The 920,229-nt window shown below is 60.5% G+C and carries 820 protein-coding genes, 12 tRNA genes, 3 rRNA genes, 11 pseudogenes and 2 riboswitches (2 of these 848 cut by a window edge); of the genes and pseudogenes, 369 read left to right on the top strand and 477 right to left on the bottom strand.

The genetic code is table 11. From position 1 onward, the window contains the following. The 14 genes in view from tssM to tssA are tightly spaced (at most 58 nt apart) and all read right to left on the bottom strand, a layout consistent with a single transcriptional unit that may run on beyond the window. Nucleotides 1-449, bottom strand: partial view of a type VI secretion system membrane subunit TssM gene (tssM, locus tag JFT85_RS03985; RefSeq protein ID WP_201229259.1) — the 5' end (the start) only. 2,929 nt of this gene lie to the left of the window's left edge; 449 of the gene's 3,378 nt are visible here — the first part of the coding sequence; the start codon lies at nt 447-449; its stop codon lies off the left edge, out of view. 15 nt (nt 450-464) lie between these two features. Further along, nucleotides 465-1,331, bottom strand: a complete 867-nt coding sequence (gene icmH / locus JFT85_RS03990) for a type IVB secretion system protein IcmH/DotU (protein WP_242486517.1) — start codon at nt 1,329-1,331, stop codon at nt 465-467. A 5-nt stretch (nt 1,332-1,336) separates the two neighbouring features. Further along, on the bottom strand, nt 1,337-2,665 hold the full coding sequence (gene tssK / locus JFT85_RS03995; RefSeq protein ID WP_201229264.1) for a type VI secretion system baseplate subunit TssK: 1,329 nt from the start codon (nt 2,663-2,665) through the stop codon (nt 1,337-1,339). Nucleotide 2,666: 1 nt separating this feature from the next. Next, nucleotides 2,667-3,149: a type VI secretion system lipoprotein TssJ gene (gene tssJ, locus JFT85_RS04000; RefSeq protein WP_053256386.1), complete on the bottom strand. Its 483-nt coding sequence runs from the start codon at nt 3,147-3,149 to the stop codon at nt 2,667-2,669. Between the two features lie 5 nt (nt 3,150-3,154). After that, a complete protein-coding gene (gene tagH, locus JFT85_RS04005) occupies nt 3,155-4,330 on the bottom strand; it encodes a type VI secretion system-associated FHA domain protein TagH (RefSeq protein ID WP_201229270.1) in 1,176 nt (391 codons plus the stop codon). 14 nt (nt 4,331-4,344) lie between these two features. Beyond that, nucleotides 4,345-4,476: a hypothetical protein gene (locus JFT85_RS04010; RefSeq protein WP_053256388.1), complete on the bottom strand. Its 132-nt coding sequence runs from the start codon at nt 4,474-4,476 to the stop codon at nt 4,345-4,347. Between the two features lie 58 nt (nt 4,477-4,534). Beyond that, nucleotides 4,535-6,064 carry a sigma-54 interaction domain-containing protein gene (locus JFT85_RS04015; RefSeq protein ID WP_073638472.1) on the bottom strand — a complete coding sequence of 510 codons (1,530 nt, stop codon included), beginning with the start codon at nt 6,062-6,064 and terminating at the stop codon, nt 4,535-4,537. Further along, the gene (tssH, locus tag JFT85_RS04020) at nt 6,061-8,622 is read right to left on the bottom strand and encodes a type VI secretion system ATPase TssH (protein WP_242486518.1); all 2,562 of its coding nucleotides are present in this window, start codon (nt 8,620-8,622) and stop codon (nt 6,061-6,063) included. Before tssH ends, JFT85_RS04015 begins: the two co-directional genes overlap by 4 nt. A gap of 6 nt (nt 8,623-8,628) precedes the next feature. Then, complete coding sequence (gene tssG / locus JFT85_RS04025; protein WP_201229279.1) at nt 8,629-9,621, bottom strand: type VI secretion system baseplate subunit TssG; 993 nt, start codon at nt 9,619-9,621, stop codon at nt 8,629-8,631. Beyond that, nucleotides 9,585-11,372, bottom strand: a complete 1,788-nt coding sequence (gene tssF / locus JFT85_RS04030; RefSeq protein WP_201229288.1) for a type VI secretion system baseplate subunit TssF — start codon at nt 11,370-11,372, stop codon at nt 9,585-9,587. The genes tssG and tssF overlap by 37 nt, the downstream gene beginning before the upstream one ends. Next, entirely contained in the window at nt 11,362-11,781 is a 420-nt protein-coding gene (gene tssE / locus JFT85_RS04035; RefSeq protein WP_078828118.1) for a type VI secretion system baseplate subunit TssE, read from the bottom strand. The genes tssF and tssE overlap by 11 nt, the downstream gene beginning before the upstream one ends. Further along, complete coding sequence (gene tssC, locus JFT85_RS04040) at nt 11,778-13,253, bottom strand: type VI secretion system contractile sheath large subunit (protein ID WP_053256393.1); 1,476 nt, start codon at nt 13,251-13,253, stop codon at nt 11,778-11,780. The genes tssE and tssC overlap by 4 nt, the downstream gene beginning before the upstream one ends. Nucleotides 13,254-13,280: 27 nt before the next feature. Beyond that, complete coding sequence (gene tssB / locus JFT85_RS04045; protein ID WP_073638475.1) at nt 13,281-13,778, bottom strand: type VI secretion system contractile sheath small subunit; 498 nt, start codon at nt 13,776-13,778, stop codon at nt 13,281-13,283. A gap of 32 nt (nt 13,779-13,810) precedes the next feature. After that, on the bottom strand, nt 13,811-15,364 hold the full coding sequence (gene tssA, locus JFT85_RS04050; RefSeq protein WP_201229297.1) for a type VI secretion system protein TssA: 1,554 nt from the start codon (nt 15,362-15,364) through the stop codon (nt 13,811-13,813). Nucleotides 15,365-15,841: 477 nt separating this feature from the next. On the opposite strand from tssA, the gene JFT85_RS04055 reads away from it, so the two are divergent. Then, entirely contained in the window at nt 15,842-16,357 is a 516-nt protein-coding gene (locus JFT85_RS04055) for an Hcp family type VI secretion system effector (protein WP_053256396.1), read from the top strand. A 57-nt stretch (nt 16,358-16,414) separates the two neighbouring features. Here the strand turns inward: JFT85_RS04055 and JFT85_RS04060 are convergent, their stop codons facing one another. Further along, on the bottom strand, nt 16,415-17,236 hold the full coding sequence (locus tag JFT85_RS04060) for an aldo/keto reductase (protein WP_069551438.1): 822 nt from the start codon (nt 17,234-17,236) through the stop codon (nt 16,415-16,417). Between the two features lie 106 nt (nt 17,237-17,342). Here JFT85_RS04060 and JFT85_RS04065 point away from each other — a divergent pair, with 106 nt between their 5' ends. After that, nucleotides 17,343-17,837: a DUF1543 domain-containing protein gene (locus JFT85_RS04065; protein ID WP_073638477.1), complete on the top strand. Its 495-nt coding sequence runs from the start codon at nt 17,343-17,345 to the stop codon at nt 17,835-17,837. A gap of 4 nt (nt 17,838-17,841) precedes the next feature. Here the strand turns inward: JFT85_RS04065 and JFT85_RS04070 are convergent, their stop codons facing one another. Next, on the bottom strand, nt 17,842-18,387 hold the full coding sequence (locus JFT85_RS04070; protein WP_069551437.1) for a GNAT family N-acetyltransferase: 546 nt from the start codon (nt 18,385-18,387) through the stop codon (nt 17,842-17,844). A 122-nt stretch (nt 18,388-18,509) separates the two neighbouring features. Between JFT85_RS04070 and JFT85_RS04075 the strand changes: the two genes are divergently transcribed. Further along, the gene (locus JFT85_RS04075) at nt 18,510-19,187 is read left to right on the top strand and encodes a class I SAM-dependent methyltransferase (protein WP_078828116.1); all 678 of its coding nucleotides are present in this window, start codon (nt 18,510-18,512) and stop codon (nt 19,185-19,187) included. 5 nt (nt 19,188-19,192) lie between these two features. On the opposite strand, the gene JFT85_RS04080 is transcribed toward JFT85_RS04075, so the two are convergent. Next, nucleotides 19,193-20,413, bottom strand: coding sequence for a TPM domain-containing protein (locus JFT85_RS04080; protein WP_078828115.1), 1,221 nt, complete (start codon nt 20,411-20,413; stop codon nt 19,193-19,195). A 133-nt stretch (nt 20,414-20,546) separates the two neighbouring features. Here JFT85_RS04080 and JFT85_RS04085 point away from each other — a divergent pair, with 133 nt between their 5' ends. Then, entirely contained in the window at nt 20,547-21,362 is an 816-nt protein-coding gene (locus JFT85_RS04085; RefSeq protein WP_069551435.1) for an alpha/beta fold hydrolase, read from the top strand. Beyond that, nucleotides 21,352-22,485 (top strand): PAS domain-containing sensor histidine kinase, encoded by a 1,134-nt coding sequence (locus JFT85_RS04090; protein ID WP_053256403.1) that lies wholly within the window; start codon nt 21,352-21,354, stop codon nt 22,483-22,485. Before JFT85_RS04085 ends, JFT85_RS04090 begins: the two co-directional genes overlap by 11 nt. Here JFT85_RS04090 and dapF read toward each other — a convergent pair. After that, complete coding sequence (dapF, locus tag JFT85_RS04095; protein WP_053256404.1) at nt 22,482-23,285, bottom strand: diaminopimelate epimerase; 804 nt, start codon at nt 23,283-23,285, stop codon at nt 22,482-22,484. The genes JFT85_RS04090 and dapF overlap by 4 nt on opposite strands. 108 nt (nt 23,286-23,393) lie before the next feature. On the opposite strand from dapF, the gene JFT85_RS04100 reads away from it, so the two are divergent. Further along, complete coding sequence (locus JFT85_RS04100; protein WP_078828113.1) at nt 23,394-24,434, top strand: alginate lyase family protein; 1,041 nt, start codon at nt 23,394-23,396, stop codon at nt 24,432-24,434. Between the two features lie 42 nt (nt 24,435-24,476). After that, nucleotides 24,477-24,974 carry an AAA family ATPase gene (locus tag JFT85_RS04105; RefSeq protein ID WP_201229299.1) on the top strand — a complete coding sequence of 166 codons (498 nt, stop codon included), beginning with the start codon at nt 24,477-24,479 and terminating at the stop codon, nt 24,972-24,974. Here JFT85_RS04105 and JFT85_RS04110 read toward each other — a convergent pair. Further along, complete coding sequence (locus JFT85_RS04110; RefSeq protein ID WP_201229301.1) at nt 24,971-26,557, bottom strand: L,D-transpeptidase family protein; 1,587 nt, start codon at nt 26,555-26,557, stop codon at nt 24,971-24,973. The genes JFT85_RS04105 and JFT85_RS04110 overlap by 4 nt on opposite strands. Nucleotides 26,558-26,597: 40 nt before the next feature. Between JFT85_RS04110 and JFT85_RS04115 the strand changes: the two genes are divergently transcribed. Together JFT85_RS04115 and JFT85_RS04120 are read left to right on the top strand one after the other, a co-directional pair. Further along, nucleotides 26,598-27,311 carry a murein L,D-transpeptidase catalytic domain family protein gene (locus JFT85_RS04115; protein ID WP_053256408.1) on the top strand — a complete coding sequence of 238 codons (714 nt, stop codon included), beginning with the start codon at nt 26,598-26,600 and terminating at the stop codon, nt 27,309-27,311. A 30-nt stretch (nt 27,312-27,341) separates the two neighbouring features. Beyond that, nucleotides 27,342-28,088 carry a creatininase family protein gene (locus JFT85_RS04120; RefSeq protein ID WP_053256409.1) on the top strand — a complete coding sequence of 249 codons (747 nt, stop codon included), beginning with the start codon at nt 27,342-27,344 and terminating at the stop codon, nt 28,086-28,088. Nucleotides 28,089-28,154: 66 nt separating this feature from the next. On the opposite strand, the gene JFT85_RS04125 is transcribed toward JFT85_RS04120, so the two are convergent. Both JFT85_RS04125 and JFT85_RS04130 read right to left on the bottom strand, forming a co-directional pair. Next, nucleotides 28,155-28,496 carry a hypothetical protein gene (locus JFT85_RS04125; RefSeq protein WP_201229303.1) on the bottom strand — a complete coding sequence of 114 codons (342 nt, stop codon included), beginning with the start codon at nt 28,494-28,496 and terminating at the stop codon, nt 28,155-28,157. 45 nt (nt 28,497-28,541) lie between these two features. Next, a complete protein-coding gene (locus tag JFT85_RS04130) occupies nt 28,542-29,186 on the bottom strand; it encodes an ATPase (protein WP_069551429.1) in 645 nt (214 codons plus the stop codon). Between the two features lie 143 nt (nt 29,187-29,329). Here JFT85_RS04130 and JFT85_RS04135 point away from each other — a divergent pair, with 143 nt between their 5' ends. Further along, nucleotides 29,330-29,605, top strand: coding sequence for a hypothetical protein (locus JFT85_RS04135; RefSeq protein ID WP_053256412.1), 276 nt, complete (start codon nt 29,330-29,332; stop codon nt 29,603-29,605). Here the strand turns inward: JFT85_RS04135 and yfcF are convergent. After that, nucleotides 29,580-30,212 (bottom strand): glutathione transferase, encoded by a 633-nt coding sequence (gene yfcF, locus JFT85_RS04140; protein WP_053256413.1) that lies wholly within the window; start codon nt 30,210-30,212, stop codon nt 29,580-29,582. The genes JFT85_RS04135 and yfcF overlap by 26 nt on opposite strands. 176 nt (nt 30,213-30,388) lie before the next feature. On the opposite strand from yfcF, the gene JFT85_RS04145 reads away from it, so the two are divergent. Beyond that, entirely contained in the window at nt 30,389-31,828 is a 1,440-nt protein-coding gene (locus tag JFT85_RS04145) for a hypothetical protein (protein WP_201229306.1), read from the top strand. On the opposite strand, the gene JFT85_RS04150 is transcribed toward JFT85_RS04145, so the two are convergent. The 3 genes from JFT85_RS04150 to JFT85_RS04160 form a co-directional block, all read right to left on the bottom strand. Next, on the bottom strand, nt 31,825-32,376 hold the full coding sequence (locus JFT85_RS04150) for a DUF924 family protein (RefSeq protein ID WP_201229308.1): 552 nt from the start codon (nt 32,374-32,376) through the stop codon (nt 31,825-31,827). The genes JFT85_RS04145 and JFT85_RS04150 overlap by 4 nt on opposite strands. Before the next feature lie 117 nt (nt 32,377-32,493). Next, complete coding sequence (gene metE / locus JFT85_RS04155) at nt 32,494-34,782, bottom strand: 5-methyltetrahydropteroyltriglutamate--homocysteine S-methyltransferase (protein WP_073638485.1); 2,289 nt, start codon at nt 34,780-34,782, stop codon at nt 32,494-32,496. Between the two features lie 97 nt (nt 34,783-34,879). Next, a complete protein-coding gene (locus tag JFT85_RS04160) occupies nt 34,880-35,485 on the bottom strand; it encodes a LysE family translocator (RefSeq protein WP_069551425.1) in 606 nt (201 codons plus the stop codon). Between the two features lie 138 nt (nt 35,486-35,623). Here JFT85_RS04160 and JFT85_RS04165 point away from each other — a divergent pair, with 138 nt between their 5' ends. Both JFT85_RS04165 and JFT85_RS04170 read left to right on the top strand, forming a co-directional pair. Beyond that, a complete protein-coding gene (locus tag JFT85_RS04165; protein WP_069551424.1) occupies nt 35,624-37,267 on the top strand; it encodes a sensor domain-containing diguanylate cyclase in 1,644 nt (547 codons plus the stop codon). A 94-nt stretch (nt 37,268-37,361) separates the two neighbouring features. Continuing rightward, entirely contained in the window at nt 37,362-37,844 is a 483-nt protein-coding gene (locus tag JFT85_RS04170; RefSeq protein ID WP_053256539.1) for a GNAT family N-acetyltransferase, read from the top strand. A gap of 19 nt (nt 37,845-37,863) precedes the next feature. Here the strand turns inward: JFT85_RS04170 and JFT85_RS04175 are convergent, their stop codons facing one another. The 8 genes from JFT85_RS04175 to JFT85_RS04210 form a co-directional block, all read right to left on the bottom strand. Further along, nucleotides 37,864-39,183, bottom strand: a complete 1,320-nt coding sequence (locus JFT85_RS04175) for an OprD family porin (protein WP_201229310.1) — start codon at nt 39,181-39,183, stop codon at nt 37,864-37,866. A gap of 139 nt (nt 39,184-39,322) precedes the next feature. Beyond that, nucleotides 39,323-40,156, bottom strand: a complete 834-nt coding sequence (locus JFT85_RS04180) for a phosphodiesterase (RefSeq protein WP_073638488.1) — start codon at nt 40,154-40,156, stop codon at nt 39,323-39,325. A gap of 9 nt (nt 40,157-40,165) precedes the next feature. Beyond that, nucleotides 40,166-41,197: an ABC transporter ATP-binding protein gene (locus JFT85_RS04185; protein WP_201229312.1), complete on the bottom strand. Its 1,032-nt coding sequence runs from the start codon at nt 41,195-41,197 to the stop codon at nt 40,166-40,168. Continuing rightward, nucleotides 41,194-41,988: an ABC transporter permease gene (locus JFT85_RS04190; RefSeq protein WP_073638489.1), complete on the bottom strand. Its 795-nt coding sequence runs from the start codon at nt 41,986-41,988 to the stop codon at nt 41,194-41,196. The genes JFT85_RS04185 and JFT85_RS04190 overlap by 4 nt, the downstream gene beginning before the upstream one ends. After that, nucleotides 41,985-42,803, bottom strand: a complete 819-nt coding sequence (locus tag JFT85_RS04195; protein WP_053256423.1) for an ABC transporter permease — start codon at nt 42,801-42,803, stop codon at nt 41,985-41,987. Before JFT85_RS04195 ends, JFT85_RS04190 begins: the two co-directional genes overlap by 4 nt. After that, nucleotides 42,804-43,808: an ABC transporter substrate-binding protein gene (locus JFT85_RS04200; protein WP_053256424.1), complete on the bottom strand. Its 1,005-nt coding sequence runs from the start codon at nt 43,806-43,808 to the stop codon at nt 42,804-42,806. After that, nucleotides 43,792-44,811, bottom strand: coding sequence for a LacI family DNA-binding transcriptional regulator (locus JFT85_RS04205; protein WP_053256425.1), 1,020 nt, complete (start codon nt 44,809-44,811; stop codon nt 43,792-43,794). Before JFT85_RS04205 ends, JFT85_RS04200 begins: the two co-directional genes overlap by 17 nt. Before the next feature lie 123 nt (nt 44,812-44,934). Continuing rightward, nucleotides 44,935-45,603: a DUF2268 domain-containing putative Zn-dependent protease gene (locus JFT85_RS04210; RefSeq protein WP_069551418.1), complete on the bottom strand. Its 669-nt coding sequence runs from the start codon at nt 45,601-45,603 to the stop codon at nt 44,935-44,937. Between the two features lie 184 nt (nt 45,604-45,787). Here JFT85_RS04210 and JFT85_RS04215 point away from each other — a divergent pair, with 184 nt between their 5' ends. After that, nucleotides 45,788-46,885: a carboxynorspermidine decarboxylase gene (locus JFT85_RS04215; RefSeq protein WP_053256427.1), complete on the top strand. Its 1,098-nt coding sequence runs from the start codon at nt 45,788-45,790 to the stop codon at nt 46,883-46,885. 28 nt (nt 46,886-46,913) lie between these two features. Further along, nucleotides 46,914-48,158 carry a saccharopine dehydrogenase family protein gene (locus tag JFT85_RS04220; protein ID WP_201229314.1) on the top strand — a complete coding sequence of 415 codons (1,245 nt, stop codon included), beginning with the start codon at nt 46,914-46,916 and terminating at the stop codon, nt 48,156-48,158. Nucleotides 48,159-48,354: 196 nt separating this feature from the next. On the opposite strand, the gene JFT85_RS04225 is transcribed toward JFT85_RS04220, so the two are convergent. Both JFT85_RS04225 and JFT85_RS04230 read right to left on the bottom strand, forming a co-directional pair. Continuing rightward, nucleotides 48,355-50,631: a hypothetical protein gene (locus tag JFT85_RS04225; protein ID WP_201229316.1), complete on the bottom strand. Its 2,277-nt coding sequence runs from the start codon at nt 50,629-50,631 to the stop codon at nt 48,355-48,357. A gap of 51 nt (nt 50,632-50,682) precedes the next feature. Continuing rightward, nucleotides 50,683-50,757, bottom strand: a tRNA-Lys gene (locus tag JFT85_RS04230). 193 nt (nt 50,758-50,950) lie between these two features. Between JFT85_RS04230 and JFT85_RS04235 the strand changes: the two genes are divergently transcribed. After that, nucleotides 50,951-51,193: a hypothetical protein gene (locus JFT85_RS04235; protein ID WP_053256430.1), complete on the top strand. Its 243-nt coding sequence runs from the start codon at nt 50,951-50,953 to the stop codon at nt 51,191-51,193. Here JFT85_RS04235 and JFT85_RS04240 read toward each other — a convergent pair. Then, a complete protein-coding gene (locus tag JFT85_RS04240; RefSeq protein ID WP_053256431.1) occupies nt 51,188-51,880 on the bottom strand; it encodes a M24 family metallopeptidase in 693 nt (230 codons plus the stop codon). The two genes, JFT85_RS04235 and JFT85_RS04240, sit on opposite strands and share 6 nt — an antisense overlap. Nucleotides 51,881-52,248: 368 nt before the next feature. Here JFT85_RS04240 and JFT85_RS04245 point away from each other — a divergent pair, with 368 nt between their 5' ends. Together JFT85_RS04245 and JFT85_RS04250 are read left to right on the top strand one after the other, a co-directional pair. Then, nucleotides 52,249-52,584 carry a DUF6124 family protein gene (locus tag JFT85_RS04245; protein WP_053256432.1) on the top strand — a complete coding sequence of 112 codons (336 nt, stop codon included), beginning with the start codon at nt 52,249-52,251 and terminating at the stop codon, nt 52,582-52,584. Nucleotides 52,585-52,655: 71 nt separating this feature from the next. Continuing rightward, the gene (locus tag JFT85_RS04250; protein WP_053256433.1) at nt 52,656-53,159 is read left to right on the top strand and encodes a signal peptidase II; all 504 of its coding nucleotides are present in this window, start codon (nt 52,656-52,658) and stop codon (nt 53,157-53,159) included. Between the two features lie 44 nt (nt 53,160-53,203). Here JFT85_RS04250 and glsB read toward each other — a convergent pair whose 3' ends face one another. Beyond that, entirely contained in the window at nt 53,204-54,112 is a 909-nt protein-coding gene (gene glsB, locus JFT85_RS04255; RefSeq protein WP_169876039.1) for a glutaminase B, read from the bottom strand. 57 nt (nt 54,113-54,169) lie between these two features. Here glsB and JFT85_RS04260 point away from each other — a divergent pair, with 57 nt between their 5' ends. Continuing rightward, nucleotides 54,170-54,328, top strand: coding sequence for a hypothetical protein (locus JFT85_RS04260; RefSeq protein ID WP_155512287.1), 159 nt, complete (start codon nt 54,170-54,172; stop codon nt 54,326-54,328). 33 nt (nt 54,329-54,361) lie between these two features. On the opposite strand, the gene JFT85_RS04265 is transcribed toward JFT85_RS04260, so the two are convergent. Then, complete coding sequence (locus JFT85_RS04265) at nt 54,362-54,772, bottom strand: hypothetical protein (protein WP_053256435.1); 411 nt, start codon at nt 54,770-54,772, stop codon at nt 54,362-54,364. A 109-nt stretch (nt 54,773-54,881) separates the two neighbouring features. Here JFT85_RS04265 and JFT85_RS04270 point away from each other — a divergent pair, with 109 nt between their 5' ends. Beyond that, a complete protein-coding gene (locus tag JFT85_RS04270) occupies nt 54,882-55,733 on the top strand; it encodes an AraC family transcriptional regulator (RefSeq protein WP_073638495.1) in 852 nt (283 codons plus the stop codon). On the opposite strand, the gene JFT85_RS04275 is transcribed toward JFT85_RS04270, so the two are convergent. Both JFT85_RS04275 and JFT85_RS04280 read right to left on the bottom strand, forming a co-directional pair. Next, on the bottom strand, nt 55,734-56,375 hold the full coding sequence (locus JFT85_RS04275) for a ribonuclease T2 family protein (RefSeq protein ID WP_201229318.1): 642 nt from the start codon (nt 56,373-56,375) through the stop codon (nt 55,734-55,736). Nucleotides 56,376-56,464: 89 nt separating this feature from the next. Continuing rightward, nucleotides 56,465-57,445, bottom strand: a complete 981-nt coding sequence (locus JFT85_RS04280) for a Gfo/Idh/MocA family protein (RefSeq protein WP_187601476.1) — start codon at nt 57,443-57,445, stop codon at nt 56,465-56,467. A 131-nt stretch (nt 57,446-57,576) separates the two neighbouring features. Here JFT85_RS04280 and JFT85_RS04285 point away from each other — a divergent pair, with 131 nt between their 5' ends. Then, nucleotides 57,577-57,939 (top strand): NUDIX hydrolase, encoded by a 363-nt coding sequence (locus JFT85_RS04285; protein WP_053256439.1) that lies wholly within the window; start codon nt 57,577-57,579, stop codon nt 57,937-57,939. Between the two features lie 302 nt (nt 57,940-58,241). Here the strand turns inward: JFT85_RS04285 and JFT85_RS04290 are convergent, their stop codons facing one another. Genes JFT85_RS04290 through JFT85_RS04305 form a run of 4 tightly spaced genes read right to left on the bottom strand, consistent with a single transcriptional unit; the run spans nt 58,242 to nt 60,088 of the window. Beyond that, nucleotides 58,242-58,736, bottom strand: coding sequence for a periplasmic heavy metal sensor (locus tag JFT85_RS04290; protein WP_053256440.1), 495 nt, complete (start codon nt 58,734-58,736; stop codon nt 58,242-58,244). After that, nucleotides 58,733-59,164, bottom strand: a complete 432-nt coding sequence (locus JFT85_RS04295; RefSeq protein WP_053256441.1) for a hypothetical protein — start codon at nt 59,162-59,164, stop codon at nt 58,733-58,735. Before JFT85_RS04295 ends, JFT85_RS04290 begins: the two co-directional genes overlap by 4 nt. Beyond that, the gene (locus tag JFT85_RS04300) at nt 59,161-59,739 is read right to left on the bottom strand and encodes an RNA polymerase sigma factor (RefSeq protein WP_053256442.1); all 579 of its coding nucleotides are present in this window, start codon (nt 59,737-59,739) and stop codon (nt 59,161-59,163) included. Before JFT85_RS04300 ends, JFT85_RS04295 begins: the two co-directional genes overlap by 4 nt. Nucleotides 59,740-59,776: 37 nt before the next feature. Beyond that, on the bottom strand, nt 59,777-60,088 hold the full coding sequence (locus JFT85_RS04305; protein ID WP_053256443.1) for a YXWGXW repeat-containing protein: 312 nt from the start codon (nt 60,086-60,088) through the stop codon (nt 59,777-59,779). Nucleotides 60,089-60,313: 225 nt separating this feature from the next. On the opposite strand from JFT85_RS04305, the gene JFT85_RS04310 reads away from it, so the two are divergent. Next, nucleotides 60,314-60,454: a hypothetical protein gene (locus JFT85_RS04310; RefSeq protein ID WP_167422758.1), complete on the top strand. Its 141-nt coding sequence runs from the start codon at nt 60,314-60,316 to the stop codon at nt 60,452-60,454. Here JFT85_RS04310 and JFT85_RS04315 read toward each other — a convergent pair. Beyond that, on the bottom strand, nt 60,451-60,699 hold the full coding sequence (locus tag JFT85_RS04315) for a DUF1652 domain-containing protein (RefSeq protein ID WP_053256444.1): 249 nt from the start codon (nt 60,697-60,699) through the stop codon (nt 60,451-60,453). The two genes, JFT85_RS04310 and JFT85_RS04315, sit on opposite strands and share 4 nt — an antisense overlap. 246 nt (nt 60,700-60,945) lie before the next feature. Here JFT85_RS04315 and JFT85_RS04320 point away from each other — a divergent pair, with 246 nt between their 5' ends. Further along, entirely contained in the window at nt 60,946-61,890 is a 945-nt protein-coding gene (locus JFT85_RS04320) for a sensor domain-containing diguanylate cyclase (RefSeq protein WP_073638498.1), read from the top strand. A gap of 535 nt (nt 61,891-62,425) precedes the next feature. Here the strand turns inward: JFT85_RS04320 and JFT85_RS04325 are convergent. From JFT85_RS04325 to JFT85_RS04345, 5 genes are all read right to left on the bottom strand, one after another. Then, nucleotides 62,426-62,890 carry a GNAT family N-acetyltransferase gene (locus JFT85_RS04325; RefSeq protein WP_078828103.1) on the bottom strand — a complete coding sequence of 155 codons (465 nt, stop codon included), beginning with the start codon at nt 62,888-62,890 and terminating at the stop codon, nt 62,426-62,428. An 83-nt stretch (nt 62,891-62,973) separates the two neighbouring features. Continuing rightward, nucleotides 62,974-63,882 carry a helix-turn-helix transcriptional regulator gene (locus tag JFT85_RS04330; RefSeq protein ID WP_053256447.1) on the bottom strand — a complete coding sequence of 303 codons (909 nt, stop codon included), beginning with the start codon at nt 63,880-63,882 and terminating at the stop codon, nt 62,974-62,976. Between the two features lie 36 nt (nt 63,883-63,918). Continuing rightward, a complete protein-coding gene (locus JFT85_RS04335; protein ID WP_078828102.1) occupies nt 63,919-64,614 on the bottom strand; it encodes a fumarylacetoacetate hydrolase family protein in 696 nt (231 codons plus the stop codon). 107 nt (nt 64,615-64,721) lie between these two features. Continuing rightward, on the bottom strand, nt 64,722-65,051 hold the full coding sequence (locus JFT85_RS04340) for a hypothetical protein (protein WP_053256540.1): 330 nt from the start codon (nt 65,049-65,051) through the stop codon (nt 64,722-64,724). Nucleotides 65,052-65,388: 337 nt separating this feature from the next. Beyond that, nucleotides 65,389-65,826 (bottom strand): DUF3995 domain-containing protein, encoded by a 438-nt coding sequence (locus tag JFT85_RS04345; RefSeq protein ID WP_053256449.1) that lies wholly within the window; start codon nt 65,824-65,826, stop codon nt 65,389-65,391. A gap of 92 nt (nt 65,827-65,918) precedes the next feature. Between JFT85_RS04345 and JFT85_RS04350 the strand changes: the two genes are divergently transcribed. Next, nucleotides 65,919-66,308, top strand: a complete 390-nt coding sequence (locus JFT85_RS04350) for a DUF2946 domain-containing protein (RefSeq protein WP_078828101.1) — start codon at nt 65,919-65,921, stop codon at nt 66,306-66,308. A 95-nt stretch (nt 66,309-66,403) separates the two neighbouring features. After that, on the top strand, nt 66,404-68,530 hold the full coding sequence (locus JFT85_RS04355; protein ID WP_069551412.1) for a TonB-dependent receptor: 2,127 nt from the start codon (nt 66,404-66,406) through the stop codon (nt 68,528-68,530). Between the two features lie 80 nt (nt 68,531-68,610). Here JFT85_RS04355 and JFT85_RS04360 read toward each other — a convergent pair whose 3' ends face one another. Then, the gene (locus tag JFT85_RS04360) at nt 68,611-69,627 is read right to left on the bottom strand and encodes an ABC transporter substrate-binding protein (protein ID WP_053256452.1); all 1,017 of its coding nucleotides are present in this window, start codon (nt 69,625-69,627) and stop codon (nt 68,611-68,613) included. Between the two features lie 132 nt (nt 69,628-69,759). Next, a complete protein-coding gene (locus JFT85_RS04365) occupies nt 69,760-70,209 on the bottom strand; it encodes a hypothetical protein (protein WP_053256453.1) in 450 nt (149 codons plus the stop codon). Nucleotides 70,210-71,022: 813 nt separating this feature from the next. Between JFT85_RS04365 and JFT85_RS04370 the strand changes: the two genes are divergently transcribed. Both JFT85_RS04370 and JFT85_RS04375 read left to right on the top strand, forming a co-directional pair. Continuing rightward, the gene (locus tag JFT85_RS04370; RefSeq protein WP_053256455.1) at nt 71,023-71,253 is read left to right on the top strand and encodes a hypothetical protein; all 231 of its coding nucleotides are present in this window, start codon (nt 71,023-71,025) and stop codon (nt 71,251-71,253) included. A 60-nt stretch (nt 71,254-71,313) separates the two neighbouring features. Further along, nucleotides 71,314-71,550 (top strand): DUF2789 domain-containing protein, encoded by a 237-nt coding sequence (locus tag JFT85_RS04375; RefSeq protein ID WP_073638502.1) that lies wholly within the window; start codon nt 71,314-71,316, stop codon nt 71,548-71,550. Nucleotides 71,551-71,556: 6 nt separating this feature from the next. On the opposite strand, the gene JFT85_RS04380 is transcribed toward JFT85_RS04375, so the two are convergent. From JFT85_RS04380 to JFT85_RS04440, 14 genes are all read right to left on the bottom strand, one after another. Then, a complete protein-coding gene (locus tag JFT85_RS04380) occupies nt 71,557-71,760 on the bottom strand; it encodes a hypothetical protein (protein ID WP_053256457.1) in 204 nt (67 codons plus the stop codon). A gap of 114 nt (nt 71,761-71,874) precedes the next feature. Further along, complete coding sequence (locus tag JFT85_RS04385; RefSeq protein WP_446739705.1) at nt 71,875-73,515, bottom strand: methyl-accepting chemotaxis protein; 1,641 nt, start codon at nt 73,513-73,515, stop codon at nt 71,875-71,877. Between the two features lie 149 nt (nt 73,516-73,664). Further along, entirely contained in the window at nt 73,665-74,069 is a 405-nt protein-coding gene (locus JFT85_RS04390) for a TraR/DksA family transcriptional regulator (protein ID WP_010564800.1), read from the bottom strand. Nucleotides 74,070-74,493: 424 nt separating this feature from the next. Continuing rightward, nucleotides 74,494-75,516, bottom strand: coding sequence for an ABC transporter permease (locus JFT85_RS04395; RefSeq protein ID WP_024076018.1), 1,023 nt, complete (start codon nt 75,514-75,516; stop codon nt 74,494-74,496). Nucleotides 75,517-75,547: 31 nt separating this feature from the next. Beyond that, a complete protein-coding gene (locus JFT85_RS04400) occupies nt 75,548-77,101 on the bottom strand; it encodes a sugar ABC transporter ATP-binding protein (RefSeq protein WP_053256459.1) in 1,554 nt (517 codons plus the stop codon). A 63-nt stretch (nt 77,102-77,164) separates the two neighbouring features. Next, a complete protein-coding gene (locus tag JFT85_RS04405) occupies nt 77,165-78,100 on the bottom strand; it encodes a sugar ABC transporter substrate-binding protein (protein WP_201229320.1) in 936 nt (311 codons plus the stop codon). Between the two features lie 48 nt (nt 78,101-78,148). Beyond that, nucleotides 78,149-78,334 (bottom strand): hypothetical protein, encoded by a 186-nt coding sequence (locus JFT85_RS28405; protein WP_078828098.1) that lies wholly within the window; start codon nt 78,332-78,334, stop codon nt 78,149-78,151. A gap of 128 nt (nt 78,335-78,462) precedes the next feature. Beyond that, on the bottom strand, nt 78,463-79,491 hold the full coding sequence (locus JFT85_RS04410; protein WP_078828097.1) for a Gfo/Idh/MocA family protein: 1,029 nt from the start codon (nt 79,489-79,491) through the stop codon (nt 78,463-78,465). A 156-nt stretch (nt 79,492-79,647) separates the two neighbouring features. After that, a complete protein-coding gene (locus JFT85_RS04415; protein WP_053256462.1) occupies nt 79,648-80,658 on the bottom strand; it encodes a Gfo/Idh/MocA family protein in 1,011 nt (336 codons plus the stop codon). Between the two features lie 18 nt (nt 80,659-80,676). Then, nucleotides 80,677-82,608 carry a 3D-(3,5/4)-trihydroxycyclohexane-1,2-dione acylhydrolase (decyclizing) gene (gene iolD, locus JFT85_RS04420; RefSeq protein WP_069551410.1) on the bottom strand — a complete coding sequence of 644 codons (1,932 nt, stop codon included), beginning with the start codon at nt 82,606-82,608 and terminating at the stop codon, nt 80,677-80,679. A gap of 57 nt (nt 82,609-82,665) precedes the next feature. Next, the gene (locus tag JFT85_RS04425; RefSeq protein WP_069551409.1) at nt 82,666-83,487 is read right to left on the bottom strand and encodes a TIM barrel protein; all 822 of its coding nucleotides are present in this window, start codon (nt 83,485-83,487) and stop codon (nt 82,666-82,668) included. 25 nt (nt 83,488-83,512) lie between these two features. Then, nucleotides 83,513-84,301 (bottom strand): 5-deoxy-glucuronate isomerase, encoded by a 789-nt coding sequence (gene iolB, locus JFT85_RS04430; protein ID WP_053256465.1) that lies wholly within the window; start codon nt 84,299-84,301, stop codon nt 83,513-83,515. Beyond that, on the bottom strand, nt 84,301-85,191 hold the full coding sequence (iolE, locus tag JFT85_RS04435) for a myo-inosose-2 dehydratase (protein WP_201229321.1): 891 nt from the start codon (nt 85,189-85,191) through the stop codon (nt 84,301-84,303). The genes iolB and iolE overlap by 1 nt, the downstream gene beginning before the upstream one ends. A gap of 84 nt (nt 85,192-85,275) precedes the next feature. Next, on the bottom strand, nt 85,276-87,213 hold the full coding sequence (locus tag JFT85_RS04440; RefSeq protein ID WP_073638507.1) for a bifunctional 5-dehydro-2-deoxygluconokinase/5-dehydro-2-deoxyphosphogluconate aldolase: 1,938 nt from the start codon (nt 87,211-87,213) through the stop codon (nt 85,276-85,278). Between JFT85_RS04440 and JFT85_RS04445 the strand changes: the two genes are divergently transcribed. Together JFT85_RS04445 and JFT85_RS04450 are read left to right on the top strand one after the other, a co-directional pair. Then, nucleotides 87,212-87,415: a hypothetical protein gene (locus JFT85_RS04445; protein WP_141125166.1), complete on the top strand. Its 204-nt coding sequence runs from the start codon at nt 87,212-87,214 to the stop codon at nt 87,413-87,415. The genes JFT85_RS04440 and JFT85_RS04445 overlap by 2 nt on opposite strands. Before the next feature lie 83 nt (nt 87,416-87,498). Continuing rightward, nucleotides 87,499-88,419, top strand: coding sequence for a MurR/RpiR family transcriptional regulator (locus tag JFT85_RS04450; protein ID WP_053256468.1), 921 nt, complete (start codon nt 87,499-87,501; stop codon nt 88,417-88,419). A 114-nt stretch (nt 88,420-88,533) separates the two neighbouring features. On the opposite strand, the gene pdxR is transcribed toward JFT85_RS04450, so the two are convergent. Further along, a complete protein-coding gene (pdxR, locus tag JFT85_RS04455) occupies nt 88,534-89,955 on the bottom strand; it encodes a MocR-like pyridoxine biosynthesis transcription factor PdxR (protein WP_053256469.1) in 1,422 nt (473 codons plus the stop codon). Nucleotides 89,956-90,047: 92 nt separating this feature from the next. Between pdxR and JFT85_RS04460 the strand changes: the two genes are divergently transcribed. Continuing rightward, nucleotides 90,048-91,277: a multidrug effflux MFS transporter gene (locus tag JFT85_RS04460; protein ID WP_201229322.1), complete on the top strand. Its 1,230-nt coding sequence runs from the start codon at nt 90,048-90,050 to the stop codon at nt 91,275-91,277. 153 nt (nt 91,278-91,430) lie between these two features. Here the strand turns inward: JFT85_RS04460 and JFT85_RS04465 are convergent, their stop codons facing one another. Next, on the bottom strand, nt 91,431-92,336 hold the full coding sequence (locus JFT85_RS04465; protein WP_053256471.1) for a hypothetical protein: 906 nt from the start codon (nt 92,334-92,336) through the stop codon (nt 91,431-91,433). Nucleotides 92,337-92,746: 410 nt separating this feature from the next. Here JFT85_RS04465 and JFT85_RS04470 point away from each other — a divergent pair, with 410 nt between their 5' ends. Both JFT85_RS04470 and JFT85_RS04475 read left to right on the top strand, forming a co-directional pair. Continuing rightward, nucleotides 92,747-93,430, top strand: a complete 684-nt coding sequence (locus JFT85_RS04470) for a response regulator transcription factor (RefSeq protein ID WP_003219726.1) — start codon at nt 92,747-92,749, stop codon at nt 93,428-93,430. Beyond that, complete coding sequence (locus tag JFT85_RS04475; RefSeq protein ID WP_053256472.1) at nt 93,408-94,799, top strand: sensor histidine kinase; 1,392 nt, start codon at nt 93,408-93,410, stop codon at nt 94,797-94,799. The genes JFT85_RS04470 and JFT85_RS04475 overlap by 23 nt, the downstream gene beginning before the upstream one ends. Nucleotides 94,800-94,931: 132 nt before the next feature. Here JFT85_RS04475 and JFT85_RS04480 read toward each other — a convergent pair whose 3' ends face one another. The 3 genes and pseudogenes from JFT85_RS04480 to JFT85_RS04490 all read right to left on the bottom strand — a co-directional run. Continuing rightward, on the bottom strand, nt 94,932-95,348 hold the full coding sequence (locus tag JFT85_RS04480) for an SRPBCC family protein (RefSeq protein ID WP_053256473.1): 417 nt from the start codon (nt 95,346-95,348) through the stop codon (nt 94,932-94,934). Nucleotides 95,349-95,375: 27 nt separating this feature from the next. After that, nucleotides 95,376-96,173 (bottom strand): SDR family NAD(P)-dependent oxidoreductase, encoded by a 798-nt coding sequence (locus tag JFT85_RS04485; RefSeq protein ID WP_053256474.1) that lies wholly within the window; start codon nt 96,171-96,173, stop codon nt 95,376-95,378. A 15-nt stretch (nt 96,174-96,188) separates the two neighbouring features. Further along, nucleotides 96,189-96,446, bottom strand: a pseudogene (locus tag JFT85_RS04490) (aldo/keto reductase); the annotation flags it as partial. Between JFT85_RS04490 and JFT85_RS04495 the strand changes: the two are divergent. Then, a pseudogene (locus tag JFT85_RS04495) lies at nt 96,424-96,950 on the top strand (LysR family transcriptional regulator); the annotation flags it as partial. The pseudogenes JFT85_RS04490 and JFT85_RS04495 overlap by 23 nt on opposite strands. Nucleotides 96,951-97,063: 113 nt before the next feature. On the opposite strand, the gene JFT85_RS04500 reads toward JFT85_RS04495, so the two are convergent. From JFT85_RS04500 to JFT85_RS04510, 3 genes are read right to left on the bottom strand one after another with little or no spacing between them, the layout of a single operon-like run. Beyond that, entirely contained in the window at nt 97,064-98,359 is a 1,296-nt protein-coding gene (locus tag JFT85_RS04500) for an NAD(P)/FAD-dependent oxidoreductase (RefSeq protein ID WP_201229323.1), read from the bottom strand. Beyond that, nucleotides 98,356-99,444, bottom strand: coding sequence for a polyamine ABC transporter substrate-binding protein (locus tag JFT85_RS04505; protein WP_201229324.1), 1,089 nt, complete (start codon nt 99,442-99,444; stop codon nt 98,356-98,358). Before JFT85_RS04505 ends, JFT85_RS04500 begins: the two co-directional genes overlap by 4 nt. Nucleotides 99,445-99,466: 22 nt before the next feature. Beyond that, entirely contained in the window at nt 99,467-100,825 is a 1,359-nt protein-coding gene (locus JFT85_RS04510; RefSeq protein ID WP_053256479.1) for a glutamine synthetase family protein, read from the bottom strand. Nucleotides 100,826-100,963: 138 nt separating this feature from the next. Between JFT85_RS04510 and JFT85_RS04515 the strand changes: the two genes are divergently transcribed. Both JFT85_RS04515 and JFT85_RS04520 read left to right on the top strand, forming a co-directional pair. Further along, complete coding sequence (locus JFT85_RS04515; RefSeq protein WP_201229325.1) at nt 100,964-101,860, top strand: helix-turn-helix domain-containing protein; 897 nt, start codon at nt 100,964-100,966, stop codon at nt 101,858-101,860. Nucleotides 101,861-101,965: 105 nt separating this feature from the next. Beyond that, nucleotides 101,966-104,107 carry a TonB-dependent siderophore receptor gene (locus tag JFT85_RS04520; RefSeq protein WP_201229326.1) on the top strand — a complete coding sequence of 714 codons (2,142 nt, stop codon included), beginning with the start codon at nt 101,966-101,968 and terminating at the stop codon, nt 104,105-104,107. Here JFT85_RS04520 and JFT85_RS04525 read toward each other — a convergent pair. Beyond that, nucleotides 104,097-105,227 (bottom strand): MFS transporter, encoded by a 1,131-nt coding sequence (locus JFT85_RS04525; RefSeq protein WP_053256482.1) that lies wholly within the window; start codon nt 105,225-105,227, stop codon nt 104,097-104,099. The two genes, JFT85_RS04520 and JFT85_RS04525, sit on opposite strands and share 11 nt — an antisense overlap. Before the next feature lie 98 nt (nt 105,228-105,325). Here JFT85_RS04525 and JFT85_RS04530 point away from each other — a divergent pair, with 98 nt between their 5' ends. Next, nucleotides 105,326-106,096, top strand: a complete 771-nt coding sequence (locus JFT85_RS04530) for an AraC family transcriptional regulator (protein ID WP_053256483.1) — start codon at nt 105,326-105,328, stop codon at nt 106,094-106,096. A 78-nt stretch (nt 106,097-106,174) separates the two neighbouring features. On the opposite strand, the gene JFT85_RS04535 is transcribed toward JFT85_RS04530, so the two are convergent. Then, complete coding sequence (locus tag JFT85_RS04535; RefSeq protein WP_053256484.1) at nt 106,175-106,645, bottom strand: Lrp/AsnC family transcriptional regulator; 471 nt, start codon at nt 106,643-106,645, stop codon at nt 106,175-106,177. Between the two features lie 123 nt (nt 106,646-106,768). Between JFT85_RS04535 and JFT85_RS04540 the strand changes: the two genes are divergently transcribed. Continuing rightward, on the top strand, nt 106,769-108,013 hold the full coding sequence (locus JFT85_RS04540) for a methionine gamma-lyase (protein ID WP_201229328.1): 1,245 nt from the start codon (nt 106,769-106,771) through the stop codon (nt 108,011-108,013). A gap of 232 nt (nt 108,014-108,245) precedes the next feature. Then, nucleotides 108,246-108,923 (top strand): response regulator transcription factor, encoded by a 678-nt coding sequence (locus JFT85_RS04545; RefSeq protein ID WP_201229329.1) that lies wholly within the window; start codon nt 108,246-108,248, stop codon nt 108,921-108,923. Nucleotides 108,924-108,991: 68 nt separating this feature from the next. Here JFT85_RS04545 and JFT85_RS04550 read toward each other — a convergent pair whose 3' ends face one another. The 8 genes from JFT85_RS04550 to cobW form a co-directional block, all read right to left on the bottom strand. Next, a complete protein-coding gene (locus JFT85_RS04550) occupies nt 108,992-110,950 on the bottom strand; it encodes a MacB family efflux pump subunit (RefSeq protein ID WP_201229330.1) in 1,959 nt (652 codons plus the stop codon). A 3-nt stretch (nt 110,951-110,953) separates the two neighbouring features. Next, a complete protein-coding gene (macA, locus tag JFT85_RS04555; protein WP_211264820.1) occupies nt 110,954-112,096 on the bottom strand; it encodes a macrolide transporter subunit MacA in 1,143 nt (380 codons plus the stop codon). Further along, nucleotides 112,093-123,426 (bottom strand): non-ribosomal peptide synthetase, encoded by an 11,334-nt coding sequence (locus JFT85_RS04560; protein WP_201229331.1) that lies wholly within the window; start codon nt 123,424-123,426, stop codon nt 112,093-112,095. The genes macA and JFT85_RS04560 overlap by 4 nt, the downstream gene beginning before the upstream one ends. Beyond that, nucleotides 123,423-136,334: a non-ribosomal peptide synthetase gene (locus JFT85_RS04565; RefSeq protein WP_201229332.1), complete on the bottom strand. Its 12,912-nt coding sequence runs from the start codon at nt 136,332-136,334 to the stop codon at nt 123,423-123,425. Before JFT85_RS04565 ends, JFT85_RS04560 begins: the two co-directional genes overlap by 4 nt. Before the next feature lie 207 nt (nt 136,335-136,541). Further along, a complete protein-coding gene (locus JFT85_RS04570) occupies nt 136,542-137,153 on the bottom strand; it encodes a vWA domain-containing protein (protein ID WP_053256542.1) in 612 nt (203 codons plus the stop codon). 53 nt (nt 137,154-137,206) lie between these two features. After that, on the bottom strand, nt 137,207-138,205 hold the full coding sequence (locus JFT85_RS04575; protein WP_053256490.1) for an ATP-binding protein: 999 nt from the start codon (nt 138,203-138,205) through the stop codon (nt 137,207-137,209). Beyond that, nucleotides 138,205-141,966, bottom strand: coding sequence for a cobaltochelatase subunit CobN (gene cobN, locus JFT85_RS04580; RefSeq protein ID WP_069551393.1), 3,762 nt, complete (start codon nt 141,964-141,966; stop codon nt 138,205-138,207). Before cobN ends, JFT85_RS04575 begins: the two co-directional genes overlap by 1 nt. A 3-nt stretch (nt 141,967-141,969) precedes the next feature. Next, on the bottom strand, nt 141,970-143,031 hold the full coding sequence (cobW, locus tag JFT85_RS04585; protein ID WP_053256492.1) for a cobalamin biosynthesis protein CobW: 1,062 nt from the start codon (nt 143,029-143,031) through the stop codon (nt 141,970-141,972). A gap of 91 nt (nt 143,032-143,122) precedes the next feature. Continuing rightward, a riboswitch (cobalamin riboswitch) is annotated at nt 143,123-143,322 on the bottom strand. A 164-nt stretch (nt 143,323-143,486) separates the two neighbouring features. Here cobW and JFT85_RS04590 point away from each other — a divergent pair. The 5 genes from JFT85_RS04590 (at nt 143,487) to cobM (ending at nt 146,667) form a co-directional block, all read left to right on the top strand. Beyond that, a complete protein-coding gene (locus JFT85_RS04590; RefSeq protein ID WP_169876001.1) occupies nt 143,487-144,164 on the top strand; it encodes a hypothetical protein in 678 nt (225 codons plus the stop codon). A gap of 86 nt (nt 144,165-144,250) precedes the next feature. After that, nucleotides 144,251-144,463: riboswitch (cobalamin riboswitch) on the top strand. 96 nt (nt 144,464-144,559) lie between these two features. Next, a complete protein-coding gene (locus tag JFT85_RS04595) occupies nt 144,560-144,748 on the top strand; it encodes a CbtB domain-containing protein (protein WP_053256494.1) in 189 nt (62 codons plus the stop codon). Between the two features lie 11 nt (nt 144,749-144,759). After that, nucleotides 144,760-145,461, top strand: a complete 702-nt coding sequence (locus tag JFT85_RS04600) for a CbtA family protein (protein ID WP_053256495.1) — start codon at nt 144,760-144,762, stop codon at nt 145,459-145,461. Continuing rightward, nucleotides 145,458-145,850: a cobalamin biosynthesis protein gene (locus JFT85_RS04605; protein WP_053256496.1), complete on the top strand. Its 393-nt coding sequence runs from the start codon at nt 145,458-145,460 to the stop codon at nt 145,848-145,850. The genes JFT85_RS04600 and JFT85_RS04605 overlap by 4 nt, the downstream gene beginning before the upstream one ends. A gap of 70 nt (nt 145,851-145,920) precedes the next feature. Then, on the top strand, nt 145,921-146,667 hold the full coding sequence (gene cobM / locus JFT85_RS04610; RefSeq protein ID WP_069553825.1) for a precorrin-4 C(11)-methyltransferase: 747 nt from the start codon (nt 145,921-145,923) through the stop codon (nt 146,665-146,667). Between the two features lie 171 nt (nt 146,668-146,838). Here cobM and nfuA read toward each other — a convergent pair whose 3' ends face one another. Both nfuA and JFT85_RS04620 read right to left on the bottom strand, forming a co-directional pair. Beyond that, on the bottom strand, nt 146,839-147,423 hold the full coding sequence (nfuA, locus tag JFT85_RS04615) for a Fe-S biogenesis protein NfuA (protein ID WP_027606479.1): 585 nt from the start codon (nt 147,421-147,423) through the stop codon (nt 146,839-146,841). A gap of 886 nt (nt 147,424-148,309) precedes the next feature. Then, nucleotides 148,310-150,604, bottom strand: a complete 2,295-nt coding sequence (locus JFT85_RS04620) for a fatty acid cis/trans isomerase (RefSeq protein ID WP_201229333.1) — start codon at nt 150,602-150,604, stop codon at nt 148,310-148,312. 163 nt (nt 150,605-150,767) lie between these two features. Between JFT85_RS04620 and metH the strand changes: the two genes are divergently transcribed. The 3 genes from metH (at nt 150,768) to JFT85_RS04635 (ending at nt 159,787) form a co-directional block, all read left to right on the top strand. Continuing rightward, nucleotides 150,768-154,478 (top strand): methionine synthase, encoded by a 3,711-nt coding sequence (gene metH, locus JFT85_RS04625; protein ID WP_053255716.1) that lies wholly within the window; start codon nt 150,768-150,770, stop codon nt 154,476-154,478. A 129-nt stretch (nt 154,479-154,607) separates the two neighbouring features. Then, nucleotides 154,608-159,515, top strand: coding sequence for a hypothetical protein (locus JFT85_RS04630; RefSeq protein WP_242486519.1), 4,908 nt, complete (start codon nt 154,608-154,610; stop codon nt 159,513-159,515). 53 nt (nt 159,516-159,568) lie between these two features. Continuing rightward, nucleotides 159,569-159,787, top strand: a complete 219-nt coding sequence (locus tag JFT85_RS04635; protein WP_053255714.1) for a DUF2970 domain-containing protein — start codon at nt 159,569-159,571, stop codon at nt 159,785-159,787. On the opposite strand, the gene JFT85_RS04640 is transcribed toward JFT85_RS04635, so the two are convergent. After that, a complete protein-coding gene (locus tag JFT85_RS04640; RefSeq protein WP_201229334.1) occupies nt 159,784-160,851 on the bottom strand; it encodes an ABC transporter substrate-binding protein in 1,068 nt (355 codons plus the stop codon). The genes JFT85_RS04635 and JFT85_RS04640 overlap by 4 nt on opposite strands. A gap of 423 nt (nt 160,852-161,274) precedes the next feature. Here JFT85_RS04640 and JFT85_RS04645 point away from each other — a divergent pair, with 423 nt between their 5' ends. Then, nucleotides 161,275-162,933, top strand: coding sequence for a nitrite/sulfite reductase (locus JFT85_RS04645; protein WP_017136919.1), 1,659 nt, complete (start codon nt 161,275-161,277; stop codon nt 162,931-162,933). Beyond that, entirely contained in the window at nt 162,917-163,411 is a 495-nt protein-coding gene (locus JFT85_RS04650) for a DUF934 domain-containing protein (protein ID WP_053255711.1), read from the top strand. Before JFT85_RS04645 ends, JFT85_RS04650 begins: the two co-directional genes overlap by 17 nt. A gap of 41 nt (nt 163,412-163,452) precedes the next feature. On the opposite strand, the gene JFT85_RS04655 is transcribed toward JFT85_RS04650, so the two are convergent. Beyond that, a complete protein-coding gene (locus tag JFT85_RS04655) occupies nt 163,453-163,857 on the bottom strand; it encodes a MerR family transcriptional regulator (RefSeq protein ID WP_053255710.1) in 405 nt (134 codons plus the stop codon). A 72-nt stretch (nt 163,858-163,929) separates the two neighbouring features. On the opposite strand from JFT85_RS04655, the gene JFT85_RS04660 reads away from it, so the two are divergent. Then, the gene (locus JFT85_RS04660; RefSeq protein WP_201229335.1) at nt 163,930-165,162 is read left to right on the top strand and encodes an NADH:flavin oxidoreductase/NADH oxidase family protein; all 1,233 of its coding nucleotides are present in this window, start codon (nt 163,930-163,932) and stop codon (nt 165,160-165,162) included. A gap of 77 nt (nt 165,163-165,239) precedes the next feature. Next, nucleotides 165,240-166,964 (top strand): ubiquinone-dependent pyruvate dehydrogenase, encoded by a 1,725-nt coding sequence (gene poxB, locus JFT85_RS04665; RefSeq protein ID WP_169876626.1) that lies wholly within the window; start codon nt 165,240-165,242, stop codon nt 166,962-166,964. 3 nt (nt 166,965-166,967) lie between these two features. On the opposite strand, the gene JFT85_RS04670 is transcribed toward poxB, so the two are convergent. Beyond that, nucleotides 166,968-167,822 carry a LysR family transcriptional regulator gene (locus JFT85_RS04670; protein WP_201229336.1) on the bottom strand — a complete coding sequence of 285 codons (855 nt, stop codon included), beginning with the start codon at nt 167,820-167,822 and terminating at the stop codon, nt 166,968-166,970. 95 nt (nt 167,823-167,917) lie between these two features. On the opposite strand from JFT85_RS04670, the gene JFT85_RS04675 reads away from it, so the two are divergent. After that, the gene (locus tag JFT85_RS04675) at nt 167,918-168,547 is read left to right on the top strand and encodes an FMN-dependent NADH-azoreductase (protein WP_201229338.1); all 630 of its coding nucleotides are present in this window, start codon (nt 167,918-167,920) and stop codon (nt 168,545-168,547) included. Nucleotides 168,548-168,592: 45 nt separating this feature from the next. Here JFT85_RS04675 and JFT85_RS04680 read toward each other — a convergent pair whose 3' ends face one another. Next, nucleotides 168,593-169,150 (bottom strand): NADPH-dependent FMN reductase, encoded by a 558-nt coding sequence (locus JFT85_RS04680; protein WP_053255705.1) that lies wholly within the window; start codon nt 169,148-169,150, stop codon nt 168,593-168,595. Nucleotides 169,151-169,378: 228 nt separating this feature from the next. Here JFT85_RS04680 and JFT85_RS04685 point away from each other — a divergent pair, with 228 nt between their 5' ends. Continuing rightward, nucleotides 169,379-169,615, top strand: a complete 237-nt coding sequence (locus JFT85_RS04685; RefSeq protein ID WP_053255704.1) for a hypothetical protein — start codon at nt 169,379-169,381, stop codon at nt 169,613-169,615. Between the two features lie 60 nt (nt 169,616-169,675). Here JFT85_RS04685 and JFT85_RS04690 read toward each other — a convergent pair whose 3' ends face one another. Together JFT85_RS04690 and gspG are read right to left on the bottom strand one after the other, a co-directional pair. Next, on the bottom strand, nt 169,676-170,020 hold the full coding sequence (locus JFT85_RS04690; protein ID WP_053255703.1) for a hypothetical protein: 345 nt from the start codon (nt 170,018-170,020) through the stop codon (nt 169,676-169,678). A gap of 103 nt (nt 170,021-170,123) precedes the next feature. Further along, on the bottom strand, nt 170,124-170,570 hold the full coding sequence (gspG, locus tag JFT85_RS04695) for a type II secretion system major pseudopilin GspG (protein WP_069553179.1): 447 nt from the start codon (nt 170,568-170,570) through the stop codon (nt 170,124-170,126). Nucleotides 170,571-170,724: 154 nt separating this feature from the next. Between gspG and JFT85_RS04700 the strand changes: the two genes are divergently transcribed. Both JFT85_RS04700 and JFT85_RS04705 read left to right on the top strand, forming a co-directional pair. Further along, the gene (locus JFT85_RS04700; RefSeq protein ID WP_073638530.1) at nt 170,725-171,642 is read left to right on the top strand and encodes a LysR substrate-binding domain-containing protein; all 918 of its coding nucleotides are present in this window, start codon (nt 170,725-170,727) and stop codon (nt 171,640-171,642) included. Between the two features lie 145 nt (nt 171,643-171,787). Next, nucleotides 171,788-176,008 carry a glycosyltransferase gene (locus JFT85_RS04705; RefSeq protein WP_201229340.1) on the top strand — a complete coding sequence of 1,407 codons (4,221 nt, stop codon included), beginning with the start codon at nt 171,788-171,790 and terminating at the stop codon, nt 176,006-176,008. A gap of 49 nt (nt 176,009-176,057) precedes the next feature. On the opposite strand, the gene JFT85_RS04710 is transcribed toward JFT85_RS04705, so the two are convergent. The 3 genes from JFT85_RS04710 to dnaQ all read right to left on the bottom strand — a co-directional run bounded on the left by JFT85_RS04710 (nt 176,058) and on the right by dnaQ (nt 179,846). Then, nucleotides 176,058-176,639: a GNAT family N-acetyltransferase gene (locus JFT85_RS04710; RefSeq protein WP_073638536.1), complete on the bottom strand. Its 582-nt coding sequence runs from the start codon at nt 176,637-176,639 to the stop codon at nt 176,058-176,060. Nucleotides 176,640-176,647: 8 nt separating this feature from the next. Further along, a complete protein-coding gene (locus JFT85_RS04715) occupies nt 176,648-178,903 on the bottom strand; it encodes an Orn/Lys/Arg family decarboxylase (protein ID WP_069553176.1) in 2,256 nt (751 codons plus the stop codon). 202 nt (nt 178,904-179,105) lie between these two features. Continuing rightward, nucleotides 179,106-179,846: a DNA polymerase III subunit epsilon gene (dnaQ, locus tag JFT85_RS04720; protein ID WP_167422778.1), complete on the bottom strand. Its 741-nt coding sequence runs from the start codon at nt 179,844-179,846 to the stop codon at nt 179,106-179,108. Between the two features lie 199 nt (nt 179,847-180,045). Between dnaQ and JFT85_RS04725 the strand changes: the two genes are divergently transcribed. Further along, nucleotides 180,046-180,354 carry a DUF2388 domain-containing protein gene (locus JFT85_RS04725; RefSeq protein WP_201230876.1) on the top strand — a complete coding sequence of 103 codons (309 nt, stop codon included), beginning with the start codon at nt 180,046-180,048 and terminating at the stop codon, nt 180,352-180,354. 3 nt (nt 180,355-180,357) lie between these two features. On the opposite strand, the gene rnhA is transcribed toward JFT85_RS04725, so the two are convergent. Next, a complete protein-coding gene (rnhA, locus tag JFT85_RS04730) occupies nt 180,358-180,810 on the bottom strand; it encodes a ribonuclease HI (RefSeq protein WP_053255695.1) in 453 nt (150 codons plus the stop codon). An 86-nt stretch (nt 180,811-180,896) separates the two neighbouring features. Continuing rightward, on the bottom strand, nt 180,897-181,655 hold the full coding sequence (locus JFT85_RS04735) for a class I SAM-dependent methyltransferase (RefSeq protein WP_078828079.1): 759 nt from the start codon (nt 181,653-181,655) through the stop codon (nt 180,897-180,899). 65 nt (nt 181,656-181,720) lie between these two features. Here JFT85_RS04735 and gloB point away from each other — a divergent pair, with 65 nt between their 5' ends. From gloB to JFT85_RS04825, 18 genes are all read left to right on the top strand, one after another. Then, nucleotides 181,721-182,488, top strand: coding sequence for a hydroxyacylglutathione hydrolase (gene gloB, locus JFT85_RS04740; protein WP_053255693.1), 768 nt, complete (start codon nt 181,721-181,723; stop codon nt 182,486-182,488). Between the two features lie 98 nt (nt 182,489-182,586). Next, nucleotides 182,587-183,999 carry a transglycosylase SLT domain-containing protein gene (locus tag JFT85_RS04745; protein ID WP_053255692.1) on the top strand — a complete coding sequence of 471 codons (1,413 nt, stop codon included), beginning with the start codon at nt 182,587-182,589 and terminating at the stop codon, nt 183,997-183,999. A gap of 211 nt (nt 184,000-184,210) precedes the next feature. Beyond that, nucleotides 184,211-186,040 carry an extracellular solute-binding protein gene (locus JFT85_RS04750; RefSeq protein ID WP_053255691.1) on the top strand — a complete coding sequence of 610 codons (1,830 nt, stop codon included), beginning with the start codon at nt 184,211-184,213 and terminating at the stop codon, nt 186,038-186,040. Further along, on the top strand, nt 186,037-187,875 hold the full coding sequence (locus JFT85_RS04755) for an extracellular solute-binding protein (RefSeq protein ID WP_073638542.1): 1,839 nt from the start codon (nt 186,037-186,039) through the stop codon (nt 187,873-187,875). The genes JFT85_RS04750 and JFT85_RS04755 overlap by 4 nt, the downstream gene beginning before the upstream one ends. Continuing rightward, nucleotides 187,876-188,949, top strand: a complete 1,074-nt coding sequence (locus JFT85_RS04760; protein ID WP_053255689.1) for a microcin C ABC transporter permease YejB — start codon at nt 187,876-187,878, stop codon at nt 188,947-188,949. Nucleotide 188,950: 1 nt separating this feature from the next. Continuing rightward, entirely contained in the window at nt 188,951-189,970 is a 1,020-nt protein-coding gene (locus JFT85_RS04765) for an ABC transporter permease (RefSeq protein ID WP_053255688.1), read from the top strand. 1 nt (nt 189,971) lies between these two features. Then, on the top strand, nt 189,972-191,585 hold the full coding sequence (locus tag JFT85_RS04770; protein ID WP_053255687.1) for an ABC transporter ATP-binding protein: 1,614 nt from the start codon (nt 189,972-189,974) through the stop codon (nt 191,583-191,585). 1,562 nt (nt 191,586-193,147) lie between these two features. Beyond that, a complete protein-coding gene (locus tag JFT85_RS04775; protein ID WP_078828074.1) occupies nt 193,148-193,429 on the top strand; it encodes a peptidylprolyl isomerase in 282 nt (93 codons plus the stop codon). 130 nt (nt 193,430-193,559) lie between these two features. Next, nucleotides 193,560-195,422, top strand: a complete 1,863-nt coding sequence (locus JFT85_RS04780; RefSeq protein WP_069552348.1) for an extracellular solute-binding protein — start codon at nt 193,560-193,562, stop codon at nt 195,420-195,422. Next, a complete protein-coding gene (locus JFT85_RS04785; protein ID WP_053255684.1) occupies nt 195,422-196,480 on the top strand; it encodes a microcin C ABC transporter permease YejB in 1,059 nt (352 codons plus the stop codon). Before JFT85_RS04780 ends, JFT85_RS04785 begins: the two co-directional genes overlap by 1 nt. Continuing rightward, nucleotides 196,480-197,502 (top strand): ABC transporter permease, encoded by a 1,023-nt coding sequence (locus JFT85_RS04790; protein WP_201229342.1) that lies wholly within the window; start codon nt 196,480-196,482, stop codon nt 197,500-197,502. The genes JFT85_RS04785 and JFT85_RS04790 overlap by 1 nt, the downstream gene beginning before the upstream one ends. Nucleotides 197,503-197,512: 10 nt before the next feature. Further along, complete coding sequence (locus tag JFT85_RS04795; protein WP_053255682.1) at nt 197,513-199,084, top strand: ABC transporter ATP-binding protein; 1,572 nt, start codon at nt 197,513-197,515, stop codon at nt 199,082-199,084. A 40-nt stretch (nt 199,085-199,124) separates the two neighbouring features. Beyond that, nucleotides 199,125-200,522 (top strand): sigma-54 interaction domain-containing protein, encoded by a 1,398-nt coding sequence (locus tag JFT85_RS04800; RefSeq protein WP_053255681.1) that lies wholly within the window; start codon nt 199,125-199,127, stop codon nt 200,520-200,522. 297 nt (nt 200,523-200,819) lie between these two features. Next, nucleotides 200,820-202,211 carry a GntP family permease gene (locus tag JFT85_RS04805; protein ID WP_201229344.1) on the top strand — a complete coding sequence of 464 codons (1,392 nt, stop codon included), beginning with the start codon at nt 200,820-200,822 and terminating at the stop codon, nt 202,209-202,211. Between the two features lie 7 nt (nt 202,212-202,218). Next, complete coding sequence (locus JFT85_RS04810; protein WP_053255679.1) at nt 202,219-202,992, top strand: 3-hydroxybutyrate dehydrogenase; 774 nt, start codon at nt 202,219-202,221, stop codon at nt 202,990-202,992. A 168-nt stretch (nt 202,993-203,160) separates the two neighbouring features. Continuing rightward, nucleotides 203,161-205,113 carry an acetoacetate--CoA ligase gene (locus JFT85_RS04815; protein ID WP_201229346.1) on the top strand — a complete coding sequence of 651 codons (1,953 nt, stop codon included), beginning with the start codon at nt 203,161-203,163 and terminating at the stop codon, nt 205,111-205,113. Between the two features lie 142 nt (nt 205,114-205,255). Beyond that, on the top strand, nt 205,256-207,793 hold the full coding sequence (locus JFT85_RS04820; protein WP_169876565.1) for a PAS domain-containing protein: 2,538 nt from the start codon (nt 205,256-205,258) through the stop codon (nt 207,791-207,793). 43 nt (nt 207,794-207,836) lie between these two features. Next, on the top strand, nt 207,837-208,112 hold the full coding sequence (locus tag JFT85_RS04825) for a peptidylprolyl isomerase (protein ID WP_003174397.1): 276 nt from the start codon (nt 207,837-207,839) through the stop codon (nt 208,110-208,112). A 128-nt stretch (nt 208,113-208,240) separates the two neighbouring features. Here the strand turns inward: JFT85_RS04825 and JFT85_RS04830 are convergent, their stop codons facing one another. The 8 genes from JFT85_RS04830 to JFT85_RS04865 form a co-directional block, all read right to left on the bottom strand. Then, the gene (locus tag JFT85_RS04830) at nt 208,241-209,146 is read right to left on the bottom strand and encodes a sugar kinase (RefSeq protein WP_069552345.1); all 906 of its coding nucleotides are present in this window, start codon (nt 209,144-209,146) and stop codon (nt 208,241-208,243) included. Between the two features lie 355 nt (nt 209,147-209,501). Beyond that, complete coding sequence (locus JFT85_RS04835) at nt 209,502-210,710, bottom strand: amino acid deaminase (protein ID WP_069552344.1); 1,209 nt, start codon at nt 210,708-210,710, stop codon at nt 209,502-209,504. Between the two features lie 9 nt (nt 210,711-210,719). Further along, nucleotides 210,720-211,484 carry an IclR family transcriptional regulator gene (locus tag JFT85_RS04840; RefSeq protein ID WP_069552343.1) on the bottom strand — a complete coding sequence of 255 codons (765 nt, stop codon included), beginning with the start codon at nt 211,482-211,484 and terminating at the stop codon, nt 210,720-210,722. 167 nt (nt 211,485-211,651) lie between these two features. Then, complete coding sequence (locus JFT85_RS04845) at nt 211,652-212,041, bottom strand: RidA family protein (RefSeq protein ID WP_069552342.1); 390 nt, start codon at nt 212,039-212,041, stop codon at nt 211,652-211,654. A 14-nt stretch (nt 212,042-212,055) separates the two neighbouring features. Next, nucleotides 212,056-212,838 (bottom strand): amino acid ABC transporter ATP-binding protein, encoded by a 783-nt coding sequence (locus JFT85_RS04850; protein ID WP_053255672.1) that lies wholly within the window; start codon nt 212,836-212,838, stop codon nt 212,056-212,058. Next, complete coding sequence (locus JFT85_RS04855; protein ID WP_053255671.1) at nt 212,835-213,497, bottom strand: amino acid ABC transporter permease; 663 nt, start codon at nt 213,495-213,497, stop codon at nt 212,835-212,837. The genes JFT85_RS04850 and JFT85_RS04855 overlap by 4 nt, the downstream gene beginning before the upstream one ends. Nucleotides 213,498-213,508: 11 nt before the next feature. Next, a complete protein-coding gene (locus tag JFT85_RS04860) occupies nt 213,509-214,171 on the bottom strand; it encodes an amino acid ABC transporter permease (RefSeq protein ID WP_053255670.1) in 663 nt (220 codons plus the stop codon). Between the two features lie 52 nt (nt 214,172-214,223). Continuing rightward, entirely contained in the window at nt 214,224-215,072 is an 849-nt protein-coding gene (locus JFT85_RS04865; RefSeq protein ID WP_053255669.1) for a transporter substrate-binding domain-containing protein, read from the bottom strand. A gap of 334 nt (nt 215,073-215,406) precedes the next feature. Between JFT85_RS04865 and JFT85_RS04870 the strand changes: the two genes are divergently transcribed. Continuing rightward, on the top strand, nt 215,407-215,655 hold the full coding sequence (locus JFT85_RS04870; protein ID WP_053255668.1) for a hypothetical protein: 249 nt from the start codon (nt 215,407-215,409) through the stop codon (nt 215,653-215,655). 93 nt (nt 215,656-215,748) lie between these two features. After that, nucleotides 215,749-216,081: a thioredoxin domain-containing protein gene (locus tag JFT85_RS04875; protein WP_053255667.1), complete on the top strand. Its 333-nt coding sequence runs from the start codon at nt 215,749-215,751 to the stop codon at nt 216,079-216,081. On the opposite strand, the gene JFT85_RS04880 is transcribed toward JFT85_RS04875, so the two are convergent. The 3 genes from JFT85_RS04880 to rpiB form a co-directional block, all read right to left on the bottom strand. Next, nucleotides 216,062-217,627: a TerC family protein gene (locus JFT85_RS04880; protein ID WP_053255666.1), complete on the bottom strand. Its 1,566-nt coding sequence runs from the start codon at nt 217,625-217,627 to the stop codon at nt 216,062-216,064. The two genes, JFT85_RS04875 and JFT85_RS04880, sit on opposite strands and share 20 nt — an antisense overlap. 373 nt (nt 217,628-218,000) lie before the next feature. Further along, entirely contained in the window at nt 218,001-218,981 is a 981-nt protein-coding gene (locus JFT85_RS04885) for a sugar-binding transcriptional regulator (RefSeq protein WP_053255665.1), read from the bottom strand. Nucleotides 218,982-219,044: 63 nt separating this feature from the next. Continuing rightward, nucleotides 219,045-219,506, bottom strand: a complete 462-nt coding sequence (gene rpiB / locus JFT85_RS04890; protein WP_016969738.1) for a ribose 5-phosphate isomerase B — start codon at nt 219,504-219,506, stop codon at nt 219,045-219,047. Nucleotides 219,507-219,789: 283 nt separating this feature from the next. Between rpiB and JFT85_RS04895 the strand changes: the two genes are divergently transcribed. From JFT85_RS04895 to dhaL, 7 genes are all read left to right on the top strand, one after another. Next, entirely contained in the window at nt 219,790-221,277 is a 1,488-nt protein-coding gene (locus JFT85_RS04895; RefSeq protein ID WP_187602287.1) for a sugar ABC transporter ATP-binding protein, read from the top strand. Then, nucleotides 221,274-222,251 (top strand): ABC transporter permease, encoded by a 978-nt coding sequence (locus JFT85_RS04900; protein ID WP_053255663.1) that lies wholly within the window; start codon nt 221,274-221,276, stop codon nt 222,249-222,251. Before JFT85_RS04895 ends, JFT85_RS04900 begins: the two co-directional genes overlap by 4 nt. Before the next feature lie 58 nt (nt 222,252-222,309). After that, complete coding sequence (locus JFT85_RS04905) at nt 222,310-223,317, top strand: substrate-binding domain-containing protein (RefSeq protein ID WP_053255662.1); 1,008 nt, start codon at nt 222,310-222,312, stop codon at nt 223,315-223,317. A 155-nt stretch (nt 223,318-223,472) separates the two neighbouring features. Beyond that, nucleotides 223,473-224,228: an SDR family oxidoreductase gene (locus JFT85_RS04910; protein ID WP_053255661.1), complete on the top strand. Its 756-nt coding sequence runs from the start codon at nt 223,473-223,475 to the stop codon at nt 224,226-224,228. A 26-nt stretch (nt 224,229-224,254) separates the two neighbouring features. After that, nucleotides 224,255-225,370: an MDR/zinc-dependent alcohol dehydrogenase-like family protein gene (locus JFT85_RS04915; RefSeq protein WP_069552338.1), complete on the top strand. Its 1,116-nt coding sequence runs from the start codon at nt 224,255-224,257 to the stop codon at nt 225,368-225,370. Nucleotides 225,371-225,524: 154 nt separating this feature from the next. Continuing rightward, on the top strand, nt 225,525-226,526 hold the full coding sequence (locus tag JFT85_RS04920) for a dihydroxyacetone kinase subunit DhaK (RefSeq protein WP_201229348.1): 1,002 nt from the start codon (nt 225,525-225,527) through the stop codon (nt 226,524-226,526). 3 nt (nt 226,527-226,529) lie between these two features. Then, complete coding sequence (gene dhaL, locus JFT85_RS04925) at nt 226,530-227,177, top strand: dihydroxyacetone kinase subunit DhaL (RefSeq protein WP_053255658.1); 648 nt, start codon at nt 226,530-226,532, stop codon at nt 227,175-227,177. On the opposite strand, the gene JFT85_RS04930 is transcribed toward dhaL, so the two are convergent. After that, nucleotides 227,134-228,030 carry a LysR family transcriptional regulator gene (locus JFT85_RS04930; RefSeq protein WP_053255657.1) on the bottom strand — a complete coding sequence of 299 codons (897 nt, stop codon included), beginning with the start codon at nt 228,028-228,030 and terminating at the stop codon, nt 227,134-227,136. The two genes, dhaL and JFT85_RS04930, sit on opposite strands and share 44 nt — an antisense overlap. 150 nt (nt 228,031-228,180) lie before the next feature. Here JFT85_RS04930 and JFT85_RS04935 point away from each other — a divergent pair, with 150 nt between their 5' ends. Further along, nucleotides 228,181-229,716, top strand: coding sequence for an MFS transporter (locus JFT85_RS04935; protein ID WP_187602286.1), 1,536 nt, complete (start codon nt 228,181-228,183; stop codon nt 229,714-229,716). 114 nt (nt 229,717-229,830) lie between these two features. Here the strand turns inward: JFT85_RS04935 and sohB are convergent, their stop codons facing one another. After that, nucleotides 229,831-230,856, bottom strand: coding sequence for a protease SohB (sohB, locus tag JFT85_RS04940; protein ID WP_053255655.1), 1,026 nt, complete (start codon nt 230,854-230,856; stop codon nt 229,831-229,833). 194 nt (nt 230,857-231,050) lie between these two features. On the opposite strand from sohB, the gene JFT85_RS04945 reads away from it, so the two are divergent. The 3 genes from JFT85_RS04945 to JFT85_RS04955 all read left to right on the top strand — a co-directional run bounded on the left by JFT85_RS04945 (nt 231,051) and on the right by JFT85_RS04955 (nt 232,690). Then, a complete protein-coding gene (locus JFT85_RS04945) occupies nt 231,051-231,761 on the top strand; it encodes a histidine phosphatase family protein (RefSeq protein WP_053255654.1) in 711 nt (236 codons plus the stop codon). 56 nt (nt 231,762-231,817) lie between these two features. Further along, nucleotides 231,818-232,132, top strand: a complete 315-nt coding sequence (locus tag JFT85_RS04950) for an SCP2 sterol-binding domain-containing protein (RefSeq protein ID WP_053255653.1) — start codon at nt 231,818-231,820, stop codon at nt 232,130-232,132. A 222-nt stretch (nt 232,133-232,354) separates the two neighbouring features. After that, nucleotides 232,355-232,690, top strand: a complete 336-nt coding sequence (locus tag JFT85_RS04955) for a hypothetical protein (protein WP_053255652.1) — start codon at nt 232,355-232,357, stop codon at nt 232,688-232,690. 21 nt (nt 232,691-232,711) lie between these two features. Here JFT85_RS04955 and JFT85_RS04960 read toward each other — a convergent pair whose 3' ends face one another. After that, a complete protein-coding gene (locus JFT85_RS04960; RefSeq protein ID WP_201229350.1) occupies nt 232,712-235,354 on the bottom strand; it encodes an MGH1-like glycoside hydrolase domain-containing protein in 2,643 nt (880 codons plus the stop codon). A 144-nt stretch (nt 235,355-235,498) separates the two neighbouring features. Next, entirely contained in the window at nt 235,499-236,908 is a 1,410-nt protein-coding gene (locus tag JFT85_RS04965) for an OprD family outer membrane porin (RefSeq protein WP_053255650.1), read from the bottom strand. Between the two features lie 287 nt (nt 236,909-237,195). Between JFT85_RS04965 and hglS the strand changes: the two genes are divergently transcribed. Then, a complete protein-coding gene (gene hglS / locus JFT85_RS04970; RefSeq protein ID WP_201229352.1) occupies nt 237,196-238,572 on the top strand; it encodes a 2-oxoadipate dioxygenase/decarboxylase HglS in 1,377 nt (458 codons plus the stop codon). A gap of 135 nt (nt 238,573-238,707) precedes the next feature. Here the strand turns inward: hglS and JFT85_RS04975 are convergent, their stop codons facing one another. Continuing rightward, nucleotides 238,708-238,947, bottom strand: a complete 240-nt coding sequence (locus JFT85_RS04975; protein WP_053255648.1) for a DUF465 domain-containing protein — start codon at nt 238,945-238,947, stop codon at nt 238,708-238,710. A gap of 175 nt (nt 238,948-239,122) precedes the next feature. On the opposite strand from JFT85_RS04975, the gene tkt reads away from it, so the two are divergent. Next, nucleotides 239,123-241,183, top strand: coding sequence for a transketolase (tkt, locus tag JFT85_RS04980; RefSeq protein ID WP_069552332.1), 2,061 nt, complete (start codon nt 239,123-239,125; stop codon nt 241,181-241,183). A gap of 69 nt (nt 241,184-241,252) precedes the next feature. Here the strand turns inward: tkt and uvrA are convergent, their stop codons facing one another. From uvrA to JFT85_RS05020, 8 genes are all read right to left on the bottom strand, one after another. After that, a complete protein-coding gene (gene uvrA, locus JFT85_RS04985; protein WP_053255646.1) occupies nt 241,253-243,772 on the bottom strand; it encodes an excinuclease ABC subunit UvrA in 2,520 nt (839 codons plus the stop codon). Then, entirely contained in the window at nt 243,769-245,481 is a 1,713-nt protein-coding gene (locus tag JFT85_RS04990) for an ATP-binding protein (protein ID WP_053255645.1), read from the bottom strand. The genes uvrA and JFT85_RS04990 overlap by 4 nt, the downstream gene beginning before the upstream one ends. A 120-nt stretch (nt 245,482-245,601) precedes the next feature. Beyond that, nucleotides 245,602-248,694 (bottom strand): error-prone DNA polymerase, encoded by a 3,093-nt coding sequence (locus tag JFT85_RS04995; protein WP_201229354.1) that lies wholly within the window; start codon nt 248,692-248,694, stop codon nt 245,602-245,604. Further along, entirely contained in the window at nt 248,670-250,085 is a 1,416-nt protein-coding gene (locus tag JFT85_RS05000) for a Y-family DNA polymerase (protein WP_201229355.1), read from the bottom strand. Before JFT85_RS05000 ends, JFT85_RS04995 begins: the two co-directional genes overlap by 25 nt. 7 nt (nt 250,086-250,092) lie before the next feature. Next, nucleotides 250,093-250,707: a translesion DNA synthesis-associated protein ImuA gene (imuA, locus tag JFT85_RS05005; protein WP_201229360.1), complete on the bottom strand. Its 615-nt coding sequence runs from the start codon at nt 250,705-250,707 to the stop codon at nt 250,093-250,095. Beyond that, nucleotides 250,707-251,324, bottom strand: coding sequence for a transcriptional repressor LexA (gene lexA, locus JFT85_RS05010; RefSeq protein WP_053255641.1), 618 nt, complete (start codon nt 251,322-251,324; stop codon nt 250,707-250,709). The genes imuA and lexA overlap by 1 nt, the downstream gene beginning before the upstream one ends. A 56-nt stretch (nt 251,325-251,380) precedes the next feature. Next, nucleotides 251,381-252,544, bottom strand: a complete 1,164-nt coding sequence (locus JFT85_RS05015) for a lipase family protein (protein WP_073638572.1) — start codon at nt 252,542-252,544, stop codon at nt 251,381-251,383. Between the two features lie 6 nt (nt 252,545-252,550). Then, nucleotides 252,551-253,138 (bottom strand): NUDIX domain-containing protein, encoded by a 588-nt coding sequence (locus tag JFT85_RS05020; protein WP_053255640.1) that lies wholly within the window; start codon nt 253,136-253,138, stop codon nt 252,551-252,553. A gap of 139 nt (nt 253,139-253,277) precedes the next feature. On the opposite strand from JFT85_RS05020, the gene JFT85_RS05025 reads away from it, so the two are divergent. Next, nucleotides 253,278-254,429 carry a GGDEF domain-containing protein gene (locus tag JFT85_RS05025; protein WP_201229361.1) on the top strand — a complete coding sequence of 384 codons (1,152 nt, stop codon included), beginning with the start codon at nt 253,278-253,280 and terminating at the stop codon, nt 254,427-254,429. Between the two features lie 86 nt (nt 254,430-254,515). On the opposite strand, the pseudogene JFT85_RS28655 reads toward JFT85_RS05025, so the two are convergent. After that, nucleotides 254,516-254,681, bottom strand: a pseudogene (locus JFT85_RS28655) (SDR family NAD(P)-dependent oxidoreductase); the annotation flags it as partial. Nucleotides 254,682-254,807: 126 nt separating this feature from the next. On the opposite strand from JFT85_RS28655, the gene JFT85_RS05030 reads away from it, so the two are divergent. Further along, entirely contained in the window at nt 254,808-255,734 is a 927-nt protein-coding gene (locus tag JFT85_RS05030; protein WP_053255637.1) for an alpha/beta hydrolase, read from the top strand. Between the two features lie 192 nt (nt 255,735-255,926). Here the strand turns inward: JFT85_RS05030 and JFT85_RS05035 are convergent, their stop codons facing one another. Further along, on the bottom strand, nt 255,927-257,087 hold the full coding sequence (locus JFT85_RS05035) for an alpha-hydroxy acid oxidase (RefSeq protein ID WP_053255636.1): 1,161 nt from the start codon (nt 257,085-257,087) through the stop codon (nt 255,927-255,929). A 121-nt stretch (nt 257,088-257,208) separates the two neighbouring features. Here JFT85_RS05035 and JFT85_RS05040 point away from each other — a divergent pair, with 121 nt between their 5' ends. Next, the gene (locus JFT85_RS05040) at nt 257,209-257,994 is read left to right on the top strand and encodes a DeoR/GlpR family DNA-binding transcription regulator (RefSeq protein ID WP_169876534.1); all 786 of its coding nucleotides are present in this window, start codon (nt 257,209-257,211) and stop codon (nt 257,992-257,994) included. Here JFT85_RS05040 and JFT85_RS05045 read toward each other — a convergent pair. From JFT85_RS05045 to JFT85_RS05055, 3 genes are read right to left on the bottom strand one after another with little or no spacing between them, the layout of a single operon-like run. Next, a complete protein-coding gene (locus JFT85_RS05045; RefSeq protein ID WP_201229362.1) occupies nt 257,959-258,687 on the bottom strand; it encodes a DUF72 domain-containing protein in 729 nt (242 codons plus the stop codon). The two genes, JFT85_RS05040 and JFT85_RS05045, sit on opposite strands and share 36 nt — an antisense overlap. Continuing rightward, nucleotides 258,684-259,115 (bottom strand): hypothetical protein, encoded by a 432-nt coding sequence (locus JFT85_RS05050; protein ID WP_053255634.1) that lies wholly within the window; start codon nt 259,113-259,115, stop codon nt 258,684-258,686. The genes JFT85_RS05045 and JFT85_RS05050 overlap by 4 nt, the downstream gene beginning before the upstream one ends. Before the next feature lie 2 nt (nt 259,116-259,117). Next, nucleotides 259,118-259,342 (bottom strand): hypothetical protein, encoded by a 225-nt coding sequence (locus JFT85_RS05055; RefSeq protein ID WP_053255633.1) that lies wholly within the window; start codon nt 259,340-259,342, stop codon nt 259,118-259,120. 202 nt (nt 259,343-259,544) lie between these two features. Between JFT85_RS05055 and JFT85_RS05060 the strand changes: the two genes are divergently transcribed. Then, nucleotides 259,545-260,048 carry a DUF4142 domain-containing protein gene (locus tag JFT85_RS05060; protein WP_053255632.1) on the top strand — a complete coding sequence of 168 codons (504 nt, stop codon included), beginning with the start codon at nt 259,545-259,547 and terminating at the stop codon, nt 260,046-260,048. Between the two features lie 26 nt (nt 260,049-260,074). Then, nucleotides 260,075-260,635, top strand: a complete 561-nt coding sequence (locus JFT85_RS05065; RefSeq protein WP_053255631.1) for a type 1 glutamine amidotransferase domain-containing protein — start codon at nt 260,075-260,077, stop codon at nt 260,633-260,635. 60 nt (nt 260,636-260,695) lie between these two features. Here the strand turns inward: JFT85_RS05065 and JFT85_RS05070 are convergent, their stop codons facing one another. Then, a complete protein-coding gene (locus JFT85_RS05070) occupies nt 260,696-260,902 on the bottom strand; it encodes a hypothetical protein (protein ID WP_053255630.1) in 207 nt (68 codons plus the stop codon). 160 nt (nt 260,903-261,062) lie between these two features. Here JFT85_RS05070 and JFT85_RS05075 point away from each other — a divergent pair, with 160 nt between their 5' ends. Together JFT85_RS05075 and JFT85_RS05080 are read left to right on the top strand one after the other, a co-directional pair. Then, nucleotides 261,063-261,620: an ATP-dependent Clp protease proteolytic subunit gene (locus tag JFT85_RS05075; protein ID WP_053255629.1), complete on the top strand. Its 558-nt coding sequence runs from the start codon at nt 261,063-261,065 to the stop codon at nt 261,618-261,620. A 220-nt stretch (nt 261,621-261,840) separates the two neighbouring features. Continuing rightward, nucleotides 261,841-262,143: a hypothetical protein gene (locus JFT85_RS05080; protein WP_078828059.1), complete on the top strand. Its 303-nt coding sequence runs from the start codon at nt 261,841-261,843 to the stop codon at nt 262,141-262,143. 59 nt (nt 262,144-262,202) lie between these two features. Here JFT85_RS05080 and JFT85_RS05085 read toward each other — a convergent pair whose 3' ends face one another. Both JFT85_RS05085 and JFT85_RS05090 read right to left on the bottom strand, forming a co-directional pair. Then, complete coding sequence (locus JFT85_RS05085; RefSeq protein WP_201229364.1) at nt 262,203-263,519, bottom strand: OprD family outer membrane porin; 1,317 nt, start codon at nt 263,517-263,519, stop codon at nt 262,203-262,205. Nucleotides 263,520-263,722: 203 nt separating this feature from the next. Beyond that, nucleotides 263,723-264,118 carry a winged helix-turn-helix transcriptional regulator gene (locus JFT85_RS05090; RefSeq protein ID WP_053255626.1) on the bottom strand — a complete coding sequence of 132 codons (396 nt, stop codon included), beginning with the start codon at nt 264,116-264,118 and terminating at the stop codon, nt 263,723-263,725. Nucleotides 264,119-264,209: 91 nt separating this feature from the next. Here JFT85_RS05090 and JFT85_RS05095 point away from each other — a divergent pair, with 91 nt between their 5' ends. Continuing rightward, nucleotides 264,210-265,124, top strand: coding sequence for an aromatic alcohol reductase (locus tag JFT85_RS05095; RefSeq protein WP_053255625.1), 915 nt, complete (start codon nt 264,210-264,212; stop codon nt 265,122-265,124). Here the strand turns inward: JFT85_RS05095 and JFT85_RS05100 are convergent. Next, the gene (locus tag JFT85_RS05100) at nt 265,099-265,644 is read right to left on the bottom strand and encodes a putative natural product biosynthesis protein (protein WP_053255624.1); all 546 of its coding nucleotides are present in this window, start codon (nt 265,642-265,644) and stop codon (nt 265,099-265,101) included. The two genes, JFT85_RS05095 and JFT85_RS05100, sit on opposite strands and share 26 nt — an antisense overlap. 62 nt (nt 265,645-265,706) lie before the next feature. Continuing rightward, entirely contained in the window at nt 265,707-266,090 is a 384-nt protein-coding gene (locus JFT85_RS05105; RefSeq protein ID WP_053255623.1) for a DUF2946 domain-containing protein, read from the bottom strand. A gap of 194 nt (nt 266,091-266,284) precedes the next feature. Here JFT85_RS05105 and JFT85_RS05110 point away from each other — a divergent pair, with 194 nt between their 5' ends. Both JFT85_RS05110 and JFT85_RS05115 read left to right on the top strand, forming a co-directional pair. Continuing rightward, a complete protein-coding gene (locus tag JFT85_RS05110; protein ID WP_053255622.1) occupies nt 266,285-266,893 on the top strand; it encodes an SCO family protein in 609 nt (202 codons plus the stop codon). Next, nucleotides 266,893-267,378 carry a copper chaperone PCu(A)C gene (locus JFT85_RS05115; RefSeq protein WP_053255621.1) on the top strand — a complete coding sequence of 162 codons (486 nt, stop codon included), beginning with the start codon at nt 266,893-266,895 and terminating at the stop codon, nt 267,376-267,378. The genes JFT85_RS05110 and JFT85_RS05115 overlap by 1 nt, the downstream gene beginning before the upstream one ends. Before the next feature lie 129 nt (nt 267,379-267,507). Here JFT85_RS05115 and JFT85_RS05120 read toward each other — a convergent pair whose 3' ends face one another. Then, nucleotides 267,508-267,837: a DHCW motif cupin fold protein gene (locus JFT85_RS05120; RefSeq protein WP_053255620.1), complete on the bottom strand. Its 330-nt coding sequence runs from the start codon at nt 267,835-267,837 to the stop codon at nt 267,508-267,510. A gap of 140 nt (nt 267,838-267,977) precedes the next feature. On the opposite strand from JFT85_RS05120, the gene JFT85_RS05125 reads away from it, so the two are divergent. Further along, complete coding sequence (locus JFT85_RS05125) at nt 267,978-268,460, top strand: HIT family protein (RefSeq protein WP_201229365.1); 483 nt, start codon at nt 267,978-267,980, stop codon at nt 268,458-268,460. 135 nt (nt 268,461-268,595) lie between these two features. On the opposite strand, the gene JFT85_RS05130 is transcribed toward JFT85_RS05125, so the two are convergent. Then, nucleotides 268,596-269,069, bottom strand: a complete 474-nt coding sequence (locus JFT85_RS05130; RefSeq protein ID WP_201229366.1) for a GNAT family N-acetyltransferase — start codon at nt 269,067-269,069, stop codon at nt 268,596-268,598. Between the two features lie 12 nt (nt 269,070-269,081). Beyond that, nucleotides 269,082-269,516 carry a GNAT family N-acetyltransferase gene (locus JFT85_RS05135; RefSeq protein WP_078828058.1) on the bottom strand — a complete coding sequence of 145 codons (435 nt, stop codon included), beginning with the start codon at nt 269,514-269,516 and terminating at the stop codon, nt 269,082-269,084. Nucleotides 269,517-270,119: 603 nt separating this feature from the next. Here JFT85_RS05135 and JFT85_RS05140 point away from each other — a divergent pair. From JFT85_RS05140 to JFT85_RS05160, 5 genes and pseudogenes are all read left to right on the top strand, one after another. After that, nucleotides 270,120-272,807 (top strand): phosphoenolpyruvate carboxylase, encoded by a 2,688-nt coding sequence (locus tag JFT85_RS05140; protein WP_201229367.1) that lies wholly within the window; start codon nt 270,120-270,122, stop codon nt 272,805-272,807. A 64-nt stretch (nt 272,808-272,871) separates the two neighbouring features. After that, a complete protein-coding gene (locus JFT85_RS05145) occupies nt 272,872-273,927 on the top strand; it encodes an NAD(P)-dependent oxidoreductase (RefSeq protein ID WP_201229368.1) in 1,056 nt (351 codons plus the stop codon). 27 nt (nt 273,928-273,954) lie between these two features. After that, nucleotides 273,955-274,608 carry an RraA family protein gene (locus tag JFT85_RS05150; RefSeq protein ID WP_201229369.1) on the top strand — a complete coding sequence of 218 codons (654 nt, stop codon included), beginning with the start codon at nt 273,955-273,957 and terminating at the stop codon, nt 274,606-274,608. A 38-nt stretch (nt 274,609-274,646) separates the two neighbouring features. Further along, nucleotides 274,647-275,017 (top strand): annotated as a pseudogene (locus JFT85_RS05155) (cytosine permease); the annotation flags it as partial. Between the two features lie 566 nt (nt 275,018-275,583). After that, nucleotides 275,584-276,939, top strand: a complete 1,356-nt coding sequence (locus JFT85_RS05160; protein WP_201229370.1) for a PBS lyase — start codon at nt 275,584-275,586, stop codon at nt 276,937-276,939. Nucleotides 276,940-277,204: 265 nt separating this feature from the next. Here the strand turns inward: JFT85_RS05160 and JFT85_RS05165 are convergent, their stop codons facing one another. Next, the gene (locus tag JFT85_RS05165; protein WP_169875120.1) at nt 277,205-277,669 is read right to left on the bottom strand and encodes a GNAT family N-acetyltransferase; all 465 of its coding nucleotides are present in this window, start codon (nt 277,667-277,669) and stop codon (nt 277,205-277,207) included. Nucleotides 277,670-278,547: 878 nt separating this feature from the next. On the opposite strand from JFT85_RS05165, the gene JFT85_RS28660 reads away from it, so the two are divergent. The 5 genes from JFT85_RS28660 (at nt 278,548) to JFT85_RS05185 (ending at nt 281,898) form a co-directional block, all read left to right on the top strand. Then, nucleotides 278,548-278,865 (top strand): DUF7677 family protein, encoded by a 318-nt coding sequence (locus JFT85_RS28660; protein WP_073638595.1) that lies wholly within the window; start codon nt 278,548-278,550, stop codon nt 278,863-278,865. Between the two features lie 638 nt (nt 278,866-279,503). Next, complete coding sequence (locus JFT85_RS05170) at nt 279,504-279,761, top strand: hypothetical protein (RefSeq protein ID WP_053255609.1); 258 nt, start codon at nt 279,504-279,506, stop codon at nt 279,759-279,761. A 233-nt stretch (nt 279,762-279,994) separates the two neighbouring features. Further along, nucleotides 279,995-280,486 carry a GNAT family N-acetyltransferase gene (locus JFT85_RS05175; protein ID WP_069552312.1) on the top strand — a complete coding sequence of 164 codons (492 nt, stop codon included), beginning with the start codon at nt 279,995-279,997 and terminating at the stop codon, nt 280,484-280,486. Between the two features lie 18 nt (nt 280,487-280,504). Continuing rightward, nucleotides 280,505-280,930 carry a GNAT family N-acetyltransferase gene (locus tag JFT85_RS05180; protein ID WP_169876725.1) on the top strand — a complete coding sequence of 142 codons (426 nt, stop codon included), beginning with the start codon at nt 280,505-280,507 and terminating at the stop codon, nt 280,928-280,930. A 74-nt stretch (nt 280,931-281,004) separates the two neighbouring features. Beyond that, the gene (locus tag JFT85_RS05185) at nt 281,005-281,898 is read left to right on the top strand and encodes an AraC family transcriptional regulator (protein WP_078828050.1); all 894 of its coding nucleotides are present in this window, start codon (nt 281,005-281,007) and stop codon (nt 281,896-281,898) included. On the opposite strand, the gene JFT85_RS05190 is transcribed toward JFT85_RS05185, so the two are convergent. Together JFT85_RS05190 and JFT85_RS05195 are read right to left on the bottom strand one after the other, a co-directional pair. Further along, entirely contained in the window at nt 281,840-282,427 is a 588-nt protein-coding gene (locus JFT85_RS05190; protein WP_053255605.1) for a LysE family translocator, read from the bottom strand. The genes JFT85_RS05185 and JFT85_RS05190 overlap by 59 nt on opposite strands. 103 nt (nt 282,428-282,530) lie before the next feature. After that, nucleotides 282,531-282,962: a winged helix-turn-helix transcriptional regulator gene (locus JFT85_RS05195; RefSeq protein ID WP_053255604.1), complete on the bottom strand. Its 432-nt coding sequence runs from the start codon at nt 282,960-282,962 to the stop codon at nt 282,531-282,533. A gap of 107 nt (nt 282,963-283,069) precedes the next feature. Here JFT85_RS05195 and JFT85_RS05200 point away from each other — a divergent pair, with 107 nt between their 5' ends. Beyond that, nucleotides 283,070-283,768, top strand: coding sequence for an SDR family oxidoreductase (locus tag JFT85_RS05200; protein WP_053255603.1), 699 nt, complete (start codon nt 283,070-283,072; stop codon nt 283,766-283,768). Nucleotides 283,769-283,845: 77 nt separating this feature from the next. Here the strand turns inward: JFT85_RS05200 and JFT85_RS05205 are convergent, their stop codons facing one another. Together JFT85_RS05205 and JFT85_RS05210 are read right to left on the bottom strand one after the other, a co-directional pair. Then, nucleotides 283,846-285,291: a mechanosensitive ion channel family protein gene (locus JFT85_RS05205; RefSeq protein WP_187602528.1), complete on the bottom strand. Its 1,446-nt coding sequence runs from the start codon at nt 285,289-285,291 to the stop codon at nt 283,846-283,848. Between the two features lie 168 nt (nt 285,292-285,459). After that, nucleotides 285,460-286,326 carry a pirin family protein gene (locus JFT85_RS05210; protein ID WP_053255601.1) on the bottom strand — a complete coding sequence of 289 codons (867 nt, stop codon included), beginning with the start codon at nt 286,324-286,326 and terminating at the stop codon, nt 285,460-285,462. Between the two features lie 349 nt (nt 286,327-286,675). Here JFT85_RS05210 and JFT85_RS05215 point away from each other — a divergent pair, with 349 nt between their 5' ends. Together JFT85_RS05215 and JFT85_RS05220 are read left to right on the top strand one after the other, a co-directional pair. Next, on the top strand, nt 286,676-291,298 hold the full coding sequence (locus JFT85_RS05215) for an RHS repeat-associated core domain-containing protein (protein WP_201229378.1): 4,623 nt from the start codon (nt 286,676-286,678) through the stop codon (nt 291,296-291,298). Beyond that, nucleotides 291,295-291,711 carry a hypothetical protein gene (locus tag JFT85_RS05220; protein WP_201229380.1) on the top strand — a complete coding sequence of 139 codons (417 nt, stop codon included), beginning with the start codon at nt 291,295-291,297 and terminating at the stop codon, nt 291,709-291,711. Before JFT85_RS05215 ends, JFT85_RS05220 begins: the two co-directional genes overlap by 4 nt. A 561-nt stretch (nt 291,712-292,272) precedes the next feature. On the opposite strand, the gene JFT85_RS05225 is transcribed toward JFT85_RS05220, so the two are convergent. From JFT85_RS05225 to JFT85_RS05245, 5 genes are all read right to left on the bottom strand, one after another. Next, nucleotides 292,273-293,502 carry a M20/M25/M40 family metallo-hydrolase gene (locus JFT85_RS05225; RefSeq protein ID WP_201229382.1) on the bottom strand — a complete coding sequence of 410 codons (1,230 nt, stop codon included), beginning with the start codon at nt 293,500-293,502 and terminating at the stop codon, nt 292,273-292,275. Nucleotides 293,503-293,551: 49 nt separating this feature from the next. Beyond that, the gene (locus JFT85_RS05230) at nt 293,552-294,610 is read right to left on the bottom strand and encodes a diguanylate cyclase (protein ID WP_053255596.1); all 1,059 of its coding nucleotides are present in this window, start codon (nt 294,608-294,610) and stop codon (nt 293,552-293,554) included. Between the two features lie 89 nt (nt 294,611-294,699). Further along, a complete protein-coding gene (locus tag JFT85_RS05235; RefSeq protein ID WP_053255595.1) occupies nt 294,700-295,332 on the bottom strand; it encodes a LysE family translocator in 633 nt (210 codons plus the stop codon). 65 nt (nt 295,333-295,397) lie between these two features. Beyond that, nucleotides 295,398-296,267 (bottom strand): sugar phosphate isomerase/epimerase family protein, encoded by an 870-nt coding sequence (locus JFT85_RS05240; protein ID WP_053255594.1) that lies wholly within the window; start codon nt 296,265-296,267, stop codon nt 295,398-295,400. Nucleotides 296,268-296,294: 27 nt separating this feature from the next. Beyond that, nucleotides 296,295-296,459 carry a rubredoxin gene (locus tag JFT85_RS05245; protein ID WP_053255593.1) on the bottom strand — a complete coding sequence of 55 codons (165 nt, stop codon included), beginning with the start codon at nt 296,457-296,459 and terminating at the stop codon, nt 296,295-296,297. A 158-nt stretch (nt 296,460-296,617) separates the two neighbouring features. On the opposite strand from JFT85_RS05245, the gene JFT85_RS05250 reads away from it, so the two are divergent. Next, nucleotides 296,618-298,030: an aminotransferase-like domain-containing protein gene (locus tag JFT85_RS05250; protein ID WP_201229390.1), complete on the top strand. Its 1,413-nt coding sequence runs from the start codon at nt 296,618-296,620 to the stop codon at nt 298,028-298,030. Between the two features lie 45 nt (nt 298,031-298,075). On the opposite strand, the pseudogene JFT85_RS05255 reads toward JFT85_RS05250, so the two are convergent. After that, nucleotides 298,076-298,255: pseudogene (locus tag JFT85_RS05255) on the bottom strand (metal ABC transporter permease); the annotation flags it as partial. A gap of 1 nt (nt 298,256) precedes the next feature. Further along, nucleotides 298,257-298,534 (bottom strand): annotated as a pseudogene (locus JFT85_RS28410) (2-oxoglutarate and iron-dependent oxygenase domain-containing protein); the annotation flags it as partial. Between the two features lie 194 nt (nt 298,535-298,728). Between JFT85_RS28410 and JFT85_RS05265 the strand changes: the two are divergent. Further along, entirely contained in the window at nt 298,729-299,811 is a 1,083-nt protein-coding gene (locus JFT85_RS05265; protein ID WP_201229392.1) for an LLM class flavin-dependent oxidoreductase, read from the top strand. A 1,530-nt stretch (nt 299,812-301,341) separates the two neighbouring features. Here the strand turns inward: JFT85_RS05265 and JFT85_RS05270 are convergent. Both JFT85_RS05270 and JFT85_RS05275 read right to left on the bottom strand, forming a co-directional pair. Next, nucleotides 301,342-302,136, bottom strand: coding sequence for a class II aldolase/adducin family protein (locus tag JFT85_RS05270; RefSeq protein WP_053255589.1), 795 nt, complete (start codon nt 302,134-302,136; stop codon nt 301,342-301,344). A gap of 116 nt (nt 302,137-302,252) precedes the next feature. Further along, nucleotides 302,253-303,158: a LysR family transcriptional regulator gene (locus tag JFT85_RS05275; RefSeq protein WP_053255588.1), complete on the bottom strand. Its 906-nt coding sequence runs from the start codon at nt 303,156-303,158 to the stop codon at nt 302,253-302,255. Nucleotides 303,159-303,369: 211 nt separating this feature from the next. Between JFT85_RS05275 and JFT85_RS05280 the strand changes: the two genes are divergently transcribed. The 6 genes from JFT85_RS05280 to JFT85_RS05305 all read left to right on the top strand — a co-directional run bounded on the left by JFT85_RS05280 (nt 303,370) and on the right by JFT85_RS05305 (nt 310,248). Then, nucleotides 303,370-303,981 carry a cysteine dioxygenase family protein gene (locus JFT85_RS05280; RefSeq protein ID WP_053255587.1) on the top strand — a complete coding sequence of 204 codons (612 nt, stop codon included), beginning with the start codon at nt 303,370-303,372 and terminating at the stop codon, nt 303,979-303,981. Then, a complete protein-coding gene (locus tag JFT85_RS05285; RefSeq protein ID WP_053255586.1) occupies nt 303,978-305,561 on the top strand; it encodes a rhodanese homology domain-containing protein in 1,584 nt (527 codons plus the stop codon). Before JFT85_RS05280 ends, JFT85_RS05285 begins: the two co-directional genes overlap by 4 nt. Nucleotides 305,562-305,675: 114 nt before the next feature. Next, nucleotides 305,676-306,650, top strand: coding sequence for an ABC transporter substrate-binding protein (locus JFT85_RS05290; RefSeq protein ID WP_053255585.1), 975 nt, complete (start codon nt 305,676-305,678; stop codon nt 306,648-306,650). A gap of 12 nt (nt 306,651-306,662) precedes the next feature. Beyond that, the gene (locus JFT85_RS05295) at nt 306,663-308,018 is read left to right on the top strand and encodes an LLM class flavin-dependent oxidoreductase (protein WP_053255584.1); all 1,356 of its coding nucleotides are present in this window, start codon (nt 306,663-306,665) and stop codon (nt 308,016-308,018) included. 105 nt (nt 308,019-308,123) lie between these two features. Next, nucleotides 308,124-309,287: an acyl-CoA dehydrogenase family protein gene (locus JFT85_RS05300; protein WP_053255583.1), complete on the top strand. Its 1,164-nt coding sequence runs from the start codon at nt 308,124-308,126 to the stop codon at nt 309,285-309,287. 13 nt (nt 309,288-309,300) lie between these two features. Next, nucleotides 309,301-310,248 (top strand): D-isomer specific 2-hydroxyacid dehydrogenase family protein, encoded by a 948-nt coding sequence (locus tag JFT85_RS05305; RefSeq protein ID WP_201229394.1) that lies wholly within the window; start codon nt 309,301-309,303, stop codon nt 310,246-310,248. A 131-nt stretch (nt 310,249-310,379) separates the two neighbouring features. On the opposite strand, the gene JFT85_RS05310 is transcribed toward JFT85_RS05305, so the two are convergent. The 5 genes from JFT85_RS05310 to JFT85_RS05330 form a co-directional block, all read right to left on the bottom strand. Next, nucleotides 310,380-311,267 (bottom strand): LysR family transcriptional regulator, encoded by an 888-nt coding sequence (locus JFT85_RS05310; protein WP_169876671.1) that lies wholly within the window; start codon nt 311,265-311,267, stop codon nt 310,380-310,382. Nucleotides 311,268-311,465: 198 nt separating this feature from the next. Continuing rightward, nucleotides 311,466-312,083: an isochorismate family cysteine hydrolase YcaC gene (gene ycaC, locus JFT85_RS05315; protein WP_053255580.1), complete on the bottom strand. Its 618-nt coding sequence runs from the start codon at nt 312,081-312,083 to the stop codon at nt 311,466-311,468. 26 nt (nt 312,084-312,109) lie between these two features. Next, nucleotides 312,110-313,948: an amidohydrolase gene (locus JFT85_RS05320; protein WP_201229396.1), complete on the bottom strand. Its 1,839-nt coding sequence runs from the start codon at nt 313,946-313,948 to the stop codon at nt 312,110-312,112. Then, a complete protein-coding gene (locus JFT85_RS05325) occupies nt 313,945-314,535 on the bottom strand; it encodes an antibiotic biosynthesis monooxygenase (RefSeq protein ID WP_053255578.1) in 591 nt (196 codons plus the stop codon). Before JFT85_RS05325 ends, JFT85_RS05320 begins: the two co-directional genes overlap by 4 nt. A gap of 1,403 nt (nt 314,536-315,938) precedes the next feature. Further along, nucleotides 315,939-316,847 (bottom strand): LysR family transcriptional regulator, encoded by a 909-nt coding sequence (locus JFT85_RS05330; RefSeq protein WP_053255577.1) that lies wholly within the window; start codon nt 316,845-316,847, stop codon nt 315,939-315,941. 204 nt (nt 316,848-317,051) lie between these two features. Here JFT85_RS05330 and JFT85_RS05335 point away from each other — a divergent pair, with 204 nt between their 5' ends. Both JFT85_RS05335 and JFT85_RS05340 read left to right on the top strand, forming a co-directional pair. Continuing rightward, nucleotides 317,052-317,450: a helix-turn-helix domain-containing protein gene (locus tag JFT85_RS05335; RefSeq protein ID WP_053255576.1), complete on the top strand. Its 399-nt coding sequence runs from the start codon at nt 317,052-317,054 to the stop codon at nt 317,448-317,450. Between the two features lie 57 nt (nt 317,451-317,507). Then, nucleotides 317,508-320,270 (top strand): ATP-binding protein, encoded by a 2,763-nt coding sequence (locus tag JFT85_RS05340; protein WP_201229406.1) that lies wholly within the window; start codon nt 317,508-317,510, stop codon nt 320,268-320,270. Here JFT85_RS05340 and JFT85_RS05345 read toward each other — a convergent pair. Beyond that, entirely contained in the window at nt 320,217-321,668 is a 1,452-nt protein-coding gene (locus tag JFT85_RS05345; protein ID WP_201229414.1) for a winged helix-turn-helix domain-containing protein, read from the bottom strand. The genes JFT85_RS05340 and JFT85_RS05345 overlap by 54 nt on opposite strands. Nucleotides 321,669-321,815: 147 nt before the next feature. Then, on the bottom strand, nt 321,816-322,766 hold the full coding sequence (locus JFT85_RS05350) for a GlxA family transcriptional regulator (RefSeq protein WP_078828032.1): 951 nt from the start codon (nt 322,764-322,766) through the stop codon (nt 321,816-321,818). Nucleotides 322,767-322,947: 181 nt separating this feature from the next. On the opposite strand from JFT85_RS05350, the gene JFT85_RS05355 reads away from it, so the two are divergent. Together JFT85_RS05355 and JFT85_RS28415 are read left to right on the top strand one after the other, a co-directional pair. Then, nucleotides 322,948-323,670 carry a pirin family protein gene (locus JFT85_RS05355; protein ID WP_187602371.1) on the top strand — a complete coding sequence of 241 codons (723 nt, stop codon included), beginning with the start codon at nt 322,948-322,950 and terminating at the stop codon, nt 323,668-323,670. Between the two features lie 144 nt (nt 323,671-323,814). Further along, nucleotides 323,815-324,279 carry a hypothetical protein gene (locus JFT85_RS28415; RefSeq protein WP_242486520.1) on the top strand — a complete coding sequence of 155 codons (465 nt, stop codon included), beginning with the start codon at nt 323,815-323,817 and terminating at the stop codon, nt 324,277-324,279. A 62-nt stretch (nt 324,280-324,341) separates the two neighbouring features. Here the strand turns inward: JFT85_RS28415 and JFT85_RS05365 are convergent, their stop codons facing one another. Beyond that, nucleotides 324,342-325,340 (bottom strand): quinone oxidoreductase family protein, encoded by a 999-nt coding sequence (locus JFT85_RS05365; protein WP_053255571.1) that lies wholly within the window; start codon nt 325,338-325,340, stop codon nt 324,342-324,344. A gap of 101 nt (nt 325,341-325,441) precedes the next feature. On the opposite strand from JFT85_RS05365, the gene JFT85_RS05370 reads away from it, so the two are divergent. Further along, nucleotides 325,442-326,305 carry a LysR family transcriptional regulator gene (locus JFT85_RS05370; protein ID WP_069552202.1) on the top strand — a complete coding sequence of 288 codons (864 nt, stop codon included), beginning with the start codon at nt 325,442-325,444 and terminating at the stop codon, nt 326,303-326,305. Between the two features lies 1 nt (nt 326,306). Here the strand turns inward: JFT85_RS05370 and JFT85_RS05375 are convergent, their stop codons facing one another. Next, nucleotides 326,307-327,266: a GlxA family transcriptional regulator gene (locus tag JFT85_RS05375; RefSeq protein WP_069552243.1), complete on the bottom strand. Its 960-nt coding sequence runs from the start codon at nt 327,264-327,266 to the stop codon at nt 326,307-326,309. A 107-nt stretch (nt 327,267-327,373) separates the two neighbouring features. Between JFT85_RS05375 and JFT85_RS05380 the strand changes: the two genes are divergently transcribed. After that, nucleotides 327,374-327,916, top strand: coding sequence for an acyl-CoA thioesterase (locus JFT85_RS05380; RefSeq protein ID WP_069552203.1), 543 nt, complete (start codon nt 327,374-327,376; stop codon nt 327,914-327,916). Between the two features lie 148 nt (nt 327,917-328,064). Here the strand turns inward: JFT85_RS05380 and JFT85_RS05385 are convergent, their stop codons facing one another. Genes JFT85_RS05385 through JFT85_RS05400 form a run of 4 tightly spaced genes read right to left on the bottom strand, consistent with a single transcriptional unit; the run spans nt 328,065 to nt 332,250 of the window. Next, nucleotides 328,065-328,859 carry an ABC transporter ATP-binding protein gene (locus tag JFT85_RS05385; RefSeq protein WP_053255568.1) on the bottom strand — a complete coding sequence of 265 codons (795 nt, stop codon included), beginning with the start codon at nt 328,857-328,859 and terminating at the stop codon, nt 328,065-328,067. Further along, entirely contained in the window at nt 328,853-329,842 is a 990-nt protein-coding gene (locus JFT85_RS05390) for an ABC transporter permease (RefSeq protein WP_201229416.1), read from the bottom strand. Before JFT85_RS05390 ends, JFT85_RS05385 begins: the two co-directional genes overlap by 7 nt. Next, the gene (locus JFT85_RS05395) at nt 329,829-330,896 is read right to left on the bottom strand and encodes an ABC transporter substrate-binding protein (RefSeq protein ID WP_053255566.1); all 1,068 of its coding nucleotides are present in this window, start codon (nt 330,894-330,896) and stop codon (nt 329,829-329,831) included. Before JFT85_RS05395 ends, JFT85_RS05390 begins: the two co-directional genes overlap by 14 nt. A 22-nt stretch (nt 330,897-330,918) precedes the next feature. Then, on the bottom strand, nt 330,919-332,250 hold the full coding sequence (locus tag JFT85_RS05400; protein ID WP_201229419.1) for an LLM class flavin-dependent oxidoreductase: 1,332 nt from the start codon (nt 332,248-332,250) through the stop codon (nt 330,919-330,921). Nucleotides 332,251-332,457: 207 nt separating this feature from the next. Between JFT85_RS05400 and JFT85_RS05405 the strand changes: the two genes are divergently transcribed. The 4 genes from JFT85_RS05405 to tal (JFT85_RS05415) all read left to right on the top strand — a co-directional run bounded on the left by JFT85_RS05405 (nt 332,458) and on the right by tal (JFT85_RS05415) (nt 335,035). Next, a complete protein-coding gene (locus JFT85_RS05405) occupies nt 332,458-333,402 on the top strand; it encodes an aliphatic sulfonate ABC transporter substrate-binding protein (protein ID WP_053255564.1) in 945 nt (314 codons plus the stop codon). Between the two features lie 148 nt (nt 333,403-333,550). Next, nucleotides 333,551-333,784, top strand: a complete 234-nt coding sequence (locus tag JFT85_RS05410; protein ID WP_139372205.1) for a hypothetical protein — start codon at nt 333,551-333,553, stop codon at nt 333,782-333,784. Nucleotides 333,785-333,828: 44 nt separating this feature from the next. Next, nucleotides 333,829-333,963, top strand: coding sequence for a hypothetical protein (locus JFT85_RS28545; protein ID WP_255311514.1), 135 nt, complete (start codon nt 333,829-333,831; stop codon nt 333,961-333,963). A gap of 148 nt (nt 333,964-334,111) precedes the next feature. Further along, on the top strand, nt 334,112-335,035 hold the full coding sequence (tal, locus tag JFT85_RS05415) for a transaldolase (RefSeq protein WP_053255563.1): 924 nt from the start codon (nt 334,112-334,114) through the stop codon (nt 335,033-335,035). A gap of 63 nt (nt 335,036-335,098) precedes the next feature. On the opposite strand, the gene JFT85_RS05420 is transcribed toward tal (JFT85_RS05415), so the two are convergent. The 13 genes from JFT85_RS05420 to JFT85_RS05480 all read right to left on the bottom strand — a co-directional run bounded on the left by JFT85_RS05420 (nt 335,099) and on the right by JFT85_RS05480 (nt 351,080). Further along, nucleotides 335,099-335,455 carry a lysozyme inhibitor LprI family protein gene (locus JFT85_RS05420; RefSeq protein WP_053255562.1) on the bottom strand — a complete coding sequence of 119 codons (357 nt, stop codon included), beginning with the start codon at nt 335,453-335,455 and terminating at the stop codon, nt 335,099-335,101. A gap of 15 nt (nt 335,456-335,470) precedes the next feature. After that, a complete protein-coding gene (locus JFT85_RS05425) occupies nt 335,471-336,655 on the bottom strand; it encodes a sugar transporter (protein WP_053255762.1) in 1,185 nt (394 codons plus the stop codon). Between the two features lie 122 nt (nt 336,656-336,777). Further along, complete coding sequence (locus JFT85_RS05430) at nt 336,778-337,137, bottom strand: hypothetical protein (RefSeq protein WP_053255561.1); 360 nt, start codon at nt 337,135-337,137, stop codon at nt 336,778-336,780. 72 nt (nt 337,138-337,209) lie between these two features. After that, nucleotides 337,210-337,611: a hypothetical protein gene (locus tag JFT85_RS05435; RefSeq protein WP_053255560.1), complete on the bottom strand. Its 402-nt coding sequence runs from the start codon at nt 337,609-337,611 to the stop codon at nt 337,210-337,212. Beyond that, nucleotides 337,608-338,834 (bottom strand): EAL domain-containing response regulator, encoded by a 1,227-nt coding sequence (locus tag JFT85_RS05440; RefSeq protein WP_078828029.1) that lies wholly within the window; start codon nt 338,832-338,834, stop codon nt 337,608-337,610. Before JFT85_RS05440 ends, JFT85_RS05435 begins: the two co-directional genes overlap by 4 nt. 114 nt (nt 338,835-338,948) lie before the next feature. Beyond that, nucleotides 338,949-340,112, bottom strand: a complete 1,164-nt coding sequence (locus JFT85_RS05445) for a fimbrial protein (protein WP_078828028.1) — start codon at nt 340,110-340,112, stop codon at nt 338,949-338,951. A gap of 12 nt (nt 340,113-340,124) precedes the next feature. Continuing rightward, the gene (locus JFT85_RS05450) at nt 340,125-342,710 is read right to left on the bottom strand and encodes a fimbria/pilus outer membrane usher protein (protein ID WP_342366870.1); all 2,586 of its coding nucleotides are present in this window, start codon (nt 342,708-342,710) and stop codon (nt 340,125-340,127) included. A gap of 34 nt (nt 342,711-342,744) precedes the next feature. Continuing rightward, nucleotides 342,745-343,485 carry a fimbria/pilus periplasmic chaperone gene (locus tag JFT85_RS05455; RefSeq protein WP_053255557.1) on the bottom strand — a complete coding sequence of 247 codons (741 nt, stop codon included), beginning with the start codon at nt 343,483-343,485 and terminating at the stop codon, nt 342,745-342,747. A 60-nt stretch (nt 343,486-343,545) separates the two neighbouring features. Next, nucleotides 343,546-344,088: a fimbrial protein gene (locus tag JFT85_RS05460; protein ID WP_053255556.1), complete on the bottom strand. Its 543-nt coding sequence runs from the start codon at nt 344,086-344,088 to the stop codon at nt 343,546-343,548. Nucleotides 344,089-344,340: 252 nt separating this feature from the next. Then, nucleotides 344,341-347,982 carry a transporter substrate-binding domain-containing protein gene (locus JFT85_RS05465; RefSeq protein WP_201229421.1) on the bottom strand — a complete coding sequence of 1,214 codons (3,642 nt, stop codon included), beginning with the start codon at nt 347,980-347,982 and terminating at the stop codon, nt 344,341-344,343. Next, entirely contained in the window at nt 347,982-348,608 is a 627-nt protein-coding gene (locus JFT85_RS05470) for a response regulator transcription factor (RefSeq protein ID WP_201229423.1), read from the bottom strand. The genes JFT85_RS05465 and JFT85_RS05470 overlap by 1 nt, the downstream gene beginning before the upstream one ends. 137 nt (nt 348,609-348,745) lie before the next feature. Then, nucleotides 348,746-349,954, bottom strand: coding sequence for an EAL domain-containing response regulator (locus JFT85_RS05475; protein ID WP_069552245.1), 1,209 nt, complete (start codon nt 349,952-349,954; stop codon nt 348,746-348,748). 127 nt (nt 349,955-350,081) lie between these two features. Further along, nucleotides 350,082-351,080, bottom strand: coding sequence for a bile acid:sodium symporter family protein (locus tag JFT85_RS05480; protein ID WP_053255553.1), 999 nt, complete (start codon nt 351,078-351,080; stop codon nt 350,082-350,084). Nucleotides 351,081-351,165: 85 nt separating this feature from the next. On the opposite strand from JFT85_RS05480, the gene JFT85_RS05485 reads away from it, so the two are divergent. Further along, on the top strand, nt 351,166-351,954 hold the full coding sequence (locus JFT85_RS05485; RefSeq protein WP_053255552.1) for an AraC family transcriptional regulator: 789 nt from the start codon (nt 351,166-351,168) through the stop codon (nt 351,952-351,954). A gap of 55 nt (nt 351,955-352,009) precedes the next feature. Here the strand turns inward: JFT85_RS05485 and JFT85_RS05490 are convergent, their stop codons facing one another. Then, entirely contained in the window at nt 352,010-353,023 is a 1,014-nt protein-coding gene (locus JFT85_RS05490; RefSeq protein ID WP_053255551.1) for an ABC transporter substrate-binding protein, read from the bottom strand. A gap of 166 nt (nt 353,024-353,189) precedes the next feature. Between JFT85_RS05490 and JFT85_RS05495 the strand changes: the two genes are divergently transcribed. Both JFT85_RS05495 and JFT85_RS05500 read left to right on the top strand, forming a co-directional pair. After that, nucleotides 353,190-353,618, top strand: coding sequence for a hypothetical protein (locus tag JFT85_RS05495; protein ID WP_201229425.1), 429 nt, complete (start codon nt 353,190-353,192; stop codon nt 353,616-353,618). A 185-nt stretch (nt 353,619-353,803) separates the two neighbouring features. Continuing rightward, nucleotides 353,804-354,142 carry a hypothetical protein gene (locus JFT85_RS05500; RefSeq protein ID WP_201229427.1) on the top strand — a complete coding sequence of 113 codons (339 nt, stop codon included), beginning with the start codon at nt 353,804-353,806 and terminating at the stop codon, nt 354,140-354,142. 82 nt (nt 354,143-354,224) lie between these two features. On the opposite strand, the gene JFT85_RS05505 is transcribed toward JFT85_RS05500, so the two are convergent. Genes JFT85_RS05505 through JFT85_RS05530 form a run of 6 tightly spaced genes read right to left on the bottom strand, consistent with a single transcriptional unit; the run spans nt 354,225 to nt 360,163 of the window. Then, entirely contained in the window at nt 354,225-355,967 is a 1,743-nt protein-coding gene (locus tag JFT85_RS05505; protein WP_053255548.1) for an ABC transporter substrate-binding protein, read from the bottom strand. A 31-nt stretch (nt 355,968-355,998) separates the two neighbouring features. After that, nucleotides 355,999-356,271 carry a DUF2160 domain-containing protein gene (locus tag JFT85_RS05510; RefSeq protein ID WP_053255547.1) on the bottom strand — a complete coding sequence of 91 codons (273 nt, stop codon included), beginning with the start codon at nt 356,269-356,271 and terminating at the stop codon, nt 355,999-356,001. An 11-nt stretch (nt 356,272-356,282) separates the two neighbouring features. Further along, nucleotides 356,283-357,083: a carbohydrate ABC transporter permease gene (locus JFT85_RS05515; protein WP_053255546.1), complete on the bottom strand. Its 801-nt coding sequence runs from the start codon at nt 357,081-357,083 to the stop codon at nt 356,283-356,285. A 25-nt stretch (nt 357,084-357,108) separates the two neighbouring features. Further along, entirely contained in the window at nt 357,109-357,975 is an 867-nt protein-coding gene (locus JFT85_RS05520; protein ID WP_005789024.1) for a carbohydrate ABC transporter permease, read from the bottom strand. Next, on the bottom strand, nt 357,972-359,069 hold the full coding sequence (locus JFT85_RS05525) for an ABC transporter ATP-binding protein (RefSeq protein ID WP_053255545.1): 1,098 nt from the start codon (nt 359,067-359,069) through the stop codon (nt 357,972-357,974). The genes JFT85_RS05520 and JFT85_RS05525 overlap by 4 nt, the downstream gene beginning before the upstream one ends. Then, a complete protein-coding gene (locus JFT85_RS05530; protein ID WP_053255544.1) occupies nt 359,069-360,163 on the bottom strand; it encodes an ABC transporter ATP-binding protein in 1,095 nt (364 codons plus the stop codon). The genes JFT85_RS05525 and JFT85_RS05530 overlap by 1 nt, the downstream gene beginning before the upstream one ends. A 366-nt stretch (nt 360,164-360,529) precedes the next feature. Here JFT85_RS05530 and JFT85_RS05535 point away from each other — a divergent pair, with 366 nt between their 5' ends. After that, nucleotides 360,530-362,362 (top strand): sigma-54-dependent Fis family transcriptional regulator, encoded by a 1,833-nt coding sequence (locus tag JFT85_RS05535; RefSeq protein WP_069552215.1) that lies wholly within the window; start codon nt 360,530-360,532, stop codon nt 362,360-362,362. A 25-nt stretch (nt 362,363-362,387) separates the two neighbouring features. Here JFT85_RS05535 and JFT85_RS05540 read toward each other — a convergent pair whose 3' ends face one another. The 3 genes from JFT85_RS05540 to JFT85_RS05550 all read right to left on the bottom strand — a co-directional run bounded on the left by JFT85_RS05540 (nt 362,388) and on the right by JFT85_RS05550 (nt 365,975). After that, a complete protein-coding gene (locus tag JFT85_RS05540; protein WP_201229436.1) occupies nt 362,388-364,505 on the bottom strand; it encodes a TonB-dependent receptor family protein in 2,118 nt (705 codons plus the stop codon). A 316-nt stretch (nt 364,506-364,821) separates the two neighbouring features. Next, complete coding sequence (locus JFT85_RS05545; RefSeq protein WP_053255541.1) at nt 364,822-365,103, bottom strand: hypothetical protein; 282 nt, start codon at nt 365,101-365,103, stop codon at nt 364,822-364,824. A gap of 131 nt (nt 365,104-365,234) precedes the next feature. Then, complete coding sequence (locus JFT85_RS05550; protein ID WP_053255540.1) at nt 365,235-365,975, bottom strand: hypothetical protein; 741 nt, start codon at nt 365,973-365,975, stop codon at nt 365,235-365,237. Nucleotides 365,976-366,247: 272 nt separating this feature from the next. Between JFT85_RS05550 and JFT85_RS05555 the strand changes: the two genes are divergently transcribed. Genes JFT85_RS05555 through JFT85_RS05565 form a run of 3 tightly spaced genes read left to right on the top strand, consistent with a single transcriptional unit; the run spans nt 366,248 to nt 370,315 of the window. Next, nucleotides 366,248-366,715, top strand: coding sequence for a (2Fe-2S)-binding protein (locus JFT85_RS05555; RefSeq protein WP_053255539.1), 468 nt, complete (start codon nt 366,248-366,250; stop codon nt 366,713-366,715). Beyond that, nucleotides 366,715-368,952 carry a xanthine dehydrogenase family protein molybdopterin-binding subunit gene (locus tag JFT85_RS05560; RefSeq protein WP_069552217.1) on the top strand — a complete coding sequence of 746 codons (2,238 nt, stop codon included), beginning with the start codon at nt 366,715-366,717 and terminating at the stop codon, nt 368,950-368,952. The genes JFT85_RS05555 and JFT85_RS05560 overlap by 1 nt, the downstream gene beginning before the upstream one ends. 16 nt (nt 368,953-368,968) lie before the next feature. After that, nucleotides 368,969-370,315 (top strand): c-type cytochrome, encoded by a 1,347-nt coding sequence (locus JFT85_RS05565; RefSeq protein ID WP_069552218.1) that lies wholly within the window; start codon nt 368,969-368,971, stop codon nt 370,313-370,315. 9 nt (nt 370,316-370,324) lie between these two features. Here the strand turns inward: JFT85_RS05565 and JFT85_RS05570 are convergent, their stop codons facing one another. The 3 genes from JFT85_RS05570 to JFT85_RS05580 form a co-directional block, all read right to left on the bottom strand. Further along, the gene (locus JFT85_RS05570) at nt 370,325-371,596 is read right to left on the bottom strand and encodes a sensor histidine kinase (RefSeq protein WP_078828037.1); all 1,272 of its coding nucleotides are present in this window, start codon (nt 371,594-371,596) and stop codon (nt 370,325-370,327) included. Between the two features lie 330 nt (nt 371,597-371,926). Beyond that, on the bottom strand, nt 371,927-372,289 hold the full coding sequence (locus JFT85_RS05575; RefSeq protein WP_201229438.1) for a hypothetical protein: 363 nt from the start codon (nt 372,287-372,289) through the stop codon (nt 371,927-371,929). A gap of 2 nt (nt 372,290-372,291) precedes the next feature. Beyond that, nucleotides 372,292-373,281: a hypothetical protein gene (locus JFT85_RS05580; protein ID WP_201229440.1), complete on the bottom strand. Its 990-nt coding sequence runs from the start codon at nt 373,279-373,281 to the stop codon at nt 372,292-372,294. A 568-nt stretch (nt 373,282-373,849) separates the two neighbouring features. Here JFT85_RS05580 and JFT85_RS05585 point away from each other — a divergent pair. The 11 genes from JFT85_RS05585 (at nt 373,850) to JFT85_RS05635 (ending at nt 384,265) form a co-directional block, all read left to right on the top strand. Then, nucleotides 373,850-374,152, top strand: a complete 303-nt coding sequence (locus tag JFT85_RS05585) for a DUF6124 family protein (protein ID WP_053255531.1) — start codon at nt 373,850-373,852, stop codon at nt 374,150-374,152. A 278-nt stretch (nt 374,153-374,430) separates the two neighbouring features. Next, nucleotides 374,431-375,444, top strand: coding sequence for an iron ABC transporter substrate-binding protein (locus JFT85_RS05590; RefSeq protein WP_078828021.1), 1,014 nt, complete (start codon nt 374,431-374,433; stop codon nt 375,442-375,444). A gap of 27 nt (nt 375,445-375,471) precedes the next feature. Next, nucleotides 375,472-377,046 (top strand): ABC transporter permease, encoded by a 1,575-nt coding sequence (locus JFT85_RS05595; RefSeq protein ID WP_139372207.1) that lies wholly within the window; start codon nt 375,472-375,474, stop codon nt 377,044-377,046. After that, complete coding sequence (locus JFT85_RS05600; RefSeq protein ID WP_073636799.1) at nt 377,043-378,110, top strand: ABC transporter ATP-binding protein; 1,068 nt, start codon at nt 377,043-377,045, stop codon at nt 378,108-378,110. Before JFT85_RS05595 ends, JFT85_RS05600 begins: the two co-directional genes overlap by 4 nt. A 60-nt stretch (nt 378,111-378,170) precedes the next feature. Continuing rightward, nucleotides 378,171-378,935, top strand: coding sequence for a COG4705 family protein (locus tag JFT85_RS05605; protein ID WP_053255528.1), 765 nt, complete (start codon nt 378,171-378,173; stop codon nt 378,933-378,935). A 23-nt stretch (nt 378,936-378,958) separates the two neighbouring features. Further along, entirely contained in the window at nt 378,959-379,387 is a 429-nt protein-coding gene (locus tag JFT85_RS05610; RefSeq protein ID WP_053255527.1) for a hypothetical protein, read from the top strand. A gap of 71 nt (nt 379,388-379,458) precedes the next feature. Continuing rightward, complete coding sequence (locus tag JFT85_RS05615; protein ID WP_053255526.1) at nt 379,459-380,124, top strand: response regulator transcription factor; 666 nt, start codon at nt 379,459-379,461, stop codon at nt 380,122-380,124. Beyond that, complete coding sequence (locus tag JFT85_RS05620) at nt 380,100-381,446, top strand: ATP-binding protein (protein ID WP_201229442.1); 1,347 nt, start codon at nt 380,100-380,102, stop codon at nt 381,444-381,446. The genes JFT85_RS05615 and JFT85_RS05620 overlap by 25 nt, the downstream gene beginning before the upstream one ends. 90 nt (nt 381,447-381,536) lie before the next feature. Beyond that, nucleotides 381,537-382,484, top strand: coding sequence for an ornithine cyclodeaminase family protein (locus tag JFT85_RS05625; RefSeq protein WP_053255524.1), 948 nt, complete (start codon nt 381,537-381,539; stop codon nt 382,482-382,484). Between the two features lie 21 nt (nt 382,485-382,505). Continuing rightward, nucleotides 382,506-383,639 (top strand): NAD(P)/FAD-dependent oxidoreductase, encoded by a 1,134-nt coding sequence (locus tag JFT85_RS05630; RefSeq protein WP_053255523.1) that lies wholly within the window; start codon nt 382,506-382,508, stop codon nt 383,637-383,639. Continuing rightward, nucleotides 383,639-384,265, top strand: a complete 627-nt coding sequence (locus JFT85_RS05635) for a helix-turn-helix transcriptional regulator (protein ID WP_053255522.1) — start codon at nt 383,639-383,641, stop codon at nt 384,263-384,265. Before JFT85_RS05630 ends, JFT85_RS05635 begins: the two co-directional genes overlap by 1 nt. Before the next feature lie 93 nt (nt 384,266-384,358). On the opposite strand, the gene JFT85_RS05640 is transcribed toward JFT85_RS05635, so the two are convergent. Further along, complete coding sequence (locus JFT85_RS05640) at nt 384,359-385,135, bottom strand: ABC transporter substrate-binding protein (RefSeq protein ID WP_069552223.1); 777 nt, start codon at nt 385,133-385,135, stop codon at nt 384,359-384,361. A gap of 336 nt (nt 385,136-385,471) precedes the next feature. On the opposite strand from JFT85_RS05640, the gene flgG reads away from it, so the two are divergent. The 4 genes from flgG (at nt 385,472) to JFT85_RS05660 (ending at nt 388,691) form a co-directional block, all read left to right on the top strand. Continuing rightward, on the top strand, nt 385,472-386,257 hold the full coding sequence (gene flgG, locus JFT85_RS05645) for a flagellar basal-body rod protein FlgG (protein WP_069552224.1): 786 nt from the start codon (nt 385,472-385,474) through the stop codon (nt 386,255-386,257). 100 nt (nt 386,258-386,357) lie between these two features. Continuing rightward, nucleotides 386,358-387,107 carry a response regulator gene (locus JFT85_RS05650; RefSeq protein ID WP_078828036.1) on the top strand — a complete coding sequence of 250 codons (750 nt, stop codon included), beginning with the start codon at nt 386,358-386,360 and terminating at the stop codon, nt 387,105-387,107. Continuing rightward, nucleotides 387,104-388,165, top strand: a complete 1,062-nt coding sequence (locus JFT85_RS05655) for an ATP-binding protein (RefSeq protein WP_053255519.1) — start codon at nt 387,104-387,106, stop codon at nt 388,163-388,165. The genes JFT85_RS05650 and JFT85_RS05655 overlap by 4 nt, the downstream gene beginning before the upstream one ends. Before the next feature lie 220 nt (nt 388,166-388,385). Continuing rightward, complete coding sequence (locus tag JFT85_RS05660; protein WP_053255518.1) at nt 388,386-388,691, top strand: hypothetical protein; 306 nt, start codon at nt 388,386-388,388, stop codon at nt 388,689-388,691. A gap of 77 nt (nt 388,692-388,768) precedes the next feature. Here the strand turns inward: JFT85_RS05660 and JFT85_RS05665 are convergent, their stop codons facing one another. Then, nucleotides 388,769-389,611, bottom strand: a complete 843-nt coding sequence (locus tag JFT85_RS05665) for a DNA/RNA non-specific endonuclease (RefSeq protein WP_073636803.1) — start codon at nt 389,609-389,611, stop codon at nt 388,769-388,771. A gap of 717 nt (nt 389,612-390,328) precedes the next feature. Between JFT85_RS05665 and JFT85_RS05670 the strand changes: the two genes are divergently transcribed. Then, complete coding sequence (locus JFT85_RS05670; protein WP_069552226.1) at nt 390,329-391,369, top strand: aromatic ring-hydroxylating oxygenase subunit alpha; 1,041 nt, start codon at nt 390,329-390,331, stop codon at nt 391,367-391,369. Continuing rightward, a complete protein-coding gene (locus JFT85_RS05675) occupies nt 391,366-392,316 on the top strand; it encodes a PDR/VanB family oxidoreductase (protein WP_201229444.1) in 951 nt (316 codons plus the stop codon). Before JFT85_RS05670 ends, JFT85_RS05675 begins: the two co-directional genes overlap by 4 nt. A 6-nt stretch (nt 392,317-392,322) precedes the next feature. Here JFT85_RS05675 and JFT85_RS05680 read toward each other — a convergent pair whose 3' ends face one another. The 6 genes from JFT85_RS05680 to JFT85_RS05705 all read right to left on the bottom strand — a co-directional run bounded on the left by JFT85_RS05680 (nt 392,323) and on the right by JFT85_RS05705 (nt 400,375). Further along, the gene (locus tag JFT85_RS05680; RefSeq protein ID WP_053255514.1) at nt 392,323-393,036 is read right to left on the bottom strand and encodes a GntR family transcriptional regulator; all 714 of its coding nucleotides are present in this window, start codon (nt 393,034-393,036) and stop codon (nt 392,323-392,325) included. A gap of 55 nt (nt 393,037-393,091) precedes the next feature. Continuing rightward, entirely contained in the window at nt 393,092-394,804 is a 1,713-nt protein-coding gene (locus JFT85_RS05685; RefSeq protein ID WP_069552228.1) for an acyl-CoA dehydrogenase, read from the bottom strand. A gap of 34 nt (nt 394,805-394,838) precedes the next feature. Beyond that, nucleotides 394,839-396,086 carry an acetyl-CoA C-acyltransferase gene (locus JFT85_RS05690; protein ID WP_201229446.1) on the bottom strand — a complete coding sequence of 416 codons (1,248 nt, stop codon included), beginning with the start codon at nt 396,084-396,086 and terminating at the stop codon, nt 394,839-394,841. Beyond that, nucleotides 396,083-397,957 (bottom strand): feruloyl-CoA synthase, encoded by a 1,875-nt coding sequence (locus JFT85_RS05695; RefSeq protein ID WP_053255511.1) that lies wholly within the window; start codon nt 397,955-397,957, stop codon nt 396,083-396,085. Before JFT85_RS05695 ends, JFT85_RS05690 begins: the two co-directional genes overlap by 4 nt. Nucleotides 397,958-398,019: 62 nt before the next feature. Next, nucleotides 398,020-399,468 (bottom strand): aldehyde dehydrogenase, encoded by a 1,449-nt coding sequence (locus JFT85_RS05700; RefSeq protein WP_069552230.1) that lies wholly within the window; start codon nt 399,466-399,468, stop codon nt 398,020-398,022. 76 nt (nt 399,469-399,544) lie between these two features. Then, entirely contained in the window at nt 399,545-400,375 is an 831-nt protein-coding gene (locus JFT85_RS05705) for a p-hydroxycinnamoyl CoA hydratase/lyase (protein ID WP_010567568.1), read from the bottom strand. 213 nt (nt 400,376-400,588) lie between these two features. On the opposite strand from JFT85_RS05705, the gene JFT85_RS05710 reads away from it, so the two are divergent. Further along, nucleotides 400,589-401,077 carry a MarR family winged helix-turn-helix transcriptional regulator gene (locus tag JFT85_RS05710; RefSeq protein WP_053255509.1) on the top strand — a complete coding sequence of 163 codons (489 nt, stop codon included), beginning with the start codon at nt 400,589-400,591 and terminating at the stop codon, nt 401,075-401,077. A 5-nt stretch (nt 401,078-401,082) separates the two neighbouring features. Here the strand turns inward: JFT85_RS05710 and JFT85_RS05715 are convergent, their stop codons facing one another. After that, nucleotides 401,083-402,408, bottom strand: a complete 1,326-nt coding sequence (locus tag JFT85_RS05715; protein ID WP_169876119.1) for an OprD family porin — start codon at nt 402,406-402,408, stop codon at nt 401,083-401,085. Nucleotides 402,409-402,714: 306 nt separating this feature from the next. Between JFT85_RS05715 and mhpT the strand changes: the two genes are divergently transcribed. After that, on the top strand, nt 402,715-403,944 hold the full coding sequence (gene mhpT / locus JFT85_RS05720) for a 3-(3-hydroxy-phenyl)propionate transporter MhpT (RefSeq protein ID WP_201229448.1): 1,230 nt from the start codon (nt 402,715-402,717) through the stop codon (nt 403,942-403,944). Here mhpT and JFT85_RS05725 read toward each other — a convergent pair. The 3 genes from JFT85_RS05725 to JFT85_RS05735 form a co-directional block, all read right to left on the bottom strand. Then, the gene (locus tag JFT85_RS05725) at nt 403,941-404,888 is read right to left on the bottom strand and encodes a SphA family protein (RefSeq protein WP_053255506.1); all 948 of its coding nucleotides are present in this window, start codon (nt 404,886-404,888) and stop codon (nt 403,941-403,943) included. The two genes, mhpT and JFT85_RS05725, sit on opposite strands and share 4 nt — an antisense overlap. An 81-nt stretch (nt 404,889-404,969) precedes the next feature. Then, nucleotides 404,970-405,737 (bottom strand): coniferyl-alcohol dehydrogenase, encoded by a 768-nt coding sequence (locus tag JFT85_RS05730; protein WP_053255505.1) that lies wholly within the window; start codon nt 405,735-405,737, stop codon nt 404,970-404,972. 73 nt (nt 405,738-405,810) lie between these two features. Further along, on the bottom strand, nt 405,811-407,286 hold the full coding sequence (locus JFT85_RS05735; RefSeq protein ID WP_053255504.1) for a benzaldehyde dehydrogenase: 1,476 nt from the start codon (nt 407,284-407,286) through the stop codon (nt 405,811-405,813). A gap of 270 nt (nt 407,287-407,556) precedes the next feature. Between JFT85_RS05735 and JFT85_RS05740 the strand changes: the two genes are divergently transcribed. Beyond that, the gene (locus JFT85_RS05740; protein WP_078828010.1) at nt 407,557-409,311 is read left to right on the top strand and encodes a sigma-54-dependent Fis family transcriptional regulator; all 1,755 of its coding nucleotides are present in this window, start codon (nt 407,557-407,559) and stop codon (nt 409,309-409,311) included. A 98-nt stretch (nt 409,312-409,409) separates the two neighbouring features. Continuing rightward, nucleotides 409,410-410,021, top strand: coding sequence for a TetR/AcrR family transcriptional regulator (locus JFT85_RS05745; RefSeq protein ID WP_069552237.1), 612 nt, complete (start codon nt 409,410-409,412; stop codon nt 410,019-410,021). 19 nt (nt 410,022-410,040) lie between these two features. Here JFT85_RS05745 and JFT85_RS05750 read toward each other — a convergent pair whose 3' ends face one another. From JFT85_RS05750 to JFT85_RS05790, 9 genes are all read right to left on the bottom strand, one after another. After that, nucleotides 410,041-410,520, bottom strand: coding sequence for a DUF3237 domain-containing protein (locus JFT85_RS05750; RefSeq protein WP_201229450.1), 480 nt, complete (start codon nt 410,518-410,520; stop codon nt 410,041-410,043). Nucleotides 410,521-410,562: 42 nt separating this feature from the next. Beyond that, nucleotides 410,563-411,666 (bottom strand): polyamine ABC transporter substrate-binding protein, encoded by a 1,104-nt coding sequence (locus JFT85_RS05755; RefSeq protein ID WP_069552239.1) that lies wholly within the window; start codon nt 411,664-411,666, stop codon nt 410,563-410,565. Nucleotides 411,667-411,706: 40 nt separating this feature from the next. Next, entirely contained in the window at nt 411,707-413,044 is a 1,338-nt protein-coding gene (locus JFT85_RS05760; RefSeq protein WP_069552240.1) for an alginate export family protein, read from the bottom strand. Between the two features lie 117 nt (nt 413,045-413,161). Then, nucleotides 413,162-414,424, bottom strand: coding sequence for a serine hydrolase domain-containing protein (locus JFT85_RS05765; protein ID WP_073636809.1), 1,263 nt, complete (start codon nt 414,422-414,424; stop codon nt 413,162-413,164). Nucleotides 414,425-414,723: 299 nt separating this feature from the next. Next, a tRNA-Gly gene (locus JFT85_RS05770) sits at nt 414,724-414,799 on the bottom strand. A 63-nt stretch (nt 414,800-414,862) separates the two neighbouring features. Continuing rightward, nucleotides 414,863-415,423 carry a CDP-diacylglycerol--glycerol-3-phosphate 3-phosphatidyltransferase gene (gene pgsA / locus JFT85_RS05775; protein ID WP_053255497.1) on the bottom strand — a complete coding sequence of 187 codons (561 nt, stop codon included), beginning with the start codon at nt 415,421-415,423 and terminating at the stop codon, nt 414,863-414,865. A gap of 32 nt (nt 415,424-415,455) precedes the next feature. Further along, nucleotides 415,456-417,279 (bottom strand): excinuclease ABC subunit UvrC, encoded by a 1,824-nt coding sequence (gene uvrC / locus JFT85_RS05780; protein ID WP_078828009.1) that lies wholly within the window; start codon nt 417,277-417,279, stop codon nt 415,456-415,458. 1 nt (nt 417,280) lies between these two features. After that, nucleotides 417,281-417,922: a response regulator transcription factor GacA gene (gene gacA, locus JFT85_RS05785; protein WP_017530522.1), complete on the bottom strand. Its 642-nt coding sequence runs from the start codon at nt 417,920-417,922 to the stop codon at nt 417,281-417,283. Nucleotides 417,923-418,073: 151 nt separating this feature from the next. Next, complete coding sequence (locus tag JFT85_RS05790; protein ID WP_053255495.1) at nt 418,074-418,439, bottom strand: helix-turn-helix domain-containing protein; 366 nt, start codon at nt 418,437-418,439, stop codon at nt 418,074-418,076. A gap of 81 nt (nt 418,440-418,520) precedes the next feature. Between JFT85_RS05790 and JFT85_RS05795 the strand changes: the two genes are divergently transcribed. Beyond that, a complete protein-coding gene (locus JFT85_RS05795; protein ID WP_053255494.1) occupies nt 418,521-418,760 on the top strand; it encodes a DNA-binding protein in 240 nt (79 codons plus the stop codon). Nucleotides 418,761-418,795: 35 nt separating this feature from the next. Here JFT85_RS05795 and JFT85_RS05800 read toward each other — a convergent pair whose 3' ends face one another. Beyond that, nucleotides 418,796-419,242, bottom strand: coding sequence for a GNAT family N-acetyltransferase (locus JFT85_RS05800; RefSeq protein ID WP_053255493.1), 447 nt, complete (start codon nt 419,240-419,242; stop codon nt 418,796-418,798). Beyond that, on the bottom strand, nt 419,243-419,992 hold the full coding sequence (locus JFT85_RS05805; protein WP_169876106.1) for a carbon-nitrogen hydrolase family protein: 750 nt from the start codon (nt 419,990-419,992) through the stop codon (nt 419,243-419,245). A gap of 618 nt (nt 419,993-420,610) precedes the next feature. Here JFT85_RS05805 and JFT85_RS05810 point away from each other — a divergent pair. Further along, entirely contained in the window at nt 420,611-421,690 is a 1,080-nt protein-coding gene (locus JFT85_RS05810) for a 3-deoxy-7-phosphoheptulonate synthase (RefSeq protein WP_069552813.1), read from the top strand. Nucleotides 421,691-421,751: 61 nt separating this feature from the next. Here JFT85_RS05810 and JFT85_RS05815 read toward each other — a convergent pair whose 3' ends face one another. From JFT85_RS05815 to JFT85_RS05840, 6 genes are all read right to left on the bottom strand, one after another. After that, nucleotides 421,752-422,453: an NAD(P)H-dependent oxidoreductase gene (locus JFT85_RS05815; RefSeq protein WP_053255490.1), complete on the bottom strand. Its 702-nt coding sequence runs from the start codon at nt 422,451-422,453 to the stop codon at nt 421,752-421,754. A 119-nt stretch (nt 422,454-422,572) separates the two neighbouring features. Further along, a complete protein-coding gene (locus JFT85_RS05820) occupies nt 422,573-424,180 on the bottom strand; it encodes a 5-guanidino-2-oxopentanoate decarboxylase (RefSeq protein ID WP_201229452.1) in 1,608 nt (535 codons plus the stop codon). After that, nucleotides 424,170-426,278 carry an acetate--CoA ligase family protein gene (locus JFT85_RS05825; RefSeq protein ID WP_201229454.1) on the bottom strand — a complete coding sequence of 703 codons (2,109 nt, stop codon included), beginning with the start codon at nt 426,276-426,278 and terminating at the stop codon, nt 424,170-424,172. Before JFT85_RS05825 ends, JFT85_RS05820 begins: the two co-directional genes overlap by 11 nt. Before the next feature lie 18 nt (nt 426,279-426,296). Beyond that, entirely contained in the window at nt 426,297-427,457 is a 1,161-nt protein-coding gene (locus JFT85_RS05830) for an acyl-CoA dehydrogenase family protein (protein ID WP_201229463.1), read from the bottom strand. 27 nt (nt 427,458-427,484) lie between these two features. Further along, nucleotides 427,485-428,276: an enoyl-CoA hydratase/isomerase family protein gene (locus JFT85_RS05835; RefSeq protein WP_053255486.1), complete on the bottom strand. Its 792-nt coding sequence runs from the start codon at nt 428,274-428,276 to the stop codon at nt 427,485-427,487. A 148-nt stretch (nt 428,277-428,424) separates the two neighbouring features. Next, complete coding sequence (locus tag JFT85_RS05840) at nt 428,425-429,063, bottom strand: TetR family transcriptional regulator C-terminal domain-containing protein (protein ID WP_053255485.1); 639 nt, start codon at nt 429,061-429,063, stop codon at nt 428,425-428,427. A gap of 194 nt (nt 429,064-429,257) precedes the next feature. Between JFT85_RS05840 and dkgB the strand changes: the two genes are divergently transcribed. Next, nucleotides 429,258-430,076, top strand: coding sequence for a 2,5-didehydrogluconate reductase DkgB (gene dkgB, locus JFT85_RS05845; protein ID WP_053255484.1), 819 nt, complete (start codon nt 429,258-429,260; stop codon nt 430,074-430,076). On the opposite strand, the gene JFT85_RS05850 is transcribed toward dkgB, so the two are convergent. The 14 genes from JFT85_RS05850 to JFT85_RS05915 all read right to left on the bottom strand — a co-directional run bounded on the left by JFT85_RS05850 (nt 430,073) and on the right by JFT85_RS05915 (nt 449,012). Continuing rightward, nucleotides 430,073-430,495 carry a hypothetical protein gene (locus JFT85_RS05850; RefSeq protein ID WP_053255483.1) on the bottom strand — a complete coding sequence of 141 codons (423 nt, stop codon included), beginning with the start codon at nt 430,493-430,495 and terminating at the stop codon, nt 430,073-430,075. The genes dkgB and JFT85_RS05850 overlap by 4 nt on opposite strands. A 134-nt stretch (nt 430,496-430,629) precedes the next feature. Continuing rightward, nucleotides 430,630-434,256, bottom strand: coding sequence for a transporter substrate-binding domain-containing protein (locus tag JFT85_RS05855; RefSeq protein WP_201229465.1), 3,627 nt, complete (start codon nt 434,254-434,256; stop codon nt 430,630-430,632). A gap of 6 nt (nt 434,257-434,262) precedes the next feature. Next, complete coding sequence (locus JFT85_RS05860; protein ID WP_053255481.1) at nt 434,263-434,889, bottom strand: response regulator transcription factor; 627 nt, start codon at nt 434,887-434,889, stop codon at nt 434,263-434,265. A 304-nt stretch (nt 434,890-435,193) separates the two neighbouring features. After that, nucleotides 435,194-435,910, bottom strand: coding sequence for an MgtC/SapB family protein (locus JFT85_RS05865; protein WP_053255480.1), 717 nt, complete (start codon nt 435,908-435,910; stop codon nt 435,194-435,196). A 106-nt stretch (nt 435,911-436,016) separates the two neighbouring features. Then, nucleotides 436,017-438,722: a magnesium-translocating P-type ATPase gene (gene mgtA, locus JFT85_RS05870; RefSeq protein WP_201229467.1), complete on the bottom strand. Its 2,706-nt coding sequence runs from the start codon at nt 438,720-438,722 to the stop codon at nt 436,017-436,019. Between the two features lie 435 nt (nt 438,723-439,157). Continuing rightward, a complete protein-coding gene (locus JFT85_RS05875) occupies nt 439,158-439,787 on the bottom strand; it encodes a LysE family translocator (RefSeq protein ID WP_069552807.1) in 630 nt (209 codons plus the stop codon). 78 nt (nt 439,788-439,865) lie between these two features. Next, nucleotides 439,866-440,468, bottom strand: coding sequence for a formyltransferase family protein (locus tag JFT85_RS05880; RefSeq protein WP_053255477.1), 603 nt, complete (start codon nt 440,466-440,468; stop codon nt 439,866-439,868). 56 nt (nt 440,469-440,524) lie between these two features. Further along, complete coding sequence (locus tag JFT85_RS05885; protein WP_201229469.1) at nt 440,525-441,844, bottom strand: aspartate aminotransferase family protein; 1,320 nt, start codon at nt 441,842-441,844, stop codon at nt 440,525-440,527. A 26-nt stretch (nt 441,845-441,870) separates the two neighbouring features. Further along, nucleotides 441,871-442,014, bottom strand: coding sequence for a hypothetical protein (locus JFT85_RS05890; RefSeq protein ID WP_167422755.1), 144 nt, complete (start codon nt 442,012-442,014; stop codon nt 441,871-441,873). A gap of 31 nt (nt 442,015-442,045) precedes the next feature. Beyond that, on the bottom strand, nt 442,046-443,887 hold the full coding sequence (locus JFT85_RS05895; RefSeq protein WP_073636818.1) for a carbamoyltransferase family protein: 1,842 nt from the start codon (nt 443,885-443,887) through the stop codon (nt 442,046-442,048). An 89-nt stretch (nt 443,888-443,976) separates the two neighbouring features. Next, nucleotides 443,977-444,600, bottom strand: a complete 624-nt coding sequence (locus JFT85_RS05900) for a LysE family translocator (protein WP_201229471.1) — start codon at nt 444,598-444,600, stop codon at nt 443,977-443,979. A gap of 13 nt (nt 444,601-444,613) precedes the next feature. Continuing rightward, on the bottom strand, nt 444,614-445,657 hold the full coding sequence (locus JFT85_RS05905) for an inosamine-phosphate amidinotransferase 1 (protein ID WP_069552805.1): 1,044 nt from the start codon (nt 445,655-445,657) through the stop codon (nt 444,614-444,616). Nucleotides 445,658-445,675: 18 nt separating this feature from the next. Next, nucleotides 445,676-447,877: an iron-containing redox enzyme family protein gene (locus tag JFT85_RS05910; protein WP_053255472.1), complete on the bottom strand. Its 2,202-nt coding sequence runs from the start codon at nt 447,875-447,877 to the stop codon at nt 445,676-445,678. Between the two features lie 121 nt (nt 447,878-447,998). Continuing rightward, complete coding sequence (locus JFT85_RS05915; RefSeq protein ID WP_069552803.1) at nt 447,999-449,012, bottom strand: SGNH/GDSL hydrolase family protein; 1,014 nt, start codon at nt 449,010-449,012, stop codon at nt 447,999-448,001. Nucleotides 449,013-449,301: 289 nt separating this feature from the next. On the opposite strand from JFT85_RS05915, the gene JFT85_RS05920 reads away from it, so the two are divergent. Further along, nucleotides 449,302-450,759 carry an aminotransferase-like domain-containing protein gene (locus tag JFT85_RS05920; RefSeq protein WP_053255471.1) on the top strand — a complete coding sequence of 486 codons (1,458 nt, stop codon included), beginning with the start codon at nt 449,302-449,304 and terminating at the stop codon, nt 450,757-450,759. A 24-nt stretch (nt 450,760-450,783) separates the two neighbouring features. Here JFT85_RS05920 and JFT85_RS05925 read toward each other — a convergent pair whose 3' ends face one another. Together JFT85_RS05925 and JFT85_RS05930 are read right to left on the bottom strand one after the other, a co-directional pair. After that, on the bottom strand, nt 450,784-451,383 hold the full coding sequence (locus JFT85_RS05925; protein WP_078827997.1) for a GNAT family N-acetyltransferase: 600 nt from the start codon (nt 451,381-451,383) through the stop codon (nt 450,784-450,786). A 12-nt stretch (nt 451,384-451,395) separates the two neighbouring features. Next, on the bottom strand, nt 451,396-451,740 hold the full coding sequence (locus JFT85_RS05930) for an FKBP-type peptidyl-prolyl cis-trans isomerase (RefSeq protein ID WP_053255469.1): 345 nt from the start codon (nt 451,738-451,740) through the stop codon (nt 451,396-451,398). Nucleotides 451,741-452,137: 397 nt separating this feature from the next. Here JFT85_RS05930 and JFT85_RS05935 point away from each other — a divergent pair, with 397 nt between their 5' ends. Both JFT85_RS05935 and JFT85_RS05940 read left to right on the top strand, forming a co-directional pair. Further along, nucleotides 452,138-452,383, top strand: a complete 246-nt coding sequence (locus JFT85_RS05935; protein WP_053255468.1) for a DUF6124 family protein — start codon at nt 452,138-452,140, stop codon at nt 452,381-452,383. 165 nt (nt 452,384-452,548) lie between these two features. Continuing rightward, nucleotides 452,549-453,436 carry a nitrilase family protein gene (locus JFT85_RS05940; protein WP_053255467.1) on the top strand — a complete coding sequence of 296 codons (888 nt, stop codon included), beginning with the start codon at nt 452,549-452,551 and terminating at the stop codon, nt 453,434-453,436. 9 nt (nt 453,437-453,445) lie between these two features. On the opposite strand, the gene JFT85_RS05945 is transcribed toward JFT85_RS05940, so the two are convergent. After that, a complete protein-coding gene (locus JFT85_RS05945) occupies nt 453,446-454,066 on the bottom strand; it encodes a transglycosylase SLT domain-containing protein (RefSeq protein WP_053255466.1) in 621 nt (206 codons plus the stop codon). A gap of 78 nt (nt 454,067-454,144) precedes the next feature. Next, complete coding sequence (locus JFT85_RS05950) at nt 454,145-455,113, bottom strand: hypothetical protein (protein WP_053255465.1); 969 nt, start codon at nt 455,111-455,113, stop codon at nt 454,145-454,147. A 196-nt stretch (nt 455,114-455,309) separates the two neighbouring features. Here JFT85_RS05950 and JFT85_RS05955 point away from each other — a divergent pair, with 196 nt between their 5' ends. The 3 genes from JFT85_RS05955 to JFT85_RS05965 all read left to right on the top strand — a co-directional run bounded on the left by JFT85_RS05955 (nt 455,310) and on the right by JFT85_RS05965 (nt 457,478). Then, a complete protein-coding gene (locus JFT85_RS05955; protein WP_073636825.1) occupies nt 455,310-456,806 on the top strand; it encodes a helix-turn-helix transcriptional regulator in 1,497 nt (498 codons plus the stop codon). Between the two features lie 130 nt (nt 456,807-456,936). Next, nucleotides 456,937-457,188, top strand: a complete 252-nt coding sequence (locus JFT85_RS05960; RefSeq protein ID WP_053255463.1) for a CsbD family protein — start codon at nt 456,937-456,939, stop codon at nt 457,186-457,188. 14 nt (nt 457,189-457,202) lie between these two features. Then, nucleotides 457,203-457,478: a DUF1652 domain-containing protein gene (locus tag JFT85_RS05965; protein ID WP_053255462.1), complete on the top strand. Its 276-nt coding sequence runs from the start codon at nt 457,203-457,205 to the stop codon at nt 457,476-457,478. Here the strand turns inward: JFT85_RS05965 and JFT85_RS05970 are convergent. From JFT85_RS05970 to JFT85_RS05980, 3 genes are all read right to left on the bottom strand, one after another. Next, entirely contained in the window at nt 457,465-457,650 is a 186-nt protein-coding gene (locus JFT85_RS05970; RefSeq protein WP_053255461.1) for a hypothetical protein, read from the bottom strand. The two genes, JFT85_RS05965 and JFT85_RS05970, sit on opposite strands and share 14 nt — an antisense overlap. 6 nt (nt 457,651-457,656) lie before the next feature. Beyond that, a complete protein-coding gene (locus JFT85_RS05975; RefSeq protein ID WP_053255460.1) occupies nt 457,657-457,965 on the bottom strand; it encodes an RcnB family protein in 309 nt (102 codons plus the stop codon). 86 nt (nt 457,966-458,051) lie between these two features. Next, the gene (locus JFT85_RS05980; RefSeq protein ID WP_242486521.1) at nt 458,052-458,468 is read right to left on the bottom strand and encodes a nuclear transport factor 2 family protein; all 417 of its coding nucleotides are present in this window, start codon (nt 458,466-458,468) and stop codon (nt 458,052-458,054) included. On the opposite strand from JFT85_RS05980, the gene JFT85_RS05985 reads away from it, so the two are divergent. From JFT85_RS05985 to JFT85_RS06000, 4 genes are all read left to right on the top strand, one after another. Beyond that, nucleotides 458,467-459,024, top strand: a complete 558-nt coding sequence (locus JFT85_RS05985; protein WP_201229473.1) for a helix-turn-helix domain-containing protein — start codon at nt 458,467-458,469, stop codon at nt 459,022-459,024. The two genes, JFT85_RS05980 and JFT85_RS05985, sit on opposite strands and share 2 nt — an antisense overlap. 11 nt (nt 459,025-459,035) lie before the next feature. Continuing rightward, nucleotides 459,036-460,382, top strand: a complete 1,347-nt coding sequence (locus JFT85_RS05990) for a glutamine synthetase family protein (protein WP_053255458.1) — start codon at nt 459,036-459,038, stop codon at nt 460,380-460,382. Between the two features lie 16 nt (nt 460,383-460,398). After that, nucleotides 460,399-461,499, top strand: coding sequence for a DNA alkylation repair protein (locus JFT85_RS05995; RefSeq protein ID WP_201229475.1), 1,101 nt, complete (start codon nt 460,399-460,401; stop codon nt 461,497-461,499). A gap of 146 nt (nt 461,500-461,645) precedes the next feature. Then, nucleotides 461,646-463,505: a DUF3857 domain-containing transglutaminase family protein gene (locus tag JFT85_RS06000; protein WP_201229477.1), complete on the top strand. Its 1,860-nt coding sequence runs from the start codon at nt 461,646-461,648 to the stop codon at nt 463,503-463,505. 132 nt (nt 463,506-463,637) lie between these two features. Here JFT85_RS06000 and JFT85_RS06005 read toward each other — a convergent pair whose 3' ends face one another. Further along, complete coding sequence (locus JFT85_RS06005; RefSeq protein ID WP_053255455.1) at nt 463,638-464,531, bottom strand: LysR family transcriptional regulator; 894 nt, start codon at nt 464,529-464,531, stop codon at nt 463,638-463,640. 129 nt (nt 464,532-464,660) lie between these two features. Between JFT85_RS06005 and JFT85_RS06010 the strand changes: the two genes are divergently transcribed. From JFT85_RS06010 to JFT85_RS06035, 6 genes are all read left to right on the top strand, one after another. After that, nucleotides 464,661-466,307 carry a GMC family oxidoreductase gene (locus tag JFT85_RS06010; RefSeq protein WP_053255454.1) on the top strand — a complete coding sequence of 549 codons (1,647 nt, stop codon included), beginning with the start codon at nt 464,661-464,663 and terminating at the stop codon, nt 466,305-466,307. Nucleotides 466,308-466,372: 65 nt separating this feature from the next. Further along, nucleotides 466,373-467,995, top strand: coding sequence for an MFS transporter (locus JFT85_RS06015; RefSeq protein ID WP_053255453.1), 1,623 nt, complete (start codon nt 466,373-466,375; stop codon nt 467,993-467,995). A gap of 225 nt (nt 467,996-468,220) precedes the next feature. Continuing rightward, nucleotides 468,221-470,173: a DNA topoisomerase III gene (locus JFT85_RS06020; protein WP_053255755.1), complete on the top strand. Its 1,953-nt coding sequence runs from the start codon at nt 468,221-468,223 to the stop codon at nt 470,171-470,173. A gap of 131 nt (nt 470,174-470,304) precedes the next feature. Next, nucleotides 470,305-470,745: a CBS domain-containing protein gene (locus tag JFT85_RS06025; RefSeq protein WP_053255452.1), complete on the top strand. Its 441-nt coding sequence runs from the start codon at nt 470,305-470,307 to the stop codon at nt 470,743-470,745. Nucleotides 470,746-470,753: 8 nt separating this feature from the next. Next, nucleotides 470,754-471,602: an NAD-dependent protein deacetylase gene (locus tag JFT85_RS06030; RefSeq protein ID WP_201229479.1), complete on the top strand. Its 849-nt coding sequence runs from the start codon at nt 470,754-470,756 to the stop codon at nt 471,600-471,602. A 603-nt stretch (nt 471,603-472,205) separates the two neighbouring features. Beyond that, a complete protein-coding gene (locus tag JFT85_RS06035) occupies nt 472,206-472,535 on the top strand; it encodes a hypothetical protein (protein ID WP_053255450.1) in 330 nt (109 codons plus the stop codon). A 72-nt stretch (nt 472,536-472,607) separates the two neighbouring features. On the opposite strand, the gene JFT85_RS06040 is transcribed toward JFT85_RS06035, so the two are convergent. Further along, entirely contained in the window at nt 472,608-473,513 is a 906-nt protein-coding gene (locus JFT85_RS06040) for a LysR family transcriptional regulator (protein ID WP_201229480.1), read from the bottom strand. A 133-nt stretch (nt 473,514-473,646) separates the two neighbouring features. Between JFT85_RS06040 and JFT85_RS06045 the strand changes: the two genes are divergently transcribed. The 3 genes from JFT85_RS06045 to JFT85_RS06055 are packed head-to-tail and all read left to right on the top strand — an operon-like array spanning nt 473,647 to nt 476,229. After that, nucleotides 473,647-474,345: a CoA transferase subunit A gene (locus JFT85_RS06045; RefSeq protein WP_053255448.1), complete on the top strand. Its 699-nt coding sequence runs from the start codon at nt 473,647-473,649 to the stop codon at nt 474,343-474,345. A gap of 31 nt (nt 474,346-474,376) precedes the next feature. Continuing rightward, nucleotides 474,377-475,036: a CoA transferase subunit B gene (locus JFT85_RS06050; protein ID WP_053255447.1), complete on the top strand. Its 660-nt coding sequence runs from the start codon at nt 474,377-474,379 to the stop codon at nt 475,034-475,036. Between the two features lie 11 nt (nt 475,037-475,047). After that, nucleotides 475,048-476,229: an acetyl-CoA C-acetyltransferase gene (locus tag JFT85_RS06055; protein ID WP_053255446.1), complete on the top strand. Its 1,182-nt coding sequence runs from the start codon at nt 475,048-475,050 to the stop codon at nt 476,227-476,229. Between the two features lie 92 nt (nt 476,230-476,321). Here the strand turns inward: JFT85_RS06055 and JFT85_RS06060 are convergent, their stop codons facing one another. After that, the gene (locus JFT85_RS06060) at nt 476,322-476,738 is read right to left on the bottom strand and encodes a PaaI family thioesterase (RefSeq protein ID WP_053255754.1); all 417 of its coding nucleotides are present in this window, start codon (nt 476,736-476,738) and stop codon (nt 476,322-476,324) included. A 157-nt stretch (nt 476,739-476,895) separates the two neighbouring features. On the opposite strand from JFT85_RS06060, the gene JFT85_RS06065 reads away from it, so the two are divergent. Continuing rightward, a complete protein-coding gene (locus JFT85_RS06065; protein WP_053255445.1) occupies nt 476,896-477,681 on the top strand; it encodes a DUF4349 domain-containing protein in 786 nt (261 codons plus the stop codon). Here the strand turns inward: JFT85_RS06065 and JFT85_RS06070 are convergent, their stop codons facing one another. Continuing rightward, a complete protein-coding gene (locus JFT85_RS06070) occupies nt 477,682-478,767 on the bottom strand; it encodes a DUF1615 domain-containing protein (protein WP_201229482.1) in 1,086 nt (361 codons plus the stop codon). 145 nt (nt 478,768-478,912) lie between these two features. On the opposite strand from JFT85_RS06070, the gene JFT85_RS06075 reads away from it, so the two are divergent. The 3 genes from JFT85_RS06075 to JFT85_RS06085 all read left to right on the top strand — a co-directional run bounded on the left by JFT85_RS06075 (nt 478,913) and on the right by JFT85_RS06085 (nt 484,713). After that, entirely contained in the window at nt 478,913-479,527 is a 615-nt protein-coding gene (locus tag JFT85_RS06075; RefSeq protein WP_053255443.1) for a LysE family translocator, read from the top strand. Nucleotides 479,528-479,743: 216 nt separating this feature from the next. Then, on the top strand, nt 479,744-484,396 hold the full coding sequence (locus tag JFT85_RS06080) for an RHS repeat-associated core domain-containing protein (protein WP_242486572.1): 4,653 nt from the start codon (nt 479,744-479,746) through the stop codon (nt 484,394-484,396). Next, entirely contained in the window at nt 484,393-484,713 is a 321-nt protein-coding gene (locus tag JFT85_RS06085; protein ID WP_078827989.1) for a hypothetical protein, read from the top strand. The genes JFT85_RS06080 and JFT85_RS06085 overlap by 4 nt, the downstream gene beginning before the upstream one ends. An 87-nt stretch (nt 484,714-484,800) precedes the next feature. Here the strand turns inward: JFT85_RS06085 and hemB are convergent, their stop codons facing one another. The 3 genes from hemB to JFT85_RS06100 form a co-directional block, all read right to left on the bottom strand. Next, the gene (hemB, locus tag JFT85_RS06090) at nt 484,801-485,775 is read right to left on the bottom strand and encodes a porphobilinogen synthase (protein WP_053255439.1); all 975 of its coding nucleotides are present in this window, start codon (nt 485,773-485,775) and stop codon (nt 484,801-484,803) included. A 131-nt stretch (nt 485,776-485,906) separates the two neighbouring features. After that, nucleotides 485,907-486,749, bottom strand: coding sequence for a PhzF family phenazine biosynthesis protein (locus tag JFT85_RS06095; protein WP_053255438.1), 843 nt, complete (start codon nt 486,747-486,749; stop codon nt 485,907-485,909). Nucleotides 486,750-486,752: 3 nt separating this feature from the next. Further along, on the bottom strand, nt 486,753-487,451 hold the full coding sequence (locus JFT85_RS06100; protein ID WP_053255437.1) for a glutathione S-transferase N-terminal domain-containing protein: 699 nt from the start codon (nt 487,449-487,451) through the stop codon (nt 486,753-486,755). A gap of 251 nt (nt 487,452-487,702) precedes the next feature. On the opposite strand from JFT85_RS06100, the gene JFT85_RS06105 reads away from it, so the two are divergent. Together JFT85_RS06105 and JFT85_RS06110 are read left to right on the top strand one after the other, a co-directional pair. Next, a complete protein-coding gene (locus JFT85_RS06105; RefSeq protein WP_053255436.1) occupies nt 487,703-488,404 on the top strand; it encodes a hypothetical protein in 702 nt (233 codons plus the stop codon). Nucleotides 488,405-488,462: 58 nt separating this feature from the next. Beyond that, nucleotides 488,463-489,518 (top strand): permease, encoded by a 1,056-nt coding sequence (locus JFT85_RS06110; RefSeq protein WP_201229486.1) that lies wholly within the window; start codon nt 488,463-488,465, stop codon nt 489,516-489,518. A 128-nt stretch (nt 489,519-489,646) separates the two neighbouring features. Here JFT85_RS06110 and mnmH read toward each other — a convergent pair whose 3' ends face one another. The 4 genes from mnmH to JFT85_RS06130 all read right to left on the bottom strand — a co-directional run bounded on the left by mnmH (nt 489,647) and on the right by JFT85_RS06130 (nt 492,907). Then, nucleotides 489,647-490,750 carry a tRNA 2-selenouridine(34) synthase MnmH gene (mnmH, locus tag JFT85_RS06115; RefSeq protein WP_053255434.1) on the bottom strand — a complete coding sequence of 368 codons (1,104 nt, stop codon included), beginning with the start codon at nt 490,748-490,750 and terminating at the stop codon, nt 489,647-489,649. Next, entirely contained in the window at nt 490,750-491,784 is a 1,035-nt protein-coding gene (selD, locus tag JFT85_RS06120; RefSeq protein WP_053255433.1) for a selenide, water dikinase SelD, read from the bottom strand. Before selD ends, mnmH begins: the two co-directional genes overlap by 1 nt. Nucleotides 491,785-491,877: 93 nt before the next feature. Then, the gene (locus JFT85_RS06125) at nt 491,878-492,627 is read right to left on the bottom strand and encodes a TerC family protein (RefSeq protein ID WP_201229488.1); all 750 of its coding nucleotides are present in this window, start codon (nt 492,625-492,627) and stop codon (nt 491,878-491,880) included. A gap of 28 nt (nt 492,628-492,655) precedes the next feature. After that, nucleotides 492,656-492,907 carry a hypothetical protein gene (locus tag JFT85_RS06130; protein WP_053255431.1) on the bottom strand — a complete coding sequence of 84 codons (252 nt, stop codon included), beginning with the start codon at nt 492,905-492,907 and terminating at the stop codon, nt 492,656-492,658. A gap of 134 nt (nt 492,908-493,041) precedes the next feature. Between JFT85_RS06130 and nhaR the strand changes: the two genes are divergently transcribed. Then, nucleotides 493,042-493,944, top strand: a complete 903-nt coding sequence (nhaR, locus tag JFT85_RS06135) for a transcriptional activator NhaR (RefSeq protein ID WP_069552542.1) — start codon at nt 493,042-493,044, stop codon at nt 493,942-493,944. 4 nt (nt 493,945-493,948) lie between these two features. Here nhaR and JFT85_RS06140 read toward each other — a convergent pair whose 3' ends face one another. Beyond that, nucleotides 493,949-495,106 carry an MFS transporter gene (locus tag JFT85_RS06140; RefSeq protein ID WP_201229490.1) on the bottom strand — a complete coding sequence of 386 codons (1,158 nt, stop codon included), beginning with the start codon at nt 495,104-495,106 and terminating at the stop codon, nt 493,949-493,951. Between the two features lie 241 nt (nt 495,107-495,347). Here JFT85_RS06140 and sstT point away from each other — a divergent pair, with 241 nt between their 5' ends. Next, entirely contained in the window at nt 495,348-496,568 is a 1,221-nt protein-coding gene (gene sstT, locus JFT85_RS06145; protein WP_053255428.1) for a serine/threonine transporter SstT, read from the top strand. Between the two features lie 69 nt (nt 496,569-496,637). Here sstT and JFT85_RS06150 read toward each other — a convergent pair whose 3' ends face one another. Continuing rightward, a complete protein-coding gene (locus JFT85_RS06150) occupies nt 496,638-497,147 on the bottom strand; it encodes a DUF1993 domain-containing protein (RefSeq protein WP_053255427.1) in 510 nt (169 codons plus the stop codon). A gap of 286 nt (nt 497,148-497,433) precedes the next feature. Here JFT85_RS06150 and JFT85_RS06155 point away from each other — a divergent pair, with 286 nt between their 5' ends. Further along, a complete protein-coding gene (locus JFT85_RS06155) occupies nt 497,434-498,084 on the top strand; it encodes a YceH family protein (RefSeq protein WP_053255426.1) in 651 nt (216 codons plus the stop codon). A gap of 57 nt (nt 498,085-498,141) precedes the next feature. On the opposite strand, the gene JFT85_RS06160 is transcribed toward JFT85_RS06155, so the two are convergent. Next, nucleotides 498,142-498,960, bottom strand: coding sequence for a shikimate 5-dehydrogenase (locus JFT85_RS06160; protein WP_069552539.1), 819 nt, complete (start codon nt 498,958-498,960; stop codon nt 498,142-498,144). A gap of 156 nt (nt 498,961-499,116) precedes the next feature. On the opposite strand from JFT85_RS06160, the gene JFT85_RS06165 reads away from it, so the two are divergent. The 3 genes from JFT85_RS06165 to JFT85_RS06175 all read left to right on the top strand — a co-directional run bounded on the left by JFT85_RS06165 (nt 499,117) and on the right by JFT85_RS06175 (nt 500,171). Continuing rightward, nucleotides 499,117-499,470 (top strand): hypothetical protein, encoded by a 354-nt coding sequence (locus JFT85_RS06165; protein WP_053255424.1) that lies wholly within the window; start codon nt 499,117-499,119, stop codon nt 499,468-499,470. A gap of 232 nt (nt 499,471-499,702) precedes the next feature. Continuing rightward, nucleotides 499,703-499,897: a hypothetical protein gene (locus tag JFT85_RS06170; protein WP_053255423.1), complete on the top strand. Its 195-nt coding sequence runs from the start codon at nt 499,703-499,705 to the stop codon at nt 499,895-499,897. 91 nt (nt 499,898-499,988) lie between these two features. Next, nucleotides 499,989-500,171 carry a hypothetical protein gene (locus JFT85_RS06175; protein WP_053255422.1) on the top strand — a complete coding sequence of 61 codons (183 nt, stop codon included), beginning with the start codon at nt 499,989-499,991 and terminating at the stop codon, nt 500,169-500,171. Nucleotides 500,172-500,190: 19 nt separating this feature from the next. Here JFT85_RS06175 and JFT85_RS06180 read toward each other — a convergent pair whose 3' ends face one another. Further along, nucleotides 500,191-501,258, bottom strand: a complete 1,068-nt coding sequence (locus JFT85_RS06180) for an AI-2E family transporter (protein ID WP_053255421.1) — start codon at nt 501,256-501,258, stop codon at nt 500,191-500,193. A 358-nt stretch (nt 501,259-501,616) separates the two neighbouring features. Here JFT85_RS06180 and trhP point away from each other — a divergent pair, with 358 nt between their 5' ends. Continuing rightward, on the top strand, nt 501,617-502,930 hold the full coding sequence (gene trhP / locus JFT85_RS06185) for a prephenate-dependent tRNA uridine(34) hydroxylase TrhP (RefSeq protein ID WP_169876493.1): 1,314 nt from the start codon (nt 501,617-501,619) through the stop codon (nt 502,928-502,930). Between the two features lie 55 nt (nt 502,931-502,985). Here the strand turns inward: trhP and JFT85_RS28665 are convergent, their stop codons facing one another. The 3 genes and pseudogenes from JFT85_RS28665 to JFT85_RS06195 all read right to left on the bottom strand — a co-directional run bounded on the left by JFT85_RS28665 (nt 502,986) and on the right by JFT85_RS06195 (nt 506,048). Then, the gene (locus tag JFT85_RS28665) at nt 502,986-503,807 is read right to left on the bottom strand and encodes a methyl-accepting chemotaxis protein (RefSeq protein ID WP_371850838.1); all 822 of its coding nucleotides are present in this window, start codon (nt 503,805-503,807) and stop codon (nt 502,986-502,988) included. Between the two features lie 36 nt (nt 503,808-503,843). Next, nucleotides 503,844-504,665 (bottom strand): annotated as a pseudogene (locus tag JFT85_RS28670) (cache domain-containing protein); the annotation flags it as partial. A gap of 63 nt (nt 504,666-504,728) precedes the next feature. Then, nucleotides 504,729-506,048 carry a Na+/H+ antiporter family protein gene (locus JFT85_RS06195; RefSeq protein ID WP_169876524.1) on the bottom strand — a complete coding sequence of 440 codons (1,320 nt, stop codon included), beginning with the start codon at nt 506,046-506,048 and terminating at the stop codon, nt 504,729-504,731. Nucleotides 506,049-506,293: 245 nt separating this feature from the next. Between JFT85_RS06195 and JFT85_RS06200 the strand changes: the two genes are divergently transcribed. Further along, nucleotides 506,294-508,441, top strand: coding sequence for a methyl-accepting chemotaxis protein (locus JFT85_RS06200; protein ID WP_073636764.1), 2,148 nt, complete (start codon nt 506,294-506,296; stop codon nt 508,439-508,441). Between the two features lie 78 nt (nt 508,442-508,519). Here JFT85_RS06200 and JFT85_RS06205 read toward each other — a convergent pair whose 3' ends face one another. The 3 genes from JFT85_RS06205 to JFT85_RS06215 are packed head-to-tail and all read right to left on the bottom strand — an operon-like array spanning nt 508,520 to nt 510,827. Continuing rightward, nucleotides 508,520-509,839 (bottom strand): sensor histidine kinase, encoded by a 1,320-nt coding sequence (locus JFT85_RS06205; protein ID WP_069552534.1) that lies wholly within the window; start codon nt 509,837-509,839, stop codon nt 508,520-508,522. Continuing rightward, nucleotides 509,836-510,504: a response regulator transcription factor gene (locus tag JFT85_RS06210; protein WP_053255415.1), complete on the bottom strand. Its 669-nt coding sequence runs from the start codon at nt 510,502-510,504 to the stop codon at nt 509,836-509,838. Before JFT85_RS06210 ends, JFT85_RS06205 begins: the two co-directional genes overlap by 4 nt. Next, entirely contained in the window at nt 510,504-510,827 is a 324-nt protein-coding gene (locus JFT85_RS06215; RefSeq protein ID WP_053255414.1) for a PepSY domain-containing protein, read from the bottom strand. Before JFT85_RS06215 ends, JFT85_RS06210 begins: the two co-directional genes overlap by 1 nt. 261 nt (nt 510,828-511,088) lie before the next feature. Between JFT85_RS06215 and JFT85_RS06220 the strand changes: the two genes are divergently transcribed. After that, entirely contained in the window at nt 511,089-512,168 is a 1,080-nt protein-coding gene (locus JFT85_RS06220) for a patatin-like phospholipase family protein (RefSeq protein ID WP_053255413.1), read from the top strand. Between the two features lie 216 nt (nt 512,169-512,384). Here JFT85_RS06220 and JFT85_RS06225 read toward each other — a convergent pair whose 3' ends face one another. Both JFT85_RS06225 and JFT85_RS06230 read right to left on the bottom strand, forming a co-directional pair. Further along, a complete protein-coding gene (locus JFT85_RS06225; RefSeq protein ID WP_201229494.1) occupies nt 512,385-514,169 on the bottom strand; it encodes a hypothetical protein in 1,785 nt (594 codons plus the stop codon). A 19-nt stretch (nt 514,170-514,188) separates the two neighbouring features. Then, nucleotides 514,189-515,748 (bottom strand): SGNH/GDSL hydrolase family protein, encoded by a 1,560-nt coding sequence (locus JFT85_RS06230; RefSeq protein WP_201229496.1) that lies wholly within the window; start codon nt 515,746-515,748, stop codon nt 514,189-514,191. 86 nt (nt 515,749-515,834) lie between these two features. On the opposite strand from JFT85_RS06230, the gene JFT85_RS06235 reads away from it, so the two are divergent. The 7 genes from JFT85_RS06235 (at nt 515,835) to codA (ending at nt 520,483) form a co-directional block, all read left to right on the top strand. Next, nucleotides 515,835-515,942 carry an AlpA family phage regulatory protein gene (locus tag JFT85_RS06235; RefSeq protein WP_201229498.1) on the top strand — a complete coding sequence of 36 codons (108 nt, stop codon included), beginning with the start codon at nt 515,835-515,837 and terminating at the stop codon, nt 515,940-515,942. Between the two features lie 63 nt (nt 515,943-516,005). Beyond that, nucleotides 516,006-516,362: a 6-carboxytetrahydropterin synthase QueD gene (queD, locus tag JFT85_RS06240; RefSeq protein WP_003237990.1), complete on the top strand. Its 357-nt coding sequence runs from the start codon at nt 516,006-516,008 to the stop codon at nt 516,360-516,362. A 67-nt stretch (nt 516,363-516,429) separates the two neighbouring features. Then, nucleotides 516,430-516,603, top strand: a complete 174-nt coding sequence (locus tag JFT85_RS06245; protein ID WP_201229500.1) for a helix-turn-helix transcriptional regulator — start codon at nt 516,430-516,432, stop codon at nt 516,601-516,603. 25 nt (nt 516,604-516,628) lie between these two features. Beyond that, entirely contained in the window at nt 516,629-517,069 is a 441-nt protein-coding gene (locus JFT85_RS06250) for a GNAT family N-acetyltransferase (protein ID WP_201229502.1), read from the top strand. 9 nt (nt 517,070-517,078) lie between these two features. Further along, complete coding sequence (locus JFT85_RS06255) at nt 517,079-517,702, top strand: NUDIX hydrolase (RefSeq protein WP_053255408.1); 624 nt, start codon at nt 517,079-517,081, stop codon at nt 517,700-517,702. Nucleotides 517,703-517,859: 157 nt separating this feature from the next. Beyond that, a complete protein-coding gene (gene codB, locus JFT85_RS06260; RefSeq protein WP_187602271.1) occupies nt 517,860-519,128 on the top strand; it encodes a cytosine permease in 1,269 nt (422 codons plus the stop codon). 119 nt (nt 519,129-519,247) lie between these two features. Then, entirely contained in the window at nt 519,248-520,483 is a 1,236-nt protein-coding gene (codA, locus tag JFT85_RS06265; RefSeq protein WP_069552531.1) for a cytosine deaminase, read from the top strand. Between the two features lie 9 nt (nt 520,484-520,492). Here codA and JFT85_RS06270 read toward each other — a convergent pair whose 3' ends face one another. From JFT85_RS06270 to JFT85_RS06290, 5 genes are all read right to left on the bottom strand, one after another. Then, nucleotides 520,493-522,649: a lipase family protein gene (locus JFT85_RS06270; RefSeq protein WP_201229504.1), complete on the bottom strand. Its 2,157-nt coding sequence runs from the start codon at nt 522,647-522,649 to the stop codon at nt 520,493-520,495. Nucleotides 522,650-522,660: 11 nt separating this feature from the next. Beyond that, nucleotides 522,661-523,443, bottom strand: a complete 783-nt coding sequence (locus JFT85_RS06275; RefSeq protein WP_069552529.1) for a hypothetical protein — start codon at nt 523,441-523,443, stop codon at nt 522,661-522,663. Then, nucleotides 523,436-524,272 carry a DUF4123 domain-containing protein gene (locus JFT85_RS06280; RefSeq protein ID WP_201229506.1) on the bottom strand — a complete coding sequence of 279 codons (837 nt, stop codon included), beginning with the start codon at nt 524,270-524,272 and terminating at the stop codon, nt 523,436-523,438. The genes JFT85_RS06275 and JFT85_RS06280 overlap by 8 nt, the downstream gene beginning before the upstream one ends. Further along, complete coding sequence (tssI, locus tag JFT85_RS06285) at nt 524,272-526,287, bottom strand: type VI secretion system tip protein TssI/VgrG (RefSeq protein ID WP_201229514.1); 2,016 nt, start codon at nt 526,285-526,287, stop codon at nt 524,272-524,274. The genes JFT85_RS06280 and tssI overlap by 1 nt, the downstream gene beginning before the upstream one ends. Before the next feature lie 300 nt (nt 526,288-526,587). Further along, complete coding sequence (locus tag JFT85_RS06290; protein ID WP_053255402.1) at nt 526,588-527,574, bottom strand: DeoR family transcriptional regulator; 987 nt, start codon at nt 527,572-527,574, stop codon at nt 526,588-526,590. Nucleotides 527,575-527,932: 358 nt separating this feature from the next. On the opposite strand from JFT85_RS06290, the gene JFT85_RS06295 reads away from it, so the two are divergent. Continuing rightward, a complete protein-coding gene (locus JFT85_RS06295) occupies nt 527,933-529,084 on the top strand; it encodes an MFS transporter (RefSeq protein WP_201229516.1) in 1,152 nt (383 codons plus the stop codon). A gap of 27 nt (nt 529,085-529,111) precedes the next feature. Here JFT85_RS06295 and JFT85_RS06300 read toward each other — a convergent pair whose 3' ends face one another. From JFT85_RS06300 to bglX, 6 genes are all read right to left on the bottom strand, one after another. Then, nucleotides 529,112-529,660, bottom strand: a complete 549-nt coding sequence (locus tag JFT85_RS06300) for a type III secretion effector protein (RefSeq protein ID WP_169876505.1) — start codon at nt 529,658-529,660, stop codon at nt 529,112-529,114. 553 nt (nt 529,661-530,213) lie between these two features. Next, a complete protein-coding gene (locus JFT85_RS28350; RefSeq protein WP_053255398.1) occupies nt 530,214-530,528 on the bottom strand; it encodes a hypothetical protein in 315 nt (104 codons plus the stop codon). 181 nt (nt 530,529-530,709) lie between these two features. Then, nucleotides 530,710-533,130, bottom strand: a complete 2,421-nt coding sequence (locus JFT85_RS06310; RefSeq protein ID WP_187602269.1) for a TonB-dependent siderophore receptor — start codon at nt 533,128-533,130, stop codon at nt 530,710-530,712. A 97-nt stretch (nt 533,131-533,227) separates the two neighbouring features. Then, a complete protein-coding gene (locus JFT85_RS06315; RefSeq protein ID WP_053255396.1) occupies nt 533,228-534,178 on the bottom strand; it encodes a FecR family protein in 951 nt (316 codons plus the stop codon). Between the two features lie 26 nt (nt 534,179-534,204). Continuing rightward, a complete protein-coding gene (locus JFT85_RS06320) occupies nt 534,205-534,705 on the bottom strand; it encodes a sigma-70 family RNA polymerase sigma factor (protein ID WP_069552523.1) in 501 nt (166 codons plus the stop codon). Between the two features lie 73 nt (nt 534,706-534,778). Further along, entirely contained in the window at nt 534,779-537,067 is a 2,289-nt protein-coding gene (gene bglX / locus JFT85_RS06325; protein WP_201229518.1) for a beta-glucosidase BglX, read from the bottom strand. Between the two features lie 180 nt (nt 537,068-537,247). Between bglX and JFT85_RS06330 the strand changes: the two genes are divergently transcribed. From JFT85_RS06330 to JFT85_RS06340, 3 genes are all read left to right on the top strand, one after another. Beyond that, the gene (locus JFT85_RS06330; protein WP_201229520.1) at nt 537,248-538,048 is read left to right on the top strand and encodes an SDR family oxidoreductase; all 801 of its coding nucleotides are present in this window, start codon (nt 537,248-537,250) and stop codon (nt 538,046-538,048) included. After that, the gene (locus JFT85_RS06335; RefSeq protein ID WP_078827972.1) at nt 538,041-539,867 is read left to right on the top strand and encodes a glycoside hydrolase family 15 protein; all 1,827 of its coding nucleotides are present in this window, start codon (nt 538,041-538,043) and stop codon (nt 539,865-539,867) included. Before JFT85_RS06330 ends, JFT85_RS06335 begins: the two co-directional genes overlap by 8 nt. 158 nt (nt 539,868-540,025) lie before the next feature. After that, nucleotides 540,026-540,931 (top strand): alpha/beta fold hydrolase, encoded by a 906-nt coding sequence (locus JFT85_RS06340; RefSeq protein WP_201229522.1) that lies wholly within the window; start codon nt 540,026-540,028, stop codon nt 540,929-540,931. A 156-nt stretch (nt 540,932-541,087) separates the two neighbouring features. Here JFT85_RS06340 and JFT85_RS06345 read toward each other — a convergent pair whose 3' ends face one another. Beyond that, entirely contained in the window at nt 541,088-542,056 is a 969-nt protein-coding gene (locus tag JFT85_RS06345; RefSeq protein ID WP_201229524.1) for a GlxA family transcriptional regulator, read from the bottom strand. A gap of 94 nt (nt 542,057-542,150) precedes the next feature. On the opposite strand from JFT85_RS06345, the gene JFT85_RS06350 reads away from it, so the two are divergent. The 13 genes from JFT85_RS06350 (at nt 542,151) to JFT85_RS06410 (ending at nt 558,938) form a co-directional block, all read left to right on the top strand. Continuing rightward, nucleotides 542,151-542,831, top strand: a complete 681-nt coding sequence (locus JFT85_RS06350; protein WP_201229526.1) for a DJ-1/PfpI family protein — start codon at nt 542,151-542,153, stop codon at nt 542,829-542,831. 743 nt (nt 542,832-543,574) lie between these two features. Further along, complete coding sequence (locus JFT85_RS06355; RefSeq protein ID WP_053255388.1) at nt 543,575-545,014, top strand: undecaprenyl-phosphate glucose phosphotransferase; 1,440 nt, start codon at nt 543,575-543,577, stop codon at nt 545,012-545,014. After that, nucleotides 545,014-546,474, top strand: coding sequence for a mannose-1-phosphate guanylyltransferase/mannose-6-phosphate isomerase (locus tag JFT85_RS06360; RefSeq protein WP_201229528.1), 1,461 nt, complete (start codon nt 545,014-545,016; stop codon nt 546,472-546,474). Before JFT85_RS06355 ends, JFT85_RS06360 begins: the two co-directional genes overlap by 1 nt. A gap of 1 nt (nt 546,475) precedes the next feature. Further along, nucleotides 546,476-547,387 carry a glycosyltransferase family 2 protein gene (locus tag JFT85_RS06365; RefSeq protein ID WP_053255386.1) on the top strand — a complete coding sequence of 304 codons (912 nt, stop codon included), beginning with the start codon at nt 546,476-546,478 and terminating at the stop codon, nt 547,385-547,387. Between the two features lie 29 nt (nt 547,388-547,416). Continuing rightward, a complete protein-coding gene (locus JFT85_RS06370) occupies nt 547,417-548,196 on the top strand; it encodes a polysaccharide biosynthesis/export family protein (protein WP_053255385.1) in 780 nt (259 codons plus the stop codon). 14 nt (nt 548,197-548,210) lie between these two features. Next, nucleotides 548,211-550,202, top strand: coding sequence for a GumC family protein (locus JFT85_RS06375; protein WP_169876514.1), 1,992 nt, complete (start codon nt 548,211-548,213; stop codon nt 550,200-550,202). Beyond that, nucleotides 550,202-551,392: a glycosyltransferase gene (locus JFT85_RS06380; protein ID WP_201229530.1), complete on the top strand. Its 1,191-nt coding sequence runs from the start codon at nt 550,202-550,204 to the stop codon at nt 551,390-551,392. Before JFT85_RS06375 ends, JFT85_RS06380 begins: the two co-directional genes overlap by 1 nt. Further along, a complete protein-coding gene (locus tag JFT85_RS06385; protein WP_201229532.1) occupies nt 551,382-552,710 on the top strand; it encodes a cellulase family glycosylhydrolase in 1,329 nt (442 codons plus the stop codon). Before JFT85_RS06380 ends, JFT85_RS06385 begins: the two co-directional genes overlap by 11 nt. An 8-nt stretch (nt 552,711-552,718) precedes the next feature. Beyond that, nucleotides 552,719-553,936, top strand: a complete 1,218-nt coding sequence (locus JFT85_RS06390; RefSeq protein ID WP_069552516.1) for a glycosyltransferase family 4 protein — start codon at nt 552,719-552,721, stop codon at nt 553,934-553,936. After that, nucleotides 553,927-555,030: a glycosyltransferase family 4 protein gene (locus tag JFT85_RS06395; RefSeq protein ID WP_073636773.1), complete on the top strand. Its 1,104-nt coding sequence runs from the start codon at nt 553,927-553,929 to the stop codon at nt 555,028-555,030. The genes JFT85_RS06390 and JFT85_RS06395 overlap by 10 nt, the downstream gene beginning before the upstream one ends. Continuing rightward, nucleotides 555,027-556,460, top strand: coding sequence for an O-antigen ligase family protein (locus tag JFT85_RS06400; protein WP_053255379.1), 1,434 nt, complete (start codon nt 555,027-555,029; stop codon nt 556,458-556,460). The genes JFT85_RS06395 and JFT85_RS06400 overlap by 4 nt, the downstream gene beginning before the upstream one ends. Before the next feature lie 2 nt (nt 556,461-556,462). Further along, nucleotides 556,463-557,872, top strand: a complete 1,410-nt coding sequence (murJ, locus tag JFT85_RS06405; protein ID WP_069552514.1) for a murein biosynthesis integral membrane protein MurJ — start codon at nt 556,463-556,465, stop codon at nt 557,870-557,872. 43 nt (nt 557,873-557,915) lie between these two features. After that, a complete protein-coding gene (locus JFT85_RS06410) occupies nt 557,916-558,938 on the top strand; it encodes an acyltransferase family protein (protein ID WP_053255377.1) in 1,023 nt (340 codons plus the stop codon). 59 nt (nt 558,939-558,997) lie between these two features. Here the strand turns inward: JFT85_RS06410 and JFT85_RS06415 are convergent, their stop codons facing one another. The 4 genes from JFT85_RS06415 to JFT85_RS06430 form a co-directional block, all read right to left on the bottom strand. Then, nucleotides 558,998-559,582, bottom strand: a complete 585-nt coding sequence (locus JFT85_RS06415; protein ID WP_053255376.1) for a DUF4174 domain-containing protein — start codon at nt 559,580-559,582, stop codon at nt 558,998-559,000. Between the two features lie 164 nt (nt 559,583-559,746). Next, the gene (locus JFT85_RS06420) at nt 559,747-560,379 is read right to left on the bottom strand and encodes a glutathione S-transferase N-terminal domain-containing protein (protein WP_187602259.1); all 633 of its coding nucleotides are present in this window, start codon (nt 560,377-560,379) and stop codon (nt 559,747-559,749) included. Nucleotides 560,380-560,392: 13 nt separating this feature from the next. Beyond that, nucleotides 560,393-560,971: a GNAT family N-acetyltransferase gene (locus JFT85_RS06425; RefSeq protein ID WP_053255374.1), complete on the bottom strand. Its 579-nt coding sequence runs from the start codon at nt 560,969-560,971 to the stop codon at nt 560,393-560,395. A 71-nt stretch (nt 560,972-561,042) separates the two neighbouring features. Next, the gene (locus JFT85_RS06430) at nt 561,043-563,400 is read right to left on the bottom strand and encodes a DNA polymerase II (RefSeq protein WP_078827965.1); all 2,358 of its coding nucleotides are present in this window, start codon (nt 563,398-563,400) and stop codon (nt 561,043-561,045) included. Between the two features lie 217 nt (nt 563,401-563,617). Here JFT85_RS06430 and JFT85_RS06435 point away from each other — a divergent pair, with 217 nt between their 5' ends. Continuing rightward, nucleotides 563,618-565,846 carry a TonB-dependent receptor gene (locus tag JFT85_RS06435; protein ID WP_201229534.1) on the top strand — a complete coding sequence of 743 codons (2,229 nt, stop codon included), beginning with the start codon at nt 563,618-563,620 and terminating at the stop codon, nt 565,844-565,846. 69 nt (nt 565,847-565,915) lie between these two features. Here the strand turns inward: JFT85_RS06435 and JFT85_RS06440 are convergent, their stop codons facing one another. Then, nucleotides 565,916-566,383 (bottom strand): SRPBCC family protein, encoded by a 468-nt coding sequence (locus tag JFT85_RS06440; protein ID WP_073636777.1) that lies wholly within the window; start codon nt 566,381-566,383, stop codon nt 565,916-565,918. 99 nt (nt 566,384-566,482) lie between these two features. On the opposite strand from JFT85_RS06440, the gene JFT85_RS06445 reads away from it, so the two are divergent. Continuing rightward, on the top strand, nt 566,483-566,884 hold the full coding sequence (locus JFT85_RS06445; RefSeq protein ID WP_069552510.1) for a GFA family protein: 402 nt from the start codon (nt 566,483-566,485) through the stop codon (nt 566,882-566,884). A gap of 1 nt (nt 566,885) precedes the next feature. Here the strand turns inward: JFT85_RS06445 and mrdA are convergent, their stop codons facing one another. From mrdA to JFT85_RS06475, 6 genes are all read right to left on the bottom strand, one after another. Continuing rightward, on the bottom strand, nt 566,886-568,778 hold the full coding sequence (gene mrdA, locus JFT85_RS06450) for a penicillin-binding protein 2 (protein WP_053255369.1): 1,893 nt from the start codon (nt 568,776-568,778) through the stop codon (nt 566,886-566,888). A gap of 324 nt (nt 568,779-569,102) precedes the next feature. Continuing rightward, nucleotides 569,103-569,218: ribosomal RNA gene (rrf, locus tag JFT85_RS06455) — 5S ribosomal RNA — on the bottom strand. Between the two features lie 171 nt (nt 569,219-569,389). Then, nucleotides 569,390-572,281: ribosomal RNA gene (locus JFT85_RS06460) — 23S ribosomal RNA — on the bottom strand. Nucleotides 572,282-572,531: 250 nt separating this feature from the next. After that, a tRNA-Ala gene (locus tag JFT85_RS06465) sits at nt 572,532-572,607 on the bottom strand. A 30-nt stretch (nt 572,608-572,637) separates the two neighbouring features. Beyond that, nucleotides 572,638-572,714 (bottom strand) — tRNA-Ile (locus tag JFT85_RS06470). 82 nt (nt 572,715-572,796) lie between these two features. Next, nucleotides 572,797-574,333: ribosomal RNA gene (locus JFT85_RS06475) — 16S ribosomal RNA — on the bottom strand. Together the 16S, 23S and 5S rRNA genes with 2 tRNA genes alongside form the textbook arrangement of a ribosomal RNA operon. Before the next feature lie 697 nt (nt 574,334-575,030). Here JFT85_RS06475 and rhtA point away from each other — a divergent pair. From rhtA to JFT85_RS06495, 4 genes are all read left to right on the top strand, one after another. Beyond that, nucleotides 575,031-575,918, top strand: coding sequence for a threonine/homoserine exporter RhtA (rhtA, locus tag JFT85_RS06480; RefSeq protein ID WP_053255333.1), 888 nt, complete (start codon nt 575,031-575,033; stop codon nt 575,916-575,918). A 165-nt stretch (nt 575,919-576,083) separates the two neighbouring features. After that, nucleotides 576,084-576,365 carry a hypothetical protein gene (locus JFT85_RS06485; RefSeq protein ID WP_053255332.1) on the top strand — a complete coding sequence of 94 codons (282 nt, stop codon included), beginning with the start codon at nt 576,084-576,086 and terminating at the stop codon, nt 576,363-576,365. A 112-nt stretch (nt 576,366-576,477) separates the two neighbouring features. Further along, nucleotides 576,478-577,209, top strand: coding sequence for an SDR family oxidoreductase (locus tag JFT85_RS06490; protein ID WP_078827962.1), 732 nt, complete (start codon nt 576,478-576,480; stop codon nt 577,207-577,209). 36 nt (nt 577,210-577,245) lie between these two features. Then, nucleotides 577,246-577,836 (top strand): 2-hydroxychromene-2-carboxylate isomerase, encoded by a 591-nt coding sequence (locus tag JFT85_RS06495; protein WP_069551661.1) that lies wholly within the window; start codon nt 577,246-577,248, stop codon nt 577,834-577,836. A gap of 62 nt (nt 577,837-577,898) precedes the next feature. On the opposite strand, the gene JFT85_RS06500 is transcribed toward JFT85_RS06495, so the two are convergent. The 3 genes from JFT85_RS06500 to JFT85_RS06510 all read right to left on the bottom strand — a co-directional run bounded on the left by JFT85_RS06500 (nt 577,899) and on the right by JFT85_RS06510 (nt 581,420). After that, nucleotides 577,899-579,707, bottom strand: a complete 1,809-nt coding sequence (locus JFT85_RS06500) for an aminopeptidase P family protein (RefSeq protein WP_201229536.1) — start codon at nt 579,705-579,707, stop codon at nt 577,899-577,901. A gap of 49 nt (nt 579,708-579,756) precedes the next feature. Next, nucleotides 579,757-580,917 (bottom strand): cysteine desulfurase family protein, encoded by a 1,161-nt coding sequence (locus JFT85_RS06505; protein ID WP_053255328.1) that lies wholly within the window; start codon nt 580,915-580,917, stop codon nt 579,757-579,759. A gap of 233 nt (nt 580,918-581,150) precedes the next feature. After that, entirely contained in the window at nt 581,151-581,420 is a 270-nt protein-coding gene (locus tag JFT85_RS06510; protein ID WP_201229538.1) for a hypothetical protein, read from the bottom strand. A 398-nt stretch (nt 581,421-581,818) separates the two neighbouring features. Here JFT85_RS06510 and msuE point away from each other — a divergent pair, with 398 nt between their 5' ends. The 4 genes from msuE (at nt 581,819) to JFT85_RS06530 (ending at nt 585,985) form a co-directional block, all read left to right on the top strand. Then, entirely contained in the window at nt 581,819-582,382 is a 564-nt protein-coding gene (gene msuE, locus JFT85_RS06515) for an FMN reductase (RefSeq protein ID WP_053255368.1), read from the top strand. A 9-nt stretch (nt 582,383-582,391) separates the two neighbouring features. Then, a complete protein-coding gene (gene ssuD / locus JFT85_RS06520; protein ID WP_069551660.1) occupies nt 582,392-583,534 on the top strand; it encodes an FMNH2-dependent alkanesulfonate monooxygenase in 1,143 nt (380 codons plus the stop codon). A 148-nt stretch (nt 583,535-583,682) separates the two neighbouring features. Beyond that, complete coding sequence (locus JFT85_RS06525; RefSeq protein WP_053255325.1) at nt 583,683-584,870, top strand: acyl-CoA dehydrogenase family protein; 1,188 nt, start codon at nt 583,683-583,685, stop codon at nt 584,868-584,870. An 11-nt stretch (nt 584,871-584,881) separates the two neighbouring features. Continuing rightward, entirely contained in the window at nt 584,882-585,985 is a 1,104-nt protein-coding gene (locus JFT85_RS06530) for a sigma-54 interaction domain-containing protein (protein ID WP_073636860.1), read from the top strand. Here the strand turns inward: JFT85_RS06530 and JFT85_RS06535 are convergent. Next, the gene (locus JFT85_RS06535; RefSeq protein WP_053255323.1) at nt 585,974-586,339 is read right to left on the bottom strand and encodes an antibiotic biosynthesis monooxygenase; all 366 of its coding nucleotides are present in this window, start codon (nt 586,337-586,339) and stop codon (nt 585,974-585,976) included. The two genes, JFT85_RS06530 and JFT85_RS06535, sit on opposite strands and share 12 nt — an antisense overlap. 100 nt (nt 586,340-586,439) lie before the next feature. On the opposite strand from JFT85_RS06535, the gene soxR reads away from it, so the two are divergent. The 5 genes from soxR (at nt 586,440) to JFT85_RS06560 (ending at nt 591,062) form a co-directional block, all read left to right on the top strand. Further along, a complete protein-coding gene (gene soxR, locus JFT85_RS06540; RefSeq protein ID WP_053255322.1) occupies nt 586,440-586,889 on the top strand; it encodes a redox-sensitive transcriptional activator SoxR in 450 nt (149 codons plus the stop codon). A 209-nt stretch (nt 586,890-587,098) separates the two neighbouring features. Continuing rightward, on the top strand, nt 587,099-587,557 hold the full coding sequence (locus JFT85_RS06545) for a VOC family protein (protein ID WP_053255321.1): 459 nt from the start codon (nt 587,099-587,101) through the stop codon (nt 587,555-587,557). A 236-nt stretch (nt 587,558-587,793) separates the two neighbouring features. Next, on the top strand, nt 587,794-588,669 hold the full coding sequence (locus JFT85_RS06550) for an alpha/beta fold hydrolase (protein WP_201229540.1): 876 nt from the start codon (nt 587,794-587,796) through the stop codon (nt 588,667-588,669). 97 nt (nt 588,670-588,766) lie between these two features. Next, nucleotides 588,767-590,068: a dicarboxylate/amino acid:cation symporter gene (locus JFT85_RS06555; RefSeq protein WP_053255319.1), complete on the top strand. Its 1,302-nt coding sequence runs from the start codon at nt 588,767-588,769 to the stop codon at nt 590,066-590,068. Between the two features lie 79 nt (nt 590,069-590,147). Next, nucleotides 590,148-591,062 (top strand): LysR substrate-binding domain-containing protein, encoded by a 915-nt coding sequence (locus tag JFT85_RS06560; RefSeq protein WP_053255318.1) that lies wholly within the window; start codon nt 590,148-590,150, stop codon nt 591,060-591,062. On the opposite strand, the gene JFT85_RS06565 is transcribed toward JFT85_RS06560, so the two are convergent. The 3 genes from JFT85_RS06565 to leuC form a co-directional block, all read right to left on the bottom strand. After that, nucleotides 591,043-592,284: an MFS transporter gene (locus tag JFT85_RS06565; RefSeq protein ID WP_139372201.1), complete on the bottom strand. Its 1,242-nt coding sequence runs from the start codon at nt 592,282-592,284 to the stop codon at nt 591,043-591,045. The two genes, JFT85_RS06560 and JFT85_RS06565, sit on opposite strands and share 20 nt — an antisense overlap. A 73-nt stretch (nt 592,285-592,357) precedes the next feature. Beyond that, a complete protein-coding gene (gene leuD / locus JFT85_RS06570; RefSeq protein WP_053255316.1) occupies nt 592,358-592,972 on the bottom strand; it encodes a 3-isopropylmalate dehydratase small subunit in 615 nt (204 codons plus the stop codon). Continuing rightward, on the bottom strand, nt 592,969-594,387 hold the full coding sequence (leuC, locus tag JFT85_RS06575; protein ID WP_069551654.1) for a 3-isopropylmalate dehydratase large subunit: 1,419 nt from the start codon (nt 594,385-594,387) through the stop codon (nt 592,969-592,971). Before leuC ends, leuD begins: the two co-directional genes overlap by 4 nt. A gap of 276 nt (nt 594,388-594,663) precedes the next feature. Between leuC and JFT85_RS06580 the strand changes: the two genes are divergently transcribed. Genes JFT85_RS06580 through JFT85_RS06615 form a run of 8 tightly spaced genes read left to right on the top strand, consistent with a single transcriptional unit; the run spans nt 594,664 to nt 600,838 of the window. Beyond that, a complete protein-coding gene (locus JFT85_RS06580) occupies nt 594,664-595,881 on the top strand; it encodes a PepSY-associated TM helix domain-containing protein (protein ID WP_053255314.1) in 1,218 nt (405 codons plus the stop codon). After that, nucleotides 595,878-596,417 (top strand): thiamine pyrophosphate-binding protein, encoded by a 540-nt coding sequence (locus tag JFT85_RS06585; RefSeq protein ID WP_069551652.1) that lies wholly within the window; start codon nt 595,878-595,880, stop codon nt 596,415-596,417. The genes JFT85_RS06580 and JFT85_RS06585 overlap by 4 nt, the downstream gene beginning before the upstream one ends. Then, a complete protein-coding gene (locus JFT85_RS06590; RefSeq protein ID WP_069551651.1) occupies nt 596,414-596,743 on the top strand; it encodes a hypothetical protein in 330 nt (109 codons plus the stop codon). The genes JFT85_RS06585 and JFT85_RS06590 overlap by 4 nt, the downstream gene beginning before the upstream one ends. Beyond that, nucleotides 596,740-597,300, top strand: coding sequence for a DUF6162 family protein (locus JFT85_RS06595; protein WP_201229542.1), 561 nt, complete (start codon nt 596,740-596,742; stop codon nt 597,298-597,300). The genes JFT85_RS06590 and JFT85_RS06595 overlap by 4 nt, the downstream gene beginning before the upstream one ends. 19 nt (nt 597,301-597,319) lie before the next feature. Then, a complete protein-coding gene (locus JFT85_RS06600; RefSeq protein ID WP_069551667.1) occupies nt 597,320-598,240 on the top strand; it encodes a metal ABC transporter substrate-binding protein in 921 nt (306 codons plus the stop codon). Beyond that, nucleotides 598,237-598,983 carry a metal ABC transporter ATP-binding protein gene (locus JFT85_RS06605; protein WP_053255309.1) on the top strand — a complete coding sequence of 249 codons (747 nt, stop codon included), beginning with the start codon at nt 598,237-598,239 and terminating at the stop codon, nt 598,981-598,983. The genes JFT85_RS06600 and JFT85_RS06605 overlap by 4 nt, the downstream gene beginning before the upstream one ends. Further along, entirely contained in the window at nt 598,980-599,879 is a 900-nt protein-coding gene (locus JFT85_RS06610; RefSeq protein WP_053255308.1) for a metal ABC transporter permease, read from the top strand. The genes JFT85_RS06605 and JFT85_RS06610 overlap by 4 nt, the downstream gene beginning before the upstream one ends. Continuing rightward, nucleotides 599,879-600,838, top strand: coding sequence for a metal ABC transporter solute-binding protein, Zn/Mn family (locus tag JFT85_RS06615; RefSeq protein ID WP_201229552.1), 960 nt, complete (start codon nt 599,879-599,881; stop codon nt 600,836-600,838). Before JFT85_RS06610 ends, JFT85_RS06615 begins: the two co-directional genes overlap by 1 nt. A gap of 39 nt (nt 600,839-600,877) precedes the next feature. Here JFT85_RS06615 and JFT85_RS06620 read toward each other — a convergent pair whose 3' ends face one another. Beyond that, a complete protein-coding gene (locus JFT85_RS06620) occupies nt 600,878-601,591 on the bottom strand; it encodes a UTRA domain-containing protein (RefSeq protein ID WP_053255367.1) in 714 nt (237 codons plus the stop codon). Between the two features lie 353 nt (nt 601,592-601,944). On the opposite strand from JFT85_RS06620, the gene JFT85_RS06625 reads away from it, so the two are divergent. The 6 genes from JFT85_RS06625 to JFT85_RS06650 all read left to right on the top strand — a co-directional run bounded on the left by JFT85_RS06625 (nt 601,945) and on the right by JFT85_RS06650 (nt 607,250). Further along, entirely contained in the window at nt 601,945-603,012 is a 1,068-nt protein-coding gene (locus JFT85_RS06625) for an ABC transporter substrate-binding protein (protein ID WP_053255306.1), read from the top strand. 132 nt (nt 603,013-603,144) lie between these two features. After that, on the top strand, nt 603,145-603,951 hold the full coding sequence (locus JFT85_RS06630) for an alkaline phosphatase family protein (RefSeq protein WP_053255305.1): 807 nt from the start codon (nt 603,145-603,147) through the stop codon (nt 603,949-603,951). Beyond that, complete coding sequence (locus JFT85_RS06635) at nt 603,930-604,793, top strand: ABC transporter permease (RefSeq protein WP_167422753.1); 864 nt, start codon at nt 603,930-603,932, stop codon at nt 604,791-604,793. Before JFT85_RS06630 ends, JFT85_RS06635 begins: the two co-directional genes overlap by 22 nt. Continuing rightward, the gene (locus JFT85_RS06640; protein WP_053255303.1) at nt 604,780-605,580 is read left to right on the top strand and encodes an ABC transporter permease; all 801 of its coding nucleotides are present in this window, start codon (nt 604,780-604,782) and stop codon (nt 605,578-605,580) included. The genes JFT85_RS06635 and JFT85_RS06640 overlap by 14 nt, the downstream gene beginning before the upstream one ends. Further along, nucleotides 605,577-606,566, top strand: a complete 990-nt coding sequence (locus tag JFT85_RS06645) for an ABC transporter ATP-binding protein (RefSeq protein ID WP_053255302.1) — start codon at nt 605,577-605,579, stop codon at nt 606,564-606,566. The genes JFT85_RS06640 and JFT85_RS06645 overlap by 4 nt, the downstream gene beginning before the upstream one ends. Nucleotides 606,567-606,596: 30 nt before the next feature. After that, on the top strand, nt 606,597-607,250 hold the full coding sequence (locus JFT85_RS06650; RefSeq protein WP_201229554.1) for an HAD family hydrolase: 654 nt from the start codon (nt 606,597-606,599) through the stop codon (nt 607,248-607,250). 144 nt (nt 607,251-607,394) lie between these two features. Here JFT85_RS06650 and JFT85_RS06655 read toward each other — a convergent pair whose 3' ends face one another. Next, nucleotides 607,395-608,357 carry a zinc-binding dehydrogenase gene (locus tag JFT85_RS06655; RefSeq protein ID WP_053255300.1) on the bottom strand — a complete coding sequence of 321 codons (963 nt, stop codon included), beginning with the start codon at nt 608,355-608,357 and terminating at the stop codon, nt 607,395-607,397. 138 nt (nt 608,358-608,495) lie between these two features. Between JFT85_RS06655 and JFT85_RS06660 the strand changes: the two genes are divergently transcribed. Then, nucleotides 608,496-610,577: a carboxy terminal-processing peptidase gene (locus tag JFT85_RS06660; protein WP_242486522.1), complete on the top strand. Its 2,082-nt coding sequence runs from the start codon at nt 608,496-608,498 to the stop codon at nt 610,575-610,577. Nucleotides 610,578-610,695: 118 nt separating this feature from the next. Then, nucleotides 610,696-612,465 carry a bifunctional diguanylate cyclase/phosphodiesterase gene (locus tag JFT85_RS06665; protein WP_053255366.1) on the top strand — a complete coding sequence of 590 codons (1,770 nt, stop codon included), beginning with the start codon at nt 610,696-610,698 and terminating at the stop codon, nt 612,463-612,465. Here the strand turns inward: JFT85_RS06665 and JFT85_RS06670 are convergent. The 4 genes from JFT85_RS06670 to JFT85_RS06685 all read right to left on the bottom strand — a co-directional run bounded on the left by JFT85_RS06670 (nt 612,462) and on the right by JFT85_RS06685 (nt 614,783). Beyond that, on the bottom strand, nt 612,462-612,833 hold the full coding sequence (locus JFT85_RS06670) for a hypothetical protein (RefSeq protein ID WP_005786715.1): 372 nt from the start codon (nt 612,831-612,833) through the stop codon (nt 612,462-612,464). The two genes, JFT85_RS06665 and JFT85_RS06670, sit on opposite strands and share 4 nt — an antisense overlap. Continuing rightward, nucleotides 612,830-613,168 (bottom strand): helix-turn-helix domain-containing protein, encoded by a 339-nt coding sequence (locus JFT85_RS06675; protein WP_073636873.1) that lies wholly within the window; start codon nt 613,166-613,168, stop codon nt 612,830-612,832. The genes JFT85_RS06670 and JFT85_RS06675 overlap by 4 nt, the downstream gene beginning before the upstream one ends. A 95-nt stretch (nt 613,169-613,263) precedes the next feature. Beyond that, nucleotides 613,264-613,719 carry a YkvA family protein gene (locus JFT85_RS06680; RefSeq protein WP_053255297.1) on the bottom strand — a complete coding sequence of 152 codons (456 nt, stop codon included), beginning with the start codon at nt 613,717-613,719 and terminating at the stop codon, nt 613,264-613,266. A 323-nt stretch (nt 613,720-614,042) separates the two neighbouring features. Continuing rightward, complete coding sequence (locus JFT85_RS06685) at nt 614,043-614,783, bottom strand: FKBP-type peptidyl-prolyl cis-trans isomerase (protein WP_053255296.1); 741 nt, start codon at nt 614,781-614,783, stop codon at nt 614,043-614,045. A gap of 246 nt (nt 614,784-615,029) precedes the next feature. Here JFT85_RS06685 and JFT85_RS06690 point away from each other — a divergent pair, with 246 nt between their 5' ends. The 9 genes from JFT85_RS06690 to JFT85_RS06730 all read left to right on the top strand — a co-directional run bounded on the left by JFT85_RS06690 (nt 615,030) and on the right by JFT85_RS06730 (nt 628,178). Beyond that, nucleotides 615,030-616,841 carry a di-heme-cytochrome C peroxidase gene (locus tag JFT85_RS06690; RefSeq protein WP_201229557.1) on the top strand — a complete coding sequence of 604 codons (1,812 nt, stop codon included), beginning with the start codon at nt 615,030-615,032 and terminating at the stop codon, nt 616,839-616,841. Continuing rightward, nucleotides 616,838-618,001, top strand: coding sequence for a catalase family protein (locus JFT85_RS06695; protein WP_201229559.1), 1,164 nt, complete (start codon nt 616,838-616,840; stop codon nt 617,999-618,001). The genes JFT85_RS06690 and JFT85_RS06695 overlap by 4 nt, the downstream gene beginning before the upstream one ends. Before the next feature lie 552 nt (nt 618,002-618,553). Beyond that, nucleotides 618,554-618,652: a K(+)-transporting ATPase subunit F gene (kdpF, locus tag JFT85_RS28550; protein ID WP_053255293.1), complete on the top strand. Its 99-nt coding sequence runs from the start codon at nt 618,554-618,556 to the stop codon at nt 618,650-618,652. 107 nt (nt 618,653-618,759) lie between these two features. Further along, nucleotides 618,760-620,466 (top strand): potassium-transporting ATPase subunit KdpA, encoded by a 1,707-nt coding sequence (kdpA, locus tag JFT85_RS06705; protein WP_073636875.1) that lies wholly within the window; start codon nt 618,760-618,762, stop codon nt 620,464-620,466. Nucleotides 620,467-620,476: 10 nt separating this feature from the next. After that, a complete protein-coding gene (kdpC, locus tag JFT85_RS06710; protein WP_053255365.1) occupies nt 620,477-621,124 on the top strand; it encodes a K(+)-transporting ATPase subunit C in 648 nt (215 codons plus the stop codon). A 12-nt stretch (nt 621,125-621,136) separates the two neighbouring features. Continuing rightward, a complete protein-coding gene (kdpB, locus tag JFT85_RS06715) occupies nt 621,137-623,206 on the top strand; it encodes a potassium-transporting ATPase subunit KdpB (RefSeq protein WP_139372200.1) in 2,070 nt (689 codons plus the stop codon). Between the two features lie 64 nt (nt 623,207-623,270). Beyond that, nucleotides 623,271-625,922 carry a sensor histidine kinase gene (locus JFT85_RS06720; protein WP_053255290.1) on the top strand — a complete coding sequence of 884 codons (2,652 nt, stop codon included), beginning with the start codon at nt 623,271-623,273 and terminating at the stop codon, nt 625,920-625,922. Then, nucleotides 625,919-626,611, top strand: a complete 693-nt coding sequence (locus JFT85_RS06725) for a response regulator (protein ID WP_069551642.1) — start codon at nt 625,919-625,921, stop codon at nt 626,609-626,611. Before JFT85_RS06720 ends, JFT85_RS06725 begins: the two co-directional genes overlap by 4 nt. A gap of 235 nt (nt 626,612-626,846) precedes the next feature. Next, complete coding sequence (locus tag JFT85_RS06730) at nt 626,847-628,178, top strand: M10 family metallopeptidase C-terminal domain-containing protein (protein WP_169875822.1); 1,332 nt, start codon at nt 626,847-626,849, stop codon at nt 628,176-628,178. A 160-nt stretch (nt 628,179-628,338) separates the two neighbouring features. On the opposite strand, the gene JFT85_RS06735 is transcribed toward JFT85_RS06730, so the two are convergent. The 4 genes from JFT85_RS06735 to JFT85_RS06750 all read right to left on the bottom strand — a co-directional run bounded on the left by JFT85_RS06735 (nt 628,339) and on the right by JFT85_RS06750 (nt 628,858). Then, nucleotides 628,339-628,415, bottom strand: a tRNA-Asp gene (locus tag JFT85_RS06735). A gap of 19 nt (nt 628,416-628,434) precedes the next feature. After that, nucleotides 628,435-628,510, bottom strand: a tRNA-Val gene (locus JFT85_RS06740). A 176-nt stretch (nt 628,511-628,686) separates the two neighbouring features. Continuing rightward, a tRNA-Asp gene (locus tag JFT85_RS06745) sits at nt 628,687-628,763 on the bottom strand. Nucleotides 628,764-628,782: 19 nt separating this feature from the next. Next, nucleotides 628,783-628,858, bottom strand: a tRNA-Val gene (locus JFT85_RS06750). A 159-nt stretch (nt 628,859-629,017) separates the two neighbouring features. On the opposite strand from JFT85_RS06750, the gene rdgC reads away from it, so the two are divergent. From rdgC to sugE, 3 genes are all read left to right on the top strand, one after another. After that, nucleotides 629,018-629,938 (top strand): recombination-associated protein RdgC, encoded by a 921-nt coding sequence (gene rdgC / locus JFT85_RS06755; protein ID WP_003190130.1) that lies wholly within the window; start codon nt 629,018-629,020, stop codon nt 629,936-629,938. Between the two features lie 155 nt (nt 629,939-630,093). Continuing rightward, entirely contained in the window at nt 630,094-631,059 is a 966-nt protein-coding gene (locus JFT85_RS06760) for a bile acid:sodium symporter family protein (RefSeq protein ID WP_053255285.1), read from the top strand. A 106-nt stretch (nt 631,060-631,165) separates the two neighbouring features. Next, nucleotides 631,166-631,480 carry a quaternary ammonium compound efflux SMR transporter SugE gene (gene sugE, locus JFT85_RS06765; protein WP_017136389.1) on the top strand — a complete coding sequence of 105 codons (315 nt, stop codon included), beginning with the start codon at nt 631,166-631,168 and terminating at the stop codon, nt 631,478-631,480. 117 nt (nt 631,481-631,597) lie between these two features. On the opposite strand, the gene JFT85_RS06770 is transcribed toward sugE, so the two are convergent. The 3 genes from JFT85_RS06770 to JFT85_RS06780 form a co-directional block, all read right to left on the bottom strand. Beyond that, a complete protein-coding gene (locus JFT85_RS06770; RefSeq protein ID WP_053255284.1) occupies nt 631,598-633,472 on the bottom strand; it encodes an MFS transporter in 1,875 nt (624 codons plus the stop codon). A gap of 63 nt (nt 633,473-633,535) precedes the next feature. Further along, nucleotides 633,536-634,684 carry a TDT family transporter gene (locus tag JFT85_RS06775; protein WP_073637350.1) on the bottom strand — a complete coding sequence of 383 codons (1,149 nt, stop codon included), beginning with the start codon at nt 634,682-634,684 and terminating at the stop codon, nt 633,536-633,538. Between the two features lie 113 nt (nt 634,685-634,797). After that, nucleotides 634,798-635,985, bottom strand: a complete 1,188-nt coding sequence (locus JFT85_RS06780) for an MFS transporter (protein ID WP_201229561.1) — start codon at nt 635,983-635,985, stop codon at nt 634,798-634,800. 91 nt (nt 635,986-636,076) lie between these two features. Between JFT85_RS06780 and JFT85_RS06785 the strand changes: the two genes are divergently transcribed. Then, a complete protein-coding gene (locus JFT85_RS06785; protein WP_053255282.1) occupies nt 636,077-636,622 on the top strand; it encodes a TetR/AcrR family transcriptional regulator in 546 nt (181 codons plus the stop codon). A gap of 134 nt (nt 636,623-636,756) precedes the next feature. Here the strand turns inward: JFT85_RS06785 and JFT85_RS06790 are convergent, their stop codons facing one another. The 4 genes from JFT85_RS06790 to JFT85_RS06805 form a co-directional block, all read right to left on the bottom strand. Further along, nucleotides 636,757-637,536 (bottom strand): ABC transporter permease, encoded by a 780-nt coding sequence (locus JFT85_RS06790; RefSeq protein ID WP_053255281.1) that lies wholly within the window; start codon nt 637,534-637,536, stop codon nt 636,757-636,759. After that, nucleotides 637,533-638,465, bottom strand: coding sequence for an ABC transporter ATP-binding protein (locus tag JFT85_RS06795; protein WP_053255280.1), 933 nt, complete (start codon nt 638,463-638,465; stop codon nt 637,533-637,535). The genes JFT85_RS06790 and JFT85_RS06795 overlap by 4 nt, the downstream gene beginning before the upstream one ends. A gap of 134 nt (nt 638,466-638,599) precedes the next feature. Beyond that, entirely contained in the window at nt 638,600-639,217 is a 618-nt protein-coding gene (locus tag JFT85_RS06800) for a glutathione S-transferase family protein (RefSeq protein WP_053255279.1), read from the bottom strand. Nucleotides 639,218-639,273: 56 nt separating this feature from the next. Then, nucleotides 639,274-639,933 carry a transglutaminase-like domain-containing protein gene (locus JFT85_RS06805; protein ID WP_053255278.1) on the bottom strand — a complete coding sequence of 220 codons (660 nt, stop codon included), beginning with the start codon at nt 639,931-639,933 and terminating at the stop codon, nt 639,274-639,276. 190 nt (nt 639,934-640,123) lie between these two features. On the opposite strand from JFT85_RS06805, the gene JFT85_RS06810 reads away from it, so the two are divergent. Both JFT85_RS06810 and JFT85_RS06815 read left to right on the top strand, forming a co-directional pair. After that, nucleotides 640,124-642,571 (top strand): acyl-CoA dehydrogenase, encoded by a 2,448-nt coding sequence (locus JFT85_RS06810; protein ID WP_069551636.1) that lies wholly within the window; start codon nt 640,124-640,126, stop codon nt 642,569-642,571. Between the two features lie 75 nt (nt 642,572-642,646). Further along, the gene (locus JFT85_RS06815; protein WP_053255276.1) at nt 642,647-643,054 is read left to right on the top strand and encodes a PA2817 family protein; all 408 of its coding nucleotides are present in this window, start codon (nt 642,647-642,649) and stop codon (nt 643,052-643,054) included. Between the two features lie 127 nt (nt 643,055-643,181). Here JFT85_RS06815 and JFT85_RS06820 read toward each other — a convergent pair whose 3' ends face one another. Beyond that, on the bottom strand, nt 643,182-644,114 hold the full coding sequence (locus JFT85_RS06820; RefSeq protein WP_073636881.1) for a LysR family transcriptional regulator: 933 nt from the start codon (nt 644,112-644,114) through the stop codon (nt 643,182-643,184). Nucleotides 644,115-644,203: 89 nt separating this feature from the next. Here JFT85_RS06820 and JFT85_RS06825 point away from each other — a divergent pair, with 89 nt between their 5' ends. Then, a complete protein-coding gene (locus JFT85_RS06825; RefSeq protein WP_053255274.1) occupies nt 644,204-644,830 on the top strand; it encodes a serine-tRNA(Ala) deacylase AlaX in 627 nt (208 codons plus the stop codon). Here JFT85_RS06825 and JFT85_RS06830 read toward each other — a convergent pair. From JFT85_RS06830 to JFT85_RS06840, 3 genes are all read right to left on the bottom strand, one after another. Continuing rightward, nucleotides 644,815-646,188 (bottom strand): MATE family efflux transporter, encoded by a 1,374-nt coding sequence (locus JFT85_RS06830; protein ID WP_073636885.1) that lies wholly within the window; start codon nt 646,186-646,188, stop codon nt 644,815-644,817. The two genes, JFT85_RS06825 and JFT85_RS06830, sit on opposite strands and share 16 nt — an antisense overlap. 104 nt (nt 646,189-646,292) lie before the next feature. After that, entirely contained in the window at nt 646,293-647,867 is a 1,575-nt protein-coding gene (locus tag JFT85_RS06835) for an alkaline phosphatase D family protein (protein WP_201229563.1), read from the bottom strand. Further along, entirely contained in the window at nt 647,864-648,418 is a 555-nt protein-coding gene (locus tag JFT85_RS06840; protein ID WP_053255271.1) for a GNAT family N-acetyltransferase, read from the bottom strand. Before JFT85_RS06840 ends, JFT85_RS06835 begins: the two co-directional genes overlap by 4 nt. Before the next feature lie 190 nt (nt 648,419-648,608). Between JFT85_RS06840 and JFT85_RS06845 the strand changes: the two genes are divergently transcribed. The 6 genes from JFT85_RS06845 (at nt 648,609) to JFT85_RS06870 (ending at nt 656,016) form a co-directional block, all read left to right on the top strand. Next, a complete protein-coding gene (locus JFT85_RS06845; RefSeq protein ID WP_053255270.1) occupies nt 648,609-649,016 on the top strand; it encodes an ExbD/TolR family protein in 408 nt (135 codons plus the stop codon). Nucleotides 649,017-649,018: 2 nt separating this feature from the next. Continuing rightward, a complete protein-coding gene (locus JFT85_RS06850) occupies nt 649,019-649,753 on the top strand; it encodes an energy transducer TonB family protein (protein ID WP_169875830.1) in 735 nt (244 codons plus the stop codon). Nucleotides 649,754-649,777: 24 nt separating this feature from the next. Further along, the gene (locus JFT85_RS06855; RefSeq protein WP_053255268.1) at nt 649,778-652,060 is read left to right on the top strand and encodes a TonB-dependent receptor; all 2,283 of its coding nucleotides are present in this window, start codon (nt 649,778-649,780) and stop codon (nt 652,058-652,060) included. A gap of 25 nt (nt 652,061-652,085) precedes the next feature. Continuing rightward, the gene (locus JFT85_RS06860) at nt 652,086-652,733 is read left to right on the top strand and encodes a MotA/TolQ/ExbB proton channel family protein (protein WP_053255267.1); all 648 of its coding nucleotides are present in this window, start codon (nt 652,086-652,088) and stop codon (nt 652,731-652,733) included. A 55-nt stretch (nt 652,734-652,788) separates the two neighbouring features. Continuing rightward, nucleotides 652,789-654,006 carry a phospholipase D-like domain-containing protein gene (locus JFT85_RS06865; protein WP_053255266.1) on the top strand — a complete coding sequence of 406 codons (1,218 nt, stop codon included), beginning with the start codon at nt 652,789-652,791 and terminating at the stop codon, nt 654,004-654,006. A 270-nt stretch (nt 654,007-654,276) separates the two neighbouring features. Next, complete coding sequence (locus tag JFT85_RS06870; RefSeq protein ID WP_187601618.1) at nt 654,277-656,016, top strand: dipeptidase; 1,740 nt, start codon at nt 654,277-654,279, stop codon at nt 656,014-656,016. A 257-nt stretch (nt 656,017-656,273) separates the two neighbouring features. Here the strand turns inward: JFT85_RS06870 and JFT85_RS06875 are convergent. The 4 genes from JFT85_RS06875 to JFT85_RS06890 all read right to left on the bottom strand — a co-directional run bounded on the left by JFT85_RS06875 (nt 656,274) and on the right by JFT85_RS06890 (nt 656,688). Further along, nucleotides 656,274-656,349: transfer RNA gene (locus JFT85_RS06875), tRNA-Gly, on the bottom strand. 3 nt (nt 656,350-656,352) lie between these two features. Next, nucleotides 656,353-656,428, bottom strand: a tRNA-Glu gene (locus tag JFT85_RS06880). A 105-nt stretch (nt 656,429-656,533) separates the two neighbouring features. Then, nucleotides 656,534-656,609 (bottom strand) — tRNA-Gly (locus JFT85_RS06885). Between the two features lie 3 nt (nt 656,610-656,612). Then, nucleotides 656,613-656,688, bottom strand: a tRNA-Glu gene (locus JFT85_RS06890). A gap of 357 nt (nt 656,689-657,045) precedes the next feature. Between JFT85_RS06890 and JFT85_RS06895 the strand changes: the two genes are divergently transcribed. Together JFT85_RS06895 and JFT85_RS06900 are read left to right on the top strand one after the other, a co-directional pair. Then, complete coding sequence (locus JFT85_RS06895; RefSeq protein ID WP_053255264.1) at nt 657,046-657,816, top strand: hypothetical protein; 771 nt, start codon at nt 657,046-657,048, stop codon at nt 657,814-657,816. A 116-nt stretch (nt 657,817-657,932) separates the two neighbouring features. After that, complete coding sequence (locus JFT85_RS06900) at nt 657,933-658,745, top strand: alpha/beta fold hydrolase (RefSeq protein ID WP_069551631.1); 813 nt, start codon at nt 657,933-657,935, stop codon at nt 658,743-658,745. Nucleotides 658,746-658,784: 39 nt separating this feature from the next. Here JFT85_RS06900 and JFT85_RS28675 read toward each other — a convergent pair whose 3' ends face one another. The 4 genes and pseudogenes from JFT85_RS28675 to JFT85_RS06915 all read right to left on the bottom strand — a co-directional run bounded on the left by JFT85_RS28675 (nt 658,785) and on the right by JFT85_RS06915 (nt 663,242). Next, nucleotides 658,785-659,666 (bottom strand): methyl-accepting chemotaxis protein, encoded by an 882-nt coding sequence (locus JFT85_RS28675; RefSeq protein ID WP_392397278.1) that lies wholly within the window; start codon nt 659,664-659,666, stop codon nt 658,785-658,787. Continuing rightward, nucleotides 659,643-660,752: pseudogene (locus JFT85_RS28680) on the bottom strand (HAMP domain-containing protein); the annotation flags it as partial. The gene JFT85_RS28675 and the pseudogene JFT85_RS28680, both read right to left, overlap by 24 nt. A 114-nt stretch (nt 660,753-660,866) precedes the next feature. Continuing rightward, nucleotides 660,867-662,279: an aminotransferase-like domain-containing protein gene (locus JFT85_RS06910; protein ID WP_053255261.1), complete on the bottom strand. Its 1,413-nt coding sequence runs from the start codon at nt 662,277-662,279 to the stop codon at nt 660,867-660,869. Nucleotides 662,280-662,480: 201 nt separating this feature from the next. Beyond that, nucleotides 662,481-663,242 (bottom strand): SDR family oxidoreductase, encoded by a 762-nt coding sequence (locus JFT85_RS06915; RefSeq protein WP_187601621.1) that lies wholly within the window; start codon nt 663,240-663,242, stop codon nt 662,481-662,483. A gap of 229 nt (nt 663,243-663,471) precedes the next feature. Here JFT85_RS06915 and JFT85_RS06920 point away from each other — a divergent pair, with 229 nt between their 5' ends. Continuing rightward, nucleotides 663,472-664,479, top strand: coding sequence for an NADP-dependent oxidoreductase (locus JFT85_RS06920; protein WP_201229565.1), 1,008 nt, complete (start codon nt 663,472-663,474; stop codon nt 664,477-664,479). 136 nt (nt 664,480-664,615) lie between these two features. On the opposite strand, the gene pyrF is transcribed toward JFT85_RS06920, so the two are convergent. Beyond that, nucleotides 664,616-665,314, bottom strand: a complete 699-nt coding sequence (pyrF, locus tag JFT85_RS06925) for an orotidine-5'-phosphate decarboxylase (protein WP_053255258.1) — start codon at nt 665,312-665,314, stop codon at nt 664,616-664,618. Nucleotides 665,315-665,574: 260 nt separating this feature from the next. Between pyrF and JFT85_RS06930 the strand changes: the two genes are divergently transcribed. After that, nucleotides 665,575-666,339 carry a response regulator gene (locus tag JFT85_RS06930; protein ID WP_053255257.1) on the top strand — a complete coding sequence of 255 codons (765 nt, stop codon included), beginning with the start codon at nt 665,575-665,577 and terminating at the stop codon, nt 666,337-666,339. Beyond that, complete coding sequence (locus JFT85_RS06935) at nt 666,339-667,373, top strand: sensor histidine kinase (RefSeq protein WP_053255256.1); 1,035 nt, start codon at nt 666,339-666,341, stop codon at nt 667,371-667,373. The genes JFT85_RS06930 and JFT85_RS06935 overlap by 1 nt, the downstream gene beginning before the upstream one ends. Nucleotides 667,374-667,399: 26 nt before the next feature. On the opposite strand, the gene JFT85_RS06940 is transcribed toward JFT85_RS06935, so the two are convergent. From JFT85_RS06940 to JFT85_RS06980, 9 genes are all read right to left on the bottom strand, one after another. Then, nucleotides 667,400-668,461: an AI-2E family transporter gene (locus JFT85_RS06940; RefSeq protein WP_069551629.1), complete on the bottom strand. Its 1,062-nt coding sequence runs from the start codon at nt 668,459-668,461 to the stop codon at nt 667,400-667,402. A 72-nt stretch (nt 668,462-668,533) separates the two neighbouring features. After that, nucleotides 668,534-669,352 carry a DUF4892 domain-containing protein gene (locus JFT85_RS06945; RefSeq protein ID WP_201229567.1) on the bottom strand — a complete coding sequence of 273 codons (819 nt, stop codon included), beginning with the start codon at nt 669,350-669,352 and terminating at the stop codon, nt 668,534-668,536. 114 nt (nt 669,353-669,466) lie between these two features. After that, nucleotides 669,467-670,321 (bottom strand): alpha/beta hydrolase, encoded by an 855-nt coding sequence (locus JFT85_RS06950; protein ID WP_053255253.1) that lies wholly within the window; start codon nt 670,319-670,321, stop codon nt 669,467-669,469. Continuing rightward, nucleotides 670,318-671,121 (bottom strand): alpha/beta fold hydrolase, encoded by an 804-nt coding sequence (locus JFT85_RS06955; RefSeq protein WP_053255252.1) that lies wholly within the window; start codon nt 671,119-671,121, stop codon nt 670,318-670,320. Before JFT85_RS06955 ends, JFT85_RS06950 begins: the two co-directional genes overlap by 4 nt. Before the next feature lie 97 nt (nt 671,122-671,218). After that, nucleotides 671,219-671,662, bottom strand: a complete 444-nt coding sequence (locus tag JFT85_RS06960; protein ID WP_053255251.1) for a hotdog fold thioesterase — start codon at nt 671,660-671,662, stop codon at nt 671,219-671,221. A gap of 30 nt (nt 671,663-671,692) precedes the next feature. Continuing rightward, complete coding sequence (locus JFT85_RS06965) at nt 671,693-673,342, bottom strand: AMP-binding protein (protein WP_201229569.1); 1,650 nt, start codon at nt 673,340-673,342, stop codon at nt 671,693-671,695. 86 nt (nt 673,343-673,428) lie between these two features. Continuing rightward, entirely contained in the window at nt 673,429-673,878 is a 450-nt protein-coding gene (sixA, locus tag JFT85_RS06970) for a phosphohistidine phosphatase SixA (protein WP_187601624.1), read from the bottom strand. Beyond that, nucleotides 673,875-674,222 (bottom strand): DUF4389 domain-containing protein, encoded by a 348-nt coding sequence (locus JFT85_RS06975; RefSeq protein WP_053255248.1) that lies wholly within the window; start codon nt 674,220-674,222, stop codon nt 673,875-673,877. Before JFT85_RS06975 ends, sixA begins: the two co-directional genes overlap by 4 nt. 10 nt (nt 674,223-674,232) lie before the next feature. Beyond that, nucleotides 674,233-675,258, bottom strand: coding sequence for an NAD(P)H-dependent glycerol-3-phosphate dehydrogenase (locus JFT85_RS06980; RefSeq protein ID WP_064451622.1), 1,026 nt, complete (start codon nt 675,256-675,258; stop codon nt 674,233-674,235). Between the two features lie 195 nt (nt 675,259-675,453). On the opposite strand from JFT85_RS06980, the gene JFT85_RS06985 reads away from it, so the two are divergent. The 5 genes from JFT85_RS06985 to fabB all read left to right on the top strand — a co-directional run bounded on the left by JFT85_RS06985 (nt 675,454) and on the right by fabB (nt 682,411). After that, nucleotides 675,454-677,586: a TonB-dependent receptor domain-containing protein gene (locus tag JFT85_RS06985; protein WP_201229571.1), complete on the top strand. Its 2,133-nt coding sequence runs from the start codon at nt 675,454-675,456 to the stop codon at nt 677,584-677,586. 1 nt (nt 677,587) lies between these two features. Then, nucleotides 677,588-678,517 carry an ABC transporter substrate-binding protein gene (locus JFT85_RS06990; protein WP_201229573.1) on the top strand — a complete coding sequence of 310 codons (930 nt, stop codon included), beginning with the start codon at nt 677,588-677,590 and terminating at the stop codon, nt 678,515-678,517. Further along, entirely contained in the window at nt 678,514-680,415 is a 1,902-nt protein-coding gene (locus JFT85_RS06995; protein ID WP_201229575.1) for an ATP-binding protein, read from the top strand. Before JFT85_RS06990 ends, JFT85_RS06995 begins: the two co-directional genes overlap by 4 nt. A gap of 248 nt (nt 680,416-680,663) precedes the next feature. Beyond that, nucleotides 680,664-681,179, top strand: coding sequence for a 3-hydroxyacyl-[acyl-carrier-protein] dehydratase FabA (gene fabA / locus JFT85_RS07000; RefSeq protein ID WP_003210552.1), 516 nt, complete (start codon nt 680,664-680,666; stop codon nt 681,177-681,179). An 11-nt stretch (nt 681,180-681,190) separates the two neighbouring features. Continuing rightward, nucleotides 681,191-682,411 (top strand): beta-ketoacyl-ACP synthase I, encoded by a 1,221-nt coding sequence (gene fabB, locus JFT85_RS07005; RefSeq protein ID WP_053255243.1) that lies wholly within the window; start codon nt 681,191-681,193, stop codon nt 682,409-682,411. A gap of 136 nt (nt 682,412-682,547) precedes the next feature. Here fabB and JFT85_RS07010 read toward each other — a convergent pair whose 3' ends face one another. Then, nucleotides 682,548-683,570, bottom strand: a complete 1,023-nt coding sequence (locus tag JFT85_RS07010; protein WP_053255242.1) for an amidohydrolase family protein — start codon at nt 683,568-683,570, stop codon at nt 682,548-682,550. A 139-nt stretch (nt 683,571-683,709) separates the two neighbouring features. On the opposite strand from JFT85_RS07010, the gene JFT85_RS07015 reads away from it, so the two are divergent. Both JFT85_RS07015 and JFT85_RS07020 read left to right on the top strand, forming a co-directional pair. Then, the gene (locus JFT85_RS07015) at nt 683,710-684,126 is read left to right on the top strand and encodes an OsmC family protein (RefSeq protein WP_201229576.1); all 417 of its coding nucleotides are present in this window, start codon (nt 683,710-683,712) and stop codon (nt 684,124-684,126) included. 64 nt (nt 684,127-684,190) lie between these two features. After that, nucleotides 684,191-685,057, top strand: a complete 867-nt coding sequence (locus JFT85_RS07020; RefSeq protein ID WP_187601626.1) for a pirin family protein — start codon at nt 684,191-684,193, stop codon at nt 685,055-685,057. A 98-nt stretch (nt 685,058-685,155) separates the two neighbouring features. Here JFT85_RS07020 and JFT85_RS07025 read toward each other — a convergent pair whose 3' ends face one another. The 4 genes from JFT85_RS07025 to JFT85_RS07040 all read right to left on the bottom strand — a co-directional run bounded on the left by JFT85_RS07025 (nt 685,156) and on the right by JFT85_RS07040 (nt 688,870). Next, complete coding sequence (locus JFT85_RS07025) at nt 685,156-685,884, bottom strand: dienelactone hydrolase family protein (protein WP_069551626.1); 729 nt, start codon at nt 685,882-685,884, stop codon at nt 685,156-685,158. 66 nt (nt 685,885-685,950) lie between these two features. Further along, nucleotides 685,951-687,855, bottom strand: coding sequence for a molecular chaperone HtpG (htpG, locus tag JFT85_RS07030; protein ID WP_053255363.1), 1,905 nt, complete (start codon nt 687,853-687,855; stop codon nt 685,951-685,953). A gap of 89 nt (nt 687,856-687,944) precedes the next feature. Beyond that, nucleotides 687,945-688,397, bottom strand: coding sequence for a PaaI family thioesterase (locus JFT85_RS07035; RefSeq protein ID WP_064451613.1), 453 nt, complete (start codon nt 688,395-688,397; stop codon nt 687,945-687,947). Next, the gene (locus tag JFT85_RS07040; protein WP_201229577.1) at nt 688,394-688,870 is read right to left on the bottom strand and encodes a PaaI family thioesterase; all 477 of its coding nucleotides are present in this window, start codon (nt 688,868-688,870) and stop codon (nt 688,394-688,396) included. The genes JFT85_RS07035 and JFT85_RS07040 overlap by 4 nt, the downstream gene beginning before the upstream one ends. Before the next feature lie 158 nt (nt 688,871-689,028). Between JFT85_RS07040 and JFT85_RS07045 the strand changes: the two genes are divergently transcribed. Further along, complete coding sequence (locus tag JFT85_RS07045) at nt 689,029-689,286, top strand: hypothetical protein (RefSeq protein ID WP_053255236.1); 258 nt, start codon at nt 689,029-689,031, stop codon at nt 689,284-689,286. A 105-nt stretch (nt 689,287-689,391) separates the two neighbouring features. Here JFT85_RS07045 and JFT85_RS07050 read toward each other — a convergent pair whose 3' ends face one another. The 11 genes from JFT85_RS07050 to sdhC form a co-directional block, all read right to left on the bottom strand. Next, nucleotides 689,392-690,132: a DUF599 domain-containing protein gene (locus JFT85_RS07050; protein ID WP_053255235.1), complete on the bottom strand. Its 741-nt coding sequence runs from the start codon at nt 690,130-690,132 to the stop codon at nt 689,392-689,394. 233 nt (nt 690,133-690,365) lie between these two features. After that, nucleotides 690,366-691,679 carry a branched-chain amino acid transport system II carrier protein gene (gene brnQ, locus JFT85_RS07055; RefSeq protein ID WP_053255234.1) on the bottom strand — a complete coding sequence of 438 codons (1,314 nt, stop codon included), beginning with the start codon at nt 691,677-691,679 and terminating at the stop codon, nt 690,366-690,368. Nucleotides 691,680-692,109: 430 nt separating this feature from the next. Beyond that, entirely contained in the window at nt 692,110-692,991 is an 882-nt protein-coding gene (sucD, locus tag JFT85_RS07060; protein WP_003172813.1) for a succinate--CoA ligase subunit alpha, read from the bottom strand. Next, a complete protein-coding gene (gene sucC, locus JFT85_RS07065) occupies nt 692,991-694,157 on the bottom strand; it encodes an ADP-forming succinate--CoA ligase subunit beta (protein WP_053255233.1) in 1,167 nt (388 codons plus the stop codon). The genes sucD and sucC overlap by 1 nt, the downstream gene beginning before the upstream one ends. 202 nt (nt 694,158-694,359) lie before the next feature. Then, complete coding sequence (gene lpdA / locus JFT85_RS07070) at nt 694,360-695,796, bottom strand: dihydrolipoyl dehydrogenase (protein ID WP_053255232.1); 1,437 nt, start codon at nt 695,794-695,796, stop codon at nt 694,360-694,362. A gap of 101 nt (nt 695,797-695,897) precedes the next feature. Then, entirely contained in the window at nt 695,898-697,121 is a 1,224-nt protein-coding gene (odhB, locus tag JFT85_RS07075) for a 2-oxoglutarate dehydrogenase complex dihydrolipoyllysine-residue succinyltransferase (protein WP_053255231.1), read from the bottom strand. A gap of 44 nt (nt 697,122-697,165) precedes the next feature. Beyond that, nucleotides 697,166-699,997 (bottom strand): 2-oxoglutarate dehydrogenase E1 component, encoded by a 2,832-nt coding sequence (locus JFT85_RS07080; protein ID WP_053255230.1) that lies wholly within the window; start codon nt 699,995-699,997, stop codon nt 697,166-697,168. Nucleotides 699,998-700,258: 261 nt separating this feature from the next. Continuing rightward, nucleotides 700,259-700,963, bottom strand: a complete 705-nt coding sequence (locus tag JFT85_RS07085; protein ID WP_003172807.1) for a succinate dehydrogenase iron-sulfur subunit — start codon at nt 700,961-700,963, stop codon at nt 700,259-700,261. 11 nt (nt 700,964-700,974) lie between these two features. Further along, complete coding sequence (gene sdhA, locus JFT85_RS07090; RefSeq protein WP_053255229.1) at nt 700,975-702,747, bottom strand: succinate dehydrogenase flavoprotein subunit; 1,773 nt, start codon at nt 702,745-702,747, stop codon at nt 700,975-700,977. 3 nt (nt 702,748-702,750) lie between these two features. Further along, a complete protein-coding gene (sdhD, locus tag JFT85_RS07095; RefSeq protein ID WP_003172805.1) occupies nt 702,751-703,119 on the bottom strand; it encodes a succinate dehydrogenase, hydrophobic membrane anchor protein in 369 nt (122 codons plus the stop codon). Further along, nucleotides 703,113-703,487, bottom strand: coding sequence for a succinate dehydrogenase, cytochrome b556 subunit (gene sdhC / locus JFT85_RS07100; protein ID WP_003172804.1), 375 nt, complete (start codon nt 703,485-703,487; stop codon nt 703,113-703,115). The genes sdhD and sdhC overlap by 7 nt, the downstream gene beginning before the upstream one ends. A gap of 364 nt (nt 703,488-703,851) precedes the next feature. Between sdhC and gltA the strand changes: the two genes are divergently transcribed. Next, nucleotides 703,852-705,141 carry a citrate synthase gene (gltA, locus tag JFT85_RS07105; RefSeq protein ID WP_014717728.1) on the top strand — a complete coding sequence of 430 codons (1,290 nt, stop codon included), beginning with the start codon at nt 703,852-703,854 and terminating at the stop codon, nt 705,139-705,141. Nucleotides 705,142-705,479: 338 nt separating this feature from the next. On the opposite strand, the gene JFT85_RS07110 is transcribed toward gltA, so the two are convergent. The 3 genes from JFT85_RS07110 to JFT85_RS07120 all read right to left on the bottom strand — a co-directional run bounded on the left by JFT85_RS07110 (nt 705,480) and on the right by JFT85_RS07120 (nt 708,516). Beyond that, nucleotides 705,480-707,138 (bottom strand): cation acetate symporter, encoded by a 1,659-nt coding sequence (locus tag JFT85_RS07110; RefSeq protein ID WP_053255228.1) that lies wholly within the window; start codon nt 707,136-707,138, stop codon nt 705,480-705,482. Next, nucleotides 707,135-707,446: a DUF485 domain-containing protein gene (locus JFT85_RS07115; RefSeq protein ID WP_073636912.1), complete on the bottom strand. Its 312-nt coding sequence runs from the start codon at nt 707,444-707,446 to the stop codon at nt 707,135-707,137. Before JFT85_RS07115 ends, JFT85_RS07110 begins: the two co-directional genes overlap by 4 nt. 218 nt (nt 707,447-707,664) lie before the next feature. Beyond that, nucleotides 707,665-708,516 carry a glycine betaine ABC transporter substrate-binding protein gene (locus JFT85_RS07120; protein ID WP_024074296.1) on the bottom strand — a complete coding sequence of 284 codons (852 nt, stop codon included), beginning with the start codon at nt 708,514-708,516 and terminating at the stop codon, nt 707,665-707,667. 332 nt (nt 708,517-708,848) lie between these two features. On the opposite strand from JFT85_RS07120, the gene JFT85_RS07125 reads away from it, so the two are divergent. Beyond that, nucleotides 708,849-710,402 carry a glycoside hydrolase family 17 protein gene (locus JFT85_RS07125; RefSeq protein WP_069551664.1) on the top strand — a complete coding sequence of 518 codons (1,554 nt, stop codon included), beginning with the start codon at nt 708,849-708,851 and terminating at the stop codon, nt 710,400-710,402. 112 nt (nt 710,403-710,514) lie between these two features. Here the strand turns inward: JFT85_RS07125 and JFT85_RS07130 are convergent, their stop codons facing one another. Then, nucleotides 710,515-710,883 (bottom strand): hypothetical protein, encoded by a 369-nt coding sequence (locus JFT85_RS07130; RefSeq protein WP_053255226.1) that lies wholly within the window; start codon nt 710,881-710,883, stop codon nt 710,515-710,517. Nucleotides 710,884-711,119: 236 nt separating this feature from the next. Here JFT85_RS07130 and JFT85_RS07135 point away from each other — a divergent pair, with 236 nt between their 5' ends. Continuing rightward, nucleotides 711,120-712,418, top strand: a complete 1,299-nt coding sequence (locus JFT85_RS07135; protein WP_053255225.1) for a serine/threonine protein kinase — start codon at nt 711,120-711,122, stop codon at nt 712,416-712,418. Further along, nucleotides 712,411-713,199 carry an MlaA family lipoprotein gene (locus tag JFT85_RS07140; protein ID WP_053255224.1) on the top strand — a complete coding sequence of 263 codons (789 nt, stop codon included), beginning with the start codon at nt 712,411-712,413 and terminating at the stop codon, nt 713,197-713,199. Before JFT85_RS07135 ends, JFT85_RS07140 begins: the two co-directional genes overlap by 8 nt. A 36-nt stretch (nt 713,200-713,235) precedes the next feature. On the opposite strand, the gene JFT85_RS07145 is transcribed toward JFT85_RS07140, so the two are convergent. Continuing rightward, on the bottom strand, nt 713,236-715,227 hold the full coding sequence (locus JFT85_RS07145; RefSeq protein ID WP_201229579.1) for an FUSC family protein: 1,992 nt from the start codon (nt 715,225-715,227) through the stop codon (nt 713,236-713,238). A gap of 517 nt (nt 715,228-715,744) precedes the next feature. Between JFT85_RS07145 and JFT85_RS07150 the strand changes: the two genes are divergently transcribed. Continuing rightward, nucleotides 715,745-716,623: a hypothetical protein gene (locus JFT85_RS07150; RefSeq protein ID WP_162232019.1), complete on the top strand. Its 879-nt coding sequence runs from the start codon at nt 715,745-715,747 to the stop codon at nt 716,621-716,623. A 59-nt stretch (nt 716,624-716,682) separates the two neighbouring features. On the opposite strand, the pseudogene JFT85_RS07155 reads toward JFT85_RS07150, so the two are convergent. Further along, nucleotides 716,683-716,868, bottom strand: a pseudogene (locus JFT85_RS07155) (efflux transporter outer membrane subunit); the annotation flags it as partial. Between the two features lie 136 nt (nt 716,869-717,004). Between JFT85_RS07155 and JFT85_RS07160 the strand changes: the two are divergent. Both JFT85_RS07160 and JFT85_RS07165 read left to right on the top strand, forming a co-directional pair. Next, complete coding sequence (locus JFT85_RS07160; protein WP_078827935.1) at nt 717,005-717,610, top strand: TetR/AcrR family transcriptional regulator; 606 nt, start codon at nt 717,005-717,007, stop codon at nt 717,608-717,610. A 210-nt stretch (nt 717,611-717,820) separates the two neighbouring features. After that, complete coding sequence (locus JFT85_RS07165) at nt 717,821-718,279, top strand: REP-associated tyrosine transposase (protein WP_078827934.1); 459 nt, start codon at nt 717,821-717,823, stop codon at nt 718,277-718,279. 126 nt (nt 718,280-718,405) lie between these two features. Here the strand turns inward: JFT85_RS07165 and JFT85_RS07170 are convergent, their stop codons facing one another. Next, on the bottom strand, nt 718,406-718,846 hold the full coding sequence (locus JFT85_RS07170) for a GlcG/HbpS family heme-binding protein (RefSeq protein WP_069551619.1): 441 nt from the start codon (nt 718,844-718,846) through the stop codon (nt 718,406-718,408). Between the two features lie 257 nt (nt 718,847-719,103). On the opposite strand from JFT85_RS07170, the gene gcl reads away from it, so the two are divergent. From gcl to JFT85_RS07210, 8 genes are all read left to right on the top strand, one after another. Further along, nucleotides 719,104-720,879 carry a glyoxylate carboligase gene (gene gcl, locus JFT85_RS07175; RefSeq protein ID WP_073636916.1) on the top strand — a complete coding sequence of 592 codons (1,776 nt, stop codon included), beginning with the start codon at nt 719,104-719,106 and terminating at the stop codon, nt 720,877-720,879. Nucleotides 720,880-720,889: 10 nt separating this feature from the next. Continuing rightward, a complete protein-coding gene (gene hyi / locus JFT85_RS07180; protein ID WP_073636918.1) occupies nt 720,890-721,672 on the top strand; it encodes a hydroxypyruvate isomerase in 783 nt (260 codons plus the stop codon). A 172-nt stretch (nt 721,673-721,844) separates the two neighbouring features. Further along, nucleotides 721,845-722,735 carry a 2-hydroxy-3-oxopropionate reductase gene (locus JFT85_RS07185; protein ID WP_053255216.1) on the top strand — a complete coding sequence of 297 codons (891 nt, stop codon included), beginning with the start codon at nt 721,845-721,847 and terminating at the stop codon, nt 722,733-722,735. Between the two features lie 189 nt (nt 722,736-722,924). Further along, the gene (locus tag JFT85_RS07190; RefSeq protein ID WP_053255215.1) at nt 722,925-724,205 is read left to right on the top strand and encodes a glycerate kinase type-2 family protein; all 1,281 of its coding nucleotides are present in this window, start codon (nt 722,925-722,927) and stop codon (nt 724,203-724,205) included. After that, a complete protein-coding gene (pyk, locus tag JFT85_RS07195) occupies nt 724,195-725,610 on the top strand; it encodes a pyruvate kinase (RefSeq protein WP_053255214.1) in 1,416 nt (471 codons plus the stop codon). Before JFT85_RS07190 ends, pyk begins: the two co-directional genes overlap by 11 nt. A 131-nt stretch (nt 725,611-725,741) precedes the next feature. Beyond that, nucleotides 725,742-726,614, top strand: a complete 873-nt coding sequence (locus JFT85_RS07200; protein WP_069552278.1) for an urea transporter — start codon at nt 725,742-725,744, stop codon at nt 726,612-726,614. 31 nt (nt 726,615-726,645) lie between these two features. Beyond that, nucleotides 726,646-727,470, top strand: coding sequence for an ion transporter (locus tag JFT85_RS07205; protein WP_201229581.1), 825 nt, complete (start codon nt 726,646-726,648; stop codon nt 727,468-727,470). Between the two features lie 105 nt (nt 727,471-727,575). Then, nucleotides 727,576-728,580 (top strand): sulfate ABC transporter substrate-binding protein, encoded by a 1,005-nt coding sequence (locus tag JFT85_RS07210; protein ID WP_073636924.1) that lies wholly within the window; start codon nt 727,576-727,578, stop codon nt 728,578-728,580. A gap of 134 nt (nt 728,581-728,714) precedes the next feature. Here the strand turns inward: JFT85_RS07210 and JFT85_RS07215 are convergent, their stop codons facing one another. Next, a complete protein-coding gene (locus JFT85_RS07215) occupies nt 728,715-729,329 on the bottom strand; it encodes a DUF5666 domain-containing protein (protein WP_053255210.1) in 615 nt (204 codons plus the stop codon). 178 nt (nt 729,330-729,507) lie between these two features. Here JFT85_RS07215 and JFT85_RS07220 point away from each other — a divergent pair, with 178 nt between their 5' ends. Next, nucleotides 729,508-730,704, top strand: a complete 1,197-nt coding sequence (locus JFT85_RS07220; RefSeq protein WP_069552277.1) for an MFS transporter — start codon at nt 729,508-729,510, stop codon at nt 730,702-730,704. Nucleotides 730,705-730,709: 5 nt separating this feature from the next. On the opposite strand, the gene JFT85_RS07225 is transcribed toward JFT85_RS07220, so the two are convergent. The 18 genes and pseudogenes from JFT85_RS07225 to phnC form a co-directional block, all read right to left on the bottom strand. Then, nucleotides 730,710-731,114 (bottom strand): type II toxin-antitoxin system HicB family antitoxin, encoded by a 405-nt coding sequence (locus JFT85_RS07225; protein ID WP_003210603.1) that lies wholly within the window; start codon nt 731,112-731,114, stop codon nt 730,710-730,712. A 21-nt stretch (nt 731,115-731,135) separates the two neighbouring features. After that, nucleotides 731,136-731,323: pseudogene (locus JFT85_RS07230) on the bottom strand (type II toxin-antitoxin system HicA family toxin). Between the two features lie 52 nt (nt 731,324-731,375). Beyond that, nucleotides 731,376-731,951: a hypothetical protein gene (locus tag JFT85_RS28430; RefSeq protein WP_053255208.1), complete on the bottom strand. Its 576-nt coding sequence runs from the start codon at nt 731,949-731,951 to the stop codon at nt 731,376-731,378. Nucleotides 731,952-732,172: 221 nt separating this feature from the next. Further along, entirely contained in the window at nt 732,173-732,946 is a 774-nt protein-coding gene (locus tag JFT85_RS07240; protein ID WP_073636926.1) for a M10 family metallopeptidase C-terminal domain-containing protein, read from the bottom strand. Nucleotides 732,947-733,185: 239 nt separating this feature from the next. Continuing rightward, nucleotides 733,186-735,996 (bottom strand): M10 family metallopeptidase C-terminal domain-containing protein, encoded by a 2,811-nt coding sequence (locus JFT85_RS28435; protein ID WP_242486523.1) that lies wholly within the window; start codon nt 735,994-735,996, stop codon nt 733,186-733,188. 468 nt (nt 735,997-736,464) lie between these two features. Continuing rightward, nucleotides 736,465-737,214 carry a phosphonate metabolism protein PhnP gene (gene phnP, locus JFT85_RS07255; protein ID WP_069552273.1) on the bottom strand — a complete coding sequence of 250 codons (750 nt, stop codon included), beginning with the start codon at nt 737,212-737,214 and terminating at the stop codon, nt 736,465-736,467. Next, nucleotides 737,205-737,768: a phosphonate metabolism protein/1,5-bisphosphokinase (PRPP-forming) PhnN gene (gene phnN, locus JFT85_RS07260; protein WP_053255204.1), complete on the bottom strand. Its 564-nt coding sequence runs from the start codon at nt 737,766-737,768 to the stop codon at nt 737,205-737,207. Before phnN ends, phnP begins: the two co-directional genes overlap by 10 nt. Further along, nucleotides 737,768-738,916, bottom strand: coding sequence for an alpha-D-ribose 1-methylphosphonate 5-triphosphate diphosphatase (locus JFT85_RS07265; protein WP_053255203.1), 1,149 nt, complete (start codon nt 738,914-738,916; stop codon nt 737,768-737,770). Before JFT85_RS07265 ends, phnN begins: the two co-directional genes overlap by 1 nt. Further along, nucleotides 738,906-739,625, bottom strand: coding sequence for a phosphonate C-P lyase system protein PhnL (phnL, locus tag JFT85_RS07270; RefSeq protein WP_053255202.1), 720 nt, complete (start codon nt 739,623-739,625; stop codon nt 738,906-738,908). Before phnL ends, JFT85_RS07265 begins: the two co-directional genes overlap by 11 nt. Continuing rightward, nucleotides 739,625-740,437, bottom strand: coding sequence for a phosphonate C-P lyase system protein PhnK (gene phnK / locus JFT85_RS07275; RefSeq protein ID WP_201229582.1), 813 nt, complete (start codon nt 740,435-740,437; stop codon nt 739,625-739,627). The genes phnL and phnK overlap by 1 nt, the downstream gene beginning before the upstream one ends. Further along, complete coding sequence (locus tag JFT85_RS07280) at nt 740,434-741,300, bottom strand: alpha-D-ribose 1-methylphosphonate 5-phosphate C-P-lyase PhnJ (protein WP_053255200.1); 867 nt, start codon at nt 741,298-741,300, stop codon at nt 740,434-740,436. The genes phnK and JFT85_RS07280 overlap by 4 nt, the downstream gene beginning before the upstream one ends. Further along, on the bottom strand, nt 741,293-742,369 hold the full coding sequence (locus tag JFT85_RS07285) for a carbon-phosphorus lyase complex subunit PhnI (RefSeq protein ID WP_201229583.1): 1,077 nt from the start codon (nt 742,367-742,369) through the stop codon (nt 741,293-741,295). The genes JFT85_RS07280 and JFT85_RS07285 overlap by 8 nt, the downstream gene beginning before the upstream one ends. Then, nucleotides 742,369-742,959 (bottom strand): phosphonate C-P lyase system protein PhnH, encoded by a 591-nt coding sequence (gene phnH / locus JFT85_RS07290; protein ID WP_053255198.1) that lies wholly within the window; start codon nt 742,957-742,959, stop codon nt 742,369-742,371. Before phnH ends, JFT85_RS07285 begins: the two co-directional genes overlap by 1 nt. Then, the gene (gene phnG, locus JFT85_RS07295; protein WP_053255197.1) at nt 742,959-743,396 is read right to left on the bottom strand and encodes a phosphonate C-P lyase system protein PhnG; all 438 of its coding nucleotides are present in this window, start codon (nt 743,394-743,396) and stop codon (nt 742,959-742,961) included. Before phnG ends, phnH begins: the two co-directional genes overlap by 1 nt. Before the next feature lie 11 nt (nt 743,397-743,407). Then, a complete protein-coding gene (gene phnF / locus JFT85_RS07300; protein WP_073636930.1) occupies nt 743,408-744,112 on the bottom strand; it encodes a phosphonate metabolism transcriptional regulator PhnF in 705 nt (234 codons plus the stop codon). Nucleotides 744,113-744,148: 36 nt separating this feature from the next. Then, nucleotides 744,149-744,931, bottom strand: coding sequence for a phosphonate ABC transporter, permease protein PhnE (gene phnE, locus JFT85_RS07305; RefSeq protein ID WP_003210621.1), 783 nt, complete (start codon nt 744,929-744,931; stop codon nt 744,149-744,151). 147 nt (nt 744,932-745,078) lie between these two features. Further along, entirely contained in the window at nt 745,079-746,080 is a 1,002-nt protein-coding gene (phnD, locus tag JFT85_RS07310) for a phosphonate ABC transporter substrate-binding protein (RefSeq protein ID WP_069552269.1), read from the bottom strand. A gap of 32 nt (nt 746,081-746,112) precedes the next feature. Continuing rightward, the gene (gene phnC, locus JFT85_RS07315; RefSeq protein WP_053255194.1) at nt 746,113-746,946 is read right to left on the bottom strand and encodes a phosphonate ABC transporter ATP-binding protein; all 834 of its coding nucleotides are present in this window, start codon (nt 746,944-746,946) and stop codon (nt 746,113-746,115) included. Between the two features lie 601 nt (nt 746,947-747,547). Between phnC and JFT85_RS07320 the strand changes: the two genes are divergently transcribed. After that, nucleotides 747,548-747,823: a DUF6124 family protein gene (locus JFT85_RS07320; RefSeq protein ID WP_201229584.1), complete on the top strand. Its 276-nt coding sequence runs from the start codon at nt 747,548-747,550 to the stop codon at nt 747,821-747,823. A 157-nt stretch (nt 747,824-747,980) separates the two neighbouring features. Here the strand turns inward: JFT85_RS07320 and JFT85_RS07325 are convergent, their stop codons facing one another. From JFT85_RS07325 to ccmA, 10 genes are all read right to left on the bottom strand, one after another. After that, nucleotides 747,981-748,376, bottom strand: a complete 396-nt coding sequence (locus tag JFT85_RS07325; RefSeq protein ID WP_201229585.1) for a hypothetical protein — start codon at nt 748,374-748,376, stop codon at nt 747,981-747,983. Nucleotides 748,377-748,391: 15 nt separating this feature from the next. Then, nucleotides 748,392-749,576, bottom strand: a complete 1,185-nt coding sequence (gene ccmI / locus JFT85_RS07330; RefSeq protein WP_053255192.1) for a c-type cytochrome biogenesis protein CcmI — start codon at nt 749,574-749,576, stop codon at nt 748,392-748,394. Then, nucleotides 749,569-750,042 (bottom strand): cytochrome c-type biogenesis protein, encoded by a 474-nt coding sequence (locus JFT85_RS07335; RefSeq protein WP_053255191.1) that lies wholly within the window; start codon nt 750,040-750,042, stop codon nt 749,569-749,571. Before JFT85_RS07335 ends, ccmI begins: the two co-directional genes overlap by 8 nt. Then, nucleotides 750,039-750,575, bottom strand: a complete 537-nt coding sequence (locus tag JFT85_RS07340) for a DsbE family thiol:disulfide interchange protein (protein ID WP_053255190.1) — start codon at nt 750,573-750,575, stop codon at nt 750,039-750,041. Before JFT85_RS07340 ends, JFT85_RS07335 begins: the two co-directional genes overlap by 4 nt. Further along, a complete protein-coding gene (locus JFT85_RS07345; protein ID WP_201229586.1) occupies nt 750,572-752,560 on the bottom strand; it encodes a heme lyase CcmF/NrfE family subunit in 1,989 nt (662 codons plus the stop codon). The genes JFT85_RS07340 and JFT85_RS07345 overlap by 4 nt, the downstream gene beginning before the upstream one ends. A 3-nt stretch (nt 752,561-752,563) precedes the next feature. Then, nucleotides 752,564-753,031, bottom strand: coding sequence for a cytochrome c maturation protein CcmE (ccmE, locus tag JFT85_RS07350; protein WP_069552265.1), 468 nt, complete (start codon nt 753,029-753,031; stop codon nt 752,564-752,566). Next, nucleotides 753,028-753,204, bottom strand: coding sequence for a heme exporter protein CcmD (ccmD, locus tag JFT85_RS07355; protein WP_003172771.1), 177 nt, complete (start codon nt 753,202-753,204; stop codon nt 753,028-753,030). Before ccmD ends, ccmE begins: the two co-directional genes overlap by 4 nt. Continuing rightward, on the bottom strand, nt 753,201-753,956 hold the full coding sequence (locus JFT85_RS07360; protein WP_053255187.1) for a heme ABC transporter permease: 756 nt from the start codon (nt 753,954-753,956) through the stop codon (nt 753,201-753,203). The genes ccmD and JFT85_RS07360 overlap by 4 nt, the downstream gene beginning before the upstream one ends. A gap of 81 nt (nt 753,957-754,037) precedes the next feature. Further along, on the bottom strand, nt 754,038-754,706 hold the full coding sequence (ccmB, locus tag JFT85_RS07365) for a heme exporter protein CcmB (RefSeq protein ID WP_053255186.1): 669 nt from the start codon (nt 754,704-754,706) through the stop codon (nt 754,038-754,040). Further along, nucleotides 754,703-755,338 carry a cytochrome c biogenesis heme-transporting ATPase CcmA gene (ccmA, locus tag JFT85_RS07370; RefSeq protein ID WP_053255185.1) on the bottom strand — a complete coding sequence of 212 codons (636 nt, stop codon included), beginning with the start codon at nt 755,336-755,338 and terminating at the stop codon, nt 754,703-754,705. The genes ccmB and ccmA overlap by 4 nt, the downstream gene beginning before the upstream one ends. A 200-nt stretch (nt 755,339-755,538) precedes the next feature. Between ccmA and fliK the strand changes: the two genes are divergently transcribed. Both fliK and JFT85_RS07380 read left to right on the top strand, forming a co-directional pair. Further along, entirely contained in the window at nt 755,539-757,116 is a 1,578-nt protein-coding gene (gene fliK, locus JFT85_RS07375; protein ID WP_201229587.1) for a flagellar hook-length control protein FliK, read from the top strand. After that, entirely contained in the window at nt 757,113-757,442 is a 330-nt protein-coding gene (locus JFT85_RS07380; RefSeq protein ID WP_053255183.1) for an EscU/YscU/HrcU family type III secretion system export apparatus switch protein, read from the top strand. The genes fliK and JFT85_RS07380 overlap by 4 nt, the downstream gene beginning before the upstream one ends. 131 nt (nt 757,443-757,573) lie before the next feature. Here the strand turns inward: JFT85_RS07380 and JFT85_RS07385 are convergent, their stop codons facing one another. Together JFT85_RS07385 and moaB are read right to left on the bottom strand one after the other, a co-directional pair. Continuing rightward, complete coding sequence (locus JFT85_RS07385; protein WP_169875842.1) at nt 757,574-758,791, bottom strand: molybdopterin molybdotransferase MoeA; 1,218 nt, start codon at nt 758,789-758,791, stop codon at nt 757,574-757,576. Further along, nucleotides 758,784-759,323: a molybdenum cofactor biosynthesis protein B gene (moaB, locus tag JFT85_RS07390; protein ID WP_053255181.1), complete on the bottom strand. Its 540-nt coding sequence runs from the start codon at nt 759,321-759,323 to the stop codon at nt 758,784-758,786. The genes JFT85_RS07385 and moaB overlap by 8 nt, the downstream gene beginning before the upstream one ends. 76 nt (nt 759,324-759,399) lie before the next feature. On the opposite strand from moaB, the gene mobA reads away from it, so the two are divergent. Both mobA and JFT85_RS07400 read left to right on the top strand, forming a co-directional pair. Further along, nucleotides 759,400-760,002, top strand: a complete 603-nt coding sequence (gene mobA, locus JFT85_RS07395; RefSeq protein WP_069552263.1) for a molybdenum cofactor guanylyltransferase MobA — start codon at nt 759,400-759,402, stop codon at nt 760,000-760,002. 79 nt (nt 760,003-760,081) lie between these two features. Next, the gene (locus JFT85_RS07400) at nt 760,082-760,303 is read left to right on the top strand and encodes a YgdI/YgdR family lipoprotein (RefSeq protein ID WP_017136187.1); all 222 of its coding nucleotides are present in this window, start codon (nt 760,082-760,084) and stop codon (nt 760,301-760,303) included. Nucleotides 760,304-760,358: 55 nt separating this feature from the next. Here JFT85_RS07400 and JFT85_RS07405 read toward each other — a convergent pair whose 3' ends face one another. The 3 genes from JFT85_RS07405 to JFT85_RS07415 all read right to left on the bottom strand — a co-directional run bounded on the left by JFT85_RS07405 (nt 760,359) and on the right by JFT85_RS07415 (nt 761,968). Beyond that, nucleotides 760,359-761,249: a pseudouridine synthase gene (locus tag JFT85_RS07405; RefSeq protein WP_078827945.1), complete on the bottom strand. Its 891-nt coding sequence runs from the start codon at nt 761,247-761,249 to the stop codon at nt 760,359-760,361. A 72-nt stretch (nt 761,250-761,321) separates the two neighbouring features. Continuing rightward, nucleotides 761,322-761,657 (bottom strand): hypothetical protein, encoded by a 336-nt coding sequence (locus tag JFT85_RS07410; RefSeq protein ID WP_016978478.1) that lies wholly within the window; start codon nt 761,655-761,657, stop codon nt 761,322-761,324. A 74-nt stretch (nt 761,658-761,731) separates the two neighbouring features. Further along, the gene (locus JFT85_RS07415; RefSeq protein ID WP_069552262.1) at nt 761,732-761,968 is read right to left on the bottom strand and encodes a glutaredoxin family protein; all 237 of its coding nucleotides are present in this window, start codon (nt 761,966-761,968) and stop codon (nt 761,732-761,734) included. Between the two features lie 175 nt (nt 761,969-762,143). On the opposite strand from JFT85_RS07415, the gene JFT85_RS07420 reads away from it, so the two are divergent. After that, the gene (locus tag JFT85_RS07420; RefSeq protein ID WP_139372199.1) at nt 762,144-763,868 is read left to right on the top strand and encodes a cation:proton antiporter; all 1,725 of its coding nucleotides are present in this window, start codon (nt 762,144-762,146) and stop codon (nt 763,866-763,868) included. Here JFT85_RS07420 and JFT85_RS07425 read toward each other — a convergent pair. Then, complete coding sequence (locus tag JFT85_RS07425) at nt 763,855-765,063, bottom strand: ammonium transporter (protein WP_053255360.1); 1,209 nt, start codon at nt 765,061-765,063, stop codon at nt 763,855-763,857. The genes JFT85_RS07420 and JFT85_RS07425 overlap by 14 nt on opposite strands. Before the next feature lie 346 nt (nt 765,064-765,409). Here JFT85_RS07425 and JFT85_RS07430 point away from each other — a divergent pair, with 346 nt between their 5' ends. The 8 genes from JFT85_RS07430 (at nt 765,410) to JFT85_RS07465 (ending at nt 774,192) form a co-directional block, all read left to right on the top strand. After that, nucleotides 765,410-765,724, top strand: a complete 315-nt coding sequence (locus JFT85_RS07430) for a DUF883 family protein (RefSeq protein ID WP_053255177.1) — start codon at nt 765,410-765,412, stop codon at nt 765,722-765,724. A gap of 4 nt (nt 765,725-765,728) precedes the next feature. After that, complete coding sequence (locus tag JFT85_RS07435; RefSeq protein ID WP_053255176.1) at nt 765,729-766,115, top strand: phage holin family protein; 387 nt, start codon at nt 765,729-765,731, stop codon at nt 766,113-766,115. Next, complete coding sequence (locus JFT85_RS07440; protein ID WP_053255175.1) at nt 766,112-766,453, top strand: hypothetical protein; 342 nt, start codon at nt 766,112-766,114, stop codon at nt 766,451-766,453. Before JFT85_RS07435 ends, JFT85_RS07440 begins: the two co-directional genes overlap by 4 nt. Before the next feature lie 92 nt (nt 766,454-766,545). Continuing rightward, entirely contained in the window at nt 766,546-767,709 is a 1,164-nt protein-coding gene (locus JFT85_RS07445) for an EAL domain-containing protein (RefSeq protein ID WP_053255174.1), read from the top strand. Nucleotides 767,710-767,780: 71 nt separating this feature from the next. Beyond that, on the top strand, nt 767,781-769,112 hold the full coding sequence (locus JFT85_RS07450) for a deoxyguanosinetriphosphate triphosphohydrolase (RefSeq protein WP_053255173.1): 1,332 nt from the start codon (nt 767,781-767,783) through the stop codon (nt 769,110-769,112). Nucleotides 769,113-769,268: 156 nt separating this feature from the next. After that, complete coding sequence (locus JFT85_RS07455; RefSeq protein ID WP_053255172.1) at nt 769,269-769,664, top strand: response regulator; 396 nt, start codon at nt 769,269-769,271, stop codon at nt 769,662-769,664. A 257-nt stretch (nt 769,665-769,921) separates the two neighbouring features. Then, nucleotides 769,922-770,548, top strand: a complete 627-nt coding sequence (locus JFT85_RS07460; protein WP_201229593.1) for a response regulator transcription factor — start codon at nt 769,922-769,924, stop codon at nt 770,546-770,548. Nucleotides 770,549-770,556: 8 nt separating this feature from the next. Next, nucleotides 770,557-774,192 (top strand): transporter substrate-binding domain-containing protein, encoded by a 3,636-nt coding sequence (locus tag JFT85_RS07465; protein ID WP_201229594.1) that lies wholly within the window; start codon nt 770,557-770,559, stop codon nt 774,190-774,192. 25 nt (nt 774,193-774,217) lie between these two features. Here JFT85_RS07465 and JFT85_RS07470 read toward each other — a convergent pair whose 3' ends face one another. Then, nucleotides 774,218-774,700, bottom strand: coding sequence for a GAF domain-containing protein (locus JFT85_RS07470; RefSeq protein WP_053255169.1), 483 nt, complete (start codon nt 774,698-774,700; stop codon nt 774,218-774,220). Further along, nucleotides 774,697-775,587, bottom strand: coding sequence for an ATP-binding protein (locus tag JFT85_RS07475; protein ID WP_053255168.1), 891 nt, complete (start codon nt 775,585-775,587; stop codon nt 774,697-774,699). The genes JFT85_RS07470 and JFT85_RS07475 overlap by 4 nt, the downstream gene beginning before the upstream one ends. Before the next feature lie 163 nt (nt 775,588-775,750). On the opposite strand from JFT85_RS07475, the gene JFT85_RS07480 reads away from it, so the two are divergent. Beyond that, nucleotides 775,751-778,060, top strand: a complete 2,310-nt coding sequence (locus JFT85_RS07480; protein ID WP_053255359.1) for a hybrid sensor histidine kinase/response regulator — start codon at nt 775,751-775,753, stop codon at nt 778,058-778,060. On the opposite strand, the gene JFT85_RS07485 is transcribed toward JFT85_RS07480, so the two are convergent. From JFT85_RS07485 to msrB, 3 genes are all read right to left on the bottom strand, one after another. Continuing rightward, a complete protein-coding gene (locus JFT85_RS07485) occupies nt 778,014-778,505 on the bottom strand; it encodes a MarR family winged helix-turn-helix transcriptional regulator (protein ID WP_069552261.1) in 492 nt (163 codons plus the stop codon). The two genes, JFT85_RS07480 and JFT85_RS07485, sit on opposite strands and share 47 nt — an antisense overlap. After that, the gene (locus JFT85_RS07490) at nt 778,502-778,987 is read right to left on the bottom strand and encodes a glutathione peroxidase (RefSeq protein WP_053255166.1); all 486 of its coding nucleotides are present in this window, start codon (nt 778,985-778,987) and stop codon (nt 778,502-778,504) included. The genes JFT85_RS07485 and JFT85_RS07490 overlap by 4 nt, the downstream gene beginning before the upstream one ends. A 131-nt stretch (nt 778,988-779,118) precedes the next feature. Continuing rightward, nucleotides 779,119-779,511, bottom strand: a complete 393-nt coding sequence (gene msrB / locus JFT85_RS07495; RefSeq protein ID WP_053255165.1) for a peptide-methionine (R)-S-oxide reductase MsrB — start codon at nt 779,509-779,511, stop codon at nt 779,119-779,121. Nucleotides 779,512-779,713: 202 nt separating this feature from the next. On the opposite strand from msrB, the gene JFT85_RS07500 reads away from it, so the two are divergent. Both JFT85_RS07500 and htpX read left to right on the top strand, forming a co-directional pair. Further along, nucleotides 779,714-780,925, top strand: coding sequence for a pyridoxal phosphate-dependent aminotransferase (locus JFT85_RS07500; RefSeq protein WP_053255164.1), 1,212 nt, complete (start codon nt 779,714-779,716; stop codon nt 780,923-780,925). 304 nt (nt 780,926-781,229) lie between these two features. Beyond that, a complete protein-coding gene (htpX, locus tag JFT85_RS07505; RefSeq protein WP_053255163.1) occupies nt 781,230-782,117 on the top strand; it encodes a protease HtpX in 888 nt (295 codons plus the stop codon). A gap of 54 nt (nt 782,118-782,171) precedes the next feature. On the opposite strand, the gene JFT85_RS07510 is transcribed toward htpX, so the two are convergent. Further along, complete coding sequence (locus JFT85_RS07510; protein ID WP_053255162.1) at nt 782,172-782,828, bottom strand: thiopurine S-methyltransferase; 657 nt, start codon at nt 782,826-782,828, stop codon at nt 782,172-782,174. Between the two features lie 103 nt (nt 782,829-782,931). Here JFT85_RS07510 and JFT85_RS07515 point away from each other — a divergent pair, with 103 nt between their 5' ends. Continuing rightward, nucleotides 782,932-783,699 (top strand): DODA-type extradiol aromatic ring-opening family dioxygenase, encoded by a 768-nt coding sequence (locus JFT85_RS07515; protein WP_073636946.1) that lies wholly within the window; start codon nt 782,932-782,934, stop codon nt 783,697-783,699. Between the two features lie 123 nt (nt 783,700-783,822). Here the strand turns inward: JFT85_RS07515 and JFT85_RS07520 are convergent, their stop codons facing one another. After that, nucleotides 783,823-785,496: a DEAD/DEAH box helicase gene (locus JFT85_RS07520; RefSeq protein ID WP_053255160.1), complete on the bottom strand. Its 1,674-nt coding sequence runs from the start codon at nt 785,494-785,496 to the stop codon at nt 783,823-783,825. A gap of 423 nt (nt 785,497-785,919) precedes the next feature. Between JFT85_RS07520 and JFT85_RS07525 the strand changes: the two genes are divergently transcribed. Continuing rightward, on the top strand, nt 785,920-786,711 hold the full coding sequence (locus tag JFT85_RS07525; protein ID WP_053255159.1) for a crotonase/enoyl-CoA hydratase family protein: 792 nt from the start codon (nt 785,920-785,922) through the stop codon (nt 786,709-786,711). Nucleotides 786,712-786,842: 131 nt separating this feature from the next. On the opposite strand, the gene JFT85_RS07530 is transcribed toward JFT85_RS07525, so the two are convergent. Further along, entirely contained in the window at nt 786,843-787,598 is a 756-nt protein-coding gene (locus JFT85_RS07530) for a spermidine synthase (RefSeq protein WP_053255158.1), read from the bottom strand. A gap of 124 nt (nt 787,599-787,722) precedes the next feature. On the opposite strand from JFT85_RS07530, the gene JFT85_RS07535 reads away from it, so the two are divergent. After that, entirely contained in the window at nt 787,723-789,069 is a 1,347-nt protein-coding gene (locus JFT85_RS07535; RefSeq protein ID WP_053255157.1) for a class II 3-deoxy-7-phosphoheptulonate synthase, read from the top strand. Nucleotides 789,070-789,165: 96 nt separating this feature from the next. Here JFT85_RS07535 and JFT85_RS07540 read toward each other — a convergent pair whose 3' ends face one another. Continuing rightward, nucleotides 789,166-790,398, bottom strand: a complete 1,233-nt coding sequence (locus JFT85_RS07540) for a winged helix-turn-helix domain-containing protein (protein WP_069552260.1) — start codon at nt 790,396-790,398, stop codon at nt 789,166-789,168. A 45-nt stretch (nt 790,399-790,443) separates the two neighbouring features. After that, on the bottom strand, nt 790,444-790,650 hold the full coding sequence (locus JFT85_RS07545; RefSeq protein ID WP_053255155.1) for a DUF1127 domain-containing protein: 207 nt from the start codon (nt 790,648-790,650) through the stop codon (nt 790,444-790,446). A 70-nt stretch (nt 790,651-790,720) separates the two neighbouring features. Between JFT85_RS07545 and JFT85_RS07550 the strand changes: the two genes are divergently transcribed. Further along, nucleotides 790,721-791,602: a LysR family transcriptional regulator gene (locus JFT85_RS07550; protein ID WP_053255154.1), complete on the top strand. Its 882-nt coding sequence runs from the start codon at nt 790,721-790,723 to the stop codon at nt 791,600-791,602. On the opposite strand, the gene JFT85_RS07555 is transcribed toward JFT85_RS07550, so the two are convergent. Next, complete coding sequence (locus JFT85_RS07555; protein ID WP_053255153.1) at nt 791,592-792,341, bottom strand: sulfite exporter TauE/SafE family protein; 750 nt, start codon at nt 792,339-792,341, stop codon at nt 791,592-791,594. The genes JFT85_RS07550 and JFT85_RS07555 overlap by 11 nt on opposite strands. Nucleotides 792,342-792,449: 108 nt before the next feature. Here JFT85_RS07555 and JFT85_RS07560 point away from each other — a divergent pair, with 108 nt between their 5' ends. The 3 genes from JFT85_RS07560 (at nt 792,450) to JFT85_RS07570 (ending at nt 794,554) form a co-directional block, all read left to right on the top strand. Continuing rightward, nucleotides 792,450-793,400 (top strand): LysR family transcriptional regulator, encoded by a 951-nt coding sequence (locus JFT85_RS07560; RefSeq protein WP_053255358.1) that lies wholly within the window; start codon nt 792,450-792,452, stop codon nt 793,398-793,400. Between the two features lie 80 nt (nt 793,401-793,480). Further along, nucleotides 793,481-793,933 carry a MarR family winged helix-turn-helix transcriptional regulator gene (locus tag JFT85_RS07565; protein WP_053255152.1) on the top strand — a complete coding sequence of 151 codons (453 nt, stop codon included), beginning with the start codon at nt 793,481-793,483 and terminating at the stop codon, nt 793,931-793,933. 201 nt (nt 793,934-794,134) lie between these two features. Beyond that, nucleotides 794,135-794,554: an organic hydroperoxide resistance protein gene (locus JFT85_RS07570; protein ID WP_034126737.1), complete on the top strand. Its 420-nt coding sequence runs from the start codon at nt 794,135-794,137 to the stop codon at nt 794,552-794,554. 62 nt (nt 794,555-794,616) lie between these two features. On the opposite strand, the gene JFT85_RS07575 is transcribed toward JFT85_RS07570, so the two are convergent. Together JFT85_RS07575 and earP are read right to left on the bottom strand one after the other, a co-directional pair. Next, nucleotides 794,617-795,189, bottom strand: coding sequence for an elongation factor P (locus JFT85_RS07575; RefSeq protein WP_053255151.1), 573 nt, complete (start codon nt 795,187-795,189; stop codon nt 794,617-794,619). A gap of 49 nt (nt 795,190-795,238) precedes the next feature. Beyond that, the gene (earP, locus tag JFT85_RS07580) at nt 795,239-796,372 is read right to left on the bottom strand and encodes an elongation factor P maturation arginine rhamnosyltransferase EarP (protein ID WP_069552258.1); all 1,134 of its coding nucleotides are present in this window, start codon (nt 796,370-796,372) and stop codon (nt 795,239-795,241) included. 132 nt (nt 796,373-796,504) lie between these two features. Here earP and JFT85_RS07585 point away from each other — a divergent pair, with 132 nt between their 5' ends. Both JFT85_RS07585 and JFT85_RS07590 read left to right on the top strand, forming a co-directional pair. Then, nucleotides 796,505-796,873, top strand: a complete 369-nt coding sequence (locus tag JFT85_RS07585) for a hypothetical protein (RefSeq protein ID WP_053255149.1) — start codon at nt 796,505-796,507, stop codon at nt 796,871-796,873. Between the two features lie 12 nt (nt 796,874-796,885). Further along, nucleotides 796,886-797,368, top strand: a complete 483-nt coding sequence (locus JFT85_RS07590; RefSeq protein ID WP_053255148.1) for a GreA/GreB family elongation factor — start codon at nt 796,886-796,888, stop codon at nt 797,366-797,368. A 5-nt stretch (nt 797,369-797,373) separates the two neighbouring features. Here the strand turns inward: JFT85_RS07590 and cysB are convergent, their stop codons facing one another. The 5 genes from cysB to JFT85_RS07615 form a co-directional block, all read right to left on the bottom strand. Next, the gene (cysB, locus tag JFT85_RS07595) at nt 797,374-798,348 is read right to left on the bottom strand and encodes an HTH-type transcriptional regulator CysB (RefSeq protein ID WP_003189876.1); all 975 of its coding nucleotides are present in this window, start codon (nt 798,346-798,348) and stop codon (nt 797,374-797,376) included. A gap of 103 nt (nt 798,349-798,451) precedes the next feature. Then, complete coding sequence (locus JFT85_RS07600) at nt 798,452-798,952, bottom strand: universal stress protein (protein WP_053255147.1); 501 nt, start codon at nt 798,950-798,952, stop codon at nt 798,452-798,454. Between the two features lie 70 nt (nt 798,953-799,022). Next, nucleotides 799,023-799,940 carry a 5'-nucleotidase gene (locus tag JFT85_RS07605; protein WP_053255146.1) on the bottom strand — a complete coding sequence of 306 codons (918 nt, stop codon included), beginning with the start codon at nt 799,938-799,940 and terminating at the stop codon, nt 799,023-799,025. Between the two features lie 14 nt (nt 799,941-799,954). Beyond that, the gene (locus JFT85_RS07610) at nt 799,955-800,920 is read right to left on the bottom strand and encodes a putative 2-dehydropantoate 2-reductase (protein WP_053255145.1); all 966 of its coding nucleotides are present in this window, start codon (nt 800,918-800,920) and stop codon (nt 799,955-799,957) included. After that, nucleotides 800,917-801,303, bottom strand: a complete 387-nt coding sequence (locus JFT85_RS07615; protein ID WP_201229595.1) for a thioredoxin — start codon at nt 801,301-801,303, stop codon at nt 800,917-800,919. Before JFT85_RS07615 ends, JFT85_RS07610 begins: the two co-directional genes overlap by 4 nt. On the opposite strand from JFT85_RS07615, the gene JFT85_RS07620 reads away from it, so the two are divergent. Continuing rightward, the gene (locus JFT85_RS07620) at nt 801,302-801,736 is read left to right on the top strand and encodes a PilZ domain-containing protein (protein WP_069552256.1); all 435 of its coding nucleotides are present in this window, start codon (nt 801,302-801,304) and stop codon (nt 801,734-801,736) included. The genes JFT85_RS07615 and JFT85_RS07620 overlap by 2 nt on opposite strands. A 131-nt stretch (nt 801,737-801,867) precedes the next feature. Next, on the top strand, nt 801,868-802,944 hold the full coding sequence (locus tag JFT85_RS07625) for a 3-deoxy-7-phosphoheptulonate synthase (protein ID WP_053255142.1): 1,077 nt from the start codon (nt 801,868-801,870) through the stop codon (nt 802,942-802,944). A gap of 64 nt (nt 802,945-803,008) precedes the next feature. Here JFT85_RS07625 and JFT85_RS07630 read toward each other — a convergent pair whose 3' ends face one another. After that, a complete protein-coding gene (locus tag JFT85_RS07630) occupies nt 803,009-803,290 on the bottom strand; it encodes a GNAT family N-acetyltransferase (RefSeq protein ID WP_003189869.1) in 282 nt (93 codons plus the stop codon). A 612-nt stretch (nt 803,291-803,902) separates the two neighbouring features. Here JFT85_RS07630 and oprI point away from each other — a divergent pair. Then, nucleotides 803,903-804,154 carry an outer membrane lipoprotei OprI gene (gene oprI, locus JFT85_RS07635; RefSeq protein WP_003172710.1) on the top strand — a complete coding sequence of 84 codons (252 nt, stop codon included), beginning with the start codon at nt 803,903-803,905 and terminating at the stop codon, nt 804,152-804,154. Nucleotides 804,155-804,289: 135 nt separating this feature from the next. On the opposite strand, the gene JFT85_RS07640 is transcribed toward oprI, so the two are convergent. The 3 genes from JFT85_RS07640 to JFT85_RS07650 form a co-directional block, all read right to left on the bottom strand. Further along, nucleotides 804,290-805,261, bottom strand: coding sequence for a L,D-transpeptidase family protein (locus JFT85_RS07640; RefSeq protein WP_053255141.1), 972 nt, complete (start codon nt 805,259-805,261; stop codon nt 804,290-804,292). An 84-nt stretch (nt 805,262-805,345) separates the two neighbouring features. Continuing rightward, entirely contained in the window at nt 805,346-805,636 is a 291-nt protein-coding gene (locus tag JFT85_RS07645; protein ID WP_053255140.1) for a hypothetical protein, read from the bottom strand. A gap of 58 nt (nt 805,637-805,694) precedes the next feature. After that, on the bottom strand, nt 805,695-806,300 hold the full coding sequence (locus tag JFT85_RS07650) for an arylesterase (protein ID WP_053255139.1): 606 nt from the start codon (nt 806,298-806,300) through the stop codon (nt 805,695-805,697). A gap of 10 nt (nt 806,301-806,310) precedes the next feature. On the opposite strand from JFT85_RS07650, the gene JFT85_RS07655 reads away from it, so the two are divergent. Both JFT85_RS07655 and JFT85_RS07660 read left to right on the top strand, forming a co-directional pair. Continuing rightward, on the top strand, nt 806,311-806,994 hold the full coding sequence (locus JFT85_RS07655) for an ABC transporter ATP-binding protein (RefSeq protein ID WP_053255138.1): 684 nt from the start codon (nt 806,311-806,313) through the stop codon (nt 806,992-806,994). Then, a complete protein-coding gene (locus tag JFT85_RS07660) occupies nt 806,994-809,504 on the top strand; it encodes an ABC transporter permease (RefSeq protein WP_169875848.1) in 2,511 nt (836 codons plus the stop codon). The genes JFT85_RS07655 and JFT85_RS07660 overlap by 1 nt, the downstream gene beginning before the upstream one ends. 42 nt (nt 809,505-809,546) lie before the next feature. Here the strand turns inward: JFT85_RS07660 and greB are convergent, their stop codons facing one another. Then, complete coding sequence (greB, locus tag JFT85_RS07665; RefSeq protein ID WP_053255136.1) at nt 809,547-810,020, bottom strand: transcription elongation factor GreB; 474 nt, start codon at nt 810,018-810,020, stop codon at nt 809,547-809,549. Nucleotides 810,021-810,145: 125 nt separating this feature from the next. Next, a complete protein-coding gene (locus tag JFT85_RS07670; protein WP_201229596.1) occupies nt 810,146-811,144 on the bottom strand; it encodes a hypothetical protein in 999 nt (332 codons plus the stop codon). A gap of 239 nt (nt 811,145-811,383) precedes the next feature. Here JFT85_RS07670 and JFT85_RS07675 point away from each other — a divergent pair, with 239 nt between their 5' ends. From JFT85_RS07675 to JFT85_RS07685, 3 genes are read left to right on the top strand one after another with little or no spacing between them, the layout of a single operon-like run. Continuing rightward, nucleotides 811,384-812,310, top strand: coding sequence for an ABC transporter ATP-binding protein (locus JFT85_RS07675; RefSeq protein ID WP_053255357.1), 927 nt, complete (start codon nt 811,384-811,386; stop codon nt 812,308-812,310). Next, a complete protein-coding gene (locus JFT85_RS07680; protein ID WP_053255134.1) occupies nt 812,307-813,032 on the top strand; it encodes an ABC transporter permease in 726 nt (241 codons plus the stop codon). Before JFT85_RS07675 ends, JFT85_RS07680 begins: the two co-directional genes overlap by 4 nt. Before the next feature lie 15 nt (nt 813,033-813,047). Then, nucleotides 813,048-814,790 carry a Gldg family protein gene (locus JFT85_RS07685; RefSeq protein ID WP_201229602.1) on the top strand — a complete coding sequence of 581 codons (1,743 nt, stop codon included), beginning with the start codon at nt 813,048-813,050 and terminating at the stop codon, nt 814,788-814,790. 4 nt (nt 814,791-814,794) lie between these two features. Here the strand turns inward: JFT85_RS07685 and JFT85_RS07690 are convergent, their stop codons facing one another. The 3 genes from JFT85_RS07690 to JFT85_RS07700 form a co-directional block, all read right to left on the bottom strand. Continuing rightward, nucleotides 814,795-815,103: a class I SAM-dependent methyltransferase gene (locus JFT85_RS07690; protein WP_201229604.1), complete on the bottom strand. Its 309-nt coding sequence runs from the start codon at nt 815,101-815,103 to the stop codon at nt 814,795-814,797. Nucleotides 815,104-815,362: 259 nt separating this feature from the next. Then, a complete protein-coding gene (locus JFT85_RS07695) occupies nt 815,363-815,797 on the bottom strand; it encodes a DoxX family protein (protein ID WP_053255131.1) in 435 nt (144 codons plus the stop codon). Nucleotides 815,798-815,899: 102 nt separating this feature from the next. Further along, the gene (locus tag JFT85_RS07700; protein ID WP_201229612.1) at nt 815,900-817,321 is read right to left on the bottom strand and encodes a transglycosylase SLT domain-containing protein; all 1,422 of its coding nucleotides are present in this window, start codon (nt 817,319-817,321) and stop codon (nt 815,900-815,902) included. Nucleotides 817,322-817,557: 236 nt separating this feature from the next. Here JFT85_RS07700 and JFT85_RS07705 point away from each other — a divergent pair, with 236 nt between their 5' ends. From JFT85_RS07705 to JFT85_RS07715, 3 genes and pseudogenes are all read left to right on the top strand, one after another. Next, nucleotides 817,558-818,364 carry a TatD family hydrolase gene (locus JFT85_RS07705; RefSeq protein ID WP_053255129.1) on the top strand — a complete coding sequence of 269 codons (807 nt, stop codon included), beginning with the start codon at nt 817,558-817,560 and terminating at the stop codon, nt 818,362-818,364. A 96-nt stretch (nt 818,365-818,460) separates the two neighbouring features. Next, the gene (locus tag JFT85_RS07710; RefSeq protein ID WP_073636955.1) at nt 818,461-819,942 is read left to right on the top strand and encodes a methyl-accepting chemotaxis protein; all 1,482 of its coding nucleotides are present in this window, start codon (nt 818,461-818,463) and stop codon (nt 819,940-819,942) included. Between the two features lie 108 nt (nt 819,943-820,050). Next, nucleotides 820,051-820,299 (top strand): annotated as a pseudogene (locus tag JFT85_RS07715) (terminase); the annotation flags it as partial. Between the two features lie 6 nt (nt 820,300-820,305). Here JFT85_RS07715 and JFT85_RS07720 read toward each other — a convergent pair. The 3 genes from JFT85_RS07720 to JFT85_RS07730 form a co-directional block, all read right to left on the bottom strand. Then, a complete protein-coding gene (locus JFT85_RS07720; RefSeq protein WP_201229616.1) occupies nt 820,306-821,103 on the bottom strand; it encodes an acyl-CoA thioesterase in 798 nt (265 codons plus the stop codon). A 90-nt stretch (nt 821,104-821,193) separates the two neighbouring features. Further along, nucleotides 821,194-821,955, bottom strand: coding sequence for a CHAD domain-containing protein (locus JFT85_RS07725; protein WP_201229618.1), 762 nt, complete (start codon nt 821,953-821,955; stop codon nt 821,194-821,196). A gap of 44 nt (nt 821,956-821,999) precedes the next feature. Next, the gene (locus JFT85_RS07730) at nt 822,000-822,278 is read right to left on the bottom strand and encodes a hypothetical protein (RefSeq protein ID WP_010176194.1); all 279 of its coding nucleotides are present in this window, start codon (nt 822,276-822,278) and stop codon (nt 822,000-822,002) included. A 217-nt stretch (nt 822,279-822,495) separates the two neighbouring features. Between JFT85_RS07730 and JFT85_RS07735 the strand changes: the two genes are divergently transcribed. Continuing rightward, nucleotides 822,496-823,533, top strand: coding sequence for a patatin-like phospholipase family protein (locus JFT85_RS07735; RefSeq protein WP_053255125.1), 1,038 nt, complete (start codon nt 822,496-822,498; stop codon nt 823,531-823,533). 130 nt (nt 823,534-823,663) lie between these two features. On the opposite strand, the gene JFT85_RS07740 is transcribed toward JFT85_RS07735, so the two are convergent. The 6 genes from JFT85_RS07740 to kdpF (JFT85_RS07765) form a co-directional block, all read right to left on the bottom strand. Beyond that, complete coding sequence (locus JFT85_RS07740; RefSeq protein ID WP_053255124.1) at nt 823,664-824,353, bottom strand: response regulator; 690 nt, start codon at nt 824,351-824,353, stop codon at nt 823,664-823,666. Nucleotides 824,354-824,390: 37 nt separating this feature from the next. Next, complete coding sequence (locus JFT85_RS07745; protein WP_073636962.1) at nt 824,391-827,042, bottom strand: sensor histidine kinase; 2,652 nt, start codon at nt 827,040-827,042, stop codon at nt 824,391-824,393. Between the two features lie 74 nt (nt 827,043-827,116). Then, nucleotides 827,117-827,662 (bottom strand): potassium-transporting ATPase subunit KdpC, encoded by a 546-nt coding sequence (kdpC, locus tag JFT85_RS07750; protein WP_073636964.1) that lies wholly within the window; start codon nt 827,660-827,662, stop codon nt 827,117-827,119. A 64-nt stretch (nt 827,663-827,726) separates the two neighbouring features. Further along, nucleotides 827,727-829,784, bottom strand: coding sequence for a potassium-transporting ATPase subunit KdpB (gene kdpB / locus JFT85_RS07755; RefSeq protein ID WP_371850832.1), 2,058 nt, complete (start codon nt 829,782-829,784; stop codon nt 827,727-827,729). Between the two features lie 12 nt (nt 829,785-829,796). Next, nucleotides 829,797-831,491: a potassium-transporting ATPase subunit KdpA gene (gene kdpA / locus JFT85_RS07760; RefSeq protein WP_053255120.1), complete on the bottom strand. Its 1,695-nt coding sequence runs from the start codon at nt 831,489-831,491 to the stop codon at nt 829,797-829,799. 9 nt (nt 831,492-831,500) lie between these two features. Continuing rightward, the gene (gene kdpF / locus JFT85_RS07765; RefSeq protein WP_003218754.1) at nt 831,501-831,590 is read right to left on the bottom strand and encodes a K(+)-transporting ATPase subunit F; all 90 of its coding nucleotides are present in this window, start codon (nt 831,588-831,590) and stop codon (nt 831,501-831,503) included. A gap of 393 nt (nt 831,591-831,983) precedes the next feature. Between kdpF (JFT85_RS07765) and eat the strand changes: the two genes are divergently transcribed. Further along, nucleotides 831,984-833,348, top strand: a complete 1,365-nt coding sequence (gene eat, locus JFT85_RS07770; protein WP_053255119.1) for an ethanolamine permease — start codon at nt 831,984-831,986, stop codon at nt 833,346-833,348. Nucleotides 833,349-833,459: 111 nt separating this feature from the next. Continuing rightward, a complete protein-coding gene (locus JFT85_RS07775; protein WP_064502997.1) occupies nt 833,460-833,627 on the top strand; it encodes a DUF2897 family protein in 168 nt (55 codons plus the stop codon). A gap of 8 nt (nt 833,628-833,635) precedes the next feature. Here the strand turns inward: JFT85_RS07775 and JFT85_RS07780 are convergent, their stop codons facing one another. Both JFT85_RS07780 and JFT85_RS07785 read right to left on the bottom strand, forming a co-directional pair. Then, on the bottom strand, nt 833,636-834,484 hold the full coding sequence (locus JFT85_RS07780) for an urea carboxylase-associated family protein (RefSeq protein ID WP_053255118.1): 849 nt from the start codon (nt 834,482-834,484) through the stop codon (nt 833,636-833,638). A gap of 15 nt (nt 834,485-834,499) precedes the next feature. Further along, a complete protein-coding gene (locus tag JFT85_RS07785) occupies nt 834,500-835,144 on the bottom strand; it encodes a GntR family transcriptional regulator (RefSeq protein WP_053255117.1) in 645 nt (214 codons plus the stop codon). A gap of 133 nt (nt 835,145-835,277) precedes the next feature. Between JFT85_RS07785 and JFT85_RS07790 the strand changes: the two genes are divergently transcribed. Continuing rightward, nucleotides 835,278-835,856, top strand: coding sequence for a TetR/AcrR family transcriptional regulator (locus tag JFT85_RS07790; protein ID WP_053255116.1), 579 nt, complete (start codon nt 835,278-835,280; stop codon nt 835,854-835,856). A 25-nt stretch (nt 835,857-835,881) separates the two neighbouring features. Here JFT85_RS07790 and JFT85_RS07795 read toward each other — a convergent pair whose 3' ends face one another. From JFT85_RS07795 to mtnA, 24 genes are all read right to left on the bottom strand, one after another. Continuing rightward, nucleotides 835,882-836,214 (bottom strand): ComEA family DNA-binding protein, encoded by a 333-nt coding sequence (locus JFT85_RS07795; protein WP_053255115.1) that lies wholly within the window; start codon nt 836,212-836,214, stop codon nt 835,882-835,884. Between the two features lie 196 nt (nt 836,215-836,410). Beyond that, nucleotides 836,411-838,408, bottom strand: a complete 1,998-nt coding sequence (locus tag JFT85_RS07800) for a polysaccharide biosynthesis protein (RefSeq protein ID WP_162232018.1) — start codon at nt 838,406-838,408, stop codon at nt 836,411-836,413. A 116-nt stretch (nt 838,409-838,524) separates the two neighbouring features. After that, on the bottom strand, nt 838,525-839,085 hold the full coding sequence (locus JFT85_RS07805) for a sugar transferase (RefSeq protein ID WP_053255114.1): 561 nt from the start codon (nt 839,083-839,085) through the stop codon (nt 838,525-838,527). A gap of 25 nt (nt 839,086-839,110) precedes the next feature. Beyond that, nucleotides 839,111-840,217: an acyltransferase family protein gene (locus JFT85_RS07810; RefSeq protein ID WP_073636972.1), complete on the bottom strand. Its 1,107-nt coding sequence runs from the start codon at nt 840,215-840,217 to the stop codon at nt 839,111-839,113. Then, nucleotides 840,210-841,220 (bottom strand): UDP-glucose 4-epimerase family protein, encoded by a 1,011-nt coding sequence (locus JFT85_RS07815; protein ID WP_069553082.1) that lies wholly within the window; start codon nt 841,218-841,220, stop codon nt 840,210-840,212. Before JFT85_RS07815 ends, JFT85_RS07810 begins: the two co-directional genes overlap by 8 nt. 2 nt (nt 841,221-841,222) lie before the next feature. Beyond that, nucleotides 841,223-842,329 carry a DUF1972 domain-containing protein gene (locus JFT85_RS07820; RefSeq protein ID WP_053255111.1) on the bottom strand — a complete coding sequence of 369 codons (1,107 nt, stop codon included), beginning with the start codon at nt 842,327-842,329 and terminating at the stop codon, nt 841,223-841,225. Further along, nucleotides 842,319-843,413 carry a glycosyltransferase family 4 protein gene (locus tag JFT85_RS28590; RefSeq protein ID WP_078827908.1) on the bottom strand — a complete coding sequence of 365 codons (1,095 nt, stop codon included), beginning with the start codon at nt 843,411-843,413 and terminating at the stop codon, nt 842,319-842,321. The genes JFT85_RS07820 and JFT85_RS28590 overlap by 11 nt, the downstream gene beginning before the upstream one ends. Before the next feature lie 9 nt (nt 843,414-843,422). After that, on the bottom strand, nt 843,423-844,112 hold the full coding sequence (locus JFT85_RS07830) for an acyltransferase (protein WP_073636975.1): 690 nt from the start codon (nt 844,110-844,112) through the stop codon (nt 843,423-843,425). Next, nucleotides 844,112-844,987: a hypothetical protein gene (locus JFT85_RS07835; protein WP_139372197.1), complete on the bottom strand. Its 876-nt coding sequence runs from the start codon at nt 844,985-844,987 to the stop codon at nt 844,112-844,114. Before JFT85_RS07835 ends, JFT85_RS07830 begins: the two co-directional genes overlap by 1 nt. Further along, nucleotides 844,962-846,197: a hypothetical protein gene (locus JFT85_RS07840; protein ID WP_169875860.1), complete on the bottom strand. Its 1,236-nt coding sequence runs from the start codon at nt 846,195-846,197 to the stop codon at nt 844,962-844,964. The genes JFT85_RS07835 and JFT85_RS07840 overlap by 26 nt, the downstream gene beginning before the upstream one ends. Then, a complete protein-coding gene (locus JFT85_RS07845) occupies nt 846,194-847,642 on the bottom strand; it encodes a group 1 glycosyl transferase (RefSeq protein WP_187601646.1) in 1,449 nt (482 codons plus the stop codon). The genes JFT85_RS07840 and JFT85_RS07845 overlap by 4 nt, the downstream gene beginning before the upstream one ends. 13 nt (nt 847,643-847,655) lie before the next feature. Further along, nucleotides 847,656-848,915 carry an O-antigen translocase gene (locus JFT85_RS07850; protein WP_073636981.1) on the bottom strand — a complete coding sequence of 420 codons (1,260 nt, stop codon included), beginning with the start codon at nt 848,913-848,915 and terminating at the stop codon, nt 847,656-847,658. Between the two features lie 2 nt (nt 848,916-848,917). Next, entirely contained in the window at nt 848,918-850,048 is a 1,131-nt protein-coding gene (locus tag JFT85_RS07855) for a DegT/DnrJ/EryC1/StrS family aminotransferase (RefSeq protein WP_053255104.1), read from the bottom strand. Between the two features lie 1,083 nt (nt 850,049-851,131). Further along, on the bottom strand, nt 851,132-851,377 hold the full coding sequence (locus JFT85_RS07860) for a lipopolysaccharide assembly protein LapA domain-containing protein (RefSeq protein ID WP_053255103.1): 246 nt from the start codon (nt 851,375-851,377) through the stop codon (nt 851,132-851,134). A 24-nt stretch (nt 851,378-851,401) separates the two neighbouring features. After that, nucleotides 851,402-851,698, bottom strand: a complete 297-nt coding sequence (gene ihfB / locus JFT85_RS07865; protein WP_003218804.1) for an integration host factor subunit beta — start codon at nt 851,696-851,698, stop codon at nt 851,402-851,404. A gap of 132 nt (nt 851,699-851,830) precedes the next feature. Continuing rightward, a complete protein-coding gene (locus JFT85_RS07870; RefSeq protein WP_069553074.1) occupies nt 851,831-852,115 on the bottom strand; it encodes a hypothetical protein in 285 nt (94 codons plus the stop codon). 160 nt (nt 852,116-852,275) lie between these two features. Then, nucleotides 852,276-853,970, bottom strand: a complete 1,695-nt coding sequence (rpsA, locus tag JFT85_RS07875; protein ID WP_017136102.1) for a 30S ribosomal protein S1 — start codon at nt 853,968-853,970, stop codon at nt 852,276-852,278. Between the two features lie 119 nt (nt 853,971-854,089). Next, nucleotides 854,090-854,779 carry a (d)CMP kinase gene (gene cmk, locus JFT85_RS07880; RefSeq protein WP_016971485.1) on the bottom strand — a complete coding sequence of 230 codons (690 nt, stop codon included), beginning with the start codon at nt 854,777-854,779 and terminating at the stop codon, nt 854,090-854,092. Beyond that, complete coding sequence (locus JFT85_RS07885) at nt 854,776-856,986, bottom strand: bifunctional prephenate dehydrogenase/3-phosphoshikimate 1-carboxyvinyltransferase (protein WP_069553073.1); 2,211 nt, start codon at nt 856,984-856,986, stop codon at nt 854,776-854,778. The genes cmk and JFT85_RS07885 overlap by 4 nt, the downstream gene beginning before the upstream one ends. Before the next feature lie 28 nt (nt 856,987-857,014). Then, nucleotides 857,015-858,127: a histidinol-phosphate transaminase gene (gene hisC, locus JFT85_RS07890; RefSeq protein ID WP_069553072.1), complete on the bottom strand. Its 1,113-nt coding sequence runs from the start codon at nt 858,125-858,127 to the stop codon at nt 857,015-857,017. 9 nt (nt 858,128-858,136) lie between these two features. After that, nucleotides 858,137-859,231: a prephenate dehydratase gene (pheA, locus tag JFT85_RS07895; RefSeq protein WP_003218812.1), complete on the bottom strand. Its 1,095-nt coding sequence runs from the start codon at nt 859,229-859,231 to the stop codon at nt 858,137-858,139. Then, a complete protein-coding gene (gene serC / locus JFT85_RS07900) occupies nt 859,231-860,316 on the bottom strand; it encodes a 3-phosphoserine/phosphohydroxythreonine transaminase (protein ID WP_053255098.1) in 1,086 nt (361 codons plus the stop codon). The genes pheA and serC overlap by 1 nt, the downstream gene beginning before the upstream one ends. Before the next feature lie 143 nt (nt 860,317-860,459). Further along, nucleotides 860,460-863,123: a DNA gyrase subunit A gene (gyrA, locus tag JFT85_RS07905; protein ID WP_053255097.1), complete on the bottom strand. Its 2,664-nt coding sequence runs from the start codon at nt 863,121-863,123 to the stop codon at nt 860,460-860,462. A 423-nt stretch (nt 863,124-863,546) separates the two neighbouring features. After that, entirely contained in the window at nt 863,547-864,617 is a 1,071-nt protein-coding gene (gene mtnA, locus JFT85_RS07910; RefSeq protein WP_053255096.1) for an S-methyl-5-thioribose-1-phosphate isomerase, read from the bottom strand. A gap of 109 nt (nt 864,618-864,726) precedes the next feature. Between mtnA and JFT85_RS07915 the strand changes: the two genes are divergently transcribed. From JFT85_RS07915 to JFT85_RS07930, 4 genes are all read left to right on the top strand, one after another. Next, nucleotides 864,727-866,058 (top strand): TRZ/ATZ family hydrolase, encoded by a 1,332-nt coding sequence (locus JFT85_RS07915; RefSeq protein WP_201229620.1) that lies wholly within the window; start codon nt 864,727-864,729, stop codon nt 866,056-866,058. A 63-nt stretch (nt 866,059-866,121) separates the two neighbouring features. Then, nucleotides 866,122-866,820 carry a bifunctional 2-polyprenyl-6-hydroxyphenol methylase/3-demethylubiquinol 3-O-methyltransferase UbiG gene (gene ubiG, locus JFT85_RS07920; RefSeq protein ID WP_003172645.1) on the top strand — a complete coding sequence of 233 codons (699 nt, stop codon included), beginning with the start codon at nt 866,122-866,124 and terminating at the stop codon, nt 866,818-866,820. 4 nt (nt 866,821-866,824) lie between these two features. After that, nucleotides 866,825-867,496 carry an N-acetylmuramic acid 6-phosphate phosphatase MupP gene (gene mupP / locus JFT85_RS07925; protein WP_053255094.1) on the top strand — a complete coding sequence of 224 codons (672 nt, stop codon included), beginning with the start codon at nt 866,825-866,827 and terminating at the stop codon, nt 867,494-867,496. A 189-nt stretch (nt 867,497-867,685) separates the two neighbouring features. Next, entirely contained in the window at nt 867,686-868,426 is a 741-nt protein-coding gene (locus JFT85_RS07930; protein WP_053255093.1) for a YciK family oxidoreductase, read from the top strand. 151 nt (nt 868,427-868,577) lie between these two features. Here JFT85_RS07930 and JFT85_RS07935 read toward each other — a convergent pair whose 3' ends face one another. From JFT85_RS07935 to JFT85_RS07960, 6 genes are read right to left on the bottom strand one after another with little or no spacing between them, the layout of a single operon-like run. Next, nucleotides 868,578-870,092: an ABC transporter substrate-binding protein gene (locus JFT85_RS07935; RefSeq protein WP_053255092.1), complete on the bottom strand. Its 1,515-nt coding sequence runs from the start codon at nt 870,090-870,092 to the stop codon at nt 868,578-868,580. After that, nucleotides 870,074-871,093 carry an ABC transporter ATP-binding protein gene (locus tag JFT85_RS07940; RefSeq protein ID WP_053255091.1) on the bottom strand — a complete coding sequence of 340 codons (1,020 nt, stop codon included), beginning with the start codon at nt 871,091-871,093 and terminating at the stop codon, nt 870,074-870,076. The genes JFT85_RS07935 and JFT85_RS07940 overlap by 19 nt, the downstream gene beginning before the upstream one ends. Continuing rightward, nucleotides 871,090-872,046 carry an ABC transporter ATP-binding protein gene (locus tag JFT85_RS07945; RefSeq protein WP_053255090.1) on the bottom strand — a complete coding sequence of 319 codons (957 nt, stop codon included), beginning with the start codon at nt 872,044-872,046 and terminating at the stop codon, nt 871,090-871,092. The genes JFT85_RS07940 and JFT85_RS07945 overlap by 4 nt, the downstream gene beginning before the upstream one ends. Further along, nucleotides 872,043-872,900, bottom strand: coding sequence for an ABC transporter permease (locus JFT85_RS07950; protein WP_078827898.1), 858 nt, complete (start codon nt 872,898-872,900; stop codon nt 872,043-872,045). The genes JFT85_RS07945 and JFT85_RS07950 overlap by 4 nt, the downstream gene beginning before the upstream one ends. After that, entirely contained in the window at nt 872,897-873,844 is a 948-nt protein-coding gene (locus JFT85_RS07955; protein ID WP_053255088.1) for an ABC transporter permease, read from the bottom strand. The genes JFT85_RS07950 and JFT85_RS07955 overlap by 4 nt, the downstream gene beginning before the upstream one ends. A gap of 3 nt (nt 873,845-873,847) precedes the next feature. After that, nucleotides 873,848-874,735, bottom strand: a complete 888-nt coding sequence (locus tag JFT85_RS07960) for a proline iminopeptidase-family hydrolase (RefSeq protein WP_078827897.1) — start codon at nt 874,733-874,735, stop codon at nt 873,848-873,850. Between the two features lie 183 nt (nt 874,736-874,918). Between JFT85_RS07960 and JFT85_RS07965 the strand changes: the two genes are divergently transcribed. Both JFT85_RS07965 and JFT85_RS07970 read left to right on the top strand, forming a co-directional pair. Then, the gene (locus tag JFT85_RS07965) at nt 874,919-875,683 is read left to right on the top strand and encodes a LuxR family transcriptional regulator (RefSeq protein WP_169875863.1); all 765 of its coding nucleotides are present in this window, start codon (nt 874,919-874,921) and stop codon (nt 875,681-875,683) included. A 92-nt stretch (nt 875,684-875,775) separates the two neighbouring features. Then, complete coding sequence (locus JFT85_RS07970; RefSeq protein WP_053255085.1) at nt 875,776-876,708, top strand: proline iminopeptidase-family hydrolase; 933 nt, start codon at nt 875,776-875,778, stop codon at nt 876,706-876,708. A 2,318-nt stretch (nt 876,709-879,026) separates the two neighbouring features. Here JFT85_RS07970 and JFT85_RS07975 read toward each other — a convergent pair. After that, entirely contained in the window at nt 879,027-880,529 is a 1,503-nt protein-coding gene (locus JFT85_RS07975; RefSeq protein ID WP_169875796.1) for a nucleobase:cation symporter-2 family protein, read from the bottom strand. Between the two features lie 158 nt (nt 880,530-880,687). Here JFT85_RS07975 and JFT85_RS07980 point away from each other — a divergent pair, with 158 nt between their 5' ends. Beyond that, a complete protein-coding gene (locus JFT85_RS07980; RefSeq protein WP_053255083.1) occupies nt 880,688-881,521 on the top strand; it encodes a nucleoside-binding protein in 834 nt (277 codons plus the stop codon). Nucleotides 881,522-881,650: 129 nt separating this feature from the next. Here JFT85_RS07980 and punC read toward each other — a convergent pair whose 3' ends face one another. Next, on the bottom strand, nt 881,651-882,835 hold the full coding sequence (punC, locus tag JFT85_RS07985; protein ID WP_053255082.1) for a purine nucleoside transporter PunC: 1,185 nt from the start codon (nt 882,833-882,835) through the stop codon (nt 881,651-881,653). Nucleotides 882,836-882,957: 122 nt separating this feature from the next. Here punC and punR point away from each other — a divergent pair, with 122 nt between their 5' ends. Continuing rightward, the gene (punR, locus tag JFT85_RS07990; protein WP_187601648.1) at nt 882,958-883,872 is read left to right on the top strand and encodes a DNA-binding transcriptional activator PunR; all 915 of its coding nucleotides are present in this window, start codon (nt 882,958-882,960) and stop codon (nt 883,870-883,872) included. A 118-nt stretch (nt 883,873-883,990) separates the two neighbouring features. Here punR and JFT85_RS07995 read toward each other — a convergent pair whose 3' ends face one another. Beyond that, the gene (locus tag JFT85_RS07995; protein ID WP_201229622.1) at nt 883,991-885,160 is read right to left on the bottom strand and encodes an aspartate aminotransferase family protein; all 1,170 of its coding nucleotides are present in this window, start codon (nt 885,158-885,160) and stop codon (nt 883,991-883,993) included. 103 nt (nt 885,161-885,263) lie between these two features. Here JFT85_RS07995 and JFT85_RS08000 point away from each other — a divergent pair, with 103 nt between their 5' ends. After that, a complete protein-coding gene (locus JFT85_RS08000) occupies nt 885,264-886,169 on the top strand; it encodes a LysR family transcriptional regulator (RefSeq protein WP_053255079.1) in 906 nt (301 codons plus the stop codon). Here the strand turns inward: JFT85_RS08000 and JFT85_RS08005 are convergent. Further along, nucleotides 886,166-886,789 (bottom strand): HAD family hydrolase, encoded by a 624-nt coding sequence (locus tag JFT85_RS08005; protein ID WP_053255078.1) that lies wholly within the window; start codon nt 886,787-886,789, stop codon nt 886,166-886,168. The two genes, JFT85_RS08000 and JFT85_RS08005, sit on opposite strands and share 4 nt — an antisense overlap. A gap of 238 nt (nt 886,790-887,027) precedes the next feature. After that, nucleotides 887,028-888,221 (bottom strand): enoyl-ACP reductase FabV, encoded by a 1,194-nt coding sequence (gene fabV, locus JFT85_RS08010; protein ID WP_053255077.1) that lies wholly within the window; start codon nt 888,219-888,221, stop codon nt 887,028-887,030. A 275-nt stretch (nt 888,222-888,496) separates the two neighbouring features. Here fabV and JFT85_RS08015 point away from each other — a divergent pair, with 275 nt between their 5' ends. Together JFT85_RS08015 and ppnN are read left to right on the top strand one after the other, a co-directional pair. Beyond that, entirely contained in the window at nt 888,497-889,321 is an 825-nt protein-coding gene (locus JFT85_RS08015; RefSeq protein ID WP_053255076.1) for an aspartyl/asparaginyl beta-hydroxylase domain-containing protein, read from the top strand. Between the two features lie 149 nt (nt 889,322-889,470). Further along, nucleotides 889,471-890,844, top strand: coding sequence for a nucleotide 5'-monophosphate nucleosidase PpnN (gene ppnN / locus JFT85_RS08020; protein ID WP_053255075.1), 1,374 nt, complete (start codon nt 889,471-889,473; stop codon nt 890,842-890,844). Nucleotides 890,845-890,848: 4 nt separating this feature from the next. On the opposite strand, the gene JFT85_RS08025 is transcribed toward ppnN, so the two are convergent. Beyond that, nucleotides 890,849-891,241, bottom strand: a complete 393-nt coding sequence (locus JFT85_RS08025; protein WP_053255074.1) for a RidA family protein — start codon at nt 891,239-891,241, stop codon at nt 890,849-890,851. A 155-nt stretch (nt 891,242-891,396) separates the two neighbouring features. Between JFT85_RS08025 and JFT85_RS08030 the strand changes: the two genes are divergently transcribed. From JFT85_RS08030 to JFT85_RS08040, 3 genes are all read left to right on the top strand, one after another. Then, on the top strand, nt 891,397-891,654 hold the full coding sequence (locus tag JFT85_RS08030; RefSeq protein WP_017137462.1) for an AbrB/MazE/SpoVT family DNA-binding domain-containing protein: 258 nt from the start codon (nt 891,397-891,399) through the stop codon (nt 891,652-891,654). After that, a complete protein-coding gene (locus JFT85_RS08035) occupies nt 891,651-892,046 on the top strand; it encodes a PIN domain-containing protein (RefSeq protein WP_053255073.1) in 396 nt (131 codons plus the stop codon). The genes JFT85_RS08030 and JFT85_RS08035 overlap by 4 nt, the downstream gene beginning before the upstream one ends. A gap of 101 nt (nt 892,047-892,147) precedes the next feature. Further along, nucleotides 892,148-892,492 (top strand): hypothetical protein, encoded by a 345-nt coding sequence (locus tag JFT85_RS08040; RefSeq protein ID WP_053255355.1) that lies wholly within the window; start codon nt 892,148-892,150, stop codon nt 892,490-892,492. 7 nt (nt 892,493-892,499) lie between these two features. On the opposite strand, the gene JFT85_RS08045 is transcribed toward JFT85_RS08040, so the two are convergent. Further along, the gene (locus tag JFT85_RS08045; RefSeq protein WP_201229624.1) at nt 892,500-892,829 is read right to left on the bottom strand and encodes a YXWGXW repeat-containing protein; all 330 of its coding nucleotides are present in this window, start codon (nt 892,827-892,829) and stop codon (nt 892,500-892,502) included. A gap of 240 nt (nt 892,830-893,069) precedes the next feature. Further along, nucleotides 893,070-893,966, bottom strand: coding sequence for a LysR family transcriptional regulator (locus tag JFT85_RS08050; RefSeq protein WP_169875794.1), 897 nt, complete (start codon nt 893,964-893,966; stop codon nt 893,070-893,072). Between the two features lie 99 nt (nt 893,967-894,065). On the opposite strand from JFT85_RS08050, the gene JFT85_RS08055 reads away from it, so the two are divergent. Continuing rightward, nucleotides 894,066-894,731 carry an NADPH-dependent F420 reductase gene (locus JFT85_RS08055; RefSeq protein WP_053255070.1) on the top strand — a complete coding sequence of 222 codons (666 nt, stop codon included), beginning with the start codon at nt 894,066-894,068 and terminating at the stop codon, nt 894,729-894,731. A gap of 67 nt (nt 894,732-894,798) precedes the next feature. Here the strand turns inward: JFT85_RS08055 and mqo are convergent, their stop codons facing one another. Then, complete coding sequence (gene mqo / locus JFT85_RS08060; protein ID WP_053255069.1) at nt 894,799-896,454, bottom strand: malate dehydrogenase (quinone); 1,656 nt, start codon at nt 896,452-896,454, stop codon at nt 894,799-894,801. A gap of 492 nt (nt 896,455-896,946) precedes the next feature. Here mqo and JFT85_RS08065 point away from each other — a divergent pair, with 492 nt between their 5' ends. Beyond that, on the top strand, nt 896,947-898,134 hold the full coding sequence (locus JFT85_RS08065) for an MFS transporter (RefSeq protein ID WP_201229626.1): 1,188 nt from the start codon (nt 896,947-896,949) through the stop codon (nt 898,132-898,134). Nucleotides 898,135-898,234: 100 nt separating this feature from the next. Here the strand turns inward: JFT85_RS08065 and JFT85_RS28445 are convergent, their stop codons facing one another. Together JFT85_RS28445 and JFT85_RS08070 are read right to left on the bottom strand one after the other, a co-directional pair. Further along, a complete protein-coding gene (locus JFT85_RS28445) occupies nt 898,235-898,456 on the bottom strand; it encodes a hypothetical protein (RefSeq protein ID WP_242486524.1) in 222 nt (73 codons plus the stop codon). A 146-nt stretch (nt 898,457-898,602) separates the two neighbouring features. Continuing rightward, the gene (locus JFT85_RS08070) at nt 898,603-898,971 is read right to left on the bottom strand and encodes a DUF6124 family protein (RefSeq protein ID WP_201229628.1); all 369 of its coding nucleotides are present in this window, start codon (nt 898,969-898,971) and stop codon (nt 898,603-898,605) included. Nucleotides 898,972-900,044: 1,073 nt separating this feature from the next. On the opposite strand from JFT85_RS08070, the gene JFT85_RS08075 reads away from it, so the two are divergent. After that, nucleotides 900,045-900,212: a hypothetical protein gene (locus tag JFT85_RS08075; protein ID WP_201229630.1), complete on the top strand. Its 168-nt coding sequence runs from the start codon at nt 900,045-900,047 to the stop codon at nt 900,210-900,212. A gap of 211 nt (nt 900,213-900,423) precedes the next feature. Continuing rightward, nucleotides 900,424-901,626, top strand: a complete 1,203-nt coding sequence (locus tag JFT85_RS08080; RefSeq protein ID WP_201229632.1) for an SEC-C metal-binding domain-containing protein — start codon at nt 900,424-900,426, stop codon at nt 901,624-901,626. A gap of 740 nt (nt 901,627-902,366) precedes the next feature. Here the strand turns inward: JFT85_RS08080 and JFT85_RS08085 are convergent. Beyond that, the gene (locus JFT85_RS08085) at nt 902,367-903,380 is read right to left on the bottom strand and encodes an AraC family transcriptional regulator (RefSeq protein ID WP_201229639.1); all 1,014 of its coding nucleotides are present in this window, start codon (nt 903,378-903,380) and stop codon (nt 902,367-902,369) included. A gap of 14 nt (nt 903,381-903,394) precedes the next feature. After that, nucleotides 903,395-904,222 carry an oxidoreductase gene (locus tag JFT85_RS08090; RefSeq protein ID WP_201229641.1) on the bottom strand — a complete coding sequence of 276 codons (828 nt, stop codon included), beginning with the start codon at nt 904,220-904,222 and terminating at the stop codon, nt 903,395-903,397. A 388-nt stretch (nt 904,223-904,610) separates the two neighbouring features. On the opposite strand from JFT85_RS08090, the gene dusA reads away from it, so the two are divergent. Both dusA and tal (JFT85_RS08100) read left to right on the top strand, forming a co-directional pair. Beyond that, complete coding sequence (gene dusA, locus JFT85_RS08095; RefSeq protein WP_201229646.1) at nt 904,611-905,597, top strand: tRNA dihydrouridine(20/20a) synthase DusA; 987 nt, start codon at nt 904,611-904,613, stop codon at nt 905,595-905,597. 338 nt (nt 905,598-905,935) lie between these two features. Then, nucleotides 905,936-906,862, top strand: coding sequence for a transaldolase (tal, locus tag JFT85_RS08100; protein ID WP_053255063.1), 927 nt, complete (start codon nt 905,936-905,938; stop codon nt 906,860-906,862). A gap of 200 nt (nt 906,863-907,062) precedes the next feature. On the opposite strand, the gene rssC is transcribed toward tal (JFT85_RS08100), so the two are convergent. After that, nucleotides 907,063-907,545 carry an anti-sigma factor antagonist RssC gene (rssC, locus tag JFT85_RS08105; protein ID WP_010566476.1) on the bottom strand — a complete coding sequence of 161 codons (483 nt, stop codon included), beginning with the start codon at nt 907,543-907,545 and terminating at the stop codon, nt 907,063-907,065. Next, the gene (gene rssB / locus JFT85_RS08110; RefSeq protein ID WP_017737359.1) at nt 907,545-908,726 is read right to left on the bottom strand and encodes a two-component system response regulator RssB; all 1,182 of its coding nucleotides are present in this window, start codon (nt 908,724-908,726) and stop codon (nt 907,545-907,547) included. The genes rssC and rssB overlap by 1 nt, the downstream gene beginning before the upstream one ends. Before the next feature lie 276 nt (nt 908,727-909,002). On the opposite strand from rssB, the gene JFT85_RS08115 reads away from it, so the two are divergent. Then, nucleotides 909,003-909,299, top strand: a complete 297-nt coding sequence (locus JFT85_RS08115) for a PilZ domain-containing protein (protein WP_053255062.1) — start codon at nt 909,003-909,005, stop codon at nt 909,297-909,299. A gap of 62 nt (nt 909,300-909,361) precedes the next feature. Here the strand turns inward: JFT85_RS08115 and JFT85_RS08120 are convergent, their stop codons facing one another. Continuing rightward, the gene (locus JFT85_RS08120; RefSeq protein ID WP_053255061.1) at nt 909,362-910,051 is read right to left on the bottom strand and encodes an MlaA family lipoprotein; all 690 of its coding nucleotides are present in this window, start codon (nt 910,049-910,051) and stop codon (nt 909,362-909,364) included. Between the two features lie 196 nt (nt 910,052-910,247). Between JFT85_RS08120 and JFT85_RS08125 the strand changes: the two genes are divergently transcribed. Together JFT85_RS08125 and JFT85_RS08130 are read left to right on the top strand one after the other, a co-directional pair. Next, nucleotides 910,248-910,856 carry a hypothetical protein gene (locus JFT85_RS08125; protein WP_053255060.1) on the top strand — a complete coding sequence of 203 codons (609 nt, stop codon included), beginning with the start codon at nt 910,248-910,250 and terminating at the stop codon, nt 910,854-910,856. Nucleotides 910,857-910,966: 110 nt separating this feature from the next. Continuing rightward, nucleotides 910,967-911,233: a DUF4404 family protein gene (locus tag JFT85_RS08130; protein WP_053255059.1), complete on the top strand. Its 267-nt coding sequence runs from the start codon at nt 910,967-910,969 to the stop codon at nt 911,231-911,233. Nucleotides 911,234-911,369: 136 nt separating this feature from the next. On the opposite strand, the gene queF is transcribed toward JFT85_RS08130, so the two are convergent. Then, nucleotides 911,370-912,200: an NADPH-dependent 7-cyano-7-deazaguanine reductase QueF gene (queF, locus tag JFT85_RS08135; RefSeq protein ID WP_201229652.1), complete on the bottom strand. Its 831-nt coding sequence runs from the start codon at nt 912,198-912,200 to the stop codon at nt 911,370-911,372. 66 nt (nt 912,201-912,266) lie between these two features. Next, on the bottom strand, nt 912,267-912,788 hold the full coding sequence (gene copI / locus JFT85_RS08140) for a copper-resistant cuproprotein CopI (protein WP_053255057.1): 522 nt from the start codon (nt 912,786-912,788) through the stop codon (nt 912,267-912,269). Between the two features lie 156 nt (nt 912,789-912,944). On the opposite strand from copI, the gene JFT85_RS08145 reads away from it, so the two are divergent. Both JFT85_RS08145 and JFT85_RS08150 read left to right on the top strand, forming a co-directional pair. Then, nucleotides 912,945-913,625, top strand: a complete 681-nt coding sequence (locus JFT85_RS08145; RefSeq protein ID WP_169875786.1) for a heavy metal response regulator transcription factor — start codon at nt 912,945-912,947, stop codon at nt 913,623-913,625. Further along, nucleotides 913,622-914,977: a heavy metal sensor histidine kinase gene (locus JFT85_RS08150; RefSeq protein ID WP_201230883.1), complete on the top strand. Its 1,356-nt coding sequence runs from the start codon at nt 913,622-913,624 to the stop codon at nt 914,975-914,977. Before JFT85_RS08145 ends, JFT85_RS08150 begins: the two co-directional genes overlap by 4 nt. Nucleotides 914,978-915,083: 106 nt before the next feature. Here JFT85_RS08150 and JFT85_RS08155 read toward each other — a convergent pair whose 3' ends face one another. Genes JFT85_RS08155 through JFT85_RS08165 form a run of 3 tightly spaced genes read right to left on the bottom strand, consistent with a single transcriptional unit; the run spans nt 915,084 to nt 918,329 of the window. Next, a complete protein-coding gene (locus JFT85_RS08155) occupies nt 915,084-916,328 on the bottom strand; it encodes a lipoprotein-releasing ABC transporter permease subunit (protein WP_053255055.1) in 1,245 nt (414 codons plus the stop codon). 59 nt (nt 916,329-916,387) lie between these two features. Further along, the gene (gene lolD / locus JFT85_RS08160) at nt 916,388-917,071 is read right to left on the bottom strand and encodes a lipoprotein-releasing ABC transporter ATP-binding protein LolD (protein ID WP_017477213.1); all 684 of its coding nucleotides are present in this window, start codon (nt 917,069-917,071) and stop codon (nt 916,388-916,390) included. Nucleotides 917,072-917,078: 7 nt separating this feature from the next. Beyond that, entirely contained in the window at nt 917,079-918,329 is a 1,251-nt protein-coding gene (locus JFT85_RS08165) for a lipoprotein-releasing ABC transporter permease subunit (protein WP_053255053.1), read from the bottom strand. 94 nt (nt 918,330-918,423) lie between these two features. Between JFT85_RS08165 and JFT85_RS08170 the strand changes: the two genes are divergently transcribed. Then, a complete protein-coding gene (locus JFT85_RS08170; protein ID WP_053255052.1) occupies nt 918,424-919,008 on the top strand; it encodes a PilZ domain-containing protein in 585 nt (194 codons plus the stop codon). A gap of 44 nt (nt 919,009-919,052) precedes the next feature. After that, the gene (locus JFT85_RS08175; RefSeq protein ID WP_069552667.1) at nt 919,053-919,775 is read left to right on the top strand and encodes a glycerophosphodiester phosphodiesterase; all 723 of its coding nucleotides are present in this window, start codon (nt 919,053-919,055) and stop codon (nt 919,773-919,775) included. A gap of 42 nt (nt 919,776-919,817) precedes the next feature. Here the strand turns inward: JFT85_RS08175 and sthA are convergent, their stop codons facing one another. Next, nucleotides 919,818-920,229: the 3' end of a Si-specific NAD(P)(+) transhydrogenase gene (gene sthA / locus JFT85_RS08180; RefSeq protein ID WP_012722857.1), read on the bottom strand. Its footprint extends 983 nt past the window's final position; 412 of the gene's 1,395 nt are visible here — the last part of the coding sequence; the start codon falls outside the window, past its right edge; its stop codon occupies nt 919,818-919,820.

Raw genomic sequence — 920,229 nt, forward strand, 5'->3', positions numbered from 1 at the left:
TGCACTCCGTTCGCGGCCAACAAGCAGGTCTTGCCACTGCCCTGCTGCCCAATCAGCAAGTACCAAGGCAGCTCGTTACGCGAGCGTGCGCTACGCCCAAGGTAACGCTGAGAGGTTTTCAAGGTTTGCAGCGTTTCCTTGAATCGGCCGCGCACGTGTTTCCGTTCATTCTCTATCAGCCCCAGATGTTGCGTGCGTGTCTGGTTGTCGAGTGTTCCGGCCCGGGCAGCCTGACGAGCACCCGCGATGACCATCGCCAGGCCCCACAGCAAAAACAACCCACTGATACTCAAAAGTCGGGCGGTAGAGCTTTGCCAGAACCGGTGGTCATCCACGGCCAGCAGCGGCCCAAAAAACCACACCACGGTTGCGCCGGACAGCACCAGCAACAAACTCCATACCCAAACTCTGCGCAGCACGGCGCCCGCGCCCTTGAAGAATGCGTTCATTCAATATTCCCAGCGTTACAAGGGCGTCAGAGTCAGTTCCGGCGCCGAAGATTTAAAAAGTTGCAACACACTTGCTCGCTCTTGCCCGAGCACCCAGGCAGCGCCCGAATACATCGCCAGCAAAGCGACCACACCGAAAGCCACAAACCAGCGGGCGGGGATCATGCGCGGACGCTTACGCCGTGCCTGCACCGGCCGGGGGGCGCACATCGACAGAGAGGGGGAGTCGCCCCGGACATGCCTTATCTGTCGATACAAGGCATCTCGTACCTCTTCAAGCTGGACCTCTCCCCGCGCCATAACTCTGTATTTGCCTTCGAAACCCATCGACAGGCACAGATACATGAGCTCCAACATCGCCAGGTGCTTGACCGGATCACGGGAGAGGCGCTCCAGCAGTTGGAAAACCTTTTCGCCGCCAAAGGTTTCGTTATGAAAGCGGCTCAACAAACTTATCTTCGACCAGTCGCTGCGACTTCCCCATGCCGTAGTGACTACCGCTTCATCAATGACGCTGCACAGGACATAGCGTGCGGACACCACCTGACCGCTCTCCATGCCCTCGTGCAGGGCGCGGGCTTCGAAGCGGGTGATGCCTGCGGACAGGCGATCATTGAGTGTCTGCAGGTTTTCCCGACCAGCGCTGCGCTTCATTTGGAGCAGCTCAGACAGCGCATCCCAGGCAGCGGCTACCAGAGGGTTAAGGCCCACATTGAAAGGTTGCGCGCCTTGTACAGCGGCGGCATAGATCATGCGGTCCTCCAGTTGCTCAAAACGCGGGGGCGAGAGGAAGTCGGTTATCGGCCCCTGAGCAGGACCGTGGCCGTCACGATCAAGCAGGACGGTTTTTTCATCCTGCGGGTATTCACTTTCCATATTCATGATGTTCAATTCCTGATTGCCCAGAAGGTCAGCTCCAGCTCGGTAAATTCGCCGCCGACATGGAACGCAAAACCACCCGATTGCTCCAGCTGCACAACATCACGGGCACTGAGTTCAAGCATGAAATAGGTTTTACCGGCGTGAAACGGAATTTGGCGTGGCGCCACCGGCATCGGCTTTACCTTGATACCGGCAAGGTGCAGATTGACCAGTTCGCGAATGCGCTCCACAGGCCCAATCTTGAGATGGGCCGGCAACCGGTGGCGAAGCTCTTCAGAATCGCACTGAGCAGCGACCGCCAGGATGAATGTCGCGGTGCCCAGCAGCTTGAGATCCGCCACCGGGCAGACCATCACCCCGTACTGGCGTTGTTGCAGCACCAATTCCACAGCATGCTGCTCAAATACCATCGACAGCACGGTGCGCAGCCCCGCCATCAGCCCTCGAAAGCTTGCGCCTTGGTCGCCATGGAGGTAACGCACGTCAAGATTGGCGCGCTTGCTGTCACTGGCGAAAGTCGATAGCTCGCCCAATATCGACACCATCTCGCGATACAGCATTTGTGTCGGCACTTGCGCTTGGGTCAGGTAGTGACGCAACACCGGCTCGGTCCGGTTGATCAGTTGCAGCATCAGAAAATCTGCGACCTGCGCACCTGCGGTCACGCTGTTACCGCAAATACGCTCGGCAATGGCATCGCCACGGCTGGCCAACAGGCTGATCACTTCCTTGAGGCACGACGACACAAAGCCCGAGCCCTGTACATAAATGAACGTCGGCACAAAATCTGTATCCATTCTGACCCCCTCTTCGCAAGAGGCGTCCAATACCTGGGCAATCTTCAGCTTCACGTAGGCTTCATCACCAGGGTTGTCACCCAGCAACAATCGTAAATCAGGACGTGCACAACTGATCCGGCAAAGAGCGTCCAGCCCGCCATTCGAGTCACCGACATCGATCTCGCAGGCAATGTAGCGTGCCAACACATTGGGCTCACCCTGCGTTCGGGTTTCAACCTGGTTGTTGGTCGCCATCGGCAATGCGAGGTAAACCGATTGCTTTCCCGAGTTGGCCGGGACTTCCAGCACCAACGGCGCCATGGCGGCAGTCAGTTCGAAAAGACTGCCATCCGGTAAAACGCCGCTGGCCTGGTTGACGACCAGCTTGCCCAGGTTGAGGTACTGCAAGTCGACGTCCAGTGCCAGGAAACCCCAGGCATCACTGCCAAGCAAGCGGGTTCGGTTGAGCTGCTGGTTGTAGTAACGGTCGTTGTGCTGCAGGTGCTGGGGGCGCAGCAACATGCCTTCCTGCCAGATGACTTTATGAACCGGCATGTCAATTCTCCACCACGCCAACGATCGGTTCGGCAACGCGAACACCCGACTGGTCGAGCACCAGATGGGCTCGCGTAACGTGCTGCGGGGCCAGCGGCACCACCCATCGCCATTGCACGTGGGGCAAGTCGCGGTAAGCCGCCACCACCCCCACGTAACGACTTTGTGGTTCGCTCCTGAGCTTGAGAGCCACCTGCTCGCCGGGACGCAATTCCAGTTCCTCGCTGTTCACCCAGTCTTTGGGCAGCGCCTGCTCGGCACGCCCATAAAGACTAAAAAAATCTGCGTGTTCGAATGCGACCGGATGCTTCAGCTCCAGCAGGTGCACCACCACTGGCGAGGGACGCCCATGCAGGTCAGGGTTAACCTGTTCGGTGGCTGTCAACGTCAGGTCCAGCTTGGTTAACGTGGAAAAGGGTGACACGCTGCTACAACCAACCAGCAGGCTCGATACAATCAACAGGGGTAAGGCGACACGGGGCATGACTATCATCCTGGGTATCCGGCGAATAACGCCGAGGTCAGGCGTACCTGCTCCTCATACGCCTTGGCAAAGTCGCCGTGCAAAGGCCGTGCGCTCAGCGTTTCTTCGTCGATCAGCCGTTGGTAATGACGCTGGTAGGCCCGCCAACGCGCTCTGTCGCTGAAGAACCTCGGCGCCTTGTCATGGCGCTCAAAACTGAGCAGCAGGTCGCCAGGCGCAAACGCCGCCTGTTGAGTACGCATCGCCGTGCGACACGCAACCAGCAAAGCAACCTGATGCACTTGCAATTGCCGATGGAGCTGAGCAATGACCGCCTCGGCGCTGCATTGCTCCGGCTCGTTCATCTGTAGCAACGATGCCAAGGCTGCGCTGATGCCCGCACTGTGTTTAAAACCGTTCGGGATCTTGATTGAAGCGCCAATACCCAGGTTCCACTCATTGCTCAGCTCATCGTGAGTGTGCAGGTTCTGTTGCAGCCCACTGATAGCGTGCCTCAGCAAACTCGCCACCTTGATCGCCAACGCCTCACGACCAGAGACATCCAACGTGACACCCAACGCTTCGGCAAACTGCGTCCAGAACGCTTCATCGACCGGGGCCGAACGCACGGCAGGCAGGATGGGCGCTATCACGTCGTCGAAAGTGTCCGCCGGTGTCGGTATAACCAGATGATCCTGTTCCACTGAACCGCGATACATGCCTGCCTCGGGAGCGCCTGCGGTGTCTTTCAATGCATCCAGTTCACTCGAACACACTGCATGCATCTGCTCGCGGTCCAGCTCGTGAACAGGGTCCAAGCCCAGATAGGCATCGTCGGGTATCACCCTGCTCTCGGCGAACAGCCCTTGACGATACGATGCCGTTCGCTCATTCAGTCGCGCCCTGACAGCGAATGGCCCCAATTGGAAGACATCCCCATCAACGATCAATCGCGCCTGGCCCTTTTGCAGGGCCTCGCCGCTGCTCAACTGGCAGATACCGTTGCTGCTGATATCCGTCAGGAAATACCGACCGTCACGATAACCAACCAGGCCGTGGTGGCTGGAAAGCAATCGGCTCGGATCTGGGATAATCCAGTCGCAGCCTGCCCCACGGCCGACGACGCCGCCAATACCGTCAAACACCTTGCGTGTTGGCGGCTCAACACTCCCGGCGTCACACACTTCAAGCACTAATTGCATGGCACGCTCCCTTTTCATTGGCCGCGACGGGTCGCTTGGGGGTCACCCAAAGGACGATAGTCAGCATCATCAAACACGTAGTTGGCGTTACAGCCGGTCAACAAACACAGCACAAGCACCACGACTTGCCATGGACGGTCAGGCATCAAATTTCCCCCAGAAGATAAGGCCGGCGGCGAATCGCAGCGGCCACAGGTACGCCATTCAGCATTCCCCACGGGACGCGCTGACAGGGATGTTCAAACGCGCAAGCCGGTAGAGCAGCGTGCGACGTGCGACCCCAAGTTCACGTGCGGTCCGCGTTCGATTACCACGGTTCTTGTGCAGGCAATCGATCAGAAATACTCGCTCTACCCGCTCCAGGCGCTGGCGCAGCGTTGCTTCGACGACTGCGTGAGCAGGCGCCGACGGCAGCAACAGATGGGCAGGCAAAATCACACCGTCATCGCAGAGCAACACTGCGCGTTCCACCAGGCATTTGAGTTCACGGACATTGCCCGGGAACGCATGACTGGAGAGCTGATCAAGCGCAGCGCTGGACCAACTGACCAGCGGCTTTGCGAGCGCTGCACACACACTTTCAGCGAAGTAGCGTGCGAGCAGCAGCACATCCCCGTCCCGCTCCCGCAAGGCCGGCAACGGGATTGGGAACTGCGCCAACCGGTAATACAGGTCTTCGCGAAAAGTGCCCTGGCTGACCATTGCCTTCAGGTCGCGGTGCGTCGCGGCGATGATTCGGACATCGACTTTGTGGGCGGTATTGGCACCCAGCGGGCGCACCTCGCCCTCCTGCAAAACCCTCAGTAGCTTGGCCTGCAAGGACAGTGGCATATCGCCAATTTCATCCAGTAGCAGTGTGCCGCCGTGGGCCGCGTCAAACAGCCCCGCATAGTTACGCTCCGCACCGGTAAACGCGCCTTTGCGGTAGCCGAACAGTTCACTCTCCAGCAAGCCCTCGGGAAACGCCGCGCAGTTTTGCACCACAAACGCCCGCGCACTGCGCGGGCCTGCTGCGTGAATGGCGCGCGCTACAACCTCCTTGCCGGTCCCCGTTTCACCACTCAACAGAACGGTAAACGGTGTATGCAAGACCTTGTCGATCAAGCGGCAAGTCTCATCCATCGCCGTGCAGTTGCCGATCAAGCCGTAGGCGTCGGTAGCAGGTGTGCTGCGCTGGAGAGCAGCAGTGACTTGCCCTGATTGTTTATGCCGCCACAGGGCTAACTGGCTGAAGGTAAAGCTACCCAGTTGGCCCAACGATGCGGCGTAGCCCTGCAATTGCGCCGGATACTGGCTGGCATACAGCAGCACACCACACACTGCCTTGCGCCGATTGAACAGGGGCACGCATGACAGCGAGTGCCAAGGCAGGGCCGCCTCAGGCAGGAAACAGCGGTCATAGGCGCTGTTGCGCAGTTCATCAATGGTCAGGGAACGATGCTGGTTCAGGACATAATGCAAGAGCTGTTCATTCTGAAAGTCCACGCTTGCTGCCAGGGAATCCAGTGATGACGCCCCGGCAAAATGCTGAGCTATCAACCCAAGCTGGCCGGTCGTTTCATCTTGCCAGTACAGTTGGCAAAGTTCGCACTGGCTCAGTTGCGCAACCGCCGTGACACAAAGGTCTGCCAGCGTCGAGTCATCACTCTCGGTCCCCAGACGGGTGAACCAGCTCAGCAAGCGGTCGGCGTAGACCAGAGGATCAGGCAACTGGTTAAACAGACTCTCCATCATTGGCTGAACTCACAGACCGGTACGCCGTTGCCATCCAGCGCTACATGGGTCATTGACACACACTCGCCAATGGCCATCGCACTGAGTAGACGATCCACAATGGGCGGTAGCAGATGGGACTCGATCCAGTGGTCGATGTACCGCGCACCACTGTCATGGTGAAGGCAGCGCTCGACCATGTGTGTAACCAGCTCGGGGGTATGGCTGAACACCAGCTTGCGCCGGTGCAGCCGTTGAGCGAAACGCTCCAGCTTGAGGCTTACCACGTCGCGTAGCCGTTCGCCCGCAAGGGGGTAATACGGCACAACGCATATACGGGCGAGCAAGGCTGGCTTGAAGTGGGCGCGCAACACTGGGCGAATCGCTTCTTCCAGGACCGCTGAATCAGGACGAAAGCCATCGGGGCACAGAGCCGTGATGCAATCGCTTCCCAAGTTGGACGTCATCAGGATCAGCGTATTACGGAAGTCGATTTCACGGCCTTCACCGTCATTGGCCAAGCCCTTGTCAAAGACCTGGTAAAACAGGTTCAGCACTTCCGGATCCGCCTTCTCGATTTCGTCGAGCAGCACCACTGAATAAGGGCGTTGGCGCACCGCCTCAGTCAGCACCCCGCCCTCGCCGTAACCGATGTAACCGGGCGGCGCTCCGATCAAGCGGGACAAGGCGTGTTTCTCCTGGTATTCCGACATATTGAGTGTGGTGATGAATTGCTCGCCGCCATACAGCAACTCCGCGAGTGCCAGGGCCGTTTCGGTTTTTCCGACACCACTTGGACCGACCAGCAAAAACACGCCCACGGGTGCCCCGGGGACGTTGAGGCCCGCAGCCACAGCACGCAGATTGCGGTCAAGAGCCTGCACTGCAGGTGCTTGCCCCAGAATTCGCCTGCCCAAGGCATCGGCGAAACCCAGGACCCTTTCACTGTGCTCAAGGGCCAGCTGTTCAACGGGAATACCGGTCCAGCCACTGATCACCTGCGCCACCACCCGTGGGCATACCTCATGGTTCAGCCGCCGCCGCTCACTCAGCGCGTGGCGTCGTTCGGCCGTTGGCAACTCAACGTGCGCAAGCCCCTCCCCTGCACTGCACGCATCAACCTTTGGCTGACGCGAAGAGAGTGTCCGCTCGGCCAGGGCTCGTTGTTGAGTCCAGCGGTGTTCGGCTCGCTCCCGTTCAAGCTCAATGGCTTCCAGACGTTGGATCAGCGCCTGCAAGGCCTGCTCGTCAACAGGCAAACCTGCGTCGCTATCCCGCTCGAGCGCCACGCGTTGCCGCATGCCCTCTGCCAACTCGGCACACAAACGCTGCAACGGTTCCGGCGGCGCTGTCAGGCTTATACGCACCTGAGCGCAGGCCGTGTCCAATACGTCCACGGCCTTGTCCGGCAACTGGCGTCCTGCCAGGTATCGAGCGCTCATCTGCGCTGCCGCCACGACTGCATCGTCACGTACGTAAACACCATGGCTGGCTTCATACACTGGGACAAGCCCACGTAAAATGGAGATCGCCGCCGCCACGCTCGGCTCGGCCACCCGTACCGGCTGGAAACGCCGCGCCAATGCGGGGTCCTTTTCAATGTATTGTTTGTATTCGGACCAGGTCGTGGCCGCGATCGTGCGCAACTGTCCGCGCGCCAGGGCTGGCTTGAGCAAATTGGCAGCGTCGCCTCCGCCCACCTGAGCGCCAGCGCCCACCAAGGTATGTGCCTCGTCGATAAACAGGATAACGGCCTGCGGTGAGGCGTTGACCTCGTCGATAACGCCTTTTAGCCGCCGTTCGAACTCACCCTTGATGCTCGCGCCGGCTTGCAGCAAGCCCATGTCCAAGGTCAGTATTCGTACGCCCTTGAGTGGCTCCGGCACCTGTGAGGCAACCACCTGCAGAGCCAGCCCTTCGACGATGGCTGTTTTACCCACTCCGGCGTCTCCGACAAGAATGGGGTTGTTCTTGCGCCGACGCACGAGGATGTCGATCAACTGGCGGATTTCCGCGTCTCGACACAGAACCGGGTCGATGCGTCCTTCGCGAGCCTGACGCGTCAAATCGTGGGTAAAGCGCTCCAACAGCGACTCACCCTGTGGCGAAGGAACGGCTTCCAATCGCTGGTTCAACACGCAGTCGCGCACACGTTGCGTGTCCAAGCGACTCAATAATTGCTGATAAGCACTGCCCGCGTGCTGCAACGGATGGAGCAGGAGCGCCAGCAATAATGCCCCCTGGTCAACCTCGACTTGCCCCAATTCAAGGTGAGCAACCATTAACGCCTGTTGTAACCACTGCACGAGTGTCGCGGCAAACACCGGACTACGCGATGCGCCTTGCTCCCCGTTGAGCAGCAACAGGGCCTGCAGCTCGGCGGGGGCAATCTCCGCGTCCGCCAGCGCCCTCACCAAAGGACCATTGGGGTGCTGCAGCAGCGTCAGCAGAAGGTCCTCGACCAGCACCTCCTTGCCCCCGCGCGCCACACATCGCTCGGCTGAACGCTCCAGGTCGAGGCGAGTCGCCGCCGTCAATGTGCGGATCAATTGTTGCAGGTCTACATTCATCATAATCATCAGTCCCTAATGAGAGTTGCTGGCCAGGGTGACCACGCCGTCAGCACGCTCGTACCCCAGCCAACTGGTCCAACCGAGACGACAGACGTTGCGTTCCCCGATATGCAATGGCCTCACTTCGCCGTCGGCCAACACCAGGCGCAGGTCATAGTCCAAGGGGGTTCGCACCATCAACCGAACCAGTGAACACAACGGCCTGTAGTCGTCGCCAGCGGGCAGGAACTCGTGAAAGCGCTGCCAGCTCAAGCCCTTGATATGCACTCTGAACTTGCCACTGCGGTCTGCGACCTGAAGCCCGAGCATCAGGTCCTCGCCGAGCAGGTTGTTCGCTGCGCCAAGCCGGTTGCGTTGCTGTTGGGCAATGGTCACGGTGCGAGCGACCCATTGTTCGATGAACACACCGCGGTGTTTGAAGTAGTGACGCAATACCGCCTCAATCAGGGCCGCCGAATGTGCCCGCAGGCTCAACAATCCCAGACAGGGCAACAGCCGCTTGCAGTCCAACTGCGCAGCGTCGCGAATCTGGCGGCTGCCCAACCCGACCAGTGCGAACATCTGCTCGGAAAACGCGTCGCTGGCCCCGGTGCGAAAACACGCCCGGTAGCGATATTTGCGCCAAATCGGCAGCATCAGCCTGTGCAGGCGGTGGTGAAATACATCAAGAAAGTCACGGCTGACATTCCCACTCGCCTGCTCTTGATAAAACGCAGGCAATGGCGAGCCGGCACCAAAAAGTCCGAGCACATTCAGGCGAAGACGTGCCCGTAACTGGTTGCGTTCGACAAAAAACTCCACCCGATCAATATCGTGCCCGGGGAACCCCAAGCTGGAGTTGGCCTGGAACTCGACCTTCTCATAGAGCTCGTCATCCTCCAGCAATGGATAAGCGTCGCGTAGACGCTCGATCACCTGCAGCACCGCCTGGAAGAGCGAATACTCACGAATCGATTGCGATAGTGCAGTCATAGCAGGGCCTGCTGACCCATCCGGGGTGGCCATAGATACACGTCTCCTTGTGTGCTGGTAACCCGCAGTTCGTGGTACGAATTAAGGCTGGCGTAAAGAGCAAAAAACTCATTGAGTGCCGAGGCGAAGACAAACATGTCGCCCCGGCTGACAAACCCACTGGGGTCAATGTTCAGGTCGACTCGCAGGCCACGTATTGGCAACCCACGATGCATTCGGTCGACGGCCTCGTGGCTGACAGATCTCAGTGCATCCAGCCTTCGTTGACTAATGTTGTGCGCCTGTCGATCGTGATAGCGCGGCAAGTCGTAGGTTTGGAGAATGACCTTCAAGGCCCGTGTATCGGTCAATGACAGGTAATTGAGCGACATGTTGCTGATCAGCTTCCAAAGGAAGTCCTGGTCCAGCGGCGGAGGGAAGCTCGCCGTCGGCGCGCAGATATTGCGAAACGTAAGAAATTCCGGCGTTTGTTCACACGGTTGGTTGATCTCACCAACCTGCAACAGCCGCGGTAAGCCGTGGTTGGTGCACGTCAACTCAACTGAGAGTGTCTCCTGTTGATCTATGGGGCCAATACCGAGACTCAACCAGGTATCAAGCTCGGCGCCCTGCACCGAGGAACGTTGACGAATGCTGTAGCTAGGGGCTTGCATCGAAACGCCACTGTCGCTGTCATGTTCGAAGGATTCGAATGGCACGTACGTCTGGTAGCCCAGCCCACCGGGACGCCATCCGGTAACATGGTCAACGGAAAATACCGCAGCGTTGCCCCGTGCAATGCCACCCGGGAGCAGCAGGTAATCATCCTGCTTGCCATCCAGGCGAATCGGCACCGCATCCTGCTTGAACAGGTTAGTAATCGGCGTGCAATACAGCTTTACGTTATCCAGCGTGGGGCGATGTGGCTCATGTTCCTGAGTGTGCAATTTGAAGCGCAGCTCTACGCACCTGGCCTGCTTGAGGAGTTCGTTTGGTAACCTCTGCAGTGCATCCAAACCCAGTACATCGACAAACAGATACTTGTCCGCAAATGCAAAATACTCTTGCAGGTGGCGGTAGCCGCTGAAGGTGTTCGCCGGATAGGGAATCAGCGCCTGATCTTCGTCAAACCCCACAGGTTTTACTTGGCTGGCGGAAAGTCGCAGCGATAAAACCTGCCCGTCGCGACCATTGATCGCAAGCCCATCATGGTCAAAGAGCACCACCTCGGTGCTTTCAAGATGACGTAACAGGCTCAGGTACAACCCTTGACTCACTTGTCGATCACCCGCCAGGTGCAAGCGCAACTGAGTGAATGCCCACTCACTGAAATTGCCCTCGACGCTCATTTCCAGGCGCAGGTTGAGCGACGCCCGTGTTCCCTGTGACAGGTATTCCAGGCCACTCAGTTGCAACGGCATGACTTGAGTGGCGTAGCACGTTCGGAAGCGGCAGCGCTCACCGTTGACCAGCACGCTTTCGACCGGTGTATCCCGATCAACACTCAGCGTGGTGCACGCGTGCTTCAATGGGTCAAACTGCAAAATGCTGAAGGCCGGCAATGGCCGCATGTAATTGGGCCACAGCAAGTGCATCAATGAATGGGTCAACTCAGGAAGCTCGTCAGCAAGCTTCTGGCGCAGGCGCCCGGTGAGAAAGGCAAAGCCTTCCAATAGACGCTCGACGTCCGGGTCCTGGCCTGAATCGGCAAGAAAGGGTGCCAGGGCGGGATTGCGTTCAGAAAAACGCCGCCCAAGCGTGCGCAATGCACTGAGTTCACTCTGGTAAAAGAGCTCAAAGGACATCAGGTAACACCTCGACCCGTCCACCACCCACCAGGTGTGCGTTAAACACCACAGGTTGGATGACACCATCGATGACGACGGTTGCCTCAATCACAAACGCCAGTACCAAAGGGTTGTAGGCACCCTCCCTCCTCCTGACACGTACATTCCCCAACCGAGGCTCGTACGCCTGGATAAAGCGTTCAATCGCCAAGCGCGATTGGCTGAGTGATTCATGCAGGCTCAAGCGCATGTCATTGAGGTCGGGCAGCCCATAATCTGGTAGCGCCTGGACACTGCCGGCACGCGTACTGAGCATTCTCTCCAGATGCGCGGCAATACACGCCACGCTGTCGGTCCTGGCAGGCACCAGACCGTCGAGACGCTCAAAAAGGCTGCGATAATCGGGTATCCCCTGACCCTTCCTCATTCTTTGTCGAGTTTGCCAACGAGGGACAGCGTAAAGTCCGCCCCCATGTACTTGAAGTGCGGTCGCACACTGAGGTTGACGCGGTACCAGCCGGGTTCACCCTCGACATCACTGACCACGATACGGGCAGCCCGCAATGGACGCCGCCCGCGAACCTCGGCGCTGGGGTTCTCTTGATCTGCGACGTATTGGCGGATCCATTTGTTGAGCTCCAGTTCGAGGTCGGTCCGCTCCTTCCAAGACCCCAGTTGCTCACGCTGCAATACCTTGAGGTAATGGGCCAGGCGATTAACCACCATCATGTAAGGCAACTGGGTACCCAGGCGGTAGTTCAACTCAGCGTCCTTACCTTCGGTACTGCCCCCGAACGTTTTGGGCTTCTGTACCGAACTGGCCGAAAAGAATGCCGCGTTATCACTGCCCTTGCGCATGGTCAGTGCAATGAAGCCCTCTTGCGAAAGCTCGTACTCACGACGGTCAGAGACCAGTACTTCGGTCGGGATCTTGGTTTCGATTTCCCCCATGCTCTGGAAGTGATGCAGGGGCAGATCTTCCACCGCGCCACCGCTTTGCGGACCGATGATGTTCGGGCACCAGCGAAACCGGGCGAAGCTGTCAGTCAGTCGAGTGGCAAACGCAAAGGCAGTATTGCCCCACAAATAGTGCTCATGACTGTTGACCACGTTTTCCTGGTAGGCAAATGTCTTGACCGGGCATTCAAGGGGATCGTATGGGGTTCGCAACAGGAACCGCGGCACAGTCAGTCCGATATAACGCGCATCCTCGCTCTGACGAAAGCTTTGCCACTTGGCGAATTGAGGCCCTTCGAAATGATCCTTGAGGTCCTTCATGTCAGGCAGACCGGTAAAGCTTTCGAGTCCGAAAAAGTTCGCGCCTGCGGCAGCGATAAATGGCGCATGGGCCATGCAGGCAACGCTGGCGGCGTACTGCATCAGCTTCACGTCCGGTGCGCTTGGCGAAAGCGAATAGTTGGCGATAATGGCGCCCACCGGCTGCCCGCCAAACTGACCATACTCGGCACTGTAGATATGTTTGTAGAGCCCGGACTGAGTGATTTCCGGCGAATCTTCGAAGTCATCCAGCAGGTCCTGCCGTGAGACATTCAGTAGTTCGATCTTGATGTTCTCGCGAAAATTGGTCCGGTCGACGAGCAATTGCAAACCTCTCCAGGAGGCCTCCAGCGCCTGAAAATCCGGATGGTGAAGAATCTCGTCCATTTGCTGGCTGAGCTTCACGTCAATCTCTGCAATCATTCGATCAACCAGGCGTTTCTTGACCGGCTCGCCGCTGTTGTGCGGCTTGACCAGCTCTTCGATAAACGCCGAGACACCGCGCTTGGCAATGCCATAAGCCTCGTCATCCGCACTCAGTAGTGTCTGGGCAATGATGGTGTCTAGGATGCTGTGTTCTTCGGTGACTTGTGTGGATAGCGGATGCTGTTGGATCGTCATGGCGTCAGTGTCCTTTTACTGAAAATGTCAGGCGGTGGGATCGCTCAATCCCAATTCAGCCAATACCCGGGCTCGGGACCCGTCATCCGCCAAAGCCCGCTCTATGGCCTTGCGAAAACTCGGCGTGTTGCCCAAGGGCCCTTTGAGCGCCATAAGCGCTTCACGCAATGCCATCAGTTTTTGCAGCTCCGGAATCTGCTCGACCAAATTCGCCGGGCTGAAGTCTTTCATCGAATTAACCCGAACCTGGATAGCCAATGCGTCCACATCCGCAGACTCCTGGAGCCGGTTGGGCACACTCAGCGTCAGCTCCAACGCCTGCTTGGCCAATACGTCGTCAAAGGTGTTCTTGTCGATGCCGATGGGCTTGCGGTCTTCGAGCTTGCGTTGATCCTCGCGCTGGGTGAAATCGCCCAACACCAGCAATTTCAGCGGCAGTTCGACTTCTTCCTGGGCACCGCCAACGGCTGGCTTGAAGGTGATATTGATGCGTTCCTTGGGTGCTACCGAACCTTCTTTGGCCACGGTAAATCTCCTTTTCCGAGTGGATCGAAGGCCTATTCAAGTACCGCCTCAACATCGAAGTGGCACAGCCTTCGGTGGGTATCTTCCTTACGCTCACGTACGGTTTGGCTTTGCGGCAAAAGCTCGCAACAACGGTACAAAAGCTGGGCTACGTGGAGGGCCAGATCTGGCTCCCAACGATCCAGCCCCGCATGTTGCAGTTCGTGATCCAGGCCTTCGAGTTGCACCTTCGCCAACGCTTGCTTGCCTGCCAATACACACAACCGAGCCAGGGCCAGCCGCCAGTGAAAACGAGCACGCTCGCTGCGAGCGGCGTGCATGCCCTGCTTGAGTTCGCGCACCGCCGCCTTGAGACCGTCTTTGCGTAACGTCGGCATGACGTCCTGCAAGGCTGCCTCCCAGGGTTCGGTATTGGCATCAACGACCTCGCCGGGCGGCGCCGGTGGCTGCAAGTGGCGAGCGACCTGCAAAGTGATCCAGTCGCGGGTGGCGCTATCAGCAAACGGCACGCCGTCGTGAAACCTGAACTCAGGCAGATGTGGCAGACGCTGCAGTAACAGCGCAAAGCTCACTTCCAGTTCGGTCATTGCCAGGTTGGCCTGCAAAGCCTCAAGGCACTCCCAGACCATGCGCAGGCCGTCAAACCAGAACAATGCGCCTGCCAGACTGGTCTCAAGTTCCAACAACAGTTCGCCGTACTGCCCCTGGGCAAAACGCTCCCGATAGCGCTTGAGCTTGTCGGACGCCGGGCCGCGCAGCACCGTGAGGCGCTCGCTGTCAGCGTCCGGGTAGCCGTTGAGTGCCAGCCAGGTCAGTGTCCGGTTAAGGCGCATGGCGCGCAGGTCGGTGGCGTTCTGGCGCAGCCACCAGTGACACAAGGGCCGGGCTTGTTCCTGCAGTGTGCGCAGTAACTTATGTGCCTCTTTTTCGTTTTCTACCGAAGGCTCGGAATTCAGTAACCGGGTCGCGGCCTGCTTGACCTGAGCCATCACGCCGGTTGCAGCCACAGCATGGGCTTCCCCTTGCTCTGCATGCGCCAACCGCTGCGCCAATTGCCGGCGCACGGGCAACAGCAGTGGAGCCTCATCACTCATGTGCGCAGACCAGAGGTCATCAAGGTGTGTCAGATGCTCAAGCATGCGTCGGAACAATGGCTGCTGATCGTTGAGCGGCAAGCTTTGCGTAAACAACGGTTCAAGACGCAGCACCAACCAGCCAAAGGCTGCACCACGGGTACGCAGCTTTTCCGGGTAGGCAACCGCCCAATGATGCTCACAGAGATGACGCAACACCCCCAGCCCCGCCAACAGACCAGGGAAAGATTCACGCTGATATAAGGCCCAGGTCAACCAGGCGGCCACACGTAAATCCTTGGTGTGCTGGCGCAGCAGACATTCACTGATTTGCGTCACTTTGAGCCAGTCCGGCTGAGCGGTGACATGAATCGATTGCAGCTTGCCAAGCTCGGATTCAAGGGCTTCATATTCACTCGAAAAACGCATATCGCTGCCCGCAAAATTAATGTGCGAGCAAGGCAATAAAGCAAGTTCAAGGTAATAAGCACACAAAGCGCCTGAATAAACCATTTTGAGCCATGCACCCTATAAAAAATAACATCCGCCGAAACAAGCACACTTACCCACACAACTAGCCGCGCTCCGAATCCCACTAAGCCTTTCACGAGATTCGCAAACCTTAGCCATGCATAAAATATTCAGCAAGCATCGAATCCGCACTTAAGGAATTTCCTACACCCTGCGTAACGACTGGGCTGCGCATCATTTTGCGCAGATCAAATTTGCCAAAACCCTTAATTAATTCACGCAACCAATAACCGCCCACAACAACACGATGAGCAACTTAGTGCGCACTTCTGCGCAGCCTATTTCACTTAAAATCCAATAAACCACCCGACGACTTAGTTAAAACTCCGCCCTCATCACGCCACCTTATTGTTTTTGTTGCGCTTATTATTTTCAGGCACGCTTTTTGTTATAGGAGGTTGCCCACCCGGCACAATCGCCGCAGGGAATTACCTCAACTACCCGGCAAGGAAACCCGTCATGCCAACACCCGCGTATCTTTCAATCACCGGTGTCAAACAAGGTCTGATTACGGCAGGCACTTTTACTCAGGACTCGGTAGGCAACATTTATCAGGAAGGCCATGAAGACCAGATACTGGTCCAGGCATTTGCTCATCAGGTGATTATTCCCCGTGATCCGCAATCGGGTCAGCCAACAGGCCAGCGGGTTCATAAACCGTTGATGATCAGCAAGGTCTTCGATAAATCATCGCCCCTGCTGTTCAGTGCGCTAACCAGCGGCGAAGAAGTCAAATGCCGGTTGGAGTGGTTCCGCACCTCCTCGGCTGGAACCCAGGAGCACTACTTCACCATCGAACTCGAAGGGGCGACCATCGTGGACATCCAGTCGCGCATGCCCAACTGTCAGGCACCTGAAAACGCGCACTTCACGCATCTGGAAGACGTGCACTTCACCTATCGCAAGATCATCTGGACTCACGAGGTGGCGGGTACTTCCGGCTCTGATGACTGGCGTAGCCCGGTCGCCGGCTAACCCTGGAGGATGCAGGAACCGGCGCCATGGAGGGCGCCGGTTCTGCCAGGCGGGTTGTTACACCATCGCCAGCGGGTGCTTGCGCTTGGGGGCGCCAAACACACGGTCGATGGCATCCAGATCGTGCTCGTCCAGCACCAGTTTCGCGGCGCTGGCGTTGAGCCGCACATGCTCGGGACTCACCGCTTTGGGGATCGCAATCACGCCCTCCTGGCGCAGTACCCAGGCCAGGGCGATTTGTGCGGGTGTGGCCTCGTGTCGGTGGGCGATCTGCTTGAGCGTCGGGCTGGACAGCAGCTCACCGCCCTGGGCGATTGGGCAGTACGCCATCAACGGCAAATGGTGCTGTTGCCACCATGGCAGGAGGTCGAACTCGATACCACGCTCTTCGATGTTGTAGAGCACCTGGTTGGTGGCACAGACTGGGGAGGCAAGTTCCTGCAGGTCGGCGACGTCAAAGTTGGAAACACCCCAACGGCCGATCTTGCCCGCCTCGCGCAGACGCTCAAAGGCTTCGACGGTTTCTTCAAGCGGGTACTGACCGCGCCAATGCAACAGGTACAGGTCAATGTAGTCGGTACCCAGGCGCTGAAGGCTGGCATCGCAGGCACGGGGAACGCCCTTGTGGCTGGCATTGTGAGGGTAGACTTTACTGACCAGGAATACCTGATCGCGCTTGCCGCGAATGGCCTCGCCGACCACTTCCTCGGCGCCGCCTTCACCGTACATTTCGGCGGTGTCGATCAAGGTCATGCCCTCGTCTATACCCAATTGCAACGCGGCGACTTCAGCTCTGCGCTGGTCTGGGTTTTCGCCCATTCGCCAGGTTCCCTGGCCGATGACAGGGACGGGAACACCGGCCAGATCAATGGTACGCATAACAACCTCCTGATGAGTTCGCGGATTAACAGTGTGGCACTGACCGGACAAAAGGGTTCAATCGAAGTATGGTTAGCCTTTTCCAAGTCGCCAGGACGGACCTGCAATGCTGTTTGTCGTCATGCTCGGGGGCAAGCACCCACGGGCTAAAATCGAAATTCACGATGTGGTATTCGCAGTCGCGGATACGCTGCAACACACCTACACCCAATTGCGCGACGGCTGGTTCGGCAGCCCTAAGGGTGTGCATATCGATGCGTGGATGGCCGTCGATGGCGTCGACGGCTGGAAAGTCGAACTCAGCCAGATGGCGCCGCCTGCCGACGCGCATCACCTGTACTTCATCAACCTCGGCGGCTACGAGGCCAACGCTTTTGGCGAGGCCCATCATTACCTGCTGGTGGTCGCCCGGGACAAACAGGAAGCCAAGCGCAAGGGGCAGCGGCAAATGTTGCAACACTGGTCCCAGGCCCACACCGATGGCGTAATGGATATCGACGACTGCTTGCCGATTGATCTGGTGGACGGTCGCTATGTTCACCTGGTGCAAGGCCCGCACCAGCCGATCATCCAGCACAACGACTACATCATCCTGCCGTGAGCCCTCACGCGTCGGGCATCAGGGCTTTACCAAACAGACGATTCCCATGGGTTTCCCCCTGGAAGGTATACGTCGGCGCACCCAGCAGCGCATAACCGCGCCGAGGGTAAAAACCCAGCGCGCGCGCATTGCCCACCCACACGGTCGCCCACAATAACGAGGCGCCGCCGAGCTTGGCGCGCTGCTCTGCCGCTTGCAGCAATTGATAGCCGATCCCCAGGCCGGTAAATCGCTCCTGTATATACAGGCGTTGCAGTTCGGCAACGTCAGACGCCTCGATCATCGAATGGCTGGCGGTGAGTTTGACCTGGGCAAAACCAACGAGATGGCCATCCGACTCAGCCACCACCAGCGAGATATCGGGCTGCGCCATCAGTTCGGCGATGGTCTGCGGCGCAAAGGCCTGCAACGCTTCATTGGCAATCGAACGGCGAATGCCCTGCGTCGCGTAGGTATCAAGGAACACCTGCATACCCAGCACGCCAATGCACAAGGCGTCCTCGGCAATGGCATTACGAAGAGTGATTTCAGGGCGGTTGGCAGCAGACATTGAGCCTCCGTACTCGTGGGTCCCAAAGAGCTACGTTTTACCACGAATGCCGGTAACAGCAATTGCCACTGCCGATGTGCCACAGTAGGGTTGATCCCTCGCCCTACCCGCAGGAACCCACCATGCGCTTTTTTTCCGACCCCGATGCCGTTGCCCGCTACGCCGAGGGCCCCGTGCGCCTGGTGCCGGGCTTCGATGGCTTGCAGCGCATGACCACCCTGCTGCTGCGCGAAGCGGTACCCGCTGCGGGCAATGTGCTGGTGCTCGGCGCCGGGGGCGGCCTGGAGTTGAAATGTTTTGCCGACGCAGAACCGAACTGGCGTTTTGTCGGTGTGGACCCGTCGGCTGAGATGTTGAAGCTGGCGCAGGCGACGTTGGGCCCTTTCAATGCGCGCGTGCAGTTACATGAAGGCTATATCGATACCGCGCCGTTGGGGCCGTTTGATGGGGCGACGTGCCTGCTGACCCTGCATTTCATCCCCAAGCCAGAACGCCTGCAAACACTCAAGGCGCTGTGGCAGCGGTTACTGCCCGGCGCACCGCTGATTGTGGCGCACCATAGTTTCCCGCAGACACCGCAGGAAAAAGCCCGCTGGTTGAAGCGCTATGCAGCGTTTGCAGTGGACTCGGGCGTGCCGGCGGAAGATGCCGAACGGGCGATTACGGCGATCAGTGCGCAACTGCCAGTGCTGTCACCCGAGCAGGATGCCGCCCTGATGCAGGACGCCGGGTTCGAAGACGTGGCGTTGTTCTACGCAGGCTTCAGCTTCAAAGGATGGGTGGGCTACAAGCCACGCTAGCCGCTTTACCAACTGCCTGACGCCCCACCGCCACCACTGGAACCGCCGCCACCGGACGAGCTGCTATCGGAACTTGAGCGACTGGAACTTGAGCTGCTGGCGCTCGAACCACTGTCACCGCCAGACCTTGAACCGGAGCCCGAACCTGCAACGCTCTGCACAAACAGAATAAACGCGGCGAACGAGGCCACCGGTATCGCGACGATCCAGCCTTCGTAGCCGCGCCCCACCAGCCAACCGGCCAACACATAAATCGCCACGACCACCAGCGCACGCACGCGGAAGAAGCGCGGGCTGTTCTTCCACGACGCCCTGATGACCAAAAACAGCCCCGCGTACAGGCCCAGAATCAATGCGCCGCCTAATGGCCATAGCAGCCAATGGACCAAGTTGACGTCCATCAACCGATCCGCCATCAATACTCCGCCGATGTACACCAGCAAGCCAATCACGCCGTAAAACACTCGGCGCGCCAGCCACAGCGCACCGAAGGTCGCACCACCAATCAACAGGGTCAGCGGCAAGAGCAACAGGTAGACCGGCCAGTCCCGGCCGCCGCCGTACATCGTCAGCAGCAGCGTCACCACCAGCGTAGCAATCAACGCCAGGCGCCAATGCAGCTTGCCCGCAGCGATCAGCACACTGCCGACGGCGCCGACGATGAACGCCAGCAACACCGCGATCGCTTGAGGGTTAAGCCCCGGCGGTGCCACGTCGGGCAGGTCGCCTCCGTCCACCAGCAGCGTCAGATCGTCGACCGCCTGTTGAATACCGCCCGCGTAGTCGCCCTGGCGAAACGCCGGAGTAAGGTGTTCTTCAATGATGCGGTGCGCCAGCAGGTCGGTGACGGTGCCTTCCAGGCCGTAGCCCACTTCGATACGCACCTTGTGGTCATTCTTGGCGACCACCAGCAGGATGCCGTCATTGACGTCCTTGCGCCCCAGTTTCCAGGCACGGAACAGTGGGTTGGCGAAGTCTTCGATGCTCGCGCCGCCCGTGGTCGGCACCAGCAGCACGGCAACTTGCGCACCTTTGCGCTGCTCCAGTGCCGCGAGCTGAGATTTCAGGCGATCGGTGGTGCCGGTGTCCAGCGTATTGGTGAGGTCGATCACCCGTTGGTCGAGGGTCACCTTGATTGGCGAGGTATCGGCCAGGGCCGTATTCAACAGGGCGAAAAATACTAAGGCCAATACACTCAAGACCGATTGCCGCAAACACAGCCGCATACATTGTTACCTGAAATTTCATCCTGAAGGGCCTGACTTTACCTTATCGGCGCTATAACGCGTGACCCCGCGCCTGTGACTATTTAAACTGCCCATTACGGCAAAATAGCAAAATGCCATCCATGAGAACGCCATGAACCTGAAACATCGCAACAACGTCAGTGTGATGGGCAGCGGGTCGGCGACCCTGGTGTTCTCGCATGGTTTCGGCTGCAATCAGGCGATGTGGAATTACCTCGCGCCGCCATTCATCAACCGCTTTCGCGTGGTGCTCTATGACCTCGTCGGCGCCGGGTTGTCGGATGTCAGTGCGTTCGACAAGGCCAAATACAGCGCGCTGGATGGCTACGCCCACGACTTGAACGAAATTATCGACGCCTTCGCCAGCGGCCCGGTGATTTTGGTCAGCCATTCAGTCAGCGCGATGATTGGCACGCTCGCCGACCGCCTGGCCCCCGGCCGTATCGCCGCCCACGTGATGATCGGCCCTTCGCCGCGCTACATAGATGACGTTGATTACGTCGGCGGTTTCAAGCGCAGTGATATAGACGACCTGCTCGATACCCTGGACAGCAACTACCTCGGCTGGTCCAGCGCCATGGCCCCGGTGATCATGGGCGCCCCCGAGCAACCAGGGTTGAGCGCCGAACTCAGCGACAGTTTCTGCCGCACTGAACCCGATATCGCCAAGCAATTCGCGCGGGTGACCTTTATGTCGGATAACCGTCAGGACGTGATCGGCCTGACCACGCCCGTATTGATCCTGCAATCGAGCGACGATCTGATCGCGCCGGTAGTCGTGGGTGAGTACCTGCACAGCGTGCTCCCCAACAGCACCTTTTGCCTGGTGGACAACGTCGGCCATTGCCCGCACATGAGCGCACCGCAGGCCTGCGCAGCGGCGATGGAAAATTTCCTGGGGCCGTGGGGCATGGCCCATGTCGGCTGAGCTGTTCGACAGCGCCGCATGTGCCCTGGCCGTCACCGCCGAGGACGGCACGATCCTGCATGCCAACGCACGACTCGGGGAATGGCTGGGGTTGCGCAACGCCGAGTTGCACGGGCGGCCCTTCCAGGACCTGCTGACCATCGGCGGGCGGATTTTCCACCAGACCCACCTGGCACCGCTGTTGCGCATGCATGGCAGTGTCAGCGAGGTAAAGCTCGACATGCTGCACCGCGATGGGCACAAGGTGACCGTCTTGCTCAACGCCCGCAAGCGCGCACAGGCTGACGCCGTGGTGCATGACCTGGCGTTGTTCGGCACCACCGACCGCGACAAGTACGAACGCGAGCTGCTCAATGCGCGCAAGCTCGCCGAAGCCTTGTTGCAGCAAAAAAGCACTGCCGAAATCGCGCTGCATCAGGCCCAGGCCGAGCTGAGCGAAGCCTATGCTGTCGCCCAGCGCCGCGCTTTATTTGCCGAGCAGATGATGGCGATTGTCAGCCACGACTTGAAGAACCCCCTCACGGCCATCCGTATGGCGTCCGACTTTCTCAGCCGTAGCGAGCGCACGCCCAAGGAACGCCAGTTGCTGGGCCATATCGCCCAGTCGTCCGAGCGCGCCCAGCGGATGATCGCCGACTTGCTGGACTTCACCCAGGCCAGGGTCGGCCACGGCATCAGCGTCAAGACCACCGCTGTGGACCTGCACGGGGTGATTCAACACGCCGTCGATGAGCTGCGCGTGGCCTTCCCCACCGCCACGTTGAAGCACCACACCGAAGGCACGGGCGCTGCGTGCCTGGATGCCGACCGTGTGCAGCAGATCATCGGCAACCTGGTCGCCAACAGCGTGGCGTATGGCGACGTACTCATGCCGATCACGATCACCTCACGCCTGGCCGACACTCGCTGCGAAGTGGCGGTGCACAACTACGGCGCAGTGATTCCTGAAACCCTGCTGGCCGGGCTGTTCGAGCCTATGACCCGTGGCACCGACCAGGGCAGCGAGGTGCGCAGCGTCGGCCTGGGCCTGTATATCGTGCGCGAACTGGCCAAGGCGCACGGTGGCGATGTGGCAGTGAGTTCCTGCGAAAACACTGGTACAACCTTTACCGTAACGTTCTAAAGCACGTAGGCCGCGCCCTGCATGATCGGCTCCACGCTGCCGGTCAAGACGACGCCGCCCTGCCCGTCCCACTGCACGGTGACCGTCCCGCCGTCGCACTGCACTTGAACCGTGGCATCGAGCAAACCGCGCCGGATCCCATTGACCACCGCCCCGCAGCAGCACGAACCGGAGCCCAGCGGCACGCCACCACCACGTTCCCAGATGCGCAGGCGGATATGCTGGCGGTCCAGCACCTGCACAAAATGCACATTGGTCCTGGCCGGGAACAATGGATGCGTTTCCAGCGCCGGGCCCACGGCTGCCACATCGAGCGCGGCCAGGTCATCCACGAAATACGTGCAGTGCGGGTTGCCCATGCTGCACGCCGCCGGCGCGCCGTCGATGGGCAAGGTGCGCGTGTCGATCGCCGCGGCCAGCGGCACTGCCGCCCAGTCCAGTGAGGGGGCGCCCATGTTCACCGAGACCTGCTGCGCCGCCGCCCGCACGCAGGTCAACAAGCCCCGGTCGGTGCGCAATACCACCGACTGGCTGCCGGTTTCATGCATCAAGCGGTCGGCCACGCCGCGGGTGGCGCTGCCGCAGGTTTGCAACGGCGTGCCATCGGCATTCCAGAACTTGATACGAGCGGCGGCGTCGGTGCAGTCGAGTACCACGGCCAATTGGTTGAAGCCGATGCCGGTATGGCGGTTACCCAGCCGACGGGCGATCTGCGCGGTAATCGGGTCATCCTGACCGCGGCGGTCGATGATGATGAAGTCATCGCCATGGGCATGCATCTTCACGAAGGGCAAGGTCATGGGCTGTCCTGGGTTTCTACGGGGTTGGCGGCAAGCATACGGGAGTTTCATCAACGCCGATTCGGCTGCATGCTAGCGTGGGCACGATCGAGTCCTGCTGAGCCGACCATGAAAACCACCACCGTCGCCATCACCGCACTGCTGGCCGTGCTTTCCCACGCGGCCATGGCGGCTGCGCAAACACCGAACCTGTGCCAGCCGGCCGCTTCGAGCCCGACGTCCAAAGCGCTGCTGGCCGCCGCACAACGGCAGTTGACCGACTCGCCCGCGCCGTTGCCGCATTTGCACACCGAAGGCACGCTGCCAAACCAGGGCATCCGCACGCAAAGCATTGCCGCCGAGAAGGACTGGCCGCTGATGCGCCAGGCGGCACTGGCCTGGCGCATCAGCGGCGATCCGCGTTACCTCAAGCAAGTCGACGACTACCTCGCCGCATGGGCCGACGTGTACCAGCCGGACTTCAACCCCATCGACGAAACCAACCTCGATATGCTGATCACGGCTTACGCGTTGACAGCCGATCACTTGCGCCTGGAAACCCGCGCGGCCAGTCGCCGTTTGATCAGCGCCCTGGGCAACGGCTATATCGCGCAGATCCAGCAATTTCACGGGCAGAAAAAAGGCACCCAGACCAATAATTGGCAGAGCCATCGCGTCAAGCTGGTCAGTGTGGCTGCCGCAGCCCTCGGCGACCCGGCCATGCTCGAGCACGCCCATCAATTATTCAAACAGCAGGTCGCCGATAACATCCTGCCCGACGGTTCGGTGACCGACTTTCAAGACCGTGACGCCTTGCATTACGTGGTCTACGACCTTGAGCCTCTGGTGCAAGCCGCGCTGGCGGCCAAGCCCTACGGCGGCGATTGGCTGAACCTCAAGGCCAAGGGGGCCTCGCTGGCCGCAGCCCTGGACTGGCTGGTGCCCTACGCCACGGGGCAACGCAGCCATCAGGAGTTCGTGCACACCCACGTGCAGTTCGACAAAGACCGCGCCGCCGTAGGCGAAGCCGGTTACAGCGGTACCTGGCAGCCCAACAGCAGCGCGACGCTGTTCTGGCTGGCCGCACAACTGGACACGCGCTATCTGCCCACGGCGACGCAATTGGCTGCGCACCCGGCGGACTGGATCAGCGCCTGCTATTTAAAGTAAGCGCGGCTAGACTGGCCGGCGACTCTCATCAAAGGATTGAGCATGCTTATTGTATTCAGCGGCCTGCCGGGCACCGGTAAAACCACGATTGCCCGTGAACTGGCACGGCGCACGCGCGCGGTGTACCTGCGCATCGATGTGATCGAGCAGGCGCTGCGGGCGTCGGCGGTACTCGCCGGCGATGTCGGCGCCAGCGGCTACAGCGTGGCAAATGCGCTGGCGTTGAGCAATTTGCGCGTGGGGCAGACGGTGATTGCGGACTGCGTGAACCCGGTCAAGGAAAGCCGGGAGGCGTGGAAAGCCGTGGCGGCGGCAGCCGATGTTGAGTGGGTGAACATCCAGGTGGTGTGTTCTGATCAACACGAACACCAACGCCGAGTGGAAAGTCGCGCTGGGGATATTCCCGGGCTGCTCCCCTCGACTTGGCAAGCGGTGTCAGCGCATGAGTACGAGGCCTGGGAAGAACAGCCGTTGACGCTCGACACCGCGCGGATGACAGCGGATCAGGCTGTCACCAGGATCTTGGCGCAGATCGCCTAGAGCAAGGCGCCCATCGCCTTCATCAACACCGGGTCACGCCCATAAATATCCGGCGCGTACAGCAGCCCGCCCTGGCGGTCGACCTCCACGGTCCAGTACCCCAACAGCACCGGCACGGGCGTGGCCAGCCGGAATTCATGGGTCATGCCGGTCGCCAGCAACTCATCGGTGCGCGTGCGTTCGGCCGGGGTTACCAGCAAGTCACGCAGCAACATGGGCTGCTCAACCCGCACACACCCCGAACTGAACGCGCGCGGGCCTTTGGTGAACAAGGGCTGGCTCGGCGTGTCATGCAGGTAGACCGAATACGGGTTGGGAAAGCGCATCACGATCTTGCCCAACGGGTTGCGCGGGCCGGCTTCCTGGCGCAGGAGAATATTCCCGGGGCGCGACCAGTCCACCTGGTCGGCCGTGAGTGGGTGACCTTGGGCATCGAGCACTTGCAGGTTTTGCTGGCGCAGGTATTCGGGGTTGAGCCGGATGGCGGGGAGCTTGTCCTCACGCATGATGGTGGGCGGGATCGTCCAGGTGGGGTTGAGCGTCAACCGCGTAATCCGTGACTTGAGCAACGGCGTCTGCCGCTCCGCCCGCCCGACTTGCAAGCGGGTTTGCCACACCGGGATACCGCTCTGATAAACACTCAGTTGTGCGGCCGCGACGTTGACCACCACCCCTTCGGGCTCCAGGTCCTGGGCCAGCCAACGGAAACGTTCGAGGTTGATGCGCAGCTGGTCGCGGCGCATCGCCGGGCTGATGTTGAGCTCGGCCACGGTGCCGGCACCGATCACACCGTCTGCCTGCAACGAGTGGCTGAGCTGGAAGGCCTTGACCGCCTTGACCAGTTCGTCACGGTATTGCGTGCCGTTGCCGGTCGGCGCTTTGGCCAGGTACCCGCCGTTGTAAAGACGCCGCGCGAGTTCGGGTACGCGCGGGTCGTCCATGCCGGGGCGCAGCAACGGGCCGGAGGCGACCGGGTCCCAATGCGGCAACGGTTGCAGGCGCACGGTGGCATAGGTACTGCGCAAACTGCGATAGAGGTCGGCGCTGGGGCGCGCCTGGTCAAACGCCAGGGCCAGGTCGTGCAGGCCGGTCGCGGCAAAGGCCAGCACTGCGGTGTTGGGGTCTTGCAGCGGTGGCTGGGAATGCCACAGCGGCTCGAAGCGCGACTGCTGCAAACGCCCGTAGTGCAAGTCCTGCAGGGCTTGCAGGTATTGCTGGCTGGTGCCGATATCGCTGCATAGCACGTTGGCCGTGGCGTCTGTTGCGGGCAGGCTATAGTGGTTGGGGTCCAGGCCGTCGTCAGCCAGCAACCGCAATTGGGCTTGCAAGGTCTGGCGGCGATCAGCGGCTGACCACAGCGGACTGTCACCCTGCTGCTGGTAAAACGCTTGCAAGCGCAGTTGGGCCGCTGCGTCTATTTGTGGGGCAAGGCCCGGGCAAACGCTGGGTAACTGCGCGAGGGCCAGTTGCATCGGGCTGATCGATACAGGCGGCACGGCGTCTGCCGGCAGCTCATCGGCTGTCGCGACCAATGGTGCAACGAGCAGGCAAATGCTCAAGTAACATGCGTGTTTTTTGAACAATTGTCTTAACTCCAATCCACAGCGGGGGGATGTACTGTAGATGCTGACTTTTATATGCCGCTTCGGTTTGATCACCGTAACCCTGGCTACGCTGAGCAATGTTGCGCTCGCGGCCAGTGCCACGTCTCCTTCTTTGTATAGCAGCCTGGCGCGCTCGGCTCCAGAACTCAATCCCACCGTACTGAAAAGCGCCTTGAGCGCCGTGCAGTGCGCGGTCAATAACGGCGAGGAGCGCTCGGAGCGCCTGGCCGTTATTGACTACTCCCAGCCCTCTACCGCTCGTCGGCTGTGGATCTTCGATTTACGCAAAAAAACCCTGGTGCTGCGCGATCTGGTGGCCCACGGCGCCAAATCCGGGGAAAACTTCGCCACCCAGTTCTCGAACCTTGAAGGCAGCCACCAATCCAGCCTGGGCTTGTTTCGCACCCAGGAAAGTTACCGCGGCGCCCACGGTTACTCGTTGCGCATGGACGGGCTGGAGCCGGGCTTCAATGACCAGGCCCGCGACCGCGCCCTGGTGATCCATGCCGCCGACTACGTCAACTCGGCGTGGAGCAAGCGCGAAGGCCGGATCGGCCGCAGCCAGGGCTGCCCTGCCGTGCGCCCGCAAGTGGCGCGCCAAGTGGTAGACAAACTCAAGGATGGGCAGTTCATGTTTTCCTGGTACCCGGACCAGCGCTGGCTGAAGTCGTCGACCTACCTCAACTGCAAGCCCCAACAAGTGGCGAGTAGTCGTACAATCCGTGGTGGTTAGCCTGTCCCCACCGATAAAAGAGAGCGTCGCATGCTTCTACATAAATCCACCTGGATCGAGATCGGGCAGTTTCTGGAGCGCAGCCGCACGGTGGTGATCCCCATCGGCTCCAACGAGCAACATGGCCCTACCGGCCTGCTGGGCACCGACTGGATGTGCCCGGAGATCATCGCCCATGAGGCGCAGCAGCACGCTGACATCCTGATCGCCCCGACCTTCAATATCGGCATGGCCCAGCACCACCTGGGCTTTCCCGGCACCATTTCATTGCGCCCGTCCACCTTTATCGCCGCGATTGGCGACTGGGTGCGCTCGTTGGCCGGGCACGGTTTCGAGAAGATCCTGTTTTTGAACGGCCACGGCGGCAATATCGCCACCATCGAGGCTGCGTTTTCCGAGCTGTACGCCGAAGCCAGCTATGCGCGCCGCCCGGCCGGGTTCGCGCTGAAACTGGTGAACTGGTGGGATCTGGAAGGCGTCAACGACCTGGCCCACCGCCAATTCCCGGTCGGCCACGGCAGCCATGCCACGCCGTCGGAAATTGCGGTGACGCAGTGGGCCTACCCGGAATCGATCAAGTCCGCCGAGTATTCACCGCAGATCGCCAACACAGGGCCGATTCGCGAGGCACTGGACTTCCGCGCACGCTTCCCCGATGGACGCATGGGCTCGGACCCGGCCCTGGCGACCGTGGAAAAAGGTGGTGAGTTGGTCGCGCTGGCGGCTCAAGGGCTTGTCAACGTTGTCGACAGCTTCAGCAGCGAAGCAAAACCTTAAGCCGTAAGCAAAAAAATGTGGGAGCGGGTTTACCCGCGCCCACACTGGCAGCGGTGAGGCCTGATGTTACTTGCAGTCCTGCGCCGCCGTCTCCAGGCGCGACGGCTTGAGCGCCGAAGCCAGCGGCTTGCGCTCATACATGAAGACCTTGCTGCCCTCTTGGGACTTGTAGGCTTCCAACACATCATCGGCGGCAATCTTGCTGGTCAACACGACTTTGGCGTGGCGCGAATTCTGGGTCACGGTCGATGTGATGCCGGACTTTTCAAGCTTGGGCAATACGCACTGCAGATAACCTTCAGGGGTCTTGTCGGTTTGCAACGTCAAGGTCGGAGCATTGGGAGCGGTAATACAGCCGGTCAGCAACACGGAAGCAAAAGCCAGGGCCGGGACGAAAAAAGAGCGCATAAACATTCCTGAAAATAACCAATAGGGTTCACATCAATCCACGCGTCAACCTGCGCGAACCAGGGCCTTGAGCGATACATCAAACTGCTTCAAGGCATCAAGCTGTACATCACGCTGCTGTTCAATCTGCGCAGCAATCTCGGGCGCCGCCTTGTCCAGCACCCACACCGACGGCACCTGTTTGAGCACCGAGCCTTCGGCCTTGGCGATGTATTGCAGGTTCGCATCGTAGAACCGCGCCACAAAGCGCGCTTCAACCCGGTCGTTGCGCTGGGTCAGCAGTTGGTTATGGGTATCGAGCACCACCACCACATCCGGGTGAGCCTGCACCAGCTCATCCAGGCTGCTATAGACAGTCACGCTGCGAAAAGTGCCCTGCAGCGAGTTCATCAACCAATCAATCGCCAACTCCGGGTCGGAGCTATTGACGAACGCCTCGCGGATGCGCCCGTCGAGGGCATCCTTGGCGCCGTTCATGGCCATGGCGTGGTAGCGTTCAAGGTAGTTGAGGTTGTCGCGGGTGTTTTCGCTGTACAACACCCCCACCGACTGCGCGTGCTGCAGGGAGTCTACGCTACCGATGAGTGGCAGCAAATGGCCCGTACGCAGATCATCGGCAATCGCCGGGTTGGCCAGCATTGTGGTGCCGAGCATCAACATGATTAAACCCAACTGGATCATCGTCCTCATCGCGCATTTCCTTGAACAGCGTCTCGATGGCGTGATTGTCCGCTTTTCGCATAAAAACAGAACTTGCGATCCTTGATGGTGACTATCATTTGAACCGATAGTGTCGCCTACCCCGATCGTCATAAAACTATAAGGACCACGCTATGAAGCCCTACCAGAAAACCTTCGACCGCATCCGCGAAGCCGTACTGCCGGAGTTTCGCGAGCGGGTCGCCGATTACCTGGTCGATTATGAACACGTGTTGCAGGACGAAGCCGCGGGCGCCGACAAGCGTTACGCCAGCGCCCAGCAGCTGCGCGGTTACCTGCGCGGCTTGAACACAACGCGGGTGCTGGGCATGGCGGATTGGGAAGACCTGGACCGGCGCGTTGCCCAGGAATCGCAAGAAACCGCTAAAGCGCCGGGCGTTGCAGGTTGACCCACGCCTGTACCGAGGGCCGCTGCCACTGGTGCCGGGCGTAGGCGACCAACTCGTCAGGCACGCGGTCACCGCCGAGGATCAAGCGATTGAGCATCACGGCCAAGTCCACGTCAGCAATGGACCATGCGCCGAACAGGTTCACCGGGTTGCCCGCCAACAGCGTCTGCGCCGCCTCGATCAACTTTTGCGCCGCCACTTGCGCCACCGGCGACAACGGCGGGGCTTTTTGCCCGCAAAACACCACCAGGGTCGAGCGCTCCTGGCGAATCGGCAACAGGTCGCTGCGCAACCACGCCTGGACCTGTCGCGCCCTCGCCCGCTGCCTTGGGTCCGCCGGGTACACCGCAGTTTCAGGGTAGGCCTGATCCAGGTACTCACAGATCGCCGAAGACTCCGACAGGGCAAAGTCTCCCTCCACTAACGTCGGCACGCGCTGGGTCATGGACAGCCGCGCAAACTCCGCGGTCTGGTGGTGCGCCGCGTCGAGATCAAGGCAGACCGTGTCGAAGGCCAGGCCTTTTTCCCGCAGCGTGACGAACACCGACATCGCGTAAGGGCTGGTGAACATTGAATCAACGTAAAGGCGCAGCGGGCCATGGCTCATGAGCAGTCTCCGTGTGTGAGCCGTCACGCTACGAGATCTGCGCAGAGAAAGACAATGCAGGGATTTTATGGGGGCATTCCTGGCGGGAATAGCAGCAATGATGGCAATATCATAGCGAATAGCTACTCTGCGAAATCGGCCACGCCGTTCGTAGTTCTTCAAGGAATGATCAGCTTATGAAACAAGCAGTTGTCGTCATCCACGGCATCGGCGAACAACGCCCGATGGACACTTTACGCGGCTTCGTGGAAGCGATGATCCCGACCGACACGCCGGGCGGCACGCCGTTCTACTGGAGCAAGCCGGACCGGCTTTCGCGCAATTTCGACCTGCGCGTTCTGAAGTCGTCGGGGCGCACCAGCACGGATTTCTACGAGTATTACTGGGCCCACAAGATGCAAGGCACCAAGGTTGGCCACCTGCTGGGCTGGCTGTGGGATATTTTCAAGCGCCCGCGCCGTGACATTCCCAATGCCATCGTGCCGATCTGGCGCACCACCCGCTGGACGGTGATGATGCTCCTGCTGCTGGTCGCGACCGGCACCCTGGCCACGGCCTGGGGCGAGTTCGATCATGGCGACAACCCTTTTGCCCTGGTTCCGCTGCTGGTCGCCGCCATCGGCCTGGGGTTGCGCTATTCCGCGCTGTCCTATTTGGGTGACGCGGCACGCTACCTCAGCCCCAACCCGCAGAACGTCGTGGTGCGCGAACAGATCCGCGCCGATGGCGTTGAGTTGCTGCGCGCCCTGCACAAAAAGGGCGACTACGACCGCATCATCGTCGTCGGCCATAGTTTGGGCAGTGTGATTGCCTACGATATCGTCGGCTACCTGTGGCATGAACATCACGACCAACTGACCAAAGTCATCCCCAGCAACCGCGAACTGGCCAGACGTTATGCCGACCACGCCGCACTGCAACCGGTGGTCAAGGAAGCACTGCCCAACGCCGGCGCGGCCCTCGACGGCAGCCTGGGCAGCACGTTGAGATTTCGCGAACAGCAGGCCGAGGCGTTTATCGAGCAGCGCGGCCTGGGCAACCCATGGCGCATCACCGACCTGGTCACTGTCGGCAGCCCGATGGCCCATGCCAGCCTGCTGCTGGGCCGCAGCGTGAGTGATTTCAAAAAACGCATTGAACGCCGCGAAGCCCCGGCCTGCCCGCCCACCGAAGACACCCAGGGCTACGGCTACAACGCCCGCCAGCCGGTGATGCTCGGCCAGAAACCGTTCACCCCGCACTACCTGCACCATGCGGCAGCATTTGCCGTGACGCGCTGGACCAATCTCTACTTCCCGGCGCCCTTCGGCCTGTTTGGCGATGTCGTCGGTGGCCCGGTCAAGCCAGTGATGGGCGCCGGCGTGCTGGACCTGCCGGTCACCGTCGGCAAGTGGCAAGGCTGGCTCGCCCGCTCCTGGCTGAGCCACACCCGTTACTGGAGCGAGCGCGGCGGTGCCCAGGGTTACCTCGGCACGCTGACCGAGGATGCCAACGCAATCAGCCACGGACCACGCCCCTCGGCCACCGAAGCGTTGCGCTGGGCGGTCGACCTCAAGGGCCTGCGGCGCTTTCGTCCAGCCCCCGCCGAGGCCGCCCTGGCGCAGGCCGAGGCCTAACCTGCGAAGCCGCCAGCCTCGAGAAATTCATGCTCCTGTGGCGTGGTTGCTCTTGCCAGCACCGCGTTGCGATGGGGAAAACGCCCGAACCGTTGGATGATATTCGCGTGCTCATTGGCCCAGTGGCGGGTGCTGGCATCCAGGTGCTGGTTCAACGCCACTGAACGCTGCTGATCCGCCGGGTCTTCCGAATGCTCGAACGGCAAATAACAGAACGCACGCAGTTCGGGCTCGATCAACTGATCAAGCCCGGCCTCGACCATCCGGTGTGCGTACAAACGCGCCAGCGGGTCGGTGGCAAACATATGCGCGGTACCGCGAAACGCATTGCGTGGGTACTGATCCAGCAGGATCAACAAGGCCAGCGCGCCGTGAGCAGAACCCAGCCAGCCTTCCAACTCGCGGCGTGCCGCCTGCATGTGGGTCGCGTGAAACCCGTCGCGAAAGGCCGCGTCGAACACCTCGTCCTTGGCGAACCAGCGCTTGGGCCCGGCCTGCTTCCAGAACTGAATCACCGCCTCAATGGATTGCTCGTTGATGCCTGCCATCTTTACCTCCACTCAACCTGTGTCGTTCATTATCGACGCCGACAGACTCGATTAAGTTTCTCGACCTTAAGTCGCGCCTGCTTCGAAACGAACGCGCCACCGCACACAGGGTTTAGCTCAGGCCAGCTCAGCCCGCAGTTGACGCGCCGCAGCGACCATATGGATCAGCGCCGCTTCAGTCTCCGGCCAGGCGCGAGTCTTCAAACCGCAGTCCGGGTTGACCCACAGACGCTGCGCCGGAATCCGCTTGGCCGCCTTGCGCAGCAAATTAACCATTTGCGCCACATCCGGCACGCGTGGCGAGTGGATGTCATAGACACCCGGGCCGATGTCGTTCGGGTAAGCGAAGGCTTCGAACGCGTCCAGCAACTCCATGTCCGAACGCGATGTCTCGATGGTGATGACGTCGGCATCCATTGCCGCGATGGACTCGATCACGTCGTTGAACTCGCTGTAGCACATGTGGGTGTGGATCTGGGTTTCATCGCGCACGCCGCTGGCGCACAGACGGAACGCTTCGCTGGCCCAGTCCAGGTAGTGCTGCCACTGCGAGCGACGCAACGGCAGCCCTTCACGGAACGCGGCTTCGTCGATCTGGACGATCTTGATGCCGGCGGCTTCCAGGTCGACCACCTCGTCACGAATCGCCAGTGCCAGTTGACGCGCCTGCACTTCACGGCTCACGTCTTCCCGTGGGAACGACCACATCAGCAGGGTCACCGGGCCGGTCAGCATGCCCTTCATGACCTTGCTGGTCAGGCCTTGGGCGTAACGGATCCACTCCACCGTCATGGCCTTCGGACGGCTCAGATCGCCAAAGATCACCGCCGGTTTCACGCAGCGCGAACCGTAGCTCTGGACCCAGCCAAAGCGGGTGAACGCGTAGCCGTCCAGTTGCTCGGCGAAGTATTCAACCATGTCGTTACGCTCGGCTTCACCGTGCACGAGCACATCCAGGCCAAGGTTTTCCTGCACTTCAACGGCGTGTTTGATCTCGCTGTGCATGGCTTCGACGTATTCGGCCGCGCTCAGCTTGCCGGTTTTGTAGGACTGGCGCGCCAGGCGGATCGACGCGGTTTGTGGAAACGACCCGATGGTGGTGGTCGGGAACAGCGGCAGGTTCAGGCCGGCACGCTGTTTGTCGATCCGCTGGGCGAACTGCGACTGGCGCTGGCTGTCGTTGGCGGTAACTGCCGCCACACGGGCTTGCACCGCCGGCTTGTGAATACGCGGTGAAGCGGCGCGGGCCGCTTGTACCGCGCGGCTTTGCGCCAGGGCGGCGAGCACGCTCGGTGCGTCGGGTGCGTTGACGGCCTGGGCCAGCACCGCGACTTCCGCGCACTTCTGCAGGGCGAAGGCCAACCAGCTTTTCAGTTCACCATCCAGCGTGTCTTCACGGCTCAAGTCAACCGGGCTGTGCAGCAGCGAGCAGGACGGTGCAACCCACAGGCGATCACCCAACTTTTCATGCGCATGTTGCAAGGTCGCCAGGGCTTTTTCCAGGTCGCAACGCCAGACGTTACGGCCGTTGACCACCCCCAACGACAACACTTTATACGCCGGCAAGCGGTCGAGGATCGTCGGGTATTGATCCGGCGCGCGCACCAGGTCGATGTGCAGGCCGTCGACCGGCAGGTTGGCAGCCAGGCCGAGGTTCTCTTCGAGGCCGCCGAAGTAAGTGGCAACCAGCTTTTTCAGCGGGTCACGCTGGATCAGGTTGTAGGCACGCTCAAACGCGTTTTTCCACGCTTGTGGCAGGTCGAGCGCCAGGATCGGCTCGTCGATCTGCACCCACTCAACGCCCAGGTCAGCCAGGCGCTGGAAGATCTGGCCGTACAGCGGTAGCAGGCGCTCAAGCAGGTCGAGCTTATCGAAATCGCCGCCCTTGGCCTTGCCCAGCCACAGGTAAGTCAGCGGGCCGATGACGACCGGCTTGACGTTGTGGCCCAGATCACGGGCTTCCTGCACTTCTTCGAACAGCTCATCCCAGCCGAGGTGGAACTGCTGGTCGACGCTGAATTCCGGCACCAGGTAGTGGTAGTTGGTGTCGAACCACTTGGTCATTTCCTGGGCGTGGGCACCGCCGCAGCAGCTGTCACTGACCCCACGCGCCATGCCGAACAAGGTGTGCAAGGTGGCTTTGCCATCGGCCGGGCGGAAACGTTCAGGGATCACGCCGAACATCAGCGAATGTGTCAGTACCTGGTCGTACCAGGCGAAGTCACCGGCGGGCAGCAGCTCGATTCCGGCCTGTTTTTGCAGCGCCCAATGGGTCTTGCGCAGGTCACGGCCGACGGCACGCAGGCCGGCTTCGTCGAGTTCACCCTTCCAAAACGCTTCCTGCGCTTTTTTCAGTTCACGATCGCGTCCAATGCGCGGAAATCCAAGGGAATGAGCGACTGCCATGACATACAACTCCAACGTAAGTATTGATGGCAGCCATTGTCGACAGAGTCTGATAATGAGACAAACTCATTTTATTTCAGACCAACACAAGATTTGCTCATGTTGAAGTCAGGTGCAGGTAGAACGCGTGAAACATGAAATACGCACACACCGCCAGTGCCACTCCCATGCAGCGGTTGAACACAGTAAACGCCGACGTCCCGCCGATTCGCCGTCCCAGCAACGCGCCGAGCAACGCATAAACCCAAGGCGCGCCGAACGCACCACACGCCAGTAATGCCGACACTCCGGCGATGGACGCACCGCTGATATGCGCCGCCGGCAACATCACACTGGTGATCGGCAGCACTGCCATGATGCCTTTGGGGTTAAGCAACTGAATCACCAGGCCGTTCCAGAACGTGAGGGTTTTGCTCGGCTCGCTGGCAGCGTCCTCGACAACCGTGCGGGCAGTGAACACCTGATAGGCCAGGTACAGCGTGTAAATGCCACCCGCCAGCGAGATATACGGTAACGCCGCCTGGGAGATGAGCGCCTCGCCTGTGTACCCAAACAGCACGAACAGCAACAGCATCGCGCAGCCTACGCCGATGAAAAACCCGGTGGAGCGTCGGAATTTGCCGGTAAGCCCGGCATTCAGGCCCATGAAATTGACCGGGCCCGGGCTGTACATGACACTGAATGCGTAGAGAAAAATGTCCATGGAGAACCTGCCGTAGTAGAAGTCCGGCGAGTCTATGCAGCGGTTTGCGCTGAATCTTGTACGTTTGTGGTTCACCGCTGGCCGTGCCCCTTCCATCGCGCATACCATGCCTGAAAACAAATACTAAAATGAGCCCCCATGATCAAAGCCAGCCTGCGCACTCACCTGACCCTGTGGTTTGCCGGTTTGTCGTTACTCACACTGCTCAGCGTGGGTTCCTATGTCGGGCATATCGCCACGGAGCAGATGAAGCAGGCCAGTGGCAACACGCTGCTCAGCACGGCCCGCTCGACGGCGGCGCTGCTGGCCGTGCAATTGCGTGAGCGCCAACTGGAAGTGTCCTTGTTGAGCAAGGCACCGCTCATGCGCCGGGGCAACCTCGACGTGCCGGATATCCTGACCTTGATGGAACTGCGCACGCAATCGCGCGCCGAATATGCGTGGATGGGCGTCGCCGATGCCGACGGGCGTGTGCGGCAGGCGGTCAACGGGCTGCTGGTCAATCAATCGGTGCAACAGCGGCCGTGGTTTCAGGCGGGCATGCACGCCGAGTACACCGGTGATCCCCACGAAGCCCTGTTGCTCGCCAAGCTGTTACCCAGTGCGGCGAATGGCGAGCTGCAGCGCTTTATCGATTTCGCCGCGCCGATTCGCAATGCCGAGGGTGAGACGATCGGCGTGCTGGGGGCCCATGCTCACTGGAGTTGGGTGACCCAGATCGTCAATTCCGCGGTGATGCAAAAGGATGCGATCCCCGAGGTCGAGGCGCTGATTGTCGACTTCGACGGCCGGGTGCTTTACCCGGAATTGCTCGCCGGCGAACACCTGCCGCCCAACCAGTTGAGCCCACCCTCCGGCTGGTCCACGGGCAATGGCTATGTCACCGCCTCGGTGGCGGTGCCTAGCCCATCGAATGCCAAAATGACCTGGTACATCATGGTGCGCCAACCGTTGGACGTCGCCCTGCAACCGGCGCGCACCCTGCTCCACAAACTGTTGCTGCTCGGCTTGCTCGCGGCGATTGTCTTCGTACTTGCCGCCTACTACGTCGCGTCGTCACTCAGCCGTCCCATCGAGCGCCTGGCCAAGTCGGCCAAGCAAGTGCAGGACCAGCGGCCCGGCGCCGTCTTCCCCCAGGAACACGCGGTGCTGGAAATCGCCCAACTGGGCCGTTCCATCAGCGGCATGACCCAATCGCTGCTCACCAAAGAGCGCGAACTGCAGGACGCCAACGCGTCCCTGGAAGCCACGGTCGCCCAGCGCACCGCCGACCTCACCCGTGCCAATGCCGATCTCTTGAGCCTGGCATCACACGACGCACTCACCGGCGTCTACAACCGCCGCCGCTTCGATGAAAAACTCGCCGAGAACGGCCTGCTGTTCCAACGCACCGGCCGGACCTTTGCCCTGTTGCTGATCGACGCGGACTACTTCAAGCGGGTGAACGACACCTATGGCCACGCGGTGGGCGATGACGTGCTGTGCCATCTGGCGGCATTGATCCAAAGCACCACCCGCGCCACCGACTTTGTCGCGCGTTACGGCGGTGAAGAGTTCGCGGTGTTGCTGCCGGAAGTCGAAGAGCCCGACAGCCCCGACGTGGTCGCCGAGAAAATCCGCGCCGCCGTGGCGGCGGCAAAATTTCCGACGGTGGACCATGTCACCGTGAGTATTGGCGTGAGCATCGCCCTGCCTGCAGACCGGGATTCTTTGGCGCTGCTCAAGCGCGCGGATATGCAGCTGTATGAAGCCAAGGCGGCGGGCAGAAATCGGGTGATGTGAACGTCGATAATCCATCCACTGTGACCAGCGGCTGATTCACCACAGTTCCCTGTTGCGTTGAGTCCAAGGCCGTCTGATTGAGCGGGGAAGATGCGTGATACAGGCCAGCGAAGACCTTGCAATACACACGTTGGGCGAACTCCCCCAGCAGATCCACGTCCTGGAAGCCCAGGCCGTTGCCGAAGGGTTCAGGTTTCTGACGCGGCTTATCACTGAATGGGAAAACCACTCGAATCGATTTGAGCAACCCGGTGAGTGCCTGTTGGGGGGCTTTCATCACGGCCAGTTGATTGCCGTCGGCGGTCTGTCCTGCGACCCGTACGCCGGCCCGAGGATCGGTCGGCTGCGCCGCGTATACGTGGCACCCGCGATGCGCGGCCGTCGTATCGCAACGGCCTTGGTAGCGCAGCTACTGGAATACGCAGCGGTTCACTTTCAGGCCGTGCGCCTGTTCACCGATACACCACAGGCCGCGCACTTTTATCTGCGCTGCGGTTTTCAACCCATCGATGACGACAAGGCGACGCACGTAAAATCACTCACGCCCTTGAACGCACGCGCCTCAACACAGCCGTGAGGCGCGGTGCGTCCACCAGTTACATCAACGGAATCGAATAGCTCACGAACAGGCGATTCTGATCCTGGTCGCGCGCCACCTCACTGCGCGACATGCCGTTGCGCCAGCCGAACCCGACGTTTTTGAACGTACCGCTTTGCACCACGTAATCCAGGGAAATATCCCGCTCCCACTCGCTGGCATTGTTGCCGGCGGTGGTGAGGATATGGTCGCCCTTCAAATACATCACCGACGCCTTCAGGCCCGGCAGGCCCAGCGCGACAAAGTCGTAAGCGTATTGCGCGAAGGCGGTGCGTTCACCGGCCTGGATGAAGGTCTGCACCGTGCGGTCGGTGTAGAGGTACAGGCTGGCGCCACCCTCCCCTTTGTTCACCAGGCCACCCTGGTTGAGTTGGGCGAAGTTACTGTCGTCGGAGACTTGCTGGTAACCGGCGGTGATCGCATGAGGCCCCAGGGAATAAATGAAGGCGGCGCTCCAGGTGTTGTTGTCGATCTCGCCGTTACCGTTCTTGGTATAGCCGCCGAACTTATAACCTTCGGCGCGCCCGGCAGCGCTGCTGTTTTTACCGTCGGAGGTGGTCTTGAAGTAACGCAGGTCGGTTTTCAGTGAGCCGTAGTCGCCCAGCGGCAACACATGGATCAAACCGGCGAAGTGCTGTTGGTAATAGTCTTCAAGGTTGGCGTAGTAGTACTGGACCAGCAGGTCCTTGTTCACTTGGTAGTCGGCACCGGCGTAGTTGAATTTATTGCTTTCCCGGGTGCCGCCCGCCGCTGCCAGGCCGCTGCTGTCGCTGGAACCACGGCCGGTGGTGTGTTGCAGTTGACCGCCGATCAGGGTCAGGTTGTCGATGTCTTTACTGGTGACCTGGCCACCTTCGAAGGATTGCGGCAACAGGCGGCCATCGTTGCTCACCAGGATCGGCAGGTTCGGCCGCAAGTAGCCGTAGCGCAGTTCGGTCTTGGCGAAACGCGCCTTGGCCGTCGCGCCAGCACGTGTCCAGCTGTCCGCCGCTTTGCCGTCATCGTTGGGGATCATCGAGCTGCCCACGTGGCGGCCAGCGCCGCTGTCGAGGGTCACGCCGAGCATGCCGACGGCGTCAAGGCCAAAACCGACGGTGCCCTCGGTAAAGCCCGACTGGTAGTTGAGGAGGAACGCCTGGCCCCACTCTTCGGTCTTCGACGGGGCGGCGGCGCCGTCACGGTTGTCGTTATTGAAGTAGAAGTTGCGCAGGCTCAAGTTGGCTTTACTGTCACTCAGGAAATCGGCGCTCGCCAAGGGGCTCAGGGCAATGCCCAGGCTGCCGGTCAATACGCTTAATACATTCAATGTGGCTTTCATCAGGACGAACTCCGGCGCGGAATCCAGGTTCCGGGCGCAAAAAAAAGGCAGCAGGAAGCACGCGACCCCACTGGCGTGTGGCCGGTGCACTAACGGGCGTTTAACTACTTAGTTGAGCGAAGTGAACCTCCGTAGAACCTCAGTCAATCAATCCATGAGCGTCATAAAACGGATACGGCCCCGGGTAATCCCCGAACACGCCGTTGTGGCTGATCAAGCCTTGCTGCTCATCCCAGCGGTGCAGCAGGTAACCCGCCGGCTCCAGGTTGAAATGCGCGGGCGCGGCGTCTTGCAGGTCGAGCACGATCTGGTGGGAAGTGCCGGGGCACACACAGCTCAAGCTACCGCCGAAACGCCGTTGCATGGGCCGATGCAAATGCCCGCACAACAGGCGCTCCACTTGCGGGTGACGGGCAACCACGCGCTCCAAAGCGCTGGCGTTGATAAAGGCTTCGCGGTCCATATGGCCAATGCCGCTGACAAACGGCGGGTGATGCAGGATCAACAAGGTCGGCGCAGCGGGACGCAGCGCCAACTGTTCGTCGAGCCACTGCAACTGGCTGTCCAGCAACTGGCCGCCATGGCCACCGGGAATGGTCGAGTCGAGGCCGATCAGACGCAGCGGATGTTCGTCCACCACCCAATCCAACGGGCCCTCGGCCGAGGCGGGCAAATAAGCGTGATCGCGGAAGGCATCCAGCAACGGCGCGCGGCTGTCGTGGTTACCGGGCACCAGGTAGCACGGCATCTGCAGGCGTGCCAGCTCAGGGCGCAGCACGGCGTATTCGTCGGCGCGACCGAAGTCCACCAGGTCGCCGCTGACCACCACAATATCGGGCCTGGGGTCGCTGGCGTTCAGATGGTCGACGGCTCGGCGCAGCGCGCCCAGGGTATCGACAACGCCGTAGGTCAGGCGATTGCCGGCTTTAAGGTGCAAGTCGCTGATCTGCGCAACAAGAAACGGACGGTTCACAATAGGTTCTCACGCATTCAGGGTGAACAACATGTGCGGCGCAATGGCCAGGGCAATCGGCGCGCCGACGGTGTGCAAGTGGTTGTCGCTGCAGTCCACCAGCAGCGGTTGCGGCCCACCGATGTCCACCAACAGGCGGCTTTGCGCGCCCTGGAAGAACTGCGCCAACAGGTGGCCGTGCAAGTGCCCTTCCCCCTCCATCACGCGCAGGTGTTCGGGGCGGCAATACACGGTGCCGGGGCGCTCGGCGGCGTGCCACGGCAGCTCACCACCACAGACTTTCAGGCCGTGGGCGGTGCGGTCGAGGACCGCAAAGGCATTCAGATTGCCGACAAATCCGGCAACGAACGCGGTGGCCGGCTGCTGGTAGATCTGCCGGGGGCTGGCCAGTTGCGCGACACGCCCCTGTTCCATCACCAGGATGCGGTCGCCCAGGGCCATGGCTTCGCCCTGATCGTGGGTGACAAAGACCGAGGTGATGCCGAGCCCACGCAACAGTTGGTCCAGCTCACTGCGCAGACGCTCGCGCAATTGCGCATCGAGGGCCGCCAGGGGTTCATCCAGCAACAGCACTTTAGGTCGCGGAGCCAGCGCCCGAGCCAGGGCCACGCGCTGACGCTGCCCACCCGAAAGCTCATGGATGCTGCGCTTGCCGTGCTGCTGTAAGCCCACCAACTCCAGTAACTCTTCACAGCGCTTGTTGCGCGCCGGCGCCGACATGCCGCGAATCTTCAAGCCATAGACGATGTTGCCGGCCACATCCAGGTTAGGAAACAGCGCGTAATTCTGGAACACCATGCCCACGTCGCGACGCTCGATGGGCAGACGGGTGACGTCTTGATCGCCGAAAAACACCTGGCCCACGTCCGGGCGCTCCAGGCCGGCAATCAGGCGCAAGGTCGTGGTTTTGCCACAGCCGGACGGGCCAAGAATCGCCAGGGTTTCACCGCCTTCGACAGTCAAATTCAAGTCATGCACGGCCACGGTGCCGTCGGCAAATGCCTTGCGACAGCCCTGCAACCGAATAGTGATAGCGGTCATCGACGCTCTCCACGGGACAAACGAGCACTGATGGCCTGCAGCGCAACCAGCAGCGGCACGATCATCAGCAAAAAGATAAGGGTGTAGGCGCTGGCAATTTCCAGGCGGGCCGAGGCGTAGCTGTCGGCCAGGCCCACGGGCAGCGTTTTGGTCATCGGTGTGTGCAGCATCCAGGTCAGGTTGAATTCACCCAGGCTCAGGGTGACCACCATCAGCACGCCGGCGAGAATCCCCGCCCGGCAGTTCGGTACTACCACGCTGAAGAAGCGTTTGATCGGCCCGGCACCGAGGCTCGCCGCCGCCTCCTCCAGCACCGGCAGTTGCTGGCGCTGCATCACGGCCATCACCGGGCGCACCAGAAACGGCAAGGTGAACAGCACGTGGCCGACGAGGATGAACAACCAACTGCTGCGAAACGTGCCGAACTGGCCGTAGGTCAGCAGCAACGCCAACGCACTGGCCAACCCCGGCATTGCCACCGGCAGCACCATCAGCTCCTCGAAGGCGCGACTGAAGCGGTTGTTCATCCGCACCAGGGCATAGGCCGCAGGTACGCCGATCACGCCGACGCACACCGCGCAGGCCAGGGCCAATTGCAGTGACAGCCACACGGTCGGCGAATAGGCCTGCCACACCTGGATCAGCCAGTCGAAGGTCAACCCACTGGACAGGCCGACAAAGAAGTTGCGGGTCAACCCGGCCAACAATGACATCACCACCGGCACCAACATGAAGGCGCACACCAGCAGGGTAAACAGCAGTTGAATCACAAACAGCGAAGAGCGTTTCACAGGACTGTCCCCGCGTTTTTGACCAGCCGTCGTGTCAACAGCAACACGGCCCAGGTCACCGCACCGAGCACCACCGACAGGGCAGCGGCGACGGCAAAGTTGGCGTAGTTGGTGAACACGTTGTAGATCGCCACCGGGGTGACGTTCAGCCGCGTGCCCAACGTGAAGGCCGTGCCAAACGCCCCCATCGAGGTGGCAAAGCAGATCGCCCCGCACGAAGCGAGCGCGGGGGCCAGGCCCGGCACGATGACGTCGCACACCACGCGCCAATGGCCGGCCCCCAAAGAATGAGCCGCTTCTTCGAGGCTGCGGTCGAGGCTCTCGCACGCCGCCATCACCGTGAGAATCACCCGTGGAATCGAGAAGTACAGATAGCCCACGAACAGCCCGGCCAACGAATACGCAAAGATCCAGCGCTCACCGGCCAGTTGCAGCCCCAAGGCGGCGAACAGGCCTTGGCGCCCGGCCAGCAGGATCACCAGGAACCCCACGACCACGCCGGGAAACGCCAGCGGAAAGGTCAAGAGCGCCACCAGCGCCGAACGCCCGAAGAACTGCTGGCGCGCGAGAAATACGCCGCTGATGCCGCCGATCAGTAACGCGACCGAGGTCACCACCAGCGCAAGGATCACGGTTTGCCCCAGGCTGCCCAGGTACTGCGCACTGCTGAGCACCTGCCAATAACCGCTGCCCAGGCTGTCGCGGCTTTGCGCACCGAGCACCACCAGGTGCGCCAGCGGCAACAGCCAGAACGCGAGCAGCACCGCAAACGCCGGGGCCAACGCCCAGGCGGCGTGTTTTGCCGATGCGGCCACTTACTTGACCTCGTTCAGGTAACGGGCGGCGAAGGCTTCCTGCACAGCGGCCATTTTTTCGTAGTCGACCACGCCGGCACGCGCATAGTCGCTGTCCGGCAGGAACTGCGCGGCCACATCCGCGGGCATTTTCATCGGCCGTACCGGGCGCAGGTAGGCCTTGGCCCAGAGTGCCTGGCCGGCGTCGGACAGCACAAAGTCGAGGACCTTTTCCGCATTCGCGCGGTGCGGCGCGTTAGCCACCAGGCTCATCACGTACGGCACGCTGATGCTGCCCTCTTTGGGGATCACGAAGGCGACATTGGCGTTGTCCTTGTAACGCGCGCGGTAGGCGTTGAAGTCATAGTCCACCAGGATCGGCAGCTCGCCGGACAGCACCCGCGCATACGCGGTCTGCTTGGGCACGATGGGCGCGTTTTTCGCGAGCTTCTGAAAGTAGTCGATAGCAGGCGCGAAGTTGTCCAGGTCGCCGCCCAGCGCGCGGTTGATCGCCACGGCAGAGACGTAGCCGACAAACGCGCTGGACGGGTCGAGGTAACCGACCATGCCTTTGTACTCAGGTTTGAGCAGGTCGGCCCAGCCTTGCGGCACCGGCAAGCCGCCCAGCGCGTCGACGTTGACCATGATGCCCAAGGTGCCGGAGTGAATCGCGAACCAGTGGCCGGCCGGGTCCTTCAAGCCGGCGGGGATCTGTTCCCAGCCTTTGGGTGTGTAGGTGTCGACCACCTGGGCTTTTTGCGCCTGCAGGCCGAAGGTCACGCCGTAATACACCACGTCCGCCACCGGCGCGGCCTTCTCGGCCACCAACTGCGCCAGGGACTGGCCGGAGTTCTTGTTGTCCAGCGGCACCTGCACGCCGGTGCTGGCGGCGATGGCCTTGAGCTGGCTGCCCCAGTCCGCCCAGTCGGGCGGGCAGTTGTAGCAAATCGCGGTTTCGGCGGCCTGGGCCAGGCTGGCCGCACCGCACAGCAGCACGGCTGCCAAAGTTTTACTGAACGCGCGCATCAAGCGTCTCCTCGTGGGGTTGAGTGCTTTCGCCGGGCCGGATATGGCAAGGCAGACAATGGGAAATCGGCGATTGGCCGGCGATCTGCGCCAGCAATTGATCAATCACGGTGCTGGCGAGCAGCGCGATGGGTTGCACCACGCTGCACAGGGTCGGGTGCATCTGCGTGCCGAGCGCTATGCCGTCGAAGCCCATCACCGACAGTTGCTCGGGCACATGCCAGGCGTTGCGGCGCAACTCGGCGATCAGGCTGATGGCCAGGAAATCGTTGGAACACACCAGCGCAGTCGGGGCCTGGGGGCCGTGGAGAAAGGGCGCGATGGCCGCGAACTCGGCCTGGGTGTGGGCCGGCATCTCGATGACCGGGCGGGTGTTGAGCCCGTACGCTTTCATCGCGTCGCAATAGCCCGCGTAACGCAGGCGAGCGCGATCGGACTGCAACGCGGGGCCGGCAACCATGCTGATGCGGCGGTGCCCCGCGTCGAGCAAATACCGCGTGGCCAGGGCCATGCCCGCGCGGTTATCGACTGACACCGCGCTGTAGTTGGGGTTGCTCGGTTGGTGATACGCCAGCACGAACGGCGTTTGTTCGCTGGCGAGGCTGTTGAGCACGCTGTTGCTTTCGGCGTCGGTCACCGTCAGCACGAGGCCGTCGACGCGTTGGCGCAACAACTCTTCCACCACCACGCTTTCGCGTTCGCTGCTGTAGTCGGTGGTCGCCAGCAACAGGCTGTAGCCGCGCAACCGTGCCGCACGCTCCATGGCCTGGAACTGTTCGGCGAACACCGGGTTGAGCAGGTTGGGCACCACGACGCCAATCAGCTGGGTGGTTTGCAGGCGCAATTGGCGGCCGAGCAAATTGGGCCGAAAGCCCAGCTCACGAGCGGCGGCGAACACCTGCTCACGGGTGGCCGGGCGCACCTGGTCGGGTGAAGCAAAGGTGCGGGCGGCGGTGGCGCGGGATACGCCAGCCAGCCGTGCAACGTCTTTCAAGTCAGTCATTGTCACTCGCTTGAGATCGATCTCATTGGCGAGGACAGTAACGGGGGAATGTGGCAGGAAGGTGGTGGGCAGATGACGGTTTGATGTCAGTGAAGCCGGCAGGCGCCGGCGACCCTGCGCCTATCAGGGATTGCGGATCAACCCTTGGTCGAGCGCAACCGCGAGGATGTCTTGCGCGCGGACGTTGACCCAGGTGGACGCATCCGGCTGCCCCACCACCGCCAACCATCGCCCCACCATCTGATCGCCGAGCGCATACCCCAACCACTTGGGCTTGTCCGCCGTACCAAAAAACCACGCATTGTGATCGTAGTACGTTGCCTCCAGGGCGCTCAGGTCCACCGGCTCCGCTCGCAACGCCTCAAGGCTGAACGCCCTCTCCCACGGCTCCGGCTCGCTGCCCAGTAGCTGGCGCACAAACTGCCCGGCCAGGCCTTCACTGACCAATGCTTCGCCCAACGTCCAGCCATACCCAGGCCCGGCCATGCGCAGGCAATGATGCACCTCGTGTATCACATGCCGATGCACCGCGCCGTGTTTCAGGCTGGCGGCAAAATTCGGATTATCCGGATCAAAGGTCATTGAGAACATCGTGCTGCGGTAGGCGCGTCCCACCAGGCCCAGTTCCGCGATGGTTTCACCGGGCAGCCGCTGAATCAGCGCATCCAGGCGTGGCGCTGGCATCCACCTGGAAATGGCCTCGTAGGCGATCTCGAATTCTTCCGTCAACGGCTTGCGAAATTCGCCCAGGGCGCCCGAAGCCTCCAGCCAATGCAGTGTCCATGCGTCCATTCTCACCTCTCGTCGCTTCCACGTGGCGTCGTCACTCATGCGCCTCATCATACGGATGGGCTGTCATATTGGCAGGGCATATTAAAAGCGGCGCGCAAAATCCGCCCGCTAACCTTTCGATCTGATCCAAGTGCGGGCACAATGCGTGTCCTTTTTTGGCAGGCACCGCCGCAGGCTCTCAAAAATGATCAAAACGCCGTACTACCTCATCGACAAACAGAAGCTTCTGGTCAACATGCAGAAGATTGCCTACGTGCGCGAACAGTCCGGCGCCAAGGCTCTGCTGGCGCTCAAGTGCTTTGCCACCTGGTCGGTGTTCGACCTGATGCAGGAATACATGGACGGCACCACCTCGTCGTCGCTGTACGAGTTGAAGCTTGGCCGCCAGAAGTTCGAAGGTGAGGCGCACGCCTACAGCGTGGCCTGGGCCGACGATGAAATCGAAGAGATGCTGGATAACTGCGACAAGATCATCTTCAACTCCATCAGCCAGCTGCAGCGGTTTGCCGAACGCAGCGAAGGCAAGACCCGCGGCCTGCGTGTGAACCCGCAGGTGAGCAGTTCCGACTACCTGCTGGCCGACCCGGCGCGCCCGTTCAGCCGTCTGGGCGAATGGGACCCGGTGAAGATCGAAGGCGTGATTGAGCAGATCTCCGGCTTCATGTTCCACAACAACTGCGAGAACGCTGACTTCAACCTGTTCGACCAAATGCTCAACACCATCGAAGAACGCTTCGGCGCGCTCCTGCACAAGGTCAACTGGGTCAGCCTCGGCGGCGGCATCCACTTCACCGGTGAAGGCTATGCCATCGACGCCTTCTGCCAGCGCCTCAAGGCGTTCTCGCAGAAGTACGACGTGCAGGTGTACCTGGAACCCGGCGAAGCAGCGATCACCAACAGTGCCTCCCTGGAAGTCACCGTGCTCGACACCCTCTACAACGGCAAAAACCTTGCCGTGGTCGACAGCTCCATCGAAGCCCACCTGCTGGACCTGCTGATTTACCGCCTCAACGCCAAGCTGGCGCCGAGCGAGGGTGAACACACCGTCATGGTGTGCGGCAAATCCTGCCTGGCCGGGGACATCTTCGGCGAGTACCAATTTGATCGTCCGCTGGCCATCGGCGATCGGCTGTCGTTCATCGACACCGCAGGCTACACCATGGTCAAGAAAAACTGGTTCAACGGCCTGAAAATGCCGTCCATCGTAGTGAAACAACTCGACGGTACAGTCGAGGTGGTTCGTGAATTTGGTTACGACGACTACCTGTCCAGCCTTTCGTAAGCTGGCGGATAAAGGAGAGATAAAGCAATTGAAAAAGAACGTTCTTATCATTGGTGCAGGAGGTGTCGCCAAGGTGGTGGCCCACAAGTGCGCGCAGCACAACGACGAACTCGGTCGTATTGCTATCGCGTCGCGCAACATCTCCAAATGCCAGGCCATCATCGACAGCGTCAAGGCTAAGGGTAGCCTCAAGGTTCCCGCCCAGATCCAAGCCTTCGCGCTGAACGCCCTGGACGTGGAAGCGACCAAGGCCCTGATCCGCGAGACCGACTCGCAGATCGTCATCAACGTAGGTTCCGCGTTCCTCAACATGTCGGTGCTGCGCGCCTGCATCGATACGGGCGTTGCGTACCTCGACACCGCCATTCACGAAGAGCCGGGCAAGGTCTGCGAGACCCCGCCGTGGTACGGCAACTATGAGTGGAACCACCAGGAAGAGTGCAAACAGAAGAACATCACCGCCATCCTTGGCGTGGGCTTCGACCCAGGTGTCGTCAACGCGTATGCCGCGCTGGCGCAGCAACAGCATTTTGACCGCATTGATTCGATCGACATTCTCGACGTCAATGCCGGCTCCCATGGCAAATATTTCGCCACCAACTTCGACCCGGAAATCAACTTCCGCGAGTTCACCGGGCAGGTGTGGAGCTGGCAGAACAGCCAGTGGACCAGCAACACCATGTTCGAAGTCAAACGCACCGATGACCTGCCGGTGGTCGGCTCGCAAAACCTGTACCTGACCGGCCACGATGAAGTGCACTCGCTGTCGAAAAACCTCGACGTGCCCAACGTGCGTTTCTGGATGAGCTTCGGCGAACACTACATCAACGTGTTCACCGTACTGAAAAACCTCGGCCTGCTCTCCGAACAGCCGGTCACAACCGCCGAAGGCCTGGAAGTGGTGCCGTTGAAAGTGGTCAAGGCCGTGCTGCCCGACCCGTCTTCGCTCGCCCCTGGCTACACCGGCAAGACCTGCATCGGCGACCTGGTCAAAGGCACCAAGGACGGCCAGCCGCGTGAGATGTTCATCTACAACGTGGCGTGCCATGAAGAAGCCTTCGCTGAAACCGACAGCCAGGGCATCTCCTACACCGCCGGCGTGCCACCAGTCGCCGCAGCGCTGCTGGTCGCGCGTGGCGAGTGGGACGTTAAACACATGGCCAACGTCGAGGAGCTGCCGGCTGAGCCGTTCCTCAAGGCGCTGGACGTGATGGGCTTGCCGACTCGGATTAAAGACGAGAACGGTGACCGTGCCTGGGATGCAATTGCCTGATAGGCGATCGCTGACTGAACAAAAAAATGCGCCCCACGGGGCGCATTTTTTGTTTGGGCACATGTGAGTCGTCAGAACAATGGCGATCCAAATGTGGGAGCGGGCTTGCTCGCGAAAGCGGTGTATCAATACCGAATACGTTTACTGACACCCTGCATTCGCGAGCAAGCCCGCTCCCACATTTGGGGCTCTCGCATCACTGCTGCTCAACCGTCCGGCTTGAAATGACGTCCTGCGGCGCCAGCAACCAGTGCCGCGTAACAGTCCATCCCAAAAAGACCTTCGCGCCGTCCTCAGTTGCATCGTGCTGATGCAACACTTCGCCGGCGCAAACCTTACGCAAGCCACTCATCACCGGCAGGAATGTCTCTCGAAAAGCCACTGGCTGTGTGGCGAAACAAGCCTCGACTGACGCCATGGCATCCCTGCGCTCACCCTCATCAAGCATCGCCAGATAGAACACCATCTGACGCCAGGCATAGGCGGTATTCTTGAGCATTATCAACCGAGCATGATAGTGCTCAATCCGCACCTGCTGCCGTTTGCAGATCCACTCAAAACACACCCGCACCATGACGCCTAATCTAGATTGCAGCAAAACTTTCAACCCAAGTTCTTCAAACAATAACGCGAGATTCTGCGTGGTTAAAATCTGCTGTTGCTCAAGAATGGTGCCGTTGGTTGCCGGGTGCCACGTACCCAACTCAACCCCTGCACGCTTTGCACACAAGGTCGCAAAGGCATCGCTTGCCACTCGCGCACGTCGTCGCCCTCTGGTATGAAGGCTCGCCAGTTCATCGGTATTAATGTCGTAGTAACGTGTGTAAAGAGAGCCTGCCAGCACCCGGCCTGCTCGCCTGGCAGCATCGGCAAACTTATCGGAAAACTTACCCATGAAGATATCTGCAGCGACCTCCTCCACAAAGGGCAGGTCCAGTTCCGCAGTGTCCGCCAGTGCTGAAAACTCCTGGAGAAGTTTGTTAGGCAGGATGGCGTAGGGGAAGGCAGAAAGCGTCAACGCCGACGACTCAACCAGCGCTTGTTTGGCTGCTCCCGCCACCACAGCGCCGGACTGGCGGTCGCCTTCAATGACGGCAACCCAAGGCAACTCACTGAGGCCAACCCGACGCTGAAGGTTCAGCAGTAATAACGAACGCCGTCGACGGAACGCGCGATAATTAGAGGCGTATACCATTCTCAGCGCTTCATCGCGCAACCCCGAGCTACTCAGTTGCGCAGTCATCGCGGGCAACACCCGCGCGACGGTATCACCTGAAGTAATCAGCCCATGCTCAATCAATTCACTGATCGTGCCACTCCGGCAGCGTTGAAGGCGGCGCTGGACCGCCGGTGGAATGGCAACGCCCTCGCCTAGCCCAAACGCCAATGCTTCCTCAGCGGTGATCGGCGCTGCCAAATCAGCAAAATCCGAGAGACCACCTGCCGCGGGGTACATTGAGAGCCGATTCGCCACAATACGGGCAATGAGGTGATGCTCCGGCCCCGCCACCTGACTAAGCTGACCCGCACGCAACGCCAGGTGAGAAGCTGACCCCGGCTCGCCATGCTTGCGCACAAAATCATCAACAATTTGCCGTACGCGACCGACTTGACGTCCGCTGAGCGATTGTGCGTCGCGGGCGCATTGCCCAAGTAAAGAAAACAGTTCCTCCACGCGATCCGAAGATCGCCTGTTGATACCGAGCCGTTTAAAATCCAGCTCTAGCTCGGCCGCCCGCTCGCGCCATCCACTCGGGTAATGACGGCACGGCCAGCCTGCATCATAGGTAAGGAGGAAGTGCGAAACAGCTGAATCATAAAGCGGTAAACGCGTTTCGATCGTCTGTTTCTGCACAACGATCTGCGCCTGGGAAGGCAAGGTTGAAAGCAACTGTTTGATCTCGCCAGCGTCCACAATGTGCACCTGCGCGGCTGAAATCGGCAGTTGCGTAGAGATCGACGGGAAGAAACGCAGCCGGTCAAAGAACGGCCCAATCACGTCTATCAGCGCCCGAGCCTGCTCGGTGCGCTGCTGCATGACCAGCCAAGCTACTGTCAGTAACGCGGCCTCTTCCGGCACATCGACCGCATAATCACAGCGGGCTAAACGTGAATTCAGAGCCTCAAGGCCGTCATCCGTGAGATGCCAGGCATTGATATCGAGCCGTTCAAAGCCTGGACGAATACCTGGAATAGAGGCGGCCAGTTCACGCTCATAGGCCGTCAGTTCGCCACCTGCCAACAGATTGCCGGTAGCAAAGCCGCCCGTGACGACCTCCAGCGTAACCCAGCCTGGAATCTCAGCAATCGGTGTACGCGAACCATACTCGACGGTGCCTTGCAGCAAGTTCCCAATGACCTGCTGCCAGCGTGAGATACGTCGGCGGGCGTTAAAGCGGGCGACTGGGCCGCAATCCAAATCGTGCGCGAGTAGCGCTTTCGACAGTTGGAAGACTGCATAACCTGCGTCCATGCTAGTCACTCCCTGTGATCTGGAGGTGTGCCCAGATTGCTGTGTATGTGATGGGTCCGGAGGCTGGATTCGAACCAGCGCCCACCCGGTTAAGAGCCGAGTGTTCTACCGCTGAACTACTCCGGAACAGAGCGCGCATTGTCGAGCAACGCCTAAAAAATGTGAAGGACCACGACCGTCATAATGCTGAGGGCAAAAAAACTCTAAAGAACTGTCAATTCTCACAGGTTACTCAATCCACTAACTGCGCTAGCTTAGCCGGTCGAGAGGTCAATCATCGATTGGCTTACACATTCATCATGAGCGAAAGGACTCGTCCATGAGCCGAAAAAAAACCGCAAACCGCAACACTTCGCCGATCAAGCCACGCGCACGCAACCGCTTAGGCATCACCGCCCACCTGCCCCGCTGGGTGTTCGTGCTGCTCATCGCACTCTGCGCCCTCGGCGCACTGCAAGAGCGCATCCGCCGCGTACGGCCGGTGTACGCCGTGCTGCTGTACGTTGGCGTGTTCATGTTGTTATGGGCGGGCTGGATACGCTGGTTTGCGCCTGGCTCATAGCTCCCGGGCCTGCCCCTCGCTATCAAAGAAATAGATATTCTCGTGCTTGTAACCCCACCGCCCGCCCCGTTCGCGGACATGCGGCTCGAAGGTAAAACACGCCACCTCATCAAGACGCCGGTGATTGCCCGCTTCAATGTAAAGCCGCTGATCACGCCGCTCGCAGAGGCTGTGGCCCACATTGGCGGCAAAATCCAGGTTCTCGAAACCGGCCGTCTCGATCAAATCATTGGCAAATTCATACAGCGCATTGAAGGTGGTTTCAGGCCTCACAAACCGCCGCATGCGCTCATGCAATTCGCGCTCGGTCGCATGGCCACGGCTGAATTCAACACCGATCGGCACCGCCCGGCAAACGCCCTCTTCCATGTAAAACGACCGAGCACAATCGCCCCAAAGGCTGCCGGACCTTGGGCTCAGGTCCACCGTTATCAGGTTGTGGGTTCCCACCGGTTCCTCTGCAGGCCGATAGTCACGGCCAGACACGGAAAGCAGGCTGCGCGAACCGAGCAATACAAAGGCCGGGCAGTCGTAATACCACGTGTCCGGGTAGCCGGCTTCGGTGAGTAACTGTGCGGCATTGCGGGCGATGGAGCTTTCTGTCGAGTCGGGCGTGATGCTCGCGATGAGCCGCTGCAACACCCTCTTGGCTGCGGTTTGGACGACATCATTCGGCGGTTTGGGCATGGTCGGTATCTTCCTTGAGTGGGTGTGGTTTAACCCGATCGCAAAATCGTTCGACGCCAGATGCTCTCGGATATTTCCCACAGGGGTTTCAGGTTGTCGGTCGGAAGTGCGCTGACTAACCTCTCGTCGTCGCTGCCAACTCAGTGACCGGACTTGACCGTCCGATTAATTAGAGGACTGCTACAGCCAGAACCTATTTCAGGCGTTTTTTTTACGCCTGAGGTATCGTGTCGCGGTAGCTGTGCGCGGGATACCTTCGGGTATGCCGGATTTCCTTTGATTGCCGGTCGGTCAACCCGCGTACGGCTGCCACCCTCTTCGCTTGACCGCGAATGTTGGCAGCTTCACTCAATCTTAGGACCTTCACCATGATCAAAGACAGCCCAAATCCCCCCGACCAGCAAGACTACGATACCAGCACCCTGCACGCAGTGGCCTACCGTGCGATCAACCACTACCTCAACCCCGGCAAACCCCTCCCAGAACCGAGTGAAGGCCTCTTCACCGTGCGCGCCGACCTCGGCACCGAAACCCTGCTGGTTAACGCATCGCAGGACCTGGCGTCCATCAGCGACATCGCCAACCACCTGGCTTTCGAAATCGACGGCTCCCAACGCAATGTCGCGCTGGGCATCTGCCGGATGCTCGAAGGCGTACAACTGCTGGTCGACAAAGCACTGAACGTCGCCCACCCGACGGCCTGAGATGGACGAGATAGAGCGCCTGAGCTATCTTCGGGCGCTCTATCGACAGACCCGGAACAGGAAGTTACCGCTTGAGCACGTCGCCCCTATTGCGAGGCCGCACCTTTGCCCTCCTCGCCGGCATTGCCTTTATCGCCGTCGACCAGTTGGTCAAACTGCTGGCCCTGGTTTCACTGCAAGCCAGCAGTTTTAAAATCGGCCCTAACCCGATCAATCTGGCGCTGGAACTGAGCCTTAACCCCGGCGCATTCCTCAGCCTGGGCGCGGCGTTGCCGCCGCAGGTCAAACAACTGATTTTCATCGTCGGCGTGGCCATCGTGGTTGCGTGGGCACTGGGGTGGTCGCTGTCCAATTGGAGCCAGCCGCTGCGCAAGGTCTTGCCGCTTTACGCAATCGCCTTGGGCGGTATCGCCAATTTGATCGACCGGGTATTTCGGGACGGGCAGGTGGTGGATTACATGGTGTTGAACGTCGGGCCGACGCACACTGGCGTGTTCAATATTGCCGATATTGCGATTACTGCCGGCGCAGTGTTCCTGATGCTCGATCTGTTCGTGAAGCCGCGCAACGCTTAGGTATCAATGGGGATCTACGGCCCCTGCCGTAAATCCCCCAGCCATCAAAACACCGACCACCCAATCCGCTCACTCAACAACTCCAACGCCTTCATCCCCGCCAGCGAGTTCCCCGCCGCATTCAGCTCCGGCGACCACACGCACACAGTAAACTGCCCTGGCACCACCGCGACAATCCCACCGCCAACGCCACTCTTGCCCGGCAGGCCGACGCGGTAAGCAAAATTGCCCGCCTCGTCATACAGCCCGCTGGTGGCCATGATCGAGTTGACCTGTTTGGTCTGGCGCGCGGTCAAGATCTGCTCGCCGCTGTGGGCGCTCGCGCCCTCGTTGGCGAGGAAGCTGAATGCCTTGGCCAAATCCAGGCAGCTCATCTGCAACGCGCAGTAGTTGAAGTAGCTGTGCAGCACCGCGTCCACGTCGTTGTGGAAGTTGCCGAAGGACTTCATCAGGTAAGCCATGGCCGCATTGCGCGCGCCGTGCTGGGCTTCGGATTCGGCGACGACGCTGTTGACCAGAATCTGCGGGTTACCCGACAGGCGCCGCACAAAATCACGCATCGACAGGATCGGCACGGCAAAGCGCGACTGGTTGATATCGCAGATCACCAAGGCACCGGCGTTGATAAACGGATTGCGCGGGCGGCCGCGCTCGAATTCCAACTGCACCATGGAGTTGAACGGTTGCCCGGAAGGCTCGTGGCCCAGGCGTTCCCAGATGCTTTCGCCGCCATGGTCGATGGCCTGCACCAGGCTGAACACCTTGGAGATACTCTGCACCGAGAACAGGGTGTCGGCATCACCGGCGCAATAGGCCGAGCCGTCGTTGCCATACACGGCAATACCGAGTTGATTGGCGGGCACATCGGCCAGCGCGGGAATGTAGTCGGCGACTTTACCCTGGCCGATCAGTGGACGAACTTCGTCGAGGATCGACTCGAGCAGGGCCTGCATGTCTTGTCCGGTCATGTTTCTTTGAATCAGTGATAGCGGGGCGCGGAGGATACTTCAATGCGCCCGAAAGCCCCACTCTATCTCTACCACCCGCTCGAATATCACGAGGTAAACCACGCGCCGCCCCTGCTGCTACGCCAGGTGGATAAGCGCCACTTCGGCTGCTCGGCAATGGTCGAGAACGGCCCGTTGGGCCGGACGATTGGCATGGACTGATGCACGCCCTGTAATCCATGTGGGCGGTGCCGTTTAGAAATGCGCCACATCCGACACCTGTTCATCCAGCACATCCCGCGCCAGCGCCCATGCGCGGTCCCTGGACTCCACCACCAGCAACGGGTAGCCCCAGGCCTTGCCGAACGTAACGGCGAACGGCTTGAGCGCCAGGCGCTTGGCCGCGCTCGGCTCGACCTGGATCATGCCTTTGACATAGGTGCGCAGTGCCTGTTTGTTTTTCTTCATCCAGAGCGAGGCGTGTTTGCGCTCTTCGTGGGAGTGTTCGTGGTTGCTTTCGTCGACGGCTTTTTCGTGCAGCAGTACGAACGCTTGCTCGCGCGCCAGCAGGCGTTCAAACATCACGAACGCGTCAGCCGGGCCGCCTTCGTTGGGGGCGTCAAACACGATTTTCACCACGGGGAACGTCGAACTGTCGAGGCGCATGGCAGAGCTCCTAAATGAGAGTAGATCTCACTATAGGGTTCATGTTGCTGGACGGCATTGCATAAAATAGCCAATATATTTCGCAATTCAGCCAAGCAGTTGACCCGTCATGCACCGCCATCGCCTTGATCAGCACGACCCGTCAAGGGCCAGAGACGCCGACGTGATCCCGCGCGCGGTGGTGGCGGTGGGCGCTACGAGCACGTCCAAGCGCTGGGAGAACGCCCCCCACGCTCATCGCAAGGGCCAGTTGATCTACACGCTGCGCGGGGTCATTCATTGCCAGATCGAGGCCGGTATCTGGATCGTGCCGCCGCAGTGCGCGCTGTGGATTCCCGGTGGTCTGTCGCATGCCGCACGGGGCTCCGGCGAGGCGGAAGTGTATTGCCTGTTGATCGATCCGCAGGCCGCCAGCGCCCTGCCCGCTCAGGGCTGTACGCTGGCGGTGTCCGGCCTGTTGCATGAGCTGATCAGCAAAGCGGTCAGCTTCCCGCACTTGTACGAAGAAGACAGTGCGCAGGGGCGCCTGATCAGCACACTGCTGGACGAACTGGCGCAGGCCCCGGTCGAAGCCCTGCACCTGCCCATGCCCCGGGACCTGCGGCTGCGGCGCCTGGCCGACAGCCTGCTGGATGACCCGGCAGACAAAGCCACGCTCGGCCAGTGGGCGGTGCGCATAGGCATGAGCGAACGCAGCATGACGCGGCTGCTGTTGCAGGAGCTAGGCTTGAGTTTCGGGCGCTGGCGCCGGCAGTTGCATGTGATCCTGTCCCTGCAACGCCTGGCCAGGGGTGAAAGTGTGCAGCGGGTCGCGCTGGACCTGGGTTACGAGAACGCCAGCGGCTTTATCACGATGTTCCGCAAAACGGTGGGCCAGCCGCCGGCACGATACCTGGCGGACCGCCCCGGAGCGTCGAGCGCCACGGCGCCTGCCGCCATCGCCCTGCACCCCGGTCCGTGATCAACGCTGAACCGGAATCCGAATGTCGCCACCCTTGCATTGGGTCTTGACGCTTCTGGGGCAGCCGGCAAAACGCAGTTCCTTGCTCAGGCACACGCGCACTTCGGACAACACCTTGCCCTTGCAGATGACGGCCATGCCATGGTTGCCCATGGCCGGGTTGCTCTGGCGGAACAGGTTTTCAATCGCCTGCGCATCCAGGTCATTGGGCACGTTGAACGGCTGCAATTGCTGCGGGATCTGCACGGCCGCCAAGGCCGTGTCGGTCGCGTCCAGATAGCGCGACGCATCCAGCCCGCTGCAGGTGCCGTGCTTGGCCCACTCATGTTTGAGCAAGGCCTGCGTGGGGAAGATCAACGCGCCTTTGGCCAACTCAGCGGCCGACAACCGCGATTGCGCATCACACGACGCTGGCCAGCCGCCTTTGGCGTATTGCGGCCACAGCCCATGCAGCACAAACCCGTAGCCTTTGCCCGAGCACTGCTCGTTACTCGGGTGCGTCAGGCAGAACGTCGGCGACCATGACAACGACAGCACATAGAAATCAAAATCGTCCGCCGGCCGTTGCTCCCGTGGTGCTGCTTGCGTCGCCATACTGGCCAGCACCAACCCCAGCGCCATAAAGGCTGCCTTGTAGTTCATCGATCCATTCCTTGAAAACGTAAGCGACCAGTGTGGGCCCTGGCCCGTGCCCACCGACAGTCGCAGAAGCCACGCCCGCCCTGGGAAAATCAATCAGGACGGCGCGGATTGCGTAGCAATACTTTGTCCAGAATGCGGTCGGTCTTCAGCGCCTCGATCGCCAGTGATGGATGCTCGGCGTCCCCGCGAATGTGCGCGTTCATGGCCTGCACGTGATGCCACTGGATATGCTCATGGCAAGGCACTGCCAACACTTCGTTTACCTCACCTTCAAGACGCAACGGCTCGTCCTCGAACACCGCAAAGGTGATGCGGCCCGTGCTGCCGATCAGTTCGACGCGGTCTTCGCGACGATCGGCGACGAAGTTCCAGCAGCCCATGCCCAACGCGCCCGAGCTGAAGGTCCAGCAGGCCGTCACCGCGTCCTCCGCCGCATACTGCCCCACCTGACGAGCGGTAAAACCGGTGACTTCGACAATATCGCCCGCTAGGTACTGGAACAGGTCAAACCCGTGGCTGGCGAGGTCGGCAAAGTAGCCGCCGCCGGCGATGGCCGGGTCGGTACGCCAATTTTCGGCGCTGGCATCGGCGGGCGCCGGCGGCTTGCACAGCGACCAGGTCACATGGCGCAACTCACCGATGCGCCCATCCCGCAGCCAGTCACGCACCTGCTGAAAACGTGGCAGCGAACGGCGGTAGTAGGACACGAACAAATGCAGCCCGGCGCGCTCGAAGGTGCGCTGCATCAACGCGCTTTGCTCGGCGTTGAGGGCCATGGGTTTCTCGACGCAGCAATGCTTGCCTGCCGCAGCCACCATCAGGCTGTATTCAAGGTGACTGTCGGGCGGCGTGGCGATGTACACCGCGTCCACTTCGGGGTCGTCGATCAGTGCCTGGGCGTCGGTATAGAAACGGGCAATACCGTGGCGCGCCGCATAATCGCGCACAGCGGCTTCGCGGCGCCCCATCACGGCCACCAGCGCAGAACCTGGCAGTTTGTAGAAAGCGGGTCCACTCTTTAACTCAGTGACACTGCCACAGCCAATCATGCCCCAACGTACGGTATTCATCAGTTGTCCTCGTCCGTTTTCATCAAGGGGGAAGTATCCACATCACCACCCGACTATGCCACCGCCGATTAGCATGACAATTGCATTACACTTTTATGACAGGCAATCAGCTAACTAAGGAGGTGTAGACCTTGAAAATACGCGCAACCGTTATTTGCAAACATGAGGAGCGCATCCTCTTTGTGCGCAAGGCCAGGTCAAAATGGGCGTTGCCAGGCGGCAAGGTCGAGCGTGACGAGCGCCCGATCGGGGCAGCCGCACGCGAGCTGGAAGAAGAAACCGGGCTGAATGTGGACGGCTTGCTGTACCTGCAGGAATTGAAAGCCCGCGACACGGTGCATCATGTGTTCGAAGCCTCGGTGGTGAACATTGCCGATGCGCGCCCATGTAACGAAATCATTGATTGCCGGTGGCATGCGTACAGCGCCATGGAGGAACTGGACACCACCGACGCCACCCGGCACATCGTCAAATCTTTCGTGCGTCGCCTCTGACGCCGCGCCTCACCCCGCCCTCCGTTTTCTGCCGTTCGACAAAGGATTTGACGAACGCGGCAGCGGCTGTACGTCTTGCCTCGGCCATCCAACCGCTTTAATCCGCTGATTGTCGTGCGCACGGGCCTGCACCGGACGTCACGAATGTTGGGGATTTCGGTGTTGCATCAAGTGGGTATGGCGAGGTTGCAGGTGGACAGTGCGCTTAGGTCGCAAAGACCGAGTCGCCTGCATCGCAGGCAAGCCAGCTCCCACCGCTGACCGGGCCTGATTCAGGAGCCAGGTCGTCACCTGCATACAGATCAAGAACGCGGTCTATTCCCCGCGACCTGGGGGAGTTTCTCCTTGGTTTTACCCTGCCCGCGCTGGTACAGCGCCTCGACCAGTTTCTGCCGTTCATCCTGGGGCAAGTTGCTCGCGAACTGCGCCAAGGTGGTATCCACCAACGCCCGGAGCGCCACGTCCGCCTCGCGCGCCTTGGCCAGTTCGGCGACCAGCACCGCGCGGTCCAGTGTCGGCGCTTCGAGTTGCTTGATCACACCCAGCCGCGCTTCGCGACCGGCCATGATCAGCGGCTGGCTGTCAGCACGGTTTTGCCGCAGCAGCTGGCGCAACTCCTTGCGGCGCTCTGCCGGCAACTTGATCATCGCCTGGCGCAGGCCATGCTGGTTGACCACCGCTTCGGCGGGCCTGGCCGTCGCCATCCACTGATACAGGCCGCCACCTACACCGCCGATCAGGAACACGTTGAGCAACACCGAGACGACCAGCCAGGGTTTAAGGGACTTTACGCTCATTGCTCGGTTTCCTCGGCGTTGACAGTGAAGACGACGTCGGCATCACCCTGATCGAAGACACTCGGCAGCACTTCCGATGACAGCATTGGCAATGGCCCGCTCAACGACGCCACCAGTACCCCGGCGGCGATACCGGCAATCCCCACACCGACCAGGCCGGCGGGCGATAACCAGTTGGCATAGCGCGACCAGAAAGAGGCGCGGCGCGGCGCGGATTGGCGAATCTGCCGAGCCAGCGCCGGATCCGCGCAGGCCAGTTGATGGCTGTCCATCTGCCTGTCCAGCCAGCCCGCCGCGCACAACGCCGCGCGCGCGCTGGCGTTACCGCTGTCGAGCAACGCCTGAGCTGCGGCTTGTTCAGCGCTGGGCCAGCGATGCAGGCTGGCCCCGTAGGCATCAGCCAGGTGCGCAAATCGTTCGGGTGTCATGATGTTCCCCTTCCTGGGCGGGCAAGCCCGGGTGTGTCGGCAAGTTGGCTGCGCAACTGGCGTCGGGCCCTCGACAGCAGGCTCTCCAGTGCCTCGACGCTGATATTCATCAGAGCCGCGGCGTCGATGTTCGACAGCTCCTGATAGTACTGCAGCACAATGGCTTCGCGCTGGCGCTCGGGCAAGGTCGCCAGGGCGGCGGCCATTCGGGCGCTGCGGTCGGCGGTTTCCAACTGCTCATCCGGGGACGGTGCGCTGTCCGCCAGCGTCAACGCCTCGTCCTCATTCAGCGGGCGCTCCTTGCGTCGGCGCAGACGGTCATGGCACAGGTTGAGTGCCACCCGGTGCAGCCAGGTGTCAAACCGCGCTTCACCGGCGCGCCAGTTGGCCGCCTGGCGCCAGATCCGCAAAAAACTTTCCTGGGCGACGTCCTTGGCTTCGTCGGCATCGCCCAGGATCCGGCTGGCGAGTGCCAACAAACGCGGCAACTTGCGCGTCACCATTTCGTTGACGGCAGCAGGCTCGTTGTTGCTGATACGCGCCAGTAGCTCAACGTCAGGATCAGTGTCTTTCAATCGGGCAGCTCTCGGTCCGCAGGCTAAGGATCAAATTTCAGCGGACCCAATGGCCTTCGCGCCAGTACCAGTTCGGGCCACGGGATTCCCAATGCCCAGGCTCCCAACGGGCATTACGCATCACCGGCTGCCAATGGCCCGGCACCCATGCATAGGCACCGCGTTGCCATTTCCAGTGGCCACGGTCCCACGCGTAGCCCGGGCGTTCGGCCGGGATCACTTCCACACGCTCGGCCGGAGGCGCCTGGCGAATGATCACTTCGGTCTGGGCAAAGGTCGGGGTACTGACAAGCGCGGCAAAGGCCAACGGGATCAACAAGGCATAGCGCAATTGGGCCAGTGTTCTCATGGCAACTCCTCCATACGGCGAACGAAAATGCTCGCTGCTGATGGGTTGAACGGTGCCTGGCGGAAAATCCGTCGCACGTCGCGCAGCTTTTTTTCGAGGCCGCGGCTCAGAGGAGTATTGCGCAGGGGATGAGCAGGTTTGATGAAATGTGTGCAAGCACCGCGACGGATGTGCGCAGGTGGCGGCGTTCAACCGGTAACGCCGCACACACCATGAGGAAATACCATGTCCCGTCGACTTTATAAGCTGGCTGCCGCCCTGTTGATCGTGAGTCTCAGCGGCTGCGTGATCCTGCCGGAACACCGGCATTGCTGCTGGCGCTACTACGGCGCAGTGTCCACGCCCAGCCGCACCGTCAACGGCTAGCCCACCGCCGCAAAGCCACGGCGCCCGGCCTTGATCTCGGTGCGCAGTTCGCCAATAAGGTTGGAGATGGAACGGATACTGTCCAGGCCTTGGGGCGACACCCGGGTGAGCAGCAAATCGACACGCCCGGACGCCGGTTCGAACACGCTGATACGCAGCGAGCCGTCGCTGTTGAGGCTGCAATCACAGGCCAGCGGCAGGAAGCCCACGGCCATGATGCGGTTGAGTTCAATGATCGAAATCATGCTGAGCCCCCCGTCCCTGGGTTCTACCCTGTTGATGTGATGCAACCAGCATAGATAGGGTTGTGCCTGCTACTGAGCAATTAATTCAAAAGTGATACCTGTGCCGCATTTTGCCCTGTAAAAGCGTGTGCGCTGGCGCCAGAAACCCAGCACACGACCTCTCGTCTGCCACTTTGGCGAAGGCTTGACTCACGGCGTGGTTCAAAAGACGCTCTTGGCATTTAGCCATTACTTGAGCCGCCCGCCATGAGCATCAACCCACCGAACCAGCCGGATAGTGACGTGTACAAGACGCTGCTGGAGTCGACCAGGGCGATCCCTTGGCGCATTGATTGGCAGACCATGACCTTCAGCTATATCGGCCCGCAGATCGAAGCGCTGTTGGGCTGGACCCCGCAAAGTTGGGTCAGCGTGGATGACTGGGTAGCTCGCATGCACCCGGACGACCGCGAATACGTGGTGAATTTCTGCGTGTCGCAATCACGCGCCGGCGTGGACCATGAAGCCGACTATCGCGCACTCACGGTGAACGGTGACTATGTGTGGATTCGCGACGTGGTGCATGTGGTGCGCGAAGGCGATGAAGTCCAGGCACTGATTGGCTTTATGTTCGATATCAGCGAGCGCAAGAAGACCGAAGAACACCTGATCCGCCTGCAAAAACAACTGGAGGAGTATTCCTTCCAGGACGGCCTCACCGGCATCGCCAACCGCCGAATGTTCGACACCGTACTCGAACGGGAGTGGGCCAGCGCGCAGCGAAGCCAACTGCCGTTGTCGCTGATTATTCTCGATATAGATTTTTTCAAGCAGTACAACGACCACTACGGCCATATCAAGGGCGATGAATGCCTGCGCCAGGTGGCCCGAACCTTGTCACTGGCGGCCAACCGGCCACGGGATTTCATTGCACGTATCGGCGGCGAGGAGTTTGTGTGGTTGCTGCCGGAGACCGACGCGGCATCAGCCAGGCAGGTGGCCCAACGCTGCCTGCACCTGATCCGCCAGCAGCAGATCGAACACGAATGTTCAGCGGTGTCCCAACTACTGACACTGAGCCTGGGGGTCGGCACCCACGTGGTTACGCCGAACAGCGCGATGTTGGGGTTTGTTGAATCCGTCGACAAGTTGCTGTACCAGGCCAAACGCAATGGACGGATGCGTGCGGAGTTTGCCGATATTGAAAACTGACACCGAGGTCAAACGCCGGGCAAAAAAAATCCCAAGTAGCTGATGGAAACTTGGGATTTAAAAATGCATAAACCGTGGGAGGTGAACGCCCGGCAATAATACCCACTGTATAAACCTGTAACAAGATTATTTTAATCCTTTCGTCGGATTAAAAACGCCGTAAGTCATTCAATAACCACACAATTTTCAGGGTCCACAAGACTCGCCGTGCCACTTTTTGGTGCAATGGACGGTGATAACCCCGACTAACTAGCGGCTGTAAGTCCGCTATTAAAATAGGGTTATTGCCTATAACGGCGCGACACTTTCGGAATAACGCTTGTTCAGTTGCTTACAGACTTCGGGGGACTCAAAGCGTGCAGGTGATGCCGCACGAGCCACATTTTCCAAATGTTTGCAGAGGGCCAGGCGCTCTGCTGCCTCTAGCCGATCACGGTCTACCTGAGCGTTAAAGCGTATAAAACAGACGCCGAGCAGCACCGCGACGCACAGAACGCCGATCGAAAAATAGCGAAAGCTGTTGGCCGCAGCGGGTTCAGGTAGGTTCATTGTTTTGCGGCGCCCTGCTCTTTTCATAACGCACATCGTCGCCATCGACCTGTCCCACCTTCGACCAACCCAGTCGCTGGTAAAACCCATTGGCCCTTATTTCATCACGCCCATCCGTGACCAGAAACACGCGGTCGTGGCGCTCAAACAAGGCGGCTTCAGCCACCGCCATCAGTCGGCGGCCCAAACCACGGCCCTCGTAGGCTGGGAGTACAAACATCGCGAACACCTCGCCTTCGGCCAGGTCGACCATGGAAAAAGCGGCGAGCACGCCATTCACTTGCGCGACCCATATACACGGCGCTTCGCGGATGCTGTCTGCCAATACCTGCGGCGTGATACCCAGGTCGGCCAGCTGTTCATGACTCAAGTGGTTTTGCCGCACGGCGGTGCGGATGGCAAACACGGTGTCGATATCCGCGAGCGTCGCCAGCCGTATAAGGGTTTCCATAGGCGCCTCCTCCCCACAAGCACGCAATTGTATGCAAATAGAAACCTATAAATTGTCGTGGTTTTGTAAGAGACAGCGCGCGACTACAAGGAATCTGTCTGCTGGCGACGACGGAACTGCCCCGGCGCCACGCCGTGGGCCTTACGAAAACAGCGGGAGAAATACGCTTGATCAGTAAACCCACAGCGCTCGGCGATCACACCGATCATTTGCGCGCTGTTGAGCAATAGGGTGCGCGCCAACTGCATGCGACGGTCAAGCACCCACTGGGAAAAGGGTTTGCCGGTTTCCTTGCGCAGCAGATGGGTGAGGTAGTTGGGTGACAGGAACGCAGCCGCCGCGGCGTCGGTCAGGTTGAGGGTCGGCTCGTGCAGGTGCTCGCGGATATAGCCCTGCAGGCGTGCCAGGGCGTCTTTGCGACCGCGCTGTGTGGCGTTGTTGGCGGCCAACGCCTGCAAGGGTTCGGCGTACTGTTCGCAGACGAGGCCGATCAGTTGGAACAGATAGCCTTTTAGCCGCTCACGCGCGCCGAACGTGCGCTGGGCGTCCAGGGTGCGCATATGGGCGAGCCAGGTTTTCACGTCGTCGAAGGCCGCGTCGTCGAGAATGAAATCCAGTTGTTCCTGGAAGCGAAACGGCGACAACTCCGGCGCCTGGCCGATGGGGATGTCCTCCAGGTCCAACGGATCGCAAGTCAATTGCGGCAGGAAAAACCCCTGGCTGAAGTTGATCAGCATGAACTCGCCGTCTTGCGGGTGGGGAATCACATGCAACCGATGGGGCAGGATAAACGCCACGGCTTTGTGCGGAAACGCCCGCACCGCGCCACCAATATGTTGCACGGTGTCGCCGCCCAGGTTGATCTGGATCTGGAAGTATTCATGCCGATGCGGGCTGGTCAGCGCCGCCCGCCCGCGTTTATCGCGGATATAGAAGTCGGGGCGGTCGCTGCGTTGTTCCATGCCATAGGTGGTAACGCGGGTGCCTGGCATAACGGTCTCTCGGGTGGCCTGGGCACCACTTTAGCCTCAACCTTGGCCGAGGGTGAAACTCAACGCGCCCACGCCGTGGATGCCGGCGGTGACCCCATCCCCTGGCTGCAACACGCCGACGCCCGCTGGGGTGCCGGTAAAGATCAGGTCGCCGGCCTTGAGCGCCACGGATTTCGAGGCGTGGCTGATCACTTCACTGACCGACCAGATCTGATCGGCCAGGTCGCCGACCTGGCGCTGCTCACCATTGACCTTGAGCCAGATTTTGCCGTTTGACGGGTGGCCTACTGCACTCACCGGCTGCAACGCAGTACAGGGCGCCGACTCATCAAAAGCCTTGGCCCATTCCCACGGGCGGGAGAGTTTTTTCGCCTGGGCCTGCAGGTCACGGCGCGTCAGGTCAATACCGACGCCATAACCCCAGATATGCGAAAAAGCCTGTTCCGGGCGGATATCCACCCCGTCTTTGCCGATGGCCACCACCAGCTCGACTTCGTGGTGCAGGTCTGCGGTCAACGGCGGGTAAGCAATCACCCCTTCGGCCGGCACCACCGCGTCCGCCGGTTTCATGAAGAAAAAGGGCGGCTCGCGATCCGGGTCATGCCCCATTTCACGGGCGTGCTCGCTGTAGTTGCGGCCCACGCAGAAGACGCGACGCAACGGGAAACGCGCGTCGCTGCCTTGGATGGCCAGGGATGGGGTTGGCGCGGGGGTGAATACGTAATCAGTCATGGCCTGTGCCTCTTGGTTTACCTGGCGCCAGTATGGCGAGGCCCGCCAGGGCAAAGTTGGACAGGTCTACGCAGATTTTGCACTGGCCAGTGCAAATCGCCCGTGGGTCATTTGCGCGCCACTTTGTAACGCAGGCAATCCTGATAAAAACTCTGCCGAATCGCCTCCGGCTTAAGCCGTGAACGGCTGTCATACGTCTGTTCAGTGATGCCCATCGCCATCATGCGCATCCACGACTTGCTGAACTTGATGGTCTGGATCTTCTGCCGCGCGGCATACAGCGACACGCCCGACAGTTTGAGTTCCTGAGCCCTGGCGGCGGTGCCTGCGCCCCAACTGCACATGTACTTGTCACCCTCGCGCAGTTCCCGTGCCTGCACAGCAGCCGCACCGCCAGCCAGGGAGCAGGCGATCAGCATCATTCCAACAGTGCGCATTTGCATCCCCACCTAACCACCTGAAAATAAAAGTGATTCTGGCGAGAATTTTTTTACAAAGGGGCCATTAAATTGCCTTATCGACGACTTATCGCTGCTGATAGGTCGCACTCGCGCGGTTATCCCGGCAGGCATAGACCGCCGTGATGTCGAGGTGATCGTTCTGGCTGGCGCAATGAGCTGGGTCGCTTAATACACTAACAAAGAGTCTCTCGATCATGACTTCAACGAGTATCTGAAATTAGGAAAGGCCAAGAAAATCCCGGGTTCCATGTCCAACTTGTACTTTATTCAACCATGAGCGCTTGGCTTGATGAACGATCAGGCATTCGGCCACTCACCCCCACGCCACCACCAACAACCCCACCCCCAACACCAAACACAACGGCGAATAAAAATACGTGTCCAACCTTGCAAACCTGGACCCACCCACCTTCTTGAAAAACCCTACCAACTCCGAATCCCCAATTGCCCTGGCAAACATGACCAAGGCTATCGCGCTGATCCCCCACTGCAGTGCGCCATGGGACACCGGTGAGAAATACAGCCCGGCCCGCAGGCAGACCAGCAAAGCAATCGCCACCAACCCCATCGCGACGAGGAATGTGCCGAGTGCCGAGGGCTTGAACGCTGGCCTTGGCCCGCGGGCGAATTCGCCGGGCAGTTGGGGAATGGCCGCAACGCTGCCGAGTTTGCCACCGGCAGCCCAGTACAGGTGCACCATGCTGATGCAGGTAAAAACCCCGACGATCCACCGTGCGATGACAAAGCTCATGACTGGCTCTCCCTGAAAGGTGCGCATGAGGATAGTCGCCCTGAGATTTTTTGTAGGCATTTCGTCGGAGGCTGATGGTAAAGTGCCGCCCCATGAAAATCGCCCGTACCGACCGCTCGCTCATTGCCTGGATGCTTTATTGCTGCGTCCTGTTCAATGTGTTCGCGTGCAGTATTGGTCACGGGCAGATGCTGGGGATGCAACTCAACGGCATCGGTGGCCAGTTCTGTACAGTGGACCCGCGCACCCAGGCGCCAACGCAGACTAACTCCACGGATGAGAACCTGCCGACGCTGTCCAAGGCGTTCGGCTGCCCGCTTTGTTCGACCGGCGGCATGGGCCCGGCACTGAGTTCCAGCCTGAATGTGGCGGTGCTGCCACAACCCCACGCACCACCACCGGCCGTGGTTCTCGCCGCCGACATCCCTGCCCGCTTCACCTGGCCCACGGCCAACCCTCGCGCGCCGCCCGCGTTCGCCTGATTCCTTCGCTTTCCGATCTGCACCGGCCACCGTTCCCATTGGGGAATACGGGCGGCTGTGCGTTGTTTTCAAGCCAAGTTTTTCAGGATTCAACCATGAAACATTTACCCTTGTTGGCGGGCCTGTTCGGCTGCCTGCCTGTCGGTGGCTGGGCGCTGGAGTTAGCCCCCACCACCATTGATGGCGAACAATCCACTGAGCCGGGGCTGGCCCTGGATCAATCCAGCGGCATGGCTTCGCGGCTGGGCTTAAGCGTGCGGGAAACCCCGGCGTCGGTGGCGATCGCCACTCGCAGTGATATCGAGCGCCATGGCGCCAAGACCTTTCGCGATGCGGCCAACACGTTGCCAGGCGTCAACGCCAGTGCGCCGCCCGGGTTCGGCGGGTTTGTGTCGTATCGTGGCTTTACCAGCAGCCAGATCACCCAGATGTTCAACGGCATCAATGTCGCCACCGGCTTGGCGCGGCCGGTCGATGCGTGGGTTTACGACCGGGTGGAATTGGTCGGTGGCCCCTCCTCCTTGATCAACGGCGCCGGCTCCGTGGGCGGCTCGCTGAACTACGTGACGAAGCTGGCGACCCGTGAGGAACAGGCCGCCGAAGGCCAGCTCACGTATGGCAGCTACGACACCGCCGGCATGGCCTTTGGCCTCAATCACGCGCTGACCGAACCGGGTGCCGAGGTGCAGCATTACGCGCGCCTGGACGTCAGCCGTAACACCAACCACAGCTACATCGACCGCGACCAGCGTGATGCCTGGAGCCTGGCGTTTTCCCTGCTCAGCGACCTTACGCCCAACCTGTCCCACACCCTGGCCCTGGAATACCAGGATGAACACGAAGACAGCCCGTATTGGGGCACGCCGGTGCTCAATCCCAAGGCCGGCGAGTTGAAGATCGACAAACGCAACCGCTTCAACAACTACAACGTTGCCGATGGCCGTTACGAACAGCGCACCCTCTGGGCGCGCTCGATCATCGACTACCGGATCAACGACAGCACCACGCTGAAAAACACCCTTTATCACCTCGACAGCCAGCGCGACTACCGCAACCTGGAAACCTACCAATACAACACTGACAATAGCGCGGTGAACCGCTCGACCGCTTATCAAGTCCGGCATCAGGGCGAGCAGAACGGCAACCAGTTCGAGCTGCGCCATGACGACACATTCTTCGGCCTTGCGACAACGTGGTCGGGCGGCTTTGAGTACAAAGTCAACAGCACCACCAACAACCCGCTGAACGTGCCGGGTAACAGCACGGTGGACCCGAACAACTACAACCCTGGGCATTTCTACGCTATCCCAGGCACCAAGCCTGGCTTCGTCAAAGACAAAACCAACCAAGTCACCACCCAGGCACTGTTCGTGGAGAACCGTCTGGGCCTCACCGATAAACTCTCGCTGCTGACGGGTTTGCGTTACGACGCTATCGACCTGGACGTCACCAATCACCGCAGCATCACCGCCACCAACCCACGGCATTTCAAGCGCAGCTGGGAGCCGGTAACCGGCCGCGTGGGCCTGACCTACCAGTTCATTCCATCGGCCAATGTGTATGTGCAATACAGCACGGCGGCTGAACAGCCATCAACCACCACCCAGGTCTTCGACGTGTCGACCGGCAAGCAGTGGGAAGTGGGCAGCAAGTTCGATTACCTCGACGGTCGCGGCTCGGCCACCGTCGCGGCCTACAAGATCGAACGCAAGGATTTTGCCGTCACCAACCCGTTGGACCCGAACAACAGCATCCCGGTGGGTGCCCAGACCTCCAAGGGCATCGAGCTGGCCAGCTCATTGCGCATCACGCCAAGGCTGCTGGCCGAGGGCAACGTTGCCTGGGTGGACGCCGAGTACGATGACTTCAACGAGAAAGTCGCCAGCGGCGCGGTGGTCTCACGCAAAGGCAACACCCCCACCAACGTGCCCAAGCGCGTGGGCAACCTGTGGCTGACCTATGACGTTTCTGAGGATTGGCAAGGCGGTGTGGATGCGCGGTATGTCGCTGAGGTGTTTGCGGACAATGCCAACACTCAAACGGTGCCGGCCTACACGCTGTTTGGGACGTTCCTGCGCTACAAAGTCGACTCGCACACCTCAGTAACCGGGCGGGTGCGTAACCTGACGAATGAGGTGTACGCCGAGTTTGCGCATGTGTCGCCAGCGTATTACCTGGGCTCACCAAGGACCTTCGAGGTCGCGGTGCAAACCAGGTTCTAATGCTGCTTTGCGCTTAGAACGGTGGGAGCGGACTTGCCCGCTCCCACCTTTGGATTTCCATTCCAAACAACGACCGTCGATTACTTCAGGCTCGCCTGCACTTTCTGCGCCACGTCTTCCGTCAACCAGGCCTTCCACACCTCAGGGTGCTCTTTTAGAAATGCCTGAGCCACATCCCGTGGCGGCGTGTGGTTCTCACTCATCGATGCCAGCGATTTATTCAGTGGCTCGATCGGGAACTGAACCTTGGTAAAAAACTCGGCAATCTGCGGGTGGTCTTTTTGGAACGGCGTCGATACACCAATACTCAACTTGGACGCCAGCGACCGAGTCGGCCTCGGATTGGGGTTATCCGCGTCGGTGAGGGTCTTCCAGGCATCGGCGTCAAACGGCGGCTCTTGCAACTGGATCAATTTGTAACGCCCCATCAAGGGCGTCGGTGACCAGTAGTAGAACAATACCGGTTTGCCTCGACGGATCGACGACGCAATCTCGGCATCGAGTGCCGCACCGGAGCCGCTGCGGAAGTTCACGTAGCTGTCGTTCAGGCCGTAAGCCTTGAGTTTCTGTGCGTTCACCACTTCCGACGTCCAGCCGATCGGGCTGTTCAGAAAGCGCCCTTTGCCAGGGGCCTCGGGGTCCTTGAACACGTCCTTGTAACGCGCCAGGTCCTGCACGGTCTTGAGGTCCGGCGCCAACGGCTTCAGGCCTTTGGCGGGGTCGCCCTTGACCACGTACTCCGGCACCCACCACCCCTCGGTGGCACCCTTGACCGTATCGCCCAAGCCAACCACTTTGCCTTCGGCTTCCGCCTTGATCCAGACCGGACTGCGGCCGGCCCACTCTTCGCCAATCACCTGGATGTCATTTTTCGCCAAGGCGGTTTCCAGGGTGATGGTGGTGCCGGGCAAGGTGTCGGTGGGCAGGTCATAGCCCTTCTCGACGATAAACCGCAGCACCTCGGTGATGAGGCTGCCGCTTTCCCAGTTCAGGTCGGCGAAATGCACCGGTGCCTGTGCGGCCGATATCGGCAGTGAGGCCACCGACAACCCCAGGGTCGTCAGCGACGCCGCCAACAGCGATCTCAATCCTTTCATGCCTTTGCACCTCGCATTTTCACAGCCATCGCGGAAGGCTTTGCTGCGGATGCGCGAAGCCTCTGAATAGTTAAGTCAACTCAACTGTAGTAGAGGTTCCGGGAGAGCAAAAATACACGCGGTGTCTGGCGACTATTCGCTGGCCTTGAAGGTCACCAGTTCGCCCTTGCGCCACTTGGCGGCCTTACCGGTCACGGCCTTGAGGGTTTTGGTCAGGCCTTCCTGCAGTTGCTCATTGGCGGCAAACACCAGCATCACGCTGTGGCCTTCCTTGAATACGATGCCCTGCCCTTCAGTGGAAGACACGAAGGCGTAATCGCCCAGGCCATACACCGTCAACTTGATGTCGCGGAACTTCAACTCGAACTTGCCACCTTCACGACTCGGCAGCACGGCCGCGCGGAAATGGTCACCCACCTTGAGCTCCAGGCGCGGCTTGTCATCCACGACCAACGCCGTTTCGGTATCGATCTCGGCGATGTAGATGCCTTCCGGTGTCTGTTCAGTGATGTAAACGAAACGGGATTGAAACTGCTTGACCAACTTTGCGCGCAAATCACCCAGCACGAATAACGCGTGCATATCCAGATTACTGACTGCCAAGGAAACGCCCCCACATCAAAAAGAACGCCGACCGCCAAAGCGGGCAGCACAAAAAAACGATCCGCCGCCACAAAAAAGTGCGCGTAGCCACGATCACACATTCGTTAAAATACTGAAGAGAACCTGCTGCTACGTCATGAGACTAGTACAGGCGTGCGCGATGAACCTTATGCAAGGTCATCTGGCGCAACAGACAATCACAGATTCAACGGCCCGAGAACACGGGCCGATCAGCTTCAGAGAATAACCCAGTTAAAAACGCAATTTCCGACAACCTACACATAACAAAATACCTGGTTTGGAACCAAGCATCGGCTGCCGACGACAATACTAAAACAGCAACACGGGTTAAAACCACCCGAAACGCTGCTGGTGAGTCAACAAGATTGATCGACAGGAGCTGGCCATGCAATCACGCCCCCACGACGCTACGCCGTCCCGCACTCGTTCATCACGTCACGACGAGCGCCAATACTACTGCCTAGATTACCCCAACGGGTACCCCAATGCCGTTCTTTACCAAGTTGTACCGGCCGGGCGCAGTTTCTTTCATATTCTGGAAGTGACCAGCGGCAGGATCAGAGGTTTTCGCAGCACGCACGCTCAGGCCTGCGAGTTGGCCAAACAACTCGAAGCCAGCCTGCACGCCACTTACGGCGGGTTCGTTTCGTCGTCTGGATGACTTTACTGCGCCGTCGCCCGTCAACAACTGCCATACTGCCCCGTCCATTGAAGTTTGCCCCCAGCGGGTCAGGTTTCATCAGTGCAGTTACCTAGAAGGGAAGGCTATACGTGACGGAATTTGATATTGGCGAATTTTTCATCCATGGCGATGCGAGGGAAGTAGACGGTGAGTTTCAAGCGGTGATCATCATGCGGGCCAAACCACCGCTGACCACGGTCACCACGCATCAGGTAGAAAAAGATCGTTGGTTCAAGACTGTCGACGCCGCCGCCATTGCGGCAAAGGATGCCGCCAGGGCGCTGAAAACCGCCGTGGACTCGGGGGCACTTAATTCCTGAACTCTGCCGCGCCCAGAGCCTCACATGCACAACGACCATCACCTTGCATGGAGAATGATCATGGACGCGCCAATCCCAACCCTTGAAACCCTGTTTGAACAACTCGGCCTGGATTCAAGCCCCGAAGCCATCGACGCATTCATCGGCGCACACACGCTGGAAGAAGACGTCAAGCTGATCGATGCCCCTTTCTGGACGCCGCAACAGGCGGCGTTTCTCAAGGAAGAATTGCGCGAAGACGCCGAATGGGCCATCCCGGTGGATGAACTGAACCAGCGTCTGCATCAACCGCACTAAGCTCCGTCAATGCAGGCTGTCTGACTGTTCCAGGCGCATCAGCGCCTCCCAGGCAGCCCTGCACTCCTCGGCTTCATCACGACTGGCGAACGCGGTGCCGCGTTGCTCGCCATTGAGCAACACCACCCAACAGGCTTTCTGACCCAGCGCACGCAGGGCTTGTGGTACGCCACTGCCGATCATCACGGCGACATCAACCTTGTTTTGCATGGAGCCTCTCCGCCACATTAGTTAGCTGCCTAACAATGTTGGCCATGCTACGGTTTTATTCCAGTTGGAAAAAGCTATCTGCGGAATAGCTCCATTGCATAAACAGCAACAATCCTAACGCGCGGCTTTAGCACCCTCCGGTTTATAGCCCAGGCGCAAACCACCCCAATGCCTGCCCCTGACCATAATCGGCACTGACAAGTCGTGCATCAATTCGCCGGTATCACGGGTATAGGTCTGTAACAACACCGCTTGTTGATGGCTGCCGCAACGAATGCCAGTGCGGTCGTCGAATTTGCGTTTGGTGCGGTTCTGTAGCGCATCGACCTGATCATCACCAGTGAGAGGGTGAGAGAACGCCTTATTGTGCGTCGGCACATAGCCCTGAGGTGTGCAGGCAATGGCGAACACCAGCCCTTCATGGCGCGGCAGCAACGCCTCCTGGATCGCCGGTAAGACTTGGTCGGTGTAACCATCAAAACGCGTGTGGTATTTGCTTGGGCGGGTATTCGGGATCGGCGTGTAGCTGCGGTCAAACAAATCCTCCAGGCTGATACGGTTTTGCAGCAGATCAGCCTCGAACTGTTCGGCAATGTGCGTGGCCCCTTCACGGGCCAGGTCGTAGATGCGCTGGTGATAGTCATCCAGGCCGACCTCAGCCAGGCGTTCGCTGATGGTTTCCGCCTGCCCTTCCATTTGCACGGCGACATCAGCCAGCTGCCGGGTTTGCTCGTCGCTCACCGTCAAGTCGCTGCGCATCTGCTCCACGGCGTGGAACAGGCTGTCGAGTTGCGTACGGTTGGTGTCGGTGCCCTGCGCAATTTCATGGACTTGCCCTTCCACATCCGCCGCCAGGCTGGCGATGTTTTCCAATTGCTCGCCGGCGTGCTCCACCTGCTCGACGCCGATGTGCAGGTCCGCCGACAGTTGGCGAATCTGCTCAACCACTTGAGTCGTGCGTTGTTGGATATCCGCAACCATCACCCCGACCTCGTCGGTGGCCGTGGCGGTGCGTCCGGCGAGGCCACGCACTTCATCGGCGACCACGGCAAAGCCGCGGCCGTGCTCACCCGCACGTGCCGCTTCAATCGCCGCATTCAATGCGAGCAAGTTGGTCTGGCTGGCGATGGATTGGATCACCAGGGTCACGCGCTGGATTTCCTCACTGCGCTGGCTCAAGGCTTCGATCAGTTCACGGCTGGCATTCGCGCGCTGGCTGAGCTGGCGCATGCGGGTGATCGACTGCGCCAGCACTTCACGCCCTTGCGTGCTGCACTGATGCGCCTGGCTGGCCGCGCTGAGGGCTTGGCGGCTGAGCTGGGAAGTGACCTGTTCGGTGCCGATCATCACTTCGGCATTGCTGACAATCTGCTTGGCGGCGCTCAGCTGCGACTGCACCCGCGCCGCCAGTTGCTTGACCGAATAGGCCACGCCGGCCGCGGAAAGCGCGTTATGGCTGGTGGTATAGGAAAGATCGCGGGTCAGTTCGCCCACCGTGTCGGCGGCCTGGGAAAGCTCCACGCGGGGCGCACGGGGTTTAAGCGCAGGCAGCCAGATGACCAGCAAGGCCAGTGGCACGCAGAGGTACAGCGGCAAACCGGCAAACGCCAGGCCCAGCAATACCAGGACCAGGGCGGCGCTCTGCACAAGCTGCGTCGGCCAGCCGGGCAGCACGCGCGCCACCGTGTGCGGTGGCACTGCTGCGCCCATCAGAGATCCGTCTCCAGCCATCGTCGTTACCCCGCTGCTTGTCATTATTGTTCACGCATTAGACGCCAGTATTGGGCCATTATCCATGGGCCTTTAGTGGAGTTCCTGCAGTAGATCAATAGACAGGGGTGTCGACGGTATTTCTGGACACCGCATGCACGGTGTCCACGTTCAGCACAGCAGCCTTCAGCGTATCAGGCTTGACGCTGGTGCTTGTCGATCTGCTCGTGGCGCTCTTGCGCTTCGATGCAGTATTTGGTGGTCGGGCTGATCAGCAGGCGCTTGAGGCCGATAGGCTCGCCGCTGTCGTCGCACCAGCCAAAAGAGTCTTCCTTGATGCGTTCCAGCGCGCGCTCAAGCTGCGGCAGCATACGCTGGTCGCGGTCGATGGCATTCACCAGCCAGGTGCGCTCTTCTTCCACGGAAGCGGCGTCAGCCGGGTCAGCCGGGGTGTCCAGGCTTTCGATGGCGATGCGGTTCTGCTCAATGCGCTCGTGGTGTTCCACCTTCATGTCTTGCAGCAACTGCTCGAAAAAAGCGTGCTGTTCGGCATTCATGTAGTCATCCGCCGGCATGGCCAGCAACTTTTCCTTTGTCATTGATTTCTCTATAAAAAATACGTGCATTAAGGCGAATAAGGGAACTTCCCGGAAGGCCTGTGCAGGTCTCGGAAAGGCGCCATCCATTTCAAGCGCCACCCGGCACTCAATTTACGAGGGGCGGCAGTCTAAGGCCGACTTGAGGGCTCAGCAACTGAAAAGACAGGCATTTTTTCCCAATTAACCCCCAAAGGCACCAGGACGGGCTTGGCGAATGGTCATCGGAGTGCGTTTATAGCAAGAAATTCAGTCTTGTGGAGCTATATAGAAGACAAACGGTTAGAACTCATAGGCGCAGATCCAACTGTGGGAGCGGGCCTGCTCGCGAATACTGAGTGTCAGGCCGCGCATCGGGCACTGATACAGCGCTTTCGCGAGCAAGCCCGCTCCCACACGTTGCTGCTCTGCCAGTTGTAAATCTGCGTTAGCGCTTAAGCTTGCGCTTGTTGCGATACTGGTCGATCACCACCGCCACCACGATGATCAGGCCCTTGATGATGTCCTGGATGTACGCGTCCACCCCGACAAAGGTAAACCCGCTGGCCATCACCCCGAGGATCAACGCGCCGATCACGGTGCCGGTGATGCGCCCTACCCCGCCTGCCAGGCTGGTGCCACCGATGACCGCTGCGGCGATCGCGTCCAGTTCATAGGACATGCCCATGCCGGCCTGGCCGGTAGCGGCACGCGCCGACGCGACAACCCCGGCCAGGCCCGCCAACAGCCCGGCAATGCTGTAGACGATGATCAGATGGCGCTTGACGTTGATCCCCGAGGTGCGCGCCGCCTGCATGTTGCCGCCGATGGCGTAGGTGTACTTGCCGTACTTGGTGTAGCGCAGGGCGATATGGAAGATCACCGCCACCACCAGGAAGATGATCACCGGCATCGCACCATGACCAATCGCCGTGTAGGAATCCGAAAGCATGCTCACCGGTTGGCCTTCGGTGTAGTAACGCGCCAGGCCCCGCGCCGAGACCATCATGCCCAGGGTGGCAATAAACGGCGGGATCCCGGTTACGGCGATGATACTGCCGTTGATCGCCCCCGCCAGCAGCCCTACCCCCAGGCCCATCGCCACCGGAATCCACACCGGCAAGTCGGTCAGGCTGGGGAACACCGCGCGGGAAAAGTCCGAGGTTTGCGCCAAGCTGGCGGCGATCATCGCCGATAACGCCAACACCGAGCCGGAGGACAGGTCGATACCGGTGGTGATGATCACTTGGGTCACACCAATCGCCAGCAGCCCGATGATCGACACTTGCAGGATCATCAGCACCAGCCGCTGGGAGTTCATCAGGAAGCTCTGGTCACGCACGATCCAGCCGAACAGTTCAAACACCAGGCCGATGCCGATCAGCACCAGGAAGATGCTCAGCTCGGTGGGTAAACGCCGACGGTGCTTGACCGGTGCCGTGGCAGGCTTGTTGTCTGTTATTGCGTTCATAGCCAATCACCTTCTTATTCTGTGCTGTTCGTCAGTGGACTACGGTCATACCGGAAGCCAACTGCATGACTTTTTCCTGGGTTGCATCCGCGCGGTCGAGGGTGCCCATCAGTTCGCCTTCGTGCATCACCATCACCCGGTCGCTCATGCCCAGCACTTCCGGCAGCTCGGAGGAAATCATGATCACCGCCATGCCTTCGCTGGCGAGGAAGGAAATCAAGCGATAGATCTCGGCCTTGGCGCCCACATCGATGCCTCGGGTCGGCTCATCGAGAATCAACAACCGTGGGTTGGTCATCAGCCAACGCGCCAGCAGGGCTTTTTGCTGGTTGCCGCCGGACAACGTGTCAATGCACTGCTCAAGGGATGGGGTTTTCACCCGCAGCTTCTTGCACATGTCTTCGCACAAGGCGCGCAACGCCTTCTGCTGGATAAAGCCGTTGCCCGAGTAAAGCGGCAACACGGCCATCTCCATGTTTTCCAGGACCGACAGGCACGGGAACAGGCCGCTGAGCTTGCGGTCTTCGGTCAACAACGCAAACCCCTTCTCGATGGCCATGTGCGGGTCGCTGATGCGCACCGGCTTGCCATCGAGGGTGATCTGCCCGCCAGAACTTGGGGTGATGCCGAAGATCGTTTCCGCCACATTGGTGCGGCCCGAGCCCATCAACCCGGCGATGCCGAGGATTTCACCGGCATGCAGATCGAATGACACGTCCTTGAACACACCGTCCAGGCGCAGGTCGCGCACCGACAGCAGCAATTCGCCAATGGGCGTCTCGCGCACCGGGAACAGTTGACTCAGTTCACGGCCGACCATCATCGAGATCAGGCTGTCGCTGTTCATGCTGTCGGCGCGCTGCAAGCCGATGTAATGGCCGTCGCGAAACACCGCGACTTCATCGGCAATGGCGAACACTTCGTTCATTTTATGCGTGATATAGACGATGCCTTTGCCTTGGGACTTGAGGTCGGCAATGATCGAAAACAGGTGGGCCACTTCCTTCTCGGTAATGGCTGACGTCGGTTCATCCATGATCAGAATGTCGGAGTCGTAGGACACCGCCTTGGCGATTTCGACCATCTGCCGCTCGGCGATGCTGAGGTTACCGACGTGCTCTTCGGGGTCCAGGTTGATACGCAAGCGTGCCAGCAATTCGGCAGTGCAACGGTGCATTTCACGGTGGTTGACCATGTGCAGGCTGTTGAGCTGCTCGCGACCGATCCAGATATTTTCGGCGATGCTCATGTGCGGCATCAGGTTGAGTTCCTGGTGGATCATCGCGATCCCGGCCTTCTGCGCCGCCAGCGGCGTTTCGAACACAATCGGCTTGCCACGCAGACGAATTTCCCCTGCGTCGGGCTGGTAGATACCGGCGATGATTTTCATCAGCGTCGATTTGCCCGCACCGTTCTCGCCCATCAGCGCCAGCACGGAACCGGGGCGTACCCGCAATTGCACATCGGCCAGGGCCACGACACCGGGAAAGCCTTTGCTGATGTTGACGATTTCCAGCAGGTAGGGTTCTTCCTGCAGCACGGGCTGGATGCCGGGAGGCTGCGAGGCGGTGGCTTGAGCAAGCATATCGGGTACTCCATCAGCAGAGCGACCGTGGCCGCCCTGCTTGCTTATTGTTGTTATGAAGGGCTACTTGAAGTCTTTGACGTTATCCGGCGTGATCAGCTTGAACGGGATGATTACGTTCTGCTCGACCGGCTCCTTCTTGGCCATCTTGCGCGCCGCTTCCACCGAACCGACCGCCTGGCCCTTGGCGTCCTGGAAGGCCGACGCGGCCATGTCACCCTTGGTAATGGCGTTCAAACCGTCCGGCGTGCCATCCACCCCGGCAATCAAGACGCTGCCAGGCTTGGTACCCGCCGACTTGAGGGCCATGGACGCGCCAATGGCCATCTCGTCGTTGTTGGCCAGAACCGCATTGAATGCGCGACCCTGGGTCAGCCAGTCGTTGACCAGGGTCATGCCCTTGTCCCGCAGCCAGATGCCGGTCTGCTCTTGCTCGATGGTAATGCCGGGGTATTTGGCGAGGACTTCCTTCACGCCTTTGGTACGGTTGGTGGTGGAGTTGTTCGCCAGGTCACCCAGCAGGATGACGATCTTGCCCTTGCCGCCGAGCTTTTCGGCGATGTACTGCATTTGCAGGCGACCGGCCTCGACGTCATCGGACGTCACCGCAACGACATCCTTGGGCAAGTCTTTTTGGTCAGGGCGACGGTTGACGAAGACCAGCGGAATGCCCGCCTTGGTGGCGGCACTGATAATGTTCTTGGTCGAGGCGGTATCGACCGGGTTGACGATAATCGCGTCGACTTTCTGGCTGATAAAGTTCTCGACCTGGCTCAGTTGCTTGACCACATCGGCCCGAGCGTCTTCGAACTGCAGCTGTACACCGTCACCTTTGGGATACGACTTGGCTTGCTTGTCCATGTCTTCGCGCAGGTAGGTCAGGAACGTGTCATCGAAAGCGGACATGGTCACGCCCACCTTGATATCGGCGGCCGCGGCAAAACCGCTGGCAAGCAGCATGGACAAGGCCAGTGCGGTGAATCGGATCGGGGTCTTCATGAACGGTCTGTCTCCAATTTCTTGTTGGTTTTGTGGACGTTGCGTTTATCAGCGCGTGGCTGGCGAAGACGGCAGTTGAACCACCGGTGCGCCCGGAATGCAGCACACCAGCGCGCCGTTGTTTTCGACGCACAGCACATTAAGGAAGGAGAAATAAACTGGCCGCGCGCGGGGCAGACCGCGGGGCGCTTGAGCAGGGCGTAAAACTCGCAGTACAGCGTTGAAGATTTTCATCTGACGGTACCTGGTTGTTTTTGATCTTGTTTTTGTAGAGTCGCTCGAATCGAGTCCGAGACGTACTTTATGCAACCTGGAAAAGACTTTATTGGAAAATAATTTCCATATCAACCTGTTTTAGAATTTTATTCTATTTTTGTTGAAACCACCTGCTGGCGCTCGTTGCTAAGGCGCGCGGCGTCCAATATACGGGTGGTTTCCAATGCATCATTGGCATCGACCGGCAGCGGTCCCAGGCCTTGCACAGCACTTTGCAGCTGGCGATAGAACTGCGTCCAGCAGCCTTTCTCCGACGGCACCCGTTCACGCTCCTCACCCTGTTCAAACCAGCCCCAACGCCGATGCTCTTCAGCCCCCCAGTGCTCGCCTTCGGTTTTCGGCGACTTGCCCGCCATCAGCGCGGCTTCCTGACCGTCCAGCCCCTCCACGGTGTAACACCCCAAGGTGCCACTGACGCGAAACCGCGGGGCCTGGCTGTTTTGCAGCGCACTGCCCCACAGGTGAGAAATCACCCCATTGGCGTGCGTCAGGGAAACGAAAAAGCCGTGATCGAGGCTCGGATGTTGCGGGCTGAATTGCAGTTGCGCGAACACCCGGTCCACCGGGCCGAACAATTGCAGCGCCTGGTCCACCAGATGGCTGCCCAGGTCGCGCAACCAACCGCCGCCGCTGGCATTGCCCACCGCGTCCGGGCTGTAACGTTCGACGCGCGACTCAAAGCGCGTAACGGCGCCCAGGGCGCCGGCGTCGATCAATTTGCGCAGGGTCAGGAAATCCGAATCCCACCGCCGGTTCTGGTAGACGCTGAGCAACACGCCCTGGCGTTCGGCGGCCGTGATCAGGGCCTGAGCCTGTTCGGCATTGGCGGCGAAGGGCTTGTCGCTGACCACCGCAACCCCGTGTTCGATGGCCTCCAGCACCAGGGCCGGGCGACCTTTCAGCGTGGTGGATATCACCAGCGCATCGACACCGGCCTCAACGATCTGGCCAATGGAGTCGAAGGCCTTGAGGCCTGGATGGTCGCTCGCCAGCTGTAGGCGACGCTCGGGGGAGCGTGTCACTACGCCCACAAAGGTTACGCCGGGCAGGGTTGCGATCAACGGTGCGTGAAAATACCGGCCGCCGTGGCCGTAGCCGACAAGTCCGATTCGCATATATGCGCTCCTTCATGAAGTGGAAACCCGATCTGAATGTGGCAGCTGGCTTGCCTGCGACAGCGGTGTATCAGGCGGCATCAATGTTGAATGTGCCGCCGTCATCGCCGACAAGCCAGCTGCCACACCGACCGAGTGCGTTCAGTGGAGTGGGGCTCAGCCGTAGAAAGGTGGGCGCGGTGGCAAGCTGACCTTGATGATCTGCTCGCTGCTCTGCGCTTCGATACACGCGTCCGCCGCCACTGCCGCCGCAAACCCATCCCACGCCGACGGCCCGCCGACGTGCCCGGCGCGCACGCTGTCGATGAAGGCCTGCAACTCGACGTCGTAGGCGCCGATAAAGCGGTCTTTCCAATCCATCAGGATCGCATTCGACAGCTTCGCGCCACTGCGCAACTGCACCTGGGACGGTTCCGGCAGCTTGGCGATACCGGTCTCCCCCACCACTTCGCACTGGATGTCGTAGCCGTACTGGCAGTTCACAAACACTTCCACGTCAATGCGCGTGCCCTTGGCGGTTTCCAGCAGAACAATCTGCGGGTCGCGCAGGTGGGCCAGGGCCTTGCTGGTCTTGCGCGGGAACACCACCTGCACCGACACGTAGTCGTCGTTGAGCAACCAGCGCAACACATCCAGCTCGTGGATCAACGTGTCGGTGATGGCCATGTCGGTCTTGTAGTTCTCGCCCACCGTCGGGTTGCGGTGCGCGCAATGCAGCATCAACGGCTCGCCGATCTGGCCGCTGTCGATCACAGCCTTGAGGGCGCGATAGCCTTCGTCATACGGGCGCATAAAGCCCACTTGCACCAGGCGCTTGCCGTAGGCGACTTCCGCATCAACGATCTTGCGGCAGCCTTCGGCCGTCACGGCCAGGGGCTTTTCGCAGAACACCGGCTTGCCGGCGGCGATGGCGGCCAGCACGAATGCCTCGTGGCTCGGGCCCCAGGAGGTGACCAGAATGGCGTCGACTTGCGGCGAATTGATCAGCGCATGGCCGTCGGCGTACACCTCGGCGTCCAGCTTCAAATCGGCCACGACCTTGGCAGCTTGCTCAAGGTTGATGTCGGTCACCGCAACCACCTGGCTGTTAAGCAAGGTCTGGCTGCAACGACGAATGTGGTCACGGCCGATGGCGCCCGTACCGATTACACCTAGCTTCAAAGACATACCAAACTCCTCTTGTTATTAGTACTGCCGGGCCTTGGCCAGCTGTTCATTGAGTTTTTTCGCCGCCGCATTCGTGCGTTCGCTGGTGGACACCTGGGCCACACCCACCCGCCACCAGGACAGGTAGCCGTGGATCATGGTCTTGGGCAGTACCTTGATATCAATCAACGTCGATACCGTTTGTGTGCGCGCATCGGCCAGCGCCGACTCAAGCTGTTCCACGGTGCTGACCTTATAAGTCTTGCAGCCATACGCCGCCGCGCTCATGGCGAAATCCACCGGCACCAGGCCGCCGTCGAGCTTGCCGCTCTCGGGGTTGCGGAAGCGAAATTCAGTGCCGAAGCTGTCCATGCCGTTGCCGATCTGCAGGTTGTTGATGCAGCCGAACGCCATGTTGTCCAGCAGCACCACGTTGATCTTGCGCCGCTCCTGAATCGAGGTGGCCAGCTCCGAGTGCAGCATCATGTAAGAGCCATCGCCGACCAGCGCGTACACCTCTTTGGACGGCTCAGCCAGCTTCACGCCGAGGGCGGCGTTGATCTCGTAGCCCATGCATGAATAGCCATATTCGACGTGGTAGGTGTTGACGCCTTTACTGCGCCAGCTGCGCTGCAAATCGCCAGGCAGGCTGCCGGCGGCGGCGACGATGATGGCGTCATCGGCCAGGGTGTCATTGAGCACACCCAGTACACGGCTCTGGGTCAGGCACGAGCCGGTCAGTTCGATGAATTCGCGCAGCACCGCGCGATCCAGGTGGTCATCAACCTGCGGAACAAAATCATCACCGCTGTATTCCACGTGATGCACGCGGTCCACTTCCGCTTCCAGCTGCGCCTTGGCGTCGCAGACCTGCTCGCCCCAACCGGCGCGGTAGTCGCCCAAGGCGTCGGCCAGTGCCTCAAGGCCCACCTTCGCGTCCGCCAGCACTTGCACGCCGTCAAGCTTCACGGCATCGCAGGGGCTGATATTGAGGTTGAGAAACGTCACCTCGGGGTGCTTGAACAGCGATTTGGAGGAGGTCGTGAAGTCGGTATAACGCGTGCCGATGCCGATAATCAGATCGGCCTCGGGCGCCAGCAGGTTAGCCGCCAGGCAGCCGGTTTCACCGATGCCGCCGACGTTCAGCGGGTGGCTGGACACCACCGCACTCTTGCCCGCCTGGGTTTCAGCAAAAGGAATCGCAAAGCGTTCGGCAAAGGCTTGCAACGCAGCATTTGCCCCGGCGTACTTCACCCCACCGCCGCAGATGATCAGCGGCTTGCGCTTGCCGCGGAAGGCGGCCAGGGCGTCAGCGATCATCGCGTGGGTGGCTGGGCGACGCTCGATACGGTGCACGCGTTTTTGCAGGAAATAGTCCGGGTAGTCCCAGGCCTCGGCCTGCACATCCTGAGGCAGCGCCAAGGTCACCGCGCCGGTTTCGGCGGGGTCGGTGAGCACACGCATGGCGTGGATCGCGGCGCTCATCAACTGTTCGGGACGGTTGATGCGGTCCCAATATTTGCTCACCGAACGGAACGCATCGTTGGTGCTGATGCTCAGGTCGTGGAATTGCTCGATTTGCTGCAACACCGGGTCAGGCTGACGGCTGGCATACACATCGCCCGGCAGCAACAGCAACGGGATTCGGTTGGCCGTGGCGGTCGCCGCAGCGGTGAGCATATTGGCCGCACCCGGGCCGACCGATGCGGTGCACGCGTAGATCTTGCGGCGCAGGTGCTGCTTGGCAAAACCGATGGCGGCGTGGGCCATGCCCTGCTCGTTGCGGCCCTGATGCACCACCAGGTCGCCGCTGTCCTGCTCCAGGGCCTGGCCCAGACCGAGCACGTTGCCGTGACCGAAAATGGTGAATACACCGGCGACAAACTTGCTCTGCACGCCATCGACTTCGACGTATTGGTTATCCAGAAACTTCACCAGGGCCTGGGCCATGGTCAATCGTGTTGTGGTCATGTTCGCACCTTGTATGAATGCAAATCTGTCGATCAACAGTGATCTCAGGGGGGAGCGTCAGGGCCGGGCGTTTTGCAGATGGGCGATGCTCGCGCCCAACGCCTGCCGAATATCTGCCAGCCCATGCACGCTTTCAGCAAACGGCTCGAACGACAGATAGCCGCCGTACCCGGTACTGAGCAAGGTGTCGATCTGCGCGGCATTGCCGAGGATATCGCCCTCGCCGACCAGCACGCGGTGGCCGTCGCGAATCGAATTCAGGGGCGCGTCTGCATCCTCGACGCCGGAGATATGCACCAGCCCGGTCAGTTCCGGGAAGAACTCATGCTCGCGGGCCAAGTGATGGTGAAAGGTGTCGTGCACCAGGCGGAACACATCCAGCCCACCCATCGCCTTGATCGCCTCCACCGCCACGCGCTTGCGTCGCAGGGCACATTCCTCGAACCCCAGGGGCTCGATAAACCCCTGAATCGCGTATTCACGCAGGATCGGCGCCAGCTCGCTCAACGCCGTGCGCAAACCGGCGGCACGCTGGGCTTCGCTGCGCGCATCGCCGCGCTCATTCAGCGGGCACATCACCAGGCCTTGCGCACCGCATTCGCGGGCATAGGTGGCGAGGGCGATCGCCTGGGCGCGACGCTCATCGTTCCACACATCGAACGGGTACAGCGCGTTGATCGACAGCACCGTAATGCCCTGCTCTGCGCACAGTTCGCGCACGCGGCTCGCCGGGGTGCCGAACTCGATTGCGTGCCCCTTGAGGTCGTTGCGAATCTCGATGGCATCGCATTTGAGGGCCACGGCCAACTGGATGAAATCCGGCAGGGAAAGGTCGGGCGCAACCATACGATTAAGGGCAAAACGTAGAGACGACTGCATTGTTATTGTTCTCCGTCCTAACCGATTAGAGGTCCAGCAGCCAGCTGTGCTGTGGGTCGTTATGGAAATGCCAGGCGCGCTTGGGACCCGCCATCACGTTCAGGTAGTACGACTCGTAGCCATACGGCACGCTGACCGGGTGATACCCCTTGGGCACCACCACCAAGTCGCTGTTTTCCACGGCCATGGCCTGGTCGATACTGCGGTCGTCGGTGTACACCCGCTGGAACACGAAGCCTTGCGGCGGGTTGATCTGGTGGTAGTAGGTTTCTTCGAGAAAACTCTGGTGCGGCAGGTCATCGGTGTCGTGCTTGTGTGGCGGGTAGCTCGACGAGTGGCCGGAGGGTGTGCGCACTTCCACCACCAACAGCGAATGGGCGGGCTCGCTGTCGGGCAGGATGTCGCACACATAACGGGTGTTGGCGCCTTTGCCGCGCACGCTGCGCTTGCACTGTTCAGGACGGATCAGGCGCGGTTCAAAGCCCTGCGCACCGGGCGCGGCGCACACCGCAATCTGCACGTCGCTCAAGGCGGTAATCTGCGCCTCGGTGCCCGGTGGCAGGTAGGCGGCGAAGGGTGACTTGTCTTCAAACACCGACTGACGATCGCCGAGGTTCTGCCAGTTGAAGCCCTCGCCTTCGATATTCACCCGGCCGCTGAGCAGCACCAGGCACACCTCTTTATCGCCGGCGCTGACCGGCAAGGTTTCACCGAGGCTCAGGCGGTAGGCGGCAAAGCCCACGTACTCCAGGCGCCCCGCTTCCAACGCGACCATGGTTTGCCCGCGTTTGCTGCTTTTGACCAACAAGCTCATCACTCAGTCCTCTGGTTGAGAAGCGCGCGCAACGTGTCATAACCCTTCTTCGCATAGATATAGCTGGGCGCCACGGCCGGGTCCTGCTCAGCCTCAACCACCAGCCAGCCCGGGTACTGCGCGGCCAGCAATACATCAAGCAGCTCGGCAAAGTCGATATCGCCATCGCCGGGCACCGTGAAGGTGCCGTTGACGATGCAGTCCGGAAAGCTCCACATCTGATTGCGCGCCAGTTGCACCACCGGTTTGCGCACGTCCTTGAAATGCACGTGGCAGACGCGATCGATGTGTTTGCGCAACACCTCGATCGGCTCGCCACCGCCCATGTAGCAGTGACCCGAGTCGAACAGCAGGCCGACTTCCGGGCCGGTTCGGCTCATCAATTGGTCAATGTCCTCCGGCGACTCGACGTAGGCGCCCATATGGTGGTGGTAAGCCAGGCGCACACCCTGGGACAGGGTGAAGCGCGCCAATTCGGTGAGTTTGTCGGCATAGTCCTGCCAGGCCTGTTCGCTGTGCAAACGCGGGCGTTCGATCAGGCGCACTTTCGAGCCCTGGATAGAGTCAGCCACTTCGCCGTAGACCAACACAGTGGCGCCGTTCTGTTTCAGCAATTCGACGTGACCGGCGATGGCCTCGATTTCCTCGGCGACCGAGCGCCGCGCCAAGCGGCTGGAGTACCAGCCGGAGACCAGCGCCAGGTCATAGGGGCGCAACACATCGCCAACCCCTTTGGCGTCCTTGGGGAATTTGCCGTTGAGTTCAAAACCTTCGTAGCCGATTTCCTTGCCTTCGCTCAGCGCAGTGCTCAGGGGCGTTTCGCCGCCCAGGGCCGGGAGATCGTCGTTGCTCCAGGAGATCGGGTTAATGCCAATTCGGATTGCGGGCATGGCTGCACCTATTGTTTTTATCTGACTTAAGCCTGGTGAGGTTTGCTTGGTGTGGTTGATTGCATGCCACTTCAAGCGCTGTATTTAGCCCCGTGCACTGCGCCAGGCGTTGATGAGCTGTTCGAAGGTTTGCTGCACTCGCTCAATCAGCGTCTCATCGTTAATTTCCCCCGCCATCCACGCGCGGCTGGGTTCCTGGAAGATCGTGCGGCCCACCGCAAACCCACGGCACGTGGTGCTTTGGCTGGCTTGCTGGAAGCCATCGGCGAGGCATTCAGCCGACGCGTTGAGGCCCAGCAGCACCACGCCACGGCAGTACGGGTCGCGCTCCTGGATCAGTTCGTCGAGCTGTTTCCAGTCAGCCGCCGATTGCGCCTCGATCTTCCACCACGCCGGGTAAATACCCAGGTTGTACAAGCGTTTGAGGCTGCGATACAGCACGTCCGGATAGCTCGACGGGTGGTCTTTGGGCGGGATGACTTCCAGCAACAGCTCATGGCCGCTGACCAGCGAAGCTTCATACACCGCCTTGAGTTGCGCTTCCTGTTCCAGGCGCAGCATCGGTTCGTCGTCGGGGTGGAATTGCACCAGGCACTTGATGATCTGCTCCTGCGGCCAGGCGATCAGATTGCTGCCTACCGAACGACCGTGCTCAAACGCCAGGGGCCGCGAGTTCTGCACTTCCACCGGGCGGGCGATCCACCAGCCGCGACCACTGGCGGCATTGAGCGCGTCCTGCCCGAAGCGCTGATCGGCCAGCAGGCCCACATCCGCCTCGACACCTTGCTCACGCAGCTTGTATTCCACGCGTTCAATGGCCTGGATAAACAGCTGCTTGATGTCGCTGATACGTGTCAGGTCCTGGCCGCCTTTTTGCGCCAGGTCCACCAATTGCCAGCGGTGGTCAAACGCAAAGACGAACAGCTGCTTCCAGGCTTTACGCGGCACCGTGACCCGGTGCAGGCGCTGCAGGGTGACGTCCTGGTCTGGGCGGGTAATGGGCACCGGGCTATTGAACAGGTAATCCAGTTCGGCAGGCGTTGGCATGGCCGGTGCGCAAGCGTGGCGGGACACGACGAGACCGCCGCAAGCGTTGGCCAACTGGCTGCAGCGTTCATCACTGGCGTCGTTTATCCAACCGCTGAGGAAGCCCGACATGAACGCATCGCCGGCCCCAAGCACATTCAGCACTTCCACCCGCACGCCCGGGTAAATCGCGCCATCCTCCAGCCGCGCGGGTACCGCGCCGTGGATCACCGTGCAACCTTGCGGGCCGAGCTTGACCACCAGGGTCGCCGGGGTCAGCTCCCGTACGGTGCGCAACGCGGTGAGCAAATCTTCACTGCCGCCGGCAATCAAAAACTCTTCTTCGGTGCCGACGATCAGGTCGAAACGCGGCAGGATTTGCTGCACATGCTGGCTGACATTCTGGTCGGCAACAAACCGCGTTTCACCATCCGCCTTGCCCGCCAGGCCCCACAGCACGGGGCGGTAGTCGATATCCAACACGCGCTTGACGTTATGTTTGGCGGCATAGTCCAGGGCCTGGATGCTGGCCTTGTACACGCCATCGGTGGAGAAATGTGTGCCGGTGATCAACAAGGCTTTGCTGGAGGCAATAAAGGCTTCGCTGATGTCCTCAGCGCGCAATGCCATGTCGGCGCAGTTTTCGCGGTAGAACACCAAGGGGAACGTTTCGCGGTCCTTGAGGCCCAGCAGCACCAAAGCGGTCAGGCGCTCCGCGTCGACCTTGATGCCGCTGACATCGCAGCCCTCACGGGCCAGGGATTCCACCAGGAAGCGGCCCATATGGTCGTCCCCTACCCGGCTCAGCATCGCCGACTTGAGCCCCAGCCGCGCGGTGCCGAAAGCGATATTGGCGGACGACCCGCCGAGGTACTTGGCGAAGCTGGACACGTCCTCAAGCCGCGCACCCACTTGCTGTGCGTAGAGGTCGACGCCCAGGCGCCCGAGGCAAATCAGATCCAATTGACGCCCACTGGCAAAACGAGTCTGGCCCATGCTGGCTCCTGTTATTTTTATCAGCCTGCGTGGTGCCGCCGTGGTGACGGCACACGCTCTTGGTGCAAGCAGACTAGAACGTTCAGCGGCCTCAATCAATATTTATTCCATAATTATTTTTAGTGGAATATTTTTTCCAATAAGCCAGCATAATGGCATGCCAGCCCTCCTGCAGCGTTTCAGCGGCGCGCAGGGGCCGTGATGCCGGGGTATTTTTTTGCGCCTACCCTGTAGACTTGCGCGCACCCATCAGCGCATCAGAAGAACAAGCCAAAAGGATTACCCATGTCCCGCACCGATCAGCCGGCCACGCCCGAGACTCCTTCGCAAGACCCTCTCGCCAGCCCCCCGATCAATGCCGAGCGCCTGTTGCAGCTGATCACCGACGAATACGAAAGCCTGCCGCGCCAGCTCAAACGCATCGCCAGCTACATGAGCCAGCAAAGCGACCGGATCATGGTTGACCGCATCAGCGACATCGCCCGCGAATGTGAAGTACACCCGTCGGCCATCGTGCGGTTTTCCCAGCGTTTCGGCTTCAGTGGCTTCAGTGAGATGCAGGCGCTGTTTCGCGAGGCCTACACCCACAAGACCACGCCGGTGCAGAACTACCAGCAGCGCATTCGCAGCATGATCGCGAACAAATCGCAGAAGGCCAGCGGCGGCGACCTGGCGCGCGAATGTGTGAATGCCACCCTGTCCGGCATCGAGCGCCTGGGGTTGGAACTGGATGATGTGGCGTTTGAGAAAGCCGTCGACCTGGTGGTCAATGCCGACAATATCTACGTGGTCGGTGTGCGCCGCTCCTTTGCAGTGGCCGATTATCTGGTCTACAACCTGCAACACACCAACAAGCGCATTCACCTGATTTCAGGCCTGGGCGGCAGCTACCGCGAACAGATGCGCAGCGTGCGCGCCAATGACCTGGTGATTGCCATCAGCTTTACGCCCTACGGCAAAGAGACCCAGCACTGCCTGCGCATTGCCCAACACCACCAGGCCAAGACCCTGATCATCACCGACAGCAACCTCTCGCCCCTGGCCAAGCGGGCGAACGCGGTGCTGTTGGTGAATGAAGGGTCGTCATTTGCCTTCCGTTCGTTGAGCGCCACCTTGTGCCTGTGCCAGGCGTTGTTTATTGCCGTGGCGTACCGGTTGGAATTGAAGGTGGATGAGATTCACGAGCAGGTCGGCTTCGACGACTGACCTGATGTCACCGCAGACCTAATGCGCGAGCAGCTTGCCCGCGATACCCCTGCCGCGATGGCGGCGGGTCAGTCAATGGCGATGGCGTTGGGCGCGAGCCTGGCCAAACGCGCGTCACGTCGCGAGTAGCAATGTGCTCAGCACGCGCCCGTGAAAACGGATCTGCGCGAGGGTCAACGCGGTGTAGCCGATGATCACCGCCGGCGGCAAGTTCGCCTCGACGCAAAACGTGCCCAACGGTTGCAAGGTCAACCCCACAGCGGCGGCACGCGCGCAGAAATCCGCCTCATCGGCGCCGGCCGGCAACCACAGCACAAAGTGCAACCCGGCCTGCTGACCGCTGACCGTGCAGCCATGCGGGAGGCAGGCCAGCAACGCGTCGCGGCGGGCCTGATACGCCTGGCGCGAGGCGCGCAAGTGGCGCACAAAGGCCCCGCTGCCCAGAAACTCCACCAAGCCCAATTGATCCGTAACGCCCACTGACTGGCCACTTAGTTGCAAGGTGCGCAGCAATGCGGGTCGTAGCGTGGTGGGCACGACCATGAAACCCACGCGCAAGCCGGGGAACAGGTTCTTGTTGAAGCTGCCGCAGTAAATCACCCGATCGCCGCCATCCAGGGATTTGAGCGCCGCCAGGGGTGCACTGTTGTAGTTGTATTCGCTGTCGTAATCGTCTTCGACCACCCAGGCATCCGCGCGCGCGGCCCAGTCCAACAGCGCCAGGCGGTGCGAGACCGACAGGGTCATGCCCAGCGGCGCCTGGTGTGCAGGCGTGACATACGCCAAGCGCGCAGTGCCGGGTAGCTGGCCGGTGTCGAGGCCTTCAGCCGTGAGCGGGATCGGCACCACCTGCGCGCCTGCCAGCCTGAACAGGCGGCGCGCCGGTTTATAGCCGGGGTCTTCGACACACGCCGTGTCGCCCGGTTTAAGCAACGTGCGCGCAATCAGGTCGAGGCCATGGCGAATACCGGTGGTGACGATCACCTCATCGGCCTCGCAGTGCATGCCGCGATAGCTGCGCAAGTAATCGGCAATGTGCGCGCGCAAGGCCGGTAACCCGGCCGGGTGGGCGGCTTCCAACGCACCCGGCCCTGCCGACAGCAGCCCACGGGTGATGCAGCGTGCCCAGGCTTTCAGATCGAACAGGCCGGCATCCGGGCGCCGTGCAACGAAAGGCACGTGACTTTGCACCCCCGCCTCGGGCAGATCGGGCACGGCCATACGGCGTGGGCTTTCGGTGGGGGCCGGGGCCGCAATAAATTGCTCGGGGATCACCGCGCTCACCCGCGTGCCGGAGCCCGCCACGCGCTGCACATAGCCCTCGCTGTGCAGGCGCTCGAACGCCGCTTCGAGCGTGCCGCGCGACACCAGCCAGCGTTCGGCCAGGCTGCGCGTCGACGGCAAGCGGCTGCCGGCCGGCAATTGGCGGGTCAAGATCGCCGTGCGCAAGGCCTCGTAGGCGCCCTGCTGCTTACCGGCGTCCAACGTATCCGGGCGCGGCAGGTCCAGGGCGGATGCGGCTTTTCCTCGGCTCATAGTGGTCCAATCACTCTATGCATAAGTGGCCCTGAGGATTAAACCACAAAGCCGCTAGAGTTCGGGTTCAATGAATGGCGAAGGCGCTTCCCATGACTCAACGCGTGCTCTCCTCCTGGTTCTGGCTGGTGCTGCTGACCGTACTGATCGGCCTGCCGCGCATCACCCTGGACATGCACCTGCCGGCCTTGCCGGCCATGGCCGATTACTTCCACAGCAGCGACAGCCAACTGCAACTGACCCTCACGCTGTACACCTTGGGCTCGGCGATATCTTTGCTGGTCAGCGGCCCGCTGACGGACCGCTTCGGGCGTCGCCCGATTTTGTTGGTGGGGCTGTTTCTGTATGTGCTCGCCACCGTTGCCTGCGCGCTGGCCAACAGCCTTGAGGTGCTGATCATCGCCCGCCTGTTCCAGGCCCTGGGCGGTTGCTGCACCACGGTGATCGGTCGGGTGATCGTGCGTGATTACTTCGACCGCCATGAGCAGGCGCGCCTGCTGGGCCTGATTTCCATGGCCATGGCCATCTCGCCGATGGCCGCGCCGGTGCTGGGCAGCCTGATGCTGCCGTTTATCAACTGGCGGGGTCTGTTTGTGGTGCTCGGCGTCATCGGCGCGGGGCTGTACCTGGTGGTGTATCGCCGCTTGCCGGAAACCCGTCCGCCGCAAGTCGCTGCAGCGCCGCCAAGCAATCTGCTACGCCTGTACGGCCAGCTTCTGCGCGACCGTTACTTCCTGCGGTATTCCCTGGCCATCGGCTGCGTGTACAGCACCTATTTCCCGTTTATCAGCGAGTCGTCGGCCTTGTTGCAACGGGGCTTCCACCTGTCCACCACGGCCTACGCGCTGGTATTTGCCGCGACGATCAGCGGCTATATGCTCGGGGCGAACCTGTTCCGACGCCTGGTGCTGCGCTTTGAACCCGATGCGTTGATCAGCGCTGCAATCGGCCTGAACGTGCTGGGTAGCCTGCTGCTCGCGGCGGCTACGGCCTTGTTGCCGGCTGATTGGCTGGCCATTGTGCTGCCGATGGTGGTGATCATGGTGTCGGTGGGGATGGTGATTCCCGCCTGCCAGCTCTCGGTACTGCAGCCTTACGGCGCGATTGCCGGGACGGCATCGGGGTTGTTCTTTTTCACCCAGATGTTCCTGACGGCGGTCAGCAGTTGGGCGACCGGGCTGCTGTCGGACGGTACTTCACAACCGCTGGTGATCATGACCCTGGTCGCGAGTGCATTGCTGGTCACCGGCTGGCTGACACTGCGCCCCCCCAAACGTGAAAGCGGGCTTGCTCACGAAAGCGCTGCATCCGTCAGCTCATGAATCGCTGAAAGACCGCCTTCGCAAGCAAACCCGCTCACACTGGGGACCGAGCCAGGCTCAGGTTTAGTGCATGAAGATCGCGATCAGAATAATGACCGGGATCGGCACGCCGAGGAACCACAGAAGTAATGAGCGCATGATGTTCTCCTTGAATTAACGGACAAAGTGTTCGGTTTCGACATACACCACGGCATCCCGACGACGACCGCCGAAGGTAGCGGCGAAGCTGGCGAAGAACGCACCGATCAACAGGGCAATAAAGGTCCACAGCGAGGTGTAGGCAGCCACTTTCGCCGCGGTATCGGCCGCTTGCTTGGCCTTGAGCTTGGCGTCTTCGATGGCTTTACGGGCTTCGCCGTAGACCTTGTCGATCCGCGCTTCGGCGTCGGCCTGGCTGAGGTTGGTGCGCTGGCTGATCAACTGGGCAAGGTAGGCACGGTCTTCCGGTGCCAACTGGCCGTCGTTGCTCAGTGTGCGGGTGAGGATGCGGGCTACCACGCCGTGTACGGCGTCGTCGCTGACGGCGGCTGGGCGGTCATCGCGGAACAGGCTGTCGACGTAATAATCGAAGTCGCCGCTGTTGGCGCCTTTGGCGGCGCTGCCGGCTGCCTGGCTCATGCCGCTGGCGGCGCCCGCTGCTACGCTGGCACCGGCTTTCACGCCACCGCTGACCACGCTGCTCACCGAACCGACTACCAGCACCGCAGTGACCAGCGTCGCAACCGCCCAAGCGAGGAAACCATGGGCGGTGTCGCGAAAGTACACTTCATCGCCGTGCATATTGGCCCACTTCACGCGCAACCGGCCGGCGATATAACCGCCCAGGCCCGAGGCAACGATCTGGGTAAAGGCCAGCCAGATAATGGTGGAAATGCCAAGCCCCTTGGCACTGATACCGCTGTCGGCCCACGGCGACACCGCCGAAAAGCCCAGGCCGAAGCCCAGCAGCACCAGGATCAGGGACAATGCAGCGGCCGCTGCGGCCCCGGCAAAAATCGCCCCCCAGGATACCCCGGAGAGCGAACTCGACTCTTGCAGCGTGGATGAGGATGTGATCATTGTTGTTTTGCTCCCGGCAGGAAAAATAGTGTTACAAGTCTCAAAAGGGACAGTGCAGGCAGCGTGCCAGCCGGCGCATAAATTAAAATCCTTATATTTCAACAAGTTAACTAAATTGAACTTCGTTAAACCATGCAAGTTGCAAGAAATGCGTGTTGAGGGCGGGCGTTATGCAATCTCGCCTCAAACGCGATGCGCGTCGCCGCTGGCTTGCCTCGGCTAGCGGCGTATGAATGACAAAACGGTTGCCGGCCCACCGCCATTGCCGGCAAGCCAACCCCCGCACCGCAGTGGCTCAGCGATTAAATGTGTGGTGGTTTTGCCAACATGAAGTTTAATTTAGGAAACATTCAGCTGGTTCTTGGCAAAATAGCCCCACTTCTAGTGTGAATCGCTCACCAGGTAATCCTATGACCCGTATTTTGACCATCGAGGATGACGCCGTAACGGCCCGCGAGATCGTCGCCGAGCTGAGTAGCCATGGACTGGACGTGGATTGGGTGGACAACGGCCGTGAAGGCCTGGTCCGTGCTGTGAGTGGTGATTACGATCTGATCACCCTCGACCGAATGCTGCCGGAGCTGGATGGCCTGGCCATCGTCACGACCCTGCGCACCATCGGGGTGTCGACGCCGATCCTGATGATCAGCGCCCTCTCCGATGTCGACGAACGTGTGCGGGGTTTGCGTGCCGGCGGAGATGACTACCTGACCAAACCGTTCGCGTCCGACGAAATGGCCGCCCGCGTCGAAGTGCTGCTGCGCCGCAAAAGCACGGTCAAGGAATTCGAAACCGCCTTGCGCGTGGCCGACCTTGAACTGAACCTTATCAGCCGCGAAGCCAGCCGCGCCGAGCAACCGCTGAGCCTGCTGCCGACCGAATACAAACTGCTCGAATTTTTGATGCGCAACACCGGGCAGATTCTCTCGCGGATGATGATTTTCGAGGAAGTCTGGGGTTATCACTTCGACCCGGGCACCAACCTGATTGACGTGCACATCGGTCGCCTGCGCAAAAAAATCGATCCACCGGGCCTCACGCCGTTGATCCGCACGGTACGAGGTTCCGGTTATGTCATTGCTGAACCCCTCTAAGGGCTGGCGCTCCTCCAGCAGCCGCTTGCTGGCGCTTTACAGTTCGCTGTTTGTGGCCTGGAGTTGCATCCTCATGGGGGTGCTGTACTACGAGGTGTCAGGGTACCTCAGCGACTTGTCGCGCCATTCGCTGATGCAGCGCCAGCATTTGTTTCAGCGTTTCGACGGCGAAGAACTGGTGGAAGCCCTGACCACCAGCATGACCTTCGACATGAAGGGCGTGGACGCCTATGGCCTGTTCGATGAGCAATTTCGCCCATTGAGCGGCCCGATCCGCGCCGTGCCACCGGACCTGCCGTTGGACGGCAAGATCCACGCCCTGGCCAATTGCGTCGACTCCGACGACCCGAAACTTCCCAAGGACAGCTGCGACGCCGTGGCCACCCACACCGAAGACGGCCGTTGGCTGGTACTGGTGCGCGCCAACGGCTCGCTGTTCGGCGTCACCCGGATCATCTGGCATGCCCTGCTGTGGGCGCTGTCGCTGACGATTATCCCCGGTGCGGCCGGCTGGCATTTGTTGCGCCGCCGTCCGCTGCGCCGCATTCGCGGGATCCAGGCCAGCGCCGAGGCTATCGTCGCCGGCGACCTGACCCACCGTTTGCCGCTGTCGAACCGGCGTGACGAACTGGACATGCTCGCCGCCATCGTCAACGCCATGCTCGACCGTATCGAGAAGCTGATGAACGAGGTCAAGGGCGTGTGCGACAACATCGCCCATGACCTGCGCACCCCACTGACACGCTTGCGTGCGCAGCTTTACCGCATCAAACAAGAGGCTGAGCAAGATTCGGACTACGCGGTGAAACTTGACGATGCGATTGCCGAAACCGACACCCTGATGGCGCGCTTCCGGGGCCTGCTGCGGATCTCGGAGCTGGAAGACCACCAGCGCCGCTCAGGCTTCCTGGTCATGGACCCGTTGCCGCTGCTGCGCGAGCTGCATGACTTCTACCTGCCGCTGGCGGAAGAAGGCGAATTGCAGCTGCGGCTCGAAGTGCCCGAGTCACTGCCATGGATCACCGGCGACCGCGCGTTGCTGTTCGAAGCCCTGGCCAACCTGTTGAGCAACTCGATCAAGTTCTCGCCACCGGGCGGTGAAGTGATATTGCGCGGGGTTAACGACAGCGGCAGCACGCGCATCGAAGTACACGATACCGGCCCGGGCATTCCAGCGGCGGAACGCAATGCGGTGTTCCAGCGCTTCTATCGCGTGGATGAAGGCGACCAGCAAGGCGGGTTTGGTCTGGGCTTGTCGATTGTCGCGGCGATCATCAACTTGCACGGGTTCAAGCTGGAAGTCGGCAGCAGCCAGAGCGGCGGCGCTCGGTTGGTGTTGGAGTGTCGGCAGCAGCTGATGCCCGAATAACCCAACTGCCACAAACCCCGGTGGGAGCTGGCCTGCCTGCGATGGCAATCTGTCAGGCGACTTTTTCATTGCCTGACACTCCGCTATCGCAGGCAAGCCAGCTCCCACAGGGAACTTGCGATGCCTGTTGGATCAGGCCGGGTAGTTAGCGCGCAGCGCCTCAAGCCCGCCGCTGTAAACACCGGCAAACAAGGCCTCCACCTGCGCATCCGTGGTCCCGGCAGCCGGGGTGAACACACCGGACCAGGTCACTTTCGCCGACGCCTCGGTCAACGCCTCAACCTGCAGGGTCGCCAGGTAAGCACTGACCGGAAACGGCGACTGCTCAATGGTGTAGCTGTAGGTGCGCGCCACGTTATCAAAGCTCTGCATACGCTCGACCACCACACCGCCATCGGCGGTTTCCAGGTGGCGCAAACGCCCGCCTTCACTCGCCTCACTCTTGACGATCAAGGGCAGCCAATCCGGCAGCGCGTTAAAGCCACCCACCAATTGCCAAACCTGATCGGCCGAGACCGGAATTTCAATCACAGAAGAAGCTGTCGCCACGATAAATACTCCAGAAAAAATAACAGGTCAGATCGCCATGCTGTCGACAACACCACCGTCGACCCGCAACGCGGCACCGGTGGTCGCCGATGACAGGGGTGAAGCAATGTACGCCACCAGGTTGGCCACTTCATCCACATTTGCCGCACGCTGGATGATCGAGGTAGGCCGCGCATTGCGCACAAAGACATCCGCCTCGTCCCGCGCGCTGCGCCCGGACTTGGCCGTGGCGTCCTTGAGCATATGCTCCAGGCCGTCGGTAAAGGTCGGCCCCGGCAGCACCGCGTTGACGGTCACGCCCGTACCCGCCAGACGTTTGGCCAGGCCGTGGGAGACGGCCAAATTGGCACTTTTGGTCACGCCGTAGTTGATCATGTCCGCCGGTGTCGCCACGCCGGACTCCGACGACAGGAAGATCACCCGCCCCCAGCCCTGCTCGACCATACCCGGCACATAATGGCGCGCCAGGCGCACGCCGGCGATCACATTGACCTCGTAGAAGCGCGTCCACTCGCTGTCCGGCGCCTCAAAGAAATCCACGTCGTTGAAGATGCCCAGGTTGTTGACCAGGATGTCGGCGCGCGGTTCAGCGGCGAACAGTGTCGCGGCACCCTGCGCCGTACCCAGATCTGCCACCCACCCGCGCAGGTCAGCCGCCGGGACCGCCTGGCGAATGCTTGCCAGGGCGGCATCGACCTTGCCCGCTTCACGCCCGATCACCACCACGGTTGCGCCGGACGCTGCCAGCGCCTGGCTGATGCCCAGGCCAATGCCTGCGGTACTGCCGCTGACGATGGCTACTTTGCCGCTCACATCGATGTTCATATCAGACTCCTGAAATTAAAGTGGCAACGGCGCACGGGCCGAGATCAAGCCGGCATCGCGCAGCGCCTGCCAGAAGGCCGCCGGAATCTTCTCTGACAACGCGGCGACGTCTTCGGCAATCCGCCCCGGACGACTGGCACCCGGAATCACCGCGGCCACTGCCGGGTGGGCCAGGCAAAATTGCAGGGCGGCTGCTTTCACGCTGACGCCAAACGCCTGGGCAATCGCCTTGATCTGCTCGACGGTGTGGCAGATCGCCCAGCTCGAAGAACGCTTGGGCCTGACCCTGTTCGAACGCAGCCAGCAACACATTCGGCTGACCCGCGATGGCCAGACCTTTCTTGCCGAAACCAAGGCGCTGCTGACCCATGCCAATCGCCTGGAATCGTTGGGCAAGCGCCTGGGCCGCGGCGAAGAAGGTGGCCTGTGCATCGGCCACATCGAAAACGCCATGCACGCCGGCGTGCTGCCCAATGCCCGGCGTGTACTGAGGGACGCCCGGCCGATGATTTCGTCGCCGCCTGCATCCGCGCCGGTTTCACGCCGCAAGTCCCCATGGAAGCCAGCGAGCCGTTTACTGCACTCGGCCTGGTAGCCTCGGGATTGGGCGTGGCCCTGGTGCAAACAGGCCTGAGCCGCAATGCGCCACCCGGTGTGGTGTTGCGTGAATTGCCCCGGCGGACCTACACCACCCCGCTGTGGGCGGCATGGCATCGGATCAACCTGCGGCCCTTGGTCGAAACCTTCCGCAAGGTGCTCACCGAACCTGAAGCCTGACGATAAATGTGGGAGCGGGCTTGCTCGCGAAGGCGCTGAAGCAGTCACCGAATGCAGCGCCTGGCACCCTGCTGTCGCGAACAAGCCCGCTCCCACATTCAGACTGCCGCGCGTCAGCTGACCCACTCGCGCAGCCGGAACCACAACATCCCCAACGCCAACAGCGGCGAACGCAAAGCCTTGCCGCCCGGGAAGGTCATGTGCGGCACCTGGCTGAAAATATCCAGGCCCTGGCTGTGGCCGGCATGAATGGCTTCGGCTAAAAGCTTCGCGCACCAATGCGTTACGTTGAGCCCATGCCCGGAGTAGCCTTGGGCATAGAACACATTCGGGTATTGCTGGAGCCGCCCGACCTGAGGAAAACGGTTGGCGGTGATGCCAATTTTGCCGCCCCACTGGAACTCGATGGGCGTGTTTGCCAACTGCGGAAACACCTTGAGCAGTTTCGGTTGCATATAGGCGGCGATGTCCGCCGGGTCACGCCCCGAGTAATGGCAGGCACCGCCGAACAACAGGCGCCGATCAGCGGAAAGCCGGTAGTAATCCAGGCCGACTTTCTGGTCGCACAGCGCAAAGTTTTGCGGGATCAATTGCTTGGCCAACGCCTCGGATAACGGTGCGGTGGCGATGATGTAACTGCCCGCCGGCAGGACTTTGCCGCTCAAGCGCGGCTCCAACTCGTCCAAATGTGCATTGCACGCCAGCACCAGGCTGGCGGCGCGCACCGTGCCACCGGCGCAACGCACCTGCACCGTGTCGCCGTGGATCAGCTCCAGCACCTGGGTGTGCTCGAAAATCCGCACCCCGAGGGACTCGGCCACCTGCGCCTCGCCCAGCACCAGGTTCAGCGGATGCAAGTGCCCGGAGCCCATGTCGATCAGGCCACCGGCATAAGCCGCCGAGCCGACGACCTGTGACATCGCCTGCGGGCCGACCAGACGGGTTTGATGGGCATACCCCATCGCCGCCAGGCTGTCCTGCTCGCCTTTGAACGCAGCGAACTGCGCCGGGGTATTGGCCAATTCGCAAAAGCCCCAGCGCAGGTCGCAATTGATGGCGTGTTCGCGGATACGCTCGCCCACCAGCGCGACTGAATCAATTCCAGCTCGCTCCAGGTAACGAACGCCCTCCTCGCCGACAAATTTGGCAAACCCCGACACATCATGGCCGATACCGCGAATCAACTGCCCGCCATTGCGTCCGCTGGCGCCCCAGCCAATGCGCCGGGCCTCCAGCAGGATCACCGAGAGCCCGCGCTGGGCCAGCTCAATGGCGGTGTTGACGCCGGTGAAACCACCGCCGATCACGCAGACATCGGCGCTCAGGTCGGTGCCCAGCGACGGACGCTCAGGCATGGCATTGGCCGAAGCCAGGTAATAGGACTGGGCGTGGTCGCTGGCGTGCTTCATTTGTTGGTCTTCACTTTGCTCCAGGCGCGGGTCATCAGGCGCATGGTCGCCGGGGTCGGCGTGGTGGAAATATAGAGTTTGTCGAGCACTTCCTGAGACGGGTACACCTCAGGGTTGTTCACCAGTTCCGGCGCCATAAAGGGCTTGGCCGCCGGGTTGGCGTTGGCATAACCGACCGAGGCACTGACCTTGGCGATTACCTCAGGGTCGAGCAGGTAGTTGATAAAGGCGTGGGCTTCTTTCGGGTTGCCGGCGTCGGCGGGAATGGCCAGCAGGTCGAACCACAGGTTGGAGCCTTCCTTGGGAATCGCGTACGCGATATTCACGCCGTTCTTGGCTTCCTTGGCGCGGTTGGCGGCCTGAAAAACGTCGCCGGAATAACCGAAGGCCACACAGATATCACCGTTGGCCAAGTCCGAAATGTACTTGGAGGAGTGGAAATAGGTGATGTACGGCCGCAGCGTCAACAGCTTGGCCTCAGCCTGTTTGTAATCCTCGGGGTTCTCGCTGCGCGGGTCTTTGCCCATGTAGTTGAGGATCGCCGGGAACAGCTCGTCCGCCGAATCGAGGAAGGCCACGCCGCACTCGTGCAGCTTCTTGATGTTCTCGGGTTCGAACAGCACCGCCCACGAATCGATGTGGTCTACGCCGAGCACCTGCTTGACCTTGTCGACGTTATAGCCGATGCCGTTGGTGCCCCACAGGTAGGGCACCGAGTGGGCGTTGCCCGGATCGTTTTTCTCCAGCAGCTTGAGCAACTTGGGGTCGAGGTTCTTGAAGTTCGGCAACTGCGAGCGGTCCAGCTTGAGGAACGCGCCGGCTTTCACCTGGCGCGCCAGAAAGTGGTTGGACGGCACCACCACGTCGTAGCCGGTGCGCCCCGCGAGCAGCTTGCCTTCCAGGGTTTCGTTGGAGTCGAACACGTCATAGATGACCTTGATCCCGGTCTTGGCCTGGAAATCGGCCAGGGTGGTCTCGCCGATATAATCGGTCCAGTTGTAGACGCTGACCGTCGGCGCGGCCTGGCTTGCACTGCTGAACGCCGCCACCAGTGCCAGTGGGAGAAGCTTTTTCACAAGACGCATATCGACACCCCTTTGAGTTTTTTTAGACGCTCAACAGCAGGAACTCACGCTCCCAGGAACTGATCACCCGCTTGAAATTTTCGTGCTCGGCGCGTTTGACCGCGACGTAGCCGCGCACGAACTTATCGCCCAGGTACTGCTTGACCGTGTCGCAATCTTCCATGCGCGCCAGCGCATCTTCGAGGGTGAACGGCAGGCGCAGGTTGCGGCGTTCATAGGCGCGGCCTTCCACCGGCGCGCTCGGCTCGATCTGTTCGATCATGCCCAGGTAACCACACAGCAAGCTGGCGGCAATCGCCAGATAGGGGTTGGCATCCGCGCCCGGCAGGCGGTTTTCCACGCGCATCGCGTCGGGGCTGGAAGTCGGCACGCGCAGGCCGACGGTGCGGTTTTCTTCGCCCCACTCGACATTGACCGGCGCCGAGGTGTCCGGCAGAAAGCGGCGGAACGAGTTCACATTGGGAGCGAACATCGGCAGCAGCTTAGGGATGTACTTTTGCAGGCCGCCGATGTGGTGCAAAAACAGTTGGCTCATCTTGCCGTCGGCGTCGACAAATACCGGCTTGCCCGTGGCAATGTCCACCACGCTCTGGTGCAAGTGCATGGCGCTGCCCGGTTCGTCGGCGACGGGCTTGGCCATGAAGGTGGCCGCCACGTTGTGCTTGAGCGCAGCCTCGCGCAGGGTGCGTTTGAACACGGTGATCTGGTCGGCCAGATCCAGGGCGTCACCGTGGCGGAAGTTGATTTCCATCTGCGCCGGGCCGTCCTCGTGGATCAGCGTGTCGAGGTCCAGGCCCTGGAGCTCGCACCAGTCGTAGACGTCTTCGAACAGTGGATCGAATTCGTTGGCGGCGTCGATGGAAAACGACTGGCGTCCGGTTTCCGCGCGGCCGGAACGGCCCACCGGGGTTTTCAGCGGCAGGTCGGGGTCTTCGCAGCGCTGGGTCAGGTAGAACTCCATTTCCGGCGCGACAATCGGCTGCCAGCCTTGGTCGGTATAAAGCTGCAGGACTTTTTTCAGCACATTGCGCGGCGACAGCTCGATGGGATTGCCCTGCTTGTCGAAGGTGTCGTGGATCACGATGGCCGTAGGCTCGATGGCCCATGGCACCACGTACGTGGCGTTGGACACCGGGCGGCAGATCATGTCGATGTCGGCCGGGTCGAGCAGGTCGTAGTAGATATCGTCGTCGACAAAGTCCCCGGTCACCGTTTGCAGCAACACACTTTCCGGCAGGCGCATGCCTCGCTCATGCAGGAACTTGTTGGTGGGCGCAATCTTGCCGCGTGCGATGCCAGTCAAATCACTGATCACGCATTCGACTTCGGTAATCTTGTGTTCTTTCAGCCAGGCGGACAGCTGATCGAAGGGGGCGTTCATAAGGACCTCGTCATGGGTTGGATGCGGCGTCGGCTTGTACTCTCGGCGCATTGAGGTCTATCTTGATGCCGCCGCACGTCGGCATCTATCCACTTTGCACGAACCATAACGCACCAATAGAGTGCGCCCAGGTTACCCATGACACAGGCAACAGCTTTGCGCGTACAGGCCTTCACCACCGGTGATGTGGCCGCTCAATGCAGTGCGACACCCGGTTGGGTGCAGCAGTACCAGCAGATGTCCCCGGGGCATTTTGCCGGGCATATCCGCTACCTCGACCTGCAAGGCGTGCAGGTGTACGAAGAGTGCATGAACACGCGCGTGGAACAGCACTTCAACGCCCCGCCGGGCGCGCTGGCGTTCTGTTTCGATGGCAGCGACAACGCGCTGTACATGCTCAATGGCGAAAGCCGCAACACCTGGATCACCCCGGAAAATTACCGTGAAGTGGCCGTCGTGTTCGGCCCGCAGTTCGTCCAGCGCCATGGGCTCGACGTGGCAAAACTGGAAGGGTTGTTCATGGCACCGCTGACGTGCCAGCAAAACGCGCTGTTCACGCGCTGGCTCAGCGGCACACTGACACGGTTGTCCGCCACGCTCGACCCGATCAGCCGCGACACCCTCACCCAACAGTTACTCGACGATTGCCTGTTCATTCTCGACAACGCGTGCGTGTGCCTGGACCGTAGCTCGTTACAGCGTCGCAGTGCAGAACGCCAGTTGATGGCGCGCATCGGCGAGTGGGCGGCGGATGCACCGGACGAAACCGTCAACTTGCTCGAACTGGCGCAGATTGCCGGCGTGCCGCTGCGTCACTTGCAGCAAGGGTTCAAGACCTACACCGGCATGAGCCCGGCGCAGTGGTTGCGCTTGCGGCGTTTGAACGGCGCCCGCCGCGAACTGCTCAACGCCACCGACACCACCGTGGCCGAAGTGGCGATGAACTGGTCGTTCTGGCATTTGGGGCGGTTTTCCAACAGCTATCGGGCGTTGTTCAAGGAACTGCCCAGCGAGACCCTCAAGCGCCACGCTTGAAACACCGTCAACCGGTGGCCGAGCCGGCGCTTTGCATCTTGTAAAACCTCACACATACCCCTAGCTTATGCGCCCCCCTGCCCTGCGCTTTAAGGCCCTGCCCCCATGGTTTTGCGTTTTCGCCCCGTCGTCACGTCACGTTTTGCCCTTGGTTTGCTGCTCAGTGGCGGTATCGGTAGCAGCCCGGCGGCTGACATAGAACTGCCGGCGGTACAGGTCCAGGGCCAGGAAGAATCCGGCTACCGCACGGACACCGCTTCGGTCGGCGGCTTCAATGAGGCCCCGCTGCTGGACACGCCGGCATCGATCACGGTGATTAACGCCGCGCTGATCAAGGACCAACAAGCGCGCCTGCTCAGTGAAGTGCTGCGCAACGATGCCTCGGTGGGCGACAGCTATGCGCCCATCGGCTACTACGAAAACTTTGTAGTGCGCGGCTTCTCGCTGAATGCCGCGAGCAGCTACAAGATCAACGGGCGCACCATCACCGGCGAACAGAACGTCGCCCTGGAAAACAAGCAGCAGGTGGAAGTGCTCAAGGGCCTGGCCGGTCTGCAAAGCGGGATTTCCGAACCCAGCGGCGTGATCAACTACGTGACCAAACGCCCGGAGGATGTACGTTCGGTGACGGTGGCCACCGATGACCGTGGCAGTGGCTATATCGCCACCGATGTCGGCGGCTGGTTTGGCAGCGAGCAGCAGTTCGGCCTGCGCGCCAACGTCGCCCATGAAGACCTCAACGCCTATGTGGAACATGCCAATGGCCAGCGCGATTTTGTGTCCCTGGCCTTCGACTGGAACATCAGCCCCGACGCGCTGCTGCAACTGGATGCGGAATACCAGACCAAGCAACAGCGCTCGGTGCCGGGTTATCAACTGTTGGGCGGCACGCAGGTGCCGCATGACGCCTCGCCAAAAAAACTGTTGGGGCACCAGAGTGGTTCCCACCCGGTCGGTATCGACGCGTTGAACCTCAACGGCAAGTTTGAGTACCGCTTCAGCGACCAGTGGAAAGGCAGTGTGAGCGCGGCGCGCAGCAAGGTGGTAATTGATGACTACAGTTCGTTTGCCTGGGGTGGCGACACTCAGGGCGTCGGCAATTACTTCAGCCCCGAAGGCAACTACGACATCTACGACTACCGCAGCCCCGATGACACCCGCCGCGACGATGAAGTCCAGGCGGCCATGACCGGGCTGTTCGACACTGCAGGCCTGGGCCATGAGTTGACCTTCGGCACCAGTGCGTTTCGCCGGGTGATCGACAAACGTAAGTCAGTCAATGAGTGGATCGGCAGCGGCAATATCTATGAGGATGCGCCCACCTTCACGCCTACCGATAAACCCCTGAACGACAGCCACCGCAACCTCGACAGCCGCCAATACGGGCTGTTCGTCACCGACCGCATCCGTTTCAACGAGCAATGGCAGACCATCCTCGGCGGTCGCGAAGTGCGCCTGGATGAAAAAGCTTTCGATGAGAATGGCAACGTATCACGCCACACCCAGCAATACGTGTTCCTGCCTCAAGCCTCGTTAATCTACACACCCGTGGAAAATATCTCGCTGTACACCCGCTACAGCAAGGGGCTTTCGCTGGGCGGCACTGCGCCGTGGTTCGCCACTAACAGCGGGGTCACCCTGGCACCGACTGTCTCGCGGCAAATCGAAGCCGGTGTTAAATATGACTGGCGCCGCATCAGCTTCGCCGCCGCCGTATTCCAGACGCGCCAGGCTTATCAGTACGCCAGGCCCGCAGGCGACACCTTCACCTACGTGCAACAAGGCGAACAAAAAAACACTGGCCTGGAACTGTCCGCCAACGGCTGGGCCACCGACCGCCTGCAAATCGCAACCAGCGTGGCGGCGATTCGCGCGCGGGTGAACAACAGTGGCACGCCAGATTATGAAGGTCACCAGGCGATCAATGTGCCCACACTGCGCGCCAGTGTGTACGCCGACTACGCGTTGCCATGGATGAATGGTTTAGCGCTGCTCGGCGGCGTGCAATACAGCGCCAGGAAATACGCCAACCGCAGCGGCAATGTGGAGGTCGGCGATTACGCAGTGGTCAATGTCGGCAGCCGTTACACCACTAAAATCGACGGTTATGAAACGGTGTTTCGCCTGAGCGTCGACAACCTGTTCGACAAGCGCTATTGGCGCGATGCAGGCGAGTACATGGGCGATGACTATCTGTTCCAGGGCGCACCGTTGACGGCGCGGCTGAGTGCTTCGGTCAACTTCTGAACACCCGCGGCGTTGCCATCCACAGCGCCGCCACGCCGCAGATCAACAGACTCCAGCCAAGGTTCTGGGCCCAGGCCACCAGGGTCAGTCCCGCGCCGATGACCAGGTAATACAGCAAGCCGAATACCGCGGCGGCGCTGCCAAGGCGGTCGGCATAACGTACAAGCGCGGCCCCGAGCACATTAGGAATCGCCATGCCGAATGCCAGCACCACAAGCAACATCGGCCCTACGAACAACCAGCTGTCTTGCAGCAGCAAGACCAGCAAGCCACCCAACACCGCTAATCCGGCGGCGGTCAGTACCAACTGATCACCGTTCATGCCACGGTTGAGCAACCGCTTGTTCAGCCAGGCCCCGAGCCCAGACCCCAGCGCCAGCAGCACGCCGCTGTAACCAAACTCAGCGGCGGACAACCCCAGTTGTGAAAAGATAAACGGGCCCACGCTGTAATAGCCGAACAACGCGATATTGAACGCCGCCACCAACCCGACCGAGCGCCAAATCGCTGCGTCCCTGAGCATCAGGTTCAGAGTCTCGAGCAGCGATGCCGTCGGCAATGACACTGGACGTGTTTCAGGCAGGGCCCAGACGCACCAGCCCCATAATGCCAATGCCAGCAGCAACAAGCCCGTGAGCATGCCGCGATAACCAAAGTGCTGCACCAGGGTCGCGCCGCTGAACAAACCAAGCGCCGGGCTGGCAGCAAGGGCAACGCCCATTATGGAAAACACTTGGGCCAATTGCGCACCATGGAAACGGTCGCGCAAGATCGTCTGCGTCGCCACCGAGCCTACTGCCGCGCCAAACGCGGCCAGGGCCTGGGCCAGTAACAAAGCATTGAACGTGCTTACACCCAAGGCCAGCGCTGTGGCGCCAATATATAAGGCCAGCCCGGCCAACATCACCGGTCGACGCCCCCAGCGATCGCACAACCGGCCCCACACCACCACCCCGAACGCGAACGCCAGGAAATACACCGAAAGGGTCTGCCCTGCCCGTTCAGGCCCAACCGCAAACGCCCGACCGATATCACCCAGGGCCGGGCTGTAAAGCGTTTGGGCCAGTTGCGGAAACATCAGCAACACCACCGCCAACACCCCTATTTTTTTTAGGTTCATCAACAACTCACTCGCATAAAACAACGCAAGAAGTTTAAAGACGAGCGACTGGGCTATTATCCTGACTTCGACAACTTATCGATTAAATCGGACAACCTATGGCTTGGCTTGCCGCCGATGCATCCTTCGATCCCGACTGCCTGGCGGCGCCCGTTGTGGGCATCGCCGCGCTGCTCGGCGACCATGACTCCGGCCTGCATCGGCACCAGCGCGGGCAACTATTGTTCACTCGACAAGGGTGCACCCGTATCACCCTGGACAACCAACTGTGCCTGCTGCCGCCCTCCCGTGCGGCGTGGATACCCTGCGGCGTGCCCCATCGCGCGGTGATGCATAAAACAGTGGATTACCGTTCGTTGTACGTGAGCCCGGCATTGGCCGAGCAATTGCCAAACCAGGTACGGGTCATTGAAGTCAGCACCTTGCTGCACGCGGTGCTGGAACCGATGGCGATGGCCCCCTACGAGACCGATTGGCACAGTGGCCGATATGCCCATCTGTTGGCCTTGTGCCTGGACGAAATCCAGGCTGCCGCCGAGCAGCCGATGCTCCTGCCATTGCCGCAGGACAAACGCCTGGCCCCCTTGCTGGCCGACCTCGAAACATTGCCACCCACACTGCAAGACCTGGAAAAGCAAATTGGCGCCAGCACCAAGACCATCGGCCGGATTTTCCTGCGGGAAACCGGCCTGGGCTATCAGCAATGGCGCCAGCAGTGGCGCTTGATGCGAGTCATCGAATTGCTCGCCACGGGACGTAACGTGGGCTACTGCGCCTTCGAACTGGGCTTTGCCAGTGACAGCGCGTTGATCGCCTTCTTCAAACGCATGACCGGCACCACGCCACGCGGGTACTTGAAGACACACTGAACGGCTACTTCAGGCGGTTGGCGCGATGCAGTCTTTGTCGGCGGCGCGGGGGCTGGCAGACCGGGGATATGTACGCGGTCACCCAGGCAAAGGTATCACCCGCAACCGCCGCACCGACTTGTAGGAAAAGCTCGAATAGATCTCTTTGACGCACGGCAAGGTCTGCAACACCTCCCGCGCAAACTCGCCAAACGACTCCAGATCCTTGGCCACTACCTCAAGTAAAAAGTCATAGCGCCCCGACACGTTGTGGCACGCCACGATCTCGGGAATCTCCAGCAATCGTTGCTCAAACGCGCGAGCGATTTCCTGGGTGTGGCTCTCCATCATGATGCTGACAAAGGCCGTCACGCCATACCCCAGCGCCTTGGGCGAGAGGATCGCCTGATAGCCGCTGATCACCCCGCTCTCCTCCAGATTGCGCACCCGTCGCCAGCACGGCGACGTGGTCAAGGCAACACGCTCGGCCAACTCGGCCACGGTCAAGCGGGCATTGCCTTGCAGGGCGTTCAAGAGCGCTTTGTCGGTGCGATCCAGGCTGATGGGCATAGCTTGCCTCTATTCATTATTTTTAGGGGTATTTCATCCCTTAAACCGGGATTTGCGTGCAAATCTTGCAACGTTCATCTGTGGTTATGAGCATAGCATTGTAGGAAATAAGGAGCGTCCGACATGAACAATAAACACAACACATTCGGCTTTTCCACCCGCGCCATCCACCACGGTTATGACCCCAAGGACCATCACGGCGCACTCGTGCCGCCGATCTACCTGTCCGCCACGTTCGCTTTTCCCACGGTCGAATACGGCGCTGCCTGCTTTGCCGGTGAAGCCAGCGGGCATTTCTATACGCGGATTTCCAACCCGACCCTGGCCCTGCTGGAGTCGCGCATGGCGACCCTGGAAAACGGTGAGGCGGCCGTGGCGTTCAGTTCCGGCATGGGCGCGATTGCTGCGACGTTCTGGACCCTGCTGCGCCCAGGCGATGAAGTGATCGTCAGCCAGACCCTCTATGGCTGCACCTTCGCCCTGCTGCACCACGGCATCGGTGAATTCGGTATCAAGGTGCGCCATGTCGACCTCACCGACCTGGCCGCCCTGCGCGCGGCACTCACCCCCGCCACCCGGATGATCTACTGCGAGACCCCGGCCAACCCCAACCTGCGATTGGTGGATATTACCGCCGTGGCCGCACTGGCGCATCAGCAGCCCAACATCACCGTGGTGGTCGACAACACTTACTGCACGCCTTACCTGCAACGCCCCCTGGAACTGGGGGCCGACGTGGTGGTGCACTCGGCCACCAAATACCTCAGCGGCCACGGTGATATCACCGCCGGTATCGCCGTGAGCAATCAGGCCCTGGCGCAACGCATCCGCCTGCAAGGGCTCAAAGACCTGACCGGCGCAGTGATGTCGCCGCAGGACGCGTCACTGTTGATGCGCGGCCTCAAGACGCTGGCCCTGCGCATGGACCGCCATTGCAGCAACGCCCAGGCGGTGGCCGAAGCCTTGCAGGCGCACCCGGCCGTGCAGTGGGTGACCTATCCCGGGCTGCGCTCTTTCGCGCAATACGAATTGGCGGCACGCCAGATGAAACAGTCCGGCGGCATGATTGCCTTTGAACTCAAGGGCGGCATCGAGACCGGTCGGCGCTTCATGAATGCCCTCAGGTTATTCACCCGCGCAGTCAGCCTGGGCGACGCCGAGTCGCTGGCCCAGCACCCCGCCAGCATGACCCATTCCACCTACACCCCGGAAGAACGTGCGCAACACGATATCAGCGAGGGGCTGGTGCGGTTGTCGGTCGGGCTTGAGGACGTCGCCGACCTGCTGGCAGACATCCATCAGGCGCTGGCCAAATGCAGCCGCACTGCGCCACGTCGGGCTTTGAGCGACGAGCACGCCATGAAATAAGGCCTGGGTTTGATGTAAGCCTTTCTCACAAACGGTGGTCGGACTGGTCTGACCGCCGTTATGCGTTTTTAATCTGATTTTTTGCAGATTGGATCCCCATCCTTTTGTCAGGCTGTACTAGCATAGGTGATCGGCGGGCGCGTTATCACTGTAGGTTATTCAGCCTGGTTACCTGCTTGGACCCCGTCGTTATAAGGCTGAGTACCCGCATTCGAAACTCATGGACGAACTGATGAACTCACACCTGTTCCCCCATATAGGCAAAGTCATCGCCAGCACCGGCAGCCGCCATTTCCCACGCATGCTGCATGACCTGATCCTTACTCAACTGGCAGTGGACGCCACCCATATCACCCAATTGCGGGTGAGTGCAGAGGGGCAAACGCGACGCCGGATCAGCCCGGTCTACACCGACTCGGTCGCGGCCTTGGGCGCAGAGCAACCCGCCGCACAACTGCACCTCACACGCCGCAAGGACGATGTGCGCTACGTGCTGTCGGTGTATCGCTCGCATCAGTCCGAGAGCTTTTCGGCGCAGGAACGCAACATGCTGCAGGACTTCTCCACGCTGTTGCTGCCCATGGTCGAGAAACACATCACCGCCATCCAGCCCGGCCGCCCCTGCAACGATGCAGCGGAGCCGGAAAAACCAGGCATCGAAACCCTGCGCCGGCGCATCGAAGAACGCCTGCTGCACTCGGGCCTGAGCTTGTCCAAGCGTGAACTTGAGGTGTGCGTAGGCCTGCTGGCCGGGCGCACGGCACCGGAGTTGGCAGAGCAATTGACGTTGAAGGTCAACACCATCGAGAGCTACCTCAAACGCGCGGCGATCAAGCTGGGGATCAGCGGGCGGCACTCGTTGTTGCGGTGGATGTACGCCACCGAAGAAGGGCTGCCCCCGCCGCTCTGACGCAGTGCAAAACCCGCTGGGAGCCGGCTTGCCGGCTCCCACACTGGATAGCGGCTGCTTGAGCGCAATCAGTCCCTTGCAAGCGCCTCAATCGGGTCCAACCGCGCCGCGTTCCTGGCGGGTACAAAGCCAAACACGATCCCGATCATCGTCGAACAGGCAAAGGCGGTGACGATAGATCCCAGGGAAAACACCATCTCCCACTCCTTCACAAACAACGAAAACAGATAGCCGATCGCGAACGACAGCGAGATACCGATCATCCCGCCGATCAGGCAGACCATCACCGCCTCCACCAGAAACTGTTGGCGGATGTCCGACTGCCGTGCGCCCACGGCCATGCGTATACCAATTTCACGGGTGCGCTCGGTGACCGACACCAGCATGATGTTCATCACCCCGATACCGCCCACCAGCAACGAAATCACTGCGATCAGCGACAACAGCAGCGCCAGGGAGCGGCTGGTTTTCTGCACGGTCTGCATGATGCTGTCGAGGTTATTGGTGAAAAAATCCTTGGTGCCATGGCGTTGCAGCATGAGTTTATTGACGTTGTCTTCCACCACCTTGCTCGGCTGGCCGTCCTTGATGCGCACGGTGATGCTGTCCAGATGACGCTGCCCCAACAATCGCCCCGCCGCCGTCTCATAAGGGACCCACACGTTGAGCGCCTTGCTCGCGGCAAACATGTTTTTGTTATCAGCCGTCACACCGATCACCGTGCACGGCAAGTTGCCCACCAGGATCACCTGGCCCAGCGGGTCAACGTTTGGCCCGAACAGACGGTGCCGGGTGTTGTGGTCGATCACCACCACCTGGGCCTGGCGTCGCGCGTCGCTTTCGCTGAAGGCGATGCCGGCTTCGAGCTTCAGGCCTTTGACGTTGAAGTAACGGTCGCTGACCCCATTCACCTGCGCGTCCACGTCGATATTGCCGAAACGCAGCAGCAGGTTGCGGCCGACCACCGGCGTGGCGCTGTCGACGTAGTACAGTTGGTTCAACGCCTCCACATCCGACGGCATCAGTGTCTCGATGGCCGAGGCGCGGCTGTCACCGAAACTGGTGCCGGAAAAGATGTCGATGGTGTTGCTGCCAATGGCCTGGATGTCCTTGAGCACATAGCGCTTGGCACCTTCGCCGATGGCCGAAATCGACACCACCGAGGTGATGCCGATGACGATGCCGAGCATGGTCAGCAAGGTGCGCATGCGGTGGGAGATCAGCGCCACCCAGGCCATGTTGAACGCTTCCTTGAACAACCCCAGGCTCGCCACCAAACGTCGGGCGCCGCTGCGCGTGGACTCGATCGGGGCTTCGCTGGGCAGCGCCAGGCCGACACGGTCATTGGCCTGGTCGCTGACAATCTCACCGTCGCACACTTCGACAATGCGCTGGGCATTCGCCGCCACGTTTGGGTCATGGGTGACGATAATCACCGTGTGCCCGGCGGCGTGCAGTTCAGCCAGGATACGCATCACCTCCTTGCCGCTGTGGGTATCGAGTGCGCCGGTGGGTTCGTCGGCGAGAATCACCTCGCCGCCGTTCATCAACGCCCGCGCGATACTCACCCGTTGCTGCTGCCCGCCCGACAGCTGGCTGGGCCGGTGGGTGGTGTGCCCGGCGAGGCCCAGGCGCGTGAGCAATTCCCGCGCCCGGCTGTGGCGTTGGGTCTGCGGTGTGCCGGCGTAGATCGCCGGCATTTCAACGTTATGCAACGCACTCAGGTGCGCGAGCAAATGGTAGCGCTGGAAGATAAAACCGAAGTAGTCGCGGCGCAGCTCCGCCAACTGCTCATCGCCCAGCGAGCGCGTTTCGATACCCTTGATTTTGTAGCTGCCGGCGGTGGCGTAATCCAGGCCGCCGAGGATGTTCATCAGGGTCGACTTGCCCGAGCCCGAGGCGCCGATGATCGCCAGCATTTCCCCGGCATGAATGCTCAGGTCGATGCCTTTGAGCGCAATGAACTCACGCTCGCCGGCCATGAACGTACGGGTGATGCCCTTGAGTTCCAACAGTGGCTGGGTCATGCGTCAGTTCCCCGCCACAGCAGGTGTGGCGTCGCCGATCACGACGTTATCGCCCTCGGCCAGGCCCTCCAGAACCTGTACTTTGACGTTGTTATTGATCCCGGTCTTCACGTCGCGCGACACCGCCTTGCCCTTGGCATCCAGCACGCGCAGCGGGTAACTGCCATCGGCGTTGCGCGCCCCGAGTGCCGCCACCGGCACCATCAATGCAGCCTGGGCAGTGTCGAGCACGATGCGTACCTGCGCGGTCATCGCGATGCGCAGGCGGTGTTCGGGGTTGGGCACGTCGAACAGTGCGTTGTAGAACACCGCAGTGTTTTGCTTGGGTGTGCCCGCCGTCTGGGTTTCGAGGAAGTTCTGCGGCGCCGGCTCAGTGCCGCGCAGCTTGGCGTAGTAGCGCTTGTCGGCCTCGCCCAGGATGGTGAAATACACCTGCTGGCCGGGGCTGATATGGATCACATCCGCCTCCGACACCTGAGCCTTGACGGTCATGGTGTCCAGGTCTGCCAGCTTGAGCAGCACCGGCGCCAGCTGGCTGGCGATCACGGTCTGGCCTTCCTGGGTGACGATCCCCACCACATCGCCATCGATGGGCGCGACGATACGGGTGTAGGCCAGGTTGACCTTGGCGGTGTCGATCTGGATATGCGCACTTTTTATCTGTGCGTCCAGGGACAACAGGTTGGCCTGCTGCACCTGGAACGTCGACTCGGCGTCTTCGAAGTCCTGGCGCGAGACCGACTCGTCAACCTGCAAGCCCTTATAGCGTTCGTAAACCGCCTTGGCCTGTTTGAGTTGAGCGGCCGTGGCACGGCGTTGGGCCTGCAGGTTTTCCTCGTCTACCTGGGCTTTGCGCAGGGTATTCTGCAGAATCAGCGGGTCGATTTCGGCAAGCCATTGGCCCTTTTTCACCTTGTCGCCGACTTTGACTTTGAGGGATTTCAATTGGCCGGAAACCTGGGCGCCGACATCCACTTGCTTGATGCCTTCCAGCACGCCGGTGGCCAATACAGCGTTTTCGATGTCGCCGCGTTCGGCCGTAGCGGTCAGGTATTGCGGGGCATCAGCGGGTGCTTGCACCGCGTAGACGACCAGACCTGCCACGATGGCGACTGCCAGGAACACGCCTGTTTTGCCAAACTTCACGACACCACCTCCCCAATCACCACACCGTCCAGCCACCACCGCGCAAGCCCGTGAACATTCGGGGCCTTGAGCAATGTGAAGTGATTGCCGCCGCCATACCAAACCTCCAGGCCACTGCCCTGACGCTGCCAACCGTCGATCATTAACCCCTGCTCCCGTTGATTGCCCGCTGCATCCAGCGCCGGGTCCTGCGCCAATACCAATCGCACCACCCCGTGGTAGCGCTGGGTCGGCCGATACACCGTGCGCAAGGCTGCGGCATACGTACGTGCGGGCCCCGCCATCGCGTCCACACTGGCGCGCGCCGGCAACAAACCGACCGCGACCATCCCGGCATGCAGCCACTCACGCTGCGCCACTTCATCACGCCCGGCAAACGCCACAGGGTCGATGTCCAGGGACTGTCCGGCCGACAACTGCATGGCGTCGATCAACCGCAACAATGCCGCCGTCGACGTATACGGCCGCCCTACCACGCCATTGCCGCCCGGCGACTCACTGTCGATCACCGTCAACGACGCCACCTCTCGGCCCATCGCCTGCAACCGCACGGCCATCTCCAGCGCGACCCAGCCGCCGAACGAATGCCCGACCAGATGCACCGGCCCGCGCGGGCACTCCTGCGCCAGCGCCGTCAGATAACACGCGGCTGCCGCTTCCACCTGGCTATGGGGCACCGCCTCGCCATCCAACCCACGCGGCTGCAAGCCGAACAGCGGCCAGTCGCGCCCCAGCGCTTCACTCAAACCGACAAACCCGGTGACGCTATCCCCTGCCCCAGGTACACAAAACACCGGCGCATACCCCGCCCGCCCGCTCTGAATGCGCAACAGCGGCTGATACACGCCTTGCTGCACCGCCGAACCTGTGGCCAGCGCCTCGCTCATCGCACGGCCCAACGCCTGAATATGCGGCGCCTGCATCATGCTTTGGTGGTCACCTGGCACGTCTATCTGGCGCAATTGCCCAGGTGCCAACGCCGCCTCCCAGCCCAGCGAAACACTGCGCCGCGACAACTCGGTCGGCCGCTCCATGGCGCTAAACAAATGCACCGGAACCGGCAACGCAAACACGCTGTAATGCGCCAGCGCGTGCCCATGCCCCACTTCCCGCTCGATAAAGCTCAAGAGGTCCGCGTCCGTAGCCGCTGCCATTTGCGCGTATAGCAGACCTTCATCGCGACAGCGTTGCAGCAGAGCCGCAAAGTCCAGCTGTCCAATGCCCGCCTCCAACTGTTCAAGGCTCGCCAGCTCATCCACACCTCCCTGTGCTTTCCAATACGCAGTGCACTGCAACAACAAATGCCGCTTCAGGGCATCCGGCCCGATCCAGCGCGCCTTGCCCTGGTCGGTCATGCGCGGCACGTAGCTGTCGATCAACCCGAGGAACTCAACCGCTTCATCCAGCCCCAGCAGTTGCATCGCCACCTCATACGCCAGCACGCCGCCGAACGACCAGCCCGCCACACGGTAAGGCCCATGGGGCTGAACGCTGCGAATCAGGCCGACCAGGCGGGCCGCCAGGCCTTCCATGGTGTTCAGGTGCGCCTCACCGAGCGCCAGGCCCGCCAGGCCATAGATCGGATAATCACCGGGCAAGTGTTGGCCCAGTGCCGGGAAGTACACGTCCATGCCGCTGAATTCATGGATCAGGAACAGCGGCGGCTGCGAGCCGCTGCTGCGCACCGTTATCAATGCACTGTGACGCACCGGTGCATCCGTGCGTTGGCGCAACATGGCGGCCACACTGGCCACACTAGCGTGCTGGAACAACTCGGCCAGAGTCACCTGCAGGCCGGCTTCATCCAGCAGGTTGACCAGTCGAATGGCCAGCAATGAATGCCCGCCCAGTTCGAAGAAGCTGTCGTGTCGACCGACTTGCTCCAACTTCAAGACATCCGCCCAGCGCTGTGCGAGGGTGTCTTCCAACGCATCGGCAGGCGCTTCAAACTCGCAGCCGGTAAAGGCGTCCAGGGCCGGCAGCGGCAAGGCTTTGCGATCGACCTTGCCATTCGCCGTCAGCGGCAAATGCGCCAGTGGCACATAGGCGGACGGCAGCATGTATTCCGGCAATTGGCCGTGCAGGTGCGCGCGCACACTGTCGATGCCAACGGGCGCGGCCGCCCAGGTGAAATACGCCACCAGGCGCTTGTCACCCGGCACGTCCTCACGCGCCAGGACCACCACGTCCTGGATGGCCGCAAAGCTCGCCAGGCGGGCTTCGATTTCACCCAGTTCGATGCGAAAGCCGCGGATTTTCACCTGATGGTCGTTGCGCCCGATACATTCCAGCAGGCCATCCACCGTCCAGCGGCCAAGGTCGCCGGTGCGGTACATCAAGGCTCCCGCGTTGAACGGGTCGTCGACAAACTTTTCCGCGGTCAGCTCCGGCCGGTTCAAATACCCCTTGGCCACGCCGTCACCACCGATGCAAATCTCACCGGTCACGCCCAGCGGCACCGCCTGCAATTGCGCATCCAGCACATGGATTTGCGTGTTGGAAATCGGCCGCCCCACGGGCACGCTGTCGGCGTCATCGGCGATCGCGCGCACTTCATAAGTGCTGGCGTAAGTGGTGGTTTCCGTCGGCCCATAGCAATGCACCAGGCGCAATGCGGGCGCCTGCGCCAGCAGGCTGCGGAACGCCGCCGGGTCGCCACGTTCGCCGCCGCACAACAGCATGCGCAAGCCGGCCAGGGCCTCGGGAATCATCTGCACGTACTGGTTGAACAACGCCGTGGTGACGAAGAGCACCGTCGCCCCGCTCAACGCCCGCCCGAAAGCCACCGGGTCGAGCAATGTGGCGTGGTCGACAACCTGCACCTGGCCGCCGTTCAGCAGCGGGCCCCACACGTCCATGGTGCTCGCATCGAACGCTGGGTTGGAGGCAAACGCCACGCGGTCGGCGGCATTGAAGTCGGCGTAGCCGTTGTTAAGCACCAGGCGCGTGATGCCGCGATGCGGCACCAACACGCCCTTCGGCGTGCCGGTGGAGCCGGAGGTGTACATGATGTACGCCACGCTGTCCGAGGACTGCGACACGTCCGGGTTGTGGCTCGGTTGCGGGTCAAGCGCCAGGCTGTCCAGGTCGAGGCGCCGCGCCGGGTACTCGATGGCGGTATCGCTGCGGGTAATCACCCAGCTCGCGCCGCTGTCCTGCACCATAAAGCCCTGGCGCTCGGCGGGCGCGTTGATGTCCAGCGGCACATAGGCGGCGGCGCATTTGAGGATTGCCAGTTGGCTGACCAGCAGGTCCAACGAACGCGGGAGCAGGATCGCCACGTTATCGGCAGGACGCACGCCCAGGCTCAGTAAGTGATGAGCCAGACGGTTGGCGCGCGTATTCAGTTCGCCGTACCCAAGGAGGTGCTCGCCGTGCAACGCCGCCAAGGCATCCGGGCGGGCCTGGGCCTGGGCTTCGAACAGGCGCTGCACCGTGTGTTCGCGGGGGAACGCGCGGGTCGTGGCGTTGAAGTCCGCCAACTGCTGGCGTTCAGCGGCCGCCAGAATCGGCAGGCAGCCGATGGCGACTTCACGGTTGTGCTCCAGTGCCTCCACCACCTGTTCAAGGGCCGTGTGCAGGTAGTCACACAAACGTCGAGCCCCCGGCCCCATGGCTTCAAGGCGCAAGCCATCACCCAGGTCATCAACGCTCACCGACAGCGCGTAATTGGTGTGTTCCTCGGCCTTGAGCAGCTGAATGCCCTGCCATGCCGCCGCCACGCCACCGGCTTGCGGCGCACTGTGACGGTAGTTGAACAGCACGCTGAACAACGGTGTCGCCACCGGCACCGCGCTGCAACGTTGGGCCAGTGCCAGCGGCGCATGTTCATGGCTGAGCAGTTGGGTCAGCCGTGCATGGGTTGCACGCAGCGTGGTGTGCACTGAGTGTTGGCCCAGGTCGACCCGCAACGGCAAGGTGTTGATAAACACCCCCATGGCCCGTTCGGCGCCTTCACCTCCTTGCAGGCGACCGAGCAGCACCGTGCCGAACACCACCTGTTCGCGGCCGCTGACTTTGCCCAACACATGGGCCCAGGCCACATGCAGCAGGCTGGCGGCACTGACACCCGCTTGGCGCGCCTGGGCACGCAGGCGCTGGCTCAACTGAGGCTCAACTGCCCGCTGAGCTTTTTCAGCGGCGCCCAGGTGTTCGACCTCGGTGGGCGCGTCGATCTCACCCAGCATCTCGCGAAAGAACGCCTCGTGATCATCAACCCCCAGGCGGGTCTGCGCGACATAGTTGCGATACGGCACCGGCGTGCCCAGCTCGGCCTCTTGCCCCAACAGAAATGCCTGCATTTCATGCTGCAGGATTTCCAGCGCAAGGTGGTCCATCACTAAGTGATGGAACAGCAACGTGGCGACCACTCGCTGGGGCTCCTGCGTATACACAAGGCGCATCAACGGGGCTTGGGCGAGGTCCAGGCGTTGCGGCAACGGGCCGGTTTCGACGCGTAACGAGGCTTCACGCCAAACCACCTGCACCGGCTCTTCCAGGCCGTCCCAATGGAAGGATGAACGCAGGATGTCATGCCGCCGGATCACCGCCTGCAGCGCCCGGGTGAAGGCTTGCAGGCGCAGCAGGTTGGCAAAGGCGAACTGCGCCTGCAGCAGATAAGCGTCACCCTCCAGCACGGCGCGGTGGTGATAAAGAATGCCCGCCTGCAAGGGCGCCAGCGGGTAGATGTCCTGCACATTCGCCGCACCGCCGGGGATGCCGGCGAGAATGCGCTCGATGGCCGCCGGGTCCAACCGGATCAGCGCCAGCATGTCCGGCGTGATGTGGGTGCAATCAGCAGCAATGCGGTTGGCCGGCACCGCGACTTCGCGACCACCGCCCAGCGCTGCCGCCAGGGCGGCCAGTGTCGGCTGACCAAACAGCACTTTCACATCCGCCGACCACCCGAGGCGGCGCATCCGGCCCATCAGGCTGACCGCCAGCAATGAATGCCCGCCCAGTTCAAAGAAGTTGTCGTGACGGCCCACGCGCTCCACATTGAGCAATTCGGCCCACAGGCTGGCCAGGGCGATTTCGGTATCACCTTGAGGCGCCTCATACGCGCGCACCACCCGTGAATCCAGGCCCGGCGCCGGCAAGGCCTTGCGGTCGAGCTTGCCGTTGGGGCTCAGCGGCAGCCCATCCAGGTGCACGAATATCGCCGGCACCATGAACTCAGGCAGGTGCTGCAGCAGGTGGCTGCGCAGGCCGTCGATGTCACTGTGAGTGCCGGTGTAATAGGCGACCAGCCGTTCTTCGCGGGCGACCACCGCCGCTTCGTTGACCTGCGGATGTTCCAGCAGTCGCGCCTGGATTTCGCCCAGTTCAATACGCAAACCACGGATCTTCACCTGGTCATCATTGCGCCCCAGGTACTCGAGAGTGCCGTCGACCAGGTAGCGCCCGACGTCACCGGTGCGGTACATCCGGCCGTGGGTGAACGGGTCGTCGAGGAAACGCTCGGCGGTCAACTCCGGCCGGTTCAGATAGCCCCGCGCCACTTGCACGCCGCCGATGAACAACTCGCCCACCACGCCCAACGGCACCGGCTGCAACTGGCTATCGAGCACATACATGCGTGTATTGGCGATGGGTTTGCCGATCGGCGTATTGTCCGGCGTCACCGCGCCTGCGCAGTTCCACGCCGTCACATCGACAGCGGCTTCGGTCGGGCCATACAGGTTATGCAGCGCACTGCCTGGAAGCTGTTGTTTAAACCGGCGCACCAGGCTGCCCGGCAAGGCTTCACCGCTGCACATCACGCGTACCAGCCCGGCGGCCTGAGTCACATCGCCATGGGCGAGGAACACATCGAGCATTGAGGGGACGAAATGCACGGTGGTGACGTGTTCGGTGGCAATCACTTCGCACAGGTACACCGGGTCTTTATGCCCGCCTGGGCGCGCCATTACCAACCGTGCGCCGGTAAACAGCGGCCAGAAGAACTCCCACACCGACACGTCAAAACTGAACGGGGTTTTCTGCAGCACGGTGTCCTGCGCCGTAAGCCCATAAGCGTCTTGCATCCACAGCAGGCGATTGACCACACCGGCATGGTCGTTGATCACGCCTTTGGGCTGGCCGGTGGAGCCGGAGGTGTAGATTACATAGGCGCTCACGCTCTGGACGCCGAGGTTGTCGACGGGTTGATGCTGCCAGGTCGGCTGGTCCAGATCGACCACTGCCACCTCGCCCAACAAGCCACGTGTAGCCGCTTGGGCCAGCACCACTGCCGGCGCGCTGTCCTGCACCATGTAGGCAATGCGTTCGTGGGGATAGGCCGGATCCAGCGGCACATACGCCGCGCCAGCCTTGAGAATCGCATACAAGCCGATGACCATCTCCAGGCCCCGCTCGACGCAGATCGCCACGCGCGAATCCGCCTGTACGCCCAGCGCCTGCAGGTGACGGGCCAACTGATTAGCCTGCGCGTTCAGCTCGGCATAGGTCAGGTGCTGCTCGCCCGCCTTGACCGCCACCGCATGCGGCGTGCGCGCCACCTGCGCCTCGAACATCCCGTGCAAGGTCTGCTCAAGGTTGTAACTGACGGCGGTGGCGTTGAAATCGAACAGCAGCTGCTGACGCTCACGTTCACCCACCAGCGGTACATGCTCCAGCACCGCCTGGTCGTTATCGACCATGGCCTGCAGCACGCGGGTGAAGTAGCCGGCATAACGCTGCACGGTCGATTCATCAAAAAGTGCCACGGCATATTCCAGCGCACCGAGAATGCTGCCCTGCACTTCGCCGAGGTTCAGCGACAGGTCGAACTTGGCAAAGTGGCTGTTCTCGACGATGCCTTCCAGGGCCAGATCACCCAGCGCGAGGATCGGCGCGCTGCTGTCCTGCCAGGTCAGCAACGTCTGGAACACCGGGCTATGGGCCAGGCTGCGCAGCGGCCGGGTGATTTCCACCACCTGCTCGAACGGCAAGTCCTGGTGGGCCTGGGCGTGCAGCGTGAGCGCCTTGACCCGCGCCAGCAACGCCTCGGTGCTCAATTCGCCCGACGTGTCGATGCGCACCGCCAGGGTGTTGACGAACAGGCCGATCAACCCTTCGATTTCGCTGCGATTGCGGTTGGCCACCGGCGAGCCAATCACCACGTCGTGTTGCCCGGACAACCGCGCCAACAGCGAGGCCCAGGCACTCATCAAGGTCATGTACAGCGTGGTGCCGTGCCGTTGGCTCAAGGCCTTGAGCCCGGCGGTGAGGCGTTCATCCAGGCGCACGGCGACGCTGCTGCCGGCATAGTCCTGCTGCGCCGGGCGCGGGCGGTCGGTGGGCAGCGTGAGCAAGGCCGGCGCACCGGCCAGGGCTTGCTGCCAATAACGGCTCTGGCGCTGCAGCACTTCACCACTGAGCCACAAGCGCTGCCACACGGCAAAGTCGCCGTATTGAATTGGTAACGGCGGCAACGGGTCGGGCTGGCCGTGGCTGAAGGCTTGATACAGCGCCATCAGTTCGCGGGTCAGCACGCCCATCGACCAGCCATCGGAGACGATATGGTGCAGGGTCAGCAACAGCACATGGTGCTCGTCCGCCATCACCACCAGTCGCCCGCGCAGCAACGGGCCGCGCTCCAGGTCAAACGGCGCCGAGGCCTCGCCGTGGATCAACGCATCCAACGCCTGCTGGGGTTGCGGGTGACGGCGCAGGTCCTGCACTTGCAGGGGCAGCACGTCTTCGGCAGGCATGATCAGCACGTGGGCGTCATCGCCTTGCTGGGCAAAACGACTGCGCAGGGTTTCGTGGCGCGCAACGATACGCGCCAGCGCCCGTTGCAAGGCCTCGACATGCAACTGCCCGCGCAAACGCAAGCCGATAGGGATGTTGTAGGCCGTGTTGGCACCTTCCATCAGCGCCAGGAACCACAGGCGCTGCTGGGCGAAGGACAACGGCACAGGTTCGTCACGGTTGGCCGGGAGGATGTCCGGCAACGTGCTGCGCCCCGAGCGGGCCAGCACCTCGGCGACCGCCGCCAGTTCGGCATTGGCAAACAGGTCGCCGAGGTTCAGTTCAACCCCGAGGCGCTGGCGCACCTGCGACACCATGCGCATCGCCAGCAGCGAGTGCCCGCCCAGTTCAAAGAAGTGATCGCGGCGCCCGACACGTTCTACGTGCAGCACATCGGCCCAGATCTGGGCGAGCACGCTTTCGATTTCGCCCTCGGGTGACTCGTATTCGCGGGTAAACACGGCGGCCCTATCCGGCGCCGGCAGGGCGTTGCGGTCGAGTTTGCCGTTGGCGGTCAGGGGCAGCGCGTCAAGCTTCACATAGGCAACCGGCACCATATAGTCGGGCAGGTGCGCCACCAGATGGGCGCGGATATCACCGACGGCCAACGGGTCGAGCTGCGCATGTTCAGTGAAGTAAGCCACCAGGCGATCCTCACGGACCAGCACCACGGCCTCCTGAATCCCCGGCAACTGGTTGAGCTGGGTTTCGATCTCGCCCAACTCAATGCGCACGCCGCGGATTTTCACCTGGTCATCATTGCGCCCCAGGTACTCGAGAGTGCCGTCCGGCAACCAGCGCGCGAGGTCACCCGTGCGGTACATGCGGCCGGGGTTGAACGGGTCCTGCAGGAAACGTTCGGCGGTCAGTTCCGGGCGATTCAAATAACCGCGCGCCACGCCCTTGCCGCCCACATACAACTCACCGGCCACCCCCAATGGCACCGGCCGTTGTTGTTCATCCAGCACGTACACCGTGGCATTGGCGACAGGTTTACCGATATGCAACGGCTGCCCGGCCTCGACCTTGCCGGAAGTGGCAACCACCGTGGCCTCCGTGGGGCCGTAGTTGTTGATCAACTCGAAACGCTGGGCACGCGCGAACTGGCGCAGGCGATCGCCGCCGATCAGCAAGGTGCGCAGCGTGGGGTGTTCGATCTGTTGGCTGAACGCGTACTCGGCCAGCGGCGTGGGCAGGAAGCACACGTCCAGCGGCTGCGCGCACCACCAGGCCAGCAAGGCGTCGACGTCTTGCGCCCCTTCATCGGCGGGCGGCAGGTGCAAGGTCGCGCCGACACACAGCGCCGGCCACACTTCCCAGGCCATCGCATCAAAGCCGAAACCGGCGACGCTGGCGGTGTGGCGCCCGGCACACAGGTCAAAGGCACGGCAGTGCCAGTCCACCAGATTGGCCACCGTGTGGTGTTCGACCATCACGCCTTTGGGCAGGCCGGTGGAGCCGGAGGTGTAGATCACATAGGCGAGGTTCGACGCGGTCGCGGCGGCCTTGGGGTTACTCGCCGAATGGTGCTGCCAGGTGAAGCGATCCAGGTTGATCACCGGCACATCAAGGGCAGGCAGGCGCTCCAGCAGGGCGTGCTGGGTCAACACCGCCACCGGCGCACTGTCGGTCAGCAGATAATTCAGGCGCTCGGCCGGGTGGGACGGGTCGACCGGCACATAACAGGCTCCGGCCTTGAGGATCGCCAGCAACCCGGCCAGGGTATCCAGGCCACGACGGGCGACGATGGCCACGCGGTCATCCGGTTTGACGCCCAAGGCCAGCAGGTGATGGGCCAGCAGGTTGGCTTGCTGGTTCAACTCGGCGTAGCTCAGTTGGCGGCCCTGGTGCACCGCGGCGACGGCCTCGGGTGTGCGCGCGGCCTGGGCTTCGATGCGCCCATGCAACGTGGTGCCCTGCGGGAAATGCGCCTGAGTGGCGTTGAACTGCTCCAGCAGTTGTTGTCGCTCGGCGGCAGGCACCACCGACACATGGTGAAGGGCCGTCTGCGGCGCTTGCTCCAGCGCGGTCACCAGGTTGTCCAGGGCGGTTTCCAGGTAGGCGCAGACGCGCTGCGGGTCGACCAAGGTGCTGGCAAGCAGGCTCAAGCCAAAGCCGTCACCGAGGTCATCCACACTCAAGGTCAGCGGGTAGTTGGTGCGCTCTTCGGCGCTGAGCGCGACGATCCCTTGCCAGGCCGACGCCGCCGCGTTATCGGCCGCCGGCGCACTGTGACGGTAATTGAGCAGCGCACTGAACAGCGGCATCGGCGCTGCCACGCCGCTGCAACGCTGGGCCAGCGCCAAGGCGGCGTGCTCATGGCGCAGCAAGGTGGTCAGCCGTGCGTGGGTGGCCTTGACCCCGGTGCGCACGTCCTGGCTGCCTACGTCCACGCGAAACGGCAGCGTGTTGATGAAAATCCCCAGCGCCCGATCGGTGTCATGACTGCCTTGCATACGGCCCATCAGGACGGTGCCGAATACCACCTGTTCTTTGCCCGCCAGCACCCCCAACACCTGGGCCCAGCCCAGGTGGAACAGGCTGGCGGCACTCACACCGAGTTGCCGGGCTTGCGCGCGCAAGCGCTGCGCCAACGCCGGCGCCAATGGCAGGCTGACTTCAGCGATGCCGCGGGCATCGCCCTGCACATCCTGCAACCCAAACGGCAACGTCGGCTCGCTGATATCGCCGAGCATCTGGCGAAAGAACTGTTCATGTTCCTGCTCGCTGATGCCCAGCCGCGCCTGGGCCACATAGTTGCGAAACGGCACGGGCCGGCCCAGCGCTGCGCCCTGCCCCAGCAGGCACGCCTGCAGTTCGTGGCACACCACTTCAAGGGCACTGTGGTCGAGGGCCATATGGTGGAACAGCAGGGTCGCGACGATCCGCTGATTCAGCGGGTCGTCGGCACGTACCAGGCGCAGCAGCGGCGCCTGCGTGACGTCGAGGCGATAGTGGCGGGCGTCGAACAGCGCGTGCAATTGCGCGGCGATGTCGCCGTCCGCCGGGTCGAGCTGAAGGGCCTGCACCGGCAGGCGCGCCTGGCGCCAGACCACTTGCGAGGGTTCCTGCAAGCCGTCCCAGACCACGCCTGTGCGCAGGATGTCATGGCGGTCCATCACGGTTTGCAAGGCCTGGGCAAATGCCTCGAAGCGCGCCAGGTGGTCAAACGCGAACTGCGACTGCATCACATACGGGTCACCCTGTTCGGCGCTGACGTGGTGGAACAAAATGCCTTCCTGCAAGGGCGCCAGCGGGTAGATATCCTGGATATTCGCCACGCCGCCGTCGACGGTCGAGACGATACGGTCGATCTCGTCCTGGCTCAGCGTCGACAAGGTCAGCATGCCCGGCGTGATGCGCTCGGCACCGGCCGGTATCGCATTGGCTGGCACCTCGACTTCACCGGCCTTGCTCGCCGAATACTCCCCGGCCTGGATCAACGCGATAAGCCCGGGTTTGTGTTCGCGCAACGCGGCAAGGATCGCCGGGTCGCTCAACGCTTGTTTATTGCCTTGCACCGACAACTGCTCGCCCTTGAGCGCCAGTTGGATGTCCTTGGTTTTCAGCGTCGCCAATAGCTCAAGAATACTCACAGGACGATCTCCATTCGTTCGGTTATGGCGGCGTAGCCGGCCAGGGTCGGCTGTTCAAACAACGCCCGCACATCGGCTTCCATGCCTTCCTGGCGCAGGCGTCCGATCAAGCTCACGGCGAGCAGCGAATGCCCGCCCAGTTCAAAGAAGTTGTCATGGCGCCCTACCCGCTCCACTTTGAGCAGTTCCGCCCAGAGCTGCGCGAGAAGGATCTCGGTGTCACCTTGCGGCGCCGCGTACTCGCGCACCCTCAGCGCGTCCATACCTGGCGCAGGCAGGGCCTTGCGGTCGAGCTTGCCGTTGGGGCTCAGGGGCAGCGCGTCAAGCTGCACGAACAACGCAGGCACCATAAAGTCCGGCAGGTGCTGCAACAGGTGGGCGCGCAGGTGTTCGATGTCGGCCGGCGCACCGGTGTAATAAGCCACCAGGCGATCGTCACGGGCCACCACGGCGGCCTCGTTAACCTGCGGATGCACCAGCAGCCGCGCCTGGATTTCGCCCAGTTCGATGCGCAAACCACGGATCTTCACCTGGTCATCGTTGCGGCCCAGGTACTCGAGATTGCCATCGGGCAGGTAGCGGCCGACGTCACCGGTGCGGTACATACGGCCACCTGTGAACGGGTCCTTGAGGAAGCGTTCGGCGGTCAGCTCAGGCCGATTCAAGTAGCCGCGCGCCACTTGCACGCCGCCAATGAACAGCTCGCCGACCACACCCAACGGCACCGGCTGCAACTGCGCATCCAGCAGGTACATGCGCGTGTTGGCAATCGGCTTGCCGATCGGCGTGTTGTCCGGCACATCGGGGCGTGCACAGTTCCAGGCCGTCACATCCACGGCCGCTTCGGTCGGGCCATACAGGTTGTACAGGCCGATCTCCGGTAATTGCTGCTTGAAGCGCCGCACCAGGCTGCCCGGCAAGGCTTCGCCGCTGCACATCACGCGCACCAGCCCGGCGGCCTGGCTGACATCGCCGTGGGCCAGGAACACCTCGAGCATCGATGGCACAAAGTGCAGCGTGGTGATGTGCTCCGCTTCGATCACTTCGCACAGGTACGCCGGTTCCTTGTGGCCGCCCGGGCGCGCCATCACCAGGCGTGCGCCAGTCAACAGCGGCCAGAAGAACTCCCACACCGACACGTCAAAGCTGAACGGGGTTTTCTGCAGCACCGTGTCATGGGCTTTGAGGCCGTACGCGTCCTGCATCCACAGCAGGCGGTTGACCACGCCGGCGTGCTCGTTGATCACGCCCTTGGGCTGGCCGGTGGAACCGGAGGTATAGATCACGTAGGCCTGATGCTGGGCGGTGAGCCCCGGCACCTGAGGGTTGGCAGCAGGCTGGTGTTGCCAAGTGTCGTGGTCCAGATCGAGCACCGGCACATCGCCGAGCAACTCAACGGTGGCGCCCTGCGCCAGCACCACCACGGGCGCGCTGTCTTGCAGCATGTAGGCAATACGCTCGCGAGGGTACGCCGGGTCGAGGGGTACATAACCGCCACCGGCCTTGAGGATGGCCAACAGGCCGATGACCATGTCCAGGCCACGCTCGACGCAGATACCCACACGCGAATCCGGCTGTACGCCGCGTTCACGCAGGTGATGGGCGAGGCGATTGGCGCGTTCGTTGAGTGCCTGATAGGTCAGCTGCAGGTCGCCGGCTTTGACCGCGATGGCATCCGGCGTGCGCTCGACCTGGGCTTCGAACAGGCCGTGCAGGGTCTGGTCGAGGTTGTAGTGCACCTGCGTTGAGTTGAACTCCACCAGCAGTGTGTGCCGCTCGTCATGGCCTAGGATCGGCAAGCGATTGAGCGCCTGATGCGGTGCCTGCTCCAGGGCATCGACCAGCCCGGCCAAGGCTGTTTGCATATAGCCACACACCCGTTGCGCGTCGATTTGCGCCAGGGCGGTGACCTCGTAGCCATCGCCCAGGTCATCCACGTTCAACGTCAGCGGGTAGTTGGTGCGCCCGTCGTTGACCAGGGTTTGCATGCCTTCCCAGGCCTGTTGCGCGTCTGCCGATTGAGTCGCGGCGCCGCGATGGCGATAGTTGAGCATCGAGCTGAACAGCGGCGCCGGTGCCGTCACCCCGCTGCAGCGCTGAGCCAGCGCCAGCGACGCGTGCTCATGCCCCAGCAACGCGGTGAGCCGGGCATGGGTCGCACGCACCGCGGCGCGTGCACCTTGCGCGTCGATTTCCAGGCGCAGCGGCAAGGTATTGATAAACACCCCGAGCGCCCGGTCAGCGCCCTCGCCGCCTTGCATGCGGCCCACCAGCACCGTGCCGAACACCACGCTGTGACGCCCCGACGTCGCCGCCAGCACTTGGCCCCAGGCCAGGTGGAACAGGCTCGCGGTGCTCACGCCGAGCAACCGGGCCTGGGCGCGCAGGCGATGGTTGAGGGCGCTGTCCAGGCGCAGGCAATGTTCTTCGATGGCGCGGCCGTCGCCGCGCACATCCTGCAAGCCGAACGGCAAGGTCGGTTCGTCCACATCACCGAGCATTTCGCGAAAGAAGCGTTCGTGTTCCTGTTCGCTCACGCCCAAACGCGCCTGGGCCACATAGTTGCGGTACGGCATCGGCGCCGCCGTGGGGGCCGGGTGGCCGAGCAGATAGCCCTGCATTTCGCGCAGCACCACGTCGAAGGCGGTGTGGTCGAGGGCGATATGGTGATAGAGCAGCACCACCACGACACGCGCGTTGGCCGGGTCGTTGGCGTACATCAGGCGGATCAGGGGCGCCTGGCTGATATCCAGGCGGTAGCGCCGCGCATCGAAACGCTCGTGCAGACCGGCCAGTACATCGCCTTGCAGGTGCACGGCCTGCATGCTCAGCTCGGCTTTGCGCCACACCACTTGCAGCGGTTGCGCCAACCCCTCCCACACCACACCGGTGCGCAGGATGTCATGCCGGTTGATGACGTGTTGCAGCGCCTGGGCAAAGGCATGCAGGCGCTCCACACTGTCGAAGGCCAGGTGCGATTGCAGCAGGTACGGGTCGCCCTGCTCGGCGGTGATGTAGTGATAGAGAATGCCTTCCTGCAACGGCGCCAGCGGGTAAATGTCTTGCACGTTGGCGGCGCCGCCGGGGACGCGGGCGACCACCTGATCAATCGTCGATTGGTCGAGTGTCACCAGCGTCAGCATGTCCGGGGTGATGCGCCGGCAATCAACGCTGATGCGGTTGGCCGGCACCTGCACTTCGCGACCACTGCCCACGGCGGCGGCCAGGGCCGCGAGCGTTGGCTGGCTGAACAGCACACGCACATCGGCGCTGAGGCCGACCTGGCGCATGCGTTCGATCAGGCTGACGGCCAGCAGCGAGTGGCCACCCAGTTCGAAGAAGTGGTCGTGACGGCCGACTTGCTCGACCTGCAACACCTCGGCCCAGATACGCGCCAGGGTGGTTTCCACCTCACCTTGAGGTGCCTCATAGTCGCGGCTCAGCAACGACGCTTGATCGGGCTGCGGCAGCGCCTGGCGGTCCAGTTTGCCGTTGGCAGTCAGGGGCAGCGCGTCGAGCTTGACGTAGGCGGCCGGCACCAGCGCGTCGGGGAGCTGCTCGCGCAGTTGTGCGCGCAGGGTGTCAATCTCCAGCGGGTAGTGTTCGGTGAACCAGGCGATCAGACGGCCCTCGCGCACCAACACCACGGCTTCGCCGATACCGTCCAGCGCCGCCAGGCGGCTTTCGATTTCGCCGAGTTCGACTCGCACGCCGCGCACTTTGACCTGGTCATCATTACGGCCCAGGTACTCGAGATTGCCATCGGGCAACCAGCGCACCAGGTCGCCGGTGCGGTACATGCGCCCTTCGTTGAACGGGTCTTGCAGGAAGCGTTCGGCGCTCAAGTCCGGGCGGTGCAAATAGCCTCGCGCCACGCCGCCGCCGCCCACATACAGTTCACCGGCCACGCCCACCGGCACCAGACGCTGGTGTGCATCAAGCACGTACGCACTGGCATTGGCGACCGGCCGGCCGATATGCAGCGCCTGCCCGGCGCGCACGCGGCCAGAGGTGGCGACCACCGTGGCTTCGGTCGGCCCGTAATTGTTGATCACGGCAAAACGCCGCTCCTGAGTGAACTGGCGCAGACGGTCGCCGCCGATCAGCAGGATGCGCAGGGTCGGGTGTTGCAGGTTCTGGCTGAACGCGTACTCGGCCACCGGCGTCGGCAGGAAGCTCACGTCCAGCGGCTGCGCCAGCCACCAGGCGAGCAACTCGTCGATGTTTTCATTACCGACGTTGGCCGGCGGCACGTGCAGCGTTGCCCCCGAACACAGCGCGGGCCACACCTCCCAGGCCATGGCGTCGAAACCTGCACCGGCGACACTGCTGGTGTGGCTGCGCGCATCCAGGCCAAAAGCTTCGCAATGCCAGTGCACCAGGTTTTCCACGGTGCGGTGTTCGACCATCACGCCTTTGGGTTGGCCGGTGGAGCCCGAGGTGTAGATCACGTAGGCCAAATGGGCCGCAGTCAGGCCGGCGAGCTGAGGATTGCTCACGGCAAGGTGTTGCCGACTGTCGTCCAACAGGTCCACGGTGGCGACCGCGCCCAACAGATCACGGGTGCCGGCTTCCGCCAGCACCGCCACCGGCGCGCTGTCCTGCAACAGGTAAGCGATACGCTCGGTGGGGTACGCCGGGTCGATGGGCACATACCCGGCGCCGGCTTTAAGAATGCCCAGCAGCCCGACCAACATCTGCGGGCCACGGCGGCAGCAGATCGCCACCCGATCATCCGGCTGTACGCCCAGCGCCAGCAGGTGATGGGCCAACTGGTTGGCGCGCTGGTTGAGCTGTTGATAGGTCAGGGATTCGCCGTCCTGTTGCACGGCAATCGCGTGGGGCTGACGTTCGACCTGGGCTTCAAAAGCCCCCTGGACGGTCTGCCCCGTCGGGAAATCGGCGGCGGTTGCGTTGAACTCACGCAGCAGGGTTTCACGTTCTGCCGGCGGCAGCATCGGCAACTGATGCAGAGCGGTGTTCGGTGCCTGCTCCAGTGTCGTGACCAACTGCTCCACGGCGTTATGCATGTAACCACACAGGCGCTGGGCGCCGATCTGCGGCAAGGCCAGCACGGTCAAGCCAAAGCCTGCACCGAGATCGTCGACGCTGAGGGTCAGCGGGTAGTTACTGCGCTCTTCGCCGCCCAACAGTTGCACGCCTGCCCAAATGCCGTGGCCGTCGCGGGCCATCTCGCCGGGGCTGCTATGCCGGTAGTTGAGCAAGGCGCTGAACAGCGGCACGGCGGCCGGGACGCCGCTGCAACGCTGAGCCAGCGCCAGGGACGCATGTTCATGCGCCAACAACCCACTCAAGCGTGAATGGGTTGCCTTGAGCGCGCTCGCGGCGCCGCCAGCCACATCCACCCGCAGCGGCAAGGTGTTGATGAACATGCCCAACGCGCGGTCCGCGCCATCGCCGGCCTGCAGTCGGCCCATCAAGACGGTGCCGAACACCACGTCGTCGCGCCCCGACAGCCACCCCAGCACGTGCGCCCAGGCAAGGTGCATCAGGCTGGCCGCGCTGACGCCCGCCACACGCGCCTGCTCACGCACCCGCAACGCCAGCGCCGCGTCCAGGGGCTGCTCGGCCTCTTCGATATCCCGGCCGTCGCCCTGCACATCCTGCACGCCAAACGGCAAGGTTGGTTCATCGACATCGGCGAGCATCTCGCGGAAGAACTGCTCATGCTCGGCCACGCTGACTCCCAGGCGTGCCTGGGCTACGTAGTTGCGAAACGGTGCAGCCACCGGCAAGGCATGCGCCTGGTTGAACAGAAACGCGCGCATCTCCTGGCCGACCACTTCCATGGCGGTATGGTCGAGTGCCAAGTGGTGGAACAACAGGATGGCGGCGACCCGATCATTCGCAGGGTCCTGGGCGTAGACCATGCGCAGCAACGGCGCCTGGGTGATGTCCAGGCGGTAATGGCGGGCGTCAAAGCGCGCATGCAGTTGTTCAATGATGCCGCCGTCGGCCGGGTCCAGGGCGACGGCCTGCACCGTCAACGGTGCTTCGCGCCAGACCACTTGCACCGGGCTGGCCAGGCCTTCCCAGACCACCCCGGTGCGCAGGATGTCGTGACGCGCCACGACCTGTTGCAGCGCGCCCATAAAGGCGTGCAGGCGCTCAAGGCTGTCAAACGCCATGCGCGATTGCAGCAGGTACGGGTCGCCCTGCTCGGCGCTGATATGGTGATAGAGAATGCCTTCCTGCAATGGCGCCAGCGGGTAGATATCCTGCACATTGGCCGCGCCGCCAGGGACTGTGGCGACGATGCGCTCGATGGCGCCTTGATCAATGTCCAGCAGCGTCAACATCGCCGGGGTGATACGCGTGCAGCCCGGTGGAATGCGGTTGGCCGGCACCACAATCTCGCGCCCGCTGCCGACCGCCGCCGCCAATGCGGCAAGGCTCGGTTGGCTGAACAGCACGCGCACATCGGCACTCAAACCCACCTGGCGCATGCGTTCGATCAGGCTGACCGCAAGCAACGAATGCCCACCCAGCTCGAAGAAATGGTCATGGCGCCCGACGCGTTCCAGCTTGAGCACGTCCTGCCAGATCTGCGCCAGCAGGGTTTCCACCGCGCCTTCCGGCGCCTCATAGCCACGGCTGAGCAACGCACTCGGCCCCGGCACCGGCAAGCCCTTGCGGTCGAGTTTGCCGTTGGCGGTCAGCGGCAACAGTTCCAGCCAGACATAGGCCGACGGCACCATGTAATCCGGCAACTGGCCTTGCACGTGGGCACGCAGCGCTTCGATTTCCAACGCGGCCTGGGCGGTGTAGTAGGCCACCAGGCGTTTATCGCCAGGCTCGTCTTCGCGGGCCATGACCACCGCATCCTTGACACCGGGGAACGCGGCCAGGCAGCTCTCGATTTCACCGGGTTCAATGCGGAAACCGCGGATCTTCACTTGCAGGTCATTGCGCCCCTGGTACAGCAAATTACCGTCGGCCTGCCAACAGGCCAGGTCGCCGGTGCGGTAAAGCTGGCCTTCACCAAAGGGGTTCGGGATAAACTTTTCGGCGGTCAGTTGCGGCTGGTTCAAGTAGCCGTTGGCCACGCCCGCACCGCCGATATACAGTTCGCCGACCACGCCCAGCGGCAGCGGCTGCTGGCGCGCATCCAGCACGTAGGCCTGCGCATTCGCAATCGGCCGCCCAATCGGCACGCCGCCCGCGCACGCCGCGCTGATTTCAAACGTGGTGGAGAACGTGGTGGCTTCGGTCGGGCCGTAGCCGTTCAACAGGTGCTGGGGCTTACCGTGGTTGAGCACGCGGCCGATCACCAGCGGGTCAAGCACATCGCCGCCGACAATCAGGTAGCGCAACTGACGGAACACCGGCAGCAATGCATCTGCGTATTGATGGAACAAGCCTGCGGTCATCCACAGCACGCTGACCGCCTGCTCCTGCAACAACGAAGCAAAGGCCGCCTGGGACAGCAGCACCGCATGCTCGACCACCACCACGCAACCGCCATTGAGCAACGGCGCCCACACGTCGAGGGTGCTGGCGTCAAAGGCCGGGTTGGACGCGAAGGCCACACGGTCACGCTCATTGAAATCGGCGTAGCCGTTGTTGAGCACCAGGCGCGAGACCGCGCGGTGCGGCACTTGCACGCCTTTCGGCGCGCCGGTGGAGCCGGAGGTGTACATGATGTACGCCACGCTGTCGGACGACTGGACCAGGTCGGGATTGCGCGGTGACAGCGCATCCAGGTTCAGGTCGGCCAGGGCCGTCAACACGTGGCGCGCACCGCTGTCCTGCACCATGAAGGCCTGGCGCTCGGCCGGGGCGTTGACATCCAGCGGCACATACACCGCCGCGCACTTGAGGATCGCCAGTTGGCAGACCAGCAAATCCAGCGAACGTGGCAGCGCAATCGCAACACTTTCGCCCGGTTGCACACCTTGGTTGATCAGGTGATGGGCCAGGCGATTGGCCCGGCGGTTGAGGTCGCGATAACTCAATGACAACGCGCCATGCACCGCCGCCACGGCTTCGGGACGGGCCAGCGCCTGGGCTTCGAACAACTGGTGCACGGTGAACTGCGCCGGGTATTCGCGGGCGGTGGCATTGAAACCCACCAGCACCTGGTGGCGTTCGGTTGCGGGCAAAATCGACACCGCGTGCAGGGGCGTGGTCGGCGCTTGTTGCAGCGCGGTGACCAGGTGGGCCAACGCGGTGCGCATAGAGTCGCCCACGCGCTGCACATCCAGCGTGGCCACGCCTTGTACGGTGAGCGCAAACCCCGTGCCGAGGTCATCGACGTTCAGCACCAGCGGGTAATTGCTGCGCTCTTCGGAACTGAGAATGTCGATCCCGGAGGTGGCGAACGGGCTGGCTCCCGGCGTGTCCCCGGCTGCGCTGTGGCGGTAGTTGAGCAGCGTGCTGAACAACGGCAGCGAACCCGACACGCCACTGCACCGCTGGGCCAGTGACAGCGAGGCGTGCTCGTGCCCCAGCAACTGCGCGAGGCGCGCGTGGGTGGCGCGTACGCCGGCTTGCACACTGGTCGCGCCGAGGCTGACCCGCAGCGGCAAGGTGTTGATGAACATCCCCAGCGCCCGGTCGGCGCCCTCGCCGCCTTGCATACGGCCGAGCAGCACGGTGCCGAATACCACGTCTTGCTGGCCGGAAACTTGCGCCAACACCTGGGCCCAGGCCAGGTGCACCAAACTGGCAGTGCTGACGCCCAGTTGCCGCGCCTGTTCGCGCAGGCCTTGGCTGAGGGCCGGGTCCAGTGGCAGGTGAGCGTCGACAATACCGCTGCCGTCGCCATTGACATCCTGCAACCCGAACGCCAGCGTCGGCTCGTCGATATCGCCGAGCATGTCGCTGAAGAAGGCTTCATGTTGCGCCTGAGTCACCCCCAATCGCGCCTGGGCCACGTAGTTGCGGTACTGCACCGCGTCCGGCAGTTGCGCGCTGCGACCGGCCAGGCTTGCGCTCATTTCCTCCACCAGCACGTGCAGGGCGGTGTGATCGATCAGGATATGGTGCAGCAGCAGGATGCCGACGAAGCCGTCCTGCTGCGGGGCGTATCCAAAGTGCATCAACGAGGCGCGGGACAGGTCGAGGCGATAGTGGCGTGGGTCGAAGCGTTGTTGCAGCTGCGCCAGGGCATCACCCCCCTGCACGTCGATGCGCTCAACCGCCAGCGGCGCCTGGCGCAAGACCACTTGTACCGGTTCATCCAGGCCTTCCCAGAGCAGGCTGGTGCGCAGGATGTCGTTGCGGGCTATGACGCTGTGCAATGCACCGACAAACGCATCCAGCGCTATTTGGTCAGCAAAGCTGAACTGCACCTGCAACACATAGGGATCGCCCTCGGTGGTTGCCAGGTGGTGATAAAGAATACCGGCCTGCAACGGCGCCAGGCCGTAGATGTCCTGCACGTTGGCGATACCGCCGGGCACGGTGCGCAGGATATGGTCGATGCCGGCCTGGTCCAGCGCCACCAAGGGCAGCATGTCAGGGGTGATGTGTTCGCTGGCGGGCTCGATCAGGTTGACCGGCACCTGTACGTCCCGCTGCCCACCCACCGCAGCCGCCAGGGCAGACAGCGTGGGTTGACCGAACAGCACGCGCACATCAGCGCTCAAGTCCATCTGGCGCATGCGTTCGATCAACTTGACCGCCAGCAGGGAGTGGCCGCCGAGTTCAAAGAAGTTGTCGTCGCGGCCCACCTTGTCGAGCTTCAACAGCTGCTGCCAGATACCGGCGATGGCGGTTTCAATCGCGCCTTGCGGGGCGGCATAGTCACGCCGCGCGAGGGCATCGGCATCCGGTGCCGGCAAGGCCTTGCGGTCGAGCTTGCCGTTGGTGGTCAACGGCAACTTATCCAACAGCACGAAGGCGCTGGGCACCATGTATTCGGCCAGGCTCAGCAGCAGGTGGTCGCGCAGTGCGGCGGCGCTGACGTCGGGCTCGCCAATCACATAGGCGACCAGGCGTTTGTTACCCGGCTCGTCCTCACGGGCGATCACCACGGCGTCACGCACGCCGTTGGCGGTGGCCAGGCGTGCTTCGATTTCACCCAGTTCGATACGAAAACCGCGAATCTTCACCTGGTCATCGTTGCGACCCAGGTACTCGACGCTGCCATCGGCCAGCAGGCGGCCGAGGTCGCCGGTCTTGTACATGCGCAGGCCGGTGGCCGGGTCGGCCAGGAAGCGTTCGGCGTTGAGCGCATCACGGTTGAGGTAACCGCGCGCCACACCGGCGCCGCCGACGTACAACTCGCCAACCACGCCAAACGGCAGCGGCTCGCGCTGCTCGTCCAACACGTAGAGCTGCAGGTCGGGAATACGCACGCCAATCGGGCTCACGCCGACCAACTGCGCATCCGCCGCTTCCAGCGCGCGATAAGTGACGTGCACCGTGGTTTCGGTGATGCCGTACATATTGACCAATTGCGTTCCGGCGTTGATCGCGCGGCTGTACCACGGTTTGAGCATGCCGGGCTCCAGCGCTTCGCCGCCGAAAATCACCTGGCGAAAGGAATGCGACTGCGGGTTGCTGCCCTGTGCGGCGATCAGTTGCCGGAAGGCACTCGGCGTCTGGTTGAGTATGCTCACGCCGGCTTCGCAGAGCAGCGTGTAGCACTCATCCGGCGAGCGGCTGACCAGTTGCGGCACGATCAACAGCTGGCCACCGTGCATCAGCGCGCCCCAGATTTCCCACACGGAGAAGTCGAACGCAAAGGAATGAAACAGTGCCCACACATCGTTGGGGTTGAAGCCGAACCACTGCTCGGTGGCCGTGAACAGCCGCGCCACCTGGCGATGCTCGATCATTACGCCTTTGGGCAGGCCGGTGGAACCTGAGGTGTAGATCACATAGGCGAGGCTGGCCGGGCTGAGGTTGACCCGCGGGTTGACGATGGACTCACCGCGCACGCTGTCGAGATCAATCGCCATGCGGTCGCCGACCAGATGGCGAGTGTTGGCGTGCACCAGCACCGCCGAGGGTTCGCTGTCAGCCAGGGTGTAGGCGATGCGCTCCAGCGGGTAAGCCGGGTCGATGGGGACATAGCCGGCACCGGCCTTGAGGATGCCCAGCAGGCCGATGATCATTTCCGGGCCGCGCTCCACGCAGATCGCCACTCGATCATCCGCGCGTATGCCTTGGGCCAGCAGGCGGTGGGCGAGCTGATTGGCGCGTTCGTTGAGTTGGCGATAGGTGAGGCGCAGGTGTTCAAAGCGCACGGCAATGGCGTCGGGTTGGGCGGCGGCGTGGGCTTCGACTTGCTGGTGGATCAGGGCGGTGTCGGTGTAGTGCGCGGGGCTTTGGTTGAGGCTGTGCAGCAGGTGGTGACGCTCGGCATCGGGGAGAATATTCAGGCCGCTCAGCGGCTGATCCGGTCGCTGCTCCAGGGCATCGGCCAGGCTTTCCAAAGCGGTATGCAGGTAACCGGCAACGCGTTGCGCACCGATGGCGGCGTCGACCATTACCGTCAACGCAACGTCTTCACCCAGGTCATCCACGTTGACCGTCAGCGGGTAGTTGGTGCGCTCTTCGGCGCCCAGCACCTGAATGCCTTCGGCAACCTCAATCACGGCGGCCATATCGGTGGCGGCGCTGTGGCGGTAGTTGAGCATCGCGCTGAACAGTGGCATAGGCGCCGCCACCCCACTGCACCGCTGGGCCAGTGCCAGGGAGGCGTGTTCGTGATTGAGCAAGGCGCTAAGGCGTGCATGGGTGGCCTGGACCTCGGCGCGCACAGCCTGCGCGCCCACATCCACGCGCAGTGGCAAGGTGTTGATAAACATGCCCAAGGCGCGCTCACTGCCCTCGCCCGCGCCCATGCGGCCGAGCATTACCGTGCCGAACACCACCGACTCGCGACCGGAGACCACCCCCAATACACGCGCCATAGCCACGTGCATCATGCTCGCCACGCTCACCCCAAGCGGACGCGCCAAGGTGCGCAGGCGACGGCTTACGCTGCTGTCTACGGGAATGCGCGCTTCATCAATGCCCTGCCCATCGCCGCGCACATCCTGCAGGCCGAACGGCAAGGTCGGCGCCTCGATATCCGCCAGCATCTCGCGGAAGAACGCCTCATGCGCCTGCTCGCTGACGGCGTGCCGCACGTGGGCGATGTAGCTGCGAAACGCCACCGGTTCAGCGGCTTGGGCTTGCTGGCCGGCCAGGTACAACTGGATTTCATGGCGCACCACGTCGAGCGCAGTGTGGTCGAGAATAGTGTGGTGAAACAGCAGCATCGCCACCACGCGCTGGTTGGCCGGGTCGTCGGCAAACACCAGGCGCAGCAACGGCGCCTGATCCAGGCCCATGCGGTAAGTGCGTGCATCGTAGCGCGCCAGCAGTTGGGCCAACACGTCGCCGCCGGTCAAGGAGGCGTGTTCGCACGCCAGGGTTGCCTTGCGCCACACCACTTGCAGCGGCTCATCGAGGCGCTCCCAGGCCATCGAGGTGCGCAGGATATCGTGGCGGTCGACGACCCATTGCAGCGCTTGCGCAAACCCCTCCAGACGCGCGCGGTTGTCGAACACAAACTGCGCGTGCAGCACGTACGGATCGCCCTGTTGCGCCGACAAATGATGGTAGAGCATGCCCTCCTGGAGCGGCGCCAACGGGTAGATATCCTGCACATTCGCCGCACCACCGGGGATGGCGGCGACAATCCGGTCGATGGCCGCTTGGTCGAGGTTGACCAGCGGCAACATGTCCGGGGTGATGCGGTACGCCGGGCTCAGCCAGTCACCGCCATGCTCGGCCACCCACTCAAGCAGGCGCGGTTTGTGGGCAATCAGTTGGTCCCACAGCGCGTCATCCAGTGCCTCATCGTCGCCCAGGATGATCAGGTCGCCCTCTTCCAGTTGCAGACGGATCGCATGGGTGGAAATCGCTGCCAATAATTCGCTGAACTGCATGGGGGTAACCTGCCTGATAAGTCACGGTTGAGGAGAAAGTCCGTTTTCAGCTGCCGCTTGCATCGGGTGTGCTGGGCGCCCTGAAAAAATCGCGGGCACAGCCGGAGGCCAGGAGCGGCTTCCGGCAGGCTTGAAAAATTAAGGGATTTGGCAGGCGGGGGGTGACATGGGAAGCGGGGACAAGCGGGAATCAGGGAACGTTCACTTTTATTGCAGCGGCACGCTGTCGATATGCCGATAGTCCAACTGCAACGCAAGCGCCAGCTGTTGGGCGCGCCCGAGCTGGATCGGGCCGCGCTCGATATCCACCAGTAATCCCGGGCACTCGAGCGCCGCTAATCCGGCGATATCTTTGAGCCGCCCATCGGTAATTACCAGCAAACGCTGCTGCTCGGCCGGGTAGCGCTTGCGCCGCGCGTGCAGCCAATGCCCGGCTTCGGACAGCGCCGCCAGCAACGGCGTGCCGCCTCCGGCACCGAGTTGAGCGAGCCAATCGGTCAGGCCCTTGGCGGCTTTCAACCCCTGCACCTGCCATTTGGGCACGTGCCCGCTGGCCGTCAGTAACGCCATGCGCGCCCGTTGCCGATACGCGTCATCAAACAACTGGGCGAGCAAGCCTTTGGCGTCACTCAACGCACCATGGCGCCGGGTGGACGCCGAGGCATCGACAATCACCAGCCACAACTCATGGGCTGCACGACTGCGCAGGTGGTACACCAAATCCTCACGGGTTTGCGGGCGACCACCGAGCAAGGTGCCCGGCCAGTTGATCGAACCAAACGGTGCGCTACGCGCTTTGCCGTGCCTGCCTTTTTCCAGTCGCCCCGCCTTGGGCCGGGCATCCGCCCCCGCGTCAGGTCGGGGGCGAATGCCTAGGGCTTTTTTGGCCAGGTGGGCACATCCCGGCGCGCGCCCGTGGGCAACGGCGCTGCGGGCATAGCGCCCCATTGGCCTTGGCCGGGTGAGCTGTCCGAAGGTTGTGGCGCCTGGCCTTTATCGGGCGGGCTCGCCGGAGGCGTTTGCACCTGGCGACGATGACGCAAGGCAAATTCGGCCACGGTGTCGATATCTTCCTCGGCGATAGCGCCCGCGCCGCGCCAGGCTGCATGGGCGCGCGCGCCGCGCAACCACACAAGGTCTGCGCGCAAGCCATCGACACCGGCGGCAAAACAGCGCTCAGTGATCTGCGCCAATGCCTGATCATCCAAGGCAATGCTGTCGAGCCGCGCCCGCGCCTGGGTGCAGCGATCGCGCAAGGCGGCTTGCTGCGTAGCCCATTGGCTGCAAAACGCGGCAGGATCGCTGTCGAAATCCAGGCGGCGGCGGATAATCTGCCCGCGCTCGGTGGGCAGGGTTTGCCCGCTCAAGGCCACATTGAAGCCAAAGCGGTCGAGCAGTTGCGGGCGCAACTCGCCCTCTTCCGGGTTCATGGTGCCGATCAATACAAAGCGTGCCGAATGCCGGTGGGAAATGCCGTCGCGCTCGATCAGGTTGGTGCCGCTGGCGGCCACATCGAGCAGCAGGTCCACCAGGTGATCAGGCAGTAAGTTGACTTCATCAACGTACAGCACGCCGCCGTCAGCCTTGGCCAGGACGCCGGGGGAAAATTGCGCGCGGCCTTCGCCCAGCGCTGCGTCCAGATCCAACGTGCCCACCAGCCGCTCTTCGGTAGCGCCCAACGGCAAGGTGACAAACTGCCCGCTGGCCAACAAATCCGCCAGGCCTCGGGCCAACGTGGACTTGGCCATGCCGCGCGGGCCTTCGATCAGCACGCCGCCGATTTTCGGGTCGATGGCGGTGAGGCACAGGGCCAGTTTCAAGTCGTCGGCGCCGACCACGGCGGACAGCGGGAAATGCGCAATATCAGTCATCAGCTGTCTTCTTCTATGTCCAGCAACAGGTTTTCCAACGCCTCGCGATACGCGCCCGGCGCTTGCCACATGCCGCGCTGCTGGGCTTCGAGCATACGCTCGGTCATGTCGCGCAGGGCATCGGGGTTGTGCTGCTGCACAAACGCCCGGGTGTCAGGGTCGAGCAAATAGGCGTCGGCGAGCAAGGCGTATTGGTGATCATCAATCAGCGCAGTGGTGGCGTCGAACGCGAACAGATTGTCCACCGTCGCGGCCATTTCGAACGCGCCTTTATAGCCATGGCGCTTCACGCCTTCGATCCATTTGGGGTTGGCGGCACGGGAACGGATAACCCGGTTCAGCTCTTCCTTCAGGGTACGGATCCTGGGCAGGTCCGGCTGGCTATGGTCGCCATGATAGCTGGCGGCCTTGTCACCGCTCAGGGTTTCCACGGCGGCGAGCATGCCGCCCTGGAATTGGTAGTAGTCGTTGGAATCGAGCAGGTCGTGCTCGCGGTTGTCCTGGTTCTGCAGGACCGCCTGCACCTGGCTCAGGCGCTGGGCGAACTGTTCGCGGGCGGCAGTGCCTTCGTCGGCACCGCCATACGCATAGCCGCCCCAGTTCAGGTAGACCTCGGCCAAATCCTCGCGGCTCTGCCACAAGCGACCATCAATCGCACCCTGTACGCCCGCGCCGTAGGCGCCAGGCTTGGCGCCAAAGATGCGCCAGCCGGCCTGTTTCGCCGCTGCCTCTTCATCCAGGCCCGCGCTGAGCAGCGCCTCGCGCTCGCTGCGCACCTTGGCCGCCAGCGGGTTCATGGCATCCGGCTCATCCAGGGCGGCCACCGCTTGCACGGCTGCATCAAACAGCCGGATCAGGTTGGCAAAGGCATCGCGGAAGAACCCGGACACGCGCAGCGTCACATCGACGCGCGGGCGATCCAACAAACTGATCGGCAGAATCTCGAAGTCATCCACGCGCTGGCTGCCGGTGGCCCACACCGGGCGTACGCCCATCAGCGCCATGGCCTGGGCAATATCATCACCGCCGGTACGCATGGTGGCAGTGCCCCAGACCGACAGGCCGAGCTGGCGCAGGTGGTCGCCGTGGTCTTGCAGGTGCCGCTCAAGGATCAGGTTGGCGGATTGAAAGCCGATGCGCCAGGCGGTAGTGGTGGGCAGGTTACGCACATCCACGGTAAAGAAATTGCGCCCGGTGGGCAGCACATCCAGGCGCCCACGACTCGGTGCGCCGCTGGGGCCTGCGGGTACAAAGCGGCCACTTAACGCATCCAGCAAACCGCGCATTTCCGCCGGCCCGCACGCATCCAGGCGTGGCGCCACGACGATGCGCAGGCTTTCGATGACCGCCTTCACGTCCTCCCAGCCGGGTTCCTCCAGTTGCTCGAGCGGCCCTTCCAGCGCTTGTTCGATCAGCCGCGCGGCGTATAACTCCAGGCGCTCGCGGGTATCACCGGCAGTGCGCCAGAGCTGCGGATCAATGGCTTGCAGCACCTCGGGGCGACGCCCGGTCCACGGCTCGGCCAGCGCACAATCGAGTGGGTCGAAGCCCAGCGCAAACGCCTTGGCCAAAACACGCAGCAAGCTCGACTGCGGACCACGCCCATCGCCGCGCGGAATGCGCAGCAAGGCCAGCAAGGTGTCGATGCGCAAACGGCCGTCGGGCGACTCGCCAAAAATATGCAGGCCGTCGCGGATCTGCGACTCCTTCAAGTCGCACAGGTAAGTGTCCAGGCGCGGCAACCAGATCGCGGCGTCGGCGTCGTTGTCCAGCTCCAGCTCCTGATCGATATGGGTTTCGCGCACCAGCTTGAGAATGTCTTTTTGCAATTCAAGGGCGCGGCGCGGGTCCAGCAATTGCGCCTCGTAATATTCGTCGGCCAACAGCTCCAGGTTACGCAGCGGGCCGTAGGTCTCGGCCCGCGTCAGTGGCGGCATCAAGTGGTCGATGATCACCGCTTGAGTGCGCCGCTTGGCCTGGGCGCCCTCGCCCGGGTCGTTGACGATAAACGGGTAGATATTCGGCAACGGCCCCAGCAGCGCGTCGGGCCAGCAGTTTTCCGACAGCCCCACACCCTTGCCCGGCAGCCATTCGAGGTTGCCGTGCTTGCCCACGTGGATCACGCCATGGGCGCCGTAGGTGTGGCGCAACCAAAAGTAGAACGCCAAATAGCCGTGGGGCGGCACCAGGTCCGGGTCGTGATAGACCGCGCTGTGGTCCACCTGATAACCCCGCGCCGGCTGGATGCCGACGAAGGTCAGGCCCAGGCGCAGGCCGGCGATCATCATGCGGCCGTCGCGGCACATCGGATCGTTCTGCGGCGTGCCCCAGCGCTCCAGTACCGCCTGGCGATTGGCTTCCGGCAGGCGCTTGAACATCGCCTCGTAGTCGTCCAGGCCCAGGCTTTGGTGGCACGGGCGCAGGTCGAGGCTGTCCAGATCGTTGGTCACGCCGCCAAGCAGCTCATGAATCAAGGCCGTGCCGCTGTGCGGCAACTCACTGGGCACCGGATAACCGTCGGCTTGCAGCGCGCGCAGGATATTCAGCGCCGCCGCCGGGGTATCCAGGCCCACGCCATTGCCGATGCGGCCGTCGCGGGTCGGGTAGTTGGCGAGGATCAGCGCGATGCGCTTTTGCGCATTCGGCACCCGCGCCAGCTCAACCCAACGCCGCGCCAGCTCGGCGACGAAATCCATACGCTCGGGCGCAGCGCGGTAACACACCACGTCGGACTGGCTGCGCTCACTGCGCCAGGCCAGGTCTTTGAAGCTGATGGGACGGCTGATAATGCGCCCGTCCAGCTCCGGCAAGGCAATATGCATCGCCAGGTCGCGCGGGCCGAGGCCTTGCTCGCTGGCCTCCCAGCCGGGCTGGTTGTCCTGGGCGCAAATCGCCTGGATCACCGGAATATTGCGCCGGAACGGGCGCAAATGCGGGGCTTCCGGGCTGGACTGGGCAAAGCCGGTGGTGTTCAGAATCACCGCCGCCTGCACGTCATCCAGCCAGTCTTCGACCACCGTCAGGCAGCCGGGCTCTTTCAAACTGGCCACCGCTATCGGCAACGGGTTAAGACCCGCCGCTTGCAAGCGTTGGCAGAACACGTCGATAAACCCGGTATTGGCCGCCTGCAAATGCGAGCGGTAGAACAGCACGGCGGCTACCGGCCAGTCTGCCTGCCAATCCGACTGCCAGTCATTCAAGCGCGGGTTGGCTTTATGCGGGTGATAAATCGCGGTGCGCGGCAGGCTTTGCGGTTCGGCCCAGGCATAGTCACGGGCCAGGTAGCTGCTTGCCAGGCAGCGATAGAAATCCAGCGCGTTGCCCAAGCCGCCCTGGCGCAGGAAGTGCCACAGGCGGTCGCGCGCGTCCACGCCTACGGTGCTCAAGCCGCTGAGTTCCGGGTCCGGGCGATCATCGCCCGGCACCAGGATCAGTTGCACGCCACGCTCGGCCAACTCCACCAGGCGCTCGATGCCGTAGCGCCAATAACCGATGCCGCCGTGCAGCGAAATCAGGATGACCTTGGCGTGGCGCAGCACCTCGTCCACGTACAGGTCGACAGAGGCATGGTTTTGCACCTGCATCGGGTTGGCCAGGCGAAAGCTGGGGTAGTCGTCGGGTAACTGCTGAGCCGCTTCGGCGAGCAGTGCCAGGCTGGAGTCGCCGCTGCACAGGATCACCAGTTCAGCGGGGGTTTGGCCTAAGTCGGCAATGTTGTCTTCCGAGACGAAACCGCCGGGCTGGGTCCTGAGCAGGTGCATGGGTTAAACGCTGAGGGCGGCGCGCAGTTGCGCTTCGAGGCCCGCCGCGTCCAGCGCCTGGCCGATCAGCACCAGACGCGTGACGCGTGCTTCATCAGCCTGCCAGGCACGGTCGAAGTGCTTGTCGAAACGTGTGCCCACGCCCTGGATCAGCAGGCGCATCGGTTTGTTCGGGATCGCCGCGAAACCTTTGACGCGCAGGATGCCGTGTTGCACCACCAACTGCGTCAGGGCGTCGAGCAGCAGCGCTTCATCGGCTTGCGGCAGGTCGATGGAGATGGAATCGAACGCATCGTGGTCGTGGTCGTCTTCACCTTCGTGGTGATGATCGTGATGGCTGTGGCGGTCGTCGATGTGTGCTTCGGAACCGGCGCCCAGGCCGATCAACACGTCCAGCGGCAGGCGACCGCTGCTGGCTTCGATGATTTTTACGGCGGGTGGCAGCTCTTCGGCGACTTCGAGGCGCACGCGGGCCAGGTCTTCAGGGCTGATCAGGTCGGATTTATTCAGGATCACCAGGTCGGCGCTGGCCAGTTGGTCGGCGAACAGCTCATGCAGCGGCGATTCATGGTCCAGGTTCGGGTCGAGTTTGCGCTGGGCATCCACCTGGTCCGGGAACGCGGCGAAGGTTCCGGCGGCCACGGCCGGGCTGTCGACCACGGTGATGACCGCGTCAACCGTGCAGGCGCTGCGGATTTCCGGCCACTGGAAGGCCTGGACCAAGGGTTTTGGCAGGGCCAGGCCCGAGGTTTCGATCAGGATATGGTCGAGGTCACCGCGACGGGCGACCAACTCGCGCATCACCGGGAAGAACTCTTCCTGCACGGTGCAGCACAGGCAGCCGTTGGCCAGTTCGTACACGCGGCCGTTGGCTTCTTCCTCGGTGCAACCGATCGAACACTGCTTGAGGATTTCACCGTCAATGCCCAGCTCGCCGAACTCGTTGACGATCACGGCGATGCGACGGCCCTGGGCGTTGTCGAGCATATGGCGCAGCAAGGTGGTTTTGCCCGAGCCGAGGAAGCCGGTGACGATGGTGACGGGAAGTTTGGCCAGTGTTTTCATCGGATGCCCTTTGGGGCGGGCATACGGGACGATGGCCCTGCGCAACGCGCAGAAGCTGATTTCGTCACCGGATCACCCCGCCCGGTTGAAGTAGAAAATCGGTGACGAGGCAGGTCTCCTGGCTTGGGGCATGCGGGTCTTGCGACCGGCGCTGAGTGCGCCTTCCCGCCGTATCGGCAGTGGCGTGGCAGTCAGATGAACCCTTCACAGTTGCGGGGGCAGCCGCGGCTTGAACCGCGTTCCCTTCTTAGCTTCGACCTGGGCCGAAGAACCTCGAAGGTGCAAGGCTACGCAGTGCGGGGAAGCGGGTCAACGTTGATTGATACACGGACCGGGGCGCTCGCCGTCGGCGGCTTGAAACAATTCCAGATCTTATTAACCGAACGCTCCGGGAACGCCATAGCCGCATTCGACACATATGAGTGAACAGACCTCAACATAAAACGGAAATCACCATGACGCTCACGATTCCTCCCTATGTCAATTCACACTTGCCCGCAGCTCTCCTCCCTCAGCAAGCCGCGCCTACGACTGCACGTTGGACGGAGCCCGTTGACCAACTCCACCCCCGAGAACTGGCGCAAGCACTCCAAACCTATTTTGATGCTATGAGCGATCCGCGCTTTACCGAGACCATTACCAAAAAGTCCCTTCAGCGAGTGGCAGATGGACGACCGCTGAACGGGGTGCCGCCAACCCACACGCAGATCGAGATTGCCCAGGAAGTATTGAAGCGCAAAGACCTCTTCCAGCAACTGGACTTTACCAGCGGCAAGGACGGTCAAATCAGCCGAGACGATCTCGCGACTGAGACCGGTGACTTCCAACGCCTGAGCGACCGTGCGCTGATCACCCTGGTGGGCAAACACTTCAACGAATTTGGCGGCGGCGACAAGTACGTGAACTTCACCGAGTTGCGAGAAGCTTCCGGTGAACTGCCAAGCGCTAACACCTTCAGCCCGCAAGCGAGAGGGGTCGCTCAGGCCCTGCTCAAACGCAAAGAGTTGCTTGACCGCCTGGATATCGGCGTGGGCTTTTTGGGGTTCTCAGGAACACAAGATCAGCGCTTCGATCAGCGCAACGTTGAGTACACACGCACCCACAGCTCGCCGGAATTTCACTACCCGGACTGATCGATCGGCCCAACCAGCGGGTGGCGGCTGGCGAATTTCGAGAGCCGCCAAACCTCTATTTGACGCCTATCCCCCGCCCATGCTCTCCTACACCTCTTGTTTCGGGTGCCCTTCACAGGGTGAAACGGGAAACCGGTGACTCACGTCGACACGTGCGAAGTCCGGTGCTGCCCCCGCAACGGTAAGCGAGCGAAGCGTCACAGCCACTGTGCCCCTGGCATGGGAAGGCGATGCTTTCAGGACTCTGTTCATAGAGCCCCCTCGCAAGCCCGGAGACCGGCCCGAAAAATCAGATAACAAACCCGCGGTGGGCGGGCGCTGTTCAGAACCCTGCGTGCCTGGCTCGCGGGGTTTGCATGCGCTCGTTTCACCCTGACACCCAGAAGGGACGCGCCATGTCGATCATCAGCAGCACCTCGCACACCACCAGCAGCACCGCCACCCTGAGCCAACGCCTGAGTGCCGCCATCGGCGCGTCGATTCTGGGCGCGTGCCTGGTGTATTTCGCCGGCTTCTCGCATATCGAGGCGGTGCACAACGCGGCCCACGATACCCGCCACAGCGCCGCGTTCCCGTGCCACTGAGGCCTGCCGACATGATCAAGCGTATTGCCCAAACCGCAGGTTTCACCGGCCTGCTGGCCGCCCTGTTGCTGACCTTGCTGCAAAGTTTTTGGGTCGCCCCGCTGATTCTGCAGGCGGAAACCTTTGAAAATGCCCCGGTCGCCGAAGTGGCTCACGCACACGCCGCTGGCGCCGCAGCCCACACCCACGACGCCGAAGCCTGGGAGCCGGAAAATGGCTGGCAGCGTGTGCTGTCGACCACCGGCGGCAACCTGGTGGTAGCGGTCGGTTTCGCGCTGATGCTGGCCGGTCTCTACACCTTGCGCGCACCGACCCGCACGGCCCAAGGGTTGTTGTGGGGCTTGGCCGGTTACGCAACCTTTGTACTGGCCCCCACCCTGGGCCTGCCGCCGGAATTGCCGGGCACTGCTGCCGCCGACCTGGCGCAACGGCAGATCTGGTGGATCGGTACCGCGGCCTCTACCGCTGCGGGGATCGCGCTGCTGGTGTTTGGCCGCAACGGGCTGCTGAAAATACTGGGCGTGGCGATTCTGGCCGTGCCACATATCATCGGCGCGCCGCAGCCTGAAGTGCATTCGATGCTGGCACCCGAAGCCCTGGAAGCGCAGTTCAAGATCGCCTCGCAACTGACCAACGTCGCCTTCTGGCTGGCCTTGGGCTTGATCAGCGCGTGGCTGTTCCGCCGCAACCGCGACGGTCAATACGCGGCATGACACTGGTGGTCGGCCTGGGTTGCCAACGGGGCTGTGATGTTCACAGCCTGCTCAGCCTGTTTGACACCGCCCTCGCCGACGCCGGCATTGCGCGCCATCGCATCACGGCGTTGGCAAGCATTGATCGCAAACAGGCTGAACCGGGCTTGCTGGCCCTGGCCCGACTGCTGGAACTGCCCTTGCAGTGTTTTGGCGCAGAACACTTAACCGGTTATGAAGACCGTTTGAGCCACAAGTCAGCCGTCGCCTTTGCGCATACTGGCTGCTATGGCATCGCCGAAAGCGCCGCCCTGGCCCTGGTTGAACAGCTCTCCCAGCGCCCTGCCCGCCTGTTGATTACGCGCAAAAAATCCGCCCAGGCCACCTTTGCATTGGCATGCGCCGACTAAAATCCCGATAATTGCCCTCCTCGATCATGAGCAATCTTCATGCTCGCCCGTTTTTCAACAGGAATTCCCCATGACCGTCTACTTTATCGGCGCCGGCCCCGGCGACCCGGAATTGATCACCGTCAAAGGCCAGCGGCTGATCCGCAGTTGCCCGGTGATCATTTACGCCGGCTCGCTGGTGCCCGCCGCCGTATTGGAGGGCCATCAGGCGGAACAGGTGGTCAATAGCGCCGAATTGCACCTGGAACAAATCATCGAGTTGATCCAGGCGGCCCATGCAAAGGGCCAGGACGTGGCGCGTGTGCACTCCGGCGACCCGAGCCTGTATGGGGCGATTGGCGAACAAATCCGCCATTTGCGCGAGCGGGGCATTCCCTTCCAGATTATTCCCGGGGTCACCGCGGTGGCGGCCTGCGCGGCATTGCTGGAGGCGGAACTGACCCTGCCGGACATCGCCCAAAGCGTGATCCTGACCCGTTACGCCGACAAAACCAGCATGCCCGCCGGTGAGGCGTTCGACAGCCTGGCGCGTCATGGCACGACTATGGCGATTCACCTGGGGGTCAACCACCTGCACAAAATCGTCGCCGAACTGCTGCCGCACTACGGCGCGGACTGCCCGATTGCCGTGGTGCACCGCGCGACGTGGCCGGATCAGGATTGGGTTGTCGGCACACTGAGTGATATTGCCGAGCAGGTCGCCGCCAAGGGTTTCCGGCGTACGGCACTGATCGTGGTCGGACGGGTGCTGGCAAGCGACCGCTTCAGCGAGTCCTCACTGTACCGGGCGAGCCACGCGCACCTTTATCGCCCCTGAAGAATGCGGGGGTCAGCCCCTGCACCTCTAACTGAACGACCGCGTTCGCGAGCAAGCCGGCTCACACAGTTGATCTTATTTGTTAGAAAGACCGCGCAAGACACTGAATTTAAAGCATAAAAAAACGACGCTCACGGGGCGCCGTTTTTTTGTTCGCAGTGAACGCCTTACTCAGTAGTAGGCGTTTTCTTTCTGCGTGTGGTCAGTCACATCGCGTACGCCCTTGAGCTCTGGAATGCGCTCGAGCAGGGTGCGCTCGATGCCTTCACGCAGGGTCACGTCGGCCTGGCCACAGCCTTGGCAGCCGCCGCCGAATTTCAACACAGCGATGCCATCGTCCACCACGTCGATCAAGCTGACCTGACCGCCGTGGCTTGCGAGCCCCGGGTTGATCTCGGTTTGCAGGTAGTAGTTGATGCGCTCGTTGACCGGGCTGTCGGCGTTGACATTCGGCACCTTGGCGTTGGGCGCCTTGATGGTCAACTGGCCGCCCATGCGGTCGGTGGCGTAGTCGACCACCGCGTCGTCGAGGAAGGCTTCACTGAAGTTATCGATATACGCGGTGAAGCTTTTGAGCCCCAGGGCGGTGTCTTCAGGTTTCTCTTCCCCAGGCTTGCAGTAGGCGATGCAAGTCTCGGCGTATTGAGTGCCGGGCTGGGTGATAAAGACGCGGATGCCGATGCCTGGGGTGTTCTGCTTGGACAGCAGATCAGCCAGGTAATCGTGCGCGGCGTCGGTAATGGTTATGGCAGTCATGGAAACTCCTCACAGGCTTGCCGCCAGTTTACGCCAAATTATTACCGAGGTACAAAGTCCTAGTGTTTTTGTCGGGATAGTTTTTTATGTGGGCGCCTCGGGAGGTGTACCTAGCCGTTGCTGCGGTCACGGCCGCTTAGGGCTCCGCCCTTACGGCCGGTCACTTGTGAAAAGAGCCCAACTGCACCCAAAAGGCACTTGCCCCACCACTCGGCACCGCGCCCAGGCTCGGTGTGCCAGAACAAAGGCTTTGGACCCTGAGCCCTCGCCATCGGGCGCCTGAGATCAAAATCAACAGCACAGCACGGCGGCCTGGCAGCCAACCTCAAGGGTTAGATCAAAAGCAAAGCTGGGGCAGCCTTACAGCCGAGCTGATAACGGAAGACAAAACTCGGTCAAATTGTGAAAACGTGCTTGCTCGCGAAGGCAGCGCATCAGTGACAGATGAGCTGACTGAACCAACGCATTCGCGAGCAAGCCCGCTCCCACATTTGGATCTCATTTCATCCGGTAAAAGTGCTGTTGCTATGCTGTTGCTTCAACCACTCAGGTCGGCTGTCAGGCCGCCGTGCTCTGCTTTTGATCTGCTGTTGATCTTGATCTGACAGGCCCCGTTAACCACGCTGGCCGAACGCAGGCTTGAATCCGTGGGTAACCCGGCAGGACGCCGGGTTAGCCGCACTGGGCCAGGGATGGCCCATTGCGGCGGCCCACGGATTCAAGCCGGAGTGAGGGCATGCCGAGCCTAAGCGAGGCACCGAGTGGTGGGGCAAAGCGTTTTTTGGTTACTTTTTTAGGCGTTTGTAAAAAAGTGACCCGCTGTAAGAGCGGAACCCATAGCCGCCGTGACCGCAGCAACGGATATGTACCCCACCCAAATCAAAAATCACAAATTCTCATACCGATTCATATCCAACACCCCATCCTCAACCGGCGTAGTCTCAAAAACATACCGCGACAAATCATGAAAATACTGCCAAAACAGCGGATGACTACGCCTCACCCCCCACCGATCAACAATCCTCTCAAACCGCTGGGCATCCTTGGCATCCTCCATCGCCGAAACAAACTCCGGCACCTCCCCCGCCGGAATGTTGAACATAAAGTTCGGATAACTGCTCAGCACCCCCGGATAGATGGTCACCGTATCCAGCCCCGGCTGATAGCGATAAGCCTCACCCAGCAAAAACGCCACATTACTGTGCGCACGATTACGCAACATGCTGTAAACCACCCGCTTGCCGCTGGCGGTTTCGACCCGCAGCATCGTGGCCTCAGGCAATTGCTCAATCACCTTGAGCCCCGCCGCCGGCCTCGACGTGAGGCGACTGAGCGCCTGCTCCGCATCCTGCAACGCCGGATCAATCCCATCACGCGAGCAATAGGCACCGGTACACCGGTTGATCGGGTCCGGACTGGCATTCAGGTCACCGTAGCGGGTCAGCAACTGATGGGCAAAGTCGCGCTTCGGGTCCTTCTCATCCAGATGCAGCCCACTCGGCGTGTCATCATCAATCGCCTCGTAGTCCAGCCAGAGCTTGAGTTTGCCGCTGTTCTGGTACCAATCGTCCATAAAGTCGTCGCGGCTATCGGCCGGCATCAGGCGCAGGAAGTTCTGCTCGGCGCCATTGCGGATCAGGTCGAAGTACAGCCGGGTCTGGGCCTGGTGCGAGACATTACCGAACACGTCAAAGTTGACCACCAGTTGGTAGTAGGTGCGCTCCAGCAACGGGTAATCGAACAACCACATCGTCTGCGGGACTTCACCGATCAGGCCTTTATTGACCGAGGCACTGTCAAAGTGGCGGAAGATGCTCAACAGCGCATTGTCATTGCCGGCCCACAGGGTTGACCAGCTTGGCGCCGGCAGGTCGGCGTAACTGTCCCGGCGCAGGGCTTCGTACTGGTTGCGCTTGTCGCGGTACTTGAGCCACAGGCTGAGCACGCTGCCCACGTCATCGTTCTGGCCGGGCATCGCCAGCAACGGCGTGGCCTGGCCACGGTAGCGGGCATCGGTGATGTACAGGTCGTGATCGGGTGCCTGGAACAGCGCCCAGAAGTTGTCGCGGATCACGTCCGTGGCAATCTGCCCGCGGCACACCGGGCCACGGATAAACGTGCGTACAAAGTACTCGGCGTTGTCCAGCATGAACTGGTAACGCGCCTGCGCCGGGATCGCTTCGAAGGTCTCGAACGGGTTGGCACGCCGCCCGGGGCCGTAGCCCGGCGACGCGGTCACCTGCCAGTCGCCGCTGTAGAACAAGGATTTGACCCGTGCCAATTTCTGCGCACTGAGCGGATAAGTGATGTGGGTTTTATGCACAATCACCCCTTGTACCGGCCACAGGCGGTAATACACCCGAGTGCCGGGGTCGTCATTCGGGCGACGGGTGTTGATCAGGTCAATCGGCTGCCCGCTGGGGGTGCGTGAGCGTACCCACTGGAAGAAATGCCCGGGTTCGCCGCCTTCAAAATACAGATGCGCAATAAACAGGTGCTCAAACAGCCAGCGCGCCACCAGGCTTTGCCGGGCGCCGGGGGCGTTGAGCAGGTCTTCCCATTGCAGCACCTGGGCCGCTTCCTGGGCACTCGGCGCCACGCCTTGTTGATCAATCGGCGCACCGGAGGCCAGCCAGCGTTGCAGGGTCTGGTATTGCTGGTCGCTCAAGCCGGTGACGGCCAACGGCATGCCTTCATTGGGGTGCGCGCCGGCGTAGGCGTCGAATTCGCCTGGCGACGGGCACACGTTTTCGCGGTTCAGGCCCAGCACGATGTCATCGGGCAGTTTGCCGTTGGGCTGCAAGGGCGCACGGCGGTGGCCCAGCTCCAACATGCGCGCCATCAGCGCGGCCTGGCTGCCCTGGGCATCAAGTACCGAGCTGAAGCCTTCGCGCTGCCAGGCGGCTTTACCGAACGCGTCATAAAACAGCCGGGTCGGCTTGGTGGCCTGGCTGCGCTCACCGTCATAGACCGGCACTTTGGTCGCGCCGCGTGCCGCGCCTTCGCCGCTGCCCAGGTTCAACTGGCAGGCCGAGTCATAGCAGGCATGGCAGGCCACGCACTTCTCAGTAAAAATCGGTTGAATGTCACGGGTATAGGAAATCGCCGGGGCGGGATCTTGGGCCTGTGTGGTAGTGCCAATCAGCAAAAGTGCAAGGCTGATAATGATGCGATACGGCATGAGCCTGGTCCCAAAATGAAGCCAAAATAAAAAACCCGCGAATTCTACCGGCCTGGAACCCACAGCAACATGAACGATATTCATGCAAAACCTTGGCATGCTCCAAATAGGCACAGGTTTGCTATGATTCGCCCCCTCCGAAATGCCTGACCAGAGTAGTCCCATGTCCGATCGTAGCGCTCGTCTGCACGCCCTTCATCAAGCCCTCAAGGAACGTATCCTGATCCTCGATGGCGGTATGGGCACGATGATCCAGAGCTACAAGCTTGAGGAGCAGGATTATCGTGGCAAGCGCTTCGCCGACTGGCCGAGCGACGTCAAGGGCAACAACGACCTGCTGGTCATCACCCGTCCGGACGTGATCGGCGGCATCGAAAAAGCCTACCTGGATGCCGGCGCCGACATCCTGGAAACCAACACCTTCAACGCCACGCGCATTTCCATGGCCGATTACGGCATGGAAGCCCTGGCCTACGAATTAAACGTAGAGGGCGCGCGCCTGGCGCGCAAGATCGCCGACGCCAAGACCCTGGAGAACCCGGCCAAGCCGCGTTTCGTCGCGGGCGTGCTCGGCCCTACCAGCCGTACCTGCTCGCTGTCGCCTGACGTGAACAACCCCGGCTACCGCAACGTGACCTTTGATGAGCTGGTGGAAAACTACACCGAGGCGACCAAAGGTCTGATTGAGGGCGGCGCCGATCTGATCCTGATCGAAACCATTTTCGACACACTCAACGCCAAAGCGGCAATCTTCGCTGTGCAAGGGGTGTTCGAAGCGCTGGGCATCGAGTTGCCGATCATGATTTCCGGCACCATCACCGACGCGTCCGGCCGTACCCTGTCGGGCCAGACCACCGAAGCGTTCTGGAACTCCGTCAGCCACGCCAAGCCGATTTCCGTAGGCCTGAACTGCGCCCTTGGGGCAAGTGAACTGCGCCCGTACCTGGAAGAGCTGTCGAACAAGGCCAACACCCATGTGTCGGCGCACCCGAACGCCGGCCTGCCCAACGAATTCGGCGAATACGATGAACTGCCGTCGCAAACCGCCAAGGTCATCGAAGAATTCGCCCAGAGCGGCTTCCTCAACATCGTCGGCGGCTGCTGCGGCACCACGCCGGGCCACATCGAAGCCATCGCCAAGGCCGTGGCCGGCTATGCGCCACGCGCGATTCCGGATATTCCCAAGGCTTGCCGACTGTCGGGCCTGGAGCCGTTCACCATTGACCGCAGCTCGTTGTTCGTCAACGTCGGCGAGCGCACCAACATTACCGGTTCCGCACGCTTTGCCCGTTTGATCCGTGAAGACAACTACACCGAAGCCCTGGAAGTCGCCCTGCAGCAGGTGGAAGCCGGCGCCCAGGTGATCGACATCAACATGGACGAAGGGATGCTCGATTCGAAGAAGGCCATGGTCACCTTCCTCAATCTGATTGCCGGCGAGCCGGACATCTCCCGCGTGCCGATCATGATCGACTCCTCCAAGTGGGAAGTGATCGAAGCCGGCCTCAAGTGCATCCAGGGCAAGGGCATCGTCAATTCCATCAGCATGAAGGAAGGCGTCGAGCAGTTCATTCACCACGCCAAGCTGTGCAAGCGCTACGGCGCCGCCGTGGTGGTGATGGCCTTCGATGAAGCCGGCCAGGCCGACACCGAAGCGCGCAAGAAAGAAATCTGCAAACGCTCCTACGACATCCTGGTCAATGAAGTCGGCTTCCCGCCGGAAGACATCATCTTTGACCCGAACATCTTCGCGGTCGCCACCGGTATCGAAGAGCACAACAACTACGCCGTCGACTTTATCAACGCCTGCGCCTATATCCGTGACGAGCTGCCGTACGCGCTGACCTCGGGCGGCGTCTCCAACGTGTCGTTCTCGTTCCGCGGCAACAACCCGGTGCGTGAGGCGATCCACTCGGTGTTCCTGCTGTATGCGATCCGCAACGGCCTGAGCATGGGTATCGTCAACGCCGGCCAACTGGAGATCTACGACCAGATCCCGGCCGAGCTGCGCGATGCCGTGGAAGATGTAGTGCTCAACCGCACCCCGGAAGGCACCGACGCCCTCCTCGCCATCGCCGACAAGTACAAGGGCGACGGCAGCGTCAAGGAAGCCGAGACCGAGGAATGGCGTGGCTGGCCGGTGAACAAGCGCCTGGAACACGCGCTGGTCAAGGGCATCACCACCCACATCGTCGAAGACACCGAGGAATCCCGGCAGTCGTTTGCGCGCCCGATCGAAGTGATTGAAGGCCCGCTGATGTCCGGCATGAACATCGTCGGCGACCTGTTTGGCGCCGGCAAAATGTTCCTGCCCCAGGTGGTTAAATCCGCCCGGGTAATGAAGCAGGCCGTGGCCCACCTGATCCCGTTCATCGAGCTGGAAAAAGGCGACAAGCCGGAAGCCAAGGGCAAGATCCTCATGGCCACCGTAAAAGGTGACGTGCATGACATCGGCAAGAACATTGTCGGCGTGGTACTGGGTTGCAACGGCTACGACATTGTCGACCTGGGCGTGATGGTCCCGGCCGAGAAGATCCTGCAAGTGGCCAAGGAACAGAAGTGCGACATTATTGGCCTGTCCGGCTTGATCACGCCGTCCCTGGACGAGATGGTGCACGTGGCCCGCGAGATGCAACGCCAAGACTTCCATCTGCCGCTGATGATCGGTGGCGCCACCACCTCCAAGGCGCACACGGCGGTGAAGATCGAGCCCAAGTACAGCAATGATGCGGTGATCTATGTGACCGACGCCTCCCGTGCGGTGGGCGTGGCCACGCAGTTGCTGTCCAAGGAATTGAAACCGGCCTTTGTCGAGAAAACCCGCCTGGAATACATCGACGTGCGTGAACGCACCTCGAACCGCAGCGCACGTACCGAGCGCCTGAGTTACCCGGCGGCGATCGCCAAGAAGCCACAGTTCGACTGGAGCACCTATACCCCGGTGAAACCAAGCTTTACCGGTGCCAGGGTGCTGGACAACATCGACCTCAAGGTCCTGGCCGCGTACATCGACTGGACGCCATTCTTTATCTCCTGGGACCTGGCCGGCAAGTTCCCGCGCATCCTCGAAGACGAAGTGGTGGGTGAAGCGGCGACCGCGCTCTACGCCGATGCCCAGGAAATGCTGAACAAGCTGATCGACGAAAAACTCATCAGCGCCCGCGCAGTGTTCGGTTTCTGGCCGACCAACCAGGTGCAGGACGATGACCTGGAAGTCTACGGTGACGACGGCCAGCCGATTGCCAAACTGCATCACCTGCGCCAACAGATCATCAAGACCGACGGCAAGCCGAACTTCTCCCTGGCCGACTTCGTTGCGCCCAAAGACAGCGGCGTGACCGACTACATCGGTGGCTTCATCACCACCGCCGGTATCGGCGCCGAAGAAGTGGCCAAGGCCTATCAGGACGCGGGCGACGACTACAACTCGATCATGGTCAAGGCCCTGGCCGACCGTCTGGCCGAGGCCTGCGCCGAGTGGCTGCACCAGCAGGTGCGTAAAGAACACTGGGGTTATGCCAAGGACGAACAGCTGGATAACGAGGCGTTGATCAAAGAGCAATACAGCGGCATCCGCCCTGCCCCGGGCTACCCGGCGTGCCCGGACCACACCGAGAAAGCCCAGCTGTTCCAACTGCTGGACCCCGAGGCCCACGAAATGCACGCCGGCCGCAGCGGTGTGTTCCTCACCGAACACTACGCGATGTTCCCGGCAGCGGCAGTCAGCGGCTGGTACTTCGCCCACCCGCAGGCGCAGTACTTTGCCGTGGGCAAAGTCGACAAGGACCAAGTGCACAGCTACACCGCGCGTAAGCACCAGGACTTGAGCGTCACCGAGCGCTGGCTGGCACCCAACCTGGGTTACGACAACTAAGAAGCGCGGTATTCACCTGCCCGGACCGCTTGCAGCATCGACCGCTGCAGGCGTTCGAAGCAGGCGGGTACCGGGCCTTGACGCGTGCAAGCTCGGTGTTGAAAGCGGTATCCGGATACCTCACCTGACATGAGCAAAATCGATTTCCTGTGCGTACCGATCATTGGATCACACCGCAAAGGATTTCATCATGCCCACCCCGCACACCCCTGCCCCCTGAGCCAACTGCCAGCATCGGCGGTGCATCAACGTTTCTCGACACGCCCGGCGTTGTATTCGGTGGTATGCAATGCACTGCGCAGTCGGATACTGGCGTGTTACCCATCGCTGCCCCTGGATCTGCCGACGCTCAAGCTCGCCATCCCGCAGCCAGAAGGTCACTACATCTACCGGTCGCTGATGGAAGTCGCTCTGGCGCACGTACTCGACCCGCAGTTGCTGGACCTGCACACACGCCGCGAGCTGCCGTATTACCTCACGCAACAAATCCCTACGGTGTTGAAACCCACACCGCCTGCGCTGATCGATATGCAGGTGATCGCGCACATCATCGACCAATTGCGCGTGTCGCTACCGCTGCATTTCCAGCAGGAACTGGCGGACTACTGGAGCGCAAGCGATAGCCACGGCCGCAGTCGCTGGCAATGGCTGAGTGAGTTTCTCAATGGCCAGATGACGGCCGCAGCGGCAGGTCAGTCAAGCCTGACCGACAACCAACGGGCCATGCTGACAGCCGTCGCCGCATGGCCGGGGCGGCTTGACCGGCTCTCCCACGCCTCGCCCACCACCTATGCCTATTTCATTGAAAGCACACTCGTTAAAGGCGCAGAAGAAACACGCCTGCTGAGCCCGGACCTGCTGCTGGTACGCGATCAACAGGTGCTGCTTTACAGCATCGCAGGAAGGGTTGAGGCGTTTACCTCCATCGATGATTTCAGTCACGCCTGGGGCGCCAGGATGCAGCGTCAGTTCGAGTTCGACAGCCTCACCTGGAGGCGTAACGAACCCGACGGCAACGTGTTCGAACAACAAGCCGGCCTGCTCCTCGACCAGGCGTTGGAAGACCTCGCGGCGTTGACCTTTGAGGGCCAGGACGAAACCACGCTGCAGCGGCGCCTGGACACGCTCACCGACCCGGCGGTTTTCTTTACCCAGGTTGCGACGCCTGCCGCACCGCACCTGCAGACGATCCGCGACCAGTTGCCCGAGTGGCTCACGCAAGCCAGCGCCGATGACCGCTTTGCGTTGCACCGCCACCAGCAGGAGATGGCGCAAGTATTGCGACGCAACCAGGGTCAATCGTTCAACGACGGCATTGAGAATATCCATGACTTCAGCCGCGCGGCATTACGCAAGCAGATGCGAGCCGATCATGGTGACTACGACCCCGACGAGGTCCTGCTGGACTTTACCGTGGCCGCCGGCTACCCGGGTGGCGCAGGTATCGTCGAACACGTGCGCCTGTCATTGACGGAGCTGGCAGTGAAGAACCTGGCCGGCAAGCCTTCAGGACGGCTGACGCTTTCAGCCAAGGGAGGCCTGGCATTGCCAGGCTGGCTGGACGAAGGCTACCTGATGGGCAGCAGCGGTTTAATTCAGCGCGTCGACATAGGCAGCACGTACCCGCAAAGAATCAGGGATGTGCTGTTATCCGACACCCGTGACGCACGGCGCCGGGAACAGCTGTTTACCCGCGAACTCAAGGTCAAGCTGCCGATGCAGGCGTTGGAATACAAGATTCGCCAACAGCACGGCCTGACCGTCATGGGTTATCGCTATGTGAAGGCGCTGATGGGCTCGATGCCTTCGGACCGATACGTCGACGGCGAGGAGATCCTCCTGCGCCCATTGGCGTTCTGCCGCAAAACCGGCGCCCAGCCCGATGAGGTCAGCAACGCGTTCATTATTGAACCCAGGGATGTGCGTGTCGGCCCACACCTGCTGTATCAACCACTGTATGCCGACTGCCTGCATGAATACCCGACACGCCAGGCACTGCTCGACGCACTGGCCAAACCCGGCGAACTGCAAAACACGGTGCTGACCTGGCTGACCGACCAGGCACGCCCTATCTACGCCAACGGCGGCATCAAAGAACCTCACATCATCCGCTTCCTGGCGGGGGATGAATTCAGCCCTCCCCAACACCCCGCTCCCGCGACCCTGGCGGTCGATGAAGGTGCCGACGAGTGGCTGCAATCGCAAGTCAACGGCCAACTGCTCAACCATCTATACGGCAGCACTGCGCGGGCACTGGTCGACCTGGCAGATCGCGAGTCGGTGTCCAACAGCGAAAGCCGCTGGGCCGTTGTGATGGAAGGTGCGTGGCTGCTCTTCAATACCTTACTGTTGCCACTGGTACAGGGGCCAGCCATGTTGGCGGGTTGGTTCATAGTACTGGTCGCCAGCCTGGAGCAGGACCTGGCCGGGCTGGACAGCAGCGACCCGACTGCCCGTGAGCTGGCGTTGATTGACCTGTTGCTTAACACCGCGATGGTGCTGCTGCACGCTGCCACACCGGCCAACCGGCCTCGCCAGCCGCTGCTGGAGCCCAGCGCAGAAGACCCGGCACTGCGCCTTGCTCGCTGGCGCCGCCCTGCGGGCCTGCCCCATGCGCCCAGTGCCGCAGTGGTCCATCAGGGCGCTGTGGCGCTGCCAGGCGAACCTCCGGCGACCGGCCACACCGCATTGGACTTCACCCGTTCACTGGCCAGCCCTTGGGCAAGTGCAAGGCTGATGCAGGCGTTGCTTGACCTGCATGTGCCGTGGCCTGCGTCCCTGCCGCCGGCGCAGGCAAGCGGCCCTCTCAAAGGCTTGTACCGGATTGACGGCGCCTGGCACGCCAGCGTCGGCGCGCTGCTGTTCCAGGTCAACGTGGTCCAGGGTTTCAACGAGGTTTACCTGGTTCATCCGCAGCATCCGCAACGTCCCGGTTTCAAACTGACCAGTGACCAACAGGGGCGCTGGGGGCTGGACCGACGAGCCAGGCTGGAGGGCGGCATGCCCAGAGAAAGACTCGCGGGGTTGGCGGAGCGTAATAAACAGCGATTGCAGGCGCTAAACCCAGCGTTGGAAAACCTCACTCGGGAAGCGCAGCAACTGGCAAGCCAGGCCCAGCAATTCAACAGCGCCGTCATCACCGCCCGGGTTCGACTGACCGAGCAACAACGCGCACTGAAAGAGGATTGGGAACGGCTCAACAACCCCCAATTGCTGCCCGCCTTGCGCTCCAGAATCGTCGAGCGCCATGAGCAACGGCAACGCTCGACGTTACGCGCCCTGCATGACTGGAACATCGCGGTGGAGAACTACCGGGAAAACACCCGCACGTTTGTCGATGTGCTGCAACAGAGCGAAGCCACGGCTCGCCAATTGATGGAATTGGACAGGACCGAGGTGAAATACAAAGATGCGCGCGATAACGCCACAACCAACCTGTTCCAACACTCGCTGGTGTCCTATGCGAACCTGCATCAGAAAATCTCACACACGCTGCAAACCCGACGCGGCGAAGACCTGGCTGAACTGCTAAGACGCGTCGACAGAGAACTGCCCGATAACATCACAGATGCCTATGAAGTGTTCATCAGCGGCGCGATGCAACGACTGGAAACGCTCAAAGAGATACTCGAACTCACAGAGAACATCGAAGCCACTCTGCAGCAGGCAACCTCAGCGCTGCGCGCGAACCTGCTGGCAGAACTTCCACCTGACCGCATCATCTCCTCGGCCATTATCAAACATCACCTGCTGCTGGCCCTGTTTGAGCTGTTACCGGATCGCACGCCGGGCCCAAGAAAACCGGAGGAAAGCCCTTTCCTCGCTATTCTCATCGACCGTCAAGCCACTGTCGGCATATTTGCACACACGGAAATGCGCACGACCACCGGTTACTCACCCGCCGAACAAATGGCCGTACTCAAAGATTCCCTCAAGCGATATGAGCAACTGGAAAACGCCGTCATCTCGCTCTCCGAGATGCATTCGAGCCTGTTACGGGACGAATACCGAGGCCCGTTCCTGGAGCAACTGGGCGAAGCCCGCGCAAGCCTTGAAGCACAACTGGCAAGCTTAATCCTGGTTGAAGAAAAAATTACCCCGCGCCCCGCGCCCGACAGGGCCAAACGCCCCAAAAAACCCACTCGCCGAGTGATCAAAACCGTCGACAAGACCAGCCTGATCGGCGATTTGCGGCCAAGCAGCGCTGATGCATCGGGCAATTTCGTCGATATCAACGACACCTTCACAGGCACCCTCCTCGCCACGTATCACGAGCACCCCGATGAAGGGGTGTGGAAAGTGGTTGAACCCGCAGACACGACCACACAACTGCCCCCACGGGCCATTCGGCCGCTGAAGACGCTAAGAGCGCTGGCGCAAACCCTGACAGCCGATCGCGCGGGTATCGACGCAAGCATTCGTTTTCAACAGCGAAAACTTCAAGAGCCCGGCCGTATAGAGGCAGTCGACCCTTATGAATGGGAGGTGATGCTGACCCAGCACGCGGCGAAATTTGAAGCGCTTGCGGCAGAAATAGACCGCGACCACGCCACTGATAGCAGCGCCACCGCCTTGAGGAATCACGTCCTTGAAGAAGCCGCATCCGCCACGCAGAAGGCCCGCGAGGTGTGCAGTGAAGGCTACAAACTGCAACGCCCGAAAGCCGCCAACATTGCCTATTTATGGAAATACGGCTTCGTTGATATCAATCTGGTGCGCAGTCGCATCAAATTGAAGGCCGGCGATTACCTTACCGAATATGCAATACGCGACAAAAGCCTGATCAAAGCCGGCAAAAAGGCTGACGAGACTGTCTTGTGGTATGCCCACTTCCATTATCCCTCTGAGCATGCGCCCGCATCCCAACCCGCCTTCGGCCATTTGAAAACCCGGGCTGAGCGTCTGTTCACCCGCCGAGAGCTGATCGAACAATCGCGCGCTAACAACCGTGCGGTGGTCAATCTGGACAAAGCCGAGATCAAGCCACCACTGGATCAGACGCTGTTTCTTGGGCTGGAGGTGTTAAAACCTGAGTGACGTTTCCATTCGCTTGTCTATGCTTTGCATAACGTCCGGCCGAAGAGGGATATATGGAAGACCCAAGCGATAACAAACCGCCGACCTTCTGGCAGATGCTGCACAGCGTGTTGGCGGCAGCGTTCGGTGTGCAAAGCGGCAAAAACCGCGCTCGCGACTTTACTCACGGCAAGCCCAGCCACTTTGTGGTCCTGGGCATCCTGTTCACAGCGGTGTTTGCGCTGACCTTGTTCGGCATTGTCAAACTGGTGCTGCACCTGGCGGGCGTTTAACGCAACAGCAGTTGCAGGCTGAACGGGTAACGGTAGGACGGTGGCTTGCCCACCGCTGACAGTGCGCGAAAATCCACTGGCGGCATTGGCCCCAATAAGCGTTGTGCCTGCCTGGCGTCGATCAGCTGGAACAACGCTTGCTGGCGGTCACGCCCGCCGTAGGCGGCGATATCGACGCCCTTGGCGTCATCATTGATCAACACCATGGCCCAGCCACCCAACGTGAAGTGCCCGGCGACGAGGGTTGTGAGCCGGCCGTCGAGGCGTGCCTGCAAGATGCCCGGCGAGCTGTTGACTGCACTGAACAGCGCGTCCTTGCCCGGCACGCGCCCGCTGTCTTGCAGGGCCTGCATGGCGCCGAGCGCCATCTCATCGTTGGCAGACCATACCAACGACGTCTGGGGATAGCGCTTGAACAATTGCGTGGCTTGCTCGAATGCGCGCTGGCGGCTCCATTCGCCATACACCAACTGGCGCAGACGCACTTGCGGGTGCTCGGCCAGGGCGCGGCGCAAGCCCTGCTCACGTCGCTGTGCGGCCGGCGTATTTTTAACCCCAGAAAACGCCAGCAGGTCCAGAGACTCACCGGGTGCAACCGGGCCATGGCTGCGCAGCAGGTCGGTGAGCATCAGGTAACCGGCCTGCTCGTCATCGGCCACCAGGCTGCCGATCCACTGCGCGTCTTTGTGCACGTCGAGCATTTGCAGTTGAGCGGCCGTCAACGCATTGTTCACGATCAACAGCTTGACCCCGCGGCCCAAGGCCATGCGCAAGATCTGCGGAGCAATGTATTGTTCGTTTACGAACACCAAGTAGTCCGGGCGGTTTTCCCCTTGCAGGGCTTCGCGCGCCTGGGCGACGGTAGTGTCCGGGTTGCGCTCGGAATAACGCACACGCAAATCCAGGCCGAGGTCCTTGGCGGCGGCCTGCATGAATTGCGCGTAGGTGACCCAGAAAGTTTCGGTCGACGTGCCCGGGTTAAGAAACACCACTGACGTCGCATGGGCCATCGCCCCGTACGCCGAGCCCAATAACCACACGCACGCAATCAGAACCTTCAACATGGTCGTTTGAGCCTTGGATGTTGACCGCCATGATAATGGCAAATTGGCAGTCAATCGAGGCTCAATCCTGCTTCATTTACTGGTGGCCAACCCAGAAAACGGCGGTTCCGACCACCAGAATGATCAGAAACAGAATGGCCCAGGCATCAACGGTACTGTCAGGTTTACGGGCTTTAGTCGAATTGCTCATCGCATCGCCTCTTGTCGGTTTTATAGGTGATTGCATTAAGACTCGACGACAGTAAAGTTCATGATTGCCCGCATGACAAATGTGGGTATCGCGATAACCGTTCTCATTAGTCAATTTGGTTATTTACATATACTCAAACATCACTTTTGCGCATAAACGCAAACTGGTATCGTGCGCCGGCTCCGTTGGGAGTGCGCGGCCGTGCGCGCAGATTTGCCGAGAACAGGACCTATATGTACGTATACGACGAATACGATCAGCGCATCATCGAGGACCGCGTCAAGCAGTTCCGTGATCAGACCCGACGCTATCTGGCAGGTGAACTGAGCGAAGAAGAGTTCCGCCCTCTGCGCCTGCAAAATGGCCTTTATGTTCAGCGCTTTGCGCCGATGCTGCGGGTGGCCGTGCCCTATGGCCAACTGACCTCGCGCCAGACGCGGATGATGGCCAAGATTGCCCGCGACTTCGACAAAGGCTACGCCCACATCAGTACCCGCCAGAACGTGCAGTTCAACTGGCCGGCGCTGGAGGACGTGCCGGACATCCTCGCTGAACTGGCGACCGTGCAGATGCACGCCATTCAGACCAGCGGTAACTGCCTGCGCAACGTGACCACCGACCAGTTTGCCGGCGTAGCCGCCGACGAGCTGATCGACCCGCGCCCCTGGTGTGAAATCGTCCGTCAGTGGACCACCTTTCACCCGGAATTCGCCTACCTGCCGCGCAAGTTCAAGATCGCCATCAATGGCTCGACCTCGGACCGCGCCGCCATCGAAGTGCATGACATTGGCCTTGAGCCGGTGCACAACGCCGCTGGCGAGCTGGGTTTCCGTGTGCTGGTCGGTGGCGGCCTCGGTCGTACACCGGTGGTCGGTGCGTTCATCAATGAGTTTCTGCCATGGCAGGACCTGTTGAGCTACCTCGATGCCATTTTGCGGGTCTACAACCGCTACGGCCGTCGTGACAACAAGTACAAGGCCCGGATCAAGATCCTGGTCAAAGCGCTGACCCCTGAGGTGTTTGCGCAGAAGGTCGACGCTGAGATGGAACACCTGCGCGGCGGCCAGACCACCCTGACCGAAGCCGAAGTACACCGTGTGGCCAAGCACTTCGTCGACCCTGAGTACAAGGCCCTGAGCAATCAGGACGCCGAACTGGCCGCCCTTGACCAGCAGCACCCAGGTTTCGCCCGCTGGCGTACCCGCAATACCCTGGCGCACAAAAAACCGGGCTATGTAGCGGTGACCCTGTCGCTGAAACCTACCGGCGTTGCGCCAGGTGACATCACCGACAAACAGCTGGACGCCGTCGCCGATCTGGCCGAGCGCTACAGTTTCGGCCAACTGCGCACCTCCCACGAGCAGAACATCATTCTCGCCGACGTTGAGCAAAGCCAACTGTTCACGCTGTGGGGCGAACTGCGCGAAGGCGGTTTCGCCACGCCGAACATCGGCTTGCTGACCGACATCATCTGCTGCCCGGGCGGCGACTTCTGCTCCCTGGCCAACGCCAAATCGATCCCGATCGCCGAATCGATCCAGCGCCGTTTCGACGACCTGGACTACCTGTTCGACATCGGCGAGCTGGACCTGAACATCTCCGGTTGCATGAACGCCTGTGGTCACCACCATGTCGGCCACATCGGCATCCTGGGCGTGGACAAGAAAGGCGAAGAATTCTACCAAGTGTCCCTGGGTGGCAGCGCCAGCCGCGATGCGAGCCTGGGCAAGATCCTCGGCCCGTCCTTCGCCCAGGAAGCCATGCCCGAGGTGATCGGCAAGCTGATCGACGTGTACATCGAACAGCGCACCGAAGATGAGCGTTTCATCGACACCTACCAGCGCATCGGCATCGACTTGTTCAAGGAGCGCGTCTATGCAGCGAATCATTAAGAACAACGAAGTCCTCGACGAAACCTGGCACCTGCTGCCCAAGGACGCGAGCTTCGACGGTATTTCCAACTGCGACGACCTGATCGTACCGTTGGCCTTGTGGCGCGAACACGCCCATGCGCTCAAGGCCCGCGATGGCGGCCTGGGTGTGTGGCTGGACGCCGATGAAGAGGCCGAAGAAATCGGCGACGACGTGGAGCACTTCCAGGTTATCGCCCTGAACTTCCCGGCCTTCACCGACGGGCGCAACTACTCCAACGCCCGCCTGCTGCGTGACCGCTACGGTTTCAAAGGCGAGTTGCGCGCGATTGGTGATGTGCTGCGCGATCAGCTGTTTTATCTGCACCGCTGCGGGTTCGATGCCTTCGCCTTGCGCGCCGACAAAGACCCGTACGAAGCGCTGGAAAGCCTCAAGGATTTCTCGGTGACCTATCAAGCCGCAACGGATGAACCGCTGCCCTTGTTCCGTCGTCGCTAAGCGTTAGCACCTGAAAAAGCCCTGGCATGCCAGGGCTTTTTTTATGGCGTGAGGTTGATCGACGCCAGCACTTGCTTTTGACCCATCGAACACGGCACATCTGCCGGGTGCGCCCGCACCGCCTCGATCACGCCCAGCAACTGCGCTTTGCTGTGGGCCAACTGCGCCTGCATCCCTTCGATCTGCTGCACCTTGCGCTCCAGCGCCTCAATCAGCTCGTCGCGCTTGTGTTCGCCTGGAGCCGGCATCAATGCCTTGAGCTCCTGCAAGGTAAACCCGGCCTGCTGCGCGCTCTGAATCAGTTGCAGGGTTTGCAACGCTTGCGCTGAATAGCGTCGATAGCCATTGGCCTGGCGCCCCACCTGGCTGATCAGCCCTTCGGCCTCATAAAAGCGGATACGCGACGCCGCCAGCCCGCTCTGTTTTGCCAGTTCACCAATATTCATTGCCACGCCCTGCTTGACATTAAAGTTAACTTTAAGCTTAGCCTGAGGCCTCCCCCGCTCAGGAGTCAATCCATGTCGCCCTTTGAAGCTTTGCAACTGCCCAACGGCCAAATCCTCACCAACCGCATCGCCAAGGCAGCGATGGAGGAAAACATGGCCGACGCCCACCAAGCGCCGTCGCGCGAATTGAAACAGCTGTACAAAGCCTGGGCGGACGGTGAGCCCGGTCTGTTACTGACCGGCAACGTGATGATCGACCGCCACGCCATGACCGGGCCCGGCGGCGTGGCCCTGGAAGACGAACAGCACCTGCACAGTTTTCGTGAGTGGGCCGATGTTGCCCGCGCCAAGGGCGTGCACTTTTGGGTGCAGCTCAGCCATCCGGGTCGCCAGACCATGGCCAATCTGGGCCAGCAAGCCTTGGCACCCTCTGCCGTTGCGCTCGATCTGGGCGGTTTTTCGAAGATGTTTGCCAAGCCCAAGGCCATGACCGAACACGACATTCAAGACGTAATCAACCGCTTCGCCACCAGCGCGCGCCTGGCCGAACAAGCCGGGTTTACCGGGGTGCAGATCCACGCAGCACATGGCTATTTGCTCAGCCAGTTTCTCTCGCCGCTGAGCAATCTGCGCACCGATCGCTGGGGCGGCTCGCTGGAAAACCGTGCGCGCCTGCTGCTGGAGGTAATCAACGCAGTGCGCGCCAACGTCAGCCCCTCCTTTTGCGTGGCAGTAAAGCTCAACTCGGCGGACTTCCAGCGCGGCGGCTTCGAAGAGGCCGATGCCCTCGCCGTGGTCGAGATGCTCAACCCGCTGCCGATTGACCTGCTCGAATTATCCGGCGGCAGTTATGAGGCCCCAGCGATGCAAGGGGACGCACGGGACGGCCGCACCCTGGCGCGTGAAGCGTACTTCCTGGAATTTGCCAAGGAACTTGCAACCATCGCCACCATGCCACTGATGGTCACCGGTGGTATTCGTCGCCTGCCGATCGTGCAGCAGGTGCTCGACAGTGGCATTGCCATGGCCGGCATCGCCACCGCCCTGACGCTGGAGCCGCAGTTGATCAAACATTGGCGCGCAGGGCGCGACCTGAACCCGCAACTCAAACCGATCAACTGGCAGCGCAAGCCGCTGGCCGCCCTCGCCACCCTGGCAGTGGTGCGTTACCAGATGCGCCGCCTGAGCCGCGGCCATCAGCCCAAGCCCAAGGTTGCCCCGTGCATGGCGCTGGTCCGTGACCAGTGGTTTATCGCCCGCCGCACCCGCCAATACCGCGCCGCCATGACGCAATCTTCACATTAAGCGCGGAGCATTCGCCGTGATCGAACTGTCCCCTATTGATCAGCAATTTTTTACCTCACTGACGATTGGAGTTCTTCATGGCGAAAATCAACCTGGCCCAGCAATTGGCGACCACCCTTGAACAGGCGGGCATCAAACGCATCTGGGGCCTGACCGGCGACAGCCTCAACGGCCTGACCGACGCCCTGCGCACCATGGACAGCATCGAGTGGATGCACGTGCGCCACGAAGAAGTCGCCGCGTTCGCCGCCGGTGCCGAAGCCGCCGCCACCGGCGAACTGACGGTGTGCGCCGGCAGTTGCGGGCCGGGCAACCTGCATTTGATCAATGGCCTGTTCGACTGCCACCGCAACCATGTCCCGGTGCTGGCCATTGCCGCACAAATCCCGTCTTCGGAAATCGGCCTGAACTACTTTCAGGAAACTCATCCCCAGGAACTGTTCAAAGAGTGCAGCCACTTTATCGAGTTGGTGAGCAACCCCGCGCAAATGCCCCACGTACTGCACCGCGCCATGCGCTCGGCGATCCTCAATCGCGGTGTAGCAGTGGTCGTGATTCCTGGCGATGTGTCGCTGCTCGAGGTGGAAGACTCGCTCAAGCCGTGGCCAGCCCTGCACGCACCGCGCACCTTGCCGGCGGAACAGGACCTGCAACGCCTCACCGAGATCCTGCAGAGCAGCCAGAAAGTCACCCTGCTGTGCGGCAGCGGCTGTGCCGGCGCGCACGACCAGGTGGTGGCCCTGGCCGACGCCTTGGGCGCGCCGGTGGTGCATGCCTTGCGCGGCAAAGAGCATGTGGAGTGGGACAACCCATTTGATGTGGGCATGACCGGCCTGATCGGTTTCAGCTCCGGCTATCACGCCATGCTCGACTGCGACACGCTGATCATGCTCGGCACCGACTTCCCGTACCGTCAGTTCTACCCTACCGACGCGAAGATCATCCAGGTCGACCGCAACCCCCAGGCCCTCGGGCGTCGGGCCACGTTGGACCTGGGTATCGCTGCTGACGTCAGCGAGACCATCGACGCGCTGTTGCCGCGCCTGAGCCGCAAGACCGACCGCAGCTTCCTCGAGACTTCACTCAAGCATTACCAGAAAGCCCGCCAGGGCCTGGACGACCTGGCGCAGCCATCAAAGGCTGGCCGACCGATCCACCCGCAATATGTCGCGCGTATGCTCAGCGAGCTGGCGGACGATGATGCAATTTTCACCGCTGATGTGGGCTCGCCCACCGTGTGGGCGGCGCGTTACCTGAAGATGAACGGTAAACGCCGCCTGATCGGTTCGTTCAACCACGGCTCGATGGCCAATGCCATGCCCCAGGCCATCGGTGCCCAAGCAGCGTTCCCCGGGCGCCAGGTCATTTCGATGTCCGGCGACGGTGGGTTTGCCATGTTGATGGGCGATTTCATCTCGTTGGCGCAGTTGAATTTGCCGGTCAAAGTCATCGTGTTCGATAACTCGTCACTCGGGTTCGTCGCCATGGAAATGAAAGCCGCCGGCTACCTCGACACCGGCACCGAATTGAAAAACCCGGATTTCGCGGCCATGTCCAATGCCATGGGCATTCTGGGCATCCGCGTGGAACACTCCGAAGACCTCGAACCGGCCTTGCGCCGGGCCCTGGCACATGACGGCCCGGTGCTGGTGGATGTCGTCACCGCCACCCAAGAACTGGTGATGCCGCCCAGCATCAAGTTGGAACAGGCCAAAGGTTTCAGTCTGTATATGCTCAAGGCGGTGATGAGCGGGCGCGGCGATGAAGTCATCGAACTGGCGCGCACCAACTGGTTGCGCTGACACTCAGTAACGCCGGGAAGCGCCATAACGGACCACGACCTGGGTGATCACCTCGACCAGGCGTGAGTCCGCCTCCGGCGCGCTGAACAGGCGGAACTCGGCGTCCGGCAACGCGGGCAAACCCTGTTCGCTGCCGAGTACCGTCAAGCCCGGCTTCACTTGGCTGAGTGCCATCGGGGCAATTGCAAACCCGGACATCGCGGCAGCGTGCAACGCCGCGTAACTGCTGCACTGCAAGGCGGTGCGCTGGGCGATACCGGCCTGGGCAAGACGGGTCAACGCCGCCTCGCGGTAAGGACAGGGCGCCGGAAACAGGGCCAGCGGCAAAGGCGTCGGTAATGCCACCGTCGGTTGCGCGGACCAGGCCCACACCAGCGGCTCTCGCCACAACGCCAGGCCCGGCTCGCTTGACTCGCATAACGACCCCACGACCACATCCAGCTCACCCTGCTTCATCAAACTCAGCAACGAACCGGGAATGCCCACCTGCACGGTGATCTGGATGCCTGGGTATTCGGCGGCAACGTCTTGCAGCTCACGCAACAGGCGTGCGTCGGCGAACTCCTCCGACACACCCACGCGCAGATCTCCTGCAAACGCCGAACGGGTCAGCTCGGCCCAGGCATTCCGATTCAACGCCAGAATACCGCGCGCGTAGGCCATCAACCGTTGGCCGTCCGGTGTCAGCTGTTGGGAACGCGTGGTGCGCGTGAGCAACGGCTTGCCGACCTGTTCTTCCAGGCGCCGCAAATGCCCGCTGACGGCCGACTGCGTAAGGTGCAGACGCTCGCCTGCACGACTGAAACCGCCCTCATCCACCACCGCGACGAAGGTTTTAAGCAGCACGCCATCAAACATATTCTGATATCTAATTAATAGGCCTCCAAAACACGATTTATATTTCATCAAGCGCTATGTTGCAATGCTCGGGTCAACTTTCTTCGAGGCCCACCATGACTACGCTTCTGCACATCGAATGCTCACCCCGCAAACAGCGCTCCGCATCCCTGGAAATCGCCCGCCAATTTATCCAGCGTTATCAGCAGAACGCCCCGGACACCCACGTGGTGACCCTGGATGTGTGGGCCCTCGACCTGCCTGAATTCGATGGGCCGGTGATGGACGCCAAGTATGCGGGCCTCAGCGGCGTGGCATTGAGCGACGAGCAACGCGTCGCCTGGACGGCACTGAAAGCCCTGGCGGCCCAGTTGCATCAGGCGGACGTATTGGTGTTCTCGGTACCGCTGTGGAATTTCGCGATCCCTTACAAGCTCAAACACTTTATCGACGTGGTGTCGCAGAAGGATGTCTTATTTGAGTTCAGCCCGGAACACGGTTTGCGAGGCCTGCTGCAAAACAAGACGGCGGTGAATGTGTACGCGCGAGGGATGGATTTTTCCGCACCCGGCGCGCAGGCGATGGACTTTCAGAAACCCTATCTGGACGCCTGGCTCGGATTTATCGGTGTGACGGATGTGCACACGCTGTCGGTGGAAAAAACCCTGCTGGGGCCGGAGGTCGATCAGACCTCCCGCCAGCAATCCACCGCACACGCGCTGGCACTGGCGGATCGCCTGGCCTGACCGCAAAAACAAAACACCCGGCGCTGGCGGCCGGGTGTTGCGTATTCAGCCGTGTTGTTTCTCGACCCAGGTGCCATAGGCATTGATAAACGCCTGCAGGAATGGCTTGGTCTTTTCCGACACATTGCCCGCCTCATCGAACGCGCTGCCCGCGCCCCCCAAGTAGGCTTCCGGCTGCTGCATGCACGGCACATCAAGAAACACCAGCGACTGGCGCAGATGGTGGTTGGCGCCGAAGCCGCCAATCGCGCCCGGCGACACACTGATGATCGCCCCGGGCTTGCCGCTCCAGGCACTTTGCCCGTAAGGGCGAGAGCCCACATCAATGGCATTCTTCAGCGGGGCGGGCACGGAACGGTTGTATTCCGGGGTCACGAACAGCACCGCGTCGGATGAACGTACCTGCTGACGGAAAGTACTGTAGGCTGCGGGCGGTGATGCCCCGTCGATGTCCTCGTTGTAGAGCGGCAAGTCGCCAATTTCAACGATGTTCAATGTGAGGTTGGCTGGGGCCAGTTCGGCCAAAGCCAGGGCGACCTTGCGGTTGATCGACTCTTTTCTCAAGCTGCCAACCAGGACGGCAATCGTATAGACCTTGCTCATTGAGGTTTTCCCGACGTCTGACTAATGGAGCTTGTAGTTATAGAGTTTTCGCGACAGGTTCACCAGAAGGTTTTAATGAGGCCCAAGACGTTTGACTCACCGCTGCCAGCGTAGGAAGCGTCTGAAAACATCAACGAATAGTATTTTTTTTCCATAGGTAAACTACCCCGCTCCATGACGGTCTACAGAACCGCAAATCGAGTGTTTATCTCCAGAGGTTCTAAACAGATGGCTGCAGTACTTGTCGGACAGTTCCATGCCAGAGACGCGGAAGGACGCGTGTATTCGGTGCATGAGTTCCAGGAATCCAACCCGGTGCAAGGCGACCTGGCTGGCTCGGCGCCCACCACTACCTACAAGCTGGCCATTGGCGATCGTGTAGAGAAGCTGGAAGGCGATGAATTCAGACTGATCCAGTCGGACAAAATTATCGTCCGCGAATCCCCAACGTTCCTCGCTTCATAAGATCCCGCCTTATCGACCTGCTCAGTCCTGGCCATTGATGGCGTTGACTGGGCTGGGTGATCAGGGTCGGCGTATCTCCGTCACCTCGACGCCCTGCTCACCGTCCATTTGCCTGAGCGTCACCATCAACCGCCCCCGCTCGCCCTCGACGGCAAACAGCGATCGCTTGTAGCCCGAGGTGCCGTAACCGGGATAGGCGACCACCTGCCTGACCAATGCAATCTCCAGCACCGCGCCGACCTGCTCGCCTACCTGTTCCTGGGAACGGATAAACGCCTCCAGGGCGAGATTTTCCGGGGTGTGTTCATCGTGACTATTGAGGAGATAAGCAGCCACGCTACCAAGGGTCACCAGGACCAGTAGTTGCTTGGCCGTTACCCCGAGGAATGTCGAGGGTATAGGCATGTGAGACCGGACCTGTTTTTGTTTTAAGTGCCGAGTAACCGGCATTGGTCGTTGATGATCAGATGCGCCATTCTAATCAGGTCGATGGGTAATGCCAGATGAATCAGTTGTCGCCGTAGGTAATATCCTTGTTCTCGCCGACACCGCCCAGTGTGCGGTCCTTGCCAAACGAGAACAGGTCGAAGGGCGTTTTCGCTTGCGTGGCCGGATAGTGATACTGATAGGCAATGCCCCAAGGGTCGGCCAGCAGGTCTTCGCTCACGTAAGGCCCCTTCCATTTCACCTCGCCAGCCGGTGCCGAGGTCAGCGCTTCCAGGCCTTCTTCATCAGTGGGGTAACGGCCAATGTCTTGATGAAACTGCTCGACAGCCTTGCCCAGTTCGGCCACTTGGGCTTTCGCCGTGGCAATTTCCTTTACGGTGACCTCACCCAGTAAACGTGGCCCCACCGCAAACGCCAGCACGCCAACGATGATCAACGCCACCAGCACCGCCCAACGCGTAAAGCCACGCTGGCCGGGGATCTTTCCGATTGTGGTACGTCCTGGCATGGTAAGGCTCCCCATTGTCCCTCGGTTGATACGTTCTTATATGACCTGATCATTGCAGTTGTATACATGCTAACGCTGCCCGACACCCGACCACGCCCGTGCTGTTTTTTCCCCAGCCATTGAAACCCCACCGCACTGAACATAGACTCCGGCGATGCGTTTACGTCATATCGAAGTGATTCAGGCCATCTTGCAGACCGGACACCTCGGCACGGCCGCCGAATGGTTGCAACTCCCCGTGGGCGATGTGGACGCCACGCTCAAGGATGCCGAGCGCCAATTGGGCTTCATGCTGTTTGCCAGCGTGCGCGGGCGTTTGCAAGCGACGCGCGAGACCTTGGAGCTGCAGGCTGAAATCGCCCAGCTCTACGAAGCGCTGGAACCGGTGCAACGCCTGGCCAGCCGCTTGAAACACCATCATGCGCCCACCCTGCGTGCAGTGTGCACCCCGCCCCTGGCCAATCAACTGCTGCCGCAAAGCATCGCTGCATTGCGTCGGCGCTTCCAGGACACGCCGTGCAACCTGTCGAGCCAGCCGACCCGGGAGATAGTCAGAAACCTGCTGCTGCGCGAAGCCGATGTGGGCCTGAGCCTCTATGACCCGCAGCACCCACACATTCAAAGCACGGTATTGGCGCAGGGCAAACTGCAATTGCTCGCGCCCCACGGCTGGCTCAAGCCCAAGCAAAAGTACATTGCATTACAGGAGCTGGCCGGGCAATCGATGATCGGGCTCGAAGGGCATGACCCGTTAAGCCGTCTGCTCGACGCCAAGTTGCAGGCTCTGCGCCCATTGCCGGAGGTGCAAACGCGGGTGCAGACCTATCAGATGATGCGCAGCCTGGTGGAGGCAGGGGAAGGTTTGGCGATTGTCGACCCGTTCACCGCATCCGGTGCCCGGGAGATCGGGCTGGATGCTTGCCCGTTATCTCCGCCCATCCCGGTAATCCTTTACGGTTTGACGTTGAAAGAAACTGAATCGACGCCAGCGCTGAATGCCCTACTGGAGATCATCACGCACAAGGCCCAAGCCTTGCTGGCCGGCACACCGCCGAGCGCGCCAGTCGCGTAACGCAGACCTTTGCTCCCCTGCCCCCGACACACCTCCTGACAGTCAAGCGGGAACCCCTTCCGACGTTTTCTTCACCTATTCGCTGCACAAAGCCCCATTGGGGCGCTGTGCAGGACGATATACCACCACTACGGAAGGCTCCTCAATGAACGTGACCCATCACGCCACTACTGCGCGTCTGCCTCTGAGCAACGTCGCCAACCACTACCAACCACAGCTCGCCAGCCCCCTGATCAGCCCCCCAACGGCAGCGGATAATGATGCGCCTGAGGTAGCCGACGCGCTCGACAACCCCACCGCCCTGAAAAAAGCCTTCGGTGAACGCTGCAACTGGAGAGAGCTGGCCAACGCACTGCGCGCGCTGCTTGAGGAACTGAGCCAAACGTTCCCCGGTCACTTAACCGGCGACCAGCAAATCCGTGTTGCCGCCGAACTGGCCGTGCGCCTGAGCACGCTTTCAATACCGGTCTGTGAAGACTCCGACTACTACCAACAACACCAGCTGACCCCAAGCAATCTTTTCGTCAAGCTCCAAGCGTACCTCGCCGGCAGCGGCCTGAACGTACCGACAACCCTCGACGAGGTGCTCGCGCTGTATCAAACCGCGACCAAGCACGTGCAGACCCACCCCCTGGGTAATTTCAGCGGTGCGTTGTCTTGGCCAAGCCCTATGGCAGGCGTGGATAAACAAGCCATCCTCGACCTGCTGAATGCGCCTGACTCAACCCTGCCTGGGCTGCCATTGGCCGATAAACGCAAGGGCGTGCTGGGCTATCTGTTATCGGCAGCCAGCCTGTCGAACGATGACTTGAAAAAACCCGCCGAAGCGACGCAGATGCTGCTGGGCTCAGCCGCAGCCAAAGCACTGGGCGAGGCCATACAAACCCGGCTGGGTGGTGTCGCGACGAACACCAGCCTCAATGATTACTTGCTGGCGGCCATCCACCTCAGCCTGGACCCGGAAGCCGTGCACGCGCCGGTGCGCAACGGTGTCGCCGGCTTTGACCTTGGGCAACGCCAGCAATGGGGTAAACCGGCCGCAGCGGTTATTGAGGGTTTGAGTCACCACCTGGTGAAAGAAGGCCGTGCCTCTGCGCAATCAGCCGACCTTGCCGCCCGGGTATTGCTGGCCCGCACCGCACCTGAATGCTTGGTCAAGGACATCCCGCCCAGTGTGAAGTACGGCAGTATTCCCTGGACACAGCTGGCCATTGCCGCAGCCAAACTGGAAGCCCAAGCGCCGGGGCGCGTGCTCACGATGACCTACAGCGAGGTATTGGCTGGCGCCGAAAATATCGAGATCGACGCAAACCTTACCCAATATATCCAGCGCGAAGCGGTGATCAATTGGGGCGTGGTCAATGGCCTGTGGAACGCCGGCCAGGTGCCCTCGGATACCGAAATGCAAGGTTTGCAGCGCGCCTTCAGCACCCAACAGAGCGCTGTGCAGGCGACAGCAACGGCACTCGCAACACCGCTTCCGAACCGTGAAGACATGGGGCTGGCGTTACTCAGAGAAGCATTTCCGGGGGTCGACGACAGCGTCTTCAAGGCCAAAGACATCGTCAAAGTCTCAAAGATCCCAGGGCGGCCGGGCCGCTTCCCCGGCGAGCACTCGATGCTCGATATCGTCATGCAGGGCGACAAGACCAATGCGGACCGCAACGAACATTGGGAAACCCACAACCAACGGATCCCCATTCAGGCGTTTTGCGAGCAGTCAACCAGCGGCAAGCTGAGCGTCGCAGAGACCTTTACGCAGCACTACGCATCTGCCATTGAGGCAATGAAAAAAGGCCATTCGGGCATGGCTCACTACCTGATATCGACCTTGCCGCCGGAGGACAAACAGAATTTCGAGTATGGCGAGCTCGAATTTTTCCAGACCAACGAATACACCCTAGGCACCGACTTCTGGACCCAAACCCTGAGTAAAAGAGGCCATACGCTGGATGTAAAGATCACCCGTGACGGGCAGGTCAACATTTATCGCATTGATACTCACGCCGGCACTATTTCCAAAGAAAACTACAAGATCCATACGTATTCGCCGCCCTACGACAAACTCGAGACGAGGGTCGCCAACGCCTTGCATAAAACCGTGCGGTTTAACCCCTTCCCGACCGAACACAGCCTGCAGGCGGGGGAAAAAGACACCCTCTTGCAAACGCCACAGGTCTTCGACTCCCCGCGCACCCACTACATCTCCCGGGTGTTCACCCAATCGCTTGACCTAGACAATGACGACCTGCTCCAGCATGCCAGAGGGTCGACCTCTTACGATAAAAGCGCAGCTGCCGACGATGCCATCGGCCAGTTCCTGCTCAACCTGATTCCCTTCAGGTCAGCCGTTGTCAATTTTATGAAGGGCAACGTCGGCGATGGCTTGTTTGACCTGGGCACTGATGTTGTGGGCCTGGTGACCCTCGGCCTGGGCAAAGCCGCCCAAGCGGGCAAAGTGCTTGCCAAGGGGTTGACCAGCCTGAAGGCGGCGACGAAAACCGCACGATTCGTAGGCACCGTTGCCATTGAGGCGCTCAACCCCTTGAGTGGCGCCAGCGACCTGCTCAGGGGCGCGGGCTGGCTGATACGCCGCGGCGCACGCCTGGGCAAGGAAGCGGTGAATGTGCTCAAGGGTGCCAGTGGTAGCTACGATGTGCTCAAGGCAGCAGGCCAGCAGCATGGTTTGGCGGCCGTAGGCACCTACACAGTGGCCGAGCACAGCCTGGAAGGCGGCGCCGTGTTCCGCAACGGTCACTGGTATGCCTACGACATCGGCAAGGGGCAACCCTATGGAGCGCCGCTGAAAAAATTCCAGCCGGCAGTCGTGGCGAACGCGGGCCAAGTCAAGACCCTGAATAAATCTGCGCTGCTGGGTTACGAGGCAACAGTGTCCCCCGAACTGCTCCGGGTGAAGGGCTTGCAGGCCAACGTCTACGTGGGCCCGAACAATATTGAATATGTGAAAGTCGACGGTAAGCTTTATCGGTCCACGCTCAAGGATGGCCAGCGAGTCATCCAGCATCCCGACGCACGCCAAGCCGATATTGCCGTCAGGGACCTGGGCGTCGCCGGCTGGGAGCCTTCCGCCTCGGCCAACCGTTTATTCGGCGGTGCCCCCGACAACTCGCCTGCCTGGAAGCTCGACGAAAACACCTACGTAATGCCGATAGATGATGTACGAGTCAACACATACCCGGGTTCGTTCCCTTACTCCATCAACTATGACGGCATGAACTATCTCGCCACCTTCGATACCCGTGTCGGGGCCTGGAGCCCAGATGCCGCAAACGGTATTTATTTCTGGAGAACGGGAAAGAACAAATGGCAGCGAGGCACACTTGATGAAATGAACAAAGCCAAAAAGATCGACGCGCATAATTTCAAGTTCGTTGATGCGACCCCGCCGGCCATCCTGCAAATGCCGGAAAATATCCGCCCCCTACCCAAAGACATTCACTATTTCTGGGCCGGCGGCGAAATATCGGAGAAGTTGGTCAAGAACATCGCGGCCAATACCGAAAAGATGCCGGGGTTCAACGCCATTGTGCATGTTGACGCCGATACCCCAGCGCTGTTCACAGCCATCAAGGCCAATCTGGAAAACAACGCACCGGGCATCACCGTCATGAACTTGCACGAAGAGGCATTTTTCCAGCCCCTGAAAAATTCGGAAATGTATGCCTATTTCCGCCAGGGCCAGGGCAAGAATCTCGCCGCCGCCTCTGACGTGGCACGCTACCCGTTAATGAATAAATATGGCGGCATCTATCTCGACACCGATGACACGATCAAAGGTGCTGTCGGCTCGGCAGGCCTGCACGCCGGAGACTCGGATATCCTGATCGGCGCGCCGGTCGCGCACACACTGACCGACTACAGACTGTTCTTTAATACGAGCAACTTCGCCACCCAGGCAGACAACCCGGTCGTCACTGAAATGATTGCCGAAATGAATCGCCGCTTCAGCAATAATAAAGCCTACTTTCAGGCCAATCGCCCGACCACGGGGCGTGATGCCAATGGCGCGGTCAGCTACACGGCGGATTTCCGGACCTACGAGAGCAGGATTTTCGAGACCGTGGGCCCGAATATGTTTGACGACGTGCTGAAAGCCAGGCGACCGGACATTTACGACGCAGGCTTCGATAAAAAAAGTAAAGAAACCAACTTGGTCAATGGCAGACTGAGGCTTGGCAAGCCGTTCAACCTCGACACCGAAACGCGCCAATATTATGCCGACCGAGGTATATCGGCACCGAGCGACCTGCAATCGAGGGTAGATGAGGCCAAGAAGCACTATGGGGCCTTCCGTGATCAATTGCAGGTAGAGGTCGGCGCCGAACACTCCTGGATCGACTCCTAACCTGCCCCGAGGCCTTTGAGGTGGTGTGAAAAGCTGGCAGACGCAACGTTCAGTCCGTGCCCAACTCGGGCTTGAACAGCCGATACCAGAAAATCGCCACCTCACGGGTCTGCGGATCAATCCCGCGATAACGCAGTTGATCGATCCCACCCATCACGTATCCGCAACGCTCATACAGGCGGCAGGCGCCGAGGTTGTTGTTCTGGGTTTCGAGCATCATGCCCGGCAGGTTTTTCTTGCGCGCCCAGAACTGCGCCACGTCCAGCAATGCCTTGGCCACACCATGCCGCCGTGCAGGCAAGGCCACCGCCAGTTCATCAACGTGGGCAAAACCGTTCCAGTTGGTGCTGACCACGACATGCCCTACCGCACGGTCATCCAGGTAAGCCATAAAAATCGCACTGTCGGGTGCGTCACGAAAACTGGCGAACTCTTCCGGGTCGATGCCATAGCACTTGCGGTACGGCAGGATGCGCTCCACGCCCCATTGCTCGACACGCTTGCCCATTTCTGGCACGGCATAGGCGCTGACCTCAAAGCTGAAATCATTGCCCCACACGTAGGCATCAAAACCTTCGTCGGCGACCCGCACGCTGAGCCCTGGGTACTTCGGGTTCATTACAGCTTGCATAAACATCCTTAACCCTTGATGCAATCGACGGTGTAACAACGGCCATTGCCGTCATCTTCGTGTTGCAACCCATGAACATCGGCGACAAAACCGGGGAAGCTGCTATCGAACGTGCGGGCGAACGCCAGGTAGTCGATGATCGACCGCGTCGCCTCGGTAAAACGCTCGCCCGGCATGATCAACGGAATGCCCGGCGGATAAGGCACCAGCATCACGGCGGCGATGCGCCCTGACAAGGCATCGATGGACACAGCTTCGACTTCACCCCTGACCAACTGATCGTATGCGTCAGCCGGTTTCATCGCAATTTCCGGCAACACTGTGTACATGCGCTTGAGGTGCCTGGCCGTGGCATTGCTGCGGTAACAACTGTGCAATTGGTCGCACAGGTCGCGCAAACCCAGGCCTTGATAACGCGCCGGCCCCTGTTTGAACACCGAGGGCAAACAACTGGCCAAGCTGACGTTAGCGTCGTAGTTGCGCTTGAACTCCAGCAACTCGGTGAGCAAGGTACTCCATTTGCCTTTGGTGATCCCCATGGAAAACAGCACGAGGAAAGAATACAGGCCAGTCTTCTCCACCACCAACCCACGCTCCCAGAGGAATTTGCTGACGACCGCCGCAGGAATTCCGCACTCGCTCAACGCGCCTCCGGCATTCAGGCCGGGCATCACCAGCGTCACCTTGATCGGGTCCAGCAACACGTAGTCTTCGGCCACATCGCCAAAGCCATGCCAGTCATCCTGAGGGTGCAACAGCCAATCCGCAGTGGCCACCCGGTCGATACCGGCGACTGAAGGCGGCTGCCAGATCGAAAACCACCAGTCCTCGGCGGCGATATGCTGGCGCAGGTTAGCCAGGGCGCGCCGGAAGCTCAGCGCCTCATCGAACATCTCTTGCAACAGCGAACGCCCGGCCGGGCCTTCCATCATCGCCGACGCGACGTCCAGCGAGGCGATGATGCTGTATTGCGGCGAGGTGGAGATATGCATCATGAACGCTTCATTGAAACGGTCGCGGTCCAGTTGGCGCGCGCCGCCGTCCTGCACATGGATCATCGACGCCTGGCTGAAGGCTGCCAGCAGTTTGTGCGTCGAGTGTGTGGTAAATACCAGCGGGCTGTCCGCAGTACGCGAGGTGCCCATGCCATAACGGCCGGCGAAAAACTCGTGGAACGCCGCGTAGGCGTACCAGGCCTCGTCGAAGTGCAAGACCTCGACACTGTTGCCCAATTGCTGCTTGATCAGCTCGGCGTTGTAGCACAGGCCGTCATAGGTGGAATTGGTGACCACCGCCAGCTTCACTTTCGGCGGCCGGCCACGGGTCAACGGGCTGGCTTCGATTTTGGCCTGGATCGATTCGGGGCTGAATTCGCTCAGCGGGATCGGGCCGATAATCCCCAGTTCGTTGCGTTCCGGGCACAGGTACAACGGGATCGCGCCGGTCATGATGATCGAGTGCAATACCGACTTGTGGCAGTTGCGATCCACCAGCACCAGGTCGTCGCGACCGACCATGGAATGCCAGACGATCTTGTTGGCCGTCGAGGTTCCGTTGATCACAAAGAACGTGTGATCGGCGCCGAAGTTGCGCGCGGCACGCGCTTCGGCTTCCGCCAACGGGCCCGTGTGATCGAGCAGCGAGCCCAATTCGGGCACGGACACAGACAGGTCCGAACGCAGGGTATTTTCCCCAAAGAACTGATGAAACGCCTGCCCAACCGGGCTTTTGCGGTAGGCCACACCCCCGCCATGGCCGGGTGTGTGCCAGGAGTAGTTGGAATCGGCAGTGTGCTGCACCAGTGCCTTGAAGAACGGCGGTAACAAGCCATCCAGGTAGGTGCGTGCGGCGCGCGCGACTTGCCGGGCAAGAAACGGCACGGTGTCTTCGAACAGATAAAGAATCCCGCGCAACTGGTTGAGCTCGCTCATGGCATCAGCCGGCGCATTCTCCAGGGTAACCTGCTCGCCCAGAGCAAAGATCGGCAGGTTAGGCGCCCTTACCCGTGCCAGGCGAATCAACTCGACCATGTTTTGCAGCAAGTGGGTATTTTCACCCGCCCCTTCGGCGGCGATCAACATGCACGCCAGGCCGTGATGGGTAGAAGCCACCAGCCGGCCTTCGGCGTAGTCGACAGCGGAGAAGATGCTGAAGCCCTCTTGTTCCAGCTCGTGGGCGATGCCTCGAACCCGGTCACCGGCAACGGTGTCGGCCTTTATGTCTCGGTGTACGATAAGAACAGGGAACTTCAGGTCTTTGTACATGAGCGCTTGTAGTCCTGAGGGCTATGCATTCAGGGTAGAAGCTGGGAGCGGATGACGCGAATGAAGATTTTCCCGGCGATGATGTTCAACAGCGGGAGCGAGCTTGCTCGCAGGTGCGGTGCATCAGCCAGCACCTTGATCCATTGACCCAGCGCTATCGCAGCCCACCCGCGCCGACATTTTTCAACCGTGTTGAATCAGGCTATTGCTGGGTCAGTTGCGACCACAGAGCCGGCGCACCGGCCGACTTGGCAATCGCCTCCAGCCGCGTTGCATGCTCAGCCAAGTCCTGCTCGCTGGCACGGATGATGGTGGTCGGCTTGCGATCCGCCGGCAAACGGCGAATTTCCGAAGGGCGGTTGCCCGAGCCCTCCGCCGAACCCGTGCCATCGGAGGCGTTACCGGCCAGGGACAGGCTGGTTTGGCCGCCGGTCATGGTCAGGTAAACGTCGGCGAGAATCTCGGAGTCGAGCAAGGCGCCGTGCAGTTCACGGCCGGAGTTGTCGACGCCATAACGTTTGCACAAGGCATCCAGGCTGTTGCGCTGGCCTGGGTGACGCTCACGGGCCATCATCAAGGTGTCGAGGATCGAGCAGTGCTGGGAGATATCCGCACGATCGCTCTGCCCCATCAGGGCAAATTCGTTATTGATGAAACCGACGTCGAACGCCGCGTTATGGATGATCAGTTGGGCGCCGTTGATGAATTCGAAAAACTCGTCGGCCACTTCGGCGAAGCGCGGCTTGCCTTTGAGGAATTCGTCGGTGATGCCGTGAACGCCGATCGCACCCTCGTCACTGTCCCGATCCGGTTGCAGGTAGACGTGAAAGTGACGGCCGGTAAGGCGGCGCCCCATCAGTTCGACACAGCCGATTTCGATGATCCGGTGGCCATCGGTCACCGGCATGCCGGTGGTTTCGGTATCGAGTACAACAGATCGGATGGCCATCAGGGTTCAGCTCTCAACGGTGGTGTATTTCAAGGGGCGCAATATTAGCACGTCACACCTTACGCAGCCCAAGACCGGCCCAAGGCGCTTGATGCGCGACAGTTTTTAACACGCTTTAGCAAAGCTGCAGCAGTTCGCCCTGGACGCGCATGCCAGCCTGCGCACCCCACTCGAACGCGGACCGTACCGCCCGATAAACCGGTCAAAAACCCTGTATGCCCTGGTGCTGATGGGCAGCGCCTGCACGGCGCACGCCACCCGCTTCGTGATGACGACCGACGTTCTGGTCAGCCTGTCCATGAGTGACACCCAGGGCACGAGTTCTTCCTTCAAGCACGACAAGAGTGTGCAGGCCGCCAGGCAGGACGCCGAATCGTTTGTGGCCAGTGATGGCCAGATCCGTGGCGTGCGCCTGACGTTGGCGCTGATGCCTATCCGCGCGCGTTTGCCGGCGCAAACCTTCAGCGACATGCAGCTGGCCCAGGCCATCGCCGCCCTTTAAACCTTAGCTCTGCTTGTAACCGCGCACGTCATCCACGCCACGGTTGGCCAGTTGGTCGGCGCGTTCGTTGCCCGGATGGCCGATGTGCCCGCGCACCCATTTCCAGGTGATGTTGTGACGGTTGCACTGCTCATCGAGCAGTTGCCACAGGTCGGCATTCTTCACCGGTTCCTTGGCCGCGGTTTTCCAGCCGCGCTTCTTCCAGTTGACCATCCACTCGTTGATGCCTTTCATCACGTATTGCGAGTCGGTCACCAGCAGCACGTCACACCGGCGCTTGAGTTCTTCCAGGCCGCGAATGGCGCCCATCAGCTCCATGCGGTTGTTGGTGGTATTGGCTTCGCCGCCCCACAGTTCCTTCTCCACGCCCTTGCACACCAGCAACGCGCCCCAGCCGCCGGGGCCGGGGTTGCCCTTGCAGGCGCCATCGGTGAAGAGTTCTACGGTATCGGTCATCGGTTGCATCCATCAAAACGGGCTGGCGGTAATCGACCGACAGTATCCCGAGGCCGAACGATTCGGCCGGTCATCAAAAAGGGGGGTTACGGTTCACTCTGCTTGCGATTGACCTTGGCCATCGGCATCGGCACCAGCTTGCCCATGGGTTGGCGTTGCACCTGACGCACCGGCCGCAGCCCGACCACGATCTTGCGCGCCACCAGTAAATAGAAGCCGCCACCCGCCAGTTGCCACGCACCCGCTCGGCGCTCCCAGCCGGCCAGACGGCCTTGCCACTTGGCTGACGCAAGCGGCGGACGATAGCACCCGAAGCGGCGTTTCTCCAGCGCAAAACCCAGCAGGTTCAGCCAGTCGCCTACCCGTGATGGCGCAATGCAGCGCGCCTGGCGCAGGCCATCATGGGCGAACACATGGCGCAGGCCCCAACTGCTCCAGGGGTTGATGCCGATAATCAACAAATGGCCACCAGGGCGCACACTGCTCGCCGCTTCACGCAGCAAACCGTGGGGTGACAGACAGAAATCCAGGCCATGCTGCAACACCACCACATCGGCGGCATGCTCGCTCAACGGCCAGGCCTGCTCCTCGCAGACGATCTCCACCCCCGGCAGCGGCGCGCCCAGGCGCACATTGCGCTGGACCTGCGGCGCAGCGGGCGGCGTCTGCGCCGACGGGCCGTAGTGCACCAGGTAACCACCAAAGAACCGGCCCAGCTCGTCTTCGAGCATGCGCCGTTCTTCATCCAGCAAAAATTGCCCGATCGGCCCGGACAGCCATTCACGGGCCGCGCTGATCAGGGCCAGCCATTCAGGATCGGCCTGGGCGAACGCTTTATCAGTCATTGCATTCTCCAACTCGCCTAGACGTTCTAAGATGCACCAATGTGTTCAGCTTGGCGAATCGAAGAATGATACAGATCAGTGCACTCCCCGCGTTCACCGACAACTACATCTGGTTGTTACAAGACCCGCACACCCAACGCTGCGCCGTGGTCGACCCCGGCGATGCCGAGCCGGTGCTGGCCTGGCTCAGGCAGAACCCGCAGTGGGCCCTCAGCGACATCCTGATCACCCACCATCACCATGATCATGTCGGCGGCGTCGAGCAACTGAAAAGTGTGACCGGCGCCAAGGTTTACGGCCCCGCGAGCGAAAACATCCCGGCGCGCGACGTGGCGTTGATGGATAACGACCGCGTCACGGCTCTGGGCTGGGACTTCGACATTTATAGCGTGCCGGGGCATACCCTGGGCCATATCGCCTTTTACCATCAGGGCGTGCTGTTTTGTGGCGACACCCTGTTTGCCGCCGGTTGCGGCCGCCTGTTCGAAGGCACGCCGGAGCAAATGCACACCTCATTGCAACGCCTGGCCGCGCTGCCCGACGACACCCTGGTGTACTGCACCCACGAGTACACACAAAGTAATCTCAAATTTGCCCAGGCCGTGGAACCGGACAATGCCGATATCGCCGCACGCGTGGAAACCGTCAAGCAGTTACGGGCCCGTGGCGAGATGACGCTGCCGTCCAATTTGGCCCTGGAAAAACGTACTAACCCTTTTCTACGTACCGCAGAAACATCCGTTAAACAAAAAGCGGACGAACGGAACGGTCGCGACAACCGCTCTGGGGCCGAGGTGTTTGCTAGCTTGAGGGCATGGAAAGATAAGTTCTAAGAGGATGCAATCTGATACGGAATTTCTGAATGGTTGACCGGAACCAAAGCGCTTTCTAGAATCGCCCGACATTTTTGCCCGGAACTTACTTCCAGCCAATGTCGTCATCTATTCGTAAATCCATCTCTTCAGACGCATTGACCCGCCTGGCTCAAGCCGTGGCGGTGGCTGTGTCCGCGACTCTGGCGGGCTGCCAATCGACAAATTTCGCTGCACAATCCACCGTGCAACCCAAACCCAATCTTGCCGCCAAGATCAAGCAAAAACCTATTTGGCTCTCAGAGAAGCCCAGCCCCGAAGTCCCCCAGGATGTCTGGGAACGCATGCGACGGGGCTTTCAATTGCAGGACGGCCTGGGCGTCAACCCGCGCATCGAGCAACAGCGTTTGTGGTTCGCCAGTAACCCTTCCTTCCTGGAGAACGCCGGAGAACGCGGCAGCCTCTACATTCATTACATCGTCGAACGCCTTGAAGAACGCAACATGCCCCTGGAGCTGGCGCTGCTGCCAGTGATTGAAAGTGCCTACAACCCAATGGCCTATTCGCGCAGCGATGCGGTCGGCCTGTGGCAGTTCATTCCCTCCACCGGGCGCTACTTCAACCTGCGCCAGACCCGTGCCTACGACGGCCGCCGCGATATCACCGCCTCCACCACCGCCGCCCTGGACTATCTGACACGTCTGCATGACATGTTCAACGGCGATTGGTTGCTCGCCCTGGCGGCGTACAACGCCGGTGAGGGCACGGTCAGCCGGGCCATCGAGCGCAACGAAAAGCTCGGCCTGCCGACCGACTACTGGAACCTGCCCCTGCCCCAGGAAACCAAGGACTACGTGCCCAAGTTCCTGGCGCTGTCCCAGGTGGTACTGGCGCCCGAGGCTTACGGCGTCAACCTGAGCCCGATTGCCAACACGCCCTACTTCGAAGTGGTTGAAGTCAAGCAAAGCATGGACCTGTCCCGGGTCGCCGCGCTGGCTGAGATCGACGAAGACGAACTGTTCCAGCTCAACCCGGCGTTGAAACAACGCACCACCCTCGACGGCCCCCAGCATTTGCTCGTACCCAGCTCCAAGGCGCAGCTGCTGACCAGCACACTGTCGACGATGAAGCCGGAAGAATTGCTGGCGATGCGTCCGAAAAAGCAGGTGTTCGACGAAGTTGAGACCACACGGGTTGCCGGGCGCACGCGCAGCTACAAAGTGCGCACGGGCGACAACCTCACGCTGATCGCCAAGGCGAACAAGGTCGATGTGCATGACCTGCAGCGCTGGAACAAGCTCAATGGGCAGGCCCTCAAGGTCGGCCAGACCCTGGTGATGCAAGACACGCGCAAGCTGGTGGCCAAGGCTGACAGCAAGAAGCCGGTGCAATACAAGGTCAAGAAAGGCGACTCGTTGTACATCGTCGCCAAGCGCTTCAACGTTGAGATGCAACATCTCAAGCGCTGGAACCCGCGTACTGGCCAGGCGCTCAAGCCGGGGCAGATGCTGGTGGTTTCCGGGCCGCGCTAAGGCTTCAAGAATACTGGGGCGCTCATGGGGGAGCGGGCTTGCTTGCGAAAGCGGTGGCACATTCAACATCTCTGTTGACTGACACACTGCCTTCGCGAGCAAGCCCGTTCCCCCATTGCATTCCCAGTGTTTCCAGCCACCTTTTTCCAACCGGAACAAGCTGTTACTGTACCGATCATAAAGCCCAAGCCGCCTGGATCGGATCTCTGACTTGAAGCGTCCCCTCCTTCTACTAATAAGTCTGGCCTTGAGCTTTGCTGCGAACGCGACGATTACCGAGAGCCACGGTTATACGCAGTTCGGCGTGCTCAAGTACCCGGCCAAATTCACCCACTTCGATTGGGTAAACCCTGCAGCGCCTAAAGGCGGGACCTTGCGGGTCATGGCATTTGGCACGTTCGACACGCTCAACCCTTACACCTTCAAGGGCTCAAGCCCGGTTTCCACCCCCAATTTCCTGCAATACGGCGTCAATGAGCTGAACGAGCCGTTGATGGTCGGCACTGGCCAATACGCGCCGTCCGGCGACGAACCGACCTCCAGCTACGGGCTGATTGCACAGTCGGTGGAGTACAGCGAGGACCGCAGCTGGGTGGTGTTCAACCTGCGCCCGGAAGCGCGCTTCCACGATGGCAAACCCATCACCGCCTATGACGTGGCATTTTCCTATCGCACGCTGCTGACCGAAGGCCACCCGCAGTACCGCACCAACCTGCAGGAAGTGGCGCGGGTCGACATCCTCAACCGGCATCGCATCCGTTTCGTGTTCAAGCGCGCCGGCAACCCCTTGCTGATCCTGCGCCTGGGCGAGCTGCCGGTATTGCCCCAGCATTACTGGAAGAACCGCGACTTCAAGGCCACCACGTTCGAACCTCCGCTGGGCAGCGGGCCGTATCGCATCAGCAAAGTCACCCCTGGCCGGCAACTGGTGTTTGAACGGGTCAAGGATTACTGGGGCAAGGACCTGCCGGTCAACCAGGGGTTCTACAACTACGACAAGGTCGAAGTGGAGTTCTACCGCGACAGCGACGTGGCCTTCGAAGCCTTCAAGGCCGGCGAATTCGACATCTACATCGAACACCAGGCCAAGAACTGGGCCACCGGCTATAACTTCCCGGCGGTCAACCGTGGCGATGTGATCAAGGCGCAAATCGCCCACCAGATCCCGACCCAGAGCCAGGGCCTGTTCATGAACACGCGGCGTCCGACCTTCGCCCAGGCCAAGGTGCGCGAGGCGCTGGGGCTGATGTTCGACTTTGAGTGGACCAACCGCACCCTGTTCAGCAGCGCCTACAAACGCACCGTGAGCTACTACCCCAACAGCGAATTTTCCGCGACCGGCGTGCCGGTGGGACGCGAGTGGCTGATGCTTTCGCCGTACCGTGACCAGTTGCCGGCCAACCTGTTGACGCAAGCCTTCAGCCTGCCGCAGACCGACGGTCGTGGTATCCCGCGCGACACCCTGCGCCGCGCCCTCGCCCTGCTCGGCGAAGCCGGCTGGAAACTGTCCGGGCAGCGCCTGCTGGACAGCAAAGGGCAGCCGCTGCGTTTGGAGATCCTGCTGGTGAACCCGAACCTGGAGCGCATCCTGCAGCCGTATGTCGAGAACCTGAACAGCATCGGCATCGACGCGCGCTTGCGTACCGTGGACCGGGCGCAATACAAGCAGCGCCTCGATCAGTTCGACTTCGACATGATCCTGGTCACCCTCAACCAGACCCTGAGCCCCGGCCTTGAGCAGTGGCAGTACTTCCACTCCAGCCAAGCGGCGATCAAGGGCAGCAAGAACTATGCAGGCATCGCCAACCCGGTGGTCGATCACCTGCTGGAGCAACTGCTCGCGGCGCAGACCCGCGAAGAACAATTGGCCGCCGGCCGCGCCCTGGACCGGGTGCTGCTGTGGCAGCACTACAGCATCCCCAACTGGTACCTCAACTATCATCGCCTGGCGTACCGCAACCGGTTCGCCTTTGTCACCACGCCGCCCTACAGCCTGGGCCTGAGCGCATGGTGGCTGAAAGCTTCGGAGAAAGCCCAATGATGTCTTTGCGCAACGCATTGCTCACCAGTCTGTTGCTGTGCTCTGCGGCCAACGCCGCGCCGCAACATGCGTTGACCCTTTACAACGAACCGCCGAAGTACCCCGCCGACTTTAAGCATTTCGACTACGTAAACCCCGACGCGCCCAAGGGCGGCACTTTTCGCGAGTCGGCCATGGGCGGCTTCGACAGCCTTAACCCCTACATCAGCAAGGGCGTGCCGGCAGACAATCTGCCGCTGATCTACGACACCCTGGCCATGCAAAGCCTGGACGAGCCCATCACTGAATACGGGCTGGTGGCCGGCAAGATCGAAAAGGCGCCGGACAACAGTTGGGTACGCTTTTACCTGCGCCCCGAAGCGCGCTTTAACGATGGTCACCCGATCCGCGCCGAAGACGTGGTGTTCACCTTCCAGGCCCTGATCAAAGATGGCTCACCGCTCTACCGCACCTATTATGCCGACGTCGACGAAGTGGTGGCCGAAGACCCGCTGCGCGTGCTGTTCAAGTTCAAGCGCACCAATAACCGCGAATTGCCGCTGATCCTTGGGCAACTGCCGGTACTCCCCAAACATTGGTGGGCGACCCGCGACTTTGCCAAGGGCAACCTGGAAATACCGCTCGGCAGCGGGCCGTACAAGATCGCCGAGGTCAAGCCCGGGCGCATGGTGCGCTATGAGCGGGTCAAGGACTACTGGGCCAAGGACTTGCCGATGACCCAGGGCTTCTACAACTTCGACAACCGCATCACTGACTATTACCGTGACGGCACCGTCGCCCTGGAAGCCTTGAAGGCCGGGCAGTTCGACTACTGGCTGGAATTCAGCGCGAAGAACTGGGCCAACGCCTACAACATTCCGGCCGTCGCCCAGGGGCGACTGATCAAGGAAGAAATCCCCAACGGCAACCCCACCGGCATGCAGGGTTTTGTGTTCAACACGCGCAAACCGATGTTCCAGGATGTGCGGGTACGCAAGGCCATCAGCCTGTTGCTGGATTTCGAATGGAGCAACAAGCAGCTGTTCAACGGTGCCTACACCCGCACCCGCAGCTACTTCGAGAACTCGGAAATGGCCGCCACCGGCCTGCCCGGCCCGAGTGAATTGGCAATCCTCGAACCGTTTCGCGACAAGCTCCCCGCCGAAGTCTTCACCCAGGCCTTTGAGCCGGCCAAAACCGACGGCAGCGGCATGATCCGCAACCAGCAGCGCGAGGCCTACCAGTTGTTGCAAGAGGCCGGCTGGAAGATCGTCGACGACAAGATGGTCGACACCACCGGCAAACCTGTGAACATCGAGTTTCTGCTGGCCCAGACCGACTTCGAGCGGGTACTGCTGCCCTTCAAGCGCAACCTGGCCGACCTTGGCATCAACCTGGTGATTCGCCGCGTTGACGTTTCGCAGTACATCAACCGCCTGCGTTCGCGGGACTTCGACATGCTGGTGGGCAGCTTCCCGCAATCGACGTCACCGGGTAACGAACAGCGCGAATTCTGGTCCTCGTCCAGCGCCGACAAGCCTGGCAGTCGCAACTACATGGGCCTCAAGGACCCGGTCATCGACCAACTGGTGGAAGCGTTGATCGACGCCAGCTCACGCCAAAGCCTGGTCGACCACGCCAAAGCGCTGGACCGTGTGTTGCAGTTCGGCTACTACGTGATTCCCAACTGGCACATCAAGACCTACCGCGTCGCGTACTGGGACCACCTCGGCCACCCCAAGACCCCGCCACGCTACGACGTCGGCACGGCCACCTGGTGGGCCAAACCCGCAGCCAAGCCGGCCATCACCCTGGACACTTCACATAGCGCCGATCCGGCGAGCGGAGGCGATTAAATGCTGGCCTATATTGTTCGCCGCCTGTTGCTGATCATCCCCACGCTGTTCGGGATTTTGCTGATCAACTTCATCATCATCCAGGCCGCTCCCGGTGGCCCGGTTGAGCAGATGATCGCCAAGCTCGAAGGCTTTGACGGCGCCACCAGTCGCATTGCCGGTGGCGGCGCCGAGGTCTCGGTGGCCGGCTCCAGCTACCGTGGCGCGCAAGGCCTGGACCCGGCGCTGATCAAGGAAATCGAGAAGATGTACGGCTTCGACAAATCGGCACCGGAACGTCTGTGGATCATGGTCAAGAACTACGCGCGGCTGGATTTCGGCGACAGCTTCTTTCGCGATGCCAAGGTCATCGACCTGATCAAGGAAAAGATGCCGGTGTCCATCTCCCTCGGGTTATGGAGCACGCTGATCATGTACCTGGTGTCGATCCCGCTGGGGATCGCCAAGGCCACACGGCACGGCAGCCACTTCGACGTGTGGACCAGCTCGGCGATCATCGTCGGCTATGCGATCCCGGCTTTCCTGTTTGCGATCCTGCTGATCGTGGTGTTTGCCGGCGGCAGTTACCTCGACTGGTTCCCCTTGCGTGGGCTCACCTCGAATAATTTTGACGCGCTGAGCTGGGGCGGCAAGATCCTCGATTACTTCTGGCACCTGGCCTTGCCTGTCACGGCCCTGGTGATCGGCAACTTCGCGACCATGACACTGCTGACCAAAAACAGCTTCCTCGATGAAATCAACAAACAGTATGTGGTCACCGCCAAAGCCAAGGGCCTGACCAACCACCGCGTGCTGTACGGCCATGTGTTTCGCAACGCCATGCTGCTGGTCATTGCCGGGTTCCCTTCGGCGTTTATCGGGATTTTCTTCACCGGCTCGTTGTTGGTGGAAGTGATCTTCTCGCTCGACGGCCTGGGCCTGATGAGTTTTGAAGCGGCGATCAACCGTGACTACCCGGTGGTGTTCGGCACGCTGTTTATCTTCACCCTGCTGGGGCTGGTGGTGAAACTGATCGGTGACCTCACCTACACCCTGGTCGATCCGCGTATCGACTTTGCCAGCCGGGAGCATTGAGATGAACCTGTCCCCCCTCAATCGCCGCCGATTCGAGCGTTTCAAAGCCAACAAACGTGGCTGGTGGTCGCTGTGGCTGTTCCTGATTCTGTTCGTGCTGAGCCTGGGCGCGGAATTGATCGCCAACGACAAGCCGTTGGCCGTGCACTTCGACGGCGACTGGTACTTCCCGGCGCTCAAGCGCTACCCGGAAACCACCTTCGGCGGCGAGTTCCCGTTGGAGGCCAACTACAAGAGCCCGTATATCCAGGAATTGCTCAAGGCCAAGGACGCCTGGACGCTGTGGGCGCCGATTCCGTTCAGCTACCAGAGCATCAACTACGACCTGAAGGTGCCGGCGCCCGCGCCGCCCTCGTCGGTCAACCTGCTGGGCACCGACGATCAGGGCCGTGATGTGCTGGCGCGGGTGATCTATGGGTTCCGCGTGTCAGTGCTGTTTGCCCTGACACTGACGGTGCTCAGCTCGATCATCGGCGTGGTCGCCGGAGCCTTGCAGGGTTTCTATGGCGGCTGGGTCGACCTGGCCGGGCAGCGTTTCCTGGAGATCTGGTCGGGCTTGCCGGTGCTGTACCTGCTGATCATTCTCGCCAGTTTTGTGCAGCCCAATTTCTGGTGGCTGCTGGGGATCATGCTGCTGTTTTCCTGGATGAGCCTGGTCGACGTGGTGCGCGCCGAGTTCCTGCGCGGGCGCAACCTCGAATACGTACGCGCGGCCCGCGCCCTGGGCATGCAGAACGGCGCCATCATGTTCCGGCATATCCTGCCCAATGCCATGGTCTCGACCATGACCTTTATGCCGTTCATCCTCACTGGCGCCATTGGCACCCTCACCGCCCTGGACTTTCTCGGCTTCGGCCTGCCGGCTGGGTCACCGTCGTTGGGTGAACTGGTGGCCCAGGGTAAATCCAACCTGCAAGCGCCGTGGCTGGGCATGAGTGCATTTGCCGTGCTGGCGATCATGCTGAGTTTGCTGGTGTTTATCGGCGAGTCCGCGCGCGATGCCTTCGACCCGAGGAAATGAGATGAATCAGGACAATCTGATCGAAGTCCGCGACCTCTGCGTCGAGTTCGTTACCGGCGACCATCACCACCGTGTGGTCAACAATGTCAGCTTCGATATCAAGCGCGGCGAAACCCTGGCCCTGGTCGGCGAAAGCGGCTCGGGCAAATCGGTGACCGCCCACTCGATCCTGCGGCTGCTGCCTTACCCGCTGGCCCGGCACCCGGCCGGCACCATCAACTATTCCGGGCAAGACCTGCTGACGCTCAAAGAAAAAACCATCCGGCATATTCGCGGTAACCGCATTGCGATGATTTTCCAGGAACCGATGACCTCGTTGAACCCGCTGCATTCCATCGAGAAGCAGATCAACGAAGTGCTCGGCCTGCACAAGGGGCTCACGGGCAAAATCGCGACCCGTCGCACCCTGGAATTGCTCGAACTGGTGGGCATTCCCGAACCGCACAAACGCCTGAAGGCTCTGCCCCACGAACTGTCCGGCGGCCAGCGCCAACGGGTGATGATCGCCATGGCGCTGGCCAACGAGCCCGAGTTGCTGATCGCCGACGAGCCGACCACGGCCCTCGACGTGACGGTGCAGTTGAAGATTCTCGAACTGCTCAAAGCATTGCAGGCGCGGCTGGGCATGGCGTTGCTGCTGATCAGCCACGACCTGAACCTGGTGCGACGCATCGCCCACCGCGTATGCGTGATGCAACAGGGCTGCATCGTTGAACAGGCCGAGTGCGAGACGCTGTTCCAGTCGCCGCAGCATCCTTACACCCAGGAACTGTTGGCGGCGGAGCCCAGCGGCGGGCCGGCCACCAATGCGGTGGGGCCGCCGTTGCTGGAAGTCGCCGACCTGAAGGTGTGGTTTGCGATCAAGAAAGGCTTTTTGCGAAACACTGTCGATTACGTCAAGGCGGTGGACGGCATCAACTTCAGCCTGGCCCAGGGCCAGACCCTGGGCATAGTCGGCGAAAGCGGCTCGGGCAAATCGACCCTCGGCCTGGCGATTTTGCGCCTGATCGCAAGCAAAGGCGGGATCCGCTTTGAGGGCCAGCAACTGGACCGACTGACCCAACAGCAAGTGCGCCCGTTGCGGCGAGAAATGCAGGTGGTGTTTCAGGACCCCTTCGGCAGTTTGAGCCCGCGCATGAGCGTCAGCGAAATTGTTGGCGAAGGCTTGCGCATTCACAAGATGGGGACGCCGGCGGAGCAGGAAACGGCGATTATTGCAGCGCTCAAGGAGGTCGGCCTGGACCCCGACGCGCGGCACCGCTACCCGCACGAATTCTCCGGCGGCCAACGGCAGCGCATCGCCATCGCCCGCGCGCTGGTACTCAAGCCACGCCTGATTTTACTGGATGAGCCAACGTCAGCACTGGACCGCACGGTACAGCGCCAAGTGGTGGAATTGCTGCGCAACTTGCAGGCCAAGTACAACTTGACCTATCTGTTCATCAGCCATGACCTGGCAGTGGTGAAGGCCCTGAGCCACCAACTGATGGTCGTAAAGCATGGGCAAGTGGTGGAACAGGGAGAAGCGTCGGCGATCTTTACTGCCCCACAGCATGCCTACACACGGCAGTTGTTGGAGGCAGCGTTCTTGGTACCCGCGGGTGTCCGCGGTTGACCTTGGGCATATCCATTATTTGGGTGATGGCTGATAGCAGTTCCGCCCTCACGGCGCGGGCCGCCTAGAACCCAAAACACATCAAAAACCGAGCACCGCGGCCTCACAACCGCCCTGGCGATGGAAGCAGATCTCGGTCAAATTGTGGGAGCGGGCTTGCTCGCGAATGCGCTGGGTCAGTTACAAATGAGCTGACTGACCCACCGCATTCGCGAGCAAGCCCGCTCCCACATTTGGAACTGGGTACATCAGGCAGAAGGTGGGCAGTTCTTCAGACTGTATTGGGTCAATCTGGGAGCTGGTATGGGGTCTGCGGCTGGGCATGCCTGATGTATCGAAGTGTCTGCATCGCAGGCAAGCCAGCTCCCACAGAAAAGCAGAGCACTGCGGTGCTGGCAACTGAACTCGATCAACATTGTGGGAGCGGGCTTGCTCGGGAATGCGGTGGGGCAGTTACAAATAAGCCGACTGGCACACCGCTTTCGCGAGCAAGCCCGCTCCCACATTTTGAACTGGGTACATTAGGCAGAGGGTGGGCAGTTCTTTAGACTGTATTGGGTCAATCTGGGAGCTGGTATGGGGTCTGCGGCTGGGCATGCCTGATGTATCGAAGTGTCTGTATCGCAGGCAAGCCAGCTCCCACAGAAAAGCAGAGCACTACGGTGCTGGCAGCTGAACTCGGTCAACATTGTGGGAGCGGGCTTGCTCGCGAATGCGCTGGGTCAGTTACAAATGAGCTGACTGACCCACCGCATTCGCGAGCAAGCCCGCTCCCACATTTTGAACTGGGTACATCAGGCAGAGGGTGGGCAGTTCTTTAGACTGTATTGGGTCAATCTGGGAGCTGGTATGGGGCCTGCTGCCGGGTATGCCTGATGTATCGAAGTGTCTGCATCGCAGGCAAGCCAGCTCCCACAGAAAAGCAGTGCACTGCGGTGCTGGCAGCTAAACTCGGTCAACATTGTGGGAGCGGGCTTGCTCGCGAAGGCGGCGCATCAGTGACAGATGAGCTGACTGACCCACCGCTTTCGCGAGCAAGCCCGCTCCCACATTTGGATCTCATTTCATCAGGTAAACGTGGTGTTGCTGTGCGTTTGCTGTGCTTTTGCCCTGCTTTTGCTTCTACCACTCAGGCCGGCTGTCAGGCCGCCGTGCTCTGCTTTTGACTTTGATCTGCTGTTGATCTTGATCTGACAGGCCCCGTTAACCACGCTGGCCGAACGCAGGCTTGAATCCGTGGGTAACCCGGCAGGACGCCGGGTTAGCCGCACTGGGCCAAGGATGGCCCATTGCGGCGGCCCACGGATTCAAGCCGGAGAGAGGGCATGCCGAGCCTGGGCGAGGCACCGAGTGGTGGGGCAAAGACCTTTTGGTTACTTTTGGGGCGTTTGCCAAAAGTGACCCGCTGTAAGAGCGGAACCCATAGCCGCCGTTACCGCAGCAACGGATATGTACTCAACCAACCAACCAACCAACCAACCAACAAATCATTGGAACTTTGCCAGGAAATAACCGCCTGAATCCGGTACGCTCACCCTTTTTACATCAAGGAGTTACTCCCCATGGCCAAAGCCACCGCCCGTCACATCCTCGTTCCCACTGAAGAAAAGTGCAACGAACTCAAAGCCCAGATCGAAGGCGGCGCCGATTTCGCAGAAATCGCCAAAGCCAACTCCAGCTGCCCATCCAGCAGCGACGGCGGCAACCTGGGCTCGTTCGGCCCAGGCCAAATGGTTAAAGAATTCGACACCGTCGTCTTCAGCGCCCCGGTCAACACCGTGCAAGGCCCGGTAAAAACCCAGTTCGGTTACCACCTGCTGGAAGTCACCAGCCGCCAGGACTGATCCAGTCTGCGCTGACGCTCTAAACAACGGCCCGCCTTTTGGCGGGCCGTTGTGCATGTGGTGACGGGCGACGCTTAAGCCGTTAACGTACCCGTCCCTATTCTTCTTCACCTGGCGTTCAAGGCTGATAATGCGATTGGCTTTTTCCCTGAAACTCCTCGGCGCTGCCCTGGGCCTGCTAATGGCCAGCACCGCCGCGACTGCAGCCCCGCAAACTTACTTGACCGTGTACGGCGAACCCGCCAAATACCCCGCCGGTTTCACCCACTTCGACTACGCCAACCCTGACGCCCCCAAAGGCGGCAGCCTGCGACGCTCAGCCATCGAAATCGGGCGTTTCGACCATGTGTTGCCGTATATCGACAAAGGCATCGGCGTCTCCCAGGTCGACGGCTGGCTGTACGCCCCGCTGGCCCAGCGCTCCCTGGATGAGCCCTACACCGTTTACGGCCTGGTTGCAGAGAAGATGGAACGCTCGGACGACGGCCTGTCGCTGCGTTTCTACCTCAACCCCAAGGCGCGTTTTGCCGACGGCAAGCCGATCACCGCCGAAGATGTGCGCTACAGCTTCGACCTGCTGATGACCCAAGGCAGCCTGCGTTTTCGCACCCTGTTCGCCGACGTCAAGCACGTCGAAGTCGAAGGCGAGCGCCAGGTGCGTTTTGACTTTTCCAGCAATGAAAACCGCACCCTGCCCCTGGATATCGCCACCTTGCCGGTATTCCCCGAACACTGGTGGAAGACCCGCGATTTCGCCAATGGCGGCGGCTATGAAGCCCCGCTGGGCAGCGGCCCGTACAAAATCAGCAAGATCGACTCCGGCAGCACCATCACCTTTACCCGCGACCCGGACTGGTGGGGCAAGGACTTGCCCGTCAGCCGTGGCCTGTACAACTTCAATCACTTGAGCCTGGAGTATTTCGGCGATACCGAGGTGGCGCGCCAGGTACTGCGCGGCGGCGCCTACGACTTCAATCGCGAGTTCTCCGCCACCGGTTATTCCATCGGTTACAACGGCCCGGCCCTCGACGACGGCCGCCTGCAACGTGCGCACCTGGCCAAAGAAATGCCGCAACCGGCCCAAGGCTATGTGTTCAACGTACAAAAGCCGATGTTCAAGGACCGCCGGGTGCGTCAGGCGCTGGCGATGCTGTGGGACTTCGAATGGGCCAACCGTCAGATGATGCGCAACCTGTACATTCGCCAGCAAAGCTATTTCTCCAATAGCGAGCTGGCGGCGAGCCAATTGCCGACCAAAGAAGAGCTGGCGATTCTGGAACCCCTGCGTGGGCAGATTCCCGACGAAGCCTTCACCCAGGTGTTCAAGGCGCCGGTCACCGACGGCAGTGGCATGATCCGCGACAAGCAGCTGCAAGCCCTGGCCTTGCTCGAAGCGGCCGGCTGGACACCGGATGGCGACAAGCTGGTGAATGCACAAGGCGAACCGCTGGAGTTCACCTTCCTCAATGCCCAACCCGGCCTGGAACGTCTGTTGCTGCCCTACAAACGCAACCTCGCGCAGATCGGCATTACCCTGAATATCCGCCGCATCGACTCCTCGCAATACGTCAACCGCATGATGGCGCGGGACTACGACATGATCGTGATTGGCTTCCCGGTGACCACCTCGCCCGGCATGGAGCTGTACAACTACTTCGGCTCCCAGGCGGCCTACGACCCCGGTGCCAATAACTACATGGTGTTGAAAGACCCGGCCGTCGACACCCTGATCAACGGCCTGGTCAAGGCCAACACCCACGCCCAGATGCTCACATACGCCCACGCCCTGGACCGAGTGCTGCAATGGAGCTACCTGTGGATTCCGAATTACTACCCGCCCGGCACTTCCGCCGCGTGGTGGAACCGCTTCGGGCGCCCGGCCATCGAGGCCAAAAACGACGAAGCGCTGGAAACCTGGTGGGAAATCAGCCCCACGCCACTGACGAATGAGCAAATGAACGCCGAGTTGAAAAAACGCGCAGGTGCCCGCTGATGTTTGCCTATATCGTGCGGCGCCTGCTGCTGATCATCCCGACGCTGGTGATCATCCTGCTGGTGAATTTCGTGATCGTCCAGGCCGCGCCCGGCGGGCCGGTCGAACAGGCTATTGCGCACTTGCAAGGGATCGGCGGGGGCGGCATCGGCGGCTCTTCCGGCGAAAGCATCAGCGGCTCGCGGGCCAGCCGTGGCCTCGACCCCAAGCTGATCAAGGACATCGAAAAACAATACGGCTTCGACAAGCCCGCCCCGGAACGCCTGTGGTTGATGCTCAAGAACTACGCCCGGCTGGACTTCGGCAACAGCTTCTTCCGGGGCAAGACTGTGATCGACCTGATCCTGGAAAAGATGCCGGTGACCATTTCCCTGGGTTTATGGGCCACCTTGATTACCTACCTGGTGTCGATCCCTCTGGGCATTCGCAAAGCCGTGCGCCATGGCAGCAGCTTTGACGTGTGGAGCAGCACCGCCATCGTCATCGGCTACGCGATGCCGGCGTTCCTGTTTGCGATGTTCCTGATTGTGCTGTTCGCCGGTGGCACGTCGCTGAACTGGTTCCCGGTGCGCGGGCTGGTGTCGGAGAACTTCGACGAACTGAGCACCGTCGGCAAGATCGCCGACTACTTCTGGCACCTGGTGTTGCCCGTCACCGCGCTGGTGATCGGCGGGTTTGCCACCCTGACAATCCTCACCAAGAACTCATTCTTGAATGAAATCACCCGCCAGTATGTGGTCACGGCCCGCGCCAAAGGCTTGAGCGAACGACGTGTGCTCTATGGCCATGTGTTCCGCAACGCGATGCTGCTGGTGATCTCGGGGATTCCCCAGGCGTTTATCAGCGTGTTTTTCGCCGGTTCCCTGCTCATCGAAGTGATCTTCTCCCTCGATGGCCTGGGCCGCATGAGCTACGAAGCCGCCGTGTCGCGTGACTACCCGGTGGTGTTCGGCTCGCTGTTTATCTTCACGTTGTTCGGCCTGCTGATAAAACTCATCGGGGACCTTTGCTACACCCTGGTGGACCCGCGTATCGACTTCGCGGCGAGGAACGCCTGATGCTTAATCTATCCCCGGTGGCGCGTCGGCGTTTCGAGCGATTCAAGAAAAACCGTCGCGGTTGGTGGTCGCTGTGGCTGTTTATCGGCCTGTTTATCCTGACCCTGGGCGGCGAATTGATCGCCAATGACAAACCGCTGCTGCTCAGTTTCAAGAACGAGCTGTATTTCCCGGTGTTCAAGCGCTACACCGAGCAGCAGTTCGGCGGGCAGCTGCCGTTCCAGGCCGACTACCGCAGTGACTACGTGCAAAAGCTGATCAAGCAGGACGGCGGCTGGATGCTGTTCCCGCCGATCCCGTTCAGCGACGACACCCCCAACTACGAACTGACCCGCCCTGCCCCCAGCCCGCCCTCGGCGGTGGACTGGCTGGGCACTGACGATCAGTCGCGCGATGTGCTGGCGCGGGTGATCTTTGGAGCACGGGTGTCGATCCTGTTTGCACTGGCGTTGACGGCCATCAGCGCCGCCATCGGCATTGCCGCCGGGGCCTTGCAGGGTTACTACGGCGGCTGGGTGGATCTGCTGGGCCAGCGCCTATTGGAAGTCTGGTCCGGATTGCCGGTGCTGTACCTGCTGATCATTCTGTCGGGCTTTGTCGAGCCGAACTTCTGGTGGTTGCTGGGGATCATGGCGCTGTTTTCCTGGCTGGCCCTGGTGGACGTGGTGCGCGCCGAGTTCCTGCGCGGGCGCAACCTGGAGTACGTCAAGGCCGCCCGCGCATTGGGCCTGGGTGACGGCAAGATCATTCGCCGGCATATCCTGCCGAATGCCATGACCGCCACCCTGAGTTACCTGCCGTTTATTTTGACCGGAGCGATCTCCACGTTGAGCGCCCTGGATTTCCTCGGTTTCGGCATGCCGGCGGGCAGCGCGTCGCTGGGCGAGCTGATTGCCCAGGGCAAGCAAAACCTGCAAGCGCCGTGGCTGGGCCTGACGGCATTTTTCACCCTGGCGCTGATCCTGTCGCTGCTGGTCTTTATTGGCGAGGCATTACGTGATGCCTTCGACCCACGTTCATGAGTGACTGCAGATGAACCTGATCGAAATCCGCGACCTCAGCGTCGCCTTCAGCGGCCAGACCGTCGTACGCAACCTGAGCCTGGACGTACGCCCCGGCGAGTGCCTGGCATTGGTGGGCGAGTCGGGCTCGGGCAAGTCGGTGACGGCCCATTCGATTTTGCAATTGCTGCCCGAAGCCGGCACGGCAACCACCGGCTCCGTGAAGTATCGCGGCCAGGAGTTGATCGGCGCGCCAGCCGGCACGTTGCAAAAGCTGCGCGGCAACCGCATTGCGATGATCTTCCAGGAGCCGATGACCTCCCTCAACCCGTTGCACAGCATCGAAAAGCAAATCGGCGAAACCCTGCTGTTGCACAAGGGCCTGGGCGGCAAGGCAGCGCAGGCGCGGATCCTCGAACTGCTTGAACTGGTGGGCATCCAGAAGCCCCAGGAACGGCTCAAGGCGTATCCGCACCAGCTCTCCGGCGGCCAGCGCCAGCGCGTGATGATCGCCATGGCCCTGGCCTGCGAGCCGGAACTGCTGATCGCCGACGAACCCACCACCGCGCTGGACGTGACCGTGCAGCGCAAGATCCTGCTGCTGCTCAAGTCCCTGCAACAACGGTTGGGCATGTCGCTGCTGCTGATCAGCCATGACCTCAACCTGGTGCGCAGCATTGCCCAGCGCGTGTGCGTGATGCACGCCGGTGAGATTGTCGAGCAGGCCGATTGCCAGACGCTGTTCACCGCACCGCAGCATCCTTACAGCCGCCTGCTGCTGGATGCCGAGCCTGCCGGTGATGTGCTGTGCAGCGACGAGCGCGAGACGGTGTTGCAGGTCGACAACCTGACCGTGCAGTTCCCCCTCGGCGGCGGGCTGTTCCGGCGCAAAACTTACCTGCGTGCCGTGGACGGCATCAGCCTCAGCGTGCAGCGCGGCAAGACCTTGGGGATTGTCGGCGAGTCCGGTTCAGGCAAGTCGACCCTCGGCCAGGCGATCCTGCGCTTGCTCGACTCCACCGGCAGCATCCGCTTCCAGGGCCACGCCCTCGACCCCCTGAACAACCAGCAAATGCGCCCGTGGCGCAAGCAGATGCAGGTGGTGTTCCAGGACCCGTTCGGCAGCCTCAGCCCGCGCATGTCGGTGCAACAGATCATCAGCGAAGGCCTGGAAGTGCACGCGCCGTGCAGCCTGGCCGACCGCGATGCGCAAGTGATTCAGGTGCTCAAGGACGTGGGCCTCGACCCCGCCAGCCGTCATCGTTACCCCCATGAGTTTTCCGGTGGCCAGCGCCAACGCATCGCTATCGCCCGCGCCTTGGTGCTCAAGCCGGCGCTGATGTTGCTGGACGAACCCACGTCCGCCCTCGACCGCACGGTGCAGAAGCAGGTCGTGGCGTTATTGCGTGAACTGCAGGAAAAATACGCCCTGACCTACCTGTTTATCAGCCATGACCTGGCGGTGGTACGCGCCATGGCCCACGACATGATCGTGATCAAGGATGGCAAGGTGGTGGAGCGCGGCGCGAGCCATGACGTGTTCGAGGCGCCGCAGCACGCGTACACCAAGGAGCTTCTGGCGGCAGCGCATATTCCTTTGTAGGAGCGCGACCCTCTTCATATTTTATGTTGGCGGCGGGTGCATGAATAGCAACGAAAGCCTCAAGGATTACCAACGGGTGCGCGGCCTGGCCATCCAGTCGCTGTTCGAGATCATCGAGCAGTCCAGCGAAGGCACAGTGATTGTCGACCGTGACGCGAATATCGTCTGGATGAACGAGCGCTATGCCAAGCGCTTCGGCCTCAAAAGCGCCGACGATGCCATTGGCCAGCCGTGTGAGCAGGTGATCGCCAACAGTTTGTTGCGCCAGGTCGTGCGCAACGATCAGCCGATTTTGCTGGATATCCAGGACACGCCCAAGGGCCCACTGGTGGTGATGCGCCTGCCGATTCACGACGATGCCGGCGCGGTGATTGGTGCGATTGGGTTTGCGCTGTTTGATGAGCTGCGCAACCTGTCGCCACTGATCGAGCGTTACCTGAGCATGCAGCAGGAGCTGGCCTCCACGCGGTCGTTGCTGCGTTCGCGGCAGAGCAAATACAACTTCGCGCACTTTATCGGCACCAGTGCGGCCAGCCTGGAAGTCAAACGCCGAGCGCGGCGCAGTGCGAGTGCCGAGTCACCGGTGTTGCTGCTGGGCGAAACCGGAACTGGCAAGGAGCTGCTGGCCCAGGCGATCCATGGCGCCTCGCCGCGTGCGCACAAAGCCTTCGTCAGTATCAACAGTGCCGCGATTCCCCACGACCTGCTCGAAGCCGAGTTTTTCGGCACCGCGCCGGGCGCGTTTACCGGGGCCGACCGCAAAGGCCGTCCCGGTAAGTTGCAGATCGCCCACGGCGGCACGCTGTTTCTGGATGAAATCGGTGATATGCCGCTGGCGCTGCAAAGCAAACTGCTGCGGGTGTTGCAGGAGAAGGAATACGAAGCGGTCGGCTCCAACGACATGCTGCACAGCGATGTGCGGGTGATTGCCGCGACGTCCATGGACCTCGAAGCGGCGATCAAGCGCGGTGAGTTTCGTGCAGATTTGTATTACCGGCTGAATGTGCTGCCCATCCAGGTGCCGCCCTTGCGGGAGCGACTGGATGATATTCCAGCATTGAGCGAGGCGATTCTGGAAGAGCTGCGCAGCCAGCATGAACTGGACCGCGAGGCCCTCGCGCTGTTGGCACAGCATGCGTGGCCGGGGAACATCCGTGAGTTGCGCAATGTGCTGGAACGCGCGGCGTTGTTGAGTGATGACCTGATGCTGGATGCCAGGGAGATTCGCGCGGCGATTGGGACGTTTAGCCCGGTGACGCGTGGCCCGGTGGAAACCCTCGAGGGCGAGACGTTTGCGGCGGCGCGGGAGCGCTTTGATCGGCAGCTGATTGCCGCGGCGTTGAAGGCCTGTGACGGCAATGTGGTGGACGCGGCCAAGCGGTTGGGGCTGGGCAGGTCGACGCTGTACAAGAAAATGGTTGCCCTTGGCATCGCCTAGTCTCAAAACAGAGAAACAATTCTATCTATGAAGACAATCTAATGTGGGAGCGGGCTTGCTCGCGAATGCGGTATTTCAGCCAGCTCATCTAGCACTGACACACCGCTTTCGCGAGCAAGCCCGCTCCCACATTGGGCCTTCACTTGTCTCTAGATAGAGACAAAATTCTGACCCGCCGATCTAAATTCAAATAATATTCTTATATTTCAACACGTTAACGTTTTGGCACACATCTCGCTATAGCCCCTCTCCAAAGCACCACCCCACAACAATAACAATCCGATTTGGAGACACACCATGAGTGTGATCATTGCCCTGGCAGCCCTCGCGCTGTTGATGCTGGCAGCCTACCGTGGCTACAGCGTTATCCTGTTTGCCCCCATCGCCGCCCTCGGCGCTGTGCACCTCACCGACCCGTCCGCCGTCGCCCCTGCCTTTACCGGGGTGTTCATGGAGAAAATGGTCGGCTTTATCAAATTGTATTTCCCGGTGTTCCTGCTTGGCGCGGTGTTCGGCAAGCTGATCGAGCTGTCGGGCTTTTCGCGCTCGATTGTTGCCGCCGCGATCCGTTTGCTTGGCACACGCCAGGCGATGCTGGTGATCGTGCTGGTCTGTGCCCTGCTCACCTACGGCGGCGTGTCGTTGTTTGTGGTGGTGTTTGCGGTCTACCCGTTCGCAGCGGAGATGTTCCGCCAGAGCAATATCCCCAAGCGCCTGATCCCGGCAACCATCGCCCTTGGCGCGTTCTCGTTCACCATGGACGCCCTGCCCGGCACGCCGCAGATCCAGAACATCATCCCCAGCACCTTCTTCAATACCACCGCGTGGGCTGCGCCGTGGCTGGGCTTGATCGGCACGATCTTCGTGTTCTGCACCGGCATGCTCTACCTGGCGCGCCAGCGCAACAAGGCCCAGCGTGCCGGCGAAGGCTATGGCACCGAGCTGCGTAACGAGCCGGAAACCGCCGAGAACCTCACCTTGCCCAACCCATGGATCGCGCTGTCGCCGCTGATTCTGGTGGGCGTGATGAACCTGCTGTTCACCCACTGGATTCCGCAGTGGTATGGCAAGACCCATAGCCTGAGCCTGCCGGGCATGAGCGCGCCGGTGACCACCGAAGTCGCCAAGCTCACGGCAATCTGGGCGGTGCAGGCGGCGTTGCTGGTGGGCATTGTCATGGTGCTGGTGTTCGGCTGGTCGGCGATTCGCGACAAGCTCGCCGAAGGCAGTAAAAGCGCGGTCAGCGGTGCGCTGCTGGCGGCGATGAACACCGCATCGGAATACGGCTTTGGTGCGGTCATCGCCTCACTGCCGGGCTTTCTGGTGCTGGCGGACTGGCTCAAGGGCATCCCCAATCCGCTGGTCAACGAAGCGATCACCGTGACCTTGCTGGCCGGTATCACCGGTTCGGCCTCGGGCGGCATGAGCATCGCCCTGGCGGCGATGTCCGAAAGCTTTATTTCCGCGGCTCATGCGGCCAATATCCCCCTTGAAGTGCTGCACCGGGTAGCGGCCATGGCCAGCGGCGGCATGGACACCCTGCCCCACAACGGCGCGGTGATTACGCTGCTGGCGGTGACCGGGCTGACCCACCGCGAAGCCTACAAGGATATTTTCGGCATCACGATTATCAAGACCCTCGCGGTGTTCGTGGTGATCGGTACTTTCTACGCCACCGGCATTGTGTGAGGTTGACATGACGAACTTGAACGGCAAGACCGCCCTGGTCACCGGCTCCACCAGCGGCATCGGCCTGGGCATAGCGCTCAGCCTGGCCAAGGCCGGCGCCAACCTGATCCTCAACGGCTTCGGCGACGCCAGCGCGGTGATCGCCCAGGTGCAGGCGTTCGGCGGTAAAGTCGGCCATCACCCGGCAGACGTCAGCGACCCGGCGCAGATCGCCGACATGCTGGCCTATGCCGAGCGTGAATTCGGTGGCGTGGATATATTGGTCAATAACGCCGGCATTCAGCACGTGTCGGCGGTGGAGGATTTCCCGGTGGAACGCTGGGATTCGATCATCGCGATCAACCTGTCGTCGGTATTCCACAGCACGCGCTTGAGCCTGCCGGGCATGAAGGCCAAAGGCTGGGGGCGTATCGTCAATATCGCCTCGGTGCACGGCCTGGTCGGTTCGGTGGGCAAGGCCGCGTACGTGGCGGCCAAGCATGGCGTGATCGGCCTGACCAAAGTGGTGGGCCTGGAGACGGCCACCAGTAACGTCACCTGCAACGCCATCTGCCCCGGCTGGGTGCTGACGCCGCTGGTGCAGAAGCAGATTGATGACCGTGCGGCCAACGGCGTTGATCCGCAGCAGGCGCAGCATGATTTGCTCGCGGAGAAACAGCCGTCGCTGGAGTTTGTGACACCGCCGCAGTTGGGTGAGCTGGTGTTGTTTCTGTGCAGCGAGGCCGGTGCCCAGGTGCGCGGCGCGGCGTGGAATATCGATGGCGGCTGGCTGGCGCAGTAAACCCCGGCTATTCCACACGCAGGCGTTTTAAAATGTGGCAGCGGGCTTGCTCGCGAAGGAGGCGCGTCAGCCAGTTTGTAACTGACCCACCGCATTCGCGAGCAAGCCCGCTCGCACATTTGCTCCGTGCTGTTGGGTAGATTTCATCTAAGCACAAGAGATTGCGCAATGTCCGAGATCCTCTGGCAACCTTCCCCGGAACGCATCGCCAACACGCGGATGGACCAGTTCCGCCGCTTCGCCAACGACCGCTACAGCGTGCAACTGCCCGACTACCCGGCCCTGCACCAGTGGAGCATCGACCAGCGCGCCGACTTCTGGCAGGCCATCGTCGGGTTCTTTGACGTGCAATTTCGCAGCCCGCCCTCGGTGACGCTGATCGAAGACCGTGAAATGCCCAGCGCCCAGTGGTTTCCCGACGCCACGCTGAACTTTGCCGAACACCTGCTGCGCCGCCGTGATGATCACCCGGCCGTGGTCGCCATCAGCGAGGACGGCCAGCGCGAACAGCTGACCTACGCCGAACTGGCTAGCCACGTCGCCGGCCTGCAACACAGCCTGCGCGCAGCGGGTGTAGGGGTGGGCGACCGCGTGGCCGCGTGCATGCCCAACACCTGGCAAACCCTGGTCGGCATGCTCGCCACCAGCAGCCTCGGGGCGATCTGGTCCTGTTCATCGCCGGACTTCGGCACCCAAGGCGTGATCGACCGTTTCGGCCAGATCGAACCCAAGGTGCTGATCACCTGCGCGGGTTATCGCTACGCCGGCAAGGCCATCGACCAAAGCGCCAAGCTGCATGAAATCCTCGCGCGCCTGCCGTCCCTGCAACAGCTGATCATCGTGCCGTATGCCCGGCCACAGGCGACAGCCGCGGATTATCAGACCCACGCCAAGGTCACGCGGTGGGACGACTTTTACCAACCCGGCGGCGAACCTGAATTTGTCGCAGTGCCGTTCAATCACCCGCTGTACATCCTCTATTCCAGCGGCACCACCGGCGTGCCCAAGTGCATCATCCACGGCACCGGCGGCGTGTTGCTCACGCACCTCAAGGAACACGGCCTGCATGCCGACCTGTCGCGGGATGACTGCCTCTTTTACTACACCACGTGCGGCTGGATGATGTGGAACTGGCTGGTGTCGGTGCTGGCCCTCGGCGCGACCGCCGTGCTGTACGACGGCTCGCCCTTTCACCCCGGCCCCGAACGGCTGATCGACCTGATCGATGCCGAGACAATCAGCGTATTCGGCACCAGCCCGAAATACCTCGTCACCCTGGAAAAAGCCGGCCTGCAACCGCGGCTGAGTCATGATTTGAGCAGCCTCAAAGGGCTGATTTCAACCGGCTCGCCGCTGTCGCCGCAGAGCTACGACTACGTGTACCGCGACATCAAAAGCGAGCTGTGCCTGTCGTCGATGTCGGGCGGCACCGATATCGTCTCCTGCTTTGTGATCGGCAACCCGGTGCTGCCGGTGCGGCGTGGCGAAATGCAGTGCAAGAGCCTGGCGATGGCCATCGAAGTGTGGAACGACCAGGGCCAGCCGCTGATTGGCGAAAAAGGCGAATTGGTCTGCACTCGGCATTTTCCGGCCATGCCGATCGGGCTGTGGAATGACCCGCACCAGCACACGCTGCGCGCGGCGTATTTCAGCCAGTTTCCCGGTGTATGGGCCCAGGGCGACTACGCCGAACAACGCCCCAATGGCAGCCTGCTGATTCATGGGCGCTCCGACGCGGTGCTCAACCCGGGCGGTGTGCGCATCGGCACGGCGGAGATTTATCGCCAGGTGGAAAAGGTCCCGCAGGTCCTGGAAAGCCTGGCCATCGGCCAACGCTGGCAGGACGATGTGCGGGTGGTGCTGTTTGTGCGCCTCAATGAGGGCATTGAACTCGATGACGCCCTGGAGCAACAGATTCGCCAGGTGATTCGCGCCAACACCACGCCGCGCCATGTGCCGGCGAAAATCCTCGCCGTCACCGATATCCCGCGCACCATCAGCGGCAAGATCGTCGAACTGGCGGTGCGCAACGTGGTGCACGGTGAACCGGTGAAGAACACTGACGCGTTGGCAAACCCGGAGGCGCTCGCGCAGTTTCGTGATCGACCGGAGCTGGCATAAACAAGAAAGGTTTCCGCCCTGAAGCACGCAGTTGAAGACAAACCCCCAATGCATGCTATTTTTCGAGGGGTAGTCAGCCGTTCCCGTGTCGCGGGATAATCGGCTTTGTCGTCTTTCAAAGTGTCGGGTTTAGGGTTTTTTCATGAACGTAACATCCACCGGAAGCGAAGCCGCTGCATTGATTGCACGGCTGGACTGGGCGCGGAGCCCCCTCGGTGAATCCAGTGACTGGCCGCAAAGCCTGCGCACCGCCGTCGATATCGTGGTCCACTCACCGATGCCGATGCTGCTGCTGTGGGGCAGCCAGCTCACTCAACTCTACAACGACGGCTTCGCCGCGCTCGCGGGCAACAAACACCCCGGCGCCATGGGCCAACCCGCGCATGACACCTGGCCGGAGCTGGAAAACTTTACCGCACCGATCTACGACGCCGTCCTCACCGGCCAGGTGCGCACCTTCACCGAACAGCGCTTCGTCCTGCAACGCAACCATCGCGACACCGACATCTGGCTCGACCTGACCTACAGCCCGGTCCGCGATGAAAGCGGCACCGTCGCCGGCATTCTGGTCACCGCCATCGAGACCAACGAGCGCCGCAGCAAAGCCCTCGAACTGCAACAGCGCTCCGATGACAGCCTCAAGGCCCAGCACAGCACCGAACAACGCCTGCAATTGGCCCTGGCCGCCACTGATGCGGTGGGAACCTGGGACTGGGACATCGGCGAAGACCGCTTTATCGCCGACGCCCATTTCGCCTATTTGCATGGCGTCAACCCGAGTGACGCCGGCCTGTTGCCGATCAGCGACTACCTGCAAGGCGTGCACCCCGAAGACCGCGGCATGGTGGCGCGCAGCATCAAACACTGCATCACCTTTGGCACCGAATACGCCGAGGAATACCGCTTGCTGCAAGCCGACGGCCAACTGCGCTGGGTGTTCGCCCGTGGTCGCTGCTACAAGGACCCGCAAGGCCGCCCGGCACGCTTCCTTGGCGCCGCGCTGGACCTGACCGAACGTAAACACACCGAGCACGCGCTGCGCCAAAGCCAGACCGAGCTGCAACTGATCATCAACGCCATGCCGGTGCTGATCGGCTACGTCGACCACGAACAGCGTTTTCGCCTGAACAACAGCGCCTACCTCGACTGGTATGGCATGACGCCCCAGGAGCTGTACGGCAAGACCATCCGTGAGGTCATCGGCGACGAGCTGTATGCCGGGCGCGAAGACAAGATCGCCGCCGCGCTCAAGGGCAAGGCGTGCAGTTTCATGACCGTTACGCCCCATCACGACGGCCGCCCGCGCCACGCGTTGATGAAGTACCTGCCACGCTTCAGCAATGACGGCTCGGTGAACGGCTTCTATATCTTTGTTATCGATGAGACCGAACGCAAACTCACCGAAGAGGCCTTGCGCCACCTCAACGAGAACCTCGAAGAGCGCGTCGCCCAGCGCACACAGGCGCTGGCTGAAGCCAACCAGCGCCTGCAAAACGAAATGTTCGAACGCGAGCGCGCCGAAGACGCGCTGCGTCACGCGCAGAAAATGGAAGCCGTGGGCCAGCTCACCGGCGGCATTGCCCATGATTTCAACAACATGCTGACCGGGATTATCGGCAGCCTGGACTTGATGCAGCGCTACATCAGTGCCGGGCGCAGCGACGAAATCGGCCGCTTTACTGACGCCGCCGTATCGTCCGCCCATCGCGCGGCCGCCCTCACCCATCGGCTGCTGGCGTTCTCACGCCGCCAGTCGCTGGACCGCCGCCCGCTGGACCCCAACCAGCTGGTAGCGTCCCTGGAGGATCTGTTCCAGCGAACCAAAGGCGCGCATATCACGCTCAAAGTGCAACTGGGCCGCGATATCTGGCCCGTGAATACCGATGCCAGCCAGTTGGAAAACGCCCTGCTCAACCTGGTGATCAACGCACGCGACGCCATGCCCGACGGCGGCGAATTGCTGATCGAAACCGCCAACAGCTACCTCGATGGCAGCGACATCACCACCCTGGAACCGGTGAAGGCCGGCGACTACGTGATGCTGGGCGTGTGCGACAACGGCACCGGCATGGCACCGAAAATCCTGGCCAAGGCGTTCGACCCGTTTTTCACCACCAAGCCTATCGGCCAGGGCACAGGCCTTGGGCTGTCGATGATCTATGGGTTTGCCCAGCAATCCGGTGGCCACGTGACGATCCAAAGCGAGCCCGGCCAGGGCACCTGCGTGCGCCTGTACCTGCCGCGCCTGTATGGCACCGCCCTGGAAAGCCACCTGCCGCAGCATTTGAGCGAGGCCCCGTTGGCGCTGGCCGGTGAGTCGGTGGTGGTGGTCGAGGATGACCCGGCGGTGCGCATGCTGGTGGTCAATGTGCTCGATGAGTTGGGTTACACCGCACACCAGGCAGCGGACGCACGCACGGCGCTGCCTTTGCTGGAGTCGGATTTGCGTGTGGACCTGCTGGTGACCGATGTCGGCTTGCCGGGCATGAACGGCCGGCAACTGGCGGAAATCGCCCGTCAGCACCGGCCCGGCCTGCGCGTGTTGTTCATGACCGGTTACGCCGAAAAAGCCGCCGAGCGCCAGGGCTTTCTGGAAGACGGCATGGACATGGTCGCCAAACCGTTTTCCGTTGACCTGCTGGCAACAAAAATCCGCAGCATGATCAGCGTCGACGAATGAGTTCAGGCATAATCGCGCGCCGCCGCACACCTGGTAGAAATCAATGAAAGCCCAAGCCCGTCACATTCTGGTGAAGACCAGCGAAGAAGCCGAACAGCTCAAGCAGCGCATTGCCAAGGGCGAAGCGTTTGATGTGCTGGCCAAGAAATACTCGACCTGCCCGTCCGGCAAGCGCGGCGGTGATTTGGGTGAAGTGCGGCCAGGGCAGATGGTCGGGGCCATTGATGCGGTGATCTTCAAGAAGCCGGTGAAGGTGGTGCATGGGCCGATCAAGAGCAAGTTTGGCTATCACCTGGTGCAGGTGTTTTACCGCGACTGAGGGTTGGGCTTTAGACCGCTTTCGCGAGCAAGCCCGCTCCCACAGTTGACCGAGTTCCTTCAGTTGAAATGCAATCAAATGTGGCAGCGGGCTTGCTCGCGAACCGCCGCGGGCGGCTATTCCACCGACTATCTTGGGATCAGTGCACCCGGCACTTGAATCACCCGGCTCGCCAACCGATGCCCCGCCAAGGCCGCCGCCTCTGGCGAACCACCCGTGAGCCGACTGGCCAAATACGCCGCACTGAACGAATCCCCCGCCGCCGTCGTATCCACCACGTTCTCGACCTGCAACGCCGGCACGGCAAAGCGCTCGCCTGCGCAACGGATCAGACACGCCTGCGCCCCGCGCTTGAGCACCACTTCCGCAATGGCCGGGTACGCCGCAAACACCTGCTCACTGTCGGCGTACCCAAACAGCGCACGCTCGTCATCTTCGGTCAGCAAAGCGATATCCACCTCGGCGAGCACCCGGTGATACGCCGCGCGCGCCGCCTCGACACTGGCCCACAGACGCGGCCGGTAGTTGTTGTCGAAGACCACCTTGCCGCCGCGACGGCGGGTTTCGATCAGGCTTTGCAGTAAGCGTTCACGCCCGATTTCACCCAGCACCGCCAAGGTGATACCGCTGAAATACACCACGTCGTAATCCGGCAAGGCCGCCAGGATCGGTTCGGCGGCCGGCGTGGTGAAGCAATCACGCACGGCGGCTTCATTGCGCCAGTAGAGAAATTTGCGTTCGCCGTTGGCGTCCGTCTGGATGCAATACAACCCCGGCAAACGGCCGGGCAAGCGCTGAACCCTGTCCAGGCCCAAGCCTTCGTCGCGCCACTGTTGGCACATGGCATCGCTGAAACTGTCATCGCCCAAAGCGGTGACGTAGTCGACCGTGCCGACAGCGCCCAGCTCGCGGCGCAGGTACACGGCCGTGTTCAGGGTGTCGCCGCCGAAGCTCTGCTGCAGGCTGCCGTCGGCGCGGTGCTGCAATTCGATCATGCATTCGCCGATCAGGGCGATGCGCGGTTGTGTGTTCATGCCTTTGATCTCTGGTGTGGCTGATGGCTCCTTCGCGAGCAAGCCCGCTCCCACAGTTGACTGCATGCCTTCAGATACAACGCGGTCAATGTGGGAGCTGGCTTGCCTGCGATGGCCCCTAACCTCTGGTGTGGCTGATGGCCCCTTCGCGAGCAAGCCCGCTCCCACGGTTGACTGCATGCCTTCAGATACAACGCGGTCAATGTGGGAACTGGCTTGCCTGCGATGGCCGCTAATCTCTGGTGTGGCTGATGGCCCCTTCGCGAGCAAGCCCGCTCCCACGGTTGACTGCATGCCTTCAGATACAACGCGGTCAATGTGGGAGCTGGCTTGCCTGCGATGGCCGCGACTCGGTCTAGAAGCAGGTCTGCAGCGACTCGATCACCTGCAACTGCTCATCCACCAGGCAGCCCACTTGCCACTTGTCGAAGGTCAGGCACGGGTGCGAGGTGCCGAAGGAAATGATGTCGCCGATACGCAGCTCAACCCCTGGTGCCACGCGCATGAACGCGTGCTGGTCCATCACTGCGGTGACTTTGCAGGCGCTCACGTCATCGCCTTCGGCCGGCAGGATACCGGCCTTGTAGCGCTTGAGCGGCACCGGCAACCCGGCGTCGTAGGCCACGTCGCGCTTGCCCAGGGCAATCACCGCAAAGCCGGGCTCGGGCAACGATTGCACGTGCGCCCAGACTTCCAGCGCAGGGCGCAGGCCTTCATTGAGGTCGCTGCGGCGGTCGAGCACGCAGCATTGCGCGTCTTTGTAGATACCGTGGTCGTGGGCCACGTAGCTGCCGGGGCGCAGCACGCTGAGGAAACGGCCGGCGGCGTTTTGCGTCTCGAAGGACTCGGCGATCAGGTCGTACCAGGCCGAACCCGACGCGGTAATGATGGGCTTGGGCAGGTCGAAAGCGCCATTGTTTTGCAGGTCCACGGCCAATCGCACCAGGCTGGCGGCGAACTCGCGGATGCCACTGATAGCGTGTTCGCCGTGGATGACACCTTCGTAGCCTTCGATGCCGGTAAGGGCCAGGGCCGGCTGGGCCTTGATCGCCTTGGCGAGCTCACGCACTTCCTGCTCGCTGCGGCAACCGCAGCGGCCGCCGACCACGCCGTACTCGATCATCACGTTCAGGCGCAGCCCACGGGCGGCGAAGAACAGGCCCAGGTCGGCGACGTTGTCCGGGTGGTCGACCATGCAGTGGAAGTCGAAATCAGGATCGGCCAACAGGTCGGCAATCAACGCCATGTTCGGCGCGCCGACCAGTTGGTTGGCCATCAACACGCGGCGCACGCCACCGGCATAGGCGGCACGGGTCTGCACCGCATTGGCCAGGGTAATGCCCCAGGCGCCTTGGGCGAGCTGGCGCTGGAACAGTGCGGGCATCATGCTGGTTTTGCCGTGGGGCGCGAGTTCTGCGCCGCTGTTGCTGACAAACGCTTGCATCCAGCGAATGTTGTGTTCCAGGGCGTCACGGTGCAGCACCAGGGCCGGCAGGCTGACGTCGCGGACCAAGTGGGCGCCAATCGCGGCGGCGCCTTTTTCAACGGCGTTGAAGGCAGACATGGAAAACTCCTATTCGTTGATGCGGCGGGCCAGGTGGTTGGCGCTGTCGATCAACACCCGGCGATAGTCGTTGTAATTTTTAATCGCGTCGGCCCGTGGGGCGACGATGCACAAGGTCGCAATGCTGATGCCTTGCGCGTCGCGAACCGGGGCAGCGAAGCAATGGGTAAAGGTGTCGGCCACGCTGTCGAAGGAGAAGAACCCATCGAGCGTGGCCTGGCGGATCTGCGCCAGGAAGGTGTCCAGCGCCAGGCGCTGGCCGTCCGGCAGGATGAAATCGTCGTCGTCGATCAGGTCGATGATTTGCTGGTCGCTCAAGTGCCCCAGCAACAGGCGCCCGGAGGCGGTCCACGGAATCGGCGCGTTTTCGCCGATGTCCGACGAAATACGGAAATGCCGCTCACCTTCGCGCATCAGCGCCACCGTGTATTTGCGCCCGTTGAGCAGGCACATCTGTGCGGTTTCGTGGGTTTGGCTGACGATTTCCTGCAAGGCGTGGTCGGCCTCGCGGGTCAAGTCGAAATGGCGCAGGTGCGCCTGGCCGAGGAAGTACAACTGGCGGCCGAGGTAGACGTGGCCGTCCTTGCCCACCGTTTCCAGAATGCGCCGTTCCAGCAGCGACGCGACCAACTCATAGACGGTGGATTTGGGGCTGCCGATGCCGCTGGCAATATCATTCGGGCGCAGGGGCTGGCCGATTTCCTTGAGAAAATCGAGGATATCAAAAGCACGGTCCAGGCCTTTGGCGCGGCGTTTGATGGTGTCTTCGGTCATGGCAGTAATCGGTCCCGTCAAATGTGGGTGCTGCACAGTGATCCCCTGTGGGAACGGGCTTGCCCGTGATTGCGGTGGGTCAGTGCCAGATGGGCTGGCTGACACGCCGTCATCGCGGGCAAGCCCGCTCCCACATGGGATCTCCTATGGTTTCAAGCATGGGGCATTTAGCCTTTTTTCTTGTAGGCCACGCAATCAATCTCGACCTTGCAGTCCACCATCATGTTGGCCTGCACACAGGCGCGCGCCGGGGCGTGTTCCGGGGTGAAGTATTCGCCGAAGACCTTGTTGAAGCTCCAGAAGTCCCGTGGGTCTTCCAGCCACACACCCACGCGCACCACGTCTTTGAGTTCGTAGCCAGCCTCTTCCAGAATCGCCACCACATTGCGCATGGTCTGGCGGGTCTGCTCGATGATGCCGCCGTTGATGATTTCACCGTCCACCGCTGGCACCTGGCCCGAGACGTAGAGCCAGCCGTCCGCTTCCACCGCACGGGCGAAAGGACGTGGCTGGCCACCGCCGGCGGTGCTGCCGGTGCCGTAACGAGTAATGGTCATAACGTTGCTCCTGATTAAAAACGAATGTTCTTCAAAAATTCCGCCAGGCGCGGCGATTGCGGACGCTCGAAGATGTCCTTCGAGGTGCCCTGCTCTTCAATACGGCCCTGGTTCATGAATACGATCTTGTCCGACACTTCATAGGCAAAACGCATTTCGTGGGTGACCAGCAACATGGTCATGCCCTCCTCCGCCAGGCCCTTGATCACGCTCAGCACCTCGCCAACCAGTTCCGGGTCGAGGGCCGAGGTGACTTCGTCGAACAGCATCAAGCTGGGGTTCATGGCGATTGCACGGGCAATCGCCACACGCTGTTGCTGGCCGCCGGACAATTGGCCGGGGAAGTGGTTGCGCCGCTCCAGCAGGCCGACACGGTCGAGCCATTTTTCGGCCAGGGCCACGGCTTCGTCCTTGCCCATTTTCTTCACCTTGAGCAGGCCCAGAGTGACGTTTTGCAACGCCGTCAGGTGCGGAAACAGGTTGAACTGCTGGAACGCCATGCCGGTCATCGCGCGGTGCTGGGCAATCACCCGCTCAGGGTGACGCACACGCTTGCCGGCGATTTCGCTGTAACCGATCGACTCGCCATCCAGGGTGATCTGGCCGCCCTGGAATTCTTCGAGCAAGTTGACGCAACGCAGCAGCGTGGTCTTGCCCGAGCCGCTGGAGCCGATCAAGGTCACCACGTTGCCGCGCTGCATGGACAGGTCGACGCCTTTGAGCACTTCCACCTGACCGTATTGTTTGCGCAGGCCGCGAATGTTCAGCAGCGGTGAGGGGGTATGTGGTTGGTTCATGGCAAGGCCACCCGCTTTTCAATGTAGCGCCCGAATAATTCGATGGCGTAGTTGATGACAAAGAACAGAAACCCGGCGAACAGGTAGAACTCCAGGGTCATGAACGTACGCGCGATCACTTGCTGGGTGCTCAGCAGTAACTCAGCCACGCCAATCACCGAGAGCAAGGTCGAAGCCTTGACGATTTCCGTGGAGGAATTGACCCAGGTCGGCAGGATCTGGCGCAGCGCCTGAGGCAACAGCACGTAACCCAGGGACTGGTAGAACGTCAGGCCAATCGCCTTGCCCGCTTCCAGTTGCCCACGGGGGATGGCTTGCAACGCGCCGCGCACGATTTCCGAGACGTGCGAGCCGCAGAACAACGTCAGCCCGACCGCCCCGGCCTGGAACGCGGTGATCTGCCAACCGAGCGCCGGCAGCATGTAGAAACACGCCAGCACCAACACAAACACAGGCGTGCCACGGATCAGGTCCACGTACAGACGAAACGGCGCACGCATCCAGAATTTGCCGTAGGTCAGGATCAACCCCGCGAAGATACCGATCAGCGTGCCAAAGATAATCGCCAGCACCGAGCAATAAATACTGGTCTGAAACCCCGCCCAGAGGGTATCCCGGGCGATCCACAACTCATGCAGCCAGCTGGGGGACTCGTACATGGAAACCCTCCTTAACGACGGATCGCCAGACGCTGTTCCAGGTAACGGAGCAGCATGGCGATGAAATAACAGGCGGCCACGTAGAGCGCGGTCGTGACCATCCAGGTTTCAATCACCCGGTAGCTTTCGACGTTGATCTTGCGGGCGTAATAGGTCAGCTCCGGCACCGCGATAGCGGCGGCCAACGAGGTGTCCTTGAACAGCGAAATAAAGTTGTTCGACAGCGCTGGCAACACGTTGCGCAGCATCACCGGCACGGTGATGTAGGCACGAATGCGCCACTCGCCCAGGCCAATGGCCAAACCGGCTTCACGCAAGCCCTTGGGAATATTCAACAGCCCGGCACGGAACACTTCGGTCAGGTAGGCACCGGCATACAGCGACAGGGTGATGATGAAGGACGGGATTTTGTCGAGACGAACCCCCAGCGACGGCAGGGCAAAGTAGATCAACAGGATCAGCACGAGGATCGGCGTATTGCGGATCACCGTCACGTACACCGAGGCGAAGACGCGCAACGCCCGGTGCCTGGACAGCATGGCAAATGCCATCATCAAGCCGATCACACAGCCAATCGCGATCGACAGCAATGCCAGCTCAAGGCCCAGACCGAGCCCCGCCAGCAAGCTGGGGAAATCACGCCACACGGCGGCAAAGTTCAACTGATAGTTCATGGTCGGCAGTACCTGAAGCGGGGCGCAACACGCTGCGCCCCCGGTTTACACATCACTTGAATTCAACAGGGAAACCAATCGCAGGCTCTGGCAGGTCCACACCGAACCACTGCTTGAACGACGCTTTGTAGGTCGGGAATTCCACGCCGGTCATGGCCTCATGCAACGCCGTGTTGACGAAGTTCAGCCAGTCCTGGTCGCCACGCTTGACGGCGCACGCGTAGGTTTGCGGGCTCCAGGCGTAGGTCGGGCTGCGGTAGCGGCCCGGGTTCTGCACCATCAGGTACTTGACCGAGGATTGGTCGGTGGCGGCAGCATCGGCGCGACCGGAGTTCACGGCCTGGTACATCAGGTCAACGCTGTCGTACTGATCGACCTTGGCTTTGGGCAGCGCCTGGTGCACCAGCTCTTCGGCGTAGACGTTTTGCAGCACGGCCACGGTGACGCTGTCGCCTGCGGCTTGCAGGTCTTCGATTTCTTTGTATTTGCTGTTGTTCGGCAGCAGCAGGCCCACGCCTTCGCGGTAGTACGGCAAGGTAAAGGCAACCTGCTGGGCACGGCTGGCGGTGACGGTGATGAACTGGCAACTCATGTCGACCTTGTTGGTCAGCAGGTTGGGAATGCGTGCGTCGGACGACTGCACCACAAATTCGACCTTGCTTGGATCGTTGAACAATCCTTTGGCCACGATGCGGCCGATGTCGATATCAAAACCTTGCAACTTGCCATCCGCTCCCTGGAAGTGCCACGGCGCATTGGTACTGCCTGTACCCACGATGAGATGCCCACGCTTGAGCACATCATCGAGTTTGCTGTCCGCCGCATGCACGACGCTTGCGAGGGAAGCCGATGCGGCGAAGAGAAAAACACACGCTTTAAACACGGAAGGTCGGTGATGCATGACAAGCACTCCAGGAGTTGTGTATTCCGCTATACCGGAACCTAGTATGTAACAACGGAATAGACAGCAGAAAGTGTGCCACACGCAGTAACAGAAAAATATGCCGAGGATAAATTCGTTATAAATCAGAAAGATAATTTCTGATCAGCTGTACAGCGGGATGCCATCACGCGCAATCAGATTGCTACCCAAGGCCCCACACCACCGTGACAGGCCCCAACCGGGTGCACCACCACAGTGTTACCGCGCACCCTTGCGGCGCGGGCGCACCCTGCAAAAATCTCCAGGCTGGACTAGCCTTGGCACATCCAAGCCAACACGGACGACCTCTGCGATGAAGCTCAGCCTCACTCTGGTTTTGCTGTCATGCCTGGCAGCCGGCAGTGCCTCGGCGGCTAACGACCGCCGCGAATGCACGGAACAACTGCGCAAACTCAAGGAAGCTTTCAATACCAACTACACCAGCCAGAACCACCATGACTATCGGCGGGCAAAGGCGTCCAGGGACAATGAGGAATACCAGAAATGCGCGAATCAGGCGCGCAAGGCACGGGAACGCATGGAGCGCACCGACGATGCGTGAGCGGCGTCACCTGTGAAGGTTGACAGTAGACGGTGGTGATCTCGCGATTTAGCGTACCCGCAACCATTCGGCCGGGCTCGCAAGGGGATCATCATGGGCGTTGCAAAAACGGTTATTCACGCGCACAACGAATACCAACGAATCCTGAATGAACACCCGCTGGTTATTGTGTTGTTCACGTCCCCCTACTGTCAGGCGTGCTTAGGGGCTGACCTGCGCTTTAATCGCATCGCCGACAAATACGCCGGGCGTGTAAAAAGCATGCTCCTGGACACCACCCAAACCCCGCCGATTGACGGGGTTAGCGGCACCCCAACGCTGGTGGTCTACAAAAATGCCCTTGAGGTCGAAAATCTCAAGGGCATCGGTGCCCCCCATGAACAGGAAGCGGTCCTGGAAGACGTGTTTAAAGACTACGCGCCCTAGGCGTCAGCAGCACTTGCGTCACCCGCCGCTCTTCCACCGCCGCCACGGTCAGGCGCCAGCCTTCATGCTCAAGGCTGTCACCGACCATCGGCAGGCGATCCAGCAGGCTCATCACCAAGCCTGCCAGGGTCTGATAATCCTCGGTGGCAAGCGCATTGAAACCGGTACGCTGACGAACCCGATTGAGGTTCAAGGCGCCATTAACGCGAAACCCCTCGCCCTCCTCGACACTATCCGGCCCCTCGATTTCGCTGGCGTCCGGCAACTCACCGGCGATCGACTCGAGAATGTCGGTCATGCTCAACACGCCCATGAAATCCCCGAATTCGTTGATCACGAAGGCGATGTGGGTCGACTCCTGGCGCATCTGTTCCAGGGCGTTGAGGATCGAAAAGCTCTCCAGCAGGTTGATCGCCCGTCGCGCCAGGTGCTCCAGGTTCGGCTCGTTGCCCGCCAGGTATTCCTTGAGCAATTCTTTTTTGTGCACGAAACCCAGCGGCTCATCCACCGCGCCGTTACGGATCAACGGCAGGCGCGAGTAGGACGAATGCATCAGTGTGCGGCGGATCGTCTCGGAATCGTCCGCCAGATCGATACAGTCCACCTTGGCCCGTGGCGTCATCAAGGTGCGGATCGGCCGCTCGGCCAGTTGCAGCACGCCACTGATCATCACGCGCTCGCGGCGATCAAACAGCGGACCCTGGGTTGCATCCGGTTCGCCCAGCAAGTCGGCGACGTCGTCACCCACTTCTTCCACCGCCAGGCTTCGGCCGCCGAGCAAGCGCATCACCGCATGAGCGGTACGCTCACGCACCGGCAACACGCCTTGCGCCGACTTCTTGCGACGGGCACGGGCAATCTGGTTGAACAGCTCGATCAGAATCGAGAAACCAATCGCCGCGTACAGGTAGCCCTTGGGAATATGGAAGCCCAGGCCTTCGGCGGTCAGCGCGAAACCAATCATCATCAAAAAGCCCAGGCACAACATGATGACCGTCGGGTGCGCGTTGACGAAACGGGTCAGCGGCTTACTCGCCACGATCATCAGGCCGATGGACACGATCACCGCGATCATCATCACGGCCAGCTCATCCACCATGCCCACGGCGGTAATCACCGCGTCGAGGGAGAACACCGCGTCGAGCACCACGATCTGCGCCACGATCGGCCAGAACATGGCGTAAGCCACATTGCCCGTGCGCTGCGCCACGTGGCCTTCAAGGCGCTCGTGCAACTCCATGGTGGCCTTGAACAACAGGAACACACCACCAAACAACATGATCAGGTCACGGCCAGAGAAGCTCTTGTCGAACACCTCGAACAGCGGCTGCGTGAGCGTCACCAACCAGGAAATACTCGCCAGCAGGCCCAGACGCATCAGCAACGCCAGCGACAAACCGATCAACCGCGCGCGGTCGCGCTGCTCCGGCGGTAACTTGTCCGCCAGGATCGCGATAAACACCAGGTTGTCGATGCCCAGCACCAGTTCCAGCACAATCAAGGTCAACAGGCCGAGCCAGGCCGTTGGATCCGCTAACCATTCCATTTAATAGAGTCTCTTTAAAGGTTTCAGAACGCCGGACACGGCAAAGCGCGGTCAGTGGACCGGGACAAGGTTAGCAGTCGGAATACGGGGTGCTTCAGCGGGAACAGCGACAGCGGATGTCTTGGGGAAAGACGACTGGGAGGCTCCGAGAGGGTGTTCATGCAGGTCCTGCAATAAGAAAAGGACTTGAATCGTACAGGCGAAACCCAAACTTCCTACAACGCAAAATTATTACAAAATCTGTCCCCAAGCACGCACAAAACCAATGTGGGAGCGGGCTTGCTCGCGAATGCGGAGGTTCAGTCAATCCATATGTCGACTGACACACCGCCTTTGCGAGCAAGCCCGCTCCCACATTTTGACCTGCGCAATATCAGGTTTTGCGTGTCGCATCATCCAGCGCCAGGATGGTGTGGGCATTCGTTACCGTGGTCGCCAACGTATTGATCACCCCCGAGCGCAACGCGCCAAGCGTTGCCGCCGCCTTGGTGTTCTCACTGGCAATCGCCACGACATCCGGGATGCGGAACAACTCCTGCACCGTCAGCCCGATCACCCGGCCTTGAATTGCGTTGACCGCCGGCTGGCCGTGAATATCGATAAAGTCATACCCCATCATGTCGCCCACGGTGCCGGACAACCGCGCCTGCGCGATCTCCTGCGGCGAAAACCAGCCCATGCGCACCATGTTGCTGTTCTCGCTCATGTCGCCAATGCCAATCAGCGCAATGTCCGCGCGCCGTGCGCGATCCAGGGTCGAGCGCACGGTGTCGTTGTTGATCAACACGCCGCGTAACTCGGGGTTCGCCACCAACGCCGGGGCGTACAGGCTTTCGCTCTCGCCACCAAAACGCAGGGCCAGGCGTCGGCAAATATGATCGGGGTTCATGTATTCGCCAGCCTTGAGCGAACCGCCGATGGCGCAGACAAACGTGCAATTGCGCGTCACCGGCAAAAACACGTTATCCGCCACGGCACCGACGTTACGGCCCATGCCCACGGCGACAATCATGCCGTCGCTGAGCGTCTTGTTCAGGTAATTCGCCACCAGGCTGGCGACAGCCGAGCGCTGGGTGTCGGGGTCGCTGTGGTCGACCGCAATCAAAGCGCGGTCCAGCTTGAAGCGCTCCACCAATGCCCGCTCCAGCTCGTTGTTCATCGCCGGGTGCTGCAACACGCGCACCTCGACAATCCCTTCATCGCGCGCACGTTTGAGCAAGCGGCTGACTTTCGCCCGCGACAGGTCGAAGCGTTTGGCGATGGCTTCCTGAGTGACGTTCTCAAGGTAATAGAGCATCGCCACTTCGGTCATCTGATCGATATCGCTGGCAATGCGCTGGGTACTGTCACTCATGGGGACGGGCTTCCGTTTCGGCGTCAAAGGCGCATTCTCCCGACTCTTGCCCCGTTACGTCCACTACTGATGCCCATCGCGCTCGATCGCATTGATCCGCTCGACCTTGGCCCCTGAACGCGCGGCCTCGAACTCCGACTCCAGGAACGACTTGACGATACTTTTGGCCAATTCGGCGCCGATCACCCGCGCGCCGATCGACAGAATTTGCGCATCGTTGCTCTTGCGCGCGCGCTCCGCCGAATAGGTGTCATGGGCCTGGGCCGCACGAATGCCCAGCACCTTGTTGGCCGAGATCGCCATGCCGATCCCGGTGCCGCATACCAGCACACCCAGGCGTTGCTGCCCGGCATTGATGGCGGTAGCCACCGCCAGGGCGATGTCCGGGTACAGCACCGGCGCCGTGGAATGCGTGCCGAAGTCGGTCACCGGATAACCCAACGCCTCGATATGGCGCTTCAACAGCTCTTTGAGCTCAAAACCCGCTTCATCGCATCCGATAGCCACCGGGAAAGGTGTGTTCATGGCATCTGGCTCCACTGCCGAGAAGGCACTTAAGATCGATCAAATGATCAGTCACTGAAATTTCTATCAGTCATTTCTCAGGCAATAAGCCCTTTCTGTCAAGTGAGTTTTAACTGACCCTCCAGTCAAAGCCCTATTACAGGGCACTATTAATACTCATGGTGGGATTCATAGGTTTTAAGTGAAAGAGATTGACTGATCAGAATTTCATTTGGTACACATATGATCACAGCGAAACATGACTGTGCGACCTAATAAGAATTCACAGCACGAGGACACGCCGATGGCCACGCCATTACTGCTCCAGGCTGAACACGTCGCCAAGGCTTACGCCGGGGTGCCTGCCCTGCGTGACGGGCGCCTCTCTCTACGGGCCGGCAGCGTGCATGCGTTGTGTGGCGGCAATGGCGCCGGCAAGTCGACGTTCCTGAGCATCCTGATGGGCATTACCCAACGCGACGCCGGCAGCATTGCGCTCAACGGCACCCCGGTTCAGTTCAACCGCCCCAGTGAAGCCCTGGCAGCGGGGATCGCGATGATCACCCAGGAACTGGAGCCCATCCCCTACATGACCGTCGCCGAAAACATCTGGCTGGGCCGCGAACCGCGCCACGCCGGCTGCATCGTCGACAGCAAGACCCTCAACCGCCGCACCCGCGAGCTGCTCGAAAGCCTGGAGTTCGACGTCGACGCCACCCGCCCCATGCACCGCCTGAGCGTGGCGCAGATCCAGTTGGTGGAAATCGCCAAGGCGTTCAGCCACGACTGCCAGGTGATGATCATGGACGAACCCACCTCGGCCATCGGCGAGCACGAGGCGCAAACCCTGTTCAAAGCCATCCGCCGTCTCACCGCGCGTGGCGCCGGCATCATCTATGTGTCGCATCGCCTGAGCGAACTGGCACAGATCGCCGATGACTACAGCATCTTTCGCGATGGCGCCTTTGTCGAAAGCGGACGCATGGCCGATATCGACCGCAACCACCTGGTGCGGGGTATCGTCGGCCAGGAGCTGACGCGCATTGACCACAAGGTCGGCCGCGAATGTGCGCCCACGACCTGCCTGCAAGTTGACAACCTGAGCCGCAACGGCGAATTCCACGACATCAGCCTGCAACTGCGCCAGGGTGAAATCCTCGGCATTTACGGCCTGATGGGGTCGGGGCGCAGCGAATTCCTCAACTGCATCTACGGCCTGACGGTTGCGGATTCCGGCAGCGTGACCCTGCAAGGCAAGCCCATGCCGATCGGCTTGCCCAAAGCCACGATCAACGCCGGCATGTCGCTGGTCACCGAGGACCGCAAAGACAGCGGCCTGGTGCTCACCGGCAGCATTCTTTCCAACATTGCGCTGTCGGCCTACAAACGCCTGTCGCGCTGGTCGCTGATCAATGCGCGCAAGGAAACCCAACTGGCCCAGGACATGGTCAAGCGCCTGCAGATCAAAACCACCTCCCTGGAACTGCCGGTGGCCTCCATGAGCGGTGGCAATCAGCAAAAAGTGGTGCTCGCCAAATGCCTGTCGACCGAACCGGTGTGCCTGTTATGCGATGAACCGACCCGGGGCATTGATGAAGGTGCCAAGCAGGAGATTTACCACCTGCTCGACCAATTCGTGCGCGCCGGTGGCGCCGCCATTGTGGTGTCGTCCGAAGCCCCTGAGCTGCTGCACCTGAGTGATCGCATCGCCGTATTCAAGGGCGGCCGGCTGGTGACTATCAGCACCGACACCGCCCTTTCCCAGGAAGCCTTGTTGAGTCTTGCCTCATGAACGCCAAAACCATCGCTGCCCCCATGACTGCCGCGCCGCGCAATCGACTGCGTTTATCCCTCGACCGCTTCGGCCTGCCGCTGGTGTTTATCCTGCTGTGCGTGGTGATGGCGTTTTCCAGCGAATATTTCATGACCTGGCGCAACTGGATGGACATCCTGCGCCAGACCTCGATCAACGGCATCCTCGCCGTGGGCATGACCTACGTGATCCTGACCAAGGGCATCGACTTGTCGGTGGGCTCGATCCTGGCCTTCGCCGGGCTGTGCAGCGCAATGGTCGCGACTCAAGGCTACGGCCTGCTGGCGGCCGTCAGTGCCGGGATGTTTGCCGGGGCCATGCTCGGCGTGGTCAACGGTTTTATGGTCGCCAACCTGTCGATCCCGCCGTTCGTGGCCACTCTCGGCATGCTCAGCATCGCGCGGGGCATGACCTTCATTCTCAACGATGGCAGCCCCATCACGGACCTGCCCGACGCCTACCTGGCGCTGGGCATTGGCAAGGTCGGGCCGATTGGCGTGCCCATCGTCATCTTCGCCGTGGTCGCGCTGATCTTCTGGATGGTGCTGCGCTACACCACTTACGGCCGCTATGTGTACGCCGTGGGCGGCAATGAAAAGAGCGCACGCACCTCCGGCATCGGCGTGCGCAAGGTGATGTTTTCGGTGTACGTGGTGTCCGGCCTGCTCGCCGGGTTAGCCGGCGTGGTGTTGTCGGCCCGCACCACTTCCGCCCTGCCCCAGGCCGGGGTTTCCTATGAGCTGGATGCGATTGCCGCAGTGGTTATCGGCGGCACCAGCTTGTCGGGCGGCACCGGCAGCATTGTCGGCACGCTGTTTGGTGCGTTGTTGATCGGCGTGATCAACAACGGGCTGAACCTGCTCGGCGTGTCGTCCTATTACCAGCAGGTCGCCAAGGGCCTGATCATCGTGTTCGCCGTGCTGATCGACGTGTGGCGCAAGAAAAAACGCTAATCGCTTTCCCTCCCAACAATGAACTGAACGACCTACAACAATAAGCGGAGTTCTCACCATGAAACCTGGAATGACGTTGGCCGCCGTTGCGGCTCTCTCCCTGCTCGCCAGCAGTATTGCCCTGGCCGCCGATGGCAAGACCTACAAAGTCGGCGCCGCCGTGTACGGCCTCAAGGGCCAGTTCATGCAGAACTGGGTCCGCGAGCTGAAGGAACACCCGGCGGTCAAGGACGGCACCGTGCAGTTGACCGTGTTCGACGGCAACTACGACGCCCTGACCCAAAACAACCAGATCGAAAACATGGTCACCCAGCACTACGACGCCATCCTGTTCGTGCCCATCGACACCAAGGCCGGCGTAGGCACGGTAAAACAAGCCATGAGCAACGACGTGGTCGTCATCGCCTCCAATACGAAAGTAGCCGATGCCGCCGTGCCTTATGTGGGTAACGACGATGTGGAAGGCGGGCGCCTGCAAGCCCAGGCCATGGTCGACAAACTTAACGGCCGCGGCAACGTCGTGATCATCCAGGGCCCGATTGGCCAGTCGGCGCAGATCGACCGGGAAAAAGGCGAACTGGAAGTGCTGGGCAAACACCCCGACATCAAGATCATCGAGAAAAAAACGGCCAACTGGGACCGCGCCCAGGCCCTGACCCTCACCGAAGACTGGCTGAACGCGCACCCCAAAGGCATTAACGGTGTGATCGCCCAGAACGACGACATGGCCCTCGGTGCCGTGCAGGCGCTGAAATCCCATGGATTGTCATCCAAAGACGTGCCGGTGACCTCGATCGACGGCATGCCGGATGCGATCCAGGCGGCGAAGAAAGACGAAGTCACGACCTTCCTGCAAGACGCCCAGGCCCAGTCTCAAGGCGCACTGGACGTGGCATTGCGCGCACTCGCCGGCAAGGACTACAAGCCGCAATCGGTGATCTGGGAACGCTATGCCAAGGACGTGAAATGGGCCGACGGCACCGCCAAGAACTACATCCTGCCGTGGGTGCCGGTGACCAATGCGAACGCGGATGCGCTGTACAAACAGGTCAGCGGCGGTAAGTAACGGTTTCGACCTGTGAATGCATTCCAACTGTGGGAGCGGGCTTGCTCGCGAAGGCGGTGTGTCAGTCAGCACATCCGTCAGCTGATCCACCGCTTTCGCGAGCAAGCCCGCTCCCACATTGGATCTCCACCGTTTTCAAAAATGGAGTTAATCGTATGTCTGGATTCTGGAACCAAGCCTTCGACCTCACCGGCCGTTGCGCGGTGATTACCGGTGGCGCCGCCGGCATCGGCCTGGCCTGCGCCAGCCTGCTGGCGGAACGCGGAGCACGCGTGGCGTTACTGGACCGTGACCCGGCCGTGGTGGCCGTCGCCGCACGCCTGGGCGCCGAGCATCTGGGCATTGCCGTCGATCTGGGTCAGATCGGCCAGATACAACCCACCATCGTCCACGTATTCGAACACTTTCAGCGCCTGGATTACCTGATCAACAGCGCCGGCATCGTGCTGCTCGACAAGGCCGTCGATGTCAGCGAAAGCGCCTGGGACAGCACCCTGGACATCAACCTCAAAGCCAGCTTCTTCGTGGCCCAGGCCTGCGCCCGACACATGCTCGCCAACGGCGGCGGGCGCATCGTCAACCTCGCCTCCCAGGCCGCCGTGATCGGCCTGGACCGCCACGTCGCCTACTGCGCCAGCAAGGCCGCCATCGTCGGCATGACCAAGGTGTTGGCCATGGAATGGGCGCCGCAGATCAACGTCAACGCCATCTCCCCGACCATTGTCGAGACCGCCCTGGGCAAGAAAGCCTGGGCCGGTGAAGTGGGTGAAAAGGCCAAATTGCAGATCCCGGCCGGCCGTTTTGCCCAGCCGGAAGAGATCGCCGGGCTGGCGCTGTACCTGCTCAGCGATGCCGCGCAGATGATCACCGGCGCCAACATGGTGATCGACGGCGGCTACAGCATTCAGTAGTTCATTTTTTGTCGTGAGGTTTTGTCATGTCCACCGTCACCGAACGCACAGCTGAACAGCTCTCCCCCAGCATCCCGAAAACCATGCAGGCCGTGGTCTGCCATGGCCCGGAAGACTATCGACTGGAAACCGTCGATGTGCCCACGCCCGGCCCCGATGAGATCCTCACCAAGGTCGAGCTGTGCGGCATTTGCATGGGTGACATCAAGACGTATCGCGGCGCGCCATCGTTCTGGGGCGATGCCGAACAGCCGCGCTACGTGAAACCGCCAATGATTCCCGGGCATGAGTTCGTCTGTCGCGTGGTTGCCCTGGGCCCAGGCGCCGAGAAGCGTGGGGTAAAGGTGGGCGACCGGGTGATCTCCGAGCAGATCGTGCCGTGCTGGGGCTGCCGCTTCTGCAATCACGGCCAGTACTGGATGTGCCAGAAACACGACCTTTATGGCTTCCAGAACAACGTGCAGGGCGCCATGGCCCAGTACATGATTTTCACCAAGGAAGGCATCATCCACAAAGTGCCGGAATCCATCGCCCCCGATGAAGCGATCCTGATCGAACCGCTGGCCTGCTCGCTGCATGCCGCCGAGCGCGCCAATGTCGACCATGACGACGTGGTGGTGGTAGCCGGCGCCGGCACCCTGGGCCTCGGCATCATCGGCGCCGTGCGCCTGCGCAACCCGAAAAAGCTGATCGTGCTGGACATGAAACCCGAACGCGCCGCCCTCGCCCTGCGCATGGGCGCCGACGAAGTATGGAACCCGGCCGACGTCGACGTCATGGCAAAGATCCGCGCGATCACCGACGGTTATGGCTGCGACATTTATATCGAAGCCACCGGGCATCACAAGGCGGTGAACCAGGGCCTGGCGATGCTGCGCAAGCTGGGGCGCTTCGTCGAGTTCAGCGTATTTAATGACGAGGCCACGGTAGATTGGTCGATCATCGGCGACCGCAAGGAACTGGACATCCTGGGTTCGCACCTGGGGCCGTACATGTACCCGCGCGCCATCGACTTTATTGGCAACCGCAAGATCGACATGCGCGACGTGGTGACCCACAAATTCGCCCTGGCGGATTTCAAGGAAGCGTTTGCGGTGATGGAGCGCGGGGACAAATCGCTCAAAGTTGTACTCGAGCCTTAAGAACGCCACCTATCAAACTGTGGGAGCGGGCTTGCTCGCGAAAGCGGAGTGCCAGGCAACACATGCATCAACTGAACCACCGCTTTCGCGAGCAAGCCCGCTCCCACATTGAATTGTTGTTGCCCCTAAGAACAAGAACACAGGAACCCGCGTTATGAATCGAGTCATCAACGATCCGGACCACGTGGTCGAGGACATGTTGCACGGCATTCTGGTCGCCCACCCCGAACTGCGCCAATACGAGAGCAACCCTCGGGTCATCGTCAAAGCCAGGCCATCGGGGCAAGGCCGGGTTGGCATCGTGACCGGCGGCGGCTCGGGCCATGAGCCGGCGTTTCTGGGCTACGTCGGCCCCGGCCTGGTGGACGCCGTGGCCGTCGGCGAGATTTTCTCCTCGCCCACCGCCAAAAGCTTTTTCGACGCGTTCCGCGCCGCCGACCATGGCGCTGGCGTAGCCTGCCTGTACGGCAACTATGCCGGCGACAACATGAACGTGAAGCTGGCAATGAAAATGGCCGCCAGCAAAGACATGCGCATCCGTACCGTGGTCGCCAACGACGATGTGGCCTCCGCCCCCAAGGTCGATATCGCCAAGCGGCGCGGCGTCGCCGGGGAGATCTTCATGTGGAAGATCGGCGGTGCGGCAGCGGCCCAGCATTACGACCTCGATGGCGTGATTCGCGTCGCCCAGAAAACCGTCGATCACTGCCGCTCAATTGGCATCGGCCTCACCCCGTGCACCATTGCGGCGGTGGGCAAGCCAAACTTCCAGATCCCCGACGGCCAGATGGAACTGGGCATCGGCCATCACGGCGAACCGGGCATTGAAGTTGTGCCCATCGAGCCCGCCGCCGCCATGGCCGAACGCATGCTCGCACCGATCCTGGCTGACCGTGATTTCAGCCACGATGACAGCGTGGTGGTGCTGGTCTCGGGCCTGGGCGCCACACCGGTGATGGAGCTGTACATTTTTTACGCCGAGGTCGAGCGACAGCTCAAGGCCAAGGGCTTGAAGATTCACCGTTGCTACGTGGGCAATTACTTCACCTCCCTGGAGATGATGGGCGTCACCCTCACCCTGCTCGGCCTCGACGCCGAGCTGAAAACCTTGATCGACCAACCGTGCCGCTCCATCGGCATGACCCAGGCGGAGTGAACCATGAGCCAGCATTTTTCCACCCGCGACGGCAGCGCTATCGTCGCCGACCTGGTCAGCGTGATCGTGGCCAACCGTGAATACCTCAGCGAAGTCGACGGCGCGATTGGCGACGGCGACCACGGCATCAATATGGCCAAGGGTTTCGCCCACTGCGGCCGCATGATCGAAGGCCGCCAACTGACATTGGCCCAAGCCCTGGATGAGCTGACCCTGAGCCTGATGGAAGGCATCGGCGGCTCCATGGGGCCGTTGTATGGCAGCCTGTTTATCGGCATGGCCGACGAAGTGCGCAGCAGCGAGGCTATCGACGCCGCCACCTTTGCTCGTTTGCTGCGCGGCGGTTTGACCTCGCTGCAGGACATCACCGAAGCGGGCGTGGGTGACAAGTGTTTGATGGACACGCTGATCCCGGCGGTTGAAGCCTTCGAACGTGCGCAGGCACAAGGCGCGGGTTTCAGCGCTGCGCTGGAGGCGATGAAAGCCGCCGCGTCCCAAGGCCGCGATTCAACCAAAGACCTGGTGGCCAAAATCGGCCGGGCCAGCCGTTTGGGCGAGCGCTCCCTCGGCGTACTGGATGCCGGCGCCGTGTCGTGCTGCCTGATCCTCACGCGCCTGGCGGACTCGGTGCAGCCGCGACTGAGCGTTTGACTTGTTGGATATACCGCGCCACTGCCGGCGCTTGCTCAAAGCGCCGGTAAATCAACGACAGCCAGGACGCCGCCTCGCAGCCATGGAGAGTGCGGTAGACCACGCCCGGCAAGCTCACATGCCCGACCATCGACGCCGGCACCACCGCCACGCCCTGCCCTAGCGACACCAACGCCACCACCGCGACCAAGCCGCCCGGTTGCGGCCCGAGACGCGGCGCATAACCACCCTGCGCCGCGACGTGCAACGTGCCGCTGATTTGCTCCGGCAAGATAAAGGTTTCGTTTTGCAGGTGTTCACAACCAATCGCCTTGAGCCTCAGCAGCCAGGAATCCTGCGGCAGCGCCAGCACGAAACCTTCACTGTCGAGGCGCACCGCCTCTACCCCATCGGGCAGCGTCATTGGCGAGCGGATGTAGCCGATGTCATAGCGCCCGTCTGCCACCGCCGTCGGCAATGTGGCCATCGCGCATTCGCGCACATTCACGCTCACCTCCGGAAACGCCTGGCTGAACGCCTGCATTTGCCGCTGCAGCAGCCCGGTGTATACCGCCGAGGCCACGTAGCCCAGTTCGACATGCCCGATCTCCCCACGGCCGGCGCGCTGGGCGCTGCGCTGGGCAAACTCGAACTGGCGCACCGTGGCTTGCGCCTCGGTCAGTAACGCCGCGCCCGCTTCGGTGAGGCTGACTTCGCGCTGCTGACGGATAAACAGACGCGTGCCCAACGCAGTTTCCATGTCCTGGATCTGACGGCTCAAGGTGGGCGGCGCGATACCCAATTGCTCGGCGGCGCGGGTGAAGTTGCGCTGGCGGGCGACCGCCAGGAAGTAGCGGAAATGGCGGATTTCCATCGCAGGATTAGCTCAAAGGTAATGAAGTGCTTCAGCCCAGCTAACAACGCAAGCAAGTGCCAGGGATAAGCTCACGAAACATCAACACTAGAGAGCCCTTGCGATGTACGTCAACTGTCTTTTCCGTATTGCCTGTAAGGTAATTCAGCCATGAACCGGGTCAGCCCACGCTTGACGCTGCTCACCGCTTGCGGCGTTTGTTCGCTGATCGTGCTCGACACTAATATCGTCGCCGTGACGCTACCGAGCATCGCGCGCGACCTGGGCGCCAACTTCGCCGATATCGAGTGGGTGGTCAGCGCCTATATGCTCGCGTTCGCCGCACTGCTGTTACCGGCCGGCAGCATCGCCGACCGCTTTGGGCGCAAGAAGACCCTGGTCTGGGGCTTGAGCGTTTTCATCCTGGCGTCCATCGGTTGTGGCGTCGCGCCGAATGCAGTGTTTCTGGACATTGCCCGCGCCGTCAAAGGCGTCGGCGCAGCCTTACTGCTGACTTCGGCCCTGGCCGCCATCGGCCATACCTTTCACGATGACATGGAGCGTGCCAAAGCCTGGGCGTTCTGGGGCGCGTGCATGGGCGTGGCAATGACCGCCGCGCCGACATTGGGCGGGCTGATTACCCAATACCTGGGCTGGCGTTGGATTTTCTACCTCAACCTGCCCGTCGGCCTGGGCTTGATGGCGCTGGTGCTGCGTGCGATTCCAGAGTCCCGCGATACCCAGTCAGCACGCCTTGATCCGTGGGGCAGCCTGGCATTCAGTGCCAGCCTGTTGTGCCTGATCTGGGGGCTGATCGAGGCCAACCGCATCGGTTGGGACAGCCCGTTAACCTCTGCGCGCCTGATCGGCGGGGCTGTGTTGCTGGGGGTGTTTGTGCTGGTCGAACGCGCGCAACAACGGCCCATGGTCGACCTGCAACTGTTGCGACACCCACGGTTTATCGGCGCCTTGCTCGGGATGTTCGCCTATGCCGGCTGCGCCCAGGTGATGATGACGTTGCTGCCGTTCTACCTGCAAAACGGCCTGGGCTTCTCGGCCATTGCTTCGGGCCTGGGCATGTTGCCGTTTGCCCTGACTATGCTGATTTGCCCACGCATCGGTGCACGCCTGGCGGTGCGCTTTGCGCCCGCGACGATGATGGCCGCGGGGTTGACCCTGGTCGGCGGCGGCAACCTGTTGAGCGCCTGGGCGGTCAATGTTGGCGGCTACCTGCCCTTCGCGTTGGCGATTACCGTCACGGGCGCCGGGGCCGGCCTGCTCAATGGCGATACGCAGAAAAACATCATGGCCTGCGTGCCACGCGACCGGGCGGGGATGGCGTCAGGCATCAGCACCACCATGCGCTTCAGCGCAATCATGTTGGCCATTGGTGTGTATGGGGCATTACTGAGCAGCCACAGTGAGCAGTTGCTGCGCGCGCGTATTGACACACAATGGCAGGCCCAAGCGGCGGGTATCGCTTCGCGGGTCGTGGCCGGGGATATGCCGGCGGCGATGGGCTTGTTGCCGCAGGCGGCACGGGACGTCGTGCAGCCGCTGGCGCGGCAGGCGTTTGTGGGTGGGTTCAGCACGGTGTTGTGGGTGGCGGGATTGTTGGGGCTGCTGGGGGCGTTGGTGGTGGGGATGTTGATGCGAAAACCAATTCCCTCAGTACAACAACAGTCTTCCAGACTGACTCAGAACTAAATGTGGGAGCGGGCTTGCCCGCGATGGCGGCGGGTCAGTCGGTAGATGTATCGACTGGGACATCGCTATCGCGGGCAAGCCCGCTCCCACATTGGGATCGGCTACATTCTGGACTTACCAGAAACGCTGCTGGGTCAACCGGCTCCACCACGTCAACAGCACACGGTCTACCGAGCCACTGGCCGCCAGGCCGACTCGCTCCTGCAGGCTTTTACGCTCGGCATAGTGCAGGTGGAACACCTCGGCGGTCTTGGCCTTGGTGGCCAGGTACTCGTCGCTGGTTTGCAGTTCGTCGACCAGTTGTTTGTCGAGGGCAGCAACACCCAGCCACACTTCACCGGTCGCGACGTCATCGATTGCCAGCTGTGGGCGATAGCGCGACACGAAGTTCTTGAACAACTGATGCGTGATATCCAGGTCTTCCTGGAATTTCTCGCGGCCCTTCTCGGTGTTTTCGCCAAACACGGTGAGGGTGCGTTTGTATTCACCGGCGGTCAGCACTTCGAAGTCGATGTCGTGCTTTTTCAGCAGGCGATTCACGTTAGGCAACTGCGCCACCACGCCAATGGAACCGAGGATGGCGAACGGCGCGCTGATGATCTTCTCACCGATGCACGCCATCATATAGCCGCCGCTGGCCGCAACCTTGTCGATGCACACGGTCAACGGCACGCCGGCCTGACGGATACGCGCCAGTTGCGAAGAGGCCAAGCCGTAGCTGTGTACCATGCCGCCGCCGCTTTCGAGGCGCAGCACCACTTCGTCCTTCGGCGTGGCCAGGCTCAGCAGCGCGGTGATTTCATGGCGCAGGCTCTCGGTGGCCGAAGCTTTGATGTCGCCGTCAAAATCCAGCACGAACACCCGTGGCTTGGCCTCGGGTTTCTGCTTGCCTTTCTTCTTTTCGGTTTTGCTTTCGGACTTGCGCAGGGCCTTGAGCTGGTCCTTGTCGAGCAGGCTCGACTCCAGGCGCTCACGCAGGCCTTTATAGAAGTCATTGAGCTTGCTGACCTGCAATTGGCCGGCGGATTTGCGACGCCCCTTGCTGCGCAACGCCGCGAAGCTGATCAATACCACCAGAATAGCGACCACCAAAGTGACGGTCTTCGCCAGAAAACTCGCGTATTCGGCCAGAAAATCCATGTGACTCCTTACAAGTTGCAGTGCGCCGGGCGCGGATGGTCTCAGCATACCGATGGCACTGCCTTCGGACCAGTGCTCAAACCGCCAGCAGCGGCCCTCTAACGCGCTTTTAAAACAAGCGTATGTTTTTTCATTGACAGCTCGCGGGCATCCTCATAACCTCGCCAGACTTTCAACGTACCGGGAAAACGGACGTGGGCAGCATTTATTTGATTCGACATGGCCAGGCCTCCTTCGGTGCAGACGACTATGACGTCCTGTCGCCCGTCGGCGTGGAACAAGCGCAAGTGCTCGGTCGCCACCTGGCGGACCTGGGCATTACGTTTGACCGCTGTGTCTCGGGTGACCTGCGTCGCCAGCAACACACCGCCACTGCCGCATTCGATCAATACAGCGCCCTCGGCCACCCCATTCCACCGCTGGAAATCGACACCGCCTTCAACGAATTCGACGGTGAAGCGATCATCCGCGCCCTGCTGCCTGACTTGCTCGCCAGCGAGCCCCACGCTGTGGACGTGCTGCGCAACGGCGCGCAGAACCGCAGCGAATTCCAACGCATCTTCGCACTGATCATCGAGCGCTGGCTGGCCGGCACCTATGATCCACCCGGGCTGGAGAGCTGGCTGGGGTTTGTCGAACGTGTACAAGGTGGCCTGCAACGCATTCTTGAAGCGGCCGATAACACGCACAAGATCGCCGTGTTTACCTCCGGCGGCACCATCACTGCCCTGCTCCACCTGATTACCCGGATGCCTGCCGCCCAGGCCTTCGAATTGAACTGGCAAATTGTTAACACTTCGCTCAACCACCTGAAATTCCGTGGTCGCGAGGTGGCACTGGCTTCCTTCAACAGCCATACCCACTTGCAACTGTTGAAGGCGCCGCAGCTCATCACTTTCCGATGAATTGCGGCCAACCGTGACCCCAAGGTCACTGGACTCACCCATAAAGGATCGAAACCATGACTGACGTAGCCAAAGCTGTAGAAGCAATGAAAGCCAAATTCAACCCAGCCGCTGCCGACGGCCTGGACCTGGTGTTCGGTTTCCGTATCGACGACACCCAGAACTTCTCGCTGGTGGTCAAGAACAACACCTGCGAACTGCTGGAAGGCGAAAACCCGGACGCCCAGGTGACCCTGGTGATGGACGGCGAAACCATGAAAGGCATCGTTGACGGTTCCACCGACGGCATGCAGGCCTTCATGGGCGGCAAACTGCGCACCGAAGGCGACATGATGCTGGCGATGAAGCTGAGCGACCTGTTCCCGGCTTGATTCAAGGGCAGCCTTGAATACCGATCCCGCCTTTGCCGGCGGGATTTTTTTACATTGCGAAAACTACCGAGCGTACACGGTCACTTCAGAAAGCGCTTATCCGCCCATAAAAATCAATGGATCTATCGCAAAAAATTTTGAATCACTAGTATTTCTGACAGTAGTCGTTGATCACTCATACCGGCACATTGAAACCCTCCGAAACTAAAGAGGGTAGTCAGCATGGAAAGCCAATCCGACGATTTTGGGAATGTGACGGTATCAATCAATCCTGAAGAGCAGGTCACTCTAACGACGCAAAATAACCTGACGATAACGACCAGGATCATTGCCTTGAGCGAAGACGGAACGTGCCTTGTCACCGATTCAGGAGAGAGCATTCAAATTGATCAGATCGCCGACATCTCACCGCCAGTGGCACTGCGTACAGCGAGATTTATCAGCGGAATAACCTTGGCTGCGGGCAGTCTTGCAACCACCGTCTCCGGCGGCAGCGTTAACAAGCCCCCTCCTCTGACGTTCACATACATCAATGGAATCAGAGTGCCACTCAAATAACGCTGCGTTGCTGCAGCTCTGTCAGGGGCTACTCTTGGGCTGCAGCAGCAACGCCACCAACGCACTCCAGCCAGTCTGGTGTGACGCGCCCAACCCACGCCCGGTTTCACCATGGAAATACTCATGGAACAACACCAGGTCACGGCTGGCCGGGTCCGCTTCCAGCTGCGCATAGCCTGCCATCGACGGCCGCAGCCCGTCTTCATTCCTTAGAAACAATCGGGTCAGACGCTGGCTCAGACTGTCGGCGACCTCCTCCAGAGACGCCAGATAACCACTGCCGGTCGGGTACTCCACCGAGAAGTTGTCCGCGTAGTAGCGGTGAAATTCGCGCAACGATTCGATCAGCATGTAATTCACCGGCATCCACAATGGCCCGCGCCAATTGGAGTTGCCGCCATACAAGCGTGAGTCGGACTCGCCGGGCTGGTAGCGCGCGCACAACGTGTCGCCATTCATCTTCAGCGCCAGCGGCTGCTCAGCGAAAGCCTTGGATAACGAACGCACGCCAAAGGCCGACAAAAACTCCGTGTCATCGAGCATGCGCCGCAGCAAATCCTTGGTGCGCTCGCCGCGCAACAACGCCAGCAGCAGGCGATTGCCTTGCCCCGGTTCGTTCCAGCGCGACACCAGCTTGGCCAAATCCGGCCGGTGCTTCATGAACCCCAGTAGCCGTTCACGCAACCCCGCAAGGCCTTCATGTTCGCGCTGCTCCAGCACCAGCACGGCGAACAACGGCATCAGGCCGACGATGGAGCGCAGGCGCACCGGCTCGTTCTGGCCGTCGGGGCGGTGCAGCACGTCGTAGAAGAACTGGTCGTGCTCATCCCACAAGCCCTCGGCGCTGTCGTCAACGCGGTTGATCGCCCCGGCGATATACAGGAAATGCTCGAAAAACTTCACCGCGATATCGACGTAGACCCCATTGCGTTTGGCCAGCTCCAGACCGATGCGCATCAGGTCCAGTGCATAAGCGGCGACCCACGCCGTGCCGTCGGCCTGATCCAGCTGGTAGCCCGGCGGCAAGGCAGCGGAGCGGTCGAACAAGGCAATGTTGTCCAGGCCCAGGAACCCGCCCTGGAACAGGTTGCGGCCCTCGGCGTCTTTGCGGTTGACCCACCAGGAAAAATTCAGCAGCAACTTGTGGAAAATGCGCTCAAGGAAATCCATGTCGCCGACCCCGGTCAGCGCCTTGTCCTGCTGATACACCCGCCAACTCGCCCAGGCATGCACCGGCGGGTTGGCGTCGTCGAAACGCCATTCATACGCCGGCAGTTGGCCATTGGGGTGCATAAAGCGGTCTTTCACCAACAGCAATAATTGTTGCTTGGCATACTCCGGATCAATCAGCGCCATCGCGACCGCCTGGAAGCCCTGGTCCCAGGAGGCGTACCACGGGTATTCCCAGGTGTCAGGCATGGAGAGAATGTCGAAGTTGGACAGGTGCCGCCAATGGGTATTGCGGATATGCAGGCGCTCGGGCGGCGGCGCAGGTTGGGCCGGGTCGCCGTCGAGCCACTGGTTTACGTCAAAATAATACAGCTGTTTGGACCACAGTAAGCCGGCGAGCGCCTGGCGCTGTACGTTGCGCGCATCTTCATCGGTGATCCCCTGTTGCAGGGCCGCATAGAAGTCATCAGCCTCTTGCCGGCGAAGCTCAAACAGCTTGCGCGCGTTGACCGCAGGTGCGTCCGTGGGCGCAAACCGCAGGTACAGGGTTTTGCTCTCCAGGCCCGCCAGTTCAAGGCTGAAGCGCGCGGCGACTTTGGTGCCCGCGTCCCGGCGAATCGCCGACTGAACGCCGTCCACCAGGTAATCATTGATGCCATCCTTGAACGGCCCAGGCGCCGGCTGCCCATCCAATCGGGGAATATTGCTCTCGTTTTCGCAGAACAGCCACTCGAGCCCGTCCTGCCCCCAGGCGCTGAGACAGCGATCGGGCAGTTCATGATGGAAGGCCAGCACCTGCTCGCCGTCCAGCCGCAATTGCGGCTTGGGCGCGTCAACGGTCCAGCTCCAGTCATTGCGCGCCCACAACTGGGGCAGCACGTGCAGCTGCGTCGGCTGATCCGAACGGTTATGCACGGTGACCCGCATGAAAATATCGTCGGGATGGTGCTTGGCGTATTCGACGCTGATGTCGCAATAGCGGTTGTCTTCAAACACGCCGGTGTCGAGGATTTCGTACTCGGCATCTTCAAGCCCGCGGCGGGCGTTCTCGGCGATCAGGTCCGCATAAGGAAACGCGGCATGCGGGTATTTGTAGAGCATGCGCATGTAGGCATGGCTCGGTACGCCATCGACGAAAAAGTACAGTTCCTTGACGTCTTCACCGTGGTTGCCCTCGGCGTTATTCAAACCGAACAGGCGCTCCTTGAGGATCGTGTCGCGCCCGTTCCAAAGCGCCAGGCCCAGGCACCAGCGTTGAGCCTTGTCGCTGAACCCGGCCAACCCGTCCTCACCCCAACGGTAGGCGCGGCTGCGGGCATGTTCATGGGGGAAGTAGGTCCAGGCATCGCCATCGGCGCTGTAGTCTTCGCGCACCGTGCCCCATTGGCGTTCACTCAAGTAAGGGCCCCAGTCGCGCCAACGTTCGGGCGCTTCGGTTGCCAGGCGCTGGCCTTCAATCGTTGCGAGGATGTTGGTTGCAGGCGTGGCCGTCATCGGGTCCTCCATCACTGACACAGTGAGGGGCAGTGTAGAACCGCTCCACGCCCGGATGCACATGAAGTCTTATCCACCCGCGCAAAAAAAGAGGCCGCTGATTAGGCGGCCTCTTTTTTCGACGCTGCAAAAGCGCGCGCGTTCTTAGAAGATCGCGTAGGTATAGTTGAAGATCAGACGCGTTTGGTCCTGGTCCGCCGTGCCGGTGTTATGCCCTTTGTAGGTACCGGTACGGAAGGTGGTACCAAAGCCTTTGAGCGGGCCTTCCTGCACAACGTAGTCCAGGCGGAAGTCGGTTTCGTTTTCTTTCTGGTCAGCGCCGCCGGCGACTTTGGACTTGATGCCCGTGCCGTCCAGGTAAGCCACGGACGCTTTCAGCCCAGGTACGAAGGCCTTGAAGTCATAGGAGTACTGACCAAAATTGACCTGCTCGCCCGCACGGGAGAACTGGCCCACCACGGCATCTGTAAACAGGTAGAAGTCGCTGCCGCCCGCGCCCTGTGCGTTTGGATCGGCGATGCTGCCCTGGTTGACCCAGACGAAGCCGCCGTCGTCGCTGACGCCGATGTGGCCAAGCATCAAGCTGCTGCCGCCCAACTGGTAGGTGAACGCGGCGCTGTAGGTTTTGTTATCCACTTCGCCAGCGTGTTTGGCGTAGCCACCGTTGTTGTTGAACTGGTAGCCGGCCTCACCGTTTTTGCCATCGCTGCTGCTGTCGAAGTAACGCAGGTCAGTCTTGAACGACTGGTCGTTGCCCAGCGGCAGAACGTGAACCAGGCCGAAGTAGTTCTGTTTGTAGAAGTCCTGCAGGTTGGCGTAGTAGTACTGCAACGTCAGGTTTTTCGCGATGGCGTTGTCAGACGAGCCGAACGGTTTGTAGTCCACACCGCCGAACTTGAAGCTGTCGCTGTCGCGGGTACCGCCAGCGACGCTCAACCCGGTGGAGTTGCTGGAAGCACGGCCTTCGGCCTTGTTCAGCTCACCACCGGTAAAGGTCACGTTAGGAATGTCACTGGACGTGAGGATGCCGCCGTCAAAAGTCTGCGGTGCAACACGGCTGTCGTTGGAGACCAGGATAGGCAGCACCGGGGCCAAGGCACCGCCGACGTGCAACTCTGTCTGGGAAATGCGAAATTTCACGTTACCCGCAGCACGGCCGAAACTGTCGGCAGGCTCGGTGCCGTTGTTTTTGGTCGGGAAGAAGCTGTTGCCGTTACCGGACAGGCCTGGGCCTGCGGCGTGGCCATCGCCACCGTCCAGGCGCAGGGCACCGAAAGCCATCACATCGAAACCGACGCCAAGGGTGCCTTGGGTGTAGCCGGATTTGTAGTCGAAGCGCAGCAATGTCGCGGCTTCGCGCAGATCGTTGCTGGTCCCCGAACGGTTGTCCGCACTGTAGTACATCGTCCGCGAACTGACCGCTGCGTGGCTGTCTTCAAGAAAGCCACTGTGCCCCGTGCCTGTGCCCAGTGCGCCGAGCCCGAAATCGTCCGCGCAAGCCTGTTGCGCGAGCAGTGCAGCGGTGATGGATAACGCCAGTGTAGAAATTTTCATGTGTCGCAGCCCCTAAACATTTTTTTATGTGCGTTGTGTGCAAACGGCGTTTTCATCCCTACAAACGTGACGATTGTTTCATGAGGACCGGGGCGCGCCTCGTGAAGAATTTGTTAGGAAAACCGCCGAAAAATGAAATTTTTCAGCCGTGCATTTTTGTCATATTCGCGTCATATCATTCATTTGCAGAATGAAGTCCTGAGGATTCTTCGTTTGCAAGCCAAGCGCCAGCCCAACAAAATCCTGAAAAATGCCAAGCCTCCTTTACAGTGTTCAGGAATTTTTCTATGCCAAGCGCCGCCTATGTCAGCCCTGACGAAATACGCAAAGACTTCTCCAGGGCCATGTCCGACATGTACCGAGATGAAGTTCCACTGTATGGCGCGCTGATGGCGCTGGTAGCAGAGACCAATGCGCAGGTATTGGACAGTGACTCACGCTTGGCCGGGCAGTTGCGACGCACGGGCGAAATTGCTCGCCTGGACATGGAACGTCACGGCGCCATTCGCCTGGGCACTGCCCTTGAGCTGGCAACCATCAGCCGCCTGTTTGCGGTGATGGGCATGCAACCGGTGGGCTATTACGACCTGACCCCGGCCGGCGTGCCCGTGCACTCCACCGCTTTTCGCGCGGTGCATGAACGTGCGTTGCAGGCCAGCCCGTTCCGGGTGTTTACCTCACTGTTACGCCTGGAACTGATCGAAAACCTCGAACTGCGCGCCTTCGCCGAAAGCGCCCTGGCCAAGCGCTCGATCTTCACCCCCGGGGCGCTGGCGCTGATCGAACAAGCAGAACGCGACGGCGGCCTGAGCGCCGCAGATGCCGCGGCATTTATCCAGCAGGCCCTGGAAACCTTTCGCTGGCACCACACCGCCACCGTCACGGGCGCGCAGTACCAGCAATTGAGCGACCAGCATCGCCTGGTCGCCGACGTGGTGGCGTTCAAAGGCCCACACATCAACCACCTGACACCGCGCACCCTGGACATCGACCACGTGCAGGCCGCCATGCCGGGCAAAGGCATCACCCCCAAGGCAGTGATCGAAGGCCCGCCACGCCGCGAGTGCCCGATCCTGCTGCGCCAGACCAGCTTCAAGGCCCTCGACGAGCCCATCGCCTTCACCGACGCCCAAGGCAGCCACAGCGCACGCTTCGGCGAAATTGAACAGCGCGGTGTGGCACTGACCCCCAAAGGCCGCGCCCTGTACGACCAACTGCTGAACGCGGCGCGCGACGAACTGGGCGCGTTGCCGAATGAGAGCAACGCGGCACGTTATGTGGCGTTGATGGAGCAACACTTCCAGGCCTTCCCCGATAACCACGCGCAAATGCGTGAACAGGGCCTCGCGTACTTCCGCTACTTCGCCACTGCACAAGGCTTGGCGGCACGCGGCCAGGCCGACCAACCGCAAACGCTGGAGGCGTTGATTGCTGCCGGGCACGTGGATGTCGAGCCGTTGGTGTATGAAGACTTTCTGCCGGTGAGTGCGGCGGGGATCTTCCAGTCGAACCTGGGCGATGCCGCGCAAAGTCACTATGCAGCCACATCGAATCAGGCTGAGTTCGAAACGGCACTGGGCCGCCAGACGATTGATGAATTGAAGCTGTATGGCGAGACGCAGCAACGCTCGATGGATGAATGCATGCAAGCGCTGGGGGTATGAGGCCGGTGTGAAACAGGTTGCCCACCCGGCTCAGCAGCGCAATCCTTGCGCCGCAACAGTCCCCAGAGCCGGGTGGACGGCGGGCATCATAGTCAGTGAAGCGCCGCCTGTCCCTCAGACAATTCTGAACAAATATTACCGCCCCGATGTAGGAGCGAGTTGCAGCACAATCTTGTCTTTGACCAACAGGCGTTTCTTCTTCAGTTTCTCCAGTTCGTCGTCCGCTCCGCCTGACGACTCGAAAACGAGTACCTCCTTGTCGGCGGCATCGTATTGTTCGAGCAGCGAATTCAAGCGGTCATCGCTCCTCCTGCGTTCGTGAACAACTTCCTTGCTCAAACCCAAATCCTGATACAGGTCGTGTTTCACTGGCATGGAGTACCTCCGCAAGTTGATCAATGGCCTACCCTGTTGAAGCTAGCTCATTCCAAGGGGTCTTGTCATGTCTTGGGTCAATGCGTCCCCGTTCGTCGCAACGCGACCGATGGGATCAAACCTTTGCCACCCCCTGCCCTCCACTGTAGATCGCCACCTGAGGGAGAACGGTTTCATGACTCATGCTGCCACTGCTGTCGACACCCAATGCATCAACACCATTCGCACCCTGGCCATGGACGCTGTGCAGAAGGCCAACTCCGGCCACCCCGGCACGCCCATGGGCCTGGCGCCGGTGGGGTACACGCTGTGGAGTCGGTTCCTGCGCTATCACCCGCACCATCCCGACTGGCCCAACCGCGATCGGTTTGTCTTGTCGGTGGGGCATGCGTCGATGCTCCTGTATTCGCTGCTGCACCTGGCCGGCGTGGTCGAGATTGATGCCCACGGCAAACGCTCGGGCCAACCGGCGATCAGCCTGGACGATATCAAGCAGTTCCGGCAGATGAGCTCCAAGACCCCGGGCCACCCCGAATACCGCATGACCACCGGGGTAGAAACCACCACGGGCCCGCTCGGCCAGGGTTGCGCCAACAGCGTGGGCATGGCCATGGCCGAGCGCTGGCTGGGCAAGCGTTTCAACCGCGATGACAACGTGCTGTTCGATTACAACGTCTACACCCTGTGCGGTGACGGCGACATGATGGAAGGCATCAGCAGCGAAGCCGCGTCCATTGCCGGGCATTTGAAGCTGGATAACCTCTGCTGGATCTACGACAACAACACCATCAGCATCGAGGGCCACACCGAGCTGGCGTTCAGTGAAGACGTGACCAAGCGCTTCCAGGCCTATGGCTGGCATACCCTGCATGTCACCGACGCCAATGACCTGCAGGCCTTGAGCGCCGCACTGGAGACCTTCAAGACCAACACCGGCGCGCCGACCCTGATTGTGGTCGACAGTGTGATCGGCTACGGCTCGCCCCACAAACACAACACCGCCGCCGCCCACGGCGAACCGTTGGGCGTTGAGGAAATCCGCCTGACCAAAGCCGCTTACGGCTGGCCGCAGGACTCCAGCTTCCTGGTGCCCGATGAAACCCGCACGGTGCTGCGCGATGCGCTGCTGGAGCGCAGCCAGCCGCTGTATGAAGAATGGAACCGACACTTGTCGCAGTTGGCACAGTACGAGCCTGAACTGGCGGATGAGTTGAGCCGCATGCGCGCCGGCGAAATGCCGGAGCATTGGCAGGATCAGTTGCCCACCTTCAACACCGACGCCAAAGGCGTGGCCAGCCGTGCCGCCGGTGGCGAGGTGCTCAATGCCTTTGCCGAGCAAATCCCCTGGCTGCTGGGCGGCTCGGCGGATCTGTCACCGTCGACCAAGACCAACCTCACCTTCGACGGGGCCGGGCGTTTCAGTGCTGACGACTACAGCGGGCGCAACCTGCACTTTGGCATCCGCGAGCACGCCATGGGCGCCATCGCCAATGGCATGGCGCTGTCGTACCTGCGCCCGTATACCTCGACGTTCCTGGTGTTCAGCGACTACATGAAACCGCCCATACGCCTCGCGGCGATCATGGAGTTGCCGGTGGTATTCGTGTTTACCCATGACTCGATTGGTGTGGGTGAGGATGGGCCGACGCACCAACCCATCGAGCACCTGACTCAACTGCGTGCTACGCCGGGGCTGCTGACCCTGCGCCCGGGCGATGCCAATGAAACCCTGGAACTGTGGAAAGTCGCCCTGGCGCAAACCCATCGGCCAAGTTGCATCGTGCTGTCACGCCAGGCGTTGCCGACTCTGGACCGTACCCAGTATGCGGCCGCCTCCGGTGCCGCCAAAGGCGCCTACGTGTTGGCCGGCGCTGACAAACCTGAAGTGCTGCTGTTGGCGACGGGCAGTGAAGTCAGCCTCGCAGTGGCAGCGTACGAACAGCTGACAGCCGAAGGGATTGCCGCACAGGTGGTCTCGATGCCGAGCTGGGAGCTGTTTGAGGAACAGGACGCGGCTTACCGCGACAGCGTGTTGCCACCAGCCGTCAAGGCGCGGGTGGTGGTGGAACAGGCGGGCCCCTTGGGTTGGGACCGCTATGTCGGCCAGACGGGCGCCAAAGTGGTGATGAACAGCTTTGGCGCGTCGGCGCCACTGGCCAAGTTGCAGGAGAAGTTTGGGTTTACCCCTGAAAACGTGGTGAAGCTGGCCAAGCAACAGCTGGCTGAACACGGGTAATCCGCTGGGAGCGCGCTTGCCCGCGAATGCGCCAGCAAGCGCGCGCCCACTGTTGATCGGCGTTGATGCTCAGGGCAGCTCTCGTGCCAGAAACGGCGCGGTCCGGCTGGCCTTGCTTTTCGCCACTTTTTGCGGCGTGCCACAGGCCACCACCTTGCCGCCCAAATCCCCGGCCCCTGGCCCGATATCAATCACCCAGTCACTCTGGGCGACCACGCGCATTTCGTGTTCCACCACCACTACCGTGTGCCCCGCGTCCACCAGTTGATTGAGCTGGCTGAGCAAGCGGTCCACATCCCGTGGGTGCAAGCCGGTCGTCGGCTCATCCAGCACATACAGGGTGGCGCCCCGCGCGTTGCGCTGCAATTCGGTGGCGAGCTTGATCCGCTGCGCCTCGCCGCCGGACAGTTCGGTCGCCGGCTGGCCCAGGCGCAAATACCCCAGGCCGATATCGCGCAGCACCTGCAACGAACGCAACACAGCGGGCTGTTCGGCAAACACTTCCACCGCCTGTTCCACCGTCAGCCCCAGCACCTGGGCGATGCTCAGGCCTTGCCAGGTGACCGCCAATGTCTCGGGGTTATAGCGCGCACCGTGGCAGGTCGGGCATGGTGCATACACGCTGGGCATGAACAGCAATTCAACACTGACAAACCCTTCCCCCTCGCAATTGGGGCAGCGCCCCTTGGCGACGTTGAAGGAGAACTGCCCGGCGTCATAGTGACGTTTCTTCGCCGCGGGTGTGGCAGCGAAGAGTTTGCGCACGTTGTCGAACAGCCCGGTGTAGGTCGCGAGGTTGGAGCGCGGCGTGCGGCCGATGGGTTTCTGGTCCACCTGCACCAGACGGCGGATATGCTCCAGCCCACTGCTGATCCGCCCGCCACTGCTTTGCGGGGCGGCGTCTTCCAGGCTCGGTTCTTCGTCGCTTTGCAGCACACGGCCCAGGCCGGTGCCCACCAGTTCCAGCAGCGCCTGGCTGACCAGGCTGGATTTACCCGAGCCGGAGATACCGGTCACCGAGGTAAAGCAGCCCAGCGCAAAGTCCACACGCAAGTCATTGAGATTATTGCGCGTCACGCCTTCGAGCTTCAGCCAGCCAGTGGGCTCACGTCGCGCCGGCGGCGATGGGCGCCGCTCAGCGAACAAATACTCGCGCGTCTGTGACGCCTGCACATCCGCCAAACCGGCTGGCGGCCCACTGTAGAGGATTTGCCCGCCGTGCTCACCGGCCGCCGGCCCGACGTCGATCAGCCAGTCGGCGCGGCGCATGGTTTCCAGGTCATGCTCCACCACAAATAATGAATTGCCTGCGGCTTTCAATCGATCAAGCGCGGTGAACAGGGCCTCACCATCGGCCGGGTGCAGGCCTGCGGACGGCTCATCCAGTACGTAAATCACCCCGAACAGCTGCGAGCCCAATTGCGTCGCCAGGCGCAGGCGCTGCAACTCCCCGGAGGACAACGTCGGCGTGCTGCGCTCCAGCGACAAATAGCCCAGGCCCAACTCGGTCAGCGTGCTGACGCGCTCAAGCAGATCCTGGGCAATACGCTGGGCAGCGAGGCGCTTTTCCACCGACAGTTTCATGCTGTCCTGCCCCGCCGCCACCGGACGCAACAACTCGGCCAGTTGCGCCAATGACAGCTGCGACAACTCACCGATATCCACCCCGGCAAACGTCACCGACAGCGCCGCCTGGTTCAAGCGCTTGCCCTCACACGTCGGGCAGGCGCTGCCCTGCATGAATTGCGAGACGCGCTTTTTCATCAGCGCACTTTGGGTATGGGTGAAGGTGTGCAGGATATAGCGCCGCGCGCCACTGAACGTGCCCTGGTAGCTCGGCTCCAACTTGCGTTTCAACGCATCGCGGGTCTGCTCGGGGGTGAAGCCTGCGTACACCGGTACGGTCGGGGTTTCCTCGGTGAAGAGGATCCAGTCACGCTGCTTTTTCGGCAGGTCGCGCCAGGGGATATCCACGTCATACCCGAGGGTCACGAGGATGTCGCGCAGGTTCTGCCCTTGCCATGCCAACGGCCAGGACGCCACCGCACGTTGGCGAATGGTCAAGGAAGGGTCGGGCACCATCAGCGCCTCGGTCACTTCATACACACGGCCCAAGCCATGGCATTGCGGGCAGGCCCCTTGGGGCAGGTTCGGCGAAAAGTCCTCGGCATACAGCATCGCCTGCCCCGGCGGGTAGCTGCCGGCACGCGAGTACAGCATGCGAATCAGGCTCGACAAGGTGGTGACGCTGCCCACCGAAGAACGCGCACTGGGCGTACCGCGCTGCTGTTGCAGGGCCACGGCCGGGGGCAGGCCTTCGATGGAGTCCACATCGGGCACGCCCACCTGGTCGATCAGGCGCCGTGCATAGGGTGCCACCGATTCGAAATAGCGGCGCTGGGCTTCGGCATACACCGTCGAAAATGCCAGGGACGATTTGCCGGAACCGGAGACACCGGTGAACACCACGAGGGCATCCCGGGGAATGTCCACGTCAACGTTACGCAAGTTATGTTCGCGGGCACCGCGCACGCGGACAAACCCGAGGTGGTGTGCCGCGATCGGGGGGATGTTGCGTTGTGAAGTCATGGGCAACCTTGTCTTGCGGTGAGCACGCTGTGCACCCTCTGTGTCAGCGCTTCGGGGCTGTAGGGTTTGCTCAGCAGATGAATGTCGGGGCTTAACAGGTGATTGGTGGAGAGCATGTCGCGGGTGTGGCCGGAGGTGAACAGCACCGCGACAGGTGGCTGCTGCACGCGCGCCCAGTCGGCCAGGTCGGTACTTTTGACCCGACCCGGCATCACCACGTCGGTAAAGATCAGGTCCGGCTGCACCCCGTTTTGCAAGGCTTGCATCGCGCGATCACCGTCCTCGGCCGTGAGTACGGTGTAGCCCGCTTGCTCCAGCAGCTCGACAACGGTCAAGCGTACGCCCTCATTGTCTTCAACCACCAGAATGGTTTCCTGACCACCGCTGTGGGGCGCCAGCTCGCTGTGCTCGTCGAAACATTCCGGTTCCAGGCTACGCGGAAAATACATCTGTACCACCGAACCGCTGCCCTCCTCGCTCCACACCTCCACATGCCCGCCACTTTGCCGCACAAAGCCGAACACCATGCTCAGGCCCAGGCCGGTGCCGTGGCCTTCACGCTTGGTGGTAAAAAACGGCTCGAAGGCGCGCTTGAGCACCTCCGACGTCATACCGACGCCCGTGTCGGTCACCGCCAGACGCACGTATTCACCCGGCTTGATACTTTTACCGATGCAATCGCCAGGGTTGAGAATGATGTTTTCGCCGTTGATGCGAATCACGCCCTCGCCTTTCATGGCATCCCGGGCATTGATTGCCAGGTTGAGCAGCGCGTTTTCCAGTTGATTGCGGTCGACATTGATGCACCAGGAATCCTGAGGCAGTTGCACGTCGATATGAATGGTTTCGCCCAGTGCCCGTTGCAGCAGTTCACCCAACCCAGCATAGATGCGTTGGGGGTTGTACACCGCCGGCGACAACGGTTGGCGCCGGGCAAAAGCCAGCAGCTGCGATGATAATTTGGCCCCACGCTCCACCGCGGCAATGGCCGCTGAGACACGCCGCTGCACCTGGGCATTGTCCGGCTCATGCCGGGCCAGCAAGTGCAAGTTGCCGGCGATCACTTGCAGCAGGTTATTGAAGTCATGGGCCACGCCGCCAGTCAGGCCGCCGATGGCTTCGAGCTTTTGCGACTGGCGCAGCTGGTCTTCGGCGGCGGAACGCGCCTGCACTTCGGCGGCCACGCGCTGTTCGAGGTTGTGGGTCAGCTCCTGACGCAGACGCTCGGACTTCACGTGCTCAGTGGTCTCGGTCACGATCACCAGGACCCCGGCCGGTTGCTGGTTATCATCGGCCACGGGACTGTAGGTCAGGTCCATCCAGACTTCTTCCGGCATACCGTTACGCAGCAACTCCAACGGAAAGTCGCGGTACGACAAGGTGCCACCCGCCAGGCACGTGTCGAGTACGTTGCGGTTGAAATCAGCGACTTCCGGCCAGCCCAGTTCCACAGGTGTGCCCAACAGGTACGGGTGCCGGCCACCGGCAAACACCGAATAACTGTCGTTGTAAATCATGTACCCCAACGGCCCCCAGAGCATCACCATCGGCATGGGCGATGCCAGCAGCATCTGTACGGCGCAGCTCAAGCTATGGGGCCACGCGTCAATGGGCCCCAACGCGGTGGATGACCAATCGAACGCGCGGATCCGCTGGGCCATTTCACCGCCCCAGCCTTCGCAGCCATGGGTATTGGACAAAAAATGCATCGGTTGGCTCTTGGCGAACAAAGGGGTGGGTAAGTGGCACAGTTCCACTGATAAAAGCTTGGAGCCTGGCGGCAATAAATCGTTTCATTGCATATAGCTTATCCATGGAGACATGGGCAACTAGTGAAAATCCCGACTGCGCACATTGATCCCTTCCAGCAACGCTGTCAGGTCAGTCAAACGCCCGGCGATCAGGTGCCGTACTTCGCCCACCGCCTCCCAGCGCCCGTCGACTTTCAGCAGCCGCGAACCGACCAGGGCCTGACGCTGACGCTCAGCCAGGTCGCGCCAGACGACCACATTGAGGTTGCCGAACTCATCCTCCAGAGTGACAAAGGTGACGCCACTGGCGGTGCCTGGGCGTTGCCGGCCGGTGACCAAGCCGGCAACGCTGACATTGCGCCCATGCGCCACCGCCATCAACTCCACGGAGCTGCGACAGCGCCGCTTACGCAGTTCATCGCGCAACAACGCCAACGGGTGCGGGCCAAGGGTGGTACCGAGTGTAGCGTAGTCAGCCTGCAGGTCTTCGCCGACCGTGGGGGCCGGCAGCGCCACCGTCGCCTCGTCAGGACTGGGCAGGCCGGCAAACAGCCCGAGTTGCTTGTGCACGCCGGCGACCTCCCAGCGCGCGGCGTGTCGATTACCGGCCAACGCGCGCAACGCACCGGCATCGGCCAGCAACGCTTGGGCCCGGGCATCCAGCCCGGCACGCGCGTCCAGGTCGGCGATGTCGCTGAAGGCCCGGTGTTGACGCGCCCCTTCGATACGTCGCCCGTCCTCTTCGCGAAACCCCGCGATCATGCGCAAGCCCATGCGAATCGCCGGTTGCTGGCCGTCGATGGGCTCCAGGCTGCAATCCCAGTCACTGGCCAGCACATCCACCGGGCGCACCTGCAACCGATGGCGCCGCGCGTCCTGCAGGATCTGGTCCGGGCTGTAGAAGCCCATGGGCCAGCTGTTGATCAACGCACAGGCGAAGGCCGCCGGCTCATGGCATTTGAGCCAGCAACTGGCATAGGTCAACAAGGCGAAACTGGCCGCGTGGGACTCGGGAAAACCATAGCTGCCAAAGCCTTTGATCTGCTCGAAGATCTGCGCGGCAAAGGCCTCGCTGTAGCCGTTTTTCAACATGCCGGTGCGCAGGCGTTCCTGATGCGGTTCAAGCCCGCCATGGCGTTTCCAGGCGGCCATCGAGCGCCGCAACTGGTCGGCCTCGCCGGGGCCGTAGTCGGCGGCCACCATGGCGATTTGCATCACCTGTTCCTGAAACAGCGGCACGCCCAAGGTGCGCTCCAGCACCGCCTTGAGCTGCGGGGAAGGATAGGTGGTGGGCTCTTCCTTGTTTCGCCGACGCAGATACGGATGCACCATGCCACCCTGGATCGGCCCGGGTCGTACGATGGCGACCTCAATCACCAGGTCGTAGAAGGTTTGCGGGCGCAGCCTCGGCAACATCGACATCTGCGCCCGCGACTCGATCTGGAACACGCCGATGGTGTCGGCCTTGCTGATCATCGCGTAGGTGGCGGCATCTTCCTTGGGGATGTCCGCCAGTGACAGGTTCAGGTTGCGATGGCGACGCAGCAAATCGAAGCAGCGGCGGATCGCGCTGAGCATGCCCAGCGCCAGGATATCCACCTTGAGCAGGCCGACGGCGTCGAGGTCGTCCTTGTCCCACTGGATGATGGTGCGCTCGGCCATGGCGGCGTTTTCCACCGGCACCAGAGTGTCCAGCGGGTATTCGGAAATCACAAAACCGCCGGGGTGCTGGGACAGGTGCCGAGGGAAGCCGATCAATTGCTGGGTCAGCGTAAGCACCCGGCGCAGGATCGGGCTTTGCGGGTCGAAGCCACCTTCACGCAGGCGTTCAAGGGGCGGCGCATCTTCGCTCCAGCGCCCGCAGCACTCGGCCAGGGCATTGATCTGATCCGGCGGCAAGCCAAGGGCCTTGGCCACATCGCGCACCGCACCGGCCGCGTGGTAACAACTGACCACCGCCGTCAATGCCGCGCGGGTGCGGCCGTAGCGCTGGAACACGTACTGCAGCACTTCTTCGCGGCGTTCGTGTTCAAAATCGACATCGATATCCGGCGGCTCGTTGCGCTCCCTGGACAGGAAGCGCTCGAACAGCATGTTCATCAGGCTTGGGTTGATCTCGGTGATACCCAAGGCAAAACACACCGCCGAGTTGGCCGCCGAGCCCCGGCCCTGGCACAGGATCGAGCGGCTGCGGGCGAAGCGCACAATGTCATGCACCGTGAGGAAATAGCTTTCGTAGCCCAGCTCGCTGATCAACTCCAGTTCATGGTTGATCTGCTGCAAGGTCTTCGCATCGACGCCCTGCGGCCAACGCTGCGCGATGCCTTCTTCGGTCACGGCGCGCAACCAGGATTTTGCGTTATGCCCTTCGGGCACCAGCTCGCGCGGGTAGTGGTAGCGCAACTGGCTCAAGTCGAAGGTGCAGCGACGCGCGATGGCCAAGGTCTCGTCAAGCAAGGCTTGCGGGTACAACGCGGCCAGGGCCTCCAGGCTGCGCAAATGCCGCTCGCCATTGGGGTGTAAACGCGTACCGGCTTCGGCCACCGACACGTGATGCCGGATCGCGGTCATGGTGTCTTGCAGGGCGCGGCGGCCACGCGCATGCATGTGCACATCGCCGCACGCCACCGCCGGAATCTGCAGGCTGGCAGCCAGGTGCAAGCGCTGCTCCAGATGGCGCGTATCGTCCTGGCCGCAGTGCAGGTGCACCGCCAGCCACAGGCGCTCGGCGAAGGTGCGGCGCACCCATTGGATCGAGGCCTGGGTGTCGCTGTCTTCGGCCACCCACAGCGCCAGCAGGCCCGGCAGCGGTTGATCGAAGTCCTCTTGCAGCAGGCGATAGCGGCCTTTTTCGGCGCGGCGGCGAGCCACGGTAATCAAGCGGCACAGGTGCTGGTAGCCGGTCAGGTTTTCCACCAGCAACACCAGTTTCGGGCCGTTCTCGATGCGCATCTCGCTGCCGATGATCAACGGCAAGTCCACCGCCTTCGCCGCCTGCCAGGCACGCACGATGCCCGACAAGGTGCATTCGTCGGTGATCGCCAGGGCGCTGTAGCCCTGACGCCTGGCGCGCTCGAACAACTCCAGCGCACTCGAAGCGCCGCGCTGAAAACTGAAATTGGACAGGCAATGCAGCTCGGCGTAGCTCATGCAAACCAGCCTTGCAGCCACAGCCCATCGCTTTGCCCCACCGTGCGGTAGGCCCAGCCTTGCTGACCGGCGCGGGTCTGGATCAGGTAATAGTCGCGGCGGATATCGGCGCCATCCCACCAGCCCGATTCGATGCGTTCCGGGCCCATCAAAATCTGTACGCCGTGCTCGGCCAGCAAGGTCGGTTCGGGCAACAACCAACCGGGGCGTTGCACCTTGTTCAAGGTCGGGCACGCGCGGTTATCGGCGGCCGCTTGCCAGGCGCATTCAGGGCGGTGGTCGGCGTGAAAACGCAGGCCTTGCACCGCCTCGTCCCCCAGACGCGCACGCAGGCGTTCGCGCAGTTGCGCCCAGGGCAAGGTCTGTTGCGGGCGGTCGTCGAACAGGTCCTGGCGTTGCGGCACAAATACCGGCAAGTCCTGGGCCACCAAACGAAAGCCGCGTACCGGCGCGGTGACGTGCACCTGCTCCAGGCGCCCGCGGGCCAGCTCGAACAGCATCGCCGGTTCGCGTTCGGCGCTGAGCAGGCCGACCTTGATCACGCTGTCGGGCGCCTGGGCGTGTTCCAGGTGCAGGTCAAAGCGCTGCACGCCACTGTCACGCCCACACAGGAAGGCGGATAGGTCGCCCGTTAAACGACGCAAGGGGAACAGCAGCGCCTGGTGGGATTGCACATCGAAATTCAACTCGATGCGCACATCGAAGCGATCCGGCGGCTGATAGAACGCCAGGGCCAACGGCCGCTGCCCGCTCAGCGCATCCAGGTGCTTGAGCAACTCCGCGTCAAAGCGCCGTGCCAGGGTATGCCGAGGCAACGCCTGCACCTGGGCCAACGTACGCAGGCCCATGCGCGACAAAGCCGTGGCGGCTTGCGGGTCAAGGCCCGCGCGGTCGACAGGCAATGGCGCCAACGCCTGCATCAAGGCGTGATCATCGGCCACGGCCAGACCATCGTAGATATTCGCCAGCACCCGCGCCGCCGCCGGGTTGGGCGCCGCGACGATACGGTGGCGAAACCCCAGTTCGGTCAGCTCCTGGCGCAAACGCGCCTCAAGCTGCGGCCACGGCCCGAACAAGCCAAGGCTCGATTCGATCTCGAACAGCAAGGCGCGCGGGTAATACACGCTGACCTGGGAACTGAAACGGTAGGCCCAGGCCGCGAGAAACTGCTGCCAACGCTCGATCTCTGCGGGGTCGTATTCGGCGCAGGCAAAGGTCTTGGCCAGGGCATGCGCCGCCGTCAGGGATTGGCCGGGGCGTAACCCCAAGGCGCGCGCGGCGTCATTGACGGTTTGCAACACACGACGCTGCGGCGTACCGGCCAGCAGCGCCAGCGGTTGGTCGGGGTCGGGATGCAGACGCTGCACCCCGTCCAGCGCCAATTGCGGGAAGACAATACACACCCAGCGCATGGCAACCTCAGTGCCCCGCCAGGGCAATCGGCGCCGGATGGGCCAGCCCACCACGGCACTTGAGCACGCGCACCTGGGCCGGCCTGGCTTCGACCGTCAGGCGCAAGGCGGCGGGCGAAGCGTTGACCGCCTCATTCAAGGATCGCCAGGCAAACGCCAGGGTCTGTCCGGTTTCCGCCGCCACCTGCAAGCGGCGCAAGGCCCGGTCATCGGCTTTGCGCGGCCAGCACAACACCGCGCCGCAACTGCCCGAACGCAGGCACTGCTCCACCGCCCACAAGGCATCGCGTTCGTCGGCCTGGATCACCGAGAGCTGACGCAAATCCACCCCGGCGTTCTGCCAGGCGTGAGGGTACGGAGTATAGGGCGGTGCCACCAGCACAATGCGCTCGCCTGCCGCCGACAACCGCGCCAAAGTCGGCAGTACCAATTGCAGTTCGCCAACGCCCTCCTTGGCGATCAGGATTTCACTCAAGGCCGACTCTGGCCAGCCGCCGCTGGGCAGCACCGCATCCAGCGCCGCAAGCCCTGTGGGATGCACGCTGGCCGCTGGTGCGGCAGGCCGGCCCTTCCAGACTCGGCCGCCATTGAACAGCGAGTCCAGGGCAACGACGGCGCCCATCAGCCTTGCCTCACCAGGCCGCAGAACACCCCTTCAATGGCCAGGTCCTGATCGGGGCCTACCACGATGGGTTGATACGCGGGGTTGCGTGGCAGCAGGCGTACATGCTCGCCGTGACGCTCGAAGCGTTTGATGGTGACTTCGCCGTCCAGGCGCGCCACGACGATTTGTCCGTTCAAGGCCTCGGCGCTGCGGCGTACGCCCACCAGGTCGCCATCGAGAATGCCGTCTTCGATCATTGAGTCGCCCTGCACGCGCAGCAGGTAGTCAGGGGTTTTCGCGAAGGTGCCAGGGTCGAGTTGCAGACGGCTGTGCACCTCAGCATCGGCGCCGATGGGCAAGCCTGCCGCGACGCGGCCGAGGACGGGGACGTCCAGCCATTCGGGGCGTGCCGGTTGGTTGAGCAGACGGATACCACGCGCCTGATTGGGGTTGACCTCAATGAAGCCGGCTTCGGTCAGCGCCACCACATGCTTGCGAGCCACACTGCGCGAGGCGAAGCCAAACGCCTCGGCGATCTCGGCGAGGCTGGGGGGCTGGCCTTGTTGCGCGATACGCTCGCGGATAAAGGTCAGGATGGCAGTGCGGCGGGGAGTTAGAGTCGTCATGGAGTACATTTGTACTCTTGTGGGAAAATTCTGACAATAGCCGGTAGTCGGGAGGTCGACACCTATCAGCGCCCACAATTGCCGCCAATCACCGCCCCCGCAAACGCGCGCCGAACAAACCCGCTCGAATCGCCCAAAGACCCATTAACAGTCGCGGAGTGATCCAGCTCCGGATAAAAATGCCATTCAACCCGGTCCCCAACCTTGCACGCATCCCGCACCAACGCCTTCTGCCCCGGCACAAACACATCGCGGTCCTTGCCGCCGGTCCCCAAAAACAGCGGAATGTCGGTTTTCAACGAGGGATAAGCCGACGCCCGATTGACCCGATCCAGCGCCGCCTTGGGTGACCGCTTGAAGCTGTTGTTAAAGGTCAACCCGTGCGCCACCACCCGCTGCTCGATGGCATGCAGACACTCCTCCTGACTGGCTTTGAACGCTGGCAGCGCCTGCTCGGCCAAGTAATCGGCCGGCACAAAGGCGGGGTCCAGCAAACTGGCCGTGCTCAGCCGCAAGAGGTTATAGGCAAACGTGGGCACCACCGAGCGGCGGGCATTTTCAAGCTCCGGGTTTTGGCCTTGCGCATGCGCGGTGGCATACGGCGTCCCCGTCGCCACCACGCCCACAATATCCAGCTCCGGCGCATAGCCTTTGGCCGATACCGCCGTGGCAAACGCCGCCCGGCCGCCCTGGGACTGCCCGAATACCACCACGCGCCTGGACAGGTTGAAATCCGCGGCACCGACTGCACGAATACTGTCCAGCACGCCATAGGCCAGCGGCCGAGTGAGCCCGTAAGGGTGCAGGCCCGGCGTGCCCAACCCCTGATAATCGGTGGCCACAATCGCGTAGCCCTGGTCGAGCCAATAATTGAGGTAGCGCGTATCCCGTGGGCTGCGCTCGTTAAGCGACGGTGCACAACGGTCAGCACTGCCGACCGTGCCATGGGCCCAGGCCATCAGCGGCCAGCCACCCACTGGCGGTGTGCCCTTGGGCACGAACAGCGCACCGGACACCGCAATGGGTGTGGTGCCGTCGAGCCCATCAGTGGAGGTGTACAAAATCCGCAGGTTCTGCGCGGCCGAGGCGAGGCTTTGCTGCGGTGTGAGTGCTTCGCTGCGCAACAGTGTGCCCGGTGCAGACGGCACAGGCTCGGCCCAGGTGTAGAACGTATCGCCGGCCTGGCTACTGCCCGCCACCAGTACACACCACAATGCACACCAGCGCATCAGGCATCACCACCCTTCTTTCAACATGCGCAATTCAAGGTACTGCAACAACATGATGGTTTTGCCATCCACAATCTCACCGCTCTGCACCATCGCCAGCGCCTGTTCAAAGCTGCGTTCCAGCACCTCGATGTCTTCGCCCTCCGCCTCCAGGCCACCCCCCGCGCCGACCTGATCCGCCGGCTGGTATTCGCCGATAAAGAAGTGAATCCGCTCGGTCACCGACCCCGGACTCATGAACGCCGAATAGATCTTTTCCACATGGCCCACGCGGTAGCCGGTCTCTTCTTCGGCTTCCAGGCGAATGCGCTCTTCGGGGCTGGCGTTATCCAGCAAACCGGCAGCGGTTTCGATCAAGTAACCCGGGTAATCATTGACGAAGGTGGGCATGCGAAACTGCCGAATCAGCAGCACCGTGCGCCGCTCACGGTTGTACAACAGGATGGTCGCCCCGTTGCCTCGGTCATACACTTCACGGGTCTGGGCTTGCCAAGTGCCATCCCGGCGGCGCAAGTCAAACGTGTATTTTTTCAAAAGGTACCAGTTGTCCGAGAGCGTCTCTTCGGCGGTGATGCGAACGGGGCTGCTGTGCATGGTCGGGCCTTTGCTCAAAGGAACAGGAGGATGTCGCGCCGGCCTTGTCAGCGTCAAGTTGGCGATGACCTCACTGGCTGTCGCGGATACGGCTACAATCGCGCCCCAAGAAGGATCTCTCTGCGCCGGGTTCAAGGAAATGATGCTGCACATCCCGACACTCCTGATAGTGGCCGTGTTCGTATTCTGCCTGATGGGCCTGCTCACGGCGCATGCCTGGAGCCGTGGCCGCGAGCCGACCCTGGGCTACCTGAGCATCATGCTGCTGCTCGCCTCCCTGGGCACGGGGCTGATCGTCGTGCGCGGCATGGGCATGGACTTCGTTGCGCTGATCATCGGCAACGTGGTGCTGTTGCTCAGCGCCGCGATGAACTGGACCGCCATGCGTGCCTTCGTGCAAAACACGCCCAGTCTGCCAGGCATCTTTGCCGGTGCCGGGCTGTGGCTATTGATGTGCCTGGTGCCGCCGTTCTATGCCTCGTTGTCGGCGCGGGTCACCTTGTATTCGCTGCTGGCGGCAGGGTATGGGGTGCTCTCGGCCCTGGAGCTGTGGCGCAAACGCGAGAGCCTGGAAGTGGCCTATGTACCCGCGCTGGTACTGACCCTGTGGCACACCGGCTTCTATGCCATTCGCGCCTTTACCGACCCCGGCCTGCCCATCAAGAGCGCCCAGCAATCGGGCAGCGAAGGCGTTCCGTTTTTCTCGTTCATGTTGTTTGAGTCCATGCTGTACGCCATCGGCATCGCCTACGTCACGCTGGCGATGGTCAAGGAGCGCGCCGAGCTGCGCTTCAAGGCCGCCGCCTTCAGTGACGCGCTGACCGGTGTCGGCAACCGCCGCGCGTTTATGCTCACGGGTGACAAGCTGTTGGCCGACAGCGCCCGCCGCCGCCAGTGCGTGAGCCTGTTGCTGTGCGACCTGGACCACTTCAAACGCCTGAATGACACGTTCGGCCACCCGATGGGCGACCAGGCGTTGATCGCGTTCAGCCGGGTCACCGAGGCGACCTTGCGCAGCAGCGATGTGTTCGCGCGCATTGGCGGCGAAGAGTTCGCCTGCCTGCTTGCCGACAGCGATGAAGCCGGCGCGTTTGAAGTGGCCGAACGGATTCGCCAGGCGTTTGCCCAGCTCGACCTGCTGACCCCCGGTTTCCTGAGCGTCAGCATCGGCATCGTCACCACCGATGCGGCAGGCTACGACCTTTCACACTTGCTTTCCCAGGCCGACCAGAGGCTGTACCAGGCCAAGTCACGCGGGCGCAATCGGGTTCAGGGGATGGCGACAGCCTGAGGCGATTGCTTGATACGCGGCCATGCGGCGGCGACTTCATCGGCGCTGCCCGCCGTGATTCGCGCAAGATCGCACGGGTAATCCACCCCGGCGTTATCGGCGCCACTCATCACTGATCACTAGCCGGGCGCCGCCCGCTGCCAACGCCCGTGCATAGCTGAGACCCAGCCCGCGCGCGCCACCGGTGATGATGGCCGTTTTAGCGGTGAAATTCCTGTGCGTACGCGCCTGTTCGGCCGCCGCCCCTAACAACCCGCGCCCCCGCTGTTCAATGCGGTAACACTTTGCAAGCAAACCTCTGGGTCGACTGTCGAATTAATTCCTGCGGCCTTGCACCATCTGGTAAAACGCGTGCTTCGCCTTTGTCCTGGAACCTTCATGCCATCTCGTTTGCTGTCTCGCCTGGGCCTGCGCTGGTTTCCCCTGCTGTGCATGGCCATTGTGATCATCGGTCTGCCGGTGGGCTGCGCGGTGCTGCAACACAAGGAACGCGAGCTGGTGTTTCGCATCGAGCCGGGCACCGCCGGTTGGTACACCGGCCTGCCCAAGGCCGTACAGGAATTCGATATCAAGCCCGCCAGTTTCAAACCCGGGCAGAACCTTCACGGCTGGTGGTACCCGGCGGACAACAAAGATGCGCCGGCGATCCTCTACCTGCACGGCGTGCGCTGGAACCTCACCGGGCAATTGTTTCGCATTGAGCAATTGCACGCGCTGGGCTTCTCGGTGCTGGCCATCGACTACCGTGGTTTTGGCCAAAGCCACGGTGACTTGCCTTCGGAAACCACCGTGTATGAAGACGCGCGCATTGCCTGGGAGCGCTTTCAGGTGTTGCAGCCCGACCCCGACAAACGCCTGATCTACGGGCACTCACTGGGCGGTGCGGTCGCCATCGACCTGGCCGCGCAGTTGAGTCAACACACCCCGGTGCCCGTGCGTGGGCTGGTCATCGAGTCCACTTTCACGTCACTCGGGGACGCGGCCGCCGCCGTGGCCAATACCTCGCTGCCGGTGCGCTGGTTGCTGTCGCAGAAGTTCGACTCCATCGACAAGATTGCCGACGTGCACATGCCCCTGCTGGTTGTGCATGGCCTCGCCGACCAGTACGTGCCACCGCGTTTCAGCCAACAATTGTTTGACGCCGCCCAGGGACCCAAGCGGTTATTGCTGGTGCCCGGCGCCACCCATAACAACAGCATGAGCCTGGCCGGCCGCAGTTATGGCCAGGCGCTGGACAACCTGATGCGATCAAGGGGGCCGGCGCAGGTCGTCACGCATTCCACAGGCCGTGGTGACGACTCATAAAAGTGCTTTTCGGCACTGGGTTCGCGCTTGGCTGTCAAGCGCCAACCCTGCCCATACTGGCCCGCGCCGAAAGTTGATCAAATATTAACCGAGGGTTAAATCGCCAACCCTGCCGGGCCTTCGCAAAGTTATCCACAGAGATACCCACGGTTTTCGTGGACAACTCTTTTTACTTTTTTACGATTTTTTTGCTCAATAAACGCCGGTGGGAAAAGAACCCGGCAGCAAAATCTCGCGATTCACATCGCGTATATCGTTATAGCCGCACAGCGCCATCGACACATCCAACTCACGGGCGATGATGTCAAGGGCCTTGGTCACGCCCGCCTCGCCCATCGCCCCCAACCCATACAAATGCGCGCGGCCGATCAGGGTGCCTTTTGCGCCCAATGCCATGGCTTTAAGTACGTCCTGGCCAGAGCGAATGCCGCCGTCGAGCCACACTTCAATCTGATTACCCACCGCCTCAACAATCGCCGGTAACTGGCTGATGCTCGACGGCGCCCCATCCAACTGACGGCCACCGTGGTTACTCACCACCAACGCATCCGCGCCGGAATTGGCCGCCAGGCGCGCGTCTTCCACATCAAGGATGCCCTTGATGATCAGCTTGCCGCCCCAGCATTTCTTGATCCACTCCACATCATCCCAACTCAGGCGCGGGTCAAATTGCTGGGCAGTCCACGACGACAGCGAACTCATGTCCGCCACGCCTTTTACATGCCCGACAATATTGCCGAAGCCGCGACGCTGGGTGCCGAGCATGCCCATCACCCAACGCGGTTTGGTCATCATATTGAGAATATTCGGCAGGGTCAGTTTGGGTGGCGCCGACAGACCGTTGATCAAGTCCTTGTGGCGCTGCCCGAGAATCTGCAAGTCGAGGGTCAACACCAGGGCGTCCACCCCGGCGGCCTTGGCACGCTCGATCAACTGTTCGATAAACCCGCGATCACGCATCACATACAGCTGGAACCAGAACGGCTGGCCGACGTGTTCGGCAATGTCTTCCAACGAGCAGATGCTCATGGTCGACAAGGTATAACGCAGGCCGAACGCCGCGGCGGCGCGGGCGGTCAGGATTTCGCCATCGGCATGCTGCATGCCCGCCAGGCCGGTGGGTGCGAGGGCGACAGGCATGGCCATGTCCTGGCCGATCAGGGTGGCGCGGATCGAGCGCTCATCGATATTGCGCGCCACCCGCTGGCGGAATTTGATGCGGGCAAAATCGCTTTCATTCGCCCGGTAGGTACTTTCAGTCCAGGAGCCGGAATCGGCGTAATCGTAAAACATCCGGGGGACACGTTTTTGCGCCAGTTTGCGTAAGTCTTCGATGGTTGTGATCAACGACATCTGGGTCACCTCTCCCTGAACTGAGCGCAGAGAGTAACCGCCCATCGGCTGCGCAACCAGCCATTGCGTTTACTTCGGCAGATGATTAACCTCGCACAAACCCGCAAAAAGAAGCACAAGCATGCACAACACTCACCACGCCGTCGACCTGCCTTCTTTGCGCAAACAAAAGATCCTGTTGCTGCTGGAGCGCGACGGTAAAGTCACCGCGTCAGAGCTGGTTGAACACTTTGCCGTGTCCCAGGACACCATTCGCCGCGACCTCGGCGAACTCGCCGCCGCCGGCTTGTTGCAACGCGTGCACGGCGGTGCCCTGCCCCGGCCCAAAGACACCGGCAAGGACTTCTTCACCCGCGTCGGCGAGACCAACGAGGTCAAGCGCCACCTTGCGCAGCTGGCGGCCGAGCGTGTCGAGGATGGCCAGATCGTGCTGTTCGATTCCGGCTCCACCACGCTGCAGATTGCCCAGTCGTTACCGCGCTCGATCCGCCTGACCGTGGTCACGCCGTCGCCGATGATCGCCATCGCCCTGGCGGATCATCCCGAGGTAAAAGTGATCCTCGCCGGTGGTCAGCTCAACCCCGCCACCTTGTCCACCGGCGGCCAGGATGCTGTGCGCCTGATCCAGAGCATCAAGGCCGACCTGCTGTTTACCGGCGTGTGCGCGTTGCATCCACAGGTCGGTATCACCTCGCTGCATTTCGATGAAGTGGCGGTCAAACAGGCCTTGCTCGACAGCGCATCCCATGTCGTGGCCGTGACCATGGCCGATAAGCTCGGCGCGGTGGAACCCTTTGTGGTCGGGCCGTGCAACCGAATCCATACACTCATCACGGAGTGGCATGTGCCGAGTGTCGAGGCGTATGAGCAGTTAGGCTTGGAAGTGCTGCGCGTGGAAGTCGAGTAGCCACAACCCATCGGTCACTGCGTGGCCGCTGGCGGTGTTATCGAAGATGCACCAGGTGGGAATGCCGGACGCGACCGCCTGGTTCAACTGTCGCGCGAACGCTTGCACCCGTTGCGGGCCGTAGGCGCTGTGGTAGATACGCGGCGAACCGTGCAGGCGCCAATAGCCTAAGCCCTGCCAACCCGCGCCCGCGTCGATCACCGCAGGGTCGGCGACCACGCGAGCAACCCGCCAATCCACCAACAACGCTTGCGCCTCACGCCATGTGGCATGACGCGGTTCGAGCACCACAGCACCGGCAAAGCGCTCGCGCAATGCACTGAAAAAACCCGCCGCTACAACCGGTTCATAACGCAGCGAAGGCGGTAGTTGAACCAGCAGGCAGCCAAGCTTTTCGCCCAGATGCAGGCACTGCCCGAGGAACTCATCCAGCGCCGCCTCGCAGTGCTGCAAACGCATTGCATGGGTGATGCGCTTGGGCAGCTTGACCGAGAACCGGAACCCCGGCGGCACCGATTCTGCCCAGCGCTGGTAAGTCTTGGGCAGGTGCGGACGGTAAAACGAGCTGTTGATTTCCACCGCATTGAAACGCGCGGCATAACGCTGCAAATGCGTACCCTGCTCGGCAAAATCCGGCCAGCGTTCACGGGGCAAACGCCAGCCGGCACACCCCACAGACAGCAGTGCCGTCAAAACAGCACCGTGGCCGCGTCGCGCATGAAAATCTCGATAGTCTTGGGCCCGACCCCATCGAATTCGCCCAGGCGCTTTTCAAAGGCCTGCCGGTCCTCGCTGGCACTGCGGATTTGGCTGATCTTGCCGGCGTACTCGGCGTTCAATTTGGCGCTGAGGTCGAGCAAGCGCTGCGCCGTGGTTTCGTCGTAACGCACGTAATGGGCGCGCCCGAGCATGCTCACCAATTCACGCGAGGTGCAGTGCTGCAACTTGCGCGCAGTGTCGCGGCCCTGCTCTTCCACAATCACCTTGTAAGCCTGCGCCGCAATGGGCGCCTGGATACGCTTGCCCATCAGGAAGCTGGCAATGAACCATCTGAACAGGCTGGCGTCATCCCCGGGCTTGAGCTCGATGCCCAGTTCAGACGCGGTAATCGACCGAGCCATACTCAGTGACCCAGCTTGCGCTCAGCCTTGGCGGCTTGCTCGTTGATGGCATCGGTCTGGCGCTCGATGTCCTTGATCGAGGTGGGCGTCAGCACCTTGTCCACAGTTTCGGTATGCGGGTTCGCACGCTCCAGCGTCTGCCCCTTGGCAGGTTTTTCGGTGCCTTTCTGCGCGTCTTCCGAGCTGATGGGCGATGGGGTTTTATCGACGGTGTTGTGATCGGTCACGGTGTATCTCCAGGCAGTTGAAGGCCCACCTGAATCAGCAGGCACTTATGCAGCAGAGCCCTGCGAATGGGGTTAGTTCAAGGAAATTGCCGTGCAGTGCCACCGGCGAAATAACTGCGAATTAATTTAAACCTTTTGCACCAGCACTCGCTCAACCAACAGGTACGGCATCACGCCATTATCGATTTCAAGGAGCTTCACCATGACTACGCTGTTGATGAAACAAATGGGCCTGACCGTTGTGCTGGTTGCGGGTTCGATCACCACGGCCATGGCCGCTACGTCCAACAGTTTTGTCGACGACGCCGCCCAAGGCGGTATCACCGAGGTCGAAGCCGGCAAGCTGGCGCTGGAAAAAAGCAGCGCGAGCGACGTGAAGACCTTCGCCCAACACATGGTCACCGACCACACCAAAGCCAACCAGGCACTGGCGGCACTGGCGAAGAAACTCGACATCGAAGTCCCTGATGACGCCGCGCTGACCGACCAAGCCAAGAAGGCCATCCTGGAACTGCGCGACGAATCGTTCGACAAGGCCTATGCCAACAACCAAGTGGCGGCCCACGAAAAAACCGTCGAACTGTTCAAGAAAGAAGCCGCCTCTTCGGACAACGCCGAGTTGAAGGCCTTCGCCACCAAGACCCTGCCAACCCTTGAAGCCCACCTGAAAATGGCCAAGGAACTGCAAGCCAATCACGCCCACTGATCCGTCCCTGACTAAGGAGCCCAACCATGCGTTCGCAACTCAACGGCAAGCACATCCTCATCATCACCTCTAACACCGGTATCGAGCGCGATGAGTTGCTCAAGCCGCTGCAAGCCCTGCGCGCCTACGGCGCGACCGTCACGCACGCCTCAAGCAAAGGCGGCACGACGCAGACCTTCGTCGGCGACACCGAGAAGGATCAAACCGTGGAATCCGACGTGCAACTCTCGGCGGTCGTCAGCAGCGACTTTGACGCCCTGGTCATCCCTGGCGGCACCGTCAATGCCGATACCCTGCGTCAGGATGCGGCTGCGTTGAAACTGATCAACGACTTCGTCAAGGCCGGCAAAACCATCGCAGCGATCTGTCACGGCCCCTGGACGCTGATTGACGCCGGGGTGATCAAGGGCAAGACCTTGACCTCCTACAAGAGCGTACGCATCGACCTTGAAAATGCCGGCGCTGCCGGCTGGGTCGACGCCGAAGTCAAAGCGTGCACCGCTAATGGCTGGACCTTGATTACCTCGCGCACACCGGATGACTTGCCGGCGTTCAACGAGGCGATTGCCAAGACCGTGGCAGGTTAACCCCAGCCCTGGAACGCAAACAGGCGCCCCATGGGCGCCTGTTTTCAGTCCGGTTCAGCTTCAGTTTTTACGCACTTCAGGCATCTCGCGTTTCGGCCCGAACATCGCCCAGGCGATCAGCCCGAACAGCGGCACGAAGATCAGAATGATCAACCACAACCCTTTGGTCTCCCAGCCACCGGTGCTGCGCAGAACGACGTTGATCGCCCACAATTCCAGGACCAGCAGAACCACTGCCAAAATGATCCAGATATATTCTAATTGCATGAGTCACCTCCTGAGGTCTATGCGTTAGGTCAAGCAGATGGCGTCAGGGTTCCATCTGATTTTCCGCCAACACTCACGCCCAATCATTGCGGCGCATCCTGAGCAACCTTCTAGACTCAACCTCAGTTACCGCTTTTGCGTTGGATTACGGAGGTTCAGGATGACCGAGCACGTTATTCACTTTCACTGCCAGATCGACCAGGGCACCAGCGAACGCTTTCGCGACTGTTGCCTGGATGCAATTGACGAAGGCGCCAGTTCCCTGCTGCTGAACCTTTCGACCACCGGTGGCAGCAGCAATTTCGGCTTTACCCTCTACACCTTCCTCAAGGCGCTGCCGGTGCCGTTGTGCGCGATTAACGCGGGCAATATCGAATCCATGGGCATCATCATGTTCCTGGCGGCCAACCGTCGCATCACCACACCGCACTCACGTTTTTTGATCCACCCGATGAATTGGCATTTCAGCCAAAGCTCGGTGGACCACCAGCGCCTGCGCGAGTACCTGTCGAGCCTGGATAACGATTTGGCGCGCTATGTGAAAATCTATGAGTTGGAGACCCTCCAGGCCGACACCCAGCTGGATATTTTCAAATGCCTGTCGGCCGAGGAAAAAGTCATCGCCGCCCATGAATCACTGGCTTACGGGATCGCTCATGAGGTCAAGCAGGTGGTGTTTGCCGAAGACACCCAGCATTGGAAAGTCAGCGGCGGGTAACCACCGCTCGTCGCAGGCTCGCGAACTTTTTCAAACTTTGATTGGCACGGCGCATTCCCAATTAAGCCACACCATGGAATGGATTCACTCATTGATGAGGCATTGGGAAATGGCTACCAACGGAAACACCCCGCCAGGTGCAGGCGGCAGCCAGCCTTGACTGATAGACCACCGGCGCCCGGGAGTTGCCGGGCTTCGGCCTGATCAAGGAGACAGCGTCATGCGTACTGCCCAAAGGATTTTGCTTATCGTCGGTTTGACTGCCGTGCTGGCAAGCCCAGCCTTCGCCGCCTTTGGCGATAACGTCGCCCCGGCCAACGCGCTGAACAGCGACAGTGCCGCCGGTTCCGCACTGCCTCCTGGCACTTACCCCAGCAGCCCGGCGGACAGTAGCCGTGGCGGCGACAGCGGCAAGAAAGCCACCCGCGACAGTGAAAAGCGCCCGCCCACGCCAGCCAAGGGCAACCAGCCCTCCCCGGACAAGCACAAACGCGCTCACGGCAAACAACGCTCAGGCCAATGAAGGCTCGTCCGTCACGCCCGGCGCTCGAAAAACAGCGTGCCGCTGCGCCTCTGCGCCCCTTACATCAGCGGGATGCTGTAGCTGACGATCAGCCGCGTTTCATCCTTGTCGGCCGTGTCATTACCGCGCAGCACCGCACTGCGCCACGTCAGGCCAAGCCCCTTGAAGGTGCCGGTGGGAATCACGTAGTCGACGCGCACATCGCGCTCCCACTCACGGTTGTCCCCACGCGCCGCACGGATGTTGCTGCCGTGGAGATACGTCACGCTCGACCGCAGGCCCGGTATACCAAGGCCGGTGAAGTCATAGGCGTAACTGCCCACCGTGGCCTGCTCCCCGGCATTGATGAACTTCAGTGATTGCGCATTGGTGATCAGGTACAGCGAACGGCCCTGCCCCTGGTTGATATGAGGAAAATCACTTGCGCCAGTGGTCTTCTGATACCCCAGGCTCACGGCATGCCCGGACAGCGCATAGGTAAACAACGCACTCCACAGGCGGTTGTCGACCTTGCCCGAATTGACACCCGCCCCGTAATACCCCGAGCTGACATAGCCTTCGCCTCGCCCGCTGGCACGGGCGTTCTTGCCGTCGGCGGTGCTGTAGAAATAACGCAGGTCGGTCTTCAATTGCCCTACCGGCAACTGCCAGTTGTGCACCAGGCCGACAAAATGCTGCTGGTAAAAATTTTCCAGACTGGCGTAGTAGTACTGCACTTGCAGCGGCTTGCTGACGGTGTAATCCACCCCGCCGTAGTAGAACTGATGGCTGAACGCGCCTTTGACCGGGTCGTTGGCACCGCCAATGGACATGCCCTGGCTGTTGCTGGAGTTGCGGTCCAGCACCTGCTCGATTTTACCGGCGACCAGGTTGACGTCCTTGAGGTCCTTGGAGTCCACCTGATAGCCACGAAACGTCTGCGGTAACAGGCGGCCGTCTTCGGACATCAGCACGGGCATCTTGGGCAGCAAGGTGCCGACTTTCAGTTGGGTCTGGGACAGGCGCACATTGCCGGTGGCGCCGACCTTGCTGAAGTCGTTCGCGGCCTTGCCATCGGACAGCGGGAATACGCTGCCGGGGGTAGTGTCCTCACCGGCCTTGCCGGCGCGCCCGGAGGCGTCCAGACGCAGGCCATACAGGGCTTGCAGGTCCAGGCCGAGGCCGACCGGCCCTTGGGTAAAACCCGACTGGTAGTTGAACATGAACGCCTGGCCCCATTCTTTATCCGAGGCGGCTTTGGTGTTACGCGTGTCCTGGTTGTAATAGAAGTTGCGCAGGTCGAGGTTGGCTTTGCTGTCATCGATAAAACCCGACGCAGCCGCCTGCTGCGCGACGCCGAGGGAAACGGCGAGCGCCAGGCAAGTGGTGTGATTCATGAAGGCTCCGAGAAGTCATTGAGGCAACCCCGTCACAGCCCAACCCTGTTCTGTGTAAGCCGGGTGGTGCTGCTATCGACGGGTGCGCGCACGGTATAGCGTTGGGCTGCCGGGAAACAGCCGCTAAAACCGCCAATCACTGTTTCAGTTTTCGTAACAATCCAATGCCTTGGGTAACCACGACGGGGCGAACCCTGGGTTGATCACGTGTTGTCGAAGCGCTCCCGCGCCTGGCGAAACCCTTCACCGTTTTCCACCACCCAGGTCCACAGCGGAATCATGTGCACCAGCAGTTCAGTCCCCAGGGCCGAGAGCGCGTATTCGACCCTGGGCGGCACTTCCTGAAAATCATGACGCAGCACCAGGCCGTCCCGTTCCAGCTGGCGCAACGTGCGCGTCAGCATGCGCTGGGTGACCCCCTGCAGGCGGCGGCCGATCTCGGCGTGGCGCAAGCGTCCGGATACGCCCAAGACATGCACGATACCCAATGACCAGCGGTTGCCCGCATGGGTCAACACCTCACGCTTGAGGCCATCATCGTCAGCGCTCAGGGCATCGCACGCCTCTTGCGAGCGGCGGATGATCTCGTCGTTATCCATAGGGGGCTCTCGGTATCACGGGTGTGCCTTCTTATGCGCGGCGATTAATTCTGCAAGCATGCCACGACTTTCATCACCGACGGAGAACCCTATGACTGCCTCTTCCATGCTGGTACTCGGTGCCGGCGAATTGGGCATGGCCGTGCTGCGCGAGTTGGTTGTATTGGCCGCGCCGCATAACACACGCATCGCGGTGTTACTGCGCCCCGCCAGCCTGCAATCGGCTGCGGCGCAGACCTTGCGCGAGCAGGGTGTCGAGGTGTTGGCCGGCGATCTGCAGAACGACAGCCAAAGCACCCTCGCCGCGCTCTTTTCGGGCTTCGCCACGGTTATCTGCTGCACCGGTTTCGCCGCCGGCCCCGGCACACAAACCAAACTCGCACGGGCCGCCATCGAAGGTGGTGTGCAACGTTATATACCGTGGCAGTTCGGCGTGGATTACGACGTGATCGGGCGCGGCAGCCCGCAGGATACGTTCGATGAACAGCTGGACGTACGCGACCTGTTGCGCGGGCAACAAGCCACCCAGTGGCTGATCATCTCCACGGGCATGTTCACCAGCTTTCTGTTTGAACCGTCGTTCGGCGTGGTCGACCTGACGCAACACCGCATGCACGCCCTGGGCGACTGGGACACTGCGGTCACCGTGACCACGCCGCAAGACATCGGCAGGTTGACCGCACGCATCGTGTTTGCCGAACCCGCGCTCGGTAACCAAGTGGTGTACACCGCAGGCGATACCCTGACTTATCGGCAACTGGCCGACACCGTCGATGCCGTGCTCGGTATCACGCTCAAGCGCGCGTGCTGGTCAGTGCCAACGCTGCTCGCGCAGCTGGCACGAACCCCGGACGACAACCTGCAGAAGTACCGCGCAGTATTTGCCCAGGGCAACGGCGTGGCCTGGGACCCCGCCGTGACCTTCAACGCTCAGCAGCAGATCGCCGTGACCAGCGTCGCGCAGTGGGTTCGCCTTAACCTCACGGCACCGACAACCAGCCGCTGAAGCCCTCTTTTTGCGTCAGCGGGCACCAGGCAAAATCGCCGGTCGGGGCCGGCAGTCGCTGCTGTTCGACGCCGACCACCGCCGCGCCCTTCCAATCGAAAACCGTTGAATCGCGCCAGGCAAGGACCACGCCCTGGGCCTGGCTTTGATCGGTATTGATCCAGCGTGCTGCCGCTGCCGCCATGAACGCCTCGATGGGCTCGTCGTCGATCTGCAGTCGATACGGCGACGTGAGCAGCCAGCGGCAGACATTCAGGTGATAGGTCCAATCCTGCGGTGTCTGGTTGCGGTAGGCCCAGGTCATGAAGCTGCGAAACAGGTTCAAGCCCTCCGGCGGATCAAGCTTGAGCAGTGCCGGGCAGATATCGAACAAGGTGTGCCAATGCGGCAACAGGCGTGCATCCAAATGCACGAAGCAGCGGGAATTGCTGGGGTATTCGGGCCGCAACGGCTCGGCGCGCAAGCGCCGGGACGCCTTGCTGACCAGGCGGCTGGCGCCGGCAGGCAATAGATGGTTCATGGAACGCACTCACAGTCGTGACGATAGAACGCCTCCTGATCACAGGAAGCCCAAGGCACACGTCAGAATGCGGGGGAAGCGCGCGGGTTGGCCGAGGGCCAGGCGTAGCGCGGCGGGGCTTTGTTGCGGCGCTCGTGGGCCGGGCGCGGGGTTTGCTTGAGGCTCAGCAACCAGGCCAGGCCGATGAGGAACACGATAGCCACGGTCACGGCAGCGCACACCGGGCAGGCAAAGTAGTTCGAGATGTTGCTGGAGGCCGGGATACCTGACCCTTGGTCGGAAACTGGCGCCTGGCTACCGTCCACCGAACAGAACGCCCCGCCGATGCCATTGAGCTGCTGGCCCAACATTTGCCCATGCCCCAAACCGCAGGCGAACACGTTCATCAGCACGCAAAAGTACAGGGCCCAGGCGATCAGCGAACGGTCAGGGTGGCTCAATTTCATGGCGGCGACTTTACCATCGAAGCCGCAAAGGGATGAAGCACCACGCGCCCCTGTGGCAGAACGTCGCAGATTCCGCCGACTGGCCAGGGTTGGTAGACTGGGCGCCCTCCTCGTTTCTACCTTTCAAAGCCTGGCTTTCGCAGCCTGATGTGTAGATCCAGAGCAATGCAGGCGTTTCACAGGATGCACAGTTGATGAGTACGTTATTCACCCGCCGCAAAGTGCTGACCGGTATGGGCCTGCTGGGCCTCGGCAGTTTGCTGGGCGGTTGTGACTACAGTCCCAAGCTGAACTTCAAGTACGGCAAGGACCTCAGTGACAAGATCATGGGCCGCACCTTCAAGCTCAAGAACACTGATGGCGAAACCGTCACCCTGAGCTCGTTCCGTGGCCTCATGCCCGTGGTGTTCTTCGGTTTCACCCAGTGCCCGGCCGTGTGCCCGACGACCCTGGCCCGCGCCGCCCAGGCCAAGAAGCTGATGGGCCGCGACGGCGAGATCATGCAAGTGGTGTTTATCACCCTCGACCCCGAGCGCGACACACCGGAACTGCTCGACCGCTACGTCAAGGCCTTCGACCCCAGCTTCGAAGCGCTGTACGGCACCCCGGAAGAAATCGCCGTGGCCGCCAAGGAATTCGGGATCTTTTATGAAAAGATCCCCGCCGGTGACACCTACACCCTGTCCCACACGTCCACCAGTTTCGTCTTCGACACCCGCGGCAATCTGCGCCTGGGCCTGTCGGCATCCCTTACCGCTAAAGAGTGCGCAGAAGACCTGCTCACCGTCATGGAGGTCTGCTAATGACTGCCGTTCAACACCTCAAGCGCATCACCTTCGGCCTGACCCTGCTGGGCCTCGCGGCGCACGCCAGCGCCCAGGTACACGTGAGCGACGCGTGGGTCCGCGCGACCGTGGCGGGCCAACCGTCCAGCGGCGCGTTCATGACCCTCACCGCCGACAGCGACAGCCAATTGCTCAGCGTTGCGTCACCGGTGGCCAAGGACGTGCAGATCCATGAAATGAGCATGAAAGACGACGTGATGCGCATGGGCCCGGTGAAGTCGGTCGCCCTGCCCGCCGGCAAAGCAGTCAAGCTCGACCCGGACGGTTACCACGTAATGCTGATGGGCCTGACCGGCCAGATCAAGGAAGGCGACCAGGTGCCGCTGACCCTGACCGTGGAAAACGCCAAGGGCGAGAAACAGTCGATTGAAGTGAAAGCGCCGGCCCGCGCCTTGAATGACATGGGCGACATGGGCGGCATGGACCACAGCAAGATGCATTGAGCCGCACCCGTCAGCACACGCCCGGCACCGCGCCTGGGCCCTGAATGGTTAGCTCAACAGCGAATTTGCGTACGCCGCAAATTCGCTTTTTTGTGGGCGCTGGGTGGGGTGTTTCGCCAGGGGTGAGGCTCAATCCACAATAAACAGCTTCGCCCCCGTGCGGGTGGAGGAGCGATGCCCTTCCATGTCGTTGCCCACCTGGTAACTCATCCCGGCCGTCAGCGTGAACTGGCGGCCATCCTCCAACTCGGTGTGTAACTCGCCCTCAAGGCACAGCAGGACGTGCCCGCGCCAACACCAGTGGTCGGCCAGGTAGCCGGGGGTGTACTCGACCATGCGCACACGGGTGGTGCCAAACTGGCAAGTGCGCCACACCGCATTGCCGGTAACGCCGGGATGCGTCACGGGGTCGAGGCTGGACCAGTCGGTGATGCCAAACGGGACGGCGGTCAGTTCCATGGTGGGCTCGCAGATCAGTGAACGGGGCCCAACACTATCCACCCGGCAGACGCTGGGGTAGACACAGATCGCGCGCTTTTGCGCGATACAGGCGCCCGTGCTTGTTATGCTGCCCGCCCTGCTCTCATGGACGCGTGCTTATGCAGATCGACCCCGCTTTCATCCTTGCTGAAACCGAGCACTGGTTGCTCAACCATCACCTGGCCTCAAAACTGCCGGGTTACCTGATGCTCGGCGCCAAATCCCCCATCGACAGCCTCGCCGACATGCCCGAGGCCGCACTCGCGGAGCTGGGGGGCTTACTGGCTCGCACTCAACGGGTGATGGAGGCACAGCTGCGGCCGAAATGGCTGTATATCAGCCGCTATGGGCATATGCCGGGCTTTCCACTGCATTTTCATTTCATCCCGGTGTATGACTGGGTGGAGCAGGCGTTTTGGCGGGATCAGCGGTATCGGGTGCTACAGGGTTTTGGCGCACAGGAACAGGCGTTTACCGATGGGGCGGAGTTGACGTTGTTTGTGTGGCGCGAGTTTGGCGAGAGCCTGACGCCGCCAATGATTCAGGGGGCTTCGGTCGAGCAGGTGATTGAGCGGCTGCGTGCGGCCTTCAGCGCCGCGTGAAGAGCAAGTGTGGGAGCTGCCGAGCGTTAGCGAGGCTGCGATAGCGGTGTATCAGGCGACACCTATTTTGACAGTGCCACCGCCATCGCAGCCTCGCCGGGGCTCGATAGCTCCCACAGGGTTCGGCGGTGTTCGTTACACCGCCGACAGCCGCTTTACCATCGGGATGCACGCCAAGGTTAACCCCGACGGCGAGTGATACACCGCCTGCTCATTGCCCACATACCCGCACGCTCTGTAGAAGCTCGCCGCGTTCAACGTGGCGTCCAGCACCACCTGTTCAATCGCTGATGCCCGCGCGAGCTTTTCCAGGTGCTCCAGCATGTGTTTGCCGTACCCACGGCCGGTGAACGCCGGCAGTACAAACAGCGCGCCCACTTCATTGTTGTCGAGGTCGAGCATGCCAGTGGCGACCGGTTCACCCTGTACCCAGCCCAGGTAAAACGGTTTGTCCATCAGCACGCTGTAGCCGTCCTCAGCGCTGCCTCGCGTCCACAGCGCCATTTGCTCAGCGGTGTAGGCGCCGATGCATTGGCTGCGAATGGCTTCGCGGCGGATGTGAAACGCGGCGTTGGCGTCATCAGGGGTGGCCCGTTTGATTTCGAGCATTGCGTGGTCCTTTCATGCGTTTTCATGGCCCTCGCGGGTGAATGAATAACGGTCGATATCCGTTCGTAGCGTCCAGCCCTGGCCTTGCCAATACTGAGCCGCGTGGGTGTTGGTCTTGAACACGTCGAGGTGGCATTTGTGGATGCCCTGCTGCTCCAGCGCGCTGAGGCAACGCTCGACCAGCGTTTGCGCGATGCCCTGACGGCGAAAGCCCGGCAGCACCAGCAAGTGCTGCAAATACCCGCGCCGCCCATCATGGCCGCACATCACACAGCCGATCAACCGGCCTGCGGCTTCGGCGACAAAACTCATCTGCGGGTTACGCGCCAGATAACGCTGCGTGGCCTCGCGGCCGTCGGCATCGCGCAGGGAAATGCCGGGGGTGTTTTGCATCAGTTCGAGCACAGCGTCGTAGTCGGTTGGGGTCATGACGCGGATCGTAGGCATGGCATGAAACCTTGTGGGAGCGGGCTTGCCCGCGATGGCGGTGGGTCAGGGTACAAACGGGGTCAGACCACCCTAATTTTTAGTGCCAAAGCGCGCACGCCTTGGGTAAGACGCTCAATGCGAAAAATGACTCTAAAGGGCTGGCAATAAGCCTGCTCTGCTTTTTCCATACATTCGAGTTTATGAAGAATTGTTTAGGTTGCGCTCGCAGGCCGTGGCTAGGCGAGATTCCTGCTTGGGCAAGCGTTTTTTGAACGAGTGAATTTAATGTCGAAGAATCAGGGTTTTAGAAATCAGCGCGGCACTGAAACAGCACTCAGCGTTGGTTTTTTTATTAGCCCCCTATCATTTTTTCCTAGCGTTCTATTCCAAAAAGGTCTTTGGTCGACAAATTCGGCGCATGTTTTATTTCGCGTAGATGTAACAAGTTGTTTCATTTTTTTGCCGTTTTTCGGTACCGACAAGGGGGGCTTTCTGTCGGCGAACAGGTGAGCTCCGTTCGTTACGACGCGGTGGGTTAAGCCTGGGACATTGATGATTTTGCGTGTGCCTGTTCGGCGCACTGCAAACAAGGGATTTGTACAATTATCGAGGCTCGAACCCATGAATCATGTGATCAATTCCATACTGGAAAATGCATCAACTCGCCCGTCACTGCGCCATACCAACCCCGCGTTACTGCATGACGTTCTATGGCGAGCACTGGAGCACGCACTCAAGGCCAACACAGATGACGCTTCCCAAACTCCGCACACCCGAGCCTGCCTGAGGATCTACGCCGAAATCGATACGCTGTCGTATCTGGACAAGGCTGATGCGAAATTGGCGGCGGCGTTGGGCAAGGCGTTCTTCGAGTCCCGCTCCAGCAAAGACGTCGAGGCGTTCTGGAAGTTGTTGCTGATCAAGCAGCTGCTGTTCGAATTGTCAGTCAGAAGCGTGGCGACCCAGATTGCTTCGCAAGCCAGCCTGCCCCGTCAATTGCTCACGCTCGACTCGCAGTTGATTGCGGCGCCGGCCGGGGTAAATATCAGCCTGGGGCTGCTGTGCAAAGAGACCGACCAGCTCAAGCATTCCGTCGTGCTGGCCTTGCAGAAACTGGCGCAGCACGTCGAAGACCGTGGTCTCAAAAAGCCCCAAGTCACTGCGCAGCTGTTGCTGGAGTTGTACAACGCCGTGTGGTCGGGCAGTAATGGCACCGATATCGAGTCGCAGATTTTTTACGCCGACAGTGTGTATGACGCGCTGCCCGACGTGCATCACGCCCTGGGCCTGGCGACGCAGGAAAAATGGCTGAGCTTGTTTACCTGGTTATACGGCGACAAGGATGGCCGCCCCTATGACACCAACCAGCACACCGAAACCCTGGTCGTGGCGCTGGAAACCGCGCTGCGCAACCGCTACATCGCTGATATCGACAGCCTGATCAAGGCCGGCGGCGCACAGCATCGCCTGGAAGAGATTCGGGCACGCCTGGGCAAGGATCACCCCGCGCGTTTCGAGCAGCCCGCCGAGCTGATCGAGGCACTGGGCAGCATCCGTTTTACCCAGCCGGCGGCCATCGACCGCCTGCTGCTGCGGGTGCATGCGTTTGGCTTTCACTACCTGGATATCGAGTTTCGTGAAAACGCCGAGATGTTCGCCAGCGTGGTCGATGAAATTTTGTCCAGCCAATGGCTGGAATCCATCGGCCTGGGCCAGGGCCTGCACTATCGCGAGCTGGATGAACGTGCGCGTCAAGCTGCGCTTGAGGTCGCGCTGGAAGGCGAGGCGGCCCAGACACCCGCGGCCCTGTGGCAAGGATATCTGCAACGCACCACGCCGATTTATACCAGGAAAGCCCAGCAATACGCCGGCCAGGATTACATTGCGCTGATGGAGCAGGACCCGAGCTATATCCGCATGCACGATGCGCGCAATGCGATTGAGCGGTTTGAAATGCTCGACCGTTATCGCGACAGGATGAAAATCCACGGGATCGCCGAGTACACCTCAGCCCTCAGCACGCTGGAGGTGCTGTTCTTGATGAAGGCGGCCCAAGTGCGCGACGGGATCGACATCGCCCTGCAACCCGAAGACCTCGCCGGTGCCGAGCGCACGCTTGCCACGGTGCATGAGGTGTATGAAAACCCGGTGTACCGTCAGCACCTGGCAACACGCGGCAACCGCCAATACATCACGTTTGGCCCCAGCGACACGGGCAAGCAAGGCGGCAAGGCCATGCACAAACTGAATATGGCGATTGCCAACCAGCACAAGTCGATTGCGGCCCGCTACGGCATCGAAGTGGTCGTCCACGTCATCATGGGTGGCGAACACGCGCGGTGTAACGGGGTGATCGCCGAGACCTTGCAGGAGTTCGGTGCGCTGGAGGGTCCGGAAACCCGGTTCATGCTGGCCGGGTGCGCAGAGATGCGCGCTCATCTGCTGACCCGCAACCAGTCCGTCAACTTTCTCAGCCAGTTGTACCGTATGCACGCCGAGCCCCAGCCACAACCGTCCGAGGTGGTCATTGCCGACAGGATTCAACGTTGGGGGGACGTGGTGCGCCGCTACCAGGCGACGTTCTTCGAGCACCCGGCACTGCCCGCTCTGCTGCGCGACCTGGCGCGATTTGACGTGGTCAGGGCCACCGCCAAGGGCACCCGGCCGCCTTCGCGTATCTTCAACATCAAAGTGTTCGAGTCGCGCCCCGATGCCATTCGTGCGATTCCCTGGACCCGCGCCTTGCTGGCCGGTGGGTTGCACAGCGAACTGATCGGCGTCGGGCAGTTCGCGCAAGAGCCGGCCACGCAGTTGGCGAAGGCCTTCAACGAGGATGAGAGCTTTCACACCTACGTCAAGGGCATGGCCTACGCCATTGCGCGAACCGACCTCAAATGCGCCTGGCTGACCTTAACCGGCAGCATCCCGGAAAAGGCCCACATCCTGGCGCTGGCGCAAGCCTTGAAGACCGAAGCCGTCGGCACGGCCGAGCAACTGCTGGCCAGCCTGCACCTGGAAGTCATTGAAGGTAAGCGCTTTGTCCACAAAGCCAGCACCGGCACCGAGCCGGCGGACCCGTGGAAAATCAAGGAAAGCAGCTTGCTCAATCTGTGGCCGAGCCTCAAGGCAGAGGTCTACCGCAAGGAAAAGAACCTGCGAATCTATCGGTTGTTTCTTATCTACGCCAAGCGCAATCCCGAGTTCATCCAGTGTTCATCGCTGAATGATTTCTACAGCGGGTTCCTCGCGGCCGTGAGTACCGACGCGGGCCTGGTCGATCCCGCAAGCGCGCACCATTTCACCTGGTGATTAACCCCGATACCCAGGGCAACCTGGGTATCGGCAGGCGCTACCCTTCAAGAGGATCAACTGTATGGCATTTACCACCCTGATACTCGATGCCCCCGGGCCGCCGTTACTGTTTGAGGAAGTCGATCGCTTTCTTGAACTGGGCCTGGTCGTCACCCTCAACCTGCACTACTTCGCCGACAAAGACCGCATCCGGCAGCACTACGCCACGCGCATTCACTATGCCGAGATCAACTGCCATGACGAGCCTGCCTTTATTGCCGCGGTGACTCAGGCCGGGGGGTATAGCGTGTTCAAGACGCGCCTGAACATCCCCTTCGGCGCCAGCCTGATCCGCGCCGCCACCTCGCCCGCGCTAGCCACACCCCTGCGCGCCATTGCCCAGGCCGGCACCGGGGTTAACCATATTGATCGGCTGGCGTGCGAGCAGTGTGGCGTGGCGATACTCAACACGCCAGGTTCCAACGCGGCCGCTGTTGCCGAATACGTCGTGGCCCAGGCGCTGTTTCTGTCGCGCGACCTGGATGACTACAACACCGAAACGCACAACGGCCATTGGGCAAAAGGCAGCTTGGCACCTGCCCGCGAATACGCCGAACTGACGCTTGGGCTGGTGGGCACCGGCAGCATTGCCCGGCAGGTGGCGCGCAAGGCTGCGGCGCTGGGCATCAAGGTGATCGCCACCGGGTCCGAGCGGTTTACCGAACCGGTGGCGCGCAGCCTTGAGCTTGAACGACGAGCAAGCCTGGAACAGTTACTGGCCGAGGCAGACCTCGTCTCGATCCACGTACCGCTCACCCCGCAGACCCGCGGCTTGTTCGGCACTGCCGAGTTCCGGCAGATGCGCCAGGGTTCAATCCTCATCAATACCGCTCGCGGCGGGATCGTCGACGAGCACCAGTTGGCAGCCTTCATGCGCCAGTTTCCCAGGCACATCAAAGCGGTCGCCATCGATACCTTTGCCCTGGAAAAAGACCGGTTCGACTCGCCACTGACCGGCATTCCCAACGCGCAACTGACGCCACACATCGCCGGCAATACCACCACGGCAATCAGGACGGCGTCGCGCCAGATCGTCGACAAGATCCACGCACTCCGTGCCGCCGCCAGCGCGCGTTAACCTACCGGACACAAGGAAGGCCACATCATGCAAACCTCTATTTTTACCCGTCTCAACGCCCTGAGTTGCACCGACCTCAGCGATGCGATGGACCGCCTGAAAATCGTTTGCCAGTGCACCGGCATCATGCCTCTGGACCGCTCGTTCAACCTCACAGGCAAAGCCTGGACCCTGCGCTACGGCCCTACTGGCCTGGACGGCGGCTCGGTGGGTGACTACATCGACGAGCTTGAGGCCGGCCAGGTGGTAGTGATCGACAACCAGGCGCGGCTCGACACCACCGTGTGGGGCGACTTGCTGACCTCCACCGCCGCCCGCAAGCAGTTGGCCGGAACGGTGATTGACGGTATCTGCCGCGATGTCGACCGTGCGCTGGCGCTTAACTACCCAATCTTTGCCCGGGGTAACTGGATGCGCACCGGCAAGGATCGCGTGCGTGTCGAAGCGATCCAGGCGCCCGTTACGCTGGGCGGCGTGCGGGTACAACCCGATGATTGGTTGCGCGGCGACGGTGATGGCCTGGTAGTGATTCCGGCCGGTTCACTGAGCGAAGTGCTGGCGGTGGCCGAAGAAATCCACCAGGCCGAAGCGCATATTCGTGCGGCTATCGAGGCTGGCGTTCCTTTACGCAAAGCCCGCGCCGATTACGGCTACCACGCCTTGCAGACCCCACGCCGCTGACGGGCCGACGACTGAAGCCGCAGCGGGTGCGGCTTCAGTTGATGCCGGTGCTGTTTATGCTCAGCGTAATCAGCCACAACGCCCTCAACCTGTAAGGCGCGGCACTGTCGATCATCACCCTGGTGCAGACTTTCGCGTATCGCTGGATTCCGACCGCCAAAGCCGCGCGGTGATCTCCATCCTCGTACTCGCCGCCTGCGCGATTGCAGCCGTGTTCGCCGGCAAAGACTTCATCGGCCACTTCGTCGACATGGTGCTGGCATATGCAGTGGGGATTGCGGTGCAGACTGCGTTTATGAACACGCCGCTGTGTGTGGGGCCGATTTCCGAACACCTTAACGGGGCGGATTTGTCTTGGGTGGTGACGTCGCCGTTGTATTTTTGGTTGGCGAGTCGGGGTAGTGCTTAAAAGCGACGGATGGATGGGGGAAGTTGGTGGGTGGGGTTTGAGTGAACCGACTGTAGTGTTTTGAGACGGATGGGTGGAACCATCCATATCGTGGCTTTGCGGCTGGGGTGTGGGTGGTTTTTTTGTTTTTGGTGGCTAGGCTGCGGAATTAAATGCCCTTCGGAGACATATTTGTGTTGCGTCTGACCGACCAAAATAAGGTGCTGTGACAAAAACTCACAGAGATTCGACCCTTAGGTAGCGTGGTCGGGTCAGCGGGCAGCAGTTGCAAAGCCGCGGATGAATCGGTCTGCTTTCGGCCCAGAGTGTGTAAAAACGCTTCGCCAAAATTGAAGTGTGCGCGTCTACGTTAAATCTGAAATTTATCGGCACGTCTGCAGATGTGGATTTCGCTTAGAAACGCGATTTCCAGTCCGGTTTTTAGCACTTGGCGCGCGCAAAAACGTTTTTACACAGCCTCGGCCAAAAGCGGTCACTCAGAATGCTACAGCTGCCGCCCCGCTATCCGTTACCACGGTCTACTGTATATTTCGGTTCAGATGGAAATGTTGCGAGAGGATTGAAGCGTGGTAGCAATACGAGAATGGTTAGCTCGACTGCAAAATCATCAGGCACCCGTCACGCAATGGGCGGCTCAGCGTCGTGACGAAGCTGCGCATTTGCTCGGCAATGCAGAGGAGAGTGGAGACTGGATAGCGCTGACTACACACTACAACGGCTTCATTCGCGAAGTCGCCGTCAGGGCGCTACGTGACCAACCCTCTCCCGAAGCATTAGCAGCATTGATAGAGCGGTTGAACGATTGGGTGCCACAAATTCGCGATCTGGCAACGGAAAGTCTAAATCATTACCTATCGCCCTCCCATGTTCAGGCCTTGTTGTTCGCGCTCGAACCCCTCATGGCGCTGGCTTCGCGTCACCGTGCAGACCACGGCCCCACGCTGACGGCAGTGCGCAACATCCTTCAGGCGGCCGAGGTTCACTCTGATGTCTACGCAAACTTCCTGGCGCGACAAGGCAGCGCGGCACGCTACCTGTTTAAATTGTTGCTGGAAAAAGATATCGATAAACAGACGCTTCTGCGAGACGCGCTGGCCCATCGAGAATTAACTGTACGCGTGGCAGGCGTGGCTGCTTGCCAGGCGTTGCCAGATGCCCAAGCACTGCAATTGCTACGAGAAGCCCTTCCACGTCCAGGGGCGAAGGTACGAGTCTGCGTAATGCGTGCCCTGTTACCGTTGCTGGAAAATCCACAACCGTTGTTGTGCGCGGCTTTGCTGGATGATTCGCGGTCCATCCGCTGTCTGGCGCGCTGGGTCGCACCGAAGCACGGGATCGATGCTCGGGCCATATTGGCAGGACGACTGACGGAAGGCTTCCCCAAAGCAAAGCGCGGTTGGCTAGGTATCCTCGCCCTGGCAGCAGAGCTTGATGTCGAACTCGAACAACGCTGGTTGATAGCAGCTGCACGATCCAATTATCCCACCGTGCGACGAGCCGCTATGGGTCAGCTGGGCGAGGGACTATCGGTTGAGCTGCTTGCGGCACTCGAAGATCCGTCGGATACCGTATTTCTTGCAGCTGTCGCCCAACTGAACAAACAATCGTGGGCTTTATTGCATACCGGGCTGGACGCCAAACTAGACAGGGATTGGCATGCACTATCCGATAAACGCCGATATGCCCTCATGCGACTGCGTCCGAAATGGCAACAAGTAGCTTACCTGCTGGCACGGTTGACTACAGAGCCCAGTGCACAAGTGTTTTGGGCAGAAAAGGTCAACCTGTGGTGCGAAGAGCAATATCAAATTGTCGATCCGGCCACGTCCAGATCCGAGCGAGGGAAACTGATTGAGCAGCTCCGAAGCCTGGCATCGCAAGGACTTATCAGCAGCACCAATTTCGCACGAATCTCGAAATGATGGCGTATGTGTGACATAGAGCAAGCGGCACCATCCGGCCCAGAGTGTGTAAAAACGCTTCGCCAAAATTGAAGTGTGCGCGTCTACGTTAAATCTGAAATTTATCGGCACGTCTGCAGATGTGGATTTCGCTTAGAAACGCGATTTCCAGTCCGGTTTTTAGCACTTGGCGCGCGCAAAAACGTTTTTACACAGCCTCGGCCATAAGCGGACGGTTATGTAGGGCTCAGCAGGACTCACTGGTGGCTTGGAGGTAACTACAAAACTAGGGGCGATTCACCGACCAGCGCAAGTGCCATTCCGCTTCATCCGTGTTCACGCATGCCCCCAAGCACATCGGCACGAACCCCATCTTGCGGTAGAAGGCAAGTGCGCGAGGATTCTTCGCATAGACGCTCAGTTCCAAATAGCTCCGGCGGCGCTGCGCAAATCTCACCAGTTGTTCGCCCAAGCACTGCCTCTGCCTTGATGCTGTCACAAACAGTGCCGACAGCTCGTCACCATGCAGTGCCACAAACGCCAATAGATGACCGCTCTCCTCCAGCAACCAAACTTCACACTCAGGAAAATATTCGTGGCACATGGTGTCGTACTCGGCGCGCCAATACTCGTCAGCCACGAAGCTGTGAGCTTGTAAGCTGGTCTGCAACCACAAATCACTTATCGTCGGCATATCCGCGCTTTTCGCGCGCCGGATCGTTTGGCATTTCGATTGAATAGGCTCTGTCATATACATTTTTCGCCGAAAGGGTCGCTGTAAATCGCGGCAGTCACTCTATGTAGCTTTCTCCCCGCGTTCGTTTCCTTGATGGATAGTAGATTCAAAGGGTGGGTTTGAGTCGCTATTGGTTTTGTGGACATTCGATGACCACTATTGGCCGATTGCTGCCCGTCACAAACGGCAAAAATCGGCCAGAAGCAGACAAAACCGTGGCAAATGGATGGCATGGGCCGCTATGCTGAGTCTTTGCAAAGTACTGAGCTTGCCGTCACCAATAAGAATGTCAGTAATCAGGATAGTCACATGCATCACATCATCGGTTTATACACCTCGAAGAAAACAGAGCAACTGTGGCGGCTAGAGTCTCAAGACCAAATTGTTTTCAGATCTGATTGCTTTCATTCCCTTGGTTATTTTTACCTGATAGCTCCTGCTTTTGAACAATATGCTCAAAGAGATGCAAGGGTAAGCATTACGTCAATGAACGTAAGATTTTGCCTCAGAGGTGACGATCTAAATAACGCGGTGGAAATTTTGAATAATTTCGAAATGGCGCTATATCAGCGACCCACAAGCTGGCGGGAATATCTAGGTGAAATTCAGTACCCCAGGCAACCACGGCGGCCAATTCAACCGCTGTTATTCAGGGAGCGACTATCTCGACTCGTCCACAAGCTGCGAGCGTTAGTGCTTAAAGCTCAAGCCCAGGATGCAGGCCTTGTGTATGGGAACGGGGTCTGTTACCGCTCTCTGCGCGGTATAAAATTGCCGTCCGGTACTGTTGTGTATTCTTAGATCCTGGTTAACGGTACAAGCCTTTCTTTTTGCTTGGGACGTGATAGAGCTCGCCCTTCAATCAAACCAGAATATTTACTACGAAAAATTATATGAAAAAGCTAAGTAACGATTTCAGTGGGGCACTCCGAACATTTGCATACTTCATGGCAAGTGGAACCCACTACATGCTAAAAAACGTGGAGTACCTAGACGTTTATGGCTCAGAACCAAGTGCAATTGAGATGGTGTTCGCAATATTTGCGAACGTGATAGAAATGGACAGTGAAGGGAATGTGCTCAATTTCACCCACGCCCAAAAGAGAGCGACTGACTACCTAAGGTCCTACTGCGACTCATCTTTCAAAGTGACGCCACCTCTTGAAGACTGGGAAACCGAACTTTATGGGCCGCCCCCACTCGGACGCTAAGAGCGGGCTTTAATCTGTTGCGAAAAAAACACATATTGGAAATTTCTCCCTCTTTACTGAACGACCGCTCTTGGCCGTTTGCTGCCACTCACGTTGCACGGTTCCCAGCTATCTGCGGCCCGTTACGCCAGGCTGTGATCGGCCATTGTCTACCAGTCGCGTATGCAAACTGCCTGGTAAACACGATGCAAATGACTGATTAGTTCGAATGCAAATAGATGAGCAGGCATGTGAACCCAACCAAACCCTCCTAAAAATCAGTCAGAAACATCTCACAAAGCCGAAAGACGCATCCACTTTGCCAAACCCTCCTCAAGCACGTATCGCCTTTAAACATGCGGCCTGGAATGCTTAAACGCAGATTCAACCAGGCTCCCAAAAGAGTCGCCGTTTCCGCAAACCATCCCAGCAACCGCACAGCCCACCGTTGCCTCGCCAAAATCAGCCCTCTATAGTCCGTTCCGTCGTCAGCTTGATCGACGATGGGATTCGCAGCCCTAAAAAGGAATTACACCAAAAACCGTTAAGCCCGACAGAGCCGATTACCGGTGATGTCTTGTTCTACGGCTGTTAGCTATTTTTCTTTCTTAGGGATTTCTACCTTGAAAATTCAACACCCGCCCCGCCGCTTCACTCCCATGTCCCAAACCGCAACCGAATACCCTGTCCTCCTCATCGACAGCGACGCCCCGCTCAGCGAGCTTCACGCTTGCGCCAGCGAACGTCTCAACGCCGCCCTCGCCTACCTGCACCTGATGGCGTGCTCCAATGTCTCCGACTATGCCGAGCACGACATCAATACGGTCGCCAATACCGCTCGAATCATGGTGCAGGATGTGGCGGATGTGTTTACGGTGATGGAGCGGCGCGGGTTTGATGTGGCTGCTGTGAGTTGATGTGATGTGAGCTGTGTGGAAACCCGCTTTGGCGGGTTTTCTGGTTTTTGGTGAACTTAAACAGGGCTACTGATCCGGCTTTGAGAGTGCCTGTACCGCCGCCTTCGCAGCCTCGCCGGGGCTCTACAGCTCCCACCGTTTGATCTTTGTTCGACGCTGCCGGTGCGGCGATGGCGAGTGTTTGGGCGTGCCGCTATGATGTGGCCTTTCGTTTAACGCCCCAGGAAACGCCCATGCCCGCCCTCACCTTCCGCAACGCCCGCCCCGACGATGCCGGCCGTTGCTTTGACATCGAAATCAGCGCTTACGAAGGCGATGAAGCCGCGACGCTGGAAAAGATCGCCACGCGCATTGCGCAGTACCCCGAGGGCTTTTTGATTCTGGAGGCGGATGGTGCGGTGGTGGGTTTTATCAACGGCGGCTGCGCGCATCAGGTGGTGATGTCGGATGAGGCGTTCAAGGAGTTGGTGGGGCATGCGGCCGAGGCGCCGAATGTGGTGATTATGTCGGTGGTGGTTGACCCGGCGCAGCAGGGCAAGGGTTATTCCAGGCTGCTGATGACTGAGTTTGTGCAGCGCATGCAGGCGATGGGCAAGCAGACGATTCATTTGATGTGCAAGGAGCAACATGTGCCGTTGTACACGCGCATGGGCTACACCTATGTGCAGCCTTCGCCGTCGGAACATGGCGGGATGGCGTGGCATGAGATGGTGATGGCGCTTTAACCGAGGAAGCGTTCTGTGATGACGGCAGCGCAGATTGAAATCAGCGACCAACCCCACCCCGATGCCGAGCGCCTGCTCGGCAACGGCCTGGCTGCGTTCAATGCAGCCATCACCGGTTGCAACGATCGCCGGCCGCTGACGGTGCTGCTCAAAGACCCTGACACCCGGCAGATTCTCGGCGGCATTACCGGCAAAACGTCCCTGGGCATGGCCTTTCTTGACCTGTTCCACCTGCCCGACGCCCTGCGCGGTTCGGGCCTGGGCAGCCAATTGCTGCAGGCCTTTGAACACGAGGCGCGGCGGCGCGGTTGCCGCAACGCGGTGCTGTACACCCTGAGCTTTCAGGCGCCAGGCTTTTATGAGAAACACGGCTGGCTGCGGTTTGGCGAAATACCCTGTGAACCCGAAGGCAGCAGCCGGGTGTTTTTGTCTAAAGTGCTTTGATCAACGGCCATGGCGATGCAGCACCGGGCTGTGTAATGATCCCTGCTCGTTCCTCAAGGGATGGGGCCACCGCCATGACGCTGAACACCTCCGCTCACCCCGCGCAAGCGCCGCGCTTCTGGCGTGACGAGCGCTTGCCGTTCATTGAGGCGCGCACCATCGCCGACGGGCGCAAGGTGACGTATACCCGCCACTCCCACGAGCACTTTTCCATCGGCGCGATCACCACCGGGCGCAGTTATTACCACTACGGCGCGCAGACGTTTGAGATCAGCGCCGGCACGGTGGTGTTGATGAACCCGGGCGATGTGCATGCGTGCAACCCGATCTACGACCAGCCGTGGTCGTATCACATGCTGTACCTCGACACGCCGTGGCTGACTGACCTGCAATACCAGCTGGGTTTCAGTACCGACCAGGGTTATCGGCCGTTCAACACGCCGCACACCCGCGACAGCGTGCTGTACAACGGTTTGATCGAGCTCTACGCACTGCTGTTGGATGAGCAGGCCGAGTTGCTGCAAAAGCAAAGCGCGCTGGTGAGTTATTTCACCGAGGTGCAGCAGCGTTTGAACCCTTCGCTGACGCCGGTGCGGGAGGTCAACCACAAGCTGGAGCGCGCCGCCGAGTACATCCGCGCGCACTGCACCGAGGCGTTGAAGCTGGAAGATATTTGCCTGGCGGCCGAGTTGTCGCCGTCCTACCTGATCCGCGCGTTCAAACAGTATTACGGGCTCACGCCGCATGCGTTTCTGGTCAACCGGCGCATTCAGTTTGCGCGCACCCAGTTGCGCAACGGCGCGTTGATCGCAGACGTGGCGCTGGCGGCCGGTTTTGCCGACCAGGCGCATTTCCAACGCACCTTCAAACAGCATTTCGCCGCCACGCCCGGGCAGTACCGCGACTTGCTCAAGCCATCAGCAAATAACCCACACTGGCCACCAGCAACGCGGCCATTGAGCGGTTGAACAGGCGCACGCCGTGGGGGTTGCTCAGGTAGCGCCGCAGGAAGGTGCCGGCATACGCCCAGCACGCCACCGACAGGTAGCAGATCACCAGGTACAGCGCCGCGAACAGCCAGACTTGGCGCGCATCGCCATCGGCCACAAACAAGCCCATGCCCGCCACGCACGCCAGCCACGCCTTGGGGTTGAGCCATTGCATGATGGCGCCGTAGAGCATCGACGGCGCAGTGGCGGTGCCCTCGGCGTCGAGCCGGCCATCGTCCACCGCGAGTTTCCAGGCCATGTACAGCAAGAAGGCCACCCCGCCCCACTGGATCAACTGGGTGAGGAGCGGCCAGCGCACCAGCACTTCATGCAGGCCCAGGCCGATCAGCACCAACAGCAAGGTGAAGCCGACAGCGGCGCCGACTACGTGTTTCTGGCTGGCAACAAAGCCAAAGCGCGCGCCGGCGCTGAGCGCGACCACATTGACCGGGCCCGGTGTGATGGAGGTGGCCAGGGCGAAGGCCGCCATGGAAATGATCAAGCTCATTGCAGTTCCTTTTGATGATGCCGCGTGAAGATGGCATCACGGTAAAGGGCTGAGCGCGCGGGGTATTGAAGAAAATGCCCCTGGGTTCGTGGGCACGTTCCGTTCAGGCGGGTAGCTGGGTGAAGATGTCTTCGAGGCCCAGCACGCGGCCGTCTTCGGACAGGACCTCGACTTTGCGCAGCGGCTTGAGCGCCTGCGCATCCAGCAAACGGGTGCTGCCAGCCGCCGGCTCGGTGAAGGCTTCGCCCCATTGGGCCAGCGTCACCAGTACCGGCATCAGCGCGCGGCCTTTGTCGGTGAGTTGATATTCACTGCGCGCGCCAATTTCGCTGGTGTGCAGCAGGCCTTGCTCGACCATGTCCTTGAGGCGGGTGGCGAGGATGTTTTTCGCCACGCCCAGGTGCTTCTGGAAATCCCCGAAGCGCGTCACGCCAGCGTATGCGTCGCGAATGATCAACAGGGTCCACCAGTCGCCCACCACATCCAGCGCACGAGCAACCGGGCAGCAGTCGCCTTCCAGGCATTTGCGTTTCATCGTCGGGCCTCCCGTTAGTCAGAACTATTAGGTTGCATTATAGGACCAACAGGCTCAGGATAAAAACGGTTTCATCATTAAACCTAATTCGTTGCCTGGAGTTCATCATGGATATTCGTGGAAAAGTCGTACTGGTCACCGGCGCCAACCGTGGCCTGGGCAAAGCATTCGTCACCGCGCTGCTGGCAGCCGGCGCCGCCAAGGTGTACGCCGGTGCGCGCGACCCGGCCAGTGTCGATATTCCCGGCAGCACGCCGGTCGCGCTGGACATTACCGACCCGGCCAGCGTGCAGCGCGCCGCCGAGCAGTGCACTGATGTGAGTGTGTTGATCAACAACGCGGGCTGGCTCAAATACGGCTCGTTGCTGGCCGCAGACAGTGTTGAGAACCTGCAGCAACACTTTGACGTGAACACCTTCGGCACCCTGCGCGTGAGCCGCGCCTTCGCGCCGATCCTGGCCAAGCACGGCGGCGGCGCGCTGATTAATATCCTCTCGGTCTTGAGCTGGCTGAGCCCGCCCGGCACCGGCGGCTACAGCACCTCGAAAGCCGCCCAGTGGGGCCTGACCAACGGCCTGCGCGGCGAGCTGCGCGAACAGAACACCCTGGTGATCGGCGTGCACCCGGCCTACATCGATACCGACATGGTCGCCGAGGTGCAGGCACCGAAGAGCACGCCTCAGGAAGTGGTCGCCATCACCCTCAAAGCCCTGAGCGAAGACCGCGAGGAGGCCTTGATTTCCGACATGACTCACGCGGTAAAAGCCTCACTGTCGACCGACAGCCCGGTTTACCTCGCTCAGTGATCAACGAACCGTGCGCGCCCACCGCGGCGCGCACGTCAGTGATCCGCACGACGTTCGGGTTTTCCCGCAATGACCGGCTACAGCCCGCGATTGCGCAGCCACTGCAAAAAGCCTTTCTTGACCGGCACCGCCGGCGTTTCCCGGGTCAGGGCCTGCGCCGTGTGCACACGAAAATCCAGCAGCGCCTTCATGGCTTCGCTGATGTCATGCCGCGCATCCAGGCAAGGTTTGAGGTATTCCCTTTCGATGCGGTACAGCGTGCAGAAGGTCTTGGCCGAGAAATCCGCCAGCGTCGCCTCCTCCGACAAAATCCCCGCCTCGCCAATCACCTCGCCCGGCCCCATGCGCCCGGCTTCGAACTTGTGGCCACCCTTGACCAACATCACCGAGACCACGCCGGACTCGACGATGAACAAATGGTCGCTGACCTCGCCCGCCGGCAAGATCATCTCGCCAGCGCGGTAGGTGTGCAGGGTCATGTTCTGGCTGAAGGTGTCTTTCTCTTCCTGGCGCAGGGTGGAGAAAATCGACGAGCGCTCCAGCAAGGCCCGCGCAGCGGACATCGCCGGTGGCGCGCTGCTTTCGGTGGCGGACAACAGGCCTACGCCCGCCGCTTGCAGGTGCCGGAACGCCAAATCGTAAAGCTGGTTGCGTACTTCGCGTTTGAGGCCCATGGCCGGTACAAACCCACTGATCTCATAGTCGACGCCGCCACTGGCCGAGGTTTTGAACGCCACGCTGGGCGCGGGTTTGGCCAGCAGGGGTCGGCAACCTTGCATGGCGCGCTCCAGCGCCTCGATCACGGTTTGCGGGCGCGCATGGGGGCTGACTTGCAGGCTCACCGCCAGGCCGAACATGTCCGCCGGGCGTGAGAAGTTGATGATCTTGGCTTTGGCCGCCAGCGAGTTGGGGATTACCGCCATGCTGCCCTGGGAAGTCTCCAGGCGTGTGGCGCGCCAGTCGATGTCGGTGACGCGGCCTTCGGTGCCGTCGATAGAAATCCAGTCATCGACCTGATAGGGCTTGGTGGTGTTGAGGACGATCCCGGAAAACACATCGCTCAAGGTGCTTTGCAACGCCAGGCCGACGATGATCGCCACGGCGCCGGAGGTGGCGAGCACGCCCTTGACGGGCAGGTCGAGCACATAAGCCATGGCGGCAATGATCGCGATCAGGAAAATCACTGCGCCGATCAGGTCCTGCAACAACCGCCCGCCGTGCCCGACCCGATTCATCATCACCGTGCCGAGCAACACCGTGAGGGTGCGCGCAGCGAACAGCCACCAGCCGATCTGCAACCCCGTGGCGGCCAGGTGCAAGGCGGTGTTGTCGGCATACGGCGCGAGTTGCATGGGGTTCATGCCGTCGTTGAACAACACGGCGCTGTAAACGGCAAAAATCGCCAAGCGCGCTGCGAGTTTCCAGTTGGCGAGGTTGGCGGAAATAAGGCGCCACACAGCGATATCGATAAAGATCAGCGCCACGGCGCACAACATCGGGTGATCAGCGATAAATGAGGGCATCCAGGCGACTCCAGGGCGAATGCCCAGAAGATCGCATGAAACAGGAACGCTGGAAAACAAAATGTGGGAGCTGGCTTGCCTGCGATAGCATCACCTCGGTGCAACGGATACACCGAGGTGCCTGCATCGCAGGCAAGCCCGCTGCCACAGGGGTATTGCGCCCGGCAATCAGCCCGCCATCTGCCCGAAACGCCCCGACTGGAAGTCGGCAAACGCCTGATGGATTTCCTGCTCGGTGTTCATCACGAACGGGCCGTGGCCGACGATAGGCTCGTCAATCGGCTCGCCGCTGAGCAGCAACACTTTAGCGTCATCGTTGGCCTCCAGCGTGAGCTGATCACCCTCGCGCTCGAACAACGCCAATTGTCCTTGGCGCGCCACTTCTTCGCCATTGACCAGCACCGTGCCGCGCAGAATCACCAGCGCAGTATTGCGCCCGGCGTGCAGGTCCAGCGTCACCGCTTTACCGGCATTCAGGCGCACGTCCCACACGTCAATTGGCGTAAAGGTGCGCGCAGGGCCATGAGTACCGGCGAATTCACCGGCGATCAGGCGCAGTTGCCCGGCGTCGTTGGCCAGCGGCAGCACAGGGATGTCACCGTCGACAATGGTCTGGTAACCGGCGTCGGCCATTTTGTCCTTGGCTGGCAGGTTGACCCACAGCTGCACCATTTCCAACGCCCCGCCGCTACGGGCAAAGGCTTCGGAATGGAACTCTTCATGGATGATGCCTTTCGCGGCCGTCATCCATTGCACATCGCCGGGGCCGATCTTGCCACCGGCGCCGGTGGAATCCCGGTGCTCGACTTCGCCGTCATACACGATGGTCACGGTTTCAAAGCCGCGATGCGGGTGTTGGCCGACGCCGCGACGTTGATCGGTGGGCGTGAAATCGGCGGGACCAGCGTGGTCCAGCAACAGGAATGGGCTGATGTGCTTGCCCATCGAGTCGTAGGAAAACAGCGTGCGCACCGGGAAGCCGTCGCCGACCCAATGGGCGCGAGGGCTGGTGTAGATGCCGATGAGTTTTTTCATGGTGTACCTCCAAAGTACGACCACCATAAGGCTGCTGGCGTTTGAGCACTAGCCGGCAAACGTGGCCTTATTCGTTCTATACATAGGACAGTGCTTTGTCCGCGGGCTGGCGCCGAAGCCTTGCCGTATAAGGGCGGCAAGGCCTTGACTGACAGCGTTGACCCGCTGCGCTATGCCGTCTGGTGTTTGGGCAGAAGAGGACAAAAGCCGTTGAAACTTCCCACGTAACAGCCGGACAAGCTCTACAGATCTCTCCTTAAAACCTCTGCAAAGTCCTTCGCCTGACTCAACAGTGCGAGGGATTGCGGATGGTTTTCTTTGTTAGGGCGCCGGGTGACGGTGCCTACCCATGATTCCGGTCATTGCCAGGTTTGTCCTGGCCCCCATGGATGCCAAAGCACCGGATGTTGAAAGCGTCTTCCGTGATTTTCGAGAGTGCCTGAACACTTTTGACCAATGGGCCGAGAGCTTCTGGAGTGGTTCGGCGCTGGAAGTGGAGCAGGTGTTCAAGGTTGGAGAAGACGTCGCACTGGTGGCGCCGGTCTCTTCCAAAGCGCCAAGCCCCACAGTTGCGATGTGCAAGGCCCAGGGTTCCTTGACCCTGGTGCATATGTTCGAAAGCACGCAGTTCGTGCCGATCGGCAATACGCCGGTGATGCTGCAAGCCATTGCCGTAGATGGCAGCCCGACAGGGCCGCCCATCCATCACACCATCGGCCCCAGCGGCATTCTTGAAGTCAGAGAATGCACACGTGATCAGCGATACCAAATTACGTTTTACCCCAACGTTTCCAAAGATCACGTCAAGGCGTTGTATGCGTCTTATCAGTCGGTGATTGCGGGGTTGGAAGTTCGCCCCCGCGATGAGTGGACGAAGACCTCAAGCGCCCAATGGACCGACTTTGCAAACGCCACGCCTATTGAGCGTAGCGCGATGCAAGGCGTGGCATTTGCCAGTGGAATCAGCCAAGCGTTCTACAACCTGTGGGACAACTTTACGCAACTGTATGACCTGCTGGCGGATATCAGAACCAACAGCCAAAAGTTGCTGCAATACATCTCCCAAACCGAACTTGACGATCTGCTGAAACTGGGCAAGGACGCCATTGCGCAGGGTCTGCTGGTACTCAGCGACGAACCGCTGTTGTTCATCTATCTGTCAGCCATGGTCGGCTGGATACGCATGCTTCCACCGCCAGACATGTATGAGCTGCTGGGAGAGGTCACCGGCGAAGTATTGATCAACTTGTTTCTGATCTGGGCGACCCGGGGTATGGGCGTGCAACTTCGGCTGGGTGCTCAGGTATTGGGCCCTATCAAATCAAGACGGGTGCGCAACTGGTTGCAGACGCTGGCGGGTCAGTTGGTGGGGCCGATATTGGAGCCGCATCTGGCAGCGGTTAAGCCCTTGATGCTCGGTGGCCCTGCCACACAGATCAAGACCGTGCCGGTTGCGCCGTTGAAGGCGGGGGAGCAGTTGGTTTCCAACCCGGTGCCGGCGGTTCGTAAGAAGACCCAGCAGACGACATTGGTGCGCCAGGAACCTGTCGACGATGTGCCGGCTGCGGGTAAGAACCCGAACGGCGATGCGGCCGCCCCGGCGGACAAGACGGCCACCAACGGTTGCCCGGTGTCGATGGTGACCGGCGAGGAATTGCTGACCCTCACCGACGGTGTGCTGGACGGGGTATTGCCGTTTGAGTGGACACGGTTGTATCGCACCAGTGCGGTGGATGTGGATTGCGGGCTGGGGTTTGGCTGGAGTCATGCGCTGGCCCAGCGGTTGGTGGTTACGGGCGATTCGGTGGTGTGGACGGATCATGAAAACCGCTCGACCGCCCTGCCCCTGCCTACAGTGGCTCGACCGGCGATTACCAACAGCCTGGCCGAAGCGGCGATTTATCTGGGGGCTTTGCCCGATGAACTGGTGCTGGCTCAGGCGTCACGTTTCTACCATTTCCGCGACGGTTTACTCACAGCCATCAGCGATGCGTATGACAACCGCCTGCGGGTTGTTCGAGATCGTTTGGGGCGAATCGAACGGCTGGATAACGGTGCGGGCCGCTCGCTGTTTTTGCGCTATGCGTTCGGCCGCATCGCGGCGGTGGACTACCAGGTTCATCGCGCCAAAGGGCCTGAACCCTTTGAATGGGTGACTGAACAGAACGTCGTTTCTTACGCCTACGATGACCTTGGCCGACTGGTGTCGGCGACTAATGCCGTCGGTGAAAGCGAGGTTTATCGGTACGACGATCAGCACGTCATTCTGGAGCGGCAGCTGGCCGGCGGGGCGAGCTTCTTCTGGGCGTGGGAACGGGCTGGCAAGGCGGCACGCTGCATCCGGCACTGGGCCAGTTTTTCGCAGATGGACACGCAGTATGCGTGGGATGACAACGGCCGGGTCACGGTTCACAACGCTGATGGCAGTCGCGAAGTTTACGTGCATGACCAGCGCGCGCGGCTGGTGCAGCGTATTGATCCCGACGGCGCCGAGCACTTCAAGTCCTATGACGACAAAGGCCGGCTGACGGTCGAGCAAGACCCGTTGGGCGCGGTGACGGCGTATCAGTACGACGACGCCGGACGGTTGGTGGCGTTGTTTCCTGGGGAGGATGAACCGACTTCCTACGAGCACGATAACGGGTTCGTACGGGTTGTACGGCGTGGTGAGGCGGTCTGGAAGTATGAGCGCAACGACCAGGGCGACGTCATTCGCAAGACTGATCCCGACGGGAATGTCACGGACTGCAGCTACGACAAATACGGGCAACTGAGCGGGATTTGGTATCCGGATAACAGCTGTCACCGGCTGGTCTGGAATGAACGCGGTCAGTTGCTTGAGGAGCAACTGCCGAATGGCGCTATCAAACGCTATCGCTATGACGCTCTTGGGCGGAAAGTTGCGCACGAGGATGAACAGGGTGCGCTGACGCAGTATCAGTGGGACGCCGCCGGGCGTCTGCTGAAACTGACTCGGCACGATGGAGCTACGCGGGAATACAGCTACAACCCCTACGGAAAAATCACCGCCGAACGCGATGAACGGGGCCACGTCACTCGCTACGAATACGCCGACGGCCTGCACCTGATCAGCCGCCGCATCCATGCCGATGGCACTCAGGTCAACTACCGCTACGACAACGTACGGTTGCTGCTGACCGCCATCGAAAACGAAGTCGGCGAAACCTACCAGCTCGCTTACCACCCCAATGGCCTGATCCAGCAGGAAATCGGTTTTGATGGCCAGCGCACCGCCTACGTTTACGACCTCAACGGTAACCTGGCGGAAAAGACCGAATATGGCGATGACGGCAGTCAGCTAATCACCCGCTACGAGCGAGACCACGCCGGCCGCCTCGTACGAAAAACCCTGCCCGACGGCAACCTTGTTGATTATGCCTACGACCGCCAGGGCAACCTCCTCAGCGTTGACGACGGCCACTGGGCGCTGGCCTACGAATACGACCCACAAAACCGCCTCACCGCCGAACACCAGGGCTGGGGCACCTTGCGCTATGGCTACGACGCCTGCGGCCAGCTGCAAAACCTGCGTCTGCCGGACAACAACCGCCTCACCTTCAACCACGACAAAGGCGGCCACCTTGCCAGCGTCGAACTGAATGGTGAAACACTCACTTCTCACCTGTTCAAAGCCGGTCGCGAACACCAGCGCCAACAAGGCCAGCTCCTCAGCCACTACCACTACGACGAACAAAACCGCCTGCACGCCCACGCCGTCAGCCAACAGCAACACACCCTCTACCAGCGCCAATACGACTACGACAACACCGGCAACCTCACCCGCCTGCTCGACACCCGTAAAGGCCAACACGACTACCACTACGATCCCCTCGCCCGTCTGACTCGGGCCGATCACTCGCAAGACGTGCAAGAACGCTTCGGCCACGACCCGGCGGGCAACCTGCTGATGCAGGATCGACCCGGCCCGGACATCGTGGCCGGCAACCGCCTGATGATCCAGGGCGATCATCATTACGACTATGACGCCTTTGGCAACCTGATCCGCCAAAGGCGCGGTAAGGGTCACCAACTCGTCACTGAATACCGCTACGACAGCCAGCACCGGTTGATAGGCATCACCCAGCCCAATGGGCAAACAGCCAGCTATCGCTATGACCCGTTTGGGCGACGGGTCAGCAAAACCGTAGACGACATCACCACAGAGTTTTTCTGGCAAGGCGACAAGCTGATTGCCGAGCATCACGCAGATCGTCATCGCAGTTACCTCTACGAACCGGACAGCTTCCGCCCGCTGGCACTGCTGGAAGGCTTTGGCCCTAAAGACACCCAGCCCTTCCACTACCAACTCGACCACCTCGGAACACCGCAGGAGCTTACAGACCCAGACGGTGAAATCGTCTGGTCGGCGCACTACCGCGCCTACGGCGAGATTGCCCGCCTCGACGTCAGCAAAATCGACAACCCGCTGCGCTTCCAAGGCCAATACTTCGACCCGGAAAGCGGGCTGCACTACAACCGCCACCGGTACTACAATCCGGATATTGGTCGCTACCTGACGCCTGACCCGGTGAAGCTGGCGGGTGGGATTAACGCGTACCAGTACGTGCCCAACCCAACCGGATGGGTAGACCCGCTGGGATTCGCATGCGTCGCAGGAAGTTGCCCTCGTAACCAAGAGCAACAACCACATCAAACTAGCGAGTCCACGCAATCATCCACGTATGAACAAGCATTGAATAAGGCCTTGAAATGGTTGCTAAAAAATGACTTTCGCGCAGAAAAACCAACGCAGGGAAAATTCGGCCCTCGAAAAGGAGAACCGATCGGTATGCAAACAGCCGATGGCAAAACTGGCTATCGCGTTGAACACGACGAAAGAAATGGCGCTCACATAAACGTGTGGTCAGGTAAACAAAAAGGGCCGCATTATCTTTTCGATGGCAGCCAGAAACTCGTACTCAAACTAACCAGAAGATTTGAAAAGAAATGAACTACTTTGACGAAGAGCTAATTAAAGACCTCAAAAAATTAAATATAACCTTCAGCATTCTTTCTGAGGCTGAGCATAATGCGATAGTCAACAACATCAATGAGACGATGCCATTCTCGGGAAGCCAAATTGCATGGAGCAAACTAAAAAACAGCATAAACTTTGGGTTTGAAGCGTCAAATCTAGCCATATCGTTACTAACCGAAGAAATCAACAAAAAGACCAATAGAAAGCTTTACTTTGTAGGTGACGCATGCTCCGAGGGCTATTCAATAGATCCTGAAAAATTGGGCGAGGTGCTAAAGATTCTCTCCGAATTACCTCAGCACACTTACATTATTCCGGAGCCGATGACCTGGATCGCCTGCCTTTCATTTGAGGGTCATATTGATTTCGCAGCTATTCACGCATAGAGACTGCCTTGGACATAAATCTATTTAAATTCGGCCTTTACATAGCGAGCTTTACATACTGAAATCTCCCTTTGGATACATTCCTTTCAAACCTATGATCTCGTTTAACGACGCTTTCAATATGCGGCCTTGAAGAAATCAAAGGTGAAGCGTTGTGGAACTACGACCCAAAAAAATAAAAAAGACAGAGAAAAATCGTCGTTCTTTTTGTTTTGAAAGACCCTATATACCTTTCTGATAGACATCGATTTGTACTGACGTCTGCACTCAAGGGTGCGCTCGACTCGCTCGACTTTTATTTGGCCGAAGAATTTGAAATCGATTACGACGTGTACATAACGGTGGCTTAGGATGAAGCAGAAATAGCGGATCCCCGAGGCTTCTTTGCCGCCATCTACCGATTAGCCAACATGAGTTGGAAAGACAACCTCCACAAAGCCAGCCTGGAAGACCAATCAACAGGGTGAGAACACCACCTATCTCACTGAAACACCCCATCACTGTGGCGAGCAGGCTCGCCACATGAGCAGGATCACCCTTTCAGTGAGACCTGCGAACGCTTCAGCGCCTGGAAAGCTCCATAATCATCCGGCTCAACAGATAAATACGCGGCGCCACACTCTCCACCTCGGCATATTCCTCCGGCGTATGAATATTCCCACCGACAATCCCAAACCCATCCAACGTCGGCGTCCCAACCCCGGCGGACAGGCTTGCATCCGCCGCTCCGCCGCTGCCTTCAATGGTCAGCTTGCGCCCTAACTCCCCATAAATCCCCTGGGCAATCGCCACCAATTTGTCCGACTCCGGCGTCTGCGGCATCGGCGGCAGGCCGCGCAACAGGCTGGTCTTCACTTCGGTTTCAGGGATCAACTTATTCGCTGAAACGCGCGCGAGGTCTTTCTCGATCCGATCAAATTCTTCCGGCAACGCAGCACGCACGTCGGCCTTGGCGGTGGCTTGGTCGGGGATCACATTGGTGCGGTCACCGGCTTTGATGACCGTGAAGTTGATGGTGGTTTTCTTTTCTTCATCGCCGAGTTTGCCCAGTTGCAGGATCTGGTTCGCGGCTTCCATGGCGGCGTTGCGGCCCAGTTCCGGGGCGACACCAGCATGAGCGGCTTTGCCTTTGACTTCGACCACGGCGGTGGCGCTGCCTTTGCGCCATACCACCAGGCCGTCGGCGGGGCGGCCGGGTTCGAGGTTGAGGGTGACGTCGTGGCTTTTGGCGGTGTTGCGGATCAGCTCGGAGGCGGCCTCGGAGCCGGTTTCTTCGCTGGCGTCGAGTAGGAAGGTGATGTTTGCGTAGTCCTTGAAGCCCTGGTTTTTGAGGACTTTCAGCGCGTAGATGCCGGCGACGATGCCGCCCTTGTCATCCATTACGCCCGGGCCATAAGCGCGGCCGTCTTTGATGTGGAACGGGCGTTCGGCGGCCGAGCCTTCCTTGAACACGGTGTCCATGTGGGCCATCAGCAGGATCCTGGCTTTACCGGTGCCCTTGAGGGTAGCGATCACATGGCTGTTGTTGGCGGCCTTGTCCGGCAGCAGTTCGATGCTGAAACCGAGCTGTTTCAGTTCATCGACGGCGATGTCGCGCACTTGGGTCAGGCCTGGCTCGTAGCCGGAGCCCGAATCAATATTCACCAGGCGCTCCAACAGTTTCAAGGCATCGGCCTGGTACTGTTCGGAATCCGCCTGGATCTGTTTGTGGGGTTCGGCGCTGTAGGCCGGCATTGCGCAGGACAAGGCCAGGGTCGCGGCCAGGAGGGTACGGGAGAAGGAGAAGAGCATGGACCGATCCTTGTTTTTTGTTGGGAGGGGCTGCAAACACCCTACCCCACTAAACCGACCGCAACCAACTCCCCTGCACAGCGCTGACCCGGTTACGCCCGCTGCTCTTGGCTTCATACAAGGCCTGGTCAGCGTCGTTGAGCCAACTGGTGGAATCGGCGTGGGCGGCTTGATACGGGGCCAGCCCAATGCTCAGGCTGGCGCGCAGGGTCGGGTCCTGCACATAGGCCAATGCACTGAAGCGATCGCGCAAGGCGTCCATCACTTCCGTGGCCCGAGCAAGTGGCATATCCGGCAAAATCACACAAAACTCATCTCCGCCATAACGCCCGGCCATGTCGGAAGCCCGCAGGTTCTGGCGCAGGACTTTACTCAGTTGGCGCAGCACGATATCGCCAGTGACATGCCCGTAGGTATCGTTGATGGTCTTGAAATGGTCGATGTCGATCAGCGCAATAGCCGCGCCGACCTGCTCGCGGCGGCAGCGCTGAAACTCGATTTCCAGATGGTCTTTCCAGGCGCCGTGGTTGAGCAGGCCGGACAGGCTGTCCGTGCGGCTCAACGCCAGCAACTCGCGTTTATGCCGGGCCAGGGTCACGGCCTGGCGATAGCAGATCCACCCCAGCGCCATGGGATACAGCGTGAGGATCGGCAAGCACGCATACAGCTGGGTCTCGGTGGTCACGGCGATAAACGCCGGACCCAATAGCAACATTGACGCGCCAATACCCAACGCCTGTGCGACCCAACCGGCCAACATAAAGCGAAACCCGCCGATGGCGACGTTGTTCATGGTCATCATCGACAGCGTGGTGACGCCGGGCAGCGGGTTGAAGTGCATGGCGCCGACCCAGAACCCGCCGCAAAAGGAGTCGAACAGCAGGTTGCGGCGTTCGCTGCGCAGCGAATTGCTCGCGCGGCGCGACCATTGATAGGCAAGGTGCGGCCAGACAAAGGCGTTGATCACCATCCATACCCACACCCACGCCGGTGGGTGCAGGGGATACATACCAAACACCACGCACACCAAGCCGAGCGTCAGCCCCAGTAAGCGGGATTTGTATAACCGTGAAGCGAGCGGAAGTCCATTTCCTCCGGCAGCTGACATGGTCGGGTGTAATCCTGAGAGAATGCCTGGAGTCTATCAGGGCAACAGCAAATCGCCACTACCGCTCATAAGGCTGTAGATCAGGCCATTCAGTGCGAAAACCCGCGCGCCAGCATCAACGCCACACCCAGTAGCAACACCGCCGTGACCCGCTGCAACAACACCCGGCGCTTGGGGTTTTCCAATACGTGCTTGATGCGCTGGCCGAAATAGCAGTACAGGCAACCGCTGGCAAATTGCAGCGTCAGAAAGGTTAACCCCAGGATCGCGATATCTGCCGATGAGGTGTGCTCACCTGAGCCGGCAAACTGCGGGAACACCGCGCTGAACATGATGATGGTCTTAGGGTTGGAAAACCCGGTCAGCAAGCCTTTGCCGAACAGGCTGCGCGAGCCCTCCACGGCACCGGCCTTGTTGATCGCGACGCCACTGCTGGTCCACTGCTTGTAGGCCAGGTAAAGAATGTAGGCCACGCCAACAAACTGGATGGTCTGGGTAATGGCGAGGTTGCCCTTGATCAACTCCGAAAAGCCCACGGCAAAGATCAGGATCGAAATCAGGTAGGACACCGTGGCGCCGATCTGCGCCGGGATCGAGCTACGCAGGCCGTCTTTCAAACCCAGGCTCAAGAGCAGCAGGGTCATGGGGCCGGGGCTGAAGGTCATGGTGGCGCAAAACAGCAGAAAATACAGAAACGAAGACAGTGTTAACGCAGTTGTCATGGTCCGGGACCTTGGTTTGAAAAAAACAACGGAGCGGGCCTCGCAAGCGCCCGCCCCTGGGCCCATCAGGCGACCGCGATTTCGGTCGTCAGGGATTCGCGGTACATCAGCGCCAGGTCAGCCAGGGCAGCCTTGGCGGTCTGGTTGCGGGTTTCGAACGCCACCAAGCCTTTCCAATTGGTTTCGACGATGGCCTGCACCACGTCGGCGTAGTCACAGCTGCCGTCATGAATGCCGAAGTGCTGGTCTTGCACGCCATTGTTATTGCTGAAGGAAATGCCCTTGATGAGGTGGTGATACTTGCGCACCACCTCCGCCGGCAGGCCGTTTTCGATATTGGCGTGGCCGGCATCCAGGAAGAAATACACGTTGCTGTGCGCTTGCAGGCGCTCGAATACAAAGGCGTATTCAGCTTCGTGGGTAAAGATGTAGTGGAACGGCCGGTAGTTGACGTAGTTGGACAGGTTCTCCAGGTAGATATCCGTGCCCTTGGCCGCGGCGTAACTTGCCAGTTCCTGTACCGACTTGAGGTAGTGCTCCAGGGCAACCTTCTTGGCCATCAGCACCATTTTCGGCTCGACGATGCAGCCACCGTGAATGATCAACGGCGCGCCCAGACGGCTGGCGATATCGATCTCTTTTTTCACGTACTCCACGGCCGCCACACGGAACGCCTCGACGTCACTGCCCAGTGGGGCCTTGAAGTTGCCGTGGAATATCGGCCGAACGCCGCTCGCCTCGATCTGCGCCTGCAGGCTGACGATGCGTGCCTCGGTCCAGTCGTCAACCATTTCACCGAACAGGCTGCCGTCGATGTACCAGTGGGTGCAGTCGCCTTCGACAGCGGTTTGCAGGCCCTTTTCCGCGCTGAGGTATTTCTGGTGAGCCACACCGGTACAGAACGGCACGGTGGGGTTGATCAGTTTGCTTTCCATGGAGCGATTCCTTTCGTTGATGGAGGGTTAAATTTCGATGGCCATGAAGTCGGCCTTGGTCACGCCGCAATCCGGGCATTTCCAGTCTTCAGGCACCTCTTCCCAAGGGGTGCCTGCCGGGATTCCGTCCTCCGGAATGCCCAATTCTTCTACGTACATAAAGCCGCAGGGTGCGCACATATAAGTCTTCATAAGGATGCGAAATCCATTGCTCGCCTGTAGGGAATGTCGCCAACTCCTGGCGAGATGGCGCGCAGTCTAGGGGAGCGGCATTGCACAAGGCAGGTAAAGTGATGCCTAATCCGGCCTAACTTCACCGGTAAAAGTACCGGCAAAGACAAGGAAGGTTTATGTTTGTATCCGCTATCGCCTTTGTGGAAGGCACGCCCAAGGTCCAGCAGATCGTCGCGGCGTTCAGCCAGGCGATCGAAAGCGGTGAATGGGCGCCCGGCAGTAAGTTGCCGTCGGTGCGTGAGTTGACCCAGACCCTGGGCGTGAGCAAGTTCACCCTCAATGAGGCACTGGACCGTCTGCGTGGGCGCAACCTGCTGACCTCAAGCCAGGGTCGCGGCTACTTTGTGGCGATGGAAACCGCCCACCCGACTTCGGCGACCTGGGTCGACCTGCTGCCCCAGGACCTGCTCAGCGTGTTACGGCGCCCGCTGGTCACCGTCAGCGGCGAGTTGCGGCCCGGTGGCGGCCACTTGCCGGAGGAATGGTTGAACGGCGAAGCCATCCGCCAAACCATGCGCAGCGTGGTGCGCGCGCCGTCGTTGCGCATTGCCGGGCTGGGCACGCCGGCCGGGCTGTTGCCGCTGCGCCAGGCCCTGCAACAGAAACTGCACGCCGACGGCCTGTCGGTGCCGGTGGAGCAAATCATCACCACCCCCAACACGGTGCAGGGCCTGGACATGCTGATGCGCCTGCTCGCACGCCCCGGCGACACGGTGCTGCTGGACGCGCCGTGTTACTTCAACTTCCACGCCAACCTGGCCCTGCATGGCGTCAAAGTGGTGACTATCCAGCGCCGTCCCGACGGCTTTGACTTCACCGCCCTCGAACAACTGCTGGCCGAACACCGCCCCAGCCTGTATCTCACCACCAGCGTGCTGCATAACCCTACCGGCCATTCTTTCAGCCCCAGTCAGGCGTTTCGCCTGCTGCAACTGACCCAGCACTACCACTGCCATATTGTCGAAGATGACCTCTACGGCGACTTGCACCCCAACCCGCCGCCCCGACTGGCGACCCTTGCCGGCCTGGAGCAGGTCACCTACCTGTCGGGGTTCTCCAAGATCCTCAGCGCCAACACACGCGTCAGTTATGTGGTGGCCGCGCCGCAGTTGGCCGCCAACCTGACCAACATGAAGTTGATGAGTGGCGGCGTGACCTCGGAGCTGTTCGAACAGATTGTCTATCGCATGCTCAGCGAAGGCAGCTATGCCAAACACCGCAAGCGTATGGTGCAGCGCTTGATGGAATCGGGTGGGCGTGTCGAACAGTGGCTCAAGCGCTGCGGCTGCGAATTGCCGATGGCCTTTGAAGGCGGCATGTTTATCTGGGCGCGCCTGCCACCGGGGGTGGACGGCGAGCAGCTGGCCCAGGAGGCGTTGAAACGCAGCATGGTCTTGGCGCCGGGCGCGCTATTCGGCTATGACCCGGCGCACCTTGATTCGATGCGCTTCAATGTGGCCCACAGTGACGAGCCACGCGCACAACGGGTATTCGAAGCGCTGCTGCTGAAGGCCGGGCGTAAGCCTTGAGCGGTCGCGCCATGGATGCGCAGAAGCCGATCACTCACTACCCGCTCAACGCCGATACGCCAACCACCTCACACAGCGATCCCCGAGGCTTTGCACGCCCTGCACCAGCGCCACCAACACGATGACCGTCACCACCATGATCTGGTTAGTGAAACGCTGGTAGCCATACCGTCTCGCCAAGTCGCCCAGGCCGCCGCCACCGATCACGCCGGCCATGGACGAAAAGCTCGGCGCCGACCTCGAACTGTTCAAGCAGGCCCGGCTGGCCCCGGGTGATCTGCGAAGCGGCGCGGTTGTAACCGCGAAAGTGCGCGGAGTTGAGCATGCCAACCGCGTGCTTATCGGCGACGGGCAAGGCAAACCATGCGCGGGCCTGCTGCTGCACCTGGCTCAACAGCGCCGGGTCGATCCCGTGGCCGGTGAGGTAGAAAAACCCGATATGCCGCGCGGCTGCGGGCTGCCGTCGAGCTGGGACGGGTCGAGCAACGGCACAGTGTGCGCCAAGGTCCGGTTGCGCTTTTAGTGCGGCCTTTAATGCACATTACTGATAACTTAAACGCAACATGATTCGGCAATTTAATAATTAGGTTAGAACCAACAGGCATTTTACAGACCCACCCGCTGCCCTTACTTTTGACCCGAGTAACCGACCCCACGCCCGGAGGAGGTGTTAACCCCGTCATCAGCAAGGACAGACCATGAGCATTGAATTCATCGGCTATATCGGCGGCCACCACGCCTCCGAGATCCACCCGCGCAGCGGCCCTACCCTGCAACCCGACTACGTCGAAAGCGTGGCCCGCGCCCACGAAGCCGCAGGTTTCGACCGCGCCCTGGTGGCCTTCCACTCCAACAGCCCGGACAGCACGCTGATCGCCGCACAGGCCGCCAGCGTGACCAAAAACCTGCAGTTCCTGATCGCCCATCGTCCAGGTTTTACCCAACCGACGCTGGCGGCACGCCAATTCGCCACCCTGGACGTGTTCAACGGTGGCCGCACCGCTGTGCACATCATTACCGGTGGCGACGACCGTGAACTGCGCGCCGATGGCAGCCATATCGGCAAGGACGAACGCTACGCACGCACCGACGAATACCTCAGTGTGGTACGTCAGGAATGGACCAGCGAACAGCCGTTCAATTTCGACGGCACCTACTATCAGGTGGAGGGCGCGCACTCGACGGTGAAATCGCCGCAGCTGCCGCACATTCCAGTGTATTTCGGGGGTTCGTCCAAGGCCGCCATTGAAGTCGCAGCCAAGCATGCCGACGTGTATGCGCTGTGGGGTGAAACCTATGAGCAGGTGCGCGAAACCGTGACTCAGGTGCGTGCGGAAGCGGCCAGGCACGGGCGTACGATTCGCTTCAGCTTGTCGTTGCGACCGATCCTCGCCGAAACCGAGGCGCTGGCATGGGCGCGGGCCGAGACGATCCTGCAACAAGCGACCGCGCTGGCCGAAAAGAATGGCTTTGTGCGCCGTGAACCGCCGAATGAAGGCTCGCGGCGCTTGCTGGCTGCAGCAGCGCAAGGGTCGCGACTGGATAAGCGTTTGTGGACCGGAATTGCCGGGTTGCTCGGCGCACAGGGCAACTCCACTTCGCTGGTAGGCACCGCCGAACAAGTCGCTGAAGCGTTGCTGGATTACTACGACCTGGGCATCACCACCTTCCTGATCCGTGGATTCGACCCGCTCAATGATGCGATCGACTATGGCAAGCAACTGATCCCACTGACCCGCCAGCTGGTCGCAGCGCGCGAGCAGGCCAAACAGGTCGCTTAACGATGCGCGCCAGCGCCGTGCACAACCCTGATGGCAACACAGATCAACTGTGGGAGCGGGCTTGCTCGCGAAAGCGGTGGGTCAGTCGATATCTCCGTTGACTGACACTGCGCATTCGCGAGCAAGCCCGCTCCCACATTGTGCCCTGCGTTTTACCCACGCAAGCGTGCCAGTTCTTCTGCGCAATAGTCACCCAACCATTGCCCCGCCTCGGTCAACGACGCACTGCTAGGGTGGTGGCGGTGATGTCATAGAGCTGCGCATGCCCGATTCGATGCGCGCCAGCGCCGTGCACAACCCTGATTGGCAACACAGATCTACTGTGGGAGCGGGCTTGCTCGCGAAAGCGGTGGGTCAGTCGATATCTCCGTTGACTGACACTGCGCATTCGCGAGCAAGCCCGCTCCCACATTTTGCCCTGCGTTTTACCCAGGCAAGCGTGCCAGTTCTTCTGCGCAATAGTCACCCAACCATTGCCCCGCCTTGGTCAACGACACACTGATAGGGTGAGTGGCGCTGTTGGCAGGCGGTGATGCCATATCTTTCGATGCGCGCCTGCGCCGTGCACAACCCTGATGGCAACACAGATCAACTGTGGGAGCGGGCTTGCTCGCGAAAGCGGTGGGTCAGTCGATATCTCCGTTGACTGACACTGCGCATTCGCGAGCAAGCCCGCTCCCACATTTTGCCCTGCGTTTTACCCACGCAAGCGTGCCGGTTCTTCTGCGCAATAGTCACCCAACCATTGCCCCGCCTTGGTCAACGACACACTGATAGGGTGAGTGGCGCTGTTGGCAGGCGGTGATGCCATATCTTTCGATGCGCGCCTGCGCCGTGCACAACCCTGATGGGCAACACAGATCAACTGTGGGAGCGGGCTTGCTCGCGAAAGCGGTGGGTCAGTCAATATTTCCGTTGACTGACACTGCGCATTCGCGAGCCAGCCCGCTCCCACATTTTGCCCTGCGTTTTACCCAGGCAAGCGTGCCGGTTCTTCTGCGCAATAGTCGCCCAACCATTGCCCCGCCTTGGTCAACGACACACTGATAGGGTGAGTGGCGGTGATGTCATAGAGCTGCGCATGCCCGATTCGATGCGCGCCTGCGCCGTGCACAACCCTGATTGGCAACACAGATCAACTGTGGGAGCGGGCTTGCTCGCGAAAGCGGTGGGTCAGTCAATATTTCCGTTGACTGACACTGCGCATTCGCGAGCAAGCCCGCTCCCACATTTTGCCCTGCGTTTTACCCACGCAAGCGTGCCGGTTCTTCTGCGCAATAGTCGCCCAACCATTGCCCCGCCTTGGTCAACGACGCTCTGCTAGGGTGGTGGCGGTGATGTCATAGAGCGGCGCATGCCCGATTCGATGCGCGCCTGCACCGTGCACAACCCTGATTGGCAACACAGATCAACTGTGGGAGCGGGCTTGCTCGCGAAAGCGGTGGGTCAGTCGATATCTCCGTTGACTGACACTGCGCATTCGCGAGCAAGCCCGCTCCCCCATTTTTTAGTCATTCAGTGATTTCAAACTCAGTTTTTGTAATCGGTATCGGTGCGTTCCAATTGCCGAATCAATGCATTCCAATGGCGTGCCACGCCCGGCCCTTCGCCATTGCTGAACACCTTGGCCTGCTCTTCGACCTTGGCCACCACGTCTGCCGGCGGGAAGATCAATTGAGCATTGCCGCCCGCCTGCGCCGCAATCTGGATGGTGCAGGCGCGCTCCAACCCTTGCAGCTGCTGGAACGCATGCTCCACGCTGACGCCAGCCGTCAACAGCCCATGGTTGCGCAAGATCATCACACTCTTGTCACCCAAATCGGCCACCAGCCGCTCACGCTCATCCAGGTCCAGGGCCACGCCCTCATAGCCGTGATAGGCGACTCGCCCGGAGAACGCGATGGCATGTTGGGAGATCGGCAACAGCCCGTCCTTTTGCGCCGACACCGCAATACCGTCACGGGTGTGAGTGTGCAGCACCGCTTGCAGGTCGTGGCGGGCACCGTGAATAGCGCTATGGATCACATACCCGGCGTAATTGATGCCCAGGCCGGTGGGGTCATCGACCAGGGTACCGTCGAGGTCGACCTTGACCAGGTTGGAGGCGCTGATTTCATCGAACAATAGCCCGAAGGCGTTGATCAGAAAATGCTCCTGCGGCCCCGGTACACGCGCGGAGAAGTGCGTATAGATGTGGTCGGTCCACTTGTACAACGCCGCCAGTCGATAGGCCGCGGCCAGTTTGACGCGCACCTCCCACTCTTCTGGCGTGACGCGCTGGCGAACGTTGCTGGAAACGCTGGAGATCGGGGTGACGCTGCTCATGGCAAAACTTCCTGGATGGCCTTAAGGACTTCCAGTCAGCCTATGGGATGGCAAAAAATAATAAAAATCACATTTTAATCTAAGCTAATTATTATTTTTTTTCATAACCTTAATGCTCAGGCCGCGTCCCGCAGCTTGTGCAACGACGCCGCCACCCACTGGCCAAACGCATCCACCGGGCCTTGCAGGTTGCCCAGGAAATGTGGGTAGATCAGCCACAAATCCAGCACCGGCTTGAAGTCCTTGAGCGGCATCACCGCCAGTTGCTCGCGATGGGCGCTGCGCTCCAACAGCGGCCGTGGCACCAAGCCCAGCCCCAGGCCGTCCGCTACCAGCCCCAATTGCAGCTCGGTGCCGAAGGTTTCCAGGTTGACCCGCAATGCCAAGCCTTGATCGGACAACGTGCGCTGCAAACCGGCACGGAAACCGCAGCCATCCGGGTTGAGAATCCAGCCATTCTGGTACACGTCCGCCAACTTGCAGGGCTTCTTCGGTAACTGTGCCTGGGCACACACCACCACCAGCTCCATCTTGCCGATGGACTCACCGACAATGTTGTCCGGGAATATCTTGCCGGCCGGGAACAAGGCCGCCGCCGCATCCAGCTCGCCGCGCTCGATCTTGCCCACCAACTGGCTGCCCCAGCCGGTGGCGACCTGGGCGCGCAGGTCCGGGTATTCGGTACGCAACTGCTTGAGCGCATCCAACAGCACCGCATCGCCGATGGTCTGCGGCACACCCAGGCGCAGCACACCGGTAGGCGGCGCGTCCGTGGCTACCAGCTCACGCAGGGCATCCATCTCACGCAGGATCAAACGGCATTGCTCATAGACCCGGGTGCCGATCAGCGTCGGCTTGAGGGGTTTGGTATTGCGGTCGAACAGCTCCACACCCAGCGCCTGCTCGAAGTTCTGCACACGGCGGGTGATAGCCGGCTGGGTCAGCTGCAACGACTCGGCTGCATGGCTGATGGACTGGCAACGAATCACTTCGACAAAGGCATCGATATCGTCAATTTTCATTTGGGCCGCACATAGAGAACAGTCATTAAGATGTGTGCCAAGCATAGTTGCCGCCACGCTGCCTGGATAGCCCAGGCTGGAATCAATAACGTCTAACGCTATTCAGACCGGTTCTAAATTACCTTCAGCTATAAGCTAATCATTAAAAAATAGCATATTAAATACAAACATTATGCTTATATAAAACCATCAACCGCACGATGGAACTGCCATGACCCAGGCCCCGCACCCCGAGAGACTCAGAGCCTTTATAGGCGCCCTGGCGGAATTGATCGACGGCAACCCACGCGAAGGCGACCTGTTGCACCGTGGCGGCAAGTTACTGGCGCAACTGGTCAGCCACGATGACTGGCTGCCCGACGAATACGCCCAACCCGACCCGCAGCGCTACCAGCAATTTTTGCTGCATGCTGACTCACGCCAGCGTTTCAGCATTGTCAGTTTTGTGTGGGGGCCGGGGCAAAGCACACCGATTCATGACCATCGGGTGTGGGGGCTGATTGGCATGTTGCGTGGCGCGGAGTTTTCCCAGGGGTTCGAACGCGCACCCGACGGCAGCCTGGTGGCCGAAGGCAAGCCTGTTCAGTTGCTGCCGGGCCAGGTCGAGGCGGTGTCGCCCAAGGTGGGGGATATTCATCAGGTCAGTAATGCCCACCGCGACCAGGTGTCCATCAGCATCCATGTGTACGGCGCCAATATCGGTGCCGTGCGCCGCGCGGTGTACCAGCCCGACGGCAGCGAGAAACTGTTTATCTCCGGTTATTCCAACGCCTACCTCCCGAACATCTGGGATGTGTCCAAAGAAAAGAGCCCTGCCCTATGACCACCGTATCGACCCGCAGCTTTGCCCAGATTCGCCAGGCCTTGTTGGACCGTGAGGAAGTCGCTCTGCTCGACGTGCGTGAAGAGGCGCCGTTTGCCGAGTCTCACCCGCTGTTCGCGGCGAACATCCCGCTGTCCAAGCTGGAACTGGAGGTGTATTCGCGAATTCCGCGTCGAGACACCCAGGTCACCGTCTACGACAACGGCGAGGGGCTGGCGCAGCGTGCCGCTGAGCGCCTGGTTGCGCTGGGCTACACCCAGGTCAGCCAGTTGGCAGGTGGGCTCGACGGTTGGCGGCGAGCCGGTGGCGAACTGTTTATCGACGTCAACGTGCCCAGCAAGGCCTTTGGCGAACTGGTCGAAAGCGAACGGCATACGCCGTCCCTGGCGGCTGAACAGGTGCAGGCCTTGCTCGACAGCCAGGCCGATGTGGTGGTGCTCGACGCGCGCCGTTTCGACGAATACCAGACCATGAGCATCCCCACCGGCATCAGCGTGCCCGGTGCCGAACTGGTGTTGCGCGCCCGTGAACTGGCGCCGGACCCGGCCACGCATATCATCGTCAACTGCGCCGGGCGTACCCGCAGCATCATCGGCACCCAGTCGCTGATCAATGCCGGCATCGCCAACCCGGTGTCGGCCTTGCGCAACGGCACCATCGGCTGGACCTTGGCCGGGCAGACACTCGCCCATGGCCAGTCGCGCCGCTTTGCCCCAACGTCAGAAGAACACCGCCGGATCGCCGCCCAGGACGCGCGTCGCGTTGCCGACACAGCCCGCGTCGGCCGCGCCACGCTGGCGGACCTGCAGCGCTGGCAGCAGGAACCGACGCGCACCACCTACCTGTTTGATGTGCGCACCCCGGAAGAATTCGAAGCCGGCCACTTGCCCGGCGCGCGCTCCACGCCGGGGGGCCAACTGGTCCAGGAAACCGACCACGTCGCCAGCGTACGCGGTGCGCGGCTGGTGCTGGCGGATGACGATGGCGTACGGGCCAATATGTCGGCGTCCTGGCTGGCCCAGCTTGGCTGGGAAGTGCATGTGCTGGACGCGCTGCAACCGGCGCATTTCAGTCAACACGGTGCCTGGGTTGCCCCGGTGCCCGCGCCGCCCCAAGCCGAACTCATCAGCCCACACACCCTCGCTGACTGGCTGGGACATGGCGACACGGTCGTGTTGGACTTCACCGCCAGCGCCAACTATGTGAAGCGTCATATCCCGGGGGCCTGGTGGGTGCTGCGCGCGCAGTTGCCCGAGGCCCTGGCCAAGGTGCCGACTGCCCAGCGTTACGTGCTGACCTGCGGCAGCAGCCAATTGGCGCGCCTGGCAGTGCCCGAGGTCGAAGCCATTACCGGCAAGCAGGTGTTCCTGCTGCAAGACGGCACGGCCGGCTGGATCAACGCGCAACTGCCGCTGCAAGCCGGTGAAACCCACCTGGCCTCACCACGCATCGACCGTTACCGCCGCCCCTACGAAGGCACCGACAACCCCAAGGAAGCCATGCAGGCGTACCTGGATTGGGAGTTCGGCCTGGTCGACCAACTGGCCCGCGACGCCACCCACGGCTTCCATGTGATCTGACCCCACCACTGACGCTACAGCTGCACCGCGAGCGGTGCAGCGCCCAAGGACATCCGACCCCTTCTCCAGGCGGAGGTATCCGTACCCTTTCAACAAACGCCTGGAGTTTGTCTCATGCTGTTCTCCACACCGTTCAAGCGCCTTCTGCTGGGCGCCGCCCTCGCCCTCGGCCTGGTCACCACCGCCCACGCCGCTGACCTGCAACCGCTGCGGGTGGCCAATCAGAAATCCACGATCAAGGCGCTGCTGGAAGCTTCCGGCGAAACCAAAAACGTCCCGTACGAAATCAAGTGGGCGGAGTTCCCGTCCGCCTCGCCGTTGGGCGAAGCCTTGAATGCCGGCGCCGTCGATATCGGTGCCTTGGGCGATGCACCGTATGTGTTCGCCCTGGGTGCAGGGGCATCGCTCAAGGTGGTCAGCATCATCCACGCCGAAGGGCGCAACACCACGGCCCTGCTGGTGCCCAAGGACTCACCGATCAAGACCGTGGCCGACCTCAAGGGTAAAAAAATCGTCACCGGGCGCGGCTCCATCGGCCATTACCTGGCGATCAAGGCCCTGGCCAGCGCTGGCCTGACCACCCAGGACGTGCAGTTCATTTTCCTGCTGCCCAGCGAATCGCGCCTGGTGCTGGATAACGGTACGGTCGACGCCTGGGCCACATGGGACCCCTACACCACCGTGGTCACCTCACAGAGCCAGGCCCGCGTGTTGATCAGTGGCAATCAGCTGCTGAGCAATCACCTGTATTTCGCCGCCACCCGCCAGGCCATCGCTGAAAAACGCACGCAACTGGATGACTTTGTCGCCCGCGTCGATCGCGCTTACGCATGGGCCAACACGCACCCCGATGAATACGCCGCCGCCCAGGCCAGGATCACCGGCCTGCCGTTAGCCGTGCACGTGGAGGTGGCCAAAGACACCCATCTGTCCCCCGTGCTGATCGACGACGCGGTCATCCGCGGCCTTCAAGCCACTGCCGACACCTATCAAAAAGAAGGCCTGCTGCCCAACCACATCGATGTGTCGCAGGGCTTCGACAAGCGCTTTAACGCCGAGCGTGTCCCCCATTCCCAAGCATCGCGCTAACAGGAGCAGCACATGAGCAAGCCAAGTCAATTGAAGCCACGCCATTTGAAACTGGGCGCCATGGTCCACGGTGTCGGTCACGGCTGGGGCGAATGGCGCCATCCACAGGCGCAAGCCAATGCCAGTACTCACTTTGGCTTCTACAAGCAGCAGACTGAACTGGCCGAAAGCGCCAAATTCGACTTCGTGTTTATCGCCGACAGCCTGCACATTCACGCCAAATCCAGCCCGCACTACCTCAACCGTTTCGAGCCGCTGACGATCCTCTCGGCCCTCGCCGCATTGACCACGCATATCGGCCTGGTGGCGACGGTGACGGTGAGCTACACCGAGCCTTACCAGGTGGCGCGCCAATTTGCCTCCCTGGACCATATCAGCGGCGGCCGCGCCGGGTGGAACGTGGTGACCTCCTGGCTGAGCGGCACCGCCGATAACTTCGGCAAAGCCGAGCACCCGCCACACGCCGTGCGCTACCGCATCGCCAAGGAACACCTGAACGTGGTCCAGGGCCTGTGGGATTCCTGGGAAGACGACGCCTTTACCTACGACAAACAGAGCGGCGAGTTTTTCACCCCGCACAAGCTGCATGCCCTGAATCACAAAGGCGAGTTTTTTTCGGTGAAAGGCCCGCTGAACATCGCCCGCTCGCGCCAGGGCCAGCCGGTGGTTTTCCAGGCGGGCACCTCGGAAGATGGGCGTAACTTTGCCGCCGAACATGCTGATGCGATTTTTGTGCACGTCGAGAATATCGACGAGGCCAAGGCCTACACCGCCGACTTGAAACGCCGCGCCAAGGGCTTTGGCCGTGACCCCGACAGCCTGTCGATCCTGCCCGGTATCCGCCCGATTGTCGGGCGCGATGCTGCGCAGGTGGAACGTCGCTATCAGCAGGCCGTGGACCTGGTGACCATAGAAGACGCCATTGTGGCGCTGGGCCGCCCCTTCAACGACCACGACTTCAGCCAATACCCGCTGGATGAAGCGTTCCCGGAGCTCGGCGACCTGGGCGCCAACAGTCAGAAAGGCGGCTCCGACCGCATCAAGCAATGGGCCAGGGACGAAGGCCTGACATTACGCGAAGTGGCCCTGCGTTTTTCGCGGCCCAATCGCGATTTTGTCGGCACGGCGGAGCAAGTCGCCGACGCGATCCAGACCTGGTTTGAAACCGGCGCCAGTGACGGTTTCATCATCAACTCGGTGTTGCCGGATGGCTTGCAGTTCTTCACCGAATGGGTGGTGCCGGTGCTGCAACAGCGCGGGCTGTTTCGCACTGAGTACAGCGGCCACACCTTGCGCGACAACCTCGGGCTGCAAGTCCCGGCCAATCGTTACAGCGTGGCTGAAGCGCCCCTCAAGGCCCTGGCTTGAACGAGGTGGCTGGCGCCCGATCACCGCGTGTCGGGCAGCCCATGCAGGGGCTCAACCAGCGCCCTTGCGAACCCGCCCGCCCCCCATTTGACTGAGTACAGACTCATGACGCAACCGTCGTTACGCTCCGTGGAAGTCGCCAACTTCGAAGCCCTGCTCGAACGCCTCAGCGCTGAATTGGCCAGCAACGCGCATGTCTATGATGAGAGCGGCGCCTTCCCCCATGACAACTTCAAGCGCTTGCATGCGCATGGATTGGTCGCCTTCACCGTGCCCAAAGCCCTGGGTGGAGGCGGCGCCAACCTGCCCCAGGCACGCCAAGCCATCAGCGCGATTGCCAAGGGCGAGCCCTCTACGGCACTGATCCTGGTGATGCAGTACCTGCAGCACACACGCCTGCAAGACAGTAAAACCTGGCCCCGCCACCTGCGCGTGCGCGTCGCCGAAGACGCGGTGCGCAACGGTGCGTTGATCAATGCCCTGCGCGTCGAACCCGACCTCGGCACCCCGGCCCGTGGCGGCCTGCCGGCAACCACGGCGGTGCGCACCGCCGAGGGCTGGCGCATCAGCGGGCGCAAAATCTACTCCACCGGCAGCCATGGCCTGAGCTGGTTCAGCGTGTGGGCGCGCAGTGACGACAGCGACCCGTTGGTCGGTGCCTGGCTGGTGCCCAAAAACAGCCCGGGCGTGAGCATCATCGACACCTGGGACCATCTGGGCATGCGGGCGACCTGCAGCCATGAAGTGGTGCTCGATAACGTATTAGTGCCGCTGGACCACGCCGTCAGTGTGAGCCCTTGGAGCGCGCCGCAGCCGGAACTCGATGCCGATGGGTTCCTGTGGATGTCGGTGTTGCTGTCGTCGGTGTATGACGCGGTGGCCCAGGCCGCGCGGGACTGGCTGGTGAATTGGCTGGAACACCGCAAGCCGTCCAATCTCGGCGCCGCGCTGTCGAGCTTGCCGCGTTTTCAAGAAACGGTCGGCCATATCGACACCCTGCTGTTTGCCAATCGCAGCCTGCTTGATGCGGCCGCCGAAGGTCACACGCCTGCCGCCAATGCCGCGCAGCTTAAATACCTGGTGACCGGCAATGCGATTCGCGCCGTGGAGCTGGCCATTGAAGCCTCGGGCAACCCTGGCCTGTCGCGCCACAGCCCGCTGCAACGTTACTACCGCGACGTGTTGTGCAGTCGCGTGCATACGCCACAAAACGACGCCGTGCTGCAAGGCGTCGGCAAAGCGGCCTTCGCCCAACGTGCCCCCCTCTGAAGAAGGAACGCTCATGAGTCAGGTGATTATCGCCAGCCAACTGGACGAAGATTATAACGATGTGATTCGCGAACGCCTCGCGACGATCCACCCGCAGGCCCAAGTGATCGGCGTGCCCGCCGGCGTGCCGAGTGACCTGCCGCCCCAGGCCAATATCCTGCTGCTGCGCCCGATCAATGTGCGCGGCTACACCGCACCGGACACCCCACCGCCCGGCTGGCCCTATGGCGCGCAGTGGGTGCACCTGGTGTCATCGGGCATCGATTTTTACCCGCAGTGGCTGTTCAACGGCCCACCGGTCAGCACCTCCCGGGGCAGCGCCGCCGATAACCTCGCCGAATTCGCCCTGGCGACGCTCTTCGCCCCGTCCAAGCATTTGCCGGACATCTGGGTGAAGGACGCCCAGTGGCATTTCACCGCACTGCGCCCGCTCAAGGGCACCACCCTGGGCCTGCTCGGCTTTGGTGCCATCGGCGAAGCCCTCGCGCACAAGGCCCTGGCCCTTGGGATCAACGTGGTCGCACTGCGCCAACGCGCGGCGCCCATTGAGCTGGAAGGTGTAGAAACCGCGCGGGATATCCACGACCTGTTCGCCCGCGCAGACCACCTGGTACTGGCCGCGCCACTCACCGAGGCCACTCGGCATATCGTTAACCGTGATGTGCTGGGCAGCGCCAAGCCGGGGCTGCACCTGATCAACATTGCGCGCGGTGGCCTGCTGGACCAAGAGGCGTTGCTGGAAGCGCTGGACAACGGCCGGATCGGCCTAGCCTCGCTGGACGTGACCGAGCCGGAACCGTTGCCGGACGGGCACCCGCTGTATACCCATCCGCGTGTGCGCTTGTCGCCCCATACCTCAGCCATTTCGACCAACAGCAGGCAGGAAATTGCCGAGACGTTCCTGGCGAATCTTGAGCGTTATGTAAGCGGTTCAGCGCTGGCCAACGTGGTCGATCGCTGAGCCGAACGCTGACCAGAATGTGGCAGCGGCTGGCTCGCGACAGCGGCGTATCAGCCGACCCATAGAGTCACTGACCCAGCGCTTTCGGGAGCAAGCCACCTCCCACAGGGGGGCTGTGTTGTGTCAGTTGCTCAGCAGCCGCCGGCCAGGCGTTCGCGCAGAAACTCCACCAGGGCCTGCACCGGTCTGGAGCTTTGCCGGTGCTGTGGGTAAACCGCAGACAAGGTCAGCGCCTCGGGGGCGAAGTCTTCCAAGACCGTGACCAGGCGCCCGTCCTGCAATGCATCGGCGACGATAAACGTCGGCAGGTACGTGACGCCCAGGCCGGCAATGGCCGTGTCGCGCAGCAGCTCGCCGTTATTGACGCGCATCCGCCCGCTGACGTTTACCGACTGCACTTTGCCCTTGCTCAGGAATCGCCATTGCACCTGGCGGCCATGGCCGTAGGGCAGGCAGTCGTGGTCGCCCAAATCGTCGGGTTTGAGCGGCGTGCCGCGCTGGGCCAGGTACTCGGGACTGGCGCAATACACCCGCTGGACACTGCCGATGCGCCGCGCGATCAGCGTCGAATCTTCCAGCGTGCCAATACGCAGCACCAAGTCATAGCCTTCGCCGATCAAGTCCACGGGGCGGTCGCTCAGGTCGACTTCCACCGACACGTGCGGGTGGCGCTGCAGGAACAACGGCAACAGGCAACCAAGATGAGCCATGGCAAACGACAACGGCGCGCTGAGGCGAAGAGTGCCGCGTGGTTCGCTGTTCTGGCCAGCGATGCCCTGCTCCACCTGCTCGACTTCACCGAGCAGGCGCAAGGCCGATTCGTAGTAACTCTGGCCCAGCGGCGTCACGTCCAGACGCCGCGTGGAACGGTTGAGCAACCGCACACCGAGGCGGTCTTCCAACTGGATCAGACGGCGACTGACAAACTGCTTGGACAGACCCAGTTGCTCGGCGGCGGCGGTGAAACTGCCGGACTCCATGACCTGGCAAAACAGGCGCATGTCTTCGAAGGGGTTCATTGTCGCTTCTCGGTGGACATTTTGCGGTTTTATAGCCTGTCAGCAGCCCCACCACAAACCCAATGTGGGTACACCCACCCATGTGCGAGGGGGCTTGCTCCCGATCGCGGTCTGTCAGTCACCGTTGAGGTGGCTAAAACACCGCGATCGGGAGCAAGCCCCCTCCCACAGGGTTTTACCTGAATGCCTGAGCGCAGGTTACTTGGCGGTAAACGCCGAGTAGCTGTTCATCAGGTTGCGGTAGTTGGGAATACGCGGCGACAGCAGGTTGGCCAGGCCTTCCATGTCGTTGCGCCAGTCGACTTGCAGCTCGCAGGCCACCGAGAACCAGTTCACCAGGTGTGCACCCGCCGCGCTCATGCGTGCCCACGACGCACGTTGCACGGCTTCGTTGAACGTACCGGAGGCGTCGGTCACCACGAACACTTCAAAACCTTCAGCCAGCGCGGAAAGGGTCGGGAATGTCACGCAGACGTCAGTTACCACGCCGGCAATGATCAGTTGCTTGCGGCCGGTGGCTTTGACGGCCTTGACGAAGTCTTCGTTGTCCCACGCGTTGATCTGGCCAGGACGCGGGATGTACGGGGCGTCCGGGAACAGTTCTTTCAGCTCGGGCACCAGCGGGCCGTTGGGGCCGGTTTCAAAGCTGGTGGTGAGGATGGTCGGCAGCTTGAAGAACTTGGCCACATCGGCCAGGGCCAGCACGTTGTTCTTAAATTCGTTGGGCGAGAAATCCTGCACCAGCGAGATCAGGCCGGTCTGGTGGTCCACCAACAGCACCACAGCGTCGTCTTTGTTCAAGCGTGTGTAAGTCATGGGGTAGCTCCTTTGGGGGTTGATTGTCAGAAGGCAAAACACGAGCAGCCAAACGCGCCCCAGAAACCCTGGAAGTCGCTGACCGGCACGCTGGAAAGCCGCGCTTTTTCATGGCCATGGGCATGCACGCCACACGGGCCGCTGCATTGATGGACTTGGGCTTGCAGCGGTGAGCCGGGGCGCCAGTGCCCCGGCACCTTGACCACCGGCGACCAGTCCGGCAGCACCGGCACCGACGGCGGTGCGAAATCTTCGAAGTCACCGGCGCCGTACACCACCTTGCCGCCGACCACAGTCAGCACCGACTCGATCCATTTGATGGCTTCTTCATCGACGCTGAAAAAGTCCGCCGACAGCGCGGCGACGTCGGCCAATTGGCCAACCTTGATCTGGCCTTTCTTGCCCTGCTCCGATGAGAACCAGGCACTGCCGTGGGTGAACAGCTCCAACGCGGTGAGGCGCGACAGGCCTTCGGCGTGCAATTCAAGGCCGCCGACGGTGCGGCCGCTGACCATCCAGTACAACGAGGTCCACGGGTTGTAGCTCGACACCCGCGTGGCATCGGTGCCCGCCCCGACCGGCACGCCTTCGGCCAACATGCGCTTGATCGGCGGCGTGGCTTCGGCGGCCTTGGCGCCGTAACGCTCGACGAAGTATTCGCCCTGGAACGCCATACGGTCCTGGATCGCAATACCGCCGCCCAGGGCGCGCACGCGTTCAATATTTTGCGCAGTGATGGTTTCGGCGTGATCGAAGAACCACGGCAGGCCGTTGAACGGGATGTCACGATTGACCTTCTCGAACACGTCAAGCATGCGCGAGATAGACTCGTTGTAAGTGGCGTGTAGACGGAATGGCCAGCGCTGCTCGACCAAGTGGCGCACCACCGGCTCCAGCTCTTGTTCCATGGTCAGCGGCAGGTCGGGGCGCGGCTCAAGGAAGTCTTCGAAGTCGGCCGCCGAAAACACCAGCATCTCGCCGGCGCCGTTGTGGCGCAGGTAGTCATCGCCCTGATGCAGGGTGACGCTGCCGGTCCAGTGTTTGAAATCGCTGAGTTCTTCCTTGGGTTTCTGGGTGAACAGATTGTAAGCGATACGCACCGTCAACTGCTCATCCTTGGCCAGTTGTTCGATCACCACGTAGTCATCGGGATAGTTCTGGAAACCACCACCGGCATCGATCGCACTGGTGAGCCCCAGCCGATTGAGTTCACGCATGAACTGGCGGGTGGAGTTGACCTGATACTCCAGAGGCAATTTCGGCCCCTTGGCCAGGGTTGCATACAGGATCATCGCGTTAGGCCGCGCCACCAGCATGCCGGTGGGGTTGCCGTTGCTGTCGCGCACGATCTCGCCACCGGGCGGGTTCGGCGTGTCCTTGGTGTAGCCGGCCACACGCAACGCCGCGCGGTTGAGCAAGGCGCGGTCGTACAGGTGCAGCACGAACACCGGCGTATCCGGCGCGGCCTGGTTCAGCTCTTCCAGGGTCGGCATGCGCTTTTCGGCAAACTGGAATTCGTTCCAGCCGCCGACCACACGTACCCATTGCGGCGTTGGTGTGCGATCAGCCTGGTCCTTGAGCATGCGCAGCGCATCGGCCAGGGACGGCACGCCTTCCCAGCGCAGCTCAAGGTTGTAGTTCAGGCCGCCACGGATGAGGTGCAGGTGCGAGTCGTTGAGGCCGGGAATCACGGTGCGGCCCTTGAGGTCGATCACCTGCGTACCGCTGCCACGCAAGGCCATGGCCTCACCGTCGGTGCCGACCGCCACAAAGCGGCCCTGGTGGATGGCGACGGCCGTTGCGCGTGGGTTTTCACGGTCCACGGTGTGGAACTGGCCATTGAACAGAATCAGATCGGCGTTCATAGGGTTTCCTTTACAGAGGCTTCAAGCCAGGGAGCGAACAGACGGGTAGCCGCCGGCATCAGCAGGTAAACCACCAGCAGCACGATGGTCAGGGTGACGAGGAAGGTGGCAACCACGTAGTTGGAAAGGAACGGATGCAGGCGCAACACCGGGCCCCAGATGATCGGCACCAGCAGCGTCAGCGGCAGGATGACAAACAAAGTCACCACCGCCTGCTTCCAGCGCGGTGGTTTGGCGGCGCTGTCGGCCAGCGGCGCAAACCAGAATTCGTTGACGGCACCGATTTCGGTGTTGTCGCCGTCGGCGAGCAGGGGCGTGGCTTCGTCGATCAGGGCCTTGCGTTCCGGGGAGTCGAGCCAGCGCTCAAGTGCCTCGGTGGAGCGGTAGCGCAGTACGCAGGTAAACAGCGCCAGGCGGTTTTGTTTGCTGCGTACCACGTCGACACCGAGGTGACCTGGGCGCTCACCGGCGATACGCACGATGCGGCGTAGCCAGGCTTCGTAGTCGGCTTCACGGCCGGGTTTGATCAGGTGTTTGACGACCAGGGTGACGACTTCGTCGGGGCTGGTTTTGGGTGTTGGGTCCATGGCGTTGATTCCCCCGTGGAGAGTTGAGCGATGGAGGGAGTTTGGGGGGCTTCGGGGGTTTGGAATTGGATGTATGTGCTGTTTGGCGTGGCGGCCTCTGGGCCGACCAGGCTGGTGGTTGTATGGGGTACATCTCCGTTGCTGCGGTAACGGCGGCTTAGGGTTCCGCTCTTACAGCGGGTCACTTTGGAAAAGCCCCAACGCAACCAAAGGGCTCTTGCCCCACCACTCGGCACCTCGCTTAGGCTCGGCGGGCTCTCACTCCGGCCAGCGTGGTTAACGGGGCGCCTAAGATCAAGATCAAAGTCAAAAGTAGAGCACGGCGGCCTGACAGCCGACCTCAGTGGTTAGATCAAAAGCACAAGCGAAGCGGTGTGTCAGTTGATGGAGTGGGCGAATGGCGCACCGCATTCGCGAGCAAGCCGGCTCCCACATTTGGAACTGGGTACATCAGGTAAAGGGTGGGCTGCTCTTCAGACTTTACTGCGCCAATCTGGGAGCTGGCATGGGGTCTGCTGCGGGGTATGCCTGATGTATCGAGGTGCCTGTATCGCGAGCAAGCCCGCTCCCACATTTGGAACTGGGTACATCAGGTAAAGGGTGGGCTGCTCTTCAGACTTTACTGCGCCAATCTGGGAGCTGGCATGGGGTCTGCTGCTGGGTATGCCTGATGTATCGAGGTGTCTGCATCGCGGGCAAGCCCGCTCCCACATTTGGAACTGGGTACATCAGGTAAAGGGTGGGCTGCTCTTCAGACTTTACTGCGCCAATCTGGGAGCTGGCATGGGGCCTGCTGCGGGGTATGCCTGATGTATCGAGGTGCCTGTATCGCGGGCAAGCCCGCTCCCACAGAAAAGCAGAGCACTGCGGTGCCGGCAGTTAAACTCGGTCAACATTGTGGGAGCGGGCTTGCTCGCGAATGCGCTGGGTCAGTTACAGATAAGCCGACTGACCCAGCGCTTTCGCGAGCAAGCCCGCTCCCACATTTGGAACTCATTTCATCAGGTAAACGTGGTGTTGCTGTGCTTTTGCCCTGCTTTTGCTTCAACCACTCAGGCCGGCTGTCAGGCCGCCGTGCTCTGCTGTTGACCTTGATCTGACAGGCCCCGTTAACCACGCTGGCCGAACGCAGGCTTGAATCCGTGGGTAACCCGGCAGGACGCCGGGTTAGCCGCACTGGGCCAAGGATGGCCCATTGCGGCGGCCCACGGATTCAAGCCGGAGTGAGGGCATGCCGAGCCTAAGCGAGGCACCGAGTGGTGGGGCAAAGACCTTTTGGTTACTTTTGGGGCGTTTGCCAAAAGTGACCCGCTGTAAGAGCGGAACCCTAAGCCGCCGTTACCACAGCAACGGATATGTACCCCATACAACCACCAGCCTGGTCGGCCCAGAGGCCGCCACGACTAACCACCCCCCGCCATATGCTCACTTATGCGCCCCCGCAACCACCGCTCCGCCGGATCATTATCATGCACCCCACTCCAAACCATCGATAACTCCGCCGCCTCGATCTCAAACGGCGGATCCTCAGCCCGCAACACAGTCCCCTCAGTCAACGCACACGCCGCATAATCCGGCACCGTCGCAATAATCTGCGTCCCCGCCAACAACGCCCGCAACCCACTGAACTGCGGCACCGCCAACACCACCCTTCGCGCCCGGCCAATCCGCGCCAGGTCCAGGTCGATATTGCCGCTCAAATCCCCCGAAAACGACACCATCGCATGGGGCCGTTCGCAGTACTCATCCAGCGTCAACGGCGCCCCACCCTCATCCCCACGCAATACCTTGCACGGAATATCCCGCAGCTTCTTACGCTTGGCATTCGCCGGCAGCTCAGTGGTGTAACTGACCCCCACCGAAATCTCGCCACTGGCCAACAACGCCGACATCAACAGGTAATTAGCCCGGCGCACCACCACGATAATCCCCGGCGCCTCCTCACGCAGTTGACTGAGCAACGGCGGAAACAACCCAAACTCCGCGTCATCAGACAGCCCGATACGAAACACCGCGCAACTGGTCGACGGGTCGAAATCCTTGGCACGGCTGACCGCGCCGGAAATGGTGTCCATGGCCGGTTGCAGCTCCTTGAGTATCGCCAGCGCCCGTGGCGTGGGCTCCATGCCTCGCCCGTTGCGCAACAGCAACGGGTCGTCGAACAAATCCCGCAATCGCCCCAATGCGGCACTCACCGCCGGCTGGCCCATGAAGAGTTTTTCAGCGACCCGAGTCAGGTTCTTTTCGAACATCAGCGCCTCAAAAATCACCAGCAGGTTCATGTCGACGCGGCGCAAGTCGTTGCGGTTCATGGCGTTATCCAAACGGTTTCCAGGCCGCCAGATAAGCACCTCGAACGCTTATGCGATTGCACGCCTGTGCTGTCTTTTGCGCGCCATCACCTGGCGAAATTAACAACGATTAACTCGTCAGCCAAACGGTTCGGCGCCAAAAATGACGCGGTCTACACTGGACCCATTCACCGGGAACGCTCCCATCGACTACGGATATTTGTCATGGCCCGACCTGAGTACTGTGCTCCGCGCTTTTCTGCTGCCGGTGGCCTCTGCCCTCGGCGTGAACGTATTGCCAAACAACTCATCCTCGCCAACCTCGGTGAAAGCCTGGCGATTGCTGACCTGGCGCAGGCTTGCGCGCTGTCGCGCAGTCACTTTTCGCGTGCGTTCAAATGCACCACCGGGCTGTCACCGCAGGAGTGGATTCGCCAACAGCGCATCGAACGCGCCAAGGAACTGATCACCCATTCCTCCTTGAGCCTGACGCAAATCAGCCTGGAGTGCGGGTTTTGCGACCAGGCGCACTTCTGCCACATGTTCACGCGCAGTGAAGGGGTCAACCCGATGACCTGGCGAAATCACCAATTGCGTCACAAGTCGCAAGTGATTGCGGCCTAGTGGTCGGCACACGCCTGGAATATGCTGGCCAGACCCTATCCCAGAGCTCCGGCCTCCATGAATGACCTCGGCGACCAGGCCGTGCATTTCGGCCCCTACCGCGTCCACCCGCACCAACGGCTGGTGCTCGAAGCCGGTCGGCCGTTGCGTCTGGGGCGGCGCGCGGTGGAGATTCTGCTGATCTTGCTGGAACACGCCGGCAACGTGGTGAGCAAGCAGGAGCTGATCACCCGGGTCTGGCCGAAAACTGTGGTGGAAGACACCAACCTGCGGGTGCATATGGCGGCGTTGCGCAAGGCATTGGGCGATGGCCAGGCCGGGCAGCGTTATATCGTCACGGTGGCCCAGCGCGGCTACAGTTTTGTGGCGCCACTGAGCATCGAACCGATGACGATTCCTGCAGACGGCATTCCCCATAGCCAGGGCCATAACCTGCCGCTGCGCCGCACGCGGATGATCGGCCGCCAGGCACTCATCGATGCACTGGTGCAGCAACTGCCCCAGCAGCGCTTTATCACCCTGACCGGCGCGGGTGGCATCGGCAAGACGACCGTGGCGCTGCGCGTGGCGGAGTTGCTGATTGGACATTATCGCGACGGCATTCGCCTGCTGGACCTGGCGCCGCTCAGCGCGCCGTCGATGATCTTGCCCAACCTCGCCGCCCTGCTCGACCTCACGCCTGCCGAACATGAGCCGCTGCTGACGTTCGCCCGCGACCTGCAAGCGCGTCAGTTGCTGCTGGTCATCGACAATTGCGAACACCTGCTGGACGACATCGCACTGATCAGCGAAACCCTGCTGCGCCACGCGCCGCACCTGCACATCCTCGCCACCAGCCGCGAAGCGCTGCGGGCCGAGGGCGAATCCGTGCAGCGCCTCGAACCGCTGGCCTGCCCGCCCGCCAGCGGCAATCGGGCCCAGGCCCTGGGTTACCCGGCCCTGCAGCTGCTGGTCGAACGCGCCATGTCCCATCAGGACAGTTTTGAACTCAGCGAAGCCGAGTTGCCCCTGGCGATTGATATCTGCCAGCGCCTGGACGGTATTCCCCTGGCAATCGAACTGGTGGCCGCGCAGATTGAACGCTTCGGCCTGGCAGGGTTGCTGGTGCAACTGGAAGACAACGTGCGCCTGCTCACCCGTGGCCGGCGCAGCGCCCTGCCCCGCCATCAAACCCTGCGCGCTACGCTGGATTGGAGCTTTGATTTACTCACGCCGTGCGAGCAGATTTGCTTGCGCCGCCTGGCCGTGTTTCGTGGCGGGTTCAGCCTGGCCAGCGCAGCGGCGGTAATCGCCGGCGAGCAGATCGCGCCGAACGAGGTGTTGGGTTCCATCACCCAGTTGGTGGCCAAGTCGCTGCTCAACGTGGAGGCTGGCGATGACGAAATGGTCTACCGCCTGCTGGATATCACCCGCACGTACGCCCTGGAAAAACTCAGCGTGGCGGCTGAACTCGACGCCACCCGTGAACGCCATGCAGCGCGCTGCCTGGCGCTGATGGAGCAGGCACAGGACGACTGGGAGCTGATCGCGAGCCAAGCCTGGATCGACCGTTATGCACCGCTGCGCGAAGACATTCGTGCCGCTCTCGATAGCTGCCTGAGCGATTCAGGCGCGCACCTGCTGGGTATTCGTCTGACGGTCAGTGCCATGCCGTTGTGGCAAGAATTATCGCTGCTGCGCGAACACGGGCTGTACGTGGGCAAAGCCCTGGCGCGCTTGCCTCAGTCAGGCGCACCGAGCCAACGCCTGCACATGGCGCTGCAACTGGCGCTGGGCAGTGTTTCCTACCATGCCCAGGGTGCAACGCCGCAGACCCTCGAAGCCTTTGCCTGTGCGCAACGCCTGGCGCACGCCGGCAAGGATTTGGGCGGCCAGTTACGTGCGGTATCCGGGCTGATGGCCGTCAACCTGTGCGATGGAAACTACCGTGAGGCGTTGGTGCACAGCCAACACTTTGACCGACTGGGCCTGCATTCCGAACCTTTGCTGGACCTCAGCGCCCAGCGCCTGCGGGTGCTGGCGCAGCACTTCGCCGGTAACCAGGCGCTGGCGTTGCACAACGCCGAACAAGTGATCCAGCGCATGGCGCACAGCGGCCATCTGAATCGTTTTACTCACGGTTTTGGCGTGCAATACGACCAGAGTGTGGCCGCGTTGACGATCCTCGCGCGCATCCTGTGGTTGCGCGGCTTTGCGCAGCGGGCCTGGCGTACCGCCAACCAGGCGCTGGAGTTGGCCTTGCAGCTCAACCACGGCACCTCGATCTGCTACACCCTGGCCCTCGCCGGTGTGGTCATCGCCCGCTACAACGGGGATGCCGAAGCGGCGAGTGCACGCCTGGAACTGTTGCTGCAACAGGCACAAAAGCACTCGGTGCAGTTGTTTCATACCTGGGCACGGCACTATGAAGGCACCGCAGCCCGTGAGGACCTTGCAGGGCTGGGCCTGGTTCAGGACACCCTCGTGACCTTTGATGCCGCCACGGTGGATGACGCGATGTTGGAACGCGCCAGAAGCGGCGGCGCCGGTTGGTGCACCGCCGAGATTTTGCGGGTACGGGCCGAGGCACAGACCGATACGCGCACACGCGAAACACTGCTGCTTGAAGCCCTCGGCGTGGCGCATCAACACGGCGCGCTGGCCTGGGAGCTGCGCAGCGCAACGTCACTGGCGCGACTGTGGCAACGCCAAGGGCGTACGCAGGCGGCCCGCGAGCTGTTGAGCTCGGTCTACGCGCAATTCAGCGAAGGCTTTGCGACTCGCGACCTAGTTCGCGTGCGCAGCCTGCTCGACGAGTTGCAGGACAAACGGCCGGCCTGAAAAGGGCCCCAGGTAATGCCCATAACCCTGTTGCAAATGCGCCACCTGCACCGGGTCGCGCAGCTGCGCCAGCGCATAGCTGCGCACACTGTTGAGCAGGCGGTAACGCTCCGGGCCGGGACCTGGCTCCACGGTCAGCAACGACGTCGCAGTCAGGCGCGCCAGCAGATAGGACAGGTCGGCGTGCTCCAGCTCGGTGCCGGCGACCCAACCGGTCAGGGTGGGCAAGGTCACCGCCATTTTGAACAGCGCGAATTGCAGGAACAGCCAGCGCTCCGGCAGGCTCAAGCGCTGATAGCTCCATGCCAGGGCCGCGGCCAGGGATTGGTGGCGCTCCACTGCCGTGCGGCGGCCTCGGGTCAGTACCTGCAAACCGCGTTGCAACTGGGCCTGCACGCCGTGTACGCCCAGGGCCTCGACTTGGACCGCCGCCAGTTCCAGGGCCAGGGGAATGCCATCCAGGCGTCGACAGATAGCCCGCAACGGCGCCAGGTCCTGGGGCCGCAACACAAAACCCTGCTGACTGGCGTGAACCCGTGCGACAAACAATTGCACCGCCGGGTACGCCAGCGCCTGCTCGACACTGCGCCAGGCGGACGGCGTCGGCTGTGTCAGGGTGGGCACGTGCTGCACCCATTCGCCGGGCACCTGCAAGGCTTCGCGACTGCTCAACAACAGCGTCACCTGGGGCGCGTGCTCACGCAGTGTGCGCACCAGATGGCGACAGGCGCCGAGCAGCAAATCGGCACCGTCGAGTACCAGCAACAGTTGGCGTGTCGCCAACTGGCGGCTCAGTTCAACCGCGTTTGCACAGGGTTCCAGCTGCAGCGTATTGGCCACGTGCCGCAGCATCTGCATCGGTGCCTGCACGGTTGCCAAATCCACCCACCACACGCCGTCGCGATAACGCGGCACTGCCCGTTCGGCGAGGGCCAGGGCCAGTGTACTTTTGCCCACACCGGCGCAGCCCGTGAGCATCATCAGGCGTTGGCCGGACAGGCGCCGCACCAGCGCGCCCAACACCTGATCACGGCCGACCACCGGGCTCAGGCGGATCGCCAGATTGTGCCGAGGTGGCGTCGACGGCGAAGGACTCTGCAGCGGCGCCACAAAACAGTAACCGCGCAGCGGATCGTTAAGGATGCACGGTTGCCCGACGAGCGCACGGCGCAGTGCGGCGATGTGCACACGCAGGTTGTTCTCTTCCACCACGCTGCACGGCCAGACCCGCGCAATCAGCGTGTCCTTTCCGACAAATTGCCCCGGCGCCTCCAACAGTACCGCAAGAATATCCAGCGCTCGCCCACCCAACGGCACCGGCAGGCCAGCCTTGCTGACCAGGCGTTGTTGCCGGTGAAAGGTGTAGGGGCCAAAGCTCACTGCGTGTGGGTTGTTCATGTGGCTAAGCGCTCAAACACCCGGCCTTGGGCGTTTGCGCATCCTTTTCCATGGGCATGCCGTTATCTTGCCAGCTACCCGTGACAGGACAATGCTGGCACAGGGAGCGATACGGCCAATCAGGTGCGCAAGACGGACATCCGCGCGTTAACTGAACTGCTGTCGGTATTGGGTAGGGTTTAGCCCGAGCTTTTCACTGAACAAAAAGCGCATATGCCGCACACTGCCGAAGCCCGCGCGAAAAGCGACGGTCTTGAGCGGCAGGTCGGTGGTTTCCAACAAGTGGCGGGCGCGGTCAATGCGCGCGCCTTGCAGGAAGGCCATCGGCGTCATCTGCACCTCCTTGGCGAACAGCCGTGCAAAGTGGCGCGCGCTCATGCCTGCCAACGCCGCCATGGAATCGACAGTGAACGGCTGGTCCAACTGCGCCAACACCTGGTTCTGCACCCGGGTGATTGCGGTTTCCAGCGGCGCGACGGCAGCGGTCATCGGGCTGAACTGAGCCTGGCCGCCCTGGCGTTTCATCACCACCAGCAACACCTTGGCCACGTCCACCGCCACCTGCTTGCCATGGTCCTGGGCGACGATCGACAACGCCAGGTCGATACCGGCGGTCACCCCGCCGGAGGTGATCAAGCGGCCATCCTGCAAGTAGATGCGATCAGTCTCGACGATGGCCTTGGGGAAGCCCTTGATCAAGCGCTCAGTGTAATGCCAGTGAGTTGTGACGCGATGGCCGTCGAGCAGGCCGGCATGCCCGAGTACAAAGGCGCCGGTGCAGATTGAACCGAAGCGCCGCGCGCGGGCTGCTGCGGCCTTGAGCCAGGGCAGCAGCGCGGGATGGCATTCGTTATAGGCACCGGGGCCGCCAGGGACCAACAACACGTCATAGGCCTCGTCGGCCTGCTCCAGCAGCAGGTCAGGTTGTATCAACACGCCATTGGAGGCGCGCAATGCGCCGGGTTCGGTGCCAATCGTGAGGATTCGGTAGTGAGCGGCCGCTGGAAGATAGCGATTGGCAATGGAAAACACTTCCAGCGGCCCGGCCATGTCGAGCAGCAGGAAGTCCGGAAACAACGCCATGGCCACGGTTTTCATGAAGAGAAAAGTCCATCGAGAAGGAAGTCGAGGCGGCATTATGGCATGCCTTTTACTGTCAACTTCAGAGAGACAGTTATTCAGATTCCAGCCTCTTAATGAATTGGTCCGTAACCATTAACCTTCTTCTCAACGCAAGCGCCCTGCATCACGCAGGCCGCGCTCACTTGAGGACAAGACCATGCTGACCCTTCGCAAAGCTTCGGAACGCGGCGCCGCCAATCACGGTTGGTTGAAGTCGTTTCACACCTTCTCGTTCGCCAACTACTGGAACCCCAATGAACAGGGTTTTTCCGACCTGCTGGTGATCAACGATGACCGCGTTGCGGCCGGTAAAGGCTTCGGCCAGCACCCGCACCGCGACATGGAGATTTTCTCCTATGTGCTTGAAGGCGCCCTGGAACACAAGGACACCCTGGGCACCGGCTCGGTGATTCGCCCTGGCGATGTGCAACTGATGAGCGCCGGCAGCGGCGTGGCCCACAGCGAGTTCAACCACAGCCAGAGCCTGGGCGTGCACTTTCTGCAAATCTGGATCGTGCCGAATGTGGCCGGCGCCGAACCGCGCTATCAACAGGAGCACTTCAGCGCGGCGCAGAAACGCGGGCGTTTGCAGTTGATCATCTCGCCGGATGGCGCCGAGGGCTCGCTCACTGTTCGCCAGGATGCGCGGGTGTATGCCGGGCTGTTCAAGGGCGACGAAGCCGCGACCCTGGACCTGCCGCCGGATCGTCATGTGTACGTGCATGTGGCCCGGGGCAGCGTTGAAGTCAACGGCCAGCGCCTGCAGGAAGGCGACGGCGCCCGCGTGCGGGACGAACGCCAGATCCGCCTGAGCCAGGGCGACGATGCCGAGGTGCTGGTGTTTGACCTGCGCCCTCAGGAACTGCCGCAGATGCCATGACCGTGTCCACGATGGCCCGCAAAACGGGCCATCGCTGGCGTCGATAGTCACCATCAGCGCAATGAAGTTCTCTTAAAAAATCCAACGCGTAACATCAAACCCATGCCAAACGGCACCCCACTAAAACACTCGGAGCACACCACCATGAAACGCCAAATCTTGCTTAGCCTCGCTTTCTCGGTACTCGCTGCAAATGCTTTTGCTCACCCGGTTGTCGCTGAAGGCGGCGCGGATCGCCTGCAAGGTAACCGCGTAGCAGAAGGCGGTTCTGATCGTCTGCTGGAACGTCGTGTCGCCGAGGGCGGTGCTGATCGCTTGCAGGAACGCGGTCTGGCTGAAGGCGGTGCTGATCGTCTGCAGGAACGCGGTCTGGCCGAAGGCGGTGCGGATCGTCTGCAGGAACGTGGTCTGGCTGAAAGCGGTGCTGACCGTCTGCAGGAACGCGGTCTGGCCGAAGGCGGTGCGGATCGTCTGCAGGAACGTGGTCTGGCTGAAGGCGGTGCTGACCGTCTGCAGGAACGCGGTCTGGCGGAAGGCGGTGCTGATCGTCTGCAGGAACGTGGTCTGGCGGAAGGCGGTGCGGACCGTCTGCGCGGCAACAACGCATAACCCCGCACTGTTTGCGGGGCACCCCAAACCGGCCTGATCAGCCGGTTTTTTTTCGTCCCTGATTAATCCAGGCTGGGGTCCACCCACACCACCGCCTTGCCGATCTGCTGCCGTGCCTCGATGCGTTCATGCACCTGCTGCACCGTCTCCAGGGTGTAATGCCCCGCAATCTCCACCGTCAGCGCCCCCTCCAGCATCGCCGCAAATACCGCATTGGCACGCCGTTGCACGGTCGCCCCATCGGCCATATGGTCGGCCAGCCGTGGTCGTGTCAAAAACAACGAGCCCGCCTCCCCCAGTTCAATCGGGTCAAGGTCCGTCAACGATCCCGAGACGTTGCCGTAGTTAACGATCAAACCACGCGTGCGACAGGCCCGAAAGCTTTCACGCAAGGTATTTTTGCCCAGCGAATCGAAGACCACGTCCACCCCGCGCCCGTCCGTGGCGCGCAGGACGTGGTCGGCAAAACCCTCGTACGTCCAGGCCTGATGCGCGCCGCGCTGCCGGGCAATCGCGCATTTCTCGGCGGTGCTGCCGGTGGTGAACACCGTCGCCCCGCGCCGTCTTGCCATTTGCACCAGCAATTGCCCGATGCTGCCGGATGCCGCGTGAACCAGGCAGGTGCTGCCCGCCTGCAAACGGGCCACATCGTCAATCAGGTAGTGGGCCGTGCAGCCCTGAAACATCGCCGCTGCAGCCTGATCGAAAGTAATGGCGCCGGGAATCTGCGCGACTTTGTCGGCCGGCACATGGGCGTACTCGGCATACGCGCCCCAGGCGATGCACCAGGCCACACGGTCGCCCACGGCCAGATGACTCACGCCCGGGCCGACCTCCACCACCACACCGGCGCCCTCCATACCCAACGTGCACGGCAGGCGCACCGGGTAAGTGGCAGAGTGTGCGTATTTGCCTTGGCGCGTATGAATGTCCATGAAATTGATCCCGGCGCAGGCCACTTTGACCAGCACATGCCCGGCCGTGACCTGGGGTTTTGCAACGTGGTGGCAAAGTTGGGCGACTTCGGGACCACCGTAGGCTTGCAGGGTGATGGCTTTCATGCGGGACAACTCCGTTTGCACTGGGAAGCGGCCATGGTAAAAGGACTTGATCGGCTGGAATATTCCCCACTCTCTCCCAGCCTCTGTGCGGAAATAACCCGATGTTCGACTGGCAGGATCTGTATTACTTCACCGTCTTGGCCCGTACCCAGTCACTGTCGGCGGCCGCCCGCGAGTTGCAGGTGGAACACGCCACCGTCGGGCGCCGCGTCGACGCGCTGGAAAAAGCCCTCGGCGTGAAACTGGTGGACCGCCTGCCCCGCAGCCGCCCGCTCACGGCCCAAGGCCTGGCGCTGGCAGAATTGGCGGCTGGCATGGGCGAGATGGCCACCGAAGTGCTACGCCTGTCGCGCGTCGCCTCCATCGAACTGGCCGGCACCGTGCGGGTAAGTTGCCCGCCGTCCATCGCCAACCATTGCATCGCGCCTCACGTGGCGCGGTTGCGCGCCGAGTACCCGCAGTTGAACCTGGTCCTGATGCCCTCCACCCAGCTTGCCGCGCTGGACAAGGGCGAAGCCGATATTGCCTTGCGCACGGTGCGCCCCGACGAAGACGCACTGGTGCGCCGCAAGGTCGGCGTGGTGCGTTTTGGGCTCTACAGCGCGCCTGAACTTAACCGGCTACCGGCCGCTCAATGGACCTTCATCGCCTACGACAGCAGCCGCGACCACTTGCCCCAACAAGCGTGGATGCATCAACTGCGCGGCCACCGCCCAATCGTGTTTGCCGCCAGTGACCTGATCACCCAGCAGATGGCCGCCCGCGCGCACGTTGGCGCCGTGGTGCTGCCCACCCTGGTGGGCGATCACGACCCGCTGCTGGCGCGACTGCCCACCGCCAGCGACGGCCCGGTGCGCGATATCTGGCTCACGGTGTACCCGGATATCCGTCGCTCACCGTCGGTGAAAGCGGTGATGGAGTTTCTGGTGGCATGCATTGAAAGTGAGCCGCAGCTGCGCCGTTGACTCAGCCCGACGTCACCAGGAATTTCTTGCGATACGCCGCCGGCAGCATCCCCACGCGCTGCAGGAACAGACGACGGAACGAGTTACTGTCTTCATAGCCGACCGCGTAGGTGATGCTGTCGAGGGTCATGCGCGTCGACTCCAGCATCTGTTTGGCGCGCTCCAGACGCAGGGTTTGCACATAGGCGATGGGCGTATAGCCGGTCGCCTCCTTGAAACGCCGCTTGAAATTGCGCACGCCAAAGCCAAAACGCCGGGCCACGTCGTCAATCACCAGCGCCTGGGCAAAGTGCTGTTCCAGCCAATGCTGCACCCGCAGGATTTCGCCATCGCCATGACTCTTGGGCAACGACCACATCGCATACACCGACTGCTCGGTGCGCACGTTGTCGATCAGCAGGTATTTGCCACAGGTATGCGCCAGCTCCGGTGAGCCGAAGCGGCGGATCAGGTGCAACATCAAATCCATTGCCGCGCTCGCGCCACCGCAGGTGATTACGCGGTTTTCTTCGCAGAGGATCTGCCCGTCATCCAGGACCACGCCGGCATAACGGCGCCGGAACAACTCCGCGAATGCCCAGTGGGTGGTGGCCCGCAGGCCTTGCAGCAGGCCGGTCTCGGCGAGCAAAAACGCCGCTGTGCACATCGACGCCACCACGGCCCCTTGGGCATGCTGTTCTCGCAACCAGGGGCCGTAGGCAGAAAAAGTCGGCAAAGCCTCTTTGAGGGTAAAGAGGAAACCGGGGATGAGGATCAGGTCGGTCTGACGCACCTGCGCAACGGCGCACGCCACCTGCAAACGCTGCCCGCCCCAGGCGTCCACGGCCTGGCCGTCGAGGGACGCGACCACGATCTCGAACGGCGGGTGGTCGGCAAACAGGTTGGCGGCACTGAGCATTTCCAGGGCCAGGGTCGCACTGGCGGCGGAGCATTGGTCCGCCAGCAGCAAGGTAATGTGCATAAAAGCGCCCACGTGCGTTTTTGGCATGAAATAAGTCATTTGCGCACCTACTTTAGCCGATCTCGGGCCCGTAAAGTGCGGCCCTTGATCAACTGCCTGGCGCTTTTATGAATCTCTGGTTTCGCTTGCTGTTCATGTTGTCCCGCCGCCCCTGGCGCAAGCCCGCCCATGGCCTGGCAACCACCGTGGTGCGCATGCGCGTATGGCCGCTGGACCTGGATATCAACCGGCATGTCACCAATGGCCGGTATTTCTCCCTGGCGGACGTTGCACGCATGGATTTTGTACTGCGCACCGGCGCGTTTCGCGTGGCCCTGCGCAACCAGGCGTTGCCGATCGTCGGCGATACCTGGGGCAAGTTTCGCCGCGAGTTGAAGCTGTTCGAAGTGTTCGAGGTGCACACCCGCATGCTCGGCTGGGACCACAAATGGAGCCTGATGGAACACCGTTTTGTCAGCAAGGGTCGAGTGGTGGGCGTGGTGGTGATGCGCGGGCTGTTTAAATCAGCCAAGGGCACCCTGCCCCCGGCCGAGTTCTTGCGCGAGCTGGGCTTGGCCGAGGCGTCGCCGCCTATGCCACAGTGGCTGAGCGACTGGGCGCAGAGTTGTGATGATTTGAGTGTGCAGTTGCGCGAAGAGGAGCAGGTTTGAGGTCACGGCGCGGTGGCGTAACAACTGCTCAAGGCCGCTGCGGATGGGTTTGGCCTGTGTACTACCCAAGCCGGCGACAGGCTTCGCCGGCGTGTGCGTTGCGGGTGGAAGCGCTGCGTTATCGCGGCTGAAGAAAACGCGGTCATGACTACCAGCTCTCGCCCAACCCCAGCAGGCCCAGTATCTGCCGGCGCAGGTCCACCAAATAAGGATCATCGCGGTGCCGCGGGTAAGGTCGATCAATGCTCAACTGCGCCTGAACCGTCGCCGGGCGGTCACTGAACACAATCACACGGTTGGCCAGCAACAAGGCTTCTTCCACATCGTGGGTCACCAGCAGCGCCGTGTAGCCTTGGCGCTGCCACAGGTCGATGAGTTCCTTTTGCATGGTGATGCGGGTCAATGAATCAAGTTTGCCCAACGGTTCGTCGAGGATCAGCAACCGTGGCTGATTGACCAACGCGCGCGCCAATGCCACCCGCTGCGCCATGCCGCCGGAAAGCTGCCGAGGATACGCACGGGCAAACGCGCCAAGGCCGACCTTTTCCAATGCCTCATCCACCTTGAACGCATGCGTCTTGAGTAAACCCTGAGCCTCCAAGCCAAGCGCCACGTTGTCCCACACGCGGCGCCACGGGTACAGGGTCGGGTCCTGGAACACCACCACCCGGCTCGGGTCCGGGCCGACAATGGGTTGGCCATCGGCCAACACCCTGCCGACGTCAGCCGGTTCCAACCCGGCAACCAGGCGCAGCAAGGTGGATTTACCGCACCCCGAAGGCCCGAGCAGCGCCACACATTCGCCCGGCGCTACGTCCAGCGAAACCCGCTCCAGCACCGGCAGGTGTTGCCCGTCCAAGGCGAAGCCGTGACTCAGCTGTTCTATGCGCAACGCCAGCCCCGTCGATGCCGATGTCGATGCCGCGTGTGCCAGGGCTACCATTTCATCGCTCCTTTCTGCCAGGCCAGTAACCGGTCACGCACCACGAACAACCCGGTGATCAACCCTGAACACGCCAGCGCCATGATCAACAATGCCGCGTACATGTTCGCGTACGCCGCCCACCCCTGGGCCCATTGCAGGTACCAACCGATACCGGATTTCACCCCCATCATTTCCGCCACTACCAGGGTCGAGAACGAGGCGCCCAGGCCCATGAACAGGCCGACAAACACATGGGGCAACGCGGCGGGAATCGCCACCTTGAAGATTAAAAAAGCGTGCTTGGCCCCCAGGGTACGCGCCACGTCGTAATAGGCTTTATCCACACTCGCCACGCCGGACCAGGTCAGCACCGTGACCGGAAACCAGGTGGCCAGGGCGATCAGGAAAACGCTGGCGCTCCAACTGCTGGGGAACAGGAAAAAACACAGCGGCAACAATGCCGTCGAGGGCACCGGGCCAAGGATGCGCAACACCGGGTGCAGCCAGTAGCCGATCCGCGTGGACCAGCCAATCGCCACCCCCGCGACGAAGCCGGTTGCCGCCCCCAACGCCACGCCCGAGCCCAGCAGCAACGCCGAATGCAACAGGCTGTCGGCCAGGCGCGCGTAGTCTTCGAGATACACCGCGAGCAACGCCTGGGGCGGCGCGAAAAACGGCACCGGCAGCAGCGCCAGTTTGGCCGTGAGCAGTTCCCAGATGCCCAGCAACACCGGCAACGCGATCAGCCAGGGCCCGGCATTGCGCAACCGTCGACCCAGTGTCGAAACGTGCCGACCGAGCAGGCTCAAGCCAATAAACAGCACGGCCACACCCACGCACAGGTTTGCCAGCCCCTGAGTCAGCGGCCAATGGCGCGTCGCGTTGGGCCAATAGCTGATCAACACGGCAACCGCCAACCAGGCAGCCACCACGCTTACGCCCTGCCACCAGAGTTTGAACGCCAGAGGCGGGTTCAAGGCCGTGGTATCAACTGAAGACATCAGCGGTGATCTCCTTGGCAAATTCCACCGGATCGGTGCCTTTGCTGATGACTTCCACAGTTTTCAGGTCGGTGACGTAGGTGGTGATTTCCTGGGTCAGCGCCGCGCCGACCGCATGGTGGCCATGGGTGTGATCGTGGAGGATCGCCTGCACTTCTTCGGTCGAGGTGTTCAACGCATAGGCCTGGAAGCCCTTGGCAACCGCTTCGGGGTGCTGCACGGAATAATCGTGGGCTTCCAGAATGGCCTGGGTCAGCGCCGCCACCACGCGCTTGTCTTCGCGCACCAACTTGCCGGTAACGCCCACCACGCAGCAGCTGAGGTTGGCGTATTCCTCCACCAGGTTGGTGGACAATTCGCGCGCCACGCCGGACTTTATCAAGCGGTACATGAAGGGGTCACTGCCGCTGACCGCCTGCACTTCGCCGCGCGCCAGAGCGGTGCCCAGCAGGTCGGCCGGGTACAGGCGCCATTCGACATCGCGCACCGGGTCGACGCCGTGTTTTTTCAGCAGGATCGAGAAGAAATTACGGTCCGGACTGGCCATGTCGGTGACGCCGATGGCCTTGCCCTTGAGGTCTTCCAGTTTCGTCACGCCGCCGTTCACCGCACTGAGCAACCGCAGGCAACCGCCATGGGTGCCGGCAGTGAGTTTCACATCAAAGCCCTGCTCCAGCGCCTTGAGCCAACGCAGTGCCATGCCCACGCCCGCATCGGCCTTGCCGGTGGCGATGGCTTCGAGCAGCACTTCGGTGGAGTTGCCGAAGTTGACGAGTTCAACCTCAAGGTTGTGCTTCTTGAAGAACCCCTGGCCGTGGGCAATCACCACCGGGGCCAGGCACACCGCATTGAGGTTGACCGCCAGCTTGAGTGAGCGTGGCGCATCGAGGCGGATAAACTCGCCAGTGCCGGCCGGCTCCTGTGGCGTGTTGTGGCCCGCCTGTTCATTGGCTGCCAGGCCCAGGCGTGGCAGGGACAGCAGCAAGGGGCTCGCCAGGGTGATGCCGGCCAGGCCGAGCAGACGGCGGCGGGTTAAGTGATCAAAAGCAGGCATGCGAAATATCCCTTTTATCAAATCAGTTAGTGAGATCGGCCAGCCCCAGATGCTCGCGCAGCGTCGAACCTTCGTACGCCGTGCGGAACACCCCTTTGCGCTGCAAATGCGGAATCACGCTCTCGACAAATTCGCTGAACGAGCCCGGCAAGTAGCCCGGTGAAATCACAAACCCGTCACAACCGCCTTGCTCGAACAGCTCGGCTAACTGATCGGCGATCTGCGCCCCGGTGCCCACCAATTGCGGCACGCGCACGCTGCTGGCAAAGATGCGGCCGAGGTGTTCCAGGGTTATTTCGGGCCCCTGCATCAGCAGCTTTTCGGCGGCAGCGGCGTGCACCAATGGCGACCGCGCCACTTCGGCCAAGGTGGTGTTCAACGGGAAGGGCGAGAGGTCCACATTCAGCTGCGAAGCCAGTGTCACCAGGCCCAACTCGGGCCGCGCCAGGGCGTTGTGTGTGTCGCGTTTGGCGCGTGCCTCGGCTTCGCTGCCGCCAATAAACGGCATTACCGCAGTCAGCACTTTGCAACTGTCGGCGTAGCGCCCTTGTTGCACCACCTGGGCGCGCACGTCCTCGCGGAAGGCGCGCATGGCCGCCAGGTGTGGGTGAATGGTGAAAATCGCCTCGGCCCAGCGCGCGCCAAACCGCCGACCGCGCCCGGACGAACCCGCCTGGATCAGTACCGGCCGGCCCTGGGGCGTGCGTGGGATATTCAGCGGGCCTTCGACCTTGAACCAGTCGCCCTGATGCTGCACCGACTGGATCAGCGCAGGGTCGGCGAGCACGCCGCTGTCGCGGTCCAGCTTGAGCGCGCCCTCGCCCCAGCTGTTCCAGAGTTTCAGCGCGACCTCGACAAATTCATCCGCGCGGTCGTAGCGCAGGTCGTGTTCCAGGTGCTTGTCCTTGCCGAACAGGCGCCCTTCGCTGTCGTTCATCGAGGTCACGATATTCCAGGCCGCACGGCCCTTGGACAGGTGGTCGAGCGTGGCGAATTCGCGGGCGATATGCGCCGGTTCGTAGTAGGTCGTGGAGCGGGTCGCGCCCAGGCCCAGTTTGGTGGTTTGGCCGACCAGGTAGGAAAGGATCGGCAAGGGGTCGAGGCGCGTGGCGTCCTGGGCGCCGTAGCGCAAGGCGAACTCACGCGAGCCGCCCATCTGGTCGCCCACAGCCAGGCGATCAGCGAAAAACAGGAAGTCGAACAGGCCTTCTTCTACCACCTTGGCCACGCGAGCGTAATACGCGGGGTCAAGGTAATTGCCGACGGTTTCAGGGTGGCGCCACACCGCGTGGCTGTGCACCACGGGACCGCTCAACAAGAAGGCGGATAAGTGGATTTGGCGGCTGGTTGTCATGGGAAGCCTTGGCAGCGGGGCAGAATAGATTCAGGCCTAAAACTTATATTAATAATCTCCTATTATGAAAGAACGATATAATTCTATGGTTATGCCCGATTCGCCGAAACCTCAAAAAAGCCACCTAAGCTCAGATCAAAAGAGTATTTATCGAATGCTTTTTAGAACTTTAAGCTTGAAGATATTTCGCTGAAAATCGAGCGCACCATGCCTATTCGTCGTCCCCTCGCCCTTGTTATCGGGCTGCTGGCCTGTTCCGTCGCCCTGAGCGCACAAGCCCAGGAAACCGTGCGCATCGGTTACCAGAAGTCCTCGACCCTGATCACCCTGCTGAAAACTCAGGGCACCCTGGAAAAAGCCCTCAAAGCCGACGATATCGGTGTGAGCTGGCACGAGTTCCCCAGCGGCCTGCCGCTGCTCGAAGCCCTGAATGTGGGCAACGTGGACATCAGCGCTGACGTGGCCGACACCGTGCCGATCTTCGCGCAGGCGGCCCAGGCCAAGCTCACCTACTTCGCCCAGGAAGCGCCCTCGCCGTCAGCCCAGGCCATCGTGGTGCGCAAGGACTCGCCGATCCAGCAATTGGCGGACCTGAAAGGCAAAAAAATCGCGGTGACCAAGGCGGCCGGCACCCACTACTTATTGATCGCCGCGCTGGCCAAGGCCGGCCTGGCCTTTTCGGATATCGAGCCGGCCTATCTGTCACCGGCCGATGGTCGCGCAGCGTTCGAAAACAACAAGGTCGACGCCTGGGTCACCTGGGAACCCTTCCTCACCAGCGTGCAACGCCAGCTACCGACGCGCACCCTCGCCGATGGCGCCGGGCTGGCCAGTTACAAGCGCTATTACCTGACCGGCACGTCTTACGCCAAGGCGCACCCCGAGGTGTTGAAGGTGGTGTATGAGCAGTTGGAAAAAACCGGTAAATGGCTGAAAACCAACCCGCAGGACGCCGCGAAAGTGCTCGGCCCGCTGTGGGGTAATCTGGACGTGGCCACGGTTGAAGCCGCCAATGCGCACCGCAGCTATGAGGTGCAGCCGGTGACGGTGGACCAGTTGGGTGAACAGCAGAAGATTGCCGATGCGTTCTTCAAGGCGGGGCTGTTACCCCAGGCGGTGGATGCGCAGGCGGTGCAGACGTGGACGCCGTGAGGCCAAGCGTCGCGCCTCATTCGTCAAGCGTGCCTTGCGATAAAACCTATCGCCGTTTGTTCTGAGAGCCTGTTAGTTTTCACAGTAGACGCTCCCTGCGATGCTTCTTAGTCTGACGTGGTCAACCCACCCTGCAAGGAACATGACCATGGCATTCGTCGAAGACTACAAAGGTTATCGAATTGAGGCAGGGCCATGCGGCGGTCACTACGACAGCTATGGCAACCTGGTCGGTCAGGCCAACGCCTATCGCGTTGTAAAACCAGATGGAAGCAGGACCGTGAGCCAACCGACGTTAGCTGACGCGAGGGGTTACATTGATACCCAAACCTTGTCTTGTACAGACATGCCTCGCTATCAAGTCCGTGTATCAAATGGGTAGGCCGCCGGTGGGCGTGAACGGTCAAAGAAGGGCAAAGGTTTCCTTTGGCCGTCGCGGTTGCCGGGCCGTTACTGGGCGCCGACGGCACACCGTTGGGTTCGCTGATGGGGGTGGGCAGTGATGATCAAGCCCACCTGCTGAGGTGGCTCGCGACCGCGCCGTTTACGCGCAACGGCTAGTTCCAAGAGGTAGACGTGCAGTTGTTCCAGAACCGTTGGCCGCAGAACACCAGCGTCCCTGAGGCCTGGCGGATCGGCGAGCGGGTAAACAAGCGGCTCGGGAAATGGTACAACGGGTGTCCCCTGCCGCCTCTGGAGACCGCCGCCCATGACGTCCAAGCTCGAACAACTCAAGCAATTCACCACCGTGGTCTGCGACACCGGCGACCTGGAAGCCATCAGCCGCCTGCGCCCGGTCGACGCGACCACCAACCCGTCGCTGCTGCTCAAGGCCGCCGCCATCCCGGAATACGCCGAGCTGCTGCGCAACGCGGTGAACCTGTCCAAAGGGAATGTGGGCCTGGCGTGTGACCACTTTGCGGTAGCGGTGGGCGCGGGCATTCTCAAAGTGATCCCGGGGCGCATCTCCACCGAAGTCGACGCACGTTTGTCCTTTGACGAAGACGCACTTTGGGCCAAGGCCAACCAATTGATCGCCCTGTACGACCAGGCCGGCATCGGCCGCGACCGCGTGCTGATCAAACTGGCCTCCACCTGGGAAGGCATCCGCACCGCCGAACGCCTGGAAAAAGCCGGCATCCAGACCAACCTCACGCTGCTGTTCTCGTTCGCCCAGGCCGTGGCCTGCGCCGATGCGGGCGTGTTTCTGATCTCGCCATTCGTGGGCCGCATTTACGACTGGTACCGCAAAAACACCGGCCTGGATTACACCGGTGCTGAAGACCCGGGCGTGCAGTCGGTGACGCGCATTTATAACTACTACAAGGCCAACCAGATCAACACCGTGGTCATGGGCGCCAGCTTCCGCACCCTCAGCCAGATCGAACAACTGGCCGGTTGCGATCGCCTGACCATCAGCCCGGACTTGCTGCAAAAACTCGCTGAAGATACCGGCCCGCTGGCGCGCAAATTGGTGCCGGGCGCCGAGGGCGAAGCGCGTCAGCAGTTGACCGAAGCGCAGTTCCGCTGGGCGTCGAATGAAGATGCGATGGCAACCGAAAAGCTGGCGGAAGGGATTCGGCAGTTTGCGCGGGATCAGGAAAAACTCGAGGCCGTGCTGGCTGCCTTGTGATAGTCCTGCCTATGAATCACAGGCTATTTATCAAAAGCCGGAAGTAGAATGACGAACAGGGTCTTAGAACGGCCCTTTCGTCATCACCTGCTCATCAATAAACCGGCGCAACATCCTGATCCGCTGCGTATAGGCATCAGTCAAGCAACTCACCTGCGCGCCGCACGCACGACGCTGCTTGAGCCACGCGCTTTGCCCGTCCATCAATGAGCCCCGCGCGCCCATGGCCATGAAGTGTTTGTTCAAGTCGTAGAGCAATGCCATCGTCACATCCTGGTCATTCAGGCTGACGTGCTGGCAGACAGCGATTTCGTCTGGCGCCTTGGCTTTGGCACAGTCGAAACTGGCGGCCGAAGCTACGGGGCTGAGCAGCAGCCCGCAAACACCCGTAAGAACTGCAATAGCAAGGGTTTTGATCATCAGACGTTTGTCTCCTCAGTGACGCACCACGCCCTGCCCGAACCGATGAATCGCCAGGCAATACCCAATTAACGCCAGTGCCGCCAACAACCCGCCTGCGGCGCCGATCCAGGCGAAGCCGAAGTGGCTGCCGACCCAGCTGCCCATCAGCGCACCGCCGCCGATGCCGATGTTGTAGATCCCGGAAAACATCGCCATGGCCACGTCGGTGGCGTCCGGGGCCAGCACCAGCACCTTGGACTGCATGGCCAGGCCAAACCCCATGATCGCCATGCCCCAGACCACGCTCAGGCCGACGAGGTACGCCTCGGCACCGCTCAATGGCAGCATCAGCGCCAGGCACGCGGCGAGCAGGAACACCGCGCTGACCACAAACAGGTGCGGGTTGAAGCGGTGCACCAGGCTGAACAGCAGCGAGCCGATGATGCCCGCGCCACCGAACACCAGCAGGATCAGGGTTACGGCATTGCTGCTCATGCCGGCGACACCTTCGACGAAGGGTTCGATGTAGCTGTAGGCGGTGAATTGCGCGGTGACGGTCATGGCGGTGAGCACATAGAGCGCCACCAGTGCAGGGCGTTTGAACAACAACGGCAGGCTGCGCAGCGAGCCGGAGTTCTGGCTTGGCAGCGGCGGCAAGGTGCGCGCCAACCAGAACACCAGGGCGGCGGCGAACGCGGCAATCACCAGGAACGTGGTGCGCCAACCCATCGCCTCGCCGAGCAGGCGCCCCAACGGAATGCCCAGGACCATCGCCAGCGAGGTGCCGGTGGCCAGCAAGCCGAGGGCTTGCACCTGCTTGCCGTGTGGCGCCAGGCGTACCGCCAGCGAGGCAGTGATCGACCAGAACAACGCATGGGACAAGGCGATGCCGATGCGGCTGACCATCAACAAGCCAAAACTGGTGGCGACACTGGAAAGAATGTGGCTGGCGATAAACAGGCCGAACAGCACGATCAGCAGCTTGCGCCGCTCAACGTTGCGCGTCAGCAGCATCACCGGCAGCGAGGTCAGCGACACAATCCAGGCATAGATGGTGAGCATCAGGCCGACGCTGGCGATGGGCATGTCGAAGCTGGCGCCGATGGCGCTAAGCAGGCCAACGGGCACGAATTCGGTGGTATTGAACACAAAGGCGGCCAACGCGAGGGCGATGACCGGTTGCCAGTTGGCTTGGGGCGTTGCGGCTGAAAGGCTCATTGACGGGCGAGGTACTCTGGCGATGATCAAACGGCCACGCAGAACAGCGCCGCCGCCGAGCATTCTATAGGTTTCTCGGCCCGTTGTTGACGCTCATCCTGCTCAAAACGCCCTAGGGTCGCTTAAGGCGAGGTCATGGTGATCACGTAGTTACCCGATTGAATTGGCTTTCCGAGGCTATCCACCAAGACATACCGCTGGTCGTAATAGCGCCCGTTGCCGATGTCGGCTACCAACTTTACGTTGGCTGCCGCATTGCCCAACGCTTTGACGCTGGCGACCGGACGTACATCGAAATGGTTGCCACGGCTGGCCATCGGGCACCCCTTCAACTCCATCACCGAGCTGTTCCCTGCCGAAGTCGTACATCCCGACTCGACAATGCTGCCATGAAATTGAATCACACCTTGGGATGAGGCCATGCAGGCCCCCGCCCACACCGCAAGGAAGCCTGTAGCGATTGGCAAACGCATACCGTTCATGTCGATGTTCCTTCTCGGGTTATTTAGAAGGTAGTCGACATTTTTTGCACAGACTTGAGAGATTTCGTGTTTTTAAGAAATGACTGATAGACGCGATAAGTCAGCCTTGTGCGCCAACCGCCTGATTGACGCCGCTTCCGGCAGTTGTACAGCGCTGAACACCAGGCGGTCGTCGATCTTCGCGCTCTGGATCGTCAGTTGCCGCGGCGGCAGGTCGTAGATGAAAACCTGCCCCACCGAGGAATGATCACGGCAGAAATCATCCAGGTTGAACCCCTCGTTGCCGGCGAGGCTGGCATTCATCAGCACCAGGTCAAAGCCGCGGTCGCCATACTCCACCAGGTTGAGCAGGTCGCTCAGGCTCGGAACCGGCGCAATGGCGTAATAGCCCTGGCGATTGAGATCGCGCTCCAGGCGCAGGCGTTGAGCATGCTCGGGGTCGGCAATCATGATGCGCAGCGCTTTGTTAATCATCGATGGGCACCGGCAAGGTTGCTGGACACCGGCCGCCCGGCACTGCGCTGCAACCAGCGCAGCAGGTCGACGCCATTCATGGGGCGTGCATGCCAATAGCCCTGCCCCTGGGTGCAACCCAATGCCAGCAATGCTTGATGCTGTTCGGTGGTTTCAATGCCTTCGATCACCACCGACATGCCCAGGGTCTGCCCCAGGGCCAGGGTGCTGCCGATGACGGCTCGGCAGCGCGGCTCGTGCAACAGGCCGCGGACGAATTCCGCGTCGAGTTTTATTTCGGTGAACGGCAACTGGCACAGGCGCTGCAACGAAGAGAACCCGGCGCCGAAGTCATCGATGGACAAGCGGCAGCCCATCATGCGCAAACGCACCAGGTTCTCCAGGGAGACGGCCGGCACTTCAAGCAATCCGCTTTCAGTCAGCTCGAACGTCACACTGGCGCAGGGCGTCTGATGGGTGGCGAGGAGGGTTTTGATCCGCGCCGTCAGTTCCACGTCGGCCAACTGCGCGGCGTGCAGATTGAAAGCCAAGTCCAAGGCCAGTCCCTGGCTCAGGGCCTGCCCCTGAAGGACCAGCGCTTGTTGCATCAGGCAAAACAACAAGTCGTCCATCAGGCCGCTGCGCTCCATCGCCGGCAGAAACACCGCCGGTGACAGCACTCCCTGGAAGGGGTGGTTCCAACGAGCAAGTACCTCCACGCCCAGCACGGCGCCACTGTGCAAGTCGAACTTGGGTTGGTAATAGGCTTGCAGTTGTTGCTCGAGAAGTGCCCGCCGCACCTGTTGCTCGTCGGCCAGTTCCAGGCTCGACGACGGTTGCGGCGTCCTGCGGCGGGTACTCAAGGCCCGTTCGAGCAACAGCTGCAACGTCTCCACCTGCAACGGTTTGCCGGTATCGCCGAGCATGTTGACGCCGAGCAAGGCGCCCATCTGGCTCACAGCACGGCGTACATCCCCCGGCAACCCGCTGCTGACAATAATTGCGCCGACCTGGCCGGTCGCACTGATGCGTTGAATGAACTCCAGCCCGTCCATGCCTTCCATTTGCAGGTCACAGACCACCACGTCCACGGAACCGGCGCCTTGCAGCACAGCCAGGGCTTCGGTGCCGTTACCCGCCTCCAGGACCTCGCCGCAGCCCAGTTGTTTGAGCAGGTTGACGGCCACGGAACGCTGGAAAAGGTGGTCTTCGAGTACCAACACCCGGAGCGATGTAAAGGACATGACGGCTCTCTCGCTTGCTAAAGGGAGGGGACGAGTGTGCGCAAACGATCGAAGCCATTCGCGTAGAAACGTCCGCAATTTTGTTAGGATTTTTCTGAGCCTCCCGCAGGGGGCTCAGTAGTAATTGATAGTGAATGTGGCCGTCGCATTCGCGGGGCCGGCGGTGATGCTGCTTTCGGTCTGAATGTACCGAGCCTTCAGCGGGATGACATAGCTCGCGCCCTCGTCGGTACGAGGCGTGATGCCACTGGCGCGCAACGTGGCCAACGGTAGCGGCCCCCCTGCGCTGTCAGCCACTTGCACCCCCACACCGGTAGCCGCTTTATCGCCACCCGGGGCAGCAGGGTTAAGACTCAGGATACCCAGCGAAGCATTCAGAGGCGTGCGGGTCGGGTCGATACGTACTTGCAGTACGTTGTTTTTGCGGGAGTTCAGGTTACCGACGCTGCCAGCGCCGCCGTTGCTGGTCCAAGTCGGCCCACTCGCCTGGTAGTAGCCGTTGAACGCCGGGCAATTGTTCAGCGCAATATTAAAGTCCTGCCAAGGCGTTGCTGTGTTCAGGCCCGAAAACTCAGCGAGTTGATGCTGGCCCATAGGCACTGATACATCCGGGGTAGAACAGGTGCGCGAGACGATATTAATGCTGCCGGAAAAATCCAGCCGGACCGGGGCAATGGTGTTATCCGTGATCAAATCACGCGCAGCCGACGGAATATTACTGCCGTTGATCACGCCTGCCGAGACTGGACCCGTCTTGATAAAGAGCACGGTGTAAGACGTAGTGCCAGGACCCAAGAGGATCGTGCAGGTCCCAGAAGCACCCGAGCAGTTTCTCCAGTTCCAGTCGTAGGGCACTGCATCCGCGCCATGGACGACCACGATTCCAATTCCGGCGACGCCGCTCTCATAAACCTTTCCGGCATACGGGCTGCCTGACCAACTGGCCAGTGGCAAAGGGGTGCGGGTAAAGAAATTTCGCTCGATCGCGTAAGTGGCAATGTCATTGCAGCTCACGTTGATGCTGGTGGCCGGAAAAAAAGTCTGCCGATAGACTTCGGCGCCCAGAGGCACATCCCGTCCCACCGTGAGGTTCCCGCCCGATAACGGCATGGTGACCACGACACCTCGATTACCCACCGGGTTGCTGTCGGCAAACCGACACGTCGCAGCAAGAGCACTTTCACTGGCGATCAGGCCCAGCGCGCAGACTACCCAACCGCCAAGACTGAAGACCGGTCGGCGCATAACGTTCTGAACAAAAGCCAATATAGTTTTCATGACATCTCCGAATTATTTCAACAGCGCGGCATTCAGCCGCGGAGCATTCGCTTGCGACGAACACACCACATCCACTTGACGCAGTTGTTGGCCATCACTTTTGCCCGGAGGCAGCGCCAGCATGCATTTCTGCTCCGCAGCCGGTCCCCAACTGATCAGCAGTTGCCGGGCGTTTTCCTTGACCCGCGCGTACAACTGGCCCCCCTGCCCGACGAGCCCTACCGAAACGCCGCGATCGTCATTGACCGTGGCGCCGAACGGCAGCGGGCTGCCATCGGCCAGGGTGACGCTGAGCAACAATGCCTCACCAGTACTGGTGCCATATTTGAGCGCGACAACGGCCCCGGCACGCGGCGCGACCTGCTGGCTGGTTTCTGCCATCTCGACATTCAGTGAAGAACCCAGCGGGTCAATCGCCACTTCGTTTAGCTCATAAGGGCGCAGGTAAGGCACCACCGCATTGCCACGGCCATCCAGCTTGAGACCTGGGAAGCCAACGACCTTGGCGCCCTCGGCACCTGGCGCGCTGACAACAGCCATGGTTTCACCGCGATACGGCGTGAACGTCACCCCATTCGGGTGCGCGACCACACTGCCACTGGCATTCACGGACAGGCTGTCATAACCCTCGCCACGGCTGACTGTCGCGCCGACCAAGGCTTTGGAACCGGTGTACTGACCATTGACCGAGGTACTGTTGGAACGCGTGGCACCTTCGTGGCCACCGGTCAGGCTGTAGCTGTACTGGCGATCCTCGCCGGCGGTGCCACTGAGGGTGGCTTGTTCGCTGTACTGGCTATTGGTATCGCGCATTAAGCGCGTCGACAACTGTGGCTGGTTGGTCGAGGCGCCAAACGCCAACGGCATGCTCATCGTGAACAGCAGGCTGTTATCCATCTCCCCCAAGCCGACCCGACTGCGGTTGGCACTCACGCCATAGCTGACACGCCCAACCTGCTTGTTGTAGCTGAACTGGTACTGCACATCCCGCCCCGGCTGATTCCAGTAGTCTTGCGAGAAACCACTGAACGCCACCTGGCCCCAGGGCCCAAGGCTCTGGTTGGCGGTCAGGGACATCCGGCTGCGTGGGCGGCCGTAAGCGCTGGTGTCGATCCCATTACGCTCTGCATCCAGCAGTAACGTGGCATTGCTGAAGTCCAGGTACTTTTCCGTGGAAAACCGTGTGGCGGCCAAGGCAAAGTTACTGCCGGTGCTGAGAATATTTTTGCTGTAGCTCATGCGCACACTTTGCCCGCTGTCCTGGCCGCTTTTGAACTGCGTCTGGGCCTGGGTGACGTCGATCGCCATCGCGCCGATCGGCGTACTGAATGCCAGGCCGCCCAGCAGCGAGCGGTAATCGTCGCTGCCTTGTGCGCCGGTGTAGCCAGTGAAGATATTGCTCAACCCCAACTGATAGGTGCCCTGCGCCAACCTGGCCTGGCGCGAGGTGAAGTTGTTGCGGGTCTCACCGGCCGTGACGCTGTAGCGTGAAGTGCCAGGGCGCAACAGTTGTGCCGCGGCGGCGTAAGGCACGATAAAGCGCTGCTCACTGCCATCCGCCTCATAGACGGTGACGTCGAGGTCGCCGCCGTAGCCGGTGGAATACAGGTCATCAATCACAAAGGCGCCCGGCGCCACGCTGGTTTCGTAGAGCAGATTACCGGCCTGGCGGACTGCGACTCGTGCACCGGTGCGGGCAATACCGCGAATCACCGGCGCATAACCGCGCTGGGATTCAGGCAACATGCGATCGTCGGTACCCAGCTGCACACCGCGATACGCCAGGGTGTCGAAGATTTCGCCACTGGTATTGGACTCGCCCACGGTCAGTTGGCTGCGTAAAGGGGTGATGTCACGCTGCGCGTAGGTATTGAGGGTCTGGTAGTTTTGCCCTGTTTCCTTCTGCCAGCTCATCGAACCGTTATGGCGCAAGCGCCAGTCGCCGAGGTTCAAGCCGGCGTTCAGCCCCAGGTAAGCCGAATCGTCATTACCGAAGTCGGTTCTGTTGTGGCTGCCGTTGAAGGTGTAGCTCAGGGTGCCAGCAGTGACGCCACGGTCCCACAGCTCCGGGCTGACATAGCCCCTGGCATCACGGCGCAGGGCGATTTGCGGAACACTGATGTCGAGTAACTGGGTGGACGGCGAAAAACTGGCCGTGGCGCCGTCGATCAACTGGCCGATGTCCAGGCACGGCGCGCCGCTTTCCAGGCTCGCCAAGGCTTCACGCGACAGCTTGTGCATATCCACACCGAGCAGTTCCAACATGCTCTGGTTGAAACAGACCACCGGGTTGCTCCCGTCCTCAGCCGCATTAATACGAATATCCTGACGGGTGACGAGCTTGCCGTTAATCGCCATGTCTGCCCGGTATTCGCCGGGCAGTACCGGGTTACCTTTCTCGTAGGGTGCAAGGTCCAGGCTGCGGGAGTCTTCAGGCAAAAAGGCATCGTTGAACTGCACGTCTTCGGCCCATGCCCCTTGCACGGTCATCACGCCCGGCAACAGTGCCAGGGCCTTGATCAGCATTGCAGTCACTGGATTGAGGGCAAAGCGAGGTTGCACCTGCGGGCAATTGCCCAGGCGTGGAATAGTCGTCATAAGGTACTCGTGCGCGGGAACGATCGCGTAACGATCAGGGCTTCAGCGGCTGCTTGGTCGGCACTAAAGCGCCGTAATCGTTGATGGCGTTGAACTCGACCTGTGCCGAAGCGCCTGGCTGAGACTTGAGAGTCGGCAAGGCGAACACCGTGCTTTCACCGGGGCCGACCATGCCGCCGTCACCCTCGTAACGCTGGGTGCCCGCGACCAGGGTCAATTCCGCCAAAGACACGTGGTAGACCGTTGGGTTAAACGCTTGCAAGGCATAACCCGCACCGTCGGCAATCACTTTCCATTGCACCTGTTGCGGCGCGTCGCCGGGCGAACCTGGCAGGCCGTCGGGGCGGTAAAAAATCTTGATCCGGGAGCGGAAGGCCATTTGCAGCACATTCATCTCCACCGGGCCTTCGGCCTTGGGCGGGATCTCTAATATGTTGAACCAGAACACCGACTCTTTATTGGCCGGCAAGGACGCCCCCGTGAACATCAGGCGCAGGCTCTGGCCTTTGCTCGGGTCAATTCGCGAGACCGGCGGCGAGAGCAAAAACGGCGCCTTGGAACTGGTGGGGCTGGACTGCACATCCCCGGTGTCGACCCAGGCTTGCACCAACGCAGGTTTCGAGCCGTTATTGTTGAGCTTTACGGTGATTTCTTTCTGACTGGCCGGGTACACCAGGCGAGTCCCGGTGATCACCACACCGGCCATGGCCTGGGAACAGACCAGCGAAGCCAGGATCAACCAGGCCCCAAACCGAACTTTCTTCACGCAAGACATAAGACACCTCCTCCGCCCTACATCAGTGCGCCGGTCACGGCGCACTGATGTGCAAGCGACTTACTTGTAGTCGATGTTGTAGGTCACAGAGCTGAGCACGGTGCCAGGGGTGGCGGCGCCGGTTGCGTAGTACTGCACGGCGTAATCCATACGCACACCGCCGGAAGCCAGGGTGTTACGCGAGGTGTTGGTTTTCTGGTTGGTGTTGCCCGCCTGAATGACGTTGCCGTTCACGGCGTCGATCAGCTGCAACTGCACCAGCGAGGCGGTACCGGTGGTGTTGTTCAGGTTACCGGTGGCGGGGTCGACGGTGGCGCCGGAGTTGAAGAACGCGGCGGCGGTGGTTGCCGTGCCCGTGCAACCGCTCAGGGTGACGTCAAAGCCTGTACGGCCTTCGGTCTTGCCGGCGACGTCGAGCAGGCTGTTGGAAATGGTCGGCAGCGTGACGGTGGCGACCGCTGGGCTGACCACACCACCAACAGAGATGGTGCAGGTCTGGCTGACCAACTCGCCGGCAAAATTGATGGTGCCATCGGCCGCAGTGGCGAACTGAGCGCCGGTTGCGCAAAACAGGGCAGCGAGGGTGAGTGCTTGAACTTTCATGGTACAGCTCCAAAGGGAAGGTTATGAACACCATCGCCAAGCCTTGTTGGGCTGCCAAACGCCGAAGCGGGTGAGCAACGAACACAACACATGTCTTGTGCGACAGGTACATCTTCCCGTGAGGAGCAGACCACTCACGTAGTATCCATCCCCGCACCTTGTAGGAAATTTCCTAGCGGATTTTTTCTCTTGCCACGCGCGGCCAATAAAAAAGCCGCAGCGTGGCGGCGGCTTTTTCACGGTGCAGTGCGATCAGGCCAAGAAGATCTCCAGGCGCTGCCCCAGCTGTTCCATGGCTTGCTGCAGCGCATCGACCGCGTCAGTCAGCACTGCCGAGTTCAACCCTTTGCAGCCAGCCTCCAGCGCCTCGCAACATTCGATCAAGGCATGCGCCTGGATGATCCTCGCACCGCCCTTGACGCGATGCGCCAAATCACTGAGACCGCTCAGGTCATGCTGGGTAAACAACCGGATCAGTTGCGCCATGTCCTGTGCATTGCTGGTTGCCAGGTCCTGCAGCAGGCTTTTGATAGCAGCGTCATCACCACGGCTCAGGTGGATCAGGCTGGTCAAGTCGATGCCGTCGATGCTCGGTAGCGGCGGTTCTTGCGCCAGGGGAGCGACCGCGCCAGCAGATACCAGGGACGCCAATCGGGCATTGAGGTCATTGAGGCTGATGGGCTTGAAGAGGCAGTCATCCATGCCCGCCTGCAGGCAGCGGTCCTTCTCTTCAGGTTGGGCGTTGGCGGTCAAACCGAGGATCATCCCGGGTGCAAGCCCCCTGCTGCGCTCTTCATCGCGGATGGCGCGGGCCAGTTCATAGCCATTCATGATCGGCATGCTGCAGTCGGTAATCACCACATCGAAATGCTGATTGCGCCAGGCGCGCAGGCCATGGGCACCGTCTGCGGCGTCGCTTACCCGGTGCCCGAGAAAGCTCAGTTGCTGGGTCAGCAACAAGCGATTGGCCGGGTAATCGTCGATCACCAATACATGCAATACCTGGGCGGCTTGAGTCACCACCACTGAGGATGGCTCAGGCTCGTCAACCGGCAGCAAGGTGGGCAAAGCGAGACGGACCTCCACTTGGGTGCCTTGCCCTAACACGCTGCTCAAGGTCAGGGTGCCGCCCATCATCTCGCACAGCGTACGGCTGATCATCAGCCCCAGGCCCGAGCCACTGCGAGCCGCCTGCCCGTGGTTGCTGGCCTGGCTGAACGGGTTGAACAAGCGTTGTTGGTCGTCAACGGAAATGCCACTGCCGCTGTCCTCGACCCTCAAGCAAAGCGCCAGCCGCTCATCATTGCGGCTAAGCTCGGCGCTGACGCTTAATCGAACTTGGCCCACGGCGGTGAACTTGATGGCGTTACTCAGCAAGTTGGAGACAACCTGCTTGAAGCGCAGAGGGTCGACCAGGACCTGGCAGTTGAGCGTGGCGTCCAGATCAAGGATCAGCCGCAGTTGCTTCTGCCGCGCCAAGCCCTCGAAGATGCGCGCCACTGACTCGACCAGCGCCAGCAGATTGGCCCGCTCCGGCGCCAGGGACAGGCGCCCGGACTCGATGCGTGCGATGTCGAGGATGTCACCGATCAGGTCCAGCAGCCCGTGGGCGGCATTGGAGGCCACCTCGATGGAGGCTCGGTCCATGTAACCTTGATCAGCTTTTTTCTGCGCCAGCTCCAACATGCCGATGATCGCATTCATCGGTGTGCGGATTTCGTGGCTCATGGTCGCCAGGAAGGTGGTTTTGGCGCGACTGGCATCGTCGGCATGGTCCTTGGCCTCACGCAAGGCCTCCAACAGGTGCTGGCGTTCGCTGATATCGATCCAGCCGCCGATCATGCCATTGACTTCACCGTCGCTGCCTCGGTACGGCAACATCCAGTGGTAGATCATCAGGACCTGGCCCGTGCCCATCGTCAGGCAACGGTCCTGCACACGCGGAACCCCTTCTTCCATCGCCTGTAAATAGTCCTCGTGGTAGCTGGCGGCCTCGCTGGGGTTACTGAGTACACCATCCATCACAGTCTTGCCGATGACGGCTTCGCGTTCGACGCCAAACACGCTCAGGTAGCCGCTGTTGCACACCACCAACCGCCCTTGGCGATCACGCACATAGATGGGGTGCGGCGTGCCATCGATCAGCACGCGCATGAACTCCAATTGATCATTCAGGGCAATCTCGGCCTGCCTGCGCGTGCGCATCAGCCTGCGCAGGTAAGCAATCCACAGCATTGCCACCAGCAACAGCACGCTTGCCAGGGCAAAGCCCTGAATGATCACCGTGCGGTTGCGCAGCCAGTAACTGTCATCCACGGCAATGTCGCTGCGCCAGCGGTTAGTGACTTCGTCCAGCTCTTCGGGCGGGATGCTCAGCAACGCTTTTTCCAGGATCGAATACAGCTCAAGGGAACCCCTGGAAGTGGCAAATGCCGTGCGCGCCAGTTGCGTGCCCACGGTGCTGGTGATGCGTAGCTGCTCCCGGTACTCACGCGCGATCATGTAGCGGGCGATGATCAACGAATTGACCGCCGCATCCGCCTTGCCATCGGCCACCAGCGCCATCACTTCCTGGGCGTTACGCCCCTCCACCAGCTCAATCCGTGGGTACTGCTCGATCACCAGGTCGCGTATCGGATTACCGTGTATCAATGCCAGCCGTTTGCCCGCCATCTCATCCAGGGTGCTTGGGCTGTTGGGTTGGGTGCGGCTGACCAACACATACGGGGTATTCAGGTAAGGCCGGGTAAAGTGCAGCACGCCCTCGCGGGACGTACTTGGCGTCAGCGTAATCAGCAGGTCGGCCTTGTTGGCACGCACTTTGTCGACCATATCGGCCACTGAAACCGCACGCGCCACGTCGAACTTCAAACCGGTGCGCAGTGACACCTTGGCCAGCACATCGGCACTGATGCCGCGAAACTCGCCCTCTTCATTGAAGAACGACAGCGGCAAGAAGCTGTCGTCAACCGCCACCCGCACTGACGGATGCGCATCCATCCAACGTTGCTCACTGGCGCTGAAGTGCAATGCCGTACGCCCGGGGATACTGCTGCCACCGGCACTCCAGCGCCGCTGGATATTCATGCGTTCGCTGATCGGAATCGCCGCCAGCGCGCTATTAAGCACGCGCTGCAGGCGCGCATTGTCGTGAGCCATGGCAAACGAGAAGTTGCTCGCTTCTACTTGGGAGAAGTCAGCCAACTGCACATTATTCAAGTAATTCTTGTTGATCAGAAAATTGGCGCTGAGCGCGTCGCCCAGGTACACGTCGGCGCTGCCGAAGGCCACCGCACCGATGGCACTCAAGGTCGAGGGAAACAGTTGCAAGGTGGCCTTGGGGTAAAACGCCTTGACCGCCTCGGGTGAGAGGTAGTGATACAGCATCGCGATTTTCTTGCCCGCCAGGTCCGGCGACAGTGCACGGCTGTCGCCCAACCGTGTCACCAGCGCCGGCAGGTCATCGGCGTAGGCCGTCGACAGCAACAGCCCGGCATCGGCGGCCTCATAGCCGTTGGCGACGCCCAGAAAGTCCACCTCTCCCCGCTTGAGCGCGTCGATCACCTCGCCACGCGAGGCATACCGGCGCACGTCTACCCGAACGCGCAATAACTCACTCAATAGCTGCGCGTAATCGGCCGTCATACCTTCATAGTCGCGGCCATTGTTGACCATGCCGAGCGGCGCATAATCCGGGTTGGAGTCGCCCAGGACCAATACATCCTTGCTGCGCAGCCAACTCCAGTCCGCCTCGGTAAGCACGGCCTGGTAACCATCGACATGGGAGCGCCCCAACACCTGGAACGCGCCGACCTGCGAGCCCGCCAGGGCAGCACCGTTGAGTGCCATGCCAAGTACCAGTAGCACCATCCACTTACGCAAGAGAAGGCTCATCAGATCAGGTTATTACGTTTGGCAAAGTCAGCGAGGTAGACCACAGACTTGACCTTGAGCTTTTCGATCAAGCGCGTTTTATAAGTGCTGACGGTCTTGTTACTGAGCAGCATGGCGTCACCGATCTCCTTGTTGCTCAACCCTTGGGACAACTGTTGCAAAATCGTCAGTTCACGATTGGAGAGGCTCTGGATCAACTCCAGGTCGGTGGTTTCGACATCACTGCGGCGCACCGAACTGTTGGCCAGGTTCGGAAAGAAGGTGTATCCGCCCATCACCGCCTTGATCGCTTTAATCAGTTCGTCCAGGTCATTGGTCTTGGAGATATAGCCGGCGGCACCGGCCTTCATGCAACGCATCGAGTAGAACAGTGGCGATTGAGAAGTCAGCACCAGGATCTTGCACTTGAGGTCCAGTGCACAGATTCGCGCGATGACCTCCAGGCCGTCCAACTTGGGCATGGCGATATCCAGCACGATCAGGTCGGGTTCATGCTCGCGCGCCATCTGCACCGCGTCTGCCCCGTTATCGGCTTCGGCAACGACGTCGAAATGCTCTTGCTTGAGCAGCATTTTGACCGAAGAGCGAATAAAAGGATGATCGTCCACAACTAACGCCTTAAACATAACTACCTCTGCGAGACACACCGAAACGCGCCGAGTGTGCTTAGACCCGTCGCATAAAACAGTGGAAAAAGTGATCGATCAATACCACGCTCAAAATACACGAGCGCGATTCAAGTGTAGAGAATATCTGGACGACCTCAGACGTTATCCAACCCCACGCGCTGACTCGCAAGGTGTGTTTCCAGCCACACCAGCAGCCGATGCCCCGCCATTGGCCGCGCCAGGTAAAACCCCTGGCCGATTTCACACCCCAGGGCCAACACACCTTCATGGGCGCGCTGAGTGCCGATGCCCTCGATCACCAAGCTCATGTCCAGCGAGCGCGCCAATGCCAACGTACTGGCGACCATGGCCTGACTGAGCGGTTCGCCAATATGGCGAACAAACTCGCCGTCGAGCTTGAGTTGATTGAAGGGCAGTTGGCAAAGCAGCTTGAGCGATGAAAAGCCCATGCCAAAGTCATCGATAGCCAGGCCGCAGCCGAGCATGCGCAGCCGCAGCAGGTTTTCCTGGATTCGCGGTGAGATATCCAGCAGACCGTTTTCCGCCAGCTCGAACAACAGCGTCGAACCGGGAAGGCCATGGCGCAGCAACGCCTGCTGGATATGCCCCATCAACTCGTTGTTGAGCAATTGCGAAGCGTGCAGGTTGAACGCCAGTTCGAGCTGGATCTGCTGACGACGCAACACCCCGAGCAGGCTCAGGCCTTGCTCCAAAAGTTGCATGAACATCTGGTCGATCAAATCGTAGGCCAGTACGGCAGCCAGAAACTCCGCCGGCAACAGCACGCCGCGGGTTGGATGCTCCCAGCGTACCAACACCTCTACCCCCGCCAGGCGCCCGGTGCCCAGCATGAATTTGGGCTGAAACCAGGCACGAAACTCACCCAGGGCCAGGCCTTGATGAATTTCCTGCTCAGTGGGCAAGGCCCTGGAGGCAGACGGACGCAGCGACGCCGTCGGCCGCTGGCAATAGCCGCGCAATAACTGGCGCAGGGCGCGCAGCTGCAATGGCTGGCTCAATACACCCAGCACGTGCAGACCGGACAGACAACGCATATGCACCACGGCGCGGCGCAACGCGGGATGGAGCTCACTGCAAAACACCACTGCACGCGCCAGGCCTGCCCGTCTGACGCGTTGCAGGAAGTCCAGGCAGTCAAGACTCCGGTCGGCCACGTCACAGAGCACGATGTCGACCCCGCCGCACGCCTGCATTTGCGCCATGGCGTGTTCGACGTCGCTGGCCTGCAGCACAGTGGGCAGCCCCAGCCGATCAAGCATCTTGATCAGAACACTGCGCTGAAAGCGTTGGCTTTCCAAAACGAGGATGCGGAGGTGAGCCATGCTTATCAACCACTTTGCAAAAGCGAAGTGGGTGATAATGACCAGGAACAATCCGATCCTAAGAAGGAAGCATCCTGTCGATCTGTAGGAAATTTCCTAGCAAAAAAACCTTACCGGCATACGCGGATCACGGATCCACCTGCGCCATCAGTTCTGGAATGCTTTCCGGCCGTCTGGCATAGCGCTGGGCCAGCGCCGCACACACCATCAACTGGATCTGGTGAAATAACATCAGCGGCAGAATCAACACGCCCATGGTCGCCCCGGCAAACAGCACCTGGGCCATCGGCACGCCCGTCGCCAGGCTTTTCTTCGAGCCGCAGAACAGGATGGTGATGCGGTCTTCCTGGCTAAAGCCGAAAGCCTTGCCGAGCACGGTGGACGCGACCAGCACCAACGCCAGCAACACACAGCACGCCACCACCAGGCCGCCGAGTTCCCACAGTGGGATCTGGTGCCAAATGCCTTCGTTGACCGCTTCGCTGAACGCCCCGTACACCACCAGCAGGATCGACCCTTGGTCGACAAACTTCAGCCAGGATTTATTGCGGCCGACCCACTCGCCAATCCAGCGCCGGGCGATCTGCCCGGCCACAAAGGGCAGCAACAGCTGCACGCTGATTTTCAGGATCGCGTCGACGGTGGAGCCCGCGTCGCCGTGCACGTTGAGCAACAGCGTCACCAACAACGGCGTAAGAAAAATGCCGAACAGGCTGGAGGCCGCCGCGCTGCAAATCGCCGCCGGGATATTGCCGCGCGCCAAGGAGGTGAAGGCAATCGCCGATTGCACGGTGGCCGGCAGCGCACACAGGTAAAGCATGCCCATGTACAGGTCGTTGCCGATCAGTGGCGAGAGCAGCGGCTTGAGCGCCAGGCCCAGCAACGGGAACAGCACGAAGGTCAGGCTGAACACCAGCAAATGCAGGCGCCAGTGGCCGGCACCGGCGACGATGGCCTGGCGCGACAGCTTGGCGCCGTGCAGGAAAAACAGCAGCGCGATGGCCAGGTTGGTCACCCAGCCAAAGGCCACAGCGGTTTGACCACTGGCGGGCAGCAGGGAAGCGAGGATCACCGTGCCGATCAGGGTCAGGGTGAAGTTATCGGGCAGAAAACGCGGGCGGGTCATAAGCAAATCTTCCAGGGGTTGCCAAGAGCATCGTCGCGACTCTAACGTAATGGCTTGTTACCGACTAACGCCAATGAGCCAGTAAATGCCTCCTAAAGGACATGACAAGACGGTTCGACGCAGTGTGCCGGGGCTTTCCAGCCTGCCACGCCCGGTGTATGGGCGCACTGAATCACTGCCCAACCGGGCGCTGACGCGCCGGCACAGTCACCCGTGGGTGCAATTGTCCTACGCGATTTCCGGGGTGCTGGAGATCCAGACCAGTGTCGGCCGTTTCGTCGCACCGCCCCAGCGCGCGGTGTGGATTCCGGCGGGCATGCCGCACCGGGTGTTCAGTTCGCCGCACACGGAAATGCGCAGCCTGTACCTCGATTGCAGCGTTACCACCTGGGCGGCAGAGCGTTGCCAGGTGCTGGAGGTGAGCAGTTTGTTGCGCGAGTTGATTCGCAGTTTCAGCAAACTGCCGGTGGAATATGCCGAAAATGGGCCCGACGGGCGCCTGGCCCAAGTGGTGCTGGACCAACTTGCCGCCGCGCCGCAGGTGGACTTGATGTTGCCGTTGCCCCATGACGCGCGGCTGCGGCAGATTTATCGCAGCCTGAACCTGCACCCGGAGCAGCAGACGACGTTGGGGGCTTGGAGCCAGAAGCTGGGGGTCAGCGAGAAAACCCTCAGCCGGTTGTTCCTGAGTGACACCGGCCTGACCTTTCGCGCCTGGCGCCAGCGCCTGCGACTGCTGAGCGCCCTGCCCGCCCTGGAACAAGGCGAGCGCGTGACGGATGTGGCATTGGCGTGTGGCTATGAATCGACATCGGCGTTTATCAATGCGTTTCGCCAGCAGTTTGATGCCACACCGGGTGAATTCTTTCGCTGACTCTTAGACGACGAAGCTCCCACAAGTTGTGCGTATTTCAAGTCAAGCAGGTGACTCAGCTGCCATTCCCGCCATGGGCCTCTTCAAAGAAGTAATCCTTCCAGCTCGCCGCTTTGTTTTTCAATACACCCAATTCCTGCAACTTCTCGGCGTAGATATAGGTGCGCTGCGGCACGATGGTGAAGTCGATTTCCGGGTCCTGGACGATTTTCTCCACCAGGTCCAACGGCAGCTTGGATTCTTCTACACGGATGTACGTTTTGGCGGCGGCAGGTTTGTCGGCCTTGATGATCTGCTCGGCCTCGGCCAGGGCATCGTAGAACGCCTGGTAGGTCTTGGGGTTTTCATCGTGAAACTTCTGCGTGGTGTACAGCACGTTGAACGACGCCTGCCCGCCCAGAATGTCGTAGGAACTGAGCACCTTGTGCACGTTGGGGTTTAACAATTCCTGGTACTGGAACGGCGGGCTGGAAAAGTGCGAATTGATCTCCGAACCACCGGCAATCAACGCGGCCGTGGCATCCGGATGAGCCAGACTGATGGAGATGTCGTCGAACTTCTTATAGTTGGCCGCACCAAACTGCTTGGCGGTTTCAATCTGCAACGTGCGTGACTGGAAGCCCACGCCTGCGGCCGGCACAGCAATGCGGTCTTTCTCGGTGAAATCGTTAAGGGTCTTCACATTAGGGTTGTTGGTCAGCAGGTAGTTGGGCATCGAGCCTAACGACGCGATGGCCTTGACGTTCTGCTTGCCCTTGGTGCGGTCCCACAAGGTCAGCATCGGCGGCACACCAGCCGACACCACGTCCAGCGCACCAGCCAGCAGCGATTCATTCATCGCGGTGGCGCCGGAAATGCTGTTCCACTCCACCTGGATATCCAGGCCCTGCGCCTTGCCGTGTTTTTCGATCAGGTGCTGGTCGCGCACCACATCGAGAATCAAGTAACCGATACCGAATTGTTGAGCGATGCTGATTTTGCCCTCGGCCTGGGCGCCAGGGCTGAGCAGCGTACTCGCGGCCGCCAGGGACGCGGCCAGCAGGGTCAAGGAGGAACACTTGAAAGTCATGGGGAATCTGCCGCGTTTTCGAGAAGGTGATGAAGCCTAGCGGCGATGTTTAAGACTGGAAAAGAATATCGGGATCTATTGTTATGCAAATTATCCCCAAAAAACCGCGTGGCTGTTATTGTGCCGCGCTTTGAAAGACACCTGCCGACCTGCGAGGAGATGAACGTTGAACACTGACGATAAAATGACCGGGGACCTGTTCGAGGTGGATAAGCGCCTGTCACTCAAGCCCGTGGTGGACTTCAACGCCTACCTGCGCAGCGCCTTTGGCGACGGCCCGTGCACCTGCGTACGTTGCGCCGCGGCCAACGGCGATGAGACCGGCTATGCGTTCCAGCACACCTTCCACTTCGACGGTAAACCCAGCCACCGCCGCTTCGCCTCTACGGCGGGCAGCGATGTGTTGATGGCGCTGAAAAAAGCATGGTTGTCGTACACCAAAGCCGAGCTGCCGCTCAGTGGTGTATTGCTGCTGGAGACGGTGAAGGAGTTTGTTGAACCGCAGTTGCACAAGCGCCTGACGCCGCTGTTTCTGGCCAGTGAGCTGGTCAAGGATGTGGATGGGCAGTTGCTGGTTCAGCCGCAGGCGGGTTGAACCCACTCGAGAACTCTTCAGAAATAAAAAGCACTGCTCTACTTGCCAAGCAGTATAAAAAACTGTCAATTCTCACAGTATCAAACCTATTCGTCCTGCCTTATTTTCAGTCCATTCAGGCCTTAACTTTCTAGACAGCCCGACCAGCGCCTGAATAATTGCTCACTCAATTAAGGATGATCAAAATGACTTTGAAATATGGCACTCAAGGCGACATTTCCGGTGACCTCGCCGGTGCGGACGATGTGACTGTAATTGCTCTACTGGCCACCATGATGGGACGCTTTAGGGTTCTTCCAAACGCCCGGCCTGGTGCAACGGTTTTGATCGTTACCCAAGACTGTCAGAACGGAGAACTCACGACGACGAACATTACTGGCTACGCGCCTGATACCATCCTTTATCTAAAGAGAAATCATGTGTATCAGCTGACGTCCAAGGGTTCGACCTGGGATATGACAATCCGGGATCTGCAATCGGGCGCTGGCTACGGCCCCGTCAATATCCCACCCGCCTCTCAGTAACGCCCCTTAAACGGACCAGTCATCCGTTCTAAACCTGAAAAACGGCACGCAAGCGTGCCGTTTTGTGATCACGAACCCGTGATTACTTACGCGCCGCCTCCCACTGCTTCAACAGATCACCATAAGCCACGGTTTCACCTTTAGGCTTTTCATTCGCCAGCTTAGGCTTCGGCGCACCCGGTTGGTCAAACCAGTATTGGGCATCACGCTCGGGGTTCATTTTCGGGCCACACACCGGCTGCACCTTGGAGCGTTCCAGGCGCGTCATGATCGCGTCCTGTTCCTTGGCCAGGTTGTCCAGCGCCTGTTGCGGGGTTTTCTCGCCGCTGGCGGCGGCCGCGATGTTGCTCCACCACAGTTGCGCCAGGCGTGGATAGTCCGGCACGTTGGTGCCGGTCGGGGTCCACTCCACCCGGGCCGGGCTGCGGTAGAACTCCACCAGGCCGCCGAGTTTGGGCGCCAGGTCGGTCATGGCCTGGGAGTTGATGTCGGACTCACGAATCGGCGTCAGGCCCACGATGGTTTTTTTCAGTGACACTGTTTTCGACGTCACGAACTGCGCGTAGAGCCAGGCCGCGAGTTTTTGCTTCTCGGGTGTCGATTTGAGGAAGGTCCAGGAACCCACGTCCTGATACCCCTTCTTCATGCCCTTTTCCCAATAAGGCCCGACGGGCGATGGGGCCATGCGCCATTTCGGCGTACCGTCGGCGTTCACCACTGGCAAGCCCGGTTTGGTCATGTCGGCGGTGAACGCGGTGTACCAGAAAATTTGCTGGGCGATGTTGCCTTGGGACGGCACCGGGCCGGATTCGGAGAAGGTCATGCCCGCCGCTTCCGGTGGTGCGTAGGCTTTCATCCAGTCCACGTATTTTTGCGTGGCAAACACGGCGGCCGGGCCGTTGGTATCGCCGCCACGGGTAACGCTGGAGCCCACCGGGTGGCAGTCCTCCACGCGAATGCCCCATTCGTCCACCGGCAAACCGTTGGGCAGGCCTTTGTCGCCTCCGCCGGCCATGGAGAACCAGGCATCGGTGAAGCGCCAACCCAGCGACGGGTCTTTCTTGCCGTAGTCCATGTGCCCGTAGATACGCTTGCCGTCGATCTCCTTGACGTCCTCGCTGAAGAATTTGGCGATGTCTTCATAGGCCGACCAGTTCACCGGCACGCCGAGGTCGTAGCCGTATTTTTCCTTGAACTTGGCTTTCAGCTCCGGACGCTCGAACCAGTCCGCGCGGAACCAGTAGAGGTTGGCAAATTGCTGGTCGGGCAATTGGTAGATTTTGCCGTCCGGCGCCGTGGTGAACGAGATGCCGATAAAGTCTTTGATATCCAGGGTCGGCGAGGTGAAGTCCTTGCCTTCATTGGCCATCAGGTCGGTGATGGATTCAGTTTTGCCATAGCGAAAGTGCGTACCGATCAAGTCGGAATCGTTGACCCAGCCGTCATAGATATTCTTGTCGGACTGCATCTGGGTTTGCAGCTTCTCCACCACGTCGCCTTCCTGCAGCAGGTCGTGGGTCAGCTTGATGCCGGTGATTTCGCTGAAGGCCTTGGCCAGCACCTTGGATTCGTACTCGTGGGTGGTGAGGGTTTCCGACACCACGTTGATCTTCATCCCACGGAACGGCTCCGACGCCTTGATAAACCACTTCAACTCTTCGAGCTGCTGATCGGCCGTCAGCGTGGACGGTTTGAATTCGCTGCCGATCCATTTTTTTGCGGCATCTTCATACGCATCGGCCCAGGCCGTAGCGCTCAAACCGCTGAGGGCCATGACGGCGGCCAATGAAATGCTATGTCGCAGCTTATTGTTTTTATTCAACATAGAGACCTCCTGGTTGTTTATTCACGGAGCACTAGCCCCAACGCATCACACACAACAGCCACACCAGGGACAGCGCGGTCGCCACCCAGATGCTCCAGCCGGTTACGCCGATCACCAGCAGATGCAGGTAGGCGCTGCCGAGAAGACCGATAAACAAGCGATCACCACGGGTGGTGCTGATCGGCAACAAACCACGGCGCGGGATGCTCGGCGAACGCAGTTCCCAGGTGGTCATACCCACCAGCAACAGGGCAATCGCCGCAAAGAACAACGCGGTGGGGGTGGTCCAGGCCATCCATTCCATCATCGACTCCTTTAGACCCGGCCCAGGGCAAAGCCCTTGGCCACGTGGTTGCGAACAAACCAGATCACCAGCATGCCGGGCAGAATGGTCAACACCCCCGCCGCCGCCAGTACGCCCCAATCGATACCCGATGCCGAGACCGTACGGGTCATCACCGCGGCGATGGGCTTGGCGTTGACCGAGGTCAGCGTGCGTGCCAGCAACAGTTCGACCCAGGAAAACATGAAGCAGAAAAACGCGGTAACGCCGATGCCGGAACCGATCAGCGGGATAAAAATCTTCACGAAAAACTTCGGAAAACTGTAGCCGTCGATGTAGGCGGTTTCGTCGATTTCCTTAGGCACCCCGGACATGAAACCTTCCAGAATCCACACCGCCAACGGCACGTTGAACAAGCAATGCGCCAACGCCACCGCGATATGCGTATCGAACAGGCCGATCGACGAATACAGCTGGAAGAACGGCAGCAAGAACACCGCCGGAGGCGCCATGCGGTTGGTCAGCAGCCAGAAAAACAGGTGTTTGTCGCCCAGAAAGCGATAGCGCGAAAACGCATAGGCCGCCGGCAGTGCCACGCTCAGGGAAATCACCGTGTTCAGGCTCACGTAATACAGTGAGTTGAGGTAGCCGGTGTACCAACTCGGGTCGGTGAAGATCACCTTGTAGTTGGCCAGGGTGAAGTCCTGCGGAAACAGTGTCAGCCCGCCGAGGATTTCAGTGTTGCTCTTGAACGACATGTTCAGCAGCCAGTAGATCGGCACCAGCAGGAACAGGATGTAGATCAGCAGGGGGATCACTTTCTTCATAGGCATAAGACGCTTGCTCATGTTGGCAGCCTCAGCGGTTCGCGTCGGAATGGGTCATGGCGGTGTAGAACAGCCAGGACACCAACAGGATGATCAGGAAATACACCAGGGAAAACGCCGCCGCCGGGCCCAGGTCGAATTGACCTACGGCCATCTGGGTCAGGGTCTGGCTCAGGAAGGTGGTGGCGTTCCCGGGCCCGCCGCCGGTGAGTACAAAAGGCTCGGTGTAGATCATGAAGCTGTCCATGAAACGCAACATCACCGCGATCAGCAGCACGCTTTTCATCTTCGGCAACTGAATATGTCGGAACACCGCCCAGGCGGACGCACGATCAATCCGCGCGGCCTGGTAGTACACGTCCGGAATCGCCCGGAGCCCCGAGTAACACAGGAGTGCCACCAGGGACGTCCAATGCCACACATCCATCACCAGCACAGTGACCCAAGCGTCCATGGTGTTGGCGGCATAGTTGTAGCTGATGCCCATGGCGTTGAGGGTTGAACCGAGCAAACCGATATCCGCACGGCCGAAGATCTGCCAGATGGTGCCCACCACGTTCCACGGAATCAGCAGCGGAATCGCCAGAATGATCAGCACCAGCGAGGACCAGCGGCCCTTGGTCGGCATGGTCAGGGCAATGGCGATACCCAGCGGAATTTCGATCAGCAGCACGCACGCCGAATAGATGAACTGGCGCAGCAAGGAGTCGTGCAGGCGCGGGTCGAGCAGCACCTGTTTGTACCAGTCGGCACCGACAAAGTAGCGGCTGGACTGGTCAAAAATGTCCTGCACCGAATAGTTGACCACCGTCATCATCGGGATCACCGCACTGAACGCCACCAGCAGGAACACCGGCAACACCAGCCACCAGGCCTTGTTGTTCTGCACCTTATTCATGGCAGCACCTCCAGCAGGTAATCGTCGGCATACACCATCAACCACTGCGCGGGAAAGCTGATTGAGGCGTTGCCTTCGGGCACCGGTTTGTCTTCGGCCAAGCGCACTTTCAACGGCGTACCGTCGAGGTTGAGGGTAACGATTTTGTAGGTGCCCAGGTCTTCCACATGGATGACGTCGGCCTGCAGGGCGTCGGGGTTGTACTCGTCCCACACGTGGATAAATTCCGGGCGGATGCCGACCTGCAGCTTTGTGTAGTTGGTCTCACGGAGACGTTGCTGCAAGGCCTCGGATAACGGCAGCAGCGTCCCGGCAAAACGTACCCCACCGGCCTCGGCCTGCACTTCGATCAGATTCATCCCAGGGCTGCCGATGAAATAGCCGACAAACGTGTGGCTGGGCCGCTCGAACAACTCACGCGGCGTGCCGAACTGCACGATTTGCCCGCCGTACATCACCGCGATCTTGTCGGCAAACGTCGAGGCTTCGAGCTGGTCGTGGGTCACGTAGACCATGGTGATATTGAACTGCTCGTGGATCTGCTTGAGCTTGCGCCGCAGTTTCCATTTGAGGTGTGGGTCGATCACCGTCAGCGGTTCATCGAACAGGATCGCCGACACGTCGTCGCGCACCAGGCCACGGCCCATGGAGACTTTTTGTTTTTCATCGGCGGTGAGGTTGCGCGCCTTTTTGCCCAGCAGGTTTTGCAGGTCGAGGACTTCGGCAATCTCCTGCACCTTACTGTGAACTTTCGCCTCGGCCATGCCCTGGTTACGCAAAGGGAACGCCAGGTTGTCGAACACCGTCATGGTGTCGTACACCACCGGGAACTGGAACACCTGGGCGATGTTGCGTTTTTCCGGGGTCAAGTCGTTGACCACGGCGTGATCGAACAGCACCTGGCCTTCCGAGGGGCTGAGCAGGCCCGAGATGATATTGAGCAGGGTCGACTTGCCGCAGCCCGACGGCCCGAGCAAGGCGTAGGCACCGCCCTGCTCCCAGACGTGGTTCATTTCCCGAATGGCGTAGTCCTCGGGGCCATTGGGCGCAGGGTTGTAGCTGTGCGCGAGGTTCTGCAAGTGGATCTCGGCCATCAGGCAACCCTCGACACGCGGCGCCCGGGGGCCTGGACCAAACGGCCCTGACCATCGAACACAAACAGTTTATGGGTGGGGATATACACGCGGATCGGTGCGTCAACGTCGTACTCGTGTACCCCTGGCAGGTGCAGCACCAGCAGGAAATGTTCGCTGCGCACATGCAGGAAGGTTTCCGAGCCGCTGATCTCGGCGACCTCCACAGTCACCGCCAGCTCCAGGTCGTCGTCATTGCTCGGCACCAGGCTGATGTGGCTGGGGCGCACGCCAAAGCGGAACTCGCCTTCGCCGATGGGGCGCAGGTCGACGTTCAGCGGGAAGTGCACGACATTGGCAAAGCTCACTTCATTGCCGCTGATACGCCCCGGCATCAGGTTGATCGGCGGCTCGGAAAACAGCTCGGCGGCCAGCACGGTCTGCGGCTGGTGATACACCTCGGCGGCCTTGCCGCTTTGGATCACCCGGCCTTCGTGGAGGATGGTGGTGGTGCCGCCCAAGGCCAGCGCCTCGTTGGGCTCGGTGGTGGCATAGATGGCGATGGTGTGGCGAGCCTTGAACAGTTCGCGCATTTCCTGACGCAGCTCTTCGCGCAGTTTGTAGTCCAGGTTCACCAGTGGCTCATCGAACAGGATCAACTCGGCATCTTTGACCAGTGCACGGGCCATGGCTGTGCGTTGCTGCTGGCCACCGGAGAGTTCCAGCGGGTGGCGCTGGAGGAATTTCTCGATGCGCAGCATCTTCGCGGTTTCGAGCACTTTGCTCTGGATCAGCTCGTGGGACACCCCGGCCTGGCGCAACGGCGAGGCGATGTTTTCGAACACGGTCATGGTCGGGTAATTGATGAACTGCTGGTACACCATCGACACGTTGCGCAAGCGCACCGGCTTGTGCGTGACATCCACGCCATTCATCAGGATGCGACCGCTGTCGGGCTTGTCCAGACCCGCCATCAAGCGCATCAGGCTGGTCTTGCCGGACAGCGTGCGGCCGAGCAATACGTTGAAGGAGCCGGCTTCGAAACGCAGGCTGGCGTCGTCGATCCAGGTTTGGCCTTCGACGACGCGGGAGACATGTTCCAGGGTCAATGACATGACACGCCCTTTTTATTATTGGAATGAATCTGCCCACTCGTCAGAGCGAATTCCATGCCATAAATGCCAGGTGCTTGATCCGTAACGAAATGGGCCCAATACGCTGCTCAGGCGTGAACACAACTGAACACCGAAGGCTGAACAACTGAACAGTCACGGGTTGACAATGAACAGTTCTGAACAACAATTGATGGGCGTCGCCGAGCTAAATGTGGGAGCCGGCTTGCTCGCGATAGCGGTGTGTCCGTTAACAGATTCAGTGGCTGAACCAGCGCCTTCGCGAGCAAGCCCGCTGCCACATTTTTGAACCTGCTGCTCCAGCTAGCGTTTGCAAGCCTCTATAACAATAAAAAGAAGGTCGCCCTCATGGCCGAACCCCAGGCTCACGACACCCTTATCCAGGATTCCTGGCGCCGTTGCCGCGCATTTGGCCTGGACCACCAGAGCGCACCGAGCTTCGACCAACTGCCTGCCGAAGGCATCAGCCAATTGCTGGAAAGCCAGCATTCCCTGGTGCAAACCACCCATCAGGAAGTGCTGCCCTACTACGAAAACATCCTGAGCAATTCCAACTGCCTGATCATGCTGGCCGACAACCAGGGCCAGGTCCTGACGTCGTGGGGCACCCAGCGGTTTATCGAGCCGAAACTGGCGCACGGTTTCAATGCCGGCGCCAGTTGGCGCGAGCGCTCCACCGGCACCAATGCCATCGGCACTGCGCTGGCCTGTGCCCAGGCGGTGCATATCGAGCACGACGAACACTTCCTTAAAGCCAACCGTTTCATGACCGGCTCGGCGGCGCCGATCTTCGATGCCCAGCGCGAAATCATTGCCGTGCTGGATGTGTCCAGCGACAGCTACCTGCCGCCCTCCCACACCCTGGGCATGGTCAAGATGATGAGCCAGACCGTGGAAAACCGGCTGATCCTCAACCTGTTTCGCGGCGAGCATTTTCAACTGACCTTCAACACCGGCCTGAACAACCTCGACAGCCAATGGGCCGGCCTGCTGATCTTTGATGAAAGCGGCCAAGTGCTGTCGGCCAACCGCCGTGCCGATAACTTGCTGGGCATCAGCTTGTCGCGGGTACTGATCGACAGTTTGTTCAAGGTGTCGTTGCTGGAACTGCTGAATCAGCCGGAGGGGCTGCCGTTCTCCCTGCAGGCGGCCGGACGCAATCGGTTCCAGTGTTTACTGAAGCGGCCAAGCAAAATGCCGGTGCAGGCGCGCGTCTTCAGTGCGCCCAAACCCAGCGCTCCCGCACCGGCGACGCCGGCCGCGATCAGTCTCAAGACCCTGCACTTTGGCGACATCCGCGTGGAAAAAGCCGTGCGCCAGGCCGAGCGATTACTGGAAAAGGACATTCCGCTGCTGATCCACGGCGAGACCGGCGTGGGCAAAGAGGTCTTTGTCAAAGCCCTGCACCAGGCCAGCTCACGCAGCCGGCAGGCGTTTATCGCCGTGAACTGTGCGGCGATTCCGGCTGAGCTGGTGGAATCGGAGCTGTTCGGCTACGAAAAAGGCGCCTTCACCGGCGCCAACCAGAAAGGCAGCATTGGCCTGATCCGCAAGGCCGATAAAGGCACCCTGTTTCTCGACGAAATTGGCGATATGCCACTGCCGACTCAGGCCCGTCTGCTGCGTGTATTGCAGGAGCGCTGCGTACAGCCGGTGGGCAGCAGCGAGCTGTTCCCGGTGGACTTGCGGATCATTTCCGCCACCAACCGCGCGCTGCGCGAGTGGGTGCAGGCCGGGCGCTTTCGTGAGGACTTGTTTTACCGCATCGGCGGCCTGACCCTGGAGTTGCCGCCGCTGCGCGAGCGCACCGACAAGCGGGCGCTGTTCCAGCAATTGTGGCAGCAACACCGCGAACCGACCCAGTGGGCCGGGCTGAGTACCGAGGTGCTGGCGTTATTCGAGCAACACCCGTGGCCGGGCAATTTGCGTCAGGTCAGCAGTGTGTTGCAGGTGGCGCTGGCAATGGCCGAGGAACAGCCGGTGCGCCCGGAGCATCTGCCGGATGATTTTTTTGTGGATCTGCAGCGGCCGACGCCATTGCCCACCCATGAGCGTTTGGATGACAGCACCGACCTGACGCAACGCCTGCAGGCAGCAGGCGGGAATATTTCCCACCTGGCGCGGGAGCTGGGGGTCAGCCGCACTACGTTGTACAAACGCCTGCGGCAGAACGAAGGCTGATCGGCAGCGCTCGCCTCGACGGTGCTTAACGCCAGCGCCATGACACGCCGGTGTAAATGCCCCGACCGTCGGCCGGCGTGGATCGCGCAACATCCATACCCTTGTCGTCGTAACCCGGCGTGACGGTGTTGGCATAGCGCCGGTTAGTGAGGTTGCGCAGGTCGACCCAGGCTTGCCAGTCCTGCTTCGGTGCGTCGTAGCCGAAGGTGGCGCCAAGTGTGGTGTAGGCCGCAGCAAAGTAGGAGTTGGCGTAGTCCACCGCCACGCGCGATGCATGCTCGGTGTTCAGGCTGGTGTAGAAACCGGTCGGATGGCTGTAGCGCAGTTGCGCCTGGTAGTAATGTTTGGGGATGCCCGGCAAGGTGTTGTCGCCGAAACGGTCATCGTCGCGGTAGTGGAAGTCGCTGAAGGTGTAGGCCTGGCGCAGGTCAAGCTGGCCATTACGGCCGCCGTCCCACAGCGGGCTGAGCAGGCCCAGCTCCACGCCTTGATGCACGGTGGGGCTGGCGTTGGACTCGGCGACAATCGCACTGCTGTTGGCGGTTTGGGCCTGGGTTTCGACCGTGAGCAATTCGTGGCGCACTTCGGAGCGGTACAGCGCCAGGTCCCACTGGCCGAACCACTGCTCGCCACGCCCGCCGATCTCCAGGGTGGTCGCGGTCTGATTGCGCAAACTCACGCCTTCGCGTTGCAAACCGGTGGCCGGGCCGCTGCCGGGGGCAAAGTATTTATTCGAACCCCAGATCATCGACCACGCGTGCGGCGGCTCGACTGAGCGGCTCAGGTTGCCGTACACCTGCAACTGTGGGGTGAAGTCATACCGCAGGCCAATGCGGGGTGCGTAATCCCAATCATGTTGACTGAGCGGCGCCTGGCCTTCGGGATAGGTGACCTGGGTTTCGCGGCGCGTGTAAATCGCGGCCAGGCCAGTGGTCAGCCACAGGTCCGGGACCAATTCCAGTTCGTTGCCGACATGCAGCACGCTGTCGGAGCCCAAATAGCTGTAGTCGCGAGTCTTGGTGCCGGGGGCATACGGCGCAGTGTTACCGGCTGGGGTACGCACGTATTCAGAGGCGCCGTTGTTCGGCATCGCCTGGGTGGTGCGCAGGCCAATCGTGGTGTTGCTGTCGTGGCCGAACAGACTGTCCTGGCGGAGGTACTTCAGGGTGCCGCTGACGTCGGTGTAGGCGACTTTCAGGCGGTTGGTGCCTTCGCGCAGGTCCATCGGGTAGTCGTGATAGGCCAGCCCGACTTCGACGCGCGACTGATCGTCCAACTGCAAGGTGGTCTTGTTGGCGATCCACGTCGAGCCGGGCTGCAGGCGTTTGGAGTCGCGGGCGGCATTCAGGCTGTTGGCGGCACTCGGGTCGTGACGGATCTGGTAGCGCGTCAGTTTGCCGGGTGAGTCGTTGCTGGTTTCGCGGTAACGAAAATAGAAACGCGTCTCCAGGTCCGGGTTGAAACGGTAACCGAAGTTCGCCGCGACGCCCTTGCCGCTGCCGGCGCTCTGGTGCTGGTAGCCGTCGGATTCGGCGTCGGTGAGGCTGATGTAGTAGTCAGCGTCCCCGAGCACCTGGCCGGAACTGATCTCGCGCTGGGCATAGCCGCGGCTGCCTGCTTCATAACGTACTTGCAGCGTGGGCGCGTCATAGCCGGTATGGGTGATGTAGTTGACCGAGCCGCCCAGGGCCAGCGCGCCCTGATCAAAGCCGTTGGCGCCGCGCAGCACCTCGACGCGGCTTTGCCACAGGGGGTCCTTGAGCTCGTAAGGTGTACCGCCCGGGCCGGTCAGCGGCAAACCGTCGAACATTTCATACAGCCCGGACGCATGGGCGCCGGGGCTGCGGTTCAATCCGGAACCGCGAATCGAGAGCTTCACGCCTTCATTGTTCGCCGCCTTGGCGTACACCCCAGGCTGGTACTTGAACACATCTTCGTTAGTACTCACCCGCCCCTGTTGCACGCGGCTCATGTCGATGTAGTTGGTGCCACCGGGCACGTTTTTTAGCTGCGCCTGGGCGACTTCACCCGCGCTGGCCTCGCTGCTGGTGACTTCGACGGGCGCCAGTTGCAGTGTTTCGGCGTGCGCCAGTGAACTGAGGGTCAAGGCGGCGAACAGGAGCGGAGGTTGGCGCAACAGCATGGTCAGGTCCTTGGAATTCGGGGGCGTGACAGGCTCGGGTTATGCCGGAGCCCATCAGGCGAACAGTGATGGGAAGCCAGGCACGCTCACCGGGTCACGCGTTATTAACGGACCAGACCCTTCCCACAACAACGTCGGACCGGGTTTGCTTTTTAGGCCCAACTCAGACGGCGGTGCGCGGTGTGACGTCCTACCCGCAACGCTTGGATCGAACGCAAAACGCCGCGAATAATCGGGGCGTTTCTTAGGGCGCGGGACCTGTCAGCGGATGCAGCACACCACGACACCCCCATAAACACAGGAACGAACATTCGCTTCAGGCCCCGGGGCTGGTTTCTGAAAGGTCCAGCGTCTGCATGAAGTCATCCGCCTCCGTCCCCGGCGGGAACCGGAACCCATACATCTCATCGCAGGCCAATATGCGCGCGAGGGTGTCGCGCAGCTGCACCTCGCTCGGCGCGTCACGCAGCAGTTTCTGTGCCGGCAGTAACAGCTCAGCGCGAACGCCCTGGGCGCTCGCGACGTCGATGACGGCAAAGAGGATAAATCGCAGGCGAACTTCGCGATCAGTTGACCCAAGCGTTTTTCGCTTACCCAAGGTAGGCACTCGTCGTTAAGAAAAGTCCGAGGCTATGGCCGACCCAGGGTGTGTTTCAAGCGAAGGGGACCAAGATAGGCCGTTTCCTACACGGGAAACGGAAACACCGCACTACCCGGTCCCGCAACGCGTCACTGCACCGGCAAGAAGTTCATCAGCAGCAAGCTCTGCGCGTAATTGAGCGCGACACGTCGGTAACGCTCATCGAGCATCTGGGCGAGCAGGTCCAGGCGCGCGACCACCTTGCCGAACTCAACGGCAAAACTGAGGTTGCTGCCCTCCTCCGATATTTCATTGGAAAACAGCAGCAACACACCATTGGCATCCTGACGCTGGCTGAGCAGCCAGGTGGCTTTCTCGATATTGCGCGCGGCGTTGCTGACAAATTGCGGGTTGATCGAATCGGTCATATAAAACTGCAAGCGACCGCCATGGGCCGTCACCAGCATGCTGCCGATTGCATAGATGAATGCCCCGACCCGGTCGCCGCGAAATTCCGGGCTCAATGAATAGCTTAAGGCTGCCAGGTCACGGCGATCCCCCAGCGCGGGCAGTGATTGACGGCTCTCGATGGCCTGACGGATGGCCCGCGCAGCACTGACCGCATCCGGGTAGCCGGACTGACGCCACTGGTTGGGGTTGCGCAGGTAGAGCTTGTTCATCAACAGATACAAGCTTTGCAGGTTGTCACGCATGCTCAGGGTTGCCATGCGATCGACACTGGTTTGAAAGAACTCGTCCGGTTTGCCATCGCTGAACTGCCTGGCGATGTCGCGCCCCTGTTGCTGGCTGCAACCGCTCAAACTGAATACAAACACCGCTGCCAACAGCAGCGGCCATCGCGTGATAAAAGCTATAAACGTTGGATCCATCGGCACCGGTTCTGGCTGCTGTCCACGCGCTGAATGAGCGTGGTCGTGACAGGGATAGATCAAGAGAATCAAAAAAAGTGCGACCAGCAGGCCTGGATCAGCAAAGGCCTACAGGCGCGGGGACCGTCATCAAGCGTGCAATCCTCTTGAATACTTGCCTGATCCTGCGAGTTATCGATGAGGGTATAGATAGCCCTTGCACCGTGGTCTAGAGTGCAACGATGGGCAATTTATAAGAAAAGCCACATCAACCGATGATCAGCAGGTGAACCATGCAATTACGTATCAACCAAAAAGCCTATGAGGTCGATGCCGACGCCGACACGCCATTGCTATGGGTGATCCGCGATGACCTGGGGATGACCGGCACCAAGTACGGCTGCGGCCTGGCGCAGTGCGGCGCCTGCTCGGTACTGGTGGACGGTAATGTCGTGCGCTCCTGCGTCACGCCGGTGGCCGCAGTGGTCGGCCGTGAAGTCACCACCATCGAGTCGATTGAAGCCGATGACGTGGGCAAGCGCGTGGTCGCGGCCTGGGTCGAACACCAAGTGGCGCAATGCGGTTACTGCCAGTCGGGACAGGTGATGGCCGCTACCGCGCTGCTCAAGCACACCCCCGCGCCCACGGACGCGCAGATCGAAGCCGCCATGATCAACCTGTGCCGCTGCGGCACCTACAACGCTATCCGCACGGCCGTGCACGAACTGGCCGCCCAACCTGCCAGGACGGAGAGCGCTTGATGACTACGCGCAACCCACCACTCGACGCGCCATTGGGCGAGCCGATCAATCTGTCCCGTCGGCGCTTTCTCGCCAGCACCGCCGTCGGTGCGCTGGTCATCGGCTTCGGCCTGCCGCTGGGTGCGTCCAGGGCTTATGCCGCAACGGGCGGCCCCGCAGAACGCGGGACCCAGGTGCCGGCATTTCTCGAGATTCGCCCGGACGGCAGCGTGCGCCTGCTCAGCCCCTTCATGGAAGGCGGGCAAGGCACCCACACCGCGATGGCGCAGATTGTCGGCGAAGAACTGGATGCCGACCCGGCCACCTTCGTGGTTGAAGCCGCACCGCCCGGGGAAGCCTATGTGGTGATGGAAAACGGCATGCGCATCACCGGTGGCAGCATGTCCATCCGCATGAGCTACCCAACCATGCGCCGCCTCGGCGCCCTCGCCCGCGCCATGTTGCTGCAGGCCGGCGCCGAGCAATTGGGCGTGCCCTTAGCCCAACTGACCACGCAGCCCGGCCGCGTCGTACACGCCGCTTCCGGCCGCTCGCTGGGTTACGGTGAGTTGGCCGGTCGGGCCCTGGACATGCCGGTGCCCGACCCGGCCACGATTACGCTGCGCGACCCGAGCCAGTTCCGCTGGATCGGCAAGCCGGTCAAACGCCTGGATGCCTACGACAAATCCACCGGCAAGGCCCAATACAGCATCGACCTTAAGGTCGACGGCATGCTCCACGCCGCCGTCCAGCATGCGCCACGCCTGGGCATGACCGTCGGCAGCCTGCGCAACCAGGCACAGGTCGAGGCCATGAAAGGCGTGCACTCGGTTCACCAACTGCCGGGCGCCGTGGCGGTCGTTGCCGAACGCTGGTGGCATGCCAAGCGGGCGGTGGAGGCGATCCAGGTGGAATGGCTGGAAGCGGCCGCCGGTTCGAGCGTGCGCGCGATGCCTGCGGACTTCTCCAGCGACAAGTACCGCGACTTCCTTGCCGCCCAACAGGGCCCGGCCCGTGACGACGAAAACGAGGGCGACGTGGCCGGCGCGCTGACCAACGCCAAGACCAAAATTGAAGCGACCTACCACAACCAGTACCTCAACCACGCCCAGCTGGAGCCGCCTTCGGCCCTGGCGCGCTTCAACCCCGATGGCTCGCTGGAAGTGTGGCTGCCCAACCAGGCGCCGGATATGTTCCGCGCCGACATGGCCAAGCGCACCGGGCTCTCCATCGAACAAATCACCCTGCACTCGCCGCTGCTGGGCGGCTTTTTTGGCCGGCATTTCCTGTACGACTCGGCCAACCCCTACCCGCAGGCCATCGCCTTGGCCAAGGCGGTAGGCCGCCCGATCAAACTGATCTGGAGCCGCGAAGAAGAGTTCCTGCGCGATGTGTTGCGCCCGGTCGCCGTGGTCAAGTTCCGCGCCGCGCTGGACGACAAAGGCTTGCCGGTGGCCATTGAGGCGGTGAGCGCTACCGAAGGCCCGTCCGAAGCCATCGCCGGCAAACAGGGCGAAAAACTCGACCCCACGGCGCTCGAAGGGTTGTCGGGCAAGTCCTACGCCATCCCCAACAAACGCATCGCGCAGATCTACGTCAAGGGCCCGGCCATGCTCGGCTACTGGCGTTCGGTGGGCAACTCGCTCAACGACTTTTTCTACGAAGCGTTCCTCGACGAACTGGCCGACAAAGGCGGCCACGACCCCTACGAACTGCGCCTGCACCTGCTGCGCGACAACAAGCGGCTGACCACCCTGCTGCAAGCGGCCGGCGAGTTGTCCGGTGGCTGGAAACGGGGCCCCTACACGGCCGAGGACGGCACCCGCCGGGCGCGCGGCGTGGCCATGGCCTCGCCATTCGGCTCGCACGCGGCGGTGATCGCCGAAGTGTCGATCGAAAGCGGCCAGGTCAAGGTGCACCATATCTGGGAAGCCATTGACCCGGGCAGCATCGTCAACCCGGCAATCGTCGAGGCGCAGGTCAATGGCGCCGTGGCGTTGGGCTTATCTCAAACGTTGCTGGAGGAAGCGGTGTACGTGGATGGCAAACCACGGGCGCGCAACTACGACCTTTATCCGATCCTGCCGCCCTCGCGCATGGCGCAAGTGCATGTTCGGATCGTCGAGAGTGGCGAAAAGATGGGCGGCATCGGTGAACCGCCGTTACCCGCAGTGGCGCCAGCCGTGGCCAATGCGGTGGCGCACCTGACCGGCCAGCGTATCCGCAGCTTGCCATTGAGCCGATACACCTTCAGCTAACCGACAGGGAATGCCCATGAACAACCGACGATTGGCTGCAACCGCAGGCTGGCTGGCGCTGGCCTGCGTGGTCGTGGCCGGGCTACTGGCGTGGTACGTCACCCGCCAGCCCGCCTCACCGCTGGAACAACCACACACCACCGGCTTCGACCCGGCCCTGGTCAGCCGTGGCGAGTACGTGGCGCGCCTCAGCGACTGCGTGGCCTGCCACAGCCTGCCGGGCAAGGCACCGTTCGCCGGCGGCCTGGAGATGGCCACCCCGCTGGGCGCCATTCACGCCACCAACATCACCCCGGACCGCGACACCGGCATCGGCGCCTACACCGCAGCCGACTTCGACCGCGCCGTGCGCCACGGGGTTGCGCCGGGTGGCCGACGGCTCTACCCAGCCATGCCCTACCCGTCTTATGCCAAGCTCAGCGATGACGACATGCGCGCGCTGTACGCGTTTTTCATGCAAGGCGTAGAACCGGCCAAGCAGCCCAACATCCCCAGCGACATTCCCTGGCCACTCAACCTGCGCTGGCCCATCGCCCTGTGGAACGGCGTGTTCGCCCCGAACGCCACCTACGCCGCCAAACCCGGCCAGGACGCGCTGTGGAACCGTGGCGCCTACATCGTCCAAGGCCCGGGCCACTGCGGCAGTTGCCACACGCCCCGCGGCCTGGCCTTCAACGAGAAGGCGCTGGACGAGAGCGGCGCGCCGTACCTCGCCGGCGCGTTGCTCGACGGTTGGTACGCGCCGAGCCTGCGCCAGGACCCCAACACCGGGTTGGGCCGTTGGAGCGAGCCTGAAATCGTGCAGTTCCTCAAGGTCGGGCGCAACAAGCATGCGGTGGTCTACGGCTCGATGACCGAAGCGTTCAACAACTCCACGCAGTTCATGGCCGATGAGGACCTGGCGGCGATCGCGCGTTACCTCAAGTCACTGCCTGGCGATCCGCAACGTGATGGCAGCGCCTGGCAGTACCAGGCCGTGGCCGCCGACGCGCGCCCGGACCTCCCCGGTGCGCACACCTACGCGACCCGCTGCGCGTCCTGCCATGGCCTCGACGGCAAGGGCCAACCCGAGTGGATGCCACCCTTGGCTGGCGCCACCTCGGCATTGGCTAAAGAGAGCGCCTCGGCGATCAACATCACCCTCAACGGTTCGCAACGCGTGGTAGCGGCTGGTGTACCGGACGCCTACCGCATGCCGGCCTTTCGTGAGCAACTGTCCGACCAGGAAATTGCCCAGGTGTTGAGCTACGTGCGCAGCACGTGGGGCAACCACGGTGGCGCGGTCGACGCACAAGCGGTCGGCAAGCTGCGTGGGCATACCGACCCGGCCAGCAGCAGTCCGATTATTCTGCACATGCGCTGAAAAAAGCGTTCAGCGCGCCGTCAGGTCAACCGAAAAACAACACCCATTCGGTTGCCTGGCGGTGAGCTCCACCCGCCACTGCTGGGTGCTGCAGATACGCTGCACCAACGACAGGCCAAGCCCCAACCCTTCTCCCCGGCTGTGCTCACCCCTGACAAACGGCTGGAACATCGCCTCGCGTTTGTGATCGGGAATGCCAATGCCGCTGTCCTCCACACGAAAACCGTGCTCGCTCAACGTCAGCCGAATAAAGCCGCTGTCGGTGTAGTGCCAGGCATTGCGCAGCAGGTTGCCCATGACCGACTGCAACAGCGTCAGGTTGTACTCCACGGGTGAGGTGTGTCCGCTTTCATAAATGAATTCAAGGCCTTTTTCGCGAATCATTCGCCCCCAGATCTCCACCAGGCCATCCGCCACGTCCTTCAACGTTGCCTGGGCGCCCTGGCCCTGGGCACCCGAGGCCCGTGCCAGCGTCAGGAAGGTGTCCACCAGTTGCCGCATCTCATCGGTGGCCCGCGCAATCCGGCCCACCTGGGCCACCGAACGTTGATCCAGCGAAGGGTCACCGAGCAACAATTCGCAGGAGCTGGCCAGCACCATCAGCGGTGTGCGCAGTTCGTGACTGACGTCACTGGTGAACAGCTTTTCCCGGCTCAACGCATCGCGCAGGCGCCCCAGGGTCTTGTCGAAGGACAGCGCCAACTCCCCCACTTCATCCACGGCGTAATCCGGATGCAGCGGCGGCGCTACATCCAGCAACTGGTCGCGATGACGCACTTGCCGCGCCAGGCGTACCACCGGCGCCATCACGCGGCGCGCCAACAAGCGGCCCAGCAGGACCGCCAACAGAATGCTCAGGATAAAACCCACCGCCACCGCGCCGAACAGCACCCGCTCGCGTTGCTTAAAGCTTTGCTGGTTGCGCATCAGCACGTATTGGCGCCCATCCACCACCTGCGACACCGCGTAGTAGGCCCGCCCCTGAAAGTCGACTTCCTGGAAACCCGGCGCCAGCCCGGCCAGCAACGGGTCAAGCGCCAGGTCACCCTGCTCGCCCTGGGCGAAAAACAATTCGCCTTTGCTTGGGCGATGGCTCCAGCTGGCCGTGTCATCCTGGCGCAACAGGCGGTTCAACCCGCTGCCGAGGTCGGCGCTGGTCAGTTTGTATTCGATCACATGCACGGTGGCGATAATGCCCGCGGCAAACACCCCCGCCACGAAGGCGCTCATCAGCGCAAACACAATCACGATCCGTTTCGTCAGGCTGTGCCTGAAATCCATTGCCATACGGGGTCCCACGGCTGCGTTCAACCTGAAATACCTGCTGAGTCGGGTACTGCCTTTCGACGCCGACGTTCGAACCAACCATAGACCACGGGCGTCGTGCAGAGCGTAAGCACCTGCGAAACCGCAAGCCCACCACTGTCGCCATACCCCGCCGTGGGTACAATTGAGAACCGGCGTTATACCCGAACGCCTACGGCAGCGCACTCAGCAACGCTGCCCGCGAGGTTATAAGCGTTGAAACAGCGACAGTGGCCGGGTGGAGAGGCGATTGAACAGGGTAGCCGACTCGCGATAAGGGCTGATTCGTCGAGCAATAACCCTAGGCTACCAGCCGTACAAGACGGTCCAGAGGACACAGCCAGCGATCCAGACCATCCCAAAATTAAACGGCCACAGCGCCCAACGCTTGAGAGACAGGGGGACGGACGCCAGCTCAGCCTCGGTCACATCCCCTCTTTTGATGTGCATGTTGGGCATTGCCAACATTTCAGAGATCACGAGCATGCGATAAAACCTATCGATGCGCTGATTTCTACCCCAAAATCGTTTGTTATCGCAGACCAGCTTGTTCTCGCTGAAGTAGCTTTCCAGCGCTTCGAGCTTCGTGTACTCAGCGTATAAAGTGAGCCCTGAGCCAACCAGCGCCCCTGTAGATAAAAAGATTGCGAGGACGAGTTGAAAATCCATGCTCAAGCGCCCTCTGGTTGAAAGATCAAATCACCCTCGATCTCTTCGATCTGTCCACCGAGAAACGCACCGAAAGCGCCAGCTGCATTGCCCGCGGCATAACCTCCCGCCGCGCCGCCGATCACTGCGCAGGCCAGCGCACCGTTTCCTTTAGCCGCGATGCCCAAAAACGTCATACAGCCGCGACGGGCGAATTTCGCCCCCATAGTCCCTCCCCAAGAAGCCCCCGCCACACCGCCTACCAACTTCCCCGACTCCACATACTTCGCCCGCCGACACTGCGCCTCCCGCCCCTGCACACACGCCTCCTTGATCTCCAACCCTGCAACGCCCACGTCCAGTCCCAAGCCCACATAGGTCCCCTTCCCCAACCACTTCGACATCTGCGCAATGTCCCGCGTCCGCTGCGCATACCCGGCGATCTCGCCCTTATGCAGATAGCTTTTGGTTGAAATCCCCAACACCTTCTTCAACGCCTGATTGCCCTGCAACCCGGTGCCAAATCGCGCCGCGCCTTGCAATTGGGCGTCCAGCAGGCCGAACAAAGCCTTGCGCTGGCGTAAAAACGCCTTACGATCCAAGCCACCGCTTTTAAGACGCTGATGCAGCCGCTCAATCTCCTCCAGCGTATGCGCCACTTCGTCCAGGTGCCGCGCCCACGCCGACGTCGCGCTGCCCACGCCCAACGAGCCATACCCCAGAAAGCTTTGCAGCAGGTCGTAGTTGTTGACCACTTGGGTTCCGGCGCCAGCGTCCAGCTCCCGACGAATCACCTCGGCCTGGCGCATCAACCAGGCCTCCTCCCTTGAACAGCTCACGCTGTAGGTATCGGGCACAACCACCAACTGCCCCGGTGTTACCAGCCCTGGGAGCAGGTGCCGGTTCAACACGTCGAAATGATCGGAATGCTGTTGGCTCGGGGCGCCGCCCATCAACCGGGATTTCAAGCTGCGGTAGTCCGTCGTACGGTCGTTGATATAGCCCTGCGCCATGCTCCACATCCCTGGATGCAATGAAGATGGCGTCGGAATATAAGCAAGCGAGTACGCCCTGGACACAAGCCCGGGAAGGCCGAGCAACATTTGGGAAGTTGCCTACATTGCAGGGAAGCAGTGCCTACAAAAAAGCCACTCACCACCACGGCTATAGGGCCTTGGGGTTCGGTGTAGAGCCCACGATGTGTGGATATCAATGGCAATCACAGGCAAGCCTGCTGCTCTATTTTAGGGGTGGGGTGAGTGGCATTTGGTCATGGTTTGTAAAGGGCCAGCAAGGCGTGTCTCTTTAAATTGCAGGACGTTTCCTAGACAATCCCTGCCGCCTTGTGCCTGTTGGAATCGATGACTAGTCTGCGGTCCGTCACTGCTCATCAGTGATCGGGTTTAGTCGCTCGGAGTTCAGAACAGGCGCATTGTCCCATGAAGTTTTATGGTGGCTGTGCGCAGGGCGCCTTCGGGCGCGCCGGGTTCCTGATCTGACCGGTCGACTAACCTGCGTACAGCCGCCACCCTCGTTTAGTCGCGCAGAGTGTCGGTTCCTTGATCAGACAGGTACTAAACAATGAAAAAAGTTGTCCCCGATCCACCCCGCCATTCCACCAAAGACCGCGCCGCCTTCAACCGCGCCATCGACCATTACCTGCCCACCCAAGGTGTTCAAATCGAAGACCTGAGCTTTGAAGACGCCCTGCTCTACACCGCCAGCGTGCTCGACAGCGCGTCTGTCACGGCGCTCAATTGCAGTGAACTGCTGACCAACCCCGAGCGGGCTAAGATGCTGGCGGTGTGGCATTTGCTGGAGCTTGCCAAGACCACCGTGGATCGCTCCATCGGGTGCCTGAACCGCGCGCCTCGTCCCGCCTAAACTGAGTTAAACCCTGTGGGCGCTGGCTTGCCTGCGATAGCGATCAGTGAAAAATCCGCCAACTGACCCGCCGCCATCGCAGGCAAGCCAGCGCCCACAGTTGACTTGCGTCAGTTGATAACGCTCATCACGTTTATTTACCGTTTATTTGACGTTTTTTTCTCATTTCGGGCTCTACATTCGCCGCGCCCAAACATGCAAATGATTCCTATTGGTCCAGCCTCAATCGACCTCTCACGGGCTTCCCGTGCATTCATAAAAACCGGAGCGTTCAGCGTATGGCTTCCCGTCTACCCTCTTTCTTCACTAAAGCCCTGCTGGCCACCGCACTGCTCGGCACCGGGTCGGTGTATGCCGCCGACGCCGTGGGCATTGTGGTGTACAACGCCCAGCACGAAAGCCTCACCAAGGCCTGGGTTGAAGGGTTCACCCAGGAAACCGGGATTCCGGTGACCATACGCAACGGCGACGACACCGAGATGGGCAACCAGATCGTGCAGGAAGGCGCGGCCTCCCCGGCTGACGTGTTCCTCACCGAGAACTCCCCGGCCATGGTGCTGGTGGACAACGCCGGGCTGTTCGCGCCGGTGGCGCCAGCCACCCTGGAACAAGTGGACGCCGCCTACCGCCCGGCCCACGGCAAGTGGTTGGGCATTGCCGCGCGCTCCACGGTATTTGTGTACAACCCAAGCAAATTGAAAGAAGCCGACCTGCCGAAATCCCTGCTGGACCTTGCCTCGCCAAGCTGGAAAGGCCGCTGGGCCGCTTCCCCGGCCGGTGCCGACTTCCAGGCCATCGTTGCCGCGGTGCTCGAATTGAAGGGCGAAGCCGCCACCCTCGACTGGCTCAAGGCGATGAAAACCAATGCGAGCATTTACCGGGGTAACAGCGCGGTGCTCAAGGCCGTCAACGCAGGCCAGGTCGACAGCGGCGTGATTTACCACTACTACAGTTTCGTCGACCAATCCAAGACCGGCGAAAACAGCAAGGACACCCAATTGCACTACTTCAAGCACCAGGACCCGGGCGCTTTTGTGAGCATTTCCGGTGGCGGTGTTTTGGCCTCCAGCAAACATAAAGACGAGGCCCAAGCCTTCTTGAAGTGGATTACCGGCAAAGACGGCCAGGCGATCTTGAAAGACGGCAACGCCTTCGAGTACGCCGTGGGCCAGAACGCCCAATCGAACCCCAAGCTGGTGCCGTTGGCGCAACTGGACGCACCGAAGGTTGACGCGTCCAAGCTCAACAGCAAAAAGGCTGTCGAGCTGATGACCCAGGCCGGACTGCTCTGATTGTTGCCTCAAGCCCCAGTGCCAGGTATCGCCCACGCGATACCTGCGCCACCACAACGACGCACCCAAGGTCTGTTCAGAGGCCGTGGGGGCACGTGGGTCACCAGTTTGTCAGTACTGGTTTCGCTGTTGGCGCTGTTGCCGATTGCGTTTGTGATCGGCGTGTCGTGGCAAATCGGCTGGGCGCAAATTGAGGCGCTGGTATGGCGCCCGCGCGTCGGCGAATTGTTGTTCAACACCGTGCTGTTGGTGGTGTTCACCCTGCCGTTATGCGTGGTGCTGGGCATTGCGCTGGCCTGGCTGACCGAACGCACCAACCTGCCGGGGCGACGCGTCTGGTCACTGTTGGCGGTGGCGCCGCTGGCGGTGCCGGCATTTGTGCACAGTTACGCCTGGGTCAGCCTGGTGCCTTCGATTCATGGCTTGCCGGCCGGCGTGCTGGTGTCGGTGATTGCCTACTTCCCGTTTCTGTACTTGCCGGTGGCGGCGACATTGCGCCGGCTGGACCCGGCCATCGAAGACGTGGCCGAGTCCCTGGGCCTCAAGCCCTGGGCGGTATTTATGCGGGTGGTCTTGCCGCAATTACGCCTGGCCATCTGCGGCGGTGCCCTGTTGGTGGGCCTGCACCTGCTGGCCGAATACGGCCTGTACGCGATGATTCGCTTTGACACTTTTACCACGGCGATCTTCGATCAGTTCAAATCCACCTTTAATGGCCCGGCAGCCAATATGCTGGCGGCCGTATTGGCGCTGTGTTGCCTGGCGATGCTGAGCGCGGAATCCGCTGCACGCGGCCATGCCCGATACGCGCGCGTTGGCTCCGGCAGCGCCCGGGACCAGCGCATCGTGACCCTGGGCACCCGCACCACCCTGCTCGCCCTCGGCTTGCAAGGCATGACCTGTGCGCTGGCCCTGGGTATCCCGCTGATCACCCTGGGCAAGTGGTTGATCGCCGGTGGCCGTGAGGTCTGGCAGTTCAGCGAACTGCTGCCGGCGCTGGAGCAAACCGTGCTGCTGGGGATAGCCGGTGCGGTATTGACCACCTGCGCGGCGGTGCCGATTGCCTGGCTGTCGATTCGGGCGCCGGGACGCCTGCAGCGTATCCTGGAAAGCTGCAACTACATCACCAGCTCGTTGCCCGGGATCGTAGTCGCGCTGGCACTGGTCACGGTGACCATCCACTTCGCCCGGCCGATTTACCAGACCACGATTACCGTGCTGCTCGCCTACCTGCTGATGTTCTTGCCACGCGCGCTGGTGAGTTTGCGCGCAGGTATCGCTCAGGCCCCGGTGGAGCTGGAAAACATGGCCCGCAGCCTCGGTCGCTCGCCGGGCCGCGCGTTATGGCTGATCACCCTGCGCCTGGCCGCACCGGCCGCCGCTGCGGGGGCGGCGCTGGTGTTCCTGGCGATCACCAATGAACTGACCGCCACCCTGTTGCTGGCGCCCAACGGCACCCGCACCCTGGCGACCGGCTTCTGGGCGATGACCAGCGAGATCGACTACGCCGCCGCCGCACCTTACGCGCTGATCATGATCCTGTTGTCACTGCCGTTGACCGGCCTTCTCTACCATCAATCCAAACGCACGGCAGGCCGATGAACGCCCTCGAACTCCACGCCATCTGCAAATCTTTCGGCACCCAGCGCGCCCTGGCGGACGTGACCTTGTCAGTGCCCACCGGGAGCCGCACGGTGATCGTCGGGCCTTCGGGCTCCGGCAAGACCACTTTGCTGCGCATGATTGCAGGCTTTGAATTCCCCGACACCGGCAGCCTCACGCTGAACGGCCAGACATTGGTCGACGCCACTCACGCCGTGCCCGCCCACCAGCGCCAGATCGGGTATGTGCCGCAGGACGGCGCGCTGTTCCCGCACATGACCGTGGCTGACAATATCGGCTTCGGCCTGGCCACCAAGGGCGAGGCTCGCCACACGCGTATCGCCGAACTGATGGACAGCGTAGCCCTCGACGCCACCATGGCCGGGCGTTGGCCCCATGAACTCTCCGGCGGCCAGCAGCAACGGGTGGCGCTGGCCCGGGCCTTGGCGCAACAACCACGGCTGATGTTGCTCGATGAACCGTTTTCCGCGCTGGACACCGGCTTGCGCTCGGCCATGCGCAAGATGGTCGCGCGGCTGCTGAGCGACGCGGGCATTACCACGATTCTGGTGACTCACGATCAAAGCGAGGCGCTGTCGTTCGCCGATCAGTTGGCGGTGATGCGCCAGGGTCGCCTGGTGCAGTCCGGTCACCCGATGGACCTGTACCAGTACCCCGTCGATGAGCAGACCGCATTGTTTCTCGGCGAGGCCGTGGTCATGCCCGCCCGGATCGAAGCGGGCTGGGCGCATTGCGGCCTGGGGCGCGTGCAGGTCGACAGCAAGACCCACTCCACCACGGCGCGAATCATGCTGCGACCGGAGCAATTGCAGTTGAGTACCACCGACGTTTCCGGCTGTCGAGGGGTGGTGACCGAACGCGAGTTCGGCGGCAATACGTGCACGCTGACTGTGGTGTTGCAACCCGATGACGCCGAGCCAGGCCCCGCCATTCTGGTGCGCAGTTCAGGCCTGCAAGCGCCTCCCATCGGCAGCGGGGTTCACCTCACCACGCTCGGTATGGCCCATGTGTTGAAAAAAGCTTCGCCCCTCAGTCTCAGCTAAGTTTCGGGGCCTACCTTCTCCCCTGCGCCCACCACCGCGCAGTCAAGGAGAGGTAACCCCATGAATGCCACAGCAGCCCGTTGGCTGAACAAAGTACCCGAGGTGACGCTGTCATTCTGGGTGATCAAGATATTGTCCACGACCGTGGGCGAAACCGGCGCGGATTACCTCGCCGTCAATGCCGGCTTCGGCGCCGGCTGGACCAGCCTCGGCATGGCTGCGCTGTTGGCCGTCGCGCTGTTCGGGCAGATGCGCACCAAGGCCTACACGCCCTGGATTTACTGGCTCACCGTGGTGCTGGTGAGCATCGTCGGCACACAGATCACCGATATCCTCACCGATAAACTCGACGTCAGCCTGTACCTCAGCACAGCGATTTTTGCGGGCCTGCTCGCGCTTAACTTTGTGGTTTGGTATCGCACCGAGCGCAGCCTGTCGATCCGCGACATCGTCACGCCACGGCGTGAGTGGTTTTACTGGACGACGGTGCTCTGCACGTTTGCCCTGGGCACCGCTGCCGGTGACCTGGCCACCGAAGCGCTGGGCCTGGGCTTCACGCTCGGCGCGGTGATTTTCGCCGGTTTGATCGCCGTGGCCATGGTGGCCTGGCGCGTGGGCGTCAACAGCGTGCTGACCTTCTGGGTCGCCTACATCCTCACCCGACCTTTCGGCGCCTCCCTCGGCGACCTGCTGACCCAAGCCAAGACCTATGGCGGCCTGGGCATGGGCGCCAGTTGGACCAGCGCGCTGTTCCTCTGCGTCATTGTCCTGCTGGTGGCCGTCGCGCAAATCAGTGTCAGCAACCGCAAAGCCATTACCCAATAACGACTCACCTCAAGGAAACCCTCATGCGCGTTCAAAACATGATCCGCCACGCCGCCATTGTTTCAGCGATCTTTATGCTGGGCATTGCCACCGGCTGCTCCAAACCTGCCGACAAACCCCAAGACACCGCCGGCGGCGCCACCGTCACGAGCAGCCAAGCCCATGCGTCAAAACTGGGCGACCTGTCCGAATTCCGCGCCATCGCGGCGGACGTGTCGGCGCTTGTCGCCAAGCACGACCTGGCGGGTGCCAAAGCCCGCATCAAAGACCTGGAAACCAGCTGGGATGCCGCCGAGGCCGGGATCAAACCTCGGGCCGCGAACGACTGGCACGTGCTGGACAAAGCCATCGACCGTGCACTTTCGGCCCTGCGTGATGGCAACCCGAACCAGGCCGACTGCACCGCCTCGATGGAGGACTTGCTCAAGACCTTCGATGCGATGAAAGGCTGACATCAGACAATCATGCTTCAATACAGACGCGGTGATCCTTTCACCGCGTTTGCTTTTGCTGCGGAGGCGACATGCGGATACTGCTGGTCGAAGACGACCCGATGATTGGCGATGCCATCCAACGCGCGCTCAGCGATGCGAGCTATGCCGCCGACTGGGTCAAGAACGGCCTCACCGGCCTCGCCGCACTCGACACCCAACCTTACGACCTGGTGCTGCTGGACCTGGGCCTGCCCGGCAAGGACGGCCTCGATGTGCTGGACAGCATCCGTGGGCGCAACAACCCCGTGCCGCTGCTGATCATTACCGCCCGTGACAGTCTCGATGACCGCCTGCGCGGCCTCGACAGTGGCGCCGATGACTATCTGCTCAAACCATTCGACATCTCGGAATTGCTCGCGCGTATCCGTGCGGTGTTGCGCCGCAAAGGCGGGAACGCTCTGCCGTTGCTGGACAATGGCAGCGTGTCGCTGGACCTGCTCACCAAGCAAGCCAGCACCGACGCGCATCGCAACGTCGCCCTTTCCAGTCGCGAATTTGCGCTACTGCAAGCCCTGCTGATTCGCCCAGGAGCAATCCTCTCGCGCAGTGAGTTGGAAGACCGCCTGTATGGCTGGGGCAATGAGGTCGAAAGCAACGCCATCGAGTTCCTGATTCACGCCTTGCGGCGCAAGTTGGGCAGTCATGTGATCAAGAATGTCAGGGGCATGGGATGGATGGTTTCAAAAAGCGTTTGAGTGAATCGGTCCAACTGCGGCTGTCGGTCACCCTGTCCCTGGCCATTTTGCTGGTGGCGCTGGTGGCCAGCGTGTTTGCCTTTGTCTCGGCCTTCGACGAAACCCACGAACAGCAGGACGACACCTTACGCCAGGTCGCGATGCTGTATGACCGCCAGCAGATGACCCTGCACTACCCACAAGGCCCGGCCATTGATGGCGATGACGAAGAATCCCGGGTAATCATTCAACACCTGGGCGACGGCCGGCGCGCTACGGGCATCAACGATGAAGCCTTGCCCTTGCCCTTCCCCACAGACCTCGCTGACGGGCTGTCCACCGTTGAGGTGAGCGGTGAAAACTTTCGCGTGCTGGTGCACACCACGGCACGTGGCGAACGCATTGCCGTGGCCCAGGAATCCGATGCCCGCGACAAGGACGCCCGCGAAAGCGCCTGGCGCAGTTTGTTGCCGTTCCTGATCTTGTTTCCGGTGCTGCTGTTGGTGGTTGGCGATCTGGTGCGCAAGTTGTTTCGCCCGATTGGTGTGCTCGCCGCCGAGATCGACCAGCGCGCCGAGCAGGAACTGCACCCCATTGAAGAACAACACCTGCCCAGCGAAGTGCGCCCGTTTGTGGTGGCGATCAATCGTTTGCTGGCCCGCGTTGAGCAGTCGATGGACAGCCAGCGGCGCTTTGTCGCCGATGCCGCTCACGAACTGCGCTCGCCGATGACCGCCCTGGCCCTGCAAGCCGACCGGCTGGCCGCCACTGACCTGTCGCCCATGAGCCGGGAGCGTTTTGAGCCGCTGTCACGCGGCATCCAACGCGGCCGCACATTGATCGATCAACTGCTGAGCCTGGCGGCGGCGCAGTCGGCGTCGGAGCGCGTGCGAACATCGCTGTCGGTGCATGCCGTGTATCGCCAGGTGCTAGAAGACCTATTGCCGTTGGCCGAGCGCAAACAGATCGACATCGGTGTTGAAAGCACTCAGGACGTGCAGGTGATGTTCAACGCGATGGACCTGTTCACGCTGGTGAAAAACCTGGTGGATAACGCCATTCGCTACACCCCGCCGGGTGGGCGTATCGACCTGTCGGTGGCGGTGATGGCTGACACCATTCAACTGCAAATCAAAGACTCGGGGCCCGGTATTTCAGTCGAGGAACAGGCGCGGGTGTTTGACCCGTTCTATCGCAGCCTGGGCACCGACGAGGCCGGTTCCGGCTTGGGTTTGTCGATCGTCAAGGCGATCACCGATCGCACCGGGGCGCAGGTGCAACTGTCATTTACCGACGCCGAGGAGCAGCGCGGGTTGTGTGTCAGCGTGTGGCTTGCGAAATAACCCTCAGCCGCCAGCTTTTTTTCGCCTGGATATTGCCTGCCAGAACTAAAAGTCCATAATGGACAAATTAGTTTATCTGCGGAGATAGCCATGTCCAGCACGCCTCAAGTGATCAACCAAGCCCAAGCACGCGAACTACTCGCCAAGGTTGACGTGCCCCGGGTGCTGCGCAAGCTGTTTCGCGACCTGGCCGCCGGGCTGGCGGTGCAGCCGGCGCAGCAATGCGTGGAGTTCCCGCAAGGGGCCGGCGATTTCATCAACTATTTGGGCGTGCTGACCGAAGACGCGGTGTACGGGGTCAAGACGTCGCCCTATATCGTGCGCGAACAAGGGCCGCTGGTGACGGCATGGACATTGTTGATGTCGATGCACACCGGCCAGCCGCTGTTGCTGTGTGATGCGGCCGAGCTGACCACCGAACGCACGGCCGCCACGACCGCCTTGGCGGTGGACGCCCTGGCGCCTGCAGCCGCCCGACGCCTGGCGATTATCGGCAGTGGCAAGGTTGCCCAGGCGCACCTGCGCTATGTGCAGAACCTGCGCGACTGGCAGCACATCAGCCTCTTTTCACCGCGCCTGGACCGTGCCAGCGCCGATACCCTGGCCCATCTCAACGGCCTCGACCCGCGCTTGACCCTCGCCAGCAGCTGCGAGGCTGCGCTGCAAGACGCGGACGTGATTCTGCTCTGCACCTCGTCGGCCGGCCCGGTGATGGACCCCGCGCGCCTGAGCAAACCGGCGCTGATTACCTCCATCAGCACCAACGCCCCACGCGCCCATGAAGTACCGCCGCACTGCCTCAACGACATGCATGTATTCTGCGACTATCGCCAGACCACCCCGGGCACGGCCGGCGAAATGCTGATCGCCAGCGAACAACACGGGTGGGACAAACGGGCTGTCATCGGTGACCTGCCCGAGTTGCTCAGCGACATGGCGCAGCGCCCCGACTACGACCGCTGTGTGTTTTTCCGCTCGATCGGGCTGGGCCTGGAAGACGTCGCACTGGCCAATGCCTTGTATCAAATCCGGCGCTAAGCCCTTTTTTTGGAGATGTTCATGAGCCATGCAGACTTCATCATCATCGGCGGCGGCATTGCGGGCGCTTCCACGGGTTTCTGGCTGTCGCAGCATGGCAAAGTGCTGGTGCTGGAGCGTGAAAACCACCCGGCCTACCACTCCACCGGGCGTTCGGCGGCGCTCTACACCGCCGCGTATGGCACCCCGCAAGTGCGCGCGTTGACCCTGGCCAGCCGGGCGTTTTTCGACAACCCGCCGGCGGGTTTCTGTGAGCATCCGTTGCTCACGCCGCGCGGCGAAATGACCGTGGACTTCAGCGGCGACCCGGCGGAGCTGGAAAGCCAATACCTGAGTGCCAAAGCCACGGTGGCACAGGTGGAGCGCCTGAGTGTCGACGAAGCATGCGCGCGGTTGCCGATCCTGCGGCGCGAAAAAGTCCACGGTGCAATCTTCGACCCGACGGCCAGCGACATCGACACCGACGCCCTGCACCAGGGTTATTTGCGTGGCATTCGCCGTCACAACAGCGACGTACGCACCGACAGCCACGTGCTGGGGCTGACGCGTGACGCCGACGGCCTGTGGCACGTGCGCACCCAGGATGCGACGTACACCACGCCCATCATCATTAACGCCGCCGGCGCCTGGGCCGACCATATCGGCGCATTGGCCGGCGCGGCGTCCATCGGCTTGCAGCCCAAGCGCCGCTCGGCGTTTATCTTCGCCGGGCCCGAAGGCGTCGACACCCATCAGTGGCCGATGCTGGTGGCCCTCGACGAAGCTTTCTACATGAAACCCGATGCGGGCATGTTCCTCGGCTCACCGGCCAACGCCGACCCCGTCGAGCCGCAGGATGTGCAGCCCGAAGAGCTGGACATCGCCATGGGCATTTACCAGATCGAAGAAGCCACCACCCTGACCATCCGCCGCCCGACCCGGACTTGGGCCGGGCTGCGCAGTTTTGTGCACGACGGTGATTTGCTCTCCGGCTTCGACGCACAGGTGCCGGGGCTGTTCTGGGTCGCGGCGCAAGGCGGCTATGGCATTCAGACTTCACCCGCCATGGGCCAGGCCAGTGCGGCCCTGGTGCGCGGCGCGCCGCTGCCGGAGCAACTGACGCGGTTCGGCCTGGACGCTGGTATGCTCTCGCCCGTCCGCCTGGAGCCGCATTGATGAACACCGCTGAGCAAGACAAGGTTGTCCAGAACTTCCGCACGATTGCCGATGCGATCGCCACGTTGTTCTTCCCCCACGCCGAAGTGGTGCTGCATGATTTGCGCACGCAAAAAGTCGACTACATCGCCAATAACCTGTCGAAACGGGCCATCGGTGATGACTCGGCCCTGGAGGACATGCTCAGCGATGACATCCATGAAGTGAATATCGGCCCGTACGAAAAGCTCAATTGGGACGGTCAGAAAATTCGCAGCTTGAGCAGCGTGCTCCACGACCACAAAGGTCGCCGGCTGGCGGTGTTGTGCATCAACCTGAATATCTCGCTGTTCGAAAACGCCAAGGCGGCACTGGACCTGTTCCTGTCGCCGAGCAAGCTGATCCCGCAACCGGACTCACTGTTTCGTGATGACTGGCAGGAACGGATCAACACCTTTTTGCATGCCTGGATGCGCGAACGCCAGCTGAGCCTGAACCTGCTGACCCGGGACCATAAACGTGAGCTGGTGCTGGCGTTGCATGCCGAGGGCGCCTTCAAAGGCAAGAGTGCGTCGAACTATGTGGCGAATGTGCTGGGGATGGGCCGGGCGACCGTCTACAAGCACCTCAAGGAATTGAAGGGTTGAACAGATAATCCTCGCCACACCTGCGAGCCACGGTGGGCGCTGGCTTGCCCGCGCCCACCGTCACCCAGGTTGTGTTCAGGACCGCATTCGCAGTCAGTCGCCGTAGATATCCGACTTGAAGTACTGCTGTGAAATCTTCTGGTACTCACCATTGGCACGGATACCGTCGATGGCCGTGTTCAACTCACTGACCAATGCCGTATTGCCCTTGCGCACCGCGATCCCGGCGCCCTCGCCCACGTATTTCGGGTCCTTCAGCTCCGGGCCGACAAAGGCGTAGCCCTTGCCGCGCGGCATCGCCAGGAAGTCACTCAGGGGGATGGTGTCGGCAAAGATCGCATCCAGGCGACCTGACGCCAGGTCCATGTAGATTTCTTCGTTATTGCTGTAGCGCTTGACGTTGATGCCCTTGGGCTCGAACACCTCGGTGGCATAGCGGTCGGTGGTGGTGGCGCGTTGCACGCCGACGGTCTTGCCCTTGAGGCTGGCGTACTGGTCGTCCACGGCTGCACCGTCCTTCATCACCAGGCGCGAAGACGTGAAGTAATACTTGTGGGAGAAATCCACCGACTTCTTGCGGTCTTCGTTGATGGTCATGGACGACAGGGCCATGTCGATTTTCTTCACTTTCAGGGAAGGAATCAGCCCGTCGAACTCACCCTCGACCCACACGCACTTGACCTTCATCTGAACGCACAACGCGTTGCCGATGTCGTAGTCGAACCCGACGATCTTGCCGTCCTGGGTCTTGGAGGCGAACGGTGGGTACGCCGCCTCGATACCGATGCGCAGGGTTTTCTCGGCGGCCAGCACATGGCTGGAGGCAAGCAGGCTCAGGGCCAGGCCGGTGATCAGCGTGCGTTTCTTCATGATCGTTGTCTCGCAAGTTGTTGTTGGTTTGGCAAGCGTGAAGAAAGGGAGAAGTGCAACGTGTATTTGTACTTATAATTCCATACTGGACTTTTACGTATTGATCGTCAATCCGCCGCTATCCCGGCCACCTCCGTAAAACCTGATCTGAATTGCCATAGGCCCTGCACACACCTGGAGGCACTGGGGTGCGATAAAGGGGGGATGCGCGCGGCGCGCAAAATTATTGCCCGTCTCCATCGTTTCTCCACAAAACCTCCCATGAAAGCGCACGTTGATAACGCACAATTGCGATCGCCGTGGCGCCTCGTGGCGCGGGCTTACCAGGAGAAACAGATGATTCCTGCCCTGTACGTCGCAAAAACCGGGTTGTCTGCCCAGGACACCCAACTGACGACAATTTCCAACAACCTGGCGAACGTTTCGACCACCGGCTTCAAACGTGATCGCGCTGAATTCCAGGACCTGCTGTACCAGATCAAGCGCCAGCCAGGTGCCAAGTCGACGCAGGACAGTGAGCTGCCTTCAGGGTTGCAGCTGGGCACCGGCGTGCACATCGTCGGCACGCAGAAAAACTTCACCAGCGGCAGCCTGCAAACCACCGGGCAGCCCCTGGACCTGGCACTCAACGGCCGGGGGTTCTTCCAGGTCCTGCAACCGGATGGCACCACCGGCTACTCGCGCGACGGCACGTTTCACCTGAACGCCAACGGCCAGGTCGTCACGGCAAGCGGCTTCGCGCTGGAACCGGCGATTGTCGTGCCGGACAACGCCAAGACCTTTACTGTGGGTCAGGATGGCACGGTGTCCATCACCGTGGCCGGCAACCCCGCCTCACAAGTGATCGGCAACCTGCAAACGGCCGACTTCATCAACCCTGCCGGCTTGCAGGCGATCGGCAACAATCTGTTTCTGGAAACCGCGTCCAGTGGTGCACCTCAGGTCGGTACGCCGGGGGGCAACGGTTTTGGCACCACCCTGCAAAGCACCCTGGAGACCTCAAACGTGAGCACCGTCGAAGAGATGGTCAATATGATCACCACGCAACGCGCTTATGAAATGAATTCAAAAGTGATTTCCACAGCCAACCAGATGCTGGGCACCCTCACCCAGAAGCTATGATCACTCCTTGGAAACGCGGCCATGGACCGGCAGCCACGACCAGGCAGATACGCGCGAGCACACGGACGTAAAAGCTCGCCGCGTATTCACCGAGCAGACCATGACTGATATTCCCGTTGCATCAATGCCCCGTCCGGACAGCGCCAGAGAAACCCAGGCACTCGTGCTGATTGCCGAAGATGAACCTGAAATCGCCGACATCCTGCTGGCCTATCTCAAACGCAGTGGCTTTCGCACCGCACACGCACGTGACGGCCGCCAGGCCCTGGAAATGCACCTGACGCTCAAGCCAGACCTGGTGTTGCTGGATGTGCTGATGCCCCACGTGGATGGCTGGCAGGTGCTTGCCGAAGTGCGTCATCGCGGCCATACGCCGGTGATCATGCTGACGGCGCAGGATCAGGACATGGACAAGCTGATGGGCCTGCGCATCGGGGCCGACGACTACATCGTCAAACCGTTCAACCCGGCCGAAGTGGTTGCGCGCACCCAGGCCGTACTCCGACGCGCCATCGCTTACCACTACCGCGCCAGCCCCACGGTGCTGCGGGTGGACGCGTTTGAAATTGACCTTGAAAGCTATGAAGTCACGGTGACCCTCGCCGGCCGAAAAGTGCCGCTGGCATTGACGGTGACGGAGTTCAGGTTGCTGGCCCAACTGGCCAAGGCGCCGAAAAGAGTGTTCAGCCGCGCCGAACTGCTGGCCCAGTGTTCACCGGAAAGTGACAGCCTGGAGCGTACCGTCGACAGCCACATCAGCAAACTGCGCCGCAAGCTCGAAGACCTCGGTTTACAAGGCGTACCCACCAGTATCCGGGGGGTGGGCTACCGGTTTGGGTGTGTGTCGTGAAGGGGCTCAATGGCTTGAGCCGCCAGATCATCCTGTCCATGTCCGCCGTGGTGTTGTGCGTGATCGCCCTGGCCGTGATCGGCTCTTATATTTTCTATGCGTTGCTATGGACGTACTGGCCGCTCACGGACGAAGAAGTGAATGAGTGGCTGCCAGCCAACATCGAATGGGTGTGGATGGGTTTGACCACGTGTGTGAGCCTGGCGGTGGGCTCGATTGTGGCCTTGAAGCTGTCTCGACGAATTCTGATGCCACTGAATTCCGTGGCCGAGAACCTGCGCAAACTCGCCGACGGCGACCTGGATGTACAAGCGGTTGCCGGTGACCAGTCGATTGGCGAAGCAGCCATCCTGGTGAACGATTTCAACAGCATGGCTAAACGCTTGCAGCGTATGGCGCAGGAACAGGCGTTCTGGAATGCGGCAATTGCCCATGAGCTGCGCACGCCACTGACCATCTTGCGGGGGCGCCTGCAGGGCTTGGCCGAAGGCGTATTCGAACCGGATACCGCGCAGTTCTACAGCTTGTTGGGCCAGGTAGAAGGCCTGACACGCTTGATCGAGGACTTGCGGGTGGTCGGCCTGGCCGACAGTGGCTACCTGGAACTCAACCTGCAGGAAGCCGACCTGGCCACGGGCATTGAGGACGATGTGCGGCTGTTCGAACCCAGCCTCACTGCCGCCGGCTTTGTCCTGCAACTGGACCTGCAACGCCGCACGATGCGCTGCGACCCGGCGCGAATCCGCCAGGCGCTGCTGGCGCTGTTGGACAATATCCGACGGCACGCGACACCCGGAAACGTGATCGTGCACCTGAGTACCCGCGACGGTTTCAACTACCTGCGCGTGCGCGATGACGGCCCCGGTATCGACGAACGCTTCGCGACGCATTTGTTCGACGCCTTCCAACGCGGCGAAAACTCCCGTTCACGCGCCCAAGGCGGCAGCGGCCTGGGCCTTGCGGTGGTGCGCGCCATCGCCCTCGCCCATGGCGGCGCCGTGACCTGCCGGCGCATGGAAAACGGCGGCACGCTGTTCGAACTCAGCTGGCATGTTTGATTTAACGAGGTACCGCGATGCGTAGCTTTTCCTGGGTGTTCAGGAAAACCACCGACTACAGGCACTTTGCTTTGCTGGATGCCGAGCACGTGTGTATTGCGTTCAAGAGCTGTCGCACCAAACCCGTCGGCGAGCACTGGGTGGAAGTTGAACGCGTCAACCTGTCCTGGCTCGGACGACCGCTTCCAGGCTGCCCTCGCGCAGAGGAGCGAGTGTCGACATGAGCAATGAAGTGGCCCGACTTGAGGCGTCGTTAAGACTGCACACGCGGCGCTTGAAAAAACTGCAGCGCGCCTGGGTTCCACTGCAGCAATGCGCGCCCAAGTGGGTATTGGTGTTATGGATTGTCGGCGTCTGCGTGTCGCTGGGCACCCAGTGCTACGGCCACTGGCTGGTGACCGCACCGATGATCTGCGTATTGATCGTGGCGGAAATCATCGTCGAGGAGCGGCAGATGACACTGTTATTGCGCGCGGACCACGCGCGCGATCTGCTCAGGCGGGCGCGACTTGACGGCGGGTATTGATCACAGCGTCGTTCAGCACACGCCGCAAAAACCGGGGCCGCCAACGAACGGCAGCCCCTGCTCCGGGTTTTACACGGCTATTTACAGCCGATCCGGCTCGGCAATTGGCCCTGCTTCGCCTTCAGTGCGGCCTGCACCGACGGCGGCAACTGGTTCCAGAACGTGAGCCCGGAGCGCTCTTCGATGTGCTCAACCGTCACCTGATAATCACAGAAGTTCGCACCTTTAGGCGTTTCCTGGTTCATCACAAACGAGGCATACAGGCCGTCTTCCGGTGAGCGGCCCACAAAGATGATCTTCCAGTACCCGCTGGGAATGGTATGGACCTTGTTCGTGCCCGGCAGCGTGCCGACAAAATGCTCATACAAAGGCCCGGTGGTGACATACACCTGGTCGATGCCGGGCGCTTTGCTGAGGTTGCGCTCCTGGTCTTCAAGGTGCGCCCAGGCCCCCTGGTTGAGCTCGGCCTTTTGCGGCGTGATATTGGACAGGTAATTGAGGGTCTGCCAGTCAGGGACGCCGGCCATCGACGCGAGATTGGCCTGATGGCCACGGTCGACTTTGAGCGCGACATTGGCGCCGTTGTAATCCACCGGGTCGAGCGTTTCCCCTGCGGGGATATCCGGGTCGGTCTTCCAGTCGCGCGGGCGACCGCTGGCCGGGGTGTCCTTGGTGATTTTGTACGAGACCCAGTTCGCAAACTTGGTCGAGCCATTGTTGTTCAACGTGTACGCCTGACGGTTCAAGGTCAGCGGGCTGCCGCCAGCGGGGCACCCCACCGAACAGTTATCGAACGGCAATGCCTGCTGCTGCGGCTGGGCAGGGATCGCGGATTCGCGGGTTCTATCGGGTGTCGTACAGGCCGCTACAAGCGGGATCAACAAAAACGCCAGGTGCTTGAACTTCATACTTCCATGCATGGTGTAGCTCCTTGTGGGTGACTCAATGACCACGGTAAATGGCACGTCGACTGCTGCGGTTCCTTCGCGAGACGACCTGCACACTGAACCACTCCAAACATTTCAATATGAGCAGAGGGTCTGGTTTTTTTGCGGGTTCGGGCTGGCCGACGGCTGAATGCCCAGAGAGACGCGGTGAGCGTCAGGTAGAGCGCCAGCACCTGATGCTCGCGTGGAAACTCTAACGGAGCCGGCCACACGATGGAATCGAACTGACCCGTCGTGCGTTTAATCTTGTACGGGTTCGTAGCGGATTGTCCTGGATTCCAGTGGCTTTGCGCACAAACTGCCTCGCCAACACGCGCGGTTTATCGACGGTGACCAGGTTCAGAGCCACCCCAGCCGCACACTGCAGGCGGCCAACCCGGCCACCGGCCAGGCCGCGCACTGCCTGCGGTGTTCGGCGGGAATAAAGCCTCGGGGGTGGGTCGAGCGTTCGGCGGCGCCTTTATTGAGGACTGCTTCGCGTTGAAGTCGGTGATGATCCGCTGCTGAACGCAATCCCATGATGGCCTGACAGCCGACCCGGAACCCGATTGAAGGCGATTTATGGATCCATTAAACCCTTTTGCGTCCGATAATCGCCCGGAATAACCCGATTACCGGCTTGACCGCCACCTGACTCTCCAATTTAATGGATCCATTAAATAACAATAATCCGTTGCCTGGAGAGTCACCATGTACCCGAAGAACACGTGGTATGTCGCTTGCACCCCCGATGAAATCGCGCAAAAACCGTTGGGCCGGCAGATCTGCGGTGAAAAAATGGTGTTTTATCGTGGCCTGGAAGGCGCCGTGGTGGCGGTCGAGGACTTCTGCCCCCATCGTGGCGCACCGCTGTCGTTGGGCTATGTCGAAAACGGCCACCTGGTGTGCGGCTATCACGGCCTGGTCATGGGCGGTGACGGCAAGACCGTCGATATGCCGGGCCAGCGGGTGCGCGGCTTTCCCTGCAACAAAACCTTCGCCGCCGTTGAGCGCTACGGTTTCATCTGGGTCTGGCCGGGTGATCAGGCCCAGGCCGACCCCGCGCTGATCCACCACCTGGAGTGGGCGGTGAGTGACGAGTGGGCCTACGGCGGCGGGCTGTTTGATATCCAGTGCGATTACCGCCTGATGATCGACAACCTGATGGACCTGACCCACGAAACCTACGTGCACGCCTCCAGCATCGGCCAGAAGGAAATCGACGAAGCGCCACCCGTGACCACGGTGAACGGGGACGAAGTGGTCACTGCTCGGCATATGGAAAACATCATGGCCCCGCCGTTCTGGCGCATGGCCCTGCGCGGCAACAACCTGGCCGACGATGTACCGGTGGACCGCTGGCAGATCTGCCGCTTCACGCCGCCCAGCCATGTATTGATCGAAGTCGGCGTGGCCCATGCCGGCAAGGGCGGCTACACCGCCGCCGCCGAGCACAAGGCCGCGAGCATCGTGGTGGATTTCATCACTCCGCAAACCGACACCTCGATCTGGTACTTCTGGGGCATGGCGCGCAACTTCAACCCGCAGGATGAGGCACTCACCGCCAGCATTCGCGAAGGCCAGGGCAAGATTTTCAGCGAAGACCTGGAAATGCTCGAACGCCAGCAACAGAACCTGCTGGCCCACCCGACGCGTAACCTGCTCAAGCTGAATATCGACGCCGGCGGCGTGCAGTCGCGCAAGGTCCTGGACCGCCTGATCGCCCGGGAACGCGCCGGAGCGCCAACATGATTGAAGTCGTGGTGACATCCCGCCGCACCGAAGCCCAGGACATCTGCAGCTATGAACTGGCCAGCGTCGATGGCAGCCCACTGCCGGCTTTCAGCGCCGGTGCGCACATCGACGTGCACTTGCCAGACGGGCTGATCCGCCAATACTCGCTGTGCAATCACCCGCAAGAGCGGCACCGCTATGTGATCGGCGTACTCAACGACCCCGCGTCCCGAGGGGGCTCGCGCAGCCTGCACGCCCACGTGCACACGGGCACCCGCCTGAGCATCAGCGCACCGCGCAACCTGTTCCCGCTGGCCCACGAAGCCCGGCGCAGCCTGCTGTTTGCCGGAGGCATCGGCATTACACCCATCCTGTGCATGGCCGAGCGCCTGGCACACACGGGGGCCGATTTCGAGCTGCATTACTGCGCCCGCGCCCGTGAGCGTGCGGCATTTGTGCAGCGTCTCAAGGCGTCACCGTTTGCCGAGCGGGTGTTCCTGCATTTCGACGAGCAGCCCGACACCGCCCTGCATGCCGCCGAGCTACTGGCGGCGCCGGCAGACGACGTGCACGTGTACGTCTGCGGCCCCGGCGGGTTCATGCAGCACATACTTGAGAGTGCCCGGGCCCAGGGTTGGCAAGAAGCCTGCCTGCACCGTGAATACTTTTCGGCGGCACCGGTGGACAGCAGCCTCGACGGCGGGTTTTCGGTGCAGATCGGCAGCAGCGGCGAAGTCTTCGAGATCCCGGCCGACAAGAGCGTGGTGCAGGTCCTGGAAAGTCACGGCATCGAGATTGCCGTGTCCTGCGAACAGGGGATTTGCGGCACCTGCCTGACCCGCGTGTTGCAAGGCATACCGGAGCATCGCGACCTGTTCCTCACCGAGCAGGAACAGGCGCTGAATGACCAGTTCACGCCCTGCTGCTCGCGCTCGAAAACGCCCTTGCTGGTGCTCGATATCTGAACCGCATCACGACGCGGGCAGGATCACCTTCATGCGTGCGTCGGCGGTGGCGGCGCTGAAGATTTCGGCATAGCGCAAGGTCGCGTTGGCATGCTCGCGCATGATCGCTTCGGCGCGCGCGCCCTGGCGGTTGACCAGCGCGTCGAAGACCGAGTGATGTTGCATGTGGGCATAGTTGAAGCGCCGGTACTCGCGGGCCATGTCCTCGCGGTCCACCGCCAGCGCCGTCACCGACGCAAAGGGCAGGTGGTCATTGCGCGCCAGGGCATCGGCAATCGCCGGGTTGTGGCTGCCTTCGACGATGACCTGGTGAAAGCGCATGTTCAGGTCGTGATAGACCTCAAGGTCGTCTTCGGTCACATAGCCCTTTTCGAACAGTTGATCGCCCTCGACCAGGCAGCGCTCCAGCACGGCACGCGCTTGAGCCGACAACCCCTGCTCGGCGGTCTGGCGCGCCGCCAGGCCTTCGAGCACGCCGCGCACTTCAACCGCACCGGCAATGTCGCTGGGGCTCACCGAGCGCACCTGATACCCGCGCCCGCCGAACGGCACCAGCAGCCCTTCCTGCTCCAGGGTACGGAAGGCCATGCGCACGGGCATGCGCGACACGCCGAAGCGCTGCGCCGTGGGCGTCTCCATCAGCCGCTCCCCCGCCACCAGCTCCCCGCTGGCAATCATCTTGCGCAGTGCGACCAACACCAATTGACCGGGCTTACTCATCCAGGCAACTTCCAGAAAACATGGGCCGCCATAGTACCGCAAGCGCCTGCCGGCGTCAGACGAACGCCAGCGCTGCACGGGCGCTGTCTATCGCCCCCAGGTGCTGGGCCAACCGGGCAGGCAGGTAATCAAAAAAGAACCCGGCACTTTGCAGCTTGGCGGCGCGTAACGGGTCCTCTTCGGGCAATGCCCTGGACACCCGTGCCGCCCGCGCCCAGGCAAAGGCCAACAGTGCCACACCGCACAGCTGGAGAAAATCCGGCGCTGCCCGATAGGGGTATTCGCGGTCTTCCTGCGCCTGTTCACGCAGGGCGCTCACCGTCGCGGCCAGTGAGTCGCACAGGTTGCCCAGTGCCTCGGCGAACGCCGCGCACTCGGCGTACAGCGCGCCCTGCCCGGCCTCTGCACGCAACGTGTCGAGCAGCAAGCCGAACGCCCGACCGTCATCCCCGAGCACCTTGCGCAGCAGCAGGTCGTTGGCCTGGATCTCGTTACTGCCCTCGTAGATCATTGCAATGCGACTGTCGCGCAGGGTCTGTTCGATGGCGAACTCGGCGACATAGCCGTAGCCACCGAAGACCTGCAGTGCATTACTCGCCTGGCGAAAGCCCTGCTCGGTGAAAAACGCCTTGATGATGGGCGTCAGCAGTTGCGCCAAGGCGACGGCCGATGCGTCCTGCTGATCGAGCAGGTGCGCCGCCCAATACCCGATGGCGCGCATGCCCTCGCTAGTGGTGCGCAGCTCCAGCAACACGCGGCGCATGGCCGGGTGATAATGGATCGGGTCGGCCGCCTGGGCGGCCACTGCTTCAGGCCTTGACGGTGCGCGCATCTGCACGCGCTCGGCGGCGTACTGCCGGGCGTTCTGCCAGGCGGCCTCGGCATGCCCCAGGCCTTGCAGGCCGACATGCAGGCGCGCCGAGTTCATCATCACGAACATCGCGGCCAAACCGCGATTGGCGTCGCCGATCAGCCAGCCTTGGGCCGCGTCGAACACCAGCGAACAGGTGGCACTGCCCTTGATACCCATCTTGTGTTCAATGCCGTCACAGCGCACCCCGTTGACCTGGCCAGCGTCCAGTAACTTGGGCACCAGGAACAGTGAAAGCCCGCGACTGCCCGACGGCGCATCAGGCAGCCGCGCCAGCACCAGGTGCAGGATATTGGCCGTGAGGTCATGCTCACCGCCGGAGATAAACAGCTTGCTGCCGCTCAGGCGATAGCTGCCATCCGCCTGGGGCTCGGCACGACAGCGCAGTAAACCGACATCGCTGCCGGCCTGGGGCTCGGTCAGGCACATGGTGGGCAAGGCCTGCCCGCTGATGATCGCGGGCAGGTAACGCGCCTGCAACCAGGGTTCGCCATGCGTCTTGAGGCACAGGTAGGCGCCGTGAGCGATGCCGGTGTACATGGCCCAGGCGTGGTTGCTGGCGTAGAGCATTTCTTGCAACGCGGCGTCGAGCAGTTGCGGCAGGCCCTGCCCGCCCAGCGCCTCGGCGCACGCCAACCCTGGCCAACCGCCTTGGGCATACGCGCGATACGCCTCGGCAAAACCGTCCGGGGTGCTGACCTGGCCCGCCTGCCAACGGCAGCCCTGGCGGTCGCCGCTGCTGTTCAACGGCGCCAGCACGCCTTGGGTGAAACGGGCGGCCTCCTCCAGCACGTGCATCGCCAGGGGCAGGTCCAAAGCCTCCCATGCGTCGTGGGCCTGCAGCCAATGCTCAAGCACAAATTGCATATCGCGCAGGGGCGCCTGATAGCTCCACATCGAGACACCTCATCAAATTAAACAGGCTGTGTATTCAAGCGCGCCAGGCGGGATTTTCGATCAACAGCGCCATGCCCTGCCCGCCGCCCACGCACGCCGCGGCAATCCCGTAGCGCAGGTTGTGCTGGCGTAATTGCCGCGCCAGGCTCATCACCAGGCGTAACCCGCTGGCCGCCAGTGGATGGCCCAGCGCCAGGGAACCGCCTTGGACGTTGAGCCGATCGCTGTCCAGCTCCAGCTCCAGCTCCTGGGCCACCGCCAGCACCTGGGCGGCCTGGGCTTCATTGATCTCGAAGCGGCCGATGTCGCCCAGGCTCAGCCCACTGCGCTGCAGCAACAGGCGGATCGCCGGCGCTGGGCCAATGCCCATGAACTCCGGGGCTACACCGACCACTGCGCTGGCCAGCAGGCGTGTCAGGGCCGGGCGTGTGCAATCAGACGCGCGCCCTACCAGTGCCGCCGCCGCGCCGTCGACCACCGCACAACTGTTGCCGGCGGTTTGCACCCCATCGGCATGCACCGCACGCAACCGTGCCAGGGCCGCCAGGTCGGTCGGCCGTGGGTGGCTGTCTTGGCTGACAACCCCCGCCTGGCGCGCCAGGCTGATGCGCCGCGATTGATACCCCTCAAGCTCGAACACCTGGTTATCCACCGGGACGATTTCGTCGACCCAGGCACCCTCCTGTTGCGCCTGCAACGCGCGCTGGTGGCTGGCGCAGGCATAACGGTCCACGGCCTCGCGACTCAGGCCATAACGCCGCGCCAGGTTATCGGCAGTGGCGATCATGTCCAGACCTGGGGCCGGGTCGTACAGCGCTTCCCAGAGGAAATCCTTGAATTGCACTTCGCCCCCCAGGCGGAACCCACCGCGGTGGGTGTAGGCCGCAATCGGGTTGCGTGACATCGATTCAGCCGCCACGCACAAGGCCAGTTGCACCTCGTCGCGCAGTTGTTCAGCGGCCTGGCGCAACAGCTCGAAGCCGGTAGCGCAGATGCGCTGCACCCCCAGCGCCGGGACCGCTTGCGCCACACCGCTGTACAAGCCGATATGCCGTGGCAGCAAGTAGGCATCGAAGCTGGCCTGGGCCATGGAACCGGCCAGCACACTGTCAACCGCCTGCCCCTGGAGGCCGGCGCGAGCCAGCACTTCACGGCCAACCTTGATGCCCAGGTCGATGGGCGACACCTGGGACAGCGCCCCGCCGAGGTCAACCCACGGCGTGCGCACGGCCTCGAACATCGCCGCATCGGCAAACGCCGAATACTGCCCGGCGCCGCTCACGGTTTGGGCCCGGCACGCAGGATTGTCGGGTCTTCGCCGCGATACAGCGCTTCAACCTTGGCCGCACGCCATTGCAATACCGCGCGCTGGTTGATCGAGCCTTTGTCGGTAATTTCCCCACGGTCGATGGACGCCGGCTCGTCGAGCACGGCAATCCACTCCAGGCGACTGGCATTGCCGGTGGCCTCGCGATTGAGCCGTTGCAGCCAGTCGCCGAACCATTGGCGCACCGGCGCGCTGTTGAGCACCTCGGCGTCGCTGGCCTCTGCGTTCAAGCCCGACAGCCGGCGGCATTCATAGGCCCTGGGGAACACCAGCGCTCCCAGGCATTCGCGGTCCGGCGCGGCGATCACCAGGTCCTGCACATAGGGTGAGCCTTCGAGCACCGCACGATTGCGCAACGGACCGACGCTGACAAACACCCCGGAGGACAGCTTGAAGTCTTCGGCAATACGCCCGTCGAACATCAGCCCCCAGTGTGGCTGATGGGGATCGGCGAGCTTGATCGCATCACCGGAACAGTAATACCCCTGCTCATCGAACACCTCGGCGGTTTGCTCGGGCGCGCGCCAATACCCCGGCATGATGTGCGGCCCGCGAAAACGCCCTTCAAACTTGCCGTCCACCGGCACCAGGCGCACCTCGCAGCCTGGCGCGGGCAAGCCGATATAGCCGGCCATGGACAACGGCCCGGTGGTGAACGTGCAGGACGGCGCGGCTTCGGTCATGCCCAGCCCGGCCATCATGCGGATACGCTCGCCGCAGTGCTGTTCGGCCACGCGGTCGAGGCGGTCCCAGACACTTTGCGACAGGCCGGCGGCAGCGAAGAAGAACAGTTTCATCCGCGCAAAGAACCGCTCGCGCAACGCGGCGTCCTGTTCCAGGGCGTTGACCAATTCTTCCCAGCCCTTGGGCACCGTCAGGTAGGCGGTGGGCGAAATTTCCTTGAGGTTGCGCAGGGTCTGGGCAAAACCCTGGGCTGTGGGTTTGCCGTCGTCGAGGTAAAAGGTGCCGCCGTTGTAGAGCACGATGCCGACGTTGTGGCTGCCGCCAAAGGTGTGATTCCACGGCAGCCAGTCCACCAGCACCGGCGGCTCCTCGCCGAACACCGGAAATGTCTGCAAGAGCATTTGCTGGTTGGCGCACAGCATGCGCTGAGTGGTGATCACTGCCTTGGGCAGTTTGGTCGAGCCCGAGGTAAACAGGAATTTGGCAATGCTGTCGGGGCCGGTGGCGTTGAAAGCCGCGTCGGCCTCAGTACCGGCCGACGTGTGCAACAGGCTGGCGAAGCTGATCTGAGTGCGCCCGGGCACCTGGCCGCGCACGCTGATCAGCGGCGTTTCGGGCGGCAATACGGCATCGATCGCCCGCTGGTAGGCCGGCGCATCGCTGACGAACACCAGCCCGGGTTGCAGCAGGTCACAGACATGCCGCAGCTTGGCGAAATCCTGGGACAACAACGAATACGCCGGCGATACCGGGCAGTAAGGAATACCGGCGTACATCGCGCCGAGGGCGACCTGCAAATGTTCGATGTCGTTGCCCGACAGCAATGCCAGCGGCTTGTCCGCCGACAGCCCGTAACTCAGCAGGCCCTGGGCAATCGCGCGTACGCCGTCGAGCATCTCGCGGTAGCTGACACGGCGCCAATCACCGCCGGCCTGGCGTGCCGCGATAAACGTCTGCTCGGGCCGCACCCGCGCCCAATGCACCAGGCGATCGAGCAAGCGCGCCGGCAACTCGGCCAGGGGTTCCAGGGAGCGCATGTGCAACACGCCCTGTTCTTCAGTGACCGCCACCGGTGCGTGGCCGATGGAGACCTCGCGGTATCGCGGTGCGGGCTGGGGTTGCGGTCGGAATTCGGAACTCACAAGGGTGTCCTCCAGCAAGGCGGATCACAGCCGCCTTGTTATTGTTAGGTCGCAGCAACTGCTCAGATCGGGTAATGCCGTGGCCCGTTCTGCAAGGTCACCCAGCGCAATTGCGTGAAGTGCTCAATGGACGCCTTGCCACCAAAGCTGCCGTACCCACTGGACTTGACCCCACCAAACGGCATCTGCGCCTCGTCATGCACCGTCGGGCCATTGATATGGCAAATACCCGACTCGACCCGCTGCGCCAGCGCCAGCGCGCGCCCGGTGTCGCGACTGAAGATCGCCGCCGACAGGCCGAACTCGGAATCGTTGGCCAGCCGCAACAAGGCTTCATCACCCTCACCACGCAGCAGCACGGCAACCGGGCCAAAGGACTCTTCGCGGTACACGCGCATCTGTTCGGTGACACCCTCGATCAGGGTCGGCTGCAGGATGCTGCCCGCCAGTTGGCCGCCTGCCACCAGCCGCGCGCCCTTGGCCAGGGCATCGTCGATCAGGGCCTTGATGCGTGTGCCGGCGCTGGCGTCCACCAGCGACCCCAGTACCGAATCCGCCGCCGCGGGATCACCCGCATGCAGGGTCGCGACCTTGGCCGCCAGCTTGGCGGTGAACGCATCGGCGACCTTGGCATCGACGATCAGGCGTTCGGTGGACATGCAAATCTGGCCCTGGTTGAAATAGGCGCCAAACGCCGCCGCCGCTACAGCAGCGTCAAGATCGGCATCGTCGAGCACCAGCAACGGCGCCTTGCCACCCAGTTCCAGCAACGCCGGCTTGAGGTGACGCGCCGAGAGCTCGCCGACAATCCGCCCGACATGGGTCGAACCGGTGAAGTTGACCCGCCGCACTGCCGGGTTGGCGATCAGCCGCTCGACAATCGCGGCGGCATCCGCCGGGGCATTGCTGATGACGTTGACCACGCCATCGCCCAAGCCTGCATCCTGCAATACCTGGCCAATCAGGCGGTGCACCGCCGGGCTTATTTCCGAGGCCTTAAGCACCACGGTATTCCCGCAGGCCAGCGGCATGGCGATGGCGCGAGTGGCGAGGATGACCGGCGCGTTCCACGGCGCGATGCCCAGCACCACGCCGCACGGTTGACGCAAGGCCATGGCGAAACTGCCGGGGACATCCGAGGGAATCACCTCGCCTGTGATCTGGGTGGTCATCGAGGCCGCTTCGCGCAGCATATTGGCCGCCAGGCGCACATTGAAGCCATACCAGTTGGCCATGGCGCCGGTCTCGCCGGCGGCGGCGATGAATTCACTGCTGCGCGCCTGCAATTGCTCGGCAGCGTTGAGCAAGCGGGTGCGGCGTTCGTTGGGCGCCAGCGCCGCCCAGGCAGGGAACGCGGCTTGGGCGGCGGCGACGGCGGCGTCGGCATCTTCCAGGGTCGCAGCGGCCACCCGCGAGACCACTTCACCGGTCACCGGGTTGCGACGTTCGAAGGTTCGACCGTCACGGGCGGGGCACGACTGGCCGCCGATCAACAGGGGCACGTCCAGCATGGTGATTCCTCTTTATTGTCTTTATCGGGAACACGTTCAAGCAGGGTACAACGGCGCGGCCAGGCGGCCGCGCCCTTCAGCGTTTATAGGCCTGCAGGCCAGGCTTGATGCTCTTGTCGTCGAGGAACTGTTTCATGCCCTGCTCGCGACCGCCTTCGGTGTCGAGCAGACGCGACTGATCGAGCTTGGCGTAGAGGTAATCCTCGTTCTGCTCCCAAGTCAGTTCGCGGCAGCGCTTGAAGCCATGCTTGGCGGCACGCAGCACCACCGGGTTTTTTTCGAGCAGGTTACGCGCCAGTTCGATGGTCACTTCGCGCAGTTGCGCCAGCGGCACGCTTTCGTTGACAAGGCCCATTTCGGCGGCTTTCTGCCCGCCAAAGGTCTTGCCGGTCATGATGTAGTACAGCGATTGACGATGGCCCACGGTGTCGGCCATGGCCTTGCTCACCAGGTTACCCGGCGGGATGCCCCAGTTGATTTCCGAAAGGCCGAAGGTCGCTTCGTCGGCGCAGATCGCCAGGTCGCACGCCACCAGCGGGCTGAAGCCACCGCCGAAGCACCAGCCATTGACCATGGCGATGGTCGGCTTGGCGTACATGCGCAGCAGTTTCCATTGCCATTGCGAGGCTTCGCGGCGGATTTTCTCCTGGAGGATTTCCGGGCCGGCATCCACTTCGCGAAAGTATTCCTTGAGGTCCATGCCCGCCGTCCAGGCTTCGCCCGCACCGGTGAGGACCAGCACGCCGGCGGCAGGATCCTGCTCGAGGGTTTCCAGGACGTCGATCATTTCCCGGTTCAGGGTCGGGCTCATGGCGTTGCGTTTTTCCGGACGATTGAGAATGACCCAGGCGATGCCTTCTTCGATCTCAACCTTGACTGTGGTCCAACGGCCTTCGTAATTGCTCATGGCGGTACGCTCTTGTTCTGGGTGTGAAGATGATTCGAAATTAAACCGCAAATATAGTTATGTCAATTAACTATTAATCTGAATAACCAATATTTTTCCTGCTTAAAACCCGCGTGGCGCATGCGCTGTGAAAACCCGGCATAGCCATAGCGCGTCAACACCGGCAAACTAGATACTCTTATTAACCTGCACCTTCTGAGGATTGCACTGCCAATGGCCAAGCCTTCCACCATCGCCACCGCCAGCCAGGCCCTGCCCGACAACGACGAGGTACGGCCGCCGCTGGATTCAGCCCTGGACGATCTGATCGGTTACGCCATGCGCCGCGCCCAGCTCAAGCTGTTCCAGAACCTGATCGGCCGGTTGTCGGACCACGACCTGCGCCCGGCGCAGTTTTCGGCCCTGGCAATCATCGAGCAGCACCCTGGGCTGATGCAGGCCGACCTGGCTCGCGCCCTGGCCATCGAGCCGCCCCAGGTGGTGCCGTTGCTGAACAAGCTGGAAAGCCGCGCCCTCGCCGTGCGGGTGCGCTGCAAGCCGGACAAGCGCTCCTACGGGATCTTCCTCAGCAAGACCGGCGAAACCCTGCTCAAGGAACTCAAGGACATCGCCGCACAAAGTGATCTGGACGCCACTGCCGCCCTTGACGGCCAGGAACGTGAAGAGCTGCTGCGCTTGCTGAGGAAGGTCTATCAGGACTGATCGGCTTACCAGAGCGCCACGGTGTAGAGCACCAGGAAACGGGTCTGGTTTTCATCGCGAAAGGCCGCGCCGCTCGGGAAGTCATTGCGGTAGATCGACTTGCGTGCCATGAACCCGACATTCTTCAGCGGGCCGCTCTGAATCACATACCCCAGTTCCATTTGGAACTCGCGCTCCTTGCGATCCTCGGCGTTGAAAGCGGCCAGTTCAATGTGGTCGCCACGCACATAACGCAGCCGAGTCTTCAGCCCCGGCACGCCTGCTGCCGCGAAGTCATAATCGTAGATGGCCTGCCAGGTGCGTTCCTTGGCGTTGAGAAAGTCCGAGCTCATGGTCAGCTCGCTCATGCCCATCAACTCTGTTCCCGAGATATAGGGCGTGGCCGTCTCCCCACTTGAGTGCATGTAGCCAAGGCTGACGCGATGGCCGCCCAGGCGGTAGCCAAACAACGCCGAGAGGTTGCGGTTATCCACCTTGCCCGCCTTGGCACTGCCATCCTCACGGCTGAAAAAACTGCGCAGGTCGCTGGTGAGCACGCCATCGCCCACCGGCAGGTTGTGCAGCAGCGCCAGGGTGTCCTGCTGGTAGAGGTCCGCGATCTGCGAGTGATAAACCCGCAGGCTGAGGTCTTTGTTGACCTGATAGTCACCGCCCACATAAGCCAGGTGCGAGGTGGTGGCGGTGGCGTTGAAGCGCCGGTTGGGTGAGGCGATGGTCATCGCCTGGTAGTCGGTGGAGTCGCGCTTGTTGATGCGGTCGATATAGCCCGTGTTGAGTGTCAGGCCATCGATGTCCTTGGAGCTCAACGTGGTGCCGCGAAACGTTTGCGGCAGCAGCCGCGACGGACTGGCAAAGGCAAACGGCAGGAAGATCGACACATCGCCGGCCTTGACCGTGGTTTGGGCGAACCGCAGTTTGGCGGTTGGGGCCAGCCGCGAGTACTCGTCGGCGGCGCGCTTGTCGCTGGCCGACACCGGCAACAACTCGGTACCGCTGCGGTCCGGCGAAGAGTCGAGCTTGACCCCCATCAACCCGCGTACATCCAGGCCAAAGCCCACCGGGCCAGGGGTGTAACCCGATTCCAGGTTGAGGATAAACGCCTGGGCCCATTCCCGCGCGGCGGTCTTCGCACCGTCGTCCTTGTAGTCGCGGTCCAGGTAGTAATTGCGCAAGGTCAGGGTGCCGTGGCTGTCGTCGATAAAACCTGCAGCCCATAGCGAACCGGGCAGCACGCTCAAGGCCAGCAATGCCATCAGCCGGCGTGGAGCGTTGTTCGACACACAGGAAACGGACGCCGCTGCAACGGCGCCCTCCATAGGGAGTTCTGGCATGTTCGATGTCCATTTTTGTTGTTGTTATTGGGTTGGCGCACGCGCGGCCCTGTCAGCCTCGCAAACCAAGAATGGAAACAGCCGACGGTACTCGTCAACCGTAACTGACCGATAATCGAACATTAATAAAGCTATCTATTTTTTAGACATTCACAGACAAGTATCTCAATCGATTGAATCTAATCACTTTATTCTGTTTTTTTACGGATTTTATTCCACGATTCATTTTTTAGTTATATTTGTTATCTTAATCCTCAGCAGCCACTCAAGCTCGCCACCACAACAAAAACAACAATGAGGTTTGCCATGGACAGTCCATCGCGTCGTTCGACGCTGACTATTGCGTTGTGCTTTATCGTTGCGCTGATCGAAGGGTTCGATCTGCAAGCCGCCGGCACCGCCGCCGCCGGGTTACGTCAAACCTTCGCCCTGGATCCGAAGATGCTCGGTTGGGTGTTCAGCGTCGGCATCATCGGCCTGTTGCCGGGGGCGTTCTTCGGGGGCTGGGTTGCCGACCGGATCGGGCGCAAGAAAATCCTGGTGAGCGCCGTGCTGCTGTTCGGGCTGTTTTCCCTGAGCACCGCGTTTGTCGACAGCTACTCAAGCTTGTTGCTGGTGCGCTTTCTCACCGGCCTGGGGCTGGGCGCCGCGTTGCCCAACCTGATCGCGCTGTGCGCCGAAGCGGTGAGCGAACGCAATCGTGGCACGGCCATCAGCGTGATGTACTGCGGGGTGCCCCTGGGGGGTGCATTGGCCGCAGTGGTGGCGATGTTTTCCAGTGAGCACTGGCAGACCACGTTTATTATCGGCGGCCTGGCGCCCTTGCTGGCCGTGCCGTTGATGATCCTGCTGCTGCCTGAATCCAGCGCCTTTCGCCAACAGTTCGACAACACGCACGGCGCCCGCCCCTCCACCGGCCAGGCGCTGTTCGGCGACGGTCGCGCGCGCACCACACTGGCCTTGTGGCTCAGCTACTTCTTCACCCTGACCGTGATGTACATGCTGCTTAACTGGCTGCCGTCGCTGTTGCTGGAACAGGGTTTCAGCAGACCCCAGGCGGGCATGGTGCAGATGCTCTTCAATATCGGCGGCGCCCTGGGTTCGCTGCTCGGCGGCGTGCTGCTGGACCGCTGTAATGCCCTCAAAGTGGTGGTGTCCGTGTATGCCGGGTTGCTGGCGGCCCTGGCCGGGGTCGGGCTGTCGGTGGGCATCGTGCCCATGGCTATTGCCGGCTTTGCCGCCGGCTTGTTCGTGATGGCTGCGCAGTTGGTGCTGTACGCCTCGGCACCGCCCTCGTATCCAACCTCGGTGCGTGCCACCGGCGTCGGTGCCGCTGTGGCAGTGGGCCGCCTGGGTTCGGTGGCCGGGCCGCTGGCGGCCGGGCAACTCCTCGCCGCCGGCGCCGGCACGGCCGGCGTACTGCTGGCGACCTCCCCCGGCGTGGTGATCGCCGCACTGACCATCATCAGCGTCATGGTGCGTACGGCGCCACTGAACCTGGCCACTCCGCAAGCGGCCAGGCCCACCAAAGCCTAGAACTGGTGCAGCCAATTGAGCACCAGTTTGTTGCCCTCGGTGCGGTTCTGCGCCTGCTGTTCGAAGTAGGCGTTCACCGATAGCACGTTCTCCTTGTTGAAGGCGTAGACCAGGCCTGGGCCGATGGCCCAGACCTTTTCGCGACGCCCGCTCACAGCGTGCCCGTCCACCTGGGTGTCGGTGATCTGCTTCAGCCAGTAGCCGTTAACCCCCACGCTCAGTTGCGGGTTCAAGGCATATTGCAGCGTCAGGTTGGCATGCAATGCCTGGCCGGCCTGGGTATCGGAAACATCCCCGAAGCCTGCCTGCGGATCATCATTCTTGCCATTCCACAGGTACATGAAACGCCCGCTCGCCGACCATGTCGGGCTGAACCAGTACGTCGCCGCGTAATACGGGTTGAATGACCAGAAGTTGCTGCCGGGGTTGATCGAGCGATGGCGGTCATAGGCCCCCACCGGGATCGAAACATCAGCCTCGACACGCTGGGTCAACAGCGGGCTGCCATCGGCGCGGTTCAGGCTTGGCAGTTGCAGGAAGGCACCGACCGTCAGGTCACCGAAGCCAGCACGGGAACTCAGCGCCGCATTGTGCAACCCATCGTCGACATTCACCTGGGCCAGGGAAGTGTTGATCAGGGTGAATCCGGGCATCGCGCCATTGGCCAGGGGCTGGCCGACGTAGATGATCTGCGTGGTGGGCGCGACCACTTCCAGGTCCTGCCTGGGCAGCGCCAGCTTGTTGCCGTGGGCATCATTGAAACGGCTGGCCCGCGAGTAGGTCAGGTACTCCTCCAGGTACCAACCGGGGCCGGCCGGCGCTGGCGAGCCGTCGTAGAAACTGGTGCTGCCGAGGTTGAGTCCGGGCAGGTCGTAGGCATGTGCAGTCGATGTCAGTGCGACAAATGTCGTGGCCGCAACCGTCCGCAAGATAGGCTTGAGCATCTTGTATGTCCTGTATTTTTGTTGTTGTTCAAGACTCCCGGCACGCAGGGGCCGCACCGGGATTTATCGCTGTGCCAGGCCCTACACGTAGGTGGCGGCCAACCCACCGTCCACCGGCAGGTTGACCCCGTTGACCCAGCGCGCAGCGTCCGAGCAGAGGAAGGCAATCACCGCCGCCACCTCATCGGCCAGCGCTGGACGGGTCATGCGCTGGCTGTCCTCGGCCACCCGCTGCGGCCCGAGCATGCTGACGAAATCGCCGAGAATCGGCGTAAACACCGGCCCCGGCGCCACGCAGTTGATACGCACCGAGTGATCGCGAAACCAGCCCTGGGATTGTTGGAAGCTCCACACGATCAGCGCTTCCTTGAAGTATTGATAACAGCTGGCCTGCTCCACCGGATTGGCCGCCAGCCACTGCTGCCCGGCCTCGAAGCTGTGTGTCGCGGCCAGCGCCTTGTGCAGCTCCAGCCGTTGCGGCCATTGCGCGCCAAGCACCGAGGCAACATTGACGATGCTGCCGCCCGCCGGCATGCGTGGCAGCAACGATTGAGTCAGGTGCCGCAGCCCCAGGTAATTGACCGTCGCCACCGCTTGCTCGGGCGCCGTACCCGGCACCCCAGCGATGTTGCACAGCCCGTGGACCCGCGCGGGCAGGCGCGCCACCAGCGCATCAATGCTGGCAGGGTCACCCAGGTCAGCCTGGAAGAAGCCATCCAGGGTCAGTTGCGGTTCATGGCGATCCACACCGATCACCGTGGCCCCCTGGAAACGCGCGAGCCGCGCCAGCTCGGCGCCAATGCCGGAAGCGACGCCGGTGACGATCAGGGTTTTGTTGTGCAGGTTCATGTTCAAGCCCTCTTATTTTTGTATAGGCATGGGTGTATCGAATCGATGAGCCAGGGCCCAGAACGGCCACGGCTCAGAATGGATAGGCAGGCGGAGTATTTTTCAGCGTGACCCACTGCCACTGGCTGTACTCGTCCCAGTCCGCCGGCCCGCCGACGCTGCCGCCGTTGCCGGAGGCACCGCGCCCGCCGAACGGGTTGATGCATTCGTCGGCCACGGTCTGGTCGTTGATGTGCAGCAGGCCGCAGTCCAGCCGCTCACCGATGGCCATGGCGCGCCCGACCGACGGCGAGATGATGGCGGCCGAGAGGCCGTACTCCGTGCGGTTGGCCAGTTCGATCGCTTCCTCGTCGGTGGTAAAACTGACCACCGTGGCCACCGGGCCGAACAGCTCTTCCTCAAAGGCGCGCATGCCCGGACGTACGCCACTGAGCACGGTGGGCTGGTAGAACAACCGGTCATAGTCGCCGCCTGCCTCCAGCCGTGCGCCGGCCTGCAGGCTATCGCTGACGATCTCGTGCACGCGCAGCAATTGCCGTTGGTTGATCAACGGGCCGAGCGCCGCTTCACCCCGGGCGGCATTGCCCACCGTGAGTGCCCGGGCCTTGTCCGCCAGCTTGCGGGTGAGGCTTTCAGCGATGGATTGATGCACGAGAATCAGCCCGGTCGCCATGCAGATTTGCCCCTGATGCAGCCAGGCGCCCCAGGCTGCATTGCTCGCGGCCAGGTCGAGGTCGGCGTCTTCAAGAATGATCAGCGGGTTTTTCCCGCCCAGCTCCAGCGCAACCTTTTTCAGGTGTCGCCCGGCCACTTCAGCGACTTTGCGCCCCGCCGCCGTCGACCCGGTGAACGCAATCATCCGCACATTCGGATCGCGGCACAGCGCTTCCCCCGCCGGCGCCGCGCCGGGCATCACCTGCAGCAGGCCCTTGGGCAAGCCCGCCTCTTCAAACAGCCGGGCAATGAGAAACCCCCCACTGACCGGGGTCTGCGGGTCAGGCTTGAGCACCACTGCATTGCCTGCCGCCAGCGCCGGGGCCACTGAGCGCAGTGACAGCACCAGCGGAAAGTTGAACGGTGAAATCACCCCGACCACGCCGTGGGGCTGGCGCCGTGCATAGGACAGTCGGCCGGCTGCACTGGGCAGCACCACCCCGTGAGGTTGGGACAACAGCCCCGCCGCCTGATGCAGCAGCACAATCGCTTCACGCACTTCGTGCTCGCCCTTGAACAACGCGCCCCCGGTTTCCCGGGCGACGTACAGCGCCAGCTCGGCGAAGGACCGCTGGGCCAGGTCCGCCGCCTTGCGAAACACCTCGGCGCGCTCCCGTGGGCCCAACGCAGCCCAGGCCGGCTGCGCCAGCGCCGCACTGCGGCAGGCGACGGCGATGTCGGCCGGGTTGGCCATGGCGCAGCGCATCAGGGGTTCGCCGGTGGCGGGTTCAATCACGTCAATCACAGATCCCGAAACGGGAATCCAATCGCCGTTGAACAGGCATTCGGACGCGATGGCCCGCTGTAGAAAGGGGGTGGTTTCAGACATTGGCATTGGCAACTCCGGTTCTTGTAATTGTCATCGTCTGCACAGGGTGCAAACGCCGCATCAAGCCTTGAGCAAAGGCTGTGCCGCTTGCACGCAACGGCGCGCACATAAACCGACGAGGGCTCTGGGTCGAGGCCTGCCGCGCAACGCTCACACGCCTGGGGCGATCGCCCGCAAAAAACCCGGGCTGCGCCACTTGTTCAATTGATAAGGTTATGTTTTATAACTATCTGAGCAGTTGCTCATATCGATCACTCGCTTTGCAGGGGCATAACAATGACTAATCCCCACAGCGCGCTGCCCGACGACCGGGTGGCCAGCGCGCCGTACCCTCCGCGTGGCGACAGTCGCCAACTCAGTGACAGCAGCTCGCCCACCACAGCGGAACTGGCCGACTGCCTGTTCTTTTCCCCTGAAGACGGGCGCATCTGGCTCAACGATCAACGCATGTTGTTGCTGCACAGTTCGTCGTTCGGCGCCCTGCGCGCCGAGGTCATCGAGCGCCTGGGACTGGACCAGGCCCGGGGCCTGTTCACCCGCACCGGTTATGCCTCCGGCGCACGGGATGCGCGCTTGATCCGCGAGCGCTGGCCACAGGCCGATGCCGCCGCGGTGTTTCGCGCCGGGACACACCTGCACACCCTGGAAGGCATGACCAAGGTCGAACCGCTGCACTTCAAGTTCGATGCCGACTCGGGGTTCTATGAAGGGGAATTTCTCTGGCACCACTCGTGCGAAGCCGATGAACATGTGGGGGCCTACGGCATCGGCCAGGACCCGGTGTGCTGGACCGAAACCGGCTACGCCATCGGCTTCGTCAGTGGCCTCTTCGGGCAAATGGTGATTTTCCGCGAAGTGGAATGCCGTGGCATGGGCCATCGCCGTTGCCGCGTGATTGGCAAGACGGCCGAGCAATGGGGTGATGTCGAGCAGGACCTGCGCTACCTGAATGTGTCCCAGGCCGTCACCGGGCCTGCCACCCCCACGCTTGCAGGCCCGGTGGGCAGCGCTGGCGAAACCCGCCCGCCGCAACCGTTGGTAGGCGCCAGTGCCGCGTTCAACGCGGCGATGCAAGCGCTGCAAAGGGTTGCACTGACGCCCGCGACGGTGCTGATCAGCGGGGAGTCCGGCGTGGGCAAGGAGATGTTTGCGCGCCAGCTGCACCAGCTCAGTCGGCGCCATGACAGCCCGTTTGTGGCACTCAATTGCGCCGCCATCCCGGATAACCTGGTGGAGGCCGAACTCTTCGGTGTCGAACGCGGCGCCTATACCGGCGCGACGCACTCGCGCCCCGGGCGATTCGAACGGGCCCAGGGTGGCACGCTGTTCCTGGATGAAATCACCAGCCTCAGCCTGCCCGGGCAAAGCAAGTTGCTGCGAGCCTTGCAGGAACGGGAAATCGAACGGGTCGGCGGGGTGCGCGGGATCAAGGTGGATGTGCGCGTGGTGGCCGCCACCAATATCGACCTGCGTAAAGCGGTGGCAGACGGAAGCTTTCGCGAAGACCTGTTCTACCGGCTGAACGTTTACCCCATCGCCCTGCCCCCGCTGCGTGAACGCCGGGACGACATCCCGCTGCTGATCAATGCGTTCCTGACGCGCTTCTGCCAGGACTACGCCCGGACCCCGGCAGGCCTGACCATGCGCGCCCTGAAGACGTTGCTGCGCTACGACTTCGCGGGCAATGTGCGCGAGCTGCAAAACCTCATCGAACGCGGCCTGATCGCCAGCGACGACGGCCAGGCCATTGACCTGGTGCATCTGTTTCGCAACGAACCGCTGCCCGCCGAACCCTATGGCCTGGATGATCAGGGCAGCCTGTCAAATACCGGGCAGGCGCCGCGCTCGACGCTGCTGGATACCCTCGACCCGTTGGACCAGGGGTTTTCCATCGAAGGCCTTGAGTCGCGCCTGATCACTGAAGCGTTGCAACAAAGCGCCGGCAACCTGGCTGCGGCCGCCAGGCTCGTGGGGCTCAGCCGTGCTCAATTTGCTTACCGCATGAAGAAGCACCGGCGGCAAACCCCTTGAATGGCAATTAGTGCTTTAAAAGCTTTACCCAATTAAGTATTTTGCAGGGGTATGGGGCCAACACGCGCCCCTCTTTTTATTCGTGACAAGGACCTCCTGTGAGCGGACTGCGTGAACGTCAGAAAGCCGAGCGCCGGCAAGCTATCAGTAAAGCGGCGGTCGAACTGTTTGAGCGCCAGGGTTTCCAGAACACCACAATCGAACAGATCGCCGGCCAGGCCGGGGTATCGCCGCCGACGGTGTTCAAGTACTTCGGCAACAAACAGGAAATCATCCTGGAGATCCTGCACCACGCCGATCAACGCGCGATCAGCGATACCCGCAGCCTGATCCACGAAATCGACGACCCGGTCGAAGCGCTCTGCCACCTGGAACGCCTGCTCACGGGCTATGCCCTGGAAGTCATGCACCCCAGCCTGTGGCGTGAACTGCTGCCACTGATCCTGTTCGGCGGCAGCAATGGACTGCCCGAAGGCTATCGGGCCATGAACGATGCGCTCAGGGCCGAAATCAGCGAACTGCTGCGGGAACTGCAACGGGCCGGCAAGCTACGCGCGCAACTCGATGTGGAATTGGCCGCGTTCCTGTTGAACGACTATTCGCACCTGCAATTGTTCAGGCTGGTGAACCAGGAACACCCGGATATCGACGCGCACTCAACCCAGGTCAGGCGTATCACCGAGCTGCTGTTTTACGGCATGCAGGCCTGACCGCTTCTGGTGGCGGGCCTCAGTAAAAGCGATAGCAACGAATCACCACCTGGTCGGCGCACGGATAATGCACCAGGCCGATAAAGCTTGATCGGGTGAGCCAGTCCAGCCGCCCCTTGGCCACCTGGAACACCGGCGTGCAGGTGCAGCGGTATTCCGTCTCAGGAATCGGCCATTGGCCGTCGCTGTCCAGCTGGCGGCCATACTCAGTCAGGCTCAGCACCCCCCGGTTACGGATGTTGATCACCTCGCCTTCGTCGGTCCTGACGCTGTAGCGGGCATCCAGTTGACCGATGCCATCCGGGCGCAAAAGAAAGCAATCTGCTCCGCCCGCCAGGACCTGGCCGCTGATGCCGACCCCATCGAAATCCCCGCCCAGAATCGGGTAGTTGCAGCGCAGGCCTTCAACGCTGTCGCCCAGCATCACACCCGGCCCAATCGCAACGCGAAGGGTCAGCACCCGCTGCAAGTTGGGGGCAATATTCATCCGTTCAGGCATGGCAAGCTCCGAGCCCGGCGCACACGCACCGGGCCACACAGATCAACGGTTGCTCTTGATGGCGGTCCAGGTGCGGGTACGGATGCGCTCCACGGCGGGCGGAATCGGCTCCAGGGCAAACAGGGTCTTGCGCGCTTCGTCCGGCACATACATGTTGGGGTCGTTGCGGATGCTGGCGTCCACCAGCGCAGTAGCGTCCCTGTTCGGGTTGGGGTAGCCGATCTTGTTGCTGATACGGGCAATCACGTCCGGGCGCAGGATGTAATTGATGAACGCATGGGCTTCCGCCAGATCGGGGGCCTTGGCCGGGATCATCATTACGTCCGACCACATCGGCGCGCCTTCCTTGGGCAGTGCCATCTGGACCTTGACGCCCTTGCCGGCGGCATCTGCCAGGCGCATGGCCAGTGCGACGCCGCCGGACCAGCCCACGCCCACACAGATATCACCGTTGGCCAGGTCCATGCCGTAGCGCGACGAGTTGAAGTAAGTCACGTAAGGGCGAATCTTCATCATCACCGCCTGGGCTTGCACATAGTCCTCACGCTTCTGGCTATTGGGGTCGAGGCCCTTGTAGTGCAAGGCAATCGGCAGGATCTCGTTACCGGCGTCGAGAAAACCCACGCCACAACTGGCGAGCTTGGCGAGGTTTTCTTCCTTGAAGATGATGTCCCAGCTGTTCATCTGCACGTCGGGGCCGAGGGCTTTGCGCACCTTGTCGACGTTGTAGCCGATCAATGTGGTGCCCCACAGGTAAGGCGCGGCGTAGCGGTTGCCGGTGTCACCCACGGCTTCCAGGGACTGCATGAACTGCGGGTCCAGGTGCTGCCAGTTGGGCAACTGCTTGCGGTCCAGCGGTTGCACGGCACCGGCCGTGATCAAGTGCCCCAGGTTGGCGGTGCCGGGGAACACCACGTCGTACCCGGAGTTGCCCGTCAACAGTTTGGACTCCATGGTTTCGGCACTGTCGAACACATCGTAAATAGGCCGAATGCCGGTTTCTTCCTCGAAGCTCTTCAGCACTTCGGGTGGCAGGTATTCGATCCAGTTGTAGATCCGTACGGTTCGTTCTTCAGCCAGGCAAACACCACTGATGAGCAACGAGGCGACAGTGCCCAGCACGGTATTACGCAGAAATCTGTTCATGATCAAAACACTCCAGCGCGGCCGCGATGGCTCGCAGCACTTAATAGCGGTAGGTGAAATACAGTTCCAGCGCACTGAACGTCTGGTCATCGCCAAACACCTGTTTGGCGGCGGCCAGTGGCTTGACCCAGTTGTACGACAGCGACGTATAGAACGACGGTGTGGGTGTCCAGTCGAGGAAAACCACACTTTCGTCGGCAAAGCGCCGATCGCTGACCGGTGCGCCCAGGTAGTTTTTCTCGTCCAACCAGAACTGGTAGTGAATCGCGCCGAGGGTCAGGGTTTCGTTGAGGTGGGTCTTGAGGGAGAACTGCTGGACATTTTCGTTGCTGTTGAACAGCAGGTAGTTGCCGACCACGTCCCCGACCAGCCACGTGCTCCAGTCGACAAAGCCTTTGCTCAGTGGGTCCCAGGCTTTTTGGCGGTTGTCGGTGAGGTTGTCGTCGCCGGAAAAGCTCGCGTAGCGGTAGCCAAGGACCGGCGTCAGCGGCAAGGTGTTGAAGGCATAGTCGGCCTGGGCATACCAGGCGCTGGCAGCGTAATCGACACCCTCGCCGCTGCCCCGCTCCAGCGCGTACTCAGCATTCAGCGTCAGCGCCTGTACGCCGGGCACCTTGGCGTTGAGCGCCCGCAGGTTGTACACCTGCATCCCGTCCCGGCGGCGTGGGAGCGTGCTGCCTCTGGGGCCAAGGGCATTGACCTTCATGGCCATGGCGCCGAGCGTCACCTGGTCATCGAGGTTGTAATCCACGTTGACGCCGGTCATGCGAAAATCGCCCAAGTCATCATCGGTGCGTAAGGTGAAGGCCTGAGACTTCAGCGCGCCATGATCCCAGGCGAGGATCGCCGAATCCTTGAAGGCGGTTCGCGGGCCGAGCCAATAAGCACCATCCTTGTACTGGTCGAGGTTACCGTCCATGACGATGAACCCCGTACCGATCATGTAGTTCTGGCGGCCGGCGGTGAGCTTCCACTCGCCGGCGCGAAAACCGCCATAGAGTTCTTCGGCGGCGGCCTTGCCATCGGAACTGCGGCTGAAGCCACCTGCATCACCATCGCCGAAGGTGCTCGCCGCCACCAGGGAACCGCCCGCGAGCAGGCTAAAATCCGGTTGCAACGCATACTCGAGTTTGACCCCCGGCTTTACGTAGACCTCTTGCCAGTTGATCCGGGCGCCGCCGTTTTTACCGTTGCGCGCATCGACCCGGCCGCTGCCGAAGTTGACCCCACGGGTAAACAAGGTTGCCCCGCCTGCGGTGAGATTGACTTCGCCCTTGAGATCACCGTCCTCAAAGGTGTAGCCCGCGAATGCGACGTGGGTGGTCAAGGGTAAGCCGACCGCCAACAGCGCTCGAGAGAAACGCTTGCTGAATACCATAAGAAGCTCCTGTGGAATTATTGTTGTTACAGGGCAGTCAATGGCGACGCAGGGCGCCGCCAACACCTGGGCAAGCCAGGTGAATAGAACGCAAAAAATCTTATTGTTTGGCGTGGGTCAGTGGCTCAAGTGGGCGGCGATCGCGCGCAGCATGCGTACGCTGTCGGTGTCGAACGGGCTGACCGCATCGGTGAGCGAAGACTGCTTGACGATCACGACGCCGGACGGCTTGTCGATGAACAGGTATTGGCCATGAATCCCCCCGGCCATCAGGGCCTGGCTGTGGTCGTTGAACACGTACCACTGGCTTCGATAGGAGGCACCGGGCGTCCAGTGGGAGAACTCGGCATTTTGCGCGTAGATCGCCGGATCCGCGCCAGCGGTGATACGGGCCACCGTCTCGGGCGACAGCAGCTCTACGCCATCGTGGCGACCGTTGTTGGCCAACAGGCGACCGAAACGCGCCATGTCTCTCAAGGTGGCGCTGAAGCCCGCCCCGGCCACATTCCGGCCCCAGGGATCGGCCAGAAAATAGCCGTCGCGGTCGCACCCCAGGCGCCCCCAGACCTCCTCCAGCATCTGACTGCACGCCTTGCCCGAGGCACGTTCCATGACCCACGCCAAGGCTTCGGTGGTGGCCGTCACATAATGGAAAAAGCCCCCGTGGCTGCCGCGCTTCTTGAGAGATGGCAAGTACTGGTACAACGATTCGAACTGCGCGTACTGCGCCGGTGCCGGTTGAAAGCCGCAGGCATAGCCGTACTGCGAGCTTTCTGAATTGGGGTCGTCATACACTTCGCTGTAGTCGATGCCCACCGCCATGTCGAACAATTGGCGCACCGTCGCATCGCCAAACGCGCTGCCCGCCAGTTCAGGCACGTAGTAAGCGGCCGGCCGCTCGGGCTTGAGCACGCCACGCGTCACCAGCTGTTCACCCAAGGTACCGATCAGCGACTTGGTGACCGAGAACATGATGTGCCGGTCACAGGCGCGCTGGCCGTTGAAGTAGCGCTCGAACAACACCGTGTCACCCTGCATCACCAAAAAGGCGTCCGTCTGGCTGGCGACAAGGTGCTCGATCACACGGATGCCCAACCCACTCTCACTGTCGAAACACAACTGATCCAGCGCGCGCGGGGCCTCCTGAAGCTGACCGACAGGCCCTGGCCCCGCCGACACATCAATGCTGGGGCGCAGTCGCGCCAGATGACGGAACCCCCACTGATTGAAGGGCGTGCGCATCCAGTTGTTCCACGTTACGCGGTGATCCGGCGCGGCGGGAAACCCCTGCATCAGCAGCGGCGCCACGCGAGTGGCCAATGAAGACTCATTGGCCTCGACATAAGAAGTCGCGAGGGAGAATTGGGCTTTATGACTCATCGGGATAACCCTGAAGATGACTCTGCATGAAGCAGATGCAGAGAAATAATTACCCCATACAATATTTTAGTCAATAAAACTTTTTACCAGAAAAACAAATATTGCTGCGCGCTTGGATCGGCGCTACACCGTCCTGATAAGCCTCCTGCAACCGGGTCAAATTTTGAAATGCTTGAAAACTGCGTGCACAAGAACGGGCTCGGCGTGTTTTCAGGGAGGTGCGCGGCAAAAGTCATGGAAAGACTTTTCTTTGGACGAAAAAAAATGGACCTCTTTTCAGAGGTCCATTTTTTAATATTTGGAGCGGGAAACGAGACTCGAACTCGCGACCCCGACCTTGGCAAGGTCGTGCTCTACCAACTGAGCTATTCCCGCGTCTTGGTGGTGTGCATTCTATAGAATCCAGAACCCCCGTCAACCCCTTGATTCAAAAAAGTTTTATTTCTTTTCAACGGTGGTGCGCAGGTGAGGCCAGGCAGCGCGCAAATACTGGAGCATCGACCACAACGTCAGGCCTGCGGCAACGAGCAGCAAGGCGTAGCCCATCAGAACCCAGAAGGAGAAGTCCGAGGGGTTGGCCAGCAGAATCACCAGCGCAAGCATCTGCGCAGCCGTTTTCCATTTGCCCATGTTGGAAACGGCCACGTGGGCGCGGGCGCCGATTTCGGCCATCCATTCGCGCAGGGCCGAGACGACGATCTCGCGGCCGATGATCACCGCAGCCGGCAATGTCAGCCACAGGTTGCCGTGTTCCTGCACCAGCAGGACCAGGGCGACGGCCACCATCAGTTTGTCGGCCACCGGGTCCAGGAACGCGCCGAAGGGCGTGCTCTGTTCCAGGCGGCGCGCCAGGTAGCCGTCGAGCCAGTCGGTCGCAGCCGCAAAAGCGAATACCGAACTGGACGCTGCATAGCTCCATTCGTAAGGCAAATAAAACAGCAAAATGAAAATCGGAATGAGCAGGACGCGTAGAACGGTAATCAGATTAGGGATATTCATCGGCACAACTGGCTACGAGGTGAGAAGGCATTCTATTCGCTGTGCAGATTTGCATAAATCAGCTCAGCGAGCTTTTTACTGATACCGGGTGCTTTGGCAATTTCGTCAATGCTGGCACGGGATAGCTCCTGCAAGCCACCAAAATGTTTAAGCAGGTCACGGCGACGGGTCGGACCAACGCCCGCGACCCCTTCCAGGGTTGAGGTTCGACGGGTTTTGCCACGGCGGGCACGATGGCCGGTGATGGCAAAACGGTGAGCTTCGTCGCGGATCTGTTGAATCAGGTGCAACGCGGGTGAGTCACCTTTCAAGGTGAACTCATGAGCGGCATCATTCAAGTACAACGTTTCGAAACCGGCCTTACGCGTAGCGCCCTTGGCAACACCCAGCAGAATCAGGTCGGGAACGGCCAGCTCGTTGAGCACGTCACGGGCCATGGACAACTGGCCCTTGCCACCGTCCACCAGCAGGATATCGGGAAGCTTGCCCTCCCCGTCCTTCAACTTGCTGAAGCGCCGCGTGAGGGCCTGGTGCATGGCGGCGTAGTCATCGCCGGCGGTGACACCTTCAATGTTGTAGCGCCGGTAATCGGCCTTGATCGGCCCTTCCGGCCCGAAGACCACGCAGGACGCCACGGTGGCCTCGCCGCTGGAGTGGCTGATGTCGTAGCACTCAAGACGCTGGGGCGGCTCGTCCAGGTTGAGGACTTCGGCCAAGGCGTCAAAACGCGCAGCCACGTGCTGTCGATTCGCCAGGCGCGCGCTCAAGGCCTGTTCGGCGTTGGTCACCGCCAGTTGCTGCCAGCGCGCGCGCGTGCCGCGTACGCGGTGGCTGATGTCCAGCTCGCGGCCGCGCAGCGCGTGGATCGCTTCGATCAGCGTGGGGAAGTCTTCATGCACCACGTTAACGATCAGTTCGGACGGCAAGTCGCGTTCGGGGCTGCTGACGTAGTATTGGCCAAGGAACGCAGCCATGACTTCAGCGACTTCCTCGTCGATACCGGTCTGCGGGAAGAAATTCTTGCTGCCCAGCACTCGCCCGCCACGCACACTGATCAGGTGCACACAGGCGCCGCCCGGGTTAACAAAAGCGGCGATCACATCGACGTCCCCCGTACCGCCCTCCATGCTTTGCTGGTCCTGTACACGCCGCAGCAAGGAAATCTGGTCGCGCAACTCAGCGGCGCGCTCGAAATCCAGGGTGCTGGCGGCCTGTTCCATGGCGCTGGAGAGCTCATCAGTCAGCGCATTGCTGCGCCCTTCGAGGAACATCACCGAATGGCGTACATCCTCGGCGTACTCCGCCGGGTCAACCAGCCCGACACAAGGCGCCTTGCAGCGTTTGATCTGGTATTGCAGGCAAGGTCGCGTGCGGTTTTTGTAGAAGCTGTCTTCGCACTGACGCACGAAAAAGGTCTTTTGCAGCAGGCTCAAACTTTCTCGGATGGCGCCGGCGCTCGGGTATGGGCCGAAATACTTGCCCTTCTGCTTCTTTGCGCCCCGGTGAATACTCAGGCGCGGGAAGTTGCCGTCGGATAAATACACGTAGGGGTAGGATTTATCGTCACGCAGCAGAATATTGTAGGGCGGCCGCCACTCCTTGATCAGCGTCTGTTCAAGCAGCAGCGCTTCGGTTTCATTGGCGGTGATGGTGGTTTCGACCTGAGCGATACGCGCCACCAGGGCGGCGGTTTTCGGCGCAAGACCGGTCTTGCGAAAGTAGCTCGCCAGACGGCTTTTCAGGTTTTTGGCTTTGCCCACATAAAGCAGGCGTGCCTCGCTGTCGAACATGCGGTACACGCCGGGGCGGCCACTGCAGGTTGAAAGAAAGGCACTCGGATCAAACGGTGTGGTCATGTCAGGCGCTGGCGTCCACCATGCCGTGACGCACTGCGAGCAGGGTCAATTCAACATCACTGCTGATGGCGAGCTTCTCGAAAATGCGATAGCGGTAGGTGTTCACGGTTTTAGGCGACAGGCACAGCTTGTCAGAGATCGACTGCACTTTCTGGCAACCGACGATCATCAAGGCGATCTGGATCTCGCGCTCCGACAACGCATCAAACGGCGAGTCACTGGTAGGCTGGAAGGACTTGATCGCCAACTGCTGGGCAATCTGTGGGCTGATATACCGCTGGCCAGCAAATACCAGGCGGATGGCTTGCACCATCTCCGCCAGGCCTGCGCCCTTGGTCAAGTAACCGGCCGCTCCTGCCTGCAGAAGGCGGGTAGGAAACGGGTCTTCCTCGCACACGGTAACCACCACGACTTTGATGTCCGGATGGCTGCGTAACAATTTGGTAGTTGCGCCAAGACCGCCGATCCCAGGCATCTTGACGTCCATCAAAACCACATCGGGTTTCAACTCCCGGGCCTTGATCAGGGATTCCTCCCCCGACTCGGCCTGACCGACTACTTGCAGGCCATCGATGTCAGCCAGCATTCGTGTAATGCCTGTACGAACGAGATCATGGTCATCGACTACTAGCACCCTAATCAAGCAGACACCTCGCGATATGGTCTTATAGGTTGCTGAACACCTTAGCAAAAAACCAAGGCGCAGACCTAGCCGCAAGCGTCATATATATTGAGTTTGCGCAGGATAGAGGCTTCTACCGAGCGACACGCCGCAGATTATGCTGAGCAAAAGGTCAGGTTTGCTCAAACATCGGCTTGAGTTTTCCGTTCTTTGCCGCTGAATGTTCCGCCAACGTGGTGGTCAATCGACGGATAGCATCCTGATCCTCCTTGAACATGGCTCGGTAGTTTTCAAGGATCTTTTCTTCAAGCTGACTAAGGTTTTCCAATTGGATGGGCGTCGGACTCCCCGTCAGCACATATAAAAGATCCACCCCACGCTCGGCCACGCGTGACAAATAGTCAGCCTTGGGCGCGCGGCCACCGCTCTCGTACTTGCCTTGGGCGTTAGCTTCAACGCCGCCTATTTCACCAAAAATCTTCTGTGACAGGCCAAGACGTTCTCTCTCCTGCCTTAAGCGCGAACCGATTCCACTCATTTGGATGTATGATCCTTTATGGCACACCCCTAGAGGTGACACACTCATCTCGTTTTACACAAACTTGAACGGTTTTGAACTATGCCCGGTATTCGCACTGCTGCACAAGCCAAGGCTTGGTTGGAACATCAAGGAAAGTCAGTTCAAGCGTTCGCTCGTGAGCACGGCGTCGATCCAGCCACGACGTATCAAGTGCTCGCTGGGCGTAAAAAGGGACGGCGTGGGGAAGCCCATAAGGTGGCGGTCCTGCTGGGCATGAAAGAAGGGATTATCGTGGACGAACCTGTTGCTCCACACAGCGAGACACAAGCTCTTTCCTGATAGCAGTATGCGCTTATTCGTACAGCGTACCTGTTTTAGTCAGCTTGGATTACGTGGCACTCGCGCTCCATGCACCAGAAGCAATCTTCTTCCCCGACGATACTCAACCCCTGGCGCTGATACAGCCTTCTCGCCGGGTTGGTCTTGAACACGGTCAAGCGTAAAAGACCCAACCCCTGCGCACGCGCCTTGAGCACCATTTGCTCCAACACCCAGCTGCCTGCGCCTTGCTGGCGGCAGCGCTCGAGCATGTGCAATTCGCGGATATACAGCGCCCTGTGATCGCGATTGACGCTGATAAACCCCATCACGCTGTCATCATTGCAGATCAGCCAGTTTTCACGCGCTGCCCAGGCAACGTCAAAGCCGCTGTCAGACCACAGCAACCCGTACTGCTGGTAGTAGCGGTTCATGGCGTCATGGGTCAGCGTTCGCGCAAACGGTAGGTCGTGGCGGGTGGCAGCGCGCAGGTGAAAGGCCATTTAGAGCGCTTCCACATGCCCGGCCCAGTGCTCGCCATCGCGGCGGGCAATCACCAGCGCGTCGCCCATACCCGGCGCGGCAGCAAGCAGGCTGCCGTCGGCTGACCAGATGGCGCTGCGACCCGCGCAAGCCCAGCCACCGGATGGGCCACCGTGATTGGCCATCAGCACCAGCATCCGATGCTCGGCGGCGTAACCCTGCAAAAGCGCACTGTCCGTCGCGTAGCCGCCTTCACTGATCAGCACACCGGCGGCGTACACATTGGCGCCGGCTTCAGCCACCTGACGCGGATGGCTGGCGTGGGAAAAGTCCGCACACACTGCCAGCGCAATGCGCTCATCCCCCCACTCGAGGGCTGCACCGCCCTGCCCCGCGACAAACGCCACCTCTTCGCCAGGATGCAAATGCTGTTTGGTGTAGACCGCCAGCGAACCATCCGCGCCCAACACCAGTGCGCCGATCAGCACGCCTGCCCCGGGTGCCACACGTATCGGCATCCCCACCACCGCCGTCAACCGCAACGCTTGCGCCCTCTCACGCAGCGGCTCAAGCAGCGCATCCTCGGGGGCAATCGCCAAACCGGCCGCCAGCGCCGGCTCGTAGCCGGTCAACGACAACTCTGGAAACACCAATAACTGCACGCCTCGCGCCGCCGCCGTTTGCATAAACGCCAGGTGCCGACGGATATTGGCCGGCACATCACCCGCGATGGAGGTGGTTTGCGCAGCAGCAAGGGTGAAGGCAGTCATGGTCGCGTCCCAGCAATAGATATCAAAGTGTAAGCAGCATATCGGCACTCACCCATAGCCGTAAGTCCCTCACGCGATAGAAATTACTGATTGAATCCTGCCATGCGCCTCTAGTAAGCTCGCCCCATCATTTGGAGAAACACCATGTTGCAACTCACCCACTCTCAGGTTTGCCCTGCTGCCAGCGCCCAGCGCTCGGTATCGGCTACCCGTGGGAACGGTTTGAGCGCACTGGTCAGCTTTTATTTTGGGTATTGGTTTAGCCACTGGCGCGCCTGATACCTGAAATCGGCGCCCACTACTCAAGGGGTCGCCTACCAGAGAAATCTAACCCCCGGTCGGCTCCCCGACCGGGGGTTTTGTTTTTTCAGCCCTTAATTATTTTGCGTCACACCGAACACTAAAAGGACTCACGACATGAACTACTCCACTTATTACCGCTACGACACTTCCACTGCATGGCGATTTAGCAAGCTCCGTTCGGGACAGCCTGCCGCCTCCGATCGGTCACCTATTGGTGGCAAGCCAACACACGCAGCCAATACGGCCAATTGTCGAACACCCCAGTAGGGCAGAGCGTGCGGGAACAGCCCGCCGCTTGCCCAGGAAGCCTTGAATATGAACTCCTCCATCGCCGCTCTGCCCGTCTCTGCCCTGACCAGCGCCAATGAAGCCCTGACCCAGCGCCTGCCCAGCGCGCTTGAGCTCAAGCATCAGTTGCCTCTGAGCCCGTTCCTCAATGAACAGATCCATGCCCATCGCCAAGCCGTGCGCGCCATTCTTGATGGCGAAGATTCACGCTTGCTGGTGATTGTCGGCCCGTGTTCAATCCACGACCCCGAATCGGCCATGGAATACGCGCGCAACCTGAAGAAGCTGGCACTTGAAGTCAGCGACCAGATGCTGCTGGTGATCCGTGCCTACGTCGAAAAACCGCGCACCACCATCGGTTGGAAAGGCTTGGCCTACGACCCGCACCTGGATGGCAGCGACGACATGGCCGCCGGCCTCACGCTGTCGCGCCAACTGATGCGCGAAATGCTGCGCCTGGGCTTGCCGGTCGCCACCGAACTGCTGCAACCGATGGCCGCCGGCTACTTCGATGACCTGCTGAGTTGGGTCGCCATCGGCGCACGCACCACGGAATCACAGATCCACCGCGAAATGGCCAGCGGCCTGGGCATGCCGGTCGGTTTCAAGAACGGCACCGACGGCGGGGTTGCGATTGCCTGCGATGCAATGCGCTCGGCGTCGCACCCGCATCGCCACTTCGGCGTCGACAGCCAGGGCCACCCGGCGATCATCCAGACCCCGGGCAACCCCGACACCCATCTGGTACTGCGCGGCGGTCACCGTGGACCGAACTACGATGCGCACAGCGTGGCGCAGGTGAAGCACGACTTGGCCAAGACCAAGGTCGCGGCGCGGATCATGGTCGATTGCAGCCACGCCAACAGTGGCAAAGACCCACTGCGTCAACCGGCGGTGTTCAACGACGTGCTGGAACAGCGCCTGCAGGGTGACACCTCGCTGATCGGCATGATGCTCGAAAGTCACTTGTTCGAAGGTTGCCAGCCGTTGAGTGCATCGATGAAATACGGCGTGTCGGTGACTGATGGTTGCCTGGGCTGGAACAGTACCGAGCAGTTGTTGCGCAGTGCGGTCGAACGCCTTCGCGCACACAGCAACGCCGACTGACCGATGGGCAGCAAACGGAGGGCGCTGGCGTGCCTGCTCCCTCCGTTGCACCGTGAATGGCTCAACTGAGTGGGTACAGCGCCTCATCAAACTGGGCCAATGTCGGAAACACCAAGGGCTGCTCATCCAACAGCCCTTGCAGCCGCTGCTCATACCCCAGCAGAAAATCCCGCCGCGCCTCGTCACTGATATACGGCACATGCCACGCCACAAACGGCGCCAGCACCGTGTACCCGACATACGCCAACGTACCGCGCAGGATCGGGCGTAACATAGCCTCCAGCGGCCCGTGAATCGCACCCTCACCAAACATATGCTCGCGCCCGCCCAAGGTCACCGTGACCAGCGCACGCTTGCCCGCCAACCCGCCCTGATCATAGAACCGCTTACCGCCATAACACACACCGGACACCAGCACGCGGTCGACCCAGCCCTTGAGCATTGCAGGCATAGAGAACCAGAAGATCGGAAAATTAAGGATCAGCAGATCGGCCCACAGCACCTTATCCAACTCGCTCTGGATATCCGCCGCGATCGACTGTTTTTTTACCCCCAGACGTTGCTCCAGGGCATACACCAGATACTCGGGATGCTCGCGCGTTGAAAAGTCAGCTGCCGACGCCACCGGGTTCCACTGCATGGCATACAAGTCGCTGACCTGCACCTCATGCCCCAGGCCTTGCAGCGTGCTCACGCCCTGGTCGCGCAACGCCGCGGTAAAGGACTGTGGCTCAGGATGGGCGTGAACAATCAAAACCTTCATGTGAACTCCTAAACGATGTGCGCCGCCCGTTGGGCCAGCAAATGATCACGCCAGTCCGGGGCCATGTCCGATTCCGATGAACAGGGTTATTGTCACCCAGGGTCCGCCGCCCGAGCAGGTCAACAGGCACAGGCATGTCTCAGCTCGATCAAGGTCACGCCCTTGCGTTTGAAGCCGTTGCGCAAGTCCGTTTGCAATTCATCCAGGCTCTTGGGTTGGTACACGGCACAACCGAACGCCTGGGCAAACAGTACAAAATCCGGGTTGCGCGGCAGCACGCCGATAGGTTCGATAGCCAGGCTCAGCATGTAGTCGCGGATCTGGCCGAGGGCGTCGTTATTCCACAGCAGCACCACCAACGGGCTGTCCAGTTCCTCCACGGCGGTCGCCAGTTCCTGTGCGGTGTAGAGGAAACCGCCGTCCCCCACCAGCACCAGGCCCGGGCGCTGCGGCGCGCCAAACTTGGCGCCGATGCCGGCGGGCAAGCCATAGCCCAAGGTGCCGTAGCCGGTCGGGTGCAACCAGCTGCGCGGGGCGCGGCTCGGGTAGGCGTAGTTGCCGGTGTAGGCCAGTTGGGTCATGTCACTGCTGATGAACGCGTTGGCAGGCAGTTCGGCCTCGATGCGCTCGAAAATGGCTTGATGAATGGCCTGTAGCGGCCCGTGCCCAAGCGCTACCGCGTGGCGCAAGGTCGCGACCTTTTTGATCGACGCGTCAGCATCGCGCGGTGCAGGCGGTAAACCGGCGAGCAAGGCCAGCACTGTCTGGTGGGCATCACCGTGCAACGCCAGTGCGCAGGGGTAGAAATCATTGAATTTGCGCGGGTCGATATCCACCCGTAACAGCTCACCCTTGATTGGCAAACGCTCGCGCCAATAATCGGTGTCAGCCATTTCCGTGCCGACCGCCAACACCACATCGGCCTCGCTGATCAGTTGCCAGCCCGGTTCCACACACAGGGTGGCCCCGGCATTCAGCGGGTCGTTGACCGGCAGCAGCCCCTTCCCGGCAACACTGCTGAAAAACGGCGCCGCCAGAAGCGTACTCAAGCGCTGCAACGCCTCGCCTGCGGCCAACGCACCGCCGCCGGCAATGATCATCGGCCGCTTGGCTGCCGCGAGCGTGGCCACTGCCTGCTCCAGCACGTCGGCCGATGGCACGCCACGCCCTGGACGGCGGACCACGTGATTGCTCCAGTCCCATCTGACCGGTGCCGCCAACACATCCAACGGCACCGAAATATGCACCGGCCGTGGCCGCTCGCTGTCGAACACTGCGTAGGCACGGGCGATCAACTCAGGCAGATCCTCGGCACTCAATGCCACCGCCGAAAACGCGGTGATGGGAGCGGTGATCGCTCGCTGATCCTGGGTCTCGTGCAAGCTGCCCCAGCCTTTGCCGAGGCTGGCGGTGGCGTTGACGCTGGAGATCACCAGCATCGCAATGGAATCGGCATAGGCCTGGCCGATGGCGGTGGCGGCATTGGTAACGCCGGGCCCGGTGATGACAAAACACACGCCCGGTTTGCCGCTGACGCGCGCATAGCCGTCGGCCATGAACCCGGCGCCCTGCTCGTGGCGCGTGAGCACGTGGCGAATGCCACTGCCGGGCAGGCCGCGATACAGCTCCAAGGTGTGCACACCGGGAATGCCGAACACCGTGTCGACGCCATAGTTGGCCAACAACCGCACCAGAGCCTGGCCGCCGGTCAGCGTTTTATCGTGCATAGCCATCTCCTAGGCGAATCAATGCGTCGACCGCCGTGGCGCCCCGGGCATTGACCAGCAATGGGTTCACATCGAGTTCCAGCAACTGTTCGGCGTTGGCACAGGCGTAGTCGGCCACGGCGCGAATGGCCGCGACCAACGCGCCCATATCCGCCACTTCCCGCCCGCGAAAACCGTGCAGCAACGTGGCGCTGCGCAGGCTGAGCAACGCGTGGCGAATCGCATCGTCAGTGGTGGGCAGCAACAGGCTGCGGCTGTCCTTGAGCAGTTCCACCAGGATGCCACCGGCGCCAATCACCAGGGCCAGGCCGAAGTCGTTTTCACGTTTGATGCCCACGATCAACTCAGCCAAGGGCTGGGCGGCCATGGGCTCCAGTAGCAGTCGATCGAAGGCGACGCCGGGTGCATACGCGGCGATTTGCGCGCGCATCTGCGCGATGGCAGCCTTTAAAGCGGCGGCGTCTGGCAGGTTGAGCGCCACCGCCCCGGCTTCGGTTTTATGCGGTAACTCGGCGCTGACCGCCTTGAGCACCAACGGGTAGCCCAACAGGTGTGCATCAGCCATCGCGCGTTCCGGCGTACTCAACACACCCAGTGGAGTGGGTAAGCCAAATGCGCGCAACGCCTGTTTGGACGCCCACTCATCCAGGGTCACACCACGGCCGGCCAGAGCCCGTGGGCACAGTGGTTCGAGGATCGATTCGCCCCGCTCAAGCAAGACGCGACGATGGTGTTGGTAGTCGGCAATCCGCGCCCACGCCGCGAGCGCGTCTTCCACGCCCTGCAAGGCGGGAATGCCGTGGGCATGCAGGCGTTCACGGGCATGGACCGGCAACAGTTCGGGAAAAGCCGAGGTGACGAAACCGCGCTTGCCATGGCGGCTGAGCGCCGCGCAAAACAGCTCCAACAGCAGGTCGCACTCCTGGCGCTCACCGGTCAAGGCTGCCGGGTAATCCAGCACCAGCATGGCGGCATCAGTGTCGGTGCGCAGGGCCGTATCAAGCATGCGCTGCAGCGCTTCACGGTCGCCCCAGATGGCGGTGGTGAAATCCAATGGGTTGACCAGGTTCGCGTAACTGGGCAGCACCTGCGCCAGTTCAGCGCGCTGGCCTGCGTCGAGTTTCGGCAGGGCCAGATGGTTGCGCTCGGCGTAATCGGCAATCAGCCCAGCGTCACCACCGGAACAAGCCAGCGCGATCAGGCGCTTGCCTGACGGCAGGTTGCCGCACGCTGCGGCCTTCAAGGTTTCGACAAAACTCACCGGCCCGCTCACGCGGATCACGCCCAGACGGGCAAACAAACTGTCGTACAGCGCATCGGAGCCGGACAGTGAACTGGTGTGACTTAACGCCAGCTCGGCGCCGATCTGCGAGACGCCGGTTTTCAGCGCGATGATCGGAACGCCTTGTTCCAGGGCTTTGTGCGCCGCGCGGGCAAACCCTGGCACATTCTTCAGGCCTTCCAGGTGCAGGCCGATCGCGGTAACGCGCGGTTCGTCGAGCAATACGTCCATCAATTCGGCCACGCCCAGTTGTGCCTGGTTGCCCACTGAAGCCATGTAGGCAACCGGCAACGAGCGGTCGCTCATCGACAGGTTGTAGGCGAAGTTGCCGCTCTGGGTCAGTATCGCGACGCCCTTCTCTACCGGCTTACCACCATGGGCCACCGGCCACAACGCCGAGCTGTGCAGGTAGTCCAACAGGCCGTAGCAGTTGGGGCCGAGCAAGGCCATGTCGCCTGCCGCGTTGAGCAACTGCTGTTGCAGAGCTGCACCGTCGGCGCCGGTTTCGGCAAAGCCTGAGGCGTAGCAAATCGCGCCGCCCGTGCCGATGGCGGCGAGCTCGGCGATGCAGGTCAATGTCAGCTCACGGTTGGTGGCGACAAACACCGCATCCGGGCCGCACGGCAAATCCGCCACGCGGCGCACACAAGGGATGCCGTCAAGGTGGTCATGGTGCGGGTTAACCAGCCACATTTGCCCGGTGAAACCGCCGTCGGCGCAACGCTTTAAGGCGCGAGCCATGCTGCGCCCGCCAACAAATGCCAGGTGCCGGGGCGCCAGCAGGCGCTTGAGGTTGTCGCCAATAGTCTGGGACATAAGCGTTCTCCGCGCCGATCAGCGCAACAGCGGCCGCAACAGTTCGCGCGCAATGATATGGCGCTGGATTTCCGAAGTGCCTTCCCAGATCCGTTCGATCCGTGCGTTGCGCCAGATGCGCTCCACCGGTCCTTCATCCATCAAGCCCATGCCGCCAAAAATCTGCACGGCTTCGTCGGCGACCTTGCCCAGGGTTTCGCTGGCAAACAATTTGGCCATGCCAGCCTCGCCGTCAGTCATGCTGCCCTGGTCCATCTTCCAGGCCGTGTGCAGGGTCAATAATTCCGCAGCGCGAATCTGCGTGGCCATGTCCGCCAGCTTGAAACTCACACCTTGATAGGTGCCGATGGGCTGGCCGAACTGCTTGCGATCCGCCGCCCATTGCAGCGATACGTCCAACGCCCGCTGAGCCTGGCCGACGCAATTGGCGGCAACCATCACGCGGCCGGCGGTGAGCCAGGCATTGGCGACATCCCAGCCCTTGCCCACGTCGCCGAGCACCTTGGACGCCGGTACGCGGCAGTCGTCAAAGAACATCTCATAGGTGTGATAGCCGCGGTTGCTGACGCACTTGGGACCTCGGCGGATGGTCATGCCCGGGGTGCCTCGGTCGACCAGAAACGAGGTCACCTCGTTGCGTGGGCGGCCGTGGTATTCATAGGTGTCGGTCACGGCAAACACGATGGCGAAATCGGCGTGCCCGGCATGGCTGATAAAGTGCTTGCTGCCGTTGATCACAAAGTCGTCGCCGCTGCGCACGGCGCGGGTCTTGATCGCGTTGGCGTCAGAACCGGCACCCGGTTCGGTCAGCGCGAAGCAGTCGATCTTCTGGCCCTGCACGCAGGGCAACAAGTAGTCGTCAACCTGCGCGCCGGTACAGGCCATCAGGATCTTGGACGGGCGCGCGACAAACACATGCAGCGCCCACGAGACCTTGGACAATTCTCGCTCGATCAGCGCCTGGGACAGGTAATCGAGGCCGCCGCCACCGACCGCTTCGGGCATGTTGAACGCATAGAAACCGGCAGCGATGGCCTTGTCACGAATCTGCGCGGCAAGCGCCGGCGAGACCTCATCGGCACGGTCCACCGCCACCTCATGAGGCAGCAACTCCTTGGTCACAAAACTGCGTACCGCGTCCACCAACATGTCTTGTTCTTGGCTGAGTTGGAAATTCATCGCGCTACCTGCTCGGAGGTGTTGGGGTTATTGGCCGCAGAAATGTGCCGGGCGCTTTTCCATGGCCGCGCGCAAGGCTTCGCCACCGTCGACACTGCGCCCGCACAACAGGCCGGCAGCCAGTTCGGCCTGCAGTTGCTCGGGCAGGCTGCGACCTTCGCCTTCGCGGATCAGGGTCTTGGTCTGGGCGAAGGCGAAGGTCGGGCCGTTGGCCAGGCGCGTCGCCAACTCAGTGGTGTGCGCGTGGAGTTGATCGTCGGCGACCACCTCGCCGACGAGGCCGGCAGCCAGGGCACGGTCGGCGCTCCACAGTTCATCGAGGAACAGCAGGCGCTTGGCCTGTTCGCTGCCGATCAGGCGCGGCAAGTGCCAACTGGCACCGGCATCCGGCGAGTAAGCCATGCGGGTGTAGCCGGCCTTGAAGCGCGCCGACTGCGCGGCGATGCGCAGGTCACAACACAAGGTGAGGTCCATGCCGGCGCCGACGGCGGTGCCGTTGATCGCAGCAAGGGTGGGTTTGTCGAGGGTGTGCAGGCGGGTCATCAGGGCGTGGGCGGTTTCGGTCCAGCCGTAGGTTTCCAGGGCGCCACGCGCTTGGGCTTCAGCCCATTCCGCCAGGTCGGCGCCGGCGCAGAAGCTGCGCCCGTTGCCGGTCAACACCACCGCACGCACAGCGGTGTCGGTATTGAGCGTATCGAGCAAGGCATGCAGGTGCTTGAGGGTCGGAATGTCCAGTGCATTGTGCTGGGCCACCCGGTTGAGAGTGATCCAGGCAACGCCTGCTTGCACATGGCTGAGCACGGGCGAATCGGTCGTCATGGCTTCCTCGAATTATTTTAATTGGCTTGAGGGGTGCGACATGGCGAGATACTAAACGAGTGTTCAGCAAGGAGACAATCGGCAAACTGCAAATATTTTCAAACGGGAAATACCGGCCTGGACCTTGCGTCCAGGCGGCGAGAAAAGCTCAGGCTTTGAGTGGGTAACGCAGGCGACCGCCGCCCTGCAAGCCATCGACCCAGGCTTCGCAGATCTGGATGCCCTGCTCCGGCGTAAAGGTGCCTGGGTTGAGCCCCGACTCCAACCACAACCCATCGAGCAAGGCGCTCAAGCCGATGGCGGCCAGGTCGGCGTCGAACTGCTCCCATCGCTCCTCCCTGGCCATGTCCGTCAGGGCCGAGCGCATGATGGTGCGGTACTCGCCATAGGAGTGTTCGTGGGCCAGGTTGATGGCAGGCGCGGTCTTCACCGCGCCCCAGAATACCAGCCAGGCATCCAGCAGTTGCGGGTCGAGCAGCTGCGGAGAAAACGAGCCACGAAACAACGCCGACAAGCGTTCCCGAGGTTGCGGGGGGGCCTTGGCCATGGTCTCGCGCAACAGGCTCATGACTTGGGCGGTGATCGTGCGATAGGCCTCGGCCACCAGTTCATCCTTGCCCGAATAGTGGTGGCTGATCAGCCCCACCGACACCCCGGCCTCGGCACTGATCTTGCGAATCGAGGCGCCCTGGAAACCGTCGCGCTTGAGGCACGTGAGCGTCGCCTGGACCAGATTGGCCTTGCGCAATTCCGGCTCCATTCGGGAGAAACGGGATTCCTGGGTCATAGGGCGATTTCCTGCGGTTGAGTCGGCTGCACGACTCTACATCAGTCGCGGTAACCGAGCGACACCCGATCCAGCCTGCGCAGCAACGCCACTCGTGACTTCTGGTAAAGAGTCCTTTTCGGCTTCGGCGGTTTTTCCGAAGGAACGACGCGGGGATACTCGACGCCATTGTTCACCCCCTTGAGGAGTTACTGATGTCCATCCCGACCCACAACGTCCCCGCCTTCGGCCTCGGCACTTTCCGCCTGCAAGGCCAGGTGGTCATCGATTCCGTGCGCACCGGCCTGGAGCTGGGCTACCGCGCCATCGACACCGCGCAGATCTATGAGAACGAAGCCGATGTCGGCCACGCCATCGCCGCCAGTGGTGTACCGCGTGATGAGTTGTTCATCACCAGCAAGATCTGGGTGTCCCATTTTGCCGATGGCCTGCTGATTCCCAGCCTGCGCGAAAGCCTGAGCAAACTGAAGACCGACTACCTGGACCTGACGCTGATCCACTGGCCATCACCGGAGGAGCAAATCCCCGTTGCCGAATTCATGGGCCAATTGCTTGAAGCCAAGCGCCTGGGCCTGACCCGCCAGATCGGCGTTTCCAACTTCACCATTGACCTGATGAAGCAGGCCATTGCTGCGGTGGGCGCCGAGAACATCGCCACTAACCAGATCGAACTGCACCCCTATCTGCAAAACCAGCAGGTCGTGGATTTCGCCACCGCCCAAGGCATTCAGATCACGTCGTACATGACCCTGGCCTACGGTGAGGTGCTGAAAGACCCGGTGCTCCAGCACATCGCCGAACGCCATCAGGCGACACCTGCGCAAGTGACGTTGGCCTGGGCCATGCAGTTGGGCTATGCGGTCATTCCGTCGTCAACCAAACGCGCCAACCTGGAGAGCAACCTCAAGGCCCTGCAGTTGACCTTGAGCGCTGCCGACATGGCGCAGATTGCCGGCCTGGAACGTGGCCACCGCTTGACCAGCCCCAAGGGCATTGCGCCGCGGTGGGATTAACCCCCGGCGATCGGCTTGCAGGATAACTCCCGCAGCCACGGCAACACCCGCAGGCCTGTGGCGGCCGCGGGTGGGTCGATGATGTCCATGAAATGTTCAAGGTTGATGGTGTCAGGTACTCCGGGCAGCCGTACCAGCACAGGCGGCATTGCGCCAGCGGGTTTGCCGGGGTCGAGGTGGTCGTAGAGCAACACATGGCGTACCTGCGGCTGCGGCACGCTGGCCTGCGCGGCAAGCCCCGCACTGATGATCAGGACGTCAAACGGTTCGGCCGGGACCGCGGTGAGAATCTGGACTTCTTCGTAGGTTTGCACCGGCACAATCCGGTGATACCCCAACTGATTGAGCATTTTTTCGATGTACAGCCTTTGCAGGTGCTGTTCATCGGCAATCAGGATGGTCAGTGCTTTGTTCGGCATGGCAAACCCCTGGGCTGGCAGTACGCGTCATTGCGAGCGGCTCATTTTCCAGACATATCCAGAAGACAAAATCAGCCATGTTCCCCCTTCACGTAGGAGTTCTCCCAAATCTACCGAATGACCGTAAATCGCAGTCATGGCTGCTTGCCGTAGTCACTCAGTCGTTTATGCAAATCACCCATTGCCTGGTCCAACGCTTCAATTGCAGCCCCCAGTGCGCTGCGCGCCTGTCGTTCACAGAGGCTTTCCAGGGTTTCACAACAGGTGATCAACGCTTGGGCCTTGACCATTCGCGCCCCGCCCTTGACCCGATGAGCAAGGTCGTGCAGGCCGCGAAAACTGACCTCGCGTTGCAGCAACGGGAGCATCACGCGGTCTGCTTCCAGGCTGTCGAGCAACGCATTCAAAAGCTCCTTGAGCGCTACTTGATCGTCCCCCGTGACCACCCTTAACGCAGCCAAATCAAATACCCCGTCAACGCCGGGTACGCCTGGGCTCAGCGCGAGCGAGGCCAATGCCGAGCGTAAGTCCTCAAGCCCGGCAGGTTTGAATAAGCAACCATCCATGCCCGCCTGCCGACAACGCTCGGTTTCTTCCGGCTGTGCATTGGCGGTAAACCCCAGTAGCAAACACGGCTTCAAACCTTGCTCACGCTCTTGCGCACGAATCTCACGCGCCAAGGCATAGCCATCCTTGAGGGGCATGTTGCAATCGGTAATCACCACATCGGGGTGCTGGGTTTGCCAGCGTTCAAGCCCTTGAACGCCCTCTTCGGCAGTGACGATGCGGTGCCCCAGAAAACTCAGTTGCCGGGCCAGCAGCAAGCGGTTGGCCGGGTAGTCATCCACTACCAGGATGTCCAATACACGGGTAGCCAGCACGGCTGGGGCCGGTGCTGAAACCTCAGGCGGCAATGCCGCTGCCCTGGCAAGCGTCAACGACACATCCACCCGCGTACCCTGCCCGAGCACACTGCTCAACTGCAGCTTCCCCGCCATCATTTCGCACAAATTACGGCTGATCACCAGGCCCAATCCCGACCCGCTACGCGCCGATTGTTCGGTATTGCTGCCCTGGATAAACGGGTTGAACAGCCGTTGCTGGTCCTCGGCACTGATGCCAATACCGGTGTCTTCTACCCATAACCTGAGGCTCAGTTGGTCTGCATCGGGCGCCACGACTGTATGCGCGCCCAACCGCACCTGGCCATCGGCGGTGAACTTGATGGCATTGCTCAGCAGGTTGGACACCACCTGTTTGAACCGCAACGGGTCGATCAACACCGGGCAATCAATCAGCGGGTCAAGCTCGACTTGCAGCGCCAGGCCCTTGGCGCGCGCCAGCCCTTCGAACACCCGTGCCACCGACGTCAACAGCTCATGCGGGTTGGCCGATTCCAGGGCAAGAGACAGGTGGCCAGACTCGATCCGCGCAATGTCCAGAATATCGCCAATCAACTCCAGCATGCCGTGGGACGCAACCGAGGCGACGGCCAGGGCATCACGGTCGGCACGCCCCTGTTCGGCGTTGGCAAGCGCCAGCTCGATCATGCCAATCACGGCGTTCATGGGCGTGCGGATTTCGTGGCTCATGGTCGCCAGGAACGTGGTCTTGGCACGGTTGGCGGCATCGGCCTCCTCCTTGGCCTCCTGCAATTGGCCCAGGAGCCGCTGGCGCTCGCTCACATCCACCCAACCGGCAATCATGCCCACCACGTTTTCGTCGCCATCACGGTACGGCAGCATCCAGTGATAAATGGTCAACACCTTGCCATTGGGCAACCTGAGTACCCGATCATGAATCTGCGGCTCGCCGCGCTCCATCAGCCGCAGGTAGTCCTCATGGAAAGACTGGGCCTGCGGCGGATTGCCGGTGTCGGTTTCTGTCACGGTCTTGCCGATCACCGCTTCGAGCCTGAAGCCAAAGACGTCCAGGAAAGCACTGTTGCAGGCCATCAGCCGCCCTTGGCGGTCACGCACGTAAATCGGGTGAGGCGTACCGTCGATCAGCACGCCCATAAAGCGCATCTGGTCGCTCAATGCCCGCTCGGCCTGGGCCCGTTTGCGTATCAGGCGGCGCAGGTAAATCGCCCATCCAAGGGTTACCAGCAGCAATACCGCCGCCACGCCAAACCCTTGGATAATCGCACTGCGATGGCGCAGCCAGTGGTCTTCGATGATCACATCGGACCGCCATGGGTTGCTCAACTCATCCATTTCCTGAGGGCTGATGCTCAGCAACGCCTTGTCCAATATCGAGTACAACTCCAACTCGCCACGGTTGACCCCAAACGTCATGCGTAAAGGATCAGAGCCGACCGTGCTGGTCACGCGCAAGCGGTCACGGTACTGAAAGGCAATGAGGTAACGCGCATAGATCAATGAATTGACCGCGCCATCGGCACTGCCGTTGGCCACCAGGGCCATCGCCTCCGTGGGGTTCCCGGCCTCCACAAAGTGGATACCGGGGTAGTCACGATTGATCACCTCACGCAGCGCGTTGCCGCTGGTCAACGCGAGACGTTTTCCGATCATGTCCTCCAGGGTCACCGTGCCGGGATAGTCGCTGCGGGTGACCAATACCAGTGGGTTGGTCAGGTAGGGCCGTGTAAAGCGCACCTGATCAGAGCCTTCGATGCTCGACGCCACCACCGCCATCATGTCCGCCCGGCCCTTACTGACCGCGTCAATTTGCTGGGGCATCGAACCGCCGGAGACCACGTCGAACTTCAAACCGGTGCGCAGGCTGATCCGGGATAAAACGTCGGCACTCAAGCCCTCCAATTGCCCCTGTGCGGTGAAGGATGCCAACGGCAGCATCTGGTCGGATGCGACTACGCGGACCCGCGGGTGTTTCTCCAGCCAGCGCTGTTCGCTCCGGCTCAAGTGCAGCCGTTCCGCGCCCAGAAAACCAAGGTTGCCGGCACTCCAACGGCGCAATATGTCCATCTGTTGGTTAGCCGGGATCGCCCTCAGCGCCGTATTGATGATACGCAACAAGCGAGTGTTGTCGCGGGCCATGGCGAACGCGAAAGCGTTGGATTCCAGGGTGGAAAAATCCGCCATTTGCACATTGTTGAGGTGGTTACGGTTGATCTGGTAATTGGCGGTGATGGCGTCCCCGAGATAAACATCGGCACGGCCAAATGCCACGGCGCCGATGGCCTCGAAGATAGAGGGAAACAGTTCCACATGGGCCTTGGGATAATAAGCTTCGACGACATCGGGCGGCATGTAGTGATAGAGCATCGCCACGCGTTTGCCTGCCAGGTCGACACTCAGGGATTGGGTGTCTCCGGTACGGGTAACCAGGATCGGTTGATCATTGGCGTAGGAACGCGACAGGACCAACTGTGAGTCACCTGCTTCAAATCCGTTGGCCGAGCCAAGGAAATCAATGGCGCCCTGCTTGAGTGCCTCGATCACTTCATCGCGCGTATCGTAGCGCCGGACCTCAACGGTAATATTCAGCAGCTGTGCGAGTAACTTCGCATAGTCAGCCGTGACGCCTTCAAGCTCGTCGTTGTTATTGGTCAGTTCGAACGGCCCGTAATCGGGCGCGGAAACCCCCATCAACAGTGTTCGCCGCTCGCGCAACCAGTGCCAGTCGGCTTCCCCCAACACCACGGACGGGCCAGTACCGTCAACGTTGGAGTGCCCCAACAAGCGCAGGGTATGCGGCTCATCAAGGCCAACGGCCGTCAGCGGAAGCAGGCTCATCAATAGCAAGGTGATGAACCCTCGAACCTGGGCACGGGTCATTTCAAATCAAATCAGATGATTGCGCTGGGCAAACTTGGCCATGTGCACCACGGACGACATGCGCAGCTTCTCCTTGAGCCTCGTCTTGTACGTACTGATGGTCTTGTGGCTCAGCAGCATTTGATTGGCAATTTCGTTATTGCCCAGCCCCAGCGCCAGCATCTGCAACACCGCCAGCTCGCGATCCGACAGCAACTGCACCAGCTCCAGTTCCGTAGCCTGCAAATCATCACGGCGTACCGAACTGCTCGGCAAACTGGGAAAGCAACTGTAGTTGGACATCACGGCCTTGATCGCTTTTTGCAGCTCGTCGAGTTCCCCGGTCTTGGCGACAAACCCCATCGCGCCAGCACGCATGCAACGCGAGGAAAAGAACTCCGGCAGGTACGACGTCAGCACCAGGATCTTGCACGGCAAGCCCAGCGCCTTGACTCGACTGATCACCTCCAGCCCACCCAGCTTCGGGATGGCCAGGTCAAGAATGATCAAGGCCGGGCGCCCCTCCCTGGCCTTCTGCACGGCATCGGCACCATTACCTGCCTCGTCAATCTCGCTGAAGCCTTCCAGCGTCAGCAGATGGCGGACGGTTTTGCGGATAAACGGGTGATCGTCAACGATTAACGCTTTGCTCATAACACTCCCCTGAGAGGTAAGTAGACTTACACACCACACGGGACACAGGTACCTGTGAGAAATGACAGTGCCGACCAGCGGCGCGGTCCCCACTCAAGGACGATAGCCAGGCTATGCCTGGTCCCTTTCGATTGAAAACAGGCCGAACACGTACAGCCAAACCGCTGCCGCCGGCTAGTTACAAGGGCGCAACCTTAGCAACGAAACGACGTTTCAATCGAAGGGATAGTCCCAACCATATGTAGGAGTTTTCCTCGCAAAAGCCTTCACCACCCAACGCTTTTTCAGCCTTGTTACGCCTAGGCTAATCGGTGGTACTCGGGCTCCAGAAAGCCTGCACGACCAGGGTCGACGTGGAGATGCGCGCCACCAGCGCATCCAGTTCGTCGCCATCGACTGACGTGGCGGCAAGGGTGGCCTCGATTTCCACTTCTTCGCTGCCGAATGGGCGTACGTCGACGTCGCTGGCCGGGTAGTTGCAGCGCGCCAACTCGGCTTCCAGCAATACCATCACCGCCTGTTGCTGGCTGCGCCGTGCGATGACATACAGGATGTTGGTCACCTCGGCCGACACCACGTCCAATGGCTGACGGTTAATGTTATTGACGATTGGCCGCAGCAAGGTATTGGCCGCCAGTACAAACAGCGTGCCGAGCAGTGCTTCGAGGATCAGGTCGGCCCCCGCACACGCCCCTACCGCCGCCGAGGCCCAGAGCGTGGCGGCGGTGTTGAGCCCGCGCACATTGCCTTCCTCACGCATGATCACGCCGGCCCCCAGAAAGCCGATGCCCGAGACCACATACGCGACGACCCGCACCGCGCCTTCCGCACCGCCCAGGCGGTTGGCCATGTCGACGAAAATCGCTGCGCCCACCGCTACCAGCACGTTGGTGCGCAAGCCCGCCGTGCGCTGGCGGTACTGACGCTCAAAACCGATCAAGCCACCGAGGATAAACGCCGCGGTGAGGCTGACCAAGGTGTCGACCAGGGTGGTGAGGTTGATGTTGTTGATGGCTTGCATAAAAACTCTCCTTGAATGCAGCAGCAAGCTGATTGCGCCGTTGGCCGCTGTGGGCGCTGGTTTGCCGACGTCCACAGCGGCCAACGGTGTGACGCAGTAAGGCTGTTTACTGCCAGCCGAACCTGCGGATATAGAAGCCCTTGACCGCCTGGGTCAGCGCCATGTACGCCAGCAAAATCACCGGCAGGAATACGAAGTACAACGACGGCAACACCTGCAATTTGAAGTAGTGCGCCAGCGGCCCCATCGGCAGGAAAATCCCCACGGCCATGATCACCCCGGTCATCACCATCAACGGCATCGCCGCGCGGCTTTGCAGGAACGGGATTTTCGGCGTGCGGATCATGTGCACAATCAGCGTCTGGGTCAGCAGCCCCACCACGAACCAACCGGACTGGAACAGGGTCTGGTGGTCGGGCGTGTTGGCATCAAACACATACCACATGAGTGCAAACGTGGTGATGTCAAAGATCGAACTGATCGGACCGAAAAACAGCATGAACCGCCCCACTTCGCCCGGCTGCCAGCGCTGCGGCTTGGCGAGCATTTCGTCATCGACGTTATCGAACGGAATCGCGATCTGCGAAATGTCATACAGCAGGTTTTGCACCAGCAGGTGCATCGGCAGCATCGGCAGGAACGGAATAAACGCACTGGCCACCAGCACCGAGAACACATTGCCGAAATTGGAACTGGCGGTCATCTTGATGTACTTGAGCATATTGGCGAAGGTGCGGCGACCCTCGAGCACGCCCTCCTCCAGGATCATCAGGCTCTTTTCCAACAGGATGATGTCAGCCGCTTCCTTGGCGATGTCCACGGCGCTGTCCACCGAAATACCGATATCCGCCGTGCGCAACGCCGGCGCGTCGTTGATACCGTCGCCCATAAACCCCACCACGTGCCCGTTGGCCTTGAGCAGGCGCACGATGCGCTCCTTGTGGCTCGGTGTCAGCTTGGCGAATACGTTGGTGGTTTCCACGGCCTTGGCCAGCTCGGCATCGCTCATGTCTTCAATAGCGTTACCCATCAGCAAGCCCTGCTGTTCCAGGCCCACTTCGCGGCAGATTTTGGCCGTCACCAGTTCGTTGTCACCGGTCAGCACTTTGACCGCCACACCATGGGCTTTCAGGGCCTTGAGTGCCGGCGCGGTGCTCTCCTTGGGTGGGTCGAGAAACGCGACATAGCCGATCAATGTCAGGTCTTTTTCATCCGCCAGGCTGTAGGTGTCGCGCCCCGCCGCCATCGGCTGTGCTGCCACTGCCACAACGCGCAGGCCTTCTTCGTTGAAGGCCGCCGTCACCTGGCGAATGCGCGCCAGCAACTCATCGGTCAGCGCTTCGTTGGTCTCGCCATGGCGCACGGTGTTGCACACCGACAGAATCTCTTCCACCGCACCCTTGCAGATCAACAGGTGCGGCTGGTCCTGCTCAGCCACCACCACCGACATGCGACGCCGGTTGAAGTCAAACGGAATCTCATCGACCTTCTGGAACGCCGTGCCGACTTGCAAGTCGCGGTGCACCTCGACGTGCTCGAGCACCGCCACATCCAGCAGGTTTTTCAGGCCGGTCTGGTAGTAGCTGTTGAGGTAGGCCATTTCCAGCACGTCATCAGATTCTTCGCCCCACACGTCCACATGGCGCGCCAGGAAAATCTTGTCCTGCGTCAGGGTGCCGGTCTTGTCGGTGCACAGCACGTCCATAGCGCCGAAGTTCTGGATCGCGTCCAGGCGCTTGACAATGACCTTCTTGCGCGACAGAAACACCGCGCCCTTGGCCAGCGTGGAGGTGACGATCATCGGCAGCATTTCAGGGGTCAGGCCCACGGCAATCGACAGCGCGAACAACAACGCCTCGGTCCAGTCGCCCTTGGTAAAGCCGTTGATGAACAGCACCAGCGGTGCCATCACGAACATGAAACGGATCAGCAACCAGCTGACTTTGTTGACGCCATGCTGGAACGAGGTGGTCGCACGGTCAGTGGCGGTCACGCGTTGCGCCAGCGCGCCGAAATAGGTGCTGTTGCCGGTGGCCAGCACAATCGCCGTCGCCGCACCGGACACCACGTTGGTGCCCATGAACAGGATATTTTCCAGGTCCAGCGGGTTACGCGCCTGGCTGTCGTGCTGGTGGACGAACTTCTCCACCGGCATCGATTCGCCGGTCATCGCCGCCTGGCTGACAAACAGGTCCTTGGCGCTGAGCACGCGGCAGTCGGCGGGAATCATGTCACCGGCCGACAGCACGATCAGATCACCCGGCACCAATTGTTTGATCGGCAGCTCAATGCGCTTGGCCCTGTCGCGGCGCAACACCGTCGCGGTATTGCTGACCATGGCTTTCAAGGCGTCGGCGGCCTTGTTCGACTTGGCCTCCTGCCAGAAACGCAACAGGGTCGACAGCACCACCATGGAGAAAATCACCGTGGCCGCCTTGATGTCGTCGGTCAGCAAGGAGATCAGCGCGAGCAAGGTCAGCAGCAGGTTGAACGGGTTCTTGTAGCAGTGCCACAAGTGCACCTGCCACGGCAGCGGCTGCTCATGCTCGACCTCGTTGAGGCCGTACTGCACGCGCAAGGCGTCGGAGTCCTGAGTGCTCAACCCCTCGGTGTGGCTGCCCAATTTGCCGAGCAATTGCACAGCACTGCTATTGGCCGCGACCACCAGGGTTTGCGCCAGGGTCGGCGGTACTTCGCGGCTGACGTTGGCGTCGGTCACGGTCTCGAGCATCGCCAGGCGGCGAAAATGCCGGGCAATGTGCCGGTTCCGCAGGAAACCGGCGAAGAACTCTTTGAGCAGTGTGAGGTTCATGGTGTAACTCCTGCGCGAGGAAACCTTCGTGCAGGTACGACCGACTGCACTGCGCCCTTTTCAAAGGCACAGTCAGCCTGGCCCGCCGGCCATAAAAGGCAGGCGCGTCCGTAACCTCCTGATTGATATCAGGGGCTGGTCAGCGTCGATGAGAGGGGGTCGGGCAGGTGCCAGGACTGGCCGCTGCCGCAATGCCGCTTCTCGCTTGGTTGGCGAGACAACGGCATCGGAAGAATGCGCGTTACCTTGCCAAGTATGTGCCGGTTACCGAAACCGGCCGACGACTGTCACTCGAACAAGTACCCACTTAGGGTCTCCGCTATTGATGAAAACGCGCGGAGTTTACGCCCCGACTCCGGAGGAGTAAACCGTAGGAAAGTTTACCAACAGGGAATAGGAGGATTCTTCAGGGTGGGTTCAGGAAAGCATTCGGCGTCACAGCAGTGACGTGAGAAAACCGATCGCAACGAATGAATAGAAGGCGCCGCAAATCAGGCCGAACGATTTGCGCGTCCGGGTGAAAAACGGTTCCGCCGAGTGGGAGGAAAAGGCCAGTGCGTAGGCACAGAAAATCAGAAACCCCAACAGCGCACAGCCCGCCACCAGCACAAAACTGGTCCAGGCCGGCGCATTCGCGCTGAGCCCCACAGTGGTCACGGTGAACCAGGTCAAGGCCGCTTTGGGGTTGGTCAAGTGAATGCCCAGCCCCTGCAAATAGAAGCCGAGGTTTCGGGTCTGTTTTTCCCGCACCCGTGCCACCATCGTCGCGTTGTGGGCCAGTGCGCTACGGATCGACTTCCACGCGAGGAAGAACAGGTAGCACGCCCCCAGCACCTTCAGCCACAGCAGGATCTGGGTATTGGACATCAACAACGCCGAGACACCGGCAGCCGTCATCGCCCCCCAGCACAGCGACCCGGAAATCACCCCGGCCGCCAAGGCCAGGCCTGGCGTGCGTCCATAATTGAGGGAGGTATTGGCGATCGCCAGATTGCCAGGCCCAGGGCTGGCGGTGCCGATCACGTAGACGCCCAGTGCCGCCACGAAACTCGAAAACTCGAACATAGATGCTCTCTTACCCGTCGCGCCAACGCGCAGTGAACACTTCAAGCCACGAGCGGCTTGAAGTGACTTGCCCAAAAACTACTTGAAACAACGATGATCCGGCTCTTGGGCACGAATCTTCTCCATCCAGGGCTTGAGTTCCGATTGTTTGTACAACCGCTCCCCCCAGTTCTCCGGCGAAACCGGCAACGGCCGCCCTACCAGGATGTAGTCGGTCAGCAGATGAATAAACTGCTGCAAGCAATACGCGCCGACATGCAGGCGCAGGGACGATGCTGTCTCGGCCGGCGCCACATTGAAGCGCGCGACGTTGATGATCTGGCCACTGTCGACCGATGGCGCAAGGTGGTGGCACGTCGAGCCGTAGGTTTCATCGTTGTAGTAAATCGCGTAATGCTGACTGCCCAGCCCGCGATACTTGGGCGGCGCTGGGTGCAGGTTGATCGCGCCCTTGCGCGCATTTTTATAAATGCTCTGCGGGAAGATGAAGTCGCCACGGTAGGAGATGATCCAGTCGCCTTCCCAATTATCCAGGTGATAGGGGTAAGGATCGCCCGGGTCCCAACAAAACACCTCAAGGTTGGAGAATACGGTCTTGGCGAATTCCACCCCATGATCGCACCAGTCCATGGTGCACACCGACAGCAGGACTTTGTCCTTGCACGGCTCGATTGTCTGCATCTTCACTGCTCCATCTCTACGTAATTTGGGTGAATGCGCGATACATCACCTGACGGCTAATGAGCCACGGCCCGCACCACCGCACTGAACCGTTCAACCATTTGCGCCAGCTCGTCTTCACGGGTGATAAATGGCGGTGCAAACAGCACATGATTGCCTTGTACGCCCTGCACGGTGCCACTGCCGGGGTAGATCAGCAGGCCGCGCGCCAAGGCCTCTTGCTTGAGGGCTGCGGCATACGCGCCACCGCCCTTGAACGGCGCCTTGGTGGCGCGGTCTTGCACAAATTCAACACCGACAAACAGCCCTCGTCCGCGCACATCGCCGACGGTATCCAGGTCACTCAGGCTTTCCTTGAGCCAGCTGCGCAGTTGCTCGCCGCGCTGGCGCACCTGGGCCAACAGTTCGTCTTCAACGATGACCTGCTGCACCTCCAGAGCGATGGCACAGGCCAGCGGATGGTTGACATGGGTTTGGCCGTTGCCCAATACGCCCGAGCCCTGAGCCATCACCGAATGCACCTGCTCACTGATCAGCAGCGCTGAAATCGGCATGTAGCCGGCGGCGAGGCCTTTGCCCACGGCAACCATGTCCGGCACGATGCCGTCGTCGGCATACGCGAACAGCTGCCCGGTACGGCCCATCCCAGCCATCACCTCGTCGAGAATCAACAGCACATCGTGGCGCTCGCAGACCGCCTTGATTTTGCGCAGGTAACCCGGCACCGGCGGAACAGCGCCGCTGGTCGAGCCCACCACCGTTTCAACGAAAAACGCCGCGACATTTTCGCTGCCCAAGGCGCAGATTTTCTGGTCCAGCTCTTCGGCCAGACGGGTCGCATACTGCTCTTCACTTTCGTCGTGCCGCTGATCGCGGTAGGCGTAGCACGGCGACACGAACTCGGCCGCCGGGAACAACTGGCCAAACACCGATTGACGCTGCGGGTTACCGGAAATGCTCAGGGTGCCCAGGGTGCTGCCGTGGTAGCTCTGGCGCCGGGAAATAAACACCGACTTATTCGGCAGCCCGCGTTCGCATTGGTACTGGTAGGCGATTTTCATCGCCAACTCCATCACCTCCGAGCCTCCCGACAAAAACTGCGCCCGCGCCAGGCCGCCGCTGCCCGCCACCAGGTATTCCGCCAACGCTTCAGCGGGCGCCGTGGTGAAGCTGCCGGCATGGGCCCAGGCGAGTTTTTTCGCCTCCCGCTCGAACGCTGCAACGATGCGCGGGTGGGCATGGCCCAGGCTCGACACCGCGACACCGCCACAGGTGTCGAGGTAGCGTTTACCCGTCGCGTCCTCCAACCAGCACCCGGCGCCACCCACCGCAAGAATCGGTGAGGTATTGAGGTTTTTGTAAATCACCTTTGACATGGACACAGATCCTTAGGCCGATGGCGTTACGGTTGTTTGACGGCGTGATCCCAAGCGGACGGCGCCTGGTGGAAGCGACGGCCAAACCGTGAGGAATGCAGCACCGAACGCGTCAACCCGACGGGCAGAAGGACCACCATGAACACGATAAACGCGAGAAATCTCAGCATGGAAAAAGCTCCGAAAAGTTAGAGGTCACGATCAGTCCAGCGGGATTTCGTTGCGCCAGTCGACGCTGTCAACAAAGGCAGGCTGGCCCGGCCGCTCCAGTACGTAATGGCCGAGTACCAGAACGTCCATTTCCGTGCGCATAAAGCAGGCATACGCCTCCTCTGGCTTGCACACGATGGGCTCGCCGCGCACGTTGAACGAGGTATTGACCAGTACCGAACAGCCTGTGCGTTGCTTGAAACTGCGCAACAAGTAGGTGAACGGGGCGTTGTTTTCCTCGGTCACCGTTTGCACCCGCGCCGACAGGTCGACATGGGTCACTGCCGGCAATTGCGAGCGAATATTGTTGATGCTGCCCAAGCCACGCTCCGGGCCGCCCTCTTGCAACGATTGCGGGGTTTTGATGGCGTCCGACACCGGTGCGACCATCAGCATGTAGGGGCTTTTTTCGCAGATATCGAAATAGCTCCCGGCGTCCTCGGCCAGTACTGCCGGGGCAAACGGGCGGAACGACTCGCGGTACTTGATCTTCAGGTTCATCGTGCGTTGCATCTGCGGGTTGCGTGCATCGCCGAGAATCGAGCGCGCGCCCAGGGCACGGGGGCCGAACTCCATACGGCCCTGGAACCAGCCCACCACCGCGCCATCGGCCAGTCGGCTGGCGACCTGGTCATACAGCCCGTTGTCGTCGTAGCGAATGAAGGGGTATTGGTTTTCCAGCAGGAAGGCCGCGATTTCTTCATCGTCGAAGCCCGGTCCCAACAGGCTGCCGCTCATGGCGTCCGACTTGCTGCTTGCCAGGTGCGGGCGACCGCAGCGCTTGACCGCGTAATCCATCGCGGCCCCCAAGGCGCAACCGGCATCCCCGGCTGCCGGCTGGATCCAGATCGAGTCAAACCGCCCGGAGCGACTGAGCACGCCATTGGCCACGCAGTTCAATGCGACCCCGCCGGCCAGGCACAGATTGCGCTGGCCGGTCTGCTTGACGGCGGCCGTCGCCAACCCCAGGACCACCTCTTCGGTGACTTTTTGAATCGACGCCGCGAGGTCACATTCACGCTGCGATATCGGGCTTTCGGGTTGGCGGATCGGCCCGTCGAACAGCGCTTCGAAGGCCTCCCCTACCATGCGTTCACCGCGCAGGTACTCGAAGTACTTCATGTTCAACGTGAACGAACCGTCGGGGCGGATATTGATCAGCTCATCGCGAATCTTGTCGGCATAGATGGGTTGGCCATAAGGCGCCAACCCCATCAATTTGTACTCCCCGGAATCGACCTTGAAACCGCAGTAATAGGTCATCGCCGAATACAGCAGGCCGAGGGAATGCGGGTAGGAAATCGAGTTTTTCAGCTCAAGGCTGGAGCCCTGGCCTTGCCAGATCGTGGTCGAATGCCATTCGCCAATGCCGTCGATACACAGCACCGCGGCGTTCTCGAACGGTGAGGGATAGAACGCAGCCGCTGCATGCGAGCGGTGATGCCGCGACGCCTGGGTGCGCGGCGCCTTGCCCCGCCCCAGCGCCTCAAGCTGCTCATCGACGAACTTGAGCACGTTCCACTTCCAACGAATCCATTCCGGCATTGCATTGATAAATGTGCGGGCGCCGCCGATGCCGCCACTGGCGAAAGAGGACATCACCCGGGAGAATTTCTCCTGAGGGTCTTCGTAATAGACCACAGCCTCCAGCTCATCCAGGGTAATCCCCTCGGCATCCAGGCAGTACGCAATCGCCTGGGCAGGGAATGCCGGGTCGTGACGAACACGGGTGAAGCGCTCTTCCTGAGCGGCAGCCACGGGCACGCCGTCCTTGACCAGGGCGGCAGCACTGTCGTGGTAGAAGGCAGATATTCCTAAAACATACATAGCCATTTAAGTGTGCATCCTCATCACATCCTGCCAATCCGTGGAGTTGCCTGTGCCCGTCGAGCGGTGAGCGGCACAGCAACTGTCTATGCGTTTTAAAACCATCCTTGAGCGAATGGCAGACTTTTTATGACCGGTATCAACGACACCACCAGCACCAGGCTCATGGCGATATTGAAGACCTTCAAATGCCGCGGCCGCGTTAGAAAGCGCCGCAGGTACTGCCCAAAAAACACCCACACCATCGAGCACGGTGTGCCGAACAAAAAGAACAACAGCGCAATCAGAAACACCTGCAGGGTGTAACCGCCCAGGGGCGACGTGTAAGCCAACACCGCACCCACCGCCATGACCCAGGCTTTCGGGTTGACCCACTGAAACAATGCCGCGCCCGTGAACCCCAAGGGCTGGCGGGACGGGTCACCGAGGTCGGTGGTGGGCGAGCGCGCGGTCTGATACGCGAGAAACAGCAGGTACACCGCCCCGATCACTTGCAACCCATCATGCAGGCCTGGGTACTGCCGAAAAATCGCGCCGGCGCCCAGGCCGACCGCCACCACCATCAACGGAAAACCGATGTTGATCCCGGCCACATGGCGCAGGGTGCGGCCCATGCCGAAGTTGGCGCCCGAGGACATCAACATCACGTTGTTCGGCCCCGGCGTGACACAGGTGGCGATCACGAACACTGCCACCGCGTAGTAATCCAGAGCCTGCATCACTGCCCCCTTATCAACGGTAGTCTTCCAACGTGCCGCGTCGACGGATATCAACGGACACACAATGGAAGCCGCCGCTCAAACTGCGCGCATGCCGCATCTTCAGCGGCGCCACATCGATGCCATGGCGTTCCAGCGCACGAATCAACGGGACTTGCTGGTCGTTAATCACCGCCAACGCCGGGTTGACCATGATGAAGTTCATGCCCTGCCAGATGGATGCACGTGGGTAGGACCAGCAATAACCGGTGTCGACCATGTCGGGCGCCCAGATAATGTCCCAGTGCTTGAACACCTCCGGCACCTGGTCCTTGCCGATACGCTCAGGGTTCAATACCACCAACCCGGGCCGTACCAGGGTGATCGTGGTGTCCAGGTGCGTACCGTCGTAGAACCCACTGAGGGCGTGCACGCGGTATTGATCACCGAGCACGCGCTTGAGCCATTCGTAGCCCAGCCGATTGCCACTGCGCGACTCCAGATAAAGAATGTCGCGCCCCATACGCAGCACGTTGGCCGCATCGAAAATAGGCTCCTCATTGGCAATGATCGACCCTTCACGCGGGTTCACCCGGTAAGTGTTGTCCCCCAGTTGCGGCTTGGGGGCCGAGATCCAGTTGGCGCCGCTGGCGAAATACGCTTGCAGGTGTTCACGGTAAGCGAAGGGTTCGAAGTAGCGGCTGCGCAAGGCCATCGGCGCTTCAATGATGGTCTTGCCGATCGGCAGCAAGACGTCCCGTGGGCAGTAGTTGTATTCACCGTCGGTCTTCCAGTCGGACGTCCCGAAGACCTCGGCGTGGTAGGACTTCCTGGGGCGGCGTACGGTAACGCCATGCCCGACCAGAAAGGCTGCGAACGCGTCGAGGTCTTCTTCGGCCTCTGCAACGACCTGCTCGGGATAGGGGCCCGACGGAATCTCATGCATGGCGTCGTGATGTTCACTGTAATCAAGCGCGAACAGGCCCTTGTCCGGCCGAGGCACGCGCGCGCCATGGGCGATACCCACGATCATTTCCTCGAGGGGGTCCCATTCGTTATGCACTTCTACCAAAGACATAGTTGCTCCTCGTGGGGGTTACTGATCGGTCGCGTGCGCCAACACTTCGCGCGTGATCGGCAGATGATGGAGATAGCCGTTTGAAGCGGTTGCCCGCTGCGTACGCGGTAACACCCGCCCTACCGATGACAGGCCCAGTCGACTCAATATCGAATCCCACTTGCCCGGCATCGGCGCCAGTGATTCATAGCCCACGCGCACGCGCTGCCATTGCTCGGCAACGGCTTGCGCCGTGGTCAATGCACGCATGTACGCGTCAATCGCATCGGCAGCCCAGGCCGAGTGCCCGGTGGAAACGTTGTCGATGGTGTTATGCAGGTCGACGAACGCGGTGCTGAAACCGTAGTGGCGCAGAAAACGTCGCGCAGAACGATAAGTACCGCCCACGCCGGATAACTCCATCGCCAGGTTCATGCCGAGAATTTCCGGCATAAAGGTCACCGGCAGCTTGCCCAGGCACAGCCAATACACCGGCAAGCGGAACGACGCCTCGTCCAGGCGCGGGTCCTCGGCAAATTCACGGCTGCCGGTTGGCGCCAGCTCGAAATCCATCTCGCGCAAGCCGTCGCGGTAGATCTTCGGATGATTGAGCGCAGCGACACCGTTGCCCAGCTCATCCCAATACGTCTGAAACAAGCTGTAGCCGACATGGGAAGACGCCAACCCGACATCGGTAAACCCTTGCAGCCAGGCACCGTCGATCAGCGTCAAGGGCGCCAGCTGCAGGGTTGAATCAACGATTTCTTCACGGCTCGGCATTTGCGCCGGGTCGCTGTTATCGAATTGCTGGCCGTGCTGGTCATGCTTGTCGAGCAACCAGGCGCGCAGCACATGGGTGCCCCAGTGTTCGGGCAGTTGGCGCCCGGAGGTGTTCAGTGAGCGCTGCGAACGCGCCAGCCAACGGGACACGTAGGCGTGAGCAAATTGCAGGGTGGAGGCCTCCAGCGCCCGCCCCTGCAAAACGAAATAGGCTTCGCGCAAACTCTGGGGCCAATGGCCGAGACTGGCCTCGGCGCCCACGGTTTGGCGGGCCTCAATGGCCACGTTATCGACCGGTTGGCGAGGCAGCTGCTGACTGCCGGCGAGCTGGGGTAAGGCGTCGATCCATTGGCGAATCACGCTCAAATCCGCGTCACTGAAGATGCGGAACATGCGCCCCGTCGGCGCTACAAGGCTGGTCACCAAGAGGCTTTTTTTCGCGTTACCGGGGACGATCAAGCGGCTGCGAGACAGCACATCCAGCAAGGGCGCCGGGTCGGTCTGTGCCTCCTCAAGCCAGAGCGCCAGGCTACGGCCTTCGATCAGGTAGTTCTGGTGATACACCGCGCCAACCCTGGCCAAGCGTTGCACCAGCTGCATCATGGCCTGCTGCGGGCACGTGGCGGTCAACGAAGCGTTGTACAGCCGGGCATTCCAGCGCTGCAACGCGCCGAATACCCAACTGGCGCCACGCATCAAGCGGGCCTGGCGGGCGTCACTTTGCAAAGCCACCTGGCGCGCGACCCACTGGCTGATCTGGCGCAGCGAAGCCGGCTCCATGCCAGGGAATGACTCGCTCAGGTCCAGGCGCCGTACTTCCAGCGCCATACCGTCAAGGTGCCCCATCGCCGCCCAGCCCGGACATAACCCCACCGCCCGCAATGCCCAGTCGATACCGCACAGCTCATCACCAAATTCATCACTGCGCCGGCTCAGCGCCAACAGCAATGCAGGCAACTCAAATGCGTCGTCACTGAGGTCCGGCAACGTCGACAGTTGCGCAGGTGCCAGGGCATAAGCCGTCAGTTGCAACTGGCCCAGCAGCGCCTTGAAATGGTGGGCCCGTGACGCATTCGGGTAACCGACGCCCACGTCATGGGCGAACAATTGCATGATTCGTAGCTGCGCCGGGTCTTCGAAAACCCCGGGCGCACTCATGCCTTGAAGCCAGCAGCCGAGCACCGAGGCCATCGGTGCCGAATAAGTGGCCAGCGCCTGCGCAAAGCCAAGGGTGTTGTTGCGTTCAGCGGCCAGCGCCGCAGCGCTGGCGTATGCCGTTGCCTGAGACACTTGCCACTGATCGATCCGAGGCGACAGCAGCGCCAGCGGCGTTGGCTCGCCGCTGCCCAACAGACGGTTGAGGTACGCAGCCTCCAGAAAACATTCAGGGTCGAGCGCCAGGCGATACAACTCGCGCCAGCTACCCTCTTCCATCATGCGCGTTGAAACCGAGCCATCCATAGCCGATACCTTGTCCAATCAAACGTCAGAACATTGGATAAATAGAGGAGTCGGGTTTTTTCTTCTTTTTTCCAAACAGGCGCTGAAAAAACTTTTTGATCGATTTCATGAGCAAGTCCTTTTACCGAGTGACATCAAGAATAAGTTTCGAAACCAGGTCGTTGCCGAAGTCGGTGAAGTGAATACGGTCGACAAACTGCCAATCGTCCGGGCCCAGGGCCTCAGCCAGCAAAGGCGTGATATCGACAAAACCGACGCCCATGCCCTGTGCCCCGGCCCGCAAACGCTGGGCGTAGGCTTCACGCACTGAGGTCTGCAGGATGTCGCCGTACACGTCGGTGAAGTTTCCTGCCTGGTCGAGCTCGGCGAACAATTGCTGTTCTTCCGGGCTACCGGTTTCCCGTACCCAACCGGCCAGCGGTTGCAAGATGAACGTCAACTTCGCCCCCATGTCGGCAGCCAGGGCACGCCAGATATCCAGGTGCTGCAAGGTCAGGTTGGCGGCGTAGTCAATCTGCTCCTCCATCGACTGCGGCGCCGGGGGCTCGGGCTCAGGTTCCTGCGCCTTGCCAAACAGATTCGACAGGCTCCACGACGTGGACGCCGGCTCCGCAGGGGCCAATGCCTCGAAAAACTGATGGCAATTGAAGAACGCCCCATACTCGCCGCGATAATGTTCGGGCTGCCGAGCCAGGCCGAGGTTGTTGAAACCGGAAAACAGCACGATCTCGTCCACCTTCGGCAAACGGTGCTTATTAAGGGTGAACAGGGTCAATTCTTGAGTGGAGTTGAAACTGCGACCGCCAAAGTTGAGCCAGTGCTGGCCACGGGGGTCGTTTTGGGTGAGGCGCGACGCCAATGTCTGGCTGTCAGCACTGGCGCCAATACCGAATACCGTCGAGCTGCCCGCCAACAACCTGACCGGGCCACTGCTTTGCCCACCGTCGGCCACCGAATACCGCGTGGTCAACGACTCCGAGTAGCGAAACCCCGCCGAATCGGTATTGACCACGAAGGAGCGATGGTCAGTCGGGTGGAAGTACATCAAATAAGGTAACCAACGAACCTCGCCACCATCGGTGAACTTCTGTTCATATTCGGCCATTTGCGGTGTGAGCGTCATCCTTGCCGTCATTGCGCGTGGTCCTCTCGTTATTCGCTGGGCAGATTCAGGTATCTGTATGGGTCATGCCGGGCATGTCTTGAAATTTGACTGTGCCAGGTGCTGCCTTGCCATTTCGCGACTACCCTAACCATGGTCCTGCACCGTTACGGGGCTCATCATCCCAAGACCACGATGTGTATTGCAGATACAGAAAACCCCAATCTTTTAAATACAGATTGGCCTTTTTGTAAGAAAATTCTTCAAAAAAACCCCTCTCTGTACCTTCTTAAGTGACAGATGAGCGGCTACAGTCAGAACCATGACTCTCTATCTGAACCTCGCCGAATTTATCAGCAGCCGCATCGAGCAGGGCCTTTATGGCCCCGGCGAGCGCCTGCCCTCTGTGCGCACACTCAGCCATGAGCACGGCGTCAGCCTGACGACCGTGCAACAGGCCTACCGTGTATTGGAATGTTCGGGGCTTGCGATACCACGCCCCAAGTCGGGCTACTTCGTGCCGGCCAACCGACGCATCGCGCCCTTGCCACAAATGGGCCGGCCGATCCTGCGCCCGGTGGATATTTCCCAATGGGATATGGTCCAGGAGCTGATGCGCTTCGATGAGAACGCCGATATTGTTCAATTGGGATGTGGCATGCCGGACATCACCGCGCCCACGCTCAAGCCACTGCTGACGGCAATGGCACGCATCAGCCGGCGCAGCGATAACGCCAGCCTGCAGTACAACCGGATTCAGGGTGTATTGGCGTTGCGCGAGCAGATCGCAAGGCTGTCGATTGATTCGGGCTGCCGCCTGAACCCGGCCGATATCGTCGTCACCAGCGGTTGCCAGGAAGCCCTCTCCACCGCCATCCGCGCGATTTGCTCACCCGGCGACATTGTCGCCATTGCCTCGCCGAGCTATCACGGGATGATGCAGATCCTCAAGGCGGCCGACCTCAAGGCCCTGGAGATTCCCACCGACCCCGTCACGGGCATCAACCTGGAAGCCCTGGAAATGGCCATGGAGCAATGGCCGATCAAGGTTATCCAGTTGACCGCCAACTGTAATAACCCGTTGGGCTACATCATGCCTGACGAGCGCAAACTCAAACTGATACGCATGGCCCAGCGCTTCGACGTCCCGATCATAGAAGACGATATCTACGGTGACCTGTCGCACCGCTATCCACGGCCGCGCTCACTGAAGTCCTTTGACGAGGACAATCGGGTGCTGCTGTGCAGTTCATTTTCCAAGACAGTCGCGCCTGGCTTGCGCGTTGGCTGGATCGCACCCGGGCGCTATCTGCCACAGGTGCTGCACATGAAATACATTGGCTCCGGCGCGACGGCCACCCAGCCGCAGTTGGCGGTTGCCGAATTCATCGCCAAGGGCAATTACCTCCTGCACCTGCGTCGAATGCGCAAACAATACAAGCGCAATGGCGACCTGATGAGCGAGTGGGTCAACCGCTATTTCCCGGCGGGCACCCGCGTCAGCCAACCGCAGGGGGGCTTTACGCTGTGGGTCGAACTGCCCGATGAGTTCGACATCTACACCCTCAACCAGTTGCTCGAAGCCCAGGACATCCAAGTGGCGAACGGCAATATGTTCTCGGCAGCAGGAAAATACCGAAACTGCATCCGCCTGAACTTCGCCAATGCACCGACGCGCAAAGTCGAGATGGCGGTACTCAAGGTCGGGCAAACCATCAGCCAACTGAAGCAACTGGAGGCCAACGGTGGCCAGGCCCGGCAGGATGGCCCAACCGTTTGAGGTGGCACGCTTGCCTTGCGGCGGTTACGGCGAGTCGGGGCGATCCCGACCGACTCGCTCCAGGTACTCATCCACCCGCCCACCGGTCAGCGCCTTGACCTGAATCGACACGCAATTGACCTGCCGCCCCATCCGAATGCCTTCACGGCGTCGTACCTGCACATACCCAAGCCGCGGCCAAAAGCGCTCGGCCTTTTGATTGCCGATGACCACGGTCAGCCGCAACCACTGGGCGCCTTTGCCGATAGCCCACGCCTCAAGATCCGCATGCAGCTGCCGCGCAAGCCCGGTGCCATGCAAGCGCGTATGCACCAGCAGCAGCCCGATATGCCACACACCGGCCGCCAACAGGTCGGCGGCAATGTTCACGACCGCAACCAATTGATCATCCGCATCGCGGTAACCCAACCAGTACATCCGGCTGCAGCGCCAGCCTGCGGGCAGTTGGCCCTGCAACTCTTCGTGCGCCTCAGTCGGCAAAGCGGGCTCGCCGTTGACTGCGATGAAATAATCCGGCGCCTGCTCAAACAACCGCTGCAACTCAGCCGCATCACTGACCTGCAATTCAACCACTCGAACACCCGTGACGGCGCAACCCGGCAACGGCGGTGAATCAACGTCCATGTTCAACTCCGTTCAGTCATCCCGCGTCAGCACTTCCAATAACTCAATCTCAAAGCGCAAATGGCTATTGGGTTTGATATGCGCGCCCATCGAGCGTTCGCCGTAGGCCAGGTGCGCAGGCACATACAACCTGCGCACGCCGCCGACCTGCATACCCATCAAGCCTTGATCCCAGCCCTTTATGACGCGCCCGGTGCCGATCACGCATTGGAACGGTTTGCCACGCTCCCAGGACGAATCGAACACCGTGCCGTCTTCCAAAGTGCCGGTGTATTGGGTGGTAATCAGCGCACCTTTGACCACGGCTTTGCCGTCGCCCACGCGGATATCAGTGATCTGGAGTTCGTCGTGACTCATGGGAGGCTCGTTGAAGGTGTAAAGGCTGGGGTTTTCCCAGAAACGGGTGGGTTTGGCAAGTGTAGGAACAGTCTGATCAACGACATTTCCCTTTAACTTGCAGGACGTTTCCGAGAGAATCCCAGCCGCTTGCGCCGCTCAAATTGCATGGCTAGTCTGCGTCGGTCACTGCCAATTCAGTGATTCGGGGTTTGGTAGACCACGAGTGATTAGGCGCAAAGCGCCCCCTTCTGCAAGGCTCTTTTTTTCGGCCCTGCGTTATGGTGGCCGTGCGCAGGGCACCTTCGGGTGCACCGGGTCCTAATCACCGGTCTACCAATCTGCGCACGGTCACCACCCTAAACGTCGTTTGGTAGCGATGGTGGTGACTTTCCAACTTTGATTAGGAGTTGAAATCATGGACAAACTTGTCCCCGCACCACCCGCATCAGAACCGCACTTCTTCACCACCACCCAAGCGCTCAGCTTCGAAGACGCCCTGGCCCACGCCAGCAGTGTGCTGCGCTGTGCAGCCGTTGCGGCACAGACGGCGAGTGAGCAACTGGACGGTGATTCACGCACATTGGTGATCTCGGTATTGCACCTGGTGGACATGGCCAGCGTGATGGTCGACCGGTCACTGGAGTGCATGCAGCCGCACTAAGCAAGTCGCGGCAAGAAGTCGGGTTTCTTGCCGCGAATAAACTCAGCCGATTTGCAAGCCCCTCTGACAACTCGAAGTGAAAGCGCCTGATTTATCCCCACCGATCAAATCGACTCTTATGAAAGGCCAACCACCAAGGTTGCATTCCCTAAGAGGTCATCCGCAATGCACCAAGCCACCAGCCCTGTTCATGTTTGCGTCATACAATTCGATCCTCAGGTGGGTACCGACCACCGCAGCGCGAACCTGCGCCATAGCCTGGAGCTGGCGACGGAAGCCGCGAACGGCGGCGCCACGTTGATCGTGCTGCCGGAGCTTTCAAACTGCGGTTATTACTTTGCCAATCGCCAGGATGCCTTCGATCACGCCGAACCCATTCCCAAAGGCAGAAGCGTGCAGGCATGGGTGGAGTTTGCCTGCCGCCATCAGGTGTATCTGGCCGCGGGCTTGAACGAAATCGACGGCATGCAGTTATTCAACACAGCTGTTCTGATAGGCCCGAACGGCTTTATCGGCAAGTACCGCAAGGCTCATCTCTGGAATTTGGAAAAGCTATGGTTCACCCCTGGAGATACGGGCTTTCCAGTCTTCGATACGCCCATCGGCCGAATTGGCCTGTTGATCTGCTGGGACATCTGGTTTCCCGAAGTACCGCGCATTCTCAGCCAGCAAGGGGCCGATATTATTTGCAGCCTGAACAACTGGGTATGGACGCCGCCCCCAGTGTTCGATGAATCCGGCACGTGTATGGCGTCCTATCTGACAATGACGGCCGCTCACGTCAATAACGTGTTTATCGCCGCCGCCAACCGAATCGGTGAAGAACGCGATGCACGTTACTTGGGGTGTTCGTTGATTGCCGGGACCCATGGCTGGCCTATCGGCAAAATCGCGTCAGCCAACCGACAGGAACTCGTGTTCGCCGATATCGACCTCAGCCATGCGCGCAGCGCGCCGATCTGGAATAGCCTCAACGACTTGCAAAGGGATCGGCGCATTGATCTCTACGATCAGACACTCGGTTACACCCGACACCGTGCATTACCGCGATAAGTGGCCCACTCACAACCAGTGCCAAAACCGACTCCAAAACCCGCGCCCCAAATCATTCTTGCAGCCCGCGTATTGCGCCGCATACATCTGCGAACGCGCCTGTACCTTGCTGGCCACCGGCGGCAGCCAGGCTTTGGCCGCGTAGGTACGCTGGCGGTAGCCGCCCCAGCCTTCGTGGTAGTTCAGGTATTGGCCGTAGGCGTCGTATTTGTACACGCCGTTGATGGTGTAGGTCTTGTCCATGTACCAGCCGATAAAGTCGATGGCGTCGTCGAAGTCCCGACGGTTGGCGCCGCTGCGGCCGGTGCTCTTGCGGTAGTCGCTCCACACTTCATCCTTGGCCTGGGCATAGCCGGCGGCGGTGGAGACGCGGCCCCAGGGGATGATCCACAGCAGGTATTTGCGCGGGGCCAGGGCGTCCTGACGGAAGCCGGACTCCTGATACATGATCGCCAGCGGCACCTGGATCGGCACGCCCCAGCGTTTTTGCGTGACCTTGGCGGCATCGTACCAGTCATCTTTTTCGCGAAAGATGCCGCAGATGTCGTTGGGTGTGCGTGGCGGCGACGTACCGCACGCCGCCAGCATTGAGGTGAGTAATAACAGCCCGACGATTTTGCCTGCGCTCAAAGTGCACCTTTGCGTAATCCGCGTAAAAAGCCGGCATTTTACGCGTTCAGCAAAGCGGCGTCCTTGCCGCAAACACTTTTAAGCCAAAGGCACTCGGCGAGTGGTCAGCGCCATACGCCCGACAAAGAAGCTCAGGGCTACGCCCAACAGCAACAGAGCCAGGGTGCTCCAGGCTGCGTGGGAGAGCTGTTTAGCCGCCACTTCACCGGCTTCACGGGCTTTCTGCTCGGCCTGCTGCTTCAGCTCGTCAACTTTTTGCATGGCTTGCTGATAAGCCTGGGCATAGTTGTCGACGATCTGGGTCGCTTCCTCTTTGCTCTTGCCGGTACGGGCGGCAACGATGTTGATCAGTGCATCTTTATCCGCAGCGTTCAGCGCCGGTTCACCCGAGGCTTTCACGCGTTCGAACCACTGCTTCAATGCTTCGCCAGCCTGGGCTGGATCGGTGGCCGCAGCGGTAGCCGATTGCTTGCCGTCAGCGGCAGCCTGGTCAGCCTTCTGCTCAACGTTGGCGGGGTCCAATTCAGGCTTGCCGCTTTGCTTGAGCAGTGTGTCCAGTTGGCCTTGCAGGCTGTTCCAATCCAGCTGGATGCCCTGCTCGCTCAACTGCTGCTTAACACTGTTACCAATGCCCGGTGCTGCCGCCGCAATGCCGCTACCGGCAGCCGACAGACCTTTGCCCACGACGTTGCCAGCGGTGCCGACCACACTGGCGGCCAAACCCGCCAACAGCCAGGTGGTGAGCAAGGTGGTGACGGTCCAGGTCAACACACCGTGCAGGCCACCGCGATCCGGCGCTGTGCGGCCAGCCACGAAGGCACCGACGCCGATGGCGATCAGTGTCGACACGAACAGCCAGATCCCGGCGCCCGTACCAAAGCCACTCAGCGGGTTACCTGCTTGCATCGGGTCGACGGCACTCGCCCCGATAGCCGTACCGAGCACACTCAGCACCAAATAGGTCACCAGTGCAATTGCACTACCGGCCAATACCGAGCTCCAGGACACACGAAACAGCGAACGATTGGTTTCATAGACAGTGGTCATACAAAGGTCCTTCACAAGTTATGAGAGCAAGGCACAGTGCCTTGATGGTTGTGAGTGTGGCGAAAGGACATACGTTCAGTCGTGGTCCAAATGCACCAGATGAACTGGTACATTCGCACTTCCCGCGTCGCACTTTCTCTGCACTATCATCAACCCCGGGTGTCGTACCCCCATGTGCCATCTACCGGGAGAAACCATGAGCCAGGATGTCCTCGCGAAAGAAACCAACCGCCGCCATTTGCAGCAGATCATCTCCGGCTTATCCGACGGTGTGATCCTGGCAGAGGTCGACCAAACCATTCTCTGGGCGAATGAAGCCGCGCTGACCATGCATGGGGTGAGCGAGGTCGAGCAGCTCGGTGCCAATACCAAGCAATACGCCGAGCGTTTCGCCTTGCGCTACCGCAACAACCATCCGTTGCAACTGGACACCTACCCGCTCAGCCGCGTGGCGGCCGGTGAAGAATTCAGCGATGTGGTCGTGGAAGTCACCCCAACGGCCGACGAAGAGCGCAGTTGGGTGCACCGCGTGCGCAGCCTGGTATTGAACGACGCCCACGGCGAGCCGGAGTTGTTGGTGCTGATCCTCAGCGACGCCACCGAGTGGGCCAGCGCCGAGCAGCGCTTCGAGAAAACCTTTAATGCCAACCCGGCGCCCGCAGTGATCTGCCGCCTGAGTGACTTGCGCTACATCAAGGTCAACCAGGGTTTCCTGGAGATGACCGGCTACAACCGAGACCAGGTGATCGGCCGCTCGGTGTATGAACTGGATGTGCTGGAGCATGCCGAGCGCAAGGACCTGGCCGTGCAGCGCCTGGGCGAAGGCGCGACCATCCCGCAGATGCAGGCCGAACTGCGCTTGCCCGAAGGCGGCAGCAAACTGGTGATCGTCGCCGGCCAGCCGTTGGACATGAACGAGGAAGACTGCATGCTGTTTTCCTTCACTGACCTGGAGCCGCGACGCAAGGCGGAAATAGCCCTGCGCCAGAGCGAAGAACGCTTCGCCAAATCGTTCCGCCTGACGCCCGTGCCGACGCTGGTATGCAGCGCCGCCAACCGGCAGGTGGTGGATATCAACGAAGCATTCATGAACATCACGGGCTACATCAGCGAAGAGCTGATCGGCAAAACCGTCGAAGACATCCACTTTATCGACAGCCCCCAGGCAGGCGCGCAGCTGTTCGCCACCCTGGAAAAAGCCGGCAATCTCGACGGCCAGGACCTCAAGGTGCGCAAGAAGGGTAACGAGGTGATCGACTGCGTGGTCTCCGCCGACACCGTGATTATCGAGGACGTGCCCTGCTACCTGTTGGTCATGATGAACATCACCGAACGCAAACGCTCGGAACTGGAGTTGGTGGCGGCCATCGAGGAAGTCATGCAGGACGCCTCGTGGTTCAGCCAGACCCTGATCGAGAAACTGGCCAACGCCAAGAGCGTCAACAGCCCCAACTTGCCGAGCGTGAGCTTTACCGATCTGACCGCCCGTGAGCGCGATGTGCTGGGCTTGATCTGCGAAGGCCTGGCCGACAAGGAAATTGCTTCGCGCCTGAAACTGGCACCCAACACGGTGCGTAACCATGTGGCCACGGTGTACTCCAAACTCGGTGTGCACAGCCGCAGCGCGGCGATCGTTTGGGCCCGTGAACGCGGGCTGTTCGCCGGTGAATTGCGAGTAAAAACCAAGCAATAGAGTGCAAATGCACTAGTGCAACCAGTGCAAATTCGCCTTATTGAGTCGTGATGCGCTGCATAACCTTGAAGAGTGGGCACAGGGCTTTAAGTCCCGTGCCATCAGGTTTGATCTCTTTGAGGAATGCACCATGAAAAGCGAACAAGTCAAAGGCGCCATGGAGAAAGTCGCGGGCAAGGCCCAGGGCTTTATCGGCGACCTGACCGGTGATGAGCAATTGCACGCTGAAGGTGTTGCCCGCCAGGCCGCAGGCCAATTGCAGCAAACCTATGGCGACGCGCTGGAGACGGTGAGCGAATTTGCCAAAAACAAACCGCTGGCTACCGTGGCTGTCGGTGCCGGAATCGGTCTGCTTGTGGGTCTGTTGCTGCGTCGTCGGTGAGGAGGCTGAGCCACATGTTCACGCTCTCGCAACTACGTAACTGCATTGAAGAGGCGCTGCTGCCCCTCACCTGCGAATTCACCTTGTGCCGGGACGCTTCGCTGACACTGAAAGTGTTCGATGCCGAAAGTGGCCGGGTTGACCTGGTGGTCACGGGCATCAGCGTCAGCAAGTTGCAGTCGCCACAGGCCGTGGAAAAAATGGTTGAAGAACTGCGCTATGAACTGCAGAGCAACACCATGGGCCACCTGACGCTGGACGACCTGCCCCTGTCGCCTACGGCGCAATAACCGCGCACTGCCCAAGTGGCCGCCGCTTCAACGACGCGCCACTCACGTAAAACACCCCACCACCTACGATAAACGCCGCCAGCATGCAGAACATGCCGTGGGCCGGCAGGCTGGCGTTGAAGGTAACGCGACCGGTGTGGTCGGTTACCTTCGCGCCAGCGTCAGCCAACAACAGCGGTCATTTCTTGACGGGCGTGATCTCGAGAATGGTGCCGTTGGTGGTTTTCAGCAGCACAAACCTGTCACCCACCCGAGCCCACTGGCTGTCTGCTTCAGGCTGCTTGAGGCCACGTTTTTTCCAATCGCTGACGGCCGATTCCTTGCGCATCAGCATATCGGGGGCGCGGTCGCCCTCTTTCAAATCACGCGCGTTGATGTTTGAAGGCTTTACGGTTTCTTGGGGCGTATCACCGGCCTGCACGACAAAACTGGCGGTGGACAGGCCGGTGGCGACCAGCAGGCAAGCGGCGAGGATTTTAGACTTCATGGGTGCTCCTTCAATGAATGATGCGTACCCAGGTTCCGACCGCGCACGCGCAGAATCATTCAGCCAGAACTCGACTTCAAGGGGGGTTATACAACGGCCACCGGCGTGCCCTGATGAAACACCATCCGCCACTGCCCCGCCTCTTCGCGCCAGACTGAACTGCGCAACGAATGCCCAACCCCTTCCCGATAGCCGCGATAAGTCACCAGCGCTACGCCTTCACCCAACACGTTCACCGCAAACCCCGTCATGCTCCGCGCGCAAAACCCTTCATCCAACAAGCCGGTCATTATTTCGGCCTTGCTGCCCCAAACATTCCCGCTGGCGCCAAACTCAAAAAAATCATCGGACAGCAACTGCGACAGTTGGACTGCGTCTGAACGGGTGGTGCACCCCTGCAGCGCCTGTTCCTGCTCGAATAAAAGCGCTTCCAATGCGATGTCCATTGCTCCCATGAAATAAATCCTGTAATTTTTCATGAAATTTATCGAAATAAATTTCATGAACCAACAGCAAGAACTCGACGCTCTGGCCGTCCTGATCCACGACCTGCGCAAGCACAAGAAACTCACCCTCGCCCAACTCGCGCAAAAAATCGAGCGCTCGGTGGGTTTCCTGTCTCAGGTGGAGCGCGGCCTGTCGCGCCCGACCGTGGCGGACTTGACTGCCATCAGCCACGCCCTCGATGTGCCCACCACCTATTTCTATAGCCTGCCCAAACCCAAGGCGGTGGCCTGGGTCACGCGCCCCAACGAGCGGCGCACGGTGTACTACGCCAATGGCATTACCGACATCCTGGTCTCGCCGAGCATGAACGCGGCCTTTTCGATGCTCGACAGCCTGCTGGCACCCGGCGCCAACAGCGGTGAACAGACCATGAGCGACCGCGCCGAGCAGGCCGGTTTTGTGCTGGAGGGCGAACTGACGCTGTGGGTGGACGGTGAGGCCGATCCGGTCACCCTCGGCCCTGGCGACAGCTTCCACCTCGCCAGTTTCGCCCATTGCCGCTATGCCAACCTGACTGAACTGCCCGCCCGCGTGCTGTGGGTTTACAACTAGGAGCAAGACCCGTGAAAAGCCATTCCTCCACGCTGCTGGCCGAGGTACGGACGTTCCGCCAGAACCACCCTGACGTGCGTTACGTTGACCTGATCGCCCTGGACATTCCCGGGCATTTCTATGGCAAGCGCTACCCGGTGGACATGCTGGAAAAAGTCGCTGCCGGCAGCCCGTTGAAGCTGCCGCAAAATGCTGTGCTGCTGGGGGCGCAGGGCGGGCTGTTCAAGATTGGTGACTATTGCTTTCACGATGGCGACCCGGACGCCAACCGCCGCCTCGTGCCAGGCACGCTCAAGCCGGTGAGCTGGGAGTCACAGCCGCTGGGGCAAATGCTGATTACCTCGGACGGTACCGAAGCGCCGATCGAATTCGAACCCCGCGAAGTCTTGGCCAAGGTCCTGGAGCGCCTGCACCACAAAGGCATCCATCCGGTGGTGGCGTTCGAGTTGGAGTTCTATCTGTTCGATAAAAAGCTGGACAGCGGCCTGCCGCAATTCGCCCGCGACCCGCTGAGCGATGACCCCGATGACCAGCCCAACCTGCATATCGAACGGTTGTCGCGCTTTTCTGAAGTGCTCGACGATATGGCACAAACCGCCAAGGACCAGGGCATCGACATCACCGTCATCACCGCCGAACTCGGCCCCGGCCAGTTTGAAATCAACTTCGGCCACCTTGACGACGGCCTGCGCGCAGCCGACTGGGCCGCCCTGTTCTGCCGCAGTACCCGTGGCGTGGCACTCAAACACGGTTACCGCGCCAGCTTCATGGCCAAGCCTTATCTGCAATACCCTGGCAGCGGCATGCATGTGCACGTGAGCCTGTACGACGGCGCGGGCAACAATGTGCTCGCGGCGCACCAGCAACAACCGCTGCGTCACGCCGTGGCCGGTTGCCTGGAACTGCTGCCGCACTGCATGCCGATTTTCTCGCCCAACCACAATGCCTTCCGCCGCCTGGGCGGTACGGTCAATGCGGCGACCCGCGCCAGTTGGGGCTTTGAGGACCGCGATGCGTGCGTGCGCATTCCCGAGTCCGACCCGCGCAACCTGCGTATTGAACACCGCCTGGCCAGTGCCGATGCCAACCCGTATCTGGTCTTGGCGGCGATCCTCGCAGGGTTGGAGCATGGCCTTGAAGCCAGGCAAGAACCCTTCGCCCCGTTGAACGAGGACCGAAACAGCGGTGCCGACTTCCCCCTGGAAATGCTCGACGCCGTGCGCGCCATGCAACATCAACCCGTGGTGCGCGATAAACTGGGCGGCGAATTTGTCGACGTGTATTGCGAGAACAAACGCCAGGATCATCTGGCCTTTCAACAAGAGATCAACGCGCGGGAATACCGCTGGTTTCTCTGACGCCCTGGAACCCACGATGACCGAGCAAAGCGCCCCAGCCCTCAAGGAAATCTTCAACGTCGAACGCCTGCAGCACATCGCCCGCGAAATGTCGGCGGTGTACCCGGCGTTCGACGCCAAGGGGTTTCTCAAGCATGCCAAGGCGGGGCTTGCCGAGTTGTCGGTGATGCAGCGCATGGCGCGGGTCAGCGAAAGCCTCTACGCCGTCATCCCCTTGGATTATGCGCAAACCCTCAAGCTGCTTTACGCCCTCGCCCCGCGTCTGAACAGTGGGTTTGTCAGCCTGTTCCTGCCGCACTATGTGGCCAGTTACGGCCAAGGCGACTTCAAGCGCTCCATGGCCGCGCTCAAATATTTCACTACGTTTGGCTCGGCCGAGTTCGCCATTCGCCACTTTTTGCTGCACGACTTCAAGCGCACGCTGGCCGTGCTGCAGGCATGGTCGCTGGACGACAACGAACATGTACGGCGCCTCGCCAGTGAAGGCTCACGCCCGCGCCTGCCCTGGTCCTTTCGCCTCGCCGAGGTGCAGGCCAACCCCGAGTTGTGCGCGTCGATCCTCGATAACCTCAAGGCTGACAGCAGCCTGTATGTGCGCAAATCCGTGGCCAACCACCTCAATGACATCACCAAGGATGACCCCGACTGGGTGCTCAGCCTGATCGAAGGCTGGCACCTGGATAACCCGCACACCGCGTGGATCGCCCGCCACGCGCTGCGCAGCCTGATCAAGCAAGGCAACACCCGCGCGCTGACGATCATCGGCGCCGGGGCCCGCGCCGAGGTGAAGGTTCACCACCTGACGGTCACCCCGGCGGTGATCAACCTGGGCGAGCGCATCAGCCTCTCTTTCAGCCTGGAGTCCACTGCCGCCACCGCACAAAAGCTGGTGGTGGACTACGCCATCGACTACGTAAAAAGCGCGGGGCATAGCGCGGCCAAGGTGTTCAAGCTCAAGGCCTTTACCCTGGAAGCGGGTGAGCATCAGAGCATTCGCCGCGAGCAACCTATCCGCGAGCTGACCACGCGCAAGCACTACCCAGGCAAACACTCGGTACACGTGCTGATCAATGGCGAGAAGCTTGGAACCGCCGAGTTTGAGCTGCTGAAACCCTGACTTTTCTTACACAAAAGGCTCTATTCCGGGCCTTTCAGCCAACGTCATTGTCGAACAATCCTAGATTTTTTTGTTGAGACCCATTATCATCTGCGCCTTATTGCTACCCACCGGGTAGTTGTTTCAATGTGTCACCCGAGGCGCCCATGTACCGTTTTTCGTTTCAACGCCCTTTGATTGCGCTCAGTCTGGGGCTGGTCACCCATTCCGTTAGCGCCGCCCTGCAACCCATGGCCGAAGCCCCGCTGGCCGGCGACACCGAGTTGCATTGCCATTTCAACCGCGATGCCAGTACCGACTGCACCACCACCTATCACTACACCATCCTTGCGCCTAACGGCCGCGAAATGCTCTCGCGCATCGACTTCGATTACTCCGAAGGCGACACCTTTGAAGTGATCAGCGCTCAATCCACCCAGCCTGGCGCCAGGCCGATCGCGCTGGATGCCGCGCAAATCGACACCCGCACCGCGCCCAACCCGGACCAGGGCTTTCGCCGCGACAAACAGACCTCCCTGGCCTTCCCGAACCTGCGCGTCGGCACCCAGGTTCGTTACACCGTACGCGAACATCGCGCTGCCAAGCCGCTGATGACCCAGTTTCACTACGCCCTCACGTTCGGCCCGAGCGCGGTCCGTCGCGACCACGTCAAGGCACGCTTTACCGCTGAGCGACCGATCCAGTGGCGCAGCGAACTGTTCGACGATTTCAGCGTGACCCCGTCGGCCGACGGCAAGACCCTGGACGTGGTCCAAAAAACCCCGATCTATCTCAACTACATCAATGAGTCACCCGGCGCCGCACTGATGCGTACCCCGCGCCTGGAAGTGGGCAGCGCCATGGATCGCCAAGCGTACTTCGGTGATTTCGCGCAACGCTATAACCAGATCCTCGGGGCCCAACTACCCGCGCAAAGTGCCGCAGCCGTGGCCGCCGCACGCGGTTTGCCACCGGCTGAACAAGTCGCCGCGCTGATGCAGCACATCAATGATCACTACCGCTACCTGGGCGACTGGCGCGCCACGGAGCGCGGCTATGTGCCGTTCAATCTGGCTGAAATCGAGCAGCATGGTTATGGCGACTGCAAAGACCTGGCAATCCTGCTGACCGCCATGCTCAAGGCCAGTGGCATCAAGGCCGAGACCGCGTGGGTCAGCCGTGGCGAAGTGGTGGACTCCTTGCTGATTCCCGGCACCAACGCGCCGAACCACGCCATCGTGCGTGCGGAAGTGGATGGCCAGGTCTGGTGGCTCGACCCGACCAACCCGGTGTTTGCCCCAGGCCAGACGCTGCCCGATATCCAGGACCGCTGGGTGTTGGTCAACGACGCCCAAGGCCAGGTGCGCGAAGAACATATCCCGCTGGAGCGTCCCGAAACCAGCATGCGTCTGAACAAGCAGGTGCACTACGACCAGCAAGGCAACGGTGCGACTCAAGCCACTATCGTGTTCAGCCGCCTGCCGCTGATGCAAATGAGCGTGTCCGACCGCCAACAGGGCGCCACCGCCACCGACCAGGACCTCTGCGCGCGTTTCGGCAGCGAGATCAGCGACTGCCACATCACCCGCTCACCCACCGCGTTTGTGGTGCACGACGGCTATACCGTCAGCGCAACCTTGAACGACCATCGCGGCCTGGAAAAGCTGGCAAACAACTACGTCTACACCGATGAGTCACTCAAAGGTCTTTGGGATGGTTTTATCAATTACCGCCGCAACGGCCAACAGGCGGACCTCTACATGGGCAACCCGGAGACCCACGACTATAGCTTCGTACTGACGGGCGGCAAGATGGAAAAAGCGATCCCCGGCTGCCAGGTACGCTCGCCGTGGTATGACCTGGACCTGGAAGGGCAACGCACGGATGACGGGTTGCGCTACCACTATCGCCTGAGCCAGAAAACGCGTTGGTTGACCCATGCTCAAATCACCAGTGATGCGTTTGGCAAGATGATAGAAGACGCGCGGGCCTGTGCCGAACAGGTGCATCAGGTGGTAAAACTCTGAGCCCTGGCTGACACCACACAATCAACCTGGGGGAGCGGGCTTGCTCGCGAACGCGGTGGCGCAGTTAATACATTTACTGACTGACACGCCGCTTTCGCGAGCAAGCTGCGCCCACAGGTTCATCCGGTTTCTTCAACTGGATTCGCCGAGCAGCAAACCTTGCTCGTGTGCGCACAACTCCACCACGTAATCCCACAACACGCGCAGCCGCACGGACTTGTGCAACTCCCGACGCGAACTGATCCAGTAGCTTCGCTCAATCCCCTCCCCCGGCAGCAACGGCACCAGGTCCGGGTCGCCGGCAGCCATGAAGCATGGCAACACGGCAATTCCCAATCCCGAACGCGCAGCCTGATGCTGGGCAATCACGCTGGTGCTGTGGAACACCACCTTGGGGTTGCGGCAAAAGCTGCTGAGGAGTTTGAGTTCCTGGCTGAACAGCAGGTCGTCGACGTAATCGATCCATGCGTGGGCGGCGAGGTCTTCGCGTTTCTCGATCGGCGGGTGACGGTCCAGGTAGGCACGGCTGGCGTAAAGCGCGAGGCGGTAGTCAGTGAGTTTGCGCGTGACCAACTGATCGACGCTGGGCCGTTCGAGGTGGATGCTGATTTCCGCTTCGCGGTTGAGGATGCTGACGAAACGCGGCACGGCCACCAGTTCCACTTCCAGCCCCGGATAACGCTCAAACAGCCCGCCCATGCGGCTGGCGAGGAACATCACGCCTAAACCTTCGGCCACCCCCAGACGAATCTTGCCCAGGGGCGCGGCGCGATGGGTGAGTTCGTCTTCGGCCAGCAGCGCGACGTTTTCCATGGCTTCGGCGTGTTTGAGCAGGGCTTCGCCGGAGGGCGTCAACTCGTAGCCCTGCGCGTGCTGTACAAACAGTGCGGTACCGAGGCTTTTCTCGATCGCCTCGATGTGACGGGCCACGGTGGCATGGGTGGTTTTCAGACGCTGCGCGGCGGTGAGCAAGCGGCCACTGCGTTGCAACTCAAGAAAAAACCGTAAGTCATTCCAGTCGAACATGTCGTCTCCGTTGCGAGAGCCTGAGCCGCACTGTTTAAAAACGCACAGCAGCTGGGTAAAAACTAACATTTTTAAGACGAAAACTAACAACTAGGATGGAGCCAATAAGAAAAACAAGCGAGACCTCAGATGCCCATTGCAGCTGCTGAATACGATTACGTAGTCGTCGGCGCCGGCCCCGCCGGTTGCCTGCTGGCCAACCGACTGTCCGCCAACCCCGCCCACCGCGTGCTGCTGCTTGAAGCCGGTGGCCGCGACAATTACCCCTGGATCCATATCCCCGTCGGCTACCTGTTTTGTATCGGTAACCCACGCACCGACTGGTGCTTCAAGACCGAAGCCCAGGAAGGCCTGCAAGGCCGTGCACTGAGTTACCCACGCGGCAAGGTGCTAGGCGGCTGCTCCTCCATCAACGGTATGATTTATATGCGCGGCCAGGCCCGGGATTACGACGGTTGGGCTGCGCAAGGCAACGCCGGCTGGGCCTGGAAGGACGTACTGCCGCTGTTCAAGCAGAGCGAAAACCATTTTGCCGGTGGCTCGGAATTTCACAGCGACGGCGGTGAGTGGCGCGTCGAGCAGCAGCGCCTGCATTGGCCGATCCTGGATGCCTTTCGCGATGCGGCGGCGCAAAGTGGCATCGCGCCGATCAGCGACTTCAACCAGGGCGATAACGAAGGCTGCGGCTACTTCCAGGTCAACCAGAAAGCCGGGGTACGCTGGAATGCGGCCAAGGCGTTTCTCAAGCCGATCCGCCAGCGGCCGAATCTGACGGTGCTGACCGAAGTGGACGTGGACCGTGTGGTCCTGGAAAACGGCCGCGCATCCGCGGTGGTCGGGCGTCAGCACGGCCAGCCGGTGAGCTGGAAAGCGCGCAAGGAAATCGTGCTGTGCGCCGGCTCGGTCGGCTCACCGGGCATCCTGCAGCGCTCGGGGATCGGCCCCTCGAATGTGCTCAAGCCGCTGGGCATCCATGTGCTGCATGAACTGCCTGGCGTGGGCGGCAACCTGCAGGATCACCTGCAGTTGCGGCTGATCTACACGCTGGAAAACGCACGAACCCTGAATCAGATCGCTGGCACCCTGTTGGGCAAGATGGGCATGGGCCTGCGCTATCTGTATGACCGCAGCGGTCCACTGTCGATGGCGCCCAGCCAGCTCGGTGCTTTTGCTCGCTCCGGCCCGGAACAGACCTCGGCCAACCTTCAATACCATGTACAACCGCTGTCCCTGGAGCGCTTCGGCGAGCCGTTGCATGCATTCCCGGCATTCACCGCATCAGTTTGCGACCTGCGCCCGCAGAGCCGTGGCCGTATCGATATCCGCTCGGCAAACCCGGCGGATGCGCCATTGATCCGGCCCAACTACCTCAGCCATCCGGAAGACCTGCGGGTTGCCGCCGACGCGATCCGCCTGACGCGGCGCATTGTCGCCGCACCGGCGTTGAGCGCGTACAAACCGGTGGAATACCTGCCCGGCGACGCGCTGCAAACCGAAGCACAACTGCACGAAGCCGCCGCACGGATCGGCACGACCATCTTCCACCCGGTGGGCACCTGCCGCATGGGCAGCGACACCGACGCCGTGGTCGACGCCCAACTGCGCGTGCACGGCGTGCCCGGCCTGCGCATCGCCGATGCCTCGGTCATGCCCCGCATCACCTCCGGCAACACCTGCTCACCGACACTGATGATCGCGGAGAAAGCCGCGCAATTGATCCTTTCGCCGAACACAAGGAGCCTCGCCCCGCAGAAAGACACGGTTCATGCAATCTGAATAGCGGCGCCGCACCCGGCGCCGACAGTGGAACAACAATAAATAATCACTGTGAGGGATACCCGATGTCAGAACACGCTCAACCCCTGGGCTCCGCGGTCCGCGCGAGCACCGGCAGCGAATCAAGAAAAGTCATTTTCGCCTCGTCCCTGGGGACGGTGTTCGAGTGGTATGACTTTTTCCTGTACGGCGCCCTGGCGGCGGTGATCAGCAAGCAGTTCTTTGCCGGGGTCAACGACACCACAGCGTTTATCTTTGCCCTGATGGCCTTTGCCGCCGGCTTTGTAGTCCGGCCGTTCGGCGCGTTGGTGTTTGGGCGCCTGGGCGACATGATCGGGCGTAAATACACCTTCCTCGTGACCATTATTTTGATGGGCGTGGCGACCTTCTGTGTCGGGCTGTTGCCCACCTACGCCAGCATCGGCATTGCGGCGCCGGTCATTCTGATCGTGCTGCGCATGCTGCAAGGCCTGGCATTGGGCGGCGAGTACGGCGGCGCAGCCACCTATGTGGCTGAACATGCGCCCGCCGGTAAACGCGGCCTGCACACCAGCTGGATTCAATCCACCGCGACCCTCGGCCTGCTGCTGTCGCTGCTGGTGGTGCTGGCCTGCCGTTACTTCACCGGCGACCAGTTCGAGGTGTGGGGCTGGCGTATTCCGTTCCTGTTCTCCATCGTGCTGCTGGGCATTTCCACCTGGATTCGCATGAGCCTGCATGAGTCACCCGCGTTCCTGAAAATGAAAGAGGAAGGCAAGGCCAGCAAGTCGCCGATCCGCGAGTCCTTCGGCAAGTGGGAAAACCTCAAGGTGGTGCTGATCGCGCTGTTCAGCATCAACGGCGGGCAAGCGGTGACCTTCTACGCGGCGCAATTCTACGTGCTGTTCTTCCTCACGCAATTCCTGAAGATGGACCCGGCGCTGGCCAACATGCTGTTGATCATCAGTGTGGTGATCGGCGCGCCGTTCTTTATCCTGTTTGGCTGGCTGTCGGACAAGGTCGGCCGTAAGCCGGTACTCATGCTCGGCTTGTTGCTGGCCACCGTGCTGTATTTCCCGATCTTCAAGGGGTTGGCGCACTACACCAACCCGGCGATGGACCAGGCCAGCCACCAGGCCCCGATTACCGTACTGGCCGACCCGGCCACCTGCACCTTCCAGTTCGACCCGGTGGGCAAGGCGCGTTTTGACAGCCCGTGCGACAAGGTCAAAACCTTCCTGGTCAAGCAGGGCCTGCCATACAGCAGCGCTGTAGCCCCCGCGGGCAGCCCGGTACAAGTAAGCGTCGGTGACGTGCGCATCGATGGCTTCGACGAAGCCGCCCTGCGCGGCGCGGTGACCCTGGCCGGTTACCCGACGTCGGCGGACATGGCCCAGGTCAACAAGGTGATGGTCGTGGTGCTGATCGTGGCGCTGATCCTGATCGCCGCGATGTGCTACGGCCCGCTGGCGGCGTTGATGGTAGAGCTGTTCCCGACGCGCATCCGCTACACCTCGATGTCCCTGCCCTACCACATCGGTAACGGCTGGTTTGGCGGGTTCCTGCCGACCGTATCGTTTGCCTTGGTGGTGTACACCGGCGATATTTTCTATGGCCTGTGGTACCCGGTGGTCGTGACCGGGGTCAGTTTGATTGTGGGGTTGTTCTGCCTCAAAGAAACGCGGAATGTGGACATCAATAACAACTGATCTAAAAAACGCCGAACATCCCCTGTGGGAGCGGTCTTGCCCGCGATGGCGATTGTTCAGTCACCGTTGTAATGACTGACACATCGCTATCGCGGGCAAGCCCACTCCCACATTTTGGTTTCGCGGTGCTCACACACATTGCTGTACATCCATACAGATAATGGTTGCTCAAATCCTTCTGACTCAGCATCCTGCAAGGCATCAACCCGATGTGACGTGATGACCATGCGGCTGTACCTCTGTGAAAAACCCTCCCAGGCCAAGGATATCGCGGCCGTGCTCGGCGCCAGTCGTCGTGGCGATGGCTGCTGGCTGGGCAATGGCGTCACAGTGACCTGGTGCATCGGCCACCTGCTGGAAACCGCCCCGCCCGATGCCTACGACGCCAAATACAAGCGTTGGGTGCTGGCCGACCTGCCGATCGTTCCGGAAAAATGGAAGATGCGGGTCAAGCCCAAGACCGCCAGCCAGTTCAAGGCGGTCAAGCGTTTGCTGGGGGAAGCGCAGGAACTGGTGATCGCCACCGACGCCGACCGTGAGGGCGAGATGATCGCCCGTGAACTGGTGGAGCATTGCCGTTACCGCGGGCCCATCCAGCGGCTATGGCTGTCGGCGCTCGATGACGCCTCGATTCGCAAGGCCCTGGCCGCGCTCAAGCCGGGCGCCGAGACTTTCAGCCTGTATCACTCGGCCCTCGGCCGCTCCCGCGCCGACTGGCTGATCGGTATGAACATGAGCCGTTTGTTTACCTTGCTCGGGCGCCAATCCGGTTATCAAGGCGTGTTGCCGGTGGGCCGGGTGCAAACCCCGACGTTGCGCCTGGTGGTGGACCGCGACCGCAGCATCGCAGACTTTGTGCCGGTGGCTTATTGGGCCATCGATGTCGACCTGCGCCATGAACGCATGACCTTCACCGCGCAATGGCGCGCCAGCGAGGACGCCTGTGATGATCAGGGCCGCTGCCTCAACCCGCAACGGGCTCGGGAGGCCGCCGATGCGATCACCACTGCCGGTACTGCGCGCCTGGTGAAACTGCGTACCGAACGCATGCGCGAGGTAGCCCCCCTGCCCTTCGACCTCGGCACATTGCAGGAAATCTGCTCGAAGAAGCTCGGCCTCGGCGCCCAGGAAACCCTGGATATCGCGCAATCCCTTTACGAAACGCACAAGGTCATCACCTACCCGCGCAGTGATTGCGGCTACTTGCCGTTAAGCCAGCACGGCGACGCGCCGAAGATTCTCGCAGCGCTGGGCCGTGCGGATGCGGCGGTGAACGAGCTGATGCCGCATATCGACCCGCAACGCCGTTCGCGAGCCTGGAACGACGCCAAGGTCAGCGCGCACCACGGCATCATCCCGACCGGCGCAGGCAAGGACGTCGGGCAACTCACCGGCAAACATCGCGCGGTCTATACCCTCATTCGTGCGCGTTACCTGGCGCAGTTCCTGCCCAACCATGAATACGATCGTACCCAGGCGGATTTCGACTGCGCCGGCCAGGCGTTGCGCGCAGTCGGCAAGGTCGTCATCGAGCCGGGCTGGAAGCGCGCGCTGCCCGAAGCGCTGGCGCCCGCCAAGGGCCGAGAGGCCGCCGCACCGCAAGCGTTGCCGACGCTGGTGCAGGGCCAGGATTATGCGGTGGCCAAGGTCAACCTAAAGGACCTGTGGACCCAACCGCCCAAGCCGTTCACCGAAGGCGACCTGATCAAAGCGATGAAAAACGTCGCCAAACTGGTGGAAGATCCACTCCTCAAGCAAAAACTCAAGGACACCACCGGGATTGGCACCGAAGCCACGCGCGCCGGGATCATCCAAGGCCTGCTGGACCGTGGTTACCTGGTCAAAAACGGCAAGGCACTCTCCGCGACTGCGGCGGCGTTCAGCCTGATCGACGCGGTGCCACGGGCGATTGCCGACCCCGGCACCACCGCGATCTGGGAACAGGCACTGGACATGGTGCAAAGCGGTGAAATGAGCCTGGAAGAGTTTGTCGCCAAACAGGCCGCCTGGATGAGTAAACAAGTGGCGCGCTGCAATGGCATGCGCATGACCATCAGCGGCCCGGCCAGCCCTGCAGGCCGAGGCGCTACGCCGTGGAAAAAGAAACGCAAGAGCACCCCGCGCAAAACGCCAGCCACCCCCGCCAAGCGAGCGAAAAAACCGACAAATGCTGGATAACGTCGAAAAAATCCGGCGAATGACGTTTTTCGACGGGTTTAACGCCGCTTTGGACCTTGCTCCGTCGTGGGCCGTCTAGGATTCTGTAGGTGACCCGCTGACTTCCCAACAACAACACCGGAGTGGCCGCCATGAAGACCGTTGCACAATTGCTCAAAGCCAAGGACCAGAAGAATCACGACGTCCACACGATCCAATGGGACCACACCGTGTTTGAGGCACTGGTGCGGATGTCCGAGAAAAACGTCGGGGCCTTGCCGGTCGTCAAAGAAGGCACGGTTGTGGGGATCATCAGCGAACGTGATTACGCGCGCAAACTTATACTCAAAGGCTTATCGTCGGTCACCACCAGGGTGGATGAGGTGATGAGTTCACCGGTGATCACCGTCGATACCCATAAAACTGTCGAGGCGTGCATGAACATCATGACCGACAGTCACCTGCGCCACTTGCCCGTGGTCGAAGACGGCAAACTGCTAGGCCTGCTCTCCATCGGTGACCTGGTCAAGGAAGCCATTGCCGAACAGGCTGACCTGATCAAGCAACTGGAGCAATACATCCGCGGCGAATAGGAGACCCCATGCTCGACACGCTGGACTATCAACAGGACCACCTCGATACGCTGCACCGGGCCATGGCTGAACGGCGCTTTTTGGTGTTGACCGGTGCGGGGATCAGTACGTCGTCGGGTATCCCTGACTATCGCGACAGCGAGGGCGTGCGTCGAGGCAAGGCGCCAATGATGTACCAGGAGTTCCTGGCCACTCCTCAAGCGCGGCGCCGCTACTGGGCGCGAGCGATGCTGGGTTGGCCACGGGTACGCATCGCCCAACCGAACAAGGCTCATCGGGCGCTGGCGACATTGCAACAACGCGAGCGCATCAGCGGGCTGATCACGCAAAACGTCGATGCCTTGCATGACCAGGCCGGCAGCCATGAGGTGATCGAACTGCATGGCAGCCTGCATTGGGTGCTGTGCCTGGATTGCCAACAGCGCAGCGAGCGCGATGTGATCCAGCGGGTCATGGAAGATCAGAACCCGTATCTGGCCGGCGTTGATGCCGTGCAGGCGCCCGATGGCGATACGCTGCTCGATCCAGCCTTTGAAGAGCGCTTCCAGGTCCCCCACTGCCCTTACTGCAACGGCCAACGGTTGAAACCGGATGTGGTGTTTTTTGGCGAGAATGTCGCCCAGGCAACGGCGGCCAAGGCAATAGCTGCGGTGACGCACGCCGAGGGCTTGCTGGTAGTGGGCTCATCGCTGATGGCCTACTCGGCGTTCCGCCTGTGCAAAGCAATGGTGGAACACGGCAAGCCAGTGATTGCCATCAACCTGGGCAAGACCCGTGGGGATGAGCTGTTACAGGTAAAGATCGAGGCCTCATGCGAGCGGTTGCTGCCCTTGCTGGTCGAGCGATTGGGGCAGTAGGAACACTGCAGATCAAAAAGTGTGGGAGCGGGCTTGCTCGCGAAAGCGGATTGTCAGTTAACAAATGTTTAGCTGACCCACCGCACTCGCGAGCAAGCCCGCTCCCACAGGGTTCGTGTGGTGGTTCGACGATCGTGCCCTTCGACCCACCGCACAAAAAATGACGCCCGAGTCACGTTTTCGCGCATTCTCCCGTCCCTGCTGCGATTTATGTAGTGCTCTAAAAAAATCACTACATAACCGTTGACGTAACCTTTTTGTCCTTGCATTATCGAGACGTCTCCCGGATCGGGAGCGTTGGTAACAAGCGTTTTGAACAAGCTCGTCTGACCGCCGAGCTGTTTTTTCCGGATGTGCACTGCCCACAAGGCAGATTGATGAAGCTGACCGGCTCGAAAGAATCGGTACAAGGGGCTCAAACGCTACTTGTCTTCGTTATGAAACCATTGCGTAGCAGTTCATCAGCAAGACTACATGCATCAGGTTCAAGACCCTGCCCGTATTCGGCAGACCGTCACTGACGCCCGGTTTTCGGAACCGGAGACAACTAAGCAGTATTAACGAATCAACTGATAGATCGCCAACTGGTCAAGGGGCTTACACATGAATCTGAACAACCAACCTACTATCGATGAATTGGCTGAGATGTTCGCAGCGCAGAAAGACAAACTCGACGACCATATCCTGTGGATTGGTAAATCGGGTGAAGTCAACATTGACTGCCTGGCGCCCCATACCGAAGAAGCCGAGTTCGACCGTAACCACCATGAACTGGCGGCGCGCCTGAAGATGTACCGCCGCGGCCAGGGTTATGTTGGCAAGAAAGCGGCTGCCGATCGCAACTTTATCGAGCAAGTTTTTCACACACTTAATACCGAATGGCAGCACCTCAAAGGCCAATCGCAGGTTAAAGTGATTGATAGATACTGCTGATAACAGTGCCACTTAATTTTAAGCCCGCTCGTTTATTCGAGCGGGCTTTTTAATACCTGACGTTGCTTAACTTTATAGCCGTGCAGGAAACCTGCCCCTCGCCGCTTCATCGCGAAAAATATCAAACAACACCTGCGCCGCCGCCGACAACTCATGCCCGGGTTTGGTCAGAACACCAATGGGCCGCTCGATCACCGGATCGCCCAACGTAATGCAATGGGCACCCGCCTCCTCCATCTGGCGTGCGCACAATGCCGGTACGGCACTGACGCCCAGGCCGTTAGCAACCATCTTGCCCACCGTGGCCAGTTGATGACTCTCCAGCGCCACCGGCAACTTCATCTGCAAGGCACCCAAGTGTTCCTCCAACATCACCCGCACCGTGGAGGGCCGTTGCAGAGTAATGAACGGTTGCTCCAATAAGGTTTTCCAGTCGATTTCGGCACACTGTGCCAAGGGCGAATCGCCCGGCACCACGGCGATGAACCGGTCCAGGTACAACGGCGTGAATGCCAATGACGAACCTTCGGACGGTTCGAACGCCACGCCCAGTTCCACCTGACGGTCGCGGACCATCTCCAGTACCTGCTCGTTGATCAGGTCATGCACCGTCACATTCACCTGAGGGTAACGTGCGCGGAATATCTTCAGAATCGGCGGCAGCAGGTTGCCCGCAAACGAGGGCATCGCGGCCACGGTGACGCGGCCACGCTGCAGGGTGAAGCGCTGGCGCAGTTCATCCTCGGCGTTGTCCCACTCCGCAATCAGGCGCCGCGCCAGGGGTAACAACGATTCACCTTCAGGCGTCAGCGCGACGTTGCGGGTATTGCGGCTGAACAGGCGGCCACCCAAGCCCTCCTCCAGCCCCTTGATCGTCAGGCTCAAGGCCGATTGGGAAAGGTGCAGGCGCTCGCAGGCAGCGGCGAAACTCAGGCTCTGGGCCACGGCGAGAAAGGCTCGCATCTGTTTAACGGTCATAAAGCTGCTCCGGGCCACACGTCGACTATGCTGTTTTCTAAATCAATCAACCTTAAAAAACAACTTAACAAATCAATGCGTCGGCGCAACACTCGGCTCATTGGCTGGCCCACAAACAATAAAAGAGGTGCATATGGCAGGTTTCGATAAACGCGTGGCGTCCTATGAAGAAGCACTGGCAGGCCTGGAAGACGGCATGACGGTGCTTTCCGGTGGTTTTGGCTTGTGCGGCATTCCGGAAAACCTCATCGCCGAGATCAAACGCAAAGGCACCCGCAACCTGACCGTGGTTTCCAATAATTGCGGCGTCGACGGTTTCGGCCTGGGCGTGCTGCTGGAAGAAAAGCAGATCCGCAAAGTGATCGCGTCCTACGTCGGTGAAAACGCGCTGTTCGAGAAGCAACTGCTCAGCGGCGAAATCGAAGTAGTGCTCACCCCACAAGGCACCCTCGCAGAAAAAATGCGCGCAGGCGGTGCCGGCATTCCGGCGTTCTTCACCGCTACCGGCGTCGGCACCCCGGTGGCCGAAGGCAAGGAAACCCGCGAATTCAACGGTCGCCCGTACCTGATGGAAGAGTCCATCACCGGCGACTTCGCGATTGTCAAAGGCTGGAAAGCCGACCACTTCGGCAACGTCATCTACCGTCACACCGCCCAGAACTTCAACCCGCTGGCCGCCACCGCCGGCAAGATCACCGTGGTCGAAGTTGAAGAAATCGTCGAACCGGGCGAGCTGGACCCGGCGCAGATCCACACCCCTGGCATCTACGTCGACCGGATCATCTGCGGCACCTTCGAGAAGCGCATCGAACAGCGCACCGTCCGCAAATAATCCTCCAGCCCAAATAATAAGGAGACAAGAAATGGCTCTTACCCGCGAACAAATGGCTCAACGCGTCGCCCGCGAAATGCAGGATGGTTTCTACGTCAACCTCGGCATCGGCATTCCGACCCTCGTGGCCAACTACATCCCCGAAGGCATGGAAGTGATGCTGCAATCGGAAAACGGCCTGCTGGGCATGGGTCCGTTTCCGACTGAAGAAACCATCGATGCCGACATGATCAACGCCGGCAAACAAACGGTGACGGCGCGCATTGGCGCGTCGATTTTCTCCTCCGCCGAGTCCTTCGCGATGATTCGCGGCGGCCACGTCGACCTCACCGTGCTCGGCGCGTTTGAAGTCGACGTACACGGCAATATCGCCTCATGGATGATCCCCGGCAAACTGGTCAAAGGCATGGGCGGCGCCATGGACCTGGTGGCCGGCGCGGAAAACATCATCGTCATCATGACCCACGCCTCCAAGGACGGTGAGTCCAAGTTGCTCAGCCAATGCAGCCTGCCGCTGACGGGCGCCAAGTGCATCAAGCGTGTGCTGACCGATCTTGCTTACCTGGAAATCGAAAATGGCGCTTTTGTCCTCAAGGAACGCGCACCTGGCGTCAGCGTTGAAGAGATTGTGAGCAAGACCGCCGGTAAACTGATCGTCCCGGACCACGTTCCAGAAATGCACTTCCAGTGAGGACAGATTCCATGCAAGACGTCGTGATTGTTGCTGCCACCCGCACCGCCGTGGGCAGCTTTCAAGGTTCGCTGGCCAGTATCCCGGCGCCGGAACTGGGCGCGGCCGTGATCCGTCGCCTGCTGGAGCAGACCGGCCTGGACCCGGCTCAGGTGGATGAAGTCATCCTCGGCCAGGTGCTCACCGCCGGCAGCGGCCAGAACCCTGCGCGCCAGGCGTCGATCCTCGCCGGCCTGCCGCATGCTGTGCCGGCCTTGACCCTGAACAAGGTGTGCGGTTCTGGCCTCAAAGCGCTGCACCTGGGCGCCCAGGCGATTCGTTGCGGCGACGCTGAGGTGATCATCGCCGGCGGCATGGAAAACATGAGCCTGGCGCCGTACGTTCTGCCCGCTGCGCGCACCGGCTTGCGCATGGGCCACGCCAAGATGATCGACAGCATGATCACCGACGGCCTGTGGGATGCATTCAACGACTACCACATGGGCATCACCGCCGAGAACCTGGTGGACAAATACGGCATCAGCCGCGAAGCCCAGGACGCCTTCGCCGCAGCCTCCCAGCAGAAAGCCACTGCAGCGATTGAGGCCGGTCGGTTTGTCGATGAAATCACCCCGATCCTGATTCCTCAGCGCAAAGGCGACCCGGTGGCTTTCGCGGTCGATGAACAACCGCGCGCCGGCACCACTGCCGAATCCCTGGCCAAGCTCAAGCCCGCGTTCAAAAAAGACGGCAGCGTCACCGCCGGCAACGCCTCCAGCCTCAATGACGGCGCGGCGGCGGTACTGCTGATGAGCGCGGATAAAGCCAAGGCACTCGGCCTGCCCGTTCTGGCGCGTATTGCCAGCTACGCCAACGCCGGTGTTGACCCCGCCATCATGGGCATCGGCCCGGTCTCGGCCACCCGCCGCTGCCTGGAGAAAGCCGGCTGGAGCCTGGGCGAGCTGGACCTGATCGAAGCTAACGAAGCCTTCGCCGCGCAATCCCTGGCGGTGGGCAAAGAGCTGGAGTGGGATGCGGACAAGGTCAACGTCAACGGTGGCGCTATCGCCATCGGCCACCCGATCGGTGCCTCAGGCTGCCGCGTGCTGGTGACCCTGCTGCATGAAATGATCAAGCGCGATGCCAAGAAAGGCCTCGCGACGCTGTGCATCGGTGGTGGTCAAGGCGTAGCCCTCGCCCTCGAACGCAGCTGATTCAAGAGCAACATGGAAAAGGCCCGGTTCCACGAAAACCGGGCCTTTTCTTTGCGCGGCAGGCCTGAAAAAACACCCAGATGACTTCACTGTCAGTCGGTACGAGGCACCGCAAACACCGCGCTCGCCCGCGCGACGACCTTCTCCCCCACCTGCAAACTCGCCGTGGCGAACGCCATCTGCCGACCCCGTTGATGATGCTCCAACCGCACCACCATCCACTCACCCACCTGCACCGCGCCCAGGTAGTCCAGGGTCATGCTCGCGGTCATTAACGGCAACGCTGGCTCGCTGGAAAACGCCATCGCATACCCCATGCCGATATCCGCCAGAGTCGCTAACACCCCACCGTGCACCGTGCCGCGCCCATTGGCATGGCGGTTGTCGGCGCGCAGGCCGATTTCCAGCTGCCAACCTTCACCGCGGCAATACGCCGGGCCTAACAAGTCGAGCAACGGGCTGCTGCGCGGCAGCGAGACGAACCCTTCGGGCACAGTGTGAGCGATCATGGCGCGTTCTTCCTTGGCATAAGGTTTGAGGTGTACGCCTGGCTCTGCGAGGCTGCCATCACCATCAGCCACGCAAATCCTGCGCGATGCTTTGCGTAAATACGCCAGACCCGCTTTAATCGCGATCCATTTCCCCTGCACCGCCAAAGGAACTGCCATGCGCCATCTGGAAGGCACAACAAAACCGCTGCTTCTGATCTTGCTGGCCGGCCTGGCCCTGGCGGGTTGCTCGCCCAAGGATCACTCCCGCGCCTCCGTGATCAACGGCGAACAAGGCCGGGCCGGTGCGCAGTTGGCCTATGAGCATGAGCTGACGCTGGCGCTGCCTGGCGCCCTGCTTGCACCACGTATGCACGCTACCCGTGAGGCGTGTGAGTCGGCACGTTTCGGCGCCTGCAATATTCTGGGCATCACCGAGGATGACCATGGCGGCACGCTCATCCTGCGCATCGCGCCTAGCGGCGTGGAGCCGATGGTCACACTGGCCGCTGAAGGCGGGAAACTCGGCCAGCGCATCACCAGTGCCGAAGACCTGGCCGACGCGGTGGCCGATGTGCGCCGTCGCCAGGATCGCCTGCAAGCCCAACAGCAACGCCTCGACGAACTGGCCAAGCGCAAGGACATCAGCGTCAGCGACCTGATCGCCCTGAGCAAGGAACAGGCCGCTGTCGAAAACGAACTGCAGGAACTGGCACAGGTCGCCGCGGGCCAGCAACGTCGCCTTGATACCAACCGTGTGACCCTGAACTTCCGCTCTTCCGACGGTGCGCATCAACAGTCACGCTTCAGCCGAATGTTCAGCAACCTGGGTGACAACCTGGTAAACGGCACGGCGGACGCCCTGGAACGCGCCAGTTATGTGCTGCCGTTTTTGATCCTGGCGTTCCCGGTGGTGTGGTTGTGGGTCTGGCTGTGGCGCCGGTTCGTTAAACGCCGCCCATGATCAGCGCTTCATACAGCGCTGATAGCGCTCATCCACCCGCTTGGCAAACCACGCCGTGGTCAGGTTGCGGGTGATCTTCGGGCTCTTGAGCACGATGCCCGGCAGGATCGCCCGTGGCATCGGCTTGCCTGCCGCCTTATCCGCTAGAGCAAACACACGCTGGTAGAGGGTGGTCTGCTCAAAGTCCAATTGCTCGCCCTGCTCCAGTTGGCTGCGGATGCTGGGGTTGCGCATGTCCAACTTCGAACCCAGTGAGCGCACCGCCAGCTCTGTGGTACCCGGCAGCAGCGACCCATAACGAATCAAATCCCCGTCCAACGCCAGCTCGGTGCCGCTGGCACGGCTGACGGCAGCCTGAAACGCAGCGTTACGGCTGGCATACCAGCCCGCGTTGAAATCGGCGAAGCGGTACAACGGCTGGTCGTAGTTCACCGGGTAACCGAGCAGATGGGTGATACCAAAATACATCCCACCACGACGGGTGAAGACTTCGCGTCGAATCGTGCCATCCACGGTGTAGGGATAATCACGGGCGTGTTGTTGCGCAAAGTCGATGCTGACCTGCATGGGGCCGGCGGTATGCACCGGGTTGAAACCGTCAAACAAGGTATTGCCCAAGGGCACACTGCTGATGAAATCATCAAAGATGCCGCTGAGGTCCTTCTCTGTACGTGCGCCAGTGAGACGATCGGCGTAAGTCTTGCCGCTGGGCGAGCGCAATTGCAGCGCGGCACGCACCACAAACGCCGGGACATGGACCTTGCCGGCACGGCGCAGAATTTCGTCCTGGGCGATCTTGCCCATGTTCGGTACGGGTGGGTCGACCTGGTAGGTGGACTCTTGCTCGGTCACCGCCAGCACAGCGCAGATATGCTCGGTGCTGGGGTAGATTTTCTGGGTGTCGAAAGCGGTGTAAATGTCCTGGGCCCAGCCACTGCGGTCCGGTACCGAGGCTGGCAACAGGCGCACGATCTGCGCCTTTACCTCGGCTTCGCTGCGCTCAGGCTGCTGCGGGCCACGTGGGGTGGAGCAGCCGGCCAGCACCAGCAACGTAGTGAGGCACAGGATCAGACGGCTTGAATACATGGGGCTTCCTTGAATAACGACGGGCCGGGCAATGCGGATATCGACAGGTAAGTCTAACCGGGGTTCGCCAACCTGGTGCACTCGCCAGTTATCACCGAACGTGACAGCATCCGTCATCAGCCATTCGCACACGGAGTTGGATGCCATGCTCAGTCTGAATGTCCTCGTCACCTGCCTGATCGTCTTACTGATCCCCGGCACTGGGGTGATTTTTACCGTCTCTACCGGCCTGACCTCCGGCAAACGCGCCAGCATATTTGCCGCGCTGGGCTGCACCGCCGGGATCATCCCGCACTTGCTGGCGTCGATACTGGGCCTGTCCGCCCTGCTCCACACCAGCGCCTTGGCCTTCGAAGCACTGAAATTCGCCGGCGCGGCCTACCTGCTGTACCTGGCCTATGCCACCTGGCGTGACCGCTCGGCCTTTGCAATGAACGACACGCCGACAGTTGCGACCGCGCGCAGCCTGATCCTGCGTGGCTTCTTGCTGAACATTCTTAACCCCAAGCTGACAATTTTCTTCCTGGCCTTCCTGCCTCAATTCGTAACGCCAGGCGGCACCGCGCCGGCCTTGCAGATGCTGGTACTGAGCGGCGTGTTCATGGCGATGACGCTTGCAGTGTTTGTGCTGTATGGCCTGTTGGCGAATGTGTTTCGTCGTGCAGTGGTCGAGTCGCCACGTGTGCAGAACTGGCTGCGACGCAGTTTTGCCACGGCCTTTGCCGGGCTGGGGTTGAACCTGGCGTTTGCGCAGCGCTGAGAACGCGTTGAATCATGTCAATGGATCACTGACAAGGACTACTGAAACTTCCCACGCAACAGCCGGACAAGCTCTACAGATCTCTCCTTAAAACCTCTGCAAAGTCCTTCGCCTGATCACACAGTGCGAGGGATTGCAGATGGTTTTCTTTGTTAAAGCCCAGGGTTTTGGGGCTGTCGCTTGAACACGGCCATTGGCAGGCTGGCCCTGACCCCAATGGATGCCAAGACGGTCGATGTTGAAACCGTCTTGCGCGACTTTAGAGAGTGCCTGAACACCTTTGACGACTGGGCTGCGAGCTTCTGGAGCTTTTCGGCGCTGGATGTCGAGCAGGTGTTCAAGGTCGGCGACGAGGTGGCGCTGGTCGCGCCCATCAACCGCGCCATTTTTCCCAGCAGCACTGTTGCGACGTGCCAGGCCAACGGCACGTTGACCCTGGTGCACATGTTCCAGAGCACGCGGTTTGTGCCGATCGGCAACACGCCGGTGGTGCTGCAACGTGTCGATACCAACGGCGGGCCGCTGGGCGAGCCAATCCACAAGACCATCGGCCCCAGCGGCATTCTCGAAATCACCGAGTGCGACCGCAACCAGCCGTACCGAATCAGCTTCTATCCCAACGTTTCCACAGATCACGTCAAGGCGCTGTACGCGTCTTATCAGTCGGTGACCGGGGCGTTGGAGGCGCGCCTGCGCAGCGAGTGGATCGGCACGTTCCAAGCGCAGTGGAAAGACTACACGGACGCTACTCCGCTGGATCGGCGCCGGATGCTGGAAGCGGCGTTTCTCAGTGGCATGGGCAAAGCGCTTTACGGGCTGTGGGACAACATCACGCAACTGTTTGACTTGCTGGCGGACATCCAGCCCAACAGCGAGAAATTGCTGCAATACATCTCCCAAACCGAACTTGATGAACTGCTGAAGCTCGGCAACGACGCGATTGCCAACGGCCTGCTGATACTCAGCGATGAGCCGCTGTTGTTCATTTATGTGTCGGCGATGGTCAGTTGGATGCGAATGCTGCCGCCGCAAGAAATGAACGAACTGATGGGGGAAATCACCGGCGAGGTGTTGATCAACCTGCTGCTGATCTGGGCGACTGCGGGAATGGGTGTGGCGGTACGCCTGGGTACGCAGGTGCTGGGGCACATCAAGTCTGGGCGGGCCCGGGATCTGCTGGAGTTGTTGGCGACCAAGCTGGTGATGCCCAGGTTGGAGCTGCATGCCGAGGCGGTGAAGCCACTGCTGATTGGTAGCGTGGCGACGCCGATCAAGACCGTGCCGGTTGCGTCGTTGAAGGCTGGGGAGCAGTTGGTTTCCAACCCGGTACCGGTGGTTCGTAATAAGACCCAGCAGACGACATTGGTGCGCCAGGAACCTGTCGACGATGTGCCGGCTGCGGGTAAGAACCCGAACGGCGATGCGGCGGCCCCGGCGGACAAGACGGCCACCAACGGTTGCCCGGTGTCGATGGTGACCGGCGAGGAACTGCTGACCCTCACCGACGGTGTGCTGGACGGGATATTGCCGTTTGAGTGGACACGGTTGTATCGCACCAGTGCGGTGGAAGTAGATTGCGGGTTGGGGTTTGGTTGGAGTCATGCGCTGGCCCAAAGGCTGGTGGTGGATGGCGATTCGGTGGTGTGGACGGATCATGAGAACCGCTCGACTGCCCTGCCCCTGCCTACAGTGGCTCGGCCGGCGATTACCAACAGCCTGGCCGAAGCGGCGATTTACTTGGGCGCTTTGCCCGATGAACTGGTGCTGGCTCAGGCGTCACGTTTCTACCATTTCCGCGACGGTTTACTCACAGCCATCAGCGATGCGTATGACAACCGCCTGCGGGTTGTTCGAGATCGTTTGGGGCGAATCGAACGGCTGGATAACGGTGCGGGCCGCTCGCTGTTTTTGCGCTATGCGTTTGGTCGCATCGCGGCCGTGGACTATCAGGTTCATCGCGCCAAAGGGCCTGAACCCTTTGAATGGGTGACTGAACAGAACGTCGTTTCTTACGCCTACGATGACCTTGGCCGACTGGTGTCAGCGACCAACGCCGTCGGTGAAAGCGAGGTTTATCGGTACGACGATCAGCACGTCATTCTGGAGCGGCAGCTGGCCGGCGGGGCGAGCTTCTTCTGGGCGTGGGAACGGGCTGGCAAGGCGGCACGCTGCATCCGGCACTGGGCCAGTTTTTCGCAGATGGACACGCAGTATGCGTGGGATGACAACGGCCGGGTCACGGTTCACAACGCTGATGGCAGTCGCGAAGTTTACGTGCATGACCAGCGCGCGCGGCTGGTGCAGCGTATTGATCCCGACGGCGCCGAGCACTTCAAGTCCTATGACGACAAAGGCCGGCTGACGGTCGAGCAAGACCCGTTGGGCGCGGTGACGGCGTATCAGTACGACGACGCCGGACGGTTGGTGGCGTTGTTTCCTGGGGAGGATGAACCGACTTCCTACGAGCACGATAACGGGTTCGTACGGGTTGTACGGCGTGGTGAGGCGGTCTGGAAGTATGAGCGCAACGACCAGGGCGACGTCATTCGCAAGACTGATCCCGACGGGAATGTCACGGACTGCAGCTACGACAAATACGGGCAACTGAGCGGGATTTGGTATCCGGATAACAGCTGTCACCGGCTGGTCTGGAATGAACGCGGTCAGTTGCTTGAGGAGCAACTGCCGAATGGCGCTATCAAACGCTATCGCTATGACGCTCTTGGGCGGAAAGTTGCGCACGAGGATGAACAGGGTGCGCTGACGCAGTATCAGTGGGACGCCGCCGGGCGTCTGCTGAAACTGACTCGGCACGATGGAGCTACGCGGGAATACAGCTACAACCCCTACGGAAAAATCACCGCCGAACGCGATGAACGGGGCCACGTCACTCGCTACGAATACGCCGACGGCCTGCACCTGATCAGCCGCCGCATCCATGCCGATGGCACTCAGGTCAACTACCGCTACGACAACGTACGGTTGCTGCTGACCGCCATCGAAAACGAAGTCGGCGAAACCTACCAGCTCGCTTACCACCCCAATGGCCTGATCCAGCAGGAAATCGGTTTTGATGGCCAGCGCACCGCCTACGTTTACGACCTCAACGGTAACCTGGCGGAAAAGACCGAATATGGCGATGACGGCAGTCAGCTAATCACCCGCTACGAGCGAGACCACGCCGGCCGCCTCGTACGAAAAACCCTGCCCGACGGCAACCTTGTTGATTATGCCTACGACCGCCAGGGCAACCTCCTCAGCGTTGACGACGGCCACTGGGCGCTGGCCTACGAATATGACAGCCAAAACCGACTCACCGCCGAACACCAGGGCTGGGGCACCTTGCGCTATGGCTACGACGCCTGCGGCCAGCTGCAAAACCTCCGTCTGCCGGACAACAACCGCCTCACCTTCAACCACGACAAAGGCGGCCACCTTGCCAGCGTCGAACTGAATGGTGAAACACTCACTTCTCACCTGTTCAAAGCCGGTCGCGAACACCAGCGCCAACAAGGTCAGCTCCTCAGCCACTACCACTACGACGAACAAAACCGCCTGCACGCCCACGCCGTCAGCCAACAGCAACACACTCTCTACCAGCGCCAATACGACTACGACAACACCGGCAACCTCACCCGCCTGCTCGACACCCGTAAAGGCCAACACGACTACCACTACGATCCCCTCGCCCGTCTGACTCGGGCCGATCACTCACAAGACGTGCAAGAACGCTTCGGCCACGACCCGGCGGGCAACCTGCTGATGCAGGATCGACCCGGCCCGGACATCGTTGCCGGCAACCGCCTGATGATCCAGGGCGATCATCATTACGACTATGACGCCTTTGGCAACCTGATCCGTCAGCGACGTGGCAAAGGCCATCAACTCGTTACTGAATACCGCTACGACTGCCAGCACCGGTTGATAGGCATCACCCAGCCGAACGGAAAAACAGCCAGCTATCGCTATGACCCGTTTGGGCGACGGGTCAGCAAAACCGTCGACGACATCACCACCGAGTTTTTCTGGCAAGGCGACAAGCTGATTACCGAGCATCACGCGGATCGCCATCGCAGTTACCTCTACGAACCGGACAGCTTCCGCCCGCTGGCACTGCTGGAAGGCTTTGGCCCTAAAGACACCCAGCCCTTCCACTACCAACTCGACCACCTCGGAACACCGCAGGAGCTTACAGACCCAGACGGTGAAATCGTCTGGTCGGCGCACTACCGCGCCTACGGCGAGATTGCCCGCCTCGATGTCAACAAAATCGACAATCCGCTGCGCTTCCAAGGCCAATACTTCGACCCGGAAAGCGGGCTGCACTACAACCGTCATCGCTACTACAATCCGGACAGTGGTCGTTACCTGACGCCTGACCCGGTGAAGCTGGCGGGTGGGATTAACGCGTACCAGTACGTACCGAACCCTACGGGGTGGGTAGATCCGCTAGGACTCAATAAATGTCCCGGTAAATGCGGTCCCTTTGAGGACGTCGAAGATCCGGCAAACAGTGCAAGAGTCAAAGGCGACCAGCCGACGCTGCCTGCACCTGAAGAAATCGAATGGACAGCTCATGGGTATAAGCACAGCCCCTCAAAAAAAATGCCTTGGAAAGATATTTTGGCAACAACAAAGTCCGGTCCAGCCAAGTACAAGCCAGGCATAAATATTGAAAACTTGGAAAGAGAAGCCTATAAAAACGGCAGAGCAGTTACTAATGGAAAACCATGGAAAGTGATGGAGTACCCTGAGAGCATTGGCGCCAGCGAAGGAGTATCCAGCCGTTGGATACGTATTGAATTAAGCGCGAAAACAATCCACGGCCACCCTATTTCAGAGCAAGAGTTTCGGAGGTTAACTAAATGATCTCGTTAGAATTTCTACAAGGCAAAGTAACTTACGACGAACTCTCTATGTTGCAGGATTCAGGGGTAGAGCATCAAGCCCACCATCTGAAAGAGGACATGCTTCAAGTGGAGTATCCAAACGGTTTCCTCATTGATGTAGGTTGGTATCCTTCATTCGACGCAAAAGGGCACTTCCAAATAAAAGTCGTTAAAGACTATGAATGGGAATTTCCCACTTTAACGCTTACCGCGCAGTCAATTGACTCGCTAATCGAGCAACTGCTCCTCGCTCAAGTTTCGATTCGCGCAGAACTTCAAAAAACGCCAATTCATTGATCGATTGAAAACATCTAATGAAGCGTGTTTCCCCAAGCTGGTACCTGCGACGAGCACACTCGCTCGCCACAGGATCACAGACCGGACTCAGATCCCAGCCAACGCCAAATCCATCGCAAAATACGTAAAGATCAAATCCGCCCCCGCACGCTTGATCGACCCCAACGTCTCCCGCACCACCCGCGCCTCATCAATCGCGCCGGCCTGGGCGCCAAACTTGATCATCGCGTACTCACCACTCACCTGATAGGCCGCGACCGGTAAGCGTGAGGCTTCGCGGATGTCGCGGATGATGTCGAGGTAGGCACCGGCGGGCTTGACCATCAGCGCGTCTGCGCCCTCTTGCTCGTCCAGCAGCGATTCGCGCACGGCTTCGCGGCGGTTCATCGGGTTCATCTGGTAGCTTTTGCGGTCGCCCTTGAGGGCGCTGCCACCCGCTTCACGGAACGGGCCGTAGAGGGCCGAGGCGAATTTGGTGGAGTAGGCCATGATCGGAATATGGGTGAAACCCGCGTCGTCCAGGGCGCGGCGAATCGCCTGGACCTGGCCGTCCATCGCTGCCGAAGGGGCGATCACATCGGCGCCGGCACGGGCGGCGGCCACGGCTTGCTTGCCGAGGTTGACCAGTGTCGCGTCGTTGTCGACATGAGCACCGTGCATCACGCCGCAGTGGCCGTGGTCGGTGTATTCGCAGAAGCACGTGTCGGACATGACGATCATTTCCGGCACGGCGTCCTTGATAATCGAGGACATGCGCGAAACCAGGCCGCGTTCTTTCCAGGTGTCGCTGCCGTTCGCGTCCAAGTGGTGGGACACGCCGAATGTCATCACCGACTTGATCCCGGCACGGGCAAAACGCTCGATCTCACCGGCCAGTTTCTTCTCGGGGATTCGCACCACGCCCGGCATGCTGGTGATCGGTACGAAGTCGTCGATTTCTTCTTCGACGAAAATCGGCAACACCAGATCGTTGAGGGTGAATTCGGTTTCCTGGAACAAGCCACGCAGCTCCGGGGAGCGGCGCAGGCGACGTGGGCGGGCTTGGGGGAACTGGCTGGTCATGGTTTTCCTGACTGGATGCTAAAACAGTAGAGGCAAAAGTCTTTGGGGCCAAAGCTTATGCCTCCAGGCCCCGGCAGCACAAATGCCAAGGGGCCAACAGTGTATTGCGTGGCCCGTAACAATTCATTGATCTAGAGCTGTACACGCCCTTCGATGCATACCGCTACCTCGCCGCCGATCCAGATTTCATCGCCATGATGCTCGACGCGAATACGCCCGGCGCGTCCCATGGCCGTACCTTGGCTGACCACGTAACGGCTTGGCGCCAGGCCTTCACTCAGCAACCATTGGGCAAGGCCGGCGTTCAGGCTGCCGGTGGCCGGGTCTTCCGGGGCGCCGTCGCCGGCGATAAAACCGCGGACTTCGAAGTGCGTGTCCACATCGTCGCGCGCCGGGTCACAGGGCGCGATGACGCCAACGGCCAAACCGTGGAGTTGCGAGTAATCCGGCTGCAAACCCAGCACCTGTTCGCGATCGGCCAGCATCAGCGCCAGCCAGCCCCCACCATTGTCCACCCACTGGCTGCGCACAATGGCCTCGGGCGCCAGCCCCAGCGCCAGGCGCACGCGTTCGAGCACGGGAGTTTCCACCGCGCCGGAACGCAATAACGGCGGAGCAATGAACGCCAGTTGATCGCCTTCGCGACGGACACGCACCAGGCCGATTTCGCACTCCTGGATGATCTCCTCGCCTTTGGGCACGCCGCCCGCGTGCAACCAGGCATGGCAACTGCCCAAGGTCGGGTGCCCGGCGAACGGCAGCTCGTTGAGCGTGGTAAAGATTCTCACCCGATAATCCGCCCGCGGATCACGCGGCGTCAGCAAAAACGTGGTTTCGCTGAGGTTGGTCCAGTTAGCGAAGTCGGCCATTTGCTGGTCGGTGAGGCTATCAGCGCCCAGCACCACGGCCAACGGGTTACCTTTGAGTGAAACGCTGCTGAATACATCCAGCTGTTTGAAATCGAACGTCTGCATGCTTCAGCTCGGTATGTTCAGGCCGCGGATCACCGCAGGGCGGGCAACAAAGCCGTCCAGCGCGCGCAGCACATTAGGGAAATCAGCAATGCCCACCAGGTCGCCGGCTTCGTAGAAGCCAATCAGGTTGCGAACCCATGGGAACGTGGCGATGTCGGCGATGCTGTATTCGTCGCCCATGATCCAGGTGCGACCCAGCAGGTGTTGTTCCAGCACGCCCAGCAAACGCCGAGACTCGGCGGCGTAGCGATCACGCGGGCGCTTATCTTCGTATGCCTTGCCGGCGAATTTGTTGAAGAACCCGACCTGGCCGAACATCGGGCCGATACCCGCCATTTGAAACATCAGCCACTGAAGGGTTTCATAGCGGGTGGCCGGGTCTTCGGAGAGTAACTGGCTGGTTTTTTCGGCCAGGTAAATCAGAATCGCGCCGGACTCGAACAGCGCCAGCGGCTGACCGCTCGGGCCATTGGGGTCGATGATCGCGGGGATTTTGTTGTTGGGGTTCAGGGACAGAAACTCGGGAGACAGCTGGTCCTGGGTTTCGAAACTGACCTTGTGCGCTTCATAAGGCAGGCCCAGCTCTTCGAGCATGATCGACACTTTGACCCCATTGGGCGTGGGCAACGAATACAGCTGCAAGCGTTCCGGGTATTGGGCGGGCCATTTGCTGTTGATCGGGAAAGCGGCAAGTGCGTTCATCGGAAAGTCCCCAGGCGGAAAGTCCCCATAATAGCCAGCGGCTCGCCGTCCTGCATGGGTCATCATTGCGCAACATTACTGCGCTAATCTCGCGCGCTGACGAACCAAAGAGCCGATACACACTCTTAAGTGCGCCATCAGGGTGAATGGAGACACTCGTTACAACGACACGGAAAACCGCAGGACGCCGCATGCGTCACTGGCGCCGGGCCTGTACGACTTCAACCCAAGCACGAAGACTCGACACGACAATGACAATCAAGCCTCTGTGCCTTACTAAACGCCTTAAACGCTATTCATACATCATGTTGCCGCTGCTGCTGGTTGGCGGCGCAATCGGCCTGACGCTGGAGTCGCGGATCAGTCGCGCCGAGCCGGTGGATGGCGTACAAACCCTGGTCTTCCTGCGCCACGGTGAAAAACCGGCCGGCGGCCTCGGCCAGCTCAACTGCCAGGGCCTGAATCGCGCGATGAACCTGGCGAGCGTCTTGCCGGAAAAATTCGGTAAGGCCAACTACGTATTCGCCGCCAACCCGACGCGCAATGTCGAGGAAGGTGAGCACGACAATTCCTACAGCTACATCCGGCCACTGATGACCATCAGCCCCAGCGCCATCAAGCTCGGCCTGCCGGTGAACATCAAGTTTTCAGCCAACGACACCAGCGCCCTCGCCGACGAGTTGGTCGAAGACAAGTACCACAACGCGATCATCTACACCGCCTGGTCCCACGGCTACCTGCCAGAGCTGATCAACAAGGTGGCCAGTGAAGCCTCGGGGGAAAAACACACGATCACTGAGGATTGGTCGGGCGACGACTACGACACGCTCTATGTCCTGACCTTGACCTGGCACAACGGCAAAGCCTCACTGCTGAGCCGCAATTACAAGCAAGGCCTGAATAACGGCGAGCGGACATGCCCGGACGCCACTCAAGTCAGCGCAGATATCTGAAGCTTGCGCGCCACAGGCGTATGATGCCCCGCTATTGAACCATCTGCGGATCTGCACCATGCCCAACCTCATCTCCCAGCAGCCCAACCGGGGCTGGTCCTTCTGGTGGAAACCAGCGCTGTTCGTGCTGGTGGCCTGCATAGGCCTCTACTATGTGAAGTGGTCGCCCTATTACCTCAAGGCGTTCGTGGCGGCGGATAACCACAGCATCGGCGCCTCGATTCTGAATGACCAGCAAAGCTCGCCACTGGCAGCGGCGCTGGCCTATGCCCAGGTGTATTTCCTGGCGATCTGGAAGGCCGCCGTGCTGGCGGTCATTCTGGGCTCGCTGTTGCAAGTGTTGATTCCCCGCGACTGGCTGTTGCGCCTGTTCGGCCGCGCCGGGCTGGGTTCGACCGTACGTGGCGGGCTGTTCGCCTTGCCGGGGATGATGTGCAGTTGCTGCGCGGCCCCGGTGGCAGCCGGCATGCGCCGTCAGCAGGTGTCGGTGGGTGCGGCCCTGGCGTTCTGGATCGCCAACCCGGTATTGAACCCGGCGACCCTGGTGTTCATGGGCTTTGTGCTGGGCTGGGGCTTTACCGCATTGCGGCTGGTCGCAGGGATTGTGCTGGTGGTCGGCGTGTCCCTGGTGGCGCAGCGGATTGCCCGGCCCGACCAAGTGCCGGAAGCCGCACTGGAAGCAGTGGCCGACGTCAGCCAGGTCGAGTCGCAGCCGTTCCTGAGCCGTTGGTTAAGTACCCTGTGGCAGTTGTTCTGGAGCACGATCCCGATCTATATCGTCGCCGTGCTGGTGCTGGGAGCTGCGCGGGTCTGGCTGTTCCCTCATATTGACGGGGCCATGGCCAACAGCCTGATGTGGCTGGTGCCGCTGGCGATCGTTGGTACGCTGTTCGTGATTCCTACCGCCGCCGAGATCCCAATCGTACAAACCATGATGACCCTGGGCATGGGCACCGGGCCGGCCGTGGCCTTGCTGATGACCCTGCCCAGCGTGAGCCTGCCGTCACTGCTGATGCTGCGCAAGGATTTCGACGCGCGCGTACTGGTGACGGTGGCCGGGCTGACCATGCTGATGGGCGTGGTGTGTGGGTTGATCGGGGCGGTCCTTCTTTAGATTTCTGGCGACGTTGAGGACCCTTTCGCGAGCAAGCCCGCTCCCACATCCAACCGTGCTCATCCTGTAGGATCGCGGTCGTAATGTAGGAGCGGGCTTGCTCGTGAAGAGACCCTCAAAACCAGCGACTATGCTCGCCTGGCACTCCGCTCGCGCAAATACTCCACCACCGCGCCCTGCTCCCCCGCGAACTCGATCCGTGCGCCCTTGCTTTCACGCTGGAAGGCGTACATCGGGTCGTAATACTCGCGCAGCAACCCTTCGATCCATACGCGGTGCAAGTCCACGGCAGCGCTGCGGGCCTGTTCAGCCAAAGCGTCCTGCAAAACAGCCTGCAAGCGCTGGAAGCGCTCGCCGCCCAGGCGTTTATGGATATTGGCCAGGCTCTGGGTCAGGCGCTCGGCAAACAGCGCCTGGCCATTTTCGCCAAACACCTGGATAAACTCGGCGCACAGGTCGACCACGTAATCGCGCAAGATCCTTTCGACCCGGCCTTCAACGCTGTCCTCCAGCCACACCATCGGGAATGTCTGCATGCCTTTGTGCAACGGCAAGGGCAGCGCACAACTGCCTATCATGCGGCTCTCATCCTCAACGACAAATTGTTCGATCCCCGCCGCGCGTTTTTTCAGCAGGTCCACCGCCAGGCGGTTTTCGAAGTCGATGTTGGACGGTTGTGTCGTGGCGCGTTTGCCGAAGCTGGAACCGCGATGGTTGGCGTGGCCCTCAAGGTCCAGGGCGTTATGCAACTGGCCAAGCACCTCGGTTTTACCGGTGCCGGTCATGCCGCCCAGCAATACGAAATCACACTCGGCGGTCGCCTGCTCCACGGTCTCCAACAAAAAGGTCCGCATGGCCTTGTAGCCACCGCCGACACGGGGGTACTCGATACCGGCTTCGGTTTTCAACCATTGCTGCACGATCTGCGAGCGCAGCCCGCCGCGAAAGCAGTACAAGTAACCGTCAGGATTGGCCTTGGCGAACTGCGCCCACTGTTCGATACGCTCAGCCTTGATCGCCCCCGAGACCAGCTCATGCCCCAGCACAATCGCGGCTTGCTGGCCCTGCTGCTTGTAACAGGTGCCGACCCGTTGGCGCTCGTCATCGGTCATCAACGGCAAGTTGATCACCCCGGGAAACGCGCCCTTGATGAATTCGATCGGTGCGCGGGTATCCATCATCGGCCGGTCGTTGAGGAAGATGTCGCGGTAGTCGGTGATGTCGGTTGCCATCAAAACACCTCTACCGCGTGTGTCTGTCGCTCAACCAGTGCACCGATCGGCTCCAGGCTCAGGCCCAGCTCGGCAGCCACCGCGTGGAACTCAGCGTCACCTTCCGCGGTAACGGCGATCAACAGGCCGCCACTGGTCTGCGGGTCGCACAGCACGCGTTTGTGCAGCTCCTGCAAGCGCCCGACTTTGCTCGAGTAGCTGTCGAAGTTGCGCAAGGTGCCACCGGGCATGCAGCCCTGATCCAGGTAATCCTCAATCCCGGCCAAGAGTGGGACTTTTTTGTACTCAATGCGGGCTGTGAGAGCACTGCCGTCAGCCATTTCCACCAGGTGGCCCAACAGGCCGAAACCGGTGACATCGGTCATGGCCGTGACGCCAGCCAACTTACCGAAACGGCTGCCCGGTTTGTTGAGCGTGCACATCCAGTCACGGGCCACGCCGACATCCGCCTCGCGCAATTTGCCCTTCTTCTCGGCGGTAGTGAGGATGCCGATGCCCAGCGGTTTGGTCAGGTACAGTTTGCAGCCGGCGGTAGCGGTGTCGTTGCGTTTCATATGGCGCTTTTGCACGATGCCGGTCACGGCCAGGCCGAAAATCGGCTCCGGGGCATCAATGGAGTGGCCACCTGCCAAGGGGATACCGGCGGCATCGCACACCGAACGGCCGCCACGGATCACTTCGCGGGCAACCTCCGGCGCCAGCACATTCACCGGCCAGCCCAGAATGGCAATGGCCATCAACGGGTCGCCCCCCATGGCGTAGATGTCGCTGATCGCGTTGGTGGCGGCAATGCGCCCAAAGTCAAAGGGGTCATCGACGATCGGCATGAAAAAGTCGGTGGTGGAAACCACACCGCGTTCGTCGTCGATGGCGTACACCGCCGCATCGTCGCGTGAGGCGTTGCCGACCCACAGATTGGGGTCGAGGTTCTGCGCGCCACTGCCGGCGAGGATCACTTCCAGCACCTGGGGCGAAATCTTGCAGCCGCAACCCGCGCCGTGGCTGTACTGGGTGAGGCGAATCGGCTCGTTCATGGTGGACCTCAAGGTAACAAGTGGGCGGATTCTATCAGACAGCAAAAAGCCGGCTGGACTCTTGAGCGTTCAGCCGGCTTTCGGGTTCAGCGGTTACTGCCTGGCGGCGAGCAAACGCTTGTGGCGATTGCGCCGCGCGATGTTCAGGCACTCGATCACCGCCGAGAACGCCATGGCCGCATACACGTAGCCTTTGGGCACGTGAGCGCCGAAGCCTTCAGCGATCAACGTCATGCCGATCATGATCAGGAAGCCCAGGGCCAGCATCACGACCGTCGGGTTGTCGTTGATGAACTTGGCCAGCGGTTCAGCCGCCACCAGCATCACGATGACCGAGGTCACCACAGCAATGATCATGATCGGCAAATGCTCGGTCATGCCCACGGCGGTGATGATGCTGTCGATGGAGAACACCAGGTCGAGCATCAGGATCTGACCAATCGCCGCAGCAAAGCCGATGGTCACCACGTTGCCGGTGGTTGCCTTTTCTTCCGGCTCGGGGTCCATGCTGTGATGGATCTCGGTCGTTGCCTTCCACACCAGGAACAGGCCACCAGCGATCAGGATCATGTCTTTCCACGAAAACACCTGGCCGAAGATCTCAAATACCGGGGTCGTCAACTGCACGATAAACGCGATAGTACTCAACAGGCCCAGGCGCAACACCAGCGCCATGCTGATGCCGATACGGCGCGCCTTGGCTCGGTGCTTCTCGGGCAACTTGTTGGTGAGGATCGAAATAAAGATCAGGTTATCGATGCCCAGCACGATTTCCATGACGATCAAGGTGGCCAGTGCCACCCAGGCGGTGGGGCTGGCGGCCAGTTGTAAAAGGTAATCCATAGGTCAGTCCTGACGTTGTGCTGGGGAATTAGGCTTCTTTATTGCCGGTTTCAGGTTCTTTGTCTTCCTGATCCGCCTTTTTTTGCGGACTGATCAGGCCTTGCGTCGCCTCACTCAATGCCTGCTCGGCGGCTTTGTGGGTGTCATCAATGGCTTGCTTGGCCGACTCGGTGGCCTTGCCCATGACTTGCTGGGCGCTTTTTTCGACTTGATCACAGCCGCTGATCACCACCAATGAAAGCGCAAGTAAGGCCGCCGCGCCCAGAGAATTGAGTTGCATGCTGTATTCCTCGTTAGAACCAGTGGGTCCAAATAGTGGCCCCTCGATAGCGAGGCATTCTATGCAGTCGAACAGTTCAGTAAAATTCGTATTTTTCTCGTATATACTTCGATTTTTACGAAGTGTAGTCCACGATGCTTAATTATCGACAACTGCATTATTTTTGGGTGGTGGCCAAGACCGGCAGCATCGTGCGCGCCTGTGAGCAATTGAACCTCACGCCCCAGACCATCAGCGGGCAGATCAGCCTGCTGGAGCAGACCTTTGGTATCGCGCTGTTTCAGCGCGTCGGCCGCCAGCTTGAACTCACCGAAGCCGGGCGCCAGGCCTTGCCCTACGCCGAGCAAATGTTCCAAACCGGCAACGAACTGGAGGCGATGTTGCGCGCGCAGCCCAATGAGCAGCAGATCCTGTTCAGGGTCGGCGTGGCGGATGTGGTGCCCAAATCCATCGTTTACCGGCTGATCGCCCCCACGATGGAGCTGAGCGAACAAATCCGTATCACCTGCCGCGAGGACAAACTCGAACGTTTATTGGCCGACCTGGCGATTCAGCGCCTCGACCTGGTGATCTCCGACAGCCCCATGCCCACTCACTTGGACATCAAAGGCTACAGCCAGAAACTGGGGGAGTGTGGCATCAGTTTTTTCGCCACCCAGGCGTTGGCCGACCAGTACGGTGGTGATTTCCCACAATGTCTGCAGGGCGCGCCGCTCTTGATTCCGGGGGCCGAGACGGTGGTGCGCAGCCGCTTGCAGCGCTGGTTCGCCGAGCAGCAGATTCAACCGAAGATCATCGGCGAGTTCGATGACAGTGCGTTAATGCAGGCGTTTGGCCAATCCGGCAGCGGGATCTTTATCGCCCCCAGCGTGATTGCCGACGAGGTGGTGCGCCAGTACGGGGTGGCGCTGATTGGCCAGACCGATGCGGTGACCGAGTCGTTCTACGCGATCTCGGTGGAGCGCAAGGTCAAGCACCCCGGCATTGTGGCGATTACCGAAGGCGCTCGACGCGAGTTGTTTACCGCCCTGCCCTGACGATTCAGGCGTTGGATGCGACCGGCTGCCTGGCGGTCATCAGCCACAACGCCAGCAGGATCGACACCAGGATAAACCCGGACGCCGCAAAGCCCAGGCTGCCAAGGCCGAGGGTGTCGATCACATGCCCGCCGACCATTGCCCCCAGGCCAATCCCCAGGTTGGCTCCGGCAATATTCAACGACGCCGCAAACGCCGGTGCATGGGGCGCGGCCTTCATCAGCCGCACGTGGCTGACCAGGAACAGCGCCGCCTGGGTCACGCCCCACACCGCCATCGCCGCCGCGAGGCCGACGGTGGAATGAATCGCCGGGACCAACGCCACCATGCCCGCGATCATGAACCCACAGAACACCATGGACGCGATCAACGGGTGGCGGTCCACTGCGCGCCCGCCGAGTGAGTTGCCGATCAGGCCTACCGCGCCAAACCCCATCAGGCACCAGCCGACCAATGTGCCGTCAAAGCCGGCCAGACGCTCAAGAATGTCCGCCAGGTAGGTGTAAGCGGTGAACATGCCGCTGAACACCAGCACTGACAGCAGGATATGCCCCTGCATCAACGGGTTGCGCAGGATCTTGAATTGCGAGCGCAGTGTCACTTGGTCGTTCTTCGGCTGGGTCACCGGCAGGTAGATAAACAGCAGCAATGCCTTGGCCAACGCCACCACCGCCAGAATCGCAAACGCGGTACGCCAGCCGAACATGTCGGAAATCAGCGTGCCGACCGGAATGCCGAACACCGTGGCACAGACGATGCCGAAGCCGATTTTTTCAATGGCTCGTCCGGCGTATTCGGGGCCAACAATGTCCACCGCCGTCTCGCTGGCCAAGGCCCAGAACACCGGCAACCCCAATGCCGGAATCAACCGCGCGAATGCCATCACCCAAATATTCGGCGCCAGCGCCGCCAGGGTATTGGCCACGCCGAACATGATCAGGATGCTGATAAACAAGCGCTTGCGTGGGAAGCGCGCGCAGTACGCCGTCAGGAACGGACCGAACGCCGCCACGGTAAAGGCGAACAAGGTCACCAACAAACCCGCTTGGGACACGCTGACATTCAGGTCCCGGGCAATCGATGGCAGCAGGCCCACGATGACGAATTCTGTGGTCAACACAGTAAAGCCGGCGGCCGACAGCAGCAGGATGGGAAACAACATAAAAACTCCAGAAACGACGACATCAACGACAGCCCGAAGGGCTCGCTGACGGAGAGGAAAGATGAGAGGCAAGAATGTTAACAGAGTATGTCTGGATTTTGCCAAAGCCTGCGGGTGCGGGTGACGCAATGCCGCACCGAACGGGACGCTTCCTACAGCATGTTAGACTCCGCACCTACTGCCTACAGCACTTTCCGCCTGCAATGCTGCGTTCTATTAAAAAAACTAGAGACAACTGTTTATGACTGCTGCCCCTTCCCTGTTACAACGACTTATGCGCGTCAGCCTGGTTACCCAAATTGTCTTGGGCTTGCTTGCCGGGATTCTATTGGCCCTGTGGATGCCCGAGGCTGCCCGCGCTACCGGGTTTATCGGCAAGGTGTTCGTCACGGCCCTGAAAGCCGTTGCGCCGATCCTGGTGTTCGTACTGGTCATGGCGTCGATCGCCAACCATAAACACGGCCAGGAAACCCATATCAAGCCGATCCTCTTCTTGTACCTGCTCGGTACCTTTGCGGCTGCCGTCGTGGCGGTGGTCGCCAGCACGCTGTTCCCGTCGTCCCTGGTGCTTGCCACCCATGACGTCGCGGTAAGTGCTCCCGGCGGCATCGGCGAGGTGTTGCAAAGCCTGCTGTTGAGCGTGGTGGATAACCCGGTGAGCGCGCTGATGAATGCCAACTTTATCGGCATTCTGGCGTGGGCCATCGGCATGGGCATCGCGATTCGCCATGCCGGCGAAACCACCCGCACCGTGCTCGACGACCTGTCCAACGGCGTAACGCTGATCGTGCGCGTGGTGATTCGTTTCGCGCCGCTGGGGATCTTCGGTCTCGTGGCCTCAACCCTGGCCACCTCCGGTTTTGGTGCCCTGCTCGGCTACGCTCACCTGCTGGTGGTGTTGATCGGCTGCATGCTGTTCGTGGCATTGGTGGTCAACCCGGCCATCGTGTTCTGGAAGCTGCGCCGCAACCCCTACCCGCTGGTGCTGATGTGCCTGCGTGAGAGCGGCATCACCGCTTTCTTCACCCGCAGCTCCGCGGCGAATATCCCGGTGAACCTGGCGTTGAGCAAACGCCTGGGCCTGCATGAAGACACCTATTCGGTATCGATCCCACTGGGCGCCACCATCAATATGGCCGGTGCCGCAATCACCATCACCGTACTGACCCTGGCGGCCGTGCATACCTTGGGTATCACCGTCGACCTGCCGACCGCCGTATTGCTCAGCGTGGTGGCAGCGGTGTGTGCCTGCGGGGCGTCGGGCGTGGCCGGTGGCTCGTTGCTGTTGATTCCCCTGGCGTGCAGCCTGTTCGGTATTCCCAGCGAGATCGCCATGCAGGTCGTCGCCGTAGGTTTCATCATTGGTGTGTTGCAGGATTCGGCGGAAACCGCGCTCAATTCGTCCACCGATGTGCTGTTTACCGCCGCCGCATGCCTGGGCCAGGAAGAACAGCCGGCTTAACCATCAGGCGTAAAAAAGCCCGGGGCGGTTCGTTGAAGAACCGCGCCGGGCTTTTTTGTACCTGGGTGCTTAGAACGCGCCCATGTAATCGCGCTTGCCCACTTCGACACCGTTGTGACGCAGCAAGGCGTAAGCGGTGGTGACGTGGAAGAAGAACTGCGGCAGGCCGTAGGTCAGCAGGTAGGACTGGCCGCTGAAGCGCTTCTCTTTCGGGGTGCCTGGGCGGGTGATGATCTCGATGCCTTCCTTGCCGTCGATTTGCTCGGGCTTGATCGTGTCGACAAACGCCAGCACCTTGGCGATCAGGGCTTGCAGGTCGGCAAAGGTCACTTCGCTGTCTTCGTACTTCGGCACTTCAATCTCGGCCAGGCGTGCGGAAACGCCCTTGGCGAAGTCGACGGCGATCTGCACCTGGCGCACCAGTTGGAACATGTCCGGGAACAGACGCGCCTGCAACAGAGCATTGGGCTCGATGTTCTTGGCGGTGGCATGGGCTTCGGCTTTGTTCAGCACATCGCTCAGGGCGTTGAGCATTTGCTTGAAGACCGGGATGGAGGCGGCGTACAGGGAAATAGTCATGACAGTCTCGCGGTGATGGCAGGGTGTGTAACCAGCGGCGATTATAGACATGCCAGCTGCGTGTGCAGCTTGTCTTTTATTTTTTCAGGATTAGGCTAGGTGCGGGCGCTCTCAATGAGTTTCCCCGTCGCGCCGGGTTGTGCCTTAACGCGGGCCCTGCGTTGCCGGCCTTGGAAAGGGAACAACCATTCCCAGCGGCCTGCGTCTTGCCTGGCCCGCTTTAAGGCGACAACACGACGGGAACACTCATTGAGAGCGCCCCCTCTTACTGCATAGGGAAAGCGCGATGACCGCCGAGCACGCTACCGACACCCCAGAACCACGCCTGAACAGCACGGAAATCCGCATCCTGGGCTGCCTGATCGAAAAACAGGCGACCAACCCGGAAACCTACCCCCTGACCCTGAATGCATTGGTGCTGGCCTGCAACCAGAAAACCAGCCGCGAGCCGGTGACGAACCTCAGCCAGGGCCAAGTGGGGCAAAGCCTGCGCGCGCTGGAAGGCCAAGGTTTCACGCGCCTGGTCATGGGCAGCCGGGCCGACCGCTGGGAGCATCGCGTCGACAAGGCACTGGAGTTGGTGCCGGCCCAGGTGATACTGATCGGGCTGCTGTTTCTGCGCGGGCCGCAGACGGTCAATGAACTGCTGACCCGCAGCGGGCGCATGCATGATTTTGAAGATGCCGAGCAGGTGGTGCACCAGCTGGAGCGCCTGATTGCGCGCGGGCTGGCGCTATTGGTGCCGCGTCAGGCAGGGCAACGGGAAGATCGTTACACCCATGCGCTGGGCGATCCGGCGGATATTGAGGTGATTCTGTCGGCGCGGGGTCATGCGGTGGAGCGCTCGGCCGGTGCCGTCTCTTCGGATCGTATCGAAGAACTTGAAGCCCGGATTGCCGCATTGGAAGAGCGCCTCACGCAGCTGGAACAGGCTTAACACGGTCAACCTGTGGGCGCTGGCTTGCCAGCCCCCACATGGGTTCTGCCGGGTTCGCTAGGCTCGGGCAAACGCCACGGCTTGTTCAAACTGCGCCTGCGTCGGCCGCACGCCGGTGTACAGCACAAACTGCTCCAACGCCTGAATCGCGATCACTTCCAGCCCGGTAATCACCCGCTTACCCTGGGCGCGGCCACGCACAATCAGCGGTGTTTCGGCCGGGATCGCCACCACATCAAAGACGGTGTCAGCAGCATCCACAGCGTCAGCCTCAAAGGCTAACTGGTCGGCTTCCGCCCCGCCGGTCATGCCAATCGGCGTCACGTTGACCAACATCTGCGGGCGCAAATCACCCAATTGCGCTTGCCACTCATACCCCAGACCTTGTGCCAACGCCCGGCCTGCCGCCTCATTGCGCGCGACAATCACGCCGTTGGCATAACCACCGTCGCGCAAGGCACTGGCCACGGCCTTGGCCATGCCGCCGCTGCCACGCAGGGCAAAGCTCGAGTCTTTTGGCACCGCGTGCTTTTTCAGCAGTTGTTCGATAGCAATATAGTCAGTGTTGTAGGCCTTGAGATGGCCGTTGGTGTTGACGATGGTGTTAAGGGAGGTGATGGCCTTGACCGACTCGTCCAGCTCGTCGACCAAGGCGATACTGGCCTCCTTGAAGGGCATGGACACACCGCAACCACGAATGCCCAGCGCCCGAATACCACCGATCGCACCGGGCAAATCCTGGCTACTGAACGCTTTATAATAAAAATTCAAACCCAGCTGTTCGTACAGATGGTTATGGAAACGCAAGCCAAAATTCCCAGGCCGCGCCGACAATGACATGCACAGTTGGGTGTCCTTGTTGGGGTGCATCTGCATGGGTAACTCCTTAAGTAAGCAATTCGGTACAGATCCTTACACAACCTTTACCTATCGGCCGTGCTGTTTTTCAGAAATACGTTGTCTTAAAAGTATCCCCGCGACAATCCTTGAGTCTATTGATTGCAGACCACAAGCGCAGGGGCTAACCGAGGAATGACCATGATCCGTAAAATCCCCAAAATCGCCTTGCTTATCGGCGCACTCGCTATGGCAGGCCAAGCCTCCGCCCACGGTGGTGGTTGGGGTGGCCCGGCCGTGTTGGGTGCTTTGGTCGGCGCCGCCGTAGTGGGCTCCGTGGTTGCCAGCCAATCCCAGCCGGTCTACGTGCAGCAACCGGTGTATGTCCAGCCGCAACCGGTGTACGCCGCGCCGCCCCCGGTCTACTACGCACCGCCACCGCCGGTGTATGTGCAACAACAGGTTTATTACCGCCCGGCGCCGGTCTATTACGGCCCACCGCGCGGCTATTACGGCCCTCCCCACGGCTACTATGGTCGCGGCTGGTAACACGCAATTGAGCTGACAGACACAGGCCTCGCCGACACGCGGGGCCTTTTTTTGCCTGAAAAGTCCGGATTCGTCCTGCCAAGGTCGCTATGAGGACAATGTTCCGCGAGTAATCGCACATGATTATGGCCAATGACCCCTTGCTCGAAGGCGCCTCGCGCTGTCATGTTTGTGTCACCCAACACTCTCACTATCGACACTGTCCACCCAATAACAACAAGGACGACTGACCATGCCCACGCAAAACCCCCATCGAACCGCTGGCCTGTGCACATCCAGCAAGGTCTACAGCGCACTGACCGAACTCAAGCACCTTGAGGGCCACCGCAGCGCAAAATTCCTCTCGCTGCTGGCGGAAAACCTGGTGCGTAAGGGGCTGCTCAGTGAACAGGAAGTGGTTTCCATGCTCGATCAAGTGGTGGATTGACGCCTGGCGTTAATGTCGACTATCGAGACTGGTGATTTTTCCTACGGGCAAACAGCCAGTATGGTGAACTCCATCGCCATTGGAGGTATTTATGCCTACTGTTCAGATCATGTCCGTCATCGGCAGCGCAGTCCCCGCCCCTCTTCGTGAGCACGGCTTGCTGGCCTGTTGGTATCTGGTGCGCGATGGCGAGCCCATCAGCGGCCCGCTCACCTCGTTGTCCGCCGCCGAAAAACAGCTGCAGCAAGCGTCGAACTTCAGGCTCCACGCTTGAGCGTCACTCGCTGTAACGTCTAGGGCAACGGCAGTTTGACCCGTGGTTTGCTTTCCACGAACAACGCCCAACTGGACATAAACAGCGCCGCTACCAGCGGGCCGATCACAAACCCGTTCAGGCCGAACACCGACAGGCCGCCCAAGGTCGAGATCAAAATCAGGTAATCCGGCATCTTGGTGTCCTTACCTACCAGGATCGGGCGCAGCACATTGTCCACCAAGCCAATCACGAACACGCCGAACAGTCCCAGCACCACGCCCTGCCAGATCGACCCGCTCAAGAGGAAGTAGGCAGCCACCGGCGCCCATACTATTCCTGCGCCGACCGCCGGCAACAGCGAAAGAAACGCCATCAGCACCGCCCAGAGCAACGCACTGGGAATGTCCAGAAACCAGAAGATCAACCCTCCCAGCGCACCTTGGGTCACCGCCACCAGCACGTTGCCCTTGACCGTCGCGCGTACCACCCGGTTGAACTTGAGCTGCAACCGACGCTTTTGCGGCTCGGCCAGCGGCACCGCCGTACGGACCTTGCGCACCAGTTCCGGGCCGTCGCGCAGCAGGAAAAACAGCAGATACAGCATGATGAAAAAGCTCACCAGGAAATCAAAAGTACCCTGGCCGAAGCTGAATGCCTGGGTTGCAAAGAACTGGCTGCCTTGCATTGCACTCTTGACGATTTTTTCCCGCAGGCCTTCCAGGTTGCCCATGCCGAAGCGGTCAAGCAGGTGCTGGAAGTACGGCGGCAGCACGTTTTTGAACTGCTCGATATACCCCGCCACATCCAGCTTTCCGCTCTCGATATTGTTATAGAGGGTCGCGCCCTCTTGCACCAGCAGCACGCTGGTAATGATCACCGGCAAAATGGCAATCAGCAGGCACACCGTCAGGGTGGCCAGGGATGTCAGGTTGCGGTTCCAGCCAAACCGCAGCTGCAGGCGCCGCTGCATCGGGGCAAAGATAATGCCGAGGATCACCGCCCAGAACACCGCGCCGTAGAACGGCAGCAATATCCAGATAAAGGCGATGGTCACCAGGGCCAGCAACAACAGCAGGGTTTTGAATTGCAGGTTCGTTTGGTTCATGTCCGGTCCATGTCAGAAAAGCAAAGGGCCTTCGTAAGCCCTGATGCTTAGTCCGCTGCGAAACCTGGGAGTGCCCTTGTTTATAGAACGAGCATAGACCGCATCGCTCAATGGCTTGAGGCATCCGACCGCGCCTCACTCAATAGAGCACTTATTCCGCAGGGCGCACGCCGGTGCCCATCAGGCGATCCGTTTCGGAGCACTGCGTCCAGGGCTTTACGTACGGCTCGGAGGCGCTTGAGGTATCGCGCGCGCGTCACGAACCCGCTGGCGATACAAAATCAGCAAAAGGACGATCTGGATCAATAAAAGCGGCTGCCGGCTCCTTTACCCTCGCGACCTTTTACGACTTGAGCCCATGCCCCCTGTGATCGCCCCCGAGTTGCTCGCCCCCGCCGGCACCCTGAAAAACATGCGCTATGCCTTCGCCTACGGCGCCGATGCGGTCTACGCCGGCCAGCCGCGTTACAGCCTGCGGGTGCGTAACAATGAGTTCGACCATGCCAACCTGGCGCTCGGCATCCACGAAGCCCACGCACTGGGCAAACGTTTCTACGTGGTGGTGAATATCGCGCCGCACAACGCCAAACTGAAAACCTTCCTCAAAGACCTGGCCCCCGTCATCGCGATGGGCCCGGATGCGCTGATCATGTCCGACCCGGGGCTGATCATGCTGGTGCGGCGCCACTTCCCCTCGATGCCGATTCACTTGTCGGTGCAGGCCAACACGGTGAATTGGGCCAGTGTGGAGTTCTGGCAGCAGCAAGGCATCTGCCGGGTGATTCTGTCGCGGGAGCTGTCACTGGAAGAGATCGGTGAAATTCGCCAGCACGTGCCGGCGATGGAGCTGGAAGTGTTCGTGCACGGTGCTTTATGCATGGCCTATTCCGGGCGCTGCCTGCTGTCCGGGTACATGAACAAACGCGACGCCAACCAGGGCACCTGCACCAATGCCTGCCGTTGGAAATACCAGGCCATGCCGGCGGTGGAGAACGCCACCGGCGATATCGTCCAGGAATTTCAGCCTACACTGGGAATCGGCGCGCCGACCGATCAGGTGTTTCTGCTCCAAGAAACCCAGCGCCCCGATGAACAGATGCCCGCGTTCGAGGACGAGCACGGCACCTACATCATGAACGCCAAGGACCTGCGCGCGGTGCAGCATGTGGAACGCCTGACCCACATGGGCGTGCATTCGCTGAAGATCGAAGGCCGTACCAAATCCCACTTCTACTGCGCGCGCACCACCCAGGTGTATCGCAAAGCCATTGATGATGCGGTGGCCGGCCGAGCCTTTGACCGTAACCTGATGACCGACCTGGAGTCCCTGGCGCAACGCGGCTACACCGAAGGTTTTTTGCGCCGTCATGTGCATGACGAATACCAGAACTACCAGAACGGCAGCTCGGTATCGGAACGTCAGCAGTTTGTCGGCGAATTGACCGGCGAGCGCCGGGGCGAGCTGGCCGAGGTCAAGGTGAAAAACCGCTTTGCCGTGGGTCATCACCTGGAACTGATGACCCCCGCCGGAAACTTTCACTTCGACCTGGCCACGCTGCACAACGCCCAGGGCGAAGCCATCGAGGTGGCGCCCGGGGATGGGCACACCGTTTATGTGCCGCTGCCGGCACAGATGGACCTGCAGTTTGGCTTGCTGATGCGGGATATCTGACAGGGCGCCGGCCTGGTTTTAACGCCAGACAACCCTGCCGCCAAGCCAGATGTGGTCAGATCCGGAACTGACCGACAAGCTGCCCCAACCGCTGGCCGAGGTCCGCCAGGCTACGTGAGGTCTGGGCACCCAGTTGGGTTTCATCAGCCACGCTGTCCACCGCCACGGCGATCTGATGCACGCTGCGGTTGATCTCTTCGGCCACGGCGGTCTGTTCTTCCGCCGCGCTGGCAATCTGCGCGTTCATGGAATTAATCGTGCCGATCAATTGGGCCATGGTGTCCAGCGAGGCCCCGGCTTCGTTGGCGCGGGCTGAGGTGCCGTCGCCCGCATCGCTGGAGCGGCGCATCGAATCTACAGCGGCTTCGGTGCCTTTTTGCAGGCGGTCGATCATGCCCTGGATTTCCTGGGTGCTGGTCTGGGTGCGACTGGCCAGGGCGCGGACCTCGTCGGCGACCACGGCAAAACCACGCCCGGCCTCGCCGGCCCGCGCGGCTTCGATGGCAGCGTTGAGCGCCAGCAGGTTGGTCTGCTCGGCAATCGAGCGGATTACGCCAAGCACACTGACAATCGACGACACGTCCTGTTGCAGGCTGTCGAGGGACACGCCGCTGCTGCGAATATCGTTCACCAGGGCATGGATCTGCGCGATGCTGCCGTCCACCACACGCTTGGCGGCCTGGCCTTCCACATCGGTTTGCTGTGCCGCCACCGACGCACCCTGCGCACTGCGCGCAACTTCTTGCGCAGCGGAAGACATCTGGTTGATCGCGGTAGCGACCTGATCGGTTTCATGGCGCTGGCGCTCCATGGCCTGCTCGGAACGCTGGGCCTGGTCCGACACCTGGCTCACCAGGCCGGTGAGCTGCGCAGTCATCTCGGTGATCTGGCGCACCAGGCTGTGGATCTTGTCGACAAAACGGTTGAATGCGCCGGCCAGATCGCCCAGTTCGTCCTGACTGGTAATGGCCAGGCGGCGGGTCAAGTCGCCCTCGCCCGCCGCGATATCGTCGAGGTTGGCTTTCATCAGGTTCAGCGGACGCAGGATGGTATTGGCCGTCACCATGCCCACGGCAGCAATCACCAACAGCACCACCACGGCCACGCCGAGAATACTCAGCAGCACGCCTTCCATGCGTTTCTCGACCTTGGCCTCGACCACCGCCACCTGGGCTTCAATGCCGTCGAGGTTGACCGACGTACCGATCACCATGTCCCACTTCGGCAGGTACTCGGTGTAACCCAGCTTGGGCACCAGTTCGGTCTGCCCCGGCTGGGTCGAGCTGTATTGCAGATAGTGAGTGCCGTCTTTACCGACCTTGACCAGGTCGCGGTTGACGTAGACCCCATTGGGGTCGCGGTTGTCCTTGAAGCTCTTGCCAACGCCGTCCGGGCTGTTGCCCTTGAACAGGCGAATGGTCTCGGAGTCGTAGCCGAAGAAGTAGCCGTCCTTGCCGTAGGTGGTGTTGGAGAGCAGTTTGACCACCTCCGCCCGCGCGGCGGTGTCGCCCGGCGCGGCAGCATCGTAGAGCGGCTTGACGGTGGTCATGGCCACTTCCACATAACTTTTCAGCGTGGTTTTGGCGTCGTTGAGCAGGCGCTGGCGGGTTTCATCCACCTCGTTGCGCGCCTGGCCCTGGAGCATCCACACGGTGGTCAGGCTGATGACCACCGCAAACAGCAACACCGGCACTACGGCGAGGGACAGGACTTTGGCCTTCAAACTCAGACGCATAGCTTTTCTCTCTTATTCGTGGCGACTTGAGAGGTTAACGGCCAGTTACAAATTATCTGTAGGTTAGAGCGTCATCGCAGCAATCCAGCCAAACGCCAGCAATGGAATGTTGTAGTGCAGGAAAGTCGGCACCACCGTGTCCCAGATATGGTGGTGCTGGCCGTCGATGTTCAAGCCGGAGGTCGGGCCGAGCGTTGAGTCTGACGCAGGCGAGCCGGCGTCGCCCAGCGCACCGGCCGTGCCGACAATGCACACAATGGCCAACGGGCTGAAGCCCAGTTGCACACAAAGCGGTACGAAAATCGCGGCAAGAATCGGCACCGTGGAAAACGACGAACCAATGCCCATGGTCACCAGCAGGCCTACCAGCAGCATCAGCAACGCGCCCACCCCACGGCTATGGCCGATGAATGCCGCCGATGTTTCCACCAGCGAACGCACATCACCGGTGGCTTTGAGCACTTCGGCAAACCCCGAAGAGGCGATCATGATGAAGCCGATCATCGCCATCATTTTCATGCCTTCGGTAAACAGGTCGTCGGTCTCACGCCAGCGCACGATGCCCGACACCGAGAAGATCAGGAAGCCGGCCAGGGCACCGATAATCATCGAGTCCAGCCACAGTTGAATAATGAACGCCGAAGCAATCGCCAGCCCGGCCACCAGCAAGGTCAGCGGGTTGTACTGCACCGCGACTTGCTCGACCCGCTCGATTTTTTCCAGGTCGTACACGCGCTTTTTGCGATAGCTGACAAACACCGCCACCAGCAGGCCGACCACCATGCCTAACGCGGGCAGGCCCATGGCGTGGGTGACATTGACCTGGCTGATGTCCACGCCGCTCTTGGCCACATTGGCCAGCAGGATCTGGTTAAGGAAGATATTCCCGAAGCCTACCGGCAGGAACATGTAAGGCGTGATCAGGCCGAAGGTCATCACGCAGGCGATCAGGCGGCGGTCCAGTTGCAGCTTGGTCAACACGTATAACAGCGGCGGCACCAGCAACGGGATAAACGCGATATGGATCGGCAGGATGTTCTGCGACGCAATCGCTACCACCCACAACAGGCCGATCAGCAGCCATTTGACGTGGCTGCCGCCGCTGGCTTCCTGACGATCGACTAATAGCAGCGCCTTGTCCGCCAAGGCATGAGCCAAGCCGGATTTGGCAATCGCCACCGCGAAAGCGCCGAGCAAGGCGTAGGACAGCGCCACGGTCGCACCGCCGCCCAAACCACCGTTGAACGCCTTGAGCGTGGCCTCGATGCCAAGGCCACCGGTCAAGCCACCCACCAGGGCGCCGACAATAATGGCGATGACCACATGCACGCGGGACAGGCTGAGCACCAGCATGGTGCCGACCGCGGCGATGACTGCGTTAATCATGGTTACCTCAAGACAGAAACACAAAAACCAGGCATACCCGCGCCCGGGCGGCCATTGAGGTGGCGCCAGCGTGCAGGCTTTAAGAGGTCTTATTAGAGGGCGCGCACTTTGCAGCAGCCGGGCGCGCATGTCAAAAAACGGCGTCGCTTTTCAGCTTTCAATTGAACGTTTAAACAATAAAGAAAGCCGAAAAGCGGCCGATAGCCTGACTCTCTGTGTTTTCAGGCTAAGGATGCTCCTCGATGTCCCTCAGACAGCTCTCCATACAATGGAAAATCACCCTGCTCGCCGGCCTCTGCCTGCTGGGAATCGTGACCCTGCTGGTGGGTCTGTCGCTGTACCGCATGGAGCAGAGCTCGCAACAGGTCAAGGCCTCCAGCATGCAGATGCTCGACGAGTCCGCCCAGGCCCGCATCGAGGCGCAAGGTGAAGGACAGGCGCTGGGTATTCGCCAGCAATTCATGGATGCCTTCCAGTACGGCCACGGCTTTTCACGCCAGGTGCTGTTTTTGCGCGAACAGGCTGAAAAACGCTTTCTCGACGCCTTCGACACGCGCGAAGACCTGACCCGCCAGGTCAAGGCTGCGCTGCAGGCCAACCCGGACTTGCTCGGTTTGTCGCTGGTGTTCGAAGCCAATGCGCTGGACGGCAAGGATGAGTTGTTCGCCAACCAGGCCGAACTGGGCAGCAACGACAAAGGCCGATTCGCTCTCTACTGGTCGCAGCCGACACCCGGCAAACTGACCTCCATGGCATTGCCCGAAAGCGACATGTCCGACACCAGCACAGGCCCCAGCGGCGAGAAAGCCAACGCCTGGTTCACCTGCCCGCGCACCACCCTGAAACCCTGCGTCATCGAACCGTACTTTTATATGATCGACGGGCAAAACGTGCTGATGACCAGCATCGTCTTCCCGCTGATGGTCAATGGCAAAGTCATCGCCTCGTTGTCGGCGGACATCAACCTCAACAGCCTGCAGGCCGTTAGCCAACAAGCCAGCCAGAAGCTGTATGACGGCCAGACCCAGGTCAGCATCCTCAGCCCCACCGGCTTGCTCGCCGGCTACAGCGCGGACGCCAGCAAACTCAGCCAGCGCCTGGACAAGGTCGACCCCGCCAGCGGTGCGCAATTGATCAATGCCCTGGCCAGCAGCACGCAGACCCGCAGCCTGCGCGCCGACCACCAACTCAAGGTGCTGGCGCCCTTCACACCGATTCCCGGCGGCAAACCGTGGGGTGTGTTGCTGGATGTGCCGGAAAAAGTCCTGGTCGGCCCCGCCGAAGCGCTCAAGACACAGTTGGACGCCGATAACGCCCGTGGCACCTGGCTGGAACTGAGCCTGGGCCTGCTGGCCGCGGTGATTGGCTTGATCCTGGTGTGGCTGATGGCGCGCAGCGTAACCCGACCGATCCTCGGCGTGGCCCGCATGCTGGAAGACATCGCCAGCGGCGAAGGCGACCTGACCCGCCGCCTGGCCTATGACAAAAAGGATGAGCTGGGGCAACTGGCCGGCTGGTTTAACCGCTTCCTGGACAAGCTGCAACCGATTATTGCCCAGGTGAAACGCTCGGTGCAGGACGCCCGTGGCACCGCCGACCAGTCCGCCGCGATTGCCAGCGAAACCAGCGCCGGCATGGAGCAGCAATACCGCCAGGTCGATCAGGTGGCGACCGCTTCCCACGAAATGAGCGCCACCGCCCAGGATGTGGCCCGCAGCGCCGCCCAAGCGGCACAGGCTGCGCGCGACGCCGACCAGGCCACCCGTGAAGGCTTGACCGTGATCGACCGCACCACCACCAACATCGGCCACCTGGCGGCCGATATGAGTACGGCCATGGCCCAGGTCGAAGGCCTGGCCGCCAATAGCGAGAAAATCGGTTCGGTGTTGGAAGTGATTCGCGGCATTGCCGAGCAGACCAATCTGCTGGCGCTCAACGCTGCCATCGAAGCCGCGCGCGCCGGTGAGGCCGGCCGTGGCTTTGCGGTGGTCGCCGACGAGGTCCGCAACCTGGCGCGACGCACCCAGGAGTCGGTAGAAGAAACCCGCCTGGTGATCGAGCATCTGCAAAGCGGCACCACCGAGGTGGTCAGTTCCATGGGCAACAGCTATCGCCAGGCTCAGGGCAGTGTCGAGCAGGTCGGCCAGGCGGTCACCGCCCTGCGCCAGATCGGCGAGGCCGTCACGGTCATCAGCGACATGAACCTGCAAATCGCCAGCGCCGCCGAAGAACAAAGCGCGGTGGCCGAAGAGATCAACAGCAATGTCGCGACGATTCGAGATGTGACCGAGTCGTTGTCGGAGCAAGCGAACGAATCGGCGCGGGTCAGCCAGGCGTTGAACAGCCTGGCGAATCAGCAGCAGGGGCTGATGGATCAGTTCCGCGTTTAAGCGAATGGCACACACCCTGGGCCCGATGAAGGGCCCAGGTGAGTGAAAGCCCCCGCCCACGGGTTGACCTGCGCGGTGTCAACCGTGGCGCTTGGGCAGCTCGATCAGCACTTTGAGCCCACCCTGCTCACTCTCCTGCAACTGCAGCACCCCGCCCCACACCTCGACGATATCCCGCACAATCCCTAGACCGAGGCCATGGCCGTCGACCTGTTCATCCAGGCGCGTGCCACGGCTGAACACCTGGTCGCGCTGGGCCTGCGGGATGCCCGGGCCGTCGTCCTCGATCGCCAGCAGATAGCTGTGCGCGGTTTCGCTGACATTCAAGCGCACTTCGGCGTCCGCCCATTTGCAGGCGTTGTCCAGCAGGTTGCCCAACAACTCCAGCAGATCTTCGCGGTCCCAGGGCAGTTGCAGGCCGGGCGCAACGTGGTAGCTCAAGTCCAAGTGTTCGCCGTGAATCATGTTCAACGTGGCCAGCAGGCCGGGCAGTTCCTTTTCACAATCAAACAAGGTCCCCGGCAGCGTTTCACCGGCAAGACGGGCACGGTTAAGTTCGCGGTTGAGGCGTTGTTGCACCTGCTCAAGCTGGTCACGCAGCAACTTGCTCAGCTGCGGATGGTCCTTGAGCACCTCGCTTGACGCCGCACTCAATAACACCGCCAACGGCGTTTTCAGCGCGTGGCCGAGGTTGCCCAAGGCATTGCGCGAACGCTTGAGGCTGTCTTCGGTGTGGGCCAACAGGTGGTTGATCTGCGCCACCAGCGGCTCGAGTTCCAGCGGCACTTGAGTATCAAGTTGCGAGCGCTGGCCCTGTTGCAGCTGAGCAATCTGCTCACGGGCGGTTTCCAGCGGCCGCAAGGCGCGGCGCACCGTGACCCGTTGCAGGATCAGCACCAGTAACAGCGCCGCCAGCCCCAGCACCAGACCAATCTGGCGCATCAGGCGAAAGCTTTCCCGCACAGGCGTGTAGTCCTGAGCCACGCTGATTGAAATCGACTGGCCGAAGCGCTTGTAGTCCGAACGCAACACCAGCAGTTGCTGACCTTCCGGCCCCAATTGCAGGTTACCCTTGAGCCCGGCCTCGGGCAGGCGCGGCAACTCCTGGTCCCAGAGCGAGCGTGAACGCCAGTGCTCGTCGGCAAAATCAATGCGGAAATAGTGCCCGGAAAACGGTCGCTGATACGCCGGTGACAGGCGTTGCTCATCCAGTTGCACACCGTTCGGCCCGCGCACCAGTGCCACCAGCAGGTTCTCGCTGTCGTTGCGCAACCCAGCATCCAGGTAGCGCTGCAAGCCGGCCTCGAACAGCCACAAACTGGTCTGCGCGAGCACCACGCCCACCACCACCATCACGCTGATCAGCCCCAGGCTCAGGCGCCGCTGGATCGACCTCATGCCGGGGCGGCGCCAAATCGGTAACCCTGGCCGCGCCGGGTTTCAATCACGCTGCGCCCCAGCTTGCGGCGCAGGTGGTTGACGTGCACCTCCAATACATTGGAGTCACGCTCGGTCTCACCATCATACAAATGTTCAGCCAAGTGGCTTTTCGACAGAATCTGTTCCGGGTGCAGCATGAAGTAGCGCAGCAGGCGGAATTCGGCGGCCGTCAGTTGGATCTCGTCACCGTCACGCAGCACACACTGGCGCCCTTCATCCAAATGCAAGCCGGCCGCTTGCAAAGTCGGCTGGTTGGCCTGGCCATGGGAGCGGCGCAACAGGGCCTGGATGCGCAAGTGCAGTTCTTCAGGGTGAAAAGGTTTGCTCAGGTAGTCGTCGGCGCCGGCCTTGAGCCCTTCGATACGCTCGGCCCATGAATCGCGTGCGGTCAGCACCAGCACCGGGGTGGCCAGGGCGGCTGCGCGCCACTGCGCGAGCACCTCCAGCCCGGGCAGCCCTGGCAAGCCGAGGTCGAGGATGATCAAGTCATAGGGTTCGCTGCGGCCTTGATACGCGGCGTCGCGCCCATCGGCCAGCCAGTCGACGGCGTACCCCTGGCGCTGCAGGCCCGCCAACAGTTCATCGGCCAGCGGTACGTTGTCTTCCACCAGAAGCAGGCGCATCAGTCGTCTTCCTTATCTTTGAGTAACTCACCGGTGCTGGCGTCGAGCTCGATTTCACGTACCACACCTTCGACGGTCAACAGCTCGATTTCGTAGATATAGCGCACCGGGCGCTCCTTGTGCTCTTCAAGTTCGGCATCCAGCAGCTTGGCGCCTGGGTAGCGTTCGAACGCCGGGCCCAACAAGTGCTCCAGCGGGGCGATAACGCCCGTTTGGCGCAGGCGCAAGGCTTCGTCCTGACCAAGGTCGTGGGCCGACAGGCTTGAGCTGGTGAGTATCAATACCAACACCACCTGCCGGCCTGCGCTTAGATTTACCTTCATTGCGTGTCCTGATGTTCCTTGAGGGCGGCCCGGTGATGGGCTGGGGCCAAATAGGCGATGGGACAATGATACGGGGGGCGAACCAACCCGTGAGGGTTTTCACGTAAGCGTGCGTTTCCGGGGGCATGTCCTACGCGACCCCACGTTAACCCTGGCAACTTAACTGAAACTGAATTGCCACCATGGCAATTTTAGCCAAGCGCTTTTCCCTCATCGCGCCAGATTTTCTATACTGCCCTCCTCGCGTCAAAAGAGACCGGTATGACAGCCATCCACATCAAGTTTCCCGCCCTGACCCTCAAGGCCGGCAAACGCGCCTTTACGCGCATTCGCGAACACGGCCTTGCGCCGGCAGATGTCGGCATTCTCCCCGGCGCGGCCGGTGGCCCCAAAGCCCTGGGTATTCAGGGCCTGGACCTGGCGCTGTTCGGCGAGTGGCTGCCCCGCGCGCCGCGCGAACGCGCACTGATCGGCGCGTCCATCGGCTCCTGGCGGTTTGCCAGCGCGTGCCTGCCCGACCCGGTGCAAGGCCTGCTCGACCTCGGCCGCCTGTATAACGAACAGCGCTTTGCCAAAGGCGTGACCATGGCCGACGTCAGCCATAGCTGCCAGCGCATGCTCGATGACCTGCTGGCCGGCCGCGATGCTCGGGTGCTGGACAACCCCAACTATCGCCTGAACATCATGGTGGTCAAGAGCCACGGGCTGCTTGCCGATGACCACCGTGGGCGGCTGGGCCTGGGCCTGTCGTCGGTGATTGCCGACAACCTGCGGGGCCGCGCGCGGCTGTCGCGGCATTTCGAGCGGCTGATCATCCATGACCCACGCCAGGCGCCGCCGGTACATCCGCTGAAGGATTTCCCATCGCGCTTCCTTGACCTGGAACTGGGCAACCTGCGCCAGGCACTGCTGGCCTCCGGCTCGATCCCCATGGTGATGCAAGGCGTGCGCGACCTGCCCGGCGCGGGCGCCGGCACTTACCGTGACGGCGGCCTGCTGGACTACCACCTCGACCTGCCCTACCACGGCGATGACATCGTGCTGTACCCGCACTTTACCGACCGGGTTATCCCCGGCTGGTTCGACAAGGGCCTGCCATGGCGACGCAGCAATCAACAGGGTTTGCAGGATGTATTACTGCTGGCACCGTCCAAGGACTACCTGGCCCGCCTGCCCCACGGCAAATTGCCGGACCGCAGCGATTTCAAGCGTTTCATGGGCGACGACCCGAGCCGCAACAAATACTGGCAAACCGCGATGAGCGAGAGCCAACGGTTGGGGGATGAGTTTCTGGAGTGGGCGGACAACGGCAAATTGGGCGAGCACTTGCAGGCCCTTTAACGCAACAGCGATCTTCTCAGCGTGAGCGGTGTCCTCGCCGCACGCTCAGGCCGTTACTGCAGCGCCCCGCCGTTGACATTTCGATGCAAAAACTAAGATTGCCAGCGTTCTAGCTTCACGCACTATGCGGGCGTCAGGCAGACGCGTATCACGCGCCCAAAACGGATGAGGCAGCGTACAGAATGCACGCCGCCCCACATTGCCAAGCGTCGAGCGTCAGTGAGTGGCTTGAGTCGAGGCTGGCATGCCGCCCCTTGGCTGCGACCGGATATGCTGCAGCAAAGGACTCAACGCACCGCCCCAAATAACAGCGTTCGCGAGTTTGGTGGGGTGGTTGATGGTGTTTCCGCCCACACTGCCGGGGTTGGTGCCGAAATCCCCTAATCCATAGATTTCAATGTCGTTTAAATCGGGCGCACCGTGAGCCTCAGGAACACCCAAATTCGCCACCCAATTGGAGATGGTGCCCTCTGCGCCTGACACTACCAAGCCGACTTTACCGAACCGCAGGTTGTTGAAGTCATACACGGAAATAACGTTAACGCCATTCAGATACACCTCGTGCCTGGCCCCGCGAACCGTCACTTTGATGCTGACCGACGTTCCATCCGGGATGGCTGCGTAAACGGCTGACCGACCAATCACAGTGCCGCCCCAGTAAAGCAGGACCTGGTTGGCTGTGACTTGCGCAGTGTACTGACTCAAGCCTGAGCCCATGGACCGATAGCGAATAGCGCCAATTTGTCCAGACCAACTGGGCATCGTGAAAGTAGCCGACAAACTGACATCCTGGCACGCCCTGTTGAACATCGCAGCGCCACGCCCCTTGAGGGCGTATTGCTCAGGCGAACCGGACACCGCGAATGTCGTGCCTGTTTCCGGACTCCAGCCGGAGGGGTAACTCGCAAGGTTATCGTCGCGAATAAAACTGAGCTTATCGACATCGACACCGGCGCGGTGAATATTGAACAGTCGGTTAATATCCAGGACCGTTAGATGTCGAACTTTCGCAACATCCCGCGCTGCGTCAGCCGCGACTTGAACCTGCTCTTGATGTCCAAACGCAAGCGACGGTAATGCGGCAGGCGCAATAGCAGTAGACGGAACTTTTGACCAGGTATTCTGATAATCAAGCGCCTTGAAGTAATAGTCGGCGTTTACACTACTGCTTCCCGTAAGATCGTTGGCCCCGAACATATAAATTACTAGATCAGGGGCAAAGTCCTTGACGTGGTCCGCCCAACTTTTTCCTTCGACTGAGCCGCCTGGCCATTGACGCGTTACTTCGCTTCCCGACTGCCTGTAGAAACCGCTCACCGCATTGTCGACGGGCCCCACCTCCCCCTTGTAGCCGGGGTTTGAATACATGCCCATCCCGCGTCCAGCAAGGCTGAAATTGCCAAAGGTGAACGCAATGTCGGGATTCTGCTCACGAGCTAACCGCATCAATGTGGCCACCACCGAGTTTTCATACCGCCCGTCAACATCACCTTGGGATATAGAGTCGCCGACGACTGCGATTCTAACTGCGCCTTCTTTAATGGCGGCGTCAAGCCGCTCCACATTGCCGACGTTGGACAGGGTTGAGAAATCCTCCGGCGCATCCTGGTCGCGCGCGGGGCTTGGAGCACTGACAGCAATAGCGGGCGCGGGCGTGGTTAACGTCGCCTCGTTTTGGGCAGGTGCGACTCCGCCAGCAAGATCCGCCCCAAAGACGTATTGACCGGAACCGAAGAGGTTGAGTGGGACGCTAATGAAAAAAGCTATCAAGAAAATCAGTGGTTTCGTTCTGTAGTGCGCAGGGTAAGCAGACACGTCGTGACACGCCAATTCAATAGAGAATTTTAATTCTACTGAATTCCACTTACTTTGTCGCAAAGGTGTAAATCGAACGCCGAAACGTTTACTGAAGTGATGTTGAACTAAACCGCGCGGGTTTGTTCTCCGTAATAGCCACCATGTTAATGGGCTGCCTAATACGCTGAACTCAAGGTCATTCACCCGCAGGTCATTTCTACGCTCACTGCCTCGACTGTTTTTGCACCCGGATGTGCTCCGTCAGAGCCGAAAAAGCCCCCGCCCAGCAGACCCTGTTGGCCAGCTTGGTTGGGTGGTTGATACCATTGCCTTGCGGCGTTTGTGTATGGGTTGCGTGACCACCACCGCCGTAAAGGTCGAGATCGCTCAACTGCGGCACTCCATTGGTGCAGTAGTCACCTTTATGCACGATAAATTCTGTCAGGGCTCCTGCGCCACCAATGATCGCCACCCCGTGGCTGCCACGGCGCAGGTAGTGGTAGTCATAGACCGTCAGTCGCAGCACATCGTTGACATAGACCCTGTGCAGCGCACCGCGGACGTCAACCTGCAACACAACTTTTGAGCCGGACGCGATTTCACCGATGGTCTTGTAGCCAAGGGTGGTTGCGCCCCAACACAGCGCCAGAAAGCCCGATGAGACTTGCGCGCTGTATTGGTGTGCGGGCGAGCCGTTCGAGCGATAACGCAGGGCGCAGGTCGTCAAGGCCCAGTTGCGGCAGCTGAATGTCGCCTTGATCTTGATGTCCAGCGACTGCGCGTGTTGCAGTGCCGAGCCGGTGCCGCTGATGGAACGCCCACCCGCATTGACCAGTGTGGAACCCTCCTCGATATGCCAGCCGGCTGGATATGCGGCGACGTTGTCATCGCATGTGTAGTGGAGGTGGTCGACGTCAAAGCCGGAACGCAGCAGGTTGAATGCCCGGTTGATATCGACCAGCGTCAGGTTCAGTTCCCGGGCCACGCCGCGCACGCCATCGGCGGCGATTTGAGCCTCTTCCTGGTAACCCGCCGCAACGGCCGGCAGGGCTGTGGTGGACACCCCAATGGACGGAGCCTTGGGGAAGTTGCCAATCAGCCCGACTACATACTTAAGTGCGGTGGTGTTCCCGACACTCGAGCCGGACAAATCGTTAGCACCGTGCATGACCATGACAAAGTCGGGGGCGAAATCCTTGAGGTGCCCCATCCACGACTTACCGGCGACAGATCCTCCCGGCCACTGGTCAGTCACGGGAGCGCCGTCAGGACGATAAAACCCGGTACTGAGGTTTTCCGGATAGGGTTGCCCCACGTACGTCTCGGTTGCCAGCGCTCCGATACCTCGGCCCGACAGGCTGAAGTTACCCACGACAAAATTGATCGCAGGGTTCTGCTCGCGCAAAGCCCGCATCAGCGTGGACACAACCGAGTGCTCGTAAAGGCCGTCGCGATCGCCTTCGACAATTGAATCGCCCGCAAAAGCAATGCGTACGGTGCCCTCGGAAATAGCCGCATTGAGCCGGTCCAAATTGCCCAGGTTGGAAAATATCGCCACATCGGCAGCGGTCTGTTGCGGTTCTCGATCAACCGGCACCAGTGCGAGACCAGCAGTTTCAGGCGGGTGCTCAAGGGCTGACGGTTTCTGCGCCGAGGTGCCGGCGTGCGCCGCTTTCATGCCGGCCCAACGCTTCAGGGTTTTACCCAGCCTTCCACGCCAGGTAAGGTCTGAACGATCGCTCGAACCATTCGGCTCGGTAGCATTTGTGTTGGTAAAGGCCATGGTTGCCCCCGAGGCAAAAAACGCTCAGTGGCGAGCCTTGAAACGGTGGCTATTATGCGGGTTTATGGGCGAGCAGGAAGAGCGCGTTGCCAAAACAGGTTAGAATAGGACCCAACTCGGTCGCCTGGCGCCAGTCGGCAAGCGCCGAATGGATGGCCTCAATCACGCCCAGCAACGACCTATCAGTACATTGATCAGTGCATCAAACACTGACAATCACTTCAAACCCACGCAACACAAGCCCTACAGGTCACACCGTGGAAATCTTCAAAGAGTTTACCTTCGAGTCCGCCCACCGCCTGCCCCACGTACCGGAAGGCCACAAATGCGGGCGCCTGCACGGGCATTCGTTCAAAGTGGCGATCCACCTGAGCGGCGACCTGGATCCCCATACCGGCTGGATTCGCGACTTCTCGGAGATCAAGGCGATTTTCAAGCCGCTCTATGAACGCCTCGACCACAACTACCTCAATGACATCCCAGGCCTGGAAAACCCGACCAGCGAAGTGCTGGCCAAGTGGATCTGGACTGAGCTCAAACCCTTGCTGCCGGAACTCAGTGCAATTCGTATCCATGAGACCTGCACCAGTGGCTGTATCTATCGCGGCGAATAAGCGATGACGTGCTGAAGAACCACCTGCGGGTGGTTTTTTTATGCCTGGCAAGCGTCCTCGATAAAGCATGTACCCGCCTCCACTGGGTGTGGGCAGTCATGGGCGGCACCTGGGTGTATCGCGCGCCACCTTGCATGCGATCAAAACAGGCCGGCATGATCCGAGCTTGCCTCTGGCGTTCAAGATCTCCAAGGTGTTCGAACGCCGTATCGAGGTGATCTTCGAGGCACCGAACAACTGATCGATTTTGACAGGAGCCCGCTGCAATGATGCGCCCCGCCACTGCTGCTGATGTTGCAACCATCGAGGCCATCGTCCAGGCCGCCTATTCGCCTTACATCGAACGGATCGGTCGCAAGCCCGGGCCGATGCTTGAGGACTATCGCCAGTGGGTCGCGGCAGGACACGTGCACGTGCTGGACTACGCCGGGCGGGTCCAGGGTTTTATCATCTTGCTCAATACCGATGACGACTTGCTGTTGGCAAACCTGGCCGTCACCCCCGATGCCCAGGGCCTGGGGTTCGGACGGCAGTTGATGGACTTTGCCGAACAAGAGGCACTCGCTGCGGGTTACGCGACCATCCGCCTGTATACCCACGTAGCGATGACTGAAAACATCACGCTGTACACTCGCCGCGGCTATGTGGAAACCCATCGCGTCGAGGAACACGGCCTGCACCGTGTGTACATGACCAAGCGTCTTTAGGAGAACCCCATGGAAAACATCTGGCTGGCCCAGGCCAAGCGCTTACAGGCACTGGCGTCCACAGGGCTGCACTTTTGCACCGACGATTTCGAGCGTGAGCGCCTTGAAGAAATCGCCGAAATCGCCCACAGCATGCTGGCACAGTTGGCAGATGTGCCGTTGGAGCGCATCACCGGGCTGGTGTCGGATTTTGCCAAGCGCTATTCAACGCCGATGATTGAAGTGCGCGGCGCTGTGATCGATGGCGATCGGATTCTGCTGGTGCGCGAATCGACGGATGGTTGCTGGGCGCTGCCAGGTGGTTACGCCGATATCGGTTTATCGGCGGCGGAAAACATCGTCAAGGAGATCCGCGAGGAAGCCGGGCTAAGCGTGACGGCACGCACGCTGTATAGCGTCATGCACAAGGCCAAGGGCCTCTATCGCCCCGACGTGCGGGACTTCTACAAGCTGTATTTCCTCTGCGAACGGGTGGACCAACTGGCACCGATGGCGGGTTTGGAAACCACTGAAGTGGGCTTTTTTGCCCTGCACGACCTGCCGCCGCTGTCCCGTGGGCGCACCATCGAAAGCGATCTTGAAGCAGCCTTTGCGTTTCATCGCGGCGAGCTCACCCAAACGCTGTTCGACTGATCCAATGTGTATCACCGCTGCACTGCTTTCGTGCTCGACCGGGCACAACGGACAGGCCTTGCGACGATACGTACCTGTTTGACGACCTCTACACTGCACTGCTGGTTTGGCACGCGCAGTGCAACAGTCTTGCGTCAGTCATCCAGGGAGCAAGGCCATGACGCAGCAAGAACCAGGCAACGATTACCCCCTCAGCGAAGTGCCGATGCATGCGCGCAAAGGCCTGGCGTCCACTGCCATGGTCCTGCTGGGGTTTACGTTTTTTACCGCGACCATGTTTGCCGGCGGCAAGCTGGGCGTAGCCTTCAGTTTCACCGACCTGCTCGGTGTCGTGGCGTTGGGTAACCTGTTGCTGGGTATTTACGCGGCAGGCCTGGGCTACATCGCCTTTAAAAGCGGCTTGAACTCGGTGTTGATGGGGCGTTTCTGCTTCGGCGAGGTGGGCAGCAAGCTCAGTGACTTGATCTTAGGCTTCACTCAGATTGGCTGGTACGCCTGGGGCACCGCCACTGCCGCCGTGGTGCTGGGTAAATATTTCGAACTGAGCCAAGGCACGGTGCTGGCATTGATGGTGGTGTTCGGCCTGATGTTCTGCGCCACGGCCTATGTGGGCTATCGCGGGCTGGAGATACTCTCGTACATTGCGGTGCCGGCCATGGGCATCTTGCTGTTTCTGTCGATGGCGGTCGCCACCCACAAAGTCGGCGGCCTGGACGGCCTGTTGGCGGTGGTGCCGACCGGCGAGCTGGACTTGTCCACCGCGATCACGCTGGTGTTCGGCACCTTTGTCAGCGGCGCGACACAGGCCACCAACTGGACGCGGTTTTCTCGCTCGGCCAAAGTCGCGGTGCTGGCGAGCCTGATCGGCTTCTTTATCGGCAACGGTTTGATGGTATTGATCGGGGCCTACGGCGCCATCGTCTATCAGCAGCCGGACGTGGTCGAAGTCTTGCTGCTGCAAGGTTTCGCGATGGCCGCGATGGCCATGCTGCTACTCAACATCTGGAGCACCCAGGACAACACCATCTACAATTTCGCCGTGGCAGGCTGCAATTTGCTGCGCACCCGCAGGCGCAAGACGGTGACCCTGGCCGGCGCGGTAATCGGCACCCTGCTGGCGTTGCTCGGCATGTACGACCTGCTGGTGCCTTACCTGATTCTGCTGGGCACCGTGATCCCGCCGATTGGCGGGGTGATCATGGCGGACTTCTTCTACCGGTATCGCGGCCAATATCCGCGCCTGGCCGACACCCGCTTGCCGGCCTTCAACTGGCCTGGGCTGGTGGCATATGCCGTGGGCACCGTGCTGGCGTTCCACTCACCCTGGGTGGCACCGTTGGTGGGGATTGTTGCCGCGTCCCTCACCTACATTGGCCTGAGCGCCGTGCTGCGCGTACGGGCACCGCTGGCCGACGCACAGGTATGAGTCTGGCTGGCGTCACGGGGATGGTAACCTGATGGCCGACGCGCCAGGCAGAACATCGCAACAGCCCGGATAATCTGGCGCTGTCTGCCTGATTGTCATTAGCCAAGAGGAACTTGCCCATGCATATCATCAACGCTCGCCTGCGCAACCGTGAAGGCCTGCATGATCTGCACCTGGAACACGGCCGGATCGCCAGTATCACGCCACACACCGCGGCGCCGATGTTAAGGCCTGGCGATCTGGACGCCGCCGGTAACCTGGTGATACCGCCCTTCGTCGAACCGCATATCCACCTTGATGCCACCCTTACTGCCGGCGAACCGCGCTGGAATATGAGTGGAACATTGTTCGAGGGCATTGAGTGCTGGGGCGAGCGCAAGGCCACCATCACCCAGGAAGACACCAAGACCCGCGCCAAGCAAACTATTCAGGCCCTGGCCGCTCACGGCATCCAGCATGTCCGCACCCATGTCGACGTCACCGACCCAGACCTGACCGCGCTGAAAGCCATGCTGGAAGTCCGCGAAGAAAGCACGCACCTGATCGACCTTCAAATCGTGGCGTTTCCGCAGGAGGGTATCGAGTCCTACCGCAATGGCCGCGAGCTGATGCAGGAAGCCATTCGCCTGGGCGCCGACGTGGTCGGTGGTATCCCGCACTTTGAATACACCCGCGACCAAGGCGTGAGCTCGGTGAAGTTTCTCATGGACCTGGCCGAACGTACCGGCTGCCTGGTGGACGTGCACTGCGACGAAACCGATGATCCGCACTCGCGTTTTCTCGAGGTCCTTGCCGAAGAAGCCCGCAGCCGCGACATGGGCACGCGCGTCACCGCCAGCCACACCACGGCCATGGGTTCCTACGACAACGCTTACTGCGCCAAACTGTTTCGTCTGTTGGGGCACTCAGGAATCAGCTTCGTCTCCTGCCCCACCGAAAGCATCCACCTGCAAGGTCGCTTCGACAATTTTCCAAAACGCCGTGGCGTCACGCGCGTCAACGAGCTGCTTGAGGCCGGCATGAACGTCTGCTTCGGCCAGGACTCCATCGTCGACCCGTGGTACCCGCTGGGTAATGGCAACATCCTGCGTGTGCTGGAAGCCGGTTTGCACATCTGCCACATGCTCGGTTACCGCACCCTGCAAAGCGCCCTGGACCTGGTGACCGACAACAGCGCCAAGGCCATGGCCTTGGGTGACCGGTATGGCCTGGAGCCCGGGCGCCCGGCCAATCTGTTGATCCTTTCGGCAAACAGCGACTACGAGGTGATCCGCAGCCAGGGCCTGCCGCTCTACTCGATCCGTAATGGCAAGGTGCTGATGAAGCGGCAACCGGCGCAGGTGGAGTTTTTGTAAAACCAACCACTAGACGATCGAGTCGATATCCAACGGTTGTGGGTTCAACGGGCTGCCGTGAATAGGCGCAGGAATACTGGCGACTTGCGCCAATTCACGGTTTTCACGGTGGCTGAACCAACGCTTCAGGCTGGGCTGCAACTGCAGGGAATCAGCCTGACTTCCATACACGTCTTGCGCATCCAAGCGGCGCCAACGCAAGGATTCCAGGCGGCGACGGCTGGTGTGCAAGCGGTCAATTTCCGCGTTGAGTGCCTGGTTGTGTTCGTGCCCATAGCCGCGCTGGTTCGCGGGGCGGTGACGCTCAAGTTCACGGTTCTTGTTGCGCAACTGTCGAGTCATGGTTTCCAGCGCAAGGTCGAGTAACTCAAACTCTCTCGGTGTGACCAAGGGCCCCTGGCTCTCCAGGGTTTGTTGCCAGCGGCGCAAGGTGGCCCAGGCTGCCGGTATGTAGCTGGCGGTCATAAAGTGCTGGTCCGCCTGGAACAGCTGTTTGAGCAAGTTGTCGCGGCCTGGCATATCGCCCTGCAGTTGCAACGCACGGTTACAGCCGGCCTCCAGGATGGACTCGCAGCCAGGCTTCCATAACACCGAGGAGCGCGTACCGTCCGGCAGTTTGAGCGGCATGAAGTGCTGTTGTTCGCCGTGATGCTGGTAAGCATTACCCCCCACGCGTACCAGGCCCGCCGCGAACAGCAGGCCACCCGCTGCGGGGGCACTGAAAAGCGTGACGGCGCCCGGGACCCACAGTTTGGCGGTGGTATTCATCCACGTGGCGGGCACGCTGGGCACTGGGTCGTTGTGGTTGACGATGCGGTGGTGGATCAGGGATGAGGCGCCGTCGGCGAACTCTGAATCAGCGGCGCGAGGCGCGCCATAGGTGTAGAGGAGGATGTTGTACTGCGACCCGGGAACTCGACGCAGCCCTTCCGCCAACAGCAAAGCGATGGCGCCTCCCAGGCTGTGACCGCAAATCACAATGCGCTGGCCGCAGTGGAACAGGTCGAGGTAGTGCAATACGAAATCTCGCATCGCTCGATAGGCTTGGTAAAAACCCTCATGGGCTTTGCCAACACCTTCGGAAAAGGGCACTTGGTGGGCATTTGCGTCTCGCAGTGCGTCGGCACCACTGGCGGTACCTCGTACGGCGATCAGGACTATTTCATCGTGGTGAGTGATGAAAGCTTGAGTGTCAGTACCGAATTTTTCATCATCGAAAAAATGTAAGCGCGCAGGATGCTCCTGCTCATGCTCCAATGCCGGACGATTCTGTGGGTATAGTTCCGGATCGAAGGGAAGGATTTCAAAACGCAGGGAGTAAGGAACCTCTTGATAAAGCGGATAAAAACGCTGAACTTGCTCGGGATCAACTCGCCAGGCGTCCTCAAATAGCGACAGTTTTTCAGCAAACAGATTCCCAACCGTTGGGTCCAGCGGGAAGGACACTTGATCCACAGGTTTCTTGGGCGGTTGCTGACCAAAGTCGCAGTAACTCAAAGTAGACATCAGGGCCAATTGATACAGGTTCAACGCGCAGAAGCTGTCCTCTGTAGACAGCATCGGACGCAGTGCTCGCAGCGGTCTGACTTCCAGTACAGAGTGCTGATTAGGGAATAACACCACCCCTGATAAAGTGGGTTGAGGTGGTCCAAATCCCAGGTCAGCCATCATTTTCAATGCGTGACGTTGGGGGCGATGAGTTCGAGGCGTGACCGGTGGAAGATGGGCGACATGGCGAACCAAATCCCGCACCTCAACCTGGTAAAACCTGTCTGCTTGCGGCTGTGCCGGATTACCTTCGGTACGCCGGCCATCTTGAGTAGAAAACCGGGTCTGCTCGGCGCGAATTTGAAGCTCGGTGATAGGCAGCTCGTACGCAACGCGAGTCCGCAGTTGGTAATAAGGTGCTTGCACTCCGGAATACAGACCATCAAATTTGAGTACGACCGGACCGCAGTGAAAACCTTGTAGTCTTGCGAACCCCTCACCATCCAATCTGCCGTCGTACTGACATCCTGTGCTGTCGTAAAGGGTGTATGGAAGCCCGCCATAGGCCTTCCCACTGCCAGCTTCATCTACCAAACAAAAACTTACCCAGTGCCCTTTCAATGCACAAGCGGGCATCCTCGCACTGAAAAATGGTTGCTTCCATGCGTCCAGTTTCATGAACTCGCTCCTTAGTCATTACACGTTGGATAGACATCACATGTGCGCCCATCCGGCATTTGTATGGGTTTAAAGTCTGTAGTAAAGCCGCCACAAGCCCCCGTCAGGTCTTCGAAACTCGTGCCTCTGCAACGCTTCCACCCTCTCGGAACCGCTATCCATCTGTCTTTAAAGGCAGGTAACTCTTGCTTGGTAACAGTCAGCACCAATCGGAGATTTTTACCCTTGATGTGATCACGTTGAGCGCCACCGCCCGGCTTTGTTTTTTGTGGCAGCCCCATTGCATCCAACGAATGGCATTGCAAAATTTTCCTGATCGCATGCAAAGGGCCCACTGTTCGAAAATGCCATCGACATTGCCCTTGCAACACCTGAATTCCAGACTCGGGCATGGTCGGGAAATCATCTGGTAAGCGATCTCGAATAGCGATACTTCCAAAATCCCTGCCGACGTCCGTGTCCCGCTTCCCCCACTTCCCATAAAACTCGAACTGAACGCTGTGCAGCACCGAAGGGCATCCTTCAATGGTTTCGCTTAACGGCAGCTCATAACTCACCCGATTGGCCACCGGGCTGAATTCTGTAAAAAAGACTTTCCGCTCTGGTCGCTTGCCTCTACGTGCTGGCAACGTGCACGTCTCACCTGTAGCTGGACGGTAATTAGCAGCAGTTTTAAGTTCGAAATCCGCCGGTAAATCCACCTCCAGCGTAAAGCGATCAACCGGCCCCACCGCACACCCCGATAGCCACCCGATTCCAAGTGCAAGCCAAACGCTGCGTACCCACCTACTCATGTTTATCTCCCAACCTTTGCCACTGCTCCACCACCCGTTCAAAATGATCAGCTGGCGCCTCGCCCTCCATCGGCGGCCAGCGAATCACGCTGCCTTGCGTCGCCTCTTCCAACCTGTGCACGACCAAAAATTCAAGCTGGTGTGGCTCCCGCCATTGCCAGGCACGGGCATGTTGCAGCACTTGGTTTAGCCAGACCCTGGGGTCCTGGAACTCAACCAGCGTCGCGAGGCTTTCGCTGTGCTCGGTCAGCAGGTAGCGCAGGATATTCGCGTGCAGGATGACTTCGGCCTGAGGATTGGGCGTGTTCAGCCAAGGTACAGGGACAGGGACCGGATACTCGCCGGGCATCGGGTTTTCGCTCTGACACCAATGGCCGGCGTGCCAATAACACACACTGACCAGCGGGCCGAGGAACGCCGGCCACTGCGCGTTCGGCAAATGGGCCAGGGCACGGGCCAAGGTACGGTTATCATCAAAGCGATACAGGGCCTGGCTTCCCGTCGCGCCTACCACCAGGCGATCGCGCCAGTGTCGGACCACCTCGGACAGGTCGCCGCCGGGCAGGCTGCCCAGCCAGCCCCAGTTCGCCTCTGGATGCTGCAACAGATCGACCAGCGCGGGCTCATTCACCTGTTCCAGCAGCAAAATAACCGGGCCTGCCGCTGCCAGCTCGGCCACGGCTGTTTCACCGTACAGGCTGCAATACTGCGCCAGGTTGCGGCCCGCCAACAGCGACTGGCGTGCGTCGTGATTACCGTCAAGGATCAAGCACAGTCGGCGCCCCGCCTGGTGCTGTTGGGCCATCCACTGGCCTGGCTCACTCGGCATCAAGCGGCCCTCTGCGTGACGGTGCAACGTCCTTCGCGGCATTGCTCGCACACAGGGCAGAAGTCCGCGCCCAACTGTCGGGCCATGTCCAGAATGGCACCCTGCGCCGCCGAGAGGTTCGGTACACCCGCTGCCCACAAAGGGTTAGCTGGCCGCACAGCAGGTAAGCCACCGACGGTGATTGGCCTGCTGCTGAAAATGCCACCCGCCTGGATCAGCAGGTGCTCGCCCCCGGCCTTGAAACTCAGCTGTGCACCGGCATCGATGACAAGGCTGGCGCCAGCCTTGAGGTAGATCTGCTGCCCAGCCTCGATGACCATGGACTGACCAATATGTGTCTGGCTGTGATCTTGAACGTGCAAATGATCGCTCGCTTTGAGCTCGACCTTGCGATCACCCGTGATGGATCGATACTCGCCGTTTTCCAGCTGAACCGTGCTTAATCCGCGAATGATTTCACGGCGCTCTCCGGCCACCTCCAGGCGGCTGTCATGGCCCACTCGCTGCTCCAGATCACGTTGGGCGCGCAGGTAGATGAGTTCCTCGCCGTGGCGGTCTTCAAGGTGCAACTCATTGGCACCCGCGCCACCCAGGGAACTGCGGCTGCGCAATACACTGCGCGTCTTGTGTTGCGGCAACGGATAAGCAGGCCGGTGCGACGCGTTGGGTAAGCAACCGTTGATCAACGGCTGGTCAGGGTCGCCCTCCAGGAAGGTCACCAGAACCTCCATGCCCACGCGCGGAATCAGCATTGCGCCAAAGCCATCGCCTGCCCAACCGGATGCCACCCGCACCCAGCCACTGCTTTTGTCGTCGCTGTTATCCAGACGGTCCCAATGAAAGCGCACCTTCACCCGGCCATAGGCGTCGCAATGCACCTCCTCGCCTGCCGGACCCGTCACAGTGGCAGTCTGGCTGCCTTGAATGGTCGGCTTCGCGTGTTTGAGGGCCGGCCTGTGCACTGCGCCCCAGGGTGTTGCGGTGAATCGGTTGCGATACCCCTGGACGGTGTCCGCGGCAAACACCGCTTCCTCCAGCACCTGCGGCTGATAGCCTTCATGACGCACCGAGGTGAGCAACCACAAGTCATTGCAGGCAGGATCGGGGTGTTCGCACAGCTCAAGAAAATGGCCGCTGCATAACGCCGGTTGGTCGCTCGTGCCCAGTGCGCGATGACGGTCGCTCTGATGGCGCTCCACGCCACGACGCGCCAATTGCCGGCCCCGTGCATGAGCGGTGAAACCGGCGGGATAACGATAGTCTTCAAGGGGGTGCGCCGATGCAGGACCCGCCGTGTCTTGCAGGCGCAACGACGGATGCTGGAAATCATGATCGCGCAGCACCACTTGCCGAGTGCGGGTTTCCAGGCACAGGTCGAAGCGCCGGATCGCTCTCGCTTGCGCCGCCAGCTCGCCCGTCGAGCAAAAGCGCTGCGCGGCCAAGCGACGAAACACCGTCTGGTCATCGCCGAACACCAGCAGATGATTGTTCGGGCTGTGGCGAAAGTGGTAATGAATGCCCTCCTCCTCACACAACCGCTGGATAAAGTGCAGATCGGTTTCCGCGTACTGCACGCAGAACGTGCGTGGCGGGTAGACCACCGGGCCGAGTTCGAAGGCATAGGCGTCGGCTAGTATGCCGTGGTGCTCAAGGACCGCCGCAATGATCTGCGGCACGCTGCGTTGTTGGAAAATTCGCTGGTCGCGCCGATGGGCAAGACACGCCAGGCGCGGGGCCAAAGTGAGATGGTAGCGGGTGAGTCGAACACCTGGGTCACACCGGCCGACTGCGTAGACCTGCCCGTGCAGCCCGGCGCCGGCTTCGCCGAAATCCAGGTAAGCGGGCTGGTGGAGCAGCGCCTCCAGATCCAGGGAGGGATGCTCACTGACTAACTGCAGTTTAATAAAATACGGCTGATCAACGACTTCGCGGCCTTTGAACGCGAGCACCTGAAAGTCGTTGTTTAATTCTGGAAGTATCAATTTGAAACGTGAAAGAGCAAACGCATCAACCATCCGCAAGTTACCCATCATCAAGAATTTGATTGAAAGGCTTTCTCCCTCGGAGGCTGTTTTAACGGCCGGGAAAAAGCGCCTGAACGCTCTGAAGCTTAGCGATTCCAGGCGAAAAACGACCCTTATAAAATAATAAAGAAGTTTCGTACGATGCAGACGGAAGTGTCTTTTACAGAATAAGACAAATAGTTAACCGCCCGCCTCCAACAACGAGAATACTCCCACATCAACTTTACAAAATTAACTAACAGACGAGGAAACAGCTGACACTTGTTAAAGATATCAGCTGCACTTCCAACTTCAGGTTTGCGGGCGTGCAGCCCCGAACAAACTGACGCTCAGCAGCGTTTCACCTTCACTCTGCAAGCGTACCGGCGCCGTGCCACCCGGCATGACCACCGCCACGTCCCCCGCCTCGACCCAACCTGCTCGCCACGCGGCGCATGCCACTGCACTGGCGCTGGTCCCGGAGGACGCGGTGGGCCCCTCACCTCGCTCAAACACGCGCGCGATAACCTGATTGCGTGTAGACCGGGCGGCCCATTGCAGATTAACCCCGGCCAAACACGGTTGGCCGCGCCCGACAGGTGGCGCAAAAGCAATTGCCTGCAACGGCTCAAACAGCGAGGGGTGGTGCATCGACTGATTGTCAGGTAACGCGCTGGCGTGCTCGACAAGCGTCACACAGTGGGGATTTCCGACACGGACAAACTGGCTTCGCGCCCATTGCCGGTTGATCACCGCCAACGCGGCGACGTGGCTGAATTCACGCGCCCCCATGGCAACCGGATCGACATCGCAAGCACCCACTGCTGATGGCCCAAACATCGGCTGCCCCAGGGCCAGCCAGAATCCCGCACGCTGTTCGTAAACCGCAGGTTCCACAGAGGTCGCCAGGGGTGACGCAGTACCCGCGTTGTCGTGATGCACCCGCAACTCACAGCCGTGAGTTATCAAGCCCTGATCCGTCAGCGCCTGAGAAAAAATCGTCAGCCCATTACCACTGCGCTCGGCGAGTGTGCCGTCCGTATTGACGATCAACACGTCAAACGGCGGCGCCGCCTGGAACGGCCCGACCAACAAACCATCGCAGCGGTGTGCCTTGGCATCCGCTGCACGCGGCAACGCGCCCCATCCACATTCGGACGCAATGGCCGCCGATGCCCAGTCCTTGCGCGTACGCGCGGCAAGGTCGGCACGCTCGGGCACATCGACGCCCCGGTTGCGCAAATAACCCGGGCTGACCACCCCATAGATATTACCCCGCGCGTCGTAGAACAGGGTCATATCGCTACCTGACTGAAAATCTTCATCGGCCCATCCGTCCAATTGCATACACACTTGGCGGCAGCGTATTACAGAACGCTCGTCCCGTGGGAGGTGAGCTGGAAGGTGGTAATCCAACGCAAGATAGCTGGGGTTCATCCATTCTCGCGCAGATTACGCACCTTCCAGAGCACCGCCTGAACACTCGATAGCCTGTGTGTGGTCGCGACCCTCGAATGCGTTCCGAGGGTCTAAACATAAATTCCCCACCTGAGCGCCAATCCCGATCGCCTAGGGAACCCGGCTCGCTCGACAGGGCCTGATGTGCAAGGATGTCGCGCCGGACATCGTTCGCTGAACGCAAAACCAAGGATTTTTCATGACTGCCATCCCCACTCCAGCGCCCGTGGTTCCCGGGCGGCTGGAGCAAATGTCGACCCGTATCGCGTTTTTCATCGCCGGCTTCGGCATCGCGGCCTGGGCGCCGCTGGTGCCGTATGCCAAAGCGCGCGCAAATCTGAATGAAGGCACGCTGGGCCTGTTGCTGTTGTGCCTGGGCGTCGGGTCAATCATCGCCATGCCGGTCGCGGGCGCCCTGGCCTCCCGCTATGGCTGCCGACGCGTACTGACAGCCGGCACGATCCTGATCTGCCTTGCGCTGCCAATGCTCGCCACGGTCAGTTCGATTCCATTGCTGATGGCCGGGCTGTTCCTGTTCGGGGCAGGCCTGGGCACCGTGGATTCGACGGTCAACCTGCAAGCGGTGATCGTTGAGCGCGCCAGCGGCAAAACCATGATGTCGGGCTTTCACGGTTTGTTCAGCCTCGGCGGCATTGTCGGCGCGGCGGGAGTGGCCGGGTTGCTGGGGCTGGGCCTGTCGCCGCTGCAGGCGACTCTGGTAGTGATCGTCATCATGGCGGCGGCACTGCTCAAAGCCGGACCGCACCTGTTGCCCTATGGCAGTGAAAGCTCAGGCCCGGCGTTTGCCGTACCGCACGGTGTGGTGCTGTTTATCGGCTGCCTGTGTTTCATCGTGTTTCTGGCCGAAGGTGCGGTGCTGGATTGGAGCGCCGTGTTCCTCAGTGCCGAGCGTGGCCTCGATGAGGCGTATGCCGGGCTGGGTTATGCGGCGTTCGCCTTGACCATGACTGCGGGGCGCCTGACCGGCGATGCTATTGTCCGACGCCTCGGCGCCACCCGAGTGATTGTGATTGGCGGCGCGCTGGCCACCGCCGGCATGTTGCTCGCGACATTAATCCCGTCCTGGGAAACAGCACTGCTGGGGTATGCGTTGGTAGGTGCCGGTTGTTCGAATATCGTACCGGTGCTGTACACCGCCGTTGGCAAGCAGACGGTCATGCCGGAACACATCGCAGTGCCGGCCATTACCACCCTGGGGTATGCCGGCATTCTCGCCGGCCCTGCAGTCATCGGTTTTATTGCTCACGGCAGCAGTTTGAGCACCGCCTTTGTGCTGATTGCAGTGCTGTTGGCCGGTGTGGCTATCAGCGGCAAAATTCTCAAGGTGTAAACCCGCTCAGCGCGCAACGCCAGGGCGTTACCTGGCTTTGCGTGCGGCGTACTGTTGCAGCCAGCGCTCGAGGCCTCTGTTGCAAAGCCATCCCTCGTGCCTGGGGCGCCCGAACATACGCATGTGAGTGGCGCGCTCCAATGACCGTAGTAAACCCGGGCGCTCAATGATGTTTTTTGCCGTGTACACGCAGTGTTCGCTGTACTTCTTTTTGGGCAACCCGGTGGCGGGCTCCAGAATGGGCAAGCCCCGTGAATCGGTATCGTCGGGGTCACTCATCACCCATTCAAGCAGTGCAATGTCCAAGTATTCAACGCTTTCAAAAAAAACCGTGCGGTCTTTGGACGTGTCCCTCAGTGGCTTGAAATAGCCTTGTAAAGCCTGCACGACCTCGGCGTTGCCCTGGCCATGAAAAGGGTCCTGGCTAAAGGCGCTGGAGGAACTGTTACCCCTTAAGGCGGCAGCGGCCGCGTTCAAGCTGTCGCGGGTGATATACCCCGCGCAATCGATGATCGCGTCGTTCAGCGACGGGCGATTGAGAATTTCCCGGATCACCAGGATTATGCGGTCCCGCACCTTACTCTCCCGTCAACGCTTGGGCTGCGATCTGGCGCAGCGACGCCTGCGTCAAGCGACCTGCTTTCAAGAACGCATGCAGGTCGCCAAAGTGTCTCTCCAACTCGCCCGCCAATTGGCTGTCCGTCGAGTTCGGACCGGGCGGTGTGGTGTTCGCGCGAGCAGCGGGTACATTCTGCAGCGCCTGATGGCGCAGCGAAGTCAAGCCCGCACGCCACAAGGCCGGCCGCCGTACTCGCCCTCCCTTCGTTGCGTATTGCGCGTCGCAAGGCGGATGAAAAACGGGTGGCGGCGAACCCCAACGTGCCTCTGGCCCGCCCATCGTCATTGACTGCCCGCACGGTATTGCACCCTCAATCTTCATACGTCATCTCCCACCTGTTGCAGATCTGTGCTTGCCTGAAAGTCACCCTCAAGGAGCCCCCAATCATCGAATTGACGCCTGGGCAGCAAGCAGCGGATGTGTGGTGAGTGGCGCGCAATAGTTCCGGTCAACAGCCGAATACCAATAACAGCATGTAAAAAGCCCTGAGCCGCCGCATCAAGCGGGCCTTTACCCACGCCACCAGGCGGCGAGGCCATTGGTCAGCGCCCCCCACACCCAATGGGCTTGCCTCGCCACTTGGGCATCCGGGTGGCTTGCCTGCCCCGGCGCACGCAAGCCACGGATAAAATCGTCCGCGACAGGCGCCTGGAATTTGCGCTGGCCCACAAAGGCTTTCACGCGCAGCGCTTCGCTGGCGTACACCTTGCGCAGCGCTGCTGAGGCCCCTTGCGCGTTTACCGAGGTTGAGCAAGCCAGGATATGTTGACTGTGAAATGCACCACAGCCACCGGATTGGCCGGATTGAAACGAAGTTGAAGTCATGTCTGGACCTTGGCTCAGCGTCTGAAAAGCGACCAGTACGATCAAATCCGCTGGTTACAGGCTGTGTGGCAAAACCCACAAAAACAGTTCCTGCACAGCCCATAGGCAGGTGACTGGCCGCAGGGTCAACAGGCAAAAAAAATCGCAGCCATGGGCTGCGATTTTTCATTTCCGCGGCCGGTCAGAACCCGACGCTTGCCTGCACGAAGAACGTACGCGGCTCGCCAAGGTACAAACCGGAATTGTTGTCACTGGAACGTGTGTAGTGCTGCTGGTCGAAAACGTTTTTCACGCCCACCCCCAGTTTAAGGTTCGACAGTTGCTCACCGAAGTCATACCCGCTACGCACGTTCACTGACACATAACCTGCGATATCACCGTATTGGCCATCGGCGGTGCCCTGGGTAAGGTAAGTGCTGCCGGTGCCTGGCGCGCGTTGACCGGACTGGGCGTAGACGTCCAGGTTATGGGTCCAGTGGTTGATGTCGTAACGCAGGCCCAGCGTAGCCACTTTACGAGAGTACAGCGGCAGGTCGCGGCCCTTGAACGGTACATCGCCCTCGGAGGTGGCCTTGGTGTAGGTGAGGCCGGCGCTGGCGGTCAGGCCGTCCAGGCGCGGGTCCAGGCTGGACAGGTCGTAGTGGGCCGAGGTTTCGATACCCTGGTGTTTGGTGGCGCCGAGGTTGGTCCAGCCCACGTCGTTGCTGACGTATTGCAGCTCATCCGAGAAGTCGATGTAGAACAGCGTCACTTCGCCCCCCCAGACGCTGTCGTTGTAGCGCGTGCCGATTTCGTAGGTCTTGGCTTTCTCCGGGTTCAGACCGTTGGCGGTCTGGTCGCCGTTACCGCCCTGCCCGAGTTGGAAGTACTGCAGGCTGCCGAAGGACGTTTCGTAGTTGGCGAACAGTTTCCAGGCATCGGAGACGTGGTACATCACGCTCAGGGCCGGCAGTGGTTCGTTGTTGCTGACCTCGCGATTTTTTTCCTGGGTGCGCACCCCGTTCAAGGCGACTACCGGGCGGTCGTGCCAAGTGGTCTTGATGTCTTCGAAGCGAATGCCCGGGGTAATGGTCCACTTACCGATATCGATCTTGTTATCGATGTAGAAGGCGTTGGCCTCGGTGCCGCCGGTGCGGTCCTGATACACATGACCATCGTTCTGGCCGCCCGGTGTCGGGACGTTATTGACCAGGTTCAGGCTGGTGGCCTGTTCGTGCATGCCTTCCTTGAGGTAGCGATAACCCAGGCTGACTTCCTGGGTGCTCGGCCCCACGTCGAACACATGGGATACCCGTGGCTCGATGCCGAAGGTGTAGTAAGTGCGCGGGTAGGAGCTGATGGTCTTCAGGTCGCGGTTGGCGATGTTGCTGCCGCGGAAGCTGTCGGCGTAGTAAGTCAGCACTTCGGCCTGGGTACGGTCGTCGATCTGACGGATGTACTTGAAGGACACGTCCTTGCGCCGGCCGCTGAAGCTGTCCCAGTCACGCACCGACTGGTACGGGTTGGCGCGGAACTGCTGCTGGGTCAGGCCACCGGGCATGTCGGCGCTGGCATCGTAGTAGTGGAAGTTCAGCGAAAAATCGTCTTGATCGGTCGGTGCCCAGTGGGTCTTGAAGATCACATCCTCAATGTCGTTGCCGTTGTTACTGCTGCGATAGCCATCGCCCTTGACCCCGGAATACAGCAGCGCTGCGCCGATACCGTTGTCGGCCGTGCCACCGACAAAGGCGTTTTCAATGTGTTTCCAACCGCCGTGGGCCGAAGTTTCCAGGGTGGTACCGACGTCGCCGGAGAACTTCTCCGGGATGGCGCGGGTCACGAAGTTGATCACACCACCGACGTTCTGTGGCCCATAACGCACTGAGCCGGCGCCGCGCACCACGTCGATGCTGTCAAGGTTACCGGCAGAAATCGGTGCCATCGACAGTTGCGGCTGGCCATACGGGGCGAACGCCGCCGGCACGCCGTCGATCAGTACGGTGGAGCGTGGCGACAGACGCGAGGTCAGGCCGCGAACGCCTACGTTCAGGGAAATGTCGCTGCCGCCGGTGCCGTTGGCTTCCTGCACCTGTACGCCAGGCACACGGCGCAATACGTCACCGACGTTCATCGCGCCCTGCTCCACCATGGCTTCGCGGCGGATGACCGTCCGCGCGCCAGGGTGGTTCTGCACCACTTCGGCATTGGCATCGCCCAGCCAGTCGCCGACCACCTTGATGTCGGTGACGCCCAGCTCCAGCGGCGAGCCGGCTTCGCCGGTGCCGTTGCGCAGCGGGCGCAGGGTCACTGAGCCTGCGTCCATCTGATAAGCCAGGCCGCTGCCTTGCAGCAATTGGCCCAGTGCTTGTTCGGGCGAGACATTGCCCTCTACCGCAGGGGCTTGTTTGCCCGCGACCATCTCAGGGCTGAAAAACACCTGCAGGGAGGTTTGCTGGCCCAGCTGGCTCAAGGCTGCGCCCAACGGCTGGGCCCGAATATGGATGCCATCGGCCGCGTAGGCGGCAGGCAACGCAGCACTGACAGCCAACGCCAGGGCCAGTGGAGCCCAGCAGGCGAGTTTAGTCTGGCTCACTTTATTGTTGTACACGGCGAGTTTTTTCACGTCGAACCTAATCCTGTGATCGCAAGGGTGTGCGGCTGTTAATGCAAACCATTTGCAGTTACAGGAGAAGACGAAGAACTCGAAAAAAACCTGAATCTCAGCGCGAAATAATTTCCTGACTGCCGTCCGGCAAGGCACGCACCGCGACCGGCAGGATGTGCGGCAAGGCTTTGAGCAAGGCGTCGGTGTCGCTGGAGTTGAACACGCTGGTCAGGCGCAGGTTGCTGACCGCAGCCGTGTTGACCCGCAACGGTTGCTCGCGGTAGCGCGACACTTCCCGCACCACTTCGCCGAGGGTGGCGTTGTTGAACACCAACTTGCCGCTGCGCCAGGCCGTCAGCTCATCGGCATTCACCGCATACGCCGCTGCGACTTGCCCACGGGGATCGACATGCGTGCCCCGCCCTGCCGTGAGCGTGACGATTTGAGCAGACGCGCGCCCCTGTACCTTGACCGTGCCGGCCTCGACCACCACGCGGGTCTGGTCGTCATCGCGGCGCACATCAAAACGCGTACCGGTAACCGTCACCTGCCCGGCCCCGGCAGCGACGATAAACGGCCGATGGGCGTCATGTTCGACGCTGAACATGGCTTCGCCCTGCTTCAGCTCGACGCTGCGCCGCCCCTTTTCATAGTGCACTGCGACGACGCTGCGGCTGTTGAGGTCCATCGTCGAACCGTCGGGCAAGGCCACCTGGCGATGCTCGCCCAGGCGAGTGCTGAACTGCGCGCTGTAGGGTTTCGGGTGATCAAGCGTGCTGAGTAATCCCAACCCCAAGGCAGCGGCGACCACACTCGCGGCGACGGCATAACGCCAGATTGCCCGGCGCTCAGGGCGCTCCACCGGTACGTCGCACAAGGCCTGCAAACGCGCCTTGGGCAACAGGTCGGTGGCGCTCCACATGCCTTGCAGCAGGTCAAATTCGTATTGGTGCTCCGCACACTCAGTGCGCCAGGCGTCGAAACGTTGGCGCTCTTCGACGCTCAACTCGGCCTCTTGCAGGCGTACAAACCATTGCGCGGCTTCGTCGCGAGAACGGTTATCCATGAGGGAAGATCCTGTTTCAAAGCGGGTCATGGAGCCATCGTATCCAGGCGGTCACGCAGATGCCGCAAGGTGCGGATCATATACTTTTCCACCATGTTTTTTGACAGCCCAAGGCGTACGGCGATTTCCTGCTGGGTAAGGCCCTCGATCTTCTGCCAGATGAAAACCTTGCGGCAGTTGACTGGCAACTCGGCCAAGGCCCGCTCGACAGAGCCCGCCAACTGGATCGCGTGCATGAAATGCTCCGGGTCGCCGCTATGGGGCGAACGCTGATCAAAGGCTTCCAGCGCCAGCGCCTCGCGGCGATCTTCGCGACGGTAAGCGTCAACGGCGATATTACGTGCTGTTTGATGCAGATAAGCGCGCGGTTGCTCAACCTCGGTCGAACGTGACTCGAGCACCCGTACGAAGGTGTCGTGGGCCAGATCTTCGGCCTGATGACGGTTTTTCAGGCGACGTGTCCAGGTGCCGATCAACTCTTCGTAATGCTCGAAAAAGCCTGTTCTGCGGGGCGGCTGAGGAATCATCGCGAGAGCACTGGAGAGGCGGGGCGTGAATAGTAATGCTTCCTATTAAGCGGGGCAATTGAATCCCGGCGCGTTACTGACGATCGAGGTCTGCGTCCCGAAACTCGAAGCCCTGCTCAATGACGTCGTTAGAGTCCAGGCCTATCTGTACCTTGAATTCACCCGGCTCGGCGGCGTAGCGCAATTGGGCGTCGTAAAACTTCAAATCATTTTCATCCAGAGTGAACGTGACGAGTGTGCGTTCTCCCGCCTTGAGCATCACTTTCTGAAAACCTTTCAGCTCTTTGACCGGTCGGCTGATGGAGGCCACCACATCCTGCAGATAAAGCTGGACCACCGTATCGCCTGCCCGCGTGCCGGTGTTAGTCAGCTCGACACTGACGTCAAGTCGGTCTCCTCGGCGCAAAATGGGCGTGGACAACAGCAGCTTCGACAGTTTGAACCGGGTGTAGCTCAAGCCATAGCCAAAGGGATAGAGCGGCGTCTCGTCTTCGTCGATGTACTGCGTGGTGTACTTATAGGGCGCAACGTTGTTGTAGGGCCGGCCAGTGTTTAAGTGGTTGTAGTACATCGGGATCTGGCCAACGGATCGGGGGAAGGTCATCGGCAGTTTCCCCGATGGGTTGTAGTCGCCGAACAGCACATCAGCAACGGCATTCCCCCCTTCGGTGCCGCTGTACCAGGTTTCCAACAGCGCGCTGGCCTGGGTTTGCTCCAACGTCAGGTCCAACGGACGGCCGTTCACAAGGACAATCACCAGCGGTTTACCCAATGCCCTCAAGCGCCTGAGTAACTGTTTTTGACTGGCAGGCAAGTCGATGCGCGCGCGACTGGTCGCTTCATCGTTAAACCCCCAGGGCTCGCCGACCACCGCCACAATGACATCAGCCCGGCGGGCGATCGCTACCGCTTCGTTCAAGCGTTCGTTCGACGACCGAGGGTCGATATCCAAGGGGGACTTGTATTGCTTCATACGTGCGATCAACGCCGTGTCGTCGCTGACATTGGCGCCTCTGGCATAGAGCAGCGTCGCTTTGCCCGCAACGGCGCGGGCGACTCCTTCATGGATGCTCACCACGCGCGTGTCTTCACAATCGCCACAATAACTGCCCAGCAGATCCCGCCGGCTTTTGGCCAAAGGGCCGACCAAAGCGATTGTGCCCTGCTTGCGCAACGGCAGGGTTTGGCGGTGATTTTTCAACAACACGAAGGTTTTTCGGGCAACCGTGCGGGCCACATCGCGCTGCAACCGAGACTCAATGGGCGGTAACGGCGCTGGATTGAGTTTGCGATAAGGGTCGTCGAATAACCCCATGTCATATTTGATACCCAGGACCCGGCGCACGGCCGTATCCAGAACCTCTACCGGCACTTTTCCCGATCTGACCGACCCTGGCAACGTCTCCACACGTGCACTGTCGCACAGCGCCATATCGACACCGGATCGCAATGCCAAGGCAGCCGCATGGCTTGGATCAATTGCCACACCATGGTCAACCAAATTACCTATTGCGCCGCAGTCTCCCAGGGTCACGCCGGCGAATCCCCATTCATGCCGCAACACGTCCCGGATCAACCAGGGATTGGCCATGGCCGGAACGCCGCCTATGCTATTGAGCGCGATCATCACCACACCAGCACCTGCTTCGACGGCAGCGCGATACGGCGGGAAGTAATACTGATACATATTAGCCGTGCTCATATCGACACTGTTGTAATCCCTGCCCCCCTCCACTGCGCCATACAAGGCGAAATGTTTGACAGTTGCCATCAAGCTGTCAGCGGCAGCAAGGTCCTTGCCTTGATAGGCCTCGACCACGGTCTTGGTGATGCGTGAAACCAGGAAAGGGTCCTCGCCGTAGCCTTCAGAGACTCTGCCCCAGCGAGGGTCGCGAGCGATATCGACCATAGGGCTAAAGGTCAGATTGATACCCTCGGCACTTGCCTCCTCGGCACTGATCCTGCTCGCCAGGGCTATAGCCCGCATATCCCAACTCGCAGCGAGGGCCAAACTGACCGGAAAGATTGTGTGCAACCCATGGTCCACGTCCTGAGCAAACAGCAACGGTATCTTCAACCGACTGCGCTCCACGGCAATACGCTGCAAGACATGCCCATACGGGGCAAAGGGCACGCCACCGAGCCCGCCAACCGTGCCCTTGGCAATCAGCTCCGGACCATTGGAGTCGAGATCAATAGCGTCCAGGTCGAGCATGTTCAATTGGCCAACCTTTTCGTCGAGCGTCATTTGACCTACAAGGTTTTCGATAAAAACGCCCTTCGAAGCGTTCTCCTGTGCGCCAACGCCGAAAGGACAAAGGCAAAGGCAAATAAACAGCCCAAGTAACCAATGGGGGTTCATGACGTCTTTCCTATGGGCCGCGAAATGCCGTCAGGCTCATCCTGCTGACAGCGCACGTCTACTGTCAGAACTAACAGCTCGCGGCCCATGCTGCGGCGCCACACCGCCAAAACAGAGGATGAACTTCCTCGCCGCGCCGTCAGTCAGCAGAAAGGACTCTCATAAAACGGTGGGTGGGCGATGCAGATTTCATTGCAACAACAAGTGGCCCTGGTCACCGGCGCCAGTTCCGGCATCGGCGCTGGCGCTGCCAAGGCCCTGGCTGAGGCGGGCGCGGCCGTGGTGCTCAATTACAACTCCCAGGCGGCACCGGCCGAGGCCCTCGCTGCCCAGATCAACGCCAACGGCGGTCGAGCGGTGGCCATCGGTGGTGATGTGTCAAAAGAGGCCGACGTGGAACGCCTGTTCGCGCAGACCCTCGACACCTTCGGCCACCTGGACATTCTGGTCGCCAACTCCGGCCTGCAAAAAGACGCCAACCTGGTCGACATGACCCTCGACGACTGGAACAGCGTGATCGGCGTCAACCTCACCGGCCAGTTCCTGTGCGCCCGCGCCGCCGTACGTATCTTCAATCGCCAAGGTGTGCGCGAAGGCGTGTCGCGCGCAGCCGGCAAGATCATTCATATGAGTTCGGTGCACCAAATCATCCCGTGGGCCGGGCACGTCAATTACGCAGCCTCCAAAGGTGGCGTCGAGATGCTGATGCGCACCCTGGCCCAGGAAGTCAGTGAGCAGCGCATCCGCATCAATGGCATTGCACCGGGAGCGATTCGTACGGCGATCAACCGTGCGGCCACTGAAGGCGCGGCGCTGAAGGCGTTGTTGAAGCTGATTCCCTATGGCCGGGTCGGCGACGTGGAAGACGTCGCCAATGCAGTGGTCTGGCTGGCGAGCGACGCCTCCGATTACGTGGTCGGCAGTACCCTGTTCATCGATGGCGGCATGAGCCTTTATCCGGAGTTTCGTGGCAATGGTTGATTTCAAGAACGAACCCCAAAGCGCGATTGATGCCCACGGCATCATCGGTGATATGCGCAGCGCCGCGCTGGTCAATGACACCGGCAGCATCGACTTTTTCTGCTGGCCGGAATTCGACAGCCCGTCGATCTTTTGCTCGCTGCTGGACACGCCTGAGGCCGGGGCTTTCCAGCTCACCCCCGACCTGCCAAACGCCCGCCGTGAGCAAATCTATTTGCCCGACACCAACGTCCTGCAGACCCGGTGGCTGAGCGATGAAGCGGTGGTGGAAATCACCGACCTGCTGGCGGTCACCGAAGAAATCGATGACCTGCCGCTGTTGATTCGCCGGGTGCGCGTTGTCAGCGGCAAGGCCACGATCCATCTGCGCTGCGCCGTGCGCCATGACTACGCGCGCGCGGCGACGCACGCCGTGGCCGACAACGGCGGCGTGCTGTTCACCGCCGATGGCCAGCCTGGCCTGCGCCTGGTCGGCAGCCACCCGTTAAGCCTCGACGATGATGCAGCAGTCGCCAGCTTTACCCTGACCCAGGAGCAAGGCGCGGAATTTGTCCTCGGCGGTGAGGACGATCTGCGCGTGACCAACCACTGTACCGACCTGTACCTGGCGCGCACCCTGAAGTTCTGGCGCAGCTGGATCGCGCAGTCGAATTACCGCGGGCGCTGGCGCGAAATGGTCAACCGCTCGGCCCTGGCGCTCAAGCTGCTGACCTCACGCAAACATGGCGCCATCATCGCTGCCGCGACCTTCGGCCTGCCGGAAACACCCGGTGGCGAACGCAACTGGGACTACCGCTACACGTGGATCCGCGACGCCTCGTTTACCGTCTACGCATTCATGCGCCTGGGCTTTACCGAGGAAGCCAACAGCTACATGCGCTGGCTCAAAGGCCGGGTCAGTGACTGCTGCGGCCAGCCGACCAAAATCAACATCCTCTACGGCATAGACGGTCGCCAGGAACTGCCGGAAACCGAGCTGGATCACTTCAGCGGGCATGGTGGCGCCAAGCCCGTGCGCGTCGGCAACGAGGCCTTCGACCAGGTCCAGCTGGATATCTACGGCGAGCTGATGGACGCGGTGTACCTGGTTAACAAATACGGCGAAGCGATCTCCCACGAAGGCTGGAAACACACGGTGGAAGTCGCCGACCAGGTGTGCGAAATCTGGAATCAGAAGGATGTCGGTATCTGGGAAATGCGCGGCGAGCAGCATCATTTCCTGCACTCACGCCTGATGTGCTGGGTGGCATTGGACCGCGCAATCCGCCTGGCCTCCAAACGCTCGCTGCCCGCCCCGTTCGCGCGCTGGGATCAGACGCGGCAGGCGATTTATGCGGATATCTGGAGCAACTTCTGGAACGAAGAACGCGGGCACTTTGTGCAACATATCGGCAGCACTGCCCTCGATGGCTCGATGTTGCTGATGCCGCTGGTGCGCTTCGTCGCGGCCACTGACCCACGCTGGCTGTCGACATTGGAGGCGATCCAGAAAAGCCTGGTGCGCGACGGCATGGTGTATCGCTACCGCAACGACGACAGCCAGATCGACGGCTTGCAAGGCACCGAAGGCGCGTTCGCCGCCTGCTCGTTCTGGTACGTCGAATGCCTGGCGCGGGCCGGTCAAGTCGAAACAGCCCACCTGGAGTTCGAACAACTGCTGCGCTACGCCAACCCCCTGGGGTTGTACGCCGAGGAGTTCGACAGCCAGGCCCGGCACCTGGGCAATACGCCGCAAGCGCTGAGCCACCTGGCGCTGATCAGCGCGGCGACCTTTCTGGACCGCAAACTCAGCGGCGAGAAGACCGTCTGGCAACCCTGAACGGGGCGCCGCCAGAGAACCCTGGCCGGTGGTGAAAATCGCCGGCCTGCTGGTTACCGCTTCAGACCAGCAAAGCGATTGCCCACAAGTACAGCCCCCATCGTGATTCGCTTTCGGCTAGAGTTCCAGCACCTTCGGCCACCTCGTTCGAGCGCATCATGACCCCACTCGCCCCACTGCTTTATGTGCGCACGTCCATGCTGGATGTGGCCTATGAAACCCACGGCCCCGACGACGGTGAGCCGGTTATTCTGTTGCATGGTTTCCCCTACGACCCACGCGGCTACGATGAGATTGCGCCGGCCCTGGCCGCGCGCGGGTGCCGGGTGTTAGTGCCCTACCTGCGCGGTTATGGCCCGACGCGGTTTATCGATGAACAGGTGATGCGTTCGGGCCAACAGGCGGCGCTGGCCAAGGACTTGCTGGATTTCATGGATGCGCTGCGTATCCCGCGAGCGACCCTGGCAGGCTATGACTGGGGTGGGCGCGCCGCCTGTATCGTCGCGGCACTGTGGCCGGAGCGGGTGCTCGGGTTGGTGACCGGCGATGGCTACAACATTCAGGATATCGCCCAGTCGCCGACGCCGAGCGCCCCGGAGACTGAGCATAGGCTGTGGTATCAGTTCTACTTTCACACCCAGCGCGGCGTCGACGGTCTGACCGCCAATCGTCGCGAGCTCTGTCAGTTATTGTGGCAGCTGTGGTCGCCGACCTGGGCCGAAGGACCGGCCCAGTATGACAAGAGCGCGCCGTCGTTTGATAACCCGGACTTTGTTGAGGTGGTGATTCATTCCTACCGCCACCGTTTCATGTACGTCCCCGGCGACCCGGCGCTGGAGCCCATCGAGCGAGCCCTGGCGTTGCAGCCGTGCATTTCGGTGCCGAGCATCTCGTTATGCGGCGCCGATGATGGCGTGGGCCCAGCCCCGGTTGAGGATGACGATGTGGAACATTTTACCGGCGTTTATCGACGCGAAGTCTTGCCCGGCGTCGGTCACAATATTCCCCAGGAAGCACCGCTGACGACCCTTGCAGCGATTTGCGAATTGCTGGATCGGACGTAACGTCAGCGTGCTGCCGCGCGCCTGAAACTGACGACACCAACCTGCGTGGCACGAGCGACAGGACTGGGCGAAACACATCATTTCATCTTCTGAAAGCGCCGGTTCTGAAAGCGCTGCGATAACTCATTACCTGGGTTGAACCCGGTACGGTTTGATTCAGGCCGGTTGGCAGAAGCGTTCACGATAGGCCTGGGGCGTAACGTCCAGCGCGCGCAGAAAACTGCGGCGCAGGGTCTCCTCACAACCGAAACCACACTGCACGGCGATGCGCTTGACCGAGGCGGTGCTGTCGGCCAACTGTCGGCGCGCGGCGTCGACGCGTATCAACTCGACCGCACGCGCCGGGGTTTGCCCGGTTTCAGCGCGATAGTGGCGTACGAAACTGCGTTCGCTCATGCCCGCCTGGGCAGCCAGTGCGGGAATGTTCAGATCGAGGCTGAGGTTTTCGGCGATCCAGGCGTGCAAATCGGCGAAGCGAGTGTCGCCTTTTTGCAGGGACAAGGCCGCGCTGAATTGGGATTGGCCCCCCGGGCGCTTGAGAAACACCACCAGATGCCGCGCGACTTCCAGGGCGACGGCCCGACCAAGGTCCTCCTCCACCAGGGCCAGGCACAGGTCGATGCCGGCCGTTACACCGGCAGAGGTCCACACCGCGCCTTGCTGGATGAAAATCGGGTTGGACTCCACCGTCAGCAAAGGGTACTTGCGCGCCAGTTCTTCACAGCGGGTCCAGTGGGTGGCCACCCGACAGCCATCGAGCAAGCCGCTGGCGGCCAGCAAAAAAGCGCCCGTGCATACCGAGGCCATGCGCCGGGTGTGCTGGGCTTTTTGCTTCACCCACGCCACCAACTCAGCGTCTTCGGCGGCACCGTACACACCCCAGCCGCCGGCGATTACCAGCGTATCGCACGGTGTGTCGGCCGCCGGCAAAGGCTCGGCCAACAGCGCCAAGCCAGCGGAGGTCATCACCGGCGTTGTCTGCGCGGCGATCACCGAGGCCGCGTAGGGCAATGGCAAACCGCGCTGACGCGCCAGGTCGTTGGTCGAGGCGAACACCTGCAGCGGCCCGGTTACGTCGAGCACCTGGGCGTTATCAAACGCGAGTACGTGGATTATTCGAGTCATGATTGGCGTAATTGGTGGGCTTAATGGCGTATACGCCAAAGCCTAGGCCTCTAGAGTGAAGCCGTCTACCTCTCGTGTAATCGGAGTTTCACTCATGCCCCTGCAGATCGGTTTTCTCTTGTTTCCCGGTATCCAGCAACTGGACCTCACCGGCCCCTATGACGTGTTGGGCTCACTGCCGGATGTGGCGCTGCACCTGCTGTGGAAAGACTTGGCGCCGGTCACGTCCAGCACCGGGCTGGTGTTCACCCCGACCATGACCTATGCCGATTGCCCGCGCCTGGATGTGATTTGCGTGCCCGGCGGAGCCGGTGTCGGCGCGTTGATGGAGGACCCGCACACCCTGGATTTCCTCAAGGACCAGGCACAGACCGCGCGCTACGTAACATCGGTATGCACCGGTTCGCTGGTACTCGGCGCGGCGGGTTTGCTGCGCGGCCGCAAGGCCACCACGCATTGGGCTTACCACGACCTGCTCGCCCCGCTCGGCGCGATTGCGGTGCAGGCGCGGGTGGTGCGTGACGGCAACCTGTTTACCGGGGGTGGCATCACCGCCGGGATCGACTTCGCCCTGACCCTGGCCGCCGAGTTGTACAGCGAGGACGTCGCGCAACGCGTGCAACTACAGATCGAATACGCACCGGCGCCGCCCTTCGACGCGGGCAGCCCGCAGACCGCCCCCAAGCACGTACTGGAGGACGCCAACCAGCGCACGGCGGAGTCGCGTCGGGTGCGTGCCGAGGTGGTGGCACGCGCCGCTGCACGGCTGCGCTGATTTGCCCGCCCCCTCTCATCAGCGCCCGGCCCGTTAATCGGACCTGGCGCCGCGGTAGCGCGCGAAGAAAAGGCTGAATGCGCGAAATCGATCATTTCTTCCACGTCAACCGTCCGAGCGCGCGACCGGTAAAGTAGTCAAACGGATACAAACAAAAAATTGCGCTGAGACTTTTGAATAAAAATCCCCTGGTCGGCACCAGCGCTCAGAAGTGACAGATTCAGCGCGACGCCCAGGCCGGCTGCACGGCTTTTTGGGCCACTTTACAGCCAGTTTCACGAATTTTACGCGTGCGTTTGCAACGCCGCCCATCCCGGCTATAACGCCCATTTCAGGGCACTTGGCGCGCCTTTCAAAACCCTCCCTGTCCCTCTTTCCTACCTCCATCCAAAAAAGGTTTTACTGCCCGGCAGGAAAATTCTCACATTTGTTTCTACACTCAAAATCACACCCAAATAACGAGTGAACTGACAAGGAAAGTCAACAAAATGACACATAAGAAGACTAAACAAGGTGTCTGCGGCAGCCCATCCGAAAAAAAGTCAAGTTATTGACAAGGCCAGCAAAAAGGCGTTTTCTCTGACTGACAAAGCCAATAGCCAGAAAACTCCTTTAGCCACTGCCCCCACGCATTTCCTTCGTTTCGGAAGAGAAAGGCTTGCGTTTTACCCAGCGTTGCCATCGTTCGCATGCCCTCAAAAGCAGCGAAACAGAGAGCCTGGAGTGCAATGAGGGATGTTTTTATGCGAGAAAAGTCGTCAGTCGTAAGCCTGTTTCTGACCCGTGCGGGTTTTGTTGAATTTTTTGTGGTTTTCGTCAAATTGGTACACGGCCTGACTGCTATCTTGCCACCGCTGGTCCTGGTATTTTTCCTCGACACAATGGCCCCTCAGTTGCGTGCGCACTTCCTCGGCCTGCTGCTGTTTTTTGCAGTGCTGAGCGTGATTCTTTTCCATGCACTGGGGATCTATTCAGAGGAGTTGTTCAGCAATCGTCTGCGCCTGCGGACCAGCATCGTGGCCTGGTCCTCGGCGTTCTGCATCTTGCTGTTCATGTACCAGATCCTGCAGTTTTTCCCGCAATTGACGCCGCGCAACCTGGTGGCGTGGTACTTCGCCAGCCTCGGGCTGTTCTGCCTTGAGCGCCTGGTGATGCTGCGCCTGTATCGCAACCTGATGCGCAAAGGCAAATACCTGCAACGTACGGTGATTTTGGGCTTCACCGACACCGCCGTGCACGTCGCCGACCACCTGCAACGCAACGGCGATATCCGTTCCGGCCTGATCGGTTTTATCGATGACCGCACCGAGCGCATTCCCAAGGAATTGAGTCGTCTGCCCTTACTGGGCAATACCCGTGACCTGGAAAAGCTGATCCGTGCCGAACAGGTCAACCAAGTGATGATCTGCTTGCCGTGGGCCGCCGAGCAACGCATCCACGGGCTGGTCAATCGCCTGCGCCAGATGTCGGTGAACGTGATGCTGGTGCCCGACATGGCGGCCTTGCGCTATGGCCACAGCCGCATCACCGACGTGGGCGGCATTTTGATGTTCAACACCTCGCAGTTGCCGCTGCGCGGTTGGTCGCCATTCATCAAGCGCTGTGAAGATTTGCTGCTGGCCAGCATTGCCTTGGTGGCGCTGTCGCCAGTGATGGTGCTGACGGCAATCGCCATCAAGCTCGACTCCAAAGGCCCGGTGCTGTTTCGCCAGAACCGCTTCGGCTACAACGACAACGAGATTCGCGTGTTCAAATTCCGCTCGATGTTCACCGACCAGAGCGACTTCACCGCCGAGCAACAGACCACTCGCCAAGACCCGCGCATCACCCGTGTGGGCCGCATCATTCGCAAGACCAGCATTGACGAGCTGCCGCAGTTATTCAATGTGCTGCTGGGCAATATGTCCATGGTCGGCCCGCGCCCCCACGCCACTGCGACCAAGGCCGCCGGTATTCCGTTCGAAGTCGCGGTGAGCGAGTACAGTTCGCGGCATCGGGTCAAGCCGGGCATCACCGGCTGGGCGCAGATCAACGGCTACCGGGGTGAAACCGATACCCTGATCAAGATCCAGAAACGTGTCGAGTACGACCTGGAGTACATCTCCAAGTGGTCGGTGTGGTTTGACTTGTACATCGTCTTCATGACGATCCCGGCCGTCCTCTCCACCAAGGAAGTCTATTGATGAATACCCTCAACGGATTAATTCCCTGCATTATTTCCGGTGGCTCGGGCACACGGCTGTGGCCGGTTTCCCGACAGAACATGCCCAAGCCCTTCATGCGCATGCGTGACGGCCAAAGCCTGTTGCAAAAGACTTTCCAGCGCGCGGCCAAACTGCCCGGCGTGGAAAGCGTGCTGACCGTGACCAACCGCGACCTGCTGTTTCGCACCCTGGATGACTACCGCGCAGTCAACAAGGCTCACCTGCCCCTGGACCTGTTGCTGGAACCGTTCGGCCGCAACACGGCGGCGGCCATTGCAGTGGCCGCCCTGCATGTGCAGGCGCATTTTGGCGACGACGCGCAGTTGCTGGTAATGCCCGCCGACCATTTGATTCTCAATGAAGTCGCGTTCGCCGAAGCGGTGGTCCAGGCCCGCGACCTGGCCGAAGCCGGCTACCTGGTCACCTTCGGCATCCAGCCCGACCACCCGGAAACCGGCTTCGGCTACATCGAAAAAGGCGATGCGCTGGGCACCGGCTTCCGGGTCAAACGCTTTGTCGAGAAACCCGACCTGGCCACCGCGCAAGGCTACCTCGACGGCGGCAAGCACCTGTGGAATGCCGGCATGTTCTGCTTCAAGGCCAGCACCCTGGTCGACGAACTCGCCGCCCATGCCACCGATGTGCTGACCGCGGCCAACGCGGCACTGGAACACAGCCATGACCTGCAAAACAAAACCTCGCGCCAGCGTGAACTGGACCCCGACGCATTCGGCAGCGCGCCGGATATCTCCATCGACGTCGCGTTAATGGAGAAATCCAAGCAAGTCGCCGTCGTGCCGTGCGACATCGGCTGGAGCGACATCGGTTCCTGGGAAGCCTTGCGCCAACTCACACCCAGCGACGCGCATGGCAACCAGGTCAATGGCGAAGCGATTTTGCATGACGTGCACAACTGCTACATCGACTCGCCCAAGCGCGTACTCGGCGCCGTCGGCGTGCGCGACCTGATCATCGTCGACACCCCCGATGCGCTGCTGATCGCCGACGCCCACCGCAGCCAGGACGTGCGTTTTATCGTCGCCGAACTCAAGCGTCAGAATCATCCCGCGTACAGCCTGCACCGCACCGTCACGCGGCCGTGGGGCACCTACACCGTGCTGGAGGAAAGCACCCGGTTCAAGATCAAGCGCATCGTGGTCAAGCCCCAGGCATCGCTGTCGTTGCAAATGCACCATCACCGCAGCGAGCACTGGGTGGTGGTCAGCGGCGCCGCCCAGATCACCAATGGCGACCGCGAATTTCTGATCAACGCCAACGAGTCCACCTACATCCCGGCCGGGCACAAGCACCGCTTGACCAACCCCGGCATCATCGACCTGGTGATGATTGAGGTGCAAAGCGGTGAGTACCTGGGCGAGGACGACATCGTGCGCTTTGACGACATCTACGGGCGTGCGCCCCTTGACGTGAAAAAGTGACATGCGTACTTCGTTGATCATCCCGACCCGCAACGCGTCCAGTCACCTGGCGCGCCTGCTGCCTGCGCTGAAAATGCAGACCCTGCAACCGGACGAAATGCTGGTGGTCGACAGCGCCTCCAGCGATGACACCGTGGCGCGGTTTCGCGACTTCGGCGCCCGGGTCGAGGTGATCGACGCGCGGGACTTCAACCACGGCGGCACGCGCCGCTGGGCCAGTGAACAGGTGGGTGGTGATGCGCTGATCATGATGACTCAGGACGCGATCCCCGACAGCCCCGAGACCTTCGCCAACCTGCTTGACGAATTGCAGCAAGACCCGCGCAGCGGCGTGGCGTACGGCCGGCAATTGCCACACCCCGGCGCCGGTGTGCTGGGCGCGCAGTCGCGGCATTTCAACTACCCGGCCCAGAGTCGCAGCAAGCGCCTGGCCGATGCGCCGGAGCTGGGCATCAAGACCTGCTTCAGCTCCGACTCTTTTTGCGTCTACCGACGCAGCGCATTGCAGGCCGTCGGCGGCTTTCCCGTCGATGTGATCGGCAGCGAAGACGCCTACGTCGCTGCGCGCATGCTTCTCCAGGACTACACAGTGCGCTACGCCGCCACCGCGCGGGTGTATCACTCCCACGATTACCGACTCATGGATGAGTTTCACCGCTACTTCGACATTGGCGTGTTCTACGGTCGCGAGACGTGGATTCGCCAGGCCTTTGGCGACGCAGGTGGTGAAGGTAAACGCTATGTACTGGCTGAGATCGCGGCCTTGCGCGCAGCCGGTGCATTGCACCGCGTACCCGAAGTACTGGTGCGCAGCGCGTTCAAGCTGCTCGGCTATCGGCTGGGCCAGTTGGAACGCCGGCTCCCCCTCGCCCTCAAGCGGCGCATCAGCATGTTCCCCGGTTATTGGAGGTGAGCATCATGACCCACAGGAAGTCCCCCTTGATGAAAAGAACCTTGCTCGTCCTGGCCATGATGGCGTTGGCCGCCTGCAATACGCCCGCACGCATCGTCCCACCGGACGACAAGACCATCGAAGACGGCAAGCGCGCCCTCGACCAACTCGCACAGCTGCCAGTGGCCGTGGAACGCATCCGCGTCGGCGACCAGCTGCGTATCGTGCGTGATGCCGGGGAGATGCCGACCTTGTCCGCGTTCAACGTCAGCACGATTTACGAGCTGACGCTGTACACGGTGCAAACGGACGGCAAGATCAATTACCCGTTCCTGGGCCCGATCCAGGTCGCCGGTCGCCAACCCTCGGAACTGGCCAGCGAGCTGACCAACAAGCTGGCGCCGGTGTACCGCGAGCCACGGGTGACGGTGAACATCAACCAGGCTCCGGGTAACTCGGTGATCGTCGGCGGCGCGGTGAACAACCCGACCGCAGTGCAGATCGGCACGGCCAACACCCTGGAGCAAGCCATTGTCGGCGCCGGCGGGGTGAACCCCTCGGGCGATGCGAGCATGGTTGCACTGCTGCGTGAAGATGCCCAGGGCGCCTATCACGCCTACTTCCTGGATTTCAGCCAATACCTCAAACCCGGTCCCAACGGGCGTAAATCGGTGCGCCTGCAACGCGGGGATGTGGTGTTCGTACCTAAATCCAACGTGGGCGAGCGTATCCAAGGCGTGGACACCTACTTGAACCAATTGATCCCGTTCACCAAGTCGATCGGGGTTGGCTACAACTACACGCGAACCAGCAGCAGTTCCAGTAACTAAAGGAGCGACATCCCATGATCGAGATCCGTTCTTTTCGTGATCTTCTGCGCCTGTTCTTCATCTTCCGGCAAGAGTTCAAACTGGCCGCCATCGCGGCGCTGGTGATCATTCTGCTGGGTGCATTTTTGCTGCCGGCCAAGTACGAATCCACCGCGCGCCTGTTGGTCAAGCCGGGGCGTGATTCCACCTTGCCGATCGAGATCAGCAACCGTCAGGCGCTGGTGATGCCCAGCACCCAGCGCGACCCGATTGTCGACGAGGAACGCTTGCTGACCGGGCGCCCGATTGTGCGCACCGTCGCCGAGCATTATCTGGAACTGATCGACAACGCGCCGCCGCCTGAAGGCTTCTGGAAGCGCACCAAGTACTACGTCAAGGCCGGCGTGGGTGCGGTGTTCGATGGTATTCGCGTGGTACTTGAAACCGTGGGCATTGTGGAAAAAACCACGCCGGTGGAACGCCTGGCCGCGAGCCTGGAAAAAAACTTTGAGGTCAGCCACGCCGCAGGTTCCACGGTGATGGATATCAGCTTCAGGTGGGGCGACCCGGAAATTGCCCAGGCCGTGGTCAAGGACTGGGTCGAGACCTACATCACCGAACGCACCCAGGCGCTGGGTCGCAAGAGCCTGTACGCGTTCTATGAAGGTCAGGTGAACACCAGCGCCACCGAGATCAAGAGCTATAAGGAGCAGATCCTCAAGCACTTGAATGAGATCGGCGCGGCGAGCATCACTGATCGCCTGGAAGACTTGTCCGAACGCATCAACGTGCTGCGCGGCGAGACCTTCAACACCAGCCGCCTGATCGCCTCGTCCGACAGCGCGCTGCAGAGCACACGCGATCAACTGAAAACCCAACCCAAGGAAGTCACCACCGTACGCCAGATCGCGCTGAACCCGCAGCAGCAGGATTTGCGTCGCCTGCTGAACCAGAAGCTGTTGGAAAAAGCCGACATGATGCGCACCTACACCGACAACGCGCCGCCGGTCAAAGCCCTGGATGCGTCGATTCGTGCGATGCAAGCCCAGGTCGCCAGTGAGAGCAACACGGTGCAATCTTCCGAAAACCGTGCGCCGAACACCCTGGAAATCCACTTGCAGCGCGTGCTGCTGGACGAGTCGAGCAACAACCTGGCGCTGCGCACCCAACTTGTGCAGCAGCAAAAACAACTGGTGAACCTCGAAGCCCAACGCAAAGAGGCCATGGAGATCGAACCGGAACTGGCGCGTCTGGCACGCGAGCTGAGCGCTACCGAACGCAACTACGCGCTGTACGTGGACAACCTGGAAAAATCACGCATCGACCGTGAACTGGATAAGAGCCAGATCAGCAATATTGCGGTGATCGAAGAAGCCACCCTGAACCCGGGTCGCATCTTTCCGAAAACCCTGGTGATGCTGCTACTGGCGATTCCGTTTGCCATCGTCGTCGGTTTGCTGGTGATTTACCTGTGCTACCTGTTGGACCAGCGTATTCATGACGGCGGCCTGGTGGAGCGCAGGTTCGGTCTGCCACTGTGGACCACGTTGCCGGAGCTGGACACCAGTACCGCGCAAAGTACCAACGCGTTCAATGCGAGTATTTACCGGCTGTACGGGTTGCTGCAGTTGGACCGTATTGCCGAGCGAGGCATGACCCTGGGGCTGACCTCGGCGCGTCATGGTGAAGGGGTGACCTTCGTGGTCGAGCAACTGCGCCAATTGCTGCAGGAAAACGGCATTGCCGTGCGGGTCGGCGGCGCGGAGCCTGCTGCACCGGGCGAACTGGTGCTGCTGGATGCCTCGGCGCTGCTGGATAACCGCGATGCGTTTATCAACCTGCGCCGTGCCGACTTGATCGCCCTGGTGGTAGAAGCGCAAAAAAGCACGGTGCCGGTGGTGGAACACGCCCTGTCGATCCTCAACACGGCGTTCGGCAAGGTGGATGGCATCATCATCAACCGACGCAAATTCGAAGTGCCGGCCAAGGTGCTTAAAACGATCGCCAAGTACCGGGGAGCGTTCTGATGCACATCGCCTTGCTTGCGCCTTTGCCTCCGGAAAAAAATGGTATCGCCGACTACGCGAACCATTTCAAGACGGCATTGGAACAGCTGGGCGTGACGGTGGCGACACCGTTGAGTGGCGTGGAAGGCACTAGCGAAGCGATCAAACAGGCCATCGCCGCGTTCGACTGGCACAGCGTGGACCTGGCCCACGCTGAACTGGGTGGCGGCCGGCTTGGGGAGTTTCTGGCCCTGCGCGAGTTGCGCAAGGCTTACCCCAGGCTACCGCTGACCGCCACCGTGCATGACCCGGAACGCATGGTGTGGCGGCGCGAGCACCTGCCCTTCCCGCTGAACCTGCTGCAACATTTGCCCAGCCCATTGCCGCAGGCGGCCGTGGTGCTCGCCGACCCGCTCACCTTGCGCGAAGAGCGCCATGTCGCCCAAGGCCTGACGCGGCTGATTACCCTGACCCGCCTCGGCGCTGATTGCCTGAGCCAGCGCATGCACCTGCCGACCGGCAAAGTGGCGGTTATCAACCACGCCAACCTGGCGATTGCACCGGCGCCCTTACCGCCGCTGGACACCTTACACCTGCTGTATTTCGGTTTTATCTACCGTGGCAAAGGCATTGAAGACCTGTTGCAGGCCCTCGCCGATGTGTTCAAGCAAGCCCCCGAATTGCGTGACCGTGTGCGCCTGACCCTGGCCGGTGGCACGGCCGCCGAAATGGCGTTTGGCGCAGGCGGCAACTACCTGGAACAGTTGAACAGCCAGATTGCCGAACTCGGCCTGGCGGGCGCCATCGACTGGCGGCTGAACTTGCCGGCCAGCGAGATTGCCCAAACCATCCAGGCACACCACGTGATGGTGCTGCCGTACCGCGAATCGAAGAAGCTCGGCCTGCTGGGGCGCCAACGCGGCACCAGTGGCGCGCTGTCCTGGGCCGCAGCCTGTGGGCGCGGGGCAATCACCTCGGATGCGCGGGCGTTTGCCGAAGAGGTCGCCAGTGGCAATGGCGCGATCTATCCCCAAGGCGATGTGACCGCGTTGAGTGAACAACTCTTGCGCCTGGCGCGCACTCCGACATTGGCGCGCGACTGGGCCGAACGCGCCGCGCAAATCGGCCGTGACCGCCTGTGGCCGTTGACCGCAGAGCAGTTCAAGCAACTCTTCGAGCAGGCGATTGCAGGAGCCCCTTATGGTACGTAAACGGACTTATCTCGCCACCCTTGCGGTGATTGCCGCGCTCGGCCTGACGGCCTTCATGTGGGGGCGCCAGGCCGACGCCGAGAACCATGTACTCAAGGGCAACAAAGTGGTGGTGTGGAAGGACTTCCTGGGCGTGAACGCGCAGTTCCTGTGGTTCAGCCCCACGCTGTATCAGTTGCAGATCGACCGCCTCAAGGCCTTGGGCCTGCAATGGGTACGCCTGGATTTGCATTGGGATCAATTGGAACCCGCCGCAGGCCAGTATCAGATCGCAACCCTTGATCAGTTGGTGGGCAAGCTGCAAGACAATCAGCTCAAATCGGTGTTCTACCTGGTGGGCTCGGCCCCCTTCATCACCACCGCACCGGCCGGGGCGCCGTATCAGGACCAGTATCCGCCCAAGGACCCGAACGTCTTCGCCAACCGCATGGCACTGCTCTCGCAACGCTACCCCAGCGTGGATGCCTGGCAAGTCTGGAATGAGCCCAACCTGCTCGGGTTTTGGCGCCCGGCAGCTGACCCGGCAGGCTACGCCAGCCTGTTGACCGCCACCGCTGCTGCATTGCGCACTGTGGATGCCAACAAACCCGTGGTGGCTGCCGGCATGGCGTTCTTCAGCGAAATGCCCAACGGCCAAACCATGCTCGCCGCCCTCGGCGCACTGGGTGTGACCGGCTTGAACACGGTGATGTCCTATCACCCCTACACCCAGTTGCCCGAAGGCAACGACCCGGCAAACCTGGACTTTATCGCCAAGACCACCGCGCTCAACCAGACCCTGCGCGCCAGCGGTGTAAAAACCCTGTGGAGCACCGAATGGGGCTGGTCGAACTACCCTGGGCCGAAAGAAGCCCAGGACCTCATTACCTTGCAGGGCCAGGCCGATTACGTGGTGCGCCGGGTAGCGCTGATGAGCGCGATGGATTTCGACAAGATCTTCCTGTTCACCCTGAGCGACCTGGATCAACGCGCCAGCGTGCGCGACCAGTCTTATGGCTTACTCGACATCGACGCCAACCCCAAGCCGGTCTACACCGCCTTGAAGAATTTCCTCGACGTGAGTGGGCCACAACTCACCCCCGGCGACCCGCCCACTGCCGACCAATTGCCCGACGGCCTGTTCAGCATCGGCTGGACCCGCGCCGACGGTCACAAACTATGGTTTTTCTGGTCGGCCCAAGGCGGTAACGCGCACTTGCCCAACCTCACCAGCGCCACCCTGTACGACCCGTTGCGCGGCACGCAAACGCCGGTGAGTGGCACAAATGGGCTGACCGTTGCGGTCAAGTCGAACCTGCAAATTCTGTTATGGGATTAAAGCCCGCCATGCGCATTTTATGGATCCTGCCCTACTCGCCCTGGCCCGCCACAAGCGGCGGCAAGACGCGCCAGTTCCACCTGCTGCGCAGCCTGGCTGCACGTGGGCATCGGATCACCTTGCTGCTGCATGACAAGCACCCGGTGTCGCTGACCGACCGCCACGTACTCGAAGCGTTCCTGGAGCAACTGATCGTACTGCCACGCCGCCCGCTGCGCAGCGTGAAAACCCTGATGGCCGGGCTGTTTGCGCCCTACCCGCTGCTGGCCAGCGTGAATGGTTTGTCGGGCGCGCTGCAAGACACCTTCAATCAATTGCTCAAAGAGCACTGGGACGTGGTGCAGATCGAGCACACCTACGCCTTCCAGCCCTATGAAGACGCCTTGGCACGCACATCCCAGCCTTTCGTGCTGACAGAACACAACGTTGAGTCGGCGCTGGGCGCGGCCACTTACGATCGCCTGCCGCGCTGGGCGCTGCCGTTCATTCGCTACGATCAATGGCGCTACGCGCGCTGGGAACACCGCGTGATGCGCCAGGCAGCGCAGGTGGTGGCGGTCACCGAAAGCGATGCACAGGTGCTGGCCAGGATTGCCGGCAAACCGGTGCCGGTGGTGGTCAACGGCGTGGACTGTGATCACTTTGCTGCGGCTCACCCCGACCCATCGACGCGCCGCGTGTTGTTCCTCGGCAACTATGAATACGCGCCCAATGTGGACGCCATCGAATGGGCCCTGGATGAAATCCTGCCCAAGGTCTGGGAACGCTGCCCGGATGCACGCATGAGTGTGTGCGGTTTCGGCATGCCCGACAGCTGGCGTGAACGCTGGAAGGACCCGCGCATTGAGTGGCAAGGGTTTGTGCCGAACCTGTTGAGCCTGCAGTCGAGCTGTTCGGTGTTTCTGGCGCCCTTGCGTCATGGCGGCGGTTCCAAATTGAAAGTGCTGGAAGCGCTGGCCGCCGGGTTGCCGTTGGCGAGCACCGAACAAGGCGTGTCGGGCCTGGATCTGGTGGAGGGCCTGGATTACCTCGGTGGGCAAACCGCCGACAGCCTGGCGGACGCGGTGGTGCGCCTGCTGCAATCTCCCGACGCCGCCACGCCGATGGGTGAAGCGGGCCGCGCGTATGTGCGCCGGGCCCATGACTGGAGCGTCGCCGCCAGCCAACTGGAGCAGGTGTACGCAAGCCTGTCGCCGCTCAGCCAAAAGGCACCCGCATGCGTATAGGCCTGGATTACCGCACCGTCGGCACCTCGCCGCAATCCGGGATCAGTCGCCAGGTGTACGCGCTGGAAAATGCCCTGCGCGCGCTGCCGGATGTCGAGCTGGAACGGTTTACGGTGGCCCCGCTGGGCGATGAAACCCGCCTGCAGGCCCACTGCCCGGCCTGGGGCTGCGCGAAGACAGCCATGCACCAGCCGCAGAATCGCCTGCGCTTCGAGGCTGGTTTTCTGCCACGCGCGTTGCGTGAGCAGCACATCGACCTGTACATCAGCACGTTCAATATGGGCCTGCCGCTGCCTCCCAAGCCGAAGGGTCTGCGCACCGTGGTGCTGTTGCATGACCTGTTCCAGATCACCCTGAACAACTACCACGCCAACCGTTTGAAGGCACTGATCTACAAGACCAGCGATCGACTCTCGATCGCCTATGCGGTGCGCAGCGCCGATCGGGTGTGGACGCCCTCGCAGTACAGCGCCGATGAAACCGCGCGGCTGTTCCCCAAGGCGGCGGGCAAAATTCGCGTATTGCCCAATCAAGTGGAGGGTTTTGTCGACCTGGCTGCGGACCTGTCGGCACGCCAGTTGCCGGAACATTACTGGCTGCTGGTCGGCACCCGCGAGTTGCGCAAGAACGTGCCGTTTCTGGTCGACGCCTGGCAACAGGCGCGGCGCCTGTCTCCTCGCGTACCCGAGCTGGTGCTGGTAGGCAGCCTCGATCACCTGCCCGAAGCCCAGCGCAGCCTGCCGGGTATTCGCGCGCTGAGCGGGGTGTCAGATGCGCAACTGCATGGGCTGTACCGCAAGGCGTCGCGCCTGTGGCAGCCGTCCTATGCTGAAGGTTTTGGCTTGCCGGTGATTGAAGCCCTCAGTGTCGGCACACCGGTAGCGGTCGCCAGCGGCACGTCGCTGGATGAGATCACGCCGCCTTCGGCCCCGCGCTTTTCACCCAGCGACGGCCCCGCGCTGGTGCAATTGATGGTCGAACTGGTGGGTCGTGCCACCGAAGATTCCCCCGAACAACGCAAGCTGTGGGCACAACGTTTCAACCACCAGGCTTACAGTCGACGCCTGGCCGAACTGATCGAGGAATTGAAATGAGACTCTCCCTGGCAAGCCTCGTCGCCATCCTCTTCGGCCTGCTGTTTGGCGCACTCGCGTTGATGCTGTCGCCGGCCAAAGCGTTCCTCGCCGTGATCGGCCTGGCGGCGGCGGTCACCATCCTGCGCTTCCCGTTCTGGGGTTTGTTGCTGTTCGCCGGGGTCGCGACCTTTATGCCGTATTCGACCCTCAACCTGGGCATTCGCAGTACGGTGAGCGAAGCCGTCCTCGCGCTGACCTGGGGCGCGGTGGTGTGGCACAGTTTTCTGTCGCGCGTGCCTGAGACACCCAGGCTGTCACGGCGCCCCACCGACCAGGCACTGTTGTGGCTGATGCTGTTCAGCGTGTTCCCATTTATCGTCGGCCAGGTCAGCATCCACGCCGACACCAGCGGCACGGCCAACTGGCTGCGCTGGTTGCTGAACCTCTCGGGCGTGTTCCTCTGCGCCAAGTTGCTGACCGGCTACAAGCAGCGCGAATCGCTGGTCATCGCCCTGCTGCTGGGCACGCTGGCGATGCTGGTGCTGTCGATTGCAGTGTTTGTGCGTACCCGCTCGGGAGCGGGCATTGCGCCGATCCTGGCGGTGTTCAATTACGGCAACTTCGACATGTTGAAATTCGGCCTGGAGGCGATGGCATCGCGGATGGGCTCGCCGTGGATGCACCCGAATGCCATCGGCGGGATCATGGCGCTGCTGCTGCCCCTGGCGTTCTGCTACGGCATGACCGAACAAGGCTGGAAACGCGCGCTGGGCCTGGGCGTGGCGTGCCTGGGCGCTGCGGCCTTGCTGCTGGCCAGTAGCCGTGGTGCGATGGTCAGCCTGGCGCTGGTGCTGATGTGGATGGCGACGCGCCGCGTGCCGTACACCGGGCGCCTGTTGATGATCGGCGCCGCCCTGACGGTGGCACTGGTGATCGCTTACCCACCGTTGCAGGACCGCCTGGCGACGATTTTTTCCTCAAGCAACGCCAGTACCGAAGTGCGCGTCGATGAATACCGCATGTTCCCGCAGGCGGTGGCGGCGTATCCGTTCGGCATTGGCTTCAAGGTCGACCCTCCGGTGCCGGGCACTTTGTTGCTGGGGATCTCCAACCTGTGGCTGAACCTCATCTACAAGATCGGTATTGTCGGCATGCTGCTGTTTGTCGCCGTCACCGTGCGCTGGTGGCGTGAGGCGCGCCCGGAAAAAGGCCCTATTCGCCTGACCAAGGACAACGCGTTGTGGCTGGGCAGCACGGCCGGGATTCTCTCGGCGCTGGTCAGCGGTTTGTTTGACCACTACTTCAGCTTCGCGGTGGTGATGGTGGCGCTGTTCTGGCTGATGGTGGGCCTCAACGTGCTGGAGGCACGCCGACTGTTTCCGGCACGCCTGCCACAGCTCAAGACCGTGGTGTATCGCAAACCGATCCTTGACGGCGCGCGGCCTTAGCCATGCTCGGTTCTGCCGTCTGGCTGACGCTTGCGACCTTGCTTGGCCTGTGCCTTGGGTTTGCCCGCGAGTGGTTGCTGGTGGCCGCCTGGGGCGCGGGCGAACGCAGCGACGCGTTCCTGATCGCGCTGTTTTTGCCCGAGGCGTTGCGCATGTCGCTGGCCGGTGGCGTATTGAGCGCCGCCGCGCTGCCGCTGTACCTGCAACGCAAGGACGCTGAACGCCTGGATTGGCTGGCGGTGCTGTTCCCGGCACTGGTGCTGATCGCGCTGGTCACCAGCCTGTTGCTCACACTGTTGGCGCCGTGGCTGGTGCAGTTACTGGGGCCGGGTCTGGCGGCCAGCGCAACCACGCTTGCCGCCAGCAACCTGCAGATCGTGGCCTGGTGCGTGCCGGGGTTGATGCTGCATGCGCTGTTCAGTATTCCGTTGCAGGCCAGTGAGCGATTTGTGCTGGCGGGCCTGGGTTCACTGCTGTTCAACCTGCCGCCGGTGACATACCTCGCCCTGGCGGGCACCGCGACGCAACCGCACGCCCTCGCGCTGGCGTGCCTGGCCGGCAGCCTGTTGATGCCACTGGCACTGCTGCCGTCGATCTGGCGTCAGGGCTGGCGGCCGTGGCACTGGCAGTTGGCGTTCACGCCGTTGCGCGAGCTCGGCCAACGCATCGGGCCGCTGCTGCTCAGCAATGGTGCCAGCCAGGGGTTGGCGTTGATCGAACGCCTGGTGGCGTCGTTGCTCGGCGAAGGCGCCGTCACCTGGGTCAACCTCGCCCGCAAACTGATGAACCTGCCGCTGATTGCGCTGATGAGCCTCAACCAAGTGTTGCTGGGCATGATGAGCCGACGCCAGGGCGATGAGCGCCTGGCCTTGCTCAAACGCGGCCTGGAAACCGCCAGCGTGCTCACGTTGCCGGCCGGCGTCGGCCTGGTGGCCGCAGCCCCCAGCCTGGTGGCGTTGTTGCTGCCCAAGCAATCGGCCGACTCGCCCTTGCCCCTGCTGCTGGCCTGGTTTGCCGTGCCGCTGGTATTTGGCGCGTGGAACGCGCTACTGGCGCGGTATGCCTATGCCGCCGGCGATACACGCCAGCCGTTGCGTTGCGAGTTACTCGGTAGCCTGGTCAATATGCTGTTGCTCGGGGCCCTGCCCTTCGTGTTTGGCCTGGCGGGTATTCCATTGGCCGCATTGGCAGGTGTGATTTGCACCGCATTGCTGCTGATGCAGCGCCAGTCGTTGCTCGGCGCCCTGCCCTGGGCGCGGCAATGGCTGCTCAGCGCAGGGTTGATGGGCCTGGCGGCGCTGGGGTTGTTTCGAATTCAAGGCGTGTGGCTGCAGCTGGGTCTGAGCACCCTGGCCGGCGCCGTGGTGTTGTTGAGTATGGGGCTGTGGCTAAAGCCATGGCGCAAGGCATGAATGAGCGTTTGGGGGTGGTCACGTGAAACATCGTTGGATACAGATGGATATTGCCAAAGGCATCGGCATCCTGATGATCGTGTATGGCCACAGCTGGTTTGTCGCTAACTCGCCGGACCTGCAGTATCCGATCATTGCCTCGTTCATATTGCCGTTGTTCTTTTTCTTGTCCGGGGTGTTCTTCAAGCCCGAACAACCTTTTGTGGAAATGGCGATACGCAAGGCCGACGGCCTGCTCAAGCCATTTTTCTTCACCATGCTGGTGTACGTGATCGTGCGCGCGGTGTTGCGCGGGCAACCGCTGCTGCCGGATATCGGCGGTGTGCTGTACGCCTCGGTGGACACCATTCCGTGGCAAGCCCTGTGGTTTCTGCCGCATTTCTGGGTGGCGATTCTGTTCAGTTGGTTGATGCTGCGACTGATCCAGCGTCTGAAACTGCCACTGCCGGTGAGCTGCCTGCTGATAGTGGCGCAATTGCTGATCGGTATTTGGGTATTGCCGTGGTTCTGGCAAATCCCGGTGACCGTCGGCGGGCACACCTGGACGCTGCCCGGCCTGCCCTTCAGCCTTGAGATCACCTTGATCAGCAGCACCTATTTCATCTACGGCTACCTGTTGCGCGACTGGCTGCGCAGGCATGAGGGCTCGCTGCTGACGATGGTGATTGCGGTAGCGTTGTTTGCCGCCGTGTTCCTCTACAGCCACGCCACCATGGACTTGGCACAACGGCGCTACGACCACTGGTTGTGGACCAGCCTGCTGGCGGTGATTGGCGTGTACGCGTGCTGGGCATTCGCGCGGGTACTGATGGTGTCGGCCGTGATCACGCGGGCGATGACGTATATCGGCCAATCGACCCTGATCCTGTTGATCTTCCATGGTGAAATCCAGCACAAGACCGTCGACCTGATGGAGCGCCTGGGTCTGCATCCCCTCCTGGCCGCTTGCCTGGGCCTGGTGGTGGCGGTGGTCGTGCCGTTGCTGATCGGCGAAGTGATCAAGCGGGTGGCGTTCTTGCGGTTTTTCTACTTTCCGTTCCCGGTGCGTAAAGCCCCAAAAACCTGAAAACGCCGCAAAACAACTGTGGGAGCCGGCAAGCCCGCTCCCACAGGGGTTAGGTGTGTTCAATCATCGAGTGGTTGCGCGGCAGGCTTGCTGCCGGGTTTTGCCGGCTTGGCAGCTTTGGCACCCTTGGCTGGAGCAGGGGCGGCAGGCTCCGGTTCGGCAGGCGCGGCCAAGTCTTTTTCGGCCTGGGGCATCTGGTCGATGGCGCTGAAAAACGCCTTCAGATCGAGGGTATCCGGTGGCACGGTTTTCTCGACTTTCTTCTCGCCGTCCTTACCCACCAGAATCACCTTGGTGCCGCTGCCGGCACCCAACTTGAGGGCGCGGATCAACGCGTTGGTTTCAGGCGGCGTGAGCTTTTTGTTGTCCTTCGGGTCCTTGGCGAACTTCTCCCCTTCAGCACCGATACTGCCGAACTTGACGGTGTAGAAGACCATGCTGCGCTCTTCAAAGGACTGCTTGTTGGCAGGCTCGTCCAGCTGTTTCTTGAGGGTGGCCAACGTTTCGTTGCCGGAATCCAACTCCACCACCACCAACGGACGGGACTTGCCCAAGTCCTGTTTGAGCGGGTTGATATCATCCGCGGCCAACAGCGGCCCCGTAAAAGCCATCAAGGTAGCCAGGGTCAGCGACCGGATGAGCATGCGCACCTCCTTTGAATTCCATGCAGGGTTCTTGAGTTTCATGTCTGCGACAGTCAAATTCAAGGATGATTCCTACACCACGTTAAGAAGCGTAGGTCAGGACGCCCGCGACGCAAGGGGCCGCGTGGGGGTAACGGTCATTGTTTCTTCTGATTGCAGAAACATTACGAGACGTCCCAGTCCGGCCAATGTCGCGCAAAGACGGGCGCCACGACCGGGTCGGTATCTACATTGGCCAGTGTCTGGGCAAAGCCTGGCGCCAAGTTGCCCAACACCTCGCGCGCCTCGTCCCAACGCGACACCGCGGCGGCCATGATGCCGAGCGCATTCGGCAACGCGCTCGGGGCGAACAACTGGTCGGCAAACTGCTCGGCGAACACCACCCACGCATGATGCAGATAACGGCGCGTACCGCTGATCAATTGCGCCTGCACCGCGTCATCCGCATCCCCCAGCCAGCGCTGCGGGTAGTCGATGATGCCGATTGCCGAGTAGCAATTGGCGGCGATGTACACCAGGCCACGCAGGATCTGCGCGCGGTTGCCGGCCAGCAGCTGGGAAGCGGGAAACTCCAGGCCCAGGTGGATCAGGATAGCGGCGCTTTCGGTCAGCACCTGCCCATCGGGGGTGACCAGGGTCGGTATCTGTTTGAGCGGGTTAATCCGTGCGAGGGCTTCGCTGCCCTCGCTGTGTTCCCAGGAGCTGGCGTCGATGCGGCGCCACGGCACTGCGCAACGCTGCAGGGCAATTTCGATCATGCAGGAGCCGGACTCATCAATGCCGTAGAGCGTGTACATGCGCGTTTCCTCCTTATCGCAGCAGCTTGGCCTGCAAATTGGCCTTCACCTGCGGCCATTCCGAATCGATGATGCTGAAGCGCACCGAGTTGCGCTTGCGCCCGTCGGGCATGATGCGTTCGTGACGCACGATGCCTTCTTGCACGGCCCCCAGACGCAGGATGGCGGCACGGGATTTTTCGTTGAGTTCATCGGTGGTGAACTGCACCCGCACACACTCCAGCACGTCGAAGGCGTAGGTCAGCAGCAACAATTTGGATTCGGTGTTGACCGCGGTTTTTTGCGTCGATTGCGCCAAAAAGGTATGGCCGATCTCGAGCTTGCGGTTCACCCGGTCAACCTTCCAGAAGCGTGTACTGCCGACCACCTGGCCGCCGTCGCGACGCACGATGGCAAACGGGATCATGGTGCCGGCCGCACGCCCGGCCAGGGCGAGGTCTAGGTACTTGCCGACCGTTTCGGGGCCGGGCACGTTGGTGACGTTGAGGTTCCAAAGCTCGCCGTCGGCGGCAGCTTCGACCAGCGCAGCCGCATGTTCACGTTGCAGGGGTTGGAGTTCGACCGTAGTGCCGGTCAGCGTGATCTGGGTCATGGAAAGGTGCGCCGCCCGAGGGGTGTTCAGAGGTCAAGAGTGCAGGCTCTCACCGTCTCCAGGCAAGCGATTTAGAACAGGCCCATTTGCCCGCCGACCAAGGTGCCGAAATCATCATTTACGAACGGCAGGATCGCATCGGCAACCGGCTGCAATTGCCTCGTAACGTAGTGGTCGTAGTCGATCGGCGCCTGCCGCACCTCCAGCGGTTCCGGGCCGTTGACGCTGATCACGTAACGGATCCAGCCACCCCGCTGGTATTGACGTGGGCGCCCGAGGCGGTCGTTGTATTCATCCGCCAGACGCGCAGCACGCACATGGGGCGGGACGTTACGTTCGTAGTCATCCAGCTGACGCCGCAGGCGCTTGCGGTAGATCAGCAGGTCGTCGAGTTCGCCGCTCAAGGTTCGACGCACATAGTCGCGCACGTAGTCTTGGTGAGGCTGACGATGGAAGATGCGCTGGTAGAGTTCCTGCTGGAATTGCCGGGCCAGGGGCGACCAGTCACTGCGCACGGTTTCCAGGCCTTTGTAGATCATGTCTTCGCTGCCATCGGCGCGCACGACCAAGCCGGCGTAACGCTTTTTGCTGCCCTCCTCCGCACCGCGAATGGTCGGCATGAGGAAGCGGCTGAAATGGGTTTCGTATTGCAGTTCCAGGGCGCTTTGCAGGCCGAACTCATTGAGCAAGTGCGCACGCCACCAGGCATTGACGTACTGCACTAATTCCTGGCCGATGCGGCTGGCGTCCTCTTGGGAATGAGCGCCGCCCAGCCACACGAACGTGGAGTCGGTATCGCCGTAGATCACCTCATAGCCCTTGGCCTCAACCAACTCACGTGTCTGGCGCATGATCTGGTGGCCACGCAGGGTGATTGACGACGCCAACCGGGTGTCGAAGAACCGACAGCCGCTGGACCCGAGCACACCATAGAAGGCGTTCATGATGATTTTCAGGGCTTGGGACAGTGGCGCGTTGTGTTCGCGCTTAGCCACTTCGCGCCCTTCGGAAACGCGTGCGACGATGGACGGCAAGCAGTGCCGGCTACGCGAAAAACGCGCACCGCGAAAACCTTCCACCGACTCGCTGTCGTCGGGGTGCTTGAGGCCTTCGATCAGACCGACCGGGTCGATCAGGAAGCTGCGGATAATTGACGGGTAGAGGCTTTTGTAATCCAGCACCAGCACCGACTCGTAGAGGCCGGGCCGCGAGTCCATGACAAACCCGCCAGGGCTGGCCTGCGGTGGTTTGTCGCCCAGGTTCGGCGCGACAAAGCCCTGGCGGTGCATCAACGGCATGTACAGATGGGTGAACGCGGCGACGGAGCCGCCGTTGCGGTCGGCCGGCAACCCGGTGACGCTGGCCCGTTCCAGCAGGAACTTGAGCAGCTCGGTCTTCTCGAAAATCCGCGTGACCAGCTCGCAGTCCTTGAGGTTGTAGCGTGCCAGCGCGGGCTTGTCCTCGGCGAACATGCGGTTGATCTCATCCATGCGTTGGTACGGCGTGGAGATGTCCTTGCCTTCGCCAAGCAGGGTTTGTGCGACGTTTTCCAGACTGAAGGACTCGAAACTCCAGGTGGCCGAACGCAGCGCTTCGATGCCGTCGATAATCAGGCGCCCCGCTGCTGCAGCAAAATAGTGATTGCGGCTGCCATGCTCACGCCAGGCCATGGCTTCACCTCCACGGCCGAGCAGCAATGGCACGTTGAGGCGCTGGGCATGTTCGTGGAGTACACGCAGGTCGAACTGCACCACATTCCAGCCGATGATCGCGTCGGGGTCATGGGCGGCGAGCCACACGTTGAGGCGTTCGAGCAATTGGGCGCGGGTGTCGCAGTAGTCGAGTTTGAAGTCGACGGCGTCGGTCTTGTTCGGCGGACCGAGCATGTAGACCTGGCGCTCGCCGCAGCCTTCGAGGGCAATGGAATACAGGTCGCCTTGGGCGGTGGTCTCGATGTCCAGGGACACCAGTTTCAGCGGCGGGCGGTAGTCGGGCGCAGGTTTCATCTGGGCGTCGAGCACCGTGCCATCGGCGTCCGGTGTGCCACCGAACCATACCGGTGCGGTGATGAAACGCTCCATCATGTAGCGCTCGGGCGGCCGCACGTCGCCTTCGTACACATCAACGCCCGCGGCACGCAGGCGTTTTTCCAGGTCCATCATTTGGCGGTGTTGGCGGGTGTAAAGGCCCAGGACCTGGCGATGATGGAAGTCACACAGTTGCAACGGGCGCAGTTCGATATCGCGCTCGTCCTTGAGCAGCCAATCCAGATGCTTGCGATGGGCCTCGGGGATAAACATGACCGAGGTTTGCATGGGTAGGCGGATACACCGCGGCCCGAGATCCGTGGCCAGCCAGAAACTGACCTCCGTGCCCGCCGGGGTGTCGCGCCAATGCCGGGTCAGGACAAAACCCTGCTGTAAATCCACCGTACCGCACCTCAGGAATCGCTTTCAGGGCGTGATTCTACTCGGCATCCGGCCAAACGCGGCACGTTAACGCGCACGCAGACTGCAATCCCACAAAATTGTTGCAGAACATTAATAACAATCACTATCATTCGCGTCGGAGTCGTATCCGCGCAGCGAGGAAGCGCAACGCTGTTGCCCTTTTCCTCACATTGACGGTTAGCCGTCAGGATCGACCATGCCCACCTGCAGCCGACCTTCTTTACCGTTTCGCCCGACCCTGCTCGCCCTTTGCTGCTCCCTGAGCCTCGCAGCTCATGCTGCACCCCCCCTACAGGATGCGGACAACCGTTCGGATAGCAAGCCACTGGAATTGGGCGCCACCCGCATCGATGCCGATGCGCCCGCGCCGAATGCCCTGCCCCCGGTTTACGCTGGCGGTCAGGTTGCACGCGGTGGCCAATTGGGAGTTCTGGGTAACCAGGACATCATGGATGTGCCCTTCAGCATGTCCTCCTACACCGAAAAATTGATCCGCGACCAGCAGGCGCAAACCGTCGGCGATGTGTTGCTCAACGACGCCTCCGTGCGCCAGGCATCGGGCTATGCCAACCAGGCCCAGGCCTTCGTGATTCGCGGTTTGCCACTCAATGGCGACGACATTTCGTTCAACGGTTTGTACGGCATCCTGCCGCGCCAGATCATGTCCACCGACGCCCTGGAACGGGTTGAAGTGTTCAAGGGCCCCAACGCTTTTATCAACGGTGTAACGCCCGGCGGCTCGGGCATTGGCGGCGGCGTAAACCTGCAACCCAAGCGCGCCGATGAGGCGCCGCTGCGCCGTTTCAGCACGGATATCAGCAGCGATGGGCGAGTTGGCGAGCACCTCGACATCGGACAGCGCTTTGGCGAGGACGACCGCTTTGGTGCGCGGGTGAACCTTTCCCAGCGTGAAGGCGATACTGCGGTCGACGATGAGAACCAGCGTTCGAAGCTGTTCTCCGTCGGCCTCGATTACCGCGGTGATGCACTGCGTTTGTCGGGTGACTTTGTTTATCAGAAGCAACAGGTCAACGGCGGCCGCAATACGGTGTTGCTGGGCAGTGGGCTGACCCATCTCCCCAACGCCCCATCCGCCGCTACCAACTACGCGCCGAACTGGGGCACCACCAGCCTCGAGGACACCTTCGGCATGCTGCGCGGCGAGTACGACCTCAACGACCACTGGAGCGCCTATATCGCTGGCGGCGCCAAGCACACCAACGAGATCGGGCGTTACTCGTCGGTCACCCTGAAAGACGCATTGGGTAATGCCACCGTCAGCGGCTCGAACATTGCTCACCAGGAAGACAACACCAGCCTGATGGCCGGCCTGAACGGCAAGTTCCAGACAGGATCGGTCAGCCACCAATTGAACCTGGGCCTGACTGGCATCTGGACCCAGGCACGCAACGCCTTTGACTTTGCCTCCGGCACCCAGGCGACCAACCTGTACAACCCTGTCGAGGTGGCCGCACCCGCCAAGGGCGGTTATACCGCCGGCAGCGACCTGAACAATCCAGGTATCACTGCCAAGACATTCGCCCGCAGCGCGGCGGTGTCAGACACCGTTGGTTTCATGGATGACCGCCTGCTGTTCACTGCCGGTCTGCGCCGTCAGGAACTGGTGGTTCAGGGCTATGCGTACGGTACAGGCACGCGCACCGCCAACTACGCCAAAGGCATCACAACGCCGGTGTATGGCCTGGTATTCAAACCCTGGGACCACGTGTCGTTTTACGCCAACCACATCGAAGGCCTGGCTTCAGGGCCAACCGCGCCAACCACGTTTGGCAGCGCCACCGTGACCAACGCCAACCAGACCTTTGCACCGGCTCGTTCGAAACAGACCGAGGCCGGCGTCAAGCTGGATATGGGCGCCTATGGGGCGACTTTGGGTGTCTACCGAATCGAGCAACCGACTCAGGGTTACTCCCAAGTGAACGCAGATCAAAGTGCGACCTTCGTGTTCCAGGGCGAGCAAGTCAACAAGGGCGTAGAACTGAGCGTCTTCGGTGAGCCGGTCGACGGCCTGCGCCTGCTGGGCGGCGCGACGGTTATTCACACTGAAGTCAACGACACGCAAAACGGCGCCAACGACGGCAACCGTGCTATCGGTGTGCCGACGTTCCAACTCAACGCCGGTGTGGACTGGGATGTGCCCGGCCTGCAAGGCGTGAGCGTAAACGGCCGCATGTTACGCACCGGCGGCCAGTACGCCGATGCGGCAAACAACCTGAGCCTGCCGACCTGGAACCGCTTCGATGTGGGTGCTCGTTACAACTTCAAAGTGGCTCAGCGCGATGTGACAGTGGGCGCTACCGTGGAAAACGTGGCGAATACCAAGTACTGGGAGTCAGCGTTGGGGGGCTATCTGACCCAGGGCGATCCGCGGGTGGCCAAGTTGTCGGCGACGGTGGATTTCTAGTCACCCGGCACCACGGTTCAAGAAGGCTGACAGTAACGAAGACGGGCATCCTAGAGATGCCCGTTTGGGTCAAGCGCGACGGGCCTGGCCGAGATAGGTTTCGATGTTGCTCATTTGCTCATCCCAGCCACGGGAATTCATCTTGAACGCTTTCTGGCGTCGGGCCTCGGGCACCGCATCGAAGCCTGATTCGACTACCCGTAGCAGGATGCCGGGCGCGCGATCTTCGAGGGTGAATTCGACCAGGGTCGGTGTTTCCTTGTCGTAGTCCACGTCCTTCTCCACCGCGTAGGGATGCCAGCGGAAAGAGAACAGCGTTTGTGGCAGGACGCGTTCGATCCTGGCCTTCCACACCACATGTTCGTAGCCGGGGTAGGTTATCGGCGCCTCGATGGTTTCCCCAGCCGCAAAGATTTTATCCTTGAGGGCAATGCCGAACCAGCTACCGAATTGCTCAGCATCGGTGAGTGCTTCCCAGACCTGTTTGCGTGAAGCGTTGAGCAGGACCTTTCGTTCGATGCGATCTAATACATGCATAAGTCACCTCCTCCATTGACAGTAGGCGACATCGACCAATGCGCAACCTTGGATTGTGCGCAATGATGACGACCCTATCCTTGATCCGACACTACGTTCATGACTGACCCATTGAATGGAAGTTGCTTCTGCAAAGCGGTGCGCTATCAAATTGACAGCCTGGATATGCCCATCAGCCACTGCCATTGCGACAGCTGCCGCAAGGTGCATGCCGCCGCATTTGTGAGCACAGCCGGGGTGATGCGCGAGCACTTTCGCTGGACGCAGGGTGAAGACCTGTTGTCGGCGTTTGAGTCATCGCCGGGCAAACTCAGGCATTTCTGCTCGCGCTGCGGCTCACATCTGGTGGCAGAGCGCGGGCATCAGCCCCATGTGATCGTGCGGGTGGCGACACTGGATGATGATCCGGGTGTCCGGCCCACCTCGCACATCTGGACAGCCCATGACGTGCCCTGGCTGGCTTATGAAAGCCTGGAACAATGGGGCGAGTGGAAAGCCTGACTTAAACGTGCGGGTCACCTGGCGCTTTGGCGGGCGTCGCATACTGCGGCTTCAGGTGGCCTTCCTGGTCGAGCAGCCAGGCGTCCATGATTTGCCGCACCACGGGACCTGCCACGCGGCCACCGGCCTCGCCGTTCTCAATCATCACCGAGATCACGATTTTCGGGTGTTCAGCCGGCGCGAAGCCAACGAACAGGGCGTTATCACGATGGCGCTCAAGGGTCTTGTTACGGTTGTAGCGCTCACCTTGCTTGATCGCCACCACCTGCGCGGTACCACTTTTACCAGCAATCCGGTATTGGGCGCCAAGCGCCGCCGCACGGGCGATACCCCGCGGGTCGTGCATCACCAGTTGCATGCCGTGGTTGACCTGCTCCCAATCACGCGGATCTTTCAGAACCACATTGGGCATGGGGTTTTCGTCGACCGGCGGCACGCCATTGATGGTCTTGGCCAAGTGCGGCCGGTTCCATACACCTTTGTTGGCGATCAACGCTGTGGCCTGCGCGAGCTGCAACGGCGTGACCTGCATGTAACCCTGGCCAATGCCAAGGATTACGGTTTCGCCCGGGAACCAGGGTTGACGGCGTGTCGCACGTTTCCAGGCCTGGGAAGGCATCAAGCCGGCCGACTCTTCGAACATGTCGAGGGAGACCTTCTGACCGAGGCCAAATTCGGCCAGGTAGTCGTGCAGGCGGTCGATGCCCAGTTTATGAGCCAGGTCGTAAAAGTAGGTGTCATTGGAGCGCATGATGGCCGCGTCCATGTCCACCCAGCCGTCGCCGCTGTGGTTCCAGTTGCGGTATTTATGGTCGAAATCGGGCAACTGGTAGTAACCGGGGTCGAACACCCGGGTTTGTGCGGTAACCACACCACTGTCCAGACCGGCGATGGCCACTTCCGGCTTGATCGTCGAACCCGGCGCGTAAAGCCCGCGCAGCACGCGGTTGAACAGCGGCCGATCGATGGAGTCGTGCAGCGCAGCGTATTCCTTGAAGCTGATACCGGTGACGAACAGGTTCGGGTCAAAGCTCGGCTTGCTGACCATGGCCAGCACTTCACCGGTTTGCGGGTCGAGGGCGACGACCGAACCACGGCGGTCGCCCAAGGCCTCTTCGGCGGCTTCCTGGAGTTTGACATCGAGGCTCAGGACGATGTTTTTGCCGGGGATCGGATCGGTGTGCTTGAGCACGCGTAATACGCGACCCTGGGCATTGGTCTCGACCTCTTCATAACCGACATGGCCGTGCAGTTCGGACTCGTAGAAGCGCTCGATACCGGTCTTGCCGATGGACTGGGTGCCACGGTACTCCACCGAATCAAGCGCCTTGGATTCTTTTTCATTGATTCGGCCGACGTAGCCAATCGAATGGGCGAAATGCGCGCCCAGAGGGTAATGGCGCACGAATTGCGGCTCGACGTCGACACCGGGCAGGCGGAACTCGTTAACCGCCAATAAGGCGATCTGCTCTTCGGTCAATTCGTAGAACAACGTAACGGGCACAAAAGGATGTCGGGCCTGCTTCAGCGCCTTGTCGAACACAGCGCGATCTTCGGCCGGCAAATGCAGCAAGTTGACGATGGCGTCCAGTTCGCCCTTGAGGTCGGTGGTGCGCTCGCGAGTGATAGTCAGGTTATAGCTGGGACGGTTGTCGGCCAGCACCACGCCATTACGGTCATAAATCAGCCCGCGAGTCGGCGTAATCGGCAATACGTGGACGCGGTTGTTTTCGGAAATCGTCGAGTGATAGTCGTACTGCACCACCTGCAGGAAATACATACGCCCGACCAGCGCACAGGTGATGCCAATCACCAACAGCGCGCAAGCGAGTAAACGCTTGTTGACCAGGCGGTTTTCTTTTTCGTGATCTTTGATCGGTATCGGTTCAGGCATTTCTACAGCATCTCGTTGAAGAAGGTCGACGCCGCGTCCTGCGGATGAAAGATCAATCCTTGTGAAAATGTGCTGCACCATACCAAAAATGCAGAAACACTTTGCATCGATTTCCCCAACGGCATGCTGTTTTGTCAGGAGAGGATCGATTTTGGCTCCGGAAAGGCCTCCAGATCAGTGGGCGTTCGTATGACGCGAAGTGTGTCGCTGACAGAAATTGGGACAGAAGCAGGAAGGGTTTTAGGAAAACCAGAATTTTTTACTTTTCGACCGCCCAAAACAAAACCCCTGTTCGCGTTAGCAAACAGGGGTTCTGGAATTTAATCTTGACGATGACCTACTCTCACATGGGGAAACCCCACACTACCATCGGCGATGCATCGTTTCACTACTGAGTTCGGGATGGGATCAGGTGGTTCCAATGCTCTATGGTCGTCAAGAAATTCGGGTACTGAGTCGTGGCCAGTTTGCCTCGCTTCAGCAAATTGGGTATGTGATAGCTTTCGGTGTTTTGTGAAATTCGAACTTTCGGTTCTATCGTCTTCACACACCGCAATCTGATGCTTCTGCTTGTTTCCAAGTCAGGAGTAGTCAAATTGCTTGGGTGTTATATGGTCAAGCCTCACGGGCAATTAGTATTGGTTAGCTCAACGCCTCACAGCGCTTACACACCCAACCTATCAACGTCGTAGTCTTCGACGGCCCTTCAGGGGACTCAAGGTCCCAGTGAGATCTCATCTTGAGGCTAGTTTCCCGCTTAGATGCTTTCAGCGGTTATCTATTCCGAACATAGCTACCCGGCAATGCCACTGGCGTGACAACCGGAACACCAGAGGTTCGTCCACTCCGGTCCTCTCGTACTAGGAGCAGCCCCTCTCAAATCTCAAACGTCCACGGCAGATAGGGACCGAACTGTCTCACGACGTTCTAAACCCAGCTCGCGTACCACTTTAAATGGCGAACAGCCATACCCTTGGGACCGGCTTCAGCCCCAGGATGTGATGAGCCGACATCGAGGTGCCAAACACCGCCGTCGATATGAACTCTTGGGCGGTATCAGCCTGTTATCCCCGGAGTACCTTTTATCCGTTGAGCGATGGCCCTTCCATACAGAACCACCGGATCACTAAGACCTACTTTCGTACCTGCTCGACGTGTCTGTCTCGCAGTCAAGCGCGCTTTTGCCTTTATACTCTACGACCGATTTCCGACCGGTCTGAGCGCACCTTCGTACTCCTCCGTTACTCTTTAGGAGGAGACCGCCCCAGTCAAACTACCCACCATACACTGTCCTCGATCCGGATAACGGACCTGAGTTAGAACCTCAAAGTTGCCAGGGTGGTATTTCAAGGTTGGCTCCACGCGAACTGGCGTCCACGCTTCAAAGCCTCCCACCTATCCTACACAAGCAAATTCAAAGTCCAGTGCAAAGCTATAGTAAAGGTTCACGGGGTCTTTCCGTCTAGCCGCGGATACACTGCATCTTCACAGCGATTTCAATTTCACTGAGTCTCGGGTGGAGACAGCGCCGCCATCGTTACGCCATTCGTGCAGGTCGGAACTTACCCGACAAGGAATTTCGCTACCTTAGGACCGTTATAGTTACGGCCGCCGTTTACCGGGGCTTCGATCAAGAGCTTCGCGTTAGCTAACCCCATCAATTAACCTTCCGGCACCGGGCAGGCGTCACACCCTATACGTCCACTTTCGTGTTTGCAGAGTGCTGTGTTTTTAATAAACAGTCGCAGCGGCCTGGTATCTTCGACCGGCATGAGCTTACGGAGCAAGTCCTTCACCCTCACCGGCGCACCTTCTCCCGAAGTTACGGTGCCATTTTGCCTAGTTCCTTCACCCGAGTTCTCTCAAGCGCCTTGGTATTCTCTACCCAACCACCTGTGTCGGTTTGGGGTACGGTTCCTGGTTACCTGAAGCTTAGAAGCTTTTCTTGGAAGCATGGCATCAACCACTTCGTTAACTAAAAGTTAACTCGTCATCAGCTCTCGGCCTTAGAATCCCGGATTTACCTAAGATTCCAGCCTACCACCTTAAACTTGGACAACCAACGCCAAGCTGGCCTAGCCTTCTCCGTCCCTCCATCGCAATAACCAGAAGTACAGGAATATTAACCTGTTTTCCATCGACTACGCTTTTCAGCCTCGCCTTAGGGACCGACTAACCCTGCGTCGATTAACGTTGCGCAGGAAACCTTGGTCTTTCGGCGTGGGTGTTTTTCACACCCATTGTCGTTACTCATGTCAGCATTCGCACTTCTGATACCTCCAGCAAGCTTCTCAACTCACCTTCACAGGCTTACAGAACGCTCCTCTACCGCATCACTTACGTGATACCCGTAGCTTCGGTGTATGGTTTGAGCCCCGTTACATCTTCCGCGCAGGCCGACTCGACTAGTGAGCTATTACGCTTTCTTTAAAGGGTGGCTGCTTCTAAGCCAACCTCCTAGCTGTCTAAGCCTTCCCACATCGTTTCCCACTTAACCATAACTTTGGGACCTTAGCTGACGGTCTGGGTTGTTTCCCTTTTCACGACGGACGTTAGCACCCGCCGTGTGTCTCCCATGCTCGGCACTTGTAGGTATTCGGAGTTTGCATCGGTTTGGTAAGTCGGGATGACCCCCTAGCCGAAACAGTGCTCTACCCCCTACAGTGATACATGAGGCGCTACCTAAATAGCTTTCGAGGAGAACCAGCTATCTCCGAGCTTGATTAGCCTTTCACTCCGATCCACAGGTCATCCGCTAACTTTTCAACGGTAGTCGGTTCGGTCCTCCAGTTAGTGTTACCCAACCTTCAACCTGCCCATGGATAGATCGCCCGGTTTCGGGTCTATTCCCAGCGACTAGACGCCCTATTAAGACTCGCTTTCGCTACGCCTCCCCTATTCGGTTAAGCTCGCCACTGAAAATAAGTCGCTGACCCATTATACAAAAGGTACGCAGTCACAGAACAAAGTCTGCTCCCACTGCTTGTACGCATACGGTTTCAGGATCTATTTCACTCCCCTCTCCGGGGTTCTTTTCGCCTTTCCCTCACGGTACTAGTTCACTATCGGTCAGTCAGTAGTATTTAGCCTTGGAGGATGGTCCCCCCATATTCAGACAAAGTTTCTCGTGCTCCGTCCTACTCGATTTCATGACTAAGAGATTTTCGCGTACAGGGCTATCACCCACTATGGCCGCACTTTCCAGAGCGTTCCGCTAATCTCAAAGCCACTTAAGGGCTAGTCCCCGTTCGCTCGCCACTACTAAGGGAATCTCGGTTGATTTCTTTTCCTCAGGGTACTTAGATGTTTCAGTTCCCCTGGTTCGCCTCTTACGCCTATGTATTCAGCGTAAGATAACCATCTTATGATGGCTGGGTTCCCCCATTCAGACATCTCCGGATCAAAGTCTGTTTGCCGACTCCCCGAAGCTTTTCGCAGGCTACCACGTCTTTCATCGCCTCTGACTGCCAAGGCATCCACCGTATGCGCTTCTTCACTTGACCATATAACCCCAAGCAATCTGGTTATACTGTGAAGACAACATTCGCCGAAAATTCGATAATACTCAATTACGAGTAACTCACAAATTTTACCTTAGCCTGATCCGTTACCAGTGAAAGTAACGTTCAGTCTATCTTTCTATCACATACCCAAATTTTTAAAGAACGATCTAATCAAAGACTAGAAATCAACATTCACCATCATCACAATGGAATGCTCATTTCTAAGCTTTCGAAACTTCAGAAGCAGTAGTGGTGGAGCCAAACGGGATCGAACCGTTGACCTCCTGCGTGCAAGGCAGGCGCTCTCCCAGCTGAGCTATGGCCCCGTATTTCTACAGGCGTTTCCCACACAAAATTGGTGGGTCTGGGCAGATTCGAACTGCCGACCTCACCCTTATCAGGGGTGCGCTCTAACCAACTGAGCTACAGACCCAATTTCGGGCTGCTTCTTATCGTCTTCTTCAATGAATCAAGCAATTCGTGTGGGAACTTATGGAGCAGCTGATGTCGTCGATTAAGGAGGTGATCCAGCCGCAGGTTCCCCTACGGCTACCTTGTTACGACTTCACCCCAGTCATGAATCACACCGTGGTAACCGTCCTCCCGAAGGTTAGACTAGCTACTTCTGGTGCAACCCACTCCCATGGTGTGACGGGCGGTGTGTACAAGGCCCGGGAACGTATTCACCGCGACATTCTGATTCGCGATTACTAGCGATTCCGACTTCACGCAGTCGAGTTGCAGACTGCGATCCGGACTACGATCGGTTTTGTGGGATTAGCTCCACCTCGCGGCTTGGCAACCCTCTGTACCGACCATTGTAGCACGTGTGTAGCCCAGGCCGTAAGGGCCATGATGACTTGACGTCATCCCCACCTTCCTCCGGTTTGTCACCGGCAGTCTCCTTAGAGTGCCCACCATTACGTGCTGGTAACTAAGGACAAGGGTTGCGCTCGTTACGGGACTTAACCCAACATCTCACGACACGAGCTGACGACAGCCATGCAGCACCTGTCTCAATGTTCCCGAAGGCACCAATCTATCTCTAGAAAGTTCATTGGATGTCAAGGCCTGGTAAGGTTCTTCGCGTTGCTTCGAATTAAACCACATGCTCCACCGCTTGTGCGGGCCCCCGTCAATTCATTTGAGTTTTAACCTTGCGGCCGTACTCCCCAGGCGGTCAACTTAATGCGTTAGCTGCGCCACTAAGAGCTCAAGGCTCCCAACGGCTAGTTGACATCGTTTACGGCGTGGACTACCAGGGTATCTAATCCTGTTTGCTCCCCACGCTTTCGCACCTCAGTGTCAGTATTAGTCCAGGTGGTCGCCTTCGCCACTGGTGTTCCTTCCTATATCTACGCATTTCACCGCTACACAGGAAATTCCACCACCCTCTACCATACTCTAGTCAGTCAGTTTTGAATGCAGTTCCCAGGTTGAGCCCGGGGATTTCACATCCAACTTAACAAACCACCTACGCGCGCTTTACGCCCAGTAATTCCGATTAACGCTTGCACCCTCTGTATTACCGCGGCTGCTGGCACAGAGTTAGCCGGTGCTTATTCTGTCGGTAACGTCAAAACACTAACGTATTAGGTTAATGCCCTTCCTCCCAACTTAAAGTGCTTTACAATCCGAAGACCTTCTTCACACACGCGGCATGGCTGGATCAGGCTTTCGCCCATTGTCCAATATTCCCCACTGCTGCCTCCCGTAGGAGTCTGGACCGTGTCTCAGTTCCAGTGTGACTGATCATCCTCTCAGACCAGTTACGGATCGTCGCCTTGGTGAGCCATTACCTCACCAACTAGCTAATCCGACCTAGGCTCATCTGATAGCGCAAGGCCCGAAGGTCCCCTGCTTTCTCCCGTAGGACGTATGCGGTATTAGCGTCCGTTTCCGAACGTTATCCCCCACTACCAGGCAGATTCCTAGGCTTTACTCACCCGTCCGCCGCTCTCAAGAGAAGCAAGCTTCTCTCTACCGCTCGACTTGCATGTGTTAGGCCTGCCGCCAGCGTTCAATCTGAGCCATGATCAAACTCTTCAGTTCAAACATCTTTGGGTTTTTAAGAAACCCTAAACTTGGCTCAGCAATCGTTGGTTACATCTTTGATTTCTCGCGGAGTAACTTGTGATGCTGATAATCTTGTTGACTATCAGTCTGACTCCACAAGCACCCACACGAATTGCTTGATTCAGTTGTTAAAGAGCGGTTGGTTAAGATCTTTCGTCTCAACCGAGGCGCGCATTCTACAGCAGCCTCATTTGCTGTCAAGTGATTATTTTCAGAAGTTTTCGAGGAATTCCTCAACAACTTCAACCACTTGCGCTTCCGATCTCTCGTTAGCGGGAGGCGAATTCTACAGCGTTACACGCTGCTGTCAACACCTCTTTTCCTCCGCTTTCGACCGAGAGGATCGAAACGTTAATAGAGCCAAACAACACTGCTCTACCAACTCCTTCTGGGCTTCGATGACCTGAAGCAACTCGCTGTCGAATTCTGCATAACTTCTTGTTTACCAAGGAGTTTTCCGTTTCGACTGCGCCGGAAGTGGGGCGAATTATAGACGTCCAGAATCTGCCGTCAACCGTTTATTTGGATTCTCTATCAAACAATCGAAAATCTACAAACCGCTTCTATGAAGAACGCCAAAACCCATCAGCTGAGCAATATATTGCTCAAACCCAGCCAGTTAAGCATCATATGCGTTCTGCTTCTCTACTATGACTTCGGACGAACACCCCCAATGACCACCCCACCGCGCAGCCTGGCCTCGGCATTGTTTCCTGTCGGCCTGCTGTTGATCGCCATGGCTTCCATCCAGTCCGGTGCCTCGCTGGCCAAAAGCATGTTTCCCATCGTCGGCGCACAGGGCACCACCACCCTGCGCCTGATTTTTGCCAGCGTAATCATGCTGCTTCTATTACGCCCATGGCGCGCCAGGCTGACGGCAAAGTCCCTGCGCACAGTCATCGTCTATGGAATGGCGTTGGGCGGCATGAACTTCCTCTTCTATATGTCATTGCGCACAGTCCCTTTGGGCATCGCGGTAGCGCTGGAATTCACAGGCCCCCTCGCCGTGGCTATCTACGCCTCACGCAGAGCTGTGGATTTTTTATGGATTGGCCTTGCGATTGCGGGCCTTCTGTTGCTGATCCCGACGGGCGAAGCCAGCAGCGGTATCGACTTGACCGGCGCCGCCTACGCATTGGGCGCAGGGGTGTGCTGGGCACTCTATATTTTGTTCGGCCAGAAAGCCGGCAATGACAATGGCGTGCAAACTGCGGCACTCGGGGTAATGATCGCTGCCTTGTTCGTAGCACCGATCGGCATCGTGCATGCCGGCAGCGCATTACTGACGCCTGCGCTGATTCCCGTCGCCCTGGGTGTTGCCATTCTATCCACTGCCCTGCCCTACACCCTGGAAATGGTCGCCCTCACTCGCCTTCCTGCCCGCACCTTCGGTACGTTGATGAGCATCGAGCCCGCATTCGGCGCGCTCTCCGGCCTGTTTTTCCTGCAAGAACACTTGTCCCTCGCGCAATGGATGGCGATCACTTGCATCATTCTGGCCTCCGTCGGCGCCACGCTGACCATGCGCAATGAATCCAAACCACTGGTGCCAGCCGATTGATCGTCATCGCAGGTAGCTCTGGTATTTGCCGCTCATTTAGGCCATGTTTAGGCCGTAAGCGAATGTCTTTCATGGAGAATTTCGACACGGACAGCTGAACGCTACAATCGAGAGCGCGTAAAGCCTGCATCGAGCCTTTTTGCGAAGCGGCTATTAAGGATAGTGATGAAAAGAATTTTGATACTGTTAATGGTCGTGGGCATAGCAGGCTGCGCTGCGACCACCAAGACAGAAGTGAAACGCGGCAAAAAAGGGCTACATATCAACTGTTCAGGCCTGTCCTCCTCCTGGGACCAGTGCTACACCAGTGCAACCAATTCCTGCGGTGCCAAGGGCTACCGGGTTATCGCCAAGTCCGGCGACAACTCCGAAGAGCCGGGGGACTATCCTTTCGGCATCAACCCGGCCGGCTACACCAGCCGCAGCATGATCGTCATCTGTAAATGACCGCCCGAGCAGTCCCCCCGACTGCTCCGCCCTTCTTAAATTCCCACCCCAACCGGCCATTCGCGACGCCACGGCTACACTCCAGCTCGACAATCGAGCCAATGGAGTTGCCATGACACATAACAAGAAAATCGTATTGGTAGTGGGTGCCGGTGATGCTACCGGCGGCGCCATTGCCAAGCGCTTTGCCCGCGAAGGTTACGTGGCCTGCGTCACCCGTCGCAGTGCCGACAAGTTGCAGCCCCTTGTGGACAGTATCCAATCGATGGGGGGTGAAGCTCATGGCTTTGCCTGTGATGCACGTAAAGAGGAAGACGTGATCGCACTGATTGAACAGATCGAAACCGAGCTGGGGCCCATCGAAGCGTTCGTGTTTAACATCGGCGCCAATGTGCCATGCAGCATCCTGGAAGAGACCGCCCGCAAATACTTCAAGATATGGGAGATGGCCTGCTTCTCCGGTTTCCTGAATGCTCGCGAAGTTGCCAAACGTATGGTGACCCGCAATAGAGGCACCATCCTGTTCACCGGCGCCACCGCCGGTTTGCGCGGAGCAGCCGGATTTGCCGCATTCGCCGGCGCCAAGCACGGCATCCGCGCCCTCGCGCAAAGCATGGCGCGAGAACTGGGCCCTAGGAATATCCACGTGGCCCATGTGGTGGTCGACGGTGCAATCGACACTGACTTCATTCGCGACAATTTTCCGCAGAAATACGCCCTGAAAGATCAGGACGGCATCCTCAATCCGGAACACATCGCCGACAACTATTGGTACCTGCACAGCCAACCACGTGACGCCTGGACCTTTGAGCTGGATCTGCGCCCCTGGAATGAAGCCTGGTAAGCGCTATCCCCCCAATAATAAGCAGCGAGTATCGCCATGAGTAAAACCCTGGAGTTCTTCTTTGACCTCGGCAGCCCGGCCACTTACCTGGCCTATACCCAATTGCCTGCCTTATGCGCCGAAACCGGCACGCAACTGGTCTATCAGCCGATGTTGCTGGGTGGCGTGTTCAAGGCCACAGGCAACGCCTCGCCAATCACCGTGCCGGCCAAAGGTCGTTACATGTTCAATGACTTGGCGCGGTACGCAAAACGCTACAACGTGACGCTCAAGTTCAACCCGCACTTCCCCATCAACACCTTGGTGCTGATGCGCGCCGTTACCGGTATCCAACTACGTCAGCCAGAACGCTTCCAGGCGTTTATTGACTGCCTGTTCCGCGCCATTTGGGTTGAAGGCCGCAACCTGGGCGATCCCGCGGGGGTGGCTGCGGTTCTGACCGAAGCAGGCTTCGACCCTGACGAAGTGCTGGCCCTGGCCAATGATGAACGCACAAAAACAGCGCTCAAGGACAAAACCGAAGAGGCTATTCAGCGCGGCGTTTTCGGTGCACCCAGCATGTTTGTAGGCAATGACATGTTCTTCGGTCAGGACCGTCTGGATTTTGTGCGCGAAGCGCTCAGCTAGGCGTTGAACGCCCACCGCCCTTGAACGCCGCTTGCGAGCACTTCGCAAGCGGCGCATGCCGATCAAATAGCCGCGGTACGCACCTGCAGCCACTCCAATGCAGCACCGTTGAGCAACGGGCTTAAACGCTCACGCACTTCGGCGTGGTAGGCGTTGAACCACGCGCGTTCGTCCACCGTCAGCAACGATGGCTCCAGGCAACGCGTGTCGATTGGGCACAAGGTCAGCGTTTCAAACTTGAGGAACTCACCGAACTCGGTCTTGCCGGCTTCACGGTTCAATACCAGGTTCTCAATACGCACACCCCAGCGACCTGGGCGATAAGTGCCCGGTTCAATCGAAGTAATCATTCCCGGCTGCATCGCGGTCTGTGGCGCAGTGGCGGCCTGGTAGGCGATCACCTGCGGGCCTTCATGCACATTCAGGAAATAGCCTACGCCGTGGCCCGTACCATGGCCGTAGTCCACACCTTCAGCCCAGATCGGCGCACGCGCAATCGCATCCAGCAACGGCGACAGAATGCCCTTGGGGAAGTGTGCACGAGACAGCGCAATCACGCCCTTAAGGACCCGCGTGCAGTCGCGCTTCTGCTCCTCACTCGGCGTACCGATCGGCACCATCCGCGTGATATCGGTGGTGCCGCCGAGGTACTGGCCGCCCGAGTCGATCAACAGCAAACCATCGCCCTCGATCAGTGCATGCTCTTCTTCAGTAGCGTGGTAATGCGGCATCGCGCCATTGGCATTGAATGCAGCAATGGTGTTGAAACTCAGCGATACATAATCGGGGCGACGGGTGCGTGCCGCCGTCAGGTGTTCGTCGATAGTCAGCTCGGTGATGCGCTCGCGGCCCAACGCACCGTCCAACCAAGCGAAGAATTCGCACAGCGCCGCACCATCCTGCTCCATGGCCCGGCGAATATGCTCCGCGTCAGCCAGGCTTTTGCGGGATTTGGCCAGCGTAGTCGGGTTCAGCCCCTCGACCAGCTTGACCCCCGCATCGAGATTCTCCAGCAACCCTGTGGTCACGCGAGCCGGGTCAACTTGCAAGCTGGCACCCGACGGCACGGCACGCAGCGCATCAGCCACTTCGCTGTAGTCGCGCAAGGTCACACCATCCTGCTCCAGGATTGCGCGCAGTTCCGCGTCGACCTTGCTCAGCGCGACAAACAAAGTGGCCTGCTGCTGATTGATCAGGGCAAAGGACACGAACACCGGGTTGAACGACACATCACCGCCACGCAGGTTGAACAACCAGGCGATGTCATCCAGGGTGGCGATGAAATGCCAGTCGGCGCCCTTCTCTTTCAAGCTGGCGCGCAGCGCGCTGAGTTTTTCGCCGCGGCTGACGGTGGCCTGCGGAGGCAGGTGTTGGTAAATCGGCTGGGACGGCAACGCGGGGCGGTCGTGCCAGACTTCATTCAGCACATCGATATCGGTACGCAAGCGTGCGCCGCGCTCCGTCAGCTTGCCGCCCAGGGTACGCGCCGAGGCCACGGCCATCACCGCACCATCCACCGCCACCACAGCGCCTTGCGGAGTGTTTTCAGCCAGCCACTCCAGCGGGCCGGGTTGGCCCGGTTGCAACTTCACCAACTCGATACCACTGCCCTTGAGTTCCTTGGTCGCCTGCTCCCAATAACGGCTGTCGGCCCAGACACCGGCGAAATCTGCGGTGACAATCAACGTCCCCACCGAGCCATAAAACCCGGACAACCACTGCCGCCCCTGCCAGTAACCCGGCAAATACTCGGACAAATGCGGGTCGGCCGACGGCACCAGCAGGGCGTGGATACCCTCGCGGCTCATCAGCTCGCGGGTCAGCGCCAGGCGCTGGGGAACGGATCCATGGGTCAAAGGCTGAGTACTCATTGTGTCTCCTGCTAACCACTAATAATTGTTATGTGCTGCGAATGAAAAATCAGACGGACCAGAATGCCGGTGCACTGGCGAGTGCGGCCTTGATCAATTGCACGGCTTGGTCGATGTCCTGTTCGGTGGTAAACCGACCCAGGCTCAAGCGAATGGTGCGGCCCGCGCTGCGTGCGTCATGGCCCAGGGCCAGAAGCACGTGGGACGGCGCATTGCTCGCCGAGTTGCACGCCGAGGTTGCCGAAAAGGCGATGCCTGCGCTCAATGCGGCGGAATTGAACTCACCTTCACTGAACGTGAGGCTGAGCGTATGGGGAATGCGTTGTGTAGGGCTGCCATTGAGGCGCACACCCGCCACCGACTCCAACTGATCCAACAGGCGCTGACGCAAGGCGACGATCGTGGCCTTTTCTGCAGAGAACGACGCTGCCGCCAGGGCGAACGCGGTGCCCATACCCGCAATCTGGTGGGTCGCCAGCGTCCCGGAGCGCAACCCACCCTCGTGACCACCGCCGTGAATCTGCGCCAACACTTTCTGTTGCGCACGCGGGCCGACATACAGCGCGCCAATGCCCTTGGGACCGTAAAGCTTGTGGGCGGAAAACGACATCAAATCCACTGGCCACTCAGCCAGGTCGATCGCTACCTTGCCCGCACCTTGCGCCGCATCCACGTGCAGCAGCGCGCCATGCTCACGCACCCGCGCGCCGATGGCGGGGATATCGTTCAGGGTGCCCAGCTCATTGTTCACCAGCATCAAGGACACCAGAAAGGTGTCTTCGCGCAGCGCCTCGCTGACCGCTTCGGCGCTGATCAGCCCTTCGGCATCCGGCACCAGGTAGGTCACGGCCACCCCGGCTTCCTGCAGTTGCCGCGCGGTGTCCAGCGTGGCTTTGTGCTCGATCTGGCTGGTGATGATATGCCCACCCGCCACCCCACGCGCCTGGGCCACACCCTTGATCGCGAGGTTGTTGGACTCCGTAGCGCCGGAGGTCCAGACGATCTGCTCGGGTTGGGCACCGACCAACTCGGCCACCTGACGGCGCGACTGTTCTACCGTTTGCCGGGCGGCTTGGCCGAACGCATGGGAACTGGACGCAGGGTTACCAAAGTTGGCATTGAAGCCCAGGCACTCGACCATCACCTGGATGACCCGCTCATCCACCGGCGTGGTGGCGGCGTAGTCGAAATACAACGGACGTTTATTCATGACGTTTAAGACTCGCAGAGCGTATTCCCAAGAGCAGCGTCTCAGGGGCATCGACCGGAACAGAGGTCGTCAGGTTTAACCGATCGAATGCCATTAAAGAAGGACCACTTTATTTAAATGTGCGTAGGAACGCTCCTGAAATCCAGCTTAACAGGCTGAAGTAACCCCATGGCAAACAAAAAGCCCGAGGTTCCTTAAGGGAATCCTCGGGCTTTTTACCGCTCGGCGCGAACTCAACTGGGACGACCATGCAACACCACACTGCGTTCAGCGTTCATTTCACCCTGGTGATCAAAGCCGAAGGGCTTCGGTGGCTGGCCGGTGAGTGCAGCACGCTGCTGCTGATACTCATCAAACGACAGGCCGCGGCGGCCCAAGGCTTCCAACGCCAACTGCTTGGTTTCTTCTGCGGTGTAGGGGCGCGATTCGGGCGATGGATGGGTCGCACAACCGGCGAGGACGGAGCTGACAACTATTAAGGAAACAGTCAGAAAATGCTTCATGGTGGAGGTCCTGCGAAGGAGGTTTCGAGTCAATGAACACAGGCTACTCCCGCCCTCGCACGGTGAAAAATCACCCGCCGTGATAGTCGCTATCAACCATTAAGGCATCCTCGATAGTAGGTAATACATATTCTTTTCAGATCTATAAATATGGAAATACGTTCATTTACGGAATAAAAGTAACCCTCTATAACTGCCTGCACAGCGAACGACACTGTTCGCCCTGCAACTGTTGCTCACGCAACAGTCATTCAACAAAACACCAGGTCGACAACAGCAACTTTCTCAGCAGTGAGCGCGCAGCCTATGTAAATCAAGGCTTGCAGCCGTTGGTACGGCGCTTGCTCAAGACGTTTCACTTCTCTTGCAATGAACCACTGTTGAAAAAGGAACTGTTTATGACCCGTCCCCTGAATGTTGTTGCCCTCTCCGGCGGAACCTGGCGCCCATCCCGCACATTGGTGCTGACCCAAGCCGTGCTGGCCGAACTGGCGAGCCTGCTGCCAATCCAGACCACGCTGATCGAACTGGGTGACATCGCCCGGCCTTTGGGCGGTGCCCTGTCCCGTGATGAACTGCCGGCCGAGGTCGAAGCCCAACTGTTGGCCATCGAACAGGCCGACCTGCTAGTCGTTGCCGCACCGGTCTATCGCGGTTCCTACCCGGGCTTGCTCAAGCACCTGTTCGATCTGGTCGGCCTGAACGCGCTGATCAACACACCGGTGTTGCTCGCGGCCACTGGCGGTAGCGAACGCCACGCACTGGTCCTTGATCACCAACTGCGCCCGCTGTTCAGCTTCTTCCAAGCGCTGACCCTGCCGATCGGCGTGTACGCCACTGAAGCCGATTTCACCGATTACCACATAACCAGTGAGCCCTTGAAGGGCCGTATCCGCCTTGCCGCAGAACGCGCAGCGCCACTGTTTGCTGCGCACTCTCCTTCTCTGCTGAAAATCGCTTAAGGATTTGTCATGGATGTTTTCTGGTTTCTGCCAACCCACGGCGACGGTCATTACCTGGGCACCACCCAAGGCGCACGGCCGGTCACCCTCCACTATCTGAAACAAGTCGCACAAGCAGCTGACAGCCTCGGTTACTACGGCGTGTTGATTCCTACCGGCCGCTCGTGCGAAGACTCCTGGGTTATCGCCTCGGCGCTGGTACCGCTGACTGAACGCCTGCGTTATCTGGTAGCGATCCGCCCGGGCATTATCTCGCCCACGGTCTCGGCACGCATGGCCGCTACCCTGGATCGCCTGTCCAACGGCCGCTTGCTGATCAACGTGGTGACCGGCGGCGACCCCGACGAAAACCGAGGCGACGGCAGTTTCCTCGACCACAGCGAACGCTACGAAGTCTCCGACGAGTTCCTGCAGATCTGGCGTCGTGTGTTGCAGGGCGAATCGGTGGACTTCGAAGGCAAGCACTTGCGCGTACAGAACGCCAAGGCCCTTTACCCGCCGGTGCAGAAGCCGTATCCGCCGCTGTACTTCGGCGGTTCTTCCGACGCCGCCCACGACCTTGCCGCCGAACAGGTGGACGTGTACCTGACCTGGGGCGAGCCGCCCGCCGCCGTTGCGGAAAAACTCGCGGATGTCCGCGAGCGTGCCGCGCGTAAAGGCCGCACCGTGAAGTTCGGTATCCGCCTGCACGTGATCGTGCGCGAGACCGAAGAAGACGCCTGGAAAGCCGCCGACAAACTGATCGAGCACATCAGCGACGACACCATCGCAGCGGCGCAAAAATCCTTCTCGCGCTTTGACTCCGAAGGCCAGCGCCGCATGGCCGCCTTGCACGACGGGCGCCGCGACAACCTGGAAATCGCCCCCAACCTGTGGGCCGGCGTCGGCCTGGTACGCGGCGGTGCTGGTACGGCACTGGTCGGTAACCCGCAGCAGGTCGCCGAGCGCATCAAAGAGTACGCCGACTTGGGCATCGAGAGCTTCATCTTCTCCGGCTACCCGCACCTGGAAGAAGCCTATCGCTTTGCTGAGTTGGTGTTCCCGCTGTTGCCGGAACCCTACGCCAGCCTTGCCGGGCGTGGTGTCACCAACCTCACGGGCCCGTTTGGCGAAATGATTGCCAACGATGTGTTGCCCACAACCAAGGCCTGAGCGCGCTGAGTCTGCTTGATGTGGGAGCGGGCTTGCTCGCGAATGCGTCCGTTCAGTCAATTCATTTGCGATCTGACACACCGCTTTCGCGAGCAAGCCCGCGTCCACCTTTGGCCTTCTTTGCCCAACCGATATTGAGGAACATCGTGTGACAGCCAAACCCCACAGCGTGCTGCCATCGCCATTGCAGACCGCCAAACTGCTGGCCGCCGAATTTGCCCTCACCGCCGTCGAACGTGATGAGCGTGGCGGCACCCCGAAAGCCGAACGAGACGCCCTGCGCCAAAGCGGCCTGCTGGCCCTGAGCATTCCCACCCAATACGGTGGCCTCGGCGCACGCTGGAGTGAAACCCTGGGTATCGTTCGCGAGTTCGCCAAGGTCGACAGCTCCCTCGCGCACGTTTTCGGTTTCCACCACTTGATGCTCGCCACCGTGCGCCTATTTGCGCGCCCGGATCAATGGCAACCCTGGTTCGAACAAACCGCCCGCAAAAACTGGTTCTGGGGCAATGCCCTCAACCCGCTGGACACACGCACGGTGGTCAAGGATTTTGGTGGCTGGCGTGAATTCTCCGGCAAGAAGAGCTTCTGCTCCGGCGCCAGCGATTCGGAAATGCTGATTGCCTCTGCCGTGGATGACAGCGCTGGCGGCAAACTGCTGATTGCTGCCATCCCCAGCGGTCGCAGCGGCATCACCCTGCACAATGACTGGAACAATATCGGCCAGCGCCAGACTGACAGCGGCAGCGCCAGCTTCGAACGGGTACGCGTCGAGGAGTCGGAATTGCTGCTCGACCCAGGCCCACTGAGTACGCCGTTCGCCTGCCTGCGCCCACTGATCGCACAGCTGACCTTCACGCATATGTTTCTCGGCATTGCCGAGGGCGCGTTTGAAGAAGCGCGCAACTACACCCTGACCGAAACCCGTTCATGGCATAAATCCTCGGCCGACGACGTACGCCAGGACCCTTATGTTCTGCACCATTACGGCGAGTTCTGGGTGGCCTTGGAAGGCGTGCGCCTGCTGGTGGAACGCGCTGCCGATCTGCTCGATCAGGCCTGGGCCAAAGGCCCTAACCTCAGTGAACACCAACGCGGCCAACTGGCCATTGCGATCGCCACCGCGAAAGTCGCCGCCACGCGCCAAGGCCTGGAGTTGTGCAGCCGCCTGTTTGAAGTCACCGGCGCGCGCTCCACCCACGCCTCGCTGCGCCTGGACCGCCACTGGCGCAACCTGCGCACCCAAACCTTGCACGATCCGGTGGACTACAAGCTCCACGAACTCGGGGACTGGGCGTTGAACCATTCCCTGCCAATACCGACGTTCTACTCTTAAGAGAGGTGCCCATGCAGCTTTTAACCTTACCGCCCTCGCCCGCCCTCGCGACGTCGATTCGCGCCACGGCCCAAGTCTTCGAAGACCCGAAATCCCAGGCGCTGCTCGACCACATCCAGCAAGTGGCGCCCAGCGAGGCCAGCGTGCTGATCATCGGCGAGACCGGCACCGGTAAAGAGCTGGTAGCGCGTCACATTCATAACCTCAGCGCACGGCGCAACCGACCGTTCGTGGCGGTGAACTGCGGGGCGTTTTCCGAATCGCTGGTGGAGGCCGAGCTGTTCGGCCATGAAAAAGGCGCCTTTACCGGCGCGCTCAGTGCCAAGGCCGGTTGGTTCGAAGAAGCCGACGGCGGCACGTTGTTCCTGGATGAGATCGGCGACTTGCCGATGGCGATCCAAGTCAAACTGTTGCGTGTATTACAGGAACGCGAGGTGGTGCGCCTGGGCTCGCGCAAGAGCATCCCCATCGACGTGCGCGTGCTGGCCGCGACCAACGTGCAACTGGAAAAGGCGATTAATGCCGGGCATTTTCGCGAAGACCTCTACTACCGCCTTGACGTCGTCAGCCTTGAGCTCAGCCCGCTGCGCGAGCGCCCCGGCGACATCCTGCCGCTGACCCGGCATTTCATTGAAGCTTACAGTCAGCGCCTGAGCTATGGCCCCATCACCATCAGCCGCGAGGCCGAACACAAGCTCAAAAGCTACAGCTGGCCAGGCAATATTCGCGAGCTGGAAAACGTGATTCACCACACCCTGCTGATCTGCCGCAACGGCGTGATCGAACGCGATGATCTGCGCCTGTCGAACCTGCGCATCGAGCGTCAGGACGACAGCCAGCACACCAGCGATAACAGCGCAGAAGCGTTGCTGGCGCGCGCGTTTCAAAAGCTGTTCGAGGAACAGGCCGGCGCCCTGCACGAAAAGGTCGAGGACGCGTTATTGCGCGCCGCCTACCGCTTCAGCCATTACAACCAGGTGCACACCGCCAGCCTGCTGGGCTTGAGCCGCAACGTCACGCGCACACGTCTGATCAAGATCGGCGAGCTGGCGGTGAACAAGCGCCGCCCTGGGGAAAACGTGCAAGGTGAGCGGATGCTGCACCTATCCATTTAGGCGGCAGTGCAAGGCGTTGTCATGGCTGCGCTCAAAGCTGCGCAGCACCTGGAACGAACCAAACGTCACCGCCGTGGCCTGGTGAGCGCGGATCAGCGTCCAGAAATCTTCCTCGCCGTGCTCAAAACATTCAAACGCCGCCTCACCGTCCTCACGGGAGCGCCATTGCAGGTAATTGAGCACCCGCCGCCCGTCCTCGCTGACCTGCACACTCGCATTGATAAAGCCGCCATGGCCTTGGGCGAGGCGCTCGCTTTGGATGGACAAGGCCGCCACCAGGGCAGACTGCTGCCGGGGCTCGATCTGAAACTCGATCAATTGAGTGAAGCTGCGACTCTTCTCTGATACCTGCATGAACACTCCCCTTTCTCTGTAGGCAGAATCTTGCGATTCGATGCCACGCAGGGTAAAACCTCTAGTTAAGTCAAGGTCAAGCATTGATTCGGAGTTTTTCATGCTCAACAAAGCACTCACCGTCGGCCAACTGGCCGCCCGCAGTGGCGTAGCGGTCACGGCGCTGCACTTCTATGAGTCCAAGGGGCTGATCAAGAGCAACCGCAATGCGGGCAACCAGCGCCGCTACCCACGGGATGTGTTGCGGCGGGTGGTGGTGATCAAGATTGCCCAACGCTTGGGGATTCCGCTGGCGACCATTGGCGAAGCATTGCAGACCTTGCCGAATGAGCGCACGCCTACGAAGCAGGATTGGGAACGTCTGTCGGCGCTGTGGCGAGAGGACCTGGACGATCGCATCAACAAATTGTTGCTGCTGCGCGACAAACTCAGTGGGTGCATTGGGTGTGGGTGCCTGTCGTTGGACGCGTGCCCTTTGCGTAATCAGGATGATCAACTCGGCGAGCGTGGGCCGGGGGCACAGCTGTTGGAGCCCACCCCCGAAACCTGACCGGCAGAGGCAACCCTTGTGGGAGCGGATCGTCGGGGCGCGACACAGACGGTGTGACCACCCAATCGCGATCAAACACCGTCTTTGACGCAGCCATCTGCCGGTTCACTGTTGCCGGGCCAACACCTCGTCGGCTACCCGCAAACCGCGCGATACGTGGCCTATAGTGAATAACCCGTACCTCCATAACCCCAATCAAGGAGAACGACATGAGTGCCAAACCTATCCCCGAGGGTTATCACAGCGTCACGCCTTATATGGGCATCGACAACGCCGCCGAAGCCATCGCGTTCTACAAGAAAGCCTTCGGCGCCACGCAAGTCATGCGCCTGGACATGCCCGACGGCAAGGTCGGCCACGCCGAACTGCGCATCGGTGACTCGGCGCTCATGCTGGGCTCGCCCTGCGCTGAAATGGCATTGCGCAATCCGGATGAACACACCAGTGTCGGTCTGCACCTGTATGTGCACGACGTGGATGCGCAATTCGAACGCGCCGTTGCGGCCGGCGCCAGTGTGGTGTCAGAGCCTAAGGATCAGTTCTACGGCGACCGGTCGGCGAGCGTAAAAGATCCATTCGGCCACCTGTGGTTCCTGGCCACACGCAAAGAAGACCTGACCGAAGCACAGATCCGCCAGCGCGCCGAAGCGATGTTCACGCAAGGCTGAGATCGCGCCTGCCCCCCATCTGGTTTGCCTGCGATGCAGATACCTCGGCGTATCCGGGTCTATCGCGTCGATACCATCGCCGGCAAGCCCGCGCCCACAGGGGCCTCGTTGTTTGAACAATAGAGCCTGGCCGGCAGGCTCCTACACACTTCATGAACAACCCCTACACGCTTTCCCCCTTGCCCCGAATGCTGCGTGATTCCAGGATGCAGGCAATCATCACGAGGAGTCATTCCATGTTCGCCGGATTCCAAAAAGACCAGTGCCACGTCAACGGCGTGGACATCAGCTACCGCAAAGGCGGTACAGGTCCGGGTCTGCTCCTGCTGCACGGGCACCCGCAAACCCACGTCATCTGGCACAAAGTCGCCGAACAGTTGGCCGAGCATTTCAGCGTGGTGGCAGCCGACCTGCGCGGCTATGGCGACAGCACCAAGCCGCCGGCCGACGATCACCACAGCAACTACTCGAAGCGGGAAATGGCCCGCGACGGCGTCGAACTGATGAAGGCGCTGGGCTTTGACACGTTCTCGGTACTGGCCCACGACCGTGGTGCCCGGGTCGCCCATCGCCTGGCGCTGGACCATCCCAAGGCCGTGCAACGCATGGTGCTGCTGGATATTGCGCCAACCCTGGCGATGTACGCCCAAACCGACGAGACCTTCGCCCGCGCCTACTGGCACTGGTTCTTCCTGATCCGCCCGGCGCCGCTGCCGGAGGCGTTGATCGAGAGCAACCCGCAACTCTACCTGCGCAGCGTGATGGGCAGCCGCAGTGCCGGGCTCAAGCCGTTTACCGATGCAGCCTTCGCCGAGTACCTGCGCTGCCTGCAACTGCCAGGTACGGCTCGCGGTATCTGCGAAGACTACCGTGCTGCCGCCAGTATCGACCTTGAGCACGACCAGGCGGACATCGACGCCGGCCACCACCTGAACCTGCCGTTGCTGGTGATGTGGGGCGCCGACGGCACTGTGGGCCGCTGTTTCGAACCGCTGGAGGAGTGGCAGAAAGTCGCCACCGATGTACGTGGCAAAGCACTGCCCGCCGGCCACTATCTTGCTGAAGAAGTGCCTGAAGTGTTGCTTGGCGAAGTCCTCGACTTCCTGCGCTGAGCCGTATGCCCCCGTGACCTGACGGACCCGCCTCGCCGGCTGAAAATGCCTGCGACGGGTTCGCTTTGCCCAAAAAAAGCCCCTCGAGATAATAACAATGACAATCCGAAAACTGCTGGGAACCCTCTACGTACAGGTGCTCATCGCGATCGCGCTGGGTGTATTGATCGGCCACGTATGGCCGCAAATCGGTATCGACCTCAAGCCGCTGGGCGACGGGTTTATCAAGCTGATCAAGATGATCATCGGCCCGATCATCTTCTGCACGGTGGTTTCCGGCATCACCAGCATGCACGATGTAAAACAGGTCGGCCGCGTGGGCGGCAAAGCGCTGCTGTACTTCGAGATCGTTTCGACCATCGCGCTGCTGATCGGCATTCTCGCTGCACACCTGCTGCACCCCGGCGTGGGTTTCAATATCGACGTGAAGACCCTCGACAGTTCAGCCATCGCCGGCTTTGTCGGCCAGGCGCAGCACAGTGAGGGCGTGACCGGGTTTCTGCTGAATGTCATCCCCGGGACCTTTTTCGACGCCTTCGCCAAAGGTGAAATTCTGCCGGTGCTGTTTATTTCCGTGCTGTTCGGCCTCGGCCTGGTAATGGTCGGTGAGAAAGCGCGGCCGCTGGTGAGTGTCATCAACCAGGCCAGCGAGGTGTTTTTCCGCATCGTGGCGATGATCAGCCGTGTAGCGCCTATCGGTGCCTTCGGCGCGATTGCGTTCACCATCGGCAAGTACGGCGTGGGCTCATTGCTGCCGCTGCTGAAGCTGGTCGGCACCTTCTATATCACCGCGTTGTTTTTTGTCGCGGTGGTACTGGGCAGCATCGCCCGTTACGCCGGCTTCAGCATTTTCAAGTTGATGGGTTACATCAAGTCGGAACTGCTGATCGTGCTCGGCACCAGCTCGTCGGAGTCGGCGCTGCCGCAACTGATCCAGAAACTCGAAAGCCTCGGCGCGTCCAAAGGCGTGGTGGGTATCGTGGTGCCGACCGGCTACACCTTCAACCTGGACGGCACCAACATCTATATGACCTTGGCGGTGTTGTTCCTGGCCCAGGCCACCAATATCGACCTGCCGCTGGAGCAACAATTGACGTTGCTGGCCGTGGCCATGCTCACCTCCAAAGGCGCCGGTGCCGTCGTCGGTGCCGGCTTTGTGGCATTGGCGGCGAGCCTGGCGGTGGTGCCGACCGTACCGGTGGCAGCGATGGTGCTGATCCTCGGTGTCGACCGCTTCATGGCTGAATGCCGCTCGCTGACCAATATCATCGGTAACGCCGTCGCCACGCTGGTGGTGGCCGCCTGGGAAGGTGAACTGGATCGCGACAAGATGGCGCCGATTGCCCTCAAACATGGCCGGCATGCGCGTGCCGCGCAAGCGAAGATTGCTGCCGAATAGGCATTCACGCCCAGCCGCGCCGGAAGGTGCGCGCATCCGGTGCTATGCTGGCGGCTCATGCCGCCACGCTTGTTTTCTGATGACTAACAAGAAAGATAACGTGCCCCTACCCGAAGACCTGCGGGTGTTCCTGACCGTGATTCGCAAGGCGGGTTTCGCCGCCGCTGCCGATGAGTTGGGGCTGTCGCCTGCGTATGTCAGCAAGCGCATCCAGATCCTCGAAACCACCCTGGCCACTCGCCTGCTGCACCGCACCAGCCGGCGCATCGCCCTCACCGAAGACGGTGAACGGGTGCAGCGCTGGGCCGTGCGCATCCTCGAAGACTTCCAGCAACTTTCCGATGAACTCTGCGACGCCCACGACAGCCCCCGTGGGCATCTGCATATGTGCAGCAGCTTCGGCTTTGGCCGCAACCATGTGGCGCCGGCCCTGTCGTTGCTGGCCGAACAATACCCGGACCTGGAAATTCGCCTGGACCTGTTCGACCGCGTGGTGGACATCGTCAGCGAAGGCTTCGACCTGGAAATTCGCGTGGGCGATGACATTCCCGGTCAACACATCGGCCGACGCTTGGTGAGCAACCGCCGAGTGCTGTGCGCGGCGCCGGCTTACCTGAAGCGTCGGGGCACCCCGCAACAGTTGAGTGACCTGGAGCAGCACGACTGCCTGGTGCTCAAGGAGCGTGACAACGCCTTTGGCATCTGGAACCTGGAGCGTGATGGCAGCGCGCAAAGTGTTCGCGTACGCGGGCCGCTGTCCTCCAACAATGGCGAGATCGTGTTGCAGTGGGCCCTGGACGGACGCGGGGTGTTGCTGCGCTCGATGTGGGATGTGAAGCCGCTGCTCGAACAAGGCAAGCTGGTGCAGGTGTTGCACGGCTACACCCAGAGCGCCAACGTGTGGGCGGTATACCCGACGCGGTTGGCCTACTCCGGGAAATTAAGAGCGTGTGTGGAATTTTTGCAGGAGCACTTCAAGGGGTTGTCGATCTGACGCCCCGATTGGCGCTGTAACCCAGCCATAGGCCCATGACCACCAGGGCGGTCAACGGCAGCCCGTGGAACAACACAATCACTTGGGCCGGCGCCCACGTCAGGTAGAACGGCCCGACCACGAGCATGCCTACGCCAAAGCCGGCCATCTGGATCAGGGTCAATAAACTGAAGAGCGGCAGGCGCAGGCTATCCGGTTCACTCTGCGCGCGGGAAACCAAGGCCACCTCGGAAATACCATCTCCCAACCCCGCCCACACCACCCACACCAGCGCCAGCCACAGTTCGCTTTGTTGGAAGGTCAGGATAAAGCCGCTGGACATCAGCGCCACACCGGCCATAAACAGGCGCTCCATGCCTGCGGTACCACGATTTTTCAACACGGCACTGGCCAGCCGCGCGCCCACGAACTTGCCACAGGCCCAAACCGCCAGCAGGTAGCCCATCACGGTTTTTGCCGTATCGGGCGAAATGTACTGGGACAACACCGGCCAGCCGACGTTATGCGCAGCGCTGCCAAGGGTGTCGAGCAGGCTGATCAATAACATCGCGGCCAGCACCGGCGCGCTCCGCAGGCCTTTCTTCAGTTCATGCCATTCAGCCGCGAGGCCTCGATGCACGGACATCGCACCTGAGTACAACGCCCGCAACGGCAGGATCAGGCAGGCGGCAACGATATAGGTGCCGATGTTCACGGCAAACACGGCTTCGAATCCCGCCGTGGCAATCAGCACCCCGGACAACAAGCTGCCAAACACCGCACCGGTGGCGGCCGCAGAAGTAATCCATGCATTGGTGGAAACCCGCTGCTCCAGCGCTACCCAGGTGGGCAACTGACTGTTCAGGCCAATCGCAAACAACGAATTGCACAAGCCGATGCCAAACGCGATGAAGGGCAGCACGCTGAGCTGCTGTGTCGGTATCAACACCAGCAGCGGCATCAGCAATAAGGCTCGGGCAAGGTCCAGCCCGGCCAACGTGCCTCGTCCGGCAAAGCGCCTGAAAAAAGCAATCCCGAACAGGCTCGCAATAATCCCACCGGTAACGCGGCACGCCAGGAAGACACTGACAAACATCACGCTGTGGCTGAGCCAATACACGTAAGTGGACAACGCCACCATGTTGAGGAACGCGCCGAAATCCGACACCCCGCGCGCGAAGATGATCAAGCGTGCATTGCGGGTCGAGCGCGTTGATTCAGGCTCAACGTTCAGCACGTGCATGGCAGAGACTTCCTTTTCTTATAATGAGCCGACTTCCTTGTCGGTCCCACTTAAGTCTACGGTGCCCGGTGTGTCAACCAAGCCAGGGGTTGGCCGCCAGGTGCCTGCGCTCGAACGCCTGGATCTGGTCACTGCGCTGCAAAGTGCTGCCAATCGCATCCAGGCCGAGCAGCAGCGCGGTCTTGCGCAAGGTGTCGATCTGGAAGGGGATCACCTGGCCGTCCGCGAGGCGAATCTGCTGCGCCTGCAGATCCACACTGATCTGCGCCTGTTCAGGCTGGCTTACGGTCTGCCCGAGCGCCTGCAGCAGCGCATCGTCCAGAGTGATCAACAACACGCCGTTACGCTGGCAGTTGTCATAAAAAATCCCGGCAAAGCGGCTGCCGATCAGCGCGCGAATCCCCATTTGCTTCAAGCCCCACACCGCATGCTCACGGCTGGAGCCACAGCCGAAGTTCGGCCCGACCACCATAAAGCACGCGCCCTGCCAGGCCGGCTGGTTGAGCACGAATGCCGGGTTGGGCTCGCCTGACGCGAGGAAGCGCAGGTCGAAGAACAACCCTCGGTCGAGACCGCTGCGGTCGATGCCCTTGAGAAATTGCTTGGGCATGATCACGTCGGTGTCGATATTCGCTGCAAGCATCGGCGCAGCCTTGCCGGTGACCTGGGTGAACGGTTGCAGGCTCATGCGCGGTCTCCAAAGTGACGAATATCGGTGAGGCGGCCGGTGATGGCGGCGGCGGCGACCATGGCCGGGCTCATCAGGTGAGTGCGGGCGCCGGCGCCCTGGCGCCCTTCGAAGTTGCGGTTGGTGCTGGACGCGCAGCGGTCGCCGGGGGCCAGCACATCGTCGTTCATCGCCAGGCACATCGAGCAGCCGGACTGGCGCCATTCGAAGCCGGCGTCGATAAAGATCGCCGCGAGCCCTTCGGCTTCGGCCTGGTCGCGCACGGCGGTGGAGCCGGGGACAATCATCGCCCGTACGTGGTCGGCCACGTGTTTGCCGCGCACCACACTGGCAGCGTCGCGCAGGTCCTCGATGCGGGCATTGGTGCAAGAGCCGATAAACGCATGGCTGATCACGATATCGCTCAGCGGCATGCCGGCCTCCAGGCCCATGTAATTCAGCGCGCGGCGCATGTCCTGGCGCAGGATCAGGTCGCTCACCTCTTGCGGGTCGGGCACGCGGGCGCCGATGGGGGCGGCCTGGTCGGGGCTGGTGCCCCAAGTGACCATGGGTTCCAGGGTGCTGGCATCGAGCTGCACTTCTTGATCAAACACGGCGTCGGCATCCGAATGCAGCTGGCGCCAGCCGACCAGTGCCTGTTCCCACAACGCGCCTTTCGGCGCGCGAGGCTTGCCCTTGAGGTAGGCGAAAACTTTTTCGTCCGGCGCCATGAATGCGCCGCGCGCACCGGCTTCCACGGCCATGTTGCAGATGGTCATGCGCGCTTCGACACTCAGCGCATCCACGGTGGAACCGCGAAACTCAATGGCGTAGCCGGTGGCACCGGACGCGCCGATCTTGCCGATCAGCGCCATGATCACGTCCTTGGAGGTCAGGCCGCGCGCCAGTTTGCCGTCGACGGTCACACGCATGCTTTTCAGGCGCTTGTAGACCAGGGTCTGCGAGGCCAGCAGGTGCTCGATTTCGGAGGTGCCGATGCCAAACCCGAACGCGCCCAATGCGCCGTAGGTGGTGGTGTGGCTATCACCGGCGGCGATCACCATGCCCGGCAAAATGAAGCCCTGCTCCGGCGCAATCACGTGTTCGATGCCTTGGCGCTTGTCGAGGATATCCAGCAGCTCGATGCCGAAATCCTGGCAGTTTTCCGCCAGGTACGACACCTGCCGCGCGCCGCCCGCATCGGGCATCGCCGCGATACGCGTGGGCGTGGTGGGGTTTACATGGTCAACCACCGCCAGCGCCGTGCCAGGGCGCCAAACCTTACGCCCGGCCTCGCGCAAGCCGCTGAACGCCTGGGGGCTGGTGTATTCGTTGATCACCTGGCGGTCGATGTACAGAAGGACATGGCCCTGGTCGTCCAGGGGGCACACCGTATGGGAATCGATGTGTTTGTCGTAGAGGGTTCTGGCAGTCATTTTTTCTTCGGGCTCACTCAACGGTGTGCCCCCATCCTACGCAGCCCCCCGGCCCCATCAATGGCACCTGGGTGATGGCTTGGAACATGTTTCGTGTTCGATCAAGGCGCGAAAAGCCCAGTGAATGCGAACCTGAAACATTTTCTTTCATTTGCGGCTTGGGGATTTCTCATGCTCATCCGTCTTAACTTAGATACAGCCCGTCGCGTCAGCAAAAGCTACGACCGGCCTTTTCCGGGCCTCCATCGCCCTCCTTCGTTCAAGACCCGTATTCACATGTCTAACGTTCACACGTCAAAGAAGTCACGTTCAAAACTCTGGTTTCTGGTGCACAGCTGGCTGGCGTTACCCATCTGGTTTTTTGTGCTGATCGTCTGCGTGACCGGCACCCTGGCGGTGGTCAGCCAGGAAATCGTGTGGCTGGCCAACCCGGATATCCGTGCAAGCAAGCCGTCGGAAGATGCCCGGATGCTGAGCTTTGACCAGGTGATCGCCGCGATCAAACGCGAAGAGCCCCAAGTGATTGTGCAGTCGATCATCCGCCCGGACGAAACGCACTTCGCCCTCAGTGTCGACCTCAGCTACCCGGATGGGCGCTCCGTCGAGGCCTACGTCAACCCCTACACCGGGGCGATCCAGGGCATCAGCCCAGCCTTCGATTTCAAGCAATTTACCCGCGCCCTGCACGGCTGGTGGCTGGTGCCGTTCACGAATGGCTTCAGTTGGGGCTGGTACCTGGTCTCGGCGCTCGGCCTGCCGTTGCTGGCGTCACTGGTGACCGGGCTGGTGGTCTACAAGCGTTTCTGGAAGGGTTTTCTGCGACCGACCCTGCGTATCCGTCACGGTGCGCGAATCTTCTGGGGGGACTTCCATCGCCTGAGCGGGATCTGGTCAATCTGGTTTATCGCGGTGATTTCCATCACCGGCACCTGGTTCCTGATCCAGGCGATCCTGGGGGACAACCAGATTTCCATCTCCAGCGAACCGATCGTCCCCGTGATCGCCCGTGAGAAGGTGCCGATGTCCGCGCCGGGTGTGCCGGCACCGATGATCCCACTGGACGACGCCATCGAGATTGCCAGCCAACGCATTCCCGGGCTGGATGCGACGTTTGTGTTCCTGCCGCTCAACGCCTATAGCCACCTGCAAATCGGCGGGCGCGGCTGGTACCCGCTGATGTTCCAGACGGCCCAACTCAACCCGTACAGCGGCGAGATCGCGGTGTCGCACTTGCTGTCCGACCGCTCAACGCTGGAGTTCGTCACCGAATCCATGCGCCCGCTGCACACCGGCGACTTTGGCGGGCTGTGGATCAAGCTGATCTGGGCGTTCTTCGGCCTGGTGCTGAGCATGATGGTGTTGAGTGGCCTGCTGATCTGGACCAAGCGCACCGCCCTGGCCACCCTCAATGCACTCAAGCGCAGCAATAAGGCCTCGCGCCAACCGGCCGCCCTCCCCGCCAGGCAGGCTGAAACCTCGGAGGCCAACGGATGAGCAAGGTCACTGCTGCTACACCGCCTTCGAGGCTGCGCGCTGTTTGGCTGAAATGGCGGTTCCATATCAACATCCTGCTGTTGCTGGTACCCCTGGGGTTCATGCCCAAATACTTCGCCGATTCCGCACTGTTTCGCGGTGACACCGGAATTGGCGAGCGGGTCGTCGGCGACGTGCAGGTCGGGCCCTGGAGCCTGACACTCGCCGAATTCCGCAACGAAGGCCCGAGCCCGGACCCGGCCGGCCCGATGAAATTCTTCAACGCCGCCCTGTGTGACACCTGTGCCGCGCAGGTCAAGGCCACCTACCTGCGTATCGGCAAACCACGCAGCTTGCGCGCCGCCGGGGTGATCTTCTTTGGTACGCCTTACCGCATGGGCGCCGCATTGCCGGTGCCTGAGCGCACGCCGGTCGATGCCGAACTGTGGGTCACCATGGAAGGCTGGGACGGCACGATGCACCAGGGTTCCATCCCGCTAAGCCAGGCCTCGCCTGCCACCATTGCCTGGCTGAACAAGCAAGGAGTTAAACCATGACGTTCAAGCACCTGACCCACTCCGCTGCGGCGCTATTGCTTTGCGCAGGTTTCAGTACCACCGCCCTGGCCCACAACCCGATGTGCGAATGCAAGGAAATCCCCGGCGAGCAGATCCAGTGCACCGGCGGTTTCTCCGACGGCAGCGGCGCCCCGGGCGTGACCCTGGACGTCATCGGCTACGACGAAACCATCCTGCTGCCCGGCAAACTCGGCCAGGACTCGACCCTGACCTTCAAAAAGCCCGCCGCCGAGTTCTATGTGCTGTTTGATGCGGGCCCCGGCCACGTCGTTGAAATCGACCAAGCGGATATCCAGCCTCAATGAGCACGACGCAGGTTGTACGCCCCGCCGGTGCCGGCCACGAAACCCTCTACGTGTTGCTGCTGTGCCTGATCATCCTCGCGGTGGCCGGTTCGGTGGTGGCCCTGCACAGTGAAACCCAGGAAGTCGCGGCGCTGCCCAGCCACCAGTTGGACGCCCGTCGCGACCTCAGCGCATCCGAACAAGGCATCTACGCCGACCTGCGGGTGACCCTGGATGAAATCCAGCTGCTGCAACAGGAGCACAGTGCCCTGCCGACGCCTGCGCAACTGGCCGAAGCAGGTTTTGCACCGTTTGCTCAGGACGCCAGTTCGGTCAGCCGTGGCGACCACCGCTGGACGTTGCTGGCGCCTGCTGCCTATTTGGGCCTGAGCCAGACGCCGAGCGCCAGCGGCTCGCTGCTGATGCGCGTGCACGGTGCCGAGGCGGATATCTGGCTCAACCGCCAAGCCCACCTCGCCCCCCCTTCCGACCTCACTGACCAGGCGCTGATCGCCGCCGGCTGGCAACAGGTGGTCGCGCAATTCGATGCCGGCGTTACGCGCCAGCACCGTCACTGAACGAGAAGACCGAGTGCCCATGTCTATTTCATCTCCCCTGTTGCGCCTGTTGCTGGTTAGCCTGTTCAGCCTGATGCTGGCGCCCTTGGCAAATGCCGAGGCGGCCAAACGCTTGCGTATCGGCATCACCCTGCACCCTTATTACAGTTACGTGGCTAACATTGTCGGCGACAAAGCCGACGTGGTCCCGCTGATTCCGGCAGGCTTCAACCCGCATGCCTACGAGCCTCGCGCCGAAGACATCAAGCGCATCGGCACCCTCGATGTGATCGTGCTCAACGGCGTCGGGCATGACGATTTCGCCGACCGCATGATCGCCACCAGCGAGCGCCCGCACATCCCGGTGATCGAGGCCAACGCCAACGTGCCGTTGCTCGCCGCCACGGGGAATGCCGCGCGTGGCGCGGGCAAGGTGGTCAACCCGCACACCTTCCTGTCGATCAGCGCGTCGATTGCCCAGGTCAACAACATCGCCCGCGAGTTGGGCAAGCTTGACCCGGACAATGCCAAGGCCTACACCCAGAATGCCCGCGCCTACGGCAAGCGCCTGCGCCAGATGCGCGCCGACGCCCTGGCCAAGCTGACCAGCGCGCCCAACCCCGACCTGCGCGTGGCCACCGTGCACGCCGCCTACGACTACCTGCTGCGCGAATTCGGCCTGGAAGTCACCGCCGTGGTCGAGCCCGCCCACGGTATCGAGCCAAGCCCCAGCCAGTTGAAAAAAACCATCGACGAACTGCGCGCCCTGGATGTGAAGGTGATCTTCTCGGAGATGGATTTCCCGTCCACCTACGTCGAGACCATCCAGCGTGAATCCGGGGTCAAGCTGTACCCGCTGTCGCATATTTCCTACGGCGAATACACACCTGAAAAATACGAAGTGGAAATGACCGGCAACCTCAACACCGTGGTGCGGGCGATTCAGGAGTCGGGGGCATGACAGCGGCGGAGCAACTCAAAGCGGCCAGCGTCGGCCCAACCCTGGACTTCGATAACGTGTCACTGACCCTCGGTCGCACGGTGATTCTTGACGCTGTCAGTTTCCAGGTAGAACCGGGCAGCATTCATGCGTTGGTCGGCCCGAACGGCGGCGGCAAAAGTTCGCTGATCAAGACGCTGTTGGGGCAAACGCCGCACCACGGTCAATTGCGCCTGCAATGGCCAACGACGCCCGGCACCATCGGGTACGTGCCCCAGGCGCTGGAATTCGACCGGGGCTTGCCGATGACGGTGGACGACTTCATGGCCGCCATGTGTCAACGCCGCCCGGCGTTTCTGGGCCTGTCCAAACACTACGCCGCCGCGATTGGCGAGGCGCTGGAACGGGTGGGTATGCAGGACAAGCGCAAACGCCGCATGGGCGCGTTATCCGGTGGTGAGCGTCAGCGTGTGTTACTGGCCCAGGGCCTGATCCCGTCGCCCCACCTGCTGGTGCTGGATGAACCGATGTCGGCCCTCGACGAGGCGGGTATCCAGGTGTTCGAACGGCTGCTGAATGACTGGCGGCTGGCCGGGATCACCGTGCTGTGGATCGAACACGACCTGGAAGCCGTCGGCCGTCTCGCCGACCGCGTCACCGGCCTGAACCGCCGCGTGCTGTTCGACGCCACCCCCAACGCGGCGCTGACCCCGGACCGCCTGCTGACCCTGTTCTCCACCCACCCGCGGAGCTCGGCGCCATGAGTTATGAAGCGTTTCGTTTGATGGTCCAGGGCTGGGCCTCGTCCGGGTACCTGCCGGAAGCGTTGGCCTATGGGTTTGTGGTCAATGCCTTGCTCGCCGGTTTGCTGATCGGCCCGGTACTCGGCGGCCTGGGGACGCTGGTGGTGGTCAAACGCTTTGCGTTTTTCTCCGAGGCTGTCGGGCATGCCGCGCTGACCGGCGTGGCCGTGGGCATTCTGCTCGGCGAACCCTATACCGGGCCCTATGGCGCGCTGTTCGGCTACTGCCTGCTGTTCGGCATCCTGCTCAATTACCTGCGCAACCGCACCGGCCTGGCGCCGGACACCTTGATCGGCGTGTTCCTGTCGGTGTCACTGGCATTGGGCGCCAGCCTGCTGTTGATCCTGGCAGGCAAGATCAACGTGCATATCCTGGAAAACGTGCTGTTTGGCTCAGTGTTGACGGTGAACGCCAATGACTTGCTGGTGCTGGGCGTGGTTGGCTCGCTGGTGATGGCCCTGGCGCTGCCACTGTATAACCGCATCATGCTGGCCAGCTTCAACCCGCAACTGGCAGCGGTGCGCGGTGTGGCGGTGAAGACGCTGGACTACTTGTTCGTGATCCTCGTGACACTGATCACCGTGGCGGCCGTCAAGGTGATCGGCGCCATCCTGGTGGGCGCGCTGCTGGTGATTCCGGCCGCCGCGGCGCGCCTGCTGAGCCAGTCGCTCAAAGGGTTTTTCTGGGTATCGGTGGTGATTGCCACACTCAGCACGCTGTGCGGCATCCTGCTGCCGATCATCTTCGACCTGCCCATCCCCTCCGGCGCCGCGATCATTCTGGTCGCCGGTATCGCCTTCGCCTTCGCCGCCATCGCGCGCGGCACCGTGCCCAGCCTCAAAGGGAATCTTGGATAATGCGCCCTGTCGTTCGCCCACTGGCCCTGGCCATCGCTTGTTTGCTCAGCACCTCGGCGCTGGCCGTCGACGGCCTCGACCCCAAGGCATTCAAAGTCAACCAAGGCCTCGGCCATGCCGCCCTGACCCAAACCAAAAAAACGGTCAAGGTCCTGGCTTCTTTGCCCATCACCTACGGGCTGGCCGAGGTGCTGCTCAAGGGCACCGACGTGCAGCTTGAGCGGGCTGCGCCGGCCAACCTGCCCGGCTCGCGCCAGGTGTCCTACTTCACGGGCCGTGGCGCCCCGGCGCTGAATACCCTGGCGCAGGATGCCGACGCCGCCATCGGCCTGCGCTCGCTGTGGGCAGACGACCCGCTGTACCCGGTGGCGCGGCGCAGCAATATCCGTATCGTCGAAGTCGACGCCGCGCGCCCGGTAGACGGCGGTTTGCCAGGCATCGCCGTGCAACCTGGCAGTGCTGATGGCTTGAACAGCCAGCCCTGGCAGTCGGGCAACAATATGGGACGCATGGCCGATGTGATGGCCGCCGACCTTGGCCGCCTGGCGCCCAGCGCCAAACCGAAGATCGACGCCAACCTGGCGGCCCTCAAGCAACGCCTGCTCAAGCTCAGCGCCCACAGCGAGGCGCGGCTGGCCAAGGCGGACAACCTGAGTGTGGTCAGCCTGAGCGATCACTTCGCATATCTGGTCAGCAGCTTGAACCTGGACGTGGTCGCTACCGATGCACGGCCGGATGCGGACTGGACGCCACAAGCGTTGCAGGCATTAAGTGCGCGCTTGAAGGACAACGATGTGGCAGTGGTGCTGCAGCATCGTCAGCCGAGTGAAGCGGTTAGAGCGGCGGTGACGGCAGGTGGTGCGCAACTGCTGGTGTTGAATGTCGACGGCGCGGACCCGGTGGCAGAGCTGGAAACCAATGTGGATCAGCTCATTAAAACCCTCACCCCTGATACCTGACCGCCAGAGTTTTCGTGGCGAGCGGGCTCGCCACGGGCGTTAAACCACATCAACGCCGACATGAATCGCATCATGCCGCCAGAACTCCAGGTCGCAGTCGATCAAGCGCTGGTGCTGGTCATAGTTGACCCGGGCGATGCGCAAGCCCGGGCTACCCACCGACACGCGCAACGCGCCGGCGGCCTCCACCGGCAATGACGTCGGCACAATTTCGAAGCGCACGCGGCCGTACTGCAAGTCGTACTTGCGCGCATACAGCTCGGTCATTGATTGATTCAGGTCGCATTCCAGAATCCCCGGAAAATACTGCGGGTTCAGGTAGTGCTCCACATACAGCACCAGGCGCCCATCAATCCGTCGGCCCCGGCAAATCTGGATCACCCTCGACAACGCCGGCAACTGCAGCCACGCACACACCGCTGCCGACGCCGGTTGCAGGCGTGCAGAAATCACCTCGGTGGACGCCACGCGGCCCTGGTCGCTGACCATCGCGTGAAAGTGGCTGCGTTGCATCAGGTTGTAAGCCAGCCGTGGCGGCGAGACAAACCACCCACGGCGCTCCTCGCGATAAATCTGGCCTTGGGCCTCCAGTTGTAACAAGGCTTCCCGCACCGTAATTCGAGTGGTACCAAACAACTCGCTGAGCTTGCGCTCGGCGGGCAATTTACTCGCCGGCGGCAACAGGCCGTGGTCGATCTGCTCTTGCAGCGCCAGGCCGATGGAGGTCACCGCCTTGATTGCCTCATCACGCATCAACATTACCTATCTGGACTAGACCAGCACCGTTCAAGTGCACAAACCGCGCTTTATTTGGGCTTCTGCTATTGCCTGCCAGCCTAGGCATTACAGATGACCGACAGATGACAGTCCCTGTCCAGGCCCTGCACCACACCCTGCAATACATCGGCCAAGTCCAGGGCCTGCGGGTACTTGAGCATGGTCTACGCTGAGTCTGCACTGAGCGACAAAAGCGATTTAAAAACGACACAGACATGAAACTGTCATCCATCGAGCCTAGATTGGCTCAGGTATTGCTCTGACCTAGTCCAACACCACCGCAAACGTTCTTAAAAACGCCGCGTTGAAAACGCCCAAAGGAGCTTCGGATGAAAAAGCTTTTCCTGGCATCACTGTTAGGCTCGACCATTGCCATGTGCACCGCTGCCATGGCCGCTGATACCGATCTGAAAACGCTGGAAGCCGCCGCGAAAGCGGAAGGCGCCGTCAACAGCGTCGGCATGCCCGATGACTGGGCCAACTGGAAAGGCACCTGGGAAGACCTGGCCAAGACCTATGGCCTCAAGCACATCGATACCGACATGAGCTCGGCTCAGGAAATCGCCAAGTTCGCTGCCGAAAAAGACAACGCCAGCGCCGATATCGGTGACGTCGGCGCAGCCTTCGGCCCGATCGCGGTGAAACAGGGCGTTGCGCAACCGTACAAGCCAAGCACCTGGGCACAAGTCCCGGATTGGGCGAAAGACAAAGATGGCAACTGGGCCCTGGCCTACACCGGCACCATCGCGTTTATCGTCAACAAAAAGCTGCTGCACGGCTCCGACGCCCCAAAAAGCTGGGCTGACCTGAAGACCGGCAAATACAAGGTTTCCATCGGTGACGTGAGCACTGCCGCACAAGCCGCCAACGGCGTGCTGGCAGCAGCGCTGGCCAATGGTGGCGACGAGAAGAACATTCAGCCGGCACTGCTGATGTTCGCCGAGATCGCCAAGCAAGGCCGCCTGTCACTGGCCAACCCAACCATCGCCACCATGGAAAAAGGCGAAGTGGAAGTGGGCGTGGTCTGGGACTTCAACGGCTTGAGCTACAAAGCCAAGATGGCCAACCCGGATGACTACGTCGTGCTGATCCCATCGGACGGCTCGGTGATTTCCGGCTACACCACCATCATCAACAAATACGCCAAGCACCCGAACGCCGCCAAGCTGACCCGCGAATACATCTTCAGCGACGCCGGCCAGACCAACCTGGCGCGCGGCAACGCCCGTCCGATCCGTGCCGAGCACTTGACCTTGCCTGCCGACGTCCAGGCCAAGCTGCTGCCTAACGAGCAGTACAAGAAAGTCACGCCGATCAAAGATGCCGACGCGTGGGAAAAGACCTCCAAGGCACTGCCGCAGAAGTGGCAGGAAGAAGTCATCATCAATATGCAGTAAGGCTGTAGCCCACATTGGAGATCCAATGTGGGCACGGGCTTGTGTGGGAGCGGGCTTGCCCGCGCCCACAGTTTTGACCCCGTTCCTCAAGTGAAATTGAGTCAAGCCTATCGTTGCGGAGCGTCTCCCCTTATGAAGCACAACGTCATCCTTGTGGTGCTCGACGGCCTGAACTACGAGGTTGCCCGACACGCCATGGGGCATCTCCAGGCCTATATCGGCGCAGGACGCGCAGCGCTTTACAAACTGGACTGTGAACTGCCGGCCCTGTCCCGGCCGTTGTATGAATGCATCCTCACCGGCGTGCCACCGATCGACAGCGGCATCGTCCACAACAATGTCTCGCGCCTGTCCAACCAGCGCAGCATTTTCCATTACGCCACCGACGCAGGGCTCACTACCGCGGCGGCGGCCTATCACTGGGTCAGCGAGTTGTATAACCGCACGCCCTTTATTGCCGCGCGTGATCGTCATACCGACGACAAGGCGCTGGCGATCCAGCACGGGCATTTCTACTGGAATGACCACTACCCGGATTCGCACCTGTTCGCCGATGCCGAAAGCCTGCGCCGCCAACACGCGCCGAACTTCCTGGTGGTGCACCCGATGAACATTGATGACGCCGGCCACAAGCATGGCCTCGACACGCCGCAATACCGCAACAGCGCACGCTCGGCCGACATCATCCTCGCCGACTACCTGCAAGGCTGGCTCGACGCCGGCTACCAGGTGCTGGTGACTGCGGACCACGGCATGAACAATGATCGCTCCCACAACGGCCTGCTGCCGGAAGAACGTGAAGTGCCACTGTTCGTGCTGGGCTCGGCCTTCACCTTCGACCCTTGCGCCAGCCCCAAGCAAACCGAACTGTGCGGCACTGTCTGCGAACTGCTCGGTGTGCCCCACGACAAACCTGTATGCCGGGAGCTGCTGAAGTGAGCGCCATCATCCGTGGCAAATGGCTGGCGATCCTCTGCCTGCTGCCGTTTGCGCTGTTCTTCATCGTGTTTGAAATCGCCCCGCTGGTGTGGGTGATGATCAACAGCCTGCAATCGGAAGAGTTCGGCTGGGGCCTGGCCAACTTCACCAGGATCTTCAGTTCGAAGTTCTACCTGCAAGCCATCCAGTACAGCCTGGAGATCAGCTTCTATTCCAGCGTGTTCGGCATCATCATTTCAGTGCTCGGCAGCTACTCATTGCGCCGTGTGGATGGGCCGCTGCGCAACTTCGTGACCGCCTTTGCCAACATGACCAGCAACTTTGCCGGCGTGCCCCTGGCCTTCGCGTTCATCATCCTGCTGGGTTTCAACGGCAGCATCACCATCATGCTCAAGCAGGCCGGGATCATTCAGGACTTCAACCTGTATTCCAAGACCGGGCTGATCATTCTCTATACCTACTTCCAGATTCCGCTGGGCGTGCTGCTGCTGTACCCGGCCTTCGATGCGTTGCGTGAAGACTGGCGCGAATCGGCCTCGCTGCTCGGCGCCAGCGGCTGGCAGTTCTGGCGGCACATCGGCCTGCCGGTGCTCACCCCTGCCCTGCTCGGCACCTTCGTGATCCTGCTGGCCAACGCCCTCGGCGCCTATGCCACGGTCTACGCGCTGACCACCGGCAACTTCAACGTCTTGCCGATTCGCATCGCAGCGATGGTCTCCGGCGACATCTCCCTGGACCCGAACATGGCCAGTGCCCTGGCCGTGGTGCTGGTGGCGCTGATGACGGTGGTCACCGTGGTCCATCAACTGCTGCTCAAGAGGAGCTACCATGTCTCGCGCTGAAGCCGGCTCGGCCTCCCTCTACCATCGGATAGTGGTGTGTGTGTTATTCGCGATCCTGGTGTTGCCGCTGGTGGGCACCTTTGTCTACTCCATTGCCAGCAGCTGGTCGGCGACGATCTTGCCCGCCGGCTTCACCTTCAAATGGTACGTGCAGCTCTGGAGCGACCCGCGCTTCCTGGCGGCCTTCGGCCAGTCGCTGCTGGTGTGCGTGGGCGCGCTGATCCTGTCGGTGGTGCTGATCTTGCCGCTGCTGTTCGTGGTGCATTACCACTTCCCCAAACTCGACGCGCTGATGAACATTTTGATCCTGCTGCCCTTCGCGGTGCCGCCGGTGGTGTCATCGGTGGGCTTGCTGCAGTTATATGGCTCCGGGCCATTTGCGATGGTGGGCACGCCGTGGATTCTGATCGGCTGCTACTTCACCGTGGCTCTGCCCTTCATGTACCGCGCGATCACCAACAACCTTCAAGCGATCAACCTGCGCGACCTGATGGACGCCTCGCAACTGCTGGGTGCCAGCACCTGGCAGGCAGCGATCCTGGTGGTGCTGCCAAACCTGCGCAAAGGCCTGATGGTGGCGCTGCTGCTGTCGTTCTCGTTCCTGTTCGGTGAGTTCGTGTTCGCCAATATTCTGGTCGGCACCCGCTACGAAACCCTGCAGGTCTACCTGAACAACATGCGCAACACGAGCGGCCACTTCACCAGCGCCATCGTCATTTCCTATTTCTTCTTTGTGCTGGTGCTGACCTGGGCCGCCAATATCTTGAACAAGGACAAAAGCCAATGAGCTTCGTCAGCGTCCAACACCTGCAAAAAGGCTACGCCGGCACCCCGGTGTTCAGTGACATCAACTGCGAGATCGCCAAGGGCGAGTTCGTCACCCTGCTTGGCCCTTCCGGTTGTGGCAAGTCGACCTTGCTGCGCTGCATCGCTGGGCTGACGTCGGTGGACAGTGGGAAAATTCTGCTGGATGGCCAGGACATCGTCCCCCTCAGCCCGCAGAAACGGCATATCGGCATGGTGTTCCAAAGTTATGCGCTGTTCCCCAACATGACCGTGGAACAGAACGTCGCCTTCGGCCTGCGCATGCAAAAGGTCAACGCCGACGACAGCCACAAGCGTGTGCAGGAAGTGCTGCAACTGGTGGAACTCAAGGAGCTCGCCGGTCGTTACCCGCACCAGATGTCCGGCGGCCAGTGCCAGCGGGTGGCACTCGCCCGCTCGCTGGTGACCCGCCCGCGCCTGTTGCTGCTGGATGAGCCGCTGTCGGCGCTGGACGCCCGGATTCGCAAGCACTTGCGCGAACAGATCCGCCAGATCCAGCGTGAACTGGGGCTGACCACGATCTTCGTGACCCATGACCAGGAAGAAGCCCTGACCATGTCGGACCGCATCTTCCTGATGAACCAGGGCAAGATTGTGCAGAGCGGCGATGCCGAGACCCTCTACACCGCGCCAGTGGATGTATTCGCCGCGGGGTTTATCGGCAACTACAACCTGCTCGACGCCGACAAGGCCAGCCAGTTGCTGCAACGCCCGATCAACGGGCGCATCGCAATTCGCCCGGAAGCCATCGAACTGAGCCGCAGCGGCGAGCTGGATGCGTTGGTGCGCAGCCACAGCTTGCTGGGCAATGTGATTCGCTATCGCATCGAAGCGCGCGGTGTGGAGTTGGTGGTCGACGTGCTCAACCGGTCCGCCGACGACTTGCACCCGGATGGGCAGCGCCTGGCACTTTCCATCGACCCAAGTGCGTTGTGTGAAGTAGCCTGACGCAACGAATTAATTCAGAGAGCATGACGGATGGCATTGGTAATTTTTGATCTGGACGACACCTTGATCCACGGCGACTGCGCCACGTTGTGGAGCGAGCAGATGGGCCGCCTGGGCTGGGTCGACCCTGAGTCGTTCATGCGCAAGAACAACGAACTGATGGACGCCTACAGCCAGGGCAAGCTGTTGATGGAAGACTTCATGGACTTCAGCCTGGAGCCCATGATCGGGCGCACGCAGGAGGAAATCGACCACCTGGTAGAGCCATGGGTCGAGGATGTGATTGAGCCACTGATCTACAGCGACGCCACCAAAACCATCGCCCGGCACCGTGCAAATGGCGATCGGATTCTGGTGATTTCCGCCTCGGGTACGCACTTGGTCACACCGATTGCCGCACGTATCGGTATTGATGAAGTGCTGGGGATTGATCTGGAAGTCAGCCATGGCGCTTACAGCGGCCGAACCGTGGGCGTACTGACTTACCGTGAAGGCAAGATCACCCGGTTGCTGGAATGGCTGGAGCGGGAAGGTGAATCACTGGAAGGGGCGTACTTTTACTCGGATTCGCGCAATGATTTGCCATTGCTGCTGAAGGTCGATCACCCGCAGGTGGTGAACCCCGACCCGGTGTTGCGCGAGCATGCTGAAAAAGCCGGCTGGCCGATCCACAACTGGGTCTGACCCCAACCTCTTTGAATTGAATCCAATCAAAATGTGGGAGGGGGCTTGCTCCCGATAGCGGTATGACAGTGAAGAATTCTTCATCTGACACACTGCGATCGGGAGCAAGCCCCCTCCCACACCGGGTTACATTTCAACTTGAGATCAGACCAAGCGCTCGTCAATCACCAACACCAATTTCCCGGAAATCTGGTTGCTCGCCAATTCGGCAAAGGCCGCCTCGGCATCCCTGATCGAGAAAGTCTTGGCCAGTTGCGGACTCAAACGGCCCTCAACAAAAAGCGGCCACACCTGCTGGCTCAAATCACTCAACAGGCCCGCCTTGAACTCATCACTGCGGCTGCGCAAGGTCGAGCCGAGCAACTGAATGCGCTTGCCCAGCACCTGCGCCAGGTCGAGCTGAGCATCACGCCCGCCCATCAAGCCGATCAGCACCCAACGACCATCCAGGGCCAACAGCTTCAGGTCCAGGCCAGCATAGTTGCCGCCGACCGGGTCGAGGATCACATCGAACGGCCCAAAATCGCGCAGCCCTTCAATGCCGTCGGTACGTACCACGCCGCCCTGGGCGCCAAGTGCCTCGCAGTAGGCCAGCCGTTCCGCCGAGCCGACACTGACCCAGCACGGGCTGCCAAATGCCTTGCACAACTGGATCGCCGCCGAGCCGACGCCACTGGCGCCGGCATGCAACAAGACTTTTTCGCCGGGTTTGAGGCCCGCCAACTGGAACAGATTCAGCCACGCCGTGCTGTACACCTCTGGCAGCGCCGCGGCTTCAGCCAGCGACAAACCTTCCGGCACCGGCAGCACGTGGCGCGCGTCCACCACCACTTCTTCGGCCATGCCGCCACCGGCCAGCAGCGCGCAGACGCGATCGCCGACTTGCCAGGACGAACCTGCGCCCACTTCGCTGATCACCCCGGAACACTCCAGGCCGAGCACATGGCTGGCCCCCGGAGGCGGCGGATAGAGCCCGGCGCGCTGTAACAAATCAGCGCGATTAAGGCCAGCGGCCGCCACACGAATGCGAACTTGGCCTACATCGCAGGTAGGACTGGGCTCTTCCAACCACTCCACATGACCTTCAACGCCTTGCAATGCTTTCACAGTGCCTCCATAGTGAGTCTGGACTGAGCCCGTAGCTGTAGCGCCGGGCTTTTTGCATTATGCGACCGGATCATATGGAACCGGCTCCCTCAAAGACGGCCTAATATGCGTTATCAATTGCCCCCGCGTCGAATCAGCATGAAGCATCTGTTCCCCAGCACCGCCCTCGCTTTTTTCATTGGTCTCGGCTTCGCGTCGATGTCGACCAATACGTTCGCAGCCAATAGCTGGGACAATCTTCAGCCTGATCGCGATGAGGTGATTGCCAGCCTTAACGTCGTCGAGTTGCTCAAGCGCCATCACTACAGCAAGCCGCCGCTGGACGACGCTCGCTCGGTGATCATTTACGACAGCTACCTCAAGCTGCTGGACCCGTCGCGCAGCTACTTCCTGGCCAGCGATATCGCTGAGTTCGACAAGTGGAAGACACAGTTCGACGACCTCCTCAAAAGCGGCGACCTGCAGCCTGCGTTCACCATCTACAAGCGTTACCTGGACCGCGTCAAAGCGCGTCTGGACTTCGCCTTGGGTGAGTTGAACAAGGGCGTCGACAAGCTCGACTTCACGCAGAAGGAAACCCTTCTGGTGGACCGCAAGGACGCCCCTTGGCTGACCAGCACCGCCGCGCTGGATGACCTGTGGCGCAAACGCGTCAAGGACGAAGTGCTGCGCTTGAAGATCGCCGGCAAAGAGCCGAAGGCCATTCAAGAGCTGTTGACCAAGCGCTACAAGAATCAGTTGGCGCGTCTGGACCAGACCCGTGCCGAAGATATCTTCCAGGCCTACATCAACACCTTCGCGATGTCCTACGACCCGCACACCAATTATCTGTCGCCAGATAACGCGGAAAACTTTGATATCAACATGAGTCTGTCGCTGGAAGGCATTGGTGCCGTCCTGCAAAGCGACAATGACCAGGTGAAGATCGTGCGTCTGGTGCCGGCAGGTCCTGCCGACAAGACCAAGCAGGTCGCCCCGGCGGACAAGATCATCGGCGTGGCCCAGGGCGACAAAGAGATGGTCGATGTGGTCGGCTGGCGTCTGGACGAAGTGGTCAAGCTGATCCGTGGGCCAAAAGGCAGCGTGGTGCGCCTGGAAGTGATTCCGCACACCAATGCGCCGAACGACCAGACCAGCAAGATCGTGTCCATCACCCGTGAAGCGGTGAAGCTCGAAGATCAGGCCGTGCAGAAGCAAGTCCTCAAGCTCAAGCAGGATGGCAAGGATTACAAACTGGGCGTCGTGGTGATCCCGGCGTTCTATCTGGACTTCAAGGCGTTCCGCGCCGGTGACCCGGACTACAAGAGCACCACCCGCGACGTGAAGAAAATCCTGACAGAGCTGCAGAAGGAAAAAGTCGACGGCGTGGTCATCGACCTGCGCAATAACGGCGGCGGCTCCCTGCAGGAAGCCACCGAGCTGACCAGCCTGTTTATCGACAAGGGCCCGACCGTGTTGGTCCGCAACGCTGACGGCCGTGTCGACGTGCTCGAAGACGAGAACCCGGGCGCCTTCTACAAAGGTCCGATGGCGTTGCTGGTCAACCGCCTCTCGGCCTCGGCTTCGGAGATTTTCGCTGGCGCCATGCAGGACTACCACCGCGCGTTGATCGTCGGCGGCCAGACCTTCGGTAAAGGCACCGTGCAGACCATTCAGCCGCTCAACCATGGCGAACTGAAGCTGACCATTGCCAAGTTCTACCGGGTTTCCGGGCAGAGCACCCAGCATCAGGGCGTACTGCCGGATGTTGATTTCCCGTCGATCATCGACACCAAGGAAATCGGCGAAAGCGCGCTGCCTGAAGCGATGCCGTGGGACACCATTCGCCCTGCGATCAAACCTGCTTCGGACCCGTTCAAGCCGTACCTGGCGCAGCTCAAAGCTGACCATGACACTCGCTCCGCCAAGGATGCCGAGTTCGTGTTTATCCGTGACAAACTGGCCTTGGCCAAGAAGCTGATGGAAGAAAAAACCGTCAGCCTCAATGAAGCGGATCGCCGTGCGCAGCACACCGACATCGAGAATCAGCAGCTTGTGCTGGAAAACGCCCGCCGCAAGGCCAAGGGCGAAGACCCGCTCAAAGAGCTGAAGAAAGAAGATGAAGATGCACTGCCAACCGAGCCTGAAAAAACCAAGCCGGAAGACGACGCCTACCTGTCCGAGACTGGCCGGGTCCTGCTGGACTACCTGAAAATCAGCAAGCAGGTGGCCAAGCAGTAAATGATGACAATTTAATGTGAGCGCTCCCTGGAGTGTCATCATATAGACATCATTCTGTCGTGAAATGAAGGACCGCAGGCTTAATGCCTGCGGTCCTTTTTTTTCGATCGAGATCGCCATGACCATGACCGAACAGCTGAATGCATTGGGCTCAATCCTGGCTCAAGGCAGTTTGCACAGCTTGTTCCAACCGATCATTTGCCTGTCCGAGCGGCGCATCCTCGGCTACGAAGCCCTCAGCCGTGGCCCGTCCAACAGCCCACTGCACTCCCCCGTCGCCCTGTTCTCGGTGGCCAGCCATGCCGGGCGCCTCAGTGAACTGGAAATCGCCTGCCGTGAAAGCGCATGCCGGCGCTTCAGTGAACAGAAACTGCCGGGCAAACTGTTCTTGAACATCTCGCCGGAATCCTTGATGGAGACGGCGCATCAGCCGGGTCGCACGCTGCAACTGTTGCGCGACTTCGGTATCCCACCCAGCCAGGTGGTGATCGAACTCACCGAGCAGACGCCCACCGACGATTTCGACTTGCTGCAAACTGCGCTGCATCATTACCGCGACATGGGCTTCGCCATCGCGCTGGATGACTTGGGCGCCGGCTATTCCAGCCTGCGTTTATGGTCGGAACTGCGCCCGGATTACGTGAAGATCGACCGGCATTTTATCGACGGCATCCACCAGGACGCGCTCAAGCGTGAGTTTGTCGGCTCAATCCTGCAAATCGCCCGCGCCTCGCGTGCGCAGGTGATTGCAGAGGGCATTGAGCTGCCGGAAGAACTGGCGGTGTTAACCGAGATGGGCGTTGATCTGGTCCAGGGCTACCTGCTTTGCCGTCCGCAGGAACAGCCGCCCCAGGAAGCACGCCTGATGCTGCCCAAGCAAGACAATGCCAACCTCGCCCTCAGCGAAGAAGGCAGCGACCTCAGCGCCCTGCTCAACGAGCAACCGGCGGTGGATCAGGACACCGCCACTGCGTTGGTCCTGGAATCCTTCCGTCGCCAGGCCAACCTCAACTCCCTGGCCGTGCTGGATGGCCGCGGCCACCCGGTCGGCATCGTGCACCGGCATTCCTTGTCGGACGCGCTGCTCAAGCCGTTCGCCACCGACCTGTTCGCGCGCAAACCCATCAGCCGCTTGATGAGCGATGACTTTCTGGCCGTGGAATTGAGCCAGTCCCTGCAGCAAGTCAGCCGCTTGTTGACCAGCCGCGCACGCCAGCGAATTGAAGAAGATTTCATCATCACCCTCAACGGCGATTACCTCGGCCTGGGTCGGGTCATTGATGTGCTTAAGCTGATCACCGAGCTGAAGATCCAACAAGCGCGTTACGCCAACCCACTGACGCTGCTACCCGGCAATGTGCCGATTCAGCAATGCCTGACGCGCTTGCTGCAACAACGGCGCGAGTCAGTGATCTGCTACGTCGATATCGACAGTTTCAAGCCGTTCAACGATATCTATGGCTACGGGCGCGGCGATGAAGTGTTGCTGTGCCTGGCGCAGTGCCTGAACGACCGGGTCGACCCGAGCCGCGACTTTGTCGGCCATATCGGCGGGGATGATTTTTTACTGGTGCTGGGCCCGCAGGATTGGCGCAAGCGGCTCAACCAGTTATTGGACGATTTCCACACCCAATGCCGGCGCTTCTATCGCACCGAACACATCGACGCCGGCTGCTTCGTGGCGTTGAACCGCCAGGGCGTGCGCCAGGAGTTCGCCTTGTTGTCGCTGTCGATCGGTGTGGTGCATTTGTATCCACAGGCCTGTGGACAACTGGATGCCAGCCAGTTGGCGGAGCTGGCCTCACAGGCCAAGCACCACGCCAAGGATGTGGCCGGTTACAGCATTCATGTCATCGACAGCATGGACAGCGTGCCCCAGCCGCTTTAAGCCTCGGCGGATTCCGGGTACTCGTATTCGAACACTCGCACCACTTCCGAGGCATGCCAGGATGCCGCCGCCACACCATCGGATGGCCCACTGAAACGCCCCAGGCGCTCCACACACTCAAAGAAGCCGGTACGCGGCAAGCGGCTGGCGCCCTGGCTGATGACCAGCGAGCTGCGCAATGGCTGCTCGGCCTTGGCGTCCAGTGCGGCCAGGTGTTCAAGGGCCGCGGCCAGCGTCTGCATCGCCGGCGTGGGGAACTGCAGGCGCTCCAGCAGCGCGCGGTAGGTCAGCAGATGGCGCTGGCGGCGCGCCTGGTCCAGTTCGTTGAGTAACCCATCCCAGTGTTGACGACTGATTCGTAGGCTCAAGATTCATCCCTCCAACCTGCAACGCCCAATTCCCAGGCCAGGCTGCGGCGTATGGCGGCATCCGGCTGGCGTTCACCACGTTCAATCAATCCAAGATAGGACGGGCTGATACCCACCGTGCGGGCCAGGGTTTCGATGGCCAGGCCCTTGGCTTCACGCAGGCTGCTCAGGTCTGCGAGCGGGCGCAGGTCCTGGTCAATCGCGAGGGGTGCGGCGGGGGAAGAAGCGAGCGTGGGTTGCGGCTGACCGGCAGCTTTTAGCAGCGCCTGGTACTGATCCCATGGCAACACCGCATACTCGGGCTCGCCATTGCGTGAAATTATCTGAATATCCATGACTGCCCCGTAGGATTACAACACTTACTAAGTAAGTTCTTTCCTTAGAAGTGTAATCCTAACAGCCGCAAAGGTCGCAGGGGATATAAGAGTCATCAATTTTTTTGTGGGTTTTCCTGGGTCAGCAGCGCAGCCGTCGCAGGCAGTCGCTCAACCACGGCGAGTTTTTCCGGGCGCTGGGCGTCGCGCCAGGCGCGAAAGGCGCTCAGCTCGCCGTTCAAGGTCTTCATGACCCATGCCAGCACAGCGATGTCATCGAGCATGCCGAACATAGGGATAAAGTCCGGGATCGCATCGATCGGGCTGAGGAAATACATCAACCCCGCCACCACCGAGATCAGCGCCTTGGGGCTGATCGCCCGGTACTCTCCGCGCCAGTAAGCCAGGCACAGGGCCTGGAGCAACTTGAGGTCATCCTTGAGATTACCCAGCCGGTTGCCTTGGCTTGAGCCTTTGGCGGCAACCGCGAACAGCAGGGTCGGTAAACGCCCACGGCCCAACAAGCGCGCAGCCATGGGCAGGAAGCGGGTGAAATTGAAAGGTGGTTTCATGCGTCACTCCAGTTCCAGGCGACATAAAAGGTTATCCACACAAATTGTGGATAACCTTGTGAACAGAGCCTGTTTTATCGGCTGAAAGCCACGGACTACAAGGCTTTCAGTCAGATCGGGCGTTTTTTGCGCACATAAAAAAAACCCAAGATTTCATTGACTTGGCGCTTCGGTGCGGCTACCCGTGCTCGAGTCTTATATCAGACTGTTTCAGATTGCAGGGGTTCGTTTGGATTTGCATCAGGTTTGATTGGCGCAATTTTGCCATACGCCAGATACGACAACGCCCCGTCGAAACGGGGCGTCGTGTGTTCAGGTGCCGATTACTTCTTGGCAGCCGGAGCAGCAGGCGCGTCAGGGGCTTCAGCCTTGGCTGGGTCCTTGATGCCGAGCAGTTCCAGATCGAATACCAGCACGGAGTTGGCTGGAATCGCCGGGCTCGGGCTCTGTGCGCCGTAGGCCAGATCGGACGGGATGTACAACTCGACCTTCTCGCCCACGTGCATCAGTTGCAGGCCTTCGACCCAACCCGGGATCACGCCGCTGACCGGCAGGTCAATCGGGCTACCGCGATCCACGGAGCTGTCAAAGGTAGTGCCGTTGGTGAGCTTGCCGGTGTAGTGAACAGTCACCACGTCGGTCGGCTTAGGCTGAGCGCCATCAGCCTTCTTCACGATCTTGTACTGCAGACCGGAAGCTGTGGTCACTACGCCGTCTTTCTTGGCGTTTTCTTCAAGGAATTTCTTGCCGGCGGCTGCCGACTCTTCGCTCATTTTGGTCATGCGTTCTTCAGCACGCTTTTGCAGTGCGGCAAACGCTTCAACCAGCTCGTCGTCTTTGAGCTTCTGTTCTTTCTTGCCAACGGCATCTTCGATGCCCTGAGCTACCGCTTTGGAGTCCAGGTCATCCATGCCTTCTTGAGCAAGGCTTTTGCCCATGTTCAGGCCGATGCCGTAGGAAGCTTTCTGCGCCGGGGTTTTCAGCTCTACGCTGGTCTGCGAATCACAACCCGCAAGTACCAGGCTAACCAGGGCCACCGCCGCCGCCAACCGATGCTGTTTCATGCTATTTCCTTGTTCGTGCGCCAAAAGGGCATTCGAGTAAAGTCGCGAGCTTATCAGGCGGCCACGACCAATGGCTACCGGCATCTGAGCAGGAAACTTCTGATAAGTTCACGTGTTTAAAAGCATTTTCATTCATTATGGTGTTCCGCGAAGGATCGCGGACGACCTGCAACCAGCCTACTGGCCACTTGCCGCACCTGAGGCGCAATGGCATAAGAACGCTACAACTCGACAAGGATAGTTATCTTGCGCATTTTTTCCCGTGTTTTACTCCTGATACTGGCGGTGCTGGGCATTGCCCTCACCGTGGTGCTCTATTACACCGTCAACCCCAAGCTGCCGGACTACGTGCCCGTGGAGCAGGTGCGCTACCAGGATCAATGGAGTGCGGCTGATCGCCAGACGTATTACTTCACGCCCCAGGGCACCCAGGTAAAAGGCCTGCATTACGACTGGTTTACCGCACTGGAACTGCCGTTTTCGGCGCAGCGGTTTGCCACGCCCGAATACCTCGCGCGCTTCGGTTTCCTGGTCGACCCCAAGCAAGTTCCTACCGCGCAGAACCCCGGCAACCTGCCGGTAGGTTTCGCGCGGCACCAGAACGCCGGCAGTCGTGTTGAATACCTGGATATCACCTGCGCCGCCTGCCATACCGGCGAATTGCACGTCAACAACCAGGCCCTGCGCATCGACGGTGGCTCCGCTCAGCACGTGCTGCCCTCCAGCGTGCCGACCCTGCGTGGCGGCAGTTTCGGTCAAGCCCTGGTGGCCAGTCTTGCCGCCACCTATTACCTGCCGTGGAAGTTCGACCGCTTCGCCCACAGCGTGCTCGGTCACGACTATGACGAGCACAACAAGCAACAATTGCGTCAGGACTTCAAAGCATCGCTGAACCAATTCCTGCGCGTTGCCTGGAACGACACACACCGCGGCCTCTACCCCACCGAAGAAGGACCAGGGCGCACCGATGCGTTTGGCCGCATCGCCAATGCCAGTTTCGGCGACGCCATTTCAGCGGAAAACTATCGCGTCGCCAATGCGCCGGTGGACTACCCACACTTGTGGGATATCTGGACCTTCGACTGGGTGCAGTGGAACGGCTCAGCCCAGCAACCCATGGCGCGCAATATCGGCGAAGCCCTTGGTGTGGGCGCCACCCTGGATTTCTTCGACAGCGCCGGCCAGCCTCTTCAGGGCGACGCGCGCTACCCGTCGAGCGTACGGGTGCGTGACCTCAACCGAATCGAGGAGACCCTGCAACGCCTCAAACCACCCACCTGGCCGGAGGACCTGTTCGGGGCCATCAACAAGCCCCTCGCCGCCCAAGGCCGTGCATTGTTCGCCGAGAACTGCGCCGGTTGCCATGTGCCCGCCGTCAATCAGGTCAATGGTCGCCCGGTGCAGCAACTGAAGATGCTGCCTGTGGACTACATTGGCACCGACCCCGGCGCCGCCAATAACATCGCCGATCAACGCTACGACCTCAGCGCCCTGCAATGGGACGCGGCGGAATTGGCCACACTCAACGTCGAGTTGCACCCCAAGCCAAGCGCCCCGCTGGACCTGCACAAAATGTCGGTTGCCCAGGGCCTCGCCTACGTCACCGCCTTTGTCGAGGACCACGCCTACCGCGCGGCCGGAGTGACCCCGGCCGAGCGCCCCAGCCTGGACGGGTTCGGCCTGCCCATTGGCGTGCGCGAATTGCGCGCGTACAAGGCGCGGCCATTGGCCGGCGTGTGGGCCACCCCGCCGTTCCTGCATAACGGCTCGGTGCCGACGATTTTCCAATTGCTCTCGCCTCAGGACGAGCGCAGCACCACCTTCTATAAAGGCACGTTCAACTACGACCCGCGCCACCTGGGCTTTGAGACCGGCGCGTTCAAAAATGCCTTTGTGTTCGACACCACTATCACCGGCAACCACAACAGCGGTCACGAATTCCGTGACGGCAAGCGTGGCAATGGCGTGATCGGCCGCACCTTGCTGCCGCAGGAACGCTGGGCGCTGCTGGAATACCTCAAAGTGCTGGGCGGCCCGCTGGAGCAACAACTGCCATGATGATCCGATCTGAATACAAACAACCTTCGATGCTTGCGCGTCTGTGGCTGCGCCTCGGCGCTTTTCTGGGTAAAACCCTGTTGTGGCTGGTGGGCCTGGGGCTGTTGGGCTGGCTGGTGGCAACGGCCTGGTTTGCCTGGCAACACAGTGGCCCGGTGTCACCCGACGAGCAGGTCCCGCCCGGTGAAGCAGCCATGAGCCAGGGCATCATTCAGACGGCGGTGCGTATCGTCGACCAGCACCGCGAAGGCACCCGCTACCTGCGTGACGCCCACGCCAAGGCGCATGGCTGCGTGAAGGCCGAAGTCAGTGTGCTGAAGGACCTTGATCCGGCCTTGCGCCAGGGCGTTTTCGCCGAACCGGGCAAGACCTGGCAGGCGCTCATGCGCTTGTCCAACGGCAACGCCTATCCGCAGTTCGACAGCATCCGTGATGCGCGCGGCATGGCAATCAAACTGTTGGATGTGCCGGGCAAACAGCTGATGGCGGACCAGCAAACACGCACCGAGCAAGACTTTGTGATGTTCAGCCACCCGAACTTCTTTGTCAGCGACGTAGCGGAGTATGCGCAGAACATTGGCGCCCAGGCCGATGGCAAGAAAGTCCTCGCGTTCTTCCCCCACCTCGACCCACGCAGCTGGCAGGTGCGCCACTTGTTTATAGCCCTGGCGACCCTGGCGCCCCCACCGGCCAGCCCGACGCAGACCACCTACTTTTCAGTTTCGCCCTACAAGTTTGGCGCGGCGAATGCCAAGTTCCGCGTGGCACCCGATCCGCAAAACTGCCCGGACTATGTGCTGCCAAAGCAGAATCAGGACCTGCCGAATTTCCTGCGCAGCGCCTTGAATCAGCAACTGTCCACCGACCGAGTGCCGGCGTGTTTTGTGTTGCAGATTCAGCGGCAGAACCCGCAGAAATTCATGCCAATCGAAGACACCAGTATCGAATGGAAGGAAAGCGACGCGCCTTATGAAACGGTGGCCAAGGTAAACATCCCCGCACAGGATTTCGACACGCCGGCCTTGAACCTCGCTTGCGACAACCAATCGTTCAACCCTTGGTTCGGGCTGGAGGCGCATCGACCGATTGGCGGTATCAACCGGCTGCGCAAGGCCGTGTATGAGGCTGTCAGCGACTATCGGCATAGTCGTAACTTGTAAGGTGGGCGCTGGCTTGCCGGCAATGCTGGCACCTCGGTGTGTCAGCCACGCTGAGTGGCTGCCATCCCTGGCAAGCCAGCTCCCGCTGCTGGACCTCGTTCGATATAAAAGATGCGGTGACCGATTTCGCGTAAAGAATACGTATAGATTGCCCATTCGCCATAACGATTACGTCGTCCCTATTGAGCAACTAAGGCCGCACACTTTACCGTCACTTCCTACCCCCAAAACCCGTAGGAAGTCATCGTGGAAAGTTCAACTTTAGGCATGCTCGTCCTGTCAATGATTGCACTCTTCGGCACCGCCGCGTTTTGCTTCGAACACCTTGCCACCCGCGGCGAGAAGAAAAAGAAAGCCAAATAAGCTGATCACTGAAATCAGCAGAACCCCAGACTTTCAAGGGATACCCCGGCATCGGGCTATCCCTTGTTTTCGTTCGTCCACGCAAAAACCTTCTATATACCGTCTTAATACCGCCGCCTGTAATCAGTGCCCGAGCTTGATACGCCAACGCTTAACCTCGCCGGCTTATTCAACAAGGGGAGTTACACCGTGCTCACACTGACCTTCATCTATGTCGCCAGCGGTTTATGTGCCGTCGGGCTGTTCGCTTACTTGGGCTACGCCCTCATTCGCGCTGAAAAGTTCTAGGGAGTTCGCCATGTACGACGTGATGTTCATGGGGCTTTCCCTGGTGTTTTTTGTTGCGACTGCCATGGCCATTGTTGCCATGGGCAAGATTTGAACGGAGCCACGACATGTTAAGCACTTTGCTGGAATTTGCGCTGGTCCTGGGGTTGATGACCGCGCTTGCCGTGCTGATGGGCAAGTGGCTGGCCCGGGTGTTCACCGGAGCCCGCCATGCCTTGCCGGAACGGTTGACCTATCGCCTGCTGGGCGTCGATCCACTGGAGACCATGGGCTGGGCCCGCTATGGTTCGGCCCTGCTGCTGTCGAACGCGGCGATGATGTTGCTGGGCTATATCGTCCTGCGCTGGCAGGCGGTGATGCCGCTCAACCCACTGGGGTTGGCCGCGCAAACCCCGGACCTGGCGTTCAACACTGCCGCCTCCTTTATTACCAATACCAACTGGCAGGCGTACTCGGGTGAAACCAGCCTGTCGAACTTCAGCCAGATGGCCGTCATCACCTTTCTGATGTTTGTCGGCGCCACTTCGGGCGTCGTTGCCGCCGCAGGTTTTATTCGCGGGTTGAGCCGCTCAAGCACCGCCAATATCGGTAACTTCTGGGTCGACTTCACGCGCACGCTGTACCGGGTAATGCTGCCGCTGTGCGTGGGCATGGCGCTGGTATATGTATGGCAAGGCATGCCGCAGACCTTCGCCTCCCAAGCCTTGGCCACCACGCTGGAAGGTGCGCAGCAACAGTTGATTGTGGGCGCGGTCGCCAGCTTTGAATCGATCAAGCATATCGGCACCAACGGCGGCGGTTTCTTCAGCATGAATGCTGCGCATCCGTTCGAAAACCCGACACCACTGACCAACATCCTGCACATCCTCAGCATGTTGTTGATCCCCTCGGCGCTGACCTACACCTTCGGCAGCATGTTGCTGCAACGCCGTCAGGGCTGGGTGTTTTTCGGCACGTTCCTGGTGATGTTCATCGGCTTCCTGGCGCTGGTGTATGGCGCCGAACAGACCGGCAACCCGCTGCTGACCCAGGCCGGCGCCAACCAGACACTGTCGATTGAGCAAAGCGGCGGCAATATGGAGGGCAAGGAACTGCGCTTCGGCATCGCCGACAGCAGCCTGTTCATCGCCACCACCACGGCGGCGACCACCGGCTCCGTCAACACTATGCATGACTCGCTGACCCCCATGGGCGGCTTCGTGCCCCTGGCGCAGATGATGCTCAACTGCGTATTCGGCGGTGACGGCGTGGGCTTCATCAACCTGATCCAGTACGCGCTGCTCACGGTGTTCCTGGTGGGCATGATGATCGGCCGCAGCCCGGAATTCCTCGGTAAGAAAATCGAGGCCCGTGAGATGAAACTGGTGATGCTCTCGGTGCTCGCACACCCGATCAGCATTCTGGGTTTCACCGCCCTCGCCGCCCTGTGGCCAGACACGATGGCCAGCCTGAACAACCTCGGCCCCCACGGTTTCAGTGAGGTGCTGTACGCCTACACCTCCGGCACCGCCAACAACGGTTCGGCCTTCGCCGGCCTGAACGCCAACACGCCGTTTTTCAACACCACCATTGGTCTGGCGATGCTGATCGGACGCTTCTTCACCATGCTGCCGATGCTCGCTGTGGCCGGCTCCCTGGCGATGAAAAAGACCGTGCCTGCCGGCGCCGGCACCATCCCTACTGCGACCCCGCTGTTCATGCTGCTGGTGGTGTTCGTGGTGCTGGTGGTGGGTGGCCTGACCTTCTTGCCGGCGCTCGCGCTCGGCCCGCTGGTGGAGCAACTGCAGTTGCTGTCCGGCCAGACGTACAACTGAGGACATGTTGATGACGACTCAATCGATATTCAAAGGGCTGCTGCGCCCGGTACTGGTTTCGGCGGTGTTTTTCATGCTGCTGACAGGGTTGGCGTACCCAGCTTTCACCACACTGGCGGCGCAATTGTTGTTCCCGTTTCAGGCACAGGGTTCATTGATTGAACGCGACGGGCTGGTGATCGGCTCCGCGCTGATCGGCCAGGATTTCAGCAAGCCAACGTACTTCCATGGGCGCCCGAGCATGACCCTTGGCGCCGACCCGCAAGACCCGAGCAAAAGCGTGTCGCAGCCCTATAACGCAGGCGCCAGCGGCGCCAGCAACCTGGGCCCGACCAGCCAGAAACTGGTGGACCAGGTCAGCGCACGCGCCAACGCCTATCGCCAGGATAACGGCCTGCCCGCCGGTGCACCGGTACCGGTGGACGCAGTCACCGCATCCGCATCGGGCCTGGACCCGCACATCTCGGTGGCCAACGCCCGGCTGCAACTGGCGCGGGTGGCGCGCTTGCGGCAGGTCCCCGAAACCGAACTGCTGCAACTGCTCAACGACCACACCGCCGCCCGCACCCTCGGTTTGCTCGGCGAGCCACGGGTGAATGTGCTGCAACTCAACTTGGCGCTGGATGCGCGTCAGCCCTCTATTGCGGTCAGTGAGTAAGAGATGTCCCTCATGAAGAATGCTCGTTTACCTCTGTTTGATCGGCGCATCGTGCTCACTGCCGGCGTCGATGCGCTAAAGAAATTACTGCCCCAGGCCCAGTGGAAAAACCCGGTGATGTTCGTCGTGTACCTGGGCAGCATCCTCACGACCTTGCTGTGGTTCCAGTCCCTGGGTGGCAAGGGTGAGGCGCCCAGCGGCTTTATCCTCAGCATCACCTTGTGGCTGTGGTTCACCGTGCTGTTCGCCAACTTCGCCGAAGCCCTGGCCGAAGGTCGCAGCCGTGCCCAGGCCGCGAGCCTGCGCGGCATGAAACGCCAGACCCTGGCCAAGCTGCTGCAACAACCGCGTCATGGCGCGGCCTGGTTGCCAATGGAAGCCAGCTTATTGCGCAAGGACAACGTGGTGCTGATCGAAGCCGGCGACCTGGTGCCGCTCGACGGTGTGGTGATTGAAGGCGTGGCCTCGGTGGATGAGAGCGCAATCACCGGTGAATCGGCGCCGGTGATTCGCGAGGCCGGTGGCGATTTCTCCTCGGTCACCGGCGGCACGCGAGTGCTGTCCGATTGGCTGGTGGTGCGCATCAGCGTCAACCCGGGCGAGTCGTTCCTGGACCGCATGATCTCGATGGTCGAATCGGCCAAGCGCCAGAAGACGCCCAATGAAGTCGCACTGACGATTTTACTGGTGGGCCTGACCCTGCTGTTCCTGCTGGTGATTGCCACCCTGAGCCCGTACTCGATCTTCGCCGTGGCCATGAGCGGCAGCGGCAGCGTAATCAGCGCCACGGTGTTGGTGGCGTTGCTGGTCTGCCTGATCCCCACCACCATCGGCGGCCTGCTTTCGGCGATCGGCGTGGCGGGCATGAGCCGGATGATGTCGGCCAATGTCATTGCCACCTCCGGCCGTGCCGTCGAGGCGGCAGGCGATGTGGATGTGTTGCTGCTGGACAAGACCGGCACCATCACGCTGGGCAATCGCCAGGCCAGCAGCTTTTTACCGGCGCCGGGCGTGAAGGAAGCCGAGTTGGCCGATGCCGCGCAGTTGGCGTCCCTGGCCGACGAAACCCCGGAAGGCCGCAGCATCGTGGTGCTGGCCAAGCAGAAGTTCGACATCCGCGCCCGCGACATCAACGCCCTGGGCGCCAGCTTTGTGCACTTCACCGCGCAAACACGCATGAGCGGCGTCGATCTGCCCGAAGGTCGGGCGATTCGCAAGGGCGCAGCGGATGCGATTCGCAGCCACATCGAAGCCCTGGGCGGCAGCTTCCCGGCCGCGCTGCAGGCCAAAGTCGATGAAGTGTCGCGGCGTGGCAGCACACCGCTGGTGGTGTCCGACGGAGCCAAAGCCTTGGGCGTGGTGGAGCTTAAGGACGTCGTCAAAGGCGGCATCAAGGAACGCTTCGCCGAGCTGCGGCGCATGGGCATCAAGACCGTGATGATCACTGGCGACAACCGCCTGACAGCCGCTGCGATTGCAGTGGAAGCCGGGGTGGATGACTTCCTCGCCGAGGCGCGCCCGGAAGACAAGCTGCAACTGATCCGCGACTACCAGGCCCAGGGCAAGCTCGTGGCCATGACCGGCGACGGCACCAACGACGCCCCGGCGCTGGCCCAGGCAGACGTCGCGGTGGCGATGAACAGCGGCACCCAGGCCGCCAAAGAGGCCGGCAACATGGTTGACCTCGACAGCAACCCGACCAAGTTGATCGAAGTGGTCGAGGTCGGCAAACAGATGCTGATGACCCGCGGCGCCCTCACCACGTTCAGCGTGGCGAATGACGTGGCCAAGTATTTCGCAATCATCCCCGCCGCGTTTGTCGCGACCTACCCTCAGCTCGGCGCCTTGAACGTGATGCACCTGAGCAGCCCCAACTCGGCGATTCTCAGCGCGGTGATTTTTAATGCGCTGATCATTGTCGCGTTGATCCCGTTGGCCTTGCGCGGCGTGACTTACCGGGCCATCGGCGCGGCGGCGTTGCTCAATCGCAACCTGTTGATCTATGGCCTGGGCGGTGTGTTGGTGCCGTTTGCCGGGATCAAGTTGATCGACATGCTGCTCAGCGGCTTGGGTCTGGTGTAGCACCCTAAACCTCATGTGGGAGCTGGCTTGGCGCCAGCTCCCACAGGCATTTATCAGGAAGACTATGCCCGCATTCAACAACGAACGCCCCGACCCCGACGCCCTATTGGCCCGGGTACAGCTGGAAGAACAGGCCGCCTTGCGCGGCAAATTGCGTATCTACTTCGGCTCAAACGCCGGGGTGGGCAAGACCTGTGCGATGCTCGCTGCGGCGCAACGCGAAGTCGCGTTGGGCCGTGACGTGCTCGCCGGCGTCGTGGAAACCCATGGCCGCGCGGAGACCGCCGCGCTGCTCGACGGCCTCGAACAACTGCCCCGCGCCGCCCTGCTGCACCGCGACTTCGCGCTCAGCGAATTCGACCTCGACGCCGCCTTGCACAGGCGCCCTGCCGTGGTGCTGGTGGACGAACTGGCCCACAGCAACGTGCCCGGCTCGCGTCACCCCAAACGCTGGCAAGATGTAGAGGAATTGCTCAGCGCCGGGATCGACGTGTGGACCAGCCTCAACGTCCAGCATCTGGAAAGCCTGAATGATCTGGTCAGTGAAATCATCGGCATCCGCGTGCGCGAAACCGTCCCCGATCACGTCTTCGATAACGCCCACGAAGTGGTGGTGATCGACTTGCCGCCCGATGATCTGCTGCAACGCCTCAAGGACGGCAAGGTCTACCTCGGCCCACACGCCGAACGGGCCTCAAAACATTTCTTCCGCAAGGGCAACCTGCTGGCCTTGCGTGAACTGACGCTGCGGCGCACAGCAGACCGGGTCGACACGCAAATGCGCGTCTACCGCCGCGAACAGTCGATAAAGGCCTTATGGCCGGCGCGCGAACGGCTGCTGGTCGGTGTGGCGGGCGACGCGGGCGATGAGCGCCTGGTGCGCGAAGCTGCGCGCCTGGCGCAAAAACTCGAAGCGGACTGGATCGTGGTGCATGTCGCATCAGCTCAGGGGCGCGGCGCCAAGCGCTATCTGAGCGCCATGAAAACCCTGACCCTGGCCAGCGAGTTTGGCGCCGACACGGCAACGCTGCCGGGCATGGACGTCGCCGACGCGCTGGTCGCCTGTGCCCGCGAGCACAACGCCAATCGCCTGGTGCTCGGTCACCATCCGCGCCAGGCGTGGCGGTTCTGGCATCAGTCGGTCAGTGACCGGATCAGCCGCCATCACCCGCAGATTGATCAGATCGTGATAGCCCACGGAGCAGTGCCGGGGCCTGCGCCTGTGATCGAAAAACCGACGCCTGCACCGGGCAGAGCCCTGGCCTATCTGTGGGCCACACTCGCCTGTTTCGCCGCCAGCGCCATTGCGGCATTGCTGCTGCAGGTGTTCGACCTGGCCAACGTCGTCATGTTGTTTTTGCTCACCGTGGTGCTGGTGGCCCTGCGTTACGGACGCGGCCCGGGCGTCTGGGCCGCGATGCTGGCGGTGCTGTGTTTCGACTTCTTTTTCGTGCAGCCGCGCTACTCGTTTACCGTCACTGACACCCAGTATTTCTTCACCTTTGCGCTGATGCTCGGCATCGCCCTGATCACCGGGCAACTCACCGCACGCCTGCGCCACGAAGCACGTACCGCCGCCGCACGCGAACGGCGCGCCACCTCATTGGCGCGACTGGCGCGCGACCTGTCGGCCGCGCTGACCGTGGAGCAAATCAGTGAAGTCGCGCTGCGCACCTTCAGCGGTGTATTCGAAGCACGCGTCGGCCTGGCGCTGCCGGACGCCGCCGATGGCGTGCACAGCGTCGGCGCGGGCGGGTTGCCGATTGACGAGAGCATCGCCCAATGGACCTACGACCACGGCCGGGCCGCCGGCCACGGCACCGACACCTTGTCGGCGGCCAAAGGGTGCTACTTGCCGCTCAAGGCACCGATGCGCGTGCGCGGCGTGCTGGTGCTGGAATTGGCCCAGAGCGAACGCTTGAGCGACCCACAGGAACGCCGTCTGCTGGAGGCCTGCATGAGCCAGCTGGCGATTGCGCTGGAGCGCGTGCACTTCGTCGAAGTCGCGCAAAGCACGCTGGTGCAGATGGAAGGCGAGAAGATGCGCAACACCTTGCTCGCGGCAATATCCCACGACCTGCGCACCCCGTTGACCACCCTGATCGGTGCCGCCGACACCGCCCTGCCCCACGCCCCACCCGGCCCGCTGACCGAGTTGCTGCACGGCATCCATGAACAGGCCACCTCAATGCAGCGGCTGATCGAAAACCTGCTGGACATGGCGCGCATGCAGGAGCGCGGCGTGCGCCTGAACCGGCAGTGGCATTCGCTGGAAGAAGTCGTCGGCAGCGCACTGCGCCAGCTACGTGAACCCCTGGCGCGACACAGCGTGCATACCGCGCTGGACCCGCGCTTGCCGCTGGTGGACATTGACGCGCTATTGATCGAACGGGTGCTGGTCAACCTGTTGGACAACGCCGCCAAGTACACCCCGCCAGGCAGCAGCATTACCGTCGCCGCCCGTTCCACGGCGGGCGCCATTGTGCTGGACGTCAGCGACAACGGCCCGGGTCGGGCCCCCGCCAACCTGTTCGAACCCTTCACGCGCGGCCAGCAGGAATCCTCCGTCGCCGGCATCGGCCTGGGCCTGGCACTGGCCAAACGCATCGTCGAAGCCCACGGCGGGCACATCGAAGCCAACGCCGTTGAGGCGTGCGGCATGCACTTCATCATCACTTTACCGGCGGGCACACCCCCGTCCATGGAAGCCTTATGAGCACCGCACGCATTTTGATTGTTGAAGACGAAGCCAATATCCGCCGCTTCGTCGGGATCGCCCTGCAAGATGAAGGTTTTCAGGTGTTCGAGGCCGACAGCGTCAAGCGCGCGCTGATCCATGCGGCCAGCCGTCAACCGGACCTGGTGATCGTCGATCTCGGCCTGCCGGATGGCGATGGCAAACACTTGATCAGCGAACTGCGCGGTTGGTTGGCGGTACCGATTCTGGTGTTGTCGGCGCGTGATCGCGAAGAAGAGAAAGTCGCCGCCCTCGACGCCGGCGCCGATGATTACCTGACCAAGCCGTTTGGTGTGCCCGAGCTGCTCGCACGCATCCGCGCCCAACTGCGCAGGCACGGGCAGACCGGCACCGTGGCAGCCACCAGCAAGGTCGCGTTTGGCGAGATTGAAATCGACCTGTCGACCCACGAGGTATGGCGCCAGGGCCAGCCTGTGCATCTCACGCCCATCGAGTACCGCCTGCTCTGCGCGATGATTCGCGGCCAGAGCCGGGTGCTGACCCATCGGCAATTATTGCTGGAAGTGTGGGGCCTGGATTACGTGGACCGCGCCCACTATTTGCGGGTGCACATGGCGCACTTACGGCAAAAGCTGGAAGCAGACCCGGCGCAGCCGCAGCATTTTATTACCGAATTACAGGTGGGATATCGGTTGATGGGGCTATGAGGAGGCGCAAGCCTGCGCAGGACTTTAACTTTCAATGGCTACTATGAACACGTCAAGCTGAACATAGGAATAACGCCCGACCAGCAGTCTATCGCCAAGTAATTTATTTCGAAACGACACAACTCTAATCAAGAAATACTTTATTACCTGAGCACTCTTTCATTGTGCAGCGGTTAATTTATAAACTCTGGCCACCTTGAGTTTAATTGATATAAACCAGCGTAGGATAATGACCATGATTGTTGCCACCTCAGCTTCTGTTCCTCTCGCCGTCGCCCCGCAAGCTGCTAATTCTTCGCCCACCCCTGCTGACACTAATACACCCGCAGCCGCCGACACTTACTACAACGGCGTCGATAACCTGGGCCGCAACCCCGTGCGCTGGATCGACAAGGATGGGAATGGAAAAATAGATATCGAAGTGGATTTTTCCGCAGGCCCTGGCAAATATTTCAGGAAACTGGGCTTAACAGGATACTCGCAGCTAAGTCCCGAACAAAAGCGAGAACTCCTCGATCAAATGGCGGACCTCAGCTTCGATACAAACTTGGTTTTTCATGAAAAAGGCGCCATAAAGAACCCGGACGGGAAGATAAATTTTGGTAACTATGCTCACGTGCCATCAAATGGAAAAAACCTGGTACAAGTCGATTTTCCAGACAACACGTCAGACCCACAGAATCCTGACAAGGTAGACGAGCCTGCGGAAGCCTATGTCAGGGGCGATGCCCGCCACTTAAAGGCCAACGCGCGTAATCGGGGCGGTAACGTGCTTGCTCATGCCTTGCTGCATGCGCTGGGTTTGTCTCATACGAACCCTGATGCTAAGAGCAATAGACCCGCGAGTGCCACAGACTCTCTCGGCTACAGTCTTCTCAGTACCCAGTCGGAAACTACAACGGGCCATGATTTTAAAGGCCACTATGTCACACGTGCGCAAATGCATGATCTAGGCTTACTGACTCAACGCTACGGACATAACAGTCAGTACAGTAACGAAACCACTCGCGTGGTCTACGATTTGAACGGAATGGACGAAGATGACGCGCCCGTCACAACAAGTATTTCAACTGTCCGCGCACACGAAACGCTCAATATCGAAGATGACACCCATGATCAAAATATCAACTTGAACCACGGCACGTTCTCCAGCATTGCAGGATTCAAGAATAATATTTCTATTTTGCGAGGCACGCACGTTGAGGACGTTCTAACAGGTTACGGCACCAATACTGTCATCGCGAACTTCAAGGCCAATAAAATCACCTTGGGCAGTGGTGCCAACACGGTCACGTTCAATAACTCATGGGACTCTACGCCGAAAGAAACCGACCACCTTGTTGGCTTTAAAAGCGGCATCGACAAAGTCGATATCAGCGGCTTTTCTCAGAAAACCAATGAAGGCACCTTTCTGAAGGGGAACCCTCACCTGGATACCCATACGACACCGGATGGTAAGACCTACGTGAGATATTGGACGTACTTTGATGGTAAAGGTCTTTCAGAGCCCGATTTCTTGTTACGTGCAGATGGAATAAAAATGAGTGACATCATCACACGCACGTAACGTTTTGCAGCGCAGGTGGTGAGTGTGAAGTCACCGGCTTACCCTCTGAAGGGAATGGTTAGATGCCGCACCGCGCCCTGAATGCTGGGCAAAAAAAAGCCCGCTCAATGAGCGGGCTTCTTGTGGTGACCTGGCGTTCAGTGTTCCAGGTTACCGAATATGGCGCAGCGGACGGGACTCGAACCCGCGACCCCCGGCGTGACAGGCCGGTATTCTAACCGACTGAACTACCGCTGCGCGTAACACTTAAAACGAATGGTGGGTGATGACGGGATCGAACCGCCGACATTCTGCTTGTAAGGCAGACGCTCTCCCAGCTGAGCTAATCACCCTTCGTTTCGGTGTGGGCGCATCATACAACAAAAAATCGTAATGTGTTGATTTAAATGCAATTTATTTAAAAAAACTTCATCGTGAGATTATTTGCCGTATTTCGGACAAAAAAAACCCGCTCAATGAGCGGGCTTTCTGTGGTGACCTGGCGTTCAGTATTCCAGGTTACCGAATATGGCGCAGCGGACGGGACTCGAACCCGCGACCCCCGGCGTGACAGGCCGGTATTCTAACCGACTGAACTACCGCTGCGCGTAACACTTAAAACGAATGGTGGGTGATGACGGGATCGAACCGCCGACATTCTGCTTGTAAGGCAGACGCTCTCCCAGCTGAGCTAATCACCCTTCGCTTCGGTGTGGCGCGCATTCTACGGAGCGACCCTACGTCTGGCAAGCACTTTCTTAAATCTTTTTTTTGAGGCCTTCCAATGGCTTAGGCAGGGTTGGCCTCAGCCCTGATCAAGACAATAATGCCCCCCTTTGTATAAAGGAGAGACTCACCCCATGTGGTTCAAGAACCTGCTTATCTATCGCCTGACCCAAGATCTGCCTGTTGATGCCGAGGCGTTGGAAGCGGCCATGGCCACCAAACTGGCGCGCCCTTGTGCAAGCCAGGAGTTGACCACTTACGGTTTCGTCGCACCGTTTGGTAAAGGTGAAGACGCTCCCCTGGTTCACGTCAGCGGTGATTTCCTGCTGATCGCCGCGCGCAAGGAAGAACGCATCCTGCCGGGTAGCGTGGTGCGTGACGCACTGAAAGAGAAAGTCGAAGAGATCGAGGCCGAGCAAATGCGCAAGGTCTATAAAAAGGAACGGGACCAGATCAAGGATGAAATCATCCAGGCCTTCCTGCCGCGTGCCTTTATTCGTCGCTCGTCGACCTTCGCCGCCATCGCGCCGAAACAGGGCCTGATCCTGGTCAACTCGGCCAGCCCGAAACGCGCCGAAGACTTGCTGTCGACCCTGCGCGAAGTGATCGGCACCCTGCCGGTACGCCCGCTGACGGTTAAAACCGCACCGACGGCAATCATGACCGACTGGGTCACCACCCAGAAACCGGCCGATGACTTCTTCGTCCTCGACGAATGCGAACTGCGTGACACCCACGAAGACGGCGGCATTGTGCGCTGCAAGCGCCAGGACCTGACCAGCGAAGAAATCCAGCTGCACCTGACCACCGGCAAAGTCGTGACCCAATTGTCCCTGGCCTGGCAGGACAAGTTGTCCTTCATGCTCGACGACAAAATGACCGTCAAGCGCCTGAAATTCGAAGACCTGCTGCAGGATCAGGCAGAGCAAGACGGCGGCGACGAAGCCTTGGGCCAACTGGACGCCAGCTTTACCCTGATGATGCTGACGTTCGGCGAGTTCCTGCCGGCGCTGGTTGAGGCACTGGGCGGCGAAGAGACGCCACAAGGTATCTAAAGCCATGTGAAGATTAAAATGTGGGAGCGGGCTTGCTCGCGAATGCAGTGGAGCAGTCACCCGATGTATTGACTGACACACCGCATTCGCGAGCAAGCCCGCTCGCACATTTGATTGCATTTGCACTTCCGAAATCTAATAACAAGGACATCCCCATGCGCGCACTCGCCGCCTTGAGCCGCTTCGTCGGCAATACCTTCGCCTACTGGGTGTTGATTTTCGCGGTGCTCGCCTTCCTTGAGCCGGGCTGGTTCATCGGCCTCAAAGGCGCCATCGTGCCGCTGCTGGGCCTGGTGATGTTCGGCATGGGGCTGACCCTCAAACTTGAAGACTTCGCCGAGGTCGCTCGCCATCCATGGCGAGTGGCCTTGGGCGTGGTCGCGCACTTTGTGATCATGCCGGGCGTGGCCTGGCTGCTGTGCCAGGCGTTCCACCTGCCACCGGAAATTGCCGTCGGCGTGATTCTGGTCGGCTGCTGCCCAAGCGGCACCTCGTCCAACGTGATGACCTGGCTGGCCCGGGGCGATCTGGCGCTGTCGGTGGCCATCGCCGCCGTCACCACCCTCCTCGCCCCACTGCTGACGCCGGCGTTGATCTGGCTGCTGGCGTCAGCCTGGCTGCCGGTGTCGTTCATGGAGTTGTTCTGGTCGATCCTGCAAGTGGTGCTGCTGCCAATCGTGCTCGGCGTGGTGGCGCAACGTGTGCTCGGCGAGCGGGTCCGCCATGCCGTGGAGGTGTTGCCGCTGGTGTCGGTGGTCAGCATCGTGATCATTGTCGCGGCGGTCGTCGCGGCCAGCCAGGCGAAGATCGCCGAGTCCGGCCTGCTGATCATGGCCGTGGTGATGTTGCACAACAGCTTTGGCTATCTGCTGGGCTACTTCACCGGTCGCTTGTTCAAGCTGCCATTGGCACAGCGCAAATCGCTGGCACTGGAAGTGGGCATGCAGAACTCCGGGTTGGGCGCCGCACTGGCCAGCGCGCACTTCTCGCCGCTGGCGGCGGTGCCGAGTGCGCTGTTCAGCGTCTGGCACAATATTTCCGGGGCTTTGCTGTCGACTTACTTCCGCAGAATGAGCGAAAAGGAAGACCGTCGCGCGTTGCAGGACGCGCCAAAAACTTGATCGTCTGATCAATATTCGGCACTCTACCGAACTTCGCGGGGACGACCTCGCGACGCTTTCAAGCGCTAAATCCGGGGACGACCCCAGCTATAGTTTGGAGGTCATCATGTCCTGGATCATTCTGTTTTTTGCCGGGCTGTTTGAAGTCGGCTGGGCGGTCGGCCTGAAGTACACCGACGGGTTCAGCAAACCGCTGCCGACAGCCCTGACCATTGCCGCCATGGCCATCAGCCTCGGCCTGCTGGGGCTGGCCATGAAGGAACTGCCGCTGGGCACCGCGTATGCCATCTGGACGGGTGTGGGTGCGGTGGGCACGGTGATCGCCGGGATTATCCTGTTTGGGGAATCCATGGCGTTGTTTCGATTGGCGAGTGTGGCGTTGATCATTTGCGGGTTGGTAGGCCTCAAGATCAGCGCCTGAGCCACTACCGCTTTCGCGAGCAAGCCCGTTCCCACACTAAACCGCGCTCGATTGAACAACTCGGTCAACTGTGGGAGCGGGCTTGCTCGCGAAGGGGCCCTGACAGGCAACAAAAAACTACCTGACACTCCCCCGCAACACCGCTACTCGCTCCTGCAACTGCGCAGGCGTCGCCGCCTCCACCGCAACAGGCTCACCCGCCACCAACGTGACATGCGACCAGATCCGATGAAACAACCCCTTGTTCGGATCGCGGCTGAAGAAACTCCCCCACAACCCCTGCAACGCCATCGGAATCACCGGCACCGGTGTCTCTTCGAGAATGCGCGTCACACCACCACGGAAGTCATTCATCTCACCGTCGGCCGTCAATTTGCCTTCCGGAAAGATGCACACCAACTCGCCTTCTTTCAGGTACTCGGCAATCCGTGTGAACGCTTTTTCGTAGATCTGGATATCTTCGTTACGCCCGGCAATCGGAATCGCCCCGGCCGTACGGAAGATAAAGTTCAGCACCGGCAAACGGTAGATTTTGTAGTACATCACAAAGCGAATCGGCCGACGCACCGCGCCACCGATCAACAGCGCATCGACGAACGACACGTGGTTGCACACCAGCAAGGCTGCGCCTTCATCCGGAATCAGCTGCAGATTGCGATGCTCCACCCGGTACATGGAATGGCTGAGCAGCCAGATCATGAAACGCATGGTGAACTCGGGGACGATCTTGAAGATGTAGGTGTTGACCGCAATGTTGAGCAGCGACACCACCAGGAACAGTTCGGGGATCGACAGCTTGGCCACACTCAGCAACAGGATCGACACGATGGCCGAGACCACCATGAACAACGCGTTGAGAATATTGTTCGCCGCGATCACCCGCGCGCGCTCGTTCTCGGCGGTGCGCGACTGAATCAGCGCATACAGCGGCACGATATAAAAGCCGCCGAACACGCCCAGCCCAAGGATATCGAACAGCACCCACCAGGCCTGGCCATAACCGAGCACTGCCAGCCAATCGTTCGCCTGGACGTTCTGCGGGAAGCCGCCAGAGTGCCACCACAGCAGCAGGCCGAACACGGTCAGGCCAAATGAACCGAACGGCACCAGGCCGATTTCCACCTTGCGACCTGAGAGTTTTTCACAGAGCATCGAGCCCAGCGCGATCCCCACCGAGAACACCGTGAGGATCAGTGTCACCACGGTTTCGTCGCCGTACAGCCACTCCTTGGCGTAGGCCGGGATCTGCGTCAGGTAGATCGCGCCGACAAACCAGAACCACGAGTTGCCGACAATCGAGCGCGACACTGCCGGCGTCTGCCCCAGGCCCAAACGCAGGGTGGCCCAGGACTCGCTGAAAATATTCCAGTTCAACCGCAGCTCGGGTGTAGACGCCGCCGCGCGCGGAATGCTGCGGCTGGCCAGGTAACCCAGCACCGCCACACCGACAATCGCCGCTGCCACGATCGGCGCGTAATGGGTGGACGACATCATGATGCCGGCGCCAATGGTGCCGGCCAGGATTGCCAGGAACGTGCCCATTTCCACCAGGCCGTTACCGCCCACCAGCTCATCGTCGTGCAGGGCCTGGGGCATGATCGAGTACTTGACCGGGCCGAACAGCGCTGAGTGAGTACCCATGGCGAACAGCGCCAGCAGCATCAATTCCAGATGATTGGACAGGAAGCCCGTGGCGCCTACCGCCATGATCACGATCTCACCGATCTTGATCGCACGGATCAACGCGTCCTTGTTGAATTTCTCGCCAAATTGCCCGGCCAGCGCCGAGAACAGGAAAAACGGCAGGATAAACAGCAGGGCGCACAGGTTGACCCAGATGGAGCGGTCACCGTCGATGGTGAGCTTGTAGAGAATCGCCAGGATCAGCGATTGCTTGAAAATATTGTCGTTGAAGGCGCCCAGTAACTGGGTGACGAAAAACGGCAGGAAACGCCGTGTTCGCAGCAAGGTGAATTGTGAGGGGTGGCTCATCGTCCGTGTTCCTGCGTGGCCTGAAGGCTTGGATTGTCAGGCCACGACTTTACCTAATCCGGCTTACTTATTCGCTAGCCCCGCAATACAAGGCGAAACAAAAAGCTCACCTTTGTAGGCGCCCTGCACGGTGCGCTTGGCGACGATCAGCCACATCAGCGCCAGAGCCACCACCAGCACAGTGCCAAACACGCTGAAAAAACCCAAGTGCAATTGGCTCGCAAGCTTCAGCGTAGCCAAGGCGTACACCCCCAACGGGAAGGTAAAACCCCACCAACCGAGGTTGAATGGAATGCCCGCACGCAGGTAACGCAAGGTGATCAACACGGCGATCAGCATCCACCACAAGCCGAACCCCCACAGGGTGATGCCCGCCACCAGGCCAAGGCCGCTGGCCACCTCGCCGACACCGGGCAAGCCGTTGGCCGCGAAGATTGCCGGTGCATCGCCGCCCAGCAGCAACATGCCGAGGGCACCGGTGCCAATAGGGCCAAGCGCCAACCAGCTCGACGCAGCCATATTAGCGTGGGGCAGTTTGTGCAGGGCCATGCGCAACATCAAGATGGTGAGGATGCTGAACGCCACCGGCAGGGAAAACGCCCACAACACGTAGCTGGTCACCAGCATCACCAGTTGCGAATGGGCGTCGACCAGGTGCGGCGCCAGCAGGCCACCGCTGGCGGCAGCGACTTCGGCCGCGACCACCGGTAACAGCCAGACGGCGGTCATCTGGTCGATGCTGTGTTCCTGGCGGGTGAACATCATGAACGGGATCAAGACCCCGCACGCCATGGCCATCGCCACATCCAACCACCACAGGGTTTGAGCCAACGCGATGACATCGCTGCCCCAGCGTGGCAGGCCGAACAGCAGCAGGCCATTGAGAATCGTCGCCAGCCCCATCGGGATGGTGCCGAAGAACATCGAAACCGTGGAGTGCCCGAAAATCCGTCGTGCCTCGTCGAAGAACATCACCCAACGGGCGGCATACAGAAGACTGAACAGCACAAACAAGCCAATGGTGAACAGCCACAGCCCTTCGGCAATGGCATGCAAGCCGGGCACACTCACGGGCAATTGCGCCAAGGCCAGCGCCAGCACGCCGGTGCCCATGGTCGCGGCAAACCAGTTGGGGGTGAACTGGCGAATCACTTCCCGAGGACGGGTCAAGTGACTGAAGGGTTTATAGCTGATGGTATTGGAGCAGGTCATGATGGTCATCCTCTTCCTCGCATGAGGTTGAAGCCATCATAGAACCTGAACGAATATCTATATAACGGGTAATATCTCTAACTGTTATCTGTTTTACCAATATAGAAACTAACCTACACCGCCGTTCTGGCTCGCCCTGAATCCTGCAGCAGCAAACCGACCAGCGCACTGAGGGCCAGCACAATCAGCACGGCGCCGTAGCCATCGGTGGTGGCGATGAGGCCGAACACCCGGCTAAGGTTGCCCGCCAGCAATGCCGGCACGCAGAACGCCAGGTAGCTCAAGGCATAAAACGCAGACATCAAACCGGCGCGTTCATGGGGCAGCGCCAGGCCCACGATACTGCGCACACTGCCCATGAACCCGCCGCCAAAACCCAAGCCTGCGATCACACTGGCGACAAAGAACAGCCACAGACTGGCACTCTGCACAGCGACCAGCAGCAACGCCACACCCGCCGCCAACAGGACCGCCGATAGCCGCATGATCCTGTCTGCCGCACGCGCGCGCAGGCTGTAAATCATCACCGCGCCACTCAGGGTCACGACTGCCACCAGGCCGCCGCCAATCAGATGCGAGGTCGAACCGGTCGCAGCCCGCACAAGCGACGGGGCCAGGGATGAAAAGAACCCGCCCAGCGACCACACCGCCACATTCAGCGGCATCGCCAGCCACAAGGCACGGCGCGCTTGCTGCGGCACATGCAGGGTCGGCGCCAACGACTTCAAGGCCCCGGGTATGCGGCTGACGGTTTCGGGCAAGCGCAACATGCAGACCGCCTGAAGCGCCATCAACCCCAATAGGGTGAAGTAAATCAATTGAGTCGGACGGGGTGCGAACTCCACGAGCAAGCCGCTGCCCAGGCCACCACTGGCCATGCCCAAGAGTGGCGCCAGGCTATTGAGCATGGGGCCGCGCAAACGGTCGGTGTCCAGCAGCGTGGCACTCAGCACTGCGGTTGCCATGCCTGTCGCGAAACCTTGCAACGCGCGAGCGGCAATCAAGTAGGCGGTGCTGTCAGCGTTGATAAACAGCAGCATCGCCACCATATTCAGGATCAGCGCGACGAAGATCACCGGCTTGCGCCCCAGGTAATCCGAGAGAGAACCCACGGTCAACAACGCGGCCAACAGGCTCACCGCATAAACGCCGAAAATCACCGTCAGCATGGCCGCAGAAAAATGCAGGCTGTCCTGGTAAAACTGATACAGCGGCGTCGGCGCGCTGGACGCAGCGAGGAAGGTCAACATGGTGATGACCAGGAACGCCAGGCTGGAACGTTGAGACATGACGCTAGACATAAGCACACCCCGCTAAAGCTAATATTTTGCTTTTGCAGAGTGTGCTACCGCCGAGCGCTTAAAGCAAATTCTTTGTGTTAAGGTTTTACGCATGGCGATTAAAGAAGGCCTTCGCCCGGGGGGCCGCAGTGCCCGGGTTCAAGAATCAGTGCATAACGCCGCGCGCGAACTGCTGGAAGCCCATGAGCGTTCCAGCGTTACCGTGCCGATGATTGCTGCGCGCGCAGGCGTGACGCCCTCGACGATCTACCGACGCTGGGGCGACTTGTCCGCCCTGCTCGCCGACGTGGCCTTGGAACGCCTGCGCCCGGACAGCGAGCCCGCCAACACCGGCACCCTGCGCGGTGACTTGCGGGCGTGGGGCGAGCAATACCTGGATGAAATGAGCTCCGAGCTGGGGCGCAACATGATGCGTGACGTGCAGTGCAATCGTCCCAGGGACTATTGCAGCAGCATCCTGATGGGCCAGATGCAGGTTATTCTCGACCGCTACCAGGGCAGCGTCGACGTGCTGCCGAGCCTGGACCGGTTGCTGAATCTGATTGCGGCGCCCACGGTGTACCGCAGCCTGTTCGCCAGTGCGCCGCTGCCGGTCGAAGAACTGCATGAATTGATCGAGCTGGCGCTGCAGGGATAAAGCCAAACACACAACCCAATGTGGGAGCGGGCTTGCTCGCGAATACGGAGTGTCAGTCAATACACACTTGACTGATCCACCGCTTTCGCGAGCAAGCCCGCTCCCACATTTTTTTGACTGTGTGTAATCGCTGCTTACGTACGCATCCCGCGCCCGCTCACCAGCAGCCGTGCACAGCCGACATACAGCACCACGGTGGCCACCAGCATAAAGGTGATCGCCACGCTGATCTTGATATCCGATACGCCCAGGATGCCGTAGCGGAAGGCGTTGACCATGTGCAACACCGGGTTGGCCAGCGACACGGTCTGCCAGAACGGCGGCAGCAAGGTGATGGAGTAGAACACCCCGCCCAGGTACGTCAGCGGCGTCAGCACGAATGTCGGGATGATCGAAATATCATCGAAATTGCGCGCAAATACGGCGTTGATAAACCCCAGCAGCGAGAAGATCGTCGCCGTCAGTACCACCACCAGCAGGGTGACCCCAAGGTGATGCACTTGCAGGTGGGTGAAGAACAGCGACAGCAAGGTCACGATCACGCCGACCATCAAGCCACGCAACACGCCACCCAGGGTGTAGCCGATCAGAATGGTGTGGGGTGACACCGGCGACACCATCAATTCTTCGATGGAGCGCTGAAACTTGCTGCCGAAGAAACTGGAGACCACGTTGCCGTAGGAGTTGGTGATCACCGACATCATGATCAGGCCCGGCACGATGTACTCCATGTACGTGAAGCCACCCATGTCGCCGATCTGGCGGCCGATCAGGTTACCGAAGATCACGAAGTACAGGACCATGGTGATCGCCGGCGGCAGCAGGGTCTGCGGCCAGATCCGGGTGAAGCGCTTCACTTCGCGGTAAACGATCGTCTGCAGCGCGACAATGTTGGGTTGCAGTTCGGAACTCATACCGCCACCTTCGCCAGATTTTTCTCCACCAGGGACACGAACAACTCCTCAAGGCGATTGGTTTTATTACGCAGGCTCAGCACTTCAATGTTCTGGGCCGCCAACTGGGTAAACAGCGCAGTGATGCCCATGGCCTTGTCCACCTGGACTTCCAGGGTGTGGTCGTCCACCAGGCGGCTCGGGTAGCCGAGCAAATGCGGCGCCACCGACAGGTTGTTTTTCAGATCAAGCAGGAAGGTTTCCACATGCAACTGGCCCAGCAGGTTACGCATGCTGGTGTTCTCGACGATGGTGCCGTGGTCGATGATGCCGATGTTGCGGCACAGTTGCTCCGCCTCTTCCAGGTAATGGGTGGTGAGGATGATGGTGATGCCCTTCTCGTTCAGCTCGGTGAGGAAGGCCCACATCGATCGACGCAGTTCAATGTCCACGCCTGCGGTCGGTTCATCGAGGATCAGCAGGCGCGGCTCATGCACCAGCGCGCGGGCGATCATCAAGCGGCGCTTCATGCCGCCGGACAGCGAGCGCGAAGGCACATCACGTTTGTCCCACAGGCCCAGTTGAGTGAGGTACTGCTCGGCGCGTTCCTTGGCGATTTTCGCCGGGATGCCGTAGTAGCCCGCCTGGGTCACAACGATGTCGAAGGTCTTTTCGAACTGGTTGAAGTTGAACTCCTGGGGCACCACGCCGATCGAGCGTTTCAGCGCCGCCGGGGATTTGTCCAGGTCATGCCCGAAGATATTCACCGTGCCGCTGGTCTTGTTGACCAGGGTCGAGAGGATACCAATGGTGGTGGATTTGCCGGCACCGTTGGGGCCGAGCAAGGCGAAAAAGTCACCTTCGGCCACGTCCAGATCGATACCACTCAGGGCCTGGAAACCGTTGCCGTAGGTTTTGGTTAGCTGCCGGATGGACAGAGCGGAACTCATATCGGAATACGCACCAAGGAAGGGAATAGAAACAGTAGATGAGGGCGCAGCCCAGGTAGTTCAACGGCGGCGCATGACAGGCATGGTGCTTGCCTGCGCCGCACAAGTACAGTCACCCGTATTAATAGTAGGTATTAAGTCAACGCAGTCATCACGGCTTTGCGGTAGGCCGGGCGTTCTTTGAGGCGCTGGTACCAGGCCTCTAGATGGGGCATTGCAGGCCGTTCGATAGGCATTTCAAACCAGGCGTAGATAAAGCTGCCCAACGGGATGTCGCCCATGCCGATCGTATTGCCCGACAGGTAAGGCTGCGTCGCCAGCGCTTTGTCCACGGTGCTCAAGGCCTCGATACAGGCCTGGCGCCCGGCATTGATGCTGTCCCAGTTCTGCTTTTCTGCCGGGGTGCGCAGGATGCCCCAGAACACCGCTTTGAAGGGCTCAGCGAGGGTCGAAGTGGTCCAGTCCATCCATTTTTCGGCATTGGCGCGCGCTTTCAGGTCGCTCGGGTACCAGCTCGACGCCTGCTTGGCGCAGAGGTAACGCACGATGGTGTTGGACTCCCACAGCACAAAGTCGCCGTCTTCGATCATCGGCACCCGGCCATTGGGGTTCAACGCTCGGTACTGCGGCGTGTCGACCACACCAAAAGCTCCGCCCGCATCAATTGCCTCATAGTCCAGGCCGAGTTCCTCGGCGCACCAGAGTGCTTTCCTGACATTTGATGAATTTTTACGACCCCAGATTTTCAGCATGACCGCGCCTTATCGTGAATGAACATGGCTTGATGAACGCAGCAGCATACGCCGCTTCACGCGCGGCTTAAATCAGTGTGCAGGTCACCCAATACGATCGGCTTATCCGCGGCGAACAGGTGCGGGTAACACTGCTGAATATGCGCGAAGAAAAACTCCTCGGGCACGTCTGAAAACTGCCCGTGGTCAAGCACATACTCCATCGAGCGCTGCCCCTGGCGATTGAACGCATGGAAGACGCTGTCATGGATCCCATCGAATTCCAGCGGCGGTACATCGAAAACGTCACACAGTTGCTGATTGAACGCCGGGGTCGCCTTGACCCACCGGCCGCGCAAGTAAAACTCGGTGTAGCCGTGCATGGCGAACACATCACTCTTGAGCAACGCAATCAGGCGTGGCGTCGACAGGTGATTACGCACGTCCGCCAGGCCGATGCGCGCCGGTATCCCACAATGGCGGGCACAGGCAGCAAGCAAGGTGGCCTTGGGCACACAGTAACTTTCCCCGGCCGCCAGCGCGAAGCTGGCGCGCAAGCTGCCGGGGTCGCGGCTGAAGGTGTAAGGGTTGTAGCGAATCGCCTCACGTACGGCGTAATAAAGACTGACTGCCTGGTCACTTGAGTCAGCACTGGGACCCCGGTGTTTTTCGGCGAACTCCACCACCGCAGGGTGGTCACTATCGATGAAGCGGCTGGGATTCAGGTACGTATCCATGAGCTTTATCTCCGAAGGAAGCCTGGAGTGTAACGACAGGTCTGCCAGGGAGATAACGACGAATCGGCCAAATGTCGGCGCCTGGTGATGGTGCGCCCAGTACAACTCGTTACACCCTGATCACCGCGCTTTTTCGGATGCCGACTAAGCTCCATGGTGGTTTCGCCCCTGGTTTCACGGAGGATTGAATATGCTGTTGTTGTGGATACTGGTTCTGGTGGTCGGCATTGCCTACCTGGCACACCGCCGCACCGCGCCCCTGCCCGCCCTGGGCGTGGTCGCCGTTTACCTGCTGGCGATGGGCGCCTGGAGCCATGCACCGGGTTGGCTGCTGCTGATCTTCTGGGTGATGATCGCCGTCGTTGCCTTGCCCTTGCTGCTGCCGGACCTGCGCCGGCAATACTTCACCAAGCCGCTGTTCAGTTGGTTTCAGAAAGTGCTGCCGCCGATGTCCGAAACCGAGCGCGACGCGATCGATGCCGGCACCGTGTGGTGGGACGGCGAACTGTTCAGTGGCCGCCCCGACTGGGACAAGTTGCTGGCCTACCCCAAGGCGCAATTGACTGAAGAAGAGCAGGCATTCATCGATGGCCCCACCGAAGAACTCTGCGCGATGGTCAGCGATTGGGAAATCGGCCAGGCCATGGACCTGCCGCCCGCTGCCTGGGAACACATCAAGACCCATGGCTTCTTCGCGCTGATCATTCCCAAGGAATACGGCGGCAAAGGCTTCTCGGCCTACGCCCACTCCCAGGTTGCGATGAAGCTCGCCACGCGCAGCGGCGACCTGGCCTCCACCGTCATGGTGCCCAACTCCCTCGGCCCGGCCGAACTGCTGCTGCATTACGGCACCGATGAGCAACGCAACCACTACCTGCCCCGCCTGGCCCGTGGCGATGATATCCCGTGCTTTGCGCTGACGGGCCCACTGGCCGGCTCCGACGCCGGTGCCATGCCCGACACCGGCGTTATCTGCAAAGGTGAGTGGGAAGGCAAGGAAACCCTCGGCCTGCGCCTGAACTGGGAAAAACGCTACATCACCCTCGGCCCGGTGGCGACGTTGCTCGGCCTGGCCTTCAAGGCCCATGACCCGGATCACCTGCTGGGCGACCAGGAAGACCTGGGTATCAGCCTTGCGCTGATCCCGACCGACACCCCCGGCGTCGAAATCGGCCGGCGTCACCTGCCCCTGGGCGCTGCGTTCATGAACGGCCCCAACTCCGGCAAAGACGTGTTCATCCCCCTGGAATTTCTCATCGGCGGCCAGGAGATGCTCGGCAAGGGCTGGATGATGCTGATGAATTGCCTGTCGGTAGGCCGTTCGATCTCCCTGCCCGCCGTCGGCACCGGCGCTGCCAAGTTCACCAGCCTGGTGACAGGCCAATACGCCCAGGTACGTGAACAGTTCAACGTACCGCTGTCGGCCTTCGAAGGTATTCAGGAAGCCCTCGCGCGCATCGGCGGCAACGCCTGGCTGATGGACAGTGCGCGCATGCTCACCGCCAACGCCGTGGACCTGGGGGAGAAACCCTCGGTGCTGTCGGCGATCCTCAAGTACCACCTGACCGAACGCGGCCGCGAGTGCATCAGCCACGCCATGGATGTACACGGCGGCAAGGGCATCATCATGGGCCCGAACAACTACCTGGGTCGCAGCTGGCAAGGTGCGCCGATCTTCATCACCGTGGAAGGCGCGAATATTCTCTCGCGCAACCTGATGATCTTTGGCCAGGGCGCGATTCGCTGCCATCCGTTCGTGCTCAAGGAAATGGCCCTGGCCGGTCGTGAAGACCATGACCAGGCGCTGAAGGAGTTCGACGGCCTGCTGATGCAGCATATCGGTTTTGCCGTGAGCAATGCCGCCAGCACGCTGGTGCTGAACCTGGGCGTTGGCCACTTTGAGCAAGCCCCGGGCAACCGCTTGAGCCAGGGTTACTTCCGTGCACTGAACCGTCAGGCCGCCGCGTTCGCCCTGCTCGCCGACCTGAGCATGATGCTGCTGGGCGGTGAATTGAAACGTCGCGAACGCCTCTCGGCGCGCCTGGGCGATGTGCTGAGCCATATGTACCTGGCGTCGGCGGCGCTCAAGCGCTATCACGACCTCGACTCACCCGACCATCTGGAACCGCTGTTCGCCTGGGCCATGGAAGAAAGCCTCGGCGAGTCGGAGCGCGCGCTGGATGAACTGCTCAGCAACTTCCCGAACAAGGTGCTCGGCTGCCTGCTGCGGGTCATCGTGTTCCCGTTCGGGCGTCGTCATACCGGGCCGTCCGATGCACTGGACGCCGAAGTGGCCGCGGTGATCGGTCGCGCCAAAGGCGACCCGACCCTTGAAGAGTTGCTGGCCGGCTGCTATCGCCCGCAATCGGCGGAAGATCCGGTCGGTGCCCTGCAACATGCCTACGACCTGCTCGGCGCCAGCCATCCGCTGCAGAAAAAACTGCATGCCGCGTTGAAAAGCGGCCAGGTCAAACCGACTGCCGGCGAGCATGCCATCGACGCCGCCCTGCACGCCGGGGTGCTGCAACCGGGCGAAGCGCAAACCTTGCGCGATGCCGAAGCGGCGCGGCGCAAGGTGATTGATGTGGATGATTTCAGTAAGGAAGAACTGACCCAGGCTGAGGGTAAAGTCCGCTGATACCAGCGGTCATATAAAAACGGGCGCGAGAGGCATATACTCTCGCGCCCGTTTTTGCTTTAGAGGACTTATCTCGTGTCCAACGTCGTTGCCGATCATCTCGTCTTGCTCGACCACCTGCGCAGCATCCTGGTTGCCGTCGGCGAAGCCGAACAGGTGCCCGAGGAAAGCCACACCTTGTTCCTGGAGCGTTTCGACGAGTTGCGTGCCCTGCTGCCGATCGATCCGATTGAAAGCCAATACCTGGGCCAGGACCTGATGAGCCAGGTCATCTTGCGCTACCCGCAAATTGCCCACCTGGTGCCACGCGACCTGCTGTGGTTCTTCGGCGGCGACTGCCTGCACTTCATGCCGGACGAAGAACTGGACCTGTACCAGGCCCTGGAAGAGCGCCGCTTTGAAGCCGAACAGAACGACGAACCGTTCGACTGGAACCAGGAAAAGCAGCTGCTGGCGATGCCCCAAGACCAGAGCACCCACTGATCTCGGCTAAAACGCTGTTTTTCTGTGGAAGCTGGCTTGCCTGCGATGCAGGCGACTCGGTCGGTCATTCAAACCGAGGCGATGTCATCGCAGGCAAGCCAGCTCCCACACAAGCCAGCACCCAGCACTAACGTCGGCGCAATGTCGGCTCACGCGCCATGCACGCCACCAGGTAATCAATGAACACCCGCAGCTTCGGCGGCAGATACCGCGTGGGCGAGTGCAGCAACCACGCCTCGCCATGGTAGGACGCAATAAAATCCCACTCCGGTAATACCTGCACCAAACGCCCCTCCTCCAACGCATGGCGCGCGGTGAAATACGGCAAACTGCCAATCCCCACATGCTGCAACACCGCATCCAGCCGCACCCCGGTGTGGTTCGCCGCATACCGCCCACGCACGCCGACCGTCACCGCCTTGCCCGCCTGGCGGAATTTCCAGCGAGCATCGCCCGGGGTTTCGCCGAGGTAGATGCAACTATGCTCCAGCAAGTCATGGGGATGGCCTGGCGTGCCATGCTCGGCCAGGTACTGCGGCGTCGCACACAGCAAGTGTTCAATGGGCAATAACTGGCGGCCGACCAATCCGGGCGGAGGGCTATCGGTGATGCGGATGCTCAGGTCGACATTGTCGTCGATCAGGTCCACATGCCGATCCTCAAGGATCAGTTGCACATCGACCTTGGGATAGCGCCGCAAGAACTCCGGCATATGCGGGTGCACCACGAACCGCCCGACGGCCTTGGGCACGCTGACCCGCACCAGGCCCTCGGCTTCATGGGTGAACTGGCCGCTGACTTCCATCACCGAACGCGCCGCGTTGACCATCTCCTGGCAGCGCTTGAACACCTCTTCACCCCCCTCGCTCAAGCGTAACTTGCGCGTGGTGCGTTGCAGCAACCGTGTGGCAAGGGCGTGCTCCAGGCGCGAGATACTGCGGCTTACCGCCGAGGGGGAAACGCTCAGTTGTCGCGCAGCTTCGGAAAAACTGCCGGTTTCCACCACTTTGACGAAAATCGCCATTTCACCCAGCAGCGGCAAAGGTAGATTGATGCTCATGACGCACAGGTCCATTGATAATTGAACGGATTATCACCCACTTGCGCACTATTTATACTGCCCGTAGAACCCTGATGCGGATGTAAATAATGACCGAGCGCCTGTTTTTTACCCACGACCACCTGACGGCCGAGCTGGAAGTGCTCAGTTGTACACCCCACGAAGACCAGTTTGCCGTCGTCCTGCAGTCGACGATTTTCCACCCGCAGGGCGGCGGGCAACCGTTCGACACCGGCTGGCTCGGTGACAGCCAGGTCGTGCGCGTTACCCAAGAAGTCGACCGCGTGGTGCACTACGTCGACCAACCGGCGCAGCCCGGCCCGATCACCGCACGGGTCGATGCACAACGCCGCGCCCTGTACACGCGTCTGCACTCCGCCGGGCATCTGATTGGCAATGCCGGCGAACGCCTGGGCTGGATGCCGATCAAGGCTCATCACTGGCCGGGCGAATGCAAAATCACCTTTATTCGCGGGCAAGCGGCGCAGACCATAGACGCCGAGACGCTGCAAGCGCAAATCAACCAATGGATCGCCGCCGACTACCCGCGCTATACCGCCTTGGACGACGGCACCCGCGAAGTCGGCTTCGGCGACCTGCCGGCCTACGCCTGTGGCGGCACCCATGTGCAAACATTGAGCGAGCTGGGCCAGGTGACGATCCTCGCCCTGTCGGAGAAAAAAGGCGCGCTGTCGGTGCGTTACAGTCTCGACTGAGAAGGGGAAACAGCCTTCGTCAGGAGACGAGGGCTGTTATGAAAGCGCCAACCCATCAACACCATCGCGATACCCAGCGCGGTGATCAGGCCCACCCACATCCCTTGCGGCCCCCAACCAAGCCCCAACCCCAGCCAGGCCCCCAGGGGCATGCCGATTCCCCAGTAGGAAAACACCGCGATCATCATCGGTACACGGGTATCCTGCAGCCCTCGCAACGCCCCGGACGCGAGCATTTGCAAGCCATCCGGCAATTGCAACAGCGCGGCATACAGCAACAGGCTCGAAGCCAATGCGATGACCGCAGCATCACGGGTGTACAACTGCGCGATCTCGGCATGGGCAAACAACAATACCGCTGCCGAGAACAACTGAGTGACGCAGACAATGCCGTAACCTGCCATCGTCGCGCGGCGGATACCCGTGCAGTCACCCCGCCCAAGCGCGTGCCCTACCCGCACCGTGGTCGCTTCGGCCACCGCCACCGGCACCATGAAACAGACCTGCGCCACATTGACTGCAATCTGGTGCGCAGCAAGCGGTATGGCACCCAATTGGCCGATCAACAATGAGCTGGCAATGAATAAACCGCCTTGCATCAGAATCGCGACACCTATCGGCATCCCAATACCCAGCAAGCGTTGAAGCTGCGCAAGATCTGGCCAGTCAAAACGCTGAAACAGGCGCAGATGCGCAAACCGTGGGGTGCGCCACAAGTAGAGCGCGAAGAGGATCGCTTGCAGCCACATCAGGGTGGCCGAGGCAATTCCCAGCCCCTGCGCGCCCAGCTCCGGAAGCCCCCACTGACCATGGGTCAACCCGTACCCCAAGGGTGCCAGCACGCACAACCCGCCAAAACCGAACACCATGGTCGGGCGCATCCAGCGCATGCCTTCGCTCAAATAGCGCATGCAAAAAAACACCGTCAGCGCCGGGCTACCCCAGCGCACGGCGGCCAGGAACGCTTGCGTCTGCGGAATGACTTCAGCGGCGATACCGGCGGCTTCAAGCCCAAGCGGCACCAGGCTGAGGAACAGGAACATCAACCCGCCCATTCCCACGGCAAGCCACACTGCCTGGCGAAACACGGCGCCTATTTCAGACTCGCGCCCCGCACCGGACAACGTTGCCACCTGGGCCGTCAACGCGATCAGCGTGCCGATCGGAATCAGCATCGGCAACCACATCAGCGCTGTCCCCAACGTCACGGCTGCGAGGGTGACGGTGCCGTGATGGCCGGCAATCACGTTGTCGACCAAGGCAATCAGCCCCACTGAAACATGCCCCACCAACAACGGCAGCACCAACCTGCCAGTGCTGCTCACTTCCTGAAAATACGCACGACGATAGGCTGACATAAAAGCCGGACTTCCTTGCAGAGTCTTGAGAGGCGAGCATTTATCAATACGCCCCAAGCACCCGGCAAGTCAGACGCTTCCGGTTCTACACGTTGAAATATCCGCTAGAGAGCCATCGCCCCCGGCCGACCCGGTTCCACCGCAAACGACTTGAGCGTCGACACGGTGGCCTGTGGATCACGCGGGTCGGTAATCACCCGGAAGTGGGTGAGCATCCTCGCAGCTGCAAGCTCCACCGACACATAGCCGCGCTGGCGACTGTCGAAAAACTTCACATGCGGGTTGAGCGGCAGGATCTGGCTGAACGCCTCAAAGGGCGGGCCATCGGAGGTCACTGAGCTGCCGACGAACTCGGTGGCGACAATGCGCGAGTCCGGGTTGTTGGCGTCGGCATGCAGGTCGTTAGTCCAGAACGAATGGATATCACCGCCCCAGAACACCGGGTTCTTCACCTGATGACGCTCGATGGACGCCAACATGCGTGAGCGGTTCGCCATGTAGCCGTCCCAGCCGTCTGTCCAGCGGCCCACCTTGTGGCGGGTCAAATCGCGCTGGGTCAGTGGCGCGACCAGCAAGTCCTGAGCGATCACATTCCACTGCGCCTTCGACTGCGCAAACCCCTGGTCAAGCCAGGCTTCCTGCTGCCAGCCGAGCATCGTGCGACGGGGGTCGCGCAGGTCGGCGCAGGTGTTGGCAGCAATATGCCCTTGGTGACTGCCATTGGCCTGGATACAGGGTTGTTCGGAGCGGTACTGTCGGCCATCCAACACATGGAAACGCGCCAGCCGGCCGTAGTCCAGGCGTCGGTAAACGCGCATGTCCGGACCTTTGGGCATGCTGCTGGCGCGCAGCGGCATGTGTTCGTAAAAGGCCTGGTACGCGGCGGCGCGTTGTTGGAGAAATTGGCCTACCGGAATCTTCGGGTCCTGGGACCAACGGTTGGCGTAGTCGTTCTGCACCTCGTGGTCATCCCAGGTCACCATGCTCGGCGCTGCGGCATGCAGGGCTTGCAAGTCCGGGTCGGTTTTGTACAGCGCATAACGGTTGCGGTAGTCGCGCAAGCTCACGGCATTGCCGCTGCCATGGGGGCGAATGATCTTGCCCGATTCCGCGGCATAGGAACTGTCGTAGATGTAGTCGCCAAGGAAGAACACCAGGTCGGGTTGCTCCGCCGCCAGGTGACGATAGGCACTGAAGTAACCCCGCTCCCAATGTGAGCAGGAGACAAACCCCAGCCGTGCCGACGCCATGGCCTGCGGCGGCGGCGTCGTGCGTGCCAGGCCCACCGCGCTCTGTGCGCCAAGGCCGTCAAACTGGTACCAATACGGCCGGCCCGCCTCCAGCCCCGCCACCTCGACATGCACCGAATGGGCGAAACGTTCGGTTGCCATGACCTCACCCTGTTTGACGATGCGCTGCATCGCCGCATCGCTGGCCACCCGCCAGCGCACTGGCACGGCGCGGTTCAAGCCGCCCCGCCCGTCCGCGGCGTTAAACAACGGCGCCAGGCGAGTCCAGATCACAAAGCCATCGGGCAGCGGGTCACCGGATGCGACGCCGAGGGTAAACGGATAATCAACCCCGGCACTGCGCGCAAAGGGGCTGAGAGTCGAAAACGCGGTGGCGACTGCAAGACCACTGAGGACCCGCCGCCGATCATGGTCCACTGCGCCACTCACAGGCGGCGCTCCCAGTCGTCACGCACGGTGGCGAAGCCGAGCAAGTCCTCATACACCCCATTTTTCAGAAACGCTTGGCGCATACAGCCCTCGTAACGCAGGCCGATTTTCTCCATGACCCGCGCCGATTCCTTATTGCGCCCAAAACACTGGCTGCCCACCCGCTGCAACCCCAGTTCGGTAAAGCCGAAAGCCATCACTGCGCTCGCCGCTTCAGCCGCGTAACCCTGGTTGCGACAGTGCGCCGCGACCCAGCCACCGAGATGGCCATAGTGATGACGCAGGTTAAGCCGCAGGCTGACGATGCCGATCAACGCAGCAGTTTCAGGCAGGTGCATACCCAAGTTCAACAACTCCCCCGCGCGGTATTTTTCGGCGTTTCCGGCAATAAACCCCTGCGCCGTTTCCAGGGTGTAGGGCGACGGAATATTCGCCGTGTTGTCGGCGATTTTCGGCCCGTTGGCGAGGTGGAACAGTGTTTCGGCCTGGTCCATTTCCAGCGCCCGCAAGAGTAGCCGCGCGGTGGATAGATGAGGCAATGCAGTCGACATACGCGCGGGCTCTCGAGATAAATTCCTCAAGAATGTACGCCCTACGTGTCAGTTTCATTACGTCATAAAACCGCAAACTGAAACGCCTGTAAGACGCGTCCTAGAGCCTTTAAAACGTAAATTAAAGTTAACCATTCGGTCATTTTTGACTGTTAGCGTGTCGCCCCTAATTCAATTACGGGGTAACAGAATGAGAACCTGGGATGAGCCCAAAAAACGCAAGGCGCACATTGAGTTGATCCCAATGATCGACGTGATGATGTTCCTCCTGGTGTTTTTCGTACTGGTAAGCCTGAACGTGATTCCAGCACTCGGCATGAAGACTCAATTGCCCAGCGCGAGCAGCTCACAACAACTCAAGCCACAGAACAAATTCATCCTGACCCTGGGCCTGGGAGGCCAGTTGCAGCTCGACGGCAAGGACCTCGCGGTTGACGCGCTGGTGCCAGCACTGAAGGCCGCAGAAAAGCCTGACACCAAATCGACAATCATCGTCAACAGCGACAAAGGTGTGGAGGTTTCGCGCCTGGTGGAAGTCATGGACACCCTGCGCCTGGGTGGCTTTACCTCCGTGTCCATCGCCACGCGTAAGTCCTGATCATGTATGCACTGTTTCGTACGCGTCGGCTGCTGGGCAGTGTCCCGGCCCTGATCGCCCTGGTGCTGATTGCACTGGGTATCCAGTCCCAACCCTTGAAAATCCAGCCGCAGTACGACGAGTCGGCGGTTGAACTGGCCTTGGTCGAGCCCGAGCCCGAGGTGGTTCCCGAACCGGTGGTGGAGCAAGAGCCGCCACCGCCGGTCATCGAGGATGAAGAGGCCGAACCGGCCCCACCACCGCCGCCGCCCAAGCCATTGCCAAAACCTGAACCCAAGCCCAAGCCGGTCCCCAAGCCCAAGCCCGTCGTTGCTGCCAAGCCGACACCCACGCCGACGCCGGCACCTGCGGTCGCGGCAAAACCGGTACCGGCTGCTGTGGCACCAACGCCTGCCCCGCCCGCCCCGCCGGCACCGCCCAAAGTGGATGGCCAGGCGTTGGAAGGCGGCTACCTCAAGGGGCTGCGCAACGAGCTGGATACTTACAAGCAATACCCCACCGGGCGCCAGGCGTCCCTCGAACGCCCCAGTGGCGAGGTGGTGGTCTGGTTGATGGTGGATCGACAAGGCCGCGTCCTCGACGCCGGGATTCAGACCCCGGCGCCCAGCATGCTGCTCAATCGGGCCGCTACCAATAGCCTGCGCCGCATCAAGCAGGTCAAGCCGTTCCCCGAACAAGCCTTCGGTGGACGTAACGAGCAACGCTTCACCGCCACCTTCAACTACAGCGTGCAATAAGCACCCGACACCAGGACGACAGTGATGAGGTTCACCCGCATTCATCTGGCACTCGTTGCCGCTACGAGCATGACCCACGGAGTGGTCATGGCAGAGACCAGCGACAGTGACGTCGGCACGATTGGCGTACAGGGCAAGGCAACCGCTGGGGGCGGTTACATGGTCCAGGAAGAGAGTGCCAAAGGCCGCTCGACCATTACCAAGGAAGCGTTGGATAAGCAGGCCGCCACCGGCAACGCCATCGACAAGCTCAAGTACACGCCGGGGCTGAACATCTCCAGCGAGGACAACACCGGCCTTTCGGGCTTTCGCTTCACCATGCGCGGGATGAACTCCGACCAGGTGGGTATGTCGGTCGATGGCATGCCGATCAACGACTCCGGCAACTACGCGCTGTATTCCAACCTGCTGGGCGACCCGGAAAACATCGATCAGATTTTTGTCACCCAGGGCTCATCGGAAGCCGACGGCCCGCACATCGGTTCCAGCGGCGGCAACATCGGCATTGTGACGACTCGTCCAACCAAGGAAACCGGAGCCTTCGTTAAACAGGTGGTGGGCAGCAACGCCACCCGCAAGACATTTGCCCGACTTAACACCGGTGAAGTCAACGGCTTGAGCAACTGGCTGTCGGCCTCCCATACCGAAGGCCAGATGTGGCGCGGCTCGGGTGCGGTGCGCGCCGACAAGGTGGAGTGGAACAGCTTCTTCGACGCCGGCAACGGCAATACGGCCAACCTGATCCTCAAGTACCACGAGCAAGATAACAACAGTTACAGCCAACTGACCAAGGCGCAGTTCCAGCAATTCGGCCGCAAATACGACCCGTACCCGGCAACGCCGGCAGTGGGCTCCAACGGCAAGATCAGCAGCTACTACGACCTGGCGCAGAACCCGTTCCAAACCTTTACCGCCGTGCTCAACACCCAGTACAAGCTGCGCGACAACCTGTCCCTCTCGGTGATCCCGTATTACTACTACGGTAACGGCAGCGGCGTAGGCTCCTCCGCGTATGCGCTGAACAGCGGCTCGAACAAGGGTGGGGTTTTCGACCTCGGCAACCTGCCGACGGCGGCCCAATATAACGCCGACGGCTCCGCCACCACGGGCGTCTACTACCGCCCTTCGCGCACCCAGACCTGGCGCCCGGGCATCACCACCAAACTGAACTGGGACCTGGGCGACCACAGCCTGCAATTCGGCTACTGGTACGAGCGCGCGCGCCAAAGCCAGACCCAACCGTTCATTGCCCTCAAAAACAGCGGCAAACCAAGCGACACCTGGCCGGACGGCAGTTCCGTGGTCGATGCGAACGGCAACACCGTACAGGGTCGCGACCGCTACACCGTGACGCCTGCGCAAAAAGTCTGGACCCAGGACACCTGGTACATCAACTCGGACTGGACGCTGATCGCCGGCATCGCCTACATGAACGTCGAACGTGAAGGCACCAACCACGGCAGCCTCACCGAACAACCGGGCAAAGCCAACCAGACCTACAACAAATTGCTGCCCAACGCCGGCCTGAAATACCAGCTCGACGAGCGTGACCAGTTGTTCTACAGCCTGTCGCGCAATATGCGTATTCCGCAGAACTACGTACTGTACGACAAAGGCGTGGGCTCCCTGGACTCCAAGCCGGAACTGAGCTGGAACCAGGAACTGGGCTGGCGCTACACCGGCGAAGACACGACCCTCGCCGCCACCTTGTTCTACATGCAGTTCAAAAATCGCCAGCTCACCTCCCTGGACAGCAACGGGGATTCCGCTGACATCAACGCCGGCACCGTGATCAACAAAGGCCTGGAACTGGAGTGGAGCGGCAAACTGCCCAACCATTTCAACTACTACACCTCCTACACCTACACCAGCTCCAAGCAGCAGGATGACTTGACCGTCTTCAGCGCCGGCAAACCGATCGTGCTGCCCACCAGCGGCAAGCAATTCGCCAACGTGCCGACCAACATGCTGGCGGCCAACCTCGGCTATGACGATGGGCGCTTCTACGGCACGTTCGGTGGCAAGTTCACCAGCAAGCTCTATGGCGACCTGACCAATGACGAAGCCATCTCCGCGCGCACCGTTTTCAACCTCGGCGCCGGTATCTACCTGCCGGTCGACAAGAAAGTGGTCAAGGACGCAACCCTGCGCCTGAACGTCGACAACCTGTTCGACAAGAAGTACCTGGACGGCGTGTACACCACCAAGACCAACTCGGCGAGCTACAGCGGTTTCCGCGATGGCGACCCGGCGTACATCGTTGGCCTGGACCGTACCGTCACGGTTTCGCTGGAAGCGAATTTCTGATTAACCACCTGAGAGGAAAACACTCATGGACATGGACCTGCTTCACCAAATCACCTTTTATGTGATGTATGCCGCGATGGCGATTGCGATCTTTATCACCATCGAACGTGGCATTTACTTCGCCTACGTACGCCGCCAGGCGCGGGCCTTGACCGACGTGCTGGGCGCCAACGTGCACAGCGAGCGCGACCTGCCGCAAGCGCTGACCCGCCGTGACAGCCTGCCGCTGAACATGGTGCTGCCGATCCTGGCACAGAAGGCGTCCCATGGTTCGCGCAAAGACCTGGATGACGAAATCGAAACCCAGTACCTGAAGACCCGCGCACCGCTGTCGCGCAGCCTGTGGATCATCGAAACCATCACCACCGCCGCGCCGTTGCTGGGCCTGTTGGGCACCATCCTTGGCATCATCGACACCTTCAAGGCGCTGGCCAGTGCCGGCGTGTCCGACCCAGGCCAGATTTCCGGTGGCATCGGCACGGCCTTGTTCGCCACGGGTTTGGGTATCGCCATCGCACTGTTCTGCGTGGTGTTCCACAACTTCTTCCAGGACAGCCTGGAGCGCATCAACGATCAGCTGAAAATCCTGCTGATCCGCGCCGCCACCGGGGCCCGTGTACAGGGTGAAGTGCCGCACCTGGTGCCGACCCCGTTGCACACCCGCACTGCATGACCTGCTGGGCGGGCGCAGCAGGCGCCCGCCCTTCTTTTTGCCTGTCGAGACACCTATGTCCCTATCGATGAAGTTGCGTATCGCAGGCCTCGCCGGCCTATTCCTCAGTCCGCTTGCCCAAGCGGACTTTTCGATTCCAGGGTTTGAACTGGTGCACACCGTACCGGTGGACACCGCGTTGGGCACCGCCGATTTGCGCCAGCCTGGCCCGGTGTGGATCGAGTTGTTTGACGGTGCGAAAAGCACCCTTGATATCGCCCAGTTCTACGCGGCCGACCATCCCGGCTCAGTGATGGACAAGGTCATCGAACACCTGGAAGCTGCCGGCAAACGCGGGGTGAAAATTCGCTTCTTGCTCGAAGAAAAAGGCATTCGGCTGTCGGAAGCCTCCACCCTGGAACGCTTGCGGGCGATCCCCAACCTGACCTTCCGCGTGCTGTCGTACGCGCAACTGAGCGGTGGGATCATCCACGCCAAATACATGGTGGTGGATGGCAAGCAGGCGTTTGTCGGCAGCCAGAATTTCGATTGGCGTTCGCTGGAACATATCCACGAGACCGGGCTGCGCATCAGCGATGCCAGCGTGGTCAGCCAGGTTCAGGCGATCTTCAACCAGGACTGGCAAGCCCAGGCCGCCCTTGCGGATAAACAACCGGTGCCACTGCCTGCCGCAAGCCAGGCACCGGCGCGCACCGGCAACTACCTGGTGGCCAGCCCGCAACGCTACAACCCGCCGGGCGTGGGCGACTCACAGCTGGAACTGCCGCGCCTGCTCAGCGAAGCCAAGCACGAAGTGCGTGTGCAATTGCTCGACTACGCGCCACTGTCCTACGGACCGGACAGGACCCGTCCGTACTACGCGGTGATCGACAACGCCGTGCGTGCTGCGGCAGCGCGTGGGGTGTCGATCAAGCTGATGGTGTCCAACTGGAACACCGACACGTTGGAGCTGCCCTACCTCAAAAGCCTGGCCGTGCTGCCCAACGTAGAGATCAAAATCGTCACCCTGCCCGAGGCCAGGCAAGGGTTTATCCCTTATGCGCGGGTGATCCACAGCAAGACGATGGCGATCGACGGGCAAGTCGCCTGGGTCGGCACCAGCAACTGGCTGGGCGGGTATCTGGATAACTCGCGCAACCTGGAAGTGGTGATGCACGACCCGGCGATGGCCAAGCGTGTCGCAGAGCTGCATGAACAGTTGTGGGACGGGCCCTATGCCAAGCCATTGGACGTAGCGGCGCAGTATCCCGAGCCTCATCCTGGCAAACCCTGATGTGAAACGTGCTTCAACCCCCGCCCCCCTGGGGGCGCGGGCTTGCCCGTGATAGCGATGCACCCGTCAACGCCGGCTTCGACTGACACACCGCCTTCGCGAGCACGCCCGCGCGCACATTTGGATCTGTATATAGCTGGCATTTAAGTACGACATTTCCCACGCCAAGGTCTCCCTCTCCCGTGCTTGGTGATGGTAGTGTGTGGAAATGTTTCTGACAGTTTGATCAGAAACACCTTACTTACTACCTGCAAAGGAATGCCTCCAGCAATGCACTTTCCCCTTAAAAAACTGGTTGCCGCCACGCTGTTCGCCGCCAGCCTTTCGGCCGTCGCCACACCGGCTTCCGCCAACATCAGCGCCGAACAAAGCGCGGCGATCATCAAGCACTTCAACGAAACATCTGTCAGCGATTTTCGTGGTTTCCTCGGCACCCTGGCCAAGGGCGACCTGGCGAAAACCGATGACGTCGGGCCAGCCATCAATGCCTTCCTGGCCAATAAAACCCTGACCGCCGACCAGCAAAATGAAATCAACCGCCTGCTGGGTATTTATACGCGCGTGAAGTACGGCAAAGCCGCCCTCGAAACCCTGCGCGAGCTGGTGGAAATCCCGACCTTTAATGTCGACGGCCTGCCGCAGTACAAGAACCCGGAATTCCTCAAGATCGCCGACAAGATTCAGAGCCTGGCCAAGGCCTTCAACCTGAATTTCCGTAACATCGATAACCGCGTGTACGAAATCTCCCTGGAAGGCAGCGGCGATGAAGTGGTCGGCATTCACGCCCACGCTGATGTGGTGCCGGTCACGCCGGAAAACTGGGTGCTCAAGGACGGCACCAAACTCGACCCGTTCAAGGTCACGCTGATCGGCGATCGCATGTATGGCCGTGGCACTGAGGATGACAAAAACGGCATCGTAGTGGCCATGTATGCCATGAAGGTCATCAAGGAAGAGAAGCTGCCGCTGGCGCGCAACTTCAAGCTGCTGGTGGACACCACCGAGGAAACCTCCGGCGACGCGATTCCTTACTACTTCGAACATAACCCGACGCCGCAATACAACCTGGCGCTGGACGGCGGCTACCCGGTGGTGATTGCCGAGAAAGGCTACGGTACGGTCATGGCGACGTTCCCGGTGCGCAAAGGTGAAGGCCACGGCGCGGAAATCATCGCGATGACCGGCGGCATGGCCACCAACCAGATTCCTTCGGTGTCGGTGGCCACCCTGGTAAGCGACACGCCCGCAGAACTTGCCGCCAGCCTGCAAAAAGCCGGCTCGGAATACGCCAAGCGCAATGGCGGCGACTTTGAGGTCAACGCCAAGGTCGACGGCAAGCAGGTCAAACTGACGGTCACCGGCGTGTCCGCTCACTCGTCCGAACCACAATCGGGCGTCAACCCGGTCGCGCGCATGTTGGAACTGATCCACAGCATCGACGGCAAAATTGCTCTCAAGCACAACCACATCACCGACGCCGCACGTTACGCCGCTGACAACTGGGGCCTGGATTACCTGGGTGGCAAACTGGGCGTTGGCTTCTCCGATGCGTTCATGGGGCCGCTGACCACCTCGCTGACCTTTGTCGGTCTGGATGACAAAGCCTTCAAGCTGGCGGTGAACCTGCGCGTACCAAAGGGCAAATCCCCGGCAGTGCTCAAGGCAGAAATTGCCGACAAACTCAGCGCCTGGGACAAGCAAACCAAAGTAGCCGTGAGCTTTACCTACTCGGTCGCCGAGCCGATGTACCGAAACCCTGAAGGGGAATGGGTGAAGGCCTTGTTGGCCGTGGCCAGCGAAAACCTGGGCATGGAACACACGTTCGGCACGTCGGCCGGCGCCACCTCCGTGCATGAACTGCCCAATGGCGTGCAATTCGGTCTGGCGCGGCCGGAGGTCAAATACACCGGGCATACTGACGGTGAATTCAAGACAGTCGACCAGTTCCTGCTGGACTTGCAGATTGTCACTGAAATGATGGGACGTGTCGGGCAATTGCCGAAGCTCTGACTGGCATAGCACCTGCTGTCGCCGTCATCACAACAACGCCGATCATCGCTGATCGGCGTTGTTGTTAAAGAGCCCTGCCAGTGAGCGCATTGCAGGCAGGGTTCAGCACTGCGATGCCACGATGCAGTGGTCAGCGTCGGGCGGGATCAATTCTTGATGCTCACCCAACCCTTGGGTGAAGCGAAGTAGGTGTGCGAGGATAAAATTCAGCACACACAAAAACGCCGATCATCACTGATCGGCGTTTTCGTTAAATATGGAGCGGGAAACGAGACTCGAACTCGCGACCCCGACCTTGGCAAGGTCGTGCTCTACCAACTGAGCTATTCCCGCAAATGGCGTCCCCTAGGGGACTCGAACCCCTGTTACCGCCGTGAAAGGGCGGTGTCCTAGGCCACTAGACGAAGGGGACACGCTACTGAAACACATGGTGTGTATTTCAGTGCCCAGAGGCCTCATCCGAAGACTTGGTCCTGGTTTCACTCAGTGCCGCCCGAAAGCCACACTGCTTGTAAATTGGAGCGGGAAACGAGACTCGAACTCGCGACCCCGACCTTGGCAAGGTCGTGCTCTACCAACTGAGCTATTCCCGCATATGGCGTCCCCTAGGGGACTCGAACCCCTGTTACCGCCGTGAAAGGGCGGTGTCCTAGGCCACTAGACGAAGGGGACACACGTACAACATTCACTCCCTACCGCGTTTCGCTGTGTGCTTTACGCTGTAAGTGGCGCGCATTCTATGGATGGATTGAAAGGTCGTCAACCCCCAAGGATAAATTTATTTAAATCAATGACTTCGCCCTGCTTTCCAGGGCTTTGCGGGCAATCTGCCCGTCCGGGCTTTGACGCCTATATTCTGGCGCCCGACAAGGCGCTATAGTTCGCCCCAGCAAATGATGGCAATGTGCATCTATACAGCGCGCCTTTGCCTATATAGAAGAAACTACCTGGCAACTGGTCGAACAGTCCTATCCGCCGGATGGTCCAGTCACTACACTCCACAGTAAACCCCATAAAGAGGTCACACCGGTGACACCACTCATGATCACCCTGCTGGTAGTAGCCGGGATCGCAATACTGATCGCCATTGGCTACATGAACCACGTGGTGGAAAACAACAAACTGGAAAAGAAACGCACCGAGATCGAACTCAACGACCGGCTGCGTCGTTGCGGTGAAATCACCGAGACCTTCCCCGGCCAGTTGATGACCCCGAAGCTCAAGCTGTTGCTGACCCGCCTGGAGCTCAACGTCAACCAGCGTCTGTTGAACCTCAATAAGTCCAGCGCGCCGCTTAAAGCGCGTATCACTGAGTTGAACGCGCTGATCGGCCAGGGCGAATCCATTCCGGTGACCAACCCGCCGGCGCCGATCCAGACCGAAGCCAAGGCCAAGGACGTGCGTTTCCTGTTGGAAGCCTTGCATGGTCAAGTCACTCGCGCCGCCCAGGACGGTTTCCTGCCGACCAACGAGGCGAAGTACTGGATCAAGGAAATTCGCCATATTCTTGTGCTGCTGCACATCGAGTTCTTCAACAACCTCGGCCAGCATGCCCTGCAACAAGGCCAGCCCGGCCAGGCACGCCTGGCGTTCGAGCGTGGCGTACAGTACTTGCGCAAACAGCCGGAGCCGGTGCTCTATAGCGCGCAGTTGCAATTGCTCGAGAGTCAACTGGCCCGCGCCAACTCTACGGTGCTGACCAACAGCGCGCCCGCCGAGGATGAAGTCAACGAGTTGACGGAAGGCCTGAAAGTAGTCGATGCCGACGCGGAGTGGAAAAAGAAAGCCATCTACGATTGATCGTCCTGCCTGGCATGTGGCGAGTTACTCGGCACATGCCATCACTTTGCACCTATCCCCCCGCCCCCGACTAGCGTAAAAAAGTGCCCCTCACTCCGTGAAGTTAGAGGCCTGCTATGCCTGTTGCCGTGATTGATGGACAACCGCTGCACTATGTCGACCAGGGCACCGGCCCCGTCGTCCTCCTTGGTTCGAGCTACCTGTGGGACCGCGACATGTGGGCACCGCAGATTGACGCCTTGTCGCAACAATACCGCGTCATCGTCCCCGAGTTGTGGGGCCACGGTGAGTCAGGCCCGCTACCGGCCCAGACCCACTCTCTAGATGACCTGGCGCGCCAGGCCCTGGCCCTGCTGGACCAACTGGACATTGCTCAGGTCAACCTGGTGGGCCTGTCGGTCGGTGGCATGTGGGGCGCACGCCTGGCATTGCGGGCACCTGAGCGCATCAACAGCCTGATACTGATGGACACCTACCTGGGCGCCGAGCCCGAGACCACGCGTCAGTATTATTTCTCGCTGTTCAAGATGATCGAAGACGCTGGCGCCATCCCCGAACCGTTGCTGGATGTGGTCGCACCGATCTTCTTCCGCCCGGGTATCGATCGTGAGTCGGCGCTGTATCAGGATTTCCGCAAGGCCCTGCAAGCGTTTTCCAAAGAACGCCTGCTGCAGAGCATCGTGCCCCTGGGGCGCCTGATCTTCAGCCGTGCCGACGTGCTGGATCAACTGCCACACCTGAACGCTGAGACGACCCTGGTGATGTGCGGCGAACAGGACAAGCCTCGGCCACCCGCCGAGTCCCAGGAAATGGCCGAGCTGATCGGTTGCAGCCTGATCCTGATTCCAGAGGCCGGGCATATCTGCGCTCGGGAAAACCCGGACTTCGTCAACGAAGCGCTGCTGACCTTCCTCGCCAACAACGCCTGATCGCCCTTGCGCCCTTTGATCGCGGCCAACACGGCACGATCAAAGGCGGAAGTGCCCCACCATGCCCTTGAGCTCAGCCCCCAACTGCGCGAGCTGAATGCTCGACGCGGCATTACCTTGCATGCTCAGCGCCGATTGATCGGCGCTCGCGCGAATACTGGTGACGCTGCGATTGATCTCCTCAGCCACCGAGCTTTGTTCTTCGGCCGCCGCTGCAATTTGCTGGTTCATTTGCTGAATCAATGACACCGCCACAGCGATGCTGCCCAACGCACTTTCGGTTTCCAGGGCATCACTGACCGCCAACTTGACCAATTCGCCACTCTGCTGGATCTGCTGCACCGATGACTGCGCCGCACTGCGCAAAGTGCTGACCAGCCGCTCGATCTCCTCGGTCGATTGCTGAGTACGCTTGGCCAGCGCCCTCACCTCATCAGCCACCACCGCAAAGCCGCGGCCTTGCTCGCCTGCGCGGGCGGCCTCAATGGCGGCGTTGAGCGCCAGCAGGTTGGTCTGCTCGGCCACGCTTTTGATCACGCCCAAGACGGTGCCGATGTGGTGGATTTCCGCACTCAGGCTCTCGATACTGGCGCTGGCACTGGTGCTCGACGTTGCCAGCAATTCAATGCGCTGCAGGCTCTGGCGCACCACCTGCTGACCGCTTTCAACCTTGTCATCGGCAGTCTGCGCGGCTTGCGCAGCCTCTTCGGCATTGCGCGCCACGTCATGCACCGTGGCTGTCATCTGGTTCATCGCCGTGGCGACCTGTTCGGTCTCTTCCTTCTGGCTGCTGACTTCAACATTGGTTTGTTCGGTGACGCTGGAGAGTGAATGCGCCGAGCTGGCCAATTGCTCGATCCCCGCCTGCAACCCGCTGACCATTTGGCTCAGGCCGTTACCCATCTGCTGCATCGCCTGCATCAACTGGCCGATCTCATCACGACGGCTGACTTCCATGCGCCCACTCAGGTCCCCGGCGGCAATCTGCCGGGCCACGGCGATCACACTGCGCAGGGGCGCGACGATCAACCGGGTAATCACCCATGCGGCAATCAACCCCACCAGCAAGGCCAAGGCCGAGGAACCGATGATCAGCACCGCGCTTTTTTTCAACTGTGCCTGCATCGACTGGTCTTCGGCGTCGTAGGCCTGGTTGACCCGGCTGACCACCTGATCGGCGCGGTCATGCAACTGCTTGTAGACGACTTTTTCCTGGGCCAGCAGCCCGGTGTACTCGCCGAGTTTTTCGCTGAACGCGGCAATATGCCCGGACACTTCGTTGAGCACGGTCTGGTAACCCGGATCCTTGACCGCCGTTTTCAACTGTTCGACCTGAGCCAGGGCCTCGTCGGCCTGCTCGATCTTGCCCTGCTCAGCGTTGTCGGCATCCGCCTTGCGGCTCTGATCCAGGCGCACCCGCGCTTCATTCATGGCTTGCAGCATCAACCGCGACACCTGGCTGACTTGCCCAGCCTGTGCGATAAACTCGGCGCCGTCCTTACCCTGGCTTTCCTTGAGGCCATAGGCCCCATCATCGGCCAAACCGGCCTGCAGCACGTCAAGGTTATTGGCCACACTGGACACCGACCAACTGGCCATCTCCAAGGCCAGGTCCTTGGTCTGGGTCAACTCGACAAATTCGTCGAACGCCTTGCGATAAGCGGCCAATGCCTGCTCAACATCGCTCATCGCCGGCACGTTGGCGGCGGACTGCGCCTTTAGCGTGGCCGCCATGGCCGCCAGGGCATCGACGCTTTCATGCAGGGCATCGACAGCCTTGGGGTCAGCGTGCAGCGCGTAGTCCTGCTCGATCAAGCGCACCTTGAGCAAGCCACTGTTGAGCGAAGACATCGCCTTGAGGCCTTCAAAACGTTGCCCCACGGTTTGCAGGGACCACACGCCAATGGCCGCCACCAGTGCAGTCAACAGCAGCACCAGAGCGAAGCCCAAGCCCAGTTTTTTCGCCATACCGAGGTTGGCAAAACGTCGTTGCACGGCCGAAATCATTGCACTTGAATCCTCTTGGAATGGCAAATGCCATCAAGCCTGGTTTCCATGCTGGGAGATTCGCAACGACGAGCCACCGGCACAAGACGTTGGCGCCACAATAATGGCAAAAAGCTACATGCTCGTCGTTTTCAGAATGGTCGAGGTCGATCCTGCAGGCCCCATGGCGCGGAACAACGCCAGCGCGCGCTGATCATCAGCATAGGCCACATTGATGCGCAGCCAGTCACTGGCTTCACCTTTTGGGTTAAATAGCGCGCCGGGCGACAACAACACGCCGAGTCGCCGGGCACAGGCCTGCAACCGTGAGCGATCGCCTATGCCAGGCCGCGCCCACACAAACATACCGCCGGCGGGCACAGCAAACACTTCCCACTCTTCATCCTCCAGCACCTGCAGGGTCGCGGCCATTTGCGTGTTCAAGCGCTTGCGCAGGCGCTGCACCCACTTGCGGTAGGTGCCATTGGTCAGCAGCGTGGCGACCACCGCTTCGGCAAAACGCGAGGTGCCGATGCCGGTCAGCGTCTTGAGGCTGGCCATTTGCGCAATGATCGCCGCGCCGGCACTGACGTAACCCACGCGCAACGCACTGCTGAGGGTCTTGGAAAAACTCGAGACATAGATCACCCGGCCATCGTGGGGTAACGCCGACAGGCGCGTGCAACTGGCGTGCTGCAAGTCGCCGTAGACGTCCTCTTCAATGATCAGGAAGTCTTCGCTACGCGCCAGTTGCAGCAGCCGCTCGGCTATCGCACGGCACAGGCTGGTACCGGTGGGGTTGTGGTACAGGCAATTGATGAACAGGCACCGCGGGCGATGGCGTTGCAGCAGCGTTTCGAGCACCGGAATATCCGGGCCACCCACGGTGCGCGGGACTTCCAGCAACGTAACGCCGTGGCGCTCCAACTGCCGATAGAGGTTGGCATAGCCCGGCGTCTCGACCACCACGGTGTCGCCGGCCTTGAGCAGTGTGCGTATCAACAGGTCCTGGGCGTGGCCGGCGCCGTGGGTCGTCAGGATGCAATCGAGGTGAGTGGCGACTTTTATCTGCGTCAGGCGCTTGAGCAGTTGCTCACGCAACGCCGGCAGCCCCAGTGGCGTGCTGTAGTTGAAGAGGCCGGCGGTGTCGGTACGGCTGATTTCACGTAGCGCATAACAGAGGTCGTCGCTTTCGCGCCACGCGTCCGGCAACCAGCCGCATCCCAGCTTCAACTCGCCCAACGGGCCTTCGACGAAGGCGCCCCACGTCAGCTCCGCGCCCTCGTACCACTGGCGTTCAAGGGAAACAGGCGGCTGGGCCACCACAAATCCCGAGCCATGCCTTGAGGCCAATAACCCCTGGGCCACCATTCGCTCGAATGCCTCGACCACGCTGGACTGGCTGAGCAGGTTATCGAGGGCCACTTGCCGGATGGATGGCAGGCGCGTGCCGGGGCTCGCGCCGCTCTGGCGTATCCATTGCGCCACCGCGCTGACGATTTGCTGCACCACCGGTACAAGGGCTTGTCGATCGATCCCTAAATCCATGAGCCACTCACTTCAACTGTCTGTTATTACCCCAAACAGTTAAGCACAGAAGCCCGGTAAAACCGGTCGCAAACATTTATTAAAGTATTGATTTTATTGACTTATTTACCTACTGATACACATTCTGACGAGGCCTTGTGCCAGCCATGGAAACGCCCCACAGCGTCCCTGGCCTTTTCGAAGAGTGCGTGACGTTGAGTCCTAGATAGCCGTCGCGCCGCCATCCACCGCCAACGCTTGGCCAGTGGTAAACGCGGCCCCATCGCTGCACAGGTACAGCACGGCGCTGGCGATTTCCTCGACTTTGCCAATGCGCCCGACCGGGTGCATGGCGGCGGCAAAGTCTGCCTTGCGCGGGTCGGCTTCATAGGCACGGCGGAACATGTCGGTGTCGATCACCGCAGGGCACACCGCGTTCACGCGAATTTTCTTCTTCGCGTACTCAATGGCTGCCGACTTGGTCAGGCCGATCACGGCATGCTTGGACGCGGCATAGATGCTCATCTTCGGTGCCGCCCCCAACCCCGCCACTGATGCGGTGTTGACGATCGCCCCGCCGCCCTGCGCCAGCAACAACGGCAGCTGATACTTCATGCACAACCACACGCCCTTGACGTTGACGCCCATGATTGCATCGAACTCGTCCAGTGTGCCGTCGGCCAACTTGCCCTTCTCGATCTCTATCCCGGCGTTGTTGAAGGCATAGTCAAGGCGCCCATAAGCGGCGACGGTCTGCGCCATCAATTGCTGCACGTCCGCATCAAGGGTGACGTTGCAGCGCACGAACAGCGCCTCGCCCCCTGACTGTTGGATCAACGCAACCGTGCCCTCACCGCCCGCCACGTCCAGGTCGGCGACCACAACCTTCAAGCCTTCTGCGGCGAACGCCAGCGCGGTAGCGCGGCCAATACCGGCGGCGGCGCCGGTCACCAGGGCGACCTGGCCGGAAAACGTCATGCTCATGGGGGATGTCCTATGCAAGAAATAGCCGTCAGCCGAGTCTAGCCAACGGCGCGGCGGGCGCGTCAGCACTATCAGAAGGCCGGTTGGGGCTGCATGAATCGCAGTGATAAGACCGCAGGCACCACTATCATCCACGCCTATCGGCAGGCATTCGCCCGCCTCTAACAACCTTGCCCCCAGGCCGTTCAAGGTCTATCAATCAAGATCCACTTCTTGAAGAGTTCTTGCCATGACTGCCCAGACCAACCGCCAGTTCCTGCTCGCCAAACGCCCGGTCGGCGCGGCCACGCGGGAAACCTTCACCTACCAGCAAGTGCCAGTCGGCACGCCGGGAGACGGGCAAGTGCTGGTGCAAAACGAATACCTGTCCCTGGACCCGGCCATGCGTGGCTGGATGAACGAGGGCAAATCCTACATTCCGCCGGTAGGCATTGGTGAAGTGATGCGGGCGCTGGGCGTAGGCAAGGTGATTGCTTCAAACCATCCGAACTTTTCAGTCGGCGACTATGTGAATGGCGCGCTGGGCGTACAGGATTATTTCCTGGGCGAGCCACGGGGTTTCTATAAGGTCGACCCGACACTCGCCCCTCTGCCCCGCTACCTGTCAGCCCTCGGCATGACCGGCATGACCGCCTACTTCGCCCTGCTCGATACCGGTGCCCCCAAGGCCGGCGAAACGGTGGTGATTTCCGGCGCCGCCGGTGCGGTCGGCAGCATTGCCGGGCAAATTGCCAAGATCAAAGGCTGCCGCGTGGTGGGCATCGCCGGTGGCGCCGACAAGTGCAAGTTCCTGGTGGATGAACTGGGCTTCGACGCCGCCATCGACTACAAAAACGAAGATGTGCCTGCCGCCCTCAAGCGCGAATGCCCCAAAGGCGTGGACGTGTATTTCGATAACGTCGGCGGCGACATTCTCGACGCCGTGCTCAGCCGCCTGGCATTGAAGGCGCGGGTGGTGATCTGCGGTGCGATCAGCCAGTACAACAATAAAGAAGCCGTGAAAGGCCCGGCCAACTATTTGTCGTTGCTGGTTAATCGCGCGCGCATGGAAGGCTTTGTGGTGATGGACCATGCGGCGAACTTTGCTGCGGCCGGGCAGGAAATGGCCGGCTGGATGGCGCAGGGCAAGCTCAAGAGCAAGGAAGATATTGTCCAGGGGCTGGAAACGTTCCCGGAGACGTTGATGAAGCTGTTCAACGGCGAGAACTTTGGGAAGCTGGTGTTGAAGGTCAGCTGACAGACCCCGGAACCGGGTCTGGGCAAGGTCGATGCGCACGCTGGCTTGCCAGCAATAGCATCAACTCAATAGCACTGTAGGACCGAGCTGCCTGCATCGCAGGCAAGCCCGGCGCCCACAGTTGACCGCAAACCGGTCAGGCGATTTCGGCAACCACTGCCGCCAGCGCCTTCGCCGGGTCCGCCGCCTGGCTGATCGGGCGACCGATCACCAGGTAGTCAGAACCTGCATCCAGTGCCTGGCGTGGCGTCAGAATACGACGCTGGTCATCCTGCGCACTGCCCGCCGGACGAATCCCCGGGGTTACCAGTTGCAGCGACGGGTGAGCCGTCTTCAATGCCTCGGCTTCCAGCGCCGAGCACACCAGACCATCAAGGCCGGCTTTCTGCGCCAGGGCCGCCAAGCGCAATACTTGCTCCTGAGGCTCGATATCCAGGCCGATACCGGCCAGGTCTTCGCGCTCCATGCTGGTCAGCACGGTGACACCAATCAACAGCGGTTTAGGGCCGCTGCGCTGCTCCAGCACTTCGCGGCAGGCGGTCATCATGCGCAGGCCGCCGGAGCAGTGCACATTGACCATCCACACGCCCATTTCGGCAGCGGCCTTGACCGCCATGGCCGTGGTATTGGGGATGTCATGGAATTTCAGATCGAGGAATACTTCGAAGCCTTTGTCACGCAATGTGCCGACGATTTCCGCGGCGCAACTGGTGAACAGTTCCTTGCCGACCTTGACCCGGCAAAGCTTCGGGTCCAACTGGTCAGCCAGCTTCAGTGCGGCGTCACGAGTGGGGTAATCCAGGGCGACGATGATAGGAGTCTGGCAGACGGACATTGGAATGGGCTCTCAGGCAAGTCGAAATCGGCGCGGATTGTAGCGCAAGCAGCGCCGTTGCGGGATCCGATGATCGGTAAATACTGTTCAACCACGCTACAGCCGCCATTCAGGCGAATTGTGTCAGAGCTGATACATTCACGACATGCCCCCAACACGCGCCGCCTCTAGCCTCGCGCACATGACCGCCCGTCCAGCACTTACAGCCCAGGAGCTGGGCGCCTATGCTGACAGCAACAACCCAGGCAGATAATCGCACTATGCATACCCCTACCGTCTCTGTAAATGAAGAGCAAAAAGGCGCGGTGATCGCCGAAGACAAGCGCTGGAATACCCGCGCGCTGATCGTCGACGACGATGTTCCGATTCGTGAGCTGCTGATCGATTACCTGGCGCGCTTCAATATTTTCGCCGTCGGCGTGACCGACGGTGCCGCCATGCGCCTGGCCCTGCAAGCCGAAACCTTTGATGTGGTGGTGCTCGACCTGATGCTGCCGGGTGAAGACGGCCTGTCGCTGTGCCGCTGGTTGCGCACTGAATCGGACATCCCGATCCTGATGCTCACCGCCCGTTGTGAGCCCACCGACCGCATTATCGGCCTGGAACTGGGCGCCGATGACTACATGTCCAAACCGTTCGAACCCCGTGAACTGGTAGCACGCATCCAGACCATCCTGCGCCGAGTACGCGATGACCGCACCGAGCAGCGCGCCAACATCCGCTTCGACAACTGGCGCCTGAATAGCGTATTGCGCCAACTGGTGGCCGACGACGGGTTGGTCGTGCCACTGTCCAACGCCGAGTTTCGTCTGTTGTGGGTGTTTATCGAGCGCCCACGTCGCGTGCTGAGCCGCGAACAATTGCTGGACGCTGCCCGGGGGCGCTCCATTGAAGCGTTTGACCGCAGCATCGACTTGCTGGTCTCGCGCCTGCGCCAAAAGCTGGGGGATGACCCCAAAGCTCCGCAATTGATCAAGACCGTGCGTGGCGAAGGCTACCTGTTCGACGCCCGAGACATCGGCTAATGCGCGCCACCTTCAATACGCTGTTCGGAAGGCTGTTCGGTGTATTGCTGGTGGCCATTGTGCTGGCCCATGTGCTGGCATTCTTTTGGTTTCACCACTACGGCCCGCCACCGCCACCGCCTCAGGAAACCTTCGTCGAACAGCCGGACGGCACGATGAAACCCCTGCACCGGCATCGTCGCCCCTGGTTTGGTGGCCCGGTGGTGCCGCTGACGTTCCAGTTTATCTCGCTGATCATCGCCGCCTGGTACGGTGCCAAACTGTTGAGCCGGCCGATCCAGCGCCTGAGCGCCGCCGCCGAGCGCTTGAGCCTCGACCTCGACAGCCCACCCCTGGACGAGTCCGGGCCCCGTGAGGCGCGCCAGGCCGCCTCGACCTTCAACCTGATGCAAAAACGCATCCGCGAACAGGTCAGCCAGCGCGCACGCATGCTTGGCGCCGTCTCCCATGACCTGCGCACCCCGCTGTCACGCCTCAAACTGCGCCTGGAACAGATCGAAGACACCAAGCTGCAAGGCCAGATGCGCCAGGACCTGGACGACATGATCGGCATGCTCGACGCCACCCTGAGCTACCTGCATGAACAACGCACCAGCGAAACCCGGCATTGGCTCGACGTACAGGCGTTGGTGGAATCTCTGAGTGAAAACGCCCAGGACCAGGGTTCCGACGTGCAATTTTCCGGCACCTGCGTGCCATTGCAGGTGCAGCCGATGGCCCTGCGTTCCTGCCTTAACAACCTGATCGACAACGCATTGCGCTATGCCGGTACGGCGCGCATAGAACTGAGCGACAGCCGCGAAGCTCTGGTCATTCGTGTCATTGACCACGGGCCCGGGATTGCAGCGGATAAACGTGAGGCCGTGTTCGAGCCGTTCTTTCGCCTGGAAGGCTCACGCAACCGCAACTCCGGCGGCGTCGGCCTCGGCATGACGATTGCCAAGGACGCAGTCGAGCGCCTGGGCGGCCGCCTGAACCTGGAGGAAACCCCCGGCGGCGGCTTGACCGCCGTGATGTGGCTGCCCCGCGCTTAAGAGCGGCACGGCAGCCCTCCCGTCCTCTACAGCGATTTGTCTTCGCGGCGAACTTGGGCCTGGGTTGCACTCCAATCGGTCAACAGGCTGTAGGCCACCGCCAGCAACGTCGGGCCGATAAACAGGCCAATAAAGCCAAAGGCAATCAGCCCGCCGAACACGCCCAACAGCACGATCACCAGCGGCAAGTTGCCGCCTCGGCTGATCAGGTACGGCTTGAGCACGTTGTCCACGCCGCTGATGATGAACGTGCCCCATACACCGAGGAACACCGCGTAAGTGTAATCGCCCTTCCAGGCCAGCCAGGCCGTGGCCGGTATCCACACCAGCGGGGGGCCCATGGGGATCAGGCTGAGCAGGAAGGTGACGATGCCCAGCACCAGCGCGCCCGGCACGCCGGCGATCAGGAAACCGATCAGCGCCAGCAGGGCCTGGGCGGCGGCCGTACCGATTACACCGTTGACCACGCGCTGCACGGTGCCGGCCACCAGTTCGATGTAGTAACCGGCGCGCTCGCCGATCAAACGCTCCAGCAAGCGATGCACGAACACCGCCAGCCGTGGCCCATCGCGGTAGAAAAAGAACACGAACACCAGGCTCAGCGTCAGCTCGAGGATGCCGCCACCAATCTGCGCACTGCGCGCCAGCAACCAGTTGCCGACCTGCCCCAGGTACGGCTTGATGCTGACCATCAGCGCCGCGCCTTGCTGGTCGATGCTGTCCCACGTCGCCACCAAACGCTCGCCGACAAAGGGAATCGAGCCCAGCCAGGTCGGCGCGGCAGGCAAGCCGTCGACCTGGATATCCTTGATCAGGCTCACGGCGTCACGCACATGGTCTGCCAGGTTAAACCCCAGCCACACCAGCGGCACCGCCACCAGCAATATCCAGCATAAGGTCAGGATGCCGGCCGCCAGAGACTCCCGGCCGCCCAACCAGCGAGTCAGCAAACGCATCAGCGGCCAGCTGGCAAATGCCAGCACCGCGCCCCAGAACAGCGCCGACCAGAACGGCGCCATCACCCAGAAGCTGGCACCAAACAACACCAGCAGCAGGATTTGCACCAGTAGGCGATCGTTATTGAGCATCGGGTATCTCGAGAAGAAGGCTGTAGGAAGAGAGCTTAGGCGAGCGGCGCGGGTCCGCTCGCCTGATAACGGTCAGCGTATCAGATGCAGGTGCAAACCCTTAGCGTCACCGATGCCGGTTTCCATGCGGGCGGCGCGTACACCGCTGTCGATCAGGCCTTGGCGCCAGGCTTCGGCCGTCGGCCCGGTCAAACTGACGCGCAAGGTGGCGTCGAGGTTCAAGCCGCGGGAAATCAGGGTCAACCAGGTGGCATCAGGCTCAGATCCCAGCGCAGGGAAATCCAGCTCGCCCGTGCTTTTCAACTCACGCAACAAGGTCGCAGAGGTGGGCAGCAAGTCCCCCAGCGGCGCGCTGGCATCGAGTTGCTCCACGTGCAGGTAAGCGCGACGGTTGCCGCGGGTGATGCCGTACAACGCCACCAGGGAGTTGCCCTGCGGCGCCGCGAGGCGCAACAGCAGGTATTCCTGCTGACCATCGGCGCCGACCAGCTTGGCGTTGCCGAAGACTTCATTGGCCCACAGGCTGCTTTCGCCGCAATCGCGGGCCTGGCACCAGAACAACAGCTGCGCGCCCTTGGCCTGTAACGCTTCGCGCGTTGCGGTAAACGCGGCGCTGGAAGTGTGCTCGGCGGGCAGCTCATAGGTGATGGCAGTGGTTTGACCGCGCGCCGTGGCCTGGCCTTCGTAGCGCAGTTGGCCGCTGATCTTGCGGATCGCCCCCATGGGGTAGATGCGTTCCTTTTCTTCTGCGGGGCGGTAATCGACGATTTGTGCATCGACCTGGCGGGACACGGCCGGTAAATCCTGGCTACCCGGCACGTCGGCGGCGAACACCAAGGGGCTGAAACAGCACAGCCCGAGGGCGCGGATACATCCTTTACGCAGGCTCATCGGACCAATAAGCCCTGGCCATCGGAGGTTGCTGCTGTTTTAAGAGCGGTGTTCACATCGTTCATGGTTGACTCCCTTTCAATCCGCCCAGCCTCGGCAGTTGACCCCGCCAAGTCAAGGCGTGGAGAAGAACCGATTGAAACAGTCTGCAACAAGGATCGCGCCGGGCTCATCATTAAGGTGTAAATGATGGCCTCCCGGCAGCGTGCTCACCGTAAAGGGTAGCTGAGAAAGCAATTCGGAATGTTTCGCCAGCATGCCATCAGCGGCGACCACCAACTGCGTAGGGCACGCCACACGCCGCACGAAAGCCATTGCCTGCTCATCAGTCAGGCGCATCGGCGAGGCCAGGGTCAGACGGCTGTCCGTACGCCAGGTATAACCACCCGGCACTGGCATCAAACCGCGCTGGGCCAGCAGTTCGGCGGCTTCACGGCTGACCGCCACCACGCCTTTCATCCGCGCTTCAACCGCCCGATCAAGGCTGCTGTAAACCGGCTTGCGTTTGTTCTGCAGGCTCAATTGCGCCTGCAGCGCCATGCCCAGCCGCTCCGCCGCGTTCTCACCAGCGGCGGTCGGCGGGACGACACCGTCGATCAAACCCAGGTGCGTCACACGCTCCGGCAAAGCGCCCGCCAACACCAACGAAACGATAGCGCCAAGGGAGTGGCCAAGTAATGCAAAACGTTTCCAGCCCAGTTGTTCGGCGACTTGCAGCACGTCAAACACATAGTCCCACAAGGCATAACCCGCCCCGGCAGGCCGGTGCGCCGAGTGCCCGTGGCCGGCCATGTCCAACGCGACGATGCGCAACCCCTGCAGCTTCGGCGCCAATCGCGCAAAGCTGTTGGCGTTATCCAGCCAGCCATGCAGGGCGATTACCGGCAAGCCGTCTTCGGGACCAAACAGGTGCGCTGCCAACTCGATATGCGGCAGGCTCAGGCGCACTTCCTCGACCGGCGCACTCATGCGCAACTGCGCTCGCGGGCTTGCCACCGGGCGAACAGGTTTTTGATCAAGGTCGCCGTGTCCTGAGGGCGTTCCAGGGGGAACATATGGCCACCGGGCATCGTCAGCATTTCGCCCATCGGCAGGCGGTCTACACCATTGGCATGGTGCCGCATGACCACCCGGCTCTGGCGGCCGCGCACCACCGCCAGCGGCACCTTCAACTGGCGAACCTGGCCTGGGCTGGTATGGGGCACGCCACGGTAGATGCTGATTTCGGTGGCGGGGTCGAAGCGCAGACGCAGGCGATCGCCCACTTGTTGCAGGCCATGTTGCAGGTAAGCGTCAAAGCATTCCGGGTCGAAGCCGCGAAACAGGGTCTTACCGGCGAAGTAACTGCGCGCGGCGTCCAGATCGGTGAACTCTTCACGTCGGCCCAAGGTGCGCCCGGCAGGAGTCAGGCGGTCGATAAAACCAAAGCGCTTGGCGGCGCGGATGACCCAGCGATCGGCGCGGGTCAGCACCGGCGAATCCAGCATCACCACACCGCGATACAGCTGTGGGCAGCGCATGGCCGCGTGCAAATGCAACACGCCGCCCAGGGAGTGGCCCACGCCCCACACCGGTTCCGGCTGCTGCTCCAAGTGGTGGATCAACTCGTCCACCAGGTTCTGCCAGTTGTCATCCACCGGAAACCTGGGGTCGTGGCCGTGCTGCGGCAGGTGAGCCACTGCATATTCCGGGGCCAGGGCGGCAAACAACTTGCCGTAAGTGGCCGAAGGGAAGCCATTGGCGTGGGCAAAAAACACGTGCTGCGACATACAGAATCCATCGACAAAAACAGAAGTTGATTGTCACCATGCCTGGCCGCTACAGCAATGACTGTAACCGCCAGGAATGATGACACTCACGCCACGCCTATCGCGCCGGCGGGTTTTCGCCCAACGGCACCACGGCCATGGTCAGGCGCGAGACACAGCTGGCCTTGCCATCGTCGTTGCTCAAGCGAATATCCCAGACCTGGGTGGTACGACCGATATGAATCGCTCGCGCCACTGCCGTCACCCGCCCGCTGCGCACACCCCGCAGGTGGTTGGCATTCACTTCAAGGCCCACGCAATAGAACTTGCTGGCATCAATACACAAATAAGCCGCCATGGAGCCGACGCTTTCCGCCAACACCACCGACGCACCGCCGTGCAACAGGCCATACGGTTGATGCGTACGCTGGTCGACAACCATGCTGGCGGTCAGTGACTCGTCGTCGAAAGATTCGAAACGAATATCCAGTAACTCGCCGATGGTGTTTTTCTGGATAGCGTTGAGTTGCTCGATATTGGGTTGGGTGCGCCACAAGCTCATGGGGTTGTCCTTATTGGTTTTATTACGTGCCTAATCCTGCCACAGAATGGATTCGGTGCGCTCGCTCCACGCCTGGAACTGTGCGCCGTAGGTCGACTCGATCACCGTGCGCTTGATCTTCAGGGTCGGCGTCAGAAAGCCGTTTTCCACCGCCCAACTGTCATTCACCACCACCAATTGGCGCAGACGTTCGTGTTTGTCCAGGCTCAGGTTGACGTGTTCCAGCCAGCGCTCAAGGCTACTGTGCAGCGCTTGTCGGTCCTGATCGCCTGCCGATAGCACACACAAGCCCATCGGCGCAGTGAGGCCATCCCCGACCACGCACACCTGTTCGATCCGCGCGTGCTCGGCCAGGCGGTTTTCGATCGGCGCAGGGGCGACGTATTTGCCCTTGCTGGTCTTGAAGATCTCCTTGAGGCGACCGGTCAGGCGCAAGCGGCCATCGGTGTCCTGCTCGCCCTTGTCGCCGGTGCGCAGGAAGCCATCTTCGGTCAAGGTCTCAGCGGTTTTCTGCGGGTCCTTGAAGTAGCCGAGCATGGTCGCGCCGCTGCGTACTTGCACCTCTCCTGACGCGTCGATGCGCACTTCAACACCGGGGCACGGCCGGCCGATCCAGCCGAGTGTCTGTTGGCCTGGGCGGCACACGTGCGAATAGCCGCAACTTTCGGTCATGCCATACACCTCAAGCACATCCAGCCCCAGGCGCTGATACCAACGCAGCAAGCCCTCGGGAACTGGCGCCGCACCGGACAACGCAATGCGTAGCGCATCCAGGCCCAAGCCCGCGAGGACTTTATGGCCGACGCGTTTGCCGATAAATGGCAGGCGCAGCAGCGTGTCGAGGCGCTGTTGCGGGATCTTGCTGTAGACGCCCAGCTGAAATTTGGTCCAGATGCGCGGCACACCAAACAGCGCCGTCGGCCGTGCCCGACGCAAGTCTGTAAGAAACGTATCCAGGCTCTCGGCGAAAAACACCGTTTGCCCGGTGTAGATCGAGGCCAGTTCGACAAACATCCGCTCCGCCACATGGCACAACGGCAGGTAGGACAGCAGCCGATCACCCTCCCCCAAACCGAATAACTGGGTGCCTTGCGTGGCGGCGAAACCCAAGGCGCCAAAGGTCTGCATCACGCCTTTGGGCAAGCCGGTGGTGCCGGAGGTGTAGACGATGGTCGCCAGGCTCGCGGCAGCGGGCGTGGGGTTATCCTGGATCGGAGAACAGGCTTGCAGGTCTGACCAGCTGAAATCAAAGTCGCCGGCCGGGCACAGTGGCAGGCTGATGGTCGGCAGACCGGCCGGGATACCGGCGACCATCGCCGGCCAGTCGTCCAGCTTGCCGATCAACACCAGCGCCGCCTCCGAATGCGTCAACACGTGGGCGACCGAGTCGGCAGTCAGGTTGGGGTACAACGGCACGGAGACATGCCCGGCCATCCAGATGGCCAGGTCGGCGATGATCCAGTGCGCGCAGTTTTTCGAGATCAGGGCAATGTGCGAACCCTGGGGCAACGCCCTGGCGCGCAACCACTGTGCAGCGCAACGGGCCTGGTCACCGACCTCGCCCCAGGTGAGGGTCTGCACCGCCCCGCCGCCGATGGGCTGCACGAGAAAGGGCTTGCGCGGGTGCCGCGCTTCACGTTCGTAGAAGACCTGCAACGGCAAACGAAAAGCGACAGGCATGGGACGCGCTCCTTTGTGATCCGATGATAGCCAACCAAGCACTTGCTTGGTTGACTATATAGCACACAAAACAGCGATGACTTTTCCTACGGGTTCTTCACATCAACCAGGCTCATCAGCCCCGCCAGCGGAAAATCCCCCTCCAGCTCCGCCAGGCTGGCGGTGTGCATCGGTTGCGGCTGACGCAGATGGCCATGCTGCAAAAAGCTGATCAGGCTGCCGACCAACGGCTGGTGACTGACCAGCAGCACGTTGTCATCGGTATCGAGTTTGTCCAGCACCTGCAGCGGGTTACTCTCTGGCGTCAGCCACGGCACCGTGCGGATTGGCGGCTCGAAGCCCAATGCCTCACGCACCAGATAGGCGGTCTGCTGGGCGCGTACATACGGGCTGGCGACGATGGCAGTGATCGGCTGGCCGATCAGGTGCGCGGCACTGCGCAACACTTCGCCACGGCCATGCTCGGTGAGGTTGCGCTCGGCGTCGGTGCGCGCGTGCCCTTCGGCTTCACCGTGTCGCAAAATCCACAGCTTCACAGCTTGGGCTCCTCATCACGTACCGGGTGCGGCGCCGGCGGTACGCTGTGGGCGGCCTCGCCATCCGGTGCGCGCGGGGTCGGCCAGTCGGCGAACGGCCAGGGTTTTTGCTCGGTATGGAAACTGCCGAAACGGCCGATCTGCGCCAGGAATTGGCTGAGGCTGTCACCAAAGTTCATCAGGCCCAGGTTCGGCGCGCCGTAGATCAGGCGATACACCAACTGCACCACCACCAGCGCACCGAGCAGGAACTGCGCCACTTGCCACACCAGCGCAAAGACCAGCATCCACAGGATACGCAGGAGGATGGACTCGTATTGGGGGGCTGCTTTCGGATCGTTCATGGCGCGTTCCTCAGTTGAAACCACTGGTGGAAATGAAATCGACATCGGTTTTCGGTTCAGCGCGCATCAGCAACTCGATGACTTGATTCAAGGTGCGCCCTTCAAACAGGATCGCGTGCAGCCCGGCGACCAGCGGCATGTACACGCCGACTTCCTGGGCCTTGGCCTTCAACACTTTGAGCGTGTTGACGCCTTCGGCTACTTCACCCAGGCGGGTCACCGCGTCTTCCAGGCTCAGGCCCTGGCCCAGCGCGAAACCGACCTGGTAGTTGCGGCTTTTCGGCGACGAGCAGGTGACGATCAAGTCACCCACGCCCGCCAGCCCCAGGAAGGTCATCGGGTTGGCGCCCTGATTGACCGCAAAGCGGGTCATCTCGGCCAAAGCGCGGGTGATCAGCATGCTCTTGGTGTTTTCACCCATGCCCAAGGCCACCGCCATGCCGGCAATGATCGCGTAGACGTTTTTCAGTGCGCCGCCCAACTCCACGCCGAACCGATCGCTGCTGGCATACACCCGGAACGTGCGGCCATGCAGCACTGCCTGGACGCGCTCGCACAGCGCTTCGTCTTCACTGGCGACCACGGTGGCCGTCAGTGCGTGCTCCGCGACTTCGCGCGCCAGGTTCGGCCCGGACAGCACACCAATACGCGCCTGGGGCGCGATCTCTGCAAGGATTTCGCTCATCAGCTTGAAGGTGTGCGCCTCGATGCCCTTGGTCAGGCTGACCAGCAGCTTGCCCGCCAGGCGCTCGGCATGGGGCGCCAGCACCGAGCGCAACGCGCTGGACGGCAGCGCGACGAAGCACAGGTCGCAGTCAGTGAGCGTTGCCAACAGGTCCGTGACCGGCTCGACCGCCGGATGAATCTTGATGCCTTTAAGGTAACGGGGGTTTTCCCGATGAACGCGGATGGCCTCGGCCTGCTCGGGATCACGCATCCACTGGCGCACCGCATGGCCGTTTTCGGCCAGCAGATTAGCCACGGCGGTACCAAAACTTCCGCCTCCCAGGACCGCAATTGGGCGCTGTTCAGTCATATGCAATCCGTTAATCCATACCAGTGGCGATGGCGGCATTATACGGGGCGACTTGCTTGCGGCCAGCCCCCGCGTCAATTCAAGCGCTTGTCGGAAAATGCCACACTTGTGTGAAGTAATTGCAAGTCCCACGACTGGCAAATGGCCCCACCTCAGTTAACATGGGCGGCTATTCGTAATTATCAAGGCCGTGCCGTGTATCTGGGCCCTCCTCCTCGCTCATCTCTGTTGTGGTTGCTGCCATTGACACTGTCATGCAGTGCAACGGCGCTGGCTGATGATCTGTTCCTGGACAGCCAGCCGCTGCCGCAGGTGCTGACGGCCACACGCCTGAAGCAATCGGCGGCGGCCGTGCCCGGCAGCATGACAGTGATCGACAGCGAGCTGATCAAGGCCAGCGGCGCACGGGACATCGCCGAGCTGCTGCGGCTGGTGCCGGGGATGATGGTCGGTTACACCACCGGCAATCAGGCGGCGGTGAACTACCACGGCACCAGCGCCAGCGATGCACGGCGCATGCAGGTGTTGATCGACGGGCGTTCGGTGTACCGCGCAGGCCTGGCGACGGTGGACTGGAGCGATATTCCGGTCGCCATGGAAGATATCGAGCGTATCGAAGTGTTCCGTGGCCCCAACACCGTCAGTTACGGCGCCAATGCGCTGATGGCGGTGGTCAACATTCTCACGCGCTCACCGGCCAACAGCCACGGCTCGCGGGTCAAAGTCATCCGTGGCGAACGCGGGATCAACGACTTCTACGCCAGCCAGGGCGTGGGTTGGGAGACCGGCGACTTGCGCCTTTCGATGTCGGGGCAACAGGACGATGGTTTTGACAGTGACGCGGTCGGTGCCGACCGTCGTGACGGTCGCCGTCTCAACCGTTTCAGCCTCGCCGTCAGCCAGACCCTGAACGCGCAGCAGAGCATCGACTGGCAATTTAACGCCAAGGAAGGGACCAATCAGCGCCCTTATACCTACGCCCCGGTATTCGCCGGGATTACCGAAGGCGGTACTAATTCCGATGTCGTCGCCAAAGACTATTCCGGGTCCATGCGCTGGAACATTGAGTTCAACCCCGAGCACAGTCTGTATATCCAGGGCTCGGCCCAGCAATGGGACCGGCAGCAAGTCTGGAAAGCCTGTGACGCCAAGGTTTCGTTCAGCCCGGAATTGACCCGGCTGTGGCAGTTGAACCCCAACTATGCCGAACGACTGGCCCGACACATGGGCGCTTATAGCCCCGACAATCTGCCCAACGGCAACAGCGCTGAACAGGCGCTGGCCAAACAAGTGCTGGAGCAGTGGCGCGATGGTGCCAACCAGAGCGTATGCGGCGACATCGACCAAAGCACCCGTGAAAGCCGCTACGACCTGGAGATTCAGGACACCCTGAGCCTGTCCGACAGCCTGCGCCTGGTCAGCGGTATGAATTACCGCTACGACCGCGCCGATTCCGACACGTACTTCAACGGCACCCTCGACGACACCACCTGGCGCTTGTTCGGCCACCTGGAATGGCGCGCCAGCGAACACTGGCTGCTGCAAGGCGGTGCCATGTACGAAGACACCTACCTAAGTGGCAACTCGCTGACGCCACGGGTGGCGGTCAATTATCTGATCAACCCGCGCCACGGCCTGCGGGCGGTGTACTCCGAGGCGATCCGCTCGCCGGACATGTTCGAGAACAACGTCAACTGGAGCTATCGCGTCACCAATCTGAGCTCTCCGGCCTACGGGCAGAATTCAGGGCAATATTTTGTGGTAACGCGAGGCCCGGGCAACCTCGATAAAGAGTTGATGCGCTCGCGAGAGCTGGGCTACAACGGTTTCTTTGCCGACCTCGGGCTCAATGTCGACGTGAAACTGTTCTATGACGAAATCACCGCCATGATCAGTTCACCGCTGCGCAATAATCAGTACATTGCCAGCAACGCCAACAGCGCGCGGTTTACCGGCGCCGAGTCGCAATTTGACTGGCGCATGAGCAGCGCCGACCGCCTGCGGCTGACCTATGCTTACGTCGACGCCACCTCCAGCAACCCGCTGGACAAGGCACAAACTGCCCGCAACAGCGGCTCGGCCGGTTGGTTGCGGGAATGGGGCCACGGCTGGTCCAGTGCCTTGTTCTACTATGGCGACGATGCGCTCAACCAATATCGCTTCGAACGGGTCGACCTGCGGGTGGCCAAGCGCATTGCCCTGGGCAAAGCCAATGTGGAGCTGGCCGGCATGTTGCAACAACGCCTCGATAACCAGCCCACCACCTGGGCCGACAACAATTATGACAGTCGCCACGTCCTCTACTTCAGTGCGGAGTTAGAGTTCTGACATGGGCGATCAGTCACGGATGACCCTCTCTTTTGCCTCAAGGCTTTGGCGGCGTGGTGTGCTGCTGGCGTGCCTGCTGCTGAGCGCGCCGGCGTGGAGCGCGGACATCCTGCTCACCGCCGCCGAAGACGGGGCCGGCGTACAAGTCTTCACCCAGGCGCTGGCCCAGCAGCGCCCCGAAGACCACGTAACCTTCACCTCGCTTAAAGACCTGCCCGCGCCGAGCCAATTGCCTGCCAGCACCCGCCTGATCCTGCTGGACCTGCCCGGTCTCGACTGGCGTCTGCAGGATGCTCAGGGGCCGCCGACCCTGGTATTACGGATCAGCCGGATACAGGCTCGCCAACGCCTGGGCAACACTCACCCGGCCAAAATCAGCCTGCTGTGGAGCGACCCGCCACTGGCGCGCCAACTGAACCTGATTGCCAACATCCTGCCCCAGGCCCGACGCATCGGTGTGCTTTACGGCGCCGACAGTGAATTCCTGCTGCGCGAATTGGCTCAGTACGCCGCGCCCATGGGGCTGGAGATCGTGCCGCAGCTCTGGGACAACGTCAGTGACAGCCGCCCGCTGCAAAACCTGCTGAAGAACAGTGATGTGCTGCTCGGCCTCGACGACCCACAGCTGTACAACCCAAAAACCGTGAAGAACCTGTTGCTCAGCAGCTACTCCCAGCAGTTGCCCCTGGTGGGCCCCAACGCCGGGTTCGTCAAGGCGGGCAGCCTGGCCAGCACCTACAGCGACCAGGCCGACTGGCTCGATGTGCTCGACCGACTGTTGGACCACTCGCCGGCCAGTTGGCCGCGCACCTTGTACCCGGAACACTTCAAAGTCGTGGGCAACCCGCAAGTCGCACGCTCACTGGGGATCGAACAGGTGGACGAAGCCGCCGTCGCCGCCCGATTGGCCGAAGGAGAAAAACGTCCATGACCTTGCGCCGTCGTTGGGACATCAACACCCGCACCCAGCTCATCACGCTGGGCCCGGCACTGTTGCTGACCTTGCTGTTGATCAGCTTCTTTACGTTCGTACGTATCCAGGACCTGCGCCAGGAACTCGACCATACCGGCCAATTGATCGCCAACCAGTTGGCCCCAGCCACCGAGTACGGGGTTATTTCCGGCAACAACGACGTGCTCGAAAGCCTGCTGCGCGCCACCCTGGCCACACCCCATGTGCGCTTCCTCGAGATTCAGGACAGCAGCGAGAACATTCTGGTGTATGTCGAACAGCCGTCGGAAAAGCACGACCGTTCGCTGTCGGTGAAAGTGTTCCAGGCGCCCATCCGCCTGCAACATATCCAACTGGGCAATGATTTTTTCCAGGACAACCTTAATGAGCCCAAGACGCGGCGCCCGGATTACCTGGGCCGGGTGATCGTCGGCATGTCCAATGACGCGTTCAGCCAGCGCCAACAGGAAATTCTGTTCAAGGCCGGCATCCTTGCCCTGTTCGCCCTGCTCTTCACCTTCTTGTTGGCACGGCGCCTCGCCGCCAGCCTGTCGCAGCCGATCAGCGCCATGGGCCATGCGGTGAAGGCCATCCAGCAAGGCGACTACAAGACGCCGCTGCCGATCGTCGATGACTCGGAGCTGGGCGACTTGTCGCGTCATATCAACAACCTTGCCGAAGGACTCAACCAGGCCAGCCGCGAACAGCATCAGGCCATGGCCCAACTGATCCAGACCCGCGAAGAGGCCGAGCGGGCGAACAATGCCAAGTCCGACTTCCTGGCAATGATGAGCCACGAGCTGCGCACGCCCATGAACGGCGTGCTGGGTATGTTGCAGCTGCTGGAAACCACCGAGATGACCGATGAGCAGACCGAATACGCCGCACTGGCGTCTGAGTCCACGGAGCATTTGCTCAAGGTGATTAATGACATCCTCGACTTCTCGCGCATTGAGCGCGCCGCCCTTGAGCTGGAACATATTCCGTTCAACCTCGCGGACTTGATCGGCAGTTGCGCGCAAGCCTTCCAGCACAGCGCCCAGCAGCGTGGGTTGAGACTGGAACTGCCAATTCCGCTGGGCATGGACTCACTGCGGGTGCAGGGCGACCCGACGCGTATCCGCCAGATCCTGGTGAACCTGATCGGCAACGCGCTCAAGTTCACTGAGCACGGCACCGTGACCGTCGAGCCCCATTGGCAAACCCTCGACCATGAACTGGTGTGGTTCACCTGCACCGTGCGCGACAGCGGCATCGGGATTTCCGCCGAGCGCCTGGAGTTGATGTTCGATGCCTTCCAACAGGCCGACAGCTCCATTTCAAGACGTTACGGCGGCACCGGCCTGGGCCTGCCGATTGCCCGTACGCTGGCCGAACGCATGGGCGGCACACTGCGCGCCCAAAGCGAAGAAGGCCGTGGCTCGGTGTTTACCCTGGAAATTCCGCTGGCCATCGATCAGCACAGCCTGCCTGCGATCGCTCAGGACCGCGAAGGCAAAACCGGCGCTGGCGATGGTCGCCGCGTGTTGCTGGTGGAAGACAACCCGGTCAATCGCACCGTGGTCGAAGCCATGCTGCGCAGCCTGGGGTTTGAAGTGAGCCTGGCCATCGATGGCGTCGAGGCAATCCGTAATGCCGAGAGCCTGATATTTACGGCCATCCTGATGGACTGCCGCCTGCCATTGATCGACGGCTACGAAGCCACAAGGCAGATCCGCCAACTGCCGGGCTGCGCCGACGTGCCGATTATTGCCCTGACGGCCAACGCGTTGCAGGGTGATCGCGAAGCCTGCCTGGCAGCCGGAATGAACGATTACCTGGCTAAGCCGTTCAAACGCACGGATTTGCAGCAAATCCTGCAGCGCTGGGTGCAATAGCGCTGCGCCATCAACCAACTGCGACTGGCGTGAAAGACGAAAGTGCGGCAGTCTTAGGCACCCAAACGGGCCGATAACAGGCTCGGTTTAAAATTTCAGTGAACAAGTGTACATTGAGTGCCTTGACGCTGTGACTTTCACTACAACGCAATAGTCTATGTGTAGGCTGCCGATATGAGGCATGAACGCTTCATTCGGTTCGGGAAGATTTGCCCAACCCTGCCGCATGGGATTATTGAGGAGCTCGCATGACCAAACAAAACGCCTTTACTCGGGAAGACCTGCTGCGCTGCAGTCGCGGTGAGCTGTTCGGCCCAGGTAACGCGCAATTGCCCGCCCCGAACATGCTGATGGTGGATCGCATCACCCATATCAGCGAAGAGGGTGGCAAGTACGGCAAAGGTGAATTGGTCGCCGAGCTGGATATCACCCCTGACCTGTGGTTCTTCGCTTGCCATTTCGAAGGCGACCCTGTCATGCCGGGCTGCCTGGGCCTTGACGCCATGTGGCAACTGGTTGGCTTCTACCTGGGCTGGCAAGGCCTGCCGGGCCGCGGTCGTGCCCTGGGTTCGGGCGAAGTGAAGTTCTTTGGCCAAGTCCTGCCGACCGCCAAGAAAGTCACCTATAACATTCAAATCAAGCGCGTCCTCAAGGGCAAGCTGAACCTGGCCATCGCCGACGGTTCGGTGACTGTCGACGGTCGCGAGATCTATACTGCCGAAGGCCTTCGGGTCGGCGTATTCACTTCCACTGACAACTTTTAAGGGTTATCCGCATGCGCCGCGTCGTTATCACTGGTCTGGGCATCGTTTCTTGCCTGGGCAATGACAAAGAGACCGTCACCGCTAACCTGCGTGCAAGTCGCCCTGGCATCCGTTTCAACCCGGAATATGCCGAAATGGGTCTGCGTAGCCAGGTTTCCGGCTCCATCGACCTGCCCCTCGAAGAACTGATCGATCGCAAGATCTATCGCTTCGTCGGCCACGCTGCCGCTTACGCTTACCTGGCCATGAAAGACGCCATTGCCGATTCCGGCCTGAGCGAAGACCAGGTATCGAACGTACGCACCGGCCTGATCGCCGGCTCCGGCGGCGCATCCACCCTGAACCAGATGGAAGCGCTGGACATCCTGCGCGAAAAAGGCGTGAAACGCGTTGGCCCGTACCGTGTAACGCGGACCATGGGCAGCACCGTTTCGGCCTGCCTGGCCACCCCGTTCCAGATCAAGGGTGTGAACTACTCGATCTCCTCCGCCTGCGCCACCAGTGCTCACTGCATCGGTACTGCGGTTGAGCAGATCCAACTGGGCAAACAAGACATCGTGTTCGCCGGTGGTGGTGAAGAAGAGCATTGGAGCCAGTCGTTCCTGTTCGACGCCATGGGCGCCCTGTCCACCCAGTACAACGAAACCCCGGAAAAGGCCTCCCGCGCCTACGACGCCAAGCGTGACGGTTTCGTCATCGCCGGCGGTGGCGGCATGGTAGTGGTCGAGGAGCTGGAACACGCTCTGGCCCGTGGTGCAAAGATCTACGCGGAAATCGTCGGCTACGGCGCCACTTCCGACGGCTACGACATGGTTGCGCCAAGCGGTGAAGGCGCCATCCGCTGCATGCAGATGGCCATGTCCACCGTTGACACCCCAATCGACTACCTGAACACCCACGGCACGTCGACTCCGGTCGGCGACGCCAAGGAAATGGAAGGTGTGCGTGCGGTGTTCGGCGACAAGGCTCCGGCCATCAGCTCTACCAAGAGCCTGTCCGGTCACTCCCTGGGCGCCGCCGGCGTTCACGAAGCGATCTACTGCCTGCTGATGATGGAAGGCAACTTCATGGCCGGTTCGGCCAACATTGAAGAGATCGACCCGGTCGTTGCCGATATGCCGATCCTGACCAAGACCGTTGAAAACGTCAAAATCGACACCGTGATGAGCAACAGCTTCGGCTTCGGTGGCACCAACGCCACCCTGGTACTGAAACGCTGGCAGGGTAAGTAAGCCCCGCAGGTTGATCATGTAAAAAAGCCCCGACTGGTTCGGGGCTTTTTTATGGGCAACCGGTTGGCGATCTGCAGCGCGCCTCCTGAAAAGCTATCGGTCCTTCAGCCAATGTGCGAAAGACGACAACGCGATTTCAATGGGCCTGCTCATCGCGAGCGCGTTTCGGCAGAACGGCCAGGAAGTTATCGCGCGCGACCTTGCGAGCCACGTCCTCCGGCAGCGCGTCGAGGAAAGGATCAAAGCGGCGCATTTCCTTACCGAGCTTGTTGAAGCGCCCTACAACGTCCGAACCCACCACGAAGCGCTCAGGGAAGCGTTCTACCAGCTTTAACCACTGTGCGCGGGGCTTGCCTGCCTCATCCAGCAAGTACGGCGTGAGCATGCTCCAGGAGAGGTCGATGTACAGATTGGGATAGGCTTGCAACATACGGCTCAAGGTTGGGAGCAAAAAGTCCATCTGCACCTGATGGCGATGAATCTCTTTACTGGTCCCCGCATGCGCCCAGATAAATCGGGTGTGCGGGTGGTTGCGCAGCGATGCTTCCACCTCTGGCAGGTACAGCGGGTTGCGCTCGCGTTTGGAAGTGATGTTGGAGTGCAGCATCACCGGCAAATCGTTTTCGGCCGCGAGGTGATAGATGCGCGTCATGGCTTCGTTGTTGGCGCGCGGGGTGTCACCTGCCGTCAAGGCCGTCAGGTCGTCATGCCGTGTGAACACTTCACCAATGCCCTGCCAAAGACCTGGGTTGAGGTCGAGCATGCGCTGGATATGCGCCGCCGAGTTCTTGTCGTTAGGGTTGAACCCCGACAAAAATGGATGAAAATGCCCCCGCTGCTCAGGTGTGAGTGTGTTCACCGCTGCCGCGACGATCACGTCGGTGGCGCTGTACCAATAGGCATCGGCATCGTCACCCGCGTAGTAACGTGGGCGTTTGGGTTCATCTTCGTGCCATTTCTTAGCCACGGGAATGCCGGAAATCATCACATGCTCGATGCGATTGTCCGCCATGGCCTTCAGCAGTGTGTCCATGCCTGCCGTCTCCTGAAAGAAGTCGACGTAATGCAGGTGCGCATCGCTGTAGGCATACTCGCGAGCCTGTACGGCAAGGCTGGCGGCGGCAAGCAACAGGGCGAGACTCAGGCGGGTCCAGGGCACGGTAAAACCTCAAAGCGGGTTAATGTGGGTAGACCTTGCGCGATGCAAACCGGTTCACCGCTAAAAAACCTGGAACACCTCAGTGCCAGCATGTTCTATAACTGCATGACCTTCATCCTGCCCATCTGTGAGGTTCACCATGCCTGTTACCGTCAACACCCTGAACCACGACAACTTTCGCCACAGTGTGAATATCAATAACCACGAACTGTTCACCGACCTGCCCAAAAGCCTGGGCGGCGACGACTCGGCGCCCTCCCCCCACGACTATTTCGATGCCGCCCTGGCCTCGTGCAAGGCGCTGACCGTCAAACTGTATGCCCAGAAAAAAGACATTCCCCTCACCGGCGTCACCGTGGAAGTCACCCACGACAGCACTGAAGAGCAAAAAGGCCGATACACGCTCAACGTCAATTTGACCCTCAAGGGTGTGCTCACCGATGAACAGCGCGAGGAGCTGCACCGCGTGGCCGATCGCTGCCCCGTGCACAAACTGATGACCACCGCAGAAGTCACCATCGAGACGACATTGTCCGAAGGCGCTTTCAGCCAGTAGCGCCATCCACCCGTCGAGCGGGTTATGCTCAGGGCCATCTAACCCGCTCAGACAGGGACGCACCATGACCACCCTCACCGTGATCCGCCCGCGCGCCGAAGATGTCGAAGGGCAGCCGATCCTGCGCCCGTTGCCATCGCGCGAATGCCGCAGCGTCGGGCCTTTCGTGTTCTTCGACCACATGCTGCTGACGCGTTATGCGCCGGGCACGGGCATGAACATCCGCCAGCACCCGCATATTGGGCTGTCCACCCTCACCTATCTGTTCGAAGGCGCGCTGCAGCACAAGGACAGCCTGGGCTCGGACCAAGTGGTACAGGCCGGAGACGTCAGCTGGATGACGGCCGGCAGCGCGATTGCCCACGTCGAGCGTACGCCCGAAGCCGTCCAAGCCAGTGGTTTCAGCCTGCATGGCCTGCAGGTGTGGCTGGCCTCACCCAAGGACCACGAGCACGGTCCGGGGCATTACAGCCATCACCCGGCGGCGACCCTGCCAATCAGTGACAACCTGGGCGTGCACATTCGCCTGATCGCCGGCACGGGTTTCTGCCTTAAATCGCCGGTGCCGGTGCTGTCACCCACGCTGTATGCCGAGGTGCAGATGCAAACGGCCACCACGCTGCTGATCCCGGATGAGCACGAGGAACGGGCGGTGTATGTGCTGGATGGCGCGGCGCAGTTGGACGGCGAGCCGCTAGAGGTGCATAGCCTGGTGGTATTACCTGCCGGGCAGGAAATGACGCTGTTTGCTGATGGCGATTCCCACTTGGTGGTGTTTGGCGGTGCGCCGCTGGATGGGCCACGGCGGATCAATTGGAATTTTGTCGCGAGCGACCCGGCGATGATTGACCAGGCGCGGCAGCGTTGGGCTGCAGGGGATTGGCCGACGGTGCCGGGCGAGTCTGAAAGGATTGAGTTGCCTGTCAGATAGCTATCGCAGGCAAGCCAGCTCCCACATTTAACCGTGTTCACCAATCAAAATGTGGGAGCGGGCTTGCTCGCGAAGAGGCCGGCACAGGCGCTAAAAATTTAGCCCTTGAACACTTCATCCAGCAAGTTATGCATCGACTGGAACGCTCGCGCAGCGGTCTTCGCGTCGTACATCATCTTGCCCGGCACATCGGCATGCGGGTCAGTGAAGGAATGCACCGCACCGCCGTAGCTGAGCAACTGCCAATCCACACCGGCCGCGTTCATTTCATCTTCAAACGCCGGCAACTGCTCCTTGGGCACCAAGGGGTCGGAAGCGCCGTGCAGCACCAGCACTGAGCCTTTGATGTTTTTCGCATCCGCCGGGTTCGGCGTGTCGAGGGTACCGTGGAACGACACGGCGGCCTTCAACGGTGCGCCGGTACGCGCCAGTTCCAGGGTGCAGCAACCGCCAAAGCAGAAACCGAACGACGCCAGCTTCGCGGTATCGACAGCGGCTTCAGTCTGGCCCTGCAGTTGCTCAAAGGCTGCCTGCATGCGCTTGTTCAGCAACGGCCGGTCGTTTTTCAACGGCATCATTGCCGCGCCCGCTTCATCGCCATTCGATGGCCGCACGGTTTGCCCGTACAGGTCGGCGATTAACACCACGTAGCCTTTACTGGCCACGCTTTTGGCAATTTCTTCGGCACCCGCACTCACACCCATCCAGTTCGGCGCCATCAACAGACCCGGCAGCGGGCCCTTGTGGCTGGCATCAAACGCCAGGCGGCTCTCATAAGACTGGCCATCAATCTGATAGACCACGGAACGCACAGTGACTTGGCTCATCATTTACTCCAGTTGAGGTGCACTAGAACGAAAAAACCCGCCGAAGCGGGTTTTTCTACAACGGTGTTAAACCGACAGTTCAACCAACAGCTTGTTCAGTCGGCGCACATAGGCGGCCGGGTCTTTCAAGCTGTCGCCAGCGGCCAGGGCCGCCTGGTCGAAGAGAATGTGCGACAGGTCGCCAAAACGCTCTTCGCTTTGCTCGCCATCGAGTTTCTCGATCAGCGGGTGAGCCGGGTTGAATTCGAAGATCGGCTTGGAATCCGGAACCTTCTGACCGCTCGCTTCCAGGATCTGACGCATCTGCATGCCCAGGTCCTGCTCGCCGATGGCCAGAATCGCCGGGGAGTCGGTCAGACGGTGCGAAACCCGCACTTCGCTGACAGCCTCGCCCAAGGCAGTCTTGATCCGCTCAACCAGGCCTTCTTTGGCCTTGGCGACTTCTTCGGCTTCCTTCTTCTCTTCTTCGGAGTCCAGGTTACCCAGGTCAAGGTCACCACGGGCCACGTCGACGAAGGTTTTGCCATCGAACTCGCTGAGGTAGCTCATCAGCCACTCATCGATACGGTCGGTCAACAGCAGCACTTCGATGCCTTTCTTGCGGAAGACTTCCAGGTGCGGGCTGTTCTTGACCTGAGCATAGGTTTCGCCGGTCAGGTAGTAGATCTTGTCCTGACCTTCCTTGGCGCGTGCCAGGTACTCGGCCAGCGCCACAACCTGCTCACCGTCTTCACCTTGGGTCGAGGCAAAACGCAGCAGGCCGGCGATTTTTTCCTTGTTGGCAAAATCTTCCGCCGGGCCTTCTTTCATGACCTGGCCGAAGTTTTTCCAGAAGCCCTTGTATTGCTCTGGCTCGTTCTTCGCCAGTTTTTCCAGCATGTCGAGCACGCGCTTGGTCAGCGCCGACTTCATGGAGTCGATGATCGGGTCTTTCTGCAGGATTTCCCGCGACACGTTCAGCGACAGGTCGTTGGAATCGACCACACCTTTAATGAAGCGCAGGTACAGCGGCAGGAAGGACTCTGCCTGATCCATCACGAACACGCGCTGCACGTACAGCTTCAAGCCTTTGGGCGCTTCTCGCTGGTACAGATCGAACGGCGCCCGCGCCGGTACGTAAAGCAGTGAGCTGTATTCCAGCTTGCCTTCGACCTTGTTGTGGCTCCAGCTCAGCGGGTTTTCGTAGTCGTGCGCGATGTGCTTGTAGAACTCCTGGTATTCCTCGTCTTTGACTTCAGTACGAGGACGCGTCCACAGAGCGCTGGCACGGTTGACCACTTCCCATTCCTGGGCAGGCGGCTCTTCGCCTTCGGCAGCAGCCTGCTCTTTCGGCAACTCGATCGGCAGCGCGATATGGTCGGAGTATTTCTTGATGATATTGCGCAGGCGCCAGCCGTCGGCGAATTCATCTTCAGCCGCTTTGAGGTGCAGCACGATGCGGGTGCCACGGTCAGCCTTGTCGAGGGTGGCGATTTCGAACTCGCCTTCACCTTTGGAAGACCAGTGGACGCCTTCGCTGGCGTCGAGGCCGGCGCGACGGCTGAACACTTCAACCTTGTCGGCAACGATAAAGGCCGAGTAGAAGCCCACACCGAATTGACCGATCAGGTGTGAATCTTTTTTCTGATCGCCCGACAGGTTCTTCATGAAATCTGCGGTGCCGGATTTAGCGATGGTGCCCAAATGGGTGATCGCGTCTTCACGGCTCATGCCGATACCGTTGTCTTCGAGGGTGACGGTCTTGGCGTCCTTGTCGAAGCTCACACGGATTTTCAGTTCGGCGCCACCTTCCAGCAACTCAGGCTTGGACAGGGCTTCGAAACGTAATTTGTCGACAGCGTCAGAGGCGTTCGAGATCAATTCGCGAAGGAAGATTTCCTTGTTGGAATACAGCGAATGGATCATGAGGTGCAGCAGTTGCTTCACCTCGGTCTGGAAGCCCAGGGTTTCCTTTTGAGTTTCCACACTCATGGTCATCAAACTCCAATTGGATGGCAGTGGCCGCGCCCTTCAGGGTTGGCGGCGGGTTGTCATCAAAGTTGGGGGCTAAGACCAGGATTTCAAGGGCGGGCTGTTTCCTCAATCTTGAAATGTGCGCGAGCGGTGGCAATCGGTTCGGCGGGAGTGCTTTGCCAGGCAGTGATTGCCACGTTGGCGACGCGCCGGCCCTGGCGCCATACCTGGCACTTGGCGTAAGTGTCACGAAACTGGCCGGCGCGCAGGTAATCCAGGGAAAAGTCGATGATTTTCGGCAGGCCTGGCGCGCCGGTAAACACCAGCAGGTGCAGCGCCGCCGACAGCTCCATAAACCCGGCAATCACCCCACCGTGCAGCGCCGGCAATATGGGGTTACCAATGTTGTCCTTGTTGGCCGGCAGACGAAACAGCAGTTCATCCCCCAACCTTGTGCATTCAATGCCAATCAGCTTGGCGTAAGGGACCAGGTCGAGCAGCGCCTCGTAATTACCCCGGTGATGGGCCTGTTCGAGGCGGGTCTTGAATCGATGTGTCATGCCTGCTCCCCCTTGAGGGTGCTGCTCAGCCCTTGCGTGCCCTTGAGGCGCTTGCCCATGCGCATGAACGTGCCGACCACGTGGGCAATCGCCTGCTGCGGATCATCCTGATAGGCGAAGCCGCGGGTGAAGATCACGTCGGTGGTCACCCGATAGCATTGGGCGAAGCCGTACACGGGCTTGTGCGGCTCGGCCGGATGCATGTAGTCGACCCGCAGGTCCAGCGTCGGGCACACCTCGAACTCCGGCAAGACACACAGCGTGGCCATGCCGCAGGCAGTGTCCATCAAGGAGGTCAGCGCGCCACCGTGAATCACCCCGGTTTGAGGATCGCCGACGATGCTCGCGCTGTAAGGCAGGACCAGCGTCATGCCCTCTTCGCTGGCAGCATGGACGGTGATGCCTAATACCTGGCAGTGGCGCAGCGCCGAAACGAAGCGTGTGGCACGCGCTGACAAGGGATTTTCGGTCATGTGTTCAGACTCTTATTAGTGTCGATTAGAGGTGCCTGGGGGTAGGCGCAAAAGTTCCTTGAGCGTCACGTTTTATATATCTTTGAAACAAAAGGAACTAATGCTGGCCGACTAAGCTCGAAAGGCCAGTAGATATCTTCACTAAGGAGAAACACCCCATGCGCAAGACTTTAGCTATTTCCATGATGCTGGCTGCTGCCCTTGGCCTCGCTGCCTGCGATAAGAAATCCGAAGACAAAGCCCAAGATGCTCAAGCGCATTCTGAGCAAGCTCAGAAGGACATGGCAAAAGCACAGGATAAAGTGAACGACGCTGCAAAAGAAAACGCCGATGCTGCCAAAGCTCAGGCTGATGCGAACGCTGAAAAAGCAAAAGAAGACGGTACCGCTACTCCAGTAGCACCTGCCAAGCCTTAATAGCCTGGCAATTGCTGCAAAAAGAAAGCCCGCTTACATAGCGGGCTTTACTTTGTCTGCTGTTTTTTCAGCGCCCAAAAGTTTAATTAACCTTGGCGCCACTGGTTAAGACACGGCTTCTTTAGCCGGCTCCGTCACCGGCATATCGGTTGGCGTGTAGACCATGACCTGCAGTACGTCGGAATGAAACTCGCGGCGATACAGCACCAACACCACCCCGCTGCTCATCAACATGAATAACCACGGGCTGACAAACCAGGCCAGCATGGTCATGCCAAAATAATAAGCACGCAGGCCAAAGTTGAACTGGTTGGCCGCCATCGAAATCACCCGCGCCGCCCGCAGGGCGAAGGCCTTGCGCTCCTGCTCCGACACATGCCGCTCACCAATCATCGGCGCCGACCCCACCAGCACCGCAGCGAAGTTGTATTGGCGCATGCACCAGCTGAAGGTGAAAAACGCATAGACGAACACCAGTGCCAGGCACAGCAGCTTGATTTCCGACATACCCTGGGACGCCTGTTGCACCATGGGGATGTCCGCCAGCAACGATACCGCACGCTCGGAAGCCCCCAGCACCGTCAGGATGCCGGCGAGGATGATCAAGGTACTGGAGGCGAAGAACGAGGCATTGCGTTCCAGGTTACCGATCACACTGGCATCGGCGATACGGTTATCGCGCAGCAACATGCGGCGCATCCAGTCTTCACGATACAAATGCAGCACGCTGGCCAGGCACGCGGTGTCACGGGCCTTCCACGTGGCGTAGCGGGTATAACCGCCCCAGCACAGGACGAACCAGAGGGCAGCAAGCAGGTGGATCTGATTGGTTTCGACGAACGACATGCGGGGGCCTTTTGCTCGGTGTACGGATATTAATGCGATCTAAATGTGGGAGCGGGCTTGCTCGCGAATGCGGTGTGTCAGTCTCCTGGTGCATGACTGATCCACCGCGTTCGCGAGCAAGCCCGCTCCCACACTGACCGTATTCCACACTTTAGGGGTTGTGGTCTCTCACACAAAAAAAATGCCCCGTATCGATTGATACGGGGCATTTCAGTACAGCGTGAAACCGCGGGTTAAGCGATGGCTTCGCTGCGCTTGCCGAGCATGCGGTCAACCACGACGGCTACGACCAGTGTCATCACCGCAGGTACCAGCCACGCCAGGCCTTGCTCGCTCAGCGGCAGATGTGCCAACTGCGCAGGCAGCCAATCCGCCAGGCCCGCGCCCTTGAGCGCATCAATGCAGCCAAAGATGAACGACACCAGCATGACCGGGCCGACAATGCGGCCCTGCTCGAGCCAGAAATCTTTGCAGAAGCTCAGGGCCACCAGCACGATGCACGGCGGGTAGATCGCCGTAAGTACCGGGATCGAGAAAGCAATCAGCTTGGTCAGGCCCAGGTTGGACACGAACAGCGAGAACAGCGCCAGGATCACTACCAGCGTCTTGTAGGACAGCGGCAGGACTTTGCTGAAGTACTCCGCACACGCGCAGGTCAGGCCAACCGCTGTGACCAGGCACGCCAGGGAGATCAGCACAGCGAGGAAGCCGCTGCCCAGGGAGCCGAACGTATGTTGCACGTAAGCATGCAGCACCGCCGCGCCGTTGCTTGCACCGGCGGCCACCGCATGGCTGCCCGAACCCAGACGGAACAGGCTGATGTAAACCAGCGCCAGGCCCACCCCGGCAATCAGCCCGGCGATGATCGCATAGCGGGTGATCAGCTGTGGCGATTCAACACCCCGGGAACGGATGGCGTTGACGATGACGATACCGAACACCAGCGCGCCCAGGGTATCCATGGTCAGGTAACCATTGATGAAGCCTTGGGAGAACGGTGCAGCGACGTATTCCGGCGTGGCGACGCCGACATCACCGGCCGGCAAGGCAAACGCGGCGATGCCGAGGATGGCCAGCGCGATGATTTTCAGCGGTGCCAGGAAGCGACCTACGGTATCCAGCAGTCGGCCCGGGTAGAGCGAAACAAAGAACACCACCAGGAAATACACCGAGCTGTAGAGGAACAGCGCCAACGGGCTTTCGCCGGTCAGCGGCGCCAGGCCTACTTCAAACGACACGGTCGCAGTACGCGGCGTGGCGAACAGTGGCCCTACCGCCAGATACGCCGCCGCTGCGAGCAGGCCCCCGGCGATCTTGCCGATAGGGCTGCTCAACGCGTCCATCCCCCCGCCAACCTTGGCCAGGGCGATCACGGTAACCACCGGCAGACCGACTGCGGTGATCAAGAAGCCCAGCGCTGCCATCCAGACGTGAGGCCCGGACTGCAAACCAACGATAGGCGGAAAGATGATGTTGCCGGCGCCCACGAACAGGGCAAAGGTCATAAAGCCTAACGCCAGGACATCCTGGCTTTTCAACACTTTCATTTAAGGAAATACCACACTACTGAATCGGAATTTAGAGAGGGATTCCCTGTGGATGAGGGAACTGCTGCCGGCCCTTATGGGGACCGACCGGTCTAGCGCGCCGCTTCCTTTTGGGATGCGGACGCATAAAGAGGCGGCTAGAGTACAGAATTAGGCTGACAAACGCACTGTTGCGGGGCGAACTGTCCGATAAGCGACATCACAATGTCGCGTTTTCATACTTAATTTTGACAATACAGCCCCATGTGGGAGCTGGCTTGCCTGCGATGCGAGCGACTCGGCCCATCAGGTAACCCGCGTCGATGCTTTCGCAGGCAAGCCAGCTCCCACCTGTGAACGGGGCATCCAATCTGATGAGCAATACCCAAAACGCACAAAGGCCACCCGAAGGTGGCCTTTGTGTGGATAAAGCGTCAGCTAAGCGCGAGGCTTACTTGACAGCCCAACCGGTCAGCTCAGCCAGGGCTTTGCCGATGTCTGCCAGCGAACGCACGGTTTTAACGCCTGCGTCCTGCAGCGCAGCGAATTTCTCGTCTGCAGTGCCTTTGCCGCCAGAGATGATTGCGCCAGCATGGCCCATGCGCTTGCCAGCAGGGGCAGTCACACCAGCGATATAGGAAACAACCGGCTTGGTCACGTGTGCCTTGATGTAGGCAGCCGCTTCTTCTTCAGCCGAACCGCCGATCTCACCGATCATGACGATCGCTTCGGTCTTCGGGTCTTCCTGGAACAGTTTCAGGATGTCGATGAAGTTCGAGCCTGGGATCGGGTCACCACCGATGCCGACGCAAGTCGACTGGCCGAAACCGGCGTCAGTCGTTTGCTTAACAGCTTCGTAGGTCAGGGTGCCGGAACGGGAAACGATACCGACTTTACCTGGCAAGTGAATGTGACCTGGCATGATGCCGATCTTGCATTCGCCTGGAGTGATCACGCCTGGGCAGTTAGGGCCGATCAGGACTACGCCCAGCTCGTCGCACTTAACTTTAGCGTCCAGCATGTCCAGGGTAGGAATGCCTTCGGTGATGCAAACGATCAGCTTGATGCCGCCGAATGCCGCTTCCAGGATCGAGTCTTTGCAGAAAGGAGCTGGAACGTAGATAACGCTGGCGGTGGCGCCAGTGGCAGCTACAGCGTCTTTCACGGTGTTGAACACTGGCAGACCCAGGTGCTCGGTGCCGCCTTTGCCCGGAGTTACGCCGCCAACCATCTTGGTGCCGTATTCGATGGCTTGCTGGGTGTGGAAACTACCTTGCGAACCGGTAATACCCTGGCAGATAACTTTGGTGTCTTTATTGATCAGGACGCTCATTATTTGCCCTCCGCAGCTTTGACAACTTGTTGAGCAGCGTCGGTCAGGCTGGTAGCCGCGATGATGTTCAAACCGCTTTCTGCCAGTACTTTAGCGCCCAGTTCAGCGTTGTTACCTTCAAGGCGAACAACAACCGGGATTTTAACGCCGACTTCTTTCACTGCACCGATGATGCCTTCGGCAATCATGTCGCAACGAACGATGCCGCCGAAGATGTTGACCAGTACTGCAGCGACGTTGGCGTCGGACAGAATGATCTTGAAGGCTTCGGTAACGCGTTCTTTGGTAGCACCGCCGCCCACGTCGAGGAAGTTGGCTGGTTTGCCGCCATGCAGGTTGACGATGTCCATGGTACCCATGGCCAGGCCAGCACCGTTGACCATACAACCGATGTTACCTTCCAGGGCTACGTAGTTCAGTTCGAACTTGGCAGCGTGCGCTTCGCGCGGATCGTCTTGCGACGGATCGTGGAAAGTTTTCAGCTTAGGCTGACGGTACATGGCGTTGGCGTCGATGTTGATCTTGGCATCGAGGCAATGCAGATCGCCGTCAGCCTTGATCACCAGCGGGTTCACTTCCAGCAGAGCCAGATCGTGATCCTGGAACAGTTTGGCCAGACCCACGAAGATCTTGGCGAACTGGGCAACTTGCTTGCCTTCCAGACCCAGCTGGAAAGCCAGTTCACGACCCTGGAATGGCTGAGCGCCAACCAGTGGATCGATAGTGGCTTTCAGAATTTTTTCTGGCGTGTCGTGAGCGATCTTCTCGATGTCCACGCCACCTTCGGTGGAAGCCATGAACACGATGCGACGGCTCGAACGGTCAACGACAGCGCCCAGGTACAGCTCTTTAGCGATATCAGTGCACGATTCAACCAGGATCTTGGTGACTGGTTGGCCATTGGCATCAGTCTGGTAAGTCACCAGACGCTTGCCCAGCCACTGCTGTGCGAATGCCTTGGCGTCTTCTTTGCTGCGAACCAGCTTAACGCCGCCCGCTTTACCGCGACCACCAGCGTGGACCTGGGCTTTGACAACCCACTCGGTACCACCGATTTTGTCGCAAGCTTCTGCTGCTGCTTCCGGGGTGTCTACTGCGTAGCCCTGGGATACTGGCAGGCCGTATTCAGCGAACAGCTGCTTACCCTGATACTCGTGAAGATTCATGCTTTTTACCGTCTTCGTTAGGTACTGCGCATTCGGCGCTGCGCTCATTATGAGTGCCGCGCCACCTGTGACTGCTGCTTGCACAACTTGCAGGGCTCAAGGCCCGTAAAGCTGCGCAAGACTGCGTCCGGCGGACATTCCGCGGTGAGTCTTGCGCGCAAGGCTCACGACGGGCAACCGCCGTGGTTTCTTATTATCTCGCTTAGCGCTTCTTGCGGTTGGCGATGTGGATGGCGCCGCCATTCACTGCCAACGCTGCTTCGTGCAACGCTTCGGACAGGGTTGGATGGGAGAAGACCATCATGCCCAGGTCCTCGGCACTGGTGCCGAATTCCATACCGATCGCGCCTTGCTGAACCAGTTCTGCAGCGCTCGGGCCAATCACGTGGACGCCCAATACGCGGTCAGTCTTGGCATCAGCGATGACTTTGACAAAACCACCGGTGTCGTTGGCTGCCATGGCACGGCCAGAAGCGGCAAACGGGAAGGTGCCGACGTTAACTTCAACGCCTTCAGCTTTCAACTGCTGTTCGTTCTTGCCAACCCATGCAATTTCCGGGTGGGTGTAGATAACCGATGGGATCAGATCGTAGTTCATCTGGGTTTTGTGGCCCTTGATGCGCTCGACAACCATGATGCCTTCTTCGGAAGCCTTGTGCGCCAGCATCATGCCGCGAACCACGTCACCGATGGCGTACACGCCTGGAACGGTGGTAGCGCAGTGATCGTCAACGTGGATGAAACCACGCTCGTCGATGTTCACGCCACTGTCGGAAGCCAGCAGGTCAGCGGTCACTGGACGGCGACCAACGGCAACGATCAGCTTGTCGAAAGTGATGGTCTGTTCGCCATCCTTGTCGGTGTAGGTCACGACAACTTCTTCGCCATTAACCTTCGAGCCGGTCACGCGAGCGCCCAACTTGATGTCCAGACCTTGTTTGGTCAGGGTTTTGTAGGCTTCTTTGGACACCGCCGTGTCGGCAGCCAGCAGGAACGTGTCCAGGGCTTCCAGAACGGTCACTTCGGCACCCAGACGCGACCATACCGAACCCAGTTCCAGACCGATTACGCCCGCGCCGATCACACCCAGACGCTTGGGAACCGCTTGGAATTCCAGGGCGCCGGTCGAATCAACGATCACGTTGTTGTCAACTGGAGCAGGTGGAATGTCGATTGGGCGCGAGCCTGGAGCCAGGATCACGTTTTCGGCTTCGATGACTTCTACCGAGCCGTCTGGCTTGGTGATTTCAACTTTCTTGCCGGCCAGCAGTTTGCCGTGGCCTTGCAGGGAAGTCACACCGTTGGCCTTGAACAAGGTGGCAACGCCGGAAGTCAGGCCTTTAACGATGTTGGCTTTACGGCCGACCATTGCTGGCACGTCCATGGTCACGCCAGCGTGGTTGATGCCGTGGATCGCGAAGCCGTCTTGGGCTTCGTGGAATTTCCAGGAGCTGTCCAGCAGCGCCTTGGAAGGAATGCAACCGACGTTCAGGCAAGTACCGCCCAGCGCCAGCTTGCCTTCCTTGTCGGTGTATTTTTCGATGCAAGCAGTCGAGAGGCCCAGTTGTGCGGCCTTGATGGCGGCAACGTAGCCGCCAGGACCTGCACCAATCACTACAACGTCAAATTTCTGCGACATGAAAATAGTTCCTCTATTTAGCAGCAAGCTTTCAAGCCGCAGGCCTCAAGCCCGGCTGCCTTATCCGGCAGCCTGTCACTTGAGGCCTGCAGCTGCTTCTATCAGATATCCAGCAGCAGACGAGCCGGGTCTTCCAGCAGGTTCTTGATGGTCACCAGGAAAGTCACGGCTTCTTTACCATCGATCAGGCGGTGATCGTAAGACAGTGCCAGGTACATCATTGGGCGGATCACGACTTGGCCGTTGATGGCCATCGGACGCTGGATGATGTTGTGCATGCCCAGGATCGCAGCTTGTGGCGGGTTGACGATCGGGGTCGACATCATCGAACCGAAGGTACCACCGTTGGTGATGGTGAAGGTACCACCGGTCATCTCGTCGATGGTCAGCTTGCCGTCACGGGCTTTCTTGCCGAAGCCAGCGATGCCGCCTTCGATTTCAGCCAGGCTCATCAGCTCGGCGTTACGCAGAACCGGCACCACCAGGCCACGGTCGCTGGACACGGCAACGCCGACGTCGGCATAGCCGTGGTAAACGATGTCGCCGCCGTCGATGGAAGCGTTGACTGCCGGGAAGCGTTTCAGCGCTTCGGTGGCCGCTTTCACGAAGAACGACATGAAGCCCAGGCGCACGCCATTGTGGGACTTCTCGAACAGGTCCTTGTACTTCGAACGCAGGGCCATGACTTCAGTCATGTCGACTTCGTTGAACGTGGTCAGCATCGCCATGTTCGACTGTGCTTCAACCAGACGTTTGGCCACGGTGGCACGTACACGCGTCATCGGTACGCGCTTCTCGGTGCGGTCGCCAGCAGCGAACACAGGCGCAGCGGCAGCTGGCGCAGCCGCCTTGGCAGGTGCGGCGGCCGGAGCGTTTTTCTTGGCTTCAACAGCAGCAACCACGTCTTCCTTGGTCACACGGCCATCTTTGCCAGTGCCTTTGATGGAAGCCAGGTTGATGCCATTTTCTTCAGCCAGCTGACGGGCAGCCGGGGCAGCGATTGGATCTTCGCCAGCAGCGGCCGGGGCAGCAGCTGGAGCGGAAGCAGCAGCCGGTGCAGCAGCGGCCGGAGCAGGTGCAGCGGCGCTGCCCTCTTCGATCGAGCCCAGAACCTGGTTCGACAGAACGGTAGCGCCTTCTTCGGCAACGATTGCGCCCAGTACGCCGTCAGCTTCAGCCAACACTTCCAGTACGACTTTGTCAGTCTCGATGTCGACGATCAGGTCGTCACGCTTGACGGCCTCACCTGGTTTCTTGTGCCAGGTGGCAACGGTGCCATCGGCAACCGATTCCGGGAATGACGGGGCTTTGATTTCGATAGCCATTATCTGTGGGTCCTTAAAATTCGGTTTCAGTCAGCGCGAAGGCGTTAAACAGTGAAAGCATCTTGCAGCAGTTTTTCCTGCTGCTCGGCGTGCATCGACGCATAACCACACGCAGGTGCAGCAGAAGCGTCACGACCGGCGTACTCCAGGCCCAGGGCCTTGTTGTGGTTACCGATGCTGCGACGCAAGTGATGCTGGCTGCTGTACCACGCGCCCTGGTTCATCGGTTCTTCCTGACACCACACCACATGGGTGAGGTTGGTGTAAGGCGCGATGGCCTCCATCAGGTCGTCTTCCGGGAACGGGTAAAGCTGCTCGATACGCACGATGGCGATGTCTTCGCGGCCTTCGGCACGGCGTTTTTCCAGCAAGTCGTAGTAAACCTTGCCGCTGCACAGGATCAGGCGAGTGACCTTGGCTGCGTCCAGGGTGTCGATTTCTGGAATAACGGTCTGGAACGAACCGTCGGCCAGATCTTCCAGGGTCGAGATGGCCAATTTGTGACGCAACAGCGATTTCGGAGTCAGCACTACCAGTGGCTTGCGCAGCGGGCGGATCACCTGACGACGCAGCAAGTGGTAGATCTGGGCCGGGGTAGTCGGCACGCACACCTGGATGTTGTGCTCGGCGCACAGCTGCAGGTAACGCTCCAGACGGGCCGAAGAGTGCTCCGGACCCTGACCTTCATAACCGTGTGGCAGCAGCATGGTCAGACCGCACAGACGGCCCCACTTGTGCTCACCGCTGGTGATGAACTGGTCAATAACCACCTGGGCACCGTTGGCGAAGTCGCCGAACTGGGCTTCCCAGATCACCAGCGCCTGAGGCGTGGTGGTGGAGTAACCGTATTCGAACGCCAGTACGGCTTCTTCGGACAGGAACGAATCGAACAGGTCGAAACGTGGCTGGCCTTCGTAAAGGTGTTGCAGCGGAATGTAAGTGCCCGCGTCTTTCTGGTTGTGCAATACCGCGTGACGGTGCGAGAACGTACCACGGCCGATGTCCTGGCCGGTCATGCGGATCGGGTGACCTTCGAACGCCAGGGTCGCGTACGCCATGGTTTCGGCGTAACCCCAGTTGATCGGCAGGCCGCCGGCTTGCATCTTCTGACGGTCTTCGTAGATCTTCGCAACCTGGCGCTGCACAACGAAGCCTTCTGGAATTTCCAGCAGCTTGGCAGACAGTTCCTGCAAGGTTTTCAGATCGAACGAGGTGTCGTGACGCGCAGTCCAGGCGTGGCCCAGGTACGGACGCCAGTCAACGAACAGTTCTTTGTTCGGCTCTTTAACCAGGCTTTTTACGACATGCAGACCATTGTCCAGCGCGTTGCGGTATTCATCGACTTTCGCTTGAACACGCGCATCGTCAATCACGCCCGCCTTGGTCAGGCTTTCGGCGTACAGCTCACGGGTGGTGCGCTGCTTGGCGATTTGCTGGTACATCAACGGCTGGGTGCCGCTCGGCTCATCCGCTTCGTTGTGACCGCGACGGCGGTAGCAAACCAGGTCGATCACCACGTCACGCTTGAACTGCATGCGGTAGTCGATAGCGAGCTGGGTCACGAACAACACGGCTTCCGGATCATCACCATTCACATGGAGGATCGGCGCCTGGATCATCTTGGCAACGTCGGTGGCGTACTCGGTAGAGCGCGCGTCCAGCGGGTTGCTGATGGTGAAGCCAACCTGGTTGTTGATGACGATGTGAACCGTACCGCCCGTCTTGAAGCCGCGAGTCTGCGACATCTGGAACGTTTCCAGCACCACGCCTTGACCGGCGAATGCCGCGTCACCGTGGATGGAAATCGGCAGGACCTTTTCACCGGTGGCATCGTTACGACGATCCTGGCGAGCACGGACCGAACCCTCGACCACTGGAGAAACGATTTCCAGGTGGGATGGGTTGAAGGCCATGGCCAGGTGAACTTCACCGCCGGTGGTCATCACGTTGGACGAGAACCCCTGGTGGTATTTAACGTCACCGGAACCCAGCTCGACCTTCTTCTTGCCTTCGAACTCGTCGAACAACTCGCGCGGGTTCTTGCCGAAGGTGTTGACCAACACGTTCAGGCGACCACGGTGAGCCATGCCGATCACGACTTCCTTGGTGCCATAGGAACCGGAACGCTGGATCAGCTCGTCAAGCATCGGAATCAGACTCTCGCCGCCTTCCAGGCCAAAACGCTTGGTGCCCGGGTATTTGGTACCCAGGTATTTCTCGAGACCTTCAGCTGCGGTCACGCGCTCGAGCAAGTGGCTGCGTACGTCGGCGGACAGCACCGGACGGCCACGCACACCTTCCAGACGATGCTGGAACCAGTGGCGTTGCTCGGAATCGGTGATATGCGTGAACTCAGCGCCAATGGTGCGGCAATATGTCTGCTGCAACGCTTCGTGAATTTCGCGTAGGCTCGCCTCCTCTTTGCCGATGAACAGGTCGCCGGCACGGAAGGTCGTATCAAGATCGGCATTGGTCAAGCCGTAATGATTGATCGACAGGTCAGCAGGTGCAGGACGCTGCCAGAGCCCCAGCGGGTCAAGCTGGGCCGCCTGGTGGCCACGCATCCGGTAAGCCTGGATCAGTCGCAATACTTCAACTTGCTTCTTCTCATGCTCGCTGCTCACGCTCCCGGCGGAAACCGGCTGAGCGCGGCGCTGGTTCTTTGCCAGCAGCACAAACTGATCGCGAATTGTTGCGTGCGATACATCGGTGGCAGCGTTGCCGTCTGAAGACAACGTCTGAAATTTGGTGCGCCATTCTTCTGGCACAGCGTTAGGGTCGTGCAGGTAGAGCTCATAAAGCTCTTCCACATAGGCAGCGTTACCACCTGAAAGATAGCCGCTGTTCCACATGCGCTGCATCACGCTTTCTTGCATGCTTGGTCACCCTCGATTTGGGGACACCACCGGCGGAAACACCGAGTTTGCTTGCAAAAGGCCAAGTGCAGCGACCAAAACAAGCCACTTAGGATCACGCTGATAGTTCGGGTACCAACCCGAATGCCCCTGCTTGTCTCATTTCTTCAAAATAAGAGCCGCGGCTTTGTAAGTCGCTGCTCAAGTTAAAACTACGGCGCCGGTTGAAGCCTGCGCCGTAGCATTTACGGGCACAACGGTCCTGCTTTATTACAACGTCAGTTACACGCCGCTTTGCAGCAGCATGTTACGGATGTGACCAATGGCCTTAGTCGGGTTCAGGCCTTTAGGACATACGTTGACGCAGTTCATGATCCCGCGGCAGCGGAATACGCTGAACGGGTCATCCAGCGAAGCCAGACGCTCGGACGTCTTGGTGTCACGGCTGTCTGCCAGGAAGCGGTACGCTTGCAGCAGAGCGGCTGGACCCAGGAACTTGTCCGGGTTCCACCAGAAGGACGGGCAAGAAGTCGAGCAGCAAGCGCACAGGATGCACTCGTACAGACCGTCGAGCTTTTCACGTTCTTCAGGGGACTGCAGACGTTCGATGGCCGGAGCCGGCGTGTCGTTCTGCAGGAACGGCTTAACTTTCTCGTATTGCTTGTAGAAGATGCTCATATCGACGACCAGGTCACGGATAACCGGCAAACCTGGCAGAGGACGAACGATCAGCTTGTTACCTTTGACGACGGCGGACAGCGGCGTGATGCACGCCAGGCCGTTTTTGCCGTTGATGTTCATGCCGTCGGAACCGCACACACCTTCACGGCAAGAGCGACGATAGGAGAAACCTTCGTCCTGCTCCTTGATCAGTGCCAATACATCCAGCACCATCAGGTCTTTACCACCGGTATCGACCTGGAATTCCTGCATGAACGGCGCAGCGTCCTGATCAGGGTTGTAGCGATAAACACTGACTTTCAACATGGCAGCCACCCTTAGTAAGTCCGAATCTTCGGTTCAAAGGTCGGAACTGTCTTCGGCGAGAAGTTCACGGCACGTTTGGTTACGCGCTTGTCACCCGGGAAGTACAGGGTGTGGCACAACCAGTTTTCGTCGTCGCGATCTTCAAAGTCTTCACGCGCGTGAGCACCACGGGATTCTTTACGAACCTCGGCGGCGATCGCAGTCGCTTCAGCCACTTCCAACAGGTTTTGCAGCTCAAGGGCTTCGATACGAGCGGTGTTGAACGCCTGGCTCTTATCGTTGATCTTGACGTTGGCGATACGCTTGCGCAGATCGGCCAACTGGGCGATACCCTTCTGCATGTATTCGCCAGTACGGAATACACCGAAGTAGTTCTGCATGCAGTTTTGCAGCTCGCGACGCAGGGTAGCGACGTCTTCGCCATCGGTACGCTCGTTCAGAGCGTTCAGGCGCGCCAGGGCGGCCTCGATATTGGCGTCGGTAGCGTCATCGTATTCGATGCCGTCGGTCAGGGCTTTTTCCAGGTGCAGGCCGGCCGCGCGGCCGAACACCACCAGGTCGAGCAGCGAGTTGCCGCCCAGACGGTTGGCACCGTGAACCGATACGCAAGCCACTTCGCCTACCGCGAACAGGCCATGAATGATCTCGTCCACGCCTTCAGCGTTCTGAGTGATCGCCTGGCCATGAATGTTGGTCGGAACACCGCCCATCATATAGTGGCAAGTCGGAACAACCGGAACCGGAGCAACCACCGGGTCAACATGAGCAAAAGTCTTGGACAGCTCACAGATACCTGGCAGGCGGCTGTGCAGTACTTCTTCGCCGAGGTGATCGAGCTTCAGCAGTACGTGGTCGCCATTCGGGCCACAGCCATTGCCGGCGATGATTTCTTTAACCATCGAACGAGCAACAACGTCACGACCGGCAAGGTCTTTCGCGTTCGGCGCATAACGCTCCATGAAACGCTCGCCGTGCTTGTTGATCAGGTAACCACCTTCACCACGGCAACCTTCGGTAACCAGTACGCCCGCGCCGGCGATACCGGTCGGGTGGAACTGCCACATTTCGATGTCTTGTACCGGCACGCCCGCACGCAGTGCCATGCCGACGCCGTCACCGGTGTTGATCAGGGCATTGGTGGTCGAAGCGTAGATACGACCTGCACCGCCAGTCGCCAGAACAGTAGCCTTGGCGCGGATGTAGGTGGTTTCACCGGTTTCGATGCAGATGGCGATCACGCCGACGAATGCGCCGTCAGCGTTCTTCACCAGATCCACGGCGTAGTATTCGTTCAGGAACGTGGTGCCGGCTTTCAGGTTGCCCTGATAAAGCGTGTGCAGCAGCGCGTGACCGGTACGGTCGGACGCGGCGCAGGTACGGGCAGCCTGGCCGCCTTTACCGTAATCCTTCGACTGGCCGCCGAATGGACGCTGGTAGATACGACCTTGCTCGGTACGCGAGAACGGCAGACCCATGTGGTCCAGCTCGAACACGGCAGCCGGGCCTTCCTGACACATGTATTCGATAGCGTCCTGGTCACCGATGTAGTCGGAACCCTTGACGGTATCGTACATGTGCCAGCGCCAGTCATCGTTCGGATCGGCAGAGGCGATGGCGCAGGTGATGCCACCCTGGGCCGAAACGGTGTGCGAACGCGTCGGGAACACCTTGGTGATCACGGCAGTCTTGTGACCACCCTGAGCCAGCTGGAGCGCTGCGCGCATGCCAGCACCGCCGCCACCAATGATGATGGCGTCGAAGGAAATAGTTGGAATGTTAGCCATGACTCAGATACCCCAAAGAATCTGCACACCCCAGACGAAGTAAGCGAACATCGCGACGCCGCATACTGCCTGGAAGAGGAAACGTACTGCAGTCGCGGACTTGCCCAGCGCCATCGGCGTCAGGTAGTCAGTCGCGATGGTCCACATGCCGACCCAGGCGTGAGCGCCCAGGGCTACAAGTGCCAGCAGACTGAAGATTCGCATCGCATTGTGGGAAAACAGGCCGTGCCATTGCTCATAGCCAATGCCCGGGTTTGCGACGAGGTATCCGATCAGGAAAATGAAATAAGCCGCGAGAACGACCGCAGACACACGCTGCGCCATCCAGTCATAGAGGCCTGAACGCGATAGGTTCGTAACGCTGGTTACCATATCCAAACTCCTGCCAGAACGATCAGCACCACGGAAATGGCGATGATGATTTTCGAGCCCAGGCGGCCGCCTTCCAGCGTCTCACCGATGCCCATATCCATGATCAAGTGGCGCACGCCGGCTACCAGATGATAAAGCAGAGCGGACAGGAGGCCCCATGCTACGAACTTGGCCAGCGGGCTGGTCAAGCATGCCTTCACCTCGGCGTATCCTTCCTCGGAACCCAGGGATTTGCTCAATGCATAAAGCATGATGCCCAAGCCCAGGAACAGGATGATGCCGGAAACACGGTGCAGGAACGACGTAACGCCGGTGATGGGGAGTTTGATGGTCCTTAGGTCTAGGTTTACAGGTCGTTGGCTATTCACGGCTTTTTTTCACACTGAAGAGCCCCTAACAATCAGGGCAAAGTTGTTGGGGAGTGCACTGGTCAGGTAAGCACCACCCAGGGAGTGCGACCCCCAATAAAAGCAAGCCCAAAAGCCCTTGGCGGTCGGTGGCCGAGTATAGACAGTTAGGCTACTAATGACAACGCGCACACCTCACCCTAATAGCTGATTGCGCTGGCGGGATAAAAGGCGTAAATGGCAGTCAATTTCGACGAAAAAGTACGGTTAAAGCCTTCTGGAGCAAGACTTTAGGCAAATTGACATCTGAATTTATCTCACTATAGTGGTGCGGGCCCTGCGTGGGGGGTCTGTCTGATGATTTGAAGCATAAATAGGAGGCCACATGGCTGACAAAAAAGCGCAGTTGATCATCGAGGGCGCAGCCCCCGTCGAGCTGCCCATTTTAACCGGCACCGTTGGTCCCGATGTTATCGACGTACGGGGCCTGACGGCCACGGGCCGTTTCACTTTCGACCCAGGCTTCATGTCGACCGCCTCTTGCGAGTCGAAGATCACCTATATCGACGGCGACAATGGCATTCTGCTGCACCGGGGCTACCCGATCGAGCAACTGGCTGAGAAGTCGGACTACCTGGAAACCTGCTACCTGCTGCTAAATGGCGAACTGCCAACAGCCGAGCAAAAAGCCCAGTTCGTCAGCACCGTGAAGAACCACACCATGGTTCACGAGCAGTTGAAGACCTTCTTCAACGGCTTCCGTCGCGACGCCCACCCGATGGCCGTCATGTGCGGCGTGGTCGGCGCCCTGTCGGCCTTCTATCACGACTCCCTGGACATCAATAACCCGCAGCATCGCGAAATTTCCGCGATCCGTCTGGTTGCCAAGATGCCGACCCTGGCCGCAATGGTTTACAAGTACTCCATGGGCCAGCCCATGATGTACCCGCGCAACGACCTGACGTACGCGGAAAACTTCCTGCACATGATGTTCAACACCCCGTGCGAGATCAAACCGATCAGCCCGGTGCTGGCCAAGGCAATGGACCGGATCTTCATCCTCCACGCCGACCACGAGCAGAACGCCTCCACCTCTACCGTACGTCTGGCCGGCTCTTCGGGTGCCAACCCGTTCGCCTGTATCGCCGCCGGTATCGCTGCACTGTGGGGCCCTGCCCACGGCGGTGCGAACGAAGCCGTATTGACCATGCTCGATGAAATCGGCGATGTCTCGAACATCGACACGTTCATCGCCAAGGCCAAGGACAAGAACGATCCGTTCAAGCTGATGGGCTTCGGTCACCGCGTCTACAAGAACCGCGACCCACGCGCCACCGTAATGAAGCAGACCTGCGACGAAGTGTTGAAGGAACTGGGCATCAAGAACGATCCGCAACTCGAACTGGCCATGCGCCTGGAAGAGATCGCCCTGACCGACCCGTACTTCATCGAACGCTCGCTGTACCCGAACGTCGACTTCTACTCGGGGATCATCCTCAAGGCGATCGGCATTCCAACCAGCATGTTCACCGTGATCTTCGCCCTGGCGCGGACCGTGGGCTGGATCTCCCACTGGAAAGAAATGCTCTCCAGCCCGTACAAGATTGGCCGTCCGCGCCAGCTGTACACCGGCTACGAGTCGCGTGACATCACCAAGCTGGAAGATCGCAAGTAAGCCGTCAGCCGCTTAGTTGCACCGAATAAGGCCTCCTCTGGAGGCCTTATTTGTTTGCGGCAGACGATAACCCGCTACACGCCCGCTGTGGTGGCCTGCGGGCCCGTTGTGGCGAGCAGGCTTGCCCCGTGCTCGGCTGCAGAGCAGCGCCACTGGCGGCCTCAACACAGCGTCCTGTGCCCAGACGCCAGCCTTGATCACTTGCCGACGCTCACCCAGCGAAAGCCGCTTTTATTGATGCGGAATTTAAGAAACAGTTTTGTCGTATCCAGCACCAATAAAAGCCAAAAAAAACCCCGATCTCACGACCGGGGTATTTTTTTGTAACCGTTACACCCTTAGTGGTTAACCGCCCCACTCGCCCCCAGACCCGTTTGCGAACGCACAAACTGCGGGAAGTACAGCGCACGCTCCTTCTCTGCCGCCGCCGACTTGTCGGTGATGGAGAAGAACCAGATACCGATGAACGCAATGATCATCGAGAACAGCGCCGGGTATTCGTACGGGAAGATGGCTTTTTCGTGGTGCAGGATCGAGACCCAGATGGTCGGGCCAAGGATCATCAGGCCTACGGCACTGATCAAGCCCAGCCAGCCGCCAATCATCGCGCCACGGGTGGTGAGGTTTTTCCAGTACATGGAAAGCAGCAGCACCGGGAAGTTACAGCTGGCAGCAATGGAGAACGCCAGGCCAACCATGAACGCAATGTTCTGGCTTTCGAACAGGATACCCAGGCCGATGGCCAGCACCGCCAGGGCGATGGTGGTGATCTTCGACACGCGAATCTCGTCCTTTTCGTTGGCCTTGCCTTTCTTGATCACGCTGGCATACAGGTCATGGGACACCGCCGAAGCACCCGCCAGGGTCAAGCCAGCAACCACCGCCAGGATGGTGGCAAACGCCACGGCCGAGATGAAGCCCAGGAAGATACTGCCGCCCACCGCGTTGGCCAGGTGCACCGCCGCCATGTTGTTACCGCCCAGCAAGGCGCCTGCCGCATCCTTGAACGCCGGGTTGGTGCTGACCAGCAGGATCGCGCCGAAGCCGATGATAAAGGTCAGGATGTAGAAGTAGCCGATGAAGCCGGTGGCATACAGCACGCTCTTACGCGCTTCTTTAGCATCGCTTACGGTGAAGAAGCGCATCAGGATGTGCGGCAGGCCGGCGGTGCCGAACATCAGCGCCAGGCCCAGGGAGAATGCAGAGATCGGGTCTTTCACCAGGCCGCCAGGGCTCATGATCGCTTCACCTTTAGGGTGAACCTTGATCGCCTCGGAAAACAGCATGTTGAAGTCGAAGTTGACGTGCTTCATCACCATCAGCGCCATGAACGAGGCACCGGACAGCAGCAGGACCGCCTTGATGATCTGTACCCACGTGGTCGCCAGCATGCCGCCGAACAGCACGTACATGCACATCAGGATGCCTACCAGGATCACCGCCACATGGTAATCCAGGCCGAACAGCAACTGGATCAGCTTGCCCGCGCCAACCATCTGCGCGATCAGGTAGAACGCCACCACCACCAGCGAGCCACAGGCCGACAGGCTGCGGATCTGGGTTTGCCCCAGGCGATAGGACGCTACGTCAGCAAAGGTGTACTTGCCCAGGTTACGCAGGCGCTCGGCGATCAGGAACAGAATGATCGGCCAGCCCACCAGGAAGCCGATCGAATAGATCAGGCCGTCGTAGCCAGAGGTGAATACCAGCGCGGAAATCCCCAGGAAGGACGCCGCCGACATGTAGTCGCCAGCAATCGCCAGGCCGTTCTGGAAACCGGTGATCTTGCCGCCGGCCGCGTAGTAGTCGGCCGCCGATTTGTTGCGCTTGGACGCCCAGTAGGTGATGCACAACGTCGCGCCGACGAAGGCCACGAACATCAGGATTGCTGCAACGTTCAGCGGTTGTTTGTGCACTTCACCGGTCAATGCGTCCGCCGCCCAAACGGCAGGCGCGAAGACCGAAGCACCGAGTACAGCCAATAGACGACGGATCATTGCGCAGCCTCCTTGAGAATCGCATTGTTCAGGTCGTCAAATTCGCCGTTGGCGCGTCGTACGTAAATCGCAGTCAGGACAAAAGCCGAAATTATCAGCCCGACCCCAATCGGGATTCCCCAGGTGATGGAAGAACCGGGGCTGAGCTTGGCCCCCAGTATTTGCGGCCCGTAGGCAATCAGAAGAATGAAACCGGAGTACAGCCCGAGCATGATCGCCGAGAGAATCCAGGCGAACCTTTCCCTTTTTCTCACCAGCTCCTTGAAACGCGGGCTGTTTTGAATCGAGAGGTAAATGCTGTCGTTCATTGTTTTTATCCTCGCAGCACAGCTTTTTTATTATTGGAACGTATCCACTCTATGCGGCTGCAGAACAGGTTCCAGACGACCTTAGTATTAGAACGACATGAGTGATCGCGCCAACTTTGAACTGATTAAAGTGACAGCTTTTCTCCCGAAAACGACAAAGCCCGCCTGACGAAAACGCCAGGCGGGCTTCAAAGGTGCTATTTAGACGCTTCGAGGCGTTATTTACCGATCCACTCGGCGACACGCTCTGGGTGCTTGGCAACCCAATCCTTGGCCGCCGCATCAGGTTTGGCGCCCTCTTGAATCGCGAGCATGACCTCGCCGATTTCATCCTTGGAGGCCCACTGGAATTTCTTCAGGAAGGCCGCGACTTCCGGCGCTTTCTTCTCCAGGCCCTTGCTGCCGATGCTGTTGACGGTTTCCGCAGCACCATAAATCCCTTTTGGATCGTCCAGGAAACGCAGTTTCCACTTGGCGAACATCCAGTGTGGTACCCAACCGGTCACCGCAATGGATTCCTGCTTGTCTTCGGCACGGGTCAGCTCGGCGATCATCGCAGCGCCCGAACTGGCTTGCAGTTTGTAGTCCAGGCCATAGGCCTTGATGGCTTCATCGGTCTTGAGCATGACGCCTGAACCGGCATCAATACCGACGATCTTGTTCTTGAAGGTGGTATCGGTCTTGAGGTCTTCGATGGACTTGGCCTTGACGTACTCCGGCACGATCAAGCCAATTTTTGCATCCTTGAAGTTAGGGCCGTAGTCGACCACCTTGTCCTTGTTCTTGGCCCAGTATTCACCGTGGGTCACGGGCAGCCAGGCGGAAAGCATGGCGTCGAGTTTGCCGGTGGCCACGCCCTGCCACATGATCCCGGTGGCAACCGCCTGCAGTTTCACGTCATAACCGAGCTTTTCCTTGATCACCTCTGCCGCCACGTGAGTGGTGGCAACGCTGTCGGACCAGCCGTCTACATAGCCGATGCTCAGGGTTTTGCTGTCGGCGCTGGCCAGTGTGGAGCCCATCGCAACTACCAGAGTGGCAGCTGCGCCCAAGAGTCGTCGCATCTTCATCGTACTTCCCCGAAAGTGCTGCGCCCGACGGATGCCGAGCGACGTCAACCTGTTGTTATGTGGTGCACCGCGCCCCCTTCACGCGCATCGATCCGGCGGCTCAGACATCAGTGGAGTGCTGACACTTCGATCATCAACCTGCCGGGGTCTTGAACCTGCTCTGGCTGCGACCTCAGGTAAGCAAGAAACGACATCACATCGCCAGCAGCACGATTTGTAGAATATGGCGCCAAAATCCCGCCCGAACTTTGCATGTCTAAATTATGCCGCCCCACTGGAACGGGCCAAATCCGGGTAAGATGCGCGCCTTTGCTCCCCCAGATAAGCCGACCATGCCTGCGACTGCCCGCTTCCCTGCCCTGCCCTATATTTTCGCCTTGATCCTCGGCGTGTTTGCCCTTGTCGGCTATTGGTACGGCCTCGGCCGTCCGGTGGTGTTGCCGGACGTGGCCAGCGCCAGCCACAAAATGCAATGTGCGTCCTATACACCCTTCGACAAAGACCAATCACCGTTCGACCAGCCGTTCAAGCTGCGTCCCGAGCGCATGGACGCCGACCTGGCCTTGCTGGCCACCCGTTTCGAGTGCATTCGCACCTACTCCATGACCGGTTTGGAAGCCCTGCCGGGCATGGCGCGCGAGCATGGGTTGAAGTTAATGGCCGGTGCCTGGGTCAGCAGTGACCCGGTTGCCACCGAAAAAGAAATCGACGAGTTGATCGCGGCGGCCAACGCCAACCCTGACGTGGTCACCGCGGTCATCGTCGGCAACGAAGCCCTGCTGCGCAAGGAAGTCACCGCCAAGCAACTGGTGACGCTGATCCACAAAGTCAAAAGTCAGATCAAACAGCCGGTCACCTATGCCGATGTCTGGGAGTTCTGGCTGCAACACCCGGAAATCGCCCCGGCCGTGGATTTCCTGACCATTCACCTGCTGCCGTACTGGGAGGATGACCCGTCCGGCATCGACCAGGCGCTCAAGCACGTGGGGGATGTACGCCAGACCTTCGGCAACAAGTTCGCGCCCAAAGACGTGCTGATCGGCGAGACCGGCTGGCCCAGCGAAGGTCGCCAGCGCGAAACCGCGGTGCCGAGCCGGGTCAACGAAGCCAAATTCATGCGTGGTTTTGTCGCCATGGCCGAGGCCAACGGTTGGCGCTACAACCTGATCGAAGCCTTTGACCAGCCGTGGAAGCGCGCCAGTGAAGGGGCGGTCGGCGGCTATTGGGGACTGTTTGATGCTGATCGCCAGGACAAGGGCATCCTCGCCGGGCCGGTGAGCAATGTGCCGTACTGGCCGCTGTGGCTGGGCGTGGGCGGGATTATCCTGCTGGGCACCTTGGCCCTCGGCGGCCGCGTTCGCAGCACGCGCGCAGCGCTCATGCTGCCACTGCTCGGAGCGGTCGCCGCCTGCTCAATCGGCACCTGGGCCGAACTGACCCGCGTAACCGCACGCTTCAACGATGAATGGGTGTGGGCAGGCTTGCTGGTCGTGCTGAACCTGCTGGTGCTGGCCCATGCTGCGCTGGCCCTGAGTGCGCGGGAAGGTTGGCGCGAACGGGCATTCAACTGGCTGGAGCAACGCGCGGGCTGGCTGGTGGCAATCGCCGGCTTTGCCGGCGCGGTGATGATGCTCGCGCTGGTGTTTGACCCGCGCTATCGCAGCTTCCCGAGTGCGGCACTGGTGTTGCCGGCCCTGGTGTATCTGGTTCGCCCGGTCACCGGGCCACGCCGGGAGATCGCGCTGCTGGCCTTCATTATCGGTGCCGGCATTGCGCCGCAGCTCTATCGCGAAGGGCTGCTGAACCAGCAGGCGTGGGGTTGGGCGGTGGTCAGCGTGATGATGGTTGGAGCGTTGTGGCGTTGCCTGCGGGTGCGTAGGGCTTAAGACCGCTATCGCAGCGTTGCGACGATTCGACAAGCCAGCGCCCACATTTGACCGAGTGCATCCCTGGAATGCGCTCTAATGTGGGAGCTGGCTTGCCTGCGATGAGGCCCTGTCAGGCAACGCGAGGTTTCCTGACCAACCGCAACCCGGCAATCACCACCGCAAACACCGCAAACGTGGTGTTGTACAACGCCAACGCCGGCAAGCCGAACATCATTGCCAACACTGCCAACCCCCACCCTGCTCGACCCGGCACGAAAAACGCCAGCACCGACGTGATCAACGCCGCCCAGCCCAGCACCTTGAAGTGAATCATCAACCCCAGGTTCGAACGCAACTGGCATTCCCAGCGACTGGCCTCATCAACGCAGATACCCACCCACTGGCCATCCTCCATAAAACCGTAGCGTGCGCCATAACTGGCAGCCAACCATAACGGCAGGGCAATAAGCAGCAGGATCAGTGGCAAACGACGGGACATGGGGTACTCCGATAGGCAAAAACGGCGCTCAGCTTAATGCGCCGGCAGCCGTTAGCAAGGCGCATACACACAATTAGTGTCCATCAATGCATGGCAACGTGTATCTTCTGGCTGCTATTACCCTGATTCCGACGTTTTTTTCCGACATTTCGTGCCGAAGGCTGGCACTTCGGTGGCAACGCGGTGGTCATAGCCTGCGAACTTCATTCAGCACGTTTCCTCTTAGGGATTAAGTCATGCTCCGTTCCTTGCGCTGCGCTGCCTTACTCGGCAGCCTTTTTTTGAGTGCGTCAGCACTGGCCGTCGACATCGACCAGGCCAGCTATGGCTTCCCTTTGACGAACCCGTTCGAAGCGACCATTGCCACCACCCCGCCTGACCTTCGGCCCAAATTGCCGTCCAACGACGAGATCAACCAGTCGGATTACACCCTGAACATGCGCCCCGAGCGCGAGTTCAGCCTGCCGGACAATTTCTGGGCGGTGAAGAAACTCACCTACCGCATCGCCAAACAAGACCGTGCCGCGCCGTTGATCTTCCTGATCGCGGGCACCGGTGCGCGATTTGACAGCAGCATCAACGAATACCTGAAAAAGCTGTATTACCAGGCTGGTTACCACGTAGTGCAGTTGTCGTCGCCCACCAGCTTCGACTTCATCAGTGCCGCCTCGCGCTTCGCCACTCCGGGTATCACCCAGGAAGACGCCGAAGACATGTACCGCGTGATGCAAGCCGTGCGCGCGCAGAACGCCTCGCTGCCGGTCACCGACTTCTACCTCACCGGCTACAGCCTGGGCGCCCTGGATGCTGCGTTTGTCAGCAAGCTGGACGAGACCCGCCGCAGCTTCAACTTCAAGAAAGTGCTGCTGCTCAACCCGCCGGTCAACCTCTACACCTCGATCACCAACCTCGACAAGCTGGTACAGACCGAGGTCAAGGGCATCAACAACACCACCACCTTCTATGAGCTGGTACTGGCCAAGCTGACCCGCTACTTCCAGCAAAAAGGCTACATCGACCTTAATGACGCCCTGCTCTACGACTTCCAGAACTCCAAGCAGCACCTGACCAACGAACAGATGGCGATGCTGATCGGCACCTCGTTCCGTTTCTCGGCGGCCGACATTGCGTTTACCTCGGACCTGATCAACCGCCGTGGCCTGATCATTCCGCCCAAATACCCGATCACCGAAGGCACCAGCCTCACGCCGTTCCTCAAGCGTGCGCTGCAGTGCGACTTTGACTGCTACCTCACCGAACAAGTGATCCCGATGTGGCGCGCGCGCTCCGATGGCGGCAGCCTGCTGCAACTGGTCGACCAGGTCAGCCTCTATGCGCTTAAAGACTACCTGCACAACAGCCCGAAAATCGCGGTGATGCACAATGCCGACGACGTGATTCTCGGCCCTGGCGACCTCGGTTTCCTGCGTAAAACCTTCGGCGATCGCTTGACCGTCTACCCGTTGGGCGGCCACTGCGGCAACCTCAATTACCGCGTCAACGCCGACGCCATGCTGGAGTTCTTCCGTGGCTAAATATCTTCTGCTGCTCGCCGCCCTGATGTGCGCGGGCGTCGCCAATGCCGACAACAGCAAGGCCCACGAACCGGTCAAGGTTGACGCCGACGGCTTCAAGGAGCCGCTGACCAAGCTCAAGTTCAACCCGGGCCTGGACCAGCGCGAGTTCGAGCGTTCGTCGCTCACCGCGCTCAATGTCTACGACCCGTTGGAGTCGTGGAACCGCCGCGTGTACCACTTCAACTACCGCTTCGACCAATGGGTATTCCTGCCGGTGGTCAATGGCTACACCTACGTCACCCCAAGTTTCCTGCGTACCGGCGTGAGCAATTTCTTCAACAACCTGGGCGACGTGCCCAACCTGTTGAACAGCCTGCTGCAACTCAAGGGCCACCGCTCCCTGGAAACCACCGGGCGTCTGCTGCTCAACACCACCATCGGCGTCGCCGGCCTGTGGGACCCGGCTACCGCCATGGGCCTGCCACGCCAGAGCGAAGACTTCGGCCAGACCCTGGGCTTCTACGGCGTGCCCGGCGGCGCGTACCTGGTACTGCCGATCTTCGGCCCCTCGAACCTGCGCGACACCACCGGCCTGATCGTCGACTACAGCGCAGAAACCGAGGTCAACTTCCTCAACGTGTCCAAGGTCAGCGAAAACCACCCGGAAATCTGGGCCCTGCGCGCCGTCGACAAGCGCTACCAGACCAGCTTCCGCTACGGTCAAATGAACTCGCCGTTCGAGTATGAAAAGGTGCGCTACATCTACACCGAATCGCGCAAGTTGCAGATCGCCGAGTAACACTCGTTGCAGGAGCTGGCTTGCCAGCTCCTGCAATCAGACACCCCGCTGACACCACGTCTGCCAGGTAAACCGCAACTGCAGCAGTGCCGCCCTGGCCATTTGCCGATCCTGCTCCGCCAACACCGACGACCGCTCAAGCACGTCCAACAGCGCAGTGCTTGGCGCATCCAGCAGCGCTGCCTGATCCACGCCAGGCCCACCCTGCTTGAGCACAACCGCCCACTGCCGCAGATAATCATCGCGCACACTGGCCAACGCGCCTTGGCTGCTCGATAAACTTGCGCGCAACTCCAGCAACTCATCGCCCAAGTCCAGCCCCAGCAGGCCGTTATCCCAATGGGTACGACGCTCGGCAGGCAACGTGTCGCTATAACGCGACAACCGAATCAGGCGGTCCGCCATACGCCCGCCAAACCAGCTTTCGGCCTGCTCCAAGGGGCGCGACGTCAACTGCGCCAGGTCAAACAATGAGGCCGTGAACATCCGCCGATAATGGCGCTCACCCGGGTTGAGCGGGATCAGGCGAAACACCACCACGGCAATACCGACACCCACCAGCGTGGCGATAGCTTTGTTGAGGAAGGCGGCGATGTCGTACGTCATCAGGTTGCTCGGCCCGACGTTATTGACGAAGAAGATGCAGAACGCCGAAGCGCTGGCCGCCAGGTTTGCCCGGCTCATGCACAGCGAGGCAAAAAATAGCGGTACGCCCAAGGCCATGCACAGCAACGGGAAACCATCAAACCCAGGCAGCAAAGCAAACCGTACACACCCGGCCACCGGAATCGACAGCGCGATGCCTTTGAGAAAATTCAGGCTTGAGGCGGAGGGATTTTCCCGCGCAGCAAACAGGCTCAATACCACACCGCTGATCGACACCGCGCCCAGCCCCGAAGGCCATGCGGTAAACATCCAGAATGCCGCAACGGCCAGGAAGGCTAATGCACTGCGCACTCCACCGAGTACACCCTGCTCGATATCCCGATGCCAGGACAGTGCCCCCGGTGCACCCGGTGGCACCCTGCCCGTCTCGACAGCCGCCAGGGTCAGCGCCCCCACGTTCACCAACCGCAGGACCTGGGCCAATTGCATCAGGCAAAAGTTCGCCTCGGGGCTCAGACGTGGATCGGCAAGCGCCAAAGTAAGGCGACGTGAGAGCTCAGGCAGCGCCTCGTGCCGCTCTTGTCGCAAGGTGGCGGCCACGTCTTCCACCCATGTCGTAACAAAGGACGCGTCGTCCAGCATCATCCGTTGCCGCGCCACACCCCGTGCCGCACGTAACAACCCAAGCACATCCCGACTGAGCACCCGCAACGCCTGAGAGCGCCGCCGTCCCTTGGGGCCTTCAAACCAGGCATGGTCGCGCTGGGCGTCCACCGCGACCAAGCGGCCCAACGCCTCCAGCAAGCCCTTGCGCTGATCCGTTCCCTGCAGCTCCGAGGCCGCGGCGCGCATTCCCGCCTGCCAGGCGGCGCGCCCTTGAACCGCCAGGGTCTGCTCAACCCGGCGCGGCCATAAAATCGTGCTGGCGATAGACGCGCAGAGAATCCCCAGGCTGATTTCCTGACAGCGCGCCACTGCCTCATCGAACACGCCCAGCGGCGCGGCGGTCGCCGGCAAGGCAATAATCGCCGTGGTGTAGCCCGCCAGCACAAACCCATAGGCGGCGTGATTGCGCAGCAGCGACGCCCCCGTCGTACACAACGCCAGCCATAACGCCATGCACAGCAGGAACAGCAACGGCGCCTGGCCGCAAACCCCGATCATCACGAGCGAAGCCACGGCGCCGACAAACGTGCCCAGCAACCGATAGGCGCCCTTGGCCAGGACCATGCCGCTGGTCGATTGGCCAACGATAAACACCGTGGTCAACGCCCATTGCGGCTGCTGCAGGTCGAAGCAAAAGGCCAGATACAACGCGACCCCGCCGGCGATGATGTTGCGCGACGCAAACAGCAGATCGACCCGCGAGGGCACCAGGGTGGCTTGCCAGAAATCCGGGAGTTGAAACGTGAAAGGCTTCATTCAGCGAACACATAGATAGCTAGCTAATGATTAGCATCGTATCTATATTCACGCACATTGCCAATCGCACGTTGCTGGGCGTTTGATTTTGATTTCGAACACGACCACTCGTCGTATCCTCCAGGCGTCGGCCGACGGCGCTGCCTGATCGTAAGGCTTCGACGGCAGGAAAGCTGCCATCAAAAACCCTGTAAAAGCCATCACTTAGCCATACCCCGTAATCAACGGTGATGGCCGTCAAAAAACAGCCTCTAAAGGCTGACTCCTAAACGCTATAACTGTTCGGGCCAAGCAAGCGAATTGGTTGAGTGTGTTCATTGCCAATACCCGGCATTAAACCTATAACTCCCCTACCTCTTTTTCAGGGGCAATACCTCGAATAACCGAGGCACTAAAACATTGATTTAAACAACCAAGCCGGTTTCACCCGTGGTGAACTTTTGCGACCCTGACGGACCGCCGTCCGTGATTGAATCGCGCCAACAGTTAGTGACTGCTTTCATAAGGAAATGACCAAATGAAAACACTTAGTGCAATGCCCGCCCACGTCAAAGACGTCCGCTTATTCTCCGAACAGCTGCAAGAAGCGCATAGCTTCTTTGGTGATACAGCCCTCAAGGACATTCAACTTAAGGACGCCGACAACCCCTACGCCGATACCGACGGGCTCATTGAGTTCATTATCGGCAACGAGTTGATCGAAGATCCGGAGGTCATGAAAAAGATCAGCGAGCTGAAAAAATACTTGATCGGCATGACCTCTGTCGTCACCAATTATGTTCAGCGCAAAGCCGAAGCCGAGGGGGAGCAGTACAAAACCGACGTAGCGCTCTGGAGCCTGGCGCTGTCAAAACTCCCGCTGATGGGCCCGAGCAAAATCGATGAGCAATCCTATTCGCGGCATATCCGTGGGGTCAGCATTGCCGCCGACTTCGTCAACTTCATATTGGATATCGTCGCCTCACAAGGCACCAGTGCCCTGAAGAGTTTTGAGAAGTTTATGGCCAAGCAGGGAGACGCCTTGCGTTTCGGCGTCGAAAACAACAAAGATTTCTATAAAACCATTACCGTGGGTGTTTCCGTCGAAGTGTTCAAAGTCGGCGCCAATATCGTCTATATTCCAAAAATCAAACAGTACCGTGTCAACTTTGATAGAAACAACTCGAAATTTTCATCCGCCTGCGCCAGCGCCGAGTTTGTCGACATCAACTTCTCTTACAAATACGGTGCCAACGTCTTTGACTACGAGGCCCTTGAAGACCCTGCGGTTAAAAAAGACTTCGATGAGTTTCTGCGTAAACAACGCAAATCCCAAATTGAAGAAGCATCAACGTTCTTCGATGATGATTTCCCGGTAAAAAAACCAACCTCTACACTTGCCAGTAAAGCTGGCTAGTTACGGTGCAACACCGCCACGGCCAATGAAGGCAAGACTTTCATTGGCCGTCTTATTCATTACTGCACAGCTTGCCATCCCCCGCCCAGGCTCTGGATCAACGCCACACTCCCCTGACTCAACTGCCCTTGGGTATCGCGCCAATTCTGCTCTGCCTGCAACAACACCCGCTGTTGGGTCAGCACTGTCTCCCGGCTGACCGTCCCCGCACGCAACTGCGCCTCCTGACGCCCAAACAGCGGCTGAAATACGTTCAGCATCAACACAGACAAAGTCAGCTGCAACCCCCAATGTACAAGGGTGCGGCGAGATTCTTGAGCGCTGCGCAAGGCCGGTGCTAACATGCCCGACCGCCTGTCTTGGCAAGGATATTCCTGGTTTATGAGCACCATTCGCGAGCGCAATAAAGAACTGATCCTGCGGGCGGCCAGCGAGGAGTTTGCCGACAAGGGCTTCGCCGCGACCAAAACCAGCGATATCGCCGCCAAAGCCGGGCTGCCCAAGCCCAACGTCTATTACTACTTCAAGTCCAAGGACAACCTCTACCGCGAGGTGCTCGAAAGCATTATCGAACCGATCCTGGCCGCGTCCACCCCATTCAATCCGCAGGGCGAACCTTCGGTGGTGTTGAGCAACTACATCCGCTCGAAAATCCGCATCTCCCGCGACCTGCCGTTTGCCTCCAAGGTATTCGCCAGCGAAATCATGCACGGCGCGCCGCACCTCACCGCCGACCAGGTCGAACAGCTCAACGCCCAGGCCAAGCACAATATCGACTGCATCCAAAGCTGGGTGGATCGCGGCTTGATCGCGCCCATTGACCCCAATCACTTGATGTTCAGCATCTGGGCGGCGACGCAGACGTATGCGGATTTTGATTGGCAAATTTCCGCGGTGACCGGGAAAGCCAAGCTGGATGACGCCGACTACGAGTCGGCGGCGCAGACGATTATTCGCTTGGTGCTGAAGGGGTGTGAGCCGGATTGAGACACCGAGGTGCTAGTGCCATTCGCGAGCAAGCCCGCTCCCACATTTGATCTGCGCCAGACATAATTTGTCGGAACGCCACAAATCCCCTGTGGGAGCGGGCTTGCTCGCGAAAGCGCCCTCCCAGACACATTCTGCCAAAAGCCTGACGATCAGCACCGGCCGCCGAGATCTAGCCTCTCAGAAACCTACCTGAAGAGAGGCCAAGGAATGCCTGATTTAGCTACTTCACATCGCCTGCGCATCGGGCGGTTCAGCGAACCGAACCGTATCTACCTGATCACTACCAACACCCACGAACGCATACCGATATTCAATGACTTTCATCTGGGTCGCTTGGTGGTCTGGCAATTCAGGCTCGCTCAATACCAAAGGCTGGCAAACTCCCTGGCATGGGTGGTGATGCCTGACCACTTTCACTGGTTGATTGAACTGCAGAAGGGCTCATTGGGAGACCTAATGTGCCAGGTGAAATCCAAAAGCACTCGAACCGTGAATGGCGCTACGGGCCGCAAGGGTCGGCTATGGCAAACCAGTTTTCATGACAGAGCGCTGCGCAAAGACGATGACTTGGTGAAGATGGCTCGGTATGTCGTGGCTAATCCGTTAAGAGCGGGATTGGTGGAGCGGATTGGCGACTATCCGCTGTGGGATGCGGTTTGGGTTTAGGTCCGGGACCGAGTTGCCCCTTTCGCGAGCAAGCCCGCTCCCACATTTGACTGCATTCCAAGGCTTGAACTCAGTCAAATGTGGGAGCGGGCTTGCTCGCGAAGAGGCCCGCCCAGTCACCTCACATCAAGCCGAAACCCCCGCATCCGCCAACAACCCCACCCCCTCAATTGCCGTAATCGCGCATTGCTCGTCAATATCCGAGGTGTCCCCGCTGATCCCGATCGCGCCGAGCACCACACCCTTCTGATCACGAATCAACACCCCGCCCGGCGCAGGCACCACGCTGCCCTGCCCCAGGCTGTTCAACGCCGCGATAAAGGCCGGGCGTTGCTGCGCGTCCAACGCCAGCAAACGCGAGCCCTTGCCCAGGGCGATCGCGCCCCAGGCCTTGCCAATCGCGATTTGCGGGCGCAGCAGGCTGGCGCCGTCTTCGCGCTGCAGGGTGACCAAGTGGCCGCCACTGTCGAGCACCGCAATGGTGAGCGGCGCGGCGGAAATGGTGCGGCCTGCGGTGATGGCCTGACCGGCCAGGTTGACTGCGAGTTTCAAGGTTAAAGCGCTCATAGCTGCCGTCCTTATCTTGTTATGGGTAAAGCGGTGGAGGTCTGATTGATCAGAAGCTCGATCAAACAAATAGAACACAATGACATTTGTTTTTGTATACAATATTTTCGCACAAAGGCCCCATACGTCGAAAAAAGCCGTTCCGACGAACGCAAAGATCAATGAATGAAATGGATTGACCTGCGCCGCTCGCCGTGAATACACTTTGGACAGACACCACTTGTATACAATTACAAAACGCAAGAGGCACCAAAACCATGAGCAAAATGAGAGCAATCGAAGCCGCAGTCCTCGTGATGCGCCGTGAAGGGGTCGACACCGCCTTCGGTATCCCGGGCGCCGCGATCAACCCGCTGTATTCGGCCTTGCAGAAGGTCGGTGGCATCGATCACGTCCTTGCTCGCCACGTTGAAGGCGCCTCGCACATGGCCGAGGGCTACACCCGCACCAAGGCCGGCAACATCGGCGTGTGCATCGGTACGTCGGGCCCGGCGGGCACCGACATGGTCACCGGCCTGTACAGCGCCTCGGCCGACTCGATCCCGATTCTCTGCATTACCGGCCAAGCCCCGCGTGCACGCATGCACAAGGAAGATTTCCAGGCGGTCGATATCACCAGCATCGTCAAGCCAGTGACCAAGTGGGCGACCACCGTCCTCGAACCCGGCCAGGTGCCCTACGCGTTCCAGAAAGCTTTCTATGAAATGCGCTCCGGCCGCCCCGGCCCGGTGCTGATCGACCTGCCGTTTGACGTGCAGATGGCCGAGATTGAATTCGACATCGACGCCTACCAGCCACTGCCGCTCGCCAAACCGCTGGCCACGCGCATCCAGGTCGAAAAAGCCCTGGCGCTGCTCGACCAGGCCGAGCGCCCGTTGCTGGTGAGCGGCGGCGGCGTGATCAACGCCGACGCCAGCGAACTGCTGGTGGAGTTCGCCGAGCTGACCGGCATCCCGGTGATCCCGACCTTGATGGGCTGGGGCACGATCCCGGACGACCACCCGCTGATGGTGGGCATGGTCGGCCTGCAAACCTCGCACCGTTATGGCAACGCGACGATGCTCAAATCGGACGTGGTGCTGGGCATCGGTAACCGCTGGGCCAACCGCCACACCGGTTCGGTGGAGGTGTACACCGAAGGGCGCAAATTCATTCACGTGGACATCGAGCCGACGCAAATCGGCCGCGTGTTCACGCCGGACCTGGGCATCGTCTCCGACGCCGGTTCCGCACTGACGATGTTCATTGAAGTGGCCCGCGAGTGGAAAGCCGCCGGCAAGCTCAAGGACCGCAGTGCCTGGCTGCATGACTGCCAGCAGCGCAAGGCCACCCTGCACCGCAAAACCCACTTCGACAACGTGCCGGTCAAGCCGCAACGGGTGTACGAAGAGATGAACCAGGTGTTCGGCAAAGACACCTGCTACGTCAGCACCATCGGGCTGTCGCAGATTGCCGGCGCGCAATTCCTGCACGTCTACAAGCCGCGCCACTGGATCAACTGTGGCCAGGCCGGCCCGCTCGGCTGGACCATTCCCGCAGCCCTCGGTGTGGTCAAGGCTGACCCGAGCCGCAAGGTGGTGGCGTTGTCCGGCGACTATGACTTCCAGTTCATGATCGAAGAACTGGCCGTGGGCGCGCAGTTCAAACTGCCCTACATCCACGTGGTGGTGAACAACTCCTACCTGGGTTTGATCCGTCAGGCCCAACGCGGGTTTGAAATGGATTACTGCGTGCAGTTGTCCTTCGACAACCTCAACGCCCCGGAACTCAACGGGTATGGCGTAGACCACGTCGCCGTCGCCGAAGGCCTGGGGTGCAAGGCCCTGCGGGTGTTCGAGCCGGGCCAGATCCAGCCGGCCTTGCGCAAGGCCCAGGAAATGATCGAGGAATTCCAGGTTCCGGTGATCGTTGAGATTATTCTGGAGCGCGTGACCAATATTTCCATGGGCACCGAGATCAACGCCGTCAACGAATTCGAAGATCTGGCACTGGTCGGCAACGATGCGCCGACTGCCATTTCCCTGCTCGACTAAGGAGAACCCTATGCCGCGTTTTGCCGCCAACCTGTCCATGCTGTTTACCGAACAGGATTTTCTTGCCCGTTTCAAAGCGGCTGCCGATGCTGGCTTTCAAGGTGTCGAGTACCTGTTCCCGTACGAATTCAGCTCCGCCGAGATCAAGGCGCAGCTTGACGCCAACGGCCTGACCCAAGTGCTGTTCAACCTGCCGGCCGGTGACTGGGCCAAGGGCGAACGCGGCCTGGCGTGCCACCCGGACCGCGTCGAAGAATTCCGTGCCGGGGTCAAGCTCGCCATCGCCTACGCCCAGGTGCTCGGCAACACGCAGATCAACTGCCTGGCGGGCATCCGTCCGCAAGGCGTTGACGACGAGACCCTGGAAAAAACCTTTGTCGCCAACCTCAAGTACGCGGCCGACAAGCTGCAAGCGGTGGGCATCAAGCTGGTGATGGAGGCGATCAACACCCGCGACATCCCGGGCTTCTACCTGAACAACACGGCACAGGCCCTGTCGATTCGCGAGCAGGTGGGCAGCGCCAACCTGTTCCTGCAATACGACATCTACCACATGCAAATCATGGAAGGTGATTTGGCCCGGACCATGGCTGCGCACCTGGGTGAAATCAACCACATCCAGCTGGCAGACAACCCGGGGCGCAACGAACCGGGGACCGGTGAGATCAACTACCGCTTCCTGTTCGAGCATTTGGACCGCATCGGTTACACCGGTTGGGTCGGCTGTGAATACAAGCCGTTGACCACCACCGAAGCGGGATTGGGCTGGCTCAAGACCCACAACGCCATCTAACAGACGCACCACCGAACGGTGCGGGTGCTGGCTTGCCGGCGATGCTGACACTGCGGTGCCCCCGGCATAACCCGTGGATGCCATCGCAGGCGAGCCAGCTCCCACCGCAGAGCTTCGGTGTTTGGCAGACCCGAGACAGGCCTGCCCACCTAATAACAAGAGGATTTTGATCATGGCTAAAATCGGCTTTATCGGCACCGGCATCATGGGCCAACCCATGGCCGCCAACCTGCAGAAAGCAGGTCACCAATTGTTCCTGTCCGAACACCACGGCAAGGCCCCGCAAGCGCTGATCGACGCCGGCGCCGTGGCCCTGACCAACCCGCAGCAAGTGGCGCAGGAAGCCGAATTCATCATCGTGATGGTGCCCGACACCCCACAGGTCGATGACGTGCTGTTCCGCACCGACGGTGTTGCCGCCGGGTTGTCGCCGAACAAGGTGGTAATCGACATGAGTTCGATCTCCCCCACCGCCACCAAGGCCTTCGCCGCCAAGATCAACCAGACCGGCGCGCACTACCTCGATGCACCGGTGTCCGGCGGTGAAGTCGGCGCCAAGGGCGGCACCTTGAGCATCATGGTCGGTGGCGAGCCGCAGACGTTTGAACGCGCCCTGCCGCTGTTCCAGAGCATGGGCAAGAACATCACGCTGGTCGGTGGCAATGGCGATGGCCAGACCGCCAAAGTGGCCAACCAGATCATCGTCGCACTGAACATCCAGGCCGTGGCCGAAGCACTGCTGTTCGCCTCGAAAAACGGTGCCGACCCGGCCAAGGTGCGCGAAGCGCTGATGGGCGGCTTCGCTTCCTCGAAGATCCTTGAAGTGCACGGCGAGCGGATGATCAAGGGCACCTTCGATCCGGGCTTTCGCATCAACCTGCACCAGAAGGATCTGAACCTGGCGTTGGCCGGTGCCAAAGAGCTGGGGATCAACCTGCCGAACACCGCCGGTACGCAGCAGGTGTTCAGTACGTGCACGGCGATTGGCGGCGGCAATTGGGACCACTCCGCGCTGATCAAGGGCCTGGAGCATATGGCCAACTTTTCGATTCGCGATCAATAAGCCACACCGCTCCCACCTTTGAAATGCGGTCGAATGTGGGAGCGGGCTTGCTCGCGAAAGCGGTAGGTCAGTCAGCATGGATATTGAATGAAAGACTGCATTCGCGAGCAAGCCCGCTCCCACCTTTGATTGCATTCCAAGTCTGAAATTGATCCATCTCTAATAACAAAAATCCCCGGGAGCCCGCTTATGTCGGTCGATCCGCAACACCTGCTTCGCGAGCTGTTTGCCACAGCCATCGACGCCGCCCACCCCCGGCATGTCCTTGAACCTTATCTGCCCGCTGACCGCACCGGCCGTGTGATCGTGATCGGCGCCGGCAAAGCCGCAGCCGCCATGGCACTCGTCGTCGAGAACGGCTGGCAAGGCGAAGTCACCGGCCTGGTGGTCACCCGCTACGGCCACGGCGCGCCGTGCAAAAAAATCGAAGTGGTCGAGGCCGCTCACCCGGTGCCGGATGCCGCCGGCCTGGCGGTGGCCACGCGTGTGCTGGAACTGATCAGCCACCTGGGTGAAGACGACCGGGTGATTTTCCTGCTGTCCGGCGGTGGCTCGGCCTTGCTGGCGCTGCCCGCCGAAGGCATCACCCTGGCCGACAAGCAAGCCATCAACAAAGCGCTGCTTAAATCCGGCGCGACCATTGGCGAGATGAATTGCGTGCGCAAACACCTCTCGGCCATCAAGGGCGGCCGATTGGCCAAAGCCGCATGGCCCGCGACGGTGTACACCTACGCAATTTCCGACGTGCCGGGCGACCAGGCCACCGTCATCGCCTCCGGCCCCACCGTCGGCGACCCGAGCACGTCGCAACAAGCCCTGGCAATTCTCAAGCGCTACGGGATCGACGCGCCCGCCTCAGTGCGCAGCTGGTTGCAGAGCCCAGCCTCGGAAACCGTCAAACCCGGCGACCCGGTGCTGGCCCGCAGTCACTTCCAGTTGATCGCCCGCCCGCAGCAATCCCTGGAAGCGGTGGCGGTGAAAGTACGCCAGGCCGGGTTCAGCCCGCTGATCCTCGGCGACCTCGAAGGCGAAGCGCGGGACGTGGCCAAGGTACACGCCGGCATTGCCCGGCAGATCGTGCTGCATGGCCAGCCATTGGCGGCGCCGTGCGTGATTCTGTCCGGCGGTGAAACCACCGTCACCGTGCGCGGCAACGGCCGTGGCGGGCGCAACGCCGAATTCCTGCTGAGCCTGACCGACAGCCTGAAAGGCCTGCCCGGCGTGTACGCCCTGGCCGGGGACACCGACGGCATTGACGGTTCGGAAGACAACGCCGGGGCGATCATGACCCCGACCAGCTACGCCCGCGCCGAGGCCTTGGGCTTGTCGGCCAGCGACGAGCTGGATAACAACAATGGCTACGGCTATTTCGCCGCGCTCGACGGTTTGATCGTTACCGAGCCGACCCGCACCAACGTCAATGACTTCCGCGCCATCCTGATTCTTGAGACTGCCCACCATGACGCCTGACAAGAAGGTCAAAATCCTCGCCACCCTCGGCCCCGCCACCGACGGCATCGATGACATCCGCGAACTGGTGCAAGCCGGGGTGAATATCTTCCGCCTCAACTTCAGCCACGGCGACCATGCCGATCACGCCCAGCGCTACCAGTGGATTCGCCAAGTGGAGCGCCAGCTGAATTACCCGCTGGGCATCCTGATGGACCTGCAAGGGCCGAAGCTGCGGGTCGGGCAGTTTGCCGAGGGCAAGGTGCAACTGGTGCGCGGCCAGGCCCTGCGCCTGGACCTGGACCCGACACCGGGCGATCAGTGCCGGGTCAACCTGCCGCACCCGGAAATCATCGCCGCGCTGGAGCCGGGCATGGACCTGCTGTTGGACGACGGCAAGTTGCGCCTGCGGGTCATCACCAAACACGCCGGGGCCATCGACACCACCGTGCTGAATGGCGGCGAACTGTCCGACCGCAAAGGCGTGAATGTCCCACAAGCCCTGTTGGAACTCAGCCCATTGACCGCCAAAGACCGCCGCGACCTGAGCTTCGGCCTGGAGCTGGGTGTGGACTGGGTGGCGCTGTCATTCGTACAACGCCCGGAAGATATCCGCGAGGCCCGCGAGCTGATCGGTGACAAGGCGTTTCTGATGGCCAAAATCGAAAAACCCTCAGCCGTGCAGCGCTTGCAGGCAATCGCCGAACTGAGCGATGCAATCATGGTGGCCAGAGGCGACCTGGGTGTTGAAGTGCCCGCCGAAAGCGTGCCGCAAATCCAGAAAGACATCATCAGCACCTGCCGCCAATTGGGCAAACCGGTGGTCGTGGCCACGCAGATGCTCGAATCCATGCGGTTTTCTCCAGCACCGACCCGCGCCGAAGTGACGGATGTGGCCAATGCCGTGGCCGAAGGCGCGGACGCGGTGATGCTGTCGGCGGAAACCGCCTCGGGCGAATACCCGCTGGAAGCCGTGCAGATGATGAGCAAGATCATCCGCCAGGTGGAAAACGGCCCGGATTACCAAACGCAACTGGACGTGAGCCGGCCCAAGGCCGACGCCACGGTGTCGGACGCGATCAGCTGCGCGATCCGGCGTATCAGCAGCATCCTGCCGGTGGCGGTGCTGGTGAACTACAGCGAGTCCGGCAGCTCCAGCCTGCGCGCGGCGCGGGAGCGCCCGGTGGCCCCGATCCTCAACCTTACGCCGAACCTGTCCACCGCCCGGCGTTTGAGCCTGGCGTGGGGCGTGCATTCGGTGGTCAATGATCGGCTGCGCCAGGTGGATGAGGTGTGTTCCACCGCGCTGGAGATTGCCCAGGCACAGGGTATGGCGCAGCGTGGGGACACGTTGGTGATTACCGCGGGGGTGCCGTTCGGGCAGCCGGGGTCGACCAACTCGCTACGGATAGAGACGTTGATCTAGCGCCTGTAAGGGCCCCTTCGCGAGCAAGCCCGCTCCCACATTTTGATCACTGTTCGACATGACAACTCGGTCGAATGTGGGAGCGGGCTTGCTCGCGAAGGGGGCAACTCGGTCCCTCAGACTCACTCACCATGCCCAACCAACCCTGCCCCGACTGGGCTGAAGCCCTGCTCAATGGCTTCAGCCAGATCTTCCTGCAGCGCCAGCCGCTGTGCGGCCTGCTGTGCCTGCTGGCCATCCTGATCGGCGCCCCGACCTTGCTCGGCGGGGCACTGTTGGGTGGCGTGGCCGGGTTGCTCACGGCCCAGCGCCGGGGCTATCCCAAGGCGGAACGTCAGGCCGGCCTTTATAGTTATAACGGTGTGCTGCTGGGCTTGTTGATCAGCCAGCATTTCGCTTGGTCGGCCTTATTGCCGCCGTTGATCCTGGCGTGCGGCGGCCTGAGTGCGATGCTCACGCGGCAATGGTTGAAACATGCCCGCCAGCCGGATGACTTGTCTGCGTACACCGCGCCCTTTGTCGGCCTGGGTTGGCTGCTGATCGGCAGCGCGCCTCAACCTACGTTCGCCCTGGTTGCGCCCGACGTTCTGTCTGTGGTCAGCGCGCCCTTTACCGGCCTTGCGCAAGTCATGCTGCTGGACCAACCACTGGCGGGAGTCTTGATTGCCGTCGGCCTGGTGTTGGCCAACCGTCGCGCCGCCCTGTGGGCCTTGATTGGCGCCACCGCCGGCGTGCTGGTCGCTTTACTGCTCGATGAACCCGCCAGCGCCCTCCTCGGCCTGCACAGCTACAACCCGGCCCTGGCAGCACTGGCCTTGAGCCAATCTCGCCGCCAGCCGTGGCTGCCACTGTTGGGTATCCTGCTGGCGATCATCCTCACGCCGGGGTTTGCCGCCTTGCACCTGCCTGCGCTGACTGCGCCGTTTATCCTCGCCTGCTGGCTGGTGCGCGCCACGCAGCGGATGTTCAAAGCCCGCGTGGACAGCCCGTTCGAATCCCCCTAGGCTTGCTCGATATTCGATTCAGGCGGGTTTTATGGACAGCAACAGCGACTGGCGTCAGCGCCTCTATGTCATGGTATTCCAGAGCGACACCGCAGCCGGGCGGCGCTTTGACGGCATCCTGCTACTGATCATTCTTGCCAGCATTGTGATCGTGATGCTCGACAGCATCGACGAAATCCACCAGAACTATGCCAATGTGCTGGCCTACATCGAATGGGGCTTCACCGTTATCTTCGCCATTGAGTACGGCTTGCGGCTGTACTGCTCGCCCAAACCGTTGCGCTATGCCTTCAGCTTTTATGGCTTGGTGGACTTGCTGGCCATCGTGCCGGGCATCCTCGCGCTGTATTACAGCGACGCCCAATACCTGCTGATCATCCGCATCATTCGGATGCTGCGGATTTTCCGCGTGCTCAAGCTCAGCCCCTACCTCAAGCAAGCCAACTACCTGATGGCGGCGCTGCGCGGCAGCAAACAGAAGATCGTGGTGTTCCTGGTCAGCGTGTGCACCCTGGTGACGGTATTCGGCACCCTGATGTATGTGATTGAAGGCCCGGAACACGGGTTCACCAGCATTCCCAAGGGCATCTATTGGGCGATCGTGACCCTCACCACCGTAGGCTTTGGCGACATCGTGCCGAAGACCCCGCTGGGCCAGGTGATTTCGTCGCTGGTGATGATCACCGGTTACTCGATCATCGCCGTGCCCACCGGGATTTTCACCGCCGAGCTGGCCAGTGCAATGCGCGGTGAACAACTGCAACACGCCTGCCCGGTGTGCAAGAAAGACAGCCACGAACCCAACGCGGCGTTTTGCTCGCGCTGCGGCAGTAACCTGTTTCATAAAGTGGAATAAGCAAAGTTCGTTTTAATCTTTAAACGTCTATGCAAGCCCGGCTATAGTCGCTGGCAAATTGCCCTCACTCAATCAACAACCTTCTCGAACAACAAGGAATGAGCAGTGAAAAAACTTGTTAGCGCGTCTCTCCTGGCCGCCGGCCTAGCCCTGGCGGGCGCCGTTCAGGCCGCCCCCGTCACACTGCTCAACGTCTCGTATGACGTAATGCGCGATTTCTACAAGGACTACAACGCCGCCTTCCAGAAACACTGGGAAGCCGAGCACCCCAACGACAAGCTGACCCTGCAAATGTCCTTCGGCGGCTCCAGCAAACAGGCCCGTTCCGTGATCGATGGCCTGCCGGCTGACGTCATCACCATGAACATGGCCACCGACATCAACGCCCTGGCGGACAACGGCAAACTGGTGCCGGACAACTGGGTGACCCGCCTGCCGAACAACAGCGCGCCGTTCACCTCGGCCACGGTGTTCATCGTGCGTAAAGGCAACCCGAAAGCCCTGAAAGACTGGCCGGATTTGCTCAAGGAGGGTGTGCAAGTCATCGTGCCTAACCCGAAGACCTCCGGTAATGGGCGCTACACCTACCTGTCGGCCTGGGGTTATGTGCTGAAGAACGGCGGCGACGAGGAAAAGGCCAAGAAGTTTGTCGGCGACCTGTTCAAACACGCGCCCGTGCTGGACACCGGTGGCCGTGCGGCGACCACCACGTTCATGACCAACCAGATCGGCGACGTGCTGGTGACGTTTGAAAACGAAGCCGAAATGATCGCCCGTGAATTCGGCCGTGATCAGTTCGAAGTGATCTACCCAAGCGTTTCCGCTGAAGCTGAGCCGCCGGTGTCGATCGTCGACAAAGTGGTCGAGAAGAAAGGCACCAAAGTGGCTGCCGAGGAATACCTGAAATACCTGTGGTCGCCGGAAGGCCAGGAAATTGCTGCCAACAACTACCTGCGTCCACGTGACCCGGCAGTGCTGGCCAAGTACACCGACCGTTTCCCTAAAGTCGACTTCCTGTCGGTCGAGAAGACCTTCGGGGACTGGCGCACCGTGCAGAAAACCCACTTCAATGACGGTGGGGTCTTTGACCAGATCTATTCCGGTCAGTGATAACTGAACAAACACGGTAAAAAAAGTGCGGGCGGGCTTGCTCGCGAAAGCGGGGGTTCAGTCGATTGATTCGGTGACTGACACTCCGCCTTTGCGAGCAAACCCGCTCCCACATTGGGCGCTCTGCCCGCCAGTTACATCGGCGGCGTCACGCCATCCTTGCCGGCAGAAATCGCCTGAGCGGTGATCGTTCCGTCCGCGCCTTGGGCCGCAAACAGCACCACCTTCACGCCCGGTTTGAGCAAGCTGCGATCCCCCGGTTCCAGGTTGACGATCGGCACATCATCCGGCACCACAATCTTCTGCTCGCCGCCTTTATACTTCACCGTCAGGGTGCGCCCGTGGCTGACCACCAGGTCACCGACGGTGCCGTTGGTCATGCTGCTGCCCTCTTTCAAATCAAACGCACGATGCCCGTCGCCCGTGCCGGCCATGGCCGGTGGAAACACGTGCACTTCCAACGCCGTGAGAGTGCCGTCGGCGTTGGGCATGGCAGCGGAACCGATGTAGCTGCCAGGCTTGATCTCATCGATCTTGGCCAGGGTGACGGCGCGTACCTGGGTGGCGTTGGTCAAGTGCACGGTGACGTCCTCACCGCTGCTGACCTTGACCTGCATCGCGTCGCCGTCCATCGCGGTGATGGCGCCGCGCACACCCACACGCGGGGCTTCAGCGGCATTGGCCAAGCCAATCGCCATGGCCGCGGCGAGGGTTGAAGCCATGAGCATCTTGTTCAACGTGATCTTCATGAACGTGGATTTCCTGTTTCGGCAGTTGTGGCTGAATGTATCATTGCCGTTCGACACGAAAGTTAACGTTTCAGTCATTAATTTCCAGCATGAGTGATATCACTGCGAGCGCTCTACTCCGGCCGCGGCGATGCCTTTACTCTCGCATGCCTTCTTCCTACGCTTTAACGAGAACTCCATGAACGCTACCCCACACGCTGCGAGCACCATGACCCGAGGCATGGTGATGTTGTTTGCGTTCTGTTGCGGCGCCATTGTGGCCAACATCTACTATGCCCAGCCGATCATCGAGTTGATTGCGCCGGACATCGGCCTGACCCCGGCGATGGCCAGCCTGATTGTATCGCTGACACAAATCGGCTACGCGCTTGGCCTGTTCTTCCTGGTGCCGCTGGGCGACCTGCTGGAAAACCGCAAACTGATGATTGCCACCACCGTGGTGGCCATCGCCAGCCTGTTGGGCGCAGCGTTTACCGAGCAACCGAATCTGTTCCTGCTCGTATCGCTGCTGATCGGTTTCAGTTCCGTCTCGGTGCAAATTCTGATCCCGCTGGCCGCGCACCTGGCACCTGCCGAATCCCGTGGCCGGGTGGTCGGCAGCATCATGGGCGGGCTGCTGCTCGGTATCCTGCTGGCACGGCCGGTGTCCAGCGTCGTGGCCGACCATTTCGGCTGGCGTGCGATGTTCATGGCCGCCGCCGCGTTGATGGCATTTATCAGCGTGGTGCTGTTGCTGACCATCCCCAAACGGCAACCCGACCACAGCGCCAGCTACGGCCAACTGCTGCGCTCGCTCGGCACCCTGCTGCGCCAGCAACCGGTATTGCGCCAACGGGCGTTTTACCAAGGCTGCATGTTCGCCACGTTCAGCCTGTTCTGGACGGCTGCCCCGCTGGAACTGGCGCGCAATCACGGCCTGAGCCAAAGCGAGATCGCACTGTTTGCCCTCGTTGGCGCCCTGGGCGCTATTGCCGCCCCCATCGCCGGGCGCCTCGCCGACGCCGGTCACACGCACCGCGCCTCGCTGCTGGCCATGCTGTTCGCCGCGTTGAGCTTCCTGCCGGCGTTTGTGCACCCGTTGTACAGCGTGATCGGCCTGGCGGTGACCGGCGTGGTCCTGGACTTCTGCGTGCAGATGAACATGGTCCTCGGCCAGCGCGCCATCTACGCTCTTGACGCCAACAGCCGCAGCCGCCTGAACGCGCTGTACATGACCAGCATTTTCATCGGCGGCGCCTTCGGCTCGGCGATTGCCAGCAGCGTGTATGAACACGGCGGCTGGCTGGGCGTGATGCTGGTGGGCAGTGCGTTCCCGCTGGTGGCGTTGTTGCGGTTTCTGAGTGCATCGCGGCAAGGGGCGGTGGCCACCGCCTAATCCAGCTACAACCGCACCAACTTCTCCAAAGCCGCATCCGCCAGAAATGACGAGCGGCTTTTTACTTTGTGCTCGCGCACATAGCGGTCGATACGCTGGATCACGTAGCCGGGCAAGGTCACGTTGACCTTCTCGGTCTTGCCCAGATACGGCGAAATGTCGAGTTCCAACATCCCCCAGCCCATGCCGGCGTATTCCTCATTGTCATGATGGGCGGCCACCGACGTTGGCATCGGAATCACCCGGCCTTCTGCGGCGATCTCCTGCAACAGGATGTGCGCGACTTCAACCGCCGCGTTGTAGGCCTCTTCAAAACTGTCCCCGGCGGTCACGGCACCTGGAATATCGGGGATCTGAATACCGGTGGCGACAAAGTCATCGCCCCATTCGATACAGATTGGGTATTGCATGGAAAATCTCCTTAAACCGTCCTAAAACGAAAACAGCCCGGCACGTTTCCTGATACTTCGCACGGTGCCCGGGGCAGATCCTTCCTGGGATGGGGCACCAGTATCGTGTACGGGTTATAGCGATGGGTAAAAAGCTGATGGCTGCCCGTCACCCGATCCAGCACCCAACCTGCCTCTTGCAGCTCTTTGATCAATAGCCTGCTTTGCACCACAGCCTCCTTGCTCCGGTCTAAATAAAAGCAACTCCAGAGTTATCTTTACTCAAGCACAGAATTCGTCAGGCTGACTGACGGCTGTTTTACCGGATGCTGGAAAACCCATGAATGTACCCCCTGATGAACCGCCGCCCCGGGACTTGTGGGCCGTGTTGTCCCCAGGCCGGAGGGTCAGGGCCTGGCCGCGGTGCGCAATAACTGCAACAACAGTGAGAGTGTCTTCGTGATCATCTCGCCTAACGCGGCCAGTGTGCCCGTCGTCGAATCTACAGGCGGCGACGCCGCCGTCGCCCCCTGGATTGCTCCTGATGTTGACGGTGCCATCAGCGCCACCGGCCTGTTCCTTGAAGGTGATATTGGCGACGTCCTGCCAGGACTGCACGGCCTGGCGCACGCGGTGTTGCTGCTGGGCGGTGAAACGCTTGTCTACGGTGTAGGTCAGGTCAACTTTCTGGTCATCGTTGCGGTCCCGAAACACCATGTTTTCCCGGGTGATGTGTTTGGCCGCCTGGTCCGTCGTATACGACGGTTTGTTATTGGCACCCACCCCGAACGGCCCAGGGTCAGACACCGGCAAGTTGTGGGGCGACAATTCAATGGCCCCAGGATAAGAACTTCTCATAAAACAGCACACTCCTTTTAACTAATAGCTAAACACCCCACTATCTCTGAATACCGTAAATCAGGAAACCTTATACCCATAACATCAGTTTAACTTTAAGCAATCCATCTCGCAGTAAAACTGCCTTTACCTGAAAGATAAAAACACCAAGGCGCGGACGTCTGCAGAGCGGATGCATAGTGCAATCAACCTTTAGACTGTACGCGCCTCAGCAAACAGTTTTATACCGGACGTTGCCGCTCAACAACCGGACCCACCAAATCCGAAGGCCTTACCCATCGGGCACTTTTAATAAGGAAGTTCGATTCACAACGCCCGGTGAGGTCTACCCCCACAAAGTAGCGGCCACTCTGAGGATTAAACTTCACCACCGTATCGCCAATACGCCCCGTGTAGTCGTCAACCAATTGCAAGGGCGTATTGATCTCCTTCATCATTTGCGTCAGATCAATCTTGTCTCTGCCACTGACAAAATCCATGATCAGGTCCGCGTTGTAATAGGGAGAATCACTGGCTTTTTCATAGCGGAATGTATTTGTACCGCCCACTCCCCAAAGGACGTCGCCGCCCGTACCGCCGGTCAACACATTGTCGACGTTGTTGCCAATCAACACGTCGTGGCCTGCGCCGCCTACGGCATTCTCCACTGTCACACCTTTACCTATCGAGACGTTATTACGCAGGCCGCCCACGCTGGAAGCCGCGCCATCACGCAGATCAATCGTCTGGTTTTGGCTGAACCCGGAAAAGTCCAGGGTATCGTTTCCGCGTCGGTCCTGTACGGTGAACCTTGGCGCACCACTAAGAGAGTGCAGGCTCATGGATCGGTTGCCGGTATTGGAGTTAAAACCGTAGACCGTATCCGAAACACCCGGCTCGGGTTCCGGCCGGCCAATCACGGCGCTCGCACTTTTATCGGCATAACGATTGCCCGGCGTTGCCGGCACTGCCGGGTTTGGTACATAAAAATTAAAAACGGAAGAGGCATTTATCACGTAACAACATCCTTTACAAGACCAAATAACGGGCCTTTCCATACACGGCCCACAAGCCCCGGAAATCCTATTTACCGGGACCAATAAGCTGCCATATGAAAGTACAACTCACCAACCCCGACATTATTTCCGAAGAAGTACTTAAACAATAACAGTCACACAATCAACACGGTATCCGACACTGATTGTATTAACTGCCCTTTCGGAGCCCAAGAAAGCGCCGCGTATGCTCCGGGCGGTCAAAGATACGTATCAGGCTTCAGTGCCAGGCCTATAACATCCTCCGGGCTTATTATCCGTGTACTTTTAATCAGAAACTCCGTTTTGCCTCCACCGGTCAAATCGACTGCCAGCAAGTAACGCCCGGTTACCGTATTGAACTTTATGATCGTATCGCCCGCCTTGCCGGTGTACTTGTCCACAAAGTTAAAATCGACACCCGCACTCTTGCTCATCTGCGACAAATCGATTTTGTCCTTGCCAGTGGTGAAATCCATCAACAGGTCCGCACGCTCGCGGGTCGAGTCGGAGGCTGCGTTATATTTGAAGGTGTTCCAGCCGCCGCCACCGGTCAGGTTATCGGCTCCCGCGCCGCCAATCAGGATGTTGTCTGCCTCATTGCCACTCATCCTGTCGTCGCCACCGCCACCAATGGCATTCTCGATGACGGTTTTTTCGGTGATAAACACATTATCTTTCAACCCACCCACACTGGAATGGGTTCCCCCGTTCAAGCTGATGACCTGACTCTGGGTGAAGCCGGAAAAATCAAAGGTATCGTTACCGCTCTTGTCATGGACGGTGAAGTCCGGCTTGTCGGCGGCGGACGTCAGGGTCATATGAGGCTTGCCCGTGTTGGAGTTGAAGCCGTAGATCGTATCGTCCTTCTCTTCTCGTCTTGGATCTGGCTTTGGATCCGGCTTCGGATCCGGCTTCGGATCCGGCTTCGGGTCTGGCTTCGGGTCTGGCTTCGGATCCGGCTTCGGATCCGGCTTCGGGTCTGGCTTCGGATCCGGCTTTGGATCCCCCCCGTCACTAACCAGGACATCACCGGCCTTGATCTCACCGATACTTTTCACCAACAGATCAACCTTGCCATCGCCCTTGAGATCAATGGCCAGACTGGCTGTGTCGAACTGCGAGTCGTAGTTCAAAACGGCTTGACCCGCCTTGCCCGTCAACACACTGACGAAATCCAGTTTACGGATGCCGGCAGCACTCATGAGTTTTGACACATCAATCTTGTCGGTGCCGCTGATGAAATCCATCAGCAGGTCAGGCGCCTCAGGCGTTGAATCACTGATCTGTTCATACACAAACGTGTCAGCGCCACCGCCGCCCCACAACTTGTCCGAACCGCCCCCACCTTTGAGTCGGTTACTCACGTGATTTCCGATCAACAGATCATTGCCCGCACCACCAATGGCATTTTCAATGATGCTGGAAGCGTCGATCGAGACGTTAGCTTTCGTGCCACCCACGTCAGAAGCCGATCCGGAATGAAGGTCGATGATCTGGTTCTGGTTGAACCCCGAGAAGTCGAGCGTATCGATACCCTCGGCGTCCTTTACCGTAAAACGGGGTTTATCACTGGAGGAGGTGAGGCTAGTGGCGGGATCACCGCTATTGGAGTTGAAACCGTAAGTGGTGTCCGTGTTGCGAGGTTTTGGGTCGGGCTTCGGATCCGGTTTGGGGTCAGGATTGGGATCATCCGGCTTGCCCCCTTGTTCAAGGACATCCCCACGCTTGATCTCTCCTTTGCTTTTTACATAGAGATCCGCCTTGCCATTTCCCGAAAAGTCGATGGCCAGGCTTCCCTCTCCGGTGTTGTGGTCGAAGCTCAAGACCGCATCGCCTGGCCGCCCCGTCAAGGCACCGAAGGTAAGCGCCTTGATACCGGCAGACTTAAGCGCGCCAGAGACGTCAATCTTGTCGGAACCGCTGGTAAAGTCCTTGATCAGATCAGGGCTCTCGGGCGTGGAGTCACTCGCCCGATCGTAAATGAAGGTGTCCCCGCCACCACCGCCCAGCAGCTCATCTGCCCCTCCACCGCCCTTCAGGCGATTGGCAACCTGGTTGCCCACCAAGGTGTCTTTACCCGAACCACCAATGGCGTTCTCTACCACCACGCCCTTCGCAACCGAAACGTTTCCCTTGAGCCCGCCGATGTCGGAGAACGCCTCAGCATTGAGGTTGATCGTCTGATTCTGTGCAAACCCCGAGAAATCCAGCGTATCGATGCCACCGCCATCCCACACCGAAAAAATCGGTTTCTCGGTGCCGTCTTTCAGGCTGTAAAAGTCTCGATCGGTGTTGGAATTAAAACCGTAGGTGGTGTTGGTATTCCTGGTTTTAGTATTCACGCCATAAACACGCTGAATCGCCGCGATATCATCAATCATCGGAGCGGCAGGCATCCGCGAGTTGAAATCATGCCCCGGCTGATTACGCTCAGACCAGTAACTCATGACACTGCGGGCCCTGGTATCTTCCGCGTAATCGGCGTTACTGTCATAGCTGCCCCCGCCATTGTAGCCACCGGGGTGCTCAAGACCGATGGCATGTCCCAGCTCATGCACAGTCGTCAACAGAAAGTAACTGCCCAGCGGTGGAGTACCGTCAGCATTCGCCGTACCAATATTGGCCGAAACATTGTAGAAATGTTTATTCGGAAGTAACGCCCACCCACCACCATAATCAGGAATATCTTTAATGGTTATTGAACCATCCGCACCCGCGGCACCTTCCTTGAAAGTGATATTGGCCAAGTCCGCCCATGACTGTAATGCTAATAGGGCACGCTCTTTTTGTTGCGGAGTAAACCCACCGGCAAAGTTGTAAGAGATGATTGTTTTTTTATCGTCATTTCGATCGTGAAACTTGTAACCCCCTCGGGTGATGTGCGCGGCCGCTTGATCCGTCGTGAAGGATGGTTTTTTCGCCGACGCACGGGAAACCGTATGATCTGGCTTATCAGGAAAGACGGCCAGCGATTCAATATCGGAGTTTCGTGTGTAACAGGTGAAGGAAGGAGCAACTAAAGAATTCATAAACCAAATAGGCCTCTCACTACTAAAAGTAACCAACTCACAAAATGCGAGTCATAACCTCGACGACTTAGCCGTCAAAGCCCGGTTAAGTTTCCATAGAGAAAGGCAATATTCCAACCACCACTTTATTTCAAAACAGCCACACTAAAAACCATGTATCAAGTTACCTGGCAACGCCATCAACCTTTACAAACTCGCCCCAAAGACAACTCACCACGCCCGCCCAACCAATTGTTTTATATATGGAAATTTAATGAAAATCAAAAGACGCCAGACAACTGGAACCGTTCAACAAAGCAAAAAGTTACACTCACACTAATCACCACTCACAAATCCCACCCAAACACTTAGCCACCCTCGCAAACGCTGCAAAGTACTTCATTAGAACTTAATACATTCTTACTCTTAACTAAACGCTCGTCCTACGGCTTTCATGCCGGAATCTTCAAACAGGCCAACCCGAGCCCACTACAACACCCGCCCATCCCAGCCTACGGTGACGTTGCGCGGCAACTCGCGCCGATGCTGCAACAACCACGCATCCAGCGTATGCCCCACATGAGTCAGCACGCCCCATTCGGCGCCGACCTCCTCAATGCACTGCAACGCCAGCGTCAAATCATTGTGGTTACGCGGTGCCTGCGGCTGCGGCGGCATGGAGCAGTCGAGCACCAGCACATCCAGCGGCTCGCGTTGCAGCCAGTCGCGGGTGGCGGGTGGCAGGCCAACAGTGTCGGTGAGGTAGGCGATGCGCCGCCCCTCGCCTTCCAGCAGGTAACCCAAGGTGGGTTTGGAATGCAGCAGCGGTAACGCCGTGACGCTCAGCTCGCCAAAGCGGCGGGTTTCAAACTCGGCAAACGGCTGGCTGAAATCGAGGACGCCGGGGTGCTTGTACAGGTCGGACAAACCTTCCGCGTCCACCGGACCATGCACCGGAATCACCAGCCCCTGGCCCCAGCGCAAATGCAGCAGGCCCTGGGCGTGATCGGCATGATAGTGCGTCTGGAAAATCCCGTTGAAGCTGCGCGGCGGGAAGCGTTCGGTGAGGTCGGACAACCCGCTGTCGATCAACCAGCGCTGGTCGCCGCACTCGATCAATGCGCTGCATGGGCGGCGTCGCAGGCTTTCGTCGCTGCGGGCCAGACCACAGGCGGCGCACTCGCAGCCGTACACCGGGACTTGCCGCGCGTCTCCGGTGCCCAGCAGTGTCAGGCGCATGCCGGCTGCCCGTCGAGGCAGCCCAGCAAGCGCTCGACCGTGTGTTCCAGTTGGCCGGAATTGTCGAGCAGGAACACGTCTGCTGCCGTGCTCAAGCTGTCGGCGAATCGGGCATTGCGCGCCAGCCGCAGATCAATGTCCGCCAGGGATTCACGGCCCCGCGCCAGCAAGCGCTGGCGCAACACCGCCTGGTCCACCGTCAGCAACACCACCAGCAGGTTCGGGTAACGCAGCCGGGTTTGCGCCAGATGGCTACGGGAGCCGTTGACCAGCACGTCGTGCCCCGCCGCCAGCCATTCATCGATCTCCCGGGGGATGCCATAGGACAACCCGTTGGCGTGCCAGCTGAGGGCAAACGCGCCCTCGGCCTCCATCGCGGCAAACTGCGCCGGGCTCACACCCTGCGCGGCCTCGCCCACCGCTTCCGCCGAGCGGGTGATGACCCGCCGCACAATGCGGCAGCCCCGCTCGGCCAAACGCGGTCGTGCGGCATCCAGCAGGCTGTCCTTGCCCGAACCCGATGGTCCGATGAGATAGATCAACCTGCCCGCCATCAAAACACCCTCTTCGCTTGTCGCCAGACTTGTTGGACCACTGGCAGTCCGTCGCGGCTTTTTTTCGCTTGCACCAGATCGGCCCGCAGGCCCACGGCGATTTCGCCGCGATCACTCAGGCCCGCAGCATGTGCCGGCGCCAGGCTGATCATCTTCACCGCCCGGGAAAGATCGCCGCCGTCCTGCTGATCGGCCAGCACGAACGCCGCCTGCAGCAGGCTGGCCGGGTAGTAGTCACTGGAAAGTATATCCAGCAATCCCTCGGCAGCCAGGCCGGCGGCGGCCACATTACCCGAGTGGGACCCGCCGCGCACCACGTTCGGCGCGCCCATCAGTACTTTCATGTTCAGTTCCTGGCAGCCCCGCGCCGCTTCCAGGGTGGTGGGGAATTCGGCGATGGTCATGCCGTAGCCCGCCGACTCCTCGACATGTGCCAGGGTTGCATCGTCATGGCTGGCCACCGACAGCCCGCGCGTCAGGCAATGCTCGACGATCGCGGCGCGGTAGCGGTCGCTGTATTCCTTCGAGTTGGCCATTTGCAGCTTGATGAACGCATCCATGGTCTCGTCGTTCAGGTGGTACTTGCCCATGTAGTACTCACGGTACTTGGATTCGAGCACGAACTGGCGCTGGCCCGGCGAGTGGTCCATCACCGACACCAGGCGCACCAGCGGGTTTTCCACCAGGTCGCGAAACACGCTCAACGTGTCCGGGTGGCACAGCTCGCAACGCAGGTGCAGGTGGTGTTCGGCACGGGTCAGGCCGGCGCTTTCGGCAGCGGCAATGGCGTTGAGCATCGCCGGCAGTTTCTGCATGCGGTTGCCCTTGGGGTTCACATCGCCGATGGACACCGCGTCGAACACCGTGGTGATGCCGGCCGCGATGATCTGCGCGTCATGGCTGAGCACCGCCGAGGTGGACGGCCAGTCCACGCCGGGGCGCGGGGTCATGTGTTTTTCCAGGTTGTCGGTGTGCAATTCCACGAGGCCCGGCAGCAGGCAATCACCGTCCAGGTCCTGGGCCTGGGGCAACTGGCTGCGGCCTTCGGCGATGTCGACGATCAGCCCGTCACGCAGCACCACCGAGCCAAGAAATACACGGTCAGCGGTGACGACCTGGGCATTACTGAGGATCTGTTCAGCGGGCATGGGCGTATTCCTCTTGGGCAACAGGCGCGGGGGTCATGTCGAAATGGCGGTCGGCGACCGCTTCACGGGCGGCGCGGTCGTGGAAGATGCCGATCAAGGCGGCACCGGCTGCCTTGGCTTCGTTCATCAGTTCCAGCACCACCTGGCGATTGCTGTCGTCGAGTGACGCGGTGGGTTCGTCCAGCAGCATCACTGGCCAGGCCACCATGAAGCCGCGGGCGATGTTGACCCGCTGTTGTTCGCCACCGGAAAAGGTGCCGGGCGCCAGCTGCCACAGGCGCTGGGGAATGTTCAGGCGGCTGAGCAAAAGTTCGGCACGGGAGCGCGCCAGGTCCCGGGACCAGCCGCGGGCCAGGGCCGGCTCCATCACCACGTCCAGGCAGGCCACACGCGGGATCACCCGCAGAAACTGGCTGACATAGCCAAGGGTCTGCTGGCGCACTTGCAACACCTCACGGGGCTCGGCACCCACCAGCTCCAGCCATTCGCCGAGGTGCTGCACGCGGATGCTGCCACCCGCCGGCAGATAGTTGCCGTACAAGGTGCGCAGCAAGGTGCTTTTACCGGCGCCGGACTGGCCGTGCAGCACCAGGCACTCGCCGCCTTTCACGCTGAACTCCACCCCGCGCAGCACGTTCAGCACCACGCCGTGTTGCTGGTGCAAGGTGAAGGTTTTCGAGAGGTCACGGACCTCGATCAAGGCATTCATCATGGCTGCAATACCGAAGACACCAGCAGTTGAGAGTAAGGGTGCTGTGGATCGTCGAGGATCTGGTCCGTCAGCCCGGTTTCCACCACCCGCGAACGGCGCATCACCATCAGGCGGTCGGCCAGCAAGCGTGCTACGGCGAGGTCGTGGGTCACGATCACCACGGCCAGGTCCAGCTCGCGCACCAGGCCACGCAACAGGTCGAGCAAGCGCGCTTGCACCGACACGTCCAGGCCGCCGGTGGGTTCGTCCATGAAGACAAGACGCGGGCTGGAGACGAGGTTGCGGGCGATTTGCAGGCGCTGTTGCATGCCGCCGGAGAAGGTCCGGGGCAAGTCGTCGATGCGTTGCGGGTCGATTTCCACCTGGCTCAGCCAGTCCAGACCCGCGCCGCGCAGCTGCTGATAATTACGCACGCCCTGGGCCATCAGGCGCTCGCCAATGTTGGCGCCGGCCGAGACGCCCATGCGCAAGCCGTCCCGTGGGTTCTGCTCGACAAAGCCCCATTCGGTGCGCAGCAAGGTGCGGCGCTCGGCTTCGCTGGCTCTGTACAGGTCCAGCCATTCGCCGTCCTTGCCGCGATAGCCAATGTTGCCGGCCTGGGGCGGCAGGCGACCGCTGAGCAGCGAGAGCAAGGTGGATTTGCCCGAGCCCGACTCGCCGACAATCCCCAGCACTTCGCCGGGATACAGGTCGAAGCTCACGCCCTGGCAGCCCTTTTCCGGGCCGTACAGCAGCGACAGGTCACGCACTTGCAACAACGGCTCGACGGGCACGCTCAGCGGTGGTTGTTTCATCAAGGCCTGGATCATTGGTTGCTCTCCTTCACCCGTTGGGCGCAGTACCAGGTGTCGGAACACACAAAACTCTGGGTGCCGGCGTCATCCAGAATCAGCTCATCGAGGAACGAATCGTGACTGCCGCAGATGGCGCAGTTGTGTTCCCACTTCTGCACTTCGAAGGGGTGGTCTTCAAAGTCCAGGCTGTTGACCTGGGTGTACGGCGGCACCGCGTACAGGCGCTTTTCGCGACCGGCACCGAACAGCATCAGCGCCGGGCTCATGTCGAGTTTCGGGTTGTCGAATTTCGGGATCGGCGAGGGGTCCATCACGTAGCGCTCGTCCACCATTACTGGGTAGGCGTAGCTGGTGGCGATATGGCCGAAGGTGGCGATGTCTTCGTAGAGCTTTACGTGCATCACCCCGTAGTCATTGAGGGCGTGCATGGTGCGGGTCTCGGTTTCCGACGGCTCGATAAAGCGCAGCGGCTCCGGGATAGGCACCTGGTAAACCATGATCTGGTCGGCCTGCAACGGAGTTTCCGGGATGCGGTGGCGGGTCTGGATCACCGTGGCGTCCGGGGTGCTTTCGGTGGTGGCAACCCCCGCCGTGCGCGCGAAAAAGCGGCGGATCGACACGGCGTTAGTGGTGTCGTCGGCGCCCTGGTCGATCACCTTGAGCACGTCGTCGGCCCCCAGAATTGCGGCGGTCAATTGCATGCCGCCGGTGCCCCAGCCGTAAGGCAGCGGCATCTCGCGGCCACCGAACGGCACCTGGTAACCGGGGATCGCCACGGCCTTGAGCAAGGCGCGGCGGATCATGCGTTTGGTCTGCTCATCCAGGTAGGCGAAGTTGTACGCCGGGTCACGCGCAGGCGTTTGAGTCAGGTCATTCATGGCGGGTGCCCTCGGCCGGTTGGCGCAGTTTGCGGATCAGTTCCAGCTCGGACTGGAAGTCCACGTAGTGAGGCAATTTGAGGTGGGACACAAAGCCCGCCGCCTCGACGTTGTCGCAGTGGGACAGTACGAATTCTTCCTGCTGGGCCGGCGAGACGATCTCTTCGTTGAACTCGCTGGCCCGCAGCGAGCGGTCCACCAGGGCCATGCCCATGGCCTTGCGCTCGGCATGCCCGAACGCCAGACCGTAGCCGCGGGTGAACTGCGCCAGCTCGGTGGCCGAGCCGACGAACTGGTTGACCATCTCGCACTCGGTGACTTCGATGCTGCCCAGGCAGACCGGGAAACCCAGTTCTTGCGGGTCGATCCACACCTCTACGTCGCCAATGCGAATCTCACCGGCGAATGGGTGGTTGCGGCCGTACCCGCGCTGGGTGGAGTAACCCAGCGCGAGCAGGAAACCCTCATCGCCACGGGCCAGGGCTTGCAGGCGCTGGGCACGGTTGGCCGGGTATTCCAAGGGGTCGCGGGTGATGTCGGCGACGCTGCCGGTGTCGTCGGATTCGTTCTTGATCAGGCCTTCCTTGGCCAGCAAGCCCAGCACCCGCGGGCACGCTTCCAGAGTCGCATCCGGTACGGTTTGCGGGCCAGGGTATTCACCTTCGGCCAGCAGCGCAAAATCCAGCAGGCGATGGGTGTAGTCGAAGGTCGGGCCCAGCAGTTGGCCGCCCGGCACGTCCTTGAACGTGGCCGACAAACGTCGGCTCAACGACATCTGCGCGGTGTCGATCGGCAGGCTCGGGCTGAAGCGCGGCAACGTGGTGCGGTAGGCCCGCAGCAGGAAGATCGCTTCCACCAGATCCCCCGCCGCTTGCTTGATCGCCAGTGCGGCAAGCTCCGTGTCGTACAACGAGCCTTCGCTCATCACCCGGGCGACCGCCAGCGGCAGTTGCTCGCGGATCTGCTCCACGCTCAGTTCAGGAATGGATGTATCGCCCCGGCGTTTTTTCGCCAGCAGGCGGTGGGCATTGTCGATGGCCTGTTCGCCACCCTTAACGGCTACGTACATCAGGCACGCTCCTGTGCAATTCGGGTACTGCGTGGCAGGCCGATCAGGTGATGGCCGGCGGCGAACAACACGTCCAGGCCACGTGGAAAGGTTTCGCGGCGTTGGCGCTCCAGCCAGAAGGCTTGAGGCACCGGCAGGTTGACCTGACGCTGGGTCTTGATCCCCGGGCCTTGCCAGTTCAAGGCGCGACCGGCTTCCAGGTCGGTCAACTGGACCAGCAAGGTGCAGGACTGATCGGGGTAGCGGTCGTTGCCGTGGTCGAAGCCGCCGAGGTCGAGCAAGTCCTGTTCACCGAGCAAGGCGAACGCGGCCTCTTCCCGGCGTGTGGTCAGCGGGCAGCCGCAATGGAAGGCCAGGTTGGCGCGAATCAGCGGCGTGTCGAAGCTCGGTGCCAGCCACAGCGGCGTGTCCGTATCCAGCAGTGCCAGGCACAGCGCGTAGGTGCCCGGCGCTAGGCCTTCAAGGCTTGGCGCTGCGGGCAAGGACTGGATCAAACCGGGCTCGGCGAGGGCCTTGAGGGCGCCGCGAAAACCGCGCTGGGCATCCAGCACCGGGTCTACGAACGCCGGTTGCAAGAGTTGGGCATTCATCAGTTTTCTCCTCGAACCAGGGTGAAGAACTCGACCTTGGTGGCGGCGGTGTCGGCCTCTTTTTGCGCCCGGCGTTCGGCCTGGGCGTTGGCCAGCGAGCGGATCAAATCGCTGAGCCAGATGCTCGGGTGCGCGCCCTGCAAATGCGCATCCGCCAGGGCCGCCAGCTCGGCGTGGACCTTGTCGCGCCCGGCCAGGTAGCTGTAGCCGGTGCGGCCGTCGGCCAGGCGCACCACGCAGCGGGTGACGCTCATTTCGCCGACGTTGAACGGCGCACCATTGCCGCCCATGCGGCCGCGCACCAGGGTCATGCCGATTTCCGGGGCGCGGATCAGTTGGTAATCCACGTCGCGCAGGGCGTCTTCATGGGGCAGCAATTCACTGCGAAAGGCGCGGGCGAGCACGCCGATCCAGTGTTGACGCGGGGACAGGTTCATCGGGGTCTCCATCAGGTCACCACTTGGTACTGGAAGCGATCGGAACGGCTGGTGGACTGCGCCAGCTCCACCGGGCGGCCGTCGCGATCGCGGGAAAGGGTGAATACCGTCAGCGCCGGCAAATGCCGGGGCATCATCAGCAGCGCGGCTTCGTCGCGGTTGGGCAAGCGCGCGCCGATCAGGCTGTGGGTGCGGGTCAACGGCAGGTCGCGCTCGCGCAGGTAATGGCGCAGGGAGCCGCCGTTGTAGTCCGCCAGCAACGGCGCACGGCTGGCGCAGTAGCGGTGGCGGATCAGGCTGACCGGCTGGTGATTGAGCTTGCGCAAGGTTTGCAGCTCGATCATCGGTGCCATCTCGGCGATGCCCAGTTGCTGCGCCTCTTCGCGGCTGGCGAAGCAGTAGCGGCGCTTGAGCAGCAGCGCTTCCACGCCCACGCCCTGGGCCGACAGCGATTGGCTGTAGGAGGTCTCGGCGCCCATCGGGTAAATCAGCGGGCGGTCGAGCACTTGGGTGCCCTTGCCCTGGCGGCGCAACAGGCTGCCTTCGAACACCAGCTCATCGATGGCCCGGCGCAGGGTGTGGCGGTTCACGCCAAAGCGTTCGGCCAGCTGCACCTCGCCCGGCAGGAAGTCGCCGGCCTGATAGCTGCTCAGTTCGCGGCGCAGGATATCGGCGAGTTCGCGGTACACCGGCTCATCTTGTCTAGACAACTGCATGCTTAAAAAAAAGCGCCCTGGGGCACCCCTCCGTAGTCAGATGAACTGCTTGCGCAGGCGTTGGGACAGCACGTCGATACAGCTCACCACCACGATGATCACCAGCAGCACCGCGCAGGTCTGCACGAACTGGAAGGCGCGGATGTTCTCCCACAGGATCACGCCGATCCCGCCGGCACCGACCATCCCCACCACCGTCGCCGAGCGCACGTTGGCTTCGAAACGGTAGAGCGCGTAGGACACCCACAGCGGCATCACTTGGGGGATCACGCCGTAGATCACCTCTTGCAGGGCGCTGGCGCCGGTGGCTCTGACGCCTTCAACCGGGCCCGGGTCGATGGCTTCGACGGCTTCGGCGAACAGCTTGGCGAGCACGCCGGTGGTGCTGATCCACAAGGCCAGAACACCGGCGAAAGGACCGAGGCCCACCGCGACCACGAACAACATCGCGAACACCATTTCGTTGATCGAACGGAAGGCATCCATCACCCGGCGCAGCGGCTGGTGGATCCACCATGGGGTGATGTTGTCGGCGCACAGGATGCCCAGCGGCACCGAGCAGACAATCGCCAGCACCGTGCCCCAGAGGGCGATTTGCACGGTGACGATCATCTCCTTGAGGTAGGAGCGCCATTCGTGGAAGTCCGGCGGGAAGAAGTCGGCGGCGAAGGTCGCCATGTTTCCGGAGTCGCGGTACAGCGCCAGCGGGTTCATTTCGGCGCCGTGCCAGGCCCAGGCCAGCAGGATCAGGAACAGGCCCCAGCCGAGGTACTGCGGCCAAGTCCTTTTGCCCACTGCTTCAGCATGCAAGGTAGTCATGGGTCACTCTCAATAAGTGTGTGGGCAAGGCTTATGTGGGAGCCGGGCTTGCCCGCGAATGCGGTGACTCAGTCGCCGGATGCGTTGAATGACACACCGTATTCGCGAGCAAGCCCGCTCCCACATGAACCCGATTCCTACAGGGGGTTAGCCGTTGGCTGCGGTCTTCTTGTCCAGCTCGGTGATGCGCTCTTGCAGCTTGGCCAGGTCGGCGTCGATGTCGGCGAGCTTCTTGGCCTTGTCGGCGGCTTCCAGCTTGTCGTCGGCGCTGATGGTGGTGCGCTGCTTGAACAGCTCCAGTTGGCGGATCGGCAGCAGTTGGTCGTCGCTGGACTTGAGGAACTTGCCCAGTTGCATGTTCTTCAGCACGGCCTTCTCTTCGTCGGTGTCACCGTAGTTGGCGAAGAAATCGCGGATCTTGGTTTTCTCGCTGTCGCTCAGGGCCTTGCTCCACACCATCGGGTCGGCGGGGATCAGCGGCGACTTCCAGATCACCTTGAGCAGGGCGGCCTTGTCGGGCTGGGTGACTTCCAGGCGGTCCCAGCTTTCGGTGTTGAAGGTGGCGACGTCCAACTGCCCCTTGGCCACGCTCAGTGCGTTGACTTCATGGCTGGAATTGAGGGTGCGCTTGAAGGCGGTGGCGGCATCAACGTGGTTCTTGGCGAACACGTAGTAGCCCGGTACCAGGTAGCCCGAGGTGGAGTTCGGGTCACCGTTGCCGAAGGTCAGGTTCTTGGCGTTCTTGAGCATGTCATCGACGTTGTTGATCGGGCTGTCCTTGCGCACGATCAGCACGCTCCAGTAACCGGCGGCACCGTTGGCGGCAGCGGTCTGGGCGAAGATTTCGCCGTTGGAACGGTCCACCGCTTCCATCGCGGCCTTGTTGCCCAGCCAGGCCACGTCGACCTTGTTAAAGCGCATGCCCTGGATCAGGCCGGCGTAGTCGGAGGCGAAGGTGGCGTTGATGGTGAGGCCGGTCTTCTTGTGCATGTCATCCAGAAAGGGCTGCCAGATGCTCTTGAGGTTCTGCGAAGACTCGGTGGACATGATGCCGAAATTGATCGCCTTGTCGGCGGCCTGGGCATTGCCCATGGCCACGCTGGCGAGCAGCACGGCAGACAGAAACACATGACCGATACGGTTCAACATGGAGAGGATTCCTGTGGGTCGTTATTGGGGTTTCAAGCGCGAGCCAGGGCCAACCGTGCGGGGACGACGGTGGTGCGGGTCTGGTCGGAAAACATCAGGCTGGTGTCGACATCGGCACCGTACAAATCATTGAGGAACTGGCTGCTCAGCTCGCTGGCGTGGCCATCGAAGTGAATTCGGCCGCCCTTGAGCGCCACGGCTCGCGGGCAATAACGCATGGCGTAATCGACTTGGTGCAGGGTGACCACCACGGTCTTGCCGTCGCGACCGTTGATGTCGGCGAGGATCTCCATGACCTTGCGGGCCGACTCCGGGTCCAGCGAAGCGATGGGTTCATCGGCGAGGATCACTTCGGCGCGCTGGGTCAGGGCCCGGGCAATCGCCACGCGTTGCTGCTGGCCGCCGGACAAGGTGGAAGCACGTTGCGCGGCCAGGTCCGCCAGGCCGACGCGGGCCAGGGACTCCATGGCGAACTGTTTTTCCTCGGCATTGAACAGGCCGAGGTTGCCACGCCAGCGCGGCATGCGGCCCAGGCAACCGAGCAGCACGTTGTCGAGCACACTCAGGCGGTTGACCAGGTTGAACTGCTGGAAGATGTAGCCGATGTCGGAGCGCAGGCGCCGCACCTTGCTGTTCAACCGGCCGCTGGCCTGCACTTCCCGGCCGAGCACCTTGACGCTGCCGCCATTATTCTTGTCGCAACAGGCCAGGCCCGCCAGGTGGCGCAGCAAGGTCGACTTGCCGGAGCCGGAAGCGCCAATCAGCGCGACCATCTCACCGGTGGCAACGGTAAGTTCGAGGTCGACTAATGCGGATTTCTTCGCAAAGGTCTTGTTCAAGTGATCGACATGGATAGCGTGAGTCATGGGCTTCTCTGTCTGGTTGAACAGCCGTCCGTGGCTGCGTTTGAGTACAAACGACAGTAGGCGCGGGCTGTGTCAGCCCTATGACTTGCACATGACTGGAGTAAAACCGTTTGATGAAGGTTTGATGAAAGATTGGAAGTAGCTGTAGGACTTTGATCGTTCCCACGCTCTGCGTGGGAATGCCGCCTCGGACGCTCTGCGTCCCGAATCAGGCGAAGCTTTGCGCAACGGTGACGCAGAGCGTCACGGGATGCATTCCCACGCGGAGCGTGGGAACGATCGGTAACGACGTATAGCTCCCTCTTTTTAGCTGCCCTCTTGTTAGGACCTGCCCTACACATCTTTCAGGTTGCGTCCGAGCAACCTCGCCGCTAACCTTCGCGGGTCGCTGCAAAATCAGCGAACGGGTGTGGTAGCCCGGTTCTTTCATAGATCCCCAAAACGCTTACGGGCGTTTTTTTGTGCGGGCTGCTTTGTGGCGGCTGTGCACGGGAGGCTTCGGCCTGCCGGGTTTCTATGACCGGTCTACCACCCCGTGTACAGTCGCCTCCTTACATCGTGTGGTAGCGAAATGGAGGTGCTCATTCATAGGAGCTTCACCATGAAAAAAGTCACACCCAATCCCCCGCCATCCACCTCGGATGACACCCCACAAACCCCACCCAACCTCATCTTCACCGTCCGCCCCGGCCTCAGTACCGAAGTTGCCTTGAGCAATGCCAGCGAGATGCTGGAATCGGCGACGGTGTGTGCCTACGACTGTGCTGAGCATTTGGACGGCTCAAGCCGCAAACAGGTGCCGGCGGTGGTGCAGATGGTTGAGATTGCGCAGTTGTTGGTGGATCAAGCGCTGAATCGCGAGTGCCCCGTGGCCTGATGGCTGAGGCGATCTAGTGTGGGAGCTGGCTTGCCTGCGATGGCGGTGGGTCAGTTGGCAGATGGGTAGCTGATACACCGCTATCGCAGGCAAGCCAGCTCCCACAGTTGATTGCATTTCAGGCTCATAAAAAAGGCGACCCGAAGGTCGCCTTTTGTTATTGCGCGTATTGCTTGCTCAACCCCGGTGGCACGCCGTGCACATCGGTCTCCTCCCATGGCCCGTTCGGGCTGATGGAGCGGCTCCAGCCGTTGCTCCAACGGTAGTAGGTGCGCTGGCGGTAGAAGGTGTCGGGCTGCTCGTCCAGCACATACACCTGCATCTTGCCGTCCCAGTGGCTGGCGGCGCCCGGCGGCGGGGCGAAGGTTGGCGACTTGCTCGGCAGCGGTTTCGGCGCTGGGGTTACCGGGCCGGAAGGCTTGGTGCTGGGTTGAGTCGACGGGCCCGACGGCGGGATGGTCGGGCCGGTGGGCGCGGGAGGTGGCCGGTGGACCGCACAAGCGCTCAGGCCGAGTACCAGGCTGAGCAGGGTGATGCGTGCAAGAGCGGTCATAGGCGTTTCCTCGATTTACTGGTCCGGACGGTCGATGGTCAGCTTCTGCAAGGCAGTGGTGCTGCTGGCCAAGGGTTGGCTGCGGCCGATCCATTCGCCAGTGGTCGGTTGACCGGCCCGGGATATGCGCGCAACCAGTTGGACTTCGGGGAAGTTCGACAGTTTCAACTGCGGCATCATCGCGTCAGCATCGCCCAGTTCGACCGTGACCGGCAGTTCGGCAACAGTGACGCGCTTGGCGGCCAGCGGCGCCGGCGGACCGTTTACGGCACGGGCGAAGATGAACACGCTATCGGTTGGCAAGGCGTTGGCCTTCACCTCGGCAGACAGGTCCACACGCACGGTCATCACGGTTTTTTGCGCGACGGTGCCGCCGCTTTCCTTGAGCTTCTCGGCCGCGCGGTCGATGCCACCTTGCAGGGCAACACGTGAATTATCTTCAGGTGGCAATTGCGCCAGCAGACGATTCCAATAGTCGATTGCTTCTTGGTAGCGCTGACCTTCAAAAGCGGCAATGCCAAGCAAACCAAGGCTGGTCACTTCTTTCGGGTCCAGCTTCAACGCCTCGTCGGTCAACGCCTGAACCTTGGGCGACCATTGCTTGTTGTCGGCAAAGTACTGCGCCTGAGCCCACTGACCGAGCAGCTCCGGCTGGCGACCGGCTAACGCCACGGTGCGTTCGAAGACTTTCGCCGCATCAGCCGAACGGTCCTGGGCCATGTAGGCGCGACCGAGGAAGTACAAGCCTTCCGGCGAGTCCGGCTGGGCAGCGGCGGCACGCTCCAGGCGCTGGGTCATGTCTTGCATGGACACCGGCGGCTGGGAGAATTCGCGAGTCAGTTCGACCTTGTCGCTCGCCCCGTAATGCAGGTACAGCGCAACGCCGAGCACCGGGACGAGAAACGCCGCCAACAACGGCAGCGGTTTGCCCAGGCGCGATTCGCGGGGCTTTTCCACGCCTTCGGTGTCAGCCAGCAGCTCGCGGGCCGCTTCGGCGCGGCCGGTGTCGAGTTGCGTGGCATTCAGCACGCCTTCGTCCTGCTGCACTTGCAGCTCGGCCACGCGTTCTTGATAAAGCGCCACGTTCAGCGCGGTGCGATCCTCTTCACGCTGGGCACGGCGACCGCGCAATACAGGGATCAACAGGAAACTCAGGGCAATCAGGAGCAGCAACCCTGCTGCGAGCCAAAAATCAATCATCAGTCTTGGTGTCCAGCAATTGGTCGAGGCGTTTGCGTTCGTCCGGGGAGAGCGCATCGGAACCATCAGTCGGCGCAGCGCGGCGACGGCGCACGATCACGGCCATCACCACCACACCGGCCAGCAACAGCCCGGCGGGGCCGAACCAGAGCAGCGCGGTCTTGCCGGTGAGGGCCGGTTTGTAGCGCACGAAATCACCGTAGCGGTCGACCATGAAGTCGATGATCTGCTGATTGTCCTTGCCCTCCCCCAGCATGCGGAAGATCTCTTTGCGCAAGTCGGCGGCGATCGGGGCGTTGGAGTCGGCGATGTCCTGGTTCTGGCACTTGGGGCAGCGCAGTTCCTTGGTCAGTTCGCGAAACCGCTCGCGGTCTCCGTCCTTGGCGAATTCGTAGGTGTCGATGGCGGCGTGAGCCACGCCGGCCAATCCCAACGCCAGCACCGCAGCGGCTAACAGACGCTTCATGGCTTGGCCTCATCGACCAGCGCCTGGTACTTGGCGGCCAGTTGCTCACGCCAGACCACTTCGTCGATCACGCCGACGTATTTGTCGCGGATCACGCCCTTGGCATCAATGAAGAAGGTTTCCGGGGCGCCGTACACGCCAAGGTTCAAACCGAGGTTGCCGTCTTCATCGCGGATATCCAGCTGATACGGGTTGTGGAACTCCGCGAGCCATTTCAAGGCCGCCGCATTGTCGTCCTTGTAGTTGATGCCGTAGATCAGCACGCCCTTCTCGGCCAGTTTGTTCAGCACCGGGTGTTCGACGCGGCACGAGATGCACCAGGTCGCCCACACGTTGACCAGCGCCGGTTTGCCCAGCAGGTCGGCCTGAGTCAGGGTCTTGTCGCCCTGCACGGTCTTCAGGCTGAACGCCGGGAAAGGCTTGCCGATCATCGCCGAAGGCAACTCGGCCGGGTCCAGGTACAACCCGCGATACAGGAACACCGCCATCACCAGAAAGGCCGCCAGCGGTAACACCATCAACCAACGCTTCATGCCGCCGCTCCTTGCAGGCCGAGAGCTTCGCGCACACGGCTTTTTACTTTGACGCGATAACGCCGGTCCAGCGCGGCCAGCAACCCGCCGAAACCGGTGAGCAAGCCGCCGAACCAGATCCAGCGCACAAACGGTTTGACGTGCACGCGCACAGCCCAGGCGCCGTCGCCCAGCGGCTCACCCAATGCCACATAGAGGTCGCGGGTGAAACCGGCGTCGATCCCGGCTTCGGTCATCATCGAGCTTTGCACGGTGTACAGACGTTTTTCCGGATGCAACACGGCCACTTCCTGGCCGTTGCGCACCACACGGACGGTGCCTTTGTCGGACGTAAAGTTCGGGCCTTCAAAGTGCTTGGCGCCGTCGAAGATAAAGTGGTAACCGGCCAGGTCCATCGACTCACCCGGCGCCAGGCGCAGGTCGCGCTCGGCGCTGTTCTGGCTGGAGAGCACCACGCCGAGGGCGCACACGGCGATGCCGAGGTGGGCGATTTGCATGCCCCAGTAGCTGCGGGTCAAGGTTGGCAGGCCTTTGATCAGGCCCTTGTGGCGGGTCTTGTCGACAATATCGCGCACGCCGGCCAGCAACACCCAGGCGGCGAGCAGGAAGGTGGCGAGCACCGCCCAGTTGAAGTCGCCGTAAGCGATCCCGGCGATCACCGCCAGGGCCACACTGCCCAACAGCACCGGCATCAGCATGCCGGCCAGCCATTTCACCGGGGTGTCTTTCCAGCGCACCAGCACGCCGACCGCCATCACCACCATCAACAAGCCCATCAACGGAATAAACAGCGCGTTGAAGTACGGCGGGCCAACGGACAGCTTGGCGCCGCTCAAGGCATCCAGCACCAGTGGGTAAAGGGTGCCGAGCAGGATCATCGACGCGGCGACGACCAGCACCAGGTTGTTACCGAGCAGCAGGGTTTCCCGCGACCACAGGTTGAAACCGACCTGGCTCTTGACCACCGGTGCACGCAGGGCGAACAGGGTGAGCGAGCCGCCGACCACAAACAGCAGGAAGATCAGGATGAATACGCCACGCTCAGGGTCGGACGCAAACGCATGCACCGACGTCAGCACACCCGAACGCACCAGGAAGGTGCCGAGCAGGCTGAGGGAAAATGCCGCAATGGCCAGCAACACGGTCCAGCTCTTGAACACGCCGCGCTTTTCGGTGACGGCCAGCGAGTGGATCAGTGCCGTACCGACCAGCCATGGCATGAACGAGGCGTTTTCCACCGGGTCCCAGAACCACCAGCCGCCCCAACCGAGTTCGTAGTAAGCCCACCATGAACCCAAGGTGATACCAATGCCCAGAAAGGCCCAGGCGACGATGGTCCACGGCCGCGACCAGCGCGCCCAGGCGGCATCGAGGCGCCCGCCGAACAAGGCGGCGATGGCGAAGGCGAAGGCCACCGAGAAACCGACGTAACCCATGTAGAGCATCGGCGGGTGCACGATCAGGCCGATGTCCTGCAGCAGCGGGTTGAGGTCATGCCCGTCTGCCGGGATCTGCGGCAGGATGCGGCTGAACGGGTTGGAGGTCATGATCAGGAACAGCAGAAAGCCGATGCTGATCATGCCCATCACCGCCAGCACCCGCGCCAGCATGACTTGCGGCAATTGGCGCGAGAACACCGACACGGCGAAGGTCCAGCCGCCGAGAATCAAGGCCCACAGCAGCAACGAGCCTTCGTGGGCACCCCACACGGCGCTGAACTTGTAGTACCACGGCAGCGCGCTATTGGAGTTATTAGCCACATAGGCGACGGAAAAATCATCGGTCATAAAGGCGTAGGTCAGGCAACCGAACGCGAACACCAGGAACGCAAATTGACCCCAGGCGGCCGGCTGGGCCAGGCTCATCCACAGGCGGTCGCCGCGCCAGGCACCGAGCAACGGCACCACGGCCTGGACGATGGCGAAGCACAGGGCGAGGATCATCGCCAACTGGCCCAGCTCCGGAATAAACAGTGCGGACGTCATGGCTTAGCCCTCCTTGGCAGGCTGTGAAGGGGCGCCTGGGGCGGATTGGCCGCTGTCCTTGAGGGCTTTGGTGACCTCGGGCGGCATGTATTTCTCATCGTGCTTGGCCAGCACCTCATCGGCAACCACGACGCCGTCGGCATTGAGTTTGCCCAGGGCAACGATGCCCTGGCCTTCGCGGAACAAGTCCGGAAGGATGCCGCGATAAGTGATCGTCACCGCTTTGTTGAAGTCGGTGACCACAAAGGTCACGTCGAGAGAATCGCCGGAACGCTTCAGCGAGCCCTTCTCCACCATGCCGCCGGCGCGGATGCGCGTGTCCAGCGGGGCGTCGCCATTGGCGATCTGGGTGGGGGTGTAGAACAGGTTGATGTTCTCCCGCAGGGCACTCATCGCCAGGCCCACGGCAACACTCACGCCGACCAGGATGGCCAGGATGATCAACAGACGCTTTCTACGCAGCGGATTCACTTTTCGGTCTCCCGGCGCAAACGACGCGCCTCTTGTTGCAGGTAACGCTTGCGGGCCAGGATCGGCGCGGCGACGTTGAGGGCCAGCACTGCCAGGCAGATGCCATAGGCCGTCCAGACATACAGGCCATGATGGCCCATGGCGAGAAAATCACTGAAAGAAGCAAAACTCATCCACGCGCTCCCAGGCAGCTTTGCACTTCGGCCTTGACCCAACTGGCGCGGGCTTCACGCTTGAGCACCTCGAGGCGCATGCGCATCAGCAGCACCGCGCCGAAGAAGCAGTAGAACCCGAGCACCATCAGCAGCAGCGGCGCCCACATTTCCACCGGCATTGCCGGTTTTTCGGTGAGGGTGAAGGTGGCGCCCTGGTGCAGAGTGTTCCACCACTCCACCGAGTACTTGATGATCGGGATATTGATGACGCCGACGATGGCGAGCACCGCGCAGGCCTTGGCAGCGCTGTCGCGGTTACTGATGGCGTTGCCCAAGGCAATCAGGCCGAAGTACAGGAACAGCAGGATCAGCATGGAGGTCAGGCGCGCGTCCCACACCCACCACGAACCCCAGGTCGGTTTGCCCCAGATTGCGCCGGTGACCAGCGCCACGGCAGTCATCCACGCGCCGATGGGCGCTGCGCATTGCAGCGCCACGTCGGCCAGCTTCATCTTCCACACCAGGCCGACGACGCCGCACACGGCCAGCATTACATAGCAGGATTGGGCCAGCATCGCGGCGGGCACATGGATATAGATGATGCGAAAGCTGTTGCCTTGCTGGTAATCCGGCGGCGCGAAGGCCAGGCCCCACACCAGGCCGATGCCGATCAGCAACAGGGCTGCGATGCTCAACCACGGCAGCAGCTTGCCGCTGATGCCGTAAAACCATTTGGGCGAGCCGAGCTTGTGAAACCAGGTCCAGTTCATTGCTGTTTCCGTCACGGTTGTTTCTCGTCGTTGCGAGAAACTCAGGGTCTTTACTGGTTAATAACGCTTAACCAGACCTCATTATTCGCCGACGCTGATCTTCAGGCCAGCCGCTATAGCAAAGGGTGTCAGGGTTACCGCCAGGGCGGTCAGGCTGCCAAGCCACAGGAGGTAACCGGTCGCCGGCATGCCCATGAGCGCGGCTTGCAAAGCACCGCTGCCCAGGATCAATACCGGGATATACAAAGGCAGAATCAGCAGGGCCAGCAACAGGCCACCCCGCTTCAAACCGACGGTCAACGCTGCGCCCACCGCCCCCAACAGGCTGAGCACCGGCGTACCGAGCAACAGGGAAAACAGCAGCACCGGCAGGCATTCGACGGGCAAACCCAGCATCATCGCCAGCAGCGGCGAGAGCAAGACTAGCGCCAAGCCGGAAAAAACCCAGTGTGCCAGTACTTTTGCCAGTACCAGAAGGGGCAAGGGGTGCGACGAAAGGACCCACTGTTCCAGGGAACCGTCTTCGAAATCACTGCGAAACAGCCCGTCCAGCGAGAGCAGGACGGATAAAAGTGCCGCGACCCACACCAGCCCTGGGGACAAGGTTTGCAACAGTTTAGTCTCGGGGCCGACCGCCAACGGGAACAACGCGATGACAATAGCGAAGAACACCAGCGGATTAGCCAATTCAGCCGGGCGGCGACACAGCAAGCGTGCTTCACGGGCAACCAACAGGGCAAACACACTCATACCGACCACCGGCCCAAATCCAGCTCACGGTAACCGGCAGGCATGAGCGCCAGGCTGTGGTGAGTCGTGAGGACCACCAACCCGCCCTGCTCGCAGTGTCGAGCCAGGTGTGCTTCGAGTTGCGCCACGCCCTGTTTGTCGAGGGCGGTGAACGGTTCGTCGAGAATCCACAGCGGCGGGCCGGGCAGATACAAACGGGCCAAGGCCACGCGGCGTTGCTGGCCGGCGGACAACGTATGGCACGGCACGTCTTCAAAACCCTTGAGCCCCACAGCGGCCAGGGCTTGCCAAATGGCATCGCGGCAAGCGGGATGATGCAGGGCACTGAGCCAACTGAGGTTTTCTTCGGGCGTCAGCACGTCCTTGATCCCGGCGGCGTGGCCGATCCAGATAAGGTTGCGGGCGAGTTCGGTGCGTTGTTCGTTGAGCGGCTGGCCGTTGAGGCGAACCTCACCTGCCGTCGGCTGCATCAACCCGGCCAGCAGGCGCAGCAAACTGGTCTTGCCGCTGCCGTTCGGCCCGCTGATTTGCACCATGTCGCCGCCCGCCAGACGCAGTTCGAGGTGTTCGAACAGCATCCGCAGGTCGCGTTCACAGGCAAGCGCTACGGCTTCAAGAAGAGGGCTGGTCAAGAGATCGCGGGCCTTTACGGTTCAAGTCGGCGGTGCAGCGGCCGTTATAGAGAGATGCACAATAACGGCTTTGGCGACCGATTTTAGAGAGCTGGATCAAATAGTTGTGAGGTTTTTACCGCTCTCTTTGCAGACGGGCGGCATTATACATGTGATGCCCTACTCTAAAGAGGGCAATTTCCCCAGAGACGACGCGCACGATGACCGGTGAGATCAACCTTCCTACGCTGCCTCCTGCCCCGGCCACCGGGCCAGCCCCGTTGCCCCCGACCGGTGAGTTGCTCAAACTGCTGGAACCGCAGACCGGCTTGATCGACCCTGGGAAAACCGCAAACGCCGAGGTGATTGCGCTTAAACAAGGCGGCGACGCGTTTCAACTGTTGCTCAAGTTGACCCTCGAAGGCGGCCGCCAGACCCTGGTGCAAGCCAGCAGCGCGCAGCCATTGCCGCTGGGCAGCAACGTGGCGGTGAGCCAGACGCCGACAGGCAACCTGACCATTACCTTGCAGCAAGCCTTGAGTGCCAATGTGGCCGCCCTCACCCGTATCGACACCACGCAAATGCCAGAGGGCACGCTGCTGCAGGCCAAAGTGCTGACCACCCAGATGCTGCCACAGGGCGCGACGCAACCGGCGATCTATCGCTCGCTGGTGACGGTGCTCAATAACGCCCTCGCCGGAACGACGCTGACCCTGGAAAGCCCACAGCCACTGCGGGTCGGCAGCTTGCTCAGCGCCGTGGTGCAGAATGCGCAAACCTTGAATTTCGTGCCGTTAAGCGGGCTTAAGGATCAATTGGCCGTCGCGCAACAACTCTCGACCCAGCAAAGTCGCCAGGGTTCGCTGGACGTGGTGTTTACTGCCTTGCAAAACTTGCCCGCTGATGACAGCACCTCCAGCGACCTGCGCGCCGCCGCCGCGCGTTTGCTGGCGGCCCTGCCAGACCTGGCACAGGTCAGCAATCCCAAGGTCCTGGCGCAATTGGTACAGAACAGCGGCGCGTTTCTTGAAGCCAAGCTGCTGGTCGGGCAAAACCCGCAAATCCCCCCGCTGGACATGAAAGGCGCCCTGCTGCGCCTGGTCGCCGACCTGGTGCCGGCCCTGCCCACCGGCACCCACCTCAACGCCATCCTCGCCGCCAATACCTTGGCCCAGGTGCTGCCGAACTTTGTGCGCAACCCGCTGAGTACGCTCGGCCAGATCAGCGCCCGGCAAGCACCTGCAGGGTTTCCGCTGCCGGATCGGTTGATGCTGCGCCTGGAGGGCGAAGGCGACCTGGAAAACCTGCTGCGCCTGGCCGCCGGGGCGATTTCACGCTTGCAGAGCCACCAGCTGTCGAGCCTGGAGCAGACCGGCACCACGGCCGATGGTCGACTGCAGACCACCTGGCAGCTGGAAATCCCCATGCGCACCTTGCAGGACATCGTGCCCTTGCAGGTCAAGTTCCAACGCGAAGAACCCACGCCAGACAAGGACCAGCCCGAACGCAAAGACAAAAAAGACCCCAAGCAGATGCTCTGGCGCGTCGAGCTGGCGTTCGACATGGAGCCGCTGGGGCCGCTGCAGGTTCAGGCGCAACTGACACAGGGCAAACTGTCCAGCCAGTTGTGGGCGACTCGGCCCTATACGGCGAGTTTGATCGAAAGCCATTTAGGCAGCCTACGCGAGCGCCTGGTGACCTCGGGTCTGAACGTCGGCGACCTGGATTGCCACCTCGGCACCCCGCCACGCGGGCCACGCACCGGACTGGAGCAACGCTGGGTGGATGAAACCGCATGAAAAACCCAACCCCACCACGCCAGGCGATTGCCCTCAAGTACGACGGCCAGCAAGCGCCGACCCTGACAGCCAAGGGCGACGATGCCCTGGCCGAAGCCATTTTGAAGTTGGCGCGGGAGAATGAAGTGCCGATCTATGAGAACGCCGAGCTGGTGAAGCTGCTGGCGCGCATGGAATTGGGCGACAGTATCCCGGAGGAGTTGTACCGCACGGTGGCGGAGATCATTGCGTTTGCCTGGACACTCAAAGGCAAGTTCCCGGTCGGGTATGACCCGAATGCCGAACCGGTGGAGCGGGATGTGACGGAGCGTGGCGACGACTACTGAAAAGTCTCAGAGATACATAATCCAAAATGTGGGTGCTGGCTTGCCTGCGATAGCGGTACACCTGTTCCAGATAAGCAAGCTGACACATCGCCATCGCAGGCAAGCCAGCTCCCACATTTAGCGCTCTATTGTCAGTTCAAGACTTCACTCAGGGGGATGAAGTTGACTCGGTCCCCCAAGGCCAACGTCGTCCCTTCCAGCACCTCGACAAACCCCTCGGCCCATGCCGCGCTGCGCAGTACGCCTGAGCTTTGGTTGCGATAGATGACCGCTTTGCCCTGCTCGATACGCCCGCGCAGGTACTCGCGGCGGTTGCCCGGCTTGGGCCAGACGAACCCCACCGGCACTTCGAAACGCAGCGGCGCCACGTCCTGCACGCCTTGGCGGCGCAGCAGATAAGGGCGTGCCAGCAGCGCAAACGTCACCAGGGTGGAGGCCGGGTTGCCCGGCAGGCCGATCACCGGCACACCACGAAAATGGCCGAAGGTCAGCGGCTTGCCGGGTTTGATCGCCAGCTTCCACAAGGCCAGCTCGCCCTCTTCTCGCAGGGCGATGCCGAGGAAGTCCGCTTCGCCCACCGACACACCACCGGTGGACAAAATCAGGTCGACACTGCCCAGATCGGCCAGGCGCGTGCGGGTTTTTTCCAGATCATCCGGCAGAATCCCGGCATCAATCACTTCACAGCCCATCCGCGCAAGCCAACTGCACAGCACACGGCGATTGCTGTTGTAGATTTGCCCCGGCCCCAGCGGCAAACCCGGTTCGATCAGTTCATCACCGGTGGACAGCACGGCCACGCGCACGCGGCGCACCACACTCAGACGGTCACGGCCAAGGGATGCAGCCAGGCCCAGCTCGATCGGGCCGAGCCGGGTGCCGGCGGTTAGCACCCACTCACCGACGGTGGTTTCCTGGCCTTGGGGGCGGATGTTCTGGTTGACGTGCAAGGGTTCGGTGAAACTCACGCGCTCGTCGGCGTGGACCACGGCGTTTTCCTGCATCTCTACACAGTCCGCACCTTCGGGCACCGGTGCGCCGGTAAAGATGCGCGCACACGTGCCGCTCGCCAATGGCTGCGGCGCCTGGCCGGCGAAGATGCGCTGGCTGACGGGCAATGGCTCGCCCTTCCAGTCCGACAGACGCAGGGCATAGCCGTCCATGGCGCTGTTGGGCCAGGGCGGCAGATCGAGGGTGGAGATGAGGTCTTGCGCCAGCACACGGCCATCGCACACGCCCAGAGGCAACACTTCCTGATCACGGATCGGTGCGGCTTCGGCCATGTCCAGCAGTTGGCGCAGCGCGTCTTCCACCGGCAGCAAAGCGCCGGTTTTACCCGGCTTATCCACGGGATTCGCAGGGTTCGGCCTGCTTCAGGTGGGGCACGAAGTTGCACGGGCGGTGGCGGTTATCCAATTGCTCGGCGAGGATGCCATCCCAGCCCGTGCGCACCGCGTTGGTCGAACCCGGCAGGCAGCATACCAGCGTGCCATTGGCCAGGCCGGCCAGGGCGCGCGATTGCACGGTGGAGGTGCCGATGTCGGCCACCGAGATCTGGCGAAACAGTTCACCGAACCCATCGACTTGCTTGTCCAGCAAGCAGCTCACCGCTTCGGGCGTGCTGTCGCGGCCGGTGAAGCCGGTGCCGCCGGTGATCAGCACCACTTGCACCACGTCTTCGGCGATCCAGTGGGCGACTTGGGCGCGAATTTTGTAGAGGTCGTCCTTGAGCAGCACGCGCTCAGCCAGGTTGTGGCCAGCGGCGGTCAGGCGGTCGACGAAGACCTGGCCCGAGGTGTCGGTGTCCAGGGTGCGGGTGTCGCTGACGGTCAGTACAGCAATATTAAGGGCTACGAAGGGCGCATCAGCCTTGGCGTTCATGGCTCGGTCCAGTTGTCGAAGGAACAGCCCGATGTTATATCACAGGGCCCTATTTACCTGCCGCAGCGGAACCGCCATGTCTGTTGATTCTTCGCCCCTGCCCTGTTCGATTTTGCTGCTGGCCGGTGGCCGTGGCCAACGCATGGGCGGCCAGGACAAAGGCCTGTTGCAGTGGCACGGGCAGCCGCTGATTGCGCACTTGCAGCGCCTGACCCGGCCGCTGACGGATGACCTGATTATCTCCTGCAACCGCAACCATGAACGGTACGCACCGTATGCCGACCAGTTAGTGAGCGACGACAGCCCGGACTTCCCCGGCCCGCTGGCAGGCATCCTCGCTGGCTTGGCGGTCGCACAGCGTGAGCATTTGTTGATACTGCCGTGTGATGTACCGAACATCGACGTGGGGCTGCTCACCGACCTGCGTGAGACTGCACGCCACAACCCGCTGCTGCCGGTGATGGTGCGCCAGGGTGAGTTCTGGGAACCCTTGATCTGTATCATCCCGACTCACCTGCACATTGAGGTAAAACGGGCATGGGACGCCGGTGAACGCAGCCCGCGCAGGATCCTCTTGCAACTGGGTGGCGTGGGCCTGCAATACCCGGCCGAAGACCTGCGGCTGGCCAACCTGAATACACCTGAGCTGTTACACCCAGGCTTCGGCGTGTCAGAATGAACCTCGCACAAGGAACTTTGTCGGCGCCGCGCGCGTCACAAGGTCAGTTGTTTAAAAGAATTCTTTCGGAGACACACTCATGACTCAACGGACCATCGCCGCTCTCATGCTTGCACTGGGCCTCGCCACTCTCGCCGGTTGCGCCTCGCCTACAGTGATCACCCTGAATGACGGTCGCGAAATCCAGGCCGTCGATACCCCTAAATACGACAAGGCTTCGGGCTTCTATGAGTTCGAACAACTTGACGGCAAGCAAACCCGCATCAACAAAGATCAGGTTCGCACCGTTAAAGACCTGTAAGTCTTAGCGTTTGCCAACAAGGCCCGCCTCGCGCGGGCCTTGTCGTTTCCGGGGGTTACCAGTCGAGGGTAATCTGGCTGCGGAAATCGCGTTGTTCACCTGTGACCGGGTCGATAAACCGCACGCCCTGAGCCAGCAGCTTGAGCGGGTTGGCGTAGTCGTCCTCGGCGTCCTTGATCACGTCGGGGTAGAACGGGTCATTGCAGATACTCGCCCCCAGCGCAGTCATGTGCACGCGCAACTGGTGCTTCTTGCCCGTTACGGGGAACAGGCCGTAGCGCCACAAGTCGGCATTTTTTTCGCGCACTTCCACGGCCGTTTCGGTATTGCTGGCGCCCGGCCCTTCCTGCATACGGAAGAACGGCTCGCCATCCACCAGGCGGCTTTTGTGCACCCTGGGGAACGTCAGGTTCGGCAAAGCCGGGGCAATGGCTTCGTAGAATTTGTCGATGCGCCGCGTAGGAAACAGCTGTTGATACGCCGAACGGCTTTGCGGGTTGGCCGAGAACAGCACCAGCCCGGCCGTATGCCGGTCGATGCGATGCAAGGGAACAAGCGCGGGGTTATCCAGACGACGAATCAGGCGGCGCAACAGGGTTTGCTCGACGTATTCGCCAGCAGGCGTTACCGGCAGAAAATGCGGCTTGTCGGTCACGACCAAATGTTCGTCGGCGTACAGAATAGTTTCCTGTACCGGGATCACCTTCTCATTCGGTACTTCACGAAAGTAATAAATGCACAGGCCTTCCTTGTAGGCCAGGCCGAGGTTGATCGGATGACCGTTGATGTCGAGCACACGGCCTCGCGCGATGCGGTCCAGCCAGTGTTCACGGCTGATCGCCGGAAAATGCTCGCACAGGCAATCCAGCACTGTCGCCCAAGGGCCAGGTGGCAAATACAACGTACTGGCTTGGTGCTGGGACGCGGAAAAACCGGATGTGGACATGACAATGCTCGGAGCCTGGAAAATCAGGCAGGCATTATCCCGCATGGAGCGGGATTGAGCCTAGGGCGGATCTCAGGCCTTTGCCAATTCGGCCCGCAGGATCGGCGAGGCACTGGCGGCGTCGGTGAACTCCTTGAGCCAGCGCAGCACGTCCACCGCTTCCCAACGGCCGGGATCGTACAGCGCGTACAACAAGCCCTGGTAACCCACGACATCCAACTGCTTGTGGTAACCGGCGCGCTGGAACAAGGCCTCGATTTCGGCGAAGCAGGTATTGAAATGCACTTTGTTAAACGGCGTCTTGCCTTCCGTGACCAGGCCATCCAGGCGCAGCTCGTTCACCGCGTCGCGCACGACATCGGCAGACATGCGATTGACGCTGCTTTTTAATTGTTCAACATTCACCACGGGCGATCCCTCTACTCAATCACTGTACAGACATACAGTAACGTAATAATTGGTAACCCGCTATCGGATAACGCTTAACGAAGGAAGGCAACAATCTGCTCAGGGTCGAATGGCCAATCCAATTCAGCCCCTGTATCCACACGGCGAAGCACCGGAATCCGCAGGCCATAGACTTCGGTGAGATCAACGGGCTCAGTGATATCAACCAGTTCCACCAGCAGCCCTCCTTCGACGAGCGGCATGATTTCGGCTTCGGCTATCTCACAAAGATGGCAACCCACGGTGCCGAGCAGCTGGCATTCAGGAAGCATGGCGACGGGACCCGATCAGTAAGTAGGTCATCATTCTAAGCCCGCCCAATACCTGTGGCGAGCAGGCTTGCCCGATGAAATCCGACTGCCGACAAAAGACCTGACCCAGGTCACCATGACGTATAACTGATTCAGCGATTCTCGCGGCTTTTTGCCCGTTCACCCCGCAATGGAGATGCTTGTGTTCGCCAACCTGCTGATCATTCTGGCCTCATCCCTGGTGGTGATTGCGCTGTTTCGCCGGCTGCGGCTGCCGCCCGTGCTGGGCTACCTGTGCGTGGGCCTGGCCGTGGGGCCCACCGCGCTGGACTGGGTGAATGACAGTGAAGACCTGCCGGACCTCGCCGAGTTGGGGGTGGTATTCCTGCTGTTTTCCCTTGGGCTGGAGTTTTCCCTTACCAAGATGTTCGCCTTGCGCAGCGTGGTTTTCGGGCTGGGCAGCTTGCAGGTACTGGGCTGCGGTGTGCTGCTGGGAGGCCTGCTGATGGCGTTTGGCCTGGCGCCAGGCGTCGCTCTGCTGCTGGGTGCCGGGTTGGCGTTGTCCTCCACGGCCATCGTCAGCAAGGAACTGACCAGCCTCGGGGAAATCTTCAGCAGCCATGGCCAGAATGCGATTGGCGTGTTGCTGTTCCAAGATGTAGTGGCCGTGCTGCTGCTCACCTTGGTGCCGGTATTTGCCGGTAACAGCGACCAGGCGTGGTACTGGGCGTTGCCGCTGACGCTGGGCAAAACCGTGCTGTTGTTCGTCGGCTTGCTGTTCGCCAGTCGCTGGTTATTGCCCCGCCTGTTTCACGAAGTCGCGGCGTCCCGTTCAGCAGAGCTGTTTGTGCTATTGGCGCTGGTGATCGTATTGCTGACCGCCTGGCTCACGCACCTACTGGGACTCTCGCCTGCCCTCGGCGCGTTCCTGGCGGGCATGCTGTTGGGCGAAAGCCATTACCGGCATCAGATCGAAGCCGACATCCGGCCGTTTCGCGACATTCTGCTCGGGCTGTTTTTTGTCAGCATCGGCATGCTCATCGACCTGCAGCTGTTCGTCAGCCATAGCCTGCTGATCCTCGGCCTGACCCTTGCACTGATGCTGATCAAGGCCCTGGTGGTAGCGGCGTTGGTCAAACTGCGTGGCAGCGACAGTGAAACCGCCTGGCGCAGTGGCCTGGCCCTGGCCCAGGGCGGCGAGTTCTGTTTTGCGCTGATGGCGCAAATGCAACACAGCCGGCTGATACCCGAAGCGTTCAACGGCCTGCTGCTCGCTGCCACCTTCTGCTCGATGCTGCTGACCCCGCTGCTGCTGCGCGCGGCACCAACGATTGCCCTGCGCCTGCACCGCAAGCCCAACCAGCAGGTGCACCTGGAAGCAATCACCGCGCTCAACGCCCAATTGAGCGGCCACGCAGTGATTTGCGGGTACGGCCGCGTCGGGCAATCCATCGGGCGCTTTCTGCACCGCGAGCAACAGGCGTTTATTGCACTGGATGATGACCCGGCGCAGGTGCAGGGAGCCGCCACGCAAGACCGCAACGTGCACTACGGTGACTGTCGCCGTGGGGCCTTGCTGAGTGCGGTCGGCCTGGAACGCGCACGGCTGGTGGTGATCGCGGTGGATAACAGCGATGTCGCACTGGTGGTATTGACGGAGGCACGCCGGATCAATCCGGACGTGCCGATTCTGGTGCGTACCCGTGACGACAGCCAACTGACGGAACTGAAAGCCGCCGGCGCCAGCGAAGTGGTGCCCGAACTGCTGGAGTCGAGCCTGATGCTCGCCTCCCACGCCTTGATCCTGCTGGGGCTTTCGGACGAACAGGTGCAGGCGCGGGTCGACGAGGTGCGGCGTAACCGCTATCGCCTACTGCACGGTTTCTACCCGCGGACCGACGAGCCGATCAATCCTGACTGACCGCGCCGATCTTGTGGATCGACAGGTCAGCGCCGTAGTACTCCTGCTCCTGGCTCAGGCGCAGCCCGTGCACGCGTTTGATCACGCCGTACACCAACAGGCCGCCGACCAGCGCCACCACCACCCCCAGCGCGGTGCCAATCAACTGGCTGATCAGGCTCACGCCGCCCAAGCCGCCAAGGGCGGTCTGGCCGAAGACGCCGCACGCGATACCGCCCCACACGCCGCACAAACCATGCAGGGGCCACACACCCAGCACGTCATCGATCTTCCAGCGATCCTGGGCGGCGATGAAGAACCACACGAACAAACCACCGGCGACGACACCAGTGACCAGCGCGCCCACAGGGTGCATCAAGTCGGAACCGGCGCAAATCGCCACCAGCCCGGCCAGCGGACCGTTATGCAGGAAGCCAGGGTCATTGCGGCCGATCACCAGGGCAGCAACCGTGCCGCCAACCATGGCCATCAGCGAGTTGACGGCGACAAGGCCGCTGACGCCATTCAAGGTCTGCGCGCTCATCACGTTAAAGCCGAACCAGCCGACAATGAGGATCCACGAACCCAACGCCAGGAAGGGAATGCTCGACGGCGCAAATGCCACCAGGCGCCCTTCTCGATAGCGCCCGTTACGCGGGCCCAACAGCAGCACCGCCGCCAGCGCCAGCCAACCGCCCATGGCGTGTACCACCACGGAACCGGCGAAGTCATGGAAGCTGGCACCAAAGGTGGCGAGCAACCAGGCTTGCAGGCCGAAATTACCGTTCCACACCAGGCCTTCAAAAAACGGGTAGATAAATGCCACGATCAGCGCGGTGGCACACAGCTGAGGAGCGAACTTTGCACGCTCGGCAATGCCACCGGAAATAATCGCCGGGATCGCCGCAGCGAAGGTCAGCAGGAAGAAAAACTTCACCAGGCCGTAGCCGTGATCGGCACTGATGACCGCCGCCGGTTGCATAAAGCTCACGCCGTAGGAGATCCAATAGCCTATAAAGAAATAAGCCAAGGTCGAGATGGCGAAGTCGCTGAGGATCTTCGACAGGGCGTTGACCTGGTTTTTCTGGCGCACGGTGCCGACTTCCAGGAACGCAAAACCGGCGTGCATGGCCAGCACCATGACCGCGCCAATCAGAATAAACAGGGTGTTGGAACTGTGGACTAATGTGTCCACTGCGCTTTGCAAATTTTCCATGGAGGTTGGCAGGCCTGCATTAAAGGCAAAAAGCACCAAAGCGGTTCAAGCCAGGGTTTCGCGCACTAAATTGGCACCACCAGTCCCGCACCTCTTCAGAGGGCGTGAACCGCTTTAGCGCAGCGAATACCGCAACAAGCCATTACCGACAGGGTTTTTCCGCGAGTTTCATTGATTTAGGGTAAGGTTTTTCAAGGCATTCGCCTCAGGCCGCCCATATTCAGCGCACGCCCCGGGCATGCGCACCAAGGCAAAGCAAAAGCTGTACCAGACAATTGAACTGAACCTTCACAGAAGCCTGTGACTCGAAACCACACGTACCGATCAGCCAATCACGGAGATAACCATGGCCAGAAGAACTGCAAAGACTGCTCAAGAGATACTGATGGCGGATTTTCAAACCCTGGTCAGTGACACTGAAAAGTTGCTCGACGACACCGCCGTGCTGGCCGGTGACCAGGCCGATGAGCTGCGCACCAAGATCCACGACAGCTTGCTCAAGGCCCGCGAAACCCTGCAACTGACCGAAGACTCCCTGCGCGAACGCGGCGCGGCGGCTGTCACGGCAACGGAAGATTACGTGCAGGCCAACCCTTGGCAGTCGGTGGGCATTGCCGCCGGTGTTGGCTTTCTGATCGGTCTGCTGGCTACAAGGCGCTAACATTATGGCTATCGGCGAATCCGGCTCGTCCACGAGCTCAAGCTCCACCTCCCGACGCCTGGGCGCGGCCGTTCTGGGCTTGCTGCACAGCCACGTCGAGTTATTTGGCATCGAGTTGCAAGAGCAGAAATCACGCACGGTGAGCCTGCTGCTGTTCGCGGGCCTGGCACTGGTGTTTGCTCTGCTGCTGTTGGTGGGGCTGTCGGCGCTGGTGATGATTCTGGTGTGGGACACCTACCGTATCACCGGGATCATTAGCCTGTGTGTGTTCTATTCCCTGGCCGCAGCGTTCTGCGGAGTGCGCTTGAAGGCGGCGATATTCGATGAGTCCACGCCGTTCCATGCCACCCTTGAAGAACTGGCCAACGACCGGGAGCGCCTGCTGCCATGAGCATGACTGAAATTCCACACACCGCTTCGCGCCGGGAAATGCGCAAGGCGCTGATTCGCCTGCGCATGGAAATGCACCGCCAGGAAATCCGTCACGAGTCCCAGCAACTGATGGCGCCCCTGAACAAGGTGCGCGATCTACGCCACAACTGGCAGGACAGCCTGGGCATCAAGCACGCGCCGCTGTGGGGCGTGGCCGCGGTGACACTGATGGGTTTTTTCACCGGCAAGGGCGCCAAAGGCGGCAGTATCAGTAGCCTGACGCGCCTGGTGCGGCTGGGCGCCGGTTTGATCCCGCTGATTAAATTGGCCATGCAAGGTGCCTCGCGCAAAGGTTGAACCCCGCTGGCTGCATTCTTGCAAACAGAATCGGCCCGGCCCTCGAACATGAGGGCCGGGCCTTTTTTTGCCAGCTCTCTTAAGGAGGCCCCGTGATCGACGGGCAACCGCTTGCCTGCTTCCAACCGTTTATCGACACCGCCACCGGCCGCATTGCGGGTGTAGAGGCGCTCGGCCGCCTGCGCCAGGCGGATGGCCGCCTGCTGTCCGTGGGCCCGCTGTTTGCTGACCCGCGCACGCCCGGCATGACCTTGCGCAGCCTCGACCGACAAATCCGCGACAATGCGTTAAGCCGCCTTCATGAAGCACCCGAAGACTGGTTTCTCAGCCTGAACATCTCGCCACGCTGGATCAATCGCCTGCGCCCGGGCCAAGCCTTGCCGAGTTTGAAACAGGTACACGCCTACGGCATCGATCCGCGGCGCATCGTGTTTGAGATCACCGAGTTAGGAGGCGACATCCAGCGTCTGGCCGACGTCGTGGTGCGTTATCGCAACGCGGGTGCGCGAATCGCCATTGATGACTTTGGTGCCGGCTATTCCCAACTCGACCGCGTACTGGCACTGCAACCGGATATTCTCAAGCTGGACATGCGCCTGTTCCAGGAAGCCGCCAAAGGCGGGCCGAGCAGTGACGTCGTCAGGGCGCTGGCGCAAATGGCGGAAAAGACCGGATGCTGGATCATCGCCGAAGGCGTGGAAACCGAGGCGCAATTGAGTTTCGCCCTGGAATGCGGCGCGCGGTATGTGCAGGGTTACTTGTTTGCTCAGGCGCAGCTGGAATGGTTTGCAGCCGATGCCTTCGTGCCGCGATTTGCTCGCCTGCGCACGGTGTACGTCCAGCACAAACTCGCAGAGCGTGGCCGCTTGATGCAGTTGCGCCTGCAATTGGTCGAACTGATGAGAATCCTGCAAACCTGGGCCCAGTGCCGCGCGCCGCTGAATCAATTACCCCAATTGCCGGACTTCCCCTGGCTGCTGCGCTTTTATCAGTGCGACCGCCATGGCACCCAACTCACCCCCAACTTCGAATGGCGCCAGGACGCCTGGCAGGCTGACAGCCGCTACCTGGGCCACAACTGGTCGTGGCGCCCGTACTTCTATCATCTGCTCGCCGAAGGTTGGGAAGAACGACGCCTGACGCTCTCGTCGACCTACCGCGACGCCACCACCAATCAGTATTGCCTGACCGCCGGACAATTCTTCGATAACGGCCAGCGCTTGCTGTTAATCGATATCGATGCAGTCGGGCTGTAGATTTTCGCTTGCCGAGGCCACGCTGAACCGGGAAGCTGGGAGGGTCATTCACCGTACGGAGAGTACCCGCCTTGGATTGGCCCACCCTGCTGACACGCGAACGTCTTGGAAAGCCCCTGCACAGCCCCGAAGAACTCGGCCGCAGCCCGTTTCACAAGGATCACGACCGTATTATTTTCTCCGGCGCATTCCGCCGACTGGGCCGCAAGACACAAGTGCACCCGGTATCGAGCAATGACCATATCCATACTCGCCTGACCCACTCCCTGGAAGTCAGCTGCGTCGGCCGCTCCCTCGGCATGCGCGTAGGCGAAACCCTGCGTAGCGCCCTGCCCGACTGGTGTGAACCGAGCGACCTGGGCATGGTGGTGCAATCGGCCTGCCTGGCCCATGACATCGGCAACCCGCCGTTCGGGCACTCCGGTGAAGATGCCATTCGCCACTGGTTTCAACAGGCGGCCGGACGCGGCTGGCTGGATGACATGAGCACTGCCGAGCGCAATGACTTCCTCAACTTCGAAGGCAATGCCCAGGGGTTTCGGGTACTGACCCAGCTGGAATACCACCAGTTCGACGGCGGCACACGGCTGACCTACGCCACCCTTGGTACCTATTTGAAATACCCGTGGACCGCTCGTCACGCGGATTCCCTGGGCTACAAAAAACATAAGTTTGGCTGCTACCAGAGCGAGCTGCCGATCCTTGAGCAGATCGCCCACAAACTCGGCCTCCCGCAGCTGGAAGAACAACGCTGGGCACGTCATCCGTTGGTTTACCTGATGGAGGCAGCAGACGATATCTGCTACGCCTTGATTGACCTCGAAGACGGCCTGGAAATGGAGTTGCTGGAATATGCCGAGGTGGAGTCGTTGCTGCTCGACCTGGTGGGTGACGATTTACCCCAGACTTACCGGCAACTGGGCCCGGAGGACTCTCGTCGGCGAAAGCTGGCGATCCTGCGCGGCAAGGCGATCGAGCACCTGACCAATGCCGCCGCGCGGGCCTTTGTCGAACAGCAAGACGCGTTGCTCGCCGGCACGCTGCCCGGTGACCTGGTGGAGCACATGCACGGCCCCGCCAAGCGCTGCGTGCTGGATGCCAAGGACATGGCGCGTAAAAAAATCTTCCAGGACAAGCGCAAAACCCTGCACGAAATCGGCGCCTACACCACCTTGGAAATCCTCCTGAACGCCTTTTGCGGTGCGGCACTGGAACAGCATGGCGGGCGCACGCCGTCGTTCAAGAACCGGCGCATCCTCGACTTGCTGGGCAACAGCGCGCCAAACCCGGCCTGGCCGCTGCACGCGTCGTTTTTGCGCATGATCGACTTTATCGCCGGCATGACTGACAGCTACGCCACCGAGATGGCGCGGGAGATGACCGGACGTTCCAGCCCGCAGTGAACATGTTGATCACGCCGCCTGCTTCCCGTACAGAATTTGCCTACGACGGGAACAGAGCGGCCTGATCGAATTCGCACACAAGCTCGAGGAATAATCGCGCACGCTTCTGGCGGACTTGCTACGCCCCGCCCCTTCTGAATGAGCCCTGTGCCTTCTATGCCCCTACCCCGTCTTCGAATCCTGTTGGTGGAGGATCATCCCTTTCAGCTCCTGGCCACTCAATGCCTGCTTAAAAGCTTCGGCTTCGAGCACCTGACCCTTGCAGAAAATGCCGAACAGGCGATTCGCTCGATGTCCAGCGCCACGACTCCGTTTGACCTCCTGCTGTGTGACCAATGCCTGCCTGATCTACCCGGGCTGGAACTGGTGGAAATTGCCAACCGCCGTCACTTCATAAGCAGCGCCATTCTACTGAGCGGGCTGGCGGCAACCGAACTGTCCACCCTGACAACACAAGCCCTGCAACGTGGCCTGCCACTGCTTGGCTATTTAATGAAGCCCCTGAATAAAGACGAACTTGCAAGGTTGATCGCGCCAATATTCCCTCTCTAAAAAATCGACTTTAAACGCTGTTCAGCGATCGGAAATTCGTCTGAAAACCCTTGCTGAACCTGTCGCCCCAGCCCTGAGCGTACTGATTCAAACTTTGCTTAGATCCGACGGCGCAAAGCCTTAATGAAGGGTAGGCAGTTACCTCTTTTTCTGTAGGAATTCTCCTGTTTTATATCTACTCCCCCCTAGGTTCATCCTACTCCCTCATCTTCTGAGCTAATGTGCCCGCTTTATTTGCACTTGCATGGAATATGATTATGAACACAGTTTTTATCATTGATGACCACCCCGTTATCAGGTTGGCGATTCGTATGTTGTTGGAACACGAGGGTTATAAGGTCGTTGGTGAAACGGACAACGGTTGTGACGCGATCCAAATGGTTCGCGAATGCCTGCCGGACCTGATCATCCTGGATATCAGCATCCCGAAACTGGACGGTCTCGAAGTGCTCTGCCGATTCAACGCCATGAACACATCCATGAAAACCCTGATTCTTACCGCCCAGAGTCCGACGTTGTTCGCCACACGTTGCATGCGCTCCGGCGCAGATGGCTACGTGTGCAAGGAGGGTGACCTGAGCGAACTGCTGAGCGCCATTCGCGCGGTGTTGTCCGGTTACAATTACTTTCCCAGCCAGGCATTGAATAGCAATGGCACCGACGGTAAGGATACCCTCGAACTTGAACTGTTCAAGGCAGTGAACGACCGGGAACTGATGGTATTGCAACTCTTCGCACAGGGGCGCACCAACAAAGAAATCGCCAAAGGTATGTTTCTAAGTAACAAAACAGTAAGCACTTACAAAAAAAGGCTGATGCAGAAACTTAAAGCCAAATCCTTGGTAGAACTTATCGAGATGGCAAAACGAAACGCGCTAGTGTGAGAAAGCGGATGCCCAGGCGTATAAAGGACTATCTGATTGTATTAATTGCCGGTATGTGCCTGAGCACTACTGTGCCCGCGACCCCACAACCGGGTCCGGAAAACTTCACCTTATTGAGCCGCGCGGGTACCGTTCAACTGGATACTCAACTGGACAAGGCTCAGCGCCAGTGGTTGCTGAACAAACGCGAGCTGGTGCTGGGCACCTCGGCACCCGATTACCCACCCTTCGACCTGACCTCCAGCGGCCGCGACTATGAAGGCCTGACCGCCGATTACGCCGGGCTCCTGGCCAAAGCCATGGCCCTGCCTATCAAGGTATTGAGCTACCCCACGCGGGAAGCCTCGATTCGCGCCCTGGAAAAAGGTGAAATTGACCTGCTGGGTTCCTCCAACGGCTTTGAGGCCGCCAACCCGAATTTCATCCTGTCGCAGCCGTACGCAGTAGATCAGCCGGTACTGGTGACCCGCGAAAAGGAAACGCGCAGTTTGAGCGATGGCCTGGCCGGGCTGCGCTTGAGCCTCGTCTACCACTACCTGCCGCTGAGCGAAGTGGAAAAGTTGTACCCGCAGGCGGATATCCGCGCCTTCCCCTCGTATCAAAACGCCTTGAATGCAGTGGCCTTTGATCAGGCGGATGTGTTTCTGGGGGACACCATCTCCACCCATTACATGATCAACAAGGGCTATCTGAAGAACGTCCGCATGGCGAATTTCGGCAAACATGAAGCCTATGGTTTCAGTTTTGCGCTGCGCCAGGACCAGCAGATTCTGCTCAGCATCGTCGATTCGATACTGGCGGCCGTTCCCATGAATGAGCGAGACAGCATCGCCAAGCGCTGGAGCGCCGGCAGCGATATCCTGCTGACCGACAAAAAACTGCAACTGACCCAACGTGAAGAACGCTGGTTGAAAGAGCACCCGGTCGTCAAAGTCGTGGTCAATGAGACCTTCGCGCCGCTGACGTTCTTCGATGCCGACGGCAATTTTCGCGGCATCACCGCCGACCTGCTGGAACTGATTCGCCTGCGGACGGGCTTGCGCTTCGAAATCCAGCGCATTCGCGAGGTCAACACGATGATAGAGCGGGTCACCTCGGGCCAAGCCGACATCATCGGCGCTATCGTGCCCAGCGCCGAGCGGGAGGCCCAACTCAGTTTCAGTCGTCCCTACCTGGAAAACTCCTATGTCCTGCTGACTCGCAAGGAGCCCAACGCCCCCTCGAGCCTGGAGCAGATGGCGGGCAAGCGCCTGGCAATCACCATGGGAAACCCGCTGGAAAAAATCCTGCAACAGGAATTCCCGGGGATTCTCCTGGTGGAAGTCAGTGACACCTTCAAGGCATCGGAAATGCTGGCCCAGGGCAACGTGGACGGTGCGGTGAATTCATTGGTCATCGCCAACTACTTTCTGTCCTCCCAGGTGTTCCAGGACAAACTACAGATCAGCGCCAGCATCGGCACCCTTCCAGCGACTTTCGCCCTGGCGACGCCGCGCCGCGCCGTCGAGCTGAGTTCAATCCTGGACAAGGCACTGCTGAGTATTTCCCCGGACGAAATGGGCGTGATCAACAGCCGCTGGCGGGGTTACACACCCGCCTCCGACAGCTACTGGCGCAATTACCACGAGTTGATTGCACAAATCATCATCGGTACGGGGTTGTTGCTGCTGATTTCCCTGACCTGGAACGCCTACATGCGCCGCCAGATCAAACACCGGAAGATGGCCGAACGGGCCCTCAACGACCAATTCGAGTTCATGCGCGCATTGGTCAATGAGACGCCGCACCCGATTTACGTACGCGACCGCAAGGGCCTGCTGCAAACCTGCAATGACAGTTACCTGCAAGTGTTCGGGGTCAAACGCGAGGAAGTGATTGGCAAGAGCGTGGTGCAAATGGACATGGCTCTGGAGTCGGAGGCGGCGCAGTACCACGCCGACTACCAACGGGTGGTCGCGGAAGGTAACCCGCTGATCCTCGATCGCTCCCTGCATATTCACGGGAAGAAACTGACGATCTACCACTGGATTCTTCCCTATCGCGACTCGGACGGCGAAGTTCAGGGCGTTATCGGCGGCTGGATCGACATCAGTGACCGGCGCCAACTGTTCGACGAACTGCGTGCTGCCAAGGAACGCGCCGACGAGGCAAACCGAGCCAAAAGCACCTTCCTCGCGACCATGAGCCATGAAATCCGCACGCCGATGAATGCGGTGATCGGGATGTTGGAACTGACCCTCAAGCGTGCCGACCAAGGCCATCTTGATCGCCCGGCTATCGAGGTGGCCTACAACTCGGCCAAGGACTTGCTGGAGCTGATTGGCGACATCCTCGACATTGCGCGCATCGAGTCCGGCCGCCTGAGCCTGGCGCCTGAGCGCGTGAATCTACGGGAAGTGATCGAGTCGGTGGTGCGCGTGTTCGATGGCTTGGCCCGCCAGAAAACCCTGCGCCTGTTGCTCGAATTCGACACCGACCTGGACGACACCACCGTACTGATCGACCCGCTGCGCTTCAAGCAGGTGCTGTCGAATCTGGTCAGCAACGCGATCAAATTCACCGAGCACGGGCAGGTGAAGATCAAGGTGCAGGTGCAAGCCACCCCGCTGCCGAACGAGATCCAGATGAAACTGGTGGTCGAGGACACGGGCATCGGCATCAGCCGGGACGATCAATCGCGTCTGTTCGAACCCTTTGCCCAGGCCGACAACTCCGGACACCTGGCCAGGAGTGGCGCCGGCCTGGGGTTGGTGATCTGTCGCAGCCTGTGCGAGATGATGGGGGGGCAACTGAGCCTGAGCAGCGTGCCCATGGTGGGCACTCAAGTGCAGGTCTGCTTGAAGATGACGAGCCTGCAGCCAAACGAGGTACAGGAAGAACTCAAGTCCCAGCCGCCCGCTGCCGCGCCGGTTCTCAATGTACTGGTGGTCGACGACCACCCGGCCAATCGCTTGCTGATGTGTCAGCAACTGGGTTATCTGGGGCATCAGTTCACGGCGGCCCAGCAAGGTGCTGCCGGGTTTCTGGCCTGGCGTCAGGAGCGCTTCGACCTGGTGATAGCCGACTGCAACATGCCCGTCATGAATGGCTATGAGTTGAGTCGCTCAATCCGTGAATATGAGCAGCGAGAGCAACAGGAGCCCTGTGTGATACTCGGTTTCACTGCCAATGCCCAACCCGAGGAGAAACAGCGTTGTGCGCAAGCGGGCATGAACGACTGCCTGTTCAAACCCATCAGCCTCACCGCGCTGGAGCAGCAACTGGCCCGAATCAGACCTCAATCGGCGGTCCTGCGGGTGGACCTCGACTGCCTCGAGGCACTGACCGGGGGTGATCCGCAATTAAGCCGGCGCTTGCTGGAGGAGCTGTTGGACAGCAGTCGCCATGACCGCCAGGACCTGCTGAGCTTGATGGCCAGACAGGCACCGCTCCAAGACATCATTGAGCAAGCCCACAAGATCAAGGGCGCCGCGCGCATCGTCCAGGCATGCGCCCTGGCCGCGCAATGCGAAGCACTGGAGCATGCCTGTGCGCGTCGCGATGAACGCCCCCTGATCGAGGTCGAGGTGAAGTCCCTGGAAAAACTCATGCTGGAGCTGGAGAGGATACTGCAGGTGCAGCTCCATAAGCTGGATAGCCCATGACCAAGGCCAACCCTCTGCGCCCCGATCAGCAGTCGGTCAAGCGTAGAAAAATCGCCGCCAGTTGTTCGATACCCGCCTGGTCCCGCTCGTTAAAACGGGCCAGCGACGGGCTGTCCAGGTCAAGCACGCCAATCAGTACGCCATCCTTGATCAGCGGCACCACCAGTTCGCTGTTGGAGGCGCTGTCACAGGCGATATGGCCGGGGAACGCATGTACATCCTCAATCCGCTGGGTTTGCCGGGATGCCGCCGCCGCGCCGCACACGCCACGACCGAACGGAATGCGTACACAAGCGATCTGGCCCTGGAACGGGCCCAGCACCAGCTCTTCATCGCGGTTGAGGTAGAAGCCGGCCCAGTTCAAGTCGTCCAACTGGTTGAACAGGAACGCAGAGAACTGAGCGCTGTTGGCGATAAAGTCACGTTCATCGGCCAGCAGCGATTCCAGTTGTGCACATAACAGGGCATAGCCATCCAGGCCGGTGCCGGCCTGTTGCAAATCGATCATGGTTGACGCTCCAGCAATTTGAGTCCTACCCAATAACGGGCGAATTGATACGCGCAACGGCCGTTGCGATTGCCACGCCCGGTGGCCCAGCGTACGGCAAGAATGTCGAGGGCTTCATCGCGCTGCCACTGCAAACCGGCCTTGCTGGCCAGCTCGCCGATCCAGTGTTCGACCACATCCAGAAAATGCTCCTGGCTGAACGGGTAGAACGACAGCCACAGGCCAAAACGGTCGGACAGGGCGATTTTGTCTTCCACCGCCTCACTGGGGTGCAACTCACCGTCCACCCGCTTCCAGTTGTCATTGTCGCTCTGGTTTTCCGGCACCAGGTGACGACGGTTGGAGGTGGCATACAGCAACACGTTTTCCGGCGCCTGCTCCAGGGAGCCGTCCAACACGCTTTTGAGCACGCGGTAATCGCCCTCGCCCGCCTCGAAAGACAGGTCGTCGCAAAACAGGATAAAACGCTGCGGCAACTTGAGCAGTTGCTCGACTACGCGGGGCAGATCAGCCAGGTGATCGCGCTCGATTTCAATCAGGCGCAACCCCGCCCTGGCGTGCTCGGCCAGCAAAGCGCGCACCATCGACGATTTACCGGTGCCGCGTGAACCCCACAGCAGCGCATGGTTGGCAGGCAGCCCGTCGAGAAATTGCTGGGTGTTACGTGCCAGTTGTTCACGCTGTTTGTCTACGCCGATAAGATCGGACAAACGCATGTCCAGGCTGACTTCCAGGGGCAGCAAAAAGCCGCTGCGGCCTTCGCGCTGCCAACGGGCCGCGAGGCATTGATTCCAGTCGATGGCTTGGCGCGGCGCAGGTAACAACGGTTCCAGGCGAGCAAGTACCGCATCGGCGCGCTCAAGAAAGGCATTCAATCGAGAATCCACGATTATTCCTCTGGCAAGTTCTTGCAAAAGATGGCGTATTGGCAACCCTGCGTCAGGCCGCACAAGGCTGCGTATAAAACGATTCATGCCGGCCAAGCCAGAGCCTGTGGATGTTCAGCTATGCTTGCCGGGCGAAGGGAAACGTGAAGTGGTTCAACACTCGATGGATATCAAGTTCGCCCACCGCTTGTCTTATAAACAAGCCAGATTGACTGTGCTGGTAGGTTTCGTGTTGGGAACCTTGCTCAGCCTGATCCAAATCGGCATTGATTATGCCAGCGAAGACGCATCGATCAACCGTGAAATACGCTCACTGATCGAAATCAGCCATAACCCAGCCTCGCGTATCGCCTACAACATCGATGCTGAACTCGCTCAGGAACTGACCCTGGGCCTGCTGCATTCCCCGGCGATTACCCGCGCGCAATTGATCGACAACAATGGCGTGGTCCTGGCCGACGTGAATCGACCGCGCAAGGAAAGTGCTTATCGGCCTGTCAGCGATTTTCTGTTTGGCGCCAACCGGGAGTTTGAAGACCGGCTGTTCCTGAGCCACATGCCCAGTGATTCCCTCGGCGTACTCCGCCTGGACGTGGACACCTACGCCTTTGGCAGCCGTTTCCTGCACCGTGCCGAGATTACCCTGCTAAACGGGTTCGCCCGCAGCCTGCTCCTGACCGGGATCCTGCTGGGCCTCTTTTACGTGATGTTGACCCAGCCGCTGGTGCGCATTATTCGCGCACTGAGCACCAGCAAGCAGGCCCGCCTGGATTGCCCACCGGGTCACGAAAACGATGAAATCGGCGTATTGGTCAACGTCGCCAACCAGCAATTCGACAATATGGAAACCGAAATCGAGCAGCGCCGCCACGCCGAGGACCGCCTCACCGAATACCTGGGCCAACTGGAAGATATCGTCTCCGCACGCACCCTGGAGCTCAAGGCCAGCAACCAACGCTTGAGCCAATCCAACGATGAGCTGGAAGCGGCAAAGTTGACCGCCTTGGGTATGGCCCAGGCCCGCGCCGCGTTCCTGGCCAATATGAGTCACGAGATCCGCACGCCGCTCAATGGTTTGCTGGGGATGATTGCGCTATCACTGGACAGCCCGTTGAACGCCGAACAGCGCCAGCAGCTGTCCATCGCCCACGACTCGGGCAAAGTTTTGGTGGAATTGCTCAACGATATTCTCGACCTGTCGAAGTTTGACGCCGGCCAACTGGAGTTGGAGCGCATCCCGTTTGATCTCGGTTCCCTGGTGGAAGACACCGCCAACTTGCTGTCGCAGAACGCGGCGCCGAGTGTCGAGTTAACCTGCCTGATCGACCCACTCTTTCCCGCTCAGGTAATAGGCGACCCGACGCGTGTGCGGCAAATCGTCAGCAACCTGCTTTCCAATGCCTTGAAGTTCACCCGCTTCGGCCGCGTGGATGTGCGCCTCAGCGCCCAGGATGGCCGGGTAAAAATCGAGGTCTGCGACACAGGCATCGGTATTGCCCAGGAAGCGCAGGTGAAGATCTTCCAGCCTTTCACCCAGGCCGGTGCGGGGATCACACGCCAGTTTGGCGGAACGGGACTTGGGTTGGCGTTGACCCACAACCTGTGTGAAGCCATGAAGGGCCGGCTGAGTATCAGCTCGGAGGTCGGTTTTGGCAGCCAGTTCTGTGCTGACCTGCCGCTGCCCATGCATTTGCCCGCCGCCCGGTACGCGCCCCTGGCAGGTGAGGTGATTGTCATCACCAGCGGCAGCAATGGCCTGACAGAGTTGCTCACCACGCTGTTGCCCCATTGGGGGCTGGCACCGCGCTGCTATTCCCAGGACGATGATTTGAGCGGGCAAACCCCCGACCTGCTGATTACCGATTGCCCAGAATGCCTGTTCCGCCTGCGCCCGGGGATTAGCGCGCCCATTCTGTTGGTCACCGCCTATGGCAACTTCATGCCCAGTGAGGAAGTCGCCGCCCTTGCCCCCCTGCAGCAACAGGCACGCCCGCTGAGCCGCAACGCGCTGTACCAGATTCTGCAGCGCAACCTGCGCAGCGACGCGCAACTGATCCTCGACCCGATCCAAATGGACAGTGCGCCCCTCGCCCATCGGGCGCGCATCCTGTTGGTGGAAGACAACCCGGTCAATCAGTTGGTGGCCAAGGGCATGCTCAGCAAGCTGGGATGCGAAGTCATTGTGGCCGCCCACGGCGGCGAAGCCCTCAAGCTCCTTGAAGAACAGCGCTTCGACATGGTGTTGATGGACTGCAATATGCCCGTGATGGACGGCTACGAAGCCAGCCGGCAGATTCGCCGCAGCGGGCGCTGGCCGGACCTGCCTATCGTCGCCTTGACCGCCAACGCCCTCTCGGAAGAACGCGAGCGTTGTCGGGCGGCGGGGATGGATGACTACCTGGCCAAGCCGTTCCGCCGCGAAGAACTCAAGGCCCTGCTGGACCTCTGGGTGCCTGACACGACAAGCCTTTGATCTGCGCCAGCAACTGGTCCAGGCCGTCGCGCAAGGCGTCGGCCTGGTTCAGGTCCACGCCGCTGTCGCACAGCAGCCGGGCTTTCAAGGCCTGAGCCTGGTCGCGCAACTGCACACCCGCCGGACTCAGGCTCAGGTGCATCTCACGCTCATCCCGTGTGCTGCGCTGACGCTTCACCAGCGCGAGCTGCTCCAGGCGCTTGAGCAAGGGCGTCAGCGTCCCGGAGTCAAGCATCAAGCGCTCGCCCAGGGCTTTGACCGTGGGTTGCGCCGGCGTCGCGTCCTGCCACTCCCACAGCACCAGCATCGCCACGTACTGCGGGTAGGTCAGGCCCAACTGATCGAGCATCGGCTTGTAGGCGCGCGTCACCGCGCGGGACGCGGCATAGAGCTTGAAACACAGCTGGTCGTCGAGCGCCAGGGACACGGCGGGCAAGTCGGTCATTTGAGCAGGGCTTCGATCTCTTGGGTCAAGTCCTCAGGCTTGGTGGTCGGGGCAAAACGCTTGACCACCTGACCGTCGCGACCGATCAGGAACTTGGTGAAGTTCCACTTGATGCCCTTCGAGCCCAGCAGGCCGGGCGCCTGTTTTTTTAGCTGCACAAACAACGGGTGGGCATCGCTGCCGTTCACGTCGATCTTTTTGAACAGTGGGAAGCTGACGCCGAAATTCAGCTCACAGAACTCGGAAATCGCGCCTTCGTTGCCCGGCTCCTGCTTGCCAAACTGGTTGCAGGGAAATCCCAGCACCACCAGGCCTTGGTCCTTGTACTGCTGCCACAGTTGTTCCAGCCCTTTGTACTGTGGGGTAAAGCCACATTTGCTGGCGGTGTTGACCACCAAAACGGCTTTGCCGGCGAAATCGGCCAAGGTCTTTTGCTCACCCTTGATGGTGGTGCACGGGATGCTCAGCAGGTTGTCACTCATGGCGGCGCCTCGAAATAAAAGGGGTAAGAGCCAGGAAGATAGTAGGCAATTCAATTGCGTGCAATTGAATTAACCCGACTAATACCGCGTCATGGATCGCCCCCGCACCTTTGGCGGGGGCGGCTCACGGCTTAGCGTGGCACCAGGTCCAGGCACACCGAATTGATGCAGTAGCGCAGGCCGGTCGGCGGCGGACCATCGGGGAACACGTGCCCCAAGTGTGCATCGCACTTGGCGCAGGTGACTTCGGTACGGATCATGCCGTGGCTGACATCACGGATCTCGATCATCGCACTGTCGGCAATCGGCGCGTAGAAGCTCGGCCAGCCGCAGCCGGAATCGAATTTGGTGGTGGAATCGAACAGGGGCTCATTGCAGCAAATGCAGTGGTAAATGCCATCTGTCTTGGTGCCATTGTACTTACCGCTGAAAGGTCGCTCGGTGCCCTTGAGACGGCACACGTTGTACTGCTCTGGGTCGAGCATCGCCTTCCATTCATCAACGGTTTTCTGCAACTTTTCCATCGGTACACCTCGGCATCTGAAAAACCCTGATCTGTGTCTTTTCCATGGATCAGGCGGCACGTATGATTGCGCCTCGTCAAATCGTCAGTCTGGCACCCGCGCTATCGGCATTCAAACGTATTTATGGGTGCAGGCCTCGCAGGATTCGCAGTACGGTAGTGTCCACACCGTCTGGATCGTTCATTTTCAGGATCACATCGCCATGCAGGTCAGCAAATCGAACAAGCTCGCCAACGTCTGCTACGACATTCGCGGCCCAGTGCTCAAGCACGCCAAACGCCTGGAAGAGGAAGGCCATCGCATCCTCAAGCTGAACATTGGCAACCCGGCGCCGTTTGGTTTCGAAGCGCCGGACGAAATCCTCCAGGACGTGATCCGCAACCTGCCGACCGCCCAGGGCTACAGCGACTCCAAAGGCCTGTTCAGCGCACGTAAAGCAGTGATGCAGTATTACCAGCAAAAGCAGGTGGAAGGTGTCGGCATCGAAGACATCTACCTGGGCAATGGCGTGTCCGAGCTGATCGTGATGTCCATGCAGGCCTTGCTCAACAATGGCGATGAAGTGCTGGTGCCGGCGCCCGACTACCCGCTGTGGACCGCCGCCGTGACGCTGGCGGGTGGCCACCCGGTGCATTACCTGTGCGATGAAGGCGCCGACTGGTTCCCGGACCTGGCCGACATCAAGGCCAAGATCACTCCGAACACCAAAGCCCTGGTGATCATCAACCCGAACAACCCCACCGGCGCCGTGTACTCCAAGGAAGTGTTGCTGGGCATGCTCGAACTGGCGCGCCAGCACAACCTGGTCGTGTTCTCCGATGAAATCTACGACAAGATCCTCTACGACGACGCGGTGCACATTTGCACGGGTTCACTGGCACCGGACCTGCTGTGCCTGACGTTCAACGGCCTGTCCAAGTCCTACCGCGTGGCGGGTTTCCGCTCCGGCTGGGTCGCCATCTCCGGCCCTAAGCACAACGCCCAGAGCTACATTGAGGGCATCGACATGCTGGCCAACATGCGCCTGTGTGCCAACGTGCCGAGCCAGCACGCGATCCAGACAGCGCTCGGTGGCTACCAGAGCATCAACGACCTGATATTGCCCCAGGGTCGCCTGCTGGAGCAGCGCAACCGCACCTGGGAATTGCTCAACGCAATTCCGGGCGTCAGCTGCGTAAAACCTATGGGCGCGCTGTACGCCTTCCCGCGAATCGACCCGAAAGTGTGCCCGATCCTCAACGACGAGAAGTTCGTGCTCGACCTGCTGCTCTCGGAAAAGCTGCTGGTGGTCCAGGGAACGGCCTTCAACTGGCCGTGGCCGGATCACTTCCGCGTGGTGACCTTGCCGCGCGTAGATGACCTGGACATGGCCATCGGTCGCATCGGCAACTTCCTGAAGTCGTATCGCCAGTAATGCAACTATCGCTGTACGACCCCTGCCAGGTCGTACAGCGAGTATCTGGCAACACTTCTCTGCCCTGCCCCCCTCCTCTGCTGTCGGCACACACCACGGACCGGTCAGGCCCCTGTAATTACAGGGTGCCGGAGCAGGATTATGGTTATCCCGGCGTGCTTTTCAGGTGGGAAATTCCTTTCAAGCCTCTACATTCATGCTGTAGGACACAGTTTGAAATAGTCGCTCGGTTGAATCACCCCAAGCGGCACCTTATATACCCCGCAGTACGCGACATATTAAGCATGAGGAGAACTCTACAACCATGATGCGCATCCTGCTGTTCTTGGCCACTAACCTGGCGGTCGTGCTGATTGCCAGCATCACCCTGAGCCTTTTCGGCTTCAACGGGTTCATGGCGGCCAACGGGGTTGATCTGAACCTCAATCAGCTGCTGGTTTTCTGTGCGGTCTTTGGTTTTGCCGGCTCACTGTTCTCGCTGTTCATCTCCAAGTGGATGGCAAAGATGAGCACCAGCACCCAGGTCATCACCCAGCCACGCACCCGGCATGAACAATGGTTGCTGCAAACCGTTGAGCAATTGTCCCGCGAGGCCGGAATCAAGATGCCTGAGGTCGGGATCTTCCCGGCCTATGAAGCCAACGCCTTTGCCACCGGCTGGAACAAGAACGACGCGCTCGTTGCGGTGAGCCAGGGTATGCTGGAACGCTTTTCCTACGACGAAGTGAAGGCGGTACTGGCCCACGAGATCGGTCACGTAGCCAACGGCGACATGGTCACCCTGGCGCTGGTACAAGGCGTGGTGAACACCTTCGTGATGTTCTTCGCACGGATCATCGGCAACTTCGTCGACAAGGTGATCTTCAAGAACGAAGAAGGCCGTGGCATTGCCTACTACGTAGCGACCATCTTCGCGGAAGTGGTGCTGGGCTTCCTGGCCAGTGCAATCACCATGTGGTTCTCGCGCAAACGCGAATTCCGCGCAGACGAAGCCGGTGCCCGCCTGGCCGGTACCGGGGCAATGATTGCAGCGCTGCAACACCTGCGCTCCGAACAGGGCCTGCCGGTGCACATGCCCGACAGCCTGACGGCCTTTGGCATCAACGGTGGCATCAAGCAAGGCTTTGCACGCATGTTCATGAGCCACCCGCCGCTGGACGAGCGCATCGACGCGCTGCGTCGTCGGGGCTGATAGCCAGCAACCAGAAAGGGGCGATCTGATCGCCCCTTTTTTTATGCCCGAGATTTACGCCTTGTCCAACCGATAGGCACGCTCTTCAAGGCGCGTGACGCCGTCCTGCATCGCCTTCCAGCTCTCACTCAGGATGTCGCGCTCTTCCAGCACCGCCAAATCCCAACGGGCGCCGAGCAACACCCGGACCTCTTCGTCGGTGACCGCAAACGGTGGGCCGACCTTCTGCGTCTGGTCATAGTCGAGGGTGATCAGCAGCCCCTTGCAGCCAGGCCGCAGCAGACTATTGAGATGCTCGGTATAGCGCGCCCGCATCAGTGGCGGCAACGCAATCAACGCGGCCCGGTCGTAAAGCGCAGTGCAATCGTTGACCGCACTGGCGTCTAGGGCAAAGAAATCACCGCACCACACCTCGATCAACCCGGACTGATACACCTTGAACGCGCCGTGCTGGCGGATATGCGGCGTCAGCGACTGCTCACTGAAAAAGGCTTCAACGGCCTGCTCCGACAACTCCACGCCCAACACCGAATATTCGAGACTCGCCAGCCAGATCAGATCCAGGCTTTTGCCACACAACGGCACCAGCACCTTGGCTCCGTCAGCCAAGCCCAGGGTTGGCCAATGCCGCAGCAGGTAGGGATTGACCTCGGGCAGATGAAAACCGATCTGGTTGCGCGCCCAGCGCTCTTGCCAAAACTTAGGCTCCATAAATCACCCTGAAAATTCGATCAAAACGCGCTAAAACTTATATTAGATTTAGATCAATGATCTGATTGAAGATGGGCCCATCTTAACGCTCAGGACCCCACTTATGCTCCCTAGCCTGTTTATCTCCCACGGCTCACCCATGCTTGCCCTGCAACCTGGCGCCAGCGGCCCGGCGTTGCGGCGTTTGGCGGCTGAACTGCCACGGCCCAAGGCGATTGTGGTGGTGTCCGCGCACTGGGAAAGCCAAACATTGCTGGTCAGCGGCAGCGCCGCCCCGGAAACCTGGCACGATTTCGGTGGTTTCCCCCGCGAACTGTTTGCCGTGCAATACCCAGCGCCGGGCGACCCGCAGTTGGCGGGTGAAATTGTCAACCTGCTCAAGGCTGACGGCCTGGATGCACAAATCGATGAGCGCCGGCCCTTCGACCACGGCACCTGGGTGCCGCTTTCGCTGATGTACCCGGCTGCGGATATTCCGGTCGTGCAAGTCTCGCTGCCCAGCCGTATGGGCCCGGCCCTGCAGACCCGAGTCGGCCACGCACTCGCGGGCTTGCGCGAGCAAGGCGTGCTGTTGATCGGTTCCGGCAGCATCACCCACAACCTCGGCGAGCTGAACTGGCACGCCGGGCCCGAGAGCATCGAGCCCTGGGCACGTGACTTCCGTGATTGGGTGGTGGCTAAGCTCGCCGCCAACGACGAAGCTGCCTTGCACGACTATCGCCGCCAGGCGCCCCATGCCGTGCGCAGCCATCCGAGCGATGAGCACCTGTTGCCGTTGTACTTTGCGCGTGGCGCCGGAGGCGATTTCAGCGTGGCGCATCAGGGGTTCACGATGGGCGCGCTGGGGATGGACATCTACCGTTTCGGCTAACAGAGATCTACAGGCAAGCCAGCTCCCACAGTTGATCGCGTAGTCGTCAATAAACACCCGGCAAAAAAAATCCCCGAACCAGTCGGGGATTTTTTATGTGCGATCAATCAGCCCAAGGGCGGATCAATCTTCGCGGTAGCGACGCAGCTTCAGCTGCTTACCGGCAACGCGCGTGTCTTTCAGCTTGGCCAGCAGTTTTTCCAGGCCGTCTTCCGGCAGCTCCACCAGGGAGAAGCTGTCACGGACCTGAATGCGACCGATCGCTTCACGTGCCAGGCCACCCTCGTTGAGGATAGCGCCCAGCAGGTTCTTGGCGGCGATGCCATCACGCGCGCCCAGCGCGGTACGGCAACGAGCACGGCCTTCAGCCAATGGAACCGGAGCGCGACGCTCACGATCACCACGGTCTGGACGGTCACCGGTACGCTCTGGACGATCACCGCGTGGCGCGTTGTTCGGAACCAGTGGGCGTTCTTTCTCGATGGCTGCCAGGGTCAGGGCCTGACCGTTGGTGGCTTTGCGCAGCAGAGCTGCAGCCAGGGCACGAGGGGTGCAACCGATATCGGCAGTCAGGCGGTCCAGCAGTTCGCCGTGGGTCGATTCAGCGTCAGCCACCAGCGGCGACAAGCTGTTGGTCAGTTTCTTGATGCGCGCATCGAGAACGGCCTGGGCATCCGGCAGGCGGACTTCGGCAACTTTCTGACCGGTAACACGCTCGATCACTTGCAGCATGCGGCGCTCACGTGGAGTCACCAGCAGCAGTGCACGACCTTCGCGACCGGCACGGCCGGTACGGCCGATACGGTGAACGTAGGACTCTGGGTCGTACGGCATGTCAACGTTGAACACGTGGGTGATACGTGGAACGTCGAGGCCACGGGCAGCAACGTCGGTCGCCACAACGATGTCCAGACGGCCATCCTTGAGGGAGTCGATCACGCGCTCACGTTGGTTCTGGGCAATGTCACCGTTCAGCGCAGCGGCTTTGTAGCCTTTGGCTTCCAGGGCACTGGCCAGGTCCAGGGTCGCTTGCTTGGTGCGCACGAACATGATCAGGGCGTCGAAGTCTTCAACTTCCAGCAGGCTCAATACAGCCGAGGTCTTCTGGTCAGCGTGAACCAACAGGTGAGCCTGTTCGATCGCGGTAACGGTCTGAGTCTTGGTCTGGATCTTCACGTGTTGCGGATCGCGCAGGTGGCGTTCGGCAATGGCACGGATCGACTGTGGCAGGGTCGCCGAGAACAGTACGGTCTGACGGGTCGGTGGCAGCGCCTTGAAGATGACTTCCAGGTCATCCATAAAGCCCAGCTTCAACATTTCGTCAGCTTCGTCCAGAACCAGGTGGTTCACGGTCGACAGCACTTTCTCGTCACGACGCAGGTGGTCGCACAGACGGCCCGGGGTGGCGACAACGATCTGTGCGCCGTTACGGATTGCTTTCAGTTGTGGGCCCATAGGCGCGCCGCCGTAAACGGCCACAACGGTTACGCCTGGCATTTGCTTGGCGTAGGTTTCAAAAGCGGTTGCTACTTGCAGCGCCAACTCACGGGTTGGCGCCAGGATCAGGGCTTGCGGCTCGCGCTTGGCAGGATCGATGCAATGCAGAATAGGCAGGGCGAACGCGGCGGTTTTACCGGTACCGGTTTGCGCCTGGCCAATCATGTCCTGGCCGGCCATGATGATTGGGATCGATTGCTGCTGAATAGCCGAAGGTTCTTCGTAGCCGGTCGCGATGACGGCAGCAAGAATGTTCGGGTTAAGATTAAAAGCGGCGAAGCCGCCGGTTTCCTGGGTCATGGGTCTGCCTCTAAGTGCATCCGCAAAGACCCATGCTCCAAAGCTGCGCATGCCGTGTTGAGACTCAAGAGTCGCCCTGGCTGCTTTGTCGGCGGGGATTTGCGAAAACGAATGAATGAAAAAGATTCGTCAAGGAAGAGTCCGCTGTGCGGACGTGCAGCCGAAGCTGACTTCGGGGAATTGCGCTACCTAAACGCGGCCCGGTTAAAGGCCGGCGCGCACTATACCGGAAATACCTGAAAAAGGGAGCTTTTTTTATCTGAAAGCGCCGATAAACCGCACTGCGTCAATGCCTTTGCAGATACGCGCGCCAGGGTCTATTTTTCAAAGGCCCGGCCCTGTTGGTCATAACACTTAAACGGTTCACCTCTCCATCAAGACCCTTCGGTCTGAAACCTTAACCAAGCCCTGAGGGCACACCCGATGAATCAAGCCAGCAGCCGTCGCGTCAGTCGTGAATTACAGGGCCATGTCCTGCTGTTGGGCCTGAACCGGGTGGAAAAGCGCAACGCCTTTGACCTGGAGTTGCTCAATGAGCTGAGCCTGGCTTACGGCGAATTTGATCGAAACGACGAGGCGCGGGTCGCCGTGGTGTTTGCCCACGGCGACCACTTCACCGCCGGGCTGGACCTGATCAATGTCAGCGGCGTGATGTCGGGCGGCTGGCAACCACCCCTGGGCGGGTGCGATCCGTGGGGTGTATTTGCCGGGCCCAGGGTCAGCAAACCGGTGATCGTCGCGGCTCAGGGTTACTGCTTGACTATCGGTATCGAGTTGATGCTCGCGGCGGATATCAATATTTGCGCGAGCAACACACGCTTTGCGCAGATGGAAGTACAGCGTGGGATCTTTCCGTTTGGCGGCGCGACACTGCGCTTTCATCAAGTGGCCGGCTGGGGCAATGCGATGCGCTGGTTGCTCACCGGCGATGAATTCGACGCGCATGAAGCCCTGCGTCTCGGGCTGGTGCAGGAAGTGATGGCCAGCGAAGACCTGCTGCCCCGTGCCATCGAGTTGGCCAGTCGCATTGCCCGCCAGGCGCCGCTGGGGGTGCAGGCGACGTTGATGTCGGCGCGCCAGGCGCGCATGCAAGGTGAAACCGTCGCGGCGGCAGGGTTGCAGGCGGTGGTGGAGAAATTGTTGAACAGTGAGGATGCCAAAGAAGGTGTGCGGGCGATGGTTGAGAAGCGGCCGGGGGTGTTTAAAGGAATTTGAGCACCTTGATTTAGCAGTCGACAGTGCTGGCCTCTTCGCGAGCAAGCCCGCGCCCCCGTTTGTACGCGTACATCCTTTGGAATGCGGTCGAGCGGGAGCGGGCTTGCTCGTGAAGGCGTCGGAACAGGCAACTAAGTCGCCGGCCGAATCGCCTTGATCAACGCCTGCAACGAATACCCCAACCGCGGCGCCAACGCCTCGGCGCGCGCCGTGAGGGCACCCAGATCAAGCGCCTGATCCAGCTCCGAAGGCACCAGCAGAATCACATTGCCCTCCTTCACCGGCAGCTCCCAGTAATGCCGGTGATACAACCCGCGCAGCAAGGCTGCGCCCAGCGGTTTGCCGTCGTCGGTGGCCCATTGGTTGATCACCAGCCAGCCACCCGGGTTGAGTTTCTTTTGGCAGTTTTCCAGGAAGGTCCAGGCCAGATGCCCGACGCCCGGGCCAACATCCGTATACAAGTCGACGAAAATCAGGTCGGCCGGCTCGGCGGTGTCGAGCAATTGCAGGGCGTCACCAATGCGGATGTACAAGCGCGGGTCGTCATCCAGCCCCAGGTACTCAATGGCCAGGCGTGGCACATCCGGGCGCAGCTCGATGGCTTCGACGTCTTCCAGCGGCAGGAACTTGAGGCACGCCTGGGTCAGCGTGCCGGCGCCAAGGCCCAGGAACAGCGCGCTCTCCGGCTGCTCATGGCACAACGCACCGATCAACATGGCGCGGGTGTAGTCGTACTCCAGCCAGCTGGGGTCGGCGGTAAATACGCAGCTTTGCTCGATGGCATCGCCAAACTCGAGAAACCGGTAGTCGGCCACTTCGAGCACACGGATCATGCCGAAATCATCATGGACTTCGGCCAGCAGGCGCTCGACACGCTCCTCGGTCATCACTACTCCTAATGGGTTTACCGCACGGCAAAGGCGCGATTGTCGGCCAAGCGGCGGCAACAGGTCACGCACTAATTGCTGATAACATTGGTGCCCGACCGTCAATCAACCAATCGAGTTCACGATGAGCCAACCCTGGAGCCCCGACAGCTGGCGCGCCCTGCCGATCCAGCAACAACCCCAGTACCCGGACGCTGCACACTTGCTGCACGTGGAGCAGAACCTGGCCAGCTACCCGCCACTGGTGTTTGCCGGGGAAGCCCGCGAGTTGCGCCGTCAGTTTGCCGAAGTAACCCAGGGCCGCGCGTTCCTGTTGCAGGGCGGCGACTGCGCCGAGAGCTTCGCCGAGTTCTCGGCGGCAAAAATCCGCGACACCTTCAAGGTGCTGCTGCAGATGGCGATCGTGATGACCTTCGCCGCCGGCTGCCCGGTGGTGAAAGTCGGGCGCATGGCCGGCCAGTTCGCCAAGCCGCGCTCGGCCAACGATGAAACCATCGACGGCATTACTCTGCCCGCCTACCGCGGCGACATCGTCAACGGCATCGGTTTCGACGAAAAAAGCCGCGTGCCGGACCCCGACCGCCTGCTGCAGTCCTATCACCAGTCCACCGCCACGCTGAACCTGCTGCGCGCGTTTGCCCAGGGCGGTTTTGCCGACCTGCATCAAGTGCACAAATGGAACCTGGACTTCATCGCCAACTCCGCACTGGCCGAGAAGTACAGCCAACTGGCGGACCGCATCGACGAAACCCTGGCCTTCATGCGCGCCTGCGGCATGGACAGCTCACCGCAGCTGCGCGAAACCAGCTTCTTCACCGCCCACGAAGCGCTGCTGCTCAACTATGAACAGGCCTTCGTGCGCCGCGACAGCCTGACCAACGACTACTACGATTGCTCGGCCCACATGTTGTGGATCGGCGACCGCACCCGTCAGTTGGACGGTGCCCACGTCGAATTCCTGCGCGGGGTGAACAACCCGATTGGCGTCAAGGTCGGCCCGAGCATGAACCCGGAGGACCTGATCCGTCTGATCGACATCCTCAACCCGGACAACGACCCCGGCCGCCTCAACCTGATCGCGCGCATGGGCGCCGGCAAGGTCGGCGACCACCTGCCCAACCTGATCCGCGCCGTACAGCGCGAAGGCAAGCAGGTGCTGTGGAGTTCGGACCCGATGCACGGCAACACCATCAAGGCCAGCAGCGGCTACAAGACCCGCGACTTTGCGCAGATTCTGGGTGAGGTGAAGGAGTTCTTCCAGGTGCATCAGGCCGAGGGCTCGTATGCCGGCGGGATTCACATCGAGATGACCGGGCAGAACGTTACCGAATGCATCGGCGGCGCACGGCCGATCACCGAAGACGGCTTGTCGGACCGCTACCACACCCATTGCGACCCACGGATGAATGCCGACCAGTCGCTGGAACTGGCGTTTCTGATTGCCGAGACGTTGAAACAAGTCAAACGCTGAGAGATTGACTCGACCGGTCGCGCCATCGCGGGCGCGCCCGGCGCCCACCTTCAACCGCGTACTCCTGTCGGCGTCGGGCTTGCCCGCGATGGCGCGCTAAAGGCCACTGTCCACGTCGAGCATGGCTGCTCTTAACCGCGCAGCACTCGGCCGCTGGCAATTGAGCTGGACCTGTTCCAACCCCAGCCAGTCAGCCATTTGCCGCAGGTTCAACGCCAACGCCTGCATCCCGGCGTCGTCCAGCCCCGGCGCCTCTTCGTGTACCGCATGCACCGCCAAGCGCCCGTTGGCGCGTTCGGCGCGCAGGTCCACGCGCGCAGCAATGCGCTCGTTGTGTAAAAACGGCAGCACGTAGTAGCCGTACACCCGCTTTGCCTGCGGGGTGTAGATTTCCAGCCGATAGCGAAAATCGAACAGCCGCTCAGTGCGGCTGCGCTCCCAGATCAGCGAATCGAAGGGCGACAGCAACGCACTGGCCGGCACCGTGCGGGGCACTTTCGGCTCAGGCAGGCAGTACGCCGGCTGCTTCCAGCCTTGCACCCGGCACGCCAGCAACTGCTCGTCCTCGACCAACTCGGCCAATCGGCTGCGGCTGTCGGCGGGGTCCAGGCGGAAATAATCACGCAGGTCCTTTTCAGTGGCCACCCCCAATGCCTTCGCACTGTGCAGCAGCAAGCCGCGCTGGGCCTCAGCTTCGCTCAAGGGGGATTGTTGAAGGATGCCGACGGGGATGACCCGCTCGGGCAAATCGTAGAGCCGCTCAAAACCACGTCGCCCTGCGACGGTGACCAGGCCGGCGGCGAACAGCCATTCCAGTGCGTGTTTTTCATCACTCCAATCCCACCAAGGGCCGGCACGCTCTTCACGGGTGGACAAGCTGCCCGCGCCCAACGCGCCCCGCTCCTCGACGGCCTGCAGGACGCGATGAACAGTGGCTTGCTGCTCACGCCCAAAACGCGCCATCTGCGCATAGATCCCCTGCCCCAGCTTTGCCCGTTCCATGCGCCAGCGCATCAACGGGTACAGCGCCATTGGCAGCAAAGAGGCCTCATGGCCCCAGTATTCAAATAGCGAACGCCGCCGCCCTTGGCTCCAGGCGGCGTCTTCAAGAAGCAAAGGGGCGTAATCACCCAGGCGGGAAAACAGCGGCAGATAATGCGAGCGCACTACCGCATTGACCGAATCGATCTGTAACACGCCCAAGCGATCAATCACCCGGTTGAGGTGCGCAGCCTTGATCACCGCTGGCGCCTGGCGCCCGGAAAAACCCTGGGCCACCAGCGCCATGCGTCGAGCTTGCTTGAGTGAAAAACACAGGTCGACGGGCATGGGATTCTCCGTATGGGCGCGCCGACTACACTACTGCATCCTGGGTCATTTTCGCAGCGGGTCTTGCCAGAAAGGCAGGTGGCGATCCTGCTCCACATCGCCACGATTGAGCCCGATGTCCTTGAGTGCGTCATCACTCAAGCTCGCCAGCACCTGACGCTCGTGGTGCAGTGCCTGCCAACGGGCCACCACCTGAAACAGCCCGAAAAACGGACGTTTCGTCATCAACACAAAACCTTTCTGACCTTTCATCTTCTCGCCCTCCAGTGGGGATGACGAGAGTGTGTGCCTGGCCTTATGATCAATCCAACGAATGTTTCTTATGCAATACATCTCGGAGATTGATCAATTGTCCGACTACCCGAGCATCGACACCGACGTGCTGCGTACCTTCGTCGCCATCGCCGACCAGGGCGGTTTTACCCGGGCCGGCGAGCTGGTCAATCGCACGCAATCAGCGGTGAGCATGCAGATGAAGCGCCTGGAAGAAGACGTGCTGCAACGCAAACTGTTCGAACGCGACGGCCGCCAGGTGCGGCTGACGCCCGAAGGCCAAGTGCTGCTCGGTTATGCGCGGCGCATCCTGAAGCTGCACAGTGAGGTGTTCAACACGCTGCGCGAACCGCACATGGTCGGGTTGGTACGTATCGGTACGCCAGACGACTACGTGATGCGTTATCTGCCGGGCATCCTCAAACGGTTTTCCAAAGCCTACCCGTTGATCCAGATCGAAATGCACTGCGAATCGTCATTGGTATTGATGCAGCGCCGCGATCTGGCCCTCACCGTGATCAGCCGGGAGCCCGGGAGTGAAATCGGCGAACTGTTGCGCAATGAGCGCATGGTCTGGGTGGCGGCGCCGTGCTTCTGTGTGGACGAGCATGAGTCGCTGCCATTGGCTATTTCCGGGGTGGACAGCTTCTGCACCCACTGGACTCGCTCTGCCCTCGAATCCATTGGGCGCGACTATCGCCTGGCCTATCACAGCTCCAACGGGGCGGCGATCCAGGCGGTGGTCAGCGCAGGCCTGGCAGTCACCGTCAGCATGGAAAGCCTGGTGACAGACGACCTGCGGGTACTGGGCAGTGACGAGGGATTTCCACCGCTGCCGTCGGTTAATTTGCGCCTGCTGCGCAACCCGGCCATGACCTCGCCGATAACCGAATGCCTGGCCGAGTACATCCTTGAAGGCTTCAAACTTTAAAGGTGAGCATCACCGCGCACACCGCCAGAAAACCGCAAAACAAGCCGCGCAGTACCCGTTCCGGCAGCGCGTGGGCAACTTTCACGCCCCAACTGATACTCAGCAGGCCACCCACCGCCAGTGGAACACCGATCATCCAGTCCACCTCGTGGTGCCAGGCGTAGGTGACCAGGGTGACGCTGGTGCTGGGCAACGCCAGGGCCAGGGACAAGCCTTGGGCGACCACCTGAGTGGTGCCGAACAGGCTGGTCAACACCGGCGTGGCCACCACCGCGCCGCCCACACCAAACAAACCGCCCATGGAGCCCGACGCGGCACCCAGCACGCCGAGCCATGGCCAGGAATACCGCATCTGCGCCGTCGGCGGCGCATTCCGGGTGAACATGCGCAGCAGGTTGTACGCTGACAACGTCAGCAAGAACGCGATAAAACCGATGCGCATGGCGCCGGCATCCAGGCCGACCGCCCAGATCGAGCCGAGCCAGGCAAAGCTGAAGCCCATGACACCCAACGGTAACGCGTGACGCAGTTCGATACGGTTGCGCTGGTGGTAACGCCACAGGGCCAACATGACGTTAGGCACCACCATCACCAGCGCGGTGCCTTGGGCAAGCTGTTGATCGAGACCGAACAGCACGCCGAGTACCGGGATCGCAATCAACCCGCCACCAATGCCGAACAGACCGCCCACGGTGCCGAGGGCCGCGCCCAATACCAGATACATCGCTAGATCCAACACCGCTCATTACTCCAGAAGCCCAGGCCTCGCATGCTACGCAGTCGGCTCTGGCGCGCAAAGGCACAGCAACGCACAATGGCTGTGCCAATCTCGCATAAGCGCTTGCCCATGAACCCGAATGCCCTGACCGATCAACTCGGCCTGTTTCTCGATGTACTGGAGACCGGCAGTTTTTCCGCCGCCGCCCGCCGGCATCCGCTGACCCCTTCGGCAGTGGCCCGACGCATCGACAGCCTGGAAAATTCGGTGGGCAGCCGCTTGTTTCAGCGCAGCACCCACGCCGTGGTGCCGACCCCGGCGGGCCTGGCCTTCGCGGAGCGAGCGCGGCGAATCGTCAGCGAGTTGCAGTTGGCGCGTGCCGAGGCGGTGTCATTGAGCCATGCGCCAGAAGGCTTGATTCGTGTGGACGCCCCGGCCGCGTTCGGACGACGGCACTTGGCGCCGGTGATTGCCGACTTTTTGAAGGTGTACCCGGGGCTCGACGTGCACCTGCATTTGATCGACAGCTTCGTCGATATGCAGGGCGCCCATCTGGGCAAGGTCGACCTGGTGCTGCGCGCCGGGCATATCGTCGACACCCGCCTGATCGCCACGCCCTTGGCCAGCATCGTGCGTATCGCCTGCGCCAGCCCGGCGTACTTGAAAAGTCGTGGCACGCCGACCCATCCCAGCGAGCTGAGTGAACATGACGGCCTCGACTGGGACGGCCTGGCGCCGATGTTCGCCTGGCGCTTTGAACTGGATGGGCGCCGCGCCACTTATCGCCCACGGCGCATTCGCATGAGTGCCAATAATGCCGAAGCGCTGCTCTCGGGCGCGCTCGCCGGGCTGGGTATTGCGCATTTGCCGACCTGGCTGGCCAGTGAATACCTGGTGCGGGGTGAACTGCTACCACTGTTTTGCGAAGACGGCCTACCCAGCCCGGAAACCACCGGCATCTACGCGCTGCGCCTGGAACAACAGGCCAATGCGCGTAGTCGGTTGTTGCTGGAATACCTCAAGTCGCGCTTCAGCCCCGTGCCACCGTGGGATCTGGCACTGCAAAGCGGCCTGGTCTGAGCACTCGGCCAGAATTATCTGGCGCATTAAAGATTTGCCCGCTAGATTCCAGCCCAGACACGCTTTTTCGAGGCACCGCCATGAGCAAAAACCCCGCCCCTTGCCAAGCATTGATGCTGGACAACCAGCTGTGCTTCGCCCTGCACTCCACCTCGCTGCTGATGACCAAGGTCTACAAGCCGTTGCTGCAAGCCCTTGGCCTGACCTATCCGCAGTACCTGGCCATGATGGTGCTGTGGGAAGAAGATGGTTTGACCGTGGGCGAAATCAGCAGTCGCTTGCTGACCGATCCGGGCTCACTGACCCCCTTGCTCAAGCGCCTGGAAGCCGAAGGCCTGCTCAGCCGCACCCGCAGCCGTGAAGATGAGCGCGTGGTCGTAGTGGAGCTCACCGCCACCGGCCGTGCATTGCAAGACAAAGCCATGGGAATCCCGCACTGCATCCTCGGCGCCAGCGGCCTGGAGCTGGAGCAGTTGCGCAAGCTGCAAAGCGATTTGATTGCGTTGCGCAGAAATCTGCAGGCTAACGTCTGAGGCGATAGACCAAACGCCAACTCCCCCCTGTGGGAGTTGGCTTGCCTGCTCGCACATTTGTTTGTGCCGTGTGCCAATGGGTCAACCCGTGCAAAATTTTTTGTAATTTATCTTGCGCGCTAAACATTAGCGCTATACATTTGCCTCACCAACTACTTAGCGCGCAAATATTTAGCGCTAACAAACCAAGAGGACGACACCATGCAAACTCTCTATACCGCAGTAGCTACCGCCACCGGCGGCCGTGATGGTCGTGCGGTTTCCAGCGACAACATCCTCGACGTCAAACTGTCCACCCCCAAAGAACTGGGCGGTGCCGGCGGCCAGGCCACCAACCCTGAACAACTGTTTGCTGCCGGCTACTCGGCCTGCTTTATCGGCGCCCTGAAGTTTGTCGCCAGCCAGACCAAGCGCAAAATCCCGGATGACGCTTCGATCACCGCCCACGTCGGCATTGGTCAAATCCCCGGTGGTTTCGGCCTGGACATCGACCTGCACGTGAGCCTGCCGGGCCTGGCCCAAGATGACGCGCAAAGCCTGGTCGATGCCGCCCACCAAGTCTGCCCGTACTCCAACGCCACCCGTGGCAACGTCGATGTGCGTTTGCACGTGACGGTCTGATAAATAGACGCCCATAAAAAAACCCGACGCCAGGTCGGGTTTTTTGTATCGCGGAGCCAGAATTACTTCTTGGCGCGACCTTTGTACGAACCACCTTCACGGGTGTCGATCTCGATCATGTCGTCGATTTCGATGAAATCAGCAACTTGCAGCTCGGTACCGTTAGCCAGTTTGGCAGGCTTCATCACCTTGCCCGAAGTGTCGCCGCGAGCGGAACCTTCGGTGTAGGCAACTTTACGCACGATGGTGGTCGGCAGCTCTACGGAAACCAGACGGTCTTCGAAGAAGATCGCTTCGCAGACGTCTTCCATACCTTCTTCGATGAACGGCAGAACGGCTTCGATATCTTCAGCGTTCAGCTCGTACATGGTGTAGTCGGTGGTGTCCATGAACGTGTAGGTGTCGCCGCTGATGAAGGACAGGGTCGCTTCTTTGCGGTCGAGGATCACGTCTTCCAGTTTGTCATCGGCGCTGTAGACGATCTCGGTCTTGTAGCCGGTCAGCAGGTTCTTCAGCTTGGTCTTCATGATTGCGCTGTTACGACCAGACTTGGTGAACTCAGCTTTCTGAACCAACCAAGGGTCGTTTTCGAGCTTGATGACGGTACCGGGTTTCAGCTCTTTACCAGTTTTCATTGCGTATATCCGAAATTTGGATGGGATTTACAAAAATCAAGGTGGCGTATCATATCCAACTTTCATAAAACTGTACCAGCGCCGTAGCAAGATCGGCCTGCAAGCCTTGTTCCAGACACCACGTTTGCGCGTGGTGGTGCACCTCCGGCCAGTGTTCCATGAGCATTTTCCACGCCTGTGTCATATCGCCATCAGCGTTCCAGGCTTGCCACAGGGTCACGACAGCGACCTTGGCGGCGGGCGATAAGGCGGCGGTGTAGAGCGTCAGGAAAGCATCGAGCTTGTCCAGATGGATGTCTTCGTCCTGGCGGTAGATGTGCCAGAGCAACGGCCGCCCGGCCCATTGGGCACGCACGAACGAGTCTTCGCCGCGCACGGCGTTGAAGTCGCAGCACCACAGCAGGCGGTCATATTGCTCCTGCCGTACGAACGGCAGTACCTGCACGGTCAGGGCAGCACGTTGATGGATATCCCCGACCGCCAGCCCTTCCACACCGAGCCAACGCTGTACGTCGCCGAGGATGCGCCCTTCCGGAACCAATAGATGAGTGGCACGCCCGTCCGTCGCCAATACGTCCAGCCAACTGGCGAGCCCGGCATTTTCATAGGCAAACAACGACATCAGCCGCGCACCCGCTACCGGAACGATGCCCATCGACTGCAGGAATTGGTGTTGCGCTGCGCCGTCTTGCTGAAATGCCTGACGCTGCTCCAATAACCCGCATTCGCGTAACAGCCCGCCCGTGCCCGGACGAAAGCCTGGGAAGAAGAAGTACTTCTGCACGCCCTTGAACTTCACCGACGGCAAGCGATGGCACCCCACCACCCAGTCTTCAGCGCTGAGGTAATCCAGGTTCATCCACAACGGCGTGCGCTCCCGCGTGGCCATGGCTTCCATATAATCGGCCGGCAGCTGGCAGGCGAAAGCGGCAATCACCACATCGGCAGAGGGCGTGTCGTGCCACTGCGCCGGCCAATGGCGAACCTCCACACCCTCTTGCCATTGCTGGTCCAGGTGCACATCAATCTCGGGGCACATGCGCTCGAAGGCGCGCAGGTCATCGACCCACAAACGCACTTCGCAGCGATGCTCCACCACCAATTGCCGGGCCAGGCGCCAGGTCACGCCGATGTCGCCGTAGTTGTCGACGACGCTGCAAAAAATATCCCAGCGGGCTTTCATTCCGGGCTCCAACGATCAAAGGCTCGATTGTCCGCATAAATGCGCGGATGCAGAAGGCTTGATCGCGATTATTCTGCACAGTGGCTGTGCGACAATCGCCGTCACGCCGTCAATGCCTGCCAGGAGGCCATCATGTCTGATCGTCCGTTATCGCTGTTCAAGCTCAGTATGGCTGTGGCTTTTGGCCTGTGGCTTGGCTTTATCGCCATTGGGCTGACCGCCTGGCTGGCATCGCGCTACGTGTTTGTGCAAACCCTGGCGCCGGTTGCTCAGGCGGTTCAGCAATTGGGCAAGCCTGCGGTGGTTGCGCCGGAGCCACCGAACCGCATGTTTGAGCAGTACCAGGAGAACCTGCGCAAGCAGGAACAACAGCAAAGCCTGGACCAGGCGCGCAACAACGCGCGCAACCTGTCCAACCCCAAATGCCAGTTCTGGCTACAGCAGGACCAGAACGCCCCCACTGAAAAGAGCAAGGCGAACGTCCTGCAATTTTGCGAATGATCAAACACAGCCATGAATAAACACGCCGTCCACCAGTTGGTCCTGGAAAAGCTCTCCGTCGACCTCGACATCGCCCAACGCGCCGCGCAGACCGCCTACGAAACCGCGACCCACGAAGAAAACATTGCGGAAAACAAGTACGACACCCTGGGGCTGGAAGCTTCCTACCTGGCGGCTGGGCAGGCCAAGCGCGTCGAGGAAATCAAGCAGGCGCTGACGCTGTGCCACACCCTGCAACTGCGCGCTTATGATGATCAGCGCGGCATAGAAGTCGGTGCACTACTGGGTCTGGAAGACGAGAACGGTCGCCAACAGTGGCTGTTCCTGGCGCCGGATGCAGCCGGCTTGAAAGTCGATGTGGTGGGGCAACCGGTAACCGTCATCACCCCGCGTTCACCTCTGGGCAAAAGCCTGCTGGGCAAGTTCGAAGGGGATGAGGTGGAGATTCTGGTGGCAGGCGCTCGGCAACACTTTACGGTTACCGAGGCCAAATAAACCACTCAGTGGACGGGCAATTCCACGCCGTCGAAGAGCTCTTCCAGTTCCTGCTTGTTGTGGCACTGGATCGCCTTGGCCATGACTTCGCGGGTCAAATGTGGGGCGAATTTCTCGATGAAATCGCACATGAAACCGCGCAGGAATGTGCCACGGCGGAAGCCGATCTTGGTCACGCTGGATTCAAACAACTCGCTGGCGTCGAGTACTACCAGGTCTTTGTCGAGGTTGGTGTCGACCGCCATCTTGGCGACGATGCCGACGCCCAGACCGAGGCGCACGTAAGTCTTGATCACGTCGGCGTCGGCGGCGGTGAACACTACTTTCGGCGTGAGGCCGCGGTGGCTGAAGGCTTCGTCGAGCTTGGAACGGCCGGTAAAGCCAAACACGTAAGTCACGATCGGGTATTCAGCCAGGGCTTCCAGGGTCAGCTTCGGCAGCTTCGCCAGCGGGTGCCCCTGGGGCACGACCACGCAACGGTTCCAGCGGTAGCACGGCATCATCACCAGGTCACCAAACAGCTCCAGGGCTTCGGTGGCAATGGCGAAGTCAACGGTGCCATCAGCGGCCATCTCGGCGATCTGCATCGGCGAACCCTGGTGCATGTGCAGGGCCACGTCGGGGTACTGCTTGATGAAATCGCGGATCACCGGCGGCAACGCATAACGCGCCTGGGTGTGAGTGGTGGCGATCGACAGGGTGCCTTTCTTCTCGTTGGAGAATTCCTGGGCAATCTGCTTGATGCTTTCGACTTTACGCAGGATCTCGCCGGCGGTGGTGATGATGCGCTCGCCAGCCGGGGTGACGCGGGTCAGGTGCTTGCCGCTGCGCGCGAATACTTCGACGCCCAGCTCGTCTTCGAGCAGGCGGATCTGCTTGCTGATACCGGGTTGCGAGGTGTAGAGGCTTTGAGCGGTAGCGGAAACGTTGAGGTCGTGGTGCGCCACTTCCCAGATGTAGCGCAGTTGTTGAAGCTTCATAGATGTCCCTCAAAGCAAATAGACGCCACGGGTATCAGCGACGGTATATAACTATATTAAAGGTCAGACGGATAAATCTAGAACTTTTTATCGTTTTCACCGATCAACTGTCATCACTGCGCCGACGCTGCAACGACGGCACCATGTAAACCGGCACTGTCGCCAGTTGCAGCACCCTCGCTGCTGTGCGCCCCAGCGGTGTGGCGGCGGCGGTTGCATGGCTGTGACTACCTACGATCAACAGGTCGACGGAAAGTTTACGCAGCTGGTCGAGAATCACTTCGCACGGGTCGCCCTGAATCACCCGCACCGACTGAATCAACTTCAAGTCTTGCTCGCCGTCCCCCAACTCCTCGCGAAAACTGTCCAGTACCCGCTGCTCGATCGACGCCATGACCGTGTTAAGCCCCTGGCTCTGCCATTCACTCAAGGCCTGCTCATCAAGGTAGCTCTGCAACACCGATTCGGCGAACAGCCCAATCGGCTCGACCACATGGATCACATACAAATCCGCCTTGAACGTTCGGGCCAGCGCCAGCGCGTGTTGCATCACATAGGGCGCATACAGACCGAGGTCCGTGGCATACAGCATCGAACGAATCATAGAACCTCCTGGACTGCCAGGATGGCGGCGATTGAATGAGCTTAGCAGCGCCTTGACGACTTCGGCTGACTTAGCGCTCGGTGTGGATTTTCAACTCATTACTGATGCCATGGGGCACATGCCCGGTGGCCACCACTTCCCGGGCTTTCTCACAATGACCGGCCTGGTCATCGAAAAACACGTCGGCGGCGAACGCCTCCAGAAAGGCGGATTTCTCCAGGCCGCCGAGGAACAGCGACTCGTCCAAACGGATATCCCATTCACGCAAGGTGCGAATCACGCGCTCATGGGAGGGCGCCGAACGCGCCGTCACCAGCGCCGTGCGGATCGGGCATGCATCATCCGCGAACTCACGCTGCAACAGGTTGAGCGCCGCCAGGAAACCCTTGAACGGGCCGCCGTGCAGAGGCTGGCGCGCCGACTCGCGCTCGCTGGCCTGGAACGCTGCCAGCCCGCCGGCCTGGTACACCCGCTCCGACTCATCGGAAAACAGCACCGCATCGCCGTCGAACGCAATCCGCAGTTCTTCACTCGATGCCCGACGCGCACCGCCCGACAGAATCGTCGCCGCCGCAAAGCCGGCGTCGAGTGCGCTGCGCACGTCTTCAGCATGGGTCGAAAGAAACAGATGGCAACCGAATGCAGCCAAATAAGGATAGGGACTACGCCCGCCGACGAAAGCAGCGCGGGAAATATCCAGACCGTAATGCTGGATCGAATTGAACACTCGCAAGCCGGTATCGGCACTGTTGCGCGACACCAGGACGACCTCGACACGCGCACGCCCCAGGCTGGCGTTAAGACTGAGCAACTTCTTGACGAGTGGGAACGCGTCGCCGGGCTCCAGGGTTTCTTCCTCGTGTTCGATCTGGTATTTGCGGTAAGCCTCCACACCTTCGGCCAAGTAGACCTTGTGGCTGTCGCTCAGGTCGAACAGCGCCCGCGACGAAATCGCCAGCACCAACTTGTCGCCCAATCCCTTTGCCATGGTGTGCCCCCGAATCAGCGGTTGTGCCGATCAATAAAACTCAACGCCTGGTAAAGCGCTTCCATGCGTGGCAATTCGCAACCTGCCGCTTTGGCGGCGGCCAGTGGCCGTGCGTAGATCGCCGCCAACTCCAGCGGGCGTTTATGCACATGGTCGTGGTACATGCTCGGCAAGTAGTCAACCATGGTTTCGGTCATGGCGAACATCTGCTCGGCATAACTGGCCGGGATGTGATGACCGCAGGCATGGGCGCCCTGGACCACTTCAGCCATCAATGCCTGGATGAGTTCGCGGCTCGATTCATCCGCCATCATCGCGGTAGTGCCGGTGCCCAGTAACACGGAGAGGCCGTTGTAAGGCACATTCCACACCAGCTTGTGCCAGCGGGCCAAGTGTACGCTGGCCATGGCCTGGGACTCGATACCGGCCTTGTGAAACAGCGCGGCGCCCTCCTCGACAATCGCCTTCTGGCGCGCCTCATCATTGGCCGCCGTGCCACTGTGATAGCCCAGGTTGACCCGGCCCAGGGCCTGATGCTCGACGACACCGGGCGCGGCACGATGCACGCCGATATAGCACAGGCCGCCCAGCAGGTGCAGGGACGGCGGCAGGTGTTCACGCAGGCTGTCTTCAACGTCGAGACCGTTTTGCAACAGCACCACCCTGGCGTCCGGCGCTGCGACCTGGGCAATGGTCGGGGCCAGGTCCACGTTGCCGGTGGACTTGGTCCCGATCAACAGCCAATCGCACGCCGGCATATCGGCGGCGCGGGCATAAGCCTGCACCGGGTGCAGGTGCAACTGGCCGTGCAGCGTGCTGTTGAGGTGCAGGCCATGCTCACTGACCGCTGCATATTCGCTGCGCAACAGAAAGTGCACATCGAACCCGGCACGCGCCAGCATCAACCCATAGAACCCACCGATAGCACCGGTGCCAATAATGCCAATACGTGGAGACGACTCGGGTGCAACTGCGCTCATGGCAAATCCTCTGGTGTGCGGGTGAGTGCGTGATTCACCGCGTCGGTAAGGTCTTTATTCGTAAGGCGTGACTGTAATTGCCCAAGAAATTGACCCTCGCACACGAGGAACAACGCGGGCAAATGAAAGATCTGGTAGCGCTCGACCGCTCCGCCATTGTGCCCGGCATCGACCCAGCACATGCGGTCCACCGGCAATGTCCAACTCGGCAACTGCTGGCGTGCCCAGCGGCAGCTGGAGCACCCTACGCTGGTAAACACCACAAGCGAAATACCTGGCAATCCCAGCAATTGCTGGTCAATATCCAGGTCGGTCAATTCCTGTTCCTTCACTATACTGCTGCCACTGCCGTCAACTGGACGGCGCTCGGAGTCCGTGTACATGGGTCGTTTTTTACCTCACCCTGATGATGTCGCTGTCGAGTTGATCCAACGTCCCTCCCCTGCCATTCCCCGGCAACGCCTGCACACTATCGGCCTGGGCGGCGTCGCCTGCAATTGCCCGCGTGCCTTGCGCCAGGGCACAGCCGTTGATTTGTGCATCCCGTCCCTGGGTGCCAGCGCCCGTTATCCGGGCTATGTCGCCTGGTGCCGCAAAGTCGATAAGGGCTATCGCGTCGGCATCTCTTTTACCGATGAGCACGCGTTGTTCGGAGCACGAATGGGCGAGCAAGTGTGCCAGATGGAACGCTACTGCCGCCTGCACGAAGAGGCCGAGCCAACGCCTGCGCAGCTCGAAGCCATGGCCCGCGAGTGGGTCTCGCGCCATGCCGTTGAGTTCTCCCACGCGGCTTTTGTGGCGCCAGTGCTGGATTAAAGCCGGCTTTGCCCATTGTGGCGGGCCGGTATTACGCGCTAAGGTTCCTCCCCCCTGCATTCAAATCATGCTGTGCTCCGCCGCACGGGGATGGCTGGCGGCCGGCACCCGTGACCCTGACGAGTAACACGATGGCTGATTTACCGATCAATGACCTAAACGTCGAATCCAACGAGACCCTGATCACGCCCGATCAGCTCAAGCGCGAAATCCCTCTGAGCGACGCTGCCCTGCAGACCGTCACCAAGGGCCGCGAAGTCATCCGTGACATTCTCGACGGCACCGACCACCGCCTCTTCGTCGTCATCGGGCCGTGCTCGATCCACGACCTCAAGGCTGCCCACGAATACGCCGAGCGGCTCAAGGTACTGGCGGCGGAAGTGTCCGACACCCTGTACCTGGTGATGCGCGTCTATTTCGAAAAACCGCGGACCACCGTCGGCTGGAAAGGCTTGATCAACGACCCGTACCTGGACGACTCGTTCAAGATTCAGGACGGTTTGCACATTGGTCGTCAGTTGCTGCTGGACCTGGCCGAAATGGGCCTGCCCACCGCCACCGAAGCCCTCGACCCGATCTCCCCGCAATACTTGCAGGACCTGATCAGTTGGTCGGCCATCGGCGCGCGCACCACCGAATCCCAGACCCACCGTGAAATGGCGTCCGGCCTGTCTTCGGCCGTGGGCTTCAAGAACGGCACCGATGGCGGCCTGACGGTCGCGATCAACGCGCTGCAATCGGTGTCCAGCCCGCACCGTTTCCTGGGGATCAACCAGGAAGGTGGCGTGTCGATCGTCACCACCAAAGGCAACGCCTACGGCCACGTGGTATTGCGCGGTGGCAACGGCAAGCCCAACTATGATTCGGTCAGCGTTGCACTGTGCGAACAGGCACTGAACAAAGCCAAGATCAAGCCGAACATCATGGTCGACTGCAGCCACGCCAACTCCAACAAGGACCCGGCCCTGCAACCGCTGGTGATGGAAAACGTCGCCAACCAGATTCTTGAAGGCAACCAGTCGATTATCGGCTTGATGGTCGAGAGCCACTTGAACTGGGGCTGCCAGGCAATTCCAAAAGACCTGGCGGATTTGCAGTACGGCGTGTCGATCACCGATGCCTGCATCGATTGGGCGGCCACCGAAACGACCCTGCGCAGCATGCACGCCAAGCTCAAGGACGTGTTGCCTAAACGCAAACGCACCTGAGCCGCACAATTGCGCACACAAAAACGCCGGGCTAAGCCCGGCGTTTTTGTGTGCGCCTGATCAGTTACAGCTTCGCGGCATGGCGCTGGTGGCGCTCCATGTAGCGTTCTACGTAAGAGCACGAAGGGATCACGGTGTACCCGGCTTCTTCTGCGAACTTCAACGCTTCCTCGGTCAGCGCAGCAGCAATGCCACGGCCCCGCAGTGCGTTGGGCACGAAGGTACGATAGATATCCAGGGTCTGCTTCCCGAGGTCCATGTAGGTCAGATAGGCACGATGACCGTCCACATTGGTCTCGAACTGATGACCAGCCTGGTCATGGTGGATGGACAACGCCTCGCTCATCACTACTCCTCGCGGGTCTTGAATGTCGACCCCTACCTTACCGATGTTTTTCCGGCGAAGGAACATCTACGCCACCCCGTGCCGGTTTCGACAACGAGAAAACCTATAGCGCTCACAACCAGCACGTAGAGAATAGTAGGCACCAATCCTGCAATAGCTCAAGGCGCACGCGTCATCCCCTGCCGCTGGTGGTTACAGAAAGAGCCTCGATCAATCAGCGATCGATAGCCTGAACATTGCCGGCAGTTGAAGCTTGAGACGAACTGCCGCTCTTAAAGTCACCTCTACATGCGCAAAAGATACCGGGTGAGGCAAAGGCGCCCAGAAAAAAAGTGTCAACATCGATATATAAATCTTCATCTGTCGGGCAGGCCCGACACATGCGGGCCGGACCTTTCAGCTTGGATCCAGTTCCCACTGATATGAAATTTTCTGGATAGTTTTTATACAAACCCCCAAAAGATTAGCCAAAATAGATTCGGCGCAAGAATTTTTTTTGCTTCTTGCGCTACGTCAGTTTACTTACTACAAGTAATGAGTAGTATGTACGCCGGCTATCAGCTCACTCTGAGAAAGTAGCCATTTAATAGAAAGTCCTTGAAGGGGAACACGATGAACAACGTTCTGAAATTCTCTGCTCTGGCTCTGGCCGCAGTTCTGGCTACCGGTTGCAGCAGCGTCTCCAAAGAAACCGAAGCTCGTCTGACTGCAACTGAAGACGCAGCAGCTCGCTCCCAGGCTCGTGCAGACGAAGCCTACCGTAAAGCTGATGAAGCTCTGGCTGCTGCTCAAAAAGCACAACAGACTGCTGACGAAGCTAACGAGCGCGCTCTGCGCATGCTTGAAAAAGCAAGCCGCAAGTAATAATCCTTCGGGGTTGTTATCAAGCCGATCCATTCTTGGATCGGCTTTTTTATTGCCCGGGATTCAGCCCTGAATCGCGCGCAATAAAAAGCCCGCCGCAGCGCAAGGCCAGGGCGGGCGTTTGATCGAGCGCGCTTATTGCTGCAGGTCGACCGGGGTACTCGACACCACGGGTGCGTTGCCGCCCGGTACGCCAATTTCGGTTGGCAAACCGTCTTCCGCCGCCACCACGTCACGCACCTGATCCCAATTGACCCGCAGGTTATTGGCCAGGTCTTCGCGTTTGAGCAAGGCGTTGATCACCGCGGTGTGCTTGTCGACGACCGACGGTGTGCCGTCATCATTCAACGGCGTATGCGCTTCCAGGTAGACCTTGCCGCCGCTGGTGCCGAACTTGTAGGCATCGCTGATGATGCGCACCGACGTGCCCACCGGCACCATGCTCGCCATCTCCAGCACGTTGTTGTTGAACATGCGGAAGCAGCCGTGGCTTGTACGCGTGCCGATACCAAATTTCATGTTGGAGCCGTGGATCAAATAGCCCGGCGTGCCCAATGTGAACTTGAACGGCCCCAGCGGGTTATCCGGACCGGCCGGCACCACATTAGGCAGCGGGTCACCGTTGGCGGCATGCTCGGCCTTGATCGAGGCGGGTGGCGTCCAGGTCGGGTTGGGGATCTTGCCCGTGATGGTGGTGTGGGCGACGGGTGAACCCCAGCCCTCGCGGCCAATCCCCAGCGGGAACGTGTAAACCACATTCTGGCCCTTGGGGTAGTAATAGAGCCGGTATTCAGCAAGGTTGATCACAATGCCTTCACGGGGCCCGGGCGGCAGGATGAAACGCGTGGGCAGCACAATTTCGGTGCCCGCGCCAGGCAACCAGGCATCGACACCCGGGTTGGCCGCGACCATTTCCGAGTAGCCCAGGTCATAGGTGGTACCCAGGTCGGCAAAGGTGTCTTCGTACTTGGCCTTGATCACCTGGACCTGACCAACGATGTCTTCACCCGGCGGTGGCAAGGGCAACTGCAAAGCTGACGCCGAACCGGCCGCACACAGAGCAGCGAGAGACAGGCAGCAGGTAACGACGGAAAGGCGCGACAACATCCGGAAAATCCTTCGCAGAACGACGGGTAGGAAAAAATTGATTGTATACGTGAAGCGCGCTGCAAGCATCTGTCCGCGCCGTTGCTATTCGAAGCGCAGTTCCGGCCAGATCAGCGGCGTGCCGCGCTTTTGCGATTCGAGAATCGCCCGGCACAACGGGCACAACCGCTGGTCCTGAAAGATCGAACGATCCACCGCCGACCAGCGTGGTTGCGCCGGCAATAAAGTGCCGCAGAGCGTGCGGTCGATCGAGCCGCCCAACTCCAGTTGACGCGCCACCAGATGCACCCGGACTTCCTGGCAGGCGAACAGATCCAGCTGCTCGTCAGGCTCGATCAGTTGGTAGTTGAACAGGGACCAGGCAGGGCGCGACATCGGGGGCTCCAGATCGGGGGGGCGCCACCTTAGCCGAAAGCCTGCCGCTAGAAAAGCGTCATAGCAGCGGTTTTAGCGTCGGCCAGACATTTTCCAGTAACTTGCCCTGGGCGCCGACTGCCGGGTGGAGCTGATCGGCCTGCATCAGTTCCGGGTGGCCACCAACGCCTTCGAGGAAAAACGGCACCAACGGGACACTTTTCTCCTTGGCCAAGGCCCCGTACACCTCGGCAAAGGCCGTGGTGTATTTCGGCCCGTAATTAGGTGGCAACTGCATGCCCAACAGCAGCACCTTGGCACCACCGGCCTTGGACTGGTCAATCATCGACGCAAGATTTTGTTTCAATTGCGCTGGCGGCTGGCCGCGCAGACCGTCATTGCCGCCCAACTCAAGGATCACGACGTCTGGCTTATGCTCTGCAAGCGCCGCCGGCAGCCGCGCCAGGCCTCCGGCACTGGTGTCGCCACTGATGGAGGCGTTGACCACTTTATCGTCGAAACCTTCGCGCTTGAGCCGTTGTCCCAACAACGCTACCCAGCCTTTGCTGGTATCCAGTCCGAAACCGGCACTGATACTATCCCCAACGATCAGGACTGTACCCGCCGCTGCGTTCTGGGCCATGCACATCAAGGCCAGGCCAGCACTCAAAAACCACATTCGCATCGGATTCTCCATGGGCGCAAGCATTCTCACCGCGCGAAACCTTAGCAAAGTGGTTCCCAGCGCGGAAGGTGAACTGACTATCCTGCACGAACTGAGCCTGGAACTGAACAAGGGCGATAGCCTGGCGATCGTCGGCAGTTCCGGTTCCGGCAAATCCACCCTCCTCGGCCTGCTGGCTGGCCTCGACCTGCCCAGCAGCGGTGAAGTCACCCTCGCCGGCCAAGCCTTGAGCACCCTCGACGAAGACCAGCGCGCGCGCATTCGTGCCGAGCACGTGGGTTTTGTTTTTCAATCGTTTCAATTGCTCGACAGCCTCAACGCCCTGGAAAACGTCATGCTGCCGCTGGAACTCGACGGTCGCAAAGACGCCCGCGAACGCGCCAGGTACCTGCTGGAGCGCGTCGGCCTGGGCCAACGGCTGACCCACTCGCCCCGCCAGCTTTCCGGTGGCGAGCAGCAGCGGGTCGCCATCGCCCGGGCCTTTGCCGCCGAGCCGGATGTGCTGTTTGCCGATGAGCCTACCGGCAACCTCGACAGCCACACCGGCGAGCGCATCAGCGACCTGCTGTTCGAGCTCAATAAAGAGAGCGGCACGACCCTGGTGCTGGTCACCCACGACGAGCGCCTGGCCCACCGTTGCCGACGCCTGATCCGCCTTGAAGCCGGCCTGATGGTCGCGCCCCTGGAGCCTTGATGGCACGTATGCCGCTGTTGCGCCTGTTCAGCCTTGCCATGCGCCAATTACTGCGCGACGCCCGCGCCGGTGAATTGCGCGTGTTGTTTTTCGCCCTGCTGGTGGCGGTGACAGCCAGCACTGCCATCGGCTACTTCGGTGCACGTCTGAACGGCGCCATGCTGTTGCGTGCCACCGAGTTCCTCGGTGCCGACCTGGTGCTCGAAGGCAGCTCGCCGGCGCGTCCCGAACAAATCAGATCCGGGACCGAGCTGGGCCTCGATCACGCGCGCATCGTGGAATTCTCCAGCGTTATCGCCACGGATAACGGCATCCAGCTCTCCAGTATCAAGGCGGTCAACGAGCAGTACCCGTTGCGTGGCGAACTGAAAAGCGCGGCAGAGCCATTCGGTGCCGAAACCCCGGGCGGCGGCCCGAAACCCGGCGAAGCCTGGGTGGAAGCTCGCCTGTTGACGGCGCTGAACCTGAAGGTCGGCGACAGCATCGACGTCGGTATGAAAAGCCTGCGACTGGCTCGCATCCTGACCTATGAACCCGACCGCGCCGGCAACTTCTACAGCCTCACGCCTCGGGTGATGATCAACCTTTCGGACCTGGACGCAACCGGTGTGGTGCAGCCCGGCAGCCGCGTCAGCTATCGCGAACTGTGGCGTGCGCCCCAAGGCAGCACAGCGCTGCAAACCTATCGCGACCTGGTCAAGCCAGGCCTTGCCGCCAACCAGCGCCTGCAGGATTCGCGAGACGGCAACCAGCAGATCGGCGGCGCCCTGGGCAAGGCCGAACGTTACTTGAACATGGCCAGCCTGGTGGCGGTGTTGCTTGCCGGCGTAGCCGTGGCGCTGTCGGCCAACCGGTTTGCCAGCCGACGTTTCGACGCCAGTGCCCTGCTGCGTTGCCTCGGGTTGTCACGCCGTGAAGCGATGGTATTGTTCAGCCTGCAACTGAGCGTGCTGGGCCTGCTGGCAAGCCTGACCGGTGCCGTGCTCGGATGGCTGGCGCAATTTGGTCTGTTCTATTTCCTGCACGATCTGTTGCCGGCCGACGTGCCGCCCGGCGGGTTGCTGCCGGCAGTTGCAGGTATCGGCACCGGGCTGGTTGCCCTCGCCGGCTTCGCCCTACCGCCGTTGGCGGCGCTGGGCCGCGTGCCACCGCTGCGGGTATTGCGCCGTGACATGCTGCCGATCCCTTCCAGTACCTGGATGGTGTACGGCGCCGCACTGTTCGCCCTTGGCCTGATCATGTGGCGCCTGAGCCTCGATCTGGTGCTGACCTTCGCATTACTGGGCGGCGGCGTAATGGCAGCGCTGATCCTCGGCGGCCTGCTCTTGTTGTTGCTGCAAAGCTTGCGACGGCTATTGGCGCGCGCCTCCCTGCCCTGGCGCCTGGGCCTGGGCCAATTGCTGCGTCACCCACTGGCGGCAGCCGGTCAGTCCCTGGCGTTTGGCCTGATCCTGTTGTCCATGGGCCTGATCGCCCTGCTGCGCGGCGAACTGCTCGACACGTGGCAAAACCAGTTGCCCAAGGACGCCCCCAACTATTTCGCCCTGAATATCCTGCCGGCCGACAAGGACGCCTTTGGCGCCCGCCTGCTGGACCTGCAGGCGCAAGCAGCGCCGCTGTATCCGGTGGTGCCGGGCCGGTTGATCAGCATCAATGGCGAAGCGGTGCAGCAAATCGTCAGCAAAGACTCCAGCGGTGACCGTGCCGTACAGCGTGACTTGAGCCTGACCTGGGCGGCCGACCTGCCGCCGGGCAACGTGCTGACCACAGGTTCCTGGTGGTCGCAGCAACCGGGCGATGGCATCCCTGGCGTGTCGGTAGAAGCCAAGGTCGCCGAAAGCCTGAAGCTCAAGCTGGACGATCACTTGGTGTTCACCATCGGTGGGGAGAATCGCGAAGCGCGGGTCACCAGCCTGCGGACCATTAACTGGGATAACTTCCAGCCCAACTTCTTCATGATCTTCCAACCGGGCACGCTGAAAGACCTGCCCGCCACCTACCTGACCAGCTTCTACCTGGCGCCTGGGCATGACCAACAGATCGTCGACCTGTCCCGAGCATTCCCGGCAGTCACGATATTGCAGGTCGAAGCCTTGCTGGAGCAGTTGCGCAGCATTCTTGCCCAAGTGACCCTGGCGGTAGAGTACGTATTGCTGTTTGTGTTGGCGGCGGGCATGGCCGTGTTGTTTTCGGGCCTGCAGGCCACGCTGGATGAGCGCATTCGCCAAGGTGCGCTGTTGCGTGCACTGGGTGCCGAGCGCACGTTGCTGGTCAAGGCTCGGCGGATCGAGTTCGGCTTGCTCGGCGCGGTCAGCGGCCTGCTGGCGGCACTCGGCACGGAACTCGTCACCTGGGTGCTGTACCGCTACGCTTTCGACCTGGCCTGGCATCCACATGCGTGGTTGCTCGTGCTGCCCGTGATCGGTGCCGTGCTGATCGGCGGTGCCGGCGTATTTGGTACGCGCCGCGCACTGAATGCCAGCCCGCTGACCGTGCTGCGCGAAGGCTGAAACGGCTGATGGCCAGCGCACGTAACGCGTGCTGGCCATCGTCTACTTCACATACTCGATAGCGGTGATCCACCAGCACACCTCACCATTGGGTGTCTGCACGATAGCCTCATCGTCGACCGCCTTACGCAACAGCGCCCGAGCCATCGGTGAGTCGATTGAGATGTAATCCATGCGCTCATAAATTTCGTCATAGCCGACGATTCGAAAACGCTTGGTCTCGCCCTGCTCATTTTCGATGTCCACCCAAGCGCCGAAGAACACCTTGCCTTCCTGCTCAGGCATGTACTCCACCACCCGCATGTCTTCCAGACGCTTGCGCAAGTAGCGCACGCGCCGATCAATCTCACGCAGCAGTTTCTTGTTGTATTGGTAATCCGCGTTCTCGCTGCGATCTCCGAGGGAAGCCGCCCAGGTCACCTTGCGGGTGGTATCCGGGCGCTTTTCTCGCCACAGGTAATCGAGCTCTTTTTTCAGCGCTTCATGACCTTCTTTGGTAATCAGCTTGGTACTCAAACGCTTGCATCCCCAGACAATGTCCAATGGTGCCGATACGCCACAGCATCATGCCTTGGCGTCGGCCGGCTGGGGTTGATAATAAATGAACCCTGAAAAGTAGCCAGACCAGAGAACCCGTCAATTCAACCCTGGCCGTCCAACGCGTGGTCCAGCTCAAGCAGCACACCCTGCAGACGCTCACGTATTCCCGACACGTGCGCCAGCGCGAGCGTCAACTGCTCAGCCTTAAGGTCAACCGCCAATGTCTGGTTCTGCAACTGCGTGGTGTGCTGCTCCAACGCAACGCCCTTTTCATCCAGCGCGACCTGCTCTTGCTCCAGTCGAGCCTGCCACTGCTCAAGTATTTCCTCACGTTCGATAACAGCAAGCTTCTGCTGTGCCAGTTCCTGGGCGACCTTGGCGAGACTGGTCAGCGTAGTGTCCACCTCAACCATAGATGCATGTTCCATCTTGGCAGGAAGTTTATGCGGTACAGGTTCCAGGGGCTCACGCTGAGCCGGCGGTGCACTCGGCTCGGCCGGTGCCTGCGTTATTGGAACGGGAGAGTCCTGGAGTTGCGGCACGACAGGCTCGCTGACAGGCTGTTCGGTAGCCTTGGGTGGGTTCGTGGTTCGGGGCGGCGACACCATCTGCGACGAGAAGCGAATGGACGGCACGATCAATGAAGCACTTTCAATCGCCGGCAACACGGGCGCAGACATGCCCAGGGTAATGACCTTCATGACCAAGGCCTTCTTGATGATCATTGAATGATGATCCTCAGGCCTGGCAGGCGGCAACTTGCAACCTTTCAAATCAATAAAATGAAACGGGGTCGAAGATTCGACCGCCGCACCCGTCTTAGTGCCGGAGGCTGCCGCCATCATCAGGATTTGCTTGAAGACTTGCATGGCAACTTGCAGGTCTTCCTTGGACTCCACACCGCCCAGGAAATACCGATCAAGTTTCTTGCGTAACGCCGCAATATAGACTCTCGAGTTACCTGGTTCGACCTCTTCATCCAGGCTATAGACAAGAAAGTTGGCGTCGGTCTGCGCGACGGCAAACCCGCAGAGCAGTGCGCCGTTGACCGGTGCATCCTGGCCGCTGCGTTCAAGAACAAGGGTACGTAGAAGCATCATGCTATTCAGGCCTCATTGCGAAAGAATAAACCTTATATAAACACCAGATAAACATCCGGCCATTAATAAGCTCGAAACAGCGCAATTGTTTCAGCAAGTTATCCAATCTGACGTAGGACTTATCTGATAAACATGTCCCCACGTTCCCAAGTCCAATGTTTAAACGTAACCTTCTTGGCGTTCAACCGTTTATGACGGGTACCTATTCATACGCCTCGCAAAACTTATTCGGTAAACAAATGCTCGAGATAAGCAGCCTGACAAAGCACCTGGGCAAAAGAAAAGTTATCACCCACCTCTCGTTTTGCGCCGAACGCCAGGAATGCATAGGCCTGTTTGGGGAGCATGGCGCAGGCAAAACTACGCTGTTGAATCTGATAGCAGGCGTAACTAAACCCTCCGCCGGGCATATCACCGTCCAAGGGTTCGACACCCAATCTCATCCACTTCAGGCCCAAAAAGCCCTGGGCTATCAACTCCAGAGCGGCCTCAGCCATTCGACCATGTCCGTCAAAGGCATGCTCAATTTCATCGCTGACGTGCGAGGTTTCAGCGGCGCTGAAAAACGCAGCCGGGTCGATCGTGTCGCCATGCGCCTGGAATTATCCCGGCTGCTCAACGCGCCACTCGATACGCTTTCCATTGGCTTGAAGCGCAAAGTAGCCATCGCCCAAGCAATCCTGCATACACCGGGCCTGCTTTTGCTGGATGAACCGAACGAGGGGCTGGCACCGGATCAACTGCTCAAGTTCAAGACACTGATCCAGTCCCTGGCCGAAGAAATGACGGTCATCATCGCCTCCCGTCATTGCGATGACCTTTCCACTCTGTGCGCGCGCGCGCTGGTTATCGCAGACGGTCAGTTGGTGGCTGATACCCCGCTGCCCGATTTGCAGCGCAACTCCCGACATCACCAAGCCGTCACGCTCGCCGCGCAAACCCCTCTGGATTTGCTGGCCCTTGCCGTATTACCCGGCGTCGCCGGCATAGAAGAGGACCGGCATGCGCCGGGCACCGTGACTGTTCTGGCCATGCCGGGGCACAGCATCTACCCCCATATAAACGCACTGATCGCCAGCCGCAGTTGGAACATCACGTCACTGAGTCTGGAACCAGGGCGCCTGAATGACGTTGTCCACCGTCTTAGCCACGAGGTATCCCTTTGAAGCTGCTGCCCGTTATTTTCAAGCGTCAACTTGCCAGTTACGCCTGCACGCCAAGCACCTACCTGAGTGTCGCCGCCTTTCTGGTGCTGGGTGCAGCGCTCGGGTTGTATACGACACCGTGGATGGAACGGGACAGTGGCGACTTGCACGTATTTTTCCAGTTGCATCCCTGGCTTTATCTGCTGTTGATTCCCACGTTATCGACACACCTGTGGGCGGATGAACACTGCGCAGGCTTGCGCGACATGATGAAAACACTGCCCGTGACTTCAGCAGAACGCGTGATGGGAAAATTTCTGGCCGCGTGGGTCGTGTGTGGTATCGCGTTGATGCTCACGTTTCCGGTGGTGATCCTCGCCAACTGTCTCGGCAATGCCGATAACCTTGTTATCGGTTCACAATTTCTGACCAGTTGGTTGCTGGCTGGCAGCTACCTGTCTGTCGGTTGTTTTATTTGTACACTCGCGCGCCACCGCCTGGTTATTTTCCTGGTGACATTGGGTTTATTGCTGACAGCCAGCGGACTTTCTTCTGTCTTGGATGCACTCGAACATCAGGCGCCCATCTGGGTAATCGACAGTTTGATCGCACTTGATCCAATCGCACGTTTCGAGACTATCGACAATGGCAAACTGACCCTTCACGACAGTTTGTACTTCATCAGCATGATCCTTGCCTTTCTATCGGCAAGCACGGTCACACTCAACTACAAAACCAGTTGAGAAGGGAAGCAACCTATGCGATCCGCTCTTAGTACGGGCATGACACTGTTGGTCATACTGCTACTGTTCCTAGCCTTTAATCTGTCCTGGGTCAACAACCTGCCTGAGGTACGCTGGGACTTTTCACAACAAAAAAAACACACGTTATCGCCCGCAGCGCGAAACTTACTCGCGACACTCGAACACCCGTTGGACTTGTATTACTTCAATTCGAGCCATGATCCAAAAAGAAGCCACGCACTAAAACGCTACGGTGAACGGGTGGAAGACTTGCTCAATGAGTTCGAGAAAGCATCAAAGGGCATGATTAACCTGCATGTTATTGATCCGGCACCTTATTCAGAAGATGCCTACAAAGCCGGACTGTTCGGCCTTGACGACAAGCAGGGTTTTCTGGGCCTCATCGGCACTCGCGCAGGCCAGAACCCACAACGAATCGATGTATTCAGCCGCGATGACGAGCCACTGCTTGAATATGAAATCAGCCACCTGATCTACAAACTGATGCACCCCGACCCGCCCACCATTGGTGTGCTAACGGGGCTGGCGCTGAATGAGTCTGCCGGGCGTGCGATGGCGCAGATGCATCAACATTTCAACCTGGTGAGCCTGGCATCAAACACCTCCAAGGTGCCTGAATCGATCGGCACGCTGATGGTCGTGCATCCGCGCGCATTGCCCGAACACGCGCTGTATGCGATTGAGCAGTTCGTATTGAGGGGCGGCAAACTGATGATCTTCATTGATCCCGTGAGCGCGTCGGATGCGAACACGCCAGCGGTGGATTCCCGGCTCGACGGGCTGCTTGCCGCGTGGGGCATACAGATGCCGACCGACAAACTACTGGTCGACCACGTCTATGCCCTATCGTCTTCACTCAGCCCTGACGCGCCGGCATTACGTCACGCGGCCAGGTTGAACCTGCCACGACAAGCGATGACAGCCAGCGATGTGAGCACCTGGAAACTGAGCACTGTTGTGGTATCCAGCAGCGGCGCCCTGTCGCGCGTGAGGAAAGGCCGTACGACGCTGACGCCGCTGCTGCAAAGCTCCAGGCAGTCCGCGTTGATGGACACGGACCGGGTCGCAGCGGCGCCTGCATCCGACTCACTCATTGACGGGACGACTCCCGGCCAACGCCAGGTGATAGCAGCCCGCATCGAGGGCCCGGCCTATTCCGCATTTCCAGAGGGTCTCGGCGGACAGTCTCCCGGTTTGCAAAAGGCCGCAAACATCCAAGTGGTGGTGGTCGCCGACACGGATTTGCTGATGGATTCGGTGATCAATTCGGCGCCTAACACCAACGTACTGTTTGTCTTGAATACCCTGGACAACCTGGCTGCCCCGAACATTCTCGCGAACATTCAACCCCGTGTGATGGCGGGCGATGCCCCGACGGCACTGGAACAGATGCGCGAGGCCGCCGCACAGGCCTATACGCAAAAAGCCGGGGAACTGCAAAAACGGCTTGAGCAAACCGAACAGGAGTGGCAACGGTTAAACCCGCCGAGCATAGAATTCGGCACTCAAGCGGTGGACACCAATACCCAGTTGCAAGCGCTCAATAAGGAACGCCTGCGGCTGCCCATGGAGTTGCAAGCACTCAAGGTCGAGGCTTACGCATCGGTGCATCGCATGGAACGAAACCTGAAACTGCTGATGATTTGTGCGGTGCCGCTGCCGTTATGCCTGATTGCCTGGGCAGTTTTTGTCTACCACCGACGGCGGCGATCAGTCGTTGCTACAGCCTGCCACTGACGCCTTAACGACGCGCAATCAAGCCTTGGCGGGCAATGCGCGTCAGTTCACGAATCACCTCATCGGCATCGCCGGCACTCGGCGCCTGGATAACGGCAAGATCAAAGCTGTTGCTGGCAAAACGGCCCAGGGAATCGCCCTCTTCCACAAACTGGATCAGGAAGGCCGAAGGCCGCCCGCTACGACGCGGCCAACCGTCCAGGTAACGCAGCAATGTCGGCTGGTGCTTGCCGCCCAGCAGGATTCTCGGATTACGTTGAGTCAGGCCCGCAGTGATCGGGGCCAGGCGTATGAGGGGGCGTAGTGCATTCATCGTGTCGTGTCTCTGCCTCAAAAGTCTGCGGGCAGGTGAGAGGCAACACCGAACCAGCGCTTTAGCGGTATTTCGAATACTGACGCTGAATAAGCGCAGGCTTCTGTCGGGCTGCAATGAGTCCCAGTGGCGCCCCGCAATTAGCTGTTTAAATCGGCGCATGAGCAGCATCCTAGAGAAGCCGATGGGGCGGTGTCAAGAATCCCGAGCAACGAAAAAACCCGCGCATGGCGGGCTTTTTCAAGGTGCTGCGTGAGTATCAGTTGGCAATGGCGCGGTCGACTGACAGCTTACCAGCGCCTTCCAGCAAGACCGCCAGCGCGCCGCCGAGCAAGGCCAACGCAAACTCATAACCGTTGTTGGCCATGAACAGCCCGTTGTGGATGTGCACCGAGAAAATAGCCACCAGCGACAGGAAGGTCAGGCCCAACGCGGCTGGGCGCACCAGCAAACCAATGATCAATGCCAGCCCGGCGAAGAACTCCGTACCGCCTGACAGCACCGCCATCAAGGTACCCGGTGTCAGGCCGAGGCTTTCCATGTACTGCGCAGTACCCGCCAGGCCGTAGCCACCAAACCAGCCAAAAAGTTTTTGCGAGCCGTGTGCCGCGAAAATGATACCGACGAAAATTCGCAGAATGGTCAGGCCGTAACCGGCACGGGTGGACAGGACGCGGTTGATCAGTGGGCTCATCGAGATAATCCTTTTCAAAGTAGGGTGGGTTGGCCGCTATATTAATCGGATTAAGCAATGATAAAAGCCGAAAAAATGCCTAATACTTATCTATAAAACCGATTATTTTCGCGAGGCGATCTTCGGTGCCGACGGCTCCAGGGACCCGCGCTCCCGATCAAACGCCAAGTAGTACTTGTTCACGCTATTAACATAGCTGACGCCACCCATTCCCACCTGCTCCATGGCAATACGTTCGACCTGGAAGAACCACTGATTGGGGTTCAACCCTCGGCGGCGCGCCTCCGCACGCATACCTTGCACACGCTCTGGCCCCATGTTGTAAGCCGCCAGCACAAAGGCCATGCGTTCACGCTCGTTGAGTTTTGGGCTGGCAAAGAATTTGCGGCGAATCATCGCCAGGTAACGCGCGCCAGCCTGCACGTTGCTGTCGAGGCTCTCGATATTGTTGACGCCCACGCGCTGCGCCGCCGACGGCGTGATCTGCATCAGGCCGGTAGGTCCGCCACTGTTGCGCGCGTCAGGGTCAAAGGCCGACTCCTTGAACGCCAGTGCCGCCAGGTTCAACCAGTCCATACCCTGCTCACGGGCGTGTTTTTGCAGGACCGGGCGCAGCTTTTCCAAACGCTGGCGATCGGCGCGCGCCAGGGGGTTACGCACTTGATAGAGGCGTCGGTAGATACGCTGAAACGCCACGTCCTGGTCGGAAGGCGTGCGATAAGACTTGAGGAACCGATCAATGCTGGCCCGCAGCATCGAGGCATCCTGGCGCACGAACCAGTACTCATCGCCCGGCTCGCTGATTGCCACCTGCCGATCAAAGCGCAACTTGGGCAGGATTTTCGACCAACGCTCGGCAATCGGTTTCTCGACAATGGTGAGGTGGAAGATCCCGGCCTGGACCATCTCCAAAACATCCTCCACGGCCAATGTCGGGTCGACCCATTCCACCTTGACCGGCGGCTGCTTGTGCAGGGCCAGTTTCTGGTTGACCTGGTTGATCGCGTCCGCCGCCGCACTGCCGGTGGTCAGCGCCAGGGTGCGCCCGGACAGTTGCTCCAGCTTGGTAAACCGCCGCTCGCCCTTCACGCCCACCAGCCACAACGGCACACCCGTGGCAATCGGGTCGCTGCTGCTGATTTTGTGCACGGCCTTCACATCGAGCAATTCACCCGGCGCGACCAGGTCGCCTTCGCCACGGGCCAGCGCGCCGAGCAGTTGGTCCTTGGCCTTGGGAATAATCTTCAGGTTGATTTCTTCACCGTCACGGGCGTGACCGTTCAGGTATTGCTCAAAGGCCCGCAGGCGATGGTATTCGACACCGATGGCCTGGCCCTGGACTTCACCGGAACTGTTGCGGCTCTGGTTGACCAACACACGCAGGGTGCGGCTGGAGCGAATTTGCGCCAGATCACGAACCTTGCCAGGCTTGGTCACTTCCAGCGGGCCGTCCAGACGTGCGACCGCCGCCATGGGCAGCAGTAACGTCAGGCACAACACAAGCAACGCCGAGGGTCGGATCATCCGCTCTCCGGAAAGAATACTGGCCAGCGCCGTCGCGAAAGGCGAAGGGCTGGAGGTCAGAAACAGAGCGCTTTATGCGCTGGCAAGGCACGCAACGGCGGCAAGGTAGAGGGCGAGTGACCCACCACAATGTCGCTTACGACGTTCAAAGACAGCTATAACTCGTTGTAGTTCTTAGTTTTTCTTATAAATCTACAGCTCTGATATGCTTTCCGGCCGCAGGCGGAGATAGCACCATGCAACTCATTGATATCGGCGTCAACCTGACCAACCCCAGTTTCGACGAGAGGCACCAGGCCGTTCTCGACCGCGCCTATGCCGCCGGGGTGGAACAATTGGTGCTCACCGGCACCAGTGTGGATGGCAGCGAACAGGCCCTGGAGCTGTGCGTAAAACTTGATGAAAGCGGCCAACGCCTGTTCAGCACCGCCGGCATCCACCCGCACTCGGCCAGTGACTGGAACGGCGACAGTGCTCAGCGCCTGCGCGGTCTGCTCAGCGAAAGCCGGGTACGTGCAGTGGGTGAATGCGGGCTGGATTTCAACCGGGATTTCTCGCCGCGCCCTCAGCAGGAAAAAGTCCTCGAAGAACACTTGGCGCTGGCCGTCGAGCTGAAGTTGCCGGTGTTTCTTCACGAGCGTGACGCCAACCAGCGCCTGCTGGAAATTCTCAAGGGTTACCGCGACCACCTGACGGCTGCCGTGGTGCATTGCTTTACCGGCGAACAACACGCGTTGTTCAGCTACCTCGACCTCGATTTGCACATCGGCATCACCGGCTGGATCTGCGACGAGCGCCGTGGGACTCACCTGCATCCGCTGGTCAGGGAAATTCCCCGCGGCCGTCTGATGCTGGAAAGCGATGCGCCCTACCTGCTGCCGCGCACACTGCGCCCCAAGCCAAAAAATGGCCGCAACGAACCCGCCTACTTGCCCGAAGTGCTGCGTGAAGTCGCCCTGCACCGCAACGAAACCATCGAAGACCTGGCCGAACACAGCAGCGCATGCTCGCGCGCATTTTTTGGCTTGCCCCACATCGCCTGATGCGGCGCATTGACCCATGTCAAAACCGATTTCCTGAGTAGCGGCACAATAATGGCACCTTGCCAATACTGTTTCCGCTATCAGAGAAAACCTTCCATGGGTGCCTGGCTTAGCAATATCTCGCTGAAATACAAATTCTGGGCGGTCAACGCGGTCGCTTTCATCACCACCTTGCTGCTGGTGCTGTACGCCGTGCAGCTCGAACAACAGGCACGCAGCGACGCGTCCCAAGCCTCGGCCCAGGCGCAGGCCCGATTGCTCGGCACCTGGCCGGCCGACAAGGCGCTGCCTGAAGGCGAGCATTGGTTGACGTTTGCCCGTGGCCAAACCCCGCAGTTGGCCGATCAGGACCTGTCAGCCCTGAGCACAGCCCGTGGCTGGGTCGCACTGAATCATCTGCCCTTGTTCGGGAACAACCCGCTGATCGGCGCTGACGTCATTGCGCGCGCCGATGGGCGACAGGTCGCCGTGCTGGCCTACGGGCAGAGCCTGAGCCAGGTATTCACCGAACGCTTCGCCAACTACGCCGTGGCGGTGCTGATCCTGATGCTGGCGATGCTTGGCGCCTCGCAGTTGCTGATCCGCTTCCTGCTCAGCCAACTCAATACCCTCAAGGACGTGATGCTGCACGTCGAGAAGACCGGCGATTTGTCGGCCCGCGTGCCGCTGGCCTGCAAAGACGAAGTCGGCCAAATGGCCAGTGCGTTCAACGCCATGCAAGCCGGCTACCAGCGAGTGGTCAACACCGTGGCGCGCACTGCGCGGCAGCTCGATGAAGGCGCCGCGCGCCTGGCCAGCAGCATGAACGAGGTGCAACACGGCATGCTCGGCCAGCAAAGCGAAACCGACCAGGCCGCCACCGCCATCAACGAAATGACCGCCACCGTCCACCATATCGCCCAACACGCCGGCGCCACCCGCGACCTGTCACAGACCGCCGATACCCTGGCGGGCAGCGGCCGGGAAGTGGTCGACCGGGTCCAGCGCTCGATTGCCGGGTTGTCCACCGGCGTGCAACAGACCGCCGAAATGATCCAGCAACTCGCCGAAGACAGCCAGAAAATCAACGGTGTCGTCAGTGTGATCCATAGCATCGCCGAACAGACCAACCTGCTCGCCCTCAACGCCGCCATCGAAGCCGCCCGGGCCGGGGAAATGGGCCGTGGTTTTGCCGTGGTCGCCGACGAAGTGCGCAACCTGGCCAAACGCGTGCAAACCTCCACAGACGAAATCACCCGCATGGTGTCAGCCCTGCAATCGGGCACCCGCGACGCCGTGGACTTCATGCAGGAAAGCTCACTCAAGGCCGACGACTGTGTGCAACAGGCCCAGGAAGCCGGCGCGGCGCTCGCCGAAATCACCGGTGCCGTGGCGCAGATGCGCGAAAGTAACACGCAGATTGCCGTCGCCGCCGAACAGCAGAGCCATGTTGCCGAAGAGATGAACCGCGCAGTGGTGAGCATTCGTGATGTGACCGAGAACACCGTGCAGCAGACCGTGGGCTCGGCCACCACCAGCAATGAACTGGCGACGCTGGCCGGGGAGTTGAGCAAGGCGATCGGGCAGTTGAAGTTGTAGCCAGACAAGGCTGGCTATGGCCCCCATAGCGAGGCTTGATTCGCCGCCCCACCCGCCTGCGACCTACACTTTGTCCATGTTGTTTCAACGGACAGAGGATTAATCATCATGGGCAAACGTCATCCTAACTTCCCCGCGTGGCAATGGCGCAATCAGCCACACAGCCTTCAGCACCCGACCAACCTGGGGCTGCAGTTGATTGCCGTACCGCTGCTGATCACCGGTTTTCTGTCGATGGCATCCGGTGTATTCAGCCTCAGCCTGGCCAGTTTTGCCGTCGGCGCCATCGGTGTGTTGGCAGGCGTTGCGCTGCAACGCCACGGGCGCACGCTGGAAGCTCAGGGTAGCCAGCGGTTCTGAGGCTCAGGCGAAGACCACCACGGTCTGGCGGCTGATGGCGATCAACTCGCCGGTCGGGCTCCAGAGTGCGGCGGCGGCATGGCCATAGCCGTCGCGGGCATGCTCGATGTTGACGCAGTACTGGCACCAGTCGAGGGTGCTCAGGTCATGTAGCGGCTGGATAAATTCGATGGTCCAGGTCAGCGTGCTGCCGGGCGCCGGGGCGGACAGGTGTGGCAGCAAGGCCGGTGGCCAGGCATCGACCAGGGCGAGGATGTGCGACTCGGTGAGGGGCTCTTCCTTCACGTCCCCGCGCAAACGCACCCAGCCGCCCATGACGCGCGATTTATTACCGGTAAACGGCAGTCCGCCGACACTCCAGCGCATTGCCAGGTGCCGCATGAATTCGGGGGTGACACCCTTGATGTAAGGCAACTCCTGGCACTCATCCCAATGTTTGAACACCGGTGGGGCCTCGCTTGCCACATCAATCTGCGACTCGCGTGCCGCGCCAAAGCTGGCCTGCACCAGGGTTGCAACCTCGCCATTTTGCACCACACGGCCGAGCAGTTGACTCACAGCCTTGCCTTCGCGCAGGACCTCAACCTGATAACTGGCAGGCATCTGCGGGGCGACCGGACCGACGAAGGTCACAGCCAGTGAGCGTAAGGGCCGGTCTGCCGGTACTTGAGCGCGCAGCGCTTCGTATTGCAAGGCGGCGACCAGGCCACCAAAGGTCGCGCGACCCTGGGCCCATTCGGCGGGAATAGTGACGTCCAGCGGGGTACTACGGGCAGCGTCGAGCAAATCACTAAAACGCATGGCGACCTCACCTCAAGAAAACCGATCAAGGGATCTTAACCATCAGGTCAGCCACGTACAGCGCGCATTCCGGCCAAAAACCGGACCGCGTTAAAAACAATCGGCGCCAAGCTTGTCCAGCACCCGATCCGCCTGCCCTTCAGCCTCGGCCATGGTGCGATGCCAGATTGCAACACACGGCTGCAAGTCGGGTTGATGTTCGGCTTGGGCCAACCACTGCCAGCAATCGTGCCAATCACCCAGGGCGCCCTGCGCTTGCTTGAGGCGCGACATCGCTTTGGCCGGGAGTTTGTCCAGCGCGGGGTAGGCCTCGGCCGCGTAGCGTACGCGCTTGATCAGCAAGCGCAGGCGATGACGGTCATGGTTTGGGTCTTTCAGGGCTTTATCGAGGGCGTGCCATTGCTTGCCCAGCCGCTTTTCGATGCTCGGGCGCAGGCCTTTGAGCAGCTTCTGGTGCTGGGAGGCGCGGATAAAACGTGGGAAGGCATCAAGGATCAGCAGCAGGTGCGCCAGTTCCGGGCTTTGCGCGACGTGGCGGTAGGCATCGGGTTGCAGGCGCAGGCGTCGGTCGGCAGCGTCGTGATGACCGTGCTGGTGAAGATACGCCGCCAGGACCTCTCGGTCGCGCAGCGGCGTGGTCATTTGGCCGACCGTGCCGGCGGCCAATTCAAGCTGTTCGACACCCGGCAGGCCACGTAAAGGCCGCAGCAAACTGCGCAGGCGCCGCACGGTGGTGCGCAGGTCGTGCAAGGCTTCATCGTCGGTGACGGCGGCGAGGCGAGCCTGGCAGCTCAGTAACCCTACCTCCAGGCCAATGACCTGAGCGACTAACTGATCAACCAAAGCTGACATCCCTTCCTCCCTAAACCATTAAGACCCTGCTTGCCGCTTACGGGTTAACGCCCGGCGCGCGACTCACGGATATAGAACCGCGCTTTCTCGGCCTTGTTGGAGCACCCTTCAAACGCTTCGAATTGCTGTTGGGTCTTGGCGCCCGTCAACAACGACAACGCCTTAGAGTAGCTGACAGTCCCGGCAAACCCTTCGGCCTTGGCCAAATCCAACTCATGCCACGCCGCGTCCAATTGCGTGCCACAACTGTCGCGGTACGCGGTTTTCCCGGCACAACCGGCCAGGGCCAACACGATCACAGGCACACACATCCAGGCTTTCATCAATGACACCTCAAATTTAAGAAAAACAGTCGTACGGTGTAGACGTTGGCGACAAGGAAAAGTGCCTTGTACGGGAGCCTGAAACCGAAAGTCACAATAGCCAGAGCATACCCGAGCGCCACGACTATTCCGGAAAATTATTGCGTGTGTCGACGAGGATTGAAGCACTGACCTTGATGGGTGCATTGTGGGCACCTGTTTTGCGAAGGATCAGGTCATGAAGAAACGTGTTGCCTTGGTGCTGGGCTCCGGCGGAGCCCGGGGTTACGCCCATATTGGCGTGATCGAGGAAATCGAACGGCGCGGCTACGACATCGCCTGTATCGCCGGTTGCTCGATGGGCGCAGTGGTAGGCGGGATCTATGCCGCCGGCAAGCTCGATGAATACCGAAACTGGATCGAAAGCCTCGACTACCTGGACGTGCTGCGCCTGGTGGACGTGAGTTTTCGCCTGGGTGCGATCCGCGGCGAGAAAGTCTTCGGGCAAATCCGCAAGATTGTCGGCGAGATCAATATCGAAGAGCTGCGCATTCCCTACACCGCCGTTGCCACTGACCTGACCAACCAACAGGAAATCTGGTTCCAGGAAGGCTGCCTGCACCAGGCCATGCGCGCTTCGGCGGCGATTCCCAGCCTGTTCACACCGGTCATGCAGGGCAACCGCATGCTGGTCGACGGTGGCCTGCTCAACCCGCTGCCGATTGTGCCGGTGGTGTCCAGCCATTGCGACTTGATCATCGCGGTCAACCTCAACGCCACCAACCAAAAACACTACCAACTGCCGGTGATCCAGCGCCCGCCGGCGTTCAAGAGCCGCTTCAACAGCTTGGCCAAATCATTGGGCTCACACCTGCCGTTTCGCCGCAAACAAGCCGAGCAGTTAATGAAGCTGGAGCAGGAGGCATTGCAGGCCCAGACCGCAGAAATCAACCCCTGGCTGGAGTCGGCCGAGCCCGAATCCCAACAACCCGCCGCCGCGCCGGAAAAAGCCGGGGCACCCAAATCGGCGACCGGCTCGTTCATCATCGACAACGTTGGCCCGGCGTCGCTGCTGGACCTGATCAACCAGAGCTTCGAGGTGATGCAAACATCACTGGCGCAGTACAAGATTGCCGGTTACCCGCCGGATGTGCTGATCAACGTGCCGAAGCGCGTGTGCCGGTTTTTCGAGTTCTACAAGGCGCCGGAGTTGATCGCCTTGGGCCGGGAAATCGCCAGGGATACGCTGGACAAGTATGAGAGTGAGCAGGGTTGACTGGCGGCGTGGCTGATGGCGTCATCGCGAGCAAGCCCGCTCCCCCATTTGTGCGCATTCCAAAGGTGGAACTCGATCGAATGTGGGAGCGGGCTGGCTCGCGAAGGGGCCAGTTCAGGCGCCGCTCAACTCAGGCATTTAACAACCGATACCCCACACCCGCCTCGGTCACAATAAACCGCGGCTGAGTCGGGTCGTCCGCGAGCTTCTGGCGCAAGTGGCCGACGACGATGCGCAGATAGTGGCTGTCTTCGGTGTGAGTCGGCCCCCAGATATCCTTGAGCAGTTGCTGCTGGGTAATCACCCGCCCAGGGTGCCGCGCCAATTGCGCCAGCACCGCATACTCCTTGCGGGTCAGCGCGACTTCGACGCCGTCCAGCAACACGCGGCGATAGGCCAGGTCCACCGTCAACGGGCCGAAACTCAAGGCGGCTTCCTGGGCTTCTCCCGCCGGTGCCTGACGCAGCAATGCGCGCACGCGGGCGAGAAACTCCTGGATCCCGAAGGGTTTAGTCACGTAGTCATTGGCGCCGCTATCGAGGGCTTCGACTTTCTGCACTTCACTGGCGCGCACCGACAGCACCAACACCGGCACCGTCGACCACTCGCGAAACTCGCGCAACACTTGCTGGCCGTCCATGTCGGGCAAGCCAAGGTCGAGCACCAGCAAATCCGGTTTGCTCAATGCCGCTTGGGCCAGGCCTTCGTTGCCGGTGCCGGCCTCGATCACCTTGTAGCCCTGGGAGGCCAGGCTGATCCGCAAGAATTTGCGGATCTGCGGTTCGTCATCAATGACTAAAATCGTCGCGGTCTGGCTCATGGTGTCCAATCAAAATCCGTGGAGAAAAGAGGGTAGCTCAAGGCTCGCGTTCCAGGCCAGGCTGTGTCGGCAATGGCAGGAACAAAGTGATGCAGGTGCCCCGCCCTTCAATGCCCTCGGCGACGCTGATACGGCCACCGTGGGCGCCGACCATGCCCTGGCAGATCGCCAGGCCCAGGCCGGTGCCCTGCCCGCCACGATCACCGCGGGCGGCGGTGTAGAACATATCGAAAATCTTCGCGCGCTCGTCTTCGGGAATGCCGGGGCCCTCATCGGCCACCGCAAAAAACAGCTGGTTGTCCGCCACACCAGCAGTCACCTCCAAATGTCCCTGGGGCGGAGAGAAACGCGCGGCGTTTTCCAGCACATTGACCAGCGCTTGCTCGATCAACGCGGCGTGCACGTACAGCAACGGCAACTCCGCCGGCACGTCGGTTTTCACCTGCAACGGCGCCAGCACCGCGCGTAAACGGCCCAGTGCACTGCCGACGATATCACCGGGCGCGACCCAATCACGCGCCAGCTTGAGTGCGCCGTGGCCCAGGCGCGTCATGTCCAACAGGTTCTGGATATAGCGGTCCAGGCGCTCGGCTTCATCGCGAGTGCCTTCGAGCAATTCGCGGCGATCTTCCAGGGGAATGGCCTCCCCGAGGGCCAACAGGCTGTCAATGCTGCCACGCATGGACGTCAACGGTGTGCGCAAATCGTGGGACACCGACGCCAGCAAGGCGCTGCGCAGTTGCTCGGTCTCGCCGTGCAGGCGCGCGGACTCCAGCTCCTGTGCCAATTGCGCACGTGCCAAGGCCTGAGCCAACGGTTGGCTCAGTGCCGTCAGCAGGCGACGGCGTTGGCCGCTCAATTCCAGGCCCGGCTTGGGGCTCACACCGAGCAGGCCCAAGGGCCCCTCCTCACCCGACAGCGGCCACCACCACCAGCGCCCAAACGGCAACGTGCCGGTGCCCATGCCGGCCGGTTGATCATGCTGCCAGGCCCAGTCGGCGGCGGCGCGTTCGGACTCCGTGAGATTCAACGGCGAACCCGTCTCGACCTTCCAGCCGCCCTGGCCGTCGCGATTGACCAGGCACAGGTCCAGATCGCTCCAGCCTTCCAAATGATGGGCCGCCGCACTGATTACCGCCTGGCGGTCGGTGGCGGCGGTGAGTTTGCGCGACAGGTCGAGCAGCTCGCTGGTTTCTTCCTGAGTATCCCGCAAGGCCTGTAGCTGCCGACGCTGGCGCGCGGCCAGGTTGCCGGTCAACGCGGCCATCAGCAGGAAAAACAGCAGGGTCAACACGTCCTCTTCACGCTGGATAGCGAAGGAGAAACTCGGCGGGATAAACAGAAAGTCATAGGTCAGGAACGACAGCGCCGCGCACACCAGCGACGGCCCGAGGCTGCTGCGCACACCGACCAGCAATACCGCCGCGAGAAACACCAGGGAGATATTCGGCAACGGCAACACGCTGGCGACGGCCCAGGCCAACGCCGCCGCCACCACGGTCGCGACTACCGCCAGGCCGTAGTCGAACCACACCAACCCACGCACATCCGGCAGGCGTGGGGGCGCGGGCATGTCATCGCTGTCGAGGACGTTGATTTCCAAGCCACGCGCATTGCGCAGCAGGCGCGCCGCCAGCCCGCCGCCGAACAAACGACGCCGCCAGCGCATACGCGACTGCCCGACCAATAGCAGGCTGGCGCGGCGTTCGGCAGCATGTTGAATCAGTGTCTTCGCCACCTCCCCCGCCCGCAGCAGCACCACTTCCCCGCCAAGCCGCTCGGCGAGTTGCTGCGCGTTTTGCAACCGCAGGCGCGATTGCTCATCCCGCGCACGGCCGTTATCGATATGCACCAGGCTCCACGGCAAATGCCGACGCTGGGCGACACGGCTGGCGTGGCGCACCAGGCGCTCGGCCTGCGCATCGCCATCGATCCCGACCAGCAAGCGGCCACGGACCGCCGGCGCGGCCTGGCCGAGTTGCCGATAACCCTGGGCCAAATCGTCATCGACGTGGGCGGCGGCGGTCTGCATGGCCAACTCGCGCAAGGCCATGAGGTTGGTCTGGGTGAAAAACGCATCAATGGCCGCGCGAGCCTGTTCCGGTACATACACCTTGCCGTCGCGCAGGCGTTCAAGCAGCTCGCGCGATGGCAGGTCGATCAGCAACAGTTCGTCAGCTTCTTGCAGCACCCAGTCCGGCAGGGTTTCGCGCACTTGCACGCCGGTGATGCCGCGCACCTGGTCATTGAGGCTCTCCAGGTGCTGGACGTTGACCGTGGTGAACACGTTGATGCCGGCGGCGAGCAGCTCCTGAATGTCTTGCCAACGTTTTTCATGGCGGCTGCCGGGAGCGTTGCTGTGGGCCAGTTCGTCGACCAGCACCAGTTTGGGCTTGGCCGCGAGCAGGCCGTCGAGGTCCATTTCTTCGAGCATCACGCCGCGGTATTCACTGCGCAGCAACGGTTGTTGCGGCAGGCCGCTGAGCAACGCTTCGGTCTCGGCACGGCCATGGGTTTCAACCACCCCGGCGACCAGGCGCACGCCCTGGCGCAGTTGGGTGTGCGCGGCCTGAAGCATGGCGTAGGTCTTGCCCACACCCGGCGCGGCGCCGAGAAAGACTTTGAGCCGGCCACGGCCGTCCCGTGGCAGGTCGGCTAACAGGGCATCGGCGCGGCCGGAGTCGCTCATGCTTGGGTTCCTTCAGGTATTCAAGTCACTGAACATCCAGTGTGGGAGCGGGCGTGCTCGCTCCCACACGGAATTCAGAGTTTTTCCAGCGCCATGTTCAGCGCCAATACGTTGACCACCGGCGGCCCTACCAGCGGGCTTTCGATGTGCTCATCGAGCAAGCGTTGCAGGGTCGCCACCGGCACATTCCGCGCAGCTGCCACACGCGCCAGTTGATAGGCAATCGCCGCGGGTGGCAAGTGTGGATCAAGACCGCTGCCGGAGGTAGTCAGTGAGGCAAGAGGCACCGGCCCCTGCCCTGCCACCAACTGTTTGTTGGCATCATCAAAGATGCGCGTTGCCAATGCCGGGTTGCTTGGGCCGAGGTTACTCGCGCTGCTGGAAACCGTCGCGAACGCGCCCGCCGATGGGCGCGGATGGAACCAGCCGTCACCGGTAAAGTCCTGGGCAATCAGGCTTGAGCCGCGCACTTTGCCGTCGGCATCACGCACCAGGCTGCCGTTGGCCTGAGCAGGAAAGGCGACTTGCGCGACACCGGTCACGACCAGTGGGTAAGCGACGCCGGTGATCAGGGTCATGAGTACCAGCAGGCTCAGGGCCGGGCGGATCATGGTGGACATTTCAAATTCCTCACGTGAGTCATTGCAACCTGTGGGCGCCAGCCTGGCCCCCACAGGAATCGGGTCAAACCAGGTGCAGCGCCGTCAGCAGCATGTCGATCGCCTTGATGCCCACGAATGGCACCAGGATCCCGCCCAGCCCGTAGATCAGAAGGTTGCGACGCAGCAACGCCGCCGCACTCGCTGCCTGTACGCGCACACCGCGCAACGCCAGGGGAATCAGCACCACGATGATCAGGGCGTTGAACACGATGGCCGAGAGAATCGCGCTCTGCGGGCTCTGCAAGTGCATCACGTTGAGCACGCCCAGTTGCGGGTAGATCGAGGCGAACAGCGCCGGCAGGATCGCGAAGTATTTGGCCACGTCGTTGGCGATGGAAAAGGTCGTCAACGCGCCGCGCGTCACCAGCAACTCTTTGCCGATCTGCACCACATCCAGCAATTTGGTCGGGTCGCTGTCGAGGTCAACCATGTTCGCCGCTTCACGCGCCGCCTGGGTGCCATCGTTCATTGCCATGCCGACGTCCGCCTGGGCCAGTGCCGGGGCATCGTTGGCACCGTCGCCGCACATGGCGACCAGGCGACCGTCATTTTGCTCATGACGAATGCGTGCGAGTTTTTTCTCCGGGGTGGCTTCAGCCAGCACGTCATCCACGCCGGCTTCAGCGGCAATCGCGGCAGCGGTCAACGGGTTGTCGCCCGTCACCATCACGGTACGGATCCCGAGTTTGCGCAGCTCGGCAAAACGTTCGCGGATGCCGGGTTTGACCACGTCTTTGAGATGGATCGCACCGAGCAATTTGCCATCGGCGCACACCAGCAACGGCGTACCGCCGCTCTGGGCGATCTTGTCGATTTCCCGTGACAGCGCCGGTTGCAGGTCGCGACGTGGCTGGCCGATAAATGCCAGCAGCGAATCGACGGCGCCTTTACGGTACACCCGGCCCTGATAGTCGACACCGGACAGGCGCGTTTCAGCACTGAACGGCACAGAGGTCAGTTGATCCAGTGTCGGCTCGGCCTGAGGGTGCAAGGCACGCAGGTATTCGACGATGGATTTACCTTCTGCCGTGTCATCCGCCAGGGAGGCCAGCAACGCACCTTCGGCCAACTCACGGCCACTGACGCCGGGCGCAGCGATTACTGCGGCACAGCGACGGTTACCGAAGGTGATGGTGCCGGTCTTGTCCAACAGCAACACATGCACGTCACCTGCCGCTTCCACGGCACGTCCGGACTTGGCGATCACGTTGAGGCGCACCAGGCGGTCCATACCGGCAATACCGATGGCTGATAACAGGCCGCCGATGGTGGTAGGAATCAGCGTCACCAGCAGTGCGACCAGGAACACCAGCGGCAGGTTGCCATTGGCGAAGTGGGCGAACGGCTGCAGCGTGACCACCACCAGCAGGAAGATCAACGTCAGGCCGATCAGCAGGATATCCAGCGCGACTTCGTTAGGGGTCTTCTGGCGCTTGGCGCCTTCCACCAGGGCGATCATGCGGTCCAGTGTGGACTCGCCCGGGTTGACGGTGATGCGCACCAGCAGCCAGTCCGACACCAGGCGTGTATTGCCGGTGACGGCCGAACGGTCACCGCCGGACTCGCGGATCACCGGGGCGGATTCGCCGGTAATTGCCGCTTCGTTGACTGCGGCGATACCTTCGATGACCTCGCCATCACCGGGGATCATTTCCCCGGCGGCAACGCGTACCACGTCGCCTTTACGCAGGCTGGTGGCCGGTACGACCTTGAAGCTGCCGTCGGCTTCCTTGCGGCGCGCACTGAGGCCTTCGCTGCCGGCTTTAAGGCTGTCGGCGCGGGCTTTGCCGCGGCCTTCGGCCAGGGCTTCGGCGAAGTTGGCGAACAGCACGGTGAACCACAACCACACGGCGATTTGCACGGCGACGAAGGTCGGCACCGCGGTGTCAGGCACGAAGCACAGCACGGTGGTCAGCATGGCGGTCAATTCGACCACCAGCATCACTGGCGAGCGTTGCAGTTGGCGTGGGTCGAGCTTGACGAAAGCCTGGACCAGCGCCGGGCGCCACAGGGCTGACATGGCGGTTTTTGGCGACTCCTGAGTGTTCACGGGAGCGGCATTTTTTGCAGGCATATTCATTTTCATATCCCCTTAGAAGCCCATGCTCAGATGTTCAGCAATTGGGCCCAGTGCCAGCGTCGGCAGGAAGGTCAGGCCGCCCACCAGCAAAATGGTCACGGTCAACAGGGTCACGAACAGCGGGCCGTGGGTCGGGAAGCTGTTCTGGCCAATCGGCGCGGTCTTCTTCATCGCCAGGCTGCCGGCCAGGGCCAGTACCGGGAGGATGTAGCCGAAGCGGCCGATCAACATCCCCAGACCCATCATCAGGTTGTGGAACGTGGTGTTGGCACTGAAGCCGCCGAACGCCGAGCCGTTGTTGGCACTCGCCGAGGTGTAGGCATACAACAATTGACTGAAACCGTGCGGGCCAGGGTTACTGATAGCCCCCGCCGGACCCGGCAGGCTGGCGGCGATGGCGCCCAGTACCAGGGTGCCGATCGGCATCACCAGCAAGGTCACCACCAACAACTGCACTTCCTTGGCCTGGAGCTTCTTGCCGAGGTATTCCGGGGTGCGGCCAATCATCAGGCCGGCGAGGAACACGGCGATCAACACGTTGAGCAGCATGCCGTACATACCGGCACCGACGCCGCCGAAGATCACTTCGCCGACCATCATGTTAACCAGCGCCACCATCCCGCTCAGCGGGTTGAGGCTGTCGTGCATGCCGTTGACCGAACCATTGGACGCCGCCGTGGTGGTGACCGACCACAACACCGTGGCGGTGGTGCCGAAGCGCACTTCTTTACCTTCCAGCGGCGCGGTTTGTTCCACAGCGGGATTGTTCAGGGTCGGATTCGGCTGGTATTCGGCCCACAGCGAGGTCGCGCCGCCGATCAGGAACAGGGCCAGCATGCAACCGAGAATCGCCCGGCTCTGGCGCAGGTCTTTCACGTAGTGGCCGAAGGTGAACACCAGTGCCACCGGGATCAGGATGATCGCCGACAACTCGAACAGGTTGGCCCAGGCAGTCGGGTTCTCAAACGGGTGTGCCGAGTTGACACCGAAGAAGCCGCCACCGTTGGTGCCCAACTGCTTGATCGCAATCTGGCTGGCCGCAGGGCCCAGCGGGATCACCTGGTCAACGCCTTGCAGGGTCACGGCGTTCACATAGTGAGCGAAGGTTTGCGGGACGCCCTGCCAGACCAGGAACAGCGCGAACACCAGGCACATCGGCAGCAGGCCGTAGAGGGTGGCGCGGGTCATGTCGACCCAGAAGTTGCCCAACGTCTTGGTGGATTTGCGACCGATCCCACGGCACAGGGCGACAAGGACCGCCAGACCGGTGGCCGCGCTGACGAAGTTCTGCACGGTGAGGCCGACCATCTGGCTGAGGTAGCTCAGCGAGGCTTCACCGCTGTAGTTCTGCCAGTTGGTGTTGGTCATGAAACTGACCGCCGTATTGAAGGCCAATGTCCATTCCTGACCCGGCAATTTCTGCGGGTTCAGGGGGAGCACGTCCTGGAACAGCAAGATCGCGAATAGCAACACAAAGCCAGCCAGGTTGAACGCCAGCAACGCCAGCGTGTATTTCTGCCAGCTCTGTTCCTGATGCTCGTCCACGCCCGACAGGCGATAGCACACCCGCTCGACAGGGCCGAGAACCGGCGACAGCCAGGTGCGCTGGCCCTCCATCACCTTGTAGTAGAACCGCCCCAGGAACGGTGCCGGCACCAGTACCACGGCAAAGAAGGCGATGATCAGCCAATAGTCATAACTGTGCATAGCCTGCTCCTAGTTCCGATCCGCGCGTAACAGCGCAACCAGCAGATAAATGAACAGTGCCACGGCCAATAGCAGTGACACCCCGTCCAGAACGCTCATGGAAGTCTCTCCGTTTTGCGGCGATTGCCGCGTGTGGGTCAATTGTCGGCAGGAGTGGCGTAAAGGAACGAGAGCGAGGGTACGGTCAGGCCGTAAAGACGGCGTAAAGAGTGGGTTTATGCGCGGTTTACACGGGCGTGTTTTGACGGTTGCGGCCTCATCGCAGGCAAGCCCGGCGCCCACAGTTGACCACAACCCCAAGTGGGAGCCGGGCTTGCCCGCGATGGCGGCAGTTCAACCACCACCGCCCTTAACTGGTGCAATGACAGAAATTTTCAAACGCCAAACGATCTCCTCGGCGACAGTTCGGCGTCTTTACGACACCGCATTGCACAATGGCATGGCCGCTGCAACACCCTGAATCATTCCAAACCGTTCAGGGAGCGCTACACGATGAACACACAACTCAAACCCACCTTGGGCACCTTGCATTTGTGGGGTATTGCGGTCGGGCTGGTGATTTCCGGCGAATACTTTGGCTGGAGCTACGGCTGGGGCGTGGCCGGTACGCTGGGCTTTCTGGTGACGTCGTTGATGGTCGCCGCCATGTACACCTGCTTTATATTCAGCTTTACCGAACTGACTACCGCGATTCCTCATGCGGGTGGCCCGTTTGCCTACAGCCGTCGCGCGTTTGGTGAGAAAGGTGGCTTGATCGCCGGGCTAGCGACATTGATCGAATTTGTCTTCGCACCGCCCGCCATTGCCTTGGCTATCGGCGCCTACTTGAATGTGCAGTTTCCGGCACTCGACCCAAAACATGCAGCGGTCGGGGCTTACCTCGTGTTCATGGGCCTGAACATTCTCGGGGTGAAACTCGCGGCGACTTTCGAACTGGTGGTATGCGTGCTCGCGGTCGCGGAATTGTTGGTGTTTATGGGGGTGGTCGCGCCGGCGTTCAGCTTCAGCAACTTCGCCCTCAATGGCTGGGCCGGTTCTGACACCTTTGGTGCTCCAGCGATTGCCGGGATGTTTGCAGCCATTCCTTTCGCCATCTGGTTCTTCCTCGCCATCGAAGGCGCGGCCATGGCTGCCGAGGAAGCGAAAGATCCCAAGCGCACCATTCCCAAGGCCTACATCAGCGGCATTCTGACCCTGGTAATCCTGGCCATGGGCGTAATGTTCTTCGCCGGCGGCGTGGGCGACTGGCGCACCCTGTCGAACATCAACGACCCGTTGCCGCAAGCCATGAAATCCGTGGTGGGTGACAGCTCCGGCTGGCTGCATATGCTGGTGTGGATCGGCCTGTTCGGCCTGGTCGCCAGCTTCCACGGCATCATCCTCGGTTATTCGCGCCAGTTCTTTGCCCTGGCCCGTGCCGGTTACCTGCCGTCTTTCCTTGCCAAATTGTCGCGTTTTCAAACGCCGCACCGCGCAATCATTGCCGGTGGCGTGGTCGGTATCGCCGCCATCTACAGCGACGGCCTCATCAACCTGGGCGGTATGACGCTGACGGCAGCGATGATTACCATGGCCGTGTTCGGTGCCATTGTGATGTACATCATGAGCATGCTCAGCCTGTTCAAGCTGCGTAAGACTGAACCGCTGCTGGAACGCACGTTTCGCGCACCGGGTTATCCGATCGTGCCGGGCATCGCGCTGGTGCTGGCGATGGTGTGCCTGGTGGCCATGGCGTGGTTCAACGCACTGATCGGACTGATCTTTTTAGGCTTTATGGCCGTAGGGTTCATCTACTTCCAGCTGACCGCACAAGACCGCGCCGATGCACCGGCGGATGCAATGCTGACAGGGCTCTAAGGTTAACGGGACGGAACAGGCCTACAATGAACTACTAAGAAAGCCTGTTACTCAAAGCAGTTATTACCGTGGGAAAATTCTCCCACGGTAGTCCGTCTCAAGGAGAGCCTTATGCCGTGGTATGCGTGGTTGATTTTAGTGGTAGCGATCGGATCGATCGTCGGTGGGCTGCTGATGCTGCGTGACAGCGCCAACAAGGTGGAACTCACTGACGAACAACGCAAACGCGTAGCCGATCGCAACGCGCAGGCGGATGCCAAGGATGCGCAAGATCGCTGAATCCTGAGCTACTCCCAGTCCGCCTTGGCAATCTGCAACCCGTGCTGGCCTTTATAGGCCGCACGTTCGGGCTGGCGCCAGCCCTTGAGCAGCTCATCCTCCAAACGATAAACCTCAACACCCAATGGACGACACACCGTCAGCGGGTCTTGCGCGTCCGGCCCCCACATCGGCAACGACAGATCGCCGCCAGGGCACGTCGACAGCGCACACAACAAATCGATCTCGGCAAAAAACTCCAGGTAATCGCCCTTCTGCGCCGGGCAGGCTTTCATGAAGTACATGTCGTCATGATTGAGGCCAGTGCACTGGAAAATATTCAGCACGTCGTGCACGTCGAACTCCGTCAGGCCGTGGGGCAACACAGCTCGAGTCAAGTTGGAGTGGCAATGGTGATGGAAATCTTCGCCGGTCAGCATACGGTTCACATACGGATCACAGCGCGTACCGAGCAAATCGTGCAGGCGCCCACCATGTTCATCAATGCCATAGCCCGCCAGGCTGTCATCGGTGATGGTCACCAAGGGCCGCAGAAAAGGCAGGTTCGACCACAACCGGTCATGGGTACTGACATGAGCACCTTGCAACTGCCGCGTGCGCGCTGCCCATAACCGTTCGCGCGGGTCATTGGCGTTCCACACATTGAAGTCGCCTACCTGCGGGCCCACCGGGGTGGTGACACGGAACACGTGCCCGGCCGGCACCTTCCACGCCCTCCCCGTGCGAATCGGCACCTCAAACTGCTCGACCAGCGTACGTTTATCCGCCTGTTCGCGAATACGTTCGTAGAACGCTGTGTCCACTTGCAGCGCCGAACCTTTGCTGACCTGATAAGCGGCCGGATAGTCTTTGTACATGATGCGGTTCCTCAATCAGGGTTGGGTAAACAGGGCCAATGACAGTCGTTCCGAATCCTCCAGGTACACGCTCATCGCTGTGCCTGCCGCCGGTTTATCGCCTTGGACCAATAACGCGTAAATCTCTCGGTCTCGCTCCAGCCAGGGTGACTGGAAGCGTTGCTCATCGGGAGCAGCGCAAAACGCCAGGCGCAGCTGGGCAATGACCTGGGCGAAAAACTCATCGAACAATGGGCTGCGCATCAGCGCGACAATCTGCTGGTGGAACACCAGGCTGTGAGTCGCCACCGCGCGCCAGTCTTCACGTTCCCGGGCCAGCGTGGTGGCCTCGATGGCGCTTTGCATACGCTCGGCCTGGTCGTGCGTCAGCGCGCGGCTGTGGGCGATGGCCTGTAATTCCAGGGTGCGACGTACGACGAACAGGTCACGCACTTCATCGCGCTCCAGCCGCCGAACCATCACCCCTTTATTGCGTACATAGCGGGTGAGGCCCTCCTGCCCCAAACGGTGCAGCGCTTCGCGGATCGTATTGCGCGAAGCGTTATAAGCCTTGACCAGATCTACCTCGACCAGCGCCATTCCAGGCAACAGGCGTCCACCCATAATGTCAGCACGCAATTCGAGCGCAATCTGATCGGCTAAAGACAAACTAAGCGCCATGACCACCTCAAGATTGTTGAACAATCACTGAACCAAATGTAATCACTTTTCATGCCAATGCAGATGCACCTAGTTCGGATGGGTAAATAGGTTCAACTTCGTTAAAATACGCGCTCGCTCCCGAGGCAGTCCTATGCGTTATTCAGCAGACCATAAAGCCCAGACTCACCAACGCATCATCAAGGAAGCCTCCGTACGCTTTCGCCGCGACGGGATTGGGGCCACCGGGCTGCAACCCTTGATGAAAGCTTTGAACCTGACGCACGGCGGGTTCTATGCGCATTTCAAATCCAAGGATGAACTGGTGGAAAAAGCCCTGCAGGCGACTGCTGCAGAACTGGATGCGCATTGCGAAGCGCTGTTCAATCAGGAACGGCCGCTGGATGCATTCATAGACAGCTACCTGTCTGAATGGCACCAGACCTCACCGGAGCAAGGTTGCCCGCTACCGACCATGTCTTCGGAACTGGGCCAAAGAGGCCAGCCTAGCCCGACCACGGATGCGGTGCTTGGGGCTCGGTTGAAGCAAGTCGAAGCGGCCTTGGGAAACGCGGATGCCGATGAGCAAAGCCTGATGCTGATGTCGACACTGGTAGGCGCGCTGGTACTGGCCAGGAGTGTCGAAAGTGCAGCGTTGGCAACCCGGATCTTGAATGTGGTGCGCACCACATTGAAAGCGCAGGTTGTAGAGCAAGAAAAGGCCGGTCACTGACCGGCCTTTTTTACAATAATGTCCCTTAGTTGACCACCAGCCTGTCGCGGTTCTTCTCCAGCAACGCCTTACCGATACCTTTTACTTCCAGCAACTCATCCACCGCCGTGAAGGGGCCATTACTTTCACGATACGCGATGATCGCCTTCGCCTTGGCGGCGCCAATACCAAACAGGTCGCGGCGCAGGGTTTCCGCATCGGCAGCGTTCAGGTTGACCTGGGCAGATTGCTCAACCTTGGTCATCTGTGCAGCGATCGGGGCGGGAGCTTCGGTTTTGACAGACGGGGCAGCCGTGGCCGCTACGGAGATGCTCGCGAGGAAGGCAAAGATCAGGGAAGAGATAGAGGTTTTTTGCATTGGTGACGCTCCATGACATCAATAAAAGAAAAGCAGCTTTCCGAAGCTGCCTTCCTAACTTAGGTGATGTTGGGAGAGAGTCAAAAGTGACTGGGTTACAGAGTGTGTTTCATATTCCTCAACGGCCAGCGGGCCTGACTCAGCGCTGGTGGCGCGCCCGCTTTGAACGGTATCAGCGGTTATGTAACCGTTGATCTCACGGCTCAAGTCGGCGCTGCTGGTAGATCCAATCGACGATTTCCCCGTCCGGCGTGTAACCGCTGACGGTGTCCCGCAACAACTGGCGAACACGGCTGAAATCGTCCTGATCCACCGCCGCAAGCAATTCGGAGAGCTTGAGCTTTAGAGTCTCCCAAGGCAGATAATCTTCATTGGCACTCATGATCATCGGATGTTGCGTCGCGACGACGTTGTCCCCAATCAGCAATTCCTCGTAAAGCTTTTCTCCCGGTCGCAACCCGGAAAACTCAATGGCAATGTCACCATGAGGGTTCTTGTCGGAGCGCACACTCAGCCCTGACAAGTGGATCATCTTTTCCGCGAGTTCGACTATTTTTACCGGTTCGCCCATGTCCAGCACGAACACGTCGCCGCCCAGGCCCATTGAACCGGCTTGTATGACCAACTGAGCAGCTTCAGGAATGGTCATGAAGTAGCGGGTGATTTTGGGGTGCGTGACGGTCAGCGGCCCACCGGACTTTATCTGCTTGTGAAACAGCGGAATCACCGAGCCGGAAGAGCCCAATACATTGCCAAATCGAACCATCGTGAACCGGGTTTTATTCACGCGGGAAACGTTGGACTTATCACCGAACAACACCGGTGCAAGTTCGCGGCTGAGTGCCTGAAGCGTCAACTCGGCAAGACGCTTGGTGCTGCCCATGACGTTAGTCGGACGCACCGCCTTATCCGTGGAAATCAGCACAAAATTCGAGGCCCCGGCCTGGACGGCCGCCTGAGCCGCATTGAGTGTGCCGATGACATTGTTCAGCACTCCCTCTGCGATATTGTGCTCGACAATCGGCACATGCTTGTAGGCAGCAGCGTGGTAAACCGTGTCGACCCGCCACGCTTTCATCACATCCAGCAGCTTTGAAGGGTCACGCACTGACCCCAGGATAGGCAGCAGTTTTACCGGCAACGATTTTCGGGTAATGCGCTGTTCCAACTCAGACAGAATGCTGTAGAGGTTGAATTCGCTGTGTTCAAACAACAGCAGGGTTTTGGGCTTCAACTCCAGGATTTGCCGGCAGAGCTCTGAACCTATCGAGCCACCGGCCCCGGTCACAAGGACGCTCTGCCCCTTGATGCAATGCTCAAGCAAATCAGCTTGTGCGGGGACCGAATCACGACCCAGCAAGTCAGCAATATCGACCTCCTGAATATCATCAACCTTGACCCGTCCACTGGCGAGGTCCATAAACCCCGGGACGCTGCGCACGTGTAACGGAAACCCCTCAAGAAAACCAAGAATCTCACGACGCCGGCCGCGGTTGGAGGAAGGCAGTGCCAGGAGGATTTCTTGAGCACCGGTAGCGTCGATCATCCGTTGGATATGCTTGGGCTTGTAAACCTGAAGGCCGGAAATGACGCGTTCCGAGATGGTGTCATCGTCGTCAATGAACGCAACCGGGCGCATCACACGCCCCATGCGAAGTGCCGCGACCAACTGGTTGCCGGCGGACCCCGCACCATAAATCGCCACCCGCGGCAGGCCATCCTCACGGCTGGTAAATGGTACGTGCTGGGCCGCTGCAAACCAATCGCCGAGGAAGTACTGACGCATGGTCAGGCGCAAACCGCCGACCATAATCAAGCTTAACCACCAGTAGTTAAAGATAATGGACCGCGGCACGACGTTCTGATGATTGCTATACCAGTAGACGACCACACCCAGAATCAAAGCCGAAAGGCTGACGGCTTTGATAATGGCGACGAGTGCGTCGTTGCCAAAATAGCGCATAACAGCACGGTACATGCCAAAGCGAATGAACAACGGAATGGCAACCACCGGCGCGGCTAAGAACAACCACAGATGCATTCTGACCGGGTTGATCATCTCGTCGATTCCGAGACGGACTAAAAACGCTATCCACAGCGCTAAAGAAACCAGTACAACGTCCGCCAATACCTGTATCAGTCGTTTTTGATGACGAGGTAGCTTCAATAGCCAAGCACGCAACCGGTTTATCATGACTCACCTACCGCCCATGCGTTAGATCAAAATTTTTTGACTGCGCGATAAACGCAGTACAAAAAACACACTGTACACCGCTAACCTAAACAGGCCAATCACGCAACGCGATGCAATTAATGGGAAACACCGTCGCGCTTGATTACCTTCATGGCGGTCAAAAACAAGATTTTCAGATCGAAAAGAACGCTCATATTTTTCGCGTAATAAGCATCATAGTCAACCTTGACCGGAATCGGCAGTTCGTCCCGTCCATTAACCTGCGCCCATCCAGTGAGGCCTGGCGGAATGAGGTGCACGCCTTGCTGGGTTCGTAACTCAATGAGGTCCGCTTGATTAAACAGCGCTGGCCTGGGCCCGACAAAACTCATATCGCCAACAATAATACTCCACAGTTGAGGCAACTCGTCCAAACTGGATTTACGTAAAAAGTTGCCAATAGGCGTTAAGTATTGGGAAGGGTCCAGGAGTAGATGCGTAGCGACTGCCGGTGTGCCTGTACGCATCGAGCGAAACTTCGGCATCCTGAACAGTACATTATTCACGCCTACCCGGTCCGACCAATAAAGTGCGGGCCCTTTTGACGTCAACTTTACTGCCAGGGTGACAAGCACAATCGGAATCAGCAGTATGAGCAAAGCGACCAGGCTCAGCACAAGATCAAAAAAACGCTTCATTTCCCACCAACCTTATCATTCAAAACTATTTAGGTGAATACTTGGCAAACTTACCGGACAGCTTCGCACAGGCCTGAGACAGTCTGGACGCAATCTCTTTCTTGCGCAAAATGCAGGGTTGCTCGATCACGTGCCAAGAAAGCACAGCAGGAACAAGAGCAACAGGTAATGCCAGGATAATCATCTGCGCAGGGGATATCCCTTTGTAGAGATGAGCCAGAATCTCTTGAGTGGGAAAGGCATAGATATACAAACCGTACGAGTAATCACCCAGTTTATTGTACTGCCGTGCAAACCACTGTGTGTTAAAGGCGACGAAGAACACAGAGTAACTCCACGCCACCACCAACACCTCGACAAACACAGGCGTCCTGTAGAGACACAGGGCCGCCACCCACCCGAGCGCCAGGTACCAGATGTTCAACTGAATCTTAAATCGGTAGGCGTACAAGAACATGCCGATTACAAACGCGAAACTCCACTGCACCCAGCTACGCAACTGGAAACCGAAGACCATGTATTCGTTTTTTTGCAGCACGTTAAAAACAACATAAAACAAAAAATACACTGCAAAAAATACCGAGACCCGGCGCAGACGTGTCAAACAACCGACGACGCCGAGTGCAAACACCATCGCATACAGCAAAACTTCATAATACAACGTCCACAGAGAACCATTGATACCAGGGTAAGGGTTATCCTGAAACAGGCCAGGCAACTGAAACTGAATATCCTTCAACTTTAAGTTCCCGGTAATATACCTATGCACCTCCTTGGCAGAGAAATAATCGTGCAGACTGAGTTCAGTGAACAGGGGACCGACCACCCACGCACTTAACAGCAGCACAACTAAAAGCCCAGGATACAAACGTAAAAACCTCGCAACAACAAAGTCAATCTTTGTCTTTGAACGCTCGTAACTCAGCGATATAAAAAATCCCGAAATACAAAAAAAGGTGAATACGCCTAATCCGCCCAGCGTTATCCCGAGTTGCGCCATCAACGGCTCGGTTTCAGCCGCGCCACGAGAGAGCGGGTAAGAATGAGAAACCAGTACGAAGAACGCCGCGACCATTCGGATAAAATTGAAATTATTATCCCTCGACTTAAGCAGTTCGGCCAGATTACCCATGCGATGTTCCACTTTGTTGGGCTAGATAATGTCGGGCCGTGATAGCAAATGCCTCATCAATGCTGACGGGAGGGGCCCAACCCAAGCGCTCGCGCGTATCAGTAATGTCCACTTGGAGAGACCCGCACAGCCGCTGCAAAAACGCCTGTTTACCCACCAAGGTTGCCGCAGCGTTTAAAAGAAAATAGGGAAATGAAAAAACGCGTGACGACTTATTCATGGCTATGGCCAGTTTTTCTAGAATCTGCCCAATAGATAAATCATTATCGTCGCTGACCAGAAACACCTGATTTGCTGCTTGCGGGTGCTTGATGCACACACAAATCAAATCCACCAGGTTATCAATGAAAACCAGGCTTCGACGGTTATCAATAGTACGAAAAGGCAGCGGCAGTTTCTTGTTCACGATCGAAAGCATGCGTTCAAAGTTCGCCTTCACACCTGGGCCATACACAAGAACAGGCCTGATTATCACGACGTCCATCGAGGTTCGCCCCGCCAGCGCCAGAAGCGCCTGTTCGGCTTCCAGCTTGGACACACCGTAGTCGTCAAGCGGCGCCGGAATATCCCGCGAAGTAAACGCAGTGTGAGCTGGGGTCTCTTCGCCGTTCACTTTGATCGAGCTGATAAAAATAAACCGTTTTACACCCGCATCGGCTGCCTGCTGGGCAAGCTTGAGCGTCGCGTCCACGTTGACTTCACGAAACGCCTGCAACGGGTTGCTATGCGTTTCATTCATGACGTGCGCACGACCTGCGGAGTGTATGACGACGTCGACTCCCAATAATGGGACCTGCCAGTCGATATCGTCCGTCAGCGACCCGACAATAAACTCCTGCACACCAGGCACGGGGGGAACACGCCTTTTACGGGTGACGCTGACAACCGGATACTTACCATCGACCAGCGCATTGAGCACTGAACGCCCTACGAAGCCGGTCGCCCCCGTGAGCAGTATTTTTGGTGTGTCTGGAACAGGGTGGAGGCGTGCATCATCCAACATATTCAAGCCTTATCAGCTGAAAGTAGCGATTTGAACAACTTATCATATTGAGAAGAGACACCTTCCCAACGATAACGACGCGTCGCAATCTCGTGCATCTTTTCACTCAATTGCGCACGTTCAGCTTCATTGGCGAAAAGGCTGGCGGCACTCTCGATCAATGCCTGACTGGACGAAAAGAACTTTGCGCAGTCTTCGGTAGAAGCGCGGTTGAACGACACATCGAAAGCAATGACAGGCAAGCTCAACCACATCGCCTCAACCAACGATGGGTTGGTTCCACCGGCGCTGTGGCCATGAATATACACAGTGGCATTGCTGCGCAACGGGCTGAGCTCATCACCGTTGTAAATAGGGTCGAGTAAGTGCAGGTGCGCCATGCCCGAATATTTATCCTGTAGCGCTTTGCCGTACTCACTGTGTTTCCAATTACCCACGATCACCAACGGCAACCCGCTGGTGCTAAAGGCTTCAATGATGATATGAATATTATTTTCAGGCTCAATCCTGCAGACGGAGAACGCATAGGGTTTACAAAGGAAAGGGTAACGCTGCAGATCCGACTCGGCCAGCACGCTGGTTTTGGCCTGATCGCCACCATAGGCGATGAGTGTGCTCTCACGCCCGTATTCGTTACGCACATAATCCTGAAGAACTTTGTTATCCGTGACGATGGCATCTGAATATTTAACCGCCACCGCTTCTGAAAACTTCAAAAATTTCTTAGCCAGAAATGACCACTTGGCACGTTTCCATTCATAGCCGTCAATATTGACAACAATTCTCTTCTTGGTCAGCATCTTTAAAAAAGGAAGTGCGATGCAGCCGGAAACCCCGAGTATCACCAGTACGTCATTTTTCCTATAGGCATGCAGCATACTGATAATGTCATAGGGAATACTTTGCACGCCGTTAGCTTTCAGCGGAACGTAAACCAAGTTGGCGTTACGATATTTCGCCGGCCGGGATGCGTACGACGTCGAGCTGCAATACACCGAAATGTCGTACACTTGATCCAGATACGTTATCAATTGTTCTGATAACGTCTCCCATCCACCGTACTGCGCCGGGAGACCGACCGTACCGATAACTGCTAATTTAACGCTCATTAAATACCCCAAGCACACTACTTTCAAAGTTATCAACTGAGAAACTAAGCGACTTTAATTTTGCAGCTTCAGACAAGCGAACGCACACTTCTGGATTCTTCTGAAGAAATTCCACTCGAGCGGAAATTTCCTCAACCTGACTTGAATCCATTAAATATCCTTCCTTGCCATCCGTTACCAGTTCGACAGGCCCACCCACCGGAGGGACAATACAAGGCACTCCAAATGAAAGCGCCTCAAGGATAGTCAGTCCAAATGTCTCCACCCATTCTTTCGGTTTCGAAAGACTAAGCAAAACATTCGCCTTCTGATAATAAGGAACGACATCCTCACACCGTGAAACAATAGTCAGGTTTCCAGGACAGCTTATCCCCGAAAAGTACTCAGCTACTTCAGCATCCCCTGCGCCCAGCACCAAGGTAAATTCAAGTCTTTTGTTATGCGCCAACAAGCTTGCAACTTTTATAAACTCACCGACACCCTTATAGGCCTTTAGAGAACAAATCATCAACACACTGAACTGTTCACTGGGTTGAGTATGATACGTGTGATGCGCAGCAATACGTGCCATACCCTGTGGGATCGCATTATAAATCACCTGACTTTCTACCGCAGGAAAACACTCGGCATTCGCTAGAAAATGCGAAACGAAAATATTTTTACTTGAGCACTTTGCAACCACCCACCGCAAGAAAAGCTTTAGCGGCTTTGGGCGGATCGACGTCTCATGAATGTGATAATAAACCTTAATACCCAGTAACTTTCCCGCCAACGCCGCACCAAACGGAAGCAGTGTATTGACGTAAAAAACCGTTGAAGACTTACGGTAACTCATTAATTTAAAAAACAAAATCAGCTGTGAAAGGCTGTAACTCAATAACGTCAAATATTTGCTTTCGAAACGTTTGTAAAAATAGCGTCGTTGCACACACGGCGCAGAAGAAAGGAAGCCATCGCCGCCCTTCCCACCCAAAAACAATTCGACGTCAGCGCCCTCGCTTGAAACCGTCTCAATAACCTGCGAAAGAACCTTCGGGCTCCCGCTATAGTCATTCAGCAAATGGAAAAATATTATCTTCTTCACGACACGTCCTTAGCTGCGTTCTTTTATGCGCTTTGCCGGAACACCCGCGTAAATCGAGTTAGCCGCATATCGTCCAGCTTTCAAAACAGCGCCTGCCGCAACAACACAACCGTCCTCAAGAACCACACCGTCCAGCACGGTTACCTTGGCACCTATCCAGCAATTATTGCCGATCTGGATCCCCTCGTTATTGACGCCCTGAAGTCGAATAGGCTGGGTGGTATCAGAAAAATTATGATTCTCCGAGTGAAAGGAGACATAGTTTCCGATGATTGTGTCATGCCCAATAGTAATGCCACCGGCGCAGCCCAAAAAGCTACCACTTCCGATACCGACATCGTTGCCAATCGAAAGCCCCTCACCCAATTTAGTCAAGCTGCCGGTACACTCGATGGTAACATTTTTCTTTAAGGAAACCCCTCGCCCAAAAACGATACCTTTGATCGCTAACGCGTCGATAAAACAGCCGTCATCGATCATGAGTCCTTTACCCGCTGTAATCATTGATCGGGCTTTCACGGTAACATTTTTTCCCACAAGAATGACTGAACGTCTCCTGAAGATGAAGAAACCATTGATGGCCATGCACACTTTCGAAAAAACCAATTTTAAAAGATAACCGTCCGGAATGCGTCTATCAATTTTGATACCCCGCTTCCTTATTTTAAGAGAAAGAAACTCAACCAGTTCGATCAGCATTATTTCTTTCCTCTAAAAGACGAAATATAGGAACGCAAAAAACCTGTACTTTTATACGAGAGACTCTTTCTGAGCGAGGCCACTAGCAAATACATCTCCATCACACAGTGAAAGAGATACCCCCTGCGCTCAAAGATCACTCGAAAGCCGCGGATCATTTCCTGAAAACGAAAAACAGCCCGCTCGGCGCTGTCGGACGTATGCTCGGAAAGATCGTGTTGTAGAACAGTGTCCAGTACATAGAAGTGCGAATAATAGGATTCGTATCTGACAAAAAACGCAGTGTCCGTCGCGTAGAACTTGAGGCGCTCATCAAAAAGCGGCGACATTCTTTCATAGCATGACTTGTTGAATATTACGCCACTGTTGATAGCGAGCTTGTTAACCGAGGCGTTCATACCGCTATCAACTTGCTCGGACAAGCGGCCGAAAAACCACACGCGTCGGCCTGGGCTGATCAGTGTTTCTCGGGAGTAGATTTTTGGGAGCATAACCCCGAACGAGTGCGGCGCTGAGGTGGCCTCATATTTAAGCGCAATAGAGAGTGCATCGACATAATCCTGACTGGCATAGTCTGTATCATCGTCGGAAATCATGAAATGCGTAGCACCGTTAGAAAAGGCCATATCGGCTACGCGATTATAGACATGTGGCAAGCCATCATTATCACCCTCAAGCCAGGTTAAACGTTCGCTCGATAATGCGGGCGAGCAAGACGGCGTATTGTTCCACACATAAAAATCAACAGAAATGCCGTGCGCCTGAAAGCGCACGCGGTTGTTCAGCAACGTCGTGATAGCGGCCGAGTCTTTATAATGCCTTTTATAAAGCACAATCAATATCGAAAGCTTAGCGTGCACGATATTTAGACTCATCCATTACCACCACTATAATTAGCGCAAAAAGATACAGCACAACACTGTTAGTGTAAGACTGGAAAAAAAAGCTGCTCAGAAAAAATGGATAACTGATGACCAGGTAATCGGCCACTCCCCTCATGAACACATCACCGCCAACACGCATCGCTTGAGTGATTGCGACGACCTTACTGTAAAAGCAGATCAACCCCATCATGATCGCCACCCCCAGATAACCCGAGGACGCGAGAAGATTCAGCCACAGTGAATCAAACCAGTGCAACTGCCCCGGCCCGATCGCTCCGAACCCCAACCCAAGCGGCATCGTGTTAAGGGATCCAAGAACCACATACCATTGACGAACCCTGTCAAGAGCCGACAGATCCTCCGTATACCCCAGCGCGAGGTATAAAAATATAGAACCCGTCACCGACAGGAAATAACCATACCCTAGCAAACTGATGAATAGCTTTCGGCGAAACAACTGTAAGACCGCCAGGAAGAGGACGGCCGATATCATGCCAATAGCAGAGGTTCTCACCGATCCATAAATGATCAGCACGGTCGAAAAAATTGCGACCACCGTATATAACAAAAACCTTGAATCGTAAGATCTTTTCCTGATCGTCTGCACAAGCAGGCACAGCGTAAACAGTGCGGTATTCAAAATAAATGCTGAAAACTCCAGAGTACCGGTAAAAAATCCGGACATCCTGGGATTGCCGTCCCTCATGGAGTTATAGGTCTCCAATGTAAATCCTTTCTCAGACAGCAACGGCCAGTACCAGAACTGCTCCGGGTCACTGATCGTCTGATATTGATACAACGCATACCCGCCTGAAATAAAAGTCATCACCACCAGTGTAGAAAATATAACACGCAACTTAGTCTCAAGCGTTAACCCCATACACACCGCATTCACCGTCAATGCAAAGAGCACCGGCATAGCAAATGATCGAAACATCCGAAAGGACGCCTCTGTAAAATCACCGCACACGCAATAGAACACTAAAAAGAATAAAACCAACAGCAACGGCGCTTTATATCTACTCGGAAGCGAAAAGCGAGTACCTGCATAAAAAAATGCAATCAACACCATCAATAGAATATAAAGCAGTGCGGCGCCTTCACGCCAAGCGCCCACAACGCTGGGAGCGTGGAGAGTTAAAATAACGTAATCTGACAGCATCAGCATTATTAAAAAAAAGCGCAGGCCTAACGCACTCATACTTTACCCGGCCTATTTTCTTTGCCACCCTGCCTCTTAAGCTTTAAAAAAACTAATTTGAGGGCAATCTTAACTTTTTGTGTGGCACTGAGTTCAAAAAACAATGCCGGTAAAAAACGCTTATCAAAATCAATTAATCTAGACACGACCGCCGGTGGAATCGCCGTGGTTATTTTCCCCGCCTGCTGGTAGACGGCTATATCCCCAGTCCATGTGACGTACGCCTCCATCTCATTCGCACACATAACGCCGTCATACAGGCACGCTTGATAACGGGATTTAACTGCCTCATAACCATTAACGGCCAACACCGACTGTATAATTTCGCTACCGTTCTGGCGATGTAGAATGCTCGCAATAAAATCATCGACACTTTCATCTTTTAAATTATCCGCAGGCGAATAACCTTGTACGGGGGCGCGCAGCCCAACACACCGACGGCCTTTAAAGAGTTGCTCCGCAAACGCGGTTCCCCCCGGGGTAGGATAACTATCAACGTAAAAATCCGCTGACTCTAAAAGCTTTAAATAACTTTCGTAGGGCACAGACGCTAATATCTTGAATCGGCTCCAGTACCTGAGCTTTAACGGCCACCACCAGAAATTTGTAAGCGGGCTGGCGCCGACAATCCAGAATGTCGAGTGTTTAAATTCAGAAAGCACTCTGTGGATGGCGGGTCTCAGATCATAGTGCTTGACCGGCTTAAACTTGAATGGAGATGCTGCGCTGAAAAAATTTAACGCATCCTGTTTGCCAGGCAAGCGGTGAGTCTTTGTGACGAGGGTACTTGTCAGCGGAATCCCCAGAAACGACTTCTGCCCGCTGATTGTCTTCTTCATATCCCGGCGTCGACCGAATGTACTAAGTTCAAAGTACACGTCCGCCACCGAACTGCCGTAGGTGAACACGTGATCTGCGTGATTGACGAAAAAGACCTTAGCCTGGGTAAAACTCTTCACTATTTTGCACGCAATAACAGAAATCATGTCATCCGGATGAATATGCAAAACAATCCGACGGTACGATTTAAGCGATTCTACGATTGCAGCGATTTTCTCCAGAGGTGTATAAGCGCCTATAACCGTACACGTGTCAAAAAACCCGCGGGTACGCTCAATCGCTTTCTCATCACTTTGCCGAGTTATCAGCAGATCCGGTTTTTCCCGGTGCATCGTGGAAAGCTGCTCCATCAGTCGAGTATGACCACCGATCAGATAGGGCTCAGAAATCAGATGAATACAATCTTTTGAAGGCGTGTGACCACTATTGTTTGGCAATACATCCGTGCACCGCGCGGTTAACAGGTCTTCAAGCTCGGGGTCGTCATAAATACCTTTATCAACCGCCCAGAGTATTGCCCCATACACCTCAGACAATTCGAGACTCTTGTTAACGTCTTCTTGCGCTAAAATCATGTCGCGGATTGAAGATAGCAAGCCACTCATGGTCAAAACGTCCTCACCCAGCGTTATTTTTATTTAATTTTCTGTAAATAAGAAAATACATGACTAGCCAGTACACCCCGTAGTTAAGCGCATGTGCCCACGTCACCCCGACAGGGCCGCCTACCTTTGTCAGTGCGACGGTCAACAGGTAGAACCCAAGTGAAAAAAACACTTCCGTAAGGATATACATCTTCACCATTGCCTTGCCCAACATCAGGTAGGCAAGTATCCAACTGGCAATCTTCAGCGTGTCACCAAGCATCTGCCAGGCAAAAAAGTCTCTCATCGGGCTAAACGCGCCGGTGAACAGCAGACCGATTATGAAATCTCTTAAAAGATAGATAACCAAACCACAGACCATGGCAACAGGCAAAATCAATTTGTAGCCTTGGATAATCTCTCTCTTAATCTCCTGAGGGTCGACCAACTCGGACAACTTGGGTAAAAAATACAACCCGAGCGTTGTGGTCACCAGCAATAGATAAGCCGTACTTAAACGCCACATGGCCTCCCAGTACCCCGCTGTTTCCCAGCCAAATTCCGAGCCCAGATAGTTCCGCACCAGGATATGACTAACCGGCACGCAGGCCGCTGTCGTGAGCGCCATTGCAGTAAATTTGGTCAAATTTATCGCGACTTGTTTATCCAGCTTTCCAAACAGATTCGACAAACGAAACCACGGTGTTCTGTAGCACAGCAGGCATGTCACAAAAAAAGCGATTGACTGATACAACACCAACGAAATCAGTGCGCCGTACAAGCCAAACTGAGTCACCATGACGATAATGACTAAAAGCGAAAGAACGCTTCCTCCGATGTTTGCGAGAATGTATCGATTGATTTCCTTTTTGCCGTTAAGGATCGCAAGCAGCAGTGTATTGAATGAAAAAAAGATAAGCGTAGCCGCGCACCAGATGAAAACGCTGTAGAGCGATTCGTCGTTAAAACACCATACCGCCAGGGGTTTACTGAATAGAATAATAAGGATGGAAGTCAACACGGAGCCAACACAAGCAATCGTACCCGCCGTGCGCCATACGCGGTGCTGCGCGCCCTCATCGTCTTGATATTCAGCGGTGTATTTCGTCACGCCGGTACTGATGGCGCCCGTTGAGAAGGTGGTCACCATCTGCACTGCGTTTTGGAACTGGCCCAGCGCTGCGTATCCAGAGGGCCCCACATAGATGGCCAACATTTTATTGATGCCCAACAAGGTGAGCATTTTAATCACTACAGCAATGCCGTTGAGAAAGCTTGTTTTAAGCAGTGTCATATTCAGGCTTCTGCAGAAAAGCTGTTACAGGCTTCAATAACACCCTGCATCTCGGCATCCGTCATGACCGGGCTCATCGGCAGGCTCAAGACTTCCTGATGAATACGCTCGGTAAGGGGAAACGATTTATTATAAAAATCAGCACCCACATAGGCCTGTTGCTGATGAGGCGGGATCGGGTAATGAATTAATGTTTGAACGCCTGACGCAGTAAGATGAGATTGCAGCTTTTCACGCTGCTCAGAGCGCACGACAAACAGGTGCCAAACATGTGCGGTGTGGCTCATCACGTCAACGTCACCGCCCAAGGGCAGCTTGATCGAAGGGTTGTTTATTCCGGCCATATAAGTGGCCGCCACACGTCGACGCGCTTCGGTCTGGGCCTCCAGGTATTTGAGTTTGACACTCAACATGGCAGCTTGAATCTCATCCAGCCGGCTATTCACGCCCTGGACGAGGTTTTTGTACTTTTCATGTGAACCGTAGTTTCGTAATGCCTGAATCATGCTGACCAAGTCAGCATCACTGGAAGTAATGGCCCCGGCATCACCCAACGCCCCCAGGTTTTTACCTGGGTAGAAGCTGAACCCTGATGCATCCCCCCAGTTACCCGCACACTTACCCTCGATCTGAGCGCCATGCGCCTGAGCAGAGTCTTCCAGCACCAGCAGATTCTCACGCTTGGCGATTGCGTTGATTGCGGGCATATCGGCCAACTGCCCATAGAGATGGACCGGCAGGATCAATCGAGTTTTTTCTGTCAGCGCGCGCTCAACGTTCTTGGGGCAAAGGTTATAGGTATCCTCGTCAGGCTCGACCAAAATCGGTTTTAGATTATTTTCCGTGACGGCCAACAGTGTCGCGATATAAGTATTAGCTGGGACAATCACCTCATCGTGATCCTTGAGCTTTCCCAGCGCTTTCCAAGCGCGAATCGTCAATGTCAGAGCATCCAGCCCGTTGGCTACGCCAACACAGCGGCTCGCGCCCGTGTAGGCGGCGAACTCTTCCTCGAACCGCTTGAGGTGCTCGCCCTGAATATACCAACCCGAGTCAATGACACGTGTGGCAGCGTCCACCAGCTCTTCACGGAGTGTCTTGTTCAATGATTTTAGATCGAGAAATTGAATCATCAAAATTACCTGGCTTCGGTGCTACGTTATTAGGTGCCTGGGGCAAAGTCGGCTTCTGCGCCACTTTTTCGTAGAGGAGAGCTTCCCTGCCACACCCTCACTGCTAACGGTTAGAGACGGGGCGGAAAGAATAACGCGCTTTAGGTTTAAACATAATCATGTCTGAAACACGTCCTTCACCATTCAGATTTTTCCTGTCACCCCAGTGGAATTTTACGTAAACCTTTTCCTACAAAATACGCTACCGGGACAGCACCCAGGGTTCGATGCTGTAACCGCTGGAGCCAAGCAGCCTGGTCTTTGGCTCACACCTTACGGGCTACTCACCCTCGAGCCGGGTGGTTGATTCGTTTTCGCCTAGGCGACTACTACAAAAAAGAAACCCGCGGATGTCGGCAGCTACGCCGTGCTATCAAGGACATGCGGGGGCCCTAGATGATACAGCGCTCACTCTCCAATTCAACAAAACTGAACGATCAAAGCGCTTTTACGCGCTCATGGCTTATCGCAATGATTCTGATCTGCCATATACGGCAAGTAACTCAGCAATCTCCTGCGCTTAAAATTAGTTGCATAGCTCACAAACTTATTATCGATAATGGCTCGATCAAAACGCATACTCGATAGCGCCAGACACGATAGATGAGCACAACTATTTAAGCTTTATCAGGCGGCAACTTGAGCGATACTTGATTAAGTAATAGCGCATTGCTAAAGCCCACTTGTCGCTGGGCAGTGCAACACGTGACTTGTTTTACATATTGAAATCGCTTTAAACACCGAGCAACACGGCGACGATTTGCGCTAAGGAATCAACGGATTTCTTTGATTGAGCCGCTATGAGGGCAGCGTGCAGAGGCGGGAGAGACGGAGGGAGCAGAGCTCGAATAGCGCCAGGTATGGCTGGAGAGTCCTGGAAACGATATCTATAACAAATTTGCGCGGCACAACTTATACGCATTCAAGAGCAGGTCGCTGCAAGCGAGGACGATCGGAATGGCGAAAACACCAGAAGACTGGCTTGCCACTCCATAGAGCCAGCAGGCTCGGCACTCATCAAGACACCCTCGCAAATGTGCCCGACTAGATGCGTCCCGTTGTGCTCGATTTCTGCCGCCGGCTACGCGAAATCCCAACGCCGAGCAGTGGACCAATCAGCATGCCAATGATCAGCGCCGCCACGACAAATACCGCTACGGGCATCTGCGCAGTGCCCCAACCGAAAAACGAAAGGGAGACGCTTTGTTGGTTTTCCAACACAAAGCCTAAAACCACCAGTGCAATAACCAATGCCACCAGCACCAGGACAGCGCGCTTAACCCCACGCATAACTTTCTCCTACTTCAAAAAGACTCAGACGCCTTCTTCTTCGTCTTCGTTCACTCGATCACGCAGCTCCTTGCCCGGCTTGAAGTGAGGCACAAACTTACCGTCGAGGCTGACGGATTGCCCGGTCTTCGGGTTACGACCTACACGCGGTGCGCGATAGTGCAAGGAGAAGCTGCCAAACCCACGGATCTCAATTCGGTCTCCGGTGGCCAGACATTGGGACATCTGTTCGAGCATAGTCTTGATAGCCAGCTCCACATCCTTGGATGAAAGCAGCCCTTGATGGGTGACAATTCGTTCGATCAACTCCGACTTCGTCATATTTTTCCCTTCTTTTTCAAGCAGCTAGGAAAAGCGCTTCGAAGGTTTTAGCATGACTCGATGAATTTGAACAGCCCACCCAGCAACTTATCTGCAGCATAGCCAGCCCCCCGCAACCCACGCTTGGCAGCCTCATTTGCAGATCACCAACATGGTGCGAGTAACAGCACCGGCGGGGTTCCAGCCGAACAGGTAGTCGCCCTCTTCATCCTTGGCATCACTGGATCGGGTGACGACCTTGTAGCCCTGCATCTTGCATTCCCGAGCCGCGCGTTTCTCGCACTTATCCCAGTTGCTGCCAAGGCCCGAGCAGTCGATCTCAATGCCACTAACGCCGCGCTTGGCGTGTGTTTTGGCACTGGTGGCAGAGCAGCCAGCAAGTATTACGACCGCGAGCAAAATGATAAGCCTGTTCATTTAAATCCTTATTGAATCAACAACGCTGCAGCGCTTTTATGAAGAACTATAGTCAGTTCTGACACCCGGCTGCGCAGCTTGGTTCTCATTTGTTGATTCAACGAATTTCAGGCACAAAAAAGGGCGACCGAAGTCGCCCTTTTTAATGGTCGGACAGAACTTAGTTCTGTTTTTCCATTTGTGCACGCAGCAGGTCGCCCAGAGTGGTCGGACCCGAAGCGATGTCAGAGGTCGCTGGCTTGTCGCGCAGGCTCTGGATTGCTTCTTTCTCTTCGATCTCGTCTTTCGACTTGATGGAGAGTTGGATCACGCGGCTCTTGCGGTCAACGCTGATGATCTTGGCTTCTACTTCCTGGCCTTCTTTCAGAACGTTGCGCGCGTCTTCAACGCGGTCACGGCTGATTTCGGAGGCTTTCAGAGTCGCTTCGATATCGTCGGCCAGAACGATGATGGCGCCTTTGGCGTCAACTTCTTTCACAGTGCCTTTAACGATTGCGCCTTTGTCGTTCTCTTGAACGTACTCGGAGAACGGATCGCTTTCCAGTTGCTTGATACCCAGGGAGATGCGCTCGCGCTCTGGGTCAACCGACAGGATAACGGTGTCCAGCTCGTCGCCCTTCTTGAAACGACGAACAGCTTCTTCGCCAACTTCGTTCCAGGAGATGTCGGACAGGTGAACCAGGCCGTCGATGCCGCCGTCCAGACCAATGAAGATACCGAAATCGGTGATCGACTTGATGGTGCCGGAGATTTTATCGCCCTTGTTGAACTGGCCAGAGAAATCTTCCCATGGGTTAGATTTGCACTGCTTGATGCCCAGGGAGATACGACGACGCTCTTCGTCGATGTCCAGAACCATAACTTCCACTTCGTCGCCGACTTGTACGACTTTCGAAGGGTGGATGTTTTTGTTGGTCCAGTCCATTTCGGAAACGTGTACCAGGCCTTCCACGCCTTCTTCCAGCTCAGCGAAGCAGCCGTAGTCGGTCAGGTTGGTAACACGCGCGGTTACGCGAGTGCTTTCTGGGTAACGTGCTTTGATAGCAACCCATGGATCTTCGCCCAGCTGCTTCAAGCCCAGGGAAACGCGGTTGCGCTCACGATCGTACTTCAGAACCTTGACATCGATCTCGTCGCCAACGTTGACGATTTCGGAAGGATGCTTGATACGCTTCCAAGCCATGTCGGTAATGTGCAGCAGGCCATCGACGCCACCCAGATCGACGAATGCGCCGTAATCGGTGAGGTTCTTGACGATACCTTTGACTTGTTGGCCTTCCTGCAGGGATTCCAGCAGAGCTTCACGCTCGGCGGAGTTCTCTGCTTCCAGGACGCTGCGACGGGAAACGACAACGTTGTTGCGCTTCTGGTCGAGTTTGATGACCTTGAATTCGAGTTCTTTGCCTTCCAGGTGCGTGGTGTCGCGCACTGGACGAACGTCGACCAAAGAACCTGGCAGGAACGCACGGATGCCGTTAACGTCGACAGTGAAGCCGCCTTTAACCTTACCGTTGATAACGCCCTTGACCACTTCTTCAGCTGCGAAGGCTGCTTCGAGAACAATCCAGCATTCAGCGCGCTTGGCTTTTTCACGGGACAGCTTGGTTTCACCGAAACCGTCTTCAACCGAGTCCAGAGCAACGTGAACTTCGTCACCGACATTGATAGTCAGGTCGCCAGCATCGTTGTAGAACTGTTCCAGCGGGATCAGAGCTTCAGACTTCAGACCAGCGTGAACGGTTACCCAGCGAGCTTGGTAATCGATATCAACGATAACACCGGTGATGATGGAGCCTGCCTGAAGGTTCAGGGTTTTTAGGCTTTCTTCAAAGAGTTCCGCAAAGCTTTCGCTCATTTTAATTCCTGTTGATAAGGGCGAAGAATACGCCCATCTCCACACCCCAGACGGTGTGGGTTAGTTTCAATTAGAAGAAGCACCGCAGGACTATGACTGGTCCCCTGCAGCCTTCTTGGTCACCCGGCGATATCGCGAATGGCGATTTCACTCAAGATGCGTTCCAGCACCTGCTCGATGGACAACTCCGTGGAATCCAGCTGTATGGCGTCAGCCGCCGGCTTGAGCGGGGCTACCGCACGCTGGGTATCACGCTCATCGCGTGCACGGATCTCATCTAGCAGACTCGACAGACTAACACCATCGACTTTGCCCTTCAACTGCAAGTAGCGGCGACGCGCCCGCTCCTCGGCGCTGGCGGTCAGGAAAATCTTCAGCGGCGCATCCGGAAACACCACGGTGCCCATATCGCGGCCATCGGCCACCAGGCCCGGCGGCTCCTGAAAAGCCCGCTGGCGCTGCAGCAAAGCGTCACGCACGGCCGGCAGCGCGGCAACCTGGGACGCCCAGGAGCCCACTTGTTCATTACGCAGATCATCCGTCACATCGTCCCCTTCCAGGATAATGCGCTGGGGATGACCTTCCGTCGCGCCGACGAACTGCACATCAAGGTGCGCCGCCAGCAACTTCAAGGATTCTTCGTTGGTCAGGTCGACGCCATGGTTGCGTGCGGCAAATGCCAGCAGGCGGTAAAGCGCGCCGGAATCCAGCAGGCACCAGCCCAGGCGCTTGGCCAGGATGCCGGCGATCGTGCCTTTGCCCGAGCCACTTGGCCCGTCGATGGTAATCACCGGTGCTTTGATATTCACAATTGAGCCTCTTGGGCAACACGGATGCCGACTTGGGCACACAGTGTAAGAAAATTCGGAAAAGATGTAGCTACGTTGGCGCAGTCACGGATACGAATCGGCGCCGTCGCCCGCAGGGAAGCCACGCTGAATGCCATGGCAATCCGGTGATCGCCATGGGCAAGCACTTCACCGCCGCCCATCAGGCCACCATCAATGATAATCCCATCAGGTGTCGGTTCACACTTCACGCCCAATGCCAGGAGACCGTCGGCCATGACCTGGATACGGTCGGACTCTTTGACTCGCAGCTCTTGAGCACCGCGCAATACCGTGCGGCCCTCGGCACAGGCGGCCGCAACAAACAACACCGGGAACTCATCGATAGCCAACGGCACCAACGCTTCGGGAATTTCGATCCCTTTTAGTGCAGCGGCACGCACCCGCAAGTCAGCCACCGGCTCACCGCCAACTTCCCGCAGGTTTTCCAGGGTGATGTCCGCGCCCATCAACCGCAGAATATCGATCACCCCGGTACGCGTCGGGTTGATACCAACATGTTCCAGGAGCAACTCGGAGCCTTCGGCAATCGACGCCGCCACCAGGAAGAACGCCGAAGAGGAAATATCCCCCGGCACCTCTATATGTGTAGCGGTCAGCGCATGCCCGGATTCCACCGATGCCATCGCCCCTTCCACTACCACCGGGCAGCCAAACCCACGCAGCATTCGCTCGGTGTGGTCACGGGTCGGCGCAGGCTCGATCACCGAGGTTTTACCCGCGGCATACAACCCGGCCAGCAATAGACAGGATTTGACCTGAGCACTGGCCATCGGCAGCGCATAAGTAACCCCCTTCAAGGCCTGACCACCGCGGATAGTCAACGGCGGGCGCCCCTGCGGGCCGGTCTCGATCACCGCCCCCATCTCCCGCAACGGCTCAGCCACGCGGCTCATCGGGCGCTTGGACAGCGAAGCGTCACCCGTCAGCACACTGTCGAAGCGTTGCGCCGCCAGCAAGCCGGACAACAGGCGCATCGACGTGCCCGAGTTACCCAGGTAGATCGGCCCCGGCGCCGGCTTCAAGCCATGCAGGCCTACCCCATGAATGGTCACGCGCCCATGGTGCGGCCCTTCAATCACAACACCCATGTCGCGAAAAGCCTGCAACGTCGCCAGCGCATCTTCACCTTCGAGGAAACCTTCGATCTCGGTCACGCCATCGGCCAACGAACCGAGCATGATCGAGCGATGCGAGATCGACTTGTCGCCCGGCACCCGGATTTGCCCGCTCAAGCGGCCACCCGGGTTGGCGAGGAAGTTCAGCTCATCGGCGTTCACTGCAGTTTCCATATAAGCCCGGCGAGCCAGGATTTTGCTGAAATGCTCACGTGCCACCCGCGCACGGGTGAATACGCCCAACAATTGATGGCCATCCCCGGCATCGACCGCGTCGCGCAAGGCGTCAAGGTCACTGCGGAAGGTGTCCAGGGTGCGCAACACCGCTTCGCGATTGGCGAGGAAGATGTCGTGCCACATCACCGGGTCGCTGCCGGCAATCCGCGTGAAATCACGGAAGCCACCGGCGGCGTAGCGGAAAATATCGAGGTTCTCGTTACGTTTGGCCAGGGAATCCACCAGACCAAATGCCAGCAAATGCGGCAAGTGGCTGGTCGCCGCCAGCACTTCGTCGTGGCGCTCGACCTGCATATGCTCGACATCCGCGCCCAGCTCGCGCCAAAGACGGTCCACCACCGCCAGCGCTACCGGATCGGTTTGCTCAAGCGGCGTCAGGATCACCTTATGGCGACGGAACAGCTGCGCATTGGAGGCTTCCACCCCGCTCTGCTCGGAGCCGGCAATCGGATGGCCCGGTACAAAGCGTGCAGGCATGCCGCCAAAGGCCCGTTGCGCGGCGCGCACCACATTGCCCTTGGCGCTGCCGACGTCCGTCAGGATCGCCTGCCCCAAGTCCATAGCGGCCAGCAAGGCCAGCAACTTCTCCATCGCCAGAATTGGCACGGCGAGCTGGATCACATCGGCGCCCTGGCAAGCGACCGCCAGGTCCGCCTCACAGCGATCCACCACGCCCAGCTCAACCGCCAGCTTGCGCGATTGCGGGTCCAGGTCAACACCGACCACTTCGCCACACAAGCCGCTTTCACGCAGGCCTTTGGCGAAGGAGCCGCCGATCAACCCCAGACCGACCACCACCAGGCGACCGATCATAGGCACAACAGGTTGCAATGCAGTGACATCAACCACGGGCCAGAACCTTGGCCAACGCCTCCAGGAAGCGCGTGTTTTCTGCCGGCAAGCCAATGGTGATACGCAGGTGGTTCGGCATGCCGTAGTTGGCCACCGGGCGCACGATCACGCCTTCGCGCAACAGGCCCTGAAACACCGGCGCAGCCACCTGGCCGAGGTCGACGCAAATGAAGTTGCCCTTGGAAGGGATCCAGCCCAGCCCCAACTCACGGAAACCTTCCTGCAGTTGCAGCATGCCGCTTTCATTGATGCGACGACTTTCTTCCAGGTACTCGGCATCCTTCACCGCCGCACAGGCCGCCGCCAGGGCAAGGCTGTTGACGTTGAACGGCTGGCGCACGCGGTTCAGCACATCGGCGACCACCGCGGTGGACAAGCCGTAACCGACCCGCAGCGACGCCAGGCCATAGGCCTTGGAGAAGGTACGCGAGACCAGCAGGTTGGGGTAAGCCGCAAGGAAATCCAGGCCATCCGGCAGATCGCTGCCTTCGGCGTACTCGATGTAGGCCTCGTCCAGCACGACCAGCACATGCTCCGGCACATCCTGCAGGAAGTCGTTCAGCGCCTGAGCGTCAAACCAGGTACCGGTCGGGTTGTTCGGGTTGGCGATAAACACCACGCGGGTTTGCGCGTCAATGGCCGCCAGCATGGCCGGCAGGTCATGCCCCCAGTCCTTGGCAGGAATAACACGCGCGTCGGCACCGACCGCCTGAGTCACGATCGGGTACACCGCAAACGCGTGCTCGCTGAACACCGCATTCAGACCAGGCGCCAGATAGGCACGCCCCACCAACTCTAGAATATCGTTGGAACCGTTACCCAACGTCACCTGGTTCAGCTCGACCCGGCAGGTTTGCGCGAGCAGCGACTTGAGGGCAAAACCGTTACCGTCCGGATAGCGCGTAAGCTCAGCCAACTCGTCACGAATCGCCGCCAACACTTTGGGGCTCGGGCCCAACGGGTTTTCGTTACTGGCCAGCTTTACGATCCTGGACGGGTCCAGGTTCAACTCACGCGCCAGCTCGTCCACAGGCTTGCCCGGAACGTAGGGCGACAGTTGTTGCACGCCCGGCTGAGCCAGGGCGAGGAAGTTGCCACTCATGTTAAAGCCTCACAAAACCGCTTTCGGGTAAGAGCCCAGCACCTTGAGTGCCACGGCTTCCTGACTGATTTTCTCCAGCACACCTTTAACCAGTGGGTCGCGGTGATGGCCGACGAAGTCGATAAAGAACACATACGTCCATTTACCGCTGCGCGAAGGACGTGTCTCGATTCGCGTCAGGTCAATCCCGTTATCGTGGAACGGCACCAGCAGCTCATGCAGCGCGCCGGGCTTGTTGCTCATGGAGACGATGATTGAAGTCTTGTCATCGCCCGTCGGCGGCACTTCCTGGCTGCCGATCATCAGGAAGCGCGTGGAGTTGTCCGGGCGATCCTCGATTTTCTCGGCCAGGCGCGTCAGGCCATACAGGCCAGCGGCCATGTCGCCGGCAATCGCCGCCGAATTCCACTCACCCTTGACCCGCTTGGCCGCTTCGGCGTTGCTGGACACCGCCACGCGCTCGACATTCGGGTAATGCGCGTCCAGCCACTTGCGGCATTGAGCCAGCGATTGCGCGTGGGAATAGATGCGGCTGATGCTGTCGGTCTTGGTGTTCTCGCCCACCAACAAGTGGTGGTGGATGCGCAGCTCGACTTCGCCGCAGATCACCATGTCGTGCTCAAGGAAGCTGTCCAACGTGTGGTTGACGGCGCCTTCGGTGGAGTTTTCCACCGGCACCACGCCAAAATTCACCGCACCGGCCGCCACTTCACGGAACACTTCGTCGATCGCCGCCATCGGCTTGCTGATCACGGCGTGGCCGAAGTGCTTCATGGCCGCCGCCTGGGTGAAGGTGCCTTCAGGGCCGAGATACGCCACTTTCAGCGGCTGCTCCAGCGCCAGGCATGACGACATGATTTCACGGAACAACCGCGCCATCTCCTCGTTGCCCAACGGGCCCTTGTTGCGCTCCATCACGCGCTTGAGCACCTGGGCTTCGCGCTCAGGCCGGTAGAACACCGGCACTTCGCCTTCAGCCAGTGAGGCCATTTTTACCCGTGCTACTTCTTGGGCGCACCGCGCGCGCTCACTGATCAGCTCCAGAACTTTCTCGTCCAGGCTGTCAATGCGTACGCGCAGGGCCTTGAGTTCTTGCTCAGACATTAGCCGTGTTCCTTTTCGAACTCTGCCATGTAGGAAATCAGCGCCTTGATGGCGTTGATATCGACAGCGTTGTAGATGGAGGCGCGCATGCCACCTACCGAACGGTGGCCCTTGAGGTTCAGCAAGCCGCGCTCGTCGGCACCGGCCAGGAAGGGCTTGTCCAGACGGTCGTCAGCCAGGCGGAACGGCACGTTCATCCACGAGCGGTCGGTCAGGTTGATCGGGTTGCTGTAGAGGCCGCTGGCGTCGATGAAGTCATACAGCGTGCGCTGCTTCTCTTCGTTAAGCTTACCCATGGCCGCCACGCCGCCCTGCTCTTTCAGCCACTCGAACACCAGGCCCGAGAGATACCATGCAAAGGCCGGCGGGGTGTTGTACATCGAACCGTTATCGGCCGCGACCTTGTAGTTGAGCATGGTCGGGCACACCGAACGCGCACGACCCAGCAGGTCTTCGCGGATGATGTTGACCAGAATACCGCTCGGGCCGATGTTCTTCTGCGCACCGGCGTAGATCATGCCGTACTTGGACACATCGATCGGGCGCGACAGAATGTCCGAAGACATGTCACACACCAACGGCACGTCGCCCACTTCCGGCACCCAGTCGAACTCCAGGCCGCCAATGGTTTCGTTGGCGACGTAGTGAACGTAGGCCGCGTTCTTGGACAACTTCCACTCGTTCTGACCGGGAATGGCGAAGTAGTCGTAAGGCTTGGCAGTGCCCGCCACGTTGACGTGGCCGTAGCGCGACGCTTCTTCAATCGCCTTCTGGCCCCAAATGCCGGTGTCGATATAGTCGGCAGTGCCTTGTTCGGGCAACAGGTTCAGCGGGATTTGCGCGAACTGCTGGCTGGCGCCGCCTTGCAGGAACAGCACTTTGTAATTGGAGGGGATGTCCAGCAAGTCGCGCAGATCCTGCTCGGCCTTGGTGGCAATGGACACGAACTCATCGCTGCGATGGCTCATTTCCATCACGGAGAGGCCTTTTCCATGCCAGTCGAGGAGTTCACCCTGCGCGCGCTGCAGGACTGCTTCAGGAAGCGCCGCGGGACCGGCACAGAAGTTATAGGCTCTCTTGCTCACATCCAATCTCACTCTGATCTGGTGGTAGTCACGCAAACATATCAGCCGACACCCGATCCCACACTGGATCTCCATGGCTGTCGATATTTCCATACGGACAAACAACAAGGGGGCGAATCTTCATCCGCCCCCTGTGTGTCCGCTTATTCCTGCGGTTCTTCTTCATCTGCGGCAGCATCGAGGGTCGGCTCGTCGACGTTGTCATCGCCTGCTGCGATCACCTCGCCATCGAATACCGCACCTTCCTCGCCTTCCAGCTCTTCGCCTTCGACTTCCGATGGCTCCTGGACACGCTCCAGGCCGACCAGAGTTTCGTCGCTGGCCAGCTTGATCAGCGTCACGCCCTGGGTGTTACGGCCCAGGCTCGACACTTCAGCCACACGTGTACGCACCAAAGTACCCTGGTCGGAAATCAGCATGATTTCCTCGCCGTCGAGCACCTGGACCGCGCCGACCAGACGGCCGTTGCGATCGTTGCTGACCATGGCGATTACGCCCTGGCCGCCACGCTTGTACTCCGGGAACTCGCTGATGGCGGTGCGCTTGCCATAACCACGCGCCGAAGCGGTAAGGATCTGGCTGCCTTCTTCCGGGATCAGCATCGAAATCAGCTTCTGCCCTTCCGGCAGACGCATGCCGCGCACACCGCGGGCGGTACGGCCCATGGCGCGAACGTCGGATTCCTTGAAGCGCGTCACTTTGCCACCGTCGGAGAACAGCATGACTTCACGCTCACCATCGGTGATCGCGGCGGAAATCAACACGTCGCCTTCGTCCAGCTCCAGGGCGATCAGGCCCACGCTGCGTTGACGGCTGAAGGATTCCAGCGGGGTCTTCTTCACAGTACCTTTGGCGGTGGCCATGAAGATGAAGTGACCTTCGGTGTACTCATCGACCGGCAGCATGGTGGTGATGTATTCATCACTGTCCAGCGGCAGCAGGTTGACCAATGGACGACCACGGGCGGCACGCGAGGCCTCCGGGATTTCATAGGTTTTCAGCCAGTACACCTTGCCCTTGCTGGAGAACAGCAGCAGCGTGGTGTGACTGTTGGCAACCAGCAGGTGAGCGATGTAGTCCTCATCCTTCACGCCAGTCGCCGATTTGCCTTTACCGCCACGACGCTGGGCCTGGTACGCAGCCAAAGGCTGAGTCTTGGCGTAGCCACCGTGGGAAATGGTCACAACGCGCTCTTCTTCCGGGATCATGTCACCCAGGGTCAGGTCGAGACGGGCATCAAGGATTTCGGTGCGGCGCACGTCGCCGTATTCGGCGCGGATCACTTCCAGCTCTTCGCGGATCACTTCCATCAGGCGCACGGCACTGTTGAGGATGCGGATCAGCTCGCCAATCTGGTTGAGGATCTCCTGGTACTCGGCCAGCAGCTTCTCGTGCTCCAGGCCAGTCAGGCGGTGCAGACGCAGCTCGAGGATGGCCTGAGCCTGCTCCGGCGACAGGAAGTACTTGCCGTCGCGCAGACCGTATTGCGGGTCGAGGGTCTCGGGACGGCAGGAGTCGGCACCGGCGCGTTCAACCATCGCCACCACGGCGCTGGATTCCCACGGCATCTTGATCAGGGCTTCTTTCGCTTCCGACGGCGTCGGCGAAGCCTTGATCAGCGCGATAACCGGGTCGATGTTCGACAGTGCAACCGCCTGGCCTTCCAGGATGTGGCCGCGCTCGCGGGCCTTGCGCAGTTCGAACACGGTACGGCGGGTCACCACTTCGCGGCGGTGACGCACGAAGGCTTCCAGCAGGTCCTTGAGGTTCAGGATGCGCGGGCGGCCGTCGATCAGTGCAACCACGTTGATGCCAAACACGCTTTGCAGCTGGGTCTGGGCGTAGAGGTTGTTGAGGATCACCTCAGGCACTTCGCCACGACGCAGCTCGATCACCACGCGCATACCGTCTTTGTCGGACTCGTCGCGCAGTTCGGTGATGCCTTCCAGCTTCTTCTCTTTAACCAGCTCGGCGATCTTCTCGATCAGACGCGCCTTGTTCAGCTGGTAAGGGAGTTCGGTGATGACGATCTGCTGACGGCCACCGACCTTGTCGATGTCTTCGATCATCGAGCGGGCGCGCATGTAGATGCGGCCGCGACCGGTACGGTAGGCTTCGATGATACCGGCGCGACCGTTGATGATCGCGGCGGTCGGGAAGTCCGGGCCGGGGATGTATTGCATCAGCTCATCGACGGTCAACTCGGGGTTGTCGATGAGGGCCAGGCAACCGTCGATGACTTCACCGAGGTTGTGCGGCGGAATGTTGGTGGCCATGCCCACGGCGATACCGCTGGAGCCGTTGACCAGCAGGTTGGGAATACGGGTCGGCATGACCGCCGGGATCATTTCGGTGCCGTCGTAGTTCGGCACCCAGTCCACGGTTTCTTTGTGCAGGTCGGCCAGCAGCTCGTGCGCCAGCTTGGTCATGCGCACTTCGGTGTATCGCATGGCCGCAGCGTTGTCGCCGTCGACCGAACCGAAGTTACCCTGGCCGTCTACCAGCAGGTAGCGCAGGGAAAACGGCTGGGCCATCCGAACGATGGTGTCGTACACCGCAGTGTCGCCGTGAGGGTGATACTTACCGATCACGTCACCGACAACACGGGCAGATTTCTTGTACGGCTTGTTCCAGTCGTTACCCAGCTCGCTCATCGCGAACAGCACACGCCGGTGCACGGGCTTCAAGCCATCGCGCGCATCAGGCAGTGCTCGACCGACAATTACGCTCATCGCGTAGTCGAGGTAGGACTGTTTCAGCTCGTCTTCGATATTGACCGGGAGGATTTCTTTGGCCAGTTCGCCCATGAGAAGCCTGATTCCTTTTTCGGGTGAAACCTCGTCACATCCTATGGGACGAACGAAGCTCGCCGCTGCCGGCAGAGTGCCTGACAACGACTTACGACAAATCAACGAGTTATGACACGGATCTGCACGTTATAGGCCACCCCTCGGGGCAGCCCTGGAAACCGCCGGATGTTATCACAATCGCCGCCACGCACCTATCCCCCAGATGCGCATGGAGCATAGTAAGTTGACGGATGACAGGCTTGAGGGCGACGAGAGGGGCTCAGAGATAGGGTGGTGCTATTTTTCCGGTGCAGATCCGAGGGGTTTATTGACTTTTAAGGCCAATCGCGGGCAAGCCCGCTCCCACATTTTGGATGTGCCCACCTATCAAAGGCGGAAACTGGCTTGCCGGTGATAGCGACGCCACAGATAGCAAAGCCTTTAATGCAGCCGCTTACGGCACATCAACTTGGCCAACTTCGCCGTATCCGGCCGCTCGACAATGCCTTTTTCGGTCACGATCACATCAATCAGATCGGCCGGGGTGACGTCGAACACAGGATTAAGGGCAGCCACATCCAACCGCTGCCCCATAACATCCAGCAACTCGCCGGGATCACGCTCTTCCAGGGCGACGTCATCGCCAGTGGCCATCATCAAATCGAGTGTCGAGCTTGGCGCCACCACCATGAAGCGTACGCCATGGTGCATGGCACAGACGGCCAGCTGATACGTACCGATCGTACTGACCACATCACCGTTGGCCGCAATGCAGTCGGCGCCGACAATCACCCAGGTCACGCCCTTGGTCTTGAGAATATGCGCGCCGGCCGAGTCAGCATTTACCGTGACCGCAATACCGTCTGCCGCCAACTCCCACGCCGTCAGCCGCGAACCTTGCAGCCAGGGGCGGGTTTCATTGACATAGACATGCTCGACCAAGCCCTCCAGGAAGGCCGCGCGAATCACCCCGAGGGCCGTGCCGACACCGCCGGTGGCCAAGGCGCCGGCATTGCCATGGGTCAGGATCGCCTGGGCATTGCCCTGATGCTTGCGAATCCGATCAAGGCCCAATTGGGCCATGACAAGGTTGGCTTCCCGGTCGCTTTCATGAATCGCGATGGCTTCGGCTTCCAGCACGGCCAGCGGGTCGGCGGATTTCTTCACGCGGTCCAGGCGATCGCGCATGCGCTTCAAGGCCCAGAACAGGTTCGACGCCGTCGGGCGACTATCAGCCAGTAACGCGTAGTCTTCTTCCCACGCCGCCTGCCAGTCAGCCCCTTCGGCGATCCGTTCACGCGCGGCGAGCACCAGACCATAGGCGGCGCTGATGCCGATTGCAGGTGCCCCGCGCACCACCATGGCCCGAATGGCGTCAGCCACTTCAGCCGCGGTGGCGCAGACCACCCAGGTTTCCCGGGACGGCAAGGCACGCTGATCGAGCAGGTGCAGTGCGCCATCACGCCATTCGATGGCCTTCACTTTCTCTGCCGCTAACAGTCGGTCGCGCATCCCTTACCCCGCACTCATGAACAAAAGCCGCCGATTATAGCGATCCGCCAGCCAGGACGCTCGGGTATACTTCGCCCTTCTTTTATAGCTGCCCGAGAAGAAGCCTGCGATGACCTCCACTGCCGCCCCGCTCGACCTGTTGCTGCTGCCCACCTGGCTGGTACCTGTCGAACCTGCCGGCGTGGTGCTCAAGGAACATGGCCTGGGCATCCGCAATGGGCGCATTGCCTTTATCGGCCCGCGGGCTGCGGCCTTGAAGCTGGCGGCCAGCGAGGTGCGCGAGCTGCCGGGCATGTTGCTCAGCCCCGGCTTGATCAATGCCCACGGCCACGCCGCGATGAGCCTGTTTCGCGGCCTGGCCGACGACCTGCCGCTGATGACCTGGCTGGAAAAGCACATCTGGCCCGCCGAGGCCAAATGGGTCGATGAAGCCTTCGTGCGCGACGGCACCGACCTGGCCATCGCCGAGCAGCTCAAAGGTGGCATCACCTGCTTTTCCGACATGTACTTCTACCCCAAGGTCGCCAGCGACTGCGTGCACAACAGCGGTATGCGCGCGCAAATCGCAATTCCGATCCTCGACTTCCCGATTCCCGGCGCCAGCAGCGCCGATGAGGCCATTCGCCAGGGCGTGGAACTGTTCGGCGACCTCAAGCACCACCCGCGCATCAAGATCACCTTCGGCCCCCACGCGCCATATACCGTGTGCGATGAAAACCTGGAAAAAATCCGCGTGATCGCCGAAGAACTCGACGCGTCCATCCACATGCACGTGCACGAAACCGCCTTCGAGGTGCAGCAGGCCGTCGAGCGGACCGGTGAACGCCCACTGACGCGCCTGGGTCGCCTCGGCCTGCTCGGCCCGCGCTTCCAGGCCGTACACATGACCCAAATCAGCGAGGATGACCTGGCTTTGCTGGTAGAAAGCAACACCAGTGTCATCCATTGCCCGGAATCGAACCTGAAACTGGCCAGCGGCTTTTGCCCGGTGGAGCGTCTGTGGCAGGCTGGCGTGAATGTGGCGATCGGCACCGACGGTGCCGCCAGCAACAATGACCTGGACTTGCTGGGCGAAACCCGTACCGCAGCGATGCTGGCCAAGGCCGTTGCCGGCTCTGCCACCGCGCTGGATGCCCACCGCGCCCTGCGCATGGCCACACTCAACGGTGCGCGATCCATGGGCCTGGAGGCCGAGATCGGCTCGCTGGAGGTCGGCAAGGCTGCCGATATCGTGGCCTTCGATCTTTCGGGGCTGGCGCAACAACCGATCTACGATCCGGTCTCACAGCTTATATATGCCACCGGACGCGATTGTGTGAAACACCTTTGGGTCGCCGGCAAGCAGTTGCTCGACAACCGGCAATTGACCCGCATGGATGAGCCACAGTTGACCGCCACGGCCATTGCCTGGGGCCAACGGATCAGCGGGCACAGCGAATAACGCAGGGTTTGAACCTACGCTTCAACACCTGCAAACCGATTTATCAGATTTAGAGGATTTACCATGAGCAACGTCGACCACGCTGAAATCGCCAAATTCGAAGCCCTTGCCCACCGCTGGTGGGACCGCGAAAGCGAGTTCAAACCCCTGCACGACATCAACCCGCTGCGGGTCAACTGGATTGACGAACGGGTTAACCTGGCCGGCAAGAAGGTGCTCGACGTCGGTTGCGGCGGCGGCATTCTCAGCGAGGCGATGGCCCAGCGCGGCGCCACCGTCATGGGCATCGACATGGGCGAAGCCCCGCTGGCCGTGGCCCAGCTGCACCAACTGGAATCCGGCGTGAGCGTGGAATACCGCCAGATCACCGCCGAAGCCCTGGCCGAAGAAATGCCCGAGCAGTTCGACGTGGTCACCTGCCTTGAAATGCTCGAGCACGTGCCGGACCCGTCTTCGGTGATTCGCGCGTGCTTTCGCATGGTCAAGCCGGGCGGCCAGGTGTTCTTCTCCACCATCAACCGCAACCCCAAGGCCTACCTGTTCGCGATCATCGGCGCCGAATACATCATGAAGCTGCTGCCGCGTGGCACCCACGACTTCAAGAAATTCATCCGCCCGTCAGAGCTGGGTGCCTGGAGCCGTCAGGCCGGGCTGACCGTCAAAGACATCATCGGCCTGACCTACAACCCGCTGACCAAGCACTACAAGCTGGCCAGCGACGTGGACGTCAACTACATGATCCAGACCCTGCGCGAGGAGTAAGCCTGTGAAGTTGCGAGCGGTTCTCTTCGACATGGACGGTACCTTGCTGGACACCGCGCCGGACTTCATCGCGATCTGCCAGGCCATGCGCGCCGATCGCGGCCTGGCGCCGATCAACGACCAGCACATCCGCGATGAAATCTCCGGCGGGGCACGGGCGATGGTTGCCGTGACCTTCTCGATGGACCCCGAATCCCCTGGTTTTGAAGCGCTGCGCCTGGAGTTTCTGGAGCGCTATCTCAAGGGCTGCGCCATCCACAGCAAACTGTTCGACGGCATGGCCGAGTTGCTGGAAGACATCGAGAAATCCAAGCTGGTCTGGGGTGTGGTCACCAACAAACCGTTGCGCTTTGCCGAACCGATCATGCAGCAACTGGGCCTGGCCGAGCGTTCCGCGCTACTGATCTGCCCGGACCACGTGAAGAACAGCAAGCCGGACCCGGAGCCGCTGATCCTGGCGTGCAAGATGCTCGACCTGGACCCGGCCAGCGTGCTGTTCGTGGGCGATGACTTGCGTGATATCGAGTCCGGCCGTGACGCCGGCACGCGCACTGCCGCAGTCACGTTCGGCTACATCCACCCGGACGACAACCCACGCAACTGGGGCGCCGATGTCGTGGTGGATCACCCGTTGGAACTGCGCAAGGTGCTGGATAACGCACTGTGCAGTTGCTGATTGCTCACCGGTCCTGCTGACCTATGAAGACCCGATGTGGGAGGGGGCTGGCGCGCGATAGCGGTAGGTCAGTGATTGATACAGGGCCTGACACTCTGCAATCGGGAGCAAGCACCCTCCCACATTAGGATTTGTGTACTGTTCTTGGTTCAGTGTTTGTAAACCTACTGAACTCTGTCGAGGCTATTTATGTTTGATTACTCCGCACGTCCAGAACTGCTCAAAGGCCGCGTGATCCTGGTAACCGGCGCCGGTCGCGGGATTGGCGCGGCGGCGGCAAAAACCTACGCCGCCCATGGCGCCACTGTGCTGTTGCTGGGCAAGACCGAAGCCAACCTGGCCGAGGTGTACGACGCGATCGAAGCCGCCGGCCAACCGCAACCGGTGGTGATTCCGTTCAACCTGGAGACCGCCCTGCCCCATCAATACGATGAGCTGGCCGCGATGATCGAAAAAGAATTCGGCCGCCTCGACGGCCTGCTGCACAACGCCTCGATCATCGGCCCACGCACGCCGATCGAGCAGTTGTCCGGTGAGAATTTCATGCGCGTGATGCACGTCAACGTCAACGCGATGTTCATGCTGACCAGCACGCTGTTGCCGCTGCTCAAGCTGTCCCAGGATGCCTCAGTGGTGTTCACCTCCAGCAGCGTCGGGCGCAAGGGCCGGGCGTACTGGGGCGCTTATGGCGTGTCGAAGTTTGCCACTGAAGGCCTGATGCAAACCCTGGCCGACGAGCTCGAAGACGTGGCCTCGGTACGCTCCAACAGCATCAACCCGGGCGGTACCCGCACCAGCATGCGCGCCCAGGCGTACCCCGGTGAAAACCCGATGGAGCGGCCAGCGCCGGAAGAGATCATGCCGGTGTACCTGTACCTGATGGGCCCGGACAGTGCCGGGATCAATGGGCAGGCGTTTGATGCGCAGTAAAACCTGACACAGCACAAATCAAACGGTGGAACCGGGTTTAAGTGGGAGCTGGCTTGCCTGCGATGGCATCACCGCGGTGTATCTGACATACCGAGTTGATGCCATCGCAGGCAAGCCAGCTCCCACATTGGTTTGCGGTGTATCTGGGCGTTTAGTTTTTCACCACGTCCTCAAGGGTGAAGCGCCCCAGCGGGTTTTGCAGGAAGTTACTCACATTCTTGCGTGAGATGTTGATGTACGGGCTGTAGTACAGATCAATCCAGTTCACATCCTGTTTCGCCAGTTTCTGCAACTCCACATACATCTGCTCGCGCTTGACCGGGTCGGCCTCGATCCGCGCGGCCGCCACCAGGTCCTTGACCTTGTCATTCTTGTAGCGGGTCATGTAGTTCTGGTTGGTGTCATGGCCGAGTACGAACGTGGTTTTCTGGTCCGGGTCGAGAATGTCGTTGGTCCAGTACATCACTGAAATGTCGTACTCACCGTCCACCAGCATCTGCCAGCTTTGCGTCGGGTCGACTTTCTGCAGGTTGGCGGTCACGCCGACCTTGGCCAACTGGTCCTTGATGATCACCGCAATCTGCTCATCCGCTTCGTTGCCGGCGTTGACCACGTAGTTGAGCTTCAAATCCTTGGCCCCGGCCTCCTCCAGCAGTTTCTTGGCGGCGGTCGGGTCATACGGGCGCTGCAGGTTGTTGGCATAGTGGAACAGCGAGCCTTTCGGGATGTAGGAATAGGCCACGGTGCCCTGACCGTAAGTCGCAGTCTTCACCAGCGATTGTTTGTCGATGGCCATGTCCAGCGCCTCGCGCACCGGCTGCTTGGCCAGCAGACCGTGGGCGTGGTTGATCAGCAGGTGATCTTCGCGGGTGGACGGGTCGGAGTGGATCACCACGTTTTTATCTTTCTTCAGTTCTTCCACGCGGGAGAACGGCACGAAGATCGCCGTGTCGAGTTCGTTGTTCTGCACCATGCGCATGCGCGTGTTGTCGTCCGTCACGGAGACCCACTCCACGCCATCCAGGCTGACGTTCTTGGCCTGCCAGAAGTTCGGGTTCTTTTTCAGGATGACGCGATCGCCCTTGCGCCACTCCTCGACGGTGAACGCGCCGGATGTCACCGGGTTTTCCGAGTAGGCGTCTTCGCCCATTTTGGTCATGGCTTTTTCCGACAGGATCGATACCGTCGGCGAGGCCAATTGCGAGAGGAACGCAACGGCCGGGGTTTTCAGGGTGACCACCAGCGTTTGCGGGTCGGCAGCCTTGGCCGTGTTGATCAGGCTGAACGGATCGCTCCACAGCGAGGCCTTGTTATCGCGGATGCGCAACAGGCTGAACGCGGCGTCGGCGGCGGTGATCGGCGAGCCATCGGAGAACGTCGCCTCACGCAGCTTGAAGGTGTAGGTCAGGCCATCCTTGGAGATCTCCCAGCTTTCTGCCAGGCCCGGCTCCATCTTAGTGCCCAGGTTATCCACGCGCACCAGGGTGTCGTAGACGTTGGCGAACACCCAGGTGTCGCGGTTTTGCGCGCTTTTGATCGGATCGAAGGTGGTGCTGTCTTCACGGCAGCCGATGGTCAGCACGCCAGCGGCGTGTGCCAACCCGGCAGTGAGGGACCACGCGGTCAATGTAGCTGCGGCGAGCAACTTCAAGTGGCGGGATTGCATGTCATAACTCCTTGTTCATGAATGGCAGAAAGGGTCAAAGGTGCTTCAAGCACGCAACTGTATCGATGCTCGTGCAGGAAATGAGTAGGCGGCAACACCACGGAACACATCGTCCGGGCATAGCGGCAACGCGGGTGAAAGGCGCAACCTGCGGGCACATTCAACGGGCTCGGCGGCTCACCCGGCAACGGCTCTGCTGGCAAGGGCCGACGCGGATCAATCTCGGGAATCGCCTCGATCAGCGCCGCCGTGTAAGGATGGCGCGGTGCGGTAAACACCGCCTCCACCGGCCCTTCCTCAACGATTTTGCCCAGGTACATCACCGCCACGCGGTCGCACAGGCGGCGCACGATGGCCAGGTCATGGGCGATAAACAGAATCGCCAGGTTCATGCGCTGTTGCAGTTCCAGCAACAGGTTGATGATCTGGCCCTGAATCGACACATCCAATGCCGCCACGCACTCATCGGCGATGATCAAGCGCGGCTCCACCGCCAGCGCCCGAGCGATACCGACACGCTGGCATTGGCCACCACTGAGTGAACCGGGTTTGCGGCTGGCCAACTCGGGGCGCAGGCCGACCAGTTCGAGCAATTCATGCACGCGCTGGGGAATTTGCTCTGGCGCGGCTTTGCGGTGCACCCGCAGCACTTCGGCAAGCGTTTCGCCAAGGGTGTGGCGCGGGTTCAGGGCGGCGTAAGGGTCCTGGAAAATCATCGCGGTTTCATGGCGCAGGCGAGCGATGTCGATAGCGCTGCCATGAGCCATGTCGACGCCATCGAACAACACCTGCCCGGCGCTGATCGGGTTGAGGTGCAAAATTGCCCGGCCCAGAGTGCTTTTGCCACTGCCGGATTCGCCCACCAGGCCCAGGGTCTCACCGGCGGCCAGGGTCAGCGACACCCCGTTCACCGCCCTCACCCACTGTTTTTTCAGGCCGAACAAACCGCTGCCGGAGGCCGCAAAGCGCACCTCCAGGTCCTTGATCTGCAACAGACTCATGGGCGGCCTCCCAAGGGATAGTGACACGCCACCCGCGCGCCTTCCGGCAGCCGCTCGGTGCACAAGGCGCCCACCTGCGGGCAGCGCGGGTTGAACCGGCAACCGGCGGGCAAGGCATCCAGCAACGGCGGCTGGCCAGCAATGGTGCGCAGCAAGGCGTGACCGCCGCTGTGGGCGGGCTGGCAATCGATCAGGCCGGCGGTGTACGGGTGCTGTGGATGGGCCAGCACGTCGTGCTTGCTGCCGTGTTCGCAGAGGCGCCCGGCATACATCACCGCGATCGAGTCACAGGTTTGCGCCACGACGCCGAGGTCGTGGGTGATCATGATCATCGACAGGCCACGCTGGTCGCGCAGGTCCAGCAACAGGCGCAGGATTTGCGCTTGCACGGTCACATCCAGCGCGGTGGTCGGCTCGTCGGCAATCAGCACTTTCGGGTTGCAGCCCAGGGCCACGGCGATCATTGCCCGCTGACGCATGCCGCCGGAAAACTCGTGAGGGTAGTTGTCGACTCGCGCCTTGGGATCGGGAATCCCGACCTGGCGCAGCACCTCGATGGCGAGCAGGCGTGCGTCTTTTTTTGACGCGCCTTGATGCAGCCGAATACCTTCGGCGATCTGCTCGCCGATACGCATCAGCGGGTCAAGATGGCTGCTGGGGTTCTGGAAGATCATGCCCAGTTGCCCGCCCCGCACCGCACGCATGCCGGGGTCATCCAGTTGCAATAGATCGCGACCGGCCAGGCGCACGGCACCGCCTTGTACGCGCAGATTGGCCGACGGCAACAGGCGCATCAGGCCGCGACAGGCCAGAGTCTTGCCCGAGCCACTCTCGCCCACCAGGCCGAGGATTTCGCCTTCGGCCAGGTCGAAGGACACCCGGTCAACCAGGGTGACATCACGCCCGGCGTTATGGGCGATCACGCTGAGGTCCTGCACTTGAAGCAGGCTCATGATCGATCCCCCAACACTTGCGCCACGCCATCGGCCAACAGGCTGAAACCCATGGCCAGGGTGACGATGGCCAGGCCCGGGAAGGTGCAAATCCACCAGGCGGTGGTGATGAACGCCTGCCCTTCGGCCACCATCGTGCCCCACTCGGCCGTCGGCGGTTGCACACCCAGGCCCAGGTAGCTCACGGCGGCGCCGTTGAGCAGCACCAGCACCGCGTCGGACATGGAAAACACGATCGAGCCAAACATCGCGTTGGGCAACAAATGCCGGAACAGAATGCGCCCGTGGCCAAAGCCCAGGCTCTTGGCGGCCAGGGCGAAATCGCTCTCCTTGAGCACCAGGATCTGTGAGCGGATCAGCCGCGCATACGACACCCAGCCCACCAGCGCCATGGCGATATAGAAGCTCTTCAAGCCCGGGCCGAGAATGGCCATGATCGCCAGCATCAGCACCAGGAACGGGAACGCGAGAATCACATCGATCACGCGCATGCAGACGCTGTCGAAACGACCGCCCATGTAGCCGGAGACGGCGCCGACGAAGGTGCCGATCATGAACGGGAAGATCACGCCGATGATGGCCAGTTGCAAGTCGATGCGCGCGCCCCAGACCACCCTCGAAAGGATGTCCCTGCCGTAGTTATCCGTGCCGAACGGATGGGCCATGCTGGGGGCCAACAAGCTGATATCGGTGTTTTGCGCAATCGGGTCAAACGGCGCGACCCACGGCGCAAACAGTGCCAGGGCAAGCCAGGCCAACACAATCAACAGCCCCCACGCAGCGGTCAGTCGACCGTCGCGAAAACCAAAACGCAGGCGCAAACGCCACGGGGCAATCAGTGGGCGGCTGCTCATTGCATGTTCACCCGTGGGTCGAGGGCCACCGTGACCACGTCGGCGACGAAGTTGACCACCACCGTCGCACACGCCAGCACCATGGCCACGCCCTGCACCACCATGTAGTCACGGGTGAAGATGCCGCGCACCAGCAATTGGCCGATGCCAGGAATCGCGAACAGGCTTTCAATGACCACGGTGCCGCTGATCAACCAACCGATATTCACCGCCAGCAGGTTGACCGCCGGTACCAGGGAGTTGGGCAGCACGTGGCGACGGAACACGGCGGCCTCCGGCAGCCCGCGTGCCCGGGCGGCGGTGACATGGTCGGCCTGCAACTCCATCAGCATGCTCGCACGCAGGTTACGGACCAACACCGCCGACAGCGCCAGGGCGATGGTCAAACAGGGCAGCAGCATATGGTGAGCCTTATCCAGCCAGCTGCGCCCGTAGCCGGACACCGGGAACAGGCCCCACTTCACGCTCAGCAACAAAATCAACATCAGGCCCAGCCAGAACGCCGGCATGCCCAGGCCAACCGTGGTGAACACGCGGATCAGGTTGTCTGCCCAGCCGCCTTTATTGCGCGCCGCCACCGTCGCCAGCGGCAGCGCAATCAACAGCGCGAGCAGCACACTGCCGAGCACCAGCACCAGGGTCGGTTCGATCCGCGTGACAATCAGCTTCAAAGCGTCAACCTTGTACAGCAGCGACTGGCCGAGATCGCCCTTGAGCAAGTTCTTGAGGAAGTAGAAATACTGCAGCCACAACGGTTGATCCAGGCCGTACTGGGCGCGGATTTTCAGCAACGCATCCGGGGTACTGCGTGAACCCAGCAAGGCCCGCGCCGGGTCACCGGGGATCGAACGCACCAGCACAAAGGTGATCAGGCTGATGCCAAACAACACCGGCAGCAATTGCAGCGGCCGGGACAGCACAAATCGGTAACGCGCCAGGTTCATCCGTCAGCCTCGATGGCGAGCGAGGAAGTCCAGCAGCACCGGGAAGTACGCCTGGGGTTCCTCATAAAAGGGCATGTGGCTGCTGTTCGGAAACACGTGTAATTCGGCATGCCTGGCGGCCAGCTTCATGCGATGGGCGCAGGCCGGCGTGAGTTCATCATGCTGACCGGTGGTGATCAGTATTGGCATCTTGAAGTCAGCCATTTCGGGGATGCGGTTCCAATCCTTGAGGTTACCGATATACAGGAATTCGTTGGGGCCCTGCATGGCTTCGTAGGGGCCCATGTTCCAGTCGCCGAGGGAGCGCTTGACCGGCTCCGGCCATTCGTCCAGACGGCAGACGTGACGGTAGTTGAGCAAGGTAATCGCGGCCTGGTACTGCGGATGGTCCAGGGTGCCCATGGCTTCATGACGCTGCATCATGGCCACGGTTTCACTGCCGAGGGCACCGCGCAGGCGTTCGAGCTCCTGGGACAGGTGCGGAATGTCGCCGACGGTGTTTTCGAGGATCAGACTTTTCAGTGCGTTGGGGTAATGGATGGCGTATTCGATGCCCAGCCAGCCGCCCCAGGAATGCCCCAGCAAGTGCACGCGACCGAGGCCCAGTGCACGGCGCACGGTCTCAACTTCTTCGACATAACGGCTGATTTCCCACAAGGAAACATCAGTCGGTCTGGCTGATGCGCCGGTGCCAAGCTGGTCGAATGCAACCACTCGCAGGTTATGGTCTTTGAGCCAGCCATGGGCGTCGCGCAAGTAGTCACACGGCAAGCCTGGGCCGCCATTGAGACACAAGAGCACCTCATCGCCGTCGCCAAAGCTGTAGGCCACGACGTTATGGCCGTCGACTTGCACGTTGTACTGCTGGTCGGGGGCAATTTCACGCCACATGCTTACATTCCTTGTGTTGGATCGGCCGGGTAGTCAGCGGCCGTTTATGTGGCCAACACTACCGAGGATGCCGTGCGTCCATAACCTAGTATTTCTTATAGGTTTGGCCTGGCAGTCCTTCGCCGGGGCGTGGCATTCTACTTGCCGCAAGTCGAGATTCAAATGAATTCGGGAGCAGAACGGATGCTGGCCAAGCTAACCGCCTTCAATAACCGTCTGATGCCAGGCAGGAGCCTGGAGGAACAGATGGACAACACGTTTATCCTCGCCCAACAATTGGGTTTCGATGCGCTGGTGTACGACTACACGCCAGTGCCCATCGACCAGGACGGTTCACTGATCACGCCGTCGGTGCTGGAGCTGCGCAACACGCCGCCGGACTGGCACGCGTTATGGTGCCGCGAAGGGTTTTACCAGATCGACCCGGTGCAACACCTGGCCCTGAGCACGGTGTCGCCGTTTGTCTGGTCCTATGAAGCAAAAGCCCAGACCGCACTGCAAAAAATCATCGACCCCTGCCATGCGCCGGTGTCCACTTACCTGCATGAACGCCAACTGACCTGCGGGGTCAGCGTGCCCATCCATCTGCCGCGCGGCGGTTTCGCCTCACTGACCGGCCTGCGTACCGGCAACGCCAGCACGGTATTGAATGATGCCCAGCAGACCCTGGCGGATTTCAGCCTGATTACCCATGCCTTGCAGGAAGCGGCCTACCCGTTGTTCAGCAAAGAGCTACGGACCTACCCGCATATTCATCTGACCAAACGCGAGCGCGAATGCCTGAAATGGGCCGCCGAAGGTTTGACCGCCGCCGAAATCGCCACGCAATTGAGCCGTTCACTGGCGGTGGTCACCCTGCACCTGGCCTCGGCAATGCACAAACTGGGGGCCAAAAACCGCGTCCAGGCGGTGGTCCGCGCCACCCATTACCGCTTGCTGGAAGATTGAACCGTCGGAAAAACCTAGCTGTTTTGCTAGTTACTTAAACGTTGCGTGCCGACTATCGTAGCCCTGATCCTTTTTTCAGAGCAGGGTACGAAATGGAATTCATCGAGAAGATGCGCGAAGGCTATGCGGCCTTCGGCGCCTACCAGACCTGGTACCGCGTCACCGGCGACCTGACCACCGGCCGTACACCGTTGGTGATCATCCACGGCGGCCCCGGTTGCACCCATGACTATGTCGACGCGTTCAAGGACGTTGCCGCCAGCGGTCATGCGGTTATCCACTACGACCAACTGGGCAATGGCCGCTCCACACACCTACCGGAAAAAGATGCGTCTTTCTGGACCATCGAGCTGTTCCTCGCAGAGCTGAACAACCTGCTGGACCACCTGCAGATCAGCGACAATTACGCGATCCTCGGGCAATCCTGGGGCGGCATGCTCGGCAGCGAGCACGCTATTCTGCAACCCAAAGGCCTGCGCGCATTCATCCCGGCCAACTCGCCGACGTGCATGCGTACCTGGGTCAGCGAAGCCAACCGCCTGCGCCAACTGCTGCCTGAAGGCGTACATGAAACCCTGCTCAAACACGAACAGGCCGGTACCTACCAAGACCCGGAATACCTCGCCGCCTCGCGGGTTTTCTATGACCAGCACGTGTGCCGCGTCATCCCGTGGCCGGAAGAAGTGGCGCGCACCTTCGCGGCGGTGGACTCGGACCCGACGGTGTACCACGCCATGAGCGGCCCGACGGAGTTCCATGTGATCGGCAGCTTGAAGGACTGGAACGTGATTGGCCGGCTGTCGGCGATCAATGTGCCCACCCTGGTGATCTCCGGCCGGCACGACGAAGCCACGCCATTGGTGGTTAAACCGTTCCTGGATGAGATCGCGGACGTGCGTTGGGCGCTGTTTGAAGACTCCAGCCACATGCCCCATGTGGAAGAACGCCAGGCGTGCATGGGGACCGTGGTGAAGTTTCTGGATGAGGCCTGCTCGGTGCCGCACCCGGCACTCAAAGCGGGTTGAGATCCTGCTGTGGGAGCTGTATTTAGCTATCTTTTTTTACGGGTTGTCGGGGGCGCTGAGTGCATATCCGTTGTTTGGGTCACGGCCGAAATAGGTTCCGCCCTTACGGCGGGTCACTTTGGAAAAGCCCCAAAGTAACCAAAGGGCTCTTGCCCCACCACTCGGCACCTCGCCTAGGCTCGGTGTGCCCTCACGCAGGCTTTGGACCGTGGGCCGCCGCCATGGGCCATCCTTGGCCCATCGCGGCTAACCCGGCGTCCTGCCGGGTTACCCACGCTCCAAAGCCTGCGTTCGGCCAGCGTGGTTAACGGGGCGCCTAAGATCAAGATCAAAAACAGATCACAGTCAAAAGCAGAGCACGGCGGCCTGACAGCCGACCTGAGTGGTTAGATCAAAAGCACAAGCGAAGTGGTGTGTCAGTTGATGGAGTGGGTGAATGGTGCGCCGCATTCGCGAGCAAGCCCGCTCCCACATTTGGAACTGGGTACATCAGGCAGAGGGTGGGCTGCTCTTCAGGCGGTACTGGGTCAATCTGGGAGCTGGCATGGGGTCTGCGACTGGGTTTGCCTGATGTATCGAGGTGTCTGCATCGCAGGCAAGCCAGCTCCCATAGGAAAGCAGAGCACTGCGGTGCAGGCAACTGAACTCGGTCAACATTGTGGGAGCGGGCTTGCTCGCGAAGGCGGTGGGTCAGTTACAAATAAGCCGACTGGCACACCGCTTTCGCGAGCAAGCCCGCTCCCACATTTGGAACTGGGTACATCAGGCAGAGGGTGGGCTGCTCTTCGGACTGTGTTGGGTCAATCTGGGAGCTGGCATGGGGTCTGCGACTGGGCTTGCCTGATGTACCGAGGTGTCTGCATCGCAGGCAAGCCAGCTCCCACAGAAAAGCAGAGCACTGCGGTGCTAGCAACTGAACTCGGTCAACATTGTGGGAGCGGGCTTGCTCGCGAAGGCGGCGCATCAGTGACAGATGAGCTAACTGACCCACCGCATTCGCGAGCAAGCCCGCTCCCACATTTGGAACTGGGTACATCTGGCAGAGGGTGGGCTGCTCTTCAGACTGTATTGGGTCAATCTGGGAGCTGGTATGGGGTCTGCGGCTGGGCATGCCTGATGTATCGAAGTGTCTGCATCGCAGGCAAGCCAGCTCCCACAGAAAAGCAGAGCACTGCGGTGCTGGCAACTGAACTCGGTCAACATTGTGGGAGCGGGCTTGCTCGCGAAGGCGGCGCATCAGTGACAGATGAGCTGACTGACCCACCGCATTCGCGAGCAAGCCCGCTCCCACATTTGGAACTGGGTACATCAGGCAGAAGGTGGGCAGTTCTTCAGACTGTATTGGGTCAATCTGGGAGATGGCATGGGGTCTGCTGCTGGGTTTGCCTGATGTACCGAGGTGTCTGCATCGCAGGCAAGCCAGCTCCCACAGAAAAGTAGAGCACTGCGGTGCTAGCAACTGAACTCGGTCAACATTGTGGGAGCGGGCTTGCTCGCGAAGGCGGCGCATCAGTGACAGATGAGCTAACTGACCCACCGCATTCGCGAGCAAGCCCGCTCCCACATTTGGAACTGGGTACATCAGGCAGAGAGTGGGCTGCTCTTCAGACTGTATTGGGTCAATCTGGGAGCTGGTATCGGGTCTGCGGCTGGGCATGCCTGATGTATCGAAGTGTCTGCATCGCAGGCAAGCCAGCTCCCACAGAAAAGCAGAGCACTGCGGTGCTGGCAGCTGAACTCGGTCAACATTGTGGGAGCGGGCTTGCTCGCGAATGCGGTGGGTCAGTTACAAATAAGCCGACTGGCACACCGCTTTCGCGAGCAAGCCCGCTCCCACATTTGGAACCCATTTCATCCGGTAAACGTGGTGTTGCTGTGCTGTTGCCCTGCTTTTGCTTCAACCACTCAGGCCGGCTGTCAGGCCGCCTTGCTCTGCTTTTGATCTGCTGTTGATCTTGATCTGACAGGCCCCGTTAACCACGCTGGCCGAACGCAGGCTTGAATCCGTGGGTAACCCGGCAGGACGCCGGGTTAGCCGCACTGGGCCAAGGATGGCCCATTGCGGCGGCCCACGGATTCAAGCCGGAGTGCGGGCATACCGAGCCTGGGCGAGGTACCGAGTGGTGGGGCAAAGCGTTTTTTGGTTACTTTTTTAGGCGTTTGTAAAAAAGTGACCCGCTGTAAGAGCGGAACCCATAGCCGCCGTTACCGCACCAACGGATATGTACCCAACCCACCGAAACGCCCCACAGACTCAGAGCCCCCCAAAGCGCTGCGTAAAGACCTATGCCCATGGCAAGCAAACCACCTCCAACCGTTCAGACTTCAGTGGTCTCAGGCTTTACGGACTTCCTGGGCACCTCAGCCAGCACCGGAATCTCCTTCCCTTCAGCATCAAACATCTTACCGCCGCTGAAGTAATCCCCATCGCGCAATGCCGCCACATCGTGGAAGTACACACTGCGCTCAGTCCCCGCCACAAACACCGACTGCTGGTCCGAGTTGCCAGCGGTAAAGTGGTTAAACGCCAGATTCAACAGGATCGCCATGATCGCCGACGAACTGATCCCCGAATGGAAAATCGTCGCGAACCAGGTTGGGAAGTGATCGTAAAAGGTCGGTGCGGCGATGGGGATCATGCCGAAACCGATGCTCGTCGCGACGATGATCAGGTTCATGTTGTTGCGGTAATCCACCTTGGACAGCGTGCGAATACCACTGGCCGCCACCGTTCCAAACAGCACAATCCCGGCACCGCCCAGCACCGATGTCGGCACTGCCGCAATCACCCGGCCCATGAAGGGCAGCAGGCCGAGCACGACCAGGAACACCCCGCCCGTTGCCACCACAAACCGACTCTTCACCCCGGTCACCGCCACCAGGCCGACGTTCTGGGCAAACGCACTCTGGGTGAATGAGCCGAAGATCGGCGCGAACATGCTCGATAGCATATCGGCGCGCAAGCCGTTACCGAGGCGCTTGGAATCGACCTTGGTATCGATGATCTCCCCCACCGCCAGAATGTCCGCCGAGGTTTCCACCAAGGTCACCATCACCACGATGCACATGGAAATGATCGCCGCCACATGAAAGGTCGGCACGCCGAAATGAAAGGGTGTAGGAAAACCGAACATCGGCCCCTGGGTCACCCCGGAGAAATCCGCCATGCCGAGGAACACCGCAATCACGGTGCCAATCACCATCGCCAGCAGGATCGACAAACGCGAGATCGTCGCGCTGCCGATCTTGCTCAGCAGCAACACCAGCACCAGCGTCAGTGCGGCCAGGCCGATGTTCGCCATGCTGCCGAAATCCGCCGCACGGCTATTGCCGCCCATGGCCCAGCGCGCCGCCACGGGCATCAATGTGAGGCCGATGGTGGTGATCACGATGCCGGTCACCAGCGGCGGGAAGAACTTGGTGATCCGTGAGAACACCGGCGTAATCAGTAAGCCGATAAACGACGCGGCCATCACCGCCCCGAGAATCGCCGGCACCCCGCCGGCGCCATCGCTGCCGACAATCGCCACCATGGTTGCCACACCGGCAAACGACACGCCCTGCACCAGCGGCAACTGGCAGCCAAAAAACGGCAAGCCAAGGGTTTGCAGCAGCGTGGCCAGGCCACCGGCGAACAGCGATGCGGCGATCAACAGGCCGATATCCGCCGGCGACAAACCGGCCGCCTGGCCGACGATCAACGGTACAGCGACGATGCCGCCGTACATGGTGAGCACATGCTGCAGGCCGTAAGCCATGTTGGCCGCGACGCCGAGATTCTCATCTTCTGGCCGTTGCGGTGACGCCTTCGGGATAGTCATGGTGAGGGGTTCTCTGTTTTTGTTGTGCGAGCACTGTATGCAATGTTTGGACTGTGTGTCCATAGAGTTGTATACAATCAATCGAACAAGATACCCTCCATCGGCGTTACAAAAACAATTCGGCCGTCATGAGCCAGAACGCCAAAGGACCTGAAACAATGAAAAAGGCATTACAGGGCGCAACCGTTGCATTGACCCTTCTCGGCGGCGGGGAGGCTGTCGCGGTGGAATGGATGAACAACAGCGTAGGGTTTCGCTACGGCCAACACTTCACCAATCCGAATAACCCCGACGATTTCAGCAAGCGCATCTACAGCTTTACCCACGCCAGCGGCTACCGCTACGGCAGCAACTACCTGAACCTTGATGTGTTCCTGTCCGACAGCCATGACCCGCGCAAGGGCACCGACCGGGGTGGCAGCGAGGTCTACGCGGTGTATCGACACCAGTTGTATGCCTCACGGGTCCTGGATGTGCCGCTGGGCACCGGGCTGATCAAGGACTACGCCCTGACGCTGGGCTTTGACGCCAACCGCAACAACAACGCTGCTTCAGCGAAAAAGCGCGCACTCGTCATCGGCCCGACCTTGAAGTTCAACACTGTCGGCGTGCTGGACCTGAGCCTGATGTACTACAAAGAAAGGAACCACACCGGCATCCCCGGCGCACGCGAGTCGAATCACACCTTCGACGACACCTACATGCTCAACCTGACGTGGCTGCGCCCCTTTGAAATCGCCAACCACGCGGCGAAATTCCAGGGATTTATCAATTACGTCGGGGACAAGGGCGAGGACTACCATGGCCGCGACACCGCGCCGGAAACCCTGATGCGCACCGCGCTGATGGTGGCGGTGCGGCCCGGTAAAAGCGTGAAGCCGAACCTGTATCTCGGGGTGGGTTATGAATACTGGCACAACAAGTTTGGCGTGGATGGCGGGCTGGGCACGCGGACATCGACGCCGACGGTGAATATGGAAGTGACGTTCTAGCACGGGAGAAACCGAATCAAACTGTGGGAGCTGGCTTGCCTGCGATGCGGTCAACTCGATACATCAGGAGCACCGAGTCGATACAATCGCAGCGGTTCGACGGTCCGACAAGCCAGCTCCCACATCAGCTCAGGCGTTTGCCAGTTCCGAGTTGTCTGCCTTCGGTCGCGCCAGCCAGTAACCCAACACGGCCAATGGCGCGGTGGCGAGCATCACGATCACGGTGATCAGCAACGGCTGGTCGATCATCGACGACACCAGCAAGCTGCTTAGAAAGCACAGCCCCAGTTGCAGGGTGTTCTGCAGCGCAGCGGCCTTGCCGGAATTTTCCGCAAAGGGCATCAGCGCATTCGCCACCACGATGGGGTAGCTCGCACCGTTGACCAAGGCCATCAGGCAGAAGGGAATCAGCAAGGTGGTCAGGGTCGGCACGGTCAGGGTCGCGACCAGGTACAACGCCACCATGCTGATGCAATAAGCCACCAGCAACCACGGCAGCAAGACTTTGCCCTGGCAGTGCTGCAACGCGCTGCGGCAACTGTAGCCGCCCACCAGAAAGGCCAAGGTCGGCAATACGTAGCTCAGGCCAATGTCGTTCGGGCTGTAGCCCATATCGCCGAGGATGAAGGGCGACGCGGTCAGCCAGGCGAAGAAACTTGCCGAGCACGCGGCGAAGATCATCACGTTGCCGGTAAACACGCGGGAGGTCAGCAACTGCCCGTAACCGAGGCGCGAAGGTTCGCCCTCTTCTGCCCGACGTTTCGGCATCTTGCGCAGGAACAACGTCGGCAGCAGCAACAGCAGCGACACGCCCAGCAACACCCCGAAGATCGCCTGCCAACCCAAGTGATTCAACACCATCGCGCCCAGCAGCGGCGCCAGGGCCGGCGACAGCGACATCAGCGGCATGATGCTGGCGAACACGCGATGGGCCTTGTCGGCCGGGTAGCGGTCAATCACCAGCGCTTGCCAACTGACCGCGGCAGAACACACGCCAATCGCCTGCATAAAGCGCAGCGCCAACAGTTGCGGCGCCGTTTCGACCCAGAACATGCCCAGGCAACCCAACACAAACAGGCTCAAGCCCGTCACCAGGATCGGCTTGCGCCCCAGGCGGTCGGACAACGGCCCCCACAGCAACTGCCCCACCGCGAAGCCGGCGAGAAAAATGCTCAAGCTGGCGCCCACCGCGCCCGCACCAATCTGCAACTGCTCGCCCATTGCGCCGAACGCCGGCAAGTACATGTCCATGGCGAGATAACCGAGCATGCTCAGCCCCGCCAGATACCAAGTGAAGCCAAAAGAATTTTTCATTGAAGCCTTGTTAATCCTGCCATCAAACTATTTGCTGACTGGCGCTCATTATGAAGCTGACAGTTTCTGTGTGAAGCGATAATAATTGGACACTCTTATCAAATATTTTGAAGGCAGCGCTAATGTGGTCTGAATACTCGCTGGACGTCGTGGATGCCGTGGCCCGCCACGGCAGCTTCAGCGCCGCCGCGCAGGAACTGCATCGCGTGCCGTCGGCCATCAGCTACACGGTGCGCCAGCTTGAGGAATGGCTGGCGGTACCGTTGTTTGTGCGGCGCCATCGCGACGTAGAACTGACCCCGGCCGGGCGCTTATTTATAGATGAAGCCCGCGGCGTGATGAAAAAAATGCTCGGCACACGGCGCTTGTGTCAGCAGGTGGCGAATGGCTGGAGCGGCCAGTTGAAGGTGGCCGTGGACTCCATCGTCAAACCCCAACGCTGTCGGCAGTTGGTGCTGGATTTCTATCGGCAGTTTCCCGAGGTGGAATTGCTGCTGGAATACGAGGTGTACAACGGCGTGTGGGACGCGCTGGCCGATGAACGCACCGACATCGTGATCGGCGCCACCAGCGCGGTGCCGGTGGCCAGCCGCTTCACGTTTCGCGACATGGGGTTGTTGAACTGGCTGTGCGTGGTCAGCGCGAAGCACCCGCTGGCGACGGCCGCGAGCTTGCTCAGTGATGACCAACTGCGCCCGTTCGCCTCGCTTTGCATGACCGACACTTCGCGCAACCTGCCCAAACGCGACACCTGGACCCTGGATAACCAGCGCCGACTGGTGGTGCCCAATTGGGCCTCGGCCATTGATTGCCTGCGCGATGGCCTGTGTGTCGGCATGGCCCCGGCGCATCAGGTATTGCCGTGGATCGAGCGCGGTGAGCTGGTGGCATTGCAATTAAGCCGGCCGTTCCCGGCCAGCCCATCGTGTGTGGCCTGGGCACAGAACAAGCTGTCCCCGGCGATGGCGTGGCTGCTGGAGTACCTGGGCGATACCGAGACGATGAACCAGGAATGGCTGAATGGCCCGGATGGCTGAAAGTCACGTAGCTCAACTGTGGGAGCTGGCTTGCCGGCGATAGCGGTGTACAAGCCCCTACATTTGGCACAGACAGATCGCTATCGCAGGCAAGCCAGCTCCCACAGTTGATCAGGCTTCAGTCCAACAAGCGGGTGATGGCCCGCACGATCATCTCGACTTCGTTGGCATCCAGCGTCAGCGGCGGTAGCAGGCGAATGATTTTGCCGCGCGTCACATTGATCAACAGCCCGTGTTCCTGCGCTGCGCGCTGGGCCAGGTCGCGATAGGGGCGGGCCAGTTCGATGCCAATCATCAACCCCTGCCCACGAATCGCCACTACCTGCGCATGCTCGCTCAACGCCACCTGTAACCGCGCCAGCAGCCGTTCGCCCTGTTGCGCAGCGTTCTGCAGCAGGCCCTGCTCTTCAATAATGTCCAGCACCGTGCAGCCCACGCGGCAGGCCAACGGGTTGCCGCCGAACGTGCTGCCGTGGCTACCCGGCGTGAACAACTCAGCCACCGTGGCGCGTGCCAGGCAGGCGCCGATGGGCACGCCGTTGCCGAGGCCTTTGGCCAGGGTCATCACGTCCGGAACAATGCCTTCATGCTGGAACGCAAACCAGCTGCCGGTACGGCCGATGCCGGTCTGTATCTCATCCAGCATCATCAGCCAGCCGTGGCGCGAGCAATGCTCGCGCAGGGCTTTGAGGTAGCCGGGCGGCGCGGGTATCACGCCACTTTCGCCCTGGATGGGTTCCAGCAGCACCGCCGCAATGCGTGGGCCGAACGCGTGAGTGAGGGCTTCCAGGGCCGCCAGATCGCCAAAACCGACCTTGAGAAAATCCCCCGGCAAACGCTGAAAGCCCAAGCGCACCGAAGGCCCGTCGCTGGCCGCCATGGTGCCGAGGGTACGCCCGTGAAACGCGTTTTCCATCACCACCACCAGCGGCTCTTCGATGCCTTTTTTCCAGCCATGCAAGCGTGCCAGCTTCAGCGCCGTTTCGTTGGCTTCGGCGCCGGAGTTGTTGAAGAAGGCGCGGTCCAGGCCGGACAACTGGGTCAGGCGCTGGGCCAGGCGTTGCTGCCAGTCGATGCTGTAGAGGTTGGACGTATGCAGCAGCAGGCCCGCCTGTTCACTGATTGCCGTGACCAGCCTTGGGTGGGAATGCCCGACATTGGTCACCGCCACACCGGCCACCGCGTCGAGGTATTCGCGGCCCTGCTGGTCCCACAGGCGCGTGCCCAGGCCACGGGTGAAGCTCAGGGCCAAGGGTTGATACGTGGTCATCAGGCAGGCGGCGGTCATGGTGGCAGGCTCCAGTGCATCGTTGGGATAGGTGCAGTATCGTTAGCCACCTGAGCTGGATAAACTGCACATTCCTGCAATGACTTTAAACCGGGGCTTGATAATGGATCTGTTCCAGGCGATGTCGGTGTACGTGAAAGTGGTGGAGACCGGCAGCATGACCGCCGCCGCGCAGGAATGCGGGATGTCGACCACCATGGTCGGCAATCATTTGCGTGCGCTGGAACAACGGCTGGGGGTCAGCCTGCTCAAGCGCACCACCCGCAAACAAAGCCTCACGGAATTCGGCGGGCAGTATTACCAGCGCTGCCTGGAAGTGCTGGGGCTGGTGGCCGACTCCGAACTGCTGGCGGAGCAGGCCCACAGCGACACCCCCAAAGGCAGCCTGCGAATCACTGCACCACCGGTATTCGGCACCGAACGCCTGACGCCCGCCCTGAGTGAGTTTTCCCAGCGCTACCCGCTGATCAACCTGTACGTGGTGCTGAGCAACGAACGCATGGACCTGGTCGACAGCGGATTTGACGTGGCGATCCGACTCGGCGAGCTGGAGGCCTCCAGCCTGATCGCGCGGCCCATGCAGGCCTACACCCTGACCCTTTGCGCATCACCTGAGTACCTGGCGCGACGCGGCACGCCGCAGACACCCAGCGACCTGCAGCACCATGACTGCCTGGCGTTCGCCTACCCGGCCAACGACAACTGGCGCGACACCGACAAACTGTGGCGCATGACCGGTGAGGAAGGCGAGGTAGAGGTTCCGGTCTCCGGCTCATTGACCATCAACAGCTCACAAGGCTTGCGCCAGGCGGCGGTAAACGGCATGGGCATCATCATGCTGGCCGATGCCCTGGTGCAACCGGACCTGGAGAGCGGCAAGCTGGTGGCCTTGTTAACCACCTACCAACTGCCCAGCCGGCCGATGCACCTGCTTTACCGACAGGACCGCTACCGCCTGCCCAAACTGCGCGCCTTCGTGGATTTCGCCATGGAAAAATGGGCGCGCTAGAATCTCACGCCCAACTCACGCAAACCTGCCGCCGTACGCTCGGCCGACACATGGTGAATGCCCTGCCAGCCAAGGGCGACAGCGGCGTCGATATTGCCGGCAACATCGTCGATAAACACCAGTTCACGCGGCTCGATATCCGGCAGATGCGCGCGCACCTGGGCCAGGCTCGCCTCATAGATCGCCGCATCCGGCTTGATCTGCTTTAGCTCGCCCGACACCACGATGTCGCGAAAACGCTGCAGGAACGGATAGTTGGCCCGCGCATAGGGGAAGGTTTCAGCGGACCAGTTGGTGAGCCCGAACAGCGGCATATCGGCCGCATGCAAGGCTTCGAGGATCGCCACGCCGTCGGGCAATGAGCCGCGCAGCATCTCGTGCCAGCGCTCGTAATAGGCCTGGATCAAGGCTTGGTGTTGCGGGTATTGCTCAACCAGGTGGCGCGTGCCTTCGGCCAGGCTACGACCGGCGTCCTGCTCGGTGTTCCAGGCCTGGGTGCAAATGGTTTCGAGAAAGTGGTGCCGCTCGTGATCGTCGGTAATCAGCTTGCGGTAGAGGTGCTGCGGGTTCCAGTCGAACAGGACACCGCCGAAATCAAAAACTACTGCACGAATCGTCATCAGATCCTCCGTTGGCGTGGCGTGATAGCCCAAGGAGTCTGGCAGATTGTGAGCGAGGGTGGGAGCGCGAAGGAAAGCAGGAAGGTTGCGATTCACCGAAGGCAAAGGTGGGCGCGGCTGGTGTGGGAGCTGGCTTGCCTGCGATGCAGTCACCTCGGTGTATCCGTTACACCGCGGCGATGCTATCGCGGGCAAGCCCGGCTCCCACACAGGCCCGCGCCCACATTGTTGACGGTGTTTAGGCTTGGACTAAGCCATTGATCTTCACCGTCGGGTTCACATCGGCTTCGTAATCCACACCGTCGACTTCAAAGCCGAACAAGCGCAGGAATTCAGCCTTGTAGCCGGCGAAATCGCTGATCTCGTTGACGTTGTCGTCGGTCACCTGGTTCCACAGCGCCGCTACGGCGTCCTGGACTTTAGGTTCCAGCTCGGCCAGGTCGGCGCGCAGGCGGCCGTCGGCGTCCAGCTTCGGCGCTGTGCCGTACAGGCTGTCCTTGAACAAGCCGTAGACCTGCTCGATGCAGCCTTCGTGGGTGCCCTGCTCTTTCATCACTTTGAACAGCAACGACAGGTACAGCGGCATGATCGGGATCGCCGAGCTCGCCTGGGTAACCACGGCCTTGAGCACCGACACACGGGCATCGCCCTTGAGCGCCGCGAGGTTGTCGCGCAGGGTCAGGACTTTTTTATCCAGATCCTTTTTGGCTTCGCCGATGGAGCCGTTCCAGTAGATGTCCTGGGTCAGCTTCTCGCCCAGGTAGGTGAACGCGGTGGTCTTGGCGCCTTCGGCCAACACGTCCGCATCACGCAGGGCGTCGATCCACAGCTGCCAGTCTTCGCCACCCATGACTTTCACGGTGCCGTCGATTTCTTCCTGGGTCGCAGGCTCGAGGGTGGTGTCGACCACCACGCCTTTATCGGTGTTGATACCGCGCAGGGTCACGGCCTTGCCGATCGGCTTGAGGGTGGAGGTGTGCACCACGCCCTGCGGGTCGGTACGGCGTGGCGCGGCCAGGCTGTAAACCACCAGGTCGATCTTGCCCAGGTCTTTCTTGATGGTTTCGATGGTCAGGCGCTTGATCTCGTCGGAGAACGCGTCGCCGTTGATGCTCTTGGCGTACAGGCCTTTTTCGACGGCAAACTTCTCGAACGCCGCGCTGTTGTACCAGCCGGCGGAGCTCAGCTTGCCTTCTTCGCCTTCTTTCTCAAAAAACACACCCAGGGTGTCGGCGCCGCAGCCAAACGCAGCACTGATGCGCGCGGCCAGGCCGTAACCGGTGGAAGCGCCGAGGACCAGCACCTTCTTTGGGCCGCCTGCAATGGCGCCATGCTGGGTTACGTAGTCGATCTGTTCCTTGACGTTCGCTTCACAGCCCACAGGGTGAGCGGTCACACAGATAAAGCCACGAACCCGCGGTTTGATGATCATAAAATTTCTGCCTCTTCCAAGGTGCCGAAGGCCAATGGTGGCCATTCAACTTCAATCGTACCGGTCTATGACGTCTGAAAAACCGAAGCGTCACGATAGTCGCAAATCTTCTGTTTACAAAATCCAATCAACAAAACCCGATGCACGCCGCACCGTGGGGTTAAAAACTGTGTCGGGCCTTCACAAATTCGCAATATTTAAAACGCCCAGCGCCGTGATAACCCACTATCATGGCGGGATTGTTTCGCTTTGTTTCCGGTCCGGAGCCTCGCTTCATGAGTAAAAGTGCTGTTCAAAAAAAACTGGTCTCAGTCGCCTGGGTTCTCGGCGTTCTGCTGTTCATCTACTGCTTCCCACGCACCAGCCTGGTATTTCTGCTGCTGGTCCTGTTCTGCGGCATTTATGACTTCCTGCGCAACGGCCTGTATGACCGTGACACCATCAAGAAGTACTTCGTCGGCAATGGCCGCAATACCTGGATATTGGCGCCGTTCAACACCCTGTTCGACCTGCTGAGCCTGCGCAACCGCCACGTCTACACCATGCGCGACTTGCCGCCGGCCTGGCGTGAAGACCTGCAACAGGTGATCGACGACGCCATGGCCAACAAGGATGAAATCATCAGCTACCTGGACGAGCGCATGGCCGAGAAAAAACGCGGCATGTTGTTCTTCCAATGGTACGGCCGCCCCATCGAAACCACCCTGGACATCCCGCAACTGCGCAAGAAACTGCCATTTGTGAAGACCATCGGCGTGTCGGTGTTCAACGAAAACCGCTCGACGTCCTTTCACTTCGGCCCACTGCGCATGATGTTCCGCGTGCTCTACAACATGGCGCCGGCGCCTCACCATGAGGGTGTTTACATCCAGGTGGGCAAGCACAAGCACTACTGGCACGACGACCCGCTGTTCATCTTCGATGACACGCTGATGCATGCGTCCTTCAACAAGAACGACGCAAAACGGTACTGCCTGTTCATTGACATCGTTCGTCCGACCTTGCTGCCGTCAGTGCTCAATGCCGTGATCTCGGGTTTTGCCGGGCTGGTCTTTACCCTGCGTCGAGTTTTCTACAAAAACTGGAAGCTGATTCAGTAAGTTCTGCGGCATGATGGTGCTGGACGGAGTTTGCGCATGGCCCCAGGCCTGCCAAACTAACCGTCGCGTGCGACCGAGTTCGGCGCTCACCATTCTCCAGCCACCGCCGCCCACGGCGGGTGCGGTGGCTGTGTTTTCAAGGAATCAGAATGCCCCAACGTCAAGTCATCAATGCCTCCGTCAGCCCCAAGGGCAGCCTCGAAACCCTCTCCCAACGTGAAGTCCAGCAACTGAGTGAAGCCGGAACCGGCAGCATCTACACGCTGTTCCGCCAATGCGCCCTGGCCATCCTCAACACCGGCGCGCATATCGACAACGCCAAGACCATCCTCGACGCTTATCAAGACTTTGAAGTGCGCATCCACCAGCAGGACCGCGGCGTGCGCCTGGAACTGTTGAATGCACCGGCCGACGCGTTCGTCGATGGCGAAATGATCGCCAGCACCCGCGAAATGCTCTTCAGCGCCCTGCGCGACATCGTCTACACCGAGAACGAGCTGGGCAGCCAGCGCATCGACCTGAGCGACTCCCAAGGCATCACCGACTACGTCTTCCACCTGCTGCGCAACGCCCGCACGTTGCGCCCGGGCGTCGAGCCGAAAATCGTGGTGTGCTGGGGCGGGCACTCGATCAATACCGAAGAATACAAATACACCAAGAAAGTCGGCCACGAACTGGGCCTGCGCAGCCTCGACGTATGCACCGGCTGCGGCCCCGGCGTGATGAAAGGCCCGATGAAAGGCGCGACCATTTCCCACGCCAAACAACGCATTACCGGCGGGCGTTACCTGGGCCTGACCGAGCCGGGCATCATCGCGGCCGAAGCCCCGAACCCCATCGTTAACGAACTGGTGATCCTGCCGGACATCGAAAAACGCCTGGAAGCCTTCGTGCGCGTCGGCCACGGCATCATCATCTTCCCGGGCGGCGCCGGCACGGCCGAAGAGTTCCTGTACCTGCTGGGCATCCTGATGCACCCGGACAACCGCGATGTGCCGTTCCCGGTCATCCTCACCGGGCCCAAACACGCCGCGCCGTACCTGCAACAACTGCACGCGTTCGTCGGCGCCACCCTCGGCGAAGCGGCGCAGGCGCACTACCAGATCATCATCGACGACCCGGCCGAAGTGGCCCGCCAGATGACCGTCGGGCTCAAGGCCGTGAAACAGTTCCGTCGCGAACGCAACGACGCGTTCCACTTCAACTGGCTGCTCAAGATCGACGAAGGCTTCCAGCGCCCGTTCGACCCGACTCACGAAAACATGGCCGGCCTGCAGCTGAGCCTTACGCTGCCGCCCCACGAACTGGCGGCCAACCTGCGCCGCGCGTTCTCCGGGATTGTGGCCGGTAACGTCAAGGACAAGGGCATTCGCCTGATCGAACAGCACGGGCCGTATGAGATCCACGGCGACCCGGCCATCATGAAACCGCTGGACGAACTGCTGCAGGCATTTGTCGCCCAACACCGCATGAAATTGCCGGGCGGCGCGGCGTATGTGCCGTGCTATCGCGTGGTTCAGTAAGCGTCTAGCGCTGCACCGCCACACATTTGATTTCCACCAGCAGCCCGGGGTGCGCCAGTTCGGACACCCCGATTGTGGTCCAGGCGCACTGCCCGCGTGGAAACAGGCGGTTTTTCACTTCACGAAAAACCGCCATGTGCTGGCGCATGTTCACGTGATACGTGGTCATGTCCACCACGTCATCGAAGCTGCAACCGCCCTCCTCCAATACGTCCCTCAGGTTTTCCCAGGCCGCGATGAATTGCGCCTCGGGATCGTCGATCACGGCCAGTTGCGGCGTACGGCCAACCTGGCCTGCGCAGTAAAGAGTATTGCCAACTTTTACCGCAGGCACGTAGCCGGCGCGCTCGACTATGGGTTGCATGGCGGCAGGAATGATCAGGTGGCGGTCGGTCATAGCTTGTATCTCTTGAGGCCGGAGGAAAGCGTGTGAGAGCGCACAGTTCGAACTAGGGTTTTACCTGTTCCCACTCACTCACACCAGCCGAGCAACCTATGGACCAACGGATCTTGTCCTTCATCAATCCTTACCTTAACGTAAGGAATATCACGATGGAGATTTTCACTATGGCCACCGCCACACTCACCTCGAAAGGGCAAATCACTATCCCCGTGCAAGTGCGCACCGCGCTTGGCCTGGAAACAGGCGACCGGGTTGAATTTGTCGAAACGGAAGACGGCAAGTTTTCCATCATCGCCGCGAGCAAAACCGTGCAGGACCTCAAGGGGCTGATCCGCAAGCCCGCACAGGCTGTGTCGATCGAAGACATGAACCGCGCCATCGCCGCGCAAGGAGCCAACGCCGGATGATCGGGCTCGATACCAATGTGCTGGTGCGCTATGTCACCCAGGATGACCCCGTGCAATCGCCCAAGGCCTCGGCGTTGATCGAGTCGCTCACCAGCGTGTCGCCGGGCTTTGTCAGCCTGGTGTCGGTGGTGGAATTGGTCTGGGTGCTGCAAAGCTGCTATCAATCGGCCAAAAGCGACGTGGTGACCGTGCTGGAAACGCTGCTGCGCACCCGTGAACTGACCGTCGAGCACGCCGAGATCATCTGGCAGGCACTGCGACGATTCACAGGCGGCAAAGCCGACTTCGCCGACTACCTGATCGAACGCTGCGCCCATGCAGCCGGCTGTGAATACACCGCCACCTTTGACCTCAACGCAGCCAAGGCCACGGGGATGAAACGCCTGGCCTGAGCCGCAGCGTTGCGACGAACGCCGGGCTTTGGTAAAAAACGCCACCGCCCTTGATCAAGAGAACTCCCCACGTGCGTACGTTGATTCTTGTTGCCATGGCCATGGCGCCCACCCTCGCCCTGGCCGACACCATTACCTGGCCTGAGCTGCCGACAACCTGCTTCGTCAGCGGCCGCTCCGCGACCAGCGTGGATATCGATAGCGGCTGTGCGGCGTTTACGCTGAATGTGCGAGGCAAGCCGGCGGGCTCACCGATCAAGGTGGATGTCCCGCAGTACGCCCTGCATGTGGATGAAGCCACCGGTAAGGAAACACCGGTGATCATCATTCAGGCCGAAGAAAACGGCGAAACCCAGATAGTCGGCTATCAGGAACTGGGCAGCGACCAACTCGGTGCCGCGTTGCTGCGAGAGGTCAAGCTGTTAGGCACCCAAAAGCCGATCTGATTGAGGTTCAGCGAACCCAGCCACCGCCCTGCCAGTGGTAACCGTCATTGCGCTGCACCCAGTGCGGATGCACATAGCGATAACCTTCGCGCACCGGCTCCCAATGGCCGTGCACCGCGACATAGCGGCCGCCTTGCCAACGCCAGTAACCGCGTGACCACACATAGCCATAGCGTGCAGCCGGCTCGACTTCGATCACCTGGACCGGCGGCGGTTGTGGCGCAACCACTTCAACGTACTCACGCTGTACCGGCCCGCGCTCATGTACCACGCGCTCTTGCACACACCGGGACGCCGCGACGACGACCGCCGCCAATGCCGCATAACGTAGCAACATACAAAATCCTCGGGCGCTAACGCCCAGCACTTACATCAGAAAAAATGCCCCCTTGTTGCAGCTTCGCTCCTGCTTTGCTCTGGGTTCTTTTTAACAAATGATGTCTGTCGGATTGCTGAACCCATGGGCCTCAAGGCGTGCACACGACAGTCGGTTGTTCCAGGCGTACGAGCATCCGCCGGGCGCTCACCACATGGATCACGGGATGAGCGGGTTAAACCCGGTGTCCACCGCTAGCCCTCACGCCGGGCCGAAGCGTGCCAGCACCGCCTCGACAAATCGCCGCAACTTGGCCGTGCGCTGCCGGTTGGCGGTGTAAACCAGATGCATGGGGCGGCTGGGCGCTTCAAAGGCCGGCAGCACGCGTACCAGTTCGCCTTTGGCCAATGCGGTGCGCAGGAAGTCTTCGGCGCCGAGAACGATGCCGAATCCATCCAGTGCCGCCGACATCAACGCCCTGCTTTCATTGATGTGCAGACGGCTGGCCACCTGCACCGTGTAGGGCGTCGCGTTTTGGTGAAAGACCCACTCGCGGTCCGCCGGGCGTGACCAGAAGGCGTAGCCCAGGCATTCATGTTGCTCAAGGTCCGCCGGCCGCTGCGGTGTACCCCGCGCCGCGAGGTACGCCGGCGCCGCGCAGACCACCAGCCGATAAGGCGCCAGCGGCCGGGCCGTCAAGCCCGTGGTGCCCAGCGGGCCGATCCGGAAGGCCGCCTCATAGCCTTCCTCCACCAGGTCAACGAAACGATCCGTCAGGTGCAGGTCGATTTCCACGTCCGGGTTGTCGCGCAAAAAGGCGGTAATCAGCGGCATCAGGCTGTAGGAGCCGAAGGTGACCGGGGCGGTAATTTTCAGCTTGCCGCGCGGCGTGTCATTCATGATCTGGGCGAGTGAATCGGCAGCCTGCGCCTCCGTCAGGATATGTTTGCAACGCTCGTAGTACGCGTGCCCCAGCTCGGTCAGGCTTTGCCGTCGCGTGGTGCGGTTGAGCAAACGGGCGCCGAGGCGCTGCTCCAGCGCGGCAACATGTTTGGCCACCATCTGCGCCGACAGGCCCAAGCGCTCGGCGGCACGCGCGTAAGAGCCCAACTCGGCGGCCACCACAAAGGCATTCATGCTTGAAAGGCGGTCCATCATTCCCAACTCCCAGTAACAACACCCAAGCCAAAACGCGTATTTATCGCCAGTTAGTCGCGAATCATCATAGCCGCTCTACGATTGATCAGGAGCAAGGCCATGAAGATCGGTGTGATTGGAGCAGGTTTTATCGGACGTGCCGTGGCACAGCTCGCGCTGGCTGCCGGGCATGACGTGATGTTGAGCAACTCCCGCGGCCCGCACACCATGAGCAGCGTGCTCAGCGGCATACTCGGCGTCCAGGTGGGCAGCGCTGAAGATGCCGCAAAGTTTGGCGACGTGGTGTTGGTGGCGATTCCCCTGGAACACTACCGCAGCGTGCCCGCACAGTGGCTGGAAGGCAAAACGGTGCTGGACGCGAACAATTACTACCCGAACCGCGATGGGCATATCCCGGTGCTGGACCGCTTTGAAACCACCACCAGCCGGCTGCTTGCCGAGCACTTACCGCACTCACACGTCGTGAAGGTGTTCAATGCGATCTTTGCCCCAGACCTGACGCAAGACGCCCGCCCCCACGGCGCCCCCGACCGCCGTGCACTGCCGGTGGCTGCCGATGACGCCACGGCCAAGGCGCAGGTAATCCGCTTGCTCGACGAACTCGGTTTCGACGCGGTGGACGCCGGCGGGCTGGATGAAAGCTGGCGCTTTGAACGGGCGAAACCCGCCTATTGCGTGCCGCTGGACCAAGCGGGTTTAAAGGCGGCGCTGGCAGCGGCCGAACGCACGGTTGAACTGCCTGCGGTCGAGCGCGTTCGCGCCTGAACACCGGCCCACAAAAAAGCCCGCTGACCGTTACCGGTTCAGCGGGCTTTTTAACATCGGGCTTGGCTTACAGCGCCAGGTCAGACGCCGGCTTGCTCGGCTCAGCCGCAGGCTTGGCAGCCTCGGTGGCCTGAGTTGCCTTGGGTGCGTTCAACTGCGGAATCGCAGGCGGTGGGGTCAGTTGCAGGACGCCGGCCGTGTAGGCCCATTCCTTGGCAACAGCCTCAGGGCTGTCGTTCAGCTTGGTGCCGTAGCTCGGTACGATCTGGTGCAGTTTGGCCTGCCACTCAGGGGTCGCGACCTTGTCCTTGAACACTTTTTGCAGCACGGTCAGCATGATCGGAGCCGCGGTGGACGCGCCTGGCGATGCACCCAACAGGCCGGCGATGGTGTTGTCGGCGGAGCTGACCACTTCGGTGCCGAGTTTCAGGACGCCGCCCTGCTCTTCGTCACGCTTGATGATCTGCACGCGCTGACCGGCTTGCCACAGGCGCCAGTCGGACTGCTTGGCGTTCGGGAAGTACTCTTGCAACGCCTTGAAGCGGTCGTCATCGGACAGCATCAGTTGGCCGGCGAGGTACTCAACCAGTGGGTATTCACGAATACCGACTTTGGTCATTGGCCAGATGTTGTGGGTGGTGGTGCTGGTCAGCAGGTCCAGGTACGAGCCTTCCTTCAGGAACTTGGTCGAGAAGGTCGCGAATGGGCCAAACAGAATCACGCGCTTGCCATCAAGCACGCGGGTGTCCAGGTGCGGCACCGACATCGGTGGCGCGCCAACCGAAGCCTTACCGTAGGCCTTGGCCATGTGCTGCTCGGCGATGGCCGGGTTATCGGTCACCAGGAACGAACCGCCCACCGGGAAGCCTGCGTATTCCTTGGCTTCAGGAATGCCCGACTTTTGCAGCAGGTGCAATGCACCGCCGCCGGCGCCGATGAACACGAACTTGGCGTCGGTTTCAGTCTTGGTGCCGTCTTTCAGATTTTTGTAGCTCACACGCCACGAACCGTCGGCGTTCTTGGTGATGTCCTGCACTTCGCTCGACAGTTTCAGGTCGAACTTCGGCGTGGTTTGCAGGTGAGCGACGAACTGGCGGGTGATCTCGCCGAAGTTCACGTCGGTGCCGATCGGGGTCCAGGTGGCCGCGATTTTCTGGTTCGGGTCACGCCCTTCCATCATCAGCGGAACCCACTTGGCGATCTGCGCCGGGTCTTCGGAGTACTGCATACCGGCGAACAGCGGGCTCGCTTGCAGGGCTTCGTAGCGTTTTTTCAGGAACTTGATGTTGTCATCGCCCCACACAAAGCTCATGTGCGGTGTGGAGTTGATGAACGAACGCGGGTTCTTCAGCACGCCCTGCTGGACCTGCCAGGACCAGAACTGACGGGAAATCTGGAACGCTTCGTTGATCTCGACCGCTTTCGGGATCTCAACGGTGCCGTCCTTGTTTTCCGGGGTGTAGTTCAGCTCAGCCAGGGCTGAGTGACCGGTACCGGCGTTGTTCCAGCCGTTGGAGCTTTCTTCAGCCACGCCATCGAGGCGCTCGACCATCTCCATCGACCAGTCCGGCTGCAGCTCATTGAGCCACACACCCAGGGTCGCACTCATGATGCCGCCGCCGATCAGCAGCACATCGACTTTCTTTGCCTCTTCCGCGTGAACGGACGTGATCCCCATCGACAAAGCCAGCCCCAGCAGGGCAGTGTTTACTTTTTTAAACATCAGTAGCACCTATGATAAAACGCCATCCGCCCCACTGCCCCTGAGCATGGGCAACCCTCTATCGCGCTGCGTCAGGCAACGCACCGCGGGGTTTGCACATACATGTAAGGGCCGCAGGGTGGGCACACAAGGCCGACGTATCGACCTCACTTTTATGTCCCTTCTGCGCTGACTTCTTATCATTATTGGCTTCAGCTACCTGGGCGACAGCCAACCGCCGGGACGTATACGGGTGTACGCACCGGGGAAAGACTAGACCAAGACGGCGCGCAGAATATCACGCTAAACAGCGTTTATGCGTCGTTTGGCCAATTGACAGCGCTAAAACCGGACTTTTCCCCGCCCCTGTCAAGCCGAGCGAGCGCGACGTGGCGTCACAGGGTCGCAATTGGCGCGGAACTCTCGCGGTCATGGCTGTTCTAGACACCTTCGCCGCTGCTTGCGTAGCATCGGCGGCGGTCCTTCGTGCACTTCACCCACACAGAGTTACCCATGACTATCCAGCAAACACCCGGGCACGTACTGCCCGCGCGCAGCGCCGCCAAAATGGAAGCGGCCATGGCCGTGGGCGCCTTCGCGATCGGCACCGGCGAATTCGCCATCATGGGCCTGATGCCCGACATCGCCCAGAATTTGAACTTGAGTGAACCGCAAGTCGGCCACGCCATCAGCGCCTACGCCCTCGGCGTGATGGTCGGCGCGCCACTGCTGGCCATTCTCGGCGCCAAACTGCTGCGCAAACACATGCTCTTACTGCTGATGGGACTCTACGCCCTGGGCAACCTCGCCACCGCCTTCACCCCGACCTTCGGCTCGCTGGTGGCCTTCCGCTTCATCAGCGGCCTGCCCCACGGCGCCTACTTCGGCATCGCCGCCGTCGTCGCCTCCAGCATGGTGCCCAACGACAAACGCGCCGGCGCCGTGGCCCGCGTGATGATGGGCCTCACCCTGGCCATGCTGCTCGGCAACCCCATCGCGACCTTCCTGGGCCAACACCTCGGCTGGCGCTCGGCGTTCGCGCTGGTCAGCGCCATCGCCCTGTGCACCATCGCCCTCGTCTGGCAATTCGTCCCCGACCGCCGCGACGAACCGCGCAGCGACCCACGCAAAGAACTGCGCGCCTTCACCAAACCCCAAGTGTGGATGGCCCTGTCCATCGGCGCGATTGGCTTTGCCGGCATGTTCTGCGTGTTCAGCTACCTCGCCCCGACCATGCTCGAAGTGACCAAAGTCTCGCCCCAATGGATCCCCTTCGGCCTCGCCGCCTTTGGCGTGGGCGGCATCATCGGCAACATTGCCGGCGGCAAGCTGTTTGACCGCATGCAGTTCCGCGCGGTGGGCTTGATCTTGGTGTGGTCGATCGCCGTGCTGCTGTTCTTCCCCTTCGCGGCATCGTCGCTGTGGGGCGTGCTGCTGAGCATGGGCCTGGTCGGCACCATGGTGGCGTTGGCCGCACCGCTGCAAATCCGCCTGATGGACATCGCCCACGAAGCCCCAAGTTTGGCGGCAGCCTCCAACCACGCGGCATTCAACCTGGCGAACGCACTGGGGCCGTGGTTTGGCGGAATGGCGATTACCGCCGGGTACGGCTGGACCAGCACCGGCTACATCGGCGCCGCCACCGCACTGGCCGGCCTGGGCCTCTACCTCATCGCCCGCCGCATGAAAGGCGGCCACTGACACCACCTTTTTAAAGCCCACCCAAGATCCAATGTGGGAGCGGGCTTGCTCGCGAAAGCGGTGGGTCAGTCACCAAGTCAATGACTGCCCCACCACCCCATCAATCATCATGCAACAACCCCGACCCATACTCCCCATAACTACTGCCCAACCCACTCCCGCCAAAATTCATCTTGGCGGCCTTGCTCGGGCTATGGTCCCCGAACGCCTGGCATCCCCCCGAAAAACACGGGTCACTGCTCCCGCCCAACGACCCCGTCGAACAAGCACCCAACAGCAACGTGCCAGCAATCAACGCGGCTTTAACCAGGTTCGAGATCATGTTTTCAGTTCCCTGTGGGCTGGAGGCGCGAGGGTCCTCTCTTGAAGAGGATCGTAGACCTCAAAGGCACTGGGGATTATGAAATCTTGCGCGGTGACAGCAGGGGTTCAGGTTGCCGCCTTGGGGTAAGGCGGCGGGGTTGGGGGTCAGGCGGTGGCTGGGCTGGCGGCAGGCGCGACTTGCTCTTGGGCGCGGGTGACAAGTAAAGCGCTTAGGTCGATGAGTTGCTGGATGCCGAGGATGATGGCGCGGTGCGGGTCTTCGAGGTCGAAGGCCAGGGTGGCGGTTATTTGGTTGGCGGAATCGAGGTGTTCGGCGGCGTTGGCTAGGAGGGTTTCGGTGTCGATGTTGGGGCTGACGGAGAATAGGTTGGTGGTTGGGTGGTCGGCGGGAGCGGCGTTGTCATCAGATGGCGGCAGGTAATGATGAATAGCGCGCTGAGCCGCAGCATGAAGCTTGGCATCAATCGGTTCAGCGTTTGAAGCATGAGGCGGATTAGGCGTGACCTTGTACATGGCGAAGCTCCTTTAGAATTCCAGGAACTACCAAACTCACTTCCACATGAGGGTGGCAGCTGTACGCAGGTGTGGAAGACCAGGGCTAAAGGACCCGGCGCACCGAAGTGCCCCGCGCACAGCCGCCATAAGCAATCATACAGACGTAAAAAAACGCCGGTAGGTGTTTATGGGCGATTGAGCGCCTTCAGCTTGGTCGGACTTCCACATCCGGCCGCTGGATTGGCAGCGGCTGGAGGAGGTTAGCTAGGGGTGGTCTGAGGGGCAAGCTGAGAAAAGTGTGGGATATTTCCCATGGATTTTAGCCAATTCCCCAGATCACTCCATACTCTGTGAGTCGTCCCGATGATGGATCGGACGAACCATCTCTTACCCCCTTGCAAATAAAGGCCAAAACGCCTTCTCCCTATCCCTCGTACCACCTATGTACCACCAACCTATACTCCCATCCCTGCGCCTCCACTCCGCTCAGCCGCTCTAGCAAAATTTAAGCATCCGTTTTCAGCTCCAATCACGACCACTATCACAGTCGGGCTTTCAGGTTTCTTCGGAAGCTTCCCAAGCTGATAACGAGGGTTCACCCCCGCCCCTGTTTCAAGGGCTCCAGTGGTATCAAGGTAGCGTCAGGGCGAAGCAGTTGAGAGTCACAGGATTTGTGTGAGAGCGCTGAGCTGGCACCTTTCCGTCTTCAATTCCGATTTTCAGGTTGACCCCTGGGAAAGAGGTAATTTTGGTAATTTTCTTTTCTACTAGATAGAAAACCCAACAAAATCAAATGGTTGAGAGAATTTAATAAAGGTAATCATAAGGTAAGCAGTAGGTTAGAAAATTACCTTTGACCTGAGTAATCTAAGATTTAATAAAACCCTTTAAAATCAGTAACTTGTCATAATATTACCTCCAGCCTTACCCGATATTACCCTCTGAGGTAATGCGTCAACGCTAGGGTTTATAAGGGCTTCAGGCCCGTTCCTGCATCGCATTACCAAAATTACCCTTATCCCGCCCCTAGACCTGAAATTGACCCGATGATTCGCTGCTATGCTTGCGACTTTCCGAATGGAGTCGAAACCATGGCCACCGAATATTCGCTACCGATAGTCCTCGAAAAAATCTACGAAAATCAGCTAGCTTTGGAAGCCGCAATTATGGAACTGACACTCCTAGCAGAACGGCAAGGCTTTGCCGATGCTGGCTTCATCAAGCAGGGCTTGGCGCGCTTGAGAAAAATGGAAAAGTAATAGCTGCTGAGCGGCCTTGCTCACTCAGTGAGCCATAAGCCAGAAGGCGAGATTCGACCAGAGCAACTCTCAGCAAACAGCACCAGCAAAACCGATGGTGGTTCGCGTCAAACCTTCGAGAGATACAAGAGGTATCGTCTTACTGTTAAAAGCGCTCAACCTAGGCACATGATGATAAGAATACAAACTTAACCCATCTCTTGGAGTGGTCATGCAGAGAACTTTTTTATCAGACAGCAACAATGATTATAAATTACTAGAGAATTTCCTTAGAGAAGGAAATTTTGGCAAAATGCCTGACCATGAATCGAATAAAGCCCAGTTTGATCCGCTGAATCAGGAGTTCATCACAAATGCAGTTCATAGCCAAAACCCCGGCTTATTCGGATCGTATAGTGCTTCAGAACTAGCTGACCTAAAGAGAACACTAGAGGAAACTGTTTTACCAACTCGTTACGACTCAGTATCAGCATTTAATCTGATCAATGGATTGGTAGAAGAGGTAAAGCGGGCTGCCGCTGAATTAGGTGCTGACATTACGTTATTCCCTTTATATGCAACGGTACCCACTGGGAGAGTTAATGCCACAGCTGTTAACATCCCAGGAGCATCTAAACCTTTTCTTTTGTTTGACGGTCAACTTTTAACATTTTGCCATCTTATCTCTAAAATCTATGCAACCTCATTCGTTACTACAAAAAATGGGGATATGAGGTCATTTTCAACTGATCTATCGACGATTACAAAGAAGATATCGGCTCACCCGGAAATTGTGAGCCGCCTTGCAGGGGTACTCACTGCGTTTATTCGTACGGGTCGTCCAGCCACTTCGAAACCTTTCCCTGTAGACTTAGATTCCATCGGCCTTGTCGAATGTCTGCGCAAAAGCATGGAAATTTTCGTAATTGCGCATGAGTTCGGTCATGTCTACGCTGGCCATCTTAACAATTTTCTACCGATGAATGCCTTTCCTTCCGACTCGAACGTTTCGCCACAGCACAAGAAGGAATATGAAGCTGATTATATTGGACTTGTATTAACATTAGCTGTTTTAACCAAGGAAGGATACGACGTTGCCCTATCCATAATTGGAGTAAAGCTATTCTTCTCAATCCTAGACTTAGCTAACAGATACGCAGACTTCATTAAATCAGGAGTAAAGAAAAAATTCGTTAGCACACCCTCTGACTCACACCCATCAAATGAGCAACGTCGGATCGCAATCGACCTGGGTTTGAACGCCCTAAAGCTGGAAAATGAAGAAATTTTACGCTCTAAATCACTTTGTGAAGTTTTTGATAAAATCACTCATATTTTCTGGCAATCATTAACTCAGCCAACTAAAAAAACAGGCCGAAACGATCAATGCCTTTGTGGCTCTGGGCGAAAATATAAGAGCTGTTGCATGAGCTAGTGACACCCGACATTGGTCACTCACTGATCTGAATTGCATCTTAATTTTGTAGAGACCCTTGGGGGGACTCCTAAATCGCAGAGCAGAGCTGTTGGAATAAGTCCTTTTGGGATTTATCGTGCTCTAACTGACGAGTCCCTCATCGCATGTCAATGTGTGAAATTAGCAAAACAGCGTGAAAGCCCTTTGTTCTGGGCCGTTCCGACGAGCTGATACCATTTTTGGAGCGCGTCAATAACTACCTAGTACGAGCTGTTAAGAAAGTAAAAACCCTAGAATTTGCATATTTTTTTGTATTCACCCTTGCAAACCAAGGCCTCCAGAGATCTGAGTTCGATCTGCCTGGCTCCGGGTGGTGCGCAAATCTGCTGCACCTTTTTGCAAAACCTTACACACAATGCAATAGCAGCGTCGTCCCCGCCCCCCACAGCGGGCCTGTGTCAGAACGTCAATTACATCACCTAACCCCTTGCACAAAAAGCAGATGAAAAGCCCGTCGGCGGGAGGGGGATAAGTGCTTTTTTTGATTTATTTTTTTCGCCACACGATTTTTTCGGCCAAAGGGCAGCGAGTCTCCTGAACCGTGAGCGGAGATGAACCGCTCAACACGGGATCTCGCCTGAGCGTCCCCTGTTCACGCAAGATATCGGGGTCAGACCACGATATACGGCGCAATTATCTCCTTAAGATCCGCGGTTTTATCCAAGCGACAAGCAGTAGAAAATCATCTTCTAAAAACACTAGGAGTAAAAAACGTTGCCTGACCATTGAGATCGGTAAACCCCAGGTGTAATCCCCGACCACGATTTGAAAGCACGGTGGAAGGTGTTTCCGTCCTCAAAACCCAACAGATACGCTACTTCAGCAAAGCTGATTTGCGAACGGCTCAAGTAATGCTCGGCAAGACTGCGCCGCGTCTCCACCAGCAACTTTTGATAGCTGCTGCCTTCAAGCTCCAGCGCGCGCTGCAAGGAGCGTTTGCTCGTCGCCAGCCGTTGCGCGACCGCATCGATGCTCGCCTGGCCGCTTGGCAATAACTCAAGCAGCAAACCCTGCACACGCTTGCGCACGCTGGCGGTGGCGTCCAATTCACTCAAGCGCTTGTCCAGCAGCGGCTGAAAAAACGCCCACATGGGTTGGTTTGCTGTCAGGAAAGGCCGCTTTGAATCACTGTCGCTAAACCTGATTGAAGGCTTGGGCCCCACCGTGACCGCGCAGCCGAAAAACGCTTCGTAAGGGTGGCAATCATTGGGTGGCGTCGGTAATTGCACGCGTATCGGGCAGATCCGATGACGGGTTGCCAGGCGAGCCAGTTGAGTAAAAAACACCAGCTCCGTCATTACGGTGCTGGCAGGCCATGACGGAACCACCTTCGGAAACTCTACACTCACCGCCATGAAGGCCGCTTGCTGCTCAATGTGCAACACCAGAGGCCCGATCAGCGCCTTATAGCCAGCAAGTCGCCGCAGGGCGACCTCCAGGTTCGGGCTGCACAAGCTTGCAAATAGGGGAGGGTCAAACGCTTCGGCGGTAATCGCTTTGCCTATGATCAATGGCAGTTCTTGCCCTTGGGTCAACTGCTCCAGTGCGAGCCAAAGCTGGCAATACTCTATCGGGTCCACGCTCGCATCTGGCCGGGCAAAAAGGTCATCGGGAAGCTTGGCAAGCCTCAGCACATCGGCAACGTTCGCGCCGAGATCAGCAATGACCAACGCCCACCCCGGATGCACCGAAAATTGCGTAGCAGGCCTCATAGGTTTCGCTCCTGTCACCGCACCATAGCCATCATTATCTTGTCGTAAATCCGGTCACCCAGCCATTTGCGGATGGTCATCAGTGGCCGCGCATATTTACCCCCAACATAGCGTGTTTTGGGATGGGCGCTACGCACAGCCTTCAACACCAGGTCGACGATGACCTGGGGCTTGGACAGCGAACCGGGTTTATACGACTGCCGTGTGGCAGCGGCGACCTTTTGGGCCATGGCATGGTAAGCACCGTTTTCCGAGCGGCGAAGCATGGGTTCCAGCATGACCGCCCCAAACTCGGTATCGATCGCGCCCGGTTCAATCAAGACCACGTTGATACCGAACTGTCGAAGCTCCAGGCGCAAACAATCCGACCATCCTTCCAGGGCGTGTTTGGTGGCGTGGTACCAACTGCCTAGCGGGGTGTAGACCTTGCCCCCCATGGAGGAGATATTGATGATGAGGCCTTTGCCCTGGCTACGCATATCCGGCAGCAGGGCCTGCGTCAGGCGTGCAAGCCCGAACAGGTTCACCTCGAATTGGTAGCGGGCGTCATCGATCAGGGTGTCTTCCATCGCCCCGTATAATCCAAAGCCGGCATTATTCAGAAGCACATCTACTGCACCGTGCTGACTTTTAATGTGGGCAACCACTCGCTCCACATCCTGCTCGCGGGTGATATCCATCGCGAGTGTAATCGCCCCCAACCGGCGCAGTTCCGTCATCTGATCCACGCGCCGGGCGACGGCGTAAACGACCATGCCCTCCCCCAACAACGCCTGCGCGAACGCCTTCCCCATCCCGGAAGAAGCGCCCGTTACCAGTGCTACTCGACTTGATTGCTTCATGGAACAAACCTCCGCCCGACTCAATGTGAGTGAAGGTTATCGCCAGGTCAGGAGAGAGGCATTGGTAAGACACGCCAGTTGGCATGCCAATGACGCCAACTCGAAGTCGTCGACACGGAAGCTCCGCCAGGTCCCCCACAAACACCCGACATTGGCCCCAACCAAGCTCGGGCGTAGTACGCGAACGCCTGTGAACGGGTCAAGTAGTCTGGGGGTGTCGGGGTCAGACCCCATTATCTGACGAAACAGCGCCTTCGGATCCTTGGCATATTCCACACGCAGCACCGCTAAGTGCGAAGTGGTGAGAGGCGCGGCGCACGCCTCCCCCACACCCAAGACCCATCCCTGATAAACTGCGCCCCATTCACCCCGCTGACTCAGACCCCCAATGCCCCTACAAACCGCTCCCCTCTCCCGCCGCTTCTCCGTCGCCCCCATGATGGACTGGACCGACCGCCACTGCCGGTTCTTCCTGCGCCTGCTCTCCAAGCACGCCCTGCTCTACACCGAGATGGTCACCACGGGCGCGATCCTGCATGGCGACCACGAGCGCTTCCTGCGTCACAACGAAGCCGAGCACCCGCTCGCGCTGCAGTTGGGCGGCAGCGTGCCCGCCGAGCTGGCCGCCTGTGCGCGTATGGCTGAGGCGGCCGGTTACGATGAAGTGAACTTGAACGTCGGCTGCCCGAGTGATCGGGTGCAGAACAATATGATCGGCGCGATCCTGATGGCGCACCCTGCACTGGTGGCGGATTGCGTGAAGGCGATGCGGGATGCGGTGTCGATTCCGGTGACGGTGAAGCATCGTATCGGGATCAATGGGCGCGACAGTTATGCCGAGTTGTGTGATTTCGTCGGGACGGTGAGGGATGCCGGGTGTACCAGTTTTACGGTGCATGCGCGGATTGCGATTCTGGAGGGGTTGTCGCCGAAGGAGAATCGCGATATTCCGCCGTTGCGGTATGACGTGGCGGCGCAGTTGAAGCAGGATTTCCCGGCGTTGGAGATTGTGTTGAATGGTGGGATCAAGACGCTGGAGCAGTGCCAGGCGCATTTGCAGGTGTTTGATGGGGTGATGTTGGGGCGCGAGGCTTATCACAATCCGTATTTGCTGGCGGAGGTGGATCAGCAGTTGTTTGGCAGTGCGGCGCCGGTGGTGAGTCGGGCTGAGGCGTTGGCGCAGTTGCGGCCGTATATTGCGGAGCATTTGGCCAGTGGTGGGGCGATGCATCACATTACTCGGCATGTGTTGGGGTTGGGGACCGGGTTTCCGGGGGCTCGTCGGTTCAGGCAGTTGTTGTCGGTGGATATTCATAAGGCGAGTGATCCGTTGGCGTTGCTGGATCAGGCGGGGGAGTTGTTGGAGGGGCGGTGATTTGGCAGGTTGGGTGTCAGTGGGTGGGTTTGGTGGCTGATAGGCTGCTTTCGCGAGCAAGCCCGCTCCCACAGTTGGATTGATGTTTGTCTGGAAGCTGGTGGTGTGTTTGCCGCCGCTATCGCAGGCAAGCCCGCTCCCACCGTTTGATCTGAGTGGTCGCGGGGCAGTTGGGTTGAACCTGTCGGCGGTTTTGGTCTCCTAGTTAGCAGTATGGCCGGCGATTCAAACGGCTGTTTTCAGGTTGTTGCCCTCGCAAACGATCGAACGCATTTGCGCCCTTGAGCGCCTGCCGGCGCTCGGGTAATGTCATCAGACCCACAGGACAGAGCACGCCCATGACTTCCAAGCTGGAACAACTCAAGCAATTCACCACCGTTGTAGCCGATACCGGCGATTTTTCTACCCTCGCCAAGCTCAAGCCGCAAGACGCCACTACCAACCCTTCCCTGCTACTCAAGGCCGCTTCGATCCCAGGCTATGCCAAGCTGCTGGATGAGTGCGTTAAGGACTGTAACGGCGACGTGGGCCTGGCCAGCGACCGTTTTGCGGTGGCGGTAGGTCAAGAAATTCTGAAAGTCGTACCGGGCCGTATTTCCACTGAGGTGGATGCCCGCCTGTCGTTCGATGAAGCGGCCATTCTCAAGCGTGCGCACCGTCTGATCGACCTGTACGACAAAGCCGGCGTTGGCCGTGACCGTGTGCTGATCAAGATCGCCTCCACCTGGGAAGGCATCCGCGCGGCGGAGAAGCTGGAAAAAGAAGGCATTCAAACCAACCTGACGCTGCTGTTCTCGTTTGCCCAGGCCGTGGCCTGTGCCGAGGCTGGGGTGTTCCTGATTTCGCCGTTCGTGGGCCGTATCTACGACTGGTACAAGAAGGCCAACGGCAACGACTACACCGGTTCCGATGACCCGGGCGTGCAGTCGGTGACGCGCATCTACAACTACTACAAGGCCAATGGCTACAAGACTGTGGTGATGGGCGCGAGCTTCCGTAACCTCAGCCAGATTGAAGAGCTGGCCGGCTGTGACCGCTTGACCATCAGCCCGGACCTGCTGGAGAAGCTGGCGGCGGATGAAGGCAAGCTGGAGCGCAAGTTGTCGCCAGGCCATGCCGGTGAAGCGCGGGTGCATTTGACTGAAGCGCAGTTCCGTTGGGAGTCCAACGAGGATGCGATGGCGACTGAGAAGCTGGCAGAGGGGATTCGTCAGTTTGCTCGGGACCAGGAGAAGCTTGAAGCGTTGTTGACTGCCAAGTTGTAAGGCAGACGGCGACAAAAAGGGCGGCACCCTCGCGGGTGCCGCCCTTTTTTGTGTCTTTCGCCGAGCGCAAGCCGAGCTCAGTTCCACTGTGGGAGGGGGCTTGCTCCCGATAGCAGCGTGTCAGGCAATGCATTCATCACTGGCACACCGTCATCGGGAGCAAGCCCCCTCCCACATTTGGATTGGGTTTCAACTGGGGATCAGTGGCGTTCCAGGGCGTTGACGAGGTCGTGGAAGGCTTCGCGGTTGGACTCGTTCAGGCCCATCAGGATCTTGTGCGCTTCCAGCACCTTGATCCGTACCACTTCTTCAGACTGGTCTTGCGACGGCAGGTCGGTCAGGCATTCCGGGCAGGGGATCGGGCGGTCAACGATGTTGAACACCTGGTCAAACCCCATGGACTGCAGCAGACGGGTGATGTCTTCGTGGGTGGTGACCACCGTCGGCAACAGGCCGACCTTCTGCCGCGACAGAATGGACAATTTGGCCAGCAAGCCAAGGGTGGTGCTGTCGATGCTGCGGGTTTCGGTCAGATCGATCACGATCGCCGAGAAATTCAGGGCTGTGAAAATCCGCTCAATCGTTGCATCCAGCGCCGAACACAAGGTCAGGCGCACTTCACCGACAAACTTCAGGACGAAGGTCCCGTCTTGCTCGGCGAATTGGATTCTTCCGGTACTCATCAAAGATTCCTGCTCAACACCAATAGGGCGATATCATCCGGCATCTCCCCTAGCGTGGCCAATCCAAAAACCTGCCGCAGGCCATCCAGGCTGCCGCCCGCCGACTTGACCTTTTGGGGCAAGGCGGCTTCTTTCTCCTTGAGTGTAGGCTCTGGAAGCAAGTCGAGGATACCGTCGGACATCAGCGTAAGGCTGAAGGTCGGCGGCAGTTCCAGGATGTGGTCTTCGTAGGTGGCTTCATTGAACAAGCCCACCGGCAGACCACGGCCTTCCAGGTAACGCACACTGTCAGGAGTGTATAAAACCGGCATCGGCAGGTGACCGCCGATGCTGTAGGTCAAAAGACCGGTTTCTTCATCAATCACGCCGCCGACCATCGTCACGTGCTTGCCCAGCTTACAGCTGATCAGGCCTCGGTTGATGTGGCCCAGCACCTCGGAGGGAGTGAACTCCGGCAAGGTGCCATTGCGCTTGGATTCGAACAACAGCCGTGTGGTCATGAACTTCAACAACACGGTGACAAAAGCAGAAGAAGCGCCGTGGCCGGAGACGTCGGCCAGGTAGAACGCCACACGCCGCTCATCGACGCGGAAATAATCGACGAAATCACCCGACAGGTACAACGACGGGATGATCTGGTGCGCAAACTGGAACTCGTCAATGGTCCAGGGGCTGACCGGCAACATGTTCATCTGCACCTGGCGACCGGCGTTCTGGTCTTCCTGGAGCAGGTTGAGGCTGGCTTCGAGCTCGCGGTTGGCGGTTTCGAGCTTTTCGCGGTAGCGCTGGTTTTCCAGCAGCAGGCGGGCACGGTCCAGCGCACGGCGCACCGAGTGCTCCAGCACGGCCAGGTCTTCCAGGGGCTTGATCAGGTAGTCGGCGGCGCCCAGGCGCAGGGCCTCGACAGCGTCGTTCATCACGCCGGCACCGGACACAACAATCACCGGCGTCTGCGGGGCAAGCTCAGTCACCTGGCGGATCAGCTCGAGGCCGCCCATCTGGGGCATGCGCAGGTCGCAGATCACAAGGTCGGGCTTGTCGCGCTCGAATACCTGGAGACCCTGTTGGCCATTACTGGCCTGCAGGACGCTGAAGCCACTGTCTTCCAAGTAGGCCGCGAGGCTCGCGCGCACTACTTCGTCGTCATCGATTATCAGCAGCGTGGCACTGGTTTTTTGCATGTGGGCAAACGGCGCCAGAATTAGGTTGGCGTAGGTGGCTCGACAATGGCCGGGCTCACGTACTGGATTCGCTTTCTAGCCACTCTGTCCTACAAAGCATCGGGATTTTGCCCATGCACAAAGGTAAAGCAGAGGTGCCCTTCTAAGGCGCAGACGGTACTCCCATCCGTCAGGGGTTTCAAGCTCATGCCGATGGTCGCCGGGCGTCTTTACACCGCAAATCACTGGGAGTTATAAGAACACCCACGACCACAACACAAAGTAAGGATGGAACCCGTGAGCGAACACGAGCGCGACTACGCCGAAAAACGCGATTTCATCCGCATGCGAGTGGATGCCGATGTGTCGTTAATCCACGCCGGGCAGGAGATTGCCGGGGTCTGTGTGGACCTTTCCAGCTCTGGCATGCAGGTGCAGGCCCCCCGCCAGTTCGAGGTGGGCGACCAACTGACCGTGCGCATTGACTCGGAGCACGCCGCCCTCGCGGGCCTGGAGGCGGACACCGAGGTGGTGTGGGCCAAGAATGATGGCGAGCGCCAGCACCTGGGCCTCAGGATCTTGAAAATGCGCTGAAATCGCGCACAAAAAAGGCGACCACGCGGGTCGCCTTTTTTTTCATTTCAAAACGTCACGGCTTAAAAGTCGTCGACGACCTTGCCGTCCTTGACCTTGAACTCACGGTTCTGCAGGTAAGCGTTACGGATGAAGGTGTATTTGTCGCCAGTGATCAGCTTCTCGCTGTCGAGCAGGCTGGCACGGGTGTCGACGATGTTCAGGCCGAAGGTGCTGTTGCGCCAGCCGATATCGTTCATGTAACGGTACGGTTGGGTGTAGCTGTCGACGTATTTGGACGGCGCATCACGCAGGGTGCTTGGGCCGAGCAGTGGCAGCATCACGTAAGGACCGCTGCCGACGCCCCAGTAGCCCAGGGTCTGGCCGAAGTCTTCGTCGTTGCGTTGCAGGCCCATCTTGGTGCCCACATCAATGAAGCCCAGTACACCAAACGTGGTGTTCATCAGCAAACGCGCGGTGTCGACACCGGCCGCGTGTGGCTTGAGCTGCAACACGTCGTTGGCAAAGTTGCCGACATCGCCGATGTTGCGGAAGAAGTTATGGATGCCCGTCTGCACGAATTGCGGCGTGACAAACTGGTAGCCCTGCGCCAATGGCTTGAGCGCGTAGGTATCAACGGTGTCGTTGAAGGTGAAGATCGGGCGGTTGACGCTTTCCCATGGATCGTCTTGCGACGCGGCCTGTGCGGCGAACGGGGCCAGAAGAACAGTGGCACACACAGATAGCTGAGCGAAGTAGTGGCTCCAGCGCATAGCTTTTGCTCCTTGAATGGTCTGTCATGGGCGCTATGCCCTGAATAAGATCGTCAGTATATGACGGAAGTGTCGATTTAGGCAGTAACGCGGAACCGACATACGAAAAATGCACAAAATTCCTACAAGTGCGCCCGAGTGTCATCCGCTTGTCATGTCGCCTCGATAGCGTCACAGCTATTTCAGGGATGTCGAAATGCCTCACGCCGAAATTGCCGTCGCCAGAGCCCCCTCCTTGACCGCCGTGCTGTTTGGCCTGAGTGGCTGCCTGGTGGATTTCGGTTCCCAGGCACGCACCGACTCGCCCTGCCCCGACTCCCAAGCCACGCCCGGCGCGCTGAAGATCCTGCGCAGTCTCAAGGACCAAGGGGTGCCTTGCGCCTGGCTGGATGAACTGCCCGCCTCGGTGACCACACCGCTGTCGGCCGCATTGCCCGACTGGGTGAAGGCAACACCGCCCTCCTCCATCCGCTGGCCGGCGCCGCATGCCTGCTGGCAAGCCCTGATGGCCTTGAATATCGAACGCCTGGAAGGCTGCGTGCTGGTCAGCGGCGAGCCACGCTTGCTGCAAGCGGGCCTGAATGCCGGGTTGTGGACCATCGGCCTGGCGTCCTGCGGCTCACTGTGCGGCTTGGCGCCCGAGCAATGGCAGGCGTTGACCGAGCAGCAGCGCGAACATAAACGCGGCAAAGCCACGGTGGCGCTGTATGGGTTGGGCGTGCACTCGGTGATCGACCACCTTGGCGAGCTGGGCACCTGCCTGGCGGATATCAGCCTGCGCCAGCTTAAAGGCGAGAAGCCCTGATAGAGATCATGCACTGAAGGCGCCGGTGGATTAATCTACAGGTCAGCCCGTAGACCTTTCCCGGCGTGCCGCGGTCTATGCCAGTGCCTATCGATAAAAGGAAGAACGTCATGCCTGACCGCATAAAGCTTGAAGAACAGGTCAACATCCTGCGCGGGCAGTTGGAACAGCAACCGCCGCTGTCTGAAGAAAAACGTGAAGCGCTGGAAGCCTTGATTGCCAAATTCGAATTACAACTCGAACTTGAACCGGCCACCCAAACACCCAGTATTTCCGATGATGTGAATCAAGCGGCGATAGAGTTCGATGCTGAACACCCGGTCATTTCCGGGACATTGCGCAATATCATGATCACCTTGGGCAACATCGGGATCTAATACGATCCCACGCCCCACACAGAACCCACTGTGGGAGCTGGCTTGCCTGCGATGACGGTGTATCAGTCACCCGATGTATGACTGATGGGCCGCTATCGCAGGCAAGCCAGCTCCCACATTTAGTTTTGGGTGATGCTTATTGGCGAGCCAGGCGCACGTTCTGGAACTGCACATCTTCCGTGCTGCGATACGGGTTGATATCCAACCCACCGCGCCGCACATAGCGTGCATACACCGTCAACTTCTCGGGCTTGAGCAACCGCTGCAAGTCCAAAAAGATGCGCTCCACGCACTGTTCATGAAAGTCCGAGTGCTGGCGAAAGCTCACGATATATTCCAGCAAACTGGCGTGATCCAACGCGTGGCCACGGTACTCCACCACTACGCTGCCCCAATCCGGCTGGCTGGTGACCGGGCAGTTGGATTTGAGCAGGTGGCTGTGCACGCTCTCCTCAACGATGCGCGAGTCGTCGCAACGCAGCAGTTCCGGGCGCGGGTGCTCGTAGTTGCTGACGCTGATGTCCAGGTCGTCAATGCACGCCCCCGGCAACGCCATCACGCCTTCGGCCTCAACCTCGGCCAGGCTGCGGATGCGCACACTCACAGGCAAGCCGGCGGCGGCGCTGAGGTCGGTGCGCAAGGTGGCTTCCAGGCTTTGCGTATTGGCAAACGCGGTCTGGTTCAGCGAGTTGAGGTACAACTTGAAAGATTTGGACTCGATGATGTTCGGCGACTCGGCCGGAATGCTGAATTCACCGATGGCCACCACCGGCTTGCCCGACGGCAGCAACCAGGACAATTCGAAGCAGTTCCAGAAATCCACGCCTTTGTACGGCAGGGTTTCGGCGCTCAGGCCCAGCTCGGCCCATTTGGCGGCGCGAGGGATCGGGAACAGCAACGACGGCGTGTAAGTGGAGATGTATTCACTGGACTTGCCCAGCGGCGAATGTTCGGCTGCGGGATGCATGGCGGAAACCTGGCTAAATAAACCGCGCCAGTCTACCAGCCTTTGCTCCCGCCCTTAAGAATCGCCTCACTCAACGGTCAGCTTGCCGACCATGCCCGCCTGATAATGCCCCGGAATGTTGCAGGCAAACTCAAGACCGGTGGCCTTGGTGAAGGTCCAGGTCAGCTCGGCGGACTTGCCCGGCTCGACCAGCACGCTGTTGGGGTCGTCATGCTTCATGCCGCCCATATCGCCATGCCCCATGGCGGCGTGGTCCATCTTGCCCATGCCGGTGGCCGTGAGCATGCCGCTGGCTTGCATCTTGAGCATTTCTTTCTGGTGTTCGGCGTGCATCGCCGCATCACCCAGATTGAATTCGTGCAGTAACTGGCCTTTGTTGACCAGCACAAAGCGCACGGTCTCACCGGCTTTTACATCCAGAGCCTTGGGCGAAAAGGAAATGTCCTGCAGGGTGACTTCCACGGTGCGCGTGGCTTTATCGGCCGGTGCCGGGTGGCCAAACGCGTAGGTGTGGGCCTCATCGGCCATTGCATTAACGCTTAACGCCAACAAACAGCCCGCCAATAACAGTGGTGTACGCAATGCCATGACGCTTCTCCAAAAAAGTGTGTCCAGCTTGCTCAGCACTTTAAGATGGCCCCGCTGCCAGCCAGCTGACTGCTAGATTACAACTTTGTCAGGTTGCGCCCCTGCCCTGGCGCCCACGGTATAAAGCCCATCGTGACCCGCTGCCAAGAGCTGCCCATGAAACTGCTGATCGTTGAAGACCAACTGAAAACCGGCCACTACCTGCGCCAGGGCCTGACCGAGGCGGGCTTTACCACCGAATTGGTCGCCGACGGCACCAGCGGGCAACACCTGGCGCTGACCGGTGATTACGACCTGTTGATCCTTGATGTGATGCTGCCGGGCCGTGACGGCTGGCAAATCCTGCAAGCCGTGCGCAGTGCCGGCCTGGACCTCCCGGTGCTGTTCCTCACCGCCCGCGATGCGGTGGAAGACCGCGTGCACGGCCTGGAACTGGGCGCCGACGATTACCTGGTCAAACCCTTCGCCTTTTCCGAACTGCTGGCCCGGGTGCGCAGCCTGTTGCGCCGTGGCAGCAGCACACCGCAGGACACCGCGCTGCAACTGGCTGACCTGCGCCTGGACCTGATCCGCCGCCGCGTCGAACGGGACGGCCAGCGCATCGACCTCACCGCCAAGGAATTCTCGCTGCTGGAACTGTTGCTGCGCCGCCAGGGCGAAGTGCTGCCCAAGTCGCTGATCGCCTCTCAAGTGTGGGACATGAATTTCGACAGCGACACCAACATCATCGAAGTGGCGATCCGCCGATTGCGCCTGAAAGTCGATGACCACTTCCCCAACAAGCTGATCCACACCGTGCGCGGCATGGGCTATGTGTTGGAGGAACGGTGCAATTGATCAAGCGCCTGTCCCTGGCCAGCCGCCTGGCGCTGCTGTTTGCGGCGTGCACGGCGGTGGTCTCGTTGATCGCCGGCGTGCTCTTCAACCAGGCCAGTGAGGCGCACTTTGTCGAACTCGACCAACAGTTGCTCGACGGCAAACTGGTGGCGCTGCGCAGCACGTTGCAGGGTGTGGATACGCCACAGTTGTTCGCCCAGCGCGAAGCGCAATTGCGCACTGAACTCAACCGGCAACCCGACCTGGCACTGCGCATTACGGCCGCCGGCCAGCGCTGGTATGACGGCGCACCAGGCGTCGCACTGCCCGCAGCGCCAGGCCTGCACAGCCTGCAAAACGCCGGCACCGACTACCGCGTGTACAACGTGCCGTTGCTGCCAAACCAGCCGGGCTCGCCGCAACTGAGCCTGATGCTCGACATCACCCATCACCAGCACTTCCTGCAACGCATGCAGCATCTGATCTGGCTGACCGTCGGCCTCTCGGCGCTGGCCACCGCGCTGCTCGGCGCCTGGGCGGCGCGCAGTGGCTTGCGGCCGTTGCGGCGCATGAGTGAAGTGGCCGCCGGGGTGTCGGCGCACTCCTTGACCCAACGCCTGCCCCAGCAGCAAATGCCCGTGGAACTCGCCGAACTGGCCCAGGCCTTCAACGCGATGCTGGGCCGCCTCGACGATTCGTTCCAGCGCCTCTCGGCCTTCTCCGCCGACATCGCCCACGAACTGCGCACGCCCCTATCGAACCTGCTGACCCACACCCAGGTCATCCTCACTCAGCCGCGCCCGCTGGAGGATTACCGCGAGGCGCTGCACAGCAACCTGGAAGAACTGCAATGGATGGCGCAGTTGGTAAATGACATGTTGTACCTGGCCAAGGCCGATCACGGGCTGCTCATGCCCAAGCGCGAAGCCTTGGTGCTGGAAGCTGAAGTGGAGGCGCTGCTGGAGTTCTTCGCCTTGTTGGCCGAGGACGCCCACGTGAGCCTGGTGCGCGAGGGCACAGCGCACACGGCGGGTGATCGCGGCATGTTGCGCCGGGCGTTGTCGAATTTGCTCGATAACGCGCTCAGGTTTACCCCGGCCGGTGGCGAGGTGCGGGTGCGGATAGTTGGACGCAAACAGGGCGTGACGCTGACGGTGGAGAACACCGGCGAAGGCATTCCAGCGGCGCTGTTACCGAGGTTGTTTGATCGGTTCTACCGTGCGGACCCGGCGCGCCGTGAAGGCAGCAGCGAGCATGCGGGGCTGGGGCTGGCGATTACCCAGTCGATTGTGCGGGCGCATGGCGGGAGGATTTACTGTGAGTCTGGGGCGGGGTGGACCAGGTTTGTGATTGAGTTGCCAACAGCAGATTGATGCAAGCTGTACCGGCCCTATCGCGGGCAAGCCCGGCTCCCACATTTTGATGTGTGAATACATTCAAATGTGGGAGCTGGCTTGCCTGCGATAGCGGTCTCAGACTTTACGAATACCTGAGCGCATGCGCCGGCTCAATCTTCGCCGCCCGATACGCCGGATACAGCGTCGCCAAGAAGCTCAACACAAACCCCGCCGAGCAAATCAGCAGCACATCGCCGCCCTGCAGTTCCGAAGGCAGGTTGCTGACAAAGTACACGTCCGAACTGAAGATATGCTGGCCGCTCACGCGCTCCAGCCAACCCACCAACTCACTCACGTTCAACGCCGCAATCACCCCCAGCACGCCGCCGATCAGGGTGCCGACGATGCCGATCACCGTGCCCTGCACCATGAAGATCGCCATGATCTGCCGTGGCGTGGCGCCGATGGTGCGCAGAATCGCGATGTCGGCGCCCTTGTCGTTCACCACCATGATCAGCGTGGCAATGATGTTGAACGCGGCGACGGCGACGATCATCAGCAACAGCAGGCCGATCATGGTCTTTTCCATCTTCATCGCACTGAACAGGCTGCCCTGGGTGTGGGTCCAGTCATCCGGCTTGTAGGCCGCGCCCAGGCTGGCGGCGATGTCCGCCGAAACCTTGGGCGCTGCGTACAGGTCCTTCACCGCCAGGCGCACACTTTGCACCTGGTTCGGCTGCCAGTGCTGGATCTCGGCGGCGTCGGCCATGTTGATCAAGGCCATGGAGCCATCCAGCTCGGCGCCGACCTTGAAGATACCGACCACGTTCAAGCGTTGCATACGCGGGGTGATACCACCCGGTGCCGTGCTGATTTCCGGGACGATCAGGGTGAGCTTGTCGCCCACGTTCAGGCGGAAGCGCCGTGCGGTGATGTCGCCGATGACCACGCCGAACTCGCCGGCTTTCAGGTCTTCCAGCTTGCCGCGCACGATATGCTGGGCCACGATCGAGACCTTGCCTTCCTGGGCTGGGTCGACGCCGCTGATCTCGATCGGCTGCATCGCGCCTTTGTAGGAGAACATGCCGTCCATCTGCGTGAAAGGCACCGCTGCGGTGACTTCCGGGTTCTTCATCGCCGCAGCGGCCACCGGCTGCCAATCATCAATCGGGTTCACGCCGACGATGGTGGCGTGCGGTACCATGCCGAGAATGCGCGTGCTCATTTCGCGCTGGAAGCCGTTCATCACCGACAACACCACGATCATCGCCAGCACGCCCAGGGCGAGGCCGATCATCGAGGTCATCGAGATAAACGAAACAAAACGGTTGCGGCGCTTGGCGCGGGTATAGCGCGTGCCGATGAAAATCGATAACGGTCTGAACATTCGCGGGCACCGTTGAAAAAATGAAAAAGCCCAGCGCCAGGCGCCGGGCTTGAAACGGGTCAGATGGCGACCAGATGACCTTCCTGCAGGTGCAACACGCGGTCCATCTGGCGGGCCATGCTCATGTCATGGGTCACCACCAGGAACGCGGTGCGCATCTGGGTGCTCAGTTCCAGCATCAAATCCTTGATGCCCTGGGCGGTGTGGGAGTCGAGGTTGCCGGTCGGCTCGTCGAGCATCACCAGGCCTGGGTTGTTCACCAGTGCGCGGGCAATCGCCACGCGCTGGCGCTCACCGCCGGACAGCTCGGCCGGCTTGTGCTCCAGGCGATGGCCGAGGCCGACGCGCTCCAGCAACGCCTTGGCGCGCTGGCGGGCTTCCGGGATCGCGGTCTTGCCGATCAGCAGCGGCATGCACACGTTTTCCAGGGCAGTGAATTCCGGCAGCAAATGGTGAAACTGGTAGACAAAACCCAACGAACGGTTGCGCAGTTGACCGCGCGCCTTCTCACCGAGAGCCGACAATTCTTCGCCGGCCAGCCATACGCTGCCCTGGGACGGCGTATCCAGGCCGCCCAACAGGTTGAGCAAGGTACTTTTGCCCGAACCGGAACTGCCGACGATCGCCACGCGCTCGCCCGGGTGCAGTTCCAGCTGCAGGTTGGACAACACCACCACCGATTCCGGACCTTCCTCGTAGGATTTGCCCAGGTTGCGGCAGCTCAAAATCGCTTTTTCACTCATGCCCGATTCACTCATAACGTAAGGCCTGTGCTGGCTGGGTACGTGCCGCGCGCCAGGCTGGATACAGGGTGGCAAGGAAACTCAATACCAACGCGGCGCCGCCCACCATCAACACGTCCTGGGCCTGAACCTGGGACGGCAAGTAGTCGATGAAGTAGACGTCAGCGTTGAGAAACTTGTGGCCGATGACTTTTTCCAGCGCGGCGATCGCGGCGCTGACGTTCAGCGCGGCCAAAATGCCGACGGCGGTGCCGATCAAGGTGCCGACCACGCCGATCACGGTGCCCTGCACCATGAAAATCGCCATGATCTGCCCCGGCGTGGCGCCAAGGGTACGCAGGATGGCGATATCGCCCTTCTTGTCGTTCACCACCATCACCAGGGTGGAGATGATGTTGAACGCGGCCACGGCGACGATCAGCAGCAACAACAGGCCGATCATGGCTTTTTCCATGCGGATGGCCTGGTACAGGTTGCCGTGGGTACGGGTCCAGTCGCGGGCGTAGTACTTGGATTCACCCAGGTGCTGGGCGATTTCCCAGGCGCCGCGCGGTGCGTCGAACAGGTCGTTGAACTTGAGGCGCAGGCCCTGCACCTGGTCCGGCTGCCAGCGATGCAGGCGTGCCAGGTCGGTGAGGTTGGTCAGGCCGAGGTAGCCGTCGATCTCGCCGGCGCCGACGTGGAAGGTGCCGACCACGGTAAAGCGCTTCATGCGCGGGAACATGCCTGCCGGGGTCACGGTGACTTCCGGCGCGACAAAGGTCAGCTTGTCGCCGATGCCCACGCCGAGCTTGGCCGCGGCCTTGTCGCCGATCACGATGCCAAAGCTGCCGGGGGCCAGGTCGTCGAGTTTGCCCTGCAACATGAACTTGTCGATGATCGACACGTTTCGTTCCTGGGCCGGGTCGATGCCATTGAGCAGGATTTTCTGCACCTTGCCGTCGTTGGTCAGCAGCCCCTGCATCTGGGTGAATGGCGCAACGGCCACCACCTTGGGGTTCTGCTTGACCTTGTCGGCCAGGCTTGGCCAGTCGCTGATGGGTTCATCGGACTCGATGGTCGCGTGGGGCACCATGCCCAGCACGCGGGTGCGCATCTCATGGTCGAAGCCGTTCATCACCGACAGCACCACGATCATCACGACCACGCCCAAGGCGAGCCCGATCATCGAGGTGAGGGAAATGAACGACACAAAATGATTGCGGCGCTTTGCACGGGTATAACGCGTGCCAATAAATACGAAGAGAGGTCTGAACATGTCGGGGCTTGTTCGGAGGAAAAGAAGACGTCCCGGTGGCGGGGTCAGGTAAGCAGCTTTACACTCAGACCATTACCGCTACTTTGGGTTCGCCATGTCGACATTAGATGAAGAAGAACGCCGCGAATACTACCGTATCGACGACATGATCGCACTTCAAATCAGCACACTGTCTGCCCCGGAAGCGGCGAGCAAGGAAGTGTTGCTGGATGATTCTCCGCTGTTCAACCTGCTCAGCGAACTGCACCTCAGCGAATTCGAAGCCCAGCACCTGTTGCGCCAGATCAACGAGAAAGATCGCAGCCTGGCAGCCTTCCTCAAAGTCCAGAACAAACGCGTGGATCTGCTCAGCCAGATCATGGCCCGTGGCCTCCTCGATGAGGTGGGCGCGCCGCAGCCGGTGGTCATTTCCGAGGGCGGCATTGACTTCAAGCACCCCACTCCCCTGGCACTCGGTGCTCACCTGGCCGTCAAGCTGGTGCTGATGCCCCAGGCGCTCGGCTTGCTGCTGCGCGCCCGCGTCACCCATTGCGACCCCGAGGGGGACGCATTTGACGTGGGCACTGAGTTCGAATCCATGACCGACGCCCAGCGCCAGTTGCTGGCACGCTATATCTTGCAGAAACAAGCCCAGGAACGACGCCTGGCACGGGAACAGAGCGACGCCCAAGACACCTGAATTCGTATTCACCCCGCCAGACAACCTGGCGCAAAGGAGCAACTGTGACCCTGATTTACGGCCACCGCGGTGCCAAAGGCGAAGCACCGGAAAATACCCTGACCAGCTTCCAGGAGTGCCTCAAGCACGGTGTACGCCGCTGCGAACTGGATTTGCACCTGTCCATGGACGGCGAGCTGATGGTGATCCACGACCCGACCCTCAAGCGCACGGCCGACCGGCGCGGCAAAGTCGTCGAGTATTCGGCAGCCGACCTTGTGAAGATCGACGCGCGCAAAGGCGGCCCAGGCTGGGTCAGCCCGTGCCCGATCCCGCGCCTGGAAGAACTGTTCGAAAAGTGCGACTTCGATCACTGGCAACTGGAAGTCAAAAGCGCCTCACGCACCCGCGCCGCGACCACGGTGCTGGCCATTCGCGAGATGGCCGTGCGTTTCGGCCTGATGGACAAGGTCACGGTGACCTCAAGCTCGCGGGAAGTGCTCAAAGCCGCCGTCGAACTCACCCCGGACCTGTCACGCGGGCTGGTCGCCGAATACGCCTGGCTCGACCCGTTGAAGGTCGCGCAAAACTACGGCTGTGAGTTTCTGGCGTTGAACTGGACGTTGTGCACCCCCGAGCGGCTGGAAAAAGCCCAGCGCCAGGGTTTGCATGTGTCCGTGTGGACCGTCAACGAACCTGCGCTGATGCGCAGGCTCGCCGACTTCGGCGTAGATAGCCTGATTACAGACTTTCCCGGTTTGGCCACTGCCACCCTCGAGAATTACTGAAATCGGTCTCCCCGGCCGGCTCAGGCCACCGGCCGGAGCCGCTCAAAAAAGCCGGTTGAGGCCGTCGTAGGCCGCTACCCGATAGGCTTCGGCCATGGTCGGGTAGTTGAACGTGGTGTTCACAAAGTACTTGAGGGTATTTTGCTCACCCGGCTGGCTCATGATCGCCTGCCCGATGTGCACGATCTCCGAAGCCTGGTAGCCGAAGCAATGCACGCCGAGGACTTCCAGGGTTTCGCGGTGGAACAGGATCTTCAGCATGCCTTGTGGCTCACCGGCGATCTGCGCACGCGCCATGCTCTTGAAGAACGCCTTGCCCACTTCGTAAGGCACCTTGGCCTTGGTCAGTTCGTGTTCGTTCTTGCCGATCGAGCTGATCTCGGGAATCGTGTAGATCCCGGTCGGCACGTCGTTCACATAACGCCAGCTGCCGTTGTCGACAATGCTGCCGGCC

Source organism: Pseudomonas sp. TH04 (assembly GCF_016651355.1).
GTDB classification, from domain to species: Bacteria; Pseudomonadota; Gammaproteobacteria; order Pseudomonadales; family Pseudomonadaceae; genus Aquipseudomonas; species Aquipseudomonas fluorescens.

Excerpts from the sequence above, each read along its gene's own strand:
- leuC (WP_069551654.1), bottom strand. The coding sequence starts at position 594,387 with ATGACTGCCAGAACCCTCTACGACAAACACATCGATTCCCATACGGTG.
- fliK (WP_201229587.1), top strand. The coding sequence starts at position 755,539 with ATGACCGGTGAGATCAACCTTCCTACGCTGCCTCCTGCCCCGGCCACC.
- JFT85_RS06040 (WP_201229480.1), bottom strand. The coding sequence starts at position 473,513 with ATGACCGTTAAACAGATGCGAGCCTTTCTCGCCGTGGCCCAGAGCCTG.
- JFT85_RS07400 (WP_017136187.1), top strand. The coding sequence starts at position 760,082 with ATGACTCAACGGACCATCGCCGCTCTCATGCTTGCACTGGGCCTCGCC.
- JFT85_RS04015 (WP_073638472.1), bottom strand. The coding sequence starts at position 6,064 with ATGATGGAGAGTCTGTTTAACCAGTTGCCTGATCCTCTGGTCTACGCC.
- JFT85_RS04935 (WP_187602286.1), top strand. The coding sequence starts at position 228,181 with ATGAACCGGGTCAGCCCACGCTTGACGCTGCTCACCGCTTGCGGCGTT.
- trhP (WP_169876493.1), top strand. The coding sequence starts at position 501,617 with ATGCCCCCTGTGATCGCCCCCGAGTTGCTCGCCCCCGCCGGCACCCTG.
- JFT85_RS07780 (WP_053255118.1), bottom strand. The coding sequence starts at position 834,484 with ATGTACAAAGACTATCCGGCCGCTTATCAGGTCAGCAAAGGTTCGGCG.
- JFT85_RS07455 (WP_053255172.1), top strand. The coding sequence starts at position 769,269 with ATGCCCCTACCCCGTCTTCGAATCCTGTTGGTGGAGGATCATCCCTTT.
- JFT85_RS05450 (WP_342366870.1), bottom strand. The coding sequence starts at position 342,710 with ATGACGACTATTCCACGCCTGGGCAATTGCCCGCAGGTGCAACCTCGC.
- punC (WP_053255082.1), bottom strand. The coding sequence starts at position 882,835 with ATGAAAAATTCTTTTGGCTTCACTTGGTATCTGGCGGGGCTGAGCATG.
- imuA (WP_201229360.1), bottom strand. The coding sequence starts at position 250,707 with ATGGGCGCCGTCGTTGCCCTGGACTCGCTGTTCAATGGCGGCCGAGTC.
- JFT85_RS06160 (WP_069552539.1), bottom strand. The coding sequence starts at position 498,960 with ATGCAGATGCACCCCAACAAGGACACCCAACTGTGCATGTCATTGTCG.
- JFT85_RS06535 (WP_053255323.1), bottom strand. The coding sequence starts at position 586,339 with ATGCAGGTATCAGAGAAGAGTCGCAGCTTCACTCAATTGATCGAGTTT.
- JFT85_RS04860 (WP_053255670.1), bottom strand. The coding sequence starts at position 214,171 with ATGAACTATCAGTTGAACTTTGCCGCCGTGTGGCGTGATTTCCCCAGC.
- JFT85_RS04825 (WP_003174397.1), top strand. The coding sequence starts at position 207,837 with ATGAAAGCCCAAGCCCGTCACATTCTGGTGAAGACCAGCGAAGAAGCC.
- JFT85_RS06205 (WP_069552534.1), bottom strand. The coding sequence starts at position 509,839 with ATGAGGTCGATCCAGCGGCGCCTGAGCCTGGGGCTGATCAGCGTGATG.
- JFT85_RS28415 (WP_242486520.1), top strand. The coding sequence starts at position 323,815 with ATGAAACGCCAAATCTTGCTTAGCCTCGCTTTCTCGGTACTCGCTGCA.
- JFT85_RS07165 (WP_078827934.1), top strand. The coding sequence starts at position 717,821 with ATGCCTGATTTAGCTACTTCACATCGCCTGCGCATCGGGCGGTTCAGC.
- JFT85_RS06485 (WP_053255332.1), top strand. The coding sequence starts at position 576,084 with ATGAAAAGAATTTTGATACTGTTAATGGTCGTGGGCATAGCAGGCTGC.
- JFT85_RS05465 (WP_201229421.1), bottom strand. The coding sequence starts at position 347,982 with ATGAGCCTTCTCTTGCGTAAGTGGATGGTGCTACTGGTACTTGGCATG.
- JFT85_RS07630 (WP_003189869.1), bottom strand. The coding sequence starts at position 803,290 with ATGAGCGAGGCGTTGTCCATCCACCATGACCAGGCTGGTCATCAGTTC.
- lolD (WP_017477213.1), bottom strand. The coding sequence starts at position 917,071 with ATGAGTGAAAAAGCGATTTTGAGCTGCCGCAACCTGGGCAAATCCTAC.
- msuE (WP_053255368.1), top strand. The coding sequence starts at position 581,819 with ATGACCCGTCCCCTGAATGTTGTTGCCCTCTCCGGCGGAACCTGGCGC.
- JFT85_RS07625 (WP_053255142.1), top strand. The coding sequence starts at position 801,868 with ATGGCTGATTTACCGATCAATGACCTAAACGTCGAATCCAACGAGACC.
- JFT85_RS07480 (WP_053255359.1), top strand. The coding sequence starts at position 775,751 with ATGGATATCAAGTTCGCCCACCGCTTGTCTTATAAACAAGCCAGATTG.
- JFT85_RS05070 (WP_053255630.1), bottom strand. The coding sequence starts at position 260,902 with ATGCAATTAGAATATATCTGGATCATTTTGGCAGTGGTTCTGCTGGTC.
- JFT85_RS04450 (WP_053256468.1), top strand. The coding sequence starts at position 87,499 with ATGTCCCGCACCGATCAGCCGGCCACGCCCGAGACTCCTTCGCAAGAC.
- phnE (WP_003210621.1), bottom strand. The coding sequence starts at position 744,931 with ATGACTACCTTGCATGCTGAAGCAGTGGGCAAAAGGACTTGGCCGCAG.
- JFT85_RS06315 (WP_053255396.1), bottom strand. The coding sequence starts at position 534,178 with ATGGATAACCGTTCTCGCGACGAAGCCGCGCAATGGTTTGTACGCCTG.
- tkt (WP_069552332.1), top strand. The coding sequence starts at position 239,123 with ATGACTCATGCTGCCACTGCTGTCGACACCCAATGCATCAACACCATT.
- JFT85_RS05355 (WP_187602371.1), top strand. The coding sequence starts at position 322,948 with ATGCTGACCCTTCGCAAAGCTTCGGAACGCGGCGCCGCCAATCACGGT.
- JFT85_RS07130 (WP_053255226.1), bottom strand. The coding sequence starts at position 710,883 with ATGTCCCGTCGTTTGCCACTGATCCTGCTGCTTATTGCCCTGCCGTTA.
- JFT85_RS04320 (WP_073638498.1), top strand. The coding sequence starts at position 60,946 with ATGAGCATCAACCCACCGAACCAGCCGGATAGTGACGTGTACAAGACG.
- JFT85_RS07615 (WP_201229595.1), bottom strand. The coding sequence starts at position 801,303 with ATGTACACGGACTCCGAGCGCCGTCCAGTTGACGGCAGTGGCAGCAGT.
- JFT85_RS07150 (WP_162232019.1), top strand. The coding sequence starts at position 715,745 with ATGAAAACACTTAGTGCAATGCCCGCCCACGTCAAAGACGTCCGCTTA.
- JFT85_RS04810 (WP_053255679.1), top strand. The coding sequence starts at position 202,219 with ATGACGAACTTGAACGGCAAGACCGCCCTGGTCACCGGCTCCACCAGC.
- JFT85_RS05435 (WP_053255560.1), bottom strand. The coding sequence starts at position 337,611 with ATGATTAACAAAGCGCTGCGCATCATGATTGCCGACCCCGAGCATGCT.
- JFT85_RS05265 (WP_201229392.1), top strand. The coding sequence starts at position 298,729 with ATGAGCATTGAATTCATCGGCTATATCGGCGGCCACCACGCCTCCGAG.
- JFT85_RS05850 (WP_053255483.1), bottom strand. The coding sequence starts at position 430,495 with ATGCCGAACAAAGCACTGACCATCCTGATTGCCGATGAACAGCACCTG.
- kdpA (WP_073636875.1), top strand. The coding sequence starts at position 618,760 with ATGTTAAGCACTTTGCTGGAATTTGCGCTGGTCCTGGGGTTGATGACC.
- ihfB (WP_003218804.1), bottom strand. The coding sequence starts at position 851,698 with ATGACGAAGTCGGAGTTGATCGAACGAATTGTCACCCATCAAGGGCTG.
- JFT85_RS06360 (WP_201229528.1), top strand. The coding sequence starts at position 545,014 with ATGAATACCCTCAACGGATTAATTCCCTGCATTATTTCCGGTGGCTCG.
- fabV (WP_053255077.1), bottom strand. The coding sequence starts at position 888,221 with ATGATCATCAAACCGCGGGTTCGTGGCTTTATCTGTGTGACCGCTCAC.
- JFT85_RS06995 (WP_201229575.1), top strand. The coding sequence starts at position 678,514 with ATGACCTTGCGCCGTCGTTGGGACATCAACACCCGCACCCAGCTCATC.
- JFT85_RS05325 (WP_053255578.1), bottom strand. The coding sequence starts at position 314,535 with ATGGACCCAACACCCAAAACCAGCCCCGACGAAGTCGTCACCCTGGTC.
- JFT85_RS06035 (WP_053255450.1), top strand. The coding sequence starts at position 472,206 with ATGAATCTGAACAACCAACCTACTATCGATGAATTGGCTGAGATGTTC.
- JFT85_RS06375 (WP_169876514.1), top strand. The coding sequence starts at position 548,211 with ATGATCGAGATCCGTTCTTTTCGTGATCTTCTGCGCCTGTTCTTCATC.
- JFT85_RS07325 (WP_201229585.1), bottom strand. The coding sequence starts at position 748,376 with ATGACCGCTCTTGCACGCATCACCCTGCTCAGCCTGGTACTCGGCCTG.
- JFT85_RS07470 (WP_053255169.1), bottom strand. The coding sequence starts at position 774,700 with ATGATCGATTTGCAACAGGCCGGCACCGGCCTGGATGGCTATGCCCTG.
- JFT85_RS05210 (WP_053255601.1), bottom strand. The coding sequence starts at position 286,326 with ATGAAAAAACTCATCGGCATCTACACCAGCCCTCGCGCCCATTGGGTC.
- mtnA (WP_053255096.1), bottom strand. The coding sequence starts at position 864,617 with ATGCGCGACCGACTGTTAGCGGCAGAGAAAGTGAAGGCCATCGAATGG.
- pyk (WP_053255214.1), top strand. The coding sequence starts at position 724,195 with ATGACGCCTGACAAGAAGGTCAAAATCCTCGCCACCCTCGGCCCCGCC.
- JFT85_RS04855 (WP_053255671.1), bottom strand. The coding sequence starts at position 213,497 with ATGTACGAGTCCCCCAGCTGGCTGCATGAGTTGTGGATCGCCCGGGAT.
- JFT85_RS07885 (WP_069553073.1), bottom strand. The coding sequence starts at position 856,986 with ATGATCGGTCGCCTGGTGGTGGTCGGTCTGGGGTTGATCGGCGGCTCC.
- JFT85_RS07080 (WP_053255230.1), bottom strand. The coding sequence starts at position 699,997 with ATGCAAGAAAGCGTGATGCAGCGCATGTGGAACAGCGGCTATCTTTCA.
- JFT85_RS06720 (WP_053255290.1), top strand. The coding sequence starts at position 623,271 with ATGCCCGCATTCAACAACGAACGCCCCGACCCCGACGCCCTATTGGCC.
- JFT85_RS05855 (WP_201229465.1), bottom strand. The coding sequence starts at position 434,256 with ATGACCCGTGCCCAGGTTCGAGGGTTCATCACCTTGCTATTGATGAGC.
- JFT85_RS06425 (WP_053255374.1), bottom strand. The coding sequence starts at position 560,971 with ATGACCCAGATCACGCTGACCGGCACTACGGTCGAACTCCAACCCCTG.
- JFT85_RS06410 (WP_053255377.1), top strand. The coding sequence starts at position 557,916 with ATGGATATTGCCAAAGGCATCGGCATCCTGATGATCGTGTATGGCCAC.
- cysB (WP_003189876.1), bottom strand. The coding sequence starts at position 798,348 with ATGAAGCTTCAACAACTGCGCTACATCTGGGAAGTGGCGCACCACGAC.
- JFT85_RS05275 (WP_053255588.1), bottom strand. The coding sequence starts at position 303,158 with ATGAAAATTGACGATATCGATGCCTTTGTCGAAGTGATTCGTTGCCAG.
- lpdA (WP_053255232.1), bottom strand. The coding sequence starts at position 695,796 with ATGTCGCAGAAATTTGACGTTGTAGTGATTGGTGCAGGTCCTGGCGGC.
- JFT85_RS05885 (WP_201229469.1), bottom strand. The coding sequence starts at position 441,844 with ATGTCAAAGGTGATTTACAAAAACCTCAATACCTCACCGATTCTTGCG.
- tal (WP_053255063.1), top strand. The coding sequence starts at position 905,936 with ATGACTTCCAAGCTGGAACAACTCAAGCAATTCACCACCGTTGTAGCC.
- JFT85_RS05390 (WP_201229416.1), bottom strand. The coding sequence starts at position 329,842 with ATGTCTTCAGTTGATACCACGGCCTTGAACCCGCCTCTGGCGTTCAAA.
- JFT85_RS05365 (WP_053255571.1), bottom strand. The coding sequence starts at position 325,340 with ATGAAAGCCATCACCCTGCAAGCCTACGGTGGTCCCGAAGTCGCCCAA.
- JFT85_RS05290 (WP_053255585.1), top strand. The coding sequence starts at position 305,676 with ATGCTGTTCTCCACACCGTTCAAGCGCCTTCTGCTGGGCGCCGCCCTC.
- JFT85_RS07045 (WP_053255236.1), top strand. The coding sequence starts at position 689,029 with ATGCGCAAGACTTTAGCTATTTCCATGATGCTGGCTGCTGCCCTTGGC.
- JFT85_RS05225 (WP_201229382.1), bottom strand. The coding sequence starts at position 293,502 with ATGCTCTTCTCCTTCTCCCGTACCCTCCTGGCCGCGACCCTGGCCTTG.
- JFT85_RS07960 (WP_078827897.1), bottom strand. The coding sequence starts at position 874,735 with ATGTGGCGTGAAATTGCCCCCGACCAGCAGTACAACGTGCAAGTCGAC.
- JFT85_RS06155 (WP_053255426.1), top strand. The coding sequence starts at position 497,434 with ATGACCGCCGAGCACGCTACCGACACCCCAGAACCACGCCTGAACAGC.
- JFT85_RS06870 (WP_187601618.1), top strand. The coding sequence starts at position 654,277 with ATGCACTTTCCCCTTAAAAAACTGGTTGCCGCCACGCTGTTCGCCGCC.
- JFT85_RS04685 (WP_053255704.1), top strand. The coding sequence starts at position 169,379 with ATGGCTGCAGTACTTGTCGGACAGTTCCATGCCAGAGACGCGGAAGGA.
- JFT85_RS06415 (WP_053255376.1), bottom strand. The coding sequence starts at position 559,582 with ATGCTCATCCGGTCGCTGACCCTGGCTACCTTGATGGCTTTTACGGGG.
- JFT85_RS05350 (WP_078828032.1), bottom strand. The coding sequence starts at position 322,766 with ATGAAAACCGTGGCCATGGCGTTGTTTCCGGACTTCCTGCTGCTCGAC.
- JFT85_RS05795 (WP_053255494.1), top strand. The coding sequence starts at position 418,521 with ATGCCCGGTATTCGCACTGCTGCACAAGCCAAGGCTTGGTTGGAACAT.
- JFT85_RS05815 (WP_053255490.1), bottom strand. The coding sequence starts at position 422,453 with ATGAAGGTTTTGATTGTTCACGCCCATCCTGAGCCACAGTCCTTTACC.
- JFT85_RS04500 (WP_201229323.1), bottom strand. The coding sequence starts at position 98,359 with ATGAAGCACGCCAGCGACCACGCCCAGTCCTATTACCTGGCTTCGGCC.
- JFT85_RS04640 (WP_201229334.1), bottom strand. The coding sequence starts at position 160,851 with ATGTTGAAGGTTCTGATTGCGTGCGTGTGGTTATTGGGCTCGGCGTAC.
- JFT85_RS06760 (WP_053255285.1), top strand. The coding sequence starts at position 630,094 with ATGCGCGCACTCGCCGCCTTGAGCCGCTTCGTCGGCAATACCTTCGCC.
- JFT85_RS06510 (WP_201229538.1), bottom strand. The coding sequence starts at position 581,420 with ATGAAGCATTTTCTGACTGTTTCCTTAATAGTTGTCAGCTCCGTCCTC.
- JFT85_RS04415 (WP_053256462.1), bottom strand. The coding sequence starts at position 80,658 with ATGTCTTTGAAGCTAGGTGTAATCGGTACGGGCGCCATCGGCCGTGAC.
- JFT85_RS06810 (WP_069551636.1), top strand. The coding sequence starts at position 640,124 with ATGCTGTTGTTGTGGATACTGGTTCTGGTGGTCGGCATTGCCTACCTG.
- ccmI (WP_053255192.1), bottom strand. The coding sequence starts at position 749,576 with ATGATTGATTTTTGGCTCGCAGCAGGGTTGCTGCTCCTGATTGCCCTG.
- phnG (WP_053255197.1), bottom strand. The coding sequence starts at position 743,396 with ATGAACCTGTCCCCGCGTCAACACTGGATCGGCGTGCTCGCCCGCGCC.
- JFT85_RS06290 (WP_053255402.1), bottom strand. The coding sequence starts at position 527,574 with ATGACCCTGTTCTACGACGCGCGGGGTAATATCTATGGGGTGGTCAGC.
- JFT85_RS06390 (WP_069552516.1), top strand. The coding sequence starts at position 552,719 with ATGCGCATTTTATGGATCCTGCCCTACTCGCCCTGGCCCGCCACAAGC.
- JFT85_RS05925 (WP_078827997.1), bottom strand. The coding sequence starts at position 451,383 with ATGGACGTTGATTCACCGCCGTTGCCGGGTTGCGCCGTCACGGGTGTT.
- JFT85_RS06220 (WP_053255413.1), top strand. The coding sequence starts at position 511,089 with ATGACAGCCATCCACATCAAGTTTCCCGCCCTGACCCTCAAGGCCGGC.
- JFT85_RS05715 (WP_169876119.1), bottom strand. The coding sequence starts at position 402,408 with ATGCCAGAACTCCCTATGGAGGGCGCCGTTGCAGCGGCGTCCGTTTCC.
- iolB (WP_053256465.1), bottom strand. The coding sequence starts at position 84,301 with ATGAGCTTGTTGGTCAAAAGCAGCAAACGCGGGCAAACCATGGTCGCG.
- JFT85_RS04275 (WP_201229318.1), bottom strand. The coding sequence starts at position 56,375 with ATGAACTACAAGGCAGCCTTTATGGCGCTGGGGTTGGTGCTGGCCAGT.
- JFT85_RS06020 (WP_053255755.1), top strand. The coding sequence starts at position 468,221 with ATGCGGCTGTACCTCTGTGAAAAACCCTCCCAGGCCAAGGATATCGCG.
- JFT85_RS07590 (WP_053255148.1), top strand. The coding sequence starts at position 796,886 with ATGAATAAACACGCCGTCCACCAGTTGGTCCTGGAAAAGCTCTCCGTC.
- JFT85_RS04310 (WP_167422758.1), top strand. The coding sequence starts at position 60,314 with ATGTCCCGTCGACTTTATAAGCTGGCTGCCGCCCTGTTGATCGTGAGT.
- JFT85_RS04260 (WP_155512287.1), top strand. The coding sequence starts at position 54,170 with ATGCGCCCGAAAGCCCCACTCTATCTCTACCACCCGCTCGAATATCAC.
- JFT85_RS05600 (WP_073636799.1), top strand. The coding sequence starts at position 377,043 with ATGAACGCCCTCGAACTCCACGCCATCTGCAAATCTTTCGGCACCCAG.
- JFT85_RS07500 (WP_053255164.1), top strand. The coding sequence starts at position 779,714 with ATGCAGGTCAGCAAATCGAACAAGCTCGCCAACGTCTGCTACGACATT.
- mqo (WP_053255069.1), bottom strand. The coding sequence starts at position 896,454 with ATGTTTAAAAAAGTAAACACTGCCCTGCTGGGGCTGGCTTTGTCGATG.
- JFT85_RS06445 (WP_069552510.1), top strand. The coding sequence starts at position 566,483 with ATGACTGACCCATTGAATGGAAGTTGCTTCTGCAAAGCGGTGCGCTAT.
- JFT85_RS07185 (WP_053255216.1), top strand. The coding sequence starts at position 721,845 with ATGGCTAAAATCGGCTTTATCGGCACCGGCATCATGGGCCAACCCATG.
- JFT85_RS04065 (WP_073638477.1), top strand. The coding sequence starts at position 17,343 with ATGCTGTTTGTCGTCATGCTCGGGGGCAAGCACCCACGGGCTAAAATC.
- tssC (WP_053256393.1), bottom strand. The coding sequence starts at position 13,253 with ATGACGATCCAACAGCATCCGCTATCCACACAAGTCACCGAAGAACAC.
- JFT85_RS05475 (WP_069552245.1), bottom strand. The coding sequence starts at position 349,954 with ATGGCTCACCTCCGCATCCTCGTTTTGGAAAGCCAACGCTTTCAGCGC.
- JFT85_RS06990 (WP_201229573.1), top strand. The coding sequence starts at position 677,588 with ATGGGCGATCAGTCACGGATGACCCTCTCTTTTGCCTCAAGGCTTTGG.
- JFT85_RS05015 (WP_073638572.1), bottom strand. The coding sequence starts at position 252,544 with ATGCGCTGGTGTGCATTGTGGTGTGTACTGGTGGCGGGCAGTAGCCAG.
- metE (WP_073638485.1), bottom strand. The coding sequence starts at position 34,782 with ATGGCAGTCGCTCATTCCCTTGGATTTCCGCGCATTGGACGCGATCGT.
- JFT85_RS04600 (WP_053256495.1), top strand. The coding sequence starts at position 144,760 with ATGATCAAGCGTATTGCCCAAACCGCAGGTTTCACCGGCCTGCTGGCC.
- JFT85_RS04355 (WP_069551412.1), top strand. The coding sequence starts at position 66,404 with ATGAAACATTTACCCTTGTTGGCGGGCCTGTTCGGCTGCCTGCCTGTC.
- JFT85_RS07545 (WP_053255155.1), bottom strand. The coding sequence starts at position 790,650 with ATGAAAGGTCAGAAAGGTTTTGTGTTGATGACGAAACGTCCGTTTTTC.
- JFT85_RS05445 (WP_078828028.1), bottom strand. The coding sequence starts at position 340,112 with ATGAAAACTATATTGGCTTTTGTTCAGAACGTTATGCGCCGACCGGTC.
- JFT85_RS05710 (WP_053255509.1), top strand. The coding sequence starts at position 400,589 with ATGGCCAAGCCTTCCACCATCGCCACCGCCAGCCAGGCCCTGCCCGAC.
- JFT85_RS06230 (WP_201229496.1), bottom strand. The coding sequence starts at position 515,748 with ATGGCCTTTACCAACACAAATGCTACCGAGCCGAATGGTTCGAGCGAT.
- JFT85_RS05880 (WP_053255477.1), bottom strand. The coding sequence starts at position 440,468 with ATGCAGACAATCGAGCCGTGCAAGGACAAAGTCCTGCTGTCGGTGTGC.
- JFT85_RS06005 (WP_053255455.1), bottom strand. The coding sequence starts at position 464,531 with ATGTTCGACTGGAATGACTTACGGTTTTTTCTTGAGTTGCAACGCAGT.
- JFT85_RS04055 (WP_053256396.1), top strand. The coding sequence starts at position 15,842 with ATGCCAACACCCGCGTATCTTTCAATCACCGGTGTCAAACAAGGTCTG.
- JFT85_RS05705 (WP_010567568.1), bottom strand. The coding sequence starts at position 400,375 with ATGAGCAATTACGAAGGCCGTTGGACCACAGTCAAGGTTGAGATCGAA.
- JFT85_RS04080 (WP_078828115.1), bottom strand. The coding sequence starts at position 20,413 with ATGCGGCTGTGTTTGCGGCAATCGGTCTTGAGTGTATTGGCCTTAGTA.
- JFT85_RS04210 (WP_069551418.1), bottom strand. The coding sequence starts at position 45,603 with ATGGACGCATGGACACTGCATTGGCTGGAGGCTTCGGGCGCCCTGGGC.
- phnN (WP_053255204.1), bottom strand. The coding sequence starts at position 737,768 with ATGGCGGGCAGGTTGATCTATCTCATCGGACCATCGGGTTCGGGCAAG.
- JFT85_RS05420 (WP_053255562.1), bottom strand. The coding sequence starts at position 335,455 with ATGATCAAAACCCTTGCTATTGCAGTTCTTACGGGTGTTTGCGGGCTG.
- JFT85_RS06615 (WP_201229552.1), top strand. The coding sequence starts at position 599,879 with ATGCGCCCTGTCGTTCGCCCACTGGCCCTGGCCATCGCTTGTTTGCTC.
- JFT85_RS08050 (WP_169875794.1), bottom strand. The coding sequence starts at position 893,966 with ATGATGGACCGCCTTTCAAGCATGAATGCCTTTGTGGTGGCCGCCGAG.
- JFT85_RS04885 (WP_053255665.1), bottom strand. The coding sequence starts at position 218,981 with ATGAGTGACAGTACCCAGCGCATTGCCAGCGATATCGATCAGATGACC.
- JFT85_RS04485 (WP_053256474.1), bottom strand. The coding sequence starts at position 96,173 with ATGAACATCGATGTGAGCGGCAAAGTAGCCATCGTCAGCGGCAGTACC.
- JFT85_RS07280 (WP_053255200.1), bottom strand. The coding sequence starts at position 741,300 with ATGAATGACCTGACTCAAACGCCTGCGCGTGACCCGGCGTACAACTTC.
- ycaC (WP_053255580.1), bottom strand. The coding sequence starts at position 312,083 with ATGACTTACACACGCTTGAACAAAGACGACGCTGTGGTGCTGTTGGTG.
- JFT85_RS04645 (WP_017136919.1), top strand. The coding sequence starts at position 161,275 with ATGTACGTATACGACGAATACGATCAGCGCATCATCGAGGACCGCGTC.
- tssE (WP_078828118.1), bottom strand. The coding sequence starts at position 11,781 with ATGAGGAAGGGTCAGGGGATACCCGATTATCGCAGCCTTTTTGAGCGT.
- JFT85_RS04535 (WP_053256484.1), bottom strand. The coding sequence starts at position 106,645 with ATGCCCATCAGCCTGGATCGCACCGACAAAGCGCTCTTGAACGCCCTG.
- JFT85_RS05240 (WP_053255594.1), bottom strand. The coding sequence starts at position 296,267 with ATGGAAAGCAAACTGATCAACCCCACCGTGCCGTTCTGTACCGGTGTG.
- JFT85_RS07810 (WP_073636972.1), bottom strand. The coding sequence starts at position 840,217 with ATGGGTAATCTGGCCGAACTGCTTAAGTCGAGGGATAATAATTTCAAT.
- JFT85_RS07025 (WP_069551626.1), bottom strand. The coding sequence starts at position 685,884 with ATGAGCCAAGTCACTGTGCGTTCCGTGGTCTATCAGATTGATGGCCAG.
- JFT85_RS04085 (WP_069551435.1), top strand. The coding sequence starts at position 20,547 with ATGAACCTGAAACATCGCAACAACGTCAGTGTGATGGGCAGCGGGTCG.
- JFT85_RS04540 (WP_201229328.1), top strand. The coding sequence starts at position 106,769 with ATGAACAATAAACACAACACATTCGGCTTTTCCACCCGCGCCATCCAC.
- JFT85_RS07170 (WP_069551619.1), bottom strand. The coding sequence starts at position 718,846 with ATGAGCGCTTTAACCTTGAAACTCGCAGTCAACCTGGCCGGTCAGGCC.
- JFT85_RS07515 (WP_073636946.1), top strand. The coding sequence starts at position 782,932 with ATGCTCCCTAGCCTGTTTATCTCCCACGGCTCACCCATGCTTGCCCTG.
- rssC (WP_010566476.1), bottom strand. The coding sequence starts at position 907,545 with ATGAGTACCGGAAGAATCCAATTCGCCGAGCAAGACGGGACCTTCGTC.
- JFT85_RS07220 (WP_069552277.1), top strand. The coding sequence starts at position 729,508 with ATGAACGCTACCCCACACGCTGCGAGCACCATGACCCGAGGCATGGTG.
- JFT85_RS07655 (WP_053255138.1), top strand. The coding sequence starts at position 806,311 with ATGGGCGCAAGCATTCTCACCGCGCGAAACCTTAGCAAAGTGGTTCCC.
- murJ (WP_069552514.1), top strand. The coding sequence starts at position 556,463 with ATGCTCGGTTCTGCCGTCTGGCTGACGCTTGCGACCTTGCTTGGCCTG.
- JFT85_RS06505 (WP_053255328.1), bottom strand. The coding sequence starts at position 580,917 with ATGAATAAACGTCCGTTGTATTTCGACTACGCCGCCACCACGCCGGTG.
- JFT85_RS08000 (WP_053255079.1), top strand. The coding sequence starts at position 885,264 with ATGGATCTGTTCCAGGCGATGTCGGTGTACGTGAAAGTGGTGGAGACC.
- JFT85_RS08015 (WP_053255076.1), top strand. The coding sequence starts at position 888,497 with ATGAGTAAAAGTGCTGTTCAAAAAAAACTGGTCTCAGTCGCCTGGGTT.
- JFT85_RS05555 (WP_053255539.1), top strand. The coding sequence starts at position 366,248 with ATGCAATTACGTATCAACCAAAAAGCCTATGAGGTCGATGCCGACGCC.
- JFT85_RS07050 (WP_053255235.1), bottom strand. The coding sequence starts at position 690,132 with ATGTCGTTCGTCGAAACCAATCAGATCCACCTGCTTGCTGCCCTCTGG.
- JFT85_RS07525 (WP_053255159.1), top strand. The coding sequence starts at position 785,920 with ATGAATCAAGCCAGCAGCCGTCGCGTCAGTCGTGAATTACAGGGCCAT.
- JFT85_RS06790 (WP_053255281.1), bottom strand. The coding sequence starts at position 637,536 with ATGAGTTCCGAACTGCAACCCAACATTGTCGCGCTGCAGACGATCGTT.
- JFT85_RS04930 (WP_053255657.1), bottom strand. The coding sequence starts at position 228,030 with ATGGAAATCCGCCATTTCCGCTACTTCCTGGCGGTCGCCCGCCAGCGC.
- JFT85_RS07935 (WP_053255092.1), bottom strand. The coding sequence starts at position 870,092 with ATGCAATCCCGCCACTTGAAGTTGCTCGCCGCAGCTACATTGACCGCG.
- JFT85_RS07950 (WP_078827898.1), bottom strand. The coding sequence starts at position 872,900 with ATGAGCAGCCGCCCACTGATTGCCCCGTGGCGTTTGCGCCTGCGTTTT.
- JFT85_RS04335 (WP_078828102.1), bottom strand. The coding sequence starts at position 64,614 with ATGACTGATTACGTATTCACCCCCGCGCCAACCCCATCCCTGGCCATC.
- JFT85_RS06590 (WP_069551651.1), top strand. The coding sequence starts at position 596,414 with ATGACGTTCAAGCACCTGACCCACTCCGCTGCGGCGCTATTGCTTTGC.
- JFT85_RS06950 (WP_053255253.1), bottom strand. The coding sequence starts at position 670,321 with ATGAGTGCGCCGGTCGAGGAAGTGCGCCTGAGCCTGCCGCATATCGAG.
- JFT85_RS07980 (WP_053255083.1), top strand. The coding sequence starts at position 880,688 with ATGAAAAAGGCATTACAGGGCGCAACCGTTGCATTGACCCTTCTCGGC.
- JFT85_RS04280 (WP_187601476.1), bottom strand. The coding sequence starts at position 57,445 with ATGAATACCGTACGTTGGGGCATGATTGGCTGTGGCAGTGTCACTGAG.
- JFT85_RS04105 (WP_201229299.1), top strand. The coding sequence starts at position 24,477 with ATGCTTATTGTATTCAGCGGCCTGCCGGGCACCGGTAAAACCACGATT.
- ubiG (WP_003172645.1), top strand. The coding sequence starts at position 866,122 with ATGAGCAACGTCGACCACGCTGAAATCGCCAAATTCGAAGCCCTTGCC.
- JFT85_RS07345 (WP_201229586.1), bottom strand. The coding sequence starts at position 752,560 with ATGACGTCCGCACTGTTTATTCCGGAGCTGGGCCAGTTGGCGATGATC.
- JFT85_RS04385 (WP_446739705.1), bottom strand. The coding sequence starts at position 73,515 with ATGACAAGCAGCGGGGTAACGACGATGGCTGGAGACGGATCTCTGATG.
- JFT85_RS05955 (WP_073636825.1), top strand. The coding sequence starts at position 455,310 with ATGAGCCAGGATGTCCTCGCGAAAGAAACCAACCGCCGCCATTTGCAG.
- JFT85_RS06150 (WP_053255427.1), bottom strand. The coding sequence starts at position 497,147 with ATGACTATTTCCCTGTACGCCGCCTCCATCCCGGTCTTCAAGCAAATG.
- JFT85_RS08120 (WP_053255061.1), bottom strand. The coding sequence starts at position 910,051 with ATGCGCTGGAGCCACTACTTCGCTCAGCTATCTGTGTGTGCCACTGTT.
- JFT85_RS07190 (WP_053255215.1), top strand. The coding sequence starts at position 722,925 with ATGTCGGTCGATCCGCAACACCTGCTTCGCGAGCTGTTTGCCACAGCC.
- JFT85_RS06680 (WP_053255297.1), bottom strand. The coding sequence starts at position 613,719 with ATGAAACCACCTTTCAATTTCACCCGCTTCCTGCCCATGGCTGCGCGC.
- JFT85_RS05165 (WP_169875120.1), bottom strand. The coding sequence starts at position 277,669 with ATGACAGAGCCTATTCAATCGAAATGCCAAACGATCCGGCGCGCGAAA.
- leuD (WP_053255316.1), bottom strand. The coding sequence starts at position 592,972 with ATGAGCCTGCAACCGTTCACCCAGGTCACCGGCAAGGCTGCGCCGATG.
- codB (WP_187602271.1), top strand. The coding sequence starts at position 517,860 with ATGACGCAGCAAGAACCAGGCAACGATTACCCCCTCAGCGAAGTGCCG.
- JFT85_RS07035 (WP_064451613.1), bottom strand. The coding sequence starts at position 688,397 with ATGACACATCGATTCAAGACCCGCCTCGAACAGGCCCATCACCGGGGT.
- JFT85_RS07785 (WP_053255117.1), bottom strand. The coding sequence starts at position 835,144 with ATGGCGCTTAGTTTGTCTTTAGCCGATCAGATTGCGCTCGAATTGCGT.
- JFT85_RS07830 (WP_073636975.1), bottom strand. The coding sequence starts at position 844,112 with ATGCTGATCGAACTGGTTGAGTTTCTTTCTCTTAAAATAAGGAAGCGG.
- JFT85_RS05095 (WP_053255625.1), top strand. The coding sequence starts at position 264,210 with ATGACTGCCTCTTCCATGCTGGTACTCGGTGCCGGCGAATTGGGCATG.
- JFT85_RS05755 (WP_069552239.1), bottom strand. The coding sequence starts at position 411,666 with ATGAACAGATTTCTGCGTAATACCGTGCTGGGCACTGTCGCCTCGTTG.
- JFT85_RS05500 (WP_201229427.1), top strand. The coding sequence starts at position 353,804 with ATGACTTTGAAATATGGCACTCAAGGCGACATTTCCGGTGACCTCGCC.
- JFT85_RS05140 (WP_201229367.1), top strand. The coding sequence starts at position 270,120 with ATGAATCATGTGATCAATTCCATACTGGAAAATGCATCAACTCGCCCG.
- JFT85_RS07440 (WP_053255175.1), top strand. The coding sequence starts at position 766,112 with ATGAGCATGACTGAAATTCCACACACCGCTTCGCGCCGGGAAATGCGC.
- JFT85_RS04530 (WP_053256483.1), top strand. The coding sequence starts at position 105,326 with ATGGCTTGGCTTGCCGCCGATGCATCCTTCGATCCCGACTGCCTGGCG.
- JFT85_RS04770 (WP_053255687.1), top strand. The coding sequence starts at position 189,972 with ATGAATCAGGACAATCTGATCGAAGTCCGCGACCTCTGCGTCGAGTTC.
- JFT85_RS07675 (WP_053255357.1), top strand. The coding sequence starts at position 811,384 with ATGCTCGAGATAAGCAGCCTGACAAAGCACCTGGGCAAAAGAAAAGTT.
- JFT85_RS05660 (WP_053255518.1), top strand. The coding sequence starts at position 388,386 with ATGAGCAATGAAGTGGCCCGACTTGAGGCGTCGTTAAGACTGCACACG.
- JFT85_RS07465 (WP_201229594.1), top strand. The coding sequence starts at position 770,557 with ATGCCCAGGCGTATAAAGGACTATCTGATTGTATTAATTGCCGGTATG.
- JFT85_RS07320 (WP_201229584.1), top strand. The coding sequence starts at position 747,548 with ATGAAAAAAGTCACACCCAATCCCCCGCCATCCACCTCGGATGACACC.
- JFT85_RS04635 (WP_053255714.1), top strand. The coding sequence starts at position 159,569 with ATGGAAGACCCAAGCGATAACAAACCGCCGACCTTCTGGCAGATGCTG.
- JFT85_RS07600 (WP_053255147.1), bottom strand. The coding sequence starts at position 798,952 with ATGATTCGTTCGATGCTGTATGCCACGGACCTCGGTCTGTATGCGCCC.
- mobA (WP_069552263.1), top strand. The coding sequence starts at position 759,400 with ATGTCTGTTGATTCTTCGCCCCTGCCCTGTTCGATTTTGCTGCTGGCC.
- JFT85_RS08085 (WP_201229639.1), bottom strand. The coding sequence starts at position 903,380 with ATGAGGCCTGCTACGCAATTTTCGGTGCATCCGGGGTGGGCGTTGGTC.
- cobW (WP_053256492.1), bottom strand. The coding sequence starts at position 143,031 with ATGAAAACACTGGCCAAACTTCCCGTCACCATCGTCACCGGCTTCCTC.
- gspG (WP_069553179.1), bottom strand. The coding sequence starts at position 170,570 with ATGCCAGGACGTACCACAATCGGAAAGATCCCCGGCCAGCGTGGCTTT.
- JFT85_RS05985 (WP_201229473.1), top strand. The coding sequence starts at position 458,467 with ATGAACCAACAGCAAGAACTCGACGCTCTGGCCGTCCTGATCCACGAC.
- pyrF (WP_053255258.1), bottom strand. The coding sequence starts at position 665,314 with ATGTCCGTCTGCCAGACTCCTATCATCGTCGCCCTGGATTACCCCACT.
- JFT85_RS06915 (WP_187601621.1), bottom strand. The coding sequence starts at position 663,242 with ATGAGCATGACGTTTTCCGGCCAGGTCGCCCTGGTGACCGGCGCCGCC.
- JFT85_RS08145 (WP_169875786.1), top strand. The coding sequence starts at position 912,945 with ATGAAACTGCTGATCGTTGAAGACCAACTGAAAACCGGCCACTACCTG.
- nfuA (WP_027606479.1), bottom strand. The coding sequence starts at position 147,423 with ATGACTGCCATAACCATTACCGACGCCGCGCACGATTACCTGGCTGAT.
- JFT85_RS04605 (WP_053256496.1), top strand. The coding sequence starts at position 145,458 with ATGACACTGGTGGTCGGCCTGGGTTGCCAACGGGGCTGTGATGTTCAC.
- JFT85_RS04595 (WP_053256494.1), top strand. The coding sequence starts at position 144,560 with ATGTCGATCATCAGCAGCACCTCGCACACCACCAGCAGCACCGCCACC.
- JFT85_RS05630 (WP_053255523.1), top strand. The coding sequence starts at position 382,506 with ATGAGCCATGCAGACTTCATCATCATCGGCGGCGGCATTGCGGGCGCT.
- JFT85_RS08165 (WP_053255053.1), bottom strand. The coding sequence starts at position 918,329 with ATGTTCAGACCTCTCTTCGTATTTATTGGCACGCGTTATACCCGTGCA.
- JFT85_RS08025 (WP_053255074.1), bottom strand. The coding sequence starts at position 891,241 with ATGACCGACCGCCACCTGATCATTCCTGCCGCCATGCAACCCATAGTC.
- JFT85_RS06105 (WP_053255436.1), top strand. The coding sequence starts at position 487,703 with ATGACAATCAAGCCTCTGTGCCTTACTAAACGCCTTAAACGCTATTCA.
- JFT85_RS05105 (WP_053255623.1), bottom strand. The coding sequence starts at position 266,090 with ATGAAATTGAGCCACCCTGACCGTTCGCTGATCGCCTGGGCCCTGTAC.
- JFT85_RS05285 (WP_053255586.1), top strand. The coding sequence starts at position 303,978 with ATGACCACCGTATCGACCCGCAGCTTTGCCCAGATTCGCCAGGCCTTG.
- JFT85_RS07790 (WP_053255116.1), top strand. The coding sequence starts at position 835,278 with ATGCGTTATTCAGCAGACCATAAAGCCCAGACTCACCAACGCATCATC.
- JFT85_RS04315 (WP_053256444.1), bottom strand. The coding sequence starts at position 60,699 with ATGATTTCGATCATTGAACTCAACCGCATCATGGCCGTGGGCTTCCTG.
- JFT85_RS06175 (WP_053255422.1), top strand. The coding sequence starts at position 499,989 with ATGCCTACTGTTCAGATCATGTCCGTCATCGGCAGCGCAGTCCCCGCC.
- ppnN (WP_053255075.1), top strand. The coding sequence starts at position 889,471 with ATGCCCCAACGTCAAGTCATCAATGCCTCCGTCAGCCCCAAGGGCAGC.
- rhtA (WP_053255333.1), top strand. The coding sequence starts at position 575,031 with ATGACCACCCCACCGCGCAGCCTGGCCTCGGCATTGTTTCCTGTCGGC.
- JFT85_RS06350 (WP_201229526.1), top strand. The coding sequence starts at position 542,151 with ATGCCCCTGCAGATCGGTTTTCTCTTGTTTCCCGGTATCCAGCAACTG.
- pdxR (WP_053256469.1), bottom strand. The coding sequence starts at position 89,955 with ATGAGCCGAGGAAAAGCCGCATCCGCCCTGGACCTGCCGCGCCCGGAT.
- sucC (WP_053255233.1), bottom strand. The coding sequence starts at position 694,157 with ATGAATCTTCACGAGTATCAGGGTAAGCAGCTGTTCGCTGAATACGGC.
- gcl (WP_073636916.1), top strand. The coding sequence starts at position 719,104 with ATGAGCAAAATGAGAGCAATCGAAGCCGCAGTCCTCGTGATGCGCCGT.
- JFT85_RS04550 (WP_201229330.1), bottom strand. The coding sequence starts at position 110,950 with ATGACCCAGCCACTGTTGGAACTCAAGGGCATCACCCGTACGTTCATG.
- JFT85_RS05460 (WP_053255556.1), bottom strand. The coding sequence starts at position 344,088 with ATGAAAGTTCAAGCACTCACCCTCGCTGCCCTGTTTTGCGCAACCGGC.
- JFT85_RS05270 (WP_053255589.1), bottom strand. The coding sequence starts at position 302,136 with ATGAGCAGCGTCACCCCGATCTCCAGCGTTTCCAGCAACGTTCGCCAG.
- JFT85_RS04880 (WP_053255666.1), bottom strand. The coding sequence starts at position 217,627 with ATGGAATGGTTAGCGGATCCAACGGCCTGGCTCGGCCTGTTGACCTTG.
- JFT85_RS06215 (WP_053255414.1), bottom strand. The coding sequence starts at position 510,827 with ATGAAGGTAAATCTAAGCGCAGGCCGGCAGGTGGTGTTGGTATTGATA.
- JFT85_RS06320 (WP_069552523.1), bottom strand. The coding sequence starts at position 534,705 with ATGATTCCTCAGCCGCCCCGCAGAACAGGCTTTTTCGAGCATTACGAA.
- sdhA (WP_053255229.1), bottom strand. The coding sequence starts at position 702,747 with ATGGCTAACATTCCAACTATTTCCTTCGACGCCATCATCATTGGTGGC.
- JFT85_RS05090 (WP_053255626.1), bottom strand. The coding sequence starts at position 264,118 with ATGGATAACGACGAGATCATCCGCCGCTCGCAAGAGGCGTGCGATGCC.
- JFT85_RS07415 (WP_069552262.1), bottom strand. The coding sequence starts at position 761,968 with ATGCTTCCTGAATGCCAGCTGCTCGGCACCGTGGGTTGCCATCTTTGT.
- JFT85_RS04900 (WP_053255663.1), top strand. The coding sequence starts at position 221,274 with ATGAACGCCAAAACCATCGCTGCCCCCATGACTGCCGCGCCGCGCAAT.
- JFT85_RS04950 (WP_053255653.1), top strand. The coding sequence starts at position 231,818 with ATGACTGACGTAGCCAAAGCTGTAGAAGCAATGAAAGCCAAATTCAAC.
- JFT85_RS07570 (WP_034126737.1), top strand. The coding sequence starts at position 794,135 with ATGCAAACTCTCTATACCGCAGTAGCTACCGCCACCGGCGGCCGTGAT.
- JFT85_RS04120 (WP_053256409.1), top strand. The coding sequence starts at position 27,342 with ATGCTTCTACATAAATCCACCTGGATCGAGATCGGGCAGTTTCTGGAG.
- JFT85_RS06605 (WP_053255309.1), top strand. The coding sequence starts at position 598,237 with ATGACAGCGGCGGAGCAACTCAAAGCGGCCAGCGTCGGCCCAACCCTG.
- JFT85_RS04075 (WP_078828116.1), top strand. The coding sequence starts at position 18,510 with ATGCGCTTTTTTTCCGACCCCGATGCCGTTGCCCGCTACGCCGAGGGC.
- JFT85_RS05825 (WP_201229454.1), bottom strand. The coding sequence starts at position 426,278 with ATGTCCCAGACTATTGGCGACAACCTCAAGCGCCTGCTGGCGCCCCGG.
- JFT85_RS06495 (WP_069551661.1), top strand. The coding sequence starts at position 577,246 with ATGAGTAAAACCCTGGAGTTCTTCTTTGACCTCGGCAGCCCGGCCACT.
- JFT85_RS05740 (WP_078828010.1), top strand. The coding sequence starts at position 407,557 with ATGACTAATCCCCACAGCGCGCTGCCCGACGACCGGGTGGCCAGCGCG.
- JFT85_RS05120 (WP_053255620.1), bottom strand. The coding sequence starts at position 267,837 with ATGGAACTGACCGCCGTCCCGTTTGGCATCACCGACTGGTCCAGCCTC.
- JFT85_RS04445 (WP_141125166.1), top strand. The coding sequence starts at position 87,212 with ATGCTGGCTCCTGTTATTTTTATCAGCCTGCGTGGTGCCGCCGTGGTG.
- JFT85_RS04240 (WP_053256431.1), bottom strand. The coding sequence starts at position 51,880 with ATGCCCAAACCGCCGAATGATGTCGTCCAAACCGCAGCCAAGAGGGTG.
- JFT85_RS06695 (WP_201229559.1), top strand. The coding sequence starts at position 616,838 with ATGATGATCCGATCTGAATACAAACAACCTTCGATGCTTGCGCGTCTG.
- JFT85_RS06935 (WP_053255256.1), top strand. The coding sequence starts at position 666,339 with ATGCGCGCCACCTTCAATACGCTGTTCGGAAGGCTGTTCGGTGTATTG.
- JFT85_RS04895 (WP_187602287.1), top strand. The coding sequence starts at position 219,790 with ATGGCCACGCCATTACTGCTCCAGGCTGAACACGTCGCCAAGGCTTAC.
- JFT85_RS08075 (WP_201229630.1), top strand. The coding sequence starts at position 900,045 with ATGGCCACCGAATATTCGCTACCGATAGTCCTCGAAAAAATCTACGAA.
- JFT85_RS05565 (WP_069552218.1), top strand. The coding sequence starts at position 368,969 with ATGAACAACCGACGATTGGCTGCAACCGCAGGCTGGCTGGCGCTGGCC.
- JFT85_RS06100 (WP_053255437.1), bottom strand. The coding sequence starts at position 487,451 with ATGAACGCACTTGCCGCTTTCCCGATCAACAGCAAATGGCCCGCCCAA.
- JFT85_RS06805 (WP_053255278.1), bottom strand. The coding sequence starts at position 639,933 with ATGGATACGTACCTGAATCCCAGCCGCTTCATCGATAGTGACCACCCT.
- JFT85_RS04660 (WP_201229335.1), top strand. The coding sequence starts at position 163,930 with ATGTCGCCCTTTGAAGCTTTGCAACTGCCCAACGGCCAAATCCTCACC.
- JFT85_RS04805 (WP_201229344.1), top strand. The coding sequence starts at position 200,820 with ATGAGTGTGATCATTGCCCTGGCAGCCCTCGCGCTGTTGATGCTGGCA.
- JFT85_RS05295 (WP_053255584.1), top strand. The coding sequence starts at position 306,663 with ATGAGCAAGCCAAGTCAATTGAAGCCACGCCATTTGAAACTGGGCGCC.
- JFT85_RS06385 (WP_201229532.1), top strand. The coding sequence starts at position 551,382 with ATGGTACGTAAACGGACTTATCTCGCCACCCTTGCGGTGATTGCCGCG.
- JFT85_RS07610 (WP_053255145.1), bottom strand. The coding sequence starts at position 800,920 with ATGAGCGCAGTTGCACCCGAGTCGTCTCCACGTATTGGCATTATTGGC.
- mrdA (WP_053255369.1), bottom strand. The coding sequence starts at position 568,778 with ATGCCTGAACCGATACCGATCAAAGATCACGAAAAAGAAAACCGCCTG.
- JFT85_RS07690 (WP_201229604.1), bottom strand. The coding sequence starts at position 815,103 with ATGAATGCACTACGCCCCCTCATACGCCTGGCCCCGATCACTGCGGGC.
- JFT85_RS06025 (WP_053255452.1), top strand. The coding sequence starts at position 470,305 with ATGAAGACCGTTGCACAATTGCTCAAAGCCAAGGACCAGAAGAATCAC.
- kdpC (WP_073636964.1), bottom strand. The coding sequence starts at position 827,662 with ATGTCCACCATGATCCGCCCGGCCCTGAGCCTGCTGGTACTCATGACC.
- JFT85_RS05035 (WP_053255636.1), bottom strand. The coding sequence starts at position 257,087 with ATGTCGTTGATCACAACCATCGAAGACTTACGCAAACTGGCGCAAAAA.
- JFT85_RS05245 (WP_053255593.1), bottom strand. The coding sequence starts at position 296,459 with ATGAAGACTTATATGTGCGCACCCTGCGGCTTTATGTACGTAGAAGAA.
- uvrA (WP_053255646.1), bottom strand. The coding sequence starts at position 243,772 with ATGACTTCACAACGCAACATCCCCCCGATCGCGGCACACCACCTCGGG.
- JFT85_RS04745 (WP_053255692.1), top strand. The coding sequence starts at position 182,587 with ATGTCGTCATCTATTCGTAAATCCATCTCTTCAGACGCATTGACCCGC.
- JFT85_RS04620 (WP_201229333.1), bottom strand. The coding sequence starts at position 150,604 with ATGCCGTATCGCATCATTATCAGCCTTGCACTTTTGCTGATTGGCACT.
- JFT85_RS05930 (WP_053255469.1), bottom strand. The coding sequence starts at position 451,740 with ATGAGTCACGACGAACTCCAGATCACTGATATCCGCGTGGGCGACGGC.
- JFT85_RS06200 (WP_073636764.1), top strand. The coding sequence starts at position 506,294 with ATGTCCCTCAGACAGCTCTCCATACAATGGAAAATCACCCTGCTCGCC.
- iolE (WP_201229321.1), bottom strand. The coding sequence starts at position 85,191 with ATGCCCGCAATCCGAATTGGCATTAACCCGATCTCCTGGAGCAACGAC.
- JFT85_RS07965 (WP_169875863.1), top strand. The coding sequence starts at position 874,919 with ATGCTGGCCAAGCTAACCGCCTTCAATAACCGTCTGATGCCAGGCAGG.
- JFT85_RS08055 (WP_053255070.1), top strand. The coding sequence starts at position 894,066 with ATGAAGATCGGTGTGATTGGAGCAGGTTTTATCGGACGTGCCGTGGCA.
- JFT85_RS05510 (WP_053255547.1), bottom strand. The coding sequence starts at position 356,271 with ATGGAATGGATGGCCTGGACCACCCCCACCGCGTTGTTCTTTGCGGCG.
- JFT85_RS05330 (WP_053255577.1), bottom strand. The coding sequence starts at position 316,847 with ATGAACCGCAACGACTTGCGCCGCGTCGACATGAACCTGCTGGTGATT.
- JFT85_RS06600 (WP_069551667.1), top strand. The coding sequence starts at position 597,320 with ATGTCTATTTCATCTCCCCTGTTGCGCCTGTTGCTGGTTAGCCTGTTC.
- JFT85_RS07205 (WP_201229581.1), top strand. The coding sequence starts at position 726,646 with ATGGACAGCAACAGCGACTGGCGTCAGCGCCTCTATGTCATGGTATTC.
- selD (WP_053255433.1), bottom strand. The coding sequence starts at position 491,784 with ATGAACGAGCCGATTCGCCTCACCCAGTACAGCCACGGCGCGGGTTGC.
- JFT85_RS05075 (WP_053255629.1), top strand. The coding sequence starts at position 261,063 with ATGACCGAGCACGTTATTCACTTTCACTGCCAGATCGACCAGGGCACC.
- JFT85_RS05865 (WP_053255480.1), bottom strand. The coding sequence starts at position 435,910 with ATGCAAGCCATCAACAACATCAACCTCACCACCCTGGTCGACACCTTG.
- JFT85_RS05440 (WP_078828029.1), bottom strand. The coding sequence starts at position 338,834 with ATGTCCTTTACATCGCTCCGGGTGTTGGTACTCGAAGACCACCTTTTC.
- JFT85_RS05605 (WP_053255528.1), top strand. The coding sequence starts at position 378,171 with ATGAATGCCACAGCAGCCCGTTGGCTGAACAAAGTACCCGAGGTGACG.
- JFT85_RS07645 (WP_053255140.1), bottom strand. The coding sequence starts at position 805,636 with ATGTCGCGCCCTGCCTGGTCCCTGTTCAACTACCAACTGATCGAGCCT.
- JFT85_RS07945 (WP_053255090.1), bottom strand. The coding sequence starts at position 872,046 with ATGAGCCTGCTTCAAGTGCAGGACCTCAGCGTGATCGCCCATAACGCC.
- JFT85_RS04090 (WP_053256403.1), top strand. The coding sequence starts at position 21,352 with ATGTCGGCTGAGCTGTTCGACAGCGCCGCATGTGCCCTGGCCGTCACC.
- cobM (WP_069553825.1), top strand. The coding sequence starts at position 145,921 with ATGACCGTCTACTTTATCGGCGCCGGCCCCGGCGACCCGGAATTGATC.
- JFT85_RS05425 (WP_053255762.1), bottom strand. The coding sequence starts at position 336,655 with ATGAGCCTTTCAGCCGCAACGCCCCAAGCCAACTGGCAACCGGTCATC.
- JFT85_RS04990 (WP_053255645.1), bottom strand. The coding sequence starts at position 245,481 with ATGCATTTTTTGTCCAATACCCATGGCTGCGAAGGCTGGGGCGGTGAA.
- JFT85_RS04830 (WP_069552345.1), bottom strand. The coding sequence starts at position 209,146 with ATGAACACACAACCGCGCATCGCCCTGATCGGCGAATGCATGATCGAA.
- JFT85_RS06255 (WP_053255408.1), top strand. The coding sequence starts at position 517,079 with ATGGAAAACATCTGGCTGGCCCAGGCCAAGCGCTTACAGGCACTGGCG.
- JFT85_RS06130 (WP_053255431.1), bottom strand. The coding sequence starts at position 492,907 with ATGCAACTCAATTCTCTGGGCGCGGCGGCCTTACTTGCGCTTTCATTG.
- JFT85_RS07085 (WP_003172807.1), bottom strand. The coding sequence starts at position 700,963 with ATGTTGAAAGTCAGTGTTTATCGCTACAACCCTGATCAGGACGCTGCG.
- JFT85_RS04670 (WP_201229336.1), bottom strand. The coding sequence starts at position 167,822 with ATGTTTGATGGCGTGCTGCTTAAAACCTTCGTCGCGGTGGTGGATGAG.
- JFT85_RS06910 (WP_053255261.1), bottom strand. The coding sequence starts at position 662,279 with ATGGATTTAGGGATCGATCGACAAGCCCTTGTACCGGTGGTGCAGCAA.
- JFT85_RS06250 (WP_201229502.1), top strand. The coding sequence starts at position 516,629 with ATGATGCGCCCCGCCACTGCTGCTGATGTTGCAACCATCGAGGCCATC.
- JFT85_RS05085 (WP_201229364.1), bottom strand. The coding sequence starts at position 263,519 with ATGAATCACACCACTTGCCTGGCGCTCGCCGTTTCCCTCGGCGTCGCG.
- JFT85_RS06625 (WP_053255306.1), top strand. The coding sequence starts at position 601,945 with ATGAAAAAGCTTTTCCTGGCATCACTGTTAGGCTCGACCATTGCCATG.
- eat (WP_053255119.1), top strand. The coding sequence starts at position 831,984 with ATGAACACACAACTCAAACCCACCTTGGGCACCTTGCATTTGTGGGGT.
- JFT85_RS06785 (WP_053255282.1), top strand. The coding sequence starts at position 636,077 with ATGGCGATTAAAGAAGGCCTTCGCCCGGGGGGCCGCAGTGCCCGGGTT.
- JFT85_RS05895 (WP_073636818.1), bottom strand. The coding sequence starts at position 443,887 with ATGGCTATGTATGTTTTAGGAATATCTGCCTTCTACCACGACAGTGCT.
- JFT85_RS05610 (WP_053255527.1), top strand. The coding sequence starts at position 378,959 with ATGCGCGTTCAAAACATGATCCGCCACGCCGCCATTGTTTCAGCGATC.
- JFT85_RS06085 (WP_078827989.1), top strand. The coding sequence starts at position 484,393 with ATGATCTCGTTAGAATTTCTACAAGGCAAAGTAACTTACGACGAACTC.
- JFT85_RS06065 (WP_053255445.1), top strand. The coding sequence starts at position 476,896 with ATGCGCCATCTGGAAGGCACAACAAAACCGCTGCTTCTGATCTTGCTG.
- JFT85_RS05620 (WP_201229442.1), top strand. The coding sequence starts at position 380,100 with ATGGATGGTTTCAAAAAGCGTTTGAGTGAATCGGTCCAACTGCGGCTG.
- JFT85_RS06675 (WP_073636873.1), bottom strand. The coding sequence starts at position 613,168 with ATGGATATTCAGATAATTTCACGCAATGGCGAGCCCGAGTATGCGGTG.
- JFT85_RS07575 (WP_053255151.1), bottom strand. The coding sequence starts at position 795,189 with ATGAAAACTGGTAAAGAGCTGAAACCCGGTACCGTCATCAAGCTCGAA.
- JFT85_RS06050 (WP_053255447.1), top strand. The coding sequence starts at position 474,377 with ATGGCTCTTACCCGCGAACAAATGGCTCAACGCGTCGCCCGCGAAATG.
- JFT85_RS07740 (WP_053255124.1), bottom strand. The coding sequence starts at position 824,353 with ATGAGCCAGACCGCGACGATTTTAGTCATTGATGACGAACCGCAGATC.
- JFT85_RS05995 (WP_201229475.1), top strand. The coding sequence starts at position 460,399 with ATGACCGAGCAAAGCGCCCCAGCCCTCAAGGAAATCTTCAACGTCGAA.
- fabB (WP_053255243.1), top strand. The coding sequence starts at position 681,191 with ATGCGCCGCGTCGTTATCACTGGTCTGGGCATCGTTTCTTGCCTGGGC.
- JFT85_RS05185 (WP_078828050.1), top strand. The coding sequence starts at position 281,005 with ATGACGCTGAACACCTCCGCTCACCCCGCGCAAGCGCCGCGCTTCTGG.
- JFT85_RS04010 (WP_053256388.1), bottom strand. The coding sequence starts at position 4,476 with ATGCCTGACCGTCCATGGCAAGTCGTGGTGCTTGTGCTGTGTTTGTTG.
- JFT85_RS06585 (WP_069551652.1), top strand. The coding sequence starts at position 595,878 with ATGAGCAAGGTCACTGCTGCTACACCGCCTTCGAGGCTGCGCGCTGTT.
- JFT85_RS06660 (WP_242486522.1), top strand. The coding sequence starts at position 608,496 with ATGAAGCATCTGTTCCCCAGCACCGCCCTCGCTTTTTTCATTGGTCTC.
- JFT85_RS07490 (WP_053255166.1), bottom strand. The coding sequence starts at position 778,987 with ATGAGTGACAACCTGCTGAGCATCCCGTGCACCACCATCAAGGGTGAG.
- dhaL (WP_053255658.1), top strand. The coding sequence starts at position 226,530 with ATGAGCCAGCATTTTTCCACCCGCGACGGCAGCGCTATCGTCGCCGAC.
- JFT85_RS04270 (WP_073638495.1), top strand. The coding sequence starts at position 54,882 with ATGCACCGCCATCGCCTTGATCAGCACGACCCGTCAAGGGCCAGAGAC.
- JFT85_RS05190 (WP_053255605.1), bottom strand. The coding sequence starts at position 282,427 with ATGAGCTTGATCATTTCCATGGCGGCCTTCGCCCTGGCCACCTCCATC.
- JFT85_RS07795 (WP_053255115.1), bottom strand. The coding sequence starts at position 836,214 with ATGCAAAAAACCTCTATCTCTTCCCTGATCTTTGCCTTCCTCGCGAGC.
- JFT85_RS05840 (WP_053255485.1), bottom strand. The coding sequence starts at position 429,063 with ATGACCCAGGAATCCCGTTTCTCCCGAATGGAGCCGGAATTGCGCAAG.
- JFT85_RS07530 (WP_053255158.1), bottom strand. The coding sequence starts at position 787,598 with ATGACCGAGGAGCGTGTCGAGCGCCTGCTGGCCGAAGTCCATGATGAT.
- JFT85_RS04920 (WP_201229348.1), top strand. The coding sequence starts at position 225,525 with ATGAATCGAGTCATCAACGATCCGGACCACGTGGTCGAGGACATGTTG.
- JFT85_RS05395 (WP_053255566.1), bottom strand. The coding sequence starts at position 330,896 with ATGCCTGCTTTTGATCACTTAACCCGCCGCCGTCTGCTCGGCCTGGCC.
- hisC (WP_069553072.1), bottom strand. The coding sequence starts at position 858,127 with ATGAGTGGCAACTTCCTCGCCCTGGCTCAGCCGGGCGTGCAACAACTG.
- JFT85_RS04295 (WP_053256441.1), bottom strand. The coding sequence starts at position 59,164 with ATGACACCCGAACGATTTGCGCACCTGGCTGATGCCTACGGGGCCAGC.
- odhB (WP_053255231.1), bottom strand. The coding sequence starts at position 697,121 with ATGGCTATCGAAATCAAAGCCCCGTCATTCCCGGAATCGGTTGCCGAT.
- JFT85_RS28665 (WP_371850838.1), bottom strand. The coding sequence starts at position 503,807 with ATGACTGCGCAGCTCACCGGCCTGGTGAGCCAGGTGTCGGACCAGGCC.
- JFT85_RS05410 (WP_139372205.1), top strand. The coding sequence starts at position 333,551 with ATGGCATTCGTCGAAGACTACAAAGGTTATCGAATTGAGGCAGGGCCA.
- JFT85_RS07855 (WP_053255104.1), bottom strand. The coding sequence starts at position 850,048 with ATGATTCAATTTCTCGATCTAAAATCATTGAACAAGACACTCCGTGAA.
- lexA (WP_053255641.1), bottom strand. The coding sequence starts at position 251,324 with ATGTACTCCATGACGACTCTAACTCCCCGCCGCACTGCCATCCTGACC.
- JFT85_RS04465 (WP_053256471.1), bottom strand. The coding sequence starts at position 92,336 with ATGATCACATCCTCATCCACGCTGCAAGAGTCGAGTTCGCTCTCCGGG.
- JFT85_RS05540 (WP_201229436.1), bottom strand. The coding sequence starts at position 364,505 with ATGCTGTTGCGCCAACCTCCGCTCCTGTTCGCCGCCTTGACCCTCAGT.
- JFT85_RS04200 (WP_053256424.1), bottom strand. The coding sequence starts at position 43,808 with ATGCGCGCGTTCAGTAAAACTTTGGCAGCCGTGCTGCTGTGCGGTGCG.
- JFT85_RS04630 (WP_242486519.1), top strand. The coding sequence starts at position 154,608 with ATGAGCAAAATCGATTTCCTGTGCGTACCGATCATTGGATCACACCGC.
- JFT85_RS05400 (WP_201229419.1), bottom strand. The coding sequence starts at position 332,250 with ATGACAACCAGCCGCCAAATCCACTTATCCGCCTTCTTGTTGAGCGGT.
- phnC (WP_053255194.1), bottom strand. The coding sequence starts at position 746,946 with ATGACTCACGCTATCCATGTCGATCACTTGAACAAGACCTTTGCGAAG.
- JFT85_RS06440 (WP_073636777.1), bottom strand. The coding sequence starts at position 566,383 with ATGCATGTATTAGATCGCATCGAACGAAAGGTCCTGCTCAACGCTTCA.
- JFT85_RS06010 (WP_053255454.1), top strand. The coding sequence starts at position 464,661 with ATGCCCATTGCAGCTGCTGAATACGATTACGTAGTCGTCGGCGCCGGC.
- JFT85_RS06840 (WP_053255271.1), bottom strand. The coding sequence starts at position 648,418 with ATGTCGACTGCATTGCCTCATCTATCCACCGCGCGGCTACTCTTGCGG.
- JFT85_RS28445 (WP_242486524.1), bottom strand. The coding sequence starts at position 898,456 with ATGATCTCGAACCTGGTTAAAGCCGCGTTGATTGCTGGCACGTTGCTG.
- JFT85_RS06975 (WP_053255248.1), bottom strand. The coding sequence starts at position 674,222 with ATGAACGATCCGAAAGCAGCCCCCCAATACGAGTCCATCCTCCTGCGT.
- JFT85_RS05375 (WP_069552243.1), bottom strand. The coding sequence starts at position 327,266 with ATGCACATTACCTTGCTGCTGGCGGACCAATGCTCCGCCGCCAGTGCG.
- JFT85_RS06550 (WP_201229540.1), top strand. The coding sequence starts at position 587,794 with ATGTTCGCCGGATTCCAAAAAGACCAGTGCCACGTCAACGGCGTGGAC.
- dapF (WP_053256404.1), bottom strand. The coding sequence starts at position 23,285 with ATGACCTTGCCCTTCGTGAAGATGCATGCCCATGGCGATGACTTCATC.
- JFT85_RS07640 (WP_053255141.1), bottom strand. The coding sequence starts at position 805,261 with ATGTTGTCGCGCCTTTCCGTCGTTACCTGCTGCCTGTCTCTCGCTGCT.
- JFT85_RS04265 (WP_053256435.1), bottom strand. The coding sequence starts at position 54,772 with ATGCGCCTCGACAGTTCGACGTTCCCCGTGGTGAAAATCGTGTTTGAC.
- JFT85_RS05380 (WP_069552203.1), top strand. The coding sequence starts at position 327,374 with ATGAATCTCTGGTTTCGCTTGCTGTTCATGTTGTCCCGCCGCCCCTGG.
- JFT85_RS04525 (WP_053256482.1), bottom strand. The coding sequence starts at position 105,227 with ATGAACCTAAAAAAAATAGGGGTGTTGGCGGTGGTGTTGCTGATGTTT.
- JFT85_RS06345 (WP_201229524.1), bottom strand. The coding sequence starts at position 542,056 with ATGACTCGAATAATCCACGTACTCGCGTTTGATAACGCCCAGGTGCTC.
- JFT85_RS07565 (WP_053255152.1), top strand. The coding sequence starts at position 793,481 with ATGAGCAAAAACCCCGCCCCTTGCCAAGCATTGATGCTGGACAACCAG.
- JFT85_RS07020 (WP_187601626.1), top strand. The coding sequence starts at position 684,191 with ATGACCACCCTCACCGTGATCCGCCCGCGCGCCGAAGATGTCGAAGGG.
- JFT85_RS08005 (WP_053255078.1), bottom strand. The coding sequence starts at position 886,789 with ATGACGATTCGTGCAGTAGTTTTTGATTTCGGCGGTGTCCTGTTCGAC.
- yfcF (WP_053256413.1), bottom strand. The coding sequence starts at position 30,212 with ATGAGCCATGGCCCGCTGCGCCTTTACGTTGATTCAATGTTCACCAGC.
- JFT85_RS04865 (WP_053255669.1), bottom strand. The coding sequence starts at position 215,072 with ATGCATCACCGACCTTCCGTGTTTAAAGCGTGTGTTTTTCTCTTCGCC.
- htpG (WP_053255363.1), bottom strand. The coding sequence starts at position 687,855 with ATGAGTGTGGAAACTCAAAAGGAAACCCTGGGCTTCCAGACCGAGGTG.
- JFT85_RS07745 (WP_073636962.1), bottom strand. The coding sequence starts at position 827,042 with ATGAGCGACTCCGGCCGCGCCGATGCCCTGTTAGCCGACCTGCCACGG.
- JFT85_RS05685 (WP_069552228.1), bottom strand. The coding sequence starts at position 394,804 with ATGTGGAGCTATCAGGCGCCCCTGCGCGATATGCAATTTGTGCTTGAG.
- JFT85_RS06610 (WP_053255308.1), top strand. The coding sequence starts at position 598,980 with ATGAGTTATGAAGCGTTTCGTTTGATGGTCCAGGGCTGGGCCTCGTCC.
- JFT85_RS05730 (WP_053255505.1), bottom strand. The coding sequence starts at position 405,737 with ATGAACCTGCACAACAAAACCCTGATCGTCACCGGCGTCGCTTCCGGC.
- kdpC (WP_053255365.1), top strand. The coding sequence starts at position 620,477 with ATGACGACTCAATCGATATTCAAAGGGCTGCTGCGCCCGGTACTGGTT.
- JFT85_RS06210 (WP_053255415.1), bottom strand. The coding sequence starts at position 510,504 with ATGCGCCTGCTTCTGGTGGAAGACAACGTACCGCTGGCCGATGAACTG.
- JFT85_RS05965 (WP_053255462.1), top strand. The coding sequence starts at position 457,203 with ATGTTCACGCTCTCGCAACTACGTAACTGCATTGAAGAGGCGCTGCTG.
- JFT85_RS06940 (WP_069551629.1), bottom strand. The coding sequence starts at position 668,461 with ATGCTCAATAACGATCGCCTACTGGTGCAAATCCTGCTGCTGGTGTTG.
- JFT85_RS05110 (WP_053255622.1), top strand. The coding sequence starts at position 266,285 with ATGAGTACGTTATTCACCCGCCGCAAAGTGCTGACCGGTATGGGCCTG.
- JFT85_RS04175 (WP_201229310.1), bottom strand. The coding sequence starts at position 39,183 with ATGAAAGCCACATTGAATGTATTAAGCGTATTGACCGGCAGCCTGGGC.
- JFT85_RS04460 (WP_201229322.1), top strand. The coding sequence starts at position 90,048 with ATGACTCAACGCGTGCTCTCCTCCTGGTTCTGGCTGGTGCTGCTGACC.
- JFT85_RS07995 (WP_201229622.1), bottom strand. The coding sequence starts at position 885,160 with ATGACCGCCGCCTGCCTGATGACCACGTATCAACCCTTGGCCCTGAGC.
- JFT85_RS07940 (WP_053255091.1), bottom strand. The coding sequence starts at position 871,093 with ATGAGTCTGTTGCAGATCAAGGACCTGGAGGTGCGCTTTGCGGCCTCC.
- JFT85_RS08125 (WP_053255060.1), top strand. The coding sequence starts at position 910,248 with ATGCCTCACGCCGAAATTGCCGTCGCCAGAGCCCCCTCCTTGACCGCC.
- JFT85_RS06650 (WP_201229554.1), top strand. The coding sequence starts at position 606,597 with ATGGCATTGGTAATTTTTGATCTGGACGACACCTTGATCCACGGCGAC.
- dusA (WP_201229646.1), top strand. The coding sequence starts at position 904,611 with ATGCCCCTACAAACCGCTCCCCTCTCCCGCCGCTTCTCCGTCGCCCCC.
- tssK (WP_201229264.1), bottom strand. The coding sequence starts at position 2,665 with ATGCCGGTTCATAAAGTCATCTGGCAGGAAGGCATGTTGCTGCGCCCC.
- JFT85_RS06045 (WP_053255448.1), top strand. The coding sequence starts at position 473,647 with ATGGCAGGTTTCGATAAACGCGTGGCGTCCTATGAAGAAGCACTGGCA.
- JFT85_RS08155 (WP_053255055.1), bottom strand. The coding sequence starts at position 916,328 with ATGTTCAGACCGTTATCGATTTTCATCGGCACGCGCTATACCCGCGCC.
- JFT85_RS05065 (WP_053255631.1), top strand. The coding sequence starts at position 260,075 with ATGCGTTCGCAACTCAACGGCAAGCACATCCTCATCATCACCTCTAAC.
- JFT85_RS06075 (WP_053255443.1), top strand. The coding sequence starts at position 478,913 with ATGCTCAGTCTGAATGTCCTCGTCACCTGCCTGATCGTCTTACTGATC.
- sohB (WP_053255655.1), bottom strand. The coding sequence starts at position 230,856 with ATGGATTTTCTGGCCGAATACGCGAGTTTTCTGGCGAAGACCGTCACT.
- JFT85_RS05585 (WP_053255531.1), top strand. The coding sequence starts at position 373,850 with ATGAAAAAAGTTGTCCCCGATCCACCCCGCCATTCCACCAAAGACCGC.
- JFT85_RS05215 (WP_201229378.1), top strand. The coding sequence starts at position 286,676 with ATGATTCCGGTCATTGCCAGGTTTGTCCTGGCCCCCATGGATGCCAAA.
- JFT85_RS07135 (WP_053255225.1), top strand. The coding sequence starts at position 711,120 with ATGCTCCGTTCCTTGCGCTGCGCTGCCTTACTCGGCAGCCTTTTTTTG.
- tagH (WP_201229270.1), bottom strand. The coding sequence starts at position 4,330 with ATGCAATTAGTGCTTGAAGTGTGTGACGCCGGGAGTGTTGAGCCGCCA.
- JFT85_RS05205 (WP_187602528.1), bottom strand. The coding sequence starts at position 285,291 with ATGCCCTCATTTATCGCTGATCACCCGATGTTGTGCGCCGTGGCGCTG.
- JFT85_RS05340 (WP_201229406.1), top strand. The coding sequence starts at position 317,508 with ATGAATGACCTCGGCGACCAGGCCGTGCATTTCGGCCCCTACCGCGTC.
- JFT85_RS06795 (WP_053255280.1), bottom strand. The coding sequence starts at position 638,465 with ATGAGTTCCGCTCTGTCCATCCGGCAGCTAACCAAAACCTACGGCAAC.
- JFT85_RS07955 (WP_053255088.1), bottom strand. The coding sequence starts at position 873,844 with ATGAACCTGGCGCGTTACCGATTTGTGCTGTCCCGGCCGCTGCAATTG.
- JFT85_RS04215 (WP_053256427.1), top strand. The coding sequence starts at position 45,788 with ATGATCAAAACGCCGTACTACCTCATCGACAAACAGAAGCTTCTGGTC.
- JFT85_RS05750 (WP_201229450.1), bottom strand. The coding sequence starts at position 410,520 with ATGCCTGAACGGATGAATATTGCCCCCAACTTGCAGCGGGTGCTGACC.
- icmH (WP_242486517.1), bottom strand. The coding sequence starts at position 1,331 with ATGAATATGGAAAGTGAATACCCGCAGGATGAAAAAACCGTCCTGCTT.
- JFT85_RS04165 (WP_069551424.1), top strand. The coding sequence starts at position 35,624 with ATGATCAAAGCCAGCCTGCGCACTCACCTGACCCTGTGGTTTGCCGGT.
- JFT85_RS06845 (WP_053255270.1), top strand. The coding sequence starts at position 648,609 with ATGAGAACCTGGGATGAGCCCAAAAAACGCAAGGCGCACATTGAGTTG.
- JFT85_RS04515 (WP_201229325.1), top strand. The coding sequence starts at position 100,964 with ATGACACAGGCAACAGCTTTGCGCGTACAGGCCTTCACCACCGGTGAT.
- JFT85_RS05615 (WP_053255526.1), top strand. The coding sequence starts at position 379,459 with ATGCGGATACTGCTGGTCGAAGACGACCCGATGATTGGCGATGCCATC.
- tssA (WP_201229297.1), bottom strand. The coding sequence starts at position 15,364 with ATGGTTTATTCAGGCGCTTTGTGTGCTTATTACCTTGAACTTGCTTTA.
- JFT85_RS06960 (WP_053255251.1), bottom strand. The coding sequence starts at position 671,662 with ATGAGCTTGTGGCGCACCCAACCCAATATCGAGCAACTCAACGCTATC.
- JFT85_RS05305 (WP_201229394.1), top strand. The coding sequence starts at position 309,301 with ATGAGTCAGGTGATTATCGCCAGCCAACTGGACGAAGATTATAACGAT.
- JFT85_RS06335 (WP_078827972.1), top strand. The coding sequence starts at position 538,041 with ATGGTTGATTTCAAGAACGAACCCCAAAGCGCGATTGATGCCCACGGC.
- JFT85_RS07720 (WP_201229616.1), bottom strand. The coding sequence starts at position 821,103 with ATGCGTTTTAGTGATTTGCTCGACGCTGCCCGTAGTACCCCGCTGGAC.
- JFT85_RS06055 (WP_053255446.1), top strand. The coding sequence starts at position 475,048 with ATGCAAGACGTCGTGATTGTTGCTGCCACCCGCACCGCCGTGGGCAGC.
- JFT85_RS04905 (WP_053255662.1), top strand. The coding sequence starts at position 222,310 with ATGAAACCTGGAATGACGTTGGCCGCCGTTGCGGCTCTCTCCCTGCTC.
- JFT85_RS04755 (WP_073638542.1), top strand. The coding sequence starts at position 186,037 with ATGATGTCTTTGCGCAACGCATTGCTCACCAGTCTGTTGCTGTGCTCT.
- JFT85_RS04760 (WP_053255689.1), top strand. The coding sequence starts at position 187,876 with ATGCTGGCCTATATTGTTCGCCGCCTGTTGCTGATCATCCCCACGCTG.
- JFT85_RS07850 (WP_073636981.1), bottom strand. The coding sequence starts at position 848,915 with ATGACACTGCTTAAAACAAGCTTTCTCAACGGCATTGCTGTAGTGATT.
- kdpF (WP_003218754.1), bottom strand. The coding sequence starts at position 831,590 with ATGAGCGTTCTGGACGGGGTGTCACTGCTATTGGCCGTGGCACTGTTC.
- JFT85_RS04800 (WP_053255681.1), top strand. The coding sequence starts at position 199,125 with ATGAATAGCAACGAAAGCCTCAAGGATTACCAACGGGTGCGCGGCCTG.
- JFT85_RS06015 (WP_053255453.1), top strand. The coding sequence starts at position 466,373 with ATGTCAGAACACGCTCAACCCCTGGGCTCCGCGGTCCGCGCGAGCACC.
- phnL (WP_053255202.1), bottom strand. The coding sequence starts at position 739,625 with ATGAATGCCTTGATCGAGGTCCGTGACCTCTCGAAAACCTTCACCTTG.
- rdgC (WP_003190130.1), top strand. The coding sequence starts at position 629,018 with ATGTGGTTCAAGAACCTGCTTATCTATCGCCTGACCCAAGATCTGCCT.
- phnK (WP_201229582.1), bottom strand. The coding sequence starts at position 740,437 with ATGATCCAGGCCTTGATGAAACAACCACCGCTGAGCGTGCCCGTCGAG.
- JFT85_RS04815 (WP_201229346.1), top strand. The coding sequence starts at position 203,161 with ATGTCCGAGATCCTCTGGCAACCTTCCCCGGAACGCATCGCCAACACG.
- JFT85_RS04135 (WP_053256412.1), top strand. The coding sequence starts at position 29,330 with ATGAAGCCCTACCAGAAAACCTTCGACCGCATCCGCGAAGCCGTACTG.
- JFT85_RS06095 (WP_053255438.1), bottom strand. The coding sequence starts at position 486,749 with ATGCAGACGTTCGATTTCAAACAGCTGGATGTATTCAGCAGCGTTTCA.
- moaB (WP_053255181.1), bottom strand. The coding sequence starts at position 759,323 with ATGAACGCCAAGGCTGATGCGCCCTTCGTAGCCCTTAATATTGCTGTA.
- mnmH (WP_053255434.1), bottom strand. The coding sequence starts at position 490,750 with ATGGCAACCGACATCACCGACTACCGCGACATCTTCCTCAACGACCGG.
- rpsA (WP_017136102.1), bottom strand. The coding sequence starts at position 853,970 with ATGAGCGAAAGCTTTGCGGAACTCTTTGAAGAAAGCCTAAAAACCCTG.
- JFT85_RS06685 (WP_053255296.1), bottom strand. The coding sequence starts at position 614,783 with ATGAAACAGCATCGGTTGGCGGCGGCGGTGGCCCTGGTTAGCCTGGTA.
- JFT85_RS06930 (WP_053255257.1), top strand. The coding sequence starts at position 665,575 with ATGCATACCCCTACCGTCTCTGTAAATGAAGAGCAAAAAGGCGCGGTG.
- JFT85_RS07460 (WP_201229593.1), top strand. The coding sequence starts at position 769,922 with ATGAACACAGTTTTTATCATTGATGACCACCCCGTTATCAGGTTGGCG.
- JFT85_RS06900 (WP_069551631.1), top strand. The coding sequence starts at position 657,933 with ATGCCTGTTGCCGTGATTGATGGACAACCGCTGCACTATGTCGACCAG.
- JFT85_RS05635 (WP_053255522.1), top strand. The coding sequence starts at position 383,639 with ATGAACACCGCTGAGCAAGACAAGGTTGTCCAGAACTTCCGCACGATT.
- JFT85_RS04325 (WP_078828103.1), bottom strand. The coding sequence starts at position 62,890 with ATGGAAACCCTTATACGGCTGGCGACGCTCGCGGATATCGACACCGTG.
- JFT85_RS04185 (WP_201229312.1), bottom strand. The coding sequence starts at position 41,197 with ATGACCGCTATCACTATTCGGTTGCAGGGCTGTCGCAAGGCATTTGCC.
- JFT85_RS04245 (WP_053256432.1), top strand. The coding sequence starts at position 52,249 with ATGATCAAAGACAGCCCAAATCCCCCCGACCAGCAAGACTACGATACC.
- JFT85_RS05310 (WP_169876671.1), bottom strand. The coding sequence starts at position 311,267 with ATGAACCCCTTCGAAGACATGCGCCTGTTTTGCCAGGTCATGGAGTCC.
- JFT85_RS28430 (WP_053255208.1), bottom strand. The coding sequence starts at position 731,951 with ATGAGAAGTTCTTATCCTGGGGCCATTGAATTGTCGCCCCACAACTTG.
- JFT85_RS28675 (WP_392397278.1), bottom strand. The coding sequence starts at position 659,666 with ATGCAGGCGATGCAGCAGATGGGTAACGGCCTGAGCCAAATGGTCAGC.
- uvrC (WP_078828009.1), bottom strand. The coding sequence starts at position 417,279 with ATGACCACACCGTTTGATCCGAGTGCCTTTCTTTCAACCTGCAGTGGC.
- JFT85_RS07380 (WP_053255183.1), top strand. The coding sequence starts at position 757,113 with ATGAAAAACCCAACCCCACCACGCCAGGCGATTGCCCTCAAGTACGAC.
- JFT85_RS06395 (WP_073636773.1), top strand. The coding sequence starts at position 553,927 with ATGCGTATAGGCCTGGATTACCGCACCGTCGGCACCTCGCCGCAATCC.
- JFT85_RS04235 (WP_053256430.1), top strand. The coding sequence starts at position 50,951 with ATGAGCCGAAAAAAAACCGCAAACCGCAACACTTCGCCGATCAAGCCA.
- JFT85_RS04590 (WP_169876001.1), top strand. The coding sequence starts at position 143,487 with ATGACGCTCACGATTCCTCCCTATGTCAATTCACACTTGCCCGCAGCT.
- JFT85_RS04340 (WP_053256540.1), bottom strand. The coding sequence starts at position 65,051 with ATGCGCACTGTTGGAATGATGCTGATCGCCTGCTCCCTGGCTGGCGGT.
- JFT85_RS04960 (WP_201229350.1), bottom strand. The coding sequence starts at position 235,354 with ATGACGGCCACGCCTGCAACCAACATCCTCGCAACGATTGAAGGCCAG.
- JFT85_RS04910 (WP_053255661.1), top strand. The coding sequence starts at position 223,473 with ATGTCTGGATTCTGGAACCAAGCCTTCGACCTCACCGGCCGTTGCGCG.
- JFT85_RS05915 (WP_069552803.1), bottom strand. The coding sequence starts at position 449,012 with ATGACGGCAAGGATGACGCTCACACCGCAAATGGCCGAATATGAACAG.
- JFT85_RS28660 (WP_073638595.1), top strand. The coding sequence starts at position 278,548 with ATGAAAAAGCTAAGTAACGATTTCAGTGGGGCACTCCGAACATTTGCA.
- JFT85_RS06555 (WP_053255319.1), top strand. The coding sequence starts at position 588,767 with ATGACAATCCGAAAACTGCTGGGAACCCTCTACGTACAGGTGCTCATC.
- JFT85_RS05790 (WP_053255495.1), bottom strand. The coding sequence starts at position 418,439 with ATGAGTGGAATCGGTTCGCGCTTAAGGCAGGAGAGAGAACGTCTTGGC.
- JFT85_RS04705 (WP_201229340.1), top strand. The coding sequence starts at position 171,788 with ATGAACGTGACCCATCACGCCACTACTGCGCGTCTGCCTCTGAGCAAC.
- sdhD (WP_003172805.1), bottom strand. The coding sequence starts at position 703,119 with ATGGTAACCAGCGTTACGAACCTATCGCGTTCAGGCCTCTATGACTGG.
- JFT85_RS04765 (WP_053255688.1), top strand. The coding sequence starts at position 188,951 with ATGAACCTGTCCCCCCTCAATCGCCGCCGATTCGAGCGTTTCAAAGCC.
- sugE (WP_017136389.1), top strand. The coding sequence starts at position 631,166 with ATGTCCTGGATCATTCTGTTTTTTGCCGGGCTGTTTGAAGTCGGCTGG.
- JFT85_RS06420 (WP_187602259.1), bottom strand. The coding sequence starts at position 560,379 with ATGTACACGCTCTACGGCATTGATGAGTCCGGCTCCTGCATGATCGAA.
- JFT85_RS04375 (WP_073638502.1), top strand. The coding sequence starts at position 71,314 with ATGGACGCGCCAATCCCAACCCTTGAAACCCTGTTTGAACAACTCGGC.
- kdpB (WP_371850832.1), bottom strand. The coding sequence starts at position 829,784 with ATGAATATGCCTGCAAAAAATGCCGCTCCCGTGAACACTCAGGAGTCG.
- tssI (WP_201229514.1), bottom strand. The coding sequence starts at position 526,287 with ATGGTTGATGCGTTTGCTCTTTCACGTTTCAAATTGATACTTCCAGAA.
- JFT85_RS04650 (WP_053255711.1), top strand. The coding sequence starts at position 162,917 with ATGCAGCGAATCATTAAGAACAACGAAGTCCTCGACGAAACCTGGCAC.
- JFT85_RS06920 (WP_201229565.1), top strand. The coding sequence starts at position 663,472 with ATGACTGCCCAGACCAACCGCCAGTTCCTGCTCGCCAAACGCCCGGTC.
- JFT85_RS07485 (WP_069552261.1), bottom strand. The coding sequence starts at position 778,505 with ATGACCGACTTGCCCGCCGTGTCCCTGGCGCTCGACGACCAGCTGTGT.
- earP (WP_069552258.1), bottom strand. The coding sequence starts at position 796,372 with ATGAAAGCCCGCTGGGATATTTTTTGCAGCGTCGTCGACAACTACGGC.
- JFT85_RS05135 (WP_078828058.1), bottom strand. The coding sequence starts at position 269,516 with ATGCCTACGATCCGCGTCATGACCCCAACCGACTACGACGCTGTGCTC.
- JFT85_RS04100 (WP_078828113.1), top strand. The coding sequence starts at position 23,394 with ATGAAAACCACCACCGTCGCCATCACCGCACTGCTGGCCGTGCTTTCC.
- JFT85_RS07115 (WP_073636912.1), bottom strand. The coding sequence starts at position 707,446 with ATGAACGACAGCATTTACCTCTCGATTCAAAACAGCCCGCGTTTCAAG.
- JFT85_RS07970 (WP_053255085.1), top strand. The coding sequence starts at position 875,776 with ATGGAATTCATCGAGAAGATGCGCGAAGGCTATGCGGCCTTCGGCGCC.
- JFT85_RS05680 (WP_053255514.1), bottom strand. The coding sequence starts at position 393,036 with ATGAGTAAGCCCGGTCAATTGGTGTTGGTCGCACTGCGCAAGATGATT.
- JFT85_RS07845 (WP_187601646.1), bottom strand. The coding sequence starts at position 847,642 with ATGAGTGGCTTGCTATCTTCAATCCGCGACATGATTTTAGCGCAAGAA.
- JFT85_RS06850 (WP_169875830.1), top strand. The coding sequence starts at position 649,019 with ATGTATGCACTGTTTCGTACGCGTCGGCTGCTGGGCAGTGTCCCGGCC.
- JFT85_RS07425 (WP_053255360.1), bottom strand. The coding sequence starts at position 765,063 with ATGGAAAATTTGCAAAGCGCAGTGGACACATTAGTCCACAGTTCCAAC.
- JFT85_RS06775 (WP_073637350.1), bottom strand. The coding sequence starts at position 634,684 with ATGACCTGCTCCAATACCATCAGCTATAAACCCTTCAGTCACTTGACC.
- JFT85_RS07200 (WP_069552278.1), top strand. The coding sequence starts at position 725,742 with ATGCCCAACCAACCCTGCCCCGACTGGGCTGAAGCCCTGCTCAATGGC.
- JFT85_RS07435 (WP_053255176.1), top strand. The coding sequence starts at position 765,729 with ATGGCTATCGGCGAATCCGGCTCGTCCACGAGCTCAAGCTCCACCTCC.
- JFT85_RS04870 (WP_053255668.1), top strand. The coding sequence starts at position 215,407 with ATGAAGCTCAGCCTCACTCTGGTTTTGCTGTCATGCCTGGCAGCCGGC.
- JFT85_RS05455 (WP_053255557.1), bottom strand. The coding sequence starts at position 343,485 with ATGTCTTGCGTGAAGAAAGTTCGGTTTGGGGCCTGGTTGATCCTGGCT.
- tssJ (WP_053256386.1), bottom strand. The coding sequence starts at position 3,149 with ATGCCCCGTGTCGCCTTACCCCTGTTGATTGTATCGAGCCTGCTGGTT.
- JFT85_RS07560 (WP_053255358.1), top strand. The coding sequence starts at position 792,450 with ATGAACCCGAATGCCCTGACCGATCAACTCGGCCTGTTTCTCGATGTA.
- JFT85_RS07605 (WP_053255146.1), bottom strand. The coding sequence starts at position 799,940 with ATGGCAAAGGGATTGGGCGACAAGTTGGTGCTGGCGATTTCGTCGCGG.
- JFT85_RS06830 (WP_073636885.1), bottom strand. The coding sequence starts at position 646,188 with ATGTCAGCCTATCGTCGTGCGTATTTTCAGGAAGTGAGCAGCACTGGC.
- JFT85_RS06955 (WP_053255252.1), bottom strand. The coding sequence starts at position 671,121 with ATGTCGCAGCACGTGTTTTTTGCCCACGCCAATGGCTTCCCTTCGGCC.
- JFT85_RS04070 (WP_069551437.1), bottom strand. The coding sequence starts at position 18,387 with ATGTCTGCTGCCAACCGCCCTGAAATCACTCTTCGTAATGCCATTGCC.
- JFT85_RS04505 (WP_201229324.1), bottom strand. The coding sequence starts at position 99,444 with ATGCGTCTTGTGAAAAAGCTTCTCCCACTGGCACTGGTGGCGGCGTTC.
- JFT85_RS08130 (WP_053255059.1), top strand. The coding sequence starts at position 910,967 with ATGCCTGACCGCATAAAGCTTGAAGAACAGGTCAACATCCTGCGCGGG.
- JFT85_RS07550 (WP_053255154.1), top strand. The coding sequence starts at position 790,721 with ATGCAATACATCTCGGAGATTGATCAATTGTCCGACTACCCGAGCATC.
- JFT85_RS05830 (WP_201229463.1), bottom strand. The coding sequence starts at position 427,457 with ATGAATTTCCAACTCAGCCAAGAACAAGACATGTTGGTGGACGCGGTA.
- JFT85_RS07705 (WP_053255129.1), top strand. The coding sequence starts at position 817,558 with ATGCAACTCATTGATATCGGCGTCAACCTGACCAACCCCAGTTTCGAC.
- JFT85_RS08045 (WP_201229624.1), bottom strand. The coding sequence starts at position 892,829 with ATGTTGCTACGTTATGCGGCATTGGCGGCGGTCGTCGTCGCGGCGTCC.
- JFT85_RS05960 (WP_053255463.1), top strand. The coding sequence starts at position 456,937 with ATGAAAAGCGAACAAGTCAAAGGCGCCATGGAGAAAGTCGCGGGCAAG.
- JFT85_RS04395 (WP_024076018.1), bottom strand. The coding sequence starts at position 75,516 with ATGAACGCAATAACAGACAACAAGCCTGCCACGGCACCGGTCAAGCAC.
- JFT85_RS05835 (WP_053255486.1), bottom strand. The coding sequence starts at position 428,276 with ATGACGACCGATTCGCCCGTGCTCAGCCATGTGCAAGCAGGCGTTGCC.
- JFT85_RS05575 (WP_201229438.1), bottom strand. The coding sequence starts at position 372,289 with ATGGATTTTCAACTCGTCCTCGCAATCTTTTTATCTACAGGGGCGCTG.
- JFT85_RS05150 (WP_201229369.1), top strand. The coding sequence starts at position 273,955 with ATGCAAACCTCTATTTTTACCCGTCTCAACGCCCTGAGTTGCACCGAC.
- JFT85_RS07805 (WP_053255114.1), bottom strand. The coding sequence starts at position 839,085 with ATGAAGCGTTTTTTTGATCTTGTGCTGAGCCTGGTCGCTTTGCTCATA.
- JFT85_RS07335 (WP_053255191.1), bottom strand. The coding sequence starts at position 750,042 with ATGAAGCGTCTGTTAGCCGCTGCGGTGCTGGCGTTGGGATTGGCCGGC.
- JFT85_RS05765 (WP_073636809.1), bottom strand. The coding sequence starts at position 414,424 with ATGAGTCATAAAGCCCAATTCTCCCTCGCGACTTCTTATGTCGAGGCC.
- JFT85_RS07685 (WP_201229602.1), top strand. The coding sequence starts at position 813,048 with ATGCGATCCGCTCTTAGTACGGGCATGACACTGTTGGTCATACTGCTA.
- JFT85_RS05975 (WP_053255460.1), bottom strand. The coding sequence starts at position 457,965 with ATGAAGTCTAAAATCCTCGCCGCTTGCCTGCTGGTCGCCACCGGCCTG.
- JFT85_RS07695 (WP_053255131.1), bottom strand. The coding sequence starts at position 815,797 with ATGAGCCCACTGATCAACCGCGTCCTGTCCACCCGTGCCGGTTACGGC.
- JFT85_RS07735 (WP_053255125.1), top strand. The coding sequence starts at position 822,496 with ATGAAGAAACGTGTTGCCTTGGTGCTGGGCTCCGGCGGAGCCCGGGGT.
- JFT85_RS28435 (WP_242486523.1), bottom strand. The coding sequence starts at position 735,996 with ATGAATTCTTTAGTTGCTCCTTCCTTCACCTGTTACACACGAAACTCC.
- JFT85_RS05385 (WP_053255568.1), bottom strand. The coding sequence starts at position 328,859 with ATGGTAGCCCTGGCACACGCGGCATCGACATCGGCATCGACGGGGCTG.
- JFT85_RS05520 (WP_005789024.1), bottom strand. The coding sequence starts at position 357,975 with ATGAATAAGGTGCAGAACAACAAGGCCTGGTGGCTGGTGTTGCCGGTG.
- JFT85_RS04360 (WP_053256452.1), bottom strand. The coding sequence starts at position 69,627 with ATGAAAGGATTGAGATCGCTGTTGGCGGCGTCGCTGACGACCCTGGGG.
- JFT85_RS06400 (WP_053255379.1), top strand. The coding sequence starts at position 555,027 with ATGAGACTCTCCCTGGCAAGCCTCGTCGCCATCCTCTTCGGCCTGCTG.
- htpX (WP_053255163.1), top strand. The coding sequence starts at position 781,230 with ATGATGCGCATCCTGCTGTTCTTGGCCACTAACCTGGCGGTCGTGCTG.
- copI (WP_053255057.1), bottom strand. The coding sequence starts at position 912,788 with ATGGCATTGCGTACACCACTGTTATTGGCGGGCTGTTTGTTGGCGTTA.
- JFT85_RS06030 (WP_201229479.1), top strand. The coding sequence starts at position 470,754 with ATGCTCGACACGCTGGACTATCAACAGGACCACCTCGATACGCTGCAC.
- hyi (WP_073636918.1), top strand. The coding sequence starts at position 720,890 with ATGCCGCGTTTTGCCGCCAACCTGTCCATGCTGTTTACCGAACAGGAT.
- JFT85_RS04775 (WP_078828074.1), top strand. The coding sequence starts at position 193,148 with ATGGCCAAAGCCACCGCCCGTCACATCCTCGTTCCCACTGAAGAAAAG.
- tssH (WP_242486518.1), bottom strand. The coding sequence starts at position 8,622 with ATGATTATGATGAATGTAGACCTGCAACAATTGATCCGCACATTGACG.
- JFT85_RS05470 (WP_201229423.1), bottom strand. The coding sequence starts at position 348,608 with ATGTTTAAGGCGTTAGTTGTGGACGATCATCCTTTTATTCGCTCTTCG.
- sucD (WP_003172813.1), bottom strand. The coding sequence starts at position 692,991 with ATGAGCGTCCTGATCAATAAAGACACCAAAGTTATCTGCCAGGGTATT.
- JFT85_RS05490 (WP_053255551.1), bottom strand. The coding sequence starts at position 353,023 with ATGACTTTCAAGTGTTCCTCCTTGACCCTGCTGGCCGCGTCCCTGGCG.
- JFT85_RS05515 (WP_053255546.1), bottom strand. The coding sequence starts at position 357,083 with ATGCCTATGAAGAAAGTGATCCCCCTGCTGATCTACATCCTGTTCCTG.
- JFT85_RS06800 (WP_053255279.1), bottom strand. The coding sequence starts at position 639,217 with ATGCTGAAAATCTGGGGTCGTAAAAATTCATCAAATGTCAGGAAAGCA.
- JFT85_RS07520 (WP_053255160.1), bottom strand. The coding sequence starts at position 785,496 with ATGACCCAGGAAACCGGCGGCTTCGCCGCTTTTAATCTTAACCCGAAC.
- JFT85_RS05640 (WP_069552223.1), bottom strand. The coding sequence starts at position 385,135 with ATGAAGAAACGCACGCTGATCACCGGCCTGGCCCTGAGCCTGCTTGCC.
- JFT85_RS04365 (WP_053256453.1), bottom strand. The coding sequence starts at position 70,209 with ATGCACGCGTTATTCGTGCTGGGTGATTTGCGCGCAAAGTTGGTCAAG.
- JFT85_RS07915 (WP_201229620.1), top strand. The coding sequence starts at position 864,727 with ATGACCTCCACTGCCGCCCCGCTCGACCTGTTGCTGCTGCCCACCTGG.
- JFT85_RS07670 (WP_201229596.1), bottom strand. The coding sequence starts at position 811,144 with ATGATGCTTCTACGTACCCTTGTTCTTGAACGCAGCGGCCAGGATGCA.
- JFT85_RS08030 (WP_017137462.1), top strand. The coding sequence starts at position 891,397 with ATGGAGATTTTCACTATGGCCACCGCCACACTCACCTCGAAAGGGCAA.
- JFT85_RS07835 (WP_139372197.1), bottom strand. The coding sequence starts at position 844,987 with ATGAGTCTAAATATCGTGCACGCTAAGCTTTCGATATTGATTGTGCTT.
- JFT85_RS06530 (WP_073636860.1), top strand. The coding sequence starts at position 584,882 with ATGCAGCTTTTAACCTTACCGCCCTCGCCCGCCCTCGCGACGTCGATT.
- JFT85_RS05810 (WP_069552813.1), top strand. The coding sequence starts at position 420,611 with ATGAACTCCTCCATCGCCGCTCTGCCCGTCTCTGCCCTGACCAGCGCC.
- JFT85_RS07870 (WP_069553074.1), bottom strand. The coding sequence starts at position 852,115 with ATGAACAGGCTTATCATTTTGCTCGCGGTCGTAATACTTGCTGGCTGC.
- JFT85_RS04510 (WP_053256479.1), bottom strand. The coding sequence starts at position 100,825 with ATGAACGCCCCCTTCGATCAGCTGTCCGCCTGGCTGAAAGAACACAAG.
- JFT85_RS04835 (WP_069552344.1), bottom strand. The coding sequence starts at position 210,710 with ATGTCTGCCTTCAACGCCGTTGAAAAAGGCGCCGCCGCGATTGGCGCC.
- JFT85_RS07405 (WP_078827945.1), bottom strand. The coding sequence starts at position 761,249 with ATGTCCACATCCGGTTTTTCCGCGTCCCAGCACCAAGCCAGTACGTTG.
- brnQ (WP_053255234.1), bottom strand. The coding sequence starts at position 691,679 with ATGAAAGTGTTGAAAAGCCAGGATGTCCTGGCGTTAGGCTTTATGACC.
- JFT85_RS07930 (WP_053255093.1), top strand. The coding sequence starts at position 867,686 with ATGTTTGATTACTCCGCACGTCCAGAACTGCTCAAAGGCCGCGTGATC.
- JFT85_RS07535 (WP_053255157.1), top strand. The coding sequence starts at position 787,723 with ATGAGCCAACCCTGGAGCCCCGACAGCTGGCGCGCCCTGCCGATCCAG.
- JFT85_RS04305 (WP_053256443.1), bottom strand. The coding sequence starts at position 60,088 with ATGAGAACACTGGCCCAATTGCGCTATGCCTTGTTGATCCCGTTGGCC.
- JFT85_RS05580 (WP_201229440.1), bottom strand. The coding sequence starts at position 373,281 with ATGGCGCAGGGCTATATCAACGACCGTACGACGGACTACCGCAGCTTG.
- mhpT (WP_201229448.1), top strand. The coding sequence starts at position 402,715 with ATGGACAGTCCATCGCGTCGTTCGACGCTGACTATTGCGTTGTGCTTT.
- JFT85_RS05250 (WP_201229390.1), top strand. The coding sequence starts at position 296,618 with ATGTTTGTATCCGCTATCGCCTTTGTGGAAGGCACGCCCAAGGTCCAG.
- JFT85_RS06125 (WP_201229488.1), bottom strand. The coding sequence starts at position 492,627 with ATGGATTACCTTTTACAACTGGCCGCCAGCCCCACCGCCTGGGTGGCA.
- JFT85_RS05220 (WP_201229380.1), top strand. The coding sequence starts at position 291,295 with ATGAACTACTTTGACGAAGAGCTAATTAAAGACCTCAAAAAATTAAAT.
- JFT85_RS05980 (WP_242486521.1), bottom strand. The coding sequence starts at position 458,468 with ATGAAATTTATTTCGATAAATTTCATGAAAAATTACAGGATTTATTTC.
- JFT85_RS05940 (WP_053255467.1), top strand. The coding sequence starts at position 452,549 with ATGCACCAAGCCACCAGCCCTGTTCATGTTTGCGTCATACAATTCGAT.
- JFT85_RS06280 (WP_201229506.1), bottom strand. The coding sequence starts at position 524,272 with ATGCCGAGTGAGCCAGGCCAGTGGATGGCCCAACAGCACCAGGCGGGG.
- queF (WP_201229652.1), bottom strand. The coding sequence starts at position 912,200 with ATGCATCCCGCAGCCGAACATTCGCCGCTGGGCAAGTCCAGTGAATAC.
- JFT85_RS04390 (WP_010564800.1), bottom strand. The coding sequence starts at position 74,069 with ATGACAAAGGAAAAGTTGCTGGCCATGCCGGCGGATGACTACATGAAT.
- JFT85_RS06820 (WP_073636881.1), bottom strand. The coding sequence starts at position 644,114 with ATGAGCATCAATCTACCTTTGCCGCTGCTGGGTGAAATGGCGATTTTC.
- oprI (WP_003172710.1), top strand. The coding sequence starts at position 803,903 with ATGAACAACGTTCTGAAATTCTCTGCTCTGGCTCTGGCCGCAGTTCTG.
- JFT85_RS04875 (WP_053255667.1), top strand. The coding sequence starts at position 215,749 with ATGGGCGTTGCAAAAACGGTTATTCACGCGCACAACGAATACCAACGA.
- JFT85_RS05950 (WP_053255465.1), bottom strand. The coding sequence starts at position 455,113 with ATGACCACTGTCTATGAAACCAATCGTTCGCTGTTTCGTGTGTCCTGG.
- JFT85_RS05345 (WP_201229414.1), bottom strand. The coding sequence starts at position 321,668 with ATGAACAACCCACACGCAGTGAGCTTTGGCCCCTACACCTTTCACCGG.
- JFT85_RS04150 (WP_201229308.1), bottom strand. The coding sequence starts at position 32,376 with ATGGCAGGCATCAACGAGCAATCCATTGAGGCGGTGATTCAGTTCTGG.
- JFT85_RS06330 (WP_201229520.1), top strand. The coding sequence starts at position 537,248 with ATGCAGATTTCATTGCAACAACAAGTGGCCCTGGTCACCGGCGCCAGT.
- JFT85_RS05625 (WP_053255524.1), top strand. The coding sequence starts at position 381,537 with ATGTCCAGCACGCCTCAAGTGATCAACCAAGCCCAAGCACGCGAACTA.
- JFT85_RS06170 (WP_053255423.1), top strand. The coding sequence starts at position 499,703 with ATGCCCACGCAAAACCCCCATCGAACCGCTGGCCTGTGCACATCCAGC.
- JFT85_RS06645 (WP_053255302.1), top strand. The coding sequence starts at position 605,577 with ATGAGCTTCGTCAGCGTCCAACACCTGCAAAAAGGCTACGCCGGCACC.
- phnH (WP_053255198.1), bottom strand. The coding sequence starts at position 742,959 with ATGAATGCCCAACTCTTGCAACCGGCGTTCGTAGACCCGGTGCTGGAT.
- JFT85_RS04060 (WP_069551438.1), bottom strand. The coding sequence starts at position 17,236 with ATGCGTACCATTGATCTGGCCGGTGTTCCCGTCCCTGTCATCGGCCAG.
- JFT85_RS04475 (WP_053256472.1), top strand. The coding sequence starts at position 93,408 with ATGTCATTGCTGAACCCCTCTAAGGGCTGGCGCTCCTCCAGCAGCCGC.
- JFT85_RS07430 (WP_053255177.1), top strand. The coding sequence starts at position 765,410 with ATGGCCAGAAGAACTGCAAAGACTGCTCAAGAGATACTGATGGCGGAT.
- JFT85_RS05875 (WP_069552807.1), bottom strand. The coding sequence starts at position 439,787 with ATGTTCGAGTTTTCGAGTTTCGTGGCGGCACTGGGCGTCTACGTGATC.
- JFT85_RS07340 (WP_053255190.1), bottom strand. The coding sequence starts at position 750,575 with ATGAAGCGTTGGTTGATGGTGTTACCGCTGGCGGCCTTTCTGGTGATG.
- gyrA (WP_053255097.1), bottom strand. The coding sequence starts at position 863,123 with ATGGGCGAACTGGCCAAAGAAATCCTCCCGGTCAATATCGAAGACGAG.
- rpiB (WP_016969738.1), bottom strand. The coding sequence starts at position 219,506 with ATGAACACACCTTTCCCGGTGGCTATCGGATGCGATGAAGCGGGTTTT.
- JFT85_RS06295 (WP_201229516.1), top strand. The coding sequence starts at position 527,933 with ATGACTGCCATCCCCACTCCAGCGCCCGTGGTTCCCGGGCGGCTGGAG.
- JFT85_RS06560 (WP_053255318.1), top strand. The coding sequence starts at position 590,148 with ATGACTAACAAGAAAGATAACGTGCCCCTACCCGAAGACCTGCGGGTG.
- JFT85_RS07730 (WP_010176194.1), bottom strand. The coding sequence starts at position 822,278 with ATGAAAGCCTGGATGTGTGTGCCTGTGATCGTGTTGGCCCTGGCCGGT.
- JFT85_RS06340 (WP_201229522.1), top strand. The coding sequence starts at position 540,026 with ATGACCCCACTCGCCCCACTGCTTTATGTGCGCACGTCCATGCTGGAT.
- JFT85_RS05820 (WP_201229452.1), bottom strand. The coding sequence starts at position 424,180 with ATGCACGATAAAACGCTGACCGGCGGCCAGGCTCTGGTGCGGTTGTTG.
- JFT85_RS05935 (WP_053255468.1), top strand. The coding sequence starts at position 452,138 with ATGGACAAACTTGTCCCCGCACCACCCGCATCAGAACCGCACTTCTTC.
- JFT85_RS05030 (WP_053255637.1), top strand. The coding sequence starts at position 254,808 with ATGCCATCTCGTTTGCTGTCTCGCCTGGGCCTGCGCTGGTTTCCCCTG.
- JFT85_RS05040 (WP_169876534.1), top strand. The coding sequence starts at position 257,209 with ATGCACAACACTCACCACGCCGTCGACCTGCCTTCTTTGCGCAAACAA.
- JFT85_RS05910 (WP_053255472.1), bottom strand. The coding sequence starts at position 447,877 with ATGGATGGCTCGGTTTCAACGCGCATGATGGAAGAGGGTAGCTGGCGC.
- JFT85_RS06245 (WP_201229500.1), top strand. The coding sequence starts at position 516,430 with ATGTACCCGCCTCCACTGGGTGTGGGCAGTCATGGGCGGCACCTGGGT.
- JFT85_RS04205 (WP_053256425.1), bottom strand. The coding sequence starts at position 44,811 with ATGACTGACTTGAAAGACGTTGCACGGCTGGCTGGCGTATCCCGCGCC.
- JFT85_RS05550 (WP_053255540.1), bottom strand. The coding sequence starts at position 365,975 with ATGGATCCAACGTTTATAGCTTTTATCACGCGATGGCCGCTGCTGTTG.
- flgG (WP_069552224.1), top strand. The coding sequence starts at position 385,472 with ATGATTCCTGCCCTGTACGTCGCAAAAACCGGGTTGTCTGCCCAGGAC.
- JFT85_RS04690 (WP_053255703.1), bottom strand. The coding sequence starts at position 170,020 with ATGCCTATACCCTCGACATTCCTCGGGGTAACGGCCAAGCAACTACTG.
- JFT85_RS08080 (WP_201229632.1), top strand. The coding sequence starts at position 900,424 with ATGCAGAGAACTTTTTTATCAGACAGCAACAATGATTATAAATTACTA.
- JFT85_RS04850 (WP_053255672.1), bottom strand. The coding sequence starts at position 212,838 with ATGAACCAACCACATACCCCCTCACCGCTGCTGAACATTCGCGGCCTG.
- cobN (WP_069551393.1), bottom strand. The coding sequence starts at position 141,966 with ATGCACCTGCTCAGGACCCAGCCCGGCGGTTTCGTCTCGGAAGACAAC.
- rssB (WP_017737359.1), bottom strand. The coding sequence starts at position 908,726 with ATGCAAAAAACCAGTGCCACGCTGCTGATAATCGATGACGACGAAGTA.
- JFT85_RS06500 (WP_201229536.1), bottom strand. The coding sequence starts at position 579,707 with ATGAGTACTCAGCCTTTGACCCATGGATCCGTTCCCCAGCGCCTGGCG.
- JFT85_RS05920 (WP_053255471.1), top strand. The coding sequence starts at position 449,302 with ATGACTCTCTATCTGAACCTCGCCGAATTTATCAGCAGCCGCATCGAG.
- JFT85_RS05080 (WP_078828059.1), top strand. The coding sequence starts at position 261,841 with ATGCGTACTGCCCAAAGGATTTTGCTTATCGTCGGTTTGACTGCCGTG.
- JFT85_RS07840 (WP_169875860.1), bottom strand. The coding sequence starts at position 846,197 with ATGAGTGCGTTAGGCCTGCGCTTTTTTTTAATAATGCTGATGCTGTCA.
- JFT85_RS04400 (WP_053256459.1), bottom strand. The coding sequence starts at position 77,101 with ATGCTTGCTCAAGCCACCGCCTCGCAGCCTCCCGGCATCCAGCCCGTG.
- JFT85_RS05235 (WP_053255595.1), bottom strand. The coding sequence starts at position 295,332 with ATGACAACTGCGTTAACACTGTCTTCGTTTCTGTATTTTCTGCTGTTT.
- JFT85_RS04350 (WP_078828101.1), top strand. The coding sequence starts at position 65,919 with ATGAAAATCGCCCGTACCGACCGCTCGCTCATTGCCTGGATGCTTTAT.
- poxB (WP_169876626.1), top strand. The coding sequence starts at position 165,240 with ATGGCGAAAATCAACCTGGCCCAGCAATTGGCGACCACCCTTGAACAG.
- tal (WP_053255563.1), top strand. The coding sequence starts at position 334,112 with ATGACGTCCAAGCTCGAACAACTCAAGCAATTCACCACCGTGGTCTGC.
- phnF (WP_073636930.1), bottom strand. The coding sequence starts at position 744,112 with ATGCAGTTGTCTAGACAAGATGAGCCGGTGTACCGCGAACTCGCCGAT.
- JFT85_RS04790 (WP_201229342.1), top strand. The coding sequence starts at position 196,480 with ATGCTTAATCTATCCCCGGTGGCGCGTCGGCGTTTCGAGCGATTCAAG.
- JFT85_RS04820 (WP_169876565.1), top strand. The coding sequence starts at position 205,256 with ATGAACGTAACATCCACCGGAAGCGAAGCCGCTGCATTGATTGCACGG.
- JFT85_RS06725 (WP_069551642.1), top strand. The coding sequence starts at position 625,919 with ATGAGCACCGCACGCATTTTGATTGTTGAAGACGAAGCCAATATCCGC.
- JFT85_RS05175 (WP_069552312.1), top strand. The coding sequence starts at position 279,995 with ATGCCCGCCCTCACCTTCCGCAACGCCCGCCCCGACGATGCCGGCCGT.
- JFT85_RS07015 (WP_201229576.1), top strand. The coding sequence starts at position 683,710 with ATGCCTGTTACCGTCAACACCCTGAACCACGACAACTTTCGCCACAGT.
- JFT85_RS08090 (WP_201229641.1), bottom strand. The coding sequence starts at position 904,222 with ATGAAGCAATCAAGTCGAGTAGCACTGGTAACGGGCGCTTCTTCCGGG.
- JFT85_RS05060 (WP_053255632.1), top strand. The coding sequence starts at position 259,545 with ATGACTACGCTGTTGATGAAACAAATGGGCCTGACCGTTGTGCTGGTT.
- JFT85_RS08170 (WP_053255052.1), top strand. The coding sequence starts at position 918,424 with ATGTCGACATTAGATGAAGAAGAACGCCGCGAATACTACCGTATCGAC.
- JFT85_RS06730 (WP_169875822.1), top strand. The coding sequence starts at position 626,847 with ATGATTGTTGCCACCTCAGCTTCTGTTCCTCTCGCCGTCGCCCCGCAA.
- JFT85_RS04520 (WP_201229326.1), top strand. The coding sequence starts at position 101,966 with ATGGTTTTGCGTTTTCGCCCCGTCGTCACGTCACGTTTTGCCCTTGGT.
- JFT85_RS06630 (WP_053255305.1), top strand. The coding sequence starts at position 603,145 with ATGAAGCACAACGTCATCCTTGTGGTGCTCGACGGCCTGAACTACGAG.
- JFT85_RS05570 (WP_078828037.1), bottom strand. The coding sequence starts at position 371,596 with ATGGATTTCAGGCACAGCCTGACGAAACGGATCGTGATTGTGTTTGCG.
- JFT85_RS05800 (WP_053255493.1), bottom strand. The coding sequence starts at position 419,242 with ATGGCCTTTCACCTGCGCGCTGCCACCCGCCACGACCTACCGTTTGCG.
- JFT85_RS06865 (WP_053255266.1), top strand. The coding sequence starts at position 652,789 with ATGTCCCTATCGATGAAGTTGCGTATCGCAGGCCTCGCCGGCCTATTC.
- JFT85_RS07420 (WP_139372199.1), top strand. The coding sequence starts at position 762,144 with ATGCTTGTGTTCGCCAACCTGCTGATCATTCTGGCCTCATCCCTGGTG.
- JFT85_RS04915 (WP_069552338.1), top strand. The coding sequence starts at position 224,255 with ATGTCCACCGTCACCGAACGCACAGCTGAACAGCTCTCCCCCAGCATC.
- JFT85_RS05115 (WP_053255621.1), top strand. The coding sequence starts at position 266,893 with ATGACTGCCGTTCAACACCTCAAGCGCATCACCTTCGGCCTGACCCTG.
- JFT85_RS05905 (WP_069552805.1), bottom strand. The coding sequence starts at position 445,657 with ATGTCTTTGGTAGAAGTGCATAACGAATGGGACCCCCTCGAGGAAATG.
- JFT85_RS05525 (WP_053255545.1), bottom strand. The coding sequence starts at position 359,069 with ATGGCCGAGATCCACTTGCAGAACCTCGCGCACAGCTACAACCCTGCG.
- fabA (WP_003210552.1), top strand. The coding sequence starts at position 680,664 with ATGACCAAACAAAACGCCTTTACTCGGGAAGACCTGCTGCGCTGCAGT.
- JFT85_RS04130 (WP_069551429.1), bottom strand. The coding sequence starts at position 29,186 with ATGAGGACGATGATCCAGTTGGGTTTAATCATGTTGATGCTCGGCACC.
- JFT85_RS04470 (WP_003219726.1), top strand. The coding sequence starts at position 92,747 with ATGACCCGTATTTTGACCATCGAGGATGACGCCGTAACGGCCCGCGAG.
- tssG (WP_201229279.1), bottom strand. The coding sequence starts at position 9,621 with ATGGCCACCCCGGATGGGTCAGCAGGCCCTGCTATGACTGCACTATCG.
- JFT85_RS06565 (WP_139372201.1), bottom strand. The coding sequence starts at position 592,284 with ATGCACGTGCTGAACGTTGAGCCTGAATCAACGCGCTCGACCCGCAAT.
- JFT85_RS08035 (WP_053255073.1), top strand. The coding sequence starts at position 891,651 with ATGATCGGGCTCGATACCAATGTGCTGGTGCGCTATGTCACCCAGGAT.
- JFT85_RS04785 (WP_053255684.1), top strand. The coding sequence starts at position 195,422 with ATGTTTGCCTATATCGTGCGGCGCCTGCTGCTGATCATCCCGACGCTG.
- JFT85_RS04700 (WP_073638530.1), top strand. The coding sequence starts at position 170,725 with ATGCGTTTACGTCATATCGAAGTGATTCAGGCCATCTTGCAGACCGGA.
- JFT85_RS05370 (WP_069552202.1), top strand. The coding sequence starts at position 325,442 with ATGTTCGACTGGCAGGATCTGTATTACTTCACCGTCTTGGCCCGTACC.
- JFT85_RS07160 (WP_078827935.1), top strand. The coding sequence starts at position 717,005 with ATGAGCACCATTCGCGAGCGCAATAAAGAACTGATCCTGCGGGCGGCC.
- JFT85_RS04410 (WP_078828097.1), bottom strand. The coding sequence starts at position 79,491 with ATGCGAATCGGACTTGTCGGCTACGGCCACGGCGGCCGGTATTTTCAC.
- JFT85_RS05320 (WP_201229396.1), bottom strand. The coding sequence starts at position 313,948 with ATGAACGCCGATCTGATTCTGTTCAATGGCCAGTTCCACACCGTGGAC.
- JFT85_RS05195 (WP_053255604.1), bottom strand. The coding sequence starts at position 282,962 with ATGAAACGCAAATGCCTGGAAGGCGACTGCTGCCCGGTTGCTCGTGCG.
- msrB (WP_053255165.1), bottom strand. The coding sequence starts at position 779,511 with ATGGAAAAGTTGCAGAAAACCGTTGATGAATGGAAGGCGATGCTCGAC.
- JFT85_RS06490 (WP_078827962.1), top strand. The coding sequence starts at position 576,478 with ATGACACATAACAAGAAAATCGTATTGGTAGTGGGTGCCGGTGATGCT.
- JFT85_RS07975 (WP_169875796.1), bottom strand. The coding sequence starts at position 880,529 with ATGACTATCCCGAAGGCGTCACCGCAACGGCCAGAAGATGAGAATCTC.
- JFT85_RS28405 (WP_078828098.1), bottom strand. The coding sequence starts at position 78,334 with ATGAAAATCTTCAACGCTGTACTGCGAGTTTTACGCCCTGCTCAAGCG.
- JFT85_RS06080 (WP_242486572.1), top strand. The coding sequence starts at position 479,744 with ATGGATGCCAAGACGGTCGATGTTGAAACCGTCTTGCGCGACTTTAGA.
- JFT85_RS04710 (WP_073638536.1), bottom strand. The coding sequence starts at position 176,639 with ATGCAAGCTGTAATGAACCCGAAGTACCCAGGGCTCAGCGTGCGGGTC.
- ssuD (WP_069551660.1), top strand. The coding sequence starts at position 582,392 with ATGGATGTTTTCTGGTTTCTGCCAACCCACGGCGACGGTCATTACCTG.
- JFT85_RS05650 (WP_078828036.1), top strand. The coding sequence starts at position 386,358 with ATGACTGATATTCCCGTTGCATCAATGCCCCGTCCGGACAGCGCCAGA.
- JFT85_RS07725 (WP_201229618.1), bottom strand. The coding sequence starts at position 821,955 with ATGTCAGCTTTGGTTGATCAGTTAGTCGCTCAGGTCATTGGCCTGGAG.
- JFT85_RS06620 (WP_053255367.1), bottom strand. The coding sequence starts at position 601,591 with ATGCGTGATGAGGCAATCAAGGCGGTGACCTCCATCGGCCTGGCGCTG.
- JFT85_RS06825 (WP_053255274.1), top strand. The coding sequence starts at position 644,204 with ATGACCGAGCGCCTGTTTTTTACCCACGACCACCTGACGGCCGAGCTG.
- JFT85_RS04680 (WP_053255705.1), bottom strand. The coding sequence starts at position 169,150 with ATGAGCAAGGTCTATACGATTGCCGTCCTGGTTGGCAGCTTGAGAAAA.
- JFT85_RS06165 (WP_053255424.1), top strand. The coding sequence starts at position 499,117 with ATGACCATGATCCGTAAAATCCCCAAAATCGCCTTGCTTATCGGCGCA.
- kdpA (WP_053255120.1), bottom strand. The coding sequence starts at position 831,491 with ATGCACAGTTATGACTATTGGCTGATCATCGCCTTCTTTGCCGTGGTA.
- JFT85_RS05890 (WP_167422755.1), bottom strand. The coding sequence starts at position 442,014 with ATGCTGAGATTTCTCGCGTTTATCGTGTTCATGGTGGTCCTTCTGCCC.
- JFT85_RS05670 (WP_069552226.1), top strand. The coding sequence starts at position 390,329 with ATGTACCCGAAGAACACGTGGTATGTCGCTTGCACCCCCGATGAAATC.
- JFT85_RS04965 (WP_053255650.1), bottom strand. The coding sequence starts at position 236,908 with ATGAAAATTTCTACACTGGCGTTATCCATCACCGCTGCACTGCTCGCG.
- JFT85_RS08065 (WP_201229626.1), top strand. The coding sequence starts at position 896,947 with ATGACTATCCAGCAAACACCCGGGCACGTACTGCCCGCGCGCAGCGCC.
- JFT85_RS06275 (WP_069552529.1), bottom strand. The coding sequence starts at position 523,443 with ATGAGTAGGTGGGTACGCAGCGTTTGGCTTGCACTTGGAATCGGGTGG.
- JFT85_RS06580 (WP_053255314.1), top strand. The coding sequence starts at position 594,664 with ATGTCTAACGTTCACACGTCAAAGAAGTCACGTTCAAAACTCTGGTTT.
- JFT85_RS06370 (WP_053255385.1), top strand. The coding sequence starts at position 547,417 with ATGAAAAGAACCTTGCTCGTCCTGGCCATGATGGCGTTGGCCGCCTGC.
- JFT85_RS06180 (WP_053255421.1), bottom strand. The coding sequence starts at position 501,258 with ATGAACCAAACGAACCTGCAATTCAAAACCCTGCTGTTGTTGCTGGCC.
- JFT85_RS04345 (WP_053256449.1), bottom strand. The coding sequence starts at position 65,826 with ATGAGCTTTGTCATCGCACGGTGGATCGTCGGGGTTTTTACCTGCATC.
- JFT85_RS06965 (WP_201229569.1), bottom strand. The coding sequence starts at position 673,342 with ATGCCTGTCGCTTTTCGTTTGCCGTTGCAGGTCTTCTACGAACGTGAA.
- JFT85_RS06595 (WP_201229542.1), top strand. The coding sequence starts at position 596,740 with ATGAGCACGACGCAGGTTGTACGCCCCGCCGGTGCCGGCCACGAAACC.
- JFT85_RS06780 (WP_201229561.1), bottom strand. The coding sequence starts at position 635,985 with ATGTCTAGCGTCATGTCTCAACGTTCCAGCCTGGCGTTCCTGGTCATC.
- JFT85_RS07650 (WP_053255139.1), bottom strand. The coding sequence starts at position 806,300 with ATGCGAATGTGGTTTTTGAGTGCTGGCCTGGCCTTGATGTGCATGGCC.
- JFT85_RS04955 (WP_053255652.1), top strand. The coding sequence starts at position 232,355 with ATGGAAAGCCAATCCGACGATTTTGGGAATGTGACGGTATCAATCAAT.
- JFT85_RS05560 (WP_069552217.1), top strand. The coding sequence starts at position 366,715 with ATGACTACGCGCAACCCACCACTCGACGCGCCATTGGGCGAGCCGATC.
- JFT85_RS06270 (WP_201229504.1), bottom strand. The coding sequence starts at position 522,649 with ATGAAACTGGACGCATGGAAGCAACCATTTTTCAGTGCGAGGATGCCC.
- JFT85_RS05725 (WP_053255506.1), bottom strand. The coding sequence starts at position 404,888 with ATGCTCAAGCCTATCTTGCGGACGGTTGCGGCCACGACATTTGTCGCA.
- JFT85_RS06945 (WP_201229567.1), bottom strand. The coding sequence starts at position 669,352 with ATGAGCCTGCGTAAAGGATGTATCCGCGCCCTCGGGCTGTGCTGTTTC.
- JFT85_RS06380 (WP_201229530.1), top strand. The coding sequence starts at position 550,202 with ATGCACATCGCCTTGCTTGCGCCTTTGCCTCCGGAAAAAAATGGTATC.
- phnD (WP_069552269.1), bottom strand. The coding sequence starts at position 746,080 with ATGTTGAACCGTATCGGTCATGTGTTTCTGTCTGCCGTGCTGCTCGCC.
- JFT85_RS05505 (WP_053255548.1), bottom strand. The coding sequence starts at position 355,967 with ATGTTGAATAAAAACAATAAGCTGCGACATAGCATTTCATTGGCCGCC.
- JFT85_RS05025 (WP_201229361.1), top strand. The coding sequence starts at position 253,278 with ATGATGCTGCACATCCCGACACTCCTGATAGTGGCCGTGTTCGTATTC.
- JFT85_RS07700 (WP_201229612.1), bottom strand. The coding sequence starts at position 817,321 with ATGATCCGACCCTCGGCGTTGCTTGTGTTGTGCCTGACGTTACTGCTG.
- JFT85_RS06355 (WP_053255388.1), top strand. The coding sequence starts at position 543,575 with ATGCGAGAAAAGTCGTCAGTCGTAAGCCTGTTTCTGACCCGTGCGGGT.
- JFT85_RS05860 (WP_053255481.1), bottom strand. The coding sequence starts at position 434,889 with ATGAGCAAAGCGTTAATCGTTGACGATCACCCGTTTATCCGCAAAACC.
- pheA (WP_003218812.1), bottom strand. The coding sequence starts at position 859,231 with ATGTCTGAGCAAGAACTCAAGGCCCTGCGCGTACGCATTGACAGCCTG.
- JFT85_RS07145 (WP_201229579.1), bottom strand. The coding sequence starts at position 715,227 with ATGAAGCCTTTCACGTTTCAACTCCCGGATTTCTGGCAAGCCACCCTG.
- JFT85_RS04780 (WP_069552348.1), top strand. The coding sequence starts at position 193,560 with ATGCGATTGGCTTTTTCCCTGAAACTCCTCGGCGCTGCCCTGGGCCTG.
- JFT85_RS04655 (WP_053255710.1), bottom strand. The coding sequence starts at position 163,857 with ATGAATATTGGTGAACTGGCAAAACAGAGCGGGCTGGCGGCGTCGCGT.
- JFT85_RS07710 (WP_073636955.1), top strand. The coding sequence starts at position 818,461 with ATGGGTGCCTGGCTTAGCAATATCTCGCTGAAATACAAATTCTGGGCG.
- JFT85_RS05145 (WP_201229368.1), top strand. The coding sequence starts at position 272,872 with ATGGCATTTACCACCCTGATACTCGATGCCCCCGGGCCGCCGTTACTG.
- JFT85_RS05335 (WP_053255576.1), top strand. The coding sequence starts at position 317,052 with ATGGCCCGACCTGAGTACTGTGCTCCGCGCTTTTCTGCTGCCGGTGGC.
- JFT85_RS07215 (WP_053255210.1), bottom strand. The coding sequence starts at position 729,329 with ATGAAGATCACGTTGAACAAGATGCTCATGGCTTCAACCCTCGCCGCG.
- JFT85_RS05530 (WP_053255544.1), bottom strand. The coding sequence starts at position 360,163 with ATGTCATTGACCCTGGAACATGTCTCCCGCGTCGTCGAAGGCCAAACC.
- JFT85_RS04225 (WP_201229316.1), bottom strand. The coding sequence starts at position 50,631 with ATGGACGCAGGTTATGCAGTCTTCCAACTGTCGAAAGCGCTACTCGCG.
- sstT (WP_053255428.1), top strand. The coding sequence starts at position 495,348 with ATGACTGCTGCCCCTTCCCTGTTACAACGACTTATGCGCGTCAGCCTG.
- JFT85_RS08070 (WP_201229628.1), bottom strand. The coding sequence starts at position 898,971 with ATGTACAAGGTCACGCCTAATCCGCCTCATGCTTCAAACGCTGAACCG.
- soxR (WP_053255322.1), top strand. The coding sequence starts at position 586,440 with ATGCTCAACAAAGCACTCACCGTCGGCCAACTGGCCGCCCGCAGTGGC.
- JFT85_RS05665 (WP_073636803.1), bottom strand. The coding sequence starts at position 389,611 with ATGCATGGAAGTATGAAGTTCAAGCACCTGGCGTTTTTGTTGATCCCG.
- JFT85_RS05230 (WP_053255596.1), bottom strand. The coding sequence starts at position 294,610 with ATGTCAGCTGCCGGAGGAAATGGACTTCCGCTCGCTTCACGGTTATAC.
- JFT85_RS04440 (WP_073638507.1), bottom strand. The coding sequence starts at position 87,213 with ATGGGCCAGACTCGTTTTGCCAGTGGGCGTCAATTGGATCTGATTTGC.
- hglS (WP_201229352.1), top strand. The coding sequence starts at position 237,196 with ATGCCAAGCGCCGCCTATGTCAGCCCTGACGAAATACGCAAAGACTTC.
- JFT85_RS04845 (WP_069552342.1), bottom strand. The coding sequence starts at position 212,041 with ATGACCATTACTCGTTACGGCACCGGCAGCACCGCCGGCGGTGGCCAG.
- JFT85_RS05480 (WP_053255553.1), bottom strand. The coding sequence starts at position 351,080 with ATGACCCGCCCGCGTTTTCTGCCCGATAACTTCACCCTGACCCTGATC.
- JFT85_RS07510 (WP_053255162.1), bottom strand. The coding sequence starts at position 782,828 with ATGGAGCCTAAGTTTTGGCAAGAGCGCTGGGCGCGCAACCAGATCGGT.
- JFT85_RS04840 (WP_069552343.1), bottom strand. The coding sequence starts at position 211,484 with ATGACCGAAGACACCATCAAACGCCGCGCCAAAGGCCTGGACCGTGCT.
- JFT85_RS05180 (WP_169876725.1), top strand. The coding sequence starts at position 280,505 with ATGACGGCAGCGCAGATTGAAATCAGCGACCAACCCCACCCCGATGCC.
- codA (WP_069552531.1), top strand. The coding sequence starts at position 519,248 with ATGCATATCATCAACGCTCGCCTGCGCAACCGTGAAGGCCTGCATGAT.
- JFT85_RS05020 (WP_053255640.1), bottom strand. The coding sequence starts at position 253,138 with ATGCACAGCAGCCCCGTTCGCATCACCGCCGAAGAGACGCTCTCGGAC.
- gloB (WP_053255693.1), top strand. The coding sequence starts at position 181,721 with ATGATACAGATCAGTGCACTCCCCGCGTTCACCGACAACTACATCTGG.
- punR (WP_187601648.1), top strand. The coding sequence starts at position 882,958 with ATGTGGTCTGAATACTCGCTGGACGTCGTGGATGCCGTGGCCCGCCAC.
- JFT85_RS05125 (WP_201229365.1), top strand. The coding sequence starts at position 267,978 with ATGCAGATCGACCCCGCTTTCATCCTTGCTGAAACCGAGCACTGGTTG.
- JFT85_RS06770 (WP_053255284.1), bottom strand. The coding sequence starts at position 633,472 with ATGAGCCACCCCTCACAATTCACCTTGCTGCGAACACGGCGTTTCCTG.
- JFT85_RS05000 (WP_201229355.1), bottom strand. The coding sequence starts at position 250,085 with ATGCGCTGGGTGTGTATTGTCTTCCCGCAATTGGCGCTGGACGGGGTG.
- JFT85_RS04290 (WP_053256440.1), bottom strand. The coding sequence starts at position 58,736 with ATGAGCGTAAAGTCCCTTAAACCCTGGCTGGTCGTCTCGGTGTTGCTC.
- JFT85_RS04115 (WP_053256408.1), top strand. The coding sequence starts at position 26,598 with ATGCTGACTTTTATATGCCGCTTCGGTTTGATCACCGTAACCCTGGCT.
- JFT85_RS05280 (WP_053255587.1), top strand. The coding sequence starts at position 303,370 with ATGACCCAGGCCCCGCACCCCGAGAGACTCAGAGCCTTTATAGGCGCC.
- JFT85_RS06435 (WP_201229534.1), top strand. The coding sequence starts at position 563,618 with ATGCCCACCTGCAGCCGACCTTCTTTACCGTTTCGCCCGACCCTGCTC.
- JFT85_RS06060 (WP_053255754.1), bottom strand. The coding sequence starts at position 476,738 with ATGATCGCTCACACTGTGCCCGAAGGGTTCGTCTCGCTGCCGCGCAGC.
- JFT85_RS04795 (WP_053255682.1), top strand. The coding sequence starts at position 197,513 with ATGAACCTGATCGAAATCCGCGACCTCAGCGTCGCCTTCAGCGGCCAG.
- nhaR (WP_069552542.1), top strand. The coding sequence starts at position 493,042 with ATGCTTAATTATCGACAACTGCATTATTTTTGGGTGGTGGCCAAGACC.
- kdpB (WP_139372200.1), top strand. The coding sequence starts at position 621,137 with ATGAAGAATGCTCGTTTACCTCTGTTTGATCGGCGCATCGTGCTCACT.
- JFT85_RS07110 (WP_053255228.1), bottom strand. The coding sequence starts at position 707,138 with ATGATCCGTCGTCTATTGGCTGTACTCGGTGCTTCGGTCTTCGCGCCT.
- JFT85_RS06070 (WP_201229482.1), bottom strand. The coding sequence starts at position 478,767 with ATGTATTCAAGCCGTCTGATCCTGTGCCTCACTACGTTGCTGGTGCTG.
- JFT85_RS06980 (WP_064451622.1), bottom strand. The coding sequence starts at position 675,258 with ATGACTGAACAGCGCCCAATTGCGGTCCTGGGAGGCGGAAGTTTTGGT.
- JFT85_RS06635 (WP_167422753.1), top strand. The coding sequence starts at position 603,930 with ATGCCGGGAGCTGCTGAAGTGAGCGCCATCATCCGTGGCAAATGGCTG.
- JFT85_RS07815 (WP_069553082.1), bottom strand. The coding sequence starts at position 841,220 with ATGTTGGATGATGCACGCCTCCACCCTGTTCCAGACACACCAAAAATA.
- JFT85_RS04380 (WP_053256457.1), bottom strand. The coding sequence starts at position 71,760 with ATGCAAAACAAGGTTGATGTCGCCGTGATGATCGGCAGTGGCGTACCA.
- JFT85_RS06855 (WP_053255268.1), top strand. The coding sequence starts at position 649,778 with ATGAGGTTCACCCGCATTCATCTGGCACTCGTTGCCGCTACGAGCATG.
- JFT85_RS05170 (WP_053255609.1), top strand. The coding sequence starts at position 279,504 with ATGTCCCAAACCGCAACCGAATACCCTGTCCTCCTCATCGACAGCGAC.
- JFT85_RS06365 (WP_053255386.1), top strand. The coding sequence starts at position 546,476 with ATGCGTACTTCGTTGATCATCCCGACCCGCAACGCGTCCAGTCACCTG.
- JFT85_RS06545 (WP_053255321.1), top strand. The coding sequence starts at position 587,099 with ATGAGTGCCAAACCTATCCCCGAGGGTTATCACAGCGTCACGCCTTAT.
- rnhA (WP_053255695.1), bottom strand. The coding sequence starts at position 180,810 with ATGACCGATACCGTAGAACTCTTCACCGATGGCGCCTGCAAGGGCAAC.
- JFT85_RS07775 (WP_064502997.1), top strand. The coding sequence starts at position 833,460 with ATGCCGTGGTATGCGTGGTTGATTTTAGTGGTAGCGATCGGATCGATC.
- JFT85_RS05700 (WP_069552230.1), bottom strand. The coding sequence starts at position 399,468 with ATGCTGGACGTGCCCCTGTTGATCGGCGGCCAGTCGTGCCCCGCCCGT.
- JFT85_RS04735 (WP_078828079.1), bottom strand. The coding sequence starts at position 181,655 with ATGACTGATAAAGCGTTCGCCCAGGCCGATCCTGAATGGCTGGCCCTG.
- JFT85_RS06860 (WP_053255267.1), top strand. The coding sequence starts at position 652,086 with ATGGACATGGACCTGCTTCACCAAATCACCTTTTATGTGATGTATGCC.
- JFT85_RS05130 (WP_201229366.1), bottom strand. The coding sequence starts at position 269,069 with ATGCTCGAAATCAAACGGGCCACCCCTGATGACGCCAACGCCGCGTTT.
- JFT85_RS05805 (WP_169876106.1), bottom strand. The coding sequence starts at position 419,992 with ATGACTGCCTTCACCCTTGCTGCTGCGCAAACCACCTCCATCGCGGGT.
- JFT85_RS04975 (WP_053255648.1), bottom strand. The coding sequence starts at position 238,947 with ATGCCAGTGAAACACGACCTGTATCAGGATTTGGGTTTGAGCAAGGAA.
- JFT85_RS06640 (WP_053255303.1), top strand. The coding sequence starts at position 604,780 with ATGTCTCGCGCTGAAGCCGGCTCGGCCTCCCTCTACCATCGGATAGTG.
- JFT85_RS04125 (WP_201229303.1), bottom strand. The coding sequence starts at position 28,496 with ATGCGCTCTTTTTTCGTCCCGGCCCTGGCTTTTGCTTCCGTGTTGCTG.
- JFT85_RS05675 (WP_201229444.1), top strand. The coding sequence starts at position 391,366 with ATGATTGAAGTCGTGGTGACATCCCGCCGCACCGAAGCCCAGGACATC.
- hemB (WP_053255439.1), bottom strand. The coding sequence starts at position 485,775 with ATGACCAGCCAGTTCCCCCAAGCCCGCCCACGTCGCCTGCGCCGCTCC.
- JFT85_RS05300 (WP_053255583.1), top strand. The coding sequence starts at position 308,124 with ATGACGCAACCGTCGTTACGCTCCGTGGAAGTCGCCAACTTCGAAGCC.
- JFT85_RS07820 (WP_053255111.1), bottom strand. The coding sequence starts at position 842,329 with ATGAGCGTTAAATTAGCAGTTATCGGTACGGTCGGTCTCCCGGCGCAG.
- JFT85_RS05760 (WP_069552240.1), bottom strand. The coding sequence starts at position 413,044 with ATGGTATTCAGCAAGCGTTTCTCTCGAGCGCTGTTGGCGGTCGGCTTA.
- JFT85_RS07860 (WP_053255103.1), bottom strand. The coding sequence starts at position 851,377 with ATGCGTGGGGTTAAGCGCGCTGTCCTGGTGCTGGTGGCATTGGTTATT.
- JFT85_RS07620 (WP_069552256.1), top strand. The coding sequence starts at position 801,302 with ATGGGTCGTTTTTTACCTCACCCTGATGATGTCGCTGTCGAGTTGATC.
- JFT85_RS04715 (WP_069553176.1), bottom strand. The coding sequence starts at position 178,903 with ATGTACAAAGACCTGAAGTTCCCTGTTCTTATCGTACACCGAGACATA.
- JFT85_RS07285 (WP_201229583.1), bottom strand. The coding sequence starts at position 742,369 with ATGTACGTAGCCGTTAAGGGTGGCGAACAGGCCATCGACAATGCCCAC.
- JFT85_RS04405 (WP_201229320.1), bottom strand. The coding sequence starts at position 78,100 with ATGAAGACCCCGATCCGATTCACCGCACTGGCCTTGTCCATGCTGCTT.
- JFT85_RS04425 (WP_069551409.1), bottom strand. The coding sequence starts at position 83,487 with ATGCAGTCGTCTCTACGTTTTGCCCTTAATCGTATGGTTGCGCCCGAC.
- JFT85_RS07265 (WP_053255203.1), bottom strand. The coding sequence starts at position 738,916 with ATGCCCGCTGAACAGATCCTCAGTAATGCCCAGGTCGTCACCGCTGAC.
- JFT85_RS05405 (WP_053255564.1), top strand. The coding sequence starts at position 332,458 with ATGCCTATTCGTCGTCCCCTCGCCCTTGTTATCGGGCTGCTGGCCTGT.
- JFT85_RS04145 (WP_201229306.1), top strand. The coding sequence starts at position 30,389 with ATGAAACAAGCAGTTGTCGTCATCCACGGCATCGGCGAACAACGCCCG.
- JFT85_RS07660 (WP_169875848.1), top strand. The coding sequence starts at position 806,994 with ATGGCACGTATGCCGCTGTTGCGCCTGTTCAGCCTTGCCATGCGCCAA.
- JFT85_RS06000 (WP_201229477.1), top strand. The coding sequence starts at position 461,646 with ATGTACCGTTTTTCGTTTCAACGCCCTTTGATTGCGCTCAGTCTGGGG.
- JFT85_RS07120 (WP_024074296.1), bottom strand. The coding sequence starts at position 708,516 with ATGAAGATGCGACGACTCTTGGGCGCAGCTGCCACTCTGGTAGTTGCG.
- JFT85_RS28350 (WP_053255398.1), bottom strand. The coding sequence starts at position 530,528 with ATGACTTCAACTTCGTTTCAATCCGGCCAATCCGGTGGCTGTGGTGCA.
- JFT85_RS05735 (WP_053255504.1), bottom strand. The coding sequence starts at position 407,286 with ATGCCAATGTCTGAAACCACCCCCTTTCTACAGCGGGCCATCGCGTCC.
- metH (WP_053255716.1), top strand. The coding sequence starts at position 150,768 with ATGTCCGATCGTAGCGCTCGTCTGCACGCCCTTCATCAAGCCCTCAAG.
- JFT85_RS05050 (WP_053255634.1), bottom strand. The coding sequence starts at position 259,115 with ATGGCTCGGTCGATTACCGCGTCTGAACTGGGCATCGAGCTCAAGCCC.
- JFT85_RS06110 (WP_201229486.1), top strand. The coding sequence starts at position 488,463 with ATGCCCAACCTCATCTCCCAGCAGCCCAACCGGGGCTGGTCCTTCTGG.
- phnP (WP_069552273.1), bottom strand. The coding sequence starts at position 737,214 with ATGCGCCTGACACTGCTGGGCACCGGAGACGCGCGGCAAGTCCCGGTG.
- bglX (WP_201229518.1), bottom strand. The coding sequence starts at position 537,067 with ATGAACCCCCATTGGTTACTTGGGCTGTTTATTTGCCTTTGCCTTTGT.
- JFT85_RS07040 (WP_201229577.1), bottom strand. The coding sequence starts at position 688,870 with ATGACCGAAAATCCCTTGTCAGCGCGTGCCACACGCTTCGTTTCGGCG.
- dkgB (WP_053255484.1), top strand. The coding sequence starts at position 429,258 with ATGTCCATCCCGACCCACAACGTCCCCGCCTTCGGCCTCGGCACTTTC.
- JFT85_RS07360 (WP_053255187.1), bottom strand. The coding sequence starts at position 753,956 with ATGAACTGGACCTGGTTTCACAAGCTCGGCTCGCCCAAATGGTTTTAC.
- JFT85_RS06665 (WP_053255366.1), top strand. The coding sequence starts at position 610,696 with ATGACCATGACCGAACAGCTGAATGCATTGGGCTCAATCCTGGCTCAA.
- JFT85_RS05485 (WP_053255552.1), top strand. The coding sequence starts at position 351,166 with ATGCCTCCTAAAGGACATGACAAGACGGTTCGACGCAGTGTGCCGGGG.
- JFT85_RS04575 (WP_053256490.1), bottom strand. The coding sequence starts at position 138,205 with ATGACTGATATTGCGCATTTCCCGCTGTCCGCCGTGGTCGGCGCCGAC.
- JFT85_RS04160 (WP_069551425.1), bottom strand. The coding sequence starts at position 35,485 with ATGGACATTTTTCTCTACGCATTCAGTGTCATGTACAGCCCGGGCCCG.
- mgtA (WP_201229467.1), bottom strand. The coding sequence starts at position 438,722 with ATGAACCTCACACTGCTCAAAGAGTTCTTCGCCGGTTTCCTGCGGAAC.
- JFT85_RS04330 (WP_053256447.1), bottom strand. The coding sequence starts at position 63,882 with ATGCCAGGCACCCGCGTTACCACCTATGGCATGGAACAACGCAGCGAC.
- JFT85_RS07585 (WP_053255149.1), top strand. The coding sequence starts at position 796,505 with ATGTCTGATCGTCCGTTATCGCTGTTCAAGCTCAGTATGGCTGTGGCT.
- iolD (WP_069551410.1), bottom strand. The coding sequence starts at position 82,608 with ATGACCACAACACGATTGACCATGGCCCAGGCCCTGGTGAAGTTTCTG.
- gltA (WP_014717728.1), top strand. The coding sequence starts at position 703,852 with ATGGCTGACAAAAAAGCGCAGTTGATCATCGAGGGCGCAGCCCCCGTC.
- ccmB (WP_053255186.1), bottom strand. The coding sequence starts at position 754,706 with ATGAGTGTGTTTGCCCTGTTGGTTGCCCGTGAAGCACGCTTGCTGTGT.
- JFT85_RS04545 (WP_201229329.1), top strand. The coding sequence starts at position 108,246 with ATGAACTCACACCTGTTCCCCCATATAGGCAAAGTCATCGCCAGCACC.
- pgsA (WP_053255497.1), bottom strand. The coding sequence starts at position 415,423 with ATGAATATCCCTAATCTGATTACCGTTCTACGCGTCCTGCTCATTCCG.
- JFT85_RS05100 (WP_053255624.1), bottom strand. The coding sequence starts at position 265,644 with ATGAACCATCTATTGCCTGCCGGCGCCAGCCGCCTGGTCAGCAAGGCG.
- JFT85_RS05590 (WP_078828021.1), top strand. The coding sequence starts at position 374,431 with ATGGCTTCCCGTCTACCCTCTTTCTTCACTAAAGCCCTGCTGGCCACC.
- JFT85_RS08040 (WP_053255355.1), top strand. The coding sequence starts at position 892,148 with ATGGCGCCCACCCTCGCCCTGGCCGACACCATTACCTGGCCTGAGCTG.
- JFT85_RS05430 (WP_053255561.1), bottom strand. The coding sequence starts at position 337,137 with ATGAACGGTATGCGTTTGCCAATCGCTACAGGCTTCCTTGCGGTGTGG.
- JFT85_RS05535 (WP_069552215.1), top strand. The coding sequence starts at position 360,530 with ATGGCCGAACCCCAGGCTCACGACACCCTTATCCAGGATTCCTGGCGC.
- JFT85_RS05200 (WP_053255603.1), top strand. The coding sequence starts at position 283,070 with ATGGATATTCGTGGAAAAGTCGTACTGGTCACCGGCGCCAACCGTGGC.
- JFT85_RS04675 (WP_201229338.1), top strand. The coding sequence starts at position 167,918 with ATGACTACGCTTCTGCACATCGAATGCTCACCCCGCAAACAGCGCTCC.
- JFT85_RS07125 (WP_069551664.1), top strand. The coding sequence starts at position 708,849 with ATGCCTGCGACTGCCCGCTTCCCTGCCCTGCCCTATATTTTCGCCTTG.
- glsB (WP_169876039.1), bottom strand. The coding sequence starts at position 54,112 with ATGCAGGCCCTGCTCGAGTCGATCCTCGACGAAGTTCGTCCACTGATC.
- JFT85_RS06140 (WP_201229490.1), bottom strand. The coding sequence starts at position 495,106 with ATGTTGTTTCCCATCCTGCTGCTGTCGGCCGCCGGCTTTACTGTGTTG.
- JFT85_RS07540 (WP_069552260.1), bottom strand. The coding sequence starts at position 790,398 with ATGCCCGTCGACCTGTGTTTTTCACTCAAGCAAGCTCGACGCATGGCG.
- JFT85_RS04565 (WP_201229332.1), bottom strand. The coding sequence starts at position 136,334 with ATGCAGTTCAGCGAATTATTGGCAGCGATTTCCACCCATGCGATCCGT.
- ccmD (WP_003172771.1), bottom strand. The coding sequence starts at position 753,204 with ATGAGTTTTGCTTCTTTCAGTGATTTTCTCGCCATGGGCCATCATGGC.
- tssF (WP_201229288.1), bottom strand. The coding sequence starts at position 11,372 with ATGTCCTTTGAGCTCTTTTACCAGAGTGAACTCAGTGCATTGCGCACG.
- JFT85_RS05900 (WP_201229471.1), bottom strand. The coding sequence starts at position 444,600 with ATGCAGGCTCTGGATTACTACGCGGTGGCAGTGTTCGTGATCGCCACC.
- JFT85_RS07800 (WP_162232018.1), bottom strand. The coding sequence starts at position 838,408 with ATGATAAACCGGTTGCGTGCTTGGCTATTGAAGCTACCTCGTCATCAA.
- JFT85_RS07225 (WP_003210603.1), bottom strand. The coding sequence starts at position 731,114 with ATGCAATACCCAATCTGTATCGAATGGGGCGATGACTTTGTCGCCACC.